Source organism: Alteromonas sp. AWJ4_199, assembly GCF_056159165.1.
Genome location: NZ_JBSWUR010000001.1, coordinates 1,326,447 through 2,249,192 on the forward strand (window position 1 = coordinate 1,326,447; position 922,746 = coordinate 2,249,192).

789 protein-coding genes, 8 tRNA genes, 3 rRNA genes, 1 other RNA gene, 4 pseudogenes and 2 riboswitches (1 of these 807 cut by a window edge) are annotated in these 922,746 nt (G+C 44.8%); of the genes and pseudogenes, 348 read left to right on the forward strand and 457 right to left on the reverse strand.

Annotated elements, in window-relative coordinates:
* The 9 genes from ccmI to ccmA form a co-directional block, all read right to left on the reverse strand.
* On the reverse strand, positions 1 to 830 hold the 5' portion of the coding sequence (gene ccmI / locus ACXAER_RS05795; RefSeq protein WP_474827442.1) for a c-type cytochrome biogenesis protein CcmI. The gene continues 460 nt to the left of window position 1, outside the view; only the first 830 of its 1,290 coding nucleotides appear in the window; it begins with the start codon at positions 828 to 830; the stop codon falls past the left edge of the window.
* Positions 827 to 1,378 carry a cytochrome c-type biogenesis protein gene (locus ACXAER_RS05800; RefSeq protein ID WP_474827444.1) on the reverse strand — a complete coding sequence of 184 codons (552 nt, stop codon included), beginning with the start codon at positions 1,376 to 1,378 and terminating at the stop codon, positions 827 to 829. The genes ccmI and ACXAER_RS05800 overlap by 4 nt, the downstream gene beginning before the upstream one ends.
* 2 nt (positions 1,379 to 1,380) lie before the next feature.
* Complete coding sequence (locus tag ACXAER_RS05805; RefSeq protein ID WP_474827446.1) at positions 1,381 to 2,037, reverse strand: redoxin family protein; 657 nt, start codon at positions 2,035 to 2,037, stop codon at positions 1,381 to 1,383.
* Positions 2,037 to 4,094 (reverse strand): heme lyase CcmF/NrfE family subunit, encoded by a 2,058-nt coding sequence (locus ACXAER_RS05810; RefSeq protein WP_474827448.1) that lies wholly within the window; start codon positions 4,092 to 4,094, stop codon positions 2,037 to 2,039. Before ACXAER_RS05810 ends, ACXAER_RS05805 begins: the two co-directional genes overlap by 1 nt.
* Positions 4,095 to 4,097: 3 nt before the next feature.
* Complete coding sequence (gene ccmE, locus ACXAER_RS05815; RefSeq protein WP_474827450.1) at positions 4,098 to 4,592, reverse strand: cytochrome c maturation protein CcmE; 495 nt, start codon at positions 4,590 to 4,592, stop codon at positions 4,098 to 4,100.
* Between the two features lie 74 nt (positions 4,593 to 4,666).
* Positions 4,667 to 4,876: a heme exporter protein CcmD gene (ccmD, locus tag ACXAER_RS05820; RefSeq protein ID WP_474827452.1), complete on the reverse strand. Its 210-nt coding sequence runs from the start codon at positions 4,874 to 4,876 to the stop codon at positions 4,667 to 4,669.
* Between the two features lies 1 nt (position 4,877).
* Positions 4,878 to 5,666 carry a heme ABC transporter permease gene (locus tag ACXAER_RS05825; RefSeq protein ID WP_474827454.1) on the reverse strand — a complete coding sequence of 263 codons (789 nt, stop codon included), beginning with the start codon at positions 5,664 to 5,666 and terminating at the stop codon, positions 4,878 to 4,880.
* Positions 5,666 to 6,331, reverse strand: a complete 666-nt coding sequence (gene ccmB, locus ACXAER_RS05830; RefSeq protein WP_474827456.1) for a heme exporter protein CcmB — start codon at positions 6,329 to 6,331, stop codon at positions 5,666 to 5,668. Before ccmB ends, ACXAER_RS05825 begins: the two co-directional genes overlap by 1 nt.
* Positions 6,331 to 6,954 (reverse strand): cytochrome c biogenesis heme-transporting ATPase CcmA, encoded by a 624-nt coding sequence (gene ccmA, locus ACXAER_RS05835; RefSeq protein WP_474827458.1) that lies wholly within the window; start codon positions 6,952 to 6,954, stop codon positions 6,331 to 6,333. The genes ccmB and ccmA overlap by 1 nt, the downstream gene beginning before the upstream one ends.
* Before the next feature lie 281 nt (positions 6,955 to 7,235).
* Here ccmA and ACXAER_RS05840 point away from each other — a divergent pair, with 281 nt between their 5' ends.
* Together ACXAER_RS05840 and ACXAER_RS05845 are read left to right on the forward strand one after the other, a co-directional pair.
* Entirely contained in the window at positions 7,236 to 9,791 is a 2,556-nt protein-coding gene (locus ACXAER_RS05840) for a flagellar hook-length control protein FliK (RefSeq protein WP_474827460.1), read from the forward strand.
* Between the two features lie 11 nt (positions 9,792 to 9,802).
* Entirely contained in the window at positions 9,803 to 10,120 is a 318-nt protein-coding gene (locus ACXAER_RS05845; protein WP_474827462.1) for an EscU/YscU/HrcU family type III secretion system export apparatus switch protein, read from the forward strand.
* Here ACXAER_RS05845 and ACXAER_RS05850 read toward each other — a convergent pair.
* On the reverse strand, positions 10,117 to 12,111 hold the full coding sequence (locus tag ACXAER_RS05850; protein ID WP_474827463.1) for a beta-propeller domain-containing protein: 1,995 nt from the start codon (positions 12,109 to 12,111) through the stop codon (positions 10,117 to 10,119). The two genes, ACXAER_RS05845 and ACXAER_RS05850, sit on opposite strands and share 4 nt — an antisense overlap.
* 209 nt (positions 12,112 to 12,320) lie before the next feature.
* On the opposite strand from ACXAER_RS05850, the gene ACXAER_RS05855 reads away from it, so the two are divergent.
* The 4 genes from ACXAER_RS05855 to ACXAER_RS05870 are packed head-to-tail and all read left to right on the forward strand — an operon-like array spanning position 12,321 to position 15,446.
* Positions 12,321 to 13,133 (forward strand): MipA/OmpV family protein, encoded by an 813-nt coding sequence (locus tag ACXAER_RS05855; RefSeq protein ID WP_474827465.1) that lies wholly within the window; start codon positions 12,321 to 12,323, stop codon positions 13,131 to 13,133.
* 8 nt (positions 13,134 to 13,141) lie between these two features.
* Positions 13,142 to 13,525, forward strand: a complete 384-nt coding sequence (locus tag ACXAER_RS05860) for a DUF3019 domain-containing protein (protein WP_474827467.1) — start codon at positions 13,142 to 13,144, stop codon at positions 13,523 to 13,525.
* Positions 13,525 to 14,229, forward strand: a complete 705-nt coding sequence (locus ACXAER_RS05865; RefSeq protein WP_474827469.1) for a response regulator — start codon at positions 13,525 to 13,527, stop codon at positions 14,227 to 14,229. The genes ACXAER_RS05860 and ACXAER_RS05865 overlap by 1 nt, the downstream gene beginning before the upstream one ends.
* Positions 14,226 to 15,446, forward strand: a complete 1,221-nt coding sequence (locus ACXAER_RS05870; RefSeq protein WP_474827471.1) for an ATP-binding protein — start codon at positions 14,226 to 14,228, stop codon at positions 15,444 to 15,446. The genes ACXAER_RS05865 and ACXAER_RS05870 overlap by 4 nt, the downstream gene beginning before the upstream one ends.
* Positions 15,447 to 15,546: 100 nt before the next feature.
* On the opposite strand, the gene ACXAER_RS05875 is transcribed toward ACXAER_RS05870, so the two are convergent.
* The 4 genes from ACXAER_RS05875 to ACXAER_RS05890 form a co-directional block, all read right to left on the reverse strand.
* Complete coding sequence (locus tag ACXAER_RS05875; protein WP_474827472.1) at positions 15,547 to 16,743, reverse strand: ABC transporter permease; 1,197 nt, start codon at positions 16,741 to 16,743, stop codon at positions 15,547 to 15,549.
* Complete coding sequence (locus ACXAER_RS05880; protein WP_474827474.1) at positions 16,727 to 17,548, reverse strand: ATP-binding cassette domain-containing protein; 822 nt, start codon at positions 17,546 to 17,548, stop codon at positions 16,727 to 16,729. Before ACXAER_RS05880 ends, ACXAER_RS05875 begins: the two co-directional genes overlap by 17 nt.
* Before the next feature lie 305 nt (positions 17,549 to 17,853).
* Complete coding sequence (gene recA, locus ACXAER_RS05885; RefSeq protein WP_179982559.1) at positions 17,854 to 18,900, reverse strand: recombinase RecA; 1,047 nt, start codon at positions 18,898 to 18,900, stop codon at positions 17,854 to 17,856.
* A gap of 120 nt (positions 18,901 to 19,020) precedes the next feature.
* Entirely contained in the window at positions 19,021 to 19,560 is a 540-nt protein-coding gene (locus ACXAER_RS05890) for a CinA family protein (protein WP_474827477.1), read from the reverse strand.
* 144 nt (positions 19,561 to 19,704) lie between these two features.
* On the opposite strand from ACXAER_RS05890, the gene mutS reads away from it, so the two are divergent.
* From mutS to ACXAER_RS05910, 4 genes are all read left to right on the forward strand, one after another.
* Positions 19,705 to 22,326, forward strand: a complete 2,622-nt coding sequence (gene mutS, locus ACXAER_RS05895) for a DNA mismatch repair protein MutS (RefSeq protein WP_474830518.1) — start codon at positions 19,705 to 19,707, stop codon at positions 22,324 to 22,326.
* A gap of 156 nt (positions 22,327 to 22,482) precedes the next feature.
* Positions 22,483 to 24,114: a CTP synthase gene (locus ACXAER_RS05900; RefSeq protein ID WP_474827479.1), complete on the forward strand. Its 1,632-nt coding sequence runs from the start codon at positions 22,483 to 22,485 to the stop codon at positions 24,112 to 24,114.
* A 59-nt stretch (positions 24,115 to 24,173) separates the two neighbouring features.
* Entirely contained in the window at positions 24,174 to 25,466 is a 1,293-nt protein-coding gene (gene eno, locus ACXAER_RS05905) for a phosphopyruvate hydratase (RefSeq protein ID WP_014975823.1), read from the forward strand.
* A 290-nt stretch (positions 25,467 to 25,756) separates the two neighbouring features.
* Complete coding sequence (locus ACXAER_RS05910) at positions 25,757 to 26,848, forward strand: polysaccharide lyase family 7 protein (RefSeq protein ID WP_474827481.1); 1,092 nt, start codon at positions 25,757 to 25,759, stop codon at positions 26,846 to 26,848.
* A 201-nt stretch (positions 26,849 to 27,049) separates the two neighbouring features.
* On the opposite strand, the gene ACXAER_RS05915 is transcribed toward ACXAER_RS05910, so the two are convergent.
* Positions 27,050 to 29,569 (reverse strand): poly(beta-D-mannuronate) lyase, encoded by a 2,520-nt coding sequence (locus tag ACXAER_RS05915; protein ID WP_474827483.1) that lies wholly within the window; start codon positions 29,567 to 29,569, stop codon positions 27,050 to 27,052.
* Between the two features lie 475 nt (positions 29,570 to 30,044).
* On the opposite strand from ACXAER_RS05915, the gene ACXAER_RS05920 reads away from it, so the two are divergent.
* Together ACXAER_RS05920 and ACXAER_RS05925 are read left to right on the forward strand one after the other, a co-directional pair.
* The gene (locus ACXAER_RS05920) at positions 30,045 to 33,149 is read left to right on the forward strand and encodes a TonB-dependent receptor (RefSeq protein ID WP_474827485.1); all 3,105 of its coding nucleotides are present in this window, start codon (positions 30,045 to 30,047) and stop codon (positions 33,147 to 33,149) included.
* 72 nt (positions 33,150 to 33,221) lie between these two features.
* Positions 33,222 to 34,655: a polysaccharide lyase family 7 protein gene (locus ACXAER_RS05925; RefSeq protein ID WP_474827487.1), complete on the forward strand. Its 1,434-nt coding sequence runs from the start codon at positions 33,222 to 33,224 to the stop codon at positions 34,653 to 34,655.
* 86 nt (positions 34,656 to 34,741) lie between these two features.
* Here ACXAER_RS05925 and ACXAER_RS05930 read toward each other — a convergent pair whose 3' ends face one another.
* The 9 genes from ACXAER_RS05930 to ACXAER_RS05970 form a co-directional block, all read right to left on the reverse strand.
* Positions 34,742 to 35,482 (reverse strand): FadR/GntR family transcriptional regulator, encoded by a 741-nt coding sequence (locus ACXAER_RS05930; RefSeq protein ID WP_474827489.1) that lies wholly within the window; start codon positions 35,480 to 35,482, stop codon positions 34,742 to 34,744.
* Between the two features lie 362 nt (positions 35,483 to 35,844).
* Positions 35,845 to 36,462 carry a bifunctional 4-hydroxy-2-oxoglutarate aldolase/2-dehydro-3-deoxy-phosphogluconate aldolase gene (eda, locus tag ACXAER_RS05935; protein WP_474827491.1) on the reverse strand — a complete coding sequence of 206 codons (618 nt, stop codon included), beginning with the start codon at positions 36,460 to 36,462 and terminating at the stop codon, positions 35,845 to 35,847.
* Between the two features lie 133 nt (positions 36,463 to 36,595).
* A complete protein-coding gene (locus ACXAER_RS05940) occupies positions 36,596 to 37,531 on the reverse strand; it encodes a sugar kinase (RefSeq protein WP_474827493.1) in 936 nt (311 codons plus the stop codon).
* A gap of 68 nt (positions 37,532 to 37,599) precedes the next feature.
* Entirely contained in the window at positions 37,600 to 38,895 is a 1,296-nt protein-coding gene (locus tag ACXAER_RS05945; RefSeq protein ID WP_474827495.1) for an MFS transporter, read from the reverse strand.
* Between the two features lie 2 nt (positions 38,896 to 38,897).
* Positions 38,898 to 39,242 (reverse strand): cupin domain-containing protein, encoded by a 345-nt coding sequence (locus ACXAER_RS05950; protein WP_014948493.1) that lies wholly within the window; start codon positions 39,240 to 39,242, stop codon positions 38,898 to 38,900.
* Positions 39,243 to 39,260: 18 nt separating this feature from the next.
* The gene (locus tag ACXAER_RS05955) at positions 39,261 to 39,482 is read right to left on the reverse strand and encodes a hypothetical protein (protein WP_474827497.1); all 222 of its coding nucleotides are present in this window, start codon (positions 39,480 to 39,482) and stop codon (positions 39,261 to 39,263) included.
* 126 nt (positions 39,483 to 39,608) lie between these two features.
* Positions 39,609 to 41,897 carry a polysaccharide lyase 6 family protein gene (locus ACXAER_RS05960; protein WP_474827499.1) on the reverse strand — a complete coding sequence of 763 codons (2,289 nt, stop codon included), beginning with the start codon at positions 41,895 to 41,897 and terminating at the stop codon, positions 39,609 to 39,611.
* A gap of 52 nt (positions 41,898 to 41,949) precedes the next feature.
* A complete protein-coding gene (locus tag ACXAER_RS05965) occupies positions 41,950 to 42,828 on the reverse strand; it encodes an NAD(P)-dependent oxidoreductase (protein WP_474827501.1) in 879 nt (292 codons plus the stop codon).
* 364 nt (positions 42,829 to 43,192) lie between these two features.
* Entirely contained in the window at positions 43,193 to 46,147 is a 2,955-nt protein-coding gene (locus tag ACXAER_RS05970; RefSeq protein ID WP_474827503.1) for a TonB-dependent receptor, read from the reverse strand.
* 510 nt (positions 46,148 to 46,657) lie between these two features.
* Here ACXAER_RS05970 and ACXAER_RS05975 point away from each other — a divergent pair.
* The 6 genes from ACXAER_RS05975 (at position 46,658) to ACXAER_RS06000 (ending at position 54,047) form a co-directional block, all read left to right on the forward strand.
* Positions 46,658 to 47,380, forward strand: a complete 723-nt coding sequence (locus tag ACXAER_RS05975) for a hypothetical protein (protein ID WP_474827505.1) — start codon at positions 46,658 to 46,660, stop codon at positions 47,378 to 47,380.
* 447 nt (positions 47,381 to 47,827) lie between these two features.
* Positions 47,828 to 49,387, forward strand: coding sequence for a 2-isopropylmalate synthase (gene leuA / locus ACXAER_RS05980; RefSeq protein WP_474827507.1), 1,560 nt, complete (start codon positions 47,828 to 47,830; stop codon positions 49,385 to 49,387).
* Positions 49,388 to 50,485 (forward strand): 3-isopropylmalate dehydrogenase, encoded by a 1,098-nt coding sequence (leuB, locus tag ACXAER_RS05985; protein ID WP_474827509.1) that lies wholly within the window; start codon positions 49,388 to 49,390, stop codon positions 50,483 to 50,485. It abuts the gene before it with no gap.
* A 9-nt stretch (positions 50,486 to 50,494) separates the two neighbouring features.
* Positions 50,495 to 51,895 (forward strand): 3-isopropylmalate dehydratase large subunit, encoded by a 1,401-nt coding sequence (leuC, locus tag ACXAER_RS05990; protein ID WP_061094370.1) that lies wholly within the window; start codon positions 50,495 to 50,497, stop codon positions 51,893 to 51,895.
* Positions 51,896 to 51,898: 3 nt separating this feature from the next.
* Positions 51,899 to 52,504 carry a 3-isopropylmalate dehydratase small subunit gene (leuD, locus tag ACXAER_RS05995; protein ID WP_014948483.1) on the forward strand — a complete coding sequence of 202 codons (606 nt, stop codon included), beginning with the start codon at positions 51,899 to 51,901 and terminating at the stop codon, positions 52,502 to 52,504.
* Between the two features lie 346 nt (positions 52,505 to 52,850).
* Positions 52,851 to 54,047 (forward strand): HD-GYP domain-containing protein, encoded by a 1,197-nt coding sequence (locus ACXAER_RS06000; protein WP_474827512.1) that lies wholly within the window; start codon positions 52,851 to 52,853, stop codon positions 54,045 to 54,047.
* 135 nt (positions 54,048 to 54,182) lie between these two features.
* On the opposite strand, the gene ACXAER_RS06005 is transcribed toward ACXAER_RS06000, so the two are convergent.
* Both ACXAER_RS06005 and ACXAER_RS06010 read right to left on the reverse strand, forming a co-directional pair.
* On the reverse strand, positions 54,183 to 55,355 hold the full coding sequence (locus ACXAER_RS06005; RefSeq protein ID WP_474827514.1) for a general secretion pathway protein GspB: 1,173 nt from the start codon (positions 55,353 to 55,355) through the stop codon (positions 54,183 to 54,185).
* Complete coding sequence (locus ACXAER_RS06010) at positions 55,348 to 56,259, reverse strand: ExeA family protein (protein WP_474827516.1); 912 nt, start codon at positions 56,257 to 56,259, stop codon at positions 55,348 to 55,350. The genes ACXAER_RS06005 and ACXAER_RS06010 overlap by 8 nt, the downstream gene beginning before the upstream one ends.
* 219 nt (positions 56,260 to 56,478) lie before the next feature.
* Between ACXAER_RS06010 and ACXAER_RS06015 the strand changes: the two genes are divergently transcribed.
* From ACXAER_RS06015 to hemW, 4 genes are all read left to right on the forward strand, one after another.
* Positions 56,479 to 57,657 carry a tRNA nucleotidyltransferase/poly(A) polymerase-related protein gene (locus ACXAER_RS06015; protein ID WP_474827518.1) on the forward strand — a complete coding sequence of 393 codons (1,179 nt, stop codon included), beginning with the start codon at positions 56,479 to 56,481 and terminating at the stop codon, positions 57,655 to 57,657.
* A gap of 149 nt (positions 57,658 to 57,806) precedes the next feature.
* Positions 57,807 to 59,033 (forward strand): ATP-dependent RNA helicase SrmB, encoded by a 1,227-nt coding sequence (gene srmB, locus ACXAER_RS06020; protein ID WP_474808431.1) that lies wholly within the window; start codon positions 57,807 to 57,809, stop codon positions 59,031 to 59,033.
* Positions 59,034 to 59,252: 219 nt separating this feature from the next.
* The gene (locus ACXAER_RS06025) at positions 59,253 to 59,855 is read left to right on the forward strand and encodes an XTP/dITP diphosphatase (protein ID WP_474827520.1); all 603 of its coding nucleotides are present in this window, start codon (positions 59,253 to 59,255) and stop codon (positions 59,853 to 59,855) included.
* A complete protein-coding gene (hemW, locus tag ACXAER_RS06030) occupies positions 59,848 to 60,987 on the forward strand; it encodes a radical SAM family heme chaperone HemW (RefSeq protein WP_474827522.1) in 1,140 nt (379 codons plus the stop codon). Before ACXAER_RS06025 ends, hemW begins: the two co-directional genes overlap by 8 nt.
* 124 nt (positions 60,988 to 61,111) lie before the next feature.
* On the opposite strand, the gene ACXAER_RS06035 is transcribed toward hemW, so the two are convergent.
* From ACXAER_RS06035 to ACXAER_RS06085, 11 genes are all read right to left on the reverse strand, one after another.
* Positions 61,112 to 61,906, reverse strand: coding sequence for a YggN family protein (locus tag ACXAER_RS06035; protein ID WP_474827524.1), 795 nt, complete (start codon positions 61,904 to 61,906; stop codon positions 61,112 to 61,114).
* Positions 61,907 to 62,174: 268 nt separating this feature from the next.
* Positions 62,175 to 62,747, reverse strand: coding sequence for an Lcl C-terminal domain-containing protein (locus tag ACXAER_RS06040; RefSeq protein ID WP_474827526.1), 573 nt, complete (start codon positions 62,745 to 62,747; stop codon positions 62,175 to 62,177).
* Positions 62,748 to 62,749: 2 nt separating this feature from the next.
* On the reverse strand, positions 62,750 to 64,528 hold the full coding sequence (locus tag ACXAER_RS06045) for an Lcl C-terminal domain-containing protein (protein ID WP_474827528.1): 1,779 nt from the start codon (positions 64,526 to 64,528) through the stop codon (positions 62,750 to 62,752).
* Between the two features lie 110 nt (positions 64,529 to 64,638).
* On the reverse strand, positions 64,639 to 65,151 hold the full coding sequence (locus ACXAER_RS06050; protein WP_474827530.1) for a PAS domain-containing protein: 513 nt from the start codon (positions 65,149 to 65,151) through the stop codon (positions 64,639 to 64,641).
* The gene (locus ACXAER_RS06055; protein ID WP_474827532.1) at positions 65,151 to 66,146 is read right to left on the reverse strand and encodes a response regulator; all 996 of its coding nucleotides are present in this window, start codon (positions 66,144 to 66,146) and stop codon (positions 65,151 to 65,153) included. The genes ACXAER_RS06050 and ACXAER_RS06055 overlap by 1 nt, the downstream gene beginning before the upstream one ends.
* 278 nt (positions 66,147 to 66,424) lie before the next feature.
* Positions 66,425 to 67,135 (reverse strand): LrgB family protein, encoded by a 711-nt coding sequence (locus tag ACXAER_RS06060; RefSeq protein WP_474827534.1) that lies wholly within the window; start codon positions 67,133 to 67,135, stop codon positions 66,425 to 66,427.
* Positions 67,132 to 67,533: a CidA/LrgA family protein gene (locus ACXAER_RS06065; RefSeq protein WP_474827536.1), complete on the reverse strand. Its 402-nt coding sequence runs from the start codon at positions 67,531 to 67,533 to the stop codon at positions 67,132 to 67,134. Before ACXAER_RS06065 ends, ACXAER_RS06060 begins: the two co-directional genes overlap by 4 nt.
* Before the next feature lie 84 nt (positions 67,534 to 67,617).
* On the reverse strand, positions 67,618 to 68,403 hold the full coding sequence (locus tag ACXAER_RS06070; protein ID WP_474827538.1) for a LytR/AlgR family response regulator transcription factor: 786 nt from the start codon (positions 68,401 to 68,403) through the stop codon (positions 67,618 to 67,620).
* A gap of 138 nt (positions 68,404 to 68,541) precedes the next feature.
* Positions 68,542 to 68,868, reverse strand: a complete 327-nt coding sequence (locus tag ACXAER_RS06075) for a DUF3718 domain-containing protein (protein WP_474827540.1) — start codon at positions 68,866 to 68,868, stop codon at positions 68,542 to 68,544.
* Positions 68,869 to 69,219: 351 nt separating this feature from the next.
* Entirely contained in the window at positions 69,220 to 69,549 is a 330-nt protein-coding gene (locus ACXAER_RS06080; RefSeq protein WP_474827542.1) for a hypothetical protein, read from the reverse strand.
* A gap of 189 nt (positions 69,550 to 69,738) precedes the next feature.
* Positions 69,739 to 70,548, reverse strand: a complete 810-nt coding sequence (locus ACXAER_RS06085; protein WP_474827544.1) for an MbnP family protein — start codon at positions 70,546 to 70,548, stop codon at positions 69,739 to 69,741.
* Positions 70,549 to 70,974: 426 nt separating this feature from the next.
* Here ACXAER_RS06085 and ACXAER_RS06090 point away from each other — a divergent pair.
* Positions 70,975 to 71,051, forward strand: a tRNA-Ile gene (locus tag ACXAER_RS06090).
* A gap of 162 nt (positions 71,052 to 71,213) precedes the next feature.
* Positions 71,214 to 72,401, forward strand: a complete 1,188-nt coding sequence (locus ACXAER_RS06095; protein ID WP_474827546.1) for an MFS transporter — start codon at positions 71,214 to 71,216, stop codon at positions 72,399 to 72,401.
* Positions 72,402 to 72,465: 64 nt separating this feature from the next.
* Here ACXAER_RS06095 and ACXAER_RS06100 read toward each other — a convergent pair whose 3' ends face one another.
* From ACXAER_RS06100 to ACXAER_RS06115, 4 genes are all read right to left on the reverse strand, one after another.
* The gene (locus ACXAER_RS06100; protein ID WP_474827548.1) at positions 72,466 to 73,572 is read right to left on the reverse strand and encodes a mechanosensitive ion channel family protein; all 1,107 of its coding nucleotides are present in this window, start codon (positions 73,570 to 73,572) and stop codon (positions 72,466 to 72,468) included.
* Positions 73,573 to 73,850: 278 nt separating this feature from the next.
* Complete coding sequence (locus ACXAER_RS06105; RefSeq protein WP_474827550.1) at positions 73,851 to 74,264, reverse strand: hypothetical protein; 414 nt, start codon at positions 74,262 to 74,264, stop codon at positions 73,851 to 73,853.
* A 79-nt stretch (positions 74,265 to 74,343) separates the two neighbouring features.
* Complete coding sequence (locus ACXAER_RS06110; RefSeq protein WP_474827552.1) at positions 74,344 to 75,273, reverse strand: PA2778 family cysteine peptidase; 930 nt, start codon at positions 75,271 to 75,273, stop codon at positions 74,344 to 74,346.
* Positions 75,274 to 75,277: 4 nt separating this feature from the next.
* Positions 75,278 to 75,658, reverse strand: a complete 381-nt coding sequence (locus tag ACXAER_RS06115; RefSeq protein ID WP_118490142.1) for a PA2779 family protein — start codon at positions 75,656 to 75,658, stop codon at positions 75,278 to 75,280.
* Between the two features lie 525 nt (positions 75,659 to 76,183).
* Between ACXAER_RS06115 and ACXAER_RS06120 the strand changes: the two genes are divergently transcribed.
* Positions 76,184 to 77,776 (forward strand): ABC-F family ATPase, encoded by a 1,593-nt coding sequence (locus ACXAER_RS06120; protein ID WP_474827555.1) that lies wholly within the window; start codon positions 76,184 to 76,186, stop codon positions 77,774 to 77,776.
* A 91-nt stretch (positions 77,777 to 77,867) separates the two neighbouring features.
* Here ACXAER_RS06120 and ACXAER_RS06125 read toward each other — a convergent pair whose 3' ends face one another.
* From ACXAER_RS06125 to ACXAER_RS06135, 3 genes are all read right to left on the reverse strand, one after another.
* A complete protein-coding gene (locus tag ACXAER_RS06125; RefSeq protein ID WP_474827557.1) occupies positions 77,868 to 78,647 on the reverse strand; it encodes a hypothetical protein in 780 nt (259 codons plus the stop codon).
* A gap of 181 nt (positions 78,648 to 78,828) precedes the next feature.
* Positions 78,829 to 78,984: a hypothetical protein gene (locus ACXAER_RS06130; protein ID WP_474827559.1), complete on the reverse strand. Its 156-nt coding sequence runs from the start codon at positions 78,982 to 78,984 to the stop codon at positions 78,829 to 78,831.
* Between the two features lie 45 nt (positions 78,985 to 79,029).
* Complete coding sequence (locus tag ACXAER_RS06135; RefSeq protein WP_474827561.1) at positions 79,030 to 79,926, reverse strand: hypothetical protein; 897 nt, start codon at positions 79,924 to 79,926, stop codon at positions 79,030 to 79,032.
* A 287-nt stretch (positions 79,927 to 80,213) separates the two neighbouring features.
* Between ACXAER_RS06135 and ACXAER_RS06140 the strand changes: the two genes are divergently transcribed.
* Positions 80,214 to 80,867, forward strand: coding sequence for a sulfotransferase family 2 domain-containing protein (locus tag ACXAER_RS06140; RefSeq protein ID WP_474827563.1), 654 nt, complete (start codon positions 80,214 to 80,216; stop codon positions 80,865 to 80,867).
* A 77-nt stretch (positions 80,868 to 80,944) separates the two neighbouring features.
* The gene (locus ACXAER_RS06145) at positions 80,945 to 81,712 is read left to right on the forward strand and encodes a MipA/OmpV family protein (RefSeq protein WP_474827565.1); all 768 of its coding nucleotides are present in this window, start codon (positions 80,945 to 80,947) and stop codon (positions 81,710 to 81,712) included.
* 163 nt (positions 81,713 to 81,875) lie between these two features.
* On the opposite strand, the gene ACXAER_RS06150 is transcribed toward ACXAER_RS06145, so the two are convergent.
* The 4 genes from ACXAER_RS06150 to hutC all read right to left on the reverse strand — a co-directional run bounded on the left by ACXAER_RS06150 (position 81,876) and on the right by hutC (position 86,663).
* Positions 81,876 to 82,370 carry a CreA family protein gene (locus ACXAER_RS06150; RefSeq protein ID WP_474830520.1) on the reverse strand — a complete coding sequence of 165 codons (495 nt, stop codon included), beginning with the start codon at positions 82,368 to 82,370 and terminating at the stop codon, positions 81,876 to 81,878.
* A 130-nt stretch (positions 82,371 to 82,500) separates the two neighbouring features.
* Complete coding sequence (hutH, locus tag ACXAER_RS06155; RefSeq protein ID WP_474827567.1) at positions 82,501 to 84,093, reverse strand: histidine ammonia-lyase; 1,593 nt, start codon at positions 84,091 to 84,093, stop codon at positions 82,501 to 82,503.
* Positions 84,094 to 84,095: 2 nt separating this feature from the next.
* Complete coding sequence (hutU, locus tag ACXAER_RS06160) at positions 84,096 to 85,835, reverse strand: urocanate hydratase (RefSeq protein WP_474827569.1); 1,740 nt, start codon at positions 85,833 to 85,835, stop codon at positions 84,096 to 84,098.
* A gap of 105 nt (positions 85,836 to 85,940) precedes the next feature.
* Entirely contained in the window at positions 85,941 to 86,663 is a 723-nt protein-coding gene (gene hutC / locus ACXAER_RS06165; protein ID WP_474827571.1) for a histidine utilization repressor, read from the reverse strand.
* A gap of 165 nt (positions 86,664 to 86,828) precedes the next feature.
* Between hutC and hutI the strand changes: the two genes are divergently transcribed.
* A complete protein-coding gene (hutI, locus tag ACXAER_RS06170) occupies positions 86,829 to 88,088 on the forward strand; it encodes an imidazolonepropionase (RefSeq protein ID WP_474827573.1) in 1,260 nt (419 codons plus the stop codon).
* Positions 88,081 to 89,049, forward strand: a complete 969-nt coding sequence (hutG, locus tag ACXAER_RS06175; RefSeq protein WP_474827575.1) for a formimidoylglutamase — start codon at positions 88,081 to 88,083, stop codon at positions 89,047 to 89,049. The genes hutI and hutG overlap by 8 nt, the downstream gene beginning before the upstream one ends.
* Positions 89,050 to 89,083: 34 nt before the next feature.
* On the opposite strand, the gene sstT is transcribed toward hutG, so the two are convergent.
* The 6 genes from sstT to ACXAER_RS06205 form a co-directional block, all read right to left on the reverse strand.
* Positions 89,084 to 90,304 (reverse strand): serine/threonine transporter SstT, encoded by a 1,221-nt coding sequence (gene sstT / locus ACXAER_RS06180; protein ID WP_474827577.1) that lies wholly within the window; start codon positions 90,302 to 90,304, stop codon positions 89,084 to 89,086.
* A gap of 114 nt (positions 90,305 to 90,418) precedes the next feature.
* Entirely contained in the window at positions 90,419 to 91,840 is a 1,422-nt protein-coding gene (locus ACXAER_RS06185; RefSeq protein WP_474827579.1) for a S41 family peptidase, read from the reverse strand.
* A 140-nt stretch (positions 91,841 to 91,980) separates the two neighbouring features.
* Positions 91,981 to 92,439: a hypothetical protein gene (locus ACXAER_RS06190; protein WP_474827581.1), complete on the reverse strand. Its 459-nt coding sequence runs from the start codon at positions 92,437 to 92,439 to the stop codon at positions 91,981 to 91,983.
* A gap of 69 nt (positions 92,440 to 92,508) precedes the next feature.
* Positions 92,509 to 96,246 carry an AAA family ATPase gene (locus ACXAER_RS06195; RefSeq protein ID WP_474827583.1) on the reverse strand — a complete coding sequence of 1,246 codons (3,738 nt, stop codon included), beginning with the start codon at positions 96,244 to 96,246 and terminating at the stop codon, positions 92,509 to 92,511.
* A 4-nt stretch (positions 96,247 to 96,250) separates the two neighbouring features.
* On the reverse strand, positions 96,251 to 97,777 hold the full coding sequence (sbcD, locus tag ACXAER_RS06200) for an exonuclease subunit SbcD (RefSeq protein WP_474827585.1): 1,527 nt from the start codon (positions 97,775 to 97,777) through the stop codon (positions 96,251 to 96,253).
* A 261-nt stretch (positions 97,778 to 98,038) separates the two neighbouring features.
* Positions 98,039 to 99,331, reverse strand: coding sequence for a TMEM143 family protein (locus tag ACXAER_RS06205; RefSeq protein WP_474827587.1), 1,293 nt, complete (start codon positions 99,329 to 99,331; stop codon positions 98,039 to 98,041).
* A gap of 211 nt (positions 99,332 to 99,542) precedes the next feature.
* On the opposite strand from ACXAER_RS06205, the gene ACXAER_RS06210 reads away from it, so the two are divergent.
* On the forward strand, positions 99,543 to 100,145 hold the full coding sequence (locus ACXAER_RS06210; RefSeq protein ID WP_474827589.1) for a YigZ family protein: 603 nt from the start codon (positions 99,543 to 99,545) through the stop codon (positions 100,143 to 100,145).
* Positions 100,146 to 100,147: 2 nt separating this feature from the next.
* Positions 100,148 to 100,210: pseudogene (locus ACXAER_RS06215) on the forward strand (hypothetical protein); the annotation flags it as partial.
* A gap of 85 nt (positions 100,211 to 100,295) precedes the next feature.
* On the opposite strand, the gene ACXAER_RS06220 reads toward ACXAER_RS06215, so the two are convergent.
* From ACXAER_RS06220 to ACXAER_RS06230, 3 genes are all read right to left on the reverse strand, one after another.
* Positions 100,296 to 100,832, reverse strand: coding sequence for a redoxin domain-containing protein (locus ACXAER_RS06220; RefSeq protein ID WP_474827591.1), 537 nt, complete (start codon positions 100,830 to 100,832; stop codon positions 100,296 to 100,298).
* A gap of 246 nt (positions 100,833 to 101,078) precedes the next feature.
* Entirely contained in the window at positions 101,079 to 103,025 is a 1,947-nt protein-coding gene (locus ACXAER_RS06225) for a M1 family metallopeptidase (RefSeq protein ID WP_474827593.1), read from the reverse strand.
* Between the two features lie 272 nt (positions 103,026 to 103,297).
* Positions 103,298 to 103,726, reverse strand: coding sequence for an organic hydroperoxide resistance protein (locus tag ACXAER_RS06230; RefSeq protein WP_474827596.1), 429 nt, complete (start codon positions 103,724 to 103,726; stop codon positions 103,298 to 103,300).
* 141 nt (positions 103,727 to 103,867) lie between these two features.
* Between ACXAER_RS06230 and ACXAER_RS06235 the strand changes: the two genes are divergently transcribed.
* The 3 genes from ACXAER_RS06235 to ACXAER_RS06245 all read left to right on the forward strand — a co-directional run bounded on the left by ACXAER_RS06235 (position 103,868) and on the right by ACXAER_RS06245 (position 105,661).
* Positions 103,868 to 104,308 (forward strand): MarR family winged helix-turn-helix transcriptional regulator, encoded by a 441-nt coding sequence (locus ACXAER_RS06235; protein ID WP_474827598.1) that lies wholly within the window; start codon positions 103,868 to 103,870, stop codon positions 104,306 to 104,308.
* Positions 104,309 to 104,464: 156 nt separating this feature from the next.
* On the forward strand, positions 104,465 to 105,121 hold the full coding sequence (gene trhA / locus ACXAER_RS06240) for a PAQR family membrane homeostasis protein TrhA (RefSeq protein WP_474827600.1): 657 nt from the start codon (positions 104,465 to 104,467) through the stop codon (positions 105,119 to 105,121).
* A 24-nt stretch (positions 105,122 to 105,145) separates the two neighbouring features.
* On the forward strand, positions 105,146 to 105,661 hold the full coding sequence (locus ACXAER_RS06245) for a protein-tyrosine phosphatase family protein (RefSeq protein WP_474827602.1): 516 nt from the start codon (positions 105,146 to 105,148) through the stop codon (positions 105,659 to 105,661).
* 111 nt (positions 105,662 to 105,772) lie between these two features.
* On the opposite strand, the gene ACXAER_RS06250 is transcribed toward ACXAER_RS06245, so the two are convergent.
* From ACXAER_RS06250 to ACXAER_RS06265, 4 genes are all read right to left on the reverse strand, one after another.
* A complete protein-coding gene (locus ACXAER_RS06250; RefSeq protein ID WP_474827604.1) occupies positions 105,773 to 106,714 on the reverse strand; it encodes a hypothetical protein in 942 nt (313 codons plus the stop codon).
* A gap of 17 nt (positions 106,715 to 106,731) precedes the next feature.
* Positions 106,732 to 107,490 carry a hypothetical protein gene (locus ACXAER_RS06255; protein WP_474827606.1) on the reverse strand — a complete coding sequence of 253 codons (759 nt, stop codon included), beginning with the start codon at positions 107,488 to 107,490 and terminating at the stop codon, positions 106,732 to 106,734.
* Positions 107,490 to 108,020 carry an RNA polymerase sigma factor gene (locus tag ACXAER_RS06260; RefSeq protein WP_474827608.1) on the reverse strand — a complete coding sequence of 177 codons (531 nt, stop codon included), beginning with the start codon at positions 108,018 to 108,020 and terminating at the stop codon, positions 107,490 to 107,492. Before ACXAER_RS06260 ends, ACXAER_RS06255 begins: the two co-directional genes overlap by 1 nt.
* Positions 108,021 to 108,288: 268 nt before the next feature.
* Entirely contained in the window at positions 108,289 to 109,197 is a 909-nt protein-coding gene (locus ACXAER_RS06265; RefSeq protein ID WP_474827610.1) for a LysR substrate-binding domain-containing protein, read from the reverse strand.
* A gap of 334 nt (positions 109,198 to 109,531) precedes the next feature.
* Here ACXAER_RS06265 and ACXAER_RS06270 point away from each other — a divergent pair, with 334 nt between their 5' ends.
* A complete protein-coding gene (locus ACXAER_RS06270; RefSeq protein ID WP_474827612.1) occupies positions 109,532 to 110,509 on the forward strand; it encodes a universal stress protein in 978 nt (325 codons plus the stop codon).
* Positions 110,510 to 110,712: 203 nt separating this feature from the next.
* Here ACXAER_RS06270 and ACXAER_RS06275 read toward each other — a convergent pair whose 3' ends face one another.
* The 5 genes from ACXAER_RS06275 to ACXAER_RS06295 form a co-directional block, all read right to left on the reverse strand.
* Complete coding sequence (locus tag ACXAER_RS06275; RefSeq protein WP_474827616.1) at positions 110,713 to 111,984, reverse strand: inorganic phosphate transporter; 1,272 nt, start codon at positions 111,982 to 111,984, stop codon at positions 110,713 to 110,715.
* Positions 111,985 to 112,324: 340 nt separating this feature from the next.
* Entirely contained in the window at positions 112,325 to 113,041 is a 717-nt protein-coding gene (phoU, locus tag ACXAER_RS06280) for a phosphate signaling complex protein PhoU (protein WP_014948403.1), read from the reverse strand.
* A 150-nt stretch (positions 113,042 to 113,191) separates the two neighbouring features.
* A complete protein-coding gene (gene pstB, locus ACXAER_RS06285) occupies positions 113,192 to 113,998 on the reverse strand; it encodes a phosphate ABC transporter ATP-binding protein PstB (protein ID WP_474827618.1) in 807 nt (268 codons plus the stop codon).
* 15 nt (positions 113,999 to 114,013) lie between these two features.
* The gene (pstA, locus tag ACXAER_RS06290) at positions 114,014 to 115,573 is read right to left on the reverse strand and encodes a phosphate ABC transporter permease PstA (RefSeq protein WP_474827620.1); all 1,560 of its coding nucleotides are present in this window, start codon (positions 115,571 to 115,573) and stop codon (positions 114,014 to 114,016) included.
* Positions 115,566 to 117,743, reverse strand: a complete 2,178-nt coding sequence (locus ACXAER_RS06295; protein ID WP_474827622.1) for an ABC transporter permease subunit — start codon at positions 117,741 to 117,743, stop codon at positions 115,566 to 115,568. Before ACXAER_RS06295 ends, pstA begins: the two co-directional genes overlap by 8 nt.
* A 208-nt stretch (positions 117,744 to 117,951) precedes the next feature.
* Here ACXAER_RS06295 and ACXAER_RS06300 point away from each other — a divergent pair, with 208 nt between their 5' ends.
* The 4 genes from ACXAER_RS06300 (at position 117,952) to ACXAER_RS06315 (ending at position 123,224) form a co-directional block, all read left to right on the forward strand.
* Positions 117,952 to 118,458 carry a glycine cleavage system transcriptional repressor gene (locus tag ACXAER_RS06300; protein WP_474827624.1) on the forward strand — a complete coding sequence of 169 codons (507 nt, stop codon included), beginning with the start codon at positions 117,952 to 117,954 and terminating at the stop codon, positions 118,456 to 118,458.
* A gap of 198 nt (positions 118,459 to 118,656) precedes the next feature.
* Positions 118,657 to 120,729, forward strand: a complete 2,073-nt coding sequence (ppk1, locus tag ACXAER_RS06305; RefSeq protein ID WP_474827626.1) for a polyphosphate kinase 1 — start codon at positions 118,657 to 118,659, stop codon at positions 120,727 to 120,729.
* A gap of 16 nt (positions 120,730 to 120,745) precedes the next feature.
* Complete coding sequence (ppx, locus tag ACXAER_RS06310) at positions 120,746 to 122,308, forward strand: exopolyphosphatase (protein WP_474827628.1); 1,563 nt, start codon at positions 120,746 to 120,748, stop codon at positions 122,306 to 122,308.
* Positions 122,309 to 122,456: 148 nt separating this feature from the next.
* The gene (locus tag ACXAER_RS06315; RefSeq protein WP_474827630.1) at positions 122,457 to 123,224 is read left to right on the forward strand and encodes a substrate-binding periplasmic protein; all 768 of its coding nucleotides are present in this window, start codon (positions 122,457 to 122,459) and stop codon (positions 123,222 to 123,224) included.
* A 30-nt stretch (positions 123,225 to 123,254) separates the two neighbouring features.
* Here the strand turns inward: ACXAER_RS06315 and ACXAER_RS06320 are convergent, their stop codons facing one another.
* Positions 123,255 to 125,393: a prolyl oligopeptidase family serine peptidase gene (locus ACXAER_RS06320; protein ID WP_474827632.1), complete on the reverse strand. Its 2,139-nt coding sequence runs from the start codon at positions 125,391 to 125,393 to the stop codon at positions 123,255 to 123,257.
* A 427-nt stretch (positions 125,394 to 125,820) separates the two neighbouring features.
* Here ACXAER_RS06320 and ACXAER_RS06325 point away from each other — a divergent pair, with 427 nt between their 5' ends.
* Positions 125,821 to 126,270 carry a hypothetical protein gene (locus ACXAER_RS06325; RefSeq protein WP_474827634.1) on the forward strand — a complete coding sequence of 150 codons (450 nt, stop codon included), beginning with the start codon at positions 125,821 to 125,823 and terminating at the stop codon, positions 126,268 to 126,270.
* A gap of 85 nt (positions 126,271 to 126,355) precedes the next feature.
* Here the strand turns inward: ACXAER_RS06325 and ACXAER_RS06330 are convergent, their stop codons facing one another.
* The 4 genes from ACXAER_RS06330 to tkt form a co-directional block, all read right to left on the reverse strand.
* Positions 126,356 to 127,255: a fructose bisphosphate aldolase gene (locus ACXAER_RS06330; RefSeq protein WP_474827636.1), complete on the reverse strand. Its 900-nt coding sequence runs from the start codon at positions 127,253 to 127,255 to the stop codon at positions 126,356 to 126,358.
* Positions 127,256 to 127,556: 301 nt separating this feature from the next.
* Positions 127,557 to 128,732 carry a phosphoglycerate kinase gene (locus ACXAER_RS06335; protein WP_474827638.1) on the reverse strand — a complete coding sequence of 392 codons (1,176 nt, stop codon included), beginning with the start codon at positions 128,730 to 128,732 and terminating at the stop codon, positions 127,557 to 127,559.
* Positions 128,733 to 128,848: 116 nt separating this feature from the next.
* Entirely contained in the window at positions 128,849 to 129,859 is a 1,011-nt protein-coding gene (gene epd / locus ACXAER_RS06340) for an erythrose-4-phosphate dehydrogenase (protein WP_474827640.1), read from the reverse strand.
* An 18-nt stretch (positions 129,860 to 129,877) separates the two neighbouring features.
* On the reverse strand, positions 129,878 to 131,869 hold the full coding sequence (tkt, locus tag ACXAER_RS06345) for a transketolase (protein WP_474827642.1): 1,992 nt from the start codon (positions 131,867 to 131,869) through the stop codon (positions 129,878 to 129,880).
* Positions 131,870 to 132,274: 405 nt separating this feature from the next.
* On the opposite strand from tkt, the gene metK reads away from it, so the two are divergent.
* Positions 132,275 to 133,420 (forward strand): methionine adenosyltransferase, encoded by a 1,146-nt coding sequence (gene metK / locus ACXAER_RS06350; protein WP_474827644.1) that lies wholly within the window; start codon positions 132,275 to 132,277, stop codon positions 133,418 to 133,420.
* A gap of 243 nt (positions 133,421 to 133,663) precedes the next feature.
* Complete coding sequence (locus ACXAER_RS06355) at positions 133,664 to 134,134, forward strand: hypothetical protein (protein ID WP_474827646.1); 471 nt, start codon at positions 133,664 to 133,666, stop codon at positions 134,132 to 134,134.
* A gap of 76 nt (positions 134,135 to 134,210) precedes the next feature.
* On the opposite strand, the gene ACXAER_RS06360 is transcribed toward ACXAER_RS06355, so the two are convergent.
* Entirely contained in the window at positions 134,211 to 134,714 is a 504-nt protein-coding gene (locus ACXAER_RS06360) for a 3'-5' exonuclease (RefSeq protein WP_474808547.1), read from the reverse strand.
* Between the two features lie 319 nt (positions 134,715 to 135,033).
* Here ACXAER_RS06360 and ACXAER_RS06365 point away from each other — a divergent pair, with 319 nt between their 5' ends.
* Together ACXAER_RS06365 and ACXAER_RS06370 are read left to right on the forward strand one after the other, a co-directional pair.
* The gene (locus ACXAER_RS06365) at positions 135,034 to 136,212 is read left to right on the forward strand and encodes an ABC transporter substrate-binding protein (RefSeq protein ID WP_474827649.1); all 1,179 of its coding nucleotides are present in this window, start codon (positions 135,034 to 135,036) and stop codon (positions 136,210 to 136,212) included.
* Positions 136,212 to 139,082, forward strand: coding sequence for a hybrid sensor histidine kinase/response regulator (locus ACXAER_RS06370; RefSeq protein ID WP_474827650.1), 2,871 nt, complete (start codon positions 136,212 to 136,214; stop codon positions 139,080 to 139,082). The genes ACXAER_RS06365 and ACXAER_RS06370 overlap by 1 nt, the downstream gene beginning before the upstream one ends.
* An 8-nt stretch (positions 139,083 to 139,090) precedes the next feature.
* Here the strand turns inward: ACXAER_RS06370 and ACXAER_RS06375 are convergent, their stop codons facing one another.
* Positions 139,091 to 140,029: a DMT family transporter gene (locus tag ACXAER_RS06375; protein WP_474827652.1), complete on the reverse strand. Its 939-nt coding sequence runs from the start codon at positions 140,027 to 140,029 to the stop codon at positions 139,091 to 139,093.
* A 368-nt stretch (positions 140,030 to 140,397) separates the two neighbouring features.
* Here ACXAER_RS06375 and ACXAER_RS06380 point away from each other — a divergent pair, with 368 nt between their 5' ends.
* Positions 140,398 to 142,794 carry a TonB-dependent receptor gene (locus tag ACXAER_RS06380; protein ID WP_474827654.1) on the forward strand — a complete coding sequence of 799 codons (2,397 nt, stop codon included), beginning with the start codon at positions 140,398 to 140,400 and terminating at the stop codon, positions 142,792 to 142,794.
* A 164-nt stretch (positions 142,795 to 142,958) separates the two neighbouring features.
* Here ACXAER_RS06380 and rnpB read toward each other — a convergent pair.
* From rnpB to ACXAER_RS06405, 5 genes are all read right to left on the reverse strand, one after another.
* An RNA gene (gene rnpB / locus ACXAER_RS06385) (RNase P RNA component class A) lies at positions 142,959 to 143,309 on the reverse strand.
* A 37-nt stretch (positions 143,310 to 143,346) separates the two neighbouring features.
* Positions 143,347 to 144,810, reverse strand: coding sequence for a potassium/proton antiporter (locus ACXAER_RS06390; protein ID WP_474827656.1), 1,464 nt, complete (start codon positions 144,808 to 144,810; stop codon positions 143,347 to 143,349).
* Positions 144,811 to 144,970: 160 nt separating this feature from the next.
* Positions 144,971 to 147,526: a protein translocase subunit SecD gene (secD, locus tag ACXAER_RS06395; protein ID WP_474827658.1), complete on the reverse strand. Its 2,556-nt coding sequence runs from the start codon at positions 147,524 to 147,526 to the stop codon at positions 144,971 to 144,973.
* Positions 147,527 to 147,610: 84 nt separating this feature from the next.
* Positions 147,611 to 147,988 (reverse strand): hypothetical protein, encoded by a 378-nt coding sequence (locus ACXAER_RS06400; RefSeq protein WP_474827660.1) that lies wholly within the window; start codon positions 147,986 to 147,988, stop codon positions 147,611 to 147,613.
* A 172-nt stretch (positions 147,989 to 148,160) separates the two neighbouring features.
* On the reverse strand, positions 148,161 to 148,817 hold the full coding sequence (locus ACXAER_RS06405; RefSeq protein ID WP_474827662.1) for an NAD(P)H-dependent oxidoreductase: 657 nt from the start codon (positions 148,815 to 148,817) through the stop codon (positions 148,161 to 148,163).
* Between the two features lie 322 nt (positions 148,818 to 149,139).
* On the opposite strand from ACXAER_RS06405, the gene ACXAER_RS06410 reads away from it, so the two are divergent.
* The 3 genes from ACXAER_RS06410 (at position 149,140) to ACXAER_RS06420 (ending at position 152,585) form a co-directional block, all read left to right on the forward strand.
* Complete coding sequence (locus ACXAER_RS06410; RefSeq protein ID WP_474827664.1) at positions 149,140 to 151,038, forward strand: putative bifunctional diguanylate cyclase/phosphodiesterase; 1,899 nt, start codon at positions 149,140 to 149,142, stop codon at positions 151,036 to 151,038.
* A 148-nt stretch (positions 151,039 to 151,186) separates the two neighbouring features.
* Positions 151,187 to 152,134, forward strand: a complete 948-nt coding sequence (locus ACXAER_RS06415) for a DUF3034 family protein (RefSeq protein ID WP_474827666.1) — start codon at positions 151,187 to 151,189, stop codon at positions 152,132 to 152,134.
* A gap of 16 nt (positions 152,135 to 152,150) precedes the next feature.
* Positions 152,151 to 152,585, forward strand: a complete 435-nt coding sequence (locus tag ACXAER_RS06420; RefSeq protein WP_474827668.1) for a group I truncated hemoglobin — start codon at positions 152,151 to 152,153, stop codon at positions 152,583 to 152,585.
* Positions 152,586 to 152,659: 74 nt separating this feature from the next.
* Here the strand turns inward: ACXAER_RS06420 and ACXAER_RS06425 are convergent, their stop codons facing one another.
* A complete protein-coding gene (locus ACXAER_RS06425; protein WP_024015752.1) occupies positions 152,660 to 153,388 on the reverse strand; it encodes a YebC/PmpR family DNA-binding transcriptional regulator in 729 nt (242 codons plus the stop codon).
* A gap of 330 nt (positions 153,389 to 153,718) precedes the next feature.
* The gene (gene zapE, locus ACXAER_RS06430; RefSeq protein ID WP_474827671.1) at positions 153,719 to 154,816 is read right to left on the reverse strand and encodes a cell division protein ZapE; all 1,098 of its coding nucleotides are present in this window, start codon (positions 154,814 to 154,816) and stop codon (positions 153,719 to 153,721) included.
* Between the two features lie 255 nt (positions 154,817 to 155,071).
* Here zapE and ACXAER_RS06435 point away from each other — a divergent pair, with 255 nt between their 5' ends.
* From ACXAER_RS06435 to ACXAER_RS06445, 3 genes are all read left to right on the forward strand, one after another.
* Positions 155,072 to 155,509 (forward strand): ZapG family protein, encoded by a 438-nt coding sequence (locus tag ACXAER_RS06435; RefSeq protein ID WP_118490195.1) that lies wholly within the window; start codon positions 155,072 to 155,074, stop codon positions 155,507 to 155,509.
* An 88-nt stretch (positions 155,510 to 155,597) separates the two neighbouring features.
* A complete protein-coding gene (locus ACXAER_RS06440) occupies positions 155,598 to 156,959 on the forward strand; it encodes a DegQ family serine endoprotease (protein ID WP_474830522.1) in 1,362 nt (453 codons plus the stop codon).
* Between the two features lie 306 nt (positions 156,960 to 157,265).
* Positions 157,266 to 158,336 carry a trypsin-like peptidase domain-containing protein gene (locus ACXAER_RS06445; RefSeq protein WP_179982451.1) on the forward strand — a complete coding sequence of 357 codons (1,071 nt, stop codon included), beginning with the start codon at positions 157,266 to 157,268 and terminating at the stop codon, positions 158,334 to 158,336.
* A gap of 164 nt (positions 158,337 to 158,500) precedes the next feature.
* Here ACXAER_RS06445 and murA read toward each other — a convergent pair whose 3' ends face one another.
* The 7 genes from murA to mlaF form a co-directional block, all read right to left on the reverse strand.
* Positions 158,501 to 159,763 (reverse strand): UDP-N-acetylglucosamine 1-carboxyvinyltransferase, encoded by a 1,263-nt coding sequence (murA, locus tag ACXAER_RS06450; RefSeq protein WP_474827674.1) that lies wholly within the window; start codon positions 159,761 to 159,763, stop codon positions 158,501 to 158,503.
* Positions 159,764 to 159,775: 12 nt separating this feature from the next.
* Positions 159,776 to 160,033, reverse strand: a complete 258-nt coding sequence (locus ACXAER_RS06455) for a BolA family protein (protein ID WP_012517351.1) — start codon at positions 160,031 to 160,033, stop codon at positions 159,776 to 159,778.
* Between the two features lie 29 nt (positions 160,034 to 160,062).
* Positions 160,063 to 160,371 carry an STAS domain-containing protein gene (locus tag ACXAER_RS06460; protein WP_474827676.1) on the reverse strand — a complete coding sequence of 103 codons (309 nt, stop codon included), beginning with the start codon at positions 160,369 to 160,371 and terminating at the stop codon, positions 160,063 to 160,065.
* Positions 160,368 to 161,033, reverse strand: coding sequence for an MlaC/ttg2D family ABC transporter substrate-binding protein (locus ACXAER_RS06465; RefSeq protein ID WP_474827678.1), 666 nt, complete (start codon positions 161,031 to 161,033; stop codon positions 160,368 to 160,370). Before ACXAER_RS06465 ends, ACXAER_RS06460 begins: the two co-directional genes overlap by 4 nt.
* A 118-nt stretch (positions 161,034 to 161,151) precedes the next feature.
* Entirely contained in the window at positions 161,152 to 161,625 is a 474-nt protein-coding gene (mlaD, locus tag ACXAER_RS06470; protein ID WP_012517348.1) for an outer membrane lipid asymmetry maintenance protein MlaD, read from the reverse strand.
* Between the two features lie 9 nt (positions 161,626 to 161,634).
* Complete coding sequence (gene mlaE / locus ACXAER_RS06475) at positions 161,635 to 162,411, reverse strand: lipid asymmetry maintenance ABC transporter permease subunit MlaE (RefSeq protein WP_474827680.1); 777 nt, start codon at positions 162,409 to 162,411, stop codon at positions 161,635 to 161,637.
* Positions 162,408 to 163,208, reverse strand: coding sequence for a phospholipid ABC transporter ATP-binding protein MlaF (gene mlaF, locus ACXAER_RS06480; RefSeq protein WP_474827682.1), 801 nt, complete (start codon positions 163,206 to 163,208; stop codon positions 162,408 to 162,410). The genes mlaE and mlaF overlap by 4 nt, the downstream gene beginning before the upstream one ends.
* Positions 163,209 to 164,079: 871 nt before the next feature.
* Between mlaF and ACXAER_RS06485 the strand changes: the two genes are divergently transcribed.
* The 12 genes from ACXAER_RS06485 (at position 164,080) to mgtE (ending at position 173,448) form a co-directional block, all read left to right on the forward strand.
* Complete coding sequence (locus ACXAER_RS06485; protein WP_474827684.1) at positions 164,080 to 165,036, forward strand: calcium/sodium antiporter; 957 nt, start codon at positions 164,080 to 164,082, stop codon at positions 165,034 to 165,036.
* Between the two features lie 2 nt (positions 165,037 to 165,038).
* Entirely contained in the window at positions 165,039 to 166,019 is a 981-nt protein-coding gene (locus ACXAER_RS06490) for a KpsF/GutQ family sugar-phosphate isomerase (protein ID WP_474827686.1), read from the forward strand.
* Complete coding sequence (gene kdsC / locus ACXAER_RS06495; RefSeq protein ID WP_474827688.1) at positions 166,020 to 166,568, forward strand: 3-deoxy-manno-octulosonate-8-phosphatase KdsC; 549 nt, start codon at positions 166,020 to 166,022, stop codon at positions 166,566 to 166,568. It begins immediately after the preceding gene.
* Positions 166,565 to 167,143 carry an LPS export ABC transporter periplasmic protein LptC gene (gene lptC, locus ACXAER_RS06500; protein WP_474827690.1) on the forward strand — a complete coding sequence of 193 codons (579 nt, stop codon included), beginning with the start codon at positions 166,565 to 166,567 and terminating at the stop codon, positions 167,141 to 167,143. The genes kdsC and lptC overlap by 4 nt, the downstream gene beginning before the upstream one ends.
* Positions 167,112 to 167,657: a lipopolysaccharide transport periplasmic protein LptA gene (gene lptA, locus ACXAER_RS06505; protein ID WP_474808590.1), complete on the forward strand. Its 546-nt coding sequence runs from the start codon at positions 167,112 to 167,114 to the stop codon at positions 167,655 to 167,657. The genes lptC and lptA overlap by 32 nt, the downstream gene beginning before the upstream one ends.
* A gap of 2 nt (positions 167,658 to 167,659) precedes the next feature.
* Positions 167,660 to 168,385, forward strand: a complete 726-nt coding sequence (lptB, locus tag ACXAER_RS06510) for an LPS export ABC transporter ATP-binding protein (RefSeq protein WP_474827693.1) — start codon at positions 167,660 to 167,662, stop codon at positions 168,383 to 168,385.
* Positions 168,386 to 168,458: 73 nt separating this feature from the next.
* On the forward strand, positions 168,459 to 169,940 hold the full coding sequence (locus tag ACXAER_RS06515) for an RNA polymerase factor sigma-54 (RefSeq protein WP_474827695.1): 1,482 nt from the start codon (positions 168,459 to 168,461) through the stop codon (positions 169,938 to 169,940).
* 30 nt (positions 169,941 to 169,970) lie between these two features.
* Positions 169,971 to 170,258, forward strand: a complete 288-nt coding sequence (gene hpf / locus ACXAER_RS06520) for a ribosome hibernation promoting factor (protein ID WP_012517338.1) — start codon at positions 169,971 to 169,973, stop codon at positions 170,256 to 170,258.
* A 13-nt stretch (positions 170,259 to 170,271) separates the two neighbouring features.
* Positions 170,272 to 170,715 (forward strand): PTS IIA-like nitrogen regulatory protein PtsN, encoded by a 444-nt coding sequence (ptsN, locus tag ACXAER_RS06525; protein WP_474808596.1) that lies wholly within the window; start codon positions 170,272 to 170,274, stop codon positions 170,713 to 170,715.
* Between the two features lie 83 nt (positions 170,716 to 170,798).
* Complete coding sequence (gene rapZ / locus ACXAER_RS06530) at positions 170,799 to 171,644, forward strand: RNase adapter RapZ (protein WP_474808598.1); 846 nt, start codon at positions 170,799 to 170,801, stop codon at positions 171,642 to 171,644.
* Positions 171,644 to 171,916 carry an HPr family phosphocarrier protein gene (locus ACXAER_RS06535; protein WP_474827697.1) on the forward strand — a complete coding sequence of 91 codons (273 nt, stop codon included), beginning with the start codon at positions 171,644 to 171,646 and terminating at the stop codon, positions 171,914 to 171,916. Before rapZ ends, ACXAER_RS06535 begins: the two co-directional genes overlap by 1 nt.
* A 173-nt stretch (positions 171,917 to 172,089) precedes the next feature.
* Positions 172,090 to 173,448 carry a magnesium transporter gene (gene mgtE, locus ACXAER_RS06540; protein WP_474808602.1) on the forward strand — a complete coding sequence of 453 codons (1,359 nt, stop codon included), beginning with the start codon at positions 172,090 to 172,092 and terminating at the stop codon, positions 173,446 to 173,448.
* A 55-nt stretch (positions 173,449 to 173,503) separates the two neighbouring features.
* Here mgtE and ACXAER_RS06545 read toward each other — a convergent pair whose 3' ends face one another.
* Positions 173,504 to 174,256: a winged helix-turn-helix transcriptional regulator gene (locus tag ACXAER_RS06545; protein ID WP_474827700.1), complete on the reverse strand. Its 753-nt coding sequence runs from the start codon at positions 174,254 to 174,256 to the stop codon at positions 173,504 to 173,506.
* Positions 174,257 to 174,479: 223 nt separating this feature from the next.
* Between ACXAER_RS06545 and ACXAER_RS06550 the strand changes: the two genes are divergently transcribed.
* Positions 174,480 to 175,295, forward strand: a complete 816-nt coding sequence (locus tag ACXAER_RS06550; RefSeq protein WP_474827701.1) for a spondin domain-containing protein — start codon at positions 174,480 to 174,482, stop codon at positions 175,293 to 175,295.
* A 12-nt stretch (positions 175,296 to 175,307) separates the two neighbouring features.
* Positions 175,308 to 176,165, forward strand: coding sequence for a spondin domain-containing protein (locus ACXAER_RS06555; protein WP_474827703.1), 858 nt, complete (start codon positions 175,308 to 175,310; stop codon positions 176,163 to 176,165).
* Positions 176,166 to 176,439: 274 nt separating this feature from the next.
* Here ACXAER_RS06555 and ACXAER_RS06560 read toward each other — a convergent pair whose 3' ends face one another.
* From ACXAER_RS06560 to rplM, 7 genes are all read right to left on the reverse strand, one after another.
* Positions 176,440 to 176,913, reverse strand: a complete 474-nt coding sequence (locus ACXAER_RS06560) for a ClpXP protease specificity-enhancing factor (RefSeq protein WP_474827705.1) — start codon at positions 176,911 to 176,913, stop codon at positions 176,440 to 176,442.
* Complete coding sequence (sspA, locus tag ACXAER_RS06565; RefSeq protein ID WP_012517332.1) at positions 176,910 to 177,542, reverse strand: stringent starvation protein SspA; 633 nt, start codon at positions 177,540 to 177,542, stop codon at positions 176,910 to 176,912. Before sspA ends, ACXAER_RS06560 begins: the two co-directional genes overlap by 4 nt.
* A gap of 167 nt (positions 177,543 to 177,709) precedes the next feature.
* Positions 177,710 to 178,444, reverse strand: coding sequence for a cytochrome c1 (locus tag ACXAER_RS06570; RefSeq protein WP_014948333.1), 735 nt, complete (start codon positions 178,442 to 178,444; stop codon positions 177,710 to 177,712).
* A complete protein-coding gene (locus ACXAER_RS06575) occupies positions 178,441 to 179,706 on the reverse strand; it encodes a cytochrome b (protein ID WP_110288466.1) in 1,266 nt (421 codons plus the stop codon). The genes ACXAER_RS06570 and ACXAER_RS06575 overlap by 4 nt, the downstream gene beginning before the upstream one ends.
* Positions 179,707 to 179,711: 5 nt before the next feature.
* Complete coding sequence (gene petA / locus ACXAER_RS06580) at positions 179,712 to 180,341, reverse strand: ubiquinol-cytochrome c reductase iron-sulfur subunit (protein ID WP_118490220.1); 630 nt, start codon at positions 180,339 to 180,341, stop codon at positions 179,712 to 179,714.
* 436 nt (positions 180,342 to 180,777) lie between these two features.
* A complete protein-coding gene (gene rpsI / locus ACXAER_RS06585; protein ID WP_014948330.1) occupies positions 180,778 to 181,170 on the reverse strand; it encodes a 30S ribosomal protein S9 in 393 nt (130 codons plus the stop codon).
* 12 nt (positions 181,171 to 181,182) lie between these two features.
* Positions 181,183 to 181,611: a 50S ribosomal protein L13 gene (rplM, locus tag ACXAER_RS06590; protein ID WP_012517329.1), complete on the reverse strand. Its 429-nt coding sequence runs from the start codon at positions 181,609 to 181,611 to the stop codon at positions 181,183 to 181,185.
* Positions 181,612 to 181,884: 273 nt separating this feature from the next.
* On the opposite strand from rplM, the gene ACXAER_RS06595 reads away from it, so the two are divergent.
* The 3 genes from ACXAER_RS06595 (at position 181,885) to ACXAER_RS06605 (ending at position 185,011) form a co-directional block, all read left to right on the forward strand.
* On the forward strand, positions 181,885 to 182,799 hold the full coding sequence (locus tag ACXAER_RS06595; RefSeq protein WP_474827708.1) for a hypothetical protein: 915 nt from the start codon (positions 181,885 to 181,887) through the stop codon (positions 182,797 to 182,799).
* A gap of 191 nt (positions 182,800 to 182,990) precedes the next feature.
* Positions 182,991 to 183,638, forward strand: coding sequence for a tetratricopeptide repeat protein (locus ACXAER_RS06600; RefSeq protein WP_474827710.1), 648 nt, complete (start codon positions 182,991 to 182,993; stop codon positions 183,636 to 183,638).
* 206 nt (positions 183,639 to 183,844) lie between these two features.
* On the forward strand, positions 183,845 to 185,011 hold the full coding sequence (locus ACXAER_RS06605; RefSeq protein WP_474827712.1) for a hydroxymethylglutaryl-CoA reductase: 1,167 nt from the start codon (positions 183,845 to 183,847) through the stop codon (positions 185,009 to 185,011).
* Between the two features lie 86 nt (positions 185,012 to 185,097).
* Here the strand turns inward: ACXAER_RS06605 and ACXAER_RS06610 are convergent, their stop codons facing one another.
* Positions 185,098 to 185,466, reverse strand: a complete 369-nt coding sequence (locus tag ACXAER_RS06610; RefSeq protein WP_474827714.1) for a YbaN family protein — start codon at positions 185,464 to 185,466, stop codon at positions 185,098 to 185,100.
* A gap of 385 nt (positions 185,467 to 185,851) precedes the next feature.
* On the opposite strand from ACXAER_RS06610, the gene ACXAER_RS06615 reads away from it, so the two are divergent.
* Both ACXAER_RS06615 and ACXAER_RS06620 read left to right on the forward strand, forming a co-directional pair.
* The gene (locus tag ACXAER_RS06615) at positions 185,852 to 188,008 is read left to right on the forward strand and encodes a TonB-dependent siderophore receptor (RefSeq protein WP_474827716.1); all 2,157 of its coding nucleotides are present in this window, start codon (positions 185,852 to 185,854) and stop codon (positions 188,006 to 188,008) included.
* 183 nt (positions 188,009 to 188,191) lie between these two features.
* On the forward strand, positions 188,192 to 189,400 hold the full coding sequence (locus ACXAER_RS06620) for a PepSY-associated TM helix domain-containing protein (protein ID WP_474827718.1): 1,209 nt from the start codon (positions 188,192 to 188,194) through the stop codon (positions 189,398 to 189,400).
* Between the two features lie 92 nt (positions 189,401 to 189,492).
* Here ACXAER_RS06620 and mazG read toward each other — a convergent pair whose 3' ends face one another.
* The 11 genes from mazG to djlA all read right to left on the reverse strand — a co-directional run bounded on the left by mazG (position 189,493) and on the right by djlA (position 201,609).
* A complete protein-coding gene (gene mazG / locus ACXAER_RS06625) occupies positions 189,493 to 190,380 on the reverse strand; it encodes a nucleoside triphosphate pyrophosphohydrolase (RefSeq protein WP_474827720.1) in 888 nt (295 codons plus the stop codon).
* The gene (gene relA, locus ACXAER_RS06630; protein WP_474827722.1) at positions 190,358 to 192,541 is read right to left on the reverse strand and encodes a GTP diphosphokinase; all 2,184 of its coding nucleotides are present in this window, start codon (positions 192,539 to 192,541) and stop codon (positions 190,358 to 190,360) included. Before relA ends, mazG begins: the two co-directional genes overlap by 23 nt.
* Before the next feature lie 12 nt (positions 192,542 to 192,553).
* On the reverse strand, positions 192,554 to 194,014 hold the full coding sequence (gene rlmD / locus ACXAER_RS06635) for a 23S rRNA (uracil(1939)-C(5))-methyltransferase RlmD (protein WP_474827724.1): 1,461 nt from the start codon (positions 194,012 to 194,014) through the stop codon (positions 192,554 to 192,556).
* Between the two features lie 129 nt (positions 194,015 to 194,143).
* Entirely contained in the window at positions 194,144 to 194,521 is a 378-nt protein-coding gene (gene acpS / locus ACXAER_RS06640) for a holo-ACP synthase (RefSeq protein WP_474827726.1), read from the reverse strand.
* 20 nt (positions 194,522 to 194,541) lie between these two features.
* Complete coding sequence (pdxJ, locus tag ACXAER_RS06645) at positions 194,542 to 195,279, reverse strand: pyridoxine 5'-phosphate synthase (protein ID WP_474827728.1); 738 nt, start codon at positions 195,277 to 195,279, stop codon at positions 194,542 to 194,544.
* Between the two features lie 264 nt (positions 195,280 to 195,543).
* Complete coding sequence (recO, locus tag ACXAER_RS06650) at positions 195,544 to 196,257, reverse strand: DNA repair protein RecO (protein WP_474827730.1); 714 nt, start codon at positions 196,255 to 196,257, stop codon at positions 195,544 to 195,546.
* A 104-nt stretch (positions 196,258 to 196,361) separates the two neighbouring features.
* Positions 196,362 to 196,643 (reverse strand): hypothetical protein, encoded by a 282-nt coding sequence (locus ACXAER_RS06655; protein ID WP_474808637.1) that lies wholly within the window; start codon positions 196,641 to 196,643, stop codon positions 196,362 to 196,364.
* A gap of 99 nt (positions 196,644 to 196,742) precedes the next feature.
* Positions 196,743 to 198,464, reverse strand: coding sequence for a single-stranded-DNA-specific exonuclease RecJ (gene recJ / locus ACXAER_RS06660; RefSeq protein ID WP_474827732.1), 1,722 nt, complete (start codon positions 198,462 to 198,464; stop codon positions 196,743 to 196,745).
* Between the two features lie 248 nt (positions 198,465 to 198,712).
* Entirely contained in the window at positions 198,713 to 199,435 is a 723-nt protein-coding gene (dsbC, locus tag ACXAER_RS06665) for a bifunctional protein-disulfide isomerase/oxidoreductase DsbC (RefSeq protein ID WP_474827734.1), read from the reverse strand.
* A gap of 377 nt (positions 199,436 to 199,812) precedes the next feature.
* Positions 199,813 to 200,739 carry a site-specific tyrosine recombinase XerD gene (gene xerD / locus ACXAER_RS06670; protein WP_179982414.1) on the reverse strand — a complete coding sequence of 309 codons (927 nt, stop codon included), beginning with the start codon at positions 200,737 to 200,739 and terminating at the stop codon, positions 199,813 to 199,815.
* Positions 200,740 to 201,609 carry a co-chaperone DjlA gene (gene djlA / locus ACXAER_RS06675; protein ID WP_474827736.1) on the reverse strand — a complete coding sequence of 290 codons (870 nt, stop codon included), beginning with the start codon at positions 201,607 to 201,609 and terminating at the stop codon, positions 200,740 to 200,742.
* 400 nt (positions 201,610 to 202,009) lie between these two features.
* Between djlA and ACXAER_RS06680 the strand changes: the two genes are divergently transcribed.
* The 7 genes from ACXAER_RS06680 (at position 202,010) to ACXAER_RS06710 (ending at position 210,961) form a co-directional block, all read left to right on the forward strand.
* Positions 202,010 to 204,268, forward strand: coding sequence for an LPS-assembly protein LptD (locus ACXAER_RS06680; RefSeq protein ID WP_474827738.1), 2,259 nt, complete (start codon positions 202,010 to 202,012; stop codon positions 204,266 to 204,268).
* A gap of 59 nt (positions 204,269 to 204,327) precedes the next feature.
* Positions 204,328 to 205,611, forward strand: a complete 1,284-nt coding sequence (gene surA, locus ACXAER_RS06685; protein ID WP_474827740.1) for a peptidylprolyl isomerase SurA — start codon at positions 204,328 to 204,330, stop codon at positions 205,609 to 205,611.
* A 13-nt stretch (positions 205,612 to 205,624) separates the two neighbouring features.
* A complete protein-coding gene (gene pdxA / locus ACXAER_RS06690; RefSeq protein WP_474827742.1) occupies positions 205,625 to 206,611 on the forward strand; it encodes a 4-hydroxythreonine-4-phosphate dehydrogenase PdxA in 987 nt (328 codons plus the stop codon).
* Entirely contained in the window at positions 206,608 to 207,435 is an 828-nt protein-coding gene (gene rsmA, locus ACXAER_RS06695; protein WP_474827744.1) for a 16S rRNA (adenine(1518)-N(6)/adenine(1519)-N(6))-dimethyltransferase RsmA, read from the forward strand. Before pdxA ends, rsmA begins: the two co-directional genes overlap by 4 nt.
* An 8-nt stretch (positions 207,436 to 207,443) precedes the next feature.
* Entirely contained in the window at positions 207,444 to 207,818 is a 375-nt protein-coding gene (apaG, locus tag ACXAER_RS06700; RefSeq protein WP_118490240.1) for a Co2+/Mg2+ efflux protein ApaG, read from the forward strand.
* Between the two features lie 7 nt (positions 207,819 to 207,825).
* Positions 207,826 to 208,653, forward strand: a complete 828-nt coding sequence (locus tag ACXAER_RS06705; protein ID WP_474827747.1) for a symmetrical bis(5'-nucleosyl)-tetraphosphatase — start codon at positions 207,826 to 207,828, stop codon at positions 208,651 to 208,653.
* A gap of 283 nt (positions 208,654 to 208,936) precedes the next feature.
* A complete protein-coding gene (locus ACXAER_RS06710; protein ID WP_474827749.1) occupies positions 208,937 to 210,961 on the forward strand; it encodes a HAMP domain-containing methyl-accepting chemotaxis protein in 2,025 nt (674 codons plus the stop codon).
* Positions 210,962 to 211,033: 72 nt separating this feature from the next.
* Here the strand turns inward: ACXAER_RS06710 and lysC are convergent, their stop codons facing one another.
* The 7 genes from lysC to ACXAER_RS06745 form a co-directional block, all read right to left on the reverse strand.
* Positions 211,034 to 212,383: a lysine-sensitive aspartokinase 3 gene (gene lysC / locus ACXAER_RS06715; RefSeq protein WP_474827751.1), complete on the reverse strand. Its 1,350-nt coding sequence runs from the start codon at positions 212,381 to 212,383 to the stop codon at positions 211,034 to 211,036.
* A 60-nt stretch (positions 212,384 to 212,443) separates the two neighbouring features.
* Complete coding sequence (locus ACXAER_RS06720; protein WP_474827753.1) at positions 212,444 to 212,893, reverse strand: DUF192 domain-containing protein; 450 nt, start codon at positions 212,891 to 212,893, stop codon at positions 212,444 to 212,446.
* A 72-nt stretch (positions 212,894 to 212,965) separates the two neighbouring features.
* Positions 212,966 to 215,578, reverse strand: a complete 2,613-nt coding sequence (acnB, locus tag ACXAER_RS06725) for a bifunctional aconitate hydratase 2/2-methylisocitrate dehydratase (protein ID WP_474827755.1) — start codon at positions 215,576 to 215,578, stop codon at positions 212,966 to 212,968.
* A 350-nt stretch (positions 215,579 to 215,928) separates the two neighbouring features.
* Positions 215,929 to 216,882: a DNA ligase gene (locus tag ACXAER_RS06730; RefSeq protein WP_474827757.1), complete on the reverse strand. Its 954-nt coding sequence runs from the start codon at positions 216,880 to 216,882 to the stop codon at positions 215,929 to 215,931.
* Positions 216,883 to 217,023: 141 nt separating this feature from the next.
* Entirely contained in the window at positions 217,024 to 217,308 is a 285-nt protein-coding gene (locus tag ACXAER_RS06735; protein ID WP_474827759.1) for a DNA ligase, read from the reverse strand.
* A 6-nt stretch (positions 217,309 to 217,314) separates the two neighbouring features.
* Complete coding sequence (locus ACXAER_RS06740) at positions 217,315 to 218,496, reverse strand: alpha/beta hydrolase (protein ID WP_474827761.1); 1,182 nt, start codon at positions 218,494 to 218,496, stop codon at positions 217,315 to 217,317.
* A 131-nt stretch (positions 218,497 to 218,627) separates the two neighbouring features.
* Entirely contained in the window at positions 218,628 to 220,340 is a 1,713-nt protein-coding gene (locus ACXAER_RS06745; RefSeq protein ID WP_474827763.1) for an ATP-binding protein, read from the reverse strand.
* Positions 220,341 to 220,576: 236 nt separating this feature from the next.
* Between ACXAER_RS06745 and ACXAER_RS06750 the strand changes: the two genes are divergently transcribed.
* Positions 220,577 to 221,581 carry a 5'-methylthioadenosine/S-adenosylhomocysteine nucleosidase family protein gene (locus ACXAER_RS06750; RefSeq protein ID WP_474827765.1) on the forward strand — a complete coding sequence of 335 codons (1,005 nt, stop codon included), beginning with the start codon at positions 220,577 to 220,579 and terminating at the stop codon, positions 221,579 to 221,581.
* Positions 221,582 to 221,641: 60 nt separating this feature from the next.
* Here ACXAER_RS06750 and ACXAER_RS06755 read toward each other — a convergent pair whose 3' ends face one another.
* The 3 genes from ACXAER_RS06755 to ACXAER_RS06765 form a co-directional block, all read right to left on the reverse strand.
* On the reverse strand, positions 221,642 to 221,908 hold the full coding sequence (locus tag ACXAER_RS06755) for a DNA ligase (RefSeq protein WP_474827767.1): 267 nt from the start codon (positions 221,906 to 221,908) through the stop codon (positions 221,642 to 221,644).
* A gap of 235 nt (positions 221,909 to 222,143) precedes the next feature.
* Positions 222,144 to 224,954 carry a bifunctional aconitate hydratase 2/2-methylisocitrate dehydratase gene (locus tag ACXAER_RS06760; protein ID WP_474827769.1) on the reverse strand — a complete coding sequence of 937 codons (2,811 nt, stop codon included), beginning with the start codon at positions 224,952 to 224,954 and terminating at the stop codon, positions 222,144 to 222,146.
* A gap of 392 nt (positions 224,955 to 225,346) precedes the next feature.
* Positions 225,347 to 226,582 (reverse strand): PQQ-dependent sugar dehydrogenase, encoded by a 1,236-nt coding sequence (locus ACXAER_RS06765; RefSeq protein ID WP_474827771.1) that lies wholly within the window; start codon positions 226,580 to 226,582, stop codon positions 225,347 to 225,349.
* Between the two features lie 151 nt (positions 226,583 to 226,733).
* Between ACXAER_RS06765 and ACXAER_RS06770 the strand changes: the two genes are divergently transcribed.
* The 5 genes from ACXAER_RS06770 (at position 226,734) to ACXAER_RS06790 (ending at position 234,570) form a co-directional block, all read left to right on the forward strand.
* Positions 226,734 to 227,204 (forward strand): hypothetical protein, encoded by a 471-nt coding sequence (locus ACXAER_RS06770; RefSeq protein ID WP_474827773.1) that lies wholly within the window; start codon positions 226,734 to 226,736, stop codon positions 227,202 to 227,204.
* Positions 227,205 to 227,320: 116 nt separating this feature from the next.
* Complete coding sequence (locus ACXAER_RS06775; RefSeq protein ID WP_474827775.1) at positions 227,321 to 228,889, forward strand: AMP-binding protein; 1,569 nt, start codon at positions 227,321 to 227,323, stop codon at positions 228,887 to 228,889.
* Positions 228,890 to 229,038: 149 nt separating this feature from the next.
* Positions 229,039 to 230,184 (forward strand): FIST signal transduction protein, encoded by a 1,146-nt coding sequence (locus tag ACXAER_RS06780; RefSeq protein ID WP_474827777.1) that lies wholly within the window; start codon positions 229,039 to 229,041, stop codon positions 230,182 to 230,184.
* On the forward strand, positions 230,181 to 233,480 hold the full coding sequence (locus ACXAER_RS06785; protein WP_474827779.1) for an ATP-binding protein: 3,300 nt from the start codon (positions 230,181 to 230,183) through the stop codon (positions 233,478 to 233,480). The genes ACXAER_RS06780 and ACXAER_RS06785 overlap by 4 nt, the downstream gene beginning before the upstream one ends.
* A complete protein-coding gene (locus tag ACXAER_RS06790; RefSeq protein WP_474827781.1) occupies positions 233,473 to 234,570 on the forward strand; it encodes a response regulator in 1,098 nt (365 codons plus the stop codon). Before ACXAER_RS06785 ends, ACXAER_RS06790 begins: the two co-directional genes overlap by 8 nt.
* A 145-nt stretch (positions 234,571 to 234,715) precedes the next feature.
* Here ACXAER_RS06790 and ACXAER_RS06795 read toward each other — a convergent pair whose 3' ends face one another.
* From ACXAER_RS06795 to phoB, 11 genes are all read right to left on the reverse strand, one after another.
* Positions 234,716 to 236,041: a tetratricopeptide repeat protein gene (locus ACXAER_RS06795; protein ID WP_474827783.1), complete on the reverse strand. Its 1,326-nt coding sequence runs from the start codon at positions 236,039 to 236,041 to the stop codon at positions 234,716 to 234,718.
* Positions 236,042 to 236,047: 6 nt separating this feature from the next.
* Positions 236,048 to 236,656, reverse strand: a complete 609-nt coding sequence (locus ACXAER_RS06800; protein ID WP_012517281.1) for an energy transducer TonB — start codon at positions 236,654 to 236,656, stop codon at positions 236,048 to 236,050.
* Between the two features lie 3 nt (positions 236,657 to 236,659).
* Entirely contained in the window at positions 236,660 to 237,067 is a 408-nt protein-coding gene (locus ACXAER_RS06805; protein WP_071817097.1) for an ExbD/TolR family protein, read from the reverse strand.
* Between the two features lie 32 nt (positions 237,068 to 237,099).
* Complete coding sequence (locus ACXAER_RS06810; protein WP_014978335.1) at positions 237,100 to 237,618, reverse strand: MotA/TolQ/ExbB proton channel family protein; 519 nt, start codon at positions 237,616 to 237,618, stop codon at positions 237,100 to 237,102.
* 2 nt (positions 237,619 to 237,620) lie between these two features.
* Complete coding sequence (locus ACXAER_RS06815; protein WP_474827786.1) at positions 237,621 to 238,985, reverse strand: MotA/TolQ/ExbB proton channel family protein; 1,365 nt, start codon at positions 238,983 to 238,985, stop codon at positions 237,621 to 237,623.
* Positions 238,986 to 238,998: 13 nt separating this feature from the next.
* On the reverse strand, positions 238,999 to 239,757 hold the full coding sequence (locus tag ACXAER_RS06820) for a DUF3450 domain-containing protein (RefSeq protein ID WP_474806290.1): 759 nt from the start codon (positions 239,755 to 239,757) through the stop codon (positions 238,999 to 239,001).
* 176 nt (positions 239,758 to 239,933) lie between these two features.
* On the reverse strand, positions 239,934 to 242,582 hold the full coding sequence (locus ACXAER_RS06825; RefSeq protein WP_474827788.1) for a TonB-dependent receptor domain-containing protein: 2,649 nt from the start codon (positions 242,580 to 242,582) through the stop codon (positions 239,934 to 239,936).
* 117 nt (positions 242,583 to 242,699) lie between these two features.
* A complete protein-coding gene (locus ACXAER_RS06830) occupies positions 242,700 to 245,480 on the reverse strand; it encodes a hypothetical protein (protein WP_474827790.1) in 2,781 nt (926 codons plus the stop codon).
* Between the two features lie 423 nt (positions 245,481 to 245,903).
* A complete protein-coding gene (locus tag ACXAER_RS06835) occupies positions 245,904 to 246,875 on the reverse strand; it encodes a PstS family phosphate ABC transporter substrate-binding protein (protein WP_474827792.1) in 972 nt (323 codons plus the stop codon).
* 76 nt (positions 246,876 to 246,951) lie between these two features.
* Positions 246,952 to 248,253: a phosphate regulon sensor histidine kinase PhoR gene (gene phoR / locus ACXAER_RS06840; protein ID WP_474827794.1), complete on the reverse strand. Its 1,302-nt coding sequence runs from the start codon at positions 248,251 to 248,253 to the stop codon at positions 246,952 to 246,954.
* 101 nt (positions 248,254 to 248,354) lie between these two features.
* Positions 248,355 to 249,044: a phosphate regulon transcriptional regulator PhoB gene (gene phoB / locus ACXAER_RS06845; RefSeq protein ID WP_118490259.1), complete on the reverse strand. Its 690-nt coding sequence runs from the start codon at positions 249,042 to 249,044 to the stop codon at positions 248,355 to 248,357.
* 266 nt (positions 249,045 to 249,310) lie between these two features.
* On the opposite strand from phoB, the gene ACXAER_RS06850 reads away from it, so the two are divergent.
* Together ACXAER_RS06850 and rdgC are read left to right on the forward strand one after the other, a co-directional pair.
* Complete coding sequence (locus ACXAER_RS06850; RefSeq protein WP_474827797.1) at positions 249,311 to 251,041, forward strand: sensor histidine kinase; 1,731 nt, start codon at positions 249,311 to 249,313, stop codon at positions 251,039 to 251,041.
* 131 nt (positions 251,042 to 251,172) lie between these two features.
* Positions 251,173 to 252,084, forward strand: a complete 912-nt coding sequence (gene rdgC / locus ACXAER_RS06855; RefSeq protein ID WP_474827799.1) for a recombination-associated protein RdgC — start codon at positions 251,173 to 251,175, stop codon at positions 252,082 to 252,084.
* Positions 252,085 to 252,279: 195 nt separating this feature from the next.
* Here the strand turns inward: rdgC and ACXAER_RS06860 are convergent, their stop codons facing one another.
* Positions 252,280 to 252,843, reverse strand: a complete 564-nt coding sequence (locus ACXAER_RS06860; RefSeq protein WP_474827801.1) for a helix-turn-helix domain-containing protein — start codon at positions 252,841 to 252,843, stop codon at positions 252,280 to 252,282.
* 186 nt (positions 252,844 to 253,029) lie between these two features.
* Between ACXAER_RS06860 and ACXAER_RS06865 the strand changes: the two genes are divergently transcribed.
* Positions 253,030 to 254,220: a benzoate/H(+) symporter BenE family transporter gene (locus tag ACXAER_RS06865; protein ID WP_474827803.1), complete on the forward strand. Its 1,191-nt coding sequence runs from the start codon at positions 253,030 to 253,032 to the stop codon at positions 254,218 to 254,220.
* A 130-nt stretch (positions 254,221 to 254,350) separates the two neighbouring features.
* Here the strand turns inward: ACXAER_RS06865 and ACXAER_RS06870 are convergent, their stop codons facing one another.
* Complete coding sequence (locus ACXAER_RS06870) at positions 254,351 to 255,187, reverse strand: HDOD domain-containing protein (RefSeq protein WP_474827805.1); 837 nt, start codon at positions 255,185 to 255,187, stop codon at positions 254,351 to 254,353.
* A 445-nt stretch (positions 255,188 to 255,632) separates the two neighbouring features.
* On the opposite strand from ACXAER_RS06870, the gene ACXAER_RS06875 reads away from it, so the two are divergent.
* Positions 255,633 to 257,327, forward strand: coding sequence for a dipeptidyl-peptidase 3 family protein (locus ACXAER_RS06875; RefSeq protein WP_474830524.1), 1,695 nt, complete (start codon positions 255,633 to 255,635; stop codon positions 257,325 to 257,327).
* Positions 257,328 to 257,435: 108 nt separating this feature from the next.
* Here ACXAER_RS06875 and ACXAER_RS06880 read toward each other — a convergent pair whose 3' ends face one another.
* The 4 genes from ACXAER_RS06880 to folB all read right to left on the reverse strand — a co-directional run bounded on the left by ACXAER_RS06880 (position 257,436) and on the right by folB (position 259,583).
* Positions 257,436 to 257,807, reverse strand: coding sequence for a histidine triad nucleotide-binding protein (locus ACXAER_RS06880; protein WP_474827807.1), 372 nt, complete (start codon positions 257,805 to 257,807; stop codon positions 257,436 to 257,438).
* A gap of 120 nt (positions 257,808 to 257,927) precedes the next feature.
* Positions 257,928 to 258,728 (reverse strand): undecaprenyl-diphosphate phosphatase, encoded by an 801-nt coding sequence (locus ACXAER_RS06885; RefSeq protein ID WP_118490266.1) that lies wholly within the window; start codon positions 258,726 to 258,728, stop codon positions 257,928 to 257,930.
* An 8-nt stretch (positions 258,729 to 258,736) separates the two neighbouring features.
* The gene (gene folK / locus ACXAER_RS06890) at positions 258,737 to 259,231 is read right to left on the reverse strand and encodes a 2-amino-4-hydroxy-6-hydroxymethyldihydropteridine diphosphokinase (RefSeq protein ID WP_179982380.1); all 495 of its coding nucleotides are present in this window, start codon (positions 259,229 to 259,231) and stop codon (positions 258,737 to 258,739) included.
* Positions 259,224 to 259,583 carry a dihydroneopterin aldolase gene (gene folB, locus ACXAER_RS06895; RefSeq protein ID WP_474827810.1) on the reverse strand — a complete coding sequence of 120 codons (360 nt, stop codon included), beginning with the start codon at positions 259,581 to 259,583 and terminating at the stop codon, positions 259,224 to 259,226. The genes folK and folB overlap by 8 nt, the downstream gene beginning before the upstream one ends.
* 291 nt (positions 259,584 to 259,874) lie before the next feature.
* Here folB and plsY point away from each other — a divergent pair, with 291 nt between their 5' ends.
* Positions 259,875 to 260,477, forward strand: coding sequence for a glycerol-3-phosphate 1-O-acyltransferase PlsY (gene plsY / locus ACXAER_RS06900; RefSeq protein WP_179982378.1), 603 nt, complete (start codon positions 259,875 to 259,877; stop codon positions 260,475 to 260,477).
* Here the strand turns inward: plsY and ACXAER_RS06905 are convergent.
* On the reverse strand, positions 260,467 to 261,792 hold the full coding sequence (locus tag ACXAER_RS06905; protein WP_474827813.1) for an alkaline phosphatase family protein: 1,326 nt from the start codon (positions 261,790 to 261,792) through the stop codon (positions 260,467 to 260,469). The two genes, plsY and ACXAER_RS06905, sit on opposite strands and share 11 nt — an antisense overlap.
* A gap of 193 nt (positions 261,793 to 261,985) precedes the next feature.
* Complete coding sequence (tsaD, locus tag ACXAER_RS06910) at positions 261,986 to 263,011, reverse strand: tRNA (adenosine(37)-N6)-threonylcarbamoyltransferase complex transferase subunit TsaD (RefSeq protein ID WP_474827815.1); 1,026 nt, start codon at positions 263,009 to 263,011, stop codon at positions 261,986 to 261,988.
* 524 nt (positions 263,012 to 263,535) lie between these two features.
* Here tsaD and rpsU point away from each other — a divergent pair.
* The 4 genes from rpsU to rpoD all read left to right on the forward strand — a co-directional run bounded on the left by rpsU (position 263,536) and on the right by rpoD (position 268,717).
* Positions 263,536 to 263,751, forward strand: coding sequence for a 30S ribosomal protein S21 (gene rpsU, locus ACXAER_RS06915; RefSeq protein ID WP_012517258.1), 216 nt, complete (start codon positions 263,536 to 263,538; stop codon positions 263,749 to 263,751).
* A 235-nt stretch (positions 263,752 to 263,986) separates the two neighbouring features.
* Positions 263,987 to 264,433 carry a GatB/YqeY domain-containing protein gene (locus ACXAER_RS06920; RefSeq protein WP_118490272.1) on the forward strand — a complete coding sequence of 149 codons (447 nt, stop codon included), beginning with the start codon at positions 263,987 to 263,989 and terminating at the stop codon, positions 264,431 to 264,433.
* Between the two features lie 219 nt (positions 264,434 to 264,652).
* On the forward strand, positions 264,653 to 266,431 hold the full coding sequence (gene dnaG, locus ACXAER_RS06925; RefSeq protein ID WP_474827817.1) for a DNA primase: 1,779 nt from the start codon (positions 264,653 to 264,655) through the stop codon (positions 266,429 to 266,431).
* Positions 266,432 to 266,881: 450 nt separating this feature from the next.
* Positions 266,882 to 268,717 carry an RNA polymerase sigma factor RpoD gene (gene rpoD / locus ACXAER_RS06930; protein ID WP_474827819.1) on the forward strand — a complete coding sequence of 612 codons (1,836 nt, stop codon included), beginning with the start codon at positions 266,882 to 266,884 and terminating at the stop codon, positions 268,715 to 268,717.
* A gap of 177 nt (positions 268,718 to 268,894) precedes the next feature.
* Here rpoD and ACXAER_RS06935 read toward each other — a convergent pair whose 3' ends face one another.
* The 5 genes from ACXAER_RS06935 to ACXAER_RS06955 all read right to left on the reverse strand — a co-directional run bounded on the left by ACXAER_RS06935 (position 268,895) and on the right by ACXAER_RS06955 (position 276,987).
* Positions 268,895 to 270,514 (reverse strand): methyl-accepting chemotaxis protein, encoded by a 1,620-nt coding sequence (locus ACXAER_RS06935; protein WP_474827821.1) that lies wholly within the window; start codon positions 270,512 to 270,514, stop codon positions 268,895 to 268,897.
* A 165-nt stretch (positions 270,515 to 270,679) separates the two neighbouring features.
* Positions 270,680 to 271,879 carry a topoisomerase IV gene (locus ACXAER_RS06940; protein WP_474827823.1) on the reverse strand — a complete coding sequence of 400 codons (1,200 nt, stop codon included), beginning with the start codon at positions 271,877 to 271,879 and terminating at the stop codon, positions 270,680 to 270,682.
* Positions 271,880 to 271,913: 34 nt separating this feature from the next.
* The gene (locus tag ACXAER_RS06945; protein WP_474827825.1) at positions 271,914 to 272,318 is read right to left on the reverse strand and encodes a type 2 periplasmic-binding domain-containing protein; all 405 of its coding nucleotides are present in this window, start codon (positions 272,316 to 272,318) and stop codon (positions 271,914 to 271,916) included.
* A gap of 498 nt (positions 272,319 to 272,816) precedes the next feature.
* Positions 272,817 to 275,924 carry an efflux RND transporter permease subunit gene (locus ACXAER_RS06950; protein ID WP_474827827.1) on the reverse strand — a complete coding sequence of 1,036 codons (3,108 nt, stop codon included), beginning with the start codon at positions 275,922 to 275,924 and terminating at the stop codon, positions 272,817 to 272,819.
* A gap of 13 nt (positions 275,925 to 275,937) precedes the next feature.
* Positions 275,938 to 276,987, reverse strand: a complete 1,050-nt coding sequence (locus ACXAER_RS06955; RefSeq protein WP_474827829.1) for an efflux RND transporter periplasmic adaptor subunit — start codon at positions 276,985 to 276,987, stop codon at positions 275,938 to 275,940.
* Between the two features lie 370 nt (positions 276,988 to 277,357).
* Here ACXAER_RS06955 and ACXAER_RS06960 point away from each other — a divergent pair, with 370 nt between their 5' ends.
* The 3 genes from ACXAER_RS06960 to ACXAER_RS06970 all read left to right on the forward strand — a co-directional run bounded on the left by ACXAER_RS06960 (position 277,358) and on the right by ACXAER_RS06970 (position 279,840).
* Complete coding sequence (locus ACXAER_RS06960; RefSeq protein ID WP_474827831.1) at positions 277,358 to 277,768, forward strand: NUDIX hydrolase; 411 nt, start codon at positions 277,358 to 277,360, stop codon at positions 277,766 to 277,768.
* 65 nt (positions 277,769 to 277,833) lie between these two features.
* Complete coding sequence (locus tag ACXAER_RS06965; protein WP_474827833.1) at positions 277,834 to 278,601, forward strand: class II aldolase/adducin family protein; 768 nt, start codon at positions 277,834 to 277,836, stop codon at positions 278,599 to 278,601.
* A 54-nt stretch (positions 278,602 to 278,655) separates the two neighbouring features.
* A complete protein-coding gene (locus ACXAER_RS06970) occupies positions 278,656 to 279,840 on the forward strand; it encodes a mandelate racemase/muconate lactonizing enzyme family protein (RefSeq protein WP_474827835.1) in 1,185 nt (394 codons plus the stop codon).
* A 107-nt stretch (positions 279,841 to 279,947) separates the two neighbouring features.
* On the opposite strand, the gene ACXAER_RS06975 is transcribed toward ACXAER_RS06970, so the two are convergent.
* Both ACXAER_RS06975 and ACXAER_RS06980 read right to left on the reverse strand, forming a co-directional pair.
* Positions 279,948 to 280,823, reverse strand: coding sequence for an amidohydrolase family protein (locus ACXAER_RS06975; protein WP_474827837.1), 876 nt, complete (start codon positions 280,821 to 280,823; stop codon positions 279,948 to 279,950).
* Between the two features lie 72 nt (positions 280,824 to 280,895).
* Entirely contained in the window at positions 280,896 to 281,687 is a 792-nt protein-coding gene (locus ACXAER_RS06980) for an SDR family NAD(P)-dependent oxidoreductase (RefSeq protein WP_039224914.1), read from the reverse strand.
* 347 nt (positions 281,688 to 282,034) lie between these two features.
* Here ACXAER_RS06980 and ACXAER_RS06985 point away from each other — a divergent pair, with 347 nt between their 5' ends.
* Positions 282,035 to 283,795 carry an acyl-CoA dehydrogenase family protein gene (locus tag ACXAER_RS06985; RefSeq protein ID WP_474827840.1) on the forward strand — a complete coding sequence of 587 codons (1,761 nt, stop codon included), beginning with the start codon at positions 282,035 to 282,037 and terminating at the stop codon, positions 283,793 to 283,795.
* Between the two features lie 94 nt (positions 283,796 to 283,889).
* Here the strand turns inward: ACXAER_RS06985 and ACXAER_RS06990 are convergent, their stop codons facing one another.
* Positions 283,890 to 284,432: a DUF3016 domain-containing protein gene (locus ACXAER_RS06990; RefSeq protein WP_474827842.1), complete on the reverse strand. Its 543-nt coding sequence runs from the start codon at positions 284,430 to 284,432 to the stop codon at positions 283,890 to 283,892.
* A 107-nt stretch (positions 284,433 to 284,539) separates the two neighbouring features.
* The gene (locus ACXAER_RS06995) at positions 284,540 to 284,902 is read right to left on the reverse strand and encodes a hypothetical protein (protein ID WP_474827844.1); all 363 of its coding nucleotides are present in this window, start codon (positions 284,900 to 284,902) and stop codon (positions 284,540 to 284,542) included.
* A 465-nt stretch (positions 284,903 to 285,367) separates the two neighbouring features.
* On the opposite strand from ACXAER_RS06995, the gene ccoG reads away from it, so the two are divergent.
* The 5 genes from ccoG to ACXAER_RS07020 all read left to right on the forward strand — a co-directional run bounded on the left by ccoG (position 285,368) and on the right by ACXAER_RS07020 (position 291,840).
* Positions 285,368 to 286,798, forward strand: a complete 1,431-nt coding sequence (ccoG, locus tag ACXAER_RS07000) for a cytochrome c oxidase accessory protein CcoG (RefSeq protein WP_474827846.1) — start codon at positions 285,368 to 285,370, stop codon at positions 286,796 to 286,798.
* Complete coding sequence (locus ACXAER_RS07005) at positions 286,795 to 287,778, forward strand: serine/threonine protein kinase (RefSeq protein WP_474827848.1); 984 nt, start codon at positions 286,795 to 286,797, stop codon at positions 287,776 to 287,778. Before ccoG ends, ACXAER_RS07005 begins: the two co-directional genes overlap by 4 nt.
* 118 nt (positions 287,779 to 287,896) lie before the next feature.
* Positions 287,897 to 288,161, forward strand: a riboswitch (cobalamin riboswitch).
* Between the two features lie 90 nt (positions 288,162 to 288,251).
* Positions 288,252 to 290,174, forward strand: a complete 1,923-nt coding sequence (locus tag ACXAER_RS07010; RefSeq protein ID WP_474827850.1) for a TonB-dependent receptor plug domain-containing protein — start codon at positions 288,252 to 288,254, stop codon at positions 290,172 to 290,174.
* Positions 290,175 to 290,539: 365 nt separating this feature from the next.
* The gene (locus ACXAER_RS07015; protein WP_334059125.1) at positions 290,540 to 291,172 is read left to right on the forward strand and encodes a thiol:disulfide interchange protein DsbA/DsbL; all 633 of its coding nucleotides are present in this window, start codon (positions 290,540 to 290,542) and stop codon (positions 291,170 to 291,172) included.
* A 77-nt stretch (positions 291,173 to 291,249) separates the two neighbouring features.
* Positions 291,250 to 291,840, forward strand: coding sequence for an HD domain-containing protein (locus ACXAER_RS07020; protein WP_474827853.1), 591 nt, complete (start codon positions 291,250 to 291,252; stop codon positions 291,838 to 291,840).
* Positions 291,841 to 291,906: 66 nt separating this feature from the next.
* Here ACXAER_RS07020 and ACXAER_RS07025 read toward each other — a convergent pair whose 3' ends face one another.
* The 12 genes and pseudogenes from ACXAER_RS07025 to ACXAER_RS07080 form a co-directional block, all read right to left on the reverse strand.
* On the reverse strand, positions 291,907 to 293,127 hold the full coding sequence (locus ACXAER_RS07025) for an alginate export family protein (RefSeq protein WP_474827855.1): 1,221 nt from the start codon (positions 293,125 to 293,127) through the stop codon (positions 291,907 to 291,909).
* A gap of 136 nt (positions 293,128 to 293,263) precedes the next feature.
* Entirely contained in the window at positions 293,264 to 294,139 is an 876-nt protein-coding gene (locus ACXAER_RS07030; protein WP_474827857.1) for an ABC transporter ATP-binding protein, read from the reverse strand.
* A 16-nt stretch (positions 294,140 to 294,155) separates the two neighbouring features.
* Entirely contained in the window at positions 294,156 to 295,151 is a 996-nt protein-coding gene (locus ACXAER_RS07035) for an ABC transporter permease (RefSeq protein ID WP_474827859.1), read from the reverse strand.
* An 86-nt stretch (positions 295,152 to 295,237) separates the two neighbouring features.
* The gene (locus ACXAER_RS07040) at positions 295,238 to 296,647 is read right to left on the reverse strand and encodes a CmpA/NrtA family ABC transporter substrate-binding protein (RefSeq protein ID WP_474827861.1); all 1,410 of its coding nucleotides are present in this window, start codon (positions 296,645 to 296,647) and stop codon (positions 295,238 to 295,240) included.
* A 577-nt stretch (positions 296,648 to 297,224) separates the two neighbouring features.
* Entirely contained in the window at positions 297,225 to 297,764 is a 540-nt protein-coding gene (locus tag ACXAER_RS07045) for a methyl-accepting chemotaxis protein (protein ID WP_474830526.1), read from the reverse strand.
* Between the two features lie 48 nt (positions 297,765 to 297,812).
* Positions 297,813 to 298,541: pseudogene (locus ACXAER_RS07050) on the reverse strand (PAS domain-containing protein); the annotation flags it as partial.
* Positions 298,542 to 298,977: 436 nt separating this feature from the next.
* The gene (locus tag ACXAER_RS07055; protein WP_474827863.1) at positions 298,978 to 299,964 is read right to left on the reverse strand and encodes a glycosyl transferase family protein; all 987 of its coding nucleotides are present in this window, start codon (positions 299,962 to 299,964) and stop codon (positions 298,978 to 298,980) included.
* Positions 299,948 to 300,925, reverse strand: coding sequence for a uroporphyrinogen-III C-methyltransferase (gene cobA, locus ACXAER_RS07060; protein WP_474827866.1), 978 nt, complete (start codon positions 300,923 to 300,925; stop codon positions 299,948 to 299,950). The genes ACXAER_RS07055 and cobA overlap by 17 nt, the downstream gene beginning before the upstream one ends.
* Before the next feature lie 12 nt (positions 300,926 to 300,937).
* Complete coding sequence (locus tag ACXAER_RS07065; protein ID WP_474827868.1) at positions 300,938 to 303,862, reverse strand: nitrate reductase; 2,925 nt, start codon at positions 303,860 to 303,862, stop codon at positions 300,938 to 300,940.
* Between the two features lie 88 nt (positions 303,863 to 303,950).
* Positions 303,951 to 304,322: a nitrite reductase small subunit NirD gene (gene nirD, locus ACXAER_RS07070; protein WP_474827870.1), complete on the reverse strand. Its 372-nt coding sequence runs from the start codon at positions 304,320 to 304,322 to the stop codon at positions 303,951 to 303,953.
* Positions 304,323 to 304,358: 36 nt separating this feature from the next.
* Complete coding sequence (gene nirB / locus ACXAER_RS07075) at positions 304,359 to 306,908, reverse strand: nitrite reductase large subunit NirB (protein ID WP_474827872.1); 2,550 nt, start codon at positions 306,906 to 306,908, stop codon at positions 304,359 to 304,361.
* A gap of 311 nt (positions 306,909 to 307,219) precedes the next feature.
* Entirely contained in the window at positions 307,220 to 308,785 is a 1,566-nt protein-coding gene (locus ACXAER_RS07080) for a SulP family inorganic anion transporter (RefSeq protein WP_014978293.1), read from the reverse strand.
* A gap of 457 nt (positions 308,786 to 309,242) precedes the next feature.
* On the opposite strand from ACXAER_RS07080, the gene ACXAER_RS07085 reads away from it, so the two are divergent.
* Together ACXAER_RS07085 and ACXAER_RS07090 are read left to right on the forward strand one after the other, a co-directional pair.
* Entirely contained in the window at positions 309,243 to 309,530 is a 288-nt protein-coding gene (locus ACXAER_RS07085; RefSeq protein ID WP_014948232.1) for a hypothetical protein, read from the forward strand.
* A 306-nt stretch (positions 309,531 to 309,836) separates the two neighbouring features.
* Positions 309,837 to 311,177, forward strand: coding sequence for a nitrate- and nitrite sensing domain-containing protein (locus ACXAER_RS07090; protein WP_474827874.1), 1,341 nt, complete (start codon positions 309,837 to 309,839; stop codon positions 311,175 to 311,177).
* A 6-nt stretch (positions 311,178 to 311,183) separates the two neighbouring features.
* On the opposite strand, the gene ACXAER_RS07095 is transcribed toward ACXAER_RS07090, so the two are convergent.
* Genes ACXAER_RS07095 through ACXAER_RS07110 form a run of 4 tightly spaced genes read right to left on the reverse strand, consistent with a single transcriptional unit; the run spans position 311,184 to position 313,544 of the window.
* On the reverse strand, positions 311,184 to 311,837 hold the full coding sequence (locus tag ACXAER_RS07095) for a nucleotidyltransferase family protein (RefSeq protein WP_474827876.1): 654 nt from the start codon (positions 311,835 to 311,837) through the stop codon (positions 311,184 to 311,186).
* Positions 311,838 to 311,839: 2 nt separating this feature from the next.
* Entirely contained in the window at positions 311,840 to 312,532 is a 693-nt protein-coding gene (locus ACXAER_RS07100; RefSeq protein WP_474827878.1) for a phosphatase PAP2 family protein, read from the reverse strand.
* 32 nt (positions 312,533 to 312,564) lie between these two features.
* The gene (locus tag ACXAER_RS07105) at positions 312,565 to 312,885 is read right to left on the reverse strand and encodes a BolA family protein (RefSeq protein WP_474827880.1); all 321 of its coding nucleotides are present in this window, start codon (positions 312,883 to 312,885) and stop codon (positions 312,565 to 312,567) included.
* Positions 312,886 to 312,890: 5 nt separating this feature from the next.
* Positions 312,891 to 313,544: an alpha-ketoglutarate-dependent dioxygenase AlkB family protein gene (locus ACXAER_RS07110; protein ID WP_474827882.1), complete on the reverse strand. Its 654-nt coding sequence runs from the start codon at positions 313,542 to 313,544 to the stop codon at positions 312,891 to 312,893.
* A 307-nt stretch (positions 313,545 to 313,851) separates the two neighbouring features.
* Here ACXAER_RS07110 and ACXAER_RS07115 point away from each other — a divergent pair, with 307 nt between their 5' ends.
* Complete coding sequence (locus ACXAER_RS07115) at positions 313,852 to 315,084, forward strand: methyltransferase (RefSeq protein ID WP_474827884.1); 1,233 nt, start codon at positions 313,852 to 313,854, stop codon at positions 315,082 to 315,084.
* Between the two features lie 74 nt (positions 315,085 to 315,158).
* Positions 315,159 to 315,767 carry a peptidylprolyl isomerase gene (locus tag ACXAER_RS07120; RefSeq protein WP_474827886.1) on the forward strand — a complete coding sequence of 203 codons (609 nt, stop codon included), beginning with the start codon at positions 315,159 to 315,161 and terminating at the stop codon, positions 315,765 to 315,767.
* Positions 315,768 to 315,822: 55 nt separating this feature from the next.
* Here the strand turns inward: ACXAER_RS07120 and ACXAER_RS07125 are convergent, their stop codons facing one another.
* From ACXAER_RS07125 to efp, 5 genes are all read right to left on the reverse strand, one after another.
* The gene (locus ACXAER_RS07125; protein WP_474827888.1) at positions 315,823 to 316,341 is read right to left on the reverse strand and encodes a GNAT family N-acetyltransferase; all 519 of its coding nucleotides are present in this window, start codon (positions 316,339 to 316,341) and stop codon (positions 315,823 to 315,825) included.
* Positions 316,342 to 316,380: 39 nt separating this feature from the next.
* Positions 316,381 to 317,004, reverse strand: a complete 624-nt coding sequence (locus ACXAER_RS07130; RefSeq protein WP_474827890.1) for a gamma-glutamylcyclotransferase — start codon at positions 317,002 to 317,004, stop codon at positions 316,381 to 316,383.
* Between the two features lie 164 nt (positions 317,005 to 317,168).
* A complete protein-coding gene (locus tag ACXAER_RS07135) occupies positions 317,169 to 319,658 on the reverse strand; it encodes a TonB-dependent receptor (protein WP_474827892.1) in 2,490 nt (829 codons plus the stop codon).
* 177 nt (positions 319,659 to 319,835) lie between these two features.
* The gene (gene epmA, locus ACXAER_RS07140; protein WP_474827894.1) at positions 319,836 to 320,804 is read right to left on the reverse strand and encodes an elongation factor P--(R)-beta-lysine ligase; all 969 of its coding nucleotides are present in this window, start codon (positions 320,802 to 320,804) and stop codon (positions 319,836 to 319,838) included.
* An 89-nt stretch (positions 320,805 to 320,893) separates the two neighbouring features.
* Positions 320,894 to 321,463 (reverse strand): elongation factor P, encoded by a 570-nt coding sequence (gene efp, locus ACXAER_RS07145; RefSeq protein WP_179982333.1) that lies wholly within the window; start codon positions 321,461 to 321,463, stop codon positions 320,894 to 320,896.
* 36 nt (positions 321,464 to 321,499) lie between these two features.
* On the opposite strand from efp, the gene epmB reads away from it, so the two are divergent.
* Positions 321,500 to 322,525, forward strand: coding sequence for an EF-P beta-lysylation protein EpmB (gene epmB, locus ACXAER_RS07150; protein WP_474827896.1), 1,026 nt, complete (start codon positions 321,500 to 321,502; stop codon positions 322,523 to 322,525).
* A 1-nt stretch (position 322,526) separates the two neighbouring features.
* Here epmB and ACXAER_RS07155 read toward each other — a convergent pair whose 3' ends face one another.
* On the reverse strand, positions 322,527 to 322,718 hold the full coding sequence (locus ACXAER_RS07155; RefSeq protein WP_474827898.1) for a hypothetical protein: 192 nt from the start codon (positions 322,716 to 322,718) through the stop codon (positions 322,527 to 322,529).
* Positions 322,719 to 322,996: 278 nt separating this feature from the next.
* Here ACXAER_RS07155 and priC point away from each other — a divergent pair, with 278 nt between their 5' ends.
* Positions 322,997 to 323,329 carry a primosomal replication protein PriC gene (gene priC / locus ACXAER_RS07160; RefSeq protein ID WP_474827900.1) on the forward strand — a complete coding sequence of 111 codons (333 nt, stop codon included), beginning with the start codon at positions 322,997 to 322,999 and terminating at the stop codon, positions 323,327 to 323,329.
* Between the two features lie 97 nt (positions 323,330 to 323,426).
* Here priC and ACXAER_RS07165 read toward each other — a convergent pair whose 3' ends face one another.
* Together ACXAER_RS07165 and ACXAER_RS07170 are read right to left on the reverse strand one after the other, a co-directional pair.
* Complete coding sequence (locus ACXAER_RS07165) at positions 323,427 to 324,722, reverse strand: hypothetical protein (protein ID WP_474827902.1); 1,296 nt, start codon at positions 324,720 to 324,722, stop codon at positions 323,427 to 323,429.
* Between the two features lie 177 nt (positions 324,723 to 324,899).
* Positions 324,900 to 325,601 (reverse strand): HAD family hydrolase, encoded by a 702-nt coding sequence (locus tag ACXAER_RS07170; protein WP_474827904.1) that lies wholly within the window; start codon positions 325,599 to 325,601, stop codon positions 324,900 to 324,902.
* A gap of 229 nt (positions 325,602 to 325,830) precedes the next feature.
* On the opposite strand from ACXAER_RS07170, the gene ACXAER_RS07175 reads away from it, so the two are divergent.
* Positions 325,831 to 326,505: a hypothetical protein gene (locus ACXAER_RS07175; protein WP_474827906.1), complete on the forward strand. Its 675-nt coding sequence runs from the start codon at positions 325,831 to 325,833 to the stop codon at positions 326,503 to 326,505.
* Positions 326,506 to 326,615: 110 nt separating this feature from the next.
* Here the strand turns inward: ACXAER_RS07175 and parE are convergent, their stop codons facing one another.
* The 5 genes from parE to nudF form a co-directional block, all read right to left on the reverse strand.
* Positions 326,616 to 328,511: a DNA topoisomerase IV subunit B gene (gene parE / locus ACXAER_RS07180; protein WP_474827908.1), complete on the reverse strand. Its 1,896-nt coding sequence runs from the start codon at positions 328,509 to 328,511 to the stop codon at positions 326,616 to 326,618.
* A 113-nt stretch (positions 328,512 to 328,624) separates the two neighbouring features.
* Positions 328,625 to 329,206 (reverse strand): YqiA/YcfP family alpha/beta fold hydrolase, encoded by a 582-nt coding sequence (locus ACXAER_RS07185; protein ID WP_474827910.1) that lies wholly within the window; start codon positions 329,204 to 329,206, stop codon positions 328,625 to 328,627.
* A 127-nt stretch (positions 329,207 to 329,333) separates the two neighbouring features.
* On the reverse strand, positions 329,334 to 330,137 hold the full coding sequence (locus ACXAER_RS07190) for a metallophosphoesterase family protein (RefSeq protein WP_474827912.1): 804 nt from the start codon (positions 330,135 to 330,137) through the stop codon (positions 329,334 to 329,336).
* A complete protein-coding gene (locus ACXAER_RS07195; RefSeq protein WP_474827914.1) occupies positions 330,134 to 330,574 on the reverse strand; it encodes a DUF1249 domain-containing protein in 441 nt (146 codons plus the stop codon). The genes ACXAER_RS07190 and ACXAER_RS07195 overlap by 4 nt, the downstream gene beginning before the upstream one ends.
* The gene (nudF, locus tag ACXAER_RS07200; protein ID WP_474827916.1) at positions 330,571 to 331,197 is read right to left on the reverse strand and encodes an ADP-ribose diphosphatase; all 627 of its coding nucleotides are present in this window, start codon (positions 331,195 to 331,197) and stop codon (positions 330,571 to 330,573) included. Before nudF ends, ACXAER_RS07195 begins: the two co-directional genes overlap by 4 nt.
* A gap of 296 nt (positions 331,198 to 331,493) precedes the next feature.
* On the opposite strand from nudF, the gene tolC reads away from it, so the two are divergent.
* The gene (gene tolC / locus ACXAER_RS07205; RefSeq protein ID WP_474827918.1) at positions 331,494 to 332,891 is read left to right on the forward strand and encodes an outer membrane channel protein TolC; all 1,398 of its coding nucleotides are present in this window, start codon (positions 331,494 to 331,496) and stop codon (positions 332,889 to 332,891) included.
* Between the two features lie 117 nt (positions 332,892 to 333,008).
* Here tolC and ACXAER_RS07210 read toward each other — a convergent pair whose 3' ends face one another.
* Entirely contained in the window at positions 333,009 to 333,161 is a 153-nt protein-coding gene (locus ACXAER_RS07210) for a hypothetical protein (RefSeq protein ID WP_474827919.1), read from the reverse strand.
* A 188-nt stretch (positions 333,162 to 333,349) separates the two neighbouring features.
* Between ACXAER_RS07210 and ACXAER_RS07215 the strand changes: the two genes are divergently transcribed.
* The gene (locus ACXAER_RS07215) at positions 333,350 to 334,186 is read left to right on the forward strand and encodes an ion transporter (RefSeq protein WP_474827921.1); all 837 of its coding nucleotides are present in this window, start codon (positions 333,350 to 333,352) and stop codon (positions 334,184 to 334,186) included.
* 127 nt (positions 334,187 to 334,313) lie between these two features.
* On the opposite strand, the gene prsT is transcribed toward ACXAER_RS07215, so the two are convergent.
* On the reverse strand, positions 334,314 to 337,088 hold the full coding sequence (prsT, locus tag ACXAER_RS07220; RefSeq protein WP_474827923.1) for an XrtA/PEP-CTERM system TPR-repeat protein PrsT: 2,775 nt from the start codon (positions 337,086 to 337,088) through the stop codon (positions 334,314 to 334,316).
* Between the two features lie 305 nt (positions 337,089 to 337,393).
* On the opposite strand from prsT, the gene ACXAER_RS07225 reads away from it, so the two are divergent.
* The 3 genes from ACXAER_RS07225 to ACXAER_RS07235 all read left to right on the forward strand — a co-directional run bounded on the left by ACXAER_RS07225 (position 337,394) and on the right by ACXAER_RS07235 (position 341,949).
* Positions 337,394 to 339,184 carry a DEAD/DEAH box helicase gene (locus tag ACXAER_RS07225; protein WP_474827925.1) on the forward strand — a complete coding sequence of 597 codons (1,791 nt, stop codon included), beginning with the start codon at positions 337,394 to 337,396 and terminating at the stop codon, positions 339,182 to 339,184.
* Between the two features lie 129 nt (positions 339,185 to 339,313).
* Entirely contained in the window at positions 339,314 to 340,699 is a 1,386-nt protein-coding gene (gene cysG, locus ACXAER_RS07230; RefSeq protein ID WP_474827927.1) for a siroheme synthase CysG, read from the forward strand.
* A gap of 206 nt (positions 340,700 to 340,905) precedes the next feature.
* Positions 340,906 to 341,949, forward strand: a complete 1,044-nt coding sequence (locus ACXAER_RS07235; protein WP_474827929.1) for a hypothetical protein — start codon at positions 340,906 to 340,908, stop codon at positions 341,947 to 341,949.
* Between the two features lie 112 nt (positions 341,950 to 342,061).
* Here ACXAER_RS07235 and ACXAER_RS07240 read toward each other — a convergent pair whose 3' ends face one another.
* A complete protein-coding gene (locus ACXAER_RS07240) occupies positions 342,062 to 343,459 on the reverse strand; it encodes a PhoH family protein (RefSeq protein ID WP_474808821.1) in 1,398 nt (465 codons plus the stop codon).
* A gap of 520 nt (positions 343,460 to 343,979) precedes the next feature.
* On the opposite strand from ACXAER_RS07240, the gene ACXAER_RS07245 reads away from it, so the two are divergent.
* From ACXAER_RS07245 to ACXAER_RS07275, 7 genes are all read left to right on the forward strand, one after another.
* Complete coding sequence (locus ACXAER_RS07245; protein WP_474827932.1) at positions 343,980 to 345,395, forward strand: gluzincin family metallopeptidase; 1,416 nt, start codon at positions 343,980 to 343,982, stop codon at positions 345,393 to 345,395.
* Between the two features lie 87 nt (positions 345,396 to 345,482).
* Positions 345,483 to 348,344, forward strand: coding sequence for an RNA polymerase-associated protein RapA (rapA, locus tag ACXAER_RS07250; protein WP_474827934.1), 2,862 nt, complete (start codon positions 345,483 to 345,485; stop codon positions 348,342 to 348,344).
* Between the two features lie 50 nt (positions 348,345 to 348,394).
* Positions 348,395 to 349,111 carry a bifunctional tRNA pseudouridine(32) synthase/23S rRNA pseudouridine(746) synthase RluA gene (gene rluA / locus ACXAER_RS07255; protein ID WP_474827936.1) on the forward strand — a complete coding sequence of 239 codons (717 nt, stop codon included), beginning with the start codon at positions 348,395 to 348,397 and terminating at the stop codon, positions 349,109 to 349,111.
* A 153-nt stretch (positions 349,112 to 349,264) separates the two neighbouring features.
* Positions 349,265 to 350,152 carry a DUF3530 family protein gene (locus tag ACXAER_RS07260; RefSeq protein WP_474827938.1) on the forward strand — a complete coding sequence of 296 codons (888 nt, stop codon included), beginning with the start codon at positions 349,265 to 349,267 and terminating at the stop codon, positions 350,150 to 350,152.
* 143 nt (positions 350,153 to 350,295) lie between these two features.
* Positions 350,296 to 350,619: a hypothetical protein gene (locus ACXAER_RS07265; protein WP_474827940.1), complete on the forward strand. Its 324-nt coding sequence runs from the start codon at positions 350,296 to 350,298 to the stop codon at positions 350,617 to 350,619.
* A 100-nt stretch (positions 350,620 to 350,719) separates the two neighbouring features.
* Complete coding sequence (locus ACXAER_RS07270; protein WP_474827942.1) at positions 350,720 to 352,066, forward strand: AmpG family muropeptide MFS transporter; 1,347 nt, start codon at positions 350,720 to 350,722, stop codon at positions 352,064 to 352,066.
* 105 nt (positions 352,067 to 352,171) lie between these two features.
* A complete protein-coding gene (locus ACXAER_RS07275) occupies positions 352,172 to 354,349 on the forward strand; it encodes a response regulator (protein WP_474827944.1) in 2,178 nt (725 codons plus the stop codon).
* On the opposite strand, the gene ACXAER_RS07280 is transcribed toward ACXAER_RS07275, so the two are convergent.
* The 7 genes from ACXAER_RS07280 to rppH form a co-directional block, all read right to left on the reverse strand.
* On the reverse strand, positions 354,346 to 355,338 hold the full coding sequence (locus ACXAER_RS07280; RefSeq protein ID WP_474827946.1) for a GGDEF domain-containing protein: 993 nt from the start codon (positions 355,336 to 355,338) through the stop codon (positions 354,346 to 354,348). The two genes, ACXAER_RS07275 and ACXAER_RS07280, sit on opposite strands and share 4 nt — an antisense overlap.
* Positions 355,335 to 356,405: a response regulator gene (locus ACXAER_RS07285; protein WP_474827948.1), complete on the reverse strand. Its 1,071-nt coding sequence runs from the start codon at positions 356,403 to 356,405 to the stop codon at positions 355,335 to 355,337. The genes ACXAER_RS07280 and ACXAER_RS07285 overlap by 4 nt, the downstream gene beginning before the upstream one ends.
* A 9-nt stretch (positions 356,406 to 356,414) precedes the next feature.
* On the reverse strand, positions 356,415 to 357,248 hold the full coding sequence (locus ACXAER_RS07290) for a thymidylate synthase (protein WP_474808842.1): 834 nt from the start codon (positions 357,246 to 357,248) through the stop codon (positions 356,415 to 356,417).
* A gap of 8 nt (positions 357,249 to 357,256) precedes the next feature.
* The gene (lgt, locus tag ACXAER_RS07295) at positions 357,257 to 358,069 is read right to left on the reverse strand and encodes a prolipoprotein diacylglyceryl transferase (protein ID WP_474827951.1); all 813 of its coding nucleotides are present in this window, start codon (positions 358,067 to 358,069) and stop codon (positions 357,257 to 357,259) included.
* 4 nt (positions 358,070 to 358,073) lie between these two features.
* Positions 358,074 to 358,880 (reverse strand): sulfite exporter TauE/SafE family protein, encoded by an 807-nt coding sequence (locus ACXAER_RS07300; RefSeq protein ID WP_474827953.1) that lies wholly within the window; start codon positions 358,878 to 358,880, stop codon positions 358,074 to 358,076.
* Positions 358,881 to 358,883: 3 nt separating this feature from the next.
* Positions 358,884 to 361,175, reverse strand: coding sequence for a phosphoenolpyruvate--protein phosphotransferase (ptsP, locus tag ACXAER_RS07305; protein ID WP_474830528.1), 2,292 nt, complete (start codon positions 361,173 to 361,175; stop codon positions 358,884 to 358,886).
* Positions 361,176 to 361,308: 133 nt separating this feature from the next.
* Positions 361,309 to 361,851 carry an RNA pyrophosphohydrolase gene (gene rppH, locus ACXAER_RS07310; RefSeq protein ID WP_474830530.1) on the reverse strand — a complete coding sequence of 181 codons (543 nt, stop codon included), beginning with the start codon at positions 361,849 to 361,851 and terminating at the stop codon, positions 361,309 to 361,311.
* Positions 361,852 to 361,964: 113 nt separating this feature from the next.
* On the opposite strand from rppH, the gene mutH reads away from it, so the two are divergent.
* Positions 361,965 to 362,642 (forward strand): DNA mismatch repair endonuclease MutH, encoded by a 678-nt coding sequence (mutH, locus tag ACXAER_RS07315; RefSeq protein WP_474827955.1) that lies wholly within the window; start codon positions 361,965 to 361,967, stop codon positions 362,640 to 362,642.
* Between the two features lie 63 nt (positions 362,643 to 362,705).
* On the opposite strand, the gene ACXAER_RS07320 is transcribed toward mutH, so the two are convergent.
* Positions 362,706 to 363,779 carry a helix-turn-helix domain-containing protein gene (locus ACXAER_RS07320; protein ID WP_474827957.1) on the reverse strand — a complete coding sequence of 358 codons (1,074 nt, stop codon included), beginning with the start codon at positions 363,777 to 363,779 and terminating at the stop codon, positions 362,706 to 362,708.
* 59 nt (positions 363,780 to 363,838) lie between these two features.
* Positions 363,839 to 365,344: a CYTH domain-containing protein gene (locus ACXAER_RS07325; RefSeq protein ID WP_474827959.1), complete on the reverse strand. Its 1,506-nt coding sequence runs from the start codon at positions 365,342 to 365,344 to the stop codon at positions 363,839 to 363,841.
* 172 nt (positions 365,345 to 365,516) lie between these two features.
* On the opposite strand from ACXAER_RS07325, the gene ACXAER_RS07330 reads away from it, so the two are divergent.
* A complete protein-coding gene (locus ACXAER_RS07330) occupies positions 365,517 to 366,119 on the forward strand; it encodes a TIGR04211 family SH3 domain-containing protein (RefSeq protein ID WP_474827961.1) in 603 nt (200 codons plus the stop codon).
* Between the two features lie 171 nt (positions 366,120 to 366,290).
* On the opposite strand, the gene ACXAER_RS07335 is transcribed toward ACXAER_RS07330, so the two are convergent.
* The 6 genes from ACXAER_RS07335 to putA form a co-directional block, all read right to left on the reverse strand.
* Entirely contained in the window at positions 366,291 to 367,625 is a 1,335-nt protein-coding gene (locus ACXAER_RS07335; RefSeq protein WP_474827963.1) for a sensor histidine kinase, read from the reverse strand.
* The gene (locus tag ACXAER_RS07340) at positions 367,619 to 368,359 is read right to left on the reverse strand and encodes a response regulator transcription factor (protein WP_474827965.1); all 741 of its coding nucleotides are present in this window, start codon (positions 368,357 to 368,359) and stop codon (positions 367,619 to 367,621) included. The genes ACXAER_RS07335 and ACXAER_RS07340 overlap by 7 nt, the downstream gene beginning before the upstream one ends.
* Positions 368,331 to 371,558: an efflux RND transporter permease subunit gene (locus tag ACXAER_RS07345; RefSeq protein ID WP_474827967.1), complete on the reverse strand. Its 3,228-nt coding sequence runs from the start codon at positions 371,556 to 371,558 to the stop codon at positions 368,331 to 368,333. The genes ACXAER_RS07340 and ACXAER_RS07345 overlap by 29 nt, the downstream gene beginning before the upstream one ends.
* A complete protein-coding gene (locus ACXAER_RS07350; RefSeq protein ID WP_474827969.1) occupies positions 371,548 to 373,047 on the reverse strand; it encodes an efflux RND transporter periplasmic adaptor subunit in 1,500 nt (499 codons plus the stop codon). Before ACXAER_RS07350 ends, ACXAER_RS07345 begins: the two co-directional genes overlap by 11 nt.
* Positions 373,044 to 374,498 carry a TolC family protein gene (locus tag ACXAER_RS07355; RefSeq protein WP_474827971.1) on the reverse strand — a complete coding sequence of 485 codons (1,455 nt, stop codon included), beginning with the start codon at positions 374,496 to 374,498 and terminating at the stop codon, positions 373,044 to 373,046. Before ACXAER_RS07355 ends, ACXAER_RS07350 begins: the two co-directional genes overlap by 4 nt.
* 263 nt (positions 374,499 to 374,761) lie before the next feature.
* Entirely contained in the window at positions 374,762 to 378,559 is a 3,798-nt protein-coding gene (putA, locus tag ACXAER_RS07360) for a bifunctional proline dehydrogenase/L-glutamate gamma-semialdehyde dehydrogenase PutA (protein ID WP_474827973.1), read from the reverse strand.
* 440 nt (positions 378,560 to 378,999) lie between these two features.
* Here putA and ACXAER_RS07365 point away from each other — a divergent pair, with 440 nt between their 5' ends.
* The 10 genes from ACXAER_RS07365 (at position 379,000) to rpoS (ending at position 388,589) form a co-directional block, all read left to right on the forward strand.
* Positions 379,000 to 380,622, forward strand: coding sequence for a methyl-accepting chemotaxis protein (locus tag ACXAER_RS07365; protein ID WP_474827975.1), 1,623 nt, complete (start codon positions 379,000 to 379,002; stop codon positions 380,620 to 380,622).
* Between the two features lie 315 nt (positions 380,623 to 380,937).
* Positions 380,938 to 382,653, forward strand: a complete 1,716-nt coding sequence (locus ACXAER_RS07370; protein WP_474827977.1) for a TIGR03545 family protein — start codon at positions 380,938 to 380,940, stop codon at positions 382,651 to 382,653.
* 98 nt (positions 382,654 to 382,751) lie between these two features.
* Positions 382,752 to 383,042, forward strand: a complete 291-nt coding sequence (ftsB, locus tag ACXAER_RS07375; protein WP_179982290.1) for a cell division protein FtsB — start codon at positions 382,752 to 382,754, stop codon at positions 383,040 to 383,042.
* A 5-nt stretch (positions 383,043 to 383,047) separates the two neighbouring features.
* The gene (ispD, locus tag ACXAER_RS07380; protein ID WP_474827980.1) at positions 383,048 to 383,806 is read left to right on the forward strand and encodes a 2-C-methyl-D-erythritol 4-phosphate cytidylyltransferase; all 759 of its coding nucleotides are present in this window, start codon (positions 383,048 to 383,050) and stop codon (positions 383,804 to 383,806) included.
* Positions 383,806 to 384,279: a 2-C-methyl-D-erythritol 2,4-cyclodiphosphate synthase gene (gene ispF, locus ACXAER_RS07385; RefSeq protein ID WP_474827982.1), complete on the forward strand. Its 474-nt coding sequence runs from the start codon at positions 383,806 to 383,808 to the stop codon at positions 384,277 to 384,279. Before ispD ends, ispF begins: the two co-directional genes overlap by 1 nt.
* Positions 384,276 to 385,361, forward strand: a complete 1,086-nt coding sequence (gene truD, locus ACXAER_RS07390; protein WP_474827984.1) for a tRNA pseudouridine(13) synthase TruD — start codon at positions 384,276 to 384,278, stop codon at positions 385,359 to 385,361. Before ispF ends, truD begins: the two co-directional genes overlap by 4 nt.
* Positions 385,362 to 385,442: 81 nt before the next feature.
* On the forward strand, positions 385,443 to 386,078 hold the full coding sequence (locus ACXAER_RS07395; RefSeq protein WP_474827986.1) for a protein-L-isoaspartate(D-aspartate) O-methyltransferase: 636 nt from the start codon (positions 385,443 to 385,445) through the stop codon (positions 386,076 to 386,078).
* Positions 386,075 to 386,653, forward strand: a complete 579-nt coding sequence (locus ACXAER_RS07400; RefSeq protein ID WP_474827988.1) for a YqaA family protein — start codon at positions 386,075 to 386,077, stop codon at positions 386,651 to 386,653. Before ACXAER_RS07395 ends, ACXAER_RS07400 begins: the two co-directional genes overlap by 4 nt.
* Position 386,654: 1 nt before the next feature.
* Complete coding sequence (locus ACXAER_RS07405; protein ID WP_474827990.1) at positions 386,655 to 387,524, forward strand: peptidoglycan DD-metalloendopeptidase family protein; 870 nt, start codon at positions 386,655 to 386,657, stop codon at positions 387,522 to 387,524.
* A 72-nt stretch (positions 387,525 to 387,596) separates the two neighbouring features.
* Complete coding sequence (gene rpoS, locus ACXAER_RS07410) at positions 387,597 to 388,589, forward strand: RNA polymerase sigma factor RpoS (protein ID WP_118490355.1); 993 nt, start codon at positions 387,597 to 387,599, stop codon at positions 388,587 to 388,589.
* 128 nt (positions 388,590 to 388,717) lie between these two features.
* On the opposite strand, the gene folA is transcribed toward rpoS, so the two are convergent.
* Positions 388,718 to 389,215 (reverse strand): type 3 dihydrofolate reductase, encoded by a 498-nt coding sequence (gene folA / locus ACXAER_RS07415; protein ID WP_474830532.1) that lies wholly within the window; start codon positions 389,213 to 389,215, stop codon positions 388,718 to 388,720.
* Between the two features lie 164 nt (positions 389,216 to 389,379).
* Between folA and ACXAER_RS07420 the strand changes: the two genes are divergently transcribed.
* Positions 389,380 to 389,745: a hypothetical protein gene (locus ACXAER_RS07420; RefSeq protein WP_474827992.1), complete on the forward strand. Its 366-nt coding sequence runs from the start codon at positions 389,380 to 389,382 to the stop codon at positions 389,743 to 389,745.
* 216 nt (positions 389,746 to 389,961) lie between these two features.
* Here ACXAER_RS07420 and cgtA read toward each other — a convergent pair whose 3' ends face one another.
* The 3 genes from cgtA to rplU all read right to left on the reverse strand — a co-directional run bounded on the left by cgtA (position 389,962) and on the right by rplU (position 391,983).
* Complete coding sequence (gene cgtA / locus ACXAER_RS07425; RefSeq protein ID WP_474827994.1) at positions 389,962 to 391,140, reverse strand: Obg family GTPase CgtA; 1,179 nt, start codon at positions 391,138 to 391,140, stop codon at positions 389,962 to 389,964.
* A 258-nt stretch (positions 391,141 to 391,398) separates the two neighbouring features.
* The gene (rpmA, locus tag ACXAER_RS07430; RefSeq protein ID WP_012517170.1) at positions 391,399 to 391,656 is read right to left on the reverse strand and encodes a 50S ribosomal protein L27; all 258 of its coding nucleotides are present in this window, start codon (positions 391,654 to 391,656) and stop codon (positions 391,399 to 391,401) included.
* Between the two features lie 15 nt (positions 391,657 to 391,671).
* Positions 391,672 to 391,983, reverse strand: coding sequence for a 50S ribosomal protein L21 (gene rplU / locus ACXAER_RS07435; RefSeq protein ID WP_012517169.1), 312 nt, complete (start codon positions 391,981 to 391,983; stop codon positions 391,672 to 391,674).
* 854 nt (positions 391,984 to 392,837) lie between these two features.
* Between rplU and ispB the strand changes: the two genes are divergently transcribed.
* A complete protein-coding gene (gene ispB, locus ACXAER_RS07440) occupies positions 392,838 to 393,812 on the forward strand; it encodes an octaprenyl diphosphate synthase (RefSeq protein WP_039222260.1) in 975 nt (324 codons plus the stop codon).
* Between the two features lie 204 nt (positions 393,813 to 394,016).
* On the opposite strand, the gene ACXAER_RS07445 is transcribed toward ispB, so the two are convergent.
* The 3 genes from ACXAER_RS07445 to ACXAER_RS07455 all read right to left on the reverse strand — a co-directional run bounded on the left by ACXAER_RS07445 (position 394,017) and on the right by ACXAER_RS07455 (position 398,839).
* Positions 394,017 to 394,733 (reverse strand): ZIP family metal transporter, encoded by a 717-nt coding sequence (locus tag ACXAER_RS07445; protein ID WP_474827997.1) that lies wholly within the window; start codon positions 394,731 to 394,733, stop codon positions 394,017 to 394,019.
* A gap of 458 nt (positions 394,734 to 395,191) precedes the next feature.
* On the reverse strand, positions 395,192 to 396,523 hold the full coding sequence (gene pepQ / locus ACXAER_RS07450) for a Xaa-Pro dipeptidase (protein ID WP_474827999.1): 1,332 nt from the start codon (positions 396,521 to 396,523) through the stop codon (positions 395,192 to 395,194).
* A 252-nt stretch (positions 396,524 to 396,775) separates the two neighbouring features.
* Entirely contained in the window at positions 396,776 to 398,839 is a 2,064-nt protein-coding gene (locus tag ACXAER_RS07455) for a transglycosylase SLT domain-containing protein (protein ID WP_474828001.1), read from the reverse strand.
* 496 nt (positions 398,840 to 399,335) lie between these two features.
* On the opposite strand from ACXAER_RS07455, the gene fadB reads away from it, so the two are divergent.
* Positions 399,336 to 401,486, forward strand: a complete 2,151-nt coding sequence (gene fadB / locus ACXAER_RS07460; protein WP_474828003.1) for a fatty acid oxidation complex subunit alpha FadB — start codon at positions 399,336 to 399,338, stop codon at positions 401,484 to 401,486.
* A gap of 18 nt (positions 401,487 to 401,504) precedes the next feature.
* Positions 401,505 to 402,668 (forward strand): acetyl-CoA C-acyltransferase FadA, encoded by a 1,164-nt coding sequence (fadA, locus tag ACXAER_RS07465; RefSeq protein WP_071816941.1) that lies wholly within the window; start codon positions 401,505 to 401,507, stop codon positions 402,666 to 402,668.
* A 77-nt stretch (positions 402,669 to 402,745) separates the two neighbouring features.
* On the opposite strand, the gene ACXAER_RS07470 is transcribed toward fadA, so the two are convergent.
* Positions 402,746 to 403,714, reverse strand: a complete 969-nt coding sequence (locus ACXAER_RS07470) for an integron integrase (RefSeq protein ID WP_474828006.1) — start codon at positions 403,712 to 403,714, stop codon at positions 402,746 to 402,748.
* Between the two features lie 286 nt (positions 403,715 to 404,000).
* Here ACXAER_RS07470 and ACXAER_RS07475 point away from each other — a divergent pair, with 286 nt between their 5' ends.
* From ACXAER_RS07475 to ACXAER_RS07590, 24 genes and pseudogenes are all read left to right on the forward strand, one after another.
* A complete protein-coding gene (locus ACXAER_RS07475; protein WP_474828008.1) occupies positions 404,001 to 404,366 on the forward strand; it encodes a hypothetical protein in 366 nt (121 codons plus the stop codon).
* Positions 404,367 to 404,481: 115 nt separating this feature from the next.
* A complete protein-coding gene (locus ACXAER_RS07480; protein ID WP_474825957.1) occupies positions 404,482 to 404,853 on the forward strand; it encodes a GNAT family N-acetyltransferase in 372 nt (123 codons plus the stop codon).
* 646 nt (positions 404,854 to 405,499) lie between these two features.
* A complete protein-coding gene (locus tag ACXAER_RS07485) occupies positions 405,500 to 405,922 on the forward strand; it encodes a GNAT family N-acetyltransferase (RefSeq protein WP_474828010.1) in 423 nt (140 codons plus the stop codon).
* A 130-nt stretch (positions 405,923 to 406,052) separates the two neighbouring features.
* Entirely contained in the window at positions 406,053 to 406,511 is a 459-nt protein-coding gene (locus tag ACXAER_RS07490) for a DUF4262 domain-containing protein (protein ID WP_474828012.1), read from the forward strand.
* Between the two features lie 121 nt (positions 406,512 to 406,632).
* A complete protein-coding gene (locus tag ACXAER_RS07495) occupies positions 406,633 to 406,944 on the forward strand; it encodes a hypothetical protein (protein WP_474828014.1) in 312 nt (103 codons plus the stop codon).
* A 170-nt stretch (positions 406,945 to 407,114) separates the two neighbouring features.
* Positions 407,115 to 407,426, forward strand: a complete 312-nt coding sequence (locus ACXAER_RS07500) for a transposase (RefSeq protein WP_423079162.1) — start codon at positions 407,115 to 407,117, stop codon at positions 407,424 to 407,426.
* Positions 407,426 to 408,280: pseudogene (locus ACXAER_RS07505) on the forward strand (IS3 family transposase); the annotation flags it as partial. The gene ACXAER_RS07500 and the pseudogene ACXAER_RS07505, both read left to right, overlap by 1 nt.
* A 561-nt stretch (positions 408,281 to 408,841) precedes the next feature.
* Entirely contained in the window at positions 408,842 to 409,279 is a 438-nt protein-coding gene (locus tag ACXAER_RS07510) for a hypothetical protein (protein ID WP_474828016.1), read from the forward strand.
* Between the two features lie 139 nt (positions 409,280 to 409,418).
* Positions 409,419 to 409,718 carry a hypothetical protein gene (locus ACXAER_RS07515; protein WP_474828018.1) on the forward strand — a complete coding sequence of 100 codons (300 nt, stop codon included), beginning with the start codon at positions 409,419 to 409,421 and terminating at the stop codon, positions 409,716 to 409,718.
* A gap of 133 nt (positions 409,719 to 409,851) precedes the next feature.
* Positions 409,852 to 410,091: a hypothetical protein gene (locus ACXAER_RS07520; protein WP_474828020.1), complete on the forward strand. Its 240-nt coding sequence runs from the start codon at positions 409,852 to 409,854 to the stop codon at positions 410,089 to 410,091.
* Positions 410,092 to 410,702: 611 nt separating this feature from the next.
* Positions 410,703 to 410,921 (forward strand): addiction module protein, encoded by a 219-nt coding sequence (locus tag ACXAER_RS07525; protein ID WP_474828022.1) that lies wholly within the window; start codon positions 410,703 to 410,705, stop codon positions 410,919 to 410,921.
* A gap of 3 nt (positions 410,922 to 410,924) precedes the next feature.
* Positions 410,925 to 411,221 (forward strand): type II toxin-antitoxin system RelE/ParE family toxin, encoded by a 297-nt coding sequence (locus tag ACXAER_RS07530; protein WP_105933275.1) that lies wholly within the window; start codon positions 410,925 to 410,927, stop codon positions 411,219 to 411,221.
* A gap of 127 nt (positions 411,222 to 411,348) precedes the next feature.
* Complete coding sequence (locus ACXAER_RS07535) at positions 411,349 to 411,648, forward strand: hypothetical protein (RefSeq protein ID WP_474828018.1); 300 nt, start codon at positions 411,349 to 411,351, stop codon at positions 411,646 to 411,648.
* A gap of 125 nt (positions 411,649 to 411,773) precedes the next feature.
* On the forward strand, positions 411,774 to 412,037 hold the full coding sequence (locus ACXAER_RS07540) for a hypothetical protein (RefSeq protein ID WP_474828025.1): 264 nt from the start codon (positions 411,774 to 411,776) through the stop codon (positions 412,035 to 412,037).
* A 165-nt stretch (positions 412,038 to 412,202) separates the two neighbouring features.
* Positions 412,203 to 412,439 carry a DUF4160 domain-containing protein gene (locus ACXAER_RS07545; protein WP_137167161.1) on the forward strand — a complete coding sequence of 79 codons (237 nt, stop codon included), beginning with the start codon at positions 412,203 to 412,205 and terminating at the stop codon, positions 412,437 to 412,439.
* Complete coding sequence (locus ACXAER_RS07550) at positions 412,420 to 412,686, forward strand: DUF2442 domain-containing protein (RefSeq protein WP_390609594.1); 267 nt, start codon at positions 412,420 to 412,422, stop codon at positions 412,684 to 412,686. Before ACXAER_RS07545 ends, ACXAER_RS07550 begins: the two co-directional genes overlap by 20 nt.
* Positions 412,687 to 412,818: 132 nt before the next feature.
* Positions 412,819 to 413,097, forward strand: a complete 279-nt coding sequence (locus ACXAER_RS07555) for a type II toxin-antitoxin system RelE/ParE family toxin (protein ID WP_334022385.1) — start codon at positions 412,819 to 412,821, stop codon at positions 413,095 to 413,097.
* Entirely contained in the window at positions 413,097 to 413,390 is a 294-nt protein-coding gene (locus tag ACXAER_RS07560) for a HigA family addiction module antitoxin (RefSeq protein ID WP_474828029.1), read from the forward strand. Before ACXAER_RS07555 ends, ACXAER_RS07560 begins: the two co-directional genes overlap by 1 nt.
* A 54-nt stretch (positions 413,391 to 413,444) precedes the next feature.
* Entirely contained in the window at positions 413,445 to 413,849 is a 405-nt protein-coding gene (locus tag ACXAER_RS07565) for a hypothetical protein (RefSeq protein WP_474828031.1), read from the forward strand.
* Complete coding sequence (locus ACXAER_RS07570; protein ID WP_474828033.1) at positions 413,812 to 414,270, forward strand: hypothetical protein; 459 nt, start codon at positions 413,812 to 413,814, stop codon at positions 414,268 to 414,270. The genes ACXAER_RS07565 and ACXAER_RS07570 overlap by 38 nt, the downstream gene beginning before the upstream one ends.
* A gap of 120 nt (positions 414,271 to 414,390) precedes the next feature.
* Positions 414,391 to 414,669: a hypothetical protein gene (locus tag ACXAER_RS07575; protein WP_474828035.1), complete on the forward strand. Its 279-nt coding sequence runs from the start codon at positions 414,391 to 414,393 to the stop codon at positions 414,667 to 414,669.
* A 54-nt stretch (positions 414,670 to 414,723) separates the two neighbouring features.
* The gene (locus tag ACXAER_RS07580) at positions 414,724 to 415,233 is read left to right on the forward strand and encodes a hypothetical protein (protein ID WP_474828037.1); all 510 of its coding nucleotides are present in this window, start codon (positions 414,724 to 414,726) and stop codon (positions 415,231 to 415,233) included.
* Positions 415,234 to 415,280: 47 nt separating this feature from the next.
* Positions 415,281 to 415,808 carry a hypothetical protein gene (locus tag ACXAER_RS07585; protein ID WP_474828039.1) on the forward strand — a complete coding sequence of 176 codons (528 nt, stop codon included), beginning with the start codon at positions 415,281 to 415,283 and terminating at the stop codon, positions 415,806 to 415,808.
* Positions 415,809 to 415,839: 31 nt separating this feature from the next.
* A complete protein-coding gene (locus ACXAER_RS07590; protein WP_474828041.1) occupies positions 415,840 to 416,271 on the forward strand; it encodes a hypothetical protein in 432 nt (143 codons plus the stop codon).
* A 54-nt stretch (positions 416,272 to 416,325) separates the two neighbouring features.
* Here the strand turns inward: ACXAER_RS07590 and ACXAER_RS07595 are convergent, their stop codons facing one another.
* Positions 416,326 to 416,619, reverse strand: a complete 294-nt coding sequence (locus ACXAER_RS07595) for a type II toxin-antitoxin system RelE family toxin (protein ID WP_474828043.1) — start codon at positions 416,617 to 416,619, stop codon at positions 416,326 to 416,328.
* Positions 416,609 to 416,857, reverse strand: a complete 249-nt coding sequence (locus ACXAER_RS07600; RefSeq protein WP_474828045.1) for a type II toxin-antitoxin system Phd/YefM family antitoxin — start codon at positions 416,855 to 416,857, stop codon at positions 416,609 to 416,611. The genes ACXAER_RS07595 and ACXAER_RS07600 overlap by 11 nt, the downstream gene beginning before the upstream one ends.
* 223 nt (positions 416,858 to 417,080) lie before the next feature.
* On the opposite strand from ACXAER_RS07600, the gene ACXAER_RS07605 reads away from it, so the two are divergent.
* The 11 genes and pseudogenes from ACXAER_RS07605 (at position 417,081) to ACXAER_RS07655 (ending at position 423,287) form a co-directional block, all read left to right on the forward strand.
* On the forward strand, positions 417,081 to 417,392 hold the full coding sequence (locus ACXAER_RS07605) for a transposase (RefSeq protein WP_423079162.1): 312 nt from the start codon (positions 417,081 to 417,083) through the stop codon (positions 417,390 to 417,392).
* Positions 417,392 to 418,246, forward strand: a pseudogene (locus tag ACXAER_RS07610) (IS3 family transposase); the annotation flags it as partial. The gene ACXAER_RS07605 and the pseudogene ACXAER_RS07610, both read left to right, overlap by 1 nt.
* Before the next feature lie 133 nt (positions 418,247 to 418,379).
* Positions 418,380 to 418,847 carry a helix-turn-helix domain-containing protein gene (locus ACXAER_RS07615; RefSeq protein WP_415802876.1) on the forward strand — a complete coding sequence of 156 codons (468 nt, stop codon included), beginning with the start codon at positions 418,380 to 418,382 and terminating at the stop codon, positions 418,845 to 418,847.
* Positions 418,848 to 418,963: 116 nt separating this feature from the next.
* A complete protein-coding gene (locus tag ACXAER_RS07620; RefSeq protein ID WP_474828048.1) occupies positions 418,964 to 419,452 on the forward strand; it encodes a DUF695 domain-containing protein in 489 nt (162 codons plus the stop codon).
* A 130-nt stretch (positions 419,453 to 419,582) separates the two neighbouring features.
* On the forward strand, positions 419,583 to 420,185 hold the full coding sequence (locus ACXAER_RS07625) for a YfbM family protein (RefSeq protein WP_474828050.1): 603 nt from the start codon (positions 419,583 to 419,585) through the stop codon (positions 420,183 to 420,185).
* Positions 420,186 to 420,281: 96 nt separating this feature from the next.
* On the forward strand, positions 420,282 to 420,791 hold the full coding sequence (locus tag ACXAER_RS07630) for a hypothetical protein (protein ID WP_474828052.1): 510 nt from the start codon (positions 420,282 to 420,284) through the stop codon (positions 420,789 to 420,791).
* Between the two features lie 189 nt (positions 420,792 to 420,980).
* Positions 420,981 to 421,235 carry a type II toxin-antitoxin system Phd/YefM family antitoxin gene (locus ACXAER_RS07635; protein WP_334031478.1) on the forward strand — a complete coding sequence of 85 codons (255 nt, stop codon included), beginning with the start codon at positions 420,981 to 420,983 and terminating at the stop codon, positions 421,233 to 421,235.
* On the forward strand, positions 421,228 to 421,491 hold the full coding sequence (locus ACXAER_RS07640; RefSeq protein WP_474828055.1) for a Txe/YoeB family addiction module toxin: 264 nt from the start codon (positions 421,228 to 421,230) through the stop codon (positions 421,489 to 421,491). The genes ACXAER_RS07635 and ACXAER_RS07640 overlap by 8 nt, the downstream gene beginning before the upstream one ends.
* A 507-nt stretch (positions 421,492 to 421,998) precedes the next feature.
* Entirely contained in the window at positions 421,999 to 422,427 is a 429-nt protein-coding gene (locus tag ACXAER_RS07645; protein ID WP_474828057.1) for a GNAT family N-acetyltransferase, read from the forward strand.
* 50 nt (positions 422,428 to 422,477) lie between these two features.
* Complete coding sequence (locus ACXAER_RS07650; RefSeq protein ID WP_474828059.1) at positions 422,478 to 422,933, forward strand: GNAT family N-acetyltransferase; 456 nt, start codon at positions 422,478 to 422,480, stop codon at positions 422,931 to 422,933.
* 24 nt (positions 422,934 to 422,957) lie between these two features.
* Positions 422,958 to 423,287, forward strand: coding sequence for a zinc ribbon domain-containing protein YjdM (locus ACXAER_RS07655; protein ID WP_474828062.1), 330 nt, complete (start codon positions 422,958 to 422,960; stop codon positions 423,285 to 423,287).
* A gap of 78 nt (positions 423,288 to 423,365) precedes the next feature.
* Here the strand turns inward: ACXAER_RS07655 and ACXAER_RS07660 are convergent, their stop codons facing one another.
* Positions 423,366 to 424,223 carry a LysR family transcriptional regulator gene (locus ACXAER_RS07660; protein WP_474828064.1) on the reverse strand — a complete coding sequence of 286 codons (858 nt, stop codon included), beginning with the start codon at positions 424,221 to 424,223 and terminating at the stop codon, positions 423,366 to 423,368.
* Between the two features lie 221 nt (positions 424,224 to 424,444).
* Between ACXAER_RS07660 and glyA the strand changes: the two genes are divergently transcribed.
* Entirely contained in the window at positions 424,445 to 425,701 is a 1,257-nt protein-coding gene (glyA, locus tag ACXAER_RS07665) for a serine hydroxymethyltransferase (protein WP_474828066.1), read from the forward strand.
* A 165-nt stretch (positions 425,702 to 425,866) separates the two neighbouring features.
* Here the strand turns inward: glyA and ACXAER_RS07670 are convergent, their stop codons facing one another.
* The 3 genes from ACXAER_RS07670 to ACXAER_RS07680 form a co-directional block, all read right to left on the reverse strand.
* Entirely contained in the window at positions 425,867 to 427,138 is a 1,272-nt protein-coding gene (locus ACXAER_RS07670) for an NRAMP family divalent metal transporter (protein ID WP_474828068.1), read from the reverse strand.
* Between the two features lie 180 nt (positions 427,139 to 427,318).
* Positions 427,319 to 428,116: a substrate-binding periplasmic protein gene (locus ACXAER_RS07675; RefSeq protein ID WP_474828070.1), complete on the reverse strand. Its 798-nt coding sequence runs from the start codon at positions 428,114 to 428,116 to the stop codon at positions 427,319 to 427,321.
* A gap of 19 nt (positions 428,117 to 428,135) precedes the next feature.
* On the reverse strand, positions 428,136 to 429,254 hold the full coding sequence (locus ACXAER_RS07680) for a hypothetical protein (RefSeq protein ID WP_474828072.1): 1,119 nt from the start codon (positions 429,252 to 429,254) through the stop codon (positions 428,136 to 428,138).
* Positions 429,255 to 429,606: 352 nt separating this feature from the next.
* Here ACXAER_RS07680 and ACXAER_RS07685 point away from each other — a divergent pair, with 352 nt between their 5' ends.
* The 4 genes from ACXAER_RS07685 to ACXAER_RS07700 all read left to right on the forward strand — a co-directional run bounded on the left by ACXAER_RS07685 (position 429,607) and on the right by ACXAER_RS07700 (position 431,643).
* Positions 429,607 to 429,861 carry a Rho-binding antiterminator gene (locus tag ACXAER_RS07685; RefSeq protein ID WP_239636104.1) on the forward strand — a complete coding sequence of 85 codons (255 nt, stop codon included), beginning with the start codon at positions 429,607 to 429,609 and terminating at the stop codon, positions 429,859 to 429,861.
* Between the two features lie 45 nt (positions 429,862 to 429,906).
* Positions 429,907 to 430,296: a VOC family protein gene (locus ACXAER_RS07690; RefSeq protein WP_474828074.1), complete on the forward strand. Its 390-nt coding sequence runs from the start codon at positions 429,907 to 429,909 to the stop codon at positions 430,294 to 430,296.
* Positions 430,297 to 430,384: 88 nt separating this feature from the next.
* Complete coding sequence (locus tag ACXAER_RS07695) at positions 430,385 to 430,696, forward strand: hypothetical protein (RefSeq protein WP_474828076.1); 312 nt, start codon at positions 430,385 to 430,387, stop codon at positions 430,694 to 430,696.
* A 233-nt stretch (positions 430,697 to 430,929) separates the two neighbouring features.
* Entirely contained in the window at positions 430,930 to 431,643 is a 714-nt protein-coding gene (locus ACXAER_RS07700; protein ID WP_474828078.1) for a YitT family protein, read from the forward strand.
* A 451-nt stretch (positions 431,644 to 432,094) separates the two neighbouring features.
* Here ACXAER_RS07700 and alr read toward each other — a convergent pair whose 3' ends face one another.
* Positions 432,095 to 433,171: an alanine racemase gene (alr, locus tag ACXAER_RS07705; RefSeq protein ID WP_474828080.1), complete on the reverse strand. Its 1,077-nt coding sequence runs from the start codon at positions 433,169 to 433,171 to the stop codon at positions 432,095 to 432,097.
* A 190-nt stretch (positions 433,172 to 433,361) separates the two neighbouring features.
* Between alr and murQ the strand changes: the two genes are divergently transcribed.
* On the forward strand, positions 433,362 to 434,375 hold the full coding sequence (gene murQ, locus ACXAER_RS07710) for an N-acetylmuramic acid 6-phosphate etherase (protein ID WP_474828082.1): 1,014 nt from the start codon (positions 433,362 to 433,364) through the stop codon (positions 434,373 to 434,375).
* An 18-nt stretch (positions 434,376 to 434,393) separates the two neighbouring features.
* Entirely contained in the window at positions 434,394 to 435,917 is a 1,524-nt protein-coding gene (locus ACXAER_RS07715) for an exo-beta-N-acetylmuramidase NamZ family protein (RefSeq protein ID WP_474828084.1), read from the forward strand.
* A 159-nt stretch (positions 435,918 to 436,076) separates the two neighbouring features.
* Here the strand turns inward: ACXAER_RS07715 and ACXAER_RS07720 are convergent, their stop codons facing one another.
* Together ACXAER_RS07720 and ACXAER_RS07725 are read right to left on the reverse strand one after the other, a co-directional pair.
* Positions 436,077 to 437,147 (reverse strand): mechanosensitive ion channel family protein, encoded by a 1,071-nt coding sequence (locus ACXAER_RS07720; protein WP_474828086.1) that lies wholly within the window; start codon positions 437,145 to 437,147, stop codon positions 436,077 to 436,079.
* 106 nt (positions 437,148 to 437,253) lie between these two features.
* Positions 437,254 to 439,227, reverse strand: coding sequence for a glycoside hydrolase family 3 N-terminal domain-containing protein (locus ACXAER_RS07725; protein ID WP_474828088.1), 1,974 nt, complete (start codon positions 439,225 to 439,227; stop codon positions 437,254 to 437,256).
* 196 nt (positions 439,228 to 439,423) lie between these two features.
* On the opposite strand from ACXAER_RS07725, the gene ACXAER_RS07730 reads away from it, so the two are divergent.
* Both ACXAER_RS07730 and ggt (ACXAER_RS07735) read left to right on the forward strand, forming a co-directional pair.
* Positions 439,424 to 440,800: a Na+/H+ antiporter NhaC family protein gene (locus ACXAER_RS07730; RefSeq protein WP_474828090.1), complete on the forward strand. Its 1,377-nt coding sequence runs from the start codon at positions 439,424 to 439,426 to the stop codon at positions 440,798 to 440,800.
* Positions 440,801 to 440,876: 76 nt separating this feature from the next.
* A complete protein-coding gene (ggt, locus tag ACXAER_RS07735; RefSeq protein WP_474828092.1) occupies positions 440,877 to 442,595 on the forward strand; it encodes a gamma-glutamyltransferase in 1,719 nt (572 codons plus the stop codon).
* Positions 442,596 to 442,695: 100 nt separating this feature from the next.
* On the opposite strand, the gene ACXAER_RS07740 is transcribed toward ggt (ACXAER_RS07735), so the two are convergent.
* Positions 442,696 to 443,166: a LabA-like NYN domain-containing protein gene (locus tag ACXAER_RS07740; protein WP_014948113.1), complete on the reverse strand. Its 471-nt coding sequence runs from the start codon at positions 443,164 to 443,166 to the stop codon at positions 442,696 to 442,698.
* Positions 443,167 to 443,255: 89 nt separating this feature from the next.
* On the opposite strand from ACXAER_RS07740, the gene ACXAER_RS07745 reads away from it, so the two are divergent.
* Positions 443,256 to 443,963, forward strand: coding sequence for a PepSY domain-containing protein (locus ACXAER_RS07745; RefSeq protein ID WP_239218050.1), 708 nt, complete (start codon positions 443,256 to 443,258; stop codon positions 443,961 to 443,963).
* A gap of 52 nt (positions 443,964 to 444,015) precedes the next feature.
* Here ACXAER_RS07745 and ACXAER_RS07750 read toward each other — a convergent pair whose 3' ends face one another.
* The 5 genes from ACXAER_RS07750 to ACXAER_RS07770 all read right to left on the reverse strand — a co-directional run bounded on the left by ACXAER_RS07750 (position 444,016) and on the right by ACXAER_RS07770 (position 449,387).
* Entirely contained in the window at positions 444,016 to 444,432 is a 417-nt protein-coding gene (locus tag ACXAER_RS07750; protein ID WP_474828096.1) for a VOC family protein, read from the reverse strand.
* 11 nt (positions 444,433 to 444,443) lie between these two features.
* Positions 444,444 to 445,850 (reverse strand): aldehyde dehydrogenase family protein, encoded by a 1,407-nt coding sequence (locus ACXAER_RS07755; RefSeq protein ID WP_474828098.1) that lies wholly within the window; start codon positions 445,848 to 445,850, stop codon positions 444,444 to 444,446.
* Positions 445,851 to 446,165: 315 nt separating this feature from the next.
* Positions 446,166 to 447,464, reverse strand: coding sequence for an adenylosuccinate synthase (locus ACXAER_RS07760; protein ID WP_014948109.1), 1,299 nt, complete (start codon positions 447,462 to 447,464; stop codon positions 446,166 to 446,168).
* A 506-nt stretch (positions 447,465 to 447,970) separates the two neighbouring features.
* Positions 447,971 to 448,153: a DUF2065 domain-containing protein gene (locus tag ACXAER_RS07765; RefSeq protein ID WP_421713346.1), complete on the reverse strand. Its 183-nt coding sequence runs from the start codon at positions 448,151 to 448,153 to the stop codon at positions 447,971 to 447,973.
* Positions 448,154 to 448,208: 55 nt separating this feature from the next.
* A complete protein-coding gene (locus ACXAER_RS07770) occupies positions 448,209 to 449,387 on the reverse strand; it encodes an aminotransferase class V-fold PLP-dependent enzyme (protein WP_474828100.1) in 1,179 nt (392 codons plus the stop codon).
* A gap of 264 nt (positions 449,388 to 449,651) precedes the next feature.
* On the opposite strand from ACXAER_RS07770, the gene ACXAER_RS07775 reads away from it, so the two are divergent.
* Positions 449,652 to 450,071 carry a hypothetical protein gene (locus ACXAER_RS07775; protein ID WP_474828102.1) on the forward strand — a complete coding sequence of 140 codons (420 nt, stop codon included), beginning with the start codon at positions 449,652 to 449,654 and terminating at the stop codon, positions 450,069 to 450,071.
* Positions 450,072 to 450,223: 152 nt separating this feature from the next.
* Here the strand turns inward: ACXAER_RS07775 and trxA (ACXAER_RS07780) are convergent, their stop codons facing one another.
* On the reverse strand, positions 450,224 to 451,093 hold the full coding sequence (gene trxA / locus ACXAER_RS07780) for a thioredoxin (protein ID WP_474828104.1): 870 nt from the start codon (positions 451,091 to 451,093) through the stop codon (positions 450,224 to 450,226).
* Between the two features lie 250 nt (positions 451,094 to 451,343).
* Here trxA (ACXAER_RS07780) and ACXAER_RS07785 point away from each other — a divergent pair, with 250 nt between their 5' ends.
* Together ACXAER_RS07785 and ACXAER_RS07790 are read left to right on the forward strand one after the other, a co-directional pair.
* A complete protein-coding gene (locus tag ACXAER_RS07785; RefSeq protein WP_474828106.1) occupies positions 451,344 to 451,676 on the forward strand; it encodes an Mpo1-like protein in 333 nt (110 codons plus the stop codon).
* A 298-nt stretch (positions 451,677 to 451,974) separates the two neighbouring features.
* Positions 451,975 to 454,083 carry a S9 family peptidase gene (locus ACXAER_RS07790; protein ID WP_474828108.1) on the forward strand — a complete coding sequence of 703 codons (2,109 nt, stop codon included), beginning with the start codon at positions 451,975 to 451,977 and terminating at the stop codon, positions 454,081 to 454,083.
* Between the two features lie 83 nt (positions 454,084 to 454,166).
* Here ACXAER_RS07790 and ACXAER_RS07795 read toward each other — a convergent pair whose 3' ends face one another.
* From ACXAER_RS07795 to purE, 6 genes are all read right to left on the reverse strand, one after another.
* The gene (locus tag ACXAER_RS07795) at positions 454,167 to 455,348 is read right to left on the reverse strand and encodes a PQQ-dependent sugar dehydrogenase (protein WP_474828110.1); all 1,182 of its coding nucleotides are present in this window, start codon (positions 455,346 to 455,348) and stop codon (positions 454,167 to 454,169) included.
* Positions 455,349 to 455,558: 210 nt separating this feature from the next.
* Positions 455,559 to 456,032, reverse strand: a complete 474-nt coding sequence (locus tag ACXAER_RS07800) for a Dps family protein (protein WP_474828112.1) — start codon at positions 456,030 to 456,032, stop codon at positions 455,559 to 455,561.
* Between the two features lie 186 nt (positions 456,033 to 456,218).
* Positions 456,219 to 456,764 carry a copper chaperone PCu(A)C gene (locus ACXAER_RS07805; protein WP_474828114.1) on the reverse strand — a complete coding sequence of 182 codons (546 nt, stop codon included), beginning with the start codon at positions 456,762 to 456,764 and terminating at the stop codon, positions 456,219 to 456,221.
* A gap of 66 nt (positions 456,765 to 456,830) precedes the next feature.
* Positions 456,831 to 456,906, reverse strand: a tRNA-Thr gene (locus ACXAER_RS07810).
* 60 nt (positions 456,907 to 456,966) lie between these two features.
* The gene (locus tag ACXAER_RS07815) at positions 456,967 to 458,103 is read right to left on the reverse strand and encodes a 5-(carboxyamino)imidazole ribonucleotide synthase (RefSeq protein ID WP_474828116.1); all 1,137 of its coding nucleotides are present in this window, start codon (positions 458,101 to 458,103) and stop codon (positions 456,967 to 456,969) included.
* Positions 458,100 to 458,594 carry a 5-(carboxyamino)imidazole ribonucleotide mutase gene (purE, locus tag ACXAER_RS07820; RefSeq protein WP_105930481.1) on the reverse strand — a complete coding sequence of 165 codons (495 nt, stop codon included), beginning with the start codon at positions 458,592 to 458,594 and terminating at the stop codon, positions 458,100 to 458,102. Before purE ends, ACXAER_RS07815 begins: the two co-directional genes overlap by 4 nt.
* 276 nt (positions 458,595 to 458,870) lie before the next feature.
* Here purE and nhaA point away from each other — a divergent pair, with 276 nt between their 5' ends.
* Positions 458,871 to 460,145, forward strand: a complete 1,275-nt coding sequence (gene nhaA, locus ACXAER_RS07825) for a Na+/H+ antiporter NhaA (protein WP_474828118.1) — start codon at positions 458,871 to 458,873, stop codon at positions 460,143 to 460,145.
* On the opposite strand, the gene ACXAER_RS07830 is transcribed toward nhaA, so the two are convergent.
* From ACXAER_RS07830 to trxA (ACXAER_RS07845), 4 genes are all read right to left on the reverse strand, one after another.
* Positions 460,107 to 462,926 (reverse strand): hybrid sensor histidine kinase/response regulator, encoded by a 2,820-nt coding sequence (locus tag ACXAER_RS07830; RefSeq protein WP_474828120.1) that lies wholly within the window; start codon positions 462,924 to 462,926, stop codon positions 460,107 to 460,109. The genes nhaA and ACXAER_RS07830 overlap by 39 nt on opposite strands.
* A gap of 19 nt (positions 462,927 to 462,945) precedes the next feature.
* Complete coding sequence (locus ACXAER_RS07835) at positions 462,946 to 464,244, reverse strand: amidohydrolase (protein WP_474828122.1); 1,299 nt, start codon at positions 464,242 to 464,244, stop codon at positions 462,946 to 462,948.
* Between the two features lie 212 nt (positions 464,245 to 464,456).
* Positions 464,457 to 465,722 (reverse strand): transcription termination factor Rho, encoded by a 1,266-nt coding sequence (gene rho / locus ACXAER_RS07840; protein ID WP_014948094.1) that lies wholly within the window; start codon positions 465,720 to 465,722, stop codon positions 464,457 to 464,459.
* Between the two features lie 271 nt (positions 465,723 to 465,993).
* The gene (gene trxA, locus ACXAER_RS07845; RefSeq protein WP_118490421.1) at positions 465,994 to 466,320 is read right to left on the reverse strand and encodes a thioredoxin TrxA; all 327 of its coding nucleotides are present in this window, start codon (positions 466,318 to 466,320) and stop codon (positions 465,994 to 465,996) included.
* Positions 466,321 to 466,420: 100 nt separating this feature from the next.
* Between trxA (ACXAER_RS07845) and rhlB the strand changes: the two genes are divergently transcribed.
* A complete protein-coding gene (rhlB, locus tag ACXAER_RS07850; RefSeq protein WP_474828125.1) occupies positions 466,421 to 467,710 on the forward strand; it encodes an ATP-dependent RNA helicase RhlB in 1,290 nt (429 codons plus the stop codon).
* 35 nt (positions 467,711 to 467,745) lie between these two features.
* Positions 467,746 to 469,257: a Ppx/GppA phosphatase family protein gene (locus tag ACXAER_RS07855; RefSeq protein WP_474828127.1), complete on the forward strand. Its 1,512-nt coding sequence runs from the start codon at positions 467,746 to 467,748 to the stop codon at positions 469,255 to 469,257.
* A 90-nt stretch (positions 469,258 to 469,347) separates the two neighbouring features.
* Here the strand turns inward: ACXAER_RS07855 and hemB are convergent, their stop codons facing one another.
* From hemB to tatA, 7 genes are read right to left on the reverse strand one after another with little or no spacing between them, the layout of a single operon-like run.
* Positions 469,348 to 470,358, reverse strand: a complete 1,011-nt coding sequence (gene hemB, locus ACXAER_RS07860; RefSeq protein WP_474828129.1) for a porphobilinogen synthase — start codon at positions 470,356 to 470,358, stop codon at positions 469,348 to 469,350.
* On the reverse strand, positions 470,355 to 472,253 hold the full coding sequence (locus ACXAER_RS07865) for a sensor domain-containing diguanylate cyclase (RefSeq protein ID WP_474828131.1): 1,899 nt from the start codon (positions 472,251 to 472,253) through the stop codon (positions 470,355 to 470,357). The genes hemB and ACXAER_RS07865 overlap by 4 nt, the downstream gene beginning before the upstream one ends.
* 12 nt (positions 472,254 to 472,265) lie before the next feature.
* Positions 472,266 to 473,042, reverse strand: a complete 777-nt coding sequence (locus ACXAER_RS07870) for a TatD family hydrolase (protein ID WP_474828133.1) — start codon at positions 473,040 to 473,042, stop codon at positions 472,266 to 472,268.
* Positions 473,043 to 473,582: a hypothetical protein gene (locus ACXAER_RS07875; RefSeq protein WP_474828135.1), complete on the reverse strand. Its 540-nt coding sequence runs from the start codon at positions 473,580 to 473,582 to the stop codon at positions 473,043 to 473,045.
* A gap of 25 nt (positions 473,583 to 473,607) precedes the next feature.
* The gene (tatC, locus tag ACXAER_RS07880) at positions 473,608 to 474,363 is read right to left on the reverse strand and encodes a twin-arginine translocase subunit TatC (RefSeq protein ID WP_474828137.1); all 756 of its coding nucleotides are present in this window, start codon (positions 474,361 to 474,363) and stop codon (positions 473,608 to 473,610) included.
* The gene (tatB, locus tag ACXAER_RS07885; protein ID WP_014948087.1) at positions 474,364 to 474,663 is read right to left on the reverse strand and encodes a Sec-independent protein translocase protein TatB; all 300 of its coding nucleotides are present in this window, start codon (positions 474,661 to 474,663) and stop codon (positions 474,364 to 474,366) included. It lies immediately after the preceding gene.
* On the reverse strand, positions 474,663 to 474,908 hold the full coding sequence (tatA, locus tag ACXAER_RS07890; protein WP_474830534.1) for a Sec-independent protein translocase subunit TatA: 246 nt from the start codon (positions 474,906 to 474,908) through the stop codon (positions 474,663 to 474,665). The genes tatB and tatA overlap by 1 nt, the downstream gene beginning before the upstream one ends.
* Before the next feature lie 177 nt (positions 474,909 to 475,085).
* Here tatA and ACXAER_RS07895 point away from each other — a divergent pair, with 177 nt between their 5' ends.
* Positions 475,086 to 476,147, forward strand: a complete 1,062-nt coding sequence (locus ACXAER_RS07895) for a hypothetical protein (protein WP_474828139.1) — start codon at positions 475,086 to 475,088, stop codon at positions 476,145 to 476,147.
* Between the two features lie 69 nt (positions 476,148 to 476,216).
* Here ACXAER_RS07895 and ilvN read toward each other — a convergent pair whose 3' ends face one another.
* From ilvN to orn, 9 genes are all read right to left on the reverse strand, one after another.
* Positions 476,217 to 476,714 (reverse strand): acetolactate synthase small subunit, encoded by a 498-nt coding sequence (gene ilvN / locus ACXAER_RS07900; protein ID WP_118490430.1) that lies wholly within the window; start codon positions 476,712 to 476,714, stop codon positions 476,217 to 476,219.
* Positions 476,714 to 478,432 (reverse strand): acetolactate synthase 3 large subunit, encoded by a 1,719-nt coding sequence (locus tag ACXAER_RS07905; protein ID WP_474828142.1) that lies wholly within the window; start codon positions 478,430 to 478,432, stop codon positions 476,714 to 476,716. The genes ilvN and ACXAER_RS07905 overlap by 1 nt, the downstream gene beginning before the upstream one ends.
* A gap of 274 nt (positions 478,433 to 478,706) precedes the next feature.
* A complete protein-coding gene (locus ACXAER_RS07910; RefSeq protein ID WP_474828143.1) occupies positions 478,707 to 479,099 on the reverse strand; it encodes a MaoP family protein in 393 nt (130 codons plus the stop codon).
* Between the two features lie 216 nt (positions 479,100 to 479,315).
* Positions 479,316 to 479,777 (reverse strand): hotdog fold domain-containing protein, encoded by a 462-nt coding sequence (locus ACXAER_RS07915; RefSeq protein WP_474828145.1) that lies wholly within the window; start codon positions 479,775 to 479,777, stop codon positions 479,316 to 479,318.
* A gap of 218 nt (positions 479,778 to 479,995) precedes the next feature.
* Positions 479,996 to 483,364, reverse strand: a complete 3,369-nt coding sequence (locus ACXAER_RS07920; protein WP_474828147.1) for a TonB-dependent receptor domain-containing protein — start codon at positions 483,362 to 483,364, stop codon at positions 479,996 to 479,998.
* Between the two features lie 454 nt (positions 483,365 to 483,818).
* Positions 483,819 to 484,601 (reverse strand): hypothetical protein, encoded by a 783-nt coding sequence (locus ACXAER_RS07925; protein WP_474828149.1) that lies wholly within the window; start codon positions 484,599 to 484,601, stop codon positions 483,819 to 483,821.
* A 145-nt stretch (positions 484,602 to 484,746) separates the two neighbouring features.
* A tRNA-Gly gene (locus tag ACXAER_RS07930) sits at positions 484,747 to 484,822 on the reverse strand.
* Positions 484,823 to 484,873: 51 nt separating this feature from the next.
* Positions 484,874 to 484,949, reverse strand: a tRNA-Gly gene (locus ACXAER_RS07935).
* Positions 484,950 to 485,050: 101 nt separating this feature from the next.
* A complete protein-coding gene (orn, locus tag ACXAER_RS07940; protein ID WP_012517056.1) occupies positions 485,051 to 485,596 on the reverse strand; it encodes an oligoribonuclease in 546 nt (181 codons plus the stop codon).
* Positions 485,597 to 485,682: 86 nt separating this feature from the next.
* Between orn and rsgA the strand changes: the two genes are divergently transcribed.
* The 4 genes from rsgA (at position 485,683) to ACXAER_RS07960 (ending at position 489,556) form a co-directional block, all read left to right on the forward strand.
* Entirely contained in the window at positions 485,683 to 486,726 is a 1,044-nt protein-coding gene (rsgA, locus tag ACXAER_RS07945; RefSeq protein ID WP_014975509.1) for a small ribosomal subunit biogenesis GTPase RsgA, read from the forward strand.
* A gap of 248 nt (positions 486,727 to 486,974) precedes the next feature.
* Complete coding sequence (asd, locus tag ACXAER_RS07950) at positions 486,975 to 487,952, forward strand: archaetidylserine decarboxylase (protein ID WP_474828152.1); 978 nt, start codon at positions 486,975 to 486,977, stop codon at positions 487,950 to 487,952.
* 3 nt (positions 487,953 to 487,955) lie between these two features.
* Positions 487,956 to 488,831, forward strand: coding sequence for a DMT family transporter (locus ACXAER_RS07955; RefSeq protein ID WP_474828154.1), 876 nt, complete (start codon positions 487,956 to 487,958; stop codon positions 488,829 to 488,831).
* Between the two features lie 32 nt (positions 488,832 to 488,863).
* A complete protein-coding gene (locus tag ACXAER_RS07960) occupies positions 488,864 to 489,556 on the forward strand; it encodes a glycerophosphodiester phosphodiesterase (protein WP_474828156.1) in 693 nt (230 codons plus the stop codon).
* A 152-nt stretch (positions 489,557 to 489,708) separates the two neighbouring features.
* Here the strand turns inward: ACXAER_RS07960 and ACXAER_RS07965 are convergent, their stop codons facing one another.
* From ACXAER_RS07965 to ACXAER_RS07975, 3 genes are all read right to left on the reverse strand, one after another.
* Positions 489,709 to 490,137: a MerC domain-containing protein gene (locus ACXAER_RS07965; RefSeq protein ID WP_474828158.1), complete on the reverse strand. Its 429-nt coding sequence runs from the start codon at positions 490,135 to 490,137 to the stop codon at positions 489,709 to 489,711.
* 158 nt (positions 490,138 to 490,295) lie between these two features.
* Complete coding sequence (locus tag ACXAER_RS07970; protein WP_474828160.1) at positions 490,296 to 491,204, reverse strand: divergent polysaccharide deacetylase family protein; 909 nt, start codon at positions 491,202 to 491,204, stop codon at positions 490,296 to 490,298.
* Between the two features lie 182 nt (positions 491,205 to 491,386).
* Positions 491,387 to 492,550: a murein hydrolase activator EnvC family protein gene (locus ACXAER_RS07975; protein ID WP_474828162.1), complete on the reverse strand. Its 1,164-nt coding sequence runs from the start codon at positions 492,548 to 492,550 to the stop codon at positions 491,387 to 491,389.
* 265 nt (positions 492,551 to 492,815) lie between these two features.
* Between ACXAER_RS07975 and ACXAER_RS07980 the strand changes: the two genes are divergently transcribed.
* The 4 genes from ACXAER_RS07980 to gpsA all read left to right on the forward strand — a co-directional run bounded on the left by ACXAER_RS07980 (position 492,816) and on the right by gpsA (position 495,134).
* Positions 492,816 to 493,241 (forward strand): rhodanese-like domain-containing protein, encoded by a 426-nt coding sequence (locus ACXAER_RS07980; protein WP_474828164.1) that lies wholly within the window; start codon positions 492,816 to 492,818, stop codon positions 493,239 to 493,241.
* Positions 493,242 to 493,253: 12 nt separating this feature from the next.
* The gene (grxC, locus tag ACXAER_RS07985; RefSeq protein WP_014948069.1) at positions 493,254 to 493,514 is read left to right on the forward strand and encodes a glutaredoxin 3; all 261 of its coding nucleotides are present in this window, start codon (positions 493,254 to 493,256) and stop codon (positions 493,512 to 493,514) included.
* 62 nt (positions 493,515 to 493,576) lie between these two features.
* Entirely contained in the window at positions 493,577 to 494,086 is a 510-nt protein-coding gene (gene secB, locus ACXAER_RS07990; protein ID WP_474828166.1) for a protein-export chaperone SecB, read from the forward strand.
* A 10-nt stretch (positions 494,087 to 494,096) separates the two neighbouring features.
* On the forward strand, positions 494,097 to 495,134 hold the full coding sequence (gpsA, locus tag ACXAER_RS07995; RefSeq protein ID WP_474828168.1) for an NAD(P)H-dependent glycerol-3-phosphate dehydrogenase: 1,038 nt from the start codon (positions 494,097 to 494,099) through the stop codon (positions 495,132 to 495,134).
* 90 nt (positions 495,135 to 495,224) lie between these two features.
* Here the strand turns inward: gpsA and ACXAER_RS08000 are convergent, their stop codons facing one another.
* The 5 genes from ACXAER_RS08000 to ACXAER_RS08020 form a co-directional block, all read right to left on the reverse strand.
* Entirely contained in the window at positions 495,225 to 495,617 is a 393-nt protein-coding gene (locus tag ACXAER_RS08000; protein ID WP_474828170.1) for an NAD(FAD)-dependent dehydrogenase, read from the reverse strand.
* 170 nt (positions 495,618 to 495,787) lie between these two features.
* Positions 495,788 to 496,252, reverse strand: coding sequence for a tRNA (uridine(34)/cytosine(34)/5-carboxymethylaminomethyluridine(34)-2'-O)-methyltransferase TrmL (gene trmL, locus ACXAER_RS08005; RefSeq protein WP_039219267.1), 465 nt, complete (start codon positions 496,250 to 496,252; stop codon positions 495,788 to 495,790).
* Positions 496,253 to 496,317: 65 nt separating this feature from the next.
* On the reverse strand, positions 496,318 to 497,286 hold the full coding sequence (locus ACXAER_RS08010; RefSeq protein ID WP_474828173.1) for an alpha/beta fold hydrolase: 969 nt from the start codon (positions 497,284 to 497,286) through the stop codon (positions 496,318 to 496,320).
* Positions 497,287 to 497,346: 60 nt separating this feature from the next.
* On the reverse strand, positions 497,347 to 498,705 hold the full coding sequence (locus tag ACXAER_RS08015; protein WP_474828175.1) for an ATP-binding protein: 1,359 nt from the start codon (positions 498,703 to 498,705) through the stop codon (positions 497,347 to 497,349).
* Positions 498,705 to 499,448, reverse strand: coding sequence for a response regulator (locus ACXAER_RS08020; protein WP_474828177.1), 744 nt, complete (start codon positions 499,446 to 499,448; stop codon positions 498,705 to 498,707). Before ACXAER_RS08020 ends, ACXAER_RS08015 begins: the two co-directional genes overlap by 1 nt.
* 211 nt (positions 499,449 to 499,659) lie before the next feature.
* Between ACXAER_RS08020 and ACXAER_RS08025 the strand changes: the two genes are divergently transcribed.
* Positions 499,660 to 500,490: a Spy/CpxP family protein refolding chaperone gene (locus ACXAER_RS08025; RefSeq protein WP_474828179.1), complete on the forward strand. Its 831-nt coding sequence runs from the start codon at positions 499,660 to 499,662 to the stop codon at positions 500,488 to 500,490.
* 78 nt (positions 500,491 to 500,568) lie between these two features.
* Here ACXAER_RS08025 and ACXAER_RS08030 read toward each other — a convergent pair whose 3' ends face one another.
* Both ACXAER_RS08030 and ACXAER_RS08035 read right to left on the reverse strand, forming a co-directional pair.
* Entirely contained in the window at positions 500,569 to 501,798 is a 1,230-nt protein-coding gene (locus ACXAER_RS08030) for a flagellar assembly protein T N-terminal domain-containing protein (protein WP_474828181.1), read from the reverse strand.
* 13 nt (positions 501,799 to 501,811) lie between these two features.
* Positions 501,812 to 502,561 carry a flagellar basal body L-ring protein FlgH gene (locus ACXAER_RS08035; protein WP_474828184.1) on the reverse strand — a complete coding sequence of 250 codons (750 nt, stop codon included), beginning with the start codon at positions 502,559 to 502,561 and terminating at the stop codon, positions 501,812 to 501,814.
* A gap of 161 nt (positions 502,562 to 502,722) precedes the next feature.
* Between ACXAER_RS08035 and ACXAER_RS08040 the strand changes: the two genes are divergently transcribed.
* Positions 502,723 to 503,640 carry a hypothetical protein gene (locus tag ACXAER_RS08040; RefSeq protein WP_474828186.1) on the forward strand — a complete coding sequence of 306 codons (918 nt, stop codon included), beginning with the start codon at positions 502,723 to 502,725 and terminating at the stop codon, positions 503,638 to 503,640.
* Positions 503,641 to 503,693: 53 nt separating this feature from the next.
* On the opposite strand, the gene ACXAER_RS08045 is transcribed toward ACXAER_RS08040, so the two are convergent.
* Positions 503,694 to 504,104: a methylglyoxal synthase gene (locus ACXAER_RS08045; RefSeq protein WP_474828188.1), complete on the reverse strand. Its 411-nt coding sequence runs from the start codon at positions 504,102 to 504,104 to the stop codon at positions 503,694 to 503,696.
* 420 nt (positions 504,105 to 504,524) lie between these two features.
* Here ACXAER_RS08045 and ACXAER_RS08050 point away from each other — a divergent pair, with 420 nt between their 5' ends.
* The 8 genes from ACXAER_RS08050 (at position 504,525) to ACXAER_RS08085 (ending at position 512,607) form a co-directional block, all read left to right on the forward strand.
* Positions 504,525 to 504,650, forward strand: a complete 126-nt coding sequence (locus ACXAER_RS08050; RefSeq protein ID WP_276203235.1) for a hypothetical protein — start codon at positions 504,525 to 504,527, stop codon at positions 504,648 to 504,650.
* A 107-nt stretch (positions 504,651 to 504,757) separates the two neighbouring features.
* Positions 504,758 to 505,771 (forward strand): N-acetyl-gamma-glutamyl-phosphate reductase, encoded by a 1,014-nt coding sequence (argC, locus tag ACXAER_RS08055; RefSeq protein ID WP_474828190.1) that lies wholly within the window; start codon positions 504,758 to 504,760, stop codon positions 505,769 to 505,771.
* Entirely contained in the window at positions 505,768 to 506,598 is an 831-nt protein-coding gene (gene argB, locus ACXAER_RS08060) for an acetylglutamate kinase (protein WP_474828192.1), read from the forward strand. Before argC ends, argB begins: the two co-directional genes overlap by 4 nt.
* The gene (locus ACXAER_RS08065; RefSeq protein WP_474828194.1) at positions 506,595 to 507,506 is read left to right on the forward strand and encodes an ornithine carbamoyltransferase; all 912 of its coding nucleotides are present in this window, start codon (positions 506,595 to 506,597) and stop codon (positions 507,504 to 507,506) included. Before argB ends, ACXAER_RS08065 begins: the two co-directional genes overlap by 4 nt.
* A gap of 37 nt (positions 507,507 to 507,543) precedes the next feature.
* A complete protein-coding gene (locus tag ACXAER_RS08070; protein WP_334050339.1) occupies positions 507,544 to 508,749 on the forward strand; it encodes an argininosuccinate synthase in 1,206 nt (401 codons plus the stop codon).
* A gap of 74 nt (positions 508,750 to 508,823) precedes the next feature.
* Positions 508,824 to 510,206, forward strand: coding sequence for an argininosuccinate lyase (argH, locus tag ACXAER_RS08075; protein WP_474828197.1), 1,383 nt, complete (start codon positions 508,824 to 508,826; stop codon positions 510,204 to 510,206).
* Between the two features lie 18 nt (positions 510,207 to 510,224).
* A complete protein-coding gene (gene argA, locus ACXAER_RS08080; RefSeq protein ID WP_474828199.1) occupies positions 510,225 to 511,535 on the forward strand; it encodes an amino-acid N-acetyltransferase in 1,311 nt (436 codons plus the stop codon).
* Positions 511,536 to 511,710: 175 nt separating this feature from the next.
* Entirely contained in the window at positions 511,711 to 512,607 is an 897-nt protein-coding gene (locus tag ACXAER_RS08085) for an alpha/beta hydrolase family protein (protein ID WP_474828201.1), read from the forward strand.
* A 66-nt stretch (positions 512,608 to 512,673) separates the two neighbouring features.
* Here the strand turns inward: ACXAER_RS08085 and ACXAER_RS08090 are convergent, their stop codons facing one another.
* Both ACXAER_RS08090 and ACXAER_RS08095 read right to left on the reverse strand, forming a co-directional pair.
* Positions 512,674 to 513,786 carry a DUF2855 family protein gene (locus tag ACXAER_RS08090; protein ID WP_474828203.1) on the reverse strand — a complete coding sequence of 371 codons (1,113 nt, stop codon included), beginning with the start codon at positions 513,784 to 513,786 and terminating at the stop codon, positions 512,674 to 512,676.
* A gap of 16 nt (positions 513,787 to 513,802) precedes the next feature.
* Positions 513,803 to 515,218: an NAD(P)-binding protein gene (locus tag ACXAER_RS08095; protein ID WP_474828205.1), complete on the reverse strand. Its 1,416-nt coding sequence runs from the start codon at positions 515,216 to 515,218 to the stop codon at positions 513,803 to 513,805.
* A 124-nt stretch (positions 515,219 to 515,342) separates the two neighbouring features.
* Between ACXAER_RS08095 and ACXAER_RS08100 the strand changes: the two genes are divergently transcribed.
* The gene (locus tag ACXAER_RS08100; RefSeq protein WP_283622739.1) at positions 515,343 to 515,921 is read left to right on the forward strand and encodes a TetR/AcrR family transcriptional regulator; all 579 of its coding nucleotides are present in this window, start codon (positions 515,343 to 515,345) and stop codon (positions 515,919 to 515,921) included.
* Positions 515,922 to 515,972: 51 nt separating this feature from the next.
* On the opposite strand, the gene ACXAER_RS08105 is transcribed toward ACXAER_RS08100, so the two are convergent.
* Positions 515,973 to 517,448, reverse strand: coding sequence for a catalase (locus tag ACXAER_RS08105; RefSeq protein WP_474828208.1), 1,476 nt, complete (start codon positions 517,446 to 517,448; stop codon positions 515,973 to 515,975).
* A 509-nt stretch (positions 517,449 to 517,957) separates the two neighbouring features.
* Between ACXAER_RS08105 and ACXAER_RS08110 the strand changes: the two genes are divergently transcribed.
* Positions 517,958 to 518,485: a hypothetical protein gene (locus tag ACXAER_RS08110; RefSeq protein ID WP_474828209.1), complete on the forward strand. Its 528-nt coding sequence runs from the start codon at positions 517,958 to 517,960 to the stop codon at positions 518,483 to 518,485.
* 137 nt (positions 518,486 to 518,622) lie between these two features.
* Here ACXAER_RS08110 and yghU read toward each other — a convergent pair whose 3' ends face one another.
* The 4 genes from yghU to ACXAER_RS08130 form a co-directional block, all read right to left on the reverse strand.
* Positions 518,623 to 519,480, reverse strand: coding sequence for a glutathione-dependent disulfide-bond oxidoreductase (yghU, locus tag ACXAER_RS08115; protein WP_474828211.1), 858 nt, complete (start codon positions 519,478 to 519,480; stop codon positions 518,623 to 518,625).
* A 295-nt stretch (positions 519,481 to 519,775) separates the two neighbouring features.
* The gene (locus ACXAER_RS08120; RefSeq protein WP_474828213.1) at positions 519,776 to 520,033 is read right to left on the reverse strand and encodes a hypothetical protein; all 258 of its coding nucleotides are present in this window, start codon (positions 520,031 to 520,033) and stop codon (positions 519,776 to 519,778) included.
* A gap of 304 nt (positions 520,034 to 520,337) precedes the next feature.
* On the reverse strand, positions 520,338 to 522,029 hold the full coding sequence (locus tag ACXAER_RS08125; RefSeq protein WP_474828215.1) for an NAD-dependent malic enzyme: 1,692 nt from the start codon (positions 522,027 to 522,029) through the stop codon (positions 520,338 to 520,340).
* 78 nt (positions 522,030 to 522,107) lie between these two features.
* Complete coding sequence (locus tag ACXAER_RS08130; RefSeq protein ID WP_474828218.1) at positions 522,108 to 524,771, reverse strand: penicillin-binding protein 1A; 2,664 nt, start codon at positions 524,769 to 524,771, stop codon at positions 522,108 to 522,110.
* 177 nt (positions 524,772 to 524,948) lie between these two features.
* Here ACXAER_RS08130 and pilM point away from each other — a divergent pair, with 177 nt between their 5' ends.
* From pilM to ACXAER_RS08175, 9 genes are all read left to right on the forward strand, one after another.
* Complete coding sequence (gene pilM / locus ACXAER_RS08135) at positions 524,949 to 526,016, forward strand: type IV pilus assembly protein PilM (RefSeq protein ID WP_474828220.1); 1,068 nt, start codon at positions 524,949 to 524,951, stop codon at positions 526,014 to 526,016.
* Positions 526,004 to 526,579, forward strand: a complete 576-nt coding sequence (locus ACXAER_RS08140) for a PilN domain-containing protein (RefSeq protein ID WP_474828222.1) — start codon at positions 526,004 to 526,006, stop codon at positions 526,577 to 526,579. The genes pilM and ACXAER_RS08140 overlap by 13 nt, the downstream gene beginning before the upstream one ends.
* Positions 526,580 to 526,584: 5 nt before the next feature.
* Positions 526,585 to 527,196, forward strand: a complete 612-nt coding sequence (locus ACXAER_RS08145; RefSeq protein WP_474828224.1) for a type IV pilus inner membrane component PilO — start codon at positions 526,585 to 526,587, stop codon at positions 527,194 to 527,196.
* The gene (locus tag ACXAER_RS08150; RefSeq protein WP_474828226.1) at positions 527,193 to 527,720 is read left to right on the forward strand and encodes a pilus assembly protein PilP; all 528 of its coding nucleotides are present in this window, start codon (positions 527,193 to 527,195) and stop codon (positions 527,718 to 527,720) included. The genes ACXAER_RS08145 and ACXAER_RS08150 overlap by 4 nt, the downstream gene beginning before the upstream one ends.
* A 2-nt stretch (positions 527,721 to 527,722) precedes the next feature.
* Entirely contained in the window at positions 527,723 to 529,495 is a 1,773-nt protein-coding gene (locus tag ACXAER_RS08155; RefSeq protein ID WP_474828228.1) for a type IV pilus secretin PilQ, read from the forward strand.
* Between the two features lie 271 nt (positions 529,496 to 529,766).
* Positions 529,767 to 530,282 carry a shikimate kinase AroK gene (gene aroK, locus ACXAER_RS08160; protein ID WP_025256800.1) on the forward strand — a complete coding sequence of 172 codons (516 nt, stop codon included), beginning with the start codon at positions 529,767 to 529,769 and terminating at the stop codon, positions 530,280 to 530,282.
* Between the two features lie 30 nt (positions 530,283 to 530,312).
* On the forward strand, positions 530,313 to 531,380 hold the full coding sequence (gene aroB / locus ACXAER_RS08165) for a 3-dehydroquinate synthase (protein WP_474828231.1): 1,068 nt from the start codon (positions 530,313 to 530,315) through the stop codon (positions 531,378 to 531,380).
* Between the two features lie 121 nt (positions 531,381 to 531,501).
* Positions 531,502 to 533,022, forward strand: coding sequence for an SPOR domain-containing protein (locus ACXAER_RS08170; RefSeq protein ID WP_474828233.1), 1,521 nt, complete (start codon positions 531,502 to 531,504; stop codon positions 533,020 to 533,022).
* A gap of 227 nt (positions 533,023 to 533,249) precedes the next feature.
* Positions 533,250 to 534,134, forward strand: a complete 885-nt coding sequence (locus ACXAER_RS08175; protein WP_474828235.1) for a Dam family site-specific DNA-(adenine-N6)-methyltransferase — start codon at positions 533,250 to 533,252, stop codon at positions 534,132 to 534,134.
* A gap of 73 nt (positions 534,135 to 534,207) precedes the next feature.
* On the opposite strand, the gene ACXAER_RS08180 is transcribed toward ACXAER_RS08175, so the two are convergent.
* From ACXAER_RS08180 to ACXAER_RS08190, 3 genes are all read right to left on the reverse strand, one after another.
* Positions 534,208 to 534,405, reverse strand: a complete 198-nt coding sequence (locus ACXAER_RS08180; protein WP_474809090.1) for a DUF2970 domain-containing protein — start codon at positions 534,403 to 534,405, stop codon at positions 534,208 to 534,210.
* A gap of 9 nt (positions 534,406 to 534,414) precedes the next feature.
* Positions 534,415 to 534,723 (reverse strand): hypothetical protein, encoded by a 309-nt coding sequence (locus tag ACXAER_RS08185; RefSeq protein WP_474828238.1) that lies wholly within the window; start codon positions 534,721 to 534,723, stop codon positions 534,415 to 534,417.
* 173 nt (positions 534,724 to 534,896) lie between these two features.
* Positions 534,897 to 535,631: a TorF family putative porin gene (locus ACXAER_RS08190; RefSeq protein ID WP_474828240.1), complete on the reverse strand. Its 735-nt coding sequence runs from the start codon at positions 535,629 to 535,631 to the stop codon at positions 534,897 to 534,899.
* Between the two features lie 396 nt (positions 535,632 to 536,027).
* Here ACXAER_RS08190 and rpe point away from each other — a divergent pair, with 396 nt between their 5' ends.
* The 8 genes from rpe to ACXAER_RS08230 all read left to right on the forward strand — a co-directional run bounded on the left by rpe (position 536,028) and on the right by ACXAER_RS08230 (position 545,087).
* Positions 536,028 to 536,705, forward strand: coding sequence for a ribulose-phosphate 3-epimerase (gene rpe / locus ACXAER_RS08195; protein ID WP_474828242.1), 678 nt, complete (start codon positions 536,028 to 536,030; stop codon positions 536,703 to 536,705).
* A gap of 37 nt (positions 536,706 to 536,742) precedes the next feature.
* The gene (gene trpS / locus ACXAER_RS08200; protein WP_025256808.1) at positions 536,743 to 537,750 is read left to right on the forward strand and encodes a tryptophan--tRNA ligase; all 1,008 of its coding nucleotides are present in this window, start codon (positions 536,743 to 536,745) and stop codon (positions 537,748 to 537,750) included.
* Positions 537,751 to 537,842: 92 nt separating this feature from the next.
* Positions 537,843 to 538,427 carry an anthranilate synthase component II gene (locus ACXAER_RS08205; protein WP_474809094.1) on the forward strand — a complete coding sequence of 195 codons (585 nt, stop codon included), beginning with the start codon at positions 537,843 to 537,845 and terminating at the stop codon, positions 538,425 to 538,427.
* A 292-nt stretch (positions 538,428 to 538,719) separates the two neighbouring features.
* Positions 538,720 to 539,883 (forward strand): HDOD domain-containing protein, encoded by a 1,164-nt coding sequence (locus ACXAER_RS08210; RefSeq protein WP_474830536.1) that lies wholly within the window; start codon positions 538,720 to 538,722, stop codon positions 539,881 to 539,883.
* A 533-nt stretch (positions 539,884 to 540,416) separates the two neighbouring features.
* Positions 540,417 to 541,625 carry an aspartate aminotransferase family protein gene (locus tag ACXAER_RS08215; RefSeq protein WP_474828244.1) on the forward strand — a complete coding sequence of 403 codons (1,209 nt, stop codon included), beginning with the start codon at positions 540,417 to 540,419 and terminating at the stop codon, positions 541,623 to 541,625.
* Positions 541,626 to 541,645: 20 nt separating this feature from the next.
* Positions 541,646 to 542,683 carry an arginine N-succinyltransferase gene (astA, locus tag ACXAER_RS08220; RefSeq protein WP_474809096.1) on the forward strand — a complete coding sequence of 346 codons (1,038 nt, stop codon included), beginning with the start codon at positions 541,646 to 541,648 and terminating at the stop codon, positions 542,681 to 542,683.
* A gap of 13 nt (positions 542,684 to 542,696) precedes the next feature.
* Positions 542,697 to 544,166 (forward strand): succinylglutamate-semialdehyde dehydrogenase, encoded by a 1,470-nt coding sequence (gene astD, locus ACXAER_RS08225; protein WP_474828246.1) that lies wholly within the window; start codon positions 542,697 to 542,699, stop codon positions 544,164 to 544,166.
* A 114-nt stretch (positions 544,167 to 544,280) separates the two neighbouring features.
* Entirely contained in the window at positions 544,281 to 545,087 is an 807-nt protein-coding gene (locus ACXAER_RS08230; RefSeq protein ID WP_039217670.1) for a DUF1338 domain-containing protein, read from the forward strand.
* Between the two features lie 65 nt (positions 545,088 to 545,152).
* On the opposite strand, the gene ACXAER_RS08235 is transcribed toward ACXAER_RS08230, so the two are convergent.
* From ACXAER_RS08235 to parC, 3 genes are all read right to left on the reverse strand, one after another.
* A complete protein-coding gene (locus ACXAER_RS08235) occupies positions 545,153 to 547,321 on the reverse strand; it encodes a putative bifunctional diguanylate cyclase/phosphodiesterase (protein WP_474828249.1) in 2,169 nt (722 codons plus the stop codon).
* A gap of 11 nt (positions 547,322 to 547,332) precedes the next feature.
* Positions 547,333 to 547,872, reverse strand: a complete 540-nt coding sequence (locus ACXAER_RS08240) for a heme NO-binding domain-containing protein (protein ID WP_474828251.1) — start codon at positions 547,870 to 547,872, stop codon at positions 547,333 to 547,335.
* Positions 547,873 to 547,935: 63 nt separating this feature from the next.
* Positions 547,936 to 550,221 (reverse strand): DNA topoisomerase IV subunit A, encoded by a 2,286-nt coding sequence (gene parC, locus ACXAER_RS08245; protein WP_474828253.1) that lies wholly within the window; start codon positions 550,219 to 550,221, stop codon positions 547,936 to 547,938.
* Between the two features lie 359 nt (positions 550,222 to 550,580).
* Here parC and ACXAER_RS08250 point away from each other — a divergent pair, with 359 nt between their 5' ends.
* A complete protein-coding gene (locus ACXAER_RS08250; RefSeq protein WP_474828255.1) occupies positions 550,581 to 553,700 on the forward strand; it encodes a hybrid sensor histidine kinase/response regulator in 3,120 nt (1,039 codons plus the stop codon).
* 39 nt (positions 553,701 to 553,739) lie between these two features.
* Here the strand turns inward: ACXAER_RS08250 and ACXAER_RS08255 are convergent, their stop codons facing one another.
* The 3 genes from ACXAER_RS08255 to ACXAER_RS08265 all read right to left on the reverse strand — a co-directional run bounded on the left by ACXAER_RS08255 (position 553,740) and on the right by ACXAER_RS08265 (position 558,885).
* The gene (locus tag ACXAER_RS08255) at positions 553,740 to 554,435 is read right to left on the reverse strand and encodes a DUF2982 domain-containing protein (protein WP_474828257.1); all 696 of its coding nucleotides are present in this window, start codon (positions 554,433 to 554,435) and stop codon (positions 553,740 to 553,742) included.
* A gap of 164 nt (positions 554,436 to 554,599) precedes the next feature.
* On the reverse strand, positions 554,600 to 557,746 hold the full coding sequence (locus tag ACXAER_RS08260; RefSeq protein ID WP_474828259.1) for an efflux RND transporter permease subunit: 3,147 nt from the start codon (positions 557,744 to 557,746) through the stop codon (positions 554,600 to 554,602).
* On the reverse strand, positions 557,746 to 558,885 hold the full coding sequence (locus ACXAER_RS08265; protein WP_474828261.1) for an efflux RND transporter periplasmic adaptor subunit: 1,140 nt from the start codon (positions 558,883 to 558,885) through the stop codon (positions 557,746 to 557,748). Before ACXAER_RS08265 ends, ACXAER_RS08260 begins: the two co-directional genes overlap by 1 nt.
* 129 nt (positions 558,886 to 559,014) lie before the next feature.
* On the opposite strand from ACXAER_RS08265, the gene ACXAER_RS08270 reads away from it, so the two are divergent.
* The 4 genes from ACXAER_RS08270 to ACXAER_RS08285 all read left to right on the forward strand — a co-directional run bounded on the left by ACXAER_RS08270 (position 559,015) and on the right by ACXAER_RS08285 (position 563,360).
* Entirely contained in the window at positions 559,015 to 559,674 is a 660-nt protein-coding gene (locus ACXAER_RS08270) for a TetR/AcrR family transcriptional regulator (protein ID WP_474828263.1), read from the forward strand.
* 144 nt (positions 559,675 to 559,818) lie between these two features.
* Complete coding sequence (locus ACXAER_RS08275) at positions 559,819 to 560,832, forward strand: aspartate carbamoyltransferase (RefSeq protein ID WP_474830538.1); 1,014 nt, start codon at positions 559,819 to 559,821, stop codon at positions 560,830 to 560,832.
* A 4-nt stretch (positions 560,833 to 560,836) separates the two neighbouring features.
* A complete protein-coding gene (hemL, locus tag ACXAER_RS08280) occupies positions 560,837 to 562,117 on the forward strand; it encodes a glutamate-1-semialdehyde 2,1-aminomutase (RefSeq protein WP_474828265.1) in 1,281 nt (426 codons plus the stop codon).
* A gap of 166 nt (positions 562,118 to 562,283) precedes the next feature.
* Positions 562,284 to 563,360 (forward strand): adenylate/guanylate cyclase domain-containing protein, encoded by a 1,077-nt coding sequence (locus ACXAER_RS08285; RefSeq protein WP_474828267.1) that lies wholly within the window; start codon positions 562,284 to 562,286, stop codon positions 563,358 to 563,360.
* Between the two features lie 77 nt (positions 563,361 to 563,437).
* Here the strand turns inward: ACXAER_RS08285 and ACXAER_RS08290 are convergent, their stop codons facing one another.
* From ACXAER_RS08290 to glnK, 4 genes are all read right to left on the reverse strand, one after another.
* Complete coding sequence (locus ACXAER_RS08290) at positions 563,438 to 564,364, reverse strand: Dyp-type peroxidase (RefSeq protein WP_474828269.1); 927 nt, start codon at positions 564,362 to 564,364, stop codon at positions 563,438 to 563,440.
* 184 nt (positions 564,365 to 564,548) lie between these two features.
* The gene (ggt, locus tag ACXAER_RS08295) at positions 564,549 to 566,240 is read right to left on the reverse strand and encodes a gamma-glutamyltransferase (protein WP_474828271.1); all 1,692 of its coding nucleotides are present in this window, start codon (positions 566,238 to 566,240) and stop codon (positions 564,549 to 564,551) included.
* 221 nt (positions 566,241 to 566,461) lie between these two features.
* On the reverse strand, positions 566,462 to 567,709 hold the full coding sequence (locus ACXAER_RS08300; RefSeq protein WP_014948004.1) for an ammonium transporter: 1,248 nt from the start codon (positions 567,707 to 567,709) through the stop codon (positions 566,462 to 566,464).
* Between the two features lie 32 nt (positions 567,710 to 567,741).
* Complete coding sequence (gene glnK / locus ACXAER_RS08305; RefSeq protein WP_012516988.1) at positions 567,742 to 568,080, reverse strand: P-II family nitrogen regulator; 339 nt, start codon at positions 568,078 to 568,080, stop codon at positions 567,742 to 567,744.
* A 242-nt stretch (positions 568,081 to 568,322) separates the two neighbouring features.
* Between glnK and ACXAER_RS08310 the strand changes: the two genes are divergently transcribed.
* Positions 568,323 to 569,177 (forward strand): hypothetical protein, encoded by an 855-nt coding sequence (locus ACXAER_RS08310; RefSeq protein WP_474828274.1) that lies wholly within the window; start codon positions 568,323 to 568,325, stop codon positions 569,175 to 569,177.
* A 75-nt stretch (positions 569,178 to 569,252) separates the two neighbouring features.
* Here the strand turns inward: ACXAER_RS08310 and ACXAER_RS08315 are convergent, their stop codons facing one another.
* Complete coding sequence (locus ACXAER_RS08315; RefSeq protein WP_474828276.1) at positions 569,253 to 570,032, reverse strand: helix-turn-helix domain-containing protein; 780 nt, start codon at positions 570,030 to 570,032, stop codon at positions 569,253 to 569,255.
* Positions 570,033 to 570,160: 128 nt separating this feature from the next.
* On the opposite strand from ACXAER_RS08315, the gene ACXAER_RS08320 reads away from it, so the two are divergent.
* Together ACXAER_RS08320 and ACXAER_RS08325 are read left to right on the forward strand one after the other, a co-directional pair.
* The gene (locus ACXAER_RS08320; RefSeq protein ID WP_474828278.1) at positions 570,161 to 571,084 is read left to right on the forward strand and encodes a DUF808 domain-containing protein; all 924 of its coding nucleotides are present in this window, start codon (positions 570,161 to 570,163) and stop codon (positions 571,082 to 571,084) included.
* Between the two features lie 416 nt (positions 571,085 to 571,500).
* Positions 571,501 to 571,785 carry a hypothetical protein gene (locus ACXAER_RS08325; protein WP_474828280.1) on the forward strand — a complete coding sequence of 95 codons (285 nt, stop codon included), beginning with the start codon at positions 571,501 to 571,503 and terminating at the stop codon, positions 571,783 to 571,785.
* Between the two features lie 267 nt (positions 571,786 to 572,052).
* Here the strand turns inward: ACXAER_RS08325 and mrcB are convergent, their stop codons facing one another.
* Entirely contained in the window at positions 572,053 to 574,404 is a 2,352-nt protein-coding gene (gene mrcB, locus ACXAER_RS08330; protein WP_474828282.1) for a penicillin-binding protein 1B, read from the reverse strand.
* A gap of 268 nt (positions 574,405 to 574,672) precedes the next feature.
* On the opposite strand from mrcB, the gene ACXAER_RS08335 reads away from it, so the two are divergent.
* A complete protein-coding gene (locus ACXAER_RS08335) occupies positions 574,673 to 575,959 on the forward strand; it encodes a lytic murein transglycosylase (protein WP_474828284.1) in 1,287 nt (428 codons plus the stop codon).
* A gap of 88 nt (positions 575,960 to 576,047) precedes the next feature.
* On the opposite strand, the gene ACXAER_RS08340 is transcribed toward ACXAER_RS08335, so the two are convergent.
* Positions 576,048 to 576,860, reverse strand: a complete 813-nt coding sequence (locus tag ACXAER_RS08340) for a DUF4198 domain-containing protein (protein ID WP_474828286.1) — start codon at positions 576,858 to 576,860, stop codon at positions 576,048 to 576,050.
* Positions 576,861 to 577,038: 178 nt separating this feature from the next.
* A complete protein-coding gene (locus tag ACXAER_RS08345; protein ID WP_474828288.1) occupies positions 577,039 to 579,762 on the reverse strand; it encodes an ATP-dependent RNA helicase in 2,724 nt (907 codons plus the stop codon).
* 186 nt (positions 579,763 to 579,948) lie between these two features.
* Here ACXAER_RS08345 and thpR point away from each other — a divergent pair, with 186 nt between their 5' ends.
* Entirely contained in the window at positions 579,949 to 580,602 is a 654-nt protein-coding gene (gene thpR / locus ACXAER_RS08350; protein WP_474828290.1) for an RNA 2',3'-cyclic phosphodiesterase, read from the forward strand.
* A 249-nt stretch (positions 580,603 to 580,851) separates the two neighbouring features.
* Entirely contained in the window at positions 580,852 to 581,706 is an 855-nt protein-coding gene (gene purU / locus ACXAER_RS08355) for a formyltetrahydrofolate deformylase (RefSeq protein WP_039217723.1), read from the forward strand.
* Between the two features lie 95 nt (positions 581,707 to 581,801).
* On the opposite strand, the gene ACXAER_RS08360 is transcribed toward purU, so the two are convergent.
* Positions 581,802 to 582,239 (reverse strand): hypothetical protein, encoded by a 438-nt coding sequence (locus ACXAER_RS08360; protein ID WP_474828293.1) that lies wholly within the window; start codon positions 582,237 to 582,239, stop codon positions 581,802 to 581,804.
* A 64-nt stretch (positions 582,240 to 582,303) separates the two neighbouring features.
* Entirely contained in the window at positions 582,304 to 582,822 is a 519-nt protein-coding gene (locus tag ACXAER_RS08365) for a YgjV family protein (RefSeq protein WP_474828295.1), read from the reverse strand.
* Between the two features lie 255 nt (positions 582,823 to 583,077).
* On the opposite strand from ACXAER_RS08365, the gene ACXAER_RS08370 reads away from it, so the two are divergent.
* Both ACXAER_RS08370 and ACXAER_RS08375 read left to right on the forward strand, forming a co-directional pair.
* On the forward strand, positions 583,078 to 585,267 hold the full coding sequence (locus tag ACXAER_RS08370; protein WP_474828297.1) for a M3 family metallopeptidase: 2,190 nt from the start codon (positions 583,078 to 583,080) through the stop codon (positions 585,265 to 585,267).
* Between the two features lie 386 nt (positions 585,268 to 585,653).
* Entirely contained in the window at positions 585,654 to 587,564 is a 1,911-nt protein-coding gene (locus ACXAER_RS08375; protein ID WP_474828299.1) for a methyl-accepting chemotaxis protein, read from the forward strand.
* Positions 587,565 to 587,623: 59 nt separating this feature from the next.
* On the opposite strand, the gene ACXAER_RS08380 is transcribed toward ACXAER_RS08375, so the two are convergent.
* Together ACXAER_RS08380 and ACXAER_RS08385 are read right to left on the reverse strand one after the other, a co-directional pair.
* On the reverse strand, positions 587,624 to 588,211 hold the full coding sequence (locus tag ACXAER_RS08380; RefSeq protein ID WP_474828301.1) for a hypothetical protein: 588 nt from the start codon (positions 588,209 to 588,211) through the stop codon (positions 587,624 to 587,626).
* Positions 588,212 to 588,410: 199 nt separating this feature from the next.
* Entirely contained in the window at positions 588,411 to 589,265 is an 855-nt protein-coding gene (locus ACXAER_RS08385; protein ID WP_474828303.1) for a hypothetical protein, read from the reverse strand.
* A gap of 207 nt (positions 589,266 to 589,472) precedes the next feature.
* Here ACXAER_RS08385 and ACXAER_RS08390 point away from each other — a divergent pair, with 207 nt between their 5' ends.
* Positions 589,473 to 591,281 carry a cation:proton antiporter gene (locus tag ACXAER_RS08390; RefSeq protein WP_474828305.1) on the forward strand — a complete coding sequence of 603 codons (1,809 nt, stop codon included), beginning with the start codon at positions 589,473 to 589,475 and terminating at the stop codon, positions 591,279 to 591,281.
* Between the two features lie 271 nt (positions 591,282 to 591,552).
* On the opposite strand, the gene ACXAER_RS08395 is transcribed toward ACXAER_RS08390, so the two are convergent.
* Positions 591,553 to 592,863 carry a 3-deoxy-D-manno-octulosonic acid transferase gene (locus ACXAER_RS08395; protein WP_474828307.1) on the reverse strand — a complete coding sequence of 437 codons (1,311 nt, stop codon included), beginning with the start codon at positions 592,861 to 592,863 and terminating at the stop codon, positions 591,553 to 591,555.
* A 129-nt stretch (positions 592,864 to 592,992) separates the two neighbouring features.
* On the opposite strand from ACXAER_RS08395, the gene ACXAER_RS08400 reads away from it, so the two are divergent.
* Both ACXAER_RS08400 and ACXAER_RS08405 read left to right on the forward strand, forming a co-directional pair.
* Positions 592,993 to 594,066 carry a glycosyltransferase family 9 protein gene (locus ACXAER_RS08400; protein WP_474828309.1) on the forward strand — a complete coding sequence of 358 codons (1,074 nt, stop codon included), beginning with the start codon at positions 592,993 to 592,995 and terminating at the stop codon, positions 594,064 to 594,066.
* A gap of 1 nt (position 594,067) precedes the next feature.
* Positions 594,068 to 595,174 carry a glycosyltransferase family 4 protein gene (locus tag ACXAER_RS08405; RefSeq protein ID WP_474828312.1) on the forward strand — a complete coding sequence of 369 codons (1,107 nt, stop codon included), beginning with the start codon at positions 594,068 to 594,070 and terminating at the stop codon, positions 595,172 to 595,174.
* Positions 595,175 to 595,295: 121 nt separating this feature from the next.
* Here the strand turns inward: ACXAER_RS08405 and rpsQ are convergent, their stop codons facing one another.
* From rpsQ to rpsJ, 11 genes are read right to left on the reverse strand one after another with little or no spacing between them, the layout of a single operon-like run.
* Positions 595,296 to 595,553 carry a 30S ribosomal protein S17 gene (rpsQ, locus tag ACXAER_RS08410; protein WP_012516966.1) on the reverse strand — a complete coding sequence of 86 codons (258 nt, stop codon included), beginning with the start codon at positions 595,551 to 595,553 and terminating at the stop codon, positions 595,296 to 595,298.
* Positions 595,553 to 595,744, reverse strand: coding sequence for a 50S ribosomal protein L29 (gene rpmC, locus ACXAER_RS08415; RefSeq protein ID WP_012516965.1), 192 nt, complete (start codon positions 595,742 to 595,744; stop codon positions 595,553 to 595,555). Before rpmC ends, rpsQ begins: the two co-directional genes overlap by 1 nt.
* Entirely contained in the window at positions 595,744 to 596,154 is a 411-nt protein-coding gene (rplP, locus tag ACXAER_RS08420; protein ID WP_012516964.1) for a 50S ribosomal protein L16, read from the reverse strand. Before rplP ends, rpmC begins: the two co-directional genes overlap by 1 nt.
* Before the next feature lie 2 nt (positions 596,155 to 596,156).
* Positions 596,157 to 596,861, reverse strand: coding sequence for a 30S ribosomal protein S3 (gene rpsC, locus ACXAER_RS08425; RefSeq protein ID WP_014947978.1), 705 nt, complete (start codon positions 596,859 to 596,861; stop codon positions 596,157 to 596,159).
* Positions 596,862 to 596,870: 9 nt separating this feature from the next.
* A complete protein-coding gene (gene rplV, locus ACXAER_RS08430; protein ID WP_012516962.1) occupies positions 596,871 to 597,203 on the reverse strand; it encodes a 50S ribosomal protein L22 in 333 nt (110 codons plus the stop codon).
* 11 nt (positions 597,204 to 597,214) lie between these two features.
* Positions 597,215 to 597,490: a 30S ribosomal protein S19 gene (gene rpsS / locus ACXAER_RS08435; RefSeq protein WP_012516961.1), complete on the reverse strand. Its 276-nt coding sequence runs from the start codon at positions 597,488 to 597,490 to the stop codon at positions 597,215 to 597,217.
* 15 nt (positions 597,491 to 597,505) lie between these two features.
* The gene (gene rplB, locus ACXAER_RS08440; RefSeq protein WP_012516960.1) at positions 597,506 to 598,330 is read right to left on the reverse strand and encodes a 50S ribosomal protein L2; all 825 of its coding nucleotides are present in this window, start codon (positions 598,328 to 598,330) and stop codon (positions 597,506 to 597,508) included.
* 14 nt (positions 598,331 to 598,344) lie between these two features.
* On the reverse strand, positions 598,345 to 598,644 hold the full coding sequence (rplW, locus tag ACXAER_RS08445; RefSeq protein WP_012516959.1) for a 50S ribosomal protein L23: 300 nt from the start codon (positions 598,642 to 598,644) through the stop codon (positions 598,345 to 598,347).
* Positions 598,641 to 599,246, reverse strand: coding sequence for a 50S ribosomal protein L4 (gene rplD, locus ACXAER_RS08450; RefSeq protein ID WP_118490523.1), 606 nt, complete (start codon positions 599,244 to 599,246; stop codon positions 598,641 to 598,643). Before rplD ends, rplW begins: the two co-directional genes overlap by 4 nt.
* An 18-nt stretch (positions 599,247 to 599,264) precedes the next feature.
* Positions 599,265 to 599,903 (reverse strand): 50S ribosomal protein L3, encoded by a 639-nt coding sequence (rplC, locus tag ACXAER_RS08455; protein WP_014947975.1) that lies wholly within the window; start codon positions 599,901 to 599,903, stop codon positions 599,265 to 599,267.
* A gap of 18 nt (positions 599,904 to 599,921) precedes the next feature.
* Positions 599,922 to 600,233, reverse strand: a complete 312-nt coding sequence (gene rpsJ / locus ACXAER_RS08460) for a 30S ribosomal protein S10 (RefSeq protein ID WP_010179497.1) — start codon at positions 600,231 to 600,233, stop codon at positions 599,922 to 599,924.
* 427 nt (positions 600,234 to 600,660) lie between these two features.
* Here rpsJ and ACXAER_RS08465 point away from each other — a divergent pair, with 427 nt between their 5' ends.
* Together ACXAER_RS08465 and ACXAER_RS08470 are read left to right on the forward strand one after the other, a co-directional pair.
* Positions 600,661 to 602,877, forward strand: a complete 2,217-nt coding sequence (locus ACXAER_RS08465; protein WP_474828317.1) for a GspE/PulE family protein — start codon at positions 600,661 to 600,663, stop codon at positions 602,875 to 602,877.
* Positions 602,878 to 602,986: 109 nt separating this feature from the next.
* Positions 602,987 to 603,481 (forward strand): SEL1-like repeat protein, encoded by a 495-nt coding sequence (locus ACXAER_RS08470; protein WP_474828319.1) that lies wholly within the window; start codon positions 602,987 to 602,989, stop codon positions 603,479 to 603,481.
* A gap of 78 nt (positions 603,482 to 603,559) precedes the next feature.
* Here ACXAER_RS08470 and acnA read toward each other — a convergent pair whose 3' ends face one another.
* Positions 603,560 to 606,277 (reverse strand): aconitate hydratase AcnA, encoded by a 2,718-nt coding sequence (gene acnA, locus ACXAER_RS08475; protein ID WP_474828321.1) that lies wholly within the window; start codon positions 606,275 to 606,277, stop codon positions 603,560 to 603,562.
* A 474-nt stretch (positions 606,278 to 606,751) separates the two neighbouring features.
* Here acnA and ACXAER_RS08480 point away from each other — a divergent pair, with 474 nt between their 5' ends.
* Together ACXAER_RS08480 and gpmA are read left to right on the forward strand one after the other, a co-directional pair.
* Positions 606,752 to 607,213 (forward strand): cupin domain-containing protein, encoded by a 462-nt coding sequence (locus ACXAER_RS08480; RefSeq protein ID WP_179982112.1) that lies wholly within the window; start codon positions 606,752 to 606,754, stop codon positions 607,211 to 607,213.
* Positions 607,214 to 607,389: 176 nt separating this feature from the next.
* Positions 607,390 to 608,136, forward strand: a complete 747-nt coding sequence (gene gpmA / locus ACXAER_RS08485) for a 2,3-diphosphoglycerate-dependent phosphoglycerate mutase (RefSeq protein ID WP_474828324.1) — start codon at positions 607,390 to 607,392, stop codon at positions 608,134 to 608,136.
* Between the two features lie 65 nt (positions 608,137 to 608,201).
* Here the strand turns inward: gpmA and ACXAER_RS08490 are convergent, their stop codons facing one another.
* The 7 genes from ACXAER_RS08490 to ACXAER_RS08520 form a co-directional block, all read right to left on the reverse strand.
* Entirely contained in the window at positions 608,202 to 609,203 is a 1,002-nt protein-coding gene (locus ACXAER_RS08490; RefSeq protein WP_474828326.1) for a branched-chain amino acid aminotransferase, read from the reverse strand.
* 206 nt (positions 609,204 to 609,409) lie between these two features.
* A complete protein-coding gene (locus ACXAER_RS08495) occupies positions 609,410 to 609,946 on the reverse strand; it encodes a PH domain-containing protein (protein ID WP_474828328.1) in 537 nt (178 codons plus the stop codon).
* A gap of 434 nt (positions 609,947 to 610,380) precedes the next feature.
* Positions 610,381 to 610,496 (reverse strand): 5S ribosomal RNA (gene rrf / locus ACXAER_RS08500).
* Positions 610,497 to 610,615: 119 nt separating this feature from the next.
* Positions 610,616 to 613,491, reverse strand: a 23S ribosomal RNA gene (locus ACXAER_RS08505).
* Positions 613,492 to 613,893: 402 nt separating this feature from the next.
* Positions 613,894 to 613,970, reverse strand: a tRNA-Ile gene (locus tag ACXAER_RS08510).
* A 37-nt stretch (positions 613,971 to 614,007) separates the two neighbouring features.
* A tRNA-Ala gene (locus tag ACXAER_RS08515) sits at positions 614,008 to 614,083 on the reverse strand.
* 77 nt (positions 614,084 to 614,160) lie between these two features.
* Positions 614,161 to 615,693: ribosomal RNA gene (locus ACXAER_RS08520) — 16S ribosomal RNA — on the reverse strand.
* The 16S, 23S and 5S rRNA genes sit together here with 2 tRNA genes alongside, the layout of an rRNA operon.
* A gap of 500 nt (positions 615,694 to 616,193) precedes the next feature.
* On the opposite strand from ACXAER_RS08520, the gene ACXAER_RS08525 reads away from it, so the two are divergent.
* Together ACXAER_RS08525 and ACXAER_RS08530 are read left to right on the forward strand one after the other, a co-directional pair.
* Positions 616,194 to 617,342: an iron-containing alcohol dehydrogenase gene (locus tag ACXAER_RS08525; RefSeq protein ID WP_474828330.1), complete on the forward strand. Its 1,149-nt coding sequence runs from the start codon at positions 616,194 to 616,196 to the stop codon at positions 617,340 to 617,342.
* A 103-nt stretch (positions 617,343 to 617,445) separates the two neighbouring features.
* Positions 617,446 to 617,769 (forward strand): DUF3392 family protein, encoded by a 324-nt coding sequence (locus tag ACXAER_RS08530; protein ID WP_474828332.1) that lies wholly within the window; start codon positions 617,446 to 617,448, stop codon positions 617,767 to 617,769.
* A 24-nt stretch (positions 617,770 to 617,793) separates the two neighbouring features.
* Here ACXAER_RS08530 and ACXAER_RS08535 read toward each other — a convergent pair whose 3' ends face one another.
* Entirely contained in the window at positions 617,794 to 621,678 is a 3,885-nt protein-coding gene (locus tag ACXAER_RS08535) for a hybrid sensor histidine kinase/response regulator transcription factor (protein ID WP_474828335.1), read from the reverse strand.
* A gap of 71 nt (positions 621,679 to 621,749) precedes the next feature.
* Here ACXAER_RS08535 and ACXAER_RS08540 point away from each other — a divergent pair, with 71 nt between their 5' ends.
* Positions 621,750 to 621,908, forward strand: coding sequence for a hypothetical protein (locus ACXAER_RS08540; protein WP_474828337.1), 159 nt, complete (start codon positions 621,750 to 621,752; stop codon positions 621,906 to 621,908).
* On the opposite strand, the gene ACXAER_RS08545 is transcribed toward ACXAER_RS08540, so the two are convergent.
* Positions 621,905 to 622,423, reverse strand: a complete 519-nt coding sequence (locus tag ACXAER_RS08545; protein ID WP_474828339.1) for an HAD family hydrolase — start codon at positions 622,421 to 622,423, stop codon at positions 621,905 to 621,907. The two genes, ACXAER_RS08540 and ACXAER_RS08545, sit on opposite strands and share 4 nt — an antisense overlap.
* 280 nt (positions 622,424 to 622,703) lie before the next feature.
* Between ACXAER_RS08545 and ACXAER_RS08550 the strand changes: the two genes are divergently transcribed.
* The 3 genes from ACXAER_RS08550 (at position 622,704) to ACXAER_RS08560 (ending at position 626,393) form a co-directional block, all read left to right on the forward strand.
* A complete protein-coding gene (locus ACXAER_RS08550) occupies positions 622,704 to 623,597 on the forward strand; it encodes a DMT family transporter (RefSeq protein ID WP_474828341.1) in 894 nt (297 codons plus the stop codon).
* Between the two features lie 130 nt (positions 623,598 to 623,727).
* Positions 623,728 to 625,524, forward strand: coding sequence for a GGDEF domain-containing protein (locus ACXAER_RS08555; RefSeq protein ID WP_474828343.1), 1,797 nt, complete (start codon positions 623,728 to 623,730; stop codon positions 625,522 to 625,524).
* 197 nt (positions 625,525 to 625,721) lie between these two features.
* Entirely contained in the window at positions 625,722 to 626,393 is a 672-nt protein-coding gene (locus ACXAER_RS08560; protein ID WP_474828346.1) for a haloacid dehalogenase type II, read from the forward strand.
* 68 nt (positions 626,394 to 626,461) lie between these two features.
* Here ACXAER_RS08560 and ACXAER_RS08565 read toward each other — a convergent pair whose 3' ends face one another.
* The 18 genes from ACXAER_RS08565 to ACXAER_RS08650 form a co-directional block, all read right to left on the reverse strand.
* Complete coding sequence (locus ACXAER_RS08565; RefSeq protein WP_474828348.1) at positions 626,462 to 626,722, reverse strand: hypothetical protein; 261 nt, start codon at positions 626,720 to 626,722, stop codon at positions 626,462 to 626,464.
* 420 nt (positions 626,723 to 627,142) lie between these two features.
* Positions 627,143 to 628,189 (reverse strand): protein-glutamate methylesterase/protein-glutamine glutaminase, encoded by a 1,047-nt coding sequence (locus ACXAER_RS08570; protein WP_474828349.1) that lies wholly within the window; start codon positions 628,187 to 628,189, stop codon positions 627,143 to 627,145.
* 2 nt (positions 628,190 to 628,191) lie between these two features.
* Positions 628,192 to 628,809, reverse strand: coding sequence for a chemoreceptor glutamine deamidase CheD (cheD, locus tag ACXAER_RS08575; RefSeq protein WP_474828351.1), 618 nt, complete (start codon positions 628,807 to 628,809; stop codon positions 628,192 to 628,194).
* An 8-nt stretch (positions 628,810 to 628,817) separates the two neighbouring features.
* Positions 628,818 to 629,648, reverse strand: a complete 831-nt coding sequence (locus ACXAER_RS08580) for a CheR family methyltransferase (protein WP_474828353.1) — start codon at positions 629,646 to 629,648, stop codon at positions 628,818 to 628,820.
* Positions 629,648 to 632,563: a methyl-accepting chemotaxis protein gene (locus ACXAER_RS08585; RefSeq protein ID WP_474828355.1), complete on the reverse strand. Its 2,916-nt coding sequence runs from the start codon at positions 632,561 to 632,563 to the stop codon at positions 629,648 to 629,650. Before ACXAER_RS08585 ends, ACXAER_RS08580 begins: the two co-directional genes overlap by 1 nt.
* Before the next feature lie 104 nt (positions 632,564 to 632,667).
* Positions 632,668 to 634,974: a methyl-accepting chemotaxis protein gene (locus ACXAER_RS08590; protein ID WP_474828357.1), complete on the reverse strand. Its 2,307-nt coding sequence runs from the start codon at positions 634,972 to 634,974 to the stop codon at positions 632,668 to 632,670.
* A 5-nt stretch (positions 634,975 to 634,979) separates the two neighbouring features.
* Complete coding sequence (locus tag ACXAER_RS08595) at positions 634,980 to 635,483, reverse strand: chemotaxis protein CheW (RefSeq protein WP_474828359.1); 504 nt, start codon at positions 635,481 to 635,483, stop codon at positions 634,980 to 634,982.
* Positions 635,480 to 637,426, reverse strand: a complete 1,947-nt coding sequence (locus ACXAER_RS08600; RefSeq protein WP_474828361.1) for a chemotaxis protein CheA — start codon at positions 637,424 to 637,426, stop codon at positions 635,480 to 635,482. The genes ACXAER_RS08595 and ACXAER_RS08600 overlap by 4 nt, the downstream gene beginning before the upstream one ends.
* A 38-nt stretch (positions 637,427 to 637,464) precedes the next feature.
* A complete protein-coding gene (locus ACXAER_RS08605; protein ID WP_039217225.1) occupies positions 637,465 to 637,830 on the reverse strand; it encodes a response regulator in 366 nt (121 codons plus the stop codon).
* A gap of 65 nt (positions 637,831 to 637,895) precedes the next feature.
* The gene (locus ACXAER_RS08610) at positions 637,896 to 639,107 is read right to left on the reverse strand and encodes a methyl-accepting chemotaxis protein (RefSeq protein ID WP_474828364.1); all 1,212 of its coding nucleotides are present in this window, start codon (positions 639,105 to 639,107) and stop codon (positions 637,896 to 637,898) included.
* A 224-nt stretch (positions 639,108 to 639,331) separates the two neighbouring features.
* Positions 639,332 to 640,378 (reverse strand): protein-glutamate methylesterase/protein-glutamine glutaminase, encoded by a 1,047-nt coding sequence (locus ACXAER_RS08615; protein ID WP_474828366.1) that lies wholly within the window; start codon positions 640,376 to 640,378, stop codon positions 639,332 to 639,334.
* Entirely contained in the window at positions 640,353 to 640,982 is a 630-nt protein-coding gene (gene cheD, locus ACXAER_RS08620; protein ID WP_474828368.1) for a chemoreceptor glutamine deamidase CheD, read from the reverse strand. The genes ACXAER_RS08615 and cheD (ACXAER_RS08620) overlap by 26 nt, the downstream gene beginning before the upstream one ends.
* A 14-nt stretch (positions 640,983 to 640,996) precedes the next feature.
* On the reverse strand, positions 640,997 to 641,827 hold the full coding sequence (locus ACXAER_RS08625) for a CheR family methyltransferase (RefSeq protein ID WP_474828370.1): 831 nt from the start codon (positions 641,825 to 641,827) through the stop codon (positions 640,997 to 640,999).
* A 3-nt stretch (positions 641,828 to 641,830) separates the two neighbouring features.
* Positions 641,831 to 644,311, reverse strand: a complete 2,481-nt coding sequence (locus ACXAER_RS08630) for a methyl-accepting chemotaxis protein (RefSeq protein ID WP_474830541.1) — start codon at positions 644,309 to 644,311, stop codon at positions 641,831 to 641,833.
* Positions 644,312 to 644,785: 474 nt separating this feature from the next.
* On the reverse strand, positions 644,786 to 645,289 hold the full coding sequence (locus tag ACXAER_RS08635) for a chemotaxis protein CheW (protein WP_474828372.1): 504 nt from the start codon (positions 645,287 to 645,289) through the stop codon (positions 644,786 to 644,788).
* The gene (locus ACXAER_RS08640; protein ID WP_474828374.1) at positions 645,286 to 647,457 is read right to left on the reverse strand and encodes a chemotaxis protein CheW; all 2,172 of its coding nucleotides are present in this window, start codon (positions 647,455 to 647,457) and stop codon (positions 645,286 to 645,288) included. Before ACXAER_RS08640 ends, ACXAER_RS08635 begins: the two co-directional genes overlap by 4 nt.
* A 38-nt stretch (positions 647,458 to 647,495) precedes the next feature.
* A complete protein-coding gene (locus ACXAER_RS08645; protein WP_474802668.1) occupies positions 647,496 to 647,861 on the reverse strand; it encodes a response regulator in 366 nt (121 codons plus the stop codon).
* A 57-nt stretch (positions 647,862 to 647,918) separates the two neighbouring features.
* The gene (locus tag ACXAER_RS08650; protein ID WP_474830543.1) at positions 647,919 to 649,079 is read right to left on the reverse strand and encodes a methyl-accepting chemotaxis protein; all 1,161 of its coding nucleotides are present in this window, start codon (positions 649,077 to 649,079) and stop codon (positions 647,919 to 647,921) included.
* Positions 649,080 to 649,897: 818 nt separating this feature from the next.
* On the opposite strand from ACXAER_RS08650, the gene ACXAER_RS08655 reads away from it, so the two are divergent.
* Positions 649,898 to 651,691: a polysaccharide lyase family 7 protein gene (locus ACXAER_RS08655; RefSeq protein WP_474828377.1), complete on the forward strand. Its 1,794-nt coding sequence runs from the start codon at positions 649,898 to 649,900 to the stop codon at positions 651,689 to 651,691.
* Positions 651,692 to 651,932: 241 nt separating this feature from the next.
* Here the strand turns inward: ACXAER_RS08655 and ACXAER_RS08660 are convergent, their stop codons facing one another.
* The 4 genes from ACXAER_RS08660 to mutY form a co-directional block, all read right to left on the reverse strand.
* Positions 651,933 to 652,112 (reverse strand): DUF2986 domain-containing protein, encoded by a 180-nt coding sequence (locus ACXAER_RS08660; protein WP_474828379.1) that lies wholly within the window; start codon positions 652,110 to 652,112, stop codon positions 651,933 to 651,935.
* 276 nt (positions 652,113 to 652,388) lie between these two features.
* Positions 652,389 to 652,464 (reverse strand) — tRNA-Phe (locus tag ACXAER_RS08665).
* 151 nt (positions 652,465 to 652,615) lie between these two features.
* Positions 652,616 to 652,888: an oxidative damage protection protein gene (locus ACXAER_RS08670; protein WP_025256893.1), complete on the reverse strand. Its 273-nt coding sequence runs from the start codon at positions 652,886 to 652,888 to the stop codon at positions 652,616 to 652,618.
* Positions 652,889 to 652,947: 59 nt separating this feature from the next.
* Positions 652,948 to 654,015, reverse strand: coding sequence for an A/G-specific adenine glycosylase (gene mutY, locus ACXAER_RS08675; protein WP_474828381.1), 1,068 nt, complete (start codon positions 654,013 to 654,015; stop codon positions 652,948 to 652,950).
* A 150-nt stretch (positions 654,016 to 654,165) separates the two neighbouring features.
* Here mutY and ACXAER_RS08680 point away from each other — a divergent pair, with 150 nt between their 5' ends.
* The 6 genes from ACXAER_RS08680 (at position 654,166) to arcA (ending at position 661,063) form a co-directional block, all read left to right on the forward strand.
* The gene (locus ACXAER_RS08680; RefSeq protein ID WP_474828383.1) at positions 654,166 to 654,870 is read left to right on the forward strand and encodes an alpha/beta fold hydrolase; all 705 of its coding nucleotides are present in this window, start codon (positions 654,166 to 654,168) and stop codon (positions 654,868 to 654,870) included.
* Positions 654,871 to 654,961: 91 nt separating this feature from the next.
* Positions 654,962 to 655,681, forward strand: a complete 720-nt coding sequence (trmB, locus tag ACXAER_RS08685; protein ID WP_474828385.1) for a tRNA (guanosine(46)-N7)-methyltransferase TrmB — start codon at positions 654,962 to 654,964, stop codon at positions 655,679 to 655,681.
* Complete coding sequence (locus ACXAER_RS08690) at positions 655,681 to 656,763, forward strand: methyltransferase (RefSeq protein WP_474828387.1); 1,083 nt, start codon at positions 655,681 to 655,683, stop codon at positions 656,761 to 656,763. Before trmB ends, ACXAER_RS08690 begins: the two co-directional genes overlap by 1 nt.
* A gap of 146 nt (positions 656,764 to 656,909) precedes the next feature.
* Positions 656,910 to 658,334, forward strand: a complete 1,425-nt coding sequence (gene glgA, locus ACXAER_RS08695) for a glycogen synthase GlgA (protein ID WP_474828389.1) — start codon at positions 656,910 to 656,912, stop codon at positions 658,332 to 658,334.
* Between the two features lie 220 nt (positions 658,335 to 658,554).
* Positions 658,555 to 660,201: a HAMP domain-containing sensor histidine kinase gene (locus ACXAER_RS08700; protein ID WP_474828391.1), complete on the forward strand. Its 1,647-nt coding sequence runs from the start codon at positions 658,555 to 658,557 to the stop codon at positions 660,199 to 660,201.
* A 154-nt stretch (positions 660,202 to 660,355) separates the two neighbouring features.
* Complete coding sequence (gene arcA / locus ACXAER_RS08705; RefSeq protein WP_131093847.1) at positions 660,356 to 661,063, forward strand: two-component system response regulator ArcA; 708 nt, start codon at positions 660,356 to 660,358, stop codon at positions 661,061 to 661,063.
* A 76-nt stretch (positions 661,064 to 661,139) separates the two neighbouring features.
* On the opposite strand, the gene ACXAER_RS08710 is transcribed toward arcA, so the two are convergent.
* A complete protein-coding gene (locus tag ACXAER_RS08710) occupies positions 661,140 to 664,250 on the reverse strand; it encodes a beta-galactosidase (protein ID WP_474828394.1) in 3,111 nt (1,036 codons plus the stop codon).
* Positions 664,251 to 664,354: 104 nt separating this feature from the next.
* On the opposite strand from ACXAER_RS08710, the gene ACXAER_RS08715 reads away from it, so the two are divergent.
* Positions 664,355 to 665,209 (forward strand): AraC family transcriptional regulator, encoded by an 855-nt coding sequence (locus tag ACXAER_RS08715; RefSeq protein ID WP_474828396.1) that lies wholly within the window; start codon positions 664,355 to 664,357, stop codon positions 665,207 to 665,209.
* Here ACXAER_RS08715 and pmbA read toward each other — a convergent pair.
* Positions 665,206 to 666,537, reverse strand: a complete 1,332-nt coding sequence (pmbA, locus tag ACXAER_RS08720) for a metalloprotease PmbA (protein ID WP_474828398.1) — start codon at positions 666,535 to 666,537, stop codon at positions 665,206 to 665,208. The two genes, ACXAER_RS08715 and pmbA, sit on opposite strands and share 4 nt — an antisense overlap.
* A 72-nt stretch (positions 666,538 to 666,609) precedes the next feature.
* On the opposite strand from pmbA, the gene yjgA reads away from it, so the two are divergent.
* On the forward strand, positions 666,610 to 667,167 hold the full coding sequence (yjgA, locus tag ACXAER_RS08725) for a ribosome biogenesis factor YjgA (protein ID WP_269917653.1): 558 nt from the start codon (positions 666,610 to 666,612) through the stop codon (positions 667,165 to 667,167).
* A 61-nt stretch (positions 667,168 to 667,228) separates the two neighbouring features.
* Positions 667,229 to 667,657: a hypothetical protein gene (locus tag ACXAER_RS08730; protein WP_474828401.1), complete on the forward strand. Its 429-nt coding sequence runs from the start codon at positions 667,229 to 667,231 to the stop codon at positions 667,655 to 667,657.
* Between the two features lie 86 nt (positions 667,658 to 667,743).
* On the opposite strand, the gene tldD is transcribed toward ACXAER_RS08730, so the two are convergent.
* The 29 genes from tldD to ACXAER_RS08875 form a co-directional block, all read right to left on the reverse strand.
* On the reverse strand, positions 667,744 to 669,186 hold the full coding sequence (gene tldD, locus ACXAER_RS08735; protein WP_474828403.1) for a metalloprotease TldD: 1,443 nt from the start codon (positions 669,184 to 669,186) through the stop codon (positions 667,744 to 667,746).
* Positions 669,179 to 669,997, reverse strand: a complete 819-nt coding sequence (locus ACXAER_RS08740) for a carbon-nitrogen hydrolase family protein (protein ID WP_474828405.1) — start codon at positions 669,995 to 669,997, stop codon at positions 669,179 to 669,181. Before ACXAER_RS08740 ends, tldD begins: the two co-directional genes overlap by 8 nt.
* The gene (locus ACXAER_RS08745; protein WP_474828407.1) at positions 669,990 to 673,991 is read right to left on the reverse strand and encodes a YhdP family protein; all 4,002 of its coding nucleotides are present in this window, start codon (positions 673,989 to 673,991) and stop codon (positions 669,990 to 669,992) included. Before ACXAER_RS08745 ends, ACXAER_RS08740 begins: the two co-directional genes overlap by 8 nt.
* 26 nt (positions 673,992 to 674,017) lie before the next feature.
* Positions 674,018 to 675,484 (reverse strand): ribonuclease G, encoded by a 1,467-nt coding sequence (rng, locus tag ACXAER_RS08750; RefSeq protein WP_474828409.1) that lies wholly within the window; start codon positions 675,482 to 675,484, stop codon positions 674,018 to 674,020.
* Positions 675,481 to 676,071 (reverse strand): Maf family protein, encoded by a 591-nt coding sequence (locus tag ACXAER_RS08755; RefSeq protein WP_474828411.1) that lies wholly within the window; start codon positions 676,069 to 676,071, stop codon positions 675,481 to 675,483. Before ACXAER_RS08755 ends, rng begins: the two co-directional genes overlap by 4 nt.
* 36 nt (positions 676,072 to 676,107) lie before the next feature.
* Positions 676,108 to 676,584 (reverse strand): rod shape-determining protein MreD, encoded by a 477-nt coding sequence (gene mreD, locus ACXAER_RS08760; RefSeq protein ID WP_474828413.1) that lies wholly within the window; start codon positions 676,582 to 676,584, stop codon positions 676,108 to 676,110.
* Positions 676,577 to 677,479 carry a rod shape-determining protein MreC gene (gene mreC / locus ACXAER_RS08765; protein WP_474828415.1) on the reverse strand — a complete coding sequence of 301 codons (903 nt, stop codon included), beginning with the start codon at positions 677,477 to 677,479 and terminating at the stop codon, positions 676,577 to 676,579. The genes mreD and mreC overlap by 8 nt, the downstream gene beginning before the upstream one ends.
* A 37-nt stretch (positions 677,480 to 677,516) precedes the next feature.
* Positions 677,517 to 678,560: a rod shape-determining protein gene (locus tag ACXAER_RS08770; RefSeq protein ID WP_118490596.1), complete on the reverse strand. Its 1,044-nt coding sequence runs from the start codon at positions 678,558 to 678,560 to the stop codon at positions 677,517 to 677,519.
* A 355-nt stretch (positions 678,561 to 678,915) separates the two neighbouring features.
* Positions 678,916 to 682,638 carry a DUF6701 domain-containing protein gene (locus ACXAER_RS08775; RefSeq protein WP_474828418.1) on the reverse strand — a complete coding sequence of 1,241 codons (3,723 nt, stop codon included), beginning with the start codon at positions 682,636 to 682,638 and terminating at the stop codon, positions 678,916 to 678,918.
* The gene (locus ACXAER_RS08780) at positions 682,638 to 683,111 is read right to left on the reverse strand and encodes an agglutinin biogenesis protein MshP (RefSeq protein WP_474828420.1); all 474 of its coding nucleotides are present in this window, start codon (positions 683,109 to 683,111) and stop codon (positions 682,638 to 682,640) included. Before ACXAER_RS08780 ends, ACXAER_RS08775 begins: the two co-directional genes overlap by 1 nt.
* A gap of 7 nt (positions 683,112 to 683,118) precedes the next feature.
* Positions 683,119 to 683,862 carry a prepilin-type N-terminal cleavage/methylation domain-containing protein gene (locus ACXAER_RS08785; RefSeq protein ID WP_474828422.1) on the reverse strand — a complete coding sequence of 248 codons (744 nt, stop codon included), beginning with the start codon at positions 683,860 to 683,862 and terminating at the stop codon, positions 683,119 to 683,121.
* A complete protein-coding gene (locus ACXAER_RS08790) occupies positions 683,862 to 684,383 on the reverse strand; it encodes a prepilin-type N-terminal cleavage/methylation domain-containing protein (protein WP_474828424.1) in 522 nt (173 codons plus the stop codon). Before ACXAER_RS08790 ends, ACXAER_RS08785 begins: the two co-directional genes overlap by 1 nt.
* A complete protein-coding gene (locus ACXAER_RS08795) occupies positions 684,373 to 684,834 on the reverse strand; it encodes a type II secretion system protein (RefSeq protein ID WP_474830545.1) in 462 nt (153 codons plus the stop codon). Before ACXAER_RS08795 ends, ACXAER_RS08790 begins: the two co-directional genes overlap by 11 nt.
* A gap of 1 nt (position 684,835) precedes the next feature.
* Complete coding sequence (locus tag ACXAER_RS08800) at positions 684,836 to 685,333, reverse strand: prepilin-type N-terminal cleavage/methylation domain-containing protein (RefSeq protein ID WP_474828426.1); 498 nt, start codon at positions 685,331 to 685,333, stop codon at positions 684,836 to 684,838.
* Positions 685,334 to 685,355: 22 nt separating this feature from the next.
* The gene (locus ACXAER_RS08805) at positions 685,356 to 685,943 is read right to left on the reverse strand and encodes a prepilin-type N-terminal cleavage/methylation domain-containing protein (protein WP_474828428.1); all 588 of its coding nucleotides are present in this window, start codon (positions 685,941 to 685,943) and stop codon (positions 685,356 to 685,358) included.
* 44 nt (positions 685,944 to 685,987) lie between these two features.
* Positions 685,988 to 686,488 carry a hypothetical protein gene (locus ACXAER_RS08810; protein WP_474828430.1) on the reverse strand — a complete coding sequence of 167 codons (501 nt, stop codon included), beginning with the start codon at positions 686,486 to 686,488 and terminating at the stop codon, positions 685,988 to 685,990.
* A gap of 30 nt (positions 686,489 to 686,518) precedes the next feature.
* Positions 686,519 to 687,748 (reverse strand): type II secretion system F family protein, encoded by a 1,230-nt coding sequence (locus ACXAER_RS08815; RefSeq protein WP_474828432.1) that lies wholly within the window; start codon positions 687,746 to 687,748, stop codon positions 686,519 to 686,521.
* Complete coding sequence (locus ACXAER_RS08820) at positions 687,748 to 689,460, reverse strand: GspE/PulE family protein (RefSeq protein WP_474828434.1); 1,713 nt, start codon at positions 689,458 to 689,460, stop codon at positions 687,748 to 687,750. The genes ACXAER_RS08815 and ACXAER_RS08820 overlap by 1 nt, the downstream gene beginning before the upstream one ends.
* Entirely contained in the window at positions 689,460 to 690,779 is a 1,320-nt protein-coding gene (locus tag ACXAER_RS08825; RefSeq protein ID WP_474828436.1) for a tetratricopeptide repeat protein, read from the reverse strand. The genes ACXAER_RS08820 and ACXAER_RS08825 overlap by 1 nt, the downstream gene beginning before the upstream one ends.
* Complete coding sequence (locus ACXAER_RS08830; RefSeq protein WP_474828438.1) at positions 690,776 to 691,678, reverse strand: ExeA family protein; 903 nt, start codon at positions 691,676 to 691,678, stop codon at positions 690,776 to 690,778. Before ACXAER_RS08830 ends, ACXAER_RS08825 begins: the two co-directional genes overlap by 4 nt.
* A 2-nt stretch (positions 691,679 to 691,680) precedes the next feature.
* Complete coding sequence (gene mshL, locus ACXAER_RS08835; RefSeq protein WP_474828440.1) at positions 691,681 to 693,429, reverse strand: pilus (MSHA type) biogenesis protein MshL; 1,749 nt, start codon at positions 693,427 to 693,429, stop codon at positions 691,681 to 691,683.
* Entirely contained in the window at positions 693,413 to 693,739 is a 327-nt protein-coding gene (locus ACXAER_RS08840; RefSeq protein WP_474828442.1) for an agglutinin biogenesis protein MshK, read from the reverse strand. The genes mshL and ACXAER_RS08840 overlap by 17 nt, the downstream gene beginning before the upstream one ends.
* 9 nt (positions 693,740 to 693,748) lie before the next feature.
* Positions 693,749 to 694,396, reverse strand: coding sequence for an agglutinin biogenesis protein MshJ (locus ACXAER_RS08845; RefSeq protein WP_474828444.1), 648 nt, complete (start codon positions 694,394 to 694,396; stop codon positions 693,749 to 693,751).
* Positions 694,371 to 694,997: a PilN domain-containing protein gene (locus ACXAER_RS08850; RefSeq protein WP_474828446.1), complete on the reverse strand. Its 627-nt coding sequence runs from the start codon at positions 694,995 to 694,997 to the stop codon at positions 694,371 to 694,373. Before ACXAER_RS08850 ends, ACXAER_RS08845 begins: the two co-directional genes overlap by 26 nt.
* A complete protein-coding gene (locus tag ACXAER_RS08855; protein WP_474828448.1) occupies positions 694,994 to 695,848 on the reverse strand; it encodes an agglutinin biogenesis protein MshI in 855 nt (284 codons plus the stop codon). Before ACXAER_RS08855 ends, ACXAER_RS08850 begins: the two co-directional genes overlap by 4 nt.
* A gap of 226 nt (positions 695,849 to 696,074) precedes the next feature.
* The gene (locus ACXAER_RS08860; protein ID WP_474828450.1) at positions 696,075 to 696,578 is read right to left on the reverse strand and encodes a hypothetical protein; all 504 of its coding nucleotides are present in this window, start codon (positions 696,576 to 696,578) and stop codon (positions 696,075 to 696,077) included.
* A 230-nt stretch (positions 696,579 to 696,808) separates the two neighbouring features.
* Entirely contained in the window at positions 696,809 to 697,390 is a 582-nt protein-coding gene (locus ACXAER_RS08865) for a phosphoglycerate mutase family protein (protein WP_474828452.1), read from the reverse strand.
* 148 nt (positions 697,391 to 697,538) lie between these two features.
* Positions 697,539 to 699,086, reverse strand: coding sequence for a glycerol-3-phosphate dehydrogenase (gene glpD / locus ACXAER_RS08870; protein ID WP_474828454.1), 1,548 nt, complete (start codon positions 699,084 to 699,086; stop codon positions 697,539 to 697,541).
* Positions 699,087 to 699,456: 370 nt separating this feature from the next.
* Positions 699,457 to 700,215, reverse strand: a complete 759-nt coding sequence (locus ACXAER_RS08875) for a DeoR/GlpR family transcriptional regulator (RefSeq protein WP_474828456.1) — start codon at positions 700,213 to 700,215, stop codon at positions 699,457 to 699,459.
* Positions 700,216 to 700,374: 159 nt separating this feature from the next.
* On the opposite strand from ACXAER_RS08875, the gene glpK reads away from it, so the two are divergent.
* The 6 genes from glpK to ACXAER_RS08905 all read left to right on the forward strand — a co-directional run bounded on the left by glpK (position 700,375) and on the right by ACXAER_RS08905 (position 711,277).
* Positions 700,375 to 701,859 (forward strand): glycerol kinase GlpK, encoded by a 1,485-nt coding sequence (glpK, locus tag ACXAER_RS08880; RefSeq protein WP_474828458.1) that lies wholly within the window; start codon positions 700,375 to 700,377, stop codon positions 701,857 to 701,859.
* Between the two features lie 305 nt (positions 701,860 to 702,164).
* Positions 702,165 to 704,978: a TonB-dependent receptor gene (locus ACXAER_RS08885; RefSeq protein WP_474828460.1), complete on the forward strand. Its 2,814-nt coding sequence runs from the start codon at positions 702,165 to 702,167 to the stop codon at positions 704,976 to 704,978.
* Positions 704,979 to 705,103: 125 nt separating this feature from the next.
* Entirely contained in the window at positions 705,104 to 706,636 is a 1,533-nt protein-coding gene (locus ACXAER_RS08890; RefSeq protein WP_474828462.1) for a tryptophan halogenase family protein, read from the forward strand.
* A 13-nt stretch (positions 706,637 to 706,649) separates the two neighbouring features.
* A complete protein-coding gene (locus tag ACXAER_RS08895; protein ID WP_474828464.1) occupies positions 706,650 to 707,399 on the forward strand; it encodes a SapC family protein in 750 nt (249 codons plus the stop codon).
* Between the two features lie 20 nt (positions 707,400 to 707,419).
* Complete coding sequence (locus tag ACXAER_RS08900; protein ID WP_474828466.1) at positions 707,420 to 708,877, forward strand: SLC5 family protein; 1,458 nt, start codon at positions 707,420 to 707,422, stop codon at positions 708,875 to 708,877.
* 270 nt (positions 708,878 to 709,147) lie between these two features.
* Positions 709,148 to 711,277 (forward strand): alpha-galactosidase, encoded by a 2,130-nt coding sequence (locus ACXAER_RS08905; RefSeq protein ID WP_474828468.1) that lies wholly within the window; start codon positions 709,148 to 709,150, stop codon positions 711,275 to 711,277.
* A 113-nt stretch (positions 711,278 to 711,390) separates the two neighbouring features.
* Here the strand turns inward: ACXAER_RS08905 and ACXAER_RS08910 are convergent, their stop codons facing one another.
* The 7 genes from ACXAER_RS08910 to ACXAER_RS08940 all read right to left on the reverse strand — a co-directional run bounded on the left by ACXAER_RS08910 (position 711,391) and on the right by ACXAER_RS08940 (position 720,264).
* On the reverse strand, positions 711,391 to 712,677 hold the full coding sequence (locus ACXAER_RS08910; protein WP_474828470.1) for an alpha/beta hydrolase family protein: 1,287 nt from the start codon (positions 712,675 to 712,677) through the stop codon (positions 711,391 to 711,393).
* Between the two features lie 262 nt (positions 712,678 to 712,939).
* Positions 712,940 to 713,896 carry a hypothetical protein gene (locus ACXAER_RS08915; protein WP_474828472.1) on the reverse strand — a complete coding sequence of 319 codons (957 nt, stop codon included), beginning with the start codon at positions 713,894 to 713,896 and terminating at the stop codon, positions 712,940 to 712,942.
* 213 nt (positions 713,897 to 714,109) lie between these two features.
* A complete protein-coding gene (locus ACXAER_RS08920) occupies positions 714,110 to 714,694 on the reverse strand; it encodes a single-stranded DNA-binding protein (protein WP_474828474.1) in 585 nt (194 codons plus the stop codon).
* 267 nt (positions 714,695 to 714,961) lie between these two features.
* Positions 714,962 to 716,524 carry a sodium/sugar symporter gene (locus ACXAER_RS08925; RefSeq protein WP_474828476.1) on the reverse strand — a complete coding sequence of 521 codons (1,563 nt, stop codon included), beginning with the start codon at positions 716,522 to 716,524 and terminating at the stop codon, positions 714,962 to 714,964.
* Between the two features lie 360 nt (positions 716,525 to 716,884).
* Complete coding sequence (gene galK, locus ACXAER_RS08930; RefSeq protein WP_474828478.1) at positions 716,885 to 718,024, reverse strand: galactokinase; 1,140 nt, start codon at positions 718,022 to 718,024, stop codon at positions 716,885 to 716,887.
* Positions 718,017 to 719,072 carry a UDP-glucose--hexose-1-phosphate uridylyltransferase gene (locus ACXAER_RS08935; RefSeq protein ID WP_474828480.1) on the reverse strand — a complete coding sequence of 352 codons (1,056 nt, stop codon included), beginning with the start codon at positions 719,070 to 719,072 and terminating at the stop codon, positions 718,017 to 718,019. Before ACXAER_RS08935 ends, galK begins: the two co-directional genes overlap by 8 nt.
* Before the next feature lie 169 nt (positions 719,073 to 719,241).
* A complete protein-coding gene (locus tag ACXAER_RS08940; protein ID WP_474828482.1) occupies positions 719,242 to 720,264 on the reverse strand; it encodes an aldose epimerase family protein in 1,023 nt (340 codons plus the stop codon).
* A gap of 308 nt (positions 720,265 to 720,572) precedes the next feature.
* Here ACXAER_RS08940 and ACXAER_RS08945 point away from each other — a divergent pair, with 308 nt between their 5' ends.
* On the forward strand, positions 720,573 to 721,574 hold the full coding sequence (locus ACXAER_RS08945) for a LacI family DNA-binding transcriptional regulator (protein WP_474828484.1): 1,002 nt from the start codon (positions 720,573 to 720,575) through the stop codon (positions 721,572 to 721,574).
* Between the two features lie 413 nt (positions 721,575 to 721,987).
* Here ACXAER_RS08945 and ACXAER_RS08950 read toward each other — a convergent pair whose 3' ends face one another.
* A complete protein-coding gene (locus ACXAER_RS08950; protein ID WP_474828486.1) occupies positions 721,988 to 722,848 on the reverse strand; it encodes an alpha/beta hydrolase family protein in 861 nt (286 codons plus the stop codon).
* A 214-nt stretch (positions 722,849 to 723,062) separates the two neighbouring features.
* Here ACXAER_RS08950 and ACXAER_RS08955 point away from each other — a divergent pair, with 214 nt between their 5' ends.
* Complete coding sequence (locus ACXAER_RS08955; RefSeq protein ID WP_474828488.1) at positions 723,063 to 723,671, forward strand: hypothetical protein; 609 nt, start codon at positions 723,063 to 723,065, stop codon at positions 723,669 to 723,671.
* A gap of 74 nt (positions 723,672 to 723,745) precedes the next feature.
* Here the strand turns inward: ACXAER_RS08955 and ACXAER_RS08960 are convergent, their stop codons facing one another.
* On the reverse strand, positions 723,746 to 724,330 hold the full coding sequence (locus ACXAER_RS08960; RefSeq protein ID WP_474828490.1) for an HAD family hydrolase: 585 nt from the start codon (positions 724,328 to 724,330) through the stop codon (positions 723,746 to 723,748).
* Positions 724,331 to 724,395: 65 nt separating this feature from the next.
* Positions 724,396 to 725,733, reverse strand: a complete 1,338-nt coding sequence (locus ACXAER_RS08965; RefSeq protein WP_474828492.1) for an MFS transporter — start codon at positions 725,731 to 725,733, stop codon at positions 724,396 to 724,398.
* 382 nt (positions 725,734 to 726,115) lie between these two features.
* On the opposite strand from ACXAER_RS08965, the gene uvrA reads away from it, so the two are divergent.
* Both uvrA and ACXAER_RS08975 read left to right on the forward strand, forming a co-directional pair.
* A complete protein-coding gene (gene uvrA / locus ACXAER_RS08970; protein WP_474828494.1) occupies positions 726,116 to 728,947 on the forward strand; it encodes an excinuclease ABC subunit UvrA in 2,832 nt (943 codons plus the stop codon).
* A 202-nt stretch (positions 728,948 to 729,149) separates the two neighbouring features.
* Positions 729,150 to 729,317, forward strand: coding sequence for a hypothetical protein (locus ACXAER_RS08975; RefSeq protein WP_474828496.1), 168 nt, complete (start codon positions 729,150 to 729,152; stop codon positions 729,315 to 729,317).
* A gap of 64 nt (positions 729,318 to 729,381) precedes the next feature.
* On the opposite strand, the gene ACXAER_RS08980 is transcribed toward ACXAER_RS08975, so the two are convergent.
* Positions 729,382 to 730,884: an Hsp70 family protein gene (locus ACXAER_RS08980; RefSeq protein ID WP_474828498.1), complete on the reverse strand. Its 1,503-nt coding sequence runs from the start codon at positions 730,882 to 730,884 to the stop codon at positions 729,382 to 729,384.
* 186 nt (positions 730,885 to 731,070) lie between these two features.
* Here ACXAER_RS08980 and ACXAER_RS08985 point away from each other — a divergent pair, with 186 nt between their 5' ends.
* Both ACXAER_RS08985 and ACXAER_RS08990 read left to right on the forward strand, forming a co-directional pair.
* The gene (locus ACXAER_RS08985) at positions 731,071 to 731,490 is read left to right on the forward strand and encodes an acyl-CoA thioesterase (RefSeq protein WP_136783137.1); all 420 of its coding nucleotides are present in this window, start codon (positions 731,071 to 731,073) and stop codon (positions 731,488 to 731,490) included.
* 22 nt (positions 731,491 to 731,512) lie between these two features.
* Complete coding sequence (locus ACXAER_RS08990) at positions 731,513 to 732,211, forward strand: 2OG-Fe(II) oxygenase (protein ID WP_474828500.1); 699 nt, start codon at positions 731,513 to 731,515, stop codon at positions 732,209 to 732,211.
* Here ACXAER_RS08990 and ACXAER_RS08995 read toward each other — a convergent pair.
* The 4 genes from ACXAER_RS08995 to ACXAER_RS09010 all read right to left on the reverse strand — a co-directional run bounded on the left by ACXAER_RS08995 (position 732,208) and on the right by ACXAER_RS09010 (position 735,465).
* On the reverse strand, positions 732,208 to 733,140 hold the full coding sequence (locus ACXAER_RS08995) for a dihydrodipicolinate synthase family protein (RefSeq protein ID WP_474828502.1): 933 nt from the start codon (positions 733,138 to 733,140) through the stop codon (positions 732,208 to 732,210). The two genes, ACXAER_RS08990 and ACXAER_RS08995, sit on opposite strands and share 4 nt — an antisense overlap.
* Positions 733,141 to 733,167: 27 nt before the next feature.
* Positions 733,168 to 733,653, reverse strand: a complete 486-nt coding sequence (locus tag ACXAER_RS09000) for a DUF3299 domain-containing protein (protein WP_474828504.1) — start codon at positions 733,651 to 733,653, stop codon at positions 733,168 to 733,170.
* A 141-nt stretch (positions 733,654 to 733,794) separates the two neighbouring features.
* Positions 733,795 to 734,325, reverse strand: coding sequence for an inorganic diphosphatase (gene ppa / locus ACXAER_RS09005; protein ID WP_014947861.1), 531 nt, complete (start codon positions 734,323 to 734,325; stop codon positions 733,795 to 733,797).
* 162 nt (positions 734,326 to 734,487) lie between these two features.
* Positions 734,488 to 735,465 carry a class 1 fructose-bisphosphatase gene (locus tag ACXAER_RS09010; RefSeq protein ID WP_474828506.1) on the reverse strand — a complete coding sequence of 326 codons (978 nt, stop codon included), beginning with the start codon at positions 735,463 to 735,465 and terminating at the stop codon, positions 734,488 to 734,490.
* Between the two features lie 309 nt (positions 735,466 to 735,774).
* On the opposite strand from ACXAER_RS09010, the gene mpl reads away from it, so the two are divergent.
* The 3 genes from mpl (at position 735,775) to ACXAER_RS09025 (ending at position 738,650) form a co-directional block, all read left to right on the forward strand.
* Positions 735,775 to 737,133: a UDP-N-acetylmuramate:L-alanyl-gamma-D-glutamyl-meso-diaminopimelate ligase gene (gene mpl, locus ACXAER_RS09015; protein ID WP_474828508.1), complete on the forward strand. Its 1,359-nt coding sequence runs from the start codon at positions 735,775 to 735,777 to the stop codon at positions 737,131 to 737,133.
* A 72-nt stretch (positions 737,134 to 737,205) separates the two neighbouring features.
* Positions 737,206 to 737,838, forward strand: coding sequence for a flavin prenyltransferase UbiX (locus tag ACXAER_RS09020; protein WP_283629947.1), 633 nt, complete (start codon positions 737,206 to 737,208; stop codon positions 737,836 to 737,838).
* Between the two features lie 2 nt (positions 737,839 to 737,840).
* Complete coding sequence (locus ACXAER_RS09025) at positions 737,841 to 738,650, forward strand: S1/P1 nuclease (protein ID WP_474828522.1); 810 nt, start codon at positions 737,841 to 737,843, stop codon at positions 738,648 to 738,650.
* A 146-nt stretch (positions 738,651 to 738,796) separates the two neighbouring features.
* On the opposite strand, the gene rraA is transcribed toward ACXAER_RS09025, so the two are convergent.
* On the reverse strand, positions 738,797 to 739,282 hold the full coding sequence (rraA, locus tag ACXAER_RS09030; RefSeq protein WP_474828524.1) for a ribonuclease E activity regulator RraA: 486 nt from the start codon (positions 739,280 to 739,282) through the stop codon (positions 738,797 to 738,799).
* A 366-nt stretch (positions 739,283 to 739,648) separates the two neighbouring features.
* On the opposite strand from rraA, the gene ACXAER_RS09035 reads away from it, so the two are divergent.
* The 8 genes from ACXAER_RS09035 to ACXAER_RS09070 are packed head-to-tail and all read left to right on the forward strand — an operon-like array spanning position 739,649 to position 745,974.
* The gene (locus ACXAER_RS09035; RefSeq protein WP_167483156.1) at positions 739,649 to 740,161 is read left to right on the forward strand and encodes a phosphatase PAP2 family protein; all 513 of its coding nucleotides are present in this window, start codon (positions 739,649 to 739,651) and stop codon (positions 740,159 to 740,161) included.
* 1 nt (position 740,162) lies between these two features.
* A complete protein-coding gene (locus ACXAER_RS09040) occupies positions 740,163 to 741,230 on the forward strand; it encodes an MJ1255/VC2487 family glycosyltransferase (protein WP_474828527.1) in 1,068 nt (355 codons plus the stop codon).
* Between the two features lie 51 nt (positions 741,231 to 741,281).
* On the forward strand, positions 741,282 to 741,479 hold the full coding sequence (lptM, locus tag ACXAER_RS09045) for an LPS translocon maturation chaperone LptM (RefSeq protein ID WP_474828529.1): 198 nt from the start codon (positions 741,282 to 741,284) through the stop codon (positions 741,477 to 741,479).
* The gene (lysA, locus tag ACXAER_RS09050; RefSeq protein ID WP_474828531.1) at positions 741,479 to 742,729 is read left to right on the forward strand and encodes a diaminopimelate decarboxylase; all 1,251 of its coding nucleotides are present in this window, start codon (positions 741,479 to 741,481) and stop codon (positions 742,727 to 742,729) included. The genes lptM and lysA overlap by 1 nt, the downstream gene beginning before the upstream one ends.
* Positions 742,730 to 742,764: 35 nt before the next feature.
* Entirely contained in the window at positions 742,765 to 743,595 is an 831-nt protein-coding gene (gene dapF, locus ACXAER_RS09055; protein ID WP_474828533.1) for a diaminopimelate epimerase, read from the forward strand.
* Positions 743,592 to 744,287, forward strand: coding sequence for a DUF484 family protein (locus ACXAER_RS09060; protein ID WP_474828535.1), 696 nt, complete (start codon positions 743,592 to 743,594; stop codon positions 744,285 to 744,287). The genes dapF and ACXAER_RS09060 overlap by 4 nt, the downstream gene beginning before the upstream one ends.
* Before the next feature lie 5 nt (positions 744,288 to 744,292).
* Positions 744,293 to 745,213, forward strand: coding sequence for a tyrosine recombinase XerC (xerC, locus tag ACXAER_RS09065; RefSeq protein ID WP_474828537.1), 921 nt, complete (start codon positions 744,293 to 744,295; stop codon positions 745,211 to 745,213).
* A gap of 20 nt (positions 745,214 to 745,233) precedes the next feature.
* Positions 745,234 to 745,974 (forward strand): HAD-IA family hydrolase, encoded by a 741-nt coding sequence (locus ACXAER_RS09070; protein WP_474828539.1) that lies wholly within the window; start codon positions 745,234 to 745,236, stop codon positions 745,972 to 745,974.
* 83 nt (positions 745,975 to 746,057) lie between these two features.
* Here ACXAER_RS09070 and cysE read toward each other — a convergent pair whose 3' ends face one another.
* Positions 746,058 to 746,855 carry a serine O-acetyltransferase gene (gene cysE, locus ACXAER_RS09075; protein WP_474828541.1) on the reverse strand — a complete coding sequence of 266 codons (798 nt, stop codon included), beginning with the start codon at positions 746,853 to 746,855 and terminating at the stop codon, positions 746,058 to 746,060.
* A 513-nt stretch (positions 746,856 to 747,368) separates the two neighbouring features.
* On the opposite strand from cysE, the gene uvrD reads away from it, so the two are divergent.
* Together uvrD and ACXAER_RS09085 are read left to right on the forward strand one after the other, a co-directional pair.
* A complete protein-coding gene (gene uvrD / locus ACXAER_RS09080) occupies positions 747,369 to 749,540 on the forward strand; it encodes a DNA helicase II (protein ID WP_118490711.1) in 2,172 nt (723 codons plus the stop codon).
* Positions 749,541 to 749,582: 42 nt separating this feature from the next.
* Entirely contained in the window at positions 749,583 to 750,860 is a 1,278-nt protein-coding gene (locus ACXAER_RS09085) for a GGDEF domain-containing response regulator (protein WP_474828544.1), read from the forward strand.
* Positions 750,861 to 751,020: 160 nt separating this feature from the next.
* On the opposite strand, the gene rarD is transcribed toward ACXAER_RS09085, so the two are convergent.
* The 3 genes from rarD to ACXAER_RS09100 all read right to left on the reverse strand — a co-directional run bounded on the left by rarD (position 751,021) and on the right by ACXAER_RS09100 (position 754,174).
* Positions 751,021 to 751,935, reverse strand: a complete 915-nt coding sequence (gene rarD, locus ACXAER_RS09090) for an EamA family transporter RarD (protein ID WP_474828546.1) — start codon at positions 751,933 to 751,935, stop codon at positions 751,021 to 751,023.
* 314 nt (positions 751,936 to 752,249) lie between these two features.
* Positions 752,250 to 753,587 (reverse strand): magnesium transporter, encoded by a 1,338-nt coding sequence (locus ACXAER_RS09095; RefSeq protein ID WP_474828548.1) that lies wholly within the window; start codon positions 753,585 to 753,587, stop codon positions 752,250 to 752,252.
* Between the two features lie 86 nt (positions 753,588 to 753,673).
* On the reverse strand, positions 753,674 to 754,174 hold the full coding sequence (locus ACXAER_RS09100) for a thioesterase family protein (protein ID WP_474828550.1): 501 nt from the start codon (positions 754,172 to 754,174) through the stop codon (positions 753,674 to 753,676).
* Positions 754,175 to 754,442: 268 nt separating this feature from the next.
* Between ACXAER_RS09100 and recQ the strand changes: the two genes are divergently transcribed.
* Positions 754,443 to 756,284, forward strand: coding sequence for a DNA helicase RecQ (gene recQ, locus ACXAER_RS09105; protein ID WP_474828552.1), 1,842 nt, complete (start codon positions 754,443 to 754,445; stop codon positions 756,282 to 756,284).
* An 86-nt stretch (positions 756,285 to 756,370) separates the two neighbouring features.
* Here the strand turns inward: recQ and ACXAER_RS09110 are convergent, their stop codons facing one another.
* Complete coding sequence (locus ACXAER_RS09110; RefSeq protein WP_474828554.1) at positions 756,371 to 757,039, reverse strand: glutathione S-transferase; 669 nt, start codon at positions 757,037 to 757,039, stop codon at positions 756,371 to 756,373.
* A 105-nt stretch (positions 757,040 to 757,144) separates the two neighbouring features.
* Here ACXAER_RS09110 and ACXAER_RS09115 point away from each other — a divergent pair, with 105 nt between their 5' ends.
* The 4 genes from ACXAER_RS09115 (at position 757,145) to ACXAER_RS09130 (ending at position 762,853) form a co-directional block, all read left to right on the forward strand.
* On the forward strand, positions 757,145 to 757,462 hold the full coding sequence (locus ACXAER_RS09115) for a hypothetical protein (protein ID WP_474828556.1): 318 nt from the start codon (positions 757,145 to 757,147) through the stop codon (positions 757,460 to 757,462).
* A 198-nt stretch (positions 757,463 to 757,660) separates the two neighbouring features.
* Entirely contained in the window at positions 757,661 to 760,450 is a 2,790-nt protein-coding gene (locus ACXAER_RS09120) for an EAL domain-containing protein (protein ID WP_474830547.1), read from the forward strand.
* Positions 760,451 to 760,582: 132 nt separating this feature from the next.
* Positions 760,583 to 761,197, forward strand: coding sequence for a GTP cyclohydrolase II (gene ribA, locus ACXAER_RS09125; RefSeq protein ID WP_014947836.1), 615 nt, complete (start codon positions 760,583 to 760,585; stop codon positions 761,195 to 761,197).
* Positions 761,198 to 761,380: 183 nt separating this feature from the next.
* Positions 761,381 to 762,853, forward strand: coding sequence for a DUF3300 domain-containing protein (locus ACXAER_RS09130; protein WP_474828558.1), 1,473 nt, complete (start codon positions 761,381 to 761,383; stop codon positions 762,851 to 762,853).
* 112 nt (positions 762,854 to 762,965) lie between these two features.
* Here the strand turns inward: ACXAER_RS09130 and ACXAER_RS09135 are convergent, their stop codons facing one another.
* The gene (locus tag ACXAER_RS09135; protein ID WP_474828560.1) at positions 762,966 to 763,847 is read right to left on the reverse strand and encodes an ATP-grasp domain-containing protein; all 882 of its coding nucleotides are present in this window, start codon (positions 763,845 to 763,847) and stop codon (positions 762,966 to 762,968) included.
* A gap of 172 nt (positions 763,848 to 764,019) precedes the next feature.
* Here ACXAER_RS09135 and ACXAER_RS09140 point away from each other — a divergent pair, with 172 nt between their 5' ends.
* Positions 764,020 to 765,501 carry a methyl-accepting chemotaxis protein gene (locus ACXAER_RS09140; protein ID WP_474828562.1) on the forward strand — a complete coding sequence of 494 codons (1,482 nt, stop codon included), beginning with the start codon at positions 764,020 to 764,022 and terminating at the stop codon, positions 765,499 to 765,501.
* A 38-nt stretch (positions 765,502 to 765,539) separates the two neighbouring features.
* Positions 765,540 to 766,058 (forward strand): DUF6436 domain-containing protein, encoded by a 519-nt coding sequence (locus tag ACXAER_RS09145; RefSeq protein ID WP_474828564.1) that lies wholly within the window; start codon positions 765,540 to 765,542, stop codon positions 766,056 to 766,058.
* Here ACXAER_RS09145 and ACXAER_RS09150 read toward each other — a convergent pair.
* The 6 genes from ACXAER_RS09150 to ACXAER_RS09175 all read right to left on the reverse strand — a co-directional run bounded on the left by ACXAER_RS09150 (position 766,055) and on the right by ACXAER_RS09175 (position 774,979).
* Entirely contained in the window at positions 766,055 to 767,038 is a 984-nt protein-coding gene (locus ACXAER_RS09150; RefSeq protein ID WP_474828566.1) for a histone deacetylase family protein, read from the reverse strand. The two genes, ACXAER_RS09145 and ACXAER_RS09150, sit on opposite strands and share 4 nt — an antisense overlap.
* Complete coding sequence (locus ACXAER_RS09155; protein WP_474828568.1) at positions 767,028 to 768,875, reverse strand: GNAT family N-acetyltransferase; 1,848 nt, start codon at positions 768,873 to 768,875, stop codon at positions 767,028 to 767,030. The genes ACXAER_RS09150 and ACXAER_RS09155 overlap by 11 nt, the downstream gene beginning before the upstream one ends.
* A 300-nt stretch (positions 768,876 to 769,175) precedes the next feature.
* Entirely contained in the window at positions 769,176 to 769,673 is a 498-nt protein-coding gene (locus tag ACXAER_RS09160; RefSeq protein ID WP_474828570.1) for a YqiA/YcfP family alpha/beta fold hydrolase, read from the reverse strand.
* A gap of 56 nt (positions 769,674 to 769,729) precedes the next feature.
* Positions 769,730 to 772,831 carry an efflux RND transporter permease subunit gene (locus ACXAER_RS09165; RefSeq protein WP_474828572.1) on the reverse strand — a complete coding sequence of 1,034 codons (3,102 nt, stop codon included), beginning with the start codon at positions 772,829 to 772,831 and terminating at the stop codon, positions 769,730 to 769,732.
* Positions 772,832 to 772,852: 21 nt separating this feature from the next.
* Positions 772,853 to 773,998, reverse strand: coding sequence for an efflux RND transporter periplasmic adaptor subunit (locus ACXAER_RS09170; protein ID WP_474828574.1), 1,146 nt, complete (start codon positions 773,996 to 773,998; stop codon positions 772,853 to 772,855).
* A gap of 309 nt (positions 773,999 to 774,307) precedes the next feature.
* Entirely contained in the window at positions 774,308 to 774,979 is a 672-nt protein-coding gene (locus tag ACXAER_RS09175) for a DNA-J related domain-containing protein (RefSeq protein WP_474828576.1), read from the reverse strand.
* Positions 774,980 to 775,141: 162 nt separating this feature from the next.
* Here ACXAER_RS09175 and ACXAER_RS09180 point away from each other — a divergent pair, with 162 nt between their 5' ends.
* On the forward strand, positions 775,142 to 775,858 hold the full coding sequence (locus ACXAER_RS09180) for a DUF1499 domain-containing protein (RefSeq protein ID WP_474828578.1): 717 nt from the start codon (positions 775,142 to 775,144) through the stop codon (positions 775,856 to 775,858).
* A gap of 119 nt (positions 775,859 to 775,977) precedes the next feature.
* On the opposite strand, the gene ACXAER_RS09185 is transcribed toward ACXAER_RS09180, so the two are convergent.
* A complete protein-coding gene (locus ACXAER_RS09185) occupies positions 775,978 to 776,295 on the reverse strand; it encodes a DMT family transporter (RefSeq protein WP_334058715.1) in 318 nt (105 codons plus the stop codon).
* A 103-nt stretch (positions 776,296 to 776,398) separates the two neighbouring features.
* Complete coding sequence (locus ACXAER_RS09190; protein WP_474828581.1) at positions 776,399 to 777,001, reverse strand: LysE/ArgO family amino acid transporter; 603 nt, start codon at positions 776,999 to 777,001, stop codon at positions 776,399 to 776,401.
* A 217-nt stretch (positions 777,002 to 777,218) separates the two neighbouring features.
* Here ACXAER_RS09190 and ACXAER_RS09195 point away from each other — a divergent pair, with 217 nt between their 5' ends.
* On the forward strand, positions 777,219 to 778,103 hold the full coding sequence (locus ACXAER_RS09195; RefSeq protein ID WP_474828584.1) for an ArgP/LysG family DNA-binding transcriptional regulator: 885 nt from the start codon (positions 777,219 to 777,221) through the stop codon (positions 778,101 to 778,103).
* 7 nt (positions 778,104 to 778,110) lie between these two features.
* Here ACXAER_RS09195 and ACXAER_RS09200 read toward each other — a convergent pair whose 3' ends face one another.
* The 3 genes from ACXAER_RS09200 to ACXAER_RS09210 all read right to left on the reverse strand — a co-directional run bounded on the left by ACXAER_RS09200 (position 778,111) and on the right by ACXAER_RS09210 (position 781,512).
* Positions 778,111 to 779,658, reverse strand: a complete 1,548-nt coding sequence (locus ACXAER_RS09200; RefSeq protein WP_474828586.1) for a diguanylate cyclase — start codon at positions 779,656 to 779,658, stop codon at positions 778,111 to 778,113.
* 212 nt (positions 779,659 to 779,870) lie between these two features.
* Complete coding sequence (locus ACXAER_RS09205) at positions 779,871 to 781,043, reverse strand: diguanylate phosphodiesterase (protein ID WP_474828588.1); 1,173 nt, start codon at positions 781,041 to 781,043, stop codon at positions 779,871 to 779,873.
* Between the two features lie 160 nt (positions 781,044 to 781,203).
* Entirely contained in the window at positions 781,204 to 781,512 is a 309-nt protein-coding gene (locus ACXAER_RS09210; protein WP_474828590.1) for a hypothetical protein, read from the reverse strand.
* Positions 781,513 to 781,722: 210 nt separating this feature from the next.
* On the opposite strand from ACXAER_RS09210, the gene ACXAER_RS09215 reads away from it, so the two are divergent.
* Positions 781,723 to 782,202, forward strand: a complete 480-nt coding sequence (locus ACXAER_RS09215) for a hypothetical protein (RefSeq protein WP_474828592.1) — start codon at positions 781,723 to 781,725, stop codon at positions 782,200 to 782,202.
* On the opposite strand, the gene ACXAER_RS09220 is transcribed toward ACXAER_RS09215, so the two are convergent.
* Positions 782,199 to 783,380 (reverse strand): BaiN/RdsA family NAD(P)/FAD-dependent oxidoreductase, encoded by a 1,182-nt coding sequence (locus ACXAER_RS09220; protein WP_474828594.1) that lies wholly within the window; start codon positions 783,378 to 783,380, stop codon positions 782,199 to 782,201. The two genes, ACXAER_RS09215 and ACXAER_RS09220, sit on opposite strands and share 4 nt — an antisense overlap.
* A gap of 289 nt (positions 783,381 to 783,669) precedes the next feature.
* Here ACXAER_RS09220 and ACXAER_RS09225 point away from each other — a divergent pair, with 289 nt between their 5' ends.
* Positions 783,670 to 784,500 (forward strand): mechanosensitive ion channel family protein, encoded by an 831-nt coding sequence (locus ACXAER_RS09225; RefSeq protein ID WP_474802956.1) that lies wholly within the window; start codon positions 783,670 to 783,672, stop codon positions 784,498 to 784,500.
* Between the two features lie 91 nt (positions 784,501 to 784,591).
* Here ACXAER_RS09225 and ACXAER_RS09230 read toward each other — a convergent pair whose 3' ends face one another.
* The 12 genes from ACXAER_RS09230 to gmk form a co-directional block, all read right to left on the reverse strand.
* Positions 784,592 to 785,632: an ABC transporter ATP-binding protein gene (locus tag ACXAER_RS09230; RefSeq protein ID WP_474828596.1), complete on the reverse strand. Its 1,041-nt coding sequence runs from the start codon at positions 785,630 to 785,632 to the stop codon at positions 784,592 to 784,594.
* Positions 785,632 to 787,155 (reverse strand): ABC transporter permease, encoded by a 1,524-nt coding sequence (locus tag ACXAER_RS09235; RefSeq protein WP_474828598.1) that lies wholly within the window; start codon positions 787,153 to 787,155, stop codon positions 785,632 to 785,634. Before ACXAER_RS09235 ends, ACXAER_RS09230 begins: the two co-directional genes overlap by 1 nt.
* Positions 787,152 to 788,186 (reverse strand): extracellular solute-binding protein, encoded by a 1,035-nt coding sequence (locus tag ACXAER_RS09240; protein WP_136783180.1) that lies wholly within the window; start codon positions 788,184 to 788,186, stop codon positions 787,152 to 787,154. The genes ACXAER_RS09235 and ACXAER_RS09240 overlap by 4 nt, the downstream gene beginning before the upstream one ends.
* 9 nt (positions 788,187 to 788,195) lie before the next feature.
* Entirely contained in the window at positions 788,196 to 789,005 is an 810-nt protein-coding gene (locus tag ACXAER_RS09245; protein WP_474828601.1) for a hypothetical protein, read from the reverse strand.
* Positions 789,006 to 789,358: 353 nt separating this feature from the next.
* Positions 789,359 to 789,832, reverse strand: a complete 474-nt coding sequence (locus ACXAER_RS09250) for a peroxiredoxin (protein ID WP_136783182.1) — start codon at positions 789,830 to 789,832, stop codon at positions 789,359 to 789,361.
* Position 789,833: 1 nt separating this feature from the next.
* On the reverse strand, positions 789,834 to 790,634 hold the full coding sequence (locus ACXAER_RS09255; protein WP_474828603.1) for a class I SAM-dependent methyltransferase: 801 nt from the start codon (positions 790,632 to 790,634) through the stop codon (positions 789,834 to 789,836).
* A complete protein-coding gene (recG, locus tag ACXAER_RS09260; protein WP_474830549.1) occupies positions 790,627 to 792,699 on the reverse strand; it encodes an ATP-dependent DNA helicase RecG in 2,073 nt (690 codons plus the stop codon). The genes ACXAER_RS09255 and recG overlap by 8 nt, the downstream gene beginning before the upstream one ends.
* A 188-nt stretch (positions 792,700 to 792,887) precedes the next feature.
* The gene (gene trmH, locus ACXAER_RS09265; RefSeq protein WP_474828605.1) at positions 792,888 to 793,595 is read right to left on the reverse strand and encodes a tRNA (guanosine(18)-2'-O)-methyltransferase TrmH; all 708 of its coding nucleotides are present in this window, start codon (positions 793,593 to 793,595) and stop codon (positions 792,888 to 792,890) included.
* 3 nt (positions 793,596 to 793,598) lie between these two features.
* Positions 793,599 to 793,985 carry a RidA family protein gene (locus ACXAER_RS09270; RefSeq protein WP_014975316.1) on the reverse strand — a complete coding sequence of 129 codons (387 nt, stop codon included), beginning with the start codon at positions 793,983 to 793,985 and terminating at the stop codon, positions 793,599 to 793,601.
* Between the two features lie 24 nt (positions 793,986 to 794,009).
* Positions 794,010 to 796,121, reverse strand: a complete 2,112-nt coding sequence (gene spoT / locus ACXAER_RS09275) for a bifunctional GTP diphosphokinase/guanosine-3',5'-bis pyrophosphate 3'-pyrophosphohydrolase (RefSeq protein ID WP_474828607.1) — start codon at positions 796,119 to 796,121, stop codon at positions 794,010 to 794,012.
* Between the two features lie 142 nt (positions 796,122 to 796,263).
* Positions 796,264 to 796,536, reverse strand: coding sequence for a DNA-directed RNA polymerase subunit omega (gene rpoZ, locus ACXAER_RS09280; RefSeq protein ID WP_015065914.1), 273 nt, complete (start codon positions 796,534 to 796,536; stop codon positions 796,264 to 796,266).
* A gap of 170 nt (positions 796,537 to 796,706) precedes the next feature.
* Positions 796,707 to 797,348 (reverse strand): guanylate kinase, encoded by a 642-nt coding sequence (gmk, locus tag ACXAER_RS09285; protein ID WP_474828610.1) that lies wholly within the window; start codon positions 797,346 to 797,348, stop codon positions 796,707 to 796,709.
* A 277-nt stretch (positions 797,349 to 797,625) separates the two neighbouring features.
* On the opposite strand from gmk, the gene ACXAER_RS09290 reads away from it, so the two are divergent.
* The gene (locus ACXAER_RS09290) at positions 797,626 to 798,297 is read left to right on the forward strand and encodes an alpha/beta hydrolase (RefSeq protein WP_474828612.1); all 672 of its coding nucleotides are present in this window, start codon (positions 797,626 to 797,628) and stop codon (positions 798,295 to 798,297) included.
* Positions 798,298 to 798,460: 163 nt separating this feature from the next.
* Here the strand turns inward: ACXAER_RS09290 and ACXAER_RS09295 are convergent, their stop codons facing one another.
* Positions 798,461 to 799,522, reverse strand: a complete 1,062-nt coding sequence (locus ACXAER_RS09295; protein ID WP_474828615.1) for a GGDEF domain-containing protein — start codon at positions 799,520 to 799,522, stop codon at positions 798,461 to 798,463.
* Between the two features lie 197 nt (positions 799,523 to 799,719).
* Between ACXAER_RS09295 and hemC the strand changes: the two genes are divergently transcribed.
* The 11 genes from hemC to ACXAER_RS09350 all read left to right on the forward strand — a co-directional run bounded on the left by hemC (position 799,720) and on the right by ACXAER_RS09350 (position 812,324).
* On the forward strand, positions 799,720 to 800,658 hold the full coding sequence (gene hemC / locus ACXAER_RS09300) for a hydroxymethylbilane synthase (RefSeq protein WP_474828617.1): 939 nt from the start codon (positions 799,720 to 799,722) through the stop codon (positions 800,656 to 800,658).
* Between the two features lie 77 nt (positions 800,659 to 800,735).
* A complete protein-coding gene (locus ACXAER_RS09305) occupies positions 800,736 to 801,467 on the forward strand; it encodes a uroporphyrinogen-III synthase (protein WP_474828619.1) in 732 nt (243 codons plus the stop codon).
* A complete protein-coding gene (locus ACXAER_RS09310) occupies positions 801,468 to 802,640 on the forward strand; it encodes a uroporphyrinogen-III C-methyltransferase (protein WP_474828621.1) in 1,173 nt (390 codons plus the stop codon).
* Positions 802,637 to 803,812, forward strand: a complete 1,176-nt coding sequence (locus ACXAER_RS09315) for a heme biosynthesis HemY N-terminal domain-containing protein (protein WP_474828623.1) — start codon at positions 802,637 to 802,639, stop codon at positions 803,810 to 803,812. Before ACXAER_RS09310 ends, ACXAER_RS09315 begins: the two co-directional genes overlap by 4 nt.
* A 111-nt stretch (positions 803,813 to 803,923) precedes the next feature.
* A riboswitch (TPP riboswitch) is annotated at positions 803,924 to 804,035 on the forward strand.
* A 313-nt stretch (positions 804,036 to 804,348) separates the two neighbouring features.
* On the forward strand, positions 804,349 to 806,259 hold the full coding sequence (gene thiC / locus ACXAER_RS09320; protein ID WP_474828625.1) for a phosphomethylpyrimidine synthase ThiC: 1,911 nt from the start codon (positions 804,349 to 804,351) through the stop codon (positions 806,257 to 806,259).
* On the forward strand, positions 806,256 to 807,890 hold the full coding sequence (gene thiE, locus ACXAER_RS09325; RefSeq protein WP_474828627.1) for a thiamine phosphate synthase: 1,635 nt from the start codon (positions 806,256 to 806,258) through the stop codon (positions 807,888 to 807,890). Before thiC ends, thiE begins: the two co-directional genes overlap by 4 nt.
* Positions 807,891 to 808,017: 127 nt before the next feature.
* Entirely contained in the window at positions 808,018 to 808,770 is a 753-nt protein-coding gene (locus ACXAER_RS09330) for a HesA/MoeB/ThiF family protein (RefSeq protein WP_474830552.1), read from the forward strand.
* On the forward strand, positions 808,757 to 808,966 hold the full coding sequence (thiS, locus tag ACXAER_RS09335) for a sulfur carrier protein ThiS (RefSeq protein ID WP_474828629.1): 210 nt from the start codon (positions 808,757 to 808,759) through the stop codon (positions 808,964 to 808,966). Before ACXAER_RS09330 ends, thiS begins: the two co-directional genes overlap by 14 nt.
* A gap of 1 nt (position 808,967) precedes the next feature.
* Positions 808,968 to 809,738 carry a thiazole synthase gene (locus ACXAER_RS09340; protein ID WP_474828631.1) on the forward strand — a complete coding sequence of 257 codons (771 nt, stop codon included), beginning with the start codon at positions 808,968 to 808,970 and terminating at the stop codon, positions 809,736 to 809,738.
* Complete coding sequence (thiH, locus tag ACXAER_RS09345) at positions 809,735 to 810,868, forward strand: 2-iminoacetate synthase ThiH (protein WP_474828634.1); 1,134 nt, start codon at positions 809,735 to 809,737, stop codon at positions 810,866 to 810,868. Before ACXAER_RS09340 ends, thiH begins: the two co-directional genes overlap by 4 nt.
* A gap of 229 nt (positions 810,869 to 811,097) precedes the next feature.
* The gene (locus ACXAER_RS09350) at positions 811,098 to 812,324 is read left to right on the forward strand and encodes a threonine/serine exporter family protein (RefSeq protein WP_474828636.1); all 1,227 of its coding nucleotides are present in this window, start codon (positions 811,098 to 811,100) and stop codon (positions 812,322 to 812,324) included.
* A 98-nt stretch (positions 812,325 to 812,422) separates the two neighbouring features.
* Here the strand turns inward: ACXAER_RS09350 and ACXAER_RS09355 are convergent, their stop codons facing one another.
* From ACXAER_RS09355 to ACXAER_RS09370, 4 genes are all read right to left on the reverse strand, one after another.
* Positions 812,423 to 813,508 (reverse strand): DUF697 domain-containing protein, encoded by a 1,086-nt coding sequence (locus ACXAER_RS09355; protein ID WP_474828638.1) that lies wholly within the window; start codon positions 813,506 to 813,508, stop codon positions 812,423 to 812,425.
* Positions 813,505 to 814,896 carry a YcjX family protein gene (locus ACXAER_RS09360; protein WP_474828640.1) on the reverse strand — a complete coding sequence of 464 codons (1,392 nt, stop codon included), beginning with the start codon at positions 814,894 to 814,896 and terminating at the stop codon, positions 813,505 to 813,507. The genes ACXAER_RS09355 and ACXAER_RS09360 overlap by 4 nt, the downstream gene beginning before the upstream one ends.
* A 201-nt stretch (positions 814,897 to 815,097) precedes the next feature.
* Positions 815,098 to 815,859 (reverse strand): MBL fold metallo-hydrolase, encoded by a 762-nt coding sequence (locus tag ACXAER_RS09365; RefSeq protein WP_474828642.1) that lies wholly within the window; start codon positions 815,857 to 815,859, stop codon positions 815,098 to 815,100.
* Positions 815,860 to 816,050: 191 nt separating this feature from the next.
* The gene (locus ACXAER_RS09370; protein ID WP_474828645.1) at positions 816,051 to 816,986 is read right to left on the reverse strand and encodes a LysR family transcriptional regulator; all 936 of its coding nucleotides are present in this window, start codon (positions 816,984 to 816,986) and stop codon (positions 816,051 to 816,053) included.
* A 223-nt stretch (positions 816,987 to 817,209) separates the two neighbouring features.
* Between ACXAER_RS09370 and ACXAER_RS09375 the strand changes: the two genes are divergently transcribed.
* Complete coding sequence (locus ACXAER_RS09375; protein WP_474828647.1) at positions 817,210 to 818,430, forward strand: acyl-CoA dehydrogenase family protein; 1,221 nt, start codon at positions 817,210 to 817,212, stop codon at positions 818,428 to 818,430.
* Between the two features lie 66 nt (positions 818,431 to 818,496).
* Here the strand turns inward: ACXAER_RS09375 and ACXAER_RS09380 are convergent, their stop codons facing one another.
* From ACXAER_RS09380 to ACXAER_RS09400, 5 genes are all read right to left on the reverse strand, one after another.
* Positions 818,497 to 819,012: a hypothetical protein gene (locus ACXAER_RS09380; protein WP_474830555.1), complete on the reverse strand. Its 516-nt coding sequence runs from the start codon at positions 819,010 to 819,012 to the stop codon at positions 818,497 to 818,499.
* Between the two features lie 154 nt (positions 819,013 to 819,166).
* Positions 819,167 to 821,893 (reverse strand): TonB-dependent receptor plug domain-containing protein, encoded by a 2,727-nt coding sequence (locus ACXAER_RS09385; RefSeq protein WP_474828649.1) that lies wholly within the window; start codon positions 821,891 to 821,893, stop codon positions 819,167 to 819,169.
* Between the two features lie 289 nt (positions 821,894 to 822,182).
* Positions 822,183 to 823,901: an amidohydrolase gene (locus ACXAER_RS09390; RefSeq protein ID WP_474828651.1), complete on the reverse strand. Its 1,719-nt coding sequence runs from the start codon at positions 823,899 to 823,901 to the stop codon at positions 822,183 to 822,185.
* Between the two features lie 192 nt (positions 823,902 to 824,093).
* Positions 824,094 to 824,615, reverse strand: coding sequence for a hypothetical protein (locus tag ACXAER_RS09395; protein WP_474828653.1), 522 nt, complete (start codon positions 824,613 to 824,615; stop codon positions 824,094 to 824,096).
* A gap of 223 nt (positions 824,616 to 824,838) precedes the next feature.
* Complete coding sequence (locus ACXAER_RS09400) at positions 824,839 to 826,932, reverse strand: TonB-dependent siderophore receptor (RefSeq protein ID WP_474828655.1); 2,094 nt, start codon at positions 826,930 to 826,932, stop codon at positions 824,839 to 824,841.
* Positions 826,933 to 827,129: 197 nt separating this feature from the next.
* On the opposite strand from ACXAER_RS09400, the gene ACXAER_RS09405 reads away from it, so the two are divergent.
* Positions 827,130 to 828,827 carry a class I SAM-dependent methyltransferase gene (locus ACXAER_RS09405; RefSeq protein WP_474828658.1) on the forward strand — a complete coding sequence of 566 codons (1,698 nt, stop codon included), beginning with the start codon at positions 827,130 to 827,132 and terminating at the stop codon, positions 828,825 to 828,827.
* 18 nt (positions 828,828 to 828,845) lie between these two features.
* Here ACXAER_RS09405 and ACXAER_RS09410 read toward each other — a convergent pair whose 3' ends face one another.
* Positions 828,846 to 829,973 (reverse strand): DUF4124 domain-containing protein, encoded by a 1,128-nt coding sequence (locus ACXAER_RS09410; RefSeq protein ID WP_474828660.1) that lies wholly within the window; start codon positions 829,971 to 829,973, stop codon positions 828,846 to 828,848.
* A 250-nt stretch (positions 829,974 to 830,223) separates the two neighbouring features.
* Here ACXAER_RS09410 and ACXAER_RS09415 point away from each other — a divergent pair, with 250 nt between their 5' ends.
* A complete protein-coding gene (locus ACXAER_RS09415; protein WP_474828662.1) occupies positions 830,224 to 830,460 on the forward strand; it encodes a hypothetical protein in 237 nt (78 codons plus the stop codon).
* A 4-nt stretch (positions 830,461 to 830,464) separates the two neighbouring features.
* Here the strand turns inward: ACXAER_RS09415 and ACXAER_RS09420 are convergent, their stop codons facing one another.
* From ACXAER_RS09420 to ACXAER_RS09450, 7 genes are all read right to left on the reverse strand, one after another.
* Positions 830,465 to 830,665, reverse strand: a complete 201-nt coding sequence (locus ACXAER_RS09420; RefSeq protein WP_474828664.1) for a hypothetical protein — start codon at positions 830,663 to 830,665, stop codon at positions 830,465 to 830,467.
* A 72-nt stretch (positions 830,666 to 830,737) separates the two neighbouring features.
* On the reverse strand, positions 830,738 to 830,974 hold the full coding sequence (locus ACXAER_RS09425) for a hypothetical protein (RefSeq protein ID WP_474828666.1): 237 nt from the start codon (positions 830,972 to 830,974) through the stop codon (positions 830,738 to 830,740).
* Positions 830,955 to 831,641: a DNA-methyltransferase gene (locus ACXAER_RS09430; protein ID WP_474828668.1), complete on the reverse strand. Its 687-nt coding sequence runs from the start codon at positions 831,639 to 831,641 to the stop codon at positions 830,955 to 830,957. The genes ACXAER_RS09425 and ACXAER_RS09430 overlap by 20 nt, the downstream gene beginning before the upstream one ends.
* A 377-nt stretch (positions 831,642 to 832,018) precedes the next feature.
* A complete protein-coding gene (locus tag ACXAER_RS09435) occupies positions 832,019 to 834,835 on the reverse strand; it encodes an ATP-binding protein (protein ID WP_474828670.1) in 2,817 nt (938 codons plus the stop codon).
* Between the two features lie 15 nt (positions 834,836 to 834,850).
* On the reverse strand, positions 834,851 to 837,757 hold the full coding sequence (locus ACXAER_RS09440) for a DUF1156 domain-containing protein (RefSeq protein WP_474828672.1): 2,907 nt from the start codon (positions 837,755 to 837,757) through the stop codon (positions 834,851 to 834,853).
* Between the two features lie 10 nt (positions 837,758 to 837,767).
* Positions 837,768 to 841,307 (reverse strand): helicase-related protein, encoded by a 3,540-nt coding sequence (locus ACXAER_RS09445; RefSeq protein WP_474828674.1) that lies wholly within the window; start codon positions 841,305 to 841,307, stop codon positions 837,768 to 837,770.
* Entirely contained in the window at positions 841,301 to 842,191 is an 891-nt protein-coding gene (locus tag ACXAER_RS09450; RefSeq protein ID WP_474828676.1) for a WYL domain-containing protein, read from the reverse strand. Before ACXAER_RS09450 ends, ACXAER_RS09445 begins: the two co-directional genes overlap by 7 nt.
* A gap of 79 nt (positions 842,192 to 842,270) precedes the next feature.
* Here ACXAER_RS09450 and ACXAER_RS09455 point away from each other — a divergent pair, with 79 nt between their 5' ends.
* Entirely contained in the window at positions 842,271 to 842,756 is a 486-nt protein-coding gene (locus ACXAER_RS09455) for a hypothetical protein (RefSeq protein ID WP_474828679.1), read from the forward strand.
* Between the two features lie 190 nt (positions 842,757 to 842,946).
* Here the strand turns inward: ACXAER_RS09455 and ACXAER_RS09460 are convergent, their stop codons facing one another.
* Positions 842,947 to 843,906, reverse strand: a complete 960-nt coding sequence (locus ACXAER_RS09460) for a restriction endonuclease (protein ID WP_474828681.1) — start codon at positions 843,904 to 843,906, stop codon at positions 842,947 to 842,949.
* 283 nt (positions 843,907 to 844,189) lie between these two features.
* Between ACXAER_RS09460 and ACXAER_RS09465 the strand changes: the two genes are divergently transcribed.
* On the forward strand, positions 844,190 to 844,438 hold the full coding sequence (locus tag ACXAER_RS09465) for a DUF2960 family protein (protein WP_474828683.1): 249 nt from the start codon (positions 844,190 to 844,192) through the stop codon (positions 844,436 to 844,438).
* A gap of 47 nt (positions 844,439 to 844,485) precedes the next feature.
* Here ACXAER_RS09465 and ACXAER_RS09470 read toward each other — a convergent pair whose 3' ends face one another.
* From ACXAER_RS09470 to ACXAER_RS09480, 3 genes are all read right to left on the reverse strand, one after another.
* Complete coding sequence (locus ACXAER_RS09470; protein WP_474828685.1) at positions 844,486 to 845,127, reverse strand: hypothetical protein; 642 nt, start codon at positions 845,125 to 845,127, stop codon at positions 844,486 to 844,488.
* 192 nt (positions 845,128 to 845,319) lie between these two features.
* Complete coding sequence (locus ACXAER_RS09475; RefSeq protein WP_474828687.1) at positions 845,320 to 847,089, reverse strand: BCCT family transporter; 1,770 nt, start codon at positions 847,087 to 847,089, stop codon at positions 845,320 to 845,322.
* Positions 847,090 to 847,414: 325 nt separating this feature from the next.
* Positions 847,415 to 847,858 (reverse strand): hypothetical protein, encoded by a 444-nt coding sequence (locus tag ACXAER_RS09480; RefSeq protein WP_474828689.1) that lies wholly within the window; start codon positions 847,856 to 847,858, stop codon positions 847,415 to 847,417.
* 137 nt (positions 847,859 to 847,995) lie between these two features.
* On the opposite strand from ACXAER_RS09480, the gene ACXAER_RS09485 reads away from it, so the two are divergent.
* The 7 genes from ACXAER_RS09485 (at position 847,996) to ACXAER_RS09515 (ending at position 856,012) form a co-directional block, all read left to right on the forward strand.
* Positions 847,996 to 848,646 carry a peroxiredoxin gene (locus tag ACXAER_RS09485; RefSeq protein WP_474828691.1) on the forward strand — a complete coding sequence of 217 codons (651 nt, stop codon included), beginning with the start codon at positions 847,996 to 847,998 and terminating at the stop codon, positions 848,644 to 848,646.
* Between the two features lie 62 nt (positions 848,647 to 848,708).
* Positions 848,709 to 849,572, forward strand: a complete 864-nt coding sequence (locus tag ACXAER_RS09490; RefSeq protein ID WP_474828693.1) for an MBL fold metallo-hydrolase — start codon at positions 848,709 to 848,711, stop codon at positions 849,570 to 849,572.
* Between the two features lie 8 nt (positions 849,573 to 849,580).
* Positions 849,581 to 849,976 carry a rhodanese-like domain-containing protein gene (locus ACXAER_RS09495; protein WP_474828695.1) on the forward strand — a complete coding sequence of 132 codons (396 nt, stop codon included), beginning with the start codon at positions 849,581 to 849,583 and terminating at the stop codon, positions 849,974 to 849,976.
* A gap of 268 nt (positions 849,977 to 850,244) precedes the next feature.
* Positions 850,245 to 851,642, forward strand: coding sequence for a cytochrome ubiquinol oxidase subunit I (locus tag ACXAER_RS09500; protein ID WP_474828697.1), 1,398 nt, complete (start codon positions 850,245 to 850,247; stop codon positions 851,640 to 851,642).
* A gap of 2 nt (positions 851,643 to 851,644) precedes the next feature.
* Positions 851,645 to 852,646, forward strand: coding sequence for a cytochrome d ubiquinol oxidase subunit II (cydB, locus tag ACXAER_RS09505; protein ID WP_474828700.1), 1,002 nt, complete (start codon positions 851,645 to 851,647; stop codon positions 852,644 to 852,646).
* 2 nt (positions 852,647 to 852,648) lie between these two features.
* The gene (gene cydD / locus ACXAER_RS09510) at positions 852,649 to 854,340 is read left to right on the forward strand and encodes a thiol reductant ABC exporter subunit CydD (RefSeq protein ID WP_474828702.1); all 1,692 of its coding nucleotides are present in this window, start codon (positions 852,649 to 852,651) and stop codon (positions 854,338 to 854,340) included.
* 7 nt (positions 854,341 to 854,347) lie between these two features.
* Positions 854,348 to 856,012 carry an amino acid ABC transporter ATP-binding/permease protein gene (locus ACXAER_RS09515; RefSeq protein ID WP_474828704.1) on the forward strand — a complete coding sequence of 555 codons (1,665 nt, stop codon included), beginning with the start codon at positions 854,348 to 854,350 and terminating at the stop codon, positions 856,010 to 856,012.
* A 132-nt stretch (positions 856,013 to 856,144) separates the two neighbouring features.
* On the opposite strand, the gene ACXAER_RS09520 is transcribed toward ACXAER_RS09515, so the two are convergent.
* The 6 genes from ACXAER_RS09520 to ACXAER_RS09545 all read right to left on the reverse strand — a co-directional run bounded on the left by ACXAER_RS09520 (position 856,145) and on the right by ACXAER_RS09545 (position 863,122).
* Positions 856,145 to 856,630 carry a hypothetical protein gene (locus tag ACXAER_RS09520; RefSeq protein ID WP_474828706.1) on the reverse strand — a complete coding sequence of 162 codons (486 nt, stop codon included), beginning with the start codon at positions 856,628 to 856,630 and terminating at the stop codon, positions 856,145 to 856,147.
* A gap of 74 nt (positions 856,631 to 856,704) precedes the next feature.
* The gene (locus ACXAER_RS09525) at positions 856,705 to 857,241 is read right to left on the reverse strand and encodes a DUF2938 family protein (RefSeq protein WP_474828708.1); all 537 of its coding nucleotides are present in this window, start codon (positions 857,239 to 857,241) and stop codon (positions 856,705 to 856,707) included.
* A 6-nt stretch (positions 857,242 to 857,247) separates the two neighbouring features.
* On the reverse strand, positions 857,248 to 859,326 hold the full coding sequence (locus tag ACXAER_RS09530; protein ID WP_474828710.1) for a TonB-dependent receptor: 2,079 nt from the start codon (positions 859,324 to 859,326) through the stop codon (positions 857,248 to 857,250).
* Between the two features lie 445 nt (positions 859,327 to 859,771).
* The gene (locus ACXAER_RS09535; protein WP_474828713.1) at positions 859,772 to 861,445 is read right to left on the reverse strand and encodes a bifunctional protein tyrosine phosphatase family protein/NAD(P)/FAD-dependent oxidoreductase; all 1,674 of its coding nucleotides are present in this window, start codon (positions 861,443 to 861,445) and stop codon (positions 859,772 to 859,774) included.
* 11 nt (positions 861,446 to 861,456) lie between these two features.
* A complete protein-coding gene (locus tag ACXAER_RS09540; protein ID WP_474828715.1) occupies positions 861,457 to 862,311 on the reverse strand; it encodes an MBL fold metallo-hydrolase in 855 nt (284 codons plus the stop codon).
* A gap of 10 nt (positions 862,312 to 862,321) precedes the next feature.
* On the reverse strand, positions 862,322 to 863,122 hold the full coding sequence (locus ACXAER_RS09545; RefSeq protein ID WP_474828717.1) for a sulfite exporter TauE/SafE family protein: 801 nt from the start codon (positions 863,120 to 863,122) through the stop codon (positions 862,322 to 862,324).
* A 129-nt stretch (positions 863,123 to 863,251) separates the two neighbouring features.
* Here ACXAER_RS09545 and ACXAER_RS09550 point away from each other — a divergent pair, with 129 nt between their 5' ends.
* The 3 genes from ACXAER_RS09550 to ACXAER_RS09560 all read left to right on the forward strand — a co-directional run bounded on the left by ACXAER_RS09550 (position 863,252) and on the right by ACXAER_RS09560 (position 864,658).
* Entirely contained in the window at positions 863,252 to 863,704 is a 453-nt protein-coding gene (locus tag ACXAER_RS09550) for an RrF2 family transcriptional regulator (protein ID WP_171337007.1), read from the forward strand.
* An 85-nt stretch (positions 863,705 to 863,789) separates the two neighbouring features.
* Positions 863,790 to 864,218, forward strand: a complete 429-nt coding sequence (locus tag ACXAER_RS09555) for a YeeE/YedE family protein (protein WP_474828720.1) — start codon at positions 863,790 to 863,792, stop codon at positions 864,216 to 864,218.
* Between the two features lie 20 nt (positions 864,219 to 864,238).
* The gene (locus tag ACXAER_RS09560) at positions 864,239 to 864,658 is read left to right on the forward strand and encodes a DUF6691 family protein (protein ID WP_474828722.1); all 420 of its coding nucleotides are present in this window, start codon (positions 864,239 to 864,241) and stop codon (positions 864,656 to 864,658) included.
* Between the two features lie 292 nt (positions 864,659 to 864,950).
* Here ACXAER_RS09560 and ACXAER_RS09565 read toward each other — a convergent pair whose 3' ends face one another.
* The 3 genes from ACXAER_RS09565 to ACXAER_RS09575 all read right to left on the reverse strand — a co-directional run bounded on the left by ACXAER_RS09565 (position 864,951) and on the right by ACXAER_RS09575 (position 868,035).
* Complete coding sequence (locus ACXAER_RS09565; protein ID WP_474828724.1) at positions 864,951 to 865,562, reverse strand: hypothetical protein; 612 nt, start codon at positions 865,560 to 865,562, stop codon at positions 864,951 to 864,953.
* A gap of 65 nt (positions 865,563 to 865,627) precedes the next feature.
* On the reverse strand, positions 865,628 to 867,034 hold the full coding sequence (gene nhaC, locus ACXAER_RS09570; RefSeq protein WP_474828726.1) for a Na+/H+ antiporter NhaC: 1,407 nt from the start codon (positions 867,032 to 867,034) through the stop codon (positions 865,628 to 865,630).
* Positions 867,035 to 867,123: 89 nt separating this feature from the next.
* Positions 867,124 to 868,035: a helix-turn-helix domain-containing protein gene (locus tag ACXAER_RS09575; RefSeq protein WP_474828728.1), complete on the reverse strand. Its 912-nt coding sequence runs from the start codon at positions 868,033 to 868,035 to the stop codon at positions 867,124 to 867,126.
* A 127-nt stretch (positions 868,036 to 868,162) separates the two neighbouring features.
* Between ACXAER_RS09575 and pobA the strand changes: the two genes are divergently transcribed.
* On the forward strand, positions 868,163 to 869,377 hold the full coding sequence (pobA, locus tag ACXAER_RS09580) for a 4-hydroxybenzoate 3-monooxygenase (RefSeq protein WP_474828730.1): 1,215 nt from the start codon (positions 868,163 to 868,165) through the stop codon (positions 869,375 to 869,377).
* 10 nt (positions 869,378 to 869,387) lie between these two features.
* On the opposite strand, the gene ACXAER_RS09585 is transcribed toward pobA, so the two are convergent.
* Positions 869,388 to 870,584 carry a LysR family transcriptional regulator gene (locus ACXAER_RS09585; RefSeq protein ID WP_474828731.1) on the reverse strand — a complete coding sequence of 399 codons (1,197 nt, stop codon included), beginning with the start codon at positions 870,582 to 870,584 and terminating at the stop codon, positions 869,388 to 869,390.
* A gap of 124 nt (positions 870,585 to 870,708) precedes the next feature.
* Between ACXAER_RS09585 and ACXAER_RS09590 the strand changes: the two genes are divergently transcribed.
* From ACXAER_RS09590 to ACXAER_RS09615, 6 genes are read left to right on the forward strand one after another with little or no spacing between them, the layout of a single operon-like run.
* Entirely contained in the window at positions 870,709 to 871,395 is a 687-nt protein-coding gene (locus ACXAER_RS09590) for a 4-carboxy-4-hydroxy-2-oxoadipate aldolase/oxaloacetate decarboxylase (protein WP_474828733.1), read from the forward strand.
* Positions 871,396 to 871,400: 5 nt separating this feature from the next.
* Positions 871,401 to 872,519 (forward strand): 4-oxalomesaconate tautomerase, encoded by a 1,119-nt coding sequence (locus ACXAER_RS09595; RefSeq protein ID WP_474828735.1) that lies wholly within the window; start codon positions 871,401 to 871,403, stop codon positions 872,517 to 872,519.
* A gap of 21 nt (positions 872,520 to 872,540) precedes the next feature.
* Positions 872,541 to 873,560 (forward strand): amidohydrolase family protein, encoded by a 1,020-nt coding sequence (locus tag ACXAER_RS09600; protein WP_474828737.1) that lies wholly within the window; start codon positions 872,541 to 872,543, stop codon positions 873,558 to 873,560.
* Complete coding sequence (locus ACXAER_RS09605) at positions 873,557 to 874,447, forward strand: amidohydrolase family protein (protein WP_474828739.1); 891 nt, start codon at positions 873,557 to 873,559, stop codon at positions 874,445 to 874,447. Before ACXAER_RS09600 ends, ACXAER_RS09605 begins: the two co-directional genes overlap by 4 nt.
* Positions 874,448 to 874,482: 35 nt before the next feature.
* Complete coding sequence (locus ACXAER_RS09610) at positions 874,483 to 875,421, forward strand: Gfo/Idh/MocA family oxidoreductase (RefSeq protein WP_474803085.1); 939 nt, start codon at positions 874,483 to 874,485, stop codon at positions 875,419 to 875,421.
* A gap of 42 nt (positions 875,422 to 875,463) precedes the next feature.
* The gene (locus ACXAER_RS09615) at positions 875,464 to 876,420 is read left to right on the forward strand and encodes an aldo/keto reductase (RefSeq protein ID WP_474828741.1); all 957 of its coding nucleotides are present in this window, start codon (positions 875,464 to 875,466) and stop codon (positions 876,418 to 876,420) included.
* A gap of 90 nt (positions 876,421 to 876,510) precedes the next feature.
* Here ACXAER_RS09615 and ACXAER_RS09620 read toward each other — a convergent pair whose 3' ends face one another.
* The 3 genes from ACXAER_RS09620 to ACXAER_RS09630 all read right to left on the reverse strand — a co-directional run bounded on the left by ACXAER_RS09620 (position 876,511) and on the right by ACXAER_RS09630 (position 878,889).
* Positions 876,511 to 877,350, reverse strand: a complete 840-nt coding sequence (locus ACXAER_RS09620; RefSeq protein WP_474803091.1) for a class III extradiol dioxygenase family protein — start codon at positions 877,348 to 877,350, stop codon at positions 876,511 to 876,513.
* A complete protein-coding gene (locus tag ACXAER_RS09625) occupies positions 877,343 to 877,744 on the reverse strand; it encodes a protocatechuate 4,5-dioxygenase subunit alpha (RefSeq protein WP_474828743.1) in 402 nt (133 codons plus the stop codon). The genes ACXAER_RS09620 and ACXAER_RS09625 overlap by 8 nt, the downstream gene beginning before the upstream one ends.
* A gap of 245 nt (positions 877,745 to 877,989) precedes the next feature.
* A complete protein-coding gene (locus ACXAER_RS09630; protein WP_474828745.1) occupies positions 877,990 to 878,889 on the reverse strand; it encodes a LysR family transcriptional regulator in 900 nt (299 codons plus the stop codon).
* 150 nt (positions 878,890 to 879,039) lie between these two features.
* On the opposite strand from ACXAER_RS09630, the gene ACXAER_RS09635 reads away from it, so the two are divergent.
* From ACXAER_RS09635 to ACXAER_RS09660, 6 genes are read left to right on the forward strand one after another with little or no spacing between them, the layout of a single operon-like run.
* The gene (locus ACXAER_RS09635) at positions 879,040 to 880,029 is read left to right on the forward strand and encodes a fumarylacetoacetate hydrolase family protein (RefSeq protein ID WP_474828747.1); all 990 of its coding nucleotides are present in this window, start codon (positions 879,040 to 879,042) and stop codon (positions 880,027 to 880,029) included.
* Complete coding sequence (locus tag ACXAER_RS09640) at positions 880,022 to 880,810, forward strand: cyclase family protein (protein WP_474803103.1); 789 nt, start codon at positions 880,022 to 880,024, stop codon at positions 880,808 to 880,810. Before ACXAER_RS09635 ends, ACXAER_RS09640 begins: the two co-directional genes overlap by 8 nt.
* A 53-nt stretch (positions 880,811 to 880,863) precedes the next feature.
* Positions 880,864 to 882,021, forward strand: a complete 1,158-nt coding sequence (locus tag ACXAER_RS09645; RefSeq protein ID WP_474828749.1) for an alpha/beta hydrolase family protein — start codon at positions 880,864 to 880,866, stop codon at positions 882,019 to 882,021.
* 12 nt (positions 882,022 to 882,033) lie between these two features.
* Entirely contained in the window at positions 882,034 to 882,957 is a 924-nt protein-coding gene (locus ACXAER_RS09650) for a VOC family protein (RefSeq protein ID WP_474828751.1), read from the forward strand.
* 9 nt (positions 882,958 to 882,966) lie between these two features.
* Positions 882,967 to 883,329, forward strand: coding sequence for a Rieske (2Fe-2S) protein (locus ACXAER_RS09655; protein ID WP_474828753.1), 363 nt, complete (start codon positions 882,967 to 882,969; stop codon positions 883,327 to 883,329).
* Positions 883,326 to 884,459 carry an FAD-dependent oxidoreductase gene (locus ACXAER_RS09660; protein ID WP_474828755.1) on the forward strand — a complete coding sequence of 378 codons (1,134 nt, stop codon included), beginning with the start codon at positions 883,326 to 883,328 and terminating at the stop codon, positions 884,457 to 884,459. The genes ACXAER_RS09655 and ACXAER_RS09660 overlap by 4 nt, the downstream gene beginning before the upstream one ends.
* 85 nt (positions 884,460 to 884,544) lie before the next feature.
* On the opposite strand, the gene ACXAER_RS09665 is transcribed toward ACXAER_RS09660, so the two are convergent.
* Positions 884,545 to 885,498, reverse strand: a complete 954-nt coding sequence (locus ACXAER_RS09665; RefSeq protein WP_474828757.1) for a PDR/VanB family oxidoreductase — start codon at positions 885,496 to 885,498, stop codon at positions 884,545 to 884,547.
* Positions 885,499 to 885,517: 19 nt separating this feature from the next.
* A complete protein-coding gene (locus ACXAER_RS09670) occupies positions 885,518 to 886,561 on the reverse strand; it encodes a Rieske 2Fe-2S domain-containing protein (RefSeq protein WP_474805514.1) in 1,044 nt (347 codons plus the stop codon).
* 210 nt (positions 886,562 to 886,771) lie between these two features.
* Between ACXAER_RS09670 and ACXAER_RS09675 the strand changes: the two genes are divergently transcribed.
* A complete protein-coding gene (locus tag ACXAER_RS09675) occupies positions 886,772 to 887,482 on the forward strand; it encodes a GntR family transcriptional regulator (protein WP_474828759.1) in 711 nt (236 codons plus the stop codon).
* A gap of 42 nt (positions 887,483 to 887,524) precedes the next feature.
* Here ACXAER_RS09675 and ACXAER_RS09680 read toward each other — a convergent pair whose 3' ends face one another.
* The 4 genes from ACXAER_RS09680 to ACXAER_RS09695 all read right to left on the reverse strand — a co-directional run bounded on the left by ACXAER_RS09680 (position 887,525) and on the right by ACXAER_RS09695 (position 895,699).
* Positions 887,525 to 888,709, reverse strand: a complete 1,185-nt coding sequence (locus tag ACXAER_RS09680; RefSeq protein ID WP_474828761.1) for an MFS transporter — start codon at positions 888,707 to 888,709, stop codon at positions 887,525 to 887,527.
* A 399-nt stretch (positions 888,710 to 889,108) separates the two neighbouring features.
* Positions 889,109 to 890,815 carry a sulfatase family protein gene (locus tag ACXAER_RS09685; RefSeq protein WP_474828763.1) on the reverse strand — a complete coding sequence of 569 codons (1,707 nt, stop codon included), beginning with the start codon at positions 890,813 to 890,815 and terminating at the stop codon, positions 889,109 to 889,111.
* 11 nt (positions 890,816 to 890,826) lie between these two features.
* Complete coding sequence (locus ACXAER_RS09690; RefSeq protein ID WP_474828766.1) at positions 890,827 to 893,118, reverse strand: beta-glucosidase; 2,292 nt, start codon at positions 893,116 to 893,118, stop codon at positions 890,827 to 890,829.
* Positions 893,119 to 893,359: 241 nt separating this feature from the next.
* Positions 893,360 to 895,699: a TonB-dependent receptor gene (locus tag ACXAER_RS09695; protein ID WP_474828768.1), complete on the reverse strand. Its 2,340-nt coding sequence runs from the start codon at positions 895,697 to 895,699 to the stop codon at positions 893,360 to 893,362.
* Positions 895,700 to 896,291: 592 nt separating this feature from the next.
* Here ACXAER_RS09695 and ACXAER_RS09700 point away from each other — a divergent pair.
* The 4 genes from ACXAER_RS09700 to ACXAER_RS09715 all read left to right on the forward strand — a co-directional run bounded on the left by ACXAER_RS09700 (position 896,292) and on the right by ACXAER_RS09715 (position 902,888).
* A complete protein-coding gene (locus tag ACXAER_RS09700; RefSeq protein WP_474828770.1) occupies positions 896,292 to 897,953 on the forward strand; it encodes a sulfatase family protein in 1,662 nt (553 codons plus the stop codon).
* Positions 897,954 to 897,963: 10 nt separating this feature from the next.
* Positions 897,964 to 899,361, forward strand: a complete 1,398-nt coding sequence (locus ACXAER_RS09705; RefSeq protein ID WP_474828772.1) for a sugar porter family MFS transporter — start codon at positions 897,964 to 897,966, stop codon at positions 899,359 to 899,361.
* A 74-nt stretch (positions 899,362 to 899,435) separates the two neighbouring features.
* Positions 899,436 to 900,293 (forward strand): helix-turn-helix domain-containing protein, encoded by an 858-nt coding sequence (locus tag ACXAER_RS09710; RefSeq protein WP_474828774.1) that lies wholly within the window; start codon positions 899,436 to 899,438, stop codon positions 900,291 to 900,293.
* Positions 900,294 to 900,857: 564 nt separating this feature from the next.
* Positions 900,858 to 902,888 carry a multiheme c-type cytochrome gene (locus ACXAER_RS09715; protein ID WP_474828776.1) on the forward strand — a complete coding sequence of 677 codons (2,031 nt, stop codon included), beginning with the start codon at positions 900,858 to 900,860 and terminating at the stop codon, positions 902,886 to 902,888.
* A gap of 334 nt (positions 902,889 to 903,222) precedes the next feature.
* Here the strand turns inward: ACXAER_RS09715 and ACXAER_RS09720 are convergent.
* Positions 903,223 to 903,299, reverse strand: a tRNA-Arg gene (locus ACXAER_RS09720).
* Positions 903,300 to 903,564: 265 nt separating this feature from the next.
* Between ACXAER_RS09720 and ACXAER_RS09725 the strand changes: the two genes are divergently transcribed.
* Together ACXAER_RS09725 and ACXAER_RS09730 are read left to right on the forward strand one after the other, a co-directional pair.
* Entirely contained in the window at positions 903,565 to 903,972 is a 408-nt protein-coding gene (locus ACXAER_RS09725) for a c-type cytochrome (protein WP_474828778.1), read from the forward strand.
* 103 nt (positions 903,973 to 904,075) lie between these two features.
* Entirely contained in the window at positions 904,076 to 906,676 is a 2,601-nt protein-coding gene (locus tag ACXAER_RS09730) for a sensor domain-containing phosphodiesterase (protein WP_474828780.1), read from the forward strand.
* A 221-nt stretch (positions 906,677 to 906,897) separates the two neighbouring features.
* Here ACXAER_RS09730 and rep read toward each other — a convergent pair whose 3' ends face one another.
* Positions 906,898 to 908,913: a DNA helicase Rep gene (gene rep, locus ACXAER_RS09735; RefSeq protein WP_474828782.1), complete on the reverse strand. Its 2,016-nt coding sequence runs from the start codon at positions 908,911 to 908,913 to the stop codon at positions 906,898 to 906,900.
* 111 nt (positions 908,914 to 909,024) lie between these two features.
* Between rep and ubiK the strand changes: the two genes are divergently transcribed.
* The gene (gene ubiK, locus ACXAER_RS09740) at positions 909,025 to 909,276 is read left to right on the forward strand and encodes a ubiquinone biosynthesis accessory factor UbiK (protein ID WP_012516595.1); all 252 of its coding nucleotides are present in this window, start codon (positions 909,025 to 909,027) and stop codon (positions 909,274 to 909,276) included.
* A 105-nt stretch (positions 909,277 to 909,381) separates the two neighbouring features.
* Here ubiK and ACXAER_RS09745 read toward each other — a convergent pair whose 3' ends face one another.
* The 4 genes from ACXAER_RS09745 to ACXAER_RS09760 form a co-directional block, all read right to left on the reverse strand.
* A complete protein-coding gene (locus tag ACXAER_RS09745) occupies positions 909,382 to 909,687 on the reverse strand; it encodes an XRE family transcriptional regulator (protein ID WP_474828784.1) in 306 nt (101 codons plus the stop codon).
* A gap of 17 nt (positions 909,688 to 909,704) precedes the next feature.
* The gene (locus ACXAER_RS09750) at positions 909,705 to 910,064 is read right to left on the reverse strand and encodes a type II toxin-antitoxin system RelE/ParE family toxin (RefSeq protein WP_474828786.1); all 360 of its coding nucleotides are present in this window, start codon (positions 910,062 to 910,064) and stop codon (positions 909,705 to 909,707) included.
* A 172-nt stretch (positions 910,065 to 910,236) separates the two neighbouring features.
* Entirely contained in the window at positions 910,237 to 911,094 is an 858-nt protein-coding gene (ubiA, locus tag ACXAER_RS09755; RefSeq protein WP_474828788.1) for a 4-hydroxybenzoate octaprenyltransferase, read from the reverse strand.
* Positions 911,091 to 911,660, reverse strand: a complete 570-nt coding sequence (locus ACXAER_RS09760; RefSeq protein WP_474828790.1) for a chorismate--pyruvate lyase family protein — start codon at positions 911,658 to 911,660, stop codon at positions 911,091 to 911,093. The genes ubiA and ACXAER_RS09760 overlap by 4 nt, the downstream gene beginning before the upstream one ends.
* 148 nt (positions 911,661 to 911,808) lie before the next feature.
* Between ACXAER_RS09760 and ACXAER_RS09765 the strand changes: the two genes are divergently transcribed.
* The gene (locus tag ACXAER_RS09765; protein ID WP_474828792.1) at positions 911,809 to 912,222 is read left to right on the forward strand and encodes a flagellar basal body-associated protein FliL; all 414 of its coding nucleotides are present in this window, start codon (positions 911,809 to 911,811) and stop codon (positions 912,220 to 912,222) included.
* A gap of 204 nt (positions 912,223 to 912,426) precedes the next feature.
* On the opposite strand, the gene glpG is transcribed toward ACXAER_RS09765, so the two are convergent.
* The 8 genes from glpG to ACXAER_RS09805 form a co-directional block, all read right to left on the reverse strand.
* Positions 912,427 to 913,290 (reverse strand): rhomboid family intramembrane serine protease GlpG, encoded by an 864-nt coding sequence (glpG, locus tag ACXAER_RS09770; protein ID WP_474828794.1) that lies wholly within the window; start codon positions 913,288 to 913,290, stop codon positions 912,427 to 912,429.
* 158 nt (positions 913,291 to 913,448) lie between these two features.
* Positions 913,449 to 913,760, reverse strand: coding sequence for a thiosulfate sulfurtransferase GlpE (gene glpE / locus ACXAER_RS09775; protein WP_474828796.1), 312 nt, complete (start codon positions 913,758 to 913,760; stop codon positions 913,449 to 913,451).
* On the reverse strand, positions 913,760 to 914,785 hold the full coding sequence (gene tdh / locus ACXAER_RS09780; protein WP_474828798.1) for an L-threonine 3-dehydrogenase: 1,026 nt from the start codon (positions 914,783 to 914,785) through the stop codon (positions 913,760 to 913,762). Before tdh ends, glpE begins: the two co-directional genes overlap by 1 nt.
* On the reverse strand, positions 914,782 to 915,978 hold the full coding sequence (locus ACXAER_RS09785) for a glycine C-acetyltransferase (RefSeq protein WP_474828800.1): 1,197 nt from the start codon (positions 915,976 to 915,978) through the stop codon (positions 914,782 to 914,784). Before ACXAER_RS09785 ends, tdh begins: the two co-directional genes overlap by 4 nt.
* A 161-nt stretch (positions 915,979 to 916,139) precedes the next feature.
* Positions 916,140 to 918,584, reverse strand: a complete 2,445-nt coding sequence (locus ACXAER_RS09790) for a putative bifunctional diguanylate cyclase/phosphodiesterase (RefSeq protein ID WP_474828802.1) — start codon at positions 918,582 to 918,584, stop codon at positions 916,140 to 916,142.
* 9 nt (positions 918,585 to 918,593) lie between these two features.
* Entirely contained in the window at positions 918,594 to 919,769 is a 1,176-nt protein-coding gene (locus tag ACXAER_RS09795) for a hypothetical protein (protein ID WP_474828804.1), read from the reverse strand.
* Positions 919,766 to 920,239: a hypothetical protein gene (locus tag ACXAER_RS09800; RefSeq protein ID WP_474828806.1), complete on the reverse strand. Its 474-nt coding sequence runs from the start codon at positions 920,237 to 920,239 to the stop codon at positions 919,766 to 919,768. Before ACXAER_RS09800 ends, ACXAER_RS09795 begins: the two co-directional genes overlap by 4 nt.
* Before the next feature lie 86 nt (positions 920,240 to 920,325).
* A complete protein-coding gene (locus ACXAER_RS09805) occupies positions 920,326 to 921,330 on the reverse strand; it encodes a glycosyltransferase family 9 protein (protein ID WP_474830557.1) in 1,005 nt (334 codons plus the stop codon).
* Between the two features lie 93 nt (positions 921,331 to 921,423).
* Between ACXAER_RS09805 and ACXAER_RS09810 the strand changes: the two genes are divergently transcribed.
* Both ACXAER_RS09810 and coaD read left to right on the forward strand, forming a co-directional pair.
* Complete coding sequence (locus ACXAER_RS09810) at positions 921,424 to 922,149, forward strand: 3-deoxy-D-manno-octulosonic acid kinase (protein WP_474828808.1); 726 nt, start codon at positions 921,424 to 921,426, stop codon at positions 922,147 to 922,149.
* Positions 922,150 to 922,257: 108 nt separating this feature from the next.
* Positions 922,258 to 922,746, forward strand: a complete 489-nt coding sequence (gene coaD, locus ACXAER_RS09815) for a pantetheine-phosphate adenylyltransferase (protein WP_179981907.1) — start codon at positions 922,258 to 922,260, stop codon at positions 922,744 to 922,746.

Below are 922,746 nucleotides of genomic sequence, written 5' to 3' on the forward strand. Positions count from 1 at the left end.
ACTAAACGCTGCGCCATGTCGCTATCTGCTGGTAACTTACCTTCTACTTGCTGATAAAAACGCTGCGTATTTCGAAGGTCGCCAAGTTGAGCCGACACCACTGCCATCATAAGCGCGAGATTATCATTCTCAGGGTTATCATTAAGCAAGCCTAATAAGATAGATTGCGCACGTTCCAAGTTATTTACGTCACCTGTGGTCATTAAAGCCTGAGCAAGCGTAATACGATTAGCTGAATTAGAAGGTGCTAAGCTCACGGCTTTATCAATAGCTTCAATTGCCTGCACTTCTTGCCCGACACTCAGCATCAATCTGCCGAAATACATCCAGCCTGTATCGTCTTCAGGCTCTTCTCGCAAACGCTGGCGTATAGCTAAGGCAAGGCTTGCGATATCTTGCTGAGTTAAATTATTCGCGTTACCGCTTGCGAGTTGCTGACTCAACTCGGGTAGCGCCTCAATAGACTGCTGGGCTTTCGCAACACGTTCCATTTGGTTAACTTGCGAATACACAATTGCTCCGCATACCACGGCAATTAGACCACCTATTGCCAGCGGCAATTTAGCATTACCCGTTTTATGAGATTGAAATGCACTTTCATCCACTAGTGCCAGTTTAAGCTCATCAACCGCTTGGCGCTTGTCGTGCTCGCTAATAAGCCCTTCTTGCACTTCACGGTCAAGTTCGGCAAGGCGCTGCCTAACAATTTGCGTATTGCTTAAACTGTCTTGTTTTGCGTGGTTTTTATTACGCAACCATGGGAAAGCGATAATTAAAAGAACAAGCGTGATCAAGCCTGAAACAATGATATAAAACTCAGACCAACTCATTCTTTTTCTCGCTCCAACATTTCATCTGCTTTGGCTAACTTAGCGGCCATATCTTCTGGTGGTGTTACCGATTTGCGGCGAATCACCACAATTAGGGCAATAAAAATAAACAAAACAGGACCAGCCCAAAGCCACAAGGTCGCAGCCGTAACCGGCGGTTGATAATGCACAAAATCGCCATAGCGCGACTTCATAAAATCAATCACCTCCTGCTCTGTTTTGCCTTGCTTTAATAGTGCGTATACTTTTCGGCGCATGTCGTGCGCAATCATAGCGTCGCTATCAGCAATATTCTGGTTTTGACACATAGGGCAACGCAGTTCAGCGGTAAGTTTTAGAAAGCTCTCACGTTGTGCTGAAGTGTCGAAGGTAAATTTATCTTCCGCGGCGTGTACCGAGAAAGGGCCAATTACCAGCAAAAGGGCAAAAAAACTAGACACTAGCGTTTTGAAAACGGAAAATTTGAAAGTTAAATTGTCAGCAACACGTACATCTGAATCAACCTCATAGGCTCCACAAGGTATATGAGTAGTATTTCTAGCTAACATCCTTACTCACCTCCTTGAGCACTTTGGGCGTCACTCATTACAGCATCAACGTCCACTTTCCTATCTTTACTAACTTTGCCAGACGCTTCGGCAACTAGCTTATCGTAAAGCGGCCCAACTTTTGAATTCCAAACACGCTCGTTAATATCGCCTATGTGGTGCATACGAATAATGCCTTCAGCGTCGATAACAAAGTGTTCTGGCGCTCCTGTTACGCCAAGGTCGAGCGACGTATCGCGATAGACATCAAAAATATTATACGCGTAAGGGTTACCGTAACGGCTGAGCATGTCGGTAACTTCTTGCTGAACACGGCTCAGTGTTTTTGTGCCAAAGTCTGGGTCTAAGTCCTGATCGAAATACAAACCCACAATGTGAACGTTTTGTTCGTTCTTTAGCTGAGTAAGGTACGGCATCTCAACAGCGCATGTCACGCACCATACACCCCATACATTTAAGATAGTCACCTTTCCTTTTAAATCTTCTGGGGTATAGGTGATACCTGGCTGCATAAGATCTGGCAGTGAGAATGCAGGTAACGTCTTATCCTGAACCTGAGAATCCAGCTCTCTAGGGTCAGAAAAAAGCCCTTTGAATAAGAAAATAACCAGCAAAGAAAACAGCACCAATGGAATGGCAACAAGTGGAGCTTTTTTCATTATGCGCCTCCTTTCACTGACGTATTTGATGGAGTGGATACTTGACCATGAAATTGCTCTTCGTCGTTTTCACCTTTGCCACCAAACACTCGCTTAATCTTTTTCACCTTTGCCATACGATAACGCTTGTCGCTAATGGAGAAAATACCGCCTGTAGCCATAACCACTGCACCCGCCCATAGCCAGATGACAAATGGCTTAATATAAATTCGGATGGCCCATGCGCCATTGTCTAACGGTTCACCCATAGCAATAAATAAGTCTCGTGCTAGGTTTGAATGGATAGCCGCTTCTGTCATTGGCATGCGCTGAACAATATACAAACGTTTCTCAGGCTCTAAATGCGCTATTTGTTCGCCGTTTTTATAAACGTCGAATACGCCTTTGTCCGCTTCAAAGTTCGGGCCTTGTACTTTACGTACGTCTTTGAAGGTAAAATCATAACCACCTAGAGAAACCGTATCGCCAATGTCCATGCGCACATCCCGCTCCATTTCGTAGTTTGAAACAAGGGTAATACCGATGATACAAACAGCGAAGCCCACATGCCCTAACACCATGCCCCAGTGGCTTGGCGTAAGTTTGCGAAGTTTAGCTATTACTGATGCATCATCAGAGTTAGTTGAAGGCATCGCTGATAAACGCTGCATGACTTCTTGCACGGTGGTGACGAGGATCCAAAACACTAAAACCATGCCCAACACACCCATGTAAGTTGGCTCGTCGTAGGCAAAGTTCACTAGTACACCTGCGCTTAGCGCAATTCCACCTGCAACCAACAGTTGTTTTTGCAGTTCGCTGGCTTTTTGCTGCTTCCAACGCGTTAGCGGACCAAGCCCTAGCATCAATACAAAGGGCACAATCAACAAGGTGAACATTTGGTTAAAGAACGGAGCGCCTACGGAAATACTGCCCAAGCCTAACTCTTTGTGAACAAGAGGCAGTAGCGTACCGAGAAGAACAACTAATGTTGCTGCACACAGAAAGACATTATTACCCATTAACAACACTTCACGGGAAAACGCTTGATAGCGGCCTGGGCTTTTAAGTGAAGCTGCACGCATAGCGTAAAGCAGCAAGCCAAAGCCACTAAGCACAATCAATATGCCTAAAATGAACAAGCCTCGGGTAGGGTCGCTTGCAAACGAGTGCACCGAAACAATCACCCCTGAGCGTACTAAGAAAGTGCCTAGCAAACTCAAACTAAATGCAGCAATAGCAAGCAGTACGGTCCATGACTTAAACGCCTTTCGCTTTTCGGTTACGGCAAGCGAATGCATAAGCGCAGTACCGACCAACCAAGGCATGAAAGAGGCATTCTCTACTGGGTCCCAGAACCACCAGCCGCCCCAGCCAAGTTCGTAATACGCCCACCAGCTACCTAGTGCAATGCCCACTGTGAGAAACGCCCAGGCAGAAATAACCCAAGGCCTTGACCAACGCGCCCAGGTTGAATCTAACTGACCAGAAATAAGCGCCGAAATAGCAAACGCGAAAGCGACAGAAAAGCCTACGTAGCCCATATAAAGCATAGGCGGGTGAATGATCATGCCAAAATCTTGCAGCAGCGGATTAAGATCTCGCCCGTCTACAGGGAAAAACGGCAGCATGCTATTAAAAGGGTTTGAAGTAAGCAGCATAAACAAGTAAAAACCAATACCTACCATGCCTAATACCGACAGTACTCTAGCGACCATAGCAAGTGGAATACCCTTGCTGAATATCGCTACAGCCACGGTCCAGATTGAAAGCATCAGTACCCACAGAAGGAAAGAGCCTTCATGACCACCCCATACAGCGGTAATTTTATAGTAAATAGGAAGCCGGCTATTTGAGTGCTGCGCAACGTAAGCCACACTGAAATCATCGGTTACGAACGCATAGGTCAAGCACACATAGGCAATAAGCGTAAACGTAAACAAGCCAATGGCTAACGGTTTGGCGGTAGCCATTAACGTTTCATGCTGACGATGCGCCCCCCATAGAGGATAAACGGCTAATAAAATAGACAATACCAACGCTAACGTTAGCGCTATATTTCCAATCTCAGGCACCATAAATTATTTGCCTCCAGTGCCGTTAGACGACTCGTAGGAAGGCATATTGTCAGGTTTAACGTGTTTAATACCCTTCATTTTTTCTGCCAGCTCAGGTGGCATGTATTCTTCATCGTGCTTCGCCAGCACTTCCTGCGCTTTAATGTTGCTTGCACCAGTGAGTACTCCTGTTGCCACAATGCCTTGACCTTCGCGGAACAAATCAGGCAGGATACCGGTATAGGTTACGGTAACCGTTGGGCCAGTATCGATAAGGTCAAAGCTCACCGCTAAGCTTTCTTGATCCCTTTTCACACTACCTGGTACCACCATACCGCCTATACGAAGACGCTGGCCGACCTGTGGTTTCTGGCCGTTTTTACCTTCAATAATTTCGCTGGGCGTATAAAAAAGGTCAATACTGTCGTTTAGAGCGTAAAGCATCAATCCAATTGCACTTACTACTAAAAAACCGATAATTCCTACTACGGTCAATCGCTGCTTTCGTCTCGGGTTCATGCAATTCTCACTTCGAAAAAACTAATAAACGATAAAAACGCAAATGAATGCTAAGTTCACTTTTCGCATTAACACTACATGCTGTCTTGCTGTTGTTGTCGCGCTTTTTTAATTCGCGCTTTGCGCTCTTGTTCCACTACAACCTGCTTTAAGAGGGTGCTGTGCTTAATAAAACTCTGAATGGCGATAATGCCCATTGCTAAGAAGGTAACGCCAAACGAAAGCCATACATAAAATGCATAGCCGCCCATATTTAAAAAATCGGCAAAGGAGTCAAACTGCATGTTAACTGCCCTCTTTTAAATTGACGTTAGGTGAGCCATTGGTCTGTTTCGACACTTTCGCTGTTGCCAAGGCTTGTACCCAAGGTCTGTGCAACTCTCGCAACACGATTTCATTACGTAAACGCACTGTCGTTACCGCGCCGATAAAAAGCGCGAAACCCAGCAAGTTGATTAACAGCGGCCACAGCATTTCAGGAGCAATCGAAGGATTGTCGAACTTACTAATGGTCGCACCTTGGTGCAACGTGTTCCACCACTCTACCGAGTAGTGGATAATGGGGATATTTACTACGCCTACAAGCGCCATTACACCCGCGGCTTTTCCCGCCTGTTGCTTATCTTCAAACGCACCGTAAAGTGCAATCACGCCCATGTACAAGAAAAGCAGAATAAGCTCTGAAGTTAGGCGTGCATCCCACACCCACCAAGCGCCCCACATTGGCTTGCCCCAGGCGGCGCCGGTGAACAGAGCGACAAACGTCATTACTGCACCAACTGGCGCCATAGCAATCATGCTCATATAGGCAGTGCGCCACTGCCACACCATTCCCACCAAGGCAGCAATCGCCATGGCTACATAAGTGCCCATAGACAAAATGGCGCTAGGTACATGAATGTAAATAATTCTGAATGAATCGCCTTGTTGATAATCTTGAGGCGCAAATGCCAGCCCCCACACGGTACCTATGCTTAAACACACTAAAGCACCAACCCAAAACCAAGGCTGTAAAGTTAAACAAAGCTGGTAGGCTCGCTCTGTTTTTGCGTAGGGGTGTAACCACTTCCACATTAGTTTTGACTCACTTTTAAAGAATACGCGATGGCAAACGGTGCCAATGCCGCAGCCAATAAAAGCATGGCGGCAATAATAGCAAGTTGCGCATGATAAGGTAATTGCAGTGCGGCAGAATCCACAGCCGACGTGGCAAATATCAGTAACGGTATAAAGACAGGGATAAGAAGCAGTGCCAACAACACCCCGCCTTTTTGCAATCCAACGGTAAGCCCTACCGCAATAGCACCGATTAAGGACAGTAATGGCGTGCCCAATAACAAGGTTAAGACAAGGGCGATATACATATCGACCGTTAAATTCAAAAACATGGCTAATAGCGGAGATAAGAGCAATAACGGCACGAAGCTAACCAGCCAATGGGCAGCCACTTTCACTGCGCTCACCGCCGACAACGCCATACCAGAAAGCATATACTGCTCTAGCGACCCATCTTGAAAGTCATCGCGAAACAACCTTTCCATCGCCATGAGCGATGACAAAATCGCCGCAATCCATATTACCCCCGGTCCAATGCGCTGAAGGGTGTCGGGAGACGGGCTTACACCTAAAGGAAATAAGGTTACCACCATTAGTAAAAACATTAGTGGCTGCACCAATTCCGCTTTTTGCTTGAACGCAATGTGCATATCGCGTTTAAAAATACCTTGATAAAGTGACATTAAAAGCGGTACTCCAAATCGAATACACGGTGTTTCCCTGCAGTTTCTGACAGGGGTTGATGCGAAGTAGTAATAATAAGACCGCCTCGACCAACGTGCTCATTCATACTTTTTTCAAGCATGTGAACCCCTTTTACATCAAGCGCTGTGAACGGTTCGTCCAGAATCCACACCTTTGCTGGCTTAAGCCATAACCTTGATAGCGCAACACGCCGCTGTTGTCCTGCCGATAAATACCTAACAGGCACATCTTCAAGCCCCACTAATCCCACTTTTTCTAATACGTCAAAAAGCGTGTTAACGGGCACTGATACATTGTGCTGAGCTAGCCAAAACGATAGATTGTCTAGGGCAGAAAGACTGCCGTTAGTACCGCTTTTGTGCCCCAAATAGAAAAGATCGCGGTAATAGCCGGTTTTGTCTTCGGAAATGTTTACACCGTTATATAAAGCGGCGCCCGACTCAGGTGCACTCAAGCCAGTTAATATGCGAAGTAAGCTGGTTTTCCCAGCACCGTTAGGACCGCGTAAATACAGCAACTCACCGGGTTCGACAACCAGTGAAAGCCCTTCAAAAAGGGTTCTATCTCGTTTGCTGCAGGTTAATCCGCGCGCCTCTAACACTACTTGGCTACTCCAACCTTAAAAAGAGGTTCTAAAAAATGGCGCTAGTCTACCACATGAACGCTTTTTCGCAGTCGCGAATTCCAATTAAATATGATTTACTTCAATGACAAAGGCATTTTTCCTGACAGCCATCCGTCGTGAGTAAGCGTTGCCCAGCTGCCTAAAAGATGAATTCTTTTGCTTCATCTCATCGACAGGCCCAATAACGAAACTTCCAAACAGAGCTTTGCTATACTCAAATAAGTAAGGAAAAGCGCGACATTGCCGATATCTCAATTATGACAACACCACTATCATCTCTATTGGCATCCGCTTTATCATCTTCAGATTCCACTACTCAAGGTGCGAGTCGAGGAGCAATGCCTGTTCTAAGCAATACCGCGTTGTCGCAGGCTGCTGCGTTAGACAATGCCGCTAAAGTGATAGTTGAACGCTTGCCTGAACGAGTGCTGTCGATATCAATAACATCGAGTAATGCATCGTCAAATTTAGCGCCGTCGGCGGCCCAAGTATTGAACGTTGTCTTGCCCGCAGATGTCAGCGCCAAGCTTTCCAACCAACCGATTAATAATGCACAGCTTGCACTTTTGCCTAATACCTCTGACCAGGTCTCAAACCCAGAAGCGAAAAGTGTTCAAAATGCTTCTCAGAGTCTGTTAGGCGCTCAGTCTGCAATGCTCCTTTCTACAAGTTTGTCTCAACAAAGCGCGTCATTGTCAGCGCCCGATAAAGCTGAACTACTGAAAGCCGTGGCACAAGCGCTTGCTGCAAATAACGCCGCCGTTACGCTTAAAGGTCAACTGTCTATTTCTACAAAGAGTGAAAACTTCGGGCAACTCTTGCTCACCACGGTTAAAAACGAGGTTGTTCCCCTAACAGACATAAACACTGAAAAGCTGGATAGCACGGCTAAAGCAGCGTTTCAAAAGCTAGTTGGACAGCAGGTTGTAATAGGGCTAAGCCGAGCAAACAACGGTGGAATCGCTCTGCAAATTTCTCAAGGTTTGTCCAATCAAAGCACAGATCCATTAGCCAACCACAATCAGTTGATCGCCATAACCCATAAAAATGTAAGTACCAACTTACAACAACAGCTTATTTCCAGCTCGCTCAAGCAAGGTGGCGTAGCCGTTGAGCATAACTTGAGTAACCCGCCTCAACTTAACGCGCTGCTAAAAAGTTCTGGTGCCGACACTAACGCGATAAAAGTGCTTTCTGCGTTGACCTTAACCGACAACAAGCTCTCGATTCGTACATCACAACAAGGCGCGGTATTACAAATTGATCTACCTCAGAGCAAGAACCCTTACCTTGCAGCCCCGACTCTGACACAGGAACAGGTAAATAAACTTAACCTTTCGACACTACCAAAAGCGGCAGCGAAAGGGCTAGAAGCCATCGTTGGCAATAGCGCTAGCTTACCCTCGTATTCCCCACCAAACGCTAAAACTGAAATTCCAACATCGCTTAAAGGGACAGATGTTCACAATGCAATCACTGCACTTTCTCGAGTATTACTGAGTCAAACAGGCAGTACCAACCAAGCACTAAATCAACTTATAGCTATTGTGGAGAATGAAAAATTATTGCCCAGCCAGGGGGCGCCCAAAACACATGAAGCCCACCACTTTGATAAAATTTTGCAGCACCTAAAAGGCCTTGATGCACTCAACGCAAAGCCTTCTCAAACCAAGGTATCCAACGGCGAGTTTATTGGCCCGCCCAAGCCATCTAATGAACAACTGCTTGCAACAGCAAAAGCTATATTTACTGAAGAGAAAGATGCCGCTTCAGCAGAGAATAATGGCATGCAAGGAAAAGACGGTGGGAGTAAATCCTCCCTTGTGTCACTTGCCTCTCTCGCACAAGCGTTAAGCTCACAGGCCAAAGGCTTATCAAATAGCTTACTGAGCAACATCGCTGCGCAGCTGGCTGCTGCACAAGGTAAAGGCGCAGAGATACCATCAGTGGTTTTAGATAGTCACGCCAGTTTAGCAGGGGCAAAAACAAATGAGAGCGTAACTGGCGAGAGCGAACCTGCTTTCGAGGGGGTAAAAAGCGGAACAAAGAAACTCGCGCTAGATATGAATGAACAAGGCTTGTCGCAACGCTTGCAGCAGCTGATATCCACGCAGGCACTAGTTACCACACCTATAAACTTAACCTCGCCTGTAAACGCTTCCAGCTTTGTTCAAGGGCTGGTCGCCTTAGTTCAATTGGCTCTAGCGGGTCGCGCCATGCAGCGTCAGCCTAACTTAAAAGCGCAAATAGACGCGCCCGACTCTATCGTTTCAAAAACGTTGGCGAATATGGGGGTAACCGCTCAACCAAGTCGTGTTAGCCAAGACATCCACCAGCTAGACAGCCGACAACAGGTTCTTTCTCAACTTAAAACGCTGTTAAGTAGTCACCAACAAAACAAAATTGCTAATGTGGATAGCCGTATTCAAGGACAAGATAGTTTTTATTACATTTTGCCATCGCTTTCACAGCACCACAGTCCGCCAGAACTCTTTATAAAACGAGAGCAAAATGGGCAGAACAACAAGCACGCACAAACAGGCGAGCGTTCTCTTTGGAATATCACGATGAAACTGGATATTGGTGACAGTGGACAAGTGTTGGCAAAATCTAAAATTGATAAAAGCACCATTACTTTAGACTTTTATGCCTCAAGCGATGAGGTACTTAAACGTATCGGAGACACCCTACCCTATTTACATAAACGTCTTACTTCGCTCGGTCTGGTTGTTGAAAACACCAGCTACCAACGGGGACACATACCTGAGTCATTAAGCTCACGCCCTCATCAGATCTTTGAAACTAGGGTATAGGTAGAAGGAGTATGACTGATTCTCAAAAGACAAAACGCGCCATCGGCCTAAAATATGATGGCGGCGATAAGAAAAACGCCCCTAAAGTGGTTGCGAAAGGCTATGGAGATTTGGCAGAAGCCATTATAGCCATGGCTGAAGAAACCGGGATATTAATTCACGAAGACCCTTACTTAAGCGAAATCCTCGCGACCCTCGATGTGGGCCAAGATATCCCTGAATCGCTTTATTATGTGATTGCCGAGTTGCTGGCTTACTCTTATGTCCTTCAAGGAAAAATCCCTCCCGGTTGGGAGGGAATTATCAAACGTATCGACTTTGAAGTTTAAAATGGGCCGTCTAAAGGCGCGCCATGCAACCACTGGGTATGGTACAGGTTATTTCCTCTTAAATAATACACATGGTCACCGTGCAACAAGCTTCTATCTTCGTAGCTTCCATAATAATTTTCATCGTCAGAGTTTTCATCAGGGTTAAGATTCACGCTATCGACAATTGTGAGCGTGCGTTCATCGCTATCAACTTCAAGCATATGAAGCGCATATTGTAACGCCCAATATTCTCCATCAGCAGACCATGATTCCGACGGTAGAGCAAAACGATAACCTTGCTCTGTTTTAAGCACTGAAAGTGCACGATGGTCATACTCTACAGGCGTAAACGTATCAGCCCATACAAATTCCTGAAGTAAAATCGGGTTTTGCGGATCTAATACGTCAAACAAGCTTACTTTCATTCCTTCCTCAACAGGCGTGGAGGCGGGCTGCCCACCGGGCATTGGAATGTTGTCTACATTAATCTGTTGGCCAACACCTAGTAACATCCCATTTTCCATCGGATGTAAGTGACTTGAAAAACCAGGAATACTTAATTCGCCTTGAACTACGGGCGCCTCTACCGCAGTCAAATCAATAACATACAAAGGGTCAATGCGCTCAAAGGTAACTATGTACGCTTTATCTTCATAAAAGCGAACTGCATAAATGTCTTCTCCTAGTTTTCCTATAGGTGCTGGCGCATCACTATTAGGTAAGGTAGCAACTTCAACTAACTTGCTTCCCTGCTGCTGAAGTACATGAAGATAGTGCTTTGGACTTCCATCCCACAACCCTTCAGATGTCACAGACACAAAGTGATCATCTTTTTCAGCCATTTTAAATTGCGGTGCACTATTCCAGCCGAATATCCCGTTCACGTTTCCTGATGCTTCATAGGTAATGTCATCTTTAAATGACACTTTGTGAAACACAGTGTCGTTATATTGCTGAGCGTACAAATATAAGTTTTCATTCGACATAAATAGGCCGTGAGCTTCAACAACCATACACATTGCCGAGTAGTTTGCTGGCGACGCCATGTTTATCTTTAGAACACTTACCATCTGCACATGGCCATTTTTCGACGTAGCATTGTCAGGCAATAGACACGAATTAATGTCGTATAAGGGTAAGGTTTGAGCATTAATTGTAATTTGAGGCGTTAAGTCTGCATTATCTATTGATAACAAATGGTTAAAGTAATTAAGCAGGCTGTTATTACTGCTATTCACTGCTGGCAAGTTGTCAACATACGGTACGTACTGGAGCGCCAAATACAAATCGTCACCTATACGTCTTGAGTCTATCAAGCCGCCGTCTACCTGAATCTTATACGCCACTTCTGGAGACTCAGGCAAGGTAACATCGACAATATCAATACCTGTGTCGTTATCAGGGTGACCCCAAGGACTTGATGCATCAACAGCGCTTTCCATTGGATAATAATTAAAAGAACGTGTGATCACACCAAGGTTAGCATCGTGTAAATACATTCCAGAGACTTCGGTTCCAGAGTTAATTGGAATGTCAGTAATCGCATTGAGAGAGAAGTCGGCATTACGCTTGTAAATACTTACACTATTACTACTGTCTGACTGACCATTTTGTATCGATACATACTCTTCAGTAGGTAGCTTCGCCACATACATATAATCGCCGTCATACTCAACTCTATCAGCTTCATCAACACCTCTAATTTGTACATTCGTTGATGAGAAGGTTGGGATTGGAGTTGGAGCTGCTGCATCTGAACCTGCGTTGTCAGACTCTGATAACCCTTGTGTTCCTAGTATGTATAAACCGTTTTTAATGTACATATCTGCATTTATAGCCGCAGACTGAACCAGTGTTGCGCTTGAAGACGGGGTTAATGAAAGTTGAGGCGCTTGATTTTCGAAGTTTTCTGAATCGCTACCGTTGCTGCACGCGGTAATAACGCAAGTTGAAAAAATTAACATCGCCATACACTTTGATATTCTGTCTATTCCACTTATAGGTTCCATGTTTCTTTTCCTAGTTTGTTGAAACTCTGAAACTCATAATAAGTGCAGTATGAAAATCATTCAGATCCAAACTGAATATAAATGTGACAATTTGTAATCGAGTACTGTTTACCGGCGTTCAGTTTGCTAATCTACGTCAAGTCTCTTAAAGAAAAGGATTTTTTGTGGTTCTTCGTTTGTTGTTGGGTTTACTGATTTTTGTAACAAGCATGACTTCAGCATGGTCGTGCGACAATAAACTATTATGTATTGGGGAAGACAACTTATCCGTTGGTGTTGCCTTCGGCATTGGTGTGCGAACCAACCCGCTTGTCGACGGCGATGCCATTCCGTTAGTGGTACTACCGGATGTTGCGTGGTACTCCGATACTTACTATTTCGACAACGGTGAATTTGGGCTGCAGTGGCGTCCTTTTGGCGACATCACTACGGAAACCTTTATTCGTACCAACGCAGAAGCCGCGTATTTTTCATTTTGGCACCCTAATAATTTTCTTATTCCCGTTAATAGTTCTTCAAGTGCTGATGCACCTCCAACGCCAGGAGGTCAAGACGAGCCGAACTATATTTCCGTCGATGATATCGCGAGTCGCGACTGGACCGTAGACGCAGGTATCCGAATGACAGTGTTTCGCGATAACAGCCGCTGGTCGTTTACCGCTACTCATGATGCATTGGGTGTTTACAGCGGATACAGCTTAAACACTCGATATAGTCACGACTTCTTCTATAAAGACTGGACGCTTTCTACAAACATTGCTGTAGCCTACAAAAGCAAAAACCTTATAGATTACTACTACGGCATAAGTGAACGAGATACCGACGGCGAATCGCTGTGGTACGAAGCACCACATTCTTTTCAGGTTACTACGGGCTTTTTCTTAACTAAAAAAATAACACCTAATTGGTATTGGCTTGGTAGGTTTCATATAACAATGCTAGGTAGCGGTATGAGCGATAGTCCGCTTGTTTCCAAAAACCACGTAACCAATGCGTTTATTGGCATCGGTTACAGGTTTTAGGTGACTCGATGCGCCTAACAACTCTTCTCAGCTTACTTTTATGCAGTACTATATACGCTTCGAATAGTGAGTCTTCCGAGCTTTCCGACCTTACTGTTGTACCTAATGAGTGCATTGTTGCGGAAAAAGGCCAAACATGTTCGCTTGAACTCGCAATTAATTACCCCGTGCTGACATCAAAAATTTATTGTCTAGCAGTGGAAGAACAGTCATTGGGTTGCTGGTCCGCTACACTGCTACCAACCTCATTAACCATACAACTCAGCCAAGACTCGACGTTTACGCTAAAGGATCAAGAAACCAATAAAAGAGCATCTGTCGACTTAAAGATAAAATTTAGAAAAGCGTCTATGACACGCCGACGCATTAGAAATCCATGGAGCTTGTTCTAATGAAAAAGTTATTGTTGATTGAAGATGATGAGCGTTTAGCATCACTGGTATGTCAGTATTTACAAAGTAATGATTTCAGCGTTGAAAGGCTACCTAATGGCGATGGTTTAATAGCCTTAGTAAAAGACACCGCACCCGATGTGGTCATACTTGATGTAATGCTACCCGGGGAAGACGGGTTTTCTCTATGTAATCAATTAAGGCAGTTTTTTACCGGCCCTCTTCTTTTTATGACGGCGAAAAATGAAAACTTTGATCAGGTTATTGGCCTTGAAATTGGCGCAGATGATTACATTGTTAAACCTGTAGAGCCTCGTGTGCTGTTAGCCAGAATTAATGCATTATTACGGCGAACAGCACCTCTGCAAACAAACTTAACAAAGTCTTCTGTAATGCAGTTTGGCAAGCTCAGTATCGATAAGTCGTCACGTAAAGTTACGCTAGGCACGAACGAAATATCGTTAACCAGCCATGAGTTTGATTTGTTATGTTTATTAGCCGATAACGCATCGCGTTTAGTTGACCGCTCTACGCTTTATAAAGAATTGATTGGTCGTGAATACGATGGACTCGACCGCTCGGCAGATGTGCGCGTTTCTCGCCTTCGAAAGAAGCTTAATGACGACCCGCAAAATCCTTACAGAATAAAGACAATTTGGGGTAAAGGCTTTTTCTTTGTTAGCGATGCTTGGGACAACGCATGACTCGTCTTTTTGTTAGTTTTTATCTGTTTGTTGCCATTTCACTTTTTCTTATTAGCAGTGCGCTAGAGCTCATATTACCCAACGAAAGAAATAGCGAAACGAAAGAAACAGAAGTCATTCAAAGCATTTTAAGTTTGGCAGCATCGAATAAAGCATTACTCGTCGACAGACTAACAAAAATAAACGCAGACTTCGAAATCAAACCCATTGGCGCTGTAGGCTGGTCACCCGAAGAAAACAAAGCACTAATCAATGAAAAAGTTATCACGCTCTACGATGAAGAAGCGAAGTACATCTATGCGCCAATTGGTAACGATGAACTCGTCTCGTTAAAGCTCCCCTATGAACGTATTTCCATTCCGTATCAAATCATCTATTTGTTCGTTTTCTTGGTATTACTCGGTTTAGCCATGGCTGTGTGGCTGTGGCCGCTATGGCGAGATCTTACCTACATTACGAACAAAGTGAGTGGTTTAGCGCATGAAACAGACAGTCTCTCTATTGCCTTAAAAAAGCGTTCAATAATGCAGCCAATAGCGAGTCGTATTAATTTGCTCAGCGAGCGTGTACACAAGCTTTTGCGTGACCAGCGCGAATTAACTGGCGCTGTAGCTCACGAGTTTAGAACCCCTATTGCCAGATTAAAGTTTGCCCTTGAGATGAACCCAGAGCCTAATGGGGAAGCGTGGAAAGGAATTCATGCGGATATCGACGAGCTTGAAGGCTTGGTTCAGGAAATGCTGGACTACACCCAATACGACGCCGTAACACCAGAGCTCAGTATTTCCGAGATTCCTATTAAACAACTTTGCCAAAATGTAGTTCGACATCTCGAACCCACAACAACCAAGTCACTTGACATTGCGGGTGAAGACATTGTGGTGAGAGGAGATGGCCACTTTATAGAGCGCGCTGTTTCAAATTTACTGACCAATGCAATTCGCCATGCTGACGCTAAAATCCTTCTAACTATTCACGCTTCAGGAAGCGCTGTCTCTATTTCTGTTGCTGATGACGGTGAAGGTATTGAACAAGCATTAGCAGAACGCATTTTTGAACCTTTTTTCAGGCCCGATAATAGTCGAGTTAGATATTTAGGAGGCGCTGGGCTAGGCCTTGCCATTGTTCAACGTATACAACACTGGCACAAAGGCTCAGTAAAAGTAGAAAAGAGTAATTTGGGTGGTGCTTGTTTCGTACTCACCTATCCACGCTAGAAACAAGAAAGGCGCTGATGTCTAAGTCAACGCCTTTTTACTTTGAGTTGTTAGCCTGTGCTTTAGCCTGAATATCAGCTACGCACTTGTGTTTAATGGCTTACCTAAACAGAACCTTCTCTTTGTTAAACCAATGGATACAAAAGAAAATAAGACCTGCCGCAATCACTGCGGTAGACGTAAATATGCCAAATAGCGCGAAGTAATCCATGGTGCCTTTGAACAGCTCTTTCATGGCAAGGGCAACGTTAGTCAGCGGTACCCAAACCCAGCCTCCTTTTAGCTCTACGCCCGGCATCATGGCTATGATTACGGGGAAGATAACCACCATAATTAGTGACCCCATGTAGCTTTGCGCTTCTTTAAAAGAGCGAGCATAAATAGAAAGCGATAACAGTACCGCCGCAAATACTGCGACCACAGGCACTAACATCAAGAATATCAGTAAGAAGTCTACAAGACCGATCATCGACATGATCTCTACGACAAATTCAACAGCCATTCCTTGGGATAGCACTAGCCCCCATATGGCCATGGAAGACACCGTTATTAGCGCGGTAACAATACCTGCGGTAGCTACCGTAAAGAACTTACCCAATACCAACTTGTGACGGTCCATCGGCGAAATAAGCAGGGTTTCTAAGGTACCACGCTCTTTTTCACCAGCGCCTAAGTCGGCCGCTGGCGCCATGGCGCCTTGAAGGCACAAGATGAAGATGAAATATGGTAGCATACCGCCTAAGCGCTCACCCCACACTTCGCGATCATCCGCCACATTTTGCTTTTCTATCTTGATTGGCTTCAGCAAGGCCTCTTGCTGAGTTTCATTTAGATTAAGCTGTGCAAAAGCGGTTTGTTGAAATGCATCAGTATATTCATCAATGATGTCGGACACACGCCCCATCACCTTATTTAAACCAGCATCGTTGAGATAAAGCTCAATCTTATGTTGCCCTGAACTTAATACGTCACTATCGAAACTCTCTGGTATAACCAACACAAAGTCTAACGTTTCATTTTTAATGAGTTTGGCATAGTTAGTCTCATCGCCAATCATAACTGGCTCGAATTTATCAGAGGCATCGTTAAAAGACTGTACAATTGCTGGCGCATACGCTTCACCAACTATCGCGTATTTCAGTACTTTATTTTCAGCTTTGTCCGCCGCTGAACTCATGAAAAAGAACGCGACACCGAAAATAGCTGGGAATAACAAAAGCGGTAAACCAATCATGAATATGATGGTTTTCTTATCCCTTAATAGCTCTTTGAATTCCTTTTTAAAGATTAACCACATTGCCCATCTCCTCAGAATCCATTGAAAGTGTTTTTAGGAAGCTTTTATGCATTTGTCCAGCCTCTGCACCATTACCAGAAAGCGCACTAAATGCGGTAAGCGAGTCGTTGAATACTGTTTCACCTTGATTAATAACTGTTACTTTGTCACAAAGAGCTTGTACTTCGTCGAGGTGGTGGGTAGAGAAGATTACCGGTGTACCTTTATCTTTAAGGCGCTGAATGAATTCCATCACGGTACTCGTTGCCATAATATCAAGGCCAGTTGTAGGCTCATCGAGAACCACTAACTCTGGCTCGTGAATAACTGCACGGGCAATCGACACTTTTTGCTTCATGCCTGATGAAAAATTCTCCGCTCTTCTATCAAGGAAGGTTTGCATATCGAGCAAATCAGCTAGCTCTTCAATACGTGCATTAATTACAGTTTTTGAAATGCCGTGTAGCTCTCCGAAGTAGCTAATATTTTCACGCCCACTTAAACGGCCGTATAGACCTGTTGAACTGGAAAGAAAACCAATCTTTTTTCGCGCAATGTTAGGATTAGAAAGTACGTCCTCACCACCAATGAGCACTTTACCGCTGTCGGGTTTAAGCGCTGTTGAAAGCATACGCAAAGTAGTGGTTTTACCAGCGCCGTTAGGCCCTAACAGTCCCAGAACCTGACCTTTTTCGCAAGTAAAAGACACATCCCTTACTGACTGAAAATAACGCCCTTTTAAACGCGGGTCCTTCTTCTCTTGTTCGCTAAGCTTTTTCGGGTTCTCCGCCGTAAAGCGTTTAGCGAGACCTGATATTTCAATCATTCCCTTTTCCCTCTTGATGTAAGCTATTCTCAATATTAATTGTTGTTTAAGGCATTGTTTGCTGTAGCCGCAAATTTTCCTTATTTATATTCTGAAACGTTGAACCTTGGAAATACACCACAAGCCAACCTTTCTTTGTAGTCTTCGCTTATCGTACTTTATTACAGCATTCCCTGTTTTTATTTTTTGTACAAGTTTCAACCGGATATTAAGTGTTAGTAAATATTTCTTAATATACCCTGCGTAGCAAGGGCATAAAAAAACCCACCTTTCGGTGGGTTTTTAAGATACTTGTAAAACCTATCTTATTCAGGAAGTACGTCGTCTTCGCCCTGTGGCAATGCTTCTTCAGCCTGCATGGTTTTAGAGAGCAATAGCTCTTGACGGATCTTTGTTTCGATCTCATTAGCCGTTTCAGGGTGTTCCTTAAGGTACTTCATTACGTTCGCTTTACCTTGACCAATGCGATCGCCCTTGTAGCTATACCAAGCCCCCGCTTTATCAACAAGCTTTTGCTTAACACCAAGGTCAATAAGCTCAGCTTCTTTGCTGATACCTTCGCCGTAGCGAATCATAAATTCAGCTTGCTTAAACGGAGGCGCAACCTTGTTTTTCACTACCTTAACGCGAGTTTCGTTACCTACTACCTCGTCGCCTTCTTTAACTGCACCGATACGGCGAATGTCTAGACGAACAGAAGAGTAAAATTTAAGCGCGTTACCACCAGTAGTGGTTTCTGGGTTACCGAACATTACACCAATCTTCATACGAATTTGGTTAATGAAGATACACAGCGTATTAGAGCGCTTAATGTTAGCTGTAAGCTTACGCAACGCTTGCGACATTAGACGGGCCTGAAGACCAACGTGAGAATCACCCATGTCACCTTCAATTTCAGCTTTAGGTGTAAGCGCCGCTACCGAGTCAACAATAACAACATCTACTGCACCTGAACGTACTAGCATGTCGCAAATTTCTAGCGCTTGCTCACCAGTATCAGGCTGAGATACTAATAGTTCGTCAATGTTTACACCTAGCTTTTCAGCGTATACCGGGTCTAGAGCGTGCTCAGCATCTACGAACGCACAGGTTTTCCCCTTTTTCTGCGCTTCAGCAATAACCTGAAGCGTTAGCGTTGTTTTACCTGACGATTCAGGACCGTAAATTTCTACTACACGTCCACATGGCAAACCGCCTATACCTAGAGCGATATCAATGGTAAGTGAGCCAGTAGAAATCGCTTCAATGTCCATGGCTTGGTTATCGCCTAAGCGCATGATAGCGCCTTTACCAAATTGCTTTTCAATTTGGCCAACTGCGGCGGTTAAAGCTTTTGATTTGTTATCGTCCACGTATATATCCTCTAGGATTTGCGGTTAAATTCTGTTTTGGTACTTTCCATATTTTGTATGAAGTTACCAAATAATGATCATATTCTATACTGTACAAGCATACAGTTTCAACCAGTGTTTTTAATTTTCACTCAACATTTTAATTAACTGAGTAATAGCAAAGCTAATAGCGTGTTGCCGAACTTCGTCGCGATTGCCGCTGAAAACCTGTTTGATTTGCGCTTCTTGCTCTCCACACAAAAAACCAAACCACACAGTGCCCACCGGTTTTGCTACGCTGCCACCGCCAGGTCCGGCGATGCCACTTACGGTCACAACTAGCTGAGCACCACTATTGCGTCGCACGCCTTCTGCCATTTCTTTTACCGTTTGCTTTGACACTGCACCATGTTCTTTAAGCGTCTGCTCGGTAACGCCTAATATGTCTTGCTTCGCGTCATTCGAGTAGGTCACCCAAGATTGATTAAACCAGTCAGAGCTTCCCGAAACACTGGTGAAAGCAAAAGCAATCCCCCCCCCTGTACAGGATTCTGCACTAGATACACTCCAACCTTTTGCTCTAAGTGCATCTCCTAGTGCCTGAACTTGCGCAGATAATGCGCTATCAAGCTTTAAAGGGCTGGCGTTTACCGTCGAATCAGTTGAAAATGTTGTGCTCATTTGGATATACCTAGTTACACCTGTTGTGCTTTATCAGATCTTCGCTTGATCTTAGTGGGCGTGAGTTTATCATTTATTCCCCTTAACAGGCATTAAACCCAGCAACAAATTCATAGAGGCATTTTTTTGGAATCACATACTCCTATGATGCGCCAGTACCTGACTATTAAGGCGCAGCATCCGAATATTCTACTATTTTATCGCATGGGCGACTTTTATGAGTTGTTTTACGACGATGCCAAAAAAGCTGCGGAATTACTGGATATATCGCTAACAGCAAGAGGGAAATCTGGCGGCGAGCCTATCCCAATGGCGGGTGTGCCCTATCATGCAGTGGAGAGCTACCTCTCACGCTTAGTCAAGATGGGCGAGTCGGTTGCCATTTGTGAACAGGTTGGCGATCCGGCCACCAGTAAAGGCCCTGTTGAACGTGCAGTACAACGTATTGTTACGCCTGGTACAGTGACCGATGAAGCGCTACTAGAAGAACGTCGCGACAATATTCTTGCGGCAGTCTGCGGTCATAGTATGCATTATGGTCTGGCAACCCTAGATGTCACTAGCGGTCGTTTTGTTGTATTTGAATGCGACAGCGATGAAAGCTTACTTGCTGAAATTCAGCGCATTAACCCAGTAGAACTCCTCTACCCTGAAGGGTTTGAAAGTTTGGCTCTGGTTGAAAATCGTAAAGGGCTTAGACGCCGTCCTGAATGGGAATACGACATTGATACCGCCACAGAGCAATTAAACGCACAGTTTGAAACCAAAACGCTAGATGGCTTTGGAATAAAAGGCGTCACTAAAGGCTTAGGCGCGGCTGGCTGTGTTTTACAATATGTAAAGGATACTCAGCGCACCGCATTGCCGCATATTCGACGCATTCAAACCGAACAGCAAGACAGCCGCGTCCAGCTTGATGCCGCCACCCGCAGGAACCTAGAACTTACCCATAATTTGTCGGGCGGACAGGAAAATACGCTGTTCAGCGTGATGGATACCACCACTACGGCCATGGGTAGTCGTATGCTACAGCGGGTTATTCACTCGCCTTTAACCGACCAGCATGAACTGCACAGCCGCTTAGATGCTGTTGAAACGTTTATTAATGATGACCCTGAAGATATTCGCACCGCGTTAAAACACATTGGTGATATAGAACGTATTATGGCGCGCTTAGCCCTTCGTTCAGCCAGACCACGTGACTTTGCTCGCCTAAAAAATGCATTTAATGCGCTGCCTGACTTACAAGATGCTCTCGCTCGATTCGATACAGGCCAAGTCAGAAGTATTAGCGAGACCATTGGCACTTACCCTGAGCTTCAAGCCCTGTTAAACGATGCTATTATCGATAACCCGCCAGTGGTAATACGGGATGGCGGCGTAATTGCCGAGGGATATAACGCCGAACTTGATGAGTTGCGCAAGCTATCACAAGGTGCTACCGACTACCTAGATGCTATGGAGCAACGCGAGCGCGAGCGCACGGGTATTTCTACGCTAAAAGTGGGCTACAACAAGGTTCACGGGTTCTTTATTGAAATTAGCCGAGCGAACAGTGCATTAGCGCCTGCTGAATATATTCGAAGACAAACCCTTAAAAACACTGAACGTTATATAACGCCAGAACTTAAAGAGCACGAAGATAAAGTGTTAAGCAGTCAAGGCGCTGCCCTTGCTCTTGAAAAGCAGCTTTATGAAGCCTTGTTCGACAACTTTGCTCCACACTTAAATAACTTAATTGAGACCGCCGCAGCGCTTGCCAAGCTCGACGTGCTGTGCTGTTTTGCCGAACGCGCAGTCTCCCTTGATTGGTATCGACCACATTTGAGTCAAGAATGTGCGCTTACTTATGATGCCGGTCGCCACCCTGTTGTTGAGAATGTAATGAAAGACCCCTTCATTGCTAACCCGCTTCAGCTAGACACAGAGCGCCGTATGCTGATTATTACCGGCCCGAACATGGGCGGTAAATCAACCTATATGCGCCAAACCGCACTCATTGCATTATTGGCCTGTATTGGTAGTTTTGTGCCTGCAGAAAATGCACACATAGGAAAACTTGATCGTATATTTACCCGTATTGGTGCATCAGATGACTTAGCCTCAGGCCGCTCTACCTTCATGGTTGAGATGACAGAAACGGCGAACATTCTCAACAATGCCACAGAAAACTCTCTGGTATTAATGGATGAAATAGGCCGAGGTACCAGTACCTATGACGGATTGTCACTGGCGTGGGCATGCGCAAGTTACTTAGCAAAGCAGCTGAATGCTTATACGCTTTTTGCCACGCATTACTTTGAACTAACTGAACTTCCGGAAACGCAAAGTGGCGTAGTGAATGTGCACTTAGATGCGATGGAGTTTGAAGATACTATACGCTTCATGCATACCGTATCAGAAGGCGCTGCGAGCAAAAGCTTTGGTTTACAGGTTGCCCAACTTGCAGGTGTACCGAAGGCGGTAATAAAAGCGGCGCAACAGAAGCTTGCGGTGTTGGAATCATCACACCTTATGACCAGCACGGAAGATGGATCAGAAAAAGCCAACGATGAGGCTTTTGTAGCGAAGAGCTCGGTAAAAGGTGCAAATAAAACAAGCTCATCAGGTAAAGCTGCATCAAATACCAAAGGCCAAGCGGAAATGCTATTTCCAGATAAACCGCACCCCGTGGTAGAGACACTTGAAAACTTATCGCCCGATGAGCTATCACCGCGCCAAGCGCTAGACCTTATTTACACACTTAAGCGTCTAAGCCAATCTTAAACCAAGCTTAAGCGCGTATAAATTGCGCATCATGTGGGCAAATTGATTGTCTGCCCACATGAATTTGCGTATACTATCGCCCCGTCCAAAGTGTAGCTGGTTTTGTTCTAAACTCAGCCTATATTTACCATACAACCCAAACGTTCTAGGTTTCGCATGACAAATTATATTTTCGTCACCGGTGGTGTAGTTTCATCGCTAGGTAAAGGTATTGCTGCAGCATCGTTGGCCGCAATTCTGGAAGCTCGCGGTCTCACCGTAACCATGTTAAAACTCGACCCTTACATCAATGTCGACCCGGGCACTATGAGCCCTATCCAGCATGGTGAAGTATTTGTTACCGATGACGGCGCTGAGACCGACCTTGATCTTGGTCACTACGAGCGTTTTATTCGCACCCGCATGACAAAGCGTAACAACTTTACTACTGGTCGCGTGTATGAAGAAGTACTTAAGCGCGAACGTCGCGGTGATTACTTAGGTGCAACTATTCAGGTTATCCCGCACATCACAAACGAGATTAAACGCCGCGTGATTGAAGGTGCTGAAGGTCACGATGTGGCTATCGTTGAAGTGGGCGGAACCGTAGGTGACATCGAGTCACAACCTTTCTTGGAAGCAATTCGCCAGCTTGGTACAGAAGTGGGCCGTGAACGCGCTATGTTCATGCACCTAACTCTTGTACCTTATATGCCAGCATCAGGTGAAGTAAAAACTAAGCCTACGCAGCACTCGGTAAAAGAGCTTCGCTCTATTGGTATTCAACCTGACATTCTCGTTTGTCGTTCAGTAGGTGCATTGCCGGCTAGTGAGCGCTCGAAAATCGCGCTGTTCACCAACGTTGCTGACAAAGCTGTTATTTCACTTAAAGACGTAGACAGTATTTACCGTATTCCTGCGGCACTTAAAGCGCAAGGTATGGACCAGCTAGTTGTAGATCGCTTTGGTCTTGAGTGTGAAGAAGCAGACCTGTCTGAGTGGGAACAAGTGCTTTACGCTGAGTCTAACCCTACAGCTGAAGTAAATATCGGTATGATTGGCAAGTACGTTGAATTACCTGACGCCTATAAGTCTGTTAATGAAGCGCTTAAGCACGCTGGTCTTAAAAATCGTCTTACCGTGAACATCCATCACATCGACTCACAAGACGTGGAAAGCAAAGGCACACAAATTCTAGAGCAGTTAGACGCTATCTTAGTACCTGGCGGCTTTGGTGAACGCGGTATTGAAGGTAAAATTGCAGCAGCCCGTTATGCTCGAGAGAACAAGGTGCCTTACCTAGGCATTTGTTTAGGTATGCAAGTCGCGCTTATCGAATATGCACGTAATGTGGCAGGTATGGAAAACGCGAACAGTACTGAATTTAATCCAGACACGCCTTATCCTGTTGTAGGTCTTATTACCGAGTGGTTAGACGCTGCGGGTACCACTGAAGTACGTACCGAAACGTCTGACTTGGGCGGAACTATGCGCTTAGGTAGCCAGCTTTGCCACCTTATTGAAGGAACCAAGGTTCACGAGATGTATGGCGATGCTGAGATTTACGAGCGTCACCGTCACCGTTACGAAGTGAACAACAACCTGCGTGACCAAATTGAAGCTGCAGGATTGAAAGTAAGTGGTTTGTCCACTGACAAGCGACTTGTAGAAGTGGTGGAAATCCCTGATCATCCTTGGTTCATTGCGGGCCAATTCCACCCTGAGTTCACATCAACTCCTCGGGATGGACACCCACTATTTACTGGTTTCGTTGCTGCGGCAGGAAAATACCAGAAAGAAAATCACTAATTTCTAATAAAAGGGGTGCTCTCTCCCGTTGCACCCCATTCAATTGTTGAGGAAAAAACATGGCGAAAATTAGTCGCATTATCGGACGCGAAATCTTAGATTCACGCGGAAACCCTACTGTAGAAGCAGACGTATATTTAGAATCGGGCGTAATGGGCCGAGCTGCAGCACCATCTGGTGCCTCTACTGGTAGCCGCGAAGCACTAGAACTACGCGACGGCGACAAGTCTCGTTACCTAGGTAAAGGTGTAACAAAGGCAGTTGCAGCAGTTAACGATACCATCGCGCCAGCACTTATCGGCAAAGATGCACTAGCACAAGCTGATATCGACGGCATCATGATTGACCTTGATGGCACAGAAAACAAAGAGACCCTTGGCGCAAACGCGATCCTTGCTGTTTCTCTTGCTGTAGCTAAAGCGGCAGCGGCGGAAAAAGGCGTAGCGCTTTACGAGCACATTGCAGACCTTAACGGCACATCTGGTCAATACTCAATGCCTGTACCAATGATGAACATCATCAACGGTGGTGAGCACGCTGACAACAACGTAGACATTCAAGAGTTCATGGTACAGCCAGTTGGCGCGAAGAGCTTCAAAGAAGCACTACGCATGGGTGCTGAAATCTTCCACGCACTTAAGAAAGTACTTTCTGCTAAAGGCCTTAACACAGCAGTTGGCGACGAAGGTGGTTTTGCACCTAACCTTAGCTCAAACGCTGAAGCACTAGCAGTTATCGTTGAAGCCGTTGAAAATGCCGGCTACAAGATGAATGAAGACATTACGCTAGCACTAGACTGTGCAGCGTCTGAATTCTACAAAGAAGGTAAATACGTACTTTCTGGTGAAGACAAGAGCTTCGATTCAGAAGCATTTGGCGACTATCTTGCAGACCTTTCTTCACAGTACCCAATTGTATCAATTGAAGACGGCCTGGACGAAAGCGACTGGGACGGCTGGGCAAGCCTAACTAAGAAGATTGGCGACAAAGTACAGCTAGTTGGTGACGACTTGTTTGTAACTAACACTAAAATTCTTAAGCGCGGTATTGATAACGGTATTGGTAACTCAATCCTTATCAAGTTCAACCAAATCGGTTCACTAACTGAAACCCTTAACGCTATTAAAATGGCAAAAGATGCGGGCTTTACAGCAGTTATCTCTCACCGTTCTGGTGAAACTGAAGATGCGACCATTGCTGACCTAGCAGTAGGTACAGCCGCGGGCCAAATTAAGACGGGTTCACTATGTCGTTCTGACCGTGTTGCTAAGTACAACCAACTTCTGCGCATTGAAGAGGCACTTGGTGACGCTGCAACTTACAAAGGCCGCAGCGAAATCAAAGGTCAATAAAAAAGGCTCATTGAAAAGTCTTTATTATCGACAGTTAACAGAACATTGTTGTTAACCATCCTATTTTTAAAAGCCAGTTAGTATTGCTACCTGGCTTTTTATTACCCCTCCATAAAACCCATTAGCAAACCCACCAAAAAGATTACCAATAAACCATAAATGTAATACCAAATTAAGCACATTGGTAAACCAATGGCAATATTGTTACTATGAAGTTGCGGAAACATTCATCTATGCAATGCGACCGCAGCCCTACGTACACAGCATTAATTACATAATAAGGCCTGTTTATGAAAGCAATTTTGCCACCCCAAAAGCGCTGGCTTGTTATCTCTAGTACATTCTCTACTGTACTCGCCACTACGTTAGCAATCACAAGACCTGTATGGGCGGACAACCTCGCGCTGCCTGCACAACAGTACGATTTAAGTGAGTGGTATTTAACGTTACCTACTGACGACAACAACGATGGAAAAGCTGACAACATTTCTGTTGAAGACCTTCAATCTTTTACGCATCCTTCGTTTTTTTATTTGAATAACGAAGGTGGATTAGTGTTTACCAGCCCTAACAAAGCATTAACCACAAAAAACTCTACAAACACGCGAAGCGAACTGCGCCACATGCTGCGTGGAAACAAAAAGTCAGTTAAAACACAGTCAGCAGAAAATAGCTTTACCGTTGCCAGTAACCCCATAGCGCGACGCTTTGCCCGTGTGGGTGGAAAAATGCAGGCCACATTGAAAGTGAATCACGTATCGCTAAGAGCTAAGTATCCCGAGAAGCCACCAGCATATTCTGTGGTTGTAGGCCAAATTCACGCAACTAAATGGAAAAAGAAAGTAAAAGGCTTTGGCTGGGGCAATGAACCGCTAAAAATATATTTTAAAAAATGGCCTGATCACGAAACCGGCTCGGTATTTTGGACCTATGAGCGAAACCTTCCTAAAAGCGACCCGAAACGCAAAGACATTGCCTATCCTGTTTGGGGAAATCTGTGGACTGACAAAACCGACCCTGGCGCTCAAGGCATTAAGCTTGATGAGACGTTCAGCTACACCGTAAACGTTCATGGCGATATCATGCACCTTCGGTTTGAGTCAGATAATCATGAAACTGTTGAGTATTCCATTAACCTTGCCAATGCCGTTGATGCGTATGGACAGGTAGATAAATACGATCATCCCTACGGATATACGCTTGATTGGAACTACTTCAAAGCTGGCGCCTATAACCAATGCAGCACAAAAGACGACCCCGCATTCTGGTATCCGGCCTGTTTAGGTACGGGTAATTGGGAAGAAGATGAAAAAAATGGTGACTACACGCGAGTAACCTTTACTGAACTCACAGTGACAGAAAGTACACCAGAAGAGGATTAGAGAGCCTTTGTTATTCATTGCGGTTGTGAATACATAAAAATGCCCCATTCATTGGGGCATTTTTGTTTGTCTTACCGACAAAGATACTTTTACTGGCGTAACGGAAACAGCTTCAATACTTGCTTAACTGATACACCAAACTGCTTTGCAGCGTTGCTTTGCCTAGTAAGTGTGCCTAGTTAATTTGTTTAGTTGATTTTTTTAGTTACTCTGAGCCGGTGCTTCCCACGTTGAATAAGGCCCAACCATATTTTCTTCAATAAAGATAAGGTCGTCCAGCGCTGCACCAATACCGGCATCGCTACCCGTACCTTCCACTAACTTATTCGCAGTGGGTTCACTCAAGCTTGCACCGTCTTCTGAGTTGTCAGCCAATATGTTGCCATCAACACCATCAACCAAAGATGTGTTATCACGCTTTGGCATTATCGGTGTTAAATCAGCAACGGTTTGAGCATAAATATGGTTATTGTCATAGTCAGAGTCATTATCTAGTGCACAACCATGGGCAGGGTATTCATCTTGTTTAATAGCTGTAGCGCCAGCACCAGAAGTAGTTCCGAAGATGTTACTCTCAGCACTTTGGTTAGCAATAAGGTTACTGTCGAAGTCCAGTGTGTAATCAAGGTTAGTACAGTTTTCCAAGCCATCGCGAGATGAACTATCTTCAAACTGAATGGCGTTAGTCGTATTTAATATGGTGTTACGAGCAATAACCGTATTTAAATCTAGCCCTGCATCAATCAATGTTTGCGTAGATGAATTACCACTATCTATATAATCAGAATCGATATGCAGTGCAGCGCGGTCTGACGAATTAGTAATTACATTAGCAACAAAGTTATCAGTAATTACATGGCCTAGAGGCGTGAAAGCAATACCACCGTCTTTATTATTTGTACCTTCTACACCATCCACTGTTGCGGTATAAGGTTCGCCGCTTGAGATGATAATGTTTTGCGATACAGTATTACCGTAGCCATTTCGCAACTCGACATTACCCCAAGAATTTACAATTGTGTTGGCATGAATACTATTTCCACCACCTTGAACAATAATAAGGCCGCGATCCATCAGTACGCGATCGAAGCGATTATATTGAACCACATGTTCGCCTCGACCTGCACCATCGCCACTACCAGAACGACCAACCTGAACAGCGTGGCTACCTGAATCAGTATCAAACTCTCCATCACCGTCAATAGTGGTAGGCAGAAAGTCTTTAAACAGATTATATTGAACAATATTACGCTGATGATCGCCTAATGAGTTAGGCGTGTCACCGACACCTAGGAACATGCTAATAGCAGAACCTTCTTCAGCTTCATTTACGCTTTTACCAGTAAATAAGTTACGTTCAATAACATTGTCTGTGCCGCTAACCGTAATGTAATGAGACTCGTCACTTGAACCCAAATTAGGTCTCGTAGCGCCTGAATCGCTTAGAAAACTTGAATTTTTAATAGTATTGCCAGAGCCGTTAAGGTCAATCGAACCACGGCCTTCACCGCAGCTACCCGCAACCGGAATCACTAACTCTTCAAACACAAGACCATCTATTACGACACCGCTAACTGACGAACTGAATGCAATACATGTAGTGCCTGAAATAATCGCGTTAGTCTCAGCTACACGTTTAATAAGAAGATTATTTTGTGCGATAGAAAGCTCCGCCATATCTTCATAATCATCTGCAGTATCACTCGTATTTAATACATCCGCGATACCAATCGAGTCGCCTTCTTGTGCGTTAGCTAGCGCTGCAGTAAGCGAAACTTCACCTTGCACATAAAACGTGAATATCTGGTCGTCTGCACTTTTCGACAGGCTTTCTTCGTAGTTCGCATCATCGGTGTAAGATACGTTAACTGAAAGCACGCTACCCAAATCAGTGTCTGTTACGACTAATGTTGCTTCTGTTGCACCATCGATATTGACCGCTGCAGATAAATCTTCGCCAACGTTACGCGATTGCCACTGGTAACTAATTTCACCTGAAACGCCATTGGCATCAACAGGGGTAGGTGCAGTAAGCGTGGCACCTACTGTTAACTCACCAGTAATTGGGTCATCAAGCGAGCCCGTTTCATTATTAGCTGGCACTGGTGCAATAGCTTCCGTGGGCTCAGAGGTAATTGATTCGTCAAATCCACTATCGTCAACATATGAAGCCATGGCCGTAATCACAGTTCCTTCGTAAGCCTCAACAAGCTCAAGCGAATTAGATACTGCTCCTTCGATAACAGCGCCGTCTAAGGCCCAGCTGTAAGTTACGGTGCCAGACAAACCATTATCGTCTGTTATGTCTGCCGTTAAGGTTTGCCCTACCGTTGTAGAGCCTGAAACGGTAATAACACCCTCAAAGTTAACAGGCAACGCTTCTACTACCTCGGTTTCTTCTGTAGTAAAGCCTTCACGCGTGTTGCCCAGGTCGACGTACGTAACCGCTACACGAATACGTGTACCAGCTTCATTTACCGTAAGCGTGTAAGACGCACCGGTTGCATCTACTATTGGTGTACCATCCGCAAACCACGTAAACACCACTGTGTTTTGATCAATACCGTCAGGGTCACTGACTGATGCAGTTAACGTCTCTCCTTCCTTAGCCGTTCCAGAAAGAGATAAGGCACCAGGCTGGTTTGTAGCACCATCATCACCACCGCACCCCGCAAGCCCTAGGCTTAAGGCGCTAAGTGTTAAAATACTTACTTTTTTCATTATTGCTCTCGCTGCTTATTTTCTTTGATGCTGATAAACCCTACCCCAATAACTTACCAATGGATAAAATCAGCCTTACCAATAAATACAACCAAAATAGTTATTGGTATGTAACCACAAAGAAACCACCATTACCACCAGAAATACAAACTGATAACATTTTTTTGACATTGAGAACTAATCCTTACTAACCACATAATTTTTAAACCACTGATTTATAGACGGTTAATAAGTTTTCAGTAGATAAAAATACAGTCTGTATTTTTTGACTAACCGTTTCATAGATATGCTAAATAATGACAATTTTAATTATTTTATTGTAAATTTGTTGCCAATACGTAAACAAACCCTTAGCATTGGCTTTACACCATGCAGCAAATTGGTAACAACAAACATGTTTTTTGGTTAGACTTAATAACCAATTAAATTGCTGAAAGCCCTACAAAACAAAAGATACAGCATTATGGAAGACACGATGATAAATCAGAGAAGACCAAATCCGTTCGTACACGCCATTCGCACCAAATATTTTAGCCCAGCTTTGGTTTATGCTGCATGCTCTGTAGGTCTGCTTATTAGCAACCCAATTTCAGCGCAAGAGGCAAACACTTCAGATGAAGAAACGACAGAAATTATCGAAGTTAAAGGTATCCGAGGCACTATTCAAAGCTCAATCTCGATAAAGCGTGAATCGACTGAAATTGTTGATGGTATCTCTGCTGACGACATTGGCGACCTGCCAGCTTTGTCTATTGGTGAGGCATTAGAAACCCTTACTGGCGCGTCTTCTCACAGAGAGCAAGGCGGTGCAACGGAGATTTCAATTCGAGGCCTTGGCCCTTATCTAGGCAGTACGGTAATGAACGGTCGTGAAGCAGCGAACGGGAGTGGTGACCGCTCTGTAAACTTCTCTCAGTTTCCATCAGAGCTTTTTAGTAAAGTTGCAATTTATAAAACACAGTCTGCTGAGCTAATTGAAGGCGGTGTTTCAGGTCAAATACATTTAGATACCATCAAACCATTAGATTTCGGTAAACGTCGCTTTCAGCTTGAATACAAAGGTAACTGGAATCCAGACAATACAGATTTAGAAGACCCTATTCGCGACTTTGGCCAGCGTATCACCAGTAGCTTTGTGGACCAATTTGAAACTGATCGATTCGGCGACATAGGTATATCTGTAGGCTATCAAAAGAACGTAACGACAAACCCCGAACAGGAAGCTCGAACAGGAACGAGTTGGAATGCATGCAGAATTTCACCAGCATTTGGTGACGGAATTAACAGCAGCCGCACAGACTGTGAAGACAACGGCGGCGCGCTAAATTTAATTACTGATAGTACCGGCGCAGCGCCTGATGCTTCGGAGCCGTTTATCTTTTCTCGTTCGCAAAACTCGTTTAGACAAAACGTTACTGACGACGATAGAGAATCATTCTTCGGTGCTATTCAGTGGCGCCCTAATAACAAGCTAGAGATAAATGCCGACGTACAGCTTTCAGATAGAACCTTTAGTGAAGTAAGAAACGACCTCGTCTTTGCCGAAGTCAACCACATTGATGGCTATACCACGCCGGCGTCAGAAAGACTGCCCTTTGACCTTGTGGCTACCTCTAACGGCGCACTTAGGCAATTCACAGCTACACAAAATATTGAAACAAACAGCCAATTTGCAGAACGCCTTGAAGAGTACACTGGAGGAGGCTTACGTTTCGACTATACGGTAAACGATAGACTAAGCCTATCTCTTGACCTATCTACCTCTGAAACTGAACGACGCGAAAATATTATTCAAACCAGACTTCAGTCGGAAGACGTAGACATCTACGGTAATGATGTACTGGGAGCCGATGGTAACGGTGAAGTAAGAACTGCAGCACAGATATTTGCCAACGGTTCTCTTGTACCTACATGGACACTTCAAGACTTCGACGTAAACTACCACGGTGCTTTTGCTGATGAAGCAAGAACACGCCTAGATCTAAACCAATTCAGAAATAATAAGATTTCAGCGGTACGCGCTGACTTCGACTACATACCAGACTCTGAATTTATCATTGGTGTAAAAGGTGGTGTTAGGCTATCTAAGTTAGAATACGACAGCGTACCTGGTGGCGGTGGTACTAACAACCGAACAGAGGTAACGTTCAGTGATGAGGCGGCAGCTATGGCTAATGATGCTTGCCGAAACAACGCATTTCCTGAGTCAGGCTTTTTTGACGACGAGACCGGAGGCGCACCGCTTTTTACTAACGTTGATAGCGAAGGTAATGTTATAAGCGCAGGAACAGGTAACTCTTTCGCTACGTTCGATCCAATCTGTTTAGCAGAGACATTACTTGGCACAGTGACTAACGATGCGGGTGAGGTGCTAACGATAGCTAACGCCTTCCCAACAGTTGATGATTCAGATAGACAAGATATTGCAGCTGTTGACGTTGAAGAGAAAACCATCGCGGCCTATCTACAGGCAGACTATGACACTTTCATTGATGATTATGGTGTACGTGGCAACTTTGGTCTTCGCATCGTAAGAACAGAAGTATCGTCTCTGTCATATCGAGGGCCCTTACAGGCTACACGCGATGAAAATGGCCTAATTACAGGCATTGCCCCCATTACGGACGAACTCATTCAAGTAGAAGGCGGCGGTGATTACACCGAGTTACTTCCAAGCTTCAATTTAATCGTCGACCTCTCGGATGACGTTATGTTTCGCGGCGCTATTTATCGCGGCCTGTCACGCCCAGATCCATCAGATTTAGGTTTCGGCCGAAACTTCTTAGGCCTAGACGAAGACAGTGACACCGGCGAGATATCAGATGCACTGGCGCGCGCAGTGGCAGTAGGCAATCCGGTACTTGAACCTTTCCTATCTTTGAATGTAGACACCGCTATTGAGTGGTATCCAAATGAAGATACTATTCTTGCTCTTGGTTTGTATTACAAAAGCTTTGAAGGTGGCTTCTCAAACACATCTCAAACGGAAATTTTTGAAGTTGACGGTGAAGAGTTAGAAACCATCGTTACTGCGCCTCAAACTAGCGACGATACCAGCACTATCTATGGTGCTGAAATTACCGCCACACACTCGTTTTCATACCTAGATAGCTGGTTAAGTGGTTTTGGTATAAAGCTTAGCTACAACTACGCAGATTCGAATTTTGAATTTCAAGATGAGAACTTTGGCGAATCAACCGTAATCGACCCTAGCTCGGGTGATTTGATTTCGCGTACGGGTATTGTTGCACCAGCTAACCTGTTCGGTTTTTCAGAGCATGTTCTTTCTACGCAACTCTATTATCAATGGGAAGGCTTAAACGCATCTATTAACTACAAGTATAGAAGCAACTACTTCCAACAGTATGTTAATACGCCTGGCGCTATTCGATTCATCGACGATACGGAAGTATTTGAGGCTCGTGTGTCTTATCGCCTGAATAAGAATTGGAAGTTCAGTATAGAGGCTATCAATATCTTTGATGAGCCTAGACGCCAGTATCGCCCAACTCAAGACAACTTTGCAGAAATTAATGTGTACGGTCAAAGAGTCTTCGCTGGCGTGCAATTCCGCTATTAATCAGGGTTTCACTGTGAGTAATTGGGGCCCTAACATGGGCCCTTTTTTCTTCAACGCCAGTAAGGAATGCATATGTTTCGCTTATTGCTTGTTTTACTAACGCTTACTTCGCTAAATGGGTGTGGCTCTTCTTCATCGTCCACAACCTCGCAAACGCCTATTCCAGACGATAGCTCTGCGCCAACACCGCCTCCCACTCCCCCAACAAATGAGACAGAAGCATGTAGCGCGCTACCATTGACAGGGTTAGACGCATCGGCGAATGAAGAAAATGCGCCTCTTGTTGCATTTAAAGCTATCGACGGCGATACCTCAAACGCCTCCCGTTGGCAATCAACAGGCACTAATTCTGCGCTCGTGCTCTCATTTGATAGCGAACAACAATTAGGTGCTCTTCAAATCAAGTGGTATGACAGCGAAACTCGCGCTTATCGCTTTTCTATTGAAACTTCACTAGATGGTGAAAGTTGGGACACACAGGGCTCAAATATCAATTCAAATACACAGCTTGCAGGCTTCGAGCTTTATTCATTACCCGCTTCTGTAACGGCTCGCCATATTCGCATTGCCACTTTTGGAAACTCTGTTAATAACGATAACGCAATAGTTGAGGTTCAGGTATTCAATTGCCCTGAAGGCGACGGTGAAATTTCATCTGCACTTACTTCAACTACGGGTATCGATTTACAAGACTGGTATTTAAGCGTTCCAACAGACAATGATGACTCAGGTACAGCAGATAACATAAGCGAAACAAAGCTTCAGCAGGGATATACCAACTCTGAATATTTTTATGTCGGTAATGATGGCGCCTTAGTGATGCGTTCTCCCACACGCGGTTTTAAAACCTCTGTAAGTACTAATTATGTTCGCGTTGAGTTGCGTGAAATGTTGCGACGGGGCGATACCAGTACTAAGACCCAAGGCGTTAATAAAAACAACTGGGTACTCTCCTCTGCCTCTCAAGCCAATCAGGATGCGGCCGGCGGCGTAAATGGTCGTTTGCAGGTTGATATGGCGGTAAACAAAGTTACCACTACAGGCGAAAACTTCCAAATAGGCCGCGTAATCATAGGTCAAATACATGCCAACGATGACGAGCCAATACGCCTGTACTACCGCAAGCTGCCTAATAATAACTTAGGCGCTATCTACTTTGCCCACGAACGCAGAGCAGTAGCAACAGCAAATGGCGAGAAAGAAGAAATATGGGTAGAGATGATCGGCTCACGAGACAGTAATGCAGCCAACCCCACTGATGGCATAGCACTTAATGAGCGTTTCACCTACGTTATTGATGTTGAAGGTGACATGCTTACTGTGGCAATTTCGAGAGAAGGAAAGTCTGACGTCACCCGTTCTTTAAATATTGGAAATAGTGGTTATGATGAAGATGATCAATATCTGTATTTCAAGGTAGGTGTGTATCACGTAAACAATTCTGCAAATGAAGCAGAACGTGCAGTTGCCAGCTTTTATTCAATTGAGAATGAACATGGTAACTAGCAACTACTGATATGAGATGGAACGGAGAAATCCGTTCCCAAATGGCATATTTTGAACGCTAATGGCTCATTTTGCGCGCTAATGGCTTAGTTAGTACGCAAATGACTTAATGAATAAAGATCGCGAGTTTGACTGCTTTTCTTTCTTACTTCTTCTAGCGCCTGCGCCTCGCTCGCTGCAAACAGCGCGTCAATTAAGCGATTGAAGTGAGCATGCATAGCAGCTCTCGCGGCCTGTGAATTTCTCGCCTTTAAGCTTTCAAAGATTTCATAGTGCTCTTCCAGTCTATCTTGGTCAGACTGACTACACACCGTGCTGTAGGCTTGAATAATTTGAGGCTGAGAGTCTCGTAAAGACCAGAACTTATTCACTGCCAACAGTATGGCTTTATTGCGCGTGGCACGTGAAATAATAATATGAAAATCACGGTCGGCTTCTTCAGCATTTACCCCGGTTTTCATTGCTTCTAACGTTTTTTCAAGTGCAGCAAGCTCTTCATCAGTAATCGACAATGCAGCTAAAGCAGCCGCTTCACCTTCAACTAGTGCCCTAGCTTGAGTAAGCTCAAACGCACTTATTTGTTCTGTGGTAGCGTCTTCCTTGTCTTTAGGCTTATCGAGTACGTAAACCCCAGACCCCGTCTTCACTTCAACATGCTGAAGTACTTCAAGGGCAATAATAGCCTCTCGGATCGTCGGACGGCTTACATCGAAAGTCTCGGCTAACTCACGCTCGGCGGGCAAACGCGTTCCTGGTGGATACAGACCTGATGCAATTAACGCCTTAATTTTTTCTGCAATTTGCCAGAACATTCGACGACTTTTCATGTTCGAAACCTTTTCAATTAATCGTAGTACGCTTTACGCACCCACTGTGCAATTTTCTTTAGCTCTCGCGGTATTGTTGTTTCTCTGCCCTTGCAGACTACCCAACGAACTAAATTGCTATTTTTAACTTTATATAGCGTCAATATACACGCAATTGGTAATATTTCAATTCAAGCTCTAAAGCAAGAGAATTAAAAACATTAGCATTTATTATCAACAACTTAATTATAATCACCTTTTGATGATTGCACAAAATTAAAACAAGAAATCGAAAAAAAAGTGTATCAAACTACAATTTGGTCATACAAGTGGGTTAGTTAATGAGAACAAAGGGCGGATAAACGCCCCTTCTAAGCAAAAAATTATGCGTTTGCCTCTTGGCAAGACTGCGTTATTGCTTCCCAGTTTTCTTCGCTTACCCACTCTTTTTTAGCGACCCACGTTCCACCGACTGCAAATACGTTAGGTAGCGAAAGGTAATCAATTTTGTTTAATTGATTCACGCCGCCTGTAGGGCAAAACTTAACATCGCGAAATACCGATGACACTGCTTTTAGAAAAGGGGCACCACCTGATAAAGATGCTGGAAAAAGCTTTTGTTCAGTGAAACCAGCTTCAAGCGTCATAAGAATGTCCGCGGTATTCGACACACCAGGCAATACAGGTATCTGGCATGCCTCTAACGCACTTAGTAGCGAGCTAGATACCGCAGGGGTCACTATAAAGTCGCTCCCCACCTCAATAGCTGCAGATAATATTTCTTCGTTTATCACAGTTCCTGCCCCCACGATTAACGAAGGTACTTCTGACTTAATAGCGCTAAGGGCTTCAAGTGAGGCCTCAGTTCTAAGTACAACCTCCACAAGGCTTAAACCGGCTTTTGACATTGCTTTTGCGATGTTTACACCTTGTTCTGGGGAGTCTGCCTGAATGATCGGCAACAGGGTTTGGCCTGACATAAGTTCAGAAAAGCGTGTCATAAATGGTCTCTCTATTAGTTAATATTGGTAGGCCTTGACCTGTAAAACGTTTACTTGGTTAATATCAAGCGGTGTGATAGTAGTGCCACCACTTGCACTTAATTGAAATGAGCTTTAATTACCCAGACGTTATTTAGCTCGTTTCTGCTAATGCTGTTTCAACAATCCCTTTTTGAATAATGGCGCCACGATGCTGAATAACAGTGCCAGCAGCTTTAGCTGCACATTCAACTGAACGGGAAATAGAAACATCATTCAGTCTGCTGCCTAAGTAGACACCGTTGAATGCATCTCCTGCCGACGTGGTGTCTACCACATTAGCAACAGGAGTAATGGTATGTTCCAAACGCTTACCATCGAACAAGGTAAACACCGAAGAGGGACCATTTTTGATAACAATCTCTTTAACGCCATATGATTCGCATAGTAATAATGCATCACTTGCATTTTCGATGTTGAAAAGTTCAACCATATCTTCAACGCCAACAAGTGCTACATCACTCATTGAAAGTGCCTGTTTTAAACAATCGCTTGCTTCAACAGTAGTTTCCCAAAGTGGTGCACGATAGTTAGGGTCGAATACTATTTTTACGCCAGACTCTTTTAATGCCCCAACAAAGCGGAAGAACGATGGGCGTTCGTCACTTGGGATAATGGCAATGGAAATGCCAGAGAACATAAACATGTCGTTGCCAGACAAGGCGTTAAGTGTTTCGTGATTAATAAATGACATGACGGTTTTAGCAGCTGATTGTGAGCGCCAATAGGTAAAGCTGCGTTCGCCCGAGTCATCGGTATCAATTAAATACAAACCAGCAGAGCGATTTTCATTTGAAAAAACAAGAGAAGTATCTAGCCCTTCTTTCTCAAAATTTTTCTTCATGCGAAGACTAAACGTATCATTACCCACAGCAGTGACAAACCCAACCTGCACATCAGAAAAGCATCGCTTTAAATAAACGGCAGAATTGTATACATCACCTGCGAACGATTGATGTAACGAAGTATCAGAGCTTTGATTTGAGCGCAGTTCAACCATGCATTCGCCCATAAAGCTTAGCTTTTTCATTTGGTACGCCTTGTTTTTTAATCCAATAAAACTGCGGGGCTACCTAAATAGCACCCACAGCAAAATAACTATTGTTTTATTGGTTCAACTTTAGGGATAAGAAGCCACACCGCAGCAACGGCAATAATGGCAAGCGATGCGCCGATAATAAAGGCAGGTGTATAGTTGCCATCAGCAGTTAACATGGGTACCAATGAAGTTAACCCCACAGCGCCTAGTTTGGCTGCCATACCGGAAAATCCAGACAAGGTTCCCACCGACTTTTTGCCTAACAAATCGCTTGGCAATGTTTGAACATTACCGATAGCTGTTTGAAAACCAAATAAAATGACAGCCATAATCAACACCGCTGTAATTGCAGACCCCGGATTAGCCATTGCCAGTAGCGAAGGAAGCATAATCACACAACCCAGTGTGATAACTAGCTTCCGGGTTTTATCTGTATTCCACCCTGCCTTTAAACGGTTTTGCGCAAGTAAACCGCCAAACCAAGCACCAAGCATAGCGCCTACATACGGTACCCAACCATATAAGCCGATAGACTTAACGTCCATGCCGTACACTTCGTTAAGATAGATAGGGATCCAGAAGACGAACAGCCACCAGATAGGATCAATAGCTGCAGACGCGATAATTACGCCCCAGCTTTGCTTTTTAGAAAGCAGCTCTTTTGTAGAAGGGTTATATTCGTTCTCACAATCAATAGCATCATCGCTAGACTCTGCACGCTGGCCTGTGAGTATGTACTGCTTTTCTTCTTCGGTAATCCAAGGGTGTGAGCCGGGTGGTGCTTTGACTAACACTAGCCACGGCACTAGCCACAAAAAGCCCAGAGATCCCACAACAATAAAAATAAGCTGCCAACTAAAGTAAATGGTCATCATAGCGATAGCAGGGATGGCAATTATTCCACCTATAGCCGCGCCGGAGTTAAATATACCTTGTGCCAGTGCACGCTCTTTAGTTGGAAACCACTCGGCATTGCCTTTCGCTGCGCCTGGCCAGTTACCCGCCTCTGCTACACCAAGAATGGCGCGAAAAATAGCAAAACTTAGAAAGCCTTGTGCAAATGCGTGAAGCACGGTAGCAAGAGACCACACGCCTATTGATAATACAAACCCAATACGGGTACCTATCCAATCGAAGATTTTTCCGAAAATAGCTTGCCCAAAGGCGTAAGCGAAAACGAAGACAATAGAAATATTCGCATAAATTTGTTTGCGCTCTAATGCAGATTCGTCGGGAAATAGATCTTCAACAATATCTGGCCAAAGCACACTGAGTGCCTGTCTATCGATGTAGTTAATTATGGTTGCTAGCGCGATAAGGGCAATTACCCACCATCGCAAGCCATTAATTTTCATTATTATTCTCCCACAAAATCTTCGCGAGCTGGGCTAAAAGTATCTATTAGAATGCCGCCTGTAGGGCACACTGCACCATGCTCTACGTGAGGTGGGATAAGACAGCTATCCCCTTTCCTCAAAATCTTCATTTCACCGCCAATGCTGAAATGAAACTCACCTTCTTCAACATACGTCACCTGAGAATGGCGATGTGCATGGGTATACCCTTCTGCACCTTTATCAAAAAACACCTTTACTGCCATAAGTTCATGATTAAACCCCAGCATTTGACGCTTTAAGCCATTGCCTAAGTCTTCAATCTCTGTCTCGTTGCCAAATAAAAAATGTTCGCTTTGCTTATTCATAACGTAAATCCTAAAAAATTACAGCGCATACACAGCGAAACAGCTTGAAAGCGTGTAACGGTTTTTATCAAAATCAAAAGAAACGTGCGTGGTAGGCTCGCAGACTTCCAAAGTATTCATGGCCACTAGACGCTGTTTTTTATTAGTCTTTGCAGCACGTTGAAGCAATGTGTCGCGCGTTGCCCATAAATAAGCGCCTTGAAGATGCCTACTTTGTTTATCAGCATTGGGCATTTTCACAACACTGTTTTGCCTTATCACTGAATTGGAGTGAGCAGCAAGTGAAGAAAAAGAAAGCGAACAAAAAATGAAAAGTAAAAGCGCAGATTTTTGTTGTAGGGAACAGAGGTTTTTAATCATTGCCCATTACCTCTTGTTCGCTTTCGTGGAAACATTGTCATTCAAGACCGCAGTATGCGGACCAGGTGCAAACAGCTCTTTAATCATTGGCATAGGTGTATTTAGGAACGTATTGCTTGTTATTGCGGTAATTGGCTCACCAACGGTGTGATTAACCACAACAGGCTCAGACTCATTAAAGTTGTTATTACTTAGCGTTGAAACTTGCACGCCATGAAGATAAACGCTGGCACTTTGCTTGTTGCGTTTACCACTGCCTACGTTAGTTAACACGTTGCCCTGCATGTCTAAGTGCGGTCCAAAGGTACTTTCATCGGTACCGCCTCGGTAGAGATTTACAACGCTACCACTTATGTTGCTAAACGTGTTGTTGGTTATGCTGACATACTCAGCGTTATAAATACCGTAGTCCTCTATCTCTTTATCAAGACTTAAAACATGCCCCGTAATACCGTTAAAACTATTTTTCGAAAGCGATATGTCATCGGCAAACGCGCCTTTGCCAGACGTAAAGAAGTTGAAAGAGTGGTTGATATCGAGATGCTCAATATCACAGTTTTCTACGTTCAAAACATAATTGTTGAGCATGCCCCATTTTTTCGTTCTTACAACGCTATTGCCAAAAGCATCTGGGCTGTCTTTCCCTGAAAGCACCAAACCTTCAAGCTTCAAATTTCCATTGTCATGTATTTCGAACAAGGCGGAGCGTTCGAACGACAGTGTTGTAGCTTTGGGAGTCTGTGCGGTTACCGTTACTATCTTATCGATAACAAGAACACTGGGCACAACGATTGTGCCAGGTGCGATTGTAATAACATCTCCGTCACTGGCATTTTCAAGTGCTGTCATAAGTTCAGCAGCATCGGCACTTACGCTAATTGTTTTACCTGCAGCGAAGTTCACTTCAGGTACTATTTTGGGATACCAGCTTACGCCGACGTCACTTTTTGATACGACGTTCATGTCAGAAGCAACACCAACATCTTTTGTTTCTGCTCCTTTTTCCTCAGGTTCGTTTAACTTAGTGACGGTAAGCCCATTCTCTCCCTTAACAAGGGGTAGCGATGCAGTAGTAAAACCTTCGCTAAGTTCTTTTATCATTTTGGTATTAGCGACATTGTTAGCGAATGTAATGCCGCTCACATCATCAAATAATGTAAAAGGTTGGTTTAGCGAAACATTGTAAATAAGGTTATTGGCAAACAATGAGTTTATAGGTGCCGCGCTTCTCTCTTCATCGCTTCCAGCACCAAGTTGGATATGTGATACGTTAATGAATGAGTTATTTGTGATTTGCGCGTTATTAACCTGATGATAACGATTGATAGGCGAGTCAGGCACACCATTCATAACCGTAAAGCCACTACCAAAGCGATAGCCCGTTAGCCCCTCCAAGTAGTTATTGGTTATCACTTGGCCTTCATTGATAACGCGAATTCCGCCGGTATGGTCCACGCCATTGCCTAAAAACACATTATCTTCAACGCGATTATTATTACCGTGTCTAAGGGTTAGGGTGCCTTTGGCGGATAGAAAAACGTTTCCTTTCAGCAGGTTCTCACCAGACTTAACAGAAATAATTTCAACTTCGCCATTAGTTTGTTCGAATATGTTATTAATAACCTGAGTATTTGAATTACTCAGTGAGTAATGACTTGTACCTATCCTTAACGTCTCTCCACCGTTTGAACCGAATACAGGGCGATAACCGAAGTAGTTATGATCGATACTGTGATGGTTCTCTTGATGTGCCTCGCCGTTAAGCCGAACAGCGACAGTAACCCCCTTATTACGCTTACCCGTCAAGTGATTATGGTCAAACCGGTTGTGCTTACCATAAAGCGCAACCCAATAATCTGATTCTTGGCGGTCTGGATTACTGTACTCATCAATGACTACTTCACTTACTCGTGAATAATTAGCTGGCGTTTGTGCATCTTTCCTAAACGCGATAACAGCGCTGCTAGGGGTATATCCGTTTTTGAATACCAAACCCGATACTTCTAAATACTGTCCAGCTAACTTTAAGTTAGAACGACCAGACAGAATAACCTTACCTTTAGTTTGCGCAGTCAGCGTAATGGGCTTTTCAACGCTCCCCTCCCCTTCTAGTAAAATTTCAAAGTCTCGATAAACACCGTTTTGTAAAATTACGTCGTCACCCGCCTTAAGAGACGATGCTATTGCGTTGTATTCATCTGGTGAGCTAACGGTATATTGTTTAGCGCCCGCGTTTGACGACATAGCGCTAATAACAATAAACACAGCTAACCACTTAATAAATTGCACTTGCATAAAATACCTGCCTTTTGATCACTTTAAGAGCGATGACGACGTAGTCGATACGTTACTTAGTCAGCGTTTTAAAGTACTCGAAAATCTCAGGTACATTACCTTGGCTTAATCCTGCATCTACCGCGGCGTTCAAATTAGCTGAAGAGCCTTCCGCTATTTTCGATACGGTTCCAAGGTCTTCTACCATCTTCAGAAAGTAGCCCAAGTCTTTGTTGGCATTTGCGATTGAAAAACCTAAGTCGCTTACATTATCAACAGCATAGTTTTTGCAGAACTGCATAAATGGAGAGCTAGACGGTCCCGTTGACATGATGTCGAAAAGTTGCTGTTTATCTACGCCCGCTTTTTCTGCAACGGCAAACGCTTGAGACATGGCACAAACTGTGGTCATTCCTATAAAGTTATTAATTAACTTGGTTGTGTGACCTGCGCCCAACGCCCCTAAATGAAATACATTTTCGCCTTGGTCTTCAAGTACGCTTTTAACCTTGTTGAAGGTCTCTATATCACCTGCTGCCATAATATTTAAAAGACCATCTTTAGCGTGGGCAGGTGTTCTGCCAAGAGGCGCATCGATCATGCCTACACCCTTTTTCGCCAGGTCTGCACCAATCTTCTTGGTAGAAGCGGGTATTGATGTTCCGAAATCTATTAGTACCGAACCGGCTTTCATGCCTTCCAATACGCCATTTTCAGCATAAATAACTTTTTCAACTATCTCTGAGGTGGTTAGACACAACATCACGATATCTGATGCTTCAGCGAGTGCCTTACCTGTTTGCGCTGTTTTTGCACCGCGCTCTACGCATTTATCTACTGCGGCTTTATTTAAATCCATCACTGTCACGGCGTAACCTTTGTTTTGAAGGTTCTCTACCATATTGCCGCCCATAAGGCCTAAACCGATAAAACCAATAGTTGGTTTGGACATAACTGTCTCCTAATGACGATATTCGTTGTTTGCTCGAACTTATCTCTCGAACTGAAAATTAAAGGAATAGCGCTTTGTTGTGGCACCGAGTTTTGTCTGTTGCCAATTCAAGCATGTATCCACCGTATTACTTACTTACCAATTTGTCAACCAATAATCAGAGAAAACAACAAACCTGTAATACCAAAAAAAGGTACGTCTAGATACAGCTGAACTTCAGGATATGATTGAAAAACTCTGATATGGAAAAATTAAAGATACTAGATCTATCTAATCCTACACCACAATTGGTAAAACCAAATTTCATGATTGAAATGGTGCCTGGCAAATTGCTCTCCAGACACCTGAACACAATATTGGGTTATTAGAATCGATAGTTGGCGCCGAGGGTGATTCGGCGGTCAGTCAGACCTTGGAAGCAAAGAAGCGCGCCTTCATTAACACAGTACTGCTCTACCTCAGACTCGGTGATGTTTACAGCCTCAACACCAATATTAAGGTTTTCGTTAACATCGTAAGTCACGCTAGCATTCAACTGACCACGGTCAGCCTGTACCGCTGGGAAGCCCCATGGGAAACTAGACGTACTACCAAAGTCATCGGTACGATACGCTTCACGCCACGTGTAGCGCATACGAGCAGATAAACCAAACTTTTCGTAGTAAAGCGTAATGTTGTAGGCGTTCTCTGAAAGGTTAAGAAGGCCTTGAACCGCACTAACCTCTTCATCGCTTCCTGTGGTAGCTGCGAAAACGTTAGCTGCACGACTTGTCGCTGTGTTTTCAGCCTCACCACCGTCAAATTCTTGAATGGTATAGTTAGCAAGCACACCAAAACCTGAAGCCCAACCTAACTCGCTTTCAAAGCCAGATAAATCATATTGAACAGCAAACTCGATACCTTTCTGAGTAGTTTCACCCGTATCGTTAATCTTGGTTTCTGTTCCTACACAAACACCCGTACCGAGTTCTGGACCAAACACGTTAATATCTGCGATTGGGTTGAAGACACCACCGCCTTCACAAGGGTCTGTTAGGTCGCGATAACCTGTCGTTGGGTCTTCAAATGCACTTACAATCTGGTCTACGAATAAATCTTTACGAGTTTTATGGAAAATCCCTACACTCAGAACACTGGCTTCTGCAAAATACCATTCAGCCGCTAAGTCGTAAGAAATAACTTCTTCAGGCGTTAAGTTAGGGTTACCAATAGCAACATTAGGGTTAGGGCTTGTGCTGAAGGTTACTGAAGTAGATAGGTCATTAAAGTTAGGGCGACGGATATCTTTACCCGCACCAAACCTTAATACAACATCGTCTGCGACATCTGCCACTAAGTTGAAGCGAGGCAAAATAAAGTCGTAATCCCCCGTGTTAGTGACGCGAGAAACGAGCTCATTACCCTCATCATCCACGGTTATGGAGTTACCCACAGACGTCACGTCTGTTTGTAAGTAGCGAACACCGAAATTACCGCGGAACATTTCATATTCAAAGTTAGCCTGAGCATATAAAGCATGGGTTTCTTCTTCGATATCAAAAAAGCCCGAAGAACTAGCAGTAGGCGCGCTTAACGAACGCGTAGACCCATGTGCTTCCATTGCCGCTTGAAGCGTGGCTAATACTGCATCGGGGTCAGACGATACTTGCTCTGGGTCAATAAGTAAGAAGTCACTAACATAAAGCGCTCGTCCGTCTGCATCATTGAAGTTATCTGGTCCGGCAACTAACAAGTCACTAAATAAGCTTCCTCGTGGGCTGTCTTCCATCGTACGCAAGCCAACGCTGGTACCGATATCTTCACGTTTACTGCCGGATTTATTGTAGCGGTAACCAAAATCCAATGAGGTAATCATAGTATCCACGAAGTACGTGAAATCTACACGGAATGCATCTTCAAAGTTCTCGGTAGTATCACGACCTATATTCACGTCGCGAAGTACTACATTGTTTGGGTCCAGCAATTGCTCTACCGTAGGCGCATACTCAGCCCCATCTGCAATGCCGAAGGTCAATGCGCCGCCAGTCAAGTCGTAGGCAAAAGGAACAGCGTTATCGTTCGCGCCACCAGCATCTAAAGGTGCATTCGGGTTGATAAAGTTAAGCGTTGTATTAAAACTTGGCGTGGTGGTATCTGATGATGTGGAGGCAACTTCCGCAAACACGCTCCACTTTTCGCCTTGCCACTCTCCACCCAGACGGAATATTTCGCTCTTTGTCACCCGTGAATTTGTATCACTAGAAAAACGTAAGTTAGGATCGTCATCGTCGTTTTCCAAATTCACAGGAATAACACCACGCAGTGCTGCCTGTATAGAACCTAAGTTTGTACCACCTAATGAACCAAAGTTGATAGTTTCAAACTCATCGGGAACAGAAATATCATTAAGCGCGCTTACCCCTGACGCTTGAACACGAGAGCTCTCTTGCAGGCGTTCTTGATCGTTAATAATGGCGTCAAAGAAAAACTTAGTATTGTCATTAGGCGCCCATTCAATGGTACCTACAAGGTTTTTCGTTTCGTACTCAAAGTTATCGTAGTCTTGAACAAAGAACTGGATAGGTAAAAAATCAAAAGATTGTGCACTTGCTACACCGCTGTCTGATGCAATCAAGTTGTCTCTGTCCGCACGTGGGCGAAATGCCGTTACGTCTTGCTGAGCATAACTACCACTAATTACCACACCAATGGTACCGTGGTCGGTATCCCAATTATCGCCAAATGTTCCCGAAATACGAGGTTGGAAGTTGCTATCGGTGGTTAAGCTGCTGTTCTCACCTTGTACACGAAATGCTGCAAGCTGTTCATTAAGCTGTAAGGGTCGGATGGTTTTTAGGTTAATCGTACCACCCACTGAACCTTCGATGGTTTTAGCGTCGGGCGACTTAGTCACTTCCAAGCCAGCAATAATTGCGGCTGAAACGTCTTCAAAATCAATACCGCTTCGACCTGCACCAGAACCAACTGTTGAAACACCGTTGATTTCTGTACGGTTAGCATCTGTACCACGAATTTGTACGCCTGTACCAACACCCGCTTCACGAGTGATCTGAATACCGGTAATGTTCTCTAGTACTTCTGCTAAGTTCTGGTCTGGTAACTTACCAATATCCTCTGCTTCGATAACCTCAACGAGGTTATTCTTAAAACGTTTTTCATTCATTGCGCTAGCCAGTGACGCTCGAATGCCTGAAACCTCAATCACCTCTACATCTTCGTTTTGATTCTGCTGAGATTCTTGTGCGCTTGCTGTTGCGGTAAGGCTTAGTGTCGTAGCCGAAAGTACCGCAAGTGTAATTTTAGATAATTTGTGTGTCATGTGTGTCTTCCTGTTAAGGATTGAGAAATGTCTAATCACCCATTCCTTACCGCTTAATTTGTTCGCTTGCTACCTACCTTGTAAATTTGCCTCACACCTACTTTACAAGGATGTTACAAACAGTAGATCAATCTCACATATTGGTCAACACAAAATATTAAAATTGGTCTTAACTGATTACGAAAACAGCCTTACCAATAATAAATAAAATTTATACAATTTGAGATCAAAGAAACATAGAAAGCAATTAAGACATTATTTAACAGTAACTTAAAAAAGATACACATATATAAAAATTGGTAAATTTTAATTTTCAAATCCATTTTCATGCATAATAAAATTGGTAATATAAATCATCATGAAATGAGTATCAGGTAAAGCAATCGCTAGAACCCGTCCCCTCGCACTTGCTTAACTAAAAGCAATATCAGCTTTTAAAGCGCCTATATGGCACTTATTACAGTTTCTTGATACGGTTATTCAATAATCAAAAATTTGTGCAGATAAGTGATGACAGCAGAGAAACCTTCTTCTCGATCTCAGGCAGGCTTTTTTAGCGAATCGGGAGAGTTAGGCGGAAGCCACCCTCAATTCAATGAAATATGTACAGCTCTGTATGAAAGAGAAGTCGTCTCTCTAGCTCATAGCGAGATAAAAAACCTATCGCTGCTTAAGCGTCGAATGGGCGGGCTTCCCTATCACGTGAAAGCTATTGCTCGATATATGATTGGTAATGGCAACTCAAACAATCCATCCCCGCTAAAAACAGATACTCATAATGGAAGCTGGTATGCCAAGCAATCTGCAAAGTGCCCCGGCATTAATCATTTAGACGATGTAGAAAAGCGAGAAGCGTGGTATAGAAAAAACGCTAGGTATGGTCTTGTTGTACCTGTTTTAATTTTAAATATGGAAGGCTCTCACATTGAGCTTGACTCAATTGATATGGTAAACCAAGACAATACCCAGCTCCATCTGAACAAAAATGGATGGTTTGCTAATACAGGGGAGTGCATTTCTTCAACTCCACTACGCGATGAAATTGAAGCGGCCACGGCACTTTCAGTTCAAAACAAAATACTGCTGCGGCCTTCAAAGGCGATAATGACCGCTGCATGCTGTGGCCACGCATGGAGTTTTAAATCCAAGCGTTCACCGCGTACTTTATCCCTTCGCGAAATGCGCCTATCTACTCAAATCAACTGGAAGAGCTTTACGCTGCTCAATAGGTAGCAAAGCCCCATAAAGAATAAAAACCCAGCAAATTCGCATAAAAAACCACAATTTCACTCACACCTCTACAGCTAAATTTAGTACAAACATCCTAACCAACATCAGACAGAGTGAATCACCCCCTCTTAAATGCGTTAAACCGCTGTTCAAAATGCTTTCGGGCCGAAATCATTAGGATGCACATCCTAAATAATTAAAAGATAGCTTTTATATACGAAAAATATACTCATTATTGTAAACAATGGTTGACCTCTTCATGCCACATGGGTACATTGTCGCTATCAACTTGGTCAGCAAAGAAACAACAAATGCGTATTCGTTTCCTTCTTCTATCTCTACTCCTTATGGCAGCCAGACTGCACGGGTAGATTGCGACCAGCGATTTAATTTCACAAAAACCCGTGCCAAGCACGGGTTTTTTTTTAACTATTAAACTGAGAGAGCGTCATGACAAATCAAGTGAAGATCTTTGATACCACATTGCGAGACGGTGAGCAGGCCTTACCTGCAAGCCTAAGTGCCAAAGAGAAATTACAGATCGCGCTGGCGCTCGAACGCTTGGGCGTTGACATTATTGAAGCGGGTTTCCCCGTATCTTCTCCTGGTGACTTCCGCTCTGTGCAAATGATTGCGAAAGAGGTTAAAAACTCTGTTGTTTGTGGCCTATCTCGTGCTTTGCCAGGCGATATTGATGCGTGTGGTCAAGCGCTAAGCGTCGCAGAACAATTCCGTATTCATACTTTCATCGCAACGTCAGAGATTCACGTAGGTGCCAAGCTTCGCAAGTCACAAGATGAAATTGTTGAAATGGCGGTGAAGGCGGTTAAGCATGCACGTCAATACACAGATGACGTTGAATTTTCCTGTGAAGACGCCGGTCGTACGCACATCGACTATCTATGCCGCATGGTAGAAGCTGCGATTAATGCTGGTGCAACTACCGTTAATATCCCGGATACAGTGGGCTACACCACACCTACAGAATTCGGCGGTATTATCCAGCAATTGTTTAACCGTGTTCCTAATATCGACAAAGCGACAATCTCAGTTCACTGTCACAACGACTTGGGCTTAGCGGTAGCAAATTCATTAGCAGCTGTTGAGCAAGGTGCCAGACAGGTTGAATGTACTATAAACGGTATTGGCGAGCGTGCTGGTAATGCTTCACTTGAAGAAATTGCTATGATCTTGCAAACCCGTAAGAACATGTTGGGTATAGATACCAACATCAACTCTACGGAGATTTCACGTACCTCGAAATTAGTGAGCCAGCTTTGTAATATGCCGGTTCAGGCCAACAAAGCTATTGTAGGTGCGAATGCGTTTAGTCACTCATCAGGCATTCACCAAGACGGTGTCTTAAAAGCGCAAAATACCTATGAAATTATGACCCCTGAAAGTGTGGGTATTAATAAAAACAATTTAAACCTAACGTCTCGCTCTGGCCGTCATGTGATTAAGCACCGCTTAACTGAACTTGGCTATAAAGCGGAAGACTACGACCTAGAGGCCGTTTACGACGCTTTCTTGAAGTTAGCGGATAAAAAAGGTCAAGTATACGACTACGACCTTGAAGCATTATTGTTCTTCGATAAGCAAAAGCACGACCAAGCACACTTCCAGTTGCTTTACCTTCAAGCAAACTCAGGCCGTGAAATAATCCCAAGCGCTACGGTCAAAATGAAAGTGGGCGACGAAGAAATTACTCAATCAAGCATTGGTAATGGCCCTGTAGATGCGGCGTATAAAGCCATAATGTCTATACTAGGTCACGAAGATTTAGAAGTTGTCGACTTTAAATTAGATTCAAAAGGTGAAGGTGCCGACGCTTTGGCGCAAGTGAGCGTTATCGCTACATATAAAGGCCGTCGTTTCCATGGAATCGGCTTGGCTACAGATATTGTCGAAGCCGGCGTTAAAGCCCTTATCTTTGTATTAAACAACACATATTTGGCCGATCAAATTGATCAGCAGAAAAATCAACAAGAACGCGTTGCAGGAGTATAAATGAGCCAGTATTCAATTGCCGTATTAGCCGGAGACGGTATCGGCCCAGAAGTTATGCAGGAAGCCAATAAGGTTTTAGATGCTGTTGAAAAGAAGTTTAACGTTAGCTTAAACCGTACTGCATACCCTGTAGGTGGCTACGCCATTGATACTGAAGGCGAAGCGCTACCCTCAAAAACGCTTTTGGGCTGTGAGCAAGCCGATGCAATTTTGTTTGGCAGTATCGGCGGCCCTAAGTGGGACACCTTGCCGCTAGAGCAGCGCCCAGAGCGTGCCGCATTGCTTACCCTTCGCAGCCATTTTGACCTGTTCAGCAACTTACGCCCTGCTCGCATTTATCCGGGCCTTGAAAGCTTATCTCCTCTTCGAGAAGACATTGCAAAATCAGGCGTAGATGTTTTGGTTGTGCGTGAGCTAACCAGCGGTATCTACTTTGGTCAGCCGAAGGGCCGAGAAGGTGAAGGCGAAGAAGAATTCGCGTATGACACTATGCGCTACAGTAAACGTGAAATTCGCCGTATTGCGATTGCAGCGTTTGAAGCAGCACAGAAGCGTCGCGGCAAAGTGACTTCAGTAGACAAAGCCAACGTACTGGTAACCAGCCGTTTATGGCGTGAAATTGCTGAAGAAGTAGCAAAAGACTATCCAGATGTAGAGCTAGATCACATCTATATCGACAACGCCACTATGCAGATTATGAAGAACCCAGCGCAGTTCGATGTAATGCTGTGTTCAAACCTTTTTGGCGATATCGTTTCTGATGAATGCGCCATGATGACAGGCTCTATGGGCTTGTTGCCATCGGCAAGCATGAATGAAGAAGGCTTTGGCCTTTATGAGCCAGCAGGCGGTTCGGCCCCAGATATTGCAGGCCAAGGCATTGCTAACCCTATCGCACAAATTTTATCGGCCGCCATGATGCTGCGTTTCAGCATGAACTTGAATGATGCTGCCAACGCAATTGAAAAGGCAGTAGTGGCAACGCTAGAAGCAGGTGTACTTACAGGCGAGTTACTTCCTTCTGACAAACGCAGCCAAGCGGCAAGCACGTCACAAGTGGGCGATGAAATCGTTAAACAATTAATGGCGCAGGAGTAAAAACATCTCATGGCCAAGACCTTATATGACAAAGTGTGGCAAGCCCACATTATTGACCAAATCGGTGAAGACAGCTTAATTTATATCGACCGTCACTTAATTCATGAAGTAACGTCACCTCAGGCATTCGCTGGCCTTAATGAAAAAGGCCGTAAAGTACGACGTCCTGATCGCACGGTTGGTACTATGGATCACAGCATTTCAACCCGTTCATTGGCAATTGATGCCTGTGGTCCGGCGAATGCGCTTCAGCTACAAACCTTGGCAAAAAACTGTGAAGAACACGGCATTCAGCTATTTCCAGTGGGCCACCAGAAGCAAGGTATTGTGCACGTTATGGGCCCTGAATTAGGTCTAATTCAGCCAGGCATGACGGTGGTGTGTGGTGACTCACACACTGCAACCCACGGTGCATTTGGTGCGCTGGCATTTGGTATTGGTACCTCTCAGGTAGAGCACGTACTGGCCACACAAACGTTGAAACAAAGCCGCGCGAAAAGCATGCTTATCAACGTAAATGGCAAGCTTCCTGTTGGTATTACCGCAAAAGACATTATTCTTGCCATTATTGGAAAAATTGGCCACGCTGGCGCTACTGGCCATGTTATCGAATACGCAGGTGAAGCTATCCGCGGTTTGAGCATGGAAGAGCGCATGACGGTGTGTAACATGAGTATTGAAGCTGGTGCGAAAGCTGGCCTTGTTGCACCAGATGAGAAAACCTTCGCCTACCTTGAAGGCCGCGAATACGCACCTAAGGGTCAAGACTGGGAAGACGCCGTCGCTTATTGGAAAACCCTTTATACCGAAGAGGGCGCAACCTTTGACACTGTGGTTGAACTTGAAGCGGCAGATATCGCTCCTCAGGTTACGTGGGGCACTAACCCAGGCCAGGTTATTGGCGTAAACACACCGGTACCTGCCCCTGAAGACTTCAGTGACCCGATTGAAAAAGAGAGCGCAGTAAAAGCGCTTGAGTATATGGGGTTAAAACCCGGTGAAAAGCTTGCTGACGTTGCAGTAAACCACGTATTTATCGGCTCATGTACCAACGGTCGTATTGAAGATATGCGCGCAGCGGCACAAATTGCTAAGCGCGGTAAAGTCGCCGATTCAGTTACCGCGATTGTCGTTCCAGGGTCAGGTAACGTTAAACGCCAAGCTGAAGCAGAAGGCTTAGATAAAATCTTTATCGATGCTGGCTTTGAGTGGCGGTTGCCAGGTTGCTCTATGTGCCTTGGTATGAATGACGACAAGCTAGTGGCAGGCGATAGATGTGCCTCTACCAGTAACCGTAACTTTGAAGGTCGTCAGGGTCGTGGAGCACGTACTCATTTAGTGAGCCCGGCAATGGCTGCCGCTGCTGCAATTACCGGCCGCTTTGCTGACGTTAGAGATTATCAGGAGTAAGTTATGTCTGAACAAGGTTTTACACAACACACAGGCATTGCTGCGCCGCTTGATCAGGCCAATGTCGATACCGACCAAATTATTCCAAAGCAGTTTCTAACTGGCGTAACGCGTGCGGGCTACGGCAAACATTTGTTTCACGACTGGCGTTATTTGGATTTAGAAGAGAAAGAGCCAAACCCAGCGTTCGCGCTGAATAAGCCTGAGCACAAAGGTGCGAGTTTGTTGCTAGCTCGCGAAAACTTTGGTTGTGGTTCAAGCCGCGAACACGCGCCGTGGGCACTTGCCGACTTTGGATTTAAAACGGTTATTGCCACCAGCTTTGCTGATATTTTTTACGGCAACTGCATTAATAATCAGCTAGTGCCTGTGGCATTATCAAGCGAGCAAATGGACGCTTTGTTTGCTGCAGTGAAGGCAGACCCAGCAACTAAGATCACCGTTGATCTTCCAGCGCAAACGGTAAGTTTTAACGATACTAGCTTCAGCTTCGATATTGCTGAGCATCACAAAAACAACCTTATTAAAGGCTTAGATGCTATCGGTCAAACGCTTGAACTCACAAGTGCTATAGAAGCCTTCGAAGATAAACAGCCCGCGTGGTTGTGAAAGCGTGGGGCTTTAGCGCTTAACAAAGCCCTAGCATGACACATGGGTGCTGTCGCGAGATGGCACCCTGTCTATTTCTCTCATCTATGCCTCTACCTTAACTTCGCATCAAGACATCTAATACCAGTCCGCATTAAAAATATCAGTTCACCTGATTTGAGCTATAAGCAACTTCTCGGCACATTTACACGTCACACGTTTTCTCACGAATTCGTTAATCCTATATTCGCCGACTCTAGCTATACTAAAGACTAATAAACTCCTCACTTTTTTCACTGGAATATCGTACTATTCGTTTCTATTGTAATTGAAGGCTATGGCAACGTTGTGCCTCACAGGAGAGATAATGCTAGAACAGGTACCCATTGATGATTTGCAGCCAGGAATGTACGTCAATCAAGTACTTGAACAAACAGGTTCACTTAAAATGCGCTCCAAAGGCATTGTAAAAACTCAAGCCATCATTGATAGTCTTAGAGCTAAGGGAATTCTTACAGTAGAAGTAGACCTAGCCAAGTCAAAACTTCCTCCAACGCCAGAAGCGCCAGAGCCATCAAAAGAAGAAACTCCACAGGCTACAAAATCACAGGTTAAGCCTATAGGCCGCGATTCAATTAACGAGGCGAGTGATCTTTACAATAGTGCACTCACCATACAGAGCAGCTTTCTAAAATCACTTCAAAAAGGTGCTGTTACCGATCTGTCTCCCATGGAGTCGCTATCCCATAGCATCATAGAAAGTGTATTTGATAATAAGGACGCGCTCAGCTGCCTTACCATGATCAAAGATACAGACCAATACCTTCTTGAGCACAGCATTAATTGCAGTGTACTGAGCGGCATTTTCTGTGAATTTCTTGGTTATGACAGAGACACCGTAGAGCAAGTGAGTTTGGGTGCCTTATTAATGGACATCGGCATGTCATCACTACCTGATGAAATTCGCAACAACACAGGTGAATTGTCTAGCGACGATTGGGAAGTAATGAAAACCCATGTTGAAATTGGCGCAGACTTGGTTGAACAGTGTGGTGATATATCTGATTTGTCGCTTTGCATTATCAAACAACATCACGAGCGCGTGGATGGTAGTGGCTATCCTAAAGGATTGGTTGGTGACGAGATTTCAGAGTTCGCTCGTATAGCCGCTATCGTAGATGCTTACGACGCTATGACATCTAATCGAACTCACAAAAACAGTATCACGCCTACTCAGGCGCTAAAGCGACTAACTGCGACAGATAACTTAGACCAAGAATTGGTAAAACAATTTATCCAGTGTATTGGCGTGCACCCTGTAGGTTCTTTGGTTCGCCTTAAGAGCGGTAAATTAGGGATCGTAAGTAAAATTAACCCTAAAGATCCAGTAAGCCCACACGTTATGACTTTCTACAGCGTTACTTCACAACACTTCAATGAAGTGAAACGAATTGATTTAAGCCAATATGATGATGAGGTCGTATCGGGGGTTCGCCCAGAAGAGTTTAGCTTAAATCTACCTAAATTTTTTAAAGACGTTTTCGTGAATCAAATGCCACTTTAGCCCCATTTGAGGTCTACTTTTGGGCTCGCTATTGGCAAGGCAAAATACTGCATTAAGGCCCTGATGTCAGGGCCTTTTTGATATAGCATCCACATGAATTTCTCAGAGGGATTTCTACTTTAATCGATGCAACAGCTACCAGTCAGTTAATGCCGCCATGGTAAAAACTTCATCTTCAAAAGAGAGCACCACACGCTGTGCTTCAATATTTACGATCTGCACTCTATCGGCAATCCAATCGCCCTCACCTATTTGACGGCCATTGACTCTCACCCATCTATCGGCTGGTCGAGAAGCATACATATGTGCACTAAAATTCATCGTAGGAAGGCGCGTTAGTAAGCGAACGGGCAATTGATCAACACGAGGCAGGTCCTCTCTAATTGTGACTTTAGTTTCTTCTTCGGCTGGTGTATCGTCTTGCGCTTTTGAGTCTAATGCCGCCACAGCAGCGTTAAAGCGCGCCATAAGCTCTGGCGACACGGATACGTCAGATTGAGGTGCGGTTTCGTTTAACACTGTACCTTCATAATCTTGCGAAGACATAGTTTCGCTTGAGTTATCACCCGTTGTAGCTGCTAAATTGACGTCGGTTTGACTGTTCACAGGTACGTCAGCTTGGGTATCTGATTCAATAGCTACGTCCTTAGAAGGACTAGTATTAGCAACTATTTCGCTAGCTTCTTCAGCAACGTTCGAACTGCCACCTTGTGAACCAGTCTGGGCTTTAGGCAGTGTTTGTTCACTTTGATTTTCCGAAGTAGCGGATATTTCGCTACCGCTTTTCGTAGCGACAAGCTCAGAAACGCCTTCGCTTTTGCTTTCCTTCGAATCGCTAGCTTCGGATGCTATCGTAGGTTCCGCCGCGGGCGCCGTTAACATTGGCCACCAGCGTTTTGCCGTAGCGGCGGAAAAGCCAATGCATAAACCGCCAAGAATAACGAAGGCAAAAAGCGCTACTTGCTTGGTATACAGCTTCCACGCTGACGGTAATCCTTCTACTGTGGGCAAAAACAAACTGCGATTAAACTGCTCATTAAGCGATTTATCAAACGTGGCGCTTGTATCGTGCTCGCCCCGAAGCAAAGCTTGGGTTTGCGTTCTGTGATGTGTAGTCGCGGGGGCTATTTCCACGGTTTGCTCAGGGTCTATTTCAACCTCTTGCACACCCATTTCAGCCAAGCCCTGCACCATGGCGTCGCTTGTCACTAAACCCGACTTTCTAATTTTAACCGGCCCGTTCTGCTTGATGATTTGGACAATCACCATGCCGGGCGTAAGATTTTCAATGGCAACGATATTAGACATACAAGCTCCCTAACCCGTAACCGAAAATAATGGCCAAAACAAACGCCGATGCCAGGTACCATTTACGCTGGCTTTGCACACGCTGACTGACTACATCTTCACCTAGAATTTGCTCCGCCGCGGCCAAAAATATAGGCTTTTGCACGACCGCATGCTGTTTAGTAAAAGATAAGGTTAACGCCCGGTCGCACAGCAAATTAATCACTCTTGGAATTCCACCCGTAATTTGATGCACTGCGCGCAATGTAGACTTACTGAAAATACTGATATCACCTTCAGCCACGCTTAAGCGGTGTGCTATATAAGCACTGACTTCTGGCGCAGTTAAAGGCAGCAGATGATAACGAGCGGTAATGCGTTGGGCCAGCTGGCGTAACTCGTTGCGCTTTAACAGCTGCTGTAATTCAGGCTGACCAATCAGTACGACCTTTAACAGCTTTTCACGGTTTGTTTCAAGGTTGGTCAATAAACGAAGTTGTTCTAATACTTCAGGCAGTAGATGCTGTGCTTCATCTACCATAAGCACCGTGTTAATGCCTGCTTGGTGATTTTCGGCCAGCTTAGACAAAATTAAATCAGTAAAATACTTAAGGCTGGCTTTCTCTGGTGTATAGGGTAAGCCTAGTTCATCACAAACCGTAGCTAATAGCTCAAGGGCAGATAAGGTAGGGTTTAATATCATAGCTACCTGAGTATTGTCTGGTAACTGCTGCAACAATTTTCTTGAAACTGTAGTTTTCCCAGTGCCCACTTCTCCGGTAAGCATCACAAAGCCACCGCTTTCCCTAAGGCCGAAGGTCAAATGGGCCAAAGCCTCTTTGTGCCTTGGGCTCATATACAAATAATCGGGGTTAGGCGCAATCGAAAAAGGATTGTCATTTAACCCGAAGTAGTTCAAATACATGGTTGCTGAAGCGCCTATCTGTTTTAATTTTTAACGACGATTAAACTACCAGACGCAACCTTGAAGTGAAAGCGCATAACGATGTGGCGACGAATTTTATTTGTAACATTGCTATACTGCGCCTCTGTTACCTTGGGAAGGTTGATTTTTGTTACACGTCAAAAGTCGATGCATTCCCAATCTAAAAAGTATTACTGACTAAAAAATCGTTGGAAGAGCATGCAAGTATATCTCGTTGGTGGCGCAGTACGTGACGCACTGTTGAACAGAAAAGTTGTTGAACGCGACTATGTCGTGGTGGGCGCCACTCCAGAAGAAATGCTCAGCCAGGGTTTTACCCAAGTAGGCAAAGACTTCCCTGTTTTTTTACACCCAAAAACACAGGAAGAATACGCACTAGCTCGCACAGAACGTAAATCAGGGAAAGGCTACACGGGCTTTGTGTGCGACGCATCAAGCACGGTAACTTTGGAAGAAGACTTACTGCGCCGAGATCTTACCGTTAATGCGATAGCCCAAGATAACCTTGGTAACCTTATCGACCCTTATGATGGTAAAAAAGATTTAGAAAACCGCCTACTTCGCCACGTATCTGAAGCCTTTAGTGAAGACCCGCTTCGGGTATTTCGCGTGGCAAGATTTGCCACCCGCTATGCTTATTTGGGGTTTACTATCGCCACTGAAACCATGGCTCTTATGCAGTCTATGGCGCAAAGCGGCGAGTTAAGCACGCTAAGTGCAGAGCGGGTATGGCAAGAAACAAAACGCAGTCTTTTAGAGAAAACACCGCATGTTTTTTTCACTGTATTAAACCAAGCCCATGGCCTCAATGACTGGTTTACTGAGCTTGAAAGAAACATAGATACTGCTCTTGAAACGTTAAAAACGGCGGTAGACCTAGAAAAGGTTGAAAACGAGAGCCTTGTTGAAGACACGGGTTTAGAAACCCCATTACCTGAAAGGAGCGATTCAGAAACCGCTAGGCTGATAACAAGGTTTACTGCCCTGCTCAACCACCTCAATGTGGAAGAAGCGAAACTGTTATGCAGTCGGCTCAAAGTGCAAAACCAAGTTAGTGAAATCGTCAGCCTTGCCTGTAAATTCAAAGGCTTTCTTTTGAACGCGCAGAACTCACCCGCCGATTTACTTGCCCTGTTCAATGGCTGTGATGCGTGGCGAAGAGAGGAACGTTTCACATTATTACTTAGCGCTTTTGCGCCTTATGCTCATAACAAGGGCATAGATTGGCAACTCCAACGAAAGCGCATTGAAAATGCATTATCAGCCGCCAACCAAGTGAACGTGCAAGATATCATTGCCACGGGCGTTAAAGGCCCTGAAATAAAAGACGCGCTTAACCAAGCAAAGCTTGCTGCCATTGCTTCGATAACTGAATAATTTTATACCCTAAAAGCCATTACGTAAGTCGACTTTTTCGTTTCAGTAAAGGTTTACCCGCGGTGTGCGAATTTAACGCCAGTTTTTCTCAATGTTTTGGTATAGCAATGCTACAATACGCCCCATTCATTTAGAGCGTTTTTTATACTATGACTTTCGAAGAACTCGAATTAGACGAAGCACTGTGTCACGCAGCTGCCGATATGGGGTTTGAAACTCCAACTAGCATTCAAGAACTGGTTATCCCGCATGCGTTGGATGGACGAGATATCTTGGCCTCTGCTCCTACAGGTACTGGTAAAACAGCCGCTTTCTTATTGCCTGCATGCCAGTTTTTACTTGATTATCCGCGCAGACAGCCTGGTGCTACACGTATTTTGATCCTTACGCCTACCCGCGAGTTAGCGCTACAGGTTTACGAACAAGCCCTAGCCATAACAAAGCATACACAAATTGTGTGCGGCGTAATAACCGGTGGTATTAACTACGGTACCGATAAAGAAACCTTAAGCAAGAATCTCGATATTCTTGTGGCTACACCAGGTCGCTTGCTTGAACACATCGAAAAAGAAGCCGCAGATTGCCGTGATATCGAGTGTTTAATTCTTGATGAAGCTGACCGCATGTTGGATATGGGTTTCTCAACGGTAGTTAACCAAATTGCTGCCGAAGCGCGCTGGCGCAAGCAAAACCTATTGTTCTCAGCCACGTTAGAAGGTAAAGGGGTTAAAACCTTCGCCCACGACATTCTTAACAACCCTGAAGTTGTGGAAGCTAACCCGTCGCGCAAAGAGAAGAACAAAATTCATCAGTGGTATCACCTTGCTGATGACATGAATCACAAGCAAGCCCTGCTGGTAAATATCTTAAAGCAAGAGACGACTACATCTGCTGTTGTTTTTGTAAAAACTCGCGACCGCTTACAGATGCTAAAAGATTTCTTAGCGTCTAAAGACATTCCAGTGTGTTGGCTACAGGGCGAAATGCCACAAGACAAGCGTAATGCAGCCATGGCTCGCTTTAAAAGTGGTGAGGTACCAATCTTATTGGCAACTGACGTTGCAGCTCGTGGTATCGACGTACCTAATGTAAGCCACGTTATTAACTTCGACATGCCGCGCAAAGCTGACATATATGTACACCGCATTGGCAGAACCGGTCGTGCTGGTGCCAAGGGTACTGCAATATCTTTGGTTGAAGCCCACGATTTTGACATGGTGGCCAAAACCGCACGTTACATGGGCGAGCCACTGAAAGCCCGCGTCATCGACGAGCTACGCCCTAAAAACAAAACGCCTAAAATTGGCCCAAAAAAGAAAAAAGTGAAGGCCAAAGACAAAGCCAAGGCAAAAGCTAAGCCTAAAAAGAAAAAGTAAAACTCGAGCACGTAGAGGGTGAGTGATGCGAAGGCCGAAGGTTGGGAGTGGCTTTCGCAAACACGCGGTAAACACATCCATGTGCGCTCCGCTGCCGCATCCCTGCGGCAGAGGGTTTGCTCAAACCACTCCCAACCTTCGTCCTGAATAGTCTCAAGCACTCGATTAATGTATTCGAGCTTATTTCAGGAACAAAGAAAAAACGAGGAGTCTGGCACAATGAAATTCCCAGAAAAAATTGTTTTAGCCACAGGAAACCAAGGCAAAGTACGTGAGTTTGCATCCTTATTTGCAGATTACGGCGTAGACGTTGTGGCGCAAAAAGAATTAGGTGTATCTGATGTGCCTGAAACAGGCACAACATTCGTTGAAAATGCCATTATTAAAGCGCGTCATGCCGCAAAAGTAACAGGCCTGCCAGCTATTGCCGACGACTCAGGTTTAGTCGTCGACGCGCTTGGCGGTGCACCCGGTATCTATTCAGCCCGCTATGCTGGCGCTGATGCAACTGACGATACCAATATCGACAAGCTATTAGCTGCCCTTGATGGCGAAACCCAACGTAAAGCGCACTTCTTTTGTACCTTAGTGTTTATGCGCCATGCTGAAGACCCAGTCCCCTTGGTTAGCCAAGGTAAATGGCAAGGTGAAATCTTAACTGCTCGCTCGGGTAACGACGGTTTTGGTTACGACCCTGTTTTTCACGTGCCAACTCATGGTTGCACTGCAGCAGAATTGGAGAAAGCCGAAAAGAACCGCATTAGCCATCGCGGCAACGCCCTAGCGATTTTGCTTGATAGTATGAGAGCGACTTTTGCGTAATCCTCCGCTTAGCCTTTATATCCATATTCCTTGGTGTGTTCAAAAGTGTCCGTACTGTGATTTTAACTCTCACGGGCTTAAGTCTGACTTGCCCGAAAAAGAATATGTTGCGCACCTGCTGGACGATTTAGCCATTGATGCAAAACGGATTGGCGACCGCCCTGTTGAGACAATCTTTATAGGCGGTGGCACGCCCAGTTTGTTTTCAAGCGAGGCCATGGCTGACATCTTAAACGGCGTTAAACAGCGGGTTAATTTGAGTGACACCGCTGAAATAACCATGGAAGCCAACCCAGGTACCGTTGAAGCCGGTAAGTTTGCAGGCTTTTATCAGGCGGGCGTGAACCGTATTTCGGTCGGTATTCAAAGCTTTCAGCCGAAGCATTTAAAAGTGCTAGGCCGTATTCACAATGAAAGCCAAGCTGAAAACGCGGTGGCACAAGCGCACAGCGCGGGGCTACCTACGTTTAATTTAGATCTTATGCATGGATTGCCGGAACAAAGCGTGGACAATGCCATGGCAGATCTAAAGCAAGGTATTGAGTTAAATCCCTATCACTTGTCGTGGTACCAGCTTACTATCGAGCCAAATACGCCTTTCTATTCAAAGCCACCAGAACTGCCAGACGACGACATTCTGTGGGAGATACAGGAAAAAGGCCACAGCCTCTTAGAGCGTGCGGGCTATCACCAGTACGAAATTTCAGGCTACGCCAAAGCGGGGCACCAATGCCGCCATAATCTGAATTACTGGCGCTTTGGCGACTACTTAGGCATTGGCTGTGGTGCCCACGGAAAGATTACCGATGCCGCTAATGGCACTATTCATCGTACCGTTAAAGTGAAGCATCCTCGAGGCTACATGGAAATGAGCCGCCCGTATTTAGATACGCAAACGCGGGTAAGTAAAGACGACCTGCCCTTTGAATTCTTTATGAACAGGTTTCGCTTAGTTGAGCCTTGCCCGATGAGTGACTTTAGTGACTTTACAGGTACTGAGTTAACGGGTGACGTTAAGCGCGCATTGTCTGATGCTCATCACCAAGGGCTACTTTCTATTTCAGATAGTCACTGGCAGGTAACTGGTAAAGGACGTAGATACCTTAACTCGCTACTGTCGTGCTTCGTTTAAACCCGCTCTTTTAAGCTCTTTGCTTTCCTGGTTTCTATGAGGACTTAGAACGAAAAAGCCTGCTCGCGCAGGCTTTATTATTCTATTCATTTTTTAATATACAGTATTACTCTTCTAACTGCGTCTAGTTTTCGCTTTCGTCGTGACGAGTAATGATATTGTAAGGTTTAAAGGCAGGTACGCTAGCGCGAAGGTTTTCTTCTGCAACGTCTAAACGTTTGAGCTTTTCACAAAACCACTCTGCTTTTTTACGCAATGTCGTAGCTTTGTCACCTACATCGAGGTGCTCACCTACGTTATTTAGCTGACGAGTAATTTCCGCTACTTTCTCTTGGTTAACCTCGCCGCTTCCAGTGTTGATGCCGCTTATCGCCGATAATATACCGCCTACTGAGGTAGAAATTGCTTCCTCAAGCTGCGCTTCAATTTCGCTATCAACGAATTCATCAACGCTTTCCAGCGATCCGGGGCCTATAAAATAGTGGTTACTGGCATGCCTGAATTTATCTTTCACGCGGTTTTGAACGCGCTTCATCGCGGCGTTCAAACGCTCGTAACTGTCGTGGTCGCTACCAACTAAACCTAAATACACGTGTTCAATGGTATCAATTGCCAAGTCCACACCTTCGGTAGCCAAAACAATCATTTTGGGAACCACATAGTGCAAACCTGAAGAATACTCGTTAAGCCACTGCTTTTCTTGTTCGCTTAAGGTTTGCCAACGTCCGCCTACAAACAGTTGGTTTTGGTCATTAATCTGAACCACAGTACGGGTTTTATCCATTACGCGCAGCTGCGCATTATTTACGGCAATACCGTAGGCAAAATCGATATTGCACGTATATTCAGCTTGCGCCGTTGCACTAAGCCCAGTTAATAAACAAATTGTGAAGAGAAAAGCCTTAAGGCGCGATATCATTTTCATACCATCATTGTGGCTAGCTTACTAAGAAATAAAAAGCCATCATGAGTCTAACGTGCTAAAAATCAGGTTGAACATGTCGAGATGATCAATTTACGCAATACGTAAACGGGTCATTAATGAGAACGATAAATATCTGTATCTTTAACGTTCAGACCTAAAACAACAAAGCACGCATTATAGAGCGTGCTTTGTTGATAAAAAGTCTCAGCATCAGATATTAGACGAAAGACTAATTAGAAAGGATGCAGATTTTTACCTGCACCTATTCATCGGTATAAGTGCGCACTAAACGTACATATATGAATCGGTCTTTTTCTTTAATGGAATGGCTAGCGTTAAAGAACGCAACAACCCATGCACGGTCCGGATCGTCCGCTGAAGGCGTAGAAGTCCAAAAATCATCCGGAGGCGTTGCCGGAAAAAGTGAGCTGTTAATGGCTGGTCGCACGCAGTCGCGTTCAGCTAAGGTGGCTAACTCTTTGACGTTGGGCAAGCGCCACCCTAGAAGGTCTTCGTTACTCGCCTGTTGTGCAAGCTGTAGCGCCTGCTGCCAAGTATATTTCACCGCTTCACCGCTACACGTTGAGCCATCCCAGGCTTGCCCTTCGGAACATCGTCTCCAGACTAAATCTGTTGTGGTATCTAGCAAGGTACTAGTGGTAACCGCTTCAAAATTATCATTTGGCGTGGTTTCAAGTCCATCTGATAAACATTCTTGCGCATGAGCCGACACAGACGTACCTATAAGTAGTGCAGAAGCAGCGAACAGGTTAATTGAAGTAATCATTGATTTTTTCATCACTTTTTTGGTGATCGTATTAACTAGCTTACTCATGACTATCTCCCTGCTCTTACTAAACGAACACGCGCCGCTGATGACTTGTTAAGAAAGTTATCTACGCCCGAGTCAAAATCCAATGCCCATGCATTTTGCGCGTCATCACTATTTACCCCGTCTGCACTAGGGACGGATGTCCAATACCAAAGCGGTTCGGTAGAGACTGCGCCTGTATTAGGGAAATAATCTTCATCAATAGCAACATCGTCGGCAATGCCTAAGTGCATTAAAGAAAATAGTTCATGATGAGTGGGTAAACGCCAGTCATAAAAGCCACACAAGCCTTGCGCATTGACTGCTGCAACATACGCTGACGTATTACAGTTGGTCAGTAAGCACGTTGCATTCACGCCTGCCTGGTCGCCTTCAAAACCACCATTTACCTCTTCGCTGTACCAAGAATAGGTATAGTCTTTATCTTGAAATGCACCATCGTCAGTTTTCACTTCCCATACTAGCCCGGTTACATTATCTCGAACGCATGACCAGGTATCAGCACTGGCATCTTGCTCATCACCGTTAGCGTTTAAGCGCGTGAAGTCGAAGCCAGCTTTACCACGCCCAGCCTTTTCTATTAAGCCATTTTGCTCAATAATATCAGCGCCACGCTGCCCGTCCTGCCCAGGAAAGTCGTTTTGCTGCGCCTCGGTTAACGCGTTATTGGTAGCCTGCTGTAAGAAGCCTGTGTCGTTTAAAAGCGGCGTAGGCATTGGGCGTACATTTACGTTAATCGTATCTTCAACGCTGTTACCGTTGGCGTCGGTCACAGTGAGGGTATAGGCCACAACGGTAGAAGACGATACCGAAGGTGCTATGGCAAATGTGGATAGTGCATCGCTATCATCTACGGGGCGATTAGTCGCGTCAGCGGTAGCCCCGCTGCTCGAAGAAACATTATTACTGCGCTCCCACGAATAGATTAGCGGTAAAGCACTAGGAATACTGGTACTGGCCTCGCCTTCTAAAACAACCACTTCGCCACTGAAAACGCCCTGCGAAAACCCTGCGTCAACAACTGGCAAGGTTTCAGTTTCCGCTTGTACTGAGACTGTAACGGTATCAGTATCAGTCGCACCTTCGCTGTCGGTCACTTCTAACTGAAAAGTAAGCTGCTGTGCATCGTTGGCAATAGGCGTTACTATGGTCAAAGTAGAAAGGTTAGTTTCCACACCTGTTATTACGTTAGTACCACTGGTTTGCGTCCACTCGTAATCAGCGATTCCGCCTTCTGTGGCAGTAGAATCTGCGTCACTGCTTCCGGTACCGTCAAAAACAATTTCCACTCCGCCTGGGAGTGTATTGGCAGGCAATCCGTCCCATGCAGGAACGTCTATACTGGCTTCGGGGGCAATGTTCACAGGTGCGACCGTAATTACAGTAAAATCACTTGCCGTATTTCCACCTTGGTCGTTAACTGAAACAGTAAGCGTATATTCAGTGGCACTATTAACCACCGGTGCCACAAAACTTGCTGCTGAAGAACTCGTGTCGTCATGAGTAATAGTTAACGAAGGAGACGCACTCCAGTTATACGTGTAATTGCCATCACCTCCGCTCACCTCTGCGCTAAGCGAGTAAGTTACGCCTTCTGTTACTGTTGCATCAGGGCCAGCATTTATCACTAAATTATCATTGCCCGTTCCACCATCGCTCGAGTCACCATCGCCGCCTCCGCCACCACCGCAGGCAGCTAAAATAAATGCGCCGCCCAAAATGGCTAACCCACGCGCCACAGTACGTGGTAAATAGCCTGAAAATGAAGACTTGATTAATTGCATACATACTCCCGCCGCACTTGATGCTAAAACCTCAGGCGTAGTGCGTGAAAAACTCAATGTAGATGAAATTGCAAAGTGGCTATAAGCCTCTGCTGCATTACCTATTGTGGTTAAGATAAGGTGTGTTTTAATTTACTCGCGACTAATCTCGCTTCTTGCTCTTCGGACATCGTAACTTGCAGTGCCTCGAGCTGTTTTTTACCCACCGCCACATCAGTCATGTCGTAGATCATCATACTTATAAAGTCCACCTTTCCCGTTGCGGAAGTAAGTGGAGATAGTGTGATGTTTTGATACATAAATGACTCACTACCTGTAATCGGCCGGTAGTTAGGAAACTTGAATAAATACGGACGCTGCTCCCATGTCATGAAAGCGCGAGTTTTTAAGTCGAAGACGGGCTTAGCTTTTTTAATAAACCAGTCTTGCTTAATTGAAGGGAAGAGCGAAAATAACGTTTTATCTCTTACTTCGCTCGGCAAAAGTCCACTATGACTTTCCATAAAGCCATTCCATACCTGTACGGTAAAATTACGATCAAGTACAACAATCCCCACATCTACCGTTTGTAGCATGTCCATCATCCAATGGAATTCTTGTAACTCATCTAAATGCTGGCTCATTAGAAATCCTCCAACAAGTGGGCAAGCTTTGAATTCATCATTTTCATGGATTCTTCCGTGAACAACAAAATCAAATCGCATTGAACGTTATAGCCTTCAAGCCCATAGCTAAGCTCTATCGCCAATGTTCGCTTCCACTTAATTTGATTCATACTAATAATTTCAGTAATGGCACGGTGCTGACCAAGCACAATAGGGTGACCTTGGCTAAAGTTAATATCCATTTGAGTTGCTAACCCAGTCAGGCAGGTTCCAATTAGTATGCTAGCTGCATCCATAAGCAGCTCTAATTGAAGCTGGTCATCTACTTCACCTTCAACGTTTAGAATCTTTGCAACATCGTCAAAGCTTGAATCGCTTAAAATACAAAGCGCTTCTCCGCTTACCCCCGGCCCCAAAAAGCCTTGGCAAACTGCAGTGACTTGTTCGTGACTTTCAATGTCAGAAAGCATCATGTGAAGTTCAGATACTTCAATTAGGTTTACATTAGGTATGGGAAGTTCTACGAAGACATTCATGGTGCGCGCGAGGTGATCGCCCGCCTGCCCCATCGCTATATTGGTTATTTCTTGGTAACAATCGCGAATATCAGGGTCAAGCGGCGTAATTTCTTCTGGCTCTTCTTCTTCGGCGTGAAGAATATTATATTTATCAAGAACCTCAGCAAGCTTTTTGGGGTCTACAGGCTTGCGGATAAAGTCCAACGCCCCGAGCGACGTCACTCTTTCGTGCGCTTCCGGCTGAATGTCACCAGACACTACGATAACTTTCGTTTTAAGACCACGCTGTTGGATAGCCTCTAAAGTGCCGTACCCGTCAAGCACTGGCATATTCAAATCTAAAAGTAAAAGATCGCCTTTGCCATCGACGAGCGCAGTCAAAGCATCTTGGCCATTCTTTGCAAAGTGCACGGCTACGTCCCAATCTTGGGGAAGGCACTTAGCCACTTGCTTGCGCGCAACTAACGAGTCGTCACATACGAGTACTGAAAACATTAAGTTCTTTTACCACCTAGCTTTTACAACCAGCTGCCGCTGATATTTTCTAGTAATTTCAACTGTATCGGCACAATTACTGTGAACTGAAGTAATGATTTCTGCTTCAGGTACAGTAAGCGGTAGTGCCCTATCGGCGTTATAAACAGATAACCTGTATATGGTGATACGAAACACCTCACTAAGAAATAGCACTTTTGGGGAATATTGCCAGCGTGTTTTACATTTAACTGTCAGCTTGCAACATAGCTATAAGTTTGAAGTCTCTGGCTAAAAGTTTAAACAAAAATTCCAAAAATTAGGGGGAGTATCAAAGCCGTAAATATTCCATTTACACAAAGCCCAAGGGTAGCCATAGCGGCGACGTCCTCACCCATTTGTATTGATTTGGCGGTTCCAATAGCATGTGCAACAGTACCTAAAGCAATGCCCTGTGCCTGTCGGTCACGTACGTCAAATACAGAGAATACCCCGGTCGCTACAATAGCGCCCACAATGCCTGTAATGATAACAAAAACAGCTGCTAGCGCGGGAATTCCGCCGATGTGAGCACTGGCTTCCATCGCAAGAGGAGTGGTGATTGATTTAGCTAACATGGTCATTTTTAGCGCCGATGGTGCATCTAACGCAAAAAGCGTGAGCCATGCGGTAACAGGTGCAATTATTCCACCAAAGCCAATACTGACTATTAACCTCCACCCGTAGTGTTTTAAACACTGCCATTGTCTATAAATTGGTAATGCGAGCGCAACAGTCACAGGTCCTAATAGCCAATGAAGTAATGATGCCGAGTGCTGATATTCAACAACTTCGGTGTTAGTCAAATAAAGAAGTACAGAAACAAAAGCAGCCGTAAAAACAATGGGGTGCGCGATTGGGTGACCGTTACATATTTTATTAACCCGCAGCGCGATAATGTAACCGACAACCGAAATGCAGAGCCACAATAAACCACCTAAGGTAAACGCTTGATTTAACGCATCAATCATTCAGCCTTCCCACCCGCTTGTGAAGTGCGTGAAGCCCTATTCAGTTTGCTACAAAACAGCTTCTGTGCGAACCAAGCCGTGACACCTAAGCTCAATGAGGTAGTAAGGATAATAGCAATCGCGATTGACAGCGCATTGGCTTGAATATCATCCCAGTAAATAGACACACCAAGTACGGCGGGAACGAAAAACAGTGACATATGTTTTAAGGGAAGAGTAACAAACCGAGCAGTAGGCATTTCCAGCTTTGGAGATATGAAAAGCATACCAAGCAGCAAACAAAGCCCAACCAATGGCCCTGGAATAGGTAGCGCCAACATGGTAACGGCGAAAAGCCCAGCATAATACGCAGCGAAAACCACTATGGCCCCCACTACTGCGTTACTTACATTTCGCACTTTCTGTCCTTGCTTTCAAGTATAAAGTACTAAGTGTAACGATTAGCGAGTTCCACCACCAGCGGGACTATGGTCTTATGGGCCTTATGTTCTTTCTTGATTTTCTTGGCCCTCGACATGCCAAAACTGATAGTAGTACTTGTGGGTTATTTTAAAGATCTCGCCATCTTGCATAACCACTCTTTGCTGATTTAGCCTTTGATCTAAATGCGCGATGTGTTTGGCATTTACCGCTACTGAACGATTACAGCGCTTAAAATGCTGCTCGCCAAGACGCTTCAGCAATTCACACAAGGTTGTGCGAACCACATAACATTCAGACAGTGTTTGTACACACATGTAATCCCCTGCCGCTTCTATCCATTTAATATCGACGGGATTTAAGCAACACCATCCATTTTCAGTTCTAATGCTAACCACATGAGGTTTGATAGTCTTGCTTAACTGTTGGCGTAATGTCGCTAATAATGCAGGTTTAGATACACCGTATTGTTTGCATAGTCCTTTTACCATTGCGTTGAATTGAAAATCACGCTCAAAACAGTCAAATTTACTTTTAACGTATCCAATAGCACGTATTAGCTGGTCCTCTTCAAAAGGCGGTGTAATGAAACCCGATGCGTTGTGCGAGAAAGCCAGAAGTGCTTCTTCATCCTTGTCGCCCACCGCCAACCAATACTTTGAAGCAAGATTACGGCATGACTTTGAAACCGAATAGAAACCGATTGATTGGGGGTACTTTTCAGCCAAAGCTAAACAGTGGCCCACCGACTCAGCCCCAAACACGTTGCTAAACAGATTTAGCTGCTTCAAGATTTTGCAAAGCGAAGCTTGCTTAGATGCAGATTGTAAGAATACTAATGAGATCATCTGCACTCCCTTTGCAATTTAATTGATGCTATAACTTGCTAGGCCCTATGGCGCTGCGGTTTAAAGAAATAGCTGAAGAAAGATGAAAAAAACGGGCTATGCATCACATAGCCCTAAGTCCAGGGCAAAAAACTCAAATTAGCGTTTAGCGGTCAATACGCTTGGGCTTGCATTTACTCGGCGCGCGATATGCTGAGCATTCTTAGAAGCGTTATGAGTAGCCGCAAAGGTCAACATATCTTGGCCATTACAAACCAAACCTTCGTGCAGGTCTCTCATATTTAAGCCTGTTGCTTTTACCGCGCGATGTAGTTTAAAGCGGCTATCGCTCTTTACGGCTTCACATACAGCAATTAGCTTATCTTCTATCTCAGCTGGGTAAGAGCCAGCATTAGCAGCAGTAGCAGTCAAAGAAAGTGTGGTTCCTAGTAAAGCGATTTGGGTAACACGGCGTAACGTAAACATAACAATTTCCTCTGATAGTATTAGGCAACGCGGTGACGACCTCTACTTGTCGCCGCACCCATAACCTAGTTAAGTTTTATGATGTTTACGCTACAGAAGCGTTAAAATACGGTTACCTGAGTTGTAGCGATAAGCGCACAAAAGATAAGGTTTAACTATCTGCCTAAACTGTTATTAGTCGCGCTGAAGACACACTTTGAAACAGTCAGGAAGTGAGAGGGAGTAGCGGAAGAACTTAAATCAGTAGGGGGTAATAACAGGTGTTAACTCTCAAGAGCCAAACAATTGGGGTCAGATTGCCTAACCCCACCTTGCTAAAAGCCGGCTTACCTGCAAGAGGTAGCTCTGCTTTTAGAAAATACTGTCTTGGTGAATTTTAATAAACATACCCGTACCAATTTTCGAGTAATCAATTTTATATTCTTTTCCATTTAGCGTTTGAATAAACACTAACGTTTTTTCGTCGCCGAAAACATCGCTAGACGTTACATCGACTAGTTCCATATCCATCATTTTCGCATCTCGCTTATTCTCAGGTACTTTACCTTCGTATTGCTTAATGCCTTTGTAGGTTACAATGATTGGCGGGTTTTCATCGCCATTGATAACCAATAGATCTAACTTTCTAATTTTATGAATGATGGTGTTTCGACCACTTGTAATGAAGGGTTTTTCAGTCATTCTCATCTCCGCGACCGCTTACCTGCTTTTTTTATGATTAACATAGATTGTGAACGTCGAGTCTATCACGATGTTAATAATCAGCACATAAGCATTTGGTTGATATATGTGTGCAAAGTATAAACATAAATTGCGAAATGTGAGCAATAAATCGCTAATTTTTAGTGTTTAATTATGTTTGTTTAAATTTTACTGCCATTTTATCCACGGTCTATAAACGAGATTATGGATAAGCTTTTCACAGGGCTTAGTTTCAGGAGACTTGAAAACACAGCTTTCAGCTTCGTTTATATCAACTTGTGCCACTATGTTTGAAACAGAAACCTCCAAGTCTAAGTCAGTATCTAACTGAGTCATTGGCAAAATAAACTCTACGCGATTAGTAAATGCACATGACTTTTCAGGGGGCGCTGATGCTGACTCAGATGAACACCCTACGCTTCCCAAATGATAAGACCATTTACGTGTTTCTTTACCACTTTTTGAAACATCCAGCCTTAAAAACTGGTGTCCATTTTGACGACTCGAAAACATCGTCTTATCGTTTAAGGGCGTCTGTTGAGTAAGGGGATCAGCGTGGTTAACATCAAAAGGTAACCCCATAGTAAAACGGAGGTTAGTTGCTAACTTTAAGAGTTCCTCTGACACATCTAACACTATTTTGCTGTTAGCATCGTCTGGGTTGCTGCACTTATTGTGAAACTTCAACAGTGCTTCATTTGGCGTTTGCCATTGAGTTTGCTTGAACTTCACCCGTTGCCATTTTCCATCTATGCGCACTTCGGGTTTACTAAGATAGAATCCGAAATAATCGATATTCCAACGCTGCTGCCCAATGCTCATGATCATTGGGCACGCGCCCGTATCCACACCCACAAGTTTAAAGGGTATTTCTCCCGCTTCGCGCCCTTTTAGGTTAATCACGTCGCACCCTACCAATGTAAGCAATGTAGAGAAAAGCAACGTATATATAGCTTTCATGCGAAAAGGTAACTTCATTTACTTCAATAATTCCTTCAAATATTCCGCAGCCAGAAACCGCTGCACTTTCACCCACCACATAATCGATAAAATGAGCGCACTACTATTAAACGCAATAGTGCTTCTTTTAGCGTTTGTGAGTCAAGGCTCGCTAACATACCAAAAGAGTAAATAAGCGTTATTAGGGCAAAGAAAGTGTTAGCTTTTCTCCCAGTACTCTTTTCTGGTATTTAAGCGGGGGGAAGTATTGGATTTCGAATAATGTTTGCTAACGCTATTCATAAAACAAGCAAAACAGCGACAAAATGAACAAAAATAAAGCAAACAATTCACAAAGCTATCAGCTAGGCGTGACAAGGTAAATAAAACTGCTTATACTTGCGCTCGCTTGTGGTTGTTATGCAGAACAATTTGCAGACATAATTACACAGCACATCTCAAAACGGCCCCATAGCTCAGTTGGTTAGAGCATCCGACTCATAATCGGCAGGTCCCCTGTTCAAGTCAGGGTGGGGCCACCATTTTCCCTAGCGCCACCTACTTATAACACCGCCCCTTTCCCATGATGAGATCCGTTGTACACTACTACTCAAACTTAAAAAAAGCGCCTTTATTAAAACTGTAATACCTCATCTGTAGCCTATCTTTATAATTAGTCTACTTTGTTACCGGTTTCTTATTAGATGAAGTACACCATGTCGCGCAAGGCGTTTTACTCGCTAACGGTTACCTTCACAATTTTGTCTGTTCTTGGCCAAGTCTCTACCAGCATTTACAGCCCCTTCTTTTTTGACTTAGCTACCATGTATGGCAGTCAGGTGAGCATAATTGAGCAAAGCGTAGCCGTGTTTTTAGTCGCGTTCTCAGTTTCACAGTTAGCGTCTGGCATAGTGTGTGACTACATAAACAAGCAAAAATTTTTGTTTTACGGAATCTTAGTATTTATTGCAGGTACGCTTGTGGCGGCGCTTGCCAGTGAAGAGTCTACTTTTCTCATAGGTCGTGTGGTGCAAGGCTTAGGTGGGGGCGTTGGCGTATCAGTATCGCGAGGGCTGTCACGTCAAATATTTAGCGAAAAGCAGCTCAACACTTCACTTTCACTCATCAATATAGCCTTTGCTATTGCCCCAGCAATAGCGCCGCTAATAGGTACAATAATTGGCGAGTCTTTGGGTATTTCCGCTATTTTTTATTTCGTGCTGGTAATGGGGCTACTTGCCCTACTTTTGCTATTTTCAGTCTCTAGTATTCTTAGTCATTTTACGCCGCCGGTATCTGCCAATGTTTTTAGTCACACGTTAGTACTTATAAAAAGCACAATAGTAAAGCTTGTCTCGGTAGGCATGGCTAGCGGGCTTTTGTATGGCATTGTGTTTTGCTTCATTACCATTGCTCCCTCTATGGTAATGCAACAGTTCGTGCTTTCTAAAACCCTGTTCTCGGTTTACTCACTGCTAGCCACCTTATCTTTCGTTGTAGGCAGCGTATTCAATATTCGGCTGACTTCTTTGTCGCCTTTGCAAAAATTTAAGGTATCTAGTTTCTGTTTAGCAGCACTTTCAGTGCTTTTTGCATTGACCGTTTTCTTTAGCGTAAAGAGTGGGTTAATCAGTATTTTGGCTTACTGCTATATCACGTTCTTCTTCATTGGCATTGCTATGCCTTGTAGCGTAACTATCATGCTGGGCTATTCTGAAACATCTGCCGGTTTTTTAGCAGCACTCACTGGCTTTTTTCACCTGACAGGGGCCGCCATAGGCGCTTACGCTGTAACATTACTAACGCTAGAGCCTACCGAGGCTTTCAGTTTAATGACTTGTGCGCTAAGTATTGCCAGTATCGCTATTTGCATCACTTTGAAAAAGCACTAGATAATTGTGCTTCCGATGATCTCAATGCAATCGAAAAGCCATGCGCTAGCGTCATTACCTATGCTCAGCCTTGCGGCCTTTCGTGCTCATTCGCTGACGACAACACACTTGCTGCGCCTTCTTGCTCTATATTGAGCGCGGTAATTGGGAACGGTATTACGATCCCCTCTTCATCAAACCGTTTTTTCAGCATTTTTATGAACGCACTTTTAATAAAGAAGCGATTAAAATACTCTCGGGTTCTAAGCATTATGGTTAGGTTAATGCTTGAATTATCAAAGGTGTGAAAAATAACGAAGGGTTGATAGGTTTTAACACCGTACTCGTGCTCTTTTAAAATAGTATTGGCTACGTCTAAACAAACCTTTTCAACATGTTCTAAATCAGAGTTATAGTGCACGCCAACTTCTACGGGCACCGACAATTCGCGCTCGGGATAGTAGTAGTTAATTAGTTTGGAATTTGAAAGCTTACTGTTTGGCATGATTACAATGTTATTAGGCAGCATTCTAACCCATGTAGAGCGCCACCCTATTTTCTCAACAAACCCTTGTTCTCCCGAGTCCAGTTCAACAAAGTCACCAATGCGAATGGGTTTATCCATTACCAACTGAATACCCGAGAAGAAATTTTCAAGCGTTGGCTGTAAGGCTAATGCTACTGCCAGTGACGTAATACCTAATGAAGCAACGATGGGCGTTATCGATACGCCCATTGTGCTTAAAATAATTAAAATGGCGAGTACGGCGAACACTGCCCTTACAGCACCACCAGCTATAGCGCTGGTGTTTTTCACAATGGTTGATTGGTCGCGATAACGGCTTAACGAGTAGGTAACAAAGCGTTCGAAGAAAAGAAACAGCGTTATTATAAGACCTGCCTCGATAACAATGGTTAACGCCTCAATAGCCCTTTCATCTTCTATCTGAAATACTGAAACGATACTTTTTACTAACAGCAGAAAGATGACCCAAATCAGTAAATTCAACGGTGCATTTAGAGAGAGTACAAGAACGCGGTAAATATCGGACATGCTGCTGCTTTCGGAACGAGCCTTGGCTTTCAAGCGCACCAATATAAGGCGTTTAATGATGAAAAGCACAATAACAATACCGACTAATCCGACTATTGCTAGTACCTGCTTATTTTCAAGAAATTGGGGGCTATCCACGGCTGACGGTGCTCCTGCGTAAAGAAAGTATGGCGCTTTAACATAAGCTATACGTTAATACGGGAAAGAAGACGCAAAAGGCACACCAGTTATTTACTCACAATGCTCATCCAACTTGAGAGCAATCAAACTAACGCCATAAAAAACGTGCGATTCTCACAACATAGGGCTTGGTTTTATAGGGCTCTAGCAAAGCGCCTATTTACAGTTAGTGGTTAACTACACCAACCAAATTTAAGAAATGAGACAGTTGAGCGTGTGATTAGCTTATTTCTGGCTTAGTACGAATCAGAAAGAAGAGTTAATTTGCGTTCATGTTCGCGAGACAACCATGAAGAAGCGTCTTCAATATCCGTAAAAAACAGATAATCCATATTTTTGAGTTCGGGGATCCTCTGAAACATTATTCCGCGTATAACAGGTCCTCGATAGACATAAGCTTTCGCTATTAATCCCATTTCAGGGAGGCGTTTTATAATACGTTTGAGTATGTCGAAGGCCTCAGGAGTCGCCCCCTCGACTTGGCTGATGTCCGCCAGAAGGGAAAAGGGCTTTTTATTAAGTCCTACGACTAATTTAAACAGACTTTCACTATATTCTTCGGCACTTTTTTCATTGAAAGCGCCATGGAGTCGACTGAAGATTATTCCATTTTGATATGAGATTGTTGATGAGCTTAGTTTTTTCGACATTGCCAACCTTCACGGTTACTTCCTAAATTAATAGTAGCCGATAAATTGTAGAAAATGCGAACTCGCTCGAGATTTAAAATTACTTATCAGTCAATTTCAAAAGTGCTTCATTGTTAGGAAATCGCTCAAGCCCTTGCTTTAAAATAGCATTTGCTTCTGCTTGCAGATTATTTTGTCGCAAAGCTAATACGTAGTTGTTAACATAAACATGTTGATTCTGCCCCACTTCATAGCCTTTCTTAAACCAAGCCACTGCTTGGTTGTCGTTTTTCTCTAAGTAATGATTAGCAATCAAGAAATAACTTAACCAGTACGTTGGCCAAGTTTGCGACGCGGTTTCCAAAAACGCCAATGAGCGCGCTTTATCTCCCACTTTAAGCATGTCGTAAGCCGCACTTACATAAGTGAAAGGTGTCATCTCAGACGAGGTTACATTAGGAGGGACTGGTGCCAAATACCAGTAATTTCCTCTTCCCCACGTTCTTTCAAAAAGTTCAAGCGACATTTCGTGATTGGGCGTAAGGCCTGTATGCAGAGTAACCGTACCTTTATCACTATCGAACCCGATAACAACAGCGTAGTGCCATTGGGGTAATAACTGGATGGACAAATTTTGAAAAACAATCACTGGTATATCGTCTTTAACTAACGACATAATTGACGATAGTGTCCCTCGCTCAGTATATGGCAAAAAACCAAATTGTCGGGTAGCGCTAACCATTTCTAGTTGTAAACTCCCTTCTTTATTGGGAATGAATAACTTAGGCGCAATGTCATTTGGAGAGGTGCTTTCACCATAGTAACCAAACACTTCAGATAGCGTAGTAGGCCCGCAATAAAACTGCTCTTGGGGAAAAAACGGAACAGATTGAATAGTGTGGGATTCAGGTAAAGAGGCAAGTCCCTCTTGCCGCAGCTTGTCAGCTTGAGGTGTGGACTGACAGCCTGAAAGCAAAAATAGAAGCGAAAGGCCTGCTAACGCGCAGGCCTTTTTAACTGAATTGATCATTCAATTAGCTGTTCACTGGACGAATAAATGGGTAAACGTCAGTTACACCAATTAGGTCCAAAATTGCGATAATAGCAAGCACGGTAAGCACTGCACCTACAACACCACCCGCTGGAGCTTGATTAATTTCATCATTTAATTGCGCAATTTCGCTGTCGGTCATGCCGTTGATTCTCGCAATAGCTTGGTTGCTATCTACACCTAAGCTTACCAATTTGCTCTGTACGTCTGAACGGTTAACCATGTCAATCAACTGCTGCTTATTGTAGTGAGCGGCTTGGGTTTGCATTACGGAATCTGAGCTAATTGCTTCAGCGTGTACACTGCCAGACATTAAAACCGTTGCCGAAAAGCAACCAATCGCAATTTTTTTCAAAAATTTCATGATGTTTCCCTCTTTGAAATGCACAGTTTTATTCTTCTTTTGCGTTATCTAACCCACGATAAACTAGAGTGAAATAAAACTTCGCACTAATTCAGCAGACGCATTTGCGCGCTGCGGTTTATTTTCAGTAGATAAGCACAGCAAGATTAAGACCAACTAAAAAGGCCTTTTTCATAACAGACAATGTTTCATTTTTTCCTATTTAAAATAATGATTTAAATAACCTTTATGCGAAAGTGGTGAACAAAGCTTTGTTCGTTAATTCTGCATTGATACATCACGGGGCGCTGACTGTTATGTAATATTTTCTTTATGCTGGAATTATTTGCTTGCTGTTAACCTAAACAACATGCTGCAAAAAAATATTACGCCCAGCTCTCTAATAACGCCCGCGCAAAATCTGTTCAAAATTCCCTCGACATGTAGCCCTCAATTCCTTATAGTGCGCGCGCTTTTATATATTAGTGAAGTGACAACCGCTTTCACTATTATCTCTTCTCATCGTTTTACCCCTGGATACCTGTTTTGATTACCACCGCAAATATCACAATGCAGTTTGGCTCTAAGCCATTATTTGAAAATATTTCCGCAAAATTCGGCAACGGCAACCGATACGGCCTGATTGGCGCAAACGGTTGTGGCAAGTCTACCTTTATGAAAATTCTAAGCGGTAAACTTACCCCTTCGTCGGGCAACGTTTCTATGGCGCCTGGCACAAAGCTAGGTATCTTAAGTCAGGATCAATTTGCCTTCGAAGAATACAGTGTGGTTGACACCGTGATCATGGGTGACCGTGAACTATGGGAAGTTAAGCAAGAACGCGACGCTATTTACAGTAAGGCTGAAATGAGCGAAGAAGATGGTATGCGCGTAGCGGATTTGGAAACCCAATTCGCCGAGATGGATGGTTACACTGCTGAAGCACGCGCAGGCGATATATTAAACTCTGCAGGCATTGATGAAGACTATCACTTCGGTTTAATGAAGGAAGTGGCCCCAGGGAGAAAAGTACGTGTACTTTTAGCCCAAGCCCTATTTGCCGAGCCTGATATTCTGCTTCTAGACGAACCAACCAACAACTTGGATATTTACACCATCAGTTGGCTTGCAGAAGAGCTTAATAAGCGTAAATCGACCATGCTTATTATTTCGCACGACAGACACTTCCTAAATTCTGTATGCACCCACATGGCCGATATCGATTATGGTGAACTACGTGTTTACCCAGGTAACTACGACGATTACATTCAAGCTGCCATGCTAGTTCAAGAACAGCTTCATGCAGAGAATGCCAAGAAGTCAGCGGAAATTGAAGAACTACAGAGCTTCGTAGCGCGATTCTCTGCTAACGCATCGAAAGCTAAACAAGCTACTTCGCGTGCCCGCCGTCTTGAGAAAATTGAACTGGCTGAAGTAAAAGCATCTAGCCGTCGTAAGCCCTATATTGTATTTAAGCAGCATAAGAAACTTCACCGACTTGCTATTACACTTGAAGACTTAGGACACAGCTATCCAGATCTTCCGTTATTCGACAATGCGAACTTGCTATTAGAAGCAGGTCAGCGCTTGGCGATTATTGGTGAGAACGGCGCTGGCAAAACCACACTTTTGAAGTGTTTGGTTAATGACATTGAACCTACCGCAGGTAGCTATAAGTGGGCTGAAAACGCTGCGATTGGCTACATTCCACAGGACAATGCTAAATACTTTGCCGAAGATATCACTATGTTTGAGTGGATGAGCCAATGGCGCAGCCCCAAACACGATGACCTTCAAATAAAAGGTATGTTAGGACGTTTGCTATTTACGTCTGACGACTTCAACAAACGCGTGCAGGTATGTTCTGGTGGTGAGAAAAACCGTTTGCTGTTCGGAAAGCTTATGCTTGAAGACATCAACGTATTAGTAATGGATGAACCCACTAACCACATGGACATGGAGTCGATTGAAGCCTTGAACAATGCCCTATACAAGTTTGATGGCACTGTTATTTTTGTTAGTCACGACCGTGAATTCGTTTCGTCACTGGCGACGCAAATCATCGAAATTAAAGACAAGAAACTGAATCACTTCGATGGAAACTACGAAGAGTTTTTGGCGCATAAAGAAAACGCTTAAGTAATGTTAAAAAGGGGCGTTCAACGCCCCTTTTTTTCTACCTTAATATTTACGTCTTTTTTATCGCATTTAGGTTAATGCTTTATTGACCTTAAACTTCTTCGTTTCCTACTAAAAACTGTCGAGTCATACCCGCTAGGTTATCGAAATACTCGATAAGAGCAGCTTTCACTGGGGCTAACTCTTCTTCAGTCATATTCTCAAAGTCAGCGGGATCGGCAAAATCTTCTAATGGCTTGTGTTTCGCCAAATATGTTTGAGTTTCTTTTACATGCTCTAATCGCGTGATATCCACTGGCTTATCAATGGTTTCTATGGAAATGGCAAAGCTAGCTGAGGCCATGTAGTTATCTAGACCCAAAAAGCTTCTAGTAAAGAGTCCATAACCTTGGCTGTAATGTTCTGAGCAGCCATACATGCCACACTCCATTGCTGCTAACGTGGATGTCTCTTTAATTATAACAACCGCTGTTATGCCTTGAGCGAAAAGCTTTTCTCTAGTGCTCGCGCTCTTTTCGTTAAATACCCATTCTTTATTCACCACATCAACAAAGGTAAGCGTATCGCTCTCAGAAACAAGGTTTGATATGTCTACAACATCATATGTCGTTCCGCTCTCAATTTTATCCTCAAAAATTTTGAAAATGCTTTTTTTAAGCTCCCAATCGTATTCATACTCTTTACTGAAATTATTAAATATCGTCGTACCAACATGGGTATGGCTAGGGTTCTCTTTAGCGACAACCAAAACTCCAATCTTACTTTTTTCAGGGGCTTTATAACCTGTTGTAGGAGGCACGTACGTTGACGCACACCCAGCCACAACAATGGCCATAAGAACTATTGAAAACAACTTAAACGGCAATTTCATCTTTGTTCCTTTGCATCCTTTTTATTATATTTTTAAACCCAGTTAGCTCACCCTATCCCAATTCAGTTCTATTAACTATCAACGTATGGATAGGAATCACGATAAAATCGCATAAGTTTTCTTCAAAAACAATGTGTTTTGTACTTCCATTTTCATTACTTCACGAGCCAGAATTGATGAGCTATCGCCCAATAACTTGCCATAAGCCTCTTTCACAAAAAAGCTCTAAAATATCGCCTTTTGACCATCGGTGAAATGAACCTTCATCAGGCAATTGCAGATAGGCAGAAATACAAAAATCGTTACCTTCGTCCCCTTTAGGTTTATTGGAAACCATAAAAAAGGGCACTTGATTTAGTGCCCAGTTTACATTTTATTAGGTTTACTGATTTGATAAGTGTTTGGCCACCGTTTCAGCTACACGGTCGAAGTAACTAATAATTGATTTTTTGATAGGCGCTAACTCGCTTTCTGTGACTTCATCGAAGTTTTCAGGTGGAACAAATTCTTCAATGCGCACATTCTTCGTGGCGTCCTCTTGTAATTCGCTAAATTCGGGTTGCACTGCAATGTCTACAGGTTTATCTAAGCGCTCAAAGCTTATATCAAAACTAGCAGACGCGACGTAATGATCGGTTCCTAAAAAACTTCGTGTAAATAAACCAACGCCTTTGCTCTCATGTTCTGAGCAGCCATATGTACCGCATTCGGTGATGGCTACCGTAGGTGCCTCTTGGACGACAATGATCCTTGAAACACCGTCAGCTAGCAGCGACTTTCTAAGGGCATTTTGGTTTTCGTTAAAAGCCCAATTATCATTCTGCTTCACCACGAAATCTAGCTGCCATGCTCCTTTGACTTTGGGCGTTACATCAACCACTTCAAAGCGGTTTGATTGTTCGATTGCTGTCTTTAGTTTGGTAAAAAACGTAGAGGCTAGTTGCCAGTCGTATGCATACTCTTTCGTGAAGTTATTAAACTTGGTGGTACCAATATGAGTATGCGAGGGAAATTCATTAACGTAAATGAAAACCCCTACTTTTTGCTTGGGTAATTCTGCCGGCTTGTCAGCAGTTTCGGCTGCGTTTTCGCTTTCTTGCCCTGAAGTATTAACGCCTTGCTTCAACGCTTCGCTGTCTGTTTTAGCAACTGAACTTGTTGTTTCGACATTCGATTCGGTAGGCATACTATCAGTTGAGTCCATACCTTTTTGTGTTACACATCCTGCTGCAAGCATTGATACAGCGACCAGCGCACCAAGCCTTGTCACGAATTTCATATCACTTCCTTATTTAAAAGCCATCAAGCTTAATACTAAATTTATACTCTTCTGGTTTTGCATAAAATGGCGCTAAAGGTAATACAACCTTACTTCCCTTCTCTACAAGTGGTCGATGCGAACTATATCACGCTCGATTTCTATGAGAGCTGCAATATCACTTACTATTAAACTTTCAATATTGCGTTAAATCTCACTGTAATAAACATTCCTCATACTGAGTTGAGGTTAGGAAAATTTTCATCGCGTAAATCACCTGCATATCATTTTACGAATCGGGGAAGTCAGTGCTGTTATCTCATAGTAAGCAATTCTTGTTTGTACATATTGCCAAAACCGGTGGAACCAGTGTTCGCGCCGCCCTCAGTAAATATCGGTGGGGCCATCGTTATTCTGTACCTCAGTTTATTTGCAATAAAATGAGTCAATTGACCGAACACAAAATTGGAAGCCGTTTTCCTAGACACTCACGTATTATTGCTGCAAAAGAAATGTTGCCCGAAGCGTACTTTAATCAGCTATTTAAATTTGCAGTGGTACGAAACCCTTGGGATTTACAGGTAAGCTCTTATCATCACATTAAACGAGAGCGTCCTGCTGTCATGCAAGGTTATGATGATTTTGAAAGCTTTATGAAATGGAAATTTGATAATTCGCGCCCTTATCAGTACCACATAGACACATCGCTTCAGCTGCAAACGGATTACCTTATCGACCTTCATGGGCAGTTGCTTACTGATTTTATCGGGCGTTATGAGCAATTAGACCGCGATTTTGAGCACATTTGCAATAAGTTGGCACTACCCAATATAGCGCTGCCTCACAGACGAAAAGCAAACAACAGAGATGATTACCGCCGTTACTATAATAGTGCGTTAATTGATCTAGTCTCCACCCACTTTGAGAAAGATATCGCCCTTTTAAATTACACATTTGAATAGGTAAGCGTAAAGAGCACGATCAATAATGATCGAACCGGAAGCTTAGGCTGTATTGTGATAAAAAAGGAAATTTATTGATGACTCTACTAAAGTATTTAGGCGTAGCTAGCCTATCAACATTACTCGCATTCTCTTCCACTGTCACTGCACAACAACCAACGGGATCACAACAGCCCCAAGGCTGGATGTGGGGTTTTGGTGTCGCCGCATCCCAAGATGTGTATACCGATTTTAATAACCGCATTGTGCCTATTCCTATTGTTGGCTACACCGGTGAAAAGCTTCGGGTTTACGGGCCATTCATAGGCTACGAACTATTTAGAGAAAAGGGCTTTACCCTTGATGCCCAGCTTGTGCCGGTATTTGCAGGTTACGAAGAAGATGACAGCGCTGTGTTTACTGGTATGGAAGACAGAGACTTTAGTTACGCGGCTGGCGTTGGCCTCAATTATAATACCGGAAGCTGGGTGTATTCATTGTCAACCAACGCGGACATTCTTGGTAAGTTCGATGGCTACCAGGCATCTGCTCGAATAGGCAAACAGTTTAGAGTAAATAACTTCATGATAGAGCCATCGGTAGGCGTTAACTACCAAGACGCCAACTATGTCGACTATTATTACGGTGTACGCCCCGAGGAAGCCACAGCGTTGCGAAGCGCATATAATGGCGATAGCGCACTTAACACAGAGGTTCGCGTTGCTGTTTCCACCCGCCAATTTTTGGGTGGCATGACCCGCTTAGAGGTTGGCGCCACATTCTTTGACGATAGCATTAGCGATAGCCCGCTGACAGACGATGATACAGCACTGAGTGCCATGCTGGTTTATACGCGCTTTTTTTGACGGTTCAAGAAGTGGTGCGATCAAGAACGTAAAGGCGAAACCTTACTGTTAAATATATTCTACTCAATTAAGGTGTGCGATGAATATCGGCACCGTTTTCACTAGACACAACAAAAAATGCCCCAGTATTTAAGGGGCATTTTCGTTAATTGCACATTGAAATTTACGCGGACGTCTTAAACGCAAGGGTTTCCCAAAGGGGAACGGTAGATAAACTATGTTTGTAGCTACCCGATGTTTCTTTCGTGCTGTACGACAAGTAAATCAGCGTTTTTGAGTCAGCATCATAAATTCGTCGAAGCTTCATATTCTTAAAAAACACGCTCTTTGATTTTTTGAAAATCACTTCGCCAGAATCTGATTTATCGATAGCGTCTAGCATCTCGGCAGTGATGGGGCCGGTTTGCCTGCACGCAATAGAACTGTCTGACGGGTCAGACAAATCTAGATTCGCTTCTATACTTGAAATATGACAAGTGACGCCAGTGACAACAGGGTCTTGAAGCGCATCAATTTTGATATCTTTTGTGGTGAAAAGACCAAGAGACACATCGCCCACTTCGCTGTCGCTACAGCCTGCCAACGTAAACACCGACGCGGCGAATAAACCCAGCACAGTGCTTTTTACAAAAGTGCCCTTCTTCACAGCGCGTTTCATCGAAGTACGATTCATAGAAGTACGAGCCTCATTTGAAATTAACCAACGTCCATTTGTTTGCATATCATTCCCACCTCTACTCTATTTATGATCTACAAGTGTTTACTCGAAACACCAAGCCTGGATCATACTAGCCTAACAGGTTTAACTGCGTTTTATCCATAAGGTTGCATCGCTTAATCAGTTGCTTGGCTTTTTCTATGTCTGGGGCAAAATAGCGGTCTTTATCGTAAAACGGCACTTGCTCTCTTAATAGCTGCATCAGCACCTGCAGCTTTTCGCTTGTTGCAAGCGGCTTTCTAAAATCTAAACCTTGGCAGGCCGCTAACCACTCAATGGCCAATATACCTGCCACGTTATCGAAAATATCTCTTAAACGTCTGGCTGCGAAGGTAGCCATAGAAACATGGTCTTCTTGGTTTGCAGACGTTGGCAAAGAATCAATAGAAGCAGGGTGCGCAAGGGTTTTATTTTCACTAGCAAGTGCCGCACAGGTAACCTGTGCGATCATAAACCCTGAGTTTACCCCACCGTTTTCAACTAGAAATGGCGGTAGACCGCTTAAGTGAGTATCTATCATTAGCGACATTCTGCGCTCTGACAACGCACCAATCTCAGACAGCGCGATAGCCAACATGTCTGAGGCCATCGCCACCGTTTCTGCATGGAAATTTCCGCCAGATAAAATATCGCCATCGGTCGCTTCGCCAACACTTGAACTATCGCCGCTTTGTACAAAAACTAACGGGTTATCGCTAACGCCATTAGCTTCCGTCACTAAAATGTCTTGGGCGTAGCGCATTTGCTGTAAACAAGCGCCCATTACCTGTGGCTGGCAGCGCAGCGAATACGGATCTTGTACTTTTTCACATCGTTGATGTGAGTTGCCAATCTCTGAAGTATCTAGCAATGCTCTGAAAGCCGAGGCTACATCGCATTGGCTTTTATGGCCGCGCACCTCGTGAATGCGCGCGTCGAAGGGCACGCGAGAACCTAACGCAGCTTCAACCGTGAGCGCGCCAATACCGATAGCACTGTGAAGCGCATTTTCAGTGTAAAATAGCCCCTGAAGTGCAAACGCTGTTGATGCCTGTGTACCGTTTAATAGTGCTAAGCCTTCTTTAGGTGCCAACGAAATTGGCTCCATGCCCGCTATTTCCAATGCTTTAGCCGCACTTATACGTTCACCTTTGTAGAAAGCTTCCCCTTCTCCTAAAAGCACTACACTCATATGTGCTAAAGGCGCTAAGTCTCCACTAGCCCCTACCGACCCTTTTTCAGGAATAGCTGGGTAAACCTGTGCGTTAAACAAGGTAATGAGCGCTTCTATTACGCTTAAACGGATTCCCGAATAACCGCGGGCCAGCGAGTTTATTTTTAACAGCATGAGCAGGCGCACAGTATCTTCTTGCATAAAGTCGCCCGTGCCGGCCGCATGCGATAGCACAATACTGCGCTGTAATAACTCTAACTCGTCAACATTAATACGGGTATTAGCCAATAACCCAAAGCCGGTATTGATACCGTACACGGTTCGATTTTCTTTAATCACGTTAAGCACTACTTGCTCGGCGGCGTTTAAAGCGGGTACTGCGCTTTCATCTAACGATAAATGAACGTGACTTCGATGTACTTCTCTTAACTGCTCTAGGTTCAAGGTACCAGGAACAAGCGTAAGCTTTTTAATACCGTCTTGCTCCGCGAAAAAAGAGTTCCGGGACATGATCACGCCTCCCCGTCTAAGTTTTGGTGTGAGCTATGGTTTGAATCTGCACTGCCAGCCCCTTGACTATTAGCCTCGGGATTTACCATAGGAAGATCAAGGTTATGTTTAACCGCACAGTCTTTTGCGATGTCATAGCCAGCATCCGCATGACGCATTACGCCTGTGGCGGGGTCGTTATGAAGTACCCTAGCAATTCGCTCAGCTGCTGCATCAGTGCCGTCACAAACAATTACCACGCCCGAATGCTGGCTGAAGCCCATTCCTACACCGCCACCATGATGAAGGCTCACCCAGGTTGCGCCCCCCGCAGTGTTTAATAACGCGTTTAGTAAAGGCCAGTCCGAAACCGCATCAGAACCATCGAGCATGGCCTCGGTTTCTCTATTTGGGGAAGCGACCGAGCCAGAGTCTAGATGATCTCGACCGATCACTAGCGGTGCGCTTAACTCGCCACTGCGCACCATTTCGTTAAAGGCAAGCCCCAACTTTTGTCTTTCACCTAGTCCAACCCAGCAAATACGCGCAGGCAGGCCCTGAAACTGAATACGTTCTTTAGCCATATCTAGCCAATTATGTAGATGCGGGTTATCTGGTATAAGCTCTTTAACTTTAGCGTCCGTTTTATAAATATCTTCTGGGTCGCCAGATAAAGCAGCCCATCTAAAGGGGCCAATGCCCTGACAGAACAACGGTCGAATATAAGCGGGAACAAACCCTGGAAAATCAAAAGCATGTTCAATGCCTTCTTCCAGCGCCATCTGCCTAATGTTGTTGCCATAGTCGAGCGTTGCCGCGCCGGCTTTTTGAAAACCCAGCATGGCTTTAACTTGCAGCGCCATCGACTGTTTTGCTTTTTTAACAACACACGCTTCATCTTTCTTGCGTTGTGCTTCGGCTTGATCCAGCGTCCAACCTACAGGCAAATAGCCATTAAGCGGATCGTGGGCACTGGTTTGATCGGTTACCACATCAGGAATAATCCCTTTTTCAAGCATATCAGGAAATACCTCAGCAGCATTGCCGAGCAAGCCTATTGAAACGGGTTTGCCGTCTTGCTTAGCTTCATCTAACAAGCCCATAGCTTCTTCCAAGGAATGCGCTTTTTTGTCCAGATAGCCCGTTCGAATTCTGAAATCTATGCGGGTTTCATCAACTTCCACTGCCACCATTGAAAAGCCGGCCATAGTAGCCGCAAGGGGCTGTGCCCCACCCATACCGCCTAAGCCGCCTGTTAAAATCCAGCGTCCTTCAGCGCTTCCTTCAAAATGTGTTTTTGCCACGCTCACAAAGGTTTCATACGTGCCTTGCACAATGCCTTGCGAGCCTATGTATATCCACGACCCTGCCGTCATTTGCCCGTACATCATCAAACCTTCTTTATCCAGAGCGTTAAAGTGCTCCCAATTAGCCCAGTGCGGTACAAGGTTAGAGTTTGCAATCAACACACGAGGTGCGTTTTCATGGGTAGGAAATACGCCAACCGGCTTGCCCGATTGAATAAGTAATGTTTCGTCAGTATTTAAGCGCTTAAGCACTTCAACAATTTTGTCGTATGACGCCCAGTCGCGAGCCGCGCGCCCAATGCCACCGTAAACCACCAAGTTTTGCGGATGTTCCGCCACTTCTGGATCCAGGTTATTCATTAACATGCGAAGCGGCGCTTCGGTTTGCCAACTCTTCGCATTTAGCATACTGCCTCTTGGGGCACGTATTTCTCTTGTAGGGTCGAGGCGTTTCATAAACTTCTCCTAGGCATCTTTTTTTTTTACTGAAATGTTTTTGTTGTAAGAAGCAGTATCTTTAAAAAAGCGCCTTGAGAGTTAGCGTCTTAGGCGCGTTTGCACTTAAAACTCCAAGTGTCCTCCCAGTCTGTATCTACTGCCAGGGTGGAAAAGCACAGCGTGGCTAACCACAGCGGCAGCGCCAGTTGCCTTCCCCATCCCACGTGAAAATGTCCGTCGAGTAATCTTTAGGCAAGGCTCTTTAGGCTTTATCAGTAACGCTTGTGCAATATCTTTTTCAACAATTACAGCTTCAACACTATGGTCCGCCTGAGAGAGAGGCGCGACTTGGTTTAGATAAAAGTTTGCAGTTTGCGCTTTAAAGTCTTTATCTAGGTAGTCGTCAATCCAAGCTGGGTTAACCCACCGATCTTCATACTGAACAGGCAAGTTGTTCTCGCAATGCACAATAATGCTGTGAAATACAGGTACCCCAACATCAACCGCTAGACGCTGCGAAATAACATCACTGGCGGGAGCAGTTTCCAGAACCAATATCTCGTTAGTGTATCTGTGTCCCCGCTGCTCTATTTCATCGCGAATGCTTTTAATTTGAAGCATTGAGCTCATAGGGCGACTATCTGACACAAACGTGCCAATCCCCTGGCTGCGCATTAAAATGCCCTCGTCCACCATTTCACTTAACGCTCTTCTAGCAGTCATTCGGCTTACACCGTGCTGCTGGGCAAGTTGGTTTTCTGAAGGCACTTGAGTACCTGGCTTCATTACACCGTTTTCGATGGCATCCAAAATTGCTGTTTTAATGACCCTGTATCTAGGTTGCATATCGTGGGTTCACAACTAAATTGTTAATAATATGCTAACAGCATACTTGTATATACAAGTATGCACAAGTACACTGACTTTTAAAATCTGCACATTGTTTCAGTGAAGGCACTGGGCAGAAGTAGGCAAAGAGCTAGCAATAGGTGACTTAAGGTGGAGCGCAATATGGGTTATCAGTACGACACGCTTATTTACAATGTTCGCATTGCGTCTATGCAAGACAACGAGCTGCCCTATGGCGAATTACCGCCACACGCCATTGCCATAAAAGACGGCATAATTGCTGCGTTACTTCCTTGCGATGGCTCACTCGACAAAGTGTTTGAGCAGGCCAAAAGCGTAATAGATGCCACTACCCTAATTCCCCAAAATGAAGGTTCAACGCCCAAACACCCGTGGCTATTGCCTGGCTTCATCGATTGTCATACGCATCTAGTGTATGGCGGCAATCGCGCCGAAGAATTTGAAATGCGATTGCAGGGCGCAAGTTATGTAGACATTGCGCAGCGCGGCGGTGGTATTAAAGGGACGGTTGAAAAAACTCGACGCTCTGACGAAAACACCCTGCTTCACACTGCGATAAAGCGAGCAAAGCGACTGTGCGAAGAAGGCGTTACTACCATTGAAGTTAAATCAGGTTACGGGCTGGACTTAGACACTGAAGTGCGCATGTTGCGCGTGGCTAAATCCCTTGAACAACACCTTCCTGTTAGCATTCAAACCACTTATTTAGGCGCTCACGCCCTGCCCAATGAATTTGCTGACGACTCAGAAGGATATATCGATTTCATTTGCAACGAGGCACTTCCTCACATCGCTTCGCAAAACTTGGCTGACGCCGTTGATGTATTTTGTGAAACTATCGGATTTTCAACTTCTCAAACAGAACGGGTGTTTAGCTGCGCACAGCAGTACGGTTTACCCATTAAAGCTCATGTAGAGCAGCTTAGCGACAGCAAAGGTGCAGTCTTGGCGGCTAAGTACGGCGCACTATCGGTAGATCACATTGAATATTTAGCTGACAGCGATATTCCCTTACTTGCTCAAAGTGGCACCGTTGCCGTGCTTTTACCAGGCGCTTTTTATTACTTAAGTGAAGTGCAAAAGCCGCCGGTAGATGCTCTAAGGGCGCACAATGTGCCCATGGCCTTAGCCACTGACTTTAATCCAGGTAGTTCACCGCTAGCCTCAATCCTTACCGCGATGAATATGAGTTGCGTGTTGTTTCAGTTAACCCCGGAAGAAGCGCTACGCGGCGCTACTGCACACGCGGCTAGTGCACTAGGACTGCACGACCGAGGTGTTATTGAAGCAGGCAAGCTTGCTGATTTAACGCTGTGGGATATCGAAACGCCGGCAGAGCTCGCCTATTGTATTAATGGCCACCGCCCCGTTGCGGTGTTTAAGGAAGGTAAACATGTTTAAGTGGCAAGGCAGAGTAGATAGTGAAGACGGAATTGATGGTTTGCGTTGGCATCAAAAAGTTAACGAACTTGAAGTGGGCGAAGATAATTCATTAGCCAACTCCGTTACCCTTGTTGGTTTTGAGTGTGATTTGGGTGTGGCATTTAACAAAGGCCGTGTAGGTGCCTCTGATGGTCCAAATGCGATTCGCCAGGCACTTGCAAACTTGCCCTGGCACTGGCCAAACGCATCATTAGCTGATTTAGGAAATGTTACTGCTAAAGAGAACTTAGCCCAGGCACAAACCCAATATGCCGACGCCATTTGTTATGCGCTCAAGCAAAATGATGGATTGGTCATTGGGTTAGGAGGGGGACATGAAATTGCATGGGGTAGCTATCAAGGCGTTTTCAATGCTAAGCCGAATAGTGCCAGCATTGGAATTATTAATTTCGACGCCCATTTTGATTTAAGAAAGCCTTCACCAAACACCAGCTCTGGTACGCCGTTCAGGCAAGTGTATGAGCACTGCCAGTTACACGGTACACCGTTTCATTACGCTTGTTTGGGCGTGTCGAAAGCAGCCAATACACCAGCGCTGTTTAACTTTGCCAATACGTCCAACACGCGCTATTTAACCGATGTGGCGTTAAATGATGAATCACTGTGTATGCAGCGAATAGATGAACTGCTATCGCCGATGCTAAAAGACATCGATGAGCTTTACGTCACTGTATGTTTAGATGCATTTTCAGCAGCACAAGCACCTGGCGTTAGCGCGCCCAGTGCGTTGGGGATTTCCCCCACACTTGTGATTAACACACTGCACTTTTTAGCACAGCACCAAAGTACTTATGGGTATCAATGGAGACTGTGTGACGTTGCGGAAATGAACCCCAATTATGATATTGATAGCCGCACAGCAAAGCTGGCTGCACGGCTAATTTTTGAATCAGTAGATGCAATAAGCACGCACACTTAACGAGTTAACGCTTTAACGTATGACGCTTTTATGTTTACTGGCCGCCTGCCCTTTCACACGCAGCGGCGGTAAACAAGACATCGGTGGAGCTATTTAATGCTGTTTCAGCAGAGTCTTGCAGTACGCCAACAATAAAGCCCACCGCAACCACCTGCATAGCCACTTCATTGGGTATATTAAACAGGCTACAGGCAAGCGGAATAAGCAGTAGCGAACCACCTGCAACACCTGAACTTCCACATGCTGATACCGCAGCGATAACGCTTAACAATACAGCAGTAGGGAAATCTACAGAAATTCCCAAGGTGTTAACCGCAGCTAGCGTCAACACGGTAATGGTGATTGCAGCCCCAGTCATATTAATGGTGGCGCCTAACGGGATAGATACCGAGTAGGTGTCCTCATCAAGCTTTAAGCGTTTACACAGCGCCATATTTACCGGAATATTCGCCGCCGAACTACGGGTGAAGAATGCCGTAATGCCGCTTTCTTTCAGGCATTTAAACACCAAAGGATAGGGATTCTTTTTGGTTGCCAAAAATACTAATAAAGGGTTGGTCACAAGTGCGATAAATAACATCGCGCCAATCAGTACCGTTAATAAATGGGAATAGCCAAGCAATGCTTCAAAGCCCGTTGTAGCAATGGTATTGGCTACCAAGCCGAAAATACCGAAGGGCGCGAGTTTAATAACAAAACCCACCACGGTTGTTACGCTATCTGCCATATTTTGAAGTAGCGCTTTCGTTGCCTCGCTAGAATGACGTAGACCTAAGCCTAGACCTACAGCCCACGTGAGAATGCCAATGTAATTTCCATTTACTAATGCATTTACCGGATTATCTACCATGTTATAAAGCAAAGTAGTAAGGACTTCCGATACACCTTTCGGCGCAGCTTGGCTAACTTCTGAGGTCACTAAGCTTAAGCTTGTAGGAAAAGCAAAGCTTGCCAACACGGCGGTGAGCGCGGCCAGTAGTGTGCCCAACAAATAAAGCACAAGCACGGGTTTGATAAAGGTTTGCTCGTTTTGCTTATGGTTGGCAATGGATGCCATGACCAAAACAAAAACCAATAAAGGAGCAATTGCTTTTAGGGCTTTTACAAATAAGTTACCCAATAGCCCTGCTGATTGAGCAGCTGAAGGTGAAAAACTCGCTATCGCAATACCGCATACGATACCAATGATAATTTGCAGTACCAAACTGCCATTCATGTAGCGCTGAAACAGGCTGGGGCGTGACGTTGAATCCATAAATGTTGGTCCATTATTATTTTGACGACGCACCATAAAGGATAACGTTACACAAATGAACCAGTTTGGTCTTAGTTACTCGCAAATAACCGTATGCTTGCCGTTTATAAGGGTTTACATGCCTTCAAGTATCTTTTGCGTATAAGACGTCCACTGGTAAAGAGGAAGTTCTCCATCAATATAATAGTCTGGCTGAATGCCTACCCCATCAATGGCCATGTGGGGAATACGCAAACTTTTGGTTAAACTGTAATGCAAGGTAAAAGTACCGCTCGGCGAATCAGCTTGATACATGTTTGAGATGTCGAGTACACCTGCGGTGGTTTGCCCAAACAACTTTACTTTCTTGCTTTGTTTAGCCGCCAGTAAAAACTGTTCTGCGGTACTGCCATTACTTGAATCAACGAGTACGCCAATACTTTTTGGCAGAGGTTCGATTTTATCGAATGTCTCCACCGTTACGTCGTCATCAATGTTTATGTAGCTGCCGATGTGTTGCTGAAGAATGTTGTACCCGTCTTTGGCCCACTGCTTTTCTTCTTCACTAAAATGAGGGTTTTGCAAAAAGCCAAGCATTCTAGAGTTGTTAAGCTCGGTAGATAGGTATTCCATGCCTACAGTGCGAATAGGGTTGGTGTATAAAATAGGGAGTAAAGACGCATAGCTTACATCACTACCACCACCGTTTCCTCGGATGTCGATAATGAGGTTTTCAGTTTTTAAAATCGTGTCTAGGTGCTTAGAGATAACCGCGTCGATGTCTTTTTTGAAGGCATGATCGAAAGCCGGTATGCGAACTAACACTGTGTTATCTGAAATTTTCTCGAATAGCGGAGCCTTTGTACTTAGTAAGCGCACATAGCGTGTTATTTCAGGCGACGATTCTTGTCGCGGTTCCTCTCGCGACATAACGATAAAGCTATTGCCCAACACCACTTCATTGTTACCCAAGAGTGTCATGGTATCGATTTGTCGGGCTGAGTGGTCGCCCATAAAAAATGTCACTCTTGCAGTATTGTTGTCTTCAGGGTCGTTGAGAATGAACTTTACTTGTCCCGCCTTCCATGAAGGGTTGGTACTTTCAACGATATAAGCTTTATGGACATTGCCTTCTTTTTTTAACGCAACCGTATAGCTTGAGAATTGCCAAATCCCCTCAAGAGTTTCGTCACGTTGACTTTTCAAATGTTGTTTAAATGCCGATAAGTCGAAATCATGTACTACCGATTCGCGTACCGCTTCCTCTGAGCCATTCGTGTTTAGCGCAAGACCAATATGCCCTTTGCGAAAAAACGTAAGCCAATCGCTAAGCACTGTGTGGCATTGCGCTTCGCTTTTCGCGCTTTGTACTCGCGCCAAAATCGCACTATTGTGGGCGGAATAAAGGTCCTCCCCTTTTTTCTCAACACTATATTGAAAACCGGCATCGTTATTTTCAAACGTGCTTTTTAGCCATGCATACTCACTTTCGCACTGAAAGGGACTACCGAAAGTACTGAAAGACGCAAGAAGAGGGAGGATTGCAAATCGCTTCACGGTTTATGATGTCCATATCTATTTTGTACAAGGATAAAGTATCATAAATGCACTAGCTTACTAGAGCGTTATATGTAAATAGATTTTACAAGATGGACTTACCAAGGAATGACGTAACGTATAGAACAAACACTATTATTTTAATTCTTTATTAACGCTTTAAATTTTTCGGTCGTAATATCGAACTTATGAAGCGGTATTTTTATTGTTTTGCCACTCTTGTGTAAATGAAGATTTGCGTTAGAGTCAGACGCGTCAAATTCAATGGTTTTAATGTCACTCCACAAGTAATGATTAACAGAGGAAATTGGCCCTCCAAATTTGATACCCGTTTCATCGATAGTAAGGATTCGCTGCTCTTTTATTCCTATTTTTATAGACCCCACTACCGCAAACGCTGGCCCCATAAAAATTAAAGCACCGAGTTTTCCGGCTCCCTTGGAACCTGAAGTAAGAAGCTCAGTGACAAACCCATAACCGAAGAAAGTTGCCCCCCAAATTAGAATATTTAGACCAAGAATTTTAATTGCTTTTGCTTTTCGATCTTGGCCTTTCTCTAACAGCCTGAACGATTTATTACTATTGTTTACTTTCAACAAATTTGCTTCCTTTTAATCTGGAAAGCCATTTAAAGCAGCGTCATACCAAAGTAACTAGAGCTGTCCGCTTTAACTTACTGCATAGTTTTTTTCTAGTGCACTTAAGCCTACGCCATTGCGTTTAATCACTTTTAACTGAGTGGGAATACGCTCTTTCATGGCTTCAATATGGCTTATCACACCAATCATTTTTCCGCTGGCATTTAAGTTGTCTAGCGCATCAAGCGCCACATCCAAAGTTTCAGCATCAAGGGTGCCAAAGCCTTCATCCAAAAACAGCGAATCAATACTGGTCTTGTGACTGACCAAGTCAGATAAAGCTAATGCCAGTGCAAGGCTCACCAAAAAGCTTTCTCCGCCAGACAGGGTCTTGGTGTCTCGCACTACATCACCTTGCCAGGTGTCTAATACACTTAAACCCAACCCTTCGTTTTCTTTTCGAATTAGCTGATAGCGACCGTGTAATTTATCAAGTTGCTGATTTGCAAGCTGCACTAAATTGTCCAACGTAAGCCCTTGAGCAAAACGTCTGAATTTGTCGCCGCTGGCCGAACCAATTAATGAATGCAGATAAGTAATATCGTCATAATAGGCCTCAAACGCGGCCATCTCGTCCACAAGCTGCTGCTGCTTTTCGCGGGCTTGATTGTTAGCGCTTAGCTGCTGTCCAATTTGCCCTAAAGAAGATAACAGCGCGTCACGCTGCTGAGCTTGCTCGTTAATTTTCGACTCGAGCCACTGTGCACCGTGCTCTTCTAATTCACTCTGCCACTGCGCTGCATTAGCATGGGCTTTTAGCGATTGTTGGATAGCTAGCGCGTTTTCTAGCTTTAAGTCTGCTTGTTGCTTTTGCTGAGTTAATCGCTTTTGCAGTTCAAGTAATGTGTTGCGGGTATCTTCGTCTAAAAGCGCATTGCTGAATGCTTGCTCATCGGCAAATGGGCTGCTCGCCAACTGACGGTTAAAGTTCTCTGTTGCCTCTGTAAGTCCTTGCTCTTTTTCGCGCATTTGCTCATTTAGCTGGACAATTTCGGCCTCTAAACGAGACAAAATAGTGTCCGTTTGTTGTAGGCGAGATTTGCATTCATTTACATTTCGCTCAGCCATTTCTTGGGCGGCGTTTGCCTTATTCCTTGTTTCAGCAATATTGCCTTCAGGGAATACTGTTGTGCGCGAGTCTCGCAGCGCCTTTAAACTTTTATCTAGCTGCACAAGCTCTTCAGATACATCCTTTAGCTGATTCTCAGCGCTTTCGATATCACGACTGACCACAAGCAAGGTGCTGTTTACCTCTTGCAACTCATCTTTAAGTTTAGCGTGTAGCTGATGATTGTGTTTATAGGTTTTAAGCGCTTCGGCTTTTTCATTTAACCACGTGGTAATTCCATCAATAGACAGGTTGTGAATGTCAGCACCGTGCGCCGTCATAGTCTCGCTGAGCGCTAAAATACTATTATTAATCCCTTGTGTTTTGTTCTCTAGCTCTACATTGCGTTCGATGAATTGCTTTTCCAAGGTTTCGCGCTGCTGCAGAGAAACTGCAAGTTCTGACTGCTTGCCTTGTAATGCCTGTTGCGCTTCATTTTTAGCCTGCAAAGCAGCATTTAGAGCTTGCTCGCACTCTTCTAAACGGGTTAATTGGGCACTAATATCATCGAGACGAGTTTTAAACTGCTGGGTAAATTGAGCGACGCTTTGCGATGTATTAATGTCGACCTTTTCAAAGCTCGATATATCAGCGCTAAGTATGCTTGAAATCTGCTGCCACTTTTCTAGCAGCGTTTCTCGTTGCCCGCTTGCCTGTTCTAGCTGCTTATTAACCTGAGCAAGAGTGAATTCAGTGTGTGTAACGCTTTCTTTTGCCCGCGCCCCTTGTTGCTCAATATCATCTAACTGCTGCTTTAAGCTATCTCGCTTTTGGATAGTTTCAGGTACATCAATCGCCACGCTAGACGTGGTGTGTTCGTTAGCCCCACAAACTGGGCACGGCTCGCCACTTTTTAACTGTGCGCGCAGGTGCGCCACTTCAGCATCTAAGGCGATTAGCGCCTCTAAGTCTTTCAAATTACTACGAGTTTGCTTGTAAGCATCAACCAAGGCTTGTCGGTCAGATTGCTGCTGCGCTAGTTGCTTCGCTAAGTCTTCCCTCTGTGCACTCAGCGATACTTTGTCTTGCTCTAGTGCCAAATATTGCTGCTGAATATGCCCTATCTGTAATACGTTATCCCAATGATGAAGCTTGGTATCGCGCTCTTGCTGAAGACTATTTTTGCTTGTGGTGCCAGCACCATTAGCTTCAGCGGGCGAATCAGATAGCGCGGCATGAAGCGCCTTTTCGCACTTGGCAACTTGCGCGTTTTTGTCATCGAAGGTCTGCGTTAAGGTGTTTAACGACTCATTTGTTTTTGCAATAGCTTCACCTAGGGATGAAAGCGCCTGACGATCATCCTTTACGCTTTGTGTCAGTGTTTCTAACTGCTTTTTATCACGTTCAATATGGCGCGCCGTTTCACTCCAGCCACTTATAAACTCCGCTATGCCGCTAAGTGAATGGTGATCACGTAAGTAAGTTTCCAGTTCACCAAGCTTTGTTTTGTTATCTGCCGAAGCGTTTTCGATTTCTGTGCGCTTTAGCGTTAACGCGTTTATTGATTGCCTTAAACGTGCCGTGTTTTCGTTTGCTTTTTGCTGTTCAGTAGTGAGCTGCGCTATTTGGTTATCTAGCGGAATCACCTGCTCGTTTATGCGCTTTTCAAGTTCACTGCTTTGTTGCTTTGTAAGAACTAACGCTTGTTCGGCATAGGTTACTTCTGAGCTAAGTTGTGCCTTTTGCGTTTTTAAGTCGGGCAGCTGAGCAGCTTTCTCGTCGAGCCTTTCTTTATTACGGGTTACGTCTTGCTGAAGCCCGTTTCTTTGCAAAAATGGCAGGCGAAGTTTTTCAGCCGGCTCGCTTTTAGTTAGAAGTTCAAGCTCATGCTTTGCCTCATTAATGGCGTTATTCGCGCTCTGCTGCACTTCACTGGCTTCTTTAGTGGCGAGCTCGTTAGCGATAAACGCTTGTTGCCACTGCTGTTGCTTTTGTAACTCAACAAGTGTTTGGTTAAACGCTGCGACTTGGCTCTTGGTTTGTGCTTGCTCTTCTTCAAGCTGGGTGATTTGCTCGTTGCTAAGCAAGGTTACGCCTTCCAGCTTTATCGCAAACTCTTTTTTCTTTTGTTTAGCGTCACTAAATTGCTGATGTACTGCCTGTGAAATTTGGCCATAGATTTCGGTGCCTGTTAATTCTTCAAGCAGCTCGGCTCGGTCGGCCTCGTTAGCATTCAAGAATGCTGCAAAATCCCCTTGCGACAACATCATAGACTTGGTGAAGCGGGCAAAATTAAGGCCGGTCAGCTTTTCAATCTCTTCACTTTTCGGCCGCACTTGAGTAGCCAACACCTTACCGCTTTCAACTTCGGCAAGCTCAACATCGGCACTTTGAAGGTTACCGTCAACTTTCCCTCTGGCGCGACGCATACTCCAAAACGCACGGTATGCTTTCCCCTTAATATCAAACTCAACCTCCGCCAAACACTCCGCCGTGCCGCGGGTCATGATGTCGTTGTTCGACGTTGAAATAGGCCCTAAACGAGGGGTTTGGTGATAAAGCGCTAAACAAATGGCATCAAGCAGCGTGGTTTTACCCGCCCCCGTTGGGCCTGTGATAGCAAACAGGCCATTGTCGATAAACGGAGACTGGGTGAAATCTATCTTCCATTCCCCTTTTAGAGCGTTTAGATTTTTAAGGCGTAAGGTCAATATTCTCATTGTGTTACTCGCCTTTATTTTCTGTCTTGTTTGCCAATGATGCCTCTACTGGCGCTTCAGCATCTTCATCATTGGTATGCACCCGTTCTAGCGCTTCATTAAACAGCTGCCTTATCCGGTTGATGCGTGAAGCGCTTTTCTCTGAACCCGCTTCTACCTTTCCTCTGGCGCTTTGCTCATAATCTGGCAGGAGTTCTTTTGCCGACTCAGTTGGTACCGACCCGCTCTGTGCCGACTCACTTGTTGGATTATCTTCTATGCTCTCCAATGCCAAACGCGCTTCAAATACATCGTTTACCGATAGTTCGCTAAGCTGGACATTTTGCTTTTCCGTTAAGCTATTTACTGTGCGCTTACGCTTGCGTTTCAACTGTAAAATTTCAGCGTTTTTACCCTCTAACAAGGCTTGTATACGCTGCTGCAAATCGGTTAGGTAGTCCTCTGTTTCAACTTCAATGCATAACCACACTGGGTCTTGAGGACTAATGGCGTTATCCGTTACGCTAAGGAGTTTATTAACCTCGCTAAGGGCTTTATCCACTTCGCTAACGGCATCACCTGTTTGAGAAGAAGCTAGCGCGATGGCTTCGCTTTCATTAATGGCCGCCTCAATCGCTTGTAAATCGCCTTTTATGACTTCCATGGCCTGAAAGCGCGGTACCGGAAGCGTTGAGATAGTTGGCGTTGTGCTCTCACATTCAAACGAGACTAACACCACTTGTTTTTGTGTATTCAGTTCATCAAAGCTAAGCGGTATGGGAGAGCCTGAATAGCGAATGTGTTCAGTTTTTGCTACCTTTTGTGGCCTGTGAATATGCCCAAGTGCAATGTAGTCAGCCGGCGGAAATCCTTTGGCATCAAAGCCTTCAAGAGTACCAATGTAGATATCTCGTACACTCTCTGACTGACTCACGCCTAAAGCGGTTAAGTGCCCCGTAGCGATAATAGGAATGGCTGCGCTATTTTCGCTGCCCTTTTCTACCCGCTTTTCTGCTATTGAGGCACGCAATGACAAGGCCTTATTATAAAGCGCCCCATAATGCTGTTTTATCGCATCGCCCAGCGCTCGACGCTTGTCAGTGGCGCTTTGCCCTGCTTCACTGACCAGCACATCACGTGGGCGAATAAAGGGTACGGCACACAATACGGCACCGGGCAGCCCCTTGCGATCATTCAGCGTGATGACTTGTTCGCTTATTTCGCCATAGGTACTGGCTATTACGTGGCTATTAAGATATTTCAGTAGCGCCTTACTTTCGTTCAATACCGACACTGAATCGTGATTTCCCCCCAGCACCACCAATGTACACTGCATGCCCTGTAGTTCACCGATAAACGCATGGTAGAGCTCTCTGGCGTAGCTAGGCGGCGTGCCCGTGTCAAACACATCACCCGCGACAACAATCGCATCTATTTGATGCACTTCTATTTGTTGAAGAAGCCATTTAAGGAAAGCGGCATGTTCGTTTTTGCGGCTTTTCGTAAAAAAACTCTGACCTAAGTGCCAGTCAGATGTATGCAATATTTTCATGTAGAAGTGAACCAGGCTTGTTGCATTGGAGATAGAGAAACGCATTCGGCGCAATGGCGCTGCTGCTATGGAGTGTCGATGTTGATCAACGCACCGTACATCAACTATAGAGATTTTGTGTTTTTATGACAATGGTTTGGAACTTCGATTGCCGGTCTTATTTTTTTCATTAGCCTCGTTTATTTAAAACCAAAGGCGTCGCAAAGGATATCAGACGGAATAACCTAGCTTGGGCAATCTACTAGACGGTACAAGAAACAATCAAACTGGCTGATAAATATTGTCCCAATAGTCATCAAGTATCTTAACAGCATCGTTTAGCGCTCGCGCCACAAAAATATCGCCGTGTTGTTCGACTAGTTCCATGTCCACCAGCTTAGTAATAGCATCGGTAACGTCGAAATCGAGCGCACAATCAAGCTCTTCTGAAAAGTAACTTTCTATTACACTATCGAGGGTTGCTAATGTCATTCCACCAGCGGCAATCTCGCACTCTGCACGCACCGCGCAGAATGCAGCACCACCTTCTACAGACACTTCACTACATTTCAGCAAAAATGTATAAGCAAGCAAAGCTTCTTTGCAGTCTTCTTCCTCTGCCGCGTCAATTAACGTATGAAACACACCTGCGTTATTGTCCAAATTCTTGAAATACAGATTGTCAGACAAAGCTTTCATAAACCGAATTTTTCGGTTTTTAAACTTTGTCCATTCCTTAAAGATAAAGCTGCCGAATACCCCCATGCCAATGCCAAAAGTAATAAGGCTTTGCTTGGTCAATTCCACTTCGTCGTCTTTAAAGCCCAGCCAAAACGCCAAAAAAGACGCCATGAGAAGTAAGGACGCGCCTAATTTAGTCACGAGCACCACGGTGCCACCTATTGCAGCCGACGCACTAATAATCAACTTATCTAGCGGACGCATTTTGACTTCACTGTTTGGAAACAGCATTTCCAAGTCTGCTTTAGGTACATTTTGAAAAAGCTTTACTATGGTTGAGCCAGGTTTAAAGGTTACCGGTGTTTGGCCCTTACTTTTGAAGTAAGCCTCATCTTTAAAAGTAATATAAACGGCTACTTTGTCGTAATTGGTAAACGACACCTGCTTTTTTCGTAACCCGAAAAACGTACGCACGGTTTCCGTTTTTACCGACTCGCCCCGTCGATAAAACACCACATCATCAAAGTCATTGAAGCTTACCGCAAGGCGCACTTTAAACAGCGATTCTTCGTTTAGTGCTGCTTCTAAATCATCATCTGTGACTTTTTCAAAATTAGCCGCGTTTAAGAGGCTAGCAAAACCCTTGGCAAAGGCTCTTTGGCTCTGCTTACGTACCCTTTCATCTGAAGGCTGCAATGCACGTGTGTCTTTATTTGGATCAAAATGGCTATAATTGTTTTTCAACGCCTCTAATTGTTCATGGTACTGGTAGTGTATACGGCTGACCAACAACGTAGAGAAAGTACGAAAGTCTGTGCATTCGCGATCCAGTAGTTTTTCACATAAGGTGATGACGTCGCACTTGCGAAAAGGAATAAATCGTTCTAATGGCATCAGGTGGTCTAATGAGCTTTATTGGTTATTGTTCAATATGAATAGTCACCGTAGTTTAGGAAAAACTCAACCATTCTTGACGGAATTAATCCCAATGGATAAGGCACGACTACTTTTCCTATCTACAAACAATCTCTTATTCAAACAAGTAAAATGCTCGACTGAACTTATTTGACTTAAATAAAAAATAGTCTTCGCTTACAATGTGCCGATGACTTATCCCGTTCCCGCTAAACAGGTTGAAACCCTGTACGAAATCAAAAAAAGTAAATTCATTGCTTGCGCTGGCTTTGCTAACTCTCGTGAAAGTGCAATGGCGCTTTTAGAAAGCGTTAAACAACAATATCCCGACGCCAGACACCATTGCTGGGCTTATGTTTTTGGCAACCCTAACGCGCCCACTAGTGCGGCCATTGCTGATGACGGCGAACCTAGCGGCACAGCAGGAAAACCCATATTGAATGTGCTTCAGCACAAAGATATCGGCGACATTATGATCATTGTTACGCGGTATTTTGGCGGAGTTAAATTAGGTGCGGGTGGTTTGGTAAGGGCCTACTCGGCTGCAGCACAGCAAGCCATTGATGCTCTTGAAGTAAGACAAGAAATAAAACTAGAACCGGTTTGTGTAGACATTGATTTCAAACATGAGCAGTTCGTCCGTCATTTAGTGGAACAAGCTGAAGGCAAAATTGCCAACTGCAGCTATGGAAGCAGTGTACAAATAGATGTTGAGCTACCTTTAGATGCACTAAGTGATTTTAGAAAGCAAATGGCGCCCATTGCTTTTTCAATATCTGCTAAAAACGAGTAAGCTCAAGAAAATTAAAAGGCCTGAGTCCGATACAATATCGAAATCAGGCCTTGGTTGCCGTTTAAAAAATGAGTACAACTGTATGAGGTCATTTCATAAACACTAGAGCCTCACTTTTGAACGACATATCACTATTACTGACTCATAATCTTAGCCTTTAAACGTACCGCGAATAGGATAGTTATTCTCTGGGTTGCGAATAAACTCTAGGCCAGATACTAGCTGCTCTAAGTCCGGACGAACAAAAGGCGCGTTAGCAATTTCAGCAATATGAATTTCGTTATCTCCGTTAAGCACAAACAAGGCAGGCTCAGCAAAGTTATGATCCGTTTCTTTTTCTGAACGCGGCTCAGAAATATATAACCCTAGCTTTTCCATATCACTTTGTGACAATCCGTACGCAATGGGAAAGTTTATCGATAAATCGTCCAAATGCTCTTCAAGCTGAGCTTTACTGTCGCCGCTTACTGCAACAACATCAATATTAAGCTCACGTAGTCGACCCGTAAAATCTTCAAGTTTGTTTAAGTATTTGGTACAAATCGGGCAGTGCTTACCACGGTATACCACCACCATTTTCCAGTCACATCCGTCGCCCTTGTCTGCCAGCGATATAGTTTCGCCGGTTGATAGCGTTGCCTTTACTTCAGGAAAAGTAGTAGCTGGGTGCATCTTTTGTGTATACATAAAAACTCCTTAACGATTAATTCAAATCCTTCAGCGTGCGGCTAGCAAGTAAGCTGCTCAGCTACACTTGAATTACACTAGGTAAACGACACTAGGTAAACGTTAGTACGCTTGTCCTAACTTTAAGATCGCCCTTTTGAACAATCGTTCAATTTTTTATGTATAAGTATTGCTCTTGCTATAAATAAGAAAGCAGCGCCTAATGCGCTGCTTTAATTGTTACTAACTTAACAGAACGACTGATGATTAATTCACATAGCCTTCATTAGCTTTCACTGTAAGTGGGTGATAGCCCGGTTTCGCTTCTTCAAATGCGCGTTTAGCAAACGCCTTGCCTTCAGGTGTTTTTGATAGCTCGCGATAAAGGGGCTTAACAAGCTTATTGCGCCCTATCGACACCAAGTAGCTATACAAACGATCATAGGCAGGCTGATAGTTATTCTCTACTGCGATCATCAACCAACTATGAGCAATTTCGTTGTTTTTAGTCGAGGTGAGTGAAAACGCTGAATCTAGCTCAGCCAGCTGTGCGTTGCTTAGCGATTCAGGCATGTTGTTTAGAAAATATAGCCACTCGTGCACTGTCCACTGCGCGGTTTCAATATCCGCCGCTTTCACGTCGCCAGAAAGCCAAGCGCTTCGTGTTTCATCAATTTTAGTGAAGGCATCAGATTCTGGCTGTGGCGCTCCCTCGGGAATGCCTGGTTCAAAAATCCACGTTTGAATGCGCTCCGCGTCTAGCTTATCTGGGTACTGCTTCAATAACGTGTCGTCTAAATAGGCGATAAAGGTGTCGGTAGTAATGCTCTTAAAGGCAAAGTCTTTGAAGTATTGCATCAAGAACGCGTCGAAGTTCTCTCGACCAATCTTTTGTTCAATTTCACGTAAGAACAGTGCGCCTTTTTCGTATGGTATGTTGGAGAAAACATCGTCCGGATTACGACCACGAAGATCGATAGCCAGGATCTCATCATTCTCATCTAAAGCTGCAATATCATTCTCTAGATCTTGATAACCGAGCACAGCTTCTTTTTTGAAACGATCGTGACCGTAGATCATTTCCATAATTCGGTAAGTTAAGTAGGTTGTGAAGCCCTCGTTTAACCAAAGGTCACGCCACGTAGCGTTTGTTACCGTGTTACCAGACCAGCTGTGCGCCAGTTCATGAGCAATCAATGAAACCAAGCTTTTATCACCCGCGATAACCGTTGGCGTGATAAACGACAAACGAGGGTTTTCCATACCGCCAAACGGGAATGACGGCGGTAGAATTAATAGATCGTAACGGTCCCACTGGTAGGGCCCATAGGTTTCTTCTGTTACTTCTAACATCGCCTCAGTGTCTTCAAACTCTCTCGCTGCACTTTCAAGTAGCGCAGGCTCAGCATACACACCGGTTCGCTCACCCATGGATTTAAACTCCAAATCACCTATGGCCAACGCAATAAGATACGAAGGGATAGGCTGTGGCATGGTGAACTCATATTCACCGTCTCGCTCGGTGGTAGGGTCGTTTGACGCACTCATCACTGCCAACAGCGCCTCAGGTGTTTTAATGGTTGCGTCATAGGTTACGCGTACTTGCGGTGAGTCTTGAAGCGGAATAAAGCTTCGCGCGTGAACCGCTTGCGCTTGGGTAAACAGGAACGGGTGCTTTTTACCCGCCGTTTGCGCTGGCGTTAACCATTGTACGCCAGACGCTTCAGGTGAGGTTGAATACGCAACCGTTACTGCGTTTGCGGTACTAGGTAGTGTAATCGTAAGTGGTGTACCTAAATCAGGGTCAATCTCCCCCATTTCAAAGGGAACACTTTCACCGTCTACGGTAACACTTTGAATGTCCAATGCTCGCGTATCTAACACCAATGTGTTGTTGTCGGGCTTTTCACGCTTTACATCAAGCGTTACGTCGCCAACAAGCTGCTTGGTCTCAAAGTTTGCAGTTAGGTTTAGGCTGAGATGGGTAACCCGAACCTCATTAGGGTTCGCGAAGGAGTGGTAATCTACCCCAGAGGCAATAGCCGCGTCAGCTTGGTTTGCTACTGCAACATTTTGTGCTTCAGTGTCTGAAGTCGAGCCTACGCTGACGGCTTGATCTTTGTCTGTCTTGGCTGCGTCTACATTGCTGTTGTCGCTGCATGCGAACAAAACAGGCGCGCATACGAATGTAGCCAGTAATCCGTATTTTTTCATATAACTTCCTAAAGGATGATTGATACGATCTCAGTGTATCAATCTGTTATATGGCTGGCGACTCTAATTCGAAGAACTGCTATTTACGTGCGCTACAATTCAAAACCTTATATTTCTATAACCGTACAGTGAAATTTGATGCATCATTTCAGTATCATTTGCTTTAGCCTAACGCTGGAAACAGCCGTTTAGCTTTCAAAGGGTAGAAGTGTTCAACACATATAATTGCGCCCGCTAAGGAGGGCGCAATTGTTGAGTCTGCTACCTTACGATTACGCTAAGGTAATTTCTACTTCAATGTTTCCACGGGTCGCATTTGAATATGGACATACCTGATGAGCAGTATCGACTAAGCTTTGCGCTTGTGCTTTGTCCATAGCACCTAAATCTACCGTTAATTTAACCGCTATAGCAAAACCTTGCTCGATAGGGCCAATTGAAACGTCGCCCGTCACGCTAATGTCATCAGCTAGCTTTATCTTTTGCGATGCAGCCACATGCTTTAAGGCACCAATAAAGCACGCCGAATAGCCTGCCGCAAACATTTGCTCAGGGTTAGTACCTTCACCACCAGCGCCACCCAGCGCTTTAGGTGTAGACAATTTAAGGTCTAAATTACCATCGCTAGATTTTGCTGTACCTTCACGACCACCCGTTGCTGTTGCACTTCCTGTATAAACGACTTGTTGAAGCTTATGCATAGTTGCTCTCCTCAATAATCAACTGTTAATTTATTTTGCATGCAAAATAAATTAACACCGAACTCAGTTGCAGATCAAGTACTTTGTATGCAAAATATAAATAGCATTCAAAAAAAGCAGTATCAATAAGGGTTAGGTGTTATGTCAGAATTACTAAAGTTGGAAAATCAGCTTTGTCATCGTTTTTACACACTGTCGAATGCATTTACTCGCGCTTACCGCCCCCTTCTTAAAGCGCTAGATATTACCTATCCTCAATATGTAACCTTAATGGCCCTGTGGGAGAATGACGGTATCACTATTGCCGAACTTCTCGAGAAAACCGCTATCGACGGTGGTGCAATGTCGCTTATTCTTAAAAAATTAGAGGACAAAGGCTTCTTAGTTGTCACTAAAGATGAGAGCGACAAACGCGTTAAGCGTGTACAGCTGACAAATATGGGTAAGGAGCAGAAAGCCATAGCAGAAGAAGTACCCGCGCAAATGCTTTGCAAGTTCAACGGTATGAGTACAGAAGAAAGCCAAACATTAAAATGTCTTCTGGACAAATTGGGCGGCTGCTTCGAAAGTACAGATTTGTAAATCCCTTTGTAATCTTATCGTCATCAGGCTATTAACGTTTTCTGTTAATATTCTCACATTGAGCGAACAAGTGTGCGCTATAATTGTCATAATAGATAAGCCAATAGAAAGACAAGAGGTGTGCATATTTCTACTGATTACAAAAAAGGCGACGTGATGACAGACGTAAAGGAACAAACAAAAGCTATTACTGCCAAAGCTTACTCCGTTTTAGAAGAGTGGCTGAATAGTATTACTCACGGCATTGGCTTTATTGCGGCTATCGTGGGTTTAATATTTATGCTGTACCGCGCTGAAGATACGCTCGCATTAACCACCGCCGCCATTTACGGCTCTACCCTGATTCTCGTATTTTTAAGTTCTACGCTTTACCATGCAATTTCGCATCAAAAGGCAAAGGGCTGGCTTAAGTTATTCGACCATAGTGCAATATATTTATTGATAGCAGGTACTTACACACCATTGTTACTGGTTTCGATTGGTGGCGTCTTAGGTATTACCATGACCGCTATTATTTGGAGCTTAGCGCTAGGTGGCGTTGCGTTTAAACTTATCGCTCAGCATAGGTTTCCAAAAGTGTCGGTAATGACCTACCTATTAATGGGATGGATTGCTCTAGGCCTTATTTACCCGCTCTATGTCGCCCTGCCAGGCGCTGGACTCTGGTTACTGGTAGCAGGTGGGCTGTGTTTCAGCGTAGGCGTGTGCTTTTATGTGGCAAAAAAGGTAAAGTATACCCATGCAATTTGGCATTTATTCGTCATTGGCGGATGCAGTTGCCATTACTTTTCTATTTATTATTTCGTCGTTTAACAAGAGGTTTTAGATAACGCAGCTATGCGAGACGCTGAGAAAAAAGAACACAGTACAACAGCAAAATCGAATATCGCGTGGTTTTCTCTGCGCGCCGGGCATATATGCCTAGGCAAAAAACCTGTTGAAAGTGATTTTGAAAGACTTAAATCACTTGGCGTAACTCACATTGCTACAGTACAGACCAGCGAAGAAAATGCACCGGTTATTCGGGACCGTTCCATTGCGGCTGGGTTAGAGTGGTTATGGGTTCCCTTTTTACACCCGTCGTCAGAGTCCCCCACCGAAGATGTTCATCTACATCAATACCTTCATGAGCTGTCTCAAATGCTGACGGAGGGAGCTAAGATATATTTACACTGTGACGGTTCGCAGCACCGCTGTAGTCTTTTGTTCTATGCACTTTGCCACTATTGCCGTGTTCCATCTAATAGCGCTTACAATGCGCTACACAGCTTTGGCGCTAGTGCGGCAAATAACCTTAAACGATCCGAGCTCACATGGGCTGCAGAATTAGGGCATATTGCGCCTAAAATCTAGGCGATAAAAAACGCACCCTTCTTAACAATTTAGTCAATCTAGGCGCGCGATATGTTTTAATCAATCAAAGCGTTTAGGCTAACTGTTACCAACAGCGCCCTATCTTTTTGTTTAAAATTGATAAATGTTAGCGTTGGTAAGAAGTTTATTCGCATCAATTTTTTCTTGCACACAGCGCACTATATCAGCTCGAGTGAATACGTAGATCCGATCCTTGCGCTCTCGACTTTCGCCCATTTCGAAATCTTTTAGCACCATGCTGATGTGTTCATTTTCCGGCAGACCCCGTAAGCCTGAGCCAAATCGGCATAGGGTCTCGCTCATGCCCGACTCAAAACCAGCCAGAAACGTTTTATAAGCTTGCTGCTGCTGTGCTTTTCGCGCCTCCATTTGTTTAGTCTGCTCTTTCTCAATTGCTTTGAGCTCGTCCTTCATGCTTTTTTCTTTCGCTTCTAATTGCTTAAGCTGCTCTCCAGACTGCTCTTTTTGCGCGAGTAATTCTTTTTTTCGCGCCTCGTCTGCGTGACGCAATTCAAAGGTAATATCTCGCAATTCACGTTCTACTTCTCTTGCTTCCCAAGCAAGTTCACGCTGCATGTTGCGTAGGTCCCGTAAGCGACTGTTGTTGTCAGCAAACGCCTGAGAAAAACGATGGCTGGTTTCTTCTGCGTAAGCTTCCCACTCTCTGGCTGCTTCAAACACAATGTCATCTACATCACTAAACGAATTTGCAGACGGGACTGGTGGTGCAGGCGGTGCTGGTGGTACGGTGGCAACCAATCCTTCTACCAGCGTTTCTATCTCTCGTACCCAGTTACCGCTTTGGCCTCTTACTGAAAAAGTAAATACTGCCCCCTGCCCAGCAAGATAGCTAGTTTCAATTTGACTCACTTTCCAAGAATCAGTTGCGGCATTTTGTCGTAAGGACGTTTTGAGTACCCCTGACATTATTTCTAATTCATTCGATAGCGTGTCATATTTTTGCGCACTTTGTGCGTTCGCAAGACCACCAGCAGCAGAGCAAAGTAGTAAAGCAGTTAATAAACGTTTCATAATTTCACCTAATTACATTAATCATCTAGCGACGACTGTGGATTGTTTGTTTCATACGGCATGGTTAATGGCACTTCAGAACGGCTGTTAGATAAACTTACCGCGCTGTACCCTATTTCAATGTCATCAATTTCATCCTGTAGACGCGTAAATTGGCGTGCATAGAATCTTTGATCGTCAATACGCTGCTCGTTGATAAATTTGATAAGCTCGGCAAAGTCGTGTTTACGCTCTTCTCTGCTCGACGCTAATAAGTACTTAGTAAGCTCTGCACTACTTTGTTGCTGCTGTGTAGATAGCGCCTGAGCGTATTCTTTGAACAGTGTTTGGTTTGCTTGTTGATAGAAATCACGTTGCTCACCTAAAGCTTTAGCAACTTCTTGCGTCACGCGCTGCTCAACCATTTCATCCACTGTGTTGGCGCTTTTGTTTGAAAACGTAAGCGCTATACCGTTATCGTTATACGACAGCTTTGCACCGGTGAGTACGGCTAATAGCGCACACGCCGACATGGCCATGGCACACGACGGCAAGCTAAACCAAGACGACAGCGAACGTGGTTCATCTTTTTTAAAAAAGGTCTGTTCTTTGTCCCATTGGGGAAGTGCCGGAGCAACGAAGCTTGCACTTGCGCTGTTCAAACGAGCGCTATTTTCTACCGCTAGCGCGAACTCAGCATCTGAATCACACAACGCGTTAAACTGCTTTTCCTGCTCGCTATCGAGCGAGTTGTCCAGATAAGCTGAGAATAAGGCTTCTTTGTCATATAAGGTCATTATTCCAACTCCAACTTCAACTTTGCTAAGGCTGCGTAAAGTCGCGACTTAGCGGTATTTACTGAGATATCCATTTGCTGTGCAATTTCTTCAAACGTGAAATGACCGAAGAATTTCAATTCCACCACAGCCTTTTGGCCCAAAGGTAGGGTCTGCATAGCCTGCGTTAACGCTCTACTCTCTCTATCGCTATAAAGCTGCATTTCAGGGCATGGCGCACTGCAAAGTGGGGCCTGTATATCGTCAATGTCAGAATGCGGCTTTCGCTTGCGATATAGTTCAACGCAGCGACAGTGGGCAATGCGATAGAGCCAACTTTTAAAACTGCCCTTACCTTTAAAACAGGCAAGACTGCGAAACACAGAGATAAAAATCTCCTGCATCAAATCTGCTGCATCATGGCTATTCCCTGTCATTCGAATACCGTATTGATACATAGCGGTTTCGTAGCGAGATATAAGCGTAAACCACGCTTTTTTATTACCCTTTAATGCCTGTTCCACGAGTTTTTCATCTCGTTTTTTAAACACGCCATTCCCCGTTTTTACGCTTTGTTATTTACTTAACCATTAAGTCGATAAGCTTTGCAAAAAAGTTTGTTTAATTGATAAATAAATTGCTCTTTAGGGAATAAGCCCACTGAAACAGTGCTTTATACCAATCCGCATAGATAAAGGATGGGGAACTCTTTTTAGGGACAACCAAGACAATAATTGATGTCGGCAATAGAAAAGCGGCTGAGCACAAGAGTTCAACCGCTTTAGCTAAATACGAAAGGTAGCGCGCTCTGCGCCAAGACTATTTTAACGTTGGCTTTGGCAGCAGGGGCGAGATAACTTCACCTATACGACGAAACAGCTGCATACGTGTAGTGCCCGAACGCCATACTAAGCCAATCTCACGAAACCCCTGCTCTTCAGCGGGGAAGCTCTTAAGACCAGTGTGTTCAAGAATAGATTGGTTTATCGCAAGTTCAGGTAAGAAGGTGTAGCCCATTTTACTGTTCGCTAGTTGCACCAATGTATGGAGACTGCTTGCTGCCACGCTGCTAATTTGGTCACTATGCTGAAGGTTACACGCACTCACTGCGTGGCCGGTCATACAGTGTTCTTGCTGAAGTAAAAAGATACTCTTTTTAGGCAAGGTTGAAATATCCACAGGGTTAGGCAATTGCTCGGCTATATTTTCGTGAGCTATCAGATGAAACGGGTCGTGCCCCAAGACCATTTGTTTACACCCAGGAGTTTCCATTGGCAGCGCTAAGATCAGTAAGTCTAATCTGCCGTCGGTCAACTGCTGAAGTAACTTCTCTGTGGTGTCTTCCTGCATTTCTAAATTGATCTCGGGCAGAAACGCAGAGAACGCCCCTATCATGCCTTCAAAAAGAAACGGCGCGATGGTAGGAATAACACCTAACTTTAATGTGCCTCGTTGCCAATTACCCGCATTTTGCGCGTACTCCACCAGTTCATTGGCTTCTTGTAGCAGCACTTTACTGCGTTCAACAATATCTAGTCCCAAAGACGTAAACACAAAGGTTTTATGTTCACGCTCAAGAAGTTGGCTTCCGAAGTGCTCTTCAAGGTTCTGAATGGCCGTACTCAATGTTGACTGACTTACGTTACAGCGCTGGGCAGCACGGTGAAAATGTTGCTCTTGATGTAGCGTCACTAAATAGTGCAGGTGCTTAAGATTAGGCCATTTCATGGGCATCTCACAATTATTCAAAAAGGGATTAAAAAATATTGGATTAATCTAACATAAAGATTAAAAAGCGCCTAGAGTTGTAGCGCTTAGTTAACCAATACTACCTTGTTTCATCTGCATCCATATATATCAAGCAGGCTCTAAATGAAGGTGAGCTTGCCTTTTACTTTGCAAACTATAAGAAGCTTTTAAGAAATTGGTGTTTCTTGCTGGAAAGCCCCCACAAGTAGCGTTAGGATTAAATTAAACCGCAATAACCGTCACATTTTTTCAGCGAAGTAAGACTCGCTTTTGAATGATCTAGCTAATAGAGCGATAAACCATTGAGGGCAGTATGAAAGGACATTATAAAAACATTTTGTGTGTATTGAGCGATTCTCATCGACAAGATGATACGGTTGCCCAAGCACTGCATATCGCCAAAGCACATCAAGCTTCTCTTACCATTATGCTTTCGCTAGAATCTTTGCCGCCCAACGCCAGTATGGTCATGGAGTCTTTCTCTTACGTTGATTCTCAGCAAACCATGGAAACCCAAGCCCAGCACTGGTTAAAAGAACAAGCGGAAAGCTGGGGCAAACACTATCCTGTGTCTACCGCGGTAACGGTCGGACAACCACTTATTGATGTTGTACGCTACGTACAGAAGAATAATATCGACTTAGTGATTAAACGCGCTGAAGAAAGCTTTCTAGATAAGTTATTCGGAAGCTTAGATATGCGCTTGTTCCGCAAGTGCCCCTGCCCGGTTTGGATCATTAATCACAAGCCTCGCAGTCAGTACAAAAACGTCGTGGCCGCGCTGGATTTGAATTATCACTACCCTCAGCATGAAGTATCAATTAGGCGCGACCTTAACCGCGACATTTTGCGTCACGCTAGCCAGATAGCTCTGCTAGAGTTTGCACAGCTACACATTGTTCACGTTTTTGATGCGGTTCCTGAAAATATCGCCAGAGACGGTTTTATTACTGTCGATAACGATAGAATGGAAACTGATCTTGCTAAAATTCATGCCGAACGTGAAGCTGAACTAGACAGGCTGCTTGAAGAACTGGGTAATGAACTCGATGACAACGTATTAGAGTACTTAAAGCCTCAGAAACACATTGTTCACGGTTATCCTAGAAGAGAAATTGCAGCTACTACCACATCGCTTGATACCGACATTATTGTGATGGGTACAGTGGCACGTTTAGGTGTTCCTGGCTATATAATGGGTGATACGGCTGAAGAAACGATTCATCAGCTTAAGTGTGCCGTGGTCGGCGTTAAACCTCGTGGCTTTGAAACACCTATCTCTATTGATTAGGCTGTTATACCAGTCCGCATAGATAGTTACCCACTCAGCGAGAGTTAAAATGTTCGTAATCGCGGCGTGTTGCCGCAGGCATAGTGGTTCTACATCAAGCTGACACAACAAAGAGTAAAGACAACAAAAAGGCCGAGCTTCACTTAAAGCACGGCCTTTTTTATTTCTTTTCGCTTAATACGAACGTTTTGAAGCGCTATGTTCTATGCTACGCCAAACGACGCTTTAAGAATAAAGAAGAAAATGATCGAAAGAATTGCGCCCGCAGGCAAAGTAACAATCCACGATACGACGATATTTCTCACGATGCCTAGGTTAAGTGCTGATACGCCACGTGCCAGACCAACACCTAATACTGCGCCAACCAGTGTTTGTGTAGTCGAAATAGGTAAACCTGTACCCGATGCGATAACCACCGTACAAGCTGCAGCAAGCTCTGCTGCAAAACCGCGACTTGGCGTTAAGTGCGTAATACCTTGGCCTATGGTTTTAATTACGCGATGTCCAAATAACGCAAGGCCAGCAACAATACCTAACCCACCTAATGGTAAAATCCACCAAGCAAGTGTTGTGCTTGAGTTAATCTCACCACCGCTGGTAACGACACTTACTACAGCCGCAAGAGGGCCAATCGCATTAGCTACGTCGTTAGAGCCATGGGCAAATGCCATACAGCAGGCTGTTACAACCATCAGCAATGCGAATACTTTTTCAACGTTAGCCGCTTGTAAGTCTGCATCTTCCGAACCGCTGAACTTCATACGGCCGATAAACCATTTACCCAAGAAGCCCAACGCTACGGCAATACCAATAGCCAATAGATATCCGTTGACGGCGCTTAGCTCCAAACCAACGTGTTTTAGGCCTTTCTTAATGGTTACAAGCGACATCACAAAGCCTGCTAATGCCATGTAGAAGGGTACATAACGCTTAGCATTGGCAAACGGGGAGGCAGTTTGGAAGATGAGCTTGTGCGCGCTCATAAAGATAAGATAAGCAATAATACCTGATATAGCAGGGGTAACGACCCAACTACCTACAATACCGCCCACTTTATCCCACGCCACCGCGTCCATACTGACGCCAGTTGCCGTAAAGCCGATAATGGCACCGATAATAGAGTGCGTTGTAGATACAGGCCAACCCAACCATGACGCTACTGCTAGCCAGATTCCAGCCGCGAGTAGTGACGAAATCATGCCTAATACTAAGTATTCAGGTATATCTATAAAGAAGGTTGAGTCGATAATCCCTTTTCGAATGGTAGATGTTACTTCGCCACCAGCTAGGTAGGCGCCAGCAAACTCAAATATCATTGCAATGATAATGGCTTGTTTAATGGTTAAAGCTTTAGAACCTACTGACGTACCCATTGCGTTGGCAACGTCATTCGCTCCAATACCCCATGCCATGACGAAACCAACGCCAGCGGCAAGGATTATAAGAATTAGGCCATAACTTTCAAAAAATTCCACGGATAATCGCTCCCGATCTAAACGCGATTTAGGCTGGACGCTACTTGAGTAAGTAGCATGATCTCTTCACCACAAAGGCTAGAGAATGAAGTTAAAGACAAATTGTGTTTTATCATATGGTTCGATTAAATTTTGCACGATCTGTTCTTGGCTGCGGCGCATGATAACGTAATCATGTTAGAAGCCATAGCGAAAATCACTGAAAAACGATAAAAGTATATGGAATTATTTGAATGCGATGATAAATCCACCAAATATTTCAGTTTTATGACAAATAAATTTCACAAACACCCATGTTGGGGTATTAATACGCAAAATCGCACTGACCATTTGGACAGGATTACGTCAAATCTTCCAATTTTTGCTGCATATTTTCCAGCGGCGTATGCCTAACATCTGTACCGCGAGTAAGGTAAACAACATACTCACACACGTTTTTACATCTATCACCGATTCGCTCTAGCGAGCGCATTGCCCACAATACATCTAGCCAATCCTGCATATCGTCGGTACTTTTTTGCATTTCAGAGGTGGTATACGACAGCAGGCGCTTGTATTCACTGTCAATGCGGTTGTCTTGATCGTACACCTCTAGTGCTGCTGCTTCATCCTGACGGGCAAAAGCGTCAAATGTGCCGCGCATCATGGCGGCAACCCTCTCACCAATAAGCAGCATACTGCTTTTGATTGTATCTGAGCTAGGTAACTTATTGCGCGTTACCAGCTTGGCGATACGCTCGATTTCATCGCCCATACGTTCAATATCGGTAATGGCTTTGGAAATCGTCATAATTAAACGCAGATCGCTAGCAGTGGGATGGCGTTTCGCAATAATGCGTAAGCACTCTTCATCAATTTGAATTTCCATGGAGTTAATTTTCAGGTCGTTCAACACCACTTTTTCAGCCAAAGCAGCGTGATTGTGCTTCACTGCTTTTAAGGTATCGACCAGCTGCTGTTCAACTTCACCTCCCATGGTTAATACCGAGTTACGCAAGTTTTCTAACTCGATATTAAACGTACCCGAGATATGCGTATTTAACGCTACCTGTCGCATAGTGATTCCCCTTTACGGCTCAAGCTGAATGGATAACGGCAATACAAGGAGCCAACGCCCATTGCTACGCGCTGGTAACACGCAGCAACGCCAAAACAAATTATAGCGTTACGGCGTAAGTCCACGTTGGGACACGTGTCCACAGCCTGGTTATCCATAACGCCCCGTTATGTAGTCTTCGGTTTGTTTCTTCTCTGGCATAGTAAACAGCGTGTCGCTATCAGCATATTCTATCAGCCTACCCTGATGGAAAAAGGCGGTATAGTCGCTTACCCGAGCCGCTTGCTGCATGTTGTGCGTCACGATAATAATGGTGCATTGTTTCTTTAATGCCTCCATAAGCTCTTCGATAAAAAGTGTGGTTAATGGGTCAAGGGCTGAGGTGGGTTCATCAAGAAGCAGAATATCGGGCTTCAACGCCAGTGCTCTTGCAATAACCAAGCGCTGCTGCTGACCGCCAGATAAAACATGGGCAGATTCAAACAGGCGATCTTTTACCTCATCCCAGAGCGCCGCTTGTTTTAATGCGCTTTCAACGGCGTCGTCTAAGTGTCTGCGAACCTTCACGCCCTGCAGCTTTAGCCCATAACACACGTTTTCATAAATGCTCATGGGAAAGGGGTTCGGACGTTGAAAGACCATACCCACATTTGTTCTAAGACGAGACACGTTTACTTTGCGGCCATTGATGTTTCGGCCATCAATAACAATTTCGCCGTTATATTTGCAACCGTCATACAAATCGTTCAGACGATTGAAACAGCTGATGAGCGTTGATTTGCCGCAGCCACTTTGCCCGATTAACGCCGTTATTTTGTTTTTAGGTATTCGCATGCTGATGTCATTCAACACATGCTTACTACCAAACCATAGGTTAAGGTTTTTCACCTCTACCGCAGTTTGTGCTTCACTAATGTCGTTAACGTTTAACGTATTGTGTTCAAACAACTTCAACATGTTACAAAACCTGCCTTATCCTTTAAGGTAGCGCTTGCGCAGACGCGTTCTTAGTAAAACTGCCAGAATATTTAGTACAAACACCACAACGAGTAAAAGCAAACAAGCAGCAAACATCATACTTGCACTTTTTCCATCGGTCTGGCTGTGAAACGCACCGTCGTATATAAGCACGCCCAAGTGCATAAACTGCCTATCGAGGTGGAGATAAGGAAATTCTCCGTCTATTGGCAACGTTGGCGCAAACTTGACCGCACCAACCAGCATGAGTGGCGCAACTTCACCTGCTGCCCGCGCAATGGCGAGAATTACACCAGTCATAATACCAGGTGACGCTATGGGCAATACGGTGCGCACTATAGTCTCAATTTTGGTTGCCCCCAATGCGTAACTGCCGGCTTTTAACCCTTCTGGCACTCGGCGCAAGCCCTCTTCAGTGGCAACAATAACCACGGGGAGCGTTAAAATCGCCATGGTCAACGCAGCCCAGAATACTCCTGGACTTCCCATGGTTGGCGCTGGCAGTGTTTCACTAAACAATAGCTCGTCAATACTGCCGCCTAGGGTGTAAACAAAGAAACCAAGTCCAAATACGCCGTAAACTATAGAAGGTACACCCGCCATGTTGCTTACACTAACGCGAATAATGGTTGTAAACGCTGTGTTAGGTGCATATTCGCTTAAATAAATAGCGGCCAATACACCAAATGGCGTTACGATGATTGTCATTAAAAACACCATAAGCACGGTGCCAAATAAAGCTGGGAAAACGCCACCAGAGGTGTTTGCTTGTTTAGGGGAGTTGGTAAGGAATACGCCAATCTCTGAAAACACCACTTTCCATTTTTCAAAAGTGCTCAAACGACTGACGAAATCGACATCTTGAATACTGGAAATAGGGATCACAAACGACGCCCCGTCTGCAAAGCTTACCAATAAAGTATACTCGGCCCGTGTTGCCTCCAGCGCTTCTACTCGCTTTTGGTATTCGTTAAACGAGGTGACTAAGCGCTCTCTGGCCGGCGCATCGGCGACAACGTTGCGTTTATCGAACTGAGATAGTGCTTCGTGAATAGGAGCAAGATGTCGCGTATTTAAATCTTCGATTTGGGCACTTATTTGAGCCACTTCCTCTAGCACCGCATCAATCTTGCTAAGAGGCTGAGGTGGTGAAGAAGGCACAACGAGATATTCAGGAATTGCTAACACACGCCTGCCGTCTAATAGCTTAATCTCTGCACTTTCTCTCGCTAGTTGCGTGATATCTATCTCCTCTCGGGAGACCTCAACTTGAAAACCATAAGGATGCAGTGTGTCGGAATACTTAAGGATGACATCTTCATTTGCCGAGTTATCGAACACGTTAGCGAGTACAGAAAACTTTCTGCCGTCTTGGTGCTTGCCTGTGACCGTGTAGATAGGTTCTGGCCAAAAATATGCGGTACCACGAAAGCTGATAAGTATGAGAACGCTAACTAGCGCAATAAGCAGCAGGCTGGTGAAGAAAGCCGTTAAGCTAATAACTAATGATTGCCGCTGTACTGCACTTAATCCAAACACCGTTTGATTATCCATAGTATGCCCTACGTCTTATGCGTTGTCGCAATAGCTCTGCCATGGTGTTTACCAAAAAGGTAAACAGGAACAAAATACACGCGGTGAAAAATAGAATTTGATAATGCGCTGATGATACATCAGCCTCTGGAAGTTCTATAGCCAAGTTAGCAGTAAGTGCTCGCAAACCTTCTATAAGCCCCCAGCTGGAGATCGGCGTATTTCCCGTCACCATAAGAACAATCATGGTTTCACCAAACGCGCGGCCGAAACCTAGCATAATCGCGGCAACAATACCCGGTAGTGCAACGTGAAGAACAACATGAAGTAAGGTCTGTAGTCGTGTGGCGCCTAAAGCAAAAGAGGCGTGTTTTAAATCACTTGGAACGCCGTTAATCGCATCCTCAGCGAGGGAATAGATACTAGGTGATATGGCCACGCCTAAGGCTAACGCAACCACTATTGTGGTTTTTCCAATAGGGCTATCGGACTCCGCCGCTAGCAAAGTAAACCCGTCTACCCCCATTACCGAAAAAATGAGTGAAGGCGCATATTCCACGCTTATGAAACCTAAAACAAACACACCGCTTATAGCAAAAAGTAGCTCTGCACCATGTCGTAACTTCTTTGGTAAATACTCTGCAACAGGGCGCTGAACTAAGGCAACAAGAATAAGCACAAAAGGAATAACGATAAGGAAAAAAGCAAAGGAAAACAAAAACTGCTCGGCTTTCGGCGACAGCCAAATGGCGGCAATGAAGCCGATTAGCACGCTCGGTATCGCTTCTAAAAGCTCGATAGCCGGTTTAACGAAATTGCGCAATCGGCTTTTGGCGAAAAACGCAGTGTAAATCGCCGCGCCAATAGCAACCGGAATAGCAATAAGCAGCGCTAAAAGTGATGCTTTTATACTGCCAATCAATAGGGGAGTTAAACTAAATTTGGCTTCTTGAAAGTCTGACGCACTGGTGGTTTGCCATACGGTTTCTTCTGTTTCATATCCTTCGTAGTGCTGAGGTTCAAATAAAGAGGCCCATGTAGTAATGCCGCTTAAATGCTTACCTTCCCATACTGATAGGGTACTTTCTGAATAGCCGTACAGCTTATTGCCGTACCAAATAATATTCTCAGCCGAGCGCTCTATCTGTTGTGACGCCACCACATCGCCAGACACACGGTTAACTAATAGCACCCTTGCCTTATCGGTCAGCACTGCCACTAAATTCATACTGGCATGTTCTGCCACATCCCTAACTTTCTCTCCTGGTAGCGCTACTTGGTAGGTTTGTTTAAAGGTGAGGCCTTTATCGCTCTTGCTCAAAACCCAGCGAGTAAGCGCCTGTGTTTCACTGTTCATTAAGAAGAATGTGCGGTCTTTAGCAAGAGGAAACACAATCTTCTCATTTAATGACATGGCGATATCTTCTGCTACGGGAAGTAATGACGCCCCTTCATCCGTGAGCCTATTGAGGAAAAGGGTATCATTCACTTGGAGCAACAGGCTCTGGCTGCCAGGTAACAATACGAGCCTGTCTATATTATGAAACCGCTTATCCACCACTTGCGTAGGACTACGCCGATTTACCCAACGAATAAATACATTATTACCCTGTGTGATAGAAACTACCGCCCACTTTGAAGACAGTGCCATACTCCAGCTGGTGCGTTTTTCCCATTCCTCTTTAGGAAGCGCAAAGGTTATAGTGTTCGACAATACAGCTTGTGGCGTACTTGTAGCGGTAACTTTTTCGCCGCCATCTGTCACATTGAATGACCTAACCGGTAAAACCCTTACTTGTGCATTGGGAGAGACATCAACAATATAATTCTCTCCCATCACGCTGTAGCTCGACAAACTATGCTCGCAAGGACGAATGTAATCGTGATTGCTTATTAAAGCATTGCCTTGAAGCAACTTTAATCCCAATCGACAGTCAGACTTTCTAACCAACATTGGCTGACTGTTAATGATGTCGCCTGCGCTGATAATTTTTTCATTATCAGACGTTTTCAAGCTCAACAGATGATTTAAGCTAGGAGTATATGCCAACGGGAGAGCTTGGCTAATAAGGTGGGTAATAAGAATAACAAGAGTTAACAAAACAAGGCCGCCAAAGCCGGTCACGACATAACGTGACCACCTATCGCTTCGCTGGCGTTTTTTGTTTGTGCTGTTGCTGTCGAAAGTCATGGGCTGTTTAGTAATTCTTATTCTCGAAATTCTTCATTTTTAAGAAGAATAACCCTAAATTGCACTGGTGAGCAGTGTAAGTTTTGTTATGCTAATAGCAAGTGAAAGTTTATAGCATTACCTATGCGCAACCCACTCTGCGCCTATGGTATTACCCAACAGGAAGACGATCAAAGTTTTTCTCTACACGCCCAATAAGGAGCACCGCATGCAATCATTGGTTATCAGCATCATGGGTAAAGACAAGCCTGGTTTGGTAGATGCACTAGCTAAGTGTGTGTACAAACATGAAGGCAATTGGCAAGGGTCGAGTTTTGCGCATATGGCTGGTATGTTCACCGGCTTTGTTGAAGTTCACGTTACCGATAACAACAAACAAAGCTTAATTGATGCATTAGACGCCATTAAAGATTTGTCAGTGCAGTCAGTAGCGGTTGCTAGTAATGACAGCAATAACACCACCAAGTTGACGGTTGATGTGATGGGCAATGACAAAACCGGCATTGTTCAAGAGCTTACTTCTGTTCTAAACCAGTTCAACTTGAATATTGTCACCTTTGCTTCACATTGTGAAAGCGCACCTAACTGGGGAAGTCTAATCTTCAAAGCAAAAGCAGAGATCGCGGTGCCAGAAGATTTTGACGACGGCGCACTGCAAGACTCACTGGAGTCATTGGCTAACGATCTAGTGGTGGATATTACTGCGAAGCGATAATAGTAAGGTTATGGGCTTAATTTCAAGTGCGCGCCTGCAAGCGTGGCAGTGTTTCGGAACAAGGCCCATACCACTGAAAGGTAAAGGAATAACCGCATCGTATTGAATAGATTTTAATACCAAAATACGTGTTGTCACAGTAGTGTCACTGACTGATGGCAGTCTTTGACCATTTTTATGAGCGTGAATTGAGAGATTATGGATAACGACGTTTTATATTATCCCAAGGAATTAAGCTGGCTTGCGTTTAACGAACGTGTACTTCAAGAAGCCGCAGATAAAAATAACCCTGCTATAGAACGCATTCGCTTTCTTGGTATTTATTCTAATAATCTTGATGAATTCTATCGAGTACGTGCTGCAGATGTTAAGCGCCTTATCACTATTGCACAAAACGATGGAAACGAAGAAGAAGCCGCGCGACTGATAAGCTTGATGGCACAAATTCAAAAGAAAGTAGTGCATCTTTCTGAAAAGTTCGATCAAATCCATAAGGATGTTGTCAAATCCCTTGCTCGATACAACATCCATATACTACGCAAAGATGACTTAGACGATTATCAAAAGCAGTGGGTACGCAATTATTTTATCAACAAGGCACTGCGTCATATTGCGCCTATTCTTATTGATAAGAAAACAGATCTGTTAAGCCGCTTAAATGGTAACTCCGTTTATTTGTACGTTGCGCTACGCAGAAAAGAACGCAACCCGAAGTTTGCCGTTATTCAAGTTCCTACTTCTGAAATGTCGCGCTTTATGCTTATCCCACCGCAAAAAAGCCGTAAGAAAAAAAGCATCGTTATGCTCGATGACATGATTCAGTTGTGTATTGAAGATATCTTCCGCGGTTTCGTAAAGTTTGACGAAATTGAAGCCTTTTCATTTAAAATGACCCGTGACGCAGAGTATTCGATTAACGAAGAAATTGACGAAAGTTTCGTTGAGAAAATGTCAGAAAGTATGAAACAGCGCCTTATTGCAGAGCCTGTACGCGTTATCTACGACACTGACATGCCAGAAGATATGCAGTCAGACCTTCGCAAACGTCTTAAAATAACCAAACTTGATACCATGCACGCTGCGGGACACTACCGTAACTTTAAAGACTTCATTGGCTTCCCCAATGTGGGTCGAGAATATTTAGAGCACACTCCACTGCCGGCTATCGACAGCAAAGCGTTCTCTCAATACAACACGGTATTTGATGCAATTACTGCGCGAGATATACTGCTATATTACCCGTATCACCGCTTCCTGCACTTCACCGAATTCGTTCGACAGGCGGCTTTCGACCCAAATGTAAAAACTATACGCATCAATATTTATCGTGTTGCTAGTAATTCTCGCATTGTAAACTCGTTGATTGACGCGGTAGACAACGGAAAAAAAGTTACGGTTGTCGTAGAGCTTCGCGCCCGTTTTGACGAAGAAGCCAACATTGAATGGTCTAAACGCATGACAGATGCGGGCATTCGTGTGGTCCTTGGCGTGCCAACCCTAAAAATTCACTCTAAGCTGTGTATTGTAACCCGTGAAGAACGGGGAAGTTTGGTGAATTATGCGCATTTCGGTACCGGTAACTTCAACGAGAAAACCGCGAAAATTTATACCGACTACAGCTTATTCACTCGCAATCAAGAACTTGCCGATGAAGGGGTAGCGGTATTCGACCTTATTCAATACCCTTACCGACGCTACAAATTTCAGCATCTTCAAATATCGCCGTTAAACGCGAGAACCAAAATTCAGTCGCTAATTCGCCAAGAGATTCAGCACCTAAACCAAGGTCAAAAGGCTCAAATCACCTTCAAAATTAACAACCTTGTAGATAAAGAACTGATTGATGATTTGTACCGAGCCAGCCAGGCAGGCGTTAAGATCCGCGGTATAGTGCGCGGTATGTGTTCGCTTAACCCTGGGATAAAAGGAATAAGCGAAAACATCGAAATTATCTCTATCGTCGATAGGTTCCTTGAACACCCTCGCGTAATGATTTTTGAAGGCGGCGGCGATAGAAAAGTGTACATCTCATCTGCAGATTGGATGACCCGCAACATGGACAACCGCATTGAAGTAGGTTGCCCAGTGTATGATAAAGGTCTTCAACAGCGCATTGTTGATATAATGGAGCTACAATTTAAAGACACCCTAAAGGCGCGAGTGATTGACAAGGATCAGAGCAACAAGTACGTTCGCAGGGGAAATCGTAAAAAACTTCGCTCGCAAATAGAAATTTATGACTATTTGAAGAAGCTAGAAGACTCTTTGTAGGATAGATAATTAGTACATGACCCAGCACGAATCAGTTTTTAATGATGTGGAAACCCGCGATGTTAGTAAAGTCGCAGCACTCGATATTGGCTCGAATAGTTTTCACTTAGTAGTAGCACGTATTGTTGCTGGGTCTGTGCAGATTTTGCATAGAGTGAAACAAAAAGTTCGTTTGGCAGAAGGTCTAAACAACGATGACATTTTGTCTGAAGAGGCGATGGAGCGCGGGCTAGCTATGCTTAAAGTGGTAGCGGAAAGCCTAAAAGGTTTTGAGCCCGACTCGGTGAGAATTGTCGCCACCCACACGTTGCGCAGAGCGCGTAACGCCCGCGATTTTATCAGCGCAGCAAAAGACATCCTCCCCTACCCTATCGAGGTCATTTCAGGTGTAGAAGAAGCCCGACTTATTTATTCAGGCGTTGCTCATACCAACCACGCAGACGGTCAACAATTGGTTATTGATATAGGCGGTGGTTCTACCGAATTTGTTATTGGTAAAGGCTTTACCCCCCTACTTTGCCGAAGCCTTCAAATGGGCTGCGTTAGCTATACCAAACGATTTTTCCCTGACGGTGAGCTAAAGTCCAAAGCGTTCAATCGCGCTATAACCGCCGCACAGCAAGAGCTTGAGTTAATTGACAATAAATATCGCAGGCTAGGATGGGTTCAGTGTATAGGTACGTCTGGTACCATTCGCTCACTGTTTACTCTTTGCCAGCAAGACAGACCCAATGGTCACGATATCCCGGTAACGCTTAAAAGCTTACGCAATTTGATGAAGCAGTTCATCAGCGCCGGCCATATCGACAAATTAAGTTTCCCAGATTTAAGTGAAGATCGCCGCGTGGTTATCGCGGGCGGCCTTGCTATTCTTATCGCCGTATTCAAAGCACTAGAAATTGAAGGCTTGGTGTACTCGCCTGCCGCATTGCGCGAAGGCGTGCTTTATCAGATGGAAGATGAGCTTCATCACGCTGATATTCGTGGCAGAACGGCGAGTAGTTTGGCAACGCGCTACGATGTAGATACATCCCAAGCCACTATGGTGCTTAACACAACCCTCTCACTTTTCAGTGATGTTGAAAAAGCGTGGAAACTTAAAGGCCGCGACTTTAAAAGCATGCTTGGCTGGGCCGCATTGCTTCATGAAGTCGGCATGCAAATTAACTCACGAGGTATACAAAAACATAGCGCTTATATTCTTGGCAATGTGGATATGCCTGGGTTTACGCAGGAACAGCAGTTACTGCTAGCTACACTCGTACGGTTCCATAGAAAGAAGATTCGCATCAATGAACTGCCTGCGTTTAATCTTTTCGATCAGCAGTCAGTTAAGCACTTAATCGCCTTACTGCGTTTGGGTGTGCTACTCAATATTAAACGCCAAGAGGGTTTTGTACCTGACCTCGTTGTAAATGTAGAAAAGAACGAACTGACTATTACCTTTCCAGAAGGCTGGTTAGATGAAAAACCCATTATTTCTGCTGACCTACTGCGTGAAAGCCACTATTGGAAAGCCCTTGATTTAAAACTCACAGTTGTACCTGATATCGAACAGTTACACCCTGTTGTGGAATAAACACATATCGGCTATCAATATCTCGAGCTGAGCATTTTATAGGCAAATATCAGTATTATTTGCCTATAAAACGGGTATACTGCGCATTAGCTTTTTCTTATCTAAAACCCTCAATTGGTGTTATTTCTGTAGGTTCTCAACAGTAGTTATGTTTCGTAGTATCTGGATTATTTTGTTGCTGATTGCAAGTTCATCTACCTTTGGTTCTTCGAACCATGTCTACTTTTTGAGCGAGGTTACGCCGCCCTATTACTGGATTGACGAGAATGGAAAAGCACAGGGCGTCAACGTAGACCTCGCGAACGCACTTCAGCCTTTACTGCCATTTAGTAGTTCGTTAGAACATTTGCCGTGGGCGCGTGCATTACAAGAAACCCGAGACAATCCCAACCTTGTACTTTTATCTCTATTAAAAACATCAAATAGAGAAAGTGATTTTACGTGGCTTTCTTCAGTTAATCATATGCAGGCTTCGCTTATCCGCTTAAAGCGAAAAGAGACTATGCACGTCAATTCCTTAGAGGAAGCAAAGCACTTTCGAGTTGGCTCAATACGCGGCTATGGTTCAGCATTTTATTTACAGCAACAAGGTTTTAAAGAAAATAAAAACCTTGCTTTGGTCGCTGAGCCTACACTACTGTGGAAGTTGCTGTACATGGAACGCATCGACTTTGCTTTAGCCAATTTTGAGACTGGAAAGTATGAAATCAGTGACGCTGGTTTTAATCCTAGTGACGTAACGAGCGAATATGTCGTTGAAGCATTAGGTGCCGACCTTTTTATTGCCACCGGCCTTAAGACTGAAAAAGACAAAGTAAATTCGCTTAAAAAAGCACTTTCAATTTTAAAAGCGAATGGCGAGTATGCTCGAATACTAAAAAAATGGGGCCTTGAACCGATTGAATCGACGCAATAGCCCCATTTACGCATAACTCTTACGAACTAGTTATTGAGCTTCAACTGTCATACTTTGTGACTGCGCGCTGTCGTATTTTTTAAACCACGCCAAAATGTTTTCCACTTTACTAATCATTCTAGAAGGCTTAGAAGCAATTCCATGCGGAGACCCGGGTACTTTCACCAGTACGCTATCAACCTTTTGAAGCTTTAAGGCTTGATAGAACTGTTCAGTCTCAGACATTGGCGTGCGCTTGTCCTCCACTCCCGTGATCAGCATGGTGGGGGTAGTTACATTTCCTACTAGTGACAGCGGTGAACGCCTCCAGTAATGCTCTACGTTATCCCACGGCTTGCCCGGAAATTGGAAAGGGATTTGATACAGGCCTGAATCGGCAGTCAGCACCTTCGATAACCAGTTGATAACGGGTTTTGCAACAACGGCTGCTTTGAATCGGTCAGTAAGGCCAATGGCATAGGCTGATGCAATCCCCCCCGCTGAGCCCCCCGCTATAAACAGGCGTTCTGGGTCAGCTATTCCTTTTTCAATCAACGCATCAATGCCCGACATATGGTCGGCAAAGTCATATTCCGAACTGTATTTACCTTGAAGCAGCAATGCAAAACGCTCACCATAACCCGTACTGCCTCTGTGATTATCATAAAACACCACATAACCCTCTGCTGCCATGCGCTGCAATTCAGCAGTAAATACAGGGCCATAGGCGAGGTTTGGCCCACCATGAATTTCCAAAACAAGTGGATACGTTTTCGAACTGTCATAATTTGGCGGCAGAATGTACCAACCCTGAATTTCTTCACCATCAATAGAAGATGGATAGACAATTTCTTTCACCTCACCGAGCTGTTTATGCCCTAAAACGTCTTCGTTCAGCGCAGTAAGCTGTCGCTCTTTTCGCGTCGTCACAAATAGATCTGCAGGACGATCGGTTCGTCCTTTAGTGTATGCCACTACATCACCTACCGCATGATAGGTACCAAACACGTAGGGGCGGCCGAGTGTAGTGCCACCTAAACCGCTCGCCACTGTTTTCACTTTGCCCGACAACGATACGACATCAACTTGTGCCAAGCCGCGTACCGATTGCTGAAAGTAAATACGTTTATTGTCTTTCCAGTGAAAATTAGACACTGAATTATCAATATCTTTTGTTAAGTTTCTTTGTTCAGAGCCGTCGCTATTCATCAGGTATAAATAGCTATTTTTATACATCACTTTTTCGTCGTCGCGATACGAATAGGCAATATGTTTTCCGTCGGGCGATACTACAGGCGATGATTCACGCCCTTTATCCTGAGTCAACTGTTCAATATTTCCCATTAAATCAACGGAAAATATATCGGCTTCAAGAGGCTCATACTCCCAATTATCAGTGCGATTGGCAGAGAAATAGATTTTGTCACCATCGGGGGAGAAGCTTAATCGCCCATTGTGGTGATAGTTACCTGAAGTCAGCTGTCGTGCTGTGCCACCATCGGCAGGAACGATAAAAATATGAGTGTAAGCTGGCTCAAGAACCCCGCGCCCATCGGCTTGATAGCGCGCTTTGGTGATGTACTGAAATTTAGGCGACCACTTTGCACCGTCTGGCTTTTTAGGCATTTTTACATCTAGCGGCTTTTCTTTGGCATCTACGCTCATGGTAAAGGCAATGTATTTACCATCTGGCGACCAAGTAATATTGCTCGGGCTCGACGTCACGTTTGTGACGAGAGCCGTTTGCCCTGTATCCATCCATCGCACATATAATTGCGGTTTACCCTCTTCGTTAGACAGATAAGCCAAGCGGCTCCCATCCGGTGACCAACGAATAGAATAGTAGTTATTCTTAGATGACAGTAATGGGCGGTGTGACTTACCATCAACAGATGCTAGCCAAACGTTCGCTCTACTACTGTCTGACATAATGTCGTTTGAACGGCGCACATACGCAATATATTCACCGTTTGGTGACACCTGAACTTCACTCACGTATTCCAAATTAAAAATATCTTCCGATTTAAAATAGTGATTGTCTGTATCGGTAGTTTCAGCCTCAGTATTGGCAAAGACTGAACTGGATAACACTGCATTTGAAAATGCAAAAGCGCCCCCGTAAAAAAGTGCAGCTAACGCTGCCTGACGCATCACTACCGACGAGTACCTGCGACTTCTATTTCTAAACATACCTCACCTTATTTTTCGTTATATGGGCCTGTAAACCTTTGCGGAACAATTTAAATCAGGCCCTCTCGTTTTGTTTTCTGGCGTAATCACTTTTGCGTGATGGTTTTGTAATTCCAGTATTACTGAATAAATTCTCTCGATAAAGAGTAAACGCTGAATGCCCTCATCAAGACGATTAAGCGCAAACTAATAAACGTAATACAGTAATTTAAACTCGTCCTTCGGGAAGCCCTGGCAAGTTTCCTAGCCGCATTCTGGGAATTTGAAAGGAAACCGACATTCCTGCATTTCCGCGCTTTACTTGGACACTTGCCAGCGCCTTCTGAGTGGGCAGTGAGCTATGAGGATTGGTATTAGTTAGCCTTATGGCTAGTTGCACATAAACGTCAGAATGCTATCTTTTATACATGGTAAAAAGGTATTAACCATGAATAATCCACACGGCGAATTTGAAAGTACAGCTAATGGTCGGTTGCTGATGTTCACAGCGCGCGGCCCATGGAATGATGAAACCTTGAAAAATGGTGTGATTAAGATGTCGTCCGATATCTCCACATTCGAGCAAGGTAGACCATGGGCGCAGTTAAGTTGTCTTTATGGTGAAAGCCTGATGCCTCCTTCTGCCTTTGATATTTTTGTTAAGCAAACACGGATAAGGAAAGCCCGTGGCCTGTCATTTCTTGCTGTGGTGATATTAGATACCGACATTATGCTGACAACTAAGCAGCAGGTTTCCCAGTGTTATAACACTGCTGAGGTTCCTTACTGCTTTTACAATTCTGTACAAGATGCTTTAAATGCCCTGACAGATAAGGGCTATAGCTATAACAGAGACAAAGCCGAACGCTTCTTTACCCGTTTTGACTTTACGCGGTAATAAAGAATACAAAACTGACGAAAACAAAAAGAGCGCCAGTGGCGCTCTAACGAGTTTACAAAGAATATTGTACCAACGCTTTTTACTACGCCTTAGATGCTTGGTAGATACCTTCAATTGCAGTATCTAGCGTTGCTTCAAACTCTTCTTGAGATTGCTGTGCTGATACACCTTCGGTTAAAGCACGAGAGAAGCTCGCGATCATGCCTTGGTTTTCCGCCAGTTTTGCGTTTGCGTCATCACGGCTGTAGCCGCCGGAAAGTGCAACAACTTTAAGTACACGAGGATGGTCAACAAGCTCTTTATAGAAGTTTGCTTCTGTGGGTAGCGTTAGCTTCAGCATGACTTCTTGACCTTCGCTAAGAAGGTTAAGCTGAGTTAGAATTTCTAATTTTAGTAGCGCTTCGGCTTCTGCTTTTTGCGGACTGTGAATATCCACTTCTGGCTCAATGATTGGAACAAGGCCCGCGGCTAAAATTTGCTTACCCACTTCAAATTGCTGAGCAACAACATCTTTAATACCTTGGTGATTCGCAAGCTTAACAACACTACGCATCTTAGTGCCAAACACGTCTTGCGCTACCGCTTTAGCTAGCAGAGCATCAAGACCAGGCATTGGCTTCATTACTTGAACGCCATTGCTTTCTTCAGCTAGACCTTTATCTACCTTTAAGAAAGGAATAACACGCTTTTTCTGCCACAGGTAGTGTGCAGAAGACATGCCTTCAATTTCTCTATCAAGGGTGTTTTCAAACAAGATTGCGCCAAGAACGCGCTCGCCGCTAAAAGGGGTGCTGGTGATAATGCGTGTACGCATTTCGTGAACAAGATTAAACATCTCTTCGTCTGAGCTATACTCTGACTCTTCGATGCCGTATAAGCGCAACGCTTTAGGGGTACTACCGCCGCTTTGATCTAACGCTGCAATAAAACCGGTTTGCGTCTTCAGTTTATCCAGCATTGCCTGCTGAGCTTGTGATGCCATTGCAACACTCCTTTTGTATATAACTGCCTTAATAGACAGGTGTAGGGTTTATTGTTATACCAATTCTATTAAAGATCTGTTTGTCTCAGACGCAGCATGCCAGCACCTTAAGTAAACACATCTGTAATAAAGTTGGTATTTATGCCTGCGTACTTCACTGTTTCGCAGGTGTAATCGTTTCCGATTAAAAGGTCACGCTCAAAAATGCTGTTACTGAGCGTGACACTTATGGGGTAACGTTTGTACTAGGCCTTAGCTATCTAGAGCTTTAAAACGCTGCGTTTACATGCAGCACCCAGGCTTATTTATTTTTTTCTTCTAGTACTGCTACCGCTGGTAGTGTTTTGCCTTCCAAGAATTCTAGGAACGCACCACCACCTGTTGAAATATAAGAGACCTTATCGGAAATCCCGTATTTATCAACTGCTGCTAGTGTATCACCACCACCTGCGATTGAGAATGCGTCGCTTGCCGCAATCGCTTCAGACAGCGCTTTTGTTCCAGCACTGAACTGTTCAAATTCAAATACGCCTACAGGGCCATTCCATACAATGGTTCCCGCGTTCTTGATAATGTCCTCTAACGCCTTTGAAGAGTCTGGACCAATATCAAAAATCATATCGTCGTCGGCAACGTCACTGACTACTTTTAGCGTCGCTTCGGTATTCTCATCAAACGCTTTGCCCACGACCACATCTGTAGGCACTGGAATATTACCGCCATTCGCCTGCGCTTCATTCATAAGCTGTGTGGCTTGCTCGGTAAGGTCCATCTCTACTAGTGACTTACCTACATTATGGCCTTGAGCAGCAATGAAAGTGTTGGCAATACCGCCACCAACAATCAGCTGGTCAACTTTTTCAGCCAATGTTTTTAACACGGTCAACTTGGTAGATACTTTAGAGCCACCCACAATAGCAACCATTGGGCGCTTAGGGTTGTCTAGCGCTTTGCCAAGTGCGTCTAATTCTGCAGCAAGTAATGGGCCAGCACAGGCTTTTGGTGCAAATTTAGCAACGCCATGAGTAGACGCTTGTGCGCGGTGAGCAGTACCGAACGCATCCATAACAAAGATATCGCAAAGTGCTGCGTACTGTTTTGCTAACGTTTCGTCGTCCTTCTTTTCGCCGTTATTAAAACGTACGTTTTCAAGGATAACTAATTCGCCTTCGCTAAGCTCAACACCGTCAAGGTAATCTTTTACAAGCTTAACCGGTACGTCTAGGGCGTCATTAAGATAATCAACAACAGGTTGAAGAGAGAATTCGTCTGCAAGCTCGCCTTCAGTAGGACGACCAAGGTGAGACATCACCATAACTGCCGCACCTGCGTCTAGGGCTGCTTTAATCGTAGGGATTGATGCTTTGATACGCGCATCAGAAGTTACTTTGCCGTCTTTTACCGGCACGTTTAAATCTTGTCTAATTAATACGCGCTGACCTTTTAGGGCCATATCGCTCATGCTTGGAATTGCCATCGTCTTTCCTATGTTAATTTAAATTCAGTAGAGCGTGTTTTGAAGGTAAGACACGCTCAAATTAACTGTGAAAGCTGCGCGGGCTGGTGCTACCAACCCTTGGCAGCATCAATGCTTTATTTTGCGTCGAACATCACTTTTGCGGTATCGAGCATACGGTTTGCAAAACCCCATTCGTTGTCACACCACACCAGTGTTTTAACCAGTTGTTTGTGACTGACTCTTGTTTGTGTGCCATCTACAATACACGAGTGAGGGTCGTGATTGAAATCTACCGACACCAAAGGCTCTTCGGTGTAGTCCAAAATGCCCTGTAAACGCCCCGCTTTTGCATTGCGAAGGGCTTGGTTCACTTGCTCAATCGTTACCTTAGATTGAAGCGTTACACTTAAATCCATGGCAGTAACATTGATAGTTGGCACTCGAACCGCAATGGCTTCGAATTTTCCCGCAAACTTAGGCAGAATGCGCTCTATACCGGCAGCAAGTCGGGTATCAACGGGAATAATCGACTGACTTGCAGCACGGGTTCTGCGCAAATCTTCGTGATAGGCGTCGATAACTTGCTGGTCGTGCATAGACGCGTGAATGGTTGTGATCGTACCACTTTCAACACCGAACGCAGCGTCTAGCGCTTGGATAACAGGAACAATGCAGTTTGTGGTGCAAGAGCCGTTGGAGACTAATTTTTGTTCATTGGTCAACGTGTCTTCGTTGGTTCCGAAAATGACCGTATTGTCTAAATCTGGTGACCCGGGTGACGAGAAAAGCACTTTGCTAGCGCCGGCATCTAAATGTGCTTGCCCCGATGCTCTGTCATCAAACTTGCCCGTACACTCAAGCACAATATCAACGCCCAAGTCTTTCCAGGGTAGGTCTTTAATATCGCTTATCGCGAGCAGTGTAATATCGTCGCCTGCGACATTTAGCGTGTTGTTTTCTAAGGCCACATCAAAACGGAACCGCCCGTGGGCGGTATCGTATTTAAGTAAATGTGCTATGCCTTCGGGTTTAGCAATGTCGTTAATGGCCACCACGTTAAATTCGTTGTTGCGCCCACTTTCATACAGCGCGCGCAACACGTTACGACCAATACGACCAAACCCATTTATGGCAATATTTACCATAGGCTTATCTATTACCTCTTACAGAGACAGTGCAGCCTCTACTACAGCGTCAGTGGTAATGTTGAAGTGCTTAAACAGGTCGCCAGCAGGTGCAGATTCACCAAAGGTGTCCATGCCTACGATAGCGCCATTAAAGCCAACGTACTTGTACCAGCTATCTTTAGACAGCGCTTCAACCGCTACGCGTTTAACAACGCTAGAAGGCAGTACGCTTTCACGGTAATCAGCAGACTGACGATCGAATACGTCAGTTGATGGCATAGACACTACGCGAACGGCTTTGCCTTGCTCGGTTAGTTTCGCTGCGGCTTCAACGGCTAGCTGAACCTCAGAACCGGTACCAATAAGAATAAGCTCTGGCGTACCTTCGCAGTCTTTAAGTACGTAACCGCCTTTCGCGATATCAGCAACTTGTTGAGCCGTTCTTTCTTGCTGCGCTAAGCCTTGACGTGTGAAGATCAGCGTTGATGGGCCGTCAGTGCGCTCAATAGCAGACTTCCAAGACACAGCAGACTCAACCTGATCACAAGGACGCCAGTTATCAAGGTTAGGCGTTGCTCGTAGCGCTACCACCTGCTCCACCGGCTGGTGAGTTGGGCCGTCTTCACCTAGACCAATTGAATCGTGGGTGTAAACGAAAATTGCAGGTTGCTTCATTAGCGCTGCCATACGTACCGCATTACGTGCATATTCCATAAACATCAGGAAGGTTGCACCGTATGCCTTGAAGCCACCGTGAAGGGCAATACCATTCATCATGGCCGACATACCAAATTCACGTACACCGTAATAAATGTAGTTACCTGATGCATCGTTTGCTTCAACGCCTTTGCTGCCTTCCCAGATGGTAAGGTTAGAACCAGCAAGGTCGGCAGAGCCGCCTAATAGCTCAGGAAGTAGTGGACCAAACGCGTTTAATGCATTTTGCGACGCTTTACGTGAAGCGATATTTTGTGGGTTAGCTTGAAGTTCAGCGATGATAGCGTCTGCTTTGTCGCTGAAATCTGCTGGCAACTCGCCATTTACACGGCGTTTGAATTCTGCTGCAAGCTCTGGGTAGGCGGCTTCGTATGCAGCGAAAGCGTCATTCCACGCGCTTTCCGCGTTTGAACCTTTCTCTTTAGCATCCCAACCAGCGTAAATATCGTCTGGAATTTCGAACGCGCCATGGCTCCAGCCAAGCTTCTCGCGAGTAGCGACAATTTCGTCCTCACCTAGTGGTGCACCGTGACAAGACTCGGTACCTTCTTTATTAGGCGAGCCGAAACCAATGGTGGTTTTACAACAAATAAGCGTAGGTTGCGCAGCATTCGCCTGTGCCTTTTCAATAGCGGCTTTTACTTGCTCTGCATCGTGACCGTCAACGCCATCGATCACTTCCCAACCGTAGCTCTTGAAGCGTGCTGGTGTATCGTCGGTGAACCAACCTTCCACTTCGCCATCAATTGAAATGCCGTTGTCATCCCAAAACGCGATAAGCTTACCAAGGCCTAGTGTACCGGCTAGTGAACAGGTCTCATGTGAGATACCTTCCATTAAGCAGCCGTCGCCTAAGAATGCGTAGGTGTGGTGGTCAACAATAGTGTGACCATCTTTGTTAAATTGTGCAGCTAGTACTTTTTCGGCAAGCGCCATGCCCACAGCATTACTGATACCTTGGCCTAGTGGGCCAGTGGTCGTTTCAACACCTGGCGCATAACCGTACTCTGGGTGACCTGGCGTTTTTGAATGCAATTGACGGAAGTTCTTTAACTCTTCAATTGGCAGTTCGTAGCCTGAAAGGTGAAGAAGAGAGTACAGCAGCATCGAGCCGTGACCATTTGAAAGCACAAAGCGATCGCGGTTAGCCCAAGATGGGTTTGCAGGGTTGTGTGATAAGAAATCACCCCATAGTACCTGTGCGATATCAGCCATCCCCATTGGGGCACCTGGGTGACCAGATTTAGCTTGTTGAACGGCATCCATGCTTAATGCACGGATTGCATTGGCGAGTTCACGACGAGAGGGCATGTTGTCTCCTGATTTATTTTGTATCTTTTGTTTCGTATCTTAGCGGGCTAGCAGAGCTAGACGAGCGTAGAGATAAGGCGTTTGCTCTACTTCTTTATACGATTGAATGTGGCGTTATTCTTACCTATGCCACCTAACAGTTCAATGAGTTTTCATTGCCAATAGCGAAAGTAATAGTAAAAAATGGTCTATACGCTCACCAATGCGTATTAGCACGGTAATAAAAACTCTCTTACCTTTGCCTAAGTCTTTTTATTTTATACAAATAACCTTAATACTGATCGGGTTATGTCAACATTTCGTAACAAAGAGACTTTTAGACGTCTAGAAGTAAAGACTGGTATTTATAACTTGTTTTAGTACAATATACGACTATTTTGATAATTTAACGCTTACGGAGCATTTATGGCCACGCATTTATTCACATCCGAGTCAGTGTCTGAAGGACATCCGGACAAAATTGCTGATCAGATCTCAGATGCGGTTCTTGACGCTATTTTAGAACAAGATCCTCGCGCTCGGGTGGCCTGCGAAACGTATGTAAAAACCGGTATGGTTTTAGTAGGTGGTGAAGTCACCACTTCTGCATGGGTAGATATTGAAGAGCTTACCCGAAAGACAGTTAAAGAAATTGGCTACACGCACTCAGATATGGGCTTTGACGCCGATTCATGTGCTGTATTAAACGCAATTGGTAAACAGTCTCCTGACATCAATCAAGGTGTTGACCGCGCAAGCTTAGAAGAGCAAGGTGCAGGTGACCAAGGCCTGATGTTTGGTTACGCGAGCGACGAAACTGATGTATTAATGCCGGCGCCTATCACGTACTCTCACCGCCTTGTTCAAAAACAAGCGGAAGTACGTAAATCTGGTAAGCTAGACTGGTTGCGTCCAGATGCAAAAAGCCAAATCACTTTTAAATACGAAAATGACAAGCCTGTAGGCATTGATGCGGTTGTACTTTCAACTCAGCACTGTGATTCAGTAAGCACTGAAACAGTACGTGAAGCGGTAATGGAAGAAATCATCAAGCCTGTGCTTCCAAGCGAGTGGATAGACGGCAACACGCGTTTTCACATCAATCCAACGGGTCGATTCGTAATCGGTGGTCCAATGGGCGACTGTGGCTTAACAGGTCGTAAAATTATCGTAGATACATACGGCGGTATGGCTAGACATGGCGGCGGCGCGTTCTCAGGTAAAGATCCATCAAAGGTAGACCGCAGCGCAGCATACGCGGGTCGTTACGTTGCTAAGAACATTGTTGCAGCTGGTCTTGCCAAACGCTGTGAAATTCAAGTGTCTTACGCCATTGGTGTTGCAGAGCCAACGTCTATCAGCATCGATACTTTCGGTACAGGTGTGGTTGATGAGAAAACACTGGTTGCATTAGTGCGCGAACACTTTGATTTACGTCCATACGGCCTTATCCAAATGCTTAATCTTGAGCGCCCGATTTACCGCCCTACTGCAGCCTACGGTCACTTCGGTCGTGACGAATTCCCGTGGGAAGCAACAGATAAAGCGGAAGCGTTAAAAGCATCGATTTAATTCGTTAACCCTCTAACGCTTTTTGAAAACGCCGCTAGTTTGTTACGCTTTACATTGAAGCAATGCAACCTAGCGGCGTTTTTTGTTGAGTCTTTCAGGTGAGACAAGCTAGCCCCCTAAATTAAAAAAGGTAAAGCCTATTTCCATCCTTTGTTTTTGCAGCTATGCTTAAATAACGAACACACTATCGCTTGTAGTTTCTGGTTGTTTACAAGCCATGACAACAACAACTTGGGTTCTTCCATGAATGTAGTCTCTGGTACTCTTACAGCGTTCACGCTGGCTGTCTCAATAACAGCCTCACCCGTGTTCGCGGAAGTAAATAATACCCTCTACAGCCCAATTCAGTTTAAAAGCAAGAAGATAGCTCGGTGGCAGCTAAACAGTATGTACCGCGTTAAATCTACGACCGAAACCTACCTTTACGACAACACTTATACCTATCCAGCGGGCTCACAAGGTATGTTTAGCGCCAGCCGGCGTTTTAACACTTGGGTGCCGCAGAAGGTTTATGCGACCTACAAAACAAACAATACCGCTTTTCAACATTATGCTGAGTGGCTTTATTTACCCCACGATGTAGGTACTTTTACGCGATTAGGCTGGCTACTTGGCCAAAGCGAAGGGTTAAACATGGCCGTAGAGCTAGAGCATAGACAAATTGGCGAAGAAGAGAATATGGCGCTTTCTTTAGGTGTTAATTACCTATTCTAGGAATATCACTACCTTTAGCTTATCGAACGCCGCGACGTCAAAACTGTGCCTCCCTAATTGTAAAGGCAACACAGAATCACTTCTGAGTTAGCGCCATTGTTTTAGCATAGGTTTGCTGAATTATCATTGCATCAGAACTCGCTCGGTGACGCTTTACGTCTAGTTCAGCGGAAAGACTATTTTTTACGTCGTGCCAGTTATCCATTTGAGACTCACTCAATATATATTCAAGGGCGCGGCAGGTGAACGACATTTCAATTTGCGCAGCCGAGAACAGCTTTATCAGCCAAGGGTTATCTACCACCCATCCGTCGCTGTATACAACCGTATTCCCCAGAAAATTATTAAGCTCAACGCACACCTTATGAGGCTCCTCGCCTCGTGCCTGTAACATTTGTTGAGAGATGCCATGAAGCGATTCTGCTTTTGTATCCCAGTGTACCCAAGAGTCAAATGGCCTCAGTAGTTTGCACCATTTTGCACCATCATAGCGCACAATGCCTATTTCTATGGGGTAACTTGCCGCCCCAAATCCACTTGCTTCTACATCTATAATTGTAGGCAATGTTGTATTTCGCACTTATACTCCAAACTACTGTTCTCCTTAATTTTTAATAGTAAAAGAGAATACCTTCAACACAGGCACAGATGTTTTTAACATTCTAATTGCGCGCTGGGCCCTTGCATAGCTGCTCACTAAACAACCATTTAGCTTTACACTGTTTGTTCAATGACAGAATCGTGCCACATTGGTCTTTTTGCAGTAAAACAATAAACGTTGCCTCGTAAGAAACTGCTCACATAACGTACTAAATTATACTAAAGAATAGTGCGTAAATAAGAAAACGTTCAGCACATTGCTATACACTTTGAAGGGTAATCAACTAGGTAACTAACCCATGCGTGTACAACTTCTTCTAACAGCGGTTTTCTGCTTTATGTTTTTTATCAATTCATGCCGCGCTGACAGCACTCAAGAGCCTCTGATAATAGGTATAGATGCAGACCTTTCAGCAGTTGCTGTAGAGGGAGGTGTGGCTATTACCCAAGGTGTAGAGTTAGCCGTTGAAGAGATTAACGCAAATGGGGGGATACTTGGCCGTAAACTTAAAGTAATTGCGAAAGATCATCGAGGGAACCCCGCTCGCGGCATTCACAACATTGAGCAGTTTGCGAAAATGCCAAACTTGCTAGCCGTCGTCGGTGGAGTACACACGCCAGTTGTGCTTGCTGAGATCGATATTATACATAATAAAAATATTCTCATGCTGGTACCATGGGCCGCTGGTACTTCCATCATCGATAATAAGCATTCCCCCAATAACGTTTTTCGGGTCTCAGTACGTGACGCAGAAGCCGCTCCTTTACTGATTAACTTTGCAAAATCCAACGGATTGTCAAATGTCGCTTTGGTTCTGGAGCGCACAGGTTGGGGACGCTCAAACCTTGAATCATTAACGAAAGCGGCAGCGGAGCAAGGCGTAAACATTAGCGCCACTCATTGGATTAACTGGCAGCAGAAGAGTTTCTCTGAAGACATTGCAGCGATAAAAAATGCGAAAACAGACGGTGTCATATTAGTTACTAACGTACCCGAAGGCGCGGTCATCTTGAATGCCATGGCTGAGCAGGGAGTAAGCTCGCTTCCGGTAATTGCTCACTGGGGAGTAGCATCTGGACAGTTAGCATCTAAACTAGTTAACCCAATCAGCCACCACAACATTTCAGTTCTTCAAACGTTTCACTTCCACCATCAAGAAAATAACAAGGCTAAACAACTGTTAGAAGCCTATTATGATAAGTATGGTTTAATTGATGCAGCAGCTATTGAGGGTGTCACAGGTCTGGCCCATGCGTATGATTTAATTCATTTAGTTGCAATCGCTGCCGATAAAGCTGGTAGCATACAAATTAACGAGTTGCGCAGTGCCCTAGAATCGCTGAAAGACATCCAGGGTGCCGTAAAATACTATGAAGCCCCATTCACAAAAGAAAGGCATGATGCACTTTGGTCAAAGGATTATTTTATGACAAAATTTAATGATAAAGGCCACTTGGTAACAACGGGCAAGAAATAATGCAGCATGAACCTATGAGGCTGCGTTCTTTATTGCTTTCAAGCATGATCCCAAGGCTAGCGCTATTAATAGCAGTGCTGTCTATTACACTAGTTGCCCTTTCCTTTCATTTCATTGTTAAGCAAAGTAATGCCCTTCAGCAGCAGTCGGTAGAAGGGCTCGAGCAAGATATTAATTTCATTGTAAGCGATACAACTCGTCAGCTTGCTGATCTAGCGGCAAATGACATTATTATTAATTCGCTGGTTGATTTAGAACAGCGAGATAATTACTTGCCTATGTTCTTTCGCTCTTTAAACCTCACTCAAGCAAAAACCGTCGAATTTGCACTGTTTGACTTTGCGGGTAAAAAAGTTATCGAAAAAAACTGGAGTGCAACCCTACCTGAGTCGTTAAGCAATGCTTGGCGTCAGCAAACACTTGGCTCATCAAACACATTTTCTTCTGTATCTAAATACGGAGTAGTATTTAGCGTTCCCGTTTTACTCAATGGTGTCTCTGAAGGTGCCCTTGTTATGTATGTTGACAGCCTTCAATCACTTCTTGAGCCCTATCCTCGACTCACTAACCAATTAGTTACAGATTTAAGCGGAAACGTACTATTTAGTAGCGACCCCTCTTTAATCGCACTAAATTCAAGCTTTTTAGCGTTCAACCAAAGCGGCTATTCTATTAAGCAAACTAGCTGGAAGAATCTTCAATTATATAGCGTTAAGCCAACTATCAAGGCTTACAGAGAAGTTGCTTGGACGGGCATCGTCTTATTAGCAATGATCACAGGATTCATTTTCATTATTTTGCATATGGTGAGCATGACCGGAACGTTAGCTGAGCGAACCCTCTCAACGCTTTATGACGATATTAAAAACCGTCTTACCAGTGACAACACAACCTCTTTAAACGATGAATTGCAAGTGGAGGCAAAAGAGTTAGCCGACATTCGAGCCGCCTTCGATAAGCTTATTTGGGATCTAACCGAGGTCTCACTGTCTAACGAACAGTTTTCCAATGTATTAGAGTCGATGGGCGACATGCTGGTCGTGGTCGATCAGAATCAAGAAATTCTCATTTCAAATACGCGCTTCGATGCTTTTTGCGATGATCAATACGGTGAAAAGAGTTCGATTTTAAAACTTATAGTTCGGAAACTAGCGACACAACCGAGCGATGAGTTGACGCACTTTTCAGTAGATTCGGGCAAAGAGCGTTATATTCGCTGGACAAAAGCTTCGCTCGCTGACGTAAAGGGTAATATTCGTGGCGACATATATGTAGGTAGTGACGTTACCGAGCAGCGCGCATTAGAAAGCCATGTAAACATACTGACCCATGCGATGGATGAAGCAACTGTTTCGATTATTATTTCTGATGTCAAACGGGCCGGACAGCCAATTATTTATGTAAATAGTGCATTTGAAGAATTAACTGGTTATAAACGAAGTGAAATAATTGGGCAAAACTGTCGCTCCATGCAGGGTGATGAAACCAGTTTACAAACCGTTGATCAAATTCGCAAAGCCATTGCGACACGTGAGCCTATTGAAACTACACTACTTAACTACAGAAAAGACGGCAGCGCCTTTTATAACCGATTAAATTTAACCCCAGTCAAAACCAATGGCGAAGTGACGCATTACATCGGTTTTCAGCAAGATGTTACGCAGCAGCGACAAACGGAACAATACCTTCAAGAAGCAAGAGAGAAAGCCGAAGAATCTGCTCGATTGAAGTCTAGTTTCTTAGCGAGTATGAGCCACGAAATACGCACGCCTATACACGGCATATCTGGTGTTTTACAGCTAATGGCAAACTCTGAACTTACCGAAGAACAGAAGCATTACCTTTCTTTGGCGAAATTCAGCATTCAAGGCCTTTTACACATCGTAAATGACATTTTGGACTTTTCTAAAATTGAAGCCGGTCAGCTACAAATCGAAGATAACCCTTTCGATATTTTAGAGTCACTTGAGAACCTTCAGAGTCAGTACGCCATTATGTGCCAAGAAAAAGGCCTCGATCTACACTTCCACTTTGATCTACAGGGCTTCCACGTTGTGCAAGGTGATGATGTACGCTTCAGGCAAATTCTGTCGAACCTGTTAGGTAACGCCGTCAAGTTTACTGACGCTGGATACATTGAAGTAACCACTAGCATTAAACAAAACGCAGACGACAGCCTTACACTTTTATGTAGCGTAAAAGACACGGGAATAGGTATTGCGCAAGATAAGCAAAGCACTATTTTTGATGTCTTCACGCAAGAAGACTTATCAACCACCCGTAAGTTTGGCGGAACAGGTCTAGGTTTATCCATTAGCAAGCAGCTTTGTGAGCTTATGGGTGGCAACATAAAACTTGAAAGTGTAAAAGGACACGGGAGTACGTTCTCTTTCACTATTTCTCTTGAGCCAGCAGATGAGACTTTGCTAGTCCCTGTACATCACGCCTCTTCGTTAAAACAAAAAAAAGGTAAAAAGCGTAAAGTGCTCATTGTTGAAGACAACGATATCAATCAAATAATCGTGAAACAGCATCTGAGCAACCATACTACCCTTAGCGCCAAATCTGGCTTAGAAGCACTAGAGGCTCTGAATAAAATGAAGGTGACCTTTGATGTCATCTTGATGGATTGTCAGATGCCAGAAATGGATGGTTTTGAAGCAACTAAGCGCATTAGAAACGGTGAAGCTGGAGAGCGTTACCTCAACGTTCCAATTATCGCCCTGACCGCAAATGCAATGAAAGGTGATAAAGAGCGCTGTGTTGAAGCGGGAATGGACGATTATTTAAGTAAGCCCTTCGATGCTGAAGACCTCATCGACAAGGTAGATCACTGGGCCAGTGTCGAGAGGAATAGTGAATTGGTATAAAGACAAAGCTATGCCGTCGCTTTTCGGCCAAAGCGCTTTAAAGCTAGAGGAAACCTTACCGATTGGATAAAAAGACAGAGACTTACCAGCGTCATGCCAACCCACCCCACCGGTTTGAATACTTCACCAATTAGGAAGATAGCGAATAAGGTGGCTACCAGTGGTTCTATTAGCGTGATAAGCGTGGCTTTACTGGCTTCAGTAGTACGAAGACCATAACCAAAAAGCAAGTATCCAAAAAACATCGGCACTATGGCCATATAAAGTGAAACACTAGTGTGAATAGCGTTAGCAAATAGGTTCTGACCGGTAAACCAAAGTGAGGGCAGTAAGACAATCGCAGCACAGCCGAACAGCCCGGCCATAGCAGACTTTGAGTTTGTGCCAGCGTCAATGTGTTGCTTTGCCGCCCAGGAATATCCCGCATAAGTTAAACCTGCAATTAAACCCAAGATAACGCCGAACACCTGATCATCTTTAGTTGCTGAAAATGTATCCAGCTCTTTGCCCATGGCTAACATACCAATCCCAAACGCACCAAACACAAAACTAATAAACCATTTTAGAGACACGGGCTTTTTACTCAAAAAATACTCTAAAAGCGCAGCGAATAATGGCGCACTGGCGATAGAAACTACGGTGCCTATGGCAACGCCTGACAAACGCATTGAGCTGTAAAAGGCCAGCGGATAAATTGCAACACATACACTGCCAAACAGAAAGGTCAGTGGTGTAGAAAAAAGAATAGGTGCATCCTTTACCAGTGATTTTCGGGCACTAACACAAAGCAATACACCGCTCATCCCCATTGCAAAGGCACCGATTGCTAACGGACTGATTCCTGGGGCGAACTGAGCGGCAGTGCCTGTTGTCCCCCACAGAAAACTCGCGACAACGATTGCTAGCATACCTTTTAGAAGTTCATTTGCGCTCACTGATTTTTTCATTGCAGTTCTCTTATATGGCTTTTGTTTTGGGTTTTGGGCTTGGATAGGATTTACACTTTGAGCACTTTTCCACCAAGGATTGCGACAACTGCGGTATTTTCTTAAGCAATAAATGCAGCTCATCTAAAACAAATCATACCTAAACTATTACTGATGTAATTAGCCTGATAGACACTTGTTTTGACCTTTTAGACGCATTTTGAGGCCATAAGAACATTTAACAAAAATGAAACATATAAAAACAAAGACCGCACTTTACAACTAAAGTTGAAATATTTATCTCGCCAGATATAGAAATAGCCAAGTTTTTTTGCCACATTACGCCCTTGCCTAACAACAAAATAGAAACAACCAACCTGGATGGACTTATGTTTAAACTAGAAAAAACGTCGTTTCGACGAAGCACTCTAAGCATTGCAATAATGGGGCTGCTTAGCTCTGGCGCAATTGCACAGGACACACAACAAGCGGATGAGAAAAACTTTGAGCAAATCATAGTAACGGCAACAAAGCGTGCAGAATCCATTGAAGACATTCCTTTTTCAATCAACGCACAAACCCAGCGAGACTTTGAACGCAGCGGCGCGGGTAACTTAGAGGATGTAGCTAGAAATGTGGCAAGCGTCTCTATTCAAAATTTGGGGCCAGGCCAAAGCCAGGTTTCAATGCGTGGCGTATCGGCAGGGCAAATAGTGCGTGACCAACCAGGCGTTAAAGAGCAAGTAGGCGTCTATCTTGATGAAAGCGTTATTTCACTATCGCTGTTTACCCCAGATCTCGACCTTTTCGACCTTAACCGCATTGAAACCCTGCGCGGTCCGCAAGGTACGCTTTTTGGATCTGGCTCTATCGGCGGAACCCTTCGCTACATCACCAATCAGCCCGAGTTAGATACCTTTGAAGGTAAGTTTGAAGCTAATCTTAATAGTGTGACAGACGGTGGCGTGGGCGGTCATGTAAAAGGTATGGTGAACGTACCAATCTCAGATACAGTTGCTATGCGCGCGGTGGTATATCGTACCGATTATGCGGGCTTTATTGATGCCCTTGGTGAGAACGGCGCGTTTAGCGAAGACGTTAATGACGGCGACAGAACTGGCGGACGTGTAGCGTTCGTTATCGCACCTAATGATAAACTCACCATAACGCCACGACTTATCTACCAAGAACTCGAGATGAACGGGTTTAACAGAGAAGAAGTCTATAACGTGTTTGCAAACCCTTACACTACGACACGTCCTGCTATTCAATTGGGTGAGCGCGAACAGTACTTACTGCTTGAGGAAGGGTTTACTGACGAAACCTTAATAGCTGATGTAACCGCTGAATACCAAGCAGACGTTGCTGACTTTACTTTTGTTTATAGCTATACCGACCGAGATATATTGGTGAGCCGTGATGCCAGCGCGCTGTCAGGCTCAGTAAGTATCGACTTAGGTTTTCCGGATGCAGCCGTATTATTACCGTCAAATCTATTAGACAGAACCGAAGTAGAGCAAGATACCTTTGAGCTTCGCGCCGCGTCTAATGACGATGGCGCGCTAGACTGGTTAGTTGGCGCTTTCTACTCTTCAACTGAACGCGTTTACGATCAATCACTTCCTACCCCTGGTTATGATGCGTTTACAGATGCGACATTAGGTGAAGGCACGTCAGCAGCGGTTGCTAATGGCTTTGAGGCCGATTCGCCGTACAACGCTTATTTACCTTACGACTTAAAGCAGCTTGCTGTGTTTGGTGAAGTGAACTATCAAGTGAACGATGACTTTAAAATGACCGTGGGTTCTCGTTTTTACGATTATGAAGAAGAGCGTCAGTTTATCTCTGGGGGCTTATTTGCCAACGGCGACAACCAGACCGACTCTACACAATCAGATGGCTTTACTTCTCGCGTTATCGGCCAGTATAGCTTGAATGAAAACGTAAATTTCAACGCTCAAGTGTCGCAAGGCTTCAGACTGGGCGGCGTTAACGACCCGCTAAACCGCAGTCTGTGTACCGACCAAGACGAAGCCATCTTTGGTTCGTTCCAAGACTATGACGATGAAAAGCTCACCAACTATGAGATAGGCATGAAATCGTCAGGACGAGGCTGGACAGCTAACGTTTCAGCTTTCTATAACGACATTGAAGATCTTCAGGTTACCTTAGATGCGGGTTCTTGTTCTTCACGTGTATCATTTAACGTGCCGGACGCCCACACCCAAGGTATTGAATTTGAACTTACACGTCAGTTTACCGACCAGCTATTTTTCTCATTAACCGGAAGCATTATCGAAGCTGAGTTCGATTCTACGGTTGTTGACGGCGATGGTGCGGTGCTAGGTGGCGTTGAAGATGGCAACCGTTTAGCGTCAGTACCTGAAGAAAGCTTCGCTATCGCATTTACCTATGATTTAGCGCAGCCTTTATTCTCTTCAAACAGCACCTACTTCCAAGGCTCTTATCAATACGTGGGCGACCGCATTACCCAGCCTAGTGACCAAGTTGCTGGCGCAGGCACCTTCACATCAGGGCTTGCCTTCGGTGGTGCAACCGGTACTGAAACAACAGAGTTAGATTTGTTGCTAGACGACTACGGCACAATGAACATGAGCTTTGGTCTTACCTACGATGATTACGAAATCTTGCTATACGCCAACAACCTGTTTGATGAAAACGCGCAGCTTTCGTTTGATAGAGAGCGTGGTGGACGTGCTCGACTTGGATTTACGGTAAACCAACCTCGCACAGTAGGCGCGACGTTCCGCTATTTCTTCCAGTAACGAGCGATATATGTCTCTGCCTGAGGTAATGTCCCTTCAGGTAGAGGCTTCACCCGCTATAGAAGTAACCTTCACCTGCTAAAGGAATAGCCTTCGTCTAATTTAGGAAAAGTATCGTCTAAAGGCGGCACAATAAACATGCTTTAAGAAGCTATCTAAGGAAAGAGTGGAGTTGGCCGTAAGCCGGGTTCTGTCGTGGGCAACCATTCCTCTAGATCAGCAATCGCTCACTGATTCAAGCAACCTACCCGATCCCCATGCGGGCCACACGTTAAGGGATCCTATTTGGTCTTGCTCCGGGTGGAGTTTACCTTGCCACACTCTGTTACCAGAGGTGCGGTGCGCTCTTACCGCACCCTTTCAGCCTTACCGGCATGTAAACATGCTTAGGCGGTCTTCTCTCTGCTGCACTTGTCGTCGGCTCACGCCGCCCAGACGTTATCTGGCACCCTGCCCTTTGGAGCCCGGACTTTCCTCCCCTTTCTTACGAAAGCGGCGATTGCCTGGCCAACTCCGCGGCGCATTCTACATGAAGTCCCCTACAATAGCACCCTATTCCTGCTCGCTGTAAAAGCAATGCTCAACAGCGCTTTTATCGAGCAGTTTGGTGATAATGAAAATTTGATCGCCCATTTCTATTTTGGTACTTCCTTTGGGTATAAGGGTTTCTTCACCACGGGCAATCATTGCCACTACTGTATTCTCTGGAAGAGATAATTCACTGATAGTTTTGTGTAGTGCGGGCGATAACTTCAATACCTCTATTTCTATAAGCTCGCGCTTGCTTTTGGCAACTTTGACAATTTCTAGCGTGCTCGATTCCTTTACCTCATCGTCTAATACTAAGCCTAACTTGCGCGCCGCGTAGGGCAAGGTTGAACCCTGTAACAGGGCTGAAATAAGCACAATGAAGAACACCACATTGAAAATTAGCTCAGCGTAGGGCATACCAAATATCAGCGGGAAAATAGCTAAAATAATTGGCACCGAACCACGCAACCCCACCCACGAGATAAGCAACGACGCTTTAAATGAGAACTTCGAAAGCAACAAAATAGGCATCACCACCAGCGGACGTGCAATAAAAATAAGCACAAACGCAATTAAAAGGCCCTCTTTCCAATTAACAAACAGCTCGGTGGGCGTTACCAACAAACCTAAGATAACGAACATGGCAATTTGCCCAAGCCACGCCAAACCGTCGAGAAATACAAAGGTGTTGCGTTGATACGCAAAGCGGCTATTACCCACTATTACGCCAGTGATGAAGGTAGCTAGGAAACCACTGCCGTTTAAATTCGCAGCAAGGCCAAAAGACAGTACACCAAATAACATCACAAATACCGGGTACAAACCTATGGCCATTAAAGTTACACGCCTAAAAAGCCATACAGCAATACCGCCTATTGCAAGGCCAACTGCAGCGCCAACGCCCATTTGGCTAGCAAATAAGGAGAGCAAATCCAACGGTTTAGTCGTGCTACCTTGTATAAGCGTAATAAGGCCAATAGTGAGGAATATGGCCATAGGATCGTTCGACGCACTTTCCAGCTCCAGTGTGGACTTTATTTTAGCGGGAATGCGTATACCAGCATTGCGCAGAACAGAAAACACTGCAGCGGCGTCTGTCGACCCTACAATAGCACCAAGCAATAAGCCCTTATAAAGCGGTAAATCGAGAATAACCATAGCAGCGATACCAGTGACCACTGCTGTACCGATTACGCCAAAGGTGGCGAGCAAAGCCGCTGGCTTCCACGCTTGAATTATAGACTTTTTAGATGTTTGAAGACCGCCATCAAATAGAATAAGGATAAGCGCGAATGTACCTATAGCATGGGCGGCATCGGCATTATCAAAGAAAATTCGGCCAATCCCATCTTCACCAGCCAGCATTCCTACACCGAGGAATAGCACCAAAACAGGTACGCCAAAGCGCGGAGATAATTTACTGGCCAGCACACCTAAGATGGCAAGCACTGCGCTAAGTAAAATAATGTGATCAACTGCAAACATTATACGCTCCTTATTGCCCTTGATGCTCACACCAAATTATTCGGGTATGCGTGAATGCATCAAGGGTTCCTGTTAATACTGTCAACTTATCGCGTTTTTGTGTCAAAGTAATAAGAGACAAAAACGCGCCAAGGCATACGGGTTAAGGAATTTGTGCCGCTTAGGGAATATGCGACAACGATGCCTTAATCTCTTCTGCAGTAGGCTTTAACTGGGCTTTACCTTGTTTCTCTCTTTTGCTGCCAAACAAATACAACAGCGTAGAGGTGATAAACAAGGTCGATGATGTGCCAATCACGACAGCAAAAACCATAGGCACTGCAAAACTCTCTACTGCATCACCGCCAAAAATAGCCATCGGTAACAACGCTAGCAGGGTGGTAACGGAAGTAAATACCGTTCGGCTTAATGTGCTGTTCACCGCTTCATTGATAGTGTTTGCTAAAGGTTTGGTTGGGTCTAAACGTAATAGTTCACGGATGCGATCAAGCACTACCACCTTATCATTTATAGAGTAACCAATGAGCGCCAGCAGTGCTGCGACAGCCGTTAAGTTAAATTCAATGCCCGTTAACGCGAAAAAGCCTATGGTTTTAGTTAAATCGAGTATCACGGTTAGCAGCGCTGCGCTTGCAAAATGCGCCTCAAAGCGTGCCCACAGATACACCAACATGCCACCACCTGCGATAAGCAGTGCCAGAATAGATAGCTCTGCGAAGCCTCCGCTGACTTTCGGTCCAACCATATCAATTTTATCAAAGCTAACCTCGCTGTCGGCTTGCGAAATCGCACGTTTCAGGGCATCAGTCTGCTTTGCATTACTATTTTCAAGCTCGCCACTGCTATTAAGAACAGGTGCTCGCAATAAATAGTGATGTTCACTGCCATATTCTTGAATTGCTACCTGATCAAAACCATTACTTTCAATCACATCCCTTAGCTCATCGGTAGTAAGGGTTGGTGCGGTCAACTCAATCATAGTGCCACCGGTAAAGTCGACGCCATAATGTAAGCCAGGCTTAACAAACAAGCCGATTGAAAGCACTGTTAGCACTACAGAAACAGCGAGTGCAATTTTACGTTTTGCTAGAAAGTTAATTCCGCTAAGCTTATCGGTTAACCGTAAAAGCGTTGAAGAGAAGCGCATGGGCGTGCGATCTCTTGTGTTTCTTTTTTTCAACTTAACTGCTTTTAGCATCAACATTTTAGTTAAGGCAACCGCAGTAAATATCGAGGACACCAGACCAAGGGCAATGGTAATGGCAAAACCTTTTATAGGGCCACTGCCAAACATAAACAACAAGCTTACCGCTATGAGCGTAGTGAAGTTTGAATCCACTATAGTCGCGAACGCTTTATCAAAGCCTACTTCTATTGCACTGGCTGCCGGACGGCCTTTTTTACTTTCTTCACGAATACGTTCATTAATCAAAATGTTCGCGTCTACCGCCATGCCCATGGTTAGGATCAAACCTGCAATGCCTGGTAACGTCAGTGTTGCGCCAAACAGGGTTAATGCGCCAAACACCAGTGCCATGTTGATACACAGAGCAAAGCTTGCGATAGCGCCCCACCTTCCGTAAATCGCCACCATAAATGCCAATACCAGTAACGCACCTGCCACGCCGCTTTCCACTCCGGTTTGAATTGCATCGCTGCCTAAATCAGGCCCAACCGTACGTTCTTCTACAATGTTAAGGGGCACAGGTAACGCACCAGTGCGAAGCATTAATGCGGTATTACCTGCCTCGGGCAACGTAAAGTTACCGGTAATTTCTCCACGACCACCTGGGATCACGCTGTTAATAACCGGGGCGGTTATCACTTTATCGTCAAGAACAATAGCAAGCACGCGGCCAATGTTGTCACGGGTCATAGTGGCAAACTGCTTTGCACCGGCACTGTCTAAACGAAAGGTCACTACAGGCTGACCGGTTTCGCTACTTAAAACACCGGCCGCGTCAGTGATATGTTCGCCTTCTAGCGCCACTTTTTGTTCTAGACGGTAGAAATTACCCGCCGCATCTTGTTTGCTCATTACTTGTTCTGAGCGACTGTTTGCAGCCCAGTGAAAGGTCATTTGTGCGGTAGTGCCCAATAATTTTTTAACTTGGGTGGGGTCAGACATACCCGGCATCTGAACTAAAATGGCGTCTTTACCTTGTAGCGTAACGCTAGGCTCAGTAAGCCCTGTTTCGTTCAAACGCTTTCGCACTACTTCAACACTTCGACTTAAGGTGTCTTTAATTAGTTTTTCGGTGTATAGCTCGTTAAGCGTAAGAGTAACGGTGCTTTGCTTTATCGCAACATCAAGTGCGCTTGAACCATTTGGTTGAGCAGAAATTTGGTATGCGGCGTCTTTTACCTTTCTCGCATCATCTGTATTGCGCAAAGTAAAAACAACACTTTCAGAATCACTATCTTTATGAGTGAGTGAATGAGATGTTTTTGTATAGCGCACGTTTAGACTGCGCAATTCGCTAAACAAGTCGCTCGAAAAGCTGTTGAGCTGTTTTTCGAACAAGGCGTTAGTGTCTGCGGCTAATAACAGGTGCGAACCACCTTGCAAATCTAAGCCTAAAGATAGTGTGGAAGTGGTGTACCACGTAGGTAACTGCTGTTTAATTGATTGTGGCAATATGTTGGGCGCAGCGCTCAGTAAACCGAGCATAACGATGAGCACATACACAAAGCCACGAAATGAAAATCGTGCCATTTTAGAATCCTGAATAATAAAGTTTTAAAACGCTTGAACGAGAAACAAAGAGGCTTTGCTTTCACGTTAGCGCGTGTAAAGGAGTTAACTCAGGATGGAAGGTGGGCCTCGAGGGCTCGCTTTTACCCACGTTTTATCATTATAGAAAGGGCCTGCTGATGGCACCTTGTTGGATGACGCTTTGTAAAAGGCAAAGTTTAGCAATGCCGATATTAAACCTTGCGGCTCTGCGTCGGTAGGCTTTTCGCCTTTATCACCGGTTAGCTTAGTTGCGCTAAACCTAAGAGAGTAGCTTTGTGTACTGTGTACAAATTTAGCCAGCGGAGATTGCGATGTAACTTCAGCATTACTCGCTACATTAGGTGTCTGAAAACCCGTGCTAGCAATTAGATACGACAATACCCACGCAACAAGAAATGGCGTAAATGAAGAAGGGTAAAAGCGTTTTATAAAAGCGGGCACGATATTTAGGCTGGTTTAATTAACATTACAATTTCAGACAAGCCAGTGAGATGGGGGCAAACAGATTATTTTCAACGCTATTTAGGATGGGTCATACAAATAAAAAGAGCGCCGTTAAAGGCGCTCTTTTGCATTTTACACTTACTTAAAACAACTGACTGTTCTATGAGGGTTAAACCACTGCAATCACGTCTTCTTTTGGTAAACGCGCTTTTGGAAGGCCGTGATTCCAATCTTGCTCTGTATCTGCGTAGCCCATAGCCAGTGCCACTTCACAAATGTGACCGTCTAATTCTTCTTTGAATAGTTCGCCAAGTAAGTCAGGATCGACACCCTCCATAGGTGTGGAAGCTATCCCTAAACGGGCCAAAGTGTGTAATACATTACCCAATGCCAAATAAACTTGGGCTTTAGTCCACGCGGCGTTGTTACCATTTTCATCTGTATTCGCTTCAGCAAACGCATAAGCGCCCATAAAGTTTTCACGCATGTCTTCGGGTAAATGACCTGAAGATACTTCCGCATCTACACGCTTAACGAATTTTTCTCTGGTGAATTTAGGGTCGTAAGCAAACAAAATAGTATGCGATGCTTCTTTAGCGTGATGTTGGTTAAACTGATGCTTATTTTCAAAGCTATCGTGCAAACGCTGCTTTGCTTCATCGCTTTCTACTACAACAAACTTCCAAGGCTGAGAGTTGATAGAAGACGCTGATAGACGCAAAGCTTCAAGAATGGTAGCAAGGTCGTCCGCTGAGATGCGTTTGTTTGCATCGTACTTCTTAACCGTATAACGCTTGTTTAAATCTTCAATAATTGGATGAGACACAACTAACTCCTCAGAACATTAAAAGGGGAAAACTCAAAAGTTGTGTGTATGGTATAGATTCAGCTTTTCAATGATAAGCCCGATAAAAAATGAATCAGTTTCAAAATATTTTTGAAAATAAACTGGCATTGTAAAAATTCGTTCAAGGTTTATACAGCTAAGCTAAGTGGGTGTTGTAATTCCAGCGCAATTAGGTAGCACACTTTTTTTCACTTTGAATTGCTTAATTTTGTGGTCTACTATTTTGATAATTTTAATTTTTCGCCAGTTAGATTCTTAGAAGCCTAAAAGCCGATATTCTTACCATGGGTCCTAGGTAACCTTGACAACCACTTCATCATCTCAACAAACCACTGCGGGACATCAAGAAATGAGGGCAGTGCGCCAAAGTAGGCGTTACACACTGTGCTATGTTCTGACCACCATTGGCGTTATTTTTTTATGTGCCTTAGGCGGATTCAGTTTATACGATGGGTCTGTACTGTTAGGTAGTATCCTCCTTGCCAACGCGGCAGTTGGGTTATTTAACCTTTACCTATTAAAGCGCAGCAATAATGTTGAACGCGCAGCTATTGTTTTAAGCGGCATTTTATTTACTCTATCAATGACCCTGCTGATTACGGGGGGTAAGGATAATACAGGTTTACTTTGGGTTTACCCCATTGCTGCAATTAATCTTTTTATCAACCGTTTTTGGCCTGCAGTCGCTGTATTTGCTATCTTCACTGTGACTAGCACTTTACTGTTGTTTACACCATTATCCGCGTTGCTAATAACTAGTTACACACTTGTTGAATCTATTCGTTTCATCCTTACTACACTGGCTCTTAATACAATATGTCTCGCTGCGTTGAAGTCTGAAGAACAATCGTACCAAACCATCATGCAGCTTCATGATGACGATATTCGTCAGATGGCCTATTACGACACATTAACAGGTCTACCTAATCGCTGGAGTTTTAAAACAAATTTAAATCGAATGCTAAGCCGGGCTAAAAAAGACAAACAGCGTATAGGGTTGTTATACATAGACCTAGATAATTTTAAGCAAGTAAATGATCAATATGGTCATGACGCGGGAGATCGCTTGTTACTCAAATTTAGTGAACGCCTGTGGGAAGCGGTTCGCTCAACAGATCGAGTATTCAAAAATAGTTCAGAAAGCCTAGCTAGGCTCGCTGGGGATGAGTTTGTAGTATTATTGCCTAACATCAAAGAACCTACAGATGCGGCAACCGTAGCCTCACGTATTTTGGAGGTGTTCAATGGAGGCTTTGAAGTTGATGGTATAAAGCATATGACTTATGCGAGCATAGGAATCGCTGTTTACCCAGACGATGCTACTGAACCTTCAGACCTGATTAACCACGCTGATGCTGCCATGTATAACGCAAAGCACAGTGGTAAGAATTGCTTCAGATTTTTTACACAAGATATTGCAGATAGTTTACGAGATCGCCAACAAATTGAACAGGGCCTCAAGCTCGCGTTAAGTGAAGAGCAATTTTCTTTAGCATTTATGCCAATATACGACTGCCGAAATAGCAAAATAGTTGCTGTTGAAGCCTTGCTTAGGTGCCATACGCCAGACCTAAAAGGAATAGGCCCTGATCGCTTCATCCCTGTCGCGGAAGCAACTGGACTTATAAAAGATATCGACCTTTGGGTTATCAAAAATGCGTTGAGGGCACTCGTTAACCTGCAGTCGGAACATAGCTTTAACGGAAAAATCTGTATCAATATTTCTGGTGTAGAATTACATAACGAACTTTTCCCTTCCCAAGTTAAAGCCTTACTGGAAACCTACAAAGTATCGCCCGAATACATTGAGCTTGAAGTAACAGAAACCGCTTTTGTTGCAGGAGATACCGCCTGTATTGCAACGCTAGAAGCGTTAGAAGCACTGGGAGTGTCACTAGCGTTAGATGATTTTGGAACCGGCTACACTGCGTTTAGCCAATTGATCAATTACCCTGCTGACTGCTTGAAAATAGACCGTTCATTTGTGAATGATTTATTCTCTGAGCGAGAAGCCAGACAAAAAATGGTTATGGTTATACAGAATTTAGCCAAGTTGTATGGGCTACGTGTAATCGCTGAAGGCGTTGAGACTGAAGAACAACTCAAGTATCTGAAAGAAAGTGGCTGTGATTGGGCACAAGGTTATTACTTGTCTAAGCCCCTTAGTTGGAACGATTTGATAAAAACGTTGAGCGCGTAGGTAAACGTTTGCATTTATCGCGAGTAATCGGAATTGCTCTATCACTCTGATTGCGCCTATGAGGCGTTTCATAAAATTTCTTAATGTCTAATCTAGCGTCTATGCTTATACTCGCTAACAAAATGACTGGAAAAATTAGGGCTTCATTATGAAAAGGCTTTTGCTGCTACCGCTATTCTTGACTTCATCGTTCGCGTTAGCAGACACTGGCTCTCGCTTAATAGCCTCGGGCGGAATAACGGGCTTTGAAGGCACCGCAGGTGGCGGCATAACTCCCTGGGCATTTATTGGCGGGTACACGAGTAAAGAGGAAATTAGTTATTCTGCAAATGTTCAATACTTGAGCCTTAACGACTACTCGCTCACTACCGCTGGTGCAGGCATAAGCCTTTTTGACCGATTGGAAATTAGTGTACAGCGGCAGCGCTTAGATATTTCATCTGGGCTAACCAGCAATGTGTTTGCATTACTTACAGAAGGTGCTGTAACCAATGCTAACAGTACAACTATCGAGCAAGATATTGTGGGGGCAAAGGTTAAATTGTTCGGTGATGGCGTTTTTACCCAAAACTCATGGGCCCCGCAAATCGCTTTAGGCGCCCAATACAAGATAAACAGAGATGTTGATAGTTCGCTTTCATTGCCAGATGGCACCGTTCCACTTCCTGAGATAGGGGTACCTTTACTGTTAGGCGCGAAGGACGACAGCGGCACTGACATCTACCTTTCGGCGACTAAATTATGGTTGGGCACACCGTCAGGCTATAATTTACTCACTAATTTAACCGCCAGGTACACTAAGGCAAATGTGTTTGGCCTATTAGGCTTTGGTGCTGAAGGTAACGACAATGCAAAAGTTGAGTGGGAAGGCTCCGTTGCAGTATTAATCAGCCCTACCACGGCAATTGGCACTGAGTTTCGAACGCAAACTAATCGGTTAGGTGGGCTAGCCGAAGAGGACACGGTTATTGATGCTTTTATTGCTTACTTTCCAAATAAGTCTATTTCAATTACCGCTGCCTATGTGGATTTAGGTAATTTACCGCTGCAAGAGAGCTCAAGTGGCTTCTACGTAACGGTAAATGGCAATTTTTAATGGGGAGATACCACCTATGAAGTTGTTGAAATGTGTTCCCATTGCAGCAATAGCACTGCTAAACATTTTACTTTCTGGTTGTGCAAGTAATGAAAAGCAAAGTCTGTATGATGAAATTGGTGGCCATAAAACCCTGAACACTGTCTATGGTGTGGCTATCACCCGCATTTACACTGACCCTGTAATTGGTCACTACTTTAAAGGGGTGCCAAAAAAGCATCTACGGGATCAGCTCGTTTTGCAAACCTGTGAGCTTATTGGCGGGCCTTGCGAGTACGATGGTAAATCAATGTTAGAGTCTCACAAAGGTCTTAACATCAAAGAGCGTGAATTCTATATTTTGGTTGAGTATGTTCAAGGCGCTATGCGCGATGTAGGCCTTACCTATCAACAGGAAAATCGTATTCTTAAACTGCTAGCACCAATCAAGTACGAAACGGTTTATCTTTAAACGCCGTTAAAAGTTTAAGCAAATGAAAAAAACCTCGCATCGGCGAGGTTTTTTGTTCATGGGGTTTGCGCTTTTTAGTTACTGCTCGGCGTAATCGCGTTGTGATAAACGTCTTGTACGTCGTCACAGTCGTTAAGCATGTCCATGAATTTTTCAAACATAGGCATATCTTCTTCGCTGATCTCAGTTTCAGTCTGAGGCATCCAGCTCATCTCATCGGCAATAAACGTAATGTCTGGGTAAGCTTCAGTTAGCGCTGTTTTTACTTGATAGAATTCAGTATGCGGCGCATAAACTGTAACTTTACCGTCTTCAACTTCAACATCAGTTACGTCTACGTCTGCTTCCATTAGCACTTCTAAAATGGCGTCTTCGTCGTCACCTTCAAACTGGAATACCGCTTGGTGATCGAACATATGCGATACCGCACCCTGCGCACCTAGCTTGGCATTGGTTTTAGTAAAGCAGTTGCGTACCTCGGTAATAGTGCGGTTTGCATTATCAGACAAGCAGTCAACAATAACCATGCAGTTACCCGGGCCAAAGCCTTCGTAACGCATAGGCTGGAAATCTTCACCTGCGCCACCAGCGGCTTTATCAATGGCTTTTTCAATAACGTGGCTTGGTACTTGGTCTTTCTTCGCCTTTTCCATTAGACGACGAAGTGAAAGGTTAGTGTCTGGGTCGGCACCACCATTTTTTGCGCACACGTAAATTTCTTTACCGTACTTAGAATAAACCTTAGTTTTTGCGCCGGCAGTTTTTGCCATGGCGGCTTTACGAACTTCGAATGCTCTTCCCATCTTAAAATTCTCTTTCTCGCAATTTGAAATGCTGCGTTGGGTTTTATCGGGCTACCTGTTGCCTGACCGTTCATCAGGCGCATCGCTCTGCCTTACTTGGTAGCATTGCCGAACTCGACGTTTCAATAAATGGTCGAACGCGACGGTGCTAGAAATTGCCAAGCGAAACACTGCCCAAAATAACGGTAGGCTAAGCGACACAAAAAATTTGGGCGAAATTCTACCTTAATTTTCCTCTAATACCAATGTGAACGCCCCTAGAAAGGGTTTAGGTTAGTAGCTTTCACATTTTCAATGAGGTCAAAATGTACTCTGACCCCATATTTATGCTTACGGCAAATGCTCGGTTGCCAGGTAGTCGTGTGACTGCATTTCCTTTAAGCGGCTAAGGCAGCGCCTGAACTCAAAATTAAGTAATCCTTCGGTATACAGGCTTTCCAGTGCTACTTCTGCCGAAATGATGAGTTTCACGTTACGCTCATAGAACTCGTCTACCATAGCAATAAAGCGGCGCGCCACATCATCATTATGCTGGCCCATTTCCTTAACGTTGGCTAAAAGCACGGAGTGGTAACAACGGCTTAACTCGATATAGTCGCTCTGGCTACGGGGCCCGCCACACAAAGCTTTAAAATCTATCATCAATACACCGTCTGCGTTTCGAAGTGTAGGTATTTTACGGTTGTTCACTTCGATATCTTCTCCTTCAGAGCCTTCTTCTGGTGCTAGCTGAGAAAAGTAGCTATACAAGTTCTCGGTGGCTGCATCATCAAGCGGATGGTGATAAATTTCGGCTTGCTCTAAGGTTCTCAAGCGATAATCGATACCGCTATCAACATTCACCACGCGGGTATTCTGATTTAGTAAGTCGATGGCTGGTAAGAATCGCGCACGCTGTAATCCGTTTTTATACAAATCGTCAGGTACTATGTTAGAGGTAGCCACCAGCACGATACCGTGACCAAACAGCTCTTCCATTAACGTGCCTAAAATCATGGCATCCGTAATATCAGACACAAAAAACTCGTCAAAGCATATTACCCGCGCCTCTTTTGCTAGCTTGGCTGCTACTAACTTTAGCGGGTCTTGCGCGTTTTTGAGCTGCTTTAGTTCATCGTGCACACGGTACATAAAGCGGTGAAAGTGCACGCGCATTTTCTTCTCGAACGGCAAGCAGTCGTAGAAGGTATCGACTAAATAGGTTTTACCTCGCCCTACCCCGCCATAAAAGTAGATACCCTGAATACCTGGTTTGGCGTGGCCTTTACCAAATGCTGCTTTTAACTTAACCCGCCAGGTCATTTTCTTTTTGGGCTGGGTAAGTTCATCAAACAAACGCTGAAGTTCTTTTACTGCATTTTCTTGTGCCGCGTCATAATGAAAATCAGGCGACTGAAGATCTAGCTGATATTTTTCCCATGGCGTCATCGCCGAAACCACTCCGTACAAAAGTCAATAGCGGCGCACGCTGCACCGACCTGCTTGAATTTCTCAATTATGACCTTAATTTTAATGGAAATCACGGTAGAATCTCACATTGAAATTCGACATACACTGAATAAATGAAACTATGTATGCGCTTTTCGGGTTTGACCTTGCTATATTCAGCATATGGTCGAAAGCAGCTTTTAGATCGTACAACAAAAGGTCGGCTGCGCGATGTAGATTTATTCGGAGAATATAATGGAATTGTTAGTATCTCTTGCTTTATTAGTTGTTGGTTTAATTATTGGCTTTTTCGCTGGTCGCTTTCTTCAACAAAAGCAAGGCGCAGGTAATGCTGCACAAACTGAGAAGCAAGTTAAAGAGATCCTCGCACAACAGGCGCAGCATCATATACATCAAACTCGTCAAAGCTTAGAAAGCATTGAGAGTCAGTGTGAAACGCTAAAACAACAGATAGAAGAATACGAAATGCTGCTTGAACAAGGCAGCGATGAAGAAGACAGCAAAGTTCCTTTTTATGGGGAGCAAGCTACAACCTATTTACGCAATAATTTGAAAGGGACTGACAAGTCTAAAGTAAATCGTGTTTCTGATACTCAACCAAAAGACTTTGCGAATACAGGGTCTGGGTTGTTCGTCGGCGGTTCTGAGCAGAATAACGCAGAAAAACAGTAACATCGGGAACTTTATTCCAGCGTCAGACTCTTTTAGTGAAACCATGCTATGTCGCATATAACATGAAGGAGTGTAAGCGAACATGAAAATGTCTTTCCGCCATTGTCTATTGGCGTCTGCCGTTGTTGTAAGTTCACTGGGCTTTACTGCTAGTACGCAGGCGGCGTTACCGTTCTTTTCTGATTCAAAAGACGAAGTGCCGTCTTTAGCCCCTATGCTCGAAGAAGCGACACCTGCGGTAGTCAGTATCGCAGTGGAAGGTACGCAAACTTCTACACAGCGCGTACCAGAAATGTTTCGCTACTTCTTTGGTGCACCGCAAGAGCAAGTTCAAGAACGTCCTTTCCGTGGTCTTGGTTCTGGTGTCATTATTGATGCTGACAAAGGTTATGTAGTTACCAACAATCATGTTGTCGATAACGCGGACGAAATCACCGTTAAATTAACAGACGGACGCGAATTCAAAGCGAAAAAGTTGGGCTCTGATGAGCAAAGTGATATCGCTTTGCTTAAGATTGAGCCGGATGATTTAAAAGCGTTGCCGCTTGCCGATTCTGACGTACTACGGGTTGGTGATTTTGTAGTCGCCATTGGTAATCCTTTCGGTCTCTCTCAAACGGTAACCTCAGGCATTGTAAGTGCTTTAGGCCGTTCAGGCTTAAACATAGGCGGTTACGAAGACTTCATTCAAACTGACGCAGCAATTAACCGGGGTAACTCAGGTGGCGCATTAGTTAACCTTCACGGTGAGTTGGTTGGTATCAATACCGCTATTTTTGGCCCTAATGGCGGCAACGTGGGTATTGGTTTTGCTATCCCTGCCAATATGATGAAAAGCCTTGTTGATCAAATTGCTGAATATGGTGAAGTACGCCGTGGCCTTCTGGGTATTCTAGGTAGTGATATTGATGCGGGCCTTGCTGAAGCTATGAATGCCGAAGTTAATATTGGTGCGTTCGTAAGCGAAGTACAGCCTGACTCGGCTGCAGAGAAAGGCGGTCTTCAAGCAGGTGATATTATTACGGCGATTAACGGTCGCAAACTTCACAGCTTCCAAGAACTGCGTGCAAAAATTGCGAGTATGGGGGCTGGCGCAGAGGTTGAGCTAACCGTTATGCGTAAAGGCAAGAAAATGAACGTAGACGTTGTATTAGACGATGCTACTGATACCACGGTAACTGCGGCTCAGATTCACCCAGCCCTAGAAGGCGCCACACTGTCTAATGGCACAGACAATGCTGGCAATGCTGGTGTAGTCGTATCTGAGATTGAGCGTGGTGCACCTGCGGCCCGTATTGGCCTTCAATCTGAAGATGTGATCATTGGCGTTAACCGCGTTCGCACATCTACGGTTGCGGAGTTCAGAAACGCGCTAGACGAAGCCAAAGGCGTTATCGCACTTAATGTAAAACGCGGTAACTCTACCCTTTACTTGGTTATCAGACAGTAGAGCTCAGTTCTCAAAATTACTAATTCCTAAGCAGTAATACATGTTAAACGGCGCTTTCAAAGCGCCGTTTTTTATTGAGCTAAACTATCCCCTTAGCCCTATCCACATTAGCTTACTTTCTAACCATCTTTTCTGTCGTATTGAGTTACACAAAATTTGCGCTTCATTACGGTAGTTTAGTGAATAAAGTGATATCCTTTACATTAATAACGATAAATTCAGATTGTTGCGCTTTTAATTTGTGAAGTAGTACCTCAATAACGGTACGTATGGAGTAAGTGCAACAGACAACAATAAGTGTGACTTGTGACTGGCCGCTCAATATTTAACTTCTTACTAAAATCTATCATCCTAGGCGTTGCCGTTGCGGCTCTACTGTTGATTTTTTTGCCAGAACTTAGGCAAGGTAAGGGGCTCGCCCAAGGCTTTTTTAATGAGCCATCTGTTAGCGCCAGTCGCGAAAGCTATTTTTCAGCGTTGAGCCGGTCCGCACCAGCTGTCGTGAACATTTATAGTGTTAGTATCGAAAACGGCTCAGGTCTATTTCGAAATCAATCTCGTGGGCGTACCAATTTGGGCTCTGGTGTTATCATGACAGAGAATGGCTACCTGCTTACCTGCCACCACGTTGTAGCCAATGCCGACAGTATTTACGTAGCAGTGCAAGACGGTCGTATTTTAGAAGCACAAATTGTAGGTACCGACCCACTCACTGACCTTGCCGTATTGAAAGTCACGGCTGACAACCTGCACATTATTCCTCAAGTTTCAGAACCCGATACCCATGTCGGCGACGTAGTAATGGCAATAGGCAACCCCTTCGACTTGGGGCAAACCATTACCCAAGGGATCGTAAGTAGAGCAGGTCGCAATGGCCTGTCGAACTATGTGGATTTTATTCAAACCGATGCAGTATTAAACCAAGGAAACTCGGGTGGTGCTTTGGTAGATAGTAATGGCATTTTACTGGGTATCACCAACGCCAATTTCCAGGTGCTAGATTCTAACAATCGCGCACGCAATGTAGATGGAATTAACTTTGCTGTTCCTTACGAACTGGCTAAGCGCGTTATGGATGAAATTATAAGTAATGGGCGTGTTGTGCGCGGCCAGCTTGGCTTTGTAGGCGGAGAGAACCGCAACCGACCAGGCATTGATGTACAAGCGGTAGCTAAAGGCAGCCCTGCCGACATCGCGGGTATTCGCCCTGGAGACATCATAGTAGCCATTGATGGTGTGCGTTTAGAAAGCGCATCTAAAACGCTGGATATGATTGCTGAAACAGAGCCTGGCACTGAGCTTGAGATTGAACTTAGCCGCGATGGGCAATCAATCACGTTGACTGCAACTGTCGGAGAACTCCGAGCAGGGCAATAGCCTTAGTAGTTCTTACCATAATAGTACTTACCAATAGTTACCGCTTAAGCTTCTATTACTGTTGTAAAAAGCATCCGCGAAAGAATTAGGTAAGTAAAGTTTTATGCATAAAAAAAGCGCCGCATTGACAAATGCGGCGCTTTTTCTTGTGCAAGGTTTAAGGTTTACTCTTTAACTCGCTCAATGATGGCACCCAAGCCACCCAATTTCTCTTCTATCGATTCATAACCACGATCTAAGTGGTAAATACGATTTACGTGAGTTTCACCGTCTGCGATCAGCCCGGCGATAACTAAGCTTGCTGAGGCGCGAAGGTCAGTAGCCATTACTGGCGCCCCTTTCAAACTTGAACTGCCCTTAGACACGGCAGAGTTAGCTTCAAGTGCGATTTCTGCGCCCATGCGTTGTAACTCTGGCACATGCATAAAGCGATTTTCAAAAATCGTTTCGGTAATTACGCCTGTACCTTCGGCAACGCAATTTAGGGTAACAAACTGAGCCTGCATATCAGTAGGAAATGCTGGGTGTGGTGCGGTTTTAACGCGCACAGCCTGTGGCTTACGCCCTTCCATATCTAGCTCAATCCAGTCTTCGCCTACGGTGATCTTCGCACCAGCTTGCTCTAGTTTGTCTAGTACAGCATCTAACGTATCTGGTGCTGCATGGGTACAGCGAATTTTGCCGCCGGTTACGGCAGCCGCTACCAAGAAAGTACCGGTTTCAATGCGATCTGGCAGTACGGCATAATCACAACCGTTTAAGGTTTCTACACCTTCAATGGTAATTTTATCGCTTCCTGCACCTGTGATTTTGGCGCCCATTTGAATAAGACAGTTCGCCAAATCAACAATTTCAGGTTCACGCGCGGCGTTTTCTAAAATAGTCGTGCCGTCTGCCAATGCTGCTGCCATCAGTAGATTTTCGGTAGCGCCGACACTCACCATATCCATAAAGATACGAGCGCCTTTTAGACGACCTTCAACTTCAGCACGAATATAGCCTTCGTCTACTTCAATCTTTGCGCCCATTTTTTCAAGGCCAGTTAGATGAAGGTTTACAGGGCGTGCACCTATGGCACAACCACCGGGCAAAGACACATTCGCTTTACCCTGCTTAGCTAACAACGGGCCTAACACCAAAATTGAAGCACGCATGGTACGCACTAAGTCGTAAGACGCGGTCACACTTTCAAGTGTACTTGCATCGATAACAATGTCGTTAGGTGCGGGAAGTGCTACTTCTACACCAAGCTCACGCAAAAGCGCCGTGGTGGTATTAATGTCTCTAAGACGAGGGACGTTAGTATAACGACAAGGGGAATCGGTAAGTAAGCTGGTCATCAACAGCGGCAATGCCGCGTTCTTGGCACCAGAGATACGCACTGTACCGTTAAGTGCAGGGCTCTTTTTTATTACAAGTTTATCCACGAGCGATGCCTATTATTGAGGAATGTTAAACTGGCGCTCGCGCTCCCAGTCTTTTACTGAAAACGTCTTGATGGTAATTGCATGCATGCTGCCGTCTGCAATTTTATCAGCTAAAGGCGCGTACACTGCTTGCTGGCGCTTCACTCGACTCATTTCGTTAAATGCATCGCTTACCGCAATGATATTAAAATGTGAACCTTCACCTTTTACGTGGACTTCGTGAAGATCTAACGCATCTTTCAAGATTTTTTCAATTTCAGACAATTCCATAACTTACTTCTTAATTCGCTTAATGGTGTTTATTCTACGGGTAAAAAGCTATCTGCGTCGCTAATTTTCGCAAGCTTCTGTAGCTTCTCGGGCATTTTATAGAGAGTCATGCTAACACCATTTTGCTTTGCATCCCTAACGGCATTAATAAGCCACGCTAAGCCTGCACTGTCTGCGCGCTCCACATCGCTTAAATCTAGTTGACACTTTTTGGTGTTAATCAAAATGCTACGTTGATTACCGCTTAAACTTTCCCAGAAATTTTTCGACAGCGTTTCACGGTCGAGATGACCGTGAACCACTATATTGCCTTTGTCATTTACCTCAAAAAGGCTCACTCAGCCTCTCCTTCGATTTCAATTGGCTCGCCCTGCTTAAGCTCTACTGGCTTGCCAATTTTATCGCGCATTAGTGCTATCACTGCGTCGATGCCGTCTTGACGAAGTATTGATTCAAACTCACTGCGCTTGCTATTTAGCATGCTGATCCCTTCAGCAACCATATCATAAGCTTTCCATTCGTTTGTTTTGCTATCTTTACGAACTTTAAACGCAATTTTAATTTCAGGGCGGCTTGGGTCTTGAACAACCGCGCGCACGGTTACTGATTTTTTGTCATCAAAAGAAGATTCAGGCTCAAAGATAACTTCTTGATTGTCGTAATAGCCCATCGCTACCGCGTATGTAGTTACTAAATATTGACGGAAAACGCTGATGTACTCACCCATTTTTTCCTGAGGCACAGATTTGAAGTGCTTACCTAGTACCATAAAAGCTGCAAATTTATAATCAATATGCGGAACAAGCTCTTCCTGCATGATAGTGCGCAGCATTTCAGGGTCGCTTTTAATCGCTTCCTGATTTGCTTTAATTCGTTCAAACGTTCTATTAGCTACATCTTGAACCAATTCATAAGGGTTTTGTTCATTAACTTCCTGCGCATTCGCTATACTTGCTACAGACATCATAAAGATGCCAATTGCTACGAAAAACTTTTTCAAAATAACTCTCCTAACTTCAAACTCTTTTAAGCAGACCTGATAATGAGGTATTTAGTTTCATCAGGCCGCTGGAATTGATTGACGACTTCGTTATATACGCTCAGTCGCTATGTTGCGATTAGTCTTCGTCGCTACCGCGGTTAAATAAGAACTGCCCGATAAGGTCTTCAAGTACCAACGCTGACTTCGTATCCTGTAGGTAATCTCCATCTTGTAAGTTGGCGACACCGTCAAAAGAAAACCCTGGCTGGAAGCCTACGTATTGCTCACCTAATAAACCTGACGTCAAAATAGACACAGAGCTTGTTTCAGGGAAGCCGTTGTATTCATTTAAAATAGATAACTCTACTACCGGTGTGAAATCTTCCTGATCTAAAGAAATAGATGACACACGGCCAACGGTTACACCACCCACTTTTACAGCAGAGCGAGGCTTTAGCCCACCAATGTTGTCGAACTTCGCATATAGGGTATAGGTATCGCCTTCGGTTGCGACCGTTTGGTTTGCAACTTTAAGTGCCAACAATAACAAAGCACCTATCGTAAGCATGACAAACACACCAACCATTACTTCCGTTTTATACTTACTCATTCCAATCCCCTACTCGATACCAAACATAAGGGCGGTAAGCACGAAGTCCAGCCCTAATACTGCTAATGATGAATAGACCACCGTCTCGGTAGTCGCTTTGCTGATCCCTTCCGATGTTGGAATAGAATCGTAACCTTTAAATATGGCAATCCACGTCACAACCAAGGCAAAAACGAGGCTTTTTATTACGCCGTTTATAACATCTTGGTTCCAATCAACCGTCGACTGCATGATTGACCAGTAGCTGCCTGCATCAACACCTAACCAGTCTACGCCGACTAAATGACCGCCTAAAATACCAATGGCACTAAAGATAATGGCGAGCATTGGCATAGCTAACATTCCTGCCCAAAAACGAGGAGCAACTATACGCCTTAGCGGGTCTACCGCCATCATTTCTAAACTACTTAACTGCTCGGTGGCTTTCATAAGGCCAATTTCAGCGGTCAGCGCTGACCCGGCACGCCCAGCAAAAAGCAATGCGGTGACTACCGGACCAAGCTCTCGTAAAAGGGAAAGCGCGACCATGGGACCTAAGCTACCCTCTGCACCGTAATCCACTAAAATGGTATAGCCTTGAAGTGCCATTACCATGCCAATAAACAGCCCCGACACCATGATGATGAGCAGTGACTGAACACCAACTACATAAAGTTGTTTGATAGTCAGTGGAATATTTTTTACTCGAGGGACAGCGACAAGTGCACCAAACAACATCAGCGCGGCTCTACCGATTGCGGTAACTTTCCCTATCGTTTTAGCACCTATTGATTGGAAGAACTTCATTTATCTGCCCCCAGAAAGCTTGCTTTCAGGTCTGGCGCTGGGTAATGAAATGGAACCGGGCCATCTGCTTTACCTTTTAAGAATTGCTGAACCAATTCGGAATCACTTTCTTTAATTTGCTGCGCAGTACCTTCACCAATGACGCGTTTATCCGCCAAAATGTAAATATAATCAGCGATGGTCAGCACTTCCGTTACGTCATGGGTCACGACAATGCTAGTTAAGCTGAGTGCATCATTGAGCTCTCTAATAAGCTTTACCAGCACGCCCATGGATATGGGGTCTTGTCCCGCAAAAGGCTCATCGTACATAATTAAATCGGGGTCTAGCGCTATTGCCCTAGCGAGCGCGGCCCTGCGCGCCATTCCACCAGAAAGTTCGCTCGGCATTAATTGCGCGGCGCCTCTCAGACCTACAGCCTGTAGCTTTAAAGCGACAATAGTAGCTATCAAGTCTTCAGATAGCTCAGTATGCTCGCGAAGCGGAAACGCCACGTTATCGAACACGCTCATGTCAGTGAATAGCGCACCACTTTGAAATAGCATGCTCATTCTACGACGGGTTTCGTAAAGAGACTTTCTCGACATTGAGACAATTGAATCGCCGTCGAATTTAACGTTGCCTTCATCTGGCGTTAACTGCCCGCCAATAAGGCGTAGCAGCGTGGTTTTACCTATCCCACTTGGCCCCATTACCGCAGTAATTTTGCCTTTAGGTACCTTCAATGAAATCCCATCATAAATGATGCGATCTGCACGTTTGAAGGTTAGGTTATCTACTTCAACTAAATGATCCATAGTTACTTAAATGTCGACCCCTGACGCTGGATTGAGTTGGGTTTGAATGCCGCTATCAGTCCATTTGGAAAATATTAAAAGTATATGAGCGATGTGCATATTCAATTTCTATGCCTTCGCACACATAACTCATAAAGTTTACTGAACAGTTTACTTTTAAGAGCCAACAAATTCAAAAAAGTTTACTCTGCAGTGTAGTTTTTTATGGTTACAGGCTGGCTTGTCTAGTAGACATGCCCACTGGGCCGTGTAATTTGGTGGCATTGTACGCTTTTTCAAGAGCCTCGCCAAAGTCAAAAAGTTACAAGTTATGTTCGATTAAGACGAATTGTATACCAGACCGCATAGATAATTACCCACTCAGCGAGAGTTAAAAGGTTCGTAATCGCGGCGTGTTACCGCAGGTATAGTGGTTCTACATCAAGGTGACACAACAAAGAGTACGGACATTTTAAACTCGCCCTTCGGGAAGGTCTGGCAAGCTCCCTAGCTTCATTCTGGGAATTTGAAAGGGAACAGCCATTCCTACATTCCCACGCTTTGCTAGGGAACTTGCCAGCGCCTTCTGAGTGGGCAATTATCTACGCGGCCTGGTATTTGTATCCCGCGCTAAGACGAATATTATCCCGCGCTGAAGTGATGTCAGCGCCTTAGCTAATTCCCACGTGTAGTTCCAGTCTCCATCCTATTTCGTTGTTTATTAACTGAAACTGAACACTAGCAGCAACCAAACATATTCTTGTTGACTGTTAGCTATTAACGAAAATACAGGGTAACTGACCTTATTTGATGAAAATAAAGCGTTGCGAGCATAGGCAAATGGCACTCTTTTTGCGACAATCTAACAAAATACTTTCTATTACAGGTTGTTGTGCTTTTAAACATTGTTATTTTTCTGGTTGGGCTGATTGTCTTGAGTTGGAGTGCGGACCGTTTTGTGTACGGTGCTTCCGCACTAGCAAAGAACATCGGTATCTCTCCTATGATGATTGGCCTAACGATTGTCGCTATGGGCTCTTCGGCACCTGAAATTGTGGTTTCCGCTATTGCCTCTGCCAACGGCAATATGAACACTGCGGTAGGTAACGCGTTAGGTTCGAATATAACTAATATCGCTCTGGTGTTGGGTATAACCGCACTTGTAAAGCCGCTTCTTGTTTCATCTACAACCCTAAAACGTGAGCTCCCCGCCCTTCTCATCATCTCATTAATCGCAATCGGCTTTATGTTCGATGGCGAGCTGAAGTCTTACGAAGGGATAATTTTACTAGGCCTTTTCATTTTTGTTTTGGCAATGATGGCTTGGTTATCGCTACAAGTAGATAAAGAAGACCCGTTGGTTGCAGAAACCGCAGATGAAATTCCCAAGGGCGTTTCTAATACATCTGCACTTATCTGGATTGGTGTTGGCCTTGTTATATTACCTTTGAGTGCCCACTTTCTTGTAAATTCAGCCGTTGAAATTGCCAGATACATGGGCATTTCCGATTTAGTTATCGGGTTAACCATTATTGCGTTTGGCACAAGCCTTCCTGAATTAGCGGCAAGTGTTGCTGGTGTGCTAAAAGGTGAAGATGATTTAGCACTTGGTAATATTATCGGCTCTAATATTTTCAACTTGCTAGCCGTACTTGGTATGCCAGGTTTAATTGCCCCAGGTCTGCTAGACCCTGACGTTTATAATCGAGACATGTACGTTATGCTCGGTTTAACCTTGCTGTTGTTCTTGTTCAGCTTTGATTTAATTGGAAAGCGTACAATATCAAGAACCAATGGATTTATACTTCTGGCTTGCTTTATCGGCTACCAATATTGGCTGTTCGGATAATCATGGATACACAAACTCAGATGCACTATATCGAATCGGCAAAGCGCGTTATCGACATTGAAACGCAGGCTATTGCTAACCTTGCTGAGCGCTTAAATGGTGACTTTATCACTGCATGCAACATTCTCTTCAACTGTAAGGGAAAAGTGGTTGTAAGCGGTATGGGAAAATCTGGACATATCGGCAATAAAATTGCCGCTACCCTTGCGAGCACTGGAACACCTGCCTTTTTCATGCATCCCGGTGAGGCCAACCACGGCGATTTGGGCATGCTAAGCAAAGGAGATGTGCTATTAGCCATTTCCAATTCTGGTGAAACCAATGAGTTAGTTAACTTACTGCCCGTGGTTAAGCGCTTAGGTATTCAGGTAGTGGCGATGACCAATAGTGCTGATAGCTCGCTAGGCCAACACGCAGATGTAGTGCTGGATATCAGTGTAGAAAAAGAAGCATGTTCATTGGGTCTGGCGCCTACATCAAGCACAACGGCCACACTGGTTATGGGCGATGCCCTTGCGGTAGCGCTGCTTGACCAAAAAGGCTTCACCTCAGACGACTTTGCGCTGTCACATCCAGGTGGAAGTTTAGGCAGAAAACTGCTGCTTAAAGTGAGTGATATTATGCTTAGCGGCAGCGATATCCCACTAGTGAATTTAAATGCGTCTGTTGCTGACGCGCTTTTGGAAATTTCCAAAAAGGGCCTGGGCATGACTGGTGTTATCGCACCCGATGGTTCGTTAACAGGCGTGTTTACTGATGGTGATTTACGCCGGATACTCGATGCCCGTATAGATGTACACAGTGCGACAGTAGAAGATGTAATGACCAAAGGCGGCAAAACAACCACAGCAGAACAGCTTGCTGTAGAAGCCCTAAACTTAATGGAAGCCCATAAGATAAGCGCATTAATGGTTACCGATGAAAAGCGCAACCCTGTCGGAGCCTTCAATATGCATATGCTTTTGAAAGCGGGAGTACTCTAAATGACGACGACTTTATACACCGATTTAGACCAGGCGCTTTTTGAGAAGTTGGCGCACATTAAACTACTGGTGTGTGACGTGGATGGCGTATTTTCAGACGGCCGAATTTACTTAGGCAACGACGGTGAAGAACTTAAAGCTTTTCACACCCGCGACGGATATGGCGTGAAAGCCTTGGTAAGTAATGGTGTTAACGTCGCCGTGATAACAGGGCGACGTTCAGCAATTGTAGAAAACAGAATGAAGGCGCTAAACGTAGCACACATTATTCAGGGTGAAGAAAACAAAGCTGACGCCCTCGGCGAGTTAATGAAAAGCCTTGGGTTAAGCCCCAGCGAAGTTGCCGCTGTAGGAGACGATATGCCCGATACAGGTATGTATCAGCATGTGGCGGTAAAAATTGCGGTTGCCGATGCTCACCCTTTTGTTGCAAAGCAAGCGAACTGGATCACCACACTTCCGGGTGGATTTGGCGCAGTTCGAGAAATATCGGACACCATTTTGCAAGCTAAAGGCGTTGCAAATGACATTTTCGGAGCTAGTGTATGAGCCAGTTTGGCTTCAATCGCTTAGGTTTAAGTATATCGGCGCTATTTATCTTAGCTATGCTTATGTACATCCCAACGTGGATGGAAGAGCAGCCTGAAACTCAAGGTAGTAGCGAAAATGATGCGCTCAAGCCTGCCTACAAGGCCAAAAACTTAACAACAACCTTGTACAACCAAGACGGTGAGTTAAATCACAAAGTCTTTGCAGAGTCGATGGAGCATTACGACCAATTAGGCTTTGTTTTATTCCAGCAACCTAAATATACCCTTTATACAGAAAGCGCTTCATCACCTTGGGTTGTAACTGCGCAGGAAGGAACGCTTTATAACAATGAATTAATTCAGCTTGAAGATAGCGTTGTTATTGAAAATCAAACCAGCGATGATTTTGTCAAAAGTTTATCCACGGAATACATCCAGATAAATTTAGACACGAAACAAATGACATCTGATCAACCCGTTGAGATACTGGGTACGCAATATCTTATTTTAAGCAATGGGTTTAACGCGAATTTACGCACACAAGAATACGAGCTTTTAGATCATGTACAAACGACTTATTCCCCTAGCAACTAGCCTTCTACTTGCCATCGCTAGCGGTGCGGTAATAGCCAGTGAAGAAGATTTTTCACAACCCATTAAGATAGGGTCAAACACCCAGTTTATTGATGGTAAAAACAAAACCGCGCTGTACAAGGAAGATGTACTTATTACCCAAGGTTCACTCCTAATCGAAGCTGATGAAGTAGAAGTAATAGCTACAGATGGCAGCGGCCGTGAAATATTTATCGCCCGTGGCAACCCTGCTAGCTATTCTCAATCACTAGAAGACGGTACACCGGTATCAGCGAAAGCCAATGAAATTCGCTATGAAGTAATTAATCGCACTATTTCTCTGGCGGGTAATGCTGAGCTACAGCAAGATACCAGTAAAGTGCAAGGTGATAAGATTACGTTCGATATGATTACTGAACAATTGCTTGCAACGGGTGGTGCCGGTGAAGATGGTGAAGGTCGTGTAACCACAGTATTTACTCCTGACACCATTCGTAAAACATCGTCTAAGAAAGACAACGAGGACAATGAATAGCAATGGCAACTTTGAGCGCTAAAAACCTTGCTAAATCGTATAAATCGCGACAGGTTGTTCGCGATGTAAGCCTTTCAGTGTCTACCGGTCAAATTGTCGGTCTTCTCGGCCCTAACGGCGCTGGTAAGACCACCACTTTTTACATGATTGTAGGCTTAGTCAACTTAGACAAAGGCAAAATCGAAATTGATGATAATGAGCTTACTCACCAGCCAATGCATGAGCGCGCACGCCGCGGTATAGGCTACCTCCCGCAAGAGGCATCAATATTTAGAAAGCTTACGGTATATGAAAATATCATGGCCATTTTGCAAACCCGTAAAGATTTAAATTCACAACAGCAAGAAGAAGAAGCTGATGCACTACTTGATGAATTTAATATCAACCATATACGTAATAGTACGGGCATGAGTTTGTCAGGGGGAGAACGTCGTCGCGTAGAGATTGCTCGCGCTTTGGCAGCGAAACCACAATTTATTTTGTTAGACGAACCATTTGCTGGTGTTGATCCAATATCAGTTAATGATATAAAGAAGATAATACAGCATCTTCGCGATAGGGGTATTGGTATCCTTATCACGGACCATAACGTACGCGAAACATTGGATGTTTGCGAAAAGGCGTACATTGTGAGTCATGGTGAGCTTATTGCGCAAGGAACCGCGGAACAGGTTTTAAGTAATCAAAAAGTAAGGGATGTATACCTAGGCGAACAATTCAGGCTATAGTTAATGTAACCGAATTGTCATTTTTCAGTTTCGCTCTGGTATATTCAATTTAGAGCATTTAAATAAGACGTAGATGAAACCATCTTTACAGCTAAAATTTAGCCAACAACTTACCATGACACCTCAGTTGCAGCAGGCCATCAAGCTGCTGCAGCTTTCTACGCTTGATCTTCAGCAAGAGATTCAAGAGGCACTCGACTCTAATCCACTGTTAGAAGTGGAAGAAGGTAACGACGAGCCACAAGTAGAAAAGAACAATGTCGATAGTGACGATAGTGCTGCTGAAGCGACAGCTTCTGCATCAAGCGACACGCTAGAGGCAGGAGATGCACTGGAGAAGAACGACCTTCCCGATGAGCTGCCTATCGACAGCACCTGGGACGAGTACTACTCCGCCTCTTCTGCGCCTGCGCCTGGCCCGTCTAATGATGACGAACAAATCTTCCAAGGTGAAACTACCGAAGACATCCAAGAGCATTTGCTTTGGCAAATGCGCCTCACTCACTTTTCAGACACTGACCGCGCTATTGCTACGGCTATCATCGACTCAATCGACGAATCCGGTTATCTAACCGTTACCCTTGACGATATCTTAGATGCTGTTAATGACGATGACTTAGAAGAGCCTATCGAAATGGACGAAATAGAATGTGTGCTTAAGCGCATTCAAATGTTCGACCCCATTGGTTCAGGTTCTCGTACACCTCAAGAGTGTCTTATGGTGCAATTGCGCCAGTTTTCAGAAGACACACCGTGGCTTGCTGAAGCGAAGCAGCTTATTGAGGAATATTCAGACTTACTGAGCAGTAAAGACTACCGCACGCTAATGCGTAAGAGCCGATTGAAAGAAGATCAGCTGCGCGAAGCAATGCGTTTACTCCAAACCTTGAATCCTCGCCCAGGTAGTGCTTTAGTTACTAAAGAGCCTGAATACGTTATTCCTGATGTCTCAGTAACCAAGAAAAATGGCCGTTGGGTGGTTGAGCTGAACCCCGACAGTCTGCCTAAATTAAGCGTAAATCAAACGTACGCAGCAATGAGTCGCCGTGCCAAGAACAGCAGCGATTCACAATTCATCCGCTCACACATGCAAGAGGCTAAGTGGTTCATAAAGAGCCTTGAATCTCGCAACGATACCTTGATGAAGGTTGCAAATTGCATTGTGCAGCAGCAAATGGGCTTTTTTGAGCACGGCCCGGAAATGATGAAACCAATGGTGCTAAATGATGTCGCAGAAATGGTAGATATGCACGAATCGACTATTTCGCGTGTGACAACACAGAAGTATATGCATACGCCCCGTGGCATCTTTGAATTGAAGTATTTCTTCTCAAGCCACGTAGCAACCGAGTCAGGTGGTGAGTGTTCATCTACAGCGATTCGTGCTTTGATCAAGAAGTTAGTGGCTGCGGAAAATCCTAGCAAGCCGCTAAGTGATAGCAAGATTGCTTCATTGTTGGCCGAGCAAGGCATAAAAGTCGCTCGGCGAACAATAGCAAAATACCGGGAATCGTTATCGATCCCGCCGTCGAACCAACGCAAAAGCCTTATCTAACCGGGCTTAATAATATAAGGAAGACGAAATATGCAAATCAACCTTACTGGTCATCATGTCGAAATCACCGACTCTTTGCGTAATTATGTCGATACGAAGTTCAGCAAACTTGAACGTCACTTTGATCACATTTCTAATGTGCATGTCATCCTGAACGTTGAAAAATTAAATCAAAAAGCTGAAGCGACTGTTCATTTAAGTGGCGCTGAAGTATTCGCATCCTCAGAAAATACCGACATGTATGCGGCGATTGACAGCATGGTTGATAAACTCGACCGGCAGGTAATCAAGCATAAGGAAAAACTGAAAAAACATTAGTAGTTAATTAAGCATGGATATACAAGCCATCGTAAGTCTGGACCGCACCGAGTGTGCGGTTCAGTGTAATAGTAAAAAGCGAATTCTTGAGATCATCGCTGATATCGCTGCCAAGCATAACGATAACATCGACCAGGCAACGGTTTTAAATAGCTTGATGGCTCGAGAACGTATGGGTAGCACGGGTATAGGTAACGGCATAGCACTGCCCCACGGCCGCCTAGCAGGCCTTGAGAAGGTAATAGCAATCGTTGTAACAAGTACACCAGCTATCAACTTTGATGCCCTAGACGAAAAGCCCGTAGACATATTCTTTGCTCTTCTCGTTCCCGAAGAGCAAACCGAAGGACACCTTCAGACACTGGCTACCGTAGCCGGTAAGCTAAGCGACAAAGAAACGATTAAAACAATACGTCGTGCAACAACCAGCGACGAAATTATTTCTGCATTAAGTTAAACAATAAGGGCTTATACATTATAGATAGGCACTTTATTCAACAACGCGTATGTGATGAAACCAGAATATAAGGGAGAGTTTAGGTGAAGCTGATCATAATCAGTGGTCGTTCGGGGTCTGGTAAGTCTGTCGCACTTCGCGCTTTGGAAGATTTAGGTTATTACTGTGTTGATAATATCCCAGTAAATTTGCTTCCCACCCTCACCCATACTGTTGTTGATGAATACGATCAAGTTGCGGTAAGTATTGACGTTAGGAATCTCCCCAAAAACCCTGACGACTTGGTAGAGATTCTAGACTACCTGCCATCCTCTTGGTCGATGACTATAGTATACATTGACGCAAGCGACGACGTTCTGGTTAAGCGCTTTAGCGAAACTCGCCGTCTTCACCCTTTAGCTAAGCTAAATAAGTCTCTATCGGAAGCTATTAGGGCGGAATCTGCGCTTCTTGCACCAATTACTGAACGCGCTGATTTATACCTAGATACAGACAAGCTAACAATACATCAACTCGCCGAACTGATCCGTGAACGTATTTTGGGTAAGAAAAGTTCACGCCTTGTTCTTGTCTTTGAGTCGTTTGGCTTTAAACACGGTATACCTAAAGATGCTGACTACGTTTTTGACGCGCGTTTTTTACCTAACCCCCATTGGGAGCCAGACCTTAAACACTTAACTGGGTTAGATGCCCCCGTGGAAGTATTTTTAGGCTCACAACCCGTAGTAACCAAATTTATTTGGCAAATTCAAAACTTAATGACTACATGGCTTCCTCACTTAGAGCGCAACAATAGAAGCTATGTGACTGTGGCTATCGGTTGCACTGGCGGCCAACACCGCTCTGTCTATATTGCCCAAACCTTGTCGAAAACCTTCAGCGAAATACATCCTGATGTTCAAATTCGTCACAGAGAGTTGAACCAGTAATGACTATTCAAAAAACGCTTACCATCGTCAATAAACTCGGCTTACACGCGAGAGCAGCCACGCAATTGGTTCAGCTTGCTAATCAGTTCGATGCCAAAATCATTTTAAAAAAAGGCGATAAAGAAGCCGATGCAAGCAGCGTCTTAGGCTTGATGATGCTGGAAAGTCACCAAGGCGAACAGGTAGATGTTATTGTCGATGGTGATGACGCGGTCGATGCACTTGCTGCCATTGAAGAGCTGATTGAGGGCAGATTTAACGAAGACGAATAGTCTCAACCCGAATATCTTTTGATGAATTAACCAACAGCTAGCTTAGTAATTCCAAATTCTTGTGTAAAAGCCACGCAATTATCATGACAGACTTAATATAATTGCGATATTCTACGCACACTTAGGCTACGCAGCCTTTATTTTCCATATCAGCTGAGTAGGAATAACGCCTTATGGCAGAAGCGCTTGTTTCTAAATACGTACAAACCCAATTACGCGCACTTAACGCAGCGTTGATAAACGGTCAATTTGTATCTGTACGTAAGCTTCTGCTTGAACTCCCCCCTTCAGACGTTGCTCATATTCTCGAATCTAGCCCTAGCAGGACCCGTGATGAGTTATGGGAGCTAATTGATAGCGACTTTCACGGTGATATTTTAGAAGAACTCTCTGATGATGTTCGAAACGGTATTATCACAAAGATGCTCCCCGCCAATGTGGTTGATGCACTCGAAGAAATGGATACCGATGACTTAGCAGAAACGCTGAGTAGCCTTCCTGAACCCGTGTTGGCAGACATTCTCGATTCAATGGATGCACAAGACCGCGTACGTGCTGAGCAAGCGCTGTCTTACGGTGAAGAAACCGCTGGTTTCATCATGAACACCGATACCATTACCTTACGTCCTGATGTAACCATTGATGTGGTTCTTCGCTACATTCGCTTAAAAGGTGAGTTACCGGAAAATACAGACACCTTCTATGTGGTCAATAGAACCGATAATCTGGTCGGTATTATTCCTGTTGCCCGTCTTCTCACCGCAGATACCGACGACAAAGTGTCTGATGTCATGGACGAAGAATCTGAAGCGATTCCGGTAAACATGCCCGACGATGAAGTGGCAAGCCTGTTTGAGCGTTATAATTGGCTTTCAGCACCGGTAGTTGATGAAAATCATCGCTTAGTGGGGCGAATTACCATTGATGACGTAGTTGATATCATTCGTGAAGACGCTGAACACTCAATGATGAGTATGGCGGGTCTTGATGATGATGAAGATACCTTTGCACCGGTTATGCAAAGTACTAAACGCCGCTCCGTTTGGCTGGCAGTAAATTTAGTGACAGCGCTAATGGCAGCAATGGTGAGTGACTTATTTGAAGCCACGCTAAGTCAGCTTGCTGTGTTAGCTATATTGAACACCATTGTGCCCAGCATGGGCGGCGTGGCTGGTAACCAGACACTAACCCTTGTTATTCGCGGTATGGCGCTCGGTCATGTAAATGCCAGTAACTCGCGTTGGCTTATCAGTAAAGAAATCTCTATTGGCTTTTTAAATGGGGCAATTTGGGCTGTGCTAATTGCCTCTGTTATCGCACTCTGGAAGCAAGATTACATGCTGGGCGTTATTATCGCCTTTGCGATGATGGTAAACATGATTGCGGCAGCGCTTGCCGGCGCAACCTTACCCATGATCATGAAGCGCCTTAAAATAGATCCTGCGCTCGCTGGAAGCGTTATTCTAACTACGATAACCGATGTGGTTGGTATCTTTGCCTTTTTAGGTACGGCAACGCTGTTTTTAATTTAAGTCGCTGAAGATTAGCCTTTTCCTAGGGCACAAGTAATTTTTTAAACTATATCGTTCAGGCGCTTAACGCCTTGGCTGTATACCCATTAATATTCAGTTTGTATCCGACACCCCATACGGTTTGTACTAGCTGTCCGCCATTTTCAATACTGTTAACCTTGTCAAGTTTAGAGCGAAGACGATTAATATGTGTGTTTACCGTATGCTCATAACCTTCATGGTTATATCCCCAAACCTCGCTAAGTAGCTGATTGCGGGAAAACACCTGATTGGGGTGACGACAGAAATAATTCAACAAAGTGAATTCGCGTGCCGTTAATGCCAGTATTTGACCATTGATCGTCACGCTGTGATAACGCTGATCTACCCTAAGCGGGCCAATTTCGATGCGTTCTTCGCTACCATCGTTAGTTCTCAAGGTTTCTTGGTTGGGCATACTTCTTCGCATATGGGAGCGAATACGTGCTGAAAACATACGCTCGTCAAACGCACCAGTAAGGTAGTCATCTACACCTGCTTCATAGTAGTTAGCCTCATCTACTGTATCGTCAGTCGTATCAGTTCTCGGCATATCGCTTTCAACGGCCACCACCCAACTCTCAGGGTTAGCTTCTACTAAACGTCTAATACGCTGCAGGCACATAGTATTACTGTGCGATTCGACAATAATGAGTGAATACTGCTGCGCCCTAAGCAACGACTCTGCTGATTGAAAATTAGAGACTGCGTCGTAAAGAAAGCTATGCTTACTTAAGCTTTGCGATATATTGTGTTGAAACTTATTTCCAGTGTAGATGATAAGGATCATATCTCGCTCCTAATTCGCCAATAAAAAACAAGACCCGACCCTTCGTGTTTTTATTTCACATTAATAACAATTTTTTGACTGATAAATAAGCAATAAAAATTTATAACAATATTATTATTTATCGATACAAATCTGTGTTTTTTTTGTGATAGTTCTGTGATGAATTAAAAATTTTACTGCCCTAAATTTTTATGCGATTTAAGCCATAAACAAGGACAATAAAATGAAATTCACTAAACTTGCTAGCGCTACCTTACTGTCGCTAGCAACAATATCAGTAAGCCAAGCTGTTACCTTAAATGTTGAAATTACTAACTTAACCCAAGCGCAAAGCTTTACGCCGCGCCTAGTTATTGCTCACGATGACACAGTTGACGCTTTTGAAGTCGGACAGCCAGCGTCATCGGCATTAGCGTGGCTTGCTGAAGCAGGTGTTATTGATGATGAGCAAAACGCTGATTCAAGCGGCGCTAACTTTGAGGCGTTATTGGGTCCTGTTGATACTGACAATGGGTCAAACACATGGCACCGTTTTGGGGGCCTACTAGCCCCAAAAGCTACGTTAAGCTACGAATTCGATACTTTAGGCAAGCCATATCTATCGCTACTTTCCATGCTAATACCTACTAACGATGCTTTTGTTGGTATGGACAGTATTGAAATCCCTACCGAACCTGGCACCTATACATATTATTTAAATGCTTACGATGCCGGTACAGAGCTTAACGATGAGCTAAATAGTGCTCGTACTGACGTCGTTGAAGCTGGTACAGGAAATGCGCTGGGTGGATATGGTGTTCCTGGTGTTGCCGGTGGTGGTGCACCTACTCGTATCGTTGACTTAGGTACGGGCGGCACAGGTGTGGGTGCACAAATCGTAAATGGCGAAATTGAAGATGGTGAAGATGGCCCAGTGCACATTCACCGAAATGCGCTTGGTGATACTGATAGCGCCGCTGGTGCCAGTGATCTGGACTCTACCGTACACCGTTGGTTAAACCCCGTTGCACGTGTTGTTATAACTGTTCCTGCATCTTAAGGAGCCATTACAATGAATAATCCAATAATTAAACTCAGTACATTATTGATGCTTTCAGCGCTTCTTGCTGCCTGCGGCGACGATGGTGATACAGGCCCTCAAGGGCCAGCGGGTCCTCAAGGTGAAGCTGGAGTCGACGGTCAAGATGGTGCCGATGGCGCAGACGGCCAAGACGGTTCCGACGGACAAGATGGTATAAACGGTAATTCAGCGGTTTATACCGTACAAATTACCAACTTAACCTACTCTCAGCCCTTTGCTCCTGCCGCCGTCATATTGCACGAGTCAGGCTTCCACTCATTTAGTGAGGGCGAGCCAGCCAGCATGGGCATTGAAATTATGGCTGAGGGCGGTGACCCGTCTATGGTCATTACTGAAGCCATGGACTCCACGGACTTTTTAGATGCGCAAAACTCTGGGGGCATATTGGGCCCTCGTTCAATGGGCACAGAACTAACCCTCGTGGTTCCAGAACTCGACGCTGACGACCTGCATCTTACGGTAACAACCATGTTGGTTAACACCAACGATGCATTTACCGGCTTAAATGCAGCTAACGTAAGTAATATGGCAGTGGGTGATACGAAAACTTTCATGACAGTGACCTGGGACGCCGGTACAGAGGCTAATACAGAAACAGCAGCCACAATGCCGGGCCCTGCCGCAGGAGCAGCAGGAGGTGGTGGAGAGGCAGCGGGTTATGATGTAGTTAGGGACGACCTTGCCGATGCAGTAAGGCTCCATCAAGGTGTGGTAACCAGTGCAAACGCAAATGACCCAAGCCGTGAAGGTTTGTCAACGTCCGTACTAACCGAAGCCCATCGCTTTGATTTTCCGACAAGTCGTGTAGTGATAACTCGAACTCGTTAATAGATGTATAGCGAATCAGCCACTTTAGCGCCCTATTACTTATAAGTAATGGGGTGCTTTCGTATTTATTAGAACGCAAGTTTTTTAGTTGGACACTTAGTTGCGAGGCTTCAAATACAAGCGTCGAAGTGGGAGTAAAATATTAGATAAGGCGAATATGAAGATAATAGCTGGCCCTGCTTAAGCGAATAGCTTTGCAAAGCCAGACTAGGTTAATACACTGAATGTTTTTAAATAGCGACCATGCAAATGGCCCAGTTAGCTACTTAATTAGCTATTTAATAACTTTAAGGCTCGGCTTGCCTTTTTTAGGCGGAACCGGCGCATCTTGAATGTCGCCTGAGTCAGCATCTTCTAGCGGCGTTGGTCCGCTCGGTTGAGACACACCTTCAGATGTTTCAGTACGCTCTTGCTGCGCACGAGCCACATCCTCTTCGGTGGCAAATACAGTACCTGCACCGTTTTCCCTTGCGTAGATAGCCATCACAGCTTCACAAGGCATACTCAATCTTCTGGGCTGCCCAGAAAAACGTGCTTGAAAAGACAAGCCGTCTAAATCAAGAGAGAAGTTCACACATGCGCTTGGCGATACGTTTAAAACAATTTGGCCGTCTTTAACAAATTCTTGCGGCACTTCAACCAACTCATTAGTTGCATCAACCACAATATACGGCGTTAAATCGTTATCAACAATCCACTCATAAAAAGCCCTAAGCAAATAGGGCTGGTTAGACGTCATAGATGTCATAGCGGGTTGTGGATCTCACGCTCTTGGTCAGTCAAAGACGCTTTAAATGAGCTACGAGAGAAAATACGGTTCATGTAAGCGTTAATTTCTTTGCTGCCGGCACCGTTTAGTTCAATACCTAGTGCAGGTAAACGCCATAATAGCGGAGCAAGGTAGCAATCAACTAAGCTGAACTCTTCGCTCATGAAGTAAGGCATCTCACCAAATACAGGCGCAAGTGATAGCAAGGCTTCACGCAGCTCATTACGTGCTGCTTCTACGTCACCTTCACCACGGAAGATACGAGCAGCAAGCGAGTACCAATCTTGCTCAATGCGGTGCATCATAAGACGGCTTTGGCCACGTGATACAGGGTAAACCGGCATTAGTGGTGGATGAGGGAAACGCTCATCAAGGTATTCCATAATGATATGCGACTTGTAAAGTACAAGCTCGCGATCAACTAGAGTTGGAACAGTACCGTAAGGGTTAAGCTCCAACAGATCTTCAGACAGGTTGCTAGGATCTGTGTAGCTGATTTCAACACCCACACCTTTTTCTGCCAACACAATGCGCACCTGGTGGCTATAAATATCAATTGTGTCAGAGAACAACGTCATAATAGAACGTTTATTCGCGGCTACGGCCATTCAATTTCCTCCGTCGAGAAACAAGTTTACGCTTACAAACGGTAAGCTTATTACGATAACTCGTGCTACCTGAACACTCTATACAAAAGGGTTTTCAGGTAGCACGAGTAAATACCAAAAAAGGGGGCGAGAAGCCCCCTTTTCATATTATACATAAATCTGTGCGATTAGTGCACTTCTCGCCAGTATTCTTTCTTCAGTAAGTAAACAAATACAAACAATACTGCGATAAAGATAAGTACCCACTTACCGATTTTGTGAGATTCAAGTTTTGAAGGCTCACCCGTGTACTCTAGGAAGTTCACGATATCGGCAACAGCTTGGTCGTACTCGTCAGGAGACATTGCGCCAGTACCATCTGACTTAATGCCTACATAACGCTTAACCATCTCACCATCAACCATTTGCTCTTCATAAGTACGCGTTGGCGTGCCTTGAAGTGGTTGAAGTACGTGTGGCATACCCACTTCTGGGAATACTGTGTTGTTCACACCAAATGGGCGGCTTTCGTCAACATAGAAAGAGCGCAGGTAAGTGTAAATCCAATCTTCACCACGAACACGCGCCACTAGTGTTAAATCTGGTGGAGCTGCACCAAACCAACCAGCAGCAGCTTCTTCAGGCATTGCACGAGTGATATAGTCAGACACTTTTTCACCCGTAAACTGCAGGTATTCTTGGCCTAGTTCGTCAGGAATACCCAAATCTTGGAATGAACGCTGATAGCGCTGGTACTTCATTGAGTGACAGCCTAAGCAGTAGTTCATGAACAATTGTGCACCGCGTTGTAAAGACGCCTTATCGGTTAAATCGATAGGCGCTTTATCTAGGTGTACGTTCCCGCCTGCCGCAAGCGCTACGCCAGGTAGGAAGAAGGCTAAAAAGCACATCATTTTTTTCATTTAGAAATCCTCTCTGGCACAGGTTTAGTGTTTTCGTTTTTGCTGTACAAGAACAATGCAATGAAGAAACCGAAGTACATTACTGTAGCAACTTGCGACGCAATGATTTTCCAGTTTTCTTGTGGCGTACCACCTAGGTAACCCAGGAAGATAAACACAATTGCAAACACAATAAGGTTTACTTTGTGTAGACCACAGCGATAGCGCCATGACTTAACGCGACCACGGTCTAACCAAGGTAGAGCGAATAGCGCAGCAATTGCACCGAACATAGCTAGTACACCGAACAACTTATCAGGTACCGCTTTCAAAATTGCGTAGAACGGCGTGAAGTACCACACAGGGAAGATGTGCTCAGGTGTTTTCAACGGGTTAGCAATTTCAAAGTTAGGATGCTCTAGGAATTTACCGCCCATTTCAGGGGCAAAGAACAGCACATAAGTAAATAGCGCTAAGAAAATACAGAATGCCACAAGGTCTTTAAGTACGATGTGTGGGAAGAACGGCAATACGTCATCAGCAATGTCGTACTTGCTTGTGTAGTATTCATGAATTTCATATTTAGTCTTTTCAGACTCTGGCAGTGAACCTTTCTTGTGCTTGATAGCAATACCATCAGGGTTGTTAGAACCCACTTCGTGAAGTGCGATAATGTGAAGGAACACAAGAATAACGATAACCAATGGCAACGCAATAACGTGTAATGCGAAGAAACGGTTTAGTGTCGCGCCAGAGATAACGTAGTCACCCTGTAGCCAGATTACCAAGTCAGGACCAACAACAGGGATAGCACCAAATAGCGATACAATTACCTGTGCACCCCAGTAAGACATCTGTCCCCAAGGTAGTACATAACCCATGAAAGCTTCTGCCATAAGCGCTAGGTAGATAAACATACCAAACACCCATAAAAGCTCACGAGGCTTCTGGTAAGAGCCGTAAATCATGCCGCGGAACATGTGTAGATATACCACAATAAAGAACGCCGATGCGCCAGTACTGTGCATGTAACGAATGATCCAACCGTAGTCGATCTCACGCATGATGTATTCAACAGAGGCAAACGCGCCTTCTGAAGATGGAACGAAATTCATGGTCAACCAAATACCAGTAACAATTTGGTTTACCAAAACAATAGTAGCTAGAAAACCGAACACATACCAAAAGTTCATGTTCTTTGGAGCAGGGTATTGAAGAGCGTGCATATTCGCAACGCGCATCATTGGGATGCGTTCTTCAATCCAACCTAGGAAAGCATTCATAATAATTAAGCCTCCGCTTCTGAACCGATGATGATGTTATTGTCATCAACGAATTGATATGGCGGTACAACTAGGTTTAATGGTGCCGGTACGTTTTGGAACACACGTCCTGCCATATCAAACTTAGAACCGTGGCACGGGCAGAAGAAACCATCTGGTACACCCTCAACCACTTCTTCGAAAGCGCCATCTTTAAGGTGCTGTGGAGAGCAACCTAGGTGCGTACAGATACCCACTAGAATCAGGTATTCTTCTTTCATCGAACGGAAACGATTTTGAGCAAAAGTAGGTTGCTGCTCAGCTTCAGAGTTAGGATCTTTCAGCTTATCTTCGTGTGTGCCTAGTTCTTCAAGAATCTCAGGCGTACGACGTACAATCCATACAGGCTTGCTTCGCCACATTACACGTACTAATTGTCCAGGCTCAATCCCGCTGATATCTACTTCAACGTCAGCACCGGCCGCTTTCGCTTTGGCGCTTGGATTCCAGGACGCAATAAAAGGCACAGCAGCACCAACGACACCTACACCACCAACTACCGACGTGGCAACGGTCAAGAACCGACGACGAGTGTTGTTTTCTGGCTGGTTTTCATTGTGTGCAGACTCTGTTGCATCTACAGATACATTGCTCATCCACATTTCTCCAGGTTTGGATAATTATGATGTGTAACCCAAGCTTATACTGGTTTTATCACGCTTGCGTCATGCATCATATGGCTTGTCATGACAGCAACGTAACAGCAAAAATTTACTGGTTTACGAGGTCACGAAAGTTTTCAAAATTTTCGACCGCAAATGATAAAAGAAAAGCCCTTATAAACACAAGGTTTTACTGATATTTAAGCGATAATTTAATTCAATTAGTGTGTTTAGGTTTAGTGAGAGAAAAGCCTAAAATCAAGGTTTTGAAGAATATTTGGCGATATAGCACGCACAAATTAAACCTTTGTTATGAAATAAACGGCAAGATAGACCTCAGCCCACTTTAGAAATTGACGCTCTATAATGAACTTTAAGCAATAAAAAACCCGGCATAAGCCGGGTTTTTGCGATACAAAAAACGTAAAAATTAACGCTTTGAGAATTGTGGACGCTTACGCGCTTTGTGTAGACCAACTTTCTTACGTTCAACGCGACGTGCATCACGAGTAACGAAGCCAGCTTTACGAAGTGCTGGACGTAGTGCTTCATCATACTCCATAAGAGCACGAGTAAGACCGTGACGGATTGCACCAGCTTGACCGTTAGAACCACCACCTTTAACAGTGATGTATACGTCAAACTTTTCAGTCATTTCAACAAGTTCAAGTGGCTGACGAACAACCATGCACTCTGTTTCACGACCAAAGTACTCGTCAAGAGCGCGTTGGTTTACTTTAATGCTACCTGTGCCTGGACGTAGGAACACACGAGCAGTAGAACTTTTGCGGCGGCCTGTGCCGTAGTATTGAGTATCTGCCATGTTAATAGCTCCTTAAATGTCCAAAACTTGTGGTTGCTGTGCTGCGTGAGAGTGTTCTGCACCAGCGTAAACTTTCATTTTACGGAACATTGCGCGGCCTAGAGGGCCTTTTGGCAACATGCCTTTAACTGCTTTTTCAAGAACCATTTCTGGCTTGTGAGCAATTAGTTTTTCAAAGTTTGTCTCTTTAAGACCACCTGGGTAACCAGAGTGCGCATAGTACATTTTGTCTTGCGCTTTACGGCCTGTAACCGCAACTTTCTCAGCATTGATTACGATGATGTAATCACCAGTGTCCACGTGAGGTGTGTACTCTGGCTTATGCTTACCACGAAGGCGTAGTGCGATTTCAGAAGCCAAACGGCCTAGAGTTTTGTCTGTGGCGTCTACCACATACCAGTCACGTTGTACCGTTTCTGGCTTAGCAACAAAAGTTTTCATTTTCAAATTCACCCGAATAATATCGTCGTTACTGATTTCTGAACACCAGAAATCACCTTAAAATCAACGCAAAGACCCCTTCGAGCCGGCTGATTCTTCCACCTTCCCAAAGGTGGGCGTAACTGGGCAGGGCGCGAATTATACAGGAATTGACATAAATGCGAACCCCTAATGCAAAATAAATGAATAATATTTAGCCATAAAACAAATGACAATGCGCCAGATATGCGATATTTTTTATCTGTTGAATTTTTAACCACAAACAGAAGGCAAATGAAAATCTCATCAGTGGTATGTTTTAGTGCACTTGCATTATTTTTCCTTTGCTACAACGCAGCGGCCAAAGAGGAAAATAATAAGAGCATTATTTTCACACGCGCATTTGCAGACAACGAATACGGCAACTATCACGTCGCAGTTTTGCAAGCCGCACTTAATGCAACCCCAGAGCTGGGGACCACAAACTTAGTTCCACATCCACAACCCATGAGTCAAAGCCGTCAGCTGGTGTCACTTATCAATGGCGAAGCTGACGTGATGTGGAGCGCAACCAGTAAAGTTAGAGAAAAACAACTTATCCCTATCAGACTTCCATTACTCAAGGGTTTTGCAGGCTTACGTGTGTTCGTCATAAATCCAGATAAACAAGATGATTTTGACTATTCCATTGATAGTTCAACATTGAAAACTCGGACACTAGTACAGGGTTCGGATTGGCCTGATTTAACTGTACTGAGTTCGAATGGTTACAACGTTGAAGGTGAAGATTGGAGCTTGTGGTTTAATTCTATGTATTCTCTCGTGGAGAAAAATCTTGTTGACGCCTTTCCCAGAAACATCATTGAAGTACATCGTGATTTGTCCCGCCATTCAGCCAAGCGCATTTCGTTAGAGCAAAACCACATCCTGAACTATCCAAACTACGAGTATTTTTTTGTAAGCCCTGATAATCAAACGCTTGCTAAGAGATTAAAACTCGGCCTAATTCGAATATTGAAAGACGGAAAACTTGATGACATTTTTAATGACTTTGAATACCACGAAAAAGCGGGAAAGCTAGTCGCTAGTGGCACACGTAAAATTCACTATCTTGATAATCCCAACATTCCTTATCGAATTAACTACGCCCGCTGGGACAAACACCCACAGCTAGCAATTGATGCACTAACGAAAGAGCTTATTGAGTAATACTTAAAAGGCTCATGTCGTCTTCGAACTTTTATTCGAAAAATCAGAAGCTGTAGCTATTTTGATAGATTTTCACAGCAAATATCGTTAGATTGGCCGCCGATTCAACGATAATTCATGAAATTACTAATAATTTCGTCGAATTATCTCGTTTATTTCTAACTACCTCTTTCTTATAAAGGCGACTTTTCATGCAGAAAAAGAATTTCTTCTCTCCTTTGCTATTCATCCTTCTTACTATGCTGTCGGTATCTACGGTTCATGCAAACACTCTTGATTTGCTACCGTTGCAACACGCGTGGGCAAAAACGAACTATGAGATTGAAGGTGAAGCCCAATTAGAGGCATTTTCTGCACTGATAGCGCAGGCGAAAGTGTTAGTCGAGCAATCAGAAAATAGCGCTGAAGCGCTGACCTGGCTAGCTATCTCTCAATCAAGTATGGCCAGTGCAAAAGGCGGTTTGGGTGCCCTAGACTTTGCTGAAAGTGCGAAGGAAAACTTAGAACGTGCCATTAAAAAAGAGGAAGCGGTATTAGACGGGACGGCACTGATTGTATTAGCGGCACTTTATCATAAAGTTCCAGGCTGGCCAGTTAGCTTTGGAAGCGATAAGAAGGCAAAAAAATTGTTTAAGCGAGCATTGGAAATTAACCCAGAAGGTATGGACCAAAACTTCTTCTATGCTGAGTTTCTTTTCGACGATGGAGAATATGAAGAGGCCCAAGCGTTTTTAATCCGCGCTCAAAACGCGCCTGAAAAAGCCAACCGCCCTCTAGCCGATAAAAAACGCCGAGAAGAGATTGCTGCACTTAAAGCAAAATTGGCTCAAAGAGCATAGCATCATCTGCTGTATGCGGCGCAATCTCACATCGCTATCGCGCTCGAAATAAGTAATGTCCCCTGCTTTTAATGTAGAAATGTGAATTTACTGTCTTTCTACATTAAAAGCGCATACATAGGTGGCACTTATCCTCATGTATAAATTGTAAACAGTTCTCATTCGATATCAGTACTCCTATTATGAAAGAAAAAAGGAGTGGCCCGATGCCTAAAATCCCACGTTCCTCAGACAACGACTACAGCCACGACATGAGCCAGACCCGCCGCGAGTTTATTGCGCGCGAAACCGGCACCCAGCTAAACCACTTAGGACACTATTCAATCCCCCCCGAAACCTTATCGGGAAACATAGAAAATTTTGCTGGTGTTGCGCAGGTGCCTATCGGCTTTGCAGGCCCGATGCTAGTGAATGGAGAGCATGCCAAAGGCGAGTTCTACGTTCCAATGGCCACTACAGAAGGTACGCTAACAGCCAGCTACAGCAGAGGTATGCGTTTAACAAGAGAAGCAGGCGGCATAACCACCACAGTTATTGACGACGCCATGCAGCGAGCGCCTATGTTTGCGTTTTCTAACGCAAGAGAAGCCCTCGAATTTGGCAAGTGGGTCGAGCAAAACTTTGAAGCCATCAAACAAGCTTCTGATAATACCACCAGCGTAGGTAAACTTCGGGATATCGAGCAATATGCCGCCTCTAAGCTTCGCTGGCTTAGGTTCAACTTTACCTGTGGCGATGCTGCTGGGCAAAACATGGTAAGCAAAGCTACCAAAGCAGGCTGCGAGTGGATACAGGCAAACTATTCGGGCAATATTGAGCACTTTGTGCTGGCAGCAAACCTTGATACCGATAAAAAGCACTCGCACTTAAACTCGCTGCATACCCGCGGAAAGCGCGTTGTAGCAGAGATAACCTTGCCTAAACAACTTATGAAAGACATTATGCATTGCCCGCCAGAGGCTTTGTTTAAACAGCGCCAATACTCAAATATGGGCGCTTTAATGGCGGGTAGTGTTAACAACGGTGCCCACTTCGCCAACGGCATTACCGCTATGTTCATTGCTTGCGGACAAGATGTCGCTAATGTGGCTGAATCGTCGGCGGGGTTTACTTATGCCGAAATTACGCCAAACGGCGACTATTACTTCTCAGTTACTATTCCGTCGTTAATTGTTGCTACGTACGGTGGTGGAACTGGTTTAGCTACACAAAACGAATGTTTAAGCGTACTTGGCTGTACAGAAAGAGGTAGCGTTAACAAGTTTGCGGAAATTGTTGCAGCGACCGTGCTATGTGGAGATCTGTCTTTAGGTTCTGCTGTTGTAGCGGATGAATGGGTGAGCAGTCACGAGCGACTAGGTAGAAACCGTTAGAGCACTTCGGCTAGTCGCAGCACGACAACTGCCAAAAAAGTGCAAGCTAACCTGAGAGAAGGCTTTTTGAGTTCTGACAAGAAATGCTAAACAGCAGGAATATTGGGGCGCGTAACAACAAAGTACGCGCCTATTCCCATAAATAGACCTATGCCTATGTACGCTGGAATAGGCATTGATGCGAACAGGCAAACCAGAATAAAGCTCACCAACATACTGCAGCACGCCATGCATTTCACTTTTTTCGAAATTGCACCATGCTTGCGCCACGCAACCAGACTAGGGCCATATTTAGGGTGTTGAAGTAACCAGTTTTCAAGGCGCGGTGAAGATTGAGTAAAACAAAAAAGCGCACCTATCAAAAAAACAGTTGTTGGCATTACCGGCAAGAATGCGCCAATAATACCTAGAAGGGTAAAAAACAACCCGAGTGATAAATACAGTACTTTTTTCATGAAATACTAACGCCCAATTCAGTCCAACTCCTTGGTAAGTGTCATGACTTAACACCAGCGACACACCCTTCCAATATGCCAATTTTATACTCAGATATTAGATAAAGTGGATCTACATTGCTTTGTCGTAAATCAAACCTACTCTATAACCATACGCCAAAATAATGAAGTTTCCATCTACATTGGTCTAATTTACTTTGATGCGGATTGACACCTATCCATCTACGTTGCTGCACACCATAACTCTCGCTTACTGATAACGATTACAACACGACAAATGGCATACAATCATAGATAAACGATAATAAAAACTGTTGTCATTTATATTAAAGTATTGACTTTTCTTCACGCTCCTTTTATCACACAACACTTGGATTTTTTTGCAATGAAATATTTAGCCGCGTTAATAGCTGCTTCGTTGACCTCCCCTGCTTTATCACAAGACATTGAAACCTCTTCGGATACACGTGAAATATCACCTGCGAAATCCGACCAAGTAGAGCGTGTGGTAGTGACTAGTAGAGCGATAAATCTATATCGCAATGGTAACTCATCTACAGGTAAGTTAAGTGTTGACCCACTTAATTCGACCCAACAAATCACTACAATCAACGAAAGCTTGATACGCGATCAGGGTGCGCGCAATGCAAAAGATATTTATCGTAACATTGCTGGTGTTAGCCAATTTAGCTATGCCGGTGTAACCGCCAGGGGTTTTAGACAAGAGGAAATCTTTTTTGATGGCTTACGCGGAGACCCTTATGTAGGCTTCAACGTACCTCAATTATTTAATATCGAGCGCGTAGACTTTTTAAAGGGCCCTGCCGGAATGCTCTATGGGCCGGGAGCGCCAGGTGGCTTGTTCAACTACGTCACAAAAAAACCTACGTCAGAATTCGACGCCAACGCTAGAATAATTGCTGGTTCGCATGCTCGCTTTGGAGGCTCAGCAGAAATAAATGGGGCAATTAATGACGACCAAAGCGCCCGTACAGGTGTTTTTTATGAGCAGCAAGATACTTATCGAGACAACAGCGACAGTGAAGTATTTATCTTCGATTCTGGCTATACATACGACCTTCAAGGCCACCTACTAACGCTTCAATACACCCATTACTCACAAGATTTGGGCGCTAACCGACTGCGCGGCGTACCCGTTGACGACAGTGGTAACTTTCTCACAGATATAGATTGGAACCATAACGAAGCCAGTGATTTTTTAAACTTGCGCTCTGACTCTGTTCAACTTTCTCTAGAGGGACAGCTGAGTGATTCAATCCGCTACGATACACGTTTGCGCTACATAGATAATGAACAGGAGCAGAACTACCACGAACCACGTGCGCTTATTGATAGCGATGGAGATGGGAACATAGACCTTGTTGGCCGTGAGTTCAGAGATCAATTACGCGAACAAGAACAAATTAGCTTTGGTGCTAACTTTGTGTATTCTGGCGAATGGTTGGGTGCAGACCATAGAACAGCGTTCGGCGTTGACCTTTATAAAGGAAAAGAGGACGCGCTATTAGGTGGTACTGCTTTAGAGCAAGATTTTGTCCTTCGTTATCTAACCGGGTCATCGCTTGACTCAGATATCATTCCACTAACGCTTACTAACCCTAACTACGGTATGACGCAGCCTGAAAACTACAATGTGCAATTCAGGCCTTTAAGTACAACGGAGCAAACACGTAACGGTGCCTATGTACTGAATGAACTTGCTTGGGAACAGTTTACCTTTGTTGCTGGTTTGCGCTACGACCAATTTGAAGACGAAACGTCTAGTGCTGTTTTCGACGATTCAAATGTAAGTTTTCGCATTGGTGGTATTTACAAGATTAATTCTAACATTTCGCTTTATGGACAATGGGCAGACTCTTATGAACCTCAGTCAGTGAGTAATCAGCAGAATGAGGCTGGAGGACCATTTGAGCCAACTACCGGAGATATTATCGAAGGTGGTATAAATGCAGAACTGTTCGATGAAACTACGTTGCTGCGATTAGCCGTGTATCAAATAACCCGAGAAAATATCCTTCAATCTACCGGGGAAGATCCTGAAGGTGACGGCATTGACAACGTTGCGGCGGTGGGTGAAGTCACCAGTGATGGATTTGAAGTTGAGGTTATCACTGACTTAACACCAAATTGGATTTTAAGCCTAGCATATGGTTACAACGACGCAAGAATCACCGCAGATAATGGCGGTGGCGGTATTAGCAATAGTGTCGGCGACCGCTTCGCTAATGCGCCTCAGAATCAATTTGGTTTCTGGACGCGTTACCAAATACCTGAGTGGGAGCTTGCCTTTGCCTTTGGTGGAAACTATGTTGACGACCAACTGAGCCTGTCTGGTCAGAATGTGAAGTCATATTTCATTGCCGATGCGTCAATAACTTGGGAAGTAGACAACTACAGCGTACTATTTAGAATAGATAACCTATTTGATAAAGAGTATGCCGAATCAGGCTTTATTGAGCGTACAGGTCACTTCCCCGGAAACCCAAGAAACGGTTTTGTAGAATTCACCTACAAGTGGTAAACACTGCGTTTTTTAAATTCGGGATTGGCTATGCGGATAAATTCTGCTTAGAGTTCTGTTTATAAGTAGCGCTTTTGAGTTAAATTCTTGCGCTTAGCCCTTCTTTCTTTCAATTATACGCCATGCTTTTTACTATGTTCCCTGCACCATTCAGGGCTTGTTTTTACCTTACACAAGTATTTCATGACTAACGATAAAACCGCGCAAAGAAAGTACCTAAAGAAGTTATACAACTTGCACGCGTGGGTAGGTTTTCAGCTCTCACTTGTGCTTTTTATTATTGTTGCAACGGGCACTATTGCTACGGTATCCAATGAAATTGATTGGCTTGTGTTTGAGGAAATGCGCACGTTTAATACGCCTCCTAGCGATTTAGACAACGCCGATGATGAAATTGTTAAGTGGAACAGTATCTATGAGGCTACGCTTAACTATGCAGAACAAGCTAAGATAAAATCCATCTCGACCATGGGTCATGAAAATTTCACTTACCGTGTCAGAGCAGAATTCCCCGATGGTCATGACCGCTTTATCCACGTGGATCAGTACACCTATGAAGTGACAGGCGATATTCCTATTCTAACGATTCAGCGGTTCTTCCGAGACTTTCACCGCTATCTGTTTATGCCTAATTATCTTGGCTTACCAACGGTTACCTTTTTCGCATTCATTCTTGCTATCTCGCTGTATACGGGCCTAAAAACAACCCGAAACTGGAAAACCGCCATTACTCGTCTCCGCCTAAACCAAGGCCCAAGAATACTACTGAGCGACATTCATAAACTACTTGGGCTGTGGAGCCTCTGGTTTTTCGTTGTCATTGTCATAACCAGTTGGTGGTATTTATTTGAATTCGGTGCCGCAGTTGCAGGCAATCGATTTGAACCTCGCCCACCAAAGGCCACCGTCATTTCAAATTATGAGCAAGTTAACCCTGTATCAACCACGCAGTTTTCCAGTGCGTTTCAGAAGGCATCGCAAGCCATTGAGGACTGGCAGATCACCGGTGTACTATTTCCTACCTCAGACACAGCAGCACTGCGATTCACAGGTATAGGCAATAACCCTTTACTACGTGAGCGCGCGCATAAAGTAGATATTGATATAACCAACCAGCGTATTGTTGGCGTACAAGAGCCCAAAAGTATGGCCTGGACTAACTACCTCAATGAATACGCAGACCCACTGCACTTTGGATACTTCGGTGGGCTTTTGACTAAGTTAATTTGGTTTGTATTTGGTGTCGGTTTAACAACGCTTTCTGCAACGGGGGTGATGATGACATGGAAGCGTACGAAATCATCAGCTCTAACCAAAACACAAAAGCGAACGCTGCCCATCTTACTTCTGGCACTAGTCTATTTCGTCTTTTGGCTGCAGCGGTATTTGTAATTCGTTCTAACTGAAGACTCACATACCTCTGCACCAGCGCGGCATTAACGTTATCAGTCTAAGCAGCGCTTTTAGTATGCTGCGACGTACAATTACTTAGTGTTAGACGACTGCTTGACCTGCTGCCACAGCGCTTCCATTTCATCAAGCGTCAATGCGTCGAGCTTTTCGCCCTGCTCTGCCGCTAAGCGCTCTACGCCTTTAAAACGGTTAGCAAACTTGTTACTGGCGTTGCGAAGGGCGGTATCAGCATCCACCTTGCAATGCCTTGCCAGATTAACCATGGCAAAAAGCGCATCACCAATTTCTTCTTCAATAGCTTGTTGGTTATCGGGCACGCCACTGTTTAACGGTGCAACACCAGTACCCAGTGCCTCTTGTGTTCGCTGTTTTAAATCCAGCTCTTGCTGAATCTCTTCCACTTCCTCACGCACCTTATCTATAACAGGTGCGGCATCAGGCCAATCAAACCCTACCTTTGCACAGGCTTTTTGCAACTTTTGTGCGTACATCAGTGCTGGCATTCCTGACGGAACACTATCTAAAACACTGTGATTACAAGCTTGTTTAGCGCGTCTTTCTTCAGCCTTGATTGATTCCCATTGTTCGTTCAGCGCGGTCTCATTTAAACCGTTATTGCTATTGGCACTATCACCAAAAACATGGGGGTGACGACGCACCAGCTTGTCGCTAATACTCTGTGCCACATCGTCAAAAGAAAATGCACTCGATTCACTGGCGATTTGCGCGTAAAACACTACTTGAAACAGCAAGTCACCGAGCTCATCTTTGATATCGTGCATATCACCAGCGGCAATAGCATCAGCCACTTCGTAGGCCTCTTCTATGGTGTAGCGAGTTAGGCTTTCCATGGTTTGTTTCACATCCCACGGACATCCAGATTGCGGGTCGCGCAGCTGCGTCATAATGTCAAGCAGCCGCTGCATTTCGCCAAGGCTAGCTTTGCTTGCGTTTTGCATCCGTCACGCCTTTAAGTTGTCGCAATTGGGTTAACACTTTTGACACTCTTTCAAGGTCATTAACTTCGATAGATATGGTAATTAGTGCCGTCTGCCTGTTTTTATCACTTAAGCTGTTTACGCCTAAAAGCGGTACGTTTTCATTCGCCAACACAGTAGTAATGTCGCGCAACAGGCCATTTCTATCGTGGCAAAATATATCAATGCCCGTCTCAAAACCCACTTTAAGCTCATGTGACCAATTCACTTCGATCTGACGCTCAGGGTGCTGTGACAACAAGTGCTGCAGCTGACTGCAACTTTCTTTGTGAACACTTACACCGCGGCCTTGCGTGATATAGCCTAAAATAGCTTCGCCCGGAACTGGCTTACAGCAGTTAGCCAGCTGACTCATTAAGTGACCCACGCCCTGCACGACTACGGCGTCTTTTTTGCCCGTGCCTGCCGCAGTCTTGCGTGTTTTCACCTTAGGGCTAATTTCAGGCTCAGGGGCTGGAGGATCTTGCAAGTGATGAATAAAGTTAATCACCTGCATAACGCGCACATCACCGGCACCTACCGCGGTGTACAAGTCATCAAGGGTTTGTAAGTTAAACTTCTCAAACGCCTCGTTAGGTACTTTGGCGGGCAAATGAGCACGCTGAAGTTCGCGCTCTAGCAGCTCTTTACCAGCAGCAAGGTTTTTATCTCTGTCCTGCTTTTTAAAGAAGGAATGGATAGTGGCTCGCGCTCGCGATGAATGCACATAGCCAAGGCCGGGGTGCATCCAGTCGCGACTTGGGTTCGGCTCTTTTCCGGTGAGTACTTCTATCTGGTCGCCACTTTGCAGTAAGTAAGTGAAAGGTACTATTCGCCCATTCACTTTTGCGCCAATACAGCGGTGGCCTACATTGCTGTGGATGTAGTAAGCAAAATCAAGAGGCGTAGCGCCTTGAGGAAGGTCAATAACGTCGCCTTTGGGTGTAAACACGTACACTCTATCGTCAAACACCTGGCTACGAAGTTCTTCAACCAAATCGCCAGACTCAGCCACTTCCTCTTGCCATGCAAGTATGCGGCGAAGCCAGTTTATACGCTCGTCATAGCCTGACTGCTTGCCCGTACTGCCCTCTTTATATTTCCAGTGAGCAGCCACACCCAGCTCTGCATCCTGATGCATTTTCTGCGTGCGAATTTGAATCTCTACCGACTTCCCTTCAGGCCCCACGATAACCGTGTGAATAGACTGGTAACCGTTAGGTTTAGGCGTTGCGATATAATCGTCGAACTCGTTAGGTAAATGTTTATAGCTGGCGTGAACAGTCCCTAGCGCTGCGTAGCAATCCTGTAGTCGCTCAGCAATAATACGCACTGCCCGAATATCAAAAAGCTGCTCAAACGTCAGACGCTTTTTCTGCATTTTTTTCCAAATGCTGAATATGTGCTTGGGGCGGCCGTAAACTTCAGCGCGGATCTCTTCGCCATCAAGCAAGCCTTGCAAGTCGCCTACAATAGTTTCTATGTATTCAGCGCGCTCTCTACGCTTACCGTCTAACTGCTTGGCAATTTGTTTGTAAGTAACAGGGTGTAAGTAACGAAACGCGAGATCTTCAAGTTCCCACTTTAATTGGCCAATGCCCAAGCGGTTTGCCAATGGCGCATAGATACTGGCGCACTCGCGAGCCACCATAACGCGGGTTTCTTCATCAGCTTTTTTAACCTGTTGCAGTGCACAAATACGCTCAGCCATCTTAATAACAACGGCGCGTACGTCTTCTACCATCGCAAGGAGCATACGACGAATGCTGTCTATATGCTGCTCGTCTGACCTTTCAGCAAAGCCAGCGCCGTTCACTTTACGGGCATGTAACGATTTAATGGCATCCATTCGGCGCACGCCAACAATCAGGTCGCGTATTTCCCCGCCAAACTCTTCATAAATATCATCTTCACTTAAGGCGTGCTGCTCGCAATAAGGGAAAACCAAAGCAGCCTGAAGCGTTGCGTCATCCATATTGAGCTGACACAAAATCTCAACCATTTCCTGACCAACCAATAGCCGCTCTGGAATGGAAGATACTGCACTGAGCTTATCTTTTGTTTCTGCACTCAATTCAAGGCTGTCTAGCCAGGCTTCAAAGGGGGGCCGGTCTGCTTCGTGGACCTTTCTTGTTGATACCATATCCTTTACTCGTTACTGCTGCTTTCGCGTAAACAAGGCCATCATTTCCATATGATGGGTGAAGGGGAACATTTCTGCTACGCCCGCTTTTTCCATTTCATAACCTCCGTCTATCAACACTTTTGCGTCTCTAGAAAATGTACTAGGGTTGCAAGAAACATACACTATCGTTTTTGGTAGTGCTTTTACAAGCGCATGACAAACGGTCAATGCCCCTTCTCTTGAAGGGTCTAGTAGTACCTTATCAAAGCCTAGCTGCAATGAAGCCTCGACGTTGGTCTTATCAGTCAAATCTAAATGCAGCCACTCCACATTTTCAATGCCCTGTTGCCGTGCATTGTCTTTGGCGCGGCGCACCATCTCTGCCACACCCTCTATCGCTTGTACCCTAGCACCTGACTTAGCAATAGGTAAGGTAAAATTGCCCAGCCCGCTAAACCAATCGGCTATACGTTCGTTGGGCAGTGGGTTTAGCCAGTCCATTGCTTGGGAAATCATTTTTTCGTTAACCACTTTGTTTATTTGAACAAAGTCATTAGCACTTGGTGAAATAGAGCAGTCATTTAACGTGGTCATAGCCAAATCAGTGCCATGCCCTACACTTCGAATTTGCCCTTGCTTGTTTTCTAGCTTCAACTCTATTTTATTGGCATTTGCAAGAGAGTACTCGTTGATTAGTGCATTCACCGTATCAATAAGCTCAGCTTCAAGGGCTTTAGTATGTTTAATAACAAGGTGCGAAGTGTTATCGCCTGCAATGAAGCTTATATGCCCAATATGTCGAGCTGACTCAAACCCTGTGAGCGCGTCTCGCAAAGGGCCAATGATATTAGATAAAGGGTCAACCAAAATTGGGCAGGTATCCACATTGGTTACTTTGTTGCTGTTCGCTTCGCGAAAGCCTAACTTAATTTGATTTGGGTTGCGGGCATCGATAGCCAATCTTGCTTTTCTGCGATATTGAGGACGTGGCCCCACTAACGGCGCTTGCCAAACGCCTGCTTTCATTGCCAATTGACGTTCCATCATCACTTTAAGGGCGTTATCTCTTTGCTTGAGGGCAGCATCGGGCTTTATATGCTGTAGCTGACACCCGCCACATGCATCAAACACAGGGCAGAAAGGCGCTTGTCTTTCATCACTTGGCGAATGAATATTTGTCGCTTTAGCGTTAATGACTTTCTTTTTGCTCGTTAGCACCTCAATGTCGCAGGTTTCACCAACTAGGGCACCTTCAACAAACATCATGGGGTTGCCGCGCACTACCCCATGGCCCATCCAGTCGATATCTTCGATTGTAACCGTATTGGAATTTATCTTCTTACTGGCTTGTGAGGCTTTGTTAGCTTTTCCAAACCGAAGTCCTGCGACCTGCGCATTCGCACTGGCATTATCTTTTTTTGCACTACCACCTAGGTGGGAAGACGTTTTGCCTTTTTGTTTGCTGCGTGATTGTTTAAAAAGGTTTGCCAAGTGTGACTCCGGTAACTTGCTTTGCGTGGTTTGATATTTGTAGCGTTTTTTATAAACGCAGGCCAGATAGGTGTAATCTACCTAGGCTAATTCGGTCTGCGGTTTAGTAAGCCGTGTTTTTGTAAATGACTAGGATTCTAGTATAACGGTGGCGACGGCATAATGCTGCTCGTCTGAAATGCTGATCACGCTTCGGGTAATGCCCCTTGCCTCACACATAGCAGCAAATTCACCAGAAAAATGTAGTTCTGGCGCCCCAAGGTCGTTGTTACGCACTTCTATGTGTTGCCAACTAATCCCATTTCCAATACCGGTCCCAAGGGCTTTCACCGCGGCTTCTTTAGCGGCAAAACGTTTTGCTAAAAAGCGTACGGGCGTAGCGTGCTCGCTAAACGTCTGCCACTCGGTAGGCGTAAGTACACGCTTTGCCAAACGTTCGTTAGCGCTCTCGCCTTTACCAAGGCGAGCAATTTCTACAATGTCAGTACCTAGCCCTGCAATCGCCACGCTGTATTTGCCCTTCTAAATTAAATGCCGGCGCGAGCTTCAAGCATTAGCTTACGCATATCAGCCACTGCTGTGTGAAGCCCGTCAAACGCAGCGCGAGCAATGATGGCGTGACCAATGTTAAGTTCTATCAGCTGAGGAATAGCGGCAATTGGCTTAACATTGTGGTAGTGCAGACCATGTCCCGCATTCACCTTAAGCCCTAAACTGTCAGCATACTCAATGCCTTCAACTAAGCGAGTCAGCTCTTTGTGCTGCTCATCTTCACTGGTAGCTTCTGCGTATTGGCCCGTGTGAATTTCAATATAAGGCGCGTTACATGCTGCCGCTGCATCGATCTGTGCTTTATCTGCGTCGATAAATAAAGACACTAAGATATTGGCATTAGCAAGTCGCTCGCACGCTGCTTTAATATTCTCGAAATTTCCCGCTACATCGAGGCCACCTTCAGTGGTCAACTCTTCACGTTTTTCTGGTACTAGGCAGCAAAAAACAGGTTTTACTTCTTCTGCAATAGCCAGCATTTCATCGGTTACTGCCATTTCCAGATTAAGTCTGGTGTTAATGGTTTGCGCTAAAATACGTACGTCGCGGTCTTTGATATGACGGCGATCTTCACGTAAGTGAACGGTAATGCCGTCTGCACCTGCACGCTCAGCAATGTCAGCAGCGTGCACTGGGTCTGGGTAATGTGTACCGCGCGCATTGCGAAGCGTTGCGATATGGTCGATGTTAACGCCTAATAGAATCGTGCTCATTTCACCACCTAACCTGTAAGAGCGAAAGAAGATGCCCGCTCTTAATGTTTAATACATTATTTAAAGGGCGCCAACACCCTTATTTAGAAAGTGGTGATTGTAGCAAACTTTTTTATAGAAGGTGCTGTTTAACCATTTGAGTTAAGAGAAAATAATCTAAAGCTATTAGCGTTGATAGCAGCTCTTGTCGAAAGCAAGAAGCGTGAATATGAGCACTATAACAAAAGGCGCTGCACCTCATTAGTGGCTGAACACATCAACGCACTAGCGATGTTTCGGCATAAATAATTCGCGGCTTTTAAGTGGCTTATCGCCGATGAGTGGTTTAAGCAAGTCGCGACAAAGCACTTTAGCGACCTTTTTGCTTAGCGGGGTAAACTCCCCCTGAGACAAACTGAGCAACGCTTGCCCGGGGAAGCCACGCATGCCCCTTGCACCAGCCATATCTTCGGGAATAGGCACAAAGCCCGCATCTATTTGAAAGTTATAGCTACCTGTTTCTTCTATTGGCATTTCGTATTCTACGTCAGTAGTGAAGTCGGGCAGTAACCCCATTTCATCAAGTAGTGCAAATTCGAACTGTCGCAAGGTCACTTCTATGTCGCTATTATCACGAAGGGACAGTAATGCATTTTCATAAGCGTTGTGTACGCCGTCGCTGGCGAGGCCGGTCGGCATAACGCGGTTTGTTAGCTCGTTTACATACATGGCGCAAAATAGCGCTGTGCCTACAAGATTGATGGACGGGGCGACGCTTTCAACGTGACGTAGGTTTTTTAACTCTGACTTTCCACTTAGCTGTAGGCGAAGATGCTGGAAAGGTTGAAGCAGGCTCTTTTTATCTGACTTACTGTTTTTCACGCCTTTAGCTACCGCACTAACACGCCCCTCTTCCAGGGTGAAAAAGTCAACAATATAGCTGGTCTCCCTGTAAGGGCGTCTATGCAGTACATAGGCATTTAACCATTCATTATTCATTGTTGTTCACTATGGTTTAGTACCGAATCGGTAGCTATTTAGGTGCAAGTTAAAAGGTGTAAGTCAAAAAAGGTTTATATTAGCGGCAAGGGCTAGTTAACAATTTAGCTGCGTTTAATTCTTACCACTTTCATGGTTTCAAATTCAATGCCGGCCACCTCTTCTACATGGCGATAATAGGTTACGTTTACTCTTGCCCCTTTTAAGCTTTGATATTGCTGCTTTCGCCGGTAAATAAAAGGGACATCAATGCCTTCAAGCATAATGGTATGGCGTATCCAATCGCTGTCTTTTTCTTCACGCTGAACGTGAGAAATTACTTTAACGTTATCGGTTTGATTAAGCTGACTATGCTTTTCCACCAGCTTCTGTCGTTCGCTTTTCACCCTTGCCTCTTTTTTCTTATTTTTTAGTTCTTTAGCATGTATCGCTTTTTAACTAGCTAGGTTTTCTAAGACTCAATGTTGTACCTAAATCAACTTCGCTTAAACCGCTTCTATTTGCTCAATTATAAGCTGAACAGTTTCTTGCCCTCTGAAAACATTGATATCCAGGCGGTAAGCAATATGTACACGTTTTACCATGGCATTGGGCCATGCTTTCAAATCAATGTTAAACGCAATAGCGTCTACTTCATTGGCGCCGTCACTTTTCAACACCATCTTAAGGTGCTTTTGTCCCACTAGGCGCTGATCGAGAAGCGTAAATTCTCCATCAAATAACGGTGATTCAAAGCCCTGCCCAAACGGACCTGCCTGGCGCAATAAATGCGCAAAAGGCAAACACAATTCTTCTGAAGATAAATCACCATCAGAGAGCAATGCATGATTGCCATCAAGCTTTTCCATATGGGTACGAGCAACATCAACAAAAGCCCGTTCAAAATCTGGAAGCTTTGAGACAGGCAAGCTCAATCCTGCGGCCATGGCGTGCCCACCAAATTTCTCGATAACGCCAGGGAAGCGTGTGTTTACTTCATCAAGTACATCGCGAATGTGCACGCCAGGAATTGAGCGCGCTGAGCCTTTAATCACAATATCGTCTTGATGAGCGAAAGCGATAACAGGTTTGAGATATTTCTCTTTTAAACGCCCTGCCACAATACCGATCACGCCTTGGTGAAAGTCTTCGCGATAAACCACCAGTGCGCTCGGCATATCGCCTTCATCCAGCGCCATCTGCTCTAATACAGTCTCGGCTTGCGCTTTCATGCCGGTTTCAATTTCACGGCGTTCCTTGTTGAGGGCGTCGAGTTCTGCCGCTATCATACGCGCTTGAATGGTTTCATCTTCTAATAAGCAAGCAATGCCTTGCGACATATCGTCTAAACGACCGGCGGCATTAAGTCGTGGGCCTACTACAAAGCCCAAATCGGTGGAGGTTAGGTGCGCGCACTCGCGATTGGCTACTTCGATCAATGCTTTGATGCCAGGTCGACACTTACCAGCTCGAATACGCTGAAGGCCTTGATGAACTAAAATTCGGTTATTTTTATCTAAAACCACCACGTCGGCCACGGTGCCAACCGCAACAATATCAAGTAGCGACGCTAAGTTAGGTGGTGCAATACCTACTTTCTCAAAATGCCCTTGCTGCTGTAGCTCGGCTTTAAGTGCAAGCATGATATAAAAGGCAACACCTACCCCAGCCAAATTCTTAGAAGGAAATTCACAGCCAGGTTGGTTAGGGTTCACTATCGCATCAGCTGGCGGTAATGTATCACCTGGCAAGTGGTGGTCGGTCACTACAACCTGCATACCTAAGGATTTTGCGTGGGTTACACCGTCAATACAAGATATGCCGTTATCCACGGTTACAATAACCTCGGCACCTAGTTTGGCTGCCTCATCGACAATAGGCACGCTAAGCCCATAGCCAAAATCAAAGCGGTTAGGTACCAAGAAATCAACGTTGTGATAGCCCATGGCTCGAAGCGCCAGTATACATACCGATGTACTGGTAGCGCCATCGGCATCAAAATCGCCCACTATGATAACGCGCTTATTTTGCACAACGGCATTGGCAAGGATTTGCGCGGCTTGAGGCATCCCTTTTAATACGTTGAAGTGCGTAAGCCCTTTAAGGCCATTCTCCAAGTCATCCATATTCGCAATATTACGACCGCGATAAATTCTGTCGATAACAGGGTGTAAGTCGGAACTTAACGAGGGGCCGGAGACCTCACGGCGAACAATAGGCAAAATCATGAAATACCACTAAACCAATACTGTGATTGCAGTTGTCTTAAACAGTTGATACAAATCAAGTTTAGGCAAATTCAAATTGAACATATTCGTTAAAGAATAAAAATTTTCAAATAGAAGTTCTGCGCTAACTGCAAAGTGAAACCATACGAAAGAACGTAAGAAAATAACGCGATGAATCATACCGCAGAAAACAAAAAAACGCACAGTGCGTGCGTTTTTTCATGTCAGAAACTAGGAAGTTTAAATGACTACTCTTCGCCTTCTAACGCTTTTGCCAGCAATGCGGCTGGCTGGTAACCAGGAATCAATGAACCATCAGGCAACACGATATTAGGTGTGCCGTTCACCCCTAGTTTTTGGCCTAGCATATATTGTTCTGCCACTTTGTTTTTGCAGCTAGCGCTTGCCACATCGTTGCCTGCTTTAGCTTTTGTTAATGCGCTTTGCGGGTTTTCAGCGCACCATACTGACACCATATCTTCATAGTTCTGGCTATTTAGCCCTGAACGTGGAAACGCTAGGTAATGAACCGTAATACCGGCATCGTTAAGTTCGTCAATTTCGTTATGAAATTTACGGCAATAGCCGCAGGTGATGTCTGTGAACACGCTTATTTCGTGCTTTTCGTTTTCCGCTTTGAACGTAATAGACGACGATTCCATTGATGCAACGCCCTCTTTACGCAGGCCTGAAAGGGCCAGCTCTGTTTCGTTGCGCATTTCTTCATCAATGTTAAAAACGCGAGCCTGTAGCAAATATTGTCCATTTTCACTTATATAAAACAAGCCGCGGTTTGTAGATACTTGAACTAAGCCAGATACAGGAGAATCGGCAATGGTTTCTACATCTAGCCCAAGCATTGACGTTAATTTATCGCGGATAGCGGCTTCGTCAGCAGCTTGCGCGCTTAACCCTAATAGAGAACCTGCCGCTACAACGCTGGCTAACAAAATCTTCTTTACTGCTTTCACTAAATACTCTCCATACTGCCATTTGAGCTTGTTTGTACTCACTTGGCTTAGATTGTAGCTGCCTAAACATGTATTTTTCGGCAACCACTAAACATTTTCATACTTATTACTTTCAGACCGATGAACTTAACAAAAAATTGCACTTTTCACGCTAATTTTTTGTTTATCTGTGCATTTACGCTGTAACAGAATGCCATCGAGGTAACCTTGAGATTAATAAACTACACACCTCAGTATTAGCCTACTACGCTTAATCTAAAGTAATTCTTCGGCTATATCCTATCACACCCCTTTTCATTTGATATATGTATAAGCAGAGGCTCGTCGTACACAAGGCTCAGTTTGTAGCATTCTCACTCAATGTGTTTTTTGACTCTTTAGCCTCGGGGGTGATGACTATGAATAAGCGTCTGCAGTCGCTCTGTCGCTACATGGGTATAAATTTGGGTTGTCGATAAATCGCTATGACCTAACAACATTTGCACTACACGTAAATCTGCTCCGTGGTTTAACAGATGCGTAGCAAATGCATGGCGTAGTGTGTGGGGGGATAGATGCTGTTCAATACCTGCTTTCACTGCATAGTATTTAATGCGATGCCAAAATGTTTGGCGCGTCATTTTTTGTCCGCGCTTGCTTAGAAAAACGACGTCAGAAGTCTTTGTGGCAAGAATAGGCCGCGCAGTTTTTATATAGGTTAATAACCATTCAATTGCATCTTCCCCCAGAGGGACTAAACGCTCTTTGTTTCCTTTACCTACCACTCTTACCACACCTTGTTGAAGGCTAACTTGGTCCATCGTTAACCCTATTAACTCACTCACACGCAGGCCCGTAGCATAGAGGACTTCAAGCATACTTTTGTCTCGGCATTCAATTGGGTCGTCAGTTAAAGGGGCATTAAGTAAATCTTCAACCTGCTGCTCGCTTAAAGAAGAAGGTAAGGCCTTTGGTGTTTTGGGGTTGGACAACGCAGAAACAGGACTATCTACGCGAATTTGTTTACTTATAAGAAACACAAAAAAGGCGCGAATGGCGCTAAGCGCGCGTTGCGTACTGCGAGTAGACAGGCCTTTATCATGGCGATAGGCGAGGTAATCTTGGAGCTGTTCAGTAGTCAGCACAGCAATATCCTTAACACCTTGATTGTTGCTGTAAATGGCAAGCTTAGTGAGGTCGGTGCGATAGCTTTGCTGAGTATGTTCTGACAGCCCTTTTTCGAGCCACAACATTTCAATAAAACCATCAATATGTGCCTGACTTGCCGCAGGCACGTAGGTTAACTCACGTTCAATTTTTGCCATTTAGAAGCCACGCTTTTGCTTAATCAACTCGTAAGCTGACTGAATATCTTGCGCCTTCTTTTTGGCAATCTCCATCGCCTGTTCCGGCAAGCCTTTAGATACAAGCTTGTCTGGATGATGTTCAGCCATGCGCTTTCTATAAGCACGCTTTATTACTTTCTCATCGTCAGATGCAGCTACGCCTAGAATGCGATAGGCATCATCTAAGCTTTGCTGTTCTGAGTAGGCCGATTGCTGTCCACGGTGCCGCTGTCCTGACCCCGAGTGAGCACGTTGCCCTGCACCTGAGTGTGCCCGTTGCCTGAATCGAATTTCAGCTTCATACATTGAAATAAGATAATCTAAATCACGACGCCTGAAACCCAATGGTTTCGCCACTTTTTCCAGTACATTGTATTCTTCTTGAGAAAGCTGACCGTCGGCAAACGCGGCTTGAATAAGAATTTCCAAGAACACTTGCAGAATATCCCGACGACCGTGGCTGGCATCATAGAAGCCTTTTAACGTATCAACTAAAGGGAAGTCTCGTGCTTTGCCCTCTCTGAATGCATCTTGCGCTTCGCGGCGGGCATCGCCTGTCAGGCGCATTTCGTCCATTAACGCCGTAGCAATTTGAATTTCTCTATCAGTCACTTTACCGTCAGATTTAGCAAGATGACCTAATGCACTAAACAAGCTATGGAAGAAAATGGCTTGCTGCTTTAAATTGTCCTGATCAGTAAAAAAGCGCCCAAAGCCACCTAGTTGATTAAAGTCCTGGCGATAGGCTTTATCAAAAAAGTGTCCGACTACCAGCCCTAGGATCGCTCCTGGTATTTTTAAAAACATAAAGCCGAACAAGGCGCCGAGGATTTTTCCCCAAATTGACATCGCGTCATTCTCCGTTGGTGCACTGTTTAGAAAGTTGATGTTACTGTCGTTAGTTCACGCCGTGCACTGCGCGTTAAGTACATCATCATATCAAATACATAAGTTAATTAACTAGGGCTTAAGCAAAACGAAATCAAGCTTACTGCCGCTGTCTTTGATGTGTTGCCCATATAAAAGTGCATTTTTTTATCTGAATGGTTGGTAATTGCGACAGAAGCGCTTAGAATTGAGCGCTTGAATAAAATAGTTATAGCAAGTGAGCTCGACGCTTTATTACAGTGAAAGAAATAAAGGGCGCGATCACTGGTTTTTTTAATCGCTATGTCGAACTAACCGAGACGCAAGTCGTCTTACGTGGGTTTAAAAGCAACATACAACAAAACAGGCCACCCATTTACGCATGAAAAACACCTGCGCCATGCTTGTTTCCGCGACTCTTTTGCCTACTGTCGCGTTTGCACAGGAAACGACAGCTTCAAATTCTCAATCAGTCTCAGATGCAACTCCTCTTGCATTCTGCTCGGTCGAACCTGTTACTTTTAGCAGCCAAGCATTGATGCCTAAAGGCCATGTGAAGGTTGAAGCTAATCGAACGGAAATTATTCAAGATGCCGTGGCGCTGTTTTCTGGCAATGTAGACATAACGTCAGATACCGCGGTAATTAGCGCCTCTCAAGCGCAAGTCAATGAAACAACTAGTGGACGGGACCTGATTGCCAAGGGTGACGTGACTTACCAAGACGCACAACTCAAAGTGGAAAGTGATGCAGTAACGCTACGTTCTGAAGAAGAACGTTTAGAGATGCAAAATACCCACTACAAACTAACGGGTTTTGTTGGACAAGGTGCCGCTAAAGACATCGTGCTAGATACCGAAACCGGCATAGTACTCAAAGACGTCAGTTTCACAACTTGCCCAGAAGGTGATGAAGACTGGATGATTCGCGCCAGCGAAATCAGCTTAGAAAAAGGAACAGTATGGGGGCAAGCAAAACACACCCGCTTCTATATTGCCGATGTTCCTGTATTTTATCTGCCTTATTTTGCGTTTCCAGTAAGTAATGAGAGACAAACCGGCTTATTATTTCCCGAGCTGACAAGCTCTAGTCGAACTGGCGTAGACTACACTCAGCCTTTTTACTGGAATATTGCACCTAACTACGACATGACCATATCCCCACGCTTGATGACGCTGCGCGGTCTTCAGTTAAATACAGAATTTCGTTATCTAACAGAGCGTAGTCAGGGAAAAGCTTACGTTGAGTATTTGCCAAGCGACTCGGATATTTCGGGTAATCCAGACCGATATTTTTATCGCCTTGAGCATCAAGGGTTAATTGCTGATAACTGGCTACTTAATATCGATTTTAATGGCCTTAGTGATGACAACTATTTGGTAGATCTGGGCTCAGATTACTACAGCCGTGCAGATACACATTTGTATCGAAACATTGGATTGAGCTATTACTCACCAAATCTCTCGGTCAATATGCAAATAAAAGATTTTGAAGTGCTAGGTGACACGGCAGACAGTTATCGCGCGGTTCCAGAGATTAAAGTTAACTACAACAAAGCGTTTGGCGAATATTTCGAGTTCAACCTTGACTCTGAGGTTGCCCACTTCGACAACACGTTAGATACTGCCCCCACCGCAACGCGATTCCACATTGCGCCAACGCTTTCTGTACCGCTTCGCGCGGCGTGGGGTGAAGTTGTTGCTGAAACCACGGTTTTTCAAACCGTATATCAGCAAGACAATGTGGAAGGGACTGATTTAGAAGAAGACGTAGAGCGTACCCTTGGTCAGGCTCGCCTTTACGGTGCGCTGTACTTTGAAAGGGATACATCTTGGTTTAGTGACGATATGTCGATGACTCTTGAACCCAAAATTCAGTATCTTTACACGTCTTATGAAGATCAAACTGCCATTGGCTTTTATGACTCAACACCGCTGTTAACCGATGTAGAAGGCTTGTTCCGAGGTCAAGAGTTCACAGGTCTTGATAGAATTAGCGACAACAACCAGATTACACTTGGTGCTACCACTCGCATGTTAGATAAAAACAATCGGGAACAATTCGTTCTTAGTGTGGGTCAGATATTCTACCTTGAAGATAACAAAGTGGTTGCGGCAACTAAAAATCAAGATCGTTCAGCCCTTGCCGCAGAGGTAGATTGGCGCTTTAACCAAAATTGGTTTTTCCATTCTGATGTGCAGGTTACCACTGACACAGACAAAGTTGACCTGAGCAGCGTGGGCATTGAATACCGTAAAGATGACGCGCGCTTTATTCAATTAAGTCATCGCTACGTTCGCGATCTGAGTGGTGAAACCATTAATCAAATTGGTATTTCAGCAAGCTGGCCAATTTCTGAGAATTGGCAATGGGTTGGCCGTACTTACCGTGATTTAGAGCGCCATCGAAGTGTGGAAACCTACGCAGGTATTCAATATGAGTCTTGCTGCTGGGCAGTTAGACTTGTCGCCCAGCGCAGTCTGAACAACCGCTACAACGACAGTGGCGTCCAGACAACGGACGATTTTGACTCTGGTGTGTCGCTTCAATTTATTTTCAAAGGCATTGGTTCGTCGGGAACCCAAAGAAGCATGCTTCGAGACGGTATGTTTGGCTATCGTCAGCCTTATAGTTTAAATTAACCCGCAGTTGAGCGCTTATCGGCGCTTAATTGCAATTAACCAATAATAAAAGAGTGTGTATGAAGTTCATTATCCGTGCATTGATGTTAGGTGCCCTACTCTCGTTTAACAGCTTGGCGCAAGAAGTAATGCTAGACCGCGTAGCTGTGATTGTTGACCAAGGCGTTATACTTGAAAGCGAAATTGATGCCCTTGTACAAGATGTTAAACGCAACGCTGAAGCTAACAACCAACAACTGCCTTCAGACCGTGCGCTACGTACACAGGCTATTGAGCGTTTAATTACAAAGAGCCTTCAGCTACAAATGGCTGAGCGCATGGGTATTCGTATTAGCGATCCCCAGCTAGAACAAACCATTGGTAATATCGCATCTAATCAGAATGCAACCATTGAGCAACTTCGCGCACAATTAACTGCTGAAGGCATTGCATACGAAGACTATCGCGAAGATATTCGTGAAGAAATTATTATGGGTGAGGTTCGCCGCGCTAACGTACGTCGCCGTGTTTATATCACGCCCCAAGAAATAGACACGTTAATTGATTTAATGGAACAACAAGGTGCAACGCAGGCAGAGTACCGATTAGGTCACATCCTTATTGGCTTCCCACCTGAACCAACAGACGAAGATATTCAGGCAGCACGAGAGCGCGCAGACAAAGTTATCTCTTTATTAGAATCGGGTTCTGATTTTGCTAAAATTGCCATTGCGTCATCATCAGGTAACGAAGCGCTAGAAGGTGGTGACATGGGTTGGCTTAACATTAATGCTATGCCTACCCTATTTGCTGAAGCAATTCAGGGCAAAGATAAAGACGCCCTTGTTGGACCAATCCGAAGCGGCGCAGGATTTCACATTCTTAAAGTACTGGATACTCGAGGTATTGAGAAAGTCACCGTGGAAGAAGTGAACTCACGTCATATCCTGGTTAAGCCATCAATTATTTTGAGCGAAGAAAAAGCAAAAGAGATGCTAGTGCGCTTCAAAGAAGAATTGAAAAACGGTGAAGCGGACTTTGCAGAGTTGGCTAAAGAATATTCAGAAGACCCTGGCTCAGCCCTTCGCGGTGGCGAACTAGGTTGGTCTGACCCAGGTAATTATGTACCTGAGTTTAAAGAAGCATTATCACAGCTTGAACCTGGCGAATACAGCGACCCAGTGCGGACTGTTCACGGCTGGCACTTAATTCAACTTAACGACCGTCGCATGGATGACGCAACGGATAAACGTAAAGAAGATAAAGCATATCAGCTTATCTTTAACCGTAAATTTTCAGAAGAAACCGAAAACTGGTTACGTGAGATGCGTGATGCCGCTTACGTCGAAGTTGTCGAATCTTAATAATAAGTTATTCATGAGCACACCAATTAAAATAGCAATAACGCCGGGAGAACCGGCCGGTATCGGGCCAGATTTGATCATTAAACTGGCCCAGGAAACATGGCAAGCCCAGCTTGTCGTGTTTGCCGATGGCGACATGCTAAAAGCACGAGCAAGCACCCTAGGGCTTCCGTTGACGTTAATCGATTACGACGAAAATAACCCGCAGATACAAGCTGCGGGTTCGTTGTTTATTAAGCAGATAGACAAAACCACTGACGTTATCCCCGGAAACCTTGATAGTGAAAACGGGCTGTATGTGGTCGAAACCTTACGCCAAGCGTGCCAGGCCAATATGGACGGCGATTTTGACGCTGTTGTAACTGGCCCGGTGCACAAAGGCATTATTAACAAAGCCGGTGTATCCTTCAGTGGCCATACTGAGTTTTTTGCTTACCAGTCCAATACCATTGATGTGGTTATGCTGTTGGCAACTGAAGGGCTTAATGTGGCGCTTGCTACAACTCATATCCCACTTGAATACGTAGCAAAAGCAATCACTCGCGAGCGCCTGCACAAAGTTATTCATATTATCAATACTGACCTAAAGCTAAAGTTTGGCATTAAAGAGCCTCACATTTACGTATGCGGATTAAACCCGCATGCGGGTGAAGATGGCCATATTGGTACTGAAGAGATCCACACTATCGTCCCAGCGCTAAATGAGCTAAGAGACGAAGGCCTTAAGATTACCGGCCCCCTGCCCGCTGACACCATATTTCAGCCTAAATACCTAGAAAATGCCGACGTTGTGCTAGCTATGTATCACGACCAGGGCTTACCCGTGCTAAAATACAAGGGTTTTGGGGCGTCAGTGAATATCACATTAGGATTACCTTTTGTTCGCACTTCAGTCGACCACGGTACTGCATTAGATTTAGCAGGTACAGGTGAAGCCGACGCCGGTAGTTTCAGAAAAGCATTGGAAAAAGCCATTGAGCTTGCACATCATCAACAATGAGTAAAACACATTTAGGCCATACGGCCAGAAAGCGATTCGGGCAGAATTTCTTACACGATGACTACGTGATAGGTAAAATTGTTGCAGCCATCGCGCCAAAAAGTGAGCAAAACCTGGTAGAAATTGGACCAGGTTTAGGCGCATTAACAGACCCTGTTTGTGAAGAAGTTGACGCATTAACGGTCATTGAACTTGACCGCGACCTTGCCAAACGTCTGCGACACCACCCATTTAACGGTGAAAAACTAACCGTTATTGAACAAGACGCGATGACGATGGATTTCGGCGCACTATGCAAAGAAATGCCAATAAAAGACAAGAAGCTTCGTGTATTTGGTAACTTGCCTTACAACATTTCAACGCCGCTAATGTTCCACCTTTTTGATCATGCTCATTGCATCGAAGACATGCATTTTATGCTTCAAAAAGAGGTGGTGAACCGACTAGCTGCTGGACCGAGATCTAAAAATTACGGCAGGCTTTCAGTAATGGCCCAGTACTATTGCCACGTGATCCCTGTTTTGAATGTTCCGCCAGGTGCCTTCAAGCCACCTCCGAAGGTAGACTCGGCCGTTGTAAAACTAGTTCCACATCAAGCTCCACCCGTTGATGTTGAATCAGTAAATACCCTTGAGCGCGTTTGTGCACAGGCTTTTAATCAACGCCGAAAAACTATTCGTAACTCACTGAAAGACAGCTTAAGTGAGGAAGAAATCCGTGAGTTAGGGTTAGATCCAACTTCTCGCGCAGAAGTGTTATCGCTTAACGACTTTGCCACTATAGCTAACGCTGTATCGGCAAAAGAGCACCAACAAGAGCAATAAGTTCCTCTATGGATGTACTTGATATAAAGGTGCGGGTGAAAACCCGTCACCTTCCTGACCACCTGCCCTCAGATTCTAAGCAGTTCGCGTTTGCCTACCACATTACTATTGAAAACAATAGTGAGCATACCGTCCAACTGCTTAGTCGCTATTGGAAGATAACCGACGCTAACGGTAAAACGTCAGAAGTAGAGGGTGATGGAGTGGTAGGAAAACAGCCTATAATGAAAGCTGGTGAACATTTTGACTATACCAGTGGCGCAGTCATTGACACACCGGTTGGCAATATGGAAGGCTACTATGTAATGGAACTAGAAAGCGGTGAGCGTTTTCGCGTTCCTATAAACGTATTTCGCCTAGCCATTCCAAGCATTCTTCATTAAGGTTTCTATGTCTAAAGGTAACACCTACGTCATTGGCGATATTCAGGGCTGTTATGACGGTCTTCGTCGCGTATTGGATAAAGTAGAATTTGACGAGACAAACGACAAGCTGTTTGCTGTCGGTGACTTGGTTGCAAGAGGAGAAGATTCGCTTAGCACATTGCGCTTTCTGAAATCTCTTGGCAGCCAGTTTAATAGTGTTTTAGGTAACCACGACCTACATTTACTCGCCGTTGTTAACGACATCCGTAAAGCCAAAAAGTCAGATAAGTTAGACCCGCTTCTTAACGCTTCGGATTTAAACGAACTGGTTGATTGGTTGCGGCAGTTTCCTCTAGCGATGAAATTAGATGAAAACTCTGTGATGGTCCACGCGGGACTTTATCCTAAGTGGTCTATTGATGAGTGCGTTTCACTTAGTGATGAAGTTTGCAACATCCTTAAGTCCGCTGATTACGCCACTTTTCTTTCAAAGATGTACGGAAATACACCCTACAACTGGTCAGATAAACTTAAAGGTGACGAGCGACTGCGCTTTATTGTGAATGCGTGTACGCGCATGCGGTTTGTTCATACCGATGGCACCCTCGACTTTGACAATAAGTCTCATCCTAGTACTGTTTCTAGTAGTGCTAATAGCACCTTAAAGCCTTGGTTTGAAATAGAAAACACAAAGTTCACAACTAGCCAGCGAGTAATTTTCGGACACTGGGCCGCGCTATCAGGACATACAAATAACTCACAGTTTGTTGGTTTAGATACTGGCTACGTGTGGGGGCAAAGTATGACGCTATTGAATTTAGATACCGCAACTTTGATTAGCGTACCGGCATAGAATCATTATTATATACACGCCTACAGATACGAAACTTATCCGCGGAAGAGCCTGCTTTTTTCGGTCAAACTGGTTGTACCAGTAATAACAATCAGACTTAAGTGCTAAATAAAATAAACATTAAGTCTTTGTAGCCGATACACTTACTTGTAAAAGTAACGATGATGTTTCGTTACCTGCTCAGCATTCAAGCATGCATCACTTTATAAGTGCTATATTTTGTTAGCTGAGGCGGGTAATATCGTTAGGGATAAAAATAAAAAACACTCATCCAGGAGTTCCGATGAAAATAACGGTAGCCACACGCGTAATCGGGGGATTTGTAGCGATTAGCGCACTTCTAATCGTTATAAGTGTTGTCTCACTTTATAACCTCAATTCCATAGGCTCTGCAACAGAGGAAGTAAATGACGTTGCCTTGCCCACGGTAGCAGGCAGTAATGCACTCAAAGCAAGCTTCCTGAATATGGGTCGACTTACCTTCGAAAGCTATATCGAAGAAGATTTAAGTGATCTTAAGAACAAAAGAGCGTCATTTAACTCTGCCCAAGACACCTTTGAAAATGAGTACAACAAGCTAGCGCAAGCCGTTAGTAATGAGCCAGAGCTAAGAAACACGTTAAACAGTGTTCGTGAATCTTATGATGCGTATATCACTAATGTTGAGGCTATGTACAAGAATCACAAAATGTACCTCGACTTGCGCAACAATATACAAGACAGACTAGGTGATGCTGAAGATAACGCAGACGATGCCTCCACCTACCTTTTGGATTTTTCGGACTTAGATTCAGTGCAGCGCGATCCTAATCTTAGACGTGCAGCTGAGATCGGCGGCCAGCTTGAGACCTCACTACTTTCTCTTTTAACTGTTTCATATGAATATATAAAAACCGAGACATTAGTACGTTCGCAGACATTAGGTAACGAAGTTGATCTTGTCGTTGAAAAGGTGGTTACCCAGCTAAGCGATATGGTTGAAGCTGCGGGCGGTCGTGATGATTCAGGTACGCTTGATGATATTAACGACTTGGTTAACGATGCCATCAACGCCATTAAAGCTAATGATGGTGTAGTACAGCTTCATGTCGATCGCCTAGAGCGTAGAAATGACGCAGAAAAGGCACTTAACGCTTCAGATTCAAATATCACTCAAGGGGTTATCGAACTTGAAAACCTGCTTAATCTTGCTGATAAAAAAGCGTCTCATATAGAGAGCCAAGTAAATGGTGCTATTACAACAGGTAACACCTTTGTTATCGTTGTTGTAATCATCTCTATTGCTGTTGCAGCGTTCATTGGTTACGTCACAGTTCGCGCAATTACACGCCCACTTTATCGCGTAAACGAGCTACTCACTGTTGCTTCATCAGGTGACCTTACTCATCGCCTAGACGATTCAGCACAAGACGAGTTTGGGCTATTAGCAAGAAACTGTAATACGCTAATTGGCAACCTCAAAGAGCTTATTACCGCCATCAATGTTCGGGCAGAGCAGCTAGCTGCAGCGTCGGAACAAACATCAGCAGTGACGGCACAAACCACCCACTCTATTCAGGATCAGAAATCACAAATTGGCCAGGTCGCAACAGCTACAACAGAAATGCATTCAACCTCGCAGCTTGTTGTGCAAAGTGCGGAAGACACACTTAGCCAGATTCGCCATGCAGATGCTGAAGCTGAAAATGTTCGCCAAATCTCGCTAGAGAACAAAAATACTATTGAAATCCTATCTCGAGATGTACAAGAAGCAGCCGACGTTATTAATAAGCTTCATCAAGATAGCGCGAGCATTGGTGGCATTCTTGACGTTATTCGCGGTGTTGCCGACCAAACTAACTTACTTGCATTGAACGCCGCTATCGAAGCTGCCCGTGCAGGTGAACAAGGGCGAGGCTTTGCGGTAGTTGCAGATGAAGTGAGAACCCTTGCGAGCCGAACACAGGAGTCGACGCAAGAGATCAACGCCATGATTGAAGTGCTTCAAGCTGGGGCTGAAAAAGCGGTATCTGTGATGGATCAAGGTAAAGAGCAAACTGCAGCATGTGTAGCACAAACTGAAAAAGCCACGCAAGCGCTAGATATTATTTCCGACGCGGTTCACAAAGCCCATGACGTTAGCTCTCAAATTGAGCAGTCTGCCCGTGAACAGAATACGGTATCGCAAGAAATCAGTGAAAAGCTTGAAACTATTGTGAGCATTGCAGAAGAGACAACTTCGGGTGCACAGCAAACATCTGAGTCTAGCCATGAAGTGGCACGTCTTGCCGAAGAGCTACAGCAGTCTATCAGGCAGTTTAAAGTTTAATATTCTAAGAGTAATAAAAAAAACGGTCGCCTTGAGGCGACCGTTTTTTTTACGCTTTACGCAAACCTAGACTTATTCAAACAATGCCGAATGCAGCTTGCGAACCACGTCGTCACTGTCGGTCTCGTTGACCAAGAATGATAAGTTGTGCGGGTTAGCACCAAAGCAAATCATACGCAGATTGAAATCAGATACCGCAGATAGAATCTTGCTAGAAACTCCAATTGCCGTTTGCATGTTGTTACCTACAACAGTGACAAGGTCGTAACCTTTTTCCACTTTAACGTCACAGATAGTTTCAAGCTCGGCGATGGTCTCTTTATTCAAACGCTGGGCTACAGAGTTAGCTGGGTTATCAAGAGTAAAAGATACCGAGATTTCCGATGTTGTTACCAAATCAACACTCAGCTTATGCTTAGCGATGATAGCAAATACCTGCTGTAGGAAGCCTTGCGCGTACATCATTTTCGGTGTTTTCACTGTCACCATTACTTGCTCTTTACGGCGAGTAATAGCACGGTACGGTGGTTCGTGCTCACAATCACGCACAATCCATGTACCACCCTTTTCAGGCTCTTTGCTTGACCCTACAAACACTTTAATGTCTTTACGTAGAGCTGGCTCCATAGTGGCAGGGTGCAACACTTTAGCACCAAAGGTGGCCATTTCCGCCGCTTCTTCAAAGCTCAGTTCAGGCAGCGGATGGGCAGCAGGAGTAATGCGCGGATCAGTTGTGTACACACCCGTTACATCAGTCCAAATCTCGCACGATTCTGCATCAAGCGCTTCAGCAAGTAGTGCAGCCGTAAAATCAGAGCCACCACGACCTAACGTTGTAGTGCGGCCTTCTTCATCTGCACCAACAAAGCCTTGTGTAACTACAATAGCGTCTTTAATTTCGGGCGCCAGCAACTGTTTGGCAAGTTTTTCAATTTCTTCTATTTGAGGCGCGCCTTCACCGAATTCGCTGTCAGTACGAAGTACTTTGCGAACATCAAAGTTCATGGTTTTCACGCCTTGCTCTGCAAGTACTGATGAGAACATCAATGATGACATTCGCTCACCCATAGATAGCAGCTGATCTTTCAAATCATCGCGGTGAAGAATTTCTTCGTGAAACGCTAAGCTACGCATTTCTTCTAGCAAATCGTTAAGTTTGGTCTCTATTGCATCTTTGTCTTTAAGCTTATTGAGAATAGCGTGTTCTATATCAACAATGGCTTGGCAGGTTTCTTCAATTTGCTGTTGCGTCATTGGAGTATGCGCTAAGCTAACAAGGTGATTTGTTACCCCTGCTGAAGCACTCACTACCACAATGCGTGTATTTTCATTACCGGCAACAATTCGGGCGCAGTTTTGCATTACTTCGTAATTCGCTACGCTAGTTCCACCGAACTTAGCTATCGATAAGGCATTTGTCACTATATTTAACTCCAGAATAAAACTAGCTTTTCGCTAGCAGCAACCGTGCTTTTTGCACGGTTAATCAATCGTTATTTGGTCGCCTACTTTAATATTATTCTCGGCAAACCACCCTTGGTTCATTTCCAACGCGTAAAGTACCTCTTTCGATGATCCGACCGACTCCAAACTATGGGGAGTGAGAGGTTTTATATCCGTTATTACGCCATTTCTGTCGATAAATGCTACGTCTAGGGGAACAAAGGTGTTTTTCATCCACATGCCCGCTAATTTAGGGCTAGAAAACTTAAAAAACATACCACAGTTTTCGCACAAGGCTTTGCGAAACATAAGGCCCTGCGCGCGTTGCTCAAAGGTATTGGCATACTCAACTTCATAGTGCTTGCCACCTATCTTCAGTGTAATGGATTCGAAGTCCACTGAATTCAGTGGCGATACAGGGTCCACCTGCGCTTTTGCACACCCTAAGGTTAATACAAGTGCAGCAACAATAAAGAAAGATTTTCCCATTAGACATTCCTTTTCGCCATAAAAAAAGCCGGTCACCACGTAGGCAACCGGCTTTGTAGTTTATACACTATTTTAAGCAACATTCAACGTTGGAATAATGCGCGCTTTCGCTTCCTCTTCTGCCTTTTTAAAGCTAGGCATTTTGTCGAAGTTTAAGTAGCGGAATACTTCACCCGACATTGCGTTAATTTTGCTGGCGTATTCCATGTACTCTTCAGCAGTTGGGATGCGCCCTACAATAGCACCCACAGCAGCGAGCTCAGCTGAGGTCAAATATACATTGGCCCCATCGCCTAAGCGATTAGGGAAGTTACGAGTAGATGTTGAAAGCACAGTGGTGCCTGCATCAACTCTAGCTTGGTTACCCATACAAAGTGAACACCCCGGCATCTCGGTGCGCACGCCTACGCGACCATAAATGTTGTAATACCCCTCTTCCATTAACTGGGCCTTATCCATCTTAGTCGGTGGTGACATCCACAAACGGGTAGGCAGCGTTTTATTGTATTGCTCAAGCAATTTGCCGGCTGCACGGAAGTGGCCAATGTTTGTCATACACGAGCCAATGAATACCTCGTCTACCTTGTCGCCTGCAACGTCAGATAAGGTTTTCGCGTCGTCCGGATCGTTAGGGCAGCAAACGATAGGCTCTTTAATATCGTTAAGGTCAATTTCGATAATCTCCGCATATTCAGCATCCGCATCGGCGCGCATTAATTCTGGGTTGGCTAACCATTCTTCCATTTTTTGCGCTCGGCGCTCTAATGTGCGCGGGTCGCCGTAACCTTCATTAATCATCCAGCGAAGCATGGTAATGTTTGAACGCAAGTATTCAGCAATCGACGCTTCAGAAAGATTAATAGTACAACCTGCTGCCGAACGCTCTGCCGATGCATCGGATAACTCAAATGCCTGTTCTACAGTAAGGTTTTCTAACCCTTCGATTTCTAAAATACGGCCAGAGAAGGCGTTGATTTTGCCTTTTTTCTCTACCGTTAACAGACCTTGTTTTATGGCGTACAGCGGTATGGCATGTACTAGGTCGCGTAGCGTAATGCCCGGCTGCATATCGCCTTTAAATCGCACCAGTACCGACTCGGGCATATCTAGAGGCATAACGCCTGTTGCTGCTGCAAACGCCACCAAGCCAGAGCCGGCAGGGAACGAAATACCTAATGGAAAACGAGTATGTGAGTCCCCTCCCGTGCCTACTGTGTCAGGTAGCAGCATGCGGTTTAACCAGCTATGGATAATGCCGTCACCAGGACGAAGCGATACGCCACCGCGGTTCATTATAAAATCAGGGAGCGTGTGCTGGGTTTCTATATCCACCGGCTTTGGATAAGCGGCGGTGTGACAGAATGATTGCATGGTTAAATCGGCAGTAAAGCCAAGACAGGCTAGGTCTTTAAGCTCATCGCGGGTCATTGGCCCCGTGGTATCTTGCGAACCCACGGTTGTCATTTTAGGTTCGCAGTAGGTACCTGGTCGAATACCTTCAACACCGCACGCCTTACCCACCATTTTTTGCGCTAGCGAGAAACCCGCTCCACTGTCTTTTGGCTGTTCAGGCGTACGGAATAAATCCGTTGGGCCTAAACCTAGTGTCTCACGCGCCTTCTCGGTAAGGCCACGACCAATAATCAGGTTGATACGTCCACCTGCGCGCACTTCATCCAGAATCACCTTCGACTTGTAGCTGTATTCTGCAAGAAGCTCACCGGTTTCGTGGTTGGTGATTTTGCCTTCAAACGGATAGATGTCTATTACATCACCCATGTTCATTTTTTCAACATCGGCTTCAAATACCAATGCACCAGCATCTTCCATAGTGTTAAAAAAGATAGGCGCGACTTTTGAACCAATGCACACACCGCCGCCTCGTTTATTAGGCACACCCGGTAAGTCCTCACCAAAGAACCACAACACAGAGTTAGTGGCCGACTTGCGTGACGAGCCGGTACCGACTACATCACCGACGAAAGCAACAGGGTATCCCTTACTTTTTACTTCTTCTATTTGCGCCATTGGGCCTTTAACACCAGGCTCTTCTGGATCTAAACCTTCGCGTGGCATCTTGTAAGCTGCCAGGGCATGCAGAGGAATATCTGGACGAGACCATGCGTCAGGGGCTGGCGACAAATCATCAGTGTTCGTTTCACCTGTTACTTTAAACACGGTGTAAGTGATTTTATCGTCCATTAACTTGCGCGACGTGAACCACTCACCTTCAGCCCAAGATTCGATGATGTCAGTGGCATACTCGTTACCCGCTTTGTGCTTTTCTTCCACATCGTGATAAGCATCAAACATTAAAAGGGTATGTTTCAGCTCTTTCGCAGCCAACGGCGCAAGCGCTTTATCATCAAGTAGCTCTACTAAAGTGGCAATGTTGTAGCCACCGTGCATATTTCCTAGCAGTTCAACGGCTTTCTCTTTAGAGATAAGCTCACAACTGTCTTCGCCTTTTGCAATAGCACTTAAGAAACCAGCTTTGACGTAAGCTGCCTCATCAACCCCAGGTGGCACGCGTTCTGACAGCAGTTCTAAAAGAAAGTCCCCTTCGCCTGCTGGCGGGTTCTTTAATAAATCAACCAGGCCAGCTACCTGTTCAGCGTTAAGCGGTTTAGGTGGAATATTTTGAGCGGCACGTTCTTCAACGTGATTGCGATAGTCTTGTAACACAGTCTCTTCCTCTAAGTTAGCTTGCGCAATGGGAGTAAACGGTCTTGTACGCACTTGACGCAAGGTGTGTTTAATAAATCATCAACAGTATAACTTCACGGGCTCATTTTTTAAATTTAGCGCCCTTTTAATTCACTTATAATCGCTATTCATACCATTACCTCTAAACGGAAAAAGCGATTAAAAAGAAATAAGCAAAGTCATTTTAGCAATTAACATGTAGTAAAGTTATAGGGCTTAGTGACTTAAAGACAAGGGGTTAGCTGTACACGATGCTTCTTCAATTGAAGCAAACCGTAAACGATTAACAACAGTAAGTTCATTGTGACTATACTGGCAGTAAATAAGTGTTAATTGGGCAAGTCTGTCTGAGGTCTAGTGCGAAGATAGCTTGCAAACTTTGGCTTTCCATTTTTGGTTAAGCCGCAGTACTTAAAGGTTACCCAGCTACCGATAGCGGGCGGAGATTGGCGCTCATTTTCTGAGAAGCCCGTTCCTAATTTAAATTGAATGCCTTCTCGCGTTTCTACAAGAAGCGAGCCCATCATTCCCTTAAATCGTCCTTTTCCCGGAAGCAATGCCAGTACCTTCCCTTCGGCATCTTCAAAGCGTTTTACTTTGAGTAACTTGTCACTTCGCCCGGATGTGTACAGCGCTTGTTCATGATGAAGCATTAACCCTTCTCCGCCTTCCTGGGTTACTTGCTTCAGCTTTTTATCAAGTGAAGCAATAGACGTAAGCTTAAATTGAGGGATAACTGCAAACGTTGGATTAGGTGTAGATTTACTTAGGCTGTTAAGCATGTTGAGTCGCCGACCAAAGGGCTCACCCATCATAGGCATGTCAAAGGCCATAAATCTAACTTTGGCCCAGCGTTTTGCAGATAGAGAATTTGCTGCGGCAATAGTGTCTGCTGAAGAGACTGTGCTAGATGAAGCATTGGCGACAGAATGCGGCTCGATGTTTGTCAACGTTGAAAGCACAATAGAAGCTGTACGTTCAAACTCCCCTCTTCCTATCCAAAGTTCGCCGTCAATAGTGGTTTCTGGCCAGTTGGCGGTGAACCATGTTGGCGCGAATATCTTGTTCCCATTACGGGTAAGTAGTTCAGTACCGTTCCATCTTGCGCGAATACCGTCTAGCTTCTCACTAACCCAATAGTCAGCTACATTAATATCGGCGCGACTTTGATTGTATTGCTTAGCAAGCTGCAGCCCTTCGACAGTATCGAGCATGTGATTAGCATTAACGTTAGCTATGGCAGTGACTAAAAGTACACATACAGCCGTCAAAAAATTTCGCATCGACTCTTCCTGTAAAGTATTAACCTTTGCTTGCTTCAACGCTTTTAATAGAGAAGCAAAAACAAAGAAGACAGAGTAAATTACTCTGCCTTCTTTGTTTTTATAACTGTACGTAAGAAGGTTTTTTAGCGTATAAAAACTTTAGTCAGTAATTATATCGATGACAGAGATAAGTACGTCTTCAGCAAAAGCTTCCCCCATAGTTTTTTCTTTGTCTCGTCTTGATTGATTGGTCTCTAAGCAAGCATTTAGCTGCTCATCGGCAGTGTAAACGCCGTGAACATCTGCATTACGAGCTTGCTCAATACAGTGATCGGTTTGTCCTGTCGTGACGGTACTACATCCACTTGCGCCTAAAACGCCCCCAATTAATACCACTGTGGTTGCGAACTTGTTTAAATATTTACATTTACCAGTGTGTTTCAAGGTAACTTATTCCTTTAATAAAGACTGTAAGCGTTTTTGCCTATTCATATAAACCTGATGGCCATCGTGCTCAGGCGTAGAAAGTGCTAAAGCCTGATTCACGCTTTCCAGCGCTTTTTTGTACTCGCCCATCTGCTCGTAACCATAGGCTAAGCCATTATAAGCGTCTGGCGTTTTAGGATACTCAGCAATATCATATTTAAACAAGGCGATGGCTTTGTTGTAATTTTGTTTACCCACATAGTGATAACCTAACTCGCGAATAACCCATTCCGGCGCGTCGAGTTTCTCGCCTCGCTGCTTTGAAACACGGGCGTAATAGTCTTGAATACTCTTAATATCTCCACTGAACTGCTGCGGCCTTAAATAAGCTGATAAGAACAAATGATGGTAAGCGCTGAAAGTTGACGCAGCTGAGATCAGATTGTGGGTAACCCCCTCGTAGGCTTCGTTCTCCCATCTTAATCCGGCAGGTTGATTTGCCCGCATTCCAGAAATCATATCGTTGTAGTATGGGCGCATGGGCGCGCGTTCATTGCCGATAGACGTGTAAATGAAGTGGTCTAAGTGATTGGCTGATTTTAAAAATTCAACCGTACTTTTTGCAGATGCGCCATAGTTCCACCACACCGCAGCACTGTAAGACAGCGCGGCGTTAAAAAGCTCAGGTTTCTGGGTAAGTGCGTACAACGCGAATACACCTCCGGCTGATGCACCCTCTATCACTCGAAAGTCATGCACGCGATATTTCTTCTCTACCATCGGCATAAGCTCAGTGGTGATAAAGGAAAGAAAGTTTGCACCGCCACCGCCATAGCCTACAGGTCCGTTTGGATCTTCATTTGCCGTGGGATATAAATCGCGAAGTCGGTCGGTATTTTCAATGGCGACTATAATGACTTCCGGTGCAGCATTCTGAGATTGCAGCGATTCTAGCACTGCATTCATCATAGTAAGATTTCCCGCACCATCTAGACGATAAATAACGGGGTATTTCTTGTCGGGGTTTTCGGCATAACCTTTTGGAAGCTGAACAACCACTTCTCGTTGCTCGTTTAGCACTTTAGATTGGAGTTTCTCTACCTTCCGTTCGTAACGCTGGCTGTCGCTGCCTGTTTCGCTGTTAGCAGGAAGGCTCGTGAAAGCAAGAAATAGCAGGGCAATTATAATATGTATTTGTGACTTCAAACTTAAATCCTTTTATAAGACGCTTTGCTTTTCGTAGTAATGCTATTTACTTGACTGGGCCAAGCGAACTTTTATTTTTATCTATTGAGTAACAGGGGTTTATTCGGATTTATGACACTTTCATAGCCACATTACTCTGTATATTCTCCTTTAGCAATACAGGAACTTTCTGTAGACATTTCTCCGCCCAAATATTTAGTTAGCACAGCGTGTAGTTCCGCTTTATTGACGGGTTTTGTGAGATATCCATTCATCCCGTATGCTAGTGCTTTATCTATTTCTTCGGCAACTACCGCGGCAGTGAACGCTATAATAGGAATAGTAATGTTTGCTTGTCGCAACGCTAGAGCGGCTTCAGAGCCGTTCATTTCAGGCATGTGTAGGTCCATTAAAATCAGGTCGACATGCTGCTTTTGTGCGACTTCCACTGCCTCTTTGCCGTTATCTGCTATCACGACTTTTAATCCTGTGTCTTCTAACAAGGATTTTGCGACAACCTGGTTAATGTCATTATCTTCTGCAACCAAAACAGTAAGGTTTGAAAACGACGGTTTGCTGTTCTGTTCTTTAGTGCCAATTACTCTATCTGTAATCTCAAACGGTAATTCGAAGTAGAACTCACTCCCCTGGCCAACAGCGCTTTTTAGATACACGGTGCCGCCCATTGCTTCAACTAAACTTTTTACTATCTGTAATCCAAGTCCAGTACCTCCGTGTACCCGATTTATGCTGCTGTTCGCTTGGGTAAATGCGTCGAATACGCGCTCTTGTTCATCAACGTCAATCCCCTCTCCCGTGTCTTTTACCGAAAATCTTATAAATTGGTGGGTCTTCGAAGCTTCACCTTTCGATAGCCCGAGGGTTACACTGCCCTTATGTGTAAACTTGATCGCGTTACTCACTAAATTGTTTAACACTTGTGAGAGGCGAGTAGCATCACCCACCACATTGGTATTCAATGCCTTGTCTACATTTATTCGTAATGAAATTCCTTTGTTCTGCGCCAATTGCGCATAAAACGCCACACAATCTTTCGCAGTACTTTTTAGATTAAAAGGAATGTTCTCCAGCGCGAGCTTACCTGCGTTCAGTTTAGAGAGATCTAATATGTCGTTCAAAATACGGTTAAGCGATAACCCTGAACGCTGAATCTTCTCCAGATTAGGCCGTGCACTTTCCGATACCTCATGAGATAGCACTACATCGGTTAATCCCAAAATACCGTTTAATGGCGTGCGAATCTCGTGTGACATGGTAGCAAGAAATCGTGATTGTGCAGCCGACGCTTGCTTTTCGTTCTCGAGCGCTCGGTTTAACTCGAGGGTTTTCTTTTTACTTTCTAGTAAAGCTTTCTCCAATTGGCTCGCTAAAACATAGATGATTAGGGAAACAATCACGTTTGTTAGACATAACCTTAACCAAAGACCTTCATCGTAGGGTTTATCGTAGAAAGGGACCAGAAAGGTGCAGCTTGCGAGCACCACCATGGCCCCCCCTCTCCAGCTATTAGAAAGCAACAAAATAGGAAATATAGTGGCAATAGGTGCAAGGGCTGCGGGCATAAGTCCATTGCTTATGACCAAGTAAGGGGCCACTGGAATCGTGAGTAAGGCCCATAACTTTGCTAATAGTTCCTGTTTTTTAGGAAAGGTGAGACCTACTGCAGATATGACACACCACGAAAGACCAAAAAACGACGCCACATAAAGGTTATCGGGTTGTTTAATAGCAATAACCACGAGTATCAGTAGAGAAAAAACCAGCAAAATTTTGAACCCTGCGCTTCGCAAGGTCGCTGTAACTTCGCCAAAAGATTCGGGTTCTGTGGTGTACTGCTGCGACATTAGCGCTCTAAAGATCAGTAAACAATTGATAACACAGTATAAGTACTAAACAGCGATTTTGCATAACAATAATAGGGTCAGAGTCGCGACTCTGACCCTATTATTGGCCCGAACCTTGCCAACATATTTAATATTGTTGTCTTGAGCCTTGCCTATAGCACTCCAAGGCTTTTAGACTCGTTCTTTTTTCATTGTCCGCACCTGTTTGGTGCATAAATGGGTTAAATAAGGTCACTATGCGCTTAAGTAGTTTTATTTTATTCGTGTGTATATCGCTATCGTCTTTAGCAAATGACGATACTAGCCAGTACGGTCCAAAAGATTTTTCCAATGTTACAAACAAATGGACAGCCGTGGTTGCTGCTTACGAGCCAGAAATTGAAGCCATTGACACCGCGTTTGCGACTATGGACGACGCTCAAATTACGCAAACGGTTTATATTAAAGGGGTTAAGTACCAGCTAGGCACCTACAAAGGTGAGCCCATTGTTGTATTTAGTACGGGTGTCAGTATTACCAACGCAGCAATGACCGTACAGATGGCACTGGATTATTTCCCTATTGATAAGCTGGTTATGATGGGTATTGCTGGGGCCATAAACCCCAAATACACACCGGGTGATATCGCAGTACCTGAACGTTGGTACTTTCACGATGAATCCGTCTATATCAACCCGAAAAAGAATGATGCTAGCACCTATGAGCTTCCGGACTATTACGCTAAACAACTCGAATACTACAAAGTGCGACGGGAGACAGATAAGCACTCGCCAAACTATAAAAACTTAGGCTTTATTCATCCTACTGAAGTGGCTGTAGTTAAAGAAGGATGGGATACCCGCAAAAGAATGCCCTATTTTACTGCCGATAAAACATTGTTAGACATGGCAAAACGCGCGCTCAAAAAGATCCCGCCTATCACTATGCCATCTGGTAAGGAAATACTGGTTGATATAGGTGGAAATGGAGTAACAGGTTCAGTATTCGTAGACAACGCTAAATACCGCGAGTGGCTGCGTGACGTCTACACAGCTGATGTTGCAGAAATGGAGTCGGCAACCGTAGCACAGGTAAGTTTTGTGAACGATGTGGATTGGTTAATTATCCGTTCAATTAGCGACTTAGCGGGCGGTCAGCACGGTAAAAATGTAGAGAATGTATTTGACGCAATAGCCTCTGGCACCGGCACCAAGCTGCTACTTGGTATACTTGACGAACTTGTAGCAACCGACCCACAATAGATAATAAATGGGGTCAGAGTACTTTTTAACTAATGTACTCTGACCCCATTATTTAAAAATTCAGTTTCTGTTGGAGAACGCTCGCTGCAATATTGCTACCATTAGGTCGCCAAACAATGCACCAGGCACTGAACGTTCTGCTCGCCTTGCTTGATAGGATTCATCGAGACAATGCTGTAAACGTGCATTAGCCACTTCTGCACTATTTGTATCGATCTCATCAATCTGTTCAATGCATTTGTCAGTGTGTACCATGCTTGTCGTACTGCAGCCCACGAAAGCAAAGCATGTCGTGAGCAGGACAATTAATATCTTAACATTTTTCATAGCTTACCTTTCCTTAGTACACAATGAACACATCTCGCCGTATTGAATGAGGGTAGTGTTTGGTTACGTATTATTCAATAAAGGATTTGGGTCAGAGTACTTTTCAGAAAAATGTACTCTGACTCCAATTCTTTGAGCTGCTGCTCCGTTAAAGTACTCTGACCCCATAATTTCATGTATAAAAAAGCCCCAACCTTGGTTGGGGCTTTTTAATGTCTTGTTTAGCGGTAAGTGCTTATACGCGCTTAACGGCTACATCTGCTTCGAACTTAGGCTTAACTGCCAAGTCTTCAGAAGGTGGAGCAAACTTAGTTAGGTCAATGCCTGCAACTGCTTGCTTGTACTCTTCTGTCGTTGGGAAACGACCAAGTACGGTTGAAAGTACTACTAGCGGCGTAGAGCCTAGTAGTGATTCACCTTTCTTCTCAGCAGAGTCAGCTACAACACGACCTTGGAAAAGACGTGTAGATGTCGCGATAACTGTATCGCCTGGCTCAGCTTTTTCTTGGTTACCCATACATAGGTTACATCCAGGACGCTCTAGGTAAAGAATATTGTCGTATTTAGTACGCGCAGCTTCTTTAGGCTTAGCATCGTCGAACTCGAAGCCTGCGTATTTCGCAAGTACTTCCCAGTCGCCTTCTGCTTTTAGCTCGTCAACGATGTTGTATGTAGGTGGCGCAACAACAAGTGGCGCTTTAAACTCTACAGAGCCGTTAAGCTTCTCTAGGTTACGCAGCATTTGTGCGATAATTTGCATGTCGCCTTTGTGCACCATACAAGAACCTACGAAACCTAGGTCTACTGGCTTACCATCGTAATAAGAAACTGGACGGATAACGTCGTGAGTATAACGCTTAGATACGTCTTCGTTATTTACGTCTGGGTCAGCAATCATTGGCTCATCGATTTGATCTAGGTCGATAACCACTTCTGCGTAATATTTAGCGTTATCATCTGGTGCAAGCGCTGGTACTTCGCCAGACTTGATTTCAGCAATACGCTTGTCAGCAAGGTCAATTAGACCTTGAAGCATGTTAGCTTCGTTATCCATACCCTTGTCGATCATGATTTGGATACGGCTCTTAGCAAGCTCAAGTGACGCAATCATTGTCTCGTCATTTGAGATACAGATTGATGCTTTCGCCTTCATTTCTGCAGACCAGTCTGTGAACGTAAACGCTTGGTCAGCAAGTAGAGTACCGATTTGTACTTCAATTACACGACCTTGGAACACGTTCTCGCCAGCGAATTGCTTAAGCATTTGAGCTTGAGTAGCGTGAACCACATCACGGAAGTCCATGTGCTCTTTCATGCTACCTTTAAAGGTCACTTTCACAGACTCTGGAATTGGCATTGCCGCTTCACCCGTTGCAAGTGCTAATGCAACCGTACCTGAGTCGGCACCGAATGCTACACCTTTTGACATACGAGTGTGCGAGTCACCACCAATGATGATGGCGCGGTCGTCTACTGTGATGTCGTTAAGCACTTTGTGAATAACGTCAGTCATTGAGTGGTAAACACCTTTAGGATCACGTGCTGTGATTACGCCAAAGTTGTTCATGAATGACATTAGCTTAGGAATGTTAGCCTGTGCTTTCTTATCCCATACTGACGCCGTGTGACAACCAGACTGGTATGCACCGTCAACAGTAGGTGAAATAGTTGATGCCGCCATAGACTCTAGTTCTTGGCAGGTCATTGGGCCAGTAGTGTCCTGAGAACCCACAATGTTTACTTTAACGCGAACGTCAGAGCCCGCGTGAAGCGGCGCATCTGAATTTACGCCTACCGCATTGCGGTTAAAGATTTTTTCTACAGCAGTAAGGCCTTGGCCTTCGTGTGAAACTTCTTTCGATTGCGCATAAACTGCTGGAGCTTCAACACCTAGTGTACGTGCAGCAAAAGATTGTAGCTGCTTACCGAATACTACAGCGTAAGAACCACCCGCTTTCATGAACTCCATTTTCTGAGGAGTAAATGAGGCAGATACGTCAGCCAGTTCTTCTGAACCGTTGAAAAGCTTCTTCGCTTTGGTATCAATAGTCAGTACCGTACCAGTTGCAACAGAGTAAGCTTCTTCAAGCACTGGGTCGCCATTTGCATCGCGAACCACTTCGCCATTTTCGTCTGTTTTCTTAACCCAGTTTTTAAGGTCAAGACCAATACCACCAGTTACGTCTACAGTAGTAAGGAAGATAGGTGCGATACCGTTAGTACCAGCAACAATTGGCGCTTTGTTTACAAAAGGAATGTAAGGGCTTGTAGGCTCACCAGCCCAAAGTGCTACGTTGTTCACACCAGACATACGTGAAGAACCTACACCCATTGTGCCTTTTTCAGCAATAAGCATAACTTTTGCGTTAGGGTGCTTTTTACCTAGCTCAACAATTTCTTGCTGCGCTTCAGGAGAAATCATGCACTGGCCGTGAAGTTCACGGTCTGCACGAGAGTGCGCTTGGTTACCTGGAGAAAGAAGGTCAGTTGAAATATCACCTTCAGCAGCGATATAGGTCACTACTTCGATTTTCTCTGGAACGTCAGGAAGCTTGGTAAAGAATTCAGCTTTTGCGTAGCTTTCTAGCACGTCTTTAGCAATCGCGTTACCTGCTTTAAATGCCGTTTCAAGACGCTCAGTATCGGCTTCGTATAGATAAACCTGAGTTTTCAACACTTCAGCTGCAGGCTTGGCAACGGCTTCATCATCAGAAAGAGCAAGATCTAGAAGTGCTTCTACAGACGGACCACCTTTCATGTGTGAAAGTAGCTCAAGTGCAAACTCTGGCGTGATTTCTTCTACTTTTTCTTCGCCAAGTACAATTTCTTTTAAGAATTGTGCTTTAACACCTGCAGCAGGCGTAGTTCCTGGCAAGGTGTTATAGATAAAGAATTTTAGAGAGTCTTCGCGGTGCTCGTTTGTTGTATCTTTAATTTGAGCAATAATTTCAGACAGCAGCTCTGCACTGTCAATTGGCTTAGGGTTAAGACCTAATTCCGTTTTACGGGTTTCGATCTCTGCCAGATATTCTGAATACAAACTCATATAGTTCTCTCGGTCTTAGTTTTACTTGGGCGTAGTGTTAAGTCGGTCTTAGCTATACGCATATAAAAATGAGGGATATTTTAACTGATTTTTAGCAGTTACGTAATGACTGAAAGTAATCAGTTGGTTATGCAACTGCTCAAACCAAAGTTAAATCAACATCAACGAGCATAGATGCAAAAAATGACTTTTTGTCGAAAACAATCTTTAACTTTTAATTTCAGTCACTTATAAAAACAAAGATTGAAGTACAAAATCATTTTTAATAAGAATGGTTTGACCAATAAAGATAAATAATAGTGTTGTACTTATGACAAAGATTCATTCTGTTTATGGTGAGACCAGTTCAAATTACCATCAAATTTGAAAAAAAATTTCAGTTTATTGATCTTTTATTGTGCTTTATTCTGTCTGGGTGAGACTTTTATCACCTTGGCACTTTCCCCATCGGTCAAAAGAAGAAGGTTGCCTTCACCATCGACCGCGATGTCTCTTAACCTTACTTTTAATGCGTCAAAAATCTTTGTAGAAACATACTTATTCGAAGTTTTATTGACCGCATACAAGGCTTTCGCTTTCAAACTGGTAACTAGTAATGTATTGGTCAACATTGGATACTGATCATGAGAGTAGTAAACCATAGATGACGGCGCGATGGACGGTGTCCAGTCCACAATGGGGTCTGTCATATCTGGGTAAGTTGAAAAAGGTGAAATTCTTGCACCTGAATAGTCTTTCCCTAACGTAACGACTGGCCAACCGTAGTTCGCGCCTTTTTGAAGCAGGTTCACTTCGTCGCCGCCATCAGGTCCGTGTTCATGCAGAAATATTTGCCCTTTAGGCCCCTGCACTAACCCTTGAGGGTTGCGATGTCCCAAAGTGTATACGTAAGGGCTTTTAGAGAAAGAAGGATTCGTTAACGGTTCACCTGATAGTGTAAACCCTAGCACTTTACCTAACTGTGAGCTAACAACCTGTGCTTGCTCTCGGTAATCAAATCCGTCACCGGTAGTGACTAGGAAGCCCTGTTCTTGGCTTGCATCACTAGTTCTAAGCTGAAGAAGCTTCCCGCCGTAGTGCACAGGCGTATCTTTTGTTTGCGCTACTTCAATTACGGGTTCAATATTACTAATGCCAGAAGTGAGAGAAAGCTCACCTTTTACTACAGCAAGACGGTTAGCATCATCACTACCCTTGGAATAACTAAGCAATACAGTGGAATTGGCGGGGAACTGGGAAGGGATAAGAATGTCTAGCACGCCTCCCTGGCCTTTCGTATACAAGTCATCAAGTGCTAAAGAAAATCTAGATATGTCTCCGCTGTCATCAAGAATAACGAGTTCACCATCTCTTGTTACTACCAATGTATGCGTAGTTGCTTTCTCTTGGTCTACAAGAGTTGTCATAGCCTTCGGAAAGGCTAGCGAGGTTAATAAGTTCTCTGTTACTACGTTATTAGCAAAACTTTTTAAAGAAGCCGGGACATCGCTTGTAACTGCATGCTTTTGGGTGTTATGTGTGGGGTCGACAGCAGCGTCAGAAACGAGACTTGCCGCCAGAGCTTGCGAAAACGCACCACTAGCTAGCGCGAAAATCAAAAATCTTTTTATAGTTCGCACTGACTTCATTGTAATTGTCCTCGCTTACCGTTGCTAATCTAATTTAAGCTACAAAGATGTGCGTAGCTATTAGTCGCAATATAGCTACATTTAGTGTTCTTGTTGCGCTTTGTCGATAGTTAATACATGGTAATAACAGACGAATCTTGGAATGCAATACATGAGAAACCTAACTCGCCGCGCAATTTTTCATTTTGTCCCATCTTGGACAGTCGGTTTCCTACTTGCAAGTGTATTTCATTCAATTTCTGTTTTAGTGGGTCTGGTGCAAATTGGCGTCGAGTTAAATGTTAGTGATTGGCTTTTCATGATACGCCAAGACGCCTTAGGCCTTTTACCCACTTACGGTGCTATTATCGCCGTAACTTTACTGCTGGCTTTTCTAATAACGCACTTGATCGTCAAACGCCTAAGCCTTCACGAAGTAAAAGACACGAGCAGCGCTACACGATTCATTCTTTTTGCTGCTGCAGGCGGCCTTTCTTTCCTATTTATGCTGCTAGCCATGCAGCCTATTTTAAATGTCACCCTTATTGCAGGCGCTCGCTCGACGCTAGGACTTATAGCACAGTGTTTCGCTGGCTTCTGTGCAGGATACTTTTACAGCTACTTTAGTGATAGTTCCAGCTAACGTTAATAAGTAGGACTTATACTATTAAATAAGCCAACTCTGATGTAAATAAAAAGTTAAGTTTGCTAATGTAAGGAGTATACCCTATACCCTTTGCCTTACTAGGAATAAGCAATATGATAACTTACCCTGATAATGTGACATGCCTAGCCGACTATATCGAAAGTGTTTTAGAGAAGTTCGCTGATAAACCTGCATATACGGCCCTAGGGCAAACTCTCACCTTTGCCGATATCGACAGTAAGTCGTCTGCATTAGCGCGCTATTTTGTACACGAAGCAAAACTGACTCCTGGTACAAAAGTGGCCATTCAGCTTCCTAACCTTATCCAAAACCCTATTGTCGTTTATGCCGCACTACGCGCAGGGCTTGTCGTAGTAAATACTAACCCGCTTTACACCGAGCGTGAAATGACGCATCAGTTTACCGATAGCGGTGCAAAAGCCTTAGTAATCTTAAGTGACTTACTTCCTAAGTTTACCAACATTAAAGATGATACTGGTATCGAGACTGTCATTACGACATCAGCAACAGAATTACTAGACCCTAGTACAGCGCCATCTCTTGACGGGACGGTTTCTTTTAGCAAAGCAATTGAAATGGGAAGTGCACTGCCCTCATTCTCTCGCCCTTCAATAAAATTAGACGAACTCGCCATGCTGCAATACACCGGCGGCACTACTGGAGTTTCTAAAGGGGCTGCGCTCAGCAATAAAAACGTATTGGCTAACTGTATTCAGATGCTTGATCGCATAGGTGAAGGTTTTAAAGACGGCGAAGAAGTGTTGGTGTGCCCGTTGCCGCTTTATCATATTTATGCGTTTACGGTCGGTATGATGGCGCTATTTGCGAAAGGCACGCACATTATTCTTATCCCGAATCCAAGAGACATCGACGGTTTCATTCAAACACTTAAACCTCATAAAATATCCGCCTTTATGGGTATAAATACGCTTTTTGTTGGTCTTGGTCGACATCCAGAGTTTGCAAAGCTCGATTTTTCTAATCTTCATCTCACTATGTCTGGCGGTACTGCGCTCACCCAAGCTGCAGTATCAATTTGGCGAGACGTAACAGGGAATACTATTACCGAGGGCTATGGCTTGTCTGAAACCGCGCCCGTGGTTTCATTCAACATTCCAGGAAAAGAAGAAATAGGCACAGTCGGCCATGAGCTAGAGGACACTGAGGTAGCCCTGCTCGATAGCTACGACAAACCTGTGGCAGAGGGGGAGTCTGGGCAAATAGCGGTGCGCGGACCGCAAGTTATGATGGGCTATTGGAATCGGGATGATGAAACCGCAAAGGTAATGACCGAAGACGGCTTCTTCAAAACCGGTGATATCGGTATTCGCACAGAATCTGGCGCAATTAAGATTGTAGACCGCTTAAAAGACATGATTATTGTTTCAGGCTTTAACGTTTATCCAAACGAAATAGAAGATGTGCTAACGTCGCACCCCAGCGTGATGGAAGCCGCCGTTGTTGGCAAGCCCGATGATAAGACAGGAGAGCGAGTATGTGCTTATATTACGCTTTCAGGGGATGTATCGACAGAAGATCTAGTCGAACACTGTAAAACGCAATTGACCAACTACAAAGTGCCAAAATCGATAACGATACTAGAGGAGCTCCCTAAATCTACAGTGGGTAAAATTCTTCGCAGAGAGCTTCGTAGTGCCTAAACAACCAAAGCAACGGCCGGCCGGTTTTACTCGCCAGCCGTTTTTCTTTATAAATCAGTTTATTGCTACCAAAGGATAAGGTACCGACATTGTAAATAGGCGTGCTTCCTACTATAAATTAGGAATGCCGCCATTTAACTTTGTCCATCATGCTTTCAAAGACGTTTTTTTTTAATAGTGTAGATGAGCTGATATCGCAAAAAGACGCATTAAAAGCGTTCGCCCCTTCCCTGCTTATTGCCTATGCCTCGGCCCCATTACTTACTTCTCCCCAGCTTCAACACATCTTAAATGATGTGTGTAAAAACAGTGTTGGCTGTAGCACTGCAGGTGAAATTTCAGCGAATAGGGTAACTACTGATGGTATTTCTATTGTTGTGGTGCATTTTGAATCTGCATCATCGGTAAAAATCCATCAAACAACCTTGCGCGATATGCTGTCTTCGTTTGATGCAGGTCAGTCCCTTGCAAATATGATTGACCAGCAAGGATTGAAAAGCGTTTATTTGTTGGCTCCGGGTGTTGAAATAAATGGTTCAGCCTTGCTTGAAGGTATGATGACACAGTTACCACAACACGTAGGAATAAGCGGCGGCCTTGCAGGCGATAACGGTGCGTTTGAACAGACATACATATTGCACCCCGATGGAATTGATAGCCGCAGCGTTGTCGCTGTTGCTTTTTATGGAGATTCTCTTTCTTTCGAATATGGCGCGCGCGGGGGATGGCGGTCATTCGGACCCGCTCGGAGAGTGGCGTCGGCAGAAGCAAACCTCCTATTCGAACTTGATGACAAGCCGGCACTGGAAATATACAAAGCTTACTTAGGCGAATACGCAGATGATTTGCCGGCGAGTGGGCTCCTATTCCCTTTTGAAGTGCTGAATGAAGAGGGCGAGCCAACAGGTATTATCAGAACAATTCTAGGAGTCGATGAGCAGCGCAAAAGCTTAGTATTGGCTGGTGAGGTCAATGAAAATCAGTACTTGCGCCTGATGAATGCATCCACCGAAGACCTTATTAGCGGCGCCATAGAAGCGATCGCGCCTATCTCCCAAAAAAATATTGATGATGATTCACATTGTCTAGCCCTAGTGACGAGTTGTGTGGGCAGAAAGTTAGTCATGGGTGACCGCGTTGAGGAAGAAATTGAAGAGGTAGCGCGGCAACTAAACAATAATACGACTATTGCTGGGTTCTATTCTTACGGAGAAATAAGTCCATCATGCAATGAAACGCAATGTGAACTGCATAACCAAACCTTAACTCTCATGTTAATGAGGGAAAAACCTTGAATTCACTATTAGAGCGTCAGTTGCGCCGAGCTTTTCAGCTTAACGACAACGTATCGCTAAAAGCTTGGCTGAACAGCCTCAGCGACGAGAGCGACAATAGCACAAGCCCCAGTCTACAATCCCTCAAGCGTGGTCTTGCTGCCCTTATTCCTCGAATTGATGAGTCGTACACATTTAACGAGAGAGATATCAAACTTAGAGATAGAAGCTTACATATCAGCTCTGAAGAACTTATGGCTGTAAATAGAAAGGTTCGTGAAGAGTTTAACGAACAAAAGGCCGTTATCGAAACCTTACGATTAGCAGTTAACCAACTTCTAGAAGAGCGTAATAAGCCTCTTATAGATGAGCAATTTACTAACTTATCAGATCTTTCTTCGCTCATGTATGAGCTCATACGGGAGCAGCAAAACGCTAATAATGAGCTACTGTTACAGCGCAGAGCAATGGATAAACACGGTATAGTCGCGACCATCGATCTCCAGGGGACCTTGTTATCTGCAAATGATAAATGCTGTCAGCTTTCTGGTTATTCTCGTGATGAGTTGATAGGGCAAAACACGTCTATTTTTCGCGTTCACAATATTTCGACCGCTGAACAAGTCAAAATATTAGCAACCCTGATTAAAGGTGAAATTTGGCAGGGGGAACTAAATAGCTTTACTAAAAATAATAAGCCTTGGACAGTGTTTGCAACCGTCGTACCTATTGTCGAGTACAACCAACGAGTAAACCGTCTCGTCGTCATTTGTACTGATATCTCGGAACAAAAACGTCTTTCTAGAAAATTAAAAAAGGATAGAGCTTTCCATCAGAGCATTACCAATAGTATAGGTGAAGGTGTTTACGCGGTTAACGGTGAAGGTAAAACACAATTTCTCAATCCCGCTGCGTCACGCCTATTAGGCTGGACGTTAGACGAATTGAAAGATAGACGTTTTCACGACACCGTTCACTACCAAAACGGCGATGGTACCTTACTTCCAAGAGAACAGTGCCCCGTTAATCTAACGATCAAAAGCGGTAAGCCCTATACCTCTTATGAAGATTTTTTTACCGATAAACGGGGGCGTTTATTCCCTATTTCTATCGTTGCCGTTCCGCTACTCGATAAAGAAGGTAAGCCAGATGGACATGTGGGCGTTTTTAACGACATTAGTAGCCAAAAAGCCATCGAGCACAAACTGCAGAAAGCCTATAACGAAGCGCAAGGCGCAAACAAGGCAAAGAGTGATTTTCTCGCGACGATGAGCCATGAAATCAGAACGCCAATGAATGCCATTATTGGGTTAACCCACTTAGCACTCGAGTCAAATGATAGCGACCAGCAGCAACAGTATTTAGAAAAAGTGCAAAACAGTGCTAACGCATTGCTTGAACTTATCGACAGTATTTTGGACTTCTCAAAAGTAGAAGCGAATAAAATCGACATTGTTGATGAGCCTTTCACGTTAACAAGAATCATCGAGAAGTTAGCACAAGTATTTCAAGTTAAAGCTCAACAAAAGCAACTTCAGCTTCTTTTCGACATTCGCTGTAGCACGAGTATTCCCTGTCATGGAGATAGCGAAAAAATCTATCAGGTACTGCTGAACCTCCTTAGTAATGCTATTAAGTTTACTGACAGAGGGTGCGTAACACTTATTGTGGAGCCGAAAGACGCCATGCTGATGTTTAGGGTATCGGACACAGGAATGGGGATAAGCGATGAAGGAAAGTCTAAGCTATTTAATGCTTTTGTTCAGGCTGACGCTTCAATTTCAAGAAAATTCGGTGGCACGGGTTTAGGCCTAACTATCTGTAAGCGATTAGTAGAACTAATGGGAGGAGATCTGCGCCTAGAAAGTAAAGTAAATGAAGGAAGCAGCTTTTCATTTACTTTACCTGTTTGCCGTAGCGATAAAGACGTACCCAATCCACTATTACCTGTCTCATTACCTAAAAACATCATATGCATTAAGACACATGAAAGCGTAAGTTCAGCGTGTGAAGTACTCGGCAACACATTAGAGAGACTCGGCATTCATTGTCAGGTAGTGGATGAAAGCAGCGACAAGCTTCCAGACACTATGCCTTTAAGCATTGTATTTTTAGCCGAAGATGGAGATAGCTGGAGCCGATTCTCTAATAACCTAGAAGCCGGCAAATACAACAATATCAACATGCGTGTACTGTTAAGCTCATTAAGCAGCCAGGAAGTAAAGAAAAAATTGGGAAATACATTACCTTCACACATCAATATTGTTGAGCTTCCGTTTGTTGATAGCGACATTATTTCTGCCCTTTCGCCGCTGCAAACTTCTACCAAGAAGCAGTTAATAGATGGTCTAGAAAGCAAAAAGTGGCGAAGTATCCGGTTAGCTTCCAAACAAGTATTAGTGGTTGATGACGACCCCATAAGTGTAGAAATCAGTCAGCAAATACTTAGCGACTTAGGAATGACAGTGGTTACTGCCACCACAGGGCATGAAGCCTTAGCGCTTTGCGAAACCTCAAGTTTTGACGCACTTTTACTCGATTGTCACCTTCCGGATATTTCGGGATACGAGATAGCAGAAAGGCTTTCTCAGCAATACGGCTGGACAATTCCTATAATTGCATTAAGTGCCGATGAAACGCCGGAAGCTTCAGAAAGGGCGCTGGCATCAGGTATGTGTTTTCACCTAGTGAAACCGGCCAAAGCTGATGAGATAATCCATACAATAGATACGAACATACACGCAGGTTACATTGAGGTGACCCCTCCTGACGAGCCAAGCCCTTTTATTTCTTCTTTGATGACTTTTTACAATAAATACAGTCAGCAAAGCGTAATGTCAGATTTACTTAACATATTCCACACACCGTCTGTCGACAACTTGCTATTGAAACAATTATATGACGATGCACAACTTATTGGTGCCACCACTCTTGCTCAATGCCTCCACCTACTTATTAGCGGAGATGAAAGACCAGACGCAATCAAAGCAAAACATGTCGCTACACTGTCTTTTGAGCTTGATGCAACGCTTCGCCTCATTGCGCACACGGTAAACAAAGCCACATTAATTGCCGATACACAATTAAATGACAATGTAGATGAAACCTCCATCCTATCGAGTTTGGACGCTATACAGAATGCTCTAGAAACCTACGATGCCAAAGCCCTTGAGTATATATCAAGCTTTGCAGCACAACAGGCAGAGTCACGCCACTCTCATGAAATAAATAGAATAAAGCAGCTTGCAGCCGTTTATGATTTTGACGGTGCTTTAACGTTAATTAACCAATTGAAAGACAATATTTGTAATGAATAAACCGAGACCGACAAATAATAGATTCAGCGTACTTGTTGTCGATGACGAGCCAGCCAATATTGACATACTGCTTGGCATACTTAGTCCCTATTACGATGTTAAGGTCGCGCCATCTGGCGCTGTTGCTCTGAAAATAGTGCAGCAGTTTACGCCAGACCTAATATTGTTAGATATTATGATGCCAGAAATGGATGGCTTTGAAGTTTGCAAGCAGCTAAAGACAGATAGACTACTGGGTCAAATCCCAATTATTTTCGTTACCGCATTGACCCAAGGAGAAAGCGAGGAAAAGGGGTTTAAACTCGGCGCTGTCGACTATATAACTAAACCAGTGTCACCAAGTATTACACTTGCACGCGTGAAGACCCATATAAGCCTTGCTCATCAAATGCGTATCACGGAAAACTTAGTGACAAAGCGGACTGAAGAGCTTAGCAAAAGCCAGCAAAGTGCCATTACTATGTTAGCGACAGCGGGCCATTATAATGATACAGATACTGGGCATCACATTTGGCGCATGGCCGCTTACAGTAAATGCTTAGCGATTGCGTGGGGCTGGTCCTATGAAGATGCATGCTTGTTAGCGCAAGCGGCGCCTATGCACGACACAGGTAAGATAGGTATTCCTGACGCTATTTTAAAAGCGCCTCGCCGATTAATAAATAGCGAAATGGAAGTGATGCGCACTCACGCACAAATCGGTCATAAAATCCTTTCTCAATGCGACACCCCGCTCTTTGCTCTTGCTGCAGAAATTGCCTTATGTCATCACGAAAAGTGGAACGGTACAGGTTATCCCGAGGGTTTGGCTGGAGAAGATATCCCCGAAAGTGCTCGTATTGTTGCCATTGCTGATGTTTTCGATGCGCTAACGATGAAACGCCCTTATAAAAAAGCATGGTCTGACGATGAAGCATTTGAACACCTTCGAGAAGGAGCAGGTAAACACTTCGATCCCAAACTGGTGGAGTGCTTTATTTCAATCAAGAAGGAAATATTAGAAACTAAAAGCCATTGGAATCAGCTAGAAGCAGAAGGACAAATGGCATCAGTGGCTAATTTGGTTCGCCAATCACGTATAGACTTATAGTCACTACAAACACTATCTGACAAACCGAATAATTCGCGACTTTTAATTTAATACCAGTCCGCATAAATAATTACCCATGAAGAAATAAAAAAAGGTCGATATTTTATCGACCCTTTCAATTAGCGTTTCAACTTAAACGATAGCTTTAACTAGCACCAAGTTCGGTAGCGATGGCATCTGCCTGACGCTTTTCACCCTGCACAAACTGCTTCCACTGCTGTGCCATAGCACGGCTTTTCTGGTGCTTTTCAGCTTCTGCTAATTGGTTAAGCGCAAGGGCATACTGCTTTTTATTATACAGCGCCATGCCTTTAATCAAGTAAACCAAACCAGGGTTTCTTAACTCGCCTTTTTCAACCGCGCGGTCTGCTGCAGCAATTGCATCGTCGAAACGCTCTTCATTAAGAAGAATTTGCGCTAACTGTGCATCTAACTCACCGTCTTCAGACAGTTCAGCCGCTTCCATCATAACGGGAATGGCTTTGTCTTGCTCTTTAGCAAGTGACCAGCTTTGACCTAAGAACTTAAGGTTGCGCAAGTTTTTCTCAAGCACACCGTCGTTCATTGCCTGCTCCATCAACTTAGCACCCTTATAAGGTACACGGTGATAGTAATAAAGCTGTGCCATGTTAAACACGTCAGCAGACGTATTAACAAACCCGCGCTGGTAAGCGGTTTCCATGATGGCTAACTGCTTGCGCTCTTCACCTAGCTCACCATACATACCGGCTAGCTGGATCCAATATTTAGGCTCGTCAAACAACTTCACCATTTTAATAAGAACGTCTTTAACCTTTTGAGGCTGCTTGAGTTCATAGAAGATAGCACGCTGAAGTATTAACCAACCTTCGTCAGGGATCATGCCTTCCGCTTCGTGATCGGCAACGGCTTCAGAAATCCACATTGCAGCTTCGTCGTACTGTTTATTTTGGTAGTACGCCTGGGCTTTGATGACCTTATTTTTAACCGGTACTGGACCCGTATTTAGGCTTTCCCAACGCTCTAAATAAGTGATGGTGTCGTCGTAATTACCTTGCATAAGGTTAAGCTGAGCCAAACTGAAAAGTGTGGTCATTTCAAACTTTTCAGGAATAGGCTGCTGCTCTACCACTTTAGCAAACGATTCCAACGCTTTTGCATAGTCTTCGTTGTTGTAGTAAATGAAGCCGAAAAAGTTGTACATCATGGCTTTTTCGTAGGCATTCATTGAGTCAGACTTATCTTCTACTTCTTTCAGTATAGCGATAGCTTCTTCAATATTACCTGCTTCATCCGCCGCCGTTTGTGCCCGAGCTAGCTGTTCGTAAACCTTGCCGCGTAATGTAGGTACGCGGCGAGTTTTCTTCTCGCTGGCTTTTTGCTCTTGTGCAATAGCGTCGTTGGCAACCAACATGCTAGGTACAGATACCGTGGCCGATGCAAATGCAAACGCCAGTGCACTAAGCAATGTATTCGTCTGTTTTCTCATCATGTTCTGTTACCCGTCAATTTGGAACGTAATACGGTTTTGCACACCAGACACTTCTGTTGCTTCGCCGTTAACAACACGAGGTTTATATTTGAACTTCATGGCAGCATCGATAGCCGCTTGTTCAAATATACCTTCTGGGTTTGCTTCTACAACAATTGGGTCGCGCACCGCACCTTGCTTAGTTACCGTAAATTCAACAATAACAAAGCCTTCAATGCCCCGTTGAAGTGCACGTCGTGGATATACCGGCGCAACTTTAACGATCGGGAGGTATTCACCGTCACCTGACTCAAGGGCCAAGCCTCCATCTAAAGAGATGTCGTCTCCCACTTCGGCCCCGAAATCCATCGACGTACCTTCTGCATCAGGAGAAGGCGAGTCCATTTGCGGTTGCTCCATTGGCGGAGGTGGCTCTTTTGGCTTAGGTGGCTTTTTCGGCTTACGATCTTTTTTCTCAACCTGTTCATCCTGCTTGACCCTAACAAAGTCAAGCACGCTTCCCTTAGGCGGCTCAGTTAGTGCGCTGCCACCCATCTTGATAAGCGATTGCATCAAGAAGAACAGGCCTAACGTGATCGCAAGGGAGATAACAAATGCGATTAAATATCGTGGCATGATTTATTGCTCTTGGGCTGCAATCGAAACATCGTAAACGCCAGCGGCTCGCGACGCGTCCATAACCTTAATCAAGGTTTCTGTTGTGGCCTTTTTATCAGCCTGAATAACAACAGTACCCTGTGGGTTTTCAGCGTGTAAACGCTCAATGTTCGCCTGCACTGCGCGAACGTCGATACGACGTTTGTTAATCCAAATTTCGCCTTTATCTGAAATAGCGATAAGAATATTAGCGCGGTCCTTTTTCACAGCAGTAGCTGCTTCGGGACGGTTAACATCAATACCGGCTTCTTTCACAAATGACGCAGTCACAATAAAGAAGATCAACATGATAAATACAACGTCCAGCATGGGCGTCATGTCGATGGCTGCTTCTTCTTCATCGACTAAGTTTTGAAAGTGCTGCTTCATAATAAATACCTTACCTTAATGCTTAGCTAGCATTAACGTTGAATAATCAATGCATCCTCAAGATGCGTGCGTTCTGATTTCACCATACGTGTTAACCAGGTAGCGGCGAATACGCCTGAAAGTGCGCCAACCATGCCCGCCATTGTGGGAATAGTGGCTTTCGATACACCTGATGCCATTGAACGAGCATTACCTGAACCCGCAATCGCCATTACATCGAACACTTCAATCATACCGGTAACCGTTCCCATCAAGCCTAGCAGCGGGCAAAGCGCTACCAGAGACTGAATAATTGGGATGCTGCCGTTTAGGCGCATGGTTAACTGTGAAATTGTTTTCTGACGAACTTGCTCAGCGAACCAAGAAGAGCGGTCGGTACGTGCTGTCCACATTGCTACCGCTTCTTTCTTGGCTTGCTTGTGCCAAACCATCAGATACATCGCACGCTCGAGGATCAAAAGCCACATAACGAATATCAGCAGACCGATGACCAGGAGAACCTGGCCGCCTGTTTCTGTGAAATCGCGAATTGCTTCTAGAAACTCGATCATGATTAGCCTCGCTCAGCGCGCTCTGCAATTACGCCAGACGCCTGTTCTTGTAGGATGTACACAATGTTCTTAGAACGTGTGTTAAGCATTGCATAAAGCAGTGTCATTGGAATCGCTACAACAAGACCTAGTACTGTTGTTACAAGTGCTGTTGAAATACCACCCGCCATTAGTTTCGGGTCACCTGTACCAAACAAGGTAATGGCCTGGAAGGTGTTAATCATACCCGTTACGGTACCTAGTAGACCCATAAGCGGCGCAACTACTGAGATAATCTTAATGATAGTCAGGTTACGACCTAGCTTAGGCACTTCGCCCAAAATCGCTTCTGTAAGGTGAAGCTCAAGCGCTTCAACGTCAGCGTTTGGATGCTCGTCACGTACTTTAAGTACACGGCCAAGCGGGTTATTAGTGTTAACTTCTTTGCTCTTAAGCTGCTTGTTTACTTTCATGCGTGTTAGCGTAAGCGTTACAAGACGCTCTAGAGCAAGTAGTAAACCAAACGCACCAACGATAAGAATGATATAACCTACAACACCGCCCTGCTCTACACGCTCTTTAAGGTTTGGCGCTTGAACAAGAAGACCTAGGATAGAACCACCTGTTGGGTCGATACCGAACTGAACTAGCTCACCATTTGATGCTTGTAGTTCTGCAGCAGAATCGTTGTAACGGTCAGCAGGTTGACGTACTAGTTCAGACACTGTGCCGGTTACACCGTTGTAGTCTAGGTATTTACCATCAGCCACTAGCGCGAACGGACCTACACGTACAACAGATTTGTTCACTTTCTCGCCGCCAGCTTCAACAACGTCAGTGGTAAAGGTAGTCACCTTGCCTGATTCAGTCATTTCACGCTGCATTTCAAACCACACGCGCTCAATCTCTTCAATTGAAGCAAGTTTTGAGCTTGAACCCATATCTTGTGCCATTTGGTCAAGGAACTCTGAACGGCCTTGAATTTGCGCAGATATTACTGAGTTATAGAATTTGTTTTTGGTGTCGCCCGCGATTTGCTGCAGCACACCGAATAGCTCTTTTAGTGAACCAAGACGCGTGTCTAGTGCACCGTTTAAGTCAGCCAGTTTGAATTCGTTTTCTTCAAACTGAGTTTCAAGCTGCTCAGATTGTGCAAGCATCTGGTCACGCTTTTCACGGGTTTCGCGAAGAATGCGATCTTGCTCTGCACGTTGTGATTGGAAATCACGCTCGCGCTGTTTGTTTTGCTGAGACTGTGCGAACTGACCTTCTTCTAATTGCTTTAGAAGTGCGTCTAAGTCCATCGCACGGTCGCTTTGTGCGAAAGCACCAACGCTGATGCTAAGGGCTGCTAGACCAACAGCGATACGTTTTACTGTGTTAAACATTCTCATCAACCTCTTAGTCTGTAATTGCCACTGGCAGCATTAGCAAGTCTGGTGCAAGTTGCTTCTTCGCCATGCGCAGACCTTTTGTAATTTGTGTACGGTAGCTGCTATCAAGCTCTTCCCACTGACGGGTTTGCTTGTTCCAAACACCCTGCATGCTAGCATCACGTGTTTGATAAATTAGCGCTGTACGACCAAGGCGTAGGAATTCTACATCACGCTCTTGACCGTTAATTGAATGGATACCGCTATACGCTTCCATAGTGCGGCCGTAGTCCATCTCTACTTGGTATGCTTCCATTACGCGACGGAATTTTTCAGACGCAGCAACGTCAGCACGGTCCATCATGGCGCGAAGGTCAGCTACGCGATTTGCACGCTCTTCAGGAAGGAAAGGTACGTCTAAAGCAACGAACTGCTCTAGACCGTCAATCATACGCATCATAAGTGGCGTGATTTGGCGTTCAACAACAGACACTTCGTCAATAGCTGAGTTCAGATCTGCCATTTCTTGTTCTTGGTTATTGATTTGCTTACGAAGCTGAGTGTTATAAACCTCAAGGCCTTCGATTTCTTTCATCAATGTTTTGAACTGTTGAAGTTTGCTGTCAATTTGATCGGTAATACCGTTTATTTTTTCTTGCGATTTTGCCGCTGACTCATTGATTTTCGCTGCCTCATCGACAACGGGTTTTAAGACTTCATCGTCTTGTGCCAGTACCGGTGTCGCTGTAAGCGCACCTGCAACTAACAAAGCATTGATAAGCTTCATACATTCAAACCTTTAAAGTTAAAAGAAATCGGTTGTATCCGACTATAAATTTCTGCGCGTAGGATAGAGTTTTTCTGTGACAGTTTTATTACGAAACTGTCATATTAGAACCGAAAGTGTCATGTTTAACTCATAAAAAAGGCCGCATGTAGCGGCCTTAAGGATAAGTTCAGTTTTTAGAAGTCATATTTAAATGACAATCTAATACCTGTACCTCGTGTCTCAGACCTAAGCAGGGTATCGTTAAATTCAATTTCACGATCTTCGCCTAGAATATTCTGAACACGTAATGTGACAGTGCTATTAAAGTCTGGGTAGTACTTGTATACCATATCCAATGAATGAAATGGTTGTTCGAAGTTATCGTCGAAACCATCAATACCCGGAATTAGAATACGCTCACCGAATACGTTGTATACTAACGACGCAGTGTGTTCACCGTTATCAGAGTCATAACCCAACTGCATGTTAAGTACATACTGAGAATGGCCGGTCATTCGGCGCTCAACATTAGTAATTGCCGCAGAAACACCAGTTTGCTCAACGATGTTCTGACGATCTAATACGATTTCAGAATCACTGACAGTGATGTTACCTGTAGTAAACAAGTTGTCCCAAATACCGTCGCCAATGAAGGCTAAGTCTTGTAGGAATTCAACTTCAACCCCGTAAACCTCGCCAGATTCAGCGTTAGCAATACGAATTAGCGGTGGACCATCCTGAGCCGGAGACTGTACCGATTCAATTGGCGCCTCCATGTCTTTATAGAATAGGCCTACAGACACGTTGTTACCTGCTTCGCGATACCACTCCCAACGTAAATCATAGTTAATGATATCTGTTGTGCTTACACCAGGTGTACCAGCAATCGGGAAGTTAGTTAACGGGTCTAAGTAAGTCGCCGAAGAAACCTCACGAAGATCGGGACGTACAACCGTTTGACCGATACTTGCACGTAGCTGCATATCGTCTTCTAAGAAGTAAGTCACTGCAAGTGCTGGATAAAAACCGTCTTCTTGGAACGCAAGCTGCGAACGATCCGCTTCGTCACTCAAGTCAAACTGGTTTGTGCGCGGGTCTAGTGGCGCCACTACCTGACGGAAGTCTTCATAACGTGCACCACCAGTGAAACGCCACTTGTTGTCATAGAAGAAATCAGCTTCTAGATAGTAAGCATCAATTTTCTGGCCCGCTACATAGTCATCACCAGCAATAGTCGTATCACGAATAATGGGTCGGCTAGACAAAGATAAGGTGTCTAAAACGCTGTCGCTGAAGATTTCGCTAAAGTCGTTACCGTCTAGAATTGAACGGTCTTCAACACCAAGTGTATTAATGTCGAAGCGACGGTTTTCAGCAGTACGTGTTTTGGTTACAAAGCTTGCACCCACTTTGTACTCGGTTTCCCACTTACCCATTGTCATGGGGTAAGTCACGTTATAGCCAAAGTTTTCCAAGCGATCGTGAAGGTCTTGAAACGTATATCGAGCCGCAGTTTGTGCATCTGACAAGAAGATTTCGTTTTCATCATCGAAGATGCCGTCTTGGTTCACGTCTTCCATTACGAAACGCGCATTGAAGTTACCCGGCGCGTGACGTACAGAGCGCCCCAACGAGTACGTCCAGTCAATACCCATGAAGTTTAGTTCTGGGATGGTGTGCTGACCTTTAATCTGATTGGTATAAAGCGAGCGTTCTTCGTACTGAACGTCGATATCGCGAATACGCAAACCTTCTGCTTGGTTCAAGTTTTCCGTGTTACCAAACATTTCGCGAATTTCATCGCGCGTGTCGTTTAGTACAATAAGGCTGTAATCAATACGATGTTGACGGTTGTAGTCTACACCTAGTGTTAATAGTGAAGACCAAGTCACCGTTTGCTCAGTACCTTGAATATCGTCAAAGAAGCGTACATTGATAATGTCATCGCCCACTAAGTCAGGGTCTTGTAGCTCGTATTCTTCAGAAGAGCGAGTTTGGGCTGAGTAACGTGAAGTCACTAGGAAGCCGAAGCGCCAGTCGTCGTCGTAGTCGTAACTGTCACCATAGGTAACGTTAACGCGCATATCAGGGTCAGCTGATTCTCTCTCAAGCCCATATTCTCTGTTAACGCCCTTGAACAACTCTAGCGCTTCCTCGGGCTCTAGGTCGTCTAGGAAATTCTTTGAATCCCAACGCTCTTGGATAGCAGCTGAGGCTGCGCGGGTTCCGTCGTCTTCACCTGTCCAGTCGCGACCGCCACCAGCATAATCCAGGACATCGCCAGAGTTTTCCGTATCGATACCAACCGCAGCTGATACGTTGAAAACACGCTGTGTAGGTATAGATTTCAATCGGATATTTACGTTACCGCCACCGAATGCCGCAGGCATGGAAGGCGAATACGATTTTTGAACCGCAAGGCTTTCTATAATGCTCGACGGGAACAAGTCGAGAGGTATTACGTTACGCGTTGGATCTGGGCTTGGCACGATTGCGCCGTTTAATTGTGTTGATGAGTAACGCTCACCAAGACCACGAACGTAGATGAAACGACCATCTACCAGCGTTAGACCAGTTACACGACGAAGTGCACCCGCAGCATCACTGTCACCAGTACGAGCTATCTGCTCAGCACCCATGATGTCAGCTACGAAAGCTTGATTTTTACGTTCTTCCATTACTGCCGTCGCCGTGCCCTTTAGGCGTGTACCGGTAGCGACAACTTCCTCAATCACTTCGTCTTCGTTTGATTGAGCGAAAGCCATAGACGCTGGAAGCAAAATACTTGCTGCAACGGCTAAGCTAATGGGCTTTAGAAGAAACCTGTTAGCAGGTCTGTTCATGATGAACCTCTTTAGAAAGGAATACATTCACGAAAATAATTCGTGTCTTACAAACTTAAAAGCAAGTGCGCCACTTTTGCAACGCACTTGCTTGTTTTTAGCTATGCGAACTGGGTCTTATTCAAGACCAACAGTCCATCCCGCAGTCCAGTCGTTATCAGCGTCTTTAACTGCGCCGATAAAGTCTACTGAAGAGAAGAAGCTGTCTAGCGTCGATACGTCAGTCGCAGCAGTTGCGTCTACTGTGTAGATACCGTTAAGTACTGTCGCAGTATTATCAAGTAGGCTGTTACCTGTTTGCGCAGTGAACCAATCTTCTTGGCTAAAGTCGCCAGAGTCTTTGATATTTTCCGCACACGCTAGTACAGATGTTTCAAAAGTAAGTTGTGGGTCGTTAGTTCCGTCCATGTTAGCAAGTAGCGTAGTATCGCCATCGCTAAGGTCAGCTTCGAAACATTCACCCATACCCGCTGGACCAGTAACTACGAAGTTATAAAGCTGTGCGTTTGTCTGGTCGCGAAGAAGAACGCCTTCAGAATCAGAGTCAGCAGTATCGAACTCGTTACCAATGATAGTCATGTTAGCAACCATTGGGTTAGAGAACGCTGTACCGTCGCCGCCGTCACCGTCGCCTTCAATTGCGCGGTTAGCATCAGAGTTGTCTTCTGCGTGCTTAACAAGAACAAATTGTAGTTTACCTTTGTAACCGTTATCCCAGTCTACAGAGTCATCTTGAATGCCTGTTAGCGTAAGATACTTAACGTTTACTGCACCACCAAAGAACTCAACACCATCATCTGCGTTTTTGTGTACTTGTACGTACTCAACAGTAGTACCAGAACCTACACCGCCAAATGTGATACCGTTTAGTTCGTTATCTGGTGCGATTTCGAAACCACCGTGCATTACGCGAACGTAGCGAAGCGTACCAGAGCTATCAGTGTTATCTGTACCACCGAACACTGCACCTTCTTGTGCACCTTCAACTTGAAGTGAACAGTCAGTACCGTCTTGAGGGCACTTAGTAGATTCGCCGTTACCTAGAACAATCATGCCGCCCCATTGACCAGCTTCACCCGCTTCAAGACCGCCAACAACGTGGTCTCGTGAAGTAAACGTGATTGGGTTTTCAGCAGTACCGTTTGCATTAATTTCTGAGTCACGGCTAATTACTAGGTAGTCGTTACCAGATGCGCCATAAACAGTTACGCCTGGCTCAACAGTAAGGGTTGCGCTGTTTTCTTTGTCGCCACCTACGAATACTGCACCAGAAAGTGCGTAGAAGTTACCTTCTGTAAGCGTAAGGTCAGATGTGATAGTACCTGATACTTCACACGTAGTGGTTGAACCGTCTACTGGCGTGATTGACGTTGTACCTGATGGACAGCCAGAAGCTGATTGAGCTAGTTCGATGTTACCACCGCCGAAACCAAACGCCCAACCTTGACGCCAGTCATCTTCACCTATAGCACCGATGAAGGTGTTTGCTTCGAAGAAGGTGTCAAGCAATGTAGACGCGTCGCCACCAGCTGTAAGAAGGTCACTTTGCGCAGTTAGTGTACCATCAGGGTTCAGACCAAGGTTTGCACGGTCTTCAAACGCGATTAGCTGATTGCCTTCTTGACCTGTAAACCACGCTTCTAGATCAACTGCACCTTCAGGTGTGTTGAACGGCTCAGAACAAGCGATAGCTGAGTAAGTCATAGTTAGGTCACCGTCAGAAAGGTTAGCTTGAACCGTTTCGTCTGTGTCCATTTCTAAACACTCGCCCATTGCTTCTGGACCAGTGATAAGGAAGTTCATTAGATTTGCGCCAGTTTGGTCGCGAAGTAGGAGACCTTCAGAGTCAGCGTCAGCTGTGTCGAAGGTGTTACCGATAACTGTCATGTTAGCGATCATTGGCTTAGAGAATTCTAGACCGTCACCACCGTCGCCGTCACCTTCAATACCGCGGTTTGCGTCAGAGTTGTCAGCAGCGTGCTGAACGTAAACGTACTGAAGCTTACCTTTGTAACCGTTGTCCCAGTCTACTGAGTCATCTTGGTTAGCTGTTAAAACTAAGTGTTTCGCGTTTACCGCGCCACCGAAGAATTCTACACCGTCATCAGCGTTGCTGTGTACTTGTACATAGTCAACTTCTGTACCAGAACCAACACCACCAAATGTAATACCGTTAAGTTCGTTGTCTGGCGCAATTTCAAAACCAGCGTATTTCACTACTACGTATTTAAGGATACCAGAGCTGTCTGTATCGTCTGTACCACCAAATACTGCCCCCTCTTCTGCACCTTCAACCTGAAGCGCACAGTCAGAGCCGTCTTGTGGACACTTAGTTGATGTACCGTTACCAAGGATAACCACACCACCCCATTGACCAGCACCAACTTCGTCGCCTACAACGTCGTTGAAAGAAGTCATGATGATTGGAGAAGATGCCGTACCTTCTGCTTCAATTTGAGAGTCACGGCTAACTACAAGGTAATCTGCACCAGTGCGACCAAAGATGATTGTACCTTCTTCGATTGCTAGCGTAACGCTGTCTGCTTTGTCGTTACCAATAAATACTGGACCTTCAAGTGCCCATACTGTGTCATTAGTTAGCGTGATAACGCCTTGATCGTCAGCATCATCAGCTGTTAAACGACCAGAAAGAACGCGTACTTCAACCGACTGGCCGAACGCGTCAGAAACTTCACCACTTAGGAAAGAGCTTACTTCACCTGGAGCTGTATCATCTGAACCAGTATCGCCACCAGTATCGCCACCAGTGTTTCCACCGTTATTATTAGTTACGCTGTTATCAATATCACCTTCACTGATATTAATATCGCCGCCACAGCCTGCTAGCACAAGAGCAGTAGCAATAGCTGAAGCTTTGAAAAGTTGCTTAAGTTCCATGTGTTTCTCCAAGTACGGTATAATTATGGATTTAGAAAACGCGGAAACTTTACCTAAGGTAGATGACACATTTGTTACATAAAGGCGCTGTAACAAAAGTTTCACAGAAAAAGTTCAATTTTAAACTAAAAAACACCCAATGAACTGTAATTCTCGCCAATAATAAATTTGTTTTTATTTGTTTTTCTGAAACTTAGCGGAGGAACGCTTGTATCGCTTACTTGAATTCGAGAATACTTTTGTACTCGCCATAGCCTCTATTGTCCCCCAACCTTAACCTAGATTGTGAGCCTACCTTCCTGATTTGTGACGTAATTATGACAAGAATGGTTGAAAGCACCTGGATATTTTAAAGCACTTTTTTTGAGAAAAATCTGTTTACTAGTTATGTCATTACCAAATCGTTAGTAGTGAAAAACAAAATTATTCATCGAGTAATCGACGCTGGCGTACTAATACATCTTCACGAATGGGGAAATATCCGTCTCTTAACACCTGCTGCTGCCCTTCCTGTGACAAGATATAGCGCAAAAACTCCCTTTCCAGAGTAGGTAAAGGCTCACCGGGCTTTTTATTTATCACTAAATAAAGAAAACGGGCAAACGGATACGTTTCGTTGCGCACCGTATCAATAGAAAGAGGGATTAAGCTGTCTAGCGACTCACCTAAAGGCAGAGCGCGAACTCCTGCGGTTTTATAGCCGTAAGCGGCATAGCCAATCGCGCCTGTACCGCTGGCCACGGACAATACTACAGATGCAGAGCCAGGTTGTTCGTTTACCGTATTCTTAAAGTCACCATCGCACAGCGCCATCACTTTAAACAAGCCGTAAGTACCCGATACTGAATTTCGACCGTACAGCCTGATAGGAGATTGATAGCCTATATCGTCAACGCCGAGCTGAGACCAATTGGTAATGGCTGTATTGCTGCCACAAAACTGGGTTTCAGAAAACACCGCGTCAACTTGCTCAAGGGTCATACCCGGCAGCGGATTGCGTCTATCGACAAAAATGGCGATGGCATCCATTGCCACTTTTAATACCGTAGGCGGGTAACCATGGGTTCGCGTAAAATCCCGTATTTCACTGGGCTTTAATTCTCGGCTCATAGGGCCTATGGTGGCAGTACCTTCAATCAGTGCCGGCGGAGCGGTAGATGAACCGGACGCCTGTATTTGAAAGCCGACCTGAGGATAAAGGGTTTTGAATTCCTGTGACCAAAAGGTCATTAAGTTTGCCAGCGTGTCTGAGCCCACTGAGGATATTTTTCCTGCAACACCGGGCTTGCGTTCATAGGCGGGCACTTGGTAAGTATCTGAAGCAGAGGAAGCGCTTTGGGCAGTCTGAGGAGTAGCGAGTATTCTAAGTGGAAACAACAGACCTATTGTCAGCAATAAACCTATAACACCAAGGTATAGCCTATTAACTATGTTATGACATTTGCTCGCCAAAGTTTACTGCCTCTAAAGGTTACAGCTGTTCTGCAATCAACTCGTTATCCAAAACGAAGGAGAAGTTGCTGCCCTCGCCCAAAGTACTGGTTATCTCTAAACGGGAATTATGATGACTTAATACATGTTTTACAATGGAAAGCCCCAAGCCTGACCCCCCTGTTTTACGAGAACGCGCTTTATCCACACGATAAAAGCGTTCTGTTAAGCGATTAAGGTGGTTCTGTTCAATGCCATCACCGTTGTCTACTACAGAAAACTGGGCGCCGCTCGCACCGCGACGCCAATATACGTTTATTTCACCACCAGCGGGGGTGTAATGAACAGCATTGAACACCAAGTTAGAACAGGCGCTGCGAAGTTCGGTTTCTACGCCAAAGACAAACAACTCTTCGTCAATGTGAAATTTAATAGTGTGGCTCTTTTCTTTATTAAGGGCCTGCGCTTCCCTTTCAACTTGAGCAAGCACAGCAGGAATATTTACTACATTTTCGTAAATACGTTCTGAACTTGCTTCAATACGCGATAGTACTAGCAAATCTTCTATTAGGTTTTGCATACGTTGCGTTTGCGATGTCATTTCTTTCATCGCTTTGTGCATAAACGGGTCTGACGCTTCATCAACAGGAAGGATTTCTAAATACCCATTAATAACCGTAAGTGGCGTTCGAAGCTCATGAGATACGTTCGCCACAAAGTCTTTACGCATTTCTTCAAGCTGAGACACTCGCGTTATATCACGCGCAATTAAAAGGAGGTGCTCATCGCCATAAGGCATTATTCGATATTCGAAGGTTTTATTGGGGTTCGTCGGCGACGGTACTTCAATAGGGTATTTGTAATTACCCGCGTGAAAGTACTGGATGAATTCAGGGTGGCGTAATAAGTTATCTATGCGCCGGCCTGAGTCTTGCGGCCATTTAAGCCCCAAATCTAACCGCGCCAGGCGATTACACCAAATAATACAAGCCTTAGAGTCAACCACAACCGCCGCATCTGGAAGGGCTTCAGAGCCTTCTCTAAAGCGTTTGACTAACTCGCCAAGCTCTTTACGCTTGTTGCGATTTCGACGCTGAAGGTAATAGATACCTTCATATATATGCTCCCATACACCTCGCACGGTAGGAGGAGACATTTTGCGACTATGCCACAGCCAGCGATTCAGCTTATAAAGGTGCCAATAGTTAAACAGCAGTAACAAAGTCGCACCTATGGCGACAGCGAATAACATATCATCCAGGTACCACCCGACCAGCGCAAAAACCACAAGGAATAGCACTAAGCGCAAAGTACTTCTCAACCAAGAGAAAGGATAATACATGAAATAGCTCGCGTTGTTGAAAGTGGAAATAGGCGCACGTTCAGATGGCACACAGACGTGAAGGGAATGGCGTCATACCACTCCCTAAACACCATATCTTATTAAAGCTTAGTAGAAAAACGGTAGCCTGCACCGCGTACAGTTTGGATCATAGCATCATGTCCGTGACGAGAGATAGCTTTGCGCAAGCGACGAATATGTACATCTACCGTCCTGTCTTCAACGTAAACATTGGTGCCCCACACGTTATCAAGAAGAAGTTCTCGGCTGTATACTCGCTCTGGATGAGTCATGAAAAAGTGCAATAGCTTGAACTCTGTCGGCCCCATATCCAATGGCTCTTCATTAGCCATAACGCGATGGGATACAGGCTCAAGTTTAAGTCCGTTAAACTCAATTGGCTCTTCGTTTGATGTGGGCGTGACTCTGCGCATTACCGCTTTAATTCTTGCCACTAGTTCCTTCGGCGAGAAGGGCTTAGTCACATAATCGTCGGCACCAGCATCCAAGCCTCGAATTTTATCTTCTTCTTCACCACGGGCTGTTAGCATGATAACGGGAATGTCACGAGTAAACTCGTGTTGCTTTAAACTTTTAGCCAGTTGTACACCGCTTCCACCCGGTAGCATCCAATCCAGTAGAATCAAATCTGGGTAAGGCTCGCAAATTTTTTCTTGCGCGATGTCGAAATCTTCGGCTTCAATAATATTAAAACCAGATTGCTCAAGTACGAACTTAAGCATCTCACGGATAGGCGCTTCGTCCTCAACCACCAACACTGTACGAGACATCGTAATATTCCTGCTCATTTATAAACGCCGCTATTATTAATGTGGTCTATGACAGTTTTATTAAAACGATTACATTAATGTGTCAAGTTTAATACGGTTTTAAAAAACGCGTCGTCCAAAGTTTATGCATACAATCTTGTTTATTCATACAATTGCGCATATTCTTGAGTTGTCAAAAATATCCACATTCATGTTATTTAAAATAACTAGATTACTAGAGATGTGGATATCATAAAAAGTCTGAAGTAACAGGGGTGTGTTTTTCTATGGCTGCGGTCAAGACAGGGTTATCAAGGAAGCTCTTAGCCAGGGTATTATCGGTATACTTTGCGCTCACGTTTCTTGTGACAATAGGACAAATTTTTACAGAATACCTCAGCACGAAAAATCACGTCGAAAGCGAGCTTCAAACGTTAAAAAACACTTTTTCCTCTAGCCTAACTCGCGCACTGTGGGAGCTTAACAACGACCAAGTCCGAGCTATCGCTGAAGGCTTGATGTCACTGCCTATTGTAGAAGGTCTTCAAGTCCGAGGTGAAAATGGCAATTACATCGCAGAGTACGGTATTCGTGTCCAGCGCTCTCCCGCGCCTGTCGATCAAGAGCTGATAGAGGATCATCCCGGAGGCGTTTTTAGCTATAGCTTTCCACTAGTTTTTAAGTTCTCTGGCCGTGAGTCTACCGTAGGCGATGTTACTTTATACTCAAGCTTCGACACTATATTTAGCCGTATTGAAGTAGGTGTTTTCTTTCTTATCGGCAACGCGATTGTGAAGACAACCTTCCTTGTTTTCTTATTTATGACAGCCTTTCGCACCATGCTCTCTGAGCCCTTACAGTCCATCACTGAGCAAATGGGCAATTTCGACCCTCAGCACCCTGCAGAGAGTAAATTCAACATCAAGTTAGATGATGACAACGAGTTGTTGCAACTTAAAGAGTCATACAATAATGTCATTGACGACCTTATCGTTTCAAATAACAAGCTTAAAGACGCGCAAAGCGAGCTAACACTTGCCAATAAAAAGCTAGACGATCAAAACCTCATTTTAGAACAGGAAGTGGCGAAGAAAACTGCCTCATTGTCACAAATCATGCTGGATCTAGAGCAGCAAAAAGACGAGCTTATCGCCCACCAGCGAGAGCTTCGCCAAGAAAACGAAAATCGCCAGTACATAGAAGCAGAGCTTCGCAAACGTAACCAAGAACTCGCGAGTTCAATGGACACCCTTAACCAAGCACAAGAGCAGCTAGTAGAGTCAGAACGCATGGCTTCACTTGGTGGCCTTGTGGCCGGTATTGCACACGACGTGAATACACCGTTAGGCGTAAGCGTCACCGCAGCCAGTTTTCTGCAAGAGCGACTAAACAACCTGAAGACTGATTTTGAAGATAAAAGCCTGACCAATAAAAATATGGCAAATTTTATCGACGAAGCGGAGCAAACTGCGCTTTTACTTTTGAGTAATTTAGAGCGCGCATCAGATCTTATCGCCAGCTTTAAGCAAGTGGCGGTTGACCAAACCAGCGAAACTGAGCGCGAGTTCGTGTTAGGCGAGTACATCAACGAAATTATTCAATCTCTTCAGCCAAGCTTTAAGCATACAGACCACCAAATTAATGTGACCTGTCCTGACAACTTAGTTGTAACCTGTGCCCCCGGCGCTATTGCCCAGATTGTAACAAATATGGTCGTTAATTCGCTTAGCCACGGCTTTGAAAGTAAAAGTGCCGGCAAAATTACTCTCGATGTAAAAGAAGAGAACGATATGGTTGTTATCTACTATAAAGATGACGGCAAAGGCTTAAGTGAAGAAGAATTAAGTCAATTATTTGATGCTTTCTTTACCACTAAACGAGGAGAAGGTGGCAGCGGTCTGGGCACACACATTATGTATAACCTAGTTACACAGTCGCTACAAGGCCACATCGAAGCCGATAGCGCCCTCGATAACGGCTTGCAGTACACCATTCGTTTTCCCAAAAGAAGTGCGTAACCTTTTTTTTCTATTTTTAATCTGGGAAGCACACAACAGCTTCAAATATCTAACAACCTTCTATTCAATTGCACCGCAAGTCGTACGTTGGTACGCTTGCGCCCTATTTTTATAAAGAGAATGCTTACACTATGTGGTTTAAAAATGTAAAAGCTTATCAAATTACTCAGCCGCTTTCGCTAGACGAGGGTGATTTAGAGCGAGTCTTAAACGAGCACGCTTTCCGCCCGTGCGGCAGCCAAGATTTAGCAACCATGGGATTTGCATCTCCGTTTTCACAGGCTGGTAAGCAAGGCACTATGTTTCATGTTGTTCAACAGCGTTTTTGGATAACGCTAAAGAAACAAGAGAAGATCTTGCCCGGTGCTGTGGTCAATGCCGAGCTTGACGAAATGGTGGCTAAAATTGAAATGGAAACCGGTTCGCCAGTTGGTAAAAAAGCCAAAGCTGACCTTAAGCAAGAAATTCAGACACGCTTGCTGCCACAGGCCTTTACCAAAAACACCTACACCCACGGTTTTATCTCGCTTGCCGACAACTTGGTAGTGGTTGATGCGTCATCTGACGGCAAAGCCGAAGCCTTTTTAGCCATGGTACGAAAAGCCATTGGTTCACTGCCAGTTGTGCCCTTTACGCGCAGAAGCCTTCAAAGCGAACTTACGCACTGGGTTACTGAGTCCACTCCAGAAGGTGTAGGGCTACTTGAAGAAGCTGAATTTAAATCTACCGATGACACAGGCAGTGTAATTCGCTGTAAGAACCAGCCGCTTGATAGCGAAGAAATCAGTATTCACCTAGATGCCGGTAAGCTGGTTCAAAAAGTCGCATTTGAATATGCAGAAACCCTAACGGCTATTATGTGTGAAGATGGCGCCATAAAGCGTATTAAGTTCACTGACCGCATTAAAGAAGAAACTGACGACGTACCAAAGGATCAAGTAGAGGCGCGCCTTGATGCAGAGTTTGCGCTAATGTCAGCAGAAATTTGTACGCTGCTTAACTTCCTTCGTGGTGCGCTTAATCTAAACGACGACAGTTTGTAAGCGAACGGCAAGTAAATAATAAGCAAATGAGAAAGATAGCCTAGCGCTATCGAAAAGCCTAATGACATTAGGGTAGTTAGGCTTTTAATCAGGAGCACTGAAGTACTTTTTTAATTAGCTCATTTGAACTGGCAACCGTCTTTTAGCGCAAAGCCTTTCTAGCTTTTACAGAAAAGTTGCCAAAACGCTTTAAGTTCAAGCGGGATAGTGAATTACCACAACAAAGCGCGTATTTCCTGCTTCGTCTCGATAACCGTGGGGCTGGTCTGCGCGCAATATACATTGCTCTTGAGCCTGGTAGCTTTTCCACTGTCCATCTTGCAAAACCCCTAACTTTCCTTGTAGTACGTGAATATGTTCGGTAACGCCAATTTGGTGGGCTGAAGAGTGCTGCTCATGAAAGTCTGTTAAGCATAGTTCGAACATCTCAAACTGAGTAGCTGAGTTAAAAGGAAATAGCGTTTTAATGGTTACATTTGGGTCGTTAGCGAACTTGTTATCGGCGTGTTGAGACGAAGGTACTGTTTCATCACCAGATAAGAAAGAAGAAAATGAACATGCAAGACCTGTGGCTATTTTCCACAAAGTCGCGATGGTTGGGCTAGACTCACCTCGTTCTATTTGCCCAAGCATGGCTTTTGACACCCCGGTCAACTGCGCGGTTTTATCAAGGGAAAGCCCCCTAGCTTTACGAACAGACTGCAGGTGCTGTGCAATACTTCTTGAAATATCAGAAGGCTGCCCATTTGCTTTTTTCATGTATTGAAGGCCTTTTATTTCGTCACTGATATGAATAAAGCAGTTGTGCGCTATAACGCACAAATGTTAAGTTACCTATTGTACGTTATAGCGCACAAAGCGGTAAAGTAGCACATTCGATAGACACCAAAAGCGTGTTTTTATCGCTCAATCGTTTCCAATCGAAATTCCATCACGAGGGTTTTCATGAGTAAATGGAAGTTAAGTCATATCAGCGCAGGGCTAACCGCGGTTACAGTAGGTTACAGTAGTTCTGTTGTCATTATCATTGATGTAGCGCGTAAAGCCGGCGCCAGCGACGACATGGTAGTGAGTTGGTTGTTGGCGCTTGGGCTCGGTATGGGCATTACCTGCATTCTGTTTTCGTGGCTATCTAAATTGCCCGTTGTTACCGCTTGGTCTACGCCTGGTGCGGCTTTTTTATTAACCAGTATCGGCGACTATAGTTTAAGTGAAGGCATTGGTGCATTTATAATATGCGCAATGCTTTCACTGATAACAGCGCAAAGTCGGACTTTACTTAAACAAATTAGTCGCATTCCACCAGCCATTTCATCTGCACTTTTAGCCGGTATTCTTCTGCCTATATGCCTTGCTATATTTACCGATGTTAATGAAGCGCCGCACCTAGTCGCGTTATTTATTTCCGCTTACCTAATAGGAAGCCGACTATTCCCCCGCTATCTGATGCTGTTGTTGCTGGTTATGTCCGTGGGCATTAGTTTGTTTGTCGGTAGTGCCAGCGGTGTTGTTGCTCTACCAAGTACCTCATCAGGACTGCCATCAATAATTACTCTGCCCGAGCCGATTTGGGTAACGCCCTCTTTCTCTATCAGCGCCGCCATTGGCTTAGCCTTTCCTCTTTTTCTTATCACCACGCTTTCTCAAAACTTGCCCGGCATAGCTATTCATCACGCCCACGGCTATACACCCGACCATAAGCCTATCTTATCAGGCATTGCCGTTATACAAGGTCTATTAGCACCGTTTGGTGGCTTTACTTTTAACCTAGCCGCTATCACAGCAGCACTGTGCATGGGTGAACAGGCGGATAGTGAAAAATCACAGCGCTATAGAGCTGCCATAGCGGCCGGCGTGGCGTATTTATTTATGGGGCTGTTAGCGTCTGTGGTCGTTACGTTATTTGTTAGCATGCCCAGTATCATTATTCATCTACTTGCAGGGCTCGCACTTTTAGGTACGCTGCAAGGGTCGGTGGTTCGCGCTATGGAAGTAGAGCATCACAGAGCCCCAGCACTGCTCACCATGCTGTGTACGGCGTCAGGCTTTAGCTTATTTTCTATGACTTCAGCGGTGTGGGGATTGGGTCTAGGTTTACTATTACTGTTTGTTCAAAAGAAACCTGCTAACGCATAGTGTTGCTTATTATGCGCTGTACGTGTAGTGAACCTATATAACAAAAAGGCCGATACGTTTTGAAGTTTCACTTCTGTATCGGCCTAACACTACTGTGTAGATTTGAGGGGTAGCTTAAAAGCTTAACTGCTTATAAGAAAATTTGCTTCGCGGCACTTGTGAGCTCTTCGAACTCATCAGAGTGAAGCTCGCCCATATCTTCGACCACACCACGCTGAATAGCTAAGTTTAGCATGGCGTCTTTTTGGCTACCTGCCGCTCCCGAGACTGCCGCACCTACGCGAACAAAGTCAATATAGCTTAGCTCATCAGGGAGATAGCTTAAGTCTTTCCAGTTTTTCGCTACATTTACGAAGCTTTCACCAAAGCCCCATTCTCTCATTATGCTTGCACCAATGCGGCCCGCTAGTTTATCGATTGCCACTTCAAGGAAAGAAGGGTTCGCAAAAACTTCAGGGTGGCGCTCAGCTTCGGTCAAAATAGGCAGTACACCAATATTATGTACCAATGCAGCTAAAGTCATAGTATCCATGCTCATTTCCCGCTTTTTGGTGCGAGCTATATAAAGCTGCAATACCGCCATTGAACTGGCAACTATGTTTACCGTGTTCGCCCACTCCTGTTGCAAATAACGAGCTACTACATCATTTTTAGATACGAACAGTTGCTCCATTGCTAATGCGGTAGAGATATTCTTAATTTGTCGCAAACCAATACGGGTTACCGCCTGACTGATTGAGGTTACTTTAACACTGCGCCCCATATAAGCACTGTTTGCAATTTTGATCATTCTTGCACTAAGTGATGGGTCTTGTCCGATTACCTCGCCCATAGCATTAAGGTTAATGTCAGGGTCATCTGCTGCTTTACGGACTTTTAATGCGATAGCAGGAAGTGTAGGAAGGACCAGTGTGTCATTGTTTATCTTTTCAACCAAAATGGTTGAAAGCGCGTTCTGTGTAGACATATTTCTACCCTTAGAAAGTTCCAAATTGCCTTGATAAGGCGATAGTTTGCGTTACCCGTTATCCACATAGCTAACATCAATCCTGATGCGCCAAGTAAATCGAGTATTTGTGCGTTGCATTCCCTGCGCTTATTCACATAGGCCTCTATGTTTCACGCTAAAATACAAACCGTTTATTGTTTTATTATGGTATTTCTATCACCATACTATAGTAGCTCTTTAGTTTCGACCAACTAAAAAAGACAGGCTTAGTGCGAATGTTTAACGACCGCAGAAGCACGAGAGCTCAATCAAAGTATAGACAACAAGCAGCAAACCACTATTGATATTAAGCAAATAATTTTCATACTTTTGTATAGAATCAAAAGCATAGCTATAGTGAGTTACGCAAACACCTCCCCACATACTTAAATCAATACGGGAAAACGACACGGTAAACCTTATGATTAAAAAAACGACTTCAAGTTATTCGCCTATTGCTGCTGCAGTAGCAGGGCTATTTATACTGGCCGCCTGCAGTAAAAGCGCCGATACAACGCAAACTCAAACGGCAAAGCCTGAAACCGATACAGCGCAAACCTTACTTGTAGACGAGTCCCGCTTGTCTATTTATCACGGTGTAGACCTTACCAGCGATTTATCACACCTTAATGACAACCAGCATAAAATGCTTTCGCTTTTAATAGATGCGTCGAAAATTATGGACGACCTGTTTTGGAAGCAGGCATTTTTTGAAGATAAAGATGCTTTCCTTTCCTCGATAAGCGACGAAAAGGTACGTCACTTTGCAGCGATTAACTATGGTCCTTGGGATCGCCTAAATGGCGACACGCCATTTATTAGCGGCTATGAAGATAAAGCCCTAGGCGCTGAGTTTTATCCTCACAACATGGAAAAGGAAGAATTTGCTACGGCTGAGTTTGCCGACAAGCAAGGCTTATATTCTATAGTGAAGCGCGATGAAGCAGGTAACCTTTATTCAGTGCCTTACTCTGAAGCCTTTAAGAGTGAGTTAATGAAAGCATCTGACCTACTAAAAAAAGCGTCAGAGCTAGCTGAAGATGAAAGCTTCAAGCAATACCTGCAACTGCGTTCTGAGGCATTGCTGTCTAACGATTATCTTGCCTCTGATATGGCCTGGATGGATATGAAGACTAACCCAGTAGAGCTGGTTATTGGCCCTATTGAAAGCTACGAAGATCAACTCTTTGGCTATCGCGCTGCGTTTGAAGCCTACGTGCTTATTAAAGATTTAGCATGGAGTGAAAAGCTGGCGAAGTACGCGGCTTTCCTACCTGAGCTTCAGAAAGGCCTTCCTGTTGCTGATGCTTACAAAGCTGAGATGCCAGGTTCTGATGCAGATCTAAACGCTTACGATGTTATTTATTATGCAGGCCACTCTAATGCTGGTAGTAAGACCATTGCGATTAACTTGCCTAATGACGAGCGCGTTCAGTTAGAAAAGGGAACCCGCCGTCTTCAGCTTAAAAACGCAATGCGCGCTAAGTTCGACACGATTTTAGTGCCTATTGCAGATACACTAATTGTGCCAGAGCAACGTGAGCACATTACGTTCGACGCCTTTTTCGCCAACACCATGTTTCACGAAGTGGCTCACGGCCTTGGCATTAAAAACACTCTAGACGGTTCGGGTACCGTGCGCGGCGCACTTAAAGAGCATGCTTCAGCCCTTGAAGAAGGTAAAGCCGATATTTTAGGTTTGTACATGGTACAAAGCCTTCTTGAGAAAGGTGAAATTACCGAAGGTACGCTAGAAGACTACTACGTGACCTTCATGGCCGGAATTTTCCGCTCTGTGCGTTTCGGCGCAAGCTCTGCACACGGAAAAGCGAACATGATCCGCTTTAACTTCTTTGCACAGCAAGGTGCGTTTGAGAAAACAGAAGACGGCATGTATCGCGTAAATATGCAAAAGATGGGCGCTGCAGTAGAGGCACTTTCTGAATTGATCCTGACTCTTCAAGGTGACGGCGATTACGACGGTGTTGCAAAACTTGTGGAAACTATGGGTGTGATCAAGCCTGACCTTGCGTCAGATTTAGCGCGCTTAGAAGCGGCTAGCATCCCGGTTGATATTCACTTTAATCAAGGTAAGAAAGTGCTGGGGCTTGCTGAGTAAGCCATTAGGTTTTACTTTTTAATATCATTTAGCTCATTTATCTAGAGCGTAAATAAAAATGCCGCCCTTTAAGTAATTGGCGGCATTTTTTATCTGTCAGCGAAAACGTTACTCAACGTGTTGCTTCATGTTCTCAGTATACGGAGGCCAACCTAGTGGTTTACCTGCCAATACGTGAAGGTGAATATGATATACAGTTTGCCCACCGTATTCGTTGCAATTCATGACGGTACGGTACCCCTGATCGGCAAACCCTTGCTCTTTTGCAATCTTTGCAGCCACCAATGATAGATGACCCACTACTTCGCGATCTTCTTCAGCAATATCATTTACCGTGGCAATTTGCTTTTTCGGTATAACTAGAAAATGAGTCGGAGCCTGAGGATTTATATCTTTAAACGCCAGCGCCAGTTCATCTTCGTACAAAATCTCTGCTGGAATTTCCTTGCTGATAATTTTATCAAAAATTGTTTCTGCCATGTCTCACATTCCTTTTTAATCAGGTGTTTAACTATTGCGTTAGCGATCAATGAAGGTTCTTTCGTCAACGCAATAACAAAGTCTAAACTACAGTGTTGTTACTCGGCTCGATGCCTTGTCTTATGCGAAAACAAACCATAGAAGTATTACGCCTAACGCTAAGCGATAGATAACGAAAGGCAGCATGCCTATACGGGATATCCAGCTTAGGAATAAATAGATACAAAGGTAGGCACTTACGAATGAAAATGCTGCACCATACAGCAATGCATACCAGTCCACAGCTTCATTTGCTTTAAGTAAATCTAAGGTAGCTAGCAACCCTGCACCTAAGATGACAGGTATAGACAGTAAGAAAGAAAAGCGCGCACAGGCTTCGCGTTTTAATCCTAGCATCAAGCCAGCAGTCATAGTTATTCCCGAACGAGATGTCCCCGGAATTAACGCTAACACTTGGGCTAAGCCAATATAAATAGCTTGTTTTAACGTTAGGCCTTCAAGCTCTTGTTCCCGCTTTGCTGTCGAATCGGCATACCATAAAAGCAAACCGAAAATGATGGTGGTACCTGCGATCACCAATGCTGTACGTGCATTGTCTTCTATCCAGCCTTTCATCAAAAAGCCAATGATGACCGCAGGAATAGTCGCCACAATAACGTACCACGCCAGTTTACTGTCGGTAGATTGCTGCTTGCTGAAGCCTTGAGTCACCCATGCTACTGTCATCTGCCCTATTTCTTGACGAAAATAGATCATAACTGCAAGAAGACTTCCCACATGTACTGCTACGTCAAACGCCAAACCTTGGCTTACCCAACCGAAAAGCTCAGCGGGTAGCAGCAAGTGCCCAGAACTACTGATTGGAAGAAATTCAGTCACGCCCTGAATAATTGCTAAAATAATGATTTCGAAAAGTGTCATTCCTTTGCTTAACTCCAAGTAAAGTCAATTGGCCATAATTGCTGTTTCTGTTTATCAAAGTTTTGCCACATTTGGGCATAGGTTTCTTGCGTTTCAGGGTGAATGTCGTCGGGAACAAGTTCAGCTAACGGCCAAAGCACAAACGCGTTGTAACAAATCTCTTCGCGAGGCAAAACCACAGGGGATGTGGTTACCTTACTATCATAGGTAAGCAAGTCGAGATCAAGGGTTCTAGCGCAGAATTTTTTGTCGGTATGCACTCTTCCATTGTCTTTCTCAATTGCCTTTAGTATTGCACACACCTCTTCAACATTTTTTGATGTTGTCGCCCGTGCGGCAGCATTATAAAAAGGGCTGCCGTTGAAGCCTACAGCTTCGCTTTCATAAACGGAAGACACTGAAACATCGGAGAAGTGCTGTTTTAGGGCAACTAAAGACTGCCTAGTGTAATGCTCACGCTCAATATTGGAACCAATGCTGATTAAAATGGTATGTTCAGGCATTAGTGCGCTCTTTTCGCATTTCAACGGCAACAGTTTGCGCATTAGGAAGAATATTAGGTTTAACGATTTTAAGCGTTATTGATGCAGCCGAAAAATGAGCAAGTACGGTATCCATAACCTTGCTTCCGAAAGCCTCAAGTAGTTCAAATGTGCTTTCTTTGCCGACTTCCACGATGCACTCGGCTACTTTGGCATAATCTACCGTATCAGCAACGTCATCACTTATCATTGCTGCGCTTAAGTCAACATCAAGTGTTACATCGAGAAGTAGCTGTGTGGTTCTTACTCGCTCCCAGTCATAAACACCAATCAGGGTGTCTACTTCAAGCCCTGTTATATAAATTTTTCCCATGGAATTTTTTCATCTTGTCTGTTATCAACCCAGTTTATTGCCTTATTTTCCGGCTTCAATACTGGTCTTACTACTGCGCTTTCAACCACATATTACTGGTAAACGGTGGTATATCGCGTTTGGATGGAGTAGCTTTACGCTTGTGTGGCACAACTATACCGCTGTATGACAACTGGGGGCAACCAAGGTTTTGTAATTTAATAGGGCATAAGCCTTTAACCTCCTACAAGAGAAGTAAAACCCGACAGAAGGTAGTGCTTCTAAAACGCTTTTGATAATTAGAATGAAAAAATGATTTCGCTAACGCTTTTAATGGCTGCTGTTGCCTACCTCTTCGGTTCACTATCAAGTGCAGTGGTTATAAGCCAATTATTTGGTTTACCCGACCCAAGGACCGCTGGCTCTAAAAACCCTGGAGCAACCAATGTGTACCGCTTAGGTGGTCGTATTCCTGCGCTACTTGTACTTGTTATGGATATTTTGAAAGGCACTATTCCCGTTTACGGCAGCTACTTTTTGGGTATAGAGCCAATAATGCTGGGCATAATTGCTATCTTTGCCTGTTTAGGCCATATATTTCCGCTTTATTTCGGTTTTAAAGGCGGAAAAGCCGTCGCTACCGCTTTTGGTGCCATGCTGCCTATCGGGCTCGATTTAGCAGGGCTACTTGTTCTAAGCTGGGTGGTGGTGGTTTTTCTTACCGGCTATTCTTCATTGGGCGCGCTTATCGCAGTATCTCTTGCGCCGTTATTTACATTTTTGATTAAGCCTTTATATACCGTGCCCGTGGCAATGCTTTCGCTGCTTATTATTTTACGTCATAAAGACAACATAGCCCGCCTGTTAGCAGGCAATGAAAGTAAGGTGTGGGATAAAGGCAAAGTTAAAGAGTAAGTGCCTGCTGCAGTACATCCAGCTTGCCGTCTATGGGCGTAACAGGCGTAATACCCAATATTTTAGCCAGCGCTGGATAAACTTCTAGGTTGCTAAATGTAGGTATAGTGGTATTCGTTTTAAACGCAGGCCCCACTGCAACGAAGGTCGCCCCCATATCAGGTAACGTATTTACGTATCCATGCCCACCTTTGCTAACATGCGTACTGTTAGCGTTTTTAAAACGGGCCGGTGGCGCAATTTCAATAATGATATCGCCCGTTCTGTCTCCCACTTCCATGTGCCGCTCAGCGCGCTGGGTATCATTGAGCACAATGTAGCGGTTTTCAGCTACTTGTGTAAGACGTTCTATCTCGTCGGTTATTTGTTTATCTGAGATGCCTTCTTTGGCATACAGGTGAACTTGAGCCCCTTCATTTTCAATGATAAAGCTCTCGGGTATGGATAAAGACTCGACTTCGAGCAACTGGCTTTCATCAATGGGCGTCATTCCGTGATCAGACACCACTACAAGATTTACGGGTAAGTCTAACGCGTTAATGCGTTCATAGAGTTGACCGATGAGCGCATCTACCTCTTTCACCGCATCATTGGTTTTGTCAGCCAGCGGCCCTTCGTCATGGCCTATCGTGTCGGTTAACGAAAAATAGCCTGCGATTAAACGAGGTCGTGAGACTTCCGGAAGTTTAAGCCAATTTATAATTTGGTCGATGCGCTGCTGATAATCGGCGTATTTAGAGTAGTGAAAAAAGTAGCTGGGCTGCGCCCCTGAAATACGAGCATCTGATTCTGGCCAGAAGAAGGTAGCTGCCTTCATGCCATGATATTCCACTAAGTTCCATAGCGGTGTTGCCGTAATCCACGTGCTGTCCATACGACCATAACCTAATTGATACTTTGCATACCCCTCTTTTGAAGGGCGGGATTTGTCATAAAAACGGTTATTCACAATCCCGTGGTGTTTAGGAAGCAGCCCTGTGATCAGAGAAATATGATTGGGGAAGGTATTTGACGGATAAACAGGGGTCATAGACGACGCTCTTACCCCTTGCTTTGCAATAGCAGCAAGGTGTTGCGCGCTGTGTAATTCGATATAGTCATGGCGAAATCCATCAAGAGAAATGAGCACGACATATTGGTCTTGCTGCTCCTGCTTTTCTTGCTTAAGGTCTTGTACAGGTGCATTCAAGGGTGACTTGCTTGATGCAAATGCACTGGACGCGGTGAGCGCTGCAACGGCAAGCGAAATAAATAACGACAACGCTAAATGGAATAGCGGTGCATTTTGTTTTGTTCCGTCTGTTGCTAAGCGCATGTTTTTTTTACGTCCTTACTCAATGTTCATTTTGGTAAAATAAAAGGCAATGGAATGCGCTCCCATTGCCTTTACTTTTTGTTTGTCTATGTTGGGCGCTTGTTATGCTTTATATCTACTTTGTAAACATCTTATGCATACGCCAATAGTCTATATCGACTTTACAACATTATTTGAAACTCAGTGGGCGTTTTTAAATTGCTGATAAGGTATCAAGAGGCCATCGCGGTTTGGCTTGTGACGATAACGCCAAGGTTTCGCCTGCTTTTAAGCGCTGCATCCCCGCATAGGCAATCATGGCACCATTATCTGTACAATACGCTAAGCTAGGGTAAAACACCTCACCTTTTAGCTCTTGCATTAGGGCTTTCATCTCACTGCGCAACATCGTATTTGCACTAACACCGCCAGCAATAACCAATCGTTTCATTCCTGTCTGCTTCAATGCTCGCTTACATTTTATAATAAGCGTATCCACTACAGCCTCTTGGAATGCGTAGGCAATATTCGCTTTAATTTGCTCAGCATCATCACCGGTTAGGTCAGCATCGCGAATGGTATTCGCTGCAAAGGTCTTTAAGCCGCTAAAGCTGAAATCTAAGCCTGGTCTGTCGGTCATTGGACGTGGGAATTTGTAGTGTCCCGCCTCGCCCTTTTCGGCCAATTTTGCCAAGAGAGGGCCGCCAGGGTAATCAAGACCAAGTAACTTAGCGGTTTTATCAAAAGCTTCGCCTGCGGCATCGTCAATTGACTCGCCAAGTACTTCATACTGACCAATGCCTTCTACTTTGACCAGCATTGAGTGACCACCTGACACTAAAAGCGCAACGAAAGGAAATTCAGGTGCGTCCTCTTCAAGCATAGGTGCTAACAGGTGCCCCTCCATATGATGAACACCCACCGCAGGTACGTTCCACGCATAGGCCAATGAACGCCCTACCGATGAACCTACTAAAAGGGCGCCTACCAATCCTGGGCCTTGAGTGAATGCAACACCGTCAATATCTGACGGCTGGGTATTCGCATCTTCCATGGCTTTTTCAATTAAGGGAATGATTTTTCTCACATGGTCCCGAGAGGCGAGCTCAGGCACTACACCACCATAATCCGCATGCAGCTTCACTTGGCTGTATAGTTCGTGCGACAACAAACCTTTTTCATCGTCATAAACTGCGATGCCAGTTTCGTCGCAAGATGTTTCTATTCCTAAAATACGCATGGGGAGCAACCCTTTTTACTACTAACTTCAATACCGAGTTTTTGGATATATAGCAATGCTGTCTAATATATAAATTACTCACTACAGTGTTGTGAACAATAATTAGTTAAGCGAATATCAAAAACTGAGAAAATAATTCTGGCGATCTGGCGGGATCATCTTTATGATCCCGGCGCGATCATAACACTACCCTAGTCAGGATCATTTGCTTTCTACTTTTGATCACAGTTATCTATCAGAAGAAACATGAGCAAAAAGCATTCTGAATAGGGCGCTCATACAAGCCGAGTTAAACAACGCGGCGCTTAACGAGCGCAGAGTTTACCTTTTATCCTGCATTCATGGAATGCCAGTGAACAGGTAAATGAACGGTAAATGCACAATATTGGCTATTTTTTGGCAATTCATCCTTTACTTTCTCTGTAGATATGATTAGAATTTCGCACCATTTTTAACCCGGGTGGCCTTTTTAGCGCACAATTTTACCCGGATTTACACAGTAAAAGTTTTGAGGTGAGTGTTTAATGCCTATCGTTAAAGTTAGAGAAAACGAGCCGTTTGATGTGGCGCTGCGTCGTTTTAAGCGTTCTTGTGAAAAAGCAGGTGTTCTTTCTGAAGTTCGTCGTCGTGAATTCTTCGAAAAGCCAACTTGGGAACGCAAGCGCAAGAAAGCTGCCGCTAAAAAGCGTCATCTTAAGAAGCTAGCTCGTGAAAACGCACGTCGCGTAAAACTCTACTAATATAGGGTTAAGTAACGAGTCTGAAAGGTGTTGCAATTGCAGCACCTTTCGCGTTTCTGGGCCTCTATTTTTCGGCCTTATTCTTACGACCCCATTTTTTCCTTTTCAAATGGTTGCATTTAATTTCCAACCTGGGGCTTAATAATACCATTCCGCATAGATCATTATCTTCTGAGTGGGCAATGCTCTATGCGGATTGGTATAAGCAATCTACTAATAAAAATCAGGAAACATCATGGCACTAATTGATGATTTAAAAGCAGCGCAAAAAGATGCGATGCGTGCAAAAGAAAAAGTACGTCTTGGTACTATTCGTATGGCTATGGCGGCCATTAAGCAAAAAGAAATCGATGAACAAATCACGCTAGACGATAGCGCAATCTTAGCGGTATTGACCAAAATGGTTAAACAGCGTCAAGACGCGGCAGCGCAATACGACGCAGCCAATCGCGAAGACCTAGCTAGCAAAGAGCGTGAAGAAATCACTTATATTGAAGATTTCTTACCGCAGCCTTTGACTGACGATGAACTCAATGCCCTTATCGACGAAACCATGGCTGCGACTGGCGCGTCGGGTATGCAGGATATGGGTAAAGTCATGGGCGCCTTGAAACCTAAGGTTCAAGGCCGCACCGACATGGGCGCTTTGAGTGCAAAAATTAAGGCGCGTTTGAACGCTTAAGTACTGCCCACGTGTAACAGTGAATCGCGCAGAAGGTGGGCATTGTCTCACCTTCGTTATTCTCATTTAACCACTTCCCTGTTACAGTACTTCACTGTTTTTATGATGTTGTAGCCTGTCGTTTGAAGCGCAGCTAAGACTATGCTTTTCTGTTTATTTTTGAACTCATTCTTTTTTAACTAACTCTTTTTTTAACTAACTTTTGTTGAAAGTACCCTCATGGCTGGAAAGATACCTCGCGATTTTATAGATGACCTGCTGTCACGTACCGATGTGGTAGAAGTGGTAGATAGCCGAGTCAAACTCAAAAAAGCAGGTAAGAATTACCAGGCGTGCTGCCCTTTTCATAACGAAAAGTCACCCTCTTTTACTGTTAGTCAAGATAAGCAGTTCTATCACTGTTTCGGATGCGGCGCTCACGGTAATGCTATCTCATTTATTATGGAATTCGACCGCTTAGAATTTGTCGAGGCGATTGAAGAGCTAGCCCGTTATCACGGGCTTGAAGTACCTCGAGAAAAAGGCAGCCGGCCTGCCATGAGCGAAGAGAAAAAGCAGCAACAGCAAGACGACTATGCAGTAATGGAACAAGTCACACGCTTTTTCCAGCATCAGTTGCGCCAAAACGGTAATAGTAAGAAAGCCATCGACTATTTAAAAAATCGCGGACTAAGCGGCGATATCGTTAAGCAGTGGGAAATTGGCTATGCCCCTGACAGCTGGGACGCACTGCTAAATACCTTTGGTAAAGATCCCCAACGCATCAAGCAGTTGGTCGATTTAAAACTGGTCAATAAAAACGACCAAGGACGTACCTACGACTTCTTCCGCGACCGCATCATGTTTCCAATTAGGGATAAACGGGGTCGCGTGGTCGGCTTTGGCGGTCGTGTTTTAGACGACGGCGGTCCTAAATACTTAAACTCACCAGAAACTCGTATTTTTCATAAAGGCAGCGAGCTTTTTGGGTTTTACTCAGCGCGCCAGAATAATAGAACGCTAGATACTGTTGTTGTTGTTGAAGGCTATATGGATGTGGTGGCATTGAGTCAGTTCGACATTAATATTGCTACCGCTGCCTTGGGTACGGCTACCACACCTGAACACATTCAAATGCTGGTTCGCGCTACCTCGCACATTGTGTGCTGTTATGATGGTGACCGCGCTGGGCGTGAAGCTGCATGGCGCGCGCTAGAGAACGCCTTACCGGCATTAAAAGACGGCGTGCGTATATCTTTTTTATTCTTACCCGATGGCGAAGACCCAGATACCATGGTGCGTCAGGTGGGCAAAGATGCGTTTATGGAAATGCTCGATAACGCGACGCCTTTGTCTCGTTTCTTTTTTGAGAACTTACTAAAAACTCACAACGTGGGTACGCCAGAAGGTAAGATTGCCCTTAAAAAAGCAGCAATGCCACTGATTGAAAGCACCTTAGGTGATGACCAAAAGCAAATGTTGCTGGAAGAGTTAGCCAAGCACACCGGTGAGTTCGATAGGTTTAAACTTCAACAAGATATTACCAAAGCGAATCAAGGTTCAAAGCAAGCTTACTCCCCTAATCGCAACCAGGTAAACAAGCCTAAACTATCGCCACTTCGCATGCTGATACGCTTACTGCTTGATAAGCCAGAGCTAGCAGCACATTGCGAAGATGTGCAGATAGATATATTCGCCGGTAGCAAAGCTGCCGGTATGGATTTATTGCGCGATATTCACAGCTATTGTGTCAGCCACCCTCACGCAAAAACTGCGCAGCTTGTTGAAAATTTCCGCGACCATCCCCATTCTTCTACTATCGCGAAATTATTGTTACAAGAACACTTAGTCAAAGATGAGGATGCTGAGCGTGTATATAACGACAGCTTCGCTCGCTTACTAGACGGGCATTTCGATAGCCGCATTGAAACCTTAATTTCACGCTCGCGGGTTCAACCGCTGACTCAAGCGGAAAAACAGGAATTGAACCTGCTTATGAGGGAAAGGCAGAAGAGTTAACCTAGGGGAAAATGAACTTTGGGTTTATCTGTTTTTGCGTAGTACGCTACGCTAGCTATATGTTTAATTCGTTTTCACCTTGCAATTATGCACGATGCAAGTAATAAAAGCGGAAACGTAAAAAGCACTGGCTAAAAAATCGGCCGTCAATCTGGTAAAACCTCCGCTTATTCTGCTATACTGGCTAATTCGCTGCGTGCATGTTTGAACATGGTTCACACTCTTATGTGAACGAAAATGCAGCAACACGAGTAGCAAAGATATAGCCGAACATAACGGGCAGATCCAAACCCGAGCAGGTGTGCATCGCAACATAATGGTTTATACCAGCGTGGCATCTAGCATTAACGGCCTGATACAAATGCAGTACTACAGCAGAACGGGGAACACACCTATGTGTATGTTGTCTTTTCTATTGCAAACTAATTGAATGTGAGAAGTGTAGGTTATATGGCGCAAAGCAAGCAGTCTCAGATTAAACTCCTGATTGCAAAAGGTAAAGAGCAAGGTTACTTAACCTTTGCAGAAGTAAACGACCACCTGCCGCAAGATATTGTCGATTCTGATCAAATCGAAGACATAATCCGCATGATTAACGACATGGGAATTCAAGTTTCTGAATCAGCTCCTGATGCAGATGAACTTCTCATGCAAGAAGCGAATGCTGATGAAGATGCTGCAGAAGCAGCAGCTCAAGCACTTGCTACTGTAGAAAGTGAAATTGGCCGTACGACTGACCCAGTTCGCATGTATATGCGTGAAATGGGTACCGTTGAACTTCTTACACGCGAAGGCGAAATTGAAATCGCTAAGCGTATAGAAGACGGTATTAACCAAGTACAGTGCTCGGTTGCTGAATATCCAGAAGCGATCACTTACCTGTTAGATCAGTGGGATTTATACGAAGCCGAAGAAATTCGCCTAAGTGACATTATCTCGGGCTTTGTTGATCCTAACGATGATCAAGATCTCGCGCCAACTGCAACACACGTAGGCTCTGAGTTATCTGAAGAAGAGTTAGATGACGAAGATGGCGATGATGATGATGACGAAGATGAAGATGAAGACGATGGCGGCGTAGACCCAGAGCTAGCGCGCGAACGTTTCGCAGAACTTCGTGAACAGTACCTTAAAACTCGCGAAGTCATCGAGAAGAAAGGTCGTTCTCATGCCGACTCTCGTACGCAAATCAACGCGCTGAGCGACGTATTTAAAGAGTTCCGTCTAGTTCCTAAGCAGTTTGATCGCATGGTTAAAAACATGCGTGCAATGATGGACAAAGTACGTATCCAAGAACGTCTTGTAATGAAGTTCTGTGTGGTCAATGCCAAAATGCCTAAGAAAGACTTTATAAAAGCTTTCGCGGGTAACGAAACGTCTACTGCGTGGTTACACGAAGCAGTTAAATCAGGCGCGCCTTATGCGGCTGAACTTGCAGTTAACCAAGAAGAGATCGAACGCTGCATTAGCAAGATGAATCAAGTTGAGCAAGAAACTGGCTTGGTGATCGCTGATATTAAAGACATCAACCGTCGCATGTCGATTGGTGAAGCAAAAGCACGTCGTGCGAAAAAAGAAATGGTTGAAGCTAACCTTCGTCTTGTAATCTCAATTGCGAAGAAGTACACCAACCGCGGTCTTCAGTTCCTTGACCTTATTCAAGAAGGTAATATTGGTCTGATGAAGGCGGTAGATAAGTTCGAATATCGTCGTGGTTATAAGTTCTCAACTTACGCAACATGGTGGATTCGTCAGGCAATTACTCGTTCAATTGCTGACCAGGCGCGTACTATCCGTATCCCTGTGCACATGATTGAGACGATTAACAAGCTAAACCGTATCTCTCGCCAAATGCTTCAGGAAATGGGACGTGAACCAACGCCAGAAGAATTGTCAGAGCGCATGTTAATGCCCGAAGACAAGATTCGTAAGGTACTTAAGATTGCTAAAGAGCCAATCTCGATGGAAACACCTATCGGCGATGATGAAGATTCACATCTTGGCGACTTTATTGAGGACAGCACTATTATTCAGCCCCTCGATTCAGCAACTGGCGGTAGCTTAAAAGGCGCAACGCAAGAAGTACTAGCAGGTCTAACTGCTCGTGAAGCGAAAGTACTACGCATGCGTTTCGGTATAGACATGAATACCGACCACACGCTTGAAGAAGTAGGTAAGCAGTTTGACGTTACCCGTGAGCGTATTCGTCAGATTGAAGCTAAAGCACTTCGCAAGCTTCGCCACCCTAGCCGTTCTGAGCAGCTACGCAGCTTCCTAGACGAATAGAAAAATATTACCTTAAATAAAAATCCTCAGCCCTTGCTGGGGATTTTTTTTATCTTAATTTCCCGAACCTCATGTTTCTATAACAAACTAAAACTCATTGTTCTAACATTGCGCTGCGCATATAAAAAAGCCCCCGTCAGGAGGCTTTCAATGCGCTTTAGGAAAGTTAGCTAGAGCTTACACTCTAAACTGCTTAGCGATTGATTCGAGGTGCTGCGCAAGGTCAGCAAGCTCATTACACATAGTGCCCAGCTCGCCTGAGCGGCTTGAGGTTTGTTCGGTACGCTCGTGAATTTCGTCAACGTGACGCACAATGTCAACGGCAACAGTGCGCTGGTCCTCTGTATTTTGAGCTATTTGCTCGTTCATTTGATTAATTCGACCGATAGTACTTGTAATGGTTTCTAAGCTGCTGCCGGCTTTATTAGCTGTTTCTACACTATTTGTGGCCTGCTCGGTACCACGAGCCATAACTTCCACGGCTGAATGTGCTGCGCCTTGTAGTTGCTCAATAGTACTTTGAATTTCTTCCGTTGACTGCTGTGTACGCGATGCTAGTGTTCTTACTTCGTCGGCTACTACCGCAAAGCCTCGGCCCTGCTCACCAGCCCTTGCAGCCTCGATAGCCGCGTTAAGTGCTAACAGATTGGTTTGTTCCGCGATGCCTTTAATTACGTCTAACACTGAGCCTACTTTGTTTGAGTCAGATTCTAAGCGCCCGATGACGTCAGCTGTTTCACGTACGTTTTCCGCTAGCTGCTGTATGCTTGTAACGGTTTGCTGCACAATTTGACGGCCTTCACTCGCTGCTGTCGTCGCTTCGTTGGCGTCACTTGCCGCTTGAGCAGCGCTATGTGCAACACCATCAACTGAGCCGCTCATGGTATCTACCGCAATCTTGGCATTAGTAGCTGACTGCTGTTGAACGTCTATGGTGCGCTGAGTTTCTTCTGTTACGCCGCGTAAGTTTTGCGCCAAGTTCGATAGCGGTAAACTCGCTTCAACCACATCCCGCACTACGCCCTGTAACTTATCCATAAATTGGTTGAACCAATACACCAACTCGCCAATTTCATCTTCGCTTTTGCTTTGAATACGAACCGTTAGGTCACCATTTTCTTGTGCGATATCTTTAAGCGAACGAACTACATCATCAATGCTTTGTTTAATGCCCCGTACAATGGGTATCGCAGTAGCAAATAACAATACAGTGACGACAACTGCTAAAATAACGCCTGTGCTGATTAGCGATGTGTTAGCACTGTCGGTATTTTGAAATGCTTCTTCAAATGCCGCTTGCTGTGCATCACGAAATTGTGACATAGCAGAAATTACACCATCGTAAGACTTATTCATTCGCGCAGAGAGTTCACCTAACCGACTAAAGTCGGCTGTACCGTTTACCATCGATTGGGAAACATCATAAGCAACGTCAAAGTAATTATCGAAGCCTGAGGATATAGTCGATATATCTGAGCGAAACTCTGGGCTTATTGACCCTATCTGAGTAAGCCCCTTCTTCGCTTCTTCTGCAAGTTCTTGAGCAACTGTTAAAGTGTCTTGATCTCCTGTCGTTACTGCACTTGAAAGGGTGTCTCGTACTTTTTGCATATCGACTAAAGTAGATGCCGATAGTTGTAAGGCAGGAAATTGGACTTTCTGAACTTTCTCTAATGTAGCACCGTTATTAAGAGCGGTATAAACAGTGATGAGTAGGTAAATGATAAAACTTAGCGCCGCGATGCCCGGTATTAAAAAAATCTTACTCGCAATTGGCATTTTTTTTAAAAAGTTCATTAGTTATCCTACTATATCTTTATAATAACACTACTTAACTATGTAGTAGCACAAAGTGCTTCTGCGCTATTTATGAAAAAGCGTTGTGTTGTATGTATCTACCCATTGACGAAAATCTTTAATAAAATTATGGCCTCACTTCTTTGCAAGGCCATACATTTGTATTTAGAAAGTATAATTTACGCCAACTTTCAGTAGTGTAGCATCGTTCAGATCGTTAAGGTCGTCAGAGTACCATGTTACGTCTGTTTTAAGTGCAAAACCTGGTTCAACGTCGTAGCGAAGACCTACAGTTATCGCAGATACATCTAGCTCTTGTTGAGCCGCGATCCCCGCAGCAGTTTGATAAATACCTGCCTGACCGTTAGCACCGTTCCACGTAGCATCAACAACTGCGTCACCTGTTGCAATTGTTGGTGGCAGTGCAGCAATTAACCCAAGCTGAGTGCCGTTGTCTGCTTCTTCGACTTCATAGGTAATATGCGGTGTAAATTTGCCGAAGCGCATACCTGCTGTAACATACCATGCTTGATTATCAGCAATAACAGAGCCATCTACTTCTGTCTGCGTGAATTCAGCGCCAACAAACCAATCATATTTGTCGATATCTACAGCAACTTCGAAGAAGGTTCCCGTATCTTCATTAACGCTTAGACCTTCTGCAGCCAAAGATGCAGATGGGATGAAAGCGCCATACTGATTTAAGCCGCCAATAAATGTGTCGAAGTCAGCATTGGCTGCACTTGTTTTACCACGTGCAAACAAAGTTCTTGCACTGAACCAATCACGAGTAGCGTCGAAAGATATCGCAACAACATTTTCCAACTCAAGCACAGCAGGAGTTCCCGAGATAGTGGTATCCGCCTTTACTTTACCAATAGTTAGTTGGCTTCCGTACTCCCAGTCGCCTGAATAATTGATGTAATCAATACGCACACCTTCAATATTATTGAAGTCAATGCCGTAAACCGAGTCTGGCGGTGTTAGCCAGTGGTAGGAATAGCCGATGTCTAATGAAGAGGAGTATTTAAATAACGGCATGCGAAGACGGCCTGCACTAATATTAATATTGTTATTTAGCACGTAGGTCATATACGCCCACTCAAAATCGACTTCGTAGTCATTGCTGCCGCGACCTACTAACTGAGCAGTTGCAGAAAGCTTGTCGCTTACTTCGCCGCGAATTTGCAAACCAAACACACTGGCAGGTTCAAAATCAAAGTCGCTGTCGTAATCGTAAACTGACTCATCATCATCTAATGTCATACCGCCAATCAGGTTTGCGAAGCCGTTAATTTGTACGTCGGCTAATGTTGGAGTAGCCAAAAGGCCAGCCAAAGATAAAATAGCTAATTTGGTTTTCATGCGTATTCCTTAAATTCTTTGTATTAACGGTAAGTTAAAAGGTGGCGACAACACGTACGCTGTCATTAACAGCGCCTGCGTCTACATAACCTATAGCACCTGGGTTACCCGCTACCGCCGATACTACCTCTGCGTCACTCCCCATTGCCTTCGGCGGTTGACCTTTACCGGTAAACACAAGTTTTGACCAGAATGCAGTTAACTGCGCTGCAGTCTTATTTAATACTTTGCCGTTGAATTCGTCGGTGGCTGGTTGACCTTCAGCTAATGCGATAGGCTCCGCTTGGGTACCGCTAGGAAATGCTTTTGCTTTGTTTAAGAAAAGTCGACTGATGCTATCTTTATCTAAAGAGTCGCCATTGTTGGGATGTACGATGACTGCTACATCAGCGATTGCAACGTTGCAGCAAAGCCCTGCTACAAGTATCCATTTTTTCATCATGTGTCCTCTAGAATTTGTGTGAATACTAGCTCATCGCTCTTTACTTTCTTTACTAGCGCCAAAGACGACATTTACGCGTTTGAGCGAAAAGAAGCAAAAATGTGTTTGTGTGTCCGAACATTTGCAACGATGTAATTATTGGTCACAAATGCAATATTCGCCACTTTGAGCTTGAATTTTTTACCTTATATAAATTAATAACTTATATAAGCGGTTGAGATTGGCGCGCAGTGTAGTAAAAGTGTAAATTTAGACAACTATACAATTGTCTAATACATACTTTGAGCGCTTATAAAGGCCGATAAAATAAATAAATGCGATGCTGAAATACCAAAATAAACACATAAAAACAGCAACTTAAGAAAATCAGGCATCATGGTGTAAGTGATGAAAACTCATATTAAAGTATGGAAAAAGATACTTGGCATTTTTAAACTCGCACCACTTTGCGCTGGCGCGAGTTTAAAAGAGGATCAATAGCCTATAACCGAACTCCTACGACTCACCTTTTTTATAAGGAATCGTTTTTTCTAATGCTTCGATTTCATAGGTTCGCTGCATTGGCGAGCCCGTATTTCTTGCAAGCCAGCTATAGGCAGTGGGAACGACGTATAGGGTCATAAATGCCGAAACAAGCACGCCTGAGAAAATAACCATACCAATCACCATTCGGCTCTCGGCGCCAGGCCCTGATGCAAGTACCAAAGGCAAAGAGCTAAACACGGTTGTAAACCCTGTCATAACGATAGGCCTCAAACGCTGTGCGGCAGCACGCTTGAGTGCTAGTTCAAATTCCATACCCGCATCACGAAGCTGATTAGCAAATTCTACTATTAATATGCCATTTTTCGCGGCAAGCCCGATAAGCATAACCAAACCAATCTGACTGTAGATATTAATCGTCATATCGCTAAAAAACAGCCCTATATAAGCCCCAACGAGGGCTAAGGGCACAGTAAGCATTATCACTAAAGGATGCACCCAACTTTCGAACTGCGCAGCTAATATTAAATAAGTCACCGCAAGCGCCAGCATGAATACATAAACAAATGAGTTACCCGCCTCTTGATATAGTTGTGACTCGCCTTTGTAATCAATAGAAACGTTATCAGGCAGTTCAGTGGCCACTATATTTTCTAAATAGGCGAGCGCCTCACCGAGTGTGTAGCCATCTGCCAAGTTAGCTGAAATAGTTACAGCCCGCATTCTGTTGTAGCGATTTAATCTTGCCGACGTAGCCTGCTCTTCAAAGGTGAGTAAGTTATCCATGGGAATAAGTTCACCGGTACGAGATGACCTCACGTATAAATTTTCAATGCTGTTAGGGCTTCTGAAGTCATCTTCAATGCCTTCCATGATGACATCGTATTCCTCACCTCTATCAAGGAATGTCGACACCCTTCGCTGACCAAGCATGACCTCTAACGTGCCGCCAATATCGCTAATTGATACACCTAGGTCAGCCGCTCTGTCGCGATTAATATTGACCAATAACTGGGGTGATGTCTCTTTGTAGTCAGAGTCCAGTCGAATTAATCCTGAATTTTGCGCTGCTTTTTGTAAAACGATGTCACGCCACTCTACAAGGTTCTCATATGTATCACCTTGCAAGACGAACTGAACGGGACGTCCTAGCCCTCCTCCCGATATCCCGCTTCGCATGATCGCAAACGCGCGAACATCGGGCACGCTGTTAAGCTTGCCGCTGATTTCATCCATCAGTGAAAATGTGCTGAAATCACGCTCATCCCAATCTGCAGAACCTACGATCGCAATTCCCGCATTGCCGCCGAAACCCGGTGTTCTCACCAAGAGACGATTAATTTTACCGCTCTCGCGATAGGGCATTAATATGCTCTCTATTTGCTCTAAGTTTTTTGCGTTACTTTCAAAGCTCGCCCCTTCTTGAGCGTTCATTAAGATGAAAAAGTTGCCTCTATCTTCTTTAGGAACGAACTCACTAGGTACTTTCTCTGAGAGTTGGACTAACGCAACAATCGCAATTACAAGCATTAGCAGCATAATGAAAGGTTGGTGCAAGGTCTTGCCAAGCGTATTGAAATAGCCGGTTTCAAGTTTTGAAAATCGCTTATCCATCCAGCTTCCGAAGCCTGACGAACGTGGGCGTTTTTTAAGTATTTTTGACGCCATCATAGGCGACAAAGTAAGCGCGGTGAAACTTGAAAATGCGACTGCCGCAGCAATGGCCAACGCAAACTCGGTGAAAAGTCTGCCTATATTGCCTTCAAGGAAAACCAAAGGAACGAATACAGAAATAAGTACCAGAGTGGTGGCAATTACGGCAAACCCGACCTCTTTGGCACCGCGATAGGCAGCCAGGATAGGTGGTTCGCCCATTTCGATACGTCGATAAATGTTCTCAAGTACAACAATAGCGTCATCTACCACCAAGCCGATAGCAAGTACCATAGCAAGCAGGGTGAGAAGATTGATTGAGAACCCCAGCGCATACATCACGATAAAAGCCGCTATAATAGAAACGGGTACGGTCACCGCGGGAATTAACGTGGCGCGAATATTTCCTAGGAAGACATATATGACGATCACCACCATCAGCATAGCGATCCCCAAGGTCTCATACACCTCGTCAATCGACGCTTCAATGAAAACCGAAGAGTCGTAGCTTGGTACAATAAAAATATTATCTGGAAGGGTCGCTTCTATTCTTTCTATCTGCGCTTTAGCCGCGCGGGCTACCTCGAGAGTATTGGCTTTAGACTGCTTGATAATGCCAAGGCCAATCATATTGACGCCATCACCACGAAACTCTGTCTCATCGTCTTCGGCGGTAAGCTCAACGTGGGCTATTTCGCCTAGACGCACCAGATAGCCGTTATCCCCTACTGCAACGGTTAGGGCTGCAAAATCATCCGGCGTTAGAAACGTTCGTGCAACTCGTACTTCAAAGTCACGATCAACACTTTCTACTTCACCAGCAGGCAGTTCAACATTTTCAGCGCGAATAACTTGCTCTACATCACTAACAGTTATGCCTCTAGCCGCCATAGCATTGCGGTCTAGAAACACTTTCATGGCGTAGCGTCTTCCACCACCAATTTGAATTCTAGCCACACCGTCAACAATGGATAGCCTGTCAACCAGCACACGTTCTGCGTAGTCAGTCAGCTCCATGGTATTGAGGTTAGTACTTCGTAAGTTGTACCACACCACGGCACTTTCATCTGAGTTTGCTTTAGATACTTCAGGAGGATCGGCTTGATCAGGCAAGTTATTTAATGCGCGGCTGACACGTTCGCGCACATCGTTGGCTGCTGCATCAATATCTCGAGAAAGTTTAAATTCGATAGTAATATCTGAACGACCATTGCGAGACGTGGAAGTCACGTTCTTTATGCCTTCAATACCCGAAATTCTATCTTCTAGAAGCTGGGTAATTCGGGTTTCGACAATGTTTGCTGAAGCTCCAGTATAGGTTGTATTAACCGATACAATAGGAGGGTCGATATCGGGGTATTCCCGTAAACTCAACATGGAGAACGCGACAATACCAAAGATAATCAACAGTAAATTGAGTACGGTTGCAAAAACCGGGCGCTTTACAGAAACGTCTGACAATAGCATAACTGTTTACTCCCTAGCGGTTTAATACATTAACCGGAGATTGGTCACGTACGCGAAGTGTACCTTCGGTTATTACTTCATCTCCTTCACTTAAACCGCTGACAATTTGCACTTGTCCTGGTCGACGCTCACCAATTTTCACCTCAGTTTGATGAGCAACATTATCTTTAACCACGTAAACAAACTGCTTGTCTTGCACTGGCACCAGTGCCTTTTCTGGCAAAACTAAGGCGCTAAGTACACGTTTTTCTACCACGACAGTCAGCAGCATACCTGGGCGTAGACGACTGTCTTGGTTATCAATAGTTGCGCGCACGCGAATGGAGCGACTAACAGAGTCCAAGCGTGTATCAATATTAGTGATTTTTCCTGTAAACTCTTCTCCAGGGTAAGCGACTGACGACGCACTTACCAATTGCCCTTTAGCCACGCTAGCGAGGTGGTTTTCAGCGATACTAAAATCAACTTTGATTTGGCTAATATCATCTAAGGTGGTGATGGTGTCACCTGGCTGAATTAATGAACCAATGCTGATTCCGCGGTTGCCTAACAGCCCGTTAAATGGCGCGCGGACTTGTAGATCATTAAGCTGAGCTAAGGCTACATCTAACTGGGCCTGTAACGCTTTGACTCGGGCTTGTTGCTCATCAAGAAGCTGTTCAGACGTAGCATTCGACTGACGCAAATCGGCTATGCGGGTGAACTGACGTTTAGCCTCGTCGATGTTTGCTTTGAGCTCTTCCACCCTTGCACGCTCTTCAGTGTTATTCAGCTGCACCAAAAGCTCGCCTTCTACGACTTTATCTCCATCATCGAAATTTATCGCTTTTACCGTATCGGTAACTTGAGCGGTGATATTTACAGACTCGTTAGCAGTAGCTGTGCCGAGCGACTCGATAGTGATAGGAAATGATTGGGTCGAAACAACGCTCGTTTTAACAGGCGTAGCTCTTACGCCGGCGTTCTTTTTACTTTCTTCCTGGGGCACATTTAGATATGCCACGACGCCAGCAAGCAGCAAAACGCCAAATAACAAGGGCGATAACGAGAATCGTGAAGACATAACCTTTCCTATTGGTAAAAGCGTATTCTATTAAGCATGGCTTTTGAAGCGCTCAACGAATACTTGAGTACACAAATTCGCTCTACATTTTACGTAAGCGTTCCCAAACACTGTTTTGTGTACCGCGCTATTATTGTTTGTTGTGTTATTTTTATTTTTGCGTAGAGTCTGTGTGATAATTTTGATTGCTTTTCCAACAATTACAAACTAACGCTAGAGTATTTTACCCAAATCAATGGTCATCTTATTTCGCTTATCAGCTATATTTGCTGTTTTAACGCTTTTCGCATGCTCAAAACCAACAACTGAACCAGTAATGTGTCGAGTCTCTGATTCCATTTCATATGAAAACATTCACGCGGAAATGGATATGTCACCCTCACCCAAAGCCGCAGCATGTTTAATTAAAGGTAGTGGCGAAGTATTGCTGGTTAAACATCGGCTTTCTGGCAAGTTAGACTTTCCAGGCGGGACCTGGGATGAGAGTGAACCACTTGCCTGTACGGCTCACCGAGAAACATGGGAAGAAACTGGGTTCAATGTAGAGGTTAAAACATATTTATCGACAACCTCTAATGGCTTAGTCATATTTGGCTGTGTTTTGAACGAAGGAATAGAAACACTGCCGAACACCTTTGATGCACCACCGTGGGCACAGATAGAAGTCGTCAAACTAGTAAAAGTAGACCCGTTTATATTAGACCACGAGGCTTTGAGATTTGCTGACGATCTTATTCCCTTGCGCGATGGCTATACCCAATTCGATATAAAGCAGCACTGACAAAGCATTGTTCATTGTTGCGGGTATTGGTAAATTGTCCCCACGAAAAGAATAGGAGAAGCGGCTTGTTTTCACTGCCAACATTAAGTCTAAAAGGCAAAGTACCTGAACAAGAATGGCAAACCCGTGTCGATTTGGCGGCGTGCTATCGGTTAGTGGCAGATATGCGATGGGGCGATCTCATCTATACCCACATTTCCGCTAAGGTGCCTGGCACAGACCATTATCTTGTTAACGCCTTTGGGCTTACCTTCGATGAAGTTACGGCTTCTAACTTGGTCAAAGTCGACTTAGAGGGTAACATCCTTGACGATACACCTTACGGCATAAACCCCGCAGGATTCACCATTCACAGTGCTATCCACGAAGTACGCCACGACGCTCAGTGCGTTATTCACCTACATACACTAGCCACGATTTCAGTCGCATCGGTTAAAGGCGGGCTTAAGCCGTGGAGCCAATATTCAATGTTTTCACTACCATCGCTTTCTTATCACAGCTACGAAGGTTTAGCTGTTGATGATAGTGAAAAGAAACGCTTGCAGGACGATCTTGGCGATACAAATCACATGCTTTTGCCTAATCATGGCGGCCTAACCCTTGGCCCGACTGTTGGCGACGCTTTTATGCGTTTTTACGATTTGCAGCGTGCGTGCGAAATTCAGCTTGCCTTGATGCAGTCTAATGAAGAGGTTATCGAGATACCGCAAAACATTATCGATGGCATATACGCACAGGCCAATGTAGTACACAGTGGCGAGACTGGCGGTCAAAAAGCATGGCCAGCCATGTTGCGCAAAGCCTACAAGCTAGATCCAGGATTTTGCGAATAATTACGCAATTTCAGCTCAACGCCAACTCATTTCAAACAGGAATTGCTTAAAAACATGAAAGTCACCAAAGTAGAAATTTTTGATATCGAATGCCCTAAACGCCCACAGTGGAACCCTGTTTTTGTGCGTGTTTATACCGATGAAGGCATTACTGGCGTAGGTGAAGCAGGGCTTGCTTATGACTGGGGCCATAGCGCCGCTGCGCATATGATTAAGGAGATTGCCGAAGCCATGCTGATTGGCTTTAACCCCTTTCACACTGAACTGCTTTGGTCGAGAATGCTACGTGAAGGCTTCTGGGGACTCGGTGGCGGTCCGGTGATTTATTCCGCAATGAGCGCGATTGATACCGCACTTTGGGATATAAAAGGCAAAGCACTCGGTTTGCCTGTTTACGAACTCCTTGGTGGTAAAACGAATGGCAAGCTTCGCAGCTATGCCAGCCAGCTTCAATTTGACTGGGATAAGGAAGTGACCAAACTTAACGATCCAGCAGATTATGCTCGCGCTACTGAAAAAGCCCTGAAAGACGGTTACGACGCCGTGAAAGTTGACCCTATCGTCTATGATAAAGACGGTAACACTCACTTTGACAGAACTAAGCTGTTTACTAAGCCCGAGCTTAAACTTTTCAAAGCTCGCCTTCAGGCGATTAGGGACACCATGGGTGAAGATGGCGACATTATCTTCGAATGTCACAGTTTGTTAGGTGCTTCAACGGCCATTCAGCTGGGCGATATTGTCGAAGAGATTGGCTGCTTGTACTATGAAGAGCCAGTGAATTACCTTAACTCGAAGCTTCACGACAAAGTTGCAAAGAACGTAAACGTGCCTATTGCGGGCGGTGAGCGTTTATATCACCGCTGGGACGTTCGCCCATACCTTGAAGACCAGTCTCTCGATGTACTTCAACCTGACGTTGGCCTTTGTGGCGGTTTCACAGAAGCGAAAAAGGTATGTGACTATGCCGACATCTACGACGTGCGCGTTCAAGCTCACGTTTGTGGAGGCCCAGTCGCTACAGCGGCAAGCCTGCATCTAGAAACGGCTATTCCAAACTTTTTAATTCACGAACATCACACCTATGCCATTAAAGATTGGAACCGTGAACTTTGCATTCAAGATCCTCAGCCAGTAAACGGCTTTATTGAAGCGCCTGACACACCGGGAATTGGTATTGACCTAAACGATGAAGTGGTTTACCGCTCGCCACACATGACGGTAACGGAACTTAAATAGCAAAGTTACATACCGGCACTCTTGTAAGCTTGCACGGCATTTACACAAAGTACTTGTAAAGCTAGAAAGCGCCGGAATAAGCCATGAAGCTAGTTTCAGGCTGGCGCTTAAGCGATGTCGTACCATTGCTTAGCGTTTATAGACAACAGCGCCGCTTTTTGAGTTTCAGAAAGCGGCGTTATCATATCTGAGAACCCATTCCAAAGCGCAGCATAAGGCATTCGCCACTGACATAGCGGGAAGTTGCTAGCAAACATAATGTGATTTATGCCTACGCTGTCAAGCAAGGATTCAAAAACATAAGACGCACGCTGCCACTGCCAACGGCGATCTTGCATCTCTAACCCCGAAAACTTAAACACAACTTGCTGTGTTTCACTCAAGTCGCGAAGATTCTTCCGCCATGTTTTAAACGCAAAACTATTTACATCAATCGGTGCTATTGCGGCATGGTTTACAGCCACTTTTAGCGAGGGTGTTTGTTCCAATACCTTTAGCAGCGCACGCACGGCTTTGCTATCGGCAAGGTTTAATTGTGCATCAAAAGACAAGCCTTGCGACGCCATATAATGCAGTCCCCATTTGACCTTAGGGGAACGTAAAAGGGCTTCAGCATCACCATCTAATATATGACGAAGCCCGCGTACTGAGTTGTACTGCTTTAGCTTATCAATATGACTGCCAACAATATTTCTCGTTAAATCGATACACCCAACCGAACAAAATGGCAGCGTACAATGACGCTCCAAGAACGCAATTTCACGCCAGGGTCTTTCGTTATCGTAACCCGCTTCAATGTGAACAAAACCACCTAACAGCCCTAACGACACGCGATAGAGCATGTGCTCTGTAGTATGTTTTGCAATCGCTTTTTTATCTGGCCAAAAAGGGGCGTTGGCTGGTTTCAGCCAATTATAGTGCCCTTCGTTTAAGGCAAAGAAGTGAATATGAGGGTCTATCCAAGTGAATGAAGGCTTGCTCATCTTTGTTTATAAAACCTTGGTGTATGCTATTGCTGATAAGGCATTTCGCGTTGCTTTTCTATTCAGCTCTTTCTATTGTGCTGTGTAGCCCCCATCAACCGCATACAAGCTACCTGTGATGAACGACGCTTTGTTGCTGCATAGAAAATAGGTCAGTTCAGCCACGTCTTCGGGCTGGCCCAAACGTCCAATAGGTTGTGCAGCGGCTTCTTCAGCTACCACTTCATTTTTATCTGCCCCAGAACGTGCCACATAATTATCAATGGCGTTATGAAATAGAGGGGTTTCGATGGTACCTGGGCATACCGCGTTAACGCGGATATTATAGGGTGCGTAGTCAAGCGCGGTGGTTTTCGCCATAGACGCCAACGCACCTTTGCTGACACCGTAGGCGAACGAATTGCGCTTTCCAATAAAGGACTGATCTGAGCCCATTACCACAATCGCGCCGCTGCCCTGCTCTTTCATGGTTGGCAGGCAAGACTTAATCGCGCCGTACGCCCCTTTTACGTTCAAGTTTAGTACCTTATCAAGCAGCGCTTCATCAGTATCTTCAATGGTTGCTGAAACATGTATACCGGCATTACACACCAATGCGTCTATGCGTTGATAAGAACTAATAACCTCATTCACCGCGGCTTCAATATTACGCACAACACTTACATCACACGGCTTCCAGATAGCATTAGGTAACGCTTGCTCAAAGTCTCTGATATCTAAATTAATGACTTGATAACCGTTTTGACTAAACAGCTTGCATACCGCAAAACCGATACCCAAGCTTCCCCCCGTTACAATGCAAACCGGGATCTGCGCATCATCACTGCTATGTTTAAGGTTTTTCTTCGCGCTTTCTGGATTCATGTTTTTATGTACCGTGTTGCTTGTGCGTATGTGAACGGGTTATTTCAATGTAGGCTAAGCATGCCAGTGAGAATTTGAATTGCAAGCGAGCTTACCACTTGAGTTCACTTTTCTATATTAACACCAATGCGTCAGTCATCATCATCAGAGCCTGTGTGACCTTTGCTGCACATTTAAAGTCCACGAGTCTTGGTAAACCTATGTGTTTCTCTCATATCAGTCCGCATAGATCATTACCCACATCATCCAAATTTATTATTAACTTTCCTTTAACGGACTATTCGGACTACGCTTTTTGTGACTATAATAAGCAAAATTAAAACACTTGTTTGAAAAAGGAGTCATCCATGCCTCTATACCACGCCCCTACAACTGATTTTCAGTTTTTGTTAAAAGACTGGCTTGGACTTGATGCTCACTACGAAAAGCTCGGTATCAGCGACTTTGATAGCGAATTAGCCAACGAGATTATTGCACAGGGTGCAAAGTTTGCTCTAGATGTGGTTGCCCCACTTAACCGTGAAGGCGATGAAGAAGGCTGTACGCTGAAAGACGGCAAAATTACCACACCTAAAGGCTTTGCTGATGCCTATCAGGAATACGTTGCAAACGGTTGGAATGCCATGTTAGGCACTGCCGAGTACGACGGACAGGATTTGCCGTACACCATGGCTGTGCCTGTTCACGAAATGCTAAATGCGGCGAATTTAAGCTGGCGCTTAACCACCATGCTGACAGAAAGCGCAACCCTTGCGGTTACTAAACACGCCAGTAAAGAATTAAAAGATATCTACCTTGCTAAACTAATCAGCGGTGAGTGGACAGGTACCATGAACCTGACCGAACCTCATGCGGGAACCGATTTGAGCCTGCTTAGTACTAAAGCTGAGCCTCAAAGCGACGGCAGCTATAAAGTAACCGGTAATAAGATCTTTATTACCGCAGGTGATCACGACTGGAGTTCGAACGTTATTCACCTTGTACTAGCTCGCTTGCCAGACGCACCGAAGGGCGTTAAGGGCATCAGCTTGTTCTTAGTGCCTAAGTTCCTTCCAGATGCCAGCAATGAGCCGGGCGAGGCGAACAGCTTGTCTGTAGGAAGTATTGAACACAAAATGGGGATAAAAGCGAGCCCGACTTGTGTGATGAACTTTGACGGTGCAACCGGGTATCTTGTTGGTGAAGAAAACCAAGGCCTAGCATGTATGTTCACCATGATGAACGATGCACGCTTCCAAGTAGGCCTACAAGGTTTAGGGGCGGCAGAAGCCTCTTACCAAGGCGCACTGACCTACGCCCGCGAGCGCGTGCAGTCTCGTGCACCACAGGGTATCCAAAACCCAGAGGGCAAAGCAGACCCAATCGTATTTCAACCTGACGTAGCGCGTATGTTACTTACGCAGAAATCACTGATTGAAGGCTGCCGTGCACTTTCACTTTTCTATGCCAAGTTTATGGACGTTGAGAAGCTTGGTGAAGGTCAAGAAAAAGAAGATGCCGACAAGATACTTCAGTTTTTAACCCCAATCTGCAAAGCTTTTATGACGGATATGGGCCTTGAGACCACCAGCCTAGGTGTACAAGTATTTGGTGGTCACGGCTTTATTCGTGAATGGGGTATGGAACAACTTATGCGCGACGTGCGCATTGCTATGTTATATGAAGGCACCAACGGTATTCAGGCGCTAGACCTTATTGGTCGTAAGCTTACCCGCGATGGCGGTCAAATGATGGAAGCGACCTATAATGCGTTTAACGCTTTGGTCAGCGACATTCAAGACAGTGAGGCGAAGGGTCTGGCTCAAGGTATTCTTGATGACTGGCGTGCATCTTCAGCCGATTGCTTAGGTATGGATGCCACCACCGCTGCTGCAGCTGCTTGTGATTACTTGGCATACAGCGCCTATTCGTTGATTGGTGTACTGTGGTACAGCATGGCCGACAAAGCGCAAGCTTCAGGTAACGCGGTCCTTGCAGCGTCTAAGATGAAGACACGTGACTTCTACATGGAACGTATCTTAGTACGTCGCGATGCGCACAAAGCCGCTTATAAAGCTGGCCCTGAAAGCACCCTTGCAATATCAGGTAATGAGTTTGATTATCTGTAGGTAGCTTGTATTTTTATAGCCCGTGAAATGAGGGTTATAAACACAAAAAAGGTCACTATATGTGACCTTTTTTATTGTGATTTGAACGAATGCGTTAGTCGTTCGCCGCTACTTGTGTTGAAAACGTATCTGAAAACCAATCGTTAAGCATGGCTTTTTCGTAGGATAGCGATTCCGTTCGATTGCGACGTATATTCGATTCCATAAAATCCATATCTTTAAGTTTTACATCTTCACCGCTTAAAATGACTTGACCGTCGGCATTAGCTAACGAGTAACTAAATGTCATTCTAGGAATATCAATGCGCTTAATGATACGCACGTCACTGCCAGCGCCGTTGCCAAATCCCACAAATTGACTCGGCCACACTTGGCCGGCTAAATCAACGTTCGTTACCGTCATAGACAATACCTGCGATTCCGGCAATTCACTGGCTAATTCAACGATATGCGATTCGAGCTCTTTTAAGGTGCGCTCTCGAAAGCGTTTACGAGATTCGTTAGTCGGCCTCACATCACTGTAAGACTCCGGCTCATCCCACGTAATTTTAACCTCAGCGGCTTGAGTGGGAACAAAAACGGCAAGCCCTATTGCTGCGGCGCAACTTAAAAAGGAAAAAGTACGTAATTTATTCACTTTCATGCTCCTACATTCAATTGATTTAACATCAAGCTAGCAAGCATTACGAAAGGTTTATAACACGCTATTGAGAAAGCGTACTCTCGACACAAAGGCAAATGTGACTATTCAACTTGCATAAATCGTGATTGCTTAATGATTAGGCATAGTTTAGCGCGTTTAGTTCCCGTGAAGTTTGGGTTTATGTCATCTGTTTCGCAATAAGCACGATGAAAGCGTTTAACGCTAGCGCCATCGGTTGTGATTTGTTTGACGTAATCCTGTTGATAGGGCTTTAGTGGGCTTAGCTGGATATTTATTTTGTCTTGTAAGCTATGCAATTCCTTTCGTTCAGGAAGTGTTGCAACAACCGTCAGCCAATTAGAAATAGAGTTTTGAATATCTTCGAAGAGATACTGAACAAAAGAAGATCTCAACACTATGATTAAAACAACAATTTCGGCAGCGATTATAAAAAACCTTAACATGACTTCTCAGCTAATTTTTGACAGATGTTTACGACAAATGGTGCCAATTTATTGAACACATTTAACTACACATGCTCAATAAACTTTTGTTAACTCACACTTTATTTGCGGACACTTTACATCATTTGTACGCTAATTGACCACAAATATTTCCCTACCAATGTATGATACTTTAATGATGCTCAATACAATGGACATAGCTCAAGTGTGTTAAACATGCTTGAACACTCATTTCTATATTAGCAAATATGACGTTCGATAATTTCAACTGATCTTGGCACTGTATCCATACCATTACGCATAGATTCAAGAAAAGAAGAAACCATGAAACTTTCTGAAGTTTCAGTATTGACTGAAATTTTAAAAAGATAGACCATACGCCGTATTATTGATCTATATTAAGTATGACGTGTTGAACGCAGTTATACTGCACAGGCAGTTTGTTACGTCACATAAGGTTAAGCTATGAATGAACAAATACCGGTCAAAAACGTAACACCGGTAAAAGTACATAAACCCAAAGGAGCCATAGAGGGCAAACGGCATGACTCACGCAGCCGTATTTATGTGCGCGCCGTGCAGGGCCCATTGGAGACGTTTAGACGTTTCTTCGGTCTTTTCTTTCTAGCCCTTTTTGCCATTATTCCGTGGATTCAGTACAACGGCCATCAGGCGGTACTGCTTGATATCGGCGAACAGCGTTTTACTATTTTCTCGCTTACCTTGTGGCCTCAAGACCTTACCTTACTGGCCTATATATTCATTGTTTCCGCTTTTGCATTATTCTTTGTCACCACCTTCGCAGGTAGAGTGTGGTGTGGCTTTATGTGTCCACAAACGACATGGGTATATATATACACTTGGTTTGAAGAAAAGTTCGAAGGGCCACGAAACAAGCGTATAGCCCTTGATGCACGCAAGATGGATACCGACAAATTTTTACGTAAAACGGCAAAGCATACTGCTTGGGTTCTGGTAGCATTATTAACTGCGCTAACCTTTGTCGGCTACTTCACCCCCATCGATGCCTTGTTTGTTGACTTTGTCACATTTGACACCAGCTTCTGGGCGGGTTTCTCAGTTATCTTTTTTGCAGTTTGTACCTACGGAAATGCAGGCTATATGCGTGAAATTATGTGCACGCACATTTGTCCTTATGCACGATTCCAATCTGCCATGTTCGACAAAGATACCTTTACCGTATCCTACGATGCAAAACGGGGCGAACAACGCGGTCCACGCCCTCGAAAACTTAGTCACGAGCAGGTGCAGGAGAAAGGCTTAGGTGACTGCATTGACTGTAATTTATGTGTTCAAGTCTGCCCTACCGGTATTGATATTCGCAACGGCCTTCAATACGAATGCATCAACTGCGGTGCTTGTGTTGATGCCTGTAACGGCGTTATGGACAAGATGGGCTATCCCAAAGGCCTGATAAGCTTTACCTCGGAAGAAGAACTTGCTGGCGGTAAAACTCATATATTGCGCCCTAAATTAATTGGGTATTTTGTCGTACTTGTTGTTATGACCGGTTTGCTATTCGCTAATATTTGGATGCGCAGCCCCACCGAAGTCGACATTATCCGCGATAGAAATTCCCTATACCGCGAAACCAATGAAGGGCTAATTGAGAACGTCTATACCATAAAAGTGCTCAATAAAACCCAGCAAGAGCAAACGTATACGATTGCTGTAAAAGGTCTGCCTGACTATGAGTATATAGGTGAGCAAACTGTAACAGTTGAAGGCGGTGCGGTGTATAGCACGCCAATTTCAGTTGCAACTGACGCCTATAATCTGGAAGATACGGTTACCGATATTTTTATCAGTGTAACCACCACAATTGATGGGGAAACGGTTACTGTTGATGAGCCAACTAAGTTCCTTTATCGATGACAGATTTTTCATTCTCTGGGCTTAGCCCAGACACCATATTAGATGCCCTGGAAAGTCAGGGCATTTTTCTTCAAAGCGGTTTGCTAGCACTAAATAGTTATGAAAACCGCGTCTATCAGTTTTTGGCTGAAGACGGTCAGCGCTATGTAGCAAAATTCTATCGCCCAGGTCGATGGACCGACGCTCAAATTCTTGAAGAACACGCGTTTGCTGCAGAGCTAATCGATAACGAAATCCCATTGGCTGCACCTATAGCTTTAAACGGTAAAACGCTACATCACCATACGGTGGCGGAGACTGACTATCGATTTACACTATTCCCTTCGGTAGGCGGTAGACAGTTTGAGAACGACAACCTTGAACAGCTCGAATGGATGGGGCGTTTTATAGGCCGCATTCACCGCGTAGCGTCAGCTAAAGGGTTTGCAGATCGCCCCTCAATTGACATTGAAAGTTACCTTGATGAGCCCAAACAGGTTCTGTTGCAAAGCACACTGCTACCCGAGCATTTGAAGACGGCCTTTTTTGCCATACTCAATCCAGTTATTGAGGCCACCCAACAAGCGTATAAGCCAACATCGAATATTCGTTTACACGGTGACTGCCACCCAGGCAATATACTATGGCGCGACGGTCCAACCTTCGTTGACTTAGATGACTGCCGTATGGGACCCGCTATTCAAGACTTATGGATGATGTTAAGTGGCGACCGCCAACAGCAGCTTTTGCAGCTAGATACCCTAGTAGAGGCCTACGAAGAATTTCACGAATTCGATACGTCCCAGCTACCTCTTATTGAGCCACTAAGAGCAATGCGCATGGTGCATTACATGGCGTGGCTTTCTCGTCGGTGGGAAGACCCTGCGTTTCCTCGTGCGTTCCCTTGGTTTGCTGAAGACAAATATTGGGAAGGCCAAATACTTGCCCTTAAAGAACAGCTATCTGCACTCCAAGAGCCTCCGCTAAAATTGGGGTACTGAGCCTTCTGCCTTACTGCTGAAAAACGCTTTTTCGATAACCCTAGTACAATAACCGTATGCGGGTTACGAAAAAGCGTAAGGTATAAGAAACCGTATTCGCTATCACTTTTTAAGTTCTATATAATCGCTTTGTGTAGGTGCTTTTGTCGCGCTCCATAACTACTACTGTGACAATAGTTAAACGGGAAATCAGTGAAAAGCTGATGCTGCCCCCGCAACGGTAAACTCAACGCATTGTCGTTTTCTTTTCTTTGCGCCACTGTCTTTTATACGTTAACGCGCTACAGCGCAATCAGACGCCATTAGATGGGAAGGCAAAAGAGCCATTACCTTATCGGTCTTGGTGAGTAAGCCCGGATACCGGCCTGTACTTCATGGTGTCGTTTGCTTGCTCACATCCATAACTAAGCAAAAACGTGCACTTTCCCTAATCATGTGCTCGGGTGGAGCGCATCAAAGACAATATAAAAACCATGCGTACACATTTTACTAAAGCAGCCCTTAGCGCTGCAGTTATTTCGTGCTTAAGCACACCTGCCTTTGCTCAAACCTCAAATCAAGATATTGAAACGCTTACCGTCACTGGCACGCGTCTGCCTATTTCGCTAAATAAACTGCCTGGCTCAGTATCGGTGCTCACTGAAAGCGATATTAAAGCTTCGGGCGCACTTCAACTTACCGACCTAATTCGCGGCTTACCTGGCGTTAGTTTGTCTCAGTCAGGCAGCCCTGGTGGGTTAACAGAGCTGCGCGTGCGCGGCGGTGAAACCAACCATCTGCTTGTTTTAATTGATGGCGTTGTTGCCAACGATGTAGGCCAAGGGAGTCTTGTTGACCTTGCTCACCTAACTAGCGCCAACGTAGTGCGCATTGAGCTACTTCGCGGCCCGCAAAGTGCGAGGTGGGGTAGCGGCGCAATTGGTGGTGTACTAAGCATTACCACTAAATCTGGCCAGTTTGCCGACAATGTTTCTCACGTAGATTTTTCTGCAGGCGTTGGTACACAAGGTACGTTGCAGGGCAGTATGAATGCGCGCTCACAAAGCGATAACGTGGGTGTATCTGCCTACGCGAGCTATATTCGAACTGACGGCGATAACGTGTCTCGCGTTGGTACCGAAGATGATGGCTATGACAATATGACTGCCGGCATAAACCTCAATTATGCCGCCACCACCGAACACACCTTCATCGCGAATTTACGTTCTGTTCAATATGAAAATGACTATGACGGTACTGACTTTGTATTAACCGGCCTTCCTGCTGATACAGATAACGTAACAGATGGCTCACAAATAAGCGCGAAGCTAAGATGGGAATTTGCCCCTGCAAATAAAGGCTACCGCTCGGCATTAAGTGCACACTATCGTAAAGATGAAAACGATAATACTGAATCGGGTACAGATACAGGCGGCACCACAGGTGAGCGAATTGAGTTAAATTGGACCAGTTTTTACACTATCGATAATTGGGATTTTGCAGGCGGTGTTGAATATCTGCAGCGTCTTTTTGACCAGCGCGGCCCTATTGTATTTGGCGATCCTAATCAAAAACAACACGACAACACCTACAGCGTATTTGCAGAAGCAAACAGTCAGTTTACCGAGTCGCTAACTGCAACATTAAGCGCAAGGTTCGACAACAATAGTGAGTTTGATAACGCGGTAAGTTATCGCGCCGGCCTCACATGGCAGCTTAACGATTACTACTCCGTTTTTACCAGCTATGGTAAAGCCGTTAAAGCCCCTACTTTTACCGAGCGTTTTGGTTACTTCCCAGCGAGCTTTATAGGTAACCCTAACCTTGAGCCCGAAACCAGTGAAGAATGGGAAGTGGGTGTTAAAGCGAGCTGGACATCATTGTCTGCGCAAATCAGCGCTTACACTACTGACCTTGAAGATGAAATAAACGGTTTTGTGTTTGTATCTGACTTGGGGGCGTTCAGCGCAGATAATATTGACGGTGATAGTTCACGAGAAGGGATTGATGTAGAACTAAACTGGGACAGCGGCTATGGTGACATTACTGCCGCCTATAGCTACCTAGACGCTGAACAAACTGACAGTGGTATCACAAGCACAGAGTTACGTCGTGCTCGCCATCAAGGCTCGATAACTTATACCACTGACTTTGGTACAGAAAAGTTCAGCTTGTACACCAAGCTGGCCTACACGGGGAGTCGCTACGACACTTTCTTCCCGCCATTCCCTGAGTCATCTCAAACGTTAGCGCTTTCAGCTTATACCCTTGCTACCGTTAACTTCGGTTATCAAATTGACAGTCAGTGGCAGGTCTCGTTGAAAGTCGACAATGCATTTGATGCCGACTATGAAGACATTGTGGGCTATGCGGGTCAGGAGCGACGAGCGCTCTTTTCAGTTAACTTCGCTATGTAGTTAATTCAGGCTTAGCCTAGCAATTTATCCGGCTACATCTTGGTGTAGCCATTTTTCGTTCAATAGTTCCACGTCTATTGTATTGCTGTAGTTTTTGCATCTAATTATTATCATCTCTTTTACCGCTAACCTAGGCTTCAGATCGTTCCCTTTCTCACGTCTTATGATCTCCCCTTCGCAATTAATGTTATTCATATTCTATTCATAGTAAGAGGTTTATTCTGCGACAATCGCTTATCCTATCGCAGACAATGTTAACCTTATCGCGTACTAAGACCTTGTTGCGAAACAGGTCCTAGTTAAGCTAATAAGGCTGTGATAATCTCAACTTTGATAATCGTTTTTTTAATACAGGATCATAATCCATGAAAAAGTTTGCAGTAATGTTTGTCATGGCAATGCTTTTGCCATTAACAGCTTGTGCTCAAGAACCGGCGTCTAAATGGAAAGAAGGCACGCACTATAAAGTGCTTGATAAAGAAGCCACAGATAAACCCGTAATTACTGAGTACTTCTCATTTTGGTGCCCACACTGCTTCCAATTTGAACCAATCGTTGCACAAATCAAAGAAAAGAAAAGCGACGGTACTAAGTTCAACAAAGTACACGTAAACTTTATGCGCTTTACCGGCCCAGAAGTTCAGGACGATGCTACCAAAGCTATGCTTATTGCACGTGCAATGAAGCAAGAAGATGCAATGAACGGCGCTATCTTCAACTATATTCATAAACAGCGTGCGTCTATCACAGGGCTGAAAGACCTTCGCAACATCTTCGTAGTTAACGGCGTAGACGGTGCAGAGTTTGATAAAATGGCGAAGAGCTTCGGCGTTAATAGCATGGTGCGCAAAAACCAACAGCAAATCGATGAGTACCGTGAGCACCTAACAGGTGTGCCTAGCTTTATTATCAACGGTAAATATCAGCCAACGTTTACCTCTGACATGACATTCGATGACATCGCTGACCTTATCGTGTGGTTGTCAGAGCAGAAGTAATTTGGTTTAACAACCAATAACACCTTTAATTATGAAATGGGCGCTCTTGCGCCCATTTTTACGCCTAGGAGCCCCAAATGCATGCAGTAAGTGACTTTGCCGAATTCATTTGTGAACTTGATCAACTCAAAGCAGTGAAGCGTCAGATTACGCTTCCAAGTGATAACTATCGCCAAGAAAACTCAGCAGAGCACAGCTGGCACGTCGCATTAATGGCAAACATGTTAAGTGAATATGCAGCCAAGCCAATTGATATCACGCGAGTTATTCGCATGATCCTTATTCACGATATCGTAGAAATTGACGCTGGCGATATGTTTGCGTTTAACCAGCAAGCCGACCATGACGCACAAGCTGAGAAGGAGCTTGCTGCAGCCAAGCGCATTTTTGGGTTGTTACCAAGTCCTCTGGATAATGAAATGCTTGAGTTATGGCTTGAGTTTGAAGCAGCCGAAACCGCAGATGCAGAATTTGCTAAAGCCATGGACCGAGTGCTACCCGTTTTCCAAAACATGAAAGACAATGGGGGAAGCTGGAAACGCCATTCAATTGCAAGAGAGAAAATTGAAGCGCGAAATGCACATTTAAAATCTTGTGCGCCAGCACTGTGGGACTACGTTACTCATCAGCTAGATATTGCCGTTGAAAAAGGCTGGCTAAGTCAATAACGACTTAGCCAATCTAGTTTCGTGAAGCTACGCTAGGTTAGGTCTGAGAGTTAATTCGCTTAGCACTTAAAAACGTGTACCAACCCACATCCAAAAGCGATTAGCGTCTACTTTTATATCGCCCGCGTCGTAGGTACCGTACTTGATACCGAAATTGTACTTACCCGCAAATTTCTTGGTGTATTGAACATTAAATTCGCTACCTAAATCATCAACACCATTGCTGCTGTCGTCAGCGCTGAAATCATGATAAGCCAAAAGCCACTTACCACCGGCTAGGCCGCCAGAAAGTGAAAACTTAAGGTCTTGTAAGCCTTGTGCTGGTGTCCCCAAAAACTGATCGGTCCAACCGTTGAACTTGTGTAGAGTAGCAAGAGGTGTAGCAAACCCGTACAGTCCATCATCTGAACCTAGTACTTCATAATCGACTTTAGCGGTTACACCAGAGAAGGTTGCGGCTAGATAAGCATTTAGGTAAGACGCATCGAAATCAGTGGCTGTTTCTCCTGCGCCAGCTTCGCTCGATTGCGTAGCAAACTCAGCGCCATAAGCCCAATTTATACTGTCCCCTTTCATCTTTCCATCATAGCTTACGCCATACGTATCCAGCGCATTGTCTGTATCATTATCTACTTCTAATAAATACGCGTAGGCCACAAACTTACCGATTTTCGACTTATAAGTAGCGTGAAGGATATGATCTTTTGAATCTAAATCAGCAGCTTCGGCGAAAATACGGTTACGTTTATACAAATAGCTATAGAAAAGCTCAAGATTGTCAGTTGCCGCATACTTTGCGCTTACGGCATCAAAGGTCTGGCGGTCCTGTCTCCAACCAACGTGACCAACAAATCTGTGGTCGTCTAGCGTAATAACTTGACGACCAACCTTGGCGGTAAAGCCATCTGTTTTGTATTGAATAAAGGCTTGGTCAACTTCCGTTGTTTCTGGGTCAGCAATGACTGAGTATTCACCCACATTGAAGCCAGTAGGCCCTACGGTAAACTCATCTTGCCCCATTACAATGCGGCTATCTTCAACTTCGGCGGTAAACGAGAAACCATTGACACTCCCTGAGCTAAAGCCTAAACGGGTGCGTAAGGTCAGCGCGCTTGCATCTTCTAGCGCGTTGTCTTGATCTACGGCTTCATAACGTAAATTAAGGTCAGCCCATGCTTTTGAGTCGCTTAGCGCAGTGTGAATATCAGCAGCCATCGCGCTGCCACCTAGTACTGCCATAACAGAGGCAGCTAACATATTAATGCTTAGTTTTTTAAACGTGTTCATGCGTGTTCCCTATCGGTTTTGATTTTAATTTTTTATTAGCCAACACTTACCCAGCCAGCATGAAAATGCCGGTTAAAAAGTGAAAGTTATACGTTGTGGGCGGTACAATTACCGCCCTTATCAGATGCCGATAGTGCTAGGCAGCATCTGATTTTTTAGGGTCTTTTTTTTCAGATGTCACCCCGCTGGGTTTTGATGATGCGTTGTTAGTACGTGAAGTAACGGTTTCAACCTTTTTCTGCTTATCGTAAAGGAAGGTTAATACCTCATGTCTGTAGTGGTTATATTGTTTGTTGTCGGCAAGCGCTAATCGGTCGCGCGGGCGAGGCAACTCAATATCTAGAATTTCACCAATGGTGGCGGCGGGCCCATTGTTCATCATTACGATGCGATCAGATAGCAATACGGCCTCATCCACGTCATGGGTAATCATGATGACGGTATTACCCAAATCAGCATGAATTTCCATTAGCGAGTCTTGAAGGTGAGCACGGGTTAATGCGTCAAGCGCGCCAAACGGTTCGTCCATCAATAACACTTTAGGTTCCATTGCCAATGCACGGGCAATACCTACTCGTTGTTTCATACCCCCGGAGATCTCACTTGGCAATTTGTCGAGTGCGTGAGTCATGTGTACAAGCTCTAAGTTGTGCATGATCCATTCGCGCATTTCTCCTTTACTCTTGCCCCGCATGGTTGATTTAACCGCAAGCTCGACATTTTTATAAACAGTAAGCCAGGGCAATAAAGAGTGATTTTGAAATACTACAGCGCGCTCTGGTCCAGGCTGCTTCACTTCAGCGCCATCTAATATTACGCCTCCTGAAGTCGCTTGGTGTAAACCCGCGATAATATTCAGCACAGTCGATTTTCCGCAGCCAGAGTGACCAATTAGTGATACGAATTCGCCTTTGCTAATTTTTAGATTTACATCTTGAAGCGCAGTAAAGGGGCCCTTTGGAGTTGGGAAGTCGATACCTACCTGCTCTAATTCTAAATGTTTAGTATGCATAAATTTCTCCTCAAAATTAGCGTAATACGCTCGACTTATCCCAACTTACCGCGCGCTGAATTGATAACATTAGACGGTCCAATACAAAGCCGATGACACCAATAGTTAATACTGCCACCATGATTCTGGCTAAGGATTCTGAGCTACCGTTTTGAAACTCATCCCAAACAAACTTTCCTAACCCTGGGTTTTGGGCAAGCATTTCTGCGGCAATAAGTACCATCCAACCAATACCAAGCGATAATCGAAGCCCAGTGAAAATCATTGGAATTGAAGATGGCAGTACTATTTTCGTAAGGTGAGCAAAAGGTGTAAGACGCAGCACTTTGCTCACGTTAATAAGATCTTTTTCAATGTTTGACACCCCTACCGCAGTGTTAATAAGGGTTGGCCATAGGCAGCAAAGCGAGACCGTGAAGGCTGAAGTAACAAATGACTTTGAAAACGCTGGGTCTTCGCTTACATAAAGCGCACTTACTACCATAGTAACTAGTGGCAACCATGCTAGTGGCGAAACGGGTTTGAATAATTGAATAAGCGGATTTATTGCCGTGTAGGCTGATTTGCTTAAACCACACAAAATACCCAATGGAACTGCAACTACTGATGCAATAAAAAATCCAACCATAACGGTGTAGAGGCTGGTCCAAATTTGATCGAAGAAAGTAGGCGCACCGGTAAAGTCTCGTATCTTCGGCTTATAAGTAGGGTCTTGCGCCACACGTGCTGCATTTCGTTCTTCTTGACGTTGATAGAAAGCGTCTGCCTTTTCGCGTTGGGCGACATGCTCGTCTATTAAAGCTCCCGCTTGTTCAAAAACTTGTGCAGGGCCTGGAAATTGGCCTAACGATGTATCGATACTTTTTGCAACACCATTCCAAATTGCCAGAAACATCAGCAAGCCGATTACAGGCAGCAACAACGCAGGCGTGGATTGATATAAACGACTCAATAAAGAGTTTGCGTTTGACGGCGATGATGGAAGGCGAAGAATGGTTGTCATCTTGCTCATTGCTTGCTCCTGATACTTAATGTGCGCTATTGCGCTGTGAATGCCCCGTCTCACCTGAGGGTCGACGAGGCAACTTTACGAGACACTTACAGAACAGTGTCGCCTTTAAGACCAATATCAAATTGCTCTAAGTAAGCGTTAGGCTTGCTTCCATCAAACGTTACGCCATCAATAAACTCGCTCTGAGGCGGCTTATAACCTGTTTCCGTTCCAAACTCAGGGAAATCAGATGCCTTTGCTTTACCCTCAGCGATAAGCGCTTTAGCAGCTTGGGCATAAACTTCTGGCTTATAGACTTTCTTGGCCGTTTCCTTGTACCAATCGTCAGACTTAGCTTCTGAAATTTGGCCCCAGCGGCGCATTTGTGTGAGATACCAAATTGCATCACTGTAGTACGGGTAAGTAGCGTTGTAGCGGAAGAACACATTGAAGTCTGGCACGTCACGCTTATCGCCTTTTTCGTATTCGAAGGTGCCCGTCATGCTGTTAGCCAGTACATCTTCGTCCGCGCCAACGTAGTTGCTCTTAGCAAGAATTTTTACTGCTTCAGGACGGTTAGCATTGTCATTTTCATCCAGCCACATTGCTGCGCGAATTAATGCTTTAACCACACGGATGTGAGTATTAGGGTACTTGTCAGCCCAACTTTGGCTTACACCAAACACTTTTTCAGGGTTATTTTTCCAGATCTCATAATCAGTAATTACAGGTACACCGATACCTTTAAATACCGCTTGTTGGTTCCATGGCTCACCTACGCAGTAGCCATAAATAGTGCCTGCTTCCATAGTCGCTGGCATTTGTGGTGGTGGCGTTACAGACAATAGCGCTTGTGCATCGATTTGGCCTGCGGTATCACCTTTGTGAGGAGCGTAATAACCTGGGTGAATGCCACCTGCTGCTAGCCAATAACGCAGCTCGTAGTTGTGGGTAGATACAGGAAATACCATGCCCATATTGAAAGGTTTACCGGCGTTGCGGTATTCATCAACAACCGGTTTAAGATAATCAGCTTTGATTGGGTGTACAGGCTTGCCATCTTCCTGTGGAATGTACGCCTTCATTTTCTCCCAAATCTCATTTGATACAGTAATACCATTGCCGTTTAGATCCATGCTAAACGCAGTAACTACATGAGATTCCGTACCAAAACCAATAGTCGCGCCAAGCGGTTGACCTGCAAGCATGTGAGCGCCATCTAGCTGACCATCAATAACCCGATCTAGCAGCACTTTCCAGTTTGCTTGCGCTTCTAATGTGACGTAAAGCCCTTCATCTTCGAAAAAGCCTTTCTCATACGCCACAGCAAGCGGCGCCATATCTGTCAGTTTAATAAAACCAAATTTCAGCTCTTCTTTTTCTGGCCATCCTACTGCGGGCGCTTGTGCTGAAACAGATGTTGAAAATGTTGCTACAGACACGACAAGTGCAGCACAAACGCTTGCGCCCACCGTTCTAAAGCGTTTTAGTAATGATGTTGTCTTTAACCCAGTCATACGTGTTCCTCGTAGCCAAAAAAAAACCCACCAGCTATAGACATTTACATGTCTAGCACGGTGGGCTTCGTTGCCGTGTTAGTAACATCGGAGTAATTACTAACGCATCAAGTTGTTATTGGTAAGTCAGGAATTCCCGCTCACACACCTCATCTTAAAGGGAGGTTATAAAAAAGCTTTAGCTTAATAAAACCATCTTTTCTTATTATTATCATTTGCCATAAATGCTGGAGAAGTTGGAGCTTCCTTACCGTTCTCCACTGATTCCTGATAATTTTTCTTATTCACACTATGGAAAATGTTGTGCATTACACGATGCATAAGCAGTCGTGTCGCATTCGCAGCCTTGTATGGCAACGTTGTTTTGCACGTATGTATTGCAGCCAACGTGCCAAGAATTTAACCATATGATTATTAAAGAAATACTGAAAAATATAGCTAGGCACTTACAAACTAAAGAAAGGTTTTGTGCACCAAAACGGGGGAGGTGTTCAACCATGGTGCGAGCAAACAAGCACCACGATTGAGTATATTGAAACGTATAAACACGCCTAACACGAATGATAGACGCTTTGATCTATAGACGTTTAGTGAACTGTCCGATAGCGTTCACTACTTCATTTGCTCCACTTTGAATTTCACCCATCGCGTTACCTGATTGCGTTGAATATTCAAGTGCATCTCGGGCTTTTTCCTGTCCTGCTTCAATAAGCTGAACGGCATTTTCAGTAAGTTTTCTGTTCTCTACAACAACGTTGACTATTTCTTCTGTAGCACTGCTTGTTCGTGAAGCCAATTGCCTTACTTCATCGGCAACAACAGCAAACCCTCTCCCCTGATCTCCCGCGCGAGCGGCTTCGATAGCGGCGTTAAGCGCGAGCAAATTGGTTTGATCAGCAATTCCACTGATACTTTTTACCAAATCGGCAACTTTTTGTGATTGCTCATCGAGGTCTTTGATGCCTTCGCTCGCATTGCCCATTTGAGTGGTGAGCTCATTCATTGCTTTCACTGTGGCATTAAGCACTTCATTACCTTTGCGGGCTTGCTCTCCTGTCTCTTGCGAGATATTAAATGCCACATTAGCCGCTTCAGAAATTGCAAACTCACGCTGCATTTGCTCAGTAATGACAGTGGCAAACTTAACGACTTTATAAAGGTTTCCGTCTTCATTTCTAATTGGGTTATACGACGCTTCTAACCAAACTTCGTTGCCCCTACTGTCTATTCGCTTAAACCTACCTGATTCTAATCTCCCTTCAGCTAAGTCCCGCCAGAAATGTTTATATTCTTCTGAATTAGCTTCTTGTTCGGTACAAAACATTCTGTGATGCTTACCTTCTATTTGCTCTAGGGTGTAACCCATACCTTTAAGAAAGTTGTCATTCGCTGTTATTATTGTGCCATCTAAATTGAACTCAATGACAGCAGAAGAGCGATGGAGCGCATCAATCATATCGCGCAGTTCGTTGCTATGCGTGATGTTCCGCGTTTGTTCTGCCATGTAGAAGGCGATATATTTTACGTTACCGTTCGCGTCATCAACGGGCTGCACAATACCGCGTACCCACATTTCTTGACCTTTCGCATCTAAAAAACTGACTGCTCCATGCCAATGACGATGCGTTTTAATCGCACCGAGCATATCCTGTCCAGCAGGTTTTCTAAGCGCACTTTGGCTCATCAATCTCTCTAGAGACTTTCCCTCTAATTCACCTATTGAGTAACCAGTTGCCTGAGAACACAAGTCGTTGATAGCATTAACCCTACCGTCAGGGTTTAATTCTATATAAAGCATCTCTTCGCGCAGCTCCTCCTGAACTGTTTGATATGCCTCAATCTCCTTTTTCAAACGTAAGTTTTCAGCTATTACCTCTTTATTTTTGAAAAACATCCTCTGCTCCTGATGAACTAAGCGCGCTTATTCGTCAGCCTGTAAGCCTTCGGCGATGCAGCACATTTGAAATAGTACGTGCTCCGTCATTCGCCATTACGGTTAGTGTCTGAAACGATAAGCTAATTTTTTCGGTTTTGATTAAAGATAGCAGAGGGAATCGAGATTATTAGGGATTAATAAAAATAAAAGCATTAATATTTGTTGGTCTATGAAAGATCTTTCCCTGTGAACCAGAACAAGCAAGCTCTGGGCTTGCTCAGCCTCACTTTACGGAAGCGATGTATATACGCAGCGATTAAGCAATACGACGATTGGCGATTTTTCGTCAATCAACAAGCTTTTTATGCTCTGATAAATTCCATGTTTAAGCTGGTAGTTCGCGATCAATTAAGCGTGCTCTCTTATAAAGTAAATGGTCAACACAACCAAGTCATTAGAATGGCGATGCGCTCTTATCTCGCTGCGCCCAAAGCTGTCGTGCTTGCGATAAAGCATCTGCAACATCACAACTTTGTAGAAGCACTAGATAGCTGGCAAGCGTACTTAAAATGGCCTGTTCACCGTAAAGGCTGCTTGCTTTACCCGCCCACACATCAAGCATGTCGTCTACGTTCATATCTTTGTCTTTTAGCGCCCACTTGTCAGCAACCACCGGCATTATTACTTCGTCAGTTTTACCATTACGGGTAATGAAAAGTTCGGTTTCTCGTTCTCCGTTAACCTCGGGGTCGCCACCATCGCCGCGAAAACAAAGAGCGTTTATCGACGGATAATTTTCATTAACGCGACAATGCTTATGGTCAAGGTGCATGTGGTAAACCCCTTGCACACAGAACTCTGCGCTAGTGGGGTTCAATAGTCTGGCTAGGGTGTTGGCACAAGAGCGTAGCCCAAACACGTCGCGCAGCTTAATAATGGTATCAAGCGCGGGCAGTAAATATGATAAATCGAGATAGGTTACGCCTTTATCAGCAAGCTGCTGGTTTGCCTCAGCGATACTGGTGACTTCAGGTAGTCCCAACTTTGGCAATGCTATGCTTGCATAAAGACGACCAGAACCGGGTTCATGGGCACCGTGAAGCATAATGGAATAACCGTTTTTGGCTAGTACGGCTACGGCCAGTAAGTACCAAGGAAGCTGACGACGTTTTCCTGCATAACACCCAATATCTAACGTTGGGGTAAGTGTCTTAACTTCAGGCTCAATCAGTTCTCGGCACGCATCGACAAAACCAATCACTTCTTCTGGCGTCTCTTCACGGGTGCGAAGTAACATAAGAAATGCGCCCCGTTGATCGCCGGTTACTTCATTGGCCAATACCATTTTCATGGCATGATAAGCTTCATCACGGGTAAGGCTACGCCCCCCTTTTTGACCCTTACCAATAATCTTAATGTATTCGCTAAATGGTTGCTGCATGTTCGGATGAATGAAGTAGAAGTGTATTTACCTGTTGTCGAGACTCTACCACCTTTCCAAATATAAGTAACGTGGGCCCAGTTAAATTTGCCGCTGTTACTTTGCCATGTATATTGGCAAGCTCGCCAGTGATTACGCGCTGGTGAGGCGATGTAGCATTTTCAACTGCCGCTACCGGCCACGAACCTGGCACCTTGTGCTGTATCAAACCTTTGCAAAGCCCCTCAAGGCGGCTTAGCCCCATATAAACCACCATGGTTTGCTTTAATACATTCTGCGCCATCGGTGCCATTTCAGGCCATTGTTCTGCATCTTTAAAGTGTGCAGTCATAAAACTCACCGATTGGGCACAGCGCCTGTCGGTAAGAGGAATACCCGTATAGGCAGACACGCCCGATGCGGCTGTAATACCAGGGACAATAGCAAAAGAAATGTTAGCTTTTGTTAGCGCATCGGTTTCTTCACAGGTTCTCGCAAACAAGGCTGGGTCACCACCTTTTAGTCGCACCACGGTGTGGCCCAAACTGGCAAGATCAACCACCCGCTTGCAAATAGCGTCTTGGGTAAAACTATGCTTCTTACAGCGCTTTCCTACATATTCTTTCGTTACACTAGATGGAATAAGCGAAAGGATATCTTCGCTTACAAGTGCGTCAAACAGTACCACGTCAGCTTGCTGTAAAAGGCGAAGCGCTTTTAAGGTAAGTAGCTCTGCATCGCCAGGACCTGCACCTACAATAAATACTTGGCCCTGTTCATTGCGCTCATCGCCAAGGTTTTCTGTATTCAGCCACCTGTCTAGGTACGAATACTTAGCCAAGGGTTTGAAATTGCCAGAACGCTGGCGAGTAGTCGAAGTCTTAGCCACAGTGGCATCGCGATAAAAAAGATTAGACAGAGGTTTCTGCTGTTTGAATAAGGTGCGCAAAAACGGTAAAGACCAGCTAGATGCAATTGACATAATTTAACGCTCCTAAACAGATTGGGTTTCTATAACTAAATGCTTGTCTATAAGCTCGTACAAGGCGGGCTTACAAGAACCACAGTTCGTGCCGCATTTTAACTGCTTACCAAGTTCGGTTACCGATGAACAGCCTTTGGTGATGGCATCTGTAATCGTCCTTTCACGCACTTCAAAACAGCTACAAACTACATCGCCTTTTAGAAATGCGTCATCCACTTGGCCTCGTAATAAATTGCGTTGTGACTCAGTGGAAATCGCCGTATTTAATAGGCTGGCAAGCCACGCATTCGGCACAGTCCACGTGCTTGTTGTGTCTGCCGCCACAAGAGCCGCGCCTGTTTTTTCTGGCTCATCACCCAAAAATGCAGCGAAGCACAGTAAGCCATCGACAAGCGCAAGACATACTGAAAAAGTGTGATGTTGAAACTGTAATAGCACCGCGTTTTGCGGTAACTGTGGTATCAAGCTTTGAGTAAATTCACGACGGCTTTTGTTGGAGGCTACATTTAATACTGATAGTGATTCTTCAGAACTACTTCCTTTCGATGTAGCGCTTTCGGCTTCAAGTGGTGTTTTATTCCAGTAATCACATATTTTCTTCAGCGCATCGTGATTATCAATGCTGGGATTATCGATGTTGGGATTATCAATACTGGGGTTATCAATGTTGCTTTTTGAGTCGTGTGCCGATTGTATTTTTGACGATAAAAAGAGTTTTCCATACGTAGCGTAACGTACAGGTGCAATAGCCACTGCAGCATGCTTTAGTTCCGGCTGCCCTGAAATTGGGTCTACCGCGCTCGCGTAAAGTGCACCTAGTTTACTGTGCGACCCCCATTGCGCAGACCAATGAATGGGAATGAATACTTCGCCTTTGCGCATATCCGTATCCGTTTTTACCGGATAGATAACAGGGGCGTCTTTACACACTGCACTTGTCAAAGAGACGAGGTCATTATTTGCAACACCTAACTCAGCAGCGTCTTTTGGGTTTATGTATACAGGGGCGCTGGGCATATGGGCGAGTAACTTTGCGGCTTTACCCGTGCGCGTCATGGTATGCCATTGATCTCGAGCTCGACCGCTGTTAACGACAAAAGGGTAAGCGTCTGACATAACCTGCAATGGGGCTTTATAGGTTACGGGAATCAGTTTAGCCTTACCGCTAGGCGTCGAAAACTGCTTATCTTCAAAAGGACGCTTACTGATAAGGTTGGGCTTAGTGTTTGCGTTAAGCTTGGTACCGGATGAGGGAGTATTCAAAACCGCGTTATAAAAAGGCCACTGGATAGGTGATAGAGCGTTGTACTGAGCTTCATTTAGACTTTGCAAAGGTGATAAGTCTAACTGGCGTTTGCCATTATTGTGATAGCCAGTTAAGCCAGCGTATTCACAAAATATTTGCGACGGATGAGTAAAGCTAAATGCCTCGCCAAAACCCATTTTAGCCGCCACGTCGCACAGTATTTGCCAATCGTGTTTTGCACTTCCAGGCGGGTGCAATATGCCCCGCTGACGTGAAATACGGCGCTCTGAGTTCGTCACTGTGCCGTCTTTTTCTGACCAACCCGTAGCAGGGAGGGCAATGTGGGCGTAGTCAAGCGTATCATTCGCTTCAACAATATCAGACACTACGACCATCCCGCACTTTGAAAGTGCGCGCTCAACTTGTCCTCGGTTGGGCATACTGACAACAGGGTTAGTCCCCATTATCCAAACGAATTTTACTTTACCTTCTTCAATGGCGTTAAAAAGGTCTACCGCCTTAAGCCCCAGACCTTTGGGCATAACGGGTGCGTCCCAGTAGGTTTTTACTGCTTCGATATGCTCAGGATTTTCTAAATCCATGTGGGCAGCTAGCATGTTAGCTAAACCACCGACTTCACGCCCTCCCATGGCATTGGGCTGACCTGTGATTGAGAACGGCCCACACCCGTCTTTGGCAATCAAGTCTGTAGCTAGGTGGCAGTTAATAATGGCTTGGGCTTTATCTACGCCAGCGGAAGACTGATTAACGCCCATAGAATAAAAAGTAATGGCGCTAGATGCTTCACAGAATGCGTCGAAAAAAGCCTTAACCTTGCTTTTTTCTATATCGCATACGCTAGCCACGTCATCCAGCGTTAAGCCACTTGCACTTTCAAGCGTTTCATCAAGCCCCTCGGCATAGGTCTCAACGGCGGATTTGTCTATTCGGCCTTGCGCGTTTGCATAGCTGAGTAAACCGTTAAATAGCGCAACGTCGCTACCCGGCTTTATAGGAAGGTGTAAATCGGCAATGGTACAGGTTTCGGTTTTGCGTGGGTCAACAACAATGACCTTCATATTCGGATTTTTCAGCTTTGCTCGCTGAATGCGCTGAAAAAGCACAGGATGGGCCCACGCCGTATTACTTCCCGTAATTACCAATAAATCTGTACATTCCAGGTCGGTGTAATCGCAAGGCACCACGTCTTCACCAAAGGCGCGCTTATAAGCAGCTACCGCTGATGACATGCAAAGTCGAGAGTTGGTATCTATATTGGCACTGCCGATATAACCTTTCATAAGCTTATTGGCAATGTAGTAGTCTTCAGTAAGAAGCTGGCCTGAAACATAAAAAGCAACGGCATCCGCGCCATACTGCGCAATGGTAGATGTGATCTTATCCGCAATCACATCGGTGGCCGTGTCCCAATCCACCGATTGACCTGCAATGGTTGGGTGAAGCAAACGTCCATTTAGGTCGTTTGTTTCAAGCAGGTTTGTTCCTTTAACACACAATCTTCCATAATTGGCGGGATGCTCTGGCGTGCCTTTAACAGTGTCCAGGGTTGTGGCACGCTTGCTTACGTTGCAACTGATATCTACACCACACCCTACGCCGCAGTATGGGCATGTTGTTTGTCTTAATTGTTCAGACATCATATCGGGTTGTCGTGTAGCCATATTCATTTCATTACCTTTTTCGATATCGAAGTAGTTGAATGCGTTTTTGCAAGAAGACTCTATTCATGTGGGCATTCAAATAGGGTCAGTTTGCTTAAATGCCTACAAAGACCTTCTCGCCCTCGACCTTCACAGGGTAAGCCGTGACGAACACATCATCGTGTTCTTTACACAGCCCGGTTTCTAAAAAGTAATGCTCTTTGTACAACGGCGAAGCGACAACTGGCGCACCGCCTATCGACCCCAAAAGCCCGCGATAAAGCACGTTTGCTTTACCAATAGGGTCGTAGTTACTAATGGCGAAAACCTGGGTTTCGCCGTTTATCTTCAAACTGAAAAGCGCTACTTGCTGTGAGTCGACAAGGGCGCAAACCCCACTGTTTGTCACTAAGTCGTTCGTCTCACAAACATAGTGCCATTGCACTTGCTGTGGTTCTGACGCCATTACATTTTGCGCTGCTGACATAATTTGATTCTCCTAACAGGGTTGATAAGCCAGTGGCTACACCATAGAGACAGGAATGAACTGATCTTTACCCGCTACTTTTTCAGCTTCAGTAGCTGGGCGAACCTGGCCTCGCTCTGAAACAAACTGAATGTTGGTGTCGCTAGCATTGCTGTTTACAAATTGACGGAAACGCTTGCGCGACTCAGGGTTTTCAATGGTAGTTTTCCATTCGCACTGATAGGCATCAACCACAGCATCCATCTGCGCTTCAAGCTCACTATTAATGCCAAGTGCATCGTTGATTACAACATCTTGCAAGTAAGCTAGCCCACCCTCTAAGTTGTCCATCCATACCGATGTGCGCTGTAGGCGATCAGCCGTTTTCACGTAAAACATCAGCACGCGGTCGATGTACTTAATTAGGGTTTCGGTATCTAGGTCGGTGGCAAACCGGTCTGCATGTCGAGGCTTCATGCCGCCATTCCCGCAAACATACAGGTTCCAGCCTTGCTCGGTAGCAATAACGCCAATGTCTTTGCTTTGGGCTTCTGCGCACTCACGGGTACACCCCGAGACGGCAAATTTAATTTTGTGGGGCGCACGTAAGCCTTTATAACGATTCTCTAAGTCAATGGCAGTTCCAACAGAATCCTGTACACCGTAGCGGCACCATGTGCTGCCCACACACGATTTCACGGTACGCAGTGCCTTCGCGTAAGCATGGCCGGTTTCAAAACCGCCAGCGACGAGTTTTTCCCAGATATCCGGTAAGTGCTCTACGCGCGCTCCAAATAAATCAATGCGCTGACCACCCGTGATCTTGGTGTACAAGTTGTATTCTTTTGCCACTTCACCTAGCAAAATCAACTTCTCAGGCGTTATTTCGCCACCAGGTACACGCGGTACAACGGAATACGTGCCATCTTTTTGCATGTTGCCAAGGTAGATATCGTTGGTGTCTTGCAGAGGAAGATGTGAAGCCTTAAGAATGTAGTCGTTATACACCGAGGCTAAAATTGAGCCGACAGCGGGCTTACAAATTTCACACCCTAGACCTTCACCATGCTGCTCTAGTAGCTCGTCGAAGGTGCGAATGCCGTTAACCTTAACAATGTGAAACAGCTCTTGTCGGGTGTAATTGAAGTGCTCACAAATCGCTTTTGATACTTCAACACCGCGCTTTTCAAGCTCGCTATCTACTACATTTTTAAGCAACGCAGCACATCCACCACAACCAGTACTGGCTTTAGTTTCACCTTTTACATCGCCAACGCTGCAACAGCCACCTTCAATAGCTGAGACAATGTCGCCTTTCGTTACATTTAGGCACGAGCATATAGACGCAGTGTCTGGCAGTGCATCGGCACCTAATGCTGGTGCGGCATCAGATGATGGCAGAATGAGGCTCTCTGGATGTTCAGGCAATTCGATGCTGTTAAGCGCATATTGTAATAGCGTATCGTAGTCGCTGGTATCGCCAACGAGTACAGCACCAAGCACAAGCTTTTGCTCGCTATCTACTACCAGCTTTTTATACACGCCTTCAGGCTGATTTAAGTAGGTGTAGCTAAGCGCACCTTCTGTACGTTCATGGGCATCGCCAATTGAGCCCACTTCAACGCCCATTAGCTTGAGTTTGGTACTCATATCTGCGCCTGTGAACTCGGCATCGCCGCCGGTGATATGACTTACAGCCGTGCGCGCCATGGTATATCCAGGTGCTACCAGGCCAAAGATTTTATTATCCCACAGCGCACATTCACCCACAGCGTAAATGTTTGGGTCAGATGTCACGCAGTGGTTATCAATGACAATACCGCCGCGCTCACCCAGTGTTAGCGCTGACTTTCTGCCGAGCTGGTCGGAAGGTCGAATACCAGCAGAAAAAAGAATCATGTCAGTTTCTAGTGCAGTGCCGTCAGCAAACACCATTTTATAGCGGCAGTTATCACCGGCCTCAATAGTTTGCGTTGCCTTTTGAGTGTGAACCGTAACGCCCAACGCTTCAATTTTGTCCTTAAGAACGTTACCACCTGCTTGGTCTAGCTGTACCGCCATAAGCTGCGGGGCAAACTCAACCACGTGGGTGTCGAGACCAGCTTGCTTTAATGCGTTAGCAGCTTCTAAACCCAACAGCCCACCACCAACAACAACCCCTACTTTGCTAACCGCTGCTGAAGCTTCAATAGCGAGTAGATCGTCTATAGTACGGTACACCAAGCAATGCTCTTGATCGTTGCCAGGGATGGGTGGCACAAATGGGTATGAGCCCGTGGCTAGCACAAGCTTATCGTAGCTAAACACCTGCCCTTCTGAAGTCGTCACCTTATTATTGTCACGGTCTATATCGGTAACCAAGGCATTGGTAACTACGTTTACGCCCCACTCGGCGTACTGAGCGGGTGTAGTAAGCGCTAAGTCATCAGCACTCGCGCCGCTAAAAAAAGATGACAGATAAACGCGGTCGTACGCAAGGCGTGACTCACCGCATAAAACGGTTATTTCTACATTGGCATCGCTTTGGTGAAGCTGCTCAACAAAATGATGCCCCACCATGCCGTTGCCTACGACGACAATTTGCGTTTTTGAGTCCAATGAAGTCATGGTATTCCCCTTTTTTCGGGACAAAAAAAAGCCCGCTTCAACTTTCGTTGATGCGGGCTTCGTTGCCTATTTTGCCAACGGTTTAGGTCGGCTAACACATTTTACGGAGTGTTATAAATCACACAATTTTCAGCGATTGACACAAATCACCAAAACACACTTTACGCTTATAGCTATCCAAGTTCAGTGCCAAAACCGTAAGCAATTGTTTTTATTTGATTTACTACAAAATAAGCATTATTCAGACTTCACAACTGCACCAAACAAACGCAAAACTGTGTTTACTTGGTGCATTAAGGCTTTCAAATAACTTAGGCCAGCTTATCCGTCGCTACGCGATAGCGAGGATCTTCAACCACATTAATTTCAACAAACTTATCGGCCTTGCGAAGCAGTGAGCGACACTCATCACTGATATGGCGAATGTGTAGCTTTTTACCCTGCTCTTCGTATTTGTCAGCAAGGGTATCTAGCGCATCAATACCTGATGAATCCCAAATGCGAGAGTCTTTGAAGTCAATAACTACATCGTTAGGGTCGTTGGCAATATCAAACAGGTCTTTGAAATGCGATACCGAGCCGAAGAACAGCGGGCCGTCTAGCTCATAGACTTTCCAACCGTCGTTATCGATATGGGATCTCGCTTCGATATGACGAGCGTGTTTCCATGCAAACACCAGTGCGGAAACGATAACACCCACCACAACCGCAATAGCCAGGTCAGCGATAACGGTAACGCCTGTTACTAGGAAAAGTACGAACGCATCCTCTTTGTTTACGCCGCGAATAATTCTGAATGACGCCCACTCAAATGTAGCGATAACCACCACGAACATAACGCCAACAAGGGCAGCGAGAGGAATCATTTCAATTAGCGGAGCAGCAAATAGAATAAAGCCTAATAATACAACCGCCGCGGTGATACCAGACAAGCGGCCACGGCCACCAGAGTTAATATTAATCATACTTTGGCCAATCATGGCGCAACCGCCCATACCGCCAAAGAAACCGTTTACGGTATTTGCAACGCCTTGGCCAACGCACTCTTTGTTACCACGTCCGCGGGTGTCCGTCATTTCATCAATTAATGAAAGGGTAAGAAGCGATTCTATAAGACCAACCAAGCAAAGAATCACTGAGGTAGGCAAAATGATCATGAAGGTTTCCCAGGTGAACGGCACCATAGGAATAGCAAAGCTAGGAAGTTCACCCGCTAGCGTTGCGGTATCGCGCTGGTCAGCTGGTAGCAAATCGCGAACAAAGTCGATTACAGTGCGCGCTTCAAGGTCAAGACCGTGTACTAACAAGGTTACCGTAACAATCGCTACCAGCGACGCAGGTACAGCTTTAGTTAGCTTTGGTAGTAAATAGATAATAGCCATAGTTAACGCCACAAGCCCTAACATCCAATATAGCAGCGTACCTTCCATCCACTGCAACTCACCGGCTGCGTTAGTGACTTTGAACTGGCCTAACTGCGCCAGGAAAATAACAATCGCCAAACCATTTACGAAGCCTAGCATTACCGGATATGGCACCAGTCGAATAAACTTCCCGAGCTTGAAAATACCGCACATTATTTGCAGTAAACCTGCCAAAATAACCGCGGCAAATAAATACTGCACGCCGTGTTGGGCAACCAGTGCCACCATTACAACGGCCATGGCGCCAGTAGCTCCAGAAATCATTCCTGGGCGGCCACCAATAGCGGAAGTGATCAAGCCCATCATGAAAGCCGCATAAAGACCAATCATTGGTTCTACGCCGGCTACAAATGCAAATGCTACGGCTTCAGGGACCAAGGCTAGCGCCACGGTAATACCTGATAGCACGTCGTTTTTAACGTTGCTGTCTTTACTGGTAATTAAATCGAACATGTTCTCTCAGAAGCTAAGATGTTAAACACAACAACCCACCGTGGCGTACACCGCGTGATAGCAGTACACCAAGTAGGCAGGATGATTTTTCGGCGATTCTATCACCATTGTAGCTTAAAATCTTTTAATAGATTGTTACTGATGCATAAACACTGCTTAGAGGACGCAGCGGCAAGACAACTTAGGCAAACGCCATTTAGTTTCTTGTTAATGTCGCTTCTAGGTTTAGTGTAAGACGCGCTAAATTTTAAGGCCTTTGCTGACAAAAGGCATCTTACGTGGCATCGTATTGCAGTATTTTAATAAACTAGCCCCTCGGTGCGCTTAGCTCGTAGCATGAGCCCGTAGCATTAGCCCGTAGCATTAGTTCGTAACGTTAATCCGCTACTTTGCTTAAGTTGCACTTGATGATGTGGCAATGACGTAAGGCATAGGCCTTATTTAACGAGGAGTTTACGTGGTACCTTATATTCTTACCATTTTGTGCGTGTTAGTGGCAGGCGCGATTCATTGGATGTCGCCAAAGGCTTATTGGAAAGCCACCATTATGTCTACCGCCGTTATCTTACTATTTTCTGTCGCTGCGCTGTTTATTTTTAAGGCTTCAGGAATGCTTGTAAGCGAACATACCGGGGAAAATGCAGACTTCTCCGGCCAGATGCTTACCATTACTACTATGATTGCCTTTTTCGGTTTCTTGATTTCTCTCTTTGTCGGTTGGTTTCTCCGCGTGGTTAGAAACTAGCTTTTGATATTAAATCCAAGTATCTAAAGGCGGATTGCACCACTAATGTGCAATCCGCTTACACTCTCTTCTAAAGTGCCCGTCATTTTTAACTCACCGAATTGCAATTAATTTTGCGTTACACCTATAAAAGTGACGTCTGTTAAGCATTCGGCGCATTACTCCCCCATCCAGGCTTTGCCTAACTCCATTCTGATAAACAGGGCATAAGTGTTGCTTAATTCAACGTGCTTTAAAGCAATACTTCGCAAAAAAACTATCAATAAAAAAGCGAATTGCGTAAACCAACATTTAGCAGGGCCTCTTATGCTACACGAACCTGAACAAACCATTGCGCTTTGTAGTGATGCCACGAAACGTTTTTTGCTGGCCGCAAAACATGCAGAGATCACGGTGTTAGAACAGCTTTCTAGCAACTGTCGTATTGTTATTGCGGTTCGTGAGCTTATACATGAACTGCAAAAAGAGCGCGGAGCCAGCAATATCTTTCTCGCATCTAAAGCCGAGCGCTACAAAGCTGAGCGAATGCAGTATGTCAGTGCTAGTGAACAAGCAGAGTCAATGCTAAAAAGCCATTTGAAGTCTCTATACTTAACTGATGAGATTACTTCAGGCAACCCACGTTTATTGAGCAGTATTACTTTAGCCATGCAGGCGACAGACTATCTGCCACGCTTAAGAGAGCAAGTCAGTAAGCAGCAGCTAACGCCACTGGAATCAACTCGTGCCTACAGCCGTTTAGTGGCAAGTTTACTTACTGTCATTTTTGAAGCAGCAGATATAGCAAGCGACCCAACTATTACCCGTTTGCTGGTTGCTTTGTTCAACTTCATGCAGGCCAAAGAGTATGCTGGGCAAGAGCGAGCGTGGGGGGCAATTGGTTTTGCCGAAACCCATTTCGACGCGCGTTTATGTGAAAAACTTGCTGCGCTTCAGCAAGCCCAAGAACATCACTTCAATATATTCTGTGAATTTAGCTGTAAGCCGCATAAGGACGCGTTGGATGCTTTAAATAAAAGCCCAGCGGCAATAGATATTACACAGCTTAGAAATATGATCGCGCAGCTTGGAGACGGCAGCCCTATTGCCGCTGAAATATCTGAAGTTTGGTTCGATGTAGCGACTCGTCGCATAGATGCAATGCAAGGTATCGAGGTAGCACTGACAGAAGCCTTAACACAACAAGCTAACAGTAAAGTTGCCAATGCAAAAAATGAAATGGCCAATCATCAACAGTTGCTTACGCGCTTTAACGATGAGCACGCTAATGATGGCTCGCCGCTCACCTTATTGTTTGATCCTAGTATGCCGGGCTTAGCGGAAGATACAAAAGACGACGAAATTAAAACGCTGTCACTCAATGAGCAGACTAAAACCTTATCTGCTCACCGCTCTTTTTACGACTTACTGCGTTCACAAGCCCAGCATATAGAAGACATGGGGCGAGAGCTTGAAGAAGCTAAACGTGCAATTCAAGATCAGAAGCTGATAAGCCGAGCAAAACTGGTAGTCATGGAGCAATTTGGCCTAAGCGAAAACAACGCGTATCGCCGACTGCAAAAACAGGCCATGAGCGAAAATACAACCATAGCCTCTATTGCCGCTAAGGTAGTAGATATTACTACGAACAACTCTTTGAGAAAGTAGCTAGACCTATTTTAACCTTTGTTCGCGCAGCTTCAGTAAAGGCCAAACGTCAAGCCAATTCTTAGATCCGACTCGCTTACTAAAAACATCGGGTCTTGGATATTGGGGGTTAATACTTATGGTGCCGGCGAAATTTGCAACTAGGCCAAATGGTGCAAGTACGTCAAAATCATCATTCGCTAATAAGCGAACCGCAACACAGGTTTCTCGCTCTATCCAATATGAAATAGCGTCGTGGCAATTATTATAGGGAGCATGTCCGTGAGACAAATGCATACGCGCCTGGTTTTTCACCTGCCAATTAGCTTGGGGCATTATTCGGGTTAGCTGGCGTTCAATGGCTTTTTCTTGGTTTTTTATTTCTGATTTAGCGTCTGCAGTTATTAATGAGTGTTCTTGTTGTTGAAATGCTGGTTCTGTTGAAGTCTGGGCTACTGCAACATTCTGAGATACTGTGATTTCATCGCTAAAGTAAATCACATCAATATCGTTAAGCGGCGTTGGTTTAACCCTTTCGTGCAAATCATCCCATATAGCATTTCGCACAAATCCTGCACCTATGTAGCCCTGCGGTAAATCAAGCGACCGCAAGGCATGAAGGCAATCCATTCTGAAAGGGTCCCGCTTGATAATATCACCAAGCCGTTTGAGTTCTTGCACGCTTAACCTTTGTCTTTAATACGCAGCTTTCGCTTCCATTTAATCACGTAAAAGCAAAATGCAGCCATGCTTCCGCCAGCAAACCAGCCTGCGATAATATCACTAGGCCAGTGCACGCCCAGTAAAACACGGCTAAGGCCAATGCAAAATACCAGCAGAGTAGTCGCTAGGTATATCCATACTTGTACCCGCGTACTTTGCGTTAAATGTGTAAGCAAATGAGCCACATAAAAGTAAACAAGGGCTGATAGTGTGGCGTGAGCCGAAGGAAAACTTTGGGTATACACATCAACATGTTGCATGTTCAGCGATGGACGCGGTCTGTCGATCCCCGCTTTAAGTAGAAAAGTCATCGCAATTCCCACTGCAACGGCAATAATAAAGGTAATGGCCTTTTTCTTCTCTCCCGCCATACCCAAAGCACCTGCAACTGCTGCTACAACAAAAATTAGTACCGTATTGCTACCTAGCGCAGTGGTATCTCTAAGCACATCACGCTTCCACCCCGACACATTGCCTAGCTCGCTAATTGTGTTAAACACTGCATTATCAAATGACGTTAAAACGCCCATGTAAACAAACAGCATCATTAACAAAAAGCCTGTCCCAAGTAGTAAAACCTGAATAGCGGGTGCTTTTATCATGCTTAGATAATCGGCGATGGCGCTATTTTTTGTGTTTTTACTGCTTGTCATGTTTCTACTTCCATTTAATATGATTGAGGGTGCTACTTATCGTGCTTGCTGCCGCCAAGACAGTTAGGTGATGCTAGCGACTCTCCACCTCTCGCTTCCCACTCGGCCGGTGTATACGTGTGAAGCGCCAAAGCGTGAACAGGCCCCTGCAGCGCTTCTGCCGCAAGCCCGTTAATTTCTCTGTGCCTTGCTATTAAACGCTTACCTTCAAAGGCGTCGCTCACAACGGTAACTTTAAAGTGACTCTGCGCACCGTCTGGCACATTGTGCATGAAGCTTTCATCTACAACCTCAAGATAACTAGGACTAAGTGCCGCTTCAATCGTAGTTTCTAGAAACGCTTTTACTTGCATTTGGCTTACCTTGCTCTTTGAATAAGATGTCGAAATGTAAGGTTAATTCTACCACCGATAGGCTTAGCCGTCTTTGCAATACCGTGCACATAATGGCTTTGTGTCGCGCCTGCCATAATCAATACGCTACCGTGTTCAAGTAACTGCGTATGCTTTTCCTTTGTTTCTTTATGCTTAAAAACAAAGGGTCTTGCCTCACCTAGGGTAACTGATGCAATCACGGGGTTGATTCCTAACTCGGGTTCATCATCGGAATGAAAGCTCATACTGTCTTGCCCATCGCGGTACCAGTTGGCTAGCACGCTGTTGAACGTTACTTTGTACTGTGACGCGCACGATTTTTCACACAGTTGCTCACAGCGCGCTTTAATGTCTGCAAGGCTTTCCGTCCAAGGGTTCGGTGACATGGTTAAATTTGAATAGGTGTAAGTACAATCGGGATCGCCGTGCCAGCTTTGAAGCCGAGGAATTTTTACCGGCTTGCCAAACAGCCTAATCGTATCCTGGCGCCAGGGTAACTCTTCTTGCAGTTTTGCAAAAAAGGAATCTGCAGTAGCCTGCGATAGCGCGTTAGGAAAATAAGTGACATCACCTTCAACTAACGGGAGCTTATAAGACGTGCGCTTGTCTTCAGCCGTGTCGAACAGGGAAAATTGCATGTGTAAGAACTATAATTCCTTTGATATTTTAATTCTAGCTATCTACATAGCGGTTGACGGTGCCAATGCCCCCTTTAGAGCTTGTGTAATTACACCTTATTTTCAATGAGTACGCATGCTTTTCCAGTGCGGATTGCTCTGTCATCGTTAAATATCGTGCTTCATACAAGGTGCATCCAATACCGAAGAATAACGGGTTATTCGCTAGAGCCAAGTGGTTGATATGATAAGATAGACATTAGCACGTAAACTGAATGAGCATTCCCTAGTAGATAATGCTTTGAGCCTTCTCTAAAAACAGACCCCAATGAATACAGAATTTATATTTGCCGACCGCCAGTTCTCGCTGATTCGCTACCCTGAAAAGCACCAGCATGTAAGCCTTCAAGCATGGGATAGCGCAGATGAGCTTGTTATTGAGCACATCGAAACCTTGTTAAGTGAAACATCGCTTTCAATTGGCAGCGGTGAAAATGATGGGTCAATGATGATCTTTAACGACGACTTTGGTGCGTTAGGCTGCTGGTTTTCCCATTTAGCGCCTTACTGGGTATCCGATTCTTATATTTCGTTGCGTTCACTGTCTGAGAACTTGAAAGCCAATAAGTTACTTAATGCATCAGTAGATAACAGTTCAAGTGAGCTAGCGACCGCACCGCTGCAAACGTTAACCAGTGTACAAAGCTTAACGTTTAAACCAGAAACTGCACCTAGCCTTATCGTCATAAAAGTCCCTCGCGCCCTCGCTTTGCTAGAACAACAGCTTATCGATATACAAAAATATGTTACGCCTGATACTCGCATCGTCGCAACGGGCAAAGTGAAGGCCATTACGAAGTCGGTGCTTAACTTGTTTGAGCGATATATTGGCCCTACAACCACCTCTCTTGCTAAAAAGAAATCTCGGCTTATTTTCGCAACGCCTCGTGAGTCTCTAAAACTCGCTGACTCTCCCTATCCTACGCGCTGGCAGTGTAAAAGCACCATGGGCACAGAGCTTACTATCGATAACCTTGCCAACACATTTGCTCGGCAGTCGCTGGATATTGGCGCGCGTATTATGCTTGAGCACATGACGGTAAGTGCCAATGACGTAGTGGTAGATTTGGGCTGTGGTAATGGTGTATTGGGTGTAAACGCGCTGTCTCTCGCACCTGACGCCAAAGTGATATTCGTGGATGAGTCTTACATGGCGTTGGAAAGTGCCCGACTCAACGTGTTAAACAACTTTCCGGATAAAATCGACCAGTGCGAGTTTGTGGCAAGTAACTGCTTAGAAACACTCTTAAATCGCGAAAACAAACCAGCTGTTACTAAGATTTTGTGTAACCCTCCGTTTCATCAGCAAAACGCGATCACCGATCATATTGCATGGCAAATGTTTACTGATTCTCGTGAATTGCTGATTAAAAGTGGTCACTTAGTAGTGGTTGGTAACCGACACCTCGATTACCACATTAAACTTAAAAAGCTGTTTGGTGGCGCCAAGGTACTTGCGAGTGATAAAAAGTTCGTTATCTTAGGCACTGCAAAACGCTAAGCGCGAAGAAAAGTGCATAAAGAAAGCTGCGCAAAAAAGCGCTCGAATCAAGGAATACATTTAAAGGCATTTTTATGAAGAAAATACTTTTATCACTCATCACCGTTGTTATGCTGATTGGCAGCAGTTCGTCGGTTATGGCTAAGAAAGATGATGGGTCTCAGGTTCAGCCAGATAACTATTACCCACGGGTGAAAATAGAAACGACCATGGGCGATATCGTGGTTGAGCTAGACAGAAGACGCGCGCCAATTACGGTAAATAACTTTCTTCGTTATGTGGATAAGCGCGCCTACGAAGACACTATTTTTCACCGTATAGTGCCTGGTTTTGTTGTGCAAGGTGGAGGCTATACTGCTGACTTCAACGGCAAGTCGAACTTCCCCGATATATTCAATGAGTCTGGTAACGGTTTGACTAACGACCTGCACACTATTGCAATGGCTAGACAAGGTGACCCGCATACCGCAAACCGACAGTTTTTCTTCAATGTGAATGACAACAGCAGCTTAAACCCGGGCAGAGACTGGGGCTATGCAGTGTTTGGCGTGATTGTGGAAGGCGAAGATATTGTTGATGCGATGTCGGAAGTAGAAACTGAATACTCCATTCGCCTTAACGCGAATAACGTACCCATTGAGCCGATCATTATTAAAAAGATGACGGTGTTGCCGCCTCTATAACGACGGCTTGCTTTTCGTAAACTACTAACAAAAAACAGCCATAGAGAGCAATGCTTTATGGCTGTAAATCTAACCTTAACAAATGCTGTTTTGGAAAGGTTTTATCGAAGTAGAACCCCTGCTTTTTGAACCCAAGTCGCTGTAATAGCTTTTGCGATGCTTTATTGTCTGGGTGTGTCATTGCGGTTAAAAAGCCATACCCCTCAGCAGTAGCCCAGGCTATAACCTTCTTGCATGCCTCGTAGCATAAGCCGCTTCCTCTTGCTTCTGGCAGCATCGCAAAACCCAAATCTGGGCATTCAAATGCAAAGCGATTAAATAAACCACAAACCCCTAACGGCTGTTTAGTTTTATTTAGCTCAACCGCAAGTAGACCGTACCCCCACTCTTCTCGTTGTGAATTGGTTTTCCCAATGTAATCGCAGGCATCGTCTAACGTATTTACATTTTTACTTCCAATGTACTTAAGCCACAGCTCGTCTTGCTGTAATGCCAATACCCAGTGTTGATCATCAAACGTGAGCGGTCTTAAGGTAATTCTTTCGGAGGTTAAAATTGATGCTTCAGTATTCACACTAAACTCTCTGCCAAAGGGCGTTTGCTACTGCTAAAACTAGCGCTTCGCTAAAATTTTGTCTATCTGTTCAATAGCTTCACTATTTACCTTTGCTGCACGCGGATACTTGGGTTGTGCTCTGTCATTTACTCTTGGGTGCTTCCATAGCGACGTATGTGTTACAAATCGCTCCGCTTCTCTTATGCCACCGTGTTCAAGGCAACCGGCCATACAGGTATCAATATAGGTTTGGTTAACAGGGAATGCTTCGCTTGCTGGCTCGCACGCGAGTGTTTCACAAATCCAGAAAGTAAACTGCGACAATCGCTCATTTAACGCATCTTTTACCTCACCTTGATGAAGGTGAAAATCGAGTGCTTTAGGGCTTACTTCAATAAACCTATAGTCTTTTTCCCTCTCCTGTAAGGCAGGGTTAATTTGCGTGGGGATAAGCTGAGCGTTCAGATGACTGTGGACGTTGGCCACGGCGCCTACATAGGTTTGCTCTTCATGAATACTGCGCGTTACCCAAGCCCGTTCGAAGCCAGATACAGTTACAGGGATCCCTTTAGTGAAAATGTTTGAGTGGCGTTCTCGACTGTCTTTACTAAGTAAACTTCCGTAACCTAAAACCATATGCTTTTCGGTTTGCGTACTTAGCCAATTCGCTATTTCATTCATTTTTACCTCTACGTCATAGCCGCTTCATTATCACTATTTTCGGACTATTTATCTTTGCTGTGCAAAGCCCCAAAAAACTGCGTTCACCATTTTTCACTCAGCATAAATAAAAAGGGCGGAGTAACAAGTTACACCGCCTTTGCTTAATACAGTAATGCTGTTAATTAAAACAACGCTCTCACACCCATAGTAAAGTTTCTACCTGGAAGCGGTGCTTGGTCTTTTAAGAAAGATGTATGAACACGGGCATCTTCATCAGTCAGGTTTTCACCACGGGCGAACAATACCCAGTCGATACCTTGAGAACCAAACTCATACTGTACGCTTGCATTTACCAATGTATAGCCATCGGTTGTGGTTTCGAACGACGCAACTTCGTTTTGGTCGTCGTACCATGTAAAGCCTACGTCAGCGCTTAAACCATTGTTCACGTAGCTCAATTCACTACCAAAGCGCATAGGTGGCGTGCGCGGAAGGTTGTCGTCTTCGATTTCTGCGCGAATATAGTCACCAAATACGGTTAAGCGTAGCGTATCTGTTAAATCAACATAGGTTTCTGCTTCAAAACCCCAGATGTCAGCGTCAGCCTGTTGAAAGTAATAGATAGGCAAGCCTTCTTCAGCGCCGTGCTCATCATGCTCGTGCTCTTCGTGTTCGCCCTCTAGTTCTTCTTCCTCATGCTCGCCGTGTTCTTCATGCTCACTAAGTGCAATTAAACCTGTGCTCGTTTGGAAAATATAGTCATCCGCCTGATTATAGAAGAACGACGCACTGTAGCCCCAGCTTCCGGTAAATTTACGGAAAGTAATATCTAGGTTGGTGCTTACTTCTTCTTTTACGCCTTTAAGTGTTTCTTCAATATGACCTTCTTCATCCATATCAAATACTAAACCCACTTCGTAGCTTTGGGTTGCTAAATGCTGGCCCGCAGAGAAAAGCTCTTGCTGGCTAGGCGCACGTTCGCTGCGTGATAAGGTTACAGCAATTGAATGACCTTCCTGATATTCCCAGTTAGCGCCCGCTGAAAGTGACAAGCTGGTAAAGTCATAATCAGGGAAGTTGAAGGCAACAGCGTGCTCTTCATGCTCTTCGTCGTGTTCTTCGCCCTCGTGTTCCTCGCCTTCATGTTCTTCATGTAATACGTCCAGTTCCACTTCGCTGGCATCAGCGTCTAAGGTCGTGCGCTCTAGTCGGCCGCCAAGCTCAAACGTTACATCGCCTACTTTCTTTTGTTCTATTAGATAAAGTGCGTAGCTCGATGTGGTATTAGCTGGGGTAAAGGCTTCTTCGCCCACGGCATTGTAATCGCTATGATTAAACTGTAGCCCGAATACGCCGTGCCAGCCGTTCACCTCTTCGTGGTAAGCAGAAAGACGGATATCGCTCGACTCATTAGTGAATACCGTACCTGGTTCACCGTCTTCAATCTCAGCATGTTCGTAGTCAGTGTAAGCTGCCGCAAATTTAAGGTTAGTTAGCCCTTTAAAGGGTGAATGCCATTCACCGGCTGCTTGATAGCGAGTCATATCTACATCAAGTAGCACACCTTCTTCACCATGATCATGTTCTTCGTGCTCTTCTTCATGCTCTTCTTCATGCTCTTCGTCATGTTCATCGTGTTCCTCTTCATCGTGAGCATGACTGTGGCCTGGCACGCCATATTCGTTGTCTAATTGCTCAACCGCAAAACCGAAGTAGCCTTCTTCTGCCACGTAAGAAAGACCTGCAACAACGTTGCGAGTCTCCATCGCACTGCTCTCTAGTTCACCATAAGGCTCATCGTCATCAGGGTCGACAGATGCATATCCTGGAATATCCGCATTGTCGGTGTCGCGATAAAAACCGTCTACGTGCCACACAATATTTCCACTACCGCCAGTCACATCTGCGCGGGTGTACGAACCATTATTCACTGTGCTATAGCTGGTTTCTGCTTCGCCTTCCACGCCATCTACTTGGTACTGAGGAATACGCTTGTCAACCACGTTCACCACACCGCCAATAGCGCCACTGCCGTATTGAAGTGTTGCTGGACCGCGAAGTACTTCTACCTGTGTTGCGCTAGAAAGCGTAGCCGCTACGTTATGGTCTGGACCAACGCGAGAAACGTCAGAAACATCTAGGCCGTTTTGAACAATCTTTACACGCGGGCCATCGTTACCGCGAATAACTGGGCTGCTTGAGACTGGACCGAAATACGTGCTGTGCACACCTGGCGCGTTTTTAAGGGTTTCACCTAACGTAGGCGCTTCGATTTTACGCAGCTTCTCTGCACTGATAACAGTTACTGGCGTAACAGATTCAAGTACAGATGATTGAAGTGCGTTAGCGGTAACCACGATATTTTCAACGGATGCCGGCTTTAATACAAAATCGACATTTTGATCCGTATTTACGTCGCCTAAGTCGTTGTCACCATGAATGTAGTTTGAAGAATAAACATGTAAATGAATATGCGGCTGTTTTACGTCGTCGAAGCGGTACACGCCATTTTCATCGGTGTATGCTACACGGCGGCTGCCTTCGATTTTTACTTCAGCCCCTGCAACAGGTTGCCCTGCCGTGTCGGTGACTTTTCCCGTTACTGTGGTGGCATACACAGGCGCACTTAACAGCCCTGCTATGGACAAACTTAGCAGCGAACGCATTTTCATGGGTATTCCTCTGAGGATGTTATAACATTATTTAGTGATGTTATAACATTTTTCAGCATCGACCTGTTCATGTCAACAGCAGGTCAACGTAACTTACCAGTTATCTAACGTTATTTAATGTTTTGTGAACTTTTAAGTGCGAAATTGACACTTTTCATTGCCATACAGCTAAAGCGCTTAGGATATGCTTACACTAAAATTAATGACCTCTTTAATATGTGACGCGCCTATTTTTAACATGAGTAACCTGTCGACACCCAAGGCCACACCTGAACACGGTGGTAACCCCGCTTCAAGAGCGCTTAAGAAATTCTCATCGATAGGCTTTGTGGGCAATCCATTTTCCTTGCGCTTCTCGTTGTCCCTTTCAAAGCGCAGCCGCTGCTCTTTTGCTGCAGTTAACTCATGAAAACCGTTGGCCAGTTCTGCGCCTTTGTAGTACACCTCAAAGCGTTCGGCAACCCGTTCATCAACTGGGCTTAGTTTGGCAAGCGCCGCCTGAGAAGCTGGGAAATCGTAGATAAAACACGGTTTTTCGTTACCGATTTTAGGTTCGATTACATAGCTGAATAACAGTTGTAACTTGCTGTCATAGCTTAGATTTTGCGGCGCGTGAATATCTATGTTCTGCTCTTCCATTGCCTTTAGCAAAACGTCGTTATCAGCACTTAACGGGTCAATATTTAAATAGGTTTGAAAAGCTTGCTGATAGGTCATCTTAACGGCCGAAGCCGTGTTTAAGGTTTCTTGCAGCAAGGCGTCAACCTCGTCCATTAAAGCGAAGTGATCAAAGCCTAAGCGATACCACTCTAGCATAGTAAATTCTGGGTTATGCCAGCGCCCTTCCCCTTCGTGGCGAAACGCTTTACACACTTGATAAATACTGCCGCTATCAGCGCACAGTAAGCGCTTCATGGCATATTCTGGCGAGGTCTGAAGATACAACTTACATGGCTTACCAGATGAGGCAAAATTGAATTGTGTATCAAACGCGTCTAGATGCTCATCGGTAACTGTGCCGTTTGAAAGTAAAGGCGTATCTACCTCTAACACGTTTCTTGCGTAAAAAAACTCGCGGATGCTTCTGAGTAATTCTGCACGCGCTACACGCGCATCATGTGTGGTAGTCGGCTGCCAAGGCTGCATCTATTAAAACCTATATAGTAAAGCTAAAACAAAAAGCCGGTACACGAAGGCACCGGCTTTTATACGTAAACAATATGCGCGCACAGCGCTTATTTTTGTGCGCGAGACACGTATTCGCCAGAGCGCGTATCTACACGGATAACTTCGCCTGTCTGAACGAATAGAGGAACGCGAACAACTGCACCCGTGCTAAGCGTTGCTGGCTTACCGCCAGTACCTGCTGTATCACCTTTAAGGCCAGGATCAGTTTCAGTGATTTCAAGCTCAACGAAGTTTGGCGGCGTTACTGTGATAGGTGAACCGTTCCACAGTGTAATAGTACAAACGTCGTTTTCTACCAACCACTTTTGGTTCTCGCCCACCGCTTTTTCGTCTGCAGCGATTTGTTCGAATGTATCGTTGTTCATAAAGTGGTAGAATTCGCCGTCGGTGTACAAGTAGGCAAGCTCTGTATCCATTACATCAGCGCCTTCTACTGATTCACCTGAGCGGAAAGTTTTTTCTAAAACTTTACCTGAAATAAGCTTGCGGATTTTTACGCGGTTAAACGCTTGGCCCTTACCCGGCTTTACGTATTCGTTTTCTAGAATGTTGCAAGGTTCGCCGTCCAGCATGATTTTCAGGCCGCCTTTGAACTCGTTAGTGCTGTAATTAGCCATAATTCCTCTGTCTAAACATAAGGTACAAAAAGTTTCGTGGAACAAATAATACCTAAAAAACCGATTTCTGTAGAGCATAACTGGCAAAAAGAATTGGCGAGTAGCTACACCGATCCTGCAAAACTGTTGCAGCACTTAGGTTTAGACGAAGAAAAATACGCTCAACACATTAAAGCACGCCGCCTTTTTCCCATGCGTATTCCACGGCATTTCGTTAGCCTTATGGAAAAGGGAAACCCCAACGACCCCCTGTTTTTACAGGTTATGCCGCTTAGCGACGAATTTCTCACCTCACCGGGCTACAGCGAAGATCCGTTAGACGAGCACGACACCGAAGGTAAAGGCATACTGCACAAATACGATTCTCGCGTGTTGTTAATGGTTCGCACCGGTTGTGCGGTAAACTGCCGTTACTGTTTCCGTCGCCATTTTCCTTACGCCGAGAATGCAGTAAGCAAACACCAATGGCTTGATGTGCTGGATTACCTTCGCAGTAATAACAAAATTAATGAGGTAATTTTTTCAGGTGGCGACCCACTGATGGCAAAAGATGATCATTTGTCGTGGTTAGCCAACGAAATTGCCGCCATTCCCCATATAAAACGCTTGCGTATTCATAGCCGCCTACCCGTAGTACTGCCAGAACGAATTTGCCATGACTTTGTTGAATGGTTTACCGCATTGCCGCTTCAAAAAGTATTGGTGCTGCATGCAAACCACGCGAATGAGATGTCAGAAACGCTAAAAACCCGATTAAACGCATTACGAGAGAGAGGTGTGACCTTGCTCAATCAATCGGTATTGCTAAAAGGTGTGAACGATTCCGGCGATGCAATTAGTGATTTAAGTGAAACACTGTTTGAAGCAGGTGTACTGCCTTATTACTTGCACGTATTGGATAAAGTGCAGGGAGCAAGTCACTTTTATGTGAGTGATAATGAAGGTCGTCGAATCATGGAAGAAGCGATAAAGCGCCTGCCGGGCTTTTTGGTGCCAAAACTGGTAAGAGAAATTGGCGGTCAACCCGGCAAAACGCCTATCGACTTACATTTGCATCCCTAACTTACGCGTAGGTATCGACGTTGGCGCCTAACGCGGGGTTTGAAGATGACGTTTTTGGTACGTCAGCGGCTGATTCCAGCAGCTGAAGCGACGCTTTACCCTCTTGCTCTTGTTGGCTTTTTGCCAACTTAAGAGAGGCCAACTCAAGTGACGCACCGGACGTTCCAGAGGCACTAGCACCTTGTAGATCCATACCATTTTCCTTTGTTGCTTGTAGCAAAGTAAAAAAATGGGCAGAATTGCCCACCCTTACGATGTGTTGAACGTTACGAAACCAGCAAGTTCTTTAGTGAACCGCAGGTGTTGTAGTTTACAACACTGATAAGTTATCGGCCTTGAAAGGCGAAACTTTAATCATTATTTACCGTGATACATTCGGCGTAGCATAAATGATAGCTGCGCAATATATATGAACATTAAGTGTGCGGCTAACACGTGCACCGGATTACATTAGAAACAAAAGGCGTGACTATGCAACAGAGCCAAGAGATGCAAGCTGTCCATCAACAACTTCAAGAAACACTTCAAACGCTGCACCGCAAAGCCGTTGATGCCGACCTAGTTTTAGATAACTTACAGCGCGATCAAAAAGGAAAGTTTGCAGCCGTTTTCGCAGATGACAGTGGGTTTAGTACATCAGCCAAGCGCTTTGGCCCCTATGTGCAAGAGATTGCAAACGACTGGCAATCGCTAAAGGAACTGGATGACGATGCCGCTAAGCAGGCACTTGCACCTTTGGTTAAAAAAATTGAATTGGCCCTTGTAACCATTGCACAGTTTCAGCAGTCTCTCGCTAAAAAGTAGCCTAGAACTACAAGTGAGTAAAACAAAGCCCGCTATAATAGCGGGCTTTTTATAGATTAATTTCTTACTTACGCCACGCTCTCACATGCCTAAGCGCTTATTTTTGGTAAAGCGGCAGCAAGCTGATTCTACGCTTAATTTCCTGTACTTCTTTCAAATAGGATTTACTGTCTACCCGCTGATACTGCTCGATAAATGCTTGCTTACTTAAGCCTTCAGGCAGGCCTTCAATAGGCGGGATAATTTCAAGTTCACTTTGGATGCGCGCCATCGCGTTTTGTACTTCTATCGCGGTACTTGGGTTGGTAGCGACTTTAGCAAACTCAGTACCTGACATATCTGCCGCTAAATCTACAAAGCTATAGCCCGAACCACCGTTGCCCCGGTCCATTAGCTCTTTAAACTCGCCAATTGCTAGGGACATACCTTGTTCAGCCATTAACTCTAATGCAGCAGAAATAATGAAGTGACGAGCCAAATCGTTGCGCTTGTGCAGCACCGCACCTCTGCGAGGCTTTAATGCTTTTTCGGAATCTGGCTGTATGTCGCCCACCAGAGTCCCAACACGATGATGCCCAACGTAAACCGCTAAAGCGAGGATTACCGCATTATTATGCAGTACTGCATCTTCAGGGGTTTGGCTTTGCTCTCGCGCTCGTGCCATTCCTTCACGCAAGTATTCAGTAAGGGATACCGGTTGATTTGATAAGGCTATTTCTCTACCAGACAAATAACGCAAATAGTACGCGGATAACTGCTGAAGCTCAGTTTGTTCGCTTACAGACATGTTCGACGCCACCACGTTTAGCTCACTTAGCAGCTCATCTAAACGCCCAACATCAAGGGTTAGTTCACCACGCCCCATTGTTACTCGCTCTACCCGAGACAGCGCAATGGTGGCTATTTCGGATTGCGTGTAATAGTTTACCGTACGTTCTAAAAAGCCGAGTAAAAAACGGCCTGGAATGGTTAAGTCGCCAACTTTGACTTGCTCTATACGTAAGCTATCACCAGGTAATACTAATGCCGAGGCATTGATGTAATAACCTGTACTATCAATGGCGTAAGTAACATTTATGGTGCCTCCCCATGGGGTGATATTCACTACGCCCTTAAAGTCAGGTAATGCGCGCTGCAACACACCCACTAAGCTTTCGACTTGAGTTTCGGTAAGCGTAACTTGATGCCCCTTTTCTCGGCGGGAAAACGCTTGTTGCAGCTGAGCTAGTAGCTCGTTCACACTATCAGCACCATCAAGCTGTGTAGGCGCTGTCGATGCGACTAACGGCGCTTTTTGCACAGCCATAATCGTAACCGTAGCAACGCTTACTACAAGCAAAACAACAATGATGGCAATAGTAATCAAAAGCCATTTTACGCTACGCAAAATCATGAGAAATTAGCTGTACCTGTCATAACAATTTATAAAAATAAGTTAACGCCTCTGGCGTTCTTTGCTGTAAAACAAAGAAGGTTACGCCCTAACGTGCTGGTTATACTACGTTATCTATTTTCGCGCCACCAGTGACAAGTGGCACGACAAGTCGGTAATTATTCTTCACAGCATTCGCTAAAAAACGAGTTCGCAGTCCACCCAGTCTTTCAAGCTTGTAAACTGCACTGTAGCACCAGACAAGTCATGATGTTTCGACAACTCCGTGGGTATTACGACGCAGGCTAGGTTTGCAGCAAGTGCCGCTGTCATGCCGGTTTGCGTGTCTTCAATGGCTACACACTCGCTAGGCAATTTACCTAGCTTATCCATTGCAAGCGCGTAACAATCTGGGGCGGGCTTACTGTTTTCAACATCTTCTACGGCGACCACACAGGAAATATAATCACTCAACTCATATTGAGATAACGTTTTTTCTACAGCCTTTTTACTTCCCCCGGTCACTATACCAATGGTAAAGCCATTGTCTGCACATTGTTTAATGGTCTCCCTAGCATATGGCATCAAAGGAAAAGCTTGCTTATCGAGATAGTTACTCACGCTTTTGTGTTTCTGCTGAGCCAGCAACTGCGGTTCTATATCAATATTAAAATGCTCAACTAAGTCCACTGCGTTTTGTTTGACCGGTATCCCTGCCATTACTTCGCAATAAAAATCCTTGCTTAGCTCAACATCATATTTCAATAAAATGTCTTTCCAAAGGTCAAAATGTACGGTTTCTGAGTCAATCAGGGTACCATCGTGGTCAAATAATAGCGTTGTGGTGTTATCGCTCACCGCTAACTGGCGTGTAGATGAAGAAACTGAATGCAATGCCAAAATAAACCTCCTTGCTATTAAAACTAAATTTCGGTGTTGAGAATACATAGAACGCTATCGGCACTGAAAAACCGATATCATCCTGTCTATTGTCTGTTATTTCATTTCGAGAAGGTGAAACAACGTAGTCATTACCAATGACGAATGATGCAGAGACTAGGCCAGCCACTCCTGTGGTACACTGAGAGCCTCTCACCAGTTTGAAAATTTTTTACGTGGAGCTAACTGCGTGCTTTACCACATTTTAGGCTTTGCCAGTGCCGCGCTTTTTTTACTAACATGGTTAGGCTTATGGTCACAAATTAAAGCTATGACGCACCATCAAGTGTCCGTTACAAGCGAGAAAAGCGATGCGAACCACAGCCTGTCGCTAAACCAGTTTGGATCTAGCTATTTTGCGTTTTTCTCTATTTTCCTATTCGGTATTTCGGTAGAGCCTTTTAACCATTACTTGGTTTGGACGCGTTTTGGCGCGCTCATTCTTACGCTCATAATAATTTGGAAAATATGGCAACATAGGCGCACTACTATTTCAGGCTACGTTGCCGCTATTGCTGTGCTTGCGCTAGTTGGCGGTACCCTTTCCATTGCTTTTCGTCCCTTCCCAATGCTTGCGCAACTTGGCGCAAACACGTTGATGCTGGTAGTCACCGTCATATTATCTCAAGGTTCGCTACATCAGTGGCTTGTGTTGCAGCGCAGACAAAAAGTAGGTTCGCTGTCCTTCGCGTTATTTCGAAACATCTTAATAAAAGACGTTAGCACCTTAATGTTCGGCTTAACAATGCCGTTAAGCCAAAGCTGGCCGCTACTCATCTTAAACGGCACCAGTGTCATAATGCGCGGCAGTATTTTACTGCAGATGCACAAACTAAAACGCCGAGAACTCCATGTTTCAGGATAGTATCTCGGCGTTTTCTATTCGCGTTTTTATGACGCTTTGGTTTTTAACCAGCTTTTAAAGCATCGTCGCTCATTCAGTGCGTTAACTCTTACAAGCGCTAGAGCCGTACGCTATAGCGCAACTTCTGCCATATTCCCTTTGCTTTCAAGCCAGGTTTTACGATCGCCAGAACGCTTCTTAGCAAGCAGCATATCCATTAGCTCCATCATCTCTTCAGCGTCTTCAATAGTCAGCTGAACAAGGCGACGGGTGTTCGGGTCCATGGTCGTTTCGCGAAGCTGTAGCGGGTTCATTTCACCTAAGCCTTTGAAGCGCTGTACGTTCACTTTGCCCCGTTTCTTTTCCGCTTCAATTCGGTCAAGAATTCCCTGCTTTTCACCTTCATCTAGGGCGTAATACACTTCTTTGCCTACATCTATTCTAAATAGCGGCGGCATAGCGACATACACATGGCCTTGCTCTACTAAGGCTCTGAAATGACGTACAAAGAGTGCACATAGCAAGGTTGCAATGTGTAGCCCATCCGAGTCAGCATCGGCAAGAATACAAATTTTACCGTAGCGTAAACCAGACAGGTCGGTTGAATCTGGATCTATACCCAGCGCCACAGAAATATCGTGAATTTCCTGTGATGCCAGCACCTGAGAAGAGTCGACTTCCCAGCTATTTAAGATTTTACCGCGCAAAGGCATTATTGCCTGAAACTCTCGGTCACGCGCTTGTTTAGCCGAGCCACCTGCCGAGTCACCCTCTACTAAAAACAACTCAGAGTAAGAGATATCTTGTGACGAGCAGTCGGTTAATTTACCCGGTAATGCAGGGCCTTGAGTAACCTTTTTACGGGCGACTTTTTTCACCTGTCGAAGACGACGCTGTGCATTGTTAATACACATTTCAGCCAGCGCTTCAGCAATTTCAGTGTGCTGGTTTAGCCACAAACTAAATGCGTCTTTCACCACACCCGATACAAACGCACTGGCCTGACGCGAAGACAAACGCTCTTTGGTTTGGCCCGCGAACTGAGGGTCCTGCATCTTAGTTGAAAGAATGTAGGCACAGCGGTCCCAAATATCGTCTGGCGATAGCTTAACGCCACGGGGCATTAAGTTTCTAAATTCGCAAAACTCACGCATCGACTCCAGCAAGCCTTGACGCAGTCCATTAACGTGGGTACCACCTTGTGCTGTAGGAATAAGGTTAACGTAGCTCTCTGTTACCAAATCACCACCTTCGGGCAACCACATCACTGCCCAATCCGCCGCTTCAGTATTGCCGCTGAACGTGCCTACAAATGGCGTATCTGACGGTAAAGTTTCAAATTCTTCCACAGCTTGGTAGAGGTAATCTTTCAGACCATCTTCGTAATACCACTCTTGGCTTTCTTTGGTAACTTTGTTGTCAAAGCGTATACGCAAACCTGGACTTAATACCGCTTTGGCACGCAGATTATGGACAAGACGACTAACAGAGAACTTTGCAGAATCAAAATATTGCGGGTCGGGCCAAAAATGTACACGGGTACCTGTATTGCGCTTACCGCAGGTATCAATAACTTGTAAATCTTCTACTTTGTCGCCGTTTTCAAAGGCGATTTGATATACGTTACTGTCTCGTCGAATAGTTACTTCGACGCGAGTTGAAAGCGCGTTAACGACCGAGATCCCCACTCCGTGAAGACCACCAGAGAAGGCGTAGTTCTTATTTGAAAACTTACCGCCTGCGTGAAGCTTACATAATATAAGCTCTACGCCTGATATTCCCTCTTCAGGGTGTATATCCACCGGCATACCACGACCATCGTCGATAACTTCTAACGATTGGTCTTCATGCAAAATAACTTTGATATTAGAGGCATGGCCGGCTAGCGCTTCATCCACACTGTTATCGATGACTTCCTGCCCTAAATGGTTTGGACGGGTGGTGTCGGTATACATACCAGGACGGCGTTTAACGGGGTCAAGGCCGTTTAAAACCTCGATAGCTTCTGAATTATATTGATTTGACATAGTTATGGTTGTTATTTAAGCCAGCGACAAAGAAAGAGGTACGCGGCGCTTAAGCAAAGCGCTGCACAGCATAGGTTTGATGTTAGCAGGGCGAGTACAGACTGGCAATGCGCTTATTTCAGCAAAAACTCGGCAATAGCAGGCAAGTGATTTTCGTAACCTACAAAGCTGTGATCGCCACCTTCTTCAATAACCAGATGACTTTGTGCGTACTTTTCAGCCGCTAAGCGATAATCCAGTGTTTCATCCTCTGTCTGAAGCAGCACTTTGTAATTGCCTGGCGTTTTAATTGAAGCAGCTTCTAATGCTTGGATTACCCCCATATCGCTTTCTACTATTTCAAACTTTTCTTTGCTGTAAGGGTTTTCGTGGGTACCGATAAAGCCTTGCAATAGCTCGTAAGGGCGAACAGCGGGATTGATTAACACGGCTTTGCCACCAAACTTTTCAAGCAAAAACGTAGAGAGATAACCCCCCATTGAACTACCAATCAGTTTAAGCCCGTTTTCAAGCAGTGCTGGGGTGCTATCAATAAGCTCAAGCAGCTGACTTTCAACTTTGCTAGGAAAGTTAGACAGTTCAGGAATATGTAAGGTGACGTTTGAGTGATGCTGCTCAAAATATTGTTTAGTGGCTTGGGCCTTTATGGACTTCGGCGAGCTCAAGAAGCCATGAAGATATAAAATGTGCTGCATATTTTTCTCTATTCTGTGTTCTCTGTTCTTTTTTGTTTCTTTGTTTTCGCTAAACTCGATGCAAGTATGAATCGGTTTTTAACGCCAAACGCGCCTAGCGCATCCTTCAAAGCCAAGCTCGACTGAGCTAAACCCTAACAACGGTAACGTTTACCGTACCGTCATCCATTAAATTCATCACTTGATACCCCGGCGTTTCATTGCTAACACCAAACTCGGGCCGCATTTCCCACTGCCAACACGTAGAAGGGCTGCCGTAAGAAGGCGTATTGTGCTTTCCTATCTGCTGGCGTAATGGCGAATGTACGTGTCCGTGTAGGAAAGCTTTTATTTGCGGATATTCATCTGTAAGCGATACTAACCGCTGAGCATCAACCAAAGAGTGCTTATCCATCCAACTGTTTGAAGGCAATATGTGATGATGAAGCGCAACAAGATGATTTGTCTGCGGCGACGTAGTTAACGATTGCTCTAGCGCCTGTATATCGCTTTCTTTTACTTTCCCCGCTGCCGTATGCATATTACTTATAGCGCGGGTATCCATGCCGTGTATTTGCCAATTGCACAAGCTTAACGAGTCATTGCTTTGTAAGTGCCGACTGCCAACGTATTTTTCGAAGTACGGATTATTGTCATGGTTTCCCGCCAGCACAAGCCATTCTATATTTGCTGGCTCAATATGTTGCTCCATCAATGCAATAAAATGCTGATAGCTCTCAGGGGAATTATCGCCGCTAATATCCCCAGTAACCAGCACGACTACTAGGTGCTTTGCCCTATTCTCTGGCTCGCTGGCGACTTCTTGAACAATGTGGACTTGAATATTAGAAAGCACACGGGCTAGTGAATCATAAGGCGCGATGCCCGCATATCCCGTCTTATCTTTGTCCTTTAGTAAGTGGCAATCACTTAGCTGAATGAGTGTAATCACGCTTCAGAAGTAACGTTTGAGGAATGTTGCAAACAGAAATTTAGCCATTCAGCTAAAAAGATATTCACCATGTGCTTTTCGTTACGCTGGCGCATTTTTAAATTCGGATATTCGTACGAAGGTTCAAGCGCCCCCGTATTTTGGCTATTGATAACCTCTGCCATGCGCGCATCATGATATAGGCGAACCGTCATACTTGGCGTTAGGTATGACGGCATGTCTTTAGTAGTTTGCTTGATGCTTAGCGTACTGGTGTAGCGAGCAGAGTCCACGATCCTAATCTCATAGGCCAACCCCATGCCAACGGAAAATTCATAACTCAAGTCTTCTGTATCGCAATCAGGTAGCATTCTAAGAACATAAGCATAGTTCAGTTCGCAAAGCGCCTGCATTGACGGAAGATGAGGGATGTATTTTCGTTGATTGCGTTGTGTCACGATGTCTGCCACTGCTCCAGAAGTTGTGTTTTATGCATAAAGAACCATTGTAGCGCAATTACCGCTGCGGCGTTGTCTATATGGCCATTTTCTAGCCATTCAAGAGCGGTATTCTCTTTTACGCGACGCACTTTAATATCTTCAGACTCGCTTTCTAGGCCGTGGATACCTTGTGCCAAGCTTGCATCAGTCTTTGCTATAAATATATGTAATCTTTCCGTGGTACCACCTGGACTCGATAAATAGCTTAAGGCCTTGGTCAAGTTTTTTAACTCTATTCCCGCCTCTTCCATCGACTCTCTATGGCATACATTTTCTGGTGTTTCCCCCTTATCTATCATGCCTGCGATAATTTCTATTAACCAAGGGCTTGAAGATGTGGCTAACGCCCCAATTCTAACCTGCTCAATTAGCACGAATTCTTGCAGAATAGGATCGTAGGGCAAAACCCCCACCGCGTGGCCGCGTTCAAATATTTCTCGCGTGACCGTGTCACTCCATTCTCCATTAAAACACTTGTGCTTAAATTGATACTGATTCATGGTAAAGAAACCACGATACACTGGCTTAATGTCGGTGATTTCGACGTCATTTGAGGTAAATGAAAGGAATTCCTTGCTCATTTGCTGACACTTATGGTTCAAATAGATTTATCATACATAGTACATTTACACACCAACCATGTATACGCATGAAAAATGCGATACGGCGTGTGAGCGAATAACAGAAAACTCATATTACAAGTCGTCTATTACTATAATAATTGCGTGGGTAGATCACATATTCTGTTACAGTTAATCGAATACTGTTACGAGTTTGGACTTTCGGTTTGTGGTTGAATTTTCATACACTTGGTTTTAATAAGTCGTCTCAACGAATAAACGACGACGCAACTTGAACACAACAGGAAGACGTAAGCATGAAACGAACACTTCTGTCGCTAGTTATCGGTGTTTCGATGACAACTGGTGCGCTAGCCGATGACCTAATGCAGGTATATCAACAAGCACTGGCGAACGATCCATTGGTAAACCAAGCGAAAGCGCAACGTGATGCTGCGTTCGAAGGAATCAGTCTTAGCCGCGCAAGCCTACTACCCCAAATCTCTGGCTCTGTGGGTTACACCCAATCTGAATCAGAACGCTTCCAACAAGCGGCTGGTGACAACGGCCTTCAAGTATTCACAACAGATACTGAAGTAGACACGCTTAACTACGGTTTATCACTTTCAATGTCTTTATACGACCACGCAAACTGGTTGGGTCTAGACCGCGCAGAGAAAGTAGCAGAGCAAAGCGATGCGCAACTTGCTGCTAGTATGCAAGACGTTATTGTGCGTACGGTTACAGCTTACTTTGACGTATTGCGCGCTCGTGACAACGTAGAATTTGTAGGTGCTGAAAAACGCGCCATTGAACGTCAGCTTGAGCAAACACGCCAGCGCTTCGAGGTAGGTCTAACAGCTATTACTGACGTGCACGAAGCGCAAGCGAACTACGACAGTACAGTAGCTCAGGAAATCCAAGCGAAAAACCAGCTTGAGTTTGCCCTTGAAGCACTTCGTGTTATTACCGGCAAGTACCACGACCGCCTTTTCGGTCTAAATACAGAGAATTTTTCTGCGACTATGCCAGTACCAAAAACTGTAGACAGCTGGCTAGAAACTGCACAAGACAAAAACCTTGCATTATTAGTTGACCGTTTGGCCATGGACGTGGCAAAAGAAGATATTGCTATTGCGCGCTCTGGTCACTTGCCAACATTATCACTGTCTGGCAGCTACGGTCGCTCGAAAGATGATGTTGATGCTGAAGTATTAAATGACGACGGCTCTACCACACCGTTTGGGTATGAAACGCCGTACTTGGATAACCAATCAATTGGCATTACGCTGAACGTTCCAATCTATCAAGGCGGTAGCGTAAGCGCGCAAACGTCGCAAGCGAAGTACAACTACGTAGCGGCCAGCCAAGCCGCAGAGCAGACGTATCGTCAAACGGTACAGTCAGTTCGTAGCTCGTTTAATAACGTAAAAGCGTCTATCTCTACTATTCGCGCTCTTGAGCAGTCAGTGGTGTCTGCAGATAGCGCACTTAAAGCCACAGAAGCGGGCTTTGATGTAGGTACACGTACTATCGTTGATGTACTTGATAGCACACGTAACCTGTTTGATGCGCGTCGTAACCTTGCGGGCGCACGCTACGACTTTATTCAGTCAGTAATTACGCTTAAGCAAGCGGCAGGTACATTGACAGGGGAAGACGTGGCTATGATCAACCGAGGTCTTAAGCCAGTTGAGAGCGATAGCAACAAATAGATTGTTTTATATCGCAAGGTAAGCGTTTGATAATGCTGTAAATAGGGTGGCTACTGGCTACCCTTTTTTGTGCGTGTTTAGCGTTTATAGCCCATGTGTTGCGGTGTAAAAAGATGCTTATCTGGCGCAAGAAAACTTCTGTAAAGCACCTAACAGCTGCCGGTACTCTGCACACAATGCCTCGGCATTTTGCTTAGTCATTACAAAATTAGATAAACGCATTGAAACGACGCGTAATTTCTCTTGCAACAGCTGTAACTCATCATCCATGATTATGCCCTTTGGATTTGTCTCTATTTTTAGTGATGTTATTTTTGCCGAGTTTAAGGCTTTAAAGTCGCCTTTTTGACCCTACATTCTGCCATATAATAGGTGCAAACAACTACTTTAGTATAACGCCAAGTAAGCTTACGACAAGCCTCTTGGTTTATTGTTTTTTTCTTGAGTGATAAATAAAAATGCAAGCCTCTGAACTACAAAACAAATTTGAGCGCATAAGAGCAAATAAATGGTTTGAAGCCTTTGTTATCAGCGTCATCGTGATATCGGCGTTATTAGTCGGTGCGAAGACCTATGAATTACCTACCGGCATGTCATCTATTACTTTGTTTTTAGACTGGTTTATAAGCGCGTTCTTTTTAACTGAAATCACAATTCGCTTCTTAGCGGAAAAGCAAAAGCGTTATTTCTTCAAAAGTTTCTGGAATTGGTTCGACACCCTCATTGTAGTTATCAGTCTTATTCCGGCAGACGACACTGAACTAGCGCTAATTGCGCGTTTAGTGCGGGTCTTCCGCGTGCTTCGTATGATTTCAATCATTCCAGAGCTTCGAATATTACTTGTTTCTCTAGTAAAAGCTTTGCCACAGCTAGGCTATGTCATGCTGCTGATGTTTATCATCTTCTATATATACGCAGCGGTAGGTAGCACATTGTTTGAAGATATTAACCCTGTTCTGTGGGGCGATATTACTATCTCAATGCTGACACTCTTTAGGATCATGACCTTCGAAGATTGGACTGATGTGATGTACGAAACTCAAGAAGTCTACTCACTAAGCTGGATTTTTTACCTAACCTTTATTTTCTTTACCGCGTTTGCCTTCCTCAACATGGTCATTGGCATTGTGGTAAATGTGATGGAAAGAGAAAACGAAAAGGCAAGAGCAGAAAAAGAAGCCGCCCTACTTGAAGAGCAAATCGCACAAGGCAATATCGAGCCTACGCTGCATGACGTGATCAAAGAGTTGCGAGAGCTAAAAGCGCAGGTTGCGTCACAAAATAGTAAAGCGTAGATAACTAAGACGGTAGCTGCCTTAGCTAACATAAAAAGAAGGCCACAATACAAAGTGGCCTTCTTTCGTTTCACTTTTTGTTACTAAAGAAAGCTAAGTGGGTTAGCTAAACCTTTATTAAAGCGCCTTACACGCCGTATTGATGCTTGAGGTTTTCTACTCTTTGCTTCGCGGCTTCAGAAGTAAACTCCCTACTTGCTAAGCGTCGTTTTGCTAACTCTTTTTTATCAAGTTCAAGCAATAAGGCGACGTGATTTAAATACACTTCATCGCTAGCAATGGACCCTGTCGATATTTGCTCATAAAGGGTTAGCGCTTCTTCTTTCTCACCTTTAGCGATATAAATCTGAGCCAATGTATCCACAGCATCAGCATTTTCTCGCTGCAGCGATACCGCTTTTTTCGCTAGCTCTTCTGCTCTCTTCAAGTCTTTATCTTCAAATGCTAAATACGCCAAGTTGTTAAGCACCACAAAATTATCAGGCGTTTTTGTAAGTATAAGCTCATAAGTATCAATAGCTGCGGCTCTATCATTACCTATTTGACGCTCAGCTAACAACATTGCACTTTGTACGTCGTTATTGTGCGCATTTACGTGCTTTTGTAGAAAGCTAAATGCTTGCTCTTTTTTCCCTGACATCTCAAGGGCGGCAACTAACAGCAAAGCATTGTCCGAGTTTGAAGTAGCGTCATAAGCCGCTTTTGCGTGGTCAACGGCCTGTTCTGGCGCTTTATCTATAAGGTGTAAGCGGGCAATAACGCCCCTTACGAACGGCAATGCCTTAACATCATCAGAGACGCTGTTGATGATCTCCCATGCCGGTTTTGACTGTCCAAGACGGCTTTGAAAATACGCTTTCAAAAGCGTTAGTTGGGGGTCAGGGCGCTTAGACAGCACCTTGTTTGTTAACGCTAGACCTTGCTTGAATTGCTTTTGTGAGTCGACAATAAGCAGCTTTCCTAATACCGCATTTTTATCTTGTGGGTAAAATGATAGCCAGCGGTCAAAGAAAGCCGTTGCATCTTCTACGTTGTTCGTAGCAATTAGAGCCTGACCTTTTAAGTTCCAAAAAGTCTGAGGAGATGACTCGTCACCTTCAACATCGGCTAAAAGCGATACAGTTTTGTCTAACTGGCTAGTTAGTGAATACATTCTCGCGAGTAAAAGGCGTAGGTTTATATCGTCTTCATTAGCATTAAACTGCGTTTGTGCATGTTTAAGAACGGTATCTGCATTCCCATTTTCCATTGCCAACCCAAACCATAGCGCCAGCGCTTGAACGTCAGCAGGGTTCTCGTCGATAAAAGCGCGGATAAACGCGACTGCATTTTGTTTCTTGCCCTCGGCGACAAGCAATTTAGCTCTGGAGTACGTAACCTCATTACCAGCGTCGTTAAGCTCGCTCGCTTTGTCTAAGTACTGCGCCGCTTCTTGATAAGCGCCTTCAGCCGTTGCAATGTTTCCCAAATAAATTAAGGGAGCCGCTGTCTGTGGCGACGCTTCATGCCACTCTTTTGCCGCACTTTTTGCCTTTTCAAGCTGGTTAGTCGCTATGTAGGCGCGCAGTAAGGTTGCTTGTGAAGTAACAGACTCAGGCGCTTGCTCAACCGCCTGTTCAAGATTTACTAATCCATCAATGTCGTTTAATGAAAGTTGTAACACACCTAAACGAGATAAGTCTTCGGCTGTTGTGCTGACCCCTTCTGATTTTTCTATCATCTGCTGAGCGCCAACAACGTTGCCTTCTCTAAGCAATTGGTAACTGGCTTTCGAAAACAAGGCAGCATCAACACCTTGTTCACCTTCGACTCTTGCTAGCACTTCAAGAGCCTCATCGTTTTCACCTAGTTGAAGCATGCTGTCTGCTAGCATTCGAAGACCAGGGTGATTATCAGGCAAGCTAGACGCCACCATCGTTAAATGCCGCTGGGCCGCCTCAAAATCTTGTATTTGATATGCACTAAAACCCGCAACCAGACGCACAACCTGATCGCTCCTACCGTTTTGAACGGCTATTTCCAAGTGCTCAAGGGCTTTCGCGTAATTTTCGTTGGCCGACTCAATAATGCCTTTGAACGTATTTAGCAGCGGATGGTTTTCGTTTAGCACCAACAAATCATCCACAATAGGCTGAGCTTTATCCAGATCTCTTATTTCAATGAGAAGCGCGGCATACGCAAATTTGCTGGTAACGTCATCTGGAAACTGTCTAACATAAACGCTATATACCTCTGCAGCTTTCTCTGGTTCGCCATTTTGCAGATAAATTTTGGCAAGTTGTTGCAATACGTCTTTGTTGGTCGGCGCTTGCTCGCGCAAGGCTTCTGTTGCAGCTAATGCGCCTTCCATATCGTTTTCTAGCACAAAGGCATAACTATCAATAAGGCCTTTGTAAACCGAACTGGTATCTAGGGTAGAAAGATCGGTTAGAAGCGCTTGCGCCTCTTCTTTTTTACCAAGCTGCAACAGTGCTTGAAGCTTATAAAAGCCCACTTCTGCTGATTCTACCGCGGTCATTCCTTCTGCGCGATAATCTACTTCAGCGAGGGCATTTTCCGCTCCTGACTGTTGATAGGCCACAGATAACAATGGAATAACTTGACTAACGGGATGGCCTAAATCCATTGCCTTGTTAAGTTCTTTTTCTGCCGCCGCATAATTGTTTTGTTGTAGGTATAGTTTTCCTAGCTCAAAACGAGGCTCGGCCGCATTAGGGCCTTTCTGAATAGCGTTTTTGTACTCAACAATGGCGGCATCAAGCTGCTGTTGAGAGGCATAGTTTCTCGCATCAGCCAAATGGCTTTCCATCGACTTCTCGCTACACCCTGACAAAAGTGCACTGGTTAACATTACCGCTAACGTGGTCCGTTTAATTAATTTATTAGTTCTATGCTTTGTCATTGTAATTCCTTGCCCTTCCTCAGATTTTTGTCGTCACATACCTGCTCTTTGTCAAAAGCACTGACTAAACTGCTTATTATTTCATCGAATTTGTGCAATTTCGTGGCAACCTGTCCATTATTCGAATATAATACGGTTTTTTGCAACACTGCTGGCAAGCATATCGCGAAATACGCTAAGAATACGCTTCATTAACTCGCCGGACAGGCCAGTTCAACGCTGTATAGCGTCTTGCGATAATAAACCGAAAAAGTACGGTTTAGTCGTATGCCGCACCCTCCTTACTTAATGCACCAGGACCCTTAATGACAACAACTGTCGACATGACATTTAAAGACCTCAATTTACCAGAACCAATCTTACAAGCCCTTGAAAAAGTTGGCTACGAGAAACCGTCTCCTATTCAGGCTGAGAGTATTCCTCTTATTCTTGAAGGGCACGATTTACTCGGTCAGGCACAGACAGGGACAGGAAAAACCGCTGCGTTTGCCCTGCCTATGTTGGCAAATATCGATCCTGAGCAACGTAAGCCGCAATTACTGGTATTGGCCCCAACCCGTGAACTAGCTATTCAGGTTGCAGAGGCGTTTCAGGTTTATGCGAGCTTTAGTCAAAAAATTAAAGTACTTCCAGTATACGGCGGTCAGTCGTACGACAACCAAATTCGCCAGCTTAAGCGCGGCGTTCAAGTGGTTGTGGGTACACCAGGCCGTATCATCGACCATATAAAGCGCAAAACACTAGACTTAAGCGAACTTAAGTTCTTAGTGTTAGACGAAGCTGACGAAATGCTTCGCATGGGCTTTATTGATGACGTTGAACTTATTCTTAGCCACGCACCAGAAGAGCGCCAAACTGCGCTGTTCTCGGCAACTATGCCTGGTCCAATTAAGAAAATTACTCAGCGTTACTTAAAAGACCCTAAGCACGTTAAAATTGCGTCTAAGGTAAGTACGGCTAGCACTATTCGCCAGCGCTATTGCCAAATTGCACCACACCACAAACTTGAAGCGCTAACGCGTATTATGGAAGTAGAAGTGTTCGACGGTATGATCATTTTCGTACGTACGAAAACAGCTACTGTTGAATTAGCAGATAAACTGTCTGCCCGTGGTTACGATGTAGAGCCGCTAAACGGTGATATTCCTCAGGCTGCCCGTGAGCGTACTGTTGAAAAGCTTAAACAAGGTAAAATTGATATCCTCGTTGCTACTGACGTAGTTGCCCGTGGTCTTGACGTTGAGCGTGTAAGTCACGTTATCAACTACGATATCCCGTATGACAGTGAGTCTTACGTACACCGTATTGGTCGTACTGGTCGTGCTGGTCGTCAAGGTGATGCAATCCTATTTATCTCTCACCGCGAAAAACGCTTGTTGTTCTCTATCGAGAAAACCACTAAGCAGCCTATTGAAGCGATGCCTATTCCTTCAATCAGCGAAATCAATGAGACACGTTTAAGCCGTTTCAAACAATCGGTTGCCGAAGCTGCTCAAGACGATAGCATTGAATCGTTAATGCCAATCGTTGAGATGATCAAAGAAGAAAACGAAGCATCGCCCGAAGTCTTGATGGCTGCGCTACTTAAAATTGCGCAAGGTGATGAGCCGTTAATTCTTAAAGAATCGGATCGACCAGATATCAATAGCAAGCCTCCGCGCGATAATCGTGATAGAAACTCTCGTGATGGACGCGAAAGAAAGCCAAGAGTACCACGTGGTAACCGCAAGCCAGAAGAAGGCATGCAGCGCTTCCGTATTGAAGTGGGTCATGTTCACGGCGCTAAGCCTGGTAACATCGTTGGCGCTATTGCTAATGAAGCAAACATAAACTCGAAGCACATTGGCGCTATCGAAATTTATGACAACTTCAGCACGGTTGACCTTCCAGATGGCATGCCAAAGGAAACGCGCGATACGCTGCAGGGCACCCGTGTTGCGGGTCAGCGTTTAAATATTCGCGAATGGTCTGATACGCCACCAGCTAAGCGAGAAGGTCGTGGCGATCGTGGTAATCGCGGCGACAGAGCGCCTCGCGGCAACCGTGAAGACCGTGGCAATCGCGGAGATCGCGAAAACCGTAAGCGTAAGAACTAAATAGCAACACATTCAGCCTTTATATAACTAATTGCAATATGAAGGCTGTTTTCGTTGTTTTCTTATTAAAAAGAATTGGCGCAAAATAGTGTCAGTTCTTTTTTTGTATTTAAAGCTAAGAAAACCTTTATGGATTACTTTCCGCTATTCCTAGACGCTAGAAAACTCAATGTCCTTATTGTTGGGGCCGGTGAAGTGGCAGCCCGTAAGCTAGAGCTTATTATGAAGACGCCTGCAACCATTACCGTGGTTGCACCTTGGGTTTGTGACACGGTTAAACAACTAGCGTTAAATGAGAAAGTCACGCTGATTGAACGTGAGTTTGAAGATAGCGACCTTACCCATAAAGACATGGTGTTTATTGCCACCGACAAGGGCGATGTTAACCAGCATATTCATGACTTAGCTCGCGCCAACAAAGTGTTGGTTAATGTGGTAGATAACACGCCACTATGCCAGTTTATTACCCCTTCTATTGTTGACCGCTCCCCTATTATCATTGCTATGAGTAGTGGCGGTGTTGCGCCAGTTCTGCTGCGTTATTTGCGCCAAAAATTAGAGACTGTTCTGCCGGCCAATTTAAGTCGATTGGGCGCGTTTTCTGAAAAATTCCGCGAAAAAGTAAAACAGACGCTTAACGGTGTTACCGCAAGACGCTACTTTTGGGAGGACGTTCTTGACGGCGACATTGCAGAAATGGTTGAAAAGGGCCAAGACCAAAAAGCTGATGAAGCGTTTGACTTAGCGCTGCAGGCTGCCGCTGAAGACAAAAAAGTCGAGGGACAGGTTTATTTGGTTGGCGCAGGTCCTGGCGATCCAGACTTACTTACCTTTCGCGCCCTTCGCTTAATGCAAAAAGCTGACGTTGTTGTTTACGACCGCTTAGTTTCACCACAAATTCTTGAGCTTGTGCGTCGCGATGCTGAGAAAATCTATGTGGGTAAGGCTAAAAGCAATCACACGCTCCCTCAAGACGATATTAATCAGCTAATGGTTGATGAAGCGAAAAAAGGTAATCGCGTGGTGCGCTTGAAAGGCGGCGACCCATTCATATTTGGTCGCGGTGGAGAAGAAATTCAAACCCTTATTCAGCACGGTATTGAGTTTCAAGTGGTTCCCGGCATTACCGCAGCAAGCGGGGCATCTAGCTATGCGGGCATTCCGCTTACTCATAGAGACCATGCACAGTCTGTGGTGTTTGCCACCGGTCACCTTAAAAACGGCACAATTGACCTTAACTGGCCTGCCCTCGCGCAACAAAATCAAACTGCTGTGTTTTACATGGGACTAACAGGCTTGCCTATTATTTGCGAAAAAATGATTGAGCACGGTTTAGATGCTTCTACACCTATTGCGCTGGTTCAGTCAGCTACCACTGAAAAGCAGCAGGTGTTAACCGGTACGCTAGACGACATTGTGGCTAAGCAGGAAAAAGCGCAGCTTCAGCCGCCAACACTGATTATTGTGGGTAGCGTAGTAAGCCTTCACGATGAGTTGAACTGGTTTCAAGAATAGGCGACATAAGTCACCTCAGATTGATGATAAACCCCTCTTTTTTCCGGAGGGGTTTATTTTTTCTAGCAGCCGAAGGCTGCGTTTTATCCAAAGAACACCTTAACGTGGCTTCGTCTCTCAATCCCCTTAGACCAAATTCAGCATAAACTTGTTTTTTACACATAGGTGCGCATACTCAGTAATGTAATGAATATGTGGGATATGATGTGGTAAACAGTGTGAAGTGCGGTGCACAGACAGTAATTAGAAATGCGTTGAAAAAATATGTATTCGTGTCTCAATTTCACGGATTTAGCACAGTAAAACCAGCCAGCATGCTTATGCTGTTTTCTAGCCTCTGTTTAGTGGCTGCTGCACACGGCGAACAGCTCAAATACAGCAAAGTTAACACGGATACTGGGGTAAATTTTAGCTACGAATGGCTGGATAACGATGACACGCGACAATCTATTTCTTTTGAGTTATCTAATAGTGCATTAAAAGAAGCCCCCTCTCAGCAAGCGAATTACAAACCGAAAATAGCACAGCGATACATCATTGTTGCATTAACCAAAGAAGCAAAAAAAATAGACCCTAAAGTTGCGCGTGTGAAGATAACACCCAAACGAGAGTCTATTGATATCCAGGTTACAGGCTCAGACGAAGCGCAAGTTGAAGAAATACTCAGCAATTTAAAAGCTATTCAGCAACAAGAGTACGATAAGTACTTGCGAGACCATTACTTTACCCGCTTTACAACCTTGTTTAATCAAAAGGCGGTAAAACCAGACCACGTGCGATATGTTGCTGAGTCGGTAAAGCCTTTAGTAGCAGCATCACAAGCGTTTTATGAAAAAGTGGCTTCACAGTCAGACTCTAGGGCCTATTTTTCGCTCATTCTTAGCTGGCTTCAAAGTATCCCCTACGACACTTTGGAAGACAGAGTAGTAAGTAATGGCTCTGGCTATGCGCCCCCTGTAAGCGTACTTATGCAGAACCTTGGTGATTGCGATAGTAAGGCAGTACTGGCGTCTTCAATGGTGCGCGCGTTTTTACCTTCTACAAAAATGATCATGGTATTTTTACCAAATCATGCCTTGCTCGGTATTGCATTGACGCCTAAGGCAGATGACAGAACTATACAGCACGAGGGAGACACCTACGTGCTCTATGATCCAACTGGCCCGGCACTTATTCCATTTGGACAAGTATCTGAAGATACCGAACGCCACATTGTCACCGGGCGCTATCAAGTGGAAACCGTCGAGTAATAGGATTTATCCCTCCTTAGGGTATTGGAAGTATGTCTTCACTGAATGTAAAAATAAAAAGCGCCTTTTCGATTAAGGCGCTTCAAATAAAATTCTTGGGAAGAGTTACTCGCTAGAGGTTTTCTTCTGCAAAGCTCGCTAGTCGACTTCTTACTACACCGTCTAGGTTAATGGTGGCACTGCCCGAGAAGTCCTTGAACTTCTCAACCAAGTAAGTAAGCCCAGAGGTCACGGCGCTCAGATAGTTACTGTCAATCTGGGCCAAGTTACCGCCCACTATCAGCTTCGTTCCTTCACCACAACGTGTGATGATGGTTTTAAGCTGTGATGCCGTTAAGTTTTGCGACTCATCCAATATCACTATGGCATTTTGAATGCTTCGACCTCGCATGAAGTTCACCGACTTGTACTGAATGTTGGCTTTTTCCATGATGTAGTTCATAGAGCCTTTGGTATTTTCGTCATGTTTGTGAAGTACTTCCAAAGAATCAGTAATTGCTGCCAACCAAGGCAACATTTTTTCTTCTTCCGTTCCCGGCAAGAAGCCGATGGACTCAGCAATTTCCGGCGTGCTTCGCGTAACAATGATTTTGTCATACATGTTACGCTCTACCACCATTTCAAGGGCTGCCGCTAACGCAAGGAGCGTTTTACCACTACCGGCAGGGCCTGTGAGAATAACCATGTCAATGTGTGGGTCTAGCAGCGCATGAAGCGCCATGGCCTGCCCTATATTTTTGGGTGTGATGCCCCAGGCGTGACGACCCATCAAGCGTTCGTAACCTAAATCCAACACCTCTAAATGATCGTCGGTGATCTCTTCTACTAAACCTGCAAACTGCTTCGTTTCGTCGAGCAAAAACTCGTTTACATACGCTTCTGGCAACATAGACTTGGGGATAGTGTGAATGGTGTCGCGCCCTTCGCTGCGGCTATCCACGCTTTTTACGCTATCCCAAAAATTACCTTCAAAGGTATGAAACCCGCGAGATAAATATTTGATGTCAGTAATTAGCTGGTCGGTGCGGTAGTCTTCAACATGAGCGAGGCCTGCCCCTTTCGCTTTAAGGCGCATGTTTAAGTCTTTGGTAACCAACACCACTTTTTGCGGCGCGAACGTCTTTTGCAAGTGCAGCGCTACGTTAATAATGCGGTTGTCATTCTCGTTGCTGGTAAACACTTGCTGAGCCTCAACCATGTTGAGGTCGGCGAATATAGATAGACTCCCTGTAGGTGCCGTTTGACCCGCGCCCAACCCTTCCATCGATACACCCGCTAGCATATCTTCTGGCGTTGCGTCGTGGAGTAAATCCTCCATAGCCCGAATGGATACCCGTGCATCACGCGCCACATCTTTTTTGCTGTCTTTGATGTAGTCGAGTTCTTCCAATACGGTCATTGGAATAACAACATCATGTTCTTTAAAGGAGAGAAAAGCGTGAGGTTCGTGCAGCAGAATATTGGTATCGAGGACGTAAATCTTAGTATCGGTAGAATTTTTTTTTGGCATCCTTCACTCCGGTAAATAAAGCCAGGTTAGACGTATTGTTCATTTATGAACGCACGCGCTAACAAGCTACAGTTACGGTTGTAGGAGAATGCCGCTCGAAACAGGACTTCTTCCCCTACTCGCGTCGACTGAGAAGCAGTACTACTCATTCTGCCTCAAAGGTTCGTTTGTTAAATTAGCGAACCCTTAATTCCACCATAATCCAGTTTTTGAGATTTAGCACTGTTTTTTCTTTTTTATTTTTCGTTAGAGCAAGTGAGAAGCGGCGAACAGTCCCTTCACGTTATATGAGATAGCACAGCGCTCCATTTTGATAAAAAGAAGAAACTGGCATACTTGGTTCGTAACAAATGCTCACACTTTAACGACAGTTAGCGTAGTTTTAACTGCGTTTTTAATACCCAAATACGCTAAGGTGTACTTGTTGAAGCAGTGAATTAAACACGGGGGCTAACCCAATGCCACAACCCCCAATAAAGTGGATGCGTTTAAATTAATAACACTCAGGGAAAGATCAGCTATGAATTGGCTTAACATCACAAAAATAAAAACAGCCATAAGCATGACGTTAGCGCTACTAGCGTGCTTTAACGTTGAAGTTGCATGGGCGAATAGCCAAGCGCACAATGATTCTTCCCTTTCTACCATTCTAATCAACATTGAGAAAAGCACGGCTGACACGTCTGAAAAATGGGTAGTCACTTACACATTAACTACGCCAGCCAAAACGCTGGCTTTTGTTAGAAACCCAGATACATCAAGAACAACACGTTGGTTCGCGCAAGACAACGACATAGAAATCGTCTTTGATAACGTCAAACACCAAGAGCTTGTGCGCTCGAAGTCAGGCAAGCCCCTCTCTACCGTGTCATTTTTACTGACGCCCACCTATAAACACTTGGGAAAAGATTACGCACCATTTTCTCCTTTTTCTGATGGTGGAAATGCCTTTCACTCTGGGCGACTGTTTGCTTGTGCTAATGCCTGTACTGAAGAAGATAACAAATGGCAGCTGACACTCAATGTTCCCAGTGATGAGCACATAGTGTTGAATGGCAAAGTAATGAAAAGCAGCGTGTCGTGGACAGATAACAATGATGGAAGAGCCGTGTATGTGGGTAGGCAACAGCCAATTATTACCGATGATGTAGTTGCCCTAATTGATCCCGGGCTTCCTGAAAACATTAAAGCTTCGCTAGAAGAAGATATACCCAACATGATGGCGTTTTTCTCCCATTCTCTTAATCCGCTTAAGGGCGAAAAGCCCATGTTACTTGCCTCTTATGCAAACGTAAACGATCACTCTACACAAGGCGGCACACTACCTAACCAGATATTTATGCATTGGAACAGACAAGACTTAAATGAGCAGGCCGATAACAGCAGCTTTGTTAACCAAACACTTTGGTTCTTTGCTCACGAAGTCGCCCATTTATATCAGCCCGGCAGTACCGAAGGTGTATCAGAAAACGAGGAGCAGTCTTGGCTGCACGAGGGCAACGCCGACTACTTTGCGGCAATCGCCATGAACTTCCTCTACGAAGACGTCAATAGCTACGTTGAAAGCCGAATGACCCGCGCTTTCGAGAGCTGTACTGAAGGGCTGGCGAAGACAACGCTGGCTCGTGCTTATAAAAACGGGCTCTTCAATCTTTATTATTCATGCGGGATGATAATGCACCGCGCCATCGATAGCGTGGTGCAACAAAAAACGTTAGGTGAGGAGTCGCTGTTCACTGTATGGAAGCGACTTCAAAAAGCAGTGAATAATGGTATGCCGCCTGGCACAGCGACGTTCTTAAACTTGTTAGAACGATACCATGCACCTGAGCTTATAAAAGCCATCAACAGTGCAACGAGTGATGATGCAGCAAAAGCCATTCAAGGAATTGAAAACCTTTTTCAGATGCATCAGACCCCCTCTTCGCCCATGTAGTAAAAATGACAACCAATGGTCTAGTATTAATGACTTATCACAACGCAATGCGTACAATACCGCCCCCGAAAAATAGGTTGGTGATTTATGAGTTCAGATAGTCAATTTTCAGTTGGTCAGCGTTGGTTAAGCAACACAGAAATAGAGCTGGGGTTAGGTGTCGTTATTGGTAGCGACTTCCGTTCAGTTGAAGTGTTGTATCCAGCAACAGGCGAAGCGCGAAAGTATACTAAGCAAGATGCGCCGCTTACGCGACTAATTTTTGAAATTGGCGAAACGGTCAAAAGCCAAGACGGCTGGGAAATGACCATTACTGAAAAAGAAGAAAGCCAAGATCTTTTCATCTATCACGGGCTTCGCGAAGACACCAAAGCGCAAGCGCGATTACCTGAAACCATGCTAGACAGCCACATTCGCTTGAACCAACCTGAAAAGCGCCTGTTTAGTCAGCAATTAGACAACCCTAAATGGTTCGATTTGCGCGAGCGTGCTTTAGATCATCAATACGATTACTTACGTTCAAACACCATTGGTCTTGCAGGTGCGCGCATATCGCTTATTCCGCACCAACTTCACATTGCGTCAGAGGTAGGCGGCAGACACGCGCCTCGCGTATTACTTGCCGATGAAGTAGGCCTTGGTAAAACTATTGAAGCCGCGTTGATCATTCACCAGCAGCTTAAAACAGGCCGTGCAGAGCGCGTGCTTATTTTGGTTCCAGACTCGCTCATGCACCAATGGTTAGTTGAAATGCTTCGCCGCGTTAACCTTCCGTTTGCCATTTACGATGAAAGTCGCTGCGAAGCCATAGAAAAGAGCGAAGGCTTAGAAGATGACGAAACGTCTAACGCGAGCGCTGTGAATCCATTTGAAAACGACCAGCTGGTACTTTGCAGTATCGACTTCCTAAGCAAGAGCGAAAAACGCCAGCAGCAAATTCAAGCTGCAGGATGGGATTTAATGGTTGTCGATGAAGCCCATCACCTTGCGTGGTCAAGTGAGGCTCCCTCTGCCGAATACCTTTGTGTGGAAGCGCTGGCAAACCAAACACCTGGTGTATTACTGCTTACCGCCACGCCTGATCAACTTGGTCACGAAAGCCACTTTGCCCGCTTGCGCCTGCTCGACCCGGCTCGCTTCCATAGCTACGATGCATTCTTAGATGAAGAATCGAAATACAGCCAACTGGCCGATGCGGTAGCGCCATTACTTTCAGACGCCGAGCCTAACGACAAACAACGCAGCAAACTCGCAGAATTCGCGCCTGACGTAATGGAACATGCGGGTGATTTAAGTGCGCCGGAAAATCGCCATGCGTTGCTGCACCAACTTATCGATTGTCACGGCACAGGTCGTATGCTGTTTAGAAACCGCCGCGCCAATATCGAAGGCTTTCCGATGCGTAAATTAAGCGCTTACGAACTGGCTTTGCCCGAGGTTTATTCAGATGCCGTGAGTGGCGGCGACTTAACCTATTCACTGTATCCTGAACGTATGGCAAGCGTGGTTAACAGCTGGACCAAGCAAGACCCGCGCGTTGAATGGCTGCTTGATTTCATGCAAAGCGTTAAGCCAGAAAAGATTCTGCTTATTTGCGCAAGCGCCCGTACAGCGCAAGAATTAGGTGAGGTTATTCGCACGCAAACCGGAATTCGCCATAGTGTATTCCACGAAGGCATGAGCATTGTTGAACGCGACAAGGCGGCCCATTATTTTGCTGATGAGGAAGACGGCGCACAAATTCTACTGTGTAGTGAAATTGGTAGCGAAGGTCGTAACTTCCAGTTCGCTCACCATTTGGTGCTGTTCGATTTGCCTATCACGCCAGATCTGCTTGAACAACGTATTGGTCGCCTTGACCGTATTGGCCAAACCCAAACCGTACAAATTCACGTGCCGTATTTAGCGAAAACCGCGCAGCACGTATTACTAGATTGGTATCACGAAGGGCTGAATGCTTTTGAGAAGACCTGCCCAACCGGCTCTGGCGTGTTCGACGACGTTAAGCCTTTGCTTATTGGCGCCTGCTTACACCCTGACGATATGAGCGCCCTTGACGAGCTTGTGAACATGAGTGTTACGCTAAACAGTCAGCTAGTGGCGCAGCTTGAAGCCGGTCGCGATCGTCTTCTAGAGCTTAATGCTTCGGGAGAGGGCCGCGTAGAACAACTGCTTGAAGACATTATTACCCTTGATAGCGAACAAGATTTGTCGCGCTTTATGGGTCGCGTATTCGATGCTATTGGTGTTCAGCAGGACGAAAAAGGCAATGACTGCTTTATTCTTATGCCAACCGAGTCGATGGTGAGCCAGCTTCCAGGTCTTGACCCAGAAGGCATGACGGTTACTTACAAGCGCCGTGTTGCCACCACGCTAGAAAACGTGCAGTTTTTAAGTTGGGATCATCCACTTGTGCATACCGCCATGGACGTAGTACTCACCGACGTACACGGAAAGAGCAGCATGGGCTTCATTGCCGAGCCGTCTTTGCCAAAAGGCGCTTATTGGGTTGAGGCGTTGTTTGTGCTGCAGGCGCAAGCGCCTAAAGCGCTTCAGTTGGGTCGCTTCTTACCTCAAACGCCTGTGCGAGTGTGTTTAGATGCGCAAGGAAACCCGTCTGAATTAAGCTTCGACGTTAAGCGTAAAATTGGACGTAAGATCTCGGCTCAGCTTCTAAAAGCCTTGCAACAGCCGCTTGAGCTTGCCATAGAAAAGGCGCGTAAGCTTGCTCATCAGCAAGCTAACCAAAAGCAGCATGATGCCCTTAACGATATGCATAGCACATTGAATGATGAAATACAGCGCTTACGCGATCTTCAAAAGCGCAACCCTGCTGTGCGCGATAGCGAAATTGAATTTATTGAAACGCAAATGAATGCGCTCGATAAGGTCATTCAGGAAGCTGATGTTCAGCTAGACGCAATACGTATTGTGGTGAACAACCCGTAAATGCAAAATGTTAAGCACTGAAAGAACAACGTTGAAGTAACGAGTACATAATGGCAAACCCGAGTTTTGTTTATAACCCGCCTATGACGCCTTATCTTGATATCCTGTATCAAGATGAGGATGTGGTGGTAGCGCACAAGCCTAGCGGGCTGTTAAGCGTGCCAGGAAAGGCATTAGAGCACCGAGACTCGCTGATCAGCCGGGTGAACCGTGTTTATCCCACCGCCACAGTAGTACATCGCTTAGACATGGCGACTTCAGGTATTTTGGTGCTGGCGCTCAATAAAGACAGCCATCGCCATATCTCGAAACAGTTTGAACTTCGGCAAACTAAAAAACGTTACTTCGCCCGAGTTCATGGGCATGTAGAACAAGACAGCGGAGAAGTTAACCTTCCCCTTATTTGCGACTGGCCGAACAGACCGAAGCAAATGGTAGATTTCGAGCGCGGTAAGAAAGCAGTGACGCATTTTGACGTTGTCGAGCGTAACCATGATGAAAATGGATTGCCCTACTCTTTAGTTGCCCTTTATCCCATCACAGGTCGCTCTCATCAACTGCGCGTGCATATGCTTGCTTTAGGCCACCCTATTTTAGGGGACAGACTTTATGCCCATGAAGAAGCGCTATCCATGGCCTCTCGCTTACAGCTACATGCAGAAAGCTTGAGTTTTTCCCACCCAATACTTGGTCATTGGCTGCACTTTAATGTCACCATCCCTTTTAGTCCGTATTGCCCACCTCCACTTTCAGAGCGCATTGAGTAGCCCCTTAATGCGTCTCGGCCTTTATTAAACAACATTATTTTAGTTTTAAAGGGCGTTGCCGATAATCTTAATAGAACGAATTCGTTTATAAACTGATTTGATGCTGGCAAAACTGTCCGTATCAAGGTGATAGTTAAAGGCATACCATTTTTTATGAAAAGGCACGCTCTCCTTTTAACCTATGCATTGATTGTTTCGCTGCTGCCTATGACGGCTCATTGCGACTTTTTTACGGACGTAAAAAATGCTTATCTGCCAGGTGAAGTAAAAGCCCTTATGATAGGCGAAATGGAAGCCCCAATCATTGAAGTTGAGTCAAAAACACCGCTTCCCTTAGGTGTTGCTATCGTGCTTACTGAACCCTTTCCGTCTAGCCTTACTTTGGCGCAAGGAAATAGCCTTGCTAACATGCTTGCTGATAAAGGCTGGAACGTCATCATAAGCCCTTTCAATATGCCCATAAGCTCGTCTAACGCCGAAACCAGTGGTGAACAGGACAGCGAAATGTTGACAGAGGAAGCCTCGTCACCGACTGAAACTGCGCTAGTCATTCACCCTCGAAGTAACCAACTGACGCAATACCTCAACTTTGAAGCGGCAACAGAAGCCCTGACATTGCAGCTCAACGCTTTAGATAATTATTTACAAGACAAAACCGGATATCGCATGGTAATCGCGCAAGGTATGCTTGCTACCACTTACCTGTCTTCTATAGAAACACAGCCTAATTTACAGCCTGACACGTTTGTGGCTATTTCACCGTTTTGGCCAGAGGAAAATACAAACAATTTAGTGATTGATACCATAGCGAAAGCGAACTTTCCTGTGCTCGACTTAACCCTCAGCGACTTCAATGACTGGGAGGGCATCACCACAATGAAAAGAAAAGTTAGAGCGAAAAATGAACTAAAGTTACACTACAGGCAAGTTATCATTCCAAATAATTCTTCAATCTTTAGTATAAAGGCGATTGAAAAAACGTCTTATATTCAAATGGTTGCAAATAGCACTATAGGCTGGACCAGACATCTAGGCTGGTAATTCCTCAATCTTGGGATTAGGCTAAATCAGTATCCAAAACAGTTACCTACCTTTATTCACACGAATAATGGGGTGCTGAAGTCAATGGTAATCTTGTTATGGACTATACTATTTTTTAGCAAACAACGACGGTTGAGTGGCTTGTGAATGTTCAAGATTTTGTAGATAACAAAGCGAAACAGCTGTGTTTCTATTTGCGAGCATTTTGGCAGGGAGAGCTTCCTATCGAGGAGATCGAGCTATTCTTTTGGGATAGTATGGAAGAATGGGGGCAAATTGAATGCACATTAACCCAGCCATATACGCAAAAAGAGCGTGTTTTTTGGCATTTGCTTCATCAAGTGCATTACTGGAATGAAGATAAACTAACAAAAGACCAGTTTCTTGTTGATGAGTTAACAAACTGTGTTAACTTTCTGGAAGGTTTAGGGCACTGCCCTCTGGATTGCGTCGGGATCCGCCCCTAATTTCCGCTCACTTACAACGGTATACTCCCCCCTTGGGTTAAAACGTATCGCTTAAAATTTCATCATGCCCCCACAGTTTTATTGCTAAACACAATGGTTCATGGCTCAATACACTTTTGAGTCAACGCCGAAGGCCGAAGTATTGCTTACTGCATTAAAAACGTTCAACGACAAACGCTATCTAGCGATTTTTCTATTTGGCATTTCCAGCGGCTTTCCTTGGATCATGATTGGTTCAGTGTTATCGGCTTGGCTAAAAGATGAAGGTTTATCGCGTTCGGCTATTGGTCTTTTCGGTATCATCTTCGCCACCTACTCATTTAATTTTTTATGGTCGCCCCTTGTCGATAAGCTTAAGCCGCCGTTGTTAGGACAAAGACGCGGTTGGATCTTTTTGATGCAAAGCGCTGTTGTTTTCCTGTGTCTGGCCATGTCCCAACTTACCGCAAACCAAGACCTATTCTACGTAGCCTTGATTGGTTTACTCATCGCCATTGCTTCTGCCACCCAAGATATTGCTATTGATGGCTTTCGTATTGATTGTATTGAAAAAGAAGATAAAGATGGTATGTCTGCTGCCTCATCAGTAGCAACAGCTGGATGGTGGACGGGCTACGGTGGCCTTGGCGCTATCCCCTTTTTCTTAGCAGACCTCACTTCCTGGACTTGGCCAGATATTTACTTATTACTTGGCGCTATTATGGCCTCTTTGGCAGTAGCTACCTGGTTTGCTAATGAACCCGCAGTTAATAGGGAAGCTTTGCTTGAGCAAGTAACGGATGTAGGCGCAAACAGCTCTACAGCAATTAACTGGATAAGAACAACACTCATAACACCATTTTCGGAGTTCTTTAACCGCAATGGCATCAAGCTGGCTGCTTCATTCTTACTGTTTATTTTTCTTTTTAAAATTGGAGAAGCGTTTTTAGGTCGTATGAGCATCGTCTTCTATAAAGAAGTGGGTTTTTCAAATAGCGATATCGCCACTTACTCAAAGTTACTTAACTGGTGGGTGACCATTATATTCTCTTTACTTGGCGGGTTAGTGAACATCCGCTATGGTATTTACCGAGGGCTTATGATTGCTGGTGTTGCCATGGCGGCTTCAAACCTTCTGTTTGCTCTTATCGCACAAACAGGACCTTCAACTTCACTGTTAGCCATCACTGTAATTGTCGATGGTTTTACCGGAGCATGGAGCACTGTTGCCATGGTCGCCTTTATATCACTCTTATGTAACCGCGCTTTTAGCGCAACTCAATATGCACTTATGGCCTCACTAAGTGTTGCAGGACGAACATTGGTTGCTTCTAGCAGTGGTTTAGTTGTCGATAGTCTTAATGGAAACTGGAGTTTGTTTTTCATTTTGACCGCTGTCATGGTGGTCCCAAGCCTTTGCTTTTTATATTCCATAAGAGAGCACATAAAGCGCGTCGAAGCGCCATAAATTCCTTACACCCTGTTGCTATCTACATTTAGTGACCTTGCAAGTTTGTATTAGTTGCCTACATTTAAAGAAGGTAGTTAATACAAACTCTTGCAAGGAAGAAATTTGAGCGCAAACAAGGCTGATCCACCGCAACGCAAGTCATCATTGGCATTTGCCGCTTTTACCTTTTCAAAAGTAAACGCCACGGCTATGTTTTTCGCGGCCATTATTATCTCAATCTTGTTTGTGTTAAACACCAAACAGCAGTCTTCCATTACTAACCTTGAGCAAAAGAGTGATTTAGTAGACAGTATAATTACCGCTGAACATCGAATTCACCAATTCAATAGACAAACTCAAAGCGATAATGGCAATCATACCGCTCTAGCCCATCAGTTACAGGTAACGTACCAGGGGTTACATCGATATTTACAAGACAGATGGAGGGTCAGCGACGCTCCTGCGCCCGTTTCTAAAGAAGAGTTTACAAAGGCATATAAAGGTTTAAATAGAGCCACAGCCGAAGAAAGCGCCAAAACAACGCGAATATTGCTTTATACGCTTATGGCGCTCCCCCCTACTGAAATGAAGCCTTATATTGATGATGGCTTTAGCCTTCTTCCTCTTCTAAGCACCTTACAAGCGGAAGAAAATGCGGCGTTACTCCGTGTACAGGCACTGCGGCAAAAGATGTTGATAACCACTTTATTTGGCGCAGTTGTTCTGGTTCTTTGGTATCTTGGTGCGTGGATTATTAGTAAAAGCTCACCCAAGAAATCTCTGCGAAAACTCAACAAGTCAAAGGTACGGCTTGCTATTGCTGATAATGATCAAGACCTACAGAGCAAAGAGTTTTTACAGCTTATCAGCCATGAGTTTAGGGCCCCGATTAGCGCCATAATTAGTGCCTTAGAGCTTATTCCTAATTTGGAAGATCAGCGTACTCGGTTAATTCAACAAGCAGAGCAATCCAGTTATCGACTGCTAAATTTAACCAACAACCTTACTGATATACTCAATAATCACATAGAGGATGACCTACAACTTGCAAAGGTGGACTTGATCAGCTTGTTAGACGAATGCATATCCCCATTTTCGATTAGAATTAAAGACAAAAAACTCGAGTTCAACATGCACTGCAGTCATAGCGTACCTAGCTATGCTGAAACCGATCCTATGGCTCTTTCTAAAGTCGTTACAAATATTCTCGACAATGCCGTCAAGTTCACGTCCACGGGTCTAATCGACGTAACCGTCACAACGTTCGTTAAAAACAAGGGGATATTTCTAATAATCATCGTAAATGACACTGGCATTGGCATTGATGATAGTACACAGAAACGCATGTTTGAGCGCTTTTATAGAGGAGAGCATTCGCAAAGCCAGCGCTACCCAGGTGCAGGAATTGGCTTATCAGTAGCCAAGCGCAGTATTGATAGACTTGGCGGTACTCTTCAGGTTAATAGTACTGTCGGCGTCGGTTCGGAATTTAAAATAGCACTGCCTATAAAGCCCCTAGAAGATTCACCATCGGTGTCATCTACCCCTTCAAATGCCAAATTCGCGGTTGTCGACGATTTAGAAATATCAAGGCTTCACCTTCAGTCCATTATTACCAGAGAAGGGTATAGCGTAAGAGCATTTTCGTCTGGCGCCAACCTTTTGAACCTTCACGAAGAAGTGCTTCAATTCTCGGGCATTATTGCCGATTTATATATGCCTGGGATGAATGGGCTTGAATTGGTGAAAACACTGCGCGCCATTTACGGAGAGCGAGTGCCACCGGTCATCGTATTATCGGCAACACCGGATATTGCAAATATTATCGCCAACAGCGAGCTACCCATATATCAGAGCTTTGTTAAACCCATCGACAGAAACCGGTTTGTAGACGCCATTCATCAACTAACGGTAAATAATAAAAAAGTCATAAAAGATGTAGCTAAGGCCAACATATTAGTTGTTGAAGATGAACCGATTAACGCCGAGATGGTGGAGTATATGCTACAAAGTATGGGTCACAATGTGACGGTGAGTTATACCGGCGACGATGCCATTAGCCGAGTTAACGAAACAGTCTTTGACTGCGTGTTGCTCGACATCAACCTGCCAGATATTAACGGTTTGGAAGTAGCAAAAATAATGAAAGAAGGGCACCCTACCCTCCCTGTAATTGCCCTTACCGCTAACGCCCACCGAAATGATAAAGAGGCTTCACTGCAAGCGGGCATTCGCTATCACCTTGTAAAGCCGGTTACCTTTCAGGAACTTAGAAATACCTTGCGCCTTGCGCTTTCCTAAAGTGCGCTCTGGTCTAAGCGGTAAATGCGGTACTGGTTTCTACCATTTTCTTTGGCTTGGTAAAGGGCTTGGTCGGCACATTCAAGCCAGGCCATCGGTTCTTTAAAGTCGGGAGAGAACTGGGCGAGACCAAGGCTTACAGTGAAGTTTATTGATTCGCCCTCATGCTCAACCACCAAACGCTGTGCAAATTGTCGGATACGCTCGGCTACCGCTTTTGCATCGTCTACCGTTGAATCGTTAAGGATAATTGCAAACTCCTCGCCGCCATAACGCCCCGCCAGATCGGTTTCCCGTACACAACGTTTAATCAGGGCAGCAAGCATTTTTATGACTTTGTCGCCTGCCTGGTGACCGTAGGTGTCATTAATGCGCTTAAAGTGGTCGATGTCTAACATAAGGGCTGTGCTAGGCTTTTCTCGCCGAACACACAACTTGTGCATTTCATCAAAGCGCTCTTGCCAATAACGGCGGTTAAATAACCCTGTAAGCCCATCGACTCGGCTTGCGGTTTTCAACTCTTCGTTAAGATGCTGCATTCCCAGTTTGCCCAGGGCCTGCTCGGTCACATCGTAAACCAGCATACAGAACCGCTCTACACGTCCGCTTTTATCTACAATAGGGAAGATGGTCACGTTTTGGTACATAAACTCAGCGGCGCAAGTAACCGGACGATTACAATCGAACTTTAATAAGTAAGGGCGCTGCTCCCAAATGATAAACACCGGACTTTTTAAATTAAATACAGGGTCAACTTTGGTTCTAAGCCACTTCTCTTCTATTTCAGGAAAGTGAGAAAACAAGCTAGTCCCAACCATAGCGTTCGCTTTCTTAGCGCTATGATCCTCAAGAAATTTATTCCAGACCTGCACGTTGAAGTTGCGATCAATTACCGCAATCCCTACTTCAATTGAGTCGAGTAATTCTGCAGGTACGTGAGATGAACTAACGAGGGTTTCTGCAGCGAGTGTACCAGTTGAAGCATTCATAGACTTCCCTTGTCTTGTTTTATAAAGCCATCATCGAACAGCCGTGCATAAATGTGATTCATAGCATCACCGGGAAACAACAACAGAAGGTCGAAGGAAATATCTCTCGACTTTATCGCATAGCCAATCTCAATGGCCATTAATTTTCCCCAGCGCTGTACGTTATCACTTAGAAGCGTTGATAACCCTTGGTGCCGGCCGAGTAAAATAGGATGCGTATGACTAAAAGCGACGTTGAGCTGCTCTGACAAGCCATTTAAACAAGCGCCTATAAGAATATTCGACACGTCCATAAGGGCTTCGAGAGCGAGCTTGTCTGACGATGCCGACGAAGGGTATTTCAACAACTCAACAATGTTTTGCGTATTTGTATCGTTAAAGATAACCAGAGCTTCACCACTTATACCTTCGCTAATAAACCCTTTAGAAACCGCAGAAACGCTGTCATTACGATTAATCTCGGCAATCGCCATAGACAGTTCGTTGCTTTCAATTAAGTTAACATTAGGTATGGGCAAGTCAATAAACTCACCTAGCAGCTGGGCAAGATTTTCTCCCGCGCGACCCATGGCGATATTGACCATTTCACGGCATGCATCTAACTGCTCTTCGTTGCTCGTTGGGCCCTTGACTTTAAGCGCACTTGACTCACTTTGCCTCTGCGCCTTTTGTAAACTAGCCCCTGATGAATGGCTCTCACCATTATAAATACCGTAGGAAGATAAGATGTGGCTGAGCTTTTCATTATCAATTGGCTTTCGAATGAAATCTAAAGCACCCAGGGCAAGCATTTTTTCTCGCGCTTGCGATTGGACATCGCCGGAGACCACTACCACTAAACACGGTAAATCCTGTTGACGGATAGCTTCCATAGTTTGATAGCCATCCATCACCGGCATGTTTAAATCAAGAAAAACCACGTCGCCTTTGCCTTCCCGAATAAGCTCAAGGGCTTGTTCGCCATTCTCCGCAAAGGAAATATCTACGTCCCAGCCATCAGGTAGACTACGCGCCATCTGCCTTCTTGCGAAGCCTGAGTCATCGCAAATCAAGATTGGAGTACTCATGGTAACTCCTTATATAGCGACAGGGGCTTTGATATGCGGGTGTGACTGGTAATTCTTTAGCGTGAAGTCATCGTATGAAAAACCAAAGATATCTTTTATATCTGGGTTAATTTCCATCGTCGGACGGGCAAACGGTTCGCGACTAAGCTGAAGTTCTACCTGTTCAAGATGATTTGAATACAAGTGTGCGTCACCTAAAGTATGGATGAAATCACCCGGCTCTAGGTCGCATACTTGTGCAATCATCATGGTAAGCAGTGCGTAGCTTGCAATGTTAAACGGAACGCCAAGAAAGATATCACCGCTACGCTGGTAAAGCTGGCAGCTTAGCTTTCCTTCTAAAACGTAAAACTGGAAAAGCGTATGGCATGGAGGAAGCGCCTGCTTGCCCATTGCCGCATTTTCTTTGGGTGAATAGCTAGTATCAGGCAATACCGCAGGGTTCCAGCCGCTAACGATGAGACGACGTGAATCAGGGTTATTTTTAATTTGCTCTACCACTTCGGCAATTTGGTCAACAGAGGTACCGTCACCGCGATCCCAACTACGCCATTGATGGCCATATACAGGGCCAAGCTCGCCTTCATCGGTAGCCCATTCATCCCAAATTTTTACGCCGTGTTCTTTTAAATAGGCAATATTTGTTTCGCCTTTTAAGAACCAAAGTAGTTCGTGAATGATTGATTTTAAGTGACACTTCTTTGTTGTCACCAAAGGGAAACCTTCCTGTAAATTAAAACGCATCTGATAGCCGAATACACTTAATGTACCTGTACCAGTTCGATCTTCCTTTTTCACACCCGTATCACGTACATGGCGCATTAATGCGAGATATTCTTTCATCGTTATTCTTATATTTTTTGTTGTTCAACACGGTCTTTCCCGCGCATATAAGCACGGACTATTAATCCTATTCCTAAAGCTATCATAGGTAAACAAAGAAGTTGCCCTTGGCTTAGGCCCATTTGGTATAAGCCAATATGAGCATCAGGCTCTCTGAAGTACTCAACGATAAACCTAAAGCTACCGTAACCGAGCAAGAATAAACCACTCACCGACCCTACCGGGCGCTTCTTGGCAGAATAAAGCCATAGGATAATAAAGAGCAACACGCCCTCTAGCGCAAATTCGTATAGCTGAGACGGGTGACGAGGAACATAACCTGCGTTAGGAAAAATAACAGCCCAAGGTACGTCCGTGGTGCGCCCCCATAGCTCTGCGTTTAAGAAATTGCCAATTCGACCAGCCCCCAAGCCAATGGGCACCAGTGGTGCAACGAAATCCCCTAAACGAAGGAAGGTGGTATTCATACACTTCGCACGCCAAAACAGGGCTACTAATACCCCTAACAAGCCGCCGTGGAAAGACATTCCACCCGCCCAAATTTTAAATAGATACAGAGGGTCGTCTAAGAACATGCCAAACTGGTAGAAGAACACATAGCCAATGCGCCCCCCCAAAATCACGCCCACAAAGCTCCAGAAAAGCAGATCGCTTAGCTGCTCACGGCTCCAGTTAGTCTGTGAAAGGCGCTTTTGTGCCAGCAAGTATGCGGCAATAAAGCCCACCAAATACATTAAGCCGTACCAGCGCACACTTAATGGACCGACACTGAAGATAACGGGGTCGATACTGGGAAATACCAGATAACTGCTCTGTTCCATTATTTTATTCAATTCCTAAAATCATTCTAATGCTTACTAAAACAAGTAAACATGCCAACATCGCTTTTAACACACGTATATTAACGCGCTGCCCGAGCTTTGCCCCTATGTTTGCGGTAAACATGGAGGTTGCAACAATACCAGCTGTAGCAGGCAGATAAACATAACCCATACTGTATTCTGGTACATCTATCTCACCCCACCCAGCGATAACAAAACTGGTGGTACCAAAAACGGCAATAACTAGCCCGCAAAAAGCGGCGCAACCTATAGCCGCGCGTACATTAACACGAAACCACACTAAAGCAGGCACCAATAATGCGCCACCGCCAATTCCCATTAGCGCACTTAGCATGCCTGCTCCGCCACCAACAGAGGCTAACGCCCCTTTGGACGCTTCATTTTCAGACGCTTTTTGTTTGCCAAAAATCATTTGCAGAGCTATCAATATAACCAGGACAGCGAACACGTCCTTTAGCAATTCACCTGAAATATGACTTGCCACCTGGGCACCGGCAATTGCGCCAAATGCAATCCCTAACCCTGTATAAAGCACAATATGACGCTGAATATTACCCAGTTTATAATGTGCTAAAGCCGACGACATACCCGTGAAAATGATGGTAGATAAGGATGTTGCGATAGCGACAGGCATAACTGTTTCAGTAGTCATGCCCAGAAAATGAATCAGTAAGTATGACAGCGCAGGTACGATAATTAAACCGCCCCCAATACCTAACATACCCGCCAGAATTCCAACCACAGAGCCCAAGATCAAACAGCTGACAATAATTACTACAAATGGGTCCATTTATTAGGCACCTGCTCGGATAAGGCCTCCTAGGCCCTTAGTTTCAAGGTATTGATTCAAGTGCACAAAAACTTCTTCTTGGCTTACAGAGGTGAGTGCCAATGATAGTAGCTGCTTACATTCATCCAGCGTGACTTTTCTAATAAGCCAGTTTATTTTTCTTAAGTTAAAGCCGTTCATGCTTAATCGGCGATAGCCCATGCCCATCAACAATAAAACCCCTGCTGGCTCTCCCGCGATTTCTCCGCAGATAGTAACAGGCACTTGGCTTTGATTAGCTTTTTGAACTACATCATAAAGCGCCCCTAAAACGGCAGGATGATAGCTATTATAAAGCCCCGCCACTCGCGTGTTATTTCTATCCACCGCCAATAGATATTGGGTTAAGTCATTACTGCCCACTGAAAAGAAATCGACGTGTTTGGCCAATTGAGGTAGCTGATAAAGTACCGACGGCACTTCAAGCATAATACCCAGTTTTGGCTTAACCAGGCTTTGTCCAGACTCTGCAATTTCGTCAGATATCTCATAAAACGCCTGATTAATAAGGCGCTTAGATTCCTGCACTTCGGATACCGTAGATATCATAGGCAGCATAATCTGAAGGTTGCTTAGCCCTGCGCTTGCCCGAAGCATAGCGCGAACCTGAACCAAGAATATTTCTGGGTGGTCAAGTGTAAGACGTATGCCACGCCACCCTAAAAACGGGTTTTCTTCACTGATTGGGAAATAAGGCAGTGGTTTATCGCCCCCCACATCGAGTGTACGCATGGTGATGGGTAACGAAGGTGCCGCCTCAAGGACTTGACGGTACAACAGTACTTGCTCTTGCTCCGAAGGGAATCGCTCGCGAAGCATAAAGGGAATTTCGGTGCGGTATAAACCCACGCCTGCCCCAATCTGCTCAGCGTTTAGCTCTACTTCAGCAGAAAGACCCGCGTTGATGTATAAGGACATTCTGCAACCATCAACACTCTCACACGGTTTATCTGCCTCTGCGTCAATTTTCTCTGCAATGGCAGACTCTTCATCAATAAGCTGAATAAACTCAGTCTTAATATTACGTTCTGGAGAAACAATGACTTCGCCAGAATAGCCATCAAGCAGTATTTCTTTGTCTTCAAGTAGTGCTGGTGTAACGTTTTGACAGCCCATTACGGCAGGCACGCCCATAGCCCTTGCTAATATGGCTGCGTGAGAGTTGTTCGAGCCACGAATAGAGATAATACCTTTGAGCTTATCTCGCGGAAACTCAGCAAGCATGGGAGCTGACACTTCATCAGCGACTAAAATACTTGCCTCAGTAATAACCTGCTCAGAAACTTTTTGTCCGTTCGCTTCATACAAAATATTGGCTAAGATACGGTCGGATAAATCGACAATATCAATAGCACGCTCTTGCATGTAAGGGTCGTCCATAGCCTGAAAACGAGCTGCGTAGCTTTCGACTACCATTTTCAACGACGATGCAGCATCCCAACCTTGGCGAATTTTTTCTTCTACTTCGCGCCCAAGACTATTGGCATCTAATAGGTGATGGTACAGCTGGAAAATGGATTTAACGTCATCGGGGATTCCGTCATCCAATCGCTGAGACAGGGCGTCAACATGCCCCCTTGTTACCTCAACACCTTTGCGGTAAAGCTGAATTTGATCTTGCGGCGACTGTGTGCGTTTTACTACCCAGTTTTTGAGGTTAATCGATTTATCTGGCGATACGCCGATACCGATAGCTAAACCAGGAGAGCCTGGAATGCCACGCACATTTTTTTGTCGAGCAATGTTGTCGGTGGAGTTAGAGAGTGTCAATGCGCCGCGTATGTCAGCATTAGTGATCTCTAACGCAAGCTGTGCAGCAAGGGTAACTAAAAACGCCTCTTCATCTTCACTAAAGCGCCGCATCTGAGACTGCTGAAGAGTAATAACACCAAGAACACGCCTTTGATTGATAATGGGCGTGCCTAAAAAAGCATTATAATTTTCTTCCTTTACTTCTGGATAGTGTTTGAATCTAGGGTGGTTGTGCGCGTTTACGATATTAAGCGGTTCTTCACGTTGACCAACTAAACCGATAAGACCTTCCGAAAAACCGATGCGAACTTGTTCTACCGCATCGGGGTGAAGGCCGTCAGTGGCTTTAAGAATGAATTCTTGCGTGTCGTAATCGGCAAGATAAATAGAACATGAGTCAACACTGAGGGTGTGCTTTACACGTGAGGCCAGTTTAAACAAAGCGGTATCGAGTGCAGGAATTTGATTCATTTCCTGCACGATACGTTTCAATGTAGTTAACATAGCGCCTTGCTGGCTCTGAGGGCTCACTAGTTTATCCTTGTGTAATTGCAGCTTGCTAGTCGATTAGTGTTGCACATCGCTGCCTCTGACACCTTTAACATCTCTGCCCCTTTACACTTTTTCCATTATCGCCTTAACCGCGCCTACGCTTTTTACCACGCTTGTGCGGGGCTACATTTGGGCGCTGTTGAGGTCGATGTTGCACAGACATAACTACCGGCGAGAACTCTTTCATAACTCGTCTGTATACATCTCGTTTAAACGATACAACATTTCTAATGGGGTACCAGTAACTTACCCACCTCCAGTCATCAAATTCAGGATGGCCTGTTTTAAGCACATTAACGTCGCGCTCGTTGCAATCTAGCTGCAACAAGAACCACTTTTGTTTTTGCCCTATACAAACAGGGTTGCTGCCTTGTCGAATTAATCGCTTTGGTAGCTTATATCTAAGCCAGTTACGGGTAACACTTAAAATGGTGACATCTTTCGGTGTCAGCCCTACTTCTTCGTGAAGCTCGCGGTACATAGCTTGTTCAGCAGATTCCCCTTCATCAATTCCGCCTTGAGGGAACTGCCATGAATGTTGACCATAACGTCTTGCCCAAAATACTTGACCCATTTTGTTGCAAATCACTATGCCCACATTCGCACGGAATCCATCGGCATCTATCACATAGACTCCCGGGCACACTATACTTGTATATGTTTTCATTCTTCCACAAACTATGCTCCAATCATAGTCTTAATGTTCGCCTTCGCTTTTAAACAGGAAATTAACCACTTCTTATGCAGCCTCCTTCATCACCTCCATCTTCGCCAGATAGTCTTTTAGCGCGATGTCACGCTATTGCAGGTTTAACCTTAGGAGAACTGGCTGACATGGCCAATGTTGCCATCCCTGCGAATTTACAGCGTCACAAAGGGTGGCCAGGCATGCTTATTGAGAAATGGCTTGGGGCCAGTGCAGGTTCAAAGCCACAGCAGGACTTCCCCGAGTTAGGCATAGAACTTAAAACCATCCCAATCGATGCTAACTTTTCACCATTAGAAACCACTTATGTTTGTTTTGCGCCGCTTTTAATGGCACCGGGGATCACGTGGGAAACCTCAAATGTTCGGAACAAGCTACAGCAAGTACTATGGTTACCCATAGAAGGCGACAGAGCCATTCCGTTAGCATACAGGCGTGTGGCGACCGGGTTTTATTGGCGTCCAAATGAGGATGAAAACGAAATTCTCAGAAATGACTGGGAAGAATTGGTAGAACAAATCGCTACGGGACAGGTGGAATCTATTACCTCTCGACAAGGTGAAGCACTTCATATTCGCCCCAAAGCGGCTAATGGCAAAGTGCTTACCGATGCATTAGGACCAGAGGGCCAACGTATTAAAACTCGTCCTAGAGGCTTTTATTTGCGCAAAACCTTCACCCATCAAATACTGCGCAATGCATTTGGTGGGTGAAGGTTGATGGATCATGTTGGTAGTTCACAGGCGTAAGCACCCGGTAAAACATCTTTGTTATTTTTAAGAACGAGAATTTAAGTGCTTGACCAAATACTCACTCAAAAACTTTTCTGAATTTATGCCCATACGTTTTGCCACGGCTTCAAGCTTAGCGTCGCTGCGAAGCAGTACGTTTTTTGCGTATTCCAATCGGTAGTGAAAAATAAACCGCCTGAAGTTTTTCTTCTCAGTAAGCTGAAGCGCAATAGCGAAAGATGTAGGGTCGATATCCGCCCCTTTGCAAAACTCACTTAGCGTAAGAAAGCGGGTTTTATAGGCCTTTGACTCAATGGTATAGCGTTCTGCTTTAGAAATAATACTGCTTATCTCGTAGGGTGTGGCTTTGCCTTCGTCCAGTCGCTCGTAGTTCAATGGCGACGGCGCTGTTCGGCGAATAAAGGTTAGTGAAAACAATACCACTAACAGTGCACAGCCAATCATTAAGTGATGAAAGCTTTCCCAAAAAGGTACGGGGAAAAAACCAAAGGTTGCGGCGGTAACAAGTAAAATACTCATAAAGGCAACACCGACCAAGCTTCCCATTACTCCGGCAAGCTTAGGCATTTTCAAGTTTTTAGTGTCCACCGCCTGCTCAGGTAAATGTCTGTGGTACATTTGAATGTGTTCAGTGATAAGGATACCTATAAGCAATACACTGAAACCCGTTAAAAGTGAGGCCAAATAGGCTGGCCATAACAATAGAGGCTCGCCAGTAGGCGACGATGAAAGCCATTGCTGTTTGTCACCCACTGGAATAAGTAAAACGGTACATTGAAAAATTGCCGTTACCACGGCGGGGCACCATAGCCGCTTTCTTGCCGTAGGGTAAGCCAATAACATGGGCTTTATGGCACGATAACAACAAGTAATTGCGATGACGGCAAATACATCTGATAAACCATACAAGATAGCTAGTGAGCTCGCTTGCGCTATTCGCAGCCATTCATCTAGCATAAATAGTGGCCAGCAGATAAAGGCGCCAACTAGCCAGCGCATGCTGTGTAAATTCACTTTTTGGACGAGCAGACGGGCAAAACAGAAAATATAAACGCCTAGTAGCGAATAAAGAAAATAATCAAAGTAGCTTGAAGTCATCAGCGCCCTCCTTCCCTGAGATAAAATTTGCTAATGCAATACGTGTCCACCGACATGGGTTACCAGTAGATTTCACGTTGCATAGCCACAGTGCGCGTTCGCTCCATAATTCGAATTAACGTACTGAGTTTCTCTGCTGTCCATTTGCGTACCTCATCGTGAGAGTCCACTTCCGCATCGTCTATTGATTGCTTCAGCATGAGCAATGCGTTTAATTCATCAATGCCGGTAAGTAAATCTAACCAGGGCGCACGAAAGTTACCTCGCTCTTCAACAAATAGGTCACCAAGCAAAAAACCACTCCATAATGTCTGCCTAAGCATCACTTCTACAGCGCTATAATTGGCAGGCCCCATGGTTTTACTTAGCGGCATACTTTGCTGAACAGTTTGCCAACCTTGCGACAGCCACCCTTTGGCATGGTCAAGTACAGGGTGATCAAATCCCGTTGCCACCTTTTGCCAAGGCTTATTCTGTATAAGACTTATAGCGTGAAGCTTAATGTCTGTAGAATCATTGTCGAATAACAGTTTTTCAGGCTCATGGGCCTGCATTAAGCCTGTTTGTCGTCCTTGTAGGTAACTTACAACCGCAGGATGTTTGCTGAGTGTTTTGTTAAACATGCTCTTTTTAGACAGCAAGTAGCGCAAACTTTGTAAATCGTCTTGCCAGCCCCACTTTTGCGCATGGCTTACTAGTTTCTTGTGCAGGGCTAATAGCTCAGGGCACTGCAATACGGGTAGATAAAGCGACACACTCTGCAGTAGCAACCTAACGCTTTTAGCAACCTCAGCCAGCACTTTTATAGAGCCACTCTCGCAGAAGACATGCTCGTGATGCTGCCAATGTGCCAAAGCGGTTTGCACTGCTTGGCCGAATGCCTCTTCTGTGGTGGTGGTCTCTTCAAGGGCTAGAAAGTCTGGTAGGTGGCGAACTTTAGCGTTAAAGCCGTGTAGCAATTGATAGCCCTGAGCGGCTTTTGACACATCGCTTAGACGCACCGGCATATTATCATTAATAAGCACAGCCAACGAAAACAGACTGTTGATGTCCCCTGACATCAATTCAAGCTCAATCTCATTGATGGGGGAGTTGGCTTTGTCTGTACTAGCTTGACCGCAGTCTAAGACAATTTCAACTTGGCTATCGCCAAAAGCAACCACATAGGCATTGCGCGTAAAGTGTGTACTGAACTGTTTAGAAAGACTCGCATTCTTTGTTGTGATGTCCCAACCTTCGGGCCACACATTCGACTCGAATAACGTGAGATCCGGCCTTGCGTTATCAAGACTTACGTTATATTCCATGCGTTTGTGCAAGCCACCGCTTACTACACCGTTGGTTTTTAACGTTTGTTCGTACTCGCCATTATTACCACGTACTCGAAAGCCCATTTTATTGTTTTGAAAATCGAGCTGATCCGTATCGTAATAATCGTTCTCTAAGCGCATTTCGCGATGAGAGTTAACCTGGATAGTGTGTTTTTCAAAAAGAGGGAGTACACGTTGGGTAAACGCCTGGTGAGCATTGTCACCCGTTACAAATTTTAATTCTATTTCTGACATGGTTGCGCTAAGCACAGCTTATGATGCTGACACCTTACCTTTGTCGATCACTTTTCGCAATGTTGCTGCTGTTAAACAAGCCGCTTAAATTAGACAAAAGTGGAACAAACTTGCCTTTATCGCGGTCAACCAATACCATCTTCACGTTTTAAATTCTAAAATTGGACTCCATATGATTCGAAAGTGGTTAGCAGCAGCCCTTATTGCATGCTCTTTTCAAGCATTTTCGCTACAAGATACCGCTGACTTAGAAGCGTCTTCTTCGCATTACATAAGAGATGACTTGTTTATCTTTATGCATACTGGACCGGGCCGGAACTATCGTATCCAAGGTTCAATTGAAGCTGGCACCCCTATCACGGTAATTTCGCGCGACAACGATGCTGAATTCACGCAAATTACCGACGATGAAGGACGTAAAGGCTGGGTAGAAAGCCGATTTGTGTCAAACACAATGTCGCAGGCAGAGCAGTTGCCTATTGTTAGTGAGAAGCTTGCTGAGAGCCAAAGTGATCTGCAAGCTGCACAGTCAGAAAACGCCAGACTTCGTCAGCAGCTTAACGATGCTCGTCAAAAGGTGTCTAAACTTACCACGACAAACGACGAACAAGCATCTCAAATCATTCGCTTAACCGCCAAGGTTGAAAGCGCGAATAAAGATGAGCTTGTTACTTGGTTTACTCGCGGTGGTATAGTGGCAGGCGTGGGGATATTGCTTGGTGTAATGCTCACTTACCTTCCTAAGCGCAAACGTAGAAACAGCGAATGGATGTAGTGCTAGCATTTAAAATGAGCGCTTAAACAGACAAAAGAACGCCGATGTTAAACATCGGCGTTTTTTGTAGGTGCCCTTGGAAAGTTTAGTAAAATATTTCCAAAAATAGACAGGCAAGAATAGACCAGCAAAAAAGTGCATAAACTTATGAGCACCTACCCTTTTTACGTGTTACTTAAGCGTAAGAACAACGCTATACCCTCTCGCCACAGAGTCCATCTCACCGTGGTTGCCCTGTGTAACCGGTGCAATAACCTTCTTGTGAGAATATCCCCATTCCAACTTCGTACATAGCTTATCGATAAGCTTTAAGCCTATTCCAAAACCGCCATCTAACTCACTATTTGGCGTTACCGGCAAAGAGGCACTTTCGTTTTGCTCTATGCCATCTTCTTCATTAAGTACGGTAAGCGTTGCACCTGAAAGCGTGATAGTGACTTTACCTTGCTGGGTATGCTGGTAAGCGTTTCGAATTACGTTTCCAATCACTATTTCGCTTGCGGTTTTAGGCAGCATCAATTCACACTCATTCAGGTACAATTGCACATTCACATTTTTGCCTGACAGCAAATACATTAAGTCTTGGCTAAGTGCCTCAACCATAGCTTTTAGATTCACTTTTTCTTTAGGCAGCGCAGTCTCTTCATTTCTTCCTAACCACAGTAATGTTTCTGTCAAATCCGCCATGGTTTTTGAGGCATGGTCCACCCTCGCTAGAGCGTTGTTGCCTTTGGTATTCTCACTATCTATCACTCTATGCAGCAAAGCCGCACTGCTTCTAATAACGGCAATAGGCGTTCTAAGCTCATGGCTGGCATGATTAACAAACTCCCGCTCTCGGTTAAGCGTAGTACGTACGTTTTGCAAGCTACCGTGAATTATCGCCGCAAGCGCGTTAAGCTCTTTGTAGCGAAACTCAGGAATGGGCTTATCGAGCTCTTTCTCATCAAGAGAGGCAGCCCAGCGTTGTAATGATTCTATGGGACGAGACACGCTGCGCATTAAAAATAGTAGCGCGACAAAAAAGGAAATAAGTGCGACAAAACCTACAATAGCGCTGTAGATAACATGGTTAATTCTAAAGTGCTTTTGACCATCTGAGGGCGGCGCTCGGAACACTTGGGAAACGTATCGAAGCCTTCCATCATCCAGAGGGACCAACACAGCAAAGTGCGCCGAAACTGGGCGAGAAAACCAATCAGGCTTGTTGATATCTTTTAATAGGGTATATGGCTCAAAGCGCTCTTTGGAAAAGCTTTGCTTCACTTCATCAGGCAAGTCATTGTAATGAGCATAAACATGTAAATCGAGGATCTGCGCATGATTACTTTTATCAAGCTCTGCACTTTGTGCCGCCCGAACCATGGTATTTCTGAGCATGCCGTCCATACCATCAAAAAAGCTATCGCTACTTTGTATAGAAAACAGCACAATGACTATTGTCGCTAAACTTAGTAACGACCATAAGACATAGCGTCTTAAGCTGATGCGAAGGCCGTTTACCATTGATCAGTGTCCTTACTTTTATTTGACGACAATGTATTATCAAAGCCCTCGCTCGACGTTTGGTCACTTTTTAGCGCAGCACAAAACCCTGTGCCCGGTACGGCTTTAATTTCTATGTTTGCCTCAGCTTGAGCCAACGATTTGCGCAAATTGTGAAGGTGGACTTTTAGCGCATTACTTTCGGGCGCATCCTCCCCCCACACCGCATCGAGTAAACGCTCCCGTGGCATAACCTTTCCTTGCTGCTGCAATAAGGATTTTAGCAAGGTAAAGCCAGTAGGACTCAGCTTAATAGGCGTGTTATCAACACTTGCCACTTCACTACCTAATTCTAAGCTCACATTACCGAAGTTTAGCCTTTTCACTTGCGATGAGCGCCTGTGCGCCAGCACTGAAACTCGTGCTACCAGTTCAGGCATATCAAAGGGTTTTACTAAATAATCATCGGCCCCTTTTTGGAACCCTTCGAGCTTATTTTCTAGCTGGTCACGGGCCGTTAGCATAATGATAGGTGTATCGTTGCCGTCACCGCGCACTTTTTCGCATACGCTTAAGCCATCAAGTCTTGGTAAATTGATATCTAAGACCACAACATCATACGGATTAGATTGCATAAACGTAAGTGCTGCCACGCCATTAGCAGCGTGGTCGCACACCATATCTTCAAGCTCTAAATAGTCAATGATATTGCCTGCTAGGCCCATATCATCTTCCACTAGTAACACGCGGATCATTAACCATACTCTCCGTTGAGGGTTTAACCAAATACTTTGCCATTAAACGGCTTATATCTTCATAAATTAACAGCAATGCCGGAATTAATAAAAGCGTGATAAGAGTGGCAAACAAAATACCATAACCCAATGAGGCAGCTGCCGGAATTAGGAACTGCGCCTGTACCGAGGTTTCCCCTAATATGGGGTACAAACCTACAAAGGTAGTAATTGAAGTTAAAAGCACAGCACGTAAGCGACTGGTGCACGCTTCAATTACTGCCGCATTCACAGGCATACCATTTTCGCGTAACGCATTAAATCGCGAGACTAATAACAAGCTATCGTTTACCACTACACCGCTAAGCGCCAATATGCCGTTTAACGACAGAAGGCTTATCATAAGGTCATTTGACCAGTGTCCAAGAATGGCTCCCACGATACCAAAGGGAATTGCAGTCATTATAATGAGCGGCTGCACATAGGATCTAAGCGGTATCGCTAATAATGCAAAAATAGACAATAAAGCGAGTATGAACACGCTTTGCATTGAGCTTTGCGTTTCCGCTTGCTGCTCGGCTTCACCGGCAAAATAAAGCGATAAATCTTGGTATTGACGTTCTAACTGGGGTACAAACTCGCTATTGAGATAGTTAACCAATTCTGTAGAAGTAATAACATCGCTATCCACCGACGCACTTACCGTTAAGGCGCGCAAACCGTCTATACGCACTACCTGTTTTTCTTGTACATCTTGAATAACATTCGCCACTACGGAAAGTGGTACCACAGTGCCATCATCCAGGCGTACCTGGGTATTCATTACATCTGACGGGTTCATCCTATCCTTTTCAGGGTAACGTACCCGCACTTTCACTTCGTTTTTATCGCGCAGGTAGCGCTGAACAATTTCTCCACCGAACGCTTTTAACAGCTGCTGCGATAGGCTTTGGGTATTTAACCCCAAGGCTCGTCCTTCAGGGGTAAGTTCAAAGCGCATCATGGCTTCGCCGGGTGTAAGCGAGCTTTCTACTGCATATACGCCATCAATATTGTTAAGCACTTGAACAAAAGCGTCGTTAGCAGCTGTCAGGGTATCGTCGTTAATGCTTTTAATTTCAACGTTAAACCCGTCGACCATTTCTCGTCGAGAGCGTATCTTTAAGCTTTTTACGCCTTCTAAGTTGCCAGTTAAGGCATTCCAGCGTGCAGACAACTCATCCAAAGAATAAGGCGAGTCTTCATCAAGTGATATGGTGATTGTGCCACTTTGGTCGCCACTCGCCGTTACTTGTAAACTACTAATACCGCTTTCACTAGTGCCGCTTTCTTGCGATAACTGACGATCTGCTTCAAGCGCATTTTTCTCAAGCAGCATTAAGTTACGTTCGCTCTGTCCATAGCTAGCATCACTATAAAGCGACATATTCGCCGAAACAGTATCACCTTGCATGCTGGGGAAAAAGCTCACACGTACAGCGCCCGTTAGCGGTAAACTAACAACCAAGATAAAAAGCGCGATAAACAATAAAACGGCTGCATAGCGGTAGGCTACAGTGACCTTCAACAAGCGTAGATAGACTCGGTAGTTAAACCATTGAAGTCCACCATCCGCTTTTTGCTGTACTTTATTCCACAGGCCGCCTATCCCCTTTCTGGTTTTCTGTTTGGTTGGCAGGTGGGCTAAATGGGAGGGCAAAATGAGCTTTGACTCCACCACCGAGAGCAGTAAACACAAAGTAACAATAGTGCCAAACTGCGAGTACAAGGTACCTAAGCCGCCAGATACGTTCGATAGCGCGAAGAAGGTTGTTACCGTGGTCAACACCCCAAACAGTGTGGGCACCGCCACTTTATGCGTACCTAAAATGGTATTATGTAACGTATCGCCATGCTGTTTTCGCGTGGCGTAAACGCTCTCTCCCACCACTACGGCATCGTCTACCACTATGCCAAGTGCCATTATAAAGCCGAACGTGGTCATCTCGTTTAGCGTCATTCCCGTGTAGCTATCGGTCATGAAGTACAAGGTGCCGAAGAAAATAAACGGCAAGCCAGCCGCCACCCAAAATGCCACACGCAAATTAAGAAACACAGCAAGGGTAACAAACACCAACACGATGCCCATTAGTGCGTTACTGGTAAGCAGTTCCAAGCGCTCGGTAATGAGCGTGCTTTTGTCATACCAGGTTTCGAGTTCGACACCTTGAGGTAGTAAACCTTTATCATGCCACGCATCCACAACCTCGTGGGCCTGTTGCACCATTTTCGTTACATCGCCATATTCATCCATTAGCACCTGAATACCATATCCATTGGTTCCGTTGTAACGAGACAAGTGATAGCTGTCATCGGCAAACATATCGCGTACCGTTGCAACATCGCCAACGGAAAGTATTACGCCACTGGTATCGGCAATAAGGGGGATGTCAGCAAAATCTTTCGCCCAGTAAGACTGCTCAGAGGCTTTTAACCGAATTACTTTTTCTTTGTTCCGCAAACTGGTTGTAAGGGCGGTATTAGACTCCTGGTTTACCGCATCTGCCACATCAGATAGCGTTAAACCATAGGCCTGAAGCTTGCCCTCGTCTATTTCTATAGACATCATGGGGTCGACAAAACTACCCGCGCTGACCTCCCGAATATCCTCTTTGGCCAGTAAATCTCGCTCTAATTGCTCTCCCAAGTACTGCAGCGTAGCGTGGTCGACATCACCATAAAGCTGCACCCAAATAGCATGCTCTTGACGGCGCGCTTTGCTGATAACCGGGTTTTCAGCATCCGACGGGAAGTTAGAAATACTGTCTACTTCGGTTTTGATGTCGTTGAAAAGCGTGTCTAAATCGTATTCGGTTTCCTTTTCTACCTGCACACTGGTGCCGCTGGCATTTGAGGTAGACGTAATTCGTTTAATACCGGGAATGGCCTCTAGCGCAGTTTCAATTTTGATGGCTATGCCTTCTTCGGCTTGCTTGGGGTCACCGCTATCATATGTCATCGATATGGTAACAAAGCGTGGCTCCATGCTTGGAAACGCCTCTTTGCGGATATCGTTCATGGAAACTAAACCCAGTACGATAAGACTCACCATCAGTAAATTGGCCGCCACCGAATTTTGTGCAAACCAAGCGATAATTCCCCGAGGACTTTTCCCATTATGTCTATTACTTTTAGGCTCTTCGCTGCCATCAAAAGGCCCGCCGTTTCGGTTATTTGTCATTGGCTTGCCCTCCCGTTTGTCCTTCCACTACAGGCTTAACTTTCGTGTTGATCAGGTAACTGTTTAAAGGGCGCGCAACGACCATCGCTTGGCGGATTTCCCCTTCAAGTTCCGGCTCGGCTTCACTGCCCGTATTGCTCCTAGACTCATTGGTAATGTCGCCAGTAATATCACTCGCCTTAGGTGGAGTGATGTAGGCATAGCCATCGCTTTCAAAAAGCACTGAGGGGGTAAACTTCGCTAGTTGCCCGGTGGCCGGCATTACCAACCAAACTTCTTGTTTTTGTGAAATGGCAGAAGCCGGTAGCTTCCATACATTTTCGAGCTGTCTTCCTTCAATTTCTGCCTGCACAAAGCTGCCGAATAAAAGCGGATTTGCTTGATCTAATGGCTTTTCAATAACCGCAATAGCATTGCGCTGGCGCGTTGTATCGCTTTGATGCCATTCAGCGCGAGTGATGTTGGCATCCCATTTATTGCCTGTGGTGGTATCGGTCAGCGTGACCGACCAATTAATAGCATCATCAGAGAGCTGCGCTCCAGAAACCGAAGGTAACTGAGTCCATTGGCTCGGAGAGAGTCCTATCGCTACTTCGGCAACATCAGCAGAATAAAGTGTTGCGACAGCACTGCCGGCCTGTACAAAACTTCCCAGAGCTATATCACGGCTAACCACCACAGCATTAAAAGGGGCACGTAACGAGGTAAAGGCCAAGTCTCGCTTGGCTGAGTTTACCGTCTGCTCGGCTTCATCCAAGGTCGCCTGCGCCGCTTTAAGCTGTGGCTCTCTTAAAACCAACGCGGATAGTGGCTCGCCTTCAAGCCCCGAACGTGTCCATTCATCTTTAGCTTGTGTTCCCTGTAAGCGCTCTTCTTCTAGGCTTACTACAGCTGCCTGATAGGTCGCATTGGCACTTGCTAATGCCTGCTGATAGCTGGTGTCATCAATGCGCGCTAAAACTGTGTTACTTTCAACTAACGCGCCAGTCTTAAAAGCTGGCGATAAGTGAGTAACTTGCCCGCTAACCTGTGCGACTAAGCTCAAGCTATCTTGAGGAACTACCTGACCATACCCCTTTACTTTGGCCTTGTAGCTGTTGGCGGTTACCTTAATAACCCCTACTTGAGCTAGCTGAGAATCAGCACTTTGTTCTACTTTTTGGCTTCGGTAAGAAGGGCTATCTGCAGATGGCCTTTTACCTGATTCTTTGGCTACTTCATTCTCATTACCCCTAGATGGGCGAAGCATAGTGCCTTCAGCCGTATCACCTCTTGACGGTCTTCCACTACCTGCTGGTCTCACTGTTGAGGCGTCATCTTTTAATTGCTCTGCATCATCGGGTAATTGCGAAGACGGTGGTTCTGACTTAGGCGCCCCTTGCGGCCGAGCGCCAGGATGCTGAGCCCCCATGTTCATCATGGTATACATGACTGCCAGCGCAATACTCGCAGCAGCGATTAAGGTTACGATAATTCGTTTATTTCTCATTGCGACACTCCAAGGCCAAGAGCCAGGCCTAAGTCAATTCGGTTTTGTAATTTTTGGGCGTGAAGCTCAACAGCTTGAGCTTGTAAGTCAAAGCGCGTGTCATACACAGAAAGTAAGTCCAAGATATCAGCAAGACCTTGTCGATATTGACCTTCAATGGTAGTTACACTGCGCTCTGCATTGGCGAGCGCCACATTTGTATGGCCAATTCGCGCGCTGTAGGCAGTTTCACTATCTAGTGCGTTTTGGGTTTCCTGCACCGCAGTTAATAGCGTTTCGCGATACTGCCACCAAGCATTTGCTGCGGTAAGCTTTGCGTCTTCAATTTGCGCCCTCAATGCGCCCCCCTGAAAAAGAGGTGCCGTCATCTGTCCAAGCAATGTCCATACAGGGTTTGTAAACAAAGCTTGTGAGGGTGTAGAGGCAGAGTCAGATAGCGATGCCGATAAACTAATACTGGGCAGTAAAGCTTTATAGGCCACATCAACTTCAAACTCTGTTGCTTGTATCGTATAGAAGGCCGCCTGAAGATCAGGTCTGCGGGCAAGGTCTTGTTTTGGCAAATTAGTAAGCGGCAACAGGATATCTGGAAAATTAACCTGCGTATCAAGCTCGCTTAGCGATTGGTCTTGTCTGCCTAGGAGTACTGCCAATGTGCGCTTTGCTGATGACAGTGCATATTCATACTGGGCAATAGAAGCTCGGGTATTTGCGCTGCTTGTACGCGCGGTATCTAAATCATCTAGGCTTCCAAGCCCGGTGCGATAGCGCGTTAAGATCACTGCTTCGTTGTTTTCTAGTACCGATAACCGAGCCTGTTCGATATTTAGTAATTGCTGTTGAGTGAGTACATCGATATAGCTTCTTATTACGCTAGCAACCAATGAATCTCTGGCCGATTGATAGCTGGCTCTGGCGCTCGCGGCATCTAAGTTCGCAGCACTTATGCCATCGCTAATTTTCTGCCACAAGTCGAGCTCCCAACTAACGTTTAAACTTGCGCTATAGCTTGGGTTGTTTAGCTGATTACTTGTATCTGTATTTGCGCCCGTACTAGTAGATAAACTGCTGCCTGTAGTTTCACTTTTTGATGCAGAGAAACTTGTGTCCACATTCAGGTTTCTGTCTGCTTTTGCGCTATCGATAGCAACTTGTGCTTTTCGAAGCGTGATTAACGCCTGCTGCAGACTTGCATTGGAAGACAAAGCTTCATCAATATAGTCTGCTAAATGCGGAAGCTGATTGAGATCTATTACGTCGGTTAACCCAGTGTCTGAATTAAACACTAGGGTTTGCGCTGAAACTTGTTGCTGCGCTTGGGACTGCCACACGACATCATTTCCCGTTGTAAGGGATGCTGATTCGCTCAACCTTCTGTCATCAGTACTTGTGCATGCAGACAATAAAATACAAAGGGTAATACTATTTACCGTAAGTTTTATCTTGCCCATTACTTATGCCTATTGCTTGGCGCATAGCTTACTTTTTAAGGCCTATACGCAACTTGTTTAAATTAACTGACGCTAGTATTTCAAACGCAGGGTTAAGGCAGGGTTAAGGCATGAGAAAGTGATAAGAAAAAGAGGAGAAAGGCATGAAAAGGCTTAGATGAAGCCCAGAGTAAGTCAAATAAAAAAGGCCAGCGTCAAGCTGGCCTAAGATATTGATACAATAGCTATTTAATGAATTAGCTATTTGCAGCGAACGCTACCGCTTATTCATCATCTTCAACTAGGGTCATCAACGATGTGTTGCCGCCTGATGCCGTTGTATCAATACTGATAGTTTTTTCGGTCATCAAACGCTGAATAAGGTTATCGTTATATTCCGCGGTAATTACCGGCAAAATAGCCCCTTCACGAGAAGACAGCATGGCCGAGATTCTCGCCGTCCGTTCAGTACTTGAATCCACTACAACACCCGATAAATCTTCATCCATCAACAGGGTATCTAAGTGGGCAAGGCGCGCTACTTGGAATAAGCCTTTTGGTGCGCCTGTCGATTCAAATTTGTTCTGAATTTCTACGGCTTCATCATAGAAGATTTCAGACACAACTGACACTACTGGGTTGCCGGTTGAAAGTGCTGTTACAACAGAGAGTAACCAATATTCAAAGGTTACTTCTTTATCGGCAAAACATACCAAGATACCGCGCGGCTCTAAGTAAAGTTTGTTCGACTCACCTGTTGGCCCCGGCAGAACTTGTGGTTTTGCTAACTTGCGCTCAACGCTGATCAGCTGCTGACGCGCCGTCGCAAGTGTACGGTTTAGATCGTCGGCTAGCTCGTCAACAATGTCTACTTTCGCAATTTTCGCTAGAAGTTGGCGTACCATAGAGATGCGGTCGTTCAACGGCGTATGACGCCACTGCACTTCCACTGCTTTCGCTCTATCCATCATAACGTGAGCACGTTCGGCAATCTTTTCATCACCTACAAGTGCAGTATCAGTGCCGTCTACATCATCAATATGTGAAGGCTTAGGCGTAGCGCGCTCCATCATCAAGCGAGACAAATAATTAGGACCACCTGCTTTTGGACCCGTACCAGATAGCCCTCGGCCACCAAACGGCTGAACACCAACGATAGCGCCAATGATATCGCGGTTAATATAAACGTTACCTGCGCGACTTTTTGCTGCAATTTCATTAGCACGCTCTTCAATGCGCGAGTGAACACCCATTGTTAAGCCATAGCCCGTGCCGTTAATTTGCTCTAGTACGCCATCAAGCTCTTTCGACTTAAAGCGCACAATATGAACCACTGGGCCGAATACTTCCTTTTCCAACACATCAATGTTCTTGATTTCATACAGGGTCGGTGGGAAGAAGGTACCGTTTTCAAATTGCTCAGGTAATGGTGAGCGATAAAGTAGCTTTGCTTTATCTTCCATTGCTTTTTGATGGTCTGTTAGGCTTTTAAGTGCCTTCTCATCGATAACAGGGCCTACATCAGTTGCTAGCTGCGTGGGGTCGCCTACGGTTAACTCCTTCATTGCACCAATAAGCATTTCAGTAAGATCATCTGCAATCTCTTCCTGTACATAGAGCACACGAAGTGCAGAACAGCGCTGACCAGCACTCTGGAAACCTGAGCGAATCACATCGTCAACGACCTGCTCTGGCAGTGCCGTCGAATCGACAATCATACAGTTTTGACCGCCCGTTTCTGCAATAAGCGGTACCTGTTCGCCTCCGCGCTCTGCAAGCACTTGTGAAATCAACGTACCCGTTTGCGTTGAGCCCGTAAACATTACCGCTTTAATCCGCTCATCAGGCAATAAGGTTTCACCCACTTCTTTGCCTGGCGATACGATAAGCTTTAATGCATCTTCCGGTAAACCTACCGAGTGCATAATGTCGATTGCACGCTGTGCAACAATGCTGGTTTGCTCAGCAGGTTTAGCAATAACCGTATTGCCCGTTGCTAAGGCCGCTGTAACCTGTCCAAGGAATATGGCCAATGGGAAGTTCCATGGGCTGATACAAAGTACTACGCCACGAGGCTTTAAGCGCTGGTCTTCAGCAAGCTCTTCAGCGCGCACTGCATAATAGCGACAGAAGTCTACCGCTTCGCGTACTTCATCAATGCTGTCTTGCGCAACTTTACCCGCTTCGCGCATACAAATGGCAATAAGCTCAGCCATATGGCGCTCAAGCGCATCTGCCGTACGATTCAGGATCTCTGCACGTTCGCTCACATCACGCTTAGACCAGGCATCAAAACCTGCATCAGTGTCATCTAACGCTTTACGCATTTCATCGGGCGTTGCGTAGTGGTGGTAGCCCACAATGTCGTTGTGATCTAGAGGGTTTACAACAGGTGTAGCGCCTGCAGGAATATCGCCTTTCGCTTTGTAGTAATCCTGCCAGCGTTCAAGTTCATGTTTAAGTGCTGTTACCGCATTAGTGTCGGTAAGGTCTAAACCGCGCGAGTTGTCACGCTCTGGCGCATACAGCCCACGTGGCGTTTTAATTAGCTTGTTATAACGCACCTTCAAGCGCTGCGTTTTCTCTACTGGATCTTCAAGCAAGGCTTCAACTGGCTTTTCATCATCAACAATGGCATTCACGAATGATGAGTTCGCACCATTTTCAAGAAGACGGCGCACTAAGTAAGCCAAGAGATCTTCGTGTTCACCAACTGGCGCGTACACGCGACACTGAATTTTATCTTCGGTCACCACCTGATCGTAAAGGGTATCGCCCATACCGTGCAGGCACTGGAACTCGAAGCCTTCTTTGTCATCGCCAGCAAGCTCAACAATAACAGATGCTGTGTAAGCATTATGCGTAGCAAACTGCGGATAGATGGTATCGCGGTACTCAAGTAAGCGGTTCGCACAGGCGTGGTATGACACGTCGGTTGAAGACTTACGGGTAAACACAGGGAACTCTTCAAGACCCGCCTGTTGGGTCAGCTTAATCTCAGTATCCCAATATGCGCCTTTAACCAAACGCACCATTAGCGGGCGACCTACTTCGAGAGTAAGCTCACGCAAATGTTCGATAACATGGATTGCACGCTTTTGGTAAGCCTGCACCGCCAAGCCAAAGCCCGTCCAACCGTTTAAGTCTTCGTCGCGAAATACGGCTTCGATGATATCTAAAGAAAGCTCAAGACGGTCGGCTTCTTCCGCATCTACCGTTAAACCAATATCGTATTCCTTCGCCATCATACACAGCGCTTTTAAACGCGGCGGTATTTCTTCCATAGCGCGTTCGCGATGAGAAAATTCAAAGCGCGGATGAATAGCAGAAAGTTTTACCGAAATCCCCGGTGAACGCTTGGGCCCACGACCATTGGCCGCTTTACCGATAACTTTAATGGCTTTCACGTATGCATCGTAGTAACGCTCAGCATCATGCATGGTACGTGCGCCTTCACCAAGCATATCGTAAGAATACACATATCCTTTGGTTTCTTTCTCTTTGGCGCGATCCACCGCATCTTCAATGGTTTCACCCATAACGAACTGACGGCCCATAACGCGCATGGCAATGTTCATTGCACGGCGAATAACGGGTTCACCTAAGCGGCCAAGGGTTTGTTTTAATAAACCAAACTGTTCTTTTTTGCGTTTGTCGGCATAGTTCACCATGTTACCGGTGAACAATAAGCCCCAGGCCGATGCATTAACAAATAAAGATTCTGAATTGCCTAAGTGCGGCGTCCATTGACCTTGAGACAATTTGTCACGAATAAGCTCGTCTTGAGTGGCTTTATCTGGAACACGCAAAAGGGCTTCAGCCAAGCACATCAATACCACACCTTCTGCTGTAGATAGCGAGTATTCATTCAATAGTGCGTCAACGCCACCGTGACCTTCTTGTTCACGACGAATTTGAAGCACCATCTTTCGTGCGCGTTCCCATGCGCGACTTCGTGCACGCGGGTTAACCTCGGCGATAGGAAGTATTTGATCCACAGCCACCGACTCACTAATGCGATAGTAGTCTCTTATGCGCTGGCGTAGGGGTGAAGTTGTATGAAGTGTGTCGTTAATGAGCATTGCAACCCTTTCATAGAAATAGCTGTAACAAAAAGCGTTCCCGCCGTGTAAGACTGCCCACGGTTACATGGAAGCGGCTAAAAAACAAGCAAAGTCGAAACCCTGCATTGACCTGTCGTTCTTCTTTTAACTTTATACTTTTGGATGAAGATCACGATGGAACCAAATTTGCGCGGATAGTAGCACACAAAAAGGCCCTGCCAAGCCCCCACAATCAAAGTTTTTCGTTTTCTCTGTCAAGCTACGTATTCAGTGCGTTAGATGACATATACCACCCTTTCAAAGCTCCTCCAGCTTTAGTTAATCAGTCCGTTGACTCACTACGCCAAAGCTCGTAGTAAAAGCTTGTTGAAACTGATGTATTTTTAATCGTAATAAAAAGCGGCTAACTAAAAACCGACTACACTATAAAAAAACAAAATAATAATTAGGTATTGCCAATGTGGTTACGAAAATTTAGCTTAATTCAACGACTGGGCATTATTGTTGCCCTAATTACTCTGCTGTTTGTATTGCTAACTGCTGTTGTTTTAAACAGGCACTATGAAGCTTTAAAGCAAAAGTCCTATGACGAAAACCAACATTTAGTTGAAGTAGTTCACACTATGTTAGCCAGCTTCGAAGCGCGTAGCGACGTAGACGAGGCTACGGCTAAACAACAAGCGCTAGCAGCGGTAAAAGCGCTGCGATATGACGGCAGCAATTACTTTTGGATCCAAGATCAAACCCCTTCTATGGTTATGCATCCCATTAAGCCGGCGCTCGACGGTAAAGACCTAAGAACATTTAAAGACGGAAACGGCAAAGCCTTCTTTATAGAAATGGCGCAGAAAGTCAAAGCGCAAGGGGACGGATTTGTTGATTACGTGTGGCCTCTTCCCGGCGAAGAAACCCCTACTGACAAAATTTCTTATGTAAAAGAATTTAAACCGTGGGGCTGGACTGTAGGTTCAGGTATCTACCTTACAAACCTTGAAGAAGAGTTCGCGCACCTTCGCAACCTTATCTTGGTATTTTGCCTAGTGAGCATTGTGTTGGTTGTACTGCTGGTCTATGTAATAGGTGGAAGCATTGTAAAACCTGTCCAAGAAGTGTCTGAACGGATGAAAGATATTTCTCAGGGAGAAGGCGATCTGACTCGCTCTCTTCCTGAAACTGGACACGACGAAGTTACTCGGTTAGCCCGCTACTTTAACGAGTATACCGATAAAATGCGTCAGTCTTTACTGGGTATTCGCGAAAATATTAGCTCTCTTACCCAGCAAGCTGAACTCGTAGAGTCATCCAGCCAAAATAGTAATGTACAAGCGCAAACACAAAACGAGAATATGCTCCAAGTTGCCGCAGCAATGGAAGAAATGACAACGCAGATTAACGATGTCAGCAGCAATGCGGATTCTGCCGAGAAGAGTACGAGTAGTGCTCGAAGGAACGTTCAAAACGGTGCAGCTGTAGTAGACAGTACAGTGCAAGATATCCGCTCGCTGACCACTGATATAGAAAGCGTGAGCAACGTAGTGACTGAACTTGCTGCGCAAACAGACAGTATCGGCGCTGTGCTTGACGTAATTCGAGGCATCGCGGAACAAACTAACTTACTCGCCCTTAATGCCGCTATTGAAGCTGCTCGAGCCGGTGAACAAGGAAGAGGCTTCGCAGTAGTAGCAGATGAAGTTCGCACCTTGGCAAGTCGAACTGGACAAAGTACCGATGAAATTCAAGCCATGATTGAAAAACTGCAGAGTAACGCGAAAAGTGCGGTAGACGCAGTACAAATTAGTCAGTCTGCGTCAAACAAAACGGTAGAAAATGCCATACAAGCAAACCAAAACCTGCAAGAAGCTGACCGCTTAATGACTGAAATTGCGGATATGAGTAGCGAAATTGCGCGGGCTACCGAGCAACAGGCGGAAGCCGCAACAGAAGCGAATATGCGAATAAATGCGTTGTCAGGGGCTGCTGACAGTAGCTTAAAAACAGCAGATGAACTGGCTGCTGCAAGCCAAGCACTTAAAAGCAGTTGCTTAGCAATTATGGATATAGCAAACCGTTTTAAGCTGTAAACATTTCGAACGCGGCTTAGAGAACCCGTGAAGCAATTCGCGCGCGTTCAGGCCGCTTACACCTTAGCTTCGCCCTTCCTTGCTCTAGATGCCACAATTTTCGATAACAAAAACTAAACTTTGTCGCATTTAGGCGCTCTTAAGCTATCAGTGACAAGCTCTGCCTGTGGAACAAAAGGCCTGAGTGCATTACACTCAGAAGCACATAAAGTGGCCGAGTGCCGATTTCTTTTATGTGATCGGCTTTACCAAAGCATTTAGGCAATGGCTTAAGCGCTTGTAACGTTAGACGCGTATCAAATCAAGGAGTTGAATATGAGTAGTGGTTCTAAGGGGAAGCCTATTTTACTATGGGTTGCCGGTTTTTTTGTGTTGTTATTCTTGGTGTACTTTTTGTTCGCCAACACCATTATAAAATCTATTCTTGAGTCAAAATTAGGGGAATCATACGGCGCAGAAGTCAACATTGATGAGTTCGATCACTCTCTTTTGCCCACTACCGTCACCTTAAAAGGCATCGCGCTAACCAACCCAACCAAGCCATCTCACAACCAAGTTTTTGTGGGTGAAGCGAATGCGGACGTAGAGTTAAAGCCACTGCTTGATGATCAGGTTATTGTTAATAATCTAAACCTACTTAAAGTACAGTTTGATACTGAGCGTGAGTCTGAAGGTGAAGTGTATCGCGTCCCAGAACGCTCCCTGTCGTTTGACGAAATTAAAGCAAAAGCCAAAGAGGCCGTACCTACGGTTGATGAGCTTCTTGCACGCAACCCGCTGAAAACCACAGCAGCCGTCGAAAATGCAAAGGCTGCTTACGAAACCTATGGCAAAGGTCTGAAAGACGACTATGAATCTTTGCCTGATAAATCACGCATTGAGTACTACAAAACACAGGTCGCTCAGCTAAAAGAAACGGATTACAAAGACCCTCAAGCGTTGGTTCAAGCCAAGTCAGCATTCGATAAACTGAAAGAAGAGATGCAGGCAGACCGCGCGCTTATCAGCAACTTCACTGAAAAGGCTAGCGATGCAAAACAAGCTTTAAGTGAAAGTGTTGAGGCACTAAAAAAAGCACCACAAGAAGATTACGCTTTACTAAAAGGGGTGATTGCAGGCGATCAAGCCGCCCTTTCTCAAGTGACATATTTTGTGTTTGGTGACAAAGCGGCGGAATACACTGAGTATTTAATGGCCGCAATGCAAATTGTTATGCCGCTTATTCAGGGTGAAGAAAAAAGCGAAGCACCTGCTGAAGTGCCCTCAATTTTAGTAAAAGAGGCTAATGTCTCTGTACTATGGCAAAACGAATCTATCACGAGCAAGTGGAACAATATCACTAACGTTCACGAAGTATTTGGTAACCCAACCACCTTTACTATTGAAGCGGCTGGCGATTTATTAAAGTCGTTTACCTCTAGCGGTGAGTTTTGGATTGATGGTGAAGGTGTTGATGCTAGCCAAGTATGGGAGCTAGCCGGCGTAAATATGTCTGACATTTCGTTTAGTGGCAATGAAACGCTTAATGCCGTGCTCAAATCTGCGCTAATGAAGACTAACGGGTCGATGAAGGTGACTGACAATATGCTTACCGGTACCGGCGAAGTCGATCTACAGCAACTTGTCATGGAAGCAACGGGTACTAGCGATATTACCAGTGCTATCGCTCAGGCATTGCAAACACTAACCAGCTTGAACATGACCATGTTGCTTGATGGCACCCTTTCAGACCCTGGCTTTAACATTAAGTCTGACCTTGATAATAAGTTAGCTAAGGCGGCGCTGTCGCAGCTTACTGCTAGTCAGAAAGATAAACTAGACGAGCTAAATACTAAGCTCAATAGCATGATAAGTAGCGAGCAGTCACTTCTATCTGGCGAGCTTGTTGACGTAAACAGTATGCTTAGCGCAGCCCAAGGCGACAGTGCAGCCCTTCAGGAACTACTTCAAGCTCAGCTTAACAACGTTGTTGAACAGCAAAAAAGCAAACTGTTTGACAAATTGAAGGGTAAATTTGGTCAGGGCGAATAATGCACCTTTGACTCGGCGCTTCTTCGCGGCATAATACAACACAGCAGAGGCACAGTGTCTCTGCTTTTTTCCGCTTAACCATACTGTCAGGTGAATCTGTGTTACAAGGTAAATGGCTTCCCATCGTATTAATAGTACTTCTTGGTCTATTGCAATACAGGCTATGGTTTGGAAAAAATAGCATTCCCGATTACTTCAACCGAAAACAAGAAGTTCATACGCAAGCCCTTCAAAACGCGAACCTTGCTCAACGCAATGCGTTACTTAAAGCTGATATCAGCGATTTAAAAATTGGTTTAGAAGCTATTGAAGAAAGAGCGCGAAATGAACTCGGTTTGATTAAAAAGGGAGAAACCTTTTACCGTATTTTGCCCGCAGATGCTAAGTGAATAAAATGACATCGCCCCGCGTTGTTGCGGTTATCCCCGCAGCCGGAGTTGGCAGCCGAATGAAAGCCGACCGTCCCAAACAGTACCTTACCTTAAACGGTAAAACCATTCTTGAACATACCATAGACGCCTTGTTAACCCATCCATTAGTTGACGAGGTTGTGGTGGCCATCAGCCCAGGCGATGCATACTTCGATACCTATGGACTGCGGGATAAACCAATTCACGTGGTAGACGGTGGCAAAGAACGGGCAGACAGCGTACTCAACGGTATCATGTCTTTAGGAGAGCATGACTGGGCTTTGGTGCACGATGCAGCTCGCCCCTGTATTGAAAAGAGTGATATTTCGGCGCTTATCGCCTTAATAGACAATAAGTCGGTTGCCGGCGGTATTCTGGCAACGCCTGTTAGAGATACCATGAAGCGAGTTGCGCTTGATACCAATACCGATACCAGTATCATTTCTCACACCGAGGACAGAGACGGCCTATGGCACGCACTAACGCCACAGCTCTTTCCCGCAACACTTTTAAAGCAGGCCCTTCAGGACGGTTTAGCAAAAGGCGCAGCGATTACTGACGAGGCGTCGGCTATGGAACTTGCTGGCTACAAGGTAGCTATGGTTAATGGAAGCCCAGCAAATATAAAAATAACTCACCCAGCCGACCTTCCTTTGGCAGAATTCTATCTTAAGCAAAAATTTAGCGCGCAAGGCGACAACCTAAAAAGCCATTGCGCACAAGATCAAAAGGCAAACTTATAATGCGAATAGGACACGGTTTCGATGTACACAAATTTGGCGGCGAAGGTCCCATCACAATAGGTGGCGTGCGCATCGACTACGAACAAGGCCTAGTGGCACATTCTGATGGCGACGTATTGCTTCATGCGCTTTGCGATGCAATGCTAGGTGCGGCAGCACTTGGTGATATCGGCAAGCATTTCCCCGATACAGACGATGCCTACGAAGGTGCCGACAGTCGCGTACTGTTGCGCCACGTTGTGAATGTAGTGAAAGAAAAAGGCTACACGTTAAGCAATGCCGATATGACGATAGTGGCGCAGGCGCCGAAAATGGCCCCACATATTAAAGCTATGCGCGAGATCATCGCGCAAGACTGTAACGTCGTGCTTGACGACATTAATGTAAAAGCTACGACGACAGAAAAACTCGGTTACACCGGCCGCAAAGAAGGCATTGCCTCTCACGCTGTCGTGCTATTGGAAAAACTATGAAGCCCTTAAACACTGATCACTGGCAGTACTATTTCACAAAGCCTGTATCTACTGGCATATTTAAATTCCAAGCCGACGACTTTCAAGTTGTTGAAGATTTAGGCTACACGCCCTGCGGTGAAGGTGAGCACCAGTTTGTGTTTATTGAAAAAACCAACACAAATACCGCATTTGTAGCGGAACAACTTGCGCGCTTCGTTAACTTGCCACTACGCCAAATTACTTATGCTGGTCGTAAAGATAAATACGCAGTAACACAACAGTGGTTTGGCATACACGCCCCAGGCAAACCAGATTTCGATTTTAGCAATTTCGAGCTGGAAGGCGTTAAAGTACTCAAACAAATGCGCCACAACAAAAAGCTGCGTACCGGTCAGCTTAAAGGCAATCACTTTACTATTACCTTGCGTCAGGTATTGCACCCAGAAGCTATTGAAGAGCGTTTGCAAGAAATTGCAGAGCATGGGGTACCTAATTACTACGGCGAGCAACGCTTTGGTGTAATGCGCTTAAATGATATGGGTGAAGTACAGCGTGGCGGAAATCTGGTAATGGCCGAACGCATGGTAAATGGTGAAACCATTAGGCATCGTAACAAACGCTCTATGGCACTTTCAGCACTGCGCAGCTGGCTGTTCAATGAAATGCTTTCTACGCGCCTTGAAAAAGGCACATTTGATAAAGTAAACCAAGGCGATGCACTGGTGCTTTCGGGGTCTAATAGCTTTTTCATTAATGAAGGTGCTCAAGGCTCAGAACAGCAACAAGATGCACAACGTCGCTTTGCTGCAAAAGACGTGTGCCCTTCAGCGCCACTTTGGGGTAAGGGAGCACTTGTTACGCAAGCTGACGCGCTAGCATTGGAGCAGTCAGTAGCAACACAAAATATCGAAGTTATCGACTTTTTAAGTCAATGCGGCTTCGAACAAGAGCGCCGAGCGATAAAAATTTGGCCTTCACAGCTTGAATGGCAGAGTAAGGGTGATACATTTACAATCTCGTTTGCGCTTCCAAGTGGCTGCTTTGCAACCTCAGTCCTTAGAGAGTGCGTAGAGACCTTATCCCCCATTAACCGGGTTTAACAGTATTGATAGAAAAGTGTGGCGCGCAACAGATTTAACCTCGCGTAGCTGTGAATAAAAATAAAGGAAGTACGCAACATCATGAGAGCTTCTAGAAAAGGAGACGCGTTAGCACAACTGCTTTATAACGAGGGAATACGTTCACAAGCAGTATTGAACGCCATTGCTGGTACGCCGCGGGAAAGCTTTTTACCCGACGCGCTGAAACATAAGGCCTATCAAAATACGGCACTACCGATAGGTCAGGGCCAAACAATTTCGCAGCCTTACATAGTTGCGAAAATGACAGAGCTATTGCTAGGTAGCCCTAATAAACCCGAGAAAGTACTAGAAATCGGTACGGGATCGGGTTATCAGACTGCTATTCTTGCGCAGCTATTCGCCAAAGTCTTCAGCGTAGAGCGTATAAAATCATTGCAATTCCAAGCCAAGCGCCGAATGAATCAGCTCGACCTTCACAATATTGCAATGAAACACGGCGATGGTTGGAAAGGCTGGGCATCAAAAGGCCCATATGACGCCATTATTGTCACCGCCGCAGCTGCAAGTCTTCCAAAGGATTTGTGCGATCAACTTAAAGAAGGCGGACGGTTGATTATTCCGGTGGGTAACGAGCAACAAGCGTTGCTGTGTATAGATAGGATTGAAGGTGAACTAAAAACATCGACCATTGAATCGGTTCGATTTGTTCCCCTTGTAGCAGGAGAGCTAATGTGAAGCTTTTTGAGCCGTGTTATGACATGGTGTTACGCTGGGCGAGACATCGTCACGCAACCAAATATTTGGGCGGGTTAAGCTTCTCAGAGTCAGTTTTCTTCCCCATTCCCCCTGACGTGATGCTAGCACCAATGGCCTTGTCGCAGCCTAATAAGGCGTGGCAGTTTGCTCTAATTACTACCATTGCCTCTATTTTGGGTGGTATTGCTGGCTACTGGCTTGGTTACTTCGCGTTTGATGCTTGGCTAGCTCCGCTTATAGAAAGCTGGGGGTATACCCATAAAATTGAAACTGCAATGCAGTGGTTTAAAGATTATGGTGTATGGGTAGTCTTCTTAGCGGGTTTCTCACCCATTCCTTATAAGATCTTCACCGTTAGTGCCGGTTTTTTACAGATGGCTTTTCTTCCCTTTGTGCTTGCATCCGCCATTGGGCGCGGCGCGCGATTTTTCTTAGTTGCAGCTCTTATGCGCTGGGGAGGAGCCGCAATGGAGCAAAAGCTAAGACAGTATGTAGAAGTGCTTGGATGGGCAGTCGTTATTCTTGCCGTTCTCGCTTATTTACTATTGCGGTGATATGCATAAGCCTCTTTTTCATATAGGTTTTTTGTTATATTTTTGTGTACTTATCGGGGGTTGTGCAGGAAGAACTGCGCCAGCTCCTGTTGTTTTATTAAATAGCCAAGTTTCAGATGGAACCGAGGAATACACAAAAAACACCTATAAAGTACAACGAGGCGATACACTTTACGCAGTAGCTTGGTACACCGGAAACGACTATCGCGATTTAGCAAAATACAACCAATTATCAGCCCCTTACACCATTTTCCCTGGTCAAATTTTAAAGGTTACACCACCCTCAAATGTAGCTGTAGCCCCCGTAAAACCTAAGGTAAAGACCAAACGGTCAACAACTCCGACCACCTCTAATGTAGACAAAAGTTTGGTTGACCGCCCATCGCCACCAGCGTATCGTAAAAGTGAAAAAGTTGTTAAGCCACAAAAAGTTACGACTGTCAAGAAGCCGTCACAAAGCGTCAAAAAACAAACGCCAACGAGCTTCCCAAGCAAAGTACAAAAGTGGGTTTGGCCTGCAGAAGGTAAGTTAGTTGGTACCTTCAGTAAGTCAGAGTCAGGCAATAAAGGAATTGATATTGCTGGTGCCAAAGGCAGTAAAGTCGTCGCAGCAGCAGATGGAAAAGTTGTTTACTCAGGGAGTGCCTTAAGAGGTTACGGTAAGTTAGTTATTATTAAACACACCGATACTTTCTTAAGTGCTTACGCCTACAACGACACTATTTTAGTTAAAGAACGAGAATGGGTGTCAGCGGGGCAGCAAATTGCAACCATGGGTGATAGCGGAACAAATTCGGTAAAACTTCACTTTGAAGTTAGGTATAGAGGGAAATCATTAGACCCGATGAAATACCTGCCAGTATTAAAATAATAAAAATAAATAACAATAAAAAAAGACAAAGGAGAAACGTCATAAGGTAAACCTTGTAGCAGGAGATTCATGATGGGTAAGTCAAATAAAGCCTTGGAATCAAAACCGCAAGATGACTTAGATGTCATCGATATGCCAGCTGATATGAAAGCTGACGAAACCTTAACAAACGACGCTGAACTAGAAAATGACGATGCCATTTTCAGTCAGGATGACCAACCTAAAAACCTAGATGCCACACAGCTTTATCTAGGCGAGATTGGTTTTTCACCACTGCTAACCGCAGAAGAAGAAGTTTATTTTGCGCGCCGCTCACTGAAAGGCTGCGAAGCCTCTCGCAAACGTATGATTGTTAGCAACCTTCGCCTTGTTGTAAAGATTGCTCGCCGTTATAACAACCGTGGATTAGCACTTCTCGACTTAATTGAAGAAGGTAACTTGGGTCTAATCCGTGCCGTAGAAAAGTTTGATCCTGAACGCGGATTCCGCTTTTCAACGTATGCAACCTGGTGGATTCGCCAAACTATCGAACGCGCGATTATGAATCAAACGCGTACTATTCGTTTGCCAATTCACGTAGTCAAAGAACTAAACGTTTATTTACGTGCTTCTCGTGAACTTTCACAAAAGCTTGACCATGAGCCAACTGCAGAAGAAATTGCGGCGGCCCTTGATAAGCCAGTGGAAGATGTAACAAAGATGCTTCGGTTGAATGAACGTATTACCTCTGTCGATACACCTATTGGCGGAGAAAATGACAAAGCACTGCTAGATATTATCGCTGATGAGAAAGAGTTTAGCCCTGAAGAGAGCTTACAAGATTCTGACATCAAAAGTAATATTGTAACTTGGCTTGAAGAGCTTAACCCTAAGCAGCGCGAGGTACTCGCTCGCCGTTTTGGTCTTATGGGATATGAGCCTTCAACCCTTGAAGATGTGGGTGCAGAAATTGGCTTAACACGTGAGCGTGTACGTCAAATTCAAGTGGAAGCACTTCGCCGCCTTCGCGATATGCTGGGTCATCAAGGCCTCTCATTAGAGAACTTGTTCGACCAAATGAAGTAGCTACTACTCACATTGTAGAGTAAAACTTGAATGCCAGTGTTGTTACGCTCTTAAACAAGCGCTTCAACACTGGCATTTTTATTTTAAATTCAAAGTAACCTAACAAGCTTCTTCTCGTTCTGACGATATTAGTTTCTCTCGAGCGTTACAAAAGTATAATCATGCGCATTCTTTTCATCGGCGCTGTGCGCTTCCCGCGATACTTCCGTCCAGCTTGCTGCTGCTTCATAATCCGGGAACTGGGTATCTCCCTCTACTGAAAGTTCAATATGCGTAAGGTACAGGGTATCCGCTTTATCTAAAAAAGATTGATAGATAGTGCCGCCACCAATAATCATTACCTCGTCATTCTCGCCACTTTTATTACTTAATACCTTTGCGACCTCGAATGCCGATTCTGGCGAGTCAACCACAGTAGCGTCAGATAAGCTGTAATCTTCATTACTCGTGATCACAATATTCGGCCTACCCGGAAGCGCCCTACCGATTGATTCGTAGGTTTTGCGACCCATTATGACAGCCTTGCCCAAAGTGATAGCTTTAAAATGCTTCAAGTCAGCGGGTAAATGCCACGGCATATCATTGTCTGCACCAATAATTCTGTTTTTTGCCATAGCAGCAATCATCGCTATTTTCATTGTTAAACCTTCACGCTGAGTTCTCTTTTATACAATGAAGTATATCAACTTCGAAAGGAAAAAGCGTCCATGTCACAACACCTCAAATAAAAACCATTATCATTTGCAATAACAAAAAAGATACTCTAATGTAGAGTTAGGAGGTGGCTACAATGCTAATAAATTACTTATGCCCTAAACATGCTGACTGGGTTTATAGCAATCCAGAGCAAGCGCTTCACGCAATGGCACGGGATGAAATGCAAGGCACTATGCTGATGCAGAGTGATCAGCTAAGTGAAGCAATCCCTTATCTTGGATGCGCATTTGATATCGCCGTTATTTTGCTTGAAGTTGACGGCGGCGAAAATAGCGCGATGACTGCCAAAATTATGAACTTAACCAGCTTACTTGAAGAGATCTATTTCCACTTAACACTTCCTCATCATAGAAACGCCATAGTAGACAGAGCTCATGCGGTAATAAAAGCGTCGAATAGTGTTGCCAACAACACCATACCAATGCGCTTTACCGTATAAAAATGATTTGCGCTGCATGAAAAAAGCTCGCACTTTGCTATAACAAATATGCGAGCTTTCTATTTTTGACAACGGTTTATTTGCGTCAAACTAGTACCGATACAAACACGATGCTAATTGCCTTCGGTCTTTTCTTATCGGTTGTTGCTTAAATCTGATTTCTAACAGCTGCCTTAAGCGATTGCTATCAAACGACTGTTTCTCAGCGATTGTTTCTCAACGACGATACTCAACTTCCACGTCGTAATCGTCTTCGTCCCAGTCGTCATCATCGAGATCGTCACCTAAGCCGTCTTCGAATTCATCATGGGCTTCAAGTGTATTCTTGTGGTAAGTGTCCCACTTAAATTCCACTTCTTTCTTCTCTTCTTCCTCTTCTATTTCCGCAGGAAGGGTTTCGATGAAGTCCATAATGTCGTTACACAAAGGATCTAGGTTCATCTTTTGGAACGCAGATATTTGATAAACTGGGCCTTCCCACTCTAATGCGTCAATAACATGCTGACAGCGCTCTTCCGCTTCTTCTTCAAGTAGCAAATCGACTTTATTAAATACCAACCAACGGGGCTTTTCTGCCAATTTAGGGCTGTATTTTTCAAGCTCTTCAATGATCGCTTTTGCATGTTCGGCAGGATCGGTTTCATCAACAGGGAAAATATCTACAACGTGAAGCAAGATACGACAACGCTCTAAGTGCTTTAAGAAGCGTATGCCTAATCCAGCACCATCCGCAGCACCTTCAATCAAACCGGGGATATCAGCAACAACAAAGCTGCGCTGTGAGTCTTGACGAACTACACCCAAGTTAGGCACTAGCGTTGTAAACGGATAATCAGCCACTTTAGGCTTAGCTGCCGATACAGAGCGTATAAAGGTTGATTTACCTGCGTTAGGCATTCCAAGTAAACCCACATCGGCTAGAAGCATAAGCTCTAGCTTAAGGTTGCGAATTTCACCTGGTGTACCATTGGTCTTTTGGCGTGGGGCACGGTTTGTGCTGCTTTTAAAACGAGCATTGCCTAAACCGTGAAAACCACCTTGTGCCACTTTAAGCTTTTGGCCATGACGAGTTAAGTCACCCAAAACTTCGCCCGTATCGCTATCAGTAGCACGTGTACCCACTGGCACCATTACGGTGAGGTCTTTGCCTTTCTTACCGATACAGTTGCCGCCTTGCCCATTTTGGCCGCGCTCAGCACGGTGAAAGCGCTCGAAGCGATAATCGATCAATGTATTTAGGTTTTCATCGGCTTGTAAGAATACGCTGCCGCCGTCACCACCGTCGCCACCGTCTGGGCCACCTTTAGGTACGTATTTTTCCCTTCTAAAGCCAATGGTACCGTTGCCGCCGTCACCGGCTTCAACGCGAATTTCAGCTTCATCTACAAATTTCATTTATCACTCCGGGCTGTAATGCCGTGGGTTATTAACTTTTTTAATGCGAATACTAAGTTTACACCAAATTGCGCGTCGGCGCTTTTGAGTCTACTCAGCATTCTAAAAAACGAGAAGTAAAACCTTGCCTAGCGTTAATTCGTTCTAGAATTTAAACGCTGTAAAATAAGAACAGAAAAAGAAAGAAAGGTTTCACAAAACAAAAAACCCCGCAAGCGCGGGGTTTTTCTAAGCCTGTTCGGCGAGAAGCTTTCGCGCTTACTCAGCTACGATGCTTACAAATTTACGGTTCTTCGGTCCTTTAACGTCGAACTGAACTTTACCGTCTTTTAGTGCAAACAACGTGTGGTCTTTACCGATACCCATGTTGTCACCAGCGTGGAAACGAGTACCACGTTGACGAACAATGATGTTACCAGCAAGAACAGATTCACCACCAAAGCGCTTAACACCTAGGCGTTTACTTTCTGAATCACGACCGTTTTTGGTACTACCACCAGCTTTTTTGTGTGCCATGTGTTCGTGCTCCTATTATGCGTTGATACCAGTGATTTTCACTTCTGTGAACCACTGACGGTGACCCGCTTGCTTACGAGAGTGCTTACGACGACGGAACTTAACGATTTTTACTTTATCGCCACGACCGTGTGTAACAACCTCAGCAGTCACCTTACCACCAGCAACGATTGGTGTGCCGATTTTTACGTCGTCACCGTTGCTTACCATTAAAACTTTGTCAAATTCAACCGTTTCGCCTGGGGCTACTTCGATTTTTTCAAGACGAACGGTTTGGCCTTCGGCCACACGGTGTTGTTTACCGCCACTTTGGAAAACCGCGTACATAGTTAACTCCGCTCTGCGTCCACTGACGCTTCAATTCAAAAAACAGGGCGCGAATTGTACGTGAAACATCCGTAAATCACAACCCCGATTCGCAGAAAAATAGATTATTTTTCCAACATGGGGCGAATTATGCCCCAATTGCGTATTTGATGCAGCTTCAAATGCCCAAAAACCGTTAAAAAATCACAATTTTTTTCGTTAAATCAGCAAAAAACTATCAGTGTGGGAAGATAAAAGTAGCCGTAATACAGGTTAAGTTTGATGAAAAACGCGATCTCAATCGTATGAGATCCGTTAGCCAGATCGCTAACAGATCGACAACGTACTACTACGATCAAACTTTTAAATTCTGACTTAGTTGTAATTACATTCCCTCTGAGTATAGTGCTGGGGTTGTTTGTACAAGCGATGATCAAATCTCAAGTATGGATCGCTTCAACATTTGGGCGATTTATTGTTAATGTGAAATCTCGATCTCCGTCGCCCATTTTCATCTTTTTCTTATGCACCAAAATCAACCTAGCAGTACCGCTCAACTTTCTTGCTTAAACATCAAAAAATAGCGCTTTGACATGAAAAATTGACAAGAGCATCTATAATCAGAGGTAATTGAATGGATTCGCCCGATTTGGAAACAAAACGCTTGAACAAATACACTGCAGAAAACGGAATTTCGATGGTGGATTACATTTCGACTAATTTCACTTTCGGTTTAACCGTATTTAAGGAATTACACGTAAATACGTTAAGCTGTCATTTTTTAAGACAATTTGGTGGATAGTACTGATGATTAAGGTACAATCGCCACCAATAATTGCCCAAGACGATAAGAGTAAGTATTTATTGCCATGCCTATGGATATAGATTCAATCCGCGCCCTGTCTAATGATGATATGCAAGCGGTAAACCAGCTGATTCAACAACAAGTCGACTCTGATGTTGCCCTTATTAATCAGCTTGGTTTTTACATAGTAAACAGTGGCGGCAAACGCTTACGCCCACTTCTTACCGTGTTAAGTGCGCGGGCAATGGGTATTAATAATAATGATCACCACACGCTTGCTGCAATTGTAGAGTTTATTCATACCGCTACCCTGCTACACGACGACGTGGTTGACGAGTCGACCATGCGCAGAGGGCGTGAGACTGCAAATGCTATCTTTGGTAATCAGGCATCGGTATTGGTAGGCGACTTTCTTTATACTCGCTCTTTCCAAATGATGGTAAGCCTAAAACGCATGCGCGTTATGGAAATACTGTCGGAAGCCACAAACCAAATTGCAGAAGGCGAAGTGTTACAGTTGATGAATTGTAACGATGCCAGCACGACAGAAGCCCGCTATTTTGACGTGATCTACGGCAAAACAGCGCGCTTGTTTGAAGCTGCTACACAATTAGCGGCTGTGCTGACCGACCAAAATGAACACATTGAACACGCCATGCAAGAATACGGCAAGCACTTAGGCACAGCCTTTCAGCTAGCTGACGATATACTAGATTACATGGCTGACAGCGAAGAAATGGGCAAGAATGCTGGCGACGACTTAGCTGAAGGTAAGCCTACGCTGCCATTACTGTACGCTATGTGGCACGCAAAGAATGATGACGATAAAGCGCTTATTCAAGAAGCCATTGAGCAAAGTAACGGCCTACCACACCTCACGCGTATTCAAGGCATTATGGAAGAAACCGGCGCTTTGGACTACACACGTGAATGTGCACAAAAAGAAGTGCAAATGGCCATTGATAGCCTTAACGCTATAGAAGACTCTGAATATAAAGAAGCGCTTATTGCGCTGGCACATATTTCAATTGAGCGTACGAGCTAGTTACCGACTGATGTTATGAAAAGGCGTGTTGTAAACAACACGCCTTTTTTGTGGGTAAAACCTGGATAGCACTTAAAACGTAGGCTTCAAACTTGTCGATACACAAAATGTTTTCAAAGCTCTGACAAGCCAATTCAATAAAGAACTTTCTCTGCGCTGATTCATCATGAAAACAAACGTTTAGGCTAAGCGCATTTTTATAAGCTACCCTTCAAGCATAAAGCCGATCAGGCCTACTAAGAAGCCAAGAATACCACCAAGGGGTGGCAACCAATGGTTTTCCATACGAATTTGCGGTGCTATATCTTGGAACACTGAATAAAGAATACCACCTGCAGCAAACAGCATAATCCCGCTCATAATCACTGGGAACTGGGCTAAATAGTAAAAGCCTAGCAAACTGAATAACGGCCCGAGTAACGCCATCAGAACAAAGATAACAATGAGTTTATTGCTACGCTGTTTGTTTTTGGGCAACATTTCTCTGTAGGCGTTAAACCCTTCTGGTAGGTTTTGTACCGCAATCAATAGGCCTAGTAGCATGGTGCCACCGCCTAAAGCTGCCGTGGTACCTAGGGCGATAGACTCTGGCACAAAGTCACTCAGCATAGCGGCTAACTGGCTGCCTGCGGTTTTCTTTTTCGCTAAATAAATATCAAGGGCCATAAAAGCTAAGGCGCCACCAATAAAACACGATATGGCAGCAAATACCGATACATCTTTTATCCCTTCGGGCACAAGTACTAAGCCTACTGCTGATATTAGGGCCCCTGCCCCAAGTGCTAAAATGCCGTGGCGTAACTCTTTTTCCAGCCACTTAGGTTGGATACCCTGGTAAGTCGCTAAAATAGCGCCCGCGGGCATGGCTAAGCCTGCTACCGTTGCCATTACCAGTAAACCTACAATATCGCCTTGTGACATAAAGACTCCTTTCTCGCTTTTGTCTGTGCACGTCTATTTATTGATTACTACACACAGCAGCATTGGTTTACAAATAATACCAGTCCGTACAGATTATTACCCACTCAGCGAGATTTAAAATGTTCGTAATCGCGGCGTGTTACCGCAGGTATAGTGGTTCTACATCAAGGTGACACAACAAAGAGTACGTACATTTTAAACTCGCCCTTCGGGAAGGCCTGGCAAGCATCCTAGCTTCATTCTGGGAATTTGAAAGGGTCAGCCGTTCTTGGCATTCCCACGCTTCGCTATGAAGCTTTCCAGCGCCTTCTGAGTGGGCAATTATCTATGCGGAATGGTATAAATATAAATTTCAGAATCTTTTTCTACGCGCTCAATAAAAAAGAGCAGCCTTATGCTGCCCTTTATATTCATGAAAATAGTTTGAGCTTGCGATTAGCTAAACTCGAAAAAACCGATTAATTTAAATCTAAATCTCGAGTCATATTCTCGTTCTTGTCGCGATGCACAATGATATTGTCTTCAATACGAATGCCGCCAAACGGCTTGTATGCATCAATAGTACCCCAGTTAATGTACTTAGACGCAGGCGTCGCTTTCAGGTCGCGCAGCAAGCTTTCGATAAAGTACAAGCCAGGTTCAATAGTAAACACCTGACGGGCTTCAACCATTCGCGTGCAGCGCAAGAACGGGTGCTCATCAGGAGCAGGCTTAGGCGTACCGCGATCGTCGTTGACAAGACCACCTACGTCGTGCACCTGAAGGCCCAAGAAGTGACCAATACCGTGTGGGAAAAAAGTACGGGTAATACCCATTTCTACGATTTCTGGCGGCGTTAAATTCACCATGCCAGTATCGTGAAGAATTTGTGCAATGCCGTCGTGGGCCAACAAATGAATGTCGGTATAAGCTACGCCAGGCTTCAACGAGTCGACCAAAGTCAGCGTTACCTTGTCTACCGCCTGAATGAGGTCGCGAAACATCGCTGAATTCTGAACTCCGTCTTGAGCATAAGTACGGGTAATATCTGCCGCATAGCCATGATAATTAGCACCCGCATCAATCAAAAACGAACGGGATTCTTTTGGCGCTTCAGTATCGCACTGCATATAATGAAGAATTGAAGCGTGTTCGTTAAGTGCCACAATACTGGTGTAAGGCACATCGTTATCGCCTTGTCGAGATGCGGCTGCATAGGCAAGATTGATATCAAACTCGCTTTTACCTTCACGGAAGGCTTGCTCTGCCGCCTTATGACCTGCTACCGCCAGCTTGTTAGCTTCGCGCATGCAATCTAGCTCGTAGTCGGTTTTATAAGCACGTTGATAGTGCAAATAATGCAACACGCGGTCTGGGTTTACATTATCAAAGCCCAGCGCTTTGGCCACTTCAATATATTCGCCTACATAAGCAAAACGGCTTTTGTCATAAGGCAGGAATTTCTCTACCGCATCGGCCTGTTGAAGCAACTTAATGTCGAAGCTGTCAGTCCAAAAATCATTTGGCTCTGGCGGTACTTTGTGCCAGAAATCTTCGGGACGATAGAAAATAAGCGTAGGCTTGTCTACACCGTTCACCACCAGCCAACAGTTAGGGTTATCAATAACAGGCACCCACGCTTTGAACTGCGGGTTTACCTTGAATGGGTAATGATTATCGTCTAAGAAAAGGCGCTTGCCCTGCCCTGAGTGAATAACTAGTCCGTCTAGCCCTTCTCGCTGCAGTGCTTCGCGAGTTCTAGCTTGAAGCTCTTCGATATGCTGTTGGTAGGTTGCTTTATGTTGCGACATAGCCCCTCTTATCTTTTTAGTCGTTAGATGGAACACATTATACCTGCGGTAACACACCGCGATTACGAACATTTTTACTCTGGCTGAGTAGGTAATGACATATGCGGACTGGTGTTAGCTACCAGTGTACCACGAGGCCAGTATGACGTGCATACTCGCTAAGACCGCTGTGCTGTTGTTTACGTTAAGTTTCCCAACTGGTAAATAATAACGTATTGAAAGGCGTACCCTTATACGCCTAACCTTTGACAACTATCGCGGTGCTAGTTGCAGTGTACCTGTTACCGGATGTGTACTGACCGCATCAGCCGATGGGATCATATCGCGGGTAAGTTGAGGGAAGATATTCTCGTTTCCACCTAACTGTTGGTCGTAAATATGCTGATACGCCATCACCGCCTTTACGTAAGCACGGGTTTCTTTATAGGGAATATTCTCAATCCAAATATCCACGGGCAGCGCTTCGTTAGCTGGCAACCATTCTAACACCTTGCGCCACCCCGCATTATACGATGCGGACACCAGCACAGGGTTATTGTTTAGCTTGTCCATTAAATAACGAAGGTACTGCACGCCGTATTCAACGTTATCGTCTACCTGAAAAAGTGTGCTACGACTTACTTTCTCTTTTGCCACATAACGCGCGGTTCCAGGCATAAGCTGCATGAGCCCTGCTGCACCCACAGAAGAGATCGCATCGCTTCTAAACGAACTTTCGCGGCGTGCTATAGCCATAGCCAGCGACTTTGAAATGCTGTATGCCTGTGACTTTTCGCTGAATACATCATTAAAGGCCAGTGGGAATCGGCGTTCCACATCGTCCCAATAGCCGCTTCTTGCGAAGCTGGTAATTGCTTGGTCGTACAGCCCCCACTCATAAGCGAGTATGCCTGCATCAGTCACTTTCGCCTCAGGCAAATGGGAAAGCAAGTAGTACCACTCTCTACGCGCTTCTGTAGTTCTGTCTAACCTGAAAAATTCTACAGCGCGCATAGTAGCTGGGGTTTTCGCCACACTGGCTATAGCTGCCGTGTTTCTTGGTGCCGGCGTATGAGCAAGAGACGGAATTTCGCCTACATGTGCACTGGCCATAAAGCCATAGTAATGGCGTTCTTGCGCAAGCTCTTTGTAAAGCACAGTAGCCTGCATAGTTTGACCAAGCGCTTCTAAAGCACGGGCTTTCCAATAGCGATAGTTTTCTTCTTGCTGCAAACTGGCAGGAGCGCTCTCAATAACATTAACCACTTCCTGCCACTTTTTCGTGCGCAATAAATGGGAAATATGCCAAAGCTTTACATCTTCACTGGCGCCTTGCACATCAGCAAGTTCTAGCCACTGATGGGCTTGGGGAAGGCGGTCTAGTGTGTAGCTAAGCGCTATTGCTCTTCGCATAACGTGTTGCTGGGCTTGTGAGAAGATGTTCTTGTCGTTGTAACGGTTAAAAACCTTGCCTGCTAAATCAGGGTTTCGCCAGGCTAGTTTTTCTATTGCCCACACTATTACCTCAGCTTCATGCGAAGTATTTTTAAGTGGGAAAAGCGCGGTTTTATTAACGCGGCTAGTGTCGCGGGTTACCGATAACCATGCGTCTGCAATGTATTGCTTATCGCTGGGAAGTTGGCGTTTTAGGTAAGAGATAATACTTCGGTTGTCTTCTTTTGCCGCAATTTCAATGCGTTTTATCACCATGTCTGGCGTCATCATGCCTGCTTTTTTCCACTTCGCAAAAAGCGGATCGCATTCGTCAGGCTGGGACTGACCATGAAGCCAAAGCGCATCCACTTCATGGAGAATATCTTGTTCGCTTTCACCTTCTTTTAAACGGTAATTAAGCGCAACACAGGTAAGCCGCGCGCCCATACCGGGGCGATAATTTTCTAGAAAGGTGCTGCGGTAATCTTTTTTAGCTAAGTAGTTGAGCCACTTGTAGCGCACTCCGTAGCTTACTGGCTGACCGTTAAAGTCGTCCAAAAACTGACTAACTTCGCGCTTTGTTTTGATTGACATGGTGCGCTCTAGTTTAAGCCGTAGCAGGTACGGATAAAGTGGATAATGCGCTAACTCATAAATGTCGTTATCAAGGTGTTGAAGGCGGTGTTTCGAATAAGTAAGCAGCTTCTTTTCAACTTCTAAATAGCGGGCACGATCTTTTTCGAAAATATCTTCGGGTAGTGTTAAAGGCTGTGCAGCCCATGCGCCGATAGAGAAAAATGAAGAAAGCGAGCAAACTAATGCCCCCACAACGGTGGCGAATAATTTATTATTTTTTGCCAGCGAGCGCTGACCTGACCGTGAACTAAAATAAAAACCAGACACAATAGAACTCCTACCCTGCTCTACACTCGAATGACCTATGAAAACCGGAGAATTAGCCTAATCGAGCTGATTGTAAAATGTTGCTGATAAAGCAGCACTACGACTGACCCACTACATTTGTTTCATAAACAAAGGGAAAATTTCAGCCTGGCTCCGTGCCAAAGAAGATGTTGTGCCAGCTGTCGTTATTTATGCTTTACAAACATAGTTGACATGATTGTAGATTATTCTTTTGCTGGATTGGCGCTTTGGGCCAATAACGCTCATTATACAACCACCAATACCGAAATGAAGCGTGAATTCGATATTTAGACTTGAATTTAAGTCATCGGACCACTACCTTAGACAAATTGAAACGCTTGTTTGATTTTTTGTTGAAATTTTGTGTGGCTTTGTAAAGAATCTAGCCACCCTAACGCGTTAGTGAATGCATACGACCCTACAAATTAGTTGGATTACTTCACTAACATCCTGGCCAATGCCGAAGGAGATGATAATGATATACACAGGCAAAAGTCTTTCCGTCAGCCTGTTAGATGACGGCTTTGCTGAGCTGGTATTCGACGCCGAAGGTTCAGTAAACAAGTTCGACCGCCAAACGGTGACCGAGCTTGACGAAGCAACAAAAGCCCTACTTGCTAAAGGCGATGTTAAAGGCTTAGTAGTACGCAGTGCAAAACCTGCATTTATCGTAGGTGCAGATATCACCGAGTTCACTGGTTTATTCGCCATGGACGATGCCGAGGTACTACAGTGGGTTGCCAATACTTCACAAGTATTCGACCGCTTCGAAGACCTACCTTTCCCTACCATCGCTGCAGTTAACGGCTTCGCGCTTGGCGGCGGCTGTGAAATGGCATTGGCTTGTGACATGCGTATTGCAGACACTACCGCTTCAATTGGTTTACCAGAAGTTAAGCTAGGCCTCATGCCTGGTTTTGGTGGTACGGTTCGCCTACCTCGCCTTATTGGTGCAGACAATGCGCTTGAGTGGATGACTACTGGCCGTGACAGAAAAGGCGCGAAAGCCCTTGCTGAAGGCGCAGTTGATGCAGTTGTAGCACCAGAGGCGCTAGTTGAAGGCGCGCTTTCAATGGTGAAAGACGCCGTTGACGGTAAATTTGACTGGCAAGCACGTCGTGCGGTTAAGAAAGCCCCACTACAGCTAAACAAAAACGAAGCCATGATGAGCTTCTCGACAGCTCAAGCTATGGTATTTGCGCAAGCTGGCAAACATTACCCAGCACCGCACAAAATGGTTGAGACTGTTCAAAAAGCAGCGGGCCTAGACCGTGAAGGTGCACTTAAGCTTGAAAATGAAGGCTTTGTGGCGTTAGCGAAAACCGACGCAGCGAAAGCGCAAATTGGTATTTTCCTTGCCGACCAGCTAGTTAAGAGCAAAGGTAAAAAGCAAGCAAAAGCGGCAACCAAGCAATCTAAGCTTAACGCTGTACTAGGTGCAGGCATCATGGGTGGCGGTATTGCATACCAAAGCGCGGTGAAAGGCACACCGGTAGTCATGAAAGACATTAACCAAGGTGCACTAGACCTTGGTCTTTCAGAAGCAGCAAAAATTCTTGGTAAAGGTATGCAGCGCGGTAAAGTTGATGCGACTAAAATGGCGCAAACGCTTAACGCAATTACACCTACCCTTGAGTACAGCACGCTTAAAGATGCAGACCTTGTGATTGAAGCGGTTGTAGAAAACCCGAAAGTAAAAGGTATTGTACTCAAGGAAGTAGAAGACAACGTAGCAGACGACGCTATCATCACTTCAAACACTTCTACTATCTCTATCAATCAGCTAGCTGAAAGCCTAGACAAGCCAGAGCGCTTCTGTGGTATGCACTTCTTCAACCCAGTGCACCGCATGCCGCTTGTTGAAATTATTCGTGGCGAAAAAACGTCAGAAGAAACCATCAATGCGGTAGTAGCCGCTACCCTTAAAATGGGCAAAACCCCAATTGTGGTTAACGACTGCCCTGGGTTCTTGGTAAACCGCGTATTGTTCCCATACTTTGCGGGCTTCAGTAAGCTTCTTATCGACGGCGCAGACTTCGTTGCAGTTGATAAAGTAATGGAAAAAATCTTCGGCTGGCCTATGGGACCTGCTTACCTAATGGACGTTGTAGGTATCGACACGGGCGATCACGCAGCAGACGTGATGGCAGCGGGTATTCCAGAGCGTATGGCGCGCCTAGACAACGACCCGGTAACCCTGTTCTACAAAGAAGAACGTTTAGGTCAGAAGAACGGTAAAGGTTTCTACAACTACGGTGTTGATAAGCGCGGTAAGCCGTCTAAAACACCTGCTGAAGAAGCATACGCACTAATGGCGCCACACGTAGCTGAAAAGACAGACTTTGAAGCTGACGACATTATTGCACGCCTTATGATCCCTATGGCAAACGAAGCAATTCGCTGCCTAGAAGAAGGCATTGTAGATAGCGCAGCTGAAGCAGATATGGCGCTACTTTACGGCTTAGGTTTCCCTCCATTCCGCGGTGGTATTTTCCGTTGGATTGAAACCATTGGCTTGGCGAACTTTGTTGCTATGGCAGACAAGTACGCTGAACTTGGTCCTATTTATCAGATCTCAGACGGCGTTCGTGAAATGGCCGCTGCTGGTAAATCATATTTCGCATAAGACCCGGAGGAAAAACTAATGAAAGAAGTGGTCGTAATCGATTGCGTACGTACCCCTATGGGTCGTTCAAAAAACGGTGTTTTCAGAAATGTGCGCGCAGAAGACCTTTCTGCAGCACTAATGACCGCGCTACTAGAGCGTAACCCTGGCGTAAACCCAGCGGAAATTGAAGACATCATTTGGGGCTGTGTTCAGCAAACTAAAGAACAAGGCTTCAACGTTGCACGTAACGCGCAACTACTAACACAAATTCCACGCACAACAGGCGCGGTAACGGTTAACCGTTTATGTGGTTCATCAATGCAAGCGCTTCACGATGCAACAAGTGGCATCATGAGCGGCCGTGGTGACATTTACATGATTGGTGGTGTTGAGCACATGGGTCACGTACCGATGAACTACAACATCGACTTCCACCCAGGTCTTGCTAAGTACACGGCAAAAGCGTCGGGCATGATGGGTATGACCGCCGAGCTACTTGGCCGTCAAAACGGTATTACTCGTGAGCAACAAGACGCATTTGGTGCGCGTTCGCACCAGCTAGCGCATAAAGCACACCTTGAAGGCCGCTGGGCTAACGAGATTGTGCCTGTTGAAGGTCACGATGCAAACGGCGTATTAAAGCTAATTGACTACGATGAAGTAGTACGCCCAGAAAGCACGGCTGAGAGCATGGCGGCACTTCGCCCTGTGTTCGACCCAGTAAACGGTACCGTTACTGCAGGCACGTCTTCTGCGCTGTCTGACGGTGCATCTGCTATGCTACTTATGTCAGCAGACCGTGCGAAAGAGCTTGGCCTAACACCACGTGCGAAAATTCGCTCAATGGCGGTGGCTGGTTGTGATGCGGCAATTATGGGCTACGGCCCAGTTCCAGCAACACAAAAAGCCCTTAAGCGTGCTGGCCTTACTATGGACGATATTGAGCTTGCTGAGTTTAACGAAGCGTTCGCGGCACAGGCACTATCGTGCATTAAGCAACTAGGTTGGATGGACCATCTAGATACTAAGATTAACCTTAACGGTGGTGCGATTGCACTTGGTCACCCACTAGGTTGTTCTGGTTCACGTATCTCAGGTACGCTTATCAACCTAATGGAATCACAAGACGTAAGCCTAGGCTTAGCGACTATGTGTATTGGTTTAGGCCAAGGTATTGCTACCGTATTTGAGCGTGTATAAGCGTTTATATTAGAGCTTTAAAGCTAAATTTTGAAAAGGGCCTTCGGGCCCTTTTTTGTTGCAGCGCATATTTAAAATCAAAAAGCTAAATTAGAAAGTGGGCTGACTACACCATTCGCCCCTTGTTGAAGTATGTGTGTATAGATTTGAGTAGTTCTAACATCGGCATGCCCTAACTGGTCTTGCACCGTTCTGATATCTGCACCTGACTGCAGCAAATGTGTAGCTATTGAATGACGAAGTGTATGAGGCGTAACATGCTTAATTATTCCCGCATCACTTGAGGCGCGACTTACGGCACGCTGTATCTGTTTCTCATCTATATGATGTCGCCGCAATAGCTTACTTTCTGGATCAATACTTAATTTTGATGCAGGAAACAAATATTGCCACTCCAGCGTTTTATTGCGCTGCTGATACTTTTCCCTCAACCCGTGCGGGATCCAAGCTCCAGCAAAGTCTGGCACCATCAAATCTCGTTGCAGAAGTTTTTCACTTTCACTGATATGATTTTTTAAAAGTGGAATCAGCGATTCCGACAGCGTTACCACTCGATGCTTGCCCCCTTTCCCAAACCAAATCCTCACACACTTGTAGTCGAAGTCTATGTCGCCCGCTCTAAGGCGAACACACTCCATTAACCGAAGCCCACTTCCATAAAGAAGTGCTACCGCTAAGTAATGATGGGTAGGCACTCTACCAAGCAATGCTTTTACTTCTAACTGGGTTAGCACAACCGGTAGTTTTCTTTCCCTTCCGCTTCCCACAAAGTTCATGTCTGTAGGTAGCGGCTGCTCTAAATACTTGTTGTAGAGAAAAACCAGCGCATTTAGTGCAGTAGCTTGTGTAGACCGCGCATTTTTTCGCTTGGTGGATAAATGCGTAAGGTATGCTTCAACATGCAAAACGTCGAGATCTTTCGGGTGCTGAAATTTGTGAAAACGAATGTAGTCTGAAATCCAGTTGATATAGGTTTGTATGGTACGCTTTGCATAGCGCTTGAGCATCATGTGCTCGTACAGGGATTTAATAAACTGAGACTTCATGTTCGACTCCAAAATAAAAAAGTCTATTTAAAAAATCACAACGAGATAACTGACTTTAGTACCTGTTTTATTGCAAGAGTATTCACGAAATACCCCAAATTCACCTGCAACCCGATTTGGTGTTTTTAACCTTTGAGCAAAATACACCAAAAACGTATTTTACTAATCCTATCGATAGGTTATGGTTTAACCATATTTAAAACCAAACGGACAAAAACCCCGTTCTGGTTCGTTAAATCGCCCCGTTTAGGGAACGATTAAATTGTTATGTTTTTCAGGGGAACATGTGTACTTAGGTGATTGGGATAAGGCAATAATAAGGAGCTTACTGACATCTAGTTTACTATTGCCAGCGATCTTTCTTATCCGCGCAAGTAACTTACAAAGTTCCGAAATCCCCGGATTAATAGCAACTTTTTCGCTCTATATTGGAGTTTTCCTACTGGTATCTATAGCAGGCTGGTTAATTATCGGGTTTCCAGTTCACTGGCTGGCTTGTAAGTACAAAAAAACAAACTATTTGTTTTACATGGTTTTACCAGTTACCTTTTTACTGGTAAGTGGTACTACTAACGGCCCTTGGATACTTGGCGTAATTGCTTCGGTTCAGGCTTTAATGTTTCGGTATGTTGTTTTTAAAAACAAAACATAACAAAAAAATCAAGCTCGCCCGCTGCGCGGGCTGGGACGCAAACATGTGGGCTGCTCACTTCGTTCGGATTTTAGCCCACATGCCTGCGCCCCTTATTTAAAAGTTAGGTGCTCTCATGGATATAATAGAAATGGAGTTTCAGGATAGGTTGCCCTTTGGTTTTTCACTCCTCTGTAAAGTAGAAAACGAATTAGTGGGCAAGGCTCACGTCAGTATTAAGGGTAATGATGGTGTTCTTTCGGACATCATAGTTATAGAGAGAACACACTATAATTACTCTTTTTTTTCATCTAAGAAGACAATTGTTTCCCACAGGAATAAAGGCTACGGCACTTTATTGCTGAAATCAGTTATTGCACACTGTAAACGAATTGGCCTAAACAAACTGACAGGAAAGATTGTTGGAGAAACAAATCGATTAGAGCAATGGTACTTCAAAAATGGTTTTTCTGTCGTAAATGGTCAAATTATAAAGGTCTTATCGTGAACGCACCTAACAACTCAATAAACTCACTCACTTCGTTCGCTGGGACACATACACGCAGGGCGGCTTCGCCATTATGCCCTACGTGCCTGCGCCCGTTATTGAAAAGTTATAAGCCACAGGGAATTTGAGTTTGGCAATATTATTTATAAGCGTATTTGTTTGTACATTTTTATGGATTGAACTTCATTACTATGTAATCAATCGGTACGGAAACAGAGCGGCAATCGTTTTGTCGTTAGTAGGGTTGCTTTTGGGATTTCTCTACTCATATTTTTCCTCGTCATCAATGTACGCGCGAGAGACAAAGCAAATAGCCCTGATAAGCTTCAGCGTAATAGTATTTGTAGTTCCAATTATCGTATGTCATTTTTTAACGTGGCTTACGCAAAAAAATAGTGCCAATACACGTCATGTGATTTCTGCTTTCTTGGCATTTATTAATTGTTTTTTATGGCCATTTTTTGCTTTGGTTACCGGTTGTTATGTGCAACTAGATTGTATTTAATACGGCTTATAACAAACGCATTAACCACTCGCTGCGCTCGCTGGGGACAAAAACACGTAGGCTCCCTCGCTTCGCTCGTAATTGTAGCCTACGTATTTTTGCCCGTTATGCGGGCGTTATACCCTCTGAAGGATCGATAGAATGAAAGGGATTAATATAAGTACAAGCCACGATGACTTAGACATCGAATTAATCCACTCCTTTGTGGCGAACTCCTATTGGGCAAAAAACATCCCGCTTTCAACATTACAAAAATCTATAGACAATTCTCTTGTATTTGGAGCCTATGCAACCGGGGGAGACCAAGTTGGTTTCGCTAGAGTTATTACAGACAGAGCTACATTTGCATATCTAAGCGACGTTTTTGTAATAGAGAAGTTTCGTGGTCAAGGGGTAAGCAAACAACTTATGGAAAACATATCATCCCATCCAGACCTACAAGGTCTCCGTAGGTTTATGCTAGCAACAAGTGACGCACACGGATTGTACTCGCAGTTTGGTTTTACATCTGTTGAAAACCCTGAGAAGTTGATGCAAATTTTAACGCCTGGCATATATGATTAGGCACGGGTATAACAACCCAATCAACACACTCACTGCGTTCGCTGGGACGCATACACGCGGGGCGGCTGCGCCATTATGCCCCACATGTCTGCGCCCGTTATTGGAAAGTTAGGGCTCACAAGGAAGTTTTATGAACCAAGCAGAAATTAAGATTATAGAAAATATAGAAAAATACGGATGCCATGTTACTTCTGTATTTGACCCCAAAGAAGAAGATCCTAATTTCACTTATACCGTCGGCATCAACAAACAGGAAAGTCGCCCAGAAGTGCTCATCCTTGGTTTAAGAAGTGAATTGTCCTCCTGGATCGCAAATGAATATAATCGCCGCGTCCAAGAAGGAGAAACTTTTACAGAGGACGGCTTTTATGAAGGGTTTCTCGATGGATTTGAAGTTTGTTTTAAACCTGTAGCAAAGAGGTTTAAAGAAGAGTTTATGCTTTCGTGTAATTGGCTATATGAGGGTACTAGTTACCCAGCACTTCAGCTAATCTTTCCTACCGTCCATGGCATTTGGCCGTGGGAAGCAAATGCCTCAGACAGCTTTAAAGCACTGCAACCAAGTTTTCAGGAAGTCTCAGCATGGTGAGCCCTAACAAACCGCTGTTGGCACTCCCTTCGGTCGCTGGGACGCAAACACGGGGCCGCTTCGCGATTATAGCCCCGTGCCTGCGCCCCAAAGCTTAGCGTTATAAGACAAAGGGAATTCAGTGAACAAGGTTGTTATCAGTATCCTTTCAATATTACTCCTACTAACCAACTTGTTTTGGATGTATCGGAGTTTGGATAACGGCGTCTCTTTAACTTACATGGAAGCAAGCCTAGAAACCCAAACTAAAATATCGGAGCAACTGTTCGTTCTAATTAACGCGCAGCTTATAGGTAAAAGTATCAACGAAGTTAATAGTATTGTTCCACTGGATATTTATGGCTCTTCACCATTCATAAAAGATGATTGTTTATATTATGGTAGCGTATGCCTTATTGTTGGCACCAATGGCACTATTCAAGGTTTTAAGTAGCATGTCTTATAACAAAAAAATTAAGTACGCCCGCTGCGCGGGCTGGGACGCAAACACGCGGGGCGGCTTCGCCATTATGCCCCACATGCCTGCGCCCCTTATTTAAAAGTTAGCTATAGGACTTACCCAAACTTAGTGGACATCTCCTATAGTTAGATAAGAGGTGACTTATGGCTAATAAAAAGAAGGTTCATGCTTATACTGAAGAGTTTCGTAAGGAAGCTGTTCGACGAGCAGATCAAAAGGGTAACTCCAACCAATCCGTAGCGGCAGAGCTGGGTATTTCCGCACAACAAATCTACAACTGGCGTCGACAGTTTAAGCGCTGTGGGGGTAATCAATTCTCAACCATTCAAGGCGTGAAGTTTCATCAAGAAGACTCTGACGAGGTGCAAGCCCTCAAGCGCCAGCTGGCCGATCTCAAAGAAGAGAATGCGTTTTTAAAAAAGGCTGCCGCGTACTTTGCGAGCGACCAAGAGTAAAGTACGCACTAATTAAAGTGTATGCGGGGCAATTCAGAGTAACGGTGATGTGTCGGGCACTTAAAGTCTCTCGTTCTGGTTATTACAAGTACCTCACACGTCGTATACCCGCGTATCAGCAGCGACGAAAACAGCTGTGTGAGCACACCATGGCGCTCTTTGAGAAGTATCAAAAGCGCTATGGCGCACCTAGATTAACGCGCGCCTTGAAAGCTGACAACGTCCCCTGCTGCGTTAATACAATTGCGAAAATCATGCAGCAGCTACAGTTACGCGCGCGTAACGGGAGAGCATTTCGATACTCGCAATATAGCCACAGTAATGTGCGCGTGAGTCAAAACGTCTTACGCCGACAATTTGTAGCAACAAAGCCCAATACAAAGTGGGTCACTGATATCACTTACATTCGATTTAAAGGCCAATGGCATTATTTGGCTACCGTAATGGACTTGTACTCAAGAGCTATTGTTGGCTGGGCGTTTGATGGCCATATGACCGAAGAACTTATTATACGCGCACTTAATATGGCAATTAGCAGACGAGACATAGAACCAGGGTTAATCATTCACTCCGACAGAGGTGTTCAATATCGCTCTGTGCGATACCAAGACCTGATAATGAGCATTGGCGCAGTGTCCAGCATGAGCAGAAGAAGCAATTGCTGGGACAATGCCGTAATGGAGTCATTCTTCAGTCGTATGAAAGTCGAACTCATATACGGGGAGAAATTCAACTCGCTTCAGGAAATCAAATCTTGTATCTTCGAGTACATTGAAATTTTTTATAATCGCGTGCGTCAGCATTCAACATTGGGCTATATCAGCCCTTACGAATACGAAGCGACATACGCTTAACATGGATGTCCACTTTTAGTGGGTAAGACCACTATTTTGGTGAACATGCTATTTTCATTTGCTATTTTTTTACTCTATTTGTCGCCAATTGCCTTTGTATTCCTTTACTCAAAATATGAATATCAGCATTCATTAGCGAACAGTTTTAAAAGGTGGAGAAACTCCAAGATAATTGGCATTATTTTCTTCACTGTGTTGACCTTTTTCATAATTACAACTGAAGGGACTAGCTGGAGATTATCAACTTATTGGTATTTGCTATGGGAACCGGGTTTAAGTATTAGCCTTATTGTATTTTCCAAACCTGCCAGCGAAATTATAGAAGGCTTTTCGTCACTAGGTTATTTCGGCGAGGACTTTGGGCATATTTTAGGGTGGTTCGGCCTTTTATCCGTATCATGTGTACTTGGGGTTGAAGTTTTAAGGCATAGCTAACAAACGCATAAACTCGCTCGCGGGCTCGCTGGGACAAAAATACGTAGGCTCCCTGCGCTTCGCTTGATATTGTAGCCTACGTATTTTTGCCCGTTATGCGGGTGTTATGTGCCAAAAGGAATTTGAATGCACAAGAATAATCAACTAATAATCGCTGGCAGTTTAAGTATCCTGGCTGCATTACTTCATATTGGTTGTATATTCGGCGGCCCTGATTGGTATCTCTTTTTTGGTGCTGGTCAACGTATGGCTCAACTCGCAGCTCAGGGCGACCCGTACCCAACAATTGTAACTTTAGCGATTGCTTCAATTCTTACTGGCTGGGGCTTATATGCATTTTCTGGTGCAGGTATCATCATCAAGTTGCCACTACTAAAAACCTGTTTAACTTTAATTACTGCCATCTATTTGTTGCGTGGTATCGCAGGCTTAGCTGGTCCCTTTCTAACTTCAGACCCTGTGGTACACCAAAATTCAATAACCTTTTGGTTAGTCAGCTCAATTATTTGCTGTATTTATGGTACGTTTTATTTATTGGGCACAGTAAAGTTATGGCGGCAGTAGAGAGTGTGCTGGCACATAACAAAAAAATTAAGTCACTCACTTCGTTCGCTGGGACGCATACATGCGGGGCGGCTTCGCCATTATGCCCCACATGCCTGCGCCCCTTATTTAAAAGTTATGTGCTAAAGAGAATGCTTAGATGGATCTATTTTTTGCAAATCTGGTAACAATTGTATTCTTCATTACAGGGTATAAGCTCATCGAAAAAGCAATTTTTCCAATGCCCTCCACTCTGCTGAAAATTGCACTCTATTCCCTTTTGATCTTCTGCTGTTTAGGCATTGCTTCGATTCTTTTTGCAATTGCTATCGGACTCTGGTTACCAGATACATACCCAGTCACTTTTTCATACAAAGCGCTGTTTATTTGTCCTATTATTACCATCTACTTTTTATTTAAAATGATGCAAAACAAAAGGCTTCTTTCTGCACGCACATAACAAGCGCATTAACACTCGCTGCGCTCGCCAGGGACAAAAAAACGTAGGCTCCCTGCGCTTCGCTTGGTATTGTAGCCTACGTATTTTTGCCCGTTATGCGGGTGTTAAGTGCCAAAAGGAAACTGAGAACTCAATGGATGAAAAAGAAGAAAAACTAAAGATTGTTCACGTGCCAGCGTTGGTTGCAGTCCTTAAAAATGCCGAAAGAAATAAGGAGGCAGCATTGACAGAAGCGGAGGTGCTGGAACTAAGAGATTCATCAGAGTGCATTGTTATGCCAATTGATGTGGCAGCTAAAGTTGAAGAAGAGCGAGGATATCCTGACATTGACCCCGAAAATGTATGGGAAGAATGGCAAGGAATTCGAGGTTAAATAAGCAATGGCACCTAACAAGCCAATAAACGCACTCACTTCGTTCGCTGGGACGCATACACGCGGGGCGGCTTCGCCATTATGCCCCACATGTCTGCGCCCGTTATTGGAAAGTTAGGCGTCATTTACTTACAGCATTAAAATGTGGGTTTAACCGTGACATTCCAGCATCAAGGTTGTTTCGCTAGGTTGTATTCGCGGCAAGCTTTCTCAGTTGTTTTAACGGCTTTAGCAATGTGCTTTTCATAAACACCGCAACGCCAACATTTAACATCACCAGTCTTCTAAACTCGTTCTTTTATTCAGCATTACCGTTAACATCTGGCATTTCGCACAGGGTTGTTTTATCTTAAATTCAATAATTCAAATACGCGGTCTATTTGGCTAGTGGTGGCAGCAAAGCTGCGTACTTTTCTTTGTACGCCTAACAAAACGCTGTTGGCACTCCCTTCGGTCGCTGGGACGCTAACACGTGGGCTGACTCACTTCGTTCGGATTTTAGCCCACGTGCTAGCGCCCCAAAGCTTAGTGTTAGCCGCTACTTGTAAATCCAGCCTTTCACTTCTCTTTTTTAGTGGTAATATCAAATCATACCCAACGGGAGTTATTTTATGTCTGATGCATTAAAAGTGTTGCTTGAAAATATCGAGCAACTCAGCACTAAAGAGAAAGCACTTGCTGCCCACTGTCTTTTAACGGCTATGGATACCAAGATTGATAGCGATGTGGAATCCGAGTGGTTAATACTTGCAGAATCTCGCAGCGCAGAGCTAGAGTCTGGTGCGGTAAAAAGCATTAGTTGGGAAGAGATAGAAAAGGATCTTAATTAAAAGATGCTGCCTGTTTCCTTTCACCCGGAGGTTAAAAGGGAAATAAAAGAGTCGTTTGATTGGTATCAAGAACAGTCATTGGGGTTGGGTCACGAATTTACCCAAGAACTCAAGGAAGCCATCGATTCAGTTAGCTCTTTGCCATCGGCATGGACAAAAATGGGGCAAACACATCGACGCTTTGTCTTAAGCAGGTTCCCATACTCTATTATTTATAAAATTATCGAAAACCGGGAAATTAGTGTGGTAGCTATTATGCACAACCACCGAAAACCAGGGTATTGGCACGAACGCGGCTAACAATACGCTCAAGCCACTCCCTCCGGTCGCTGGGACGCTACCATGTGGGCTGACTCACTTCGTTCGGATTATAGCCCACACGCTAGCGCCCCTTAGCTTAGCGTTATGTGCTAAAGAGAATGCTTAGATGGATCTATTTTTTGCAAATCTGGTAACAATTGTATTCTTCATTACAGGGTATAAGCTCATCGAAAAAGCAATTTTTCCAATGCCCTCCACTCTGCTGAAAATTGCACTCTATTCCCTTTTGATCTTCTGCTGTTTAGGCATTGCTTCGATTCTTTTTGCAATTGCTATCGGACTCTGGTTACCAGATACATACCCAGTCACTTTTTCATACAAAGCGCTGTTTATTTGTCCTATTATTACCATCTACTTTTTATTTAAAATGATGCAAAACAAAAGGCTTCTTTCTGCACGCACATAACAAGCGCATTAACACTCGCTGCGCTCGCCAGGGACAAAAAAACGTAGGCTCCCTGCGCTTCGCTTGGTATTGTAGCCTACGTATTTTTGCCCGTTATGCGGGTGTTATATTGCAAAGGTAATTTAATGAATGACGGAATATTCGGTATTGCTGCTCTTGCCACGATTGCGACGATTTGCTCGTTTGTGTCTCATTTATTTATTAAAAAGTTCGTTATAGCGGTCTTTGTTTCGGGGATACTCAGTGCGTCAGTTTTTCAGCTTGCAGCATATTTAAACCTTGGACAGCTTGATCCTTTTTATTTATTTGCCGCATTTACTTCATTTTTAATTAGCTGCGCAATATCAACAATAATTGGCTGCTTGATACTCAAAAGAGCTAATAGCTAGGTTGTTTAAAATATGCAATATAACAACCCAATCAACACACTCACTGCGTTCGCTGGGACGCATACACGCGGGGCGGCTTCGCCATTATGCCCCACATGTCTGCGCCGCTTAGCTTAATGTTATCTTCCAATTGGCATATGTGCTCTTCTGCGATAATCTTACTGCATGCCGACAGTATTAAGATTAGGGCCTTATCGTTTCTTCTTTTATAGTAATGAAAACGGTGAACCCGCACACATTCATATTCAGCGAGAGAAGATGCTTGCTAAATTCTGGTTAAAGCCCGTTGCTTTAGCTAGCTCTACTCGTTTTCCACCGAAAGAGTTAAGAAAACTCGAGCAATTGGTGGTCGAAAATAAAGAAACATTTTTGGAGGCTTGGAATGGCTATTTTAGCAGTTGAACATCACCCTCTTGCTCACTCAGTAAGTTTTGACTCAGACTCACTTATTATCAGTCTAATTGATGGCCGCTCTCTTTCTGTTCCTTTAGCTTGGTTTCCATCGCTTTCATCTGCGACTGAAGATCAACTTAAAGATTGGGAGATATTGGGTGATGGCGAAGGTATTCATTGGCCTCAATTGGACGAGGACTTAAGTGTTAATGGTCTTCTTTTGGGCAATCAAGGAAAGAAGATAACAAATCAATAAACACACTCACTGCGTTCGCTGGGACGCATACACGCGGGGCGGCTTCGCCATTATGCCCCACGTGCCTACGCCCGTTATTGGAAAGTTAAGCGTCAAGTTGCACCGCGTTGCGCAATGCGCTACACTCTTTCCATGATTAAGTCATTTAAACATAAGGGTCTGAAGCTGTTTTTCGAAAAAGGGAAAACTTCAGGCATACAGACTAAGCACGCGAAAAAACTTCGCATGCAGTTAGCTGCTATCCACACCGCACAAGATATCGGTGACATTGATTTACCGGGCTTCTCTCTTCATCAACTCAAAGGAGAAAGGTCAAATATTTGGTCGATATCAGTCAACGGCAATTGGAGAGTCACTTTCGAGTTTACGGATGGTAATGCTTACATCTTAAATTACGAGGATTATCACTAATGAATATGCATAACCCACCACATCCGGGTGAATTTATTGAATCCATTTACATGGAGCCACACGGTATTAGTTGCAGGACACTTGCTACCCATCTTGGTGTTGCCGCTTCAACACTAAATCGTGTAGTGAAAGGCAAAAGTGCAGTAACGCCAGAAATGGCCTTAAGGCTATCAAAAGTATTGGGGCGCAGCCCTGAAAGTTGGCTTAGCATGCAAGACAATTACGAACTTTGGCTGGCCAAACAGAACATCAACTTGGATAACGTGCAGCCAATAGATCTGCATGCCGCCTAACAATCTGCTGTAGCCGCTCGCGGGCTCGCTGGAACACAAACTAATAAGGATGTTATGAAAAATAAAATCACGTTAATAACCACATTGCTTTGCCTTTCTCTTGCTGCTTGCAGCAAACAAGTTCAAGTAAAAACGGATTTCTTTATCCAACAAGATAGTATTTCTGGGTACAACATTTCTGAACTTTTGGAATCGTTAGATACTTTACCCAGCCAAATAAGTGGATGTGACGCTAGTCATCATGAGCCAACCAATGAACTATTGGTTCAGTGTTCTAAGAAAGGCTTCAATTACACAAATGAACAAGTTCGCTCTACACTTTCAGGAGCTCCGAGCTTCAGTGTTTCAGATGAATTTGGACAATATAATTTCAAATGGATATCGGGCATAGCTTCTTGTTCAATAGCAATAGAGGAACAAAATGATATTTTTGAGCTTTGGTGCGGTAAAGGCACCTAACAAAACACTGTTGGCACTCCCTTCGGTCGCTGGGACGCTAACACGTGGGCTCAGTCGCTTCGCTCCAATTTTAGCCTACGTGTTATTGCCCCTAAGTTGGGCGTTATATTTCCCTCAGAATTTAAAAAATGGAGTTTTAATGAGACCATATGCAAACTTAAAAACAAATAATTTAGGACTTGTCCTCATCATTGCTAGACTTCTCGCTTATGTGGGATTTGGCCTTTTATTTTTGTCTCTTATCGTAGCCGTTAGTAAATATAGCGAGGGTATAAATACCTTTATGCATATCTCAGCCATAAGCCTCTTGCCCCATTCTCTATATTCTTTATTTGGGTCTTCCGTTCTTGCTTCTCTAATAGCAATAGAAGAAACTCTTAAAACAAAGAGCAATCGCTCTGTAAGTGAAAATGAAATATAACAAAACGCTAAAGTCGTTCTCCTCGGTCACTGGGACGCCAATACGCGGGGCGGCTTCGCCATTATGCCCCACGCATCTGCGCCCGTTATTGAAAAGTTATACACAAGGAGGGAACCCTACGTGTCAGAAGAAAATATCAAAAAAATTGTAAAGCGATACAAACTTCTTTCATCTTTTTGGCTGTTTGTTTTTTTAATTATTGCAATGTTTGCCAACTGGGCATTAATAGACTCAAATATTCGCAACCACTCAGAGCTTGGCCTCGAGTACTATTCAAGTGACACTGGCTTTATTTGGGGCGCTATCATTGGTGGCTTAAATGTAGTTTTGCAGTTATTTTTCTACTCTCTGGAGAAAATCCTGCTCTTTTTGCAGCAAGAAAGCAGTTCTTCGAATTAAGTTGTGTATAACAAAAAAATTAAGTTCGCCCGCTGCGCGGGCTGGGACGCAAACATGTGGGCTGACTCGCTTCGCTCGGATTTTAGTCCACAAGTTTGCGCCCCTTATTTAAAAGTTAGCTGCCAGAAGGTAAGCATGGACAAAACAACAAAGACGGTAGCTATTTTTCTTCTTATTGTCGGAAGTCTTTCATTGATTTCGAATTCGGTATGGAAACCTTTTGTACAGAAAGAATCGTTAAAAATTAGTGACGATCAATTACAAGATGTTGTAAATCAGATGAATGAAATGACACCAATATTTCTAGACGACATTACTAAGTTAAATCGAGTCCGCCTTGAAGGTAGAACAATTGTTTACGAGTATATCATTGACCATTATGAATCCGAGGATCTTTTAGCTTTTGGCCCGCTTAAAGATGCGCAGTTAAATGAATACTGTAATTCAAATGAAAATAGTTATTTTTCTAAAGTGGGTGTTGCAGTGACTTCAAACTACGTAACCCGTGATGGGCGAAAATTACATAGTTTTACTATGCGACCATCTGATTGCATTGGCAGCTAACAAACGCATTAACACTCGCTGCGCTCGCTAGGGACAAAGAAAACTACATGGACTTAAAAATTGGCGATTGGATAAGAAGCTACAGTGCTGGAATTTGGCAGGTATACAAAATTTTAGAGTATAAGTGCATTAACCCAATTAACGGTGAAACGCAGAAGAAAATGACGGTATTTTCAAAACGTTTTGTATCAAATACTTTTAAAAGGTCTTTCAAGCAAGAAGGCTGCGATCCTTCTTTGGTCCGAAAACTTGATAAAGCTGAGCAAAAAGAACTGGATAATTTTATCAGTGGGAACGCTGATCTATATAAAAATTTCAACGAACTTGAACTAGATAATATCGATTGTATTTATAACGCGCGCATCGAAATTCCCGAAGACAAATCAATTGAAAATGTAGCGTCTAAGTTTGAGTTAACGGAATACATCAAAGACACAGACATAAAAAGCCATCTTACAAAACTAGGGTTCAATACCAATGCAATGCCATCTTGGACGGTTCAGTTTGTGTCGCCAAACTATCATTGCATTGATGGCCACTTGGCTTTTAAATTCAACAGAGTGCTGGAGTTCTAATGCCCCATATGGCGGCGTTAGGGGTAGGTGCGTGGATAGCATTCAACTTCGTCACCCTTATTGGATAAGGTTAATTGGCTGGGTATTTTTACCGGTCATGTTTTGCTTAGCTGTTTGGTGTTTATTTTTGCCTGTATGGTATGACCGATACGATATAGCTATGTTTCTTGCGGCTGCGCTATTAGGTGGTGGCAATCTATACATGACAACTCATGGTTTACGCACACTTCCGTTCATGAATTCAGTGATTACACTTACAGACAACGAGATTACTGTACTTAAAGGTAAACAAGCTATCAGTATTAGCTGGCAAAATATTTCTAAAGCCCGTCATATCGCAAGTACACAAGTGCTTCACTTATACGACTCTGAAGGTAAACGATTTTTGTCTGTTACAGAACAGCTAAAAGGCTTTCATCTCTTGGAAAGTTACTTAAATGAAAAAAGCTGCCTCAAGGTTTGAAACACCTAACAAAAAACTAAAGGCGCTCGCGCTGCTCGCTGGGGCGTTAAACCCTTATTCAGCATCAAGTCTCTTTAATGCTTTTTTGTAAGCCTCATTTCTTTCGCGTTTTCCCACTGCAAGCACTATAACTACAACTACGTCATCAAGTACCTGATACACCAACCTATATCCTGATTGACGTAATTTTATTTTATAAACATTATCGGCACCTAACACTCTATCTGGGGCTACGTGCGGTGTTTTTAACCTCTCTGCTAACTTCTTTTTTAATTGCTGCTGCAAAGTACTACCAAGCTTATTCCATTCTTTTAGGGCGCTTCTTTTAAACTCTAATTTATAGGTCATCCAAATTCACCGAAACGCTTTCTTCACCTTGCCTTTCTTTAACAAGCTGTAGTAGTTCCAGATCCTCCAAACGATCCATCATTTTTTCGTAAATCTCTGCTGGGACACAATAGAATGCGGGTTCATTCCTATTCAATATGGCGACAGGATCGCCATATGCACTGCTCGCAACTTTCATAGGGTTAGCTTTTAGTTCAGTAATACTTGCAGCAACATCTGCCAAAACTCTCGCCGCCACAACGGTCTCCTAAAAGGTCTTTAATTAGGTCATATTAGTCTATCATTGTTGGTTTAACAAGCGCATAAACTCGCTCACTACGTTCGCTGGGACAAAAATACGTAGGCTCCCAGCGCTTCGCTTGGTATTGTAGCCTACGTGTTTTTGCCCGTTATGCGGGTGTTATGTGCAGGACTTACCCAAACTTAGTGGACATCTCCTATAGTTAGATAAGAGGTGACTTATGGCTAATAAAAAGAAGGTTCATGCTTATACTGAAGAGTTTCGTAAGGAAGCTGTTCGACGAGCAGATCAAAAGGGTAACTCCAACCAATCCGTAGCGGCAGAGCTGGGTATTTCCGCACAACAAATCTACAACTGGCGTCGACAGTTTAAGCGCTGTGGGGGTAATCAATTCTCAACCATTCAAGGCGTGAAGTTTCATCAAGAAGACTCTGACGAGGTGCAAGCCCTCAAGCGCCAGCTGGCCGATCTCAAAGAAGAGAATGCGTTTTTAAAAAAGGCTGCCGCGTACTTTGCGAGCGACCAAGAGTAAAGTACGCACTAATTAAAGTGTATGCGGGGCAATTCAGAGTAACGGTGATGTGTCGGGCACTTAAAGTCTCTCGTTCTGGTTATTACAAGTACCTCACACGTCGTATACCCGCGTATCAGCAGCGACGAAAACAGCTGTGTGAGCACACCATGGCGCTCTTTGAGAAGTATCAAAAGCGCTATGGCGCACCTAGATTAACGCGCGCCTTGAAAGCTGACAACGTCCCCTGCTGCGTTAATACAATTGCGAAAATCATGCAGCAGCTACAGTTACGCGCGCGTAACGGGAGAGCATTTCGATACTCGCAATATAGCCACAGTAATGTGCGCGTGAGTCAAAACGTCTTACGCCGACAATTTGTAGCAACAAAGCCCAATACAAAGTGGGTCACTGATATCACTTACATTCGATTTAAAGGCCAATGGCATTATTTGGCTACCGTAATGGACTTGTACTCAAGAGCTATTGTTGGCTGGGCGTTTGATGGCCATATGACCGAAGAACTTATTATACGCGCACTTAATATGGCAATTAGCAGACGAGACATAGAACCAGGGTTAATCATTCACTCCGACAGAGGTGTTCAATATCGCTCTGTGCGATACCAAGACCTGATAATGAGCATTGGCGCAGTGTCCAGCATGAGCAGAAGAAGCAATTGCTGGGACAATGCCGTAATGGAGTCATTCTTCAGTCGTATGAAAGTCGAACTCATATACGGGGAGAAATTCAACTCGCTTCAGGAAATCAAATCTTGTATCTTCGAGTACATTGAAATTTTTTATAATCGCGTGCGTCAGCATTCAACATTGGGCTATATCAGCCCTTACGAATACGAAGCGACATACGCTTAACATGGATGTCCACTTTTAGTGGGTAAGACCAGTGCCTAGGAAACATCAATTGTCGGGTAAATGTCGGGGTAAATTCGTACCCGACAGTGTAAAAAATGAGGAATTCTTCTTTTCGAGAACGCAGGAAGCAACAATGATTTTAAAACAACTTCGTATTAGCAAACGCTTATCACAAGAGCAACTTGCTCAAATGTCTGGATTAAATGTTAGGACAATTCAGCGTTTGGAAAGCGGTGCGAATGCTAGTTTAGAATCTAAAAAGTGTCTTGCTGCTGCTCTCAACGTCAATATCGACGCATTAGAACAGGAGAATAGCTCAATGGACAAACAATCAGAAAACTGGAAAAACCTTCCTCTTATTTTAAAAATTTGGTTTACCTTCAACTTTTTGCAAATGAGGCCAGTTCGCCACACAGCTAAAAGAATGGAAATATTCGGGCATACGTTTGGTTTCTTTTTTTGCTGGCTTGGTCTTTTCAACGAAGCGGCATTGGTAGGGGGGTTGCTAATGCTAATTACCGCCTATTTGTTTACTCTACTTAAATGGCAAGGTGACAAATATCAAATATGGTACGAACCAACATCGAATGAAGGCACATAACAAAAAAATTAAGTCGTTCCCGTTGGTCACTGGGACGCATACACGTGGGCTGCTTCGCATTTTAGCCCACGTGTTACTGCCCCTTATGTGGGTGTTATGTTTCACGGAGGAAAACCATGTTAAGTAGGTTGTTTGGAAAGAAGAAAGATAAACCTTTTAAAGAAAACGAGGTTCGAGTAACACTACCGGAAGAAACTTACACTGTCATGGAGTGGGAAGCGGACAAACTTCCATGCGTTGGGGTATTGAATTCTGCGCTAAAAAACTTCGAACACAAAAGAGTTTTTGGCTGGCACCTTTCCGTCATAATCGACTTCACGGATATTATCGAAAATGGAATGCCATCCGAAGAAGAAAGACAGATCGTCGAACCATTTTGTGACAAACTCGATGAGGATATTAAGTCGGGCGGGAATGCGTTATTTTTTGTTCGCGAAACTTGGAATAAAACTCGTCGCCTAGTTTGGCGCGTATATGACCCGGAAATAGCTCATGCACACCTTCAGCATATCATTGACAACCAAAAACACCCCAGACCTTTTGATTGGCACATGGAGCAAGACCTCGAATGGAAACAAGCAAAATGGTACTTCGAACAGCTATGAAACATAACAATGCGCTTAACTCGCTCCCTTCGGTCGCTGGGACACAAACGCAGCGCGGCTTCGCCATTGTAGCGCTGCGTTTGTGTCCAAAGCTTAGCGTTATGCTTCAAAACCAGCAAGGAAGTAAATCATGGGTATGTGTTTAGCACTTCATAGTGTGTCAGATGCAAATATTAAAGAAATATTGGAGCGTCCGGAGCTTATTTGGAGACTTATTGCTTCTGATGACCCAGAAATATATGAAGAAGCAATTAAGGAAAAGAATCGAGCTGGCTTTCTGTCTAAGCTTTTCGGAAAGAAAGTTACAACGGAAACCGAAATTCCAAATTTAAGTTTCGTCGAAGGTGAGAACGTCGATGACGACTTAGATAAGTCGTGGCAAGGAATTCACTACTGCATGAATAAGACTGCTTATGAAGCGGAAACTCCAATGGATTTCATTACTGTAGGTGGAGTAGTCGCTGGTGATATTGACGTAGGTTACGGACCCGCGCGTTTGTTTAATAGCGAGACGGTAAAAGAAATCCATTCACGCCTTTTAAACATCACTGAAGCAGATGTGTCAGCAAATTACGATCCAGAGGATATGGATAAGTTAGACATATACCCAAACATATGGAGCAGAGATGGCAACGAAGGCTTGGAGTATATTACGGAATACTTTGTAAATCTTAAAAATTTCGTAGCTAATTGCGCCAACAATAATCTGGGTATGGCTGTGTATATATGCTAAGCATAACAAGCGGCTCCACGCAGACGCCCAAACCTACGCTGCTTTTGTGGGTTTGGGCGCTGGTGAGCCGGGCGTTAGCTGCCAAGGAGAGACCAAGTGCCTGTTTGGGGTTATTTTTATTGTTGCGTTTTTTTGTTGAGTTGCTGTTTTGGTCTTTTTGACAAAAATCGCTTAAGACGTCCGTATCAACCGGCAGGTGAAATTTTAGATTGTCTTTGTGGTATTTTGATATTTCTAATAGCTTTTAGTGTTGTGCAATTTGAGTTTTCAGCAACGATTAGCTCGCTCTGTTTTATATACACCCTTGCGTGGTCATACCATGCTCATAGACATTATCTTGATTATAAAAAATTCAAATCAGATATTCATAAAACAGCAATAGCTGAGCATGAGAAATTATTCGAAAAAATATCAGAGATAAATGAGAGAGCGATAGAAGATGGAGTTGATCCATCCGAATTAGAAAGTATTGAGCAAACCTATGATTTTGACCAAGCAGAAAAAGAGGCTCATTTTTTTTACATTGGTACAGTAGTTGTTATCTTGATAATACTAATTCCATATTTGTATGTTTATCTGAAATCAGTAGGTTTAAGTGGCAGCTAACAAAAAAATTAAGTCACTCACTGCGTTCGCTGGGACGCATACACGCGGGGCGGCTTCGCCATTATAGCCTGCCTGTTTGTGCCCCATATTTAGGTGTTAGCTGCCACAGCGCAGTAATGCACAACATCCTGTACATGTACTCATTTCCGATCTAAACTTGTCTCATATAATGTACAAGTGGGGTGCAAAATGAGAATTGTCTCTTTTACCGAAGCTCGAAACGGTCTAAAAGCCGTTTTGGACAATGTAATCAACGATGCAGATACAACAGTGATCACCCGTCGTGACTCTGAGGATGCTGTCGTAATGTCATTAGATTACTACAACAGCCTTATGGAAACCGTTCATCTACTTCGTTCTCCAGCGAACGCTGAACACTTAAATCGTTCAATAGCACAGTTAAAAGCAGCAAAAACGACCCAGCGAGAACTTATTGATGAGTAACAGGTTGTTATCATGGACTGATGAAGCTTGGAATAGCTACGTTTATTGGCAGACTCAAGACAAGAAAACCTTGAAACGTATCAATAAGTTAATTTCCGATGTTAAGCGTTCTCCATTTGATGGAATTGGAAAACCGGAACCTCTAAAAGAAAATCTTTCAGGTTTCTGGTCCCGTAGAATAGATGACGTTAACCGTTTGGTATATGCCGTGGACGATACCGCAATTACGGTTATTTCATGTCGTTACCATTACTAGTAGGTGGCCCCATTTCCGTTGAGTAAACAATGCAATATCTTTTAGATCTGATTTTGCCAGTACGGTTAACTTAAACGGTTTCACTCTTTTAATTCAGCGTCTAGTTCTGATATCAGATGCTCAAGGTCGTATTCAGCTTCGCTCCTGTTTTAGCCCACGTATTACAGCCTGTTACAAAGGCGGTAGGCACTTAAAAGGAAGTTTTCAAATGAAAGGTATTTATCGAATTCTTATTGCTCTAGTTCTTTTAGTAGCAGCTATCACTTCTTACAGTATGGGGATTCAGTCAGGTGTGTTTCTATTCGTCATATTAGGGTTTATTCTAGAAGGAGCATTTTGGTTCGGCTTATTTCCAGTTAAAAGGCAGAAAAGAACTTAACCATTAGGTATAGGTGTTTTCCAGCAACAAGATCGCTCGTGGTGTTTATATTTGTATAGCGATTTTTTTGTTAGCTCCACAAGAGACCTAAACGAACGCTAAAATCCGAAAAAGACAACTAAAGCATTATGAAAATTACTTTTGTACCAAGCTCAGACTTACGGCGTGCTGCTGTATTTACCTTTGCGAACATGGAAGAGTATTACGCTAAATTTGCTCCCGACTGGAACGCTGAAAAAGTGCTAGAGGTTACGGCTGAACTCGTTAACTACGACATTCAATTAGACAACCAAACAGTGGGGGTTATGCGCCTACAGTTTGAAGATAACACCTGTATTTTACGCGATCTTCAAGTTATTCCGAGTGAACAAAATAAAGGCATAGGGAGCGCCGCCATTGAAGAAGCTGAAAAGCTGGCATTGAGGGCTAAAGCCACTTTACTCACGTTACGGGTTTTCAAAATTAGCCCGGCGGTTTCGCTTTATAAAAAAGTAGGTTTTGTCATTCAAAGCGAAGACGACCGTTTTTTCAACATGATTAAACCAGTATCCCCCTGAAAATAAGTCATTTACAAGCACTTAACGGAAAACTAACCACAGGCCAAAAAATGAAGATCATTATTGATGACCTCACAGGGGGAGAAGTGCTGGCGCTTTTAGAAGAACATTTATCTGATATGTATGCCATGTCACCACCAGAAAGCGTGCATGCGCTAGACGTTGATGCACTGAAAGCTCCCAACATTACTTTTTTTAGTGGCTGGAAACAGCAACAGCTTGCTGGTTGTGTGGCTATTAAAACCCTTGATACACATAGAGCCGAACTTAAGTCTATGCGCACTGCAAAGCCTTTCAGGGGCTGCGGCGTGGCGTCTCAGTTGTTACTTTTTGCCTTAGAACATGCGAAAATGAAAGGGTTTAGTTCGGTAAGTTTAGAAACGGGAACGCAAGACTACTTTTTAGCGGCGAGAACGCTTTATAAAAAGTTCGGTTTTATCGACTGCGGCCCTTTTGGTGACTATTCGCTTGACCCTAATAGTCACTTTATGACCCGAGCGCTTTAATTAAGTATTTTAAGAGAATTCCACATGTCACTACCTCCTTGCCCGCATTGCCAGTCTGAATATGTATATGAAGACCAGTCTTTACTTATTTGCCCCGAATGTGGTCACGAGTGGAACCCGAACGAGGTTGAAGAAGAAGTCTCTGCAAAAGATTATAACGGTACCCCATTAGTTGCTGGTGACAAGGTAACGTTAGCAAAAGATTTGAAAGTAAAAGGCAGTTCGCTGGTACTTAAAATTGGTACCAAAGCGGTTATCCGTCATGTGAAAGATGCCAAAGACCACCAGCTAGATTGTAAAGTAGATGGTGCAGGTGAGATGATGCTTACCGCGCAGTTTGTTAAAAAGGCATAGTCAGCACTTTTTAAACCCCCTCACCTCTTAGCGCGCTTATCATTTAGCGCATAGGGGGCGCACTAGCTAAATAACACTTTAGAAGTTAGCGACCTCGTTAGTAATGGTTTCGGTTAGCAGGCTAATCGCTTTTGATGACACTTTTTGAGGGTTAACTAAGCAAACGCCTACATGCCCAAGTTCGGGCAAGTTTTCTGAATTAGATAAAATGTGTAATCCTGGCGGTACTGAGCTTTTTGCCAGTACCGTAATACCTAGCCCCTCATTAATAGCAGTTTGAATACCGTTTAAATCTGCAATGGTGTATACCACCTGCCACGGCTTTTTGATTGTGGATAAAAGGTTAGTGGCGCGTTTGCGATAAATACACGGCGAAGGGGCAGCAATAATAGGAAGCTTAGCGGGCACGCTGTTTACAAAGCGCTGACTACCTACCCATACCAGCTGATCTGAAATGATGAAACCGTCCTGCTGTGGGTTTGGTGTTTCCTGTAGTGACAAAATTAAGTCGAACTGGCTTTTCAGCGGTTCGCTCAACAAATCTTTGCTTAGCGCGCAATGCACCTCTAGCGATATTTCCGGGTAAGTTTGTGTGAACCGTCGAATAATTTTAGGCATAAGCGTGGTGCTAAATTCACTGGGGATGCCCAACTTAATATTTCCGGTCACCTGAGGCTTACCGAACTCAGCCATAGCTTGGTCATTAAGCGCTACTATTTTCTCACCATATGACAACAAGCGGCTACCAGCGCCAGTAAGCGCTAGACGATTTTTGTCGCGAGAAAATAGCTTCTCCCCAATCATTTCCTCTAGCTTTTTAATTTGAAGGCTTATTGCAGGTTGAGTCCGCTGCAGCTGCTCGGCGCACTGCGTGTAGCTACCCGTCTGTGCAATAAGCACGAACGAGCGTAGAAAATCTATGGACAAGTTCTTCATTACTTTGATTTACACCCTCTCTATAGCGTCAACTAAACACTGAACTTTCACCAACAAAGTTTAAAGGCTTACTCTATTACAGACAAAAAACGCGCTGTGCTGTGCCAAAAGCACAGCCATAGGCATTTAATAAAATTATAATGCCATATTTTTTATTAATTTTATTTATTCATTTTGCACTTCTAGTATCGAATACACAACAACGACAATTAGGAGACAGCATGAATACGCTAAACCAAAACCTTACCCAGCAAGACCCAGATATCGCCGAATTTATTGCACAAGAAGACGAACGCCAAGAACATCACATTGAGCTAATCGCATCAGAGAACTACACCAGCAAAGCCGTTATGCAGGCGCAAGGTAGCCAACTGACGAACAAGTATGCAGAAGGCTATCCGAGTAAGCGCTATTACGGTGGCTGTGAAGCCGTGGATAAAGTTGAACAGCTTGCTATCGACAGAGCCAAAGCCCTGTTTGAAGCTGATTATGTAAATGTTCAGCCCCATTCTGGTTCGCAAGCGAATACTGCGGTTTACATGGCACTACTAAGCCCTGGCGATACCATACTCGGGTTAAGTCTTGATCACGGCGGTCACCTAACCCATGGTGCAAAACCTAATCTTTCAGGCAAGCTATACAACGCCATTCAATATGGGCTAAACACCGAAACCGGTGAGATTGACTACGACCAAGTACAAGCGTTAGCTAAAGAGCATAACCCAAAGATGATCGTGGCTGGTTTTTCAGCGTATTCTCGCGTTGTAGATTGGCAAAAGTTTAGAGAGATTGCCGATAGTGTAGGCGCGTATTTGCTGGTAGATATGGCACACGTAGCAGGCCTTGTCGCGGCGGGTGTCTATCCCTCGCCAATTAACGCGGCGCACGTGGTTACTACCACTACCCACAAAACACTACGTGGCCCTCGCGGCGGGCTTATTATGTGTAAGACAAACCCTGAACTTGAAAAGAAGTTTAACTCACTTATTTTCCCGGGGATTCAGGGCGGCCCACTTATGCACGTTATCGCGGCCAAAGCTGTAGCGTTTAAAGAGGCCATGACAGCCGAATTTAAAGCATATCAAAAACAAGTAGTTATCAATGCGCGCGCTATGGCTGATGTATTTATGACGCGTGGGTTTGACGTAGTATCTAATGGAACCGACAACCACATGTTCCTACTAAGTCTTGTAAACAAAGGAATGACCGGGAAAGAAGCCGACGCTATTTTAAATAGTGTGAACATTACTGTGAATAAGAATACAGTACCTAACGACCCACAGTCGCCTTTTGTAACAAGTGGTATTCGGATAGGTACGCCAGCGGTGACTTCTCGTAATTTTAGTGAAGACGATTGCGCCCAGTTAGCCAACTGGATTTGCGATGTGTTATCAGAACCTAAAGACGGTAACCTTATTCAACAAGTTAAAGATAAGGTTGCCACGCTAACCTCTGCCCGCCCAGTTTACACTAAGTAAACCTAGCGGCTTACAAAGAGCGAACTCGTGCGCTGCAGGTAGTCACCATCACCCGCCACACGAGTTTAGCTCGTTTGTTAAAATTGCTGAAGTGGGACGGCTAGCAATAGCAGTAACCGGCTGGCAAAGGTGGGGGCAATTGAGGCTATATTCCGGGGTAAACCGTTAGCTAAGCCACTTCCACCAAACAAATACCAAAAGAAACCCGAACAGGTAAACCAGGCCTAGCAAGCTAAGTAACTTTACAACCTTATTAGGCGCGGCATCAGGGTGCAGCTTAGTTTGTGCCACCAGCTTATGATTAAGCCAAGCAAACATTGGCGTGGTTACAAAAGCTAACGTCATCGCAAAGCCTAGCATGGCTAATAAAGCAGACTTGAAAAAGAGTACAATGACAAAGCTGAATATTGCCATGAAAAGCAATACTGGTGTTACAAGTGTATTGCGAGCGGCTTTATCCTTGTTAAACAATAGCGCAATTGCTTCTGCAACCACTCGCGCATAACCGTCATATACGGTTAGCGCCGAGCCGAATATACAGAGAAACGCCACTATCGCGATAAGCAGATGCGCCCACTCCCCGATGGTTGACGAGTACATGCTGATAAGCTGATGAGAAAAGCCAATACCACTAGTACTGAGTTCTGTGCCGCTGCCATACAGAATTAACGCACCTAACCCCAAAAACAACAGTGCAAGTAATACGGTTACCGCATAGCCCAGGTTAAAATCGAAAAGGGCCGACTTCGGCGTTACCGCTTGACCTTTGCACTGACGCTTTAACCAAAGAGAAGTAATAGAGGATATTTCAATAGGTGCAGGCATCCACCCCATTGTTACCACTAAAAAGCCTAAGGTGGCGAGTGTCCATGGAGAGGGCTGCGAATCAGCGGGGATGAGCGGTGCAGTATAATTACTAAGAGCAACGATAAACACAGCAATCGTTGCTACTACAAGCACGCCCATTATGCCTTTGGCAATGTTGTCGAGCCCTTCAAAATGCCCTGCCAGTAAAATCAGTAATATAAGTGCTAAAACTACTGAGGCAGACACCGCTATGGCTATATCAAATGGAATAAAGTACGACAATAAACTAGCTGCAAATAGTAACAGCGCGGCAGCATTAACTACCGACGCGATACTATTTAGGCACAAGGCAACGGTTAAATACCGTTTGCCCATTTCTAGATAACCTTGCTGCAGGGTTTGCTTCGTGCTGATGGTGTAACTTACGCCTGCCCTGAAAAACGGGTATTTGAGTAGGTTTACCACCAATATGAGAAGCGCTAACTGCCATCCGAACTTTGCTCCCGCCTGAGTTGAAGCCACCAGATGGCTTCCACCTACCGCCGCCGTTGCCATAAGCACACCAGGACCGAGTAATTTTAGTAAGGCGATAACGCGGGCAAGGAAGGATGTTTCAGCTGAGTACGACAAGGCAACCTCTAGATGGGCATCAGAAAATAGCCGTTAACCATATCAGTTTAATAATCAGCAGAAAAGACACTAAGTGATAAGAAAGTAGCATGAATAAAGGTTGCGAACACCGCTGGTTCGCAACCTAGTTTTCGATTTAAAACAACGTGAATTGACTAGCGTTTAGCAAAAAGTTTTATGTTAGCGTCGGTCGAAATTCACTTTTTTCTTAGGGTGCTGGTAATAACCTTCTTTCAGCAGACGCTTGAAGCGTGTTAACTTCCCGTCTAGCGTCAGTTCTTCTAACCCTTTGTTGAATAAAGACAGTATAAGTTGACTGTCCCCTTGCGCTTTAGGTACTAAAAGGTGCGTGGTGACAGTAGAAATAAACGGCTTGATAGGCATTGCATCTCTACGCTCTCCCCTGGTGAAATCGCGTTGTAGCAAATACCAACCGGTAAGTTCATCAATGGGGAAAACATCGATATCACCGTTTATTAGCGCTTCTAGGTTCGCTTTATCAGTCTCGCGCTCCACTACGCTTTCATTGTCTTTAATAAAGGCAGCAAGCTCATCGTTATATAAATACCCTTCCGTAACTCCCATTTTAAGTTCTTGCATATCGCTAAGGTCATTCCAGCTATCGGGGCCTTTGTCGGCGTTAACATAGAACACCAAGCTTTCTGCGCTTATCGGGTTGCTGTGGAAAAATTCGCTTTCACGAGAACGTACAAAGTTGCCGTAAGAAACTGCATCATATTCGCCCTTTAAGGTTGCTTCTAAGGCTTCTTCCCACGGTAAGGATACGAACTCCACCACAACGCCCGTCTCTTTGAACGCATCGGCGATGATATGGTTTATGTAACCTTCGTGCTGCATGTCAGTTGACGTGTAAGGTGCATATTCTGTGGTCGCTATGCGCAGTTTCATCCATGAATGGGCAAAACTTTGCATCGGAATTAGCGCTAGTATCAATGTCGCTATAAGTAATGATCGCATGTCAAAGTCCTGTTAGTGATTAGAAGTAAATGCCAAGGTTAATGTTCAAGCGGTGAGTAGTTTCTTGTCTACCGCCTAAGTCTAGCCCAACGCCTGGGCCTCCTGAAAACCACATGTTTTTTCCTTGAATGCTATCTACATATACAAACAATTTATCCCAGCCAAAGCTACAGCCATTTATCCACTGTGAAGAGTTTTTCCCTTCACTTCCTTCACCTTTTGCCACGCTGTACTCTGAGTAACAAGTAAGTGATTCTATGTGAGTAAACTTATAAGGCACAGAGTACACAAGGTTTGCTGAATAGGTTTTACCGTCGGCCGCGGCTAAGAATGGGAAGGTGAAAGAGGATAGCGCTATGCGATCGTCTGCTTGACCTTCTGGTGCAGCCAAATCGTACTCATAGTCGATATACTGTAGTTCGACCTTTATATCGCCTTGGGTATGACGCATATGCACGGCATAGGCATTCATATCACCATCATCCAGGGTATCCAAGTTCAAGATGTTGCCGTACTGGTAGGACACGCCAATATCGGTAGTGCCTCCGCGAATAAAGTTCGCTGAATAATTAGCCCGCAAATTATATTGGCCGTCTTCTTTGTTTCGGTATTCCCCGTCATCTGCTACATCAAATGAGTAACGACCAAACTCAGCTGCGTCATTGTACTCGTCGTTCATAAAATAGGCGGCTTGAAAATCCCAGTTGCCCCAATCGTGGTTTATTTTCACCCCAGCATCGTAATCATCTTCGAAGCCAAGATAATAATTTACCGAGAACCAAAAGTTGTTGCTGGCAAAGGGCTGCAGGCCAAACGGGGTTTGCGTTATGCCTGCTGTGATTTCGGTTTGATCATCAAAATGGTAAGTAAGGTCAGCGAAGCGAACGGTATCAAAATCAGTGTTCTCGTACCAACGGTACTCTGCTTTATAGCTAAACTGGTCCGACTCGCCGGACACGCCAAGCTTGAATGATTCGAACTCAAAACCATCTCTAAACTCGGGAATTTGCCAATCTTGATGTCCGTAATTAACCCTTACGTGACCGCTTAAATTAAAGGGGAGTTCGTCGGCTTTTACGCCGCTCGAAGCGCATGTAGCAATTGAAACTAAAGAAAATGCGGATAGTAGCTTGTTCATTACTGTTCCTGTATTGAATTTTCGGCGGGAACCCTTTGCTAAAAACTGCCTCTAATGAGTAAAGGGGCGCTTAAGCGCTTAGGAATTTCGTGCACCAAAATAAATCCTTCAGTACTTACAATACTGAGCAAACCTTAAAAAAAGATCATTTGTTAAGGTCTGACTTCTGTGATTTGAGTTGAGAAACTTCGCCGCCCCGATAGGCGGCGGCATTTAAACATTGGCAGTCGAATGTTTAAAGTGAAGTGGAATGAATGTACGGTAAATAAAGAAGTTTTTGCCGTGAACGCCAGGGTTTATCTAAAATTTGAGCAACGCTTTAAAAGAAAGTAATCCAATACTAGGAAAGCCTGTGAATATCGCCTGTCAGCTTTATGACTACATAGAAATAGCCTGCATGTATAAACTTGAGGTAAGCGCTGTATTAAAAAGTGGGGAACTAAAAAACGGTAAGGCATTAAATACAGTTATAGATAAACGCAATGACGCGCCAACAGAATGTATACAAATGCGCATTAACGGTAATGTAGAAAACATTGCCCTTAATGAAATCGCTCAACTTCATGCAATAACTGATAACCCGCATTTCAGCTCGGTGAGCTTTTAGGTAGTATGCCAAGTTCACTTAACCATTTTGAACTGAACCACATTTATGAGACAACACCTTTCGGCGATTACCTTCTTTGTAGACGACTACGACAACGCAATTGAGTACTTCACAACGGTTTTAAATTTCACCTTAACTGAAGATAAAGCAACCGGAGAGGGCTCGCGCTTTGTGTTAGTAACGCCGCCAAACAGTTCAGCCAGCTTGTTGCTAGCGCAAGCTAAAAACGATGCTGAATTAGCGCTTATTGGTAACCAAGCCGCAGACAAAGTATTTTTAATTTTAAATACCGATGACTTTTGGCGCGACTTTAACGAAATGCAAAGTAAAGGCGTGGTGTTTTTAGAAACTCCCCGTGAAGAAGTTTATGGTACGGTAGCCATCTTTAAAGATAAGTTTGGCAATAAGTGGGATTTGATCCAAACCACTGAATAGCACTTTATACAGGTGCACCTTGCTTGTAGCGCATTTTGTATCAAAAGGTTTAATCACCCGCAGTAAAGACGTAGAGGAGAAGTAAAACGTGCAGGCCATGAGACGTTCTATTATTGCAGATGTTGTTGCAATAGCGGCGATAGCACTGTTGATCACCACTACCTTTTACTGGATTGAAGCAAGACGTGAGGTCATTATTCTTTGCGACAACTTTACGCCAGGGGTTTCGAAGAAAAGCGTCGAACGCCAGCTTAACACCGCAGACTTATTGTTGTGGGATACTGAGTTTGTTGCAAATGGCAGCAAGATTGAAGCATATAGTCCACTGCACTTAGGTATCATGAAGTGCAGTGTAGAATTTAATAAGCAAGATATTGTGGTGTTCTCTATTGTGGAATAATCATACGGCCTTCAAATTTTAAGAGAGCATTGCGCTTTTCAAGTTATAAAACTGAACCACCTTGGTGCAACGTTTACATTGCCGCAACACCCTATTCACCGAAGCGCTAAAAGTCGTAAAGGCAAACTTACCTTCTTACTTTTATCGCACCGACTTAACTTTTCATCTTGCTGTCACCGAATGTGCTGTAAACGTATAATTACGCTGTGTCTTATTAACGCAAACTCTTTTTTATGCAAAAAACAAAACACAGTGTCGTCGAGGATGTTTTCGCCCTGATAAGCGCCGGCTTGTTTGTTGCTTTTGGCGTATATCTTTTTCAGTCTCAAGACCTAATGGTAGGTGGCGCGGCAGGTCTTGCGCTATTAGGTACCTATGCTTTCGACATGGACTTCGGGTTGTTATTCTTTTTGATTAACCTACCTTTCTATACCCTAGCGTGGACTCAAATTAGTAAACGTTTCACCATCAATACGTTTATCTCTGTAACCACTGTTTCGGTGTTAACCGAGCAAATTCCGGCATTTGTAGATATCAGCCACGTTAACCCGTTTTTCGCAGCGGTATTTGGCGGAATTTTAATTGGTGTTGGCATGCTGATGATGTTTCGTCACAGCTCTAGCCTAGGCGGCGTTGGTATTATGGCCTTCTACTTACAGCAACGCTTTAATATCAGAGCTGGGACTTTCCAGTTAACTGTTGATAGCTGCATACTGCTTAGCGCGCTGTTTTTTATTTCATGGCCATTAGTGCTTATCTCGATACTCGCGGCGTTTTGTTTAAATATGGTAATTTCGCTTAACCATAGACCAGAGCGTTACTTCCCGGCACCCGGAGAAGACAGTTCAAACAAGGCTAAAATAGAATCAAAAAAGGCTGACGCGAAGCATGTGGATTGCAATGAGCACAGCAGCATAGACAGCGAGCTTCGCGCCCAAAACGGCTAAGTTGGTAGTCAGCGCCTAAGGTTTTACGTTTGCGTTTGCGTTTACGTTTAAAGGCTTAAGCGTGTAAACAGATACCGGCAAGCTGAAAGTACTTAACCGTTCACATAAGTAGTTAATAAAAAGCCCGGTTAGGCGCAACCTAACCGGGCTTTCTTGTATCTTTTATTTGTATTCCTTGACGCCTACAGCAAACCTATTGCTTCTTTTGAACAGGTCTTGACGGTCGACTAACTACTCCACGATTCACTCTCGGTCGAGAAAACGAAGTACGCATACAAACCTCACTTATGAGTTGATGCTCAGAACAGTTGGAGGCGAAATATTCGCCGCAATCCCATAACTGAGCCACAACAGTAAAGCCCAAATTAGGGGTAAAAGTCTCATTCTTTTAATGAATAGTGCTTTATTAAAACTTATATAAAGATTGCTCAAACTGGCACAGTGTTGAAAACTAAAGGTATTTCACAATGCGCGGTACTCGCTGAGAAACTCGCGTCATTAATTCGTAGTCGATAGTGTCTGCATTGGCTGCAACTTCCTGAATAGATACATTCTGTCCCCAAAGCTCTACTTCATCGCCCACCGCGACGTTGTCGATATGAGTTACATCAATTGTGATCATGTCCATAGAAACGCGGCCTGCCAAATAGGCGCGTTTACCTCTAATCATTACCGGCGTACCGTTTTTGAAGTGCCTTGGATAGCCATCGGCATAACCAATACCTACGGTTGCAATTTTGCTGGGCTTACTTGCTACCCAGGTTTGACCATAACCAATGCCCTCGCCTGCCGGTATGGTTCGTACCGCTAATACACTGGAGCGAAGTGTCATGGCAGGGTAGATTTCAATGTCGAGATTTTGTGAGGTAGAAACGGCACCGCCATAAACCCCCACACCTAAACGGTTCCAAGCATTTCGACTTGCAGGCCAGTTTACCGTAGCGGGAGAATTAGCCACGCTGGTTGGCAAGCCCAATTTACTCGCTACTTGATTGAACGCATCGATTTGCGTGTTGGTAAAGTTATTATCTACATCGTCAGCGCACGCAAAGTGCGTAGCAATAACCGTTTGCTCGCTAAGTAAATGATTGTACTTAGCAGCAATCCCTTCGATATCGGAAAGGGCAAATCCCAACCGGTGCATGCCGCTATCCACTTTAAGCCAAATATGCGGGCGCTGCTGTTCGGGGCAGCTTTCTAACCAGGTAAGCTGTTCTTCGCAGTGCATAACTAATATACAGTTATGCTGAAATGCCATTTGGCACTCTTTTGCCTGATGTGCCCCTTCTAACACCACAATAGGCGCAGAAATTCCCGCATCGCGAAGCGCAATGGCTTCTTCAATAATTGCTACGGCAAAACGCGAAGAAACATGCTGAAGAATGCGCGCTACATTTACTGCTCCATGACCATAAGCATCGGCCTTTACCACCGCCATAGACTGACTTGAGGGCGCTAAAGCAGCAAGGGCTTTAAAATTATGTAAAAGGGCATCAGCATGAATGATAGCTTGCGTTTGTCGGCTCACAGAAAAACACGTTCCTTAAATGTTTAATGAGAAAGAATATCGAAAGCCAAAGTGTACCACGAGAAGCGTATTAGCTGCGCAGGATTAATAATGAAAAACGTACCATCTAACGCAAGGTTTCTTATGGCATAAAATACCGTTATGCTTTGCGCTAGCTTATTATCACAATTTCGTTGCCCCAAGGTTTTCAATGTCTTCGCACAATCCTTCTACTTCAGAATCGTCCGCCAACGCCAGTATTAGAAATAAAGACAGTACTGACAATCAAGCGGGAGGTAATAAACCCACCGTTAACGAGTTAGCCCAGTCACTGAATAAAATTGTGTCAGAAGGCAGAAACCCAGACACCCTCGATATAGACACGCTAAGCACCGAAGGCATTCTTGCCCGCATTAACAACGAAGACGCGAAAGTGGCAAACGCAGTTACCTCGCAAATTCCACAAATTGGAAAAGCGGTGGATGCTGCAACCATTAGCATTAAAAATGGTGGCAGGCTTATTTATATAGGCGCGGGGACCAGCGGCAGACTGGGCATACTTGATGCAGTAGAGTGCCGCCCCACGTTTAGCGTACCTGATGAACTGGTTGTTGGCGTGATAGCTGGCGGTGAAAAAGCCATTCAGCACGCCGTAGAAGGTGCAGAAGATGACGTCGACGCGGGGCGTGCTGATCTGGAAGCGCTGTCTTTAAACCAAAACGATACGGTTATTGGTATTTCAGCAAGCGGGCGCACGCCCTATGTAAGTGGCGCACTGGAATATGCCCGTTCGCTTGGCTGCTTTACCGGCGCTATTGCATGTAGCCCTAACGCCGCTATTTTTACTAAAGCTGATGTAGCTATATGCCCAGTTGTTGGGCCTGAGGCACTTACTGGCAGTACGCGCATGAAGTCGGGTACGGCGCAAAAACTAATTCTTAATATGATTAGCACCAGCACAATGATTAAGCTGGGGAAAACCTATCAAAACTTAATGGTAGATGTGAATGCCACCAACGAAAAGCTAAAAGCCCGCGCGCTTCGCATTGTTATGCAGGCTACGGACTGCAGTGAAAATGCTGCTTTAGCAGCGCTTGATGCGTGTAATAACAAAGCTAAAGTTGCTATTTTAATGGTATTAACAGGGCAAACTGCACAGCAGGCTGCCGCTCAGTTAGATGCTAACGATGGGTATTTACGTACCGCCGTGAATAAAAGCGAATAACCACGGTAAACTAATGCTATGAAAGTTTTAACTTCGGTCACATTGAGCAAGGTTTTTAGACGCCTAACGTCGAGCGCATTCATTGCAGTACTCTCTTCAGCTCTAATTAGCTTATCGCTTAACGGCTGTGCACCGCAAAACTTATCTACACATGTATATACAAGTGATGCTGATGGCCCTGCGAATCAGTCTATATTAATAAAAAAGCAACCTGCGCCAGGGACTAAGCAGCCCGTATCAAGCACTAAGCAGTTTACTGTAGGCGCTGAACGCTATTCAAAGTACCTGCCCTTGCTAGAAGGTAAACGGGTTAGTTTAGTGGTAAACCAAAGTGCGTTGGTTTCGGATCTCTACACTTCGCCTTCCAGCACGTTTGAGCTTCAAGAGCGCCAATCAAGCAACAGCTTGGCTACACAACTAAATACGATAAAGACAAGCCAGCGCAATCAGCATCTGCTTGATGCCCTACTTCAAAGCAGTGTTAATGTTGTAAGTATTATGTCACCGGAGCACGGATTTAGAGGAGACAAAGGCGCAGGCGAAAAGGTAGATAGCAATATTGATGCTAAAACCGGTATACCTATTCACTCCCTTTACGGCGCAACCAAAAAGCCTACCCCCGACATGTTGGATGGTATCGATGTGATTGTTTTCGATATTCAGGATGTAGGCGTACGCTTTTACACCTATTTAAGCACTTTGCACTATGTGTTGGAGGCGGCCTTTGCGCGTAATATCGACGTTATCGTGTTAGATAGGCCAAATCCTAACGGCCGCTTTGTTGACGGGCCAGTACTGCAATCTAAATTTTCGTCGTTCATTGGCATGCATCCTATTCCCGTGTTGCACGGTATGACCTTAGGCGAACTTGCTCAAATGATTGTGGGGGAACAGTGGTTAGATATTGACGCAAGCAGTTATGACAACGCTAAGCTTACCGTTGTCCCAGTGAAGGATTATCAACGCACTGCGCATTATTCGCTGCCCGTGGCACCGAGCCCTAACCTGCCAAACGATTTATCTATCAAGCTATATCCGACACTGTGTTTTTTTGAGGGCACCGACGTGAGTATAGGTCGCGGCACTGACTTTCCCTTCCAACTTATTGGCCACCCTTTTGTTGAGTTTGGTAAAAGCAAGATACCGGTAAATGCAAATAGTGCAGCGCCCCACCCTAAACATGAAAATACTCTGCTAAGTGCACATGTCTTTTCTTATGCTGATCCTACGATCTTGGAAGGCTCTGACTCCAAGCAAACAACTCACAAGCGCTCACCAATTAGTGGCTTAGATATCGCTACATTGATAGATGCCTATTCTCGTTTTTCTGAATATAACAAAATGGTCAGCGCCAGAGGTGACTCTGAAGCAACCTTCTTTACTCGCCCAGATTTCTTCGACAAATTAGCGGGTACCGATACGCTACGATATCAAATTCAAGCCGGTAAAACGCCTGCAGAAATTCGCCAGAGTTGGCAGAAAGAGTTAAATAAATTTAGAGAAAAACGAAAAGCATACCTGCTTTACGAAGACACGGACTGATGTACAGATAAACGTCTTTAGCCTTGAGGATTTGAGGTGTCTTATCAAGGTAAATGTGGAGGAAGCGTTAGAGATACTAAACTTACCACTCAACATGTAAGTAAATACTCACACCCACACAACCCCAGACTTATCGGAAGCTAAAAAAGTTAGTAAAAACTAACCTTCTTCATTTTTTGTTTTTACCAAAGCTGCGAGCTGAGCTTCAGCGGTGGCTTTTTGATGTTTAAGCTCATCTCTGCTTTCACCGTCACTCTCAGCGATTTTTGCATCAATATCGGCGATCGTCTGCATCAGCGTTTCTTTACTTTTTTCTTTTTGCTCTGCCTCTTCAGCCTTGTCAAAAATAACGTCTTCAGGAGATGCTTCTTCTTGCTTAGTGCGTCCAGGCGATTTAGCTATCATTTTCAAGCCGTCGGGCTGGGGGCGTTGATTCATAAAGCTAGGAGAAACAATTTCAATATCGGCATTATGTAACGCGTCGAGTACGGCCTTGTGAAGCCGTGAACGCGCGCTCAGCAAGCTTTTAACTTCTGTGAGGAGACCTGAAATACGATAGCTTACCGAAAAGTCGCCTAGCCCAACTACTTGCACAAATGGCTCTGACAGCTGGGCGTTTTCAGCTGCCACAAGTAAGTGCTTTTCAATAATGCTGTGATGAATATCGTAACCTAAACTGATATCCACACTAACAATTGCGCCAGACGCTCTGGTCACAGAAACGGGCGAATTAACCATTAGCGTATTGGCAAAGGCAATCAGCTCTCTGCTCTCGGTTTGAAGTTCAACATCAAGCAAGCCCATTTCGGTAACGCGACCGCTATAGCCTTCTACCTTAATGAAGTCTCCCACTCTAAATGGTCGGTTAACACGAAGTACGATCCCCGCCATCAAATTCCCCACCATTGTGGTAGAAGAAAAGGCAATAACTCCTGAAATAAGTACGCCAATAAGCGCGATAACTTGGTTTCTAGTGCTTTCACTTACCGGTAAGGCCATCGCTATTACAACCGCTCCAATGATAGTAAGTACCAACATTCCTACTTGACGCGGTAATTTCTGCTCACTGGTAAGATGGCTCTGTTTGGCTAGCAGAAGGTAGTGCAGTGCGATGAGCGCACCTATTACCAATACAATAGCGACAAGGAGCGGAACAAAAGGGAACAACGCACTTAATACCGTATCGATTAATGAAGTTTGCGTAGCGCCTGATGTATTTGTTGTATTCACGATAACTCCTTTTAAAATGGCTTTTGAAATGGCTTTTGGCTTGGCTCTTAGTTAGCACTTAAATGGTCAATATCTTTGGTTTTGGTCTCTGCTTTCGCGTGGCCACCTATTTCAACGAAACCGGCGAACGTCCCTCAGCAACCGTGCTCCCCAGTAACACTTCGACCAATGCATTAAGACTATAGCTCGTAACGTGCTGATTTTCTGTGTCACTTTGCTGTGTAATGTTCACCGCATAACTAAATGTAGCAATAGCAACATCGGCTAACTCTTTCACGTCATGCGCTTTGTATGGCATGCGCAGTGGAGCAAAGACCACGGTTTTATTCTGTGCTTTCGCAGCAACCATCATTTTTTTGCTAAATGCCATCACCTCAGTTTCGCTTACGCGTCGTTTTACATGCTCAGGTAAATCGACTCCTCCTAATTCATAGTTAGCATGGAGCGGGCTAATATTGCCAACCACCAGCACGTCAGCTTGTTTTAATAAATTCATTGCTAATTGGGTTTTAGGTAGCGCAGTTAACGGCAAACACGCAAACTCTAAAGGCTTATTGTTAACGTTGGGACGTGCGCGTGTAAGCGCGGCTTCAAATGCTAAACATCTTGCTGCGTCTGGCATAAGCGCCAACCAGCGATTTGAAGTTATTGGCAACTCATCCTTCCCGAAGAGTACAGACACCGACGACTTAGAAAGGGCTTTCTCAATTCGAATCCCTCTGTTTTTCAAACTGTTAGGGTTACTCATTGAAGCATTTTCTTTCGCCTCATCTAACCACCATGACATGGGCTTAGAAATGAAATTTTGCAGAGCAAAGCGCTGTTTTGCCTTAATAATACGATTATGAGACGTTTTTAAGAAAGCGCTTTCCGACATTCGATTTGCTGCATTATCCAAAAGTAACGCGAACTTTTTTATGTCGTCTGGGGTTCTTATGGTGAACGGCATAAGCGCAATATCAGCACCTGCGCTGAATGCACTGACTAATGCTTCTTCATGGGAGAAAAACTGAGTAATACCTGCCATGTCTAACGCGTCAGTAACGATAAGGCCTTGATATCCTAATTGGTTGCGAAGCAAATTGCTTAGTATCTTCTTCGACAAAGTAGCAGGAACTATTTGTGACTTACCATGCTTATCAATAATTGTCGTATCGTCTAAAGACGGGTATTGAATGTGTGCACTCATTACCATAGCAGGAGGCGTTGCACTATTAATGATATTCGCAAAAGGAAGGATGTCACCCGCCATAGCTTGCGCTTTGCTATGCGTTACTTGCGGCAAGCCACTGTGGCTATCTACATGGGTATCACCATGGCCTGGAAAATGTTTGATAGCACTCATTACACCTGTACTTTGCATAGCACTGACAAATGTCTGCCCGAGAGCGGCTACATGCTCTGGGTTTTCCGAAAAGCTGCGTACGTTAATAACGGGGTTCTTTGGCTCGCTATTTACATCAATCGAAGGCGCAAAATTGGTGTTTATTCCCAGCGGTAAAAGCGTTTGGCCAATATGCGATGCCACACTTTGTGCAAATGCGCTGCCTCGCTGGTGAAAAGTAGCGCCAATGGCCATGTTACCTGCAAACGGCGAGAGCATGTCTGAGGGCAACCTTGCTACTCTGCCCCCTTCTTGGTCGACAGCAATGAATAACGGCTGACGCCCTGCTTTTACCATGTGCTGCTGCATGGTGTAATTGAGCGTAATTAACTGCTCGGTATTTTCGATGTTCTCTGAAAACAAAATAACACCGCCGATGTTGTGTGTGCTGAGCAGATTTAAAAGCGATGGCGGAATTACGGTCATGGGCGTACGGCAGCGCGAAGACGGCGTATTGTCTTCACAGAAATAACGAAAATCCAAAATGATTTTCTGCCCGAGCATGTCTTTTACAGCGAGAATTTTTTCAGCATTAGCACTGGGTTTAGCATTGTTCGATGCGTTAGCACTTACAGATTGTGCGGTTACGCTTGCAGTAAATAGGGCAGCACTTAAGAAAATGAGTACGCCTGACAAAATATCGCCAAGGCCCATAACTGAAGCACGTTTTTTACAAATAACTTGCTGGAATAACAATGTTTATCTAATCCTTGGTAACACGAAGCACAATACGGTACGCTAGCATAAATGAGAGAAGCATGTTCGCCAACTTTGAACTGCAATCACACATTCTCTTACGCAAATAGACATACCCATAGGGCAAGTAGAGCGTAGTAATATTTCAAAGCTCAACAAGTCCTAGGCACACATAAATTTAAGTTTGGAAAGAAGTATGGATTGGATGTCAGTCATCCCCCCTCTTGTGGCTATTGCCGTCGTTTTTTGGAAAAAAGAAGTCATTTTAGCATTGGCGCTAGCCGTTCTGTCTGCCGAAGCCTTAATTCTGGTAAATGCTGATATCGCAACCAGCTACATGGCCCCAATTAATGCCATAGAGCGTGTGGTTGATACTGCTGCCAGCCCTGGCAATACACGGGTGCTTATTTTCTCTGTACTAGTGGGCGCGTTGCTAGCATTTATACGTGACTCTGGCGGAGTAACGGCAACGGTCAACTTTCTAGTAAACAAAGGGGTAGCGAAGAGTCGCAAACAAGTTGGCGGCTTGACCATGTTCACCGGAATCGCCGTATTCATTGAATCAAACTTAAGTGTGCTCACTGCCGGCATATTCGCCCGAGGTCTGTTTGATCGCTTCGGCATGAGCCGCGCGCGCTTAGCTTACATCATCGATTCCACCAGCGCGCCCGTTTGTATTTTGATTTTATTGAACGGCTGGGGCGCATTTATACTCAGCCTGCTAGATGCATACGAGCTACCTGCTTCGTCGGCTTCCATTTTATGGGGCAGCGTATTTTTCAACTTTTACGCTATCTTCACCTTACTTATTGTGGCCTACACGATTTCCGCTGACAAAGTGCATGGCCCCATGGCTGAGGAAGAAAAAGCACTCACGCATGTAGAGGTTAACCAAACTACGGAACCTGCCACCAAGGCTCGTTTCATGTTGGTACCGCTAATAGTAATGGTATTAAGCATGGTTGGCTTCATGTTCTGGACAGGTAACGGCGTATTGTCTGAAGGCAGCGGGAGCAAATCTGTACTTTACGCTACGGCTCTTGCCACTGCCATTGCCTATGGTCTGCTCTTAATCCACAAACGTTTTACCCACAAGGAAGCGGTAGAAATTGGTTTTAAAGGGATGGGTGAACTACTTCCTCTAGTCACCATAGTGTTACTGTCGTTAACCTTAGGCAATAGCCTCAAGGTGCTTGGAACAGGCGTGTTTGTCGCGGGCATAGTGGGAGAGTATCTTCCTTTGGTGCTTATTGTTCCCATGCTATTTATTGCCGGAGCGATCATGTCGTTTACCACAGGCACGTCATGGGGCACATTCGCCATCCTAATTCCTATTGGTGTGCCGCTGATTCAAAGTTTAGGGTTACCCCCTTCACTGGTCATTGGCGCTATATTGGGTGGCGGTATATTTGGTGATCACTGTTCGCCTATCTCCGACACTACTGCCGTATCTTCGCTAGCAGCAGGTACTGACGTATTAACGCACGTTAAAACTCAGTTTCCCTACGCACTATTTGCGGGCGCACTTACGCTTATTGCCTATTTTGTAGCAAGCTTGGTCATGCTTGGTTAATGCCGTTGATTAAAGTTTGCTGGAAGTCAGTTGCTAATCGCAAAGGTTTAGCAATGTCTGTAACAAGGAGTTTGTAATGAAAAAGCGGATAGCTAACGTCGGGTTTATCTCGGTAATAGTGGCATTTATTTCAGTAGTGGCAGCGTGTTCCCATGGGCCAAATGCCCCTGTTGATAGCGCTAGCAACAATACAGTTGGGCTTAGCCAACAGGCCGTTGCCATGCCTGACAGCTACAGTGCCGATGCTGCAATGCAGGTACTCCAAGAAGGTGGAAACGCAATTGATGCTGCTATTACGGCACAGTTTGTCTTGGCTGTTACTCTACCTGAGGCGGGCAACGTAGGCGGTGGCGGCTTTATGACAATAAAGTTTGAAGATAACACCGACTTTTTAGATTACCGTGAAATGGCACCTGAAAATGCGCATCGCGATATGTATCTTGACGAGAAAGGTGACGTAAAACCGTACGAGTCTTTGTTTGGGGCTAAAGCGTCTGGCATTCCTGGTACCGTTGCTGGTATGTGGGCCGCGCATAAAAAATACGGCACATTGGAGTGGGAGCGTCTACTCGCACCAGCCGTTGATTTGGCCGAGCAAGGTTTTGTGGTTCACGAGAAGCTGGCCAATAACATTGATCACTATATTGAGCGTACCAAAGAAGCAGCTATCAATAACAACTTTAGCGAGTATTTTGCACACGCTAAAGCAGGCACTACCTTCAAACAGCCAGAGCTAGCGAAAACGCTTAAAGCTATTCAGCAAAAGGGAAAGGATGGCTTTTATAAAGGCGATGTAGCAAAGCATATTGTTGACTTTATGCAGCAAAACGGCGGCCTTATTACCTATGAAGACTTACTGGCTTACAAAGCAGTGTGGCGCAAACCTCTTCACCTAAACTGGCAAGGTTATGAGCTGGTGACCGCACCTCCTCCAAGCTCTGGTGGTGTTGCCGTTGCCCAGTGGATCGGCATGCTAGAAGCCTATGACGCAACGCACGATTTGCCAGCGCAAAACAGTACTGAATATATTCACGTTATGTCAGAAATTGGTAAGCGCGTGTTTGCCGATCGCGCTGAATATATGGGCGATCCTGATTTTGTTAGTGTTCCGGTAAAAGCGCTCACTGACGCAAACTATATTACTCAACGCGCAGCAGATATTCAGCCTACCAGCATTTCTGATACCCCAAGCGTTAAGCCTGGTTTAAAAGAAAGCGAAGATACAACACACTTCTCTATTATGGACAGATGGGGTAACGCTGTTGCTAATACAACGACCATCAACCTTACTTTTGGTAGCGGTGTTGTTGTGACTGGTGCTGGCTTTTTGTTGAATGATGAAATGGACGATTTTAGTGCTAAGCCTGGCGTGCCTAACTTCTTTGGCGCTGTAGGTGGTGAGGCGAATGCTATTGAACCTTACAAGCGCATGCTGTCTTCTATGACACCAACGCTGGTCACTAAAGACGACCAAGTGGTTCTGGTAACAGGCTCTCCTGGCGGCACTACCATTATTTCATCAGTAACTCAGTCGCTATTGAATGCCCTGCTTTACGATATGAGCGCTGAAGAAGCCGTGAACTCACCACGTTTTCATCACCAGCTATTGCCCAAAGACACCATTCGTATGCACGACGGGTTTACAGAGGCAACGGTAAATGAGCTTAAAGCAATGGGCTATACCATAGATAACCGTCGCTTTGGTGATGTACATTTAATTAAGCGTACTAAAGAGGGTGTAGAAGCCGCATCTGAAAAAAGCGGACGAGGTAAGAGCCTAGTACAACCATATTAGTACAGCCTTATCAGCACAGGGCTGTTAGCTGAGCCACATTAGTGGAGCTTTGGGGGCTCAGCGTTATTAGTTCAGCCTTGAACAAAGTACAAGCTGAAAACTACAACAACAGCGTGGCGTCGATAGGCACGTACTTAGACGCCACTTTTTGAATACTTTCAGCCGTTAATGCAGGAACACCGTACACCGTTACGGTTTTCCCTTTTGCTTTAAGGGCGTTTACAAGAATATCGAAATCGCCGTCGCCCGACACCAAAATGATCTCATCAACATCGTCGGCGTGTTCAAGTGCATCTACTGTTATACCTACATCCCAGTCACCTTTCGCCGAGCCGTCAGCACGTTGAATGAAAGGCTTTAACTTTACTTCAAATCCAATAGCACGAAGAATGTTTTGAAATTCACGCTGCTTGCTGTCACCCCTGTCTATGGCGTATGCGAAAGCATGGGCTATATCCAAGTTGTAGGTAAGTTCACGCCAAAACTGGTTGTAATTAAAGTTGCGTTTGTACGCCTGACGGCAGGTGTAATACACATTTTGTACGTCTACCAGCACTAATGCTTTATTCAAAACCACCCTCTTCTTCGGTTTACTCGGTTATTGTTTTCTGATGTTATAGCCTTTTGATAATAAAACCAAAAAACCTGATGATGAAATTTATGCGCAAAGCGCACAACTACCTGGGCTTAATACTGTTCATTCAAATTGGTCTATGGTTCTTAAGTGGTCTGGTTATGGCGTGGTTACCTATCGATGAAGTAAGAGGCAACCACTTAAAACACGCCGTCACTACGTCGTGGCACAACGTTACGGTTACCCCTTCAGACATTTTGCGCCACCACAGTAGCGCTGCCGTACTTTCACTTACTCACCGTATAAATGAAGTAGACCATGCTGACCCAAACACGCTTGATGCTATTCCTGTTTATCATGTCGTGGATGACAACATTGCCTATCGCTACAGCGCATTAACAGGTGAAGCTTTGCAAACCATGCAAGAAAGCGCTATTCGTAAAGCAGCAAAAGGGCAATACGCAGGTACTGGCGATATTGGTGAGACCCGGCTATTAAGCGTGTTGCCTCAAGAAGTGCAAAACCTGTCTGCGCCATTATGGCAGGTAAACTTCGATGACGACCTAAATTCGCGGTTTTATATCGACCCAAACACTGGCAGTGTTCTGCGCGTACGTACCGACACATGGCGGCTGTTTGATTTTATGTGGATGTTGCACATAATGGATTACAAGGACAGAAGTAACTTTAACACGCCGTGGTTAATTGCTTTTTCGGGCAGCGCCTTTTTGTTCACCCTTACAGGTGTTGCGCTTTTATATAAGCGCTTCAAACCAAAAAAGAAGAAGCGCTAGCCTAGTATCAGGCAGCTCTTTGATGTACGGCAAAGAGCAACTGCCCCCATTATTATGAAGCGAAAAGCTGAGACATATCTGCGAACGCTTTGAACTCTAACGCGTTGCCGAAAGGGTCTTTAAAAAACATAGTGGCTTGTTCGCCGGGCTTTCCTTTAAAGCGAATATAAGGTGCGATAACAAACTCGGTATTGGCAGCCTCTAATTTACTTGCCAGAGCTTGCCAATCGTCCATGGTTAGCACAACGCCGAAGTGCGGCACCGGCACGGCATGATCGTCTACCCCGTTATAAGCAGGCGGCGACGGCATGGCCTCTACACAGTGCGTCACTAATTGATGGCCGAAGAAGTTCCAGTCTATCCACTGGGTGTCACTGCGGCCCTTTCCACAACCCAACAACTCACCGTAGAACGCTTCTGCGTCGGTTAAATTAGTGACCGGAATGGCAAGATGAAAAGGTTGAACCATGAAAACTCCTATTATAAGAACTTCTTAAGCAACGACAGCTTAAACTTAGAAAACGGCGCATAACGAAAGAACACGTCAAGGGCGAATGAACGTTTCATTACCGTTTTAATATGGCTGAATGTATCAAAACCTGCTTGGCCATGATAGTTACCCATGCCGCTATTTCCTACGCCACCAAACGGTAACTCAGGGTTAGTCATGAACAGCATAGTGTCGTTAGTACACACACTGCCTGAACTGGTTTTGCTGATAATATTATCAAGCACATCGTCCTTATCACTAAATGCATAAAGTGCGAGTGGCTTAGGCCTGCTGTTCACGAACTTAATGCCCGCCTCCATGTTGTCGACAGTGATAATAGGTAGAATAGGGCCGAAGATCTCTTCTTTCATTAGCGGGCTATCTAGCGATGGCTCCAGTACAAGGGTAGGCGCCATTGCTGGACGAGATTCATCTAGCTCGCCGCCATACACCACATTGACGTTTTCAAGGTAACTTTCAAGACGCTTTAAGTGACGATGATTAACGATATTGCCGTAATCTCGTGACGATAAAGGTGCTTTGCCGTATTGCTTTTTCAGCTCTTTTTTAACCGCATCAATAAGCTTTTGCTCAAAGCCCTTTTCAACAATGACATAGTCAGGCGCAATACACGTTTGGCCTGCATTCATCCATTTACCCCACACTAAACGGCGCGCGGTGACATCAAGGTTTGTGTTTTTATCAACAAAACAGGGACTCTTACCGCCAAGCTCAAGGGTTACTGGCGTTAAATGTTTGGCCGCGGCGCTCATGACAATTTTGCCCACCACTTCACCACCGGTGTAAAAAATATGGTCCCATTTGCAGGCAAGTAGCGCTGTGGCTTCATCTTTACCGCCTTCTATTACGGCAACGCATGAATTATCCATATATTGGGGGATAAGCTTAGCCACCAGCGACGAGGTTTCTTCAGCCAATTCAGAGGGTTTCAATACTGCACAGTTCCCCGCCGCGATGGCAGCAATGTAAGGGGCAAGCAATAACTGAAGCGGATAATTCCACGCTCCGATAATAAGCACAGTGCCAAGCGGCTCAGGCTTGCGAAAGCTCTTACCTGGCCATGCCACCATGGGCGTAGATACTTTGCGCGGCTTTGCCCATTTATCCAAGTGCTTAAGCGTATGCTTGATATCAGAAAGTAGAAAGCCTTGTTCAGCGACCATGGCTTCGGTCTTACATTTGCCCAAGTCATTTTTAAGGGCCTGCAAAATGTCGTGCTGGTTGTCTTTAAGTAGTGTCTCTAATGCCTTTAACTGGCTTTTACGCCATTCCAGGGACTGGGTTTTCCCTGTATCGAAACTGTCATTAAGTTTGTGAACAACATCAACGAAACACACACCGGTTTCCACTGCGTGAAGAGAAGGTCTATTTGGCATAAGAAGGCTCCGATAGCATAACACCCACTGCAACAATTCTATGGCTCATCTTAAGATTGTTGTCGGGCAAAGCAGCGCAATAATTAACTGATACTATCTTATATTAATAGGGATGTTCGAAGACAACGCAACTAAATTGTTAATTAATGTTTAATGCGTTTGCGTTTCAGGCCCTAACCGTAGGACTTATAGGAATAAAATGCAGGTGCTAAAAAATGAAGCGTGATCAGTGAAAATGAAAAAGAGGTAAAGTTTGTGTGCAACAAAAAAAGCCCGGTAAACACCGGGCTTTAGAAGGTATATAACGCTTTGCTATTACGCGTCGTATGGGCTGCGTAAAACGATAGTTTCGTTTCTGTCAGGGCCTGTTGAAACGATATCAACCGGCACACCTGTTAGCTCTTCAAGACGCTTAATGTAGTTTTTCGCAGCTTGTGGAAGCGCTTCAAACTCAGTTACACCAAAAGTGTTGTCTGTCCAACCCGGCATTTCTTCATATACTGGCGTTACTTTCTCGTAACCGTCAGCCGCCATAGGTGGCACGTCTTTCACGTTACCGTCTGCATCTTTGTAGCCTACACAAATTTGAAGGCTTTCAAGACCGTCTAGTACGTCAAGCTTAGTTAAGCAGAAACCTGTAATAGAGTTGATTTGTACTGCGCGTTTCATCGCAACTGCATCGAACCAACCTGTACGGCGCTTACGGCCTGTGGTTGCGCCAAACTCGTGACCTTTAACACCTAAGTGTTGGCCTACTTCACATTCTAGTTCAGTAGGGAAAGGACCTGAGCCTACACGCGTAGTGTATGCTTTAACAATACCCAGTACGTAATCTAGCTTAAGTGGGCCAAAGCCAGCACCCGTTGCTACACCACCAACGGTAGTGTTTGACGACGTAACATAAGGATAAGTACCGTGATCGATGTCTAGAAGTGTACCTTGTGCACCTTCAAACATAATAGGCAAGCCAGCATTGTGTGCTTTGTCTAGCTCGTCAGTTACATCAACAACCATTGCTTTAAGAATGTCAGCAACTTCCATTGCACCTTTTAAGGTTTCGTCAAAGTCTACTGCTTCTTCGCCATAGTACTGAGTAAGCGTGAAGTTATGCACGTCTAGCACTTCTTTCAGCTTTGCTGCGAAGTCTTCTGCATTAAACAAGTCGCCAACGCGTAATCCACGACGGGCTACTTTATCTTCATACGCTGGACCGATACCACGACCCGTTGTACCAATTGCTTTTGCGCCGCGGGCTTTTTCGCGCGCTACGTCTAGTGCAATGTGATAAGGAAGAATAAGCGGACAAGCTTCACTAATCTTTAATCGCTCGCGCACTGGAACGCCACGCTCTTCAAGCATAGTCATTTCTTTCATTAGTGCGTCAGGGCTTAGCACAACACCGTTACCAATAATACAGGTAACATTATCGCGTAGGATGCCTGATGGGATTAAGTGAAGTACGGTTTTTTCACCGTCGATTACTAGAGTGTGACCTGCATTGTGTCCGCCTTGGTAACGAACAACATATTTTGCGCGATCAGTGAGTAGGTCTACGACCTTGCCTTTACCCTCGTCACCCCATTGAGTGCCGAGTACCACAACGTTCTTTGCCATGAATCATATGTGTAAGAAAATTAGGCGGGGATTCTACAAAATTCTAGGGCAAGGATCATCTCTTTTTCGAACAAAAATACGACTATTTTATTTTTATTTTTGAAATCACAAAGATGACTTACTGCCCTTCAAGTCTTTTTGAAATAAGGCTTGGCAAAGTATTTTTCGACACGAACTTTCTAAGGCGCTAATTTTTAAAGCATTCTAAACTTCATATAACATGAAAGCTGAACAATCGGTCTACCCACAGTCTGCGCTAGGGTCATTTATATAATTTTTCGCTATTTATTTACCGGCGTTGTAATGCTTTAAAGCGAATTAGGTATTCGAAGGGCTGAAAATATACCTCTGAATGTTGAATACAGGTTTAAGAGCACACTTTTCAGTCAACGGTAAAGTCGCGCTCCTTTTCGTACTATGTATTATGGTAAAGCGTGTGGCAGTGTTTGATGAGGTCCGTTTTCACACCGCTTCACGCCTCTTAATGCCTAGTTCTGGGCGCTATCTCAACTGAAATAAAACAGCAGTAGTGCGCCTATTATCACAAGGGTTCCGCCAACTTGACGCAGTTGATTACTGGGCTGTTGGCTTATCTGAAGTAAATAATTGCGCCATTTATTAGGAAAAAGAAGCGGCCCTATTCCTTCTATAATAAGTACCAACGCTAAAGCGGGTAATAACCACTCCATAAAACTATCCTTAAATAAGTGTGACGTTAATATTTACGTATGTTTAAAGCAACACTTACGCTTTCTGATTCAGTGCGGTTAAATCAATGTACTCAGGGGTGTGGTACAGACCAAAACCAAACCGTAAGCGGTTTCCTCTAAAATCGGTAAGGATATGGTGCTCTTTAAGCGCTGAAGCAAGGGCTTTTGTTTCATCGGCACTATCTAATTCAAAGGTAAGGAAATGCCCTCGGTTTGCTTCATCACTTACTGCTAGATGTTTTTCGTTTAGCAAGGGATGGTTGCAGGTAGCAAGTTTCTCTAGAAATGTGCGCTGCATGCCCATTACGTATTCGTTAACTGTAGCGACATCAATGCCATTGTCGTCGAACATACGAAGCACGGCTCTTAATCTGTAGAGCGCGGTAAAATCCATGGTCGCACCAGCAAAGCGCATTCCATTTAGACTATATTGAACGTTATTTTTACCGCCCGTCTCGCGGGGTTTGTCTAACTCGCCGAATTCGGCAAACCAGCCGGTATAGCTGGGTCTTAGCTCACAGCCCACGGGTACGTGCGCAAAACATGCCCCCTCTCCTGCCTGAGCATATTTGTAACTACCGGCAAGATAAAAGGCTCGGTGGGCAATGTTCGCTATATCGGTAGGCTTTGCCATAAACCCGTGATAGCCATCAACCACAATAAGGGTATTGTCGTTAGTTACGCTATTTACGATATCTGTGACATCGTTCACCACGTATCCGGAATTAAAAAACACCTGACTAAAGAAAACCAGCTCGGGATCGTGTTCGGCAATGGCGGCCTTAAAGCGCGACGCAAACGTATCGTAGGGTTTAGTAGGTACGGTAATAAGTTCTATCGCACCCTGCTCTTGCATCCTACTCGCTTGGCGCTGAAAACTGTGAAACTCGCTGTCTGTCGACACTACTTTATAAGGCGCAGCGCTATCGATGCAGCTCATTACGCGATAAAGCAGCTCATGGGTATTGGGCGCAAAAACGATTTGCTGTGGTGCTCCAGTGTTCAGTATGTTGCTAATGCGCTGCTGTAGCTCTGGCACCAAAGTTTGGAAGAAATATCCCCATTTTTCGTCAACATACTTAGCGCTGTCATCCCAGTAGTTGAGCATTGCTTCGCGCGTGCAGTCGGGCCAAAAGTAGTGGCTGTGACACGCATAATGCTGTTTACCTTTGTTCGCATTTAGAAAACCCGTGTAAAAATGCTGATATGCCATGCTCTATTGCCCAATATAAAAACTGCGTAAACCCTATCAAATTTCTACCTTTTTCGCATGAATCTGCGCCTGCAACAAAACATTTATTTACAAATTAAGTGTAAATTGTTTTGCCCAAATCGACGTGCTTAGTGATATTTCTTATATAAACACAATCACTGCAAATTTTAAGAACTCTGCTATACCCTATAGAGGCAAGATGTTTTTGTTAGCCGAGTTAGCAAGCTCCGTCTGTTCCACGCAGACAAACATTAAAGGTATTTTATGCGTTTTCCTAAATACGGAAATTATTCATTGGATGTCTCAGGTAACGTTCTTGAGGTGTTTGCTACTGGGGCGTGGAACCTTAAAACAACCGAGTATTTTATTGAAGAGATGCATGCGCTTATTGATAGGTTCGACAATAAGCCTTGGGCTGCCTTAATGGACGGACGCCGTTGGGTATTATCTACGCCGGAATGTCAGACCCGTTTAGCGGATGCAATAAAGGTGAATATTTCAAGAGGGCTTACTCGCTCAGCGTATGTGCTGGATAGCGGAATGGTCAAGCGAGCTCAACTAGAACGCACCCATCCTTCTAAACAACGTGACTTTAAAACAAGCGACTATGAGCGGGAATATTTTGAAAAATACTTCGAGGCACTAAATTGGCTGCATGAGGAAGGGTTTTCACCTATTTGCTAGTTTTTAACGAACACGATAGCCGGCCCGACAATACACTTATTCTTACAAACATTGGGTTAGTCGCAACAACTAGTTCGATTAACCGTGTAGCCAATTTCCAAGCCTAAGGCGACGGTTTTAGCGTTACGGTGAAAGCTAAAACCCGAATAGGCTTAGTACAACAAGCTATAAACTTTACGACGATACTCAGACTTAAGCGGATCGCCGTCAGCGAGTGCATTCATCATATCCATCATTAACTTTCTGGCATCGCCAAAGCCAAGCTCTTTCTTTAGTACGGTATAAAGAAGCTCAAGCGCGTCTTGTGCTTTGTTCGCTTGCTGCAATTGTACAGCTAAGTCTACTTTCAGCTGAAGGTCATCAGGGTTCGCCTCTACTGCCGCTTGAAGCTGGCGTATTTCCGGCGTATCTGCAGCTTGTTCTGCAAGTTCAATTTTGCCCGCCAAACTCTTATAGCGAGAGTCTTGATCTACCAGCTTAATCTCTTCAAGCAAAGCTTTGGCTGCATCGATAGAGCCAGTCTCAACGTAGCAATCAATAAGCATATACTTAGCGTTTACGTTTTCAGGGTTAAGCGTTAAGGCTTCTTTTGCCGCAGGCAGTGCTTCGGCATAATCCCCTTGCTGAATCGCCTTGCCGGCAGTGGCAAGTAGATCATCTTCTGGATTTGGCAAATATTTAGCCAGCATTTCACGAATTTGCTGCTCAGGTTGTACACCCGCAAAGCCATCGACGGGCTGACCGTTTTGCACCACCATTACCGTTGGTAGGCTTCTAATACCAAACTGAGCAGCCACTTCTTGCTGTGCTTCACAGTCTACTTTGGCCAAAATCAAATGCTGACTATATTCACCTGCCAACTTTTCTAATATGGGCATTAGGTCTTTACACGGTTCGCACCAATCAGCCCAGAAGTCGATAAGCACTAGTTTTTCTTGCGATGCTTCTACAATAATTTGCTGAAAGTTTTCTACCGTAATATCTACGATGGTTGCTTGGCTATTTGCAACGAGATTTTCCATAACGCAGGCCTTAAATTTCTTGTATTGAGAGGAATATGGGGCAGACGCTTCAAAATTACAAGGCTAAGGGAAGTTATCTTTAGTTTCGGAACAAGCGGCATACTCTTTTTATAAAAGCGGCCATTTCGCCTTTGTCGCTTTCACGACAATCTCTACCTTCAAGGAATGTTAATGTGGTGTAAAATTTCTCTATTGAGATACTTTATTATTAAGCCACCTAATTTCTATAAGATTTGGCTAAGAAGGTTTTATGACTACACAAACCAGCACAGACACTCAGTTTGCTTCGTTCAAAGAGTTTTACCCGTTTTATTTAAATGAGCATAAAGACGGCACATGCCGCACGCTTCATTTTATCGGCTCTTGGCTAGTACTTAGCGTTATAGCGCTAGCGGTATTTATGGCGAGCTGGTCGCTACTGTGGTTTATACCGCTAGTAGGTTACGGCTTTGCGTGGGTAGGACATTTCTTTTTTGAGAAAAATCGTCCCGCTACATTTAAACACCCCCTTTACAGTTTGATGGGCGATTGGGTTATGTTTAAAGATATTCTGGTAGGCAACATTAGCCTTAAAGGCGAATGAGAATTACACAAAGGCGATACTGCGTTCATACCGATAATACCCGCTGTTAGCCTTCCATTGTTATACATAGCGTCATGTGCTGCGATACATGCAGCAATTCGCATTTTTAACGGACAATCCACCCCCTTCACCGCACACCCTTTACATAATGGAAACGAAAGCGATATGGTTGAGAATAAGGTTCTCAGTTTACTTAATTAACCCTAGCGTTAACGTTAAGAGCACGACTGCGAACACATTATCTTGAAAAACGCCGCCTATCGCGCATAGCGCAAAAAGAATGACAAAAGGAACAAACATGTTTGTGTCTCGTTTCCCCCTTCGCCCTATACAACAAGGTTTATTAGCTACCTCGACAGCGTTATCACTGTTGGTTTTAGGCATAAGCCAAGCTAGTGCATTGCAAAACTCTGACTCTGATTCAGGTAGCGTAAATGCGCTAACGTATGAAGATACCTTTAACTTAGAGTTTGTCACTAACCCTCAATTCCTCGATAAGGAAACGGTTATTTATTCTCGTCAAAGCATGGATATCATGACTGACGGAAGACAAAGCCGGTTGTGGCAGGTAAACATTAAATCCGGTGAACATCGCCCGTTTATTGGGGGGGACGAAAACTTGTCACAGGCCACCTTATCGCCCAACGGTAAAATGGTGGCGTTTACAAAAGCGGTCAACGGCCGCGCACAAATCCATCTTTATTACTTAGACACTATGCAGTCGGTGCGTTTAACCAATACCAGCGAGACACCTCGCCAGTTAACCTGGTCTCATGACAGCAAAACCTTAGCCTTTACACAGTTTACTGAAGAAAAGCAAAAGCCATTGTTTACCGGTATGCCAAGCAAACCTAAGGGTGCGAAGTGGGCTGAACAAGGCACGTATATTGATGCGGTGCAGTATAGAGGTGACGGCAGAGGCTACCTGCGTGAAGGCTTCGAGCAGATTTTTATTCTGCCTGTAGAAGGCGGCACGCCGCGACAGTTAACAACGGGGAAATTTCCGAGCGGCGGTACCCTTTCTTTCTCTAAAGAAAATAACTGGATTTATTTCGCCACACCACAACGAGAAGACTACGCACTGCATCCTTTATTTAGCGACATCTATAAAGTGAATGTGAACACAGCGACAGTTGAACAAGTTACCGATATCGAAGGCCCTGAAGGCAGGCCAACCTTGAGCCCCGACGGAAAATACCTTGCGTTTACTCAGCTCAACGACAGAAAGCTTTCATATCAGAATGGCGACCTAGTTGTACTTGAGCTTAAAAGTGGTGATATTACCCGCTTAACCACATCGCTAGATAGAAGCATAGGAAAGTTCACGTGGCGTAAAGACAGTCGCGGATTAGTTTTCTCTTACCTTGATCATGGCGAAACTAAACTTGCTGCGGTGAACCTTAAAGGTGATGTAAAAACTATCGACGTTAGCATAGGTGGTCAAGCGTTTGGCCGCCCCTACACGTCGGGCGACTTCGCAGTTAGTGATAAAGGCGACATTGTTTACACAATGGCAAGCCGCACTGTACCTGGCGACCTGGCGCTTTATAGAAAAGGCAAAGACGATACGCAACTCACCGATTTAAACAGCGACGCACTTGGTCATAAAACGCTGGCAGAAGTACAAGACCTTTCCGTAGTATCAAGTGTGGACGAGCTACCTATCGACGCATGGATTGCTTTGCCACCAGGATTTGATAGCAGCAAAAAATACCCGCTAATTTTAGAAATTCATGGCGGTCCACATGCAGCCTACGGCCCTCATTTTGCTATGGAAATTCAACTAATGGCCGCGCAAGGTTATGTCGTGGTATGGGCTAACCCAAGGGGCAGCAGCTCTTACGGTGAAGACTTTGGTAACCTGATTCACCATAACTATCCGTCAGAAGATTACAACGACTTGATGGACGTGGTAGACGCGGTTGTTAAGCAAGGCTATGTAGATTCAGAGAGTCTGTTTATTACTGGCGGCTCAGGCGGCGGAACCCTTACCGCATGGTCCATCGGTAAGACTGATCGCTTTAGCGCAGCCGTTGTGGCTAAGCCGGTTATTAATTGGATGAGCTTTTCGTTGACGGCCGATGCGTATCCTTACTTTAGCCAATATTGGATGACTGATATGCCGTGGAATATTGCCGATAAACTCTGGCAACGCAGTCCTTTGAGCTTAGTAGGCAACGTGGTTACGCCAACCATGCTACTTACTGGCGAAGCCGATCACCGCACTCCCATCAGTGAGACCGAGCAATACTATCAAGCGTTGAAGCTGCAAGGTGTGGATGCGGCTATGGTACGAATTCCAGGTGCGTCACACGGCATAGCAAGCCGCCCTTCGCGATTAATTCAAAAAGTGGGGAATATTGTGGCGTGGTTTGAGCGCTACAAGAAAGACAACTACAGCGAATAAATCGTTTTAAACCCGCAGCTCTTTTTAAGAAAAAAGGCGCCCTTCAGTGAATGAAATGGCGCCTTCCTTTTTATCATCGACCCTTATTTGGTCAGCTTCACTACTTTGCCGTTAGGGGCATCAGTCAGTAAGTAAATGGCACCATCTGGCCCCACTTCTACGTCGCGGATGCGGTCGTGATTGTCGCGAACATATTCAAACTGCTCACCAGGCTTTCCATCTTCTACCTTGATACGGCGAAGGTGGGTAAATTTTAAAGACCCCACTAATATATCGCCGTTCCACTCTTTAAACATGTCGCCTTGATAGAAGGTTAGGCCGCTTGGTGCAATGGACGGGTTCCAGTACAACCAAGGTTGCTTCATACCATCCATATGAGTTTTATCGCTGATAATATCGCCGCTGTAGTCAACGCCATAAGTAATCTCTGGCCAACCGTAGTTCGCACCGCGCTCTAGGATATTAATTTCATCACCGCCTTTGGGGCCGTGTTCCATTGCCCAGACTACGCCAGTTTCAGGGTGTATAGTGACGCCTTGCACGTTGCGGTGACCATAGCTGAATATTTCAGGGGCATTGCCATCGGTAAAAGGGTTATCTTCTACAGCACTACCGTCACGATTAATACGCACAATTTTACCAAAGTGGTTATCGGTGTTCTGCGCTTCTTTCATATACTTATAGCGGTCGCCCATGGTGACGTATAAGTGCTTTTTAGCATCGAATACTAAGCGACAGCCAAAGTGAAAGCCGTTATCGACAATAGAGTCGGCACTAAAAATAACTTCAACATTTTCAAGGCCCGACTCAGTGAGCTTAGCCTTTGCAACACTACTGCTGCTGCCCGGCTTGCCTTCGACCTCACTGGCTTTACTGTAACAGAAGTAAATGGTGTTATTGCTGGCAAAATCCGGATCGATAGCGATGTCCAACATACCACCTTGATTTTGCGCAACCACTTCAGGCACATTGTTTAAACGCCCTGATAACTTACCGTCTTTCGACAAGCGCTGAATGCCACCTTCACGTTCCGTAACTAGCAGATCGCCATTTGGCAAAAATGCCATTCCCCAAGGATGAACAAGCCCTTCAGCAAGCGTGGTTACGGTAATATCGCTGTCGGTGATTTCATGCGCTTCGCCATGTTTATGGTCTCCGTGAGCTAAAGCGGATTGGCTGATCGTAAGCGCCAATACACAAGTAAGTGACTGCGCTAGCGCGCTCACAGGTTTGAATGGTAAAGCTAAAATAGTTGATGGTTTCATCGCTAGGAGCCTCATTTTAAAAAGCCGTGTACGCGTTAACACAGGCTTCTTCTATTATTTTTAGTGGTAGGCAGTATACAAAAAAGGGCACAGCGCTGCTGTACCCTTTGTGATAGTTTTACTCGCTTATGCGATAAAAACGACTCGCTTTAAGGCGCATGATGAACATCAGCCGATGCACTTATATACATGCTTCATTTATCACGCGATTTACTTCGGTAATGTTGCGCGAAGCATCCACGCTGTTTTCTCGTGAACGCGCATACGGTCACCGATTAACGCTGCAGATGATTCATCGTCAGCATCTTGCGCCAGCTTTAATGATTCACGACACGTTTTCACTACTTGCTCATGACCATGAGTCAGTAAGCGAACCATTTCCGTGGCTTCAGGTACACCTTCCACTTCTTCAATTGAACTAAGCTCAGCGAACGCCTTATACGTGCCCGGCGCTGAAACACCTAGAGTACGAATACGCTCTGCAATTTCGTCTACCGCTTCGGCCAGCTCGGTGTAATGCTCTTCAAACATAAGATGCAGTTCACGGAACTGCGGCCCTTCTACATTCCAATGGAAGTTATGCGTTTGAAGGTACAAAGTGTAAGAATCGGCCAATAGCTTTTTCAGGCCTTCTGCTACTGCGTTACGATCGCTTTCAGAAATACCAATATCAATCTTGCTCATGTCACACTCCTTAACGTTAAAACCTTTTTTAGATTTACCTTCAGTCCATTTATCGGCGCTGAAAAATCTTGGTTTAAATAATATAAGTTAATAGTACTACAGAAATTTTGATTTAGATTAACGGTTTAGTTGATTGCATTCATCGCATTAATCGATGACTTTATACATTCTGCCTCAGCCACTCTATTAATGGTGGTGATGGTGGCTTTCGCCCGCTTCTTTTTTAACAGGTAGCAAAACCTGTAGTTCGCTCGCATCGCTAAATGTGAGGGTTAGTGCTACTTCGCTGCCCTCTTCTAATCCTTTGGTTAGCCCCATCAACATGATATGACGGCCGCCTGATTCAAAAGAGACCATTTCGCCCGCTTTTATTTTAACGCCGTCAGTTAGCTCACGCATTTTCATCACGTCTTCCTCCATCACCGTTGTGTGGATTTGCGCTTCACTTGCTACATCGCTTGATACTGAAACAGACGTCAGTGTTTTATCGCTGTCACTATGATTATGCAAAGTAAAGTACACTGCGCCGGTTTTTGCCAAAGCAAAGGTCGCTCTGGCATAACCATTCATTACCATTACATCTGATTGCTTACTAGCGTGCTTGTGCTGCTTTTTTGGCATGTGATGGTTATCATGGTCATTGCCATGCGCGTAAATACTCGCAGACAAGCTTAAAGAAAATAAGCCAGTTACGATAACTAACGGTTTAAGTGAATTGGAAAAAAATGACATACAGTCTGCTCCGAATGAATATTCGTTAGCAAGTGTACGTAAGTTTGGCATAGGAAAAAAGAGAAATGGTGCCGACTGCCGGAATCGAACTGGCGACCTACTGATTACAAGTCAGTTGCTCTACCAACTGAGCTAAGTCGGCACACTTTAAAAACCGCTGCCTAGACAGCGGATGCGTATTCTAGCGATAAACGCGTGGGTGTCAACCTTTTAATCGCGTTGCTTCACCAACTAATTTCGGGAAGTACTCAAGTGGTAAATATTTGCTCAATGCCATGAGCTTTTCACCTAAGCTTTCATAACTATTAGTGGTGACATTGATGTGCCCCATTTTGCGTTTTTCACGAACAGACTTTCCGTACCAATGCAGGTGGCTTCCATCAATGCTTAACAGGTCTCGTGAAAAGCTGCTGCAACCAATGATGTTAACCATAGCACTTGGCCCTATGGCTGACGTATCGCCAAGAGGCAAGCCGCAAACAGCACGCAAGTGGTTCTCAAACTGACTGGTTACAGCGCCTGACTGGCTCCAATGCCCAGAGTTATGTACACGCGGCGCAAGTTCATTGACAAGCAGTTTATCGCCAACTTGGAATAACTCCACTGCCAGCACGCCTATGTAGTCCATACCCTCAGCCAGTTTCACGAAAATATCGTGAGCTTGAGCCTGAAGAGCGTCATCTACACTAGTCGCAGGCGCGACCGACACATGAAGCTGACCTTGGTGATGCAGATTTTCAGCAAGTGGATAGGTTCTCACGTCGCCATTAGCATTGCGTACACCAATTAACGACAGCTCTCTATCGAATGCCACCATTTTCTCTACCACTAATGGCACATTTTCTAAGTCCAAGCCTTGTAGCGAGCTTTTTAGCGCTGGCAAATCGGCTTCATCACTTAGTCGCCACTGACCGTAACCGTCGTATCCATCACGACTTGCTTTAAGAATAAGCTTAGAACCAAGCTGCTTGATGCAATCATCTAGCTGAGCAAGGTCTGTCACAATCTGGTGTTCGCAATTCGCCACCTGCATGCTTTCAAGTAACTTTTTTTCGCGAACCCGGTCGGCACCGACGAGAATACTGTCGATATTCGGCATCAACTTGTTTGTTTTGGCCGCTTCTTCAAGCAATCTTTCAGGTACGTGCTCAAACTCTACCGTTAATGCATCGGCATCCTCTAGCGCTTGCGCTAGTGTTGTATCGAGTGGGGTTTTGCTAACTGGATGTACAACGGTATCGTTGTTTACGTCCACAGCTTGAACTTCAATACCTAGTGGACTTCCCGCTAGGTACATCATTTGAGCAAGTTGGCCTGCGCCGTAAACGACTACTCTCATTCATCTAACTCCAATGTGTTGCTTGACGCTAGAACGGTTTCGGTTTGAGATTTTCTAAAAGCAATAACCGCATCACGTACACTTTCTTCTTGAAGTGCAACTACTTGCGCTGCCAGAAGACCTGCATTAGCGGCTCCCGCCTCACCGATAGCCAATGTACCTACCGCAACGCCCTTGGGCATTTGAACAATTGAGAGAAGTGAATCTAACCCATTTAATGCTTTTGATTTAACTGGGCACCCGAACACAGGTAAATGCGTATGTGCGGCAATCATGCCCGGTAAGTGAGCTGCGCCACCTGCGCCAGCAATGATTGCGCTGAAACCTTCATCAGCAGCATTTTCTGCAAACTCTACTAGCAAGTTAGGTGTGCGATGCGCCGACACCACCTTCGCTTCAAATTCAACACCAAACGACTTCAGCATCTTTGCGGCCTGCTGCATAGTAGGCCAGTCTGAAGTTGAACCCATTACAATCGCGACTTTTGCCATCTAGAGATCCTCGGAGTAGGTAAAATGGACAACCTTGGAAAGGCCGCGATTGTAGCTTAAAACCGTTCAAAATCCCACCGTAAATGGCGTGAAATATAGTGCTATAGAGCACGAACGAATAAAAGCACTCTACCTTGACCGGTGATCTATCTAAACCTAATAACCCGTATTAACTATAATTAATTTGTGAAGAAAAACTGCCGTATAACACGGATTAGCAACAGCTACGTTATAAGCTTTGCGGTGTTAGTAGTTAAATGGCGCAAGAGGTTATTGATGACAGATAAGCATGAACCCGACGTACTTGACGAAGTCATAGAAGAAGTGCAGGACGTGGTCTCTGATTTCTTAAACCGCGAGGCTGCTCCCGGTATTTTGCTGATGGCAGCGACAATACTCGCACTCATTATTGCCAATTCCCCATTAGATACCCTTTACGACCATTTAATCAGCATGCCAGTTCAAATATCCGCTGGGTCGTGGGCTATTGATAAACCATTGCTGCTATGGATTAACGATGGCTTGATGGCAGTCTTTTTCTTTCACGTAGGCCTAGAGCTTAAACGGGAAGTTTGTGAAGGTGAGCTAGCAAACCCTAAAGATATTATTCTACCTGCTGCTGGTGCCGTGGGCGGTATGGCACTGCCAGCATTAATCTATGTAGGTATAAACTGGGATAACCCAGTGGCGATTGCAGGTTGGGCCATTCCCGCTGCCACAGACATTGCCTTTGCGTTGGGTATTTTGGCGCTACTTGGTAGTAGAGTACCTACTAGCCTAAAAGTGTTTTTAGTTACGCTAGCCATCATCGACGACATTGGCGCTATTGTAATTATTGCTTTGTTCTACACCGAGCACATTACCGCAAGTGCGCTGTACATTGCTGCTGGCTGCCTACTGTTGTTGTGGCAAATGAACAAGCGAAATGTGGTGGATATTCCAGCCTATGTTTTTGTAGGCCTCATTTTATGGGTAGCTATGCTGAAGTCGGGTGTGCACGCGACGTTAGCCGGTGTGGTACTGGCTAGTTTTATTCCCATGCGAGATCAAAAAGACCCGTCATACTCTCCAGTAACTCGACTTGAGCACGGTTTAAATGGTTCTGTAAGTTTTGCCATTTTGCCTTTGTTCGCCTTTGCTAATGCGGGCATTAGTTTTGGCAATATTAGCCCAGAAGGAATTTTTCACCCTGTAACCTTTGGCATTTTCCTTGGCTTGGTTGTGGGAAAACAAATAGGTGTATTTGGGTTTTGCTATTTAATGGTAAAGCTGAAACTAGCAAAGTTACCTGATGACCTGAACTTCAAGCATATTTATGGCTGTGCGCTGCTTTGCGGCGTTGGTTTTACTATGAGTCTGTTTATAGGAGGCCTTGCTTTTGAACAAACCGGGATTAATCAAATCTTTGATGAGCGGGTCGGAATTTTAGCGGGCTCACTCGTGTCTGCGTGCTTGGGCTACATTGTATTGCGCCTGGTAAGTGATGCACCGAGTGATGACACTGACGTAGCCTCAAACGCTAGCAAGCTCACGGGCAATACAGTCAAATAGCACTTGCTTGCGTATAGGCTTACTTAAATGCGCATTCATGCCTGCTTCTAAGCAGGCATTTTTATCTTCGACAAATGCGTTGGCCGTTAGCGCTATAATTTTAATCTTAGTTTTATTTCGACCTTCTTTGCGGATAAGTGTGGATGCAGCTAATCCATCCATTATGGGCATCTGACAGTCCATTAAAACTAGATCGAAATCATGTTTTTTCTCTGCCTGAACGGCATCTCTGCCATTCTTAGTTCGAATACATTTGATGTTCGCTGATTTAAGCATATCCATCACGATGTCAGCGTTTATATCATTATCTTCTGCAAGAAGTACGCGAAGACCGCTGGGGAGTGTTGCTGAGGTCTTACGTTGCTCCTGCTTATCACTATTACTCGTCGTGGCCGGAATATGGAAGGTAAAATTAGTTCCCTTACCCAATTCACTTTCAACGTAGAGTTCGCCGCCGAGCAACTCAACCAGTCCTTTGGATATGGCCAAGCCTAGACCGGTTCCTCCAAAGTGGCGGGTGGTTGAGGTGTCAGCTTGCTCAAACTTTTCAAAGATAAGGTGTATTTTTTCAGGGGCGATACCGATGCCGCTATCCCGTATCGAAACTTTAAGCCCTTGGTGCGCGTAATCAACGTCAACCGAAACTTGACCTTCATTGGTAAATTTAATCGCGTTACTAAGAAGGTTATTAATAACCTGAGCTACTTTTCCAGCATCAATGTTTAAGGCATGGGGTACATGGTCACTAATATGAAGCGCAATGTCGTATCCCTTAACCTGCGCCGTATGGCGATAAAGTTCACAGGAAGCTTCAAGCAATTCACGAATGTCACAGCGCTGGATATCACTGAGCATTTTGCCTGATTCAATTTTCGACCAATCCAAAATACTGTCCAAAATAATCAATAAATTAGTAGCTGAACGAGAAATCGTTTTTGCTCTCACTGCGATATGTTCAGGAAGCTCGTTGTCTAACATCAATTCGCAAGAACCAACGATACCGTTCATTGGCGTTCTTATCTCGTGACTCATATTGGCGAGAAATTGCGTTTTGGCAACGTTAGCAGCTTCAGCTTCTTTTAACGCTTGTGCTAAATGCTCAGTCTTTTCCTCTATGCGCTTTTCCAAGGACTGGTTCAACTCATTAAGTTCTACGTTTAGCCCCTGCTCTATTTCTCTCGCTTTCTTAAGCTCATCAAAGGCACCTGACAAGCGGGTTTCTAAGCGCATAAACTCATCGCTTAGTAACGATAGTTCTTGAATGTGGAGTGCTCTTTGCGGCGCTTTTTTTCCTTGTTGCTGTGTAGGTTCGAAGTCTGCAATATAGCGAACGAGACGGCGAATGGGTGCTCCTACCATTTTCGCTACTACATAGCCTGTAAAGGTCCCGAACGCAGACAAAGCCAGCAATAAAAGTAAATCTTTGAGTAAATAACTACTCATTGATGCCATCAAAAGCCGTTTGTCGAAATAATAGCTAACCTTCCAATTGGCAAAAGAAATGTTCTTGGTAAATCTTAGCCACGTCTTACCTTGAGGACCATCATCAACTTCAATGGAACATTTGGGCTCACATAAATAAAACGGTGCTTTAGTTAACGGCTTTAACGCTAACGCCTCTGAGGCGTAAATTACCTCACCCTTTTGATCTTCGATTAACATCGAGAATCCACCGAGACTAAGGCTATCAATAGCATGAAAGCTCTTCAGAGATAATGACCCTTCAACAATACCTTTAGGCGCCCCATTGCTACCTAATATAGGCGCAGATAGCGCGACAATTGGGTCGTTACCAAAGCCACGGCCTTGGAAAACGTTAGATAAAAATGGCACGCCACTTTGCATAACTTCATAAAAATAAGGCCGATAAGACACATTGGGCCGCCCATTTTGCTTTGCTTTTTCCAACATGCTTGGTGGATAGGCATGCGTAATATCACCATCTTCATTGGCTACCAGAAAGGTTAAAAATTCAGGGTTATGAGAAGCCACAATTTGTAGATTTTTGGCTGCGATGTTTTCGGCATTTTTTTCCGAACCACTATTAGAAAGTACTTTCGCTGTAGCGGTAATAGCATTTTGATGATGACGTAAAAAGTTTGAAAGCTGGAACTCCAGCACTTTAACTCGCTGGGCCATATAACTGTAAATTTGCCGCTCTTGTTGATGCTGAAACAAGCTGACTGACAGATATATCACCGCCATAGAAGCAACAAAAAAGCATCCTGAGAAAAAATACCCGAAGAGAAAGTGAAGCGTGACCCGCTCGGATTTGTACGAAGTTTGGCGCTTCAGGCCATAAATGGCTAAGTAAGCGAAATGGCCGATGATCAAACCAAATACACCACTGACCCAAGTAACTAAAACGCCAGAGAACACCATGTTCACGTTGCCATCATCGAACAGAGAGTGTTCTAACAGCAAAATGGGTAAAAAGACGATAGACCAGAAGCCTGCGCCTACTTTAATCACTTGCTTTAGCGATTTATTATAGCCGAAAAAGCTAAGTACTATTGGCAAAAGAGTGAGACTTTCTTTGCCAACAATGCTGCCTTCGTTTAGCCAAAGTGGCAGACTGATTAGAAGTCCAATGGGAATTGAAATAAAAGGGGAAAAGCGAAGGGAGGCGTAAACTGCCGCTCCTATACCAAATGCGGCTATTCCAGTGCTGTCAAAAGGTGGAGAAAGGGCATTTAAACTTGCACCCAACACACATACAATTAATGCTTGGAAGGCCAGAGACCATGAAATGGAAAACGAATTACTACCAATTTTCAACACATGTCTCCAGCCGCCAGTGTTAGTGTTGCGCCATATAATCTAAAGTAAAGTTAGTAAGTAGCTTCACACCCAGCTTCATTCCCTCATCATCAACGTAGAACTCTGGCGTGTGATGAGCAGGGCTGTCTTCTTCTGATACATCTAGCGGCTTACCGCCTACCCAAACGTATAAGCCTGGAACTTGCTCCTGGAAAAATGAAAAGTCTTCAGCCCCGGTTACCGGCTTAGAAAGCAATGTGTTTTCGACGCCAGCGGTACGCTGCATGGTAGGTAGCATGGCTTTTGTAAGCTCTGGGTCGTTATACGTAATTGGGTAATAGTAATCTAGTGGTAACGTGAGTTCTGCCTCTGCTCCCATACTCTCTGCAATCGCTTTTACTTTACGTGGAAGTGACTCGTAAATATGATCGCGAGCGGCTTCGTTAAGAGTACGGATAGTGCCTACCATTTCGACTTCATTTGGAATGATGTTAGAGCGATTACCACCGTGGATTGAGCCAATCGATACCACTGCCGCATCGTCAATCAGTTTTAATTCACGACTTACAATGGTTTGAATAGACATTATCATTTGCGCAGCAGTAACTACTGGGTCTACGCTTTTCCACGGATAAGCGCCATGCGCTTGCTTTCCGTGAATAACAATTTTGAACGGATCTACTGCGGCCATAGTGCCACCGGCGTTATAGCGCACTTTGCCCACATCAGTGTTGGCATTAATATGCAAACCAAAAATAGCGTCGACGTCAGGATTCTTTAATACGCCTTCTGCCACCATAACTTCAGCACCGCCTTTTTCTCCAGCGGGGGCGCCCTCTTCTGCAGGCTGAAAGATAAATTTCACTTTACCCTTTAATTCACCCTTTATTTCAGTAAGGATTTTTGCGGCACCCATTAGCATAGCCATATGCGTATCGTGACCGCAGGCATGCATCACTGGGACCTCTTTGCCGTTATATTCACCCACTTGGGTAGAACGGTAACTCAAATCATTTTGTTCTTTAACTGGAAGCCCGTCCATATCTGCACGAAGGGCTACAACGGGACCTGGATTTCCAGTGTCTAAAATGGCCACAACGCCTGTTTTAGCTACGCCCGTTTGTACGTCTAACCCCAAACTTTTAAGGTAGCCAGCTACATATTCAGCGGTTTTAAACTCGCGATTCGACAGTTCAGGAAATTCATGAAAGTGATGACGCCATTTGATAACGTCAGGCTCTACTTTATCGGCCAGCTCATCAACATTAATTTGGCTGGTTGCGTTCGCAGACGCACAAACCAACCCAACAAAAGCAAGTGACAACAATTTACGATGCATAATTATTTCCTTTGGTGTTTTTAGACAGAGTAATTCATCTACAGAAAGAAGACACCACTGAAATTATTATTGTTGGGATAAACAGAGCGTTGAAACTACCCGATTCAATAGATTGAAGATATTAGCCGAAAGTATAATTAATGAGGTTTTTTGAAATCGATCAATAAAAAAGGCGCCTGTTGGCGCCTTCTACTTAATTATCAATTAATTGCTTAGCTCTTTTGTCTGCGCATTGCGTCAAAGAACTCATCATTAGTCTTGGTCATCGACAGCTTACTGATAAGGAAGTCCATAGCATCGATTTCAGACATTTCATGAACGATTTTACGAAGGATCCACATTTTCTGTAGTTCGTCTTGCGCGGTAAGTAGCTCTTCACGACGGGTACCTGAGCGGTTAAAGTCGATAGCTGGGAACACACGTTTTTCCGCAATCTTGCGGTTAAGGTGTAATTCCATGTTACCTGTACCTTTAAACTCTTCGTAGATAACTTCATCCATTTTAGAGCCGGTGTCGATTAGCGCTGTTGCGATAATCGTTAAGCTACCGCCTTCTTCAACGTTACGTGCGGCACCGAAGAAGCGCTTAGGCTTATGTAATGCGTTTGCGTCGACACCACCAGTAAGTACTTTACCTGATGAAGGAATAACTGTGTTGTATGCGCGCGCTAGACGGGTAATGGAATCAAGCAGGATAACCACGTCTTTCTTGTGTTCTACAAGACGCTTGGCTTTTTCGATAACCATTTCAGCTACCTGAACGTGTCGGCTTGCTGGCTCATCGAATGTTGATGCCACTACTTCACCTTGTACCAGCCGGTGCATCTCGGTTACTTCTTCTGGACGCTCGTCAATCAGCAATACCATTAACTCACAATCTGGGTGGTTAGCAGCGATTGACTGGGCAATGTTCTGAAGAAGAAGCGTTTTACCGGCTTTAGGTGGTGCAACGATAAGGCCACGCTGACCTTTACCGATTGGCGATGCTAAATCGAGTACACGAGCCGTGATATCTTCCGTTGAACCGTTGCCGCGTTCCATACGCAAGCGGTCTGCTGCGTGAAGCGGTGTAAGGTTTTCGAAAAGGATTTTGTTACGTGAATTTTCAGGCTTGTCGAAGTTAACTTCGCGAATTTTAAGCAGAGCGAAATATCGTTCACTGTCTTTTGGTGGACGAATTTTTCCAGCAATCGTATCACCTGTACGCAAGTTGAAGCGTCGGATTTGGCTTGGCGATACATAGATATCGTCCGGCCCTGCAAGATACGAAGAATCAGCTGAGCGTAAGAAGCCGAAACCGTCCTGTAAAATTTCTAGTACCCCATCACCAAAGATATCTTCACCGCTTTTTGCGTGTGTCTTTAGGATTGAGAAAATGATGTCTTGTTTTCTGGCGCGCGCCATGTTTTCCAGGCCCATTTCCTCGGCCAGGTTAACCAACTCGCTTATTGGTTTGTTCTTTAATTCAGTTAAATTCATACTGGTGGGTCTTTGTGCTTGAACTTCGCTTACAGGACTTAAAGTCACTCTGTTCTAGTTTAGATTTGATATCACCCGGATATGGGCGTAAGCAGAATGCTGCTCGGATGAGCGCTGAGGAAAAGTTAGCACTATATTTAATCAACGTCCAGCGTTTTACCACCGAAATGTTAAATATTTTGATGCGATCTTTTCTAAAACTAAATGCAAGTACCTGTGATGCAAATAAAAACCGGCGCTTTATTCGCACCGGTTTTTTATTTTGTTTCAATTACAGATTTTCGTTTAGAAATTCTGTTAATTGAGCTTTTGATAGCGCGCCAACTTTAGTAGCAGCAACGTTACCATTTTTGAAAAGTAGCAATGTAGGAATACCACGAATACCATATTTAGGTGGAGTTTCGTTATTTTCATCGACATTCAACTTGCCAACTGTTAACTTGCCTTCAAACTCGGTCGCAACTTCTTCTAAGATTGGTGCGATCATTTTACACGGGCCACACCATTCGGCCCAGAAGTCAACCAGTACAGGACCTTCAGCATTGATAACATCTGCTTCGAATTTATCGTCAGATAACTGGATAATTTTGTCGCTCATTCTTTTCTCCATTATTGGTCTGTTGCTGATTTGTCTCAGCCCGACCATAAGTGTTATATAGAAACTGTTTTTTAATGCAAGCACTGATAAGCTATAAGCTATGCCTACTCACTTAACTGATACTCATTTTTCCGACCTGCCGATTAACGGCAAGGTTGTTGACGCCTTAACGGCAGCTAATTTTTCACATTGTACACCAATTCAAGCACTTGCACTGCCTCCATTATTGGAAGGTCACGACATTGCAGGGCAGGCTCAAACAGGAACAGGTAAAACCATTGCCTTTTTGGTGGCTACATTTCACTATTTGCTAAGCAAAGCAGAAAATGCAGACAACAGCAAATCAAATGGCCCTCGCGCAATTATTATGGCGCCGACCAGAGAGCTTGCCGTACAAATCTATAACGACGCCAAACTGCTTAGTGAGCATACGGGATTGTCGCTTGGGTTGATTTATGGGGGCGAAGGTTACCAAAGTCAACGTGAAACTTTGGAAGAAGGGGTAGATATTATAATTGGTACGACAGGACGCATTCTTGATTACTACAAGCAGAATGTGTTCACACTGAAGAATATTCAGGTTGCCGTACTTGATGAAGCCGACCGTATGTTCGATTTGGGCTTCATTAAAGATATCCGCTTTTTGTTCCGCCGTATGCCGCCTGCTAGCGACCGCCTTAGTATGCTATTTTCAGCTACGCTAAGCTATCGCGTACAAGAACTTGCCTACGAGCATATGAATAACCCGACTCATGTTCAGGTTGCCCCAGAGCAAACGACTGCAACTCGCGTTTCACAAGAGTTATTTTACCCGTCTGATGACGATAAGATGTTGCTTCTTCTTACGTTACTCGAAGAAGAGTGGCCAGAAAAAGCGATTGTTTTTGCCAATACTAAAAATAGCTGCGAAAAAGTCACTGACTGGCTAACCGCTGATGGACATCGGGTGGGCTTACTCAGCGGTGATGTGCCGCAGAAAAAGCGTTTAGGCATATTAGAAGATTTTACTAAGGGTAACCTTGACATCCTAGTGGCAACTGACGTTGCAGCACGAGGTCTTCATATCGACGCAGTAACTCACGTATTTAACTATGATCTGCCAGACGATGCGGAAGACTATGTGCACCGAATTGGTCGTACTGGTCGCGCAGGTCAAAGTGGCGTAGCCATTAGCTTTGCATGTGAAAAATACGCACTAAACTTACCTGCTATTGAGCAATACATCCAAAAGGCAATTCCGGTTACCGATTACGACCGCGGTGGCCTACTTGACGATGTAACGCCACCTAAGCCACGCAGAAGACGTACGCCCAACAACCGCAACTCTTCACGCCGTGGCAACGGTAGAGGCCGAGGTAAGCCTCAAAACCGAAATAACAGAGCGCAATAATAAAGCGTAAGGTAGATTATAAGAAACGAGATTTTATGCAGGCAGAACTCCAGCACGATGCACAGACCTACGGCGAGTATTACGCCGCCGTAGACTTGGGCTCTAACAGCTTTCACATGGTGATTGTTCACGTTGTTAACGGCAGTGTGCAAATAATTGGGAAAATTAAGCAAAAAGTACGTTTGGCCGCTGGCTTAGACGATGACTTAGCACTTGATGATGTAAGCATGGAGCGCGGCTGGCAATGCCTGCAAGTTTTCTCGGAACGCCTGCAGGATATCCCTCCATCTAATATCAAGATAGTCGCTACTGCTACCCTACGCCTTGCAACCAACGCTCATGTTTTCATTCGCAAAGCTGAAGAAATTCTTAATCACAAGCTCAAAGTTATAAGCGGCGAGGAAGAAGCGCGACAAATTTACCTAGGGGTAGCCTATACATCAGCAAACCAAGGTAACAGCCTTGTTATTGATATTGGTGGTGCAAGCACCGAGATTATTATCGGTAACGACATGCAACCTATTCATTTGAAAAGTTTGGATATGGGCTGTGTGACTTTTATGGAGCGTTATTTTACAAGCGGTACCATAACCGAAGAGAACTTCGAAAATGCTAAAAAAGCGGCCCATGCACTGATTGATGATGTATCGAGCGCTTTTTTGTGTTTCGACTGGGAAAATTGCTTAGGCGCGTCGGGGACGCCGCAGGCGATTACCGAAATTTTGGTAGCACAGGGTATCAGCGATGCCATTCGCTTAGATTATCTGTATCACTTGGAAAAGCAGTGCATTGAATGCGGCAGTATTAAAAACCTTGATATCGACGGATTAGAAGACAATAGAAAAGCTATTTTCCCTTCTGGCTTGGCGATTCTTATCAGTTTGTTTGAAGCGCTAAATATTAACCATATGAATATCTCTGGCGGCGCCCTGCGTGAAGGACTTATCTACGGAATGTTGGATAATGTCACAGAAAACGATAGACGCCAACAAACACTTAACCAAGCAAAGCAGCGTTATCACGTTGATAAAAACCATGCTAATGCTGTGCGCCATGTGGCGCTTGCTTTGTGCCATCAGCTTTGTGCTCAACAAAATATTTGCCATCTAGATACGGAAACTATTTTAGGGGCCGCTGCACAATTGCATGAAATTGGTCTTCACATTGAATATAAGCGCCATCACGAACATGGTGAATATATTTTAAGTCATATTGATTTACCGGGGTTTACTCGCTTGCAGCGATCAGCAATTCGCGACCTTGTTGCGCAGCATCGTTTAACAATTGATGCAGACATTTTTGACAAGTACCACGAAGACTATCGCCCTATGTTAAAAGGTATGCTTCGAGTATTACGCATAGCGGTAGTCTTATGTCTACGTCGCCAAAACAAACATATTCCAGAAGTTTCTCTGACATGTGATGATAGTAAGTGGACACTTACTTTCCCCAAGGGTTGGCTTAAGTCTCATCCTTTGATCAATGCTGAGTTAGCTAACGAGTGTTGGCTACAGCACAAAGCTGGTTGCGAGCTTGTGTGTAAGTAAATACTCACACTCTTATTGTATCAATTAAAAAAGCCGTGCTAAGCACGGCTTTTTTGGAATGCGCAATACAAGACTACTTAATTCTAATATCTATTTACCATTTTGCTTTGCTAGCAGCTCGGCTGCTTTAGGTGCGAAATAGGTTAAGATGCCATCCGCCCCAGCGCGTTTAAATGCAAGTAAAGACTCTAAAATTACCGCTTCTTCGTTGAGCCAGCCGTTAGCAAAGGCAGCTTGATGCATGGCGTATTCGCCACTTACTTGGTAGGCAAATGTTGGCACTTTAAATTCGTCTTTGCAGCGTCGTACTACATCTAAATAGGGCATGCCGGGCTTCACCATTACCATGTCAGCGCCCTCTTCTATATCAAGGGCAATTTCATGAAGGGCCTCATCGGTATTCGCAGGGTCCATCTGATAGGTTTTCTTGTTGCCACCTTTGATATTTGCGGCAGAGCCGACGGCATCGCGAAACGGACCATAGTAAGCAGAGGCGTATTTGGCCGAGTAAGCCATAATGCACGTGTTGATATGGCCTGCCTCTTCAAGAGCCTTACGAATGCTGCCGATGCGGCCATCCATCATGTCAGAAGGCGCAACAATGTCTGCACCAGCTTCGGCATGTGATAAGGCTTGCTTAATAAGGACTTCAACAGTTTCGTCGTTCATTACATATCCAGTCTCATCTAAAAGGCCATCTTGTCCATGAGACGTGAAAGGGTCTAATGCAATATCAGACATCAGCATGACTTCAGGGAACGCCTTTTTAAGCGCCTTCATAGCTTGTTGAGCAAGGCCGTCAGGATTAAAAGCTTCACTAGCACATTCTGTTTTGAGCGACATAGGTGTTACAGGGAAGAGTGCAATGGTCCTAATACCTAATGCTACCCAATCAGCAGCTTCTTGAACCAGCAAGTCAATAGAAAGCCTTTCAACGCCAGGCATAGAAGGAACGGCTTCCCTAGCATTTTCACCGGGCAACACAAAGACAGGATAGATTAAATCATCCGTAGTTAGCCTGTGTTCTGCCACAAGCCCTCTTAACGCATCTTTAGCACGTAATCTACGCATACGACGGAGAGGGAAAGGTGAAGATGTCATAGTTTTTCCTGTAAATGTTTGTGTATTACGGTGTTTCGCCCTGAAGCTTTCGCTTCGTACAGGCACTCATCAGCATATTTAAATAAACTTTGAGCGTGCTCTTCATTCGCGATAATGGTTGAAGAAGCACCTGCACTGGCTGTTAGCTTAATCAATTGCCCCTCGTATTCAAGTGGACTGTTTTCTAAGCTATGTCGAATATTCTCGGCAACGTGGTACGCGCCGCTCAAGTCGGTATTAGGCAATATAATGGCGAACTCTTCACCACCTATGCGACACAAATCATCTGTTGGACGATGGATGAGTTTTTGAAAGACATTTGTTACGTGAATTAAACACGCATCCCCTCCGTCGTGTCCGTATTCGTCATTAATATTTTTGAAGTGATCTATGTCTACAATGATCAGTGATAAAGGCGTTTGCTCACGGCGGCTTCGCCTTCCTTCCGACCGCAATCTTTTATCAAAGTGGCGTCGATTGTGTGCCCCTGTTAGCGGGTCTATTGCGTTAAGCCTTTCTAGCTCTTGATTCACATCGGAAAGCTCTCGCAGTGTTATCTCTAACTCGAGCGTACGCTCCTGGACTTTATATTCCAAATCATCTTGATAGCGTTTTTGAACTTGCAACAGGTTTTCTTTTGCAGTATTCGCCTGTTTTTCTTGTTCAAGGGCAAACTCCTTCGCATCAAGCAAGTCGTCTCGACTGTGGCTGTAATTAATCGCAAGAATAAGCGCCAATATTAAAGTTTCAACGGTTCCACCTATAACTAACAAGTCGTTAGACGAAATAGGTAGTTGAATAATGTTTATATTATCTAGACTTGCACATAGCCCGCTAACTAGTAGAAAACCCCAAGCGATTGTGAAGTAACGCGCTACGACTTCTCGCTTAAGCGACAGCCACACACCTATAGCCAAGACAAAAATAACAACAAGGCTCAATAATAAAAGAAACGCCTTTATCATTAGCGAATAAGGCAGAACCATACCCGCAATAATGCTCAAGCCGCAAACCCAACTAATAGCTTTGGTCACGCTATCGATTTTGCTACTGTAATTCTTAATGGGCAGAAGACTACGTGTAAATAGCGCCGCAAACATTATAGTGGCGTTCGCAAAAACGATAATTGCTTTACTTTGAAACCAGCTACTCCCAGGCCAAATGTAGGAAAAGCCATAGCCATGAAGTGTCATTAAGATAAGCGCTAGATTGATCACATAACCAGAGTAAAACAGAAAGGAAGCATTTTTAGTAGTGACCGTTAAGAATATATTGCTCACACCCATAGCTAGCAAAACACCAAAAAAGATGCCTAACACCAAGTTTTTTGTTGATGTGTATTCTATAAATTCGGTTTCTTGCCAAATGCGAAGGGGTAGGCGAATGTTACCAGATGTTTGAACTCTTATAATGACCCGCTGAGACTGCGCACTAGCAGGTAATGGGAACAAAGGTTTAACGTGAGCGATATGTCTATCGCTGAAGCGTTTACTATCGCCACTAGAAAACGTCACTTTGGGTTTGCTGCCAACTTGGCTATATACCGCTACATCTAAATTATCTAAAAGCGGATAATCAACATGCAGGAGGAACCGACTTTGGTTGCTTTGCGTAGGCTGAACTATCATTGAGAACCAGTGCACACCTGTGTCCATTCCTAAGTTCACTGGTGGCGAGACCTGAGTCCACTCACTTGTTGGAATTTGAATTACACTATTGAAATCAAGAGATGCCCTTTCAGTTTCTTTTAAATAAGTTAACTGTGTAAAACGAGGGGAGAGGCTTGTTGTCGGAGAAAGGTTTAGCAGAACAAAAACAAACGCTACTGCGGCAAGGACCGTAATAAGAATGAGCCCAGCATCATACTTGCGCATAGCTTTTAGATTTGTCTGCATATAAACCAATGTTTAGCTAAGAGAAAACAACTCACAGCTATTAGCATAACTGCTAATACGCAATTTATCAGTGTCAACTTGCAGATATTCGCTTAATTGCTGGGCGATATGGGGCAAAAAAGCGGGTTCATTATTGCGTTTACGTGGACGAAGTGTTTTGGGAAATAAATATGGGGCATCAGTTTCAAGAATAAGCTTATTCAGCGGGATATGCTTTACGGCATCACGTAATTCAGCACCGCGCTTATCGTCGCATACCCACCCTGTAATGCCAATATAAAGGCCTAACGACAAATACGTTTTTACTTGTTCAGTTGTTCCAGTAAAGCAGTGGGCAATTCCCCCTTTTAAACTCGCCATATACTGAGTTAACAAGCCAATCTGCTCTTTAAAGGCATCTCTTTCATGTAAGTACACAGGTAAATTTAACGACGCCGCTATTTTTAGCTGTGCTTCGAAAACCGTTAATTGAATATCTTGAGGCGAAAAGTTACGGTTAAAGTCTAATCCGCATTCACCAATAGCTACACAGCCTTTATGCTGAGCAAACTCACGTAATCGGTCATAGTCGCTTTCATTGACATCTTTCGCGTTATGAGGGTGTACACCAATGGTGAAACAGCATTGATCAGGGTACTTTTCATAAAGCGCTACCGCGGCATCCCACTCATTGGGATGAGTGGTAATGACACACAGTTTATCAACACCGGCGTCTTGTGCACGCTGCATGACTTCTTCGGCGTCAAAACGCTTATCAAGCAGATTGACGCCTGCGTCGAACCAAGGCATTTATTTAACGCGCTTTACTTTCATGCGCTTATTTAGACCTTCAACACTTAAATAAAAGGCACCAAGAAGACCCCGCTCAACAGAAACGGCTTGCCCTTCCTTTAGCTTCAAGTAAGTTTGATCAGTTTGCTGCCAAACAGAACCATCGCTGAATGTAAGCACATACTTATCGCGCAGGTTTTTCTTGATTGCGTTAATAGTAACGGCAATTTCCGAGGCCGCTTCAGTCAGGTCGCGCTTGTGCTCCAAACCAAAATCATTCTTTGTCTCTGACGGTTGAGCTTGCTGAGCAGCAGGCGCAGGACGCGAGTTAGCCTGAGCGCTAATATTTGGTTTGTAAGCCTTCAGTTGGCCAACCTGCGCATTAACGCCATCGTATTGATTTAACGACTTCGCCACGCCGTCATAGCACATTAAGCGCTTAAGGCTGTTATCGGTTTTGCGGCATTTTTCCATCGCATCGCCGATAGACTCAGCGTGCAAATGAGGTGCACTAAAAGCACACAGTAAAGTGGCAATAGAAAGCAGTTGAGTTTTCATTTTTATTCCTTTCTCTTCTGAACTTTTATGTGTTGTCAGGGGTTTGCGTTTCGTCCTCATCTTTTGGCGTTTTACCTGCATAAAAACCTCCTACGATGATACCAACTTCAAACAACAGCCACATGGGAATAGCCAGTAACGTTTGAGAGATCACATCAGGCGGTGTGAGCAGCATGCCAACAACAAAGGCCCCTACAACCACATAAGGCCGTTTAGCTCGCAGCGACTTGGCATCTGTTACCCCAGTCCAACACATTAGAATAATAGCTATAGGTATCTCGAATGAGACTCCGAATGCGAAGAAGAGTTTCAACACAAAGTTTAAGTAACTTGAAATATCGGTACTTACAGTAACCCCTTCAGGAGCAACGCTAGTGAAGAACGCAAACGCGATGGGGAAGACAACAAAATAGGCAAAAGCCATACCGGCATAAAATAACAAAGTACTTGATAGCAGCAGTGGCGCAACCAGACGCTTTTCATTTCGATACAAGCCTGGAGCAACAAAGCCCCACACCTGATAGAGCACATAGGGAATAGCAATGAAAAACGACAATACTAAGGTAAGTTTAAAAGGTGCGAAAAAAGGTGAAGCAACATCGGTTGCAATCATGCTCGCGTTTTCTGGAAGTGTTTCAAGCAGAGGCATGGCCAACAGCTTATATAAATCCTGTGCAAATGCGGCAAGACACACAAACACAATCAATACGCTCAAAAGTGCTTTGAGAATACGACTGCGCAATTCAATTAAATGAGAAATAAGGTTATTAGCGTCAGACATCTATTGCTTTTTATAAGGTTCTTGAACCGACTCTGCAGCTTTTTTCAGCTCATCGACGCTCTGTTCAAGTTCAGGTGAAAGATCTTTAAGCCCTTGCTGCTCTGCTTTTTTCAAATTTTCATGCAATTCGTGCACGCGCAGCTGATGCTCAACCTCTTGCTTAAAGCCCGTTGCTACATTCCGTACGCTACGAATTGTATTTATAGTTGAGCGCATGGCACCCGGCAGTCTTTCTGGCCCCAAAATGAGAAGCGCAAGCACACCGATAACCAATAGCTCCCAAAAGCCGATATCGAACATTAGGATTTATCTTTAACGTCGCTCTGCGTCTTCGTTGAAACAGGCTCTGCCGCTGACTTTTCTTCAACTTGCTTCTTTTGCTCGAAGTCAGCATCTTTCTCTTCTTCGCTGACGGCTTTTTTGAAGCCTTTGATTGCGCCGCCTAAATCAGTACCTATACCTTTTAGGCGCTTTGTACCAAATAAAAGCACCACAATAACCAGTATAATCAGCAACTGCCAAATACTAATACCACCCATAAAAATAATCTCCCTTACATCGTTGAGCACAGTATGCCATTGCCCGCTGTTGCTTTCACCTGAATATTTGCCTGAATGAATAAAGATTGACGTTTTACTAATGACAATCCATGCTCTCTATATCTTAAAAGCGAATAGTAGAAACATTCAACTATTCTAATTTTTACAAGGAGTTAGTGAGTAATGTTGTGCCTTACTGTTATTTATTGCCATTTATTACTTACTGCCCCTTCGAATTTATACATCACCGATAGCAAGGTGAACCCCACCGTAAACACGACCAGTGGAAGTAGCGGATATAGCGATGTTATAAGGCCCGCAGCTACTGAAAATCTGCCGTCTTACGCGTCTGCAGAAGCTTCCCCTGCCGTTTCAGTAGCGGCACACAATGAACAATGGTTTGATGTGTGGCAACGTAGCTTTACTGACACCATGGACTTTACTGTTAAACAGCTCGACGGCTTGTTCGAAAATTCTCAAGAGCTCAAGGCTCCCGGACAAAAAGAGGCCCGAGCCGAAGGCCGTGTTCAGCTTGCTTGGGAACCCAGAAGCGGCATGCTTTCTGATACAGATCTTCGTTTTAGGGTACGAGTACGCCTACCGGCATTAAAAGAACGCGTTGATTTACTCTTGAGTGATAACGAAGACGAAACACAGAACAACACAATACGAGCCGCGAGAGATACCGGCAATAACAACCGCGATCGAACGACCATTGCGCTTCGCTTTCGTCCTGAGCAAGACTCGCACTACTCATTTAGAATTGGCGCTGGTCGCCGCGACCAACTGTATGCGATGACCCGATACAGAGATGCTTTTGCCTTTTCTAATCAATGGGCCATGCTATACGACGCCGAACTTTACTATTACACCCGTGACCGTTTGGGTGCGGAGGTGGGCGTCGCTTTTCAATACGAAATCAATAAAAAGCACTTGGTTCGACAAAACAATCGCTACTACTACCGCGACGATACCAACGACTGGCTATGGCGTCACGAGGTCCACCATTTGTTTTCGGTAGATCGACATAACGCCGTTATTCCTCACCTTATGGTGGAAGGGCTCAGCCAACCCAATTTTCGCGTAGAAGAAGTCTATGGCGGGTTTAGGTGGCGTAACAACATGCTGCGCGATTGGCTATTCTTTGAGGTAGAGCCTTTTGTATTATGGCTGCGTGATGAGGATTTTAAAACCTCATACGGCGTAGCCCTGCGCGTAGAAGCCTATTATGGGCGCGATACTTAACTTAAGTGAGCACATATAAAAAAAGCTGTCGTAAGACAGCTTTTTTGAAAACGATACAATGAGTGATGTTTAAGGACGAAGCGCCCTATCACCTCGAGCAAGCCCACACACACCAGTGCGTGATGACTCGATAATTTCCGCGCATTGCCCCATAGTTGCTGCAAACGCATCTAGCTTATCTGTAGTGCCCGTAATTTCGATGGTGTAATTGTTTACGTTCACGTCCACAATACGCGCACGGAAAATATCAGAGTTCCGCTTCACTTCAGCACGCACCGACTCTGTGCGAGTCGCGACTTTAATCAGCATAAGTTCGCGTTCAATGTGCGTACCTTCAGTAAGGTCTACCACTTTTAGCACATCAATAAGCTTATTCACTTGCTTAGTAATTTGCTCTATGACTTTGTCGTCACCGTGCGTGATAATCGTTAGACGCGAAAGGCTCGCGTCGTCGGTTGGTGCCACACACAGTGAGTCAACGTTGTAACCACGTTGTGAGAATACACCAACGATACGAGATAATGCGCCGGGGGCGTTTTCCATTAATACAGAGATAATACGTTTCATCAGGTTCGCTCCGTCTTGCTTAAGCGCATGTCATCCATTGCGCCAAACTTAATTTGCATTGGATATACGTGTTCGTTTTGGTCTACTGCTATGTCCATAAACACTAAGCGATCTGTGTAGCTGAAACATTTCTCCATTGCTGCGTCTAGCTCGTCGAGCTTGTCTACTTTTATGCCCACATGTCCGTAAGCTTCTGCCAACTTCACAAAGTCAGGCATTGAATCCATATACGAGTGTGAGTGACGCCCTTTGTAAATCATATCCTGCCACTGACGAACCATACCTAGGGCACGGTTATTCAATGAAATAATCTTAATAGGCAGGTTGTACTGCAAACAAGTAGATAGCTCTTGAATATTCATTTGAATACTGCCATCACCGGTTACTACCACAGAGGTTGAGCCCGGGTGCGCAAACTGCACGCCCATTGCAGCCGGTAAACCAAAGCCCATGGTGCCAAGACCACCTGAGTTAATCCACTGACGCGGTTTATCATACGGATAATAAAGCGCAGCAAACATTTGGTGCTGACCTACGTCAGAGCTTACATAGGCTTTACCGTCTGTGTGTTTGTACAAAGCTTCGATAACACGCTGAGGCTTAATAACTTCTTCGCCTTGTGCGTAATTCAAGCACTCGCGAGAACGCCATGTTTCAATTTGCTGCCACCAGTCAGCCAGCTTTTCGCTCTGGCCTGATAAATCTTTCTTATTTACCTGGCTTAAAATTTGATCAAGTACTTTATCTACCGAACCTACCACTGGAATGTGCGCATTTACGGTTTTAGAAATTGAGGCTGGGTCAATATCAACATGAATAATGTCTGCATGCGGGCAGAACTTATCAACGTTATTGGTAACACGGTCATCAAAACGTGCACCTAGTGCAATGATGCAGTCGGCATTATGCATGGTCTTGTTCGCTTCAAGCGTACCGTGCATACCAAGCATACCAATGAATTGCTTGTGTGTACCTGGCATAGCGCCAAGGCCCATTAGCGTACAAGTTACCGGAGCATTTAGCTTCTCAGCTAATTCAATAACTTTTGCTGACGCATCGCAAGCTACTGCACCACCACCTACATAAAGTACCGGACGTTCTGCTTTAAGTAGCGACTCAACCGCTTTCTTAACCTGCTTGGGGTGGCCCTTTTCGGTAGGGTTATAAGAGCGCATAGTAACGTCGGTTGGATACACATAAGGGTGTTCTTCCGCTACGTTCACAATATCCTTCGGTAAATCTACAACTACCGGCCCAGGACGCCCTGTGTTAGCAATATAATAGGCTTTAGCAATGGCTTCTGGAATATCAACCGCGCGCTTAACCAAAAAGCTGTGTTTAACGATAGGACGCGAACACCCTACCATATCAGTTTCTTGGAATGCGTCTTCACCAATGTGCTTCGACGGCACCTGCCCCGATAAAATTACCATCGGGATAGAGTCCATGTACGCAGTAGCAATACCTGTAATAGTATTCGTAGCGCCTGGACCTGATGTGACGAGCACTGTGCCGGTTTTGCCAGTTGAACGTGCATAACCATCCGCCATATGGGCGGCTGCCTGTTCATGACGTACGAGGACGTGTTTGACATCATCTTGCGCAAATAACGCATCATAAATGTCTAATACGGCACCACCTGGGTAACCGAACACGTGTGTCACTCCTACATCTTTTAGCGCTTCAACCACCATGGCTGCGCCCGACATCATTTTCACAGTGCTTTTCTCCTGTAATGGGTTGGGGGGTTTGTCAGCGTACGTTGACGATGCCCCGACTATAACTAAGGTAATAGGAAGATAAAACACCAAATTGCGTAAAAGTGAGATATATATCCCAATATTCGTAATAATTAGGATAAATATTTCGACCTAAGTGCAAAATTGACAGAAAATAGGATATTTATTTACACGATTTTAACAGCGCAAACAATAAACATAGTTGCTTTAAGAGAGGCGCCTTTACACGTTTTAGATGCATAAAGGCATAAGCTTAATCATCGAGGTCGATATCAAGATCACTGTTATCGCTTATATCATCATCATCGTCAACATCTTGTGTAGCAGCGCGCTTAGAGCCGTAAATGCTAGCAGTTTTTGGTCTATTAATTCGCGCTTGGTATTTTAACCACGCTTTTTCCTGAGGTGTAGCGGGTTCACGGTGCCCAAGTGCCGACTCCAAATAAGCTTGCTCTTCGTCGTTTTCGGGCGTGATCTTTCCATCAACCAAAGCGGCAAACAAACTTCCATGAGTTTGTAGAAGTTTGCTTTCATTAATTGAAAAATCACCAGAGCGTGCGAAGCCGTAGGGATAGTTCTTCTTATCTGCGAAGGGTTTTCTTGTGACTTGTTCTTTTGTGATTACAGACATCTTAACCTCTTTCATTGCGGCCCCTCGTGTTGCTTAAAAGGAGGGCTGCCACTTAAAAGTTGAATGAAATAGACTTCCGATATAGCGCCTTAATCGCTTACCAGTCTATTCTTAGATGTGTTTTCGAATGCTGTCAATTAGAAATAGGCCTGTCGTAAAAACTTAATATTGCAACTGTGACTAGGCATAAAAAAAGGCCGCAAAAGCGACCTTCAAATAGCACGACATAGTTTAGCGTTTTTCGCTTACCCAAACAGTAATAGTGCCATCTACGACCACGGTCCCTTGGGCGTTGTACGCCTTAACAGAAATAGGTAAATCACCCGGCTTCCATGCGTCAGCTGGCACTTCTGCGACACAACGAATGTCTGAATCGGCCTTTGCTGGATACTTTACTTCCATGCCTTTTGGGATCCATCTCAAGTTTTTAGGTATCGATGCTTCGCACATAAAGCCCATGGCCATTTCTAACCCGTTGCAAATAGCAATAACGTGAACCGTACCAATGTGGTTTTCAACCCCTTTACGCTTTTTAATGAGCACTTCACAATAGTTAGGTTTAATGTCAGTAATAAGCGGTGAAACGGTAGAAAAGTAAGGCGCTCTGCGCGCTGAGTACCAGCTAAACAGTTTTTTGCCAAAGGGCAGTTTAAGGAATTTATTATAGGTATTGAGTACGTAGTTTTTTGACATAGTTTTCACGCTAATCTTATATGAGGTTAAACCCATGGATGAAGAATCAGTACACTAACGCGTTGTTCTATGATCAACCTTATGTTTAGCGCACGCCTATCTGGTTAGACCAGTTTATACTTAGCAAGATAATAGTAACTTACTTACGTTGCAACAAGGTTTATAACAAAAACAAAAAAGCAGCTCGATTGAGCTGCTTTTATTAGGATTGTAAGCGCTTAGTTAAGCTGCATGTCAAACCCTACAAAGTAAAATCTTCCTCGGGCACTCGCTGGATAAGCAAAGTTCGTCAAGAAAGGTTCTTCGTTAGTCACGTTCTTAATACCTCCATACATTTTAACCGTATCGGTTAATACATATGAGAAGTTGATATCGTGCTGGAAAAATTCATCCATTACGACAGAGTCGTCATAATCACCACGCTCGTATTCTTCGATTTCAACAAATGCAACTAACTGCTCATCCATGTACTGAGTTTGCCAACCGATTTGCAGATCCTGCCACTTCCACGTCACGGTAAAGTTGCCAGCCCATTCAGGGCGATTTACTTCACCAAGCTCTGGGTTAACTTCGGTAAGGTCATTCGGGTTAGTAAACTGGTCAATCTCGTTCACCTTGGTTCCAGAGATTTTGGTTAAAAATGTATGGTCATCAATTTCAAAGTCATAGCCAACACTGAAATCAACACCTGATGTTTCTAAGCGAGCAAAGTTAACTTGCGTTGAACGCAAGAAGTTAAGGCCGCCGAACTGTGGTGAATTTGCATCGGTATTACGGGTAAACAAAGAGCAGAAATTTTCGTTTAAGTTTTCACCGATATAGCATCCATTAACAATATCATTAGAGCTAACTGAACTGATTGCTGACTCAATTTCGATGCTCCAGTAGTCAGCTGTTAGTGATAAGCCTTCTAACCAGCTTGCTTGATATACGAAACCCACTGTTGTCGTATCGGCTGTTTCTTCCTGTAGTTCTGGGTTACCACCAGTTACTCCAGGGAATGCGGCTGAAAGTGGATCGGTGTAAACATACTCGCCAGCTTCGTTAAACGGGTTATAACCAATTGACTGGAAGTCTGCCACGCAGTTGGCTTGTATCTGATCTGCTGCTGCCGGGTCATTACCACGGATACCTGCAATTACACTAGCATTACAAGGGTCAGTAGGACGGAATGTTGTACCCACCTCAGGACCGAAAAGCTCTGTAATGTTGGGGGCTCGAACAGCCTGTGACTGTGACAAGCGGATCATAAGATCTTCGTAAGGCGCATACATTAAGTTTGCACGCCACGTCGTTGTGTCTCCAATTGTAGAGTAATCAGAATAGCGCGCAGCCAAGTCTAACGTAAGTTCTTCAGCAAGCATCTCGCCTTCAATTAGAGGAATAGAGACTTCAACAAATACTTCACTTACATCAAAGTCACCCGTTTCATTCGCCGTTTTAATCGATGGCTGGAATACTAGTGAGTTGTTAGATGAGTACTCAGAAATCAAGGTTCCTGCTTGATATTGTGAGCCTTCAGGGATAATACCAAGTTGCCAATTATCAAAGGTCGCTTCTGATTTTTCTTTTCTATATTCCCCGCCTAGTGCAAAGAATATCGGACCATATGGAAGCTCAAAGTAGTCAGATGAATCACCAGATAGTGAACCACTCACCACGAACTGTTCGATGGTAGTTTTACTACGGCTATCTTGCGTTACCCAATCAACCGCTTCTTGAGAAATTCCGCCTGCGCCGGCCCAAATATTTAAAGGTACACAGCTGCCATCACCTGGTGTAAATGAAAAGTAGCCTGGGTCATATACTGGAATATTAAACGCAGTGGTAACCTGAGGTGTATCTGCGTCTAAGTTCACACGGCAGGTTGCCTCACCTGTTGCAGGGTCTGTAACCGCGTCAATTGCAGAGAAGAAACGGTCTACTACAACAATGTTTTCTGTACCTTCTTGCTCAAACTCGAATCTTCCATAATTTAACGCAAGGTTATACTGCCAGTCGTTTTCTAGGAAGCCTTCTAGCCCGATAACACCGCGTAGTGTTCTACGCTCGTTTTCAATTTTACCTTGACCAATGCCAATTGGGTCAGCCGTAATGGCAACACCACCGATTTCGCTCGCCAACGGCTGAATGAAAGAAGGCAAGTAAGGATTATCTGCAGCACCAAATAATAAATCCCAGTATGAAGAAGGCTGGCTTTCATTTTCTGTTGTCTGAACAACGTACTTAAACTCACCAAACACGGTGCTTGTGTCAGTAAGGTCATAATGACCTAACAGGTTTAACGCAATTTTGTCGTTTGGCGTAATTAGATAGCCACGCTGCTGCTGAATGGTGTTATAAGAATCACCACCAAAGCCTTCAAAGTTACCTGAAACCAAGCCGTCTTGAATTGGTCTGTAAGAGCCATCTTCCAATACGTTCCAGCAACCACCTAGTGCACCGAATGACGCAGCACCAAACGAGCTGTTATATCCAGAAAATGAGTCAAGACAGTCTGGCGTTCCATTACCATCAAGGTCGATATTAGTCGCAGGATCAAACCCCTCAAACGTATAAGGGTTACCCGGTATGATGTAGCCATAACCTGAAGTGAATGGGAAAGTGCGGTAAGGAAGAACTGCACGAGGATTTGCTGTGGCCGCGCGGTTGAACAGCGCTAGCTCTTCTGAAGTTAAATTCGGCTGGGATCCAAAAGTATCTACGTAGTTTTGAATGAACGCATCCTGAGATGGAATGCTTAAACCGAAATTGAATAGACCGGTATTGTCGTAGTTATAGTATTGCGCCAAGTTTGGTGTACTAGCACCAATATCGCCTTGTTGGAATCGCAACGCGGGGTTAGTCCAATCTCGCGCAGAGCCAATGATCAAACCATTATCTCTTTCACTTACCCGCACGCCTTCATCGTTTTGATACTCAATATTTATTGCAAAATTACCTCTGTCGTTGTCAAAGTTTTCACCATACAACGCAGACATACTAATTTGCTCGCCATCGCCTTCAGACGAAATGCCCGTATTTACATCAAATTCAAAACCTTCATAGTCATCTTGCAAAATGAAGTTAACTACACCCGTTACCGCATCGGCACCATAAACGGCAGAAGCACCGCCGGTAAGCACTTCTACAGACTTAATCAGTTTAACTGGGATTGAACCCACATCTACCGCTGCAGAACCGGCAACACCGCCCACATGGCGACGACCATTTACTAGTGTTAAGGTACGATTTGAACCTAAACCACGCAGATTAAGGATATTCGCACCGTCTGCAAACGCTGAGTCTATAGAGCTTTCCGCTGTTGTAGATGAAAACAATGCAGGGATGTCGTTGATTACATCAGTGACAGAAAACTCACCTGAGAGCTGAATATCTTCTTCTGAAATTGCCTGAACAGGTGAAGGAGATGCTAGGTTAGGATCTCGCGCTATACGAGAACCAGTGACCACTACTTTTTCTACATCCTTTTCGTCAATAGCGGCTTCTTCCTGAGCCTGAACTGCAGTTGCACTTAATGCTAGTGCAGATGCTACTGCACATGCGAGTACAGTAAGCTTGTTTTGCTTTGATGAATCAAAAGCCATGTGTGTTTCTCCAAATATACTTTCTCGTTCCATCATGCTCTTTTTGGCATTTATTGAGGAATCTAAAAGCGATGGTTATTTTTTATATGTTTAAAAAATGCGTTTTATATAATTTTTTTTACAAGCTGTTTTTTGCAAACTATGTGCCTATCAAAAGGCGAGTAATCAGCGAATTTACCGCCAAAAAACGGCGCATTATGCATATTTACCCAATAAAATCTATTTAATATTCAAATAGACTTATTAACGCACTTTCGAATGCACATTTTTCGTGCAAAAGTCCTAACAAAACCTAGATTTATTGAGAATTGGGTTGAAATCAAGGCGACTGCGCACTAACAAGGTGCGAAAACGAATGAATAAGGATTCATTGTAGTGCGTAAATGCAAGTAGAATCGGTACTGGAGAATGATATAAAGCAACACTTATACTTTCGTATAGTTTTAAAAAACAGCTACTGTCGCTTGTTTAAATACTTATCAATGTGCATTTGAAAACTTCTGTGGTCTCGACACTTCACCGTTCCCTGTACTGATTTGGGCCGCTCACCCGCTAAACTAGGAAAATCACGTTCTTCAATCGTTACACCCTTATTTTTACTGAGTGCGCTGAATAACTTTCCTTTTATTGAACTGCAATCAACGACTATTTCAATGCTTTTTAGAAAATCTTCGTTTTCAGTATTGGAGGGGGTAGAAAGCTTAGGGTTTCTTTTCACATTCGAATGGGTTTTGTTTGAAGGTGATTGGTTGGCGATGTTGTGTAAACGTTGTGCGTTCAAACGATTGATATAATCTTGTGTGGCATCCCCGATTTTAAGCTTGGTTTCTTTTGTTCTTGCTTTAAATTGTGGTGAAGGTTCTTTTACCAAAAGTTTCTGTGGCTCTTTAGATTTGCCAACCGCTTTGCTAGCGCTCGATACTTTCTCAGCCTTTTTAGTTTTTTCTATGGCAGCGCTGTGTTCTAGGTCGCTACCTTTATCATTCACTGGTTCTGAATCAATGTCGGCCTTTTGAGGGGCAGTCGTTGGCATTGCTAATACTGCTTTTAGCAATACGGGTGGAAAGTGTTGCTGACTTACAGACTCGTTTTGTGTGGTGAATGCCAACGTGAGTAACAAACTCCCATTGATACCAAGTGAAAGTAAAAGCGCACGGAGATCAGAAGCGCTTGGCAGGCTTATTTGAGTAAAACAACTCCTCTCATGCTCATATCTATCAATCCTTGGCTCTACCATTAATGCATCCATCCATAAAAGCACGTAGTAGTTGAGCACTATTAAACAAGAAAGTTCAGATAGCTTTCACGCAGAAAATAACAGTGATTATGGAATATGAATACGGGTGTAAGAGAATTTAAATTTTCGTGTTACCTGGAAAATTTGGAGCGGGAAACGAGATTCGAACTCGCGACCCCGACCTTGGCAAGGTCGTGCTCTACCAACTGAGCTATTCCCGCATAGAGTCGATGCTGTGCATCTTATAGATACTTACCGATGGTAAGTTAATTTGGAGCGGGAAACGAGATTCGAACTCGCGACCCCGACCTTGGCAAGGTCGTGCTCTACCAACTGAGCTATTCCCGCAACAAAAGAGGTACTTCGTTTGAAGTGGTGCGCATTTTACAAAAATTTTGGGGTAACGCAACCTTTAATTCTACTTTTTTTGCACCTCAATGTTTGAATGCCTAAATCGTAAACACTTTCTCTCGATAATAGCGCATTTCTTCAATAGACTCGCGAATATCATCTAGCGCTAGATGTACGCCTTTCTTTTCGAAACCGTCTAAAACTTCAGGCTTCCAGCGGCGCGTCAGCTCTTTTATTGTACTTACATCAATATTTCTATAGTGGAAGTAAGCTTCAAGCTCGGGCATGTACTTAACCATGAAGCGTCTGTCTTGCCCTATGGTGTTTCCACATAGCGGTGACTTGCCTGCATCTACCCATTGCTCTAAAAAGGCAATAGTTTGCGCTGATGCTTCTTCAACACTTATTTTACTTTCTCGGCAACGTGCAGTTAATCCACTTTCACCGTGAACTCGTGTGCACCACTCGTCCATATTGTTTAACACGTCATCACTTTGATGTACCGCTATTACAGGGCCTTCAGCCAAAATATTCAGCTGTGCGTCGGTAACAATGGTCGCGATTTCCATTACTACACAGGTTTCAGGATCTAACCCTGTCATTTCCATGTCTATCCAAACAAGGTTACTGTCGTGTTTACTCATTACTTTCCTCTTTGCGCTACAGACATGGCAACCATGCCCTACAAACGGTATTATTGACATAGTATACGTGAAACTAGAAAAGAATCGTGGCGAAAAAACCAAAACTTACACAACGACAGAAACGACAAGTTGCAGCTAACAGAAGCAAACGCTTGCGTGAAAAGCACGCGTCAAAGGGCGCGGCGAACCTTGATGAAAGCACGCTAGAAAGCGGTACGGTAATTGGTCGCTTTGGTAAACACGCCGATGTTGAAGACGCAAACGGCGCAGTATCTCGCTGCCACATTCGCCGCACGGTAGACTCTGTAGTGTGTGGTGACAAGGTGTTTTTTAGTAAAGGGGATGACGCTGAGTCAGGTGTAAGTGGGGTTATTGAAATTGTAAAAGACAGGCACTCTGTCCTGACTCGCCCAGATTATTACGACGGTATTAAACCCATCGCTGCGAATATTGACCGCATTATTGTTGTTAGCGCTATATTACCTACCCTATCACTGAATATTATCGACCGTTACCTGGTTGCCTGTGAAGACATAGGCATCACGCCGCTGATTGTCCTTAATAAAGTAGAACTGCTCAGTGAAGAGGAACGCACAACCGTTACAGAACAGCTTAAGACGTACGAAAACTTAGGCTACGAAGTGCTCTTCACCAGTTGCAAAACCGGTGAAGGCATTAGCAAACTTAATGAATACCTTAATGATAATATCAGCGTTTTCGTAGGGCAGTCCGGCGTAGGTAAATCGAGCCTAATTAACCAAGTTCTGCCAGACGCCGATGAATTAACCGGCGATATTTCAGATAACTCGGGGCTTGGTCAGCACACAACGACGGCGGCCAAATTGCTTCACTTGCCGGCCGGCGGCGATTTAATTGACTCTCCAGGAGTACGTGAATTTGGCTTGTGGCACATTCCTACCGAACGTATTACATGGGGCTTTATTGAGTTCAGAGATTATTTGGGCGGCTGCAAATTCAGAGACTGCAAGCACTTAAATGACCCTGGCTGCTTACTTAGAGAAGCTGTTGAGGAAGGGAAAATTAGCGCGGAACGCTTCGATAGCTATCATAGAATATTAACCACCATGGAAGAGCAGCGCCCTAGTCACAGTCAGCCACCCGGGGCGTAACGACTGCCACTGGGTTTCAACCTCACTGGAGCGCCAAACCCGTAGGAGCGGCTGAAGAAGTACACGCGCTACTTACGCGTAATAGCCGTCGCTAACTCGACGATTTATTCTTTTGGTGTGAACCACGTGCTTATGCTTTTGTGTAAGCACTCATAACCCTAAAGTTACTCTTAATACCACGACTTACTATACAATTACGCTATCTATGCAATGCGTTATTGCTTGCATAAAAGAAACGGAGATATTTTGTGTTAGATTGGCTTAAAGTTAATTTACAATACGTTACACCAAAGCACCTGCTTTCACGCCTTGTAGGCAAACTTGCAGAAGCAGAAATGGGTAGTGTCACCACCTTTTTCATCAAGCTGTTTATCAAACAATACAATGTTGATATGACTGAAGCGCTGCATGAAAAGCCCGAGCATTACCGAAGCTTTAATAAGTTCTTCACCCGCCCGCTTAAACCTGAGGCGCGTACCATTGACGAAAACGATGACGTACTAATCCATGCCGTTGATGGTACGGTAAGTCAGTTTGGCGATATTCATAGCGACAGTATCTTCCAAGCCAAAGGTCACGATTTTAGCCTAACTACTTTGTTAGGCGGAAAGCCTGAAGTAGCAGCACCATTTAAAAATGGTAAGTTTGCTACTATCTATCTAGCCCCTCGCGATTATCACAGAATTCATATGCCGGTTGAGGGAACCCTTACTGACATGCTATATGTGCCAGGCGAATTGTTTTCAGTAAATCCGCTTACGGCACAAAATATACCTGGTCTATTTGCACGTAACGAACGTGTTGTGGCGCTGTTTGATACACCTGTAGGCAAAATGGCTATGGTATTAGTAGGCGCAACTATTGTGGCTAGTATTGAGACCGTTTGGGCAGGCACAGTTACGCCACCTGCAGGTAAAAACGTTCAGCACTGGTCATATGAAAAAGACACAGAAGCGTCTGTTTTCCTCGAAAAAGGTGCCGAACTTGGCCGCTTTAAACTGGGATCTACCATTGTGGTATGTTTTGAAAAAGACATGATCAACTTTGAAGATATAGCCCCAGGTATGGTTACTCGCCTAGGTGAACCTATGGCTTCAAAAATATCTGCACATGAGATAGTTTCCCAAGACGTTGCTTCACCAGAGCCTGAGCAAAATAGCGATGAGTTCGATGACAATGCAGGTGAGACAAAAAAAGAAACACCATCTGAGGGCGCTGACAGCTAATTTATGGATGCTGTTAAAAAAAGCCTGATTTCGCTTCACCTCACGGTCATTTTATTAGGTGGTACAGCCCTTTTCTCTAGGCTTGTACCACTTAGTGCCAGTGACATTACGCTGGTGCGTTCAGTATTTGCTTGTATCGCCCTGCTGGCATTTTTGAAACTGGCCGGAAATAAAATAAAGCTAAATTCCAGAAAAGATTATGGCGTCGCTCTTGGTCTAGGGCTTTTAATGGCGCTACATTGGGTTACCTATTTTGCCGCAATGCAATATGCTGGCGTATCTGTGGGCATGATTGCGCTATTTACCTTTCCTGTCATTACAGTGCTTATTGAACCTTTTTTCGAACGAGTTAGGCTAGTGTGGCAGGACATTGTATCTACGTTAACGGTAGTCATTGGTGTTTTTTTAATTGTGCCCGAAACGTCGTTGGAAAATGACGTTACCCTTGGGGTACTTATCGGTATTGCATCTGCCATCTTGTATTCGTTTAGAAACCTGATTCACCGTAAGCATTTTAAGCACTACAGCGGTGCGCAAGCTATGGCGTGGCAAACATTAGTTATCAGTCTATTGATGCTGCCAATAGGCAGTGCTGAAATAGCCTCGGCGTCAACGAGCTCTTGGCTAATGCTGTTACTTTTAGGCACAGTATTTACCGCGCTTCCCCATGCTTTAATTGCGGCGAGTTTGCGCCACTTGCGGGCAAAGACATTTTCACTCATTGCCTGCATGCAGCCGCTTTACGGTGTTTTTCTTGCCATCATTTTACTAAATGAAAAGCCTGGTTTAAGCGCACTTCTAGGCGGCATTCTTATTACGTCAGCGTCAGTCTATGAAACGCTCAACACGCATAAGTTACACGGCGCGAACGATAAGTAACGTTCACTCTGAGACTTGAGAAGGGAATGTAGATGCTAATTTTTGCCCACCGTGGCGCTAGTAAAGCCGCCCCAGAAAATACGCTTAGAGCGTTTAAGCTGGCCTTCGAGCAAGATGCCGACGGCATTGAGTTTGATACTTATCAACACGAAAGCGGCATTATTGTTTTTCACGATAGAACCCTTACACGTAGAGCCCGCGAGACAGGTTATTTGTTAGATACGCCTTGGCAATCCCTCAAACAAATGGACATTGGCGATGGAGAGCGCATCCCCTCTCTTTACGAAACGCTTGAATGCGTTCCAGGTAGTAAGTGGTGCAACATTGAAATTAAGCACTTACACGATGTCGATAGCTGGGTAAATGACGTTAAAGCTGCAGTGAAGCAAAGTAGCATAAGTGCTGACAAGCTACTTATATCTTCATTCAACCATCACTGGCTTAAAGCGATTACACACCTATGGCCGGAAGTAAAAATTGGCGCGTTAACCGCAAGCTACGAACTAGACTGCACAGCCAGCGCGCGGGCCCTTAGCGCTTACTCGTTAAATATTGCGCTAGACGCTGTGGATAAGCAGTTTGTGCAAACGGCATTGCAGGAAGGTTTTGATGTATTCGTTTATACGGTAGACGAACCTAGAGATATGCTAATGCTTAAAGAGTGGGGGGTAACCGGCATATTTACTAATCTGCCAAATGTAGCACTTAATACGCTATCTGATTAGGTCACATATTTTCTTAAGCCTATGTTCCCTTAATTATACCAATCCGTATAGATAAGTGCTCGCTGAGTGGGTAATTATCTCTGCGGACTGGTATTACACCAGATACAAAAAAACGAGCCATTGGCTCGTTTCTTAAAACTTTGTTTTGATAGCTACTTAAAATCAGTAGATAGGTGGTCTGAGAACACTGTATTTTTGCAGCACTTACACTGTCGACACAGGCGCATATTGACCCAGTGACCCGCTACAATTAATCCTGCCCCTAACGCAATAGTAAATGGCTCGTAATGATGCCCAAAAATATCTTTATTCCAATAAATTGCGCCACCAGTAAACAGTAGTGCTAGCGGGTAATATTTGCCGTGGTAGCGAATGGCACCGCTAATCAAGGCTACCGCCCCAACAATCAGTGAGAACGTCAGAATAGTTCTTTCAAACCATACTTGCGCAAAAAAGCTAGAACCGATAAGCGGTAACAGAGGCACCAAAACAGGCAGCGCAAGGCAATGCAGCGCACACAAGCTCGACACCCAGATGCCAAGTTTGTCTAGTTTTGTTGGATTCTCGTCAATTGGAGTCATTACTCTAATTACCACCGTGCTTAAAAATATATACGCGAATTATTCGCCAGAGACGTTATATTATAACAGACTCATAAAAATGAGAAACGTTCCCACATTAAATTTTGATCTTATCGAGATGAAAATAGACTAATTAAGTACGGGAAAAGACGAAGATGTTACTCGTTAGGCGCTGTAGTCGCGCGTTCAGTTACCTTTTTAGATAATGTACTCTGCACAAAGCCACTATTAACAAAAGTATTCTGCTCATTTATTTCAGAGCCTATTTTGTTTACATCTGCACGAGTAAGATGAGCAGTCTGGCTCCGCTCTTTACCAAACTGTTTAGCCACTTTAGATGCGTATGAAAAATGGTCGGCTACTGAAGTAAGGGTAAACCCCTCTTTTTCAAGAGAGGGTAAATGCGTATTTAGAAAATCAATTGTTTCTGGGTGAGGGTGACCAATCACTACAACGTGACCATTCTTTTGAGCGATGCGTTTCATTTGATTAAACTGCTTCAACAAGAACGACGGCTCTAATTTGTGGTCCAGAAATACCTGCCTGCTTGCGCTAGGCACCCCCAAACGCTGCGCAATTTCTTCACCTTTAGTTAGTACAGTAGTTCTGCTATCTACAAAGAACAGACCTTGGCGCTTCACCTCTTTTAACAGTGCTTCCATTCCTTCTTGCTGACCGGTGAAAGCACTGCCCATGTGGTTGTTGACACCCACTGCGTTTGGCACACTTTTCATCGCTTTGCGCAAATTATGAGTAATAGCCCCGGCAAACATATCCGTGGTTAATCCAAGCGGCCCCATTTCATTGCCATTTTGTGCCTGCATAGGCATATGGAGCATAACCGCCCTGCCCTCAAGCTCGGCACGATAGGCAATTTTAGAAGCCAGTGGCGTTTGCGGAAGTATAGAAAAAGTAATTTCTTTAGGGAGAGAAAAAGCAGCGACATCGGACGGCCTGTAGCCCAGGTCATCTAATATTATTATTATTTCTGACTTTGCTTTTACTTGAGGGCTAACAAGCCCGCATACAACAAAGATTATACAAGGCATTAGCAGACGCAGAAGCATCTAAATCACATCCGTTTTTTTAATCATTATTATTAAGCGCATTAGGTGAATTACTTCACTTTGTCGCTAAGCATACCAATAACGAAAGTTCTTTCAACAAAACTAAGGCTTAAATCGCTGAATGTTACTTTAAACGGCAACATAAAAGGTTACTGTGAAAAGTATATTGTGACTGAGGCGAACTAATCCAGCCAAGCTTTCGGGTTTAGCGCCTTGCCCTTGTGACGAATTTCAAAGTAAAGATTAGGATATTCCTGACCACCGCTTCGACCAACAAGTGCAATGCGCTCCCCTTGGCTTACGTCATCGCCTGCTTGCTTAAGGAGCGCTTGATTGTGGCCATAAACACTCATGTAACCATCGCCATGATCGACAATAGCCACTAGACCAAACCCTCGAAGCCAATCGGCATACAACACTCGGCCTGGCGCAATACTGTTAACGGGGTCGCCCTCAGCGCCATCTATCACAATACCTTTCCAAGATACTTGCCCTTGACGGCGACTACCAAATAAATGACGTATTCTGCCTTTCACGGGGGCGGGAAGTTTCCCTTTTCTTTTGGCAAGTCCATTCATGCTGAACTCAGCCGCACGCGCAGCGCGTTCAGCTGCTATACGGGCTGCTTCAATAGCACCTCTGAGCGCTTTCTCATCGGCTCGTAATGATGCAATGCGCTGACTTTCTGAAGCAATAGTTTTGTTTATTTTCTTTAGCGTTGTTTTACGGTCCGCTTGACGAGTAATAAGCACGGCCCGCTGGCTTTCTTGGTCGTCTTTGAGCGCGGCTAACGACGATGCTTTCTCACTAAGCTCAGCAGTTACCTCTTCAAGTCTTGCAACATTACTTCTAAAACTTTCGATTTCTTTTTGGCGCGCTTTCGCCACGTATTGATAGTAGGTAATAACACGCTCAAAAGTACGCGCATCATCTTGATAAAAAAGCATCTTAGCGTAGTCGTAGTGACCCGCCATAAACGCACTTTTGAGTTGACTTGCCAGTAAAGATTGCTGTTTGCGAATAGCAACTTTCAATGCATCTTGCTCTTCTTTTAGCGTAGCTTCTTCTTGCTTAACGCTTTTTAGCGCTTGTTCGGTCGTCGATAACGCTGTTGCTACTTTTGCTATTTCTAGCTCTGAGGTCTTCAGTACGGCTTTTAGCTCTTCTGCGCTGGCTTTATTGTTTTCGAGCACTTGCTGCCTCGCACGCAGTTCGGCCTGCAGCTTTGCTAACTTTTCTCTTTGCGCACTAGCTTCGCTGTCTTGAGCTAACGCATCACTTCCAATTGGCATAACAGCCAGAGCTACTATGCATCCGATAACTGAAAGAAATGAACGTGCTGACATAACGTGCGCTTAAAACCTCTACTTTTGCAATGGTGATAACTGCCTGACCAGCTGTATTTCACCACCACTATTAATAACAACATCCAGTGTATCTGACGGCTTCCCATATGCCCAGTGCAATTTATCCGTAATATCAACCATCTAAAGTATTTACGCTCAAGGCGTAGTGTCCGTCTCTTCGCTAACTGAAAGGTAAGCTGGTTTCTCGCCCATTTTTCTATATACTTTGCACTCTTTTCATGGTCTGTAGACAGGGTTAGAGGTAATGGATCAACTAATAGAATTTGCTAGCAACAATATTATTCTTGCTGGTATTTGGGTTGCGCTGATTGCCATGTTGATATTTAGCTATATCAGTGCATGGACATCTTCAGTAAAAGAATTAAGCACGCACGAAGCAACGGTTTTGATGAATAAAGACGATGCGATAGTGCTAGATACACGCCCTGCGAAAGAGTTTAAAGCTGGCCATATTTTGGGTGCCAGACAAATTAAACCTGAAGAGTTGCGTGAGAAAAACTTCAAGAAACTTGAAAACAGTAAAGACAAACCCATTATCGTAGTATGCGCTATGGGTAATCAGGCTCGTGGTACAGCAAATGCGATGCTTAAAGATGGTTTCGCGAATGTGAGTGTATTAAAAGGCGGAATGAACGCGTGGCAAAGTGCCAGCCTTCCCGTTTCTAAATAACAGGTAACCTTTATGAGCAAAGTAGAACTTTACACCAAGGGCCACTGCCCTTACTGCCACCGTGCAAAAGCATTGCTAACGCAAAAAGGTGTAGAATTTATTGAATACCCAATAGATGTTAAGCCTGAACTGCGCGACGAGATGATTGAACGCGCAAACGGCGGCTGGACTGTTCCGCAAATTTTCATTGACGATCAGCACGTTGGTGGCTGTGACGATATGATGGCTTTGGAAGCACAAAGCAAGCTAAACCCAATGTTGGGTTTGGCGTAAAGCGTCAGCGCATACAGCAACGCACTACATTAAATTAAAACGACAATTAAATAGGAAATACCATGGCTGACGAAAATCAGACAAATAACGGCGAAGCAGCGGGCGCACAAGCGCAACAGAGTGCTCAGTTCAATATTCAGCGTATCTACACAAAAGATATCTCTTTTGAGTCTCCAAACGCGCCAGCTATTTTCACTAAAGAGTGGAAGCCAGAAATTAAACTAGACATCGACACTAGCACTAACAAGCTAGAAGAAAATACATTTGAAGTTGTACTTTCAGTTACCGTTACTGCAACGCTAGGTGAAGAAACAGCCTTCCTTTGTGAAGTTCAACAGGCTGGTATTTTTGCTATCGGCGAAATGCCAGACCAAAACAAAGCGCACACACTAGGCTCGTTCTGCCCGAACATGCTTTTCCCATATGCGCGTGAGACTATTTCTAACTTGGTTAACCGTGGTACCTTCCCTCCACTTAACCTTGCGCCTGTTAACTTTGACGCTATCTTTGCGGCTTATGTGCAAAAACGTGCACAACAAGCGCAAGGCGAAGCGCCTAAAATGGACGCCTAATTAGGTGACCATGGAGCAGGTGAACATGAAGTCGAACTTGGTTTCTGAGTCGGTTTCAGTTTCAGTATTGGGGGCGGGGTCGTATGGCACCGCCCTTGCTTTTTGTCTTGCCAGAAATGGTAACCCAACACTGCTTTGGGGTCGTGATGAAAAGCACATTGCTGAAATGGAAGCGAACCAAGAAAACAGCCGATATCTTCCTGGCGCAACTTTTCCCGATTCACTTATTGTAAATGCCAACTTAGAAGAAGTCGTTGCTGCCAGCCGAGACATCTTGGTAGTGGTTCCTAGTCACGCATTTGCCGCTATGCTTCAAAGCTTGAAGCCATTGCTTAAACCGCATCAACGCATCATTTGGGCGACTAAAGGGCTTGAACCTAAGACTGGGCGCTTGCTTCGCGATGTGGCGGAAGAAATTCTAGGGACAGATTACCCCTTAGCAGTTTTATCCGGGCCCACTTTCGCTAAAGAAATGGTAGCGGGATTACCTACTGCAATTTCTTTGTCTTCTACCGACGATACCTTAAGTGACGAGTTTGCAGCAAAGCTTCATTGCGCAAAGTCGTTCAGAGTATACAAAAACTCAGATTTTACTGGTGTGCAGTTGGGTGGCGCAGTTAAAAACGTTATCGCTATAGGCGCGGGCTTAGCCGATGGCCTTGGCTTTGGTGCAAACGCGCGAACGGCGCTGATCACCCGAGGTTTAGCAGAGCTTACCCGTTTGGGCGTGAAGCTGGGTGCAAGTCCAGAAACCTTTATGGGTATGGCGGGTCTTGGCGATTTAGTATTAACCTGTACTGACAATCAGTCGCGCAACCGTCGCTTTGGGCTGGCTTTGGGTCAAGGCAAGAGTGTCGATGTTGCTATTGACGAAATCGGACAAGTGGTTGAGGGATATCGCAACACTGAAGAAGTGCATATATTGTCTAAAAAAGTAGGCGTAGAAATGCCTATTTGTGAACAAATTTATGCTGTGCTTTATCACGGAAAATCCCCTAAAGAGGCGGCCTTAGCTCTGCTTGGTCGAGACCTCAAGCAAGAAGCTTAGTGAATAATTGATGGTTTTTGCTTGGTAGCAAAAACCATCAACCGTTTAACGCCCCACTTATTCTATCTATATCCAGCCTATTAACCTGTCTTAGCGGCCTTCTCTTACCACGATCACTTTAGTGTTGTCGTGATAGCCAACGTGACTGCGCTTGTGGCGTTTCACTTTTTTCACCTTTTTGTAGGGTGAATCAACAACCACATAGCGATTCCCATGCTTGCGATAGTAATGATTATTAGCAACGTAATAACGATGATTGTCGATAACCTCCACTCTATGCGCACCTGGCAAGACGTTAACGTACAGGCCAATTTCAGGAACGCGTATGGCTACGTCAATAAGCGGACGAGCAGGTTGCGTAATAATAGTGACTCTTTCATTCGCCCCTCTATTCGAGTGAGAGTGATGACCTGAATGGGCGCTTGCCTGCCCCGCAATCATTAAGCAAACGCCAGTGATAATACCCAGTGTGATACGTTTCATACTGCTTCTCCTAACTCATTCGTGCATGTTCACAGGCTATATTAATGAGTGAAGCTGAACGAAAACTGACTCAGGCAGGCTTTACAGTGTCTTTACACTAGGCGCAAAAAAGCCCCAGCAAGGGGGCTTCGTAAAAATGAATGTCTTCGGGCTGCTTTTAACACCTTCTGCTAGCGTGCCCCTTCGTAGCCAAATTGACGCCAGCTTTCATACACAAAGACAGATACGGCATTGGATAGGTTCATGCTGCGACTGTCTGGCAACATGGGAATGCGAACACGCTGCTCTGGAGGTAACGACTGAATATAATCGTCGGGTAAACCACGGGTTTCAGGACCAAATATAAGTGCATCACCTTTTTGATACGATACATCGCTATGAAACGCTTTGCCTTTTGTTGTACAAGCGAATACTCGATTTGGTTTTGCATCTTCAAGGTAGGCTTCTAAGTTTGCATGGCGCTTAACGTGAGCAAATTCATGATAATCTAAACCTGCACGTCGTACTCGCTTGTCGTCCCACTCAAAACCTAAAGGCTCGATTAAATGTAGTGTGAACCCACTGTTTGCGCATAGACGGATAATATTTCCCGTATTTGGCGGGATCTCTGGCTGATAAAGTACGACATCAAGCATGTTTTTAAACGACCTTCACTGTTAATAACCGACGTATTCTACAACGAAACACGGAAATTCATCACCTACTCTGCGATCAAGAAGTCTAGAATTCTGGAAAGAGAGCGCTCGCGAATGTCGTCTGACTCGGTGAATAATTCATGATAAGCCCTTGGTATAATTTCAAGCTCAGCATTTGGCATTAGGTGTGTCACCCTTCGTTGGCGCTTATTATCTATTATGGCGTCATCGTCGGCGCTTAAAACTAGTGCTGGAGTGGTGATTGCCGCCGCACTATCTTCAATCCTATTCATAGCCTGATGGGCTGCGGCCAACCATTCAGTAGTTACGCCCCCAAGCTGGATTTCTTGCTCTTCATCATATAACTCGCGAAACAACGCATAGCGGGTTTTACTGTGGGTAAGCTTATTCAATGAAAAAGGAAACGCAATATACGGTGTTTGACCGAAGAAATACCCTGCGTCTGCTTTTTTCATTCTATTTACCGCTAGGCCGGTTCGGATTAAGCCATTCGCCAACCAATTAGGCAAGGAAGGTTTAATACCGAACATGGGCGAAGCCAGCACAGCTTTGGAGAACAAGTTAGGCAAACGCAACAGTGTAAGCGCTCCGATAGCGCCGCCCATCGAGTGGCAAACCAGCTGTAACGGACCTTGCTGTAGCGGTTTCACTATTGTTTCTACGAACATGACAAAGTCATCAACATAGTCATCAAAATCCGCGACATACCCGTGTTGAGGATCACGTGTCATTCTGTCAGACAAGCCTTGCCCTCGATGATCGAGAATAAAAACGGCAAAGCCGTTCTGATAAAGGTCGTAAATAAACTCTTTGTATTTTAAGTAAGACTCTATGCGACCCGAACAAATAACAATAGTGGCTTGCGGCGTTTCTGGAATACAGTAGGCGTAGCGCACCTTTATATCATCTTTGCCAGTGAAATGGCCCTGAGTAACACTGTCCTGCCAAAAAGGATTAATGTGGGAGGCGAAGGTGCTGGCTAAATTGTTTTCTGATGTGAACATCCAGTTCATAAATACCCTATTAAAGTTAATAGGCGCTCTTGGTAAGACTGCAGAGCATCGTCAAAGTTACTACTTCGGAAATGACAGGGTTACTCGCAGCCCACCGCGCTCAACAGGTTCAGCTATAATTCGCCCATGATGCAACTCAACAGATGCTTTTGCAATGGATAAACCTAGTCCAACGCCTCCTGACTCTCGCTCCCTTGCAAGGGTAGCCCGATAAAACGGCGAAAATATACGTTCACATTCCTCTACCGTCAGCCCCTCACCGTCATCGGTGATATGAATGCTCCACTGCTCATCGTCTTCACTATACGAAATATGCGTTAAAAAGCTGCTGTGACGAATGGCGTTACGCAGAACATTTTCCACAGCGCGACAGAGCATCATACTGTCGATGACAACAATTTTTTTAGGTATATCATCAATTTTTAACTGTTTGTTTTTATTTGCTGCTTCAAAATTCGCATCGGTAAAAACTTCGTTGAGCACTAACGATAGCATCTGTTTTTCCATCTTAGCTTGACCAGCCTCGGCACGACTTAATGTTAGCAACTGACTTACCAGCGTTTCCATACGGTCAGCTTCTCGCTCTACCCGCGCTAACGTCTCTGGGTCTACATTTTGTTGATGGGCAAGACCAAGCGCCATTTGTAACCGTGCAAGCGGTGAGCGAAGTTCGTGTGATACATCGGCTAATAAGCGCTTTTGCGCCCCCCACATAGACTCTAACTGCTCAGCCATTTTATTAAAGTCGCGCGAAAGCTGCCCTAGCTCGTCATGACGTTTAGCCGCTCGCCCTACCCTCGCCTGCCAGTCGCCATTTGCTATGCGTTTCGCTGAGATTTGGATACGTAAGATAGGGTTTGTCAGTGATTTCGCAAACAACCAGCTCAATAATATGGTGGTGATCAACGCGATACAAAGAAACAGTAAAACCGGTGGCGTTTGCTTTTCAGGCATTTCCAGTCTAACCGTAAAAAGCGCAAATCGGGTGCCGTTGCGCTCAAAGAAAACCGGACCCAATATTTTGAATGCTCCACGCTTCACAGCTATGGGTGACGTTTGTGTTACTAATCTAAGTAAATCCTCTCTGTCTTCGTTACGAAGCGGAGGCCCTCCACCTGAAATAACACGATTATCACTAATGTCGACAGCCACCATTCGCCCCCTCCCAGCTCTGGAATGACGATCAAGCGCTCCGCGTAATGGCGCATTTTGAAAACGATCGTTTTGAATACGCTCCACCACTTGATTGAGAGCAGCCACTTCAGGTGGCTTTATGGGTACGATTTCAAGGTCTTCGAAGAAAAGGCGGCTGCCCCAAATAGCCAATAAGGCAGTTACAATGAATGTAGCCCAAAACCAAAGGAACAAGCGGCCCATGATGGCCCGCGTTGGGCTAATACTGCGTAACAGTTTTACCATCAATGACTTCCAACAATTAACATGTACCCTATACCTCGAATGGTCTTAATTTTTTCATCTCTGGCCACTGCACCAATTTTTTTGCGTAAATTACTTACGTGCATATCAATGCTTCTATCAAAGGCTTGAAGTGGTTTACCCAGTATTTTTAAGCTTATCTCTTCTTTAGTAACGCGTTGAGCGGCATTGAGCATTAACAGGCGCAGAATTAAAAATTCCGTTGTCGTAAGTGTTAACTCAACATCATCCACTTTTGCCAGCTGACTGCGGGGACTTAGAAAGATACCATTGACGAATAAGTCTTGCTCAACGGCTCCGCCAGTTGACGACAAATTATGACGGCGGACAATAGCTTTTATTCGCGCTACAAGCTCGCGGTGGTTAAAAGGCTTAGGCAAGTAGTCATCGGCCCCCATCTCAAGGCCTAAAATGCGGTCGTAATCGTCGCCTCTTGCAGTAAGCATAAGTACTGGCGTACTGTGGCTTGCTCGAAGCTTTTTCAATACCTCAAACCCATCCATTTTGGGCATCATCACATCAAGCAGTATCAGGTCGTAATGACGCCCGGAGATCGCTTCTGATAATCCTTCTTCACCACCATTTCGCACTTGCACCTGATAACCCATACCCGATAAGTACGTGGAAAGCATTTCTGTAAGCTCTAGGTCATCATCAATAACAAGGATAGACTGCAAGTGAAAATCTGAACTCATGGTATTAAACTCTTTAACTGCTAGATTCATGAAAATGCCTGTAAATTAGATAAAACTCAACCTACGCTTGCGGGGTGCTTCGCCTTAAGCTTACAAACAACACTGACAAAACGCGTACTATATCTTTTCAGACCTTTACAATCACAAATCGGCATTACCTTTACATAAGCTTTACACTGCATTGACTGCTTTTTTAGACGCGCACGCTACGATTAGCATGTCCGAAAAAAAGGAGACGACAATGAAAAAGTTATTAATTGCTAGTGTAACAGTAGCAGCAATTGGCTTAGGTGGCCTCGCTCTTGCGCATCCTGCCGGGCCTGGAATGCGTCACCACGAACCGGTAAAAGAAATTGTTAAACATCTTCGCGGCATCAGCTTAAGTGACGCCCAGCGCGAAGAAATAAAAACACTCGTAAGCGCATTTAAAGACGCTAACCCTCGACCTGAATTTGGTGATATTCAAAAACCTAACTTAGATTTTGCGAGCGCTACTGAAGCGCAGATCAGCGCTTTTATCCAAACCCAAATTGAAGAGCGCGAAGCAAAGCATTTTGCTTTTGCTCAACTGCGCCACGACATCTACAAGGTGCTGAATGAAGAACAGCAAGCAACTCTGTTAGCTCGAGACGCTAAAAGAGAAGTAGATAGACAACAACATCATGATGCTTTCGTAAAACAAGAGGCACACTTTTCCAAACGAATGGATGGTAAGGGTCAAGGTCCTAAACCCAAGCCTAGGGAGTTTTTGTTCGAAGGCATTGAATTAACCGACGCACAAATAGAAAGCCTTGCTGAGCTTCGCGAGTCGTTCAAAGAGACATCGAAAACAAATAGAGAGACGCTACGCAATTTTAAAGACGCCCAGCGAGATTTAATTCGAAGCCAGTCTTTCTCTGAAGACGCTTGGGACGCGCTTATCGCGCAATACAAAGATAGCCTTGTTAATGCCGGCGTGGAAAAAGCTAGACAGCACCAGGCCATGTTTCAAGTCCTAACATCAGAGCAGCAAGCGCAACTAGCAGCTCTGCGCGAAGAAGAACGTAAGCTACACGAGCTATTTAAGCCTTAACGCTTAGCTTTTTTACCCTTTTTACCCACCTTACCCACCTTACCCACCGTAAAAAGTGCTGGCTTCGGCCAGCCTTTTTTATGGCTGAGCCTCAGACAACTTTTGTGTTACGGATATGGTCAGTGGCGTCACAAAATCACCAAGATGTACGCTATCACTACCTGGCTCAGCCTTAAGCAAGCTAACCTCGTCAGCCACTTCAAATACTTCTAAAGTAAGGGTATTACTCGAAAATAAACCCGATTTTCTTGATAACCCTAGGGTAGGTAACGCGCGTTGCTTTACGAGTGAAAATTTATCTCCTGCCGTCAAACCGCTATTTTTACCTAGGTCGATTGCAATATAGTCCGGCGATATATCTATAACTTGCGCATAGGTTGTTTCGCACTGTAATGCCCCATGAATATCGGTAATGGCAGCGTGTATAGTGTTTAGCACCATTCGACCAAAATCACTTCGCCACAAAAGGCTATTGTTACTATCTACAGAATCGTGTTGAGAGAACGGCCAGTCCGCTTCACTGTGATAGCTATCGTTGAAAATAACTTTCGCTTTAAACGTATCGAGTACGTAAACCTGAACAGTAAAGTTTCTGCGAAGTGCTGTACTATCGCTTTCAAATACCGACGTTGCTTGTGACACCTGTTCAAAAAGCGAAATGTCTTTAACAAACCCAAATACCACAAATTGCTGACCATACTCATTTCGAAGGTACGTGGACATCGCCGTCAAATCGACATCAGAGAGACTAGACGTTAGCCAAGTATTTACGTTAATGAGGGAAACGGGAATCTGGCTAACACTATTGCCGTTATAAAGCCCATTGAGCTGCTGTGTAAAACGTTGAGATACATGACTACCAAATGAATAAAGCATACCGGTAGCAGCTTGCTGCGGTGAAGTTAAAGAGAACTCCGTTACTAGTATCCGATGGGCTAATCCATTATTAGTACAGTTAAACAGAGGCGTAATATTAACGTTCACCACTACAGTAAGCAGGTCGTCTTTAAGTGTTTCACTTATAATTTCTACACGCTGTATTCTTCCCTGAGAACGAATTTCTGCCTTACTAGAAAGCAGTAAACCATCTACCATAATATCTTGTGCTGATATCGTGCTGCCACTATGAAAAGCCGCATCTGCGATAGCGTTTTGTATGGCACTGGTTCTTATATCGCTTAACTCTGCCCCTGCGAGGGCTACAGTAGATTCGCCTTGTACCCATTGAGCGCAAGGCTGCTTAATCACGATTAGTGAAGAGAATAAAACTAACCCAGTAAGCGTTTTACGTAATCGGCTCTTGTACATGTAATTCTCGTCACTAACCAAAAATTGAAAACAGTTTACCGATTACCGTAGGCTGCTGATTTTCCTGTAGATCACCTGTACCGCTGTATTCAATTAATGCGTTACCGACTTTAGATGACAACACGGTATTGCTTTCATCAACGTCCTTTTTACGTACTTCTCCGGAAAAACGAATGTATTCTTTTCCCCTGTTCATTGTTATCCACTTTTCTCCGGTTACAAGTAAATTTCCAGCAGGGGTTATACCGGTGACGTATACAGTAATACTTCCACTCATTGAATTTGATTGTTTGGTTTGAGCTGAGCTAGCAAATTCGCTGTCTTGCTCATGCTCTACTTCAACATCATCGCCTTCAACACGAATACCACCTAGTTTTAATGTGACGGGCGCCAAATCGAACGAAGTATTTTTGTCGGTATTAAAATCAAGAGACTTTTCTGATTGGGTCTGCTCATCGAGCTTAACCAATATCATATCCCCTACTTTAAAGTTCGCATGACGCTCATAAAGCCCTATTGATTGCTCAGGGTTAAATAAAGACCCGGTGGGCACATGTAAAGTGGGTGTGGACTGCGCTCTGGGTGGTGAATAGCGCGGATGACCAGGTTTCGGTTCGTCTTCTATTTGGCTAACTGCGCGTTGCGACACATTGGGGTTAGTAGGGCTATTTTGAACCACCTGCTCTTCTTCAGTAATTGTTTGGGCGCACCCCCCAAGTGTAAAGATTGCGATAAGTGTGTGTATATGGCATCGAACTTTCATGACATTGCTCAGTATTATTTTTTATGCAGTGTGTAATTTAAGTGCCATCCATGACCTGACAGGAGCAAGTTTAAACGAACAAATCAGAAGAAATCTCGTTCACTTTCTCTATTTGCAAAACCTTTACAAATCAACTATATGCCTGCGGGTAAGGGGATGTTATGGCCTTAGAAAACACAACCACCAGCTCTGTTGGAACTGGTTTCAATGCACTGTTATCAAAGCTCGATTTAGCGTCAGGTTTCAATGACAGTAAAGCGACAAATTCTGCAACAACATCAGATAATGAAGCGGCAACAAGCGGCGATTCTTTGCCGTCTATATTCTCATTGTTACTTGAACAACAGAGTCAGACGAATGAACCAGTGGGTACATCAGATACCGTTACGGATACTATTGCGGATAAAGAAGAGGCTATCAGTACTGCAAGCCTTGCAGCAGATGCTCTCTCACCACTGACAAACATGAGCAATGTACTTTCAGATGATGCCATAGTCGCTATGCAAGGTACGCTGTTAACTGCATTGCAAAACAATATCTTTCAAGCGTTATCCACTAATAGCGACACCACTAATACTGCTGCTACCAGCGCAACGTCTGACATTAACAATACTAGTATTAATCAAAATGAAGCCAGCCCAACTTTATTCGACACCCTATACACAAACGCATTTGGTGATGACGGGCTTAACCTTAAAGACGGCTTTGATGTTTTAAATATTGCAAACCACCTGCCCATAGTGTCTGATATTTACGAGGCAACCACCTCTAGCCATACTGCTGCCGCGGCAAGTTTGGCTGGAAGCTTTTTATATGGGGGCGTAAGTGGCCTTATGTATAACGCTGTAGACTTAGCCGTTGAAAACGTTACTGGGCAAAGTATTTCAAATAACCTGTGGTCTATGGGCCAAGCTCTAGTGTCATCGTCCCTCAGCGAAATTAATGCAGATAGTGTTTTACAGGTTTCGGATGACAATGCACTAGCCTCAACGTCTATCGAGACTACTGATATAAAGGCGGGAATAGCCAATAAGGCCGCGGACGCTACTTACCAATTCGTTCAACGAGGCTTAAATTAAAGCCTCAACTTTGAACAAGCGCACGTAGAGAAAATAGTGCTTGCCCGAAGGCCTTAGAAGTTGGGTTTAACTGGCTTGTAATCAGGTGATAAGAAAAGCGGTGACGTAATAACCAAATCAGCCGTGGCTGGCGTGCAGGCTACAGGTACATTCCATACTGAACACAAACGCAATAGCGCTTTTACATCGGGGTCGTGGGGCGCTGGATTTAAGGGGTCCCAAAAGAAGAATAGAGCGTCTAGCTTGTTTTCTGCTATCAACGCGCCTATTTGCTGATCTCCGCCAAGCGGGCCGCTTTTATAGCGTGTAACGTCTAATCCGGTTTCACTGGCAACTAAACCGCCTGTTGTTCCTGTTCCTACTAAATTACACTGCTTAAGCACGTCAATGTGCTGTTTAACCCATGCCAGTAATTCGGGCTTCTTATGGTCGTGCGCCACCAGCGCTAAAGTAAGTTTGCTCATTTTATTTTCCGAGTTTAATCCCAACAACGTATTTTTACAGCTTTCTGCTTAGGTCTATAGCAACCTATCACTTATCACTGTCTGATTTCATGCGCTACTTGCGCTTTACAATTAGGGCCCGTTTTTCTTTGCAAAAACAGACTTTATTCTTAGCCTATTAAGCACCAAGGCTGCCATAAGTAAGTACGACTACTATTTATTAGCTACTAAATATAAATATTCAGTTCTATTAGTCTTGTTGTCAACTTACTGTCACAACTATAAATATATTATTAAGTATCTTGTTACAGGCTAAACAGCATAAATACAAGATAAAATATTTATACATTTTTATTGCATAATCATTCAAATTAGATACACTAGTCCACGGTTAAGGCATCCAGCCCTGAAATTTGGGTTGTAACATGATAGGAATTGATGATGACACAACCAACTCGCGTTGTTGGTTCAACCACTAGCAACGACAAAGAGTTTACCTCTCCCCTGGCTGGCTACACCTTGCATAGCGCACGACGATGCGTGTGCACATCTATGCTTATTCGGTAGCACACTTTTTACCTTTGTAATGTGGTCGCGGTTAGGCAAGGATTTACGCCCAACCAGTTTACAAAGGTAAAAAGTGATTTTTTTCTCCTTTTATTGAATTTTAAATTATGTATAGCGTTTCAATTATTGGTGCCAGTGGTTACACAGGTGCACAACTTGTTCAGTTGGTAATTCAACATCCAAAACTTACGTTAGCGGGTACTTATGTATCTGAGAAAAGTAGCGATGCGGGTAAAAATATTGCACAGCTTCACGGCAACTTGGCCCATGTCAATGCTACGCTCACGCCTATCTCAGATGCTGCCCTAACAGAGATGGCTAACGATGTTGATTTTATTTTTCTAGCAACGCCTCATGAAGCAAGCCACGACTGGATGCCTGTTCTATCTTCAGGTAAAGCAAAGGTACTTGATTTATCAGGCGCTTTTAGGTTGAAAGACACCCAAGTTTTCGAACAGTTTTATGGCTTCCCTCATACGCAAAAGCAAAGTCTAGCTCAGGCCGTTTACGGTCTTGCCGAGTGGCACGAAGCACAGATTGCCAGCGCAGATGTAATTGCTGTTCCGGGTTGCTACCCCACAGCCAGCCTTAGTGCACTTAAACCACTTGCTGAAAATAACTTGCTTGATGCAAATGTACGCCCTGTAATTAACGCCGTTTCCGGCGTATCAGGTGCAGGTAGAAAAGCCAGTTTAACCACCAGCTTTTTTGAGGTCAGTCTTCAAGCATATGGCGTATTAGGTCATCGTCATACGCCTGAAATTGAAGCGTATTTGGGCACGCCCGTTATCTTCACGCCGCACCTTGGCAACTTCAAAAGAGGTATCTTGGCAACGGTCACCGTGAAGGTTAAAGCTGGTACCACCACCGAGCAGCTTGAACAAGCGTACACTGGCGCCTATGCTGATAAACCTATTGTGCGTTTGCGTACCAGTTTTCCAAAAATTGACGACGTTGCTCATACCCCTTTTGTTGATCTTCACTGGAAGCTAGATGAAGCATCCGGGTATGCAGTGGTTACCGCTGCTATAGACAACGTTATGAAAGGCGCAGCCTCTCAGGCTATTCAATGCCTTAACATAATGACGAAACAACCAGTAGAAACAGGGTTAGTACTATGAGTGTTTCACCTATCGTAATTAAAGTTGGTGGTGCATTGCTTGATGATGCAGCAGCAATGACGCGCTTATTTTTAAGCGTAAAAGAAGTTCAAGCCACCCGCCCCGTTGTTGTGGTGCACGGTGGCGGCCCGTTAGTTGAAACCCTAATGGCGAGCCTTGGTCTTCAAAGCACTAAAATTGATGGCCTTCGCGTTACGCCCGATGAGCACATGCCTTATATTTGCGGCGCACTTGCAGGCTCTGCTAACAAACAACTTTGCGCAGCGGCACTTGCCACAGGCATTACTCCTGTTGGTTTATCTCTGCTAGACGGGAATATGGTGGTATGCGAGCCACTGGCTGATCAATACGGTGCGGTAGGTGTGCCTTCAACTGCTGATGCTGCGTTTCTGAAAAACGTACTAGCGCAGTCTACACTTCCGGTAATTAGCTCTATTGGCTCAAGCCCACAAGGTAGACTGCTGAATGTCAATGCCGACCAAGCTGCTACGGTTATCGCCGAATTGCTTAACGCAGAACTTTTATTACTTTCCAATGTTGAAGGTGTATTGGACGGTGACAAGTCGCTAATTAGCGAACTTAACGCTGCAAGTATTGCGAAATATGCAGACGAAGGCGTGATCACTGACGGAATGAAGGTGAAAGTAGATGCGGCACTTGCGTCTGCAGAGAGCCTAGACCGCGCGGTTTACATCGCAAGCTGGACAGCCGATATCAACGACATTTTAAATAAAAAAACGGGTACACAAATTCTGCCCGCAGCGCTGGCAAACACAAAGCCAATAAACGCTGAATTAACAAAAGGCAATGCCGGAGAAGTACAATGAAACAGGACCTACTCACCTTTGCAGACTGGACACCCGACGCAATGAAAAACTTGCTGCAATTGGCTGTAGAAATTAAACAAGCCCCAGCAAGTTACAGCAATGTGCTAGCGGGGAAATCAATTGTTGCCCTGTTTGAAAAGCCATCTTTGCGAACCCGCGTAAGCTTTGATATTGGTATTAATAAGCTTGGCGGCCACATGGTGTATTTAGATGTGCAGTCGGGCAAATTAGCCGGCCGTGAAGACGCAGTAGACACCGCTGCAAACCTAGCGTGCTGGGCTGACGCCATAGTCGCTCGTGTATTTTCACACGAGACGCTAGAAACCTTTTCTAAGGCTGCAAATGTGCCGGTTATTAATGCATTGTGTGATAAATATCATCCATGCCAAGGCCTTGCTGATTACCTCACTATGTTTGAACGCTTCGGCAAAACTGAAGGTCTTACTATGGCTTATGTGGGCGACGGCAACAATGTAACTCACTCACTATTAATTGTTGGTGCGCTTTTAGGTTGCAACCAAGTTGTAGTCACGCCAGAGGGTCACGAAGCGGCACCTGAAATTGTGGCGCAAGCCAAAGCAATTGCCGAGAAAACGGGTGTATCTATTGTTGAAAGCACAGAGCTTAGTGCTGCTAACGGCGCAGACGTTATCTATGCAGATACATGGCTTTCAATGGGTGACGATACGCCACTTGAAGTAATCAAAGAAAAGTTCATGCCTTATCAGGTCAACGAAGCGCTGATGGAAGCAACAGGAGCAAGCTACGTTATGCACTGCCAACCTGCCCATCGCGATTTAGAAATTACAGGCTCGTTAATTGATAGCGATAAGTCGCTATTAATGCAGCAAGCCGAAAATAGAATGCATGGCCAAAACGCCATTCTTACTCAATTACTTAACGCTTAAAAAGACGCCTAAAGAGACGCTTAGAAGGATTATTTAGATGCAAAACGTTAAAAAAATCGTGCTGGCCTATTCAGGCGGGCTTGATACATCGGCCATCATTCCATGGCTTAAAGAAAACTATGGCTGTGAAGTTGTCGCATTTGCGGCAGATGTGGGCCAAGGTGATGAAGAGCTAGAAGGCCTTCACGAGAAAGCTATCGCGTCTGGCGCGAGCGAGTGCCACATTGTTGATTTAAAAGAAGAGTTCGTAAGCGAATATATCTTCCCTACTATCACGACAGGTGCAGTATACGAAGGGGAATATTTACTTGGTACGTCAATGGCGCGCCCGGTAATCGCAAAAGCGCAAGTTGAGATTGCCCGTAAAGTAGGTGCAGACGCCCTATGTCACGGTTGTACCGGTAAAGGTAACGACCAGGTGCGTTTTGAAAGCACCTTTGCCGCCCTTGCTCCAGATCTTACCGTTATCGCGCCGTGGCGTGAGTGGGATATGGTAAGCCGCGAAGACTTACTTGCGTACCTCGCTGAGCGCAATATTGCGACAACAGCGTCAGCGACAAAAATATATAGCCGTGATGCAAACGCATGGCACATCTCACATGAAGGCGGCGAGCTTGAAGATCCATGGCAAGAGCCTACCAAGCAAGTGTGGACCATGACGGTTGACCCAGAAGATGCACCAGACACGCCTGAGCGCGTTACCCTGTCTTTTGACGAAGGTAAGCTGACTCATGTTGATGGTGAAGCACTATCGCCTTATCAAGCGCTAGTTAAACTTAATACTGTTGCTGCGGCACACGGTGTTGGGCGTATCGACATTGTTGAAAACCGCCTTGTAGGCATGAAGTCACGTGGTTGTTATGAAACGCCAGGAGGCACTGTATTACTTAAAGCGTATAAAGCGCTAGAAACTATGGTGCTAGATAAAGCGGCGCTTAAATACCGCGAGCAAATTGGCCTTGAGTTCTCACATGTTATGTACGATGGCCGTTGGTTTACTGCCCTTAACGATGCACTGCTTGCTGGTGCAGCGTCTTTTGCTAAGAAAGTGACAGGCGAGATAGTGGTTAAGCTTTATAAAGGCCAAGCTACCGTTACCCAGCGTAAATCGCCCAACAGCCTTTACTCTGAAGACTTTGCTACCTTTGGTGCAGACGATGTTTACGACCAGAAGCACGCTGAGGGCTTTATCCGCCTATTCAGTCTTTCAAGTCGTATTGAAGCACTAAAAAATCAAGGTTAATTGTATACCGCGCGTAGCTTTTAGCAGCTACGCGCAGGTATCAAAGGCAACAAACAGTATTTAAGGAGCATCGCATGGCGTTGTGGGGTGGCCGGTTTGAGTCCGGTGCAAGTAGTATGTTTAAACAGGTTAACGACTCGCTGCCGTTTGACCAAGTTATGGCAAGCCAAGATATTCAAGGCTCTATCAGCTGGTCTCGTGCGCTGCAAAAGGCAGGCGTACTAACTGCTGACGAACAAGCACAGCTTGAAGCAGCACTTAGCGAGTTAAAAGCGAAAGCCGATGCTGGAGAATTAGACTTTAACGCATCGAGCGAAGAAGATATTCACAGCTTTGTAGAAGCTGCGCTTATTGAAAAGCTTGGCGATATTGGCCGTAAACTACACACAGGTCGTAGCCGTAACGACCAGGTGGCTACTGACTTTCGCCTGTGGGTACGAGAACATATTACCTCACTTCGTGCTGATGTTTTAGGTGTTATTAAATCTCTTCTAAATGCCGCAAGCCGTCATCAAGAAGCGATCATCCCAGGTTACACTCACTTACAGCGTGCACAACCTATTCACTTTGCACACTGGTGCTTAGCTTACGTTGAAATGCTAAAGCGTGACTTAAGCCGTTTAGACGACTTAAAAGTACGCATGAATCAGTGCCCTTTAGGTTCTGGCGCATTGGCAGGTACCACGTTTCCTGTAGATCGTCACGCCATTGCTGAAGAGCTGGGCTTTGACTCTCCATGCCTTAACAGCCTAGACGCTGTGTCGGATAGAGACTTTGTGCTAGAGCTTTTATTTGTAGCCAGCACCAGCATGATGCATTTGTCTCGTCTTGCCGAAGACATGATTTTCTATAACTCTGGCGAAGCCGGTTTCTTACAGTTAGGCGATAGCGTAACTTCTGGTTCATCGCTTATGCCGCAGAAGAAAAACCCAGATGCACTAGAGTTAATGCGTGGCAAATGCGGCCGTGTATTTGGCTCGTTACAAGCACTTTTGGTTACCATGAAGGGTCTTCCACTTGCATATAACAAAGATATGCAAGAAGACAAAGAAGGCGCTATCGATACGGTAAACCAGTGGCATATTTGTTTATGCATTGCCAGCGAAGTGCTCGACTCACTGCAGCTTAATGAAGAGCGCTGTCGTACTGCGGCAACTCAAGGCTTTTCTAATGCAACCGAGCTTGCAGATTACTTGGTTGGTAAAGGTGTGCCGTTTAGAACAGGCCACGATATCGCGGGCCGTGTCGTACTTCAGGCTATCGACAAAGGCTGCGCTATTGAAGATTTACCGCTAAGCGACATGCAGGCGATTTGCGATAAAATCGAAGACGATGTTTATCCAGTACTTCAATTAGAATACGGTGTAAACCAGCGCAATATCCTTGGCGGAACCAGCAAAGAAACAGTTACTAAAGCACTGTATCAAGAGCTGGAAGACTTGGATAAGCAAGGGTAGCGACAAGGAACTGCTTAGATGGTATTAGCGCATCATGACGGCATAAAACTGTTTCGCAGTTCACTGCCCTATATTAATGCTCACCAGGGAAAGACCTTCGTTTTGATGTTCGGTGGCGAAGCCATTGAGCATCCTAATTTCCCAAATATTATTCACGATATTGCCCTGCTTAACAGCTTGGGCGTGCGCGTGGTCGTAGTGCACGGTGCCCGCCCGCAGATTGATCAGCGCGTAGCCCTTCGCAATATTGAAGGCCGCTTTGAAGGCGGTGTACGCATTACCGATAAACAGACTCTTGAGTGCGTAAAAGATGCCGCAGGCTCGGTGCGCTCACAAGTAGAAGCTCTGCTTACCATGGGGCTGCCGAATTCACCTATGCACGGCTCGCAAATACGCGTGTGCTCGGGCAACTTGGTGGTGGCCAAGCCAATGGGCGTGAGAGGCGGTGTTGATTTTGAGAACACGGGGTTAGTGCGCCGTATTGATACGACCGGCATTAACGATCATTTAAACGATGGCTCGATTGTGTTGCTATCGCCTATGGGCTATTCATCAACGGGAGAGGTGTTTAACTTATCTCACGAAGATGTAGCTACGCAGGCGGCTATAGCCCTTAAAGCTGACAAACTTATCGTATTTTCAAACTATGATGGCGTATACAACCGTGACGGACGTTTACTTCGCACCATTGAACGCCCTCAGCTAGAACAGTTGATGATGGCGGGCGACATTACAACCGAAGATACGGTGTTAAGCGCTCTTACCACCAGCGTAGCTGCAGGTGTTCCCCGTGCCCACTGCATCAGCTTTGAAAAGGACGGCGCATTGCTTCAAGAGCTGTTCACCCGTGACGGTACGGGTTCGCTTGTAATGGAACACCATTACGAACAACTGCGTGCAGCGACTATCGAAGATGTGGGCGGGATCTTAAAGCTAATAAAACCGCTAGAAGAAAGCGGCGTGTTAGTTAAGCGCTCTAGAGAGCGTTTAGAGAACGAAATCAACCAGTTTATCGTGATAGTGCGAGACGGCATGATCATCGCGTGCGCAGCTTTGTATTTATATCCTGAAGACGGCTGCGCCGAACTAGCTTGTGTGGCGACCCACCAAGATTATCGCGGTAAAAACCGTGGCGAACGGATTCTAGATGAAGTGCGAACGCGTGCTAAAGAAGCCGGTATCAACAGTATTTTTGTACTGACCACAGTTACCGCACACTGGTTTTTGGAGCAAGGGTTTGAACCTGCTGACATTAGTGCGTTACCTGCCGTAAAGAAAGAGCTATATAACTTCCAGCGCAATTCTAAAGTGTTTACCTTAACGGTTTAGGAAATCTCTTGTTTTAAAGCGCGAATGCTATGGCTTACCATCCCAGCTAAGCAGTAGCATTTGCGCGTCACTTATCACTCAGCACTAACTATCAACAAAATAAATTGTCAGGATATTGCATTTTATTGGTGCAGAAGGTTTACTGGTTAGACCAGATGAGTTTTCGAGATCTCCAATGTCGAGCAAAATAAAGCAACACGCCCCCCTAAAAAGTACGAGTGTTAAAAATATCACTGTTACTTGCGTTGATAGCACGCCACTTGCAGCGTCTCTTTTCACCCCCGAGCAGCCTGCTAAAGCAGCCGTTATGATTGGTCCCGCAACGGGTATTAAACGTCAGTTTTACCGCGCATTTGCTACTTATTTGTGTGAGCAAGGGTTTGGCGTTATCACGTTCGATAACCGAGGTATTGGCGAGTCGGTAAAGGGCAGCGTTAAACAAAGCGATGCATCACTTGTAACCTGGGGTGAACAAGATATGCCGGCGGTGCTAGAGACACTAAAGGTTCATTTCCCTAATGTCCCCTATTTTCTTGTTGGTCATAGCGCAGGTGGTCAACTACTGGGTTTGATGCATAACGTACACGACCTCACTGCTTTTTGTAACTTTGGCAGTTCATCAGGTAGCTTGCGAAACATGCGTAAAAGCTATTTGCTAAAAGCGCATTTCTTTATGAATTTCTATATCCCCGTGAGTAATTTACTGTTCGGCCATACGAAATCTCAGTGGGTAGGCATGGGAGAACCACTGCCTAAAAAAGTGGCGCGCCAATGGCAAAAATGGTGTAACGGCAAAGGCTACGTAAAAACAGGGTTTGGCAGTGATGTTAACCAGCACCACTACGACACTATTCAAATTCCTTCTAAGTGGTTACTCGCCAACGACGACGACATTGCTAATATTCACAACGTCCACGATATGATTAGCGTTTTCCCCAATATGGAAGCCGAGGTGGAGAAACTCGACCCTCAGGCCCATAACGTAAAAGAAATAGGCCACATGAAGTTTTTCTCACGAAAGTGTCAGCACCTATGGCCTAAAGTCACCGATTACTTTAATCAATACGTGTGATATTACCTTCGAACGAGCGCTTTTTATCAAAGCGCTCGAACTCGATACGGGTGCTCTGGTTACGCGCTAAGCAAGTGTGTATATTCTCCCTTCATTTGAAGGAATATGACCTTGTTGATGTTCGCTAAAGTCATCTTGTAGCGCGCTTAACCCTCCACGCTCTTTAACGTTTAACCAACCGGCACTCCACGCAATGGCTTTTGAGACAAACCCGCTACTTAACTTCTGGTACTCAGCAGCCCCAATCTCAGACATGCGCTGCTGTATATGAGCAGGCGCAAAGAAGAACTCCTCATCGCTTGCGGGCTTAACGTCCTGCCAGTGAGTAAGCCCAACGTTAATGTACCTGCTTAGATGCACACCAAGTTTATATTTTATTGAGTCTTTAACCTTGGCATTTCCGGACATGTCGACCACAACGGTGCTTTTTAGTTGCAACATTTCCAGCTGTTCATAGCTAATAACAGTGCTGTAAACATTTAACGCTTCAAGTGATGCAATGCGCTTTTCAGAGGTGACGCCTATCGCGCTAATACCGGCTTCATTTAACGCAAAGGCAAGCCCTAAACTGGTTTTGCTTGAAGCACTTAATACTAATAACTGCTCTCTTTGTGCCCCAGGTATAGCATCGACTACTTCTGATAGACAGTAAGACGTTGCGTATAGCGGCCACAGCAACATCTGAAAATTTTCTTGGCTGTGCTGCTTAGTGTTTACTTCAGCGTTAGCATCAGCCGCTAGTGCAGGAAGTGGTCGGTAGACATTGTACCCTTGGGGCAACTTCAAACGATGAGGGCTACAGTCGATAAGGTTACTGCCATTAATTGTGGTGTTACCCATCACCAAATATTCAGCGGGCGGAAAATAACCTAGAAAACGACTCCCAACTTCTACTCTATCGTTGTTAGAGCTAATTACTTGACCCACTCCCCATACAGGAATAACGCCCCAGTTTTCGTTGCTACTAGTATTAAAAGGTGGAAAAAACTGCCAATAACCTAGCTTGTCACCCACCATATAATAGGTCAAGTTATTGGCAGTAAACGCGAACCTTTCAATTTTGATTACTAGGCTTTTCGCCTTTCCAGCTCCCTCTATCTGCGCGTTATCATGACTAGCTTCTGTTTGCATTATTCGAAAACGGTTTGGGTTCGTTTTGTCTATTTGAAACTGTTTCATCGCTATTTGTAACCTCTTAAAGTTGCCCAGTAGCTTTTAAGTCGTGGATATAAGTCATCAGCTTTTGCATGGCCGGTGCTGCAGCTTCTTTCAAACGTCCTAATACCTGCATTTTTTGCATATCGTCTTTTGCCACGCCGTGCACTATTTTTGAAAAGCCATCTAGTCGACAATGGTAGATCCAATCTTTAAGCGCTGTGTCTTCCCCCCAAATTTGCATGTTTCGCAACATGGCAGCAGTCATGGGTAACCAGTCGACGTCACGATTAGGTAATGGGACCACTTGTGTCAGCATCTGCTTTTGTTGTTCATCGCTGTAGGCCGCCTCTACGTGGGCAATAAGCGCTGCACTAAAGACGGGTTGATAGGCACGTACTGTTTGAGGGGTGATGGTGTCGCCATCAAACACCGCTTTCATCTCTAAATTAGTAAGCGCTGAAGCAGAACAGTCAATAACAAGGGCGCTATCCGGCATACTCCATGTTGTATTTTCAAATTGAAGCTTATCGCGGCTGATATGCTTAACCCGACCTTGTCTAACGACAGATGGCAGCGTTTGTAAGGCTTTAAGCTCTAGTTCGCTTACCGTTGCCCCGTGGAACATACTGGGTCTTACGTTTTTATCTAAACGCAATAAAACACCGCGTTCTTCTAGTTTGTCGAACATGTCTTCAATGGAAGTTGACGCAGCAATAGCTTCCATTTGATTCGCTTGTGCCCCAATAGAATCAAAGAAGAAGTCATCTAAGGGCTGGGTATTTTTACGGTTGAGTAACCACGCATCTCGCGATACCACCCAATGAATATTATGCGGCGCTACGTGGTTTTCAAGCAGCCATAGGCAGGTGTCAATACCCGTTTTACCACCACCGACAACCACGTAGTTTTCAAAGCCTTCGATATTTTCAACCAGGGTATTAACTGGCGTAAACGCTACATCATGGTCGCGAGTAAAGCTTGGAGTATGGGTAAGCGGAATATTGGTGTTTAGATAAGTAGCATCAACAATTTTCTTGTTCACAGTCACGTTATACTGCTTGCCACTTAAGGTAGAAATAAACTGTTTGTTTCCTTTGTATTCGCATAGCGGGTAATACTGCACTCGATTTGAAGGCAAAAAGGTTTCATTCATTACCGCATCGAAATACGCGCTAACTTCTTGGCCTGAAGCTAACCCCATTAGACCTTCATTCATTCCACACTTGTCGATTACGCCCCGATTTAGCTCTTTTGAGCATACGCCATAGAACGCTGAAGGCTGGTGAAGGGTAACGAAGGGGTAGGCATAATTCCAATGCCCGCCGGGCTTCGCATTTTTATCTACAATCAAAATGTTAGCGTTTGTTTCGTGAAGCAGTACATCAGCGAATGCCATCCCTACCGCGCCAGCGCCTACAATCAAATAATCGCAGGTTAATTGCTCAGTTTTCATATATAGTATCCTTATGAATAACCTGCGGCCAGGCAGGTTGAATGTTAAACCAAGAGATATAACAGCGTTATTAAGCCACCTTACATAACGGTGTTATATTGCGCAACATGTAAATGATGTGTAAATGAAAAAAGATACGCGACAAAAGATTTTAGATGCTGCTTCAGCACTGTTTTTAAAAGGCGGTACAAACGCGCTTAGCGTGCGCGCCATTGCTGACGGTGCAGGTATGTCTACTATAGGCATTTATAGCCATTTCAAAGGTAAACAAGGCATTCTAGATGCGCTCTATATTGAAGGTTTCGGGCTGGTAGAGCGTGAAATGTTGGCAGCCGATGGTAATACTGCGGCAGAAAAAGTGATTAATGGCTGCGAGCGTATTTTAACGTTTTCAGAAACCCACGCGGCTCATTATCGACTAATTTTCGCTTCTAATTTGAAAGACTATACCCCTTCAGATGAAGCTATCGAGGCGGGTGAAAAAGCCTTTATCACGCTAACTAAGCTTACCGCGGCGCTGATTAAAAAAGATTTGTCTGTCGAAGAAAAGCAAGATGTTGCTATGCAGGTGTGGGCGCTAAATCATGGTTATATCACGTTAAATCAGCACGAAATTAGCAACCGTATTACTTGGAACAATTGGAAAGAACGTGCGCTTCAAGCCATTCGTTTGCACGTTTACGCCCTAGTCGCTACCCAGTAACAAAGCGGGGTCAGAGTACTTTTTCCAAAATTAACTCTGACCCCATTTACTCTATCTGTTAGATACCGCCTGTCTTACACGGGCGCCATAATCACTATCTGCCAAGTCGTATTGCACGAACATCGCTTCTTGCACATCTTGTGTCGCTTGGCTTAAACCATCAGCGATATTGTTTACTAACTGCTGCTTTTGATCTTCACTCATAATGCGATACAAGTTACCTGCCTGAGAGTAGTTATCTTCATCACGGTTATCATAAATATCTAACCATGCATCTTGCTCTAAAGGCATCGGTGGCTCTTGTACCTCTGGCATTTCAGCAGGCTCACCAATTCGCACTCGGTTATTTGGATAGAAGTTCGCTCCACTTCCCGCAAGTGCTGGGTTAATCCCTGCAAAAGCGCCATCTCGCTGATAATTGTGTACCGGACAACGTGGTGCATTTACCGGTATTTGATTGTAGTTTGCACCAATGCGGTACCTGTGTGCATCTTGATATCCAATTAATCGCGCTTGAAGCATTCTGTCTGGCGATGCACCAATGCCCGGTACCAAATTGCTCGGCGCGAACGCTGCTTGCTCAGTTTCTGCAAAGTAGTTATCAACATTACGGTTTAGCTCCAACTGTCCTACTTCAATTAACGGGAAGTCGCTGTGCGGCCATACCTTGGTAAGATCAAACGGATTGATACGATAAATACGTGCTTCCTCTTCGGTCATTATCTGCACGTTCACTGTCCACGATGGAAAATCACCGTTATCAATACTTTCAACAAGATCTTGTTGGGCACCATAGGCAGGCATTTTCGCTGCTTCTTCGTTAGTAAGCGTTTTGATACCTTGGTTAGTTTTAAAGTGCCACTTCACCCAATATCGCTCACCGGCGTTGTTCCAAAAGCTCAAGGTATGTGAGCTATAGCCATTCACATGACGGTATGAATACGGGATACCACGGTCAGACATCAAAATAGTTGACTGGTGTAGCGACTGTGGGTTGTTTGCCCAAAACTCATATACCGCCTGCGGATCTGGCAAGTTAGTACGTGGGTTCTTCTTCTGGCTGTGTATGAAGTCAGGGAACTTAATGCCGTCTCGCAAGAAGAATACGGGCGTGTTATTCCCCACCATATCCCAGTTACCCTGTTCGGTGTAAAACTTCACAGAAAAACCACGTGGGTCACGCGCGTAATCACTTGAATCTTGACCACCACCTACAGTAGAAAATCGCAAGAACACATCGGTCTTTTGCCCTTCTTTTTGCAAGAAGTCGGCAATAGTATAATCAGACAAACTTTTAGTTAGCGTAAACGTACCATACGCTGCGCTACCTCTGGCGTGAACTACGCGCTCTGGAATTCGCTCGCGGTTAAAGTGCGCCAGCTTCTCGAACAAATAGTGGTTGTCGAAAGTAACAGGGCCACGTGGTCCTGCAGTTCGACTTTGATTGTCATTAGCAACGGGCGCACCATTGCTAGATGTTAGCGTGGTAGGATTTATAGCTGTACCTGAAAATGGACACTTACTCATTGCGAATTCCTTCTAATTCATTTCTCGCCCTCTTTTCAGCTTTACTAATAGTCTCGCTAAAACTGGGGGCTATATGCGCAATTAACAATATTTCGTTAATCACCTTTTTCGTTTAAAAAGATAATCGCTGATTCACAACAACAATTAAAGTGAACAAAATAGATAATGCTAATCGTGATTTCAAATTACGCTAAAACACCTTTACTAGGTGAATATTTTTGAATATCTGTTTTTGCTGCTGGGGCGTCGTAAGATGAAGGTAAGTATCGGCGAGTTTTTTATGACTGGAAGGAGCGAAAGCTACTCATCGCTATTGTCTGGCATCTAAAATAAATGGTGAAATGTGCAAATTCCATGGGTTCTTCAGCTGACACGCTCACTATTTTAGTTCGATAGAGGCTATAAAAAGATAGAGCAAAACGAATTACTTTTTTGCAATGAAAGTCTAGCGGTGTGCTTTTTTCGTAAAAGGCACAATAAGCATCCGCAATCTACTAGGGGCTTGCCTCATGACAAAGCCACTCATATTCATTACCGGTTTTATAATGTTGTGTATCATTGCCGTTGCGTCTTGGAATACCTTTGAAACACTTTGGCGTATTAACAGCAAGAACAGCGAGCTAAGTTTTATGGGCAGTTCGGGTTGGCAGTGGCATAACAAATCACAAGGGCTTCAAATAAAGCGAGTTGATGGCTATTTGCCTGCGCTCAGAAAAGTGTCCGAGAGTAAAGAATATGCATCACTCGTTACCATTACCGAAAAGGGCAACTACCGGGGTTTTGTGTTTTTTGACCAAGACTGTGAAGAAGGCGCTATTGTCTCGGAGCGGGTAGCTTACAGTTCGGCAGAACCACCAAAACTTGAAGTGTTACACTGCCTACATGGAAAGCTGGTATATATGAAAAACTGGACAACAGCACCCACAGAAAGCTGGCGAGGCCGAGTGGGCAACTTTGAATTTAATGAGCCCCTGAATGAGTGGGATTTCACTCCACTTCAACAAGCCTACTTAAAGAGTGTGGCAGAGCTCATTTGAAAATTGGGGTCAGAGTACTTTTTGTTCTCGGTTTTTGTCTATCCCCCTTCCTTAGCCATTCTGATGCTAAAAAGATGACAAACATAACTAAAGTACTCTGACCCCGTCATTTGAGTAATGTACTCTGACCCCATTAATTAGGTGTTGGCGAGTGCATCGTCGATATCTTTGGCGCTGTGGCGGTTTTCTAACTGGCCATCGTCTCCCCAGGTCTTGTTGACGATACGACCTCGTTTAACCCCTTCACGCTGCTCTAGTTGCTTAGCCCAACGAACTAAATTTGTGTACTCGTGTACTTGAAGAAACGTTGCGGCATCGTACAGATTTCCAAGCACTAGATTGCCATACCATGGCCATATAGCCATATCAGCAATGCTGTATTCTTTTCCCGCCATAAACTCATTGTTTGCTAAGTGCTTGTCTAGCACGTCTAGCTGACGCTTAGTTTCCATAGTAAAGCGATTGATAGGATATTCCATTGGATACGGCGCGTAACTGTAGAAGTGTCCGAAGCCACCGCCTAAGTAGGGCGCTGACCCCACCTGCCAGAACAGCCAGTTGAAACATTCCGTCTTGGCATGGGCATCTTGCGGAATGAACTTACCGAATTTTTCCGCCAAGTAAACTAATATCGACCCCGACTCGAATAGCTTGGTTTCTGGTGACGTTGTCGTGTCGACCATAGCAGGAATTTTACTATTCGGATTAACGTCGACAAACCCGGAAGAAAACTGGTCGCCCTCACCAATGTTAATCAGCCAAGCGTCGTATTCTGCTTCGTTCACGCCAGCAGCTAACAGCTCTTCAAGCATGATAGTCACTTTTTGACCGTTAGGCGTGGCTAACGAGTATAGCTGCAAACCGTGTTTACCATTCGGACGAGCCTTTTCATGGGTAGCGCCCGACACAGGGCGGTTTATGCTGGCCCACTTGTTGCCATCATCCTCAGCCTGTGTCCAAACTTCTGGTGGGGTGTAGGTACTTTCTGTCGACATAGCAAATCCTTATAGGTTCTTTATTGGTAATGATTACTGCAAAAGTTGTACTACAATACATAGCTATTAAGAACAGCTTTTAAAGACTTATAGCTCAACCCTGTCGACTAATAAACGGTGATATACGGTTACTGACATAAAAAAACCGCGCTTTGTAAAGATACAAAGCACGGCTTTAATAATAAAAGGCGAGCAGTCCTTTGCCCGCAAACTGGTACTATTCGATGGTTACCGTTGTAGTGTCGCCCGCTACAACTGTGGCAGTATCGATAGTGTGTAGAAGAGTAATAGTGAGTTACTTAACTTTGTAATAGGCGTCAATCAGGTCGGACTCATCTAGATAGGCAAACATTTCACTTTGTTCATCTAGGGTACTTTCTGAAGTAGGCTCGATAACTTTTTCAGTAGCCTTTTCATCATGTGCTACAACCTCAACATGAGTTGCATCACAAGCAGACAGTGTTGCAAGAGCTGCCATAACTAACGACGTAGAGAATGAGCGCTTAATAACTCGCGCACTCAAAGGACTTACCTTGTTTTTTAACTTTGTCATCAATAACACCTCTTGCTCCTTGTTATAACTAATAATAGGTATATCAATCATTGTGCCAAATAAAAATAATCGATAAATTACAAGAGCTTAACTAAAAAACAATAATATGATATTTGAATAATACAAAGGAAATGTTGCGCATAGGCAACACCATATTACATTTGATGGGATTCAGGTCGTGAAATGGAGCCAGCCGTTAGATGATTATTTAATTCTGCTTTTAATTAGTAAGTAATAGTAGAAACAGTTATTACACGCACAAAAAAAGCAGGCTAAGCCTGCTTTTCGATAACGTGAACACTTATTAGATGCTAACGCGCTTATAAGGGCGATACTCTGCTTTCCAGAAGTTTCGCTCAATGCTGGCGCGCAGTGCGTCGTCAGACATTTCCAAGGCTAGTCCCTGCTCCATCGCTACTCTGCCCACTTCAAAAGCAATCTCACGGCTAATTTCTGCAATTGCTGCAAGTGGTGGCAATAATGAACCTTGACCGGTGTTGACTAATGGCGACGCTGCCGCCAGAGCATTACTTGCTGCCATTAGCATTTCATCGCTAATTAACTTCGCTTTTGATGCAACAACACCAAGACCAATACCAGGGAAAATATAAGAGTTATTACACTGAGCAATAGGGATGACATTGCCATTGTACTCAACAGGCTTAAACGGGCTCCCGGTTGCAATAATAACCTCACCTTCGGTCCATTCAATTACTTGCTCTGGACGCGCTTCAACCTGGCGAGAAGGGTTGCTTAACGGGAAGATAATCGGCAGTTCACAACCTTGCTTCATGGCACGGATAACTTGCTCAGTGAATAGGCCTGGCTGACCCGAAACACCAATAAGTACGTCTGGTTTCGCGCAGTGCATCACATCTAACAAAGAGGCGTAGTCACCGCTGAATGTCCAATCTGCCAAATCGGCATTCTTCTGCTGAAGTTTTTGTTGAAAGTCGCGCAAACCTTCCATGCCTTCAGTTACCAAGCCAAAACGGTCAATCATAAACACTTGCTTACGCGCTTGTTCGTCAGTAAGGCCTTCAAATACCATTTGCTGAATTAGCATTTCAGCAATACCACAGCCCGCAGAGCCCGCCCCAACGAACACAACTTTCATGTCTCTTAGCTTCTGCTGCTTGGTTTTACACGCCGCCAGAATAGTGCCAAGAGTAACTGCAGCGGTGCCTTGAATATCGTCATTAAAGCAGCATACATCGTTGCGATAGCGGTTTAATAACGGCATAGCGTTTGGCTGCGCAAAATCTTCAAACTGAATCATGACATCAGGCCAACGTCGCTTTACAGCGTTAATGAACATATCAACGAATTCGTCGTATTCTTCCTGTCCAATACGCGGATGGCGCGCTCCCATATACATTGGGTCGTTTAGTAGCTTTTCGTTATTAGTTCCTACATCTAACATTACGGGCAATGTGTATGCCGGGCTAATTCCCCCGCAAGCGGTGTAAAGCGAAAGCTTACCGATAGGAATGCCCATCCCCCCGATACCTTGGTCTCCCAGGCCTAAAATACGCTCACCGTCTGTTACAACAATTACCTTCACTTTGCGCTTAGTCGCATTACGAACGATATCATCTAGCTGATGGCGCTCTTCATAAGACACAAATAAGCCTCGTGAACTGCGATAAATATCAGAAAACTGTTCACATGCATCACCGACTGTTGGCGTGTAGATGATAGGCATCATCTCATCGATGTGCTTTTGAATAAGGCGATAAAATAAGGTTTCGTTGTTGTCTTGAATAGCACGTAAGTAAATATGCTTATTGAGTGCTTCATCGAAGCTACTGTATTGCAAATAGGCGCGTTCAACTTGCTCTTCAATAGTTTCGTACCGTGGAGGCACAAGACCGGTTAAGTTAAACGCAGCTCTCTCGCGCGCAGTGAAGGCGCTGCCTTTATTCAGTAGGGGAGTTTCCAGCAGTGAAGGGCCGGCATGAGGAATATAAAGATATCGCTGTGAATCTTCTGACATTGGTTTTCCGATAATGAGTTCAGGGCAAATACATCGCCTTCGCCTAAAGCAGCACGCACACAGCGTGCTTTTTTATAATTAGAATATTTCTTCTGGCTCTGGCGCAGTAGTGTTGTCCTGCGTGGCTGGATCTAACACTTCGTCATCGCGAACGTAAGTAGTTGGCTCAGTACCTTGCAGGAAATATTCGAATAGTGTCGTATGGTCTGTGCGTCTGGTCAACTTTCCACTGGTACGATCAATGCGAACACGCACTATATCTTCTGGTACGGGCATCGGCGTATGCGGTTTACTTTCAAGGGCATGTTGCATAAATCGGATCCACGCAGGCTCCGCCGCTTTAGCTCCATCTTCGATACCAATCAAAGCGTTACCAATCCAGTTGAACTTCTCAGGGTTTTTATTGATAAGGTTTTGGTTTCGCGTTGCACGGCCTAGTTGACGGCCCATGTTGTCGAAGCCAACCCAGGTTGTTGCAACTAAGTCCTTATGGAAGCCGCTAAACCAGGTATCTCGTGAATCATTCGTTGTACCTGTTTTACCTGCAATATCAGTACGCTGAAGAATATTGCGAGCACGCCAGCCTGTGCCTAGCCAATAGGTTTTTTTACTCCAATTCCCGTTTGCTCTAACCGCTGTACGCATCATCTCTGCTACTAAAAAGGCGTTTTGTGCAGTGATTACCTGTGGCGCTATCACTTTTTCTTCGCCTTCATCACCGTCGACGTCACTAAGCAAAATGTCTTGATTTAATTCTGCGGCAAGTAAAGCCTCAATATCAGCTTCTTCGTCTTCGGGTAATATTTCCGGGTCGCTTTGATTCTCACAACGATTACATGCCCAAACCGGGTTTGCCTTCCATAGCTCATCACCATTTTCGTCCAGCACCTTACTGATAAAGTGAGGGTTTACCAGGTAGCCTCCGTTAGCGATAACCGACATTCCTCTTACCACTTCAAGCGGCGTGTGCGAACTCGAACCTAGAGATACAGTTTCATCTAATGGAATGTCGTCTTTGTTAAAACCAAACCGGGTTAAATAATCTGCCGTTTCTCTTAGACCAACACCGCGAAGTAATCGAACCGATACCACGTTTTTAGATTTGCCCAAGGCTTTGCGCATTCTTATTGGGCCATCGTACTCTGCCGGTGAGTTCTGTGGTCGCCAGGCAACGCCTGTTGCCGCATTCCATTGGTTTATAGGCGCGTCGTTTATAATAGATGCGAGTGTGTAACCACTGTCTATTGCTGCTGAATAAACGAAAGGTTTAATGTTTGAACCCACTTGACGCTTAGCCTGGGTAGCCCTATTAAATTGGCTTTGGTAGAAGCTATAACCGCCAACCACGGCTTCAACCGCGCCGTTTTTCGGGTTAAGTGCAATAAAGGCTCCGCTTACCTCGGGGATTTGCGAAATGCGCCACTGCCCTTCTTGCTGCCTGATATAAATTACTGCGCCTTCTTGGGTTACATCTGAGGCGGTTTTAGGGTCACTACCCTGCCTAAAATCCGTAATGTAGCGTCTAGCCCAATCGAGGCCATCCCACTCTACCGTAATGGTTCTTCCATCAACGGCAAGCACATCGATTGACTGATCATTTACCTTTGTAACTACAGACGGTAATAAGGGTTTGATATGAGGAATTTCTTCAAGCACACGCATGAGTGATTCGTTGTCCCACTCTTCTCGTGTTGTTTTATTGCTTATATCAAAACTTAACGAAAGCTGTGGGATTGCGTCATTTTTTCCTTCTTTCTTAGGAATATTCCATAAGTACCCAAGAGCGCCTTTATAACCGTGACGCTCATCATAGTCATGAAGGTTTCTTACCACAGCACGTTGTGCGGCTAGTTGAAGGTCAGAGGTAGCTGTAGCGTAAACTTGATAACCGCCCGTTTCCGCCTCTTCTTTGCCATAAATTTCAACCATTTCGTTATAAATGGTGTCAGCCAAATAAGGGGCATCAACTTCAATTTCGGCACCGTGCTTCTTTGCTGAAACTGGCGCATTGGCAGCTTCATCAAACTGCGTTTTAGTGATGTATCCTTCGTCAAGCATGCGAAGTAACACCACTCGTCTGCGCTCAACAGAGCGTTGCGGCCCACTGATAGGGTTAAGCACTGATGGCGCCTTGGGAAGACCGGCAATAGTAGCAATTTGAGCTAATGAAAGCTTGTTAAGCGGTTTGCCATAGTACACTTGAGCAGCCGCACCAAAACCAAAGGACCTATGACCTAACTCAATTTTATTGAGGTATAGTTCGAGAATTTCTTGCTTAGAAAGCTCCTGCTCCATGTGTAATGCAATAAAAATTTCTTTTATTTTACGAATATAGGTTTTTTCACGGCTAAGAAAGAACCCTCTTGCTAACTGCATAGTTAATGTACTCGCGCCCTGGCGCTTTTCGCCCGTTAGCACCAAGCTAACTGCAGCACGCATAATACCGATAGGATCAATGCCGTGGTGTTCGTAGAAGCGACTATCTTCTGTGGCAAGTATGGCATCGACTAATTCATGTGGAACTTCTTCAAGCTTCACAGGAATTCTTCGTTTAACTCCATATTGTGAAATAAGTCTCCCGTCTTTGGTGTATATCTGCATAGGTGTTTGCAGTCGCACATCCTTTAGTACAGTAACACTTGGCAGATCAGGTTTGATATAAAGGTAAATACCAACTAACGCTGCCGAACCAAGCAAAATTGATAGAAAACTAAGTAAAATAAGTGGTTTAATGTACTTCACTGTAACGAATACCAAGACATTTTGTTAAAATAACGTATATTCTATACGTATGTTTTATCTCTAGAACCATACGCAGAATTCTATTAGAGTAGTATTGTACTTTAGAGCAACTACCTTTGAAACCGGACAATTGCAAATGAAATCGCTGTATAAAAACAATAAAATGGAAATTTACACATGAAATCGCTGTTTAAAAAAAAGCTGCCGTCGATTGTGGGCTTAGACATAGGGACGCGTCAAATAAAAGCGGTATGGCTAGAGCAATCGAAAGACGGGTATATACTTCAGGGTTATGCCTGCGAACCCATTACCAAGATCGCTTTTTCAGAGCGGGATATTAAAGATTACGAATCAGTAAGCATTGCGCTTAAAAAAGTTCAAAAATCATTAAAAACTAAACTAAAGTTGGCAAACATCGCTGTTGCTGGCACTTCTGTTATCAGTAAAATTGTATATATGGACCCTGAGCAGAATGATTACGACCTTGAAAGTCAAATTGAGATAGAGGCCGACAGCCTTATTCCTTATCCACTTGAAGAGGTGTATTTAGATTTCGAAGAAATAGAGCCAAGCAAAACTCACTCAGGTAAAGTCAACGTGTTATTGACAGCCGCTCACAAAGACGTAGTCGACAGTCGGTTATTACTAGCAAGAGAAGCTAACTTCGAACCCAAAATTGTTGATATGGAAAACTATGCTATTGGAAACGCGTTGAGTTTTTTCCATTCAAACGAGGCTGACGATAAGCCAATCTGTTGCATTAATGTGGGAGCCTCTCTTCTTCAAATTTGTGTGGTTAAAAATGGTAATGTAATTTATACGAAAGAACACACTTTTGGATTAAATCAGCTCATAAACGACGTTAGTGCCATTCATATGGTAGAGCGTGAAGTTGCAGAGCGCCAATTACTAGATGGCACGCTTCCAGGAAACTGGGTAGAAGATACTCTTCCAATTTTTGCTGCAAATCTCCAGCAAAGTATCAACCGGGCGCTCCAGATGTATATGAGCACTACGCACGCTGACCGCCCAACAGAAATACTATTGAGTGGGGGCGCTGCCAATATTGAGCCTCTTGTTGAAATTCTCAATCAAGACCTCGGGTTAAACGTAATTGGTTTTAATCCATTTAAGGATATTTCAATCAATCCCAAATTAGATGGTGAAAGACTAAACAAAATTGCGCCACAATTGACGATTGCAGCGGGACTAGCAAGTAGGAGTTTCACACCATGGCACATATAAATTTACTTCCATGGCGTGAGAAGCAACGTCAGCACCAAAAACAACAATACTTGTTAGGCTTGGTTGCAGTAGCAGCTATAATGGGTTTGATATTTTGGTTTATTGCGCAAGCATTTGATCAGCAAATCAATAATCAAAACTCTCGAAATCAGTTCCTTCAGGGTCAAATATCAGCTCTGGACGCGCAAATTGGTGAAATTAAGAAAGTAAAAGAGAATAAAAGTGCGCTGGAACAACGAATGGCGCTTATCGAACAACTTCAAGCTAACCGAAACGTAACGCCTGTAGTTTTCGACAAGCTCGCGTCTATCGTACCCGCTGGTGTTACTTTTGAAGCGATGAGTCGTGCTGGTAATCGCATCAGCATCGAAGGCACAAGCGATTCTAATAATCGACTATCAGATTTCATGCGCGCGTTGGAAAACTCTGATACGTTTATCGGCGCAGAATTGTCGTCGATAAAAGCTGACAGTAGTACAGCGATAGCGGTAAGCGACTTCAAGCTGACGTTTTTGATTAACCCCAATATAGCTCCTGTAGAAGAGCCTGGTAATGGAGTCTAGGCGTAATGAAATTTGATGTATCAAAATTAAAAGAACTAAATGAATTAGATTTCGAACAAATTGCAATCTGGCCAAATGAGGTACGCATAGTTGTAGCTCTATTCGTTGCAATTATTGTCGGTGCGTTAAGCTACTACACACTAGTCGTTCCTAAGCTGCCTATTTTAGAAGCTGCAGAATTAAAAGAAGGTGAGTTAAAGTTACAGTTTGAGGCAAAATACAGAATAGCCGCAAATCTCGACGCGTATGAAGAGCAATTGGAACAAATAAGAAAAGACTTTTCATCAATGCTTAGAAGCCTACCAACAAGTAATGAAACACCAGGACTTTTGGATGACATAACCTATGTTGGTACATCAGCAGGGCTAACATTCAGGTTGCTCAATTGGCAAAAAGAAGTTCCAAAAGAGTTCTACACAGAGCTACCTATTGAAATGGAAGTGAGCGGTGGCTATCACAGCTTCGGTGAGTTCACATCGAAAATAGCAGCGCTACCGCGTATTGTGACACTTCACGATTTTGAGATAGAGCGCTCATCGGGTGAACTATCGCTAAAATTACAAGCGAAAACATACCGCTCAGAGAATACTTCGCTAATAGGGGAGGAAAAAGAATGATTCGTCGTGTTTCTTCTCTATTTATTTTTGCTATTATCTCAGGCTGTGCACCGCAATTAGACGACCTACAGGCATACACTCAGGAAGTAAAAAGCCGTGCTCAACCCCAAATTGAACCTTACGTTGAGTTTCAAGTTCAACCGCCTTTTGTCTATACTTCGAGCTCTTTAAAAAGCCCGTTCAAATATCCAGAAGGTGTGGCGACTCCACTTAAGAAGCCACGTATAGAGAACTGCTCAGAACCAAACTTTGACCGCAAGAAAGAAGAGTTAGAGGCTTATGGTTTAGATGCACTTTCGCTGATGGGTAATTTCAAGCTTAAGGGCGAAAGATGGGCACTGATTAAAAGTAACGATGGAATTCTTCACAAAGCCAAGATAGGGAGCAGAATTGGCGTGTTTTACGGAACTATTACACAAGTCGGAACAGATTCGATTACGATAAGACAATTACTACCAGATGGTGCAGGCTGCTGGCAAAGGAAAACAACAACAATGAATACAGCATCTAAGGCGGGAGAGTAAACATGGCTGAACGATACATATTTAACAAGTCACTGAATCGTAAAGCGCCCAAATGGTATTGGCTTGCAGCTGCAGCTACTGCTATTTTCTCTGTCGCTGTTATTTCATCGCCAGTGAAGGCACAGGAACCTGTTTTAGTCGACCCGAAGAGCAGCGACTACGCTCAACAAAGCAGATCGACAATTACGAATGTAGACTTTACCCAAGCAGGCAAGGAAACAGCCATAGTCTTGGTGACATTGGATGGCTCAGAACCCAAGGTACAGCTAATTGAATCTCAGGGTAAAATTACACTTACACTTACAGACACTGATTTAGGTGACGACCAGCTAGTCGAGTTAAATGTTGCTGATTTTGGCACTATTGTGTCAACTATTGAGACTTTTCAAGACGATAGCAACGCACGTGTTGAAGTAAATTATTCTGGGGCTGTGCTTGTTCAAAATACCATTAACGATAATGTGCTTCGATTAGAAATCAAGCCAATGGACACCGAGCAAAAAGAAGCGTTAGAGAATGAAAAGCAATACTCTGGCGAACCGATATCGCTAGACTTTCAAGACGTCCCTGTTCGCCAAGTGCTTCAAATTATCGCGCAGGTTAACGGTTTCAACCTAGTAACTACTGACACGGTAGCCGGTAACGTTACTATCAGTTTATCGGGCGTTCCTTGGGATCAAGCACTAGAAATGATTCTTCGTGTTAAAGGCCTAGATAAACGCCTAGAGGGCAATATTTTGTTAATCGCCCCTGCTGAAGAGTTAGCCGCTCGTGAAGCGCAAACATTGCAGTCACAGCAACAAGTATCTGATTTAGCGCCGCTTCAAACAGTGGATATACCGGTAAATTATGCAAAAGCTTCAGCTTTAGCTGCAATTTTGAAGTCTTCCGAAGGGGGAATTCTTTCGGAGCGTGGTGGCGTGACGGTAGATGAGCGTACAAACACGCTAATTATCCGCGACACACTATCATCTATTGACGAAGCACGTAAGATGATTGATGTGCTTGATATTCCAGTAAAACAAGTCCTGATTGAAAGTCGCATGGTTACTGTCTTAGACAATGTTGACGAGCAGCTAGGCGTGCGCTGGGGCTTCAGCGATCGCCAAGACGATAATGGTGTTTCCGGTAGTATTGAAGGTGCCGACACCATTGCGGGAGGCGTAATACCCAGCATTGATAACCGCCTTAATGTAAACCTCCCAGTAAGCAGTGCAGCTGGTACCATAGGTTTTCAGTTAGCAAGCTTAATAGATGGAACTATTCTCGACCTTGAACTTTCAGCGTTAGAAGCCGAAAACAAAGGGGAAATTATAGCAAGCCCACGCATTACTGTTGCCAACCAACACGAAGCTTACATTGAACAAGGTACTGAGATTCCATTCGTACAGGCTGCGTCCAGTGGTGCAACTGCCGTTACATTCAAAAAAGCTGTACTTTCTCTTAAGGTTACGCCACATATAACACCTGACAATCGGATTATTCTTGATTTGGTAGTGACACAGGATACTCGAGGCGAAACAGTCAGTACATCAACAGGTGATGCCGTTGCAATTGATACACAAGAGATAAAAACACAGGTATTAGTAGAAAACGGTGAAACCATAGTTCTTGGTGGCATTTTCCAGCAAACAAGTTCAGATGGTGTTTCGAAAGTGCCTCTATTTGGCGACCTGCCTGTAGTGGGTTCACTGTTTAGAAACACTTCTCAACTTCAAGAAAAGCGAGAACTACTCATTTTTGTTACACCTAAAATTGTAACTGAACGCCCATAAGAACCGCTTAACCTTAGAAAAAAACGCGCATCTTTATGCGCGTTTTTTATTTTTATCCTTTATTTTCTAACTAAATTTAAATGTATACGCTATTTGTTAGTAACAAAACTTGCATCGCCTTGCATGAAACTGAGATAATCCCCGCCTCGAAATTTAAGCGAGGTTTAAGGAGTGGTGCTTATTGGACACTAAATAGGCACGAGTCAATGGGTAGGCTGGTAAGGCAACAGTGCACTGCCCCTAACATGATTAAGTTGTGATATAAGCAAATATGGCTGAAAAACGTAATATCTTTTTAGTTGGCCCAATGGGTGCTGGCAAAAGTACTATCGGTAGACATCTGGCAGACGAACTTCACCTAGACTTTTTTGATTCTGATCAGGAAATTGAGCGCCGCACGGGTGCAGACATTGCCTGGATCTTCGACCTTGAAGGCGAAGACGGATTCCGTAAACGCGAAGAGACCGTCATTAACGATTTGACAGATAAGCAAGGTATTGTACTTGCCACTGGCGGCGGTTCTATTGTAACCAAGGCTGTGCGTAATCGTTTATCTGCCCGCGGCATTGTTGTTTACCTACAAACAACAATCGATAAGCAAGTTGCCCGTACACAACGCGACAAACGTCGCCCTTTGCTACAAAACGAAGATCCTGAACAAGTACTTCGCGATCTTGCAGAAATGCGCAACCCGCTTTATGAAGAAGTAGCTGATTACATAGTTGATACAGACGACCAAAGTGCACGTGCTGTAGCAAATCAAATAATCAGTAAAATCGGTCTATAAATTAAATATGTAATAGGAGGTGCTACGCCAATGTCAACCTTAACTGTGGAACTTGGAGAACGTAGCTATCCTATACAGATAGAGGCTGGGCTGCTTTCGCAACCTGGCCTTTTTAGTGCCTATATTAAAGGCCCGCTTGCTGTCATTGTTACTAACGAAACCGTTGCACCGCTTTACTTAGAGACGGCTAAAGCGGCGTGTGGTGACGTTCATGTTGAAACCATCATTCTGCCAGACGGCGAGCAATATAAGAATTTAGAACAATTCAAAGTGGTTATGACCCGTCTTCTTGAGCTTAACGCAGCAAGAGACACTACGCTTATCGCACTTGGCGGTGGGGTAATTGGCGACCTAACAGGTTTTGTGGCAGCCACGTACCAGCGCGGCGTACCTTTTATTCAAGTGCCTACAACGTTGCTTTCTCAAGTAGACTCATCGGTAGGCGGAAAAACAGCGGTAAACCACCCTCTAGGTAAAAACATGATTGGTGCTTTCTACCAACCTGTTTATGTTGCTATTGATACCGACTCGCTAGCAACACTACCCCCAAGAGAATTTGCTGCTGGTATGGCAGAAGTTATTAAATACGGCATTATTTACGATGCACCGTTTTTTACCTGGCTTGAAGAAAACGTTAACGCACTTACGTCTCTTGATACTGAAATCCTTACCTACGCCATTTCTCGCTGCTGCGAAATAAAAGCGGATGTGGTTGCGAAAGATGAGCGCGAAGGTGGACTGCGCGCCATTCTTAACTTAGGTCACACGTTTGGCCATGCTATTGAAGCTGAACAAGGTTATGGCAATTGGTTACACGGCGAAGCAGTAGCCGCTGGTACTATAATTGCTTGTAAAGCTGCTGAAGCATTAACATGGTTTGAAGCGTCAGAAACACGACGCGTGTCAGCGCTATTCGAAGCTTTTGCACTGCCTATTGCAGGGCCTAGTAGCATGACGAAAGACGACTATGTTAAGCACATGAAACGCGATAAGAAAGTGGAAGCGGGTAGTATTCGGTTTGTACTTCCTCAAGGCATTGGCAAAGCGGTTGTTACTAAAGACGTTACCGACACCATCCTTACTGACATTCTCTCTTAGACATTCGCGTTCGCGCCAAACTGGCAGCGTGCCCTTTCATTATTCCCAAAACTTGGGAAGCTGATAATAAGGTGCGTTGCTAGACTAGTTTTAAAGCAACGTTGAATAAGGGCAAACTCCCATGCAAAGTGAACTGCATGAACGTTTGGAATATCTGGTTAATTACTCCTCTCAGCTGATCTTTGTCAGCGGTGAGTCTATTGCTCAACAACAAAAAACCCTTGAAGCCTTTGTCTTTCAACAGCACGACGATACCGAAATTGCGTATTTGACCGCGCAAGATAATATGGAGCCTTCTGACTACCGTAGACAGCTTTGTCGGCAGCTACTCGGACAAGTAGTGGGAAGCTTTGTTCGCCCCCTTAATGAATTACTTTCTGATTTGAATAGCCACGAAGGCCCAATTCTAATTGCTATCACCCAAGCCCATAACCTTCCTGATGCACTGTTACAAGAGCTGTGGGATTTGGTCTTACAAAGTCGATTTGCTGGAAACAAACAGCATTTAAACGTGCTTTTATTTGCAAATAACGCATGGGCCGAGCGCGCTAAACAATGGCTTCCTGCTAAAAATACTGAAACACCGCTTATTATTAGCAGCCAGTCTGTGATTAGCGAGCAGCCTAATTACGAGTCAGACCTTGATAAAATGATAGCTTCCCGAAGAGAAGCGTTTCAGGCTCATTTAGAAAATAGACAACGTAAAAATACTAAGACATTCACAAACCCACTAAAAACAAAATGGTTTTATGCTGGTGTAGCTCTGGTGTTTCTGGCCACATTCTCTGGCCTTATCTATTGGCAGTACGGTGAAAAGCTCGCATCAATTTTCTCTCCTATTAGCCAGCAAACTCTTGAATCTAATCAAACTCAGGTTGAACCGGGTTCAGCCTATAACAAGCTAATTGCTGACGGCAATGGTGATGAAGGCTTCAATGTCGACATCGATAAAAGCAGAGAAGTCACCGCTGCTGAAAAGCAAAATGACGTAAGCGCACAAACCGGTAATGTGGAAATTGTCTCGACACCAAGTGCACCACCTGAGCTAACCGGTCAATCAACCCTTGATAAGCCAGCGGAAAATGAAATAGCAGAGAATGATACGCTGATTACAGACTGGGAAAGCGCAGTATCATCACTGCCTGATGCAGGTTCTTTGTCTGAAACAGAAGGCGATAATAGTAGTAATACTTCAAGGGCACAAAGCAACAACTCTTCCTCTGTTGATACTACTAGTTCAGGTGAAAGTACTGAGCAAAGAACGGAAGAGAATACACAAACAGCACTAGCGAATCCGCACAGCACTGATACGAAGCCTAGCAACGAAAATGTGAACCAAACTTCACCGCAGCCAAACCAGTGGATTAACGCTAACGATTACGCCATTCAAATGCTAGCGATGAAAAGCGAATCGGTGCTCAATGCGTTCTTGCGTGAACACAATCTTGTAGAGCAAACCCGCATTTATAAAACTGAACGCTACGGTGGCGATTGGTTTGTAGTTGTTTTTCGAGAAGTTTACCCCTCACTACCGCAAGCACAGCAAACTCGCGCTGCGTTACCTGAATATCCGGGCAAACAAAATGCGTTTATAAAGCGGGGGAGTCAGGTCCTAGCTGAAATAGATAAAGCTCCAAATTAAGCCGATTCAAAGTCAAAAGCACCTAATTAGTTCTGATAATTTAGCTAAATTCCACTCTTGCGACACTTGCTGGTTGTCCGTTTTACTGATGAAAGTTACAATCTACCTTTAGCGTGGTGATATCTGATACTGATCAGCATAAAAGTATAAAGACGACCCTTTCCCTTGGAACGGCGGCGCAAGGAAAAACCACCGTCTTCATTCCGTCTAGGTAGTAACGTTTAAGCATGATGCAGAAAAAGAACCGTGCCTTTTTAAAGTGGGCCGGTGGCAAATACAGCTTGGTTGAGCACATTCAGGCCAGATTACCGCAAGCTAACAAACTCATAGAACCGTTTGTTGGTGCTGGATCTGTATTTCTGAATACGCAATACAAACGCTACCTGCTTAATGACATCAATCCTGACCTCATTAACTTATACAACTTCTTAAAAGCGCAACCCGACGCGCTGATTAACGATGCGCGTGCGTTTTTTGATGGGAGCCGCAATGAAGAGAAGATGTACTATGACCTGCGTGAAGAGTTCAACGGGACGCAAGACGAGTACTATCGCGCTATTCTTTTTCTCTATTTGAACCGCCACGGCTACAACGGTTTGTGTCGATATAGTCTTCAAGGTCGTTTTAATGTGCCTTTTGGCAGGTACAAAAAGCCCTACTTTCCAGAAGACGAAATGTTTGTGTTTTCCGAAAAATCACAAAAGGCCACGTTTACCTGCCTACCGTTTGAGAAGGTTTTTTCAAGGGCTAGGCGAGGCAATGTTATTTATTGCGATCCTCCATACGCACCTATTAGCAAGACAGCAGCCTTCACCAGTTATGCGGCGCGAAGTTTTGGGCAAGAGTCGCAAGAAAAACTGGCAGAATTGGCCACCCGAGCTTCTAAAAAGCGTGGTATACCGGTTTTGATATCGAACCACGATTTACCGCTAACCCGAGCTTTATATCAAGGTGCAGACTTTAGCATGCTGTCAGTTAAACGCTCGATTAGTCAAAATGGCGCGAAACGACAGCCAGTAGATGAGATATTGGCTTATTTCCCTCCCGCGAAAGTTGTTCCCAAGCGAAAAACACGCAAGAAAAAAATAACTCAGCGCCCTTCTGCTGAATAATTATTACGAGATGAAAGGTTAGCAAACACCTATTTGAAGCGATGAAGCGCTTTCACTAAGTATGAGTGGGCTATCAGCCGTAGCCTGTATACCACTTTACAAACATGAAAAGTGATACGACAAATACCACAACTAAAATAACGCCTATAACAGCAAAGCTGATAAAGGTACCTTTAGTAAAGTCACGTTCATAATTTTTATGGCTTTGAACACCAAACAAACTTGCCACTACACTACCTAGAACTGACCAGAAACCAGTACCAGATTGCATAATATCACCTTAAGAGTCGTTTGAGGGTGAAGTGAAATCCCGATTACCATCGTCGCTGTGAAGCAACTCTAGTAAATCTAAAAAGTGAAACTGAAAGGACGGTGACTTTCCTGCTATCCATGACAGCCAGCTAACCTCTTCTACCCCCTCTTGATGACGGGCGCACTGGTTTTGAATGTGGCTTGCAGGGAGTTTTGGGTTAAACTCGGTAACGGGTTGGAATTCACAAACAGACGAGCGTGAGCTTGGCGGATTTGTAACGGCCACGCTGATTAGGCCAGCAGCTCCACAAATCGCAAAAAAAGGAAGAACTTTCATCCTGAACACCCCTTACACTCGTTTAAAATTTAATCTCATTATAATCAAAAGCAAGTAACGAACAAGTTAAAAATGCGTTGCTCTTTAAAATGAAAAGCCTAATGAAAATTACATTAGGCTTTTACTACTCAACGTTTTAATTAAGAGGCCGCTCTGTTAGCCCCTTTTTTAAATTAAAGTTCGAAATCTACTGAATAACCTACAGTGAATTTTAACTCGTCGTTATCTAGTGCGTCAGCACCAACATCATCTAAGTTGGTTCCAGTCACAGCGAAACTAAAACCATCTTTTGCAATGGTTACGCCGTAATCGGCATAGCTATCAGTACCGTCGCCGAAGTTGAAAGCATCCACAAAGTCACCGTCATGATAACCAGCATGTAGCGTCAACTCAGTACCATTCAATATCTCGGTGGTGTAATCGAGAGACGCGTAGTAAGCCTGTCCAAAGCCAAAATCTTGGCCTTCAGCTTCATCCGCTTCGGTGTGCGCTAATAGGTAAACTGTTACGCTTACACCACCCATGCCTACTGAGCCGTAGATTTCTGCAAAATCGAATTCTGCTTCAGCGTCGTAGTTGTAATATAGGTAACCGAAGTCGTAAGCAATACCATCAGACTCACCTGAATAACCAAAGTATACGTCATGCTCGTATGAGTAAATATCATCTGATGCATAACTTACGTTAGACGCCCACGTACCTGCATAGAAACCGCTTTCGTGTGCGTAGTCGATACCGCCCTGTACTGCAGCTTCGTTAACAGTTTGTGTTAAACCACGCCAAATGTAGTTGCTGGTTGCGCCAGCGTTTGCGGTAAATTCACCTTCTGCATAGCTAGGCATAGCGGTTAGCAAACACGCTGAAGAAATAGCAGCGGCAAGTAGGGTTCTTTTTGTAGATGTTTTCATGTGTGTTCTCCAGTCAAATTCAAACTTGTTGTAATTCGTTTTTTCTGTCTGTGTTTTCTTTTTGGACTGGATAACGCAAAGTTGGTGCCCATTTATGGTTCATTAAAAAAGCCTGCCGAAAAAATTATAAACCATTGATAATTAACAACATAAATAACACGCACTTAATACTCTCATAATTTACTCAGTTTTAAGGCCGCTTAAAAACGCACCAACAAAACGCAGTCTCACCAAAATTGTGCAGCAGCACGATTTATGGTTGTCTGTCTTAAATTTATGTCAAATCATCCTTGATGTACCCTTTACATAGTAAAAATGCCTGGTTTTGGGTAAACTTTCGCAACCCTATAACGTAAGTGGCAACGCCCCCTGTTGTTTTTGTTTAAAGGACACGCAATGAAACCGTTTTTAATCGCTCCATCAATACTCTCTGCCGACTTTGCAAGACTTGGTGAAGATGTAGAACAAGTATTGGACGCTGGCGCCGATGTGGTGCATTTCGATGTAATGGATAACCACTATGTGCCGAACCTTACGTTTGGGCCAATGATTTGCGAAGCATTGAGAAAATACGGTATAACCGCGCCGATTGATGTTCACCTTATGGTAAAGCCAGTAGATGATCTTATTGAGAAATTCGCCAACGCGGGCGCAAGCTATATCAGCTTTCACCCAGAAGCGTCTGAACACATAGACCGGTCTCTTCAGCTTATTATTGATGCTGGCTGCAAACCCGGCTTGGTATTTAACCCGGCTACGCCGCTACACTACTTAGATCATGTTATGGATAAACTACACCATATCCTTATTATGTCGGTGAACCCTGGTTTTGGCGGCCAGAAGTTTATCCCCAGTACCCTAGATAAGGTACGTGCGGTGAAGCAGCGTGTACTAGAAAGCGGCTACGAAATTCGAATTGAAATTGACGGTGGCGTAAAAGTCGATAACATTCGCGCAATAGCAGAAGCGGGGGCAGATATGTTTGTGGCTGGTTCGGCCATTTTCTCCCAATCCGATTACGGCGATGTGATTGCGCAAATGCGCGATGAACTTTCATCGTTGTCTAAAGCTTAGTTTTTAACAGAATTTAACGTATTACAGGTAAATAGAAATGAGTAATAAACCCGTTGTATTAAGTGGCTGCCAGCCTTCAGGACAACTTACCCTTGGCAACTATATGGGTGCACTTAAACAGTGGGTTTCCATGCAAGACGATCACGACTGCTTATACATGATTGTCGATTTACATGCGATCACAGTAAGACAAGATCCGAAGCAACTTGCCGAAGCTTGTCTAGACGGCCTTTCTCTTTATCTAGCTTGCGGTATTGACCCGCAAAAGAGCACGCTATTTTTGCAATCACATGTGCCTGAGCATGCGCAGCTGTCGTGGGTATTAAATTGCTATGCTCAAATGGGCGAGCTAAACCGCATGACGCAGTTTAAAGATAAGTCTGCGAAAAATGAGAACAACATAAATGTAGGCTTATACAGCTACCCTGTACTTCAAGCAGCAGATATCTTGCTTTATCAAGCCGATAAAGTTCCCGTGGGTGAAGATCAAAAACAGCACCTTGAGTTAACACGCGATATAGCAACACGAGTAAATAACTTATACGGCGACGTATTCCGCTTACCAGACCCTTATATTCCAGAGTTCGGTGCGCGTATCATGAGCCTGCAAGAACCAGAAAAGAAAATGTCTAAGTCAGACAACAACCCCAATAACTTTATTGGTCTGTTAGAAGACCCTAAGAAGCTGGCTAAGAAGATTAAACGCGCGGTAACCGACTCTGACGAACAAGCTAATATATACTTCAACCCGACCGAGAAACCAGGGGTATCTAACTTACTTACCCTGCTTTCATTAGCAACGGGTAAATCGGTAAAAGAGCTTGAGCCTGAATATACCGACAAAATGTACGGTCACTTAAAAGGCGATGTTGCCGATGCGGTAGTATCTTTACTTGAGCCTATTCAAACTCGCTATGCTGAAATTCGCGCAGATAGAGCATACTTAGACGACGTTATGCGCCAAGGTGCGGAAAAAGCATCAGCCCGCGCAGCAGAGACTTTAGCCAAAGTTTACAAAGCAGTGGGTTTTATTCCAAAGCCGTAACTTAAATACTGTACGTAAAAGACATGAAGCGTTAATAAAGCGCTTCATGTCACAACCGTTGCTTTATAGATATACCAAGGATTAACACTGCTGTGTTGCTGTTAATTGATAACTTCGATTCGTTCACTCATAACCTCGCTAGGTATTTCACAGAGCTTGGCGCTGACGTTGAAGTGGTAAGAAATAACGCCCTTAACCTTGACGATATTTCGCGCTTGGCACCTTCTCAACTTGTTATCTCGCCAGGCCCTTGCACGCCTAACGAGGCGGGTATTAGTTTATCTGCGATAGAGCATTTTGCCGGTGAAATTCCCATAATGGGCGTTTGCTTAGGTCATCAAGCCATAGGACAAGTTTTTGGTGCAGAAGTGGTAGGCGCCCAAGAAATAAAACACGGTAAAGTTTCAGCATTGTCCCATCACAACACAGGGCTATTTGAAGGGCTACCAAACACCTTTAACGTAACCCGCTACCATTCATTAGTATTAAGCCCTGAATCTTTACCTCCATCACTACGCGTCGATGCTTGGTGTGAGACAGCGGCGGGTACAAAAGAAATTATGGCAGTTTCCCATAATCGCTACCCTATATGGGGTGTTCAGTATCACCCTGAATCATTACTTACCGAACACGGTCACAGCGTGCTTGAAGCTTTTCTTCATCATAAAAAGGTTTAAGTCTACAGGCGTATTGCCGATACCCTACATAGTGTAAAAGGTTGCGCTTGAAGGCCGTTAAAATTCGCAATTCACTGATTTTTCGTTTAACTTTTCATAATCAAGTTTAGCCAAGCGCTAACTGAGCGTTATGTTGAAAACTACATAAGCGATATCAATCATTGCAGGGTGCTAACTGTGCTTTTAAGTGGTAGCTACATTTTCATCATTACCGTAGCTAACGTTATAAAGGCCCCTAATGTACGATAATATCGCCGTTCACCAAAAAGTTATGAGCAGGAGTGCTTTTAATATGACCATGGGGGCAACCACACCGCCGACGATAGATGATCGATTTGAAAATATGATCGTATCACCCGAGCGCGTGCTTGAAATGCTAGGAAAGCGTAAGGTGGGCCAAGTCAGCTTCGAACAGTCAGAACAGGGTGACGCACGTAGGCTTTTACTTCACGTTGAAAAAGTCGCAATTGAAAACAAACGTCTACAGGAAAAAACAGAAGCCTCTTATTTAGAATCGGTTAGCCACCACCTTCACGAGATTCTGCTTGATGAACTTACTGAGCAACTTAGCTACACCGAAGAGCTCGTTCAGAACGTGCTCAACTTACCTGAAAACATTGGTGAGCTGTTAGATGCCTTATCTGTTAAAGCGTGCTCAGTTTCAAAACTAGAGCCTATCGTCGCCACTATGCCGTGGCTTTATGACGAGCTCATAGTAGTAGTAAATACGCCTCAATTCAGACGCAAAGATTCGCGAGGACGTATAATCGTTGTTGAAACCTTGCGCACTTCATTGAGCTTTTTAGGTATCGAAAACTTGCGCACGCTAATACCTTCATTGATATTAAAGCGCGCCATGCCTCAAATTACCGATCCTTACCCGCTTATCAAGCAAAAACTAACGCATTACTCAACAGGCGTTGCGCTTACTGCAAAGCGCCTAGCTGCACTGAGTGATCTAAATAAGCATCAAGCCTACACGCTGGCAATGATAAGTAATTTAGGCCGCTGTGCTGTGACACGACTTTATTTCAAACTGTTCGATAAGATCCAACTGCACTTATTACAAGAGTGCCAGAGAGACAAAGAACAAAAGCGTCATGAGGCTTTATTAAAAATTGCGCCGTCGGCTAACCACCTTATTGCGTTACAACAAGAATTCGCTGATGCAGTGAGTGCCGACATTTTAGAGTGGATGCACTTTACCCGTCTGCCAATTGCACAGCCAATGCGAGACTGTGCAGATAAACAGCTTACTCAACCCAAAACCTTAAGTAAAATTCTGCATCAAGCTCGAGCTTATACACAAATAAGAATGCTACATCAGCTCAAGCTCGTTGACATTCAAGAGGTAAAACCGCTTTTTTCTGAGCAGCGCTACCCAGCGGGTGCACTTGAGAATCTCAAAAGTTTGGATATTTTCACCCTTCCGTTGGTAAAAAGTGAAGATAGTTGACAGGCCTTGAGGCTTTCCCCACGCCCAGTTTGAACAAAAATTATGCACAGAAGAACATCAAACCTCAAATAATTTGTGGATATTCATGCATTGGTTATGCACTTTTCTCGTAGTTGATACCTGATACTCAAAAATATTGACGACAACTCAGTGTCTTGCTTATTTATAGCTAAAGTAAACAGGCAAGTTTTTCACTGCGCAATGCCCCTTTCTATTCCTCTGAAGTACAACAAAACCACCAGACAGCGCTTTTCTTTGCGTAAAAATTGATTATTACTAATTGATATAGCCCAGTAGTTAATAGTTATTCACTTTTCCTGCAAATTAAGCCACAGTCCTTATAAATAAAGGGCTACAGCCTTTTGCAAAGAAGACAAATGTTAAAAAAAATGGCATACTGTAAATCAAATCCGATTAGTTTTTATGCGCCCAACTGACGCTTATCGACTCTCGTTGCACGAATAAAACGTGCGATTCGATTAGACAAGCAAAATCACACAGTGTGATTGGCGCCCAATGCAGAGGTAACAAAGATGAACGTAACTCGCGCTACATTTGATGATGTAATGGTTCCTAACTATAACCCAGCAGGTATGGTACCTGTTCGAGGTGAAGGTTCACGCGTATGGGATCAAGATGGAGCTGAGTACATCGACTTTGCAGGCGGTATTGCAGTAAACGTTCTAGGTCACTGCCACCCTGAGCTAGTTAAGGCACTTAATGAACAAGGCAGCAAGCTTTGGCATCTAAGCAACGTATTTACTAACGAACCTGCGCTTCGCCTTGCTAAAAAGCTTAACGATGCGACATTCTCTGACAAAGTTTACTTTGCCAACTCTGGTGCGGAAGCTAACGAAGCGGCATTAAAGCTTGCTCGTCGTTGGGCACTTGATAAGCACGGTGAAGACAAGAATCAAATTATTGCTTTTAATAAAGGTTTCCATGGTCGTACCTTCTTTACCGTAACGGTAGGTGGTCAAGCGGCTTACTCTGATGGCTTTGGCCCTAAGCCAGGCGCTGTTGATCACTGTGACTACAATGACCTAGCTGCCTTTGAAGCACTAATTTCAGATAAAACTTGTGCTGTAATGATGGAACCACTTCAAGGTGAAGGCGGTATTATTCCACCTGATGTTGATTTCGTGAAAGGTGTGCGCGAGCTTTGTGACAAGCATAACGCACTACTTATTTTTGACGAAGTTCAGTCAGGCGTTGGTCGTACCGGTCACCTCTACGCATATATGGGCCTTGGCGTAACACCCGATATCTTAACTACAGCTAAATCTCTTGGTGGCGGCTTCCCAATTGGCGCCATGCTAACAACGAATGATATTGCAGCACATCTTAAGCCAGGTACCCACGGTAGTACTTACGGCGGTAACCCACTGGCCTGTGCGGTTGCGGAAAAAGCGTTAGATATCGTGAACCAGCCAGAAGTGCTTGAAGGCGTGCTTAAGAAAGAAGCCCTTTTCCGCGAATTACTTGGCGCTATCAATGACAAGTACAACGTATTTGAAGAAGTGCGTGGTCAAGGCATGCTGTTAGGTTGTGCATTGAATGAGAAATACCAAGGCCGTGCACGCGACTTCATGATGGCTGCAACGAAAGAGAACCTAATGTGTCTTGTTGCTGGCATGAACGTCATTCGTTTTGCACCTTCACTGGTTATTCCTGATGAAGACATTAAAGAAGGTCTTGCACGTTTTGAACGCGCCGTTGCTGCCGTTGTAAACGCCGAATAATTACAACACGAGTAGCGAACATGAATATCATTCGCCCTATCACGAAGGCCGACTATAACGCGCTTAAAGAAATCGCCGTTGAATCAGGTATTGGCTTTACGTCTTTACCTGTCAACGACGAGTTGCTGCAGCGTAAAATTGATCGTGCAGAAACTGCGTTTAACAAGCCAAACGTAACCGAACCTGGCGATGAGTCATACTTGTTTGTGATGGAAGATACCACTACCGGCCAGGTAGTGGGTACAACAGGTATCGAAGCGGCTGTTGGCATAGATGACGCGTTTTATCACTACCATTTAAGCAAGGTGGTACATGCCTCGCGCGAGCTTAACATTCACAATACGGTAGACATTCTAACGTTTTGTAATGACTACACTGGCGTTACCGAGATATGTACCTTGTTCCTTCGCGAGCAAGCCCGTGGCGGCATTAACGGCCGCTTCCTTTCAAAGGTTCGATTCTTATTTATGATGGAGCACCGTGAACGCTTCTCAGAAACCGTTATTGCTGAAATGCGCGGTGTGAGTGACGAAGAAGGACGCTCACCGTTTTGGGAGTGGTTGGAAACCCACTTCTTCTCGATGGATTTTCCTACTGCCGACTACTTAACTGGCATTGGTAATAAAGTGTTTATTGCTGAGCTTATGCCAAAGTACCCGATATACGTAAATCTGCTTAGCAAAGAAGCGCAAGAAGTCATTGGCGAAGTCCACGACAAAACACGCCCTGCACTTCAGCTTTTAGAAGAAGAAGGCTTTTCTTGCCGCGGCTACGTAGACATTTTCGACGCAGGCCCAACGGTAGAAGCAAACTTAAGCCACATCCGCACGGCTCAGTCGAGTTTAAAACTGCCTGTTTTGATTGACGATAGCGCTGCTGCCCAAGGGCAAACGCACTACATCATTAATACATCAGTATCTGATTTTCGTGCAGTCGCCACCGAGATGACGGTAAGCGAAGAAAAGCAAGTTGCCGTGCTATCTCGCCAAGCCGCTGCTGCATTGAATGTCAAAGAGGGAGAGCACGTACGCTTTGCCCCCGTTACATTCAGAGATTAAAAGGACACCCACTATGCTACATACACATTTTATCAACGGTGAATGGGTTGCCGGACAAGGTCACGACTTAACGTCAGTTGACCCTGCAAAAAACGAAGTAATTTGGGAAGGTAAGTCTGCGACTGCCGCTCAAATTGATGACGCAATTAACGCCGCTCGAGCTGCACTTGTAGCGTGGAGCATGAAAACCGTTGAAGAGCGTCTAGAGATCATAAAGGTTTACGGCGCTAAGCTAGAAGAAGCCAAAGCGCACCTTGCCAAAGTTATGGCAAAAGAAACGGGCAAACCAGAATGGGAAACCGCTACGGAAGTGGGCGCCATGATGGGCAAAATTGGCATTTCTGAAAAAGCTTATTTTGAACGCACGGGTAACGTTGAAAACCCAATGCCAGTTGGTAAAGCATTCATTCGCCATAAACCTCACGGCGTTGTTGCGGTATTTGGCCCATACAACTTCCCAGGTCACCTGCCAAACGGACACATTGTTCCAGCCCTTATTGCAGGTAACACAGTTGTATTTAAACCAAGCGACTTGACGCCTATGGTTGCACAAGAAATGGTGAAGCTATGGGACGCTGCCGGCCTGCCAGCGGGCGTACTTAACCTTGTTCAGGGTGAAGTTGAAACAGGCAAAGCGTTGGCGTCGCATAACGACATTGATGGTCTGTTCTTTACGGGTAGTTCTCGTACTGGGAAAATCCTTCACGAGCAGTTCGCAGGTCACCCAGGTAAAATCTTGGCGCTTGAAATGGGCGGCAACAACCCACTTATCGTAAAAGACGTGGCTGATGTTGATGCGGCAGTACACGATATCGTGCAATCTGCTTTCATTACTTCAGGTCAGCGCTGTACGTGTGCTCGTCGCTTATTCTTGCCAGCCGATGCACAAGGTGATGCAATCCTTGCTCGCCTTATCGAAGTAACCAAAAACATTAAAGTTGGCGATTACGATGCAGAAGACCAGCCGTTTATGGGTGCTATGATCTCAAGCAACGCCGCTGCACTTATGGTGAAAGCGCAGCAAGAACTTGAAGACCTTGGTGGTAACGTGCTGGTTCGTCTTGAACAAAAAGACGAAAGCAAAGGTTTTGCTACCCCGGGCATTATTGACGTTACCGACATGCTTGCTTCGCTACCAGACGAAGAGCACTTTGGTCCACTACTTAAAGTAATCCGCTACAGCGACTTTGATGCTGCTATTGCAGAAGCGAATAACACCAGCTTTGGCTTATCAGCAGGTCTTCTGGGCGACAACGAAGAAGACTATCGTTACTTCTTCGCGCGTATACGTGCGGGCATCGTAAACTGGAACAGACCTATTACCGGTGCAAGCAGCGCTGCGCCGTTTGGCGGTGTGGGCGATAGTGGTAACCACAGAGCAAGCGCGTTTTATGCCGCTGACTACTGTGCATACCCAGTCGCTTCCGTAGAGCTAGACAAAGTCACTATGCCGGGCAAATTAAGCCCAGGCTTGTCGATGTAACCCAAGCTTTTACAGCGATAAAAGGCCGATGCAGAGTGTATCGGCCGGTTAAGCACCAACCCTATACGAACTATTCATTTAGAAATAGTCGACGACAGAAAGGACCCTATCACTATGCATAGCAACATCGATACGTTGTTTAGCAACATGTGGGACGATTACGTAACCATCACTCCCTCAGCGCATAAAATCCATGCACTTTTGGCGGGAGAGGAAAACACGAACGACATCGTTAACGACCATGTGGCTTTTAGAACTTTTGCTCTTGATAAAACCCGCTTAGACAAGCTTGCTGCGCACTTCTTAGCATTGGGTTATGAAGCGAAAGGCGACTATGACTTTGAAGCTAAAAAGCTGACTGCAAAGCACTTTGAGCACCCTGACGATACTAAACCAAAAGTATTTATCAGCGAGCTTCGGGTAAACGAGCTTTCTGAAACTGCTCAAGCTATTATCAAGAAGATGGTTGATCAAATGCCTGAGTCTGTAGTGGATGCCGATAACTTCTTGTACTCGGGTAAGCATTGGGACGTTACTAAAGCAGAATACGACACACTGCTTAACGAATCAGAATACGCGGCGTGGATGGCGGCATGGGGCTTTCGTGCTAACCACTTTACAGTAAGTGTTAATCACTTAACCCGCACTGACGAGTTGACTGACGTAAACACATTGCTTAAAGAAGCAGGCTTTGTGCTAAACACCTCAGGCGGCGAAATTAAAGGCGGTCCAGATGTATTTTTAGCGCAGTCGTCAACTATGGCTGACCGTGCTGACGTAGCATTTAGCGATGAGACTGTGGCTATTCCAAGCTGTTTTTATGAATTCGCGCAGCGCTATGAAATGCCTGACGGTAAACTTTATAAAGGCTTTGTTGCTGCATCAGCAGATAAAATCTTTGAAAGTACAAATGCTAAGTAGCGCGCCTGCTTAGTCATTAAAAAAAGCCCGTTAGGGCTTTTTTTGTTTAAGCTGAGCAAAAGACATTACCGATTAGGCTCAGTGCTATGCCTGGCAAGAAACTGGTCGTAAGGCATAGGTTTATCAAAGTAAAAGCCCTGCATTAACTTAATATCTGCTTGCTCCATAAAAGGTAAATAAGACTCTAATTCTACCCCTTCAGCCACTACATCTATTTGCAGGCTCTTCAACATAGCTATTAAACCATTAAAAAGCGCGTTTGCTTTGCTATCTTGGTGTATACCTTGAATTAAGCTTTTATCTACCTTGACCACCTCAAACTGAAAACTCCTCAGGTAGCTAAGTGATGAGAAGCCACTGCCAAAATCATCTAAAGACAACCTAAACCCACTCTCTCTGAGTGTATTTAATGCTCTTAGCGCAGACCTTTCGTCTCGTATAAACACGGACTCAGTAAGCTCTAATTCAATAAATCCGGGCGATACATTGTTATCCATGCAAATGGAGGCTGCTTGGTCGGGAAATTCCGGGTCGAGCATCTGATTTGCACTAATATTAACCGATAGCGGAATAGCTTCGCCTTGTTGCGATTCCATTATCGATATGTAGTCGCATGCCGCTTCTAGCGCTTGTAAACCAATGGCGCTATCTAACTTGTGCTCTTCTGCTATGGGGATAAACACTGCTGGCGATACCACACCATGCAGTCCAGAGATCCAGCGGCACAACACTTCACCACCCTTTAATACGCCATTTAAGTCATATTTACCCTGAATATAAAAATCAAGAAGGTGGTTTTCTACGGCCTTGCGCAAATCGTTCACCATACTGATCTGCTGCGTCATGCTTTCATAAAGCCCTGGCTCATAGACAAAGGTTTGCCCTTTCCCCAGCTCTTTTGCGCGATACATTGCTGCATCTGCACACTGGACTAAACCTTCAATGCTGTTGCTGTGTTCTGGAAATTCTGCAATGCCAATACTGGCCGACAGTCTGAGCTCTGTCCCTTTTACAACAATGGCGTCTTCTTCAATTTGACTAATAAGTTCCTGTGAACGTTCGGCAATGTCTTCAATATTTTGGTTAGGCACTACGGCAATAAATTCATCACCTCCCCACCTGCCAACTTCCCCAATGGGACCGAACATACCGGTAAGTAACGCACCGATGCGCTGTAGTTCTGCATCGCCTCTTTCATGCCCCGCATTATCATTTATGGCTTTAAACCCATCTAGGTCAATAAATACAAGAGAAAAAGGCTGCACTTTTTTCACTAACTCTGAAATAGACTCACGAAGCGAGTTACGATTAGAAAGACCCGTTAATTCGTCATGCAGGGCAAGTTGGCGAAGTTTCGCCTCGTTGCGTTTTCTATCGCTAATATCGCGCATTGTTGCGATTAAATAAGTCGAGGTTTGTTGATAGGTTTCGAACAAAGCCACAGAAATATCTACCACTTTCATTTCGCCGCTTTGGTTTTTTATTTTTGACTCAAATCGAACCTGCTTATCGATGGCCAATTGCGCTTTATCAACTTTCTCTGCGATAAATATTTGATTGAAATTCACCCCTACACATTGCTCTTTTACTGACATACCAAGTAAATGGATAAAGGCATCATTACACTCTGTAATAATAAGGTCGGGAGAGAGGACTAACATAGGCTCTCTTGAACTAGCGAACGCAGAGGCCATTAAATGGAAAGATTGTTCGGCTTTGCGCTGCTGGGTGATATCTTTGGTAGTTCCCACAATGTGCAGTGCTTCGCCCGCGCTACCCCGCTCTAGTACACGGCCGCGTAACCTTACCCATTGGTAGCTATTTTCTAGCATTAAACGAAAGGAAAATTCAACGCGATCGCGATTGCCGTGAAGTGCCATGGTCCAGTGAAACTGAAGCCCTTCCAAATCGTCCTCATGTACTCGCTCAGAAAGCTGAATTAAGGTTCCTGACCATGTAGATACGCTCCCAGAGTATAGAGAAAAGGAACGAATTTCCATTACATCACTTTGCGCCTCCCAACGCCAAAATGACTCTTGCGAAGCCCACAGGGCAAGCTCTAAATCCTTTTGCGCGCGTTGGCTCTTTTGCAAAGTAGCATATAAGCTTTGGGTCTTTTCTCTGAGCAAACTTTCGGCTTGCTCTCTGGCATTTCGCTCTCGCTTTAAACGACGCTCAATTAAAGCTAAAGCGTCGTTATTAACGGATTTGCCAATGGATGCATCGTTTGACATTACATCCCCCGTTAAACAACAAGAGATATGCTAAATTCGTACGTGTGAGGCGTTTCTAGTTGATGGGTTTCCCTTTCAAGTTTGCAGTTGTAATAGGCTGCAGCGGCGTCCATCAAGCCCTCAGCTAGGGGATATAACTCTCTTTCAGAGTAATATTGTAGGCGCATGGAGGTGTCTGTGCGTGACAGCACCTTAAAACGCGGGAGGTCTGCGTCTGGATAAAGCTTTTTAACCTGGACATGGATATCGCCGTCCAAGTGCTCCAACATGTCTAGCATGCTATTGGTATTGGCTAATACGTCACCGTGTACGGCCCCTAACTTACCGAATAAATAAAAACCAAAATCGTATAAGAGTTCGTTAGCAGATTTACCCGTTCTCTCTACCAGCACACCTACCAGGCGTTGCATCTGTTCAAACGGGTAATAACCCACTGCGGTATAAGCTCCGTCGTTCTCTAACCCAGCTTCCATGATGACATCATCAGCGAACTCAGGAGAAACCTTCTCCTCAAGCATGTCGATTAACGATGTAAAAACTATGCCTAACATGTAAATTCCTCATTCATTCCTTTAATGAGTGTAGTTCACCTAAGCATAAGAACAACTTAAACTTTATAACAAATCTTCAGGTGCTTCGTCTTTATTTGATAGCACTACTTCTACGCTATCAACTCGCTGTAAACCGCGAGGCAATTTATTCCCCCTACGGCCCCTTTCCCCTTGATAATGGGTAAGGTCTTCAGCACTTAACGTCATATTGCGCTTCCCTGCTCCAACCTTAATGGCCGCGCCATCAGGCACAACGGTCAGCACTTTGACATACTCTTCACGAGACTGTGATTTTGCTGAAGGAATATTGATCAGCTTATTTCCTTTTCCTTTGCCTAAACTTGGCAAGTCGCGAAGCGGGAACATAAGCATACGCCCTTCGTTAGAAATACTTAAACACCAATCAGAGTCAGGGTTAGTCACTGGCATTGGTTTCATTACTTTCGCTGCTGTAGGCAATGACAAGTAGGCTTTACCCGCTTTATTCTTGCTAACCATATCTTTGAATGTGCCGACGAAGCCATAGCCGGCATCAGAACCCACCAAGAACTTACTCTCGTCTTGCGCCATAATCACGTGCTGGAAGGATTCCCCACCAACAATACTAAAGCGCCCGGTTAAAGGCTCGCCTTGACTTCGTGCAGAGGGAAGTCCGTGAGCGTCGCACGAGAATGTTCGCCCTGAGCTATCCATAAATACGGCAGGTTGATTACTTTTGCCTTCAGCGCTAGATAAATAAGCATCACCCGCTTTATAGCTTAGCCCTTCAGCATCAATATCGTGACCTTTTGCACAACGTGCCCAGCCTTTTTCTGAAAGTACAACTGTAACTGATTCCGCAGGCACTAACTCTTTTTCAGACAGCGCTTTAGCTTCGCTACGCTCGACAATAGGTGAACGCCTTTCGTCACCGTATTTCTCGGCGTCAGCAAGGATTTCTTTTTTAATGAGGGTTTTAAGGCGGCGGTCTGAGCCAAGCAGTTGCTGTAGCTTGTCACGCTCGGCAGCTAGCTCGTCCTGCTCACCCTTAATTTTCATTTCTTCTAATTTGGCTAAGTGGCGAAGTTTCAGCTCTAAAATGGCTTCGGCCTGTTTATCACTTAAACCAAAACGCGACATCAGCTCAGGCTTGGGTTTGTCATAGGTACGAATAATTTCGATAACTTCATCGATATTCAAAAACGCAATTAACAAACCTTCTAAAATATGTAAACGAGCCAATACTTTATCTAAGCGATACTGCAAACGTCGTGTCACTGTATCTTTTCGATACTGCAACCACTCAGATAAAATAGTACGCAAGTCTTTAACCTGAGGGCGACCGTCTAGACCTATCATGTTCAGGTTAACGCGGTAATTTTTCTCAAGGTCGGTAGTTGCAAACAAATGCTGCATTAATTGGGTAACGTCAATGCGATTTGAACGAGGAGTAATAACTAAGCGAGTTGGATTTTCATGGTCCGATTCATCGCGCAGGTCACTTACCATTGGCAGCTTTTTCGCCTGCATTTGCGAAGCTATTTGCTCTAGGATCTTGGCGCCAGACGCCTGATGAGGTAGAGCAGTAATGACCACATCCCCATTCTCTTCGCCGTAGACAGCACGCATTTTTATTGAGCCACGCCCAGTCTCGTAAAGCTTTTTAATATCGGCTTTTGGCGTAATAATTTCGGCTTCAGTGGGATAGTCTGGCCCATTAACATGTTCAAGGACATCGCTAAGCTCAGCTTTACTGTTGTCCAGCAGCATAGCGCATGCGTTAGCCAACTCTCTTACATTGTGCGGTGGAATATCAGTGGCCATGCCTACTGCAATACCTGTCACACCGTTAAGTAGTATATGCGGTAAACGGGCAGGTAATACACTTGGTTCTTCTAACGTACCGTCGAAGTTGGGCACCCAGTCTACCGTGCCTTGGCCAAGTTCGTTTAACAGCACTTCCGAGAATCGAGAAAGCTTAGCTTCGGTATAACGCATGGCTGCAAACGATTTAGGGTCATCCGGTGCGCCCCAGTTCCCCTGACCGTCAACCAAGGGATAGCGATATGAGAAAGGCTGCGCCATAAGCACCATGGCTTCGTAGCAGGCAGAGTCACCATGTGGGTGAAATTTACCAAGTACATCACCTACAGTTCTGGCAGACTTTTTATATTTTGCATTCGCGCTTAAGCCTAAATCGGACATCGCATAAATAATACGTCGCTGTACCGGCTTTAAACCATCGGAAATATGCGGAAGAGCACGGTCCATGATGACGTACATGGAATAGTTTAGATAAGCGTCTTCGGTGAAACGTCGAAGAGGAAGTTGCTCTACCCCATCGCGATTAATGATGATCTCGTCACTCATGATAGTTTTTTCGTTTTGTTATTAATACCAATGCGCTCGTAATAGAAAGGCCGTCATTCCCGTTGTGTTGTAGCGCACTACTTACTGAATGTACGCGAGCGTTTAGGCTATTGTGGGGTAAACCGCATTTGTGTGCAATCTTTGAAAACAATTGTCACCACTTTTCAAATAGCCAATGCCTCTCAGTCTTTGCTATTTAGCAAAGATCCTTGCAATGTAAATGCTATCAATGTGTTAATTGTTTGCTTTGTTATTCTGCAAATAGAGTGTTTAAATAGAACGGGTTGAAGTTTCCGTTCAATATTCACCCTAAAAATAATAAAACCCTTATCTAAATGGTAGTTAAAGTACAGAATAATATGGCAACCTTTCGCGCACTTTCTTTCCTAATTATTTTGCTAGCTAGCTTCTGGCCTTCTTGTTCCCAAGCGCAACATATCGAGCAGCTTTTTGACGAACAAAGTACGTTAGATTTATCCGACTCACTGTACTTTTTATTCGAAACCGACTACCAACTTACCATTGGCGATGTATCAAGAAGACGAAACGACTTTCTTATGCATCCTCACGGCAATCCGAATTTTGGCTTTCGCAATAATGGTATGTGGTTGCTTACATCCGTTGCCAACGTTTCAAACGACAAGAACTGGGTGTTTTCAATAAACTTTAGCCAACTTGATAGTGTTGATTTCTATTTAGTACAAAATGGAAAGGTCATTAACCAGAGCCATCAAGGTAAGACGCAAAAAGAACAACGTTTTCGCGTCCCCACCTTTCGCGTCGAACTCCCTAACAGCGACCCTGTCGATCTTTATATACGTATCGAAAGTCACTCTTCAAGCCTTATAGCTCCACTTCGCATACAGGCTGAACTTTTACACAGCAGCTATTTCCAAATGGACAGTTTGCTATGGGGCTTTTTTTACGGCGGCTTACTCATACTTGCTATCTATAATTTAGCCCTATTTTTAGGCGTGAAAGAAAAAAGCCTGCTTGCTTATGTCGGATATATATTAGCGGTTATCTTGTGGCAATTCGTGTGGGGTGGGCATACGCACCTATTGTTCACTCAAGGTATCCCCATTTGGTTAGCTGGTCATTCAGAGTTAATATTCGTCATTATTGGTATCAGTTCAGGCCTGTTTGCCAAGACTTTCTTAGAAACCGAAAAGTATTCGCCCACTGCTCACCCTATTATTAACCTATTATTAATCTGCCAAGCACTGACGGGACTGGTGTGTTTTATTGATCTTCTTCCTTCTATGTGGAAGAACAATCTAGTGTATGGCGTTGGGCTTATAGCAATTTTAAGCTATGTCTACGCGGGGTTTGAGGCCTTCTTAAATAACTTCAAACCGGCACGATACTTTATTTTTGCATGGGGTATGCTTGCCACGGGCGCTATTGTTGGCATGTTAAGCCTTATCGGCGTGCTGCCTTCAAACGATTTTACTACCTACTGCTTCCAAGTTGGCGTTTTCCTTGAAGCAGGGCTTTTTTCTTTTGCATTGATGGAGAAAAGCAGGGGGCAGCTTGAAAGTGAAGTGGAACAAGCAACCAATGATTTACGCAACAACGTTGAACTTATTGAAGAGCAAAATGCTCGTTTAGACATTGCACGAAAAGATGCCATTAAGGCCAGTAACGTAAAGTCTCAGTTCCTTGCAAACATGAGTCATGAAATTAGAACGCCACTTAATGCAATACTGGGGTTCAGTAAAGAACTCAATAACGCATTATTGCCTACTGACCAGCAAGAACAGGTGCGGATAGTCAGTACCGCAGCCGAAAACCTGCTTACTATTGTTAACGATGTACTCGACTTTTCAAAAATTGAAGCGGGCAAACTTCAAATCAATAACCAACCTTTTTCTCCTAATAAATTGCTCGAAGAGATGGTCACAATAATGGCTAAATCTTCGCATAGTAAACGTATCGAGTTCGTTTTTGACTTAAAACCACTACCTGAAAAACTTTTAGGCGATGTGTTTCGCATTAAGCAAGTGCTTAACAACTTACTCAGCAACGCACTTAAATTTACGTCTAGCGGAACCATTACATTATCAGTAAATGGGCGTTTACTTCCTCACGGTATCCACGAGTTAAATATTACCGTTGAAGACACGGGGATTGGCATTAGCCGGCAAGACAGGAAAAAGCTTTTTAACGCTTTTTCTCAGGTAGACGATGCGCTTAATCGCAACTATCAAGGCACGGGCTTAGGTCTTGTTATTAGTAGAGAACTCGTTCGCCTGATGAACGGAGATCTAACGCTTAAAAGTGTGCTGGGCCAGGGTTCTATGTTTAGTGTTTCCCTTCGCATGAATCAGCTTAGCCAAAAGTATTCATTGACGAGTAGCGAAGACTGGAAAGGGAAAAGCGTGGTCATTTTCGACCCCATTCCTGCTACCCGCCGCTCAAGCGCTACTATGTTGTCGATATTGGGTGCCAAGGTCACCTCGGTGGAGTCCTTAGAATATTTAGCTACACTAAGCGGCCAGCATGACTTCTTTATGGCAACGGTACCGGTAAGCAAAATGGTACTGCGTGATACTTACCTTAGCCAATTTGTGCAGTTCCCAGCCAAAAAACGAGTACTCTGGTATTCTGGCCCTGAGCCCTTTGCGCAATACCCTAGCCTATCGCAGCACTTCCATTCGCAAATACGTATGCCAATAACGTTGACTAAGCTAGATAGCCTGGTAAACCAACACACAACGCCAGCGAAAAACGCCATGCAAGAAAAAATCAGCAGCTTGCCTAACGTGAAAATATTGGCTGTTGATGACATGGAAATGAACCTGAAACTTCTGCACACATGGCTTGACCAGTCACCTGTTGAGCTCATTACAACAATTAGCGGACAAGATGCCGTAAACCAGTGTCAGACACAAGAGTTCGACCTAATTTTAATGGACGTTCAGATGCCAGGCATGGATGGTATACAGGCAACTCGTGAGATACGCAAGTCTCCTGTCAATATGGGCACGCCCATCATCGCTGTCACCGCACACGCATTTAAGGAAGAGCAAGAGCGATTGCTCGCATCAGGTATGGATGATTACCTTCCTAAACCTATCGAGGTAGAGTTACTTATCAACCTTATCAAGTCGTGGTGCCATAGTATTGAGCCAGGAGAAATCGAAATCCCTTCCGTTGACTGGCAGCTTGCGCTAAAACGTGCCAATCAAAACCAAGACACCGCAAAAGAAATGTTGGAAAGCTTTATCACAATGCTTCCAGAAACTATTGATACGCTTTCAGTCTTGTGGGGAGAACAAGACTATAACGAGCTTAAAACCGAGGTACACAAGCTTCATGGAGCATGTTGTTATACTGGCTTGCCACGCATGCAGCACCTCGCCCATGAAACTGAAAGTGCGCTCAAATTAGGCCAACATAAACTCGTTGATGAGCACTTACCCGCACTTATCGCTGAAGCTAAGAAAGTATTACGAGAGGGTAATACCAATGCTTAACGAATGATTCACCACGCAGCACGATAAGTGCAGCGTGGCTTAATCGTTTTGAAAAGACTGCCGAGTGTGCTGACATTCGGCGATTAGCCTGGCAAATTCGCTGGCGTCCCTATCTAACTCTGAACTAGCTATAAAAATATCAAAACCAAGTCGTTTTCGTAGCTCTACCATTCGGTGAGCTAACATGGCTTTTATTCCCTTAATGATAGTGCCGTCTTCCATAACGTAATGATTATCGTCAAACATCGATTGTTCGTAACAACTTCCCGACGCACAGCCTTCGTCAGTATTTTGCATTAGCAGAGGCCGCTGCTCCATCAATAAATGTGTAGCAAGCCTAGGTGATATTGTGTTTAGAAAATCAGTGTAGCTTTTTATTTTGAAACCGATTGTCTCTAGGGGCACGTGATCTAACCCATGGCGCACACGTGGGCAATCTGCGCGCTGTAGGTTGTCCCAGTGAATTCGCCAACTCCCGAGACGATGGCGATAGGTGATGTAATCTCTGGCTATTTCTAAACTATAGTCTGGTTCGCGCACCTTAAAATAGCCGACCAACAAACACACCAGTGCCGCACTTGTCATAAAGATACCGGCTAAAAATAGCCAATCTGGCAAAAAGACCAGCCACAATGCTGCAACAAATAGCCCTACACAGCCTAAAACTAGGCTAGTAATGCCGTTACTTTTTGACGCAGCTCGGATATAGATAGGTTCAACACTAGTGCCAGACATATAAATACACCATCAACATAACTACAGCCCAAACAATATAGAGTCTAACGCGTTTGCATTTTACGCAGTCAGTATGCCACCAGCGCAAAATTGGGTTTGATTTTCGCATACGCTAACAACACTCTCTTATACGCCTATTAAAAAGGGATAGTTTAACCCTAAAATTAAGCTAATGTGTTATTTCTATAGCGATACCGCTGAAATGCCGCCACTATAGTCGGCGTAAAAACTAGCGATAAGATAACAGAGAAGCCTACCCCACCAGCAAGGACAACAGCTAGCGGCGGCCAGAAACTCCCCTCGCTGAACAACAACAGCGGTATTAAGCCGCCTACCGTTGTAAATGTTGTCGAAAGTATGTGACGGCTACAGCTCATGGTTTCTTCAACAATGGCTTTGGTATCGCCTTGCTTTGCTGCAGGATTAGCATTAATGGCCGCAATGACGACTATCGAGCCGTTGATTGCAACGCCGATAAGCCCAGCACAACCAAGTAGAGGGTTAAATCCAACTGGCAAACCAGAAATCCACAAGCTAAACATTCCCAACCCTACCGAGAAAACAGCAACAAGCGCAATAACGCCAGCCATACGCAAGCTAGTAAAGGTTAAAATGAGCGTGGTGACCATTAGCACTAATAAAACCGGAGCATAGGTAGCAAGCTTGCCTAACGCCTGCTGTTGCTCGTCTGCATCGCCTGCCAAATGGATGCTGTATCCCTCGGGCAAAATAAGGCGGCTTTCAAGCAAATCTCTTAACTGATTACTGGCATCAATTGCCGGTACACCGGGAAGCAAAAATGCTTGGATACGATTAAGCCTTTCTCCATCTACACGGGTGATACTGCTAGTGGCTGGCCGAAGTGTTAAATTCGTCACAGCAGCTAGAGGCGACCATGAGATACCACTTTCACCGGCGACAGGTATGGGCATAGCATCCACACCCGCAACGTTTTGTCTGTATGCCTCATCAAGTCGCACTCTAACGGGAATTTCCTCAGTGCTTTCCAGCACAGAGCCGCCTGTAATCCCCGAAAAGTTAATTTGCATCTGATTGGCAAGCTCAGAAAGCGTTAAGCCGAGATAAGACAGATTATCGCTGTCAGTATTTATTTTAAGTTCAGGTTCAGCCATTGAAATACTGGTGATCGACTGAGATATACCGTCAACTTGTGACATCAGCATACGCACTTTATCGCCTAGATCGTTCAGTATGTTAAGATCGGGGCCGAAGATTTCTACTTCGACAGGCGCAGCAATAGGCGGCCCCTGTCCAAAGGTTCGTACTACAATCTGTACTTCAGGATACTCGCTATCAAGGGAGTGCTGCAGCTTACCTACCAGCGCTACGGTGTCTTCTACCGTGTTTGTCGACACAACCGCATTTGCAAAATACGGCATGTTGTCGCGGGTCATTGTTTGATTGTAATAGACCGACGGCGCTGATCCCCCCACCAACCAACTGACTTGCTTCACCCCTTGTTCGCCGCGAATTGCGGTATCAATTTTTTTAACATAATGAGTAGTGTTATCTATACTGCTTCCTTCTTTCGTCCACAGGTAGACTTCAAATTGATCCCTATCTGCACTTGGGAAAAACACGTTAGCAAGTGTTGTGGACAGCACAAATCCGGACAAGCAAAGTAAGGCAACGACCGGCAGCACGAAAATAGGCTGTTTAATCCAGCGACCTAGCTGTTTTTTAAAGGCAAAACTAAGCTGTGGTGCTTGTAACCCAACTTTCCACCAAGATGGTGATGCCTTTTCACGGACCGAGTCATTATCGTGCTTAGGTAAAAAGCGAGCGGCCAACGCAGCTATAATAGTCAGCGAGATGAACAGTGAACCAATCAGCGCCATAACCACGCTAATTGCTATTGGCCCTACGAAATCACCAATATTTCCATCAAGAAGAAAAATTGGCATAAAGCCAAGAATGGTAGTAAGTGTTGAAGCCAATAGTGGCGCAAATAGGTGAGACACACTTTTAGCCATTGCTCCCACCCTTGTCAGGTTAGGATCTTGCAGATTAATGCGTATTTCATCGGTGATTACAATGGCGTTATCAATAAGCAAGCCGATGGCAATAATCATCCCAAAAATAGACATTTGATGTATTTGTTCGCCGTAAAAGCTTAACGAAAACAAAGCAAAGGCCGCACACAATGGCAGTGCTAAACCCACAATCCACGCCGCTCGAAATCCCATAAACAGTAGAATGACCATCATGACAACGGCACACCCCATAAGCAGGTTCATCGACAAGTCAGCAAGGCGGTTAGCCGTATATTCGTTTTGCTCAAATGCGACTGTCGCAGTCAACGTTCCGCTGAATTCATTATTAAATTGCTCTACTACCGCTAATGCATTTTTTGTCCACACATCAGAGCGCAGTGAAGGCTGCATACGGGCTGCAACAAAAATTGATTCTTCGCCATTCAAAAAGGCTACTTCGCCTCTAGGCGTGGTGTAACTGCGCTCTACCGCCGCCACATCTTCTACCCTCAAGTAGCGGCCCTGTGCGTTCACCAAAGGAATAGACGCTATCATATTTACGCCATTTAAGCCCTCTCCTACTGTAAAGCGCACGTTGCTTTGCTCGGTGTTCAGCATACCCGCTGGCAATTTGGGATCGGCTCGGCTAATTGTATTGCTGACCTGCTGAAGTGTAAGCCCTGTAGCGGCGAGCTTAATAGGGTCAATATTTACACTAATTTCTTCCTGCGGTGCGCCGTAAACGCGCACCAACTCGGTTCCGTTAACATTGCGAAGTCGATCGGTAAGTTCTTGGGCCAATCGAGCAGTTAGCGTAATAGGAGTATTATCAAAATGGTCGGCTCGAACAGAAAGGAGCAAGGTAAAAGCGGTTGCACCACGCTTTTCGTCAAATATCGGTGCCATCGCGCCTTCTGGAAAGGACTCGGCGGCATCACCTAATGCATCGCGGATCTCGCTAAATAGCTGCTCGTTACTAGTGTTATCAATCCAGTCTTGGGTTTCAATTAATATGATGGAAATCCCTGCTCGAGAGGTGGATTTCACTTCTTTAATTTCAAATATTTCTCTTAACCTGTCTTCAAGTACATCACTGACCAAAGCTTCAACACGCTCGGCTGAAGCTCCTGGATATTGAGTGATGATCAGCGCGTTTCTTGTATCAATTCGAGGATCTTCTATTCGCGGCAGTGAGCCTAGCGCGGATAAGCCTGCGGTGATCAAAATCAACAGACTTAAAATCAGCAAATGGCCGCGTCGGTAAAAAAGCGTGTACCAAGGATAAGGCTTATCGGTGTCGACATTGAATGACTTCATTAATGCGCCCCGGTTTCTTGCTGATTGGGAAAGGCTACCTTTTGTCCGGGCGCAAGTTTGTGCGTGCCTTCGTCAACGTAAATATCGCCATCTTCAAGTGCACCCCGAACAAACGCCTTGTTTCCATCGGTGTATACCACTTCGACTACACGCGCTTGCAACGTAGGGCTTCCCTTACTTGGTAAAACCAACACACGCCATAACCCTCTAAGTCCATTACTTAACGCACTAACTGGAAGCCATGTACCAGTTTCGGAGTGTGAACGTAACGCAGACAATATTGCCATATCACCTGGACGAACTTTTTCATTGTTATTAAGGGTAACAAGAATATCCACAGTTCGAGTTTGTACATTGCGAACGGGAAGACGCTGAGTTACCGTTCCCGTAACATCGGTATCTCCAACTCTCACGAGCACGGCTTTATTATCGTCAAACTGCTCAACAACTTCCGCGGGCACCGCAAAGCGCACCTGATAGTTTTCAGTACTTGTAATACCAAACACAGGACTGCCTGGATTCACCACACTCCCTTCATCGAAAAACCGACGATTAACTACACCATCAAACGGAGAAAGAAGTGTGGTTTTTCTTATTTCCACATTAAGAGATTCTAAGGCGGCCTGTATTTCACTCACTTGGGCCTTAGCGACATTTAAATTCGCTTTTGCTTCGTCTAAGCGTTGTGCTGACTCTAGCTTTCTCTCCACCAATGAAGTGGTTCTATCACTATTAACTTTAGCAAGTGTAAGGTCAGCGTTTGCTCGCTCGAGCGCGGCTTGTAACTCACGCTTTCTTGCATTTAGGCGCTGCAAATCTTGGTGAGCAAGTATATCGCCTTTCTTTACCACTTCGCCTTCATCAACAAGCATTTGGGTTACTTGACCAGCGACATCAAACGATAACGATGTTGCCTTGGGTGATTCAACTAAGCCAAACACATTAATGGGTGTTTCAAAGCCTGACTGAATTTTTACTTGGCCTGTAGACACTGTTACGGGCAGCCTTGCCTCTGGCGTTTGTGTTGCGTTGCCCAAACCTGCCGTCATTAAAAGAATAATTAAAGCTGCAGTGAAAACGGCAATCGAAATTATTAACGTGAATTTACCACCTTTAAGCGGCTTATTTGCAGCAGTCATAACAGTTCCTTTAACCGATTTAGCGAACATTTCCGGCTATATTTGCATACTTATTGTGCTATGCTAGTATATAAATACTAGACCGTCCAGTATGATATTTAAATATTCATCAATACAGAGAGAACCTACGTGGCAAACACCAAGAAGCAAGGCCGTCCAAAGAGTGAAGAGAAGTATCACCTTGTACTGCATGCTGCGTCCTGCCTGTTTTTAAAGGAAGGATTTGCCAATACATCAATGGACACTGTGGCTAAGGCCTCTGGAGTATCAAAACAGACTGTTTACTCTCATTTCGAGAATAAAGATACTCTTTTCAAAGCGGCTATCTCTTCAAAATGCAGAGCGTATCAACTCGATACTCAACAACTCATCGACGCCTCATTAGGCTCACTTTCACTGTTTGAGTGCTTACAAAAAGTGGGCTGTCAGTTTGTACGCCTCCTACAAGACCCTGAAGCTATCGCTATATTCCGCGTAATTATAGCCGAAGCGGTGAATAGCCCACACGTAGCTACACTTTTTTATCAAGCAGGCCCTGAGGCTTCACTCGCTACACTAAGCTCAGTGATTGAGAAATTTGGACAAGGTAGCTTGAACGCTGAGGTTGCACAGCAACTTGCTGTGGATTATTGCGCGCTACTAAAGGGCGAGTACCACACCATGATGTTATGTGGCATAAAGTCTCCGCTGACAGACGACGAAATCAAGACGCACGTTGATAGTGCCGCAGAAAAAATCCTGCTGCTTTTTTCTCATTACACGCAGCAAAGTGACAAACACCTTAAATAATAAGAACCTTCTCGATTAGCTTAAATAAAGGTTTGATAAGCTAGCAGACAAAGAGAAACGTAAAACAAGATTAACCTTGCGCTAATGACTTAGCACCTGCGGTATTATAAACTAGCGGCGTTTTCGTTGATGATTGAGAAGCGCATGTCTGACTTTACCGGTAACCACATTCTTTCGGTTAATCAATTCGATCGCGACGCCATTGAGAAAGTCTTCTCAGTCGCCAATTCCATGAAGCCTTATGCCAAGCGACAAAAGCGCACGACCGTATTAGACGGCGCAATTCTCGGCAATCTATTCTTTGAACCTAGCACGCGTACCCGCGTGAGCTTTGGCACTGCTTTTAATCTTTTAGGCGGCGAAGTAAGAGAAACTACCGGTATGTCGAGCTCTGCACTGGCTAAAGGCGAATCACTTTATGATACCGCCCGCGTGCTCAGCGGCTACTCTGATATTATTGCCATGCGACACCCTGCAGCCGGCTCCGTTGCTGAGTTTGCAGAAGGTAGTCGAGTGCCTGTAATTAATGGGGGAGACGGCGCAAACGAACACCCCACCCAAGCACTTTTAGATCTATTCACAATTAAACGTGAGCTCGAGTACAACGGTCACGGTATTGATGGTTTACATATCGCAATGATTGGCGATCTGCGATACGGTCGAACGGTACACTCATTATCTCGCTTGTTATGTTTGTTTAAAAACATTCGCTTTACGCTCATTTCGCCGAAAGAGCTGGCCATGCCTCAACCAATTATTGACGCAATAGAAAACGCTGGACATCAACTTACTATCACGGACACGCTCGAAGGAAATATGGATGCGGATATATGCTATCAAACACGTATCCAAGAAGAGCGCTTTCCTTCTCAAGAAGAAGCGAACAAATACCGAGGTAAGTTCCGTTTAAACCAGTCAATCTACACGAAACATTTTCAGTCGAAGACAGTTATCATGCATCCACTTCCACGAGATTCACGTATGGAAGCCAACGAATTAGATAACGATCTAAACCTTAACCCAAACCTCGCTATTTTTAGGCAAACCGACAATGGGGTGCTTGTAAGAATGGCTTTGTTTGCGCTTACTCTAGGTGTAGAAAACCTTCTCACTAAGTATGAGCGTGACGTAGTTTGGTACAGCAATAAGAGTAAGTAATTACATGCAAAAATCTGAAGCCCTATTTACCCGCGCCCAAAAAACCATTCCTGGTGGCGTAAACTCACCTGTTCGCGCATTTAAAGCGGTAGGCGGTACACCCCGCTTCATTACTAAAGCTGACGGCGCTTATATGTGGGATGCGGATGGCAAGCAATACATTGACTACATTCAGTCTTGGGGGCCGATGGTACTAGGTCACAATAATGCAAAAATTCGCGAGGCCGTAATTGAAGCATCATACAACGGCCTCTCATTTGGCGCGCCTACTGAAGCTGAAGTGACTATGGCTGAATTGGTTAGCGAACTGGTTCCATCCATGGAGATGGTGCGCATGGTGAACTCTGGCACAGAAGCCACCATGTCAGCTATTCGTCTTGCTCGCGGCTACACCAGCAGAAACAAAATTGTTAAGTTTGAAGGCTGCTATCATGGACATGCAGACTCACTTTTAGTTAAAGCTGGCTCTGGCGCATTAACCCTTGGTGTGCCTAGCTCACCAGGTGTCCCTGCCAGCGTAGCCGAACATACTCTTACGGTTGAATACAATAACCTAGACAGCGTTAAAGAGGTTTTTGAAGCTCACGGCGATGATATCGCCTGCATTATCGTTGAACCAGTGGCTGGCAACATGAACTGTATCCCTCCTGTAGAGGGTTTTCTTGAAGGGCTTCGCGCGATCTGTGATAAGTACGGCAGCGTGCTTATTTTTGATGAAGTGATGACAGGTTTCCGCGTATCTCGTGGCGGCGCTCAGGAGCGCTACAAGGTTAAACCTGACTTAACCTGTCTAGGTAAGGTGATTGGCGGAGGCATGCCAGTGGGCTGTTTCGGTGGTCGCCGCGATATCATTACGCATATCGCGCCAACCGGCCCTATCTACCAAGCTGGTACGCTTTCAGGCAACCCAGTTGCCATGGCGGCAGGTCTTGCTGCATTAACCCAAATTAAACAGGCAGGCCTTTACGATTCCATCTTCGAGAATACACAAAAACTAGTTGATGGATTTCAGGCACTAGCTGACAAACACAATATCAGCCTAACTACTAACATTGCTGGAAGTATGTTTGGGATATTCTTTACAGACGTAGAGAAAGTTACTAACTATAAGCAAGCGATTAACTGCAATACAGAGCAGTTTAATAAGTTTTATCACGGTATGTTAGAGCAAGGTGTTTACTTGGCTCCCGCTTCTTACGAAGCAGGCTTTGTCTCTAAAGCGCACGATGCAGAGGTCATTGAAAAAACTCTTGCTGCAGCAGATAAAGTTTTCTCAACTCTATAAGCTCATTTTTGCTTAAAGTATTTATTAACTCTCGGCGCTAACACTAGTATAAATGTAACTAAAAACTGTATGTTAACGCCGTTTTCTCCTTTATACTTCCTTAGCAGCTTAAATTTCATTCTTTTTGAGTTGTTTTTCTTTAGGAAATTGAAAGGTTTGGTTAACAATGGATTGGCAATTATATGCCCTTTTTTCGCTTGGAATTTATAGCATTGTTGTAAGCGTTCTTTATGTGAGGCGAAGCAGGCGTTTTAAGTATCGTTTACAAAGAGCACTTTCACGTAACACAAGTAGGCATGCTGCCACACTTCAAGCTGCAGACCAGGCTCGATTTCAGGCGGCCGCCGATGAAGCTTTAAAACTCACTCAAACTTTCCAAAAGTTTGTTCCCCGTCAATTTGTAGAGCATATGGCTACTACCGAAGTAGAGTCACTCGAGCTTGGCTACGCGGCTGAGAACGATGTCGCTATAATGTTTTGTGATATCCGTGGATTTGCCGGTTTTAGTGAGCGGATTACGCCGCAAGAGTTAATGAACTTCCTTAATTCTTACTTTACGCGAATGAACGACCCCATTCACCAAAATCGCGGTTTTATTGATAAGTTTATGGGCGACGGCATAATGGCGCTATTCGACCACCAAGGTGGAACCCCTAAACAAAAAGCGTTAGATGCAGTTAAAGCTGCGTTAGATTTACGAAAAGCGCTAACTATCTATAACGGGCATAGAAAAAACTGCGATTACGAAGCTATTAACATGGGGATAGGCATCCATTTTGGCCAAGTCATTATGGGAACAGTGGGCTCAGAAGATAGGATGGACACCACGGTTATAGGTGATAGTGTTAACATCGCCTCTCGTTTAGAAGCCCTTACGCCTAAGTATAAAGCCGATATTATTGTTAGTGCACAGGTGCTTCAAATTATCGGTCCTGACGAATCTCTTAAAACCCGTCTCCTTGATTGGGTTAGGGTTAAGGGTAGAAAAGCGCCAATCGAGATATATGAAATACTTAGTCACCTGCCAAAGGAAGAGCAAGAAAAGAAACTTGCGGTGCAAGCAAAGATAGCGACGGGTTTAGCGTGCAGAGTTAACCAGCAATGGGAAGAAGCAATTGTCTATTTTGAGGCAGCGTTAGCAATCAGTCCCAATGACTCTCTAGCGAAACATCATCTGGACGTTTGTCAAGTTTATCAAAATTTAGAACTCAGTGAAGATTGGGATGGCGCTCTGGTCCTCTAATTGTTTCAGACTTGGCTCATAACCAATATTCCAGTACACGTAGGTCATTACCCACTATTGACACAAAGCCTGCAAATTTAATTTCCTGAGAGCTTTGCCTGCTGACGAATAAAAGTGATCGAAGGAGCAAAAAATGCAGCACCTGTTTCAGCACTGGTAAAGTCCAACCAGCGATCATAGTCGCCCTCTCCGTTGCCGTATATTTGGCTGTGGAGCATCTGTTTAAATGGCCGCGCACTGGCACTACAGCTTACAAAGAATAAACCTTGAGAGGCCATATCACCGTATGGCATGCCTTGCTTAATTAGCCTTGGTTCGTCGCCATCCGGCGCAACAGTGCTTGCCCTAACACAATGCGAAGATTCAGACTGTTCGCTACTTACCAAATTGTGTTCTTGCGTGGTGCCCATCACCTGTTCTTGCTGACGGCTTGAAAGACTATTCCAGCGCCTTAAATCATGGCGATAGCGTTGTATGTGAACATAGCTGCCACCGCTAAAATCAGGGTCATCTTCGCCAATAATCCCGACTTGTCTACGCTTCATGCCACGAGGGTTATCCGAGCCATAAAGATACCCATTGAGGTCACGCCCATCTAAGTACCTAAACCCTCTTATTTGCTCTACCAGTTCTACATGAATACGCAACAAATCCATCACTTCAATGCCAACCGCATGACAAATATCCAGCCTATCAGCGCGAATTTGAATGAAGAGATCGCAAGGCATGGTGGGCGCGCTTCTGTCTTCACACTGCATATCAGGAAAAGGGGCAAGCTCAACAGGTATCAAACCGGGGTATACCTCAGCCCAGTAACCGGTGCCAATAGCGACAACGCCGGTTACCATGGCTTCGTAGTGCTCATTCTCAAAATGCTCGAATATATCCAGCACGCGAGATAGTTTGGCGCGTACGGCTTGGCTATCGTCATCAATGACGTTCAGTAATAAATACTGTGCATGTAAATTTGGCTCAGCGCAGAGGCCTTTTTGTGGTTGTGTCATTGCCGCTCTTGTTGTTATCAACGCCTTGTTCTGACGTTTCGCTGCTGGCGATCATTCGCCGCGCTTTGTTGTGCGAACCTTATTGTAAAGTGTAGCGGCTGCTTCAAACTTTGAAACCCTTTAAATCGAAGCAGCAAACGGGGGAACAAATTAACTCCGCCGCCTATTATTTACACTAGTGTGCTTAATAGCCCGCGGCTTGTCCATCTTTTCGCGTTTCTGAAGCGCCAAAATAGACACCTTTCTGCTCGTCCCAAGCGATGGCCTGATAGCCACCGAACGCGCCTACCACGCGTTGAAGCTTATGCCCCCGCTCCATTAGCTCTCGCTGAACGGTTTCACTGAACCCTGATTCTAAGCTCACATAGCCACCATCAGTCATCAACGCACCCGTTGGGCTACTCGACCCACTGTGCAGTATGCGTGGAGCATCCCCCGCTTCCTGCAAATTCATTCCAAAGTCGAGAATGTTTACAATAATTTGCGCATGCATTTGGGGCTGAGTTCCACCGCCCATCACGCCAAAGCTCATCACTGGCTTACCGTTTCTTGTTACAAAAGCCGGGATAATGGTGTGAAATGGACGCTTTCCCGGGCGATATTCGTTAAAGTGCCCTTCTTCAAGCGTAAACATCTCACCTCTATTTTGAAGAATAAAACCTAGCCCTGGAGGTGTCATGCCTGAGCCCATTCCACGGTAGTTACTTTGAATTAAGGACACCATATTGCCCTCTTTATCAGCAACGGTCAGATAAATGGTATCTCCTTCATAAATACCCGCATCAACGCGATTCGCTGCGCGTTCATTATCTATGAGCTTCTGACGCTTAGCGGCATACTCTTTCGAAATTAGCCATTCGACTGGAATATCGTTGAAGTCTGGATCCGCATAGAACTTAGCGCGATCTTCAAAGGCGAGCTTCTTGGCTTCAACAAAGGTATGGATGTAGTCTGCTGAGTTAAACCCCATTCCTTCGATATCATAGTGCTCAAGCACATTAAGAATCTGTAGTGCCGCTATGCCTTGTCCGTTGGGCGGGAGTTCCCACACATCATACCCTCGATAGTTAGAAGAAACGGGCTCTACCCACTCCGAGGTATGCGATGACAAATCCTGGTATGACAAAAAGCCGCCTTGAGACTTCATGTAAGCATCGATAGTGCGTGCGATATCGCCCTTATAAAAAGCATCTCGCCCACCTGTTGCAATTTTTTCATAGGTCACGGCTAACCCAGGGTTTTTAAAAACATCGCCTTTTCGCGGTACTTTACCGTCAATAAGAAAAGTCTCAGCAAAGCCGTCATAGTGACCAATTCGCTCGTAATTCATCTGCCAGTAATAGGCAATGACTTCTGAAACAGGGAACCCCTCACGGGCATATTTGATAGATGGGGTAAGCAGCGCAGACATGGGCAGCTTGCCAAATTTTTCGTGTAGTGCAAACCAGCCATCTACAGCGCCAGGGACAGAAACGGGTAGCGGACCAAATTTTGGAATTTGATGCAAACCACGCTCGGCAAACACCGCTTTAGTTAGCTGTCTGGGTGAGCGGCCAGATGCGTTTAAGCCTACTAGCTTTTCTTCTTTTGCATCCCACACAATGGCAAATAGGTCGCCGCCAATACCGCTGCCTGTAGGCTCAACTAAACCTAACATGGCATTGGCTGCAATGGCCGCGTCAACCGCGCTGCCGCCTTGTTTTAAAATATCCAACGCCACTTGCGTAGCTAATGGTTGGCTTGTTGCTGCCATGCCGTTCTTTGCAATAACTTCTGAGCGACTTGCAAAGGGATGCCCCGTTATTCTGTCGTAGCCCAAACAGCTGATACTAAAGAAAGCCAGTATCAAAGGTAGAAGTCGCACACTTGCAATCATAACCGTCCTTTTACTAAAACGTTGCCGATAATAAATCTAGCGTTAGTCTATCGGTTCATAGTGTAGCGTTATTGTCACATTACGCCTAGGCTCTTTTCCTAAGCTCAGTAATGGTCTTAAAACACATTGCATGAAACGAAAAAAGCCCCGCATTAGCGGGGCTTAAACGAAGTAATAAGGCATTATTGTTATTGTTGTTTCGTTGCCTAATCGAGACTCTCTTACGAACGGCTGCTTGTGAAGTCTGGGTATGCTTCCAGACCACATTCGCTCATGTCTACGCCGTCGAATTCTTCTTCTTCGCTCACACGTACACCCATAACCGCTTTAATCACTAGCCATACCACTAGGCTCACTACGAATACCCATACAAAGATAGTCGCTGCACCAATTAGCTGACCAGAGATGCTTGAACCATCGTTAGTGAAAGGTACAAGGATAAGACCTAGAAGACCTACTACGCCGTGAACTGAAATTGCGCCCACTGGATCGTCAATCTTAAGCTTGTCTAGTGCAACAATGCTAAGCACTACTAAAATACCACCAAGGCCGCCGAACAAAGTAGCTTGTAATGGTGTAGGTGTTGAAGGCTCTGCTGTAATAGCCACAAGACCGGCTAGTGCACCGTTAAGTACCATAGTTAGGTCAGCTTTACCGAATAGAATGCGTGCTACGATAAGTGCAGCAATTGCACCACCAGCAGCTGCAGCATTTGTGTTCATAAATACAATCGCTACTGAGTTTGCACTTTCAACAGTTGCAGTAGCCAGTACTGAACCGCCGTTGAAGCCAAACCAACCCATCCACAGGATAAATGTACCTAAAGTTGCAAGCGGTAAGTTTGCACCTGGAATCGCGTTTACTTTACCGTCAGCGGTGTATTTACCCTTACGAGCACCAAGCACAAGAACACCAGCAAGAGCAGCAGCTGCACCAGCCATGTGAACAATACCTGAACCTGCAAAGTCAGAGAAACCAAGGTCGCCAAGCGTATACATACCGAATACTGCTTCGCCGCCCCATGTCCAAGCACCTTCCATTGGATAGATGAAGCCCGTCATGACAACTGCGAACGCTAGGAATGCCCAAAGCTTCATACGCTCAGCTACCGCACCAGATACGATAGACATTGCTGTTGCAACAAATACTACTTGGAAGAAGAAGTCAGCAGAAGGTGCATATGTTGCTGGCTCTTCAGCTACACCTGTTGCGCCATCAGCCATGATACCGCTTAGGAATGGACCCCAGTCGCCGCCACCGTACATAATGCCGTAACCGCAAATCATGTACATAGTGCAAGCGATAGCGAATAGCGCCACGTTTTTAGTTAGAATTTCTGTGGTGTTTTTCGCTCGAACAAGACCAGCTTCAAGCATCGCAAAACCTGCAGCCATCCACATAACTAGTGCACCGCAGATTAGAAAATAAAAGGTATCTAGCGCATACCCAAGTTCAAAAGTGATTTCCATTATGGTTTTCTCCGCAAATATATCGTAGTGGCTTACAGCGCGTCGCTATCCGACTCACCAGTTCGAATACGAACGGCATGTTCAAGGTCATAAACAAACACCTTGCCGTCTCCAATTTTGCCTGTTTTGGCAGCGCCAACGATGGCCTCTACCAGGCGTTCTACTTGATCATCCTGAACAGCAATTTCCAGTTTGACTTTAGGTAGAAAATCCACCTGATATTCCGCTCCGCGGTAAAGTTCAGTGTGTCCTTTTTGACGTCCAAAGCCCTTCACTTCGGTCACGGTCAAACCGTCGATTCCGATTTCTGAAATGGCTTCACGAACATCATCTAGCTTGAACGGCTTGATGATCGCTGTAACTAGTTTCATGAGTTGCTCCCAGTTTGTTTTGGTTATTCTGTAATTTATGGTCGTATTTCCAACTACGGGAAGATAAACCAAGAGCCATGCCATAAATATTTAACTATATAAATCATACACATAATCACAAGCAGCGGCGGCGCGCACAAAAATAATGCACATTAATGGTGCACGAGTTGAAAAATGCCCAATAATGTAGCGGCCAAAGAAATTACTGAGGTAAGGTGACTAAAAAGTGCGATGAAATTAGGATGGAACTATTCGAGAGAGCGAATGGTCTGTTGTTTACTATGACGACTATCACCCCATCTTTCTTTGCGCCAGAACGCAGCACTGAGAACCATTCCGTTACTAAAAAAACGGCGTGGAGAGCGCTGTTAGTTTCATGTGGTGTTCACGTATTTGGGGTGATTTTGGTTGTCTTACTTTCTCAATTGAGTATTGATAATCAAAAAGCTCGTGTTAACGTTTTAGAGCGAACACCTGAGATCAGTGCCAAGCTATACTACCCTCCAACTCCGGGTCCCTCAATCCAAGCCGAAATAGAAGACACTAAAACAGTCGATGCTTCCGCTAAAAGGCAAGAAATTGAACTGAAGTCTGATGTCACTCAACCCATCGAAGCACCTGATAGTAAAACTAAAATTTCTGAAATTCCTGAAGCAAAGCAGCAGAAAGTTACTGAGCCCGAAATACAGCAAGTCCGAATAGAAGATAAGACAATTACCACGCCACCAACGCCGACGCTTTCAAAAGATGCGAATCGCCGCGCGGGTTCGTTAAATTTATCGGTCAAAGATGGCGCTGCGCTTTATTTTGAAAAATATAACAGTGAAAAAGTAGCTGAAGACGCCGAGCAAGCAGCAAGGAATTTCCAAGAACGAAAAGATAGCCCTATATTAAGCGGGCCAAGTACACAAGAAATACAAGCTAGTGAAAATAGACGCCCGTCAAAACAAGTAAACTGTAGCAGTACGACCAATAAAACCTTGGCGATATTAAGCGGTTTTGCCGGAGGCACTTTAAAATGCACCAAAATGGACGATCACAAACGTTTTATAGATGCGAGAGTGAATAAACTGCCCAAAGATAAAGAGCGAAACTAGCGCGTGTTGATTTTTGCCGTGTTCTTTTTTGCGATAGTCCGTAGCCGACTAGTGTCCCCCTTTAGCAAGGCGTGATTACTTTCTTTTAAAAGACTTTGGTGGTTGCCCGAAATAGGCTTTGAATCGGCGGCTGAATGCAGCAACATCTTCGTACCCCGTTAATTGAGCTATGCTCGACATAGGCGTATCGGTGTTTCTAAGCAGTGCTTTGGCTTTCTCCATCCTTATCTTCACTAGGTAATCACGTAAGCTAAGACCAGTGGTTTGTTTAAACCGAGTTTTGAACTGTGTGGTTCCCATACAGGCCATCTCTGAAAGCAACTGCAACGAATGCGATGCCCCTAAGTCATTATGTATATGGCTTATTACTTGGGTGATCCGCTTGTCTGTTCCCCCGCCCACCTCGCTTTTCGCCAGTAACACCTGAAATAACGCGGTCATTTCATCCTGTCCGTAAAACGCGTAATTCGTTAATTGCACTTCAGTAAAACTTAAGAAAGCTTGAAGGGCGGTATTAACCTGAAAGATAGGGCTTCGTTTGTCTTTTAACTGCTCAGGTACTGAAAGTAAGTCGGCGACCACAAACTTTGCATTTTCGTTTGCACTAAAACTATGTACTTCGAGCGGCGCTATACACACTCCCTCACCTACACCGACGCTGCCAGTAAAACAATCTTGCGCTATTTCTATATGCCCATTTACAGGCAATACTAACTGATAAAAAGGGTGAGCGTGACTACGGGCTTTTCTTGCATAAGAACGAACTGAAAGCGAGGGTAATTGTGTTTCTTCATCTGTTTCTCTGTCGTTACTCACACTGATTCCAGCCTTTTTCTCTGATGTCACATTATTCATAAGTTGCCAAAGGTAAGATGCTGCGCGTATTCTTTGTATGCCGCAACTACTTATCGCTTGCCGATTTGCTATGTTAGTGAAACATAAAAACAGCACACTTAATAACAACGAATATAAGGAAAATCACAGTGGCCGCAGCTAACTTACTTGCCTTACTTGATGATATTGCAACGTTAATGGATGACATCGCAACCATGTCGAAAGTCGCAGCGCAAAAAACTGCGGGCGTTTTGGGTGACGATTTAGCGGTAAATGCTGATCAGGTCCAAGGGGTTAAAGCAGATAGGGAATTGCCTGTTGTATGGGCTGTCGCAAAAGGCTCGCTTATCAATAAGGCCATTTTGGTTCCCGCTGCATTAGCCATAAGTGCCTTTGTTCCCTCCCTCATTACCGTGTTATTAGTGCTGGGTGGATTATATTTATGTTTTGAAGGTGCAGAAAAACTGCTGCATAAATATCTTCCTCATGAAGGTGAGGAAGAAATACGAGAAGCTCGAATTGAAGCGCTCTCTAAAGACGATGTAGATATGGTGGCTTTTGAACAAGATAAAATTAAAGGCGCTATACGCACCGACTTCATATTATCTGCTGAAATCATTGTTATTGCGTTAGGTACCGTGACAGATGCAACGCTTACAACGCAAATTGGTGTGTTAGTGGCACTAAGCTTAGCCATTACGCTTGGCGTATATGGACTAGTCGCGGGCTTAGTTAAAATGGACGATGTGGGCCTTTACATGCTTCGCAAATCGCTAACAGGCTCTATGAACACCCTTCAACGATTTATCGGCAGAGCATTGCTGGTTGCCGCGCCCGCACTAATGAAAACCCTCGCGGTAGTGGGTACTGTGGCCATGTTCTTAGTGGGAGGCGGAATTCTTACTCACAGCATAGGCTTTTTACATATTTTTACCGACTGGTTTACCACGCTGATCCCAAGCGCGTCGCTGATCATGTCGATACTGGCAGATGGCGTAGTAGGTATTGCTGCTGGTGTAATCGTTGCGTTAGTTGTGACAATGGTTACGAAGTTTAAAGACAAAAAGCCCTAGGGCCGTGCTCTATGCTTTATCTTTTTGTTTGATCTTTTTCCTTTGCTTTTTCACTTTTTCTTTTAAGCGAGGGCGTCGCGGCTTTCTGTACCGCAGCCCCTCTGTTTAGCTCTTTACCTGACAAAAGATGCCTTAGCATATGTTCGCAAAAACGTTGCGTTAGTCATTTTGACCACCCCCATATGAAAAGCACTAAATTTTAGCGTTTTTGTAACAGACAAACTTTTCGCTCATTTCCCCAATAAAAATTAAACTCAACAATTTCAAAAAGATAAACAATTTAAACGAGTTGGCACATCCCTCGCTATAAACTAATTGTTAATTGATAACGACTTATTATCGAAACCTTTAGCAACATGATAGCTGCCACGCAGTATGTTCAAGTGCAGTGTCTAACTTAATTTTTGGAGATTACTATGTTTATCGGTCGCAAATTTTTCACTGCACTAACTTTAGCAACTAGCGTATTAAGCGCAGCAGCATTCGCTGACGAATCTCAGAGTAACATTGTTTCACATACAGATTTTATCGTCGAAAGCGCCATGAACGACGTAAAGCAGAACTTAGCGCTGGATGTGACCTATGACGTGTTAACTACAAGTCATACATTTGAACCTGAAGTAGAAGAAGCACGTTCGTTGGTTGCAGAGATTACTATTACACCGATTGAGCCAATCAACTCGGACGATAACGACGCATAAGGAGAGTGCACATGTTAACCGCCGCAACCCTATTTATGGTAGTACTCGGGCCGGTTATTGCGTTTGCTGTAAGTGCGCTGGTGTTTTCTACAGCGCGCCTCTTCCTTCAGAAAGGGCATTGAAAACGCAATAAAAACAAATAGAGACCTAACCGACTACCATAACCTGTTTTGCCTTCCCTGGGCCTTTTACTCCAGAGGGAGATAGAAAGCACTGACAGTATCCCAGCCAAGTGATCGTGTTTTCTATCTTCTTACTGGAGTTTTTTTATCCGAATATCCGTTCCCACCAGCTTTTATCATTCTTCTCGCCATCTTCCTTCACAGGACGACCCGAGCAGTCTTGCTGGGGTGGAGGAAGCACATCCAAAATAGCCGGTACGCTTAAACTTCCAGCACATCCTGCAACAACGACTGCACCCGTTTTTGCATCGAAATGCGCAATGCCCAGACCTTTAGGGAAACGTCTTGATAATGATTTAGGTGATTGAGACTTCATGTAATTAATGAACACGGGAAGCGCTCCACCGGCACCGGTTAAGTTAACGGGTTTATTATCGTCGTTACCTACCCAAACCGTGACCACATTGTTTCTATCGAAGCCACTAAACCAGCTATCGCGGTAATCGTCTGTGGTGCCCGTTTTGCCAGCCATATTCACATTGCCAAAATTCCAACCGATGCGCTTCGCAGTGCCCTCTGTGGTTACCTTATACAACGCGTAATTAAGCAGATAGGTGGCAGCCTCATCAGTTCGCTGGCTAAAGAACTCCGCTTTTTTCCAAAGCAAAGCGTTATCCGCTGTCACTACAGATGTCACTGTATGGAGGGGTATGTAGCGACCATCGTTAGATAGGGTTTGATACATTTGATTAGTGCTAAACGGTGTAAGTTCGAAGGCGCCTAGGGTTAACGACGGTACTTTATCTACTGGCGTAGTAATCCCTAAACGCTCAATGGTATCGGCCAACGCATCTAGGCCTATCTGCATGCCTAAATTAACGGTTGGTATATTTAAAGACTCGACAAGTCCTTGAAGTAAAGGTACCTGCCCTCTGAATTCTTTGTCGTAGTTTTGCGGCGACCACTCGGTGCCGTTTCGACTCTCAAGCGTTATCGGTTCATCTTCAAGAGGTGTTGCTAAGTTAAACTGTGTAGGGTCTTCTAATGCAGTTAAGTACACAGCGGGCTTAATCAAAGAACCTATCGGCCGCCTAGCGTCTAATGCTCGATTGAAACCTTTAAACGCAAAGTCTTTACCGCCCACAATCGCGCGCACTTCACCACTTGCGCTGTCGGTGACTACCATGGCACCTTGCAGTGGAACGCTTCTATCTTTTTGCAGGCCATTTAAGGTGCCTGACAATGCACTTTCAGCGCGGCGCTGGGCCACGATATCAAGTGTTGTGAACACTTTTACGCCCGAGTCTCTTAAACTTGGCTCTGCTAAAATTTCATTAAGCTCTCGACGTACCTGCTCCATGAAAGCAGGGTGTTTGCCGCTTGCTAAACTCGCACCACTGGCAAGCCCTAACGGCATATTTACAAAGCGTTCGTAGTCTTGGCGGCCAATTTCATTTTCATCAAACAACATGCGAAGTACTAAATCACGTCGCTCTTTTGTTCGCTCGGCATATTTGCGGGGGTTGTAATAAGATGGGCCTTTAATAATGGCAACAAGCGTGGCTATTTCAGGCGTGCTTAACTCGTTTGCTGGTCGGTCAAAGTAAAAATAGCTGGCAAGTCCAAAACCATGTACGGCCATATCGCCATTTTGCCCCAAAAACACTTCGTTTAAGTACGCTTCAATAATTTCTGATTTGCTGTAACGGGCATCAATGATCACTGCCATAATGGCTTCTTTTGCCTTACGCACAATGGAACGCTCACGGGTTAAAAACATGTTTTTAACCAGCTGCTGCGTTAGCGTACTCCCGCCTTGAACCGTTCGTCCGGCTGCAATATTCGCCATTAGCGCTCGCAATATTGAAAGTGGTGCAACACCATGGTGATTATAAAAATTGCGATCTTCCACCAGCGTAAGCGCTTTAGGTAACATTTCAGGAATAGTATCAAGGGTCACGAGCATTCGATCTTCTTGCGAACCGCTTGTCATACGCGTTACTAACCAAGGTTCCAGTTTTGCAGAGCCAAAAGGACGCCCTTGCGATTTGTCATAGATTTCCCCAATGCGTGCACCCTCCCACGTAATTACCAAGTGGCGAAGAGGCTCTGCACCTTCAGGGAACTGAAACGCACGGCGCTGCACAGTTAGCACCTTATTTTGATAGCTATATTCACCGCTACTGTCGGCAAAGGTTACCTTGCGGTAGCCCAGCAAATTGAGCTCATCAATGACTTCTTGGGGCGTTATCTCTTCACCTTTACTGATTTCCAACGGACGGGCGAAGATCTGCGCGGGAACTTCCCATTTATTTCCAGAGAACGCATGCTTAATTTGTGCGTCGAGATAAAACGCATAAGCCCCAAGCACGACCAAGCCAATTAAAGTGACTCGCCAAAACAGCTTAAAAAACCACGAGCGTTTGGTTGAGCTCTTACCCTTGTTGGTTGCTTTGCTTTTTGAAGATGATGTGTTTTGTGTCTGTTTTTTTGCCACGTGAAAACGCCATGAAGATCATTGAAGATGACATCGCATACTTTGCGATATAGATTTAACGAACGTCGCTTAAAACGTTAGTTTTAATAGTATCAACATTACCATTCGGGCCGCCGCTCAACAACTGTTTCCAAATATGCACACTTAAAGCCCATTTACTACAGATGCGGGATAAAGTACTTCTGTACGCACTAGGAAAAGTGAATTTTACTCGCGTTTCACGGTCACAATGCGATAGCATGCTGGCAAGTAACACAGGAACCGTACTATGCGCTTAGCTTCATTTAAGTCTTCTTTTTTCTCTACTCGTTCGCCTAAAGGGGCCAAGTCTTACGCCTCATTTCTTCGACCGTCACTTCGCACGTCTATGGCACTGCTTCTCGCGGGTGCGACAATAAATTCAGCGTTAGCCAATGAACAATTCGCTAGCTGCACCGCAGCGCTTGCTGATAAAGCCAAGCAGGAAGGGGTTAGCCAGCAAACCATTGATAATGTATTTCCTAACCTTGTTCATCAGGACCGTGTGATTGAGCTAGACCGAAGCCAACCCGAATTTGTACAAACCTTTCCAGGATACTTTAGTAAGCGCGTTACCGATTGGCGCACTGAAAAAGGCAAAGAGATGTACGCTAAGCACAAGGCGCTGTTACACAAACTAAGTGATAAGTACGGCGTGCCTCCTCATTACTTGCTCGCTTTCTGGGGTCTAGAAACAAACTTCGGCTCTTACAAAGGCAAAATGCCCGTACTTGATTCTCTTGCTACTCTGGCTTGTGACAAACGAAGAAGTAAGTACTTTACCCAAGAGTTCCTTGTGGCCGTGAAGCTAATGGAACGGGAAAAGCTACAAAAAGAAGATATGATTGGTTCGTGGGCTGGCGCTATGGGCCACACTCAGTTTATGCCTTCGGCCTATACCCACTATGCCATTGACGGCGACGGCGACGGACAAATTAATTTGTGGGCAAGTGAAGAAGATGCGTTATCTTCTGCCGCAAACTTCCTTGCAAGCCTAGGTTGGGAGCGCAGCTTCCGCTGGGGTCGTGAAGTGCAGTTGCCTGAGAATTTTGACTATCAAGAGTCTGGCTATAAAAATAGAAAACCTCTTAGCGAATGGAACGCTAAAGGCGTGAAGAAAGCCGATGGTTCTGCGCTGTGCGAAGACGATACCACAGCTTATGTTATCGTGCCTGCAGGGCATAACGGCCCTGCCTTTATTGCTTACAAAAACTTCCGCGTTATTATGCGCTGGAACAACTCTGAGTTTTATGCCATCGCCGTAGGCGTATTGGCCGATCGCATCGCTGGGGCGTCTGGTATTAAAGCAACCTTACCTGATCTCCCCGCCTACAGCCGCAAAGACATTATTGCGCTTCAAAGTAAGCTGAATAATTTAGGCTTCGATGTGGGTAAACCCGACGGCATCATTGGCCCTGCCACTCGCGAGGGTATCCGCAACTACCAAATTAGCAATGATATGATCGCAGATGGGTTTCCAGGTCTGGAAGTAATGGCAGCACTTGATATTGACCTGGCAGGCAAGGCTACCTCTTAAACTTGATTAAAACAGCGCCCTTTCAGGGGCGCATTAATCATTTGGTATTTTTAGTGACCGGTAAGGTAGAAGCCGTTCATCTTATTGGTTACTGAACGTATTCAAACGTAAGGCTTGAAAAGTAAGTCTCAAAATCTGCTGCAGAACTATTTGTGAGGGGTACGCCCCAAACCGTATTTAGCATAACAGGCCCTTCGACATTAAGTTTAAACATCGCCTTTCCTTCACTGTCAGTTTGCACCGCTTGCACTTCGGCGCTGTGATCAACCAAGGATGCAGCATCGATAAGTGCATTGCTTAAGGGCTTCCCTTTAAATAACACCTGAACAGATAGAGTGTTATCTGAGAGTTTATAGGGGTGTTCAAGGGGCACTATTTCTAGCGTATGGCCTATGGGTTTTAGCGCATTATCCGTTGGTGACTCACCCACTTGCACAATGGTTTTCGCTTTTCTTGAATAAAGCTCTTTTCCGGCAATATCGTTCTGCCCTCTCGCCTCGCGATAGCTTAATATCTCAGTTAAGCCTTCATCTTTTGCATACTGATTAAATTTCTTCGCTTTTAGTACACTAGTAGCATGATAGCTCTCAAACCCTATAACGTGAGTGCCAGGTGAAAGCTCGACCGTTTTAGCCATGCCGGGCAGCATTGACGTTTTAGGTACTACGCTGGCGGCCATATCACTCACGCCGTCAGAAGAGTAGGTACGCAACGCGACTATTCTATCCCACGCAAGGTTCCAATGAGAGGTATCTTCTTTATGGCCCACTTTAAACTGCAAGGCAACAGCACGGGATTCTTGTGATCGGTAGCTTGCTGGCTCTAACCAGAAATCGTGAGCTTGAGCGCTTAAAGATGTAGCAAACAGAAAGCCCGCGGTGGCTAAACTGGATAATTTCATAGCGTAAGGTTACCTAAATAAAAGTTTGTAATTGCTACCACCAACTTAGCTTAGTTTTTAATGTGTAACCACTGTCGTTAAAAACAGACTGTACAAGCAACTGGCGTATAAGCAGTTGCTGGTGCTTGAAATACACAACAATCATTTGAAAACAGTAAGTGGTGTTAAGTATCAATGGCTACATATGCTTTTTTGTTTTACTGGTCGGCAATGCATTGGCAGGGTCATCCGGCCAAAAGTGCTTGGGGTAACGTCCCTTCATCTCTTTTTGTATTTCCTTATAGCTGCCTTGCCAAAACGCACCTAAATCACTAGTGGTTTGCAGTGGTCTACCCGCTGGCGACAGCAGCTCGCACACAACAGTAACTCGCCCACCCGCTAAGCTTAGTGGAGTGCTTTGTGAATACAATTCTGGCATTTTGACCGACAGCACTACATCTCCATTGTCGCGATAATCTAGGCTAGCCTCTCTGCCCGTTGGAATAGTCACGTGAGTGGGCAAAAGCGTGGCTAATGCGTCTTGCTGAGGCCAAGATAACCCATTATTTAAGGCCGTCTTCCACGGTAACTGCTTAAGGTTTTTAATACTTTTACAGCTTTTTAGAACAGGCACTAGGCTGTCTTTTGCCCTATGCACCAGCTCGCTTAATGACAACGGCCAGGGATCTGGTTCGTCAAAAGCTTTATCTTGCGGGAGATTGAGCTTTGCGGCCATCAGAACTCTTCGCCACCATTGCCAATCGGCATCCGACAGTGGCCAATTGGATAACGGCAAGGTATCGAGATAGGCAAACCAAGCATCGCACATTGCGCTATCCCAAAACACTTGTTCCCGGCTTTTTTCCTGCCCGGATACTGGCGCACTATCTAGCGTTATGTCATAAAACCCTGTACTTACTCTGGCTTCCATTACGCCAGTGTCGCTGTTAAGAATAACGCTACGCTTTTCGCTAAATGCGTCAGGGAAAGCTAAACGCAACAAGCGTTCAGGAACATGCTGAGCTAGGCGTATTGACACTGTGCTTTTGATTAGCTGCCCCTCAAGCACTGCTATCCACGGGTGATTGTCCTTTTCGCTTTCGTTGAAGAATGTATTACTGGCTGTAGCGGTTAGCTCAGCCCCCTTTCCACTCGCTAACTTGTACTCAATAATATGAGACTGAGAAGCACCGCTTCGTGTAGCCCCTTTTATTGCGCCTTTCGAATTACCAGGGCTACCGCTAGAATTGCTTGGCGCATTTCGCCTGTAGCCCACCTGCAAAGGAAATGCGATGGCGATACAAAGGCCAAGGGCGCATTCGTCCAATGCGTTAATGTCAGGCTTAAAATTCTGCGCTTTCCCCTTCTCGCTTTGCACATAGCGCGCATAACGGGAAGCTTGTTGTATAAGCTGATTGCGAGTGCTGCTATTAGCATGACGCAGCGCATCCATTACGTTTGTCGCACCATTCACATTAATATTGCTTTCGCTTATTGCCACAACAAACGGTGCAGCAAAGCGAAGCGCGCTATTTTCATCAGCACTTAGCCCGTCTATGCCTGTTTTTGCCGTTAGCAATAAATGGGCTAAATGGGGCTGACAAGGTAGCTGGGCCAGCGCTCTTCCATAGGGAGTAATGCTCGATTGAGAGATAGCATTAACCCGCTGAAGCTTTTGTTGTGCCACCTGCTGCTGCGCTTGTGTAGGCTTCGTCAGCAATGCCAACGTATCTGGGCTGCTGCCCCAGGCTAAAGTATCAAGCAAGAAGCTGCTTAAATCCTCTTTTTCAATTTGCGCCGCATTGTGTTTCGCCAAACGCTCGAAGCTGCTTTTGCTACACAAACGATAGCAGGTTCCGGCCATTACCCGTCCTGCTCGCCCTGCTCTTTGAGTGGCAGATGCTTGTGAAATACGTTGCTGGGTAAGCGCGGTGATATCGCTTGAAGGATGATACTGAGCACTGTTCTCCCACAGTGTATCAATAACTACTGTCACGCCTTCAATGGTTAAACTTGTCTCTGCAATATTGGTAGATAATATGATTTTTCGCTTGCCCTGTGGGTCTGGCGCAATGGCTGCTTGTTGCGCTGATTTTCCTAAAGCGCCATAAAGCATGTGAACGGCTATGTCCGCACTTTCAGCTAATCCTTTTATTTCTCTGGCAACAGCATTTATGCTTCCTCGGCCGGGAAGAAACACTAAAATATCACCATCGTGCTCGCTTACTGCCTGTTTTATGAGATTGCTGGTTTTCGTTATCAACTCATAAGCCTGCACATCTTGGGTGTAGCGAACATCAACAGGAAACATGCGCCCTTGAGTTTCTAAGTTCGCTACTGGCAGTACGCTAAACGCATTAAGCAATGTTTGAAGTGGCGCAATATCCAAAGTAGCCGACATCACCACTAGGCGTAAGTCATCGCGAAGCCCAGACTGGACTTCAAGTGCCAGTGCCAAACCAAAGTCACTATGAATACTGCGCTCATGAAACTCATCGAAGACAATAGCATCTACACCAGTAAGCTCTGGGTCTTGCTGGATCATGCGCGTTAGCACGCCTTCGGTTATTATCTCAAGCCGAGTGGCAGACGATGTTTTCGACTCACCCTTTATACGATAACCAACTGTTTCACCCACACTTTCATTTAACTGTTTTGCTAAGTGGTCAGCAAGATTTCTTACCACCACCCGGCGTGGCTGCATAAGCAGTATTTTTCCCTTTAGCGAAGATTGCAGCAGTGACAAAGGCAGTACAGTAGATTTCCCTGCCCCTGGAGGCGCCCCTATAATGATGTTGTTAGTAACTACGGCTTCTTGTAGCGGCGTAACAAGTTCATAAGCGGGTAGGTGAGAAAACGGCTGTAACATAAAGGGCATAAAGGTGTTATAAGTTGGTGGGTATAGTGTACCTGATGTAAACAATGCACTCGAACATCACAGCTATTTTTTTAAATTTGGTAAATATTCAATACGCGCGACTTGTTTTGGAACTCGTCCGCAGCGCCATGATAAACTTATTGTCGTACGGACGTTCGCTGCCTTCTTAAACTCGTGGGCTGCACTACTGTTTAATGTACATAGATAGGGCAAATTTAAAGGAGGAAAGCTATGCGAAGCTTTATTGGTTTAGATCTTAGCGCCACAGAAAAACTTGCTCTAGATAGCTGGCGTCAACAGGCGTTGCCTGAAGTAATGCCTCGTCAATGGGTGAAAAGCGAGGTGACTCGTACTCGTAAGTCTAGCAACAAGCGTAACGAACACATCAACAATCAAGGGCCCGCAATACCTTATGCAGTGCCAGCAGCAAACTTTCATATCACGCTTTGCTTTTTAGGCGAAATAAATCACCGTCAGCACGAAGCGCTTGTGTATGAACTCGATCAGCTCGTCAGTGAGCCCTTTTCTCTAACTCTTAATGCTACCGGGTTATGGAATGGACCTAAAATACTCTTTGCTGCACCCACTGAAACACCAAAGGCACTTAATGAACTCGCTAAATTGTCGAGAAAAGCGGCCCGTAAAGCAGCAATCGAAGTAGAAAGCAGAGAGTATAAGCCTCACGTCACTCTTGTAAGAAAGGCTACGTCGACATTGCCGCTACCGCTTTACAGCCCGAGCGTAGACGTTCACATTTCAGCATTTCACCTATTTGAATCTGTGACTACGCCGCAGGGGGTGACCTACCCTATTCGTCAATCTTGGCCGTTGAAACACAATATGTCGGTAAGAGAGAAACTTCGCCGCGGTATTACAGATGAGTAAAAAGAGGCAAGTAAAGAGCGGCGAATAAGGAAAATGTACTACCGAGCTGGGTTATATGCATCTGTACCGCTATAAAAAATGCCTTTCATAGCTAAGCAGCCCTGATGACTGAAAGTAAAGGCTGAGAGCAATGACTGAGAGTGATTATGAGTTATAGCAATTTAAGCTGGTATTAAATCGCCTATAGCCTTTACAACGCCTAGCGTCACGGGTAAAAAGATAGCCTGTTTTTTTATTCAAACTGCTCACATGCAACAAACATTTAGATTAGTTATAGACTGCCCTGACCAAATAGGGCTAGTTGCCAGCGTGTCGCAATTTTTAGCCGACCACAACGCAACCATCGTTGAAGCCAGCCATCATACCGATTTACAAACCGGCCGCTTTTTTATGCGCCATGAAATTAGTACCGATTCGCTTAAGTTAGATCACCAAAGCTTCGTTAAAGAGTTCACCCCACTTGCTAACGAGTATCAGATGAACTGGAAACTCAGTGACTCTAGCAAAAAGCAGCGCGTTGCTTTGTTAGCGAGCCTCGAATCTCACTGTTTAGTTGACCTGCTTCATCGCTGGCATACTGGCGAGCTGCACTGTGATATTCCAGTGATTATTGGCAACCACCCGCAAATGAAACAGTTTGCTGACTGGTACAAAGTCCCTTTTCATTGGGTAGACTTTAAAGCCTTAGGAAAAGAAGCAGCATTTGCGCAAATCACCACCTTACTTCAAGAGTACAAAATTGATTTGACCGTGCTTGCCCGTTTCATGCAGATTTTACCTGATACGTTGTGCCAAGAGCTGGAAGGTAAAGCCATTAATATTCACCACAGCTTCTTACCTAGCTTTGCCGGTGCTAAGCCTTACCAGCAAGCCTATGATCGCGGCGTAAAATTAATTGGCGCAACCTGTCATTATGTCACTAAGGACTTAGATGAAGGCCCAATCATTGAGCAAAGCGTTAAACGTATCAGCCATAGCGACAGCGCAGCTGACATGGTGCGCAAAGGTAAAGACTGTGAAGTAACCGCACTGGCTCACGGTGTGCGCTACCATTTAGAAGACCGCGTAATTATTCACAGAAATAAGACCGTGGTGTTTGCGTAAATTTTTATACTGATAAAATAAAAAAAGCCCGCGAGTAAACATTACTTTCGGGCTTCTTCTTACACTGTTTTCGCTCTACACTTTTTTCGTTTTATTTAGACATTCTTTTTTACGTTGTTAAATCCATCATCACCGAGCACTTCTTGAAGCCTAGCTTTTATTACGGCTTCCTTGTGTGGATAGTGAAAATCAAATCCCCTGCCATTCTTATCTAAAATTACCCCGAGATAACGGTGAGAAACATTTAGCGCATAAATTGTGTCTGCGTTCACTTTTAGTGGCTGGCGCTCGTGACGGTGAAAATAATGAAAGACCAAGAACTCGCCATCGTTCTCTATCAAATCTTCGATAGGGTATCTTCTGCTGACCCCGCCGCTTCTTAAAAAAGAATAATAACTAACACAAAGCCCTACACTGCCAAGGGTAGCCGCTAGTTTCAATTCACCATCTGCATTTATGTTAAAAATAAAAAGAGCGAGTAGAAGAGCCGGAGCACCGAAAAATAGAGCTTTGTCGATGGGTTTGCGTTGCATTACCTTGCCTGTGGATTCAACTCCGTTTGACAATAAATACATCACAAAACGACTATATATTCAACTAAATTGGGCTAGTGCGCATGGCACGCCTAAGCTTCATGTAGTACCACAGGTTTGATACCGCAAATAGCGCTTCAGTAATGGCTAACCCCCACGTTTGAGTAATGACGCCGTATGCCGTGAAGTTGATTGAACCAATAATCATACACACGCGAAGGCCTGCTTCTTTACAGTGCAGTTCGCCAAAGCGATAAGCCATGAAAGTTAACACAGGCATAGCTTCAATCAGAGATGTTTTACCGGTTAAATTGTTTACTGTCAGTACAATCACCATCATAGTGATTAAAGTAATGTAAGTTGCGATAGGCGACAGTAGCTTGTTTTTTACTAGTCGATAACTGGTACTCAGTCCTGCCACCGTGATAACTACGGCACCTCCCCACGCTTGCTCGAAAGCCAAAAGAGAGCCAATGGCAATACATAGCCCCAAGTTCAGCAGCAGTAATTTGCGTTCAGTATTCGACCCAAAAGAGGCCAAAGCGAATGCTACGGGAAACCCGTGAAGAAGTAATTCAAACATGGTGATCACAGTAAATAAGTTAGTGGTTTACGGGCTGTGGAGTACAGCTAATTCAGAACGCGCGCAGTGTAATTTCCAACCAGCGCAAAACCAATCAAAATTTGTGCAATTTCGACGAATTGCATACCAGTACGATTTCCCCTCCAAACCGCTGTACTGCAAGGAATTACGTTAAAGAGCATTTAACTTATTTTTACATTATCTTAAGATGGTTTTTGTCAAAAAACCTATAGATAAAAACAGACAGGAAAACTCATGGGTAAATTTAAAACATCACTTACCGCGATAGCGGTTGTGGTTGCACTTGGTGCATGTTCAGAACAAAAAGCACCTGAGACCACCAGCACAGATGTACAAAATACAGCGACATCTCAACAAGCACAGTTTGATAACGTGCTGCTTCAAGAGTTTAAAGGCCCTTACGGCGGTGTGCCTGCTTTTGATAAGATGAATTTAGAAGATTTAAAGCCTGCACTAGAAAAAGCCATGGAACTGAATCTTAAAGAGATTGAAGCCATCGCGAATAACGAAGCGCCACCAACGTTTGAAAACGTTATTGTAGAAATGGAGCGTGCAGGTGCAGAACTTGGCCGCGTATTCACCTATTACGGCATTTGGAGCTCAAACAAGTCTAGCCCTGAATTCCGCGAGATTCAGGCAGAGATGTCACCTAAGTTATCGGCTTTCTTCACGCAAATTACGCAAAACGAAAAGCTTTTTGAAAGAGTTAAAACGGTATACGAATCTGACGAGTTAGATTCACTTACGCCAGAAGAACAGCGTATAACCTGGATGACTTACAATAGCTTCGCACGCAATGGCGCGACGCTAGATGGCGAAGCAAAGAAGCGCTACGCTGAAATTAACCAAGAGCTTGCTACGCTGCACACTAAGTTTTCTAACAACGTGCTAGCAGACGAAGAAAACTACGTTACTTATATTACTGAAGACCAGCTTGACGGTTTACCAGCTTCATTTGTTAAGGCAGCAAAAGCAGCAGCCGAGTCTCGCGGCGAAGAAGGTAAATATGCAATTACCAATACGCGTTCATCAATGGACCCGTTCTTGACCTACTCTACAAACAGAGAGCTTCGCGAGAAAGTATGGCGTACTTACTACAACCGCGGTGACAATGCTGACGAGTTTGATAACAACGACATTATTAAACGCATCTTAACTCTTCGTGACGAGCGTGTTGAGCTATTAGGTTACGAAAACTACGCACAGTGGCGCTTAGAAGATCGAATGGCGAAGAACCCAGAAAACGCTATGGATCTGATGATGAAAGTATGGCCTGCTGCTATTGCTCGCGTTGAAGAAGAAGTGGCCGACATGCAGGCCATTGCCGATGAAGAAGGTGCAGACATCACTATTGCGCCATGGGACTACCGCTTCTATGCAGAAAAAGTGCGCCAAGCAATATACGACCTAGATTCAAACGAAGTAAAGCAGTACTTACAGCTTGATAAGCTTCGCGAAGCGATGTTTTACGTTGCAGGTCGCTTGTTCAACTTCAACTTCACACCTGTTGAAGAAGGCAAAGTGCCAGTTTTCCACGAAGACGTGAAAGTTTGGGAAGTAACCGACAAAGACAGCGGTGAGCACATTGGTCTTTGGTATCTTGACCCGTTCTCTCGTCAGGGTAAGCGCTCTGGTGCGTGGGCAACGACGTATCGCTCTTACACCACGTTCGATGGTAAGAAGACCGTATTGTCTTCAAACAACTCGAACTTCGTAAAAGGCGCTGAAGGCGAAGCCACGCTTATTTCGTGGGACGATGCTGAAACCTACTTCCATGAATTTGGTCATGCTCTTCACTTCTTAGCGTCTGACGTAGAATACCCGTCTTCGCATTCTGGTGTACGCGATTACACTGAGTTCCAGTCTCAGTTGTTAGAGCGCTGGTTGACCACCGATGAGGTAATCAACAACTATCTGGTTCACCATGAAACAGGCGAGCCAATTCCAGCAGAACTAGTTGAGAAGATTAAGAAGGCCTCAACCTTCAATGAAGGCTTCAAAACCACTGAGTACATGGCTTCAGCCATCATGGATCTGAAGTACCACACTACCGATCCTAGCAAGATTGACCCTGACACTTTTGAGCGTGAAGAGCTTAAGAAGCTAGACATGCCGGAAGAAATTGTTATGCGTCACCGCTCACCTCATTTCGGCCACGTATTCTCAGGCGAAGGTTATGCAGCGGCCTATTATGGCTACATGTGGGCAGAGGTATTAACCGCTGACGCAGCGGAAGCCTTTATGGAAGCACCGGGTGGTTTCTACGATAAAGAAGTAGGCGATCGCTTAGTAAAATATCTATTCGCCGTACGTAACGCAATGGATCCAGCTGAAGCATATCGCAAGTTCCGTGGTCGTGACGCCAAGGTAGATGCATTGATGCGTGACCGTGGTTTCCCTATTCCTCAGGAAAATAAAGAATAAGCGAAACGGCGGCAGCAGCAGGCTAAGTTAACGCCTGCGACTAACCAAATCCGTTTCTGAAATGCTTAGGCTCTCGTATTTGTTATAACAAATACGAGAGCCTTTTTATTTATCCCCTTCATATGTAAAGGCTAATATTTTTTATTGACCTGTTGGTCAATTATGCCTCACAATCAATTTACCCTTTTCATTAGCAAAAAGTATAAACTTTGCAATGAATAGGTCGATAACTTCTCTGCGCGTTAAAAAATAATAAAAGCATTAGCGTAAGAATCATAAAGTAGTACTGGCCAGCTTACGATCCAGTATTAGACGTTGCTGTGCCTGCAATGCCACGTCACCTTTAATCTATTAATTTTCAGCATTAACTTACGTGGTCGAAAGTCATGACTTTCAGTATTAAACAAAAACTTATTATTTCTCTTATTGTGGCCGTACTTGCCGCAGCTATTCTTGTAGGTTCAATTAGCCAATGGATTGCCCGTGATCTCGTTAAAGAGAACATGGAAGAACTACAGCTCCCTTCTTTACTGAAACAGGTTGGCAACCGCGTAGACAGAGAGGCTAGCGTGATGCTTACCGTAGCACACAGCATTGCCTCTAACCCGGATATTCTCGCTTGGTCATCAGCCGGCGCCGATTCGGCAGGTGAGCGTCGTCTACTGGGCTATCTAAATAATATCGTTGAATTTAACGATTTAACGGTAGCCTCGTTTGTAGACAGAACCACCTACAAATATTGGAACCAAGATGGCTTTTTGCGCGTGCTTCAAAACGACGAATTTGATGGATGGTTTTTCGCTTACAAAAATAGTGGCGAACCCATCTCGCTGAGTTTGTACAACGAACCCGGACAGGGTTACCGCCTGTTTGCTAATTATCAGCAAGTAAACGGCAGAGGTATGTCAGGGGTAGCTAAATCGGTAGATGAGTTATTAGGTATTATCAATGCCGTTAAAATTGCGCAAACCGGATTTGTTTTTCTTGTAGACGGAAGCGGTACTATTATCGCGCACCCCAATACCGATTTACTGGGCAAAGCCAAATTAGCGTCAATAAGTGATTCGAACACAGCGGGGCAACTGCTCAATCGTCAGGGGTTCGCCATGGCCACCAGCGACTCAGCAGGCGATACTCAGTTATTTGCCAGTACCTATGTGGAAAAGGCGGGTTGGTACGTAGTAGCGCAAGTACCCGAACACGAACTTTATGCATCTTTAGATGCTGGTAGTCGCCAAATCATTATTTGGGCGTTGATCATAGCCGGTGCTTTTGCATTTATCGGAATATGGCTAGCTGGAACTCTTACTAAACCACTTGAATCACTCGCAGATGTCTTCCAACAGCTTGGTAGAGGTCAAGGCGATCTGCGCTCGCGAATTCCTATGCCTGAACAAAAAGAAATTGCCCGCTTAGTAGAAGGGTTTAATAACTTTATCGACCACCTTCACGGCACTATCTCTCAAGTAGCTAAAACAAGCCATGCATTAAAAGCATCGGCTCAGGATGTAGCAAATCAGTCTCATCAAACTGAGAGCTCTACGAAAAGCCAACGAGATCAGACGTTGCAAGCTGCTGCGGCATTAACAGAGATGGGCAGTACGGTAAATGAAGTGGCCCAGTCAGCGACTCATGCAGCGCAAAATGCGAATTTAGCAACCACAAACTCGGCTCACGGACGCGAAATTACTCAGCGTGCGGTGCAGGCGATAAACGGCCTGTCAGAGCAAATTCAAGATGTATCACGCGTTATTCAGTCGCTAGATGAACATACAGCAGCCATTGGCGGTATCCTTGATACTATAAGAGGTATTTCGGAGCAAACTAACCTACTTGCGCTTAATGCTGCAATTGAAGCCGCGCGGGCTGGCGATCACGGCCGAGGTTTCTCGGTTGTTGCCGATGAGGTTCGAACTTTGGCGCAACGTGCCGCCCAAGCGACTGATGAAATACAGGTTAAAATTGACAAGTTCCAGCAGGACTCCAAATCTGCGGTTTCGCAAATGGAGTCAAGTCGTGCGCGCACTACCGATGTGGTAACCGCAACTAATGAAATTGACAAACTGCTTCAAGATATTGCTGAAGAAATTGCTCACATTAATGATGTGAACACGCAGGTAGCGACAGCTACAGAAGAGCAAGCAACTGTGGTTGAAGATATAAACCGAAACATTAACGATATCAGCGCATCTAGTGAAGAAACATTAAATGCGACACAGATATTGGTGAATGTGAGTGACAAGCTTGATGAGTTGGCTCAAGAGCTTTCGTCAGAAGTGAGCAGGTTTAAGTTGTAGGCTTTTCTATATGCCCATTGCTGAAAGTGACAAGGTAAAACAACCTTTTACGCCATCATTTAAAAAGTGATGGCGTACTGCACTTTAACTTGATTGTCGCGGCTTGAACGCCAAGGTAATTGGAGTGACGCACCATCGCTTTCCCACGACTCTCGCATAGCGCCGAAAGTAAGTAGGTGCTTATCTTCGTTTAACGGAACTTCTACGTATAGACCTGCTGTTGTGCTCGTTGGTAGTCTGATTGTATCGGCAACCGGGATACGCATCTCATGTTGTGGGCGCACTTTATGACTCAACCCTACACGGTAATCCCCTCTATCCCACCAGCTAACTACTTCAAATTCATGACTTCTGACACGCTGCGACAAAACACCGTAGTCAAGAAGGCCTTTGTTGTAGTGCACAATAGCTTCAATGTTAAACATAGGCGCTATTTTTTGGCTGAAAGCTAATTGATATTGCTTCTGCTTGCAGCCTTTAAATTTAATTTTATTTTTGGTGAGGGTTAAAGAGAATATATCGTCGCTGTCTGAATATTTGTTGAGCCATTGTTGAGCCTTTTCAACCACAGAGGCATTAGCTGCCCCAGCCATTAATAGACTTGGGCAAACACACATTGCTAAAAAGGACTGGTGTAAACGTCTCATTTTGATTGCCTCTGAAATTGTGGTTGGCTACAACTTGTTCAATCACAATTTGAGTATAGACGGTAGTACGGCTAGTTGGGTATTAGCCATTTTACTAATATGGACTAAAAGATAACTTTAAAGGAATGATGATGAGTCACACAACCAGTGACGGCGTATGCACACGATAAGCTAGCCATGCTGGCATATCAAAGGGCGCTTACCTTGATACAACCTGTGAGCTAGACAGAGATGCTTTGCGCCCCTCCGTTGCTTCTTCACTAAACCAATAGGTGCCCTTGCTATCCACACAGACACCTTCAACTTGTTTATATTGCTCTAACGCCCAAATATCATGAAGCGTATAGTCTTGCGAGATTTGCGCAATAAAGGTAGCAAAATTGCCAAAGGGGTCTGATTTATAACCTGTGATAACAAACCGGTTTTGATGGCGGTCGAAGTCAACGCCCGTAACCACACCTGGTAGGCCATCAATTGATGTAAAAGGGCTGATAGTTTGTTCGATCTCCCCTTCGTTAACTTTGTAAACATGAGTTATGCCCGTTCTCCAGCTTTTCGAGAACAAGAGAAGTTCATCACCATGCTTAACCATTGCTTCTGAATCAAAGTCATGAGCGTATGGGATATTAATGTTAGCGTTATTACCCGCATACTTTAGCGTAAAGGTGGTAATTTCATTTGCGTTACGGCGACTTACTTTGTGAACCTCTACCTTTTCTCTGTTGCCTTTGTTGTTTCCGACATCGGCTATATAAAACGATGTGTCGTCAGCCGTTATGGCTTCCCAGTCTCTATTAGTAAGCGGTAAGCGCGTGCGCTCAATTATTTCACCTTGATAGTTAATGCGATAAATAACGGGCGCATTTCCGGAATCGTTGAGCGAAAACATGCTATCGACGTCGCAAAATAAACCAGAGGTTTCTGACAGTTCTTCAGGTAGTTTAACAGTACTGTTCACGATCAATGAAGCAGTTGGAGTGGGATATTGAGTCACGCATGCCGAGATTAGCAAAAGCGCTAACGGTAAAAAGGTAAGTTTAAAAAAGCGGCTCAAAAGATAACTCCAGAATAAACGATAAGTATAAATAATAACAAAGCTTGAAACATCAACATGCATATTACAACGCTAAAGACAGTCTATTGGTCTAAACTTCTTACCCAAGCGTATATCGCTGTAAGCTTAACTTGTTCTAAAGTCTCAGTATGATAAATGATTAAGCTAATATACGATGGAATAATAACAACTTCTTAAGGATTCACTTTGTCAGACCCGCTTCTCTCACTCGTTGCAGTAGGACTGCTGTCAATAACATGCCAATACTTAGCTTATAAGGTAAGGCTTCCTGCAATTTTGCCACTCTTAATAGTCGGTATTGTTGTCGGCCCGGTATTCGGTGTGCTTAATGCGGACGACTTATTTGGCGATTTATTGTTTCCCGTCGTTTCTCTTTCTGTTGCCATTATCCTGTTCGAAGGCTCACTGACGCTAAAATTTGGTGATATTGCGGGCCATGGCAATATGGTGAGGAATTTATGCTCTATCGGTGTATTAGTCACCTGGGTGGTTGCGGCGACAGCCGCACACTATAGCCTAGACCTTTCATGGCAGTTGTCCTTTTTGTTCGGTGCTATCGTTACTGTAACTGGCCCTACCGTTATTGTTCCCATGCTAAGGACTGTACGACCTAAAACTAACCTAGCCAATATTTTACGTTGGGAAGGTATAGTTATCGACCCTATTGGCGCCTTGCTAGCGGTGCTGGTATTCGAATTTATCGTAGCGTCACAAGAGACAGCTATCACACATACGCTCATTGCCTTTGGAAAAACCGTTGGTATAGGCTCTGTATTGGGGCTTGCCTCAGGCTATTTACTGGGTCTATCTATTCGTAAGGAATGGATCCCTCACTATTTGCTCAACACCGCTGTGTTAACCGTTATTTTAGGTGTATTTGCTGCATCAAATTACGTAGCGCATGAATCGGGCCTTTTGGCCGTGACCATCTCTGGCATGGTGTTAGCCAATATGAAAGATGTTGATGTAGAAGACATCCTCGAATTTAAAGAAACCTTAAGCGTGTTACTTATTTCCGGCTTGTTCATACTGCTTGCCACCCGACTGAACTTACAGTCTGTCATCGATGTAGGATGGGGCTCGATTGTGGTGCTAGCCGCTATTATGTTTGTAGCTCGGCCTCTGTCAGTATTAGCATCATCCATTGGTACTGGGCTTAAGCTTAATGAATTAGCGTTGCTAAGTTGGATTGCCCCACGTGGTATCGTTGCGGCAGCAGTCTCAGCCCTGTTCTCTCTTAAGCTTGAAGAAATCGGCTACGAAGGAGCGGGCATTATAGTGCCTATCGTATTCATGGTGATTATCGCGACAGTTGTGGTACAGAGCCTTACATCACGCACCGTTGCGTCGTTACTTAAAGTACGTGCCCCTGCTCCAACTGGCTACCTCATTTTTGGTGGCAGCAAATTTAACCGCGCCTTGGCGTGTGAAATGCTAAATCAAAAATTAGACGTGACAATTGCAGATACCAACTGGGATGCCATTAGAGAAGCGCGCATGATGGATATTCCGGTGTATTTCGGAAACCCTATGTCCGATCATGCAGCCCGACACCTCGATTTAAACAGCTTTGGCACTGTATTAATAATGTCGCCCTATAAACAATTGAACCCGCTTATTGCCTATCACTTTGAATACACTATGGGTAAGGACAAAGTGTGGGCGCTTACTAATAATGAGCAGTCGACGCGACCTAGTCACCAAGTAAGCGAACAATACGCTAAAAAGCTAACGTTATTTGATGAAGGTGTAACTTATGGTTACTTAGCGTCTGCTATAGCCCGTGAATCTGCGGTTAAAACGACCCGGCTTTCGGAAGAGTTTACCTTTGAGCAGTATACGAAGCAGTATGGTGAACGGGCTACGCCGCTTATTGCCATTAACGCCGAAGGTAAAAGCTACACCTTTATTAACGGAAACAGTATTCAGCCTAAAGCTGGCTGGCGTGTTATCAGCTTGATTGAGCCAGAGCTTGAACAAAAAGTAGAAGAGTAAAAGTAAGAAAACCTCCTGCCTCTCGGCAGGAGGTCTCTCCCTGGAGAACACGTAACACAGTGCCCTTTTTTAAAGGTGCATATTTATTTGGATTTTACTGCTGTTACGCTGTCGTAGCCTTTAAAGCAAAGAGTAGACCAAATTAATAAAAACCATAATTTACATAACCTTACATTAATTTACGCGTTCTAGTTTTACTGCCACTTCTTAGAAAACCCCATTTAGGTGCATAAGGCGCACTATTTAGGGGTTCGTTTTTTAATCAAAACAATTAGTTAACGTATTTTCGTATGCACTGAACTGTAGCTTCAAGAGCACCACTATTTTCTTCTAGTACTTTACGGCCTGATTGGCCTGCTTTTTCTCGCTCATTGGGGTTTAGAAGCCATCTATTCACAATCGCCGACATTGCTTCCCCACTCTCTACTTTTATCAGCGCGCCACACTCTTCTAAATAACTGCAGATAACCGGATTATTATAAGTGTGAGGGCCCATTATTATTGGAATAGAAAAGCTTGCAGGCTCTAGGGCATTGTGCCCCCCTCTATCAGCTATGGAGCCACCAACAAAGGCGAAAGAAGCCACCGCATAGGCATCATTTAATTTTCCCATCTCATCGAGTAACACAACATTGGTATCTTCTGGTACAGATTGCACTTGAGAACTTCGAACAAAGGGTAGTGAATTAGCTTCAATAAGTTTCGCTACTGTATCGAAACGCTCGGGGTGACGCGGAACAATAATTACTTTTAAGGAAGGGCTTTTTTGCCACAACTCTTTGGCCGCTTGAAGTACCGCTTCTTCTTCAAGGTCATGGGTACTCCCCGCTACAAGTATGGGGTAATCTGCTCGATTCAAACCTAAAAAAGGATGCTCCGGCGCGGTAGCAGAAGCTACTTGGTCGAACTTAATGTTGTTAGTAAGCGTAAGCTTTTTATCGGGCACCCCAAGCCATGCGTAATTTTTGTAGTCGCGCTGCCCTTGGGCACAAATATGGTAAAGCTTAGCGAGCATAGGGTTAAACAACTTACCAATCTTTTTATAACGTCTGGCAGACCTATCGGTCATACGAGCGTTAACGACCATTACAGGTATATCCCGTTTCCAGCATGCGTGGATAAGGTTAGGCCATAACTCTACCTCGGTAATTAGCACAGCTTTGGGCTGAATTCTTCTAAGCATTCCTGCCATAGCCATATGTAGATCGTAAGGTAAGTAAAAGTGATGCACGCTGTCACCGAAGATTGCGCGTACCCGCGCAGAGCCAGTAGGCGTAGTGGTGGTCACCGTAATTTGGCAATCGGGATCGTCCGCCATGATGCGCTTAATTAAACAAGAAGCCGCGACCACCTCTCCCACTGAAACGCAGTGAAATAAGTATCCGTCTTTTTTAGGTGCATGTGCGACGAACCCAAAGCGTTCAAACCTTCTGCGGTTATAGTCTTTGTTTCTGGTGGTACCTCTTAGCATTAACTGTAAAAAGGCGAAGGGAATAATGAACACTAATACAAGCGAATATGCCCATCGGCATATATCTTCGATAAGTGTGGGTTTGTAGCCGTTACGCTCGGCAGCAAACATAAATTGTCCTTAATGGTAAACATAAACGCATACATAACCGTTAATACAATGTGCGTCATTAAAGTGTCGTCAAACTGTGATGATATTGCTAGCTAGTTAGCTTCACGTGAATTTTGAAAGCCTATTCTAATGCCGAAAGACGTACAACAAATTCTTTTTATCAGGCTTAGCGCAATTGGCGATATTGTAATGGCTTCTGGCCTACCGTCTAGCATAAAGCAAAGTTATTCCCAACACGGTGAGCCTGTTGAATTAACTTGGTTAGTAGAAGCCCCCTATGTCGCGCTAGTTAGCAGTCAGCCTTATGTCGACCACGTTATTGCGTGGCCAAAAAACGAATGGCGAGCGCTGTTAAAGGCTAAAAAATACTGGGCGCTTTTTAAAACTATAAAAGCGTTTAGAAAACAGCTCAGAGAAAAGAACTTCAAAGTGGCAATTGAAGCGCAAGGTCTGTTGAAAAGCGCCTTTTTCGCTTACATCAGTGGTGCTTCACAACGTATAGGTTTTAAGAGCAAGGAAAATAGCCAGAGATTACTCACTCTCGCGCTAGATAAGCCAACATCACAACAAATTAGCAGCGAATATCGACATCTCGCTAAAACACTATATTCACTTTGCAGCGCTGAAAACAATGATAGCTCAGACTATGAAATGTGCATCAGATCAAGTAGCGCTACTATGCAGTCAGCGATATTGAAAACTAGTCACTTAGGCTTAACACAACCCTTTATAGCCATCGCGCCTTTTACCACTCGCCCTCAAAAGCATTGGCCTTCTGAACACTGGCAAAGTTTAATTCACAAGGTACGCAAACACTCTAGTTTACCTATCGCTATTTTAGGAGGCCCTGGGGATACTGCAAAAGCAGAAGCCTTAACCTTTGAATGTAACGGAGTAATTTCGCTGGCAGGTAAAATTAGCTTAGAGGAGTCCGTAAGCGTGCTATCACTTTGCCATGCATTTGTTGGCGTAGATACGGGTCTTACCCATTTAGCTACAAGCTATAAAAAACCTACTATTGCCATTTTTGGTTCAACAAGACCCTACACCATCACTGAAAATGCAGATACCCATGTACTGTTTGAAGACATGCCTTGTGCCCCATGTAAACGAAAACCCACATGCAATGGCCGCTTTGACTGCATGACGCTCGTTACACCTGAACAAGTCTTTAATCAGCTTAAACCATATATAAACCACTAATATGAGCAACAAGCATTCTGTCAACATTAACGTTCTGCATATCGAGTTGGGAAGGCATTTATACGGTGGTGCGAAGCAAGTAACTTATCTAATCGGTGCGCTAGATAAAGACACTAGGTTTACTCAACATCTTGTTTGTGCCGCTAGTAGCGAAATCAGTCATTACAATTTTGACCGCTGTAAAACCCTCTCTATTGGCTACAATGGCGATACCGACCTAATGGGCTTTAAGCGTTTACTTGACGCTATAAAGCGCATTAGGCCCGACATAATTCACGTACATAGTCGACGTGGCGCTGATGTCTGGGGCGCACTGGCAGCAAAGTTCACTGGAATACCGGCGATATGTACCCGACGTGTAGATAACACAGAAAGTAAATTCGCTCGCTTTAAATATCGAGAATACGAAGCTGTTATAAGCATATCGGAAGGTGTGCGCAAGGTTGTCTCAAAGCATTGCGAAAAAGTAAAATACCAAGGAGTTATTCACTCTGCCGTTGACCAGGAAGAATACGGACAGCCGGCTGACCAGCAGTGGTTAAGGAATAAGTTTAATATTCCTCAGCACCACTTCATTATCGCTAATTTTGCACAATATATCCCCCGTAAAGGGCAAGCCGATTTGATACTCGCTATGCGAGAGCTAACAACGCAATTCAATAACCTAACTTGCCTTCTTTTTGGTAAGGGCTCGCAAGAAGAACACTATAAGTCGTTAATCGACGAATACAACCTGCACAGTAGCGTAAAGCTGTGCGGGTTTACTAACGACGTCGCTAGCATATTGCCAAATATAGACGCGCTGGTTCACCCCGCTTACGCTGAAGGCCTTGGCGTTATACTTCTACAAGCAGGTATAAGCAAACGTGCTGTTGTATCAACCCCCGTTGGCGGAATTCCGGAAATTATAAAACACAAGGAAACGGGTTTGATGGTAAGTCCTGGAGATGTCAGCGGACTTGTGCAAGCAGTAAGCTTATTGATAGCAAAACCCGAAGAAAAGATAGCATTAGGTAAAGCACTTCACCAGCATGTGAAAACACACTTTAGCATAGAGAATATGGCAAGAGAGTATGCTGCGCTTTATCGACGAGTAGTGAAAGTATGAAAGAAAAAAGCAAAGTTTGTTATTGAGTAAAGTTCACCCTGTTGACTATTTAGGGTGGTTTAGCAAACACAAAAAAGCCGCTCGAAAGCGGCTTTTTTAAGACTTTGAAAAAAGTTAGCGATTAAACGCCAGCTTTTTCAACAACGTCAACTAGCATCCAAGATTTGTTCTTAGATAGCGGGCGACATTCACGTACTGTTACTACGTCACCTTGGTTGCACACGTTGTTTTCGTCGTGGGCGTGAAGCTTAGTAGAGCGCTTGATGAACTTCCCGTAGATTGGGTGCTTAACAAAACGTTCAACTACAACAGTGATGGTTTTATCCATCTTGTTGCTAACCACACGACCTTGTACTGTACGAATTTTTTGCTCAGTCATTACGCATCAGCCTTTTGAGTCAGAATGGTTTTAACACGCGCGATGTTACGACGTACTTTTCTCAACTGATCAGTTTTTTCAAGCTGACCTGTTGTGTGCTGCATGCGTAGGTTGAACTGTTCGCGTAGCAGGTTAATCAACTCTGCGTTCAGCTCTTCTACGCTTTTGTCTTTCAGTTCAGTCGCTTTCATTACATCACCGTCCGAGTTACAAAGGTTGTTTTAAATGGCAGTTTAGCCGCTGCCAATTCAAACGCTTCGCGTGCAAGATTTTCAGGAACACCTTCCATCTCGTAAAGAACACGACCAGGCTGAATTTGGCATACCCAGTACTCAACGTTACCTTTACCTTTACCTTGACGCACTTCAAGAGGCTTCTCAGTAATTGGCTTGTCAGGGAAAACTCGAATCCAAATTTTACCTTGACGCTTAACGTGACGAGTCATAGCACGACGCGCTGCTTCGATTTGGCGCGCAGTCATTCGACCACGGCCAACTGCTTTAAGGCCGTAAGTACCAAAGGCAACAGTGCTACCCGCTGCGAAGCCGCGGTTGCGGCCTTTGTGCATCTTACGGAACTTCATGCGTTTTGGTTGTAACATGATTAGCCCTCTCGCTTAGCGTTGCGGCCTTTCTTCTTAGGTTGAGCAGCTGGTGCTTGCTCTTGAGTTGTAGGTAGACCACCTAGAACTTCACCTTTGAAGATCCATACTTTAACGCCGATGATACCGTAAGTAGTTGACGCTTCAGAGGTTGCGTAATCGATGTCCGCACGGAAAGTGTGCAGAGGAACGCGACCTTCACGGTACCATTCAGAACGTGCAATCTCTGCACCGCCCAAACGGCCGCTAACTTCAACTTTAATACCTTTCGCGCCTAGACGCATTGCGTTTTGAACTGCGCGCTTCATAGCACGACGGAACATAACACGACGCTCTAGCTGGCTAGAGATGCTGTCAGCTACTAGCTGACCATCTAGCTCTGGCTTACGTACTTCAGCGATGTTGATCTGAGCTGGCACACCGGCTAGCTTAGATACGTAGTTACGCAGCTTTTCTACGTCTTCACCTTTCTTACCGATTACTACGCCTGGACGAGCAGTGTGAATAGTCACACGGATGCTCTTAGCAGGACGCTCGATCACGATTTTAGAAAGTGAAGCGTTCTTAAGTTGCTTAGTCAGATACTGACGTACCTGATGATCGTTATACAGGTTGTCTGCATAGTCTGCAGTATTAGCGTACCAGGTAGAAGTCCATGGTTTGCTGATACCCAGGCGTATACCTGTAGGATGTACCTTCTGTCCCATTATCTACTCCTAGTTATCCGCTACAACCACAGTGATGTGACTGCTGCGCTTAAAGATACGATCAGCACGGCCTTTAGCACGTGGCTTGATGCGTTTCATAGTTGGACCTTCGTCAACGAAAACCTTGGCAACGACTAGCTCGTCGATGTCCGCGCCTTCGTTGTGCTCTGCGTTAGCAATCGCAGATTCCAAAACTTTCTTTACTAGCGCTGCGCTTTTCTTCGGGCTGTACGCAAGAACTTCTAAAGCTTTCTCTACGTGTAAACCGCGAATTTGATCCGCAACCAAGCGTGCCTTTTGAGCCGACGTGCGGGCAAAACGGTGTTTAGCTAATGCTTCCATCTTCCTACCCCTTAACGTTTAGCTTTCTTATCCGCGACATGGCCGCGGTAAGTACGCGTTGGCGCAAATTCGCCCAACTTGTGGCCGACCATTTCGTCACTAATAATGACAGGTACATGTTGGCGACCGTTATGGACCGCAATGGTCAACCCAATCATATCTGGGATGATCATAGAACGACGAGACCAAGTTTTGATTGGTTTACGTTCGTTCTTTTCCACTGCAGCCTCTACCTTCTTCAGCAAGTGAAGGTCAATAAAAGGACCTTTCTTGAGAGAACGTGGCATGGTGAATCCTCGCTATTACTTGTTTCGACGACGTACGATAAGCTTATCAGTACGCTTGTTGCTTCGGGTTTTCTTACCTTTAGTAGGAACACCCCAAGGAGTTACTGGGTGACGACCGCCTGATGTACGACCTTCACCACCACCGTGTGGGTGATCAACCGGGTTCATGGCAACACCACGAACGGTAGGACGAATACCACGCCAGCGTGTAGCACCAGCTTTACCTAGTGAACGAAGCATGTGTTCTGCATTACCAACTTCACCAATGGTGGCGCGGCAATCAGAAAGAACTTTACGCATTTCGCCAGAGCGTAGACGTAGGGTAACGTAGTTTCCGTCACGTGCTAGGATCTGAGCGTAAGCACCAGCAGAACGTGCGATTTGTGCACCCTTGCCAGGCTTCATTTCAATTGCGTGTACAACAGTACCTACAGGGATGTTACGCATAGGTAGCGTGTTACCAGACTTGATCGGAGCACCCGAACCAGACTGGATTGCATCACCTGCTTTCATACCCTTTGGAGCCAGAATGTAACGACGTTCACCGTCTGCGTACAATACTAGTGCAATGTTTGCAGAACGGTTTGGATCGTATTCTAAACGCTCAACTTTGGCTGGAATGCCGTCTTTGTTGCGTTTAAAGTCGATTACACGGTAGTGTTGCTTATGACCACCACCAATGTGACGAGTGGTAATACGACCATTGTTGTTACGACCGCCAGATTTGCTGTTCTTTTCAAGCAAAGGTGCGTACGGTGCACCTTTGTGCAGGTCAGGATTTACGACCTGAACAACGTGACGACGACCGGCAGAAGTTGGCTTAGCTTTCAATAATGGCATTTCTAATCCCCTTCTTACTCAGCACCACCGACAAAGTCGATGTCCTGACCTTCTTTAAGAACCACGTAGGCCTTTTTCCAGTCGCTGCGCTTACCGAAAGACATGCCGTGACGCTTGGTTTTACCCTTAACGTTCACAGTACGAACACCTTCAACTTCAACTTCAAACAGTTTTTCAACTGCAGCTTTGATTTCAGCTTTGTTCGCGTCTTTAGCTACTTTAAATACAACTGTGTTGTTCGCTTCAGCAGCCATTGTAGACTTTTCTGAAACGTGAGGTGCTACTAGCACCTTCAGTAGACGTTCTTCTTTCATGCTAACGCCTCCTCAAGTTGTTTAACCGCATCAGCAGTAATTAGCACTTTTTCAAATGCAATCAAGCTCACTGGGTCGATGCCTGCTACGTCACGTACGTCAACTTTGTACAAGTTGCGTGCCGCTAGGAACAAGTTCTCATCAACTTCTGGAGTAACGATTAGAACATCATTTAGTTCATATTCGTTAAGTGCAGAAATAAGAGCTTTAGTCTTAGGTGCGTCAACACCGAACTTCTCTACAACAACCAAACGGTCTTGACGGATTAGTTCAGACAGGATGCTCTTAAGTGCACCGCGATACATTTTCTTGTTAACTTTTTGGTCAAAGTCACGAGGCTTTGCTGCGAAAGCACGGCCACCGCCAACCCAAATTGGGCTACGGATTGTACCAGCACGTGCACGGCCAGTACCTTTTTGACGCCATGGCTTCTTACCGCCACCACGAACTTCAGCGCGAGTTTTCTGCGCTTTTGTACCCTGACGAGCGCCTGCACCGTAAGCTACAACTACCTGGTGTACCAGGGCTTCGTTGAATTCACGTCCAAAGGTCGCTTCGGATACTTCAAGAGCGCTTTGCGCGTCTTTCAATGTTAATTCCATCAGTTCACTCCCCAGACGTTACGCTTTAACAGCTGGCTTTACGATTACATCGTTGCCAGTTGCGCCAGGTACGGCACCTTTAACTAGGATAAGGCCGTTCTCTACGTCAACACGTACAACTTCCAAAGACTGAGTAGTCACTTGCTTGTTACCAAGCTGACCAGCCATTTTCTTGCCTTTGAATACTTTACCTGGTGATTGGTTTTGACCAATTGAACCAGGTGCGCGGTGTGACAAAGAGTTACCGTGTGTCATACGCTGTGAACTGAAGTTCCAGCGTTTGATTGCACCTTGGAAACCTTTACCTTTTGATGTACCAGTTACATCAATCTTTTTAGTGTCGTTAAAGATTTCAACAGTGATTTCACTGCCTACTTCAATATCGGCACCTTCGTTTTCTTCTAGGCGGAATTCTACTAGAGTGCGTCCAGCTTCAACACCAGCTTTAGCAAAGTGACCTGCTTCAGCTTTGTTGATGCGGTTAGCTTTCTTAGTTCCAGCAGTAACCTGAAGAGCGCGATAACCGTCAGTTTCCTCAGTACGAAGCTGAGTAACGCGGTTTGGGGTCGCTTCAATAACAGTCACAGGGATAGACGTACCATCTTCAGTGAAGATGCGAGTCATACCCACTTTACGACCGACTAGACCAATCGCCATTGTTATAACCCTCTCTTATTAGCCCAGGCTGATTTGAACATCAACGCCAGCAGCCAAGTCCAAACGCATCAACGCGTCAACTGTTTTATCAGTTGGCTCGATGATGTCTACCAAACGCTTGTGAGTACGGATTTCATATTGATCACGCGCGTCTTTGTTAACGTGCGGAGAAATCAGAACTGTATAGCGTTCTTTGCGAGTAGGTAGAGGAATAGGACCACTTACCTGAGCACCAGTGCGTTTCGCAGTTTCAACGATTTCAGCCGTAGACTGATCGATCAACTTGTGATCAAACGCTTTCAAACGAATGCGAATTCTTTGATTTGGCATCGATTAAGCTCCAATCGAAAGAACAAAAAAATTCACCTTTTCTCTTCCATTAATTCCGGAAAGAAAAGATGTGCGTAAACCGATGGTTCCCTATCGGAACCCTGTTCTTTTTTCTAGCACGCCAGCAACAGGCTAATCAGTAATGATGAATCCGTTACTTCGGCAACCACCCTAAAAGCAGTGAGGTTGCGGCTAAAAACTTCATACCCTAATTGGGCAGTGGGCGCGAATTATACAGAAAGAAGAGGGCAATGCAAGAGGCAGTTTGGTTTTTATACACATATTTTATTTCTGCTCCCCATAAACTAGAGTAGTAGAGAAGAAATGTCTGTTTTATTGTATAATTTCTGTCTTAATTAAGAGGAAGTGTTAGCATAGCTTCAATGTTCAACAGGGAAGTAGGCATTGACCTTACATAAGTGTATTTATGGAAGTAGTAAATAATCAACAAACATTTGCGCAAATTAGACGCATCTTAAATAATCATTCTACGCTGCTTGATGCTTACAGCGTAATTGAACCTATGATTTTAGACTTATTCGATGCTAAGCGAATGAGTATTTTCCAACGTCGCCGTCAGCATCAAGACCTAGTAGCACGATTCAAAACGGGTAAGGAGACTTTGGAGATCAAAGTTCCTATCAGCCCCATGTCTATTGCTGGATATGTAGCGCTTTCTCAAAACTCTATTACTATAGATGACCCGTACGACTCCCAGCAATTAAAGAGTATCCATCCTCGTTTACGCTTCGCAGATAGATTCGATAAAGATAGCGATTTTAAAACTCGGAATATTTTATGTGTGCCCATTATGAATGCCGGCGTACTTATGGGCGTTATCCAAGTAATCAATAAAAGTACCGGGCCTTTTTTAAAAGAGGATGTTGAACTTTGCAATGCTTTAGCACTGATACTAGGGGATAAGTTTAGGTTTGAATTAGGTGGCACAAATAACCCCTTTGACTTACTCGTCCATAAGAGCCTTATCGAAGAGCAAGCTCTCGAAGATGTTAAAGCAGCGGCGTCAGATATTCGAAATCTGATTCAGATACTAGTGCAAGAGCATAGAGTACCAGAAGAAGAAATAGGTAATTCACTTTCCGTTCACTACCAAGTACCTTATCTTCCTTACTTACCAGACAAATATCACCGCTTCGAAAACGACAGTCGCCTTAATGTCAGCTATTTAAAGCGCAACTATGTTGCTGTACTCGCTGATGTTCATGACAAACCTATCGTACTCATGGCAGAGCCAAATAACGCTTCGCTTTTAATGGAAATTGAAAGCGCTATGGGTATAGATAGTTATGAAATTGCAGTGAGCTTACCTAGTACTATATTGCAGTATCTAGGTGAAAAAGGCGCAAGTTCTGGCCCAGGAGAGATGAGCGATATTCTAGATGAAATCGGTTCATCAGTAGAAGATAGCGACGAACAATTTGACGAACTATCTGACGACGCCCCTGCGGTAGTTAGATTAGTTAGTCGAATTTTACATGACGCTAAGCGCCTTAACGCATCAGATATTCATATTGATCCAGAAAAAAATGCCCCTACTCGCGTAAGAATGCGCGTAGACGGCGTGTGTCGAGACATGAACCAAGTTCCTAACTCGCACCACAATGCTGTAATTGCGCGTATTAAAATTATGTCTAATCTTAATATTGCCGAAAAACGAGTACCTCAAGACGGTAAACTTGCCTTCAAAATGGGCGGGCAGTTGGTTGAAGTTCGTGTTGCAACCATCCCCACAGTTGCAGGAGAAGGTGTTGTAATGCGGATATTGGCATCTGGTGGTGCAATGCCAATTGATAAAATGAATCTTGCACCTACTAACAGGCAACGCTTAGAGCATATGATCAAAAAGCCTCATGGCATTTTGCTTGTTGTAGGGCCTACCGGTTCAGGTAAAACTACCACTCTTCATGCCATTTTGGGTTACTTAAACACACCAGAAAAGAAAATTTGGACAGCGGAAGACCCTGTTGAGATAACTCAAGCAGGTCTACAACAGGTGCAAGTAAGTGCAAAAATAGGCTTTACGTTCGCCAATGCGCTTAGAGCTTTTCTTCGTGCCGATCCAGATATTATTCTGATTGGTGAGATGCGTGACAAGGAAACCGCACATGCTGGTATTGAAGCCTCACTAACGGGGCATTTAGTGTTATCTACACTTCATACAAACTCTGCGCCTGAAACAATTACACGTTTGCTTGATCTAGGACTTGACCCAGTAAACTTTTCAGATGCCTGTGTGGGCATATTAGCTCAGCGCCTAGTAAGAACAATTTGCCCTAATTGTAAAGAACAGTATCCTGCAAGCGAAAAAGATTTGGCGTTCATTGAGCGTCAATATGGAGCTGAGTATCTACATGAATTGAATCTACCGGAACCTCTAATGCTCTATCGTGGAAAAGGATGCAATGACTGTGGAAATACCGGTTATAGAGGAAGAACAGGTGTTCATGAACTCTTGGGTATGACACCAGAGTTGCGCTCTCTTGTGTATAAAGAAGCAAGTGTTGCAGAAATGAAAGCACAAGCGACTACGGATGGCATGAGAACCCTTGTACAAGACGCCATTTTTAAAGTAATCAAAGGCGATACCGATATAGCGCAGGTTCAAATTATAGGTGGGGATTAAATGCTTTTATCATTTTCGCTATAGCAGCCTCCATAATCTGTACTTAAATACGGTTTTTTGAATACGAAAAATATAGTATAAACAGAAAAAAGGAACGGAAAGGATACCAATGAAAAAATTTATCGCTGTTGTCACAATCATATCTAGCATTACTTTGTCTGTACCTGCGATAGCGCAGGTAAAGACAAAAAATCATATTTGGAAGTCTGAGTATCTTTCGACGTTGGATTTGGGACTACATGCTCTCAAGGCTGAAAAGTATGAAAAAGCGCTAGAGAAACTCACTGAGTCTGCCAAGATGGGTAATAAAGAAGGCCAGTACTATCTCGCACAGATGTACTTTCAGGGCTGGGGAACACCGGTCAATTATGAAGAGGGCTGGCTGTGGCTGAGCGTTGCAATGGAGCAAAAAACTGCCGAATGGAACCGCTCTTACCGTCAAATTAAAGACGCTCTACCCGAAGATTATATTAAAGCGCTAGAACCTTACGTCGAAGAATATATCACTTTATATGGTGCGGAAGCGCAAGATTTAAGATGTGAAAAGCGTTCGGCAATTGGTTCACATATAAAAGAAATCATTTGCGAAAAACGCTACTACTAGTAGTTAACTTTTGTAAATCAAACTAGGATAAAGGCTGCGGTGAAAACGCAGCCTTTACCACGTTTTTTGAATAGACGCTTATCGTTTTAAATACTCTCGAATAACGTAGTGAAGAATTCCACCGTTTTCAAAGTAGGTAAATTCGTTAGATGTATCAATTCTGATGTCCATCATAAAGGTGGTTGTTTGCCCGTCGTCTGACACAGCTTTTACTTCAACCTCGGTCTGCCCGCGCTCAACTGCCTCGATAGAGAACGACTCGTTACCTTTAAGCGCCAAAGAACTCGCGCTGTCACCTGATTTGAATTGAAGTGGCAGAATACCCATTCCTATTAGGTTAGATCGGTGAATACGCTCGTAGCTTTCTGCAAGCACAGCCTTCACGCCCATAAGAGATGGCCCCTTTGCAGCCCAGTCTCGACTTGAGCCAGTGCCGTACTCCTTACCACCAATGACAACTGCGGGTACACCGTCTTCTTTATAGCGCATAGCAGCGTGGAAGATAGACATGCTGTCGCCGCTCGGATAGTGGGTTGTCGCACTGCCTCGTGTACCCGGCGCCAGTTGATTTTGAAGACGAACGTTCGCAAACGTCCCTCTCATCATCACCTCATGGTTACCGCGACGAGAGCCATAAGAGTTGAAGTCTTTAGGCTCAACACCTTGTGCCTGCAAGTACTCACCTGCTGGGCTATCATTTGCGATGGCTCCCGCTGGTGAAATATGGTCTGTCGTGATTGAGTCACCAACTTTCACTAGGCATCGCGCATTTTCGATTGCCGTCAAGGCTTCCGGCTCTTTACCCATTACTTCAAAGAAAGGTGGATGCTTGATATAAGTCGACTCTGGCCAGTCATAGACAGATGTTTTACTCACTTCTAGCTCATTCCATTCTCCGGCGCCTTTAAACACGTCTGCATACTTTTCTTTAAACAAATCACCAGTAACGTTTTCAGCAATATATTGCTGAATTTCGTCTTCAGTAGGCCAGATGTCTCTAAGGTAAACAGGTGAACCGTCACTCGCTTGGCCTAGCGGCTCTTTAGTGATATCTATATTCATGTTCCCTGCTAAGGCATACGCGACTACTAAAGGTGGTGATGCAAGATAGTTTGCCGCTACGTCAGGGTGAATGCGTCCTTCAAAGTTACGATTACCAGATAGCACCGAAGTAACAGTAAGTTTCGCCTTTCTAATAGCATCAGTAATGGCATCAGGTAGTGGACCAGAGTTACCGATACAGGTTGTACAGCCATAGCCCACTAGGTTAAACCCTAGGGATTCTAACGGGTCCATAAGACCAGCATCTTCTAGATATTGAGTAACAACCTGTGAGCCAGGTGCTAATGATGTTTTAACCCACGGCTTACGTGTTAATCCTTTTTCCGCGGCTTTCTTAGCTAGTAAGCCTGCACCAACAAGTACTGATGGATTCGACGTGTTAGTACAACTGGTGATAGCAGCGATTACAATTGCACCATCTTCTAAGTTGAACTTGTTACCTCTGAACTCGACAAAAGAATCATGGTCTTCATCAACATCATCACTGGTTCCCAGCCCAGCCTCAGCAATTAAATCGGTTTCTTCATCTAGTACTTTCACATCAATTTGCGAACGATGCCATTCATTAAACGCTTCTGCTGCATTGTCTAGGGCAATGCGATCTTGTGGGCGTTTCGGCCCAGCAAGTGATGGCACTACTTCGCCCAAATCGAGTTCAGTTGTTTCATGGTACTGTGCATCTTTTGAATGATCATCATGCCATAAGTGACTAAGTTTGGCGTACTGTTCTACAAGGGCGATTTGGTCTTCATCTCGACCTGTAAGTCGCAAATAATCTAACGCAACATCGTCTATCGGAAAGATACCGCACGTTGCGCCATATTCTGGTGCCATGTTTGCGATTGTTGCGCGATCTGCCGTAGTAAGATGCTTAAGACCCGGTCCATAGAACTCTACAAACTTTCCAACAACGCCGTGCTCACGCAATTGCTGTGTGATAGTTAGCACCATGTCAGTAGCAGTGACACCAGCAGGTAATTTCCCGGACAATCTAAAGCCTACTACTTTCGGCAATAGCATAGTAACGGGTTGACCTAGCATTGCCGCTTCTGCTTCAATACCACCCACACCCCAGCCAAGTACGCCAAGGCCATTAATCATGGTGGTGTGAGAATCGGTACCCACAAGGGTATCTGGATAAACCAAGGTCTCACCATCTTGCTCTTTGGTAAAAGCACAACGAGCCAGATACTCTAAATTAACCTGATGCACGATACCGCGACCAGGGGGAACCACTTTGAAATTGTCAAAGCTAGACTGCCCCCACTTCAGAAATTGATAACGTTCTTTATTGCGCTCAATCTCTATATCGGTATTCTTTTCTAATGCATTCTCTTCAGCGAAATGATCAACCATCACAGAGTGGTCAATGACCAGTTCTACAGGGTTTAGGGGGTTAATTGCTTGTGCATCGCCTCCCAAGCGATTGACTGCATCTCGCATTGCAGCTAAATCGACGATGGCAGGAACGCCGGTAAAGTCTTGAAGAATAACCCGCGCAGGAACAAATGATACTTCGTGATCGGCGTGGTTGTCAGTGTCCCACTTAGCCACTTGCTCAATATCACTACTAGTTACAAACTCTTCATCTTCATGTCGGATTAGGTTCTCGAGAAGAATTTTAATACAAAAAGGTAGCCGGTCGAGCGCATACTGATTACCTATACTGTCAAAATTGACCGCCTTGAAGTTTTTGCCGTTTACTTCAAGCTGCGAAAAAGACTTATATGTCATACGCTCTCATCCTTCTTTGCCTGTTCATGAATATTGTCAACGTTTCAATTTTGCCAATGCAAGAAACGAGCGACGTGTTTAATCCGTCGCGTTATTTTCAAGTTTGTACGGCATAAACATGAAAAAAAGTTCACCTATTATTAGTTATTCGTATCGCCGCTTTTCGTTTCGACATGTGCCTCTAAAGAGGTGGGCGGAAAAAGTGTTTCCTATCAGCGAAAAGCAGCCAGTTAGAATAGTTAGCCTTTATGGACAAATAGAAGCTTTTGGCCTGTGGCGACAAGGAGGAAGTTATTACGAATGAAATGTCATACACCTCGTTCATTTACAAATATATAACATCCGTGTTTTCTTATAATCTTGCAAGCGGTATGCTAATTACCACGCTAAACGCCTAATACCTTGATACATGCTCAGAAAGTCATTGAAAAACGAGCACCGGTAAAAAAGCAATAACAACAATACGAAGTTATCATGACCCATCCGCTTATTAAGAAATACAACCTAGAACCTCATCCCGAGGGAGGTTTTTATCGTCAGGTTTTTCGTTCAGAAAATAAGACTACATCCTATGTCCATGGTGCCAGTCGTCCAGCACTCACCCATATCTATTTTCTTTTACTTAAGGGCCAAGTCAGTCGCTTTCATCGCGTTTTACACGATGAAGTATGGAATCACTATGAAGGTGCTCCTTTACAGCTATTCCAAATTCAAAAACAGCAGTTATGGGAACGCCGTATAGGTGGTGGCAACAACGATTATGTTGAAGTCGTTGAGGCGGGCAATTTTCAAGGAGCTGCAACTATGGGTGACTACTCACTTGTCGGTTGTACAGTCGCGCCAGGGTTTGATTTTGAAGATTTTAGCTTTATTGAAGAACCATCAATGAAAGAGTGGATAAAAGTTGCCCATCCAGACCTGACACGGTTTATTTAATAAATCTCTTAACTGAAAGGCAAAGACACGTCTTACCTGCGATTTTATAACCGCTTAAACTGGATTTTTAAGCGCCAATCAAGGATGATAACAGCAGTTTTTAAATATACGTCTGAACGTCCAACTTCTGGAATTATCTCAGACTATTTCACTTTAACGCCGCAGGTAACCCAACTATGTATAAATTGGTACTTATTCGTCATGGAGAAAGTCAGTGGAACTTGGAAAATCGTTTCACGGGCTGGCACGACGTTGACTTGACCGACACTGGTGTAGCACAAGCAAAGACCGCAGGTCAGCTTCTTAAAGATGCTGGATTTACATTTGATCAGGCATATACGTCTGTACTCCTTCGCGCAATCAAAACGCTTAATATTGCCCTTGAAGAAATGGGTCAACACTACCTTCCAGTTGAGCGCCACTGGCGCCTGAACGAGCGTCACTACGGTGCTCTGACCGGTCTAGACAAAGCGGAAACTGCTGCTAAGCACGGCGAAGAGCAAGTGAAAATCTGGCGTCGTAGCTTCGATATTCCACCTCCGGCAGTTGAAGACGATAGCGAACACTTCCCAGGTCACGACGCTCGTTATAACAATGTTGATGCTGATATTCTGCCACGTGGTGAAAGCCTGAAGCTTACTATCGAACGTGTATTACCTTACTGGCACGACGTTATTCGTCCAGACATCCAAGCTGGTAAGCGTGTAATTATTGCTGCCCATGGCAACAGCCTTCGTGCCCTTGTTAAGTATCTAGATGGTATGTCAGACGAAGAAGTGTTGGGACTAAACATTCCTACAGGTGTACCACTAGTATATGAACTAGATGAAAACCTTAAGCCAATCTCTAAAGAGTATCTTGGCGATGCTGATGCAATTAAAGCAATGATGGATGCAGTTGCAAAGCAAGGCAAAGCGAAGTAATCGAGTGCCTTTTTAGATACGAAAAAGCCTGCTTAAGCAGGCTTTTTTATGGGTATCTAATTAGACTAATTTGGCACTTTGACTAGCCAGTTGTGGGTATCTTCGGCTTTACCCCATTGGATATCATTTAACGCCTGTCTAAGTTTCATTGTCACCGGGCCAGCTTCGCCGCTTCCAACCTGATACTCTTTGTCGTTATGAATAAAAGTACCCACTGGCGTAAGCACAGCCGCTGTACCAGACAGCGCCGCTTCTGTATTTGGTTTTGCAGAGCGTTCTAATAGCTCTTCAACTGTAATATCGCGCTCACTTACTTTCATGCCGTGATCTTTAGCAATTTGAAGAACGGTTGCACGGGTTACTCCGTGTAAGAAGCTAGAGTCCAACCCTTTTGTAATGATCTCGTCACCGTCAATAAGTAAGAAGTTTGCTGCACCGGTTTCTTGAACGTCACCATTAGGACAAAACAGTATTTGATCAGCTTGAACTTCCGCGCGCGCTTTAAGAATAGGTGGTAAAGCACTGGCATAATTACCGCCACTTTTAACCATTCCCATATGTGGAGCACAGCGCATTCCAGTTTCATCTAACAACAAACGAAGCGGTTTTGCTCCGCCGGCAAAGTAATCGCCGACCGGAGACAATAATACGTATAGCATTGAATCCGCTGACGGTGCTGCAGCTTTGCCAATGGACGCTTCTGTACCGATATGAGTAGGACGAATGTACATAGAACCAGGAGGCTCTGGAACCTCAGAAGCGTATTTAGCAACAATATCAATAATCATCTTTTCAACTTGCGCTTTATCTATTTCAGGCAAATTTAAAAGGCGGCTACTTTGAGCAAAGCGCTCAATATTCTTATCCATTCTAAATATATTGATGCTGCCATCTTCATGCTTAAATGCTTTTAAACCTTCAAAGCATGTACTCGAATAGTGAAGCACGTGCGCACCAGGGTGAAGTGAAATGCTGTCTGCACTGACAAATTCGGTGTCAGTCCATTGATCGTTGACAAAGGTAGTAAGCGCCATTTGTGGCATGAATACTGTACCGAATACGGCCATTAGTTCGTCCTATTTACTTCGACTAAAATGTTATTCGCAAGAGTTTACCAAAAAACCTACACATTGCTAAAAGTAAGTCGACTCTATTAAGGCTTTTATCGAATAAGACCGTCTATGAATACTGACAGTGAGAAGAATTAAGGGTCCCAAAAGCAAAGAAAATGCTTTAGACGTAAGCTTTTCTGTAAGACGTTAATCTTGAATGTTTACTGTTTTCCTTCTAACGCTTTTTCTAGCAACTGTTCTATTCGTTTAACGCTTTCAATAAGTATCTTCAAATCACCGTTTTCATCGACTTCTTCTTTAGGGAACGTGCTATTATTTATTAGTAACTTGTCTTTTTGTGACAAAATTGTCTCTCTGAATGCATCGGCGTCATTGATACCAATAAGTGAAACCAAAGCGCCTTGCGCCGATTGCCCAGCAGTTTCGAATGACAACCGATATAAATTGAAGAGCCGCATTAACGGTCCTTGGACCATAGCTACATCGGTAATTTTCTCTAAAGGAATAGACTTCTCTTCTTTGTTAAATACACCTCGTTTTACGACCAGCTTTCGCTCTGTAACAACAGCAGACATAGCGGCCATTATTTTGCCACTGATCAGGAAAAACAAGGGAATGGATACAATCAAGAAAGGTATACCTACTATAGTGATAGACGACACCAACAGTAAACTTAAAAGCCAGTAGATTTTTACCGCAGGGTTAAAGGTAGCTTCAAATATTACTCTCTCAGACATCATCAGTTCCTTTTAGTTGGATATATTCAAGTATAACCCTAACAAGTGCGAGAAATGGTAAACAATTTTCTGGTTATTATTGATGCGCTAAGTAATAGCTTTTGAAGTCAGAGTGTATTTCTACGTTGCCAATAAGACGCAAAGAAAGTTGACGCTTACTAGAGTAATACAGTGGCACCTAATGAAATAAAGTACTCTGCTCCCTCTTTGATGTTCGCTGGAACATGGCCAGTGAATTAATGTACTCTGACCCCATTTTTTCTTTCTTCCAAACGCAAAAAACCCGCCATTAGGCGGGTTTTGTCGTGCAAAATCGTGACGCTCTTTGTCACGACTTTTGCGCAAGGAGGACACACAGTACGCTCAGTTTTTTACTACAACGTGCCTATACGAAAAAAGCCCTTGTCATAAGACAAGGGCTTCTTAGAATTAGGACCTGGCAGTGTCCTACTCTCACATGGGGAAGCCCCACACTACCATCGGCGCTAATACGTTTCACTTCTGAGTTCGGAATGGAGTCAGGTGGTACCGTATCGCTATGGCTGCCAGGAAAAACTGGTAACAATCTAGAAAACTGGATATCAATTCAATCAGTGAGTAACTACTTTTCACTCTACTTACTTTAGCTTGTCTACAACACTCAAAAGCCTAAAGCTTTTTGGGCGTTGTATGGTTAAGCCTCTCGGGCAATTAGTACAGGTTAGCTTAACGCCTTACAACGCTTCCACACCCTGCCTATCAACGTCATCGTCTATAACAACCCTTCCAGAACTTAAAGTTCAGGGATGACTCATCTTTGGGCCGGCTTCCCGCTTAGATGCTTTCAGCGGTTATCCGTTCCGAACATAGCTACCGGGCAATGCGATTGGCATCACAACCCGAACACCAGCGGTTCGTCCACTCCGGTCCTCTCGTACTAGGAGCAGCTCCCATCAATCATCCAACGCCCACACCAGATAGGGACCGAACTGTCTCACGACGTTCTAAACCCAGCTCGCGTACCACTTTAAATGGCGAACAGCCATACCCTTGGGACCGACTTCAGCCCCAGGATGTGATGAGCCGACATCGAGGTGCCAAACACCGCCGTCGATATGAACTCTTGGGCGGTATCAGCCTGTTATCCCCGGAGTACCTTTTATCCGTTGAGCGATGGCCCTTCCATACAGAACCACCGGATCACTATGACCTACTTTCGTACCTGCTCGACGTGTCTGTCTCGCAGTTAAGCTAGCTTATGCCATTGCACTAACCTCACGATGTCCGACCGTGATTAGCTAACCTTCGTGCTCCTCCGTTACTATTTGGGAGGAGACCGCCCCAGTCAAACTACCCACCAGACACTGTCCACAATCCCGATAAGGGACCAATGTTAGAACATCAAACATACAAGGGTGGTATTTCAAGGACGGCTCCACACAATCTAGCGACTGTGCTTCAAAGCCTCCCACCTATCCTACACATGTAGGTTCAATGTTCAGTGCCAAGCTGTAGTAAAGGTTCACGGGGTCTTTCCGTCTAGGTGCGGGTACACAGCATCTTCACTGCGATTTCAATTTCACTGAGTCTCGGGTGGAGACAGCGTGGCCATGGTTACACCATTCGTGCAGGTCGGAACTTACCCGACAAGGAATTTCGCTACCTTAGGACCGTTATAGTTACGGCCGCCGTTTACCGGGGCTTCGATCAAGAGCTTCGTCCGAAAACTAACCCCATCAATTAACCTTCCGGCACCGGGCAGGTGTCACACCCTATACGTCCTCTTACGAGTTTGCAGAGTGCTGTGTTTTTAATAAACAGTCCCAGCCACCTGGTCACTGCGGCCTCCATTTGCTTACCACGCGAAGTGTTCACAAACAGAGGCGTACCTTCTCCCGAAGTTACGGTACAATTTTGCCGAGTTCCTTCACCCGAGTTCTCTCAAGCGCCTTAGTATTCTCTACCTGACCACCTGTGTCGGTTTGGGGTACGGTTCATATAATCATAAGTTTAGAAGCTTTTCCTGGAAGCAGGGCATCAACAACTTCACTCCCTTGGGAGCTCGTCTCGTGTCTCGGCCTTGAAAACCCGGATTTACCTAAGTCTTCAGCCTACGCACTTTCACTTGGACAACCAACGCCAAGCTTGCCTAGCCTTCTCCGTCCCTCCATCACTGATTATATAAGTACGGGAATATTAACCCGTTTCCCATCGACTACGCATTTCTGCCTCGCCTTAGGGGCCGACTTACCCTGCCCTGATTAGCATGGGACAGGAAACCTTGGTCTTCCGGCGTGGGAGTTTTTCACTCCCATTATCGTTACTCATGTCAGCATTCGCACTTGTGATATGTCCAGCAAGCTTTACAACTCACCTTCATCCACTTACACAACGCTCCCCTACCCAGCATGTAAACATGCTGCCGCAGCTTCGGTATATTGCTTAGCCCCGTTACATCTTCCGCGCAGGCCGACTCGACTAGTGAGCTATTACGCTTTCTTTAAAGGGTGGCTGCTTCTAAGCCAACCTCCTAGCTGTCTATGCCTTCCCACATCGTTTCCCACTTAGCAATATTTTGGGACCTTAGCTGGCGGTCTGGGTTGTTTCCCTCTCCACGACGGACGTTAGCACCCGCCGTGTGTCTCCCGGATAGTTCTCATTGGTATTCGGAGTTTGCAAAGGGTTGGTAAGTCGGGATGACCCCCTAGCCTTAACAGTGCTCTACCCCCAATGGAATTCGTCCGAGGCTCTACCTAAATAGATTTCGGGGAGAACCAGCTATCTCCCGGTTTGATTGGCCTTTCACCCCCAGCCACAAGTCATCCCCTAACTTTTCAACGTTAGTGGGTTCGGTCCTCCAGTTGATGTTACTCAACCTTCAACCTGCTCATGGCTAGATCACCGGGTTTCGGGTCTATACCTAGCAACTAAACGCGCAGTTAACACTCGCTTTCGCTACGGCTCCGCTATTCGCTTAACCTTGCTACTAAATATAAGTCGCTGACCCATTATACAAAAGGTACGCAGTCACCCCGAAGGGCTCCCACTGCTTGTACGTATACGGTTTCAGGTTCTATTTCACTCCCCTCACAGGGGTTCTTTTCGCCTTTCCCTCACGGTACTGGTTCACTATCGGTCAGTTAGGAGTATTTAGCCTTGGAGGATGGTCCCCCCATATTCAGTCAAGATAACACGTGTCCCGACCTACTCGATTTCACTGTAAAGATTGCGTCGTGTACAGGGCTATCACCTTGTATCGCTCCTCTTCCCAAAGGATTCCACTACATTCAATACAGCTTAAGGGCTGTTCCCCGTTCGCTCGCCGCTACTAGGGGAATCTCAATTGATTTCTTTTCCTAAGGGTACTTAGATGTTTCAGTTCCCCTCGTTCGCCTCGTTACACTATGTATTCATGTAACGATACCTGTAAACAGGTGGGTTTCCCCATTCGGACATCTGTGGCTCAAATGCATTTTGTCGGCTCACCACAGCTTTTCGCAGACTTACACGTCCTTCATCGCCTCTAACTGCCAAGGCATCCACCGTATACGCTTCGTCACTTAACCATACAACCCCAAACAGCCTTTTGACTTCTGTCTAAGTTATGTCGTATGCATGACAAGCTAATCGGAAGAATTGCCTTGCTATCAAATCATCGATTGATAACAAGCAATTCAGTCAAGTAGAGTAAAAAGTCATCTTTCGATTTCTCAGTTACTCAATTTTGATTGATTACTATTAATATCAGCTTTCCAAATTGTTAAAGAACTATCGTGCAAAATCATGACGCTTTTTGTCATGACTTTTGCGCAAGGAGGACCTACATTACTCTTTCAAGTATCGTAAATGCTCCCTCAGGGTAAAAAACCCTAATCAATCTTTACTGAAACAGTAAATATTCATTAGGATTTCGGGTCCAACGTGACACGTTTCTACCTTTGTTACCTTCCTTTCTTAAATTAAGGAAATGGTAGGCTTGGGCAGACTTGAACTGCCGACCTCACCCTTATCAGGGGTGCGCTCTAACCAGCTGAGCTACAAGCCTTCAGTACTTCGCTTATGCAAGTTCAGTGTCAAGTAGATGGTGGAGCTAAGCAGGATCGAACTGCTGACCTCCTGAATGCAAATCAGGCGCTCTCCCAGCTGAGCTATAGCCCCATAAACTTGTGTCGTTCTTCATTTTAAACAAGACTATCTGTGTAGGCACTGCATCAAGGCGTCTATCGACGTAATGGTAAGGAGGTGATCCAACCCCAGGTTCCCCTAGGGTTACCTTGTTACGACTTCACCCCAGTCATGAAACACAAAGTGGTAATCGTCCTCCCGAAGGTTAGACTAACTACTTCTTTTGCATCCCACTCCCATGGTGTGACGGGCGGTGTGTACAAGGCCCGGGAACGTATTCACCGCAGTATTCTGACCTGCGATTACTAGCGATTCCGACTTCATGGAGTCGAGTTGCAGACTCCAATCCGGACTACGACATTCTTTAAGGGGTCCGCTCCACATCACTGTCTCGCTTCCCTCTGTAAATGCCATTGTAGCACGTGTGTAGCCCTACACGTAAGGGCCATGATGACTTGACGTCGTCCCCACCTTCCTCCGGTTTGTCACCGGCAGTCTCCTTAGAGTGCCCAACTTAATGCTGGCAACTAAGGACAAGGGTTGCGCTCGTTGCGGGACTTAACCCAACATCTCACGACACGAGCTGACGACAGCCATGCAGCACCTGTGTCAGAGTTCCCGAAGGCACCAATCTATCTCTAGAAAGTTCTCTGCATGTCAAGTGTAGGTAAGGTTCTTCGCGTTGCATCGAATTAAACCACATGCTCCACCGCTTGTGCGGGCCCCCGTCAATTCATTTGAGTTTTAACCTTGCGGCCGTACTCCCCAGGCGGTCTACTTAGCGCGTTAGCTTCGCTACTCACGACTTAAAGTCACAAACAGCTAGTAGACAGCGTTTACGGTGTGGACTACCAGGGTATCTAATCCTGTTCGCTACCCACACTTTCGCACATGAGCGTCAGTCTTTGGCCAGGGAGTCGCCTTCGCCACTGATGTTCCTCCAGATATCTACGCATTTCACCGCTACACCTGGAATTCCACTCCCCTCTCCAAGACTCTAGTCTGCCAGTTCTAAATGACCATCCCAGGTTGAGCCCGGGGCTTTCACATCTAGCTTAACAAACCGCCTGCGTGCGCTTTACGCCCAGTAATTCCGATTAACGCTCGCACCCTCCGTATTACCGCGGCTGCTGGCACGGAGTTAGCCGGTGCTTCTTCTGTTGTTAACGTCACGGCTAGCAGGTATTAACTACTAACTTTTCCTCACAACTGAAAGTGCTTTACAACCCGAAGGCCTTCTTCACACACGCGGCATGGCTGCATCAGGGTTTCCCCCATTGTGCAATATTCCCCACTGCTGCCTCCCGTAGGAGTCTGGGCCGTGTCTCAGTCCCAGTGTGGCTGATCTTCCTCTCAGAACAGCTAGAGATCGTCGCCTTGGTAAGCCTTTACCTTACCAACTAGCTAATCTCACTTGGGCCTCTCTTTGCGCCGGAGCCGAAGCCCCGTTTGGTCCGTAGACATTATGCGGTATTAGCAGTCGTTTCCAACTGTTATCCCCCTCGCAAAGGCAAGTTCCCAAGCATTACTCACCCGTCCGCCACTCGTCATCTTCTAGCAAGCTAGAAATGTTACCGTTCGACTTGCATGTGTTAGGCCTGCCGCCAGCGTTCAATCTGAGCCATGATCAAACTCTTCAATTAAATATATCGAAATATGAATCGTCGTTGTGACACTCTTAACGAGTGCCCACACAGATTGTCTTGTCTAAATTTTTAAAGAACATTCACTAGAAGCCTTGCTTCTTAGTGACTCACCCTGTTCGAGTGAGGTGCGCATTATACGCTGGAAGTTTTCAGTGTCAACACTTTTTGAAAATTTATTTTCGAAAGCGTTTCTTCTAAACTCCCGTCTTTACTGGCCTATAAAGGTAGTAGAGACTTACTTCAGGAGGGTTGCTGTTTTGCTTTTCCCCCGAAGCGGATGCGCATTTTAGGGAAATGAGCGCTCACGTCAACAAGTATTTTAAAAAAAACCTTATTTTTCGATCGTTTGCATAAACAATGCGCAATACGTTCATAAAAACCACTAATTAACCGCGCTTTTCACGATCTATAAGGTTAGTTAATTGGTAAGTCATGCTGTGTACTATAAATTAATAGAACAGTATTTGAACGTGTACGTGGATTATTAAGGGGTTCGCATGAAGGTTTCTGAATTTAGAACCGCTGGAAAACTCATAACGGGTCTTGGTGCTATAAAAGCTCTCACTGATGAAATGGCGAGATTATCCATAAAGGACTGTGCCATCGTTACTGACAAAGGCGTTTCGTCATCCGGTCTTCTTGATCAACTACTCACACTGCTACCCTCCTCACCGTTACTTATTATTGATGACATTCCACCTGAGCCTGAAGTGAATATCATAGAGGATAAGTTAGCGACACTTCGTGAGAAGCAAGTAGACGGAATTATTGCTCTTGGTGGAGGTAGCGCTATTGATAGTGCAAAAGTACTTGCAGCTACATATGATCATGCCGGCCCCCTCAGTGAACTCTTCGGTGAAAATACGCTTTCAAAACGTCGTTTGCCTCTTATTGTTATCCCTACTACCGCAGGTACAGGTTCAGAAGTTACCAACATTGCTATCTTGTCAGACCCGATAGCACAGATGAAAAAAGGGATTGTTAGCCACTGCTTGTTACCCGATGTTGCTATTGTTGCACCTGAGATGACAAAAACGTGCCCACAGTCGATTACAGCAGCGAGCGGTATAGACGCATTCGTTCACGCGCTTGAAGCTTATATAAGTGTAAATGCCAGCCCAATTACCGATGCACTAGCAGAGAAAGCACTGAAGCTTATCTTTAATTCATTACTTCACGCTTATAGTAACGGTGAGAACTTATCAGCACGGGAAGATATGGCCACCGGCAGTTTAATGGCCGGTCTTGCGTTTGGAAACGCGGGCGTGGGGGCAGTACATGCCTTAGCTTATCCACTAGGGGGACGGTTTCATCTGTCACATGGCATGAGTAACGCGGTAATGCTACCTCATGTATTGAAAGTAAATGCACCGTTCTGCCAAGACAAACTTTATTGTGTGGCTAAGCTTTTAAAGGTATGTGAGCGCCACCACCCAAAAGAGGAGGCAATAAAACTATTATTAGTTGCTGTAGAAAAACTGTGTCGCGATGTTGGCATTCCCGCTTCACTCACCCACTTTAATATTTCGCCTTCTTGTGTAGGTGAATTAGCAGAAGAGGCGAGTAAAGTGACTCGCCTTCTTCGCAATAATCCCAAGCAATTGAGTATTGAAGAGATTGAAGATATCTATCGGCTTGCTTTTTAAAGTGGTCTTACCCACCAATTTCAATTCAGCCTTAGTTAACGCTTTTATACTTGCCGTGGTTATAATGGGCACACAGTAACAACGTCATAATAGTAGTAATTTTATGAGTCAACTTTTCAGTGCCCTTTCTCGCGCATTAAGCCCCTATTACACCGAAATGAGCATTATGCTTATGGCCACAATTTTAGTGGTGTACGGCGACCTGATTAACGGCCATGTAAAACGCATACTGGCACCTTATCATTTCATCATTCGCGTTAGTTTGTTTGTAGTCCTTTGTGCCTTCGGCTATGGCGCACTAACCTTATACGGCGCACCGTTCTTAAAACACACCCTAGCCTACTTGCCTTGGCAGTACCAAGGTGCAGGCTACGTGGCTTCGTTTCTGTTGATTGGCTTTTTGGCTGAGAGGCGTAAGTATGTTTAGCAGCTTTTTACCCCGTCTAAAAAACTAAGCGACTGTTTTACTATATTGCTCGATGTACTTTTTAGGTGGTAGGTGCATGACCTTCTTGAAAGAAGTAGAAAAGTAAGCCGCTGTTCCAAAGCCAACATCTAAACATGTATCTAAAATACTATTTCCCTCTAGCAGCAGTGGGATAGATTTTTCAATTCTGAAGCGCGACAGAAACTCGCTAAAATTGTACTCGAACAATTCAGACATCCTTCGATTTAAGCTTCTTGGACTTATCAATAACTGAGAAGCAGCTTGGTCTCGATTGAACGCTTCGTCTTGATAATTCTTCTCAAGTACAGCGATAAAATTCAGATAAAACGCCATATCCTTCTCGTTATCAAATTCTGGAATTGTTAAACACCCAAATTTGAAAACGGGAAGCGTGCTTTCATCTTCTTCTTTTTCTTTTGCTTCTCTGACAGACAATAAATGTTCAACACGCAGTATTATCTCTTCATTTGAAGCTGGCTTCGCTAAGAAGTAATCTACCTTTTCCTCTAACGCAGCTTTCTCGAGTTCAGTTCCTATTTCAGCAGTCAGCATTAATATCGGAATATTTGCATAACTTGCATTGCTGCGAATAGCTTTAGTTAAACTAAGCCCGTCCATTTCATGCATCATTTGATCTGTTATTACTAAGTCCACCAAATAATGTTGCATTACATCTAAGGCTTGGACACCGTTTCGCGCAACTAGGCAGCGGTATTTGTCAGAGAATAGGTCAAAAAGATAAGAACGGAACTCTCTGCTGTCATCAACGATTAACAGCGATTTCTTATTTGTTTTAGCATCCGCTGGCAAAAGATTTTCAGCGTGCGAATTCACAAAAACAATATCGTCAATCGGAAGCGTTACGGTTATTTTCGTACCCACACCTTTTTGACTCTGAAGTACAACATCTCCTTGGTTCAACTCTACTAGAGTTTTAACCATAGCCAGCCCTACACCATTTCCATCTAATTTAGTGTTACCTTTAGCAAACCTTTCAAATACTTTGCTCTGTAAGTTTTCCTCAATTCCCTCACCATCATCAGTTACAGTAATCTTTAGTGCCTTACTATCCTGTATAGCGCTTACCTTTATCGTGCCAAGTTCAGGTGTAAACTTGATAGCATTTTGGACTAAGTTAGCCACGATTTTCTCAAGGCTTTCACTGATCAGAGACACACTTTTTTTAACCTTTATCCGCACTTCTAGATTTTGCCTTTTTTGCTTGGCTAAAGGTTCTAGAGATAACAAAATAAAACGGATATTTTCGGGTGAATAAGACTTGTAATAATCTTCTGCTTTGAAAGCTGTAGGGACATCCTGACTCATCTGATTAATTAATTGCTCGACCCTTTTCACATTGTCTTGAATGCAGACTAATTCTTTGCGCGTGCCCTTATCTGCGTCAGGAATTTTTTCTAACGAGCCGTTAATCACTTGGATTGGTGTTCGAAGTTCAGAGGTTATTTCGTTGATGAAACGCTCTTTACTGCGAAGCATTTTTTCGAACTTTGAGTGTCCATCTGTTATTTCATACCGCGTGAGATGAGTGTATAGCGAGGTGGTTTTGAAATAACCCCAAAGCGCTGCTAAATATTTCAACCTATATGCAATAAGCAGACTTAAAGCCACAAGAAAATATCCGCCTAATGCATACCGTTGGAGGTATATTGGTTGCTCTACCTCGAAACTAAGAGACGTAATCGGGTTTTCGCCACCGCTTACTCTTGCTTGGAATTCATACCGACCAGGCTCTAAATCTGCCATGGTAAGAAATGCTTGGGGTAAAGGGTGTAACTTCCACTCTTCGTCCATGCCTAAAATTCTAAACTCTAACTTTTCATTCTCATGGTTAGAAAAACTGCTCGTCCTAAAATCAAGAGAAAGTTTATCGAAATCACTTTCTAACTTTATAGTCTCTTCAAACGCTATCGGCTGTGAATAAACTTTATGAGTTTGCATCCCACTATCGGCCCACTCTGCTCTAGTAAATACAACTTTACTTTTTAAGCTGTCTTTGGCTTTCATGGCTGCTATCGCTTTTTCTTCGTCAACCAGATAAGAATACTTATCGCCAAGAATAATCAACCTTTCACCAAACTGGTGTATCCCTCGATATTCGAAATCTGTATCAAATACGCCGTCGCTTTCATTGAAGGAAACTAGTTTCTTATCTGAAGTGACCACAAAAAGCCCCATATTGGTCAAAAACCACAAGTGATTACTTTCACTATATAGGGCTCCTCTAACAAACCTAGCTCCAGTACCAGCTAATAGGTCGGAGGTACTTATTTCTCCTGTGACTTTATTTATCGATTTGATACCCTGCCCTGAAGTACAAAGTAAGAAAACTTCTTGCATTTCAATCAAGCAAGTAAGCCCTACCCATCCACCGTCATCAGGTGAAATAGACTTCCAATTAAACTTGGACATTTGTATATGAAAATTACTATCGCTATCAAACCCTGCTATTTCACCTGAAGTTGTTAAGAATGAGCTGAGCATTTTCCGAGGTGCAGGGATCTTATCTACTATTACGCCATCATTTAATATATCGTAAAAAGCTTTACTCCCATCATCATAATACAAATAGAGAAGCGAGCCTGATTGCTGAATGGCATGACTAAACCTAGAACTGCAGTAATCATCATGAAAGCTATAACTTTTAGAAAGTTCGGCATACTCAAATAGATTTTCATCAATACAGCGGTTCCCTCCCCAAAAACTGAAGGGCTTTAACTCTCCTGTTTCTATGTTTATAAGATAATCTTGCCTTTGAGTACTAACTCCATACCCAAACTCATCACTAAAGCCAAACGACTTAATGTTTTGCCTAAGTACTTGTTCATCTTTATGTATTAGATTAATAGCTTCGTGAGACTGTGTAATTGAGATAAGACCAAGCTGAGACGAGGCCAGTAGTAATTCGCCTGAAGGAAGTTCTGCTAATTTTACGATACTCCTAATACCGTCTGAAGTTATGAGCGGCGCCATAAAATCAGGTTTGTTAATTTTTCCATCATTTAATTCATAAAGACCTCCTGCAGCGACAAATATCCTGTGAGAATTTGAGACATAGATATCTGAAACAGGGCCAACAGGGTACTGAGGATTTCCAAAAGGGAAAAACGACTTATTGTCAGTTACGGTGTCCCAAACATAGACCCCCTCGCTACCACCAAGGTAAAGAGTCTCGCCGAGCACTGACACGACATCGATCGATGAAAGACTAGTTAGAAAACTATCTACGGGTATTATTTCGCTCGTTTCTTTTTTAGGATCAATTTTAACTAACCCACTTTCAGATCCAAGGTAAATCAAGCCATCTACTGATACTGCCAAAGAAAGTACATTGCTTACATTACCCGGCGCAACGTTTGATGCCCACTCCTGAAGCTCTCCGGTCTTTTTGTCAACAACGATAATTCCAGTAATTAGTGAAACTACTGTGTACTGCTCAAGAACCCCTATCTTCCAAGCATATCGTGGCCACTTATCTCCAGAACGAAATTTTTCTATGGCACCCGTGTCTGTCCTGTATTTGAAAACCCCTACACCAAATTCGACGATCCAGAGTGTATATTTTCCATCATAGTATAAGTCTGAAATAGTCCCCCGCTCATTAGGGTCGATGTTATATTCTAACTTCTCTGAACGACCGCCTAAATACCTAAACAAACCATTTTCTGAAGCTATATAGACTGCATTGCCAACAACTTCAGTATCTCTAATTATTCCTACGGGAATACCAGCAAATTTAGTTTTCCCGTTCAAAGTAACACCAAAAGCACTAACACTTTTTGAATAGGTGAAACAAAAAAACATAAAAATTGCGCCAATAATGACCAATTTTCCAAAAAGTCTAATTCTTGTCTCTAACTGCAAATCCATATGTCTTTAGCCTTGTTATTTTTTAAATGCTTTCTTTAAGCAATAACAAACTTTATAAAAAGGAATTAACTATGAGTATCGAACAAAATATGAACATGCAAGAGTTGGCAGAGGAAGACTATACTAAAGTATATGCAGGCACTGGGCACTTTTGCTTATTAGAAGAAGACTTAATGGCAATAATGCCCGAATTTCCAACTCTACCTTCGGGTCATAAAGTCGACATCTAAACCAACAACCACTTCATCCCAGCATTCTCGGCGGCTTGCTGGTCATAAATAAAGTCGCCTACATACAGGCAGTCTTCAGGTTGAAGCTGCCATGTGTTCGCCACTATTAATAAGGCGGTTGGGTCGGGTTTGGCTGGGGCATCTTCGCGGGTTATCACGTAGTCGATAGGTATACTGTTATTGGCTACCTTAATTGCGGTGGCTTGTCGGCAGTTGCGGGTAACAATTGCCATGGGGAGCTTGTGTGCCTGCACTTTCTCTACCATGGCTTTGCCAATGGGTAACCACTTGGCGTTTTCTGCATCGTCTAGTTCGTGTTGCAAAATAGTGCGGTGGGCGTTGGCTTTGGTTTCGGCGCAGCTAAGGGCTTCAACAAAGGTAAGAATGTCTTCGTTTTGTGGGCAGCCTACATCGGCACGCATTTGCGTGAAGTTAAGGCTAGACTCTACCAAGGTGCCATCTAAATCAAATATCACACCTTTTATGCCGCTTAAGTTCATTTGCTCAATACTCACGGTTTTCTCGTCCTTTTACTTCACTGTTATTCTTAAAGTTCGGTTAACGCCCACTTAATTGTGGACTGCGCTTAACTTACTCACTAACCTTGCCACTAACATAATGCCACGAATGCCTTTAGCCTTCTGTTACGTTTGCTTAAGGCTATGATGTTCTGACTAAAAATCAACTGAATGATTTAAGTTTACCCCGCCCACACCTTGCATTAGCATAGCCGCTCTTTTTGTCAGACTACTTATTTGCCCCAGCGTTATTGGGCAAAGTTTTAACAGGTAATTTATGGGTGTTTTTGCTGCGCTAGGTACAGCGCTTTGTTGGGCCATTGCTGCACGCTTATTCCGGGGAACCGGTAACGCGTTTTCGCCACTAACTATGAACTTTTGGAAAGGCCTAATTTCAATTGCCATTTTAGCCTTGGTTTTAGTTGTGGTTCAGCCAACCGGGCTTACCACCAGCGCAGTGTTGTGGCTATTACTTAGCGGCCTAATTGGCATAGGCATTGGCGACACCTGTTTCTTTAAAGCCCTACAAAGTATTGGCGATAGCCAAGCGGTACTGGTTGCCGAAACCCTTGCGCCTTTATTTACCGCGCTTTTCGCTATGGCCTTTATTGGCGAATGGATTACCTGGCAGCAGTGGGTTGGCGTTGCGGTGGTACTGTTTTCGGTAGATATGGTGATAAAGGCACGTAAACGCAGTTCTACTCATGTATTTGCTACCAGCGGTTATTTATATGGCGTAGGCGCCGCACTATGCCAGGCCATTGGCGCGGTAGTCAGCCGCGACATTTTAAGCGCTGGAGAAGTTGACGCTGCAAGCGCGGCATTTTTGCGCCTAGTGGGTGGTATGGCCTTTGTGATACCGCTTATCGCCTTAACCAAAACCCGCTATATACCTGTTATCGACTATCAAAGTAGCCACGGCAAACGCATATGGCCTGCCTTTGTATTAGCTACTCTGCTTGGCACTACTGCAGCTATTTACTTACAAATGTTTGCATTTGCCTATGCCAAAGCTGCCGTGGTTCAAACCCTTATTGCTACAAGCGCGTTAATGTCGCTAGGGGTTGCCTGGGTACTTGGTGAGAGGGCAACAAAAGCCACTATTGCATGGTCTGCCGTTGCATTAGTAGGCGTTGCAATTTTGGTAAGCTTTGGATCGTCGGTGCATTAAAGGCCGTTTACTTTTTACCTTCAAGAAATATGAGATTCAGACACAAAAAAGCCGTAAGTTTTAAGGGCTTCATGTGGTAGTTCGTAACTCAAATCGATATTATAAAGAAAAAACGTAAACGCTATCTCTTATGGCTCGAAGGTTATATTTAACAATCTTATCTTTTTTTAGTGTGCTATTTGCCTCTTGTGCGCTGGCGAATACTGATGTCGATGCCGTTATCGAAAAAGTTCGAGCGCCCTCCTACGATTGTCCAAGCCAATCGTTGCTGCCAGAGCTAGAACAAACGCTCGCTTTAGAAAGCTTAACATCCCAACAACGTTTTGCTTTAACCGTAGCCAAAGGGCAGTTTTTAATTTGTCGTGGCAAGTATGAAGAAGCTGAGAGCTTGCTACTTAAAGCCATAATGCAAAACAATATTGACGAGGGCTCTTATGCGTTTGCATCGGCTATTTATCAAATTGGCTTTTCTTATGATGCCAGAGAAAACCCGGCGCGCTGTAAGTATTACCAACAAGCTCAAGATTTATCTTCGCCCGAGCGCCACAGCGATATTTTTACCAGCTCTTCGCTAGGGCTTATTAACTATTGTTCAGAGTCTACGTCTCCCGAGGTTAGGCTGGGCAAAATGTTTGGCGTGCTTAAGCGCTATTCCGATAACGGTAGTCCAGGCGAGTTGGCGCATATCCACAATGCTATCGGCCTTCTCTATGGTGATTTAGAACAACACGCCTTGGCCGCAGAGCAGTATTTAAAAGCCCATGAAATGGGCCTGCTTGTTTACAAAGGCAGTAATAAGGTCAGTATTATTATTAGCGCCATTGTATCACTGCTAAGCAGCGGACAAACCGACAAAGCCTATCAAAGTATTTTGGAGCTAGGTGCACTGAATAGCGAAATCAACACGCCACTTAGTAACTTTTTGTATCAATATGCACTGTCTATCTATTATAGAAAAACGCAAGATTACAATAACCTAGCCTATACTCTGTCCGATTTAGAAGAAGCATCAGCCAATATCTCTAGCTCTTTTGGTCAAATGCTGGTTGATTGGCACAAAGCAGAACTATGCTTACACAACAATAACCTAACCTGTATAAAGCAATACTTAGCTGACATAGGTGCGTTAGATAAAAATGCTATTCCAAGGATTTTCGAAACCAACCTAGACTACTTGAGCTTCAACGTTTCAATATTTTTGGCTTTAAACGATATAGAGCGCGCAAAAGAAGCCCATAATATCTACTCAAAAGAGGTCATTAAGCGGAGAGAAGTTACCCAAGATACCGCGATGATTGTCGGTGCTGCCAACTTGTATACGCGTATTTATGATCTTGAATCAGCTATTGAAAAAGCCGAAGAACAAAGAAGGAATACTTTGTATACCGCCATCGTTGTGTTCTTAGCGCTCTTTCTTATTGCCGGGTACGTTTTACGTAAAAAGCACTTAGCACGCAAAGCCATTGACCCGGTAACACTTTTACTTAACGCCGACTCAGCCATTGCTCGCATTAACAAACTGGATGCGCCTAAAAAGGGGCGCGCCATTGCTATTGCAATATTCGACATCAGTAATCTACGAGAGATAACGCGTAAAATGGGCTCTACGAAAGGCGATTTTGTATTGCGAAAAATTGCGCAAACTCTACAGACCGTAACCCGGGGTAACGATATTTTAGGGCGTTTTGGTACAGACCAATTCATTTTATGCCTTCACAACATTGAAGAACGAAGTGCACGCCAATTCTTCGACCGCGTGCAAAGCGCGCTAGCAAATACCTTTGAGGGCAACACCACAGATGACGATATTACGGTTGAGTCTCAAATGAGCGTATTTGTTGGCACCGAAAAAATTACTGGGCTAAACGACATACTCGACGACATCGCCATGTCGATTGATATAGAAAGTCGCACCGGCACCATTTAGCTTAAACAGAAAACGCGCGACCTGCATTTGCAGTGTCGCGCGCTCCCAATACCTCCATAATCTCTTATCAACACCACCCATCGACATTGGTCGTAATGTGCTTTAGCAAAACCAATTCTGGTTTACAGTGGTATAAGCAACGAACAAGCTAAAACGAAACGTACCGTTTACTCTCATTAACTAAAGGAAGGTGAATCGTGACGCCAAGGGTTATTTTTTTCGATATCAATGAAACACTTTTAGACATGCAGGCTATAAAAACAGGCTTAGCGTCGGTGCTAAACGGCGATGAGACACTGGTAGACTTATGGTTTGCTAACCTTTTGCATCACAGCTTAGTAGATGTTGCGACTGGGCAGTTTCACGATTTCATTGATATTGGAGCCGCAGCACTTACCATGGTAGCTCACAGTAGGAATATATCTGTTGATGAAGCTACCGCAAAAGATACCATCAAACAGCATATTACCCGATTGCCTGCGCATGACGATGTTATCCCTACATTAAAAGTGCTTCAAAGTGCTGGCGTAACCTTGGTTGCACTTTCCAACTCATCAAAAGCCGGGCTAGACGCACAGCTGGAATATGCCAATATTAAGCCGTATTTTTCTCATGTATTGAGTGTGGAAAGCGTACGAACTTACAAGCCTCATGCAGCGGTTTATCACTGGGCCTGTCAGCAGGCTAATGTAGAGAACGAAGATGCCATGATGGTGGCGGCACATGGTTGGGATGTAAGTGGTGCTAAGGCGACAGGTATGCAAACTGCATTTGTAGAGCGTTCGGGCAAAATGATGTACCCGTTAGGTTTAGCACCTGATCACAGTATTGGTTCGCTTGATGAGTTAATAGGTATAGTAACTAACTAACTTTATCTACTTTACAAACAAAAAAGTCTTACCAACGTAAGACTTTTTTACTTCTAAACATCAAGTATTTAAAGTTTTGCTAAAGCTGACTGATTAGCTTTGAAACCTTTTATGCTACATGAATTGCGTTTAGTTTCTAATGCGCTTAATTGACGCTTAAGCCATGATTTTTGAATACCTGACGTTGCCGTATCCATTTCAGTGCTTACGCGAGTAATTTCTTTTCCGACGTTAACGCATGCTTTCTTATTCGGTTCAAAACCGCCATTAGCGAAAACAGAAGAAGAAAACATTAACGCAGATAGCGCTATTAGCATTTGCTGTTTCATAAGAATCCCCAACTACTCGTTAAATCCCGAGCGAGTGTCATACCATAAGAATGAGCATATATTTGCTCTCAAATCTGTAAGGAATATAGCAGGCCTTTTATTGCTTATAGGTACAGTAAAATATACGCAGTAATAAAACTTTGTTTATTTCCCCACCAGTGCATGTAGAACATTATCTTTTAAATTATTATGGCGACAATGCTTTACTCTACCACTTCACTTACGTTTTTATATTTTAAGTACTTAAAAGTAAGTCTATCCATAGTATCGACTTCAGCAACAGCATTTTGAAGCAACATTACTTACTTATTAAGTAGCATTATTAAAACACCTAAGGTGTTCTTTAACAAGCAAATTTCTAACAATATTTTTACAGCTTTAAGACAGAAATTGCTTTCTGTAAGTGCTTACTCACCATAGTTATAAGCGGCTACCAGCAGAGAGCTTTTCTACAGTTTGCATAACCGCTTTTCCCATATCATCTAAGCTTAATACTTGCTTAGCAGCCCCCTTTTCAATAGCGACCTTAGGCATGCCAAATACGATGCAGCTTGCTTCATCCTGACAGAATGTCTCGCAACCGGCGTTGAATAATTCTTGAAGACCGATAGCACCATCACTACCCATTCCCGTTAACAGTACACCTATCGTGTTACTACCCGCACTTTTGCATAGCGAATTAAAAAGTACATCCACAGAGGGCTTATGACCCGATACCCGCGCACCATCGGTAAGCCTGATACGATAATCGGCTCCGCTTCTTTCAATTTCCATGTGCTTGTCGCCAGGTGCTAGATATGCCTGACCAGGAAGCAAACGCTCGCCGCCCTTCGCTTCTTTAACCTGCATTTGACACACAGAGTCTAACCGCCGTGCATAGGTAGAGGTGAAGCCTGCCGGCATGTGCTGGGTTATCACCGTTGCAGGAGCGTTTGCAGGGAAGGTTCGCAGCACCTCTTTTATAGCTTCGGTACCGCCAGTCGAGGCGCCTATGGCAATAAGTTTTTCTGTACCGGAGTAACTGACTTTGTTTACAGAAGCCGTCTTAGTGGGCGACGCCTTCTTTACTTTTGAACGTGCGGCCGTTCGAATTTTGTCAACGATTAACTCGTGGTATTCCGCCATACCTTGAGCTACACCGATTTTAGGTTTAGCAACAAAATCAATCGCACCTAATTCCAGCGACCTTAATGTGGCGTCAGCCCCTTTCTCTGTTAGCGTTGATATCATAACCACAGGGGTTGGCCTGGCATTCATAAGCACTTCCAGAAAGCGCAAACCATCCACTTTTGGCATTTCGATATCCAATGTTATGACATCGGGCGACTTCTCAAGCACCATCTTTTTCGCTACAAACGCATCTGGCGCTGCACCTACCAGCGTCATGTCTGGCTCACTCTTTATGATTTCACTGAGTATTTGGCGGATAAGCGCTGAATCATCTACCACTAACACTTTTATTGTCATAACTAGTCCTCAAATAAATCTACGCTGCCACTTGGCGTTTGCTTCGATAATTCCCAGCGGTGCTGACTTTCTCGCTCGATGATTGTTGCGTTGTTTAACTCGTGTATGCGCTTCATCATCACGTGGCCACTACTTGGGAAGAAATAGACTTTTCGCGCATAAACATCGCACAAGTCACTGGCTAAAATAGGTATGCCTTCGGTTTCTAAAAACTGAGTTACAAATTCGGCATTAAACTTACCTACATCGTTTTGAATAAAAGACGGCACGACTTTCCCGCCTCCGAAGACTTTTGCTTGTAGTCGGTTCTTTTTTGCCCCTACTTTCACAAGTTCATTAATCAAAATTTCCATGGCGTGAACCCCGTATTTTGCTGCCATTCCCTGAATCTTTTCAAATTCACCTGCCGCTTTATTAATGGTGGGCAACATGAAGTGATTCATCCCACCAGACCCTGTGATGGGGTCAAACAGGCACGCCGCCACACAAGAACCAAGAACAGTGACCAGCATTTTGTCTTGTGTGGTAACAAAATACTGACCAGGTAACAGCTTGACTGCTTCTGTAGAAAAACGTTTATCGTAGTAAGTTATGGGCAGTTCAAAATTGGGGGTCGCCACGATATCTCCTAACCGACGGGGCGATAAATGGTTTTCCCCACCGGTCTCACAAGATTAGTATACATATTGAAGTTTTCAGAATGCCCAGCCATATAAAGTCCAGATGGCTTTAACATACCCACCATTTTTTGTAGTACTTTGAGTTGTGTTGGTTTATCAAAATAAATCATCACATTGCGGCAAAATATAACGTCAAGCGGCCCCTTAACATCCCATTTTGCATCGGTAAGATTCAGCTTTTTGAACTGCACCATATTGCGAAGCTCATCGACCACTTTCACCTTTCCCTCGTTAGCACCTTTACCCTTGTGAAAGAACTGCTTTTGCCGGTATTGAGGTATTTTCGCTATCGAGGCTAAGGGATAAACACCGGCTTTGGCCTTGGCTAACACTTTGCTGTCTATGTCTGAGGCAATGATCTTGACCGGAGTTTTAAAACTTCCAAACGCTTCAGCCACTACCATCGCGATTGAATAAGGCTCTTCACCAGTAGAGCTGGCTGCACACCAAATGTTGGTAACATTATTCTGTCTTAGGTAATCGGCCAACGCGGTAAAGTGGTGCGGCTCGCGAAAGAAAGATGTAAGGTTCGTGGTTAGTGCATTGATAAATTGCTCTAACTCTGACTCCGATTTGTTCACTAAAGCGAGATATTCGTTAAAACTGCGCAAATTTCTCGCCCTAATCCTACGCGCTAGCCTACTGTAGACCATTGCTTCCTTGGCATCAGATAGATTTATTCCTGCCTTTTTAAACAACATCTTCTGCACGTTTTTAAAGTCCGCCTTTTCAAAGGCGAACTCCCTGGTGCTATCTTTTGTTGAAACAGCCGCTGTCATTAGAATGACTCCCACTCTGCTTCGTCAGGCATAGCCGGTGTTAGCGCCTTCGCTTGAGAGGCTCGCTGAGCTGGTGCTGCAGATAAGCGCTGCGGCTGTCGAAAATCTCCGTGGGTGAGGGCCGCGACATGCTGTTGGTCACTGCTTAGCCCTTTTCCTACTTCAAATACTGAGACCCGTTCATTCAATTGCAGTGATTGCTGTTTAAGACTATCGGCCGCAGCAGCAGCTTCTTCCACTAGCGCAGCGTTCTGCTGGGTCATTTCATCCATCTGAACTACGGCTTTACTGACTTCCTCTATCCCCGCAGCTTGCTCTGCAGACGCCGCTGCAATTTCAGACATAATGTCATTCACTCGTTTAATAGAGGTTACTACTTCAGCCATAGTCTCACCCGATTTAACAACCAGCTGGTTACCGCTTGCAATTTTTCCGACCGAGTCAGAGATGAGTTCTTTAATGTCTTTCGCGGCTTCTGCAGAACGCTGCGCTAAATTACGCACTTCAGAAGCAACAACGGCGAAACCACGACCTTGCTCACCTGCTCGTGCAGCCTCTACTGCGGCGTTTAATGCCAGTATGTTAGTTTGGAACGCAATGCCGTCAATCACACCTATGATGTCTGAAATTTCCTGAGCAGAGTCATTTATCTGCGTCATGGTATCAACCACTTCACTGATAACCTCTCCCCCCTGAGAGGCAATTTGACTTGCCTGCGCTGCAAGGCCGTTGGCTTGCTCAGCATTCTCGGCGTTAAGCTTTACGGTGCCGGTTAGCTCTTCCATGCTCGATGCTGTTTCTTCAAGGCTTGACGCTTGTTGCTCTGTACGGCTCGACAAGTCGGCATTTCCTGTTGCAATCTCCCCCGATGCTACATTAATGGTTTCTACCGCTTCATTAATGCTGGTGATCGTGCCGCGCATTTCATTGATAAATTGATTTATTGCTTCGCCTAAGACAGCAAAGTCGCCATCTAATGCATGGTCGATATTAACGGTTAAATCGCCCTCTGTAAGCTTAGTCATAACGTGCTTAATTTCATCAACTGCCTGAGTTCGACCTGTAATGTCCGTAGCGAATTTCACTACGCGGAAGGGCTTACCGTTGTGATCTAAGATGGGGTTATATGTCGCTTGAATAAAAATTTCTTTGCCGTTTTTGCCAACTCTGCGGTACTCACCAGAAGAGTAGGTGCCACTGCGCAACGCATCCCAAAATGCCGCATACTCAGGGCTAGCACGATATGACGAATCGACAAACATGCTGTGGTGCTTACCTTTAATTTCTTCTAGGGTGTATCCCACCGTATTTAAAAAGTTTTCATTGGCATCTTGGATAATGCCGTCCATGTTAAATTCAATGACTGCTTGAGACTTTCCTATGGCCGCCAACTGCCCTTCAAAATAGGCATTTTTCACTTTTTGTTCGGTAATATTGCTCGCGTATTTGACCACTTTTACTACGTTACCACTCATGTCTAAAATGGGGTTGTAGGTTGCTTGAATCCATACATCTGAACCATCTTTGGCAACACGATGAAATTCACCCGAATAAAACTGACCTTCAGCCAACTTCTTCCAAAAAGTGCGATATTCCTCAGATTCACGTTCCTGTTTAGTGACAAAAATTCTGTGGTGCTTTCCTTGGATTTCGTCTAGTGCATACCCAACCGTGGCCAAGAAATTATCGTTTGCGGTCGCGATGTTACCGTTGGGGTCAAATTCGATAACTGCTTGAGATTTACTGATCGCATCTATCTGACCTGTGTTAAATGCATTCTGTAGTTTTTGTTCAGTGACATCGGATGCGTACTTCACCACTTTCTGGGGCTGGCCGAACTCGTCAAAAATAGGGTTGTAAGACGCCTGGATCCAAAGCTCGCTACCGTCTTTTTTTACCCGCTTAAACTCGCCAGACTTAAATTCACCCTTTTTCAAGTCACGCCAAAATGCGGCATATTCGGGGCTCATTTTGTAATTGGGCTCAACAAACATACTATGATGTTGCCCCTTTATCTCACTTAAGTCATAACCCGTTGTATTACAGAAGTTTTCGTTGGCGTGTTGGATTACCCCTTCTAGGTCAAACTCGATAACAGCTAGAGATTTATCGATTGCGTTTATTTGCCCTTCATAATCCACGTTTTTACGTTTTTCCGCCGTAATGTCAGTTGCGAACTTAACTACGCGAACAATATTACCCAGTTTGTCGTAAATAGGGTTGTAAGAGGCTTGGATCCAAATTTTGTCACCGTTTTTTGCTACACGGCAGTACTCTCCACTGCTGCGTTCACCATTTCTCAGCCCTTCCCAAAAGTGACTGTATTCTTCAGAAACGCCATAATCTGGCAGTACAAATAATCGATGATGCTTACCGACAATGTCCTCTTTTGAATAACCTGTTACTTTGAGAAAGTTATCGTTAGCATCTTCAACAATGCCATCTGGAGTAAACGAGATTATGGCTTGGCAACGGTCGAGCCCCTCCAGTAAGCCAGATTTATGCTGCAATTCTTGGTCGTTTATCCATTCCACCATAGTGCCAAGTTTTTCGCCCTCAACACTTTTAATTGTGGTGAGCCTTAATGTAAACAACAGTTTGTCTACCGGCAGTAAAAAGGCGTCGCTACTATTACAGGTGCTATACCGCTGGCTTAATTCTCTACTACTAGCAAAAAAGCCTGCAATTGAGGTGCCGGTCAATTCTTCAAAATTAAGATTGGGAAGCGCGCTAGAAAACTGTTCGCTGTGCTCTTGCGCTAGCTGTCTAAATGCTTTATTGGCAAAGGTTATCGTTCCCGATGCGTCCACTAGCATCAAACACGCCGTACTCTCGCTCAGCGCCTGCTCTTGAAAACGAGAAAGGCTTTGAGCAGCCACCAACTCTTCATTATGAAATATATTAAAAACACCCATAGCATCACCTATCATATTTGTCGCGCTAGTTGTTTGAAGCGCTGAATAAACCCGCAACTTATAAAAAAGGCGAATTCCCCTTTGAAGAATTCGCCTTTAGTTAACTAGAAAGACTCCCACTCATCATTGTTCGGTACTTTAGGAGCTAGCTTTTTATTTGTATTTAACATGGCCACTGGAGCCACTTTTTTTTCCTTCACTACTTGATGCACTTTTTGAGGAAGTGCCTCAGTGATAGTGGCTCTGTCACCAATATTAAATGTCGACACACGTTCAGTCAGGTTACCGGCCTGCTGTTGTAAGCTTTCAGCCGCCGCTGCTGCTTCTTCTACCAGTGCTGCATTTTGCTGTGTCATTTCATCCATCTGCACCACCGCTTTGCTCACTTCTTCAATACCTGAAGCTTGTTCCGAACTCGCGGCAGCAATTTCTGACATGATATCGTTAACCCGCTTGATAGACGTGACTACTTCTTCCATGGTATCGCCAGACTGATTGACGAGTTTATTGCCCCCATCAATTTTGTTCACCGAGTCTGATATAAGCTCTTTTATCTCTTTTGCCGCCTCTGCTGAACGCTGAGCCAAGCTTCGTACTTCTGATGCCACTACCGCAAACCCTCGGCCCTGCTCGCCTGCTCTAGCTGCCTCAACAGCGGCATTCAAGGCTAGTATATTGGTTTGGAATGCAATGCCGTCGATCACACCGATAATGTCTGAGATCTCTTGAGCTGACTCGTTGATTGAAGACATGGTGTCAACCACCTGGCGAATGAGCTCACCGCCTCTTGTTGCAATGTCGCAGCTTTGTGACGCCAAGCCATTTGCCTGCTCAGCATTTTCGGCATTGAGTTTTACCGTACCGGTCAGCTCTTCCATACTCGAAGCAGTTTCCTCAAGGCTAGATGCTTGTTGTTCAGTTCGGCTTGAAAGATCTGAGTTACCGGTAGCTATCTCAGAAGACGCAGTATTGATGGTTTCTACCGCTTCGTAAATGGACCCTATAGTGCCAGACATCTCTCCGACAAACTGGTTTATGGCATCGCCCAATACCTGAAACTCACCTTCAAACTGTTCGTCCAATTCTGCCGTTAAGTCGCCACCGGATAAGCGGGTCATCACATCACTGATAGAACCGATAATACGGCGCATATCGTCAATAAAGCGGTTGATTGATGTTCCGAGTTCTTTAAACTCGCCGTCGAACTCATGCTCGATGCGGCAGTCCAAATTCCCTTGAACAAGCTCATTCATTGCCGTTTTGATATCGCTTATAGCTTGCTTCCTACCCGTGATATCAATGGCATATTTCACTACGCGATGGGGTCTGCCGTTTTGATCCAAAATAGGGTTATATGATGCTTGGATCCAAATTTCTTTACCGCCTTTGCCCACGCGCTTAAACTCATCAGTAAACAGTACGCCTTGACGTAGTTGCTCCCAAAACTGACTATATTCAACACTGCGCTTATACTCTTCATCAACGAACATGCTGTGATGCTTGCCAACAATTTCGTCTAAGCTGTAGCCAACCGTGTTGGTGAAGTTTTCGTTGGCGTTAAGAATTTTTCCGTCAAGGTCAAATTCAATAACCGCCTGAGCTTTATTTATTGCTTCAATTTGCCCTTCGAAATAAGCGTTACGTAATTTAGATGCAGTAATGTCAGTGGCAAACTTCACTACGCGAATAACCTTGCCATCACCATCAAATACCGGGTTGTAGGTCGCTTGAATCCAAACCTCTTTACCCATTTTGTCAAAACGGCAAAATTCTCCACTTTGCGGCTTACCCGCTTTGAGATCGCGCCAAAATTGTGCGTATTCTTCCGTGCGAATGTACTGGTTATCACAGAACATTTTGTGATGATTGCCTACGATCTCGTTAAGGCTATAGCCAAGCGTATTTAGGAAGTTGTCGTTTGCGTTTTGAATTACACCGTCTGCATTAAACTCGATCACCGCTTGAGCGTCGTTTAATACATTAAGCATGGTACTTTTGATAAGTAGCTCAGACTGATCAACCCATTCAACCATAGTGCCTATGTTTTGATTGTCTTGGTCGAAAAAAGGCGTTAGCGTGAGCTTAAAGTTCAAGTCGCCTATGCTTATTGTAGAAGTCATTGTCGATTTTAGTTCAGCTAAGATATTGCGCTGATGTGACGGATTACGATGAAATTGGTCGATGTTCTGACCTTCCAAATTATCAGCCGAAAAACTGGGAAGAACAGCCTGAAGTTTTTTTTCATTTTCTTTAAGCAGTGTTTTTACCGACTGATTCGCGTAAATAATATTTCTTTCTGCATCAGCCATCATGATGCAACATGTTGTTGCATCAAGCGCCTGTTTGTTTCTCAATGCTTGATTTACGTCCGTTGCCTTCGTGAAGTCCTCTAACCACGTCATGATTCCCATTGTCTTCAGCCCTCAACCACTTGTGTTTTTGTTTCAACTAAGCCCAATTCGTTACTTGTAATTAGGCTCTCAATATTCACTAAAATAACCATGTGTTCGTCTACATCCGCTAACCCATGAAGGTATTTGCTATCGAACGCCACACCAAACTCTGGAGGAGGAAGCATGTCTTCTTCCGAAAGACGGATTACGTCGGACACCCCGTCGACGACAATGCCAACAATTCGCTCGTGGACATTGAGCATAATAACGATAGTAAAGTCGTTATAGGTTGCTTCGCCTACATTGAACTTAATCCGTAAATCCACGATGGGCACAATATCGCCACGAAGGTTTATTACACCTTTAATAAAACTTGGCGCATTGGCAATTTTGGTGACCTGCTCATAGCCGCGAATTTCTTTTACCGTCGTGATGTCTAAAGCGTAATGCTCTTCGCCCAATACAAAACTTAAGAATTCATTCTCTTTTGACGCACTAACGGCTTGCTGTAATGCTGCTTCGCTCATAGTGAAACCTCTTCATTTGGAATATTGGTACAATTTGCTGCCACTGAGTCGGCATCCAAAATCATTGCGACCTTGCCATCGCCCATAATGGTAGCGCCGGCAATCCCTGCGACTTTTTTGTAATGTTGTTCTAAGCTTTTGATCACGACTTGCTGCTGACCCACTAAAGAGTCCACCAGCACGCCGTAACGTTTCTTGCTACTTTCAAGAAGTACCACTATGCCCTTGGTTGGTTCAGTAATGCCGTCGTCAACCTGCATAAGCTGTGTAAGCGACACTAACGGCCAATACTGGTCTCTAATCCACAGCACCTTGTCATTACCAAGTGTCTTTACTTGGGAAGCGGTGGGCTGGAAAGACTCGATAACATTAAGCAGCGGGATGACAAAAATCTGATCGCCAACAGACACACACATGCCGTCGACAATGGCGAGCGTAAGGGGTAAGTGGATATAAAAGGCTGAGCCCTCGCCTTGCGACGATTCGATTTCAATGCGCCCGCCAATAGATTCGATATTTCGGCGCACTACATCCATACCTACGCCACGGCCCGACACATCAGTAACCTCAGCTGCGGTTGAAAAACCCGCTTGGAATATAAGCTGCCAAATTTCACTGTCTGGCATATCCGGTGTAACGGCTAGCCCGTTTTGCGTGGCTTTTTCTAAGATACGCGCTTTGTTTAAACCCGCTCCGTCATCAATAATGCCGATGATAATGCTGCTGCCTTTTTGCTCTGCACTTAAAATAACGGTTCCGTTTTCAGATTTACCTGCTTCAAGGCGCTCTTCAGGGCTTTCTATACCGTGGTCAATACTGTTTCTAACTAAATGAGTAAGCGGGTCGACCAGTTTTTCGATAAGGCTCTTATCAATTTCAGTGTTGCCCCCTTGAATGACCAAGTCGACTTTTTTGCCTAGCTTTGATGAAAGGTCGCGCACTACTCGGGGGAAACGATTAAACGTCATATTCACCGGCAACATACGCATAGACATTACCGACTCTTGTATTTCACGGGTATTGCGCTGAAGCTCATCTATTGCAAGCTGTAGGCGTTCACCTACCTGCCCTTCTACTTCTTGGCCCACGTTGGAAAGCATGGACTGAGTAATAACGAGTTCGCCAACTAAATTAACCATGGCATCAATTTTTGTGGTGTCTACACGAATTGACGCGGCTTCTTTTGCCCCCGCTTTGGGCTTAGTCTTGACTGGCTTAACGATAGGTTGTTTAGGTGAGGCCTGTGTCGGCGTCGTTTGTGTTACATCTGGTTTAACAGGAAGACTTTCTGGTTCGAAGAAGCCAAAGCCTTCGTCGTTTTTACTCGCGTGAGGCGCCTCTTCAGCCTGTTTCTCCGCTGTTACTTCATCATTTTTAAAGAATCCAAACCCTTCAATTTCCTCTGCTTCTTTTTTATTTTGCGAAGTTTCAGAAGCGGTGCTTTGCGATTCAGTCTCTTCATCATCGAAAAAGCCAAAACCTTCAATCTCGTTGTCCGAAGCACCTTCAATATCTTCGGTTTGCTCATTGGGCTCGTTAACGACTTCACCTGAAGCGCTCGCCAGCGTCTCTTCGAGTACCTTTATACTTGCGTCAATTTGTTCTTGAGGAAGTTCTGTCTGATCTTTATAGGCAGACATGGTGTCTTTAAGTACATCAAGGGTTTGCAGGAAAACATCAACGATTTCTGCCGTTACTTGAATTTCTTGGTTGCGGGCTTTATCAAGTAGGTTCTCCATTACGTGAGTAAGATTCATTAAGGCATCGAAGCCGAAAATTCCGCTTCCGCCTTTTATGGAGTGAGCTGCTCTAAAAATACTGTTTAATTCTTCCGGGTCGGGAGCATCCACATCCAAGGTCATGAGCAACTGCTCCATGTCTTGAAGGTGTTCATCACTCTCGTCAAAAAACACACCGTGAAACTGGTTTACATCAATGGTCATGGTTGACTCCCGCTTGCCCTATTAAAACCGACGCTCAATTAACCCAACACTCGCTTCATCACATCTAGCAGCTTGTTTGGATCGAAAGGTTTCACCATCCACCCGGTGGCTCCCGCCGCCTTACCTTTAGCCTTCATGTCATCGCCAGCCTCTGTAGTAAGCATCACAATTGGCGTTGACCGGAAGTTGGCTAACCCTCTCAACGACTTAATAAGCGTTAGCCCATCCATGCGAGGCATGTTTTGATCAGTCAGTACGAAGTCGAAGCGAGCCCCCTGGCACTTGTCTAACGCATCTTGTCCATCCTGCGCCGTAGTTACGTTGTAATTCGCTGACTTGAGGGTCATTTCAACCATCTGACGAATAGACACTGAATCGTCAACAATCAATATGCTTTTGCTCATAATTCAATCACCTTTTGAATTGTCAAAATTGCTCTTACCTTGCTTTGTAGAGACTTTTGTTTTCGCTAAAACAGCTCCACATCGCCCGCATCCATAGAAGTAGCAGACACAGGGTTGTGATCCGCTTGCCCTTTTTCAGTTAAAGAGTGCTGATAGTTTTCTAGATTTTCTCGAACACGAGTTACGCTTTCCGGGGTCAGATCTGAAAGTTGCTCAACAACGAACTCAATGATCTCTCGGGTGTATGTAAGGTTTTGGCCGTTAATATCGCCGAACTGAAGACCGCGAATGGCGGAGGCTGTGGAATCGGCAAGCTGTTGTCTAATGGCCTCGAGCTCACTGGCCCCTTCTATATCGGCTTCTGCTTTTTTGATAATGCCTTTAAGCTGAGCGCTGATGGCGTCTTTCGCATTGACCACATGAGAGATATCTTGAGAAGCCACTACTTCAGCCGTTTCTGTCAGTTTATCAATGAGCGATTTGATATTTTCTATTTGGGTCTTGATCACATCGCTGAACTGGGTTGAACGGGTAGATAGCGCGCGGACCTCATCAGCAACAACGGCAAACCCACGACCAGCCTCACCTGCACGAGCAGCTTCGATGGCCGCGTTCAACGCTAGTAGGTTAGTTTGTGAAGAAATATCATCAATGCCACTTAACGCTTCAATCACGGTGGGCATGGCTTGCTGAATAGTTTGAACTTGGGTTTCTAGCGCTCTTGTTGAGTCGGTCATTTGGGTAGTTGAAGCGATAAATTGCGTGAGCGTTGAGTCGGTTTCTGACGCGAATGAACGCATCTTGTCGGCATAGGCACAGTCGCTATTGTCATCGTCTTTTAGTAAATTGTTTATGCTGCTCTCTTGCTGACCTAACAGCGTTTGAAGAGAGATAAAGGATTCGCTAAGCGTAGCCACTGCATCGCTTTGCGTTGAAAAGATGTCGCCAATATTCGTTGAAGTAACGGATAATATGTCACTTGCCTCAGACACGGCAGTACTGATTGAATCAGTCGCTAGCGAGGCCTCAGATAAAGATGGTTCTTGAACAGCTGAATGGCTCACTCTGTATTCTGATGAAGCCTGACTAGCGTTTGTAACTTTCAGTAGTACGAACAACAAAAAAACTACACAGGCAGAGCTTAAAGCAAGGCCCAAATGCGATACTGACGTAAGGGATAGGCTCCAGCTTCCTAACATCATCAAAAACGCGACTATAAAGGCATTGCTCTTACTAGAGAAAAAGTTATCCAAATAATTTGCTGCTATAGCGACCACAATACCACCTCAATTGTTACCACCGCGTTAACGGCTGTACAAAACACAATCAAATTATGATCTAATTCTTATATTCGACCATTATACTTTTGAATACTTTTGTTAACTTGTTACTTTGGCGACAAATGCGACACGTTGCGATAGCAAGAAAACATGAGAATTGAAAAGGGAAGTTGGTAAAGAAATTGTTAGAGTGTTAGAGGAAATAAAGGCATGAGAACACCTTAAAGCCGACTACCCGCTCCTAATGCTTCGAGGGTATCGAGTATAGCGTCTGAAATTTCTTCTAGGGGCTTTATGAAACTTGCAGCTTTCATTTCTACAGCGGTTTTAGGCATGCCATACACCACACAGGTTTTTTCATCTTGGCAGAAAGTGACAGAGCCTCTAGTGTGCATGTTCTTTAAACCTTTTGCCCCATCGCGTCCCATACCAGTAAGCAATACGCCCACTGCGTTTGCACCTGCATGCTCAGCGAGCGAGTCGAACATCACATCAACAGAAGGCTTGTGCCCCGACACCTTAGGGCCATCATCAAGAGTTAAGCGATAGTCAGCGCCACTTCGCTCTACCTTTAAGTGTTTATTGCCTGGGGCTAAATACGCAAAGCCTGGCAATAAGCGCTCTCCACCTTGCGCCTCTCTTACGGTTATTTCGCAAAGGCTATCAAGCCGCTTGGCATAGGTAGTAGTGAAGCCTGGCGGCATATGCTGGGAGATGATAGTTGCCGGGGCATTGCGAGGAAAATGCATGATGACATCTTTAATCGCTTCAGTTCCCCCGGTTGACGCACCTATACCAATTAGCTTTTCTGTGCCTGTGTAGCGCATGGAAGCATGCTTAGTACAGCGAGTTTCAGTAGGGTGGCCTAACTTTGAGTGGGCTGCTGCTTTTATCTTTTCTACGATAACTGCGGCATATTCGGCCATACCTTGCGCCACACCTAACTTTGGCTTTGCCATAAAATCAACCGCTCCCAACTCTAGGGCGCGCAATGTTGCATCGGCTCCTCGTTCAGTGAGCGTGGAAATCATTACCACTGGGGTTGGCATCGCCTTCATCATCACTTCTAAAAAGCGAAGCCCATCTACCTTCGGCATTTCAATGTCTAGGGTAATAACATCGGGCCTGAACTCTTGTACCATTCGCTTTGCAACATAGGCGTCTGGCGCCGCCCCCACCAGCGATAAGTTAGGATCGCGCGTGATAATTTCTGACAGGATTTGGCGTATTAACGCAGAGTCATCAACGACGAGGACTTTTATAGGCATGTGACTGTTCCGAAAATGAAATAACGCCGGTTTTCGCTTGTTCTGAGAGTAATACGCGATGCGTAGATTCTCGCTCGTAAAGCGTTGCATTGTTAAATTCGCGAATTCGCTTCATATAAACTTTTCCGTCAGCCGGAAAATAATAAATTTTTCGAGCATAAGTAGACATTAAATCGCTGCTAACAAGGGGAATATTTGCATTATCTAAATACTCTAAAACAAACTCTGCATTTACTCGCCCAATATCTTGTTGCACAAACCCTGGCAAGACTTTTCCGCCGCCAAATGCTTTCGCCACCAACTTGTTTCGACGCGCGCCTAAATGCACGAGTTGGTCTATCAGCATATTCATAGCGTGCACGCCATATTTTGTGGCCAAGCAGGCGTCGAGATTGGTAGTAAAGTTGAGATCGGGCAACATGAAGTGGTTCATACCGCCAATTTTCTTTTCTTGATCGAAAATGCACGCCGCAACACACGAACCCAAAATAGTTACCAAAGCTTTGTCTGCGGCAGTAGCATAGTATTGCCCCGGCAGGAGTTTTACCGCTTCTTTTTGAAGGCGGTTATCAAAATAACGTATGGGGTTTTCATCCTGACTCATACTGCAAGTTCCCTTCAAACAACTGGTCGATAAACGGTTTTCCCCATGGGCGCCACCAGTTCAGGGTACATAGTGAAGTTTTCCGAATGCCCTGCTACATACATGCCCTCACGACACATTAACTTAACCATACGCGCTAAAATTTTGCGCTGCGTAGGTCGGTCAAAGTAAATCATAACGTTGCGGCAAAAAATTACGTCTATCGGCGCATCTACACACCAGTTTGGCGACATTAAATTGAGTGGTTCGAACTGCACCATTTTTCGTAGTTCGTCTACTACCCTTACCCTTCCGGTTTGGGGCCCTCTTCCTTTGTAAAAAAATTGGGTTTTATAATCGTGGGAAAGCTGGCTGATACTGTTTTGGGCATAAATGCCTTGGCGGGCCTTCTGCAACACTTTACTATCAATGTCTGTGGCAAGTATTTGTATGTTGGGCGTAAAGGTGCCAAACACAGACGCCACCGTCATCGCAATACTGTAAGGCTCTTCACCCGTGCTGCTCGCAGCGCACCAAATACGTTTAGTTTGCGGTCGCTTTCGAAGGAAATTTGCTAGCGCTTCAAAGTGATGAGGCTCCCTGAAAAACGCGGTGAGATTGGTGGTAAGCGCATTGATGAAGTGCTCCATTTCATCATCATTGCTTCCAACATAAGCCAAGTACTCTTTAAAGCTATTTATTTCGAGCGTGCGCAGCCGCCTCGCAAGGCGGCTATAAACCATCGCATCTTTAGAATCGGCGAGGTTGATACCTGCTTGTTTAAAAAGCAGACCTTTTACCCGCTCGAAATCTCTTCGGCTATATGAAAACTCCCTTTGCGCGTCCGTGCTTTGTATGGCCGACATACACTAAAATGCCTCCCAATCCGACGCATCAGGCGCGGCTGGATTCAGCGCTTTAATTCGCTGCTTGGGCACTTCACGCTCTTTAGGTAATGCACTACTGCCATTTAACGAGCGTGTGTAAGAGGCCTGTTCGGCCTTTCGATTATTTCCTACTTTAAATACCGACACCCGCTGCGCTAATTCACCTGACTGCTGTCTCATACTGTCAGCCGCTGCCGCTGCCTGCTCAACTAACGCGGCATTTTGCTGAGTCATCTCGTCCATTTGAACCACCGCATTACTTACTTCCTGTATTCCTGTGGCTTGCTCAGATGATGCCGCAGCAATTTCAGACATAATGTCGTTAACGCGTTTAATCGCAGTGACGATATTAGCCATGGTTTCGCCAGACTTATTCACCAATACATTGCCATCGCCAATCTTTTCCACCGATGCTGAAATTAGCGCCTTAATGTCTTTTGCTGCCTCTGCAGAGCGCTGAGCCAGCGTCCTTACTTCAGAAGCAACAACCGCAAACCCGCGGCCTTGTTCGCCGGCTCGCGCGGCTTCAACTGCTGCGTTTAGCGCAAGTATGTTGGTTTGAAACGCGATGCCGTCAATAACACCGATAATGTCTGAAATGCGCTGGGCAGAATCGTTAATTTCACCCATGGTATGCACTACTTGCTCAATAACTTTGCCACCCTCAGATGCCACATCCGACGCCTGGCTTGCTAATCCTTTCGCTTGGTCAGCGTTCTCAGCATTTAGCTTCACTGTTCCCGTTAGCTCTTCCATGGCTGAGGCAGTTTCTTCTAAGCTAGAGGCCTGCTGCTCGGTGCGGCTAGACAGGTCGGCGTTGCCCGTGGCTATTTCGTTTGAGGCAGTATCAATGGTTTCAACAGCAGTGTGAATTTTCACTATGGTGTCGTGTAGTTCGTCAATAAAGTGATTAATGGATTCACCGAGTACTTTGAAATCACCATCTAGTGGCTCATCTATTGTTTTCAATAAATCGCCTTCTGTTAGGCTGGCCATAATAGACTTGATACTTTCAACTGCTAAGGTTCTACCCGTAACATCTGTCGCGTATTTCACTACTCTAAACGGCTTGCCATTTTGGTCTAAAATGGGGTTGTAAGAAGCCTGAATATAAACTGGTTTTCCCGATTTATCGAAACGCTTATATTCACCGCTGGCATAAACGCCTTGACGCAATTGCTCCCAGAAGGCTGCGTATTCGGGGCTATTTTTAAAAGCAGGATCTACAAAAATGCTGTGGTGCTTTCCTTTTACTTCGTCAAGGGTATATCCCATAGCGGCTAAAAAGTTACTGTTCGCGTTTAAGATTACGCCTTCTAGGTCAAATTCAATAACAGCCTGAGACTTACTTATTGCGTTCAACTGACCTTCAAAGTAAGCGTTTTTCAGTTTATCTTCGGTAATATTGGTGGCGTATTTGACTACCCTAAACGGGTTGCCATTCATGTCTTCTATGGGGTTATAAGAAGCTTGAATCCACACGCTACTCCCTGACTTGCTTACTCGCTTAAACTCGCCAGAGAAAAACTTGCCAGATTTGAGTTCAGACCAAAAGCGCTGATACGACTCTGACTGCCTGGTTTCTTCATCCACAAATAGTTGGTGATGCTTACCTTTGACTTCGTCTAAGTGGTAGCCCATGGTGTTAAGGAAGTTGTCATTAGCAGTAATAATGTTGCCATCTACATCGAATTCGATGACCGCCTGCGATTTACTGATAGCGTTTATTTGCCCTTCGAAATACGCGTTTCTTAGCTTATCTTGCGTTACGTCGGTGGCAAATTTAACTACTTTAAATGGTTTGCCAGTACTGTCAAAAATGGGGTTGTAAGACGCACGGATCCATATTTCTTTGCCACCTTTTGCTATCCGTTTATATTCCCCCTCGCTGTGCTCTCCTGATTTTAAACTCTGCCAAAAAGCAGCGTATTCTGCACTTAGCTTGTAGCTTGGGTCGACAAACATACTGTGATGCTGCCCTTTAATTTCAGACAGGCTATAGCCCATTGCGGCAAGGAAGTTTTCGTTGGCGTTTAGAATATTTCCCTCTAGGTCAAACTCGATTACGGCCTGAGATTTGTTAATGGCGGTAATTTGCCCTTCGAAATCTGCATTTTTCTGTTTTTGAGCCGTAATGTCAGAGGCAAATTTAATGATGTAATCCACCTCGCCGTTGTCGTCAAACACAGGGTTATAGGTAGCTTGGATCCACACCTCTTCGCCTTGCTTATTGATTCTGCAAAACTCACCGCTGTGTACGTCTCCGCTTTTTAGCTTTGCCCAAAACGCTTTATACTCATCACTTTGTGCGTAGTCACTGTCTACAAAAATACGATGGTGCTTTCCTACCACTTCAGTCTCGCTATAACCCATGGCGGACAGAAAGTTGTCGTTAGCCGATAATATTTCCCCATCCGTAGTAAAGGAGATTACAGCTTGGCTTCGCATAATGGCATCGACCATGCCTTTGTTGCGTTTATTTTCTGTATTGTCCTGCCACTGCGTAACGAAAAGCTCAGTGCCGTTTTCGTCCGCTGTTATTGAAGATGCACTTACGCAAAAGCTATGTTCAGCGAGTGAAACAAGCTGCTTCTTGTCACCTGAAGCATGGGTGAGTAAATAAGACGGATTTTCTGAAGAGCTAGTCCCAACAGTAATATCGTCAATGTGCTTGCCTGATAATGTTGTCTCGCCACCACCGACAGAAAAGTCTTTAGGGTAGGCTTTTGCCATATGCAGGAATGCCGGTGTGCAGTATTGAATAACCCCAGACTTGTCGATAACCAACAAGTTTGAGGCACTAGCCTTTAAAATATTCGATTTCAATAGCGCGTCGTGTTTCGCTACCTTCAACTCTTCGCCGTTAAGAAAATTAAATACGCCCATAACTAATATTTCCCAATGTCAGGTGTTTCCGTTTAGTGAAGGACCTTGTAACTACGCGTCGTCGTTAACGCTTTCAGGTGCAACTAAACCCAGCTCTTCGCTGGTTATTAAGCTCTCTATGTTCACCAGAATGACCATGTTTTCATCTACATCGGCTAAGCCGTGTAGATACCTACTATCAAAAGCTACGCCAAACTCTGGTGGCGGAAGTACTTGCTCTTCAGACAAGCGAATAACATCGGATACACCATCTACCACGATGCCAACAATACGTTCTTGAATGTTTAGCATTATCACTATTGTGAAGTCGTTATATGTGGCCTCGCCTACGCTAAACTTGATACGCAAATCCACGATAGGAACTATGTCACCACGCAAATTAATTACCCCTTTGATAAAAGCAGGCGCATTCGCAATTTTAGTAACTTGTTCGTACCCTCTGATTTCCTTCACTGTTGTTATGTCCAAGGCGTAATGCTCATCGCCAAGCACGAAACTTAAGTATTCTTTGTCTTGTCCACCAGTAACCGCTTGATGCAAGGCCGTTTCACTCATGAAAGTAACTCCTCTATTTGACTGGAGGTGTAGGTTGTAGCAATGGAGTCTGCATCGATAATAAGTGCGACTTTACCGTCCCCCATAATGGTTGCCCCCGCTATTCCAGCCACTTTACGGTAGTGTTCCTCTAAACTTTTAATTACCACCTGCTGCTGGCCCACTAGCGCATCAACTAAAATACCAAAGCGCTTTTTACTGCTTTCAAGTAACACCACAATGCCCTCTGTTGGAGAAAGTGCGGCGCCTTCTACTTCCATAAAGTCGTAAAGAGGCACTAAAGGCCAATATTGGTCTCGAATGTAAAGTACGGTGTCGTTACCCAAGGTTTTAAGCTGCTGCTTTGTGGGTTGGAAAGATTCGATAATGTTTAAAAGAGGAACAACAAAGATTTGCTTACCCACCGACACACACATGCCATCGACAATAGCTAGCGTAAGCGGTAAGTGAATGAAGAAAGCTGAGCCTTCACCAGCGCTCGATTCAATATCGATACGTCCGCCAATTGATTCGATATTGCGGCGCACCACATCCATACCTACCCCTCTGCCCGATACATCAGTAATGGCTTCAGCGGTTGAAAACCCAGGCTGGAATATCAACTGCCATACTTCTGAGTCTGGCATATCATCAGATACGGCAAGCCCGTTACTACGCGCTTTATCAAGAATTTTATCGCGATGAAGGCCACCACCATCGTCAATAATACTGATGATAATACTACCGCCCTTTTGCTCGGCACTTAAGATAACCGTGCCCTTTTCCGGCTTGCCGGCAGCCGCACGCTTTTCTGGCATTTCGATGCCATGATCAATGCTATTGCGCACTAAGTGAGTAAGCGGGTCGACAATCTTTTCAATTAGGCTTTTATCTATTTCCGTACTGCCACCTTGAAGTACCAATTCAACCTGTTTACCCAACTTTCCTGCTAGGTCTCTCACTAAACGGGGGAAGCGATTGAAAGTTGCCGTTAGCGGAAGCATGCGCATAGACATGACCGACTCTTGTATTTCTCGGGTGTTGCGCTGTAACTCATCAATAGCAAGCTGTAGCCGCTCGCCAATTTGCCCATCAACATCTTGGCCTATCATGGAAAGCATTGACTGGGTGATTACCAGTTCGCCCACCAAGTTAACCATGGCGTCAATTTTTGTGGTATCTACTCGAATTGAAGCCGACTCTCGAGCAGAGCTTTTTTTCGTAGAAGGTTTAGTTTTCTTTTTAGCAGTTGCAGGCGTAGAGCCAGCCTCAGCTTGCGGTGCTCTAGAGGCTGTTGCTGAACTTTTTGAAGTACTGGCGCTTTGACTTTGCCCGTTGTTAGTTGTGTTTGCTGCGGTATTTATGTGGCGAGCCGAAGGTACGTCTTCGAAAAAGCCGAAGCCTTGGCTTTCCTCTTTGTTACCACTTTCAGCTGTTGCTGCTTCTGATTTTTCCGTTTTAGATTCGACGAGATTACTTTGGGTATCTTCGTCGTCGAAGAACCCAAAGCCTTCTTCAGCTTGAGGTGACGAATGGGTAGTTCCGCCGTCTTGAAGGTCTTGGCTATCAGATACGTCATCAAAAAATCCAAAGCCATCATCGTTTTCTTCGCTGCTTTCGCTAGATAAATTTTGAATAGGCTCATCATCGAAAAAGCCAAAACCGTCGTCAGTAGCTGAACTAGACTCAGAAGGCTCGTCATCAAAGAAGCCAAAGCTGTCATCGTGTTCACTTTCGATTTGCGCGTTCACGCTTACTTCAGTTGACCCATTGTTACCATCTGTTTCGGCATCAGTGGGTTGCCCGTCAATAACAGCGTTGAGTATTTTTATGCGCTCATCAATGCCTTCTTGTGGAATTTCAGTTTCATCACGATAGGCGTTTAAGGTGTCTTTTAAAACGTCGAGGGTTTCTAAAAGCACGTTGACAATGTCAGCCGTTACAGTGAGTTCATTATTGCGGGCTTTGTCGAGTAAATTTTCCATCACATGCGTTAAGTTCATCAACGCATCAAAACCGAAAATACCGCTACCGCCCTTGATGGAATGGGCTGCGCGAAAAATACTATTGAGTTCTTCAGGATCGGGAGACTCGACGTCCAAGCTCATCAATAGCTGTTCCATATCGTCGAGATGCTCGTCGCTCTCGTCGAAAAATACGCTATGGAACTGTTCAATATCGATGCTCATTCTGAATCCTTCCAGACTTAAGGAATTAGTAAAAGGGACTAACCTAAGACGCGTCTAGTCACATCAAGAAGTTTGTTTGGATCAAAAGGCTTTACCATCCAACCGGTTGCTCCCGCAGCTTTACCTTTTGCTTTCATATCGTCGCCCGCTTCTGTGGTAAGCATGACAATTGGGGTTCTGCTGTAGGCCCCTAACCCACGCAAGTTTTTAATAAGCGTAAGGCCATCCATACGAGGCATGTTTTGATCAGTGAGTACAAAGTTAAATTGCTGCCCCTTACATTTATCCAGCGCTTCTTGACCGTCTTGGGCTGTAGTGACGGTATATCCGGCGCCCTTTAGTGTCATCTCTACCATTTGACGAATCGACACCGAATCGTCGACAACTAAAATATGTTTGCTCATGTGCTCACTTCTCCAAAATATGTCATTACTGACAGTGCTTCCTGTTCCTTTCTTAGCTTAGAACAATTCAACTTCTCCAGCGTCCATAGAGGTGGCAGACACTGGGTTGTGGTCATTTTTACCTTTTTGTGCGAGCCCTCTTTGGTACTCGCTTAATTCGCTGACGAAACGCTCAATATTGTGGGGATCTAACGTTGCCAACTGTTCTAAAATGAACGTAATCATGTCTTGGGTATATTGGATATGCTGGCCATTGATATCGCCAAACTGCATACCTCGGATAGCAGCGTTTATAGACTCATCAAGCTGTGAGCCTATATCTTCAATTTGTTTAGTAGTAACAAGGTCTGCTTCTGCTTTTCTAATGATTTCGGCCAGTTGATCACTTATATGTGATTTAGCATTAACAACCTGAGATATATCTTGCGAGGCTACAAATTCTGCAGTGTCAGTGAGTTTGTCTACCAAACTACGGATATTCTCAACTTGGGTTTTTATAACGTCACTAAATTGTGTAGATCGCGTTGATAATGCGCGCACTTCATCAGCCACCACCGCAAACCCTCGACCAGCTTCGCCTGCCCTTGCCGCTTCTATCGCAGCATTTAGTGCCAACAAGTTGGTTTGCGCGGCAATATCATCAATGCCGCTAAGTGCGTCAATAACCGTTGGCATCGCCTGTTGAATGGTTTGCACTTGTTCCATAAGGTGCTTTGTTGACGAGGACATTTGCTCGGTTGAATCGATAAATTGGGTCAGGGTTCCATCGGTTTCTTGTGCAAACGTACGCATGCGTTCTGAATATGATTGTGATTGCGCACTATCGACGCTCAATAACGCATCGATACACTGAATTTGTTGTGCAACAAGCGCTTTTAAACTACTAAAAGCATTGGATAAGGTTTCAACAGCGTCATCTTGGGTAGACTTGATGGACGATAAATTGCTGTCGCATGTGCTTAAAGACAGAGCAAGCTCGTCGCTCGCTTTTTTGATATCAGCACTACCCGCTTGTTCGCTTTGCGCTTGAGGATCATTATTTGGATAGACCTCGTCAACTTCCTCCGCACTTTTGCTATAAATGAAAGCACTAAAGACAACTACGCCTGTCAGTACCGCAAGCGCTGTGAGCGCAGACACAAAAAAGAACAAAGCCCAAGAAGCAGCTATGCCTACTACACAAAGTACATATATGCTCTTTAAAGCCCCTTGCTGCATTGAAGGTAAGTTATTAAATGACAAAAAAACTCTCCTTGAAAAAACACTGCTACTTAACTCCAACAGTCATCTTTCATATTTAAGCACGTTACTTGGTTCACGAATTACAAAGCGCTGGGCACACTCTATGAGCGCCAATAGACATAAGCCTAGCGCAAAGGCAACATAACGTTGTTAGCCAAGGTGGGTAACAACGTTATGCTTAACTGGCTTTGCACACATGAGATAAGCGTAGTACCCATTTTGAAAAGTAGGCAAGAACATGCATAAGTTTTTTATAAAAAAAGCGCTCTTTGGCTTTAACTGCGCCTAAAAAGCGTAAACTAGTTCTTATCAGACTTGTTTTCAGAGTATTTGGCTTCGCTCCACTATGCGACAAGTGCTTGACACCGAGCAATAGTCTAGGTGAAGACATATTGTTACCTCTATTCAATGTCATCGAGTCAGGTAAACGTAACGATTTAACTCCCTCTTAAAGTCGAGAAATGCGTTAAATCAAACCTCGACGATTAAGTGCATGAAATTACTTATATTAAAAATCAACAAGTGCACCACTTGCTATATTAAGTACCCTTTCGTATGCCCTTCCGCAGCTCAATAGATAGAACTAAATTCAAATTGGTAATACCAATAATTTTTGATAGAAATATAGCAAGATTAAAATAGTCAATATTTTCATTTATTTATACGGGATATAAAAATAAATATCATTGTTGTTTTGATCTATCGCAAATACTCCTTTACATTGTGTTAACCAATTTTACACAAATCATCATTAAATTGGTTATACCCTTTAATAATTAAGTAAGGACTTAATAATGAAAGTTGCCTACACCCTACCGTGTGCATTGCTAGCTATTGCCGCTACTAATGCACATGCAGCAACCTTTGTAATGGAAAAAAATAACACTGCGTTCTCTATAGATGGAAACGGTGGTGCTGTTGTTGGCCAACAGCCCTACTTATGGAACACGAATCTCAACAATGTTAACCAGCAGTGGGTACAAATTAGTCATGGTGATGGCTATTACTCATATAAAAAACAAGATACAAACCTTTGCTGGGACGGTGGTAGCGGTGGCTCTAACGGCCAAGCTATAACTTTAGAACCTTGTGATGCATCGAATTACGATCAGCATTGGGAAAAAATAAAGGTGATCAGCGGTACAGAAATTTATCGCTTTCAGAAGCGCAACGCCTCTGGCTATTCGATAGACGGGGGAAATGGCGCCACACGACGTCAACCATTATACCTTTGGTCTTCTAATAACAGTAACGTTAACCAGCAATGGGAACTAACTCGAACAGACGCAGATTCACCGTCTACGGGCAATACTGGAAGCTCTGTTTCAATTAATACCGCTTTTGACGATGGTAGCGGCCATGGTAGTTATCCTGCGACCAATGTTATTGATGGTAATACCGACTTTTCATCACGTTGGGCAGGTAGCGGCTCGCCAGTAAATTTAACCGTTCAGCTTAACGAAACTACAACGGTATCAGAAGTTGGTATAGCTTGGGGTCGAGGCGATACGCAGGCATACACGTTTGAAATATACGCACGCCCAGGCACAAGCGGCTCGTGGACGAAAGTATTTGATGATGTGAGTAGCGGCTCTACGTCAAATATCGAAGTGTTCGATATTGATGATATTGCAGCTCAACAAATTCGCATTAAAACATTTTCTAACACTGCAAATTCAACTTGGACAAATATCACAGAAGTTGAAGTCTATGAGGGCGGCTCTGTTACGCCGCCAACTTCGAATCCGTCACTAGATCCAAGTGCACCACCGTCAACCAATTTCGATTTGTCTCGTTGGTATTTAAGTATTCAGACTGACGATGACGGTAATGGAAAAGCAGATTCAATTAAAGAAGACGAACTTAACGCAGGCTTTGAAGATGATCGTTTCTTTTATACAGCTAACGATGGGGGCATGACGTTTAGAAGCGAAATAGATGGGTATAAAACATCAACTAACACTAGCTATACTCGTTCTGAGCTACGGGAGATGCTACGGGCCGGTGACACATCTATCGATACGCAAGGCGTTAATAAAAACAATTGGGTATTTAGTTCTGCCCCCTCTTCTGCGCAAAATGCAGCGGGCGGTGTTGATGGGAACATGAAGGCTACCGTTGCAGTTAATCACGTAACCACTACAGGTGATAGCGGGCAAGTAGGCCGTGTAATTATAGGGCAGATACATGCTGATACAGATGAACCTGTGCGCCTTTACTACAGAAAACTACCCGGGCACGACAAAGGCTCGATTTACTTTGCCCATGAACCGGGTAATGGCAATGCCGAGCAATGGTATGAAATGATTGGTTCGCGTTCTAGCTCAGCAAGTGAGCCTAGCGACGGCATTGCACTTAATGAAGTGTTCAGTTACGAGATAGACGTAACGGGTAATACCCTAACGGTTAAAATATTGCGCGAAGGTAAACCTACGCTAATTGAAGAAGTGGACATGAACAACAGCGGCTACGATGTTGCCGATGACTACATGTACTTTAAAGCAGGTGTTTACAATCAAAACAATACGGGTGATGGCGATGATTATGTTCAAGCGACCTTCTATGCGCTTGATGTAACGCATGACTAGATAACCCAAAAAGCATAGCCAGCTTAACTACAAGCTGGCTATTTTCTTTCTCTCTTTTTTGCAATTCAAAATGGCGCAAGACTCAATAGCGCGCTACTTCGTGTTACCCGGATAGCATTCCAAAATGGATAACGGCGTTTCGCTTTGACATACGTATTTGAAATTATTCACCTCTGCTGGACACAAAAAACAGTCCCATTGTTTTAGCTGTGTGACTTCATCAACATATTTGACGGCAATATTATATGTCGACTGGCTTGGTACTTTTTTCGGTCACAGACAATTCATCGTGCTCTTGTTCTGCAAGCTTTGCCCGTTCCGCTTTAGAGATGTATGCTGGCTTATTGCTTTTGTGAAGTTTAGCCTTCGCTTTCTTATCTTTTTTCTTAAGCTTAGTGAAGATTTTCTTACGACGGTTCATGCTCTGTTCTCTTAATCAGTATCGCATATTGTTCGCATTATACGATGCGAAGCGGTAAAGCTGCCATATGCGTTTTCGCGAGCACAAATTTCAAAATAAAGGAAAGTGGTTTGGAATCAAAAAAGCCCTCGCATTTCTGCAAGGGCTCTCTGAATAATGGTGCCTCGACCCGGGATTGTAACGCGCGGCGCAGCCGCAGGGGCACGATAGCGTGTGCCTGGTATTTCCAACGCCTGGATCAAAAAAGCCCTCGCATTTCTGCAAGGGCTTAAATGATGGTGCCTCGACCCGGGATCGAACCAGGGACACGCGGATTTTCAATCCGCTGCTCTACCAACTGAGCTATCGAGGCTGAAACTTGTTAGCGTTCTAGGCGTTTACTGCCTGTCCTGCTGTGGGTGCGTATTAAACGGTTTTCGCCTTCACAAGTCAACCGTTTTTCTCGCTTTTTTTGCGCTTTTATTACTGTTTGCACATTGTTTGCTCAAAAAACGCTTTTTTGCTTATTTTTCAGGCGGAACATAGCCTTCAATCGTAGGCTCAACGTCGTCAAACAAGTACGCCGACATTTTTTCTTCCAAAAATGAACGGGCATTCGGCTCCATCATATTCAACTTGTGTTCGTTAATTAGCATGGTTTGCTTTTTTTGCCATTCAGCCCATGCTTCTTTAGAAATGTTGTCGAAAATACGCTTACCCAGTTCGCCCGGGTAAAGTTGGAAATCTAAGCCGTCAGCTTCTTTTTGAAGCTTGCGACAAAATACCGTTCTTGCCATGTTATTTCCTTTCGTATGCTATCTGCTTAACAATAAATATTACGTTGGGCTTAGAAGGCCTAACGTACTAACTGCTGAATAATCTTGGTTGTAGGCGCCGCTAAACCAACTTCAATAGGCTCGTTCAACGAAAACCAGCGATATGCCGTTTCGGCTACGCGCTTTGTTGGAGCAGAGTTTACCACGGCCACTACCGGGGTGATATCTAAATGAAAATGACTAAAGGTATGGCGGAAACCTTCAAGCTCTCGCGTATCTTCAACACTGATTCCCCGTTTGTTAAGCTGCTCAATTCCCTCTTCTATTGAAGATACCTCGATAAAACCATACAAACCGCCCCACAGCCCTGTTGAGGGACGCTGCTCTAAATACACTTGGCTGTTAAACTGTGCCACCATCATGTAGGTGGATTTTTCCGGTAGCGTTTTTTTCGGCTTCTTACCCGGGTAGTCGGCTTGCGCGCCTTGGGCGTAGGCAATACAGTCGGCTTGAAGCGGGCATTCATCACACTTTGGCTTGCTTCGCGTACAGATCATCGCGCCCAAGTCCATCATCACCTGCGTATAGTTGGCACAACGTCCGCCTTCTGGGTTAGTCGGCGTATTTGTTTCTGCCACCTCCCACAGTTGGTTTTCCACTTTTTTCTGCCCCGGCCACCCGCTTATCGCATAGTAACGCGCCAGCACACGCTTCACGTTGCCATCTAATATAGCAAAGCGCATATTGCGAGATAGGGAAAGTATCGCCCCAGCAGTAGAGCGCCCTATACCGGGCAAATCCATGACTTCTTCAAGAGAATAGGGAAACTCGCCGTTGTATTTGTCTACCAACATATTCGCAGCTTTATGGAGATTCCTAGCTCTCGCGTAGTAGCCTAACCCCGTCCAATGATGAAGCACATCGTCTTGGGATGCCTTAGCTAAGTCATGAACCGTGGGGAAAGACGCCATAAAACGTTCAAAATAAGGAATTACCGTAGTTACTTGGGTTTGCTGGAGCATAATTTCCGACACCCATACTTTATAAGGCGTTACGTCTTGCTGCCAAGGCAAATGCTTTCGCCCGTGCTTGTCAAACCATGCAAGCACTCGCTCTGCGAAGCTTCCTGTATATTGTTGTTCTGTCATAATTATCTAAAAAAGTAATTGCTACTGCTTATTCTTTTACTAATAAAGCTTAGCCACACAAAAAGCGTAATGCTTTCTAGTAAGCGACCATTCATTAACTGGCGCGCTATGGTAGCATGTAACTAGCTAGTTTAATGTTAAGGAGCACACGTGTCTGTGCAGCACCCTGTTTTGTTTTTTCCCGGTACACTCTGCGACGAACGTGTATTCCTGCCACTATGGCGCTTGTTGAATATTTCACAGCGCAGGTATGTGCCGCTTCAATGGGCAGCATCACAAGAAGAAATGCTGGCATTAAGTGAAGACCGTATCCTCGATGACGAAAAAGTGCACCTTGTAGGTTACTCCATGGGCGGGTTTATTGCAGCGTTGGTCGCACAGCGCAATCCTGCCAATGTTGCCTCTGTTACGCTGATAGGCTACAACCCACAAGGACTATCAAAAGAAGAGATTGCCAAGCGTAAGCAGCTGACTACCATGCTGAAGCAAGGAAACTTCAAACCCGACAATGATGCCTACCTCTCGCGATTTATTCACCCCACACGTTTGAACGATGAAAACGTGGCTGGCATTGTAAAATCGATGGCGCAAGATTTAGGTAAAACCACGCTACTTAATCACACACTCGCCACAACGCCACGAGAGAGTACCGTAAAATCACTGGCGAAGATCAGCGCACCTGTAACCTTTATTACCGCTCAACAAGACGCAATTGCACCGTCAGAAGCAATCCAGCAGCTCAAAGGTTCGTTATCCAAAGCAACCTTCCACACTGTTAGCGATGCGGGGCATATGTTGATACTTGAGCAACCTGACACTGTAGCGTCTATTATTGCTAAACAAATTGGCGTATAAAATTACAGCATTTTTACCACTACAGCGTTGCATAAGCCGTGGGTAAGTGGATAATGCGCCACCAGAAAATTGGGTTAGAAAGGCATTGCAAATGAGGCAATTCAAAAGTCAGGCGGAAGCAGAAGCCGCTGGAGTATATGTAAGCAAGGTAAAAAGCTTCGTAAAGCGCGAAGGTAGACTTACTAAAGCACAAGAAAAAGCACTAGCAGATCACTGGCCAACCAAAGGCATAGACTATATTAATGCACCCTTGTCTTTACCAGAGGTGTTTGGCCGAGACGCAGATGTGGTTGTAGAAATTGGCTTTGGCATGGGTAAGTCTTTAGTTGAGATGGCGGCAAACGCGCCAGAGAAAGATTTTATCGGCATTGAAGTGCATCGCCCTGGTGTTGGCGCATGCTTAGCTGACGCCAATGAGCAAGGCGTTGAGAACTTGCGTGTAATGGAACATGACGCCGTTGAAGTGCTTAAGAATATGATCCCAGATGGTTCATTGTCTCGCCTGCAGTTGTTTTTCCCAGACCCGTGGCACAAAAAGCGTCACCATAAGCGCCGTATCGTACAGCCTGAATTTGTTGAATTAGTTCGCACTAAATTGGCTATTGGCGGTTGCTTTCATATGGCGACCGACTGGGAACAGTATGCTGAGCATATGCTAGAGGTCATGACCAACGCCGACGGATACACCAACACCGCAACCGATGGCGACTACGTACCCCGTCCGGACTACCGTCCGATCACCAAGTTTGAAACTCGCGGTCAAAAACTAGGCCACGGTGTGTGGGATCTAATTTTCGAGCGTACTAAGTAATGATTCTATCTCCTCAAAGCCAATTGTTGGAACGAAATATCGCGCTTTTCGACGAAGGTCAGTGGGCATTTATCAATCCTTCTGACGCGTATTTTCTGGATGGCCTTAAATCGCAGGACGTCACGGTAATTCACCAGTTTTTCGATATTTTTTCAGAGTGCGTGCGCGTGATACCCTCTGTATCGTTCGACAGCAGAGACATTACGCACACTGGCTTTGAGGTGACGCAAAAGGTTGGCAATCATACCCATATTTTTGCGCCTTTCTTGGCTTTAGAAAAATCCCACTCTGACGTGATGATTTTCTTACCTAAAGCAAAAACTCATTTTCAGATGTTACTGCGAATGGCCGCAAGTATGGTTGGCCAACATGGTCGTATTCATGTGGTTGGTGAAAACAAAGGCGGCATTAAAAGTGCCGCTAAGTTAATGCAACAATATGGCCCTACGCAAAAAGTTGATTCGGCGCGCCACTGCAGCCTTATCACCGTTATGGTAGAAGAGCCCCATCTTGCCTTTGAGCCCGATGCTTGGCTTGACATGAATACCTACCAAGTTGAAGGTACCGAATGGCAAGTTGCCTCTATGCCTGGCGTTTTTAGTTATAAAGAACTGGATGCAGGGACAGAGTTACTGCTAGAAAAACTTTCGACCTCACTGAGCGGTGAAGTTTTAGATTTTGCGTGTGGCGCCGGCGTTATTGGTAGCTACATCATGATGAAATACCCGCATTTAAAGCTGCACCTTACCGACGTGAGCGCCCTTGCTATCTATTGTAGCGCCCTAACCTTGGCAGAAAATGGATTATCAGCAACACTTTACGCTGCTGATGGTTTGCACGGTTTTACTCAAAAAGTACAGCATATTGTCACCAACCCTCCATTTCACACCGGTATTAAAACCGACTACACCATTACGAAGCGATTTATCTCAGATGCAAAGGCAACCTTGAGCCGTGGTGGCAGTATGCAAATGGTGGCAAACCGATTCTTGCCATACCCAGGTTTGCTCGCAGAGCACTTCCAAACGGTTTATACCACAGCACAAACATCGCAATTTTCTGTCTATCAGGTAGCTTTGTAATTAAAAAAGCCATTAGCTTGTGCTAACTTAGCTTTTCTATCTGTTGCTTATGCCATTGTGAATACCTCACAATGGCACTCAGCGCTTTCCATATACTCTATTTAAGAATGACGAATGCACTACGTGTGCGTTCTGGGGGATTAACTGTGAATATTGTATTTGCTATTTCAGAAGTTGAAGAGTTTGTTAAAACAGGCGGACTTGCTGACGTTGGCAAAGCGCTTCCTCTCGCACTACATAGTTTAGGCGAAAACATCACTATCATAATGCCGTATTATCAAGTACTGGCAGAGCAATTGAATCTACCCACAGTCATCGAGCAACAAACCCTCTTTACTGAAGGGCAAGTGTACCATTTCGATATTCGCTTTATGCAATGGCACGGCATTGCAATTTACTTTGTAGACGCGCCTGACTACTTCATGCGTGAAGGGTTATACGCCGACGCCTTTGAAGCATATGAAGATAATGGTGAGCGTTTTAGCTTTTTCAGTGGTTCCGTCCTTCAGACGCTAAAAGCGATGGATAAGAAGCCGGATATAATACATTGTCACGATTGGCATACGGCCATGCTTCCGTTTTTACTTACTCATGACAAATCTGGGTATTTCGATAGCACAAAAACAATATTTACTATACACAATGCCGCATTCCAGGGCGTACACAAACTAGAAGCCATCCCCTTTCTTCGCCATCATCCAAACATTTTGGCGCAAGTGCACGGCGGTTACATCAATATGCTTCAGAGTGGGATTGAGTTTGCTACGAAAGTGACAACCGTAAGCCCTAACTATGCAAGCGAGTTACTCACAGACTTGGGCAGTCACGGCCTACACGAGCGGCTTGTAAATCGTCAAGCCGACTTGAGCGGTATTCTAAATGGATGTGACTACACTCAGTGGAACCCCGAGACAGATACATTTCTTCCAGAGAACTACAATGTGGAGAATCTTCATCCGAAGACTGCATGTAAACGAACATTACAAGAGAAGTCAGGATTACCTGACAATGGCAACGTACCGCTTATTGGAATGGTGTGCCGGCTAACAGAACAAAAAGGATTCGGATACATATTGCCAATCTTAGACGATTTAATTAAGCACAACGTGCAAATAGTCATTGTGGGCACGGGCGACCCTGAAGTATGTATGGACCTAGGTGAATTTGCCCAACAACATCCTGACAAATTTGCATTTATTAACGGGTTTAGTTCAGAGCATGCACACCTTGTAGAAGCGGGCGCCGACTTTTTTCTTATGCCTTCGCAATTTGAGCCATGCGGATTAAATCAAATGTACAGCTTAGCCTACGGCACTATCCCTATCGTACGTTCGGTAGGAGGCCTTAAAGACACGGTCATCGACTATAGCAACGATAGTGAAGGTACGGGTTTTGTGTTTGATGATCCTACGCCACACGCACTGCTATCTTGTATTCGTCGAGCTCTGCTGGCGTTCTACGAAGATGCCGGAAAGTTCAGAGCGATGCAGCAACGGGGAATGCGAACTCGCTTTACATGGGAAACGGCCGCTGAAAGCTACCAGCAGTTATATTTATCTGCGGTAAACTAGCCGTTAGTTCTGTTGTATTTTTTTGTATGTCTACAGCTTTTTTGCCCTTATTATTCATCATAGCTAGTAGCGCAAGAAACGTGCAAAAACGTTAGCTGAAGAGTGTTATAGCACCGAAACATTTCACATTAATTATTGTTTATAAACACCTTTCTTTTTAGCCATTTTTGCGCCACTATTAAAAAACGGACGAAGTGAATGGACATTGCGCTGGGCAAGTATGACGGACAGAGCAGTTAAGCTTTCAATAAGAAGCCTTTTTCTATGGGTTGTGATGTCTATTGCTACCTTTTCTCTTGCAGTGCTATCAGGTCTTGCCGTTTATACGCAAATAAAAACTTATCGACATGAGCTTGAATCTAACGCGATTATGCTCGCCAAATTGGTGGCAAGAAGCTCATCTTCTTATCTTTATGATGAAACCCCTGAACGTATTGAAGCCGCATTAAATAACCTTGCGGCAGCAGAGCAAGTACTAAATGCTCACGTTTACAAAGCGCAAAACAATACACTGCAGCCAGAAATTTTTGCTTCGTACAATAAAGAGGGTCAGCTTTTACTAGGTGGTAAGGAAAATCAGCTAGCTTCAATGGTTATGAATCCACTACTGGCAGATAACGGGCATTACCTTGAACTGAGTGCAAAAGTATTTGACCCCGAAACTAATATCCAGCTGGGGTGGGTGTATCTAAGGGTTTCATCGGAAAACTTCAACCAACTGGTTGGGAAATCAATTTGGCTAAATTTAGCGATAGCCTTGGCGCTGTTGGCAATAAGCTTTTACTCGGCACTTAAAATGCAGCGCGTCGTAACTGGCCCAGTTGAAAGCATAGCCAACTTTTTACAGCGTACGTCGCGTCAGCGTGATTATTCAGCTCGCGCTCGTGGTTCTAACATTAAAGAACTCGACATATTAGCTGATGCGGTCAACGTGATGCTGCTGCGCATGCAAGAATACATGCAAAAACAAAGGCAAGCAGAGGAGCAACACAGAAAGCTTAATGCCAGCCTTGAAGATATGGTCAGCCATCGAACAACCGCGCTTAAAGACGCGAACCAAGAGCTTATTCAAACGCTAGAAAAGCTACATCAATTCCAGCGTCAAATTGTACAAAATGAGAAAATGGCTTCCCTCGGTGACATGGTTGCCGGTGTCGCACATGAAGTTAATACGCCAATAGGCCTAGGTGTTACTGCATCGACCATGATGCTAGACAGACTAGCAGTTATTCAGAAAGACTTTGAAAATAAAACACTGAAAGCCAGTGTCATGAAGCGCTTCTTGGATGAAAGTAACGAAAACCTCAATATTATTTACCGCAATTTAAACAGAGCTGCTGAGCTTATTAGTAGTTTTAAGCAGGTTGCCGTAGATCAAACCTCAGAATCTAGTAGAAGTTTTTGCGTTGTACAGCTAGTTAATGAGATACTGTTATCATTGCAGCCTCGATTAAAAAAATTAAAACACAAAATCAACGTAAATTGCGACCCTACCCTTAGCGTTGAAACGAAGGCTGGCCCTATAAATCAAATTTTGATTAATTTAATCATGAATTCAGTTATTCATGGGTTCGAATCCGTGGATGAAGGAACCATTGATATTCGTGCTGAGTTGATTAGCAGCGACAAGCTCAAGCTTGTTTATACCGATAACGGAAAGGGCATTTCTCCTGAAATCCGCAAGCGGATTTTTGACCCCTTTGTCACCACGAAGCGTGGACAAGGGGGGTCAGGGTTGGGAATGCACTTGGTGTACAACTTAGTTACGCAAGCCCTCAATGGTTCGATATCGATTACTAGCGAGGAAGGTAACGGAGTGGAATTTGTAATTATCTTCCCCGTTGTTAATGCGAAAACATCAGAATAGTTGTATAAAGGCTGAACTTTTCTTGATTTTTATTGGCTAATCCCAATACCTTAGCAGTAAGAATATTCACAAGTTGCTTGCAATCAAGTACATGGATATTAAAATTTAACCAGTTAGTTGCTTAAATCGTATTTTAGAAAGAGTGTAAAACACCATGCAGACGCCAAATGTGTTAATTGTTGAAGATGAGGTGGTAACCCGTACCACGCTTAAGAGTCTATTTGAAGCGGAAGGGTATAATGTATTTGAAGCCGAAAATGGTGATCAAATGCATGATTTCTTCGAGAATCACGCTATCAATTTGGTTATCATGGACATAAACCTACCAGGCAAAAACGGCCTGATTTTGGCACGTGAAGTACGTGATCGTAAAAACGTAGGCCTTATCTTCCTAACGGGTCGCGATAACGATGTTGATCGCATCCTAGGTCTTGAAATTGGCGCAGACGATTATCTGACTAAGCCGTTCAACCCTCGTGAACTAACGATTCGCGCGCGCAACCTACTGTCTCGTACAACAAACTCTTCAGAAGATGACGATTTACCAAGCCGTGTAAGCTTCAACGGCTGGACTCTTGACGGCGACAGCCGCTCTTTGATTTCTCCTAGCGGTAAAGAATTCCGTCTACCTCGTAGTGAATTCCGTGCGCTTCACCTTTTCCTAAGCAACCCAGGTAAAATCCTTACCCGTGAACAGCTAATTATGGAAATGACAGGTCGCGAGCTTCGACCAAATGACCGTACGGTTGACGTAACTATTCGTCGTATTCGTAAGCACTTCGAGTCAGATCCCACAGATGAAGAGTTGATTGTAACTATCCACGGTGAAGGTTACCGTTTCTGCGGTCAGGTTGACGGCTAAACCTCTACCTGAACAAATATTAAGTTAATAGAAAAGCCGCTACCATGTAGCGGCTTTTTTGTGCGTGAATATCTGGCTAGCCAACAGTAGTCTTAAAGCATACTGCGTAACGGTAATACTTCTCTTCCAGTAAGAAGGCTTTGTGCGTGCTCGGGCTCCACGAGTCATCTCCACCAACGCCCATATGCGCATGGTCAATGTAAACAAACACACAGTCTTGAGGTACTAAATCATAGGTATGCTTTGCTCTGTCCAGCTGTGCTTGCCCATATTCACTTACGCTGAAATGGAACCGCCCGCTGGCATTTAATTCGCCGATAGCTAGTTCTTTGCAGTTACTGCGCAAGCCATTATCCGTAGGGAAAATATAGCGCGTTTGCATTCCTTCTACAGACAAAGTGTAGTGGCCATAGCGTGCCGCTGCTTTTCTGTCTGGGTAATTCTCAAACGGTCCTAGCCCTTTCCAATTAACTTGCATGTGCTCTTGGGTCACAGGCACTGCCATTTGCATACCAATACGCGGCATCGGCGGTAAGCCATCATCCAATAACACCTCTACTTCTACTGAAAGCTCAGCTTGTGCATTTACGGTATAAATCCACTTGGTTGAAGCCATCAGCTTTTGATCATAGTAATATTCAAATAACGACGTTATTCGCACGTCTTGAGCGCCCTGCTCGACGTTTACGCCAGAGCAAGTGCGTAACCACTCACCTATGCCTGCACGACGCCAGCGGGACTCCCACGCATTAGGGTCTGGATTATCGACTTCACTTACCCCAATATCATTATCTAGCGGTGCTCTAAAGAAATTGTCCTCTAGCGGTGCGCTAAGTGCCTCCTCTGTACCTTGAAGCCAAGAGGTTAATAGCCCGCTTTCACTATTAAAGCTAAATACGTTGTTTTGGACATTTACCAGCAGCATCCCATCTTGGGCCTCAACAACGAGCTCACTTTTGTCGTCTTGTTCATTAAAAGAAAACGGGGCCATACCGCACATGTTTGTCAGTGCTAACTGTGCAGTGTCCATAACATGCCCTGCATTAGCCCATGGGCAATCATTCACAGTTACAACATCAATATTTAAATGATACTCGGCGCCTGATTTAAACGTGATTTCAGGAGATAGCGTTAGGGTCTGTGCTTGCTGCGGACCTATATTGATTTCGCACTCGCCCTTTGCATTTGCAATGGGTTTTCCATCTTCTAGTACTTGCCAACACAACAACTCATTATCTGTATGTCTAAATAGGTAATCGCTGTTTACTGTTAGTTCAAACGCACTGTCTTTCTCGGTCAGTGAAAAGCTTAAGTGCTGCTGACAATATTTAGCTTCAAACAAATGGGGGTGTGGTGTTCTGTCTGGGAACAGCAATCCGTTAATACAGAACTGCCTGTCGTTATCGGTATCACCAAAGTCTCCACCATAAGCCCAGTAAGCTTCACCACTATCGGTGTACTTAATTAACCCTTGGTCAACCCAGTCCCAGATAAAGCCGCCCTGAAGACGTGGATAGTCTTTAAATGCCTTCCAATATTCATCAAAACTTCCCAAACTGTTACCCATTGCGTGAGCATACTCACATAGAATAACAGGGCGGTTTTCACCTGGCATCGACAGCCACTTCTTGATAGCCCATTTAGGTACAGCATCGTCTTTTACATCCGTATCTACCCGTGCATACATAGGCGCGATAATGTCGGTAGCCGTAGTATCAGAGCCGCCACCTTCGTATTGCACAGGTCGTGATGGATCAAATGACTTTGCCCAGCCATACATGGCGTCATGGGTAGGACCATGACCACATTCGTTACCTAGCGACCAGATGATAATACAAGGGTGATTTTTGTCCCGCTCAACCATTTGGGTGAAGCGGGCCATGTAAGCGCCTGCCCAAAGCGGGTCGCGAGACAACCTACCCATGGGAAACATGCCGTGGGTTTCGATATTCGCTTCATCGACCACATAGAGCCCATATTCATCGCAAAGCTCATACCATCGAGGGTGATTGGGATAATGTGCAGTACGCACGGCATTAAAGTTGTTTTGTTTTAATAGCTTAATGTCTTCAAGCATGTCATCTTCATTGATGGCATGGCCTTTTTCCTGATGATGCTCATGTCGGTTTACCCCGCGAATAAGCACAGCTTTGCCATTAACCAATAGCTGGCCGTTTCTCATTTCAATATTTCGAAAGCCAACATTGTAGGCTTCACGGTCTACCGTTTCACCGCTCTCATCAATAAGGGAAACTACGATGCGATACAAATTAGGGGTTTCAGCAGTCCAGTGTTTGGGCTCTTTCACATCTAATGTTTGGAAAACCACATCATCCCAACCGCCCTTTTCATCAATACGCTTATTGTTGGTACCGGTAATAACTTGCTCGGTGACAGCGTTATCGCCATCAAAAAGCTGGATACCCACTTTAAAGGTAGATGGCGCATTGATGGCTGTACGAACTGAAACCGTAGCGTCGCGGTAACACGCATCAAGCTTTGGTGTAACGAACACATCTTGAAGGTGATGCTGAGGCTTGGTGACCAAATTAACGTCGCGAAAGATGCCGCTGAGCCACCACATATCCTGATCTTCTAAATAGCTGCCGTCAGACCATCTGATCACCATAACAGCCAAGCGGTTTTCACCCTCTACTAAGAGGCAGGATAAATCGAATTCAGCAGGCAAGCGACTGTCTTGAGAATAACCTACATACTCGCCGTTACACCAAAGGTGACAGGCGCTATTTACGCCTTCAAACACAATGTGGTTACGCTGCTTTAGTTCATCCTTGGTAACGTTGAACGTAGTACGATAGCAACCCGTTGGGTTATCGCTAGGCACTACAGGAGGATTTACTGCAAACGGATATTTAACGTTACAATAAATAGGTTTGTCGTAACCCTGTAGCTGCCAGTTGGACGGCACGACAATAGGCTGCCAGTTTTCAAATTCATCACTACTTAACGTTTGAGAAAGTAGGCTTTCAGGTACGCTTTCTGGGGCATCAAACAAACGAAAATCCCATTGACCATTTAAACTGCGCTTCTGCGCATTGGTACTGTGCAGTGCATCTTCTAGCGTTTTGTATCCGCAATGTGGACTGTGGGCACTGATGCGCTTTCTTTGAAACACAACTGGGTTTTGCCAGTCTTTTTGAGCGACTACTTGGGAAACATTAAGCATGTCATATCCTTTACTTTTTCGTTAAGCGAAATATAGCTAACTTTCTACAGATCCTTTATGCTCTAAACTTACATATATTTATCCAAAACTATCATTTTACATTTATGCAACCTAGCTTCAGAGACATTGTAGATATTGGCCCCAACTGCTTCGAACGCTTTATAGATAGTAGTAACGCGCCAGAAATTAGCAACCTAGGCATTGAACTAGCAGGATGCTCTAACTTATCAGGGAACTATATAGTGGGGCGAGTTTCTCCGCCTAACCATACCTTGTTCTACAGCATAAAGGGGCAAGGAAAGTTTCGCGTTCCATCAGGCGAACTGCAGCTAAATGAAGGGCAGCTTATTATTTTACCTGCTGGACAAAGCTTTGAAGTTTCCATTATCAGCGAGCAGTGGGACATAATTTGGGTAAATTTAGCTAATGTTGAGCGCTGGAAGTCATTTAGAAAAAGCGATGCCCTAGTTGTAGATAACGCCATGCTAGAAGGACTGCATCACGCCATGGAACTTGTGTACTTGGAACGCGACCTTGATAACCGTCGCGCTGCCATGCAGTTTGTTTCTCGTTACCTGTGCCGCATAGCAGATGCTCCATTAGGTAAAAAGCATGCCAGTGACGAAAAGGAGCGGCGCCAAATAAGCCGGGTACATGCGCTGTTTTCAGTGGTTGATAAACAGCTACAGTTTGACTGGGATATGAAAAGCTTAAGTGAAAAGGCCCATTACTCTGCCCCTCACCTTCATAGGTTGTGCTTACAAGTGTTTGGGCGAAGCCCAAAACAGCACGTTATTCATTTGCGGATGGCACGGGCCAAAAGCTTATTGTTAAGCACGCAGTGGCCCGTTTCCTACATTGCAAGCTATGTTGGCTACACAAATGTATTTACGTTCTCAAAACGCTTTAAGAAATCGACAGGTCTCTCTCCTTCAGCGTTTCGAGAAAACGCGAGCTAGCTGCCCGCTATCTTCATTTGGTCGATAAGCACAGAGCCAGTCTGTACACTGCCGCGCACATCTTTTTCAGCGCCAATTGCCACAATACCTTTGAACATATCTCTTAGGTTACCGGCAATGGTTACTTCGTGGACAGGATATTGGATGATACCATTTTCTACCCAGTAGCCCGCAGCGCCTCGCGAGTAATCACCGGTTACACCATTTACGCCCTGCCCCATAAGCTCGGTCACAAAAAGTCCTGTGCCCATTTCTTTTAGAAGCTCAGTATCGCTATGCCCTGTATCGCCTACTAGCCAATTATGAATACCACCAGCGTGGCCATTCGAGCGGGTATTAAGCTTACGCGAGGAGTACGTAGTGTAAAGGTATGTGGCTAATTTACCGCCATCGACTATTGTCATATCTGAACAGGCTACACCTTCGTTGTCGAAGCTAGAACTTGCCAAGCCGCCTTTAATAAACGGGCGCTCTTCAATATTAAGCCACTCAGGGAAAACTTGTTTGCCAAGGCTATCAAGTAAGAAACTAGAGCGACGATAAAGACTGCCACCGCTGATAGCACCGACATAGTGACCAAATAAGCTAGATGCAATATCACGGTGTAGAAGTACAGGCACGTTAGCCGTGTTGATTTTACGAGCACCTAAACGGTCTACAGTAGCTTTAGCGGCATCAATACCCACTGCACTTGCTGATTGCAGCAAAGAGGCTTTACGACTTACTGTGTAAGCGTAATCGCGCTGCATGTCGTCATCTTGTGCCCCAATCACCATACAGCTTAGTGAATAACGGCTGCTTGGATAACCGGCGTTAATTCCGTGCGTGTTGCCGTAAACGCGCATACCTAGATTTGCGTTATACGACGCGCCATCTGAATTTGTAATGCGCGAGTCGTAATCCATTGCCGCCGTTTCGGCTTCAATAGCAGTTTTAATGGCCTTTTCAGTATCTAACTCTTCAGGATGATACAGGTCTAAATCAGGGAATTCAGTGGCGATAAGGTCAGCATCGGCCAAACCTGTACAAGGATCTTCACTCGTATAGCGTGCAATATCGACGGCTTTTTCTACCGCTAAAGTTAGTGCTGCTTTACTTAGATCAGCAGTAGAAGCACTGCCTTTTCGCTTGCCTACGTATACACTGATACCTAAGCCACCGTCGTTGGTAAATTCAACGTTTTCAACTTCTTGCATACGTGAAGACACGGCGATGCCCTGCACTTTAGACATGCTGGCTTCGGCTTGTGTTGCGCCTTTTGAAACGGCTAATTTTAGTACATCATCTACGACATTTTGAATGTCGGCTAACTGCTGCTCAATTTGCATAGTAAGTTTCGCTGTCTTAATTCGACTGTGATAGTTACAATTTAGCTAAAGTGTAACACTAATGAGTTTGAAATGAGTGATCAGAAATACAATTCTCCTGAAGATCCTTACTTCGAAGATGCGCAAGCAGATGAGTTCGAAGAGGAAGAGTTTGTCAGTAAAACTGAGCTAAAGCGTCAAGCAAAAGAGCTTCACAAGCTAGGTGAAACCTTGGTTAACCTGACCGATGCTCACATAGCGACGATTCCAATGGATGAAGAGCTGGCCGATGCGGTTGCTATTGCCCGTAAAGTTAACAAGAAAAAAGATGGCTATCGACGCCAGCTTCAGTTTATTGGTAAAGCACTGCGTAATCGCGATACTGCCGATATAGAAGAAGCTCTTGCAAAACTTACCCACCAGCACCAAGCTGCCAACGCGGCTTTTCATGCGCTAGAGAAAGCCAGAGAAGCAGTAATTGAACAGGGCGACCCCGCCATTCAGAAGTTGATTGAAGCGCACCCAGAACTTGACCGCCAAAAGTTGCGTCAATTCCACCGCCAAATTAAGAAAGAGCGTGAAAAAAATGCGCCGCCCAAAGCGTTCAGAGAGTTATTTCAGTATTTGAAAGACGTTATTCATGAGGATTAACGGTCTGCAATTAAAGTAATCTCAACACCACAGTTTCGTTCACTAGCCAAAGGGGAATAGTGTGAAAATATTTTCCAACCCTAGCGCAACACTGAAAAGCAAGTACGGTCAGTATCAAATTGCTGTACTTGGTAACATTGTTGGCGTGTCGGCTGAAGGTATTGCCGATGACTCAGCCATTGAACGCTATGCGCGGGATATGATGGATGTAATTAACAGCTTTGGTGGGAATCACTGGGCATTTTTAGGTTTTTTGCATGGTTCAGCCCTTCTAACGAAAGCCGGCGAAAAAGAACTTCAACGTTCGGTTGAGTGGCGTGCGCAAAACGGAATGGCGCTTGGTGCGCTAGTTATTGGTGACACTACAGTACAACCCATTGTAAGAGCGCAATTTCAGAGAATTTACGACAATGCAGGCCTTGAGCTAGGTATTTTTACCAACGAGGAAGATGCTATTGAGTGGTTGAATAAAAAAGGATTTGAAAGTTAGCCGCGACTTATACCAGTTCGCATACAAAAAAGGTTGGTGCCTATACCCAACCTTTTTTAGTTCTATGAGTGACTGTGTGAGCTGAGCTACGCCGTACCGCCCACTGTTAGCTCGTCAATTTTAAGCGTAGGTTGGCCTACACCTACTGGTACGCTTTGACCGTCTTTACCGCATACACCCACGCCTTTATCTAGCGCAGTATCGTTACCAATCATTGAGATTTTTTGCATAACCTCTGGACCGTTACCAATTAAGGTTGCCCCTTTAACTGGTGCAGTAATTTTACCGTTTTCGATAAGATAAGCTTCAGCGCTAGAGAACACGAATTTACCAGACGTAATATCTACCTGACCGCCAGCGAAGTTCGGTGCGTAAATACCTTTGTCGATAGAGGCGATAATTTCCTGCGGATCGTGTTGACCTTCCAGCATGTAAGTATTGGTCATACGAGGCATAGGCAAGTGTGCGTAAGACTCACGACGGCCATTTCCGGTAGGCGCAACGCCCATAAGCTTAGCGTTGTGTTTGTCCTGCATATAGCCTTTCAAAATACCGTCTTCAATAAGCACGTTATGTGCTGTTGGCGTGCCTTCGTCATCCACTGACAACGAACCGCGACGATCGCTTAATGTACCGTCATCAACAACGGTTACACCTTTGGCGGCAACGCGCTCGCCAATGCGACCGCTGAAAGTTGATGCACCTTTACGGTTAAAGTCGCCTTCCAGACCGTGACCTACTGCTTCGTGAAGCAATACACCAGGCCAACCGTTTCCTAACACCACAGGCATAGCGCCTGCTGGTGAGGCCACTGCCTGCATATTAACCCGCGCCATGTGAAGTGCATCATCGGCTAGTTGCTCATAATAGGGTTTGCCATCTTCATCTTGCTTAAAGAATGAGTAAGCGTATCGCCCGCCAGCACCCGCTGAACCGCGCTCGCGTCTATCACCTTGTTCTAGCAATACTGAGCAGTTTAAGCGCACAAGCGGACGAATATCTGTGGCTAACGTACCGTCGCTACCAGCAACTAAAATTTCTTCATACACACCGCTTAAGCTCACCACTACCTGATTGGCAGACGGTTCTTGTTTGCGGATGTAGGCATCTACTGCTTTTAAAAGCGAAATTTTCTCAGCGTCTTGCATCGCAAGAATAGGGTTATTTTCGGCATAGCGTGCTTCGACAGGCTTGTGACCTAAGCCAGCAACTTGTTGGGTTCCTCCGCTTGGCGCGATACCGCGGGCCGCCTTGCACGCTTTAGTTAACGCTTCTTCACTTATCTCGTCAGAATAAGCAAAGCCCGTTTTTTCACCGCTAATAGCACGCACGCCTACGCCGCGCTCAATGTTATAGCTGCCTTCTTTAATAATACCGTCTTCCAACACCCAGCTTTCGTGCTGGCTCGACTGAAAATATAAATCGGCATAGTCGGTATCGTGACGATGAATAGTCGCTAAAGCACGCTCTAGCTTAGTGATATCTAGCCCTGAGTCAGATAATAAATGACGCTCAACAGATTTAGACAAAGTGACTCCTGAATCGGTTATGTTCGGCAACCGGCATATTCTGTTTAATAGTTTCTCTTGTTGCAATATCTACGTTTGCCGATACCAGCCCCGTTTCAGAGACTTGTTCGGCAAGGGTTTCTCCCCAAGGCGACAGTACAAGACTGTGACCGTAAGTTTCGCGGCCATTTGCATGCACACCACTTTGATTTGCAGCTACCACAAAGCACTGCTTTTCAATGGCTCTGGCTTGCAACAACGCATGCCAATGCGCTTCTCCGGTGCGTTGGGTAAAGGCCGCTGGCAACACCAAAATATCGATATCGCCCATTGCAGTAAATAACCCTGGAAAGCGTACATCATAGCACACCGCAAGACCAATGTTGCCTATTGGCGTTTCAACAGTAACCACCTTGCTGCCCGCTTCGGTTGTCGCCGATTCACGATAACTGCCCGTGTTGTCGTTAACCGATACATCGAACATGTGAATTTTGCGGTAGTCTGCTAGCACATCGCCATTGGGGCCAAACAGCATGCAGGCTGCGGAAAACTTCTCTGGGCTATTGGTTTTCACTGGAAACGTACCCGAGACCAGATAGCACTGGTATTGTGCAGCAAGCGCTGACAAACGGCGCTGAATCTCACCTTCGCCCTTTGTTTCTGCCACGGTAAGTTGCCCTTTGTCTTGACCGCCGAAATAAGCAAAACACTCTGGAAGCACAACTAAACTGTCTTTCTCAATCTTTGCCGATGCCATTTCGTTTGCAACGGTGTCGAGATTCTCTTCCACATTTGGCGTAGAAGTCATTTGTAGTGCTACTAAATCAACCATCGATCACCTCCATTTTCAGCCTGCGTACGTCATCTTCCGTTAATGGCCTGTCTTGGGGATTGGCCGGTACGGGCGCATTTTGAGCAGGTAAGCTAATGTCTTTACTATTGCGCTCAACTTCGTCGAACTTAGGTTCTTTTATGGTACCTGTAACGCGATAGTTCACATTTGAAATAACTTTCGCAGAGGTCAACACTTGGTCTATGGCAAGGGCAGCTAATGCGGTAGGCGGCGTTGCTAAGAAATACACAAGAAACGGGAGGTTCCCTGTTACATTGGGCGCGAACGATACGTTGTAATTTAATCCACCGGTATTGAGGTCGGTGAAACCCGTGATCTCTATTTCACCAGCGCCGCCGTCAATTTCAGTATCGTCGGTATACGCTTTGCCATCAACAATACTTAACGTACCGCCCATATCGTCGTAGAAAAAACCCTTAGCAAAAACGTCTCGAAAGTCGAGGCTGAGCTTCCGCACTAACGAGTTCAAGCTAAACAGGGTAAAGATACGTGACCCCTTATCACTCAACTCAGTTAGATACCCATCTGACAGCGACCACTCTACGTTGCCGTTAAGCTGTTCAAACCCAAAGTCCATTGGCGCATTGGGCCAGTTAATGTCGAACTGCACGTTTGCACTGGAATCTTTAATGCCTGATTCAACGCCATACTCTTTTAGCATTTGCCCAACATCTGGAGACGTTAAGGTACCGTTTAACGCGCTTTTCACCTCGCTACTTACATGCTTCCAGTAGCCCGTTGCGGTAATGTTGGTTTCATCAGATTTTACCAAAAGCTGTCGTATTGCTAGGCCATTATCTTCTTTTGCCACGTCTAACGTTACTTCACCTAAATCAATGCCATGTACGCCGCATGACTGGCAATAAAAATAAATGGGCGGCAGCGTGTTGGGGTCGATATTATAAGGTGACTCATCTTCTTCGCTTGAAGCGGCGCTAGTTGCAGCTAATGCGGCATTACTATGACTATCTGCTGTTGCAGATGCCTCAGGTTCAATAGGTTTATCTAACGACAAGTAGTCGGCGTTTACTTCGATGCCTTGTTCATTTAAATCACTGTTAATGCGAATAGTTGCCCTAGCCTGAGGTGAAGCTAGGTCCAAAATCCAATCCTTGTTGCGCTCAACTGCATTTAGTTCGGCCTTATTAATGCTGTGACCAGCAAAATTAAGCATGTCGGCTTTAGCAAATATACGAGAGGGCGTGCCGAACAAATTCGTGCGCTTATCTTCAGTCACTTCAGATTGGCTAGCGGGCTGTTCATCGGTTTGCGTATAAGTATCGCCGGTGTTTTCCCCTTTGCCAGAGAGCAACATGTCGATAGTGGTAAACCACTCTTGTACATCGGCGTGAGCTAGATTTGCACTGATACTAAAGCCTGTCCCAATATTGGCTATATCGCTTTCACCTAGGGCCAAATGCGCCCGCGAAAACTGCATTTCTTTGTGGGGTAGCACACCGTCAAAACGGATTTTATTGCCAAGCGTGGCTTTAACGTTCGATGCTTTGCCATCGCCAGTACTGATTATCTGTAGAGGTAAGCTTGTACCGGCTGCAGTATCAAAAGGAGCAGGTAATATACTTTGTGTTGCCGTTAAATCTGCCGAGAGATTTGCGGAATATTCAAATCCGGTTTTAGAAAGAGTTAAGTCTACCTTAGTATTCCAATCACTTTCACCATCTATGTACGTAGTGAGATCCGTGTTTACATAGTTAGCCAGCGGGTGTACGTGCCAACGCCCACCTAATTCTACATGGAGATCGTACGTGTCGCTTTGCCTACCAGACAGCGACAAATTCACCGGCTGTTTCAAAAACAGTGCAGTGAGTTCACTTGCGTCTATATTTCCATTAGTAAACGACACCTCCCCCGACGCATTATCAAAAAGCATTTTAGTTGTCGCAATATAAACAGAGTTGTTGGATAAATGCGCAGTACCCGATGCCGTTACATCTTTGCCCTTAAAAGGAATATCCAACTTAAGGTTAGTGGTTAGCGGCCCACTAATTTGCACTTCATCATTTAACACTTTGCCCAAAGAGTTTTTGAGTGATGAGCCCATCATTAGTGCCGTAAGCGCCTCGCCAGAGCCTGAACCGGTGGCGTAGATGTTCAAGCGAGCATCAGCCTTAAAGCTAGGTATACTGGCCGACATATCAGTTATTTTTACATCAGCAAGTGTTGCGCTTGGGCTCTCCATCACTAGGGCATTGTTCACAAAATACAAAGACAAATCTAAGTTATTGAGCGCAGGCCAGTCAGGTGCAAAAAGAAAATCCCCTCGCTTGATATCGACATAAGCTTGGAAAATACCGGTATTGTCTTCAAAGGGGAAGTCACTCGTACGGCCATGCCACAAAACACGCGCGTTTGTAATTTCACCTTCGCCGGTAAACGCACGAGTCAGATATTTGTCGGTATTAGCCCCCATTAAAGAAGGGGGAAATAAACTGCTCACCTCATTTAGCGCCAGTGGGTTTACATCCACATAAAGTGACATAAAGCCTGTCGACGTATTCAGCTTAAACTGCGGTTGCAAATTAACAGCATCACTATCTAGTAGCATGTCGCTGCCTTTTACTATCCACTGCTTTGCTGCTTGGTCTACTTGCTCTGGATAAATATAAAAACGGGATTTGAACTGATTTATATGGACGTCTTTTTTGATAACACCATCAGCGCTGAGCACGCTGTTTTCACTTTCTAAGTAAACGGCGCCATTATTTTTATACCAAAAGAGGTCTGCGTTGAGGGAAGAAAGGCCTGGCACCTTATCCGTTTTATCCCACTGTAGATCGAGTACTTTAGCGGCTAAAGAAGGCTGACCGTTATGCAGCTGTATTTGCAACGTAGCTAATTCCCCCTTTGGATTTAGCCCGCGTATTTCCTCTTCACTAGTGTCGTCCATGAAAAGTGGGAGTAGCAGCAAAAAAGGATTAATTTGCACGGGTTTCACGGTGTTTATCAACGCATCACCGTTTGCGCCTACGCTCCCGATAAGATCAGTGGTAAGAGTCTCATTACTTGAGTTAAGCACAAGCTGGTCTACCCTAACATTCCACCCGCTCTGATTGCTTTCAGTGTTGGGCAACGCCTGAAGACTACCGCCGCTGATGCCGGTTACCGTTTTCGCACGGCCACTTCCCCACTCTAGAAGGCTTTCACTTAGTTCGGCTTGTATACTCGTGATTTCACTTTGAGAAAAGTTCGTCCATACCTCGAAGTTTGCACGGCTTTGAGCTAATGGACGCTTAGTTTTTATCAGGTCGCTCACCCAAGGAGAAATATCAAGCTCTTCGGCTTTGGCGTAGAACACGCCCTCAAACTCTTCTCGCGTGCCCGTTATATCGATAATGAAAGACGCGGAGTTAGCGGCTAAGTCTACCACTTTCAGTTGTCCTAAACCTTGGTGCCTCTCTTCATAGTTGTTCCAGGATAAGCTCTCTATATCGAAGGAATTGGTTTCGTTAAGGTGGGTCACGGAAACCACTCCGTCTTCTAGTGAAAAGCTTTGCAGTTGTTCTAGAAAAAGTCGCTCAAGGGCCTTCACCACAGGAAAGTTATTCTTACCGTCACCGGAAAGGCGTTCGGCATCAATATCGAGTTCTAAGCCCCGCAGTTCAAAACGATTGGATGAAATAAGCTGGTGACGTAGCGATTCCCAAAAATCTAGCTCAACGTAGATTTGTCTGATATCCAGCGCAACAGGAGAAGCATCGTTTTTAGCCAGCGACACAGAATTGAGCACAACGCTAGGACCACTGCGCTGCCAAACAGCATGCACACTTTCAATAGATAGGTTTACGCCATACTGCTCATTAATATAATTTTCCAACAGGTGTTTGTTGTGCTCAATATGCGGAAGAGCATAGCGTGCAGCGCTTAAAACAAGCGCGAAAAGTACAAGCAACACGGCGAGTAGCAGCCAAAACTTCTTAAGTAGATAAGCGGCTACCGACGAAAAATTTGTCACATTTTGCCTTTGTATACGTTAATGCATTACATCATGACGACGTCGTACTTATCCTGATTGTACAGTGTTTCGGTTTGAACCTTGATTTGTTTAGAAACAAATACTTCTAGTTCTGCCAGCATATGAGACTCTTCACCCATTAAGGCTTCTGCCACTTTTGGTGAGGCATAAACCACAAACTTGTCTGCGTCATAGGCGCGATTCACCCTTACAATTTCACGCATAATTTCAAAGCAAATGGTTTCTATAGTTTTTACTGTGCCTCGGCCTTTGCACACCGGGCACTCACCGCACAGAATATGCTCAATGCTTTCACGGGTGCGCTTACGGGTCATTTCAATAAGCCCTAACGCGGTAAAACCGTGAATGTTTATTTTGGCTCTGTCCTTGTTCGTCGCCACCTCTAATGAATGTAAGACACGTCGTTTGTGGTCTGGTTCCATCATATCGATGAAGTCGATAAGGATCATACCGCCTAAGTTACGCAATCTTAGTTGACGCGCAATCGCCTGCGTCGCCTCAATATTGGTATTAAAAATTGTTTCTTCTAAATTACGGTGACCAACAAAGGCACCAGTATTGATATCGATAGTGGTCATGGCTTCGGTTTGATCGATGATCAGATAACCGCCCGATTTTAAGTCCACGCGACGCTCTAGCGCACGCTGCGCCTCGTTTTCCACATCATACAAATCAAAAATAGGTCTATCACCTGGGTAATATTCGAGCTTGCCGTTCATTTCAGGCACGTACTCTTTGGTAAACTGGTGTAGTTCGTTGAATGATAGTTTTGAGTCGATACGAATTCTATCTAACTCTGTGCCTACAAAGTCTCGCAGAACCCGTCTTGCAAGCGGTAAATCTTCATAAAGCACGTTCGACTTGCGCTTTTTCATGCGCGACTGAATTTTATCCCACAGTCTTCGCAAAAACGCGGCGTCTGACTGCAACTCATTTTTACCCACGCCCTCTGCGGCAGTACGAAGAATAAAGCCGCCATTCTCATCGCAAAATTCTTGTACAAGGGATTTTAAACGATCTCTTTCTGACTCTTCTTCAATACGCTGCGATACACCCACGTGGGTTACCGAGGGCATAAATACCAGATATCGGCTGGGAATAGTGATATCTGTGGTAAGGCGAGCACCTTTAGTACCGATGGGATCTTTTACCACCTGAACCACAATATCTTGACCGTCTCGTACCAGCTCACGAATGTCTTGCTTCTGAATATGGCTTGCCGAGACTTCTTCAGCAATCTCATTGTGGATGACAATGTCAGAGGCATGTAAAAACGCCGCTTTTTCTAACCCAATATCGACAAAAGCAGCCTGCATACCCGGCAATACACGACTCACTTTTCCGCGATAAATATTGCCAACTAAACCCCGTTTAGTATGACGCTCTACGTGAATTTCTTGCAGTATTCCGTTTTCAATAAGCGCCACCCGTGACTCTGACGGGGTAACGTTAATAAGCAGTTCAGCACTCACGACACAACTCCAAATGCATTAAGTAACTGGCGGGTTTCGTATAACGGCAACCCTATTACGGCACTTGCACTACCGTTGATAGAGACCACAAACTCGCCACCAATACCCTGAATAGCGTAACTCCCTGCTTTGTCAGCAGGTTCTCCTGTTTCCCAGTATGCGTCAATTTGCTCATCCGTCAATGCTGCAAAAGTTACAGATGTGGTAATGACACGAGTTTGCTGCTGGGCGTCATTGAGTGCGCATATAGCGGTAAGTACCTCATGGGTTTTGCCAGAAAGCATCGAAAGAATGCGCTTTGAATCGGCTTTATCTTCGGGCTTACCCACACTTCGCCCGTTAAACGATATCAGGGTGTCGCTGGCCAAAATAACCTTGTCTTCCGTTATTGCTTGCTGAGATGACAGTTGCGCCCTAACTGCTTGGGCTTTTTCAGTCGCAAGCCTTGCAACAAGCTCCATCGGTGACTCATTATCACGGGGCGACTCGTCAATATCGGCAGGTTGTATTGTATGGGCTATGTTCATTTGCTTGAGCAAAGCTGTGCGTCGTGGTGAGGCCGACGCTAACACTACCGATTTTGTCATTGGCTTACCTTTGGTTTAATCGTGAAGGTGTCTATATTAAGAAATTGATAATTGTCTGCGCGTGCGCCTAAGTAGCCAAAATACCCACGGCCAAATCACCATGGACGTTAAGACTGGCCACAAGTAATCAACTTGAAAATAGATATCCGTTAACAGGTGCTGAACCCAAAACGTCAACAAATGATATAGTGAAGCAAGTAGACCGATGATAATCGCCTGCTGCCACACAGAATAATTCCTGAGCCTTTGGTAATTGGCGGCCAGTACATAGACACAAATACTTAAACCGAAGCTGTGAATGCCCAGCGTTGTGCCCACCAGCACATCCATAGCAACACCAGTTAAAAACGCCACACCTACATTTACTCTGTGGGGCAAGGCCATACTCCAGTATGCAAGCACAACTAGCACCCAGTCAGGCCGATACACATCTACTTGAGTGGGCAGAGGAACTATTTGCAGTACCAGAGCCACTAGCAGACTTAACCAAATAACGAGGTTACGTTTACGCATCTGAAGACTCTTCCTCGCTGGTAGCAGGTGTATTTATCTTTTCAACCTTATCTGACTTAGACTTTTGTGATGAATCATCCGTACGCCATAAAAGCAAAAGATGACGAAGCCTATCTAAATTTGCCAGCGGTGTAACAATAACCCGAGCGAAAGGACGACTTTCATCTCTCACTACCTGTTTAACTGTTGCTACGGGGTAACCTTCTGGAAACACCTTTCCAAGCCCCGATGAAATAAGCGTATCACCTTCCTGAATGTCTACGCTGTGCGGTACATGCTCGAGATATAATTCTTTAAGCGAGCCGCTGCCAGTGGCGATAAAGCGGATATTATTTCGAAGGGAGCGCACAGGAATGGCGTGTGTAACGTCAGCGATCAGCAATACCCGGCTGTTAGTTGACCCCACTTCCATCACTTGACCCACAATCCCCTTGTCATCGAGGACTGGCTGAGAAGGATACACGCCATCTATAGCCCCTTTATTGATGACCACCTGCTGACTATAGGGGTTTTTATCTACCGCCATCAGCTCGGCAACCATTTTTTTCGAAGATAGACGCACGGGCGATTGCAGTAATTCTCGAAGTTGCGCATTTTCTTTTGCGATAACATCGTACTGCTGCAGCTTTTCACTCATCAGCAGCAGTTGGTTATTAAGCTTTTGATTTTCTGCCAACAACTGTTCTTTAGAAGTAAGCCGCTGGGCACTTTCGCTAAGCATTAACCCCGGAAGGTTAGCAATATACTGTAGCGGGCTCATTAGAGAGTTGAGGTATACTCGCGTTGATTTAAAGCCATCCATTTTATGATCAACAAATATCAGTGTTACTGACAGAACAAGCGCCAGCGTAAGCCTGATATTTAGAGAAGGGCCGCGAGTAAAAATAGTATCCATGATACAAATAAGGCAACCTTATGGTTGCCTTTCCTGTTTATTCGTAGCTAAACAGGTCGCCACCGTGAAGGTCAATCATATCGAAAGCCTTACCACCGCCGCGTGCTACACAGGTCAACGGATCATCAGCGATAACCACTGGGATACCCGTTTCTTCCATTAATAGCCTATCTAGATCTTTGAGAAGTGCACCACCACCGGTAAGTACCATACCGCGCTCAGAAATATCAGAAGCAAGCTCTGGTGGAGACTGTTCTAGCGCTACCATAACGGCAGAAACAATACCTGTTAGCGGTTCTTGAAGCGCTTCAAGAATTTCATTTGAGTTAAGTGTGAACCCGCGAGGTACGCCTTCTGCTAAGTTGCGACCGCGAACTTCAATCTCACGAACCTCCTCACCTGGATACGCCGCGCCAATTTCGTGCTTAATGCGCTCAGCAGTGGCTTCACCGATTAAAGAACCGAAATTACGACGAATATAGTTAATGATAGCTTCATCGAACTTATCACCACCAATACGAACAGAAGATGAATAGACAACGCCATTTAGTGAGATGATGGCAACCTCGGTAGTACCACCACCAATATCAACTACCATAGAACCTTGCGCTTCTGATACAGGCAAGCCTGCACCGATTGCCGCAGCCATTGGCTCGTCAATAAGGTAAACTTCTCGCGCGCCCGCCCCCAAAGCAGATTCTTTAATCGCTCGGCGTTCTACTTGTGTTGAACCACAAGGTACACATACCAATACACGAGGGCTAGGACGCAAGAAGTTATTGTCGTGAACTTGTTTAATAAAGTGCTGAAGCATTTTTTCAGTCACGTAAAAGTCGGCGATAACACCATCTTTCATCGGACGAATTGCACGTATATTACCCGGCGTACGACCAAGCATTCGCTTAGCTTCTGCACCTACTGCTGCAACACTTTTTGGTCCTGCCGCGCGCTCTTGACGAATAGCTACTACTGAAGGCTCGTTTAGAACGATACCTTGGTCTTTTACATAAATCAGCGTGTTAGCTGTTCCGAGGTCGATGGACAGATCGTTAGAGAACATGCCTCGAAGCTTTTTAAACATGAAGTGTGTATTCCTGTTCCTGTGTTAACGCGTATTTGCAAAGGTGAGATGGCGACGCTTTAACGTGAAGTCGATATTTATTCGCACACTTTAACAATGGGGGCAATTTTGGGCAAGTAATGGTGTCACTTAGCGCCAAAATAACTACTTTATTGATAAGCAAATTCGGCGTCAGCCCCACAAACGCATAATGCATACGCGCTTATCATTTGATTCCTACATTAGAACCATTAATGACCCCGAGAACGTTAGAAGGTTCAAAAACAATTAGCTAAATATTCACACCTTTTTACAATGAGGCCGCTACCGCTCGGCCTACCTGTAATGTCGTGAATAAAACTATTTAACTGCCTTATTAGTTATTGATTTGTTCCCGCTTGTAAATGATGTTGTCGTTTCCTCTATAAACACCATAGGTCAGCGTGGCGCTAGGCGGGTTGTCAGCTTCACCATCTCCATCCCAATCCCAAAGCAACCACGCTTCGGAGGTATAAGTTAAAGGATAATTACCCGCTCCATTTGGCGATGATAAGCGCATACCTTCGCCGGTGACGTACGCACCTTCACTTAGGGTTCCGTCTTCAGAAGAAACTAGCTCACCTGAGGCATCATTTATATTAGCGTGAGCAAAGTCTGAGCAGCTGTCGTACGTGTTTATGCGCCACGTTTGACCATCCCAGTATTGGGTACGAAGGGGAAGCAATAAGGCTTCATCTGCACCGCCATAGTTGTTAATTAACGTGGCTCGGCCGTAGGCAAAGCTGATCGCATCACCAAAATCATCAACACAGGAACCCGTACAAGAAAGCCCATTAAAGTTTGCGTTGTCAATTTGTCCACTATCAGCCACCAGCGCAATAGATGCATCCATATATGCTCCATCGAGTGCTGCGCCACCCAAGCGGCTAAATGCTATATCATCGTCAGAAAAGGTAATTTGACCTGTAGCACCGCTTTGAGGCCATGAAATCGTGTTTGTATTTTCTAAACGGTCTAACAAACTTCCGTCATGTTCAACTTGCAGCCCAAGGTTTGTTAGTTTGTCGAAGCCATCATAGTAGTTCGCAGTGCGGCTGCCTTTTTGGTTAAGGGCAGTAAGAGTAAAGCTCACTTCGCTGATGGGTTGGCCAAAGTAGTTGAACGCATCGTTTGCAGCGCATGCTGCCACCACGGTTCCTGACAGTGAAAAATTCGATGGTGCAAAGCGGCCCACGTTATCAACTCGGCCTAATACCGTGGTATCGTTCAAGTATGCACTTTGAGCAGCAATAGAAATGACACCCACCTCATCATAATTTAATGACTGATTAACTTTCCCCTCGTTGTCAAAATTAACGCTTATGAGGCTTAATGAACCTGTTGTCCCACCTGCTGGCAATGTTTGCTGAGGTGTCAACGCAACGCTACCAGAATAATGTTCAGCGGTGTTGTTATTGGCTAATTCTACGAAGTTATCTGGGACACCATCGTTATTACTGTCTTCGCCATCCACCCACTGCGCCGCACGAAGACCTAGCACAAAGTTTTCTCCCGTGCGCTTCAGCAGTGAGCCACCCGCGTTAGTCGCATACCCGTTGAGATTCGTACTGGTGCCACTGTCATTTAAAATGTCCATAGCAAACCCAAAAGGACGAACCGTAAAGATATTTGAAGACCCGGATATTGCTGTCCTGTCAGTGATTGTTCCTGTGAGCGATAATTCACCCGCATCAGGATACTGCACGGTAAACTCAGCGCGAGAGTTTGCGTCAAATTGAAGTGCGAAGGTATCCGCAGATAACCCAAGTTCATACGTATTATTGTTATTTGACAGGGCCACCTTATTCGAGCAATTGCTAGAACTTGCGCAGTTGTAGTTTAGGTTCACGTCTACGACTTTATTTTTTAAGAGCTCGGAATTGCCGCACGCCTCAATAGCATAATTTTTACTATTGAAGCCTTGATCAGATGGCTTGCCCGACAGCTGGGTAACTATGGTCGCATTGTTGTCGGTAAGATTCTTAAACACTAAACCATCGTCTTCAAAATTAATCTTACACCCTTCAATACCTACATCCTTTCCCCCAATAAAACAGCGAAGCTGTGAAGATGGCGTTTCTCCTAACGTAGCAAGCTTTGTATCGTTTCCTTTCAGGCTGTCTAATGCTAACGAAATCTGTCCAGTAAAAGAGACGACATCATTTCCGCTCCACTGAAAATTAGCATTGTTTTGCGGAGACAGATTAACCGTTGAAGGCTGAGAGTAGATGAGATCGCAATTCACATCTGCACAAGCCTTAAGCGTTATCTGTTTAGCCGCACAGCTACTGCCTTTGTTGTCCGCTAATTCATAGCGATAGTGATTAAGTACTTCGATAACCTCACGACCACATATGCCGGGAATATTATTCGGTACTTCGTTTGCAGTAACTCTAAGAGGTGCTGGAAGAGTTGCCGTTGTTGAAGAAACGGATTCAATTCCTCCACCAGCATTAAAACGACCAATGATGGTTTCATCACCAACATTAGCGAATGTGACCGAACCTTTTGCAATAACTAAGGCGTTAGGGTTAGAGCCATCAATAACTACGTCGCCGTCTACATAAATCGCTAGGTAAGCACCATCAGCAACAGTAACGTTGGCATTGGCCATAACGAAGCGGGTTGGCTCGCCAACTGGATTTGTACCTGGATCGGAAATATAGATGCGTGTAGGGGCTACGACGTTATAGTTACCCGCTGCCATCAGCACATTTTGCCGGCTGAAGTAGTAATCCCCTGCTAAATTACCGGCTGCTATTTCGGGGCCGCTGTCATCAACAGTGATGCTAGGTATTGCTCTAGCTTGTGACTCAGTCAGTGAGTCGGTATTATTCACTGTACAGTCGACACCCGGCTCTCCACATTTAGGGTAATCCACGGTGCCAGCTGTCCCTCCGGGAATTAATTGCGTTGCACTGAGTACACCGCTGTTTTCATCGATAATACGGCTATTAGCGGGAAGGTTAATGGCCGAGCCGCCAAATGCTGCTACCGCTCCAGGGAATGCCACGTCACAACTTGGCACTTCACCGCTGAACACAAATTCTGATGTCATGGCTAAAATACTGGCATCTTCTTCGGCGTGATTACGTTCTGAATCTAAACTTCGGTCTTCATCAACGCGAAGCCCCAATCTATTTTTGTTTACCTGACAACTGCGCAGCCACCCTCCGTCTTGACCATTGCGGCTGATCTTACTGGCAGCAACCAATGGGGTTTGCGTATAAGAGTTCTTAAAGTTATTTCGAAAACAGCCGTCGTCCCACCCCTGAATGCGCACGTCTGCAAAGTCAGCCTCCCAGACTACCTCTACACCATTGTCGTCGAAGAACCTGCGATCAAACCCTTCTGTTGTAGCCATATAAGCGACAGTTTCTGTTCTTGTTACGGGTTCATAATCCGTTTCTGATGCTTCCAAGGCGATGTAGTAGGAAGGCGCTTCATATTTTGCTGCAATGGTTAAAAATGGCAGTAAATGCTCATTGGGAGGTTTCTTACCATTTACGTCTACTTGGTTATTCACGGTTTGAATAGAATGGAAGAAAACGGGTCGCTCGCCAAAGTCTGTCTGAAGAGGCACTTCTGCGTATCGCGCATTTTCATTACCAGGCACTAATGGTCCTGTTGGAAAATACCAGGGAGAATTGGTAGCAGCTTGGATGGTAGTAGCATCCAGCTCCATTTTTCCTACCTCAACAATATCGCCGTCAGGGAATTCGTGAACGCCGTAGGCAATCGCTAGGTAATGACCTCCCATAGTGATATGAGGGCCATCTTCACCAGAGGGCTCAAGGGGCAATGCTTCAAAGCCCGTTCTGGTCACGTTGCGAATTTTAACGATAGCAGGGTTACTCCCCTGATTGGTCGATAGCATGAACACGGCCGGAGGCTCGTCATACACCTGCGAAAAGCTTATAGTCGTCCACTCTGCTTTATTGTAGGTATTTTGAAGCTCGATGAACCTACCTTCGATTTGAGGGACGGCTAACACGGGCATTGCCAATACAGATAACATCCCAATAAAAAGGACTCGAACAAGAGATATACGAAATGTCATTATTCTTCCTGCCTCACTTCAACAAGAACGCGTTTTGAGGTTTCAAGCTGGCCTGCACTGCACTGTGCTTCCGCACTCAACGCATAAACCCTAATTTCACCAGCGGCTACTTCTGGCTCTTCGACCTCGGTCTCTACTTCACAAGATAGCGTAATAAAACAATTCTGCACGTTAGCTGCATTAATAATTACTGGCTGAGTAATGGCGGTACAAGCAGGGTTAGCACCGTTAATGAGTCTCGAAATCGCAACTTCCATTCCGCTTTGCGCGGCCAAATAAGCGCGAGCGCCATAATATTCAATAGATTGCTGACGAATATTAGATGAGATTTGATTAGACAAGGCTATACCAAGCCCTAAAAGAACAATGCTTATTATAATCGCAACTATTGTTGTAGAGCCTTTTTGGCGAACTGGAGAACCAGACAAACCAAGAATACGTTGGCCTCTTCGGTGGTTTATTAACTGGGGCATTTCTTTACTAGGGCACATTAGGGAAATGAACCTCGTGTACAACGGATATTTGCTCATCATCACTGTTTTCTAAGGTCATTTGCAGCTCAATAAGACCATTTTGTCGTAGCCCCGCAGTTACTACGTTCGCGCTCCACGACGACACATTAGTACCAATAACGCCGGAAGTACCACCTTGCGTTCTGATTAAACGCTCTCCCTGAGCGGTAGATGTTCTGCACACTGTTACTTGCGCTTCAGGAACAAAGAAGCGTTTGCCTGGAGAGGATTGTGTGTTCGCGTCGCTAAGCGTGAGGTCATATTGATTATCGCTAGTCGGCTCAGAAGCGGCATCAGTAATAGCATCTACAGTTCGGCCGTTATCATTCACGCTCTGCGGGTTTGTGGGGTATATAACGAGTGTGTCATTCACACTTAACTGACTATTGAACACGACTACGTGCATGGGATTATTAAACGCATCACCTACGTATGTGCCGCTTTCTTTAATCGGGTAGTAAGAAAGGCACCCTAAACTTGCGTCAAATGACACTGAGTTTGGCACTACATTACGTAGTTCTTTTTCCAGTCGCAAAATAATAAAGCGCGCTTCTGAAACAAGGCGGGTACGCTCTGCACCGGTTATATAAATTTGCGCACTTAAAGAAATCACTTGGGCGACAGATACGCTAATTACACCTAAAATAGTGATCACTAGAATAAGCTCTATAAGCGTAAAACCGCGCTGACGCTGTGCTTGTCGTGGAAACATTAATAGCTCCCTCGATAAGCGCTAAAGTTGTAGATTTGGCCGTCTGGTGCAGTCACGGCTATATCAATTCGCTTGAACGTTTGACCGTCAGTGAGCGTACTGTCATCTAAGTCACTGTCGTAATCTACCGTTACCGTAAAAGCAAAATTGTTGTAGTTACCGCCGACGTTACTCACTACATAGCCGTTGTAATCGTCAACATCATCATAGTCGTCTTCGCTCGCCTCTTCAGGGCCAAGTGTTGTTGAGCAATTTCCTTTGGTATTACAGGTTTCAAAAGGCGGGCTTCGGTCGCTGTTTTCATCAAACGAACGGCTTAGAATATCGTTCATTAACGACTGACCTAACTTAGCTGCTTTTACTTGGCGAAATGGCTCAGCCGTTTGCTCAGCTTGCGGAACAATAAGCGATAACACTATTGTTAAGCTGATAGTGAATACAACAATACCAATTACTAGCTCTAACAAAGTAAAGCCTTCACTGCGTTTTTTACGCGTAGGAAACACTGCGCTAGCACGCATAAATGGCCCCTTCACTTTGCAAACACATGGCAAAGGTACTTATTTGAATTTTGCAGTTAGTTAAGCAGGCAATGTTGCTCGGTCGGCCGAATCCGTCAAACCGAATTTGCGAAAAACTATCGCCGTTATCATCTGCAGTTTGGAAGATAAAGTCGGTGTTGGATGCGTTAACAATTTGATCGTCATCAAAAGCAGTGGAAAGAGCGTTTGCGCAATCGTGCCCTGCGGGGGGAGCAATAACTGTACTCGTTATTTTCACGCAGCTGCTGTCTTGTACGTTTTGCATGGCGCGAAGCTGCATATTGCGCACTAACTGAAGGGTTCTGTCGCGAAGTGCAATGGCTTCTTCAGTATCGCTACCAAGAAAGCGAGGTGCGGCGGTAACCGCCAGCACCCCAATAACCAAAATGGTTATTATAAGTTCTACTAGTGTAAAACCGCTTTTCTTCACATTACTGAACGCAAGTGTTGACTTCAATCGACGGGCGCTCGCCTTCGGCTGTTGGATTTGTATATTCTACAGTACACGCAGCGTCCGCTGCTGTTGGAGCTGTGTCAGAGTAAGTTCCGAACCCTGTGTAATATATAATCGCAACGCCTGCCCCATCAGTAGAAACTTGGTATTCATCTGGTAGGTCTAGCAAAGCTTCGAAATTAGCAGTTGTTTGACCTGCTGGATATCCATATACCAAAGATACTGTTGAAGAGCCTACGTCTACACTTTGAGAAGCATCGCTCGTTCCCGCCACGTCATTAATTAGCGCTTTGCCATAAACAACAGATGATGAGGATTCCAAAGATCCAGCGATACCCTGTAATACAGAATCACGTGCGTCGTCTTGAAGGTTCAAAAACTTAGGTGCTGCGGTTACCGCTAGGATACCCAGCAATACAATTACAATGATTAACTCGATTAGGGTGAAACCCTGTTGTGTTGATACTTTTTGCATAATCAAACTTCCTGAGTATTAATTAAAAAACAGTAACCTGGCCAGTGGCTGGGTTGTAGGTGAAACCGTCAAACGTCGTACCGTCAGGCGTGCCGTCTGCTGGTGCTGCATTGTTAGGTAAACCCATAGACTCAACTAAGTAGTAAACACAAAGCGTGTTTGTGCCAGAGTCATCTGAACGTACCGCATATCTGAAGTCAGCAACGACCGTATCGTCCGTTGATGTTGTGTTAGTAGGCGCTGACTGTAGAATTAGGTCAAATGTGTTTTTACATTCGGCATTGTCCACCGAAGAAATAAGCGTATTGCCCGCTGGGCTGCCTGTGGGATAGCCAATGGTGCCATCTACGCCCACTGGCGTTTGATCATAGGTGACTACTGTGCTGTTAGCGCCACTGTTGTTGCCGCTTGGGCGGCCTTCCACTTCCCACTGTGCGCGCACAAGACCAACAGCAGCCGCAAAGCCCCCTGCTACACCTTCTACACTGGCTTCTCGAGCTTCATCGGTAACGTCAATAAAACGCGGTAGTGCCGTAGCCGCAAGCAAGCCTAAAATAATTACAACAATGATAAGCTCTATTAGTGTAAAGCCTTGCTGTCTCGTGTTCATAGCATCTCCTAGATTACAAATAAGCGCATAACTCCGACGCTTAGTTAACTTCTTTTTTCTCTTACCAAGCCGCTATCGGCGTGGTACTCGAACCAAACCTTGTCTTGAAAAAAGTATGCACATCGCAAATAGCCGTTCACGTATTCATCGTTTACCGATACTTCAGACGACATATCGAATTCTCTTAGTGTCGCCAACGTGAACATATATTCACAGGCATTCCCTAACCCAGCCTCAAGCCCTTCAGGCCAGCCTTTTATATTTACAAATAACTCTGCAGCGACTTCTTGTTGGCGCTTCTGCTTTATGTCGCCACTGGCATCAAAGTCAATTTCGTAAATCAAAACCTTTGATTGCTTGGTCTTTATCCACTGGGCCCTTGCCAACATAACAACCCGCTGAAACTGAGCCACTGCGTTTTCTTTGTTAACTTTTTCAGCTTCTTTTATTACTGGCGTTGCGTGATAAACATACGTAGCAGCCACAACAGCAAGCACCAAACCAATCACAATAAAGTTAAATAACCCTGACTTAGTGCTAGCCACGCTTTACCCCACTAAAATGACGCGAAACTCTTACCCGCCCTTTACCGCCGACATCATGTTCCACATTGGTGTAAATATGCCAAGCGCCAGTATTAATACCATTACCGCTACAAAACCTATCAAGATAGGTTCAATTTTGGCCGTTAAGCTCTTAAGGTCGAAATCAACTTCACGTTCATAATAATCTGCGCTTTCTTCTAAAAGCGGCTCTAGCCGACCGGTTTCCTCACCTACAGCTATCATCTGTAGTACAAGTGTAGAAAACAGTTCGCTATTTTTCGAAACTCTCAGCAAACTTTCGCCTTTTTCTATGCCTTGGCGCATCTCTTTAATGCGCATTTGCATATGAGCGTTATCTACAGCATCCGCTGTTAGTGACAAACCCGCCGTTAACGGTACACCTGCCCGCAGAATCATAGAAAAGCTACGGCTATATCTTGCTAACAATGATCGCTCAATAATGCTGCCTACAACAGGCAACTTTAGTTTAAATTTGTCCCATTTAAGTCGTCCATTAGTCGAATTAACGTATTGTTTAGCCGAAAAAATTGTTCCAATTAGTACAATTAAGATTAACCACCAGTAGTTTACAAAGAAGTTTGAAGTGCCTATTAGTACGCGAGTCATTATAGGTAGCTCGGTGTCGAACCGCTCAAACATTTGTGTGAAAACGGGTACAACGAAAAGATTCAATATAAACATAGCAATAGCGAGTGCTATCAATACAAATGTGGGGTACCGCAACGCAGATTTAATGCGTTTTCGTGTTTCCTGTTCTCGTTCAAAATAGAGGGCTAACTGCAGAAAAACATCGTCCAGCTTACCGGTATTTTCCCCTACTACGACAACAGAAATGGTCAACCGCGTGAAGACTTTTTCATACTTTGTCATGGCCGAAGATAAGCTTCTGCCCTGCTCTAACTGATCGGCTATATCCTTTAAAATTTCTTGGAAACGCTTATGTGAGGCGTTTTCACTTAGCCCTTTAATTGCCCGAATAATCGGAATACCCGCTTTTAACAACGAGTACATTTGGCGAGAAAAGATGATCATCTCATCCAGTCCCACTTTAGCTTCGAATAAGTGGCCTATGTCTAAGCCACTGCCCGCTTCTGCTGCCTTTTTAGTTTCTTCTATCGAAATAGGAACTATGTTTTTAGACAGTAAAGCCTGCGCTGCGGCTTGTGCTGAGGCAGCTTCAATAACCCCTTTTTCAGGACCACCTTGAGTCGATTTACCCGCATAGCTAAACTGAGGCATTAGTGGTTCACCACCTCAGGAACAAACTCAGCGACTTTGAAGACCTCATCTAATGAGGTTTTGCCTTCAGCTGCATAATCAAGAGCCATATGAGAAAGTGGAACAAAGTCTTTGTTGGCCTTTGTCGCGTCAACAAACCCCTGCGTATCGTCATCTCGCAGCGCTTCCATCATATCTTCGTTCATTTCCAAAAACTCGAAAACACCAATACGACCTTTGTAACCTGTGTGGTTACAGCTATTGCAGCCCCTACCTTTGTAAAAAGTCGCATTTGCTAGTTCTGGCTTTAGGAAACCTACCCATGCTTGCTCTTGCGCGCTTGGCGGCCGCTCTTCTTTACAGTTGTCACATACACGACGTACCAAACGCTGCGCCAAAACGCCACGCAGTGATGTTGCTACTAGATAGGGCGCCGCGCCCATATCGATAAGACGGATGGCGCTAGTTACAGAGTCATTGGTGTGAAGCGTACTTAAAACCAAGTGGCCAGTTAGTGCTCCTCTCAGTCCTATTTCAACTGTTTCTTGATCGCGCATCTCCCCTACCATGATAATATCAGGGTCTTGTCGAAGGGTGGTACGTAAAATTGACGCGAAGTCGAGACCAATTTTTGAGTTAACTTGCACCTGATTAACACGAGGCAAACGATATTCAATGGGGTCTTCAGCGGTAATGATTTTCAAGTCTGGCTTGTTGAGTTCGCTCAATGCGCCATACAAGGTCGTAGTTTTACCTGAACCTGTAGGCCCAGTGACCAATATCATGCCGTGAGGTCGGTTTATTGCTGCGCGAAATTTCTCGGCCATCGCATCCGGCATCCCCGTCTGATCTAACGTCAAAAGACCCGCGGATTGATCTAGCAAACGCATCACCACCGCTTCACCGTTAGCGACAGGCATGGTGGAAACACGCACATCAAGGGTGTGACCCTTCACTTTAATATTGAAACGCCCATCTTGAGGAATGCGCTTTTCTGATATGTCGAGTCCAGACATTAGCTTTAGCCTAAGTACCAATGCCGAGGCAATTTTAACCTGGTTTAGCGTGTTTTCCTGCAGCACGCCGTCAACACGCTGCCTTATGCGCAGAATATTTTCATCTGGCTCAATATGAATATCAGATGCACGCACCTGTACTGCATCTTCAAAAATAGAGTGGAGTAGTTTTACTACTGTGGCATCTGAAGTGGTATCGTCTAAGGCAGAGAGTTCAAAATCGGCTTCATCGGCATATTCTTCGCCCAACTTTTCTGCAAATGACGCAATATCTTGAGTGCGACGATACACGGTATCGAATGCTTCAAGCATTTGATGCTCTTGCACGATAGCTAGTTCAATATTGCGAGGAGCTACTAGCGGCCCAAGCTGGTCAAGACCGCCTAAATCGGTGGGGTCGCTCATACCAAGCAGCACTTCATCGTCGTCAGCTTCTAGTACTAGCGCGCGATAGCGTCTTGCATAAGTTTCTGGTATAAGTTGCGCCTGCTCTGGATCAATTCGGCGCTGTGTTATATCTAAAAACGGAATATTGAGCTGCTGCGCAAGAAAGCGCAGAAGTTGAGGCTCGCTGATAAACCCTAAGTCAATAAGCGTATCACCCAGTTTGCGCCCAGATGAACGCTGTGCAGATAGTGCATTATCAAGCTGTTCGCTGGTAATAATATTTTCATGAACTAATAAATCGCCGAGGCGCATCTTTAATCGAGGACGCATTAAGGTTGCTCCTGTAAATCAGTTAGGCGGGCACTGGCATATTGCGATGACGTAGAAGAGAGGCCACCGATTGCTAGGGCTCTGGAATATGAAGAAATAGCCAAACGCTTGTCTTCCAGTGCATCATAATTAACCCCCAGTGCCAGCCACCATTTAGCGTTATTTGGTTGTAGCGAAGTCATGGCACTAAACGCCGAGACAGCTTGTTTTGGTTTGTTGATGGTTTGTGCAGAGGTGCCCTTTAGTATCAAGTAATCGATACGTTTTTCAGCCAGTGCTTTTACATCTAAGCTGTCAGGCATCAGGTTCAATACTTCTTCAAAACGACTTTCTTGAACCAAAATTTTGGCCATAAGCTCGCGCCACACTAACGACTCTGGCGACATCACAACGCCTTCTGAAAGCACCTGTAACGCTTGTAGGTTGTTATTCTGTCCAAAATAAAGCGCGGCCAATTGTTTACGAGCCTCGGTGTTTTCCGGGTAGGTAGACAGTGCAAGAGTAAAGCTTTTTTGGGCGTCGTCGAAAATTCCAAAACTGTAAGCTTTAAGCCCAGCTTCTAAATGAACAGCGCTTTGTTGCTCTGGAGATTTAGGCGTAACGTCAATTGCTGGCTCACGCGAAATAATGTTGTCTGGCTTAGGCGAGCTTAATTCACCGCTTGTTTTAACGTTTGTTCCAACACTTGTCTTGTTGGCCGTTTGTATATTTGCTTGTTCTTGGGTTAAGCCAGAGGCTTTCACTCCTGCCGCACCAGTTTCTTCTGCCTCAGCTGTTGTGGTCTCGGCTGCAGTTACGGTTGTCCCTACGTTTGACTTAACATTCGAGCTTGCGTTTGAAGTATTAGCAGCTTGCGCACGCTGCCTATATTCAGCCTCGTCGTCGACTATCGTCTCATCAATACTATTAAATACAATCTCGGCCACGTCTGACGGCGCATTTTGGTATGCCAAATCTTCTTCGGATAACGGCGTAGACTCCATACCTTCTAACTGTTGTTCGGCACTATCGACATCTTGCTTAGAAGTACTTTCACTGTCAGTTGTAATGGACTCATTTTGCACTGAGCTTGCTGCTGAATTCGATACATCGACTTTTGCAACAGTATCAGGGCTACCTGTATTAACAGCACTCTTACTATCCCCTGACTCAGTCACACTATTAAACACCAACCAAATAACTAGCCCTAGTACAATGAGCGCAATTAGCGCTTTTGGCCAAAGCGAACGATTTTCGACGTGCACCGTAGGTGGCAAGCCAAAATCTTCATTCTGGTTTCGCTCATCTAGCGATTTTAAGGTGTCATTTAAAATGCTCATAAGCCCTGCGCCCCGTAAAGGTAAAGCGCACTTGCTACAGCAACCGCAGCTATGGAAAAAATAACAATGCTTTGTCTAGGAACAAGCCTTCGCTTGCAGTCATCAGTATCAAACACTGCATTTATCGTATGTTGCCAAGTCGCAGCGCTTTTACCCTGGCCGTAAGCGCGAAGAAGAATTTTGTGGCAAACAATATTAACCAACCGTGGCGTTCCTCGGGTGACTAATGCGATAAAAGCCCGTAAACCTTTAGAAATTAACTGCTCGCTGCCGCCGGCCGTTGTTAGTCTATGGCCTATGTAATATTCCACTTCTACCGACGTCATTGTGCGCAGCGTGTACGAAAAGCTGATGCGCTGACGAATTTGCCTAACCTTCGGGTTTGACAGGTTAGCGTCAAGCTCTGGCTGACCGAATAAAACAATTTGAAGTAGCTTACTTTTCTCAGTTTCTAAGTTGCTAAATAAGCGCAGCATCTCAAGTGCATCCCAGCTTAACGATTGCGCTTCATCGATAATCAGTACTGCTTGCCGCCCCTCTTTTTTTAGCGCCAACAGCTTGGTCTCAATAGCACTGTGTAACCCCTGCGCCGCCGCATCATTACTTATATCAATCCCTAATTCATTGGCAAATGCTATACGCAACTCGTCAGGGCTAAGGTATGGATTCGGTAAGTAACAGGCTACAAATTTATCCGAAAGGTGATTTATCAGTTTGCGGCACAGCAGGGTTTTACCCGTACCTACTTCACCGGTCACTTTGATAAAGCCTTCAGACATACTTAACGCAGACAAAATGACTTTTAACGCTTCATTGTGCGGCGCCAGTGCACAAAAGAAATCCGTGTTCGGCGTGAGCGAAAACGGCATTTCTGTGAAGTGATAAAAGCCCTGATACATAATTAGTTTCTATACCACTGGTCAAGCAAAGACTGAGTGCGAAGGCGCTGCTTTTCCCACGTATCTGGCTGTACCACAGAAGGGCGAATAAGAATAACCAATTCGCGCTTGCTCTGGGTTTTCGCTTTGTTTTTAAACGCGTTACCTATAATAGGGATGTCACCTAACAGCGGCGTTTTGGATTCTTGCTCGCTAGTAACCGTTTCCATTAACCCGCCGATCACCACAATTTCACCGTCGCGAGCGCGGATCACGGTGTCTGATTCACGAATATTGCTTTGTGCTAGCGGTAACAAAATTTGTTGGTCACCTACTTGGATAACCTTTGTCTGTTCCGCCGTTTCTGTTACTGAAGGGTGAACATGCAGTATTACAGAGCCACTTCTGTCTATTTGCGGTGTTACGTCCAGCGCGATACCAGAAAAGAAAGGAGTAAGTTCGATGTCATTCTCGTTCTCTGTGCTTGTTGTGCTTTGATCTTCACTGGTCGACACATCGGTAACAAAGTACTCGTCTTGCCCTACTTTAATAACGGCCTTTTGGTTGTTAGTTACCGTAACGCGAGGGTTACTTAGCATTTGCACGTCACCCTGGGTTTGAAGCATATTGATAACACCATCAAAGTCGCCGCGAGAAATACGAAGCGTTGATACTCCACCGATATCGGTAGAAATAGTATTGCCTATAGCATTAACCGCATTAATAGCAGGGTCGATTCCCGCTGCAGTGTTTGCTGCAAAATTAGAAGCAAGCGCCCCGCCGCTAAACCCAAAATTGAGGCTCCCCGTTAAGCCGCTTGCTATACGGTCCCATCTAACGCCTTGTTGGTAACCATCATTTAGCGTGACTTCAATAATGCGAGCTTCTAGCACCACCTGGCGTTGCAGGCTTTCTTGGCTTTGGTTTAAAAAGTCTTTCACCACGGCAATTTCGCTTGGTAGCGCGCGCACCGTCACCAACCCCGCCTGCGGTGACACCACCACCTGACGGCCTTCAGTAGGTGATACCAGTACTTTTAACGCTTCTTTTAAGTCACTCCAAAAATCGTTTTCACTGGTGGTTTGAATATTTGAACCGTTGAGCTGCTGTATATTGTTGCCGCCAAGACCACCTTGGCCACCAAAACCACCTTGACCGCCCAGTGCGTTACCGCTGATATTATTGTTGCCGTTAATACCACCGTTGTTACCACCGTTATTTTGGTCCTGCTCGCTTACTCCACCTGCAATCACGCTGACGTTCGACACACCGAAACGCTTGATCATAAGAAAGTTGACCGGGATAGACTCTGTCTTTAACTGCGACGGCATTACCTGTATAACCTTACCTTCTAAAAATACATCCAGCGGATACATTCTAGAAATAATCGTAAGCACATCATTAAGCGCTACGTCTTTAAGCGTTAAGCTAATTTGACCAGACACCGCTGGATGCACAGCCACGCTATAAGGCGTATCTTCCACCAGCGCATCGAAAAACGGTTGAACATCCACATTATTAGCAGATACGGCAAATAGCTTCTGAGACGTAGGAGCTGGAAGCGACTGATAGCGGGCCACTTCTGACAGTAATTCTTGGTTTAACTGTGGGGGTGGCTTGGGTTTGCTAACAGGCGCATTATGAGAACGATTGAGTTCATCGCGAATATGCGGTTTCACTTCTTCGCCAACACCATAGGTTTGACAACCCGCGATAACAAACGCCGCAGCTAGCACCAGTGCGTTAGAAATAAGGCTATTTTTTAATTTCATATGCATACATTCTTAGTATTTTCTGCTGACGACCGTCAGTTATAATCACGTGTTTAGGGTTTATTTTAGACACAGTAAACTCATTGAGCGTGTCGCCCTCTCGATAAGACTTGCCAGAGATGATCGCGCTGTAACCAGAACTGCGTTTAAAAATTGACTGCAGTGCCAATTCGCCATCTAAAAGGTTGCTTTCGCTTGCACTTGCTCCCTTGAAAAGGGCGGGCTTGGTTGGGTCTACGGCGGCTATTGCAGGTTTAAGAACGCTACCTACCACCAACAAACTAAATATGAAGTATTTCACTGTACTCACCTAGACTCCTTAAAGCGAAATGAAGGTAGCGTTATTGCTTACTGTCGCTAACCCCAATGTCAATGATGCACTGGGATATTCGTCGACGTTATAAACGAAGTCAGTCACAATGACTTTTTCTGGTGAAGCTTGAAGACGCGCTAGATAACTGCGTAAATCAAAGTAACGTCCCTCGATCACTAAGCGCATACTGTGACGATAAAATGATGTACTTTGAGACTCACCTTCGCCAAAACGAATGGTTTGCGTAGGTTCTACGTTAAAATTAACCAAACTCACATTGTTTTCTTCATTCAATAGCGTCATTAGCAACTCGGGCATTCTGTCGGCAGCCACGAAGCCTTCGTTCAATGAAAGTAGCTCATCGTCTACGCTCAGTAGCACTTTTCTCGCGCTATCTAATTCTTGCTGCATCCGTTGCGTGTAATCGACAGACAGTGCTTGCTGAATGGCATCCCTCTGAATAACCAGCGCCTTGTACTCGCTTTCTTTTCGAGTAAGGGTTTTATCTGCACCAGACATGCCATCTAGCGCGGGCGATATGCCGAACCAGAAAAACAGATAAACAATAAGGCCAAAGCTAACCCACAAAATAAGTTGCTTTTCTCTGTTCTCGAGCGCAGAAAACTTATCAGAGAGCTGTTGATACTGACTCATCAGCGTCTCCTTCAAAATCGGTTGATATTAAAAATTGCTTCACGTTTTCAGCCCCGTCTACTTCATCAAACTTCACGGACGAAAATGACTTGCCCTGAAAGAAAGGTGACTGCTGTAACTTCTTTAACCAAACAGGAATAGACGACGGTGCCACCGTTTGCCCTGACAAACGAATTTTCTGGGTATCTATGTTTATGCTGGTAAGCCAAAGGTTCTGGTTGTGATAGTTGGCTAAGTCGTCCATCACTTCGCCATACTTGGTTGCATCAAAAGACAGCTCTCCGCTTTCTAAATAGGCAAGCAATTGCTTTCTGTTTTCTATCTTGGTATTCACTTGCTCAAGCTGCTGCTCAAGCGTTTTGGTATCTCGCTTTTTCTCTAGGGCATCATTGAGTGATTTAATCTCATCATTGATTTCGCGTGTCGATGCCGACATCTCTTGTATTTTTTCTTGTTTCGCGTTTAGCAACACGTTAAAAGCCACAACAGCAATGAGCATTATGGCAAACGCCACGCCATTTACCCAAAGCACCTTTGATAGGGGCAAGCGCTCTTTTTTAGGCTTAAGCGATGGATGGTAAAGGTTTATTGTGCGTTTCACTGTGCCTCCCTCGCTGCAACAAGCGCACTGGCCAAAGCAAAGTGGCAAGTGGGATCAACAACATCAGCTAACTCGAGCTCCGGCACGAACTTTTTCATAGCCGCAGGCTGAAACGGCTTTAAGCGCTCTATTACAGGCTCGCAATCAAACTGTGTTCTGAACAAAATTTCTTTTAGCGGTGGCTGTTTTAGCTGTGACTCATAGAAATCCATCGAGCGCTGTATTTCTAATCCAAGCATGTCGCCTAACTGGACTAAATCTTCTTCGGCGGCGTTTTTTTTGACAAAGCCTCTCAATCGTCGCGATAGCCAAATAGCACGCGAACGCACTATCATCAAAAAAGGTTCGCTATTGGGCTCTTGAATAATGAGTAATCGCGCATAGTCATCATCAGGTACCATTTCTGTAGCCAACACTTCTTTGGCGTGAATATGAGTGAGCTTTACCTCTTTCTTTTTCGATAAACTTTGAACCAGCGCGGAAAGCGAGGATTTATCTGCAGCAAACACATCAACTTTTTTATTGCCGGCGCGAGTTTGAACTGGGTAGTCGATGTAGTCCAAAACAATATTGCTAGAATCAAACGGAACCAACTCGCCAAGGGTCCAAGGGAGCGCGGTTGTAATGTCTTCTTCAGGCACTTCAGGTTTATCGACCTGTACCATGTGGTACATTTCTTGTGAAAGCACAACAGATAATCGACACGTTTCCTTCTCGAAATCACGCAATACGTCACTTAATTGCGTTACAAGAGGTTGTAGATTATCGAAAGGAACAGACGCAACAGAGCTGAGTACATGACCACTGTTTCCAAAGTCAACAGCGGCAATATGTAATTCAGTAGCACTCACAGAAACACCTACTGTGAGCGTTGTATTGTTCTTTTTCGAAGAGAATAAGCTAGAAAGCATATGCCTACTTAATTCATTAGTGTCGAGTATTATCTTATTATCAACAATACCTCAAGATGTCAGTTTGTGACATGGCGCTAACTAAAAAGTAGACTAATTATCTAAATAAACCAAATACCTACATAGGCGATCATTTATATTAATATGCATTGGTATGAAGACCTTACTAGCCTTTTAAGTCCATAACTGAACCATTTGCGGGATAGTAATCGAAGTAGGTTCCTCTACTTAAGCTGTAACGGCACCAATAGTTATCTTCATTTATTTCAAGCTCGGCGTAGTATCTTGCATGCACTTTGAATCCGTCGACACGTAATGGGGATGCCACTATTGATGACCAAATTTTTTCACATCCAGCATCTGACATGTCAGCTGTCGGCCACCCATTGTGGTTCATACGCACTGGTGTTCGGTTAATTTCGCTGCCTGAGTCATCATAGTGAATAAGCATTATCATAGTGGTAGGCTGGCGCACTCGCCATTGCCAATGTGAAGAAACAACGTGGCGTTTAAACGTATCGAAACGCTCTGCAAGAGCTTCTGTTGTCGTATCTGCTTCATCAACGTGAAAATTGTTAATTGCTACCCCCAATGCTACCGCGAAAATAACGGCAATAGACGCTTTAATAACGTTTTTAGTGGTGTCTGAGTCTTTTTTATTTTTGTTCATTTGTGAATTCTCAGCTTATAACTGAAGTAATAAACCTTGTTTAGCCTCGGTGTTTGTCGCTATATGCAAAACATGAAGCGGCTGTAGCAGGCGAAAATCGACTTGGCTATGTTCTTAGTTTATCGGCATTGTTAATAAAATATGAAGTATTATCAGTTCGCAAAGAAACTTGAAGGAAACCTTTAGTCTACCTCGTTCACCAGTATCAATGATTGAAGTACGACTCTTAGTTAAACGGCTTTTTGTAGGATAGTAATTCCCCAGAAATCACTGTCTTTTTGCTTCAGCTGCCATCCGCTTTTCATAAGCACTTTTCGCGTATAGTAGTTCGTCATGCTATGTCCAAACAGAACCACTCTAGGGTGTGTTTCGCTAAGCTTATTAATATGCAATGAAAGTTTTTCAACCCGCTTTTTAGCATATTTAAAACTCTCAAAGCGGCCTTTAGCTCCCATAAACCAAAGGGCCCGACTCAGCAAAACCCAGTGCCAACTGCGTAAAGTGAAAGGCAGCTTATAATAAGGTATATCCATTTCTCTCAGTTCCGGTAGCTCTTCGTCAACTGAAGTTGCCCCATATTGGGCTGCTGTTAACTTTGCTCTCAAAAGCGGACTGACGGCGATATAGCTACCAGATATATCTATTTTTCGTTTAGGTTGGCTGGCTGGGTCAAGGGGAGATTTATTGTAGTTACGCACCCAGCTTGCATAATCCGCGGCATTCACTTTCTCATTGTGGGCTGAAAGTGGCTTTCCGTGGCGAATGAAAATTACTTCTTTGACTGCACTTTCTTTCACGACATCCGTGTTCATATTGTGTCCAGTTAATAAAAGCTAACGATTTCGCTAGCGTAAAGGGTTCTATGAATCGTTATTTTCTTTATACAGCGGGAGCATACGGAACGAAGGGCGTGAGCTTAAACGCAACGCCCTTTGTACATACTGAAGCGAATGAACAAAGTTACGCACTCGCTAATACTGGGTCAATAGCTTGTTGTTCGCTATCAAGGGAGTGAGCTTTTTGCTCAATGTATTGCGATAGCGCCTCTTGTTGCGCTTTGTTTAAACGCAATCCATGCTTAGTTCTGCGCCAAATAACATCTTCCAGAGTACATGCCCACTCACTCTCAATTAAATAGTCTACTTCAGCGCGATACATGCCTGCGCCAAAGTCTTCTCCCATCTCAGCAATTGACGATTTTCCTTTTAAAAATTTGTAGCTTAAAAGGCCATATTGACGCGCATAACGTTGAGCAATATCTTTGTTCAACCACGGGAACTCACCAATTAACTTATCTACAAGCTCGCCTTGGCTTTCGAATGCGCCACCTGGTAAAGGGACTTCCTTGGTCCATGCTTTTTTAGCTTTAGGAAAACAAGTAACCAGTTTGTCTACCGCATGCTCAGCTAATTTTCTGTAGGTCGTTATTTTCCCACCAAAAATATTGAGCAACACAGGCTTACCTGTCTCACCTTTTAGCTCAACTTTGTAGTCTCGCGTTAACTCTTGAGCAGAAGCATTCTTTTCTTCCAGTAAAGGTCTTACGCCACTGTAAGAGTGAACGATATCGCTTAGGGTAATTTTTGATTTAAAGTATGTGTTTACCACGTCAATTAAGTATTCGGTTTCTTCATCCGATATAGCAGCATCTGATGGGTTGCCTTTGAAGTCTTCATCAGTAGTACCTACCAGCGAGAAATCCCCTTCATATGGGATAACAAAAACAATACGCCCGTCTTTGTTTTGCAGTATGTATGCTTCATCAGTATCGTAAAGTTTCGGCACAATGAAGTGGCTACCTTTCACCATACGCATAGCATTTGGGTTGTTAACATTTACTAAACGATCTAAGAACGATACCGCCCAAGGGCCTGCAGCATTGACAATAGACTTAGCCTTTACTGTAAACGTTTTCCCTTTTACCGTTTTAAGTTCAACACTCCACAGGTTGTCTTGCTTTTCAGCTTTCACACATTCAGTGCGGGTGTAAATTTGTGCGCCTTGGTCTTGTGCGGCTAGTGCGTTCAACACCACTAAGCGTGCATCGTCTACCCACCCGTCAGAATATTCAAAACAAGTTGTAATATCGCTAACTAACGGGCTTTCGCTTGTAGTCGACAACTTACGCGAACGAGGGAGCATGTTGCGTTTCGCCAGTGAATCGTAAAGGAACAAGCCAATTCGAATCATCCACGCTGGGCGTAAATGCTTTTGATGCGGTAAGCGAAAGCGCAAGGGCCACATAATATGAGGGGCTTTTTGAAGCAATACTTCCCGTTCCGCCAATGCTTCTTTTACTAAACGGAACTCGTAATGCTCTAGATATCTAAGGCCGCCGTGAATGAGCTTACTACTTGATGAAGAGGTGGCGCCAGCAAGGTCACCTTTTTCACATAATGCTACTGAAAGCCCACGTCCTGCAGCGTCTAGCGCTACGCCAACACCGTTAACGCCGCCGCCAACGACTAAAACGTCGACTGTTTTTTCAGATTCATTGCTGTGACTCATAGTTTGCCCCTGCTCGTATTCACATTTGCTTTATCTAATGGTTGGCTATTTGACAACCAAAAAGAAAACATGTCAACACAAAACGAACATTAACGAACATTAAAGAAAGTTAAATGAACCCAATTATACGTTAACTTGCTGGTAGATAATGCAAAGGAAGAATGTAGGGTTTAACTAATCTACATACGCTGAGTCGCATGTTTGTAAATACAACTAGATGAGTGAATCAATACAAAACCATGTGCAAGGAACACTTGGCAACGCAGCAACGCAGCAACGCAGCAACGCACAACATTATCGAATGATAAGGCTAGTCCAGAATTATGACAGATCTGTGATTATGACGATAAATGAATAAGACAACTTATAGTTATGCTTTTACAAAAGTAATGTTATTTTCTTTTATAATTTTGCCTATGCTTGGTGGTGGTGTTTTGTCGCAAACTAAGCAGTCGACTTGTGATATATGGCCTTGTTCAACCATAGCGCGGCGTTCAAATTTACTGTAGTCGGCCGCAAGAATCACGTGCTGAGTGTGCTCTAAAATAGCTTGTGAAACTTTAACTTCTCTAAAGTCAAAGTCTAATAACGCGCCGTCTGAACTTATACCGCTTATACCGATGATTCCGTAGTCCATGCGAAACTGACTAATAAAGTCACAGGTTGCTTCACCAATAATACCGCCATCGCGATACCGTACTTCACCTGCGGCGATAATCACCGAGAAGTCTTCTTTAGCAGATAGGATTGTCGCTACATGAATGTTGTTTGTTACTACATGTAGGTTTTTATGATTAAGCAGCTTAGTGGCAATAAGCTCTGTTGTAGTACCAATATTGATAAACAAAGACGCACCATCGGGAATCATGGCCGCAACCGCTTCAGCAATTTTTTCTTTTACTTCACTGTTTTGCGTTTTACGTTCTTGATACGGTGTATTTTCCCAGCTTCTGTTTAAACCCGCACCGCCGTGATAACGACTGACTACACCAGCATCAGCCAGTTGATTTAAATCTCTTCGAATTGTCTGAGGTGTAACGTCACAAGCACTCACCAAATCATCAATAGACATAAAGCCCTGTTGCTTTATTAGCCCAACAATTTTTTCGTGTCGTTGCGTTTGGTTCATCACACATCCTCAAAATAAAAATCGATATTGATTATACGTGCTTAAAGAGGAAGTTCCCACGATAAAACGAAAAGCAAATGTTCGTTTTCGAAAATATGCCGTTGTTAAACATCTGTAAATGATGCAAACTCTATGAAAATTATCTTCAGGAGTGACCTTATGGGACAACATATTCTTGCCATTGATCAAGGCACAACAAGCTCTCGCAGCATTATTTTCTCTGCAAAAGGCAGTATAGAGGCCATCGCTCAACAGGAGTTTTCTCAAAAGTATCCTAAAGATGGCTGGGTTGAACACGACCCGGAAGAAATTTGGGAAAGCGTTGTCGCTACCCTGAAGGAAGTTTTTAACAAATGTAATGTAATCCCGTCTGACGTCGCCGCTATTGGTATCACAAATCAGCGCGAAACCACGCTAGTTTGGGATAAACAATCAGGAAAGCCTGTCTACCCTGCAATCGTTTGGCAAGATAGACGTACAGCGCAATACTGCCGAGATTTTAGCGAAGACGAAGAATTTGTATCGTATATAACAGAGTCGACAGGGCTTTTACTTGACCCTTACTTCTCAGCAACCAAAGTCGCGTGGATACTAGATAACGTTGAAGGCGCCCGAGAGAAAGCCGAAAGTGGAGAGCTTCTGTTTGGTACTGTGGATACGTATTTAATTTGGCGCCTGACAGGTGGTGAATCACATAAAACTGATGCCACAAATGCGTCTAGAACCATGTTGTTTGATATTCATAAACAATGTTGGGATGAAAAGCTCCTTAATCAATTTAATATCCCAGCTTCAATGCTGCCGGAAGTTATGGACTGTGCAGCAGATTTCGGGGTAATTAAAGAAGACATTATCGGAAAAGCTATTCCTATTCAGGGTGTTGCAGGTGATCAGCAGGCCGCCTTGGTTGGTCAGGCTTGCTTCGAAAAAGGCATGGCAAAAAGCACGTACGGAACTGGATGCTTTATGATCCTTAACACCGGTGACGCCCCTCTTCAGTCAAAAAACCGCTTACTTACCACGGTAGGTTACCGACTTAACGGCAAAACCACCTATGCATTAGAAGGCAGTATTTTCATGGCTGGCGCGACCGTTCAGTGGTTACGTGACGGACTTAAATTAATTGATGATGCTGCAGAGTCAGAGGCCTTAGCGCAACGTGCAAGACGAGATAACGGTGTGTTCTTGGTTCCCGCATTTACCGGCTTGGGCGCGCCTTATTGGGACCCAGATGCCCGCGGAGCTATTTTAGGGCTAACTCGAGATACAGGAATAAGCGAAATCGTGGCTGCAGGCCTGCAATCAGTTTGCTATCAAACTAAAGACCTTCAAAAAGCGATGGAAAGCGACGGAGCACGTCCAACGACCATTCGTGTAGATGGAGGCATGTCGCGTAACGACTGGGTTATGGGCTTTTTGTCAGATATTTTGGGTGCTGAAGTAGAGCGCCCTGAAATTACCGAAACTACTGCGCTTGGCGCAGCTTTCCTTGCCGGGTTACAAGCAGGTGTGTTTAGCAGTATTGATGATTTAACTCAGTGCTGGAAAAGCGATAGCGTTTTCACCCCAAGGCTATCAAAGCAAGAACGTGATCAGGCCTATGATGGTTGGAAGGCCGCTGTAGACCGTATCCGCTGCAGTTAATTTCTCCTTATTTTTCCTATTGTTAATAAAGTGCGGTTATATACCGCACTTTTTTTATACAAAAAAAATTTTTATAACATTGTAATTACATTGTCATTTTGTGCTAGTATTGGATCCAAGGTAAACGTTTCACCTTTTACCTTGAAATAGAAACGTTATATTTTTCATAAAGTTACAAATAATAATCGAGAAAATATAACGTTAAATGTGTAAAAGTAATGTTAATAAGCTTGATCCGCACATACTAAAAACGTAATTTAAGTGCAAAGTACGTTAAAACGTAGCCTACTCACGGAGAAAACACAGTGACACATAAAATTAACACATCACAGTTAGGCCCAATTGCGAAACGCTCACTTTTAGGTGTTGCTATCGCCTCTGCCCTACACGCACCGGTAGCATTTTCGCAAGACGCTGACGCGCAGAATGTAAACGATGCACCTGTTGAAGTTATTGAAGTTCGCGGCATTGTAAGCAGCTTGAAAAGAGCAATGTCTGATAAGAAAGAAAACTTAGCTGTTTCAGACGGTATTGCAGCGGAAGATTTAGGTAAATTCCCAGATCTAAACGTTGCTGAATCACTTCAGCGTATCACTGGTGTTTCTATCGACCGTAACGGTGGTGAAGGCCAAAAAGTTACGGTACGTGGTTTCGGCCCACAGTTTAACACGGTACTTGTAAACGGTCGCCAACTCGCTACTGACGACGCTGGCCGTGCATTTAATTTCGACGTACTTGCTGCTGACCAAATTACTGGTGCTAACATCTATAAAAGTGGCGTTGCGAACCTTCAGTCAGGAGGCATCGGTTCAACAATCAATGTTTCAACTGCACGTCCGTTTGACTATGATGGTTTTCAAGCAGTAGGTAGTGTTAAAGGTGTTTATGAAACACTATCAGAAGAAACCTCTCCTCAGGCTTCATTCTTGGTGAGTAACACATTCGCCGACGACAAATTCGGTTTACTTCTTGCGGTCTCTCACCAAGAGCGTCAAGTTCAAATTAACCGTATCCAAACAGCGGGCTGGCGTCCAGGCCTAACGTTGTCAAACAGGAACGACGGTGTCATCGCTTCAAACGTTTACCTTCCTCGAAACTGGGATCAGGTTGTTGACCAGCAAGATAGAACTCGTACCAATGCGTCGCTTGTAGCACAGTTCGCACCATCTGACGATGTAACCATTACCTTAGACGGTTTCGTATCGAAATTTGAAGTGGATTCACAAGTAACCGACCTAGCGTCTTGGTTTGAGCCAGACCGCGTAGGTTCTGCCACTATTTCTGAGTTTGGTACGGCTGTACAATTTACGCAGGAAATTGACTTACACCAAGGTAGCGGTAATCCAGCATCTGACTTCGTATCGTCTACCCGTGGTGTACGTGATGTTACCAACAAAGGGTTCGGTTTAAATGTTGATTGGCAAGTAACTGACGCCCTTTCAGCAACGTTTGATGTATCAACATCTGAAGCGGAAAACGACGTTGCTGGCGAAGGTCGCTTTAACGTTGTAGGTATTATTAACAACTACGAGTTTGACAGCACAGGTGGTACACCTACTGTAATTCACGATGGCTTTGGCAATGGTCAATTACCTGATATTTCGCTAAACCGCCTTCACTATAATGACTTAGGTAACGTTGTTGCGTCTGAAGACGAAGTAACAGAGTATAAAGCTGATTTCACTTATTTAGCTGATTCTGACGTTTTCCGCAAAGTTGACTTCGGTATTTTGCGTTCAGAGCGTGAGAAGTTCGTCTTCCAAGAGTTTGCATCACAATGTGCATTCTGTGGTTATGGCACAGCAGCACCAATCGATGAGTTGAACATTCGTCCGTTTACTGCGAACAACTTCTTCAGCGGTTTAATTGACACTTGGTATACTTACGACGGCGATGCTTACCTAGATTACCTTGCTTCTCAAGGCGCACCAGTAACACCAACGTTGCAAAATAACTACTACAACATTGAAGAAGACGTTACCGCGCTTTACGCTAACTTCGAATTTGGTTATGACATCGGTGATATGCCGTTAACCATGAACTTTGGTGCCCGTTATGAAGAGACAAGCGTAGCGGTTTCCGCGGTACAAGCGTTTATTGCTGATATTGTACCTACCTCAGATCTCACGCTATTTAGAAACGTTTTTGGGCCTGCAGAAGATATTACCGGTACATCTTCATATTCCAACCTTTTACCTAGCTTGAATGTTAAGTTAGAAGTACAAGAAGACATGATTGTGCGCTTCTCACGCTACGATTCTTTGACACGCCCTACGATGTCTCAGATGTCTCCGGCGACAACGTATGGTGAGCCTCGTCGACAAAACCTTCAGGCAAGCGGTGGTAACCCTGATCTTAAGCCATTTAGCGCTGAAAACTGGGATCTATCGTTTGAATGGTATTACAGCGATGATTCAGTATTCTCGTTTGCAGTATTTAATAAAGAAGTGGAAGACTTTATTGTTACGCTTGGTGGAACTGAAACTTACACATTGTTTAATCGCTCAGGTCCCGACTTCCGTTGTACAAGCGACCCGTTGTGTGAACCAGGATTGTCACTCGATCCTCAAAACCCTGAGCGTGACGTAGTAGCAACAACTGATGAACTCAATGGAGCTACCGAAGATTATACCGTTACTCGCCCACAAAACGGCGAAACAGCTACGGTGAATGGTTACGAAGTGGCTATTACTCATGTTTGGGATAACGGCTTTGGTGTAACCGCTAACGCTACTGTCGTTAACAGTGATGCGGAAGTATCTGGCGATACAACACAGACGTTTGCGCTAGCAGGTCTTGGTGATTCACAAAACCTTATCGTGTTCTACGAGCGCGATGCGTTCCAGGCACGTGTAGCGTTCAACAACCGTGAGTCGTTCCTATTTGCACTAGATAACACTGAAGTTGGCGGCGCGACTGGCGAGCCAATTACGACTGAAACCTATGGTCAGTGGGATGTAAGTGCAAGTTACGACATCAACGAACACCTTACGGTATTTGTTGAAGGTATTAACGTGACTGAAGAAGAGCTTACGCAAGTAGGTCGCTTCCCAGACCAAATTTACTCAATTGAAGACAATGGTGCTCGCTACTCTGTAGGTATCCGAGGCTCATTCTAAGATTTGTGTGTGTGTTTTGGCAGGGGTAAAACCCTGCCATTTATCCATAAGCCTATTGGCAAAACGAGTACGTTTATGGATAAATGTAGAAAACAGTCATAATTCCATTTAAGCAGTGTTGTTTCATGAACCATTCATCTAATACATCTCTAAAACAACGTATTGTCATCGTAGGTGGCGGCACCGCTGGCTGGCTTACAGCCGCTATCGTCGCGGCTAAACACAAGGTAGCAATGGGTGAATGTGGCCTAGACATAACTTTAGTCGAATCCAGTGACATTCCTACTGTCGGCGTAGGTGAAGGAACCTGGCCAACCATGCGCAACACGCTGAAAGACATTGGCCTGTCTGAAAAAGAAGTATTTAGACGCTGCAGCGCTGCATTCAAGCAAGGCGGTAAGTTTGTAAATTGGGTAAATGGCGACGGCGACTTTTATTACCACCCGTTTACCGTTCCGCTAGGTTATGGTCGCGTAGAAATGGCCCCCTATGTAGGCGATATTGCAAATTTTGCCAATGCCACTAACTTTCAGCAGCACGTGTGTGAGCGCAATATGGCGCCTCGCACCCTCAGCGAACAAGAATACAGCAGCGCGCAATCGAACTATGCGTACCATTTAGATGCTGGCGCATTCGCTGACATGTTACGGGACTTCAGCAAAACGGAGCTAGGCGTTAAACACATAGTCGCCACGGTAGAAAGCGTAGCCGCAACCTCAAACGAACATATCGAAAGCCTTACGCTTAACAACGGCATGGTTTTAAACGCCGATTTGTTTGTCGACTGTTCTGGCTTTCGCTCACTATTGCTTGGCGAAACCCTTGGCGAAAGCGTTATTTCCACAGACGATGTGCTATTTAATAACTCTGCCCTTGCCCTTCATGTACCCCACGAGGAAGACTTCGAAATAAAGCCCTATACCCAAGCAACAGCACAAGAAGCAGGCTGGATTTGGGATATTGGTTTGTCTTCAAGACGAGGAGTAGGCCATGTTTACTCCACCGAATTTACTACCGATGAACGGGCGGAAGAAGTATTGCGTGAGTACGTTGGTGACAAACACGGTGATTTGAAAGCGCGCACCATTCGCTTTAACTCTGGTTACAAGAAGCGTATTTGGAAGGGAAACTGCATTGGCGTAGGCCTATCCGCGGGGTTTGTAGAGCCGTTAGAGGCAACAGCCCTCATGCTTATTGAGATTTCAGCACGTTATATTGCAGAGCAAATGCCGCTGCCCGTTTCTGCTATGCCTATAGTCAGCCAGCGCTTTAACAAGCAAATGAACTATCGCTGGCAGCGCATTATCGACTTCTTGAAACTCCATTATATTTTCAATCAACGCAGTGAACCTTACTGGGTTGCCAATCGCGACGCGGCTTCTATCCCCGATTCTTTAAAAGAAGATTTAGAAATTTGGAAGTATCGCGGCCCTCAAATTGCTGATTTTTCAGCGGCAATAGAGCTTTTTCCTGCCGCCAGCTATCAGTACGTACTATATGGAATGGGATTTTCTCCAGATTTTTCTTTGCAGTCTCATTTCTACAACGAACGTGACCTAGCTGATAAAGTGATTCAACAAAATCAGCTAATCACGCAGCAAAAACTAAGCAGCTTACCTAATCACCGCGACTACATTGAGCAGTGGTTGGCAAGCTAACGAGAACTATAATATGCCAACATTTGAAACCTTATCGGCTGATACCCACAGCGCTCTTACTATTGATGAGAGCAAGCTTGCTAGTACTTATTCGAAATTTCACCTTCTCAACATTGAGATAAAGGAAGCCGTTCAAGCATCTAGCGACTTTCCTCTGTTTTTCAGTAAATCTACTGAAGCGCAGTATTGGACAATTTCCGCCCTGTGCGGGCTAGCCCCCCAAGAAAACGTATTTGAAACGCAGGGTACATGGCTTGGTCATTATGCACCGCTTAGTCTTCGCACCTTACCTTTTATCGTTCGACTAGGAAATGACGCTCAACAGCAAGAAGTTTTAGTTGATGTCGACTCGCCGGCCGTTTCTTCTGAAAACGGTGAAGCGCTCTTTTTGTCTTCAAAGCGCCCTACTGCGTACTTAGATAATAAAAAGAAATTGCTGGATGAGCGTGTTACCGCCATGCAGCAAACCGCCGTAATGATGAATCAAATTAGCGAGATGGGGCTCATTCATACTGTTGACTTGATAATAGAATATAAGGACAACACCCATCAGCGCGTGGGCGGATTAGCTACTGTGAATGAACAACGTTTGCAAAACCTTACCGGTGAAGAACTGGCTAGTTTGAATCAAAAGGGCCTGCTCAACGTGCTTTTCAATATTCTTGGCTCTATTTTGCAAGTGAACCGCGTTATCCGTCTTCATAACACTAAATTCCCTGATCGCGCTGTAAACAACATTAAGTTCGAAACCAGCAAGTCATAACTATCCTCTAGGAGTAAAACATGTTTTCCAGCACTATTCAGGTGTCTGTTTTTGTCTTTGTGACTGCTTTAATTGGTTTTCTTACCTATTTAAGTTGCCGCGGACAAAATAGAAGTGCCCAAAACCAAAACCGCGAATACTTTCTTGCAGGTGGCGGTCTAGCTTGGTACTTCGTTGCAGGTAGTATTACCCTTACCAACTTAAGTACCGATCAGCTTGTAGGTATGAACGGTAACCAAATGGCCTTGTTAGCCCTATGGGAATTAGCAGCCGTTGTAGGCCTTTTCGTACTGGCAAAAGTATTTCTGCCTGTGTATTACAAGTTCAAGTGTACAACCACAACAGAACTTCTAGAGCAGCGCTATCACGATAAGCACATTCGCGCGGTTATTAGCGCACTCTTCTTCGCAGGCAGTGCCTTGATATTTTGCCCGGCAGTAATCTATTCGGGCTCATTGTTCATGCAGTCTATGTTTAACGTTGAGTTGCCGCTTATGTACATTGCGGTTATCTTCGTTATCGTTGGTGCCCTATATGCTATCTTCGGCGGCCTTCGCGCAGTAGCGGTGTCTGACACCTACTCTGGCGTGCTTCTTTTAACCATGGCCGTACTGGTGGTTATTCTGGCGCTCCAAGCCATCGACTATAACTTTGACGGCATTCCGCAAGAGCGACTTACCCTAATTGGCGATGATGAGTCTCCAATTCCTTGGCATACCTTGCTTACCGGGATGATCTTTATCCAAATGTTTTACTGGGGAACCAACCAAGTAATTACACAGCGCGCAATGGCGGCACCTTCGTTGAAAGAAGCGCAGAAAGGCGTATTCGCTGCGGCCGGTATTCGCTTGCTGATTGTACCTGCCATTATTGTTATTCCAGGCATTGTTTCATACAAACTATTTGGTGATATTGGTGATAGTGCTTACGGAAAAATTGTTGCAACGGTATTGCCTGATTGGCTTTCTGGCGTATTCGCAGCGGCTATGGCAGCTGCGGTGTTAACCACGTTTAACAGTAACCTGAACTCTGCTACTGCACTTTACGTTTGCGACATTCATGAAAGCTATATCAACAAAACACCTAACGTACCTAAGTTAAGCGGCTACGTTACTATTTTATTGTGTTTAGTATCGCTTGCGCTTATCCCTGTATACCAACAAGCTGATAGTATTATTAACCTAGTTCAAAAGCTGTACGGTCTATTAAGCATGCCTATTCTTTCGGTATTCATTGTTGGCTTACTGTTTAGAAACGTGCATGCATTCGCAGCCATAGGTGCGGTATTGTTTGGCGTTTCTATTTACGCACTAATGAGCTTTGAAGCTTCACCTCTGTATGCACCATTTGGGCTTCATTACATACACCTAATGTTCGCTACTCTTATTGGCTGTGTGGCATTTGCGCTTATTGTGAACCGCGTAGTGTTTAACCAAAAGGCAGAGTTTTCGTTAGAGCTTTATAAGAAAGAAGCCTAACAAATTAGTTACATGTCGAAAAAGGATGTCTTTTGACATCCTTTTTTATTTTTAACAATTAATATCGTCTATATTTTACAACTATTGGTCAGACTTCATTTCCTTCGCAATGCAGACTACCATTGAAAGTAAAACGTTTACCCTAAAACTGTAGAATAGGTATAGTGAACGTGATTTAATATGCGAAATTATCGCGTAAGAAGACACGTCTTACGTAGTAAAAAATTTCTATTACCACCTAATTTACGTTTTATTAACGCTGAGGTTTTTATGTCGTCACTTTCTCAATTCGTACGCCTGTCGAACGAAAAAGTCACCTTAATATTCGACTGTCAGGGTCGCATGCCAAAAGTCATTTACTATGGTGCGCCATTAAGTGATAGCACAACGCCTGAAATGCTTAGCGTTTTAAACACACGCCAAGAAGCTAAATGCGCACCAGTAATAGAGCCACCAATTACTTTAGTGCCTACCCATGGTGAAGGTTGGACAGGACAGCCAGGCCTTGAAGTTTCCGGTGATGCGGACCAGTGGTCAGCAGGCTTTAACTTAGTAGAGATAAATCAAGACGCTCAATCGGTTGCCTTCATTTCTGAAGATGCACATCGCGGTATGCGCCTTATCACAAGTGTAGAGCTTGATACCGCGACCAGTGTGGTTAAATATGTTTCTCGTGTAGAAAACACCGGCAGCAGTGCACTGAACCTCAATTACTTGAATGCTGCTAGCCTTCCTCTTCCTACAACGGTTAGTAAAATTAAAACATTCGAAGGTCGTTGGTCTGCTGAATTCCAAACCAAAGATCACGACCTATTCTTTGGCAGCTACGTGCGCGAAAACCGACGTGGCAAAACCTCTCACGATACTTTTCCCGGTTTAATCGCTTTCCCTGAAGGAACAGGCGAGCTTAACGGTGAGTGCTTTGGTTACCACCTTGGCGCTTCAGCGAACCATAAACTTCGCGCCGAGCTAATGGCCGACGGCAGAAGCTACGTACAGTTTGGTGAGTTATTATTTCCAGGTGAAGTTGTACTTAATGCTGGGGACAGCTATACATCACCAGTGCTTTACACCGGCTATGGCTGTGAAGGTTTTTCTTCCCTGTCGCAACAGTTCCATAACTTCATTCGCAGCAATGTGCTAAACCACAGCGCTGAATCAAAGCCTCGCCCAGTGCACTACAACACCTGGGAAGGAATTTACTTCGATCATAACGAAGACGAACTTAAAGCCTTGGCTGACAAGGTAGCTCCGCTAGGTATTGAGCGCTTTGTATTAGATGATGGTTGGTTTAAAGGCCGCAGGAACGACAAAGCTGGGCTTGGTGACTGGTTTGTAGATGAAGCCATCTACCCAGAAGGACTAGACGGGCTAATTGATCATGTTACTGGCCTTGGCATGGAATTCGGTATTTGGTTTGAGCCAGAAATGGTTAACCCAGATAGCGACTTGTATCGCGCGCATCCCGAATGGGCACTTCAAACTGAAAACAACCCTCATGTGCCATTTAGAAACCAATACGTTCTAGATTTGACCAACCCTGAAGTGGTTGAGTACCTTTATAAAGTTATTACTGATGTACTTAAAGCCTATCCAAAAATAAGCTACATCAAATGGGACATGAACCGCGACGTAAACCATCCGGGTAACCTTCAAGGCAAACCAGCAATGCACGGCCAAATGGCAGCGCTTTACGGCTTAATTGACCGCGTAAAAGCAGCTAAGCCAGGCATTGAAATAGAAAGCTGTTGTTCAGGCGGCGGACGAGTAGATTTAGGCATATTGCCACACACAGATCGATTCTGGACGTCAGACTCTAACGATGCATTAGACCGCTTATATATTCAGCGCGGCTGCTCTTACTTCTTCCCATCTGAAGTCATGGGCGCCCACGTAGGTCCGCGTGACTGCCATATTACTGGCCGTAACCTACCTATTGAAATTCGTTCTGCGGTCGCCTTGTTTGGTCATATGGGGATAGAAATGGACCCACGTGAACTGACAGACCACGAGCAAAGCGTGCTAACAGACGCCATTTCGCTTTATAAGAAATATCGTCATATTACCCACGGCGGCGACCTATTCCGCATGGACGATGACGGCATGAATGTGAAATTTGGTTATGTGTCGAAAGACAAGCAGGAAGGTATTTTTGCATATAACAGTGTTACAGAAACCGTACGCACTACGCCGAATCGTTTCTACTTTGCAGGGCTTGATGCTAACAAGCAATACACCATTGAGCGTGTATGGCCTGAAAAGCTGAAAGAATACACTCCTTCAATTTTGCAGCAAACTGAAGGGCAAGTGTTCTCTGGCGAAGTCTTAATGAAATACGGTATGCAGCTGCCGGTACTGTTCCCACAAACAGCGCTGATTTATACTGTTAAAGCGGTGTAGCTTTCTAAGCGCTATGGTTTTCTAAACGCTATGGCGTTCTAAGCGCTGCCTAGGGAAAATAAGAGTAAGCGAGCTGTGCGGTATTACACCACCGCTCGCTTTTTTAATTTAGCTTACTTACTGTCCATCTCTAGACCCAATGCCCATCGGTCGTCGAATCCCTTCCAAGGCTCTGGCTTTTTACCGTCTACAGGAACTTGGGCGCTACTGCCACTCACGTTCAGGTATTCACAATCATCTTTTAAACCTTTCACATGGCAGTTCATAAGCGCCAACGCGAAGTGCTCATTGATAGCGTTCAGCTTTTGTACCTCCCACGCAGGCTCAATGTAGCTACCCAAATCAAACTCGCTACCATAGGCTTCTTTAGGTGCTGGGTGTGGCGCTACGTTATGACGCGCATTTTTAACCGTAAGTAGCCTAGAGCCTTCACTGCCGGTATTTTCGAATAACCACTTGATACCCTCGTAACCAGAAATATCGTCGTTATCACCCGCCACATAAAGAACTGGTACCTTGATATTGTTAAGTGATTCAACGTCAAAGAGCTGATGTTGCCCGCCCCATGGGGCAAGCGCTAGCGCTGCTTTCCAAGCTGGTAGCACATCCTTACTACTTTCTTCGCCACCCGCGCACGTATTTAGCGCTTCTTTGATAAGCGCTGCCGCTTTAGGGTCTTGTGTACCGGTAAAGGTCGCTGCTGTTTGGTCGTTAAACGCATAACAGCCGCCTACTGTACTTACCGCACCATAGCCTCCCATGGAATAGCCAATAACGCCTGCCTTACTTGCATCAACACTGTTCTTAAAGAATTCGTGTTCGCTAATGCTGTTCAAGGTTAGAACTTGGTCTCGAGAGCGATTAAGTAGCGTGCTTGGAAAACCTGAATACGGATTTTCCGCAAAGTTAACGTCTTTGTTTGTGGAGTCTGTATGGTCGATAGCCGCAACCACATAGCCATGAGACGCAAGGTGTTCACCTAAATAATACATAAGCGTACGATAGCCGGTATAGCCGTGAGATATAACCACCACCGGGTAATCAGAATCTGCAGTAGCAATAGGCGCATCGCGGCTTGCATCACCCTCAATTTCAAATACTTGACCACTTCGCGTTTCATTCACATATTTTGCCGTCTCGGCAGTACTAGAAGCTGGATACCAAACCTCTAGCGTTAATTTACGTTCGACATCATTCCCAGCAATATTTTTCACTTTTTCTGGGTAAGTCGCTTCAAGGGTTTTTGCGCCAACAACGTGAGCGCCTTTCTCGCTTAGCGATGGCATAACATCCGCTGGAAAAGGCTTATAAAGGTTCTGAGCTGCAGAAACCGGTTTAAGTAACATAACAGTACTAAACGCGAGTGCAGCAGCGCCACAGAGCAGGGATAACGTTTTCATAATTAGGCTAATTTTCTTGTTATTGAAAGGCAATTTTATAATACTGCCTAACGAACTCCATACAAGTAAACCTCCATTATTATTGCTGATTAAACGAAATAATAAACAGTAATAAAACGTGAATATAAGGGTCAGCAACAACGTCGAAAGCTATACAGGTTACGTTAAAGGGTGTATGGAATAGATTATGGACTTATTAAAAAGCTCAACATATCCATATAATAAAAAGACTGAGAAATAGGTTAAACGTGCTACCCAAGATTTACTTTTTCGACAGAAAAGTATTCCATCGTTCATCGAATAAAGGCTTAAGGCGATGAGAATAACCATCCGCTCTGAAATTAGTATCTCTCAAAATCTCACTTTTTTCAGGAGTCGCAAAAATACGCGCTAGCGCCTGATCCAAACTCGTTGTTACCTCTTGCCCTAGCGCTGTCTTTGAACATAGCAAGCGCTTTGTTCCTCTCAATTCTTCTGACAGTTCGCTAACTTGATACACATGCAAGGTGTCGAGCTCTTCTCTTGATAATGCAGCTATTTCACGCGGACCGACATAGCCAAAATCAATTCGCCCACTTTTCAGTAATTCGATGGTATGCATGCCTAGGTCTGTACCTAGACTATGCACTCTTAACACATTGTACTGCGTTGCCCATTGCTCGACAGTACGCGCATAGGCGTTACTTACGTCGCTGTAGAGTACGGTTTTAAAGTTTCGATTGAGTAATGCTTGCAAAGAAACTGACTCAAACAAGCCTTTCACACTTTGTGACAAGCCGACATTTTCTTCATCATCAATTAAAGGTGGGAGCGCTTTTCTTGACACAACAAGTAAAGGCAAATTGATAGAGGTAGGTTCAGAATAATACCCCCATTTCGTTCTCTCTTCTTGGTATGACGCGCCGTAAAAACAATAGACCTTTTGAGACGACTTTTCATGTTGAATTAACGACCAGGCACGCTTAACTGGGTAGGCTTCAAATTGGTGACTATAACTTTCAAGATAACTAGAAAGATGATCCATGAGATCATACACCGGGCCAGATGTAATAGTAATACCAGGCCCTTCAACACCAAGTTCAGGTGGACGCATCCAAACAATGGTAGGCTTCTTCTCATCACAACCTTCAAGGTCGCACTCAACATTATTTTGAGCTGTTGAAGCGCTGATGTTGATACTGAAAAATGCAAAAACGAATAATCTTGCTAATACCGACACGTTATAAGACTACCCTTGGATGTGAAATTTAATGACATTTATCCATCACCAGTCTATATGTGGCGCTGTGGATATAACTGGAATGTGATCTTACATTAGTCGGATACAAAATTAATTGGCTTCAGTCTCATAATTGACTGAATTTAGCTCAAAAAAAGCCGCTAAAAAGCGGCTTTTAAGATTATTTTTCAACATTTAATGTTTTGTCTTAGGTTAGAACGGAATGTCGTCGTCGAAATCAAAATCAGGTTCAGCCATTGGAGGATTTTTAGGCTGAGACGAATTTCCACCTTGAGGCGCTTGATTGTAGCCGCCACCTTGGTTTTGATTGTAACCACCTTGTTGACCACCGCCTTGCTGTGGCGCTTGATTATAGCCGCCCTGCGCTGGTGCTTGGTTGTAACCACCTTGATTATTTTGAGGACGCTGGTAACCACCGTTACCGCCGCCACCTTCACCGCCGCGACCGCCAAGCATTTGCATTTGGTCTACGATAATTTCAGTAGTGTACCTATCCTGACCTTGCTGATCTTGCCACTTGCGCGTTTGCAATTTACCTTCAACGTAAATCTGCGAGCCCTTTTTCAGGTACTCTCCGGCAATTTCTGCTAAGCGACGGTACATTGTAAGGCGGTGCCACTCAGTGCGCTCTTGAACCTGACCCTGTTGGTCTTTCCAGCTTTCGCTAGTTGCTAGGCTTAAGTTCGCAACGGCGTTTCCGTTAGGCATGTATCTAACTTCAGGATCATTGCCAAGGTTTCCAACAAGAATAACCTTATTAACGCCTTTCGTTGCCATTGATGTCTCCTGTAACGTTTTTAGTGGCTTGCTGTATAACTCTTCTTAGTAAGACATCAGCAAGCGCGAAAGTTCATCGAATATTAGCCCGCTAGTATATCGTATTTTATGAGGGAAAATTGAAATTTTTCGCCCCACATTTACGTTACTAACTGCAACACGTTCTAGAACTTAACAAAATTTACTGTCAGCGTCTTCTGAACTTTCGCGTTGTTTTTAGCTAATTTTAGCAAGGACGTTAAGTTTAAAAACGCCCTTCCTTGTCTGCTACCACCAAGTGATGTAAAACGCCGCAGTAAGGATAACTACAGCGATTGATGCTACGTTGAATCCACTTGTGGTTTTAAACTGCACTTCATTAAGGTCGACTGCGTTCTCGCTAATGCCCTTTTTCTCTAGAAGTGAAACAACTACAGCCAAGGCAACGCAAAGCAGGAATACAAGCCCAACGCGGTCAATAAATGGCAGCTCAGGCCAGAACTGTCTAAACACAATGCTTAAAACAAATGAACCTAACGCTGCAAGCAGACCACCGTTCGCCGTGGTCTTCTTCCAGAACATACCTAGCACGAATAACGCGCAAATGCCCGGTGTAAAGAAGCCCGTAAATTCTTGGATATACTGGAATGCTTGGTCGAAATTACCTAATAACGGTTTAGCTACCACCATAGCAATGATTAGCGCGACCAAGCTTACTATTCGCCCTACTTTTACATAATGTTGCTGTGACTCGTTTGGACGCTTATCTTTATAAAGGTCCATTGTAAAAATGGTAGAAACGCTGTTGGTCATCGACGCAAGTGACGACACAATTGCCGCCACAAGTGCGGCGAAGATAATACCTTTAAGGCCAACTGGCATTAGCGTCATTAGGCTTGGATACGCTTGGTCTGGCTTAGCTAAGTTAGGCACAATAAGTACTGCTGCAATTCCCGGCAATACCACTATTAACGGCATTAGCAGTTTAAGGAATGCCGCAAACGCAATACCTTTTTGAGCTTCTTGCACACTCTTTGCTGCCAACGTACGCTGAATAATGTACTGGTTAAAGCCCCAATACGACAGGTTCATGATCCACATACCACCGATCAATACAGAAATGCCCGGCAAGTCCATATAATGCGGGTTGTCTTCTGACAAAATCATGTCGAATTTCTCAGGTAGTTTGTTAGTTAGGTCAACAAAACCTTGGATGGCTCCATTGCCGTCGCTGATTAGATTTAATGCCGTATACGACAGGAACAGCCCGCCAATGACTAACAGCACCACTTGAATAATGTCGGTTAACGCGACCGCTTTTAGGCCGCCATAAAGTGAGTAGGCTAGCGAGAAAAGACCTAAGAACATCATGCCGTAAACCATATCGACACCAGCAATGGTATTGATTGCCAATGCACCTAGCCACAGCACAGCTGTCAGGTTTACAAAAACATAAACGCCTAGCCAAAATATTGCCATTACCTTACGCACGCGATGATCGTATCGCTGCTCTAAGAATTGAGGCATGGTGTAAATTTTATGCTTTAAAAAGATAGGTAAAAAGAACTTGCCCACAATAAGCAGTGTAATAGCTGCCATCCACTCATAAGACGCAATGGCAAGCCCTAGCTGGTAGCCTGAGCCCGACATACCAATGATTTGTTCGGCAGAAATATTGGCGGCAATTAACGAAGCGCCAATCGCCCACCAAGGCAAGCTTGAGCCCGCTAGAAAATAATCATTTGTGTCTTTTTGGTGACCCTGCTTTTCGCGCGAAACCCACCACGCAATTCCGATAAGCGCGACGACGTATACCACGAACAACGTGATATCTATTGATGCTAATTTCATAGTTTTTCCCAAAGTTCTTATTTTGGGTGCGGCGATTGTTATGCAGGATACACAGGTGAAAAATTGTTTTTATTATTTTATTGGTTGTTGCCACACCAGTGTCACGTTTTTTACAACGCGTTTCGCATTCAACGACAATCCGTCTACCGGTCAGAAAACTACCGATACACGCATCGTGTTATTGCGGGTAGTATTAGTAACACACTTTGTTGATTTTTTTTAACAAGAAATGTGCACTTTTGTAAAAAAAAGCCGCAACCAAAGGATGCGGCTTAAGGGACACAAACAATTCTAAGGAATAGGATTGTTTAGAAAAGGGAGAGGTTTTCGTTTCTAATCCTTGTTTTCACTCATGCGAACTTAAGCAAATGCGCCTTGTGTTGCAGTGCACACGTAGATGTCTGCATGGTAGCCAGTTTCGTCAAAGTATTTGTCTGCTACTACTTGCTTTACAGCATCAACTTTGTCTGTAGGGGCAAGCGCTACTACGCAGCCGCCGAACCCGCCACCAGTCATACGAACACCGCCTGATTTACCTAGCACATCACCTATGATCTCGACCAAATAATCAATTGGGCGTACGGTAATTTCGAAGTCATCACGCATAGAAACGTGAGACTGGGCCATGGCTTCACTAACCGTTTCAATGTCGCCTGATTTTAGCGCTTGGCTTGCGGCCAACGTGCGCGCGTTTTCAGTGATAATATGCTTCGCACGGCGATAAACCACTTCAGGCATGTGTGCTTTCGCATCTTGCAGCATCTCCATGGTTGCTTCGCGCAATGATGAAACGCCCAGTAGCGATGCACCTTGTTCACACTGCTGACGACGCAAGTTATACTCGCTGTCTACCAAGCCACGTTTCACATTCGAGTTGATAATCACGATTTGGTGAGAATCTGGAAGCGGTGAATGTTCGATGGCTAACGACTGACAATCAAGCAGCATTGCCATACCTTCGTTGCCCATGGCTGAGATTAACTGATCCATGATGCCGCACGAACAGCCTACGAAAGTATTTTCTGCTTTTTGACCTAATAGCGCAGCTTGTACACCATCAAGAGGCAATTCATACAATGCGCTTAGGGCTTTCAGTATTGCCACTTCAAAAGACGCTGAAGAGCTTAAACCGGCGCCTTGCGGAACATTACCCGTTACCAACAAATTTGCGCCGCCAAAATCTGGGATCGCCTCTTTTAGCACTTTCACTACGCCGCGAACATAGTTTGCCCAACCTTGTTCCTCGTCGTAATTAATGTCTGATAATGAGAACTGGTTTTGCTGGTTTTCATAGTCCATCGCAGTAACCAAAATGTCATTATCGTCGCGCTTAGTTGCCGCAACCCAAGTACCAAAGTTGATAGCAGCCGGAAAGACGAACCCTTCGTTATAATCTGTGTGCTCACCAATGATGTTCACTCGACCAGGGGCGTGTGCTATTAGCGTTGGCTTGTTGCCATAATGCGCTTCAAATTTTGAAGAAAGTACTTGGTTATCCATTGGTATTCTCACGTTGCTTGTAGTGCACCGTAGGCAGTGCTTTTAATCTGTCTGCCGCCTGTTCGGGGGTCAAATCTCGTTGTGCTTCGGCCATCATTTCGTATCCAACCATAAACTTGCGAACACTCGCTGAGCGCAATAGCGGCGGGAAGAAATGTGCATGAAGCGTCCACTCAAGGTGGTCTTCATTATCAAATGGCGCACTGTGCCACCCCATTGAATATGGGAAAGACGTCTCAAATAAATTGTCGTATTTCGCTGTTATCTCACCAATGATTTTAGCAAGTGAAAGCGATTGCGCCTCAGATAGCTTATGCATTGATTGAACATCAAAACGTGGCAGTAATAGTGTTTCAAATGGCCATGCAGCCCAATATGGCACCACAACCACCCAATCATCGTTTTGGCATACTACGCGCTCTTGCTTTATAACTTCTTGCTCAGCGTAATCCAACAACATAGGTGCGTTGTTTTCACCAAAGTACTGCTTCAGCTGTCCTAATTTTTTTGCTGGGTCTGTGGGAATGTGCTGCTGTGCCCATACCTGACCATGCGGGTGAGGGTTAGAACAGCCCATCATTGAGCCTTTGTTTTCAAACACCTGTACCCAACAATAGCTTTCACCTAGTTCAGCGGTTTGTTCTTTCCACGTGTTAACCACATCTACCCGTTCTTCGTCAGTAAGCTCAGGAAGTGTTTTACTGTGATCTGGAGAAAAACAAATAACGCGACTACAGCCTTGCTCTGTTTCAAATTGGAACAGACCTTTTTTCTCACTGGCTTGCTCAGTATCTTGCTTGAGCGCAGCAAAATCGTTTTGAAAAACGAACGTGCCTTTGTAGTCTGGATTTACCTCGCCATTTACCCGAGTATTAGTCGGGCACAGATAACAGGTAGGGTCATAAGAGGGTTTTTGTTCATTGTTCGGCTCTTCGGAAGCCCCCTGCCAAGGACGCTTAGCGCGGTGTGGTGATACAAGCACCCACTCTCCCAACAACGGGTTGTAACGGCGATGTGGATCATTAGTTGGGTCAAAAGGGGTTCCCATAATCACTCTCTCTGCATTAGCCAAATGCGCTGGAATACGCAACATAAAATAGGGTTAAACGTTTACCCTAGTAATAATATAGCAAGATATACTGTTTATCAATTAACTAACAAAGAAAATTAATTGTTAAATTAATAACAATTAATTTTCTTTTGCCTTTCTGCTCATATCAAAAGGCACTGAACCTATATCGAATAATCTCTTGATACTTTTCATTTGGTTTTACAAAACAGTTTGGAAATAAAGGCTTATTAGGCGCATCAGGAAAATGCTGCGGCTCTAGGCACAATGCACCTAACTGATCACGCTCTTTCAGGCTACCGGTATAAAACTGCAATCCGGGAAGGCTAGTAAATAACTCCATGGTTACGCCTGTATCGAGTGCTTTCACTACTGCTTGAGGATTATCAACAGACGTAATTTGAAGTACATAATTGTGGTCAAAGCCTCCCACATTATCAAACAGCGGATGGGAATTAGATTGCTCTACCCTTTGTTTAATTGCAGTAAGCGAAGTGAAATCAAAGGGTGTATTGCCGACATCGACCAAATCACCTGTTGGGAGTAAACTGCTATCTGCATCAGTAACCTTTTCTGCTTCAATCTGAACCAGTGTATTACCAACCTGCTCTTCATTGCTCAACGTGAAGTAAGCATGCTGCGTGAAACTAAGCGGCGTTTCTTTATCTGTTGTTGCAGAAATATTTAAAGATAGTTCATTGTCCTGACTCAACGTGTAACAAGCCTCAACAAAGATATTGCCAGGAAAGCCACCTTCTCCGTCATGGCTAGTTAATGTGAAAGTGACGCTGACACTATCGGACGATTCATGTGTTTTCGCTTCCCATACTTTCTTGTGAAAGCCCGTAAGCCCACCGTGTAGATTATGATCACCACCGTTTTTATCTAACGCGTACTGCTTGCCATTTAAAGTAAATGTGCCGTGCCCTATCCTGTTTGCAAAGCGCCCCACGATGGCGCCGCGATAACTAGGGTCTTCAATATAACCTTGTAACGTATCAAAAGTTTGCACGCAGCTTATTAACTCGCCTTTCGCATTTGGAAAATGAATTTCCTTAATAATTCCACCGTAGTTAAGCAGGGTAACCGACATCGCGTTGTTATTAGTCAAGGTAAAAGCATGTACCGTTTTACCGGCTATTTCACCAAATGTAGACACGTTTATTTTCATAACAATTTTTTTACCTTCTCAGATGCTAGATAAATAAAGTTCGGGCTATCTATCGTGCACTTTCGTAAGTTTGGGTATAGGTAGAGCATTTATAACGCGTAAAAGGGTATACGTTTTCCGCGCTTTTTGACAGGGGTTTAGCAAAGAACTAGAGTTGGTAAAACTACTTCATGGTCTTGTCTGATTTATTAGGCTTATTGCAAGACAACAAAGCGTGAGAATTTTACCTTTTTTTGTAAATATAATGTACGCTATGGCAATCAGGTCTTATGGCCTTCAATGCATTACAAAACAAAGTTTAAGAGAAAATGGCAACAATAAAAGATATAGCCCAAGCCGCCGGAGTTTCTTTAGCGACTGTATCAAGGGTTATCAATAATGGGCCGAAAGTAGGCAACGATACCCGACAGCGCGTTAAAAAAATCATGGAAGAGATGGGGTATCGCCCCAACGCAAATGCGCGGGCACTTGTTACAAAACGCAGCGCCTCGTTGGGCGTGGTTATTGCCGAGTTGCATGACCCCTTTTTCGCAATGTTAGCTCATGGCGTCGAGTCGATAACACGAAAAAATAATGTTCAAATTCTACTTAGTGCCGGCTCTATAGAGAAAGAGACAGAGTTGCGCGCCATTGAAACCTTATTAGAACACCGTGTTGAAGCCATGGTAGTGCACAGCAAAGCCCTTGATGACAAGACTTTGATTGGTTTTGCTAGCCAAGTACCAGGCTTCGTTTTAATTAACCGATTTATTCCAGAAATAGCAAACCGCTGCGTATGGCTTGATAACGTAACCGGTGGTCGTCTCATGGCGGAATACGCCATTAATCAAGGGCACGAACATGTGGCGGTAATAAGTAGCCAATATCGTATTGACGATCCGAATCACCGTCTTGAAGGAATCAGAAACGCCATTGATAGCGCAAAGCTAAGCTTACCTGAGAGCATGATTGAATACGCCACTCCTGATCAAGAGGGGGGTGAACTAGCCATGCAAAACTTGCTTGCCACCGGCGCGAAATTTACCGCAGTGCTGGCATATAACGATGCGATGGCGTCAGGGGCTATGACCATGTTGCAGGACCACGGTATTTCAGTTCCCGAACAAGTTTCAGTAATGGGCTACGATGATGTGCTGCTGGCAAAATACTGTCGCCCTAAATTAACCACGCTGCGTTATCCCGTTGAAATGATGGCGGCGAAAGCGGCCGAGCTGGCGTTAAAGTATGCGTCTGGAAGTAAACCAGAAGAAGGGTTAACCTTTAAATATACACCTACGGTGGTTAAACGAGATTCTGTAGTAAGGGTATAACCTTCGCTTAACTCGGAAAGCTTTCATAGGACGCAAAATGAATACCCGCCATTGGCGGGTATTTTATTTAGTCAGTACTACACCGGTTTGGTGAGTGATTAATCGTAATTCGATGTATTCTTGAGCGACCGTGTTCTAAAAATTTCATGACACGAAACTATTGACAAAAATACATGCTTGATCATTTTGCTTAAGATTTTTATCCCCAATACAGAAAATTGCCTGATCCTGCACAAGGTTACGATCAAAAAATATTAAGATCAGCGACAATTGCTCTACATCGCTTGATTTAACTGACATTTCGTGATCCGACCAGAAAAGACTGTTAAGATCGTGATCTGTTGTCCTATATGGCTATTAACAGACTTACCAACAAGGTTTTCCACTACTTATCCACAGATAGTGTGATTGGCTTATTGCGTAAATCTGGCTAAAAACTGCTTGTACTGCTCAATAGCATAGTCGCTTTTTAGCGTAGCGTTATGGGTAGCACCAGGAATAACTGAAATGTATTTCTCGCTACTTGATGCATCTTCTAGTAACTGCTGACTAATAGGATAAGGCGTTATTTTGTCTTCCTCACCAACGACCAACCACAACGGGCCTTCATAATGACGGAGAATAGGCGCAATTTGCATACTATGAACTTCATCGTGAAGCTTCATGTTTGTGAATGAATTAGAGAATCCTGGCACCATGTTGGCAATTAGGTCAGAGATGTTATTGAAAGCACCGTCTAATACTAAAGCGTCTATTGTTCTATTGGCAGCAACATAGCTTGCGAAATAGCTGCCTATACCTCGGCCGTGAACAATAGTGGGAATTGAGGCATCAAACGCACTTTCTACATAATCAAATTGAGTTAACGCGTCTTGCTTAATAGCGTTAATACTTAGGTCCTTCGCTTTATCGCTAGCACCTACTCCCTGATAATCAAGCCACAATATATTAGCAGGCAGCTTTCCCAGCCTATGAATTACACTGTTATTTTCACTTACCGGCATACGGTTGTCTGCAAAGAAAACAATGTTAACAATTGGGTCGGGATATGAAACGGCAACACCTCTTAGGGTTAACCCCGCTTCATTTTTAACTTCAACACGGGTGATGCCCGCTGACGTTTTATCTTTTTGAATAGCCGCGTGTAGCTTTGTAGTATCTAGGGGCTTTTGCTGAGTGTCTTGATAAAAGAAAGCCGATGGGGAAACGTTAATCGCACACCCCATTAATGAAACACTTGCAAGTAAACTGATTACTGCGTTTTTAAAAGTCATAATTTAAGAACTGTCCATGTTGAATGGTAATCGTGAAATTGAGTTATCAGCAAGGAAGGCTTCATAGCTGTGCCACTGACCAAATTTCACACTCTGCTATGCTAAACAAGCTGTAACAGTTTGCAACAGTTGTTATGTTTCTTCGCGCTAGAAACTTTCTTATACTCAAGTCTATATTACTTACATAAGCTATCTATAAGAAAAAATTAAAATAATGAAAAATAAAATGTTTTTCTTTCCCCGTATAAAGCGTTCTGCACGAATCATTTTTGCGTGCGGCACCCTGCCACTGCTTATCGCCTGTGAATCGACGACTCCTGATCTCGATACTTCTTTAATACCAGAATCGCAAAAGGAAGATTACCAACTGACACTGTCTAAGGCGAAAGCGTGCCCTGTGAATTTAGCAGAACTTGTTGATACTCGATCGAGTAAAGATTTGTTAGTAGGAAATAGCAACGTAACACAAGACACACTCTATGCCCTGCTACAACAAAGCTTAGAAGAGATGAATGTAACCCCTGATATTGATGCAAAAAACAGCGTGAAAGTTTCGCTTAACCGCGCGTTTGTGAAAAGCTTAGGGAGTAATATGGTCGCTACGGTTGTACTTAACGTGAGATATAAGCCAGCTTATGTTGAGGAGTATTCCCCCATCACTGTATTCAAGGGTAGAAGCATGAACGTGAACGTCAATGAAGAAGAGAGCAATCAAATTGCCATTGATGCTATGAAAACCGCCATCGAAGATGCTACTAAGCGTATAAAGTCTTCACTGTTACACAATTGCGGAAATGCGCTAAACGAACTAGAGGCAGTATAAGCCTGAGAAGTTTTATAGTGGACGCGATTGAGTAAGCGTAACCCCTAAACTCGAACTTTCAAATAGGGTAAGATTCAGTAGATTAGCCGCGTATTTTCGACCATAAAGCACGCCATGCCGCCGTCAACCGCCGCTTTTCGGCCCATGTCGGTATCTTCAAACACCACACACTGCTGTGGTGCTACACCCATTAACTCTGCCGCACGCGTAAAAGTTTCAGGATGAGGTTTACCTTGGGTTACGTCATCGGCTGTAACCAGCGCCGATAATTGGGCGAGCAGGCCGTGCTCATCTAATACCATTTGAGCGTGCTGCCTATCTGAGCCTGTCCCCACTGCAATGGGCATACTTCCTTTATAGTGATTAAACACATCCAGGGTATCTTGAATAAGCCTTGGCACATGATCTAGCCCTTCAAAAGCCTGTTTTTTATATGAAGCAACCTCTGCAGGATCATGGCTTTTGCCAAACTTAGCATTCATAAGATGTACGGTTTCAAAGGTAGGAACACCACCTAAACTGTATTGATACTCTCGGTCGAAGGGATAACCAAACGCATCGCACGTAAGCTGCCACGCATCAATATGCGCGCCCATTGAATCGACCAAGGTGCCATCCATATCAAAAATAATGGCTTTGTAGCGGCTCAGGTCAATCATGGTTTTCGCTTCCTTTTCGAAAATAGTGAGATGTTAAGCTTTCATGGTTGCAATGAGATAAGCAACTATGCAGACAGCACGTCTCGCGCTTTTACCGCATCAAAATCACGATCAACTTTCAGGTATACCGCGTTATTTTGACTGTTTAATGTCACTTCCAACACACCAGGCACTAACAGCAGCTCGGCTTCGATAGTGGAAACATTTGAACCATCAAATTCACCATGCATCATTACGCGCTTAACTCGGCTCACTTCTTTAACACCAAGAATAATGAAAAGCCAAAGCAGAGTGCAAGCAGCGCCGATGCCATACGCCAGTTCTTGCGACCAAATATCGGTAACGAAACCTGAAATTACACCACCTAAAAACGCGCCAAAAAACTGAAAACTAGCGTAGAGCCCCATGGCCGTTCCTTTTTGTCCGGCAGGCGCAATGCTTGACACCAAAGCAGGAAAATTCGCTTCTAAATAATTAAAGCCGGTAAAGAAAAGAACCACTGCTGCGGTAACCCACCACCAGCTATGGTCTTCTAAACTCAACGCCAAAAACGCGCCGCCCATGAGTACTACACCGGTTACAAGAAGTGATTTTGGGGTACGGCCTCTTGCTGCGCCCATCATTATGATTAGACCAACAATTGACGCACCTAATACGGGTAGATACACCGTCCAATGACTATCTAACGTCATATCAAAGTTCAGTAGCGTAACGGGCAGTTGGACAAACAACAGCGTAATAAGCATGTGCAGAATCATTACACTGACGTTTAAACGCCATAATTGAGAAGAAAAGACCAAACGCTTTAGCTGGTCTTTTTGTGGAAGTGTATCGCCGCTACTAAGTTGAACGCCATTTGGCACTACCCATTTAACCAGTGGCATGCAAAGAATGGCCAGAATACCAGTAATACCAAACACACCGGCAAGCCCATAGCTGTTAGCAATGAGAGGCCCTAAAATAACGGCTAAATAGAATGAAAAGCCAATGGCTATACCTATAATAGCTAACACTTTGGCTCGCTGACTTTCCCGGCTAACATCGGTAGCTAGCGCCATTATTGCCCCGGCTATAGCCCCTGCGCCTTGAAGAATACGCCCAACAATCATCATGGCCATACTGTCGGCATTTGCTGCAACAAAGCTTCCTAATGCAAATACAGCAAGCCCTAGCAAAATAACGGGTTTACGCCCCCATTTGTCAGACATCATGCCCATGGGAATTTGCAGCGCAGCTTGGGTTAGGCCATATCCACCCACGGCAAGACCTACCAACAGCGGCGAGTAATCCGGGTAGTCCATCGCGGCCACAGCCAATACAGGCATAACCATGAACAACCCCATCATGCGCAATACGTAAACGGAGGCGAGTGCAAGCGCGGCGCGTAATTCCAAAGCGTTCAAAGCGTCTGTTTCCCTCAATAAATAAAATCAAAAAAACATAAAAGCGCGCAGAGAACACCAGTTTCTGCTGCGTTAAGAATAAGGGCGCGAAGTGTAGCATAATACCAGTACGCATAAATAATTACCCACTCAGCGAGACTTAAATTCGGTTAATGCACTTGGCCTTTTCCTTACCTTTGAGCTTGATTTAACCCCTTTACCTCTAGCGGAGTTTAAAAGTGGGGATAATATCTCCATTTTACAATGTCGTTTTGTTAGCTCTAATCGTAAGTATGCGCGCGAAAGGTGATCTGCTTACTCAGCTTACAGTATAACTTGAATGTCATATCACTTTACTTGACACCTATGGCATACTGATTCTTTTTCTCTCATTTAGGCTTCAATGGATAAAATCGAAATTCGCGGTGCTCGCACCCACAACTTGAAAAACATCGATTTAACACTGCCACGAGACAAACTGGTGGTGATAACCGGCCTTTCTGGCTCGGGTAAATCGTCTCTTGCTTTCGACACGCTGTATGCAGAAGGTCAGCGTCGTTACGTTGAATCTTTGTCTGCTTATGCTCGCCAGTTTCTATCTATGATGGAAAAACCAGATGTTGATCATATTGAGGGTTTGTCACCAGCAATATCCATTGAGCAGAAATCAACGTCGCACAACCCCCGTTCAACCGTGGGTACCATCACCGAAATTTACGACTACCTGCGTTTAATGTTTGCGCGAGTGGGCACGCCACGCTGTCCAGACCACGATGTGCCACTAGATGCACAAACGGTCAGTCAAATGGTAGACAAAGTGTTAGCCATGCCCGAGGGCAGTAAGTTAATGCTGCTAGCGCCTATTGTTAAAGAGCGTAAAGGCGAACACGTTAAGACGCTGCAAAACTTGTCTGCTCAAGGCTTTATTCGCGCGCGTATCGACGGTGAAGTGTGTGACCTATCTGATCCCCCGCCTCTCGATTTGCACAAGAAGCACACCATTGAAGTTGTGGTTGACCGCTTTAAAGTGCGCGACGATATGGCACTGCGTTTGGCTGAATCATTCGAGACGGCGCTCAGCCTAGCTGGCGGTAACGCGGTTGTGGCTGATATGGACGACAAAGACGCAGAAGAAGTTGTGTTTTCTGCTAACTTTGCATGTCCACACTGTGGTTACAGCATTAGCGAATTAGAGCCGCGCCTGTTTTCATTTAATAATCCAGCGGGTGCCTGCCCTACTTGTGACGGCTTAGGCACAAGACAGTTCTTCGACCCCGCACGCGTAGTCGGCAATACCGAATTGAGTCTGTCTGGCGGCGCTATTCGCGGATGGGACAAGCGCAGCTATTACTATTTTCAAATGCTACAGGCAGTAGCAGACCATTATAAGTTTAGCCTTACCGTGCCATTTGAAGAACTCGATAAAAAGCACCAAGACATTGTGCTGTATGGTTCAAAAGGCAAGTCGCTGTCGTTTAAATATATAAACGAGCGTGGTGACGTGATGGAGCGTAAGCATCCATTTGAGGGTATTATCCCTAATATGGAACGCCGCTACCGTGAAACCGAGTCGAACTCGGTGCGCGAAGAGCTAGCAAAATATTTAAGCCAGCAGCACTGCAGTAGCTGCAACGGCACACGTTTGCGTGTTGAAGCGCGTAATGTATTTATACAAGACACCAATCTCCCGGCCATTGCCGAGATGTCGATTGCCGATGCTTATGGCTTCTTCGAGACACTCAACCTTGCAGGCCAACGTGCTCAGATAGCCGAGAAGATTTTAAAAGAAATTATGGACCGCTTAAGCTTTTTGGTTAATGTGGGCCTAAATTATCTCTCTATGTCGCGCAGCGCCGACACCTTATCCGGTGGTGAAGCTCAGCGTATTCGTTTGGCGAGCCAAATTGGGGCTGGTCTTGTTGGCGTAATGTACGTACTCGATGAGCCCTCTATCGGGCTTCACCAACGGGATAACGAACGCTTACTCGGCACACTTACGCGATTGCGTGACCTAGGTAATACGGTGTTAGTTGTAGAGCACGACGAAGATGCCATTCGCGAAGCCGATTACATTGTGGATATTGGCCCAGGAGCGGGTGTGCATGGTGGTGAGATTATCGCCGAAGGTTCGCTTGAAGACATAAAAAACAGTGAAGACTCACTTACCGGAAAATACCTATCTGGCAGAGAAAAGATCGATATCCCTGCAACACGCACACCGGTAAAAGACGATAAGTGGCTAGAACTTTTAGGCGCTACCGGCAACAACTTGAAGTCTGTTGATTTACGTATACCCACAGGCGTAATGACTTGTGTAACCGGTGTATCGGGCTCGGGTAAATCAACGCTGATTAATGACACCTTCTACAAAATTGCCCAGCGTGAGCTGAACAAGGCGACCACTTCTGAACCTGCGCCGCATAAGTCGATGACAGGGTTAGAGCAGCTAGACAAAGTGGTCGATATTGACCAAAGCCCAATTGGTAGAACCCCGCGTTCTAACCCGGCTACCTACGCTGGTATTTTCACACCTATTCGTGAAATGTTTGCCGGAACACAAGAGTCGCGTTCACGAGGTTACAAGCCTGGCCGCTTTAGCTTTAACGTAAAAGGCGGTCGCTGTGAGGCATGTCAGGGTGACGGCGTAATTAAAGTGGAAATGCACTTTCTGCCAGACGTGTATGTGCCTTGTGACGTATGTCAGGGTAAACGCTACAACCGTGAAACCCTAGAGATAAAGTACAAAGATAAGAACATTCACGAAGTGTTAGAAATGACGGTGGAAGATGCCCGCCAGTTCTTCGATGCTATACCGGCTATTTCACGTAAATTGCAGACCCTTATGGATGTAGGCTTGTCGTATATTCGACTAGGCCAAGCTGCCACTACGTTATCAGGTGGTGAGGCACAACGAGTTAAGTTGGCGAAAGAGTTGTCAAAAAGAGACACTGGGCAGACCCTTTATATCTTGGATGAGCCGACTACAGGTTTGCACTTCCATGATATTAAGCAGTTACTAGCCGTACTCCACCGACTGCGCGATCACGGTAATACCGTTGTGGTTATTGAGCATAACCTAGATGTGATTAAAACCGCAGACTGGATTGTTGACCTTGGACCAGAAGGCGGATCCGGAGGTGGCCAGATTATTGCAGAGGGAACACCTGAGCATGTGGCACAACAAGAAGTTTCACATACAGGTCGATTCCTGAAACCCATGCTCACACAAGCTTGAGCCAGTTGTGATGTAAATTCTTAGGCATTAAGCGCACGATTTCTTCTTGAGAGGTGTTGTGAAATTTACACTTCAATTTGTAGAAAGTGCGCGTTGATGTTTATTTACACGTTTTTTACGCTGGTCAGAGCTTGTTTTGGCAAATCATACGTTACGATGATTTATGTGAATTTTGCAGTAAGAATTGCTGGAGCGAAACCCAATGACTCAAACGCCACCACTAGCCTTAGTTAAAACTTGGTACCATTTACTTTCATCATCTGAAGATAATGATGTAAAGGCGCGCGCACAAGAAATGCTGTTAAAAGCCTTCGAGTCGCCAGAGGCCATCGCAGTATATTTGAAAGAACACAATATTCTTAAGCACTGATCAAAAAAGCCTTAGCGTAGTAGGCGTAACTACGCTAAGGCTTTGTGTTTATTTATAAACGATATTAAGCGTGTTTCGCCGCTTGAATAGCTAACCCTTCACACACAGAGTTAAATGCGTCGTTTTCTAACCGCGGTAACCCCGTAAGCAGTTTTTCATAAAGGGCATCAACCACAATAGGTGATAAGCTCATACCACCCGTTATCATTACTACTTCTGGTTTTTCACTGCTATTTTCCAAGCATTCCACCACTAGCGCTTTCACTTTATCAAGCCAAGGCTTTAATGCTTTTTTGAGCGAGTCTTGTGAAATCTCCACGTCAAAATCATCTTCGATATAGTGCAGCGGCAGCGTAATATTTTGCTTGCTAGAAAGTAGTTCTTTGGCCAAGCGCGCTGAGTTGACTACCCGAGCAGACAACTTATTCTCTTGCACAATAAGCAAACGTTCTAACTGGGCCGGCTCTTTAATCACAGACATGGTTTGTGAAATGTCTAACCCATAATCATCAGAGAAAAAGCGCGTAAGTGCAGGAATGTTATCAACAGCGCACATATCAGAAAAATAGGTAGGCGGAACAGGAAGCCCGTTCATCATCTTAAGGCCCATACCCATTTCAGGGGCTATGCCTTTAAGAACCAAGCTTTTATCACAGTCCATACCGCCTAAACGTCGGCCTGTTACCGCTAACACATCGTCTTTACGGTCAAGCTGATTGGAACGTTCCGGCGAAAGCTTAATACAGCAAATATCCGTTGTTCCCCCACCAATATCTACAATCAGCGTGGTGGTATCTTTTGGTAATGTTTGCTCAATTTTATACGCCGCCGCTATAGGCTCATCTAGGAAATTAACCCCAGAAAACCCTGCTTTAGTCGCAGCTTCGGTCATAATTTGAATGGCCTGAGCGTTCCCTTCTTCACCACGGGTGCCGTGAAATTTCACGGGTCTGCCGATAACGGCATTGTTTACCACCTTGCCTAGCTGCTGCTCGGCACACTGTTTAAAGTAAGCTAGCTGCTTGGCAATAATACCGATGAACGCCTGTTTTTGGTCGCCATCTAGCGATGCGCCTAAAAAGTTCTTTGGTGAATAAATAAGTCGGCCTTTGTCCGGCATTTTAAGAAAGCGTCTAAACCCCTCTTCACCAAATGCAAACTTGCCGTGCTCTACTAAACGCAGCAAAGGAATCTCGTCTAGCGACATAGCGTGCATTAACTGCTGAATCGCTTTGCGTTGAAGGGCTGGCTTGTTATGCAGATCACCACGCAGCGAATCGATTCGGCTGCTATACATTGCCTGCTCTTTCGGGTCTTTTGCCGAATAATAGCCGTCTTTGGCTTTGTCTATTTGTTCGCTGATCACTCGCTGCAACTGCGCAACTTTCGCCTCCACCATAGCATCAGGAGGCGGCGGCAGTTCATCTTCAAAGTAAATGAACACCGAAGAACGAATTTTATTACCCTTTTTATCTAGCGGGTCAAGTTTGATGTGCTGATGGGCCGTTCCATCAAAATACACAACCTCAGAATTTGATGTACCGTAGTCAATCCCAATCGCAGTCATAGTATGTTCGCTCAAAAAGTTAGAAGCGGATTGTAATGCAAAAGCACTTAACGGCACACCCCCTGTAAGCTAATCAAAACACAACGATTTACCTTAAACACAATCGCTTACACAAGGCCTTACTGAAAACCCTTGCCCATAATGCTAGAGTAGGAATTAAACTTATAACAATGCCTACAAAAAATTATGAGTAATACAGCACCACTTATCACTTCTTTTGACGTGCGTTTTTGCGAAACCGATGCCTTACAGCATGTTAGTAATACGGCACTGGTTGCGTGGTTTGAAGCGGCCCGAGAGCCCATTTTCAGAATGTTTACCCCTGAGCTAGACTTACAAAACTGGCCGCTTATTTTAGCCAGCTATAAGGTCGATTTTTTAGCGCAAATTTTTTACGGCAAACCGGTGACGGTGAAAACCTATATTAGCCGATTGGGTAACAGTGCATTCGACGTGTTTCAAGAGTTATGGCAAGACGACAAGTTGTGCTCAACCGGCGTGACCACTATGGTACATTTTGACTATAAAACACAGCGCTCTGCGCCAATTCCAGATGATGTGAAGTCGGAGCTACAGTCACACTTTAAAGAACTACCCACTAAGTAATAAAGCGCAGTACGAGGTACCCATGAGCGATTTAATTGAAGTTATTGATGATGTGTTACCACCAGAGCTGTGCAAACAACTCATGGAACGCTTTGAAAGCAGCCCTAATTTGTCTCAAGGCCGCACCGGTGGTGGCGTCGACTTAGATAAAAAAAGAAGCATGGATGTATCGATAAGTCGCAGTCCGGAATTTAAAGACTTGTTTCAGCAAGTGATGCAGCATACCGGAAAGCAACTGGTCTCCTACATTGAAAAGTACTATTTTGCGCTTGTTGGGCCTATTGGCTTAACCGTACGTCATCCCAAAACTGGTGAACCGGTAAAAGTAACAGGTGAAAATTTTGATGAAGTGGGCAAACCCAATTTGGCAAATTTGGTGAATTACCTGTTTCGGGTCGGCGATGTTAATGCACAGCGCTACACCGCGGGCAATGGTGGCTACCCATACTGGCACTCAGAAGTGTATCCGCAGCTTCAGCATAACGATGCACTGCACCGTGTATTGCTGTTTATGTACTACTTAAACGATGTGGAAGAAGGGGGCGAGACGGAATTTTATTATCAAAATCGTGCAGTTAAACCCAAAGCAGGTAGAATGGTAATTGCGCCGGCCTACTTTACTCACACCCATCGCGGCCAAATTCCAAAAAGTAACGACAAGTACATTCTAACGTCGTGGCTTCTATTTAACCGCGCTGAACAGATTTATACGCAGGGCTAGCTTAACGATAACTTCGTGATGATGTGCTCTAGCTCGCTGTACTCATTTTTGTCGATAGGTAAGAAGGGTGCAGGTAAGCTAGGCGTTTCACAATAGCCCAAAATTTCTGCCGCGGCTGCAACCACACGCAAGCCGCCGCCATTGCGCGCAAACATGCTCCATATTCCGCTTAACGCTTGTGACTGAGCCTGTGCATCAACAGCATTACCAGACTGAGCGGCGTCGATTATGCGCATTACAGTTCGCGGGAATATTCCTCCAATAACAGAAAGCCAAAGGTCACAACCTTCGCTCATTCCTGCTGCGCCAAAACTATCACCACTCACGCCTATAGCAATGTGTGCAGGCACTATCTCTCGCAATGATGATAATCGGCGAGCGCCTTCGCTATTGCTTGCTCCAGAGGGTGAGATATCCTTGCTAGCGCTTTTGGCAAATGGAGTTCCGGGTATTTTGATCGCTCCGATATTCGGTAATTTCCCTATACGGCGGTATAAATCATCGCTGAAGGTAAAATTAGTCACGCGAGGATTTTCGTAAACGCAGATAGGCACAGATACCTGGTGACTCACTGCTTCATATAGGCCATACACTTCTTCTTCGTTAAGCACTTGATAGGAAACGGGTGCTAACAGCACAGCACTAACACCCGCTTGCTGCACAGCTTCAACGTTTTTTAGCACGTCATAGGTGCGCAGCGCCCCAACGCCTGCCATAACAGGAATGCCATTTGCGTGGTCGACGGCGAGCTTGGCTACGTCGTACTTTTGCTCTCGCGTTAGATAAGGATACAGCCCAGTAGAGCCTATCGCGCAAATTGAATCTACATTCGCCGAAGCCAAATTATCAACAAGCCCTTTAAACGCTTTGTAATCAATAGCTTCTTGTTTAAAGGGGGTAATGGGAAACGCTGATAATCCTGTAAACACTTGATATCCTTTTTAAACGTTTTATGCTTAAAACCCTTCTACGGCTTCGCCTTTCAAACGGTAACCTACAGACGCAATGTCGCCTTTCCAACCGTCTGTCGACAGTTCACCGGTTACCCAAATCGCATCGTAAATATTATCTATGCGCACACCTTCTTCAAACTTTACGTACACAATTTGATTAGACGGCGGCGGTGGTACGTGAATACAGGCTCCAAAATACGGAACAAGTAAAAACTCGGTGGTAAGCTCAGCGGTACCTTCTAGCGGCACAACAAAACCAGGGATTTTGACTCGTTTACCGTCAAAGGTATCGATTACTGGTGCATCAGGCTGAAGCTGACTCATTTCACCATTGTGTTGAACTGATGGTGGCGCGAGCTCATTAAAGCCTTCAGGCACTAGGTCTTCCCAATATACCTCTACCGGAGCTTCATCTGCCAGAGCATTGAAGGTTACAACCATCATTACTACAGCGAATAATGAGGTCATGGATAATTTATGGTGGATCATACTGCTCTCTATCGTTGAGTATTTTGTTCGCTTTTTTGTATCGGCTTTTGCTTTTCGTTTTCAATCTTCACTTTTTAGCCACATACAAAAAGGGCCGGTATTACACCAGCCCTTTGTACCATCAATTTAAAGCAGCGTGAATTATTCTGCTTCGAAACGCGCGATGCTTGCGGTAATTTCTTCTTTTGCAGCTGCAGCGTCTGCCCAACCGTCAATTTTCACCCATTTGCCTTCTTCAAGATCTTTATAGTGCTCGAAGAAGTGCTCGATTTGCTTAAGAAGAAGCGGAGGTACGTCTGCAATTTCTTTAACGTCACGGTAAATAGTAGAAAGCTTGTCTACTGGTACCGCTAGTACTTTTGCATCTTTACCAGACTCGTCTGTCATGTTTAGTACGCCAACTGGACGACACTTAATTACAGAACCTGCAAGTAGTGGGAATGGAGTCATAACTAGTACGTCAACTGGGTCGCCGTCTTCAGACAAGGTGTTGTTCACGTAACCGTAGTTAGTTGGGTAGTGCATGCAAGTTGCCATGAAACGGTCAACAAATAGCGCGCCAGTGTCTTTGTCTACTTCGTACTTCACCGGGTCAGCGTGTGCTGGAATTTCGATGATTACGTTCACTTCATCTGGTACATTTTTACCAGCAGAAATAGCACTCAAGCTCATTCTTAGGTCCTTTCAATAATGGATTAAAAATTTTGGCCGTAAGTATACGGTGACAGCAGCAAAATAAAAACGCTTTACGACCCATGTCGTACTAATCTCTTTATTTTTCGCTAAATTTTGCTGCTTTTTAATAAAAAATGACCCTAAAGGGCCATTTTTTCGTTACTTCGCGTTATCGTTGTAGCTTAAACACATTTCAACTTCGTCTTTCGAGCCGATAATGCAGGGTACGCGCTGATGAATTTCTTCAGGCATTACTTCTAGAATTCGGCCAGTACCCGTTTCAGCTTTACCACCAGCTTGCTCCATCAAAAATGCCATTGGGTTGGCTTCATAAAGCAAACGCAATTTGCCAGGTTTAGACGGGTCTCTGTTATCGAATGGATACATAAAGATACCGCCCCGACAAAGCAAACGATGAATATCACCTACCATTGCCGCTACCCAACGCATGTTGAAGTCTTTACCGCGAGGGCCTTCTTTACCTGCTAGCAGGTCTGCAACATACGCCTGCATTGCCGGTTCCCAATGACGCTGGTTCGACGCGTTAATTGAGAACTCAGTGGTTTCTTCAGGCACTTGAATATTCGGGTGAGTCAGAAGGAAGCCACCGTGAGTTTTATCAAGGGTATAGATATGCGTACCGCGACCGGTAGTCAACGCTAACATTGTAGACGGGCCGTAAAGCACATAACCTGCAGCAACCATTTGTGTGCCCGGCTGTAAGAAAGCAGATGGATCATCTGGCTTCATCCACTGCGGTGCATGTGTGATAGAGAAAATAGTACCGATTAGGCTGTTAATTTCGGTGTTTGACGAGCCGTCTAGCGGATCGAAGCTTACCAAGTAGTTACCTTCCGGATTGCACGGTACTACATCGTCTTCTTCTTCAGACGAGATAGCTTTAACATAGCCAGATTCCCTTAGCGTGTCCTTTAGAATATGGTTTGAGATAACGTCGAGCTTTTTCTGTGTTTCGCCCTGTACGTTTTCTGAAAGGGTTGAACCGAGCACGCCAGCAAGTGCGCCTTGACTCACGCGGAAAGAAATTTCTTTACAGCCCGCTAGCAGTGTACGAATGAGCAGTATTAACTCAAGCGGTGCACCGTCTTGTTGCAATTGGGAATTTAAACGTTTCATTGAATGTAAGCCTTTTTTTGTGTGTAGGGTGTTGTACTTGCAGTCGCTCAGCTTTCCTTACCGGCGTTTATCTGAAGCACACACAGGTTTTAAGCCTGTGGTTAGATTGTAACCGTGTTCACTGCGAAGTGGAACATACCAGTTCAATGACATACACACACCATACCAGTTTGCATCCCGCAGACATCCTAAGATGAGCGTAATTTAAAGGCATGAAGCATAGGTTGAAATACAAAAATTGAATTATCTATAGGTTGCAGGGTTCTGATAAAGTACCCCTATAACATGAAAATTCATTGAGAATGCGCTATGCATGTACATATTTTAGGCATTTGTGGAAGTTTTATGGGTGGCATCGCCGCTATTGCTAAAACACTCGGCCACAAAGTTACTGGCTCAGATAAAAACGTTTATCCACCAATGAGCACCCAGCTTGAAGCACTAGGCATCGAGCTGACCCAAGGCTATTGCGAAAGCCAATTTGATCCAGCACCTGACATGGTAGTGATTGGTAACGCCATGTCGCGGGGTAATCCGGCGGTAGAGTACGTGTTAAACCGCAATTTACCTTATACCAGCGGCCCGCAATGGCTACTTGATAACTTACTAAAAGACCGTTGGGTAATTGGGCTTTCAGGTACCCACGGTAAAACCACCACCAGCAGCATGGTCGCGTGGATTTTAGAGCACGCTGGTCTCAATCCTGGCTATTTGATTGGTGGCGTACCGGAAAACTTTGGCGTGTCAGCGCGCGTGGGTGAAAGCCCTTTTTTCGTGATAGAGGCTGACGAGTACGACAGCGCATTTTTCGATAAACGTTCTAAATTCGTACACTACCGCCCAAAAACCTTGGTCATTAACAACCTTGAGTTTGACCATGCAGATATTTTTGCTGACCTTGCTGCTATCCAAACTCAGTTTCACCATTTGGTTCGCATGGTGCCTGAAAATGGGCTTATTCTTACACCAGACAGTACACCTGCTATAGAAGATATGCTTAAGAAAGGCTGCTGGTCTTCTCGTCAATCGTTAGGCAAAGAATGGCATGCTGAACTACTTAAAAAAGACGGCAGTGAATTCAATGTATTACATAACGGCGTTATAGCCGGAACTGTAACTTGGTCACTTGTAGGTCAGCACAATGTAGATAATGCCCTTATGGCAATAGCAGCAGCCCACCATGCAGGCGTTACCTTACCTGATGCCATAGACGCCTTATCATTTTTTAAGAATGTTAAGCGTCGCATGGAAGTAAAGGGGGAAGTAAACAACATCACCCTTTATGACGACTTTGCACACCACCCTACTGCAATTGCGACTACACTTGATGGTCTGCGCAAAAAAGTAGGTAATGCGCGTATATTAGCCGTGCTAGAGCCGCGCTCAAACACCATGAAAATGGGCGTGCATAAAGATACACTGGCGAATTCATGGCAAAAAGCCGATGAGGTTTACCTTTATGAACCTGAAGGTATGGACTGGTCGTTAGTTGATTCGGTAGCGCACAGCAATGCGCCTACGCACTGCTTCAAAGATGTAGAGAAGATCGTTCAAGGCGTTTGCAACGTAGCACAACCAGGCGATCACGTACTTGTAATGAGTAACGGCGGCTTTGAAGGGATCCACGGCCGACTTTTAGATGCCTTAGAATCGAAATTTAAAGTATAAAAAGCACGAGTCTTTGAATTAGCTACAGCTAAAAAGCTAACACTAAGACGTAGTGTCTACAGAGGCAATGTAATGAAACACGACAAGCAAGTCACACTTGCTATCACAGGTGCATCTGGCGCACCGTACGCACTTACACTCTTGAAATCGCTGGTTAATGCAGATTATCAAGTGTATGTACTTATCTCTTCCGCAGCAAAGGTAGTCTTTGCCACTGAAGAAAATGTAAAAATACCCGGGCGTCCTGAGGACGCTGCCGCATTTTTTACCGAACATTGCGATGCCAAACCCGACCAAATAAAAGTGTTTGGTAAAGAAGAATGGTTTTCCCCAGTTGCGTCTGGTTCAGCTGCGCCTGCCAAAATGGTGGTATGCCCCTGCTCTACTGGCACCTTGTCTGCCATCAGTATCGGTGCGAGTGACAACCTTATAGAGCGTGCGGCAGATGTGGTGTTAAAAGAAAGAGGCCAACTTATTTTGGTTCCGCGAGAGATGCCGCTTTCTTCTATTCATTTAGAAAATATGCTCAAGCTTTCGCAAATGGGTGCTACTATTATGCCTGCAGCGCCAGGTTTTTATCACAACCCCAAGACTATCGATGACTTAGTAGATTTTGTTGTGGCGCGCATACTAGATCATTTAGGTATTGAGCAGTCTCTTGTCGCAAGATGGGGCTATCAGTCTTCCAAACATTCTGAGGATTAACCATGTTCGCGTTTGCAAACAGGATTTGCGCAGTTGCGCTGAGCACGCTATTTACATTGTGCATTTCATCACCTGCTTTCGGCTGGGGTCAGACCGGGCACCGAGTAACGGGCGCTATTGCCGAGCAATATCTTAGCCCTCTTTCTCAAGCGGCAATTATGGATTTGCTGCCACATGGCTCCTTGGCTGAAGCCTCAACCCATGCCGATGAAATGCGTTCTAACCCAAGCGAATTTTGGCAGAAAACGGCCAGTCCTTGGCATTATGTCTCTGTACCTGAGGGCAAGACCTATAAAGACGTTGGCGCACCAAAACAAGGTGATGCAGTTACCGCTTTAAAGCAATTTACTGAAACCTTAAAAAGCGATACGGCTAGCATTGAAGAAAAACGTCTAGCCCTTCAATTTATCGTGCATATTATCGGCGACTTGCATCAACCACTTCACGCTGGAAACGGCACCGATCGTGGCGGTAACGATGTAAAAGTGCGCTTCTTCTGGCAAGATTCTAACTTGCACCGTGTGTGGGATTCGCAAATGTTAGACCAGCGCGACTTGTCATATTCTGAATGGACTGAATGGCTTACAAAGACCATTAACTCAAAAGATATTCGAAGCTGGGCAACCACCGACCCTATGGTATGGATTGAGGAAAGTACCGCTATTCGCGACACTATTTATCCAGATGACGCCAACAACATGAGCTACGATTATTTATACAATCACCTACCTACTGCCAAAAAGCGTTTGCAGATGGCGGGAATTCGTATCGCTATGTATTTAAACAAGGTGTTTGACGAGGCCAATAAATAGCTTTTCTCAACCCCGAGTTACTCCAAGGCTGATTAATTCGCCTCACCTAGGTTTCGGGAATGTCGTAAGTACCTAAAACAAAAACGGAGGCATACGCCTCCGTTTTTTAATTCTTAAAGCAGCTAGCTTCTGCTTACTGTTTAACTTTAATCTAAGTCTAGCGGCTCGGGGGAAAGAATAACACCCGTGCTATCAGCATATAGGTGGTCTTCAGGTAGAAACGTAACGCCACCAAAGTTAACGGGGACATCTACCTCACCTATGCTTTCGCACTCAGCATTCACAGGGATTGCTGCAACAGCCAACACGCCAATGTCCAGTTCAGCAAGGCTATCGACTTCCCGCACACTCCCGTAAATCACAACAGCTTCCCAATCGTTATCGATAGCAATTTGAGCAGATGATGCATCAAATAACGCACGGCGGCTTGAACCACCGCCATCTATCAGCAGCACTTTACCCGCGCCAGGCTGAGCAAGTACACGGTCAATAAGACCTCTATCTTCAAAGCATTTAATAGTGGTAATTTCACCACCGAAAGAATAACGGCCACCAAAGCTTGCGAAAATTGGATCTACTACGTCTACGCTATCAGCAAACAAGTCGCATAATTCAGATGTGTTGTATTCCATTCTTTTTGCCTTACTAAAATTGAGAAGCGTTGAAGCTCTAAGCTAGTAAAACTTAGCATAGCATTAAATCTTATGATGCAAACGGTTGATTTACCGCGTTTCGTTAAATTTTTCGCATTTGTTTAAAATGCAAGACTTTCCTCTAGCCATAGCCAACATGAGCACGTATTTTGCTTCATACATTCAGCTGAAATACTTTTGCTAAAAAATTTGTTTAATAATCATTTTCCCCGTTTGAGCAAAGGGTGCATGGCTAAAAAGAAACCACGTGAGTTGTCAAAAAAGTTTCTTTTTTCCGTCACCCACTGTTCACAGACGCACTTTAGCCTGTGCAGTAATTAATCGATAGGGGACAAGGCAATGTTAATGAAATCCTTGACCAAGTACGACACTGACTTATTTTATCGCCTCTACAAACTGACGCAAAAAAGAGACTGCCGAAGTATTGTGTGGCTATCAAAAACAGGTGACGGCTATTTATACTTCGTCATTGGCATGTTGCTTTGGGCGTTTGAGCCTGAACACGGTGAGCTTTTCCTCTATACGGCGCTGATGGCATATGCGCTGGAATTACCCATCTATGTGCTGCTTAAGAAAATGTTCAAGCGCCCGCGCCCTTGCGATTTTCTAATGAATTTAACAGCACATGTCACGCCGTCGGATAAGTTTTCACTTCCCTCAGGCCACACTGCGGCCGCAACATTAATGGCTTGTATCGTGGCGCACTATTACCCGCCATTTGCCTTACTTGCTTACAGTTGGGCGGCGCTTATCGGGCTATCACGAGTGTTATTAGGTGTACATTATCCTTCTGATGTGGTCGCAGGATCACTGCTAGGCGTAACTATCGCGACACTAAGTATTTCAATTCTGGGGTAGTATGAAATTATTGTATGGTGTGCAAGGCACCGGAAATGGGCATATTGCCCGAGCACGAATCATGGCCGCCGCACTAGCGCAGCGGGATGACATTAGTGTTGACTTTGTTTTTACCGGCCGCGCCCCTGAAAAATATTTTGATATGGAAGTGTTCGGAGGATACCGAACATATAAAGGACTTAGTTTCATTACGAAAAGCGGACGAGTAGACAAATGGTCTACGGTGAAAGAAGCCAACATTCGTCAGCTAAATAAAGATATTAAAGCATTCGATACTCGCGATTACGATTTGCTGGTTAACGACTTTGAACCGGTAACGGCGTGGGCAGCAAAAAAGCAAGGCTTACCGTCTATTTCTATCAGCCACCAAGCGGCGTTTGCTTATAATGTGCCGAAAAGCGGGAATACCATATTTGATACCGTGCTCATGAAAATGTTTGCGCCTACCGATTTACAGCTAGGCGTGCATTGGTATCATTTCAATCAGCCTATCATCCCGCCTTTCGTTGCTGAAAAGCCAATAACGTCTTCAGGTAATGGCCATGTTTTAGTTTACCTGCCGTTTGAAGATATCGAAGATATTCAACAGATGCTTGAGCCGCTAAGCGATCAAGTATTTGAGTGTTTCCATCCTAATATTGATGAAGCAAAAGAAGTGGGCCACATTCATTGGCACCCCACGTCCAAAAAGCATTTTCAAAAAGCGCTTCAGCACGCTAGTGGTGTAATTGCTAATGGCGGCTTTGAGCTATCAAGTGAAGCACTTCAGTTAGGAAAAAAACTGCTCATTAAGCCCTTACATGGCCAGTTCGAGCAGCTGTCCAACGTACTAACCCTGAATAAACTGGATTTATGCCAGACCCTTTTTCAACTCGACACCGATATTGTAGAAGAATGGCTTGAGGCGCCCGAAAACGAAGCGATAGCCTTTCCTGACAATCCAAACATACTCATCGACTGGCTCAAAAATAAAGACTTTTCTGATACCAAGAGCCTATGCGACACACTTTGGAAAAACGTTCATTACGGTGATAAAACACAAGAACGATTATTGGCTCTTGCAATTTAACACCGCAATGCGATGATAGCGGCATTTGTCGTATTCTTTGCGGGATTTTTCGTGCTTAAAAAGTCTGTTGTTTTCTTGCTAACACTCTCAGCATTGTGTGGCTGTGGGTACAAAGGGGCGCTCTACATTCCTGAGGCGCCTGCACAAAACACATCTGCTGAACCAGCGTCTTCTAAAAATGCAGAAGCTGAGGCTTCATCAAGCGCCAACACCCCATCCCCCGCAACTACTTCTGGAGAGCTGAACTAGTGGATTTTTTCGCCTACAGCCAAGGTCAGCTGCATGCTGAACAAGTGTCTGTTTCTGATATTACAGCCCAGCACGGAACGCCGGTATATATTTATTCTCGCGCTACGTTAGAGCGCCATTGGCACGCCTTTAATGATGCTATTGGTGAACACCCTCACCTTGTTTGTTACGCCGTAAAAGCGAACTCAAATATCGGTGTGTTAAGTGTTCTAGCCAAATTAGGTTCAGGCTTTGACATCGTTTCAGCAGGTGAACTGGCCCGTGTAATCGAAGCCGGTGGCGATGCTAGCAAAGTGGTATTTTCAGGCGTAGGTAAAAAACACGACGAAATTCGCTATGCGCTAGAGCAAGGCATCATGTGTTTCAACGTAGAATCAGAGCCAGAGCTTCATCGAATTAACCAGGTTGCGGGCGAGATGGGCGTGAAAGCCCCTATTTCACTGCGCATAAACCCCGATGTAGATGCCAAAACTCACCCTTATATTTCTACAGGGTTGAAAGCGAATAAATTTGGTATTGCCCGAGAACGCGCGATTGCTACCTATGAATTAGCCGCCTCCCTGCCTAACCTAAATGTGGTTGGTATGGACTGCCATATTGGCTCGCAGCTCACTGAAATTGGTCCGTTTGTAGATGCGCTAGAGCGTCTGCTTCTGCTTATTGATGAACTGGCTGAGCGCAACATTAATATTGAGCACTTAGATGTAGGTGGTGGTCTTGGCGTAACTTATAACGACGAGCAACCGCCTCATCCTAAAGCCTACGCACAAGCCATGGCTGAAAAAATGGTAGGCCGTGAAAACCTTAAGTTAATCCTTGAACCTGGTCGAGCTATTGCAGCTAACGCTGGAATCCTGGTCACCGAAGTTGAATTTATCAAAGAAGGTGAAGAGAAGAGCTTTGCGATTGTCGATGCTGCAATGAACGATTTATTGCGCCCTGCGCTTTACTCAGCGTGGCAAAATATTATTCCTGTGAAAGAAGGAAGCACGGCAACGCCTCGCACCTATGACGTTGTAGGACCTGTCTGTGAAACCGGTGACTTTATAGGTAAAGACCGAGAATTAGCCATTGAGCCTACCGACTTACTTGCAGTTCGCAGCGCCGGAGCCTATGGTTTTGTGATGGCGTCAAACTACAACAGCCGCTGCCGTCCAGCCGAGATTATGGTAGACGGAGACAAAGCAATTGTGGTTCGCGAAAGAGAAAAACAAAAAGATCTCTGGCAAGGTGAGCACAAACTTCCGTAAACTAGAGACAAACTAACAAGATAGATGCGCGTTTAATGCAGGTTCAATTTTCTAAAATGCACGGCTTGGGTAACGATTTCATGGTTATTGATAACGTTACTCAAAACGTCTTTTTCTCTAAAGAAAAAATTCAGCAATTAGCTAACCGAAACTTCGGCATTGGCTTCGACCAGCTGTTGATGGTAGAACCACCATACGACCCTGAACAAGACTTCCACTATCGCATCTTCAATGCTGACGGCTCAGAAGTAGAGCAATGCGGCAATGGCGCTCGTTGTTTTGCGCGCTTTGTTAAGCAAAAAGGCCTGATTAACCGCAATAAGATAGTGGTGAGCACCAAAGCAGGTAAGATGGTGCTTTATTTGGAGAAAGACGGCCAAGTGACCGTTAACATGGGCAAACCGGAGTTTGAGCCTGCGAATATTCCACTTACAGCCAACAAGCAAGAGAATACCTATATTCTGCGTGTGGGCGAACGCACCTTGTTTATCGGATCAGCGTCAATGGGCAACCCCCATTGCGTTATGGAAGTTGACGACGTTGATACGGCCAATGTAGCCGAAATTGGTCCGCTTGTTGAAAAGCACGAACGCTTTCCCGAAGGCGTAAACGTGGGCTTTATGCAGATAATTAACGAGTCTTATATCAAACTTCGCGTATTTGAGCGTGGTTCAGGTGAAACCTTGGCCTGCGGCAGCGGTGCATGTGCAGCAGTTGCAATTGGTCAAATACAGGGTAAATTGAGTAAAGATGTACGGGTAGACTTGCCCGGAGGCAGTTTACGTATACGCTGGCCTGGCCCAGATAACGTGTTAAAAATGACAGGACCTGCCGAACACGTATATGACGGACATATAAATTTATGAGTGAAGTATCTGGGCAATCTAACGCCACGCAATTAATTGAGCCATTTAACGACACGACGGAATTGTCGAGTGCTGATGTGCGCGCGTTCTTACTACAAAATCCTGAGTTCTTTGCCGAGCATGCCGACCTTCTCGAAAAAATTAAGCTTCCCCACGAACACAAAGGCAGTGTTTCACTTGTTGAAATTCAAAGTGACCAGTTAAGACAAAAGGTCAGACAGCTTAACTTCAAACTGAATCAGCTAGTTACCATCGCTAAGCAGAACGAAAAAATATATCGCGTTTATACCGACTTAAACGTGCAGCTACTACGCTGCGAAAGTGTTGCCGAAGTGCAGTTTACGTTGGAAGATATATTACAAGAGCGTTTGCAGTTGTCCTCTGCTGTAATAAAAAGCTTTAAAGGCCCCCACGCTATTCCTGAGCTGCAACAACGTTTGTTCACAGAGAAGCGCTTTAAGAATACCAACTTCTTTTTTGGCCGTTTGTCACAGCACGAACGTCAACTTCTTTTCGGCGAAAGCTCTGCAGAATCTGTAGCGCTAATGTTGCTTGGTGATAACCGAGAGTTAGGCATTTTGGGCATCAGCAGCAGCGATGCCAGCCACTTTACTCCAGACATGGATACCCTTTTGCTTCAGCAACTTCAGCAAGTGCTTAATATTATCTTGCCTGAAATGATGGGATATTAGGTGAAGTGTCTACGGACGCCTTAATCAGCGAACCCTGCCAGCAATGGCTAGATAAGTTTCTGCTTCATCTTCAGGTGGAGCGTGGGCTATCTCCTCACACCATCAAAAATTACCAGCGCCAGCTAACCGAAGTGGCTAAGCTCCTTGGGATTTACGAATGGTCAGGGCTCACGCCCAGTGATATTAAGCGCGTTATGGCTGATGCCAAAATGTCTGGGCACAGCGCGCGCAGTATTGCACTTAGACTGTCAGCACTTAGAACCTTCTGTCAGTACCTTATTGACCACCAGCAGCTATTCAGCAACCCTGTTGAGGGCATTCAAGCTCCTAAACAGGGAAAGCCATTACCTAAGCAGCTTAGCGTAGATGAGATGCAGCAGTTACTTAATGCGTCGCCTCAAAGCAGTGACGATGATGAAGGCATGCAGTTAAGGGATGTAGCTATGTTTGAACTGCTATATGGCTGTGGCCTACGCTTAAGCGAACTTACTGGGCTTAATTTAGCCGACTGTCTAAAAGACGGTACGGTGAAGGTCATGGGTAAAGGAAGTAAGCAACGGATACTCCCATTAGGCCGACATGCGCAAAAAGCGCTAAATGCCTGGTTAAAAGTGCGCCCTGCCTACGCATCGCCTTACGAAAGTGCGGTCTTTGTGAGTAAGCGCAAAACCCGAATATCAAACAGGCAGGTCGCCAATCGCTTGGACAAGATGGCTAAAGATCAATCGCTATCGCAGAAAGTAAGCCCCCACAAACTGCGCCATTCTTTCGCTACTCACGTATTAGAATCTAGTGGCGATTTGCGTGCGGTTCAAGAGCTGTTAGGTCACGCTAACTTATCGACAACACAAGTTTATACTCACCTCGACTTCCAGCATCTCGCCAACGTTTATGATGCGGCTCATCCGCGGGCACGCAAAAAGTAATACTAACCTAAGGTTTCACCATGCAGTTTTTCAGGTCTATTAACAAAGTCGAGGCGATGACCTTTGACCTTGACGACACCCTTTACAATAACGAACCTATTATTCGACGGGCCGAAGAAGCGCTTCAAGCGCATATTGCAAAACACCACAAGTCAGCCGCCGCGCTCTCCCCAAACGACTGGTCAGCACTAAAGCGAGCTGCCATAAAAAAGGACCCGCGCTTAGCCTCTGACATGGGGCAGCTTCGCCGTGTAGTGCTAACCGCAGCACTATCGAATACGGCTCCCGAAACGTTAAAAACAGATGTGACCAACACCGGCGAACTTAGTGATGCGGTAGAAGCTTGCTTTAACTGCTTTTACGACGCTAGAAGCGACTTTAAATTGGCTGATGAGGTACACGCAGCACTTAAAACAATTAGTAGTAAATTACCGCTTATCGGCATTACTAACGGCAATGTAAACGCAGAAAAAATAGGCATTGAAGGTTATTTTGAATCTATTCTTCACGCCAGTACAACACGGCCGATGAAACCAGCCCGCGATATGTTTGATGAAGCCGCAGCACGTTTACAAATTGCACCGAAACATATTCTTCACGTAGGCGATAACATCATAAAGGACGTCCAAGGTGCAATTAACGCTGGCTTCCAAGCTGCATGGTTTGCCTGTAACAGACCCATGACGCTAGCCAACGAACCTGTAAGCGTATTGCCTCACGTAGCACTAGACAACCTCAAAGAGTTAACCCACTTCCTATGAATAATGGGGTCATGAATAACGGGGTCAGAGTACTTTAAACTTTTACGAAGTGTAAAAGGGGAAATGTACTCTGACCCCATATTTTAGTTATCTTCTAGGACGTTTTGGCGCATGGATTCACAAGGGCTTTGACAAACCGGTCTCCCAACCACCTTTGCTGGAACGCCCACCACGGTAACGTGGGCTGGTACGCTATTTAATACAACGCTACCTGCGCCGACTTTTGAGCCTTCGCCTATTTCGATATTTCCTAGGATCTTGGCACCTGCGCCAATTAACACACCCTGGCGAATTTTAGGGTGACGGTCGCCCGACTCATTACCCGTACCGCCAAGGGTGACACTTTGAAGAATAGAAACATTATCTTCTACTACCGCTGTCTCACCCACCACAATACCAGTCGCGTGATCGAACATAACGCCCTTACCAATTCGTGCAGCAGGATGTATATCTACACCAAAACTTGCCGAGTTGCGGCTTTGCAAAAATAAGGCTAACTGGTGGCGCCCGTGAACCCAAAGGTAGTGCGCCATTCTATGCACCTGAACGGCGTGGAAACCTTTAAAGTGCAGTAAAGGAGTAAGGTAGTCGTTCACTGCGGCATCTCGCGCATTAATCGCCATTATGTCAGCAATGGCTGCCTCGCTAATGCCAGGCTCTAACAAGTAGGCTTCGTCGAACACCTCACGTATAGCAATCGCAGGCATCACGTCATCTGCCATTTTGTTTGACAGAATAAAGCTTAGCGACGATTCGAAATTATGATGAGCAAGAACACTGGCGTGCACATAGCTAGATAGCAATGGTTCGTTGTCAGCAACAATTTGCGCTTCTTGTTTGAGCGTCGACCAGAAATCGATGGGCGTAGAAAGTGCGGTCATGAGCATGTCCCGTTAGTGTGCTGTTAATTAGCTGTTTTTGTGCCAATGTATGTCGTTAAAAAGTTGGGGCCGTGTGCTTTTTTTAACTTGCCTAAAATGGCTTAACTCTTTTGCTAACACTCGCCCTGTAAGAAAGCGCAGAGGTAGCCGAATTAAGAGAGCAGAAAGTTTACCCGAGTTTGGCGTGATGCAATACCGATGTGATACCTGCCAAGCGCATAATTCGATCAATTTATCGTATTAATTCGTTATAGCTAATAACTGTATCTTTCATTTGTGTACCTTTGAGCCTTACGTCGACCACACTAGGCTCTGTCACTACTCAATTAGAACGGTTAAAGCGTCCGTTTCTTTCATTAAGAGACTCGCATAAACACAAAGCTTAACTTGGCAAATAACTGCGTTCTTATTTAACGAAAAGGGCTGAAAAACTGGACTGTATAAATTAACAGTCAGATGGCATAATAGCCCGCTGCTGAATGTACAACACTATCAACTAACAGGTACCACACTATGGATGTATCTCGACTGCTAGACGAGCTTAACGACAAACAGCGTGAAGCAGTAGCAGCCCCATTATCAAATGCCCTAGTATTAGCTGGCGCTGGTAGTGGTAAAACCCGCGTATTAGTGCATCGCATCGCGTGGTTGATGGAAGTCGAAAACATCGCCCCTTTTTCTATTTTGGCAGTGACGTTTACAAATAAAGCCGCCAAAGAGATGCGCGGCCGTATTGAGTCGTTGATGGGTCGCAGCCTACACAACATGTGGATTGGTACCTTCCACGGGCTTGCACACCGCCTATTACGCGCGCATCACGCTGAAGCTAATTTGCCTGAAAACTTTCAGATCATTGATTCTGACGATCAGTATCGACTCATTCGCCGTATTCTGAAGGCCATGAACCTGGACGAAAAGCATTGGGCCCCTCGTCAAATTCAGTGGTACATAAACGGCAATAAAGACGAAGGCCTGCGCCCTCAGCACATCGAGACTCACGGCGATCATATCCAAAAGACCATGCGTGAAGTCTATGCGGCATATCAGGACGCCTGCGACCGCTCAGGCTTGGTTGATTTTGCCGAACTATTGCTACGCGCTCATGAGTTATGGGCAAAGAATCCTGAAGTGTTGGCGCACTATCAACGCCGTTTCCGTGCTGTGTTAGTTGACGAGTTCCAAGATACCAACAATATCCAATATGCATGGCTTCGCATGCTGTGTAGCGGCGACAATAACAATATTATGATTGTTGGCGACGACGACCAGTCTATTTACGGCTGGCGAGGCGCAAACGTAGATAATATTCAGCATTTTCTAAAAGACTTTAATGAGCCTACCACTATTCGCCTTGAGCAGAATTACCGTTCTACCGGGAACATTCTAAAAGCAGCGAATACGGTTATCGACAATAATACAGGCCGTTTAGGCAAAGAGTTGTGGACGGAAGATGCGCAAGGTGAGCTGATTTCTGTTTATGCGGGCTTCAACGAGCTAGATGAAGCGCGCTTTATCGTGTCTAAAATCAAAGACTGGCTAAACCAAGGCAACGCCCTTAGCGACACTGCCATTCTTTACAGGAACAACGCCCAGTCTCGAGTACTGGAAGAAGCCTTGCTACACGAAGGGCTGGCGTATCGCATTTACGGCGGTTTGCGCTTCTTCGAACGCCAAGAAATAAAAGATGCCCTTGGCTATATGCGCATGGTAAGTCACCCTCACGATGACGCTGCCTTCGAGCGCGTGGTAAACACCCCAAGCCGCGGTATTGGTGAGAAAACTCTTTCGCAAGTGCGCGACACTGCACGCATGCATAACTGTTCTATGTGGCAAGCCAGCCAGTTGCTTATAAACGAAGGTGGGTTTAAGGGCCGTGCATTAAACGCGATGCAAAGCTTTGTATTACTAATTACAGAGCTTGAGCAAGCCACGTTAGATGAGCCGCTTGATCAGCAAGCCGACAAAGCGATTCGTCAATCTGGTCTGTACGCCATGTACCAAGCAGAACGCGGAGAAAAGGCCCAGGCTCGACTAGAAAACTTAGAAGAACTAGTCAGTGCATGTAAAACCTTTATCGTGCCCGAAGAAGCCGAAGAGATGTCGCCTTTAGCCGCGTTTTTGGCCCACGCTTCGCTTGAAGCGGGCGAAACTCAGGCGGATAAAGACCAAGATGCGGTGCAGATGATGACTATCCACACTGCCAAAGGTCTTGAGTTTCCACTGGTGTTCCTAGCCGGCGTGGAAGAAGGTATGTTCCCTAGCCAGATGACCAACGACGAACCAGGTCGAATGGAAGAAGAGCGTAGACTTTGCTATGTTGGTATGACTCGCGCTATGCAAAAGTTGTATATTACTTACGCAGAAAGTCGTCGATTATATGGTCAAGATAAGTATCATACGGCGTCGCGCTTTATTCGCGAGATGCCAGCAGATTGTGTGGAAGAAGTTAGGCTTAAATCAACAATCTCAAGACCAGTACATAACCGCTTTAGTCAAGCAACCTCGCACGCCAGTTTTGAAGAAACAGGCTTCAGTTTAGGTGAGCGCGTAGTGCACCGTAAATTCGGCGAAGGGATTGTGCTTAACTATGAAGGGAGTGGTGAGCATGGCCGCGTTCAAGTAAACTTCGACGAATTTGGTAGCAAATGGCTGGTACTTGCTTACGCAAAGCTGGAGAAAGCGTAACATCATTAATTGGCAAGGTAGCCTTACTCTAAGTTGGAATGTATGCAGCAACATGTGCTGATCATCGAAAATGGTGAAGGCAACCTTGAGCTTATAGCGAAATTAGTCCGCCGTGCGGGACTTACGCCCGTCGGCGCAACCTCGCTTACCGAAGGTAAGGCCCGTTTTTCACAAGAAATGCCTGAAACCTTCTTGTGCGCCATTGTTGCCTATGCTTTACCTGATGCGCCGAAAGGTGAAGCTATCGACTTTGCTGTCGAATCTTTTATTCCGACCATAGCGACAACGGAAAATCTAGACAATGCTATTCGCGACAAGGTTCTTGAACGGGATGTTGTCGATTACATTCCCAAAGAAAATTCACAAAACTACGATTACCTAAACCGCCTTATCAGCCGTCTAGAAAAAAACAAATCTACCGGCGTTGTAGTCGTAAGTACCAATCGTGTTATACGCTCAAAAACGGTTTCATTACTTCAGCGTCATAATTTTATTGCCTTTGAATGTTTAACAGCTACCGACGCAATGCACTGCCTTTCTGAACACAAAAATGTACGTCTGGTCATCACTGACAACACGCTGCCAGACATGACAGGCACCCATTTTGTGGCAAGCCTAAGAAAGGCCTTCTCCAAAGAACAACTTGCCATAATGGGGATAGCGGGTGGTAAAGGAATGTTGATGTCTGCGCACTTTATCAAAAGCGGCGCTAATGATTTCTTACGCGTACCGTACTGTCATGAAGAGTTCTTGTGTCGCGTGATGCAGAACGTGGAATATATTGAAAGTGTTGAAGAAATACGCCGTGTGGCGAATACCGACTATCTGACAGGTTTACCGAACCGACGTCACTTTTTCTACATGGTCACAGTGCAACACCAAATCCTTTCTGAAGACCATGCCCTTGCTCTGATTGACCTAGACTTTTTCAAATCAATCAATGACACCCATGGTCATGACGCCGGTGACGTTGTGCTAAAAGCCATGGCGGCCCTCATTGAATTTTATTTCCCTGATGAAATCATTTCCCGATTTGGAGGCGAAGAGTTTTGTATTTATATGCCTGCAACGCCGCTTAAAGAAGCATGCGAACGCTTAGACGATTTTAGAAAAGTGGTGGAAGCTGAAGTTATCCAACTTCCCAAAACGGACATAAAAGTGACTTGCAGTATTGGGGTAAGTGGCGCACACACTCAGCGTGTGGATAAGCTTTTGAGCCTAGCCGACAAACAGCTTTATGCTGCAAAAAATAGCGGGCGCAACCAGGTGAAATGCGAACCGCCCGATATACCTCAACAAGAGCAAGGGTCCTTGCTTTAGCTTTTCACTCAATCAACTCCCCCTAAGCTTTCTGACGCTTAAGTCAAAACTTGCCCGCTATGCATTACTACCACAAAAAGCAAATAGCGTTCTTAAACGAGCGCTTTAGGTAATCGCTTGATGCCCGGCTTACATCACGCTAGCTTGTGTGCAGAAGCCCTTACTCTGAGGCAAGCTTTTGCACTTTACGCTGACTGCGGTAATTAAATAGTGAGTCGGCGCTGAACAAGATAAGCGCAAACCACACAAAGCCAAAGGTCACCAAACGCGACTCTTCAAGTGGCTCGCCGTAAAGGTAAACCGCCAGTATGAACATTAGCGTTGGGCCGATGTACTGAAAGAAGCCCAGCGTTGAATACATAATCCGCCTTGCTGCGGCGGTAAAACAAAGAAGTGGCGCGGTAGTTACAATGCCAGCCGCCAGAATAAGGGCATTTAGGGTGGCGTCGTTATTAAATAAGTTGCTGTATTCAGAGCCAAAGAATACCCAGTAGACAATAGCTAATGGCGACAGCATTAAGGTTTCAATGAAAAGGCCGGGTAGCGAGTCTACTGCCACTTGCTTGCGCAATAAGCCGTAAACGCTAAAACTACCCGCAAGCACCAAGGCAATCCACGGAACGTGGCCGTAAGAGAAAACAAGAATAGCCACGCCAATAGCAGCAAGACCTACCGCCACGCGCTGTAAATTGCGCAATCTTTCTCCTAAGAAAAGTCGCCCCAAGAATACATTGATAAGGGGGTTGATGTAATAGCCTAGGCTTGCATCAAGAATATGGTCGTTATTAATTGCCCAAATAAACAAAAGCCAATTTGCCCCCAGCAGCAGCCCAGCTACGAACAAAATCTGCATAACCCGTTTGTTGCGAAAGGCTGCGCCTACTTTTGACCATTGCTTTAGCGCAGCAATAAACCCAACCAACAGCACCACAGACCAGATGACCCTGTGCATAAGGATTTCAGCCGCCGGCAATACCATTAACTGTTTGAAGTAAACAGGCGCAACACCCCACATACTGTATGCGGCAATTGCGCAAATAACGCCGACTTGCGCGGCACTCGCTTGCTTAGACAAGGCTGGCTCCAACGAGATTCAGGGTAAGAAGGCGCATATTGTTTATCAGGTTAGATGAATACACAACCCTTAACGCGTTCCAATGCGGCAAAGCGCATGTAATACCAGCCCGCATAAATAATTACCCACTCAGCGAGAAATAAAATGTTCGTAATCGCGGCGTGTTACCGCAGGTATAGTGGTTCTACATCAAGGTGACACTACCAAAGAAAAAGCCCCACCAAATGTATTCATTCAGTCGGGCTTTATATGTGTAAGGCACTTTTAAGCTGAACGAGGCCTTCAGCCGGAGCAATATTTCAGAAGAAGCCGTCTCAGAGAAGAAAGAGTGTCCCTAAACCTAAGAATGCCACAAAGCCTACGATGTCAGTGACGGTAGTCAGAATGACCGACCCCGACAGTGCGGGGTCTATTTTTAGTTTATCTAAGATGACAGGCACAAATACGCCCGCTAAGGCAGCGGCGACAATATTGAATAATATGGCCAAACAAATAACCAAACCTAACATGGCATCGGTAAACCAGAAGTAAGCAACCACGCCGATAACCAAGGCCCAAATAACGCCATTAACGCCACCGACCTTTAGCTCTTTCACCATGAGCGCCCGTAAGTTAGCCGGCGTGACCTGCCCCAGCGCAAGCCCTCGTACAATAAGAGTTAGCGTTTGACTACCTGCAATACCGCCCATGCTCGCCACCACTGGCATAAGTACCGCAAGGGCAACCACTTGTTGCAGCGTGCCTTCGAACAATCCAATAAACCACGAAGCTAAAAATGCGGTAAGCAAGTTAATGCCAAGCCAAAGGGCCCGGTTTTTCGCACTTTTCGCTACAGGCGAGAATAAATCTTCATCCTCGTCCATACCGGCCGAAGCCATTACTTGGCGCTCGTAAAACTCGTTTACCAGTTCACTTGCCGAAGTCACATCTAATCGACCAAGTAATTTGTTGTTCTCATCAACTACCGGCAACGATGCTAGCCCAGAACGTTGAACAAGTAGCGACGCATTCATGGTGTCGTCAGCCCCTTGGATCGTCGTTACGTTTTCTTCCGACAAATCGAATAGCGACACGTGATCTTGCGCATTGAAAAGGTGGCTAATTTTAACCAGCGCTGAAAATTGACCTGAGCGATTCACCAAAAAAATACTGTCACAGTGCTGAGGTATATCCCGCCTTAACAAGCGCTGCCCTTCGCGTACTTTCGCGTTCGACGGCAGCACTAACTGCTCGTGGTTAACCCAGTGCCCTATTTGGTTATCAGGGAATTGTGTGGCTTCTCTGAAGTACTTTCGTTCTTTAGAATCAAGCGATTCATAGGCCATATCGACGAGGCGTTTTGGCAAAGAGTCGAGTAGCTCTAACAGGTCTTCTGCATCAATATCAGCAAAAATAGACGCCCATTCGTCGTGCGGCGTATTGTCGATTAGAATTTCACGAGGGTCGCTACGCATCTCAACAAGTACGTCGAGCTTGCGGTCGCGAGGAATGCCTTCCCATACCACCAAACGTTTTTCTACAGGCAGTGATTCTAAAAGAGATGCAATGTATACCTCGTCTTGTCCGGCTAAAGCCGCCAACAAGGTCGCCGGATCGTCACCCATACTTTCGGTAACAATCTCTTCAATTAAATCTGGTAATGGCTCTGCCATGCTACACCTCCCGTTAATACCGCTCACTTCCTTTACACAACGTAACAACAGGCATTGTGGAATGATGCAAACCTATTTAGACATTGCTATCCCAGCATATACGTACCCGTGCCAAAGGCTATATGATCGCCTTTTTCGTTGTGTAATTCCATTCTGCAAACCACTAATTTACTGCCCTTGCGTATAATCACCGCTGTTGCAATAAAACGCTTGCCTCGTCCTGGCCTTAAGTAGTCAACACGCATATCAACCGTACCCATGGTGGGCAATCTTATCTGCAGGTCTTCAAGTTGCTCTTCTGTGGTTTGCTTAATGGTTTCTATAATTGAAACTAAACCACCGATGGTGTCTAGCATAGTCGCTGTTACGCCACCGTGTAGAATTTTTTGCATTGGATTGCCGGTAAGCGTGGGCTGCCAATTAAGATGCAACGAAATCTGCGTTTCCAGACCAGTACCCTGTGTGACAAACTCCAAACCAAGCAGCTGGTTAAACGGCATATTATCACGAAAAAGCGCAATGACATGATCGATCATAGTTTGATGGTCTAGCATTTTATTTACCGTAGGTTTTTCATTATTAGGCATTGTGTAATCCACTTACTGTCACAGTGTCGATAACATTACTACTGAACATAACAAGCAAGGAAATTCATCCAGCCAATAATACCTCATTAGAATGGATTATTTGGCTCAACGCCGTCGCTAATTCATCGCCTTCCCGTCACACAATGTGCGCAAAAAATGCACGAACACATCTAATTAAACTTTATTAGGCAAGTCATCGCTGCATTTTAGTCTAGTTTTTTGAATTGCCCCGTGAAGCCGAGCCTAAAAACGCGTAAAATCCAGCGTCATGACAACTGCAATAGCTCCAACAGAATCAGCGCCAGAAACGCAACGTATAAAAACACCAGAAACTGTCTTAAAAGATGTATTTGGTTACGATGCGTTTCGCGACGGTCAAGGCGAAGTCATTCACCAAGTATGTGAAGGTAAAGACGCACTCGTTTTGCTTCCAACAGGTGGTGGTAAGTCGCTGTGCTACCAAATTCCTGCATTAGTACGCCCCGGCACTGCTATTGTTGTTTCACCGCTTATTTCTTTAATGCAAGATCAGGTAGAGCAGCTAAAAGCATTGGGTGTGAACGCTGCCTATCTCAATTCAACGCTAGAAGCAGACGAACAAGCGCACATAAATGACGCACTGCAAGCTGGAAAGCTCGACTTGCTGTACGTGTCACCTGAGCGTTTAATGCAGTACTATTTCCAGCAATCGCTAGCCCACGCCGACATAGCCTTGTTTGCCATTGATGAAGCCCACTGCGTTTCCCATTGGGGGCACGATTTTAGGCAGGATTATCGCGCTTTGGGTCAAATAAAGTCTCGTTTTCCCACTATTCCTGTCATCGGCCTAACGGCTACGGCAGATTCAGCCACCCAAGCAGACATATTGACGCAGCTAAACCTTAACAACCCGCTGGTTTATAAAGGCAGCTTCGACAGGCCCAACATTCGTTACCGCGTAATGAGCAAGTACAAAGCTTTCGACCAAGTTGTTGCTTACGTAAAGCAGCAAGAGGGCAGCGGCATTATTTACTGCAACAGTCGTGCGAAAGTCGATGACCTGCACGCTAAATTATTTAGGCAAGGCTTTCGTTGCGCGGCATATCACGCAGGTATGGATAACGACGAGCGAGAGCTAGTGCAGCGCCAGTTCCTTAACGACAAAATTGATATTGTGGTGGCCACCGTTGCCTTTGGCATGGGTATTAACAAATCGAACGTGCGTTACGTGGTTCACCACGACGTTCCGCGTAGTGTTGAAAGCTATTATCAGGAAACCGGTCGAGCGGGGCGAGACGGTCTGGAGTCTGAAGCTTTACTATTGTTTGATGAAAAAGACGCGGCCCGTGTAAAACAGTGGATAGAGCAAGGCGAAATAGCTGAGCGCAACCAAATAGAGCTGCAAAAGTTCGCGGCCATGGAAGCCTTTTCAGAAGCACAGACCTGCCGCAGGCAAGTACTGCTGAACTATTTTTCGCAATTTAGCGACAGCGCCTGTGGCAACTGTGATATCTGCTTAGACCCGCCTAAAATGATTGACGGTTTAGTCATTGCACAAAAAGTACTGTCGTGCGTGTTTAGGCTCTCTCAGCAAGCCTCTAGCCAGTACGTCATTGATGTGTTGCGAGGCAAGCAACTTAGGCGCCTTCAGGAATCAGGTCACCACCAGCTTTCCACGTACGGCATAGGTAAAGATAAATCGGATAGCTACTGGCACAACATTATCAACCAGCTTGTTCATAAAGGCCTTATACGCGTTGATATTACCGCCCATGCCGCATTGCGCTTAACCGAGGCCGCTCGGCCTGTGCTAAAAGGTGAAGTGGCGGTTCAGCTTGCCGTTCCGCGACTTGAATTTAAGCCCGACAAGAAAAAAGCAAAACAAGCGCCTGCTAACTACGACCGAACGTTGTTCACCCGTCTTAAGCACCTACGCAAAGTGTTGGCCGAAGAAAATGAAGTGCCGCCGTATGTGGTATTTAGTGACGCCACTTTGGTTGATATGGCGTGTAAGCTACCTACTACACGCAACACGTTATTAGAGGTAAGCGGTGTGGGCCAAACCAAGCTGGAGCGCTATGGAGAAGCCTTTATCCAGCTTATTGACGACTATATCAATCGCGACCATTAAAAGCTTCAGGGCCAACTAGGTCTTTATTTCCCAGTCGGCCGCAGGGTTTGCACAGAGTAAAGGGGCGCGCCTTGCGGATGAACACATTAAGCGTAAGCGTACTCACCACCTTTTTCTAACGCTGCTTTGTAAGCTTCTCTGGCATGAACGCGCTTTACGTAACCTTGAATAGCGGTAAATTCTTTAGCGCGGCCGCTGGCCACCAGCGATTCTAGAGGAAATATCATTTGAACATCAGCGCCACTAGGCGCGTCACCCGCAAACCAGGTATTTTTTGATAAGTAAGATTCCACATAGCGTAAGCTCTGCGCTAAATTAGGGCCATAATAGGCATTTAAAATACCGTCTATCAGTTTGTTAGTAATTGGCTTAATAAAAAAAGGCTTCGAACCTTTTTGACGTGCTTTCTCCAGCACTAAGTTTGCCACTAGTGGCGGCATTAGTGAGCCTTCGGCGAAATGCAGCCAAAACCAATATTGTTGAAGTGCTTCGGGGTCTTGGGGCACAGCAAATGCGTCGGTAGCGTGATGACGAACTAAATATTCCACAATAGCGCCAGATTCTGCAATTGCACCGTTCGGCGTAGTAAGCACTGGAGAGCGCCCCAATGGATGAACAGCCCGCAGCGAGTCAGGCGCCAGGTTCGTAGTGCTGTCTCGTTGATAAAATTCTATTTTGTACTCTACGCCTAGCTCTTCAAGAAGCCACAAAATTCGCTGCGAGCGAGAGTTATTTAAATGGTGAAGTGTTAGCATACTCCGTCCTTAATACGCTTAAATTAACGCTATTGTTTTTGTGTTGTACTATATACACTTTTTAAAGCAAGCGGGTTTACTACTGCCAATAAATTGATAACTTCTATGAAAAACCTCACCAAAGAAGACATGCTACAACATACCCTTGTTAACGAAGGCAGCCTAGAAATTCGCACTGCGCTACCCGCTACCCCTCTTAAAACTCAACAGTGGGTGGAACAGTTTTGTGCTTTTTTTAACTTCAAACTTTTAGAGACAGATTGGGGGGCTGACCGGTTTCAGGCCATCATAACCGCAAGTGCAAGCGAAACAGATTTACAGTGTATGCTTTGTATAGAATGGCTCTGTGAAGCTATATGGCTGGAACCTATAGGTGTGCAGCAATCGCCATCAGCAATTTTTAACTACCTTTTGCAAACATAACACTTGAGTTATCACTGTACGTTGGGTTTGGCTTTTCGTTACAACTAGTATTATTCTAAGAAAAGCACCCGAGGGATAAGAGGGCTTAACAATACATATTTCGCCTTTACAAACATCCTCTTACTATGTGGTACAAGGAATTAACGAGTGGTAATAGCCCGGCTATTTAAGTACGTATCAGCATTGCTCATCAGTTGGATGTTGCTAAGCGTCAGCGTTTCGGCTAGCAGTCAGCTTACCGTTAACGAATCCTTTGAGCGCCAGATTATTAATCTCCATGCGCGTTTGTCTGTCGCCCCCACTAGCGCCACATATTTTGATGTTTTACATGGTAACACTAAAGATATTTCAGCCAACGCCTCTTTTTCCGATGAACGTATATGGTACTCCACCGAACTTGTTCATACGGGCTACAGCCCTATTCCACTGGTGCTTAATGTTGACCGCTTAAATGTTGACGATTTACAGATATTTCTACTTGATAGCAGTGAACGAATTATTAAGTCCTATCGTTATCAAGCAGGAAAAGGTGACTATTCTTTAAGGCAGCCTCTTCCTAATATAAGACTGGCTTTTACGCTTCAGCCCTATCAGGACGCTCGCTTACTGATTGCGGTAAAAGACAAAGGGTTAAAGTACTTTCCAATCACCTTGTGGGAAAGAGACTTACTCGCACAGCACGACACCAATATGCTCACTTTGCTTGGCGCAGTAACGGGCATCATGGCGTTGATTGCGCTCTATTTCCTGTTTTCCTACCTGTATCAACGCATTGCCACCCGCTTTTGGCTTGCCATGTCGTCGCTTGTACTTATGGCACTATTGTTTATAACAGCAGGAGGATTGGCAATTTGGCCAAGCTTAACTAACGGCAGCGAGCACTTCTATGCCGTCTGTTTTTGCATGCTGTTATTGTGCATTGCCAAAGTAACGCACCATCTTTTCACCCGTATCCCCATTACTTTGCGGTCCTTAAGTTATCTTGTACCCGTTGTGGCTACCGCCTACTGTTTTACTGTAAATACTTATATCGCGTCTATCACACTTCTGCTGTTAACCGCAGGCATGGGGCTTTATCACGTTTTGCTAGCACTCGTATTTAAAGATAAAGGGAGCCGTGCAGTCTGCATTACCTATATTCTCGCCTGGCTTTCCTTTTACGCATTCTACGCACTAGTGACGCAGAACTTATTCAGTAATTTGGTTTATACCGTCGATGTTGCTATCGGTATGCTCTTCTTTCTTACACTCGGTTTTCTATGTTTTGGTTTTGCTGTCATCACCAAAGAAAACGTGTTGAATCAACGCCAGCTTTCAACACAGGCAGAAACGATATCAAGCTTGAATCACTTCTATGATTTATTTAGGCACTCAGCAGAAGGGCACTATACATCCACATGGGATGGAAAGCTCATTTCAGTAAATCCCGCTATGTGTAAAGTTTTTGGCTACGACAATGAAGAAGAAATGCTTGCCGAAGCAGAGAACACAAAAGTGTTCTACGCCAGTGTAGAAGATAGGCAAATTTTACTCGGCGAGATTTCGCAGCAAGGTCACGTTACCGGCAAAGAAATACGAGGCAAGCGCCGCGACGGTAGTGAATTTTGGTTTTCTCTCTCGTGTCAAATTCGAGAAAATGACGAAGGCAGCTTTTTGTACGGCTCTATCATAGATATCACTGAAAAGAAGCAGTCAGACTTAAGCCTGCATTATTTAGCTACTCATGACTCGCTGACTGGCGTTTACAACCGACGCCAGTTTGAATCTATGTTCAAAGATAAAGTCGTCAACGCAAGCGACACACCATTGTGTTTACTGTTTTTAGATCTCGACAGGTTTAAGGTGGTCAACGATACCTGCGGCCATAAAGCTGGCGATGTACTTATTAAGGATATTGCCCGTTTGATTGAGAACACCTTGCTTTCAGACGCGCAATTGGGCCGCCTTGGTGGCGATGAGTTTGGCATTATTTATTCAGGTATTGATGCCGACGCCGTTTACTTAAATGCAGTAAAAATCCTTAACGCCGTGCAGGCTTATCGCTTTATGTGGGACAACCGCATTTTCAACTTAGGCGTGAGCATAGGTATGGTGGTATGCGACGATACCGATGTCGACCCGGGCCAGTATTTAAGTATGGCCGATGCCGCATGTTACTTCGCTAAAGAACAAGGAAGAAATCAGGTTCATAGATACAACAAAAATGACGAAAGTATGCAGCGCTACCAGCGCGAACTTGATTGGGTATCCTCTATTAACAACGCGTTAGAAGAAGGTCGCTTCGAGCTTTTTTATCAATCGCTAAGACCATTAAGTAAAACCAGCGACGGGCACTACTACGAAGTTCTGCTGCGTCTTAGGGAAAAAGACGGGCAGCTTGTCGAGCCTGCCAACTTTTTACCCACGGCTGAGCGATTCGAGATGAATGTCAGTGTTGATAAATGGGTTGTAACAAATACCTTCAAATGGCTCTCTGAAAACCCTAAGCACCTTGCAGAATTGAAACGATGCAGCATCAATCTTAACTGCCACTCCCTGGCAGATAGAGATTTTACCTTGTTTATTCTCAATGCATTCGAAACCTTTAATATCCCGCACAACAAAATATGTTTTGAGGTTATTGAGTCGGTAGCCATCATTAAAATGGAAGTCACTCTTGCCTTTATGCGTACCTTTAACCGTCTCGGGTGTTCTTTTGCCCTCGACGACTTTGGCAGTGGCTTCTCATCGTATAATTATCTTAAAAGCTTACCCGTGAGCCAGGTAAAAATTGACGGTATGTTTATCAAGGATATGCTAAATGATAGCGTAGATACGGCTATGGTTGCCTCTATTAACGACGTGGCCAAAGCCATGGGTATGCAAACTGTTGGTGAATTTGTAGAAGATGAAGGCACCATGGCACAGTTAGGCAAGATGGGCGTTGATTTCGCCCAGGGCTACGGTGTTGCTAAGCCCGCGCCTTTACGGGAATTTAAGCCCCTCTGATAACTATCCCTGATATAACCTTTACGAAAAAAGTGATAGCACAAGCGTCAACTCGCGTATAATAAAATGGTAGACTTGCAAAAATAGAAGTCATCCCCACTTATTGCCTACTGTCCAAAGTGTAGAAGTAACATGAGTAGCAAACAGCCTAAGTACGAATATGTCAGCACCGCAAAATTACCTACAAGAATGGGTGATTTTAAAATACACGGCTTTGTTGAAGCCAGTGGTCAGGAGCACGTCGCCCTTTCTTACGGAGAGTGGAAAGAAGACGACGTTGTGCCTATTCGTATTCATTCAGAATGTTTAACCGGTGATTCTTTATTTAGTACCCGCTGCGACTGTGGCTTTCAGTTAGAAAAAGCCATGCAAAATATTGTAGATAACGGTCACGGTGTACTGCTTTACTTGCGCCAAGAAGGCCGCGGTATTGGTCTTTTAAACAAAATTCGCGCTTATAACCTTCAAGATAGCGGCATGGATACCGTAGAAGCTAACGAACACCTTGGTTTTGACGCGGACCTTAGAAGTTACGACATTTGCAAACTCATGTTAGACACCCTTAATGTTAAGCACGTGGAGTTGATGACAAACAACCCTAAGAAGCTTGCCGCACTAAAAGCACTGGGTATTGATGTTGTAGCAAGAAAGCCGATAGATCACGGCATCACCAAAGACAACAAACACTACCTAAAGACAAAGACGGAAAAGCTCGGTCACGCCTTCGACCCGCATGTTTTCAAATAGCTAGAGACATTGGCAACGTCCATACAAGCTAGCATCCATTATCTTCTAAAAGCGCCCACTACAACAATGTGGGCGTTTTCTATTCAGCTTCGGTTAATTATCGTTCGAGCATAATGTATACAGACTTACCACATTGCGCGTAAAAAGCAGCAAATCTGCAGCATAGCAATGTAAGGAGAATGTATGAAAAACATAACCTTTTCGATAGTTATAGCGCTGTCCAGTGCGCAGGCGCTGCCTGTACTTGCTCAGTCGAATACAAACCTTGCTCAGGTTTCGTCTTCAGCCCAGCAGTATTCTGATGCCGAATTAGATAGTGCACTTGCGCCCATTGCCCTTTACCCCGATACACTGCTTACCCATATTTTAATTGCTTCTACCTACCCTTTAGACGTAGTTGCAGCCGACCGCTGGCGTCAAAGCAATAAGCATCTAACGCCTGAACAAGTAGAGGGTGTATTAGATGGCGTAAGTTGGGACCCGAGCGTAAAAGCACTCGCGCCATTCACCGAGCTACTTAATACCTTGGCCAGTGATCTTGAGTGGTTACAGCAGCTTGGCGATAATGTACTTATTGATCAAAGTCGAGTGTTAGATCGTGTTCAGGTACTTAGGCAGCATGCCCATAACACGGGTAACTTGGTAACTAACGACTACATTGAAGTTGAAAGAGAACGTGAAAGCAGTCGAGAAATTATTTACATAGAGCCGCGTCAGAGAGAGGTGGTTTATGTGCCATATTACGACCCACATGTTGTATATGGTAACTGGTGGCACCCAATTTCGCCAATTCGCTGGAGACACCATGTAAGCTACCATCACCATAGCAATGTATACTGGTCTCCAAGCGTTCACCTTTCTACCTTCTTCTTCTTTGGCAGCGTGCATTGGCATAACCGTCACGTAGTCATTCACCGCGAGCCCGTGCGCCGCTATTACCACGGTAGCCCACGTAAACGCGTGGTAAGTCGTGACTATCGCCGTTGGGAGCACAATACAGTGCATCGCCGGGCACGTTATTCTAATCGCGTGATTCACAGTGCGCCTGCGCGCTATGAGCATGCTGGCGCTACCCGGACCAAGCACTTGTCGAACAAGCAAGTGAGAACGGCGAATTCACCGTCTCACTATAACGATAAACGGGTTAATAAGCCTTTAGCGCGCTCTGCAGATAAGCCTTTAACGCGAGTAGGCGATAACAAACCGGTAAGACGGACTATCGAGCCGAAACAGGTAACACCGTTAAGAGAAAATCGCTTTCAGAACAAGCAAGATTCTGTGAAGCGCAAACAATCGATAGAGCATGCGCTGAAACGCAATCAATCGGTGGCTAAAAATGAAAAACCAACGCGGAACAACACACTTAAAGCCTTGAAGCGTGACAAGCCGGCTAAAACAGCGCCATCGCCACAGTCTAGGAAGTATGCAAACAGGAATGGTGCGCAACATGGTTCAGTGAAGCAAAACGTAAATCGTCAACGGATTGAAAGGACGAGTCCACAACACCGTTCCGTTGCCCGTGAAAGTAGTAAACCTAAGCGTGTAGAACGAACATCTAGCCATAGATCGGTAAAACAGTCTCAGCGAGAAAGACCACAAAGGCAAATATCTCGGGTGGAGCGCAGCGTTTCAAAAGGAAATAGCTTTAAACACTGATTTTAAGAATTTAACTTGCGTTGAACACTAGCCTTTACAAAAAGAGGGCAAGGATGGATGGTTATATAGCGGCTTGCAGATTCAGCGTTTGCATGCCGCTTTTTTTATTTGGTCACTGCGCAGACGCGTGAAATCTCACTAAAGCCTCTACAAAGCGAAGTGGAGACTGGGGGTCAAGGTTGAAATACAGTGAGGGTTCAATGAGCTCAAGCTCCATTATCGCCCAGTTGTTATTCTGTTTCACCAAATCAACCCGCGCATATAGTGCGTCACAGGGCATAGCTGCCAGTGCTTTTTCAGCGACAGCCAATTGTTCACTGTCTACGGTTATAGAGTGCAAGCTGCCGCCATGCTCTTCTTGCACGCGAAAGTCGCCTTTTTGCGGCACTTTCTTAATGGCATGGCTGAACTCACCACCGAAGTAAAATAATGAGTACTCCCCTTCATCAACAACGCTACTTAAGAAAGGCTGGATCATAAAATCTCGCTGTTGAAATGTATCGTAGAGTACTTTCTGATTCACATGCCCCTCACGCCAGTCGTCAGCAGAAAGCTTGAAAGTATCATCAGCGTTAGCACTCAGCGTGGGTTTAATCACCACAGTGTCACAGCTAAAATGCGCAAAAGCTTCCTCTATAACACCGTTATTGAACTCGCTCCCCCACATTGTTTCGACAATAGGAACCCCGTTGCTCTGTAAGTCTTTAAGGTAGAGCTTTTCAATATTCCACTTCATCAAGGACAACGGGTTCAATAACACCGCACTCGACGTATTAATACCTTCTAAACACGCTAAAAAGTCTTCAGCGTGCTGCTGATAATCCCACGTACTGCGAACAATAACATAGTCAAACTTATCCCAATTCGGCGAGTCGCTATGCCATGAGACAGTTTCAACAGACCACCCGCGTTTTTCGAAAAACGGAATTAATAATTCATCATAAACAAAAAAGTCTTCAAGATTATCGGTAGACAAAAAAGCGATAGCTGGCATAACTGAGTCCTTAATTTACACGGGCTTCGGCGCATTAATGTTCTGTAATAATTTAAGTGTCTATACCAAAGTCAAATAGCGTAGACACCGCAACTGGCGTAGACTTCAGCGAAATTAGCACACCTATAATTTTTAACCTACACTTATTGCAAAACAACCATCGGAGATTGGCATGCAGTACCCTTGGCTCCTTGAAGGTCATAAAATTTTTCGCGTTGTAATTGCTGTTCAATTACTCATTGCTATCGCTATTGGTGTATTTACAGGTGAACTTTTACCTGCGTTTATCTTAGGTGTTCCTATTGCAGCTTTGCCACTTGTACTCAGCCTTCAAAACCCTTACTCGGCGATAAGCCGCCATGCTATGGCAATCGGCGTTCAATTGCTAACTGCGCTTCATATTCATCAATCTTTCGGTTTAATCGAAGTCCACTTCGAAATTTTTGTCCTTCTTGCCTTTCTTTCTTATTTCAGAGACTGGAAAGTGGTTGCAACAGGGACTGCGGTTGTAGCAGTTCATCATATTTCATTCTTCTTTTTACAGTCTGGCGGAGCGCCGTTGATGATTTTTGAGGAAGGTCACGTAACTTTCCCTATCCTGCTTATGCATGCTGCTTTTGCATTGTCCGAGGGTGGCGTATTGATGTACATGGCTAAGCAAGCCCATCAAGAAGGTGCAGGCGCCGCCGAACTACGCTTGGCCATTGAAACCATGCAGCAAGATGATGGCAAGCTCGATTTGTCCGTTGAGCTAAATCGCGGCAATAAAATAGTCAGGCCTTTCGCTGAACTTATTGATCAAGTGAAGTCTCTCATCGAGCTTGCTTCTAACTTGACTGATGAAGTGGTAAAAGGGGCTTCAAATATGGAGTTAGCAGCTAATAACATGTTTGAAATTAGCAGAAATACTGACCAAGAACTTGCCATGGTGTCGGCATCGTCAGAAGAAATCGCACAAACCATGCAGCTTTCAACAGAGCAAACTACCCTTGCTAGTGATAAAGCGTCGGCAGCGCAAAGTGCCTCCCAGTCTACCCGCGACTCTATTTCTCAATCCAGTAAAACAATAGACTCGTTGCGCAACACGCTAAATGCTGCGGCGCAGACTAATACAGCGCTTAACGAACAATGTTCACATATTTCTGACGCCATGCGCTCTATCACTGCTGTGGCTGAACAAACTAATTTGCTTGCACTGAATGCTGCCATTGAATCAGCTCGCGCTGGCGAACACGGCCGCGGTTTCGCCGTGGTAGCCGACGAAGTGCGCACCCTGGCGATTCGCTCAAAAGAAAGTGCAGACCAAATTACTAGCATTACTGAACAGCTAGTAGCACAAACCGCCAGTTCGGTTGATCAAATGCAAACCTGTATACAACTGGTCGATGAAGCTGTTGTTTCAAGTGATAGTGCCACATCGGCCATGTCAGAAATCATGCAGCAAATCCGCGAAGCCAGCGAAAGTATGACTGAAATTGCCACCTCTGCTGTGGAACAGGAAACCGCGTCAGCTTCCATTGCGCAAAGCACCGCGCGATTGAGTGAACTTACTTCTGAAGAGCTTGCTACCGCTGAATCGCTTGCAGGTGAAGTTGAAGTGTTGTCACAAATTTCTCAGCGTATGCGCAGCGCAATTGAACGCTTTAAGCTGTAAACACAAATCTTAAAGCACAGTCGAAAGCGTTTTATCTCATGCATAAAAAGGCTAGCTGGCTGCTACTTATATTATGGGCGATAGGGCTGCTCTGCGCCCTATTAGTATATGGCCAGCGTCAGCTATCAGACTTCGACCCTAACGGCGAATTGCTGCACCGCACTACTGCGCCAGACTTTGACGCCACCCTCGTTTCAATATTAGAAACACAGGATATCCAACCAGGTTCTATCATTCATGTGGGAACTCAGTCCCGCTGCTATTGCGACACGCTAACAAAACCACACCAGTCTCAGTTGCTAGCAAAGCTCGGGGATTACTATCACCAAGTCAGGTTAAACGTGGAAGATGTACCTGAACTAGCAGCTATACTTGAGGCCGTGCCGGCCCTTATCGTGATAGATAAACAAGCGCAACTTCGCTATCTAGGCCCTTACGCCACAGGCTATGGATGCTTTACTGGCAAAAACCTCGTCGAACAGGTGGTAAGCTACACCACGCAGCATCCCTATGCAGGTGCCGTTATTAACACTGATGCTACAGGTTGTTTCTGCTAAAACGCAGGCGCATCAATAGGAAGACTCATGCCTTTTAGGTGAGACACTACGCTGCGACCCAATGCACTTAAATCATAGCCGCCTTCTAACATACTTACGATACGACCTTCGCAACATGTATCAGCAACGGCGCGAAGCTGTTGACTTACCCAGAAATAATCATCTTCCACTAGGCGGAGGTGAGCCATTGGGTCTTCAGCGTGAGCATCAAAACCTGCAGAGATAAAAATTAGTTCAGGTTGAAAGTTGCGTAATGCATCAAACCAATACTGCACTTTTTCCCGAAAAACCTCTCCTGTTGTGCCTGCTTCTAGCGGTACAGAGAGAATATTACTTGCCAACACCGGCGAGCCACTGTGCGGATAAAAAGGGTGCTGAAAACTGCTGCACAGCATAATGCGCTGGTCGCCGGCTACAATTTGCTCGGTACCATTTCCGTGATGCACGTCAAAGTCTACAATGGCAACCCGTTTTAGCTCATAGTTTTGAAGCGCGTAGCGAGCAGCTATAACAATGTTATTAAAAATGCAAAACCCCATAGCACTATCGTATGTCGCGTGGTGCCCGGGTGGCCTAGTAGCACAAAAGGCTTGCCGGTCATTGCCTTCCATTACCCAATCGACAGCATTACACCCTGCTCCCGCTGACTCTAGCGCTGCGTTTAAGCTGTGGCGCATCAAACCTGTGTCTTCATCTAACCAAGCCACGTTGTCTTTGTTTTCTGAATACAGCGTTTTTTCGTGGTCGTTAAAGATAGATTGAGCTGCATGCTCAAATACACTTTTCACATAATATGGGTCGTGCGCTAGTTTCAGGTAGGCTTCGGCAATAGGCGTAGCGTCAGCATGCTCACACACCATATCGAGTCCTGAAGAAAGCAGTTGGTCGTCAATAGCAAATAAACGGTCTGGCGATTCGGGATGGTCCTTGCCTAAATCGTGTTTGGTGCCGTGCTTGCCGCGAAATATTTTAATTGTCATGTAGAGATGCCACGTCTAGTACTAACTCTATATCACTGGGGTCGCCAGTAAATTTCCGTTTAAATTTGGCTTGTTCGAAAATAGTGATCATGGGGCTATTATCGCCACGCACATAGGCCATCATTTTCGCAATGCCTCTTATTTTTGCTACCGTGATAAGCTCGTTTAACAAGCGGCTTGCCATGCCTTTTCCTTGCTGGGTTTCCCGAGTGACAAAAGCGGCTTCGCAGGTATTGTCGTTTGGGTTGTAGTAAAAGCGCCCCACTGCGTGAATAGTAATGCGCGAGCCCTCTTGCCTCACAATACACAGCGCTGCATCAGAGCTTTGATCTACCGACACCAAGTTACACGACTTTTCACGGGACATTTGTTTCGGGTCGTAGTTGTAGCGCAGCCTTAACGTTTCTTTTGTGTGGGAATAAAAGAATTCTTGCAGACGCCTTTCGTCTGCCGGATTCAGAGGGCGCATGTAGAACGTTTCGCCTTGAATATTAAGCTTTTTAAGCTGAATAGCTCCCAGTTCTGGAATATCTGTGGGGTACTTTTCTTGGTAGTGGGGCACCCAATAATGCTGACGTACTTCTTCTAACAGTGCTGCACGGAACTTAGGATGGGCCACGCGAATAAGCTCTAGCGCACGCTCTCGAATACTCTTACCTTTAAGTGACGCTATACCGTATTCGGTTACCACATACTGCACATTTCCGCGGGAGGTGACCACGCCTGCGCCTTCGCTTATACGCGGCGTAATGCGGGAGATAGTTTCATTTTTTGCGGTGGAAGGAAGCGCAATGATGGCTTTACCGCCTTTACTAATAGACGCGCCAGTAACGAAATCAACCTGCCCTCCTATGCCGCTGTAAAAGTCATAGCCCAGTGAGTCGGCTACTACCTGCCCGGTTAAGTCCACTTCAAGGGCACTGTTTATGGCAACCATATTGTCGTTTTTGGCAATATTAGTAGGTTTGTTAACGTAGCTACTGGGGTAAAATTCAATATGCGGGTTGCTGTCGATTAAATCGTATAGCTTGCGTGTACCAATGGCAAAACTGGTAACAATTTTACCGGGGTGGAACGTCTTTTTCTTGTTGGTAATAGCGCCAGATTCCAACAGTTCGATAATACTATCGGTAAGCATTTCGCTATGGATACCTAAATCTTTGTGATTACACAGGTATTTCAGCGTGGCGCTAGGTATTTTACCAATACCAAACTGAAGCGTTGCGCCATCATCAACCAACATAGATACATACTGACCAATGCGTTCTGCCACTGAATCTATTGGTGGCGGCGACACTTCTACCAATGGCTCTTCGGCTTCTATACACGCCGTTATCTCACTAATATGAATATAAGAGTGCCCTGAAGTTCTTGGCACCTGAGGGTTAATTTGGGCTATGACTTTTTTGCTTTGCCTAATTGCAGACATGGCAATATCTACCGCTGGGCCTAGGGAACAATAGCCGAACTCATCTGGTGGGCTTACGTTAACAAGGGCAGCATCAAGCGCCAGCGTGCCATCGCTAAACAAGCTAGAAATTTCAGAGAGGAATACGGGGGTATAGTCAGCTCGGCCTTCATCAACAGCCTTTCGCATGGCTTCGCCGCCGATAAAAAACGTATTAGCTTTAAAAAGGTTTTTATACTCGTCTTTTACCCACCGCGTGTCACCTAAGGCCAGCATATGCACCAGTTCGATATCGCTAAACCCTTCGCTGTTATCAATAAGGTGCTGCACCAGCGCGTGCGGTACCGCCGCATTCCCGCCAACAAAGACACGACAACCCGACTTTATCAGCGACGACCACTGCGGCGCTTGAGGTAAGTTAAATGCCATTTCCATCTGCCCTGTTTTAAGCAATATCCCATGATGCCATAAATACAGGCAATTTCATGTATTAACCCGACGCAGCGCTATAAGCGATTAGTCTTAACCTTAAAACGCGGATACAAAAAAAGCCTACATGATCGAAAGCGCGCCTTTGCGGTTATCGATAAGTAGGCTTCAGTGATTTTAGCTTTTAATCGCTAGGCGTTATTTTTTGTATAGACCGCCAAGCACAGATCCCCAACGAAGCACGGTAGTATAGCTTAAGAAAACTAAAGCTCCGCAAACGTTGCCATGGTACTCAGCGCCCTAGAAGCGGAATTTTTCCAACCAATTTCTGAAAAAAGGTGAAATAACGGACTTACTGTTCGCAAGGCGATGCCCATCGTTTAGCAGCAACAATTGCGCCTTTTGATGACGGGCATACTTAAGGCTGTTTTCAATAGGTACGATGTCATCATTCCAACCATGCACCAAGCTCACATAACCATCGTACGGGAAGCGTTGAATCTTGTAGTTAGGCAAGTAAAGCGCAGGCGCCATCAAAAACACGCCTCTGGCTGAAATCTGACTTGCGGCAGCAAGTGATACATAACCGCCCATGCTCGAGCCTACTAACACGACGTCATTACACTTTTCAGCGATGGTTTCTTTTAAGCGCTCTAGGCGGGCTTCGGGGCAGTCGAGATCTTGATAATCGATACTCTCAACACCAAAGCCCATATCGCTTGCTACATTAGAAAGCGTGGTAATCTTGCTGCCCCATGGCCCGCTTTCTTTACCGTGAGAAAAAACAACGGTGGTCATTACCAATATCCCTATTCAAAAAAATTGAAAAGTTTTACCCACTCTAGCGTACTTACTTATTGCTTGTCTTCCTTATGAAATAGTTTTTCTACCATAACGTAAAACATAGGCACGAAGAATATGGCTAAGAAGGTTGCTGCGAACATGCCACCCATTACTGCAATACCAATGGCGTTTTGGCTTGCTGCACCTGCACCACTGGCCAGTGCTAACGGCGTAACCCCTAAGATAAACGCCATAGACGTCATCAATATAGGGCGGAAGCGCTGAGACGCCGCATTAGACACAGCCGTCATCAAGTCTTCACCGTTTTCGTACTGCTCTTTAGCAAATTCTACGATAAGAATCGCGTTTTTCGCAGCAAGACCCACCGTAGTTAAAAATGCGACCTGTAAATACACATCATTGGGCAGGTTAAAAATGAAGGCTGCCGTCACCGAACCTAAGATTCCCAAGGGCACCACAAGCATTACCGCAAAGGGTACCGACCAGCTCTCGTAAAGGGCTGCTAAGCATAAGAAAACAACCAATATGGAAATAGCATACAGCATAGGCGCTTGAGATCCCGCTTCTTGCTCCTCATAAGATAAGCCTGACCACTCAATCGCAAAACCAGGAGGCAGCTGTTCAACCAACTTCTTCATTTCAGCCATAGCTTCACCTGAAGAGATACCTTCAGCAGCACTACCTTGTATATTTACCGAAGAAAGTCCATTAAAACGTTCTAACTTGGGCGAGCCATATACCCACTCGGTTGTTGAGAAGGTACTAAAAGCCACCATTTCACCATCGCTATTGCGCACAAACCATTTCTCAAGGTCTTCTGGCGTCATACGATGAGGAAGGTCCGCCTGCATGTACACCCGCTTAATTCGCCCTTTGTCGATAAAGTCGTTCACATAGCTTGAGCCCCAAGCAATTTGCAGCGCGTTGTTAATTTCACTCAAGTTCAAACCAAGCGCTGAAGCCTTTTCGCTATCAATGTTAATTTTAAACTGGGGCACATCGCTTAAACCGTTAGGACGAACACCCGCCAATTTGGAGTTTTGTGCCGCCATACCTAACAGCTGATTACGGGCATTCATAAGGGCTTCGTGGCCGTTACCACCGCGATCCACCAGCTGCATATCAAAGCCCGTTGCATTACCTAATTCCATAATGGGTGGCGGTACAATGGGAAACGCTGAAGCATCTTGAATCTGGCTAAATGCGCCAAAAGCTCGGCTCATTACAGCAAAGGCCGAGTTACTCTCGTCACGCACACTCCAGTCGTTGAAGTTTAAGAATGCCATACCGGCATTTTGCGCTTGTCCTGCGAAGCTAAAGCCCACTACCGCAAACATACCGTTTACTGCTTCGCTCTCTGCTTCAAGGATGTAGTCTTCCACCTGTTTAATGGATTCAAGGGTACGGCCTGCCGTAGCGCCTGGTGGCGTGCTTACCAACACCATCATTCGACCTTGATCTTCGTCTGGAAGAAAGGCCCCAGGAAGCTGACTGAAGATAAACACCATTCCGCCAACAAGTAAGCCGTATACAACGAAATAACGCTTAAAACGCTTCGCCATGTGGTTGGTCGTTTTCTGATAGCGGTCGCGCCCTTTGTTAAACGTGCGGTTAAACCACCCAAAGAAACCTTTATTTTTATCGTGATCCTCTGAGTGCTGTTTCAATAACGTGGCACATAAGGAGGGCGAGAGCACGATAGCCACCAGCACAGAGAACGCCATCGCTGAAACGATAGTTACTGAAAACTGACGATAAATAGCCCCGGCTGAACCGCTAAAGAACGCCATAGGGATAAAGACCGTTGACAGCACCGCGGCAATGCCCACAAGTGCGCCAGTGATCTGCGACATCGACTTTTTCGTCGCTTCAGCAGGCGGCAGACCTTCTTCTTCCATAATGCGCTCAACATTTTCTACAACAACGATAGCGTCATCAACAAGAAGACCGATAGCCAACACCATGGCAAACATGGTCAATACGTTGATACTAAAACCAAAGGCCAATAGCACCGAGAAAGTCCCAAGTAGTACAACAGGTACGGCAATGGTGGGAATAAGCGTTGCGCGCCAGTTTTGGAGAAACAGCAGCATCACTAAGAAAACCAACACAACCGCTTCGATAAGCGTATGTACTACTGACTCTATAGAAAGCTCGATGAAAGGCGAACTGTCTACTGGGTAAACCACTTTCACCGTATCAGGTAGGTTCGAGCGCAGCTCTTCAACACGAGCTTTCACTGCTTTGATAGTGTCTAGCGCGTTTGCGCCAGAAGCAAGGCTAATCGCCATGCCAGATGCGGGTTTGCGGTCATAGCGAACAATAACATCGTAACTTTGCGCACCTAGCTCTACTCGGGCCACATCACGTACACGGACCTGAGAACCGTCTGTGTTCACACGTAGTACGATGTTTTCAAAATCTTCAACGGTTTGAAGGCGGCTTTGCGCCTGAATAGTGGCGTTGATTTGCTGATTTTCGATAGCAGGTAGCCCGCCCAACTGACCTGCTGAAACATCGGTATTTTGGACCTGAACTGCGGCCTGTACGTCAGTTGGCGTTAGGTTGAAGCTGTACAGCTTGTCTGGGTCTAGCCAGATACGCATAGAGCGCTGTGCACCGAATACTCTTACGTTACCCACACCGTTAACTCGAGAAATAGGGTCACGGAATTGGGAAACAAGCAGGTCACTTAAGTCGTACTGCGTCATTGAGTCGTCTTCAGAGTAAAAACCTACTGCCAATGCAAACGCGCTGTTTGCCTTAGTCACGGTTACCCCTTGTTGCTGCACCTGCGTGGGCAACAATGGTAGTGCCCCCTGCACCTTGTTCTGAGTTTGAACCTGTGCAATATCTGGGTCAGCGCCAGGCTCAAACGTCAGGGTAATTGACATACTGCTGTTAGAGCTACTTGCCGAGAAATAGCGGAGATTATCGATACCCGTTAAGCTTTGCTCAATGACCTGCGTTACCGAGTTTTCAACGGTTTCTGCTGAAGCACCAGGATACGTTGCCGAGATAGTAACCGACGGAGGCGCTACCTTAGGGTATTGTTCAATGGGGAGTGAGGTTATCGCCAACACACCCGCCATCATTGTGATAATTGCCAGCACCCATGCAAACACGGGCCTGTCTATGAAAAAACGAGCCATATTACTTAAATCCCTTGTTTGCTATCGTGAACCACGTGAAGATGGTTGCCATTCTGACGGGTTAACTTTCGCCCCAGGCTTTACCTTCTGGTAGCCAGTTACAATGACTTTTTCGCCTTCATTTACGCCGCTTATCACCACGTACTGATCACGGTATATCTTGCCGATTTCTATGGTTCGGCCTTCTACCTCGTTGTTCTGGTTCACTACGTAAACCGAAAGCGAACCGTCTGGCTGGCGAGTCGTCGCACGCTGAGGCACCAAAAGCGCATTTTCACGACCGGTAATGACATGGCCCTTTACAAACAAACCAGGAAGCAACACACCATCAGGGTTTGGCATTTCGGCGCGAAGGGTAACCGAGCCGGTAGATTCATCTACGGTCACTTCTGAAAATTTCACGCTGCCTGTTTTTTCGTAACGCTTGCCAGTGACTTCATCTACAGTCAGCTCAACATCCATTGAGCCTTGCTTACGCATAGACTGGCGAAGTGTAATGATAGATGCGCCAGATTCCTGCATATCAATATAAACAGGGTCTAACTGAGTAATAGTGGCTAACTGCTGTGCTTGGTTAGTGGTAACCAATGTACCTTCGGTAACATATGAACGGCTAATTCGACCGCTTATGGGCGCGTATACCTTGGTGTAGCCCATGTTTACCTTTGCTACATCTACTGCCGCTTCCGCCACACTGATAGCGGCTTGCGCCTGATCTTTTTGCGCAATTACGTCATCATACTCCTGCTTACTGACTGCATTTTGTGCAACAAGGTCGTCGTAACGTCGCGCCTTAGCTTCCAGCGTTTTCAAATTTGCTTGCACACTCTTTAGATCAGCTTTGGCACTGTTTAGCTGTGCCATGTAGCGCGCTTCATCTATTTGATATAGCTGCTGCCCTTTTTCTACATGAGCGCCTTCTTCAAACAACCGCTCAGTGATAACACCATCCACCTGAGGTCGCACTTGCGATTGGCGAGACGGACTTACTCGCCCTGGCAACACCATTTCATGTACTACAGGTTGCTGTTTCAGCGTAACTACTGACACCGATGGTGCAGGCATACCTTGCTGAGCACCTTGCTGTGCTTGCTCGCCTTCATTCGAACACCCAGTAACACCTAATAGTGTTATTAGTGCTGCAGTAACATAAAAAATGCGACTCATATATTTTCTATTTCCCAATAACTTTCACATAGAACGCGGTCTGCGTTCTATACGGATAAATTAAACGTAAGTTTTGCTTCCAATGCGCCGATTCATCCTGCTCCTATAGCTTGGACATGAGGACAATCGGAAAAGACGTGGCATAGTTAAGCGATCATTGATACGAATCTACGCTCTAATAGGTCATATTGTGCGCATTTATCACATACAAGGAAAGTCAATGAAGCTGAAGTTACCGATGTTGTCGGTCAATTACCGAAGCCTGTATGCATTATGCGAATAATACGAAGTTGAACGCCAATACACGTTCTATTTAAACGAATAATAACGGCTAAGGGTTTGATAGGCGTGTATGACCGCTTGAGCATCTTGCTGTGTTCCACCTTTATCAGGGTGTGCCGATTGCAGCGAGCGTTTGTAGACACGTTTTAACTGTAGCAGCGTGACAGGCTCGTTCAGGGAAAGACCAAGCAAAGCATGCGCTTTTTCAATTTCACCTAGCGTATAGCTGACAGTATCTCCCTTCAGCATTCTTTCCCAAAACGCGTTTAGCAGGTTATCGACCGTATCGCGATCAGCCTCTTCAAAATTCTCCCAATTCAGATAATACGCAGCGAGTGGATCAGGGTTTTCCAGAGTCGTCTCACCTAAACCAACATTGCTTTGCGTCAAATGACTCTCGTTAAACAGGTTTAGCTTTATGCCAAGTGCGTGAATCTCTAACACACCTTCGTTTTGCTCTATCCAATACTGCCTCAACTCGTACAGTGCATGAAACAGAATAAAGTGGGTTTTAAAAAGCATGAGCGGGTCACGCAAAGCATCTTCATCGAAAAGTTGATAAGGCGGCTTTTTTAACAATTCAATAAGAGCATATTCAGTGATACCGTTGATGAACTGGCTTTTTTGCGTCGATAAGATATCAACAAGGAGTTCAGCTTGCATAGCGTACGTATGACTGGTGTCCGGTTGTGTATTCAAACCTGGTACCTATTAACTATCGTCGGTAGAAAAAGATAAACGAAGCGTACAAATATGTCGCGTACGGGCATAGATAAATTTTGTTTGTCGAAAGTAAACCAAATTACCGCTTTCACTGTTAAAGTAGGTTGATCAAACTAAAATAACAACCTTGGAGTTCCCTTGAAAGCACTCATTGCCCTTACCAGTATTGTTGGTTTTTTGATGGTGGTGTTACCCGGACCACTATATCAGTATGCTGGTGTTAGTTTAGGCACCGCATTTACGTCACTTCGCTTTGGTGTATACGTAGGTGGTGCAGCGTTGATACTGATTATTCTTCAAGTATTAATTAATCGTAAGAACGTAAGTTGGGGTAGTACATTTGTATGTGCTGTTCTTGCTTTAGTAGCCGTCGGCATGCCCGTTAGCATGATGAGCAAGGCTAGCGCCGTACCGCCAATTCACGATATTACCACCGACGTAACGAACCCGCCTGAATTTGTTGCCATTGCACCGCTTAGAGAAGGAGCGCCAAATTCTATTGCCTATGAAGGCGGTGAGGTAACCAAACAGCAGCTTGAGGCTTATCCTGAAATTAAAACTCAGCTACTCCCTCAACCTATAAACGAAGTTTACATGGCTGCAGAAAAAGCCGTTGTAGCGCTTGGGTGGGAACGAGCAAGTGAAGGCGCACTCCCTAATACGCTAGAAGCAACCGATACTACGGCTTGGTTTGGCTTTAAGGACGACGTAGTTATTCGATTAACAGCCAAAAGCGATGACACACTTGTAGATGTTCGTAGTAAGTCTAGAGTAGGTAAAAGCGACTTAGGCAAAAATGCCGAACGGATTGAAACCTTTATGGCCGAGCTTAGAAACCAGCTAGGTTATCAATAGGCTCACTTAGAAAATCAAACGCAAACTAAAAAGCCCGTCAGTAAATTACTAACGGGCTTTTTTGTCGTTGTATCAATTTGGTTTAAACAGGGCCATTTCAAACAGAAATCAACTTCGTACTAGTGCGCGAGTTTGAGCACCACTACACCGGCCACGATAAGCGCCACGCCAAAGTAACGCGCTAATGAAGACGGGTCGCCGTAAAACATCACCCCCACCAAAAACGTGCCCGCGGCACCTATCCCCGTCCATACGGCATACGCCGTACCTATGGGTATTTGTTTTTGTGCCATCCAAAGGCAGAAACCACTGGCAGCCATGAAACCTATGGCTAGCAGAATTCCCATAACACGGGTTTCTGCTTCTTGCGACATTTTAAGCCCCACGGGCCATCCGATTTCCAGTAAGCCCGCAACAATCAAATAAATCCAGCTCACTTATATATCCTTAAAAACAGCAGTATGTACAAAAGTATACCTATTCGTAAAAAGGGGGGATATTCAACGCACCTTAGTATTTTGCTATTCAGCGTTTTTCTCACTAAAGGCTTGCTAGCTGGATACTTACCATCCCCAAGACCGCAGCATTTAACCGGTTAAACCAACGCCAAAAATTGGGCCGCTGCATATGATGCGCAAAACGTGCAGTCAGCGTACTTAAACCAATAAACCACACGATAGACGCACCAATCGCACCACCCACAAACCACCATTTATTTTCCTGCCACTGGCTCGCCAGATTACCCATTAGCAGTAATGTATCTAAATAAAAGTGTGGATTTAGCCAGGTTACTGCTAGCGCAATAAGTAGCGCTTTTTTAAACGACAGCTGCTTTTGTGCCATTTCTAATACAAGGGCATCATTGGCCAGCGAAGACTTTATTTTGTTAAATGCAATCCACAACAAAAAGGCTACGCCAGCCCATTTGGTTACCGTAACTAGCATTGGGTACTCTTGCAGCAATAAGCCAAAGCCCATGGCACCCAAACTAATAGAAATGGCATCGCTTAAAATAAACAGCAAAACAAATAGAGAGGTCCACTGTTTTTTCATGGACTGCTCAATCAGAAAGCTGTTTTGCGCACCTACTGCGATGATAAGGGTGCCGCCCATTACAAAACCACTCGTTGCTGCCGCTAACATGCCAAATGCCTCTTAAAATAATAAATTGAAAGTACGGTTCTATTGCTCGGTCTTTCGTTGCTTGGCTTTATGATGCCTAACGTTAGGTATAGCCGGCCAAACAAGAATTTGAAGTGGCGCTATTTTATACAACTTGCGATACTTAATTAAATTAATGATATTTGTATTCAATAAGTAAAATTAATAACTTTAACTTTCCTTTCACAGGTTCTAAAAAATGCTCGATTACGATGCCCTTCGATGCTTTCATGAAGTACTGCGCTATGGTGGCTTTGAAAAAGGCGCTCAGGCGCTAAACCTTACGCAGTCTGCGGTGTCGCAAAAAATTAAACGTCTTGAACAAAGCGTGGGCGGGCCTGTTATGGTGCGAACAAAGCCCCTTCGTGCTACACCGTTAGGGCAAGAATTGCTAGCGCATATACAAAAAGTGAGTGTGCTAGAAGAAGCGCTGAATATAAAAAGTGGTTTAGAAGCCTCGGCGGTACCACTCAGCGTAGCGGTGAATAACGATGTGCTCGCTACTTGGTTTTCGCAAGTTATGGCAGCATTCAGCGATAAGCGGGCCAACCCAGTTCACATTGTTAACGCGGATCAAACCCAAACACGAGACATTCTTCAGCAAGGTCGCGTTATGGCATGTATTAGTCAAACAGGCACACCGGTTACTGGCGGGCAATCGGTAAGACTGGGCACCATGCGCTATCAACTTTATGCGTCACCACGGTTTATTGAGCGATATCTTCACAAGGGCATAACGCCTGAAAATGTGATGAATACTCCAGGACTTTTGTATGATGAGTACGATGTTACGTTACTTACTGACTATCAAAGAGAATGCTTAAATATTTCGCCTACCTTTACCACGTGTCACTGGTATCCCTCATCTCACGGATTTGTAAAAATGGCGCTGGGCGGCGTGGTGTGGGCCCTACTCCCGACTCTTCAGGTGGCACAAGAAGTGAAAGAAGGCGAGCTTATTGCGCTTTTCCCAGACAAAGCACTAGCGGTTCCTCTTTTTTGGCACTACGCAACACTCGAGTCGGCTGCGCTTGCTGACCTTACTAAAGCTGTTAAGCAAGTCGCGAAGGCACAATTAAGGTAAGGCCACCTTAAGAGCTAGTAGCATACTCGGCGTTTTTACGCTTTTCTTTCACGCTATACATCAATTTGTCGGCTTTGTTTAACAAGCTCGGCAAGTCTTTGAAGCGTTCTTTTGTGATATAAGCGCCTACACTCGCCGTGGTGTTTATCACCAAGTTTTCTGTTCTGATATCACGCTCGGATAAGCTTTCCTCAATGCGGGCGGCCAATCGCTTAGACTGACCTTCACTATAGCAGTGACTTAATACCACAAACTCATCGCCTCCTAAGCGCCCCACGGCGTCTTGCTCTCTGCAGCGGCTCATTAAAATTTTTGCAACCACCTGCAAGACCTTATCTCCGGCGTGGTGTCCGTATTGGTCATTAATCTCTTTAAATTTATCAATATCAATGAAAAGCAGTGTTAAGTAGCCACCCTCTTTGTTGAAGTTATTCAGCAGCGACTGCGCTACGCCTTCCCAACCGGCGCGGTTTAACACATTACATAATGAGTCTGTGGATGCCCGTTTAAATGCACTAAGTCTGTCGTCATTAAGCTTTTTCACTTTTCTTGACGTTGCAATGGCAAAAATAAAGGCCTCGATAGTTATCCCTAATACAAGGGAATATCGATATAAAAATGGCGATACTTCTGTAAAAACCAAACGGAAAAGCATGGACAAAACCATCACTGCAATCCCAAGCATGACCAAATTTGCACAATGCACCTTACGATAGGCAGCATAAACACAACTTGATAGCGTGCACGTCATAGTAATAAGTGTAATTAAACTCAGCATGCTGTTAATTTTCATAGCATCTGAGACTGGAAGAATAAGCTGAACTACAGAAAACGCGAGTGCTGCACATGCCATTCCAAGCATAAATTGGCGCTGCCAACCTTTTAGAAGCGCTTTAAAATCAAGTAGCTGATCTAAGAATTTCACGCCTGCAAAAAGGGTAATTCCAGCAAAGAGTAAATGTAGCTGGAAATTCGCAAGCAAAGCGACTTGCGGAAATACAATGTTCAACAGCCCTTCTTGGAGCAAAAAGAATACGCCAGCACTGAAAACGTAGAAGCTATACGAATACAGGCCATAGTTGCGCATACTTGCCCCCAGCATGCCTACGTATAGAGTAAGTGCCAAACAAAAGCCAATAAATAAGCTCATTGTGAGAGTGTGAATAGAAGCAAATTTATGAAAATCACCAAGCGGCGTCACCTTGACCGATACGCGGCGTTCCACCTGTGCGTTGATATCTAAATAAAAGCGGTTGTTTGAATTGTTGATTATGTATGCTTCAAAGGCACTAGGTAATCTTTCAACTTTGCGCATTTTGCTATCGTATAGCTGGTTGTAATTAATATAATTACGCGGAAAATACAGAACATGCTGCGCATCGACATTACAGCTTAGCACAAGTCGCTGATCACCCGCTTTAAGAAGAAAAGTTGTTGAAGTGGATGCATCAATTTCGTTTTCGAAGTTACATTTAGCAAGCGAGTAAGAGCTTACTGCACATAAGACAAGCCCTAATAATAAGCGAATAAAATTACCTGACACACGCCATGTCATAGATTTGCTTCCTACTGGTACCGCAGCCAAATCCGTGTAGCAAAAATATCCCTGTACGGCTATTACACTAAGATATGTATGCTTGGTTATATTAAGGTATAAAAACCAACACACATTAAGTTTAGTTTATAAATTTCAGTTCGCTCGAAAAAATGTTTCTTGAACATTAAAAGTTAATATTTAGAAATATAGTAAGCCAAGTTAACAAACTCTCAGACGCTAAACTCAACACCACTTACACCGTTGAGTTTAGGCCTAGCAAATAAATACCCTTGAAAGCGTTGAACACCCGCATGCTGTAACCATAACCATTCATCTAGGGTTTCTACTCCCTCAACTACTAAAGGAATACCCATTGAATTCGCAAACTCCAATACCGCCTCAGTAATAGCTTGCCTTTGCCCACTTTCATGGATTCCTGTTGTGATTTTTCTGTCTAGTTTTATTTTGTCGGGAGAAAAGTCTGCTAGTAATGAAAGCCCAGCATAGCCTGCGCCAAAATCATCAATAGCGATACGAATACCAAAAGAACGAATCTGTTCAATTGCGTTGTGAAACGCATCACTTTCACTGATTATCTCAACCTCAGTTACCTCCAAAACTAGTTGTCGAGGTTTTAGCCCTGAGCCAATAGCAAGACTATGTAAGTATTCACCTACATTTGCTCGGTGCGTAATTGCACCAGGACATAGATTTATCGACAACGATTGCTCAGAAGAGATTAGAGCCGCCCCCTGCTTTATAGCAATAGCTTTGGTCTCTAGGTCAAATTCGTACTTTTCCGCCCCCTTGAGACACCCCATTAAATCCTCGGGATACTTACCATCTTCGCTCCTTATAAGGGCTTCTATGGATGATACTTTTCCTCTGCTTGTATCGACAATGGGCTGGAACGCAAACTGAATATGGGAATTTATATAAGGTGCAGTGTTTTTTTCTGGTGTGACTAGATTTACCCTCAGATTTTTGCGGGCTTCATCAGTCAAGCATGTGCGCCATTTTCCGGAAGCAAAGCTATTGAGAAGGGCAAAAATCCGACTTTCTCGGTCGAGTGTAATTTCTGGGGGTAACCAGTAACAACTGCTGCCTTCTACGATTGATAAGGCGCGTAAGTGCCAATCACCAAAATCTCTTTTATGAACAACAATTTCCGTGACCTTCACCACATTCTCGTGGCGGTTGTCTTTTTTTATGTGTTCAAAGAGAAAATTAACGTCCTCACTCTCACCTTCAAGTACCTGAAAAAAATACTCTCCGTCGAAAAGCAAAATACCGGTTATATTATGACGTTCATTAAAGGGTAAAGAGTCACAAGTAATTTTTCGTAAACCTGTTTCATCTACGTGACGAGTCGAATGGCTTCTATAAACTAACTGTTTTAGCACAAGACCTCTCTTTTACTTCATACTCCAATCCATTTTAAGGCTAGGCTGATGCTGTAAATTGCAGAACGTCCATTTATAGCCGTTGCGGGTAGACCCACAAAAATAATCATAGTAGTAAAAACGCCGTTTTCACAAAGTAGGTTCATAAGTGAAGGTTTATTTAACGCCGTTCAATGGCTGGTATTGCAAAATAAGCATCTAAGTCTGTTTCTTTTAATGCTTCGAGTTTGCGCTTTCTCTGTGCCCTTTCGTTAATGGTTTCTCCAAATACTTCCATGTGCAAATCGGCTATAAGGGCCTTACCTTGTTCTTTGCTGATTAAGCCCATTACTTCACCGGCGTGCATGAATCCTTGCACTCGATACTTTTCTGCCTCTACTTTTTTCCCCTCTTTACTTGCCTTGTAAAGGCTTACCAATTGCGCTTTACAGGCGTCTAAAAATAGTTGTTTTTCAGTCTCGTTTTGCATTTTCGCATCCCTTTTATTTGCCTCTATACCTTAGCGGTAAATCACAAATATAGATAGCAGCCAAGAAAAGGGGCCTTGCGTTCATTCCTATGCCCTAACAATGACTACAACTAAAGTTCATTGGTGAAAATGAGGTATACCTCCTACGCTTAGCTAAGTGCTAGAGGTTTAATCTTCTAGGAAGTCACAAGTAATAAAGCGAGCTCCATTATGCGAGTACCAACACTTTTAGGTATGGCCACTTTCTTGGTATTTACACCCGCTGCTGAAGCTAAAGAGGCAGCACATGGAAATGCTCATCATTGGCAAACGTCCCCTCACCACTTGTCTGCTCTTGTGGGCACGACCTACACGAAAGAATGTGGTAACGCGTTTACGTTGGGTATTGATTATGAATACCGGCTAAGTGATTTCTTAGGGGTGGGTTTTGTTGCTGAATACGCGTTTGAAGATTTAGATGCCTACACTTATTTACTCGTCGCCGACCTTCACATTACCAACAATTTTATCGCACAAATTGGCCCTGGCGTTGAATTTCACGGCAGCCATAAAATGGAAGTAGCCCGGTTGGGCTTTTTGTATGAATTTGAAATGTCGGGCATTACCGTATCACCCCAGCTTCATTACGATTACCACCGAAACCACAAAAGCGCCGTTGTTGCTGGGTTAGCAATTGGTATGTCGTTTTAAACCACTTGCCCCGCTGCCCAGCCGCTACTCCACGCCCACTGGAAGTTAAAGCCTCCGAGCCAACCAGTAACGTCTACTACTTCGCCTATAAAGTAAAGGCCTTCGACGTTTTTGGCCATCATGGTTTTTGACGAAAGTTCGTTGGTGTCTACGCCACCAATGGTGACTTCTGCTGTTCGGTAGCCTTCTGTGCCGTTTGGCTTTATTTGCCAATTTTCTAATGTGTCAGCAATAGCATCGCACTCGCTGTGGGTAAGCTGCTTCACTGGCACGTTTCGCCAGTTATGATATTCAATAAAACTTTGCACCATACGCTTAGGGAATACTTTATTTAAGCAGGTAGCAAGTAAGGCATCTGGTGTTTCGGTACGAGCAGTTTGTATAAGTGCAGTGGCATCGTCATTGGGCAGTGTGTTAATGCTTAAGCTATCACCCGCCTCCCAATAACTTGAAATTTGGAGCATAGCAGGGCCGCTCAAACCACGGTGGGTAAAGAGCATTGCCTCTTTAAACGTGGTGTCGTTACAGCTGGCGTACACGTCAACGGCTATACCGCTAAGCTCTGCCAGCGTCTCTTTGTCTTTATCGTGTAAGGTAAAGGGCACAAGAGCGGCCCGTGTGGGTAATACGTTCAGGCCGAATTGCTGCGCAATTTTATAACCGAATGGCGTCGCCCCCAGCTTTGGCATACTTAAACCACCGGTCGCGATTACTAGAGACTCACAGCTATATTCGCCGTTCGACGTAGTTAGTAAGTACCCACCCTCAACCATTTCTACGCTTGTAATTTCACAGCGAGTAGTAATGGTCACGCCTGCTTTATTGCATTCGTTAAGCAACAAATCGACGATGTCTTTTGCGCTGCCATCACAAAATAGCTGACCTAAGGTTTTTTCGTGATAGGCAATACCATGTTCGGCAACCAAACCGATAAAGTCCCACTGGGTATAGCGGCTTAATGCCGACTTACAAAAGTGCGGGTTTTGCGATAAGAAATTGGCGGGTTCTGCATACATATTGGTGAAATTGCAGCGTCCGCCCCCTGACATAAGGATCTTACGGCCAACTTTTTTGGCATGATCGAGTACTTCTACGCTGCGACCTCGCGCGCCTGCCTGTGCCGCGCAGAAAAGCCCTGCTGCACCTGCTCCAATAACAATAACATCGCGCTTAATCACTCTGTATTCACCTTACATCAAGCCAAAAATACTCACGCTCATTCAAGCGTAGGTTAAGAGTTCGGGATTATACGTAATAAGCCTTGCTGCACAACGCAAAGCCCAATCTTACTGTAAATTTAATCTAGTTCTTTAGTAGAAAATTATGGGTTTTAATACTTTTTAACAATACTAAAGAAATTTTAATTCCTCTATAAATACGCTCCAAGATTGAGGTGCAACTCAATTTTAACGAACAAACGAACAAATCAAGCAGTAACTACTTCACAAATTACAGAGGATTGTATCCATGGAAGAGTTCTTAGCATCACTCGATATTAATGAGTATCTGCCTGCAGCATTAGCTTGGGCCACCAATATACTTCTAGCCCTAGCCATTCTAATTATTGGTCTTTGGGTAGCAAGCAAGGTGTATAACGCTATTGTCGCCATTGCGAATAGCCACCCTCAACTTGATGACACCCTTTTTAAGTTCTTTGGTAGTGTAGCGCGCTACACCATTCTTGCATTTGTGGGTATAGCAGTACTTAATCGCTTTGGTGTACAAACCGCGTCTATTATTGCCCTCTTAGGTGCCGCAGGTTTGGCGATAGGCTTAGCACTTCAAGGCACACTGTCTAACTTGGCTGCAGGTGTCATGCTACTTATCTTCCGCCCTTATAAAGTGAATGACTTTGTGGATGCCGCGGGTAAGTTCGGTAAGGTAACCGAAATCGACTTATTCACTACTATTTTGCAAACCTTTGATAATAAGCAAATTATCATTCCAAATAGCCAAATTTGGGGCGAGCAAATTGTTAACCACTCTCATCATGAAATTCGTGGCGTAGACATGACCTTTGGTATTGCCTACAACGAAAACATTGATGCCGCCCGCGCTGTTATCGATAAAGTATTAGCAGACCACCCGCACGTGCTTAAAGATCCAGCGCCATTTGTTGAAGTGTCTACTCTTAACGATAGCTCAGTAGACTTCATTGTGCGTCCATTCTGTCACGGCGAGCATTACTTCGACATCCTGTTCTCAGTGCCAGAGCAGGTAAAGAAAGCGCTAGATGAAGCTAACATTGAAATTCCTTTCCCACACCGTAAAGTGATTGTGGTAAACGAAAACGCATAGCGCGCAGGTAAGAAATAACGTCCTAGTAAGCAAAAGGGCAACCGATTGGCTGCCCTTTTTATGTTCTGGTTTTAGTCAGTTATGAACCGACTTATGCTTTATCTTTTTTAGGAAACACGGCCAAGGGGTGCGTAGTAATTAACTGAACGAACGCTCGAGTATTTGGCTTAATGGCGTTTTCATGACTTACGCGTACCTTTAGTTCATCGCCGCTATCTAGCAGAACGGCATAAAGGCGGCTTTCGCCTTCATAGCGCACCCACTCAACGGTACAGTTCGTTTCACTAAGTGTGGCATCTAAGCTTAAATCGTCAGGACGCACCAGCAAGTCTACGTTGCCGTTAGCACCTTGAAGTGGCGTTCCAGGCACCTTGCCAATTTCAGTAACGACCGTTTTGTCTGTATTTACTTCACTAGCATCAAAGGTTGCACTTAAGAAACTTGCCTCACCCATAAAACGCGCCACAAAGCGGCTGGCTGGCGATGAGTAACAGGCTTCAGGGGTGTCTAATTGCTCTAATACACCTTTATTTAATATGCCTACTCTATCACCAACACTTAGTGCTTCTTCTTGGTCATGAGTTACCCAAATTGCAGGCACGCCTGCCTTTTTGAGCGCATCGCGAATTTCCCAACGCAAGCTGTCTTTTAACGCTGCATCTAAGTTAGAAAGAGGCTCATCGAGTAGGACGAAAGAGGGTTCGTGCGCAAGAGTGCGGGCTAGCGCGACACGCTGCTTTTGACCACCGGAAAGGCGTGCAGGTTTGGCATCGCGGAAATTATCTAGGCCTAATAATTTAAGCCAATGGTCGGCAAGCTTAGTGTCTTTTAATCGAAAGCATACGTTTTGCTGAACAGTAAGATGGGGAAACAGCGCGAAGTCTTGGAACACCATGCCCACGTTTCGCTTTTCAGGCGGCACGTGTTTGCTTGCTGTACTTTCCCAATTACCTAGGCTCATTGCGCCTTCTGAAATAGGGATAAGCCCTGCCAATGCTTGTAAAATAGTGGTTTTACCGCAGCCGGTTGGCCCTACCAACATAAGGATTTCGTCTTGCCCAAGCTCAAGATTTAACTTGTCGACAACGCGGGTAGACCCATAATTCACTGACAAATTACTTACACTAAGCATTACGAACGATCATCCTCGGTAACGGTAAACTGGGCTTTTCTTTCGCCCGACAGCATGAGAACCAGCCCCACACCAGATAATAAAACCAATAGAAGCCCAGGTACGGCAGCGCGTCCAAAGTAGCCCGCCTCGTAAACACGCCACATATAAGTGGCTAAGGTTTCAAAACCTGTAGGTCCTAACATTAATGTAGCGGGCAGTTCACGCATGGCTTCCAAAAACACTAATGCCGCCCCTGCAATCATACCACGAAGGGTTAAGGGCAGCGTAACTCGTATAAAGGCCTCTCTTTGGCTAGCGCCAAGTACGCGGGCAGCTTTCACTAGGCCCGAATCTATATTCTCGGCGGTGCTTCTAACACTTCCCACTGCAAGAGGAATAAAACGCAATACATAGGCCATAACCAATAAGCTTAAGGTTTGATACAGCGCAGGTAAGTACTTAAGGCCCACGTAAACCAGTGCCGTTCCCATAACAATACCTGGTACACCAAAGCCGAAATAGGTAATGCGCTCCATAAATCGCCCAGCTTTACCCGCAATAGCCGCGTGAGCAACGGGAATGGCTAGTAGCACGGCCACAATCGCGGCGATAAATGACGCATGGGCTGAATTCCATGCATAGCTTAATTCAAAGCCGCCTGTGCCCTCTCGCACTAACCACAACGTGAAGATAGCTAGAGGAAGTACAATAGCCATAAAGACAACAGGCATGGTCGCAAGCAACATGAGGTTGCGCTGCCAGCGTGCAGGAAATAAGGATAAGTGCTTTCCTGGGCGTTCTTGTGCCCCGCCTATACGGCTTTCTATAAACAGAATAAGCCCAACAATCACCATAAGCTGCAGGCTTAGCATGGCCGCTTGGCTTAAACCAAAAGCGTTGTATTCAACGAAAATAACGCGGGTAAAGGTGTCGAAGCCCATTATTGCGGGTGTGCCAAAATCAGATAACGCGTAAAGCGCAGCAAGAAGTGCCCCCGCGGCAACGCTGTTTACTACACGCGGTAGCACCACACGCCATAAGCTAGCACCTAACGACAGACCTAGCGTACGCGCCGCGTTAACTAAGCTTGCATCTAAACTCAACAGGCTCGAGCGTGTTGTCATCATTACAAAGGGATAGGTGTATAGGCTCATGACCAACGCCGAGCCCCACAAGCCGCTAATAGGGGGTGTGCTAATTCCTAGAACGTTTTCAATCTCTCCGCCAATACCAAATGAGAAGTACATGGCGAATGCGCCAATATAGCTAGGCAACGCCAGTGGCGCAGCAAGTAGAATTAGCCAGAAGCGCTTGAACGGCATTTGCACATAGGCGGTTAAAAAGGCAAGCGGTACGCCTATAAGCACCGAACCAATGATAGTAAGCACTACCAATGAAATAGTATTGCCTAGAACACGTAGGTTATGGGTATCGAAAAGCTGCGCACTATCTTGAGCTAAAGAAAACAAAACGCCGACGGGCAATAAAGCCATCAGCGCAATAAGTAGTGCCAGTGGATACGACTTTGGCCAGTTTGTCACAGTACGCCAACTTCCCTCATAAGGTTAAGTGTTGGGCGTAAATCAGCCAGTTTACGAAGATCCATTTCAGGTGGCGAAAGCGTGCTTAAATCCGCTAAGCCTTGTGGTGGTTCAACCCCTTGAACCAAAGGTATTTCATATGCCTCGCGAGCAAGGTAAGACTGCACTTCATGCGACAGCAGATACCGGATAAAGTTAACCGGTAAGTCACCGTCGCTTAATGCCACAATGCCAGACGCATTAACCAAGCAACCTGCATCGCCTTTGCTGTAAGCAAGGGCCACATTTGCGTTTGGTTTACCCGATTTAAGGCGAAGCGTGTAATAGTGATTGGCAAAACCAATATCTACTTCACCACGTTCAACGCCCATTACTACACCAAGTTCACCCGCATACTTTTTCGAATGCTTATTAATGCCTTTAAGCCAAGCTTTGGTTGCTTTATCGCCCTCCAAAATACGCATGGCGGTGACGAAAGACTGAAATGATGAATAAGCCGGCGCCCAGCCAATTTTTAAATCGCTATCGGCTAACGCCATTACGCTTTCTGGGATTTGTTCGGGCTTAACGCGCTCTGTGTTATACGGCAGTGTACGCACACGCCCAGTTACCGGTGACCAGCTAGGGTACTGAAAATCTTCGCGAAGCTGCGAACGCAAGTCATCAGGCAATGGCTTTGCAGCGCCAGCATCAGTAACAACGCCAATAGAACCGGTGTCTACAGCCCAAAACAAATCAGCGCGTTTAACGCCAGCTTTTGTTTCAGCAACAATGGTATTTGCCAGTGCTGCTGAGCCGCCGCGTCTAACTTTTAGGTTCAACTTGGGGTTGCGCTTTTCAATGGCTTTTAGAACATTCTCATACAGACCGCCTTCGCCACGCCCTAAATAGAGTGTGAGATCACCTTCTAATTTAGGTAAAGACTCAACTGACACACTGCCAGTTTGGGTCATAGCGTGGGCAAAACTAAACGGCAAACCAGTCAATGCACCGGCTGCTGCTAAGCCTTGTAAGAATGTTCTACGTTGCATACCCCTTCCTTAAAATACGTCTTTACGACTTTGTTCTACTTCAACTAGCAGTGTACGAGCGCGATCAAGTTTAGCCTGCATAGATTCTACAACTTTGCGTACCGCGTCTACGCCAGTATCTTTCGAAATGGCTTGCGGAAGCGTTACGTTAAAATCTTTTTCTAGATCTTCAACCAAGGCTGCGTCTTTTGCAATCAAGTCACCCTCTACACCTTCAAAACGTTGAAGGTAGGTGTCGTGCACTAGTGTTGTTGCAACCTCGTGAAGCTGCTCTGCATATTTAGCGACAACGCGATCAAGACGTGTTTTGATATCGTCGATAACTTCAGGCCCTGTAGTCGGCTCTTTTTCAGTGGTTTGAACCTTGCCTACCAGACCTTTCTTCTGATATTGAGACGCAAGTTTAACTGCGCCTAGCGCCTGCCACAAGGCATGATTTAGCTTCTCTTGCTCTACGCGCACGTCAGAAACTGGCTTACCTTCATCAATAGCTACCTTTACACCATAAATACCTTGCCAAATAGAAGCATAGATAGGCACGTATTGGGTTTCGATAGCTGAGTGAAAGTCCACTTCTTCCCAGTACTCGATTAACGCGTCTGTTTTAAGCGATTTATCTTTTGCTTCATACGCATCAACAACACTGCCAAACTTACTTTCTAACCAATGTACTTCTTCGGTGTACTCACCAATATGCGCATGCAAGTTGTTTACGTGATCACCAATTGCACCGTTAGCAAGCGCCTGAGTAGAGAACATTGAGAAAGTAACGGCCGAAGCCATTACTAAAGCACTTATTTTTTTCAGTGTTATTGTCATATTTTTTCCTAAACCGTTTGTCTTTTCTCGCAAATGATACTTATTATCATTAATCAAGTAAAGGTAACTAAACGAGGCTACATGCTACGTAACGCAGTGCATGAGCCTTACGCGAGCCTTTAGTTTCTCTACGTTTTTAACTCAGAATAATGCAGGTTAGTTCATTAACCCTCGCTGAACACTTTGATATTCAACGTAATTTGCAAAACGCTAGATCATAGTTGGGTTACATTTTAATGAAAATAGCGACCAAGTATACGCATATATGAATTAATGAATATTCACAAAAAGCTAAACGAAAAAAGCCCGCAACAATTGTTGCGGGCTTTGAGTATTTAACGCTTTTTAAAAAATTAAAGGCTATCTAACATGGTTTGGGCATCGCTCACGTCGAAACGACCAGGATCTTCAACGTTTAGCTTTTTCACTTCGCCATCTTCTACAAGCATAGAATAGCGTAGCGAACGTAAGCCACCGAAGTTACCTGTACTCATGTCTAAACCAATTTGCTTGGTAAAGAAACCATTGCCGTCGGCCAGCATGGTAATTTCTTCTGCATTGTTTGCTTTACCCCACGCATCCATAACGAATGCATCGTTCACACTCAGACAAATAATGCTATCAATACCTTTTGCCTTAAGCTTATCAGCAAGCGCAACATAGCCTGGCAAATGAGCTTGTGAGCAAGTAGGTGTAAAAGCGCCGGGTACAGCGAATAGTACAACGCGCTTATCTGAAAACAACTCGTTCGTTCCTGGGTTAGTTATTTCGCCATTTACTAAAAGGCTAAAATCTACTTCAGGCAAAGTGCCCCCAACTTGTATCATGCTACTCTCCTAGATTTTTTTGACACAAATACACATCAAATCTGTGTTTTTTGCTTTCAATAGCCATTGATGCTTTTATTCCTGCCAGCACGTCTGCACTGTTTGGGCGTTTAACCACTACCCGGTGCGTAGCTAGCTTTAGTGCTGGCGGTAACAGCGCATCTGCGTCTGGGTCATGACCAAGCAGTTGCTGAAACAGCCGCATTTCCTTTTTCACCAAGGCTGACTTCTTTTTGTGTGGGAACATGGGGTCTAAGTAAATAGCGTTCACATTCTCACCAGAGAAGTATTGCATTACCTCAGCACTATTTCCATGTTGAAGCGACATTTTAGCTGCAAGTTCCGGAAAACTAAGCGCTAATCTGCGAATACCATCTTCAAGCAAGGCAGCAACCACGGGCGATCGCTCTATCATAGTGACCTTGCAGCCAACGCTCACCAAAACAAAGGCATCACGACCTAGCCCAGGCGTTGCATCCACTACGTGCCATACTTCATTGCCTTTAAGACCAATGGCCTTAACAATGGGCTCTTTGCGCCCACCGCCGTGCTGCTTGCGATACAAACTAGCTGGCGAAGCAAAATCAACCTCTACCGGATTCACTTTTTTCTCACCTGCGTCGGCAAGACCAAGCACGCCGTTTTGTACCTGCAAATACAGGCCTTCGCTAGGCTTTTCACTACTGCTAACAACAGGAAAACCCCACTTTTCGCTAATCGCGTCAATTAGCCCTGCGTCATCGCTATTGGCGTTAGCGCTGTTGCTGTTATCACATACAACCAAAGGCACACTATTAAGCATGGCCGTACTGCTCCTTATGCCCTATCCATCTATTTATGATGGCTTGAGCGTGAGACGGGTATTTATCCCAAAGGGTATAGGCAATTTCTTGAACTTTTGGAATAAGAGCAGCGTCGCGTACTAGGTCTGCTATTTTAAGCTCGGCCATTCCCGTTTGCTTAGTACCCATAAATTCACCTGGGCCACGAATTTCCAAATCGCGCTGTGCAATATAAAAACCGTCGTTAGACTCGCGCAATACGCCAAGGCGCTGAGTAGCGGTTTTCGAAAGTGGACTCTGGTACATAAGTACACACTGACTTTCCACCGCACCACGCCCTACTCGGCCTCTTAGCTGGTGAAGCTGCGCTAAGCCCAATCGTTCAGGGTTTTCAATGATCATGATGCTGGCATTAGGTACGTCTACGCCTACTTCAATAACGGTAGTCGCTACCAATAAGTCTAGCTTACCGTCTTTAAAGTCGGCCATAACCTGCGCTTTTTCTGCAGGCTTTAAACGCCCGTGTACCAAACCAACGTGTAAGTCTGGCAGCGCAGTACGAAGAGTAACCGCAGCGTCTTCTGCTGCCTGACACTCCAACACTTCCGACTCATCAATTAGCGTACACACCCAGTAGGCTTGGCGGCCGTTTTCTTTACAAGCCTGACGTACGCGCTCTATCACATCGGCGCGGCGTGTATCCGGCAGCACCACGGTTTGCACCGGTGTTCTGCCTGGGGGCAGTTCGTCAATAACCGAGGTGTCTAAATCGGCATAGGCTGTCATGGCCAGCGTTCTTGGAATAGGCGTAGCCGTCATGATCAGCTGATGAGGATAGCGACCTTGCTGTTCACCCTTATCACGAAGGGCCAAGCGCTGATGTACACCAAAGCGGTGCTGCTCATCCACAATAACCAGTGCTAGCTGCTGGTAATTTACGCTCTCTTGGAAAATAGCGTGAGTACCCACCAACATTTGAATGTCTCCGGCTTCTAAGCGAGCTAAAACTTCATTGCGGGCTTTACCCTTTAGCTTTCCAGCAAGCCAGCCTACTTCAATACCAAGTGGTTCCAACCAGCCACGAAAGTTATTCGCGTGCTGTTCTGCCAACAGCTCTGTGGGTGCCATTAATGCTACCTGATGTCCTGCACCAATGGCAGAAAGCGCGGCCAGTGCAGCAACCAAGGTTTTACCCGAGCCCACGTCCCCTTGTACAAGGCGCATCATAGGCCGTGCGTGCTGCATATCTTTTTGAATGTCTTGTACTACTCTAGCCTGTGCACCCGTTGGTGAAAACGGCAGCTGAGCGAGCATTTTATCGATAAGCGGCTGATTCACTTTAATAGGAATACCAGGCTGCGCGTCAGATAGCTTGCGTACTTTAAGCACGCTTAAGTGATGAGACAGAAGTTCTTCTAATATTAAACGATACTGAGCAGGATGAAGCCCCTCTTCCATTTCGTGTACGTCTACATCGGGTGGTGGGCGATGCACCAAATGAAGCGCCTCATTGAGGCTAATTTGGTCATCGTAAATACCGTCGGGCAGTAGGTCGGCCAGCGCTCCTTTATCTAGAAGTTTTAAGGCCTGGTCAGTTAAGTTGCGGAGGGTTAACTGTTTTACACCGTCCGTGGTGGGGTAAACTGGCGTTAGTGATTCTTCAGTGGGTGGCGCGTCTTCATCCACTAATTTAAATTCGGGGTGCATCATTTCGATGCCCCACTTGCCAGTACGCACTTCACCGAAACAGCGCACCGTGTTTCCCGGTGTCATAATTGACCGCTGTACTGCGCCAAAGTGGAAAAATCTAAGAGTGATAGTACCCGTGCCGTCGCTAAGCTTAACCACCAGCATGCGTTTTTTACCGTACTGAATGTCGGCGCTCATTACCTCGCCCTGCACGCTTACATGGGTAAACGGGCGGCACTCAGCCACGCTGTAAATACGGGTTCTGTCTTCGTAGCGATGAGGAAGATGAAACAGTATATCTTGAAGGGTAAACAAGCCTATTTTGTTAAGCTTTTCTGCCACCTTAGCGCCTACGCCTTTAAGCGCAGTAATGGGGGTAGTGGCCAGTGCTTGCATCAAGCGATATCCTTCTTTTGGAACATTAACTATTTAACCTTTGAATTGGCACAAGCTGGTGTTATTCAACGTGTTATAGGAAAAGAAGTGTAAAGGATTGTTGAGGGGTTGGCGAGTACGCTTTAGGCCAGTTTTTTACGCTGGCCTATGCAAAAGTGATAGTAAAAGCAAAACTAGTACGTTAGTTCTCAGTCGGCTTCTAGCGCGTTAGCCTCTGCTTTAGTAATTTGCATTTCTCGCCACCAGCTATCGTCGGCATCCACTTCACCAATGGCGTTAATAGCAGGCAAAGGCAAACCTTTGCGTTGGCATAGTTTATACAAACGCGGGTAACCATTTTGAAAGGCCAATGCTTGGCACTCTTCTTCGGGTAACTGCTGAGTGTTATACATGCCCGCTATGGTACGTTGGCGCTGAGCTTCGTATAGCACTAGCGCTGCGGCCACCGATACGTTCAACGACTGCACCATGCCCATCATGGGAATAACGATGTCTTGATCGGCAATGGCTTTAGCCTCATCAGAGGCACCGTATTTCTCCTGACCAAACAAAATAGCCGTAGGCTTGGTGTAATCAATATCACGAAAATCGACAGCGGTATCGGATAAATGAGTAACCAGCACCTGCATACCCTGGCCTTTTAGCTCAGCCATCGCGTCATTGATATTGTCGTGGTTGGTTTGGCGCACCCACTGCTGACTGCCCATAGCCGTACCGCGACGAAACTGATATTTCTTTTCCCACACGGTGTGAACGCGATGAATGCCAACGGCATCACAGGTTCTCACTACAGCAGATACGTTATGCGGCTTGTGTACATTTTCAAGGCAAACCGTAAGGTCAGTTTGCCTTCTTTCCAGCACTTGTCTTATGCGCTGGTAACGCTCAGGTGACATGGCTTACTCCGGCAGTTCCATTACACCATCAATTTCAATTTGTGCACCTTTAGGCAGTGCCGACACCTGAACTGCAGCACGCGCAGGATAAGGCTTAGTGAAATAACGGCTCATGATTTCATTAACCGTTGCAAAATGACCTAAGTCGATAAGGAAGATGTTCACTTTCACTAAATCGTTTGTAGTGCCGCCAGCAGCGTCACACACCGCTTTAATGTTTTCAAAAACTTGTACCGCTTGCGCTTCAAAGTCGTCAGAAACCATTTCCATGGTTTCGGCAACCAAAGGAATTTGGCCTGAAAGATAAACGGTAGTGCCTGCTTTAACTGCTTGGCTGTAAGTACCAATAGCAGCAGGTGCCTTATCGGTCTGAATAATAGACTTAGACATAGTAGTTCCTAAATAGTGTAGTAATTAGTGTCGTGATTGACTATGACGAGACACTTTCTGAACTTCTGGCATGGTGCGTATTTTCTTCATCACGCGGGCCAAGTGCACACGGTTGTGCGTAGTAAGTTCTAGGTCGATAAAGTAGATATTACTCTCTTTTTCTTCAGTTTGCAGGCCAATGATATTGGAATCGCACCCTGAAATAGTGTTCGTTAAAGTTGCCAGTGTGCCCTGATGGTTAAACAACTCAATGCGTAGCGACGCTTTGAATTCACCCTGCGGATTGTCGTCCCACTGCATAGGTAGCACGCGCTGAGGCTCTTCACGGGTAAGCTTGCGAATATTGTTACAGCCAGTTTGGTGAATGGTCATACCGCGACCTGGGCTTAATACGGCTACAATTTCATCGTCAGGTATAGGGTGACAACAGCGAGAGTAGTGAACAAGCAGGCCTTCTGTACCACGAATAGCCACATTGCCTTTCTTGTCAGACAGATCCGTCGTACTCTCGCCTAATAAACGCCGAGCCACGATAGCGCTTAGCTCGTTACCTAAGCCGATATCTACCAATAGGTCGTCAAAATTAGCATGCTTGGTTTCTGCCACCACACGTTCAATGTCTTCATTAGGAATATCATCTAACTTCACTGCACCTAATGCATGACGAAGTAGACGGTTACCCATGTTCACGGCTTCTTGAGAGTGCTGTTTACGAAGGTACTGACGAATGCGGGTACGCGCGCGGGCGCTAACCACAAAGTTCAGCCAATTCGCATTAGGCTTCGCTTTTGGCGAGGTAATAATTTCTACGGTTTGGCCGTTTTCAAGAGGCTTACTTAAGCTGAAGTTTCTGCGCTCTACGCGCACGCCCACGCAGGTATTGCCCACATCAGAGTGCACGGCGTAGGCAAAATCGACAGCGGTTGCGCCCATTGGCAATTCGATAATACGGCCGTCTGGCGTAAACACGTAAATTTCATCAGGGAACAGGTCAGTCTTCACCGATTCGATGAATTCAAACGATGAACTGGCTGACTGCTGAAGTTCAAGTAAGCTTTGCATCCACTTGCGAGCACGTAGCTGTGCAGTAGTGCCATTATCGCCTGGCTCTTTGTAAAGCCAGTGGGCCGCTACCCCTTTATCCGCCATTTGGTCCATTTCCTGGGTACGAATTTGAATTTCCACAGGAATGCCGTGCGGGCCAATTAATGACGTATGCAACGACTGATAGCCGTTGGTGCGCGGAATAGCGATATAGTCTTTAAAACGATTTTCAATTGGCTTGTATAAACCATGCATAGCGCCAAGCGCGCGATAGCAGTTATCTACTGATTTAACCACGATACGAAACGCATAAATATCCATTACCTCGTTGAACATCAGTTCTTTGTTTTTCATTTTTCGGTAAATGGAATACAGGTGCTTCTCGCGGCCTAATACATCAGACTCAATCTCGTAGGCATCAAGGCGCGTCTTAAGCTCTTCGCGAATGTTTTCAATGATTTCTTTTCGGTTGCCTCGGGCCTGACGAACAGCAGATTTTAATGCGCGATGGCGCATGGGGTACATGGCCTGAAAACCTAAGTCTTCAAGCTCATTTTTAATATCGTGAATACCCAAACGGTGGGCAATAGGCGCATATATTTCTAGCGTTTCGCGTGCGATACGACGGCGCTTATCTGGGCGAAGCGAGCCCAGCGTGCGCATATTGTGGGTACGGTCGGCAAGCTTGATAAGAATAACCCTGATGTCTTGCACCATGGCCATCATCATTTTGCGGAAGTTTTCCGCCTGCGCTTCTTGCTTGGTACTAAAGGCAAGTTTATCAAGCTTACTAACGCCTTCTACCAATTCTGCAACGGTATCACCAAACGCTTCAGCTAAATCTTCTTTGCTGTAATGGGTATCTTCAATAACGTCGTGAAGAAGTGCCGCCATGATCGTTTCGTGATCAAGGTGCATGTCGGCCAGTATGCCGGCAACAGCTACAGGGTGAGTAATATACGGGTCGCCACTTGAGCGCATTTGTCCATCGTGCGCTTCTTGGGCTAGCACAAAAGATTCCTGAACCTGCTGTACGCGTTCAGCTGGCAAATACTCTAAAACTTTCTGCTTTAAACCTTCAAACAAATACACAGTGGAGCGTGACCCTTATCTAACGTTACAACCCTAAGAATACGTTTAAATGCGCAATAAGCCAATACACCAAAAGCAAAGCGCCAGTGCTTTTTTCAAAGCACTGGCGCCAAAATACCGATAAAACCGTTAAAAAGAGGTCTTACTGATCAGATAGGATGTTTGCTACTGATGCAAATTCAGCATGTTCTTGCTGTTCTTGGGCTTGAAGTTCTGCTTGTTCAAGCGTTGCAGCAGTTACAAAACCTTCTTCAATTTCACGAAGTGCTGTAACAGTTGGCTTGTCGTTTTGAACGTCAACCATAGGATCTTTGCCTTCAGTGGCAATTTGACGTGCACGGCGTGCAGCAACAAGCACTAGGTCAAAGCGGTTACCAATTTTATCTACGGCATCTTCTACAGTTACGCGAGCCATGTATTTCTCCGAAAATTAGGTTGAGCAAGTTATTCAAAAAACGGCCGCGTAGTATACACAGATACGTAGCGCGATCCTAGCATTTTGTTTGAAATTGAAGCAGTCAGATCGTGCAAGATATACAGCGATCGGGATCAGTTTTAAACAAAACGCTTATTGTTTGGTTAAGCTTACGCGCTACCGAGCAATTCGTCCAATAGCACTTGATGACGCATCTGCTGTTTTGCTGTTCGTAAACGCTGCGCTGTCACAATGGCTTCTAAGTCACTCAATGCCGTCGCAAAATCATCGTTGATGATCACGCTATCAAACTCACTAAAGTGAGACATCTCTGCTACTGCTTGTGCCATACGCCCCGCAATGACTTCTTCACTGTCTTGGCCGCGATTATTCAAACGCTGTTCTAATACATCAAGTGACGGTGGAAGAATGAAAATGCCGCATGTATCTGGCATAAGCTTTTTGACTTGGCGAGCGCCCTGCCAATCAATATCTAAAAACACATCAATACCGCGATGCAATGTTTGCTCGATAGTCACACGGGATGTACCGTAATAATTGCCAAACACTTCTGCGTACTCAAAAAATACGCCTTGTTCGATAAGTGCTTCAAACTGCTCTCGGCTTACAAAATGGTAATGGACACCGTCTACTTCACCCGGACGCGGTTGACGTGTGGTATGAGACACAGACACCTGCATAGGCGTGGCTGCATTGCCTTCATACTTTTCCATTAGTGCCTTGATAAGGCTTGATTTTCCTGCCCCTGAAGGAGCAGCAAGAATAAATAAATTACCGAGTAGTGAAGCCATAGGATATAAAAATTCTATCAAAATGTGGTGATTTCAAGTGGCAATGATAGCATATGAACCTATTGCGCTGTAACTGCGATCATCTGGTTTATCCATTGATGGTGCATACTCTTTAGTCGCAGACCGGTGTTAGCAAAATAAATAACAATAATAATTTTCTGAGAATGATGGTGGTAGAAAAAGTACTCTGACCCCATTTTTTTGGAAAAGACAGAGATTGCCCATGAGAAAGGATAACCATTGGTGGTAAAGCAACAACAAAACTAGGAAATAAAGAATGACTCAGCAACTTCTGCCGTGCGTAGAGATAAACCCATCCACTACGCCTGATGCCTGCGTTATCTGGCTACACGGTTTAGGCGATTCCGGCCACGGGTTTGCGCCAATCGTGCCTGAACTTAAACTTCCCGAATCAATGGCGGTCAAATTTCTCTTTCCCCATGCACCTGAGCGCCCCGTTACCATTAACGGTGGGATGCGAATGCGTGCATGGTACGACATCAAGTCATTAGATTTCGAAAGTCGTGCCGATTTCGAAGGCGTAAAAGAGTCTGCTGCGCAGGTAGAAGCACTGATTGAAGCGCAAATTGAAAGTGGCATTCCCAGTGAACGCATAGTGCTTGCCGGATTTTCTCAAGGCGGTGTGATTGCACTTCACCTAGCGCCTAGATATAGCCGTAAATTTGCTGGCGTTATCGCGCTATCAACCTACATGTGTGAGCCATCGCTACTTGCAAGTGAGGCAACAGACACCAACCGTGAAACGCCTATTATGATGGCCCACGGTGACCAGGACGAAGTGGTACCGGTATTTATGGGCAACGCGGCATTTAAAACGATAAATGAGAGCGGTTTTAACGCTACTTGGCAGACGTATACAATGCAGCATAATGTCTGCATGCAAGAACTAAACGATATCAGCGCTTGGCTTCAGAAGGTTTTAAACTAACTTTTACGATGCCTTACTCAACAATGCCATACCCAGTGTGATAGCTAGCTACAGGGCTAAATATCACACTGCGCCGAGCGCCTTTGCGGGTACTACCGTTATATTCACGCGTTGCGTTCATACATGGCATTAAGATGCCAAACAGGTCGTTACAAACATCGCGCTATTCAGCAACGCGGTTTCTGCCCCCATTTTTGGCTTTGTACAGGTTGTCGTCGGCTTGTTTTAAGCTAGCGTGCAGTTTGTCATCGGTAAGTGCGGTAGCTACGCCAAAGCTGGCGGTAATACTGTGACTGATATCCCCTTCTACAAATGGACTCTCTTCAACCACTTTTCTCATTTTTTCCGCAAGTTTTACGCCTTGGCTCAAAGGCGCCAAAGGAAAGAGTACTAAAAACTCTTCACCACCAGTACGCGCAATAACATCAGATGCTCTAACAGCACCTTTGATAATGTTAGTGAAGTGGATTAGCACCTCATCACCAATATCATGCCCATAGGTGTCGTTGATTTTTTTGAAGTGGTCAATATCAACAACCACTGCGGTTAGGGGAAAATAGGCGCCAGGATCTTTCATGGCACGTTCAAAAAAGACCGCTTCCAGAAAGCGTCTATTTGGGAGCTTGGTTAGCGGGTCTGTGTTCGCCTGCTTCATTCGCTCTAAGTTTTCACGCAGCATTTCTTTTCGGCTTTTATGCCAAAAATTTTCACCAATAAAGGCAACACAAATGAAACAGAATGTGGCAATTAAAAATCGTGAAACATGCTCAGCAGGATATTTTGCAACAATAACGTCTTGGTTATAGAGCATGTAAATAGACAGCCCTATGGTGACCGCAACATAGAGCATAGCGGGCTTAAATCGCACTACTATTATCTGAATAAAAAGCAATGGAAAGATGAAGTACAAGCCCGTGTTATTCAGCCCGCCTGTATAAACCAACGCATTGATAGTGAATAGAACGATGAGCCCCGCGACGTAATAAAATACGTCACTTTTGGGGAAAATATGTGAAAGCGCAACGTTAAGGTAAATAACGGTGGCAGATGTAGCTAATACACTAACCAACAATGGGTTATTTGTACCAAAATTAAGCCACGCCATAAATGCGATTATGGTGCCACCAACATAGGAAATAAAATACAACGTCAGTTTGCGCCTTTTTACTTCAGCTTCGTCTTGTTGTGCGTTTCTTAGTAATTGACCAATTGGCGTGTTGTCCATCTAACAACTCTACTCCCCGGATTTATAAGCAGACACTTCGTCCAACTACAGCATAGACGTATATGTGCACAAAGACCAAATAGAAAACTGCGCCTAATTTCAAACATTAACCTAGAAAATGCGTATACTACGAAGTATCTCGTATAACGTTGTGTTACAGCGTTTAAGTTTCTTTTTTTACAGAGTTTGGAATAGCCATGAGTCACCTCAACACTACCCGCACCGTTCGAATTGCTACTAGAAAAAGCGCGCTAGCGCTTTGGCAAGCAGAGTATGTGAAGGCAAAATTAATGGAGCATTATCCATCAATGACCGTTGAGCTTGTGCCTATGAGTACCCAGGGCGATAAAATTTTAGATACGCCGCTGGCGAAAATTGGCGGTAAAGGTCTGTTCATTAAAGAGCTTGAAATAGCCATGCTAGAAGGTCGTGCTGATATCGCGGTTCACTCAATGAAAGACGTTCCGGTAGAGTTTCCAGAAGGTTTTGGTTTGCACGCTATTTGTGAGCGCGAAAACCCGTTTGACGCTTTTGTATCTAATGATCACGATAGCCTAGATGCGTTACCACAAGGCGCAGTTGTCGGCACATCTAGCCTTCGCAGACAGTGCCAAATTCGCAAATATCGTCCGGATCTTGTCATTAAAGACCTGCGCGGTAACGTAAATACCCGCCTAGCCAAGCTCGACGCCGGTGAATACGACGCCATTATCTTAGCTTCTGCAGGCCTTATTCGCCTTGAAATGGAATATCGTATTCGTATGCCGCTGCCTGCCGACATTTCGCTGCCGGCTGTAGGCCAAGGTGCAGTAGGTATTGAATGCCGTAACGACGACGAAGAGCTAATTAACTTGCTACAAGCACTGAATCATTCAGATACCAATACCCGTGTTACCGCAGAACGCGCCATGAACGAAAGACTGGAAGGCGGCTGCCAAGTACCTATCGGTAGCTTTGCTACCCTAGACGGCGACGTACTAACCTTAACGGGTATGGTTGGAAAACCAGATGGCTCCGAACTGCTGTTTGCGTCGGCTACCGCGTCACGAGAAAAAGCCGCAGACATAGGTGTTGAAGTAGCGGAAGCCCTCTTAGAGCAAGGTGCCGGAGAAATTCTTAAAGCACTTTATAACTAAGTTATATTTAGTAGAAGCGCGCATTCCTACGCACATAGGAATGCGCCGCAAACTTAAAAGGACGAGAGTTCGATAATATGCTTCTGTTCACGCGCCCACTGCCAAAATTAAAAGCAAGTGCTTCGGCTTTCGATCAGGCGGGCATTGAAGCGGTAGGGGTAGCCACCTCTGATATTATCGATATCTCATCTGAACGAGAAGCCGCGGCAGAATATTTAGCTTCAAATACAGTAAACGCAATTATTGTTACCAGCGTATACGCTGTGAATAGTGTTATTTCGGGGCTGCGTGACACAGCCCTCCCTCTCCCTTTGTTTATTGCCGTTGGCGATGCCACTGCGCGCAAACTGCAGGCAGGCCTTGAAACGTTTTCTTCGGCGAATGTCGTTACTCCAAAGGTCCATACATCCGAAGGTATACTGGCAATGCATCAGCTTAATGAGGCAAACTGTAAGCATGTCGTTATCATTAAAGGTGAAGGTGGACGAGAAGCCATAGCAAAAGGATTAGACGAAAAAGGTATTTTAGTAAATAGCTTTTGCGTTTATAAAAGGGAGCTACTTACACACCCAATTTACACAAAACGTTGGAAAATGGGCGAAGTTAGCGGCATTATCGCTACAAGCGAGGCAATGGCACTGCAACTGATAGAACAATTTGGTAACGCTTTGTTAGCCTTTAAATGGTTAACAGTGAGTGACCGAGTCGCCCAAACCCTTAACAGCAAAGGCGTTAAAGAGGTAGCGGTTTGTCAGCGAGCCACCGATCAGGCACTCATCGCCTGGGTAAAGGATAACTGGGAGTATTGAATGGCCAACAACAATGAAAATAGCCCACAAAAAGAGGAACTCGTAAAAGTGGAAGCTGAAAAAGAAGTAATTGAGTCTTCTGCCACGCAGAGTGAATCGACTGAGACTGGCGCTAAGAAGAAGAAATCATCAGGCAACGGCCTATTGTGGTTCGTTGTAATCATTTTGTTCTTAGCCGTAATAGGCATGGCTGGCGCAGGCTACTGGTATTACATGCAGCAGCAATCGGCTAGCGCAGACTCCGCAAACGCACAGCAAAGCAACACAGCAAAGTTAAACAGTATTGAGCGCGAGCGCAGTGACATCTTAGCGTCGCTAGAAGCAGTGTCGCGAACGAATAAAGCCCTACAAGATAAGGTAGATGAACTTAAGTCTGAGAATGAGAAACTTAGCCTACAGGCCGAGTCTACCCTTCAACAGCTAAACAATATGGAAGGCCGCCGCCCAGCTGACTGGCTAATTGCAGAAGCTGATTACTTGGTTCGCATGGCGGGCAGAAAGCTTTGGCTGGAAAACGATGTTCGCACAGCAATTTTGCTATTGGTTAATGCAGATAAGCGTTTAAAATCATTGGCTGACCCGTCGGTACTACCCGTTCGCGCTAGCCTAGCTGAAGACATTCAAACGCTACAGCAGCTAAACCCTGTATCGCAAAGCTCAGTAGCGCTTGCGCTTACCGGCATGATTGCGCAAATCGATAAGCTGCCATTGGATACCTTCGAAAAACCTGACGATGCTAACGCAGAAGACACCACCTTGTCAGAGTCAGCTGACGACTGGCAGGACAACCTTGCGAAGGTGTGGCGTTCGTTGGTGAACGATTTTCTTACGGTTAAAACCATTGAGGGTCCTGTAGAGCCAGTGCTGTCATTAGAAGCGCAGTTCCTGGCAAAAGAGCAGCTTCGCCTTCAGCTTATGCACGCGCAAACCGCTGCGCTTCAAGGCGATGCGGGGCTTTACAGCCAATCGCTTCAGTATGCACAAACGCTGCTTATTGAAAAATACGATACTGAAAAAAGCCAAGTAACTGGCTTTGTCGACGCATTACAAAACCTGATTGCCACCGATATATCGCGCCCTATTCCAACAGAGCTAGCGTCACAAAAACCGCTAGAGCGTTTATTGGACAACCGCGTTAAGCAAGTGTTCGGACAAGGAGCAAGCGCACTATGAAATGGTTAGCTATTGCCCTTGCGGTATTAGCCGCATTCGTTGTTGCACTCATTGTTGGACCAATGCTACTTGGCGATAAAGGTTACGTGCTTATTTCTCTTGGCAGTACAGCCATTGAAATGACAGTGATCAGTTTTTGTATTTTGGTCATTGGTGCCGTTATTGCTTGGTATGTACTATCGAGACTTGTTGTGTGGGCGTTAAGCCTGATAACGGGCTCCCACAAGTGGTTTGGTAGCTTAGGTGAACGTAAACGCAAGCGCGCATTTTACGATGGCTTGCACGCCATGGCCGCTGGTGATTTTGATTCGGCGCAAAAAGCATTAGGCAAAACCACCAATGGTGATTTTGAAGGCGTAAACTATTTGGCCTCGGCACAAATTGCCTTTGCCAACGACGATCTAGCCAAAGCCCGGTATTTTCTGCTTCAGGCCACCGACTTTCCGAAAGCGAAAGTAGCCGCAACCGTCATGCACGCACGTATTGATGTCGCTGAAGAAAAGTTTGATGCAGCACTAGAAAAACTTAACGAACTAGACGAGCAAGATCGTGACAACAAGCAGGTTGTGCAGTTAAAAGCGCAAATTCTTGCCAAGCTAGGTAAGTGGCAGGTGCTTCAAGAGAATTTATCAAGCTGGCGTAAAGCCTTGCCAAAAGCTGATTACACCACGTGGAGCCAGCGTATTGCTAAAGGTAAGTTTGCAGAAATTGCCAGTAAGCAAGGTGCCGTTGAGCTTAAATCATACTGGGACACCCTGCCTCGCAAACTACGTCACGATGACGCTTATCGCGCCGCTTATATTCAGCAATTGCTTGACCAAGGCATGCATGCCGACGCACAAAATTTACTAGTTGAATGGCAAAAACGTGGCCCGAATAGCGCCCTATTCCCGCTGCTCACGCAGCTTAATATTCCTGATGCATCGCCATCACTACGTTTACTTGAAAGCTGGATAAAGCAGGACGAAGAAAACGTTGAGCTTTATTCCACACTAGGCCAAGTGGCGTTCAACTCGGGCGATGATGTATTAGCTGAAAAAGCCTTGCTAAAAGCTACCAAAATGGAGTCGCGCAAAGAAGACTTATTGCTGCTATCTGCCATTAGTGAGCGCAAGCATGACACAGCCACTGCCCTTCAGCTTTATAAGGAAGGACAGCAACTAGCTAGCTAAATGAATATTCGTTTAGCTTTCTGGTAGTACTTGTATTTCAACTAAAGTTGAAGATATAGTAACAAGGAATTCTCAATTCGGGTTGTTTCAACAACAACCCGAATTGACTTAAACAACTTGTCGGAGTGCTTCACTGGTAACCCAGTAAGCTGAGACCGCGAAAGTGGGATCCGTAGAACCTGATCAGGCTAGTACCTGCGAAGGGAACAAGAAAATACAATGTGTACGATGTTAAGCAACAGTTTGGCATTGTGAAGCAAGGTTAGATTACTTAGTGGTTTGTTGCTCTTATAACAGACACCAAGCATTCACTTTGAGATAGAGCATCAAATTTCAATGATGCCGTTTATAATTCAAAGTGCATTGCTAAAGTTCTTGTAAAGCAAACTTCCATGAAGTTAAGCGGGTTCAAACCCAGCACCTTTATAATCTACTTCGCTATAGTAATAGGCTAACGCCTATCCGCTCTTACATACTGTATTCTCCTTCACTCCTGACAAGCATTTTTAGAACCTAAATTTACAAGGTCAAATGCTATGTCGAACAGACGCGAACAACGCCAACAAGCTCAACAATTCATAAATGAACTAGCGGGCGAAGCTTACCCCAATTCAACGCGCCACTACGAGAGTGGTAGCCGCAACGATATCCGCGTGGCCATGCGCCTTATCCACCAGCACGATAGCCTAATCGGTGGCACCGAAGAAAACCCTATCTTAGAGCCGAACCCACCTATTCCGGTGTATGACACCTCGGGTCCCTACGGCGACCCACAAGAGAACATAGATGTTCACAAAGGCTTAAGTCCACTTCGTCAAAAGTGGATTGAAGAGCGCAGCGATACTTTTGAGTTAGAGGGTGTTTCATCAAATTTTGCGAAAGAGCGTGAAAACGATATTTTTACTGAAGATTTTCGCTTTATCCGCAGCCGCAAACCTCTAAAAGCGAAAGCGGGCAAGAACGTCACTCAGCTTCACTACGCAAGACAAGGCATTGTTACCCCTGAAATGGAATACATTGCCATTCGTGAAAACATGGGCCGCCAAGCCATTAAAGATGCCGAACTTACGCAACAGCATAAAGGCGAGCACTTTGGCGCGAATTTGCCCGATACCATCACGCCAGAATTTGTACGCCAGGAAGTGGCAGCAGGCCGCGCCATTATTCCATGTAACATCAATCACCCCGAGTTAGAGCCAATGATTATCGGGCGTAACTTTCTAGTAAAGATTAACGCGAATATTGGTAATTCGGCTGTGACGTCGTCTATTGAGGAAGAGGTAGAAAAGCTGGTGTGGTCAACGCGCTGGGGGGCCGATACCATCATGGACTTGTCTACCGGCAGAAATATTCACGAAACCCGCGAGTGGCTGCTGCGTAATAGCCCGGTACCTCTTGGCACCGTACCTATCTACCAAGCGCTGGAAAAAGTGAATGGCGTATCCGAAGACTTAACCTGGGAGATGTTTAAAGACACCCTAATTGAGCAGGCCGAGCAAGGGGTAGACTACTTCACCATTCACGCCGGCGTGCTGCTTGAATACGTTCACCTTACCGCAAAGCGGGTTACTGGCATTGTATCTCGCGGCGGTTCAATCATGGCGAAGTGGTGTTTAAGCCACCACCAGCAAAGTTTCTTGTATGAACACTTTCGTGATATCTGTGAGATTTGTGCTAAGTACGACGTGGCGCTGTCGCTAGGTGATGGCTTGCGCCCAGGTAGCGTGGCCGACGCTAACGATGATGCGCAGTTCTCTGAATTACGTACTCTTGGTGAGCTAACTAAAATTGCATGGGAATACGATGTTCAGGTAATGATTGAAGGCCCTGGTCATGTGCCAATGCACATGATTAAAGAGAACATGGAAGAGCAGCTTAAGCACTGTCACGAAGCACCGTTTTATACCCTTGGCCCGCTTACCACAGACATTGCACCTGGCTACGATCACTTCACCTCAGGTATTGGCGCCGCCATGATTGGTTGGTACGGCTGCGCGATGCTTTGCTACGTAACGCCTAAAGAGCATTTGGGTTTACCTAACAAAGAAGACGTAAAGCAAGGGCTTATTACCTACAAAATAGCGGCCCACGCTGCCGATTTAGCCAAAGGACACCCCGGCGCACAAATTCGTGACAACGCTATGTCGAAAGCGCGCTTTGAATTCAGATGGGAAGACCAGTTCAACTTAGCACTTGACCCTCACACTGCCCGTGCCTATCACGATGAAACCTTGCCGCAGGCCTCTGGTAAAGTTGCGCACTTTTGCTCTATGTGCGGCCCAAAATTCTGCAGCATGAAAATTTCTCAGGAAGTACGTGACGTCGCTAAACAAGCAGAAACCCAAGAGCTTGAGAAAGAAAAAGGCATGAAAGACATGGCTGATGCGTTTAATCAATCGGGCGCTGAGCTTTATCACACTGCAGATAGCAAGGTAGAGCTGCCATGACAAACAGCCACCTAACCACACCCATACTAGAGCCACCTAGCGCAAGGCTGCCGGTGGTATGGTGTATAGGCGGCGTTGATTCAAGCGGTGGCGCGGGTATAACCCGCGACGCCATCACGCTTGCCGATTTAAGTGCCCATGCCTGCGTGCTCACTACACAACTTACTGTGCAATCAAACCAGCATCTGCTTAATAAAGAAAGTATGAGTGCATCTGCGTTAAACCAGCAGTGGCAAGTGCTTTACGAAGATACTCCACCACGCGCCATTAAAATAGGCGCTATCGCAAACGATGAACAAGCGCTTTTACTTTGCGCACGTCTCCAGTCGTTAATAGCGCCTCGGCCCTTTGTAATATGGGACCCTGTGCTGTGTTCTTCATCTGGGGGGGTATTAAGCGACTTAAGTGAAAGCGTGATCGACGAACTGTTAACCACGGTCGATTTGGTAACGCCAAACATTGATGAACTCGCGACACTTTCTCACCTTCCTGTTAACGATGACAAAAGCCTGCAAACTGCAGTAAATCGACTTGTTGGAAAAGGCGCACAAAGCGTTTATGTAAAGGGCGGTCATGCACAATGGCAGGACCCTATATGCGACACCTTTGTGTGCGCATCACACACGCTTTATTTTAGGCAACCAAAAAACAGCAAAGGTAATCTTCGTGGTACGGGGTGCATGCTTGCAAGTGCCATTGCGGCATTCATCGTTCACGACTATTGCATTGAAGACGCGCTAACCTTGGCGAACGCTTATGTGAGCGAAGTGAGACGTAACACGCTTGGCGAACCTGATAGTAATCACCCCATCACGCCTATTTCAAATCAATACGAAGCTTCTAGCCTACCTGCTTACTTCGCAAGGGCTAATGGTTTTCCCGCGCAGGCGGCTAGTTTTCCGCAGGTCACTTTTCATTGTCGTGACACTGCTTCTAATAGAAATGCAGCGGGTATTGGTAACACACCACACAACGAAAAGGGATTAGAAACGACAATAGCTGACAATGCTTCCTTCCCTACACTCACTCATAACAAGTTGGGTATTTACCCGATAGTAGACAGCGCTCAGTGGATAGCTCGGCTTTGGCCAACGGGCGTAAAAATCATTCAACTGAGGGTAAAGAAAGGCTCACAACAAGACATTCGCCAACAGATAAAAGAGGCCATTGAGTTAGTGGAACACACCAATTGTCAGTTATTTATTAACGACTACTGGGAGCTAGCCATAGAGTTAGGGGCTTATGGCGTACATCTAGGTCAAGAAGATCTAGACACTGCAGATTTAAACGCTATTCGAAGCGCCGGGCTGAGGCTGGGCATTTCAACTCATGGATTCGCCGAAATTCAGCGGGTTCGCGCTTTAAACCCGTCTTACATTGCCCTTGGTCATATATTTCCAACCAATACCAAAGACATGCCCTCTAAACCCCAAGGTGTAGAGCGCTTGGCAAAATATGTGAAGCTGTGTGAAGGCATACCCACCGTTGCCATTGGCGGTATTAACTTATCGCGCATTAGAGACGTGGCTAAAACTGGCGTTGACGGTATTGCCGTGGTCAGTGCCATTACACATGCGGAGCATCCGCTGAAAGCTTATCAAGCATTGGCTCAGGAGGCAGGTTTTGCATAGTCAATCAGCACATCGTACCGCAACTGGCCCAGTCAATAACGCTTATGGCTCACTTAATACTGGTAACGGTTCATTCAATAACGCCAGTGGCACAGTTACTCCCACCAATGGCTTCGCTAGCGCCCAGATTGAACATCAAGACATACGCCGCTACAGCAGGCAACTCTTGCTCGACTGTATCGACCACGACGGCCAGCTTAATTTAGTAAACGCACACGCCGTTGTTATTGGGCTGGGCGGTCTAGGAAGCTTAACCGCCCGCTATCTAGCTGGCGCTGGTGTTGGCAATATTACTTTGATAGATGGAGACACTGTCGATATCAGTAACTTGCAGCGCCAGGTTAGCTACAACGAAATGCACCTAGGCGAGCTTAAAGCCAAGTCACTGTATAACGAGCTTCGCAAAGTTAACTCTCATCTGAACATACAATTTAAAAGCCTTTTTGCTGATAGTAATAACTTACCAACTTTAATTTCGTCAGCCACTTGTGTATTGGATTGCACCGACAACATAACGGTAAGACGACAGATTAATGCGGCAACCTATCGCGCCTCTATTCCGCTTTTTATTGCAGCCGCTAGCGGTCTTACATGGCAAGCACTGAATTTGCCACAAAACTCTACCTCCTGTGGTTGTTACGAGTGCCTAGTGGACAAGGTTTCCGTACGTGAAGACTGCGTAAGTAAAGGCGTACTTGGCCCTGTTGTTGGTATGGCTGCTTGTCATCAGGCAACACAGGCTTTGTTGTTTTTAGCAAAAGGATTTCAAGCCGACATCAAGTGGGGCCACTACCTAACTGGAAATGCAGGCCTTGGTTCGCTTCAAAGCTTTGCATTACCCCCCTCTTCTACTTGCGAGGTGTGTAATGACGCAAATTAAAGTGAACGTAAACAATCAACCTATGAACGTTATTTCACCCATTTCACTTAGCGAGTTAGTCGCCCTGAAACAACTCAATGACGACGGTACCGCCATTGCTAGAAATGCTGCCATAGTAAGTAAAAAAGAATGGCCGACCACTTATCTTAAAGATAACGACACCGTTGATATCTTCACCCTAGTTGCAGGAGGCTAATATGCTAACGCTTGCAAACCACACATTTTCATCACGTCTTTTAACCGGTACAGGAAAGTTCAGCAACGCCGCCACTATGAAAGACGCAGTGGCCGCTACACAAAGTAACATTGTTACCCTGGCAATGAAGCGCGTGTCGACTAATAGCAAGCAAGACGAAACGCTAACGGCGCTTCGAGAGTTAGGGGTTACACTGCTACCCAACACATCAGGGGCTAAAAATGCCCAAGAAGCCATATTTGCCGCAGAACTTTCTTATGAAGCGCTAGGTAGCCCATGGATAAAGTTGGAAATTCACCCCGACCAACGCTACTTGCTGCCCGACCCAATCGAAACTCTTCAGGCCGCCGAAGCTTTGGTGAAAAAAGGGTTTCATGTACTGCCTTACTGCGGGGCAGACCCCGTTTTGTGTAAACGCCTAGAAGAAGTCGGCTGCGCTGCTGTTATGCCGTTAGGCGCCCCCATTGGTAGCAACCAAGGCTTACAAACTAAGCCTTTTTTGCAAATTATTGTTGAACAAGCCTCTATTCCGGTCATTGTAGATGCAGGTATTGGCAAGCCCAGTGAAGCCATGGCGGCCATGGAAATGGGCGTAGACGCAGTATTAGTAAATACGGCTATTGCCACTGCTCAAAACCCTGTTGCCATGGCAGAGGCCTTTGCAAGCGCTGTAGGAACAGGCCGAAAAGCGTTTGAAGCAGGACTAGGGACCACAAGCAATTTTGCGCAGGCCTCTAGCCCACTTACTGCGTTTTTGGAGCCAGCGGTATGAAGGTAGCTCAAGCACTAATGCAGCAAGACTTATCTCATCTAGCTATGTCAATTAACAGTAAAACCGCGAGTGACGTAGAGCGAGCGTTAAACGCCAATACACTTACACTCGATGACTTTATGGCGCTGATCTCACCTGCCGGCTCACATTATCTGGAAGCCATGGCAAGTCGCGCGCAGGCGCTAACCCGTCATCGCTTTGGCAATACCATGCAGCTATTCGTGCCTTTGTACCTGTCGAACCTATGTGCCAACGAATGTACCTATTGCGGCTTTACCATGAGCAACAAAATCAAGCGCAAAACCTTATCTATAAGTGAAGTGCTTACCGAGATTGAAGCTATTAAAGATATGGGCTTTTCTCAGGTATTGCTGGTAACTGGCGAACACGAGACAAAGGTGGGCATGGACTATTTTGAGCAAACCCTTAGCGCAATTCGCAACAAGGTAAGCTACCTTATGATGGAGGTACAGCCGCTAAAATGGGAACAATACCAAACGTTAAAGCATCTGGGGTTAGATGCGGTGCTGGTATATCAAGAAACCTATTCGCCCCAGTACTACGCCAGCTACCATACCCGAGGTAAAAAGCAGGATTTCTTATGGCGATTAGAAGCCAGCGACCGTATTGGGAAAGCAGGTATCGATAAAATAGGCATAGGTGCGTTACTTGGTTTAGGTGACTGGAGAGTTGATAGTGCCATGACCGCCCTTCACGGCAAATTAATACAGCAGCACTATTGGCAAAGTCGTGTATCTATTGCTTTTCCGCGCCTTAGAAGCTGTGAAGGTAATAGCAGTGGCGGCAACGCTCTTACCAATAACAAACTACCTAACGAACGAGAGCTGCTGCAGTTAATTTGCGCCCACCGCTTGTTTAACCCGCAAGCGGAATTATCCCTGTCTACCCGCGAGTCGGCAGTATTTAGAGACGGCGTAATGCCGCTTGGTATCACATCGATGAGTGCTGCGTCACAAACTCAGCCTGGCGGTTACAGCGAACCCTCACAGGCTTTAAACCAGTTTGATATTGATGATAGTCGCTCGGTGTCAGAAGTGGTAAACGCAATTGCTAGGAAAGGACTAGAGCCTGTTTGGAAGGATTGGATGTCATTTGAAGTACGCGTTTAGGCTTACCATACTGGGTGCCTACTAATGGTCAATGCGTGATTAGAGCGCTGATTTACACCCCGTCAAACATTAGTTTTTTTAAGGCAAAACAAATAAAAAATTTCTTTTGCTTTCAAGTAAAACCCTCCGTAGAATCCGCCCAAATTTTAGCCAGACACTTTACCTATGTGTCTGGCTTTTTTGTCTTATTTATTTCATATTAAAGTTATCAAAACTTAAGGGCAGTGCGTTGGATACCGTTGAATTTATTCAAATTCGTAGATTTATAGTAAAACTTGGCAAAATGCTGCACAAGTATGGTACTCCTGCGTTCCGTCTGGAAGCTTATCTTGGTGAAGTCGCTCAGTATTTAGGCGTGCACGCGTCATTTATTTCTACCCCTACATCGCTAACTTTCGTTATCTGGAGTGACCGTCACGAAGACGAATACAACCACTCGGCGCGATTACAGCCAGGCGATTTAGATATGAACGCGCTGTCGCTCACCGACGAATTAGCCAGCGAGCTACTATCGGGAAACCTTTCGCTAGCAGAAGCCGATAAGCGCCTAAATGAAATAGATGCCATGGGCAGCCCCTACGGCAAATTATCTACCGGTACAGCATTTGCCATGGCCACCGGTGCATTCGCTATGCTAATGGGTGCAAGCTGGAGCGAAATAGGTTGGTCTGCTGCGCTGGGTATTGTGGCCTACCTGTGGACGTTATGGGCAGAACGTTCGAAGCGCGTAAACCTAATGCTAGAGCCTGTTACCGCATTTGTAGGCGGCATTTTAACCTGTGCCATAAGCCAGTACGTTGACCCGGGCATTAATATTCCTTTGGTTGTGCTTTCTTCCGTCATTGTATTTGTGCCTGGGCTTGCGCTGACGATGGGCTTAGCCGAACTATCTTCCCGTAACATGGTGTCGGGTACCGCCCGTACAATGGACGCCATTATGCAGCTATTTAAACTGTATTTCGGTGCATTCTTAGGTGTTTCGGTAGGGTTCAGTGTATTTGGTGAAAACGTATATACCCCAGCTGAATCCCTGCCCTATTGGGCTACCTGGCTGGCGGTATTTTTACTATGTATTGCGCTAGTTGCCATATTTAGAACCCGTATTAAGCACATACCGTGGGCACTGGCAGCTGCGTTTATTGCTTATAGCGCCACCGCATGGAGCTCTGATTACATGAGCCCGGGGCTTGGTGCATTCGTAGGCGCATTTGCGCTAGGCATTTTTGCTAATGCGTTCACCCGTATTGCCGATCAACCCGCCACCATTGTTGCAATGCACGGGCTTATTGTGCTGGTACCGGGTTCTAAAACCTATATTGGCTTGAACTCGTTTATGACCGGCCAAGACTTTGTAAAGGCCGACCATTTGGGCCAAGAAGTGTTTCTGATCTTTATGTCGCTAGTGGCAGGGCTTATCTTTGCTAACGTGGTTATGCCCACCAAAAAGGCGCTATAACGTTAATACAGTAACCTGAGGGTTTCGCATTGGAGCGCGGCTGGTGCCATTAGGCTGCGCAAAATTGCTAGCGCAGCCTAACAAGTGGGCGAGACGTGCTATTTAAGCAGCTTGATTAACGCTCGTCCTAAACGGGCGTTAAGCGCGCCAGCGGCAATGGCTTCAGCCGAATTCTCCATAAACTTGGCCGACAAACTGCCGCCAATCTGGTTGGCTACTTCATCGGTAGCCAAGTCGAATACGCCCTGCGCGGCAATGTTTTGCGCCAGCACTTTTAACAGTTTCCAGTTACCCGCTGTGCTTGGCCTTAACCCGTACACTCGCGCCATACGGCGAATAGTGCGAAAGCTAATCCAAACCACGGCAAAAGTTTGAATAAGGTTATTTGGGCTAATAAACGCCAGGCTTCCTGCGGTCACCGACTCTTTATTTAGCACCTTATGTGCTTTTTCTTGAACGGGCTTTAGCACCGTATCTTCGTACAGGCCAAGTCGTTCTGGCCCCGTCATATCGTCTTGACGCTGCTGCTTATAGCGGTCGAAACAATGGGCCGCGTAAGACCCTCTAGAAAAGTGTTTGCCGTGCTGACTTAACACGCGGTCTATTTGTTGCGGCGATGTTTCACTTCCTTTATTAGCCAGTAGTTCCCGGATAACACCAGCATCTTCCATCGCTGTATTTACTTGCTTATAGCCGCGCCACTCTTTAAAACTTAAAAAGCTGAAGCAGCTAATAAACCCCACTAGCAGCGCACCCAAAACACCTGTACCTATGGGGTGCTCAGAAAGGTTCGCAGCAAGGGTGGTATAGGCTTCAAAAACAAAAAAGCCAATTAGCGACACAACACCAAACCCTAGGGTTGCGGCACCTAACGAAAAACCATCTTTCTTAGCTTCAACTTCCCACACATCTTCACCAACCTGCTGCGGAAGCTTGGTTTCAGGCTGCGCAATATCTAAGGTTTGTGTTTTAACCTTGGTTTTATACTGCGGCTTGTTTACTGCACTACTATTTTGTTCGCCCTGAGAGGCAGTTTGAAATTGCCTATCTGCATTACCTTGCTGGTCGCCATTAGCGCCATAAGGCGCGTCGCTTCTAGAAACGGTCGAACTGGGCGAATTACTAATATCGGACGAGCTAGACGGCTCTGGGCTTTCATCAAATGTATAAGGTTTATCGCTCATTCTTGTTCTCCTTTGCCCAGTAAAAACTGAAGCAATCTGTCTACGCCCTTACCTGCTAAAATACGCGCTTTAAAATCGCTGGGCACACTGACATTAGGTACTGGGAAATGACTGCCCTCTTCCATATCTTTTAGTGTGCTGGGTATGGGTTCAAACGTAGATTCTACATAGCGGCCTTCGCTGTCTTTATAGCGAATAGCGTCTTCATTGCTGCCGTCGTCTGTGACTTGCATGCTAGACACTAAGAAATGTTCAAACTGAATAGGTTTACCGTCGAACCGTGCTCGTGCCCCTTCGGTAATCTGGGTAAGCAAATTAAGTAAATTACCGCGCTGACTTACCGGCACCAAGTCAGACTTAGTGGCGACAAACGCCACCTTGCCTATTTGTTCTTTTTTCAGCACATTGCGCGAAAACCAATTACTTTGCCCATACACAAAGGTATCGGCCAAATGGCTTAGGGTTTCCTTTAGCTGATACAAATGCTGTCTGCTATGGTTAAGCCCTTCAAACAAATCTACCAAAATAATTTGCTTATCAGTTTCTTTGAAAATGGACTGTTTTAATGGCGTTAACCACCCGCTTTGAAACTTCGAGAAATGCTTATCAAATATTTTAAACCACGGGTGCGACACGTCGCTGGTAATGCTAGACGGTAGCGGCGTAAAGCCAAAAGCCTGCCAATCAAAGTCGCTCGACTCCAATAAGAAACTGCCCGGCTGCAGCAAAGATATACCGTTCGCTTTAGCTTCAACTAAATAATCACGGTAGGCGTTAACAAGCAGCTGAATGCGCTGTTCTGTGGGCTCTTGTTCAAAATCGAACTGATTAACAAAAGCTTTCCACTGGCTGGCAAAGTATTGTTGCGGCCCGCTGCTAAGCTGCGCCCACGCAGAGTCTGACCAATGAGCATAGGTTTTACTTAACATGGGAATGTCAGTAACCCACTCGCCAGGGTAATCGATAAACTCAAACACCACTTCGCTATGGGGCAGAACATGGCGCTTGAATGATGTTGTTTCTTTTAAACGTACCACTAGCTTAAAACCGAATGCTTCTTCAGTAGCTTTAGGCCACTGGCCGTTTTCAAGATCACCAATATTCTGCAAGTGCGGAAAAGGTTTATAGCCTTCAATGGGCTCAATGCGCATATCAAGCACATGGGAAGGCGGCAAATATCGCAACAAAGGCAAACATGCATAACCCTCTTCACTACGGCTTTTCAGCATGGTGATAAGGCTGGTAAATAACATGGACTTACCGCTTCGACTCAGCCCAGTAATAGTGAATCGGTGCGTTTCTTTGTTAAACGCACTACTTAGTTTGTCGCCGGTTAGCGACGCTAATTCCCGAGTTTTGTCAAAAAGCGTAGCGATATTTTTCTGCATTATTGTTTTATATTCTGCCTTTGCAGCTCCTATACCTTTGAGCCTATCTCAACAAACATAACGTGCCGAGAGGGGCTGCACTTACTTTAATATAAAGTTCGCGATATAAGAGTAATGAGGTTTTGTACGTTTAAAAGCAAGGGCAGTGCCATTTAAACACGCCACTTAGCAGGCAAAGCCAGGTTACCCTTAGCCTGCAAGTTAATGCTCGCGAGTTTGATTGAAGAGCTTTTTCTTTATACGATTTTTGCTGGAGTGCCAGTGGTTCTTAGGTTTGCGAGGTGCATTCTCGATAACATGCTCAAAATCAATATCCGACTTTTTCGTTGGCGGTACATGTGCACAAAAGAATGTATCAATTTGTGACTGCGCTAACCTTTTTAAGCTTTCACGATATTGATTAGGGTGACATAGCGGATACGGCGGTACTAACTCCCCTTTAACCTGTACCAATACATCGGCAATGTAAGCCTGCTGCGTAGGAATATGCGCAAGGGTTAGGTCGTGATCGGTATGACCCGGCGTGTACATTACCTGCCAATCGGGAAATCCCGGTAGCGTTTGATTGTCTTTTAGCGTGATATCTGGTGCTAATATCGGGTTGTACCAAATAGGCATTCTAGGCTTGCCAATACGGTTTGCCACCCACCAGGTTAGCAGCAAATCAATACCGTGAGCGGTACGCCCGGCAAAGCCCGCATACCACTTAATCGCTTTGGGGTGTGATGCTACTTGTGCTCCCGTACGCTTGCGCAATTTAATAGCGCCACCGGCATGATCGGGGTGCATGTGGGTAACCACAACAAGCTTTAAGTCGGTTAACGGGCGGCCTAGGGTTTGGGTAATGTATTTGCACACATTGTCTACATCGGCCCGGCTACAGCCATCAAGCAATAGTATGCCGTTGCTGTCTTCAACAAGATAAATGTGCTGTATATAGCCTGCTAATGTGTGAATTTTCATTACCGCTTCCTTTTCACCCGAACCTGCAACGCTTGCTAAAAGTACTGCCTAACAAGTTTAAGCACTTACTTCTACTTATCTATATACCGTCGCGCTTTTTACCGTGAAAGTCGCTTGGCATTACAAAGCGTAAAATACTGTGCTAGTACCTGTATGCTATTAGCGATGATTGGAATGAATCCTATCAGAACCTATCTGGTATGACCAGATTCAGCGAACAAGTGTAGCATTAAATCCCGCAGCCACATCAACCCAGGCTCGCCTTCTTGCTGGCTATGCCAGTAAAGGTGCGTTTCCAGTGCAGGTATTTGATAAGGCAGCTTAGTGCTTATCAGGTTATCGTCGCTTACTGCATCGGCTACTGAACCCGGTAAGGTTAACAAAGCCTCAGTGTTAGCCACCACATCTGCTGCCGCGCGATAGTTTTGGCAGCGCCACAAAGAAGGCCGACTTACACCTAATTGTTGCAGGGCAATTTCTTCTACCGATGCCCCTTTAGCCCGGTTAGACACCGTAATGTGTCGAGCTGCCACATACTTTTTCTTATCTAAATTCTTCGCTAATGGGTTTTGCTTATTCATAAGCACTTTGTAGGTATCGCGACGTAAAAGCGAATGGGAAATGGGTGCAGCAACCGCACGGCCAATATCAATAACTAAATGGAGGTTTCGGTTGGTTAAATCAGCTAGCATGACGTCACGGTGTAAGCGAGTGCTTACTATTTCAATATTAGGCGCTTGCTTTTCTAAGGTTGAAAGTAGTACGGGCAGAACCCCTAACTCTAACGACTCCTGCATGGCAATAACAAAGCGCTGATGGCTGTGTAGCGGGTTGAAATCGGCGAACTCGCCTAATGCTTTTCGAATATCGCTTAAGGCTTTTAAGATAGCCGGCGCTAATCTTTCGCAGGCAGCAGTGGGCAGCATACTTTGCTTTTCTTTTACAAAAAGCGGATCGCCTAAAATATCCCGAAACCGGCGCATGGCATGACTAACGGCAGACGGCGTAATGTGCAGCGCCTCGGCAACGCGAGTCATATTTCTATGCTGCCAAAGGGCTTCGAAAACTTTTAGTAAGTTCAAATCTAGCTTTTCAAATTGCCTGTTTTCTAACACACGTATCACCATGAATGAAATTCACATCATTTAAGGATTATATTTCATTTCATTCACTGAGCAAGTTTCTCTAGTATTAAGCCAACGAAGCACTTTTGCACACATTCATCGATAGCTAAGGAGCATGAATTTAGTGCGCTCTTTACAAGCAAAATAACCATGTGATGCAAAGCCTAAATACGCTGCTTGCAAGCATTACAAACTAAAGCGAACAATTTAAAAGTAAAGGTACCCTATGGATTTTTCACATAACGACAAAACCAAAGCCTTATTAGACAAGCTGGATAACTTTATTGCCGAGCATATTGCGCCAATCGAGAATGAAGTTTACGACTTTCACCATAAAGAAAATAACCACGGCGACTGGAAAAACTGGAAGCTGCACCCTGGCACCGAGGCACTAAAAGCTAAAGCACGTGAAGCGGGCTTAGCGAATTTGTTTCTGCCCGATGCTGAACTAGGTCAAGGGCTAACCACACTTGAATATGCGCCAATGGCTGAACGCATGGGTAAATACTTGTTTGCCCCGGAAATCTTCAACTGTAATGCGCCTGATACCGGCAACATGGAAGTGCTTTATCACTTTGGTAGCGATGCACAAAAAGAAACGTGGCTAACACCATTACTGGCTGGCGAGATCCGCTCAGTGTTTGGCATGACTGAACCTGATGTTGCGTCATCTGACGCCACCAACATGGCGGCAACCATCATTAAAGATGGTGACGACGTCGTTATTAACGGCAAAAAGTGGTGGTCGACAGGCTTGGGGCACCCTAACGCGGCATTTACCATCTTCATGGGTTTATCGAACCCAGAGAATGACAAGCACAGCCGCCACAGTATGGTAATAGTGCCGCTGGATACACCCGGAATTACCATAAAGCGTATGCTAGATGCCTACGGCGATTACGATGCGCCTTACGGCCATGGCGAAATGCATTTCGATAATGTACGCGTAAGCAAAGACAACATTATCATGGGATTAGGCAAAGGGTTTGCTATAGCACAAGGTCGCTTGGGCCCTGGTCGTATTCATCACTGCATGCGTGCTATCGGAATGGCCGAAAAAGCATTAGAGCTTGCGCTTAAACGCGGTCACGAGCGCGTTGCTTTTGGTAAGCCCATCATCCGTTTAGGAGGTAACCTAGAGCGCGTTGCTGATGCTCGTATGGCGATTGAGCAAGCGCGATTACTTACTCTTCACGCGGCGTGGAAGATAGATAATTTAGGCGTTAAACACGCTATGACAGAGATCTCAGCCATCAAAGTAGTAGTGCCGAACATGCTACAAAGCGTGGTGGATATGTCGCTACAAATTCACGGTGGCGCAGGTATGTGCAGCGACTTCCCATTAGCCCGTTTTGCGGCTGGCGCAAGAGCCCTTCGCTTAGCTGATGGCCCCGACGAAGTGCACAAAGGTATGGTGTCGCGCCTAGAGCTTAAAAAATACCAGTAGCAAAAACTAATATAAAAAATGCGGCTTAATGCCGCATTTTTTGTAGGTTCGATGGATCTAAAAAAACTAGTTATCTTCTTTACGCTGCTCAATGCGCTGATGTAGCGCGTCTAGCTTGCTAAAGCTGTCGAACAGCTCTGGGTGTGTGGCAACTAACGCGGCAACATGCTCGAAGGCTTCTTCTCGCGTGTCGTTAGTAAGAAAGCGAATATCGTCATCGCTAGGTAAGCGATTAAAGTCGATACCTGGGCCTGTAGAAGATGCTTGAATCTTCATGGCGCGAAAGTCTTTCACATAGCGGGGTTCGCAGCTTTTACGGGCAATTTGGCTACCAATAGGCTTTTGATATTTGCAGATAACATCAAACTTTGCGACGTCATTGATACTGTTATACAGTTCCAGGAACTCGAAGCGCTGATTATCGAAGGCTTTCTTTAATTGCGGCGTGGTCTTTTGGCCAAATACTTCAATGCTTTCAACGCGTTCTTTATCGTTTTGCGCAGTTACTTGAAAGCTTGCCGCAAGCGCTAGCGAAAGCGCAGCTGTTTTTATGGCATGAAGCCCGTATTTACGTAGGTTCATCACAATTAACATCCTCGTTGTTTTACTTGTACATTTCTCAAACTAGCACTTGAATAAATTTTAGTCAAAAAAATACCGCTTCTTGTTATAAGAAGCGGCATTTTATTTTGTTTATAAACTAGCGAGTTAACTCGTTATTTAGTTTGCTATTGGCTTAGTAAGTATAGCGTGCCTGCACGTACCACATACCACCATTGAAACCAAACGGACTAGCTTCTGAGTAAAGCTGACCTAAGCTTCCTGCGCTTGGGTTTTCTTCTGGGTATTCGTCGAACAGGTTGTTCACACCAATAACAAGATCAAGGTTTTCGCTATAAGAGTACTTGGCTTCTACGTCTATCAAAATAGCCGCGTCAATGCCGTCTACACCGTTACCCGTGTCGTCCCAACCACCGTAGTAGTTAGCGCGAACTAGGGTGCGAAGTGCCCCTTGCGTGTGTGTCCATGAAATATTACCGCGAAGGTTTGGCAGTAAGTCCTCAATTGCAGCAACACGGCCTTCGCCAATTGGGTTAAGCGTACCTACATCGTCCACTTCGGTTTCGTTGTAGTTCGCAGCTAACGTAATACGTGAATTACCTTCCCATAAGTCGAAGCTGTAGTTACCTACAATGTCTATACCGCGTGTAGTGGTGTCGAAGCTGTTCGAGAAGAAGCGGAACTGCGACAAATCGTCTAAGCCGATAAAGTCTGAACGGTCGATAATGCCCGATGCATCAAGCTCAGTAAGGGCTTCAGATACGGTTGCGTAGTCGGTACCGCCACCGGCGAAGTTAAGCGCATCCAAGAAGTTTACGTTAGCACCTAGTGCAACACGGTTTTCCATTTCGATGTTATAGAAATCGATGGTCCAGCTCATGTCTGCCACATCAATTGATGCACCGAATGAGAAGTTCACCGCTTCCTCTGGCCCTAGGTCTGGACGACCATTACCTTGGCTTTCAATAAAGTCAGCCGCTAGCTGACCTGCCGCCGATGACAATGGCAGTGTACCTTGGTCAATCAATACGCCGTTCACATTTTGCGTGGTAACGTTAGTAATACTTGCTTGACCCGCTGTTGGCGCGTGGAAACCGGTTGAGTATGCACCGCGTAAACGGAAGTCGTCCGTTACGTGGAAAATACCGGCCAGTTTAAAGTCGGTAGTATCACCAAACTCACTGAAGTCTTCACGACGCAGCGCTGCTTGCAAGGTTAGTTGGTCTGTTACGTCAGCTTCCAAGTCAATATAGACCGCGTTACTGTCTTGCGACGAGCTGGTATCACGAGGGAAACCACCAAAACCGTTCGAGCTAGACGAGAAGCCTTGGCTTGCTAGCGGACCAAGGGCATAAGACGCTTCATCACCGGCAAATAAGTCAAACTCTTCTTTACGGTATTCTGCACCAAACGCAACGTTTAAGTCAGACGCTAAACCTACATCAACACCGTACACAAAGTTAAGGTTAACTAGTGTTTCGGTTTGCTCTTGGCCACCAGGTACAAAATCACGCGGAGTAGCTGGGCCTAAAGAGGCGTTAATTGTGTTCTTAATGAAGAAATCTGTGCGGTTAGAGCCACGCTGCGCACTGAAGTCGTAACCTAAACCGTTACCAATTTCTAAGTCACCACGTACACCTACGGTAAACGCCATGTCTTCATTGTCGCCACCAAAGCGCGGTACAAAGCCCGTTGGAATAGTTTCAATGAACGAGAAACAGTTATCGTCAGCCTGTACTTGTGCTAGGAAAGTTGGATCTGGGAATACATTGCCCTCACCGCCAATTGGAATACCGTCGATACAGCTTCCACCTACGCCAACACCGTCAAGGTCGCCTACAAGCACTGAGTGTACGCCGTCTGGATCTTCTAAACCGGTTAGTGGGTCAACCAATGGACCTGCGTATACACCGCCGCGCTGGCTACCTTCCGTTACCGGGTTACGGTAGAAGAAGCCACCGGTAACTGTACGTTTACCGTAGTTACCAAATAGGTAAAGCTCGGCTTTGTCGTTTAGCTCGTACGCTGAGTTAATAAAAACTTTATAGTCGTCTTCTACGTCTGGCTGGCCCCAATACTGTGGCACTTCATTGGTATAGGTATTGATAGTAGAAAAGTCTGACTGGCTTAAGTAACCCGCATCAACCATACCTTGTACGTCGTCACGCACTACTGAGCGCACGGTACCTTCAACATCACGAATTTCACCTGTGATGTTCACAAAACCGTCGGCACCTAGTGAGAAACCAGCGTTGGCGGAAATAGTGTAGTTGTCGCCATCGCCTTCATAGGTAGAACCATAGTTAGCGCGGAACTCAAAACCTTCATCGTCGTCGCGAAGCAAGAAGTTAAGTACCCCAGCGATAGCGTCTGAACCGTACTGTGACGATGCACCGTCACGTAGTACTTCTACTTGTTTTAAAGCTAACGAAGGGATTGCTGAAATATCCACACCCTGCGCACCGTCAGAAATACCACCACCTAAGAAAGAGATAATAGAGCCGCGGTGACGGCGTTTACCGTTTACCAACACCAACACGTTATCAGGTGATAGACCGCGCATGTTAGCCGGGCGCACAATGGTAGCGGCGTCACTGATTGGCTGGGTGTTTACATCGAAGGACGGTACGTTAGTACGCAACATATCTTGCACGTCGCTAGATGAATTTTGACGGAATTCATCACCGGTAATTACGTCTACAGGTACGGGGGAATCAGCCGCTGAGCGGTTGCTCATGCGTGTACCGGTTACAATGATATTTTCAAAATCTTCCGCTTTTTCTTCTGCTTCTTGTGCAAACGTAGGCGCTGACATCGCCGCAAAAAACGGCATAGAACTAGCAATAATGGCTGAGGTTATTCGATTAAGTTTTTTCCCTTTAGGGAAGTTACCTTGATCCAATGTGTTTCTCCTTCAAGACTTGTTGTTTTTTAAGCGTTTTAAGGTTTTTGATTATTTTTATTATTGGTGTAGGCAACGCGTATTAGCGGTTGTTGAATAGAATGTGATACAACCAAACTAATATGCACACCCAAATTAGAATAAAACAACTAAAAAGTATACTTTTAAGAGATAATTATCACCCATTAGACGAATATTATATTAGCCTTTAGGATAAAAGAACGCTTTGTTATTAAGCGGAGCGCAGAAAGCGCCGCACGCAACAGCATGCAGCGCTTATAAGAACAGGTTAATTATTGGTAAGATTTTGAAAGACTACCTTGCCGTTTACCACCGTCATCACAACGTTGGCCTTCAAAATATCGCTAGGTTCTGCCGTCATAAAATTAGTGTCGAAAACAGAAAAGTCGGCGTATTTGCCCACTTCAATAGAGCCTAAACTATCTTCTTGAAACGACGCATAGGCAGGCCATAGGGTGAACATGCGAAGCGCATCTTCCCGAGATAACGACAATTCTGGGTGCCACCCTTTATCTTGCGTACCGTTAAGCCTGCTACGGGTAATAGCTGCGTAAAACTCAATGCGTGGGTCGCCCACTTCTACTGGCGCGTCTGATCCCCCTACCAAGATCACACCTTTATTCACCAGCGATTTCCAAGGGTAAGCGTATTCTAAGCGGCTGTAGCCCAAACGGCTTGGCGCAAAGTTTAAATCACCTATGGCATGACTTGGCTGCATTGATGCCACAATGTTCATGTCTGCCAGTCTGACTTGCTGTTTAGGTGGAATAATTTGCGCGTGTTCTAAGCGCCAGCGTAAGTCTTCGGTTTTCCACTTCGTTTTTGGTAACCCATTCCATGCTTCTTCATACCAATTAAGCGTGGAATATAATGCTCGGTCGCCAATAACGTGGGTCATTATCTGAAAGCCGTGCATTAGCGCCCGGTCCAACACGGGCATTAGCTCTGCCTTGGTGGTGCGGTTCATAAAACCGCTGTGATCAGCATCGCTATAGGGCGCTAGTAGTGCCGCACCACGAGAGCCCAAGGTGCCGTCGATAAACACCTTTATCCCATTTAAATAAAACAGTCCTTCTGCGAGTGTTTCTGTGCCATTTTGAAAAAGCTTATCAGACTCGCTAATAGGTATAGCAATATAAACCCGGTGCAGCATCTCGTCATTGTTGGCCAGTTGCTTTAGCTGCTGAACCTCTCGCCACTTCATGCCGGCGTCGTGGGTTGCCGTCCACCCTTGCGACACATTTACCTGCATACCGCGCTTTAAATTATCTTGTATATATTGGTCGGACTCGGGCGGTAAAATATTTCTGAAGAAGTCCATTGCCGTTGCCAAAACATAACCGGTGGGCGTGCCATCGTCATAGCGTTCAAACTTTCCGCCTTCAGGGTCAGGCGTGCTTTTGGTAACACCAGCGAGGGCCAACGCTTTTGAGTTTACCACGGCTGAAACACCGTCGGCGCGGGGCATAAACAGCGGCTTATTTTGAGTGAACGCATCTAGGTCGGCAGCGGTTAGAAAACGCTGCTCGTCTTGCCACTCACGCTCTATCCATCCACGGCCTAATACCCACTCACCGTCTGGTACGTTTTGCGCAAAGCTTTTAATTTCAGCTACCGTTTGCTTTAGCGTAGGTATACCGAACAAACTTAGCGTACGTGTACGCTTACCTATGCCTTCAAGATGCTGATGACTGTCGGTAAAGCCCGGGAAAAGCGTGCTGCCTTTTAAATCAATACGCTTTTCTGAACCGCAGTACCAAGGCGCTGCGTCGGCCTCTTTTCCAACAAACACTATGCGACCGTTTTCAACAGCTACCACTTCGGCCTGCCAGTTTTTATCGTCAGCGGTATATATAACACCGTTATGAAACACTATATCTGAGCTGTTACAGGGCTCAGAGGTTTGTGCTAAAACAACATGAGATACAAAGGCTACGGTGGCGATAACGCCATTTAGCATTAAGCGCGATAATACAGTTGAAAACATTGAGTTCACCTACTTTATTGTTATTCGCTTTCATTGGTAAAAAAGCGAGAAGCGGCCAGTTAAATGAACCCATGTTTGTTTCAACATACGTTTTTAAAAGTCCATTTTTTATGCAGATTAAACACACTAGCAACTGCCCTAATTTTAATCAAGGCAGTGGCTTGGTGTTAGAGGAGTGAGAATTACGGCAAGTTAGTTTTCAAGATTGTCGTTTGCACTGCGCGCCTTAATACGTTCATGAAGCGCGTCTAATTTCAAAAAGCTGTCTAAAAGCTTTTGATTGGTTGCTACCAAAGCTGCAACGTGTTGATAAGCTTCTTCACGTGTGTCTTTAGTTAAAAAGCGCAGGGTATCGTCGTTGGGTAGGCGGTTAAAGTCGATGCCTGGTTGCGTTGACCAGGTCTGCACCGTTAAGGCACGAAAATCAATCATGTATCTGGGTTCGCACAACTTGCGCGCAATCTGACTGCCGGTAAACTTGCGCCATTTACAAATTACGTCGAACTGGGCATCTGTATTAACGGAATTGTACAACTCAATAAAAGCCATCTGCTGCTTTTTAAATGCGCGCGTTAATTGAGGCGTGGTTTTCTCGCCCTGTACGTCGATAGTTTCAACAGACTGTTTATCGGGTTGAGCAAGTACAGGCGTGTGCATGCTTATGCATAAAAAGGCGGCGCTAAAAAACACGGATACTTTCTTCAATGATTGCATAACGTTTTCCTTTTGCATTAGTGGCAAGGAAACGTTAAGCAGTGTTCATTTTTTAAGCAAGTTAATTAAGATTAAGTCTTCGTGGTTGTTAAGATACCAACATACTTAGCAGCATCACTTTGAACACCTATTACAGAAGGGGCAAGCAAGGCGTTAAATGTAAAAGCAAAAGGTAGCCGACAATTAAAAGTTGACTACCCTTTTTTTAAATAAAGCGCTTTAATTAAAAGCTATAAGAAGCGCTTAATTGCGCGTTAATACCTGCGCCGTAATAACCCACGGTATGTAGGCTATTGATGTACTTCTTATCGAAGATGTTATTGATGTTCATGCGAACGGTAAGATCTTCAGTAAACGCGCGTGATGCATACACATTACCCAAGAAATACGCACCTTGTTCAACGTTGTAATCCACATTGCTTATTTCAGACTGCCAGCGACCACCAAAGCCTACTTCCACCTCTGGTGCTTGTGGCACTGTGTACGCTAGCTGGAACGTTACTACGTCACGGGGCGCCCATAAGTTAGCATCATTGCCCTGCTCATCCTCTACTTCGATAGCAGTATAAGACGCATTAACACGCAGTGCATCGGTGACCTGCCCGGCTACTTCAATTTCAAAACCATCAGACTCTACTGAAACGCCTTTGTAGTAGTACTGAAGCGTGTCTGGGTTAGTGCCTGCGTAGGCCGCCAAATTATCTTGCTCTGCAGTAAAGTAAGCGAACGTTGTTAATAAACGGTCGTCGAACCATTGGGCTTTCACGCCCGCTTCAAAGTTTTGACCTTTGGTAGGGTCTAGGTATTGGCCGTTAATGTCGTACTGTTCTTGCGGCTGGTACACGTCTGAATAACTTACGTACGCGTTCACATCTTCAGTGACTGCGTAAGTAGCACCAACATAAGGGCTGGCTTCGCTTTCTGAGTTATCGATAACCGCGCCAGCGTTTTGCCCTGTTCGCTCAAAATCAATAGCGTTGAAACCAGCAATAACATGCATTTCATCAGTAACGCTAAAACGGGCTGAACCAAAGTAACGGGTTAGGTTTTGCTCAATGTTTGAATACTCAGAAGCGGCTAGCCACTCAGGCTCGGCAATCGCATCTAGCGCATAAGGGAACGCGGGTGTTGGGCCGTAAGCAGGTGTAGTGGCATAATCAAAGGCGTGAACAAAAGACACGTCATCGCTAGTAGCGTGGCTTACCCCAAAGTTCACTTCATGATTGCGACCAAATAGCGAAAAATCACCAAATACACGGCCTTCAACAAGATGAGAATCGCGCTCTGAGTCATAACGACCCGGCCAGCCAATAAGGCCTAAGCTCGTGTCTTTATCAATTGCGCCGTAGGCGTAAAACAGTTTGCTTTGATCTTCAAAGTCGCGGTAGTTATAGCTAAGCAGTAGCTGCCAATCGTTATCGAACACGTAGTCTAGCTCTACAAACGCATTGGTGGTTTCGGTATCCCATTTCGACCACTCTTGGGCCGTGGTATCGCTAATGTCCCACTCGGCTTGGGTGCCATCGGTATAGTTAAACACTAGCCCGCCCCAGGTATTGCCGTCGGTATTAGCATCTTGGTAAGACAACCCAAAGGTTACGGTAGCACTGTCGGTTAACTGGCCGTCGATAACACCGTAAACAAAGCTGCGATCGTTCTCTAATCCATCTAGGTGTGACTCTTTATCTTCAACGCTTGCTACTACGCGGGCTGCCCAGCTGCCGTCTTCAGTAAGCAGCATTGAATAGTCGCCCTGTACGCGCTTAAAGTTATACGAGCCAATGCTTGCGCCAATTTCACCGCCCTCTTCATTCGTTGGGCGCTTGCGCACATAGTTAATGGTACCCGACGCATTACCCACACCGGTTAGCAGGCCGTTAGCACCACGAATAACTTCAATTTCTTCATAACCGTAAGCTTCAACAGAACCGGTAACAATGCCCCAGTCGTTCGGCAGGCCTACACCGTCAATTTGGGTGTTTTTAATTTCAAAACCACGGGCCGTGTAGTTAGTACGGTTAGTTTCCCACTCTTCTACGTTAATACCCGGCGCTAGCTTTAGCGCATCATTAATATTAAACGCCCCGAACGACTGCATTAAGTCTTCAGAAAGAATGCTAATAGACTGAGGCGTTTCGCTAATTTCCATGGTTAAGCCCGTTGCACCGCGGCTAACGCGGTTTTGACGAACGCCAACAATACGAATTTTTTCAACGTCTGCTTCTTTAACTTCTACCGTATCGTTTTGCGTAGTTTGCGCATTTACCGACAATGCAAACGCGATAGGCGTTAGTGCAAATAAACTGCTTAATTTCATGGTTTTCTCTGTTATTGGTTTTGAAGGGTTGGTTTTTTCGAGCGGGAGTATAAAACAGCTTAAACTTAATTTAAATGATAATTATTGCTATTTACAATTAAGCAATAATGTTTATTCGTTTTAAGAAGGATGATTTGAGTTTATTTACTAAATGATTTAGAAATAGATACTCAACGGATTGGCAATAAGTTAGCGGTTTGACCCAAAATATAACGTACTACTCAACTAACGCTTCGACACTTGCGAAACAATACGATAGCGTACCCTTTGAGTCTGTTCACAAAGAATGGTTATACGCCATACCTAAAGAAGGAATGGTGCTGGATGTGGGTGCAGGCTCTGGACGTGATGCGCGTTATTTAGCCTCAAAGGGTTTGGGTGTGGTTGCGGTCGAGCCCGCAACTGGCATTAGAGAGCTCGCGCAAGGCTATACCGTTTCAAACCCAATTCACTGGATATCAGATACACTACCCGAACTGACTGAAGTTTTTCGCTTACAAACTAAATTTGATTTAATACTTCTAAGTGCAGTTTGGATGCACATCGCGCCATCGTCGCGAGAACGCGCTTGTAGAAAGCTATCTTCTTTGCTAAAGCCTAATGGCAAGTTAATTATCTCGCTGCGACATGGCAACTGCGCTGACGAACGTACCATGTACCCTGTTTCAGCAGATGAACTGGCTAAATTTGCTAGCCAGTTCGGGCTTACTTATCGACTACTTACTCCTGAAAAGTCAAACGATGAGCTAGGTCGTATGGATGTTCAATGGCAAACGGTTTTACTGACGCTGCCTGATAATGGTACAGGTGCATTTCCTTTAATCAGGAATATCGTAATAAACGACAGTAAATCATCAACGTATAAGGTAGCACTATTACGAACACTGCTTAGAATCGCCGAAGGCCATCCAGGCGCTTTAATAGAGCAAACAAACAAGCATGTTGTTTTGCCGGTTGGACTGGTGGCGCTCTATTGGCTGAAGCTTTACAAACCCTTAATTGATAAGTTCGAAATGCAGCAAAACAGCAATGCGAGCAGAGGATTAGGATTTATCAAGGAAGACGGCTGGCAGCAAATTAAAGCCTTTTCTAGCAATGATTTTTATATTGGCGCGCACTATTCAGATAGTGCAACGGTGCAAGCGATTTACCGAACTCTAAAAGACATCGCTTCGACAGTAAAAAACATGCCCGCTAAGCACACCACGTTACCCGGCACTGATGAAGGTGTTTTTCATGTTGAACTTAATCAAACTCGAAAACCTAAAACCGACCTTCTCTTAGACTTCGATTTTTTGTCTTTACTGGGTAAGTTCTATGTTCCTACTCATATTTGGGATTCATTAACGCAGTTTAGCGTATGGATAGAGCCTACTTTGATTAATGAATGGTCTTCTTTAATGGCTGAGTACAGCCAAAACAAACAAAGGCCACTTACTAAAGTAGATTACCTCAATGCGCTTAGATGGGACGACCCAGAACGCACTACTTCAAGAATTCGAAAACGCGTTAACGAATTACTAGCAAGTGAAGATGTTGCATGCTGTTGGTCAGGTAAGCGTTTGAAGTTATCTAGCTACGCTATCGATCACGCTTTTCCGTTTGCACGATGGCCTAACAACGACCTGTGGAATTTGCTACCAACGAAATCGAGCATAAACGCTAACAAATCAGACAAGTTACCCACTGGCTTGAAGCTTTCTAGTTCTCGTGAACAAATTATCTCTTGGTGGAAGCAAGGTTGGCGGAATAACCAAGCAGAATTTTTCAGCCAAGCCAATTTGGCTCTTCCGAATTTAAGCCCCCGCAACACAGACTTTGATGACGTATTTGAAGCGTTCGCGCTGCAACGTGATCGTATTAAGGCGTTGCAGCAATTGGAGGATTGGCGTTAATGCTAAAAGACTGTTTTATCAATAATTACTTCTAAACCAGCGTCCAAAATCATTCTCCAGCGCAGCAATACTTCCCCCGTACAATAATTGGATATCCTTTGTGGAAAGCTCTTTGCAGCCATTTTCCGCCTCTAATAACAGAAGCCGGCTCATGAGTTCTTGATTCTCGCTCATTAGAAAGGTAACGAAAGCCCAGCTAGAAGCATAGAATTGATGTGGTTGTTTACGCCAACTGCTCTCCGTTCCCTCAAAGAGTGTGGTTAAGGCTAGTGGCTGATTACTTTTAAAGTGATTAACCCACAAGCTGTTGGTTAAAACTCCCGGGGTTTCTGAATATTCCGCCATTCCTTCATTCAACCATTTCGCTACTTGACCATACCAATATCGATTAATGGTATGCATTATCTCATGGGTTATAGTTTGAAGTGTTTGCTCATTATCACGAATTAAAATAGCAGACTCATTTAGCCCTGCTGAATAAAAACCCGAGCTAGTCGCGGTCGCAAGATTAAAACGCTTACTATATTTCTCGTACGCGTCTTTATCACTAAAGCTCCTTATATTTGCTACAACAGGAACCACTGATTCTTCGGGTGTAACATGCGCAAAGGCATCTATTGCTTGCTGTACTCTTTCCCGCACTGCCCCTTGAACATTAAAAGGTAAATTATGAGAGAGAAAATTTAGCGATATAGCCTCTGGATCAATTGTTTTAGCAACCCTTACCGAAGTACCACTGTTTAGCTTTCTAGGAGAGTCACTTATATGCTTAACACCTTTCCCGTCTGTCCATGTATAAATAGTTTTTCTTTCGGGTGGTTTAATCTTGTCTAAACATTTGTATGTGTGAGGGGCTTCATGCTCACCTATGCCAGAATTACTTTGGGTATAATCGTCATAATTCTTTTTAGCTTCTAAACCCTTTTGACCATGAGAAATTTCTTCTTGTGAACGCAAAGCATCAGGTAAAAGGCTTTCTTGATTATTTTCGCCTTGAATTTTGGCTTCTACAAAGCTAAAGGCGAGATGGAGAAATTTAGGTAAATTGATACTATCCCGCGCGAAGTATAAAACACCCAAACTATTAAAAAGTACAACGCTTACGATTATAAAAAGCTTTGCGCCAATTCCATTTCTGTTTACCATGTTAGTCCTTCAACACCGCCATATATCTATGGCGTACAATCAGACTACAACACGTCGTTAGACACAAACCATTAGTTGGCTAGAGTAGGTTTGAATTTCTATACATAGTTATAAGATAAAAACACTGACAACTACTCGCCAATCTGAAAACATCAATTGAAAGGCTGTATATATAAACGCAGCCACTGTAGCGCAGTAGTACAACCTAGCTTAATAAAATTGCTAACCATATAATTTTTCAAGGATGATCATGAAAAAGACGTACACGTTACTTCTACTACTAGTAGCAGCCACATATTCGTTTGCTGGCTCTAACTTTACTCCTTCTAAATACCAATGCGCAGGCATAGAGCAGCGTATTGACAACATTAACTCAAAAATGCGCGCTGGTTACAGTGCAAGAGAAGGCGAGCAATTGAAAAGTCAACTTCGAAGCCTAAAACAACAACGTTATGAGTGCAAAAAGAAAGGATTCACCGTTAATTAGATTGTTAAACGATTTTTACACCGAATCTGTGACGAGGGCTAGGGGCGTTCCAGAGTGCCAGTCCAGCTCTTTGACCGCCCAAATCATAATTTGCAATGGCTTCAAAGAGGTTAAAAACCAAATAAAGTGAATGGCAGTCTAGCATTTGCTCATGGTCGTAACTTTTTATTTCTTGCGTACCAAGATGAATTTCATCTAGTCGCATACTTTTATCGCGCTTGATTGATGTCAATTCACTTTGGCGTGTAAATTGGCCTTGTTTTTTAAATTTCAGACTTCAATAGATTCCGTTTGCAGCTTTCTCTGACTCTGAATGCTCTTCACTGTATTCAAACCAATGCTCATCGAATTCAATGCTGATTGTCTCACCAGTTTCAAATTTTACTAATATCGCATTTACATCTACATAGGCGTTGAGCGCCGGATCAAAGTAACCACCGTCTACCCAAAGCGAATCGATGGTTGCATATTTCAGTAACTCTAGTGTTTCACTGCTATTTATCGATAACGCCATCACTTAAACCTTCTTCTGAAAAATTAGCCAAGAAGTGCTCATGGGCGTCCTCTGAGATATCATTGCCCATAAAACAACGGTCAAGATTATTTGCAGCAATAAGAGTAGAGCCAGAACCAAAAAATGGATCGACTATTAGCTCTCCTGGCAAGCTACTTTGCTTGACGAGCGTTTCGAGTAGATCAACTGGCTTTTCCGTCGGATATCCTCTGTAAACACGCTTTGATTCAAGTATGTCGGGCACACTGAGATCATTCAATTTGCGCTTGCCTTTTTCGAAAAACAATATGAATTCATATCTTGCACGATAATGGTATCCCATACCGATGCAGACCTTATCCCAAACGATTGGTTTCCAAAATTTAAAGCCCACACGTTCAGCAATAGGTTTAATCACAAACATCGTTTCCTGATCGCAGAAAAGATAGAAGTGACTATTTTTATTTAAAACACGATAGACCTCTGACAGCAATTCTTCGAAACGCTCATTCGGAAATATGTTGAACCATGCATTACTTGACGCTTTGCTGCGCTTCAAGCGAGTTGTTGTTCCTATCTTACGATGCTTCTCAAGGCTTTCATATGGCGGATCAGTTATCATTAGATTGACGCTGCCAGAAGGCAGCGTCTGAAGCCAATTAACGGCATCATCTTTATATATATTCATTTAGCTCTATTAAAAATTACTGCACAACAGGCCATTTTTATAGTTCCGTGATGGTGTTCCTCTCGACAAACGCCTACATGAAATACAGTAGCTTTGGTGACCATCGGGATTCTTTGCTGTTTTTCGAGCAGGCGTATGCCCGAAACTAGCCGGGTAAGGATGAAACACATGCTCAGTACCATTTGCATCAGAACAATGCGGACAGGATTTATATAACTTACTTGTTGCGCTATCGCGCTTCTTAATCATTCCACTGTTTAAGTTTTTACCACAACAACTACACGCCATCATATTTCTCCTTTATCCATGGCTAAGAGTGAGTCACGCTTGCTCTCCAAAAATTAGAGCAAACGCGACTTTATAAATCCCTTCTTCTTTTATTCTTCAAATTCCGAACTGTTGAACCGTAGTACATTACAGTTCTCTTTAATAGTTCGCTGAAGAGCCTCATCAAATCCATCTTTTGACTTAGCCTGAATCTCTACCGAGATAGACACTTCAACGCCTAACTTGGAAGTAAACTGCTGAACTACCTCATCAACAATCATTGCGAAGTCCATTTTGGCTTTCACAGGATCAAGATCTATATTGCCATAGAACTGCTTCTTGATTTGCTCAGGTGTCGGCATGGGCTGCGGTGCTGGATTCGGTGAAGGATTAGGGCCAGGTTCGGGACTAGGCATTGGCGACGGCCCCGGTTCAGGACTTGGCGGCGCAGGCTGTGGCGCTGGCTTCATAGCTTCTCGATAGGCTTCTGCTGCTTCCCTATCAATCAGTAAAGACGCATCGTCGATATGAATCATCGTATCGCGTCCAAAGGCAAAGCCGAGATATTTATCGCCGTCTTTCCCAGCTGCGTACGCAAAGAAGTCTTCCGAAGTTATCCCCGCACTAATCGCGTTTTCATACGTTTGATTGTTCACAAGACGTGGCAGATAGAGGTAATGACAACTGTCTTGCCATACCTTTAATGCACTGACTTCAGATACACCATCTTTCAAATACCATTGCTTTAATGTATTCCTCAGGTGGATAGGGCTCCATTCCGAAATAAGCCATTCTTCCTCACGAAGTTTATTCTCAATTTCTGCGACCAAGTTAGGAGCTGTTGGTGAAACTGATACTGTCTCCCAAATAAGCTCAGGTTTACCTTTCCTAAATTCCTCAACAGGACAGATAATCCATTTGTATGCATCGCGAATGAGTCGCTGTAAATCTTGCTCGGCATTGTCTACATTTCGCTTTGCCTGTTTCGATAGAGAAACAGTCAGGTCTAATTTGCCGTCATTAACATCGTTGACTATGCTTTTCCAAGCTAGGAATGTGCGACCTGCTTCTTTAAGACGACTCATCACATCGTAGTCCGCGGCAAAGAATATAAGCCGATTTTGCTTTTGACGCGGTTGGTCACCTCGCTTGCGAAGTATCTGTTCTGCTGCTTCGCATGCCAGACGATCATCCGAACGGTGATAGGCTTGATGAGGCGGAAGAACAACCAATCTAGGCCCTGTTCCATAGTCGTCAGGTACGTCAATTGACGAAGTAAATACATGAATCCCGGCAAAACAATGACTTCTACCAAAAACTCTTCCTACACGGTCTTTTAGAGCGGGATACAGCTCTTGTAGATCATCAATATTCTGCTTGCGGCTTTCCATTTCACGACGAAGGTTGGGACGCGTATCCAAGTAAAACCTATCTTGTTCAGAATACAGGTAATGTAGCCTATCTCGCAGGCGTTTTAAGACATCCTCAAACACACCTATTGTCTGGCCAGGCTGAACACATCCCAATAGTATGTGTTCGTAATCTATACCTTTAACGCCTTGCTCGGCATTAGAAGGCGCACTTCCTAAGAAGATTGTACGCATCGCACGTCTAGCGGCTTGAACGCTGCCAAAACGCGTATCTTTACCATCTATATCAAATGCTTCAGACCGAGGCCCATCGACTTCTTTCTCGAGAACTGGCTCCCATCCCTGTGGTAAGTAGTGAATACTTTTATTACGAACATTGCTATCGTCAAGTGCAATAGAGCCGGGCATGATCAATGCGTCTTTATTGTCTGAATTCCATAGTTTATGTATCACAATCGCCATATATTGCAGTACGCCACGGGTGCGCTGGAATTTATCGAGTGTCGACCAATCCTCATAAAGGCGATCAAACACTTCAGGATGAATAGGGTAAGATTGTGTAAGGCGCTCGAAATATACATTGGATTGCGTCTCTACTGGAAACTTATCGCTATTCGCGCGATAAAAATCAGAGTATTGACGACTGATGCCTTCAACCTCTGCTCGATCTCCAGCAGATTCAAAGAGTCTTCTACGAACAATTTCAAACGCTTCTGTGCTTGCTACAGGCTTCCAAACTGACTCGACACGCGCGAAATACTTCTCAAGTGATTCTAGGGCGCGCTGGCCCATAGTGCCACCGACCTCTATCTCTGATTCAGGTAGTGATGCAAGCAGAATAGCGTTAGGTACTGACTTCATCGCTTCCGTTAGCGCCTGAATAAAGGAAATATTGCTATCAAATGTACCTGCGTTAAATTGTTTGCCGACTTCCAACTGGCGAATAAACGCAACTAACTCATCTATCAAAATAACACACGGCGCTGCTTTCTCTACTAATTGACGAACAACTTCTTTACCGGGTGATGCACCATCAGCGTCACTTTGTGCAACCATCTGATAGCCTTCTTCACCCAAAAGTTGCCATGCCAGCTCACCCCATATGGTATTAGCCGATACACTTCCGTGCCGCTGTGGTTGACTAGGTGACAACTTAATACCGTCAATCACTGCAACCTTTGCACTCGGCAAATCAGCAATACCAGCCTCATCCAGTAAAGGCGGTATACCCTGTAACTTATCGGTGCTCACTTGTCTTGATGCTAAATGCAAAACCGCGAGCATGGTGTGAGTTTTACCACCACCAAATGCTGTTTGTAACTGAATAACAGGGTCGCCGCCTTGCCCCGCAAGCCGCTGAGCAACAGATATAAGTAGTAGTCTCATACCTTCTGTTATGAAGGTTCTGGAGAAAAACTTTTCAGCATCCTGATATTCATGTGTCGCAGTTCCCGAAGCAACCTGTGAAATATCTGCGGCAAACTCTGACTGCTTAAATGTACCTTCTAAAACATCTTTGTGAGGGCGCGCTATTTCTCGCCATGGTTTTAAACTCATTTCTTTATCTCCCTCTTAAAAATCAAATCCAAGTTCTGACTGAGAGCCACGCTCACCGGCTTCCTGAGAAGCTGCTACGATTGCGTGCCATGAACCTATTAATTCATTATAAGCTCTGGCCTCTTCTGCCCATTTTTTGCGCTCACACAAGGTATATAAGTGATAGGCGAGTTGTCGAATATGTTCACCCTGTTCTGGCATTCGTGCCAGTAAAGTACCAGCATCCGCTTCACCTTGTTGGTTCAGTACACGGATCATTTGGTGACAAGCTTCCCAAACTGGTGTTCTGTCGTCTGTTTTAGGGTCCCAGTCCGCTGGATATTCACTCCATTTTAATAATCTAACCTTTCCAGCACCGGACTCGATTACACCTGCGTCGCGAACACCGTCTACCGACGTACCTTTCGCTCGTGCGAGCGTATCTGCCTCACCGAACGAACCTGCGCTCCAACCATATTGACTAAACCAATCGTCACAGAACAGCGTGTCACTATCAAAACTTCCACTGTCAGGATTCAAATATTCAGTAATTGCTCTATTGATTAAAATAAGAGCGTCGTGCACGCTCATTTGCGAACCATCTGATTCAATTATTGATTCATATTTTGAAAAAATAGCTATACCTGGGCCAATAGAGGCTTGTGCTAAATCCACCGGCGCAATGGGGGAAGTGCCGGCATTACCACCGATCATTGCTTCCAATGCTTCGGGCATTCTATCTCTCAGTTCGCGTTGAAACTGCCTCCTGCTAATAGAGTCAGCAGCCGATGTTCGCTTGGTACAAACTAAAACAACAGACGATGCAAGCGCATTTGTTCCAGAGCCAATCATTCTATTTCCCATTTCGGTTCGCATTGGCCATGTTCCATCAATCGAAAAACCAGCTTGGATAACCGCTTCGAGAAAAGTTTCCCACCCGGTACTGGATGTACTGTTATTGTTTGTTTCTGACTGTTTAAACGCGTAATAAATTGAAACTGGATAGGCTGGATGCGCACTGCTCGAAATTTTCGATATAGCATTTGTCATCCCATTGAGAAAAAAGTTTTCAGCATCGTCTTTAGAAGAATGCCTATATGGTATAGCAACGAGCTCTTCAGCTTTTGGAACAGCTATCGTCGAGAATAATGCGGGGTATATATTTCTTAGAGATCTGCGCAACCAGACGTAGAAAAAGTCAGCCAAGTCAGCGTAACCAATGTTGTCGTAATAAGGTGGATCGGTAGAGACAACTTTATTCACTGAAATGTTTTGATTGGAGGCGTCAGCTTGAAAAGCATGTCCCGCTGTCTTATCGATACTTGGAATACCCTTAGTGACTCCAGCTACTGAGACCTCAAACGCTCCGGCAGCTTTTGAAAACGGATTTACCTCAGGATAGTCCCAAGACATGGGTATCGCTTGACGTGAAAATACAGTAACTGTTTGCTCTCTGTCTGCGGTCCACCTTGCTATTGTACAAAGAGTATTTGCAGACCGGTCCACTGCGAATGCTAAGTACACAGCCAAAGCATCACCATATGCAATAGCTCCAGATCCTCCCTCATCCAAGCTGCGTTTATCAGATGAAAACCCTGCGGCTGTTTTATCAGAGATTGCTTTGTCTCTAGCTTCTTTAACTAAATCTGCAAAAGTCGTAAGTGCTACTAAATGACGTTCCGTGAACAAATCTGCAAATGATTCTAGCCCGTATGGCGGAGTCCAAAGTGCCCTCTTATCATGGGCTAATTTAGTTTCTGGCCTCCAGTTAGCTTTTACCTCATCGGAAATATCTTCCATTTCTTTTGTAGGTGATAGGAAAACTCTTCCTAGGCGACTTTCAGCAACTACAGCCATTAGTTTTGCCCCCATTCTTCCAGCTCTTCCTTCAGACTTTATGTATCCGCCTTCAATAGGTGAACCAGATAAAATACAGGTGAAATTTGCGCCTCTGGCAGCTTTAGTTCCCTTTTTTAGATGGTCTGGAGCTTTTCCTAAGCACACTTTGAAGCTGTAGTTGTCTGGCAATATTTGTGGCTGTACATACGCTTCTCTACCTTTTTTTCTGGACAGCACAAAGCTCGAAGCGAGAGGAACTGCTTTATCGCTGTAAGCGGGATTTGGACTATTTACTGTTCTAGCCCATAACCAAGCAATAACTGTTAACTCCTCCCCGAGTAGAGGTGCTAAATCCTCTCTCTCACTGACAACTTCTTGTGTAACCTTAACTTTGGGAAATAAATGACCTATTCTTTTCTCAGCTTCTGAGCGTATCCAATGCCCATACCTTTTTATGTCAGTAACCAACCCAGACACTCCAGGCCAGGAGTCCATCATATCCGTTTGTTCTGCTTGCGCTGCAATCGGGCCTACTGGAGGATGACCTGCAAATCTTGGGGGAATTTCAACCATTGCTTTATTAATCATTACAGCCACAGGGTTGAGATCACTCGCATAGGCCTCCAATCCTAAACGCTGAGCTTCTAGTGGGATAGCCCCACCACCTGCAAATGGGTCATGAAATTCTGGGAGCTTTTCTGGATTAAATAGCTCTGAAGCCTTGGGATGTTTTTTGTTAAGTTCACATGTATATCGCCAACTTTCCTTAATCACCTCTCTTGCACGATTTAACACTGTCACGTTAGTGGTATTTTCCCACTTGACCAGATCTCGAATAATATCGAAAAGCTTCTCACGCTCATTTTGAATCTTTAGCTTTGTTTCTCTAAGGCGTTTGTCACCACTTACCGTTTCAGAAGGGTCATTCACCATTTGGGCAAATATCACTGCTCTTGCTGCCGCAAGCGGACGGCGTGCCCACCAAAGATGAAGGGTACTGGGATGCCCATGACGGATTGATTTTTCTTTGGCCGCTGCCGCATTTATATCATCTAACGGCAGTGCTACTTCTATTAATTTTTTGGGTATTTTTATTTCTGACATCTTTCTGCCTTTAGAGTGTTTCGTTTGGTGCAACTGCCTTTGAGAGCAGTTCACTTAAATCATAATTAATGCTAGCGACACCAAAGTCTGGCTCACCTTTAAACGGCGTTTTCACGTAGTATGGACCTTCGAATTCGTCACCATCTACTACGACTATCGCTAAAATAAATTTATCTGCTTGATTAAGCCCATAGATAATTTCATTGCGGCTCACTGTAATTGTACTTTGACCTTTAGCTCTTCCCTTAACTTCAATATGTCTGTCGGGTTTAATTGAGCCATCTTCTTGCCTCGGTGGTCGAGACGTCACGTCCCATCCACACTTTTCTGCACCTACGTTTTTAACATCAAAACCAAAGCTCTCCTCAACATCCATGACTGCATGCATTGCAACTCGCTCAATTCGAGAGCGTGATTCAGCGTCGACACTGAACTGTGTTTCACCCTTTCTGTGTGCAAGAAGACCTTGAGGTATGACTAACGCACCGCCCATGACTACTGGCGTACTGGAGACAACATTCTTGAGGTTTGCTAACTCAGCTTTCCGCTGCTCTAGTCTTGCAGTTAACTCGTCGACTCGACGTCTTGCCATTTCTGGCTGCATTTTGGGTTGCTTACCGGCATCTACATCGTCTTTCAGTTTTATATAGCGGTCTGACCAATAGTTAATTTCCTTGACCAGTCTATCATTTACCGCTTGGAGCGTTTTATCTGCCTGACGCTCCCTTCTGTCTCTTACCTCATTGTAGTGCTCCTGCACGAGTTGTTGAGATGCGTGATTTAACGCTAAGCCTTCCAGATTATTGTTCAGCCATGGAGACTGTAAGATATCTCCGACTAGTTTTCTGTCGTAATCGTCGATGGGCTGAAGGTCCAGATGTGGAGCCCATCCAGCATTAATCGCATTACCATTTTCATCTATCTCAACAAATTGGAGCCGTCTTGATGCAACTTCACCATTATTCCCGGCTTCTCTCACCGTATGGTCGACCATAAATAACACTTTTGGCTCAAGTCCATCATCGTTAGGGTCAACCAGAACGGCGCCTTGCTTTAGCTTTGGTCTGTGCGCTTGAAGAACCAAGTCTGTGGTAGCGTGCATTAACGGATGCAGTGGATGAATCATATCTGCCATGGGCTTGCCCTGTTGGCGTACATGATGTTTCTCGAAACAGATTCGTTCGTATTTACGCAGAACAGGGGTTCGCGTTTCACCTATTACTCTGTCACGCTCTCTTATGGCAGCAGGCACGTGCCTTACTTCAAATCGACCTGATTCTCTGTTGCGCATTTCGCCGCCCAGCGTTTGAAACGATTCAGTGAAAAATGCGCGAATAAAATAAGGTTGAAGCTTACGCGCTTCTGCCTTTTCCATTTCTTCCTTAACGGCGTAAAGCTCTTCCAGCCCCATGTGCTGCTCGACCAAGGCATTTCTTCGAAGGATTTCTTTTAGGTGTTCTTGGTCGAGTGCACCATCGATAACCTCATTCATCTTCGCTTTGGTTTCAGGAGCCTCACCATAACGAATGGCATCGACAAGCAAGTCTTTTAGCGACACATTATCAAAGGCTTCACCCAGCACATCGAAAACCTTGCCACCTAGAGCTTCTTTTTCTATCTCAATTTTGTCGAATAGCTTTTTAAAAACTTCACCTTCTCGCGTCTCGGCAGCAACTATATTCCATAGGTGACATACTTCTGTTTGGCCGATACGGTGAATACGACCAAACCTTTGCTCTAAACGATTTGGATTCCAGGGTAGGTCGTAGTTAACCATCAAATTGGCGTTTTGAAGGTTCACCCCTTCCCCTGCAGCATCGGTGGCGATTAGCACTATTACGTCTGGGTCGTTGCGGAACTCTTCTTGAATTTTTCTTCGTTCGTCTCGGTTGGTACCGCCATAAATTGTTCTTACCGCATTATCGTTACCGAGCATGTCGCTTATCCTTTTCACTAGGTAATTAAGCGTATCTTTGTGTTCGGTAAATATGAGTAATTTTCGGCGAGCACCGCTTTGGGTATACATTTCGGGCTCATCTTGAAGTAGGTAAGACAGTTGCTCCCACTTCTTGTCGTTGCCTGATTGCACAACGCTCAGCGCCTGATATTCAAGATCCTTAAGACTCGCTATTTCAGCCTCAAGCTCGGGAATGGTCTCCGCAGCAGAAGCCATATCGACAACCTGCTCAGAGTACATCTCATATTCTTCCGCACTTAAGTCCTCATCAAGCTCATCAAAGTTATCCGGCAGATCAATTTTGTGTCTCTTGTTGTACTCAGCGAGTGTTTCCGCGACACCATCACGCTGAACTGCTTGCCCGCGTGCTAACAATTTAGTTTCGGAGAGCCTATCTTCAAGACGCTTTCGACGGCGTTTCAGCGATTGATAAATAGCTTCAGGACTTGATGCCAAGCGGCGCTGAAGCATTGTTAATGCAAAACCAACGTTGTTTTTCTTCTTGCTATCGAGATTATCTGCTCGATTCATCTCCTCACGAACATATGTTGTCACTTGCTCGTAGAGCGAAGCTTCCATGGGAGAGAGCTCATAATTTGCTGTGTAAGCCCTCCTTTCAGGAAAGAGTGGTGTTCCGTCAAATTTAAGGAGTTCTTCTTTGACCATTCGTCGCATCATGTCGGAGACATCAACTTTGTGTGCACCTTCTCGAAACTTTCCGTAAAAACGATCACCATCGAGTAGTGACAGCCATATCTGAAAATCTTCTTCTTTACCGTTGTGCGGTGTCGCTGTCATTAACAAAAAATGACGAGTAATGGAGCCTAATAGCTCACCCAATTGGAAACGGCGTGTTTTGTTCACTTTGTTACCAAAGTAGCTCGCGGACAATTTGTGGGCTTCATCCACGATGATTAAGTCCCACTCTGTATTTTTGAGCTTTTCTTGGAATTCTTCATTTCTGGATAATTGATCAAGACGACATATTAATTGGTCGGTCTCATCGAAAAAGTTACCTGAGGCACATTGTTCTTGCTTCTCACGGCTGAATATCTCAAACGTTACGCCAAATTTTTCAAGCAATTCATCTTGCCATTGTTCCGTCAGCGATCCCGGTGAAACAATGAGAATGCGTTTCGCGTCACCCCTCATTATCAATTCGCGAATAAGTAAACCAGCCATAATCGTTTTACCTGCACCGGGATCATCCGCTAAAACAAAGCGTAATGGCTGCTTCGGTAACATGGACTCGTATACTGCTGATATTTGATGAGGAAGCGGGTCAACATTTGATGTATGAACGGCCATCATCGGGTCGAAGAGCGCAGCCTGACTTATACGATAGGCTTCCAATCCAAGCTTGAATTCAGCGCCCGGTGCATCGAATGCCCATGGGCGACCTTCTTTTGCGAGTGACAAACGTGACTCATCAGAGCGGAACAACATCTGCTCACCAAGCTTGCCTTGACTATCTTTGTAATAAACCGTGACTGCGGCATCACCAACAGGCTCGACTTGGACAACTCTGACTACCTCATCACTTTGAATGCCTTTTATCTGTGCATCCTTTTTAATGTCTTCCAGTTTTAACATTCCGTGCTCCTTGCTTGTTTTTCTTTATATCCCGGTGCGATAGCCAAATTGCCTACATCATTCAATGCGAAACGATTCTGCAACCATAGTTGATACTCAGCTCCGCGGAGTGTTCCCCGCTCTGTACAGTCGACATTCCACCGCCTTAACAGATAGCCTGCCATCGCAGCTCTTACTTTGATGAACAACTGCTCATTTTCCATACCGTAGTCCATTTCTATCGCAGTTGGATGTTCGACATTCTTAGGATGCGGCACGAGTTGAAGTGGTATAAGACGCTGCCATTCGGTATCTGCTTGGACGCTTTCCTCTTCAATAGGCGTGTCTTTAATCGTTACCTTACTAATGCGCGTTAACACGAAGTCACGAAAGCTTTGACTCTTACGATCAAAGGCGCGGACGTGCCAGCGTAGGCCATTGTCGACTATGGAGTGAGGTACAAGTTCTCTGGCATTCGAACCGCTAGAAAGTGACGTGTAGATAACGCTAACCGCTTTGTTATTGAGGATAGCCTGAACAAGGCGCGCAACAATAAAGATGTCGGGCACATTTAGACTCGACGGTGCTTCTACGGGGAAGTGGATATCGCCTATTGCATCAAACCCATCGGATATATCATTTGCGAGTTTAGTCAAAGTGCGTCTTGCATCGTGCTCAAAGACAGGCTTGAATTGAGGTGTCTGAAAGTAACGTTTCTCTCTCGAGTCGTAAGACAGGTTATCCGGTGCAAGCTCCTTGTAAATGCTGAAATCGCGCGAGCCTGCCGATAAACCGACCTGAAAACGATTAATTAAGTCCTGACGGTAAATCGCACCTTTGAATAGCAAGCAAAAGTCGATATAGGCAAGGCGTTGTTTTTGAGCAAAGCTGATGGAGTCGAGCATCGTCCCTGTTTATTTTTATACTTTTGCATAGTATGGTTTATTTTAAGACACGTGTAAACCATAAGGATTTGTAGTGATAGTGGGAAATAGATTTCAAAATGATAACAATGAATTGTTAAAAAATATTCAAAAAGAGTCCTATGGAAAGACTCTTAGCTTAATATTCAACGTTGCTAAGAAACAGTACATTACCGCTGACTCAATCCTCCAAGCAAATCACCCCAACATTCCATTACTAAACAAGATTAATTCTATTGACCATAGAGTTCTTCAAGCCGCACACGATTACATTGCAGCGGCTTTCCGTTATAAAAATCAAAATATCAAGCAGCTCAAGCTGTTCAATAATATTAACGATGAATCAAGTGAATATATTAAGGTCTGGAGTGATTGGATTTATAATGAGCTTTCTAGTCTCAAAGATAACGCTATCTTCGTTAGAAATGTTATCGAAGCCGTAATTCATAGCAATACAGAGCAAGGATATACGGCTGAAGATAGACTTCATGAGTTTCTTGTTGACTATTACACGGTTGAAGAGTGGGGTACCGAAAGCAAAAGATAAATAATCAATGAAAAACATTTAGCTATATTGTTATCTAAAAAATAATAGTGAGTTCTCATAGCAGCAGAAATGCGCAAGCTTTCAGAAGAGTTAGATTTTTCGAATGAGTGAAGAGCATTCAGGCTTTCTCCTTTGCTAATAAGTGTTTCAATACTTATTAGCAAAGAGATTCGTTTTCAACATAGGGGATTTAAAATATAAGTTGCGGGACTGAAGCGATACCAAGTTTTTGCTTGGTCGTAGCGGACAGATCTTGCCAACGCTCAGCTAACCAATCCACAAGTTGAGTTCCATTCATTAAGTTAACGCTCAATCCGTCCGCGTGCTGTGTTACATCTTCGGCAAAATCACCTAATGATACTACCCATCGGTAACAATCTTCTTTTTTTTCAACTTTCGCTATCTGCTCGATGGCATGCTTATCTGTATATCCCACGTGGTCTTTCACTTGAATCAGCAGTTCTTGCGTAATGAAAGGGTTGCGTGACTGGGCTTCTATATCAACATCAACGCCAACCTCGTGACTTTGCTTACTGGGTATAACCGCAGTGTAACCTTCAATTTCAAGCAATTCTTTTACTAGGTGTTCTAAGCCCTGCCCACCAGCTTCCAAGTAATGATTTCTATTTCGAAGGTTATCTAACAATTTTGTTTTAAATTGCTCTAATTTTTCCCCGGCTTTTTCATTAATTTTGGATAGGGCACCGCTACTCACATTATTTTTAATGTCGTTGTAACGCTCTATAATTTCGTCTTTGAAGTAATCTAAATCAGCAACCGTTAAGCGTATACGCAGCCTTGACTGTAAACCTTGTTTCAAGTCTGTACGTGCAATAGAAATTGGCTCATTTTCAGCATCGCAGGGAAACGTCACTTCTATTTGGTTTTCGCCCCATGGTTTGTCTGCGCAGAATTGTTTCTCGCCAGTAGCAATACCTATGTATATGCGGGCAGGCGCTGGCACCACAATAATATCGCCCTTCTTAACTTCAATGAAACGGCGTAGTTGATTGCCGCTACGTCCTACGCTTTGCTGTGTGCAAACGAGATGTTCAAAGAACTTGTCAGAAGTGATGAAATTGCAAAGCTGAAATTGCCCCCACCCAATTCCAGCATATCCCTCGCTGATCAATTCAACAGGTCCTCTCATCAGGAGTACTTTACTATTTTCGAAATCAGGCCCCATACATCCCTCGTATTTTAGGTAAGCTTTATTGATGTTTAGTTTAAAACATCATAGCAATCTAAAGTATTTATCCTTTATTGAGCAACCTCAATCGCCCTATCAATGCTTTTATTATTCTCGAACACTTTAAACACCTCGCACTGCGATTTTGCCACCCACTTTTTTAATACGATAATTATTGGCGCTAATTGAGTTTATAATAGCCGTTAAACCGTTTTTGAATTACATCGACCAACGTGAGTAGAACATGGCCCATAAAGTACGTTATAAGTTTAAAGGTGTGGCAAAAGAGATAAATTTTTCTTACAGCCGCCATCAAAATATGCATGAAGCCGTGGCCGATGCTGAAGGAATGGACCTTTCCCAGTTCCTTCAAACTGAACAGCAACTTGCCGCTATCAGTAAAGACAAAAAAACCGTAAGAAACTTCAGAGATACCGAATTTGTAAAAATGGGGTTTTCTGACTTGTACTTCTTAAAAAACGGTCAAGAATAATGGTGGGCCGATAGGGTTCGAACCTCTGATCCAGGAGTCTAATACCATCAATCAGCTTTTGATTGATGGTCTTCAACCAATTCATGAAAAGCCTCAATCGCCCTATCGAAGCTTTCATCGTTATCGAAATAAAGCTGACTTAGCCGGCTTTTCTTTATTTTGTAGGTAGCGCTGGCAAAGGCTAGCGCTTCTCTAAAGCTGCTAAACTCTTCATCGAACACTTTAAAAATCTCGCGCTGTGGTTTTGTCACCCGCGTTATGCTGCCGTTTACTTCATAGTCGAACCCAGAAAACTGAAGGCGTGACAGGGTTTCTTTGCCTAATCGCATGCCGCCTTTTAGGCTTATTTGAAATGCGGCGTCCATTTCTTCAATTTCTTCCATACTCCAGTGGTTATATACCCTAATGGCCTTCTTATACTTTTCTGCCAATCGCTTTTTTAAGGTGTTTATTCTGGGTTCTAGGGTGCCGTTGTTTTCATTTTTTAGCAGGTCGAAGCATTCGTTGCATGAAGGTACAGAGATGAAATCAGCCTGCAGGTTCCCGCTTTGCCAGTCGTGAATGAATTTTATGGGCGGGATAAAGTCTTGGCGTGCAGTTTCGCAGCCGCAATAAAAACAGCGGCCGAAGTCTTCTGAGTTCACGGCTCTTAGTGGCTGGTAGAATTTTTGGTAATTCTTTACTGACATGCTGCTATTGGCTTGAACGTTGTTGCTAAAAATAGGGCTATTTATGGTGGCTACGTTAACACAGCACGCCTTTTGTGAAAGTTAATTGTGCGGCGTTAAAATGAAGAAAGCGCCACCTTTTGGCAGCGCTTTGCTTTATAGCTTAGTCACTATTTGTAAGTTAATCCTTATTTATGACCTGTTCGGTAAAGCCTACAATCGCGATGGTTTGCTGTGCGGGTCGCCTTCAATATGGTCTTTTGGCCCGCGTGGTTTGGGTTTTGCGGCTATAGGCACGTCTTCTTCGGCCTCCTCACCTTCCTCGTCAATGTCCCAACTGCCCTCTTCGCTCCATGGGTCGTCGTCTGGGAACTCACCAATGTTGATTTCTTTTACCGAGTAGTCGGGCTGGTAGCGCATGTCGTAGTTTGCGGCCCGTACAATGGCAACACACAACATAAAGGCCACAGCTAATAGCGGTACGCCCCCGATTATTGATGCGGTTTGCAGTGTTTCTAACCCGCCCACGAACATAAGCACTATGGGCATGAAAGATAGCGCAAAGGCCCAGAATAAACGGTTCCAACGTAGTGGCTCTTCGTCTACTTCTTTTTGTACTACAGCAGCCAAAATGTAAGAAATGGAATCGAACGTGGTGGCGGTAAAGATTAGTGCCAGTAGCGTGAATACAGAAATAACTAAGTAGTCGAGCGGCAGCGTATGCAGCATGGCAAAAATAGCCGCTGTAGGGCTTTCTTGATTCAGTATGGTAACTACGTCTAGTTCACCCGATAGCTGTAAATACAGGCCGTAGTTCCCCATTATCATAAAGAATAAGAAGCAGCCCATGGTACCGAAGAACATAGAGCCTGCCACCATAGCGCGAATAGTACGGCCCCTTGAAATACGAGCAATGAACAAGCCTACGCTTGGCGCGAACACCAGCCACCAGGCCCAGTAGAAAATAGTCCAGTCTTGCGGAAAGTGAGTGTCTTCAAAGCCGTTGAATTCGGCGAAGGGCTCTAACCATGTGGCCATTTTAATGATGTTGCTCATTACCCGGCCAAGGGCGTCTAACCCGGTATTGGCCATAAATAGTGTAGGCCCAACAATGAAGATAAATAGCAGTAACCCTACGGCCAGCCAAAAGTTAATGTCTGATAGCAGCTTAATGCCTTTTTTAAGGCCAACATACGCGCTGTAGCCAAATATGGCGGTACAGGTGATTAGCACCACCACCTGAGTAGTTAGCGATTTAGGTACACCGAATAGTTCGTGTACCCCTTCGTTTATCATAGGTGCTGCCAAGCCTAGCGTGGTGGCCCCACCGCCTAGCATGCCGAAGATAAAGCTGATATCGATAATTTTACCTAGCCAGCCGTGAGCCATTTTCTCGCCTATTACCGGCATTAGGGCTTCAGATATTTTAAGTACGCTGTGATTACGTACGTAGTAGAAGTAAGCAATGGGTACCGCAGGAATAAGGTAGATAGCCCAGGCTAACGGCCCCCAGTGGAATATGCCGTAGGCCGCAGCCCATTTGGCGGCTTCAGGGGTTTCGCCTTCTATGTGAAACGGCGGTGCTTGGTAGTAGTACACCCACTCAATCATAGACCAGTACAAGATAGACGCCCCAATGCCGGCGCAAAACAGCATAGCAGCCCAGGACACGGGCGAGAACTCGGGCTTTTCTTCAGGCTCGCCCAGTTTTATTTGGCCGATATCGCTGAACATGATGTACACCATAAAGCCACCTGCACCCACACCGAGTAACAGGTATAAAACGCCAAGCTTACTGGTAACAAACTCTTTGGCCGTGGCTACCCACTGTGCGCCTTGGTCGGGCCAAATGATAAGAGGGATGGTGACGGAAAGAAGAAGAATAAGAGAGCCAAAAAACGTAGGCTTATCAATTACGCTAAACGCGGTTTCCTGTTCAGTGCCAGCCTTTGATGAGGCTGCATCTCGGGTATTACTACTCATACACGATCCTTTGTTTTATTTTTATAGACGCCATTATGCTGTACAGCTTTAAACGGGCAATCTTTTAAAATAGTTTAACAGATTTGCGCGATGGGTACGCAGGTGAAACTAACTGCATGTATACGCTTAATGTTCACCTAACCTCGACAGCTTTATTAAAAGGCTTTTTGATTACGTACCGCTAATTGAGTTTATAATAGTGGTTAAATAGTTTCGAATTCGATAAAGCAACCTGAGTAGAGCATGGTCAAGAATAGTGGCCAAATATATTCAAGAAGATAAGGAAGCCTAAAACCTAAGGGTTAGGGCTTTCTTCACACTATAATTAGTACGTTAAGTTTTTAAAATTCTTACTAAGCAAACGCTCTGCAACCTCAACGGGTTTAGCAACGGTAATTCCTTCTATTAGTGCATTATCAGAACCCGGTTTATTTGGGAGATAAAGTGGGCAAAGCTCTACTTTTGCGCCTAACTGAATTAACTTTTTAGGCATCATTGATGGTGAGGCGTCCATTGGCTTCATCAGTTTAGTTTCAGTGCTGCTTAGTGCTAAATCGCCCGCAGAACCACATAACGTTATATGTGCCTCTTTTCCATGCGCCTTTATCGCTTGAAGCGATAGTACCATCGCCATCATCTGAGCTTGTTCATTTTCAGATGTAATGACTACTGCTAGACCGTCTACTAAGTCGCTCTCTTTTGCCTCAACGAGGCCTGAAACGCTAGCTAAGAGCGCTCCTAGAACAAGTGCTTTAAAAAATTTTGCCATCATTTCATTCCTATCTAATTCCATTAAACGATTAATCCGATGAAGCTATTCAAAAAAATATATTAGAAAAATCTCATAACTCTCTATACATTAAATGTGTAAGTTAAATACACCTTTAAACAAAAGAGAGCTTAATCATGACGACAGAAACTCAAAACAACGTAACTTTCCCTCAACTAAACCGCCCTGCACCTGACTTTTGTGCAAAGACAACCCACGGTGAAAAATCACTTTCTGATTACAAAGGCAAGTGGTTAGTGCTTTTCTCTCACCCTGCTGACTTCACGCCAGTGTGTACTACTGAATTCATTGGCTTTGCTAATGCTGCTGACAAGTTTGCTTCACTTAATACTGAGCTACTTGGCCTTTCTATCGACAGCACGCATTCGCACATTGCTTGGGTTCGCAACATTAAAGAGAAGTTTGGCGTAACTATTCCTTTCCCAATCATTGCTGACTTATCGATGGAAGTGGCGAAGGCTTACGGCATGGTTCAGCCTGGCGCAAGCGACACCTCAGCGGTTCGTGCAACTTTCATCATCGACCCAGAAGGTATTCTGCGCGCCATGGTGTATTACCCAATGAGTAACGGCCGCGCAATTAACGAGTTTGTAAGACTAGTTGAAGCACTACAAACCAGCGATGCAAACAGCTGTGCGACTCCTGAAAACTGGAAAGTTGGTGAAGAAGTAATTGTACCGCCTCCACACACTATCGAAGACGCAGAAAGCAGAGAGTCTGCAGGCCACAATTATGTCGACTGGTACTTCTGTAAAAAAGCGCTGTAAGTAAAACGCTTTTGTTGGTGGCATGAAAGCATGCCACCTTTTTCAAAATTTAGGAGATCACCATGAATATTGAAATTACTTCTTTCTTAGATAATGACAGTGAAACCTTCACTTACGTTGTTGAGGATAAAGCTTCTTCAAAAGCGGTAATCATCGACCCGGTATTAGATTTTGACTATAGCGCGGGCCGCGTACATACCGCCAGTGCACAGAAAATTGCAAATTTTGTAGATGAACGGGGCTTGTCAGTTGAATGGGTTTTGGAAACCCATGCTCATGCTGATCACTTGTCAGCCGCTCCATTTTTCAAGCGCAAATACAACGCCAAAATCGGCATCGGCGCGCGCATTACTGAGGTACAGAAAATATTTAAAGCGCTGTTTAATTTAGAGAAAGAGTTTTTACCTAACGGTGCTCAGTTCGATAGATTATTTGAAGAGGGTGATGTTCTTGAAGTGGGTAACATGCGCTTTGAGGTTATGCATGTACCTGGGCACACACCAGCAGATATTGCCTACTTACTTAATAACGAATCGGTATTTGTGGGTGACACTATGTTTATGCCTGATGTGGGCACCGCACGATGTGATTTTCCAGGTGGCAGTGCAACCACGCTCTACGATTCAATACATCGTATTTTGGCATTACCTGAAGATACTAATATCTACGTTTGCCATGATTACCCCACTCAACATCGCACCCATGAAAGTAAAGTAACGGTTGGCGAGCAGCGCGAATACAACATTCACGTTAAAGATGGTGTTTCAAAGGATGAGTTTGTGAAAATGCGTGAAGCGCGGGATGCAACATTAAGTATGCCCAGACTCATTTTACCTTCTATTCAAGTAAACGTGAGAGCCGGTGAGTTGCCACCGCCAGAAAGTAACGACGTTAGCTACATTAAAGTGCCTATTAACCAACTGTGAGGTGAATAATGAAAACGCCAAAGGTATTCATTAGCGAAGTAAAAGCTGCGGTTGAGGAAGTAACGGTAGACGATTTAATGGTGGCACTAACTCAACCAGACGTTATTTTGATTGATGTTAGGGAAAGTGAGGAATACAAACATGGTCACATTAATGGTTCGGTGAACTTTCCTAGAGGCATGCTTGAAGCAAAAATATGCAGCCACCCGCTTCTTGCCCACCATTGCGAGGAGCAAGATGCGATTAACGACCTAGCACAACGCAGTGTTTACTTGATTTGTAAGACAGGCGGCCGATCTGCGTTAGCGGCTAAATCACTGATTGATATGGGCCATAACTACGTGTTTTCTGTGGCAGGGGGCATGGATGAATGGCAACGAAAACAGCTGCCTTTAAGCCATTGAAATCGCACACAGCTCTACACTTTCTGGTTGACTACAAACTTTCACTTAAATACGTGTTCCTTTTTGCAATAAAGCGGCGTTTCAGGCCGCTTAAGCAGTGAACCGCTCGCAATAAATAGTTACCTAAACATTAATAATAGTTAAACCAATAAATAAACAAGTATTTTAAATATACATTTAAAACTATACTGCGTAAAATACCTGTCATTAGCCCTATGTAGGGTGAATTAAGAACCCTGTTGCGTTTATCTCTAAAGAGGCCAGCATTATGGAATTAGATCCTCTCGTACTGTCGAGAATACAGTTCGCATTTGTGGTGTGTTTTCACGCCATATTCCCAGTGTTTACGATTGGCCTGGCAAGTACTATTGCTGGATTTGAAACACTTTACTTCAAAACTGAAAACCCAATTTGGCAACGTTTGTCAAAATTTTGGATTCAGGTTTTTGCCGTTGTTTTCGGTATTGGCGTGGTTTCCGGTATTGTTATGTCGTTCCAGTTTGGCACAAACTGGAGTAACTTTTCGTACGCCACGGCTAACTTCCTTGGGCCAGTATTAAGTTACGAGGTCATTACTGCTTTCTTCTTAGAAGCCGCTTTTCTTGGCGTTCTGCTTTTCGGTCGAGAAAAAGTACCGCAAGGCGTTCACCTTTTTGCCGCTATCATGGTGGCAACAGGTACGTTTATCTCTTCGTTTTGGATATTGTCAGCCAACTCTTTGCTACAAACCCCAGATGGCCTAGAGCTTATAGACGGCATTTACCACGTAAAATCCTGGGCTGATGCACTATTTACTGCCTCTTTTGGTTATCGTTTTGCGCACATGGCCTTAGCTTCATTCCTTACTGCCGCGCTTGTTGTAGCTGGCGTTAGTGCGTGGTTCATTTTGCAAAAACGTGAACTAGAAGCGAATAAAAAAGCGCTGTCAGTAGCGTTATGGTTCTTGTTGTTCCTCGCTCCACTTCAAACTGTAGTTGGAGACTTCCATGGATTAAACACTATGAAACACCAGCCTACGAAAGTTGCTGCGATGGAAGGTAACTGGGAGACAAGTACAGGTGTTCCTCTACTGCTTTTTGCTATTCCAGATAAAGAAGCGCAAACCAACCACTTTGAATTAAAAGTTCCTAAGTTAGCCAGCTTCATACTCACCCATGACTGGGACGGTGAAGTACCCGGATTAAAAGCAGTGCCAAAAGAAGAGCAGCCACCGGTGTTTGTCGTATTTTGGTCATTCAGGGTCATGGTTGGGCTTGGACTGCTGATGGTGTTGTTCGGTGTGTGGGGGCTTATTTATAGAATGGGCGGCAAAATTTATACATCGCCAGTGTTCTTACAAGGCCTTAGATTGATGAGTATAAGCCCATTCTTTGCGGTGCTAGCCGGATGGATAGTGACCGAAACAGGAAGAGCACCTTGGCTCATTTACGGCCAAATGACGCATGCAGAAGGATTAACGCCTTCGCTAACCGGTGGCATGGCACTGTTCTCGTTAATTGGATATGTAGTGGTATATGCTTTGGTGTTCAGCGCTGGTATTTACTACTTGCTTAAAGTGTTCAAAGGCGGACTTGAGAAAGCTAACGCCCCCCATGAAATGGATGAAGTAGAACGTCCAGCTCGCCCATTTTCTGCTGGCCACGTGGCTATTGACGGAGACTTATAAAAATGGAACCAACATTTGATTTAACCTTAATTTGGGCAGGCATCATTGGTTTCGGGATCATGATGTACGTGCTAATGGATGGTTTTGATTTAGGCCAGGGCATTTTGTACCCCTTCGCACCCGACGAGCAAGCACGTGATAAAATGATGAATTCTGTCGCCCCAGTGTGGGATGGCAACGAGACTTGGCTAGTATTGGGGGGCGCGGGACTACTCGCGGCCTTCCCGTTAGTTTATTCGGTCTTTTTACCCGCTCTTTATATTGGCGTGTTTTTAATGCTAGCAGGCCTTATTTTCAGAGGTGTTGCCTTTGAATTTAGGTTCAAGGCGAAAACGTCTAAGTACTTATGGAGCTATTCATTTTCTATAGGGTCATTCGTTGCGTCGTTTGCGCAAGGTGCGGTAGTAGGTGCCTATATTCAGGGTTTCGAAACTGAGGGTTTTGCTTACTCAGGTGGCCCCCTTGATTGGTTAACGCCGTTTACCGTATTAACAGGTTTTGGTCTTGTCGTAGGCTATGCGCTTCTAGGCAGCACCTGGCTCATTCTGAAAACAGACGGTGCGGTACAACAATGGGCATACAAAATTACGCCTAAGCTGCTTATCGCTTTGCTTGTTGTATTTGGTGTAGTGTCTTTTTATACGCCTTATGTAGATAGCACAGCAATGGTCAGATGGTTTGAAGGTTTTAGTATTATTTGGGCTCTTCCGGTATTGGTATTATGGTGTGCCTATGTAGTATTTCGTTCGGTTAAGAAGCAGCAAGATGGTATGCCTTTCGTTGCAACCATGGGTATCTTCTTGTTCAGCTACCTTGGTTTGCTAGTGAGCAAATGGCCCTATATTGTTCCACCAAACTTTACTATTTACGACGCCGCGTCTTCTTATAATTCGCAACTGTTCTTGTTGTTAGGCTTCTTGTTTGTTATTCCCATTGTATTAGCCTACACCAGCTGGACCTATTGGGTATTTAGAGGAAAAGTGGGCGACGCTGGTTACCATTAATCATGACGAGTAGTACCCCAAGCGCGCCTGAAAGCAAAGCTGTATCAGGCGCGCAGTTTTTAAAAGAGCAAATGGCTAGCCAACGCTCACTTTTGAATCAATCAGTGCTTTATGGTTCGATAGGGTCAGTATTCATGATAGTGCAGTGGCTGTTGGTTGCACTTATTGCACACGATACTCTTGTGAACCAGTCCCCTCTCATCACTATGCCTGGCTACTGGCTGCTTCTTTTAGCAGTAAGTGTTGTAAAACCATTGTTCACATGGAAACAAAGTAACTTAGCGCAAGACGCAAGCGCCAATGTAAGAAACCATTTAAGGAAAACGTTGCTTAAACGGTGGAATACTACCAGCCCCATGGCGTTACAGAGCCTGTCTAGCGGCGCATTGGCATCGCAGTGGGTTGAAGACATCGAGGCTACCGATGGCTATTTTTCCCGTTATTGGCCCCAACAAATGCTTGCCGTTATAACGCCCCTACTCATTCTTGTTACTGTTGCCTATTTAAATTGGCTTTGTGCCATTTTGCTCTTAGTATCGGCACCTCTCATTCCACTATTTATGATTTTAGTAGGCATGGGTGCGGAGCACGTGAACGAAAAGTATGCGTTGTTACGCCAGCGTTTAGCCGGGCACTTTCTTGACCGCGTTGCGAACCTTTCAACTATTGCGCTTTTAGGCGCGCAGAAAAATATGTCTGATGAGGTTGCCAAGCGCGGCGATACTTATCGTAACGTTGTTATGAAAACTCTTAAGCTGGCGTTCCTTTCTTCAACGGTCCTAGAGTTTTTCACCAGCGTAGCCATTGCAAGCCTTGCTATTTATATTGGTTTTTCGCTGTATGGGGCAATTAATTGGGGGCCTGCACAGTCGTTAACGTTGTTTTCTGGGCTTGGTATTTTGTTGCTTGCTCCCGAATTTTTTAAGCCATTGCGCACGCTGTCTACTTACTATCATGACAGAGCCAGCGCTTTAGGCGCCTCCAATAATATGGTGTCTTCACTACAGCACTTGGAAGAACAAGAAGTAGTATTAGGCTACAGCGATGGCAGACAGATTACAGCTTCAAGTGAAGTTACTCGCTTAACACTTAAAGACGCCGTAATTGGATATAACGGCGATAAAGAGAAAAAACCTGCCCTCGATTTTTCTTTTTCCGGGCAAGGTTTACTGGTTTTTTCTGGCGAATCGGGGTGTGGTAAAACCACCCTTCTCAACACCATTGCAGGTTATTTACACCCAGTGTCGGGCAGTGTTGAACTAGCACTTAAAGAAGCGCACTCCATTGCCTATTTACCTCAGAAAGCATGGATTAAAAACGCTACCGTTCGAGAGAACTTATCCGTTTCGGCCTCCTCTGCATCAGATAAAGATATGTTAAGGGTGCTTAAAAAGCTTGAGTTATCAGACGAGCTGTTAACGCATCATAGCGGGCTAGACACAGTGATAGGCGAACACGGGCAAGGGTTATCCGGCGGGCAAATGCAGCGTATTGCGCTAGCAAGAGTACTGTTAAACCCACCCGAACTCATATTACTTGATGAGCCCACGGCAAGTTTAGACATAAAAAGTAGGCTCGTAATTATAGAGGCTTTGGACGAGCTTAAAAGTCGCGCCCTTGTAGTGGTTGCAACGCACGACAGTGAACTTATTGCGAAAGCCAGTAATCATTTTGACTTAACCAATAAGGCCTAACGTTAATATGAAGTTTTGGTTTTCAATTATCTTTAAGAATGAACGTAAACGCCTGCTAATTGGGCTCTTTTGGTCGTTTTTTACCATGCTTTCTGGCGTGGGGTTACTGGCGCTTTCAGGTTGGCTCATTACTGCCACGGCTTTAGCTGGAATAGCCATAGGTGCGGGTTTAATTGTGAAGCTTGATATGTATATGCCGGGCTCTGGGATCCGCTATTTTGCCCTTAGTCGGACCATTGGCCGATATATTGAAAGGCTATACAATCACGATACTATTTTGAGGTTAATTGCGACATATCGCGTCACGATATTTAATGCGCTCTCCCATAGGCCACTTCACGATGTTAGGCAAACATCCGACAGTGAGTGGCTAAGTCGGCTCACCTCAGACTTAGACGCCCTTGATAGCATATTAATTCGCTACACCATTCCAACCCTAGCCACAGGGCTTATTTTGGGTGTGGTAAGCGTATTTTTGTGCTTTATCTGGTTTGAATTTGGTGTTGTTTTTCTAATTGCTTCAACGCTAGCCTGGTTACTTCTTATATTGTTTTCAATACGGCAAACCAAAAGCGCCGCCTCGCAAGCCATTTCGCACTTAAATCGTACTAGAGAAACCTTGATTAGCCACCTCAAGGGCGCTTTTGTACTAAATAGCCAGCACTTGATGAGTCATCATTCACAAGATACTAGCCAAGCACTCTCGCTATTTGAACGGCATCACAATAATTTGCAAAAACGTATTGCTCGAATTCAGATGATAACCGATTCAATATTTGGTATTGCCCTAGTAGCTACTCTTTATGCCAGCTTATGGGCTGTAAACCACCACGTTATTGAGGGGCCAACAGCTATCATGTTGGCACTTTTGTTCGTTGGCGTGGCTGAACTATTACAAGCCACACCAGAGCAGTTCAGTTCGTGGGGAAAAACCGACTATGCCAGTAAGCGACTATCAACATTGGCCAGTGAAAGTTGTGATAACGATAGCACTGATATTACGGCAGTAAGCGAGGTGTCATGCGAGGTAAGTAATCACCCACATATTCCCGCGAGTGCGTCACGCAAGATAAGTTTTAATTTGAATGATAGCCCCTCTCTTTTTATCACAGGCCGTTCTGGGTCTGGCAAGTCTACCTTAGCGAAGCTTATGTTTAAGCTTGTACCGTTAGATAAATCGAACGCTAGCGTAATGATAAATAATGTATCTGTACAAAATATTTCGTCAGACAGCTTGTATCGCCACTGTGCCTATCTAGAGCAAACCTCTTCGTTACTGTCTGGCAGTTTGTACTACAACTTAACGTTGGGGCTTGAAAACATAGAAGACAGTAGAGTGTTCGATGTACTTTCGCTAGTTGAGCTACAAACGTGGGCTGATTCGCTTCCCGAGGGATTGAATACATGGTTAGGAGAAGGTGGAGCAAAGGTCTCAGGTGGACAAGCGAGACGTATTTGTTTGGCTAGGCTACTACTTAGAAGCCCTGATCTTATTGTATTAGATGAGCCATTTAATGGGCTTGATAGCACTATGGCAGAGCGCATTTTCATGCGTATATTACCTTGGCTTACGGCACGAAAATCTATTGTTTTAATTCATGAAGTACCCTCGTTTATCGAGCAGCAAAGTATTGATTATCGTTCGCTTAGTGTAGATTTATCTACAGCGTAAAGTCTGAGGCGCCCTTTATTTAATTACCCTCTTTTATTTAATTCTCTCCTTTTGTTTAATTAGTTGGGGCGCCTACGCATTGATTATCTTATCTCACTGTTAACGTATTAAACGACAAGGAAGAAGGGTAAGTTAAAAATCGAATCCAAAAGCCAAACCAGCAACCTTTGAACTTCCAACGCCCTCGTGATAATCAAAGTGAAACTGCGGTGAGACGGTATACCCGTTGTATCGGAATTCATACAAGGCGCCGAGCCGAGAAACAAAGAACTCATGTTCAGAAGTATACTCATAGCCAGGACCCACCTGGATAATAAACTCATTGGTGATGTGAATATCTGCCACTGCTAGCACCGTTAGCGCGTCTAACGAGCCGAAGGCATACTCTACTACACTACCTAAACCTAAAAGCGGTGAAACTCTGTACTCGTAATCGATACCAACTGTTTCACCATTACCATGTTCGGAAAAATCCGTATGACCGATGAATAGCGAGATGTGATTCGGACTGTGTTCATGCTCTGACGCGTTTGTAGAGAACGCCAGTACAGACAATATCAGTAATAACAAACCGTGCTTTAAGCCTAAGCGGTGTGAATTTAGACGTATCGTTTTCATATGGTTTACTCTTGAGTGACGCTCCGCTGTTTTATTTAACGCAAACGAGCGACAGTGCGTGTGGTGAAAGTCCATTATTCATTATAGGCATCTTGAATCCGCTTGCTTAAAAGCCAGCCTGCGGCATAAAGACCCACTGAGAAAATAAAATGGGATAACAATACTTTCGACTGAAGCATGGCAGGGTTAGTTGTGTGTAAGCCTGCGATACCATATCCCATTCCTGGATACATAAGAAAAAAAGGAATACTGCACGTTGCAAAACCCACAATAAACGCTGGCAAGAAAGATGGCTTCAGCACCCATTTAACGCCGGTAAAAATGAGCATGAGCAGTGCGAACCCTATGCCAATTGCGTAATGCCCAACCCACCCCAACATTAATTCACCTGCTTTTGGTGGCGCGGCTTTAATTGATTGATGAGAAAATACGCCGTCTGTCATGTAAATAACCCACCGCCCGATAAATTCATACCGCGTTAGTGGCTTATCTAGGACGATGTGTTGTAAATAGTTCACAACATCTAAAAAGGCGGTTGCTGCCACACCAAGCACCACTGATAAGATCAGGATTGTTGTTCTGTCAGTTTTGTTTGCTAAAGCGAGATTCATGGTCAATTACCTAAGTTGAGCAGACAGGCTCAGCTGAATATTCCTACCCATGCCTAATGCATAGCCTTTGTAGGTATCTAAAAAGTCTCGATAAGCCTCATCAGTTACATTATTTACTTTTACGCTAAGCGTAACTGGATGCTTGTTTATCTGTAACTGCGCTGAAGCACCAAGGTTTATCAAGTGATATTGTTCTGTCGATGCGGTACCAAAAGGGAGAAAATCGTATTGAGCAAAGGGTTCAAATTTTCCTGCAATCGACTTGTTGTTTTTGTATTCGTGCTCGATAACAAAATTTATATCGCTAATTAATGATAGTTCGCCAAAACTGTAGTTAATTCGCTGATAAAAGCTATTTGCAGGCATTAGTGGCAACTCAGAACCAACACTATCTAATTCACTGTTGATAATATTGGCGTTAAACTCCCAGTCGATATAGTGGGTTATTTTGAAGTTTGCGCCTATCTCAACGCCGTCTATTTGGGCGTCTCCCTGCCTCATTTCAAACAAGGGCAAACCAGACGGCTGATGCGTGGTGCCGGTATCAGCTTGGTAAATATAGTCTTGAAACGTATTTTGATAAAACGTGATAGATGCCTGTATATTTTGACTTATGTAATTCAACCCAACTTCTTTGTTGAACGAGTATTCTTCTACTAATTCGCTGTTGCCAGTTTGATAAGCCGCAACACCACCATGTACACCACCCGCATATAAATCAAAAATAGAGGGGGCTCTAAACCCTCTTCCTATTCTCTGAATGAACAGCCAGTTATCACTAAGTTTCCAACTGAAACTCATAGATCCTGTTAATGCTGTCCAAACTCTACGGTCAAAGTTATCAACCCACTGCTGACTTTCGTTCTGTGGCTCCAAGGCTATTTTGTCCCATCGGCCACCCAATTCGGCAATGAGAAAATCGTTTTCAAACTTCTCGTAAGCATATAAGGCTATGTAGTCTACCGAGGCATCTGGGACCAAGGTACCAACGTTGGTTGTCTGATTTTTGTATATGTATTCAGCACCGAATTGACCTTTCCACGCTGTACTATAGTCGTGCTCAAAAACCAGCTTACTTTGGGTGCGCTCTAACTCAATGTCTAAATCGCTGTTGGCGTTGCTTAACTTTTCGAACGATATTCCTGTGCCAGCAGTGCGCTCATTCTTCTGCCAATTAAGAATAAAATGAACATTCCATTGGTCAGAAAGGTGAAGGGCCATATCAGACAAGACATTCTTGTTGTCTAGATGCTGGCCTGTTGGCACATTATTAGGTTGAAGAAAATTCTGCTCGTTTGAAAAACCTGTATACCTTAGCGTCCAATCGAAAGCATCTGAAACGAACCCGCTAGCCAAACTGATACTTTCAATATCAAAGTTAGTAAATGGTAATTCGCCTGAAAAGCGAGGGAGGCTGCTGACACTCATTGAATTAACATCTGCAGAAGGCGTTTCAAAGTTATCAGCTTTTTCACGGTGATATGAAGATGCCCACCCCCACTGTGCTTTGCCGCCTTCTACGTGTAAAGACGTACCAAGCTGTTCGTTATTAGTGCCGTATTTAAAGCTCAGGAGGGCAGAAGACAACAGTGATTCGCTGTACATGGGAACTTGAGCGCTTATTACATTAACGACACCGCCCATTGCATCTGACCCAAAAATAACGCTCATAGGCCCACGTACTACATCTATTCTGTGCGCGTTAACCGGATCAACAGTTGGTGCATGTCTAATTCCAAACTGTTGAAAGTCTTGAGGTACGCTATCTTGCAGCACTCGCACGCGGTTTCCTGTTAAGCCTCTTATCACTGGCTTTCCCGCTTGCCCGCCTGTACTTACCGTATCTACTCCGGCCATATGTGCAATTGAGTCGCCTAAAGAAAGGCTGTGATGCCATAACTTGCTTTTACCACTTAAAATAGACGCAGCTATTGCAGTTTCTTCTACTTTCAGTGCCATTGGCGAACCCGTAACGCGGACCCGTTCGATATCGTGCAGATGATTATGAGATTGAGAAGTGTCTTGCGCATTTACGAGAGAGCTGACTATTAATCCGATCACGCTCATAGTTACTTTCTTGCTCATTCTATCCTCGCAAATGTTATAACATATCAATTCATGGACGCAGTAAATCGAAAAAAAGCGCCACCTCTGAGAGGTGGCCAAGTAGTTTCGACCATATCCAAAATGGAAAAGACATGAAGTGCCTTGTAATAAGTTAGGCAACTTCCTGTTTTAAACTGCGCTAACTCACTACGCCGTTATAATATATATTTCAAATACACATTACAATATTGAATAAAGATTTATTTATAGTTTTAGTTTTAGTTTTAGTTTTAGTTTTAGTTTTAGTTTTAGTTTTAGTTTTGAAAATTTGAGGCGTTCGAAAGATAGGAACAAGCAGTATTTTATTTAACGTCGCCACCTAATAAGCGTGCTTACGCAATACTCAAGTGCAGTTCATTTTTTAAAATAAAAAAGCTCTAGCCTTTTTACCAGGCTAAAGCTTCCTGTCGAATTTAATGGCGAGTTACTTATTAATATGCTGAGTTTCTGGTTTAGCCAGCCATTCTCTGCCTTTTAGCATGCCTTCCCAATAAATGGGTGGAAGCAACTTTTCTTTTAAATACCATGCTAGGCGCGACGGTTTCGTACCATCGAGTACCCACGTTGGCATGCTGTTAAGGATTTTGCCGCCGTAGCCAAATTCGGCCAATATCACTTTACCTCGCTCTACAGTAAGAGGGCAGCTGCCATAACCGTTGTATATGGCTTTATCTGTTTGCACACCGCGCTCGTAAAGCAAGTTATTGGCAACCACTGGGGCTTGCATGCGCGCCGCCGCGGCTGTTTTAGCATTAGGGGCGTTTATGGCGTCGCCAAGGGCAAAGATATTTTCAAACGACTTGTGCTGTAGCGTTGATTGGTCGACATCAATCCAACCATTGCCATCAACAAGCGGGCTGACTTTGATAAAATCTGGCGGAGACTGGGGCGGAACCGCGTGCAGCATGTCGAATTCAGTTTCAACGAGCGGGGCGTCTGGGTCTGCCACCTTCTTAAATGAAGCCACTTTTGCTTTGCCATCCACCTTCACCAATTGGTGTTCAAAGTTAAGCGTTGCGTGATATTTTTTAACGTATTCCATAAGCGCAGGCACATATTCTTTTACACCAAAAAGTACGGCACCCGTGTTATAGAACTCAACGTTAATATTGTTTAGCACGCCTTCTTTAAACCAGTGGTCGCAAGACATATACATGGCTTTTTGCGGCGCACCTGCACACTTAATTGGCATTGGCGGCTGTGTAAATACTGCCTTCCCTTTTTTAAGGTTTTTTACCAATTCCCATGTGTAGGGCGCTAAGTCAAAACGGTAATTTGAAGTAACGCCATTTTCCCCTAGGGTTTCGCTTAAGCCCTCTACTTTGTTCCAATCTAGCTTAATGCCGGGGCAAACCACCAAGTGTTCGTATTTAATGGTGCGGCAGCCGTCTACCACAATCATGTTTTCTTTTGGCGCAAAGGCGGCTACGCCGGCTTTTATCCATTTAACATTACTAGGAATAACAGAGGCCACAGTGCGCACGGTATCGTTAGCGTTAAATACGCCCCCGCCTACAAGCGTCCAGCCAGGCTGGTAGTAGTGCACCTCATTGGGCTCTACTATGGCAATGTCTAAATCTGGGCATCGTGATTTCAAACTTGAAGCAACTGCAACACCACCCGCGCCCGCCCCTACAATGACTACCGCATGAGAGTGATCGGCATGATCGCTGGGTGTTTCACCGCCGTTTTTTAGGCGTCGCACTACCCCGCTTAAGTCGTAGCCGGCTTTTTGTGACAGGCAGAGTATGTCTTCATAAGAAAGCGTTTTAGTTGCGGTCATGGCCCATAGCGTAATAGAGCGCGTGCCTGTTCGGCAGTAGGCAAATACGGGGCCTTCTAACTTTTGCAAGTTCGCTTCAAACGTTATTGCGTCTTGCTGGGTTACTTTTCCGCTAACTACGGGCTGATATACGCAGGGTAAACCCAGCGACGATGCTTTGGCTTCTATTTCAGCAAAGGTAGGCTGGTCTGCCCCTTCACCATCAGGGCGGTTACAAATAATAGATTTAAACCCTGCTGCTTTTATTGTCTCGAGATCGTCCACTGAGATTTGAGGGCAGACAGATAGCTGTTGTGTTACGTTGGCATATTGCATAACCCACCCCTTTAAATGGCATTCACAGGAATTTTAATGAACTGCTTACCGCCTTCTGATTTTTCACCAAACTGGCCGTTTCGAAGGTTTGCTTGAATAGCGGGTAACAGTAATTTGGGTACCGCAAGGGTTGCATCTCTTGCCTCGCGTTTTTCCACATATTCCTGAAGGGTTACGTCTGGGCGAATTTGCTTGTTCGTTTCCTTGGCTTCTTTGATAGATACTGTTGATAGCGGAGCTGCACCGTCTTTAGGGTAGTCGTGACCAAGGTAAACAGTAGTATCGTCAGGCAGGGTGAAGAAGCGCTGAATGGTATTGTAAAGTTGCTCGGCACTGCCTCCCGGGAAGTCGCAGCGCGCCGTTCCTAAGTTAGGGGCGAACATGGTGTCGCCTACAAATATTTTGCCGTCTACTAAGAAGCTTGCGCAGGCTGGCGTGTGCCCCGGCGTATGCCATACTTTTACTTCATATTCACCGATATTGAAGGTGTCGCCTTCTTCGAACAGCACATCGAATTGACTGCCATCGCTCGGCGTATCGTTGGCTGTCTCAAATACGTCTAACCAGGTATCTAACACTGTTTTAATACCTGAGCCAATACCAATTTTGCCGCCAATTTTAGACTTTAAATAGTGCGCCGCGGTAATGTGATCAGCGTGCACGTGGGTTTCTAAAATCCACTTATTCTTAAGCTGGTTTTGGTTGATGAAATCGATAACTTTGTCGGCGCTTTCCATTGACGCGCGACCAGAAAAGATATCGTAATCGGCAACCGAATCTATCACGCCACACTCTTTGGAAGCGGGGTCGAATAGCACATAAGTAAACGTGGCCGTTTTGTTATCGTAAAATGTTTCAACGTTCATGGGTTTTCTCCTAAAGAAGTTCTTTGGTCATGATGAAAACGGCAATAACTAGAGTGAAGAATGCAAAGAACTTCTGCAAAGCTGCACCGTCTAGTTTTCCCGCTACCTTCGTGGAGACAGCCATCCCAATAAACGTGGCTACCAGCATAAGCGGCAGCAAAGGCATCTCCAATTGAATTCCGGTTTGTAGGTCGCCAATGAAGCCAAGCAACGACTTTAAGGCGATAATGAATAGCGACGCGCCCACCGCGTTCTTCATGGGCATGCCTAAAATAAGTACCAAGGCAGGAATGATAAGGAAGCCCCCGCCCGCGCCGAGTATGCCGGTAACAACTCCAACTACGGCGCCTTCAATAACTATCAGCCCAACGTTGGGTCGTTTATTCTCAACAACCTGGGTTGCTGGGGCCGATTTGCTGTAAGCCTTTTTTAACATCATGGCAGCCGAGGCCAACATCAGCATGGCGAACAGCACCATGATGCCCAGGTTTTTATCTATGGTTAGCGATTGAACAGAAATGGTTTCGGGAATGGCGGGCATTAGGAAGGCCCGTGTTAGATAAACAGCAATGATGGAAGGTACAGCGAATAAAATAGACGCTTTAACGTCAACTAAACCTTCTTTGAAATACCTTACTGCGCCGAATGCGGCTGTGGCACCCACAATAAGCAATGAATAGCCGGTGGCGACATCTGGCGTAACGCCCATTAAGTAAACGAGGATAGGCACGGTAAGGATTGAGCCTCCTCCGCCTATTACGCCTAACACCATTCCCATAAGAACAGCAGCGATGTAACCAAGAATAATCATATCGACACCTTATTTCATTTTGTTATATGATAGAACAAAATATACAATAAAGTATATTCTAAATATATATTTAATTTTTATGGTGCGGTAAAATTCAGCGATTAAGACAATCGCTTTTTTAGATAACCCATGAAAATCAATACTTTTAGTAATTTAGCGTTTCGCGTTTTGATCTATCTCGCGTTACGAAAAAATCAATTGGTAAAGACAGGTGAAATTGCAGATGCGTACTTCGTATCTTTTAATCACTTAAAAAAAGTCATCACCTTGCTGATCGACAAGGGATACATTATTGGCACAAAGGGACGCGGGGGCGGCATTCGTCTGGCAAAAGATGCCAAGCTTATAAATATAGGCGAAGTTTTTAGGTTAACCGTTGAAGACGTGGCATTGGCGGAGTGTTTTGCATCACCAACGAATAAATGTGTTATTTCGCCAACATGTCGCTTGAAAACAATTCTTCAAGACGCGGCTGATAAGTTTATTAGCGAGCTTGACCAATTTACACTGCACGATTTGGTAAAAGACAGAGAGGGCGCGCTGGCGATGCACCTTGCCATCGATTTTATAGAAGTTGAATAGAAGTTTTAAGGCTTCTATCTGTACCGTGTTTATCCGCGATAGCGTTACTAACAGAGCATCGCACGAGTAGATTTAGGAGAGAAAATTGGAAAACTGGACATCAACTCCCTTCGAGCCGCTTGCCGGTTTGGCAGGCGGGCTGCTTATTGGTTCATCGGTGGTTTTATTACTGCTTACCCTAGGCCGTATTGCAGGTATTTCAGGTATTGCTGCAGGCGCGATGACACAGCGCGGCATTGAACGCTACTGGCGCTTGGCGTTTTTAATAGGGGTTGTTTTATCTGCCGTGCTTTACATGGTGTTTGTTAGTGATTTACAGGTGCAAACGCAAATGAGCTCGGCGTGGATGATTGTTGCTGGCTTACTCGTAGGCTTTGGTACACGCCTTGGCTCTGGCTGCACATCGGGCCATGGTGTGGCTGGCCTTTCAAGGTTATCACCCCGCTCTATTGTTGCCACGCTCACGTTTATGGGTGCGGCTGTACTTACCACCACAATTATCAGGCACCTGTAAATAACCGAGGAGAGAATATTATGAGAGCAATTATCGCCTCGCTACTTTGTGGGCTGTTGTTTGGCTTAGGCCTGCTAATTTCAGGTATGAGTAACCCTGCCCGTGTACTTAACTTTTTAGATTTAAGCGCCAATTGGGATGCCACGTTAGCGTTCGTAATGGGCGGCGCTATTTTGGTGGCTGCACCAGGTATGTACTGGGTGCGCAAGCGCAACAAGCCGATGTTTGCGAACAAGTTCGATATACCAACTAGCAAAACTATTGATGCTAAATTGATATTGGGCTCTGCCGCTTTTGGCATTGGCTGGGGTATTAGTGGCTTCTGCCCAGGCCCTGCCGTGGTTGCCATTGCGTCGCTTCAAACTGATGTGCTGTTGTTTGTTGGTGCGATGATTATTGGCATGTTGGCGCAGCATTGGTTGAAGCCTAGGTCGGCTTAAGAGAGCAACTCGTCTTTACACTTCATACATAAGCTATTGATCCACTTGTGCACGCATAAGGCGCTGTTTTGTTAGCAATGCCTGTTGCGAGTTACTTATTTCTTGGTAGGAGATGATATCCACATTATCCCCTACCAAGGATAATCCCTGCCTTGTCCGTTTGTGGGTATAGTATATATAAGCGCGTTGGCGAAGTTTCTCTCCGTGTTCCTCGCTGTGTTTCTCGCTCCCCTATTTACCTTGTTAAAGCGCTATGTGAATAAATCAACCTGCTAGGCCGCTTAGTTCATAGCTATTCCAGAATAACGAGTGCGGTTGAAAATGCAGCGATACTTAGCGGGCCTTGCGTCACAAACTCGCTTAGTTCACCCGCATCGCTCTTCCAAAGCTTAACTTTTGTTGAAGCCATAAACCCCAGCGGGAGGGGCATTTCATGCGTATCGTAAGACAAGTTCACCGCAGCATAGATTCGCCTTTTCTTTGTTATCACGGAAAAAGCCAGAAGCTGTTTTATCTCATTAACATGGTAAACACTGAATGTACCAGCAGCGTAAGATTTCAACGTTTCTGTTAGCTCTAATGCTGTATTTTTCTGTAGGTAAAAATTGTGCAACAACAGCGCATTGTCTTTATCTAAGGGTAGCGTTAAAAATAGTGTAGTGAGCAGCGCAATCTCTCTTTCATCAAGTGGTTGCTTACATTGGCTATCTTGCTGCTTCAAGGCTACCTGTGATGGCTCAGATGAAAAAACATCGCTAAATACATTGGCTAACATACTTACTGAGCGCTTCTCATCTTTTTCCTTCAGCAAATTACACACTGCTTGTGAAATTAATCGCGCTCGCTTTTCATTAAGCGCCGAAGTTTGAGCATCGCTTTGCGTATCAGCTTTTTCTGTGAACATGAAAAAACTGATGCCCCCAACTAATAAAGCACAAAATAAAAGCCATTTTAGTGGGCCGAGCCGGTTCAACGTTTAGCCCCCTTTCCTTTCAATAAACCCACACCCAAAGAAGCCATAGTTACGGCAATAACGCCGTTTAGATAGTTGAAAAAGGCATAGGGTGCATAGTCGAGAACTTCGACACCAAGAGTGGCGGAGTAGAACGCGCCTGCGGTTGTCCAAGGAATAAGGCCTGTGGTCATGGTGGCGCCTTCTTCTACCGACCGTGACAGTACGGCAGGGTCAAGCTTTTGTTGTTCATATTTTGCTTTGAACAACTGACAATTTAATATTATTGAGATGTAGGCTTCACCCATAGCTACATTGCCCAAAAAACCAGAAACTATGGTTACCGCTATTAAGCTTGCTGTGCGCTTCACCCGTTTGATAATGCCTGCCAAAAGCGCCGATAAAAGCCCTGCACCGTGCAATATGCCGCCTAGTGCGATTGCCATTAAGGCCAGCAGTAAGGTCCAGCTCATGCTGCTAATGCCGCCCCGCCCTAGTAGCGCATCTAAATTCGGTATACCCGTATTTTGAGGGGTATTTTCCCACAATGCGTTAAGTACGCTAATGGTATCGGTATTTTGGTAGAAGATAGCGATGATAACAGCAAGCAGAATGCTGAATGACATGGTGACTTCAGCAGGGACTTTTTTGATGCTTAATACTGTAAGCAATACTAGAGGTAACAGTGTTATGTAAGGTGCAAGGTTATAGTGGCTGGCAAGCGCTGCTTTAATTTCAACAACCTGTTCTACATTTAAATTCTGGTTTGCGTAACTAAAACCTATTGCCAAGAAAATAACGAAAGTAAGAAGGAAGCTAGGCACCGTTGTAAACAGCATGCCATACATATGCCGATAGAGGTTCGTGCCTGCACTCATTGCAGCGAGGTTGGTGGTATCAGAAACCGGCGACATTTTATCGCCAAAGGTTGCGCCGCATACCACCATTGCCGCGACAATGGGAGATGGTATGTTCATGGCTTCACCAATACCCATTAGCACCACGCCCATAGTCCCCACGGTTCCCCACGATGTGCCTGTTGACACCGACATTACCGCACAAAGAATTAAACCCACTGCCAGAAACACACTGGGGTTTAGCCAACTTAACCCATAATAAATGAGCGTTGAGATAGTGCCGCTTTGCATGAAGCTGGCGATAACCATTCCGATAAGTATGAAGATATAAATGGCCGGCATGGCCCGGGTTAATGCGCTGGTCATTAATTCGCGAATTTGCAGGTACGTGTACCCCAAACTAAAAGCATTCGCCCCAGCCCACAGCAAACATACAAATATGAGCGCATGCAGACTAATACTCAAGCCGAACAATCCACCTGCTATTAACGCAACAATAACGCTAAAACAAAGCAGTGACTGAACAAAACTGGGGCTACGTAAAGACTGAGGCGATGTTAGTGACACGTGTATACGCTTAAAAGTGAAGTAGTGAATTTTAGTATAACGACTTTGCGATGCGTTGCGATCAAGAAAAGAGCAGCGTTAGTCATTACCTACTCAGGTTTGCCTTGCTGCCGAGGAGCATTTTGAAAAGATTGTCGATAACAACCCGCCGTCATGCCTATGTGTTTTTTGAAGAACCTTGAGAAGTAGGGGTAATCCTTAAAGCCAAGGCTGTAGCATAGGTCTTGTATTGGTTGTTGGGTGTAAACCAATTTCCGTTTCGCTTCGTCAATTAATCGCCTTTGAATAATGTTTTTGGGTGACTCTCCTAAATTTTTATTACATAGGCGATTTAAGCTAGACATAGAAACAAATAGTTCGCTGGCATATTTGGATAAGGGCCAGTGCTCTAGGTAGTGCTCTTCTATTAGCCTTTTAAATTTGGTCAATATGCGCGCTTCGTGTGGCCCAGCACTATATTCAAGCTGCTGCTCTGCTGCTAATCGTTGAAGGGTTAACAACACAAGCTTTGTTAACAACAGCAATGATTGGTCTTGATTTTGTGGGGCACGCTTTAGCTCGTCACGAATATCAATGAAGTATCGCGTTAACCTATTAAACTGCTGACTGTCTTCTTGAAACACATGAGCAGAATGGAAAAGGTTGTTTATGGCGGTGTCTTGCGCATTTTGCATTTCTTCGCCCAAGATAGCGCTTGTAACAGATAGTACAAAACCTTTAATGTTTGGCTGAAACGTAAAGCCATGTACTACCCCCATAGGAATAGTTACTGCGCATTTCCCCCTTATGCTGAATGTTTTTTTGTTTAACGTAACGTTTGCCTGCCCATCTAAAATGTACAACACTTGGAATAAATGTGCATGTCTGTGCGGTTTTATTACCCAGTCCAGGCTTTCACTTCGCGTGGAGATATCTTCCAAATGCACCGCTCCCGGCCTTTCTATAAGCCCACTTTCCCCATATAGGTCGTAGTTTGGATATTGATGAATTTGCGATGTCATTCTAAAAACTATATTAAACACAATTATTAACTTGATTGAAAAGTACAATAAAATGAGTGAAAAGTTAATAATTTGTTACCGCATTTAACTTCACACTATTTGCACAATATTCGCAAAGGTAGTGAAGATGAAAACATTAACCACACAAGTAGCTATTGTTGGCTCTGGCCCTTCTGGTTTATTGCTTGGTCAACTCTTAGCTAAGCAAGGCATAGATAACATTGTTATAGATAGAGCAAACAAAGATTATATTTTAAGTCGTATTAGAGCGGGCATTTTGGAACAGGGATTTACCGAGCTTGTGCGAGAGGCCGGCGTTGGTGCTCGCATGGACAAAGAAGGTGAAGTGCATGATGGTTTCGAAATTGCCATTGACGATAAAACGGTTCATATCGATTTAAAAGCGTTGGCAGACGGCAAAACTGTTATGTGTTACGGCCAAACCGAGATCACTAAAGATCTTATGGAAGCGCGCGAGGCCACAAAGTTAACCAGCTTCTACGAAGTTGAAGATGTGACTTTGAACGACATTGATACCGCATCGCCCTATGTGGTTTTCAAAAAAGGGGACGATGTTTACAAGCTTAATTGCGACTATATCGCTGGATGTGATGGTTTTCACGGTGTTTCTCGTAAAACTATTCCTGAGTCGGAAAGAACAGAGCACGAGCGAGTTTACCCATTTGGCTGGCTAGGAGTGCTTAGCGATACGCCGCCTGTTAGTGAAGAACTTATTTATTGCAAAAGCCAACGGGGCTTCGCTTTAGCAAGCAGACGTTCTTCTACGCGTTCGCGCTATTACCTTCAGGTGCCTGCCACTGACGCGGTAGAAAATTGGACAGACGAAAGGTTCTGGGAAGAACTTAAAAAGCGCTTACCTGCAGAGGTTGCCCAAAAGCTCATAACTGGGCCAAGCATTGAAAAAAGTATTGCTCCTTTGCGTTCTTTTGTTTGCGAACCTATGCAATACGGTGCACTTTTTCTTGTTGGAGACGCTGCACATATTGTTCCCCCAACAGGCGCAAAAGGCTTAAATTTAGCAGCATCCGATGTGGCAACTTTGTACAAAATACTTTGTCGCGTTTATCTTGAAGGCGACAACTCACATATTGAAGACTATTCAAAAATTGCATTACGAAGGGTATGGCACGGCGAACGATTTTCGTGGTGGCTCTCGAACATGCTGCATAATTTCGATAATGAGCATGTTAACGATATGGGCCCAGAGACATTTCAGCGATTCATGAACTCTGAGCTGGATTACTACACGTCTACCGAGGAAGGGAAAAAGGTTATTGCCAACCAGTATGTCGGCATGCCCTATGAAAACTTACGTAATTAGTCGCAGACGTTCAGTTACGTTTATATTCATCTAGCACTTCAAGGAAGCGTCTTTGAAGTGCTGTTGGCTGCCAATCGCGTCTTAGTGTGTAGCCTATTTCTCGACAGCTATCTGGCAACGGGTTGGGGCTTACATAAAGCAAACCAGCATCGACCTCGTCTTGAACTTGCCTTGCAGATAACAAGGTTACTCTGTCGCTTTTTAACAAGATCCCGCGGATCGCCATCATAGAACTGCATTCGATAATATCTTTGGGTACCGGCATAGCTTCAAGCTCGAACATGCGATTAAAAACCTTTCGCGTTGGCGTACCGGCTTTGGGAATAACCCACTGCCATTTACTTATGTTGGAAGCGTAAGTCCCCTCTTCTATGGTCGCTAAAGAAGGATGGTGCTTGCGCGCTACAACGTGCAGTTTATCGTCGAACAATTTGTGCTGCGTGATTGTGTTATCAAGGTTGGAGGCACGCAATGCCCCTACAATGATATCAACTTGCCCTTGCAGCAAGCCAACAAGTTGTTCCTCATATGGGCCGTCAACAATACTCACTTCTGCTTGGGGATATTCCTCTAATAACCGCAACACCGCCATAGGTACTATGTTTGCCCTTGCCAGCGGCAAACTGCCTATACGTATTTTGCCAGAGCGCTGCCCAACGAACTCGTTGATTTCCTGCAGCCCTTGTTCAATTTCAGCTACAAATAAATGAGCAAGACGAGCAAGCTGCTTTGCTCTCCACGTTGGTTCAACACCAGTGGGAATTCGACGAAATAACTTTTGTTCAAGCGTAAATTCAAGGTCTTTGATTGTTTTACCCAGCGTTGGCTGCGTTAAACCCAGCTTCGTCGCTGCGTTGGTGTAATTTCCAGTATCTACAACCGTAATTAATGCAATAAGTTGACGGGTTGTAATCAGCCGTAAAAACCCTTCTTTTCTCTTCGCACTTTTTTCAAACACGTTATTGGCAAAAGACAGTAAATAGTCGAACGCTCTTGTTACCCGCTTCAAAAAAACATCGCCTACATCTGTTGTAAACATACCTGACTGGGTGCGTTCGAAAATTATGTGGCCAAGCTGAGACTCCAGCTTGTTGATGCCTTGCGTTAAGGCCGATTGTGATAAATGAATATGCTGAGACGTTTCGGTTAGCGTACCGAACTCTCTAACTTTCATAGCACTAAGCAAGTGACGCGTATTAAAAATCAACGTATGCCCCTAATATTTTTTAGTCATTATAGAAAAAATTAATAGCAAAGGGCAGCAATCTAACGTTCTTTTCAACGCCGAGTTATCCATAATCGGGGGACTTCAATATTAAAGGAATACCTTAATGGCTATTTGCGTAACAGACTGCCCACGACCTTCCCTGTCAACCATTGAAGAATATCAGGGGTCAGAGGTTGCTACCGTTCACGAAGCGCAGGGTAGAAAGGGGCTTTTAGCGCAAGATATGCGCCCTATTTATCGACCTGCTCAAATAGCCGGCCCTGCGGTTACATGCCAAGTAGCGCCGGGAGACAACTGGATGATTCATGTCGCGGTTGAGCAGTGTCAGCCGGGAGATGTATTGGTTGTTACGCCAACCAGCCCTTGTTCAGATGGCTTTTTTGGTGACCTGTTGGCTACATCATTAAAAGCAAGAGGGGTAAGAGGGCTGATTATTGATGCAGGTGTTCGCGATATCGCTACCTTAACTGACATGAAATTCCCCGTGTGGTCTAAAGCCGTGTTTGCGCAAGGCACCGTAAAAGAGACGATTGCTAGTGTTAATGTACCTGTTGTTTGTGCAGGTGCTTTGATAAACCCTGGGGATATTATTGTTGCTGATGATGATGGCGTTGTCGTGGTTAAACAAGAAGAAGCAGACGACACGTTTGAAAAGGTTAAGCTGCGCGTAGAAAACGAAGAGTCGAAACGCAAACGTCTTGAACAAGGTGAGCTTGGTCTGGATATTTATAATATGCGCGAACGCCTGGCAACTAAAGGCCTTCGCTATGTAAAGCACGGTGAGCAATAGCACTTATGAAAGCCGTAACTGCGTGCCTAATGAGGGGCGGAACCTCTAAAGGACTCTATTTTTTAGCCAAAGATTTACCCCTAGATGTTCATCGTAGAAATGCCTTTTTATTGTCGGTTATGGGCTCCCCCGATAGCCGGCAAATAGACGGTGTGGGCGGTGGTCACCCGCTAACAAGTAAGGTGGCCGTTGTGAACCCGTCGTCTAATCCAGCAGCCGACGTTGACTACTTATTTTTACAGGTAGCGGTAGATAAAGCCTTGGTCAGCGATACGCAAAACTGCGGAAACATTCTAGCGGGCGTGGGTGCATTTGCTATTGAGCAGGGGCTAGTAAAAGCGCAGGACACGACAACCGATGTACGCATTCGTATGGTGAATACCAACACGTTCGCTGTAGTAAGAGTTCAAACGCCTAACGGCGTGGTCAATTACGAAGGTAGTGCGAGTATTGACGGCGTACCTAATACAGCCGCCCCTGTTTATATTGACTTTTTAGATGTTGCAGGCTCTTCCTGTGGAAGCTTATTCCCCACCGGGGCCGCTCAAAATACCGTAGAAGAGATTAACATTACGTGTATCGATAATGGTATGCCGGTCGTGCTAATTGATGCTCATTCGCTGGGACTTAAGGGAAGCGAAACACCAGAACAATTAGAAAGTAATGCCGCCTTAAAACAAAAAGTAGAAGCCATCAGGCTTAAGGCTGGCGAAATGATGCAGTTAGGCGATGTCACGGCCAAAACGATCCCTAAGATGACGATCATTTCTGCCCCTCTAAATGGCGGAGATATCAATACTCGCACCTTTATTCCACACAGAGTACACGACGCTATTGGCGTATTAGGTTCAGTTAGCGTTGCCACGGCTTGCTTGGCAAAAGGCACCGTTGCCTACGACCTTTATCGCCGCCATTGCGCTAAACGTGATAACGAATTGCAATCTGCTGTGCCCCTTGCAATTGAGCATCCAACGGGAGCGTTCAAGGTAGATATGGAAGTCGCGAATGCTGATGCATTCGAAACATTTGAAGTGAAGCGCGCCGCTTTATTGCGCACAGCCAGACTGCTTATGCAGGGAACGGTGTTTGCTCCCGACTCTGACCCTACACTAGCTCATGAATAAAAACGATAAAGAGGACCGAAAATGATCATTGATTGCCACGGACATTACACCACTGCACCCGAGCCACTACAGCTTTTCAGAGAGGCGCAAATTAAAGCGTTTAAAGACGGCAAGGCGCTGCCTGAAGTTCCTTATATTAGCGATGACCAAATTCAAGAAAGTATTGAGAAAAACCAGCTTAAGTTACTAAAAGAGCGTGGTTCAGACATGACAATATTTTCGCCGCGCGCATCTGCGATGGCGCACCACGTTGGCGATGAAGCAGTTTCAAAGCAGTGGACCAGCGCATGCAATGACCTGATTAAGCGCGTTGTCGATTTATACCCTCAACACTTTATTGGTGTGTGTCAATTACCCCAGTCACCCGGTGTTCCAATCAAAAACTCTATTGATGAGCTAGAGCGCTGTGTTAATGAGCTGGGCTTTGTAGGCTGCAACCTAAATCCAGACCCATCCGGTGGCCATTGGACATCAGCGCCTTTAACGGACAAAAGCTGGTATCCGTTCTATGAAAAAATGGTAGAACTAGATGTACCAGCCATGATCCACGTGTCGGGCTCGTGTAACGCGAACTTCCACGCTACGGGTGCTCATTATATGAATGCAGATACCACGGCATTCATGCAATTTTTGCAGGGTAATTTATTTAAGGACTTCCCCGAACTACGCATTATTATTCCACACGGCGGCGGCGCCGTACCTTATCACTGGGGGCGTTATCGTGGCTTAGCTGATATGCTAAAGCAGCCTCCACTCGATGAACATGTAATGCAAAACGTGTATTTTGACACCTGTGTTTACCATCAACCCGGGATAGACCTGCTGTTCGATGTTATTGACATTAAAAACATTCTATTCGGCTCAGAAATGATTGGCGCAGTGCGAGGTATTGACCCTCAAACGGGTAATTATTTTGATGACACAAAACGCTATATTGATGCGTTGGATATTTCAACAGAAGATAAGCAGTTAATATTTTCTGGCAATGCTCGTAGGGTATACCCTCGACTAGATGCCAAACTAAAAGGAATGGGGCTATGAGCAAATTTACCGTTGATCCAGATTGGTTACACTGGCACCCATCACCGTCGAAACCACAGTTTACATTACCGCAAGGCGCGGTAGATGCGCACTGCCATGTGTTTGGCCCTGGTGAACAATTTCCTTTTGCTGCTGAGCGAAAATACACACCATGTGACGCATCTAAGTGGCAGTTGTGGGCGCTGCGTGATTATTTAGGTTTTAGCCGAAATGTTATCGTGCAGGCGACATGTCACGGTGCCGACAACCGTGCATTAGTTGATGCGCTAAACAACTCTCAGGGACTTGCGCGAGGCGTTGCCACCGTAAAACCTGATATTTCAGATAAAGAGTTGTATGCACTGCACGAAGCTGGCGTACGAGGCGTGCGCTTTAACTTTGTTAAACGTTTAGTCGATGCCCTGCCATTTGATGCATTAATTACAGTAGCGCACCGCATTAAAGAACTTGGCTGGCACATTGTTATTTACTTTGAAGCCCAAGAACTACCAGAGCTTTATTCGTTTTTTACCGCACTGCCTACCACGGTTGTTGTTGATCACATGGGTCGTCCCGACGTGAGTAAACCGGTAGACGGTGAAGAGTTTGGGTTATTTCTAAAACTAATGACAGAGAACACCAATTTTTGGTCGAAGGTGAGTTGCCCAGAGCGAATCTCACTGGCTGGGCCGAGTAACGGTTACCACGATGTCATCCCTTTCGCCAGAGAAGTGGTTGAACGCTTTCCAGACCGTGTTATTTGGGGCACAGATTGGCCTCACCCGAATATGAAAAGTCACATGCCGGATGACGGAAAGCTGGTTGATTTCATTCCGCTTATTGCCTCTACAGAAAGATTACAGCGCAAACTTTTGGTTGATAACCCAATGAAGCTTTATTGGTCTTAAGGCTCGATACTGCTTTTGAAATTGAGGAAGATTTTATGAAAATTATAGTCGTAGGTCCTGGCGCTTTTGGCATAAAGCACTTAGATGCATTGAGCAAAATTGATGATGCTGAGGTTGTCGGTTTAGTGGGCCGAAACCCGCAAAAAACGCAAGCGGTTGCCGATGAGTACAAGATTCCCCATGTGTACACCACACTTGAAGAGGCACTAACCTCTGATGCCGATGCCGTTATTCTTTGCACCCCCACCCAGATGCATGCCGAGCAGTCTATTTTATGCATGCAGGCGGGCAAACACGTACAAGTTGAGATACCGCTCGCCGACAGTTGGGAAGACTCTCAAGCCGTCATGGATGCACAACTAGCGTCTAATTTGGTATGCATGGTGGGTCATACTCGCCGCTTTAACCCGTCTCATCAATGGCTAAACAAGCGTTTGCGCAAGGGTGAATTGAATATTCAGCAAATGGACGTTCAAACTTATTTCTTTCGTCGCAAAAACATTAATGCGAAAGGTGAGCCTCGTTCTTGGACAGACCATTTGCTTTGGCACCACGCTGCTCATACGGTTGATTTATTTGCCTACCAAGCAGGCTCGCCTATTGTAAAAGCGAACGCCGTACAGGGGCCGATTCACCCTGAACTGGGTATTGCTATGGATATGTCAATTCAGCTTCAAGCTGAAAATGGCGCTATTTGTACCCTTTCACTATCTTTCAATAATGACGGACCGTTAGGTACATTCTTCCGATACATCTGCGACAACGGCACTTATATCGCAAGATACGACGACCTTGTTAACGGCCATGAAGAACCAATTGATGTGTCTACCGTTGATGTATCATTAAATGGTATTGAGCTACAAGACCGCGAATTTATTAGCGCGATAAAAGAAGGCCGCCAACCCAATGCTAGCGTAGCGAGCGTATTGGGCTGCTATAAAGTGCTTCATGACCTTGAGCAACAGCTAGCGTAGTTGGAGGCGATTATTAAAACGCGTAATCTTTTGGGTAAACAGGTGGGTGAGATTGGCTTTGGTTGTATGAACTTTAGCCATGCCTATTCTGGCAAACTCAGCGAAAATGATGCTATCGATTTACTACACAAAGCTTATGATTTAGGCGTCGATCATTTTGATACTGCGGCATTATATGGCTTCGGAGAAAATGAGCGCATTGTCGGAAAAGGGATAAAACCCTTCAGAGACAAGATTTTGCTGGCCAGTAAGTGCGGGATGACTGGCGTGAACGGCAAGCGCACTATTGATGGCTCGCCTAAAGCTATAGAGGCTACGCTTAATAATGCGTTAAAAAGCTTACAAACCGACTTTATCGACTTGTACTATTTGCACAGGATTGACCCTAACGTGCCGGTAGAAGACAGTGTTGGCGCGTTGGCAAATGCGGTTAAAGCAGGCAAGATTGGCGCGATTGGTTTATCTGAAGCGTCTGCCGAAACGCTTGTTAAAGCGCACGCCATTCACCCAATAGCCGCGATGCAAACCGAGTATTCACTGTGGACACGTAATGCAGAAATTGCGGTTCTGAAAAAATGCGAAGAACTAGACGTTGCTTTCGTTGGCTTTAGCCCTTTAGCACGTGGATATTTAAGTAATACATTTGCCCATATTGATGACTTAGATAGTGGTGATATTAGGCGGGGAATGCCTCGATTCCAAGGTGAAAACTGGGTGCAAAACCGACGTATATTTACCCAATTTGCAGCCTTAGCAAATGAAGCTGAATGTACACCCGCGCAACTGGCCATTCATTGGGTTTTGAAACAAGCAGACTATATACACGCTTTACCCGGCACCCGCTTTATCACTCATTTAGAGGAGAATTTGCGGGCGAGCGAATTAACCATTGATAGCAATATATTAGTGCGCGCCGGTCAGTTAATTAATCAAGAAACGGTGCAAGGCCCAAGATATCCGGCCGCTGCACAGGCTGATATAGATACAGAAGAGTTTTAATACTGCTAAATAAAAAGCGGCGAGTACTTCACACGTACTCGCCGCTTTTTGTTTACGCTATGCTTACGGCGTTATGTACGCCGCGTTATCTTAGCGATTATCTAAAACCAACACACCTGCGCCCGTATTTGAAATAGGTGCATGGTAATGCTTGTGTATCACGTTAACATCGTCTTTTAGCGCACCGCGCATGACCAGCCACATTATGGTTTCAATACCTTCTGTTCCCGCTCGCTCCATAATTTCAGCATTTGAGAACTGTGTCATCCACTCAGGTTCTTCAGCTATCTTATCCATGCACTCAAGATCAAAGTCGACGTCTATAATACCGGCTCGTTCGCCTTGAAGCTGGTGCGACATGCCGCCCGTACCCAATATCACAACTTTATGGTCTTCAGGATATGACTCCAGTGCTTTACCCAACGCCTTGCCTAGTTTTAAACAACGGGCGGCCGTTGGTACTGGGTGCTGTACTGTATTTACAGCAAGCGGAATAGCTTCTACCGGCCACTCTTCGCAATCGCCAAACAACGCGCGAATAGGATTAACGAAACCATGATCGACTTTCATTTCCTGGCAGGTGCAGATATCTATTTCTTGTTCAATAAGCGACTCTGCAATATGCCAAGAAAGTGGTGCATTACCCTTAAACGGGTTAACCGGCTTTAAGCCCCACCCTTCATCGGCATTGTGATACTCATCTGCACACCCTAAAGCAAAGGTTGGAACGGTGTCTAAGAAAAAGTTTAAGCCATGGTCGTTGTATACAACAATCACCAGATCTGGCTTTACTTCATTTAACCAGTCTTTCGCAGGTCCGTACCCGTCAAAAAACCTTTTCCAATAAGGCTCTTGCTGAAGACCTTCAGTAATAGCGTTGCCAACGGCAGGTATGTGCGAACTGGTTATTCCACCAATGATTTTAGCCATTCCAGTAGTCTCCTTTTTTCGTGATTTTTTCTATAAGACCGTCGCTTTTGGCCATCAAGTTCTGCTTAAATTCTTCCGTTGTAATACCTTGAAAAGCGGCACCTGCGTCTTGTACAGACACGCCGCGAGGAATAGCCATTTTTGCCATAAAGTATATGTTGGCGCCTAATCTAAGCATTTGTAGAAAATCAGAATTTACCACGACGTCTTTATACTCACCTTTAACCCCATACTTGTCACAATAGGCTGCAGGGTCTTTATCAAATTCCGTTCTGTTTTCTTCGTTGTTAAAAGAAAACAGTAGCTTATTTAGAGCATAAGCAGGGTGAGCGCGCTTACCATCGAACACATAGGTACCAGGAATGTCCTCGTAATCTTTTTTCTGCCAAGTCATTAGACGTATTCCAAATTAAAACGTACCTCTATTATATGAATGCGCCCTGCTTTTATAATGGCGAAAGCGCATCAATATTTGTACATTTCATAGATTTTTGTCGAAGGTGAGTAAACGCATGGTTTTGGTACAAATACAGCACTAACCATTATGGGACAACGGTTAACGCTGTATTGAGCAAGCCCCAACGGCTGGGGGATTAGGCAGCAGTAATACTAGGTCGTAGAGCCTTTTTTATAACCTTTTTAGGGCCTATGTTTAAGAATTTGTTCTCGCAGCCACTTGTGTAGCGGGTCGTTATTTAAACTTGGGTGCCACATCATAGACTCATTCAACTGTGGCGTTTTAAACGGAATATCATAAATCTTTATAGGGAGATGTTTTGCGTTAATTTCAGCAAGACGCTTTGGTGCTAGGGCCACCCTTTCGGTATTTATGACTGTAAAAAACATACTAGAGAAATCGTTGACGATGACTTCTACGCGGCGGTTAACTTCATCTGAGTCTACCATCCATTTCTCTATGCTCAATTGACTCGCTTTTTCATAGCCAATGGTTACATGGCCAATGTCTGAGAATTGTTCTAGGGTAATTTGGCCATTTAGCTTGCTGTTGTTTTCATCCGCTATACAAACGAACTCATCATCTAAAACTTCTTGGGATGAATAGCCATCGAGCATGAAAGCAGAAGGGGCAATAATAAGGTCAGCGCCTTGTTTTGCGAGGTTGTCTAAATCACCGGCAAAAGTAGACATAAATTCAAATGTTATGTTCGGCGCTACTTTCGTGACGTAGGCCAATAAATCAGCCAGCACCACCTGCATTACATAGTCTGACGCAATAATTTTGAAGTTGCGATTTGATAATTCTGGTGTGTTTATTTTCTTATCTATAATGCGGTTTCTAATAGTGCTTAGCACTTCGCTGACTGGCTGCTGCATTTCAGCGGCAAGTGGCGTGATGTGCATTTGCTTACCCATTTGTACAAGCAAATCATCATCAAAATAGTCCCTCAAACGAGATAAAATACCACTTGTTGCCGACTGCGAAAGGTGCAGTCGATAAGCGCTTTTCGTAATGTTTTTTTCTTCTAGCAAAACTTCTAACGCCACCAGCAGGTTTAAGTCTAGTTTTTCGTACCGCATTTCTACCCCGAGAACTTATCTACCTATTTTGTACCAACGGTTTTTGAGATATCACGTATCGGCACAAACGATTTTTGCTTAGTAACTCTGAATACTACCATCTTCTGTTAACAATAATTAAAACTTTTAATTACGAAGAGACTTTATTCAATGAAGTTAGCGTCACTCAAAAGCAATGGGCCTGATGGCAAGCTAGTACTTGTTTCTAAGGACCATAGTTTGTGTACAGAGGTTAGTGATATTGCCCCTACTATGCAGTTTGCACTGGATAATTGGGATGCGTGTTATGACAAGCTTAACGAGCGATATCAGTTACTTAATAATGGGAACGCGAATAATGCGTCTCACTTTAAGCCCGAGCAATGTTTAGCGCCCCTACCCCGCGCTTGGAGCTGGCTTGACGGCTCTTGCTATTTAAATCACGGGCACTTAATGCAAAGAGCCTTCAACTTAGATCCTATTGAAGGCGCCGACAAATACCCTTTGGTTTACCAAGGCTCTGGCATTTCGTTTAGGGGGCCACGCGAACCGCTTTTTGCCGCAAAAGAAGAACACGGTATCGATTTTGAAGGTGAGTTCGGCGTCATAACCGGCCATGTTCCTATAGGCGCTTCACAAGAAGAGGCCAAGCAGAGCATTCGCTTGGTCGTCATGTTAAATGACGTCAGTTTCCGTGCCCTAGCCCCCCGCGAAATGAAGACGGGATTTGGCTTTGTACAAGCAAAAGGCGACACAGCCTTCGCACCTATTGCCGTTACGCCAGATGAACTTGGTGAGCATTGGCAAGATTCAAAGGTCTGTGCACCTTTAGAAATCCACCGAAACAACGAGTGGTTTGGTGCACCTGATGGCGCAAAAATGTTCTTTGGGTTTGACCAGCTCATTGCGCATATAACTGTAGCACGAAGCCTTCCACCTGGCTCAGTCATTGGTTCGGGAACGGTATCTGATAACACACCTAACAAAGGCCAAGCCTGCCTTTCAGAACTCCGCGCGAAAGAGCTTGTTCAATTTGGCGAACCCAAGACGCCTTTCTTAAAAGTGGGCGAAACAATAACGATGCGAGCGCCAGATAAAAATGGCTTCAGCTTGTTTGGCGACATTATCCAAAACGTAGAGTTGGAGACTTCGAATGTTTAACCCAAGAGAGTACGAAATTATCGACTTGTCGGTGACCTTAGATAATAACCCCCACACCGACCCACCGCCTTTATTGCCCAAAATTGATTATATGGACCACCAAGAAGGCTGGCCCGAAATGGCGTCAATGTTTCCGGGACTAACCCTCGATCAGTTACCTGGCAACGAATCTTGGGCAGCAGAAAGACTAGCAATAACCACCCATAGCGGTACCCATATGGATGCGCCTTGGCACTATGCCTCAACTACTGATGGCGGTAAGCCGGCATTCGGTATTGATGAACTGCCTCTAGAGTGGTGTTTTCAACCAGGTGTGAAATTAGATTTTCGCGACTTTGAAGACGGTTACGTTATTACTGCCAGCGATGTGGAAAAAGAACTGCAACGCATTAATCACGATTTACAGCCGCTGGACATTGTTGTGGTTAACACCCGTGCGGGCAAGATATTTGGCGAACCAGGTTACTTAGACGCAGGGGTCGGCATGGGCCGCGAAGCCACAATGTATTTGCTTGAAAGAGGCGTAAAAGTGGTGGGCACTGACGCCTGGAGTTGGGACGCTCCTTTCAAATACACACGTGAACGCTTTGCCGAGACCGGCGATGCCTCCTTAATTTGGGAAGGTCATAAAGCAGGTCGGGATATTGGTTACGGTCAAATGGAAAAATTGAGCAACCTTGAAGCGTTGCCCGCAACTGGATTTTTGATCTCTTGTTTTCCTTACAAAATTAAACACGCCTCTGCAGGCTTTGTTCGCGCAGTTGCATTTATAAAAAAATAAATTATCAGAGCTAACTTGGCGCATTTGCGCCGCAGAAAAATCAGGAAACTACAATGTTTAAATATTTCCCGACAAACTATGTTTGGAACCTGTCAGTCGACCTGGCCATAGAAATGGGTGCACGTATTGGCGAAATTGAAGAAATGTGTGCGCCATTAAAAGAAGCGGCAAAACAACCCGACAAAGAAGGTGTGCAGGCATTTCGTGATACCTGGGCAAAAATGGCAAATAAACTCGTCGAGCTTGCTGAAGAAGATGAAAGCCGAGGCCGATTGTTTTCAGCGGCTGAAAAATACAACCGTGCTTCCTCGTACTTAATTACGTGCGAACGCCTACAAGCCCACAAAGCGCCAGGACGCCTAGAGTTGTACAAGCATCAGCTCGAGCTTTTTCAAAAATCTATTACCTTGGGCAAAGAAAACTGCGAGCGTGTGGAAATTCCTTATGAAGGCAAACACATATCAGCACTGTATGTCAGAGCTGAAAATGTAGAAGGCCCCGCCCCCGTGTTAATCCAAGTTAACGGCTTAGACTCAACCAAAGAAATGAAATATCGCGTTGGCTTACCGGGTTGGCTTGCCAAGCGTGGGGTTTCTTCGTTGATTTTAGATCAGCCTGGAACAGGTGAAGCGCTAAGACTACAGGGCCTTAATGCCCGTTACGACAGCGAGCACTGGACGTCTCCAGCTGTTGATTGGCTTGAACAGCGCGAAGAGATAGACAGCAATCGCATTGGGATGGAAGGCGTGTCGCTTGGCGGTTATTTCTGCCCTCGCGCCGTCGCTAACGAGCCACGTTTAGCCTTGGGTGTTTGCTGGGGTGCAAACCATGACTGGCGAGATGTTCAGAAGCGTCGCTTAGAAAAGGAAGGTGATTTCCCAGTGCCGCATTACTGGGCGCACGTGAAATGGGTATGGGGTGCAGAAACCATGGAAGAATTCATGGAAATCGCCGAGAAAGTGCACTTAGACGGTCAAGTTGAAAAAATCAAAGTGCCATTTTTGGTCACCCATGGTTCGAAGGACTCACAAATCCCTCTTAAATGGGCAGAAAGAACCTATGAGCAGCTTATAAACAGCCCGAAACGCGAACTTAAGATTTTTACCGAGCGAGAAGGTGGTGTTCAACACTCGAGCTTCGATAACAGCGCTAACGCGGGTCAATACATCGCGGACTGGGTTGCTGAAACCTTTAACGCACGTACTGCCTAGAAGGAAATAACGATGAATATTATTGGCTTAGACAAACTTGTCTTTGGTGTAGATGACACAAACGCAACAACACAGTTCGTTTTGGATTATGGGCTTAAACAAGTAGATGAACACAATTTTGTGGCACAAGACGGTACTGGCTTAGAAATTCGGTTGAAAGACGACCCGTCGTTACCTGCGCCGTTAGAAACCGGAGCTAGCATCAGAAAAACGGTTTATGGCGTTCCGGATCAAGCGAGTTTAGATGCCATTAACGCTGAATTGTCTAAAGACAGAGAAGTAAAGGTACTTTCTGACGGAAGTATTGAAGCTGTCGACGATTTAGGCTTTGTTTTAGGCTTTCAAATTACCGTTCGCACTTCTACAGATTTACCATCAGAAAAAGTGAATGCGCCGGGCGATATTAACCGTGGCGTTAATATCAACGGGGTAGACGATTCGACGCCACCTAATATTCACTCGTTATCTCACGTGGTTTACTTTGTACCTGACTCAGCCGCTATGGAACAGTTTTACGAGCAGCGCCTGGGCTTTAAAACCACTGACCGATTTAATGGTGTTGGGGCGTTTATGCGCCCGGCAGGGACAACAGACCATCACACGTTATTCTTTATCAAAACCCCACCCCATATGAAAGGTATTGAGCACTTTACGTTCCATCTTGGCGGCCCGACAGATGTTGTCAGGGCGGGAACCAACATGGTGAACAAAGGTTATCAGAGCTTTTGGGGGCCCGGTCGCCACATTTATGGTTCGAACTGGTTTTGGTATTTCAAAAGTCCGTTTGGATGCAATATGGAATTTGATGCCGATATGGATCAACATGACGACACGTGGCAGGAGCGCGCAGCGAACATGGGGCCAGACTACTCTCAAATCTTTTTGTTAGAACATAGAGAGAAGTGGGCACCTTCAGGTGGACCACCTGCTAAATAGACTGCCGTTATGGACGAACACTTAGTGTGCAGTACCCAAGAGATTCCGGAAGGGAAGGCAAAAGGGTTTAAAATAAGCGAAAATGGTAAAGATACGTTCTTCGTTACTCGAAAAAACAACCAGTTTTTCGCTTATTTAGATGTTTGCCCTCACTACAACAGTACTACACTTCCATGGAAGCGACATGAGTACACTGATGTAAAAGGCGAGCATATTGTTTGTGCTGCACATGGCGCGCTGTTCGACATAGCGACGGGTGTTTGTATTCAAGGACCTTGTAAACATCAACGAATTCAAAAAATACCCATACGAATTGAATCAAACCAACAAATTTGGATTTCAAAAAAAACAATAAAGGCCTTTAAATTATGAAATCAAGTGTGAGCAATGTTTTAATAATTGGGGGCGGTTTTTCAGGTATGACCGCCGCTATCGAATTAAGAAAGCGCAATATAGAAACAGACTTAGTAGAGATAGATGAAAACTGGCGTACAGACGGCGCGGGTATCAGCATTGGCGGTGCAACCTTACGAGCATTCAAAACGATTGGGATATTGGATGAATTTTTAGAGCAAGGTCATGCACACAACGGATTAGATTTGTTTGCGCCGCACGGTTTGCACTTAGCGCATGTCCCTACTCCCTCTGTTGCCAACGCTGAGGGCATACCAGGCGCAGGCGCAATTATGCGACCCACCCTTGCGAAGATCCTTGCCGAGAAAACCCTGGCGTCTGGCGCGAATGTGCGCTTAGGCTGTACCTATAAAGAAATGGTTAATACCGATAAGGGAGTAGAAGTCAGTTTTACCGACGGTACGACCAAAACCTACGACCTAGTTATCGGTGCAGACGGCGTGCACTCACAAGTACGTAAAGATGTATTTCCTGAAGTTGAAGCACCAAAATATATCGGCCAAGGTGTGTGGCGCGCTGTGCTGCCAAAACTTCCTGAAGTAAAAAATACAATGATGTGGGTAGGTCCGCACTTGAAAGTTGGTGTTAACCCTATGTCTAAAGATGAAATGTACTTGTTTTTGACAGAAGACAAGAAGGAAAGACCTAAATACGACCCTGCCACTTACGTTGAAAAACTGAAAGAATTAATGGGTACCTTCCCTGCCCCCATGGTTAATCAGTTTAAAGATATGCTGAACGAAAATTCACTTATCGATTTTCGAGCTCTGGGTAATCTTTTAGTACCTGCCCCCTGGCATAGAAAAAGAGTGGTGCTGATTGGTGATACTGTGGCCGCAACCACTCCGCATTTAGCTTCAGGGGCGTGCATAGGCATTGAAAGTGCCATCGTTTTAGCTGAAGAGTTAGCAAAGGATGTTACAGTTGAACAGGCACTCAATTCGTTCTTAGAAAGACGCTGGGAGCGCTGTAGAATGGTTGTCGAAAACTCTGCTCGCTTATGTCATATAGAAATAGAAGGTGGCGATAAAGAAGAGCACACACAAATTATGCGCGAATCTATTATTGCTTTAGCACAGCCTATCTAATCTTTTAAAGTGCTTATAAAATAAAAGCTAGCAGTTTACTGCTAGCTTTTTTGCTTTAAATATAAAAAACTAAAACCTGTTAAAGTTAAAGATCCAATACCAGCTTTGTGCCTTTTGCTCGAGAACAACACGGTGTCATCAAGGCGCCATCCGCTTTTTCTTCTTCGTTTAAAAACACATCACGATGCTCGACGTCACCTTCCAGAACTTTTGTTACGCATGTACCGCAGACCCCTTCTTCACACGCAACAGGAAGAAAAATGCCGCTGTCTTCTAATTTGGTAAGAATGGTTTTATCTGCGGGAACGTGAATTATTTGACCGGTACTTTTTATCTCGACATCAAAAGCTTTATCTTCGTCACTTTCAAGGCTGCTTTTATCGATTGAAAAGTACTCTCGGTTTATTAGCGCCTCATTCCAACCAAGCGCAAGTGCACTTTCTATAACATCGTCAATAAATCGCTGAGGGCCGCACACATAAATAGGCATATGGGTAGATTTACTTTTCAAATAGTCCTTTACACTAAGTCGAGACGACTGAGTATCGTTAGAAAAGTAGAACTTCGTATTTGGCAACTGCCTTATTCTTTCGCCGTATGGCATTGCAGAGGAATTAGTTGCACACACACTAAATTCAAAGGGCAGCCCTTTTTCCTCGCATAACTCTGCCATAGGCAAAATAGGCGTAATGCCAATTCCTGCGGCAAGAAATAGCACTGTAGTACCCTTAGCGGTGTGGGTAAACGGGAAGTGATTTTTGGGTTCACTAATTTGTAGCTCATGACCTGCTTCCAACTCATCGTGAATAAACGATGAGCCACCACGGCTATTACTTTCACGCAGAATTGCAATTTCATAGTCGCTATTGTTAAAAGCGCCACACAAGGAGTATTGTCTGAGTAATCCATTAGCTAGATGCAGTTCTATGTGTGCACCGGGTTCCCATGACGCCAGACTTGTACCATCAACGGCACTTAGTTTAAGCCTTGTAATGTTATCGGTGAGCTTTTCTTTAAGTGTTATCTTTACGTTTTGCATAAACTTTATCTCCCGTGACTTAACGGCTTTCAGCTTTGATAGCGCGGGTTATCATTCTTCTGGCCATAACACCGCCAGAATCGATATCCAGCATGAGAAGCTGCCTATCGGGATATAAGTTTAAGTTCTTCTGTTGCTCTTCTAAGATTTCTTGATCTTCAGCAAATACCGCTCCCTGCTGCTGCTTAATTTGCTCAGTTAGTGCTGTATCATCAACTTTGAAATCTCGTGCCATTCCCCAAAAATAATGTATGGATTGGTCAGATTCTGGCGTAATAAAGTCGACAACGATACTGCCAGCCCTTTTATCTGGTGCCGCATTGATACCGCCTTCTCCCGCCACTGCCACACCCACTTCAATCATAATGTGGCTGGGTAAGTCGAAGCGACAAACTTGCCATCGGTCTACGCTTCCTTCTTTAGGTAAATCATTAGCTTCCAAAGCCGCTTGCCAAAATGGAGGGGCTACAATATTTTCCATAAAGCGTGAGGTCACAACCTGTGCACCCTCAACTTTTGTATTTACTGGTGCTTCTTCTATTTCTGATTGCCCGATACTTGTTGAGTGCACGTAGGTTTCGTGCGTGAGATCCATCAGGTTATCTACCATTAACCGATAATCGCAATTAATGTGATACAGCCCACCACCATAAGCCCAGTCAGGGCTATCAGCCCAAAATAGATTAGGTAACGCATCTTCATCTGCAAGGTCTTGTTCACCCGGCCACAGCCAGATAAAGCCGTACTTTTCGACGACTTTGAACGCTTTGATGCAAGGAAATTTGTCTACCCGCTGCTTGGGCATAGCGTCGGTTTTACCTTCTCTTCCCATCACTAGGCCATGATAGCCACACACCAACTTTCCATTTTCAACATAGCCTAGCGAAAGAGGTGCGCCGCGGTGGGGACAAAAATCTTCTACTGCAGCAACGGTTTTATTGCTATCACGGAAAAAAACCAGCGGCACATCGCAAATTGTACGTGCTAATGGTTTGTCAGAATTTACTTCATGTGAATAACACGCTACATACCATGTGTTTAGCGGATAAATTTTTTCTTTCATATTGTTGTCCCCATCCAAAATTGGATCCAATATATGCCATAACACGTTAAAATCAAGTTATTTAAACGTAAATTGGATCCAATAATTAAATAACGTGTCCTTTAAGGTCCTAAGCACCCTTGATAATCGCCAATTAGCAGGAAACAGGGCTTGAGTTGCACTGATTAAAAACGGTAAATTGGATCCAATTTCGATGTATGTAAGTGAATTATGAGCGAGACAAAAACGAACCCAGCCGTAGTAAGTATTCTTCGAGAGAAAATATTGATGGGTGAATTTCCTACTGGGAAGCGTCTGGCAGAAACGCAAGCTGCAGAAGCCTTGGGAGTATCAAGAACCCCGGTTCGTATTGCGCTGCGCTCTTTAGCGCAGGAAGGACTTCTTGAAAAGCTTCCTGCTAGAGGCTATCGAGTAAAAGAAGTCACGGTCACAGAAATTACGAATTCGGTAGAAGTGCGCGGTGTACTTGAAGGGCTAGCAGCCAGACAAGCGGTTGAGATAGGATGCAGCGAGCACACAATTGAACAGCTAAAAGCGTGCTTGGCACAAGGAGATGCACTATTTGTTGATGGCAGCATTGATGAGGCTGGCATAGAAGCATATCAACAGATGAACGAAACGTTTCACGATATTATTATCAACGCAAGCGGAAACACGTCGATTAAAAGTGCGTTGCAGCTAAATGAACATTTTCCTTTCGCCTCGGTAAGTGCCATTGCATACGACCCGAACCAACTAGACAGAGAGTTTCATCGCCTCAAATACGCTCATACACAGCATCATGCTATTGCAGATGCCATGATCAAAGGCCAAAGTGCGCGTGTGGAGGCTTTATTAAAAGAGCACTCTCTTGCCACTATCAATCATATCGACTTATTTAATTCCAATACGTATAAGCTATACAAGCCTAGAAAAATGTAGGCCCTAGGTGCATGAGGGCTCGCAGAGAATCTTAATTATCGGCTATTTGGCAACAAGCGGCTGCGCATGCTTTGTTTTTACAAGCGCTAGTAGCGCGGCCAAAAACGCTAACGCCGCAAATAGCATCAATACGTTATACAGACCACCAAACTCTACCTGAAGTAAGGTAACCAGAATTGGCGCACTAAATTGCCCAAGGAAAAATGCGCCAGTCCACAGTCCAGTGCCTTTTCCGCGAACATTTACTGGTAGCACTTTCAATACCCAGTTGAGTGTGGTGGGTAGTAACAAGCCAAAGCCCAAGCAGGCTATCACCACAGATACAGAAGTCATAACCAACGACGTGGAAACCGCCGCGCCCACATAGCCCATGGTAGCTAGTATTAGACCACCAGCTATAAGCGATGGGCCAGTTAACCCTTTGGCTTTTTTAAATGCGATAGACCCTAGCGCAACACCGATATTCGCAGCGGCACCAATCCCCCCAATGACACCTGGTGACACCTCGGCTGATAGCGCTAATATCTCTCCTAATTTAACGATGATGGTATAGAAGATTACACCAACAAATAACGTTGTTATAAGTATCGGAAGAATGTCGCGCCACGGCGTGCTCACGCCGGATGCGGTATTTTTAGAAGACGCGGAAGGTTCAAACAAAACCCGGTGGACTAAGAGGGCTATGGGTAGAGCGAGAATATACAATAAGAAAGGGCCTCTTGAGCCTAACAGCTCACCTAAAATACCGCCAAAGGCAATAAGTACTATTGCACTAATACTGACACTGGCAATTTGTATTGTTACCCATCGCTGACGTGCTTTACCCGTGTAGTAATCTGCAATGAGTGCTGTTGCGACCGTCATAATGGCAGCCTCTGCCATACCTAACACCACGCGAGATAAAATAATATGGAACAAATTAGTGAGGAAGAAGGGTGCAAGTCCAATGAATGCATAGATGATTAGCGCGGTAAGCAACACTGGCTTTCGGCCAACTCTATCTGATAGCCATCCGGCTATGGGAGAGAACAGCGCTACACAAAGCGCGGGGATTGTCATTGCCATTGGTACTAGAAATTCAGCGCCTTCTATATAGGCAAATTCTTTCATAAATAGCGGCAAAACTGGTACTAAAGAAATGATTGCCATAGTGGGCATAATGGCTGCTAAAACTAAAATCACACCATGTTTAGACGCCGCTACGCCTTGTTTATCTAAAGCAGTCATACAAGTACCCCTTCTGGTTTTTATTGTCTCTACCGCTTATCTCACTTGATAGTAATTTGCATAGGATTCGAAGGATAATTGTTCGCCTCGATATACAGGTATTGGCAATGGCGATACTTACTGTATGTGCTCATAAAAGGCCCATGTGACATATTCATGAGCGAGCTTTTCACTGATACGTGCTGGTCTAAGCTATGCGTTCTCTCTCCGGCTCGCCGCGAGCTAGATGTACTTTTTATCGCAAGGCAAATGTTTTAAGGAATAAGAGGTAGCAAATAGTTAGGTATTGTGAGATTACAAAAATAGCTACAGCCGGATTAGAAGGCTGTAGCAGATTTTTTTACAGAGAGATCCCTTTGAAGGCGCTGGCGCTGCCTTGCAGAGCCAGCTTAGTGGTGGCTAGTACATTAATGTGATAACTTCACTTTCTGCCCAGCCATAGCGTACCGCTTTGATGAAAAGCTTATTGTGCGCACTATCTGGTACAAAGCTTTTATCATAAACTTGCCATACTTTGTTGTCATAGCTATAGCCTATGGATGCACCTTCTGTTCTAGGGGCTATGAAAACTTTACCTGTGATCTCATCAATCTCGGCAACGGCAGGAAGGGTTGTTTGCTGCGCGTCATGACGATTTCCGCTATCTTGAATTAATACGCTCTCTTCAATTAAGTTGTAGTCACTACCAAGATTACGCCAGTTATCCAACTGCTCTCTGAAACGCGACAGGACATGGGCGTAATCAGGATTGCTCGCTAAGTTAACAAGCTGCTCGGCATCTTTTGATAAGTCATAAAGCTCCTCTGGCTCCTTGCTGTCGAACCATTTTTTCTGCTGGGCTGTAAGCGTGTTGCTCGCTTTAGCATTGTTCAACGCTTTAACTGATGACAGTACGTTTCTGAATTTAATTTCAGAGCCATTTGGTTGGGTAGCGTAGTTGCGTACGTACTGATATTTTTCGTCTAACACGTAGTAAGAGCGAAGATCGACAGCGTCCATTCTGGCACGGTCAGCAAAAATATAGTGCCGTTTGACCGGTGCGTCATCAGACAAATCAATTCCCTGCATATAGGGCAACCTTTCGATGCCTGCAAAACCCAACAGGGTTGGCGCTATGTCTTCAAAAGACACTAACCTGTCTATCATTTGGCCACTTCCTGGCATCCAATCAGGTTTATATTTTTCAGGAATGTGCATAATCATTGGCACTTTGATACCTGATACTAACCCTTCGCGCTTACTGCGAGGCAACGCATCACCATGGTCGGTGGTAAATATAAAGATGGTGTTGTCCCACAGTTTATCTTTCTTCAAATTCTCGATGACAGCCCCAACTTGTTGGTCCATCACCTCGATATTCTCATAAAACCTCGCGATTTCCTGCCGCGTTTCTTTTGTATCGACTAAATAAGGAGGCACCGTAATTTTATCTAAGTCGGGTGTACTGAATTGGTAGTTTGCGCGGATCCCTTCACTAATTTGGTTCATTTGCTGTAAATGAGGTGGCGTATTTTCTGGTATAAACAGCGCTGACTCGTGTGTAATAAAAGGGTTTAAGTTTAGGAAAAACGGTTTACCCTGCAGGTCATGTGTTCTCCATGCCGAAGGCACTAGCGAGTCTTCAGGGTTGCGAACATTTCCGTTAGCACTCCAAATAGTAAAAGGCCCCACGCCAACGGCACCTTTGGCAAATTGGTAGTCGGTCTTGATATCGTTGTAAGTAAAGTAGCCATTTTTACGAAGAATTTCAGGATAGGCTTTGACCTGTGCAGGCGGAACACCAAAATACTCTCTGTCTGCAGTACGCATATGCTGAAGGCCTACTCTGTGTGGCGGAGCACCAGTGATAAGCCCCGCTCTAGATGGTGCGCAAACACCAGCCATGGTATACACATTGTTGAACATTACGCCTTCGTTAGCCAAGCTGTCTAAATTTGGCGTACGCGCAACGTCGTCACCATAGGCACCAATACGCGCGCTTAAATCTTCTGCCACAACAAGAACGATATTCGGCTTTTCGCTGTCTCGTTGCTCATTAAATTCAGCGCTCATTACCTGTGACGTATTCGCCGCTAATAATGCTATCGCTATAAGTTTTCTTAACATCGCAATCTCCTTTAAAGCGGCTGGTAAATGGGGCTTTTCAACTCAAGGGGCTGGGTTGAGAAAATGTTTTTAGATGAAGAAGCAAGATGCACGTCATACAACCCGGCCTCGGCGTACCAAGCGTTCTTTTCTGTATTGAACGACATGAGATCTTCTGCGGTTAAGGTAAACACTACATCTTCTGACGCCTTGGGCGCTAACAGCGATGTTTTAGCGAAATGCTTCAACTGCTTTTTAATTAAGGATTGTGGGCCTTGTGGTGCACCAATATAAAGCTGAACGACGTCTTTGGCTGGCACCTCCCCGGTATTAGTAACCGTTACCTTAACTTTCACCTCATCTGAAAAAGACGTACTGCTTAAAGACACGTTTTGATAGCTAAAGTTAGCGTATGACAGGCCAAAGCCAAAAGGAAATGCTACCGCTTCGTTCGCTCCATCAAAGTACCTGTAGCCTACTCGTGTCCCCTCTTGATAAACAACTTTAGATGGTTGAGAGCCGGTTATGCCATTTGGTTCTGCTTCTTTATCGGTGATAAAACCAGGAAAGCCTTTATCTGATGGATAATCTTCAAGCTTAAGTGGCCATGTTGATGCAAGCTTGCCTGACGGGCTTACTTCACCAGTAAGTATATCAGCCACAGCATTACCCGCTTCTTGTCCAGGTAGATGAGTAAGCAATATGGCGTCAGCTTTTTCTTTCCAGCTCTGCGTCTCGATTACACCGCCAACATTTAAAAGAACGATAAAAGGTTTGTTTTTGGCCGAGAAAGCGCGTGATAGCTCAGTCAAAAGAGCCTGTTCATGTTCTGTAAGATAAAAGTCTTCACGCTCTCTATCTACGAACTCTCCTGAATTGCGACCTAAAGTAAAGATGGCAACATCGTGGGTTTGTGCAAGCGCTTCAGCCATTGTTGTTGATATGTCTAATTCACCTAGTGCAGGGCTTGGCATCATGTCCGCTAAAGGATGGTGGGATACAGGCAAATTGGCAGTTTCAGTTGCAATGTGTTTATCGTAACGTAATGATAATTCCTCGCTTAAATGTATTCCTGCGTTCTTAAGCCCTTGCGCTATTGAAATACTGTAAGCTTCATGAACATCGCCACTGCCAGTGCCGCCAATCGCTGTTTGATACGAACTATTACCAAGCAACGCAACTGAAGCACCAGCCTGTAAAGGTAGTGCCTGGTGTTCATTTTTAAGCAGTACCATCCCTTCTGTAGCGATTTCGCGAGCGAGTTTGGCATGTTCTTGAAGGGGGGGGTTGTTGGTGATCGTGCTTTTCTTAAACGAGTGGGTTTTGACAATTAGATTCAAAATATTGCTAACGTTACGATCTAAAACAGACTCTTCTAGTGCACCGTTTTCAACGGCACCTTTGATGATAGCATTTTGATGATCCATACCAGGCATCAGTAAATCGTTGCCCGCCGACATTTGCTTTACGGGATTATCGCCACCAAACCAATCCGTCATCACAATGCCGTCGAACCCCCACTGGTGACGAAGGGTGTCCGTTAAAATAGCACTGCTTTCTGATGTATATTCGCCATTTACTTTATTGTACGAAGACATTAACGCCCATGGTGCGCTCTCTTTTATGGCAATTTCAAACCCTTTTAAATAGATTTCCCTAAACGTTTTTTCATCCACTTCTACATCAATTTGATCACGATTCCATTCGTGGTTGTTAGCAACAAAGTGCTTTAGCGTTGCACCTACCCCCTGGTATTGCAGGCCTTCAACATACGCAGCAGACATCATTCCACTTATAACGGGATCTTCAGAAAAATACTCAAAGTTCCGCCCTCCCATTGCATGCCGGTGTATATTCAATGCAGGCGCTAGCATCACATCAATGCCGTACGCTTTGGCCTCATTACCTACGGCTTGCCCAAATTTTTGAACAAGAGGAAGGTTCCAGCTTGAACCGATTAAGGTGGCGATAGGAAAAGCAGTGGCGTAAAAGGTTGCTTCATGGTCATCTCTAGTGGGCGAGATACGCAAACCTGCAGGTCCGTCGGCAAAAACGATGGAAGGAATACCTAGTCGCTCAATCGCATACGTTGTTCCTGCGGCGCCAGGCACTTTATCTTTAGTTACACCGACTTGCGGCCCACCGGTTTCCATGGCCATACCCGTTCCTCGAACAAGCATTACCTTTTCATCTAGCGTCATTGCTTTAACAATGTCTTCCACTGGCGCGTTGCCAAGTTTAAGCTCGTCTGACGTATTAGCTGAAGAAAAAGTGGGTACGGAGAGAAAAACCATCAAAACAGAGCATCTTTTTATAAACTTCATATGAATTTTTTCCATGCAGTATGCGCGCTTTTGCCCTGTTTGCCAGGCCATGTAAATCGCAACATCGTCGAAAAATTTTAAAACAAAATTAACAAATTATGCTAAAAGAATCACAAAGTGAGAAATAGTTGATAATTTGGATATATAACTATCGTTAAAAACGATAGTTACAGGATATCGAATTTTTTGGGTCTTTAATGAGTGAAAAGTGCGCTAGGCGCAGGCCTAGCGCTTTAGTTGATTAGAACTCTTGAGATACTCTTATACCAATGGTACGCATTGAGTTAAGTCCCCATGTCTGTACGGTTGAGGCTAACCCGGCATTGTTTTCACCTGCGTCAAAACCAATAGAAACTGGATATTTTTCATCAGTACAGTTATTGCAGAAAACAGAGACGTTTAAGCCATCGTAGGTAGAGATACCGGCACTCAAATTTAAGGTTGTTATTGCATCAAGTTCTCTCTGAGGCGAACCAATGCCATAAGACGTTTCCGAGCGATAGTATACGTTTGCATTCACAAAGCCGTACATGTTTTCGGTCAACTCTTGTTCATAGTTTGCTTGCAGCGTTGAAGTAATATCAGGTGCCATTGGAAGCGTGTAACCCGAGGCATCAAAAAACGCATCGTCAGGACCACAAACTTCAGAATCCGGCGTACACGATGCACCTTCAAAACTATCAAACGTTGCGTCTAGTAATGACGTGTCCCATTGGAGCGTGAGGTTTTCAGTTGCCATGGCCTTTAATGAAATTTCAGCACCTCGGGACGTTACGCTTGCCGCATTTTGAATAATGAACGCTTGAGCGTCTAGATTAAACGACTGCGCTTGGTAGTTATCAAAATCAGTGTTAAACACAGACACGTTCAAGATAACCTTGTTATCTAGCAGTCTGCTCTTTACACCGGCCTCGAACGTGGTCGATATTTCATCTTCAACTGCAAATGGAATATCAGGGTTACCTTGGTTATCTGTATTAAATCCAGGTGCTTTATAGCCTTGCCCAATCGATGCGTACAGCATGACCTTATTGGTGTACTCATAGTTAGCGCCCAGCTTCCAACTGACGTTGGTATTATCGACTGATTCTTGGAATCGACCACGCGGGCCACCTATCCCTACAAAGTAATTACGCTGCATTTGTAAAACGTCTGTTGAAATATCGTCTTGCGTAACGCGAGCACCTGCGACTGCCGTAAATTTATCGGTCAAGTAAAAATCGAACTGACCAAAAACAGCATAGCTTTCCTGTTTTAGCTCAGTATCGCTGTCGTTCCCTAAGAAAACGTCATTGCTATACGGGCATTCTGGCGGCGGTCCAGAAATCTCTGCGCCAACGCAAAATGGGAACCCAACTGCAACAAATGGAGGAGGGCCTTCAACGTCTAAGCTGTTGGTCATACCAGAGGTAGAATTAAAGTAGAAAAGTCCAACCTGCCCTGAATAATCGTCATTTTTTGGGAATACGAGTCGCACTTCGTTTGAATATTGCTCGTAGTCGTTGGTATTTGGGTTATCAACAATGTCTCTTCTAGATGCAAAGTCATTGTGCAAATTAGTATCGCTTTCAAAGTAACGCCACGCAGCAATATTAATGAGCTCTATACCGCTATCAAACTCATACGCCAACTCAACTTGCGCTCCACCTGTCTCTACGTCGCTAAACATTGCACCATCTGAATTGTTGGTCATATTTTCAGGGCCTGGAACAATATTGTCTGGCTCAAAAAAGTCCAATAACTCACTGTTTGGATCTACGGTTCGATAGGTTCGGCTGTAGCGCTCAGCCGTGCCTTCGTTTTCGTTATAATCGGCAATCGCGTATAAAGAAAAGGGGCCATCTTCATAAAGGTACTTAACTTTAATCCCCGATTTATCCTGACCTAAGTCTGTTCTTACATCGTCATTAGGAAACACGTTTTCGATAAGCGGATCTTGAGACGATTTGAGCAGATTTACACGAAGCGCTGAATTATCTGAAACAGGAACATTTACCGTCCCTCGGATAATGTGCCCTTTGGCATCAGTGGGCGTGGTATCTCTGTAGTTATATTCTAATGAGACATTACCTGAGAATTCATCAAACTCAGGCCTTCTTGTTGTAATGTTTACCAAACCTGCGGATGCGTTTTTACCAAATAACAAGCCTTGAGGACCGTTAAGCACTTCAACAGAGGCAATGTCGTTGAATGGTTGGCCAGCAAGCGCATTTCGCCCTAAGCTTACGCCGTCAATTGCCAACGCCACACTCGGGTCAATGGTTTCTGCAAACACTTGAGTGCCAATACCGCGAATGGCAAAGGTGTTGTCTTGCCCTAGTTGTAATGTAGGCGCCAGCGTTGAAAGTTGAGTGATTTCATTGATGCTTTGTTTTTGTAAATCGTCAGAAGATAATGTTTGTACACTTACCGGTACTTTCTGAATATCTTGCGAAGTACGCTGTGCTTTAACCATAATTACTTCAAAGCCTTCAGAGTCTTTGGCTTCGGTTTCAGCGTTCTGCGCAACGGCTGATTGAGCAAAAACAGCTGCTATAAGGGTTACCAGCGCTGATTGTTTAAATTTTGATGTGCTTTTCATGTGTCCCTCTTCTCAGTAGTCATTCGAGAGTGTTATTTGTGCCGCGTCATTAAAGTGCGTTATGTGCTAGCTAGTTTCACAAAGCGGTCTTTGAATCTAGCCACCCAACGGTTTACAAGAATTTAACCAAATAGAAACGTTTGAACACTCCGATTTCGTGATACCCACCTATCGCAAACTATGATACTTAGCAAAACGTTTAACACCTAAGCTCTAAACGCAGCTAAACCCGTGGACTTCGTTCCTTTATTGAGCCGAGTAAACATCGAAAAAAATAACGGCAACAGCGTCTATCGAGTATAGAGATATTTAGTATCTGTAATTTCGATTTTTACCTTATCGCGGCTTTTCCTAGGATCGGTAGTTACTGAAATGTTAAAAGTAATTTGTTTCATGACCAGCGATGAAATTCACGCTGTAGGTTACATTCGCTACAGGTAGTTCAGCGCTTGATTGGGGCACGCATTACTTTTCCATATCTTACTTCACCTCGACATGATCACATTACATTTTGCTTGAACCATCAGACGACTGTGAAGTTTCGCAATAGTGTGAGCCGCTAAGGCGGCGCACTTTTTTTGGAGAGCATAAATTGAAGCGCACATTGAAGGTTTTTATCACGGTTTGCAGTGTACTTACTCTTATTGGTCAGGCCTCGGCAACTGAAAGCGAGCATAGCCAGAAGCGAAACATTGTATTTGTATTAGTTGATGATCTTCGATATGACGGGATGGGCTTCATTCAGCCTACGCTCCAAACCCCCAATATTGATGATTTGGCATCAACCGGCGTGCACTTCACAAATGCATTGGTGACTTCGTCTTTGTGCTCACCTAGCCGTGCATCAATTTTGACAGGCATGTCTACTCGCAATCATAAGATCGTTGATAATAATAATTCTAGCGAAGAAGGGTTAACCTTTTTCCCTCAGTATTTACAAGACGCGGGCTACCAAACGGGCTTTTTTGGGAAATGGCATATGGGGTCTCACTCAGATATGCCCCGTAAAGGCTTCGATAAATGGGTAAGTTTCACCGGTCAGGGCACCTATTATCCGCAAGACCGGGTACCTCCACCATTACGCAACAAAGGGATTGTAAACCAGCTAAATGTGGATGGTGTTCACGTTGATCAAAAAGGCTATATCACAGATGAGTTAACCGACTATGCACTTGAGTGGCTAGATAACGATATCGACCAAACACAGCCATTTTTACTTTATCTAAGCCATAAAGCAGTGCATTCAGATGCAACGCCTGCCGCTCGCCACAAGGACCAGTACAAGGATGTCGAATTTACATTGCCTGAAAGCGCAAAGGTGACAAAAGAAGATGCTAAAAACAAGCCTATGTGGGTTCACAATCAAAGAAATAGCTGGCATGGCGCCGAATTTTTCTATGCCAGTGACAGAAGAATGCGTGACTACTTAAAAAATTATTACGCTACGTTGTCAGCGGTAGACGATGGTTTAGGCGAAATTATTAGCTATCTGAAAAAGAAAAACCTCTTTGATAATACTATGGTTGTTTTCTACAGCGATAACGGCTTTATGATTGGGGAACACGGCCTAATTGATAAGAGAAATGCTTATGAAAGCTCTATAAAGGTACCGCTTGTTATAAGTGCTCCCGGTCTACTTCCTGAAGGAGAGAGCAACCATACATTAGTGCGAAACCTTGATTTAGCCCCAACATTTCTAGACCTTGCTGGTATAGCGGCACCAAGTCACTTCGAAGGGAAAAGCTTCTTACCCGTTGCCACTGGTGCAGTAAAGGAAGAAGAGTGGAATGCCCCAGACTTTGTGTACGAGTATTACTGGGAATATTCATTTCCTATGACCCCAACCACATTCTCAATACGACGAGGCGACCTTAAATACATTCAGTACCACGGCGTTTGGGACATAGAAGAACTGTATGATTTAAGTACTGACCCCGATGAGCGAAAAAACTTAATTCGCCACCCTGATTACGCAGAAAAGCTGCTTCCTCTTCGCAAAGCGCTTTATCAATCTTTATTTCCAGCAACAGGTGCAAAGCCTTCGGTTCCTTTCAACGCTCGCCTTTCAGAGGGGTTGAACTTACGCAAAAAAGAGGGTTCAGAAGCTGCTCCCTTTCCCGATTGGTGGAAAGTAGAACCTAATAGATTTGATAAATACAACGGCTTATTCCCTGATACTCCTTTGAAGATAGAAAAGGAAAGAAAAGGTGAGCTTTACTTTCCCTTCATGGAAAGTCTGAATAAAAACAACTAGGAGAAAGTTTGTGCAACAAGCAAACACTAACGAAAACCGATTCACTATTATTCTTGTCAGCTTGGTAGCGACTATTGGCGGTTTTTTATTTGGTTTCGACAGTGGCGTGATTAATGGGACCATCGACGGACTGCAATCGGCGTTTAATGCCGATGATGTAGGCACAGGTTTTAACGTTGCATCAATGCTATTAGGTTGTGCCATTGGCGCTTTTTTTGCGGGGAAATTAGCAGATATTTTTGGTAGGAAAAGCCTGCTGATTGTCGCAGCAGTTTTTTTTATTATCTCAGCATTAGGCTCGGGGCTCGCTAGTAGCTCGATTGAATTTGTTATATACCGCGTACTTGGAGGGATAGCTGTAGGGGCAGCTTCCGTCATGTCACCGGCTTATATTGCAGAAATTGCACCAGCTAGATACAGGGGCGCTTTGGCGACTATTCAACAAGTTGCCATTATTACTGGTCTCTTCTCGGCATTTGTTAGCAACTATGCATTGGCGCTATCGGCAGGCAAATCAACTGGCATATTGTGGGCAGAATTTGAAGCCTGGCGTTGGATGTTTTGGGTAGAACTTGCCCCAGCAAGTTTGTTTTTTTTCGCACTGTTCTTTATACCAGAAAGCCCAAGATATTTAGTTTTCTCTGGAAAACAAGAAAAAGCCAAAAGCGTGTTAAGTGCGCTTTTTGGAGAACAGCAGGCCAATCTTATATACCACGAAATATCTGACTCGCTGCAAGCTGATCATAAGCCTTCAATGCGAGACATTTTCGACACATCAACGAACAAAGTTAGGCCCGTTGTGTGGGTAGGTATTGGTCTAGCCGTTTTACAACAGCTTGTTGGTATAAATGTGGTGTTTTATTACGGTGCCGTATTGTGGCAAGCCGTTGGGTTTACAGAGTCAGATGCATTACTAATAAATATACTCAGTGCAGGGCTAAGTATCTTTGCTTGTATTATTACCATTACCTTGATCGATAAATGGGGCCGAAAGCCCATACTCACTGTCGGCTCTGTCGGTATGGCAACAGCACTAGCGTTAATGGTTATCGCATTTCAAAGCGGACAATTTATAGAAGGACAGCTTCAGCTGCCGGGTCATATGGGAACACTCGCTCTAGTGGCGGCTAATGTTTACGTTTTCTTCTTTAACTTATCGTGGGGGCCCGTGATGTGGGTAATGTTAGGTGAAATGTTTCCTAATCAAGTAAGGGGGTCTGGTTTAGCTATAAGTGGCCTTGCACAGTGGAGCGCCAACTTCCTCATTACAATAACCTTCCCAATATTGCTTTTAGCAATTGGTTTGGTTGGTGCTTATAGTCTTTACGCGCTTGCTGCATTTTTATCTATTTTCTTTGTCGTGAAGTTCGTGAAAGAGACGAAAGGCAAATCACTTGAAGCAATGTAACAGCAACACCAAAAGTGACGCTATTGTCATCAACTCTCGTCAAGCAGGGAAATGGTTCACGACGGAGGTCAAAATTGACCGCTAAAAATCTCGAGCTCTATGTAGAGAATAGCTTTGACGAGTTCGAAGCTTTCTTTCATGGCGAAGCACTGACCGTTCGTAGTCAGCTACACGGGTGGAAGGTACTACCTCATCGTCACAAGGCGCTTTGCCAAATTTTTGTTATCACGACCGGCGGTTGCAGAGTTCAACTCGATGACAGAAATACGATAGTGACCGCTCCCTGCGCGCTTTTTATACCTGAAAATGTTGTTCATGGATTTGATTGGGAGGTGGGGTCGAAAGGGCATGTATTATCTGTTGTTTCACCCGTGGTAAAACAAATAGCACAGAATGTAGATTCCTTGGGTTTCATTGACGATGCATTGATAGGGAATTTAGACGGAAAGTACATACATGATATCGTCTATTTGTGCCAAAAGCTGGAAGACGAAGCCCGGAACGTCTTCGCTTGTAGCGGGGCGATGACAATAGCATTACTTCAACAACTTTTAATTATCCTCGGTAGGGTTGAGCCATCAACAAGTCAACCTGTGATTAAGCCGTCTAGATCTGAACACAAAGTCCGCTTTTACGAGATGCTAATTAAGAAGTATGGATGCGAACAACACAAAGTGAAATGGTACGCGAATAAGATAGGAGTAAGTAGCGCTCATCTTAATGTAATTTGCAGGCAGTATTCTCAATCGAGCGCTTCAGAATTGATTTACAGGTACTTATTAGATGAGGCGAAAAGGCTTTTGATTTTTTCGAATATCAACATCTCTGCCATAGCAGAGCGTCTGGGTTTTCAAGACCAAGCTCATTTCACTAAATTTTTTAAGAAAGCGACTCACTATACACCTTCTAGTTTCCGCAAAAACCACAAATAAAATGGCCCGCCCTAGAGGATTCGAACCTCTGACCTCGGCCTCCGGAGGAGGCGACTTTGCGAAATTAAACAGGCCTATTGATTGGTTTTCCCAGTAAGTACTGCCTGATCGAGCAGATTCTAAGTCACACCTGCCAAACATCTAAAACGCCATTTATGATTAGTTAATTGACACTTTTAATTAAGTAGCCATGCTAAAAGGTAACTTTCATAACTACTCTTGAATAAAGTTGAATCTCAAACCAGAAATACCATCTTTATCTGTCGTTAAAAAACATATTAAGTTAAATCGTATTCTCTTTTGTTTTTTAATTTACTTCATTTCGCGCTTTACATACTTAACAAGAAAGTGAAAGTTAATCGAACGTTAGCGACCGTACCTCTACCGTGATATTTTATGATTGTTTTTTGTTACTTTTGGCTTTCTTAATTAATGTTACGACTGTGCTTTTTACTCACTCTTATTGGTATTTCGTTCAACTCTTTTGCGAACGAGGCGCACCAGTGTGGTGCTTGTCATGAGAAGGAGTTAAACGGTTGGCTCGAGTCTGACCACAGTAAAGCAATGGCTATTGCCTCAGAAAGCACGGTTCTAGGCGATTTCAATGACACGACGTTTACACACTTCAATCAAAAAGCCACATTCTTTAAAAAAGAAAACAAGTTCTTTGTAAAGTTTCAAGAAGATAAAACTGAGCCAATAGATTACGAAGTCAGCTATGTGTTCGGTCACTTCCCTCTTCAGGAATATCTCATCAAAACTGGACGGGGGAAAATGCAGGTCTTTCCATTTGCATGGGACTCAAGAGATAAGTCGAGTGGCGGTCAAAAGTGGTACCCCATATATCCCGACGAGGAGATAAGCAGGCAGGATAGGCTGCATTGGCTTCAACCTTTGCAAAACTGGAATGGTATGTGTGCGGACTGCCACTCATCAGGATTAAAGAGAAACTATGATGATGAAAAAGACACTTTTAGTACTGTGTGGAATGAAATTAACGTTTCTTGTCAATCATGCCATGGTTACGTTGACGACAATCATTATGCTGGTAACGGCTCTACTCACTCGGTTCTTTCTGAGAGCGAACAGCAAGATATTGGCAACTGGCTGTTAGGCAAAGGCAAAAAGATAGCCACGTGGGAAGGTCCTGAACGCGATAATAGCTTCATGGAGCGCTGTTTTGCATGTCATTCACTTCGCACCCCACTCACCGACGGTATTACGCCATCCGAACCGTTCTTATCGCAATTCAAGCCTGCTTTGTTGACGACGCCTCAATATCATTTAGATGGTCAGATACAGGGTGAAGTCTACGTTTATGGCTCATTTTTACAGAGCAAAATGTTTGAGGCCGGCGTGAACTGTAACGACTGTCATAACCCTCATACTGCGAAAGTGAAAGTCGAAGGAAATGGATTATGTTTACAGTGCCACCAAGCATCAGCATACAATGACATCAAGCATCATAAGCACGAACCCGATAGCCAGGGCTCACAATGTGTAAATTGTCATATGCCTACGAATACTTACATGGGCGTTGATAAACGAAGAGATCATAGTTTCAAGGTCCCAGCACCGCACCTTACTGAAAAATTTGGCACGCCTAACGCCTGTAATAGCTGCCACGAAGACAAAGGCCCGCGATGGGCGCAAGACAAAATCGACGAGTGGCATGGCCCGTCAGCGCCTTCACACCCTGCTGAAATGCAATATATGGTATTGCTAAGTGGCGACACCTTGACACCCAATAGTCACTTTTCCTTAGCAAAAAACAAAGCACTGCCTGATATAAAACGAGCGACTGTCGTTTCACTGCTTCCCGCTTCAGTTCAAAATCTAGCGTATAAGTATGCCAAAATGCTGGCCAATGACGAGAGCCCGCTAGTTCGTCTAGCATTTTCCGATATTTCATTTCTTGTCGATAAACACAGACGCGTCGAGCTTCTAAAAGCGCTTTTAGCAGATGAATATAAAGCGATTAGGGTCTCGGCTGCTGAACAGCTCATTGCTTCGGGAAAAGTAGCACTTATTCCCGCAACTGTATTAGACGAGTTATACGAAGCCTCTCAACAGAGCCTCTGGCGGGGTGAAGGAAACTTAAACGCTAGTCTTATACAAGCAAATCAAGGTAACTTTAAGAGAACAAGAGATTTTCTTGAAGCTGGTATATCCCGAGACCCCTTTTTTGAACCCAATTATATAAACCTAGCAAATTTATACCGTTCTTTAGAGGATAATACTTTAGAGGCAGCAACGCTTAAAAAAGGTATAAATGCTAATCGACACTCATCGTTAATGCATTACGCAGAAGGAATGCGCTTAATACGCAGCCAAGATTTAAACACTGCAATAGAACACCTTACCACTGCCACCGATATCGAGCCAACAAACAGTAACTATCTATACATTTTGTCGTTAGCGCTAGACAAAGCTGGCAAAACGCGACGAGCTATTGAGTTGTTAAAAATACAGAATCCACGCGTTGAAGGTCGTTATGAAGTGCTACAACTCGGATTGACTTTATCCCAAAAGATGGGGCTCAACGATGAATTTACATACTTTAGAAAAGAACTTGAGAAAATTCAGCGCCCGTAGATGCGCGAGAATTACGTAACTGTTTGTTAAACCACTTTTAGGATAAAAACTGAAATGTCTGAAAAGTTAGGTGATATTGAAGATATGGATGGCGGTATCAAGCGTCAGACACTTGCATATAATGACGATTCTATGACCGTGAAAGTATCTCGGCTTTAAGCAACCAGTCGCGGTATTCGACGAATAGCGCAAGGCGGCCTAATTTAGCGAGTGGTGCACTTTGGAGTTGAGTTCGCGGGCCGCCGACGCCAGACAATAATTGGTCACAATCTGTTCAAAGGCCACTTTTGAATTACTTGTGACCAAAAATAGCAAAGGGCAAAAAAGAGGGTAATGGCCCGCCCTAGAGGATTCGAACCTCTGACCTCGGCCTCCGGAGGGCCGCGCTCTATCCAGCTGAGCTAAGGGCGGTTTGTAGTACCAGTGAGATAATCACCGAGCGTTTACTGTAATGAACTACGTGGCTAAACGTATGTAGCAAACGGGGCGTAATAATACTGACGCCACGGGCTGGCTTCAACTCATTTATTAAAATCTCTTTAGTTGGCTTGGCATCAGTGTTAAAAATCCTTACTTTTTATGGGTAATTGGCTTCAAATAGTTGTTCAACCCCAATTAACCGTTATAATCTGGCCAGTTATATTTTAAACAAATTCATCATTGCCTGGAGACAGATGTGAAATTAAAGACTTGGTTAACTGTTGCTGCTACTGCGCTAACTGTATTTGCAGCACAAGCACAAGAAATGAGTAACGATGAAATTGCCGATCGCATTAAGCCGGTAGGTCAAGTACACGTTGCAGGTGCAGCAGCTGAAGGTAGTGCAGGCGCAGCGGGCGGCGCGAAGTCAGGCGAAGACGTTTATAACTCTGCATGCGTTGCGTGTCACGCAGCGGGCGTTTTAGGTGCTCCTAAGCTTCAAAATGCAGCTGATTGGCAGCCTCGTTTGGACGAGCGCGGTCTTGATGGTGTATGGCAAAACGCGCTGAACGGTATTAATGCTATGCCTCCTCGTGGTACCTGTGGCAACTGTTCTGATGACGAAATTAAAGCCGCTATTGAGTACATGATTGAAGGTATTTAGTACCTGATAAATAGCAACAATTTGATTGAAAACGTAGCGTTTTACCCGCTGATCGGGTAGTTTAGCCTATTGGGGAAACGTTACTTTTTTACTGGCGAGCGGAATGTCACAAGATTCGACGCAACATGAGTTGACGGAAGAAGAGCTGCGCGAACTTATACCGCAGCTTCAACAACTTACCGACAAATATAAGCGCGCTGAACGTGTTCAGAAGGCGCTTTTTGATATTTCTGAACTTGCCAGTTCTGTAAGCCACCTAAATCGCCTTTACTCCGCCATTCATGAAATCATTGCCGATTTCATGAATGCAGACAACTTCTTTGTTGCCTTTTACGAACCAGAAACCCACATTGTCGACTTTGCCTATTTTGTTGATGAGTTCGACGAGCAAACTGTTCCTCAGCTTCCCGCTGAATCTTTGATGGACGGTATGACGGGTTATATTCTCAAAACCGGCAACCACCTTTTTTATAAGCGCAACGAAGAAGAAACCTTCGCCTCTGATTACGACATTAAGCTAGTCGGTTCCCAACCATTTGAACTACTGGGCGTTCCCCTAAAACGCGGTAGTCAGGTGATTGGAGCAATGGTAGTGCAAACTTACGATGAAGGCGTGCACTACAGCCAAGAAGATTTAGAAGTTCTACTTTTTGTCTCCCAGCATATTGTGACAACAGTAGATAGGGTAAAAAATAGAGAGCTCACCGAGCGCACCATCCGCGAAAGAACCCGACAACTGCGAAAAATTAACGATGACCTACAGGAAGAAATTCTTGAGCGCCAAAAAGTAGAGTCGTTGCAACAAGCACTTTTCGAGATTTCTGAGCTGGCCGCTAATCTTGAAGGCGATATGGATGCGTTTTATTCCAGTTTGCATGAGATTTTGGCAAGGCTAATTAGTGCACCAAACTGCTACATCGCCATTCACAATAAAGAAGAGGACTTGTTAGAGTTCCCTTACTTTAGCGATACCAAACAAAGTGAAATTAACGCCAGGCCCCTTGGATTGGGGCTAACAGAGTTTGTATTGCGTACTGGGCAGACAGAGCTAATCAACCCGCCAAGGGTACTGGAGCTTGCAGAGTCAGGGGAAATTGACGTTTCGTTGGCGCAAACGATGTTGAATAGCGCAAACTCATGGCTAGGCTCGCCACTTGTCGTTGAAGGCGAAATTGCCGGGGTTATCGCGGTTCAAACCTACGGTAAACTGGCAAAATACAATGCCCGCGACCAAGAGCTTCTGCGCTTTGTTTCGCATCATATTGCTGTAGCCATCGAACGAAAGCGCAACACCGAGTCGATGCAGCGCTATAACATTGAGCTTGAGGAGCGCGTAAAAGAGCGTACCGCAGAGCTTAATCGTGCGAACAAGTTTCTTAAACAGCAAATTGAAGAGCGCAAAGAAATTGAGCTTAAGTTAATTCACGACGCCCACCACGACTCGTTAACCGATTTACCCAACCGCGCTATGTTCACTAGCCGGTTAGAACTAGCCATTGCCAGTAAACAGCGTTACAGCGATAACTTATTCGCGGTTTTATTTATCGACTTAGACCGCTTTAAAGTTATTAACGACACGCTAGGTCATCATGCCGGCGATGAATTCTTAATTGAAGTAGCCAGACGTATTGAGTTGTGTATTCGTGGCCACGACTTATTAGCCCGCTTAGGGGGAGATGAGTTTGTAGTTCTATTGGATAACTTCGAAGACGAAGCGGATGTCGAAGAAGTAGCCAGCCGTATCATTTCATCTATTTCAGAGCCATTTTTACTGGATGGCCGCGAAATGTATTCCGGCGCCAGCGTGGGTATTGCGCACTTAGAAACCTATTATCGCAGCGCAGATGAAGTATTGCGCGACGCCGACGCCGCCATGTACCAGGCTAAAACGCTTGGGCGGGGTCGCTTTGTCATGTTTGATAAGAGCATGCGCGACAGGCTAATAGAAGAACTTGAGCTAGAAAACGAGTTCCGGCGTGCGCTGCGTGAAGAAGAGTTTGATTACTTTTTGCAGCCAGTAATTGATTTAAATAATAACAGTACGCTGTACAAAGAAATGTATATTCGCTGGTCTCACCCGGCCTACGGCAAAATAGCCCGCGAGCAGTTCAGACAAGTGGCGGAACACAGCGGTCTTACCCTAGATCTCGATTTATTCCAGTTGAACAAAGCCTGCGAGCTACTAAATCACTATAAAGATACCGATGAGCCTATCAACAAAATAGCAGTTAATGTATCGATTAATCATTTACTGCAGGCCTCTATGGTTAATCAAATGATAGATGTGATTGCAACGTCTAACATTACGCCGAGCCAGCTAGTGTTTGAGTTTGATGAAAATGACTTAAACCGCCGTTCGCAGTTTATCTTACCGGCAATTAAAAAACTTAAACGGGCTGGCGTAACCCTTGTTCTTGATAACTTTGGTAGCGGCTTAGCCTCGCTAAGTTATCTGTTTGCCTACCCCTTCGACTTCATTAAGATTGACCACAGATTTGTAAAATCACTCCCGCGTTCTCAGCGTAATTTAAAGCTAATTCAATCAGTCATGCTTATTTCTGAGCATTTGAAGTTCCAAGTAATTGCAGAAGGTGTAGATTCTCAGGCACAGCTTGTTGCCCTTAGTGAAATTGAATGTTCATATGGCCAGGGTAAGATATTGAAGCACGCAAAAGTGCTTGATATGACGTCACTAGCCAGCTAAAAGTAAGCATTTACTTACGACCAAAGCCTTCCCAAGCAAATAAACAGTTGATGTAAGACTCCAATTACGCCATCTGTAACCGTTGTAAACTAACTACCTACCCGCTTTCAGCTTATCCTTACTTAACGAGGTATGCAGAGGACATCGGGCCAGGAAGTTTCTCACTACGGTTATTCCAACCAGTCTTCATTATTAAAGCTAATAAGTTCGATACTAGCCGACTACTTTTTACCTAAGATGCCTCTTAAGTTAGCAATACCCACCTGCGCTTTTTGTTGGCGCTCTTCTTTGGTAGCTTTCGGCTTTTGGTTTTCCCACTGAACGTCATCAGGGGGCAACTCGAATAAAAAGCGGCTTGGCTCAGGGTTGATCACTTCACCAAACTGTCGGCGCTCTTTAGCAAGGCTGAAAATCAGCTCGCGCTGTGCACGAGTAATACCTACGTAGGCAAGTCGACGCTCTTCTTCTACGTTATCTTCGTCAATACTGCTTTGGTGGGGCAGTAAGCCCTCTTCCATACCCACTAAGAACACAATAGGGAATTCCAAACCTTTTGAAGCATGCAGCGTCATTAGCTGAACCTGGTCCCCTTCCCCGTCGTCTTCACCCCGCTCCATCATGTCGCGCAGTATTAAGCGGTTTACTACCTCGGTCAAAGTCATGGGTTGGTCTAGGTCGTTGCCTTCCAGCATATCGTTAACCCAACCAAATAGTGTACTCACATTGGCCATGGCCATTTCTGCAGCCTTGGGGCTAGCGCTGGTTTCATACAGCCACTCTTCGTAGCCCATGGTGCGGATCATGGTACGCACTGCATCAGCAGTATTGCCACGTTCGGCGTTGTCCGACAGCTCAACTACCCAGCGGGCAAAGGTGGAAACCGAATGAAAGGCTTTATCAGGCAGCACGCTGTTTAAGTTAGGATGGGTCGCGGCTTCAAACATAGACACACCCAAGCTATTGGCAAAGTTACCCAGTTTTTCTAACGTAGCGCGGCCTATACCACGCCCGGGCGTATTTATTATACGCAGCAAAGCGTTATCGTCATCCTGATTCACCAATAGCCGTAAATAGGCCATGATGTCTTTCACTTCAGCTCGACCAAAGAACGACATGCCGCCGCTTATTTTGTACGGAATGCGGTTGCTCATTAGCAGCTTTTCGAAAATACGACTTTGGTGATTCCCACGGTACAAAATGGCGTAGTCTTTAAACTGGGTGCGGTTCATGAACTTATGCGCCAGCAGTTCTGCCACTACCCGCTCCCCTTCATGCTCTTCGTTCTTCGCCTCTATCACTTTAAGCGGCTCGCCATACTGCAGCTCTGAGAAGAGGGTTTTATCGAACAAGTGCGGGTTGTTCTGAATAAGTATATTCGCGCAATGCAGGATACGGCCTGACGAGCGGTAATTTTGCTGCAGTTTGATAACGTTTAAGCGCGGAAAGTCCTGTTGTAATAGGTGCAGGTTTTGCGGCTTAGCGCCACGCCATGAATAGATAGACTGGTCGTCGTCGCCAACCACAGTAAAGCGTGCGCGCTCACCAACTAATAACTTTACTAACTCGTACTGACTGGTGTTGGTATCTTGGTATTCATCCACCAGCAGGTAGCGAATTTTGCTCTGCCATTTGGCTCTAATTGCTTCGCTACTTTTTAGAAGCAGTGTGGGTAATAAAATTAGATCGTCGAAGTCTAGCGCGTTGTAGGCTTTTAGGTTGTCTTGGTAGCGCTTGTAGGCTTCTGCAAATTCTCGCTCGCCCGTGCTGGTTGCCGACTTTAATAAGGCATCGGGCAAGATAAGGTCGTTTTTCCAGTTCGAAATGCAGCTTTGTAGTAGCTGAAGCTGGTCTTTATCGCCATCGAGTGTTTCGGACGTTAAATCGTTAAGCAGAGCAAACGAGTCTTTATCATCGAATAACGAGAAGCCCGGCTTTAGGCCTAAGTCTTTTACATGGGCTTTAATAATGGTTAAGCCCATGGTGTGGAAGGTCGATACTTTTAGCCCACGGGCTTCTGGCTTACCTAAGGTTTGCGCCACACGCTCTTTCATTTCACGTGCTGCTTTGTTGGTGAAGGTAACCGCCGCAATATAGCGTGCTGGCATATCGCAGTTTCTAACTAAATGAGCAATTTTGTTGGTAATTACACGGGTTTTACCACTGCCCGCCCCGGCCAGCACCAAACATGGGCCAGACACATAGGTTACGGCAGATTCTTGAGCTTCATTTAGTTTCATTTAATTCCTAAAACAACGTACGTTTGGGCGTAACACGGTTTTCATTGCATGTCGCGACGATACCGATAGAATAGCTTTCATATTTTGAGCTGCGCATTATAAGGGAATTCCATGTTGGATCCGAAGAAACTCGAAGATTTAGCGAAACAAATTGCTGATGCCGTACCACCAGGCGTTAAAAACATGGCTGAAGAAGCAGAAGGCCGAGTGAAAACAGTATTGCAGTCGCAGCTGTCGAAACTTGATTTAGTGACTCGCGAAGAGTTCGATATTCAAAGCCAAGTGCTTATTCGCACCCGCGAAAAGCTAGACGCTATGGAAAGTCGCATTGCCGAGCTAGAAGCAAAACTAGCTGAAAAATAGTTGTTCACAGCTTATAGAAAACTCAAAGCGCCTTTATGGCGCTTTTTTGTTGTCTTCAATCATGTTTGAGTGTTGAAGTTCTTCATTCACGCTTCTGACATGCAACTATTTAAACAGTTTAATATCGATAGTCTGCCCATCGGGAAACTTTGCATGAAGTTCTAATGTTCCGCCGAGTGCTTCAATGTATTGAGATAAAGTACTTACGAGTAAATCTGGTCTAGACTCTATTTGAGAGATATTGGGTTGCGCTAAGTTTAGGCGTTTTGCGACTTCCCCTTGATTTAAACCACGCGCTTTTCGGGTTTCAGAAAGCGTCATATCTGCAATAATTTCCAACGCTTTAGCTCTAGCTGTCGCTTGAATTTCGGGTTTTACTTGCTTACGTAGCTCACCTATTGTTTTTGCCATAATACTAAGCCTCCGGTTTATAAAAGTCCTTCATCTTTTAAATATCGCGCAAACACTTTTTCAGCCAGATAAATCATTCGTTTGTAAAACAGTTTATCTTTCTTACCGTTTTTGCGCCCTCCACACAGAAGCACTGCATTTCTTTTTGGGTCGAAAGCATACAAAATACGGTAGGGCTTTCCTGAGTGTTGAAGCCTTAATTCCTTTAAGTTTCTAATTTTAGCGCTGCCTTTCAATGTATCAGCATAAGGCCTTCCTAAAGTGGGGCCTTTAATCTCTAAGACATCGATCATCGCTAGAATATCTACTTGCTCGAGATCAGAGAGTGACAAAAACCACTGCTCAAATTCATCTGTGACAACAATTTGCCATTCCATTGGCACCTCCTAACATACTCTCGAAAGTATATATCGTCAAACGTATATACTTTCGTTTAGTTATAATGTGACGTAAGAAGGTAAAAGCAACAAATTGCTACTGCGAGTAATTTTCACTGCGGCTTACTTGTTCAATAGTTGTATGGTTTCGGGTGTATTAACAAGTACCCTACTAAACCAAACAAAAATGCAGCGCCGTACCCAGCGTAATGGCTAAACCAATGTAGTGGTTTTCAATAAACGCGGTGAAACAGCCTTCACGCTGGCGGCGTTTAATAAGTTGATATTGGCGCACGCATAGCAAAGCAGAAAACAGCACGGCTGTGTAGTAAGGCCATGTCGCATTGATTGTTACGCCTATACACCACAGAATTGCTAGCGCGCAGGCTTGCAACAACATCACAATTAGCACGTCGTTTTTACCAAACAATATGGCGGTAGATTTAACGCCTATTTGCAAATCGTCGTCGCGGTCTACCATGGCGTACATGGTGTCGTACGCTACTGTCCATAGTAAGTTAGCAATAAACAACCACCAAGCGTACGTTGGTACAGTTTCTAGCACGGCCATAAAAGCCATAGGTATAGCCCAGCCAAATGCCGCACCTAATACCACCTGCGGTAAGTGGGTATAACGCTTCATGAAGGGATAACTTGCAGCAAGCAAAAGCGCTATGAAAGATAACGCGATAGTTTGCCAGTTAAGAAACAGCACTAACACAAAGGCGATGGCGATAAGTGCGCCAAATAATTGCAGCGCTTGTTTAGGTTTCAATTCGCCCGTTGCAAGCGGACGCTGTGTTGTGCGCTTTACGCGTCCGTCCACCTTTCTGTCAGCATAGTCGTTGATAACGCAGCCAGCTGAACGCATTACGACTACGCCAGCCACAAAGATAAGCGTAATGCCTAAAGACGGTAAACCTTGGGCCGCCATCAACAGCGCCCACAATGTAGGCCACAGCAGTAAATAAATACCTACGGGTTTATCAAGGCGCATAAGCCGCGCATATGCCTTCCAATTGTGTTTCATAATTGCTGTTCGCTTTCCTTTTCGCTTATGGCTGACTGACTGTAAGCCGGAGAATGTGGAAGAAAAACTTCAGCCACTATCATGCTGTAGTTGTCTAACGTAAACAACGAGCGTCTTCCCCACAAGGTTTGGTTACTGTTAATGCCAAACTGGGAGGCTTGGGCAGTACACAATTGGAACTCTGATCGGGTGAACCGCGTGTCGTTGAACAAACGTTTTCCCAGTGGCTCGCGGCCTAAGTCAGAAAGCTCGCTGTCTACAAACGCTTGGGGAATAATAGAGCGTGCAAACACCCAGGGTTGATTGTTACCGCACAGCAGGATTTCGCGAGCTTGATAGCTGGTGTTGCCGTTATTGTGTAATAACGATAACTCGTTGTCGTGAGGTATTTGCGTGCGCTGCCCAATAAGCTCAAGCGAAAAGTGGTCACTTAAAGATTGCACTCGCTCGGTCAATGACCCGGTATCTAACAACCAGTTTTTTAGCTGCGCATTTGGAATTGTGATGCCAGAAGGTGCTTGCCAGTCAACCGCCAAACCCACTGGAAAAGTGGCATTAAAACTCACACGAAAAGCCCGAATAATGAATCTGTTAGTATGATAACACGTCATGTGAGAATATTTTCACTTGGTTAAACTTTTGCAGTAGTGTGTTTGATAAGGGATTTGCTACACTATCAAGTGAATTTATTACTTTGGTGTTTCAGGCTTCACTATGTTTAAGTCACTCGTTTTACGTGTATTTGCGGTTAGTTTTTTTGTTTTTGGTTGCAATTCAGCATTGGCGCAAGATAAAGCCAACTACGCTTACTTGGGCTTAGAGCCAGAGATTGTTACCAACTATATTAGCGACAGCGCACAGAAGCTTGGTTACGTTCGCGTGTCGGTAGAGTTAATGATTCACGATGTGAACCAACTTGAAATTGCTGAACACCATATGCCGCTGCTACGTTCTACCGCCATTGAGATTTTCGGGCAGCAGCCTGCAGAGAAAGTAAAGTCGCTTACCGGTCGTGAAGATATTCGTCGCGCTATATTGAAAGCCCTTCAAGAGCACATGCAGCAAGAAACCGGTGGTGAAGTGATTAAGAACGTTATCTTTACTAAGTACTTATATCAGGGCGCTTGAACAGAATAACCGCTGTCTAGGCCAATGAAGAAGCGAGCTTTTAATCAGCTCGCTTTTTGTTTCTAAAGCAGTTTTACCATTTTTTGTCTTAGTATGTAACACGCCAATTTTCTAGGTTAGAACGGCATGCTATCTCATACTTATACGTCGTAATACCTAGACACTTCAGTATCTTTTGGTTTTAAGCCCTGCCTTCATCAACTGCTAACGCTTTCCAGAACCTAAGCTTAACGTAGCGGCAAGTAAGCAGCCTGAAATAAGGCCCGCCGTATGCGCTGCATTTGCCATACTCACCCACAGAATGTCGGCATAGCCAAGTACTAGCCATACTAGCATAAAGCCGACAATGGAGTTTGGCAGCGAAAGCCCCCAGCTTGGGCGCAGCCAACCAAGCCACCACACGAATCCCATTACGGCATATACCACACCAGATAGACCGCCAAACAAGAGTAAATTACCTTGTACAGGGTCGCTAAATAGCGCTTGTGCAGCATTTGAAACCGTGGCTGATATTACAAAAACAATCAGCAGCATGCTTATGCCTAAAGTACGTTCAATTTTGGCCCCCAGCATGCCCCACCACAATAAATTGAAGATAATGTGAAGTGCCGAGAAATGAATAAACGCCGGGCCCAGCAGCCGCCACCACTCGTGATTTTGTGACAAGACAGAAAACGGCTGCATCAATAAGTGCTGTGCAATGGGGGCAAATAACCCAAATAAAGACAATAGGTAAACTACAGCACACAGCACAAATACCACAGACGTAAACGGTGCTTTAACGGCATCAGAGATTATTTTGCTCAACGAAAAGCCGCTACCTGATGGGGCTAGCTGTACGTTCTTACCATTGTCCCATGCCGCTTGTTGATATTTAGGGTTCGTTGGATTTGCTAAAAAGTCTTCTGCGATAACTTTTGCGCGGTCAATATGCTCACTGTTATCCAGCACAACCACAAACTCTTTTTCGTGTTGTACCACGTTGGCGTTGATATGCTGACTGGTTAAGTAGTTGGCAAGAAGGTGCGCTGGACTTTGCTGATTAAACGCAATTAAAGGATGACCCATAAGCTAGTTGTTACCCCAAAAGCAAAAAAGAGTGTGAAGCGATAAAGATGTGCAAGAGCGCGGAATCCTAGCTCTCGTCATTGACTCTTTATACTGAAATAGTGAAAGACCTGCAAAACATAAAAAAAAGGTGCACATTGTGCACCTTTATAAAATAGCTATTCGGTTACTACCGGCTTCGCCTGTCGCCACGCTTCAAAGCCCCCGTCCATACTGTAAACGGTTTCAAAACCTTGTTGAGCAATCACTTGCGCAGCCTGCTGGCTGCTTACGCCGTGATAACACACCACAACAACTGGGATATCTTTGGGTGTTTGATCAATAAACGCCCCAAAGTTGTCGTTGTTCAGCGGTGCCGCGTTGGGCATATGGCCATTAGCAAACGATTGGGGATCGCGAATATCCACAATAGTTACGTCGCCTTGAAAGTTAGCCACGTCGTTTACGCTAATGTGTGAGAATGTTGTCATTATTGCCAATCCAAAATAACTTTACCTGAGTGTCCTGACCCCATGGTATCAAACCCTTTCTGAAAGTCATCAATGGAAAAGGTGTGAGTGATGATGGGTGAAAGGTCTAGGCCGCTTTGTAATAAGCTCGCCATTTTGTACCAGGTCTCGAACATTTCTCGGCCATAGATGCCTTTTATTACCAAACCTTTAAAAATAACTTGGTTCCAATCGACAGCAACGTCTTGCGGAGGAATGCCCAGCATGGCCACTTTGCCGCCGTGATTCATCTTGTCGAGCATGTCTCTGAAGGCTACTGGCACACCAGACATCTCAAGGCCCACATCGAAGCCCTCTGTCATACCCAGATCGTCCATAACGTCTTGTAAGTTTTCTTTACTTACATCAACAGCACGGGTTGCACCCATTTTGTTAGCCAGTTCAAGACGGTAAGGGTTGATGTCGGTAACAACAACGTGTCGCGCACCTACATGTTTTGCGACCGCCGCCGCCATAATACCTATAGGACCAGCACCTGTAATAAGCACATCTTCGCCTACTAAGTCGAAACTTAGCGCGGTGTGAACGGCATTACCAAACGGGTCGAAAATAGACGCGAGGTCGTCGCTGATATTGTCTGGAATTTTAAACGCGTTGAATGCTGGAATTACCAAGTACTCTGCAAAAGCACCAGGGCGGTTTACACCCACACCCTCAGTGTTACGGCACAAGTGTACGCGACCAGCGCGACAGTTGCGGCAGTGACCACAGGTGATATGACCTTCACCAGAAACACGGTCACCAACTTCGAAGCCTTTTACTTCTTGCCCCATACCCACTACTTCGCCAACGTATTCGTGACCAACCACCATAGGTACGGGAATCGTGTTCTGCGACCACTCATCCCAGTTGTAGATATGCATATCAGTACCGCAAATCGCGGTTTTGCGAATTTTAATCAGTAGGTCGTTGTGCCCTACTTCAGGCTTTGGCGTGTCTTGTAGCCAAATGCCTTTTTCCGCTTTTGCTTTTACAAGCGACTTCATGAAATCACTCCCATTTCACGGCCTACTTCAATGAAAGCATCGATGGCTTTATCTACGTGTTCAAGGCTGTGACCTGCTGACATTTGCGTACGGATTCGAGCTTGCCCTTTAGGTACAACAGGGTAAGAGAAGCCAATAACATAGATGCCTTTCTCTAAAAGTTTGTCGGCCATTTCACTGGCTAAGCGAGCGTCACCAAGCATCACTGGAATAATAGCGTGGTCTTTACCGGCAAGAGTAAAGCCAGCCTCTTCCATGCGCTTGCGGAAATGGTTGGCATTTCGCCATAAGTTAGCGCGCAACTCATCACCCTCTTTCATCATTTCAAACACTTTTAATGATGCTGAAACAATAGGTGGCGCAACAGAGTTAGAAAATAGGTAAGGACGCGAGCGCTGACGTAGCCACTCTACAACTTCTTTTTTGCCCGACGTATAACCACCTGACGCGCCGCCAAGGGCTTTGCCTAAAGTACCTGTAATGATATCTACACGACCCATTACACCGCAGTATTCATGGCTACCTTTACCATTTTCGCCTAAGAAACCCGTTGCGTGGCAGTCATCAACCATTACCATGGCACCGTATTTGTCGGCCAGGTCGCAGATTGAAGCAAGGTCGGCAATAACGCCGTCCATGGAAAATACGCCATCGGTAGCAATGATTTTAAAGCGCGCGCCGTCGGCATCAGCTTGCTTTAATTGCTCTTCTAGCGCTGCCATGTCGTTATTGGCATAGCGGTAACGTTTGGCTTTACACAAGCGCACGCCGTCAATGATACTCGCATGGTTTAATGCATCAGAAATAATGGCATCTTCCGGTCCAAGCAGGGTTTCAAACAGTCCGCCATTGGCGTCAAAACAAGACGGATAAAGAATGGTATCTTCTGTACCTAAAAAGTCGCTGATAGAGGCTTCTAGTTGCTTGTGAATGTCTTGCGTTCCGCAAATGAATCGCACAGATGCTACGCCGAAGCCATGACTATCTAAGCCTTCTTTCGCCGCTTCGATTAAGCTTTCATTATTTGCTAAGCCAAGGTAGTTGTTAGCACAAAAATTAATAACGTGCTCGCCACCAGCAACGCCAATATCCGCTTGTTGTTGCGACGTGATTACACGCTCTTTTTTGTACAAACCATCTTCTTTTGTGGCTTCAATTTGCGATTGCAAATGAGAAATAAATGCCGCAGACATGCCATTCTCCAAGTGTGGGTATATGAAAACCGCTAGTGTAATGAAAGCGCATGAAAGGGTACACACCCTTGCGCTGTATTTAATGGGTTTGTCGACTAAGTTTGTAAATTATTCAGCACACTCACAAAAAATGCTTAAATCACGCTAATTTGTTTTAAGTGCTAGGCAAAGTCTTTCCAAAAACCGTTTTCTACTTTGTCCCTTAATGTGTCCCAAAGGTTTACTTCAGGTATAGGACGGCTAATAAGATAGCCCTGGCCCTGATGGCAGTCGAAATGACAAAGCAATTCATACTGCTCATTGGTTTCAATGCCTTCAGCTATTACCTGCATGCCCATATTACGCACCATAGATATGGTGGAATGCACAATATTTCTGTCGTCTGCGCTGCTGGCAATATTAGCAACAAAAGAACGATCGACCTTTATGTAATCGGCTGGCAGTGATTTTAAATAGCTCAATGATGAATAGCCGGTCCCAAAGTCGTCAATGGCTAACATACACCCCATATCACGTATGGTTTGCATTATTTCCGTTGCCCGCTTGATGTCTGAGACCAAAACGGTTTCCGTTAGCTCTAGGCAAACTTGGTCAGGCGCAATATCATTTTTGATGATTTGGTGCTGTAAAAACTCAGGTAAGCTGGGGTCGAGGAACTGTCCTGCCGATAAGTTAATTGCCACTTTAATATCTGGATATCCGCTATTTTTAAGCTCACGTACCAAATGGGTGGAGCGCGTGATAACCCAGTAATCTAGCTCGAGCATAAACGACGTATTTTCAAGCAGAGGAATGAAATCACCTGGTGAAATATGCCCTTTTTTAGGGTGATACCAGCGCAATAGCGCTTCAAAGCCCATAAGTTTGCCGCTGTGAATGTCAATTTGCGGTTGCAAGGCAAGGCTGAACTGGTTACCTCTGAGGGCTTCACGGGCTTCAGATTCCAACTCGACTTTTTGCATTACCTTGAGGTTCATGGTGGCGTCATACACCCTAAATTCTGCGCCTTTCTTCGCCTTAGCTTCGTACATTGCAATATCAGCGTGACGTAACAGTTCCACCGGCGTGGCACGAGAGTGATTAGTTATGGCAATACCAATACTGATTGAGACATAAAAGGTCACGCCATCAACAATGATAGGCTCTTTGAATTCGTCTATGATTTTTTGCGCAACAGTATCAACATGCTTTTTGCTATCTATGTTTGACAGCAAAATAACAAATTCATCGCCACCAAAACGAGACGCAATATCAGATTCCCGAATAGGTTTTGAAATTCGCATTGCAGCGGCTTTGAGAAGCTTGTCACCCACGTCGTGCCCATGACTATCGTTGACCTTCTTAAAGTCGTCTAAGTCCATAAACATAAGAGCAACTAGCCTGTCATCGCGAATTGAACTAGCTAATTGTTTTTCAATTTGAAAGGTCAACATGTTGCGGTTAGGCAGCCCTGTTAGCACGTCGAACATGGCCATTTTTTCGAGCTTAGCGGTGTTAATTGCCATTTGTCCGTCAAAGCTTTCTAGCTGGCGCGCTAAATCGTTCGCCGCTTCCTCAACCACGTCGAGTTCGTCGGTTAGCTTAAATACCGGCTGCTTTCTACGCTTAGCCGCAACCGTGTAAAATTCGCTAAACTTATGCTCAGCCAACATAGGTAGGCGTTCGCTGATATCTAATAGCCTTGTGCGATATTGATTTAAGAAAAGATAGAGCAACGAAGAGAAAAGAAGAAATAATACGATAGCGCTTGAAATAACCACGTACTGATATTGCTCGTTCTGACGTATCATTGCCGACACATCTTGTACAATAAGTAAATAAGGATGGTCTCCTGACGCGTGGTCAAAAGGTAGAAGGCTCACTAAAAGCTGCTGGCTGTCTAAACCTACATTCACGCCTTTGATAACGAGATCGTCAACACGCCAGTTAGCCGGCAAAGCGTCAATAAGTAAATTTATGAACTGTCGATTGGCCGCCGTAACTTGGCTTGCTACCTTTAATGAAAGATTGCCCTCTTGTAATTCGCTCAACTGAACAACCGCAACCTTATGCACATCGGTCGCTCGGCTGAACAAATACAGCAGTTCCCGCATAGAAGTAGAAACAATGATAACCGGCACTTTCTCACTCTGCGCCATTATGGGTATGGAAATATAATGGGTACATACGCTCTCGCAGACCAGTAACGAGCGGCTTTCAAATGCTGCCCGGGTGGAATCTACAAGGCGCTCTATAGTGGCGTTAACAGGGTAAGCGGGCTGTCCAACAACGCCATTTTCATCGAATAAGTACAGGCTTTCGACCTGAAAATTGAGCGTTAGGTATTCGTTTAGGTCATCTAACGTACTACGTAATTCATCAAGGTTATTGGAATAGGCGCCACTTTTACGGCTTATAATATCAATAAAGGTGATCATGCGGCTATGGAGAATATCTTCAAACAACTGCACGCGACGTTGATTGCTGATTTGGCTTTCACGCTGCTGTAATTCAAGCTTAGCTTCAGATTCTTGAATAAGCATGGTAGAAATTACAATTGTAACAGTTAAAACCATTGCCAATAATATGGCGATGGTTTTAGTGGTAAAAGATACCTGAACCTTCATTTACTAGCCTTAAAACCAATACATCAATTGTATTGACCACATTTCCCAATGTTTATCAGAGTAGGATGCCACATCACGGTTCAACAAACTCACCACGCGGGTTGCCCCCTCTACCCAGTGATATTCCCCTTGGAGCCTCCATTTTGGAGCGATGTCCCAACGTAAACCCACCGTATACGTATCCTGATATCCAAAGTAGGCAGGGATAAGACCTCCTGTCTTTGTCTCTAGGTCTTTACCATCACGGTCAGATGTATCATTGATGTAAGTGTCGTAGCCCAATAGGCCGCTAACGTGGTTGTTAAAAAGGTACCTGAATTGAACAAAGCCGCCTTCTCCGGTGCGCTTTTCGATAAAATCTGACGAAAACAGCCCTTGGCTTAGTTGTTTGTCGCGTATTAATTCAGCAGACAGCTCCCAATTTTCTGCGAAGTATTGCGCAGAAAACATAAATCGCTCTATGTTCGCGCTGCCAGGCAAACCATCTTCATCCGGTGATGGCGTGTACCTGAAATCGGAATCAAGCCAACCAGCCCCTATTTTCCACGTCATGGATGAGGGCTGTAAAAACAGGCTCGCTTGATGTACGAAGTCTTGTTTAATTTTCCCTTTAACTTCATTACCTAACAGAAAGTCGCGCTGAGAATCGTTAATGTTCGAGCGCCCATAACTCCAGTTAAGCTCCCACGTATATTCCTTACTAAAGTGAGAAAAACTGGTCAAAATACCATTACTACCCAATGCAACGTCACGAAATCCGTCGTTATAAACTGATTGAGGTAATAATGACGTATATCGAGTTTGAGGAACATCTCTGGTTGCGGAATAAAGCCAATGGATGTTTTTAAAGCGACCTGCGTGAATTTGCCCGCGCCATCCGCTAGGTAAGTCAGGCAGTTTCCAGTCGACAAATAGATAGTCTAGGCGAGCACCTTGTTCGAAACGGTTACCACCGTCTAGATAATTAATTTGGCCAGCAACGGATATATTTTCTGCAACCTGATAGTAACCGTTCAAGCCTATCTCTGTGAGTTCACCAGTAACCTTGTTGTTGTCAGTGATAAAACTACTGTCTTTCGACTGGGTAATGCCTTGTGAAATATAGCCATGCCATGTGAAGTCTGTCTGTGCGTTAGCAACGAACGAACTGACGATTACGAGCGAAAAAGCGATATATTTTTTCATTCTAAGTCTACCTCTACGCGTCTTAGCTTAACAATATCACTTCGCTCAACGTAACCGATAGCGCCCACGGTATTCTCTAGTGCATCAACTAGCGCTTGATAAGAGGTTACTCTGATAGGTGTGATACCTTGCCCAGAATAGGTAATTTGGTCCCAAAGCCGAGACAACTGGTAAGGAAACATTTGAAGGATATCGCGACAAAACTGACGGTGTAACTCATCGCTGTCTTGCAGTACAAAAACCGTTATTTTAGTGCCGTTGCCCCAGTACTGACGCTGCCCTGTAAAGATCTGACGAAGCTCAGAGCGATTAAGCTCTGCAACCATTACGCTTTCATTCACCATGACGTTAAGTTCAGACGCATTTACTTTAGACACGCACAGTACTAGCACTGCTAATGCTAGTAGCACTATTTTTGATGTGGTAAAAGCGTAAATACCGGACAGCCATCGCAAAGCGGGCTTTTTCATTAAGTAACAGCTCCCTGTTTCACAGAAGTACAGTTCACAACGCTAAGTGTAGATAATAGTTGGTAGTTTTACCTTACGATAAAAAATTAAACGAGAAACGTCGCAACTTTTTGCTTTACCATGTCTACGGTAATTTTTTCCATTAATTGGCGCCCTTTGGCTCGCGTACCCCATGGCAACGCGTCCCAGGGTTTTCCCTTTTGTTCTTCTACACATTTATCATACACAGAGACTACTCTATCAAGGTCGTTATAAGGCCCCGTCCTGCGTGGGTTAGAGTGTGCGTATAGCCCAATTACAGGTGTGCTAACAGTTGTAGCCATGTGAGCCGGACCAGTGTCTGGTGCAATAACTAGGTGGGCATGCTTAAGCAACATAAGCAACTGATGCAATGTTGTTTGCCCAGTAAAGTCTTTAAGCGGATATTTCACACACGCTTTTATTGCATCAGCAGTTTTGCGGTCTAACTCTCCTGGACCGCCACATAATATCACGCTGACGCCGGCCTCCTGGATATAGTCAGCAATACTTGCGTATCGCTGTGGCAACCAATTTCTTTCAGCTTTACTTGCAGCAGGTGAAATAACCACATATTTACCCAGTATTTTTGCTTGTTCTTCGCCCCACTGCTCATCTTCTGGAGCAACCGGGATATTCCAAGATACTGGCTTTGTCTCTGGTACGCCTAATGCATCGGCAAAATCCATAAAACCTTTAAGCACATGAGCGTGCTTTGTGGCAGCCACCCGTTTATTGGCAAACAACCAGTGCAGCTCCTTACTTCGCGCCCAGTCAAAACCTATGCGCTGTTTTGCTTTAATCACTCGCGAAGCTAAGTTTGCCCGTAATGCCACCTGCATCATTAATAAAGCATCAAAGGTTTCACCGGCCACTTCCGCTTTTAGCGAATCTACTGCAGCTTTCCCTTTTGATTTATCAAAAATAATGAACCGTACGTTTGGCATCAGCTTCACCAGCTGATACTCCACTTTCCCTATTACCCACGTAATTTCAGCATCGTTCCACTGTGATTGAATTCGAGTAACCATAGCAACGGCATGACACACATCCCCAATGGCCGATAAGCGCATTAAACAAATCTTTTTTCCCACAGAAGCTCTCTCGTTGCTGAAAAACCAAAATAAATCATTAGAATATGAAATTTACCATAAGTTGTGGGCAACATGGCGACAATGCGACGAGACATAGGTGCTGGGCACCACTTTATTTTCGACAATACCTTGGTTAGTCAGCCCAATACTGAAATGTTTAGCCCTGAGTTTTGGCAACTGCAGAACAAGATAACAGGTCAAGCCAAGGGGCGTGGTACAACCATCTTCATTGAGCATGAAGGTCAACACTGGGTTTTACGGCACTTTATGCGTGGCGGACTGGCAGGCAAGATACTCAGTGACCAATACTTTTTTAATGGCATTGAACGTTCTAGACCTTTCGAAGAATTCGCATTGCTCGAATACATGCGAGGTGAAGGTCTTTTGGTACCTATTCCTGTCGCTGCTCGTATCCATCGCAGAGGCTTAATTTATCGGGGCGATATTATCACCCTTAACATTCCTAATAGCCAAGACCTGCACCACGTTTTGTGCCAGCAGCCACTATCAAAAAACGAATGGCATGAAGTCGGGCGAGCGCTGGCTCGAATGCACAATTGCCAGGTTTATCATCACGATGCGAATGTTCGAAATATTATGATTGATGGCGATAAGCAAATTTGGCTAATCGACTTTGACCGCTGTTCGAAACGCCAAGGGGATAGCTGGAAACAAAGTAACCTAGATCGTCTATTGCGCTCTCTACATAAAGAGCAAGCGAAAAACCCGGTATTTCACTGGAAAGAAGACGATTGGAAGGCATGCTTAGATGGCTATAACGAATTGGTGAAGCGTTAAAAACCGCGAATAATAAACATAATTGCAGCAGTACTTAGCATTACTCGTTAATGTGGTACAGTAGCCCAGTTGAACCTATAAACCCTATACGACAATAAGATTCAATTTATGCACACTAGAGCACTTTACCCAGGTACTTTCGACCCCATTACTAACGGTCATGCAGACCTTATTGAGCGGGCGTCTCAGCTATTCTCTCACGTTATTGTGGCTATCGCTTCTAACCCCAGTAAAAAACCGCTTTTTACATTAGAGGAACGGGTAGAAATGATAAAGAAAGTTACCGCCGATCTGCCTAATGTTGAAGTAGTAGGGTTTACTGGTTTACTAGCGGACTTTGCGGATGAACAAAACGCGACTATTTTGATTCGTGGTTTACGCGCGGTATCTGATTTCGAATACGAATTCCAGCTGGCCAATATGAATCGACGCCTAAACCCGAAGCTTGAAAGTGTATTTCTAACTCCAGCTGAAGAAAACTCGTTTATTTCTTCTACTCTAGTGAAAGAGGTAGCCTTGCATCGCGGGGCCGTAAGTGGTTTTTGCCACCCGGTAGTAGAGCAAGCGTTAAGAGACAGGCTAGGTAAAAAGAGTTAG

Coding starts and splice junctions, on each gene's coding strand:
- ACXAER_RS05800 (WP_474827444.1), bottom strand. CDS start 1,378: ATGTTAGCTAGAAATACTACTCATATACCTTGTGGAGCCTATGAGGTT.
- ACXAER_RS05805 (WP_474827446.1), bottom strand. CDS start 2,037: ATGAAAAAAGCTCCACTTGTTGCCATTCCATTGGTGCTGTTTTCTTTG.
- ACXAER_RS05810 (WP_474827448.1), bottom strand. CDS start 4,094: ATGGTGCCTGAGATTGGAAATATAGCGCTAACGTTAGCGTTGGTATTG.
- ccmE (WP_474827450.1), bottom strand. CDS start 4,592: ATGAACCCGAGACGAAAGCAGCGATTGACCGTAGTAGGAATTATCGGT.
- ccmD (WP_474827452.1), bottom strand. CDS start 4,876: ATGCAGTTTGACTCCTTTGCCGATTTTTTAAATATGGGCGGCTATGCA.
- ACXAER_RS05825 (WP_474827454.1), bottom strand. CDS start 5,666: ATGTGGAAGTGGTTACACCCCTACGCAAAAACAGAGCGAGCCTACCAG.
- ccmB (WP_474827456.1), bottom strand. CDS start 6,331: ATGTCACTTTATCAAGGTATTTTTAAACGCGATATGCACATTGCGTTC.
- ACXAER_RS05840 (WP_474827460.1), top strand. CDS start 7,236: ATGACAACACCACTATCATCTCTATTGGCATCCGCTTTATCATCTTCA.
- ACXAER_RS05845 (WP_474827462.1), top strand. CDS start 9,803: ATGACTGATTCTCAAAAGACAAAACGCGCCATCGGCCTAAAATATGAT.
- ACXAER_RS05850 (WP_474827463.1), bottom strand. CDS start 12,111: ATGGAACCTATAAGTGGAATAGACAGAATATCAAAGTGTATGGCGATG.
- ACXAER_RS05855 (WP_474827465.1), top strand. CDS start 12,321: ATGACTTCAGCATGGTCGTGCGACAATAAACTATTATGTATTGGGGAA.
- ACXAER_RS05860 (WP_474827467.1), top strand. CDS start 13,142: ATGCGCCTAACAACTCTTCTCAGCTTACTTTTATGCAGTACTATATAC.
- ACXAER_RS05865 (WP_474827469.1), top strand. CDS start 13,525: ATGAAAAAGTTATTGTTGATTGAAGATGATGAGCGTTTAGCATCACTG.
- ACXAER_RS05870 (WP_474827471.1), top strand. CDS start 14,226: ATGACTCGTCTTTTTGTTAGTTTTTATCTGTTTGTTGCCATTTCACTT.
- ACXAER_RS05875 (WP_474827472.1), bottom strand. CDS start 16,743: ATGTGGTTAATCTTTAAAAAGGAATTCAAAGAGCTATTAAGGGATAAG.
- ACXAER_RS05880 (WP_474827474.1), bottom strand. CDS start 17,548: ATGATTGAAATATCAGGTCTCGCTAAACGCTTTACGGCGGAGAACCCG.
- ACXAER_RS05890 (WP_474827477.1), bottom strand. CDS start 19,560: ATGAGCACAACATTTTCAACTGATTCGACGGTAAACGCCAGCCCTTTA.
- mutS (WP_474830518.1), top strand. CDS start 19,705: ATGATGCGCCAGTACCTGACTATTAAGGCGCAGCATCCGAATATTCTA.
- ACXAER_RS05900 (WP_474827479.1), top strand. CDS start 22,483: ATGACAAATTATATTTTCGTCACCGGTGGTGTAGTTTCATCGCTAGGT.
- eno (WP_014975823.1), top strand. CDS start 24,174: ATGGCGAAAATTAGTCGCATTATCGGACGCGAAATCTTAGATTCACGC.
- ACXAER_RS05910 (WP_474827481.1), top strand. CDS start 25,757: ATGAAAGCAATTTTGCCACCCCAAAAGCGCTGGCTTGTTATCTCTAGT.
- ACXAER_RS05915 (WP_474827483.1), bottom strand. CDS start 29,569: ATGAAAAAAGTAAGTATTTTAACACTTAGCGCCTTAAGCCTAGGGCTT.
- ACXAER_RS05920 (WP_474827485.1), top strand. CDS start 30,045: ATGATAAATCAGAGAAGACCAAATCCGTTCGTACACGCCATTCGCACC.
- ACXAER_RS05925 (WP_474827487.1), top strand. CDS start 33,222: ATGTTTCGCTTATTGCTTGTTTTACTAACGCTTACTTCGCTAAATGGG.
- ACXAER_RS05930 (WP_474827489.1), bottom strand. CDS start 35,482: ATGAAAAGTCGTCGAATGTTCTGGCAAATTGCAGAAAAAATTAAGGCG.
- eda (WP_474827491.1), bottom strand. CDS start 36,462: ATGACACGCTTTTCTGAACTTATGTCAGGCCAAACCCTGTTGCCGATC.
- ACXAER_RS05940 (WP_474827493.1), bottom strand. CDS start 37,531: ATGAAAAAGCTAAGCTTTATGGGCGAATGCATGGTTGAACTGCGCTCA.
- ACXAER_RS05945 (WP_474827495.1), bottom strand. CDS start 38,895: ATGAAAATTAATGGCTTGCGATGGTGGGTAATTGCCCTTATCGCGCTA.
- ACXAER_RS05950 (WP_014948493.1), bottom strand. CDS start 39,242: ATGAATAAGCAAAGCGAACATTTTTTATTTGGCAACGAGACAGAGATT.
- ACXAER_RS05960 (WP_474827499.1), bottom strand. CDS start 41,897: ATGCAAGTGCAATTTATTAAGTGGTTAGCTGTGTTTATTGTTATTAGC.
- ACXAER_RS05965 (WP_474827501.1), bottom strand. CDS start 42,828: ATGTCCAAACCAACTATTGGTTTTATCGGTTTAGGCCTTATGGGCGGC.
- ACXAER_RS05970 (WP_474827503.1), bottom strand. CDS start 46,147: ATGACACACAAATTATCTAAAATTACACTTGCGGTACTTTCGGCTACG.
- ACXAER_RS05975 (WP_474827505.1), top strand. CDS start 46,658: ATGACAGCAGAGAAACCTTCTTCTCGATCTCAGGCAGGCTTTTTTAGC.
- leuA (WP_474827507.1), top strand. CDS start 47,828: ATGACAAATCAAGTGAAGATCTTTGATACCACATTGCGAGACGGTGAG.
- leuB (WP_474827509.1), top strand. CDS start 49,388: ATGAGCCAGTATTCAATTGCCGTATTAGCCGGAGACGGTATCGGCCCA.
- leuC (WP_061094370.1), top strand. CDS start 50,495: ATGGCCAAGACCTTATATGACAAAGTGTGGCAAGCCCACATTATTGAC.
- leuD (WP_014948483.1), top strand. CDS start 51,899: ATGTCTGAACAAGGTTTTACACAACACACAGGCATTGCTGCGCCGCTT.
- ACXAER_RS06000 (WP_474827512.1), top strand. CDS start 52,851: ATGCTAGAACAGGTACCCATTGATGATTTGCAGCCAGGAATGTACGTC.
- ACXAER_RS06005 (WP_474827514.1), bottom strand. CDS start 55,355: ATGTCTAATATCGTTGCCATTGAAAATCTTACGCCCGGCATGGTGATT.
- ACXAER_RS06010 (WP_474827516.1), bottom strand. CDS start 56,259: ATGTATTTGAACTACTTCGGGTTAAATGACAATCCTTTTTCGATTGCG.
- ACXAER_RS06015 (WP_474827518.1), top strand. CDS start 56,479: ATGCAAGTATATCTCGTTGGTGGCGCAGTACGTGACGCACTGTTGAAC.
- srmB (WP_474808431.1), top strand. CDS start 57,807: ATGACTTTCGAAGAACTCGAATTAGACGAAGCACTGTGTCACGCAGCT.
- ACXAER_RS06025 (WP_474827520.1), top strand. CDS start 59,253: ATGAAATTCCCAGAAAAAATTGTTTTAGCCACAGGAAACCAAGGCAAA.
- ACXAER_RS06035 (WP_474827524.1), bottom strand. CDS start 61,906: ATGATATCGCGCCTTAAGGCTTTTCTCTTCACAATTTGTTTATTAACT.
- ACXAER_RS06040 (WP_474827526.1), bottom strand. CDS start 62,747: ATGAGTAAGCTAGTTAATACGATCACCAAAAAAGTGATGAAAAAATCA.
- ACXAER_RS06045 (WP_474827528.1), bottom strand. CDS start 64,528: ATGCAATTAATCAAGTCTTCATTTTCAGGCTATTTACCACGTACTGTG.
- ACXAER_RS06050 (WP_474827530.1), bottom strand. CDS start 65,151: ATGAGCCAGCATTTAGATGAGTTACAAGAATTCCATTGGATGATGGAC.
- ACXAER_RS06055 (WP_474827532.1), bottom strand. CDS start 66,146: ATGTTTTCAGTACTCGTATGTGACGACTCGTTAGTTGCGCGCAAGCAA.
- ACXAER_RS06060 (WP_474827534.1), bottom strand. CDS start 67,135: ATGATTGATGCGTTAAATCAAGCGTTTACCTTAGGTGGTTTATTGTGG.
- ACXAER_RS06070 (WP_474827538.1), bottom strand. CDS start 68,403: ATGATCTCATTAGTATTCTTACAATCTGCATCTAAGCAAGCTTCGCTT.
- ACXAER_RS06075 (WP_474827540.1), bottom strand. CDS start 68,868: ATGTTTACGTTACGCCGTGTTACCCAAATCGCTTTACTAGGAACCACA.
- ACXAER_RS06080 (WP_474827542.1), bottom strand. CDS start 69,549: ATGACTGAAAAACCCTTCATTACAAGTGGTCGAAACACCATCATTCAT.
- ACXAER_RS06085 (WP_474827544.1), bottom strand. CDS start 70,548: ATGAAGTTACCTTTTCGCATGAAAGCTATATATACGTTGCTTTTCTCT.
- ACXAER_RS06095 (WP_474827546.1), top strand. CDS start 71,214: ATGAAGTACACCATGTCGCGCAAGGCGTTTTACTCGCTAACGGTTACC.
- ACXAER_RS06105 (WP_474827550.1), bottom strand. CDS start 74,264: ATGTCGAAAAAACTAAGCTCATCAACAATCTCATATCAAAATGGAATA.
- ACXAER_RS06110 (WP_474827552.1), bottom strand. CDS start 75,273: ATGATCAATTCAGTTAAAAAGGCCTGCGCGTTAGCAGGCCTTTCGCTT.
- ACXAER_RS06115 (WP_118490142.1), bottom strand. CDS start 75,658: ATGAAATTTTTGAAAAAAATTGCGATTGGTTGCTTTTCGGCAACGGTT.
- ACXAER_RS06125 (WP_474827557.1), bottom strand. CDS start 78,647: ATGAAATTGCCGTTTAAGTTGTTTTCAATAGTTCTTATGGCCATTGTT.
- ACXAER_RS06130 (WP_474827559.1), bottom strand. CDS start 78,984: ATGGTTTCCAATAAACCTAAAGGGGACGAAGGTAACGATTTTTGTATT.
- ACXAER_RS06135 (WP_474827561.1), bottom strand. CDS start 79,926: ATGAAATTCGTGACAAGGCTTGGTGCGCTGGTCGCTGTATCAATGCTT.
- ACXAER_RS06145 (WP_474827565.1), top strand. CDS start 80,945: ATGACTCTACTAAAGTATTTAGGCGTAGCTAGCCTATCAACATTACTC.
- ACXAER_RS06150 (WP_474830520.1), bottom strand. CDS start 82,370: ATGAAACGCGCTGTGAAGAAGGGCACTTTTGTAAAAAGCACTGTGCTG.
- hutH (WP_474827567.1), bottom strand. CDS start 84,093: ATGTCCCGGAACTCTTTTTTCGCGGAGCAAGACGGTATTAAAAAGCTT.
- hutU (WP_474827569.1), bottom strand. CDS start 85,835: ATGAAACGCCTCGACCCTACAAGAGAAATACGTGCCCCAAGAGGCAGT.
- hutC (WP_474827571.1), bottom strand. CDS start 86,663: ATGCAACCTAGATACAGGGTCATTAAAACAGCAATTTTGGATGCCATC.
- hutI (WP_474827573.1), top strand. CDS start 86,829: ATGGGTTATCAGTACGACACGCTTATTTACAATGTTCGCATTGCGTCT.
- hutG (WP_474827575.1), top strand. CDS start 88,081: ATGTTTAAGTGGCAAGGCAGAGTAGATAGTGAAGACGGAATTGATGGT.
- sstT (WP_474827577.1), bottom strand. CDS start 90,304: ATGGATTCAACGTCACGCCCCAGCCTGTTTCAGCGCTACATGAATGGC.
- ACXAER_RS06195 (WP_474827583.1), bottom strand. CDS start 96,246: ATGAGAATATTGACCTTACGCCTTAAAAATCTAAACGCTCTAAAAGGG.
- sbcD (WP_474827585.1), bottom strand. CDS start 97,777: ATGAAAATATTGCATACATCTGACTGGCACTTAGGTCAGAGTTTTTTT.
- ACXAER_RS06205 (WP_474827587.1), bottom strand. CDS start 99,331: ATGCCATTAGAACGATTTATTCCTTTTCGCAAGTGCGACGTCATCACC.
- ACXAER_RS06210 (WP_474827589.1), top strand. CDS start 99,543: ATGACTTATCCCGTTCCCGCTAAACAGGTTGAAACCCTGTACGAAATC.
- ACXAER_RS06220 (WP_474827591.1), bottom strand. CDS start 100,832: ATGTATACACAAAAGATGCACCCAGCTACTACTTTTCCTGAAGTAAAG.
- ACXAER_RS06225 (WP_474827593.1), bottom strand. CDS start 103,025: ATGAAAAAATACGGATTACTGGCTACATTCGTATGCGCGCCTGTTTTG.
- ACXAER_RS06230 (WP_474827596.1), bottom strand. CDS start 103,726: ATGCATAAGCTTCAACAAGTCGTTTATACAGGAAGTGCAACAGCAACG.
- ACXAER_RS06235 (WP_474827598.1), top strand. CDS start 103,868: ATGTCAGAATTACTAAAGTTGGAAAATCAGCTTTGTCATCGTTTTTAC.
- trhA (WP_474827600.1), top strand. CDS start 104,465: ATGACAGACGTAAAGGAACAAACAAAAGCTATTACTGCCAAAGCTTAC.
- ACXAER_RS06245 (WP_474827602.1), top strand. CDS start 105,146: ATGCGAGACGCTGAGAAAAAAGAACACAGTACAACAGCAAAATCGAAT.
- ACXAER_RS06250 (WP_474827604.1), bottom strand. CDS start 106,714: ATGAAACGTTTATTAACTGCTTTACTACTTTGCTCTGCTGCTGGTGGT.
- ACXAER_RS06255 (WP_474827606.1), bottom strand. CDS start 107,490: ATGACCTTATATGACAAAGAAGCCTTATTCTCAGCTTATCTGGACAAC.
- ACXAER_RS06265 (WP_474827610.1), bottom strand. CDS start 109,197: ATGAAATGGCCTAATCTTAAGCACCTGCACTATTTAGTGACGCTACAT.
- ACXAER_RS06270 (WP_474827612.1), top strand. CDS start 109,532: ATGAAAGGACATTATAAAAACATTTTGTGTGTATTGAGCGATTCTCAT.
- phoU (WP_014948403.1), bottom strand. CDS start 113,041: ATGCGACAGGTAGCGTTAAATACGCATATCTCGGGTACGTTTAATATC.
- pstB (WP_474827618.1), bottom strand. CDS start 113,998: ATGTTGAAGTTGTTTGAACACAATACGTTAAACGTTAACGACATTAGT.
- pstA (WP_474827620.1), bottom strand. CDS start 115,573: ATGGATAATCAAACGGTGTTTGGATTAAGTGCAGTACAGCGGCAATCA.
- ACXAER_RS06295 (WP_474827622.1), bottom strand. CDS start 117,743: ATGACTTTCGACAGCAACAGCACAAACAAAAAACGCCAGCGAAGCGAT.
- ACXAER_RS06300 (WP_474827624.1), top strand. CDS start 117,952: ATGCAATCATTGGTTATCAGCATCATGGGTAAAGACAAGCCTGGTTTG.
- ppk1 (WP_474827626.1), top strand. CDS start 118,657: ATGGATAACGACGTTTTATATTATCCCAAGGAATTAAGCTGGCTTGCG.
- ppx (WP_474827628.1), top strand. CDS start 120,746: ATGACCCAGCACGAATCAGTTTTTAATGATGTGGAAACCCGCGATGTT.
- ACXAER_RS06315 (WP_474827630.1), top strand. CDS start 122,457: ATGTTTCGTAGTATCTGGATTATTTTGTTGCTGATTGCAAGTTCATCT.
- ACXAER_RS06320 (WP_474827632.1), bottom strand. CDS start 125,393: ATGTTTAGAAATAGAAGTCGCAGGTACTCGTCGGTAGTGATGCGTCAG.
- ACXAER_RS06325 (WP_474827634.1), top strand. CDS start 125,821: ATGAATAATCCACACGGCGAATTTGAAAGTACAGCTAATGGTCGGTTG.
- ACXAER_RS06330 (WP_474827636.1), bottom strand. CDS start 127,255: ATGGCATCACAAGCTCAGCAGGCAATGCTGGATAAACTGAAGACGCAA.
- ACXAER_RS06335 (WP_474827638.1), bottom strand. CDS start 128,732: ATGGCAATTCCAAGCATGAGCGATATGGCCCTAAAAGGTCAGCGCGTA.
- epd (WP_474827640.1), bottom strand. CDS start 129,859: ATGGTAAATATTGCCATAAATGGGTTTGGTCGTATTGGTCGTAACGTG.
- tkt (WP_474827642.1), bottom strand. CDS start 131,869: ATGCCCTCTCGTCGTGAACTCGCCAATGCAATCCGTGCATTAAGCATG.
- metK (WP_474827644.1), top strand. CDS start 132,275: ATGGCCACGCATTTATTCACATCCGAGTCAGTGTCTGAAGGACATCCG.
- ACXAER_RS06355 (WP_474827646.1), top strand. CDS start 133,664: ATGAATGTAGTCTCTGGTACTCTTACAGCGTTCACGCTGGCTGTCTCA.
- ACXAER_RS06365 (WP_474827649.1), top strand. CDS start 135,034: ATGCGTGTACAACTTCTTCTAACAGCGGTTTTCTGCTTTATGTTTTTT.
- ACXAER_RS06370 (WP_474827650.1), top strand. CDS start 136,212: ATGCAGCATGAACCTATGAGGCTGCGTTCTTTATTGCTTTCAAGCATG.
- ACXAER_RS06375 (WP_474827652.1), bottom strand. CDS start 140,029: ATGAAAAAATCAGTGAGCGCAAATGAACTTCTAAAAGGTATGCTAGCA.
- ACXAER_RS06380 (WP_474827654.1), top strand. CDS start 140,398: ATGTTTAAACTAGAAAAAACGTCGTTTCGACGAAGCACTCTAAGCATT.
- ACXAER_RS06390 (WP_474827656.1), bottom strand. CDS start 144,810: ATGTTTGCAGTTGATCACATTATTTTACTTAGCGCAGTGCTTGCCATC.
- secD (WP_474827658.1), bottom strand. CDS start 147,526: ATGGCACGATTTTCATTTCGTGGCTTTGTGTATGTGCTCATCGTTATG.
- ACXAER_RS06415 (WP_474827666.1), top strand. CDS start 151,187: ATGAAAAGGCTTTTGCTGCTACCGCTATTCTTGACTTCATCGTTCGCG.
- ACXAER_RS06420 (WP_474827668.1), top strand. CDS start 152,151: ATGAAGTTGTTGAAATGTGTTCCCATTGCAGCAATAGCACTGCTAAAC.
- ACXAER_RS06425 (WP_024015752.1), bottom strand. CDS start 153,388: ATGGGAAGAGCATTCGAAGTTCGTAAAGCCGCCATGGCAAAAACTGCC.
- zapE (WP_474827671.1), bottom strand. CDS start 154,816: ATGACGCCATGGGAAAAATATCAGCTAGATCTTCAGTCGCCTGATTTT.
- ACXAER_RS06435 (WP_118490195.1), top strand. CDS start 155,072: ATGGAATTGTTAGTATCTCTTGCTTTATTAGTTGTTGGTTTAATTATT.
- ACXAER_RS06440 (WP_474830522.1), top strand. CDS start 155,598: ATGTCTTTCCGCCATTGTCTATTGGCGTCTGCCGTTGTTGTAAGTTCA.
- ACXAER_RS06455 (WP_012517351.1), bottom strand. CDS start 160,033: ATGGAATTGTCTGAAATTGAAAAAATCTTGAAAGATGCGTTAGATCTT.
- mlaD (WP_012517348.1), bottom strand. CDS start 161,625: ATGAGTAAGTATAAAACGGAAGTAATGGTTGGTGTGTTTGTCATGCTT.
- mlaE (WP_474827680.1), bottom strand. CDS start 162,411: ATGAAGTTCTTCCAATCAATAGGTGCTAAAACGATAGGGAAAGTTACC.
- mlaF (WP_474827682.1), bottom strand. CDS start 163,208: ATGGATCATTTAGTTGAAGTAGATAACCTAACCTTCAAACGTGCAGAT.
- ACXAER_RS06490 (WP_474827686.1), top strand. CDS start 165,039: ATGGATACACAAACTCAGATGCACTATATCGAATCGGCAAAGCGCGTT.
- kdsC (WP_474827688.1), top strand. CDS start 166,020: ATGACGACGACTTTATACACCGATTTAGACCAGGCGCTTTTTGAGAAG.
- lptC (WP_474827690.1), top strand. CDS start 166,565: ATGAGCCAGTTTGGCTTCAATCGCTTAGGTTTAAGTATATCGGCGCTA.
- lptA (WP_474808590.1), top strand. CDS start 167,112: ATGTACAAACGACTTATTCCCCTAGCAACTAGCCTTCTACTTGCCATC.
- lptB (WP_474827693.1), top strand. CDS start 167,660: ATGGCAACTTTGAGCGCTAAAAACCTTGCTAAATCGTATAAATCGCGA.
- ACXAER_RS06515 (WP_474827695.1), top strand. CDS start 168,459: ATGAAACCATCTTTACAGCTAAAATTTAGCCAACAACTTACCATGACA.
- hpf (WP_012517338.1), top strand. CDS start 169,971: ATGCAAATCAACCTTACTGGTCATCATGTCGAAATCACCGACTCTTTG.
- ptsN (WP_474808596.1), top strand. CDS start 170,272: ATGGATATACAAGCCATCGTAAGTCTGGACCGCACCGAGTGTGCGGTT.
- ACXAER_RS06535 (WP_474827697.1), top strand. CDS start 171,644: ATGACTATTCAAAAAACGCTTACCATCGTCAATAAACTCGGCTTACAC.
- mgtE (WP_474808602.1), top strand. CDS start 172,090: ATGGCAGAAGCGCTTGTTTCTAAATACGTACAAACCCAATTACGCGCA.
- ACXAER_RS06545 (WP_474827700.1), bottom strand. CDS start 174,256: ATGATCCTTATCATCTACACTGGAAATAAGTTTCAACACAATATATCG.
- ACXAER_RS06550 (WP_474827701.1), top strand. CDS start 174,480: ATGAAATTCACTAAACTTGCTAGCGCTACCTTACTGTCGCTAGCAACA.
- ACXAER_RS06555 (WP_474827703.1), top strand. CDS start 175,308: ATGAATAATCCAATAATTAAACTCAGTACATTATTGATGCTTTCAGCG.
- ACXAER_RS06560 (WP_474827705.1), bottom strand. CDS start 176,913: ATGACATCTATGACGTCTAACCAGCCCTATTTGCTTAGGGCTTTTTAT.
- sspA (WP_012517332.1), bottom strand. CDS start 177,542: ATGGCCGTAGCCGCGAATAAACGTTCTATTATGACGTTGTTCTCTGAC.
- ACXAER_RS06570 (WP_014948333.1), bottom strand. CDS start 178,444: ATGAAAAAAATGATGTGCTTTTTAGCCTTCTTCCTACCTGGCGTAGCG.
- ACXAER_RS06575 (WP_110288466.1), bottom strand. CDS start 179,706: ATGAATGCTTTCCTAGGTTGGATTGAAGAACGCATCCCAATGATGCGC.
- petA (WP_118490220.1), bottom strand. CDS start 180,341: ATGAGCAATGTATCTGTAGATGCAACAGAGTCTGCACACAATGAAAAC.
- rpsI (WP_014948330.1), bottom strand. CDS start 181,170: ATGGCAGATACTCAATACTACGGCACAGGCCGCCGCAAAAGTTCTACT.
- rplM (WP_012517329.1), bottom strand. CDS start 181,611: ATGAAAACTTTTGTTGCTAAGCCAGAAACGGTACAACGTGACTGGTAT.
- ACXAER_RS06595 (WP_474827708.1), top strand. CDS start 181,885: ATGAAAATCTCATCAGTGGTATGTTTTAGTGCACTTGCATTATTTTTC.
- ACXAER_RS06600 (WP_474827710.1), top strand. CDS start 182,991: ATGCAGAAAAAGAATTTCTTCTCTCCTTTGCTATTCATCCTTCTTACT.
- ACXAER_RS06605 (WP_474827712.1), top strand. CDS start 183,845: ATGCCTAAAATCCCACGTTCCTCAGACAACGACTACAGCCACGACATG.
- ACXAER_RS06610 (WP_474827714.1), bottom strand. CDS start 185,466: ATGAAAAAAGTACTGTATTTATCACTCGGGTTGTTTTTTACCCTTCTA.
- ACXAER_RS06615 (WP_474827716.1), top strand. CDS start 185,852: ATGAAATATTTAGCCGCGTTAATAGCTGCTTCGTTGACCTCCCCTGCT.
- ACXAER_RS06620 (WP_474827718.1), top strand. CDS start 188,192: ATGACTAACGATAAAACCGCGCAAAGAAAGTACCTAAAGAAGTTATAC.
- mazG (WP_474827720.1), bottom strand. CDS start 190,380: ATGCAAAACGCAAGCAAAGCTAGCCTTGGCGAAATGCAGCGGCTGCTT.
- relA (WP_474827722.1), bottom strand. CDS start 192,541: ATGGTATCAACAAGAAAGGTCCACGAAGCAGACCGGCCCCCCTTTGAA.
- pdxJ (WP_474827728.1), bottom strand. CDS start 195,279: ATGAGCACGATTCTATTAGGCGTTAACATCGACCATATCGCAACGCTT.
- recO (WP_474827730.1), bottom strand. CDS start 196,257: ATGAATAATGAATGGTTAAATGCCTATGTACTGCATAGACGCCCTTAC.
- recJ (WP_474827732.1), bottom strand. CDS start 198,464: ATGATTTTGCCTATTGTTCGCCGTGAGGTCTCCGGCCCCTCGTTAAGT.
- xerD (WP_179982414.1), bottom strand. CDS start 200,739: ATGGCAAAAATTGAACGTGAGTTAACCTACGTGCCTGCGGCAAGTCAG.
- djlA (WP_474827736.1), bottom strand. CDS start 201,609: ATGTCAATTTGGGGAAAAATCCTCGGCGCCTTGTTCGGCTTTATGTTT.
- ACXAER_RS06680 (WP_474827738.1), top strand. CDS start 202,010: ATGAAAAACACCTGCGCCATGCTTGTTTCCGCGACTCTTTTGCCTACT.
- surA (WP_474827740.1), top strand. CDS start 204,328: ATGAAGTTCATTATCCGTGCATTGATGTTAGGTGCCCTACTCTCGTTT.
- pdxA (WP_474827742.1), top strand. CDS start 205,625: ATGAGCACACCAATTAAAATAGCAATAACGCCGGGAGAACCGGCCGGT.
- rsmA (WP_474827744.1), top strand. CDS start 206,608: ATGAGTAAAACACATTTAGGCCATACGGCCAGAAAGCGATTCGGGCAG.
- apaG (WP_118490240.1), top strand. CDS start 207,444: ATGGATGTACTTGATATAAAGGTGCGGGTGAAAACCCGTCACCTTCCT.
- ACXAER_RS06705 (WP_474827747.1), top strand. CDS start 207,826: ATGTCTAAAGGTAACACCTACGTCATTGGCGATATTCAGGGCTGTTAT.
- ACXAER_RS06710 (WP_474827749.1), top strand. CDS start 208,937: ATGAAAATAACGGTAGCCACACGCGTAATCGGGGGATTTGTAGCGATT.
- ACXAER_RS06720 (WP_474827753.1), bottom strand. CDS start 212,893: ATGGGAAAATCTTTCTTTATTGTTGCTGCACTTGTATTAACCTTAGGG.
- ACXAER_RS06730 (WP_474827757.1), bottom strand. CDS start 216,882: ATGCGAAATTTTTTGACGGCTGTATGTGTACTTTTAGTCACTGCCATA.
- ACXAER_RS06745 (WP_474827763.1), bottom strand. CDS start 220,340: ATGTCGCAGCAGTACACCACAGAACCCGAATCTTTTGGCGAAGTTACA.
- ACXAER_RS06750 (WP_474827765.1), top strand. CDS start 220,577: ATGCGCTTAAGTAGTTTTATTTTATTCGTGTGTATATCGCTATCGTCT.
- ACXAER_RS06755 (WP_474827767.1), bottom strand. CDS start 221,908: ATGAAAAATGTTAAGATATTAATTGTCCTGCTCACGACATGCTTTGCT.
- ACXAER_RS06760 (WP_474827769.1), bottom strand. CDS start 224,954: ATGAGTTTGTATTCAGAATATCTGGCAGAGATCGAAACCCGTAAAACG.
- ACXAER_RS06765 (WP_474827771.1), bottom strand. CDS start 226,582: ATGAAGTCAGTGCGAACTATAAAAAGATTTTTGATTTTCGCGCTAGCT.
- ACXAER_RS06770 (WP_474827773.1), top strand. CDS start 226,734: ATGAGAAACCTAACTCGCCGCGCAATTTTTCATTTTGTCCCATCTTGG.
- ACXAER_RS06775 (WP_474827775.1), top strand. CDS start 227,321: ATGATAACTTACCCTGATAATGTGACATGCCTAGCCGACTATATCGAA.
- ACXAER_RS06780 (WP_474827777.1), top strand. CDS start 229,039: ATGCTTTCAAAGACGTTTTTTTTTAATAGTGTAGATGAGCTGATATCG.
- ACXAER_RS06790 (WP_474827781.1), top strand. CDS start 233,473: ATGAATAAACCGAGACCGACAAATAATAGATTCAGCGTACTTGTTGTC.
- ACXAER_RS06795 (WP_474827783.1), bottom strand. CDS start 236,041: ATGATGAGAAAACAGACGAATACATTGCTTAGTGCACTGGCGTTTGCA.
- ACXAER_RS06800 (WP_012517281.1), bottom strand. CDS start 236,656: ATGCCACGATATTTAATCGCATTTGTTATCTCCCTTGCGATCACGTTA.
- ACXAER_RS06805 (WP_071817097.1), bottom strand. CDS start 237,067: ATGAAGCAGCACTTTCAAAACTTAGTCGATGAAGAAGAAGCAGCCATC.
- ACXAER_RS06810 (WP_014978335.1), bottom strand. CDS start 237,618: ATGATCGAGTTTCTAGAAGCAATTCGCGATTTCACAGAAACAGGCGGC.
- ACXAER_RS06815 (WP_474827786.1), bottom strand. CDS start 238,985: ATGTTTAACACAGTAAAACGTATCGCTGTTGGTCTAGCAGCCCTTAGC.
- ACXAER_RS06820 (WP_474806290.1), bottom strand. CDS start 239,757: ATGAAGCTTATCAATGCTTTGTTAGTTGCAGGTGCGCTTACAGCGACA.
- ACXAER_RS06825 (WP_474827788.1), bottom strand. CDS start 242,582: ATGAACAGACCTGCTAACAGGTTTCTTCTAAAGCCCATTAGCTTAGCC.
- ACXAER_RS06830 (WP_474827790.1), bottom strand. CDS start 245,480: ATGGAACTTAAGCAACTTTTCAAAGCTTCAGCTATTGCTACTGCTCTT.
- phoR (WP_474827794.1), bottom strand. CDS start 248,253: ATGTATTATCCTTTCTCTTGGTTGAGAAGTACTTTGCGCTTAGTGCTA.
- phoB (WP_118490259.1), bottom strand. CDS start 249,044: ATGTCTCGTACAGTGTTGGTGGTTGAGGACGAAGCGCCTATCCGTGAG.
- ACXAER_RS06850 (WP_474827797.1), top strand. CDS start 249,311: ATGGCTGCGGTCAAGACAGGGTTATCAAGGAAGCTCTTAGCCAGGGTA.
- rdgC (WP_474827799.1), top strand. CDS start 251,173: ATGTGGTTTAAAAATGTAAAAGCTTATCAAATTACTCAGCCGCTTTCG.
- ACXAER_RS06860 (WP_474827801.1), bottom strand. CDS start 252,843: ATGAAAAAAGCAAATGGGCAGCCTTCTGATATTTCAAGAAGTATTGCA.
- ACXAER_RS06865 (WP_474827803.1), top strand. CDS start 253,030: ATGAGTAAATGGAAGTTAAGTCATATCAGCGCAGGGCTAACCGCGGTT.
- ACXAER_RS06870 (WP_474827805.1), bottom strand. CDS start 255,187: ATGTCTACACAGAACGCGCTTTCAACCATTTTGGTTGAAAAGATAAAC.
- ACXAER_RS06880 (WP_474827807.1), bottom strand. CDS start 257,807: ATGGCAGAAACAATTTTTGATAAAATTATCAGCAAGGAAATTCCAGCA.
- ACXAER_RS06885 (WP_118490266.1), bottom strand. CDS start 258,728: ATGACACTTTTCGAAATCATTATTTTAGCAATTATTCAGGGCGTGACT.
- folK (WP_179982380.1), bottom strand. CDS start 259,231: ATGCCTGAACATACCATTTTAATCAGCATTGGTTCCAATATTGAGCGT.
- folB (WP_474827810.1), bottom strand. CDS start 259,583: ATGGGAAAAATTTATATAACAGGGCTTGAAGTAGACACCCTGATTGGT.
- plsY (WP_179982378.1), top strand. CDS start 259,875: ATGATTTCGCTAACGCTTTTAATGGCTGCTGTTGCCTACCTCTTCGGT.
- ACXAER_RS06905 (WP_474827813.1), bottom strand. CDS start 261,792: ATGCGCTTAGCAACAGACGGAACAAAACAAAATGCACCGCTATTCCAT.
- tsaD (WP_474827815.1), bottom strand. CDS start 263,011: ATGCGTATTTTAGGAATAGAAACATCTTGCGACGAAACTGGCATCGCA.
- rpsU (WP_012517258.1), top strand. CDS start 263,536: ATGCCTATCGTTAAAGTTAGAGAAAACGAGCCGTTTGATGTGGCGCTG.
- ACXAER_RS06920 (WP_118490272.1), top strand. CDS start 263,987: ATGGCACTAATTGATGATTTAAAAGCAGCGCAAAAAGATGCGATGCGT.
- dnaG (WP_474827817.1), top strand. CDS start 264,653: ATGGCTGGAAAGATACCTCGCGATTTTATAGATGACCTGCTGTCACGT.
- rpoD (WP_474827819.1), top strand. CDS start 266,882: ATGGCGCAAAGCAAGCAGTCTCAGATTAAACTCCTGATTGCAAAAGGT.
- ACXAER_RS06935 (WP_474827821.1), bottom strand. CDS start 270,514: ATGAACTTTTTAAAAAAAATGCCAATTGCGAGTAAGATTTTTTTAATA.
- ACXAER_RS06940 (WP_474827823.1), bottom strand. CDS start 271,879: ATGAAAACCAAATTAGCTATTTTATCTTTGGCTGGCCTTTTGGCTACT.
- ACXAER_RS06945 (WP_474827825.1), bottom strand. CDS start 272,318: ATGAAAAAATGGATACTTGTAGCAGGGCTTTGCTGCAACGTTGCAATC.
- ACXAER_RS06950 (WP_474827827.1), bottom strand. CDS start 275,924: ATGCTATTGTCAGACGTTTCTGTAAAGCGCCCGGTTTTTGCAACCGTA.
- ACXAER_RS06955 (WP_474827829.1), bottom strand. CDS start 276,987: ATGTCTTCACGATTCTCGTTATCGCCCTTGTTATTTGGCGTTTTGCTG.
- ACXAER_RS06960 (WP_474827831.1), top strand. CDS start 277,358: ATGTCACCCTCACCCAAAGCCGCAGCATGTTTAATTAAAGGTAGTGGC.
- ACXAER_RS06970 (WP_474827835.1), top strand. CDS start 278,656: ATGAAAGTCACCAAAGTAGAAATTTTTGATATCGAATGCCCTAAACGC.
- ACXAER_RS06975 (WP_474827837.1), bottom strand. CDS start 280,823: ATGAGCAAGCCTTCATTCACTTGGATAGACCCTCATATTCACTTCTTT.
- ACXAER_RS06980 (WP_039224914.1), bottom strand. CDS start 281,687: ATGAATCCAGAAAGCGCGAAGAAAAACCTTAAACATAGCAGTGATGAT.
- ACXAER_RS06985 (WP_474827840.1), top strand. CDS start 282,035: ATGCCTCTATACCACGCCCCTACAACTGATTTTCAGTTTTTGTTAAAA.
- ACXAER_RS06995 (WP_474827844.1), bottom strand. CDS start 284,902: ATGTTAAGGTTTTTTATAATCGCTGCCGAAATTGTTGTTTTAATCATA.
- ccoG (WP_474827846.1), top strand. CDS start 285,368: ATGAATGAACAAATACCGGTCAAAAACGTAACACCGGTAAAAGTACAT.
- ACXAER_RS07005 (WP_474827848.1), top strand. CDS start 286,795: ATGACAGATTTTTCATTCTCTGGGCTTAGCCCAGACACCATATTAGAT.
- ACXAER_RS07010 (WP_474827850.1), top strand. CDS start 288,252: ATGCGTACACATTTTACTAAAGCAGCCCTTAGCGCTGCAGTTATTTCG.
- ACXAER_RS07015 (WP_334059125.1), top strand. CDS start 290,540: ATGAAAAAGTTTGCAGTAATGTTTGTCATGGCAATGCTTTTGCCATTA.
- ACXAER_RS07020 (WP_474827853.1), top strand. CDS start 291,250: ATGCATGCAGTAAGTGACTTTGCCGAATTCATTTGTGAACTTGATCAA.
- ACXAER_RS07025 (WP_474827855.1), bottom strand. CDS start 293,127: ATGAACACGTTTAAAAAACTAAGCATTAATATGTTAGCTGCCTCTGTT.
- ACXAER_RS07030 (WP_474827857.1), bottom strand. CDS start 294,139: ATGCATACTAAACATTTAGAATTAGAGCAGGTAGGTATCGACTTCCCA.
- ACXAER_RS07035 (WP_474827859.1), bottom strand. CDS start 295,151: ATGAGCAAGATGACAACCATTCTTCGCCTTCCATCATCGCCGTCAAAC.
- ACXAER_RS07040 (WP_474827861.1), bottom strand. CDS start 296,647: ATGACTGGGTTAAAGACAACATCATTACTAAAACGCTTTAGAACGGTG.
- ACXAER_RS07045 (WP_474830526.1), bottom strand. CDS start 297,764: ATGCAGCGTGAGTTTGCAATTTCTGAAGCGGCTAATGTGGCATTTAAT.
- ACXAER_RS07055 (WP_474827863.1), bottom strand. CDS start 299,964: ATGCAGCAACCATTTAGCGAATACATTAAGATTATTGGTAAGGGTCAA.
- cobA (WP_474827866.1), bottom strand. CDS start 300,925: ATGTCAATTGCATCTAGCTGGTCTTTACCGTTTTTGCGCACCTTATTC.
- ACXAER_RS07065 (WP_474827868.1), bottom strand. CDS start 303,862: ATGAATATGGCTACACGACAACCCGATATGATGTCTGAACAATTAAGA.
- nirD (WP_474827870.1), bottom strand. CDS start 304,322: ATGTCAGCAGCGCAAAATGTAATGGCGTCAGAACCACAGCAAGTGCAA.
- nirB (WP_474827872.1), bottom strand. CDS start 306,908: ATGACTTCATTGGACTCAAAAACGCAAATTGTCGTCGTAGGCAACGGC.
- ACXAER_RS07080 (WP_014978293.1), bottom strand. CDS start 308,785: ATGTTCGATTTAATTACCAGTAAAGACAGCAACGTTAAAAACGACGTG.
- ACXAER_RS07090 (WP_474827874.1), top strand. CDS start 309,837: ATGCTACACGAACCTGAACAAACCATTGCGCTTTGTAGTGATGCCACG.
- ACXAER_RS07100 (WP_474827878.1), bottom strand. CDS start 312,532: ATGACAAGCAGTAAAAACACAAAAAATAGCGCCATCGCCGATTATCTA.
- ACXAER_RS07105 (WP_474827880.1), bottom strand. CDS start 312,885: ATGCAAGTAAAAGCGTTTCTAGAAACTACGATTGAAGCGGCACTTAGT.
- ACXAER_RS07110 (WP_474827882.1), bottom strand. CDS start 313,544: ATGCAATTTTCCCTGTTCGACACGGCTGAAGACAAGCGCACGTCTTAT.
- ACXAER_RS07115 (WP_474827884.1), top strand. CDS start 313,852: ATGAATACAGAATTTATATTTGCCGACCGCCAGTTCTCGCTGATTCGC.
- ACXAER_RS07120 (WP_474827886.1), top strand. CDS start 315,159: ATGAAGAAAATACTTTTATCACTCATCACCGTTGTTATGCTGATTGGC.
- ACXAER_RS07130 (WP_474827890.1), bottom strand. CDS start 317,004: ATGAATGAAATAGCGAATTGGCTAAGTACGCAAACCGAAAAGCATATG.
- ACXAER_RS07135 (WP_474827892.1), bottom strand. CDS start 319,658: ATGAAAATGCGTTCGCTGCTAAGTTTGTCCATAGCAGGGCTGTTAAGT.
- epmA (WP_474827894.1), bottom strand. CDS start 320,804: ATGCAGCCTTGGCAGCCGACTACCACACATGATGCGCGTGTAGCGCGT.
- efp (WP_179982333.1), bottom strand. CDS start 321,463: ATGGCTAATTACAGCACTAACGAGTTCAAAGGCGGCCTGAAAATCATG.
- ACXAER_RS07155 (WP_474827898.1), bottom strand. CDS start 322,718: ATGGATCTACAAGGTGCTAGTGCCTCTGGAACGTCCGGTGCGTCACTT.
- priC (WP_474827900.1), top strand. CDS start 322,997: ATGCAACAGAGCCAAGAGATGCAAGCTGTCCATCAACAACTTCAAGAA.
- ACXAER_RS07165 (WP_474827902.1), bottom strand. CDS start 324,722: ATGATTTTGCGTAGCGTAAAATGGCTTTTGATTACTATTGCCATCATT.
- parE (WP_474827908.1), bottom strand. CDS start 328,511: ATGTCAAATCAATATAATTCAGAAGCTATCGAGGTTTTAAACGGCCTT.
- ACXAER_RS07185 (WP_474827910.1), bottom strand. CDS start 329,206: ATGCAGCACATTTTATATCTTCATGGCTTCTTGAGCTCGCCGAAGTCC.
- nudF (WP_474827916.1), bottom strand. CDS start 331,197: ATGAGCAAGGAATTCCTTTCATTTACCTCAAATGACGTCGAAATCACC.
- tolC (WP_474827918.1), top strand. CDS start 331,494: ATGAAACGAACACTTCTGTCGCTAGTTATCGGTGTTTCGATGACAACT.
- ACXAER_RS07210 (WP_474827919.1), bottom strand. CDS start 333,161: ATGGATGATGAGTTACAGCTGTTGCAAGAGAAATTACGCGTCGTTTCA.
- ACXAER_RS07215 (WP_474827921.1), top strand. CDS start 333,350: ATGCAAGCCTCTGAACTACAAAACAAATTTGAGCGCATAAGAGCAAAT.
- prsT (WP_474827923.1), bottom strand. CDS start 337,088: ATGACAAAGCATAGAACTAATAAATTAATTAAACGGACCACGTTAGCG.
- ACXAER_RS07225 (WP_474827925.1), top strand. CDS start 337,394: ATGACAACAACTGTCGACATGACATTTAAAGACCTCAATTTACCAGAA.
- cysG (WP_474827927.1), top strand. CDS start 339,314: ATGGATTACTTTCCGCTATTCCTAGACGCTAGAAAACTCAATGTCCTT.
- ACXAER_RS07240 (WP_474808821.1), bottom strand. CDS start 343,459: ATGCCAAAAAAAAATTCTACCGATACTAAGATTTACGTCCTCGATACC.
- ACXAER_RS07245 (WP_474827932.1), top strand. CDS start 343,980: ATGAATTGGCTTAACATCACAAAAATAAAAACAGCCATAAGCATGACG.
- rapA (WP_474827934.1), top strand. CDS start 345,483: ATGAGTTCAGATAGTCAATTTTCAGTTGGTCAGCGTTGGTTAAGCAAC.
- rluA (WP_474827936.1), top strand. CDS start 348,395: ATGGCAAACCCGAGTTTTGTTTATAACCCGCCTATGACGCCTTATCTT.
- ACXAER_RS07260 (WP_474827938.1), top strand. CDS start 349,265: ATGAAAAGGCACGCTCTCCTTTTAACCTATGCATTGATTGTTTCGCTG.
- ACXAER_RS07270 (WP_474827942.1), top strand. CDS start 350,720: ATGGCTCAATACACTTTTGAGTCAACGCCGAAGGCCGAAGTATTGCTT.
- ACXAER_RS07280 (WP_474827946.1), bottom strand. CDS start 355,338: ATGAATGCTTCAACTGGTACACTCGCTGCAGAAACCCTCGTTAGTTCA.
- ACXAER_RS07285 (WP_474827948.1), bottom strand. CDS start 356,405: ATGAGTACTCCAATCTTGATTTGCGATGACTCAGGCTTCGCAAGAAGG.
- ACXAER_RS07290 (WP_474808842.1), bottom strand. CDS start 357,248: ATGAAAGAATATCTCGCATTAATGCGCCATGTACGTGATACGGGTGTG.
- lgt (WP_474827951.1), bottom strand. CDS start 358,069: ATGGAACAGAGCAGTTATCTGGTATTTCCCAGTATCGACCCCGTTATC.
- ACXAER_RS07300 (WP_474827953.1), bottom strand. CDS start 358,880: ATGGACCCATTTGTAGTAATTATTGTCAGCTGTTTGATCTTGGGCTCT.
- ptsP (WP_474830528.1), bottom strand. CDS start 361,175: ATGTTAACTACATTGAAACGTATCGTGCAGGAAATGAATCAAATTCCT.
- mutH (WP_474827955.1), top strand. CDS start 361,965: ATGCAGCCTCCTTCATCACCTCCATCTTCGCCAGATAGTCTTTTAGCG.
- ACXAER_RS07320 (WP_474827957.1), bottom strand. CDS start 363,779: ATGACTTCAAGCTACTTTGATTATTTTCTTTATTCGCTACTAGGCGTT.
- ACXAER_RS07325 (WP_474827959.1), bottom strand. CDS start 365,344: ATGTCAGAAATAGAATTAAAATTTGTAACGGGTGACAATGCTCACCAG.
- ACXAER_RS07330 (WP_474827961.1), top strand. CDS start 365,517: ATGATTCGAAAGTGGTTAGCAGCAGCCCTTATTGCATGCTCTTTTCAA.
- ACXAER_RS07335 (WP_474827963.1), bottom strand. CDS start 367,625: ATGGTAAACGGCCTTCGCATCAGCTTAAGACGCTATGTCTTATGGTCG.
- ACXAER_RS07340 (WP_474827965.1), bottom strand. CDS start 368,359: ATGATCCGCGTGTTACTAGTGGAAGATGATATGGGCCTAGCAGGCAAT.
- ACXAER_RS07345 (WP_474827967.1), bottom strand. CDS start 371,558: ATGACAAATAACCGAAACGGCGGGCCTTTTGATGGCAGCGAAGAGCCT.
- ACXAER_RS07350 (WP_474827969.1), bottom strand. CDS start 373,047: ATGAGAAATAAACGAATTATCGTAACCTTAATCGCTGCTGCGAGTATT.
- ACXAER_RS07355 (WP_474827971.1), bottom strand. CDS start 374,498: ATGGGCAAGATAAAACTTACGGTAAATAGTATTACCCTTTGTATTTTA.
- putA (WP_474827973.1), bottom strand. CDS start 378,559: ATGCTCATTAACGACACACTTCATACAACTTCACCCCTACGCCAGCGC.
- ACXAER_RS07365 (WP_474827975.1), top strand. CDS start 379,000: ATGTGGTTACGAAAATTTAGCTTAATTCAACGACTGGGCATTATTGTT.
- ACXAER_RS07370 (WP_474827977.1), top strand. CDS start 380,938: ATGAGTAGTGGTTCTAAGGGGAAGCCTATTTTACTATGGGTTGCCGGT.
- ispD (WP_474827980.1), top strand. CDS start 383,048: ATGACATCGCCCCGCGTTGTTGCGGTTATCCCCGCAGCCGGAGTTGGC.
- ispF (WP_474827982.1), top strand. CDS start 383,806: ATGCGAATAGGACACGGTTTCGATGTACACAAATTTGGCGGCGAAGGT.
- truD (WP_474827984.1), top strand. CDS start 384,276: ATGAAGCCCTTAAACACTGATCACTGGCAGTACTATTTCACAAAGCCT.
- ACXAER_RS07395 (WP_474827986.1), top strand. CDS start 385,443: ATGAGAGCTTCTAGAAAAGGAGACGCGTTAGCACAACTGCTTTATAAC.
- ACXAER_RS07405 (WP_474827990.1), top strand. CDS start 386,655: ATGCATAAGCCTCTTTTTCATATAGGTTTTTTGTTATATTTTTGTGTA.
- rpoS (WP_118490355.1), top strand. CDS start 387,597: ATGGGTAAGTCAAATAAAGCCTTGGAATCAAAACCGCAAGATGACTTA.
- folA (WP_474830532.1), bottom strand. CDS start 389,215: ATGATTGCTGCTATGGCAAAAAACAGAATTATTGGTGCAGACAATGAT.
- ACXAER_RS07420 (WP_474827992.1), top strand. CDS start 389,380: ATGCTAATAAATTACTTATGCCCTAAACATGCTGACTGGGTTTATAGC.
- cgtA (WP_474827994.1), bottom strand. CDS start 391,140: ATGAAATTTGTAGATGAAGCTGAAATTCGCGTTGAAGCCGGTGACGGC.
- rpmA (WP_012517170.1), bottom strand. CDS start 391,656: ATGGCACACAAAAAAGCTGGTGGTAGTACCAAAAACGGTCGTGATTCA.
- rplU (WP_012517169.1), bottom strand. CDS start 391,983: ATGTACGCGGTTTTCCAAAGTGGCGGTAAACAACACCGTGTGGCCGAA.
- ispB (WP_039222260.1), top strand. CDS start 392,838: ATGGATATAGATTCAATCCGCGCCCTGTCTAATGATGATATGCAAGCG.
- ACXAER_RS07445 (WP_474827997.1), bottom strand. CDS start 394,733: ATGTCACAAGGCGATATTGTAGGTTTACTGGTAATGGCAACGGTAGCA.
- pepQ (WP_474827999.1), bottom strand. CDS start 396,523: ATGTCGCAACATAAAGCAACCTACCAACAGCATATCGAAGAGCTTCAA.
- fadB (WP_474828003.1), top strand. CDS start 399,336: ATGATATACACAGGCAAAAGTCTTTCCGTCAGCCTGTTAGATGACGGC.
- fadA (WP_071816941.1), top strand. CDS start 401,505: ATGAAAGAAGTGGTCGTAATCGATTGCGTACGTACCCCTATGGGTCGT.
- ACXAER_RS07470 (WP_474828006.1), bottom strand. CDS start 403,714: ATGAAGTCTCAGTTTATTAAATCCCTGTACGAGCACATGATGCTCAAG.
- ACXAER_RS07480 (WP_474825957.1), top strand. CDS start 404,482: ATGGATATAATAGAAATGGAGTTTCAGGATAGGTTGCCCTTTGGTTTT.
- ACXAER_RS07485 (WP_474828010.1), top strand. CDS start 405,500: ATGAAAGGGATTAATATAAGTACAAGCCACGATGACTTAGACATCGAA.
- ACXAER_RS07490 (WP_474828012.1), top strand. CDS start 406,053: ATGAACCAAGCAGAAATTAAGATTATAGAAAATATAGAAAAATACGGA.
- ACXAER_RS07500 (WP_423079162.1), top strand. CDS start 407,115: ATGGCTAATAAAAAGAAGGTTCATGCTTATACTGAAGAGTTTCGTAAG.
- ACXAER_RS07510 (WP_474828016.1), top strand. CDS start 408,842: ATGCACAAGAATAATCAACTAATAATCGCTGGCAGTTTAAGTATCCTG.
- ACXAER_RS07515 (WP_474828018.1), top strand. CDS start 409,419: ATGGATCTATTTTTTGCAAATCTGGTAACAATTGTATTCTTCATTACA.
- ACXAER_RS07520 (WP_474828020.1), top strand. CDS start 409,852: ATGGATGAAAAAGAAGAAAAACTAAAGATTGTTCACGTGCCAGCGTTG.
- ACXAER_RS07525 (WP_474828022.1), top strand. CDS start 410,703: ATGTCTGATGCATTAAAAGTGTTGCTTGAAAATATCGAGCAACTCAGC.
- ACXAER_RS07530 (WP_105933275.1), top strand. CDS start 410,925: ATGCTGCCTGTTTCCTTTCACCCGGAGGTTAAAAGGGAAATAAAAGAG.
- ACXAER_RS07535 (WP_474828018.1), top strand. CDS start 411,349: ATGGATCTATTTTTTGCAAATCTGGTAACAATTGTATTCTTCATTACA.
- ACXAER_RS07540 (WP_474828025.1), top strand. CDS start 411,774: ATGAATGACGGAATATTCGGTATTGCTGCTCTTGCCACGATTGCGACG.
- ACXAER_RS07545 (WP_137167161.1), top strand. CDS start 412,203: ATGCCGACAGTATTAAGATTAGGGCCTTATCGTTTCTTCTTTTATAGT.
- ACXAER_RS07550 (WP_390609594.1), top strand. CDS start 412,420: ATGGCTATTTTAGCAGTTGAACATCACCCTCTTGCTCACTCAGTAAGT.
- ACXAER_RS07555 (WP_334022385.1), top strand. CDS start 412,819: ATGATTAAGTCATTTAAACATAAGGGTCTGAAGCTGTTTTTCGAAAAA.
- ACXAER_RS07560 (WP_474828029.1), top strand. CDS start 413,097: ATGAATATGCATAACCCACCACATCCGGGTGAATTTATTGAATCCATT.
- ACXAER_RS07565 (WP_474828031.1), top strand. CDS start 413,445: ATGAAAAATAAAATCACGTTAATAACCACATTGCTTTGCCTTTCTCTT.
- ACXAER_RS07570 (WP_474828033.1), top strand. CDS start 413,812: ATGATATTTTTGAGCTTTGGTGCGGTAAAGGCACCTAACAAAACACTG.
- ACXAER_RS07580 (WP_474828037.1), top strand. CDS start 414,724: ATGTGGGCTGACTCGCTTCGCTCGGATTTTAGTCCACAAGTTTGCGCC.
- ACXAER_RS07585 (WP_474828039.1), top strand. CDS start 415,281: ATGGACTTAAAAATTGGCGATTGGATAAGAAGCTACAGTGCTGGAATT.
- ACXAER_RS07595 (WP_474828043.1), bottom strand. CDS start 416,619: ATGACCTATAAATTAGAGTTTAAAAGAAGCGCCCTAAAAGAATGGAAT.
- ACXAER_RS07605 (WP_423079162.1), top strand. CDS start 417,081: ATGGCTAATAAAAAGAAGGTTCATGCTTATACTGAAGAGTTTCGTAAG.
- ACXAER_RS07615 (WP_415802876.1), top strand. CDS start 418,380: ATGATTTTAAAACAACTTCGTATTAGCAAACGCTTATCACAAGAGCAA.
- ACXAER_RS07620 (WP_474828048.1), top strand. CDS start 418,964: ATGTTAAGTAGGTTGTTTGGAAAGAAGAAAGATAAACCTTTTAAAGAA.
- ACXAER_RS07625 (WP_474828050.1), top strand. CDS start 419,583: ATGGGTATGTGTTTAGCACTTCATAGTGTGTCAGATGCAAATATTAAA.
- ACXAER_RS07635 (WP_334031478.1), top strand. CDS start 420,981: ATGAGAATTGTCTCTTTTACCGAAGCTCGAAACGGTCTAAAAGCCGTT.
- ACXAER_RS07640 (WP_474828055.1), top strand. CDS start 421,228: ATGAGTAACAGGTTGTTATCATGGACTGATGAAGCTTGGAATAGCTAC.
- ACXAER_RS07645 (WP_474828057.1), top strand. CDS start 421,999: ATGAAAATTACTTTTGTACCAAGCTCAGACTTACGGCGTGCTGCTGTA.
- ACXAER_RS07650 (WP_474828059.1), top strand. CDS start 422,478: ATGAAGATCATTATTGATGACCTCACAGGGGGAGAAGTGCTGGCGCTT.
- ACXAER_RS07655 (WP_474828062.1), top strand. CDS start 422,958: ATGTCACTACCTCCTTGCCCGCATTGCCAGTCTGAATATGTATATGAA.
- ACXAER_RS07660 (WP_474828064.1), bottom strand. CDS start 424,223: ATGAAGAACTTGTCCATAGATTTTCTACGCTCGTTCGTGCTTATTGCA.
- glyA (WP_474828066.1), top strand. CDS start 424,445: ATGAATACGCTAAACCAAAACCTTACCCAGCAAGACCCAGATATCGCC.
- ACXAER_RS07675 (WP_474828070.1), bottom strand. CDS start 428,116: ATGCGATCATTACTTATAGCGACATTGATACTAGCGCTAATTCCGATG.
- ACXAER_RS07680 (WP_474828072.1), bottom strand. CDS start 429,254: ATGAACAAGCTACTATCCGCATTTTCTTTAGTTTCAATTGCTACATGC.
- ACXAER_RS07690 (WP_474828074.1), top strand. CDS start 429,907: ATGAGACAACACCTTTCGGCGATTACCTTCTTTGTAGACGACTACGAC.
- ACXAER_RS07700 (WP_474828078.1), top strand. CDS start 430,930: ATGCAAAAAACAAAACACAGTGTCGTCGAGGATGTTTTCGCCCTGATA.
- murQ (WP_474828082.1), top strand. CDS start 433,362: ATGTCTTCGCACAATCCTTCTACTTCAGAATCGTCCGCCAACGCCAGT.
- ACXAER_RS07715 (WP_474828084.1), top strand. CDS start 434,394: ATGAAAGTTTTAACTTCGGTCACATTGAGCAAGGTTTTTAGACGCCTA.
- ACXAER_RS07730 (WP_474828090.1), top strand. CDS start 439,424: ATGGATTGGATGTCAGTCATCCCCCCTCTTGTGGCTATTGCCGTCGTT.
- ggt (WP_474828092.1), top strand. CDS start 440,877: ATGAAAAAGCGGATAGCTAACGTCGGGTTTATCTCGGTAATAGTGGCA.
- ACXAER_RS07745 (WP_239218050.1), top strand. CDS start 443,256: ATGCGCAAAGCGCACAACTACCTGGGCTTAATACTGTTCATTCAAATT.
- ACXAER_RS07750 (WP_474828096.1), bottom strand. CDS start 444,432: ATGGTTCAACCTTTTCATCTTGCCATTCCGGTCACTAATTTAACCGAC.
- ACXAER_RS07755 (WP_474828098.1), bottom strand. CDS start 445,850: ATGCCAAATAGACCTTCTCTTCACGCAGTGGAAACCGGTGTGTGTTTC.
- ACXAER_RS07760 (WP_014948109.1), bottom strand. CDS start 447,464: ATGGCAAAGAACGTTGTGGTACTCGGCACTCAATGGGGTGACGAGGGT.
- ACXAER_RS07765 (WP_421713346.1), bottom strand. CDS start 448,153: ATGGAGTGGTTATTACCCGCTTTAGCGTTGGTACTTATTATAGAAGGA.
- ACXAER_RS07770 (WP_474828100.1), bottom strand. CDS start 449,387: ATGGCATATCAGCATTTTTACACGGGTTTTCTAAATGCGAACAAAGGT.
- ACXAER_RS07775 (WP_474828102.1), top strand. CDS start 449,652: ATGCGTTTTCCTAAATACGGAAATTATTCATTGGATGTCTCAGGTAAC.
- trxA (WP_474828104.1), bottom strand. CDS start 451,093: ATGGAAAATCTCGTTGCAAATAGCCAAGCAACCATCGTAGATATTACG.
- ACXAER_RS07785 (WP_474828106.1), top strand. CDS start 451,344: ATGACTACACAAACCAGCACAGACACTCAGTTTGCTTCGTTCAAAGAG.
- ACXAER_RS07790 (WP_474828108.1), top strand. CDS start 451,975: ATGTTTGTGTCTCGTTTCCCCCTTCGCCCTATACAACAAGGTTTATTA.
- ACXAER_RS07795 (WP_474828110.1), bottom strand. CDS start 455,348: ATGAAACCATCAACTATTTTAGCTTTACCATTCAAACCTGTGAGCGCG.
- ACXAER_RS07800 (WP_474828112.1), bottom strand. CDS start 456,032: ATGAGCAAGATTGATATTGGTATTTCTGAAAGCGATCGTAACGCAGTA.
- ACXAER_RS07805 (WP_474828114.1), bottom strand. CDS start 456,764: ATGTCATTTTTTTCCAATTCACTTAAACCGTTAGTTATCGTAACTGGC.
- ACXAER_RS07815 (WP_474828116.1), bottom strand. CDS start 458,103: ATGAGAGTAGTCGTTTACGGCGCAGGCCAACTTGCTCAAATGATGTAC.
- purE (WP_105930481.1), bottom strand. CDS start 458,594: ATGGCAAAAGTCGCGATTGTAATGGGTTCAACTTCAGACTGGCCTACT.
- nhaA (WP_474828118.1), top strand. CDS start 458,871: ATGACAGATAAGCATGAACCCGACGTACTTGACGAAGTCATAGAAGAA.
- ACXAER_RS07835 (WP_474828122.1), bottom strand. CDS start 464,244: ATGCATCGTAAATTGTTGTCACTTGCTTTTGTTGGGTTGGTTTGTGCG.
- rho (WP_014948094.1), bottom strand. CDS start 465,722: ATGAATTTAACTGAATTAAAGAACAAACCAATAAGCGAGTTGGTTAAC.
- trxA (WP_118490421.1), bottom strand. CDS start 466,320: ATGAGCGACAAAATTATCCAGTTATCTGACGATAAATTCGAAGCAGAT.
- rhlB (WP_474828125.1), top strand. CDS start 466,421: ATGCCTACTCACTTAACTGATACTCATTTTTCCGACCTGCCGATTAAC.
- ACXAER_RS07855 (WP_474828127.1), top strand. CDS start 467,746: ATGCAGGCAGAACTCCAGCACGATGCACAGACCTACGGCGAGTATTAC.
- hemB (WP_474828129.1), bottom strand. CDS start 470,358: ATGACATCTTCACCTTTCCCTCTCCGTCGTATGCGTAGATTACGTGCT.
- ACXAER_RS07865 (WP_474828131.1), bottom strand. CDS start 472,253: ATGCAGACAAATCTAAAAGCTATGCGCAAGTATGATGCTGGGCTCATT.
- ACXAER_RS07870 (WP_474828133.1), bottom strand. CDS start 473,042: ATGCCTTGGTTCGACGCAGGCGTCAATCTGCTTGATAAGCGTTTTGAC.
- ACXAER_RS07875 (WP_474828135.1), bottom strand. CDS start 473,582: ATGAAAACTCAACTGCTTTCTATTGCCACTTTACTGTGTGCTTTTAGT.
- tatC (WP_474828137.1), bottom strand. CDS start 474,363: ATGTCTGACGCTAATAACCTTATTTCTCATTTAATTGAATTGCGCAGT.
- tatB (WP_014948087.1), bottom strand. CDS start 474,663: ATGTTCGATATCGGCTTTTGGGAGCTATTGGTTATCGGTGTGCTTGCG.
- ACXAER_RS07895 (WP_474828139.1), top strand. CDS start 475,086: ATGTTGTGCCTTACTGTTATTTATTGCCATTTATTACTTACTGCCCCT.
- ilvN (WP_118490430.1), bottom strand. CDS start 476,714: ATGAAACGTATTATCTCTGTATTAATGGAAAACGCCCCCGGCGCATTA.
- ACXAER_RS07910 (WP_474828143.1), bottom strand. CDS start 479,099: ATGAAAGAGGTTAAGATGTCTGTAATCACAAAAGAACAAGTCACAAGA.
- ACXAER_RS07915 (WP_474828145.1), bottom strand. CDS start 479,777: ATGTCAAAAAACTACGTACTCAATACCTATAATAAATTCCTTAAACTG.
- ACXAER_RS07920 (WP_474828147.1), bottom strand. CDS start 483,364: ATGGCTTTTGATTCATCAAAGCAAAACAAGCTTACTGTACTCGCATGT.
- ACXAER_RS07925 (WP_474828149.1), bottom strand. CDS start 484,601: ATGGTAGAGCCAAGGATTGATAGATATGAGCATGAGAGGAGTTGTTTT.
- orn (WP_012517056.1), bottom strand. CDS start 485,596: ATGAGTAAACACGACAGTAACCTTGTTTGGATAGACATGGAAATGACA.
- ACXAER_RS07955 (WP_474828154.1), top strand. CDS start 487,956: ATGGATGCTGTTAAAAAAAGCCTGATTTCGCTTCACCTCACGGTCATT.
- ACXAER_RS07960 (WP_474828156.1), top strand. CDS start 488,864: ATGCTAATTTTTGCCCACCGTGGCGCTAGTAAAGCCGCCCCAGAAAAT.
- ACXAER_RS07965 (WP_474828158.1), bottom strand. CDS start 490,137: ATGACTCCAATTGACGAGAATCCAACAAAACTAGACAAACTTGGCATC.
- ACXAER_RS07970 (WP_474828160.1), bottom strand. CDS start 491,204: ATGCTTCTGCGTCTGCTAATGCCTTGTATAATCTTTGTTGTATGCGGG.
- ACXAER_RS07975 (WP_474828162.1), bottom strand. CDS start 492,550: ATGTCAGCACGTTCATTTCTTTCAGTTATCGGATGCATAGTAGCTCTG.
- ACXAER_RS07980 (WP_474828164.1), top strand. CDS start 492,816: ATGGATCAACTAATAGAATTTGCTAGCAACAATATTATTCTTGCTGGT.
- grxC (WP_014948069.1), top strand. CDS start 493,254: ATGAGCAAAGTAGAACTTTACACCAAGGGCCACTGCCCTTACTGCCAC.
- secB (WP_474828166.1), top strand. CDS start 493,577: ATGGCTGACGAAAATCAGACAAATAACGGCGAAGCAGCGGGCGCACAA.
- gpsA (WP_474828168.1), top strand. CDS start 494,097: ATGGAGCAGGTGAACATGAAGTCGAACTTGGTTTCTGAGTCGGTTTCA.
- ACXAER_RS08000 (WP_474828170.1), bottom strand. CDS start 495,617: ATGAAACGTATCACACTGGGTATTATCACTGGCGTTTGCTTAATGATT.
- trmL (WP_039219267.1), bottom strand. CDS start 496,252: ATGCTTGATGTCGTACTTTATCAGCCAGAGATCCCGCCAAATACGGGA.
- ACXAER_RS08010 (WP_474828173.1), bottom strand. CDS start 497,286: ATGAACTGGATGTTCACATCAGAAAACAATTTAGCCAGCACCTTCGCC.
- ACXAER_RS08015 (WP_474828175.1), bottom strand. CDS start 498,705: ATGGTAAAACTGTTACGCAGTATTAGCCCAACGCGGGCCATCATGGGC.
- ACXAER_RS08020 (WP_474828177.1), bottom strand. CDS start 499,448: ATGAATCTAGCAGTTAAAGAGTTTAATACCATGAGTTCAGATTTTCAC.
- ACXAER_RS08025 (WP_474828179.1), top strand. CDS start 499,660: ATGAAAAAGTTATTAATTGCTAGTGTAACAGTAGCAGCAATTGGCTTA.
- ACXAER_RS08030 (WP_474828181.1), bottom strand. CDS start 501,798: ATGTACAAGAGCCGATTACGTAAAACGCTTACTGGGTTAGTTTTATTC.
- ACXAER_RS08035 (WP_474828184.1), bottom strand. CDS start 502,561: ATGAAAGTTCGATGCCATATACACACACTTATCGCAATCTTTACACTT.
- ACXAER_RS08040 (WP_474828186.1), top strand. CDS start 502,723: ATGGCCTTAGAAAACACAACCACCAGCTCTGTTGGAACTGGTTTCAAT.
- ACXAER_RS08045 (WP_474828188.1), bottom strand. CDS start 504,104: ATGAGCAAACTTACTTTAGCGCTGGTGGCGCACGACCATAAGAAGCCC.
- ACXAER_RS08050 (WP_276203235.1), top strand. CDS start 504,525: ATGACACAACCAACTCGCGTTGTTGGTTCAACCACTAGCAACGACAAA.
- argC (WP_474828190.1), top strand. CDS start 504,758: ATGTATAGCGTTTCAATTATTGGTGCCAGTGGTTACACAGGTGCACAA.
- argB (WP_474828192.1), top strand. CDS start 505,768: ATGAGTGTTTCACCTATCGTAATTAAAGTTGGTGGTGCATTGCTTGAT.
- ACXAER_RS08065 (WP_474828194.1), top strand. CDS start 506,595: ATGAAACAGGACCTACTCACCTTTGCAGACTGGACACCCGACGCAATG.
- ACXAER_RS08070 (WP_334050339.1), top strand. CDS start 507,544: ATGCAAAACGTTAAAAAAATCGTGCTGGCCTATTCAGGCGGGCTTGAT.
- argH (WP_474828197.1), top strand. CDS start 508,824: ATGGCGTTGTGGGGTGGCCGGTTTGAGTCCGGTGCAAGTAGTATGTTT.
- argA (WP_474828199.1), top strand. CDS start 510,225: ATGGTATTAGCGCATCATGACGGCATAAAACTGTTTCGCAGTTCACTG.
- ACXAER_RS08085 (WP_474828201.1), top strand. CDS start 511,711: ATGTCGAGCAAAATAAAGCAACACGCCCCCCTAAAAAGTACGAGTGTT.
- ACXAER_RS08090 (WP_474828203.1), bottom strand. CDS start 513,786: ATGAAACAGTTTCAAATAGACAAAACGAACCCAAACCGTTTTCGAATA.
- ACXAER_RS08095 (WP_474828205.1), bottom strand. CDS start 515,218: ATGAAAACTGAGCAATTAACCTGCGATTATTTGATTGTAGGCGCTGGC.
- ACXAER_RS08100 (WP_283622739.1), top strand. CDS start 515,343: ATGAAAAAAGATACGCGACAAAAGATTTTAGATGCTGCTTCAGCACTG.
- ACXAER_RS08105 (WP_474828208.1), bottom strand. CDS start 517,448: ATGAGTAAGTGTCCATTTTCAGGTACAGCTATAAATCCTACCACGCTA.
- ACXAER_RS08110 (WP_474828209.1), top strand. CDS start 517,958: ATGACAAAGCCACTCATATTCATTACCGGTTTTATAATGTTGTGTATC.
- yghU (WP_474828211.1), bottom strand. CDS start 519,480: ATGTCGACAGAAAGTACCTACACCCCACCAGAAGTTTGGACACAGGCT.
- ACXAER_RS08120 (WP_474828213.1), bottom strand. CDS start 520,033: ATGACAAAGTTAAAAAACAAGGTAAGTCCTTTGAGTGCGCGAGTTATT.
- ACXAER_RS08125 (WP_474828215.1), bottom strand. CDS start 522,029: ATGTCAGAAGATTCACAGCGATATCTTTATATTCCTCATGCCGGCCCT.
- pilM (WP_474828220.1), top strand. CDS start 524,949: ATGAAATCGCTGTTTAAAAAAAAGCTGCCGTCGATTGTGGGCTTAGAC.
- ACXAER_RS08140 (WP_474828222.1), top strand. CDS start 526,004: ATGGCACATATAAATTTACTTCCATGGCGTGAGAAGCAACGTCAGCAC.
- ACXAER_RS08145 (WP_474828224.1), top strand. CDS start 526,585: ATGAAATTTGATGTATCAAAATTAAAAGAACTAAATGAATTAGATTTC.
- ACXAER_RS08150 (WP_474828226.1), top strand. CDS start 527,193: ATGATTCGTCGTGTTTCTTCTCTATTTATTTTTGCTATTATCTCAGGC.
- ACXAER_RS08155 (WP_474828228.1), top strand. CDS start 527,723: ATGGCTGAACGATACATATTTAACAAGTCACTGAATCGTAAAGCGCCC.
- aroK (WP_025256800.1), top strand. CDS start 529,767: ATGGCTGAAAAACGTAATATCTTTTTAGTTGGCCCAATGGGTGCTGGC.
- aroB (WP_474828231.1), top strand. CDS start 530,313: ATGTCAACCTTAACTGTGGAACTTGGAGAACGTAGCTATCCTATACAG.
- ACXAER_RS08170 (WP_474828233.1), top strand. CDS start 531,502: ATGCAAAGTGAACTGCATGAACGTTTGGAATATCTGGTTAATTACTCC.
- ACXAER_RS08175 (WP_474828235.1), top strand. CDS start 533,250: ATGATGCAGAAAAAGAACCGTGCCTTTTTAAAGTGGGCCGGTGGCAAA.
- ACXAER_RS08180 (WP_474809090.1), bottom strand. CDS start 534,405: ATGCAATCTGGTACTGGTTTCTGGTCAGTTCTAGGTAGTGTAGTGGCA.
- ACXAER_RS08185 (WP_474828238.1), bottom strand. CDS start 534,723: ATGAAAGTTCTTCCTTTTTTTGCGATTTGTGGAGCTGCTGGCCTAATC.
- ACXAER_RS08190 (WP_474828240.1), bottom strand. CDS start 535,631: ATGAAAACATCTACAAAAAGAACCCTACTTGCCGCTGCTATTTCTTCA.
- rpe (WP_474828242.1), top strand. CDS start 536,028: ATGAAACCGTTTTTAATCGCTCCATCAATACTCTCTGCCGACTTTGCA.
- trpS (WP_025256808.1), top strand. CDS start 536,743: ATGAGTAATAAACCCGTTGTATTAAGTGGCTGCCAGCCTTCAGGACAA.
- ACXAER_RS08210 (WP_474830536.1), top strand. CDS start 538,720: ATGACCATGGGGGCAACCACACCGCCGACGATAGATGATCGATTTGAA.
- ACXAER_RS08215 (WP_474828244.1), top strand. CDS start 540,417: ATGAACGTAACTCGCGCTACATTTGATGATGTAATGGTTCCTAACTAT.
- astA (WP_474809096.1), top strand. CDS start 541,646: ATGAATATCATTCGCCCTATCACGAAGGCCGACTATAACGCGCTTAAA.
- astD (WP_474828246.1), top strand. CDS start 542,697: ATGCTACATACACATTTTATCAACGGTGAATGGGTTGCCGGACAAGGT.
- ACXAER_RS08230 (WP_039217670.1), top strand. CDS start 544,281: ATGCATAGCAACATCGATACGTTGTTTAGCAACATGTGGGACGATTAC.
- ACXAER_RS08235 (WP_474828249.1), bottom strand. CDS start 547,321: ATGTCAAACGATGCATCCATTGGCAAATCCGTTAATAACGACGCTTTA.
- ACXAER_RS08240 (WP_474828251.1), bottom strand. CDS start 547,872: ATGTTAGGCATAGTTTTTACATCGTTAATCGACATGCTTGAGGAGAAG.
- parC (WP_474828253.1), bottom strand. CDS start 550,221: ATGAGTGACGAGATCATCATTAATCGCGATGGGGTAGAGCAACTTCCT.
- ACXAER_RS08250 (WP_474828255.1), top strand. CDS start 550,581: ATGGCAACCTTTCGCGCACTTTCTTTCCTAATTATTTTGCTAGCTAGC.
- ACXAER_RS08255 (WP_474828257.1), bottom strand. CDS start 554,435: ATGTCTGGCACTAGTGTTGAACCTATCTATATCCGAGCTGCGTCAAAA.
- ACXAER_RS08260 (WP_474828259.1), bottom strand. CDS start 557,746: ATGAAGTCATTCAATGTCGACACCGATAAGCCTTATCCTTGGTACACG.
- ACXAER_RS08265 (WP_474828261.1), bottom strand. CDS start 558,885: ATGACTGCTGCAAATAAGCCGCTTAAAGGTGGTAAATTCACGTTAATA.
- ACXAER_RS08275 (WP_474830538.1), top strand. CDS start 559,819: ATGTCTGACTTTACCGGTAACCACATTCTTTCGGTTAATCAATTCGAT.
- hemL (WP_474828265.1), top strand. CDS start 560,837: ATGCAAAAATCTGAAGCCCTATTTACCCGCGCCCAAAAAACCATTCCT.
- ACXAER_RS08285 (WP_474828267.1), top strand. CDS start 562,284: ATGGATTGGCAATTATATGCCCTTTTTTCGCTTGGAATTTATAGCATT.
- ACXAER_RS08290 (WP_474828269.1), bottom strand. CDS start 564,364: ATGACACAACCACAAAAAGGCCTCTGCGCTGAGCCAAATTTACATGCA.
- ggt (WP_474828271.1), bottom strand. CDS start 566,240: ATGATTGCAAGTGTGCGACTTCTACCTTTGATACTGGCTTTCTTTAGT.
- ACXAER_RS08300 (WP_014948004.1), bottom strand. CDS start 567,709: ATGGAAATCACTTTTGAACTTGGGTATGCGCTAGATACCTTTTATTTT.
- glnK (WP_012516988.1), bottom strand. CDS start 568,080: ATGAAACTAGTTACAGCGATCATCAAGCCGTTCAAGCTAGATGATGTT.
- ACXAER_RS08310 (WP_474828274.1), top strand. CDS start 568,323: ATGGAACTATTCGAGAGAGCGAATGGTCTGTTGTTTACTATGACGACT.
- ACXAER_RS08315 (WP_474828276.1), bottom strand. CDS start 570,032: ATGAATAATGTGACATCAGAGAAAAAGGCTGGAATCAGTGTGAGTAAC.
- ACXAER_RS08325 (WP_474828280.1), top strand. CDS start 571,501: ATGTTTATCGGTCGCAAATTTTTCACTGCACTAACTTTAGCAACTAGC.
- ACXAER_RS08335 (WP_474828284.1), top strand. CDS start 574,673: ATGCGCTTAGCTTCATTTAAGTCTTCTTTTTTCTCTACTCGTTCGCCT.
- ACXAER_RS08340 (WP_474828286.1), bottom strand. CDS start 576,860: ATGAAATTATCCAGTTTAGCCACCGCGGGCTTTCTGTTTGCTACATCT.
- thpR (WP_474828290.1), top strand. CDS start 579,949: ATGCGAAGCTTTATTGGTTTAGATCTTAGCGCCACAGAAAAACTTGCT.
- purU (WP_039217723.1), top strand. CDS start 580,852: ATGCAACAAACATTTAGATTAGTTATAGACTGCCCTGACCAAATAGGG.
- ACXAER_RS08360 (WP_474828293.1), bottom strand. CDS start 582,239: ATGCAACGCAAACCCATCGACAAAGCTCTATTTTTCGGTGCTCCGGCT.
- ACXAER_RS08365 (WP_474828295.1), bottom strand. CDS start 582,822: ATGTTTGAATTACTTCTTCACGGGTTTCCCGTAGCATTCGCTTTGGCC.
- ACXAER_RS08370 (WP_474828297.1), top strand. CDS start 583,078: ATGGGTAAATTTAAAACATCACTTACCGCGATAGCGGTTGTGGTTGCA.
- ACXAER_RS08375 (WP_474828299.1), top strand. CDS start 585,654: ATGACTTTCAGTATTAAACAAAAACTTATTATTTCTCTTATTGTGGCC.
- ACXAER_RS08380 (WP_474828301.1), bottom strand. CDS start 588,211: ATGAGACGTTTACACCAGTCCTTTTTAGCAATGTGTGTTTGCCCAAGT.
- ACXAER_RS08395 (WP_474828307.1), bottom strand. CDS start 592,863: ATGTTTGCTGCCGAGCGTAACGGCTACAAACCCACACTTATCGAAGAT.
- ACXAER_RS08400 (WP_474828309.1), top strand. CDS start 592,993: ATGCCGAAAGACGTACAACAAATTCTTTTTATCAGGCTTAGCGCAATT.
- ACXAER_RS08405 (WP_474828312.1), top strand. CDS start 594,068: ATGAGCAACAAGCATTCTGTCAACATTAACGTTCTGCATATCGAGTTG.
- rpsQ (WP_012516966.1), bottom strand. CDS start 595,553: ATGACTGAGCAAAAAATTCGTACAGTACAAGGTCGTGTGGTTAGCAAC.
- rpmC (WP_012516965.1), bottom strand. CDS start 595,744: ATGAAAGCGACTGAACTGAAAGACAAAAGCGTAGAAGAGCTGAACGCA.
- rplP (WP_012516964.1), bottom strand. CDS start 596,154: ATGTTACAACCAAAACGCATGAAGTTCCGTAAGATGCACAAAGGCCGC.
- rpsC (WP_014947978.1), bottom strand. CDS start 596,861: ATGGGACAGAAGGTACATCCTACAGGTATACGCCTGGGTATCAGCAAA.
- rplV (WP_012516962.1), bottom strand. CDS start 597,203: ATGGAAGCATTAGCTAAACACCGTTTTGCCCGCACGTCGGCTCAAAAG.
- rpsS (WP_012516961.1), bottom strand. CDS start 597,490: ATGCCACGTTCTCTCAAGAAAGGTCCTTTTATTGACCTTCACTTGCTG.
- rplB (WP_012516960.1), bottom strand. CDS start 598,330: ATGCCATTATTGAAAGCTAAGCCAACTTCTGCCGGTCGTCGTCACGTT.
- rplW (WP_012516959.1), bottom strand. CDS start 598,644: ATGAAAGAAGAACGTCTACTGAAGGTGCTAGTAGCACCTCACGTTTCA.
- rplD (WP_118490523.1), bottom strand. CDS start 599,246: ATGGAATTAACATTGAAAGACGCGCAAAGCGCTCTTGAAGTATCCGAA.
- rplC (WP_014947975.1), bottom strand. CDS start 599,903: ATGGCGATTGGTCTAGTCGGTCGTAAAGTGGGTATGACTCGCATCTTC.
- rpsJ (WP_010179497.1), bottom strand. CDS start 600,233: ATGCCAAATCAAAGAATTCGCATTCGTTTGAAAGCGTTTGATCACAAG.
- ACXAER_RS08465 (WP_474828317.1), top strand. CDS start 600,661: ATGGAAGTAGTAAATAATCAACAAACATTTGCGCAAATTAGACGCATC.
- ACXAER_RS08470 (WP_474828319.1), top strand. CDS start 602,987: ATGAAAAAATTTATCGCTGTTGTCACAATCATATCTAGCATTACTTTG.
- acnA (WP_474828321.1), bottom strand. CDS start 606,277: ATGACATATAAGTCTTTTTCGCAGCTTGAAGTAAACGGCAAAAACTTC.
- ACXAER_RS08480 (WP_179982112.1), top strand. CDS start 606,752: ATGACCCATCCGCTTATTAAGAAATACAACCTAGAACCTCATCCCGAG.
- gpmA (WP_474828324.1), top strand. CDS start 607,390: ATGTATAAATTGGTACTTATTCGTCATGGAGAAAGTCAGTGGAACTTG.
- ACXAER_RS08490 (WP_474828326.1), bottom strand. CDS start 609,203: ATGGCCGTATTCGGTACAGTATTCATGCCACAAATGGCGCTTACTACC.
- ACXAER_RS08495 (WP_474828328.1), bottom strand. CDS start 609,946: ATGTCTGAGAGAGTAATATTTGAAGCTACCTTTAACCCTGCGGTAAAA.
- ACXAER_RS08525 (WP_474828330.1), top strand. CDS start 616,194: ATGAAGGTTTCTGAATTTAGAACCGCTGGAAAACTCATAACGGGTCTT.
- ACXAER_RS08530 (WP_474828332.1), top strand. CDS start 617,446: ATGAGTCAACTTTTCAGTGCCCTTTCTCGCGCATTAAGCCCCTATTAC.
- ACXAER_RS08535 (WP_474828335.1), bottom strand. CDS start 621,678: ATGGATTTGCAGTTAGAGACAAGAATTAGACTTTTTGGAAAATTGGTC.
- ACXAER_RS08540 (WP_474828337.1), top strand. CDS start 621,750: ATGAGTATCGAACAAAATATGAACATGCAAGAGTTGGCAGAGGAAGAC.
- ACXAER_RS08550 (WP_474828341.1), top strand. CDS start 622,704: ATGGGTGTTTTTGCTGCGCTAGGTACAGCGCTTTGTTGGGCCATTGCT.
- ACXAER_RS08555 (WP_474828343.1), top strand. CDS start 623,728: ATGGCTCGAAGGTTATATTTAACAATCTTATCTTTTTTTAGTGTGCTA.
- ACXAER_RS08565 (WP_474828348.1), bottom strand. CDS start 626,722: ATGAAACAGCAAATGCTAATAGCGCTATCTGCGTTAATGTTTTCTTCT.
- ACXAER_RS08570 (WP_474828349.1), bottom strand. CDS start 628,189: ATGACAATAAAAGTGTTAGTGGTAGATGATTCAGCGCTTATCCGCCAA.
- ACXAER_RS08580 (WP_474828353.1), bottom strand. CDS start 629,648: ATGACAGCGGCTGTTTCAACAAAAGATAGCACCAGGGAGTTCGCCTTT.
- ACXAER_RS08585 (WP_474828355.1), bottom strand. CDS start 632,563: ATGGGTGTTTTTAATATATTTCATAATGAAGAGTTGGTGGCTGCTCAA.
- ACXAER_RS08590 (WP_474828357.1), bottom strand. CDS start 634,974: ATGGGAATCATGACGTGGTTAGAGGACTTCACGAAGGCAACGGACGTA.
- ACXAER_RS08595 (WP_474828359.1), bottom strand. CDS start 635,483: ATGAGCGAAGCAGCATTACAGCAAGCCGTTAGTGCGTCAAAAGAGAAT.
- ACXAER_RS08600 (WP_474828361.1), bottom strand. CDS start 637,426: ATGACCATTGATGTAAACCAGTTTCACGGTGTGTTTTTTGACGAGAGT.
- ACXAER_RS08605 (WP_039217225.1), bottom strand. CDS start 637,830: ATGAGCAAAAGCATATTGATTGTTGACGATTCAGTGTCTATTCGTCAG.
- ACXAER_RS08615 (WP_474828366.1), bottom strand. CDS start 640,378: ATGCCTATAAAAGTCCTCGTCGTTGATGACTCTGCGTTAATACGCCAA.
- cheD (WP_474828368.1), bottom strand. CDS start 640,982: ATGAGTCAGGATGAAAACCCCATACGTTATTTTGATAACCGCCTTCAA.
- ACXAER_RS08625 (WP_474828370.1), bottom strand. CDS start 641,827: ATGTCGGCCATACAAAGCACGGACGCGCAAAGGGAGTTTTCATATAGC.
- ACXAER_RS08630 (WP_474830541.1), bottom strand. CDS start 644,311: ATGGTCGATGCCATTATGCGAAGCCAAGCTGTAATCTCCTTTACTACG.
- ACXAER_RS08635 (WP_474828372.1), bottom strand. CDS start 645,289: ATGAGTGAAACGGCCTTGCATCAAGCGGTTACTGGTGGACAAGACAAA.
- ACXAER_RS08640 (WP_474828374.1), bottom strand. CDS start 647,457: ATGAGCATCGATATTGAACAGTTCCATAGCGTATTTTTCGACGAGAGC.
- ACXAER_RS08645 (WP_474802668.1), bottom strand. CDS start 647,861: ATGAGCAAACATATTTTAGTTGTCGACGATTCGGTGTCGATTCGTCAA.
- ACXAER_RS08650 (WP_474830543.1), bottom strand. CDS start 649,079: ATGCAGCAAGGGGCTTTAAAGAGCATATATGTACTTTGTGTAGTAGGC.
- ACXAER_RS08655 (WP_474828377.1), top strand. CDS start 649,898: ATGAAAGTTGCCTACACCCTACCGTGTGCATTGCTAGCTATTGCCGCT.
- ACXAER_RS08660 (WP_474828379.1), bottom strand. CDS start 652,112: ATGAACCGTCGTAAGAAAATCTTCACTAAGCTTAAGAAAAAAGATAAG.
- ACXAER_RS08670 (WP_025256893.1), bottom strand. CDS start 652,888: ATGGCAAGAACGGTATTTTGTCGCAAGCTTCAAAAAGAAGCTGACGGC.
- mutY (WP_474828381.1), bottom strand. CDS start 654,015: ATGACAGAACAACAATATACAGGAAGCTTCGCAGAGCGAGTGCTTGCA.
- trmB (WP_474828385.1), top strand. CDS start 654,962: ATGAGGCAATTCAAAAGTCAGGCGGAAGCAGAAGCCGCTGGAGTATAT.
- ACXAER_RS08690 (WP_474828387.1), top strand. CDS start 655,681: ATGATTCTATCTCCTCAAAGCCAATTGTTGGAACGAAATATCGCGCTT.
- ACXAER_RS08700 (WP_474828391.1), top strand. CDS start 658,555: ATGACGGACAGAGCAGTTAAGCTTTCAATAAGAAGCCTTTTTCTATGG.
- arcA (WP_131093847.1), top strand. CDS start 660,356: ATGCAGACGCCAAATGTGTTAATTGTTGAAGATGAGGTGGTAACCCGT.
- ACXAER_RS08710 (WP_474828394.1), bottom strand. CDS start 664,250: ATGCTTAATGTTTCCCAAGTAGTCGCTCAAAAAGACTGGCAAAACCCA.
- ACXAER_RS08715 (WP_474828396.1), top strand. CDS start 664,355: ATGCAACCTAGCTTCAGAGACATTGTAGATATTGGCCCCAACTGCTTC.
- pmbA (WP_474828398.1), bottom strand. CDS start 666,537: ATGCAAATTGAGCAGCAGTTAGCCGACATTCAAAATGTCGTAGATGAT.
- yjgA (WP_269917653.1), top strand. CDS start 666,610: ATGAGTGATCAGAAATACAATTCTCCTGAAGATCCTTACTTCGAAGAT.
- ACXAER_RS08740 (WP_474828405.1), bottom strand. CDS start 669,997: ATGGTTGATTTAGTAGCACTACAAATGACTTCTACGCCAAATGTGGAA.
- ACXAER_RS08755 (WP_474828411.1), bottom strand. CDS start 676,071: ATGACAAAATCGGTAGTGTTAGCGTCGGCCTCACCACGACGCACAGCT.
- mreD (WP_474828413.1), bottom strand. CDS start 676,584: ATGCGTAAACGTAACCTCGTTATTTGGTTAAGTCTGCTAGTGGCTCTG.
- mreC (WP_474828415.1), bottom strand. CDS start 677,479: ATGGATACTATTTTTACTCGCGGCCCTTCTCTAAATATCAGGCTTACG.
- ACXAER_RS08770 (WP_118490596.1), bottom strand. CDS start 678,560: ATGTTTAAAAAGCTTCGAGGCATGTTCTCTAACGATCTGTCCATCGAC.
- ACXAER_RS08775 (WP_474828418.1), bottom strand. CDS start 682,638: ATGACATTTCGTATATCTCTTGTTCGAGTCCTTTTTATTGGGATGTTA.
- ACXAER_RS08780 (WP_474828420.1), bottom strand. CDS start 683,111: ATGCCCCAGTTAATAAACCACCGAAGAGGCCAACGTATTCTTGGTTTG.
- ACXAER_RS08785 (WP_474828422.1), bottom strand. CDS start 683,862: ATGTTTCCACGACAAGCACAGCGTCAGCGCGGTTTTACGCTTATAGAG.
- ACXAER_RS08790 (WP_474828424.1), bottom strand. CDS start 684,383: ATGCGTGCTAGCGCAGTGTTTCCTACGCGTAAAAAACGCAGTGAAGGC.
- ACXAER_RS08800 (WP_474828426.1), bottom strand. CDS start 685,333: ATGCAAAAAGTATCAACACAACAGGGTTTCACCCTAATCGAGTTAATC.
- ACXAER_RS08805 (WP_474828428.1), bottom strand. CDS start 685,943: ATGAACACGAGACAGCAAGGCTTTACACTAATAGAGCTTATCATTGTT.
- ACXAER_RS08815 (WP_474828432.1), bottom strand. CDS start 687,748: ATGCCTCAGTTTAGCTATGCGGGTAAATCGACTCAAGGTGGTCCTGAA.
- ACXAER_RS08820 (WP_474828434.1), bottom strand. CDS start 689,460: ATGCGTCCTCGATTAAAGATGCGCCTCGGCGATTTATTAGTTCATGAA.
- ACXAER_RS08825 (WP_474828436.1), bottom strand. CDS start 690,779: ATGAGCATTTTAAATGACACCTTAAAATCGCTAGATGAGCGAAACCAG.
- ACXAER_RS08830 (WP_474828438.1), bottom strand. CDS start 691,678: ATGTATCAGGGCTTTTATCACTTCACAGAAATGCCGTTTTCGCTCACG.
- mshL (WP_474828440.1), bottom strand. CDS start 693,429: ATGAAATTAAAAAATAGCCTTATTTCTAACGCACTGGTGCTAGCTGCG.
- ACXAER_RS08845 (WP_474828444.1), bottom strand. CDS start 694,396: ATGAGTCAGTATCAACAGCTCTCTGATAAGTTTTCTGCGCTCGAGAAC.
- ACXAER_RS08860 (WP_474828450.1), bottom strand. CDS start 696,578: ATGAACAAAAATAAAAAAGACTCAGACACCACTAAAAACGTTATTAAA.
- ACXAER_RS08865 (WP_474828452.1), bottom strand. CDS start 697,390: ATGAACACGGATGTCGTGAAAGAAAGTGCAGTCAAAGAAGTAATTTTC.
- glpD (WP_474828454.1), bottom strand. CDS start 699,086: ATGAGTCACAGCAATGAATCTGAAAAAACAGTCGACGTTTTAGTCGTT.
- ACXAER_RS08875 (WP_474828456.1), bottom strand. CDS start 700,215: ATGAACCAAACGCAACGACACGAAAAAATTGTTGGGCTAATAAAGCAA.
- glpK (WP_474828458.1), top strand. CDS start 700,375: ATGGGACAACATATTCTTGCCATTGATCAAGGCACAACAAGCTCTCGC.
- ACXAER_RS08890 (WP_474828462.1), top strand. CDS start 705,104: ATGAACCATTCATCTAATACATCTCTAAAACAACGTATTGTCATCGTA.
- ACXAER_RS08895 (WP_474828464.1), top strand. CDS start 706,650: ATGCCAACATTTGAAACCTTATCGGCTGATACCCACAGCGCTCTTACT.
- ACXAER_RS08900 (WP_474828466.1), top strand. CDS start 707,420: ATGTTTTCCAGCACTATTCAGGTGTCTGTTTTTGTCTTTGTGACTGCT.
- ACXAER_RS08905 (WP_474828468.1), top strand. CDS start 709,148: ATGTCGTCACTTTCTCAATTCGTACGCCTGTCGAACGAAAAAGTCACC.
- ACXAER_RS08910 (WP_474828470.1), bottom strand. CDS start 712,677: ATGAAAACGTTATCCCTGCTCTGTGGCGCTGCTGCACTCGCGTTTAGT.
- ACXAER_RS08920 (WP_474828474.1), bottom strand. CDS start 714,694: ATGGCAACGAAAGGCGTTAATAAGGTTATTCTTGTTGGAAACCTTGGC.
- ACXAER_RS08925 (WP_474828476.1), bottom strand. CDS start 716,524: ATGAAATTAGCATCAATAGATATCACGTTGTTCGTGGTATACGTCGTC.
- galK (WP_474828478.1), bottom strand. CDS start 718,024: ATGGATAACCAAGTACTTTCTTCAAAATTTGAAGCGCATTATGGCAAC.
- ACXAER_RS08935 (WP_474828480.1), bottom strand. CDS start 719,072: ATGGGAACCCCTTTTGACCCAACTAATGATCCACATCGCCGTTACAAC.
- ACXAER_RS08940 (WP_474828482.1), bottom strand. CDS start 720,264: ATGAAAATAAACGTGTCTACATTTGGTGAAATAGCCGGTAAAACGGTA.
- ACXAER_RS08945 (WP_474828484.1), top strand. CDS start 720,573: ATGGCAACAATAAAAGATATAGCCCAAGCCGCCGGAGTTTCTTTAGCG.
- ACXAER_RS08950 (WP_474828486.1), bottom strand. CDS start 722,848: ATGACTTTTAAAAACGCAGTAATCAGTTTACTTGCAAGTGTTTCATTA.
- ACXAER_RS08955 (WP_474828488.1), top strand. CDS start 723,063: ATGAAAAATAAAATGTTTTTCTTTCCCCGTATAAAGCGTTCTGCACGA.
- ACXAER_RS08960 (WP_474828490.1), bottom strand. CDS start 724,330: ATGATTGACCTGAGCCGCTACAAAGCCATTATTTTTGATATGGATGGC.
- uvrA (WP_474828494.1), top strand. CDS start 726,116: ATGGATAAAATCGAAATTCGCGGTGCTCGCACCCACAACTTGAAAAAC.
- ACXAER_RS08975 (WP_474828496.1), top strand. CDS start 729,150: ATGACTCAAACGCCACCACTAGCCTTAGTTAAAACTTGGTACCATTTA.
- ACXAER_RS08980 (WP_474828498.1), bottom strand. CDS start 730,884: ATGACTGCGATTGGGATTGACTACGGTACATCAAATTCTGAGGTTGTG.
- ACXAER_RS08985 (WP_136783137.1), top strand. CDS start 731,071: ATGAGTAATACAGCACCACTTATCACTTCTTTTGACGTGCGTTTTTGC.
- ACXAER_RS08990 (WP_474828500.1), top strand. CDS start 731,513: ATGAGCGATTTAATTGAAGTTATTGATGATGTGTTACCACCAGAGCTG.
- ACXAER_RS09000 (WP_474828504.1), bottom strand. CDS start 733,653: ATGATCCACCATAAATTATCCATGACCTCATTATTCGCTGTAGTAATG.
- ppa (WP_014947861.1), bottom strand. CDS start 734,325: ATGAGCTTGAGTGCTATTTCTGCTGGTAAAAATGTACCAGATGAAGTG.
- ACXAER_RS09010 (WP_474828506.1), bottom strand. CDS start 735,465: ATGAAACGTTTAAATTCCCAATTGCAACAAGACGGTGCACCGCTTGAG.
- mpl (WP_474828508.1), top strand. CDS start 735,775: ATGCATGTACATATTTTAGGCATTTGTGGAAGTTTTATGGGTGGCATC.
- ACXAER_RS09020 (WP_283629947.1), top strand. CDS start 737,206: ATGAAACACGACAAGCAAGTCACACTTGCTATCACAGGTGCATCTGGC.
- ACXAER_RS09025 (WP_474828522.1), top strand. CDS start 737,841: ATGTTCGCGTTTGCAAACAGGATTTGCGCAGTTGCGCTGAGCACGCTA.
- rraA (WP_474828524.1), bottom strand. CDS start 739,282: ATGGAATACAACACATCTGAATTATGCGACTTGTTTGCTGATAGCGTA.
- ACXAER_RS09035 (WP_167483156.1), top strand. CDS start 739,649: ATGAAATCCTTGACCAAGTACGACACTGACTTATTTTATCGCCTCTAC.
- ACXAER_RS09040 (WP_474828527.1), top strand. CDS start 740,163: ATGAAATTATTGTATGGTGTGCAAGGCACCGGAAATGGGCATATTGCC.
- dapF (WP_474828533.1), top strand. CDS start 742,765: ATGCAGGTTCAATTTTCTAAAATGCACGGCTTGGGTAACGATTTCATG.
- ACXAER_RS09060 (WP_474828535.1), top strand. CDS start 743,592: ATGAGTGAAGTATCTGGGCAATCTAACGCCACGCAATTAATTGAGCCA.
- ACXAER_RS09070 (WP_474828539.1), top strand. CDS start 745,234: ATGCAGTTTTTCAGGTCTATTAACAAAGTCGAGGCGATGACCTTTGAC.
- cysE (WP_474828541.1), bottom strand. CDS start 746,855: ATGACCGCACTTTCTACGCCCATCGATTTCTGGTCGACGCTCAAACAA.
- uvrD (WP_118490711.1), top strand. CDS start 747,369: ATGGATGTATCTCGACTGCTAGACGAGCTTAACGACAAACAGCGTGAA.
- ACXAER_RS09085 (WP_474828544.1), top strand. CDS start 749,583: ATGCAGCAACATGTGCTGATCATCGAAAATGGTGAAGGCAACCTTGAG.
- ACXAER_RS09095 (WP_474828548.1), bottom strand. CDS start 753,587: ATGGCAGAGCCATTACCAGATTTAATTGAAGAGATTGTTACCGAAAGT.
- ACXAER_RS09100 (WP_474828550.1), bottom strand. CDS start 754,174: ATGCCTAATAATGAAAAACCTACGGTAAATAAAATGCTAGACCATCAA.
- recQ (WP_474828552.1), top strand. CDS start 754,443: ATGACAACTGCAATAGCTCCAACAGAATCAGCGCCAGAAACGCAACGT.
- ACXAER_RS09110 (WP_474828554.1), bottom strand. CDS start 757,039: ATGCTAACACTTCACCATTTAAATAACTCTCGCTCGCAGCGAATTTTG.
- ACXAER_RS09115 (WP_474828556.1), top strand. CDS start 757,145: ATGAAAAACCTCACCAAAGAAGACATGCTACAACATACCCTTGTTAAC.
- ACXAER_RS09120 (WP_474830547.1), top strand. CDS start 757,661: ATGTTGCTAAGCGTCAGCGTTTCGGCTAGCAGTCAGCTTACCGTTAAC.
- ribA (WP_014947836.1), top strand. CDS start 760,583: ATGAGTAGCAAACAGCCTAAGTACGAATATGTCAGCACCGCAAAATTA.
- ACXAER_RS09130 (WP_474828558.1), top strand. CDS start 761,381: ATGAAAAACATAACCTTTTCGATAGTTATAGCGCTGTCCAGTGCGCAG.
- ACXAER_RS09135 (WP_474828560.1), bottom strand. CDS start 763,847: ATGCCAGCTATCGCTTTTTTGTCTACCGATAATCTTGAAGACTTTTTT.
- ACXAER_RS09140 (WP_474828562.1), top strand. CDS start 764,020: ATGCAGTACCCTTGGCTCCTTGAAGGTCATAAAATTTTTCGCGTTGTA.
- ACXAER_RS09145 (WP_474828564.1), top strand. CDS start 765,540: ATGCATAAAAAGGCTAGCTGGCTGCTACTTATATTATGGGCGATAGGG.
- ACXAER_RS09150 (WP_474828566.1), bottom strand. CDS start 767,038: ATGACAATTAAAATATTTCGCGGCAAGCACGGCACCAAACACGATTTA.
- ACXAER_RS09155 (WP_474828568.1), bottom strand. CDS start 768,875: ATGGCATTTAACTTACCTCAAGCGCCGCAGTGGTCGTCGCTGATAAAG.
- ACXAER_RS09160 (WP_474828570.1), bottom strand. CDS start 769,673: ATGACCACCGTTGTTTTTTCTCACGGTAAAGAAAGCGGGCCATGGGGC.
- ACXAER_RS09165 (WP_474828572.1), bottom strand. CDS start 772,831: ATGGCTCGTTTTTTCATAGACAGGCCCGTGTTTGCATGGGTGCTGGCA.
- ACXAER_RS09170 (WP_474828574.1), bottom strand. CDS start 773,998: ATGAGTCGCATTTTTTATGTTACTGCAGCACTAATAACACTATTAGGT.
- ACXAER_RS09190 (WP_474828581.1), bottom strand. CDS start 777,001: ATGTTAGCGGCAGCAACGAGTGGTTTTGTAATGGGCGGCACCCTTATC.
- ACXAER_RS09195 (WP_474828584.1), top strand. CDS start 777,219: ATGCTCGATTACGATGCCCTTCGATGCTTTCATGAAGTACTGCGCTAT.
- ACXAER_RS09200 (WP_474828586.1), bottom strand. CDS start 779,658: ATGACATGGCGTGTGTCAGGTAATTTTATTCGCTTATTATTAGGGCTT.
- ACXAER_RS09210 (WP_474828590.1), bottom strand. CDS start 781,512: ATGCAAAACGAGACTGAAAAACAACTATTTTTAGACGCCTGTAAAGCG.
- ACXAER_RS09215 (WP_474828592.1), top strand. CDS start 781,723: ATGCGAGTACCAACACTTTTAGGTATGGCCACTTTCTTGGTATTTACA.
- ACXAER_RS09225 (WP_474802956.1), top strand. CDS start 783,670: ATGGAAGAGTTCTTAGCATCACTCGATATTAATGAGTATCTGCCTGCA.
- ACXAER_RS09230 (WP_474828596.1), bottom strand. CDS start 785,632: ATGCTTAGTGTAAGTAATTTGTCAGTGAATTATGGGTCTACCCGCGTT.
- ACXAER_RS09240 (WP_136783180.1), bottom strand. CDS start 788,186: ATGCAACGTAGAACATTCTTACAAGGCTTAGCAGCAGCCGGTGCATTG.
- ACXAER_RS09245 (WP_474828601.1), bottom strand. CDS start 789,005: ATGACAATAACACTGAAAAAAATAAGTGCTTTAGTAATGGCTTCGGCC.
- ACXAER_RS09250 (WP_136783182.1), bottom strand. CDS start 789,832: ATGATACAAGTTGGGGGCACTTTGCCTGAAGTAGATTTTAGCCTTTTA.
- ACXAER_RS09255 (WP_474828603.1), bottom strand. CDS start 790,634: ATGCTTAATAGTGTGCCTTTGGTTGTATGTGATAACAGCAACAGCGCT.
- recG (WP_474830549.1), bottom strand. CDS start 792,699: ATGCAAGCACTGGCCACTACCCCCATTACTGCGCTTAAAGGCGTAGGC.
- trmH (WP_474828605.1), bottom strand. CDS start 793,595: ATGTCACCTGAGCGTTACCAGCGCATAAGACAAGTGCTGGAAAGAAGG.
- ACXAER_RS09270 (WP_014975316.1), bottom strand. CDS start 793,985: ATGTCTAAGTCTATTATTCAGACCGATAAGGCACCTGCTGCTATTGGT.
- rpoZ (WP_015065914.1), bottom strand. CDS start 796,536: ATGGCTCGCGTAACTGTAGAAGATGCCGTAGATAAAATTGGTAACCGC.
- gmk (WP_474828610.1), bottom strand. CDS start 797,348: ATGGCTTCACTACTCGGTAATTTATTTATTCTTGCTGCTCCTTCAGGG.
- ACXAER_RS09290 (WP_474828612.1), top strand. CDS start 797,626: ATGACTCAGCAACTTCTGCCGTGCGTAGAGATAAACCCATCCACTACG.
- ACXAER_RS09295 (WP_474828615.1), bottom strand. CDS start 799,522: ATGGACAACACGCCAATTGGTCAATTACTAAGAAACGCACAACAAGAC.
- hemC (WP_474828617.1), top strand. CDS start 799,720: ATGAGTCACCTCAACACTACCCGCACCGTTCGAATTGCTACTAGAAAA.
- ACXAER_RS09305 (WP_474828619.1), top strand. CDS start 800,736: ATGCTTCTGTTCACGCGCCCACTGCCAAAATTAAAAGCAAGTGCTTCG.
- ACXAER_RS09310 (WP_474828621.1), top strand. CDS start 801,468: ATGGCCAACAACAATGAAAATAGCCCACAAAAAGAGGAACTCGTAAAA.
- ACXAER_RS09315 (WP_474828623.1), top strand. CDS start 802,637: ATGAAATGGTTAGCTATTGCCCTTGCGGTATTAGCCGCATTCGTTGTT.
- thiC (WP_474828625.1), top strand. CDS start 804,349: ATGTCGAACAGACGCGAACAACGCCAACAAGCTCAACAATTCATAAAT.
- thiE (WP_474828627.1), top strand. CDS start 806,256: ATGACAAACAGCCACCTAACCACACCCATACTAGAGCCACCTAGCGCA.
- thiS (WP_474828629.1), top strand. CDS start 808,757: ATGACGCAAATTAAAGTGAACGTAAACAATCAACCTATGAACGTTATT.
- ACXAER_RS09340 (WP_474828631.1), top strand. CDS start 808,968: ATGCTAACGCTTGCAAACCACACATTTTCATCACGTCTTTTAACCGGT.
- thiH (WP_474828634.1), top strand. CDS start 809,735: ATGAAGGTAGCTCAAGCACTAATGCAGCAAGACTTATCTCATCTAGCT.
- ACXAER_RS09355 (WP_474828638.1), bottom strand. CDS start 813,508: ATGAGCGATAAACCTTATACATTTGATGAAAGCCCAGAGCCGTCTAGC.
- ACXAER_RS09360 (WP_474828640.1), bottom strand. CDS start 814,896: ATGCAGAAAAATATCGCTACGCTTTTTGACAAAACTCGGGAATTAGCG.
- ACXAER_RS09365 (WP_474828642.1), bottom strand. CDS start 815,859: ATGAAAATTCACACATTAGCAGGCTATATACAGCACATTTATCTTGTT.
- ACXAER_RS09370 (WP_474828645.1), bottom strand. CDS start 816,986: ATGGTGATACGTGTGTTAGAAAACAGGCAATTTGAAAAGCTAGATTTG.
- ACXAER_RS09375 (WP_474828647.1), top strand. CDS start 817,210: ATGGATTTTTCACATAACGACAAAACCAAAGCCTTATTAGACAAGCTG.
- ACXAER_RS09380 (WP_474830555.1), bottom strand. CDS start 819,012: ATGAACCTACGTAAATACGGGCTTCATGCCATAAAAACAGCTGCGCTT.
- ACXAER_RS09390 (WP_474828651.1), bottom strand. CDS start 823,901: ATGTTTTCAACTGTATTATCGCGCTTAATGCTAAATGGCGTTATCGCC.
- ACXAER_RS09395 (WP_474828653.1), bottom strand. CDS start 824,615: ATGCAATCATTGAAGAAAGTATCCGTGTTTTTTAGCGCCGCCTTTTTA.
- ACXAER_RS09400 (WP_474828655.1), bottom strand. CDS start 826,932: ATGAAATTAAGCAGTTTATTTGCACTAACGCCTATCGCGTTTGCATTG.
- ACXAER_RS09410 (WP_474828660.1), bottom strand. CDS start 829,973: ATGGTAAACAGAAATGGAATTGGCGCAAAGCTTTTTATAATCGTAAGC.
- ACXAER_RS09415 (WP_474828662.1), top strand. CDS start 830,224: ATGAAAAAGACGTACACGTTACTTCTACTACTAGTAGCAGCCACATAT.
- ACXAER_RS09420 (WP_474828664.1), bottom strand. CDS start 830,665: ATGCGACTAGATGAAATTCATCTTGGTACGCAAGAAATAAAAAGTTAC.
- ACXAER_RS09425 (WP_474828666.1), bottom strand. CDS start 830,974: ATGGCGTTATCGATAAATAGCAGTGAAACACTAGAGTTACTGAAATAT.
- ACXAER_RS09430 (WP_474828668.1), bottom strand. CDS start 831,641: ATGAATATATATAAAGATGATGCCGTTAATTGGCTTCAGACGCTGCCT.
- ACXAER_RS09435 (WP_474828670.1), bottom strand. CDS start 834,835: ATGAGTTTAAAACCATGGCGAGAAATAGCGCGCCCTCACAAAGATGTT.
- ACXAER_RS09440 (WP_474828672.1), bottom strand. CDS start 837,757: ATGTCAGAAATAAAAATACCCAAAAAATTAATAGAAGTAGCACTGCCG.
- ACXAER_RS09445 (WP_474828674.1), bottom strand. CDS start 841,307: ATGTTAAAACTGGAAGACATTAAAAAGGATGCACAGATAAAAGGCATT.
- ACXAER_RS09450 (WP_474828676.1), bottom strand. CDS start 842,191: ATGCTCGACTCCATCAGCTTTGCTCAAAAACAACGCCTTGCCTATATC.
- ACXAER_RS09460 (WP_474828681.1), bottom strand. CDS start 843,906: ATGAGAGGACCTGTTGAATTGATCAGCGAGGGATATGCTGGAATTGGG.
- ACXAER_RS09465 (WP_474828683.1), top strand. CDS start 844,190: ATGGCCCATAAAGTACGTTATAAGTTTAAAGGTGTGGCAAAAGAGATA.
- ACXAER_RS09470 (WP_474828685.1), bottom strand. CDS start 845,127: ATGTCAGTAAAGAATTACCAAAAATTCTACCAGCCACTAAGAGCCGTG.
- ACXAER_RS09475 (WP_474828687.1), bottom strand. CDS start 847,089: ATGAGTAGTAATACCCGAGATGCAGCCTCATCAAAGGCTGGCACTGAA.
- ACXAER_RS09480 (WP_474828689.1), bottom strand. CDS start 847,858: ATGGCAAAATTTTTTAAAGCACTTGTTCTAGGAGCGCTCTTAGCTAGC.
- ACXAER_RS09485 (WP_474828691.1), top strand. CDS start 847,996: ATGACGACAGAAACTCAAAACAACGTAACTTTCCCTCAACTAAACCGC.
- ACXAER_RS09490 (WP_474828693.1), top strand. CDS start 848,709: ATGAATATTGAAATTACTTCTTTCTTAGATAATGACAGTGAAACCTTC.
- ACXAER_RS09495 (WP_474828695.1), top strand. CDS start 849,581: ATGAAAACGCCAAAGGTATTCATTAGCGAAGTAAAAGCTGCGGTTGAG.
- ACXAER_RS09500 (WP_474828697.1), top strand. CDS start 850,245: ATGGAATTAGATCCTCTCGTACTGTCGAGAATACAGTTCGCATTTGTG.
- cydB (WP_474828700.1), top strand. CDS start 851,645: ATGGAACCAACATTTGATTTAACCTTAATTTGGGCAGGCATCATTGGT.
- cydD (WP_474828702.1), top strand. CDS start 852,649: ATGACGAGTAGTACCCCAAGCGCGCCTGAAAGCAAAGCTGTATCAGGC.
- ACXAER_RS09515 (WP_474828704.1), top strand. CDS start 854,348: ATGAAGTTTTGGTTTTCAATTATCTTTAAGAATGAACGTAAACGCCTG.
- ACXAER_RS09520 (WP_474828706.1), bottom strand. CDS start 856,630: ATGAAAACGATACGTCTAAATTCACACCGCTTAGGCTTAAAGCACGGT.
- ACXAER_RS09525 (WP_474828708.1), bottom strand. CDS start 857,241: ATGAATCTCGCTTTAGCAAACAAAACTGACAGAACAACAATCCTGATC.
- ACXAER_RS09530 (WP_474828710.1), bottom strand. CDS start 859,326: ATGAGCAAGAAAGTAACTATGAGCGTGATCGGATTAATAGTCAGCTCT.
- ACXAER_RS09535 (WP_474828713.1), bottom strand. CDS start 861,445: ATGCAATATGCCAACGTAACACAACAGCTATCTGTCTGCCCTCAAATC.
- ACXAER_RS09540 (WP_474828715.1), bottom strand. CDS start 862,311: ATGAACGTTGAAACATTTTACGATAACAAAACGGCCACGTTTACTTAT.
- ACXAER_RS09545 (WP_474828717.1), bottom strand. CDS start 863,122: ATGATTATTCTTGGTTACATCGCTGCTGTTCTTATGGGAATGGTGTTA.
- ACXAER_RS09550 (WP_171337007.1), top strand. CDS start 863,252: ATGAAAATCAATACTTTTAGTAATTTAGCGTTTCGCGTTTTGATCTAT.
- ACXAER_RS09560 (WP_474828722.1), top strand. CDS start 864,239: ATGAGAGCAATTATCGCCTCGCTACTTTGTGGGCTGTTGTTTGGCTTA.
- ACXAER_RS09565 (WP_474828724.1), bottom strand. CDS start 865,562: ATGTTCACAGAAAAAGCTGATACGCAAAGCGATGCTCAAACTTCGGCG.
- ACXAER_RS09575 (WP_474828728.1), bottom strand. CDS start 868,035: ATGACATCGCAAATTCATCAATATCCAAACTACGACCTATATGGGGAA.
- pobA (WP_474828730.1), top strand. CDS start 868,163: ATGAAAACATTAACCACACAAGTAGCTATTGTTGGCTCTGGCCCTTCT.
- ACXAER_RS09590 (WP_474828733.1), top strand. CDS start 870,709: ATGGCTATTTGCGTAACAGACTGCCCACGACCTTCCCTGTCAACCATT.
- ACXAER_RS09595 (WP_474828735.1), top strand. CDS start 871,401: ATGAAAGCCGTAACTGCGTGCCTAATGAGGGGCGGAACCTCTAAAGGA.
- ACXAER_RS09600 (WP_474828737.1), top strand. CDS start 872,541: ATGATCATTGATTGCCACGGACATTACACCACTGCACCCGAGCCACTA.
- ACXAER_RS09605 (WP_474828739.1), top strand. CDS start 873,557: ATGAGCAAATTTACCGTTGATCCAGATTGGTTACACTGGCACCCATCA.
- ACXAER_RS09610 (WP_474803085.1), top strand. CDS start 874,483: ATGAAAATTATAGTCGTAGGTCCTGGCGCTTTTGGCATAAAGCACTTA.
- ACXAER_RS09620 (WP_474803091.1), bottom strand. CDS start 877,350: ATGGCTAAAATCATTGGTGGAATAACCAGTTCGCACATACCTGCCGTT.
- ACXAER_RS09625 (WP_474828743.1), bottom strand. CDS start 877,744: ATGACTTGGCAGAAAAAAGATTACGAGGACATTCCTGGTACCTATGTG.
- ACXAER_RS09630 (WP_474828745.1), bottom strand. CDS start 878,889: ATGCGGTACGAAAAACTAGACTTAAACCTGCTGGTGGCGTTAGAAGTT.
- ACXAER_RS09635 (WP_474828747.1), top strand. CDS start 879,040: ATGAAGTTAGCGTCACTCAAAAGCAATGGGCCTGATGGCAAGCTAGTA.
- ACXAER_RS09640 (WP_474803103.1), top strand. CDS start 880,022: ATGTTTAACCCAAGAGAGTACGAAATTATCGACTTGTCGGTGACCTTA.
- ACXAER_RS09645 (WP_474828749.1), top strand. CDS start 880,864: ATGTTTAAATATTTCCCGACAAACTATGTTTGGAACCTGTCAGTCGAC.
- ACXAER_RS09650 (WP_474828751.1), top strand. CDS start 882,034: ATGAATATTATTGGCTTAGACAAACTTGTCTTTGGTGTAGATGACACA.
- ACXAER_RS09655 (WP_474828753.1), top strand. CDS start 882,967: ATGGACGAACACTTAGTGTGCAGTACCCAAGAGATTCCGGAAGGGAAG.
- ACXAER_RS09660 (WP_474828755.1), top strand. CDS start 883,326: ATGAAATCAAGTGTGAGCAATGTTTTAATAATTGGGGGCGGTTTTTCA.
- ACXAER_RS09665 (WP_474828757.1), bottom strand. CDS start 885,498: ATGCAAAACGTAAAGATAACACTTAAAGAAAAGCTCACCGATAACATT.
- ACXAER_RS09670 (WP_474805514.1), bottom strand. CDS start 886,561: ATGAAAGAAAAAATTTATCCGCTAAACACATGGTATGTAGCGTGTTAT.
- ACXAER_RS09675 (WP_474828759.1), top strand. CDS start 886,772: ATGAGCGAGACAAAAACGAACCCAGCCGTAGTAAGTATTCTTCGAGAG.
- ACXAER_RS09680 (WP_474828761.1), bottom strand. CDS start 888,709: ATGACTGCTTTAGATAAACAAGGCGTAGCGGCGTCTAAACATGGTGTG.
- ACXAER_RS09685 (WP_474828763.1), bottom strand. CDS start 890,815: ATGTTAAGAAAACTTATAGCGATAGCATTATTAGCGGCGAATACGTCA.
- ACXAER_RS09690 (WP_474828766.1), bottom strand. CDS start 893,118: ATGAAGTTTATAAAAAGATGCTCTGTTTTGATGGTTTTTCTCTCCGTA.
- ACXAER_RS09695 (WP_474828768.1), bottom strand. CDS start 895,699: ATGAAAAGCACATCAAAATTTAAACAATCAGCGCTGGTAACCCTTATA.
- ACXAER_RS09715 (WP_474828776.1), top strand. CDS start 900,858: ATGGCTATTGCCTCAGAAAGCACGGTTCTAGGCGATTTCAATGACACG.
- ACXAER_RS09730 (WP_474828780.1), top strand. CDS start 904,076: ATGTCACAAGATTCGACGCAACATGAGTTGACGGAAGAAGAGCTGCGC.
- rep (WP_474828782.1), bottom strand. CDS start 908,913: ATGAAACTAAATGAAGCTCAAGAATCTGCCGTAACCTATGTGTCTGGC.
- ubiK (WP_012516595.1), top strand. CDS start 909,025: ATGTTGGATCCGAAGAAACTCGAAGATTTAGCGAAACAAATTGCTGAT.
- ACXAER_RS09745 (WP_474828784.1), bottom strand. CDS start 909,687: ATGGCAAAAACAATAGGTGAGCTACGTAAGCAAGTAAAACCCGAAATT.
- ACXAER_RS09750 (WP_474828786.1), bottom strand. CDS start 910,064: ATGGAATGGCAAATTGTTGTCACAGATGAATTTGAGCAGTGGTTTTTG.
- ubiA (WP_474828788.1), bottom strand. CDS start 911,094: ATGAAACACAATTGGAAGGCATATGCGCGGCTTATGCGCCTTGATAAA.
- ACXAER_RS09765 (WP_474828792.1), top strand. CDS start 911,809: ATGTTTAAGTCACTCGTTTTACGTGTATTTGCGGTTAGTTTTTTTGTT.
- glpG (WP_474828794.1), bottom strand. CDS start 913,290: ATGGGTCATCCTTTAATTGCGTTTAATCAGCAAAGTCCAGCGCACCTT.
- glpE (WP_474828796.1), bottom strand. CDS start 913,760: ATGACAACATTCTCACACATTAGCGTAAACGACGTGGCTAACTTTCAA.
- tdh (WP_474828798.1), bottom strand. CDS start 914,785: ATGAAGTCGCTTGTAAAAGCAAAAGCGGAAAAAGGCATTTGGCTACAA.
- ACXAER_RS09785 (WP_474828800.1), bottom strand. CDS start 915,978: ATGTCTGCGGCATTTATTTCTCATTTGCAATCGCAAATTGAAGCCACA.
- ACXAER_RS09790 (WP_474828802.1), bottom strand. CDS start 918,584: ATGAAGGTTCAGGTATCTTTTACCACTAAAACCATCGCCATATTATTG.
- ACXAER_RS09795 (WP_474828804.1), bottom strand. CDS start 919,769: ATGAAAAAATATATCGCTTTTTCGCTCGTAATCGTCAGTTCGTTCGTT.
- ACXAER_RS09800 (WP_474828806.1), bottom strand. CDS start 920,239: ATGAAAAAGCCCGCTTTGCGATGGCTGTCCGGTATTTACGCTTTTACC.
- ACXAER_RS09805 (WP_474830557.1), bottom strand. CDS start 921,330: ATGCGCTTATCGGCCATTGGGGATGTGTGTCATGCCGTTGCTATGGTT.
- ACXAER_RS09810 (WP_474828808.1), top strand. CDS start 921,424: ATGGCGACAATGCGACGAGACATAGGTGCTGGGCACCACTTTATTTTC.
- coaD (WP_179981907.1), top strand. CDS start 922,258: ATGCACACTAGAGCACTTTACCCAGGTACTTTCGACCCCATTACTAAC.